Annotated in this window: 858 protein-coding genes, 14 tRNA genes, 5 pseudogenes, 1 riboswitch and 1 other annotated feature (2 of these 879 cut by a window edge); of the genes and pseudogenes, 543 read left to right on the forward strand and 334 right to left on the reverse strand. The window is 59.5% G+C overall.

Annotation, left to right across the window (positions count from 1 at the left end):
- From KW403_RS12120 to KW403_RS12320, 42 genes are all read left to right on the forward strand, one after another.
- Nucleotides 1-21 carry the 3' portion of an ATP-binding protein gene (locus KW403_RS12120; protein ID WP_223019734.1) on the forward strand. It extends 837 nt beyond the left edge of the window, so 21 of the gene's 858 nt are visible here — the last part of the coding sequence; the start codon falls outside the window, past its left edge; the stop codon is at nt 19-21.
- Nucleotides 22-24: 3 nt separating this feature from the next.
- Entirely contained in the window at nt 25-792 is a 768-nt protein-coding gene (locus KW403_RS12125) for a hypothetical protein (RefSeq protein ID WP_223019735.1), read from the forward strand.
- Nucleotides 793-841: 49 nt separating this feature from the next.
- Entirely contained in the window at nt 842-1393 is a 552-nt protein-coding gene (locus KW403_RS12130) for a DUF669 domain-containing protein (RefSeq protein ID WP_223019736.1), read from the forward strand.
- A 114-nt stretch (nt 1394-1507) separates the two neighbouring features.
- Nucleotides 1508-2551, forward strand: coding sequence for a DNA polymerase III subunit beta (gene dnaN, locus KW403_RS12135; protein ID WP_223019737.1), 1044 nt, complete (start codon nt 1508-1510; stop codon nt 2549-2551).
- A 5-nt stretch (nt 2552-2556) separates the two neighbouring features.
- Nucleotides 2557-2850, forward strand: coding sequence for a hypothetical protein (locus tag KW403_RS12140; protein WP_223019738.1), 294 nt, complete (start codon nt 2557-2559; stop codon nt 2848-2850).
- Between the two features lie 328 nt (nt 2851-3178).
- Nucleotides 3179-4120 (forward strand): PDDEXK family nuclease, encoded by a 942-nt coding sequence (locus KW403_RS12145; RefSeq protein ID WP_223019739.1) that lies wholly within the window; start codon nt 3179-3181, stop codon nt 4118-4120.
- Nucleotides 4117-4332: a hypothetical protein gene (locus tag KW403_RS12150; RefSeq protein WP_223019740.1), complete on the forward strand. Its 216-nt coding sequence runs from the start codon at nt 4117-4119 to the stop codon at nt 4330-4332. Before KW403_RS12145 ends, KW403_RS12150 begins: the two co-directional genes overlap by 4 nt.
- 42 nt (nt 4333-4374) lie before the next feature.
- On the forward strand, nt 4375-4590 hold the full coding sequence (locus KW403_RS12155; protein WP_223019741.1) for a hypothetical protein: 216 nt from the start codon (nt 4375-4377) through the stop codon (nt 4588-4590).
- The gene (locus KW403_RS12160) at nt 4590-4931 is read left to right on the forward strand and encodes a helix-turn-helix domain-containing protein (protein ID WP_223019742.1); all 342 of its coding nucleotides are present in this window, start codon (nt 4590-4592) and stop codon (nt 4929-4931) included. The genes KW403_RS12155 and KW403_RS12160 overlap by 1 nt, the downstream gene beginning before the upstream one ends.
- A 25-nt stretch (nt 4932-4956) precedes the next feature.
- Nucleotides 4957-7722 carry a Hint domain-containing homing endonuclease gene (locus KW403_RS12165; RefSeq protein ID WP_485020656.1) on the forward strand — a complete coding sequence of 922 codons (2766 nt, stop codon included), beginning with the start codon at nt 4957-4959 and terminating at the stop codon, nt 7720-7722.
- Nucleotides 7723-7859: 137 nt separating this feature from the next.
- Nucleotides 7860-8126 (forward strand): hypothetical protein, encoded by a 267-nt coding sequence (locus KW403_RS12170; protein WP_223019744.1) that lies wholly within the window; start codon nt 7860-7862, stop codon nt 8124-8126.
- Between the two features lie 101 nt (nt 8127-8227).
- Nucleotides 8228-8728 (forward strand): siphovirus Gp157 family protein, encoded by a 501-nt coding sequence (locus tag KW403_RS12175; protein WP_223019745.1) that lies wholly within the window; start codon nt 8228-8230, stop codon nt 8726-8728.
- Nucleotides 8729-8862: 134 nt separating this feature from the next.
- Nucleotides 8863-9015 carry a hypothetical protein gene (locus KW403_RS12180; RefSeq protein WP_223019746.1) on the forward strand — a complete coding sequence of 51 codons (153 nt, stop codon included), beginning with the start codon at nt 8863-8865 and terminating at the stop codon, nt 9013-9015.
- Nucleotides 9005-9250: a hypothetical protein gene (locus tag KW403_RS12185; protein ID WP_223019747.1), complete on the forward strand. Its 246-nt coding sequence runs from the start codon at nt 9005-9007 to the stop codon at nt 9248-9250. Before KW403_RS12180 ends, KW403_RS12185 begins: the two co-directional genes overlap by 11 nt.
- Nucleotides 9247-10950 (forward strand): DNA methyltransferase, encoded by a 1704-nt coding sequence (locus tag KW403_RS12190; RefSeq protein WP_223019748.1) that lies wholly within the window; start codon nt 9247-9249, stop codon nt 10948-10950. Before KW403_RS12185 ends, KW403_RS12190 begins: the two co-directional genes overlap by 4 nt.
- 88 nt (nt 10951-11038) lie before the next feature.
- Entirely contained in the window at nt 11039-11257 is a 219-nt protein-coding gene (locus KW403_RS12195; protein WP_223019749.1) for a DUF6511 domain-containing protein, read from the forward strand.
- 340 nt (nt 11258-11597) lie between these two features.
- Nucleotides 11598-11789, forward strand: a complete 192-nt coding sequence (locus KW403_RS19515) for an HNH endonuclease (RefSeq protein WP_425518228.1) — start codon at nt 11598-11600, stop codon at nt 11787-11789.
- Nucleotides 11786-14155, forward strand: a complete 2370-nt coding sequence (locus KW403_RS12200) for a bifunctional DNA primase/polymerase (RefSeq protein ID WP_223019750.1) — start codon at nt 11786-11788, stop codon at nt 14153-14155. The genes KW403_RS19515 and KW403_RS12200 overlap by 4 nt, the downstream gene beginning before the upstream one ends.
- A gap of 263 nt (nt 14156-14418) precedes the next feature.
- Nucleotides 14419-14973, forward strand: a complete 555-nt coding sequence (locus KW403_RS12205) for a VRR-NUC domain-containing protein (RefSeq protein WP_223019751.1) — start codon at nt 14419-14421, stop codon at nt 14971-14973.
- A gap of 51 nt (nt 14974-15024) precedes the next feature.
- Nucleotides 15025-15207 (forward strand): hypothetical protein, encoded by a 183-nt coding sequence (locus KW403_RS12210; RefSeq protein WP_223019752.1) that lies wholly within the window; start codon nt 15025-15027, stop codon nt 15205-15207.
- A 217-nt stretch (nt 15208-15424) separates the two neighbouring features.
- Complete coding sequence (locus tag KW403_RS12215; RefSeq protein ID WP_223019753.1) at nt 15425-15787, forward strand: hypothetical protein; 363 nt, start codon at nt 15425-15427, stop codon at nt 15785-15787.
- 38 nt (nt 15788-15825) lie between these two features.
- Nucleotides 15826-16680 (forward strand): VOC family protein, encoded by an 855-nt coding sequence (locus KW403_RS12220; protein WP_246637766.1) that lies wholly within the window; start codon nt 15826-15828, stop codon nt 16678-16680.
- A gap of 303 nt (nt 16681-16983) precedes the next feature.
- Nucleotides 16984-17058 (forward strand) — tRNA-Met (locus tag KW403_RS12225).
- 59 nt (nt 17059-17117) lie between these two features.
- Nucleotides 17118-17193: transfer RNA gene (locus KW403_RS12230), tRNA-Pro, on the forward strand.
- A 15-nt stretch (nt 17194-17208) separates the two neighbouring features.
- Nucleotides 17209-17511 (forward strand): HNH endonuclease, encoded by a 303-nt coding sequence (locus KW403_RS12235; RefSeq protein WP_223019755.1) that lies wholly within the window; start codon nt 17209-17211, stop codon nt 17509-17511.
- A gap of 97 nt (nt 17512-17608) precedes the next feature.
- Nucleotides 17609-18007, forward strand: a complete 399-nt coding sequence (locus KW403_RS12240; protein WP_223019756.1) for a hypothetical protein — start codon at nt 17609-17611, stop codon at nt 18005-18007.
- Nucleotides 17967-19889 (forward strand): terminase large subunit, encoded by a 1923-nt coding sequence (locus tag KW403_RS12245; RefSeq protein WP_223019757.1) that lies wholly within the window; start codon nt 17967-17969, stop codon nt 19887-19889. The genes KW403_RS12240 and KW403_RS12245 overlap by 41 nt, the downstream gene beginning before the upstream one ends.
- A 30-nt stretch (nt 19890-19919) precedes the next feature.
- Nucleotides 19920-21167, forward strand: a complete 1248-nt coding sequence (locus KW403_RS12250; protein WP_223019758.1) for a phage portal protein — start codon at nt 19920-19922, stop codon at nt 21165-21167.
- 15 nt (nt 21168-21182) lie between these two features.
- Entirely contained in the window at nt 21183-22298 is a 1116-nt protein-coding gene (locus tag KW403_RS12255; RefSeq protein WP_223019759.1) for a S49 family peptidase, read from the forward strand.
- A 16-nt stretch (nt 22299-22314) separates the two neighbouring features.
- Nucleotides 22315-23535, forward strand: coding sequence for a phage major capsid protein (locus KW403_RS12260; RefSeq protein ID WP_223019760.1), 1221 nt, complete (start codon nt 22315-22317; stop codon nt 23533-23535).
- Between the two features lie 71 nt (nt 23536-23606).
- A complete protein-coding gene (locus tag KW403_RS12265; protein WP_223019761.1) occupies nt 23607-24458 on the forward strand; it encodes a hypothetical protein in 852 nt (283 codons plus the stop codon).
- A gap of 8 nt (nt 24459-24466) precedes the next feature.
- Entirely contained in the window at nt 24467-24763 is a 297-nt protein-coding gene (locus tag KW403_RS12270; protein ID WP_223019762.1) for a hypothetical protein, read from the forward strand.
- A gap of 86 nt (nt 24764-24849) precedes the next feature.
- Nucleotides 24850-25275 (forward strand): hypothetical protein, encoded by a 426-nt coding sequence (locus tag KW403_RS12275; RefSeq protein WP_223019763.1) that lies wholly within the window; start codon nt 24850-24852, stop codon nt 25273-25275.
- Nucleotides 25262-25612, forward strand: coding sequence for a head-tail connector protein (locus tag KW403_RS12280; RefSeq protein ID WP_223019764.1), 351 nt, complete (start codon nt 25262-25264; stop codon nt 25610-25612). The genes KW403_RS12275 and KW403_RS12280 overlap by 14 nt, the downstream gene beginning before the upstream one ends.
- A complete protein-coding gene (locus KW403_RS12285; protein WP_223019765.1) occupies nt 25605-26225 on the forward strand; it encodes a hypothetical protein in 621 nt (206 codons plus the stop codon). The genes KW403_RS12280 and KW403_RS12285 overlap by 8 nt, the downstream gene beginning before the upstream one ends.
- Entirely contained in the window at nt 26222-26413 is a 192-nt protein-coding gene (locus tag KW403_RS12290) for a hypothetical protein (protein ID WP_223019766.1), read from the forward strand. The genes KW403_RS12285 and KW403_RS12290 overlap by 4 nt, the downstream gene beginning before the upstream one ends.
- Nucleotides 26397-26780 carry a head-tail adaptor protein gene (locus KW403_RS12295; protein WP_223019767.1) on the forward strand — a complete coding sequence of 128 codons (384 nt, stop codon included), beginning with the start codon at nt 26397-26399 and terminating at the stop codon, nt 26778-26780. The genes KW403_RS12290 and KW403_RS12295 overlap by 17 nt, the downstream gene beginning before the upstream one ends.
- Nucleotides 26780-27256 (forward strand): HK97-gp10 family putative phage morphogenesis protein, encoded by a 477-nt coding sequence (locus KW403_RS12300; protein WP_223019768.1) that lies wholly within the window; start codon nt 26780-26782, stop codon nt 27254-27256. The genes KW403_RS12295 and KW403_RS12300 overlap by 1 nt, the downstream gene beginning before the upstream one ends.
- 3 nt (nt 27257-27259) lie before the next feature.
- Complete coding sequence (locus KW403_RS12305) at nt 27260-27676, forward strand: DUF3168 domain-containing protein (RefSeq protein ID WP_223019769.1); 417 nt, start codon at nt 27260-27262, stop codon at nt 27674-27676.
- 1083 nt (nt 27677-28759) lie between these two features.
- Entirely contained in the window at nt 28760-29197 is a 438-nt protein-coding gene (locus KW403_RS12310) for a phage tail tube protein (protein ID WP_223019770.1), read from the forward strand.
- On the forward strand, nt 29197-29568 hold the full coding sequence (locus KW403_RS12315; protein ID WP_223019771.1) for a gene transfer agent family protein: 372 nt from the start codon (nt 29197-29199) through the stop codon (nt 29566-29568). Before KW403_RS12310 ends, KW403_RS12315 begins: the two co-directional genes overlap by 1 nt.
- A gap of 56 nt (nt 29569-29624) precedes the next feature.
- Nucleotides 29625-29777 (forward strand): hypothetical protein, encoded by a 153-nt coding sequence (locus tag KW403_RS12320; protein ID WP_223019772.1) that lies wholly within the window; start codon nt 29625-29627, stop codon nt 29775-29777.
- Here the strand turns inward: KW403_RS12320 and KW403_RS12325 are convergent.
- Nucleotides 29774-30091, reverse strand: a complete 318-nt coding sequence (locus tag KW403_RS12325; protein WP_223019773.1) for a hypothetical protein — start codon at nt 30089-30091, stop codon at nt 29774-29776. The two genes, KW403_RS12320 and KW403_RS12325, sit on opposite strands and share 4 nt — an antisense overlap.
- 20 nt (nt 30092-30111) lie before the next feature.
- Here KW403_RS12325 and KW403_RS12330 point away from each other — a divergent pair, with 20 nt between their 5' ends.
- From KW403_RS12330 to KW403_RS12370, 9 genes are all read left to right on the forward strand, one after another.
- On the forward strand, nt 30112-32223 hold the full coding sequence (locus KW403_RS12330; protein ID WP_223019774.1) for a tape measure protein: 2112 nt from the start codon (nt 30112-30114) through the stop codon (nt 32221-32223).
- Complete coding sequence (locus tag KW403_RS12335; RefSeq protein ID WP_223019775.1) at nt 32220-32840, forward strand: hypothetical protein; 621 nt, start codon at nt 32220-32222, stop codon at nt 32838-32840. Before KW403_RS12330 ends, KW403_RS12335 begins: the two co-directional genes overlap by 4 nt.
- 2 nt (nt 32841-32842) lie before the next feature.
- Complete coding sequence (locus KW403_RS12340; RefSeq protein ID WP_223019776.1) at nt 32843-33490, forward strand: baseplate hub domain-containing protein; 648 nt, start codon at nt 32843-32845, stop codon at nt 33488-33490.
- A gap of 3 nt (nt 33491-33493) precedes the next feature.
- Nucleotides 33494-33904, forward strand: coding sequence for a DUF6950 family protein (locus KW403_RS12345; RefSeq protein WP_223019777.1), 411 nt, complete (start codon nt 33494-33496; stop codon nt 33902-33904).
- A gap of 66 nt (nt 33905-33970) precedes the next feature.
- On the forward strand, nt 33971-36937 hold the full coding sequence (locus KW403_RS12350; protein WP_223019778.1) for a phage tail protein: 2967 nt from the start codon (nt 33971-33973) through the stop codon (nt 36935-36937).
- A gap of 44 nt (nt 36938-36981) precedes the next feature.
- The gene (locus KW403_RS12355; RefSeq protein WP_223019779.1) at nt 36982-37224 is read left to right on the forward strand and encodes a hypothetical protein; all 243 of its coding nucleotides are present in this window, start codon (nt 36982-36984) and stop codon (nt 37222-37224) included.
- The gene (locus KW403_RS12360; protein ID WP_223019780.1) at nt 37214-38617 is read left to right on the forward strand and encodes a hypothetical protein; all 1404 of its coding nucleotides are present in this window, start codon (nt 37214-37216) and stop codon (nt 38615-38617) included. The genes KW403_RS12355 and KW403_RS12360 overlap by 11 nt, the downstream gene beginning before the upstream one ends.
- Nucleotides 38618-38619: 2 nt before the next feature.
- Nucleotides 38620-39045 (forward strand): hypothetical protein, encoded by a 426-nt coding sequence (locus KW403_RS12365; RefSeq protein WP_223019781.1) that lies wholly within the window; start codon nt 38620-38622, stop codon nt 39043-39045.
- Between the two features lie 236 nt (nt 39046-39281).
- Nucleotides 39282-40256, forward strand: coding sequence for a hypothetical protein (locus KW403_RS12370; RefSeq protein ID WP_223019782.1), 975 nt, complete (start codon nt 39282-39284; stop codon nt 40254-40256).
- Here KW403_RS12370 and KW403_RS12375 read toward each other — a convergent pair.
- Nucleotides 40249-40440 carry a hypothetical protein gene (locus KW403_RS12375; protein WP_223019783.1) on the reverse strand — a complete coding sequence of 64 codons (192 nt, stop codon included), beginning with the start codon at nt 40438-40440 and terminating at the stop codon, nt 40249-40251. The genes KW403_RS12370 and KW403_RS12375 overlap by 8 nt on opposite strands.
- Nucleotides 40441-40590: 150 nt before the next feature.
- Here KW403_RS12375 and KW403_RS12380 point away from each other — a divergent pair, with 150 nt between their 5' ends.
- The 14 genes from KW403_RS12380 (at nt 40591) to KW403_RS12445 (ending at nt 47252) form a co-directional block, all read left to right on the forward strand.
- Nucleotides 40591-41373 (forward strand): lysozyme family protein, encoded by a 783-nt coding sequence (locus tag KW403_RS12380; RefSeq protein WP_223019784.1) that lies wholly within the window; start codon nt 40591-40593, stop codon nt 41371-41373.
- Nucleotides 41373-41603: a hypothetical protein gene (locus KW403_RS12385; protein ID WP_223019785.1), complete on the forward strand. Its 231-nt coding sequence runs from the start codon at nt 41373-41375 to the stop codon at nt 41601-41603. The genes KW403_RS12380 and KW403_RS12385 overlap by 1 nt, the downstream gene beginning before the upstream one ends.
- Nucleotides 41604-41785: 182 nt before the next feature.
- Nucleotides 41786-42103 carry a hypothetical protein gene (locus KW403_RS12390; protein ID WP_223019786.1) on the forward strand — a complete coding sequence of 106 codons (318 nt, stop codon included), beginning with the start codon at nt 41786-41788 and terminating at the stop codon, nt 42101-42103.
- Nucleotides 42104-42262: 159 nt separating this feature from the next.
- Nucleotides 42263-42685, forward strand: a complete 423-nt coding sequence (locus tag KW403_RS12395) for a hypothetical protein (protein ID WP_223019787.1) — start codon at nt 42263-42265, stop codon at nt 42683-42685.
- Nucleotides 42651-44018: a hypothetical protein gene (locus KW403_RS12400; protein ID WP_246637767.1), complete on the forward strand. Its 1368-nt coding sequence runs from the start codon at nt 42651-42653 to the stop codon at nt 44016-44018. Before KW403_RS12395 ends, KW403_RS12400 begins: the two co-directional genes overlap by 35 nt.
- Nucleotides 44015-44200 (forward strand): hypothetical protein, encoded by a 186-nt coding sequence (locus tag KW403_RS12405; RefSeq protein WP_223019788.1) that lies wholly within the window; start codon nt 44015-44017, stop codon nt 44198-44200. The genes KW403_RS12400 and KW403_RS12405 overlap by 4 nt, the downstream gene beginning before the upstream one ends.
- Nucleotides 44201-44267: 67 nt before the next feature.
- Nucleotides 44268-44900: an HD domain-containing protein gene (locus KW403_RS12410; RefSeq protein WP_246637768.1), complete on the forward strand. Its 633-nt coding sequence runs from the start codon at nt 44268-44270 to the stop codon at nt 44898-44900.
- Nucleotides 44897-45088, forward strand: coding sequence for a hypothetical protein (locus tag KW403_RS12415; protein ID WP_223019789.1), 192 nt, complete (start codon nt 44897-44899; stop codon nt 45086-45088). The genes KW403_RS12410 and KW403_RS12415 overlap by 4 nt, the downstream gene beginning before the upstream one ends.
- Nucleotides 45085-45282 (forward strand): hypothetical protein, encoded by a 198-nt coding sequence (locus tag KW403_RS12420; RefSeq protein WP_223019790.1) that lies wholly within the window; start codon nt 45085-45087, stop codon nt 45280-45282. The genes KW403_RS12415 and KW403_RS12420 overlap by 4 nt, the downstream gene beginning before the upstream one ends.
- Nucleotides 45279-45509: a hypothetical protein gene (locus KW403_RS12425; RefSeq protein ID WP_223019791.1), complete on the forward strand. Its 231-nt coding sequence runs from the start codon at nt 45279-45281 to the stop codon at nt 45507-45509. Before KW403_RS12420 ends, KW403_RS12425 begins: the two co-directional genes overlap by 4 nt.
- A 190-nt stretch (nt 45510-45699) precedes the next feature.
- Nucleotides 45700-45879 (forward strand): hypothetical protein, encoded by a 180-nt coding sequence (locus KW403_RS12430; protein ID WP_223019792.1) that lies wholly within the window; start codon nt 45700-45702, stop codon nt 45877-45879.
- The gene (locus KW403_RS12435) at nt 45876-46148 is read left to right on the forward strand and encodes a hypothetical protein (RefSeq protein WP_223019793.1); all 273 of its coding nucleotides are present in this window, start codon (nt 45876-45878) and stop codon (nt 46146-46148) included. Before KW403_RS12430 ends, KW403_RS12435 begins: the two co-directional genes overlap by 4 nt.
- On the forward strand, nt 46145-46750 hold the full coding sequence (locus KW403_RS12440; protein ID WP_223019794.1) for a hypothetical protein: 606 nt from the start codon (nt 46145-46147) through the stop codon (nt 46748-46750). The genes KW403_RS12435 and KW403_RS12440 overlap by 4 nt, the downstream gene beginning before the upstream one ends.
- A gap of 292 nt (nt 46751-47042) precedes the next feature.
- Nucleotides 47043-47252 (forward strand): hypothetical protein, encoded by a 210-nt coding sequence (locus tag KW403_RS12445; protein WP_223019795.1) that lies wholly within the window; start codon nt 47043-47045, stop codon nt 47250-47252.
- 26 nt (nt 47253-47278) lie between these two features.
- Here KW403_RS12445 and KW403_RS12450 read toward each other — a convergent pair whose 3' ends face one another.
- The 5 genes from KW403_RS12450 to KW403_RS12470 form a co-directional block, all read right to left on the reverse strand.
- Nucleotides 47279-47458, reverse strand: coding sequence for a hypothetical protein (locus KW403_RS12450; protein WP_223019796.1), 180 nt, complete (start codon nt 47456-47458; stop codon nt 47279-47281).
- Nucleotides 47455-47772, reverse strand: a complete 318-nt coding sequence (locus KW403_RS12455; RefSeq protein WP_223019797.1) for a hypothetical protein — start codon at nt 47770-47772, stop codon at nt 47455-47457. The genes KW403_RS12450 and KW403_RS12455 overlap by 4 nt, the downstream gene beginning before the upstream one ends.
- A gap of 317 nt (nt 47773-48089) precedes the next feature.
- Complete coding sequence (locus tag KW403_RS12460; RefSeq protein ID WP_223019798.1) at nt 48090-48302, reverse strand: hypothetical protein; 213 nt, start codon at nt 48300-48302, stop codon at nt 48090-48092.
- A complete protein-coding gene (locus tag KW403_RS12465; RefSeq protein WP_223019799.1) occupies nt 48302-48691 on the reverse strand; it encodes a hypothetical protein in 390 nt (129 codons plus the stop codon). Before KW403_RS12465 ends, KW403_RS12460 begins: the two co-directional genes overlap by 1 nt.
- Entirely contained in the window at nt 48678-48974 is a 297-nt protein-coding gene (locus KW403_RS12470; protein WP_223019800.1) for a hypothetical protein, read from the reverse strand. The genes KW403_RS12465 and KW403_RS12470 overlap by 14 nt, the downstream gene beginning before the upstream one ends.
- Before the next feature lie 1024 nt (nt 48975-49998).
- On the opposite strand from KW403_RS12470, the gene KW403_RS12475 reads away from it, so the two are divergent.
- Complete coding sequence (locus KW403_RS12475; protein ID WP_223019801.1) at nt 49999-50472, forward strand: YciE/YciF ferroxidase family protein; 474 nt, start codon at nt 49999-50001, stop codon at nt 50470-50472.
- Between the two features lie 154 nt (nt 50473-50626).
- On the opposite strand, the gene KW403_RS12480 is transcribed toward KW403_RS12475, so the two are convergent.
- Together KW403_RS12480 and KW403_RS12485 are read right to left on the reverse strand one after the other, a co-directional pair.
- Nucleotides 50627-51640, reverse strand: coding sequence for a PAS domain S-box protein (locus KW403_RS12480; RefSeq protein ID WP_223019802.1), 1014 nt, complete (start codon nt 51638-51640; stop codon nt 50627-50629).
- A 319-nt stretch (nt 51641-51959) separates the two neighbouring features.
- Nucleotides 51960-52221, reverse strand: a pseudogene (locus tag KW403_RS12485) (IS3 family transposase); the annotation flags it as partial.
- 261 nt (nt 52222-52482) lie between these two features.
- Here KW403_RS12485 and KW403_RS12490 point away from each other — a divergent pair.
- The 4 genes from KW403_RS12490 to KW403_RS12505 all read left to right on the forward strand — a co-directional run bounded on the left by KW403_RS12490 (nt 52483) and on the right by KW403_RS12505 (nt 59034).
- Nucleotides 52483-56550 carry a DUF11 domain-containing protein gene (locus KW403_RS12490; protein ID WP_223019803.1) on the forward strand — a complete coding sequence of 1356 codons (4068 nt, stop codon included), beginning with the start codon at nt 52483-52485 and terminating at the stop codon, nt 56548-56550.
- Nucleotides 56551-56729: 179 nt separating this feature from the next.
- On the forward strand, nt 56730-57062 hold the full coding sequence (locus KW403_RS12495; protein ID WP_223019804.1) for a PadR family transcriptional regulator: 333 nt from the start codon (nt 56730-56732) through the stop codon (nt 57060-57062).
- 115 nt (nt 57063-57177) lie between these two features.
- A complete protein-coding gene (gene arsH / locus KW403_RS12500) occupies nt 57178-57945 on the forward strand; it encodes an arsenical resistance protein ArsH (protein ID WP_223019805.1) in 768 nt (255 codons plus the stop codon).
- Between the two features lie 126 nt (nt 57946-58071).
- Complete coding sequence (locus KW403_RS12505; RefSeq protein WP_223019806.1) at nt 58072-59034, forward strand: alpha/beta fold hydrolase; 963 nt, start codon at nt 58072-58074, stop codon at nt 59032-59034.
- A 38-nt stretch (nt 59035-59072) separates the two neighbouring features.
- Here KW403_RS12505 and KW403_RS12510 read toward each other — a convergent pair whose 3' ends face one another.
- Genes KW403_RS12510 through KW403_RS12520 form a run of 3 tightly spaced genes read right to left on the reverse strand, consistent with a single transcriptional unit; the run spans nt 59073 to nt 61265 of the window.
- Nucleotides 59073-59357 (reverse strand): PTS sugar transporter subunit IIB, encoded by a 285-nt coding sequence (locus tag KW403_RS12510; RefSeq protein ID WP_223019807.1) that lies wholly within the window; start codon nt 59355-59357, stop codon nt 59073-59075.
- 24 nt (nt 59358-59381) lie between these two features.
- Complete coding sequence (locus KW403_RS12515) at nt 59382-59843, reverse strand: PTS sugar transporter subunit IIA (RefSeq protein WP_223019808.1); 462 nt, start codon at nt 59841-59843, stop codon at nt 59382-59384.
- Between the two features lie 12 nt (nt 59844-59855).
- On the reverse strand, nt 59856-61265 hold the full coding sequence (locus KW403_RS12520; RefSeq protein ID WP_223019809.1) for a PTS galactitol transporter subunit IIC: 1410 nt from the start codon (nt 61263-61265) through the stop codon (nt 59856-59858).
- 470 nt (nt 61266-61735) lie between these two features.
- Here KW403_RS12520 and KW403_RS12525 point away from each other — a divergent pair, with 470 nt between their 5' ends.
- Nucleotides 61736-61945: a hypothetical protein gene (locus tag KW403_RS12525; protein WP_223019810.1), complete on the forward strand. Its 210-nt coding sequence runs from the start codon at nt 61736-61738 to the stop codon at nt 61943-61945.
- Between the two features lie 184 nt (nt 61946-62129).
- Here KW403_RS12525 and KW403_RS12530 read toward each other — a convergent pair whose 3' ends face one another.
- The gene (locus tag KW403_RS12530) at nt 62130-63149 is read right to left on the reverse strand and encodes a hypothetical protein (protein ID WP_223019811.1); all 1020 of its coding nucleotides are present in this window, start codon (nt 63147-63149) and stop codon (nt 62130-62132) included.
- Between the two features lie 1225 nt (nt 63150-64374).
- Between KW403_RS12530 and KW403_RS12535 the strand changes: the two genes are divergently transcribed.
- The 10 genes from KW403_RS12535 to KW403_RS12580 are packed head-to-tail and all read left to right on the forward strand — an operon-like array spanning nt 64375 to nt 73328.
- A complete protein-coding gene (locus KW403_RS12535) occupies nt 64375-64998 on the forward strand; it encodes a TetR/AcrR family transcriptional regulator (protein WP_223019812.1) in 624 nt (207 codons plus the stop codon).
- A gap of 44 nt (nt 64999-65042) precedes the next feature.
- Nucleotides 65043-65792, forward strand: a complete 750-nt coding sequence (locus KW403_RS12540) for an SDR family NAD(P)-dependent oxidoreductase (RefSeq protein WP_223019813.1) — start codon at nt 65043-65045, stop codon at nt 65790-65792.
- Complete coding sequence (locus KW403_RS12545; RefSeq protein WP_223019814.1) at nt 65782-67341, forward strand: class I adenylate-forming enzyme family protein; 1560 nt, start codon at nt 65782-65784, stop codon at nt 67339-67341. Before KW403_RS12540 ends, KW403_RS12545 begins: the two co-directional genes overlap by 11 nt.
- Nucleotides 67342-67373: 32 nt before the next feature.
- Nucleotides 67374-68537, forward strand: coding sequence for an ABC transporter substrate-binding protein (locus tag KW403_RS12550; protein ID WP_223019815.1), 1164 nt, complete (start codon nt 67374-67376; stop codon nt 68535-68537).
- Between the two features lie 42 nt (nt 68538-68579).
- A complete protein-coding gene (locus KW403_RS12555; protein WP_223019816.1) occupies nt 68580-69446 on the forward strand; it encodes a branched-chain amino acid ABC transporter permease in 867 nt (288 codons plus the stop codon).
- Between the two features lie 7 nt (nt 69447-69453).
- Entirely contained in the window at nt 69454-70425 is a 972-nt protein-coding gene (locus KW403_RS12560) for a branched-chain amino acid ABC transporter permease (RefSeq protein WP_223019817.1), read from the forward strand.
- A gap of 3 nt (nt 70426-70428) precedes the next feature.
- Nucleotides 70429-71145, forward strand: coding sequence for an ABC transporter ATP-binding protein (locus tag KW403_RS12565; protein ID WP_223022549.1), 717 nt, complete (start codon nt 70429-70431; stop codon nt 71143-71145).
- Complete coding sequence (locus KW403_RS12570) at nt 71132-71836, forward strand: ABC transporter ATP-binding protein (protein WP_223019818.1); 705 nt, start codon at nt 71132-71134, stop codon at nt 71834-71836. The genes KW403_RS12565 and KW403_RS12570 overlap by 14 nt, the downstream gene beginning before the upstream one ends.
- Nucleotides 71837-71840: 4 nt before the next feature.
- Complete coding sequence (locus tag KW403_RS12575) at nt 71841-72617, forward strand: enoyl-CoA hydratase-related protein (RefSeq protein ID WP_223019819.1); 777 nt, start codon at nt 71841-71843, stop codon at nt 72615-72617.
- Nucleotides 72618-72620: 3 nt separating this feature from the next.
- On the forward strand, nt 72621-73328 hold the full coding sequence (locus KW403_RS12580) for an enoyl-CoA hydratase/isomerase family protein (protein WP_223019820.1): 708 nt from the start codon (nt 72621-72623) through the stop codon (nt 73326-73328).
- 722 nt (nt 73329-74050) lie between these two features.
- On the opposite strand, the gene KW403_RS12585 is transcribed toward KW403_RS12580, so the two are convergent.
- From KW403_RS12585 to fumC, 6 genes are all read right to left on the reverse strand, one after another.
- Nucleotides 74051-74127 (reverse strand) — tRNA-Arg (locus KW403_RS12585).
- A gap of 140 nt (nt 74128-74267) precedes the next feature.
- On the reverse strand, nt 74268-75722 hold the full coding sequence (locus tag KW403_RS12590) for a sensor histidine kinase (protein WP_223019821.1): 1455 nt from the start codon (nt 75720-75722) through the stop codon (nt 74268-74270).
- Between the two features lie 59 nt (nt 75723-75781).
- Nucleotides 75782-77206 carry a dihydrolipoyl dehydrogenase family protein gene (locus KW403_RS12595; protein ID WP_223019822.1) on the reverse strand — a complete coding sequence of 475 codons (1425 nt, stop codon included), beginning with the start codon at nt 77204-77206 and terminating at the stop codon, nt 75782-75784.
- Between the two features lie 27 nt (nt 77207-77233).
- Complete coding sequence (locus tag KW403_RS12600; RefSeq protein WP_223019823.1) at nt 77234-77989, reverse strand: TVP38/TMEM64 family protein; 756 nt, start codon at nt 77987-77989, stop codon at nt 77234-77236.
- A gap of 210 nt (nt 77990-78199) precedes the next feature.
- Complete coding sequence (locus KW403_RS12605) at nt 78200-78583, reverse strand: DoxX family protein (RefSeq protein WP_223019824.1); 384 nt, start codon at nt 78581-78583, stop codon at nt 78200-78202.
- Between the two features lie 175 nt (nt 78584-78758).
- Entirely contained in the window at nt 78759-80150 is a 1392-nt protein-coding gene (gene fumC / locus KW403_RS12610) for a class II fumarate hydratase (RefSeq protein WP_223019825.1), read from the reverse strand.
- A 295-nt stretch (nt 80151-80445) separates the two neighbouring features.
- Between fumC and KW403_RS12615 the strand changes: the two genes are divergently transcribed.
- Nucleotides 80446-81510 (forward strand): calcium:cation antiporter, encoded by a 1065-nt coding sequence (locus tag KW403_RS12615; protein WP_223022550.1) that lies wholly within the window; start codon nt 80446-80448, stop codon nt 81508-81510.
- A gap of 78 nt (nt 81511-81588) precedes the next feature.
- On the opposite strand, the gene groL is transcribed toward KW403_RS12615, so the two are convergent.
- From groL to KW403_RS12630, 3 genes are all read right to left on the reverse strand, one after another.
- Complete coding sequence (gene groL, locus KW403_RS12620) at nt 81589-83232, reverse strand: chaperonin GroEL (protein ID WP_223019826.1); 1644 nt, start codon at nt 83230-83232, stop codon at nt 81589-81591.
- A 61-nt stretch (nt 83233-83293) separates the two neighbouring features.
- The gene (groES, locus tag KW403_RS12625) at nt 83294-83590 is read right to left on the reverse strand and encodes a co-chaperone GroES (protein ID WP_007009707.1); all 297 of its coding nucleotides are present in this window, start codon (nt 83588-83590) and stop codon (nt 83294-83296) included.
- A gap of 212 nt (nt 83591-83802) precedes the next feature.
- On the reverse strand, nt 83803-84441 hold the full coding sequence (locus tag KW403_RS12630) for a DNA-3-methyladenine glycosylase I (protein ID WP_223019827.1): 639 nt from the start codon (nt 84439-84441) through the stop codon (nt 83803-83805).
- 271 nt (nt 84442-84712) lie between these two features.
- Between KW403_RS12630 and KW403_RS12635 the strand changes: the two genes are divergently transcribed.
- Nucleotides 84713-85534, forward strand: coding sequence for a L,D-transpeptidase (locus tag KW403_RS12635; protein ID WP_223019828.1), 822 nt, complete (start codon nt 84713-84715; stop codon nt 85532-85534).
- A gap of 80 nt (nt 85535-85614) precedes the next feature.
- Here KW403_RS12635 and glcF read toward each other — a convergent pair whose 3' ends face one another.
- From glcF to KW403_RS12660, 5 genes are all read right to left on the reverse strand, one after another.
- On the reverse strand, nt 85615-86958 hold the full coding sequence (gene glcF, locus KW403_RS12640) for a glycolate oxidase subunit GlcF (RefSeq protein ID WP_223019829.1): 1344 nt from the start codon (nt 86956-86958) through the stop codon (nt 85615-85617).
- A gap of 13 nt (nt 86959-86971) precedes the next feature.
- Nucleotides 86972-87352, reverse strand: a complete 381-nt coding sequence (locus KW403_RS12645; protein WP_223019830.1) for a DUF4870 family protein — start codon at nt 87350-87352, stop codon at nt 86972-86974.
- Between the two features lie 42 nt (nt 87353-87394).
- Complete coding sequence (locus KW403_RS12650) at nt 87395-88603, reverse strand: FAD-binding protein (protein ID WP_223019831.1); 1209 nt, start codon at nt 88601-88603, stop codon at nt 87395-87397.
- Between the two features lie 52 nt (nt 88604-88655).
- Complete coding sequence (locus tag KW403_RS12655) at nt 88656-90152, reverse strand: FAD-linked oxidase C-terminal domain-containing protein (protein ID WP_223019832.1); 1497 nt, start codon at nt 90150-90152, stop codon at nt 88656-88658.
- A 78-nt stretch (nt 90153-90230) separates the two neighbouring features.
- Complete coding sequence (locus tag KW403_RS12660) at nt 90231-91601, reverse strand: DUF3422 family protein (protein ID WP_246637770.1); 1371 nt, start codon at nt 91599-91601, stop codon at nt 90231-90233.
- A 181-nt stretch (nt 91602-91782) separates the two neighbouring features.
- Between KW403_RS12660 and KW403_RS12665 the strand changes: the two genes are divergently transcribed.
- The 5 genes from KW403_RS12665 to KW403_RS12685 are packed head-to-tail and all read left to right on the forward strand — an operon-like array spanning nt 91783 to nt 96246.
- A complete protein-coding gene (locus KW403_RS12665; protein ID WP_223019833.1) occupies nt 91783-92568 on the forward strand; it encodes an FCD domain-containing protein in 786 nt (261 codons plus the stop codon).
- Nucleotides 92565-93392: a (Fe-S)-binding protein gene (locus tag KW403_RS12670; RefSeq protein WP_246637771.1), complete on the forward strand. Its 828-nt coding sequence runs from the start codon at nt 92565-92567 to the stop codon at nt 93390-93392. The genes KW403_RS12665 and KW403_RS12670 overlap by 4 nt, the downstream gene beginning before the upstream one ends.
- Complete coding sequence (locus KW403_RS12675; protein ID WP_223019834.1) at nt 93392-94831, forward strand: LutB/LldF family L-lactate oxidation iron-sulfur protein; 1440 nt, start codon at nt 93392-93394, stop codon at nt 94829-94831. Before KW403_RS12670 ends, KW403_RS12675 begins: the two co-directional genes overlap by 1 nt.
- Nucleotides 94828-95502, forward strand: a complete 675-nt coding sequence (locus KW403_RS12680; RefSeq protein ID WP_223019835.1) for a LutC/YkgG family protein — start codon at nt 94828-94830, stop codon at nt 95500-95502. The genes KW403_RS12675 and KW403_RS12680 overlap by 4 nt, the downstream gene beginning before the upstream one ends.
- Before the next feature lie 3 nt (nt 95503-95505).
- Complete coding sequence (locus KW403_RS12685) at nt 95506-96246, forward strand: metallophosphoesterase family protein (RefSeq protein ID WP_223019836.1); 741 nt, start codon at nt 95506-95508, stop codon at nt 96244-96246.
- A gap of 33 nt (nt 96247-96279) precedes the next feature.
- Here the strand turns inward: KW403_RS12685 and KW403_RS12690 are convergent, their stop codons facing one another.
- Nucleotides 96280-96567, reverse strand: a complete 288-nt coding sequence (locus KW403_RS12690) for a hypothetical protein (RefSeq protein WP_223019837.1) — start codon at nt 96565-96567, stop codon at nt 96280-96282.
- Between KW403_RS12690 and KW403_RS12695 the strand changes: the two genes are divergently transcribed.
- The 12 genes from KW403_RS12695 to yihA all read left to right on the forward strand — a co-directional run bounded on the left by KW403_RS12695 (nt 96566) and on the right by yihA (nt 106879).
- Nucleotides 96566-97210, forward strand: coding sequence for a hypothetical protein (locus KW403_RS12695; RefSeq protein ID WP_223019838.1), 645 nt, complete (start codon nt 96566-96568; stop codon nt 97208-97210). The two genes, KW403_RS12690 and KW403_RS12695, sit on opposite strands and share 2 nt — an antisense overlap.
- 31 nt (nt 97211-97241) lie before the next feature.
- A complete protein-coding gene (locus tag KW403_RS12700; RefSeq protein WP_223019839.1) occupies nt 97242-97979 on the forward strand; it encodes a 16S rRNA (uracil(1498)-N(3))-methyltransferase in 738 nt (245 codons plus the stop codon).
- 203 nt (nt 97980-98182) lie between these two features.
- Nucleotides 98183-99556 carry a glutamate--cysteine ligase gene (locus KW403_RS12705; protein WP_223019840.1) on the forward strand — a complete coding sequence of 458 codons (1374 nt, stop codon included), beginning with the start codon at nt 98183-98185 and terminating at the stop codon, nt 99554-99556.
- Nucleotides 99557-99659: 103 nt separating this feature from the next.
- Nucleotides 99660-100568, forward strand: a complete 909-nt coding sequence (locus tag KW403_RS12710) for a DUF937 domain-containing protein (protein WP_223019841.1) — start codon at nt 99660-99662, stop codon at nt 100566-100568.
- Between the two features lie 103 nt (nt 100569-100671).
- Complete coding sequence (locus KW403_RS12715; RefSeq protein WP_223019842.1) at nt 100672-101298, forward strand: FMN-binding negative transcriptional regulator; 627 nt, start codon at nt 100672-100674, stop codon at nt 101296-101298.
- A gap of 216 nt (nt 101299-101514) precedes the next feature.
- Nucleotides 101515-101649, forward strand: a complete 135-nt coding sequence (gene rpmH, locus KW403_RS12720) for a 50S ribosomal protein L34 (RefSeq protein WP_007009688.1) — start codon at nt 101515-101517, stop codon at nt 101647-101649.
- Between the two features lie 23 nt (nt 101650-101672).
- Complete coding sequence (rnpA, locus tag KW403_RS12725; protein WP_065816320.1) at nt 101673-102053, forward strand: ribonuclease P protein component; 381 nt, start codon at nt 101673-101675, stop codon at nt 102051-102053.
- The gene (gene yidC, locus KW403_RS12730; RefSeq protein ID WP_223019843.1) at nt 102046-103863 is read left to right on the forward strand and encodes a membrane protein insertase YidC; all 1818 of its coding nucleotides are present in this window, start codon (nt 102046-102048) and stop codon (nt 103861-103863) included. The genes rnpA and yidC overlap by 8 nt, the downstream gene beginning before the upstream one ends.
- Before the next feature lie 168 nt (nt 103864-104031).
- Nucleotides 104032-104520, forward strand: coding sequence for an anthrone oxygenase family protein (locus KW403_RS12735; protein ID WP_246637772.1), 489 nt, complete (start codon nt 104032-104034; stop codon nt 104518-104520).
- A 167-nt stretch (nt 104521-104687) separates the two neighbouring features.
- Complete coding sequence (locus KW403_RS12740; protein ID WP_223019844.1) at nt 104688-105326, forward strand: CatB-related O-acetyltransferase; 639 nt, start codon at nt 104688-104690, stop codon at nt 105324-105326.
- Between the two features lie 109 nt (nt 105327-105435).
- On the forward strand, nt 105436-105807 hold the full coding sequence (locus KW403_RS12745; RefSeq protein WP_223019845.1) for a hypothetical protein: 372 nt from the start codon (nt 105436-105438) through the stop codon (nt 105805-105807).
- A gap of 394 nt (nt 105808-106201) precedes the next feature.
- On the forward strand, nt 106202-106879 hold the full coding sequence (gene yihA, locus KW403_RS12750; protein ID WP_223019846.1) for a ribosome biogenesis GTP-binding protein YihA/YsxC: 678 nt from the start codon (nt 106202-106204) through the stop codon (nt 106877-106879).
- Between the two features lie 11 nt (nt 106880-106890).
- Here the strand turns inward: yihA and msrB are convergent, their stop codons facing one another.
- The 4 genes from msrB to KW403_RS12770 form a co-directional block, all read right to left on the reverse strand.
- On the reverse strand, nt 106891-107400 hold the full coding sequence (gene msrB / locus KW403_RS12755) for a peptide-methionine (R)-S-oxide reductase MsrB (RefSeq protein ID WP_223019847.1): 510 nt from the start codon (nt 107398-107400) through the stop codon (nt 106891-106893).
- A gap of 146 nt (nt 107401-107546) precedes the next feature.
- Nucleotides 107547-108101 carry a fasciclin domain-containing protein gene (locus KW403_RS12760; protein WP_223019848.1) on the reverse strand — a complete coding sequence of 185 codons (555 nt, stop codon included), beginning with the start codon at nt 108099-108101 and terminating at the stop codon, nt 107547-107549.
- A 124-nt stretch (nt 108102-108225) separates the two neighbouring features.
- A complete protein-coding gene (locus tag KW403_RS12765) occupies nt 108226-108948 on the reverse strand; it encodes an anti-sigma factor (protein WP_223019849.1) in 723 nt (240 codons plus the stop codon).
- Complete coding sequence (locus KW403_RS12770) at nt 108945-109484, reverse strand: sigma-70 family RNA polymerase sigma factor (RefSeq protein WP_223019850.1); 540 nt, start codon at nt 109482-109484, stop codon at nt 108945-108947. Before KW403_RS12770 ends, KW403_RS12765 begins: the two co-directional genes overlap by 4 nt.
- A gap of 193 nt (nt 109485-109677) precedes the next feature.
- On the opposite strand from KW403_RS12770, the gene argB reads away from it, so the two are divergent.
- From argB to KW403_RS12785, 3 genes are all read left to right on the forward strand, one after another.
- On the forward strand, nt 109678-110571 hold the full coding sequence (gene argB, locus KW403_RS12775) for an acetylglutamate kinase (protein ID WP_223022554.1): 894 nt from the start codon (nt 109678-109680) through the stop codon (nt 110569-110571).
- 204 nt (nt 110572-110775) lie between these two features.
- On the forward strand, nt 110776-111171 hold the full coding sequence (locus KW403_RS12780) for a MerR family transcriptional regulator (protein ID WP_223019851.1): 396 nt from the start codon (nt 110776-110778) through the stop codon (nt 111169-111171).
- Entirely contained in the window at nt 111161-111601 is a 441-nt protein-coding gene (locus KW403_RS12785; RefSeq protein WP_223019852.1) for a carboxymuconolactone decarboxylase family protein, read from the forward strand. The genes KW403_RS12780 and KW403_RS12785 overlap by 11 nt, the downstream gene beginning before the upstream one ends.
- Nucleotides 111602-111603: 2 nt before the next feature.
- Here the strand turns inward: KW403_RS12785 and KW403_RS12790 are convergent, their stop codons facing one another.
- Both KW403_RS12790 and KW403_RS12795 read right to left on the reverse strand, forming a co-directional pair.
- Nucleotides 111604-112506 (reverse strand): DMT family transporter, encoded by a 903-nt coding sequence (locus KW403_RS12790; RefSeq protein WP_223019853.1) that lies wholly within the window; start codon nt 112504-112506, stop codon nt 111604-111606.
- 72 nt (nt 112507-112578) lie between these two features.
- The gene (locus KW403_RS12795; protein ID WP_223019854.1) at nt 112579-112761 is read right to left on the reverse strand and encodes a hypothetical protein; all 183 of its coding nucleotides are present in this window, start codon (nt 112759-112761) and stop codon (nt 112579-112581) included.
- A 325-nt stretch (nt 112762-113086) separates the two neighbouring features.
- Between KW403_RS12795 and KW403_RS12800 the strand changes: the two genes are divergently transcribed.
- Together KW403_RS12800 and KW403_RS12805 are read left to right on the forward strand one after the other, a co-directional pair.
- Complete coding sequence (locus KW403_RS12800; RefSeq protein WP_223019855.1) at nt 113087-113803, forward strand: pyrimidine 5'-nucleotidase; 717 nt, start codon at nt 113087-113089, stop codon at nt 113801-113803.
- Between the two features lie 5 nt (nt 113804-113808).
- Nucleotides 113809-114711 (forward strand): DUF817 domain-containing protein, encoded by a 903-nt coding sequence (locus KW403_RS12805; RefSeq protein WP_223019856.1) that lies wholly within the window; start codon nt 113809-113811, stop codon nt 114709-114711.
- Between the two features lie 20 nt (nt 114712-114731).
- Here the strand turns inward: KW403_RS12805 and KW403_RS12810 are convergent, their stop codons facing one another.
- Both KW403_RS12810 and KW403_RS12815 read right to left on the reverse strand, forming a co-directional pair.
- Complete coding sequence (locus tag KW403_RS12810; protein ID WP_223019857.1) at nt 114732-115283, reverse strand: copper chaperone PCu(A)C; 552 nt, start codon at nt 115281-115283, stop codon at nt 114732-114734.
- Nucleotides 115284-115805: 522 nt separating this feature from the next.
- The gene (locus KW403_RS12815; RefSeq protein WP_223022555.1) at nt 115806-116645 is read right to left on the reverse strand and encodes an LOG family protein; all 840 of its coding nucleotides are present in this window, start codon (nt 116643-116645) and stop codon (nt 115806-115808) included.
- Nucleotides 116646-116789: 144 nt separating this feature from the next.
- On the opposite strand from KW403_RS12815, the gene dapD reads away from it, so the two are divergent.
- From dapD to KW403_RS12835, 4 genes are read left to right on the forward strand one after another with little or no spacing between them, the layout of a single operon-like run.
- Nucleotides 116790-117644: a 2,3,4,5-tetrahydropyridine-2,6-dicarboxylate N-succinyltransferase gene (gene dapD, locus KW403_RS12820; RefSeq protein ID WP_223019858.1), complete on the forward strand. Its 855-nt coding sequence runs from the start codon at nt 116790-116792 to the stop codon at nt 117642-117644.
- 19 nt (nt 117645-117663) lie between these two features.
- On the forward strand, nt 117664-118035 hold the full coding sequence (locus tag KW403_RS12825; RefSeq protein WP_223019859.1) for a DUF805 domain-containing protein: 372 nt from the start codon (nt 117664-117666) through the stop codon (nt 118033-118035).
- Nucleotides 118036-118082: 47 nt separating this feature from the next.
- On the forward strand, nt 118083-119270 hold the full coding sequence (gene dapE, locus KW403_RS12830) for a succinyl-diaminopimelate desuccinylase (protein WP_223019860.1): 1188 nt from the start codon (nt 118083-118085) through the stop codon (nt 119268-119270).
- A gap of 2 nt (nt 119271-119272) precedes the next feature.
- On the forward strand, nt 119273-119866 hold the full coding sequence (locus tag KW403_RS12835) for a transporter (protein WP_223019861.1): 594 nt from the start codon (nt 119273-119275) through the stop codon (nt 119864-119866).
- A 39-nt stretch (nt 119867-119905) separates the two neighbouring features.
- Here the strand turns inward: KW403_RS12835 and truA are convergent, their stop codons facing one another.
- The 4 genes from truA to def all read right to left on the reverse strand — a co-directional run bounded on the left by truA (nt 119906) and on the right by def (nt 122741).
- Nucleotides 119906-120649: a tRNA pseudouridine(38-40) synthase TruA gene (gene truA, locus KW403_RS12840; protein WP_223019862.1), complete on the reverse strand. Its 744-nt coding sequence runs from the start codon at nt 120647-120649 to the stop codon at nt 119906-119908.
- Between the two features lie 2 nt (nt 120650-120651).
- Nucleotides 120652-121155: a GNAT family N-acetyltransferase gene (locus KW403_RS12845; protein WP_223019863.1), complete on the reverse strand. Its 504-nt coding sequence runs from the start codon at nt 121153-121155 to the stop codon at nt 120652-120654.
- Complete coding sequence (fmt, locus tag KW403_RS12850) at nt 121152-122087, reverse strand: methionyl-tRNA formyltransferase (RefSeq protein WP_223019864.1); 936 nt, start codon at nt 122085-122087, stop codon at nt 121152-121154. Before fmt ends, KW403_RS12845 begins: the two co-directional genes overlap by 4 nt.
- Before the next feature lie 123 nt (nt 122088-122210).
- Nucleotides 122211-122741: a peptide deformylase gene (gene def, locus KW403_RS12855; protein ID WP_223019865.1), complete on the reverse strand. Its 531-nt coding sequence runs from the start codon at nt 122739-122741 to the stop codon at nt 122211-122213.
- A gap of 98 nt (nt 122742-122839) precedes the next feature.
- Between def and KW403_RS12860 the strand changes: the two genes are divergently transcribed.
- From KW403_RS12860 to KW403_RS12870, 3 genes are read left to right on the forward strand one after another with little or no spacing between them, the layout of a single operon-like run.
- Nucleotides 122840-124108 (forward strand): DNA recombination protein RmuC, encoded by a 1269-nt coding sequence (locus KW403_RS12860; protein ID WP_223019866.1) that lies wholly within the window; start codon nt 122840-122842, stop codon nt 124106-124108.
- A 59-nt stretch (nt 124109-124167) separates the two neighbouring features.
- A complete protein-coding gene (locus KW403_RS12865; RefSeq protein ID WP_223019867.1) occupies nt 124168-124482 on the forward strand; it encodes an ArsR/SmtB family transcription factor in 315 nt (104 codons plus the stop codon).
- Nucleotides 124483-124484: 2 nt separating this feature from the next.
- Nucleotides 124485-125720, forward strand: a complete 1236-nt coding sequence (locus KW403_RS12870) for an MFS transporter (protein ID WP_223019868.1) — start codon at nt 124485-124487, stop codon at nt 125718-125720.
- A gap of 67 nt (nt 125721-125787) precedes the next feature.
- On the opposite strand, the gene hisG is transcribed toward KW403_RS12870, so the two are convergent.
- The 4 genes from hisG to KW403_RS12890 all read right to left on the reverse strand — a co-directional run bounded on the left by hisG (nt 125788) and on the right by KW403_RS12890 (nt 131168).
- Nucleotides 125788-126480 carry an ATP phosphoribosyltransferase gene (hisG, locus tag KW403_RS12875; protein WP_223019869.1) on the reverse strand — a complete coding sequence of 231 codons (693 nt, stop codon included), beginning with the start codon at nt 126478-126480 and terminating at the stop codon, nt 125788-125790.
- On the reverse strand, nt 126477-127595 hold the full coding sequence (locus KW403_RS12880) for an ATP phosphoribosyltransferase regulatory subunit (protein WP_223019870.1): 1119 nt from the start codon (nt 127593-127595) through the stop codon (nt 126477-126479). The genes hisG and KW403_RS12880 overlap by 4 nt, the downstream gene beginning before the upstream one ends.
- Nucleotides 127592-129118: a histidine--tRNA ligase gene (hisS, locus tag KW403_RS12885; protein WP_223019871.1), complete on the reverse strand. Its 1527-nt coding sequence runs from the start codon at nt 129116-129118 to the stop codon at nt 127592-127594. Before hisS ends, KW403_RS12880 begins: the two co-directional genes overlap by 4 nt.
- 121 nt (nt 129119-129239) lie before the next feature.
- Nucleotides 129240-131168 carry a pilus assembly protein gene (locus KW403_RS12890; protein WP_223019872.1) on the reverse strand — a complete coding sequence of 643 codons (1929 nt, stop codon included), beginning with the start codon at nt 131166-131168 and terminating at the stop codon, nt 129240-129242.
- A 232-nt stretch (nt 131169-131400) separates the two neighbouring features.
- Here KW403_RS12890 and KW403_RS12895 point away from each other — a divergent pair, with 232 nt between their 5' ends.
- From KW403_RS12895 to KW403_RS12910, 4 genes are all read left to right on the forward strand, one after another.
- Complete coding sequence (locus KW403_RS12895) at nt 131401-132261, forward strand: TIGR01459 family HAD-type hydrolase (protein ID WP_223019873.1); 861 nt, start codon at nt 131401-131403, stop codon at nt 132259-132261.
- Between the two features lie 48 nt (nt 132262-132309).
- The gene (locus KW403_RS12900) at nt 132310-133269 is read left to right on the forward strand and encodes a bifunctional riboflavin kinase/FAD synthetase (protein ID WP_246637967.1); all 960 of its coding nucleotides are present in this window, start codon (nt 132310-132312) and stop codon (nt 133267-133269) included.
- A 227-nt stretch (nt 133270-133496) separates the two neighbouring features.
- Nucleotides 133497-136475 (forward strand): isoleucine--tRNA ligase, encoded by a 2979-nt coding sequence (gene ileS / locus KW403_RS12905; protein ID WP_223019875.1) that lies wholly within the window; start codon nt 133497-133499, stop codon nt 136473-136475.
- Between the two features lie 201 nt (nt 136476-136676).
- Nucleotides 136677-137345: a hypothetical protein gene (locus tag KW403_RS12910; protein ID WP_246637773.1), complete on the forward strand. Its 669-nt coding sequence runs from the start codon at nt 136677-136679 to the stop codon at nt 137343-137345.
- A 39-nt stretch (nt 137346-137384) separates the two neighbouring features.
- On the opposite strand, the gene KW403_RS12915 is transcribed toward KW403_RS12910, so the two are convergent.
- Complete coding sequence (locus KW403_RS12915) at nt 137385-137846, reverse strand: nucleoside deaminase (protein ID WP_223019876.1); 462 nt, start codon at nt 137844-137846, stop codon at nt 137385-137387.
- Nucleotides 137847-138215: 369 nt separating this feature from the next.
- Between KW403_RS12915 and KW403_RS12920 the strand changes: the two genes are divergently transcribed.
- From KW403_RS12920 to KW403_RS12940, 5 genes are all read left to right on the forward strand, one after another.
- Nucleotides 138216-139823: a pseudouridine synthase gene (locus tag KW403_RS12920; RefSeq protein ID WP_223019877.1), complete on the forward strand. Its 1608-nt coding sequence runs from the start codon at nt 138216-138218 to the stop codon at nt 139821-139823.
- Between the two features lie 3 nt (nt 139824-139826).
- Nucleotides 139827-140381, forward strand: a complete 555-nt coding sequence (gene rsmD, locus KW403_RS12925) for a 16S rRNA (guanine(966)-N(2))-methyltransferase RsmD (RefSeq protein ID WP_223019878.1) — start codon at nt 139827-139829, stop codon at nt 140379-140381.
- Between the two features lie 90 nt (nt 140382-140471).
- Complete coding sequence (locus KW403_RS12930; protein WP_223019879.1) at nt 140472-141845, forward strand: M16 family metallopeptidase; 1374 nt, start codon at nt 140472-140474, stop codon at nt 141843-141845.
- Nucleotides 141842-143197, forward strand: a complete 1356-nt coding sequence (locus KW403_RS12935) for a M16 family metallopeptidase (RefSeq protein WP_246637774.1) — start codon at nt 141842-141844, stop codon at nt 143195-143197. Before KW403_RS12930 ends, KW403_RS12935 begins: the two co-directional genes overlap by 4 nt.
- Before the next feature lie 30 nt (nt 143198-143227).
- Nucleotides 143228-144091 (forward strand): patatin-like phospholipase family protein, encoded by an 864-nt coding sequence (locus KW403_RS12940; protein WP_246637775.1) that lies wholly within the window; start codon nt 143228-143230, stop codon nt 144089-144091.
- A gap of 6 nt (nt 144092-144097) precedes the next feature.
- On the opposite strand, the gene KW403_RS12945 is transcribed toward KW403_RS12940, so the two are convergent.
- On the reverse strand, nt 144098-145900 hold the full coding sequence (locus tag KW403_RS12945) for a monovalent cation:proton antiporter-2 (CPA2) family protein (RefSeq protein WP_223019881.1): 1803 nt from the start codon (nt 145898-145900) through the stop codon (nt 144098-144100).
- Between the two features lie 127 nt (nt 145901-146027).
- Between KW403_RS12945 and KW403_RS12950 the strand changes: the two genes are divergently transcribed.
- From KW403_RS12950 to lpxK, 6 genes are all read left to right on the forward strand, one after another.
- Nucleotides 146028-147374: a TldD/PmbA family protein gene (locus KW403_RS12950; RefSeq protein WP_223019882.1), complete on the forward strand. Its 1347-nt coding sequence runs from the start codon at nt 146028-146030 to the stop codon at nt 147372-147374.
- A complete protein-coding gene (locus KW403_RS12955; RefSeq protein ID WP_223019883.1) occupies nt 147361-148161 on the forward strand; it encodes a 3'(2'),5'-bisphosphate nucleotidase CysQ in 801 nt (266 codons plus the stop codon). The genes KW403_RS12950 and KW403_RS12955 overlap by 14 nt, the downstream gene beginning before the upstream one ends.
- Before the next feature lie 122 nt (nt 148162-148283).
- Entirely contained in the window at nt 148284-148532 is a 249-nt protein-coding gene (locus KW403_RS12960) for a DUF4170 domain-containing protein (RefSeq protein WP_223019884.1), read from the forward strand.
- 25 nt (nt 148533-148557) lie between these two features.
- A complete protein-coding gene (locus KW403_RS12965) occupies nt 148558-149343 on the forward strand; it encodes a lysophospholipid acyltransferase family protein (RefSeq protein ID WP_223019885.1) in 786 nt (261 codons plus the stop codon).
- A gap of 3 nt (nt 149344-149346) precedes the next feature.
- Entirely contained in the window at nt 149347-150666 is a 1320-nt protein-coding gene (waaA, locus tag KW403_RS12970) for a lipid IV(A) 3-deoxy-D-manno-octulosonic acid transferase (RefSeq protein WP_223019886.1), read from the forward strand.
- A complete protein-coding gene (gene lpxK / locus KW403_RS12975; protein WP_223019887.1) occupies nt 150659-151684 on the forward strand; it encodes a tetraacyldisaccharide 4'-kinase in 1026 nt (341 codons plus the stop codon). Before waaA ends, lpxK begins: the two co-directional genes overlap by 8 nt.
- Before the next feature lies 1 nt (nt 151685).
- On the opposite strand, the gene KW403_RS12980 is transcribed toward lpxK, so the two are convergent.
- The 4 genes from KW403_RS12980 to KW403_RS12995 all read right to left on the reverse strand — a co-directional run bounded on the left by KW403_RS12980 (nt 151686) and on the right by KW403_RS12995 (nt 156882).
- The gene (locus KW403_RS12980) at nt 151686-151919 is read right to left on the reverse strand and encodes a DUF2093 domain-containing protein (RefSeq protein WP_223019888.1); all 234 of its coding nucleotides are present in this window, start codon (nt 151917-151919) and stop codon (nt 151686-151688) included.
- Nucleotides 151920-151980: 61 nt separating this feature from the next.
- A complete protein-coding gene (gene mutL / locus KW403_RS12985) occupies nt 151981-153837 on the reverse strand; it encodes a DNA mismatch repair endonuclease MutL (protein ID WP_223019889.1) in 1857 nt (618 codons plus the stop codon).
- A 1266-nt stretch (nt 153838-155103) separates the two neighbouring features.
- Nucleotides 155104-155304: a hypothetical protein gene (locus tag KW403_RS12990; protein WP_223019890.1), complete on the reverse strand. Its 201-nt coding sequence runs from the start codon at nt 155302-155304 to the stop codon at nt 155104-155106.
- Between the two features lie 30 nt (nt 155305-155334).
- Entirely contained in the window at nt 155335-156882 is a 1548-nt protein-coding gene (locus KW403_RS12995; protein WP_223019891.1) for an anti-phage dCTP deaminase, read from the reverse strand.
- A gap of 475 nt (nt 156883-157357) precedes the next feature.
- Between KW403_RS12995 and KW403_RS13000 the strand changes: the two genes are divergently transcribed.
- The 3 genes from KW403_RS13000 to tdh all read left to right on the forward strand — a co-directional run bounded on the left by KW403_RS13000 (nt 157358) and on the right by tdh (nt 161215).
- Complete coding sequence (locus KW403_RS13000) at nt 157358-158569, forward strand: acyl-CoA dehydrogenase (protein ID WP_223022558.1); 1212 nt, start codon at nt 157358-157360, stop codon at nt 158567-158569.
- A 383-nt stretch (nt 158570-158952) separates the two neighbouring features.
- Nucleotides 158953-160140: a glycine C-acetyltransferase gene (locus KW403_RS13005; protein WP_223019892.1), complete on the forward strand. Its 1188-nt coding sequence runs from the start codon at nt 158953-158955 to the stop codon at nt 160138-160140.
- A gap of 40 nt (nt 160141-160180) precedes the next feature.
- The gene (gene tdh, locus KW403_RS13010) at nt 160181-161215 is read left to right on the forward strand and encodes an L-threonine 3-dehydrogenase (protein ID WP_223019893.1); all 1035 of its coding nucleotides are present in this window, start codon (nt 160181-160183) and stop codon (nt 161213-161215) included.
- Between the two features lie 4 nt (nt 161216-161219).
- On the opposite strand, the gene KW403_RS13015 is transcribed toward tdh, so the two are convergent.
- Nucleotides 161220-161666 (reverse strand): MarR family winged helix-turn-helix transcriptional regulator, encoded by a 447-nt coding sequence (locus KW403_RS13015; RefSeq protein ID WP_223019894.1) that lies wholly within the window; start codon nt 161664-161666, stop codon nt 161220-161222.
- Nucleotides 161667-161791: 125 nt separating this feature from the next.
- Here KW403_RS13015 and hmgA point away from each other — a divergent pair, with 125 nt between their 5' ends.
- From hmgA to KW403_RS13050, 7 genes are all read left to right on the forward strand, one after another.
- A complete protein-coding gene (gene hmgA / locus KW403_RS13020) occupies nt 161792-163105 on the forward strand; it encodes a homogentisate 1,2-dioxygenase (RefSeq protein WP_223019895.1) in 1314 nt (437 codons plus the stop codon).
- Between the two features lie 91 nt (nt 163106-163196).
- Nucleotides 163197-164213, forward strand: a complete 1017-nt coding sequence (locus KW403_RS13025) for a fumarylacetoacetate hydrolase family protein (protein WP_223019896.1) — start codon at nt 163197-163199, stop codon at nt 164211-164213.
- 3 nt (nt 164214-164216) lie between these two features.
- Nucleotides 164217-164552, forward strand: a complete 336-nt coding sequence (locus tag KW403_RS13030; RefSeq protein WP_223019897.1) for a hypothetical protein — start codon at nt 164217-164219, stop codon at nt 164550-164552.
- Nucleotides 164553-164576: 24 nt separating this feature from the next.
- Nucleotides 164577-165527 carry an MBL fold metallo-hydrolase gene (locus KW403_RS13035; RefSeq protein ID WP_223019898.1) on the forward strand — a complete coding sequence of 317 codons (951 nt, stop codon included), beginning with the start codon at nt 164577-164579 and terminating at the stop codon, nt 165525-165527.
- Nucleotides 165528-165548: 21 nt separating this feature from the next.
- Entirely contained in the window at nt 165549-165890 is a 342-nt protein-coding gene (locus KW403_RS13040; protein WP_223019899.1) for a hypothetical protein, read from the forward strand.
- Nucleotides 165891-165957: 67 nt separating this feature from the next.
- On the forward strand, nt 165958-167574 hold the full coding sequence (locus tag KW403_RS13045; RefSeq protein ID WP_223019900.1) for an FAD-dependent oxidoreductase: 1617 nt from the start codon (nt 165958-165960) through the stop codon (nt 167572-167574).
- A 2-nt stretch (nt 167575-167576) separates the two neighbouring features.
- Nucleotides 167577-167774 carry a DUF2783 domain-containing protein gene (locus KW403_RS13050; RefSeq protein ID WP_223019901.1) on the forward strand — a complete coding sequence of 66 codons (198 nt, stop codon included), beginning with the start codon at nt 167577-167579 and terminating at the stop codon, nt 167772-167774.
- Nucleotides 167775-167808: 34 nt separating this feature from the next.
- Here KW403_RS13050 and KW403_RS13055 read toward each other — a convergent pair whose 3' ends face one another.
- The 3 genes from KW403_RS13055 to hppD form a co-directional block, all read right to left on the reverse strand.
- Nucleotides 167809-168204: a c-type cytochrome gene (locus KW403_RS13055; RefSeq protein ID WP_223019902.1), complete on the reverse strand. Its 396-nt coding sequence runs from the start codon at nt 168202-168204 to the stop codon at nt 167809-167811.
- Between the two features lie 25 nt (nt 168205-168229).
- Nucleotides 168230-169828, reverse strand: coding sequence for a flavin monoamine oxidase family protein (locus KW403_RS13060; protein WP_223019903.1), 1599 nt, complete (start codon nt 169826-169828; stop codon nt 168230-168232).
- A 217-nt stretch (nt 169829-170045) separates the two neighbouring features.
- On the reverse strand, nt 170046-171158 hold the full coding sequence (gene hppD / locus KW403_RS13065; protein WP_223019904.1) for a 4-hydroxyphenylpyruvate dioxygenase: 1113 nt from the start codon (nt 171156-171158) through the stop codon (nt 170046-170048).
- Between the two features lie 146 nt (nt 171159-171304).
- On the opposite strand from hppD, the gene KW403_RS13070 reads away from it, so the two are divergent.
- From KW403_RS13070 to KW403_RS13085, 4 genes are all read left to right on the forward strand, one after another.
- Nucleotides 171305-171772, forward strand: coding sequence for an Lrp/AsnC family transcriptional regulator (locus KW403_RS13070; RefSeq protein ID WP_223019905.1), 468 nt, complete (start codon nt 171305-171307; stop codon nt 171770-171772).
- A 203-nt stretch (nt 171773-171975) separates the two neighbouring features.
- Nucleotides 171976-173025, forward strand: coding sequence for a TRAP transporter substrate-binding protein (locus tag KW403_RS13075; RefSeq protein WP_223019906.1), 1050 nt, complete (start codon nt 171976-171978; stop codon nt 173023-173025).
- A 291-nt stretch (nt 173026-173316) separates the two neighbouring features.
- Complete coding sequence (locus KW403_RS13080; protein ID WP_223019907.1) at nt 173317-173847, forward strand: TRAP transporter small permease; 531 nt, start codon at nt 173317-173319, stop codon at nt 173845-173847.
- A complete protein-coding gene (locus tag KW403_RS13085) occupies nt 173844-175166 on the forward strand; it encodes a TRAP transporter large permease (RefSeq protein WP_223019908.1) in 1323 nt (440 codons plus the stop codon). Before KW403_RS13080 ends, KW403_RS13085 begins: the two co-directional genes overlap by 4 nt.
- 67 nt (nt 175167-175233) lie before the next feature.
- Here the strand turns inward: KW403_RS13085 and KW403_RS13090 are convergent, their stop codons facing one another.
- The 7 genes from KW403_RS13090 to KW403_RS13120 form a co-directional block, all read right to left on the reverse strand.
- Nucleotides 175234-175572 (reverse strand): protein tyrosine phosphatase family protein, encoded by a 339-nt coding sequence (locus KW403_RS13090; protein WP_223019909.1) that lies wholly within the window; start codon nt 175570-175572, stop codon nt 175234-175236.
- 21 nt (nt 175573-175593) lie between these two features.
- On the reverse strand, nt 175594-176025 hold the full coding sequence (locus tag KW403_RS13095) for a DUF6691 family protein (protein ID WP_223019910.1): 432 nt from the start codon (nt 176023-176025) through the stop codon (nt 175594-175596).
- A 3-nt stretch (nt 176026-176028) separates the two neighbouring features.
- Nucleotides 176029-176451, reverse strand: coding sequence for a YeeE/YedE family protein (locus KW403_RS13100; protein WP_223019911.1), 423 nt, complete (start codon nt 176449-176451; stop codon nt 176029-176031).
- Between the two features lie 104 nt (nt 176452-176555).
- Entirely contained in the window at nt 176556-178628 is a 2073-nt protein-coding gene (locus tag KW403_RS13105; protein ID WP_223019912.1) for a 3-hydroxyacyl-CoA dehydrogenase NAD-binding domain-containing protein, read from the reverse strand.
- Nucleotides 178629-178668: 40 nt separating this feature from the next.
- Nucleotides 178669-179466: a 3-oxoadipate enol-lactonase gene (gene pcaD, locus KW403_RS13110; RefSeq protein WP_223019913.1), complete on the reverse strand. Its 798-nt coding sequence runs from the start codon at nt 179464-179466 to the stop codon at nt 178669-178671.
- 88 nt (nt 179467-179554) lie between these two features.
- Nucleotides 179555-179968 carry an OsmC family protein gene (locus KW403_RS13115; protein WP_223019914.1) on the reverse strand — a complete coding sequence of 138 codons (414 nt, stop codon included), beginning with the start codon at nt 179966-179968 and terminating at the stop codon, nt 179555-179557.
- A 392-nt stretch (nt 179969-180360) separates the two neighbouring features.
- Nucleotides 180361-180957 (reverse strand): TetR/AcrR family transcriptional regulator, encoded by a 597-nt coding sequence (locus tag KW403_RS13120; protein ID WP_223019915.1) that lies wholly within the window; start codon nt 180955-180957, stop codon nt 180361-180363.
- A 120-nt stretch (nt 180958-181077) separates the two neighbouring features.
- Here KW403_RS13120 and KW403_RS13125 point away from each other — a divergent pair, with 120 nt between their 5' ends.
- The 6 genes from KW403_RS13125 to KW403_RS13150 all read left to right on the forward strand — a co-directional run bounded on the left by KW403_RS13125 (nt 181078) and on the right by KW403_RS13150 (nt 186959).
- Nucleotides 181078-182028 (forward strand): SDR family oxidoreductase, encoded by a 951-nt coding sequence (locus KW403_RS13125; RefSeq protein WP_223019916.1) that lies wholly within the window; start codon nt 181078-181080, stop codon nt 182026-182028.
- 544 nt (nt 182029-182572) lie between these two features.
- Nucleotides 182573-183367 carry an ABC transporter permease gene (locus KW403_RS13130; RefSeq protein WP_246637776.1) on the forward strand — a complete coding sequence of 265 codons (795 nt, stop codon included), beginning with the start codon at nt 182573-182575 and terminating at the stop codon, nt 183365-183367.
- Nucleotides 183364-184089, forward strand: a complete 726-nt coding sequence (locus KW403_RS13135; RefSeq protein WP_223019917.1) for an ABC transporter ATP-binding protein — start codon at nt 183364-183366, stop codon at nt 184087-184089. The genes KW403_RS13130 and KW403_RS13135 overlap by 4 nt, the downstream gene beginning before the upstream one ends.
- A 177-nt stretch (nt 184090-184266) precedes the next feature.
- Nucleotides 184267-185412 carry a UDP-galactopyranose mutase gene (glf, locus tag KW403_RS13140; RefSeq protein WP_223019918.1) on the forward strand — a complete coding sequence of 382 codons (1146 nt, stop codon included), beginning with the start codon at nt 184267-184269 and terminating at the stop codon, nt 185410-185412.
- 31 nt (nt 185413-185443) lie between these two features.
- On the forward strand, nt 185444-186217 hold the full coding sequence (locus tag KW403_RS13145) for a hypothetical protein (protein ID WP_223019919.1): 774 nt from the start codon (nt 185444-185446) through the stop codon (nt 186215-186217).
- Nucleotides 186218-186260: 43 nt separating this feature from the next.
- Entirely contained in the window at nt 186261-186959 is a 699-nt protein-coding gene (locus KW403_RS13150) for a class I SAM-dependent methyltransferase (protein WP_223019920.1), read from the forward strand.
- Here the strand turns inward: KW403_RS13150 and KW403_RS13155 are convergent.
- The gene (locus KW403_RS13155) at nt 186933-188711 is read right to left on the reverse strand and encodes a glycosyltransferase (protein WP_223019921.1); all 1779 of its coding nucleotides are present in this window, start codon (nt 188709-188711) and stop codon (nt 186933-186935) included. The genes KW403_RS13150 and KW403_RS13155 overlap by 27 nt on opposite strands.
- 128 nt (nt 188712-188839) lie before the next feature.
- Between KW403_RS13155 and KW403_RS13160 the strand changes: the two genes are divergently transcribed.
- Together KW403_RS13160 and KW403_RS13165 are read left to right on the forward strand one after the other, a co-directional pair.
- Nucleotides 188840-189739, forward strand: coding sequence for a glycosyltransferase family protein (locus tag KW403_RS13160; RefSeq protein WP_223019922.1), 900 nt, complete (start codon nt 188840-188842; stop codon nt 189737-189739).
- On the forward strand, nt 189736-190722 hold the full coding sequence (locus tag KW403_RS13165) for a glycosyltransferase (protein WP_223019923.1): 987 nt from the start codon (nt 189736-189738) through the stop codon (nt 190720-190722). The genes KW403_RS13160 and KW403_RS13165 overlap by 4 nt, the downstream gene beginning before the upstream one ends.
- Nucleotides 190723-190879: 157 nt before the next feature.
- Here KW403_RS13165 and KW403_RS13170 read toward each other — a convergent pair whose 3' ends face one another.
- The 4 genes from KW403_RS13170 to KW403_RS13185 all read right to left on the reverse strand — a co-directional run bounded on the left by KW403_RS13170 (nt 190880) and on the right by KW403_RS13185 (nt 194409).
- Nucleotides 190880-191665, reverse strand: coding sequence for an ABC transporter permease (locus KW403_RS13170; protein ID WP_223019924.1), 786 nt, complete (start codon nt 191663-191665; stop codon nt 190880-190882).
- Nucleotides 191665-192459 (reverse strand): ABC transporter ATP-binding protein, encoded by a 795-nt coding sequence (locus tag KW403_RS13175; RefSeq protein ID WP_223019925.1) that lies wholly within the window; start codon nt 192457-192459, stop codon nt 191665-191667. Before KW403_RS13175 ends, KW403_RS13170 begins: the two co-directional genes overlap by 1 nt.
- Nucleotides 192456-193460, reverse strand: a complete 1005-nt coding sequence (locus tag KW403_RS13180) for an ABC transporter substrate-binding protein (RefSeq protein WP_223019926.1) — start codon at nt 193458-193460, stop codon at nt 192456-192458. The genes KW403_RS13175 and KW403_RS13180 overlap by 4 nt, the downstream gene beginning before the upstream one ends.
- A 112-nt stretch (nt 193461-193572) precedes the next feature.
- Entirely contained in the window at nt 193573-194409 is an 837-nt protein-coding gene (locus KW403_RS13185) for an IclR family transcriptional regulator (RefSeq protein WP_223019927.1), read from the reverse strand.
- 68 nt (nt 194410-194477) lie between these two features.
- On the opposite strand from KW403_RS13185, the gene KW403_RS13190 reads away from it, so the two are divergent.
- Together KW403_RS13190 and KW403_RS13195 are read left to right on the forward strand one after the other, a co-directional pair.
- Nucleotides 194478-195425, forward strand: a complete 948-nt coding sequence (locus tag KW403_RS13190; protein ID WP_223019928.1) for a cupin domain-containing protein — start codon at nt 194478-194480, stop codon at nt 195423-195425.
- Nucleotides 195426-195547: 122 nt separating this feature from the next.
- Entirely contained in the window at nt 195548-196549 is a 1002-nt protein-coding gene (locus KW403_RS13195) for an MBL fold metallo-hydrolase (RefSeq protein WP_223019929.1), read from the forward strand.
- A 77-nt stretch (nt 196550-196626) separates the two neighbouring features.
- Here KW403_RS13195 and KW403_RS13200 read toward each other — a convergent pair whose 3' ends face one another.
- The gene (locus KW403_RS13200) at nt 196627-197754 is read right to left on the reverse strand and encodes an FAD-dependent monooxygenase (protein ID WP_223019930.1); all 1128 of its coding nucleotides are present in this window, start codon (nt 197752-197754) and stop codon (nt 196627-196629) included.
- A 245-nt stretch (nt 197755-197999) separates the two neighbouring features.
- On the opposite strand from KW403_RS13200, the gene KW403_RS13205 reads away from it, so the two are divergent.
- The 15 genes from KW403_RS13205 to KW403_RS13275 all read left to right on the forward strand — a co-directional run bounded on the left by KW403_RS13205 (nt 198000) and on the right by KW403_RS13275 (nt 211651).
- On the forward strand, nt 198000-198302 hold the full coding sequence (locus KW403_RS13205; RefSeq protein ID WP_223019931.1) for a recombinase-like helix-turn-helix domain-containing protein: 303 nt from the start codon (nt 198000-198002) through the stop codon (nt 198300-198302).
- A complete protein-coding gene (locus KW403_RS13210; protein WP_223019932.1) occupies nt 198292-199062 on the forward strand; it encodes an ABC transporter ATP-binding protein in 771 nt (256 codons plus the stop codon). The genes KW403_RS13205 and KW403_RS13210 overlap by 11 nt, the downstream gene beginning before the upstream one ends.
- Before the next feature lie 26 nt (nt 199063-199088).
- A complete protein-coding gene (locus tag KW403_RS13215; protein WP_223019933.1) occupies nt 199089-200063 on the forward strand; it encodes an ABC transporter substrate-binding protein in 975 nt (324 codons plus the stop codon).
- A gap of 59 nt (nt 200064-200122) precedes the next feature.
- Entirely contained in the window at nt 200123-200890 is a 768-nt protein-coding gene (locus KW403_RS13220) for an ABC transporter permease (protein WP_246637777.1), read from the forward strand.
- A 90-nt stretch (nt 200891-200980) separates the two neighbouring features.
- The gene (locus tag KW403_RS13225) at nt 200981-202012 is read left to right on the forward strand and encodes an aromatic ring-hydroxylating oxygenase subunit alpha (protein ID WP_223019935.1); all 1032 of its coding nucleotides are present in this window, start codon (nt 200981-200983) and stop codon (nt 202010-202012) included.
- Nucleotides 202009-202749, forward strand: coding sequence for an SDR family oxidoreductase (locus tag KW403_RS13230; RefSeq protein ID WP_246637778.1), 741 nt, complete (start codon nt 202009-202011; stop codon nt 202747-202749). Before KW403_RS13225 ends, KW403_RS13230 begins: the two co-directional genes overlap by 4 nt.
- 7 nt (nt 202750-202756) lie before the next feature.
- Nucleotides 202757-203569, forward strand: coding sequence for an alpha/beta fold hydrolase (locus tag KW403_RS13235; RefSeq protein WP_223019936.1), 813 nt, complete (start codon nt 202757-202759; stop codon nt 203567-203569).
- Between the two features lie 20 nt (nt 203570-203589).
- A complete protein-coding gene (locus KW403_RS13240; protein WP_223019937.1) occupies nt 203590-204516 on the forward strand; it encodes a VOC family protein in 927 nt (308 codons plus the stop codon).
- On the forward strand, nt 204516-205304 hold the full coding sequence (locus KW403_RS13245; RefSeq protein ID WP_223019938.1) for an SDR family oxidoreductase: 789 nt from the start codon (nt 204516-204518) through the stop codon (nt 205302-205304). Before KW403_RS13240 ends, KW403_RS13245 begins: the two co-directional genes overlap by 1 nt.
- A gap of 10 nt (nt 205305-205314) precedes the next feature.
- Nucleotides 205315-207006, forward strand: a complete 1692-nt coding sequence (locus KW403_RS13250) for a thiamine pyrophosphate-binding protein (protein WP_223019939.1) — start codon at nt 205315-205317, stop codon at nt 207004-207006.
- 3 nt (nt 207007-207009) lie between these two features.
- The gene (locus KW403_RS13255; protein ID WP_223019940.1) at nt 207010-207834 is read left to right on the forward strand and encodes an aspartate dehydrogenase; all 825 of its coding nucleotides are present in this window, start codon (nt 207010-207012) and stop codon (nt 207832-207834) included.
- Nucleotides 207835-207847: 13 nt separating this feature from the next.
- Nucleotides 207848-209341 (forward strand): aldehyde dehydrogenase, encoded by a 1494-nt coding sequence (locus KW403_RS13260; RefSeq protein WP_223019941.1) that lies wholly within the window; start codon nt 207848-207850, stop codon nt 209339-209341.
- Nucleotides 209338-210582: an FAD-dependent oxidoreductase gene (locus KW403_RS13265; RefSeq protein ID WP_223019942.1), complete on the forward strand. Its 1245-nt coding sequence runs from the start codon at nt 209338-209340 to the stop codon at nt 210580-210582. The genes KW403_RS13260 and KW403_RS13265 overlap by 4 nt, the downstream gene beginning before the upstream one ends.
- 2 nt (nt 210583-210584) lie before the next feature.
- Nucleotides 210585-211055: a flavodoxin domain-containing protein gene (locus KW403_RS13270; protein WP_223019943.1), complete on the forward strand. Its 471-nt coding sequence runs from the start codon at nt 210585-210587 to the stop codon at nt 211053-211055.
- Nucleotides 211052-211651 carry a pentapeptide repeat-containing protein gene (locus KW403_RS13275; RefSeq protein ID WP_223019944.1) on the forward strand — a complete coding sequence of 200 codons (600 nt, stop codon included), beginning with the start codon at nt 211052-211054 and terminating at the stop codon, nt 211649-211651. Before KW403_RS13270 ends, KW403_RS13275 begins: the two co-directional genes overlap by 4 nt.
- On the opposite strand, the gene KW403_RS13280 is transcribed toward KW403_RS13275, so the two are convergent.
- The 8 genes and pseudogenes from KW403_RS13280 to KW403_RS13305 all read right to left on the reverse strand — a co-directional run bounded on the left by KW403_RS13280 (nt 211642) and on the right by KW403_RS13305 (nt 225638).
- Nucleotides 211642-212460 carry an IclR family transcriptional regulator gene (locus tag KW403_RS13280; RefSeq protein ID WP_223019945.1) on the reverse strand — a complete coding sequence of 273 codons (819 nt, stop codon included), beginning with the start codon at nt 212458-212460 and terminating at the stop codon, nt 211642-211644. The two genes, KW403_RS13275 and KW403_RS13280, sit on opposite strands and share 10 nt — an antisense overlap.
- A gap of 344 nt (nt 212461-212804) precedes the next feature.
- Nucleotides 212805-215924 carry a UDP-N-acetylmuramoyl-tripeptide--D-alanyl-D-alanine ligase gene (locus KW403_RS13285; protein ID WP_246637779.1) on the reverse strand — a complete coding sequence of 1040 codons (3120 nt, stop codon included), beginning with the start codon at nt 215922-215924 and terminating at the stop codon, nt 212805-212807.
- Between the two features lie 10 nt (nt 215925-215934).
- Nucleotides 215935-217128 (reverse strand): HlyD family type I secretion periplasmic adaptor subunit, encoded by a 1194-nt coding sequence (locus tag KW403_RS13290; RefSeq protein ID WP_223019946.1) that lies wholly within the window; start codon nt 217126-217128, stop codon nt 215935-215937.
- On the reverse strand, nt 217125-219329 hold the full coding sequence (locus KW403_RS13295; RefSeq protein WP_223019947.1) for a type I secretion system permease/ATPase: 2205 nt from the start codon (nt 219327-219329) through the stop codon (nt 217125-217127). The genes KW403_RS13290 and KW403_RS13295 overlap by 4 nt, the downstream gene beginning before the upstream one ends.
- Nucleotides 219330-219403: 74 nt before the next feature.
- Nucleotides 219404-221266, reverse strand: coding sequence for a BapA/Bap/LapF family large adhesin (locus tag KW403_RS19360; RefSeq protein ID WP_246637780.1), 1863 nt, complete (start codon nt 221264-221266; stop codon nt 219404-219406).
- Entirely contained in the window at nt 221263-223305 is a 2043-nt protein-coding gene (locus KW403_RS19365) for a hypothetical protein (protein ID WP_246637781.1), read from the reverse strand. Before KW403_RS19365 ends, KW403_RS19360 begins: the two co-directional genes overlap by 4 nt.
- 91 nt (nt 223306-223396) lie before the next feature.
- Nucleotides 223397-223732 (reverse strand): annotated as a pseudogene (locus KW403_RS19520) (BapA/Bap/LapF family prefix-like domain-containing protein); the annotation flags it as partial.
- Nucleotides 223733-224171: 439 nt separating this feature from the next.
- Entirely contained in the window at nt 224172-225638 is a 1467-nt protein-coding gene (locus KW403_RS13305; protein WP_223019949.1) for a TolC family outer membrane protein, read from the reverse strand.
- Between the two features lie 182 nt (nt 225639-225820).
- Here KW403_RS13305 and KW403_RS13310 point away from each other — a divergent pair, with 182 nt between their 5' ends.
- Nucleotides 225821-226162 (forward strand): hypothetical protein, encoded by a 342-nt coding sequence (locus KW403_RS13310; RefSeq protein ID WP_223019950.1) that lies wholly within the window; start codon nt 225821-225823, stop codon nt 226160-226162.
- Between the two features lie 133 nt (nt 226163-226295).
- Here the strand turns inward: KW403_RS13310 and KW403_RS13315 are convergent, their stop codons facing one another.
- The gene (locus KW403_RS13315) at nt 226296-227021 is read right to left on the reverse strand and encodes a GntR family transcriptional regulator (protein ID WP_223019951.1); all 726 of its coding nucleotides are present in this window, start codon (nt 227019-227021) and stop codon (nt 226296-226298) included.
- A 153-nt stretch (nt 227022-227174) separates the two neighbouring features.
- On the opposite strand from KW403_RS13315, the gene KW403_RS13320 reads away from it, so the two are divergent.
- The 10 genes from KW403_RS13320 (at nt 227175) to KW403_RS13365 (ending at nt 236439) form a co-directional block, all read left to right on the forward strand.
- Nucleotides 227175-228296 (forward strand): cupin domain-containing protein, encoded by a 1122-nt coding sequence (locus tag KW403_RS13320; RefSeq protein WP_223019952.1) that lies wholly within the window; start codon nt 227175-227177, stop codon nt 228294-228296.
- 16 nt (nt 228297-228312) lie between these two features.
- Nucleotides 228313-229257: a fumarylacetoacetate hydrolase family protein gene (locus KW403_RS13325; RefSeq protein ID WP_223019953.1), complete on the forward strand. Its 945-nt coding sequence runs from the start codon at nt 228313-228315 to the stop codon at nt 229255-229257.
- A gap of 35 nt (nt 229258-229292) precedes the next feature.
- Nucleotides 229293-230477: an ABC transporter substrate-binding protein gene (locus tag KW403_RS13330; RefSeq protein WP_246637782.1), complete on the forward strand. Its 1185-nt coding sequence runs from the start codon at nt 229293-229295 to the stop codon at nt 230475-230477.
- 122 nt (nt 230478-230599) lie between these two features.
- The gene (locus KW403_RS13335) at nt 230600-231514 is read left to right on the forward strand and encodes a branched-chain amino acid ABC transporter permease (RefSeq protein ID WP_223019954.1); all 915 of its coding nucleotides are present in this window, start codon (nt 230600-230602) and stop codon (nt 231512-231514) included.
- A 4-nt stretch (nt 231515-231518) separates the two neighbouring features.
- The gene (locus KW403_RS13340; RefSeq protein ID WP_223019955.1) at nt 231519-232496 is read left to right on the forward strand and encodes a branched-chain amino acid ABC transporter permease; all 978 of its coding nucleotides are present in this window, start codon (nt 231519-231521) and stop codon (nt 232494-232496) included.
- On the forward strand, nt 232489-233265 hold the full coding sequence (locus KW403_RS13345) for an ABC transporter ATP-binding protein (protein WP_223019956.1): 777 nt from the start codon (nt 232489-232491) through the stop codon (nt 233263-233265). Before KW403_RS13340 ends, KW403_RS13345 begins: the two co-directional genes overlap by 8 nt.
- Entirely contained in the window at nt 233259-233954 is a 696-nt protein-coding gene (locus KW403_RS13350; RefSeq protein ID WP_223019957.1) for an ABC transporter ATP-binding protein, read from the forward strand. Before KW403_RS13345 ends, KW403_RS13350 begins: the two co-directional genes overlap by 7 nt.
- Before the next feature lie 2 nt (nt 233955-233956).
- Complete coding sequence (locus KW403_RS13355) at nt 233957-234847, forward strand: alpha/beta hydrolase (RefSeq protein ID WP_246637783.1); 891 nt, start codon at nt 233957-233959, stop codon at nt 234845-234847.
- A complete protein-coding gene (locus KW403_RS13360; RefSeq protein ID WP_223019958.1) occupies nt 234844-235791 on the forward strand; it encodes a carbon-nitrogen hydrolase family protein in 948 nt (315 codons plus the stop codon). Before KW403_RS13355 ends, KW403_RS13360 begins: the two co-directional genes overlap by 4 nt.
- A gap of 9 nt (nt 235792-235800) precedes the next feature.
- Nucleotides 235801-236439, forward strand: coding sequence for a flavin reductase family protein (locus KW403_RS13365; protein ID WP_223019959.1), 639 nt, complete (start codon nt 235801-235803; stop codon nt 236437-236439).
- A 576-nt stretch (nt 236440-237015) separates the two neighbouring features.
- Here the strand turns inward: KW403_RS13365 and KW403_RS13370 are convergent.
- Both KW403_RS13370 and KW403_RS13375 read right to left on the reverse strand, forming a co-directional pair.
- A tRNA-Gln gene (locus tag KW403_RS13370) sits at nt 237016-237089 on the reverse strand.
- 28 nt (nt 237090-237117) lie between these two features.
- Nucleotides 237118-237342, reverse strand: coding sequence for a hypothetical protein (locus KW403_RS13375; RefSeq protein ID WP_223019960.1), 225 nt, complete (start codon nt 237340-237342; stop codon nt 237118-237120).
- Between KW403_RS13375 and KW403_RS13380 the strand changes: the two genes are divergently transcribed.
- On the forward strand, nt 237292-238791 hold the full coding sequence (locus KW403_RS13380; protein ID WP_378596484.1) for a Ppx/GppA phosphatase family protein: 1500 nt from the start codon (nt 237292-237294) through the stop codon (nt 238789-238791). The two genes, KW403_RS13375 and KW403_RS13380, sit on opposite strands and share 51 nt — an antisense overlap.
- Before the next feature lie 10 nt (nt 238792-238801).
- Nucleotides 238802-239512 (forward strand): RlmE family RNA methyltransferase, encoded by a 711-nt coding sequence (locus KW403_RS13385; RefSeq protein WP_223019962.1) that lies wholly within the window; start codon nt 238802-238804, stop codon nt 239510-239512.
- A gap of 10 nt (nt 239513-239522) precedes the next feature.
- Here the strand turns inward: KW403_RS13385 and KW403_RS13390 are convergent, their stop codons facing one another.
- Entirely contained in the window at nt 239523-240938 is a 1416-nt protein-coding gene (locus tag KW403_RS13390; protein WP_378596207.1) for a DHA2 family efflux MFS transporter permease subunit, read from the reverse strand.
- A gap of 296 nt (nt 240939-241234) precedes the next feature.
- Between KW403_RS13390 and guaB the strand changes: the two genes are divergently transcribed.
- On the forward strand, nt 241235-242737 hold the full coding sequence (gene guaB, locus KW403_RS13395) for an IMP dehydrogenase (protein WP_223019964.1): 1503 nt from the start codon (nt 241235-241237) through the stop codon (nt 242735-242737).
- Between the two features lie 58 nt (nt 242738-242795).
- Here guaB and KW403_RS13400 read toward each other — a convergent pair whose 3' ends face one another.
- The gene (locus KW403_RS13400) at nt 242796-243476 is read right to left on the reverse strand and encodes an MIP/aquaporin family protein (protein ID WP_223019965.1); all 681 of its coding nucleotides are present in this window, start codon (nt 243474-243476) and stop codon (nt 242796-242798) included.
- A gap of 107 nt (nt 243477-243583) precedes the next feature.
- Between KW403_RS13400 and KW403_RS13405 the strand changes: the two genes are divergently transcribed.
- Nucleotides 243584-244003: an MAPEG family protein gene (locus tag KW403_RS13405; RefSeq protein ID WP_223019966.1), complete on the forward strand. Its 420-nt coding sequence runs from the start codon at nt 243584-243586 to the stop codon at nt 244001-244003.
- 3 nt (nt 244004-244006) lie between these two features.
- Here the strand turns inward: KW403_RS13405 and KW403_RS13410 are convergent, their stop codons facing one another.
- Nucleotides 244007-244918: a hydrogen peroxide-inducible genes activator gene (locus tag KW403_RS13410; protein WP_223019967.1), complete on the reverse strand. Its 912-nt coding sequence runs from the start codon at nt 244916-244918 to the stop codon at nt 244007-244009.
- Between the two features lie 140 nt (nt 244919-245058).
- Here KW403_RS13410 and katA point away from each other — a divergent pair, with 140 nt between their 5' ends.
- The 5 genes from katA to guaA all read left to right on the forward strand — a co-directional run bounded on the left by katA (nt 245059) and on the right by guaA (nt 250694).
- A complete protein-coding gene (gene katA / locus KW403_RS13415; RefSeq protein ID WP_223019968.1) occupies nt 245059-246564 on the forward strand; it encodes a catalase KatA in 1506 nt (501 codons plus the stop codon).
- Between the two features lie 119 nt (nt 246565-246683).
- Nucleotides 246684-247970, forward strand: a complete 1287-nt coding sequence (locus KW403_RS13420) for an RsmB/NOP family class I SAM-dependent RNA methyltransferase (protein WP_223019969.1) — start codon at nt 246684-246686, stop codon at nt 247968-247970.
- A gap of 18 nt (nt 247971-247988) precedes the next feature.
- A complete protein-coding gene (locus KW403_RS13425; RefSeq protein WP_223019970.1) occupies nt 247989-248441 on the forward strand; it encodes a PaaI family thioesterase in 453 nt (150 codons plus the stop codon).
- Nucleotides 248441-249079, forward strand: coding sequence for a 5'-methylthioadenosine/S-adenosylhomocysteine nucleosidase (locus tag KW403_RS13430; RefSeq protein WP_223019971.1), 639 nt, complete (start codon nt 248441-248443; stop codon nt 249077-249079). The genes KW403_RS13425 and KW403_RS13430 overlap by 1 nt, the downstream gene beginning before the upstream one ends.
- 55 nt (nt 249080-249134) lie before the next feature.
- Complete coding sequence (guaA, locus tag KW403_RS13435) at nt 249135-250694, forward strand: glutamine-hydrolyzing GMP synthase (RefSeq protein WP_223019972.1); 1560 nt, start codon at nt 249135-249137, stop codon at nt 250692-250694.
- Between the two features lie 196 nt (nt 250695-250890).
- Here the strand turns inward: guaA and KW403_RS13440 are convergent, their stop codons facing one another.
- Nucleotides 250891-251676, reverse strand: a complete 786-nt coding sequence (locus KW403_RS13440; protein WP_223019973.1) for a YARHG domain-containing protein — start codon at nt 251674-251676, stop codon at nt 250891-250893.
- A 181-nt stretch (nt 251677-251857) separates the two neighbouring features.
- Here KW403_RS13440 and KW403_RS13445 point away from each other — a divergent pair, with 181 nt between their 5' ends.
- From KW403_RS13445 to KW403_RS13465, 5 genes are all read left to right on the forward strand, one after another.
- The gene (locus tag KW403_RS13445) at nt 251858-252952 is read left to right on the forward strand and encodes a hypothetical protein (RefSeq protein ID WP_223019974.1); all 1095 of its coding nucleotides are present in this window, start codon (nt 251858-251860) and stop codon (nt 252950-252952) included.
- Nucleotides 252924-258215, forward strand: coding sequence for a DUF4852 domain-containing protein (locus tag KW403_RS13450; protein ID WP_223019975.1), 5292 nt, complete (start codon nt 252924-252926; stop codon nt 258213-258215). The genes KW403_RS13445 and KW403_RS13450 overlap by 29 nt, the downstream gene beginning before the upstream one ends.
- 223 nt (nt 258216-258438) lie before the next feature.
- Nucleotides 258439-259440, forward strand: coding sequence for a hypothetical protein (locus tag KW403_RS13455; protein WP_223019976.1), 1002 nt, complete (start codon nt 258439-258441; stop codon nt 259438-259440).
- Nucleotides 259441-259497: 57 nt separating this feature from the next.
- Nucleotides 259498-261156: a hypothetical protein gene (locus KW403_RS13460; RefSeq protein WP_223019977.1), complete on the forward strand. Its 1659-nt coding sequence runs from the start codon at nt 259498-259500 to the stop codon at nt 261154-261156.
- A 131-nt stretch (nt 261157-261287) separates the two neighbouring features.
- The gene (locus tag KW403_RS13465; protein WP_223019978.1) at nt 261288-261716 is read left to right on the forward strand and encodes a hypothetical protein; all 429 of its coding nucleotides are present in this window, start codon (nt 261288-261290) and stop codon (nt 261714-261716) included.
- Between the two features lie 107 nt (nt 261717-261823).
- Here the strand turns inward: KW403_RS13465 and phnE are convergent, their stop codons facing one another.
- From phnE to KW403_RS13480, 3 genes are all read right to left on the reverse strand, one after another.
- Entirely contained in the window at nt 261824-262624 is an 801-nt protein-coding gene (gene phnE, locus KW403_RS13470; protein WP_223019979.1) for a phosphonate ABC transporter, permease protein PhnE, read from the reverse strand.
- The gene (locus KW403_RS13475) at nt 262617-263396 is read right to left on the reverse strand and encodes a phosphonate ABC transporter ATP-binding protein (RefSeq protein WP_223019980.1); all 780 of its coding nucleotides are present in this window, start codon (nt 263394-263396) and stop codon (nt 262617-262619) included. The genes phnE and KW403_RS13475 overlap by 8 nt, the downstream gene beginning before the upstream one ends.
- Before the next feature lie 61 nt (nt 263397-263457).
- Complete coding sequence (locus KW403_RS13480; protein WP_223019981.1) at nt 263458-264309, reverse strand: PhnD/SsuA/transferrin family substrate-binding protein; 852 nt, start codon at nt 264307-264309, stop codon at nt 263458-263460.
- Between the two features lie 97 nt (nt 264310-264406).
- Between KW403_RS13480 and KW403_RS13485 the strand changes: the two genes are divergently transcribed.
- The 6 genes from KW403_RS13485 to KW403_RS13510 all read left to right on the forward strand — a co-directional run bounded on the left by KW403_RS13485 (nt 264407) and on the right by KW403_RS13510 (nt 271826).
- Entirely contained in the window at nt 264407-265531 is a 1125-nt protein-coding gene (locus tag KW403_RS13485; protein WP_223019982.1) for an alpha-D-ribose 1-methylphosphonate 5-triphosphate diphosphatase, read from the forward strand.
- Nucleotides 265524-266318 carry a GntR family transcriptional regulator gene (locus KW403_RS13490; RefSeq protein WP_223019983.1) on the forward strand — a complete coding sequence of 265 codons (795 nt, stop codon included), beginning with the start codon at nt 265524-265526 and terminating at the stop codon, nt 266316-266318. Before KW403_RS13485 ends, KW403_RS13490 begins: the two co-directional genes overlap by 8 nt.
- Nucleotides 266319-266714: 396 nt before the next feature.
- A complete protein-coding gene (locus KW403_RS13495) occupies nt 266715-268466 on the forward strand; it encodes a thiamine pyrophosphate-binding protein (protein ID WP_223019984.1) in 1752 nt (583 codons plus the stop codon).
- Nucleotides 268467-268478: 12 nt separating this feature from the next.
- Nucleotides 268479-269330 carry an NAD(P)-dependent oxidoreductase gene (locus KW403_RS13500; RefSeq protein ID WP_223019985.1) on the forward strand — a complete coding sequence of 284 codons (852 nt, stop codon included), beginning with the start codon at nt 268479-268481 and terminating at the stop codon, nt 269328-269330.
- 424 nt (nt 269331-269754) lie between these two features.
- On the forward strand, nt 269755-270780 hold the full coding sequence (locus tag KW403_RS13505; RefSeq protein WP_223019986.1) for a Bug family tripartite tricarboxylate transporter substrate binding protein: 1026 nt from the start codon (nt 269755-269757) through the stop codon (nt 270778-270780).
- A gap of 56 nt (nt 270781-270836) precedes the next feature.
- Nucleotides 270837-271826, forward strand: a complete 990-nt coding sequence (locus KW403_RS13510; protein ID WP_223019987.1) for a PhnD/SsuA/transferrin family substrate-binding protein — start codon at nt 270837-270839, stop codon at nt 271824-271826.
- A gap of 87 nt (nt 271827-271913) precedes the next feature.
- Here the strand turns inward: KW403_RS13510 and KW403_RS13515 are convergent, their stop codons facing one another.
- Nucleotides 271914-273554: an FAD-dependent monooxygenase gene (locus KW403_RS13515; protein WP_246637784.1), complete on the reverse strand. Its 1641-nt coding sequence runs from the start codon at nt 273552-273554 to the stop codon at nt 271914-271916.
- Nucleotides 273555-273739: 185 nt separating this feature from the next.
- On the opposite strand from KW403_RS13515, the gene KW403_RS13520 reads away from it, so the two are divergent.
- The 14 genes from KW403_RS13520 to KW403_RS13585 all read left to right on the forward strand — a co-directional run bounded on the left by KW403_RS13520 (nt 273740) and on the right by KW403_RS13585 (nt 289293).
- A complete protein-coding gene (locus KW403_RS13520) occupies nt 273740-274537 on the forward strand; it encodes an IclR family transcriptional regulator (protein ID WP_223019989.1) in 798 nt (265 codons plus the stop codon).
- 221 nt (nt 274538-274758) lie between these two features.
- A complete protein-coding gene (locus tag KW403_RS13525; RefSeq protein WP_246637785.1) occupies nt 274759-275502 on the forward strand; it encodes a class II aldolase/adducin family protein in 744 nt (247 codons plus the stop codon).
- A complete protein-coding gene (locus KW403_RS13530) occupies nt 275502-277304 on the forward strand; it encodes a thiamine pyrophosphate-binding protein (RefSeq protein ID WP_223019990.1) in 1803 nt (600 codons plus the stop codon). The genes KW403_RS13525 and KW403_RS13530 overlap by 1 nt, the downstream gene beginning before the upstream one ends.
- Before the next feature lie 41 nt (nt 277305-277345).
- Nucleotides 277346-278410, forward strand: a complete 1065-nt coding sequence (locus KW403_RS13535; protein ID WP_223019991.1) for a Bug family tripartite tricarboxylate transporter substrate binding protein — start codon at nt 277346-277348, stop codon at nt 278408-278410.
- A gap of 97 nt (nt 278411-278507) precedes the next feature.
- Nucleotides 278508-279986, forward strand: coding sequence for an aldehyde dehydrogenase family protein (locus KW403_RS13540; protein WP_223019992.1), 1479 nt, complete (start codon nt 278508-278510; stop codon nt 279984-279986).
- Between the two features lie 3 nt (nt 279987-279989).
- A complete protein-coding gene (locus tag KW403_RS13545) occupies nt 279990-281066 on the forward strand; it encodes an AbrB family transcriptional regulator (protein ID WP_223019993.1) in 1077 nt (358 codons plus the stop codon).
- A gap of 216 nt (nt 281067-281282) precedes the next feature.
- The gene (locus KW403_RS13550) at nt 281283-282320 is read left to right on the forward strand and encodes a Bug family tripartite tricarboxylate transporter substrate binding protein (protein WP_223019994.1); all 1038 of its coding nucleotides are present in this window, start codon (nt 281283-281285) and stop codon (nt 282318-282320) included.
- Between the two features lie 62 nt (nt 282321-282382).
- The gene (locus tag KW403_RS13555; protein WP_223019995.1) at nt 282383-283135 is read left to right on the forward strand and encodes a class II aldolase/adducin family protein; all 753 of its coding nucleotides are present in this window, start codon (nt 282383-282385) and stop codon (nt 283133-283135) included.
- A 12-nt stretch (nt 283136-283147) separates the two neighbouring features.
- Entirely contained in the window at nt 283148-285196 is a 2049-nt protein-coding gene (locus KW403_RS13560; protein WP_223019996.1) for a tripartite tricarboxylate transporter permease, read from the forward strand.
- A 102-nt stretch (nt 285197-285298) separates the two neighbouring features.
- Entirely contained in the window at nt 285299-286312 is a 1014-nt protein-coding gene (locus KW403_RS13565) for an amidohydrolase family protein (RefSeq protein WP_223019997.1), read from the forward strand.
- 130 nt (nt 286313-286442) lie between these two features.
- Nucleotides 286443-286826, forward strand: coding sequence for a 4-carboxymuconolactone decarboxylase (pcaC, locus tag KW403_RS13570; protein ID WP_223019998.1), 384 nt, complete (start codon nt 286443-286445; stop codon nt 286824-286826).
- Nucleotides 286823-287551: a protocatechuate 3,4-dioxygenase subunit beta gene (gene pcaH, locus KW403_RS13575; protein WP_223019999.1), complete on the forward strand. Its 729-nt coding sequence runs from the start codon at nt 286823-286825 to the stop codon at nt 287549-287551. The genes pcaC and pcaH overlap by 4 nt, the downstream gene beginning before the upstream one ends.
- A gap of 2 nt (nt 287552-287553) precedes the next feature.
- Nucleotides 287554-288153: a protocatechuate 3,4-dioxygenase subunit alpha gene (gene pcaG / locus KW403_RS13580; protein ID WP_223020000.1), complete on the forward strand. Its 600-nt coding sequence runs from the start codon at nt 287554-287556 to the stop codon at nt 288151-288153.
- A 51-nt stretch (nt 288154-288204) separates the two neighbouring features.
- Nucleotides 288205-289293, forward strand: a complete 1089-nt coding sequence (locus tag KW403_RS13585; RefSeq protein ID WP_223020001.1) for a 3-carboxy-cis,cis-muconate cycloisomerase — start codon at nt 288205-288207, stop codon at nt 289291-289293.
- A gap of 58 nt (nt 289294-289351) precedes the next feature.
- On the opposite strand, the gene KW403_RS13590 is transcribed toward KW403_RS13585, so the two are convergent.
- From KW403_RS13590 to KW403_RS13600, 3 genes are read right to left on the reverse strand one after another with little or no spacing between them, the layout of a single operon-like run.
- Complete coding sequence (locus KW403_RS13590; RefSeq protein WP_223020002.1) at nt 289352-290737, reverse strand: amidase; 1386 nt, start codon at nt 290735-290737, stop codon at nt 289352-289354.
- Nucleotides 290724-290918, reverse strand: a complete 195-nt coding sequence (locus KW403_RS13595) for a hypothetical protein (protein WP_223020003.1) — start codon at nt 290916-290918, stop codon at nt 290724-290726. The genes KW403_RS13590 and KW403_RS13595 overlap by 14 nt, the downstream gene beginning before the upstream one ends.
- Nucleotides 290915-292126, reverse strand: a complete 1212-nt coding sequence (locus tag KW403_RS13600; protein ID WP_223020004.1) for an MFS transporter — start codon at nt 292124-292126, stop codon at nt 290915-290917. Before KW403_RS13600 ends, KW403_RS13595 begins: the two co-directional genes overlap by 4 nt.
- Nucleotides 292127-292258: 132 nt before the next feature.
- Here KW403_RS13600 and KW403_RS13605 point away from each other — a divergent pair, with 132 nt between their 5' ends.
- The 12 genes from KW403_RS13605 to KW403_RS13660 all read left to right on the forward strand — a co-directional run bounded on the left by KW403_RS13605 (nt 292259) and on the right by KW403_RS13660 (nt 303399).
- Nucleotides 292259-292843, forward strand: coding sequence for a TetR/AcrR family transcriptional regulator (locus KW403_RS13605; RefSeq protein ID WP_223020005.1), 585 nt, complete (start codon nt 292259-292261; stop codon nt 292841-292843).
- 214 nt (nt 292844-293057) lie between these two features.
- Nucleotides 293058-293783, forward strand: a complete 726-nt coding sequence (locus KW403_RS13610; RefSeq protein WP_223020006.1) for a GntR family transcriptional regulator — start codon at nt 293058-293060, stop codon at nt 293781-293783.
- A gap of 3 nt (nt 293784-293786) precedes the next feature.
- Entirely contained in the window at nt 293787-294818 is a 1032-nt protein-coding gene (locus tag KW403_RS13615) for an ADP-ribosylglycohydrolase family protein (RefSeq protein WP_223020007.1), read from the forward strand.
- Complete coding sequence (locus KW403_RS13620; RefSeq protein ID WP_223020008.1) at nt 294815-295786, forward strand: PfkB family carbohydrate kinase; 972 nt, start codon at nt 294815-294817, stop codon at nt 295784-295786. Before KW403_RS13615 ends, KW403_RS13620 begins: the two co-directional genes overlap by 4 nt.
- Nucleotides 295787-295859: 73 nt before the next feature.
- Nucleotides 295860-296867, forward strand: a complete 1008-nt coding sequence (locus KW403_RS13625) for an ABC transporter substrate-binding protein (RefSeq protein WP_378596482.1) — start codon at nt 295860-295862, stop codon at nt 296865-296867.
- A 78-nt stretch (nt 296868-296945) separates the two neighbouring features.
- The gene (locus tag KW403_RS13630; RefSeq protein WP_223020010.1) at nt 296946-297809 is read left to right on the forward strand and encodes an ABC transporter permease; all 864 of its coding nucleotides are present in this window, start codon (nt 296946-296948) and stop codon (nt 297807-297809) included.
- Nucleotides 297809-298597: an ABC transporter permease gene (locus KW403_RS13635; RefSeq protein WP_223022565.1), complete on the forward strand. Its 789-nt coding sequence runs from the start codon at nt 297809-297811 to the stop codon at nt 298595-298597. Before KW403_RS13630 ends, KW403_RS13635 begins: the two co-directional genes overlap by 1 nt.
- A 3-nt stretch (nt 298598-298600) precedes the next feature.
- A complete protein-coding gene (locus KW403_RS13640) occupies nt 298601-299662 on the forward strand; it encodes an ABC transporter ATP-binding protein (protein ID WP_223020011.1) in 1062 nt (353 codons plus the stop codon).
- Nucleotides 299663-299744: 82 nt separating this feature from the next.
- On the forward strand, nt 299745-300107 hold the full coding sequence (locus tag KW403_RS13645; RefSeq protein WP_223020012.1) for an ArsC family reductase: 363 nt from the start codon (nt 299745-299747) through the stop codon (nt 300105-300107).
- A gap of 136 nt (nt 300108-300243) precedes the next feature.
- Complete coding sequence (locus KW403_RS13650; RefSeq protein WP_223020013.1) at nt 300244-301779, forward strand: phospholipase D family protein; 1536 nt, start codon at nt 300244-300246, stop codon at nt 301777-301779.
- Between the two features lie 41 nt (nt 301780-301820).
- The gene (locus KW403_RS13655; RefSeq protein WP_223020014.1) at nt 301821-302333 is read left to right on the forward strand and encodes an HdeD family acid-resistance protein; all 513 of its coding nucleotides are present in this window, start codon (nt 301821-301823) and stop codon (nt 302331-302333) included.
- Nucleotides 302317-303399 (forward strand): AI-2E family transporter, encoded by a 1083-nt coding sequence (locus tag KW403_RS13660; RefSeq protein ID WP_223020015.1) that lies wholly within the window; start codon nt 302317-302319, stop codon nt 303397-303399. The genes KW403_RS13655 and KW403_RS13660 overlap by 17 nt, the downstream gene beginning before the upstream one ends.
- A 91-nt stretch (nt 303400-303490) precedes the next feature.
- On the opposite strand, the gene KW403_RS13665 is transcribed toward KW403_RS13660, so the two are convergent.
- The 6 genes from KW403_RS13665 to KW403_RS13690 form a co-directional block, all read right to left on the reverse strand.
- Entirely contained in the window at nt 303491-303733 is a 243-nt protein-coding gene (locus tag KW403_RS13665) for a hypothetical protein (RefSeq protein ID WP_223020016.1), read from the reverse strand.
- A gap of 206 nt (nt 303734-303939) precedes the next feature.
- Entirely contained in the window at nt 303940-304797 is an 858-nt protein-coding gene (gene panC, locus KW403_RS13670) for a pantoate--beta-alanine ligase (RefSeq protein WP_223020017.1), read from the reverse strand.
- Entirely contained in the window at nt 304794-305627 is an 834-nt protein-coding gene (panB, locus tag KW403_RS13675; RefSeq protein WP_223020018.1) for a 3-methyl-2-oxobutanoate hydroxymethyltransferase, read from the reverse strand. The genes panC and panB overlap by 4 nt, the downstream gene beginning before the upstream one ends.
- A gap of 117 nt (nt 305628-305744) precedes the next feature.
- Nucleotides 305745-306734: a hypothetical protein gene (locus KW403_RS13680; RefSeq protein WP_223020019.1), complete on the reverse strand. Its 990-nt coding sequence runs from the start codon at nt 306732-306734 to the stop codon at nt 305745-305747.
- A 424-nt stretch (nt 306735-307158) separates the two neighbouring features.
- Nucleotides 307159-307557, reverse strand: coding sequence for a hypothetical protein (locus tag KW403_RS13685; protein WP_223020020.1), 399 nt, complete (start codon nt 307555-307557; stop codon nt 307159-307161).
- 7 nt (nt 307558-307564) lie between these two features.
- Entirely contained in the window at nt 307565-308761 is a 1197-nt protein-coding gene (locus KW403_RS13690; RefSeq protein WP_223020021.1) for a glycosyltransferase, read from the reverse strand.
- A 321-nt stretch (nt 308762-309082) separates the two neighbouring features.
- On the opposite strand from KW403_RS13690, the gene KW403_RS13695 reads away from it, so the two are divergent.
- The 7 genes from KW403_RS13695 to KW403_RS13725 all read left to right on the forward strand — a co-directional run bounded on the left by KW403_RS13695 (nt 309083) and on the right by KW403_RS13725 (nt 317710).
- On the forward strand, nt 309083-310414 hold the full coding sequence (locus tag KW403_RS13695) for a polysaccharide biosynthesis/export family protein (RefSeq protein ID WP_223020022.1): 1332 nt from the start codon (nt 309083-309085) through the stop codon (nt 310412-310414).
- 32 nt (nt 310415-310446) lie between these two features.
- Entirely contained in the window at nt 310447-312714 is a 2268-nt protein-coding gene (locus KW403_RS13700; protein ID WP_223020023.1) for a GumC family protein, read from the forward strand.
- Nucleotides 312704-313618: a glycosyltransferase family 2 protein gene (locus tag KW403_RS13705; RefSeq protein ID WP_223020024.1), complete on the forward strand. Its 915-nt coding sequence runs from the start codon at nt 312704-312706 to the stop codon at nt 313616-313618. Before KW403_RS13700 ends, KW403_RS13705 begins: the two co-directional genes overlap by 11 nt.
- A 9-nt stretch (nt 313619-313627) precedes the next feature.
- Entirely contained in the window at nt 313628-314980 is a 1353-nt protein-coding gene (locus KW403_RS13710) for a glycosyltransferase family 4 protein (RefSeq protein WP_223020025.1), read from the forward strand.
- Between the two features lie 153 nt (nt 314981-315133).
- The gene (locus KW403_RS13715) at nt 315134-315811 is read left to right on the forward strand and encodes a sugar transferase (protein ID WP_223020026.1); all 678 of its coding nucleotides are present in this window, start codon (nt 315134-315136) and stop codon (nt 315809-315811) included.
- A complete protein-coding gene (locus KW403_RS13720; protein ID WP_223020027.1) occupies nt 315801-316169 on the forward strand; it encodes a hypothetical protein in 369 nt (122 codons plus the stop codon). The genes KW403_RS13715 and KW403_RS13720 overlap by 11 nt, the downstream gene beginning before the upstream one ends.
- A 44-nt stretch (nt 316170-316213) precedes the next feature.
- Nucleotides 316214-317710: an oligosaccharide flippase family protein gene (locus KW403_RS13725; protein ID WP_223020028.1), complete on the forward strand. Its 1497-nt coding sequence runs from the start codon at nt 316214-316216 to the stop codon at nt 317708-317710.
- 9 nt (nt 317711-317719) lie between these two features.
- On the opposite strand, the gene KW403_RS13730 is transcribed toward KW403_RS13725, so the two are convergent.
- Nucleotides 317720-319375: a GMC oxidoreductase gene (locus KW403_RS13730; protein ID WP_223020029.1), complete on the reverse strand. Its 1656-nt coding sequence runs from the start codon at nt 319373-319375 to the stop codon at nt 317720-317722.
- A gap of 289 nt (nt 319376-319664) precedes the next feature.
- Between KW403_RS13730 and KW403_RS13735 the strand changes: the two genes are divergently transcribed.
- Together KW403_RS13735 and KW403_RS13740 are read left to right on the forward strand one after the other, a co-directional pair.
- Entirely contained in the window at nt 319665-320843 is a 1179-nt protein-coding gene (locus tag KW403_RS13735) for a DegT/DnrJ/EryC1/StrS family aminotransferase (RefSeq protein ID WP_223020030.1), read from the forward strand.
- Nucleotides 320833-321639 (forward strand): 4'-phosphopantetheinyl transferase family protein, encoded by an 807-nt coding sequence (locus KW403_RS13740; RefSeq protein WP_223020031.1) that lies wholly within the window; start codon nt 320833-320835, stop codon nt 321637-321639. The genes KW403_RS13735 and KW403_RS13740 overlap by 11 nt, the downstream gene beginning before the upstream one ends.
- Here KW403_RS13740 and KW403_RS13745 read toward each other — a convergent pair.
- The 5 genes from KW403_RS13745 to KW403_RS13765 all read right to left on the reverse strand — a co-directional run bounded on the left by KW403_RS13745 (nt 321609) and on the right by KW403_RS13765 (nt 337064).
- A complete protein-coding gene (locus KW403_RS13745; RefSeq protein ID WP_223020032.1) occupies nt 321609-323249 on the reverse strand; it encodes a glucosamine inositolphosphorylceramide transferase family protein in 1641 nt (546 codons plus the stop codon). The two genes, KW403_RS13740 and KW403_RS13745, sit on opposite strands and share 31 nt — an antisense overlap.
- Nucleotides 323209-326022, reverse strand: coding sequence for a condensation domain-containing protein (locus tag KW403_RS13750; RefSeq protein WP_223020033.1), 2814 nt, complete (start codon nt 326020-326022; stop codon nt 323209-323211). The genes KW403_RS13745 and KW403_RS13750 overlap by 41 nt, the downstream gene beginning before the upstream one ends.
- Nucleotides 326019-334013: a hybrid non-ribosomal peptide synthetase/type I polyketide synthase gene (locus KW403_RS13755; RefSeq protein WP_246637786.1), complete on the reverse strand. Its 7995-nt coding sequence runs from the start codon at nt 334011-334013 to the stop codon at nt 326019-326021. The genes KW403_RS13750 and KW403_RS13755 overlap by 4 nt, the downstream gene beginning before the upstream one ends.
- Complete coding sequence (locus KW403_RS13760; protein ID WP_246637787.1) at nt 334010-335866, reverse strand: amino acid adenylation domain-containing protein; 1857 nt, start codon at nt 335864-335866, stop codon at nt 334010-334012. Before KW403_RS13760 ends, KW403_RS13755 begins: the two co-directional genes overlap by 4 nt.
- A gap of 343 nt (nt 335867-336209) precedes the next feature.
- A complete protein-coding gene (locus KW403_RS13765; protein ID WP_246637788.1) occupies nt 336210-337064 on the reverse strand; it encodes a glycoside hydrolase family 16 protein in 855 nt (284 codons plus the stop codon).
- Between the two features lie 173 nt (nt 337065-337237).
- Between KW403_RS13765 and KW403_RS13770 the strand changes: the two genes are divergently transcribed.
- From KW403_RS13770 to KW403_RS13785, 4 genes are all read left to right on the forward strand, one after another.
- Complete coding sequence (locus KW403_RS13770) at nt 337238-338647, forward strand: hypothetical protein (protein WP_246637789.1); 1410 nt, start codon at nt 337238-337240, stop codon at nt 338645-338647.
- Entirely contained in the window at nt 338644-339852 is a 1209-nt protein-coding gene (locus KW403_RS13775; RefSeq protein ID WP_223020035.1) for a polysaccharide pyruvyl transferase family protein, read from the forward strand. Before KW403_RS13770 ends, KW403_RS13775 begins: the two co-directional genes overlap by 4 nt.
- A 319-nt stretch (nt 339853-340171) precedes the next feature.
- Complete coding sequence (locus KW403_RS13780) at nt 340172-340915, forward strand: Crp/Fnr family transcriptional regulator (protein ID WP_223020036.1); 744 nt, start codon at nt 340172-340174, stop codon at nt 340913-340915.
- 532 nt (nt 340916-341447) lie between these two features.
- Complete coding sequence (locus KW403_RS13785) at nt 341448-342161, forward strand: response regulator transcription factor (protein ID WP_246637790.1); 714 nt, start codon at nt 341448-341450, stop codon at nt 342159-342161.
- Nucleotides 342162-342254: 93 nt separating this feature from the next.
- On the opposite strand, the gene KW403_RS13790 is transcribed toward KW403_RS13785, so the two are convergent.
- Entirely contained in the window at nt 342255-342623 is a 369-nt protein-coding gene (locus KW403_RS13790; protein ID WP_223020038.1) for a cupin domain-containing protein, read from the reverse strand.
- A 215-nt stretch (nt 342624-342838) separates the two neighbouring features.
- Between KW403_RS13790 and KW403_RS13795 the strand changes: the two genes are divergently transcribed.
- The 8 genes from KW403_RS13795 (at nt 342839) to KW403_RS13830 (ending at nt 351181) form a co-directional block, all read left to right on the forward strand.
- Nucleotides 342839-343849, forward strand: coding sequence for a BMP family ABC transporter substrate-binding protein (locus tag KW403_RS13795; RefSeq protein WP_223020039.1), 1011 nt, complete (start codon nt 342839-342841; stop codon nt 343847-343849).
- Between the two features lie 22 nt (nt 343850-343871).
- Complete coding sequence (locus tag KW403_RS13800; RefSeq protein WP_223020040.1) at nt 343872-345407, forward strand: ABC transporter ATP-binding protein; 1536 nt, start codon at nt 343872-343874, stop codon at nt 345405-345407.
- Nucleotides 345404-346465, forward strand: a complete 1062-nt coding sequence (locus KW403_RS13805) for an ABC transporter permease (RefSeq protein ID WP_223020041.1) — start codon at nt 345404-345406, stop codon at nt 346463-346465. Before KW403_RS13800 ends, KW403_RS13805 begins: the two co-directional genes overlap by 4 nt.
- Nucleotides 346458-347372 (forward strand): ABC transporter permease, encoded by a 915-nt coding sequence (locus KW403_RS13810; RefSeq protein ID WP_223005018.1) that lies wholly within the window; start codon nt 346458-346460, stop codon nt 347370-347372. Before KW403_RS13805 ends, KW403_RS13810 begins: the two co-directional genes overlap by 8 nt.
- On the forward strand, nt 347369-348688 hold the full coding sequence (locus KW403_RS13815) for an amidohydrolase family protein (protein ID WP_223020042.1): 1320 nt from the start codon (nt 347369-347371) through the stop codon (nt 348686-348688). The genes KW403_RS13810 and KW403_RS13815 overlap by 4 nt, the downstream gene beginning before the upstream one ends.
- Before the next feature lie 23 nt (nt 348689-348711).
- Nucleotides 348712-349548 carry a purine-nucleoside phosphorylase gene (locus KW403_RS13820; protein WP_223020043.1) on the forward strand — a complete coding sequence of 279 codons (837 nt, stop codon included), beginning with the start codon at nt 348712-348714 and terminating at the stop codon, nt 349546-349548.
- Between the two features lie 2 nt (nt 349549-349550).
- Complete coding sequence (locus KW403_RS13825; protein WP_223020044.1) at nt 349551-350333, forward strand: SDR family NAD(P)-dependent oxidoreductase; 783 nt, start codon at nt 349551-349553, stop codon at nt 350331-350333.
- 80 nt (nt 350334-350413) lie between these two features.
- Nucleotides 350414-351181 carry an SDR family NAD(P)-dependent oxidoreductase gene (locus tag KW403_RS13830; protein WP_223020045.1) on the forward strand — a complete coding sequence of 256 codons (768 nt, stop codon included), beginning with the start codon at nt 350414-350416 and terminating at the stop codon, nt 351179-351181.
- A 128-nt stretch (nt 351182-351309) separates the two neighbouring features.
- Here the strand turns inward: KW403_RS13830 and mtnA are convergent, their stop codons facing one another.
- On the reverse strand, nt 351310-352419 hold the full coding sequence (gene mtnA, locus KW403_RS13835) for an S-methyl-5-thioribose-1-phosphate isomerase (RefSeq protein ID WP_223020046.1): 1110 nt from the start codon (nt 352417-352419) through the stop codon (nt 351310-351312).
- Nucleotides 352416-353681, reverse strand: a complete 1266-nt coding sequence (gene mtnK, locus KW403_RS13840) for an S-methyl-5-thioribose kinase (protein WP_223020047.1) — start codon at nt 353679-353681, stop codon at nt 352416-352418. Before mtnK ends, mtnA begins: the two co-directional genes overlap by 4 nt.
- Nucleotides 353682-353973: 292 nt before the next feature.
- On the opposite strand from mtnK, the gene KW403_RS13845 reads away from it, so the two are divergent.
- The 3 genes from KW403_RS13845 to KW403_RS13855 all read left to right on the forward strand — a co-directional run bounded on the left by KW403_RS13845 (nt 353974) and on the right by KW403_RS13855 (nt 357649).
- Nucleotides 353974-355488, forward strand: a complete 1515-nt coding sequence (locus KW403_RS13845; RefSeq protein WP_223020048.1) for a sugar ABC transporter ATP-binding protein — start codon at nt 353974-353976, stop codon at nt 355486-355488.
- Between the two features lie 78 nt (nt 355489-355566).
- The gene (locus KW403_RS13850) at nt 355567-356556 is read left to right on the forward strand and encodes an ABC transporter permease (RefSeq protein ID WP_223022569.1); all 990 of its coding nucleotides are present in this window, start codon (nt 355567-355569) and stop codon (nt 356554-356556) included.
- A gap of 37 nt (nt 356557-356593) precedes the next feature.
- Nucleotides 356594-357649 (forward strand): substrate-binding domain-containing protein, encoded by a 1056-nt coding sequence (locus KW403_RS13855; protein ID WP_223020049.1) that lies wholly within the window; start codon nt 356594-356596, stop codon nt 357647-357649.
- 453 nt (nt 357650-358102) lie between these two features.
- On the opposite strand, the gene KW403_RS13860 is transcribed toward KW403_RS13855, so the two are convergent.
- The 3 genes from KW403_RS13860 to KW403_RS13870 all read right to left on the reverse strand — a co-directional run bounded on the left by KW403_RS13860 (nt 358103) and on the right by KW403_RS13870 (nt 361697).
- A complete protein-coding gene (locus KW403_RS13860) occupies nt 358103-360157 on the reverse strand; it encodes a bifunctional aldolase/short-chain dehydrogenase (RefSeq protein ID WP_223020050.1) in 2055 nt (684 codons plus the stop codon).
- Nucleotides 360158-360202: 45 nt separating this feature from the next.
- Nucleotides 360203-361168, reverse strand: a complete 966-nt coding sequence (locus KW403_RS13865; protein WP_223020051.1) for a sugar-binding transcriptional regulator — start codon at nt 361166-361168, stop codon at nt 360203-360205.
- 259 nt (nt 361169-361427) lie between these two features.
- Nucleotides 361428-361697 carry a YMGG-like glycine zipper-containing protein gene (locus tag KW403_RS13870; protein WP_007007869.1) on the reverse strand — a complete coding sequence of 90 codons (270 nt, stop codon included), beginning with the start codon at nt 361695-361697 and terminating at the stop codon, nt 361428-361430.
- 423 nt (nt 361698-362120) lie between these two features.
- On the opposite strand from KW403_RS13870, the gene KW403_RS13875 reads away from it, so the two are divergent.
- The gene (locus KW403_RS13875) at nt 362121-363710 is read left to right on the forward strand and encodes a BCCT family transporter (protein WP_223020052.1); all 1590 of its coding nucleotides are present in this window, start codon (nt 362121-362123) and stop codon (nt 363708-363710) included.
- 58 nt (nt 363711-363768) lie between these two features.
- On the opposite strand, the gene KW403_RS13880 is transcribed toward KW403_RS13875, so the two are convergent.
- On the reverse strand, nt 363769-364758 hold the full coding sequence (locus KW403_RS13880; RefSeq protein WP_246637791.1) for a polysaccharide deacetylase family protein: 990 nt from the start codon (nt 364756-364758) through the stop codon (nt 363769-363771).
- Between the two features lie 215 nt (nt 364759-364973).
- On the opposite strand from KW403_RS13880, the gene KW403_RS13885 reads away from it, so the two are divergent.
- From KW403_RS13885 to KW403_RS13920, 8 genes are all read left to right on the forward strand, one after another.
- On the forward strand, nt 364974-365639 hold the full coding sequence (locus tag KW403_RS13885; protein ID WP_223020053.1) for a tetratricopeptide repeat protein: 666 nt from the start codon (nt 364974-364976) through the stop codon (nt 365637-365639).
- Between the two features lie 20 nt (nt 365640-365659).
- A complete protein-coding gene (der, locus tag KW403_RS13890) occupies nt 365660-367090 on the forward strand; it encodes a ribosome biogenesis GTPase Der (protein WP_223020054.1) in 1431 nt (476 codons plus the stop codon).
- Between the two features lie 169 nt (nt 367091-367259).
- Nucleotides 367260-368444, forward strand: a complete 1185-nt coding sequence (locus KW403_RS13895; protein WP_223020055.1) for a cell wall hydrolase — start codon at nt 367260-367262, stop codon at nt 368442-368444.
- A 245-nt stretch (nt 368445-368689) separates the two neighbouring features.
- The gene (locus tag KW403_RS13900; protein WP_223020056.1) at nt 368690-369043 is read left to right on the forward strand and encodes an AtpZ/AtpI family protein; all 354 of its coding nucleotides are present in this window, start codon (nt 368690-368692) and stop codon (nt 369041-369043) included.
- 39 nt (nt 369044-369082) lie between these two features.
- On the forward strand, nt 369083-369832 hold the full coding sequence (locus KW403_RS13905) for a F0F1 ATP synthase subunit A (RefSeq protein ID WP_223020057.1): 750 nt from the start codon (nt 369083-369085) through the stop codon (nt 369830-369832).
- 127 nt (nt 369833-369959) lie between these two features.
- Entirely contained in the window at nt 369960-370184 is a 225-nt protein-coding gene (locus KW403_RS13910) for a F0F1 ATP synthase subunit C (protein ID WP_065816112.1), read from the forward strand.
- Nucleotides 370185-370249: 65 nt separating this feature from the next.
- Nucleotides 370250-370831, forward strand: a complete 582-nt coding sequence (locus KW403_RS13915; protein ID WP_223020058.1) for a F0F1 ATP synthase subunit B — start codon at nt 370250-370252, stop codon at nt 370829-370831.
- 9 nt (nt 370832-370840) lie between these two features.
- On the forward strand, nt 370841-371320 hold the full coding sequence (locus tag KW403_RS13920; protein WP_223020059.1) for a F0F1 ATP synthase subunit B: 480 nt from the start codon (nt 370841-370843) through the stop codon (nt 371318-371320).
- A 283-nt stretch (nt 371321-371603) separates the two neighbouring features.
- Here KW403_RS13920 and KW403_RS13925 read toward each other — a convergent pair whose 3' ends face one another.
- From KW403_RS13925 to KW403_RS13960, 8 genes are all read right to left on the reverse strand, one after another.
- Nucleotides 371604-372323 carry a ribonuclease HII gene (locus tag KW403_RS13925; protein WP_223020060.1) on the reverse strand — a complete coding sequence of 240 codons (720 nt, stop codon included), beginning with the start codon at nt 372321-372323 and terminating at the stop codon, nt 371604-371606.
- 220 nt (nt 372324-372543) lie between these two features.
- Nucleotides 372544-373698 carry a PA0069 family radical SAM protein gene (locus KW403_RS13930; RefSeq protein WP_223020061.1) on the reverse strand — a complete coding sequence of 385 codons (1155 nt, stop codon included), beginning with the start codon at nt 373696-373698 and terminating at the stop codon, nt 372544-372546.
- Nucleotides 373699-374033: 335 nt separating this feature from the next.
- Complete coding sequence (moaB, locus tag KW403_RS13935) at nt 374034-374588, reverse strand: molybdenum cofactor biosynthesis protein B (RefSeq protein WP_223020062.1); 555 nt, start codon at nt 374586-374588, stop codon at nt 374034-374036.
- Nucleotides 374566-375462, reverse strand: a complete 897-nt coding sequence (locus KW403_RS13940) for a 4-(cytidine 5'-diphospho)-2-C-methyl-D-erythritol kinase (protein WP_223020063.1) — start codon at nt 375460-375462, stop codon at nt 374566-374568. Before KW403_RS13940 ends, moaB begins: the two co-directional genes overlap by 23 nt.
- 40 nt (nt 375463-375502) lie before the next feature.
- The gene (locus KW403_RS13945; protein WP_223020064.1) at nt 375503-375688 is read right to left on the reverse strand and encodes an NfeD family protein; all 186 of its coding nucleotides are present in this window, start codon (nt 375686-375688) and stop codon (nt 375503-375505) included.
- A 49-nt stretch (nt 375689-375737) separates the two neighbouring features.
- Nucleotides 375738-376613: a S49 family peptidase gene (locus KW403_RS13950; protein ID WP_223020065.1), complete on the reverse strand. Its 876-nt coding sequence runs from the start codon at nt 376611-376613 to the stop codon at nt 375738-375740.
- 83 nt (nt 376614-376696) lie between these two features.
- Entirely contained in the window at nt 376697-377479 is a 783-nt protein-coding gene (locus tag KW403_RS13955; protein ID WP_223020066.1) for a tRNA1(Val) (adenine(37)-N6)-methyltransferase, read from the reverse strand.
- Nucleotides 377472-377711, reverse strand: coding sequence for a putative signal transducing protein (locus tag KW403_RS13960; protein WP_223020067.1), 240 nt, complete (start codon nt 377709-377711; stop codon nt 377472-377474). Before KW403_RS13960 ends, KW403_RS13955 begins: the two co-directional genes overlap by 8 nt.
- A gap of 180 nt (nt 377712-377891) precedes the next feature.
- Between KW403_RS13960 and KW403_RS13965 the strand changes: the two genes are divergently transcribed.
- The 5 genes from KW403_RS13965 (at nt 377892) to KW403_RS13985 (ending at nt 383369) form a co-directional block, all read left to right on the forward strand.
- Nucleotides 377892-378905: a polyprenyl synthetase family protein gene (locus tag KW403_RS13965; RefSeq protein ID WP_223020068.1), complete on the forward strand. Its 1014-nt coding sequence runs from the start codon at nt 377892-377894 to the stop codon at nt 378903-378905.
- A gap of 134 nt (nt 378906-379039) precedes the next feature.
- Nucleotides 379040-381103 (forward strand): tetratricopeptide repeat protein, encoded by a 2064-nt coding sequence (locus tag KW403_RS13970; protein ID WP_223020069.1) that lies wholly within the window; start codon nt 379040-379042, stop codon nt 381101-381103.
- A gap of 64 nt (nt 381104-381167) precedes the next feature.
- Nucleotides 381168-381881: a TylF/MycF family methyltransferase gene (locus tag KW403_RS13975; RefSeq protein ID WP_223020070.1), complete on the forward strand. Its 714-nt coding sequence runs from the start codon at nt 381168-381170 to the stop codon at nt 381879-381881.
- A gap of 97 nt (nt 381882-381978) precedes the next feature.
- Nucleotides 381979-382905, forward strand: coding sequence for a glycine--tRNA ligase subunit alpha (locus KW403_RS13980; protein WP_223022571.1), 927 nt, complete (start codon nt 381979-381981; stop codon nt 382903-382905).
- Nucleotides 382906-382985: 80 nt separating this feature from the next.
- Nucleotides 382986-383369 carry a VOC family protein gene (locus KW403_RS13985; protein ID WP_223020071.1) on the forward strand — a complete coding sequence of 128 codons (384 nt, stop codon included), beginning with the start codon at nt 382986-382988 and terminating at the stop codon, nt 383367-383369.
- 274 nt (nt 383370-383643) lie between these two features.
- On the opposite strand, the gene KW403_RS13990 is transcribed toward KW403_RS13985, so the two are convergent.
- Nucleotides 383644-383841 (reverse strand): hypothetical protein, encoded by a 198-nt coding sequence (locus KW403_RS13990; RefSeq protein WP_223020072.1) that lies wholly within the window; start codon nt 383839-383841, stop codon nt 383644-383646.
- 141 nt (nt 383842-383982) lie between these two features.
- Between KW403_RS13990 and glyS the strand changes: the two genes are divergently transcribed.
- Nucleotides 383983-386337 carry a glycine--tRNA ligase subunit beta gene (glyS, locus tag KW403_RS13995; protein ID WP_223020073.1) on the forward strand — a complete coding sequence of 785 codons (2355 nt, stop codon included), beginning with the start codon at nt 383983-383985 and terminating at the stop codon, nt 386335-386337.
- Here glyS and KW403_RS14000 read toward each other — a convergent pair whose 3' ends face one another.
- Nucleotides 386338-386751 carry a hypothetical protein gene (locus KW403_RS14000; protein WP_223020074.1) on the reverse strand — a complete coding sequence of 138 codons (414 nt, stop codon included), beginning with the start codon at nt 386749-386751 and terminating at the stop codon, nt 386338-386340.
- 100 nt (nt 386752-386851) lie between these two features.
- Nucleotides 386852-387388, reverse strand: a complete 537-nt coding sequence (locus KW403_RS14005; protein WP_223020075.1) for a hypothetical protein — start codon at nt 387386-387388, stop codon at nt 386852-386854.
- A 292-nt stretch (nt 387389-387680) separates the two neighbouring features.
- Between KW403_RS14005 and KW403_RS14010 the strand changes: the two genes are divergently transcribed.
- The 3 genes from KW403_RS14010 to KW403_RS14020 all read left to right on the forward strand — a co-directional run bounded on the left by KW403_RS14010 (nt 387681) and on the right by KW403_RS14020 (nt 390912).
- On the forward strand, nt 387681-388637 hold the full coding sequence (locus KW403_RS14010; RefSeq protein ID WP_223020076.1) for an L-threonylcarbamoyladenylate synthase: 957 nt from the start codon (nt 387681-387683) through the stop codon (nt 388635-388637).
- Between the two features lie 22 nt (nt 388638-388659).
- On the forward strand, nt 388660-390075 hold the full coding sequence (locus KW403_RS14015) for an FAD-binding oxidoreductase (RefSeq protein ID WP_223020077.1): 1416 nt from the start codon (nt 388660-388662) through the stop codon (nt 390073-390075).
- 273 nt (nt 390076-390348) lie between these two features.
- The gene (locus KW403_RS14020) at nt 390349-390912 is read left to right on the forward strand and encodes a DUF6101 family protein (RefSeq protein WP_025029476.1); all 564 of its coding nucleotides are present in this window, start codon (nt 390349-390351) and stop codon (nt 390910-390912) included.
- A gap of 9 nt (nt 390913-390921) precedes the next feature.
- Here the strand turns inward: KW403_RS14020 and ubiA are convergent, their stop codons facing one another.
- Nucleotides 390922-391905 (reverse strand): 4-hydroxybenzoate octaprenyltransferase, encoded by a 984-nt coding sequence (ubiA, locus tag KW403_RS14025; RefSeq protein ID WP_223020078.1) that lies wholly within the window; start codon nt 391903-391905, stop codon nt 390922-390924.
- Between the two features lie 159 nt (nt 391906-392064).
- On the opposite strand from ubiA, the gene purD reads away from it, so the two are divergent.
- Nucleotides 392065-393339, forward strand: a complete 1275-nt coding sequence (purD, locus tag KW403_RS14030; RefSeq protein WP_223020079.1) for a phosphoribosylamine--glycine ligase — start codon at nt 392065-392067, stop codon at nt 393337-393339.
- A gap of 35 nt (nt 393340-393374) precedes the next feature.
- Here the strand turns inward: purD and KW403_RS14035 are convergent, their stop codons facing one another.
- Entirely contained in the window at nt 393375-393611 is a 237-nt protein-coding gene (locus tag KW403_RS14035; protein WP_223020080.1) for a hypothetical protein, read from the reverse strand.
- Nucleotides 393612-393827: 216 nt separating this feature from the next.
- On the opposite strand from KW403_RS14035, the gene KW403_RS14040 reads away from it, so the two are divergent.
- The gene (locus tag KW403_RS14040; RefSeq protein WP_223020081.1) at nt 393828-395600 is read left to right on the forward strand and encodes an acyl-CoA dehydrogenase family protein; all 1773 of its coding nucleotides are present in this window, start codon (nt 393828-393830) and stop codon (nt 395598-395600) included.
- 10 nt (nt 395601-395610) lie between these two features.
- Nucleotides 395611-396357, forward strand: a complete 747-nt coding sequence (locus KW403_RS14045) for a crotonase/enoyl-CoA hydratase family protein (RefSeq protein ID WP_223020082.1) — start codon at nt 395611-395613, stop codon at nt 396355-396357.
- 118 nt (nt 396358-396475) lie between these two features.
- On the opposite strand, the gene pdxH is transcribed toward KW403_RS14045, so the two are convergent.
- Nucleotides 396476-397093 carry a pyridoxamine 5'-phosphate oxidase gene (gene pdxH, locus KW403_RS14050; RefSeq protein WP_223020083.1) on the reverse strand — a complete coding sequence of 206 codons (618 nt, stop codon included), beginning with the start codon at nt 397091-397093 and terminating at the stop codon, nt 396476-396478.
- A 79-nt stretch (nt 397094-397172) separates the two neighbouring features.
- Between pdxH and KW403_RS14055 the strand changes: the two genes are divergently transcribed.
- The 4 genes from KW403_RS14055 to KW403_RS14070 all read left to right on the forward strand — a co-directional run bounded on the left by KW403_RS14055 (nt 397173) and on the right by KW403_RS14070 (nt 400273).
- Nucleotides 397173-397622 carry an RT0821/Lpp0805 family surface protein gene (locus KW403_RS14055; RefSeq protein ID WP_223020084.1) on the forward strand — a complete coding sequence of 150 codons (450 nt, stop codon included), beginning with the start codon at nt 397173-397175 and terminating at the stop codon, nt 397620-397622.
- Nucleotides 397623-397740: 118 nt separating this feature from the next.
- Nucleotides 397741-398691: a DnaJ C-terminal domain-containing protein gene (locus KW403_RS14060; protein ID WP_223020085.1), complete on the forward strand. Its 951-nt coding sequence runs from the start codon at nt 397741-397743 to the stop codon at nt 398689-398691.
- 157 nt (nt 398692-398848) lie between these two features.
- The gene (fabI, locus tag KW403_RS14065) at nt 398849-399667 is read left to right on the forward strand and encodes an enoyl-ACP reductase FabI (protein WP_223020086.1); all 819 of its coding nucleotides are present in this window, start codon (nt 398849-398851) and stop codon (nt 399665-399667) included.
- Between the two features lie 15 nt (nt 399668-399682).
- A complete protein-coding gene (locus tag KW403_RS14070) occupies nt 399683-400273 on the forward strand; it encodes a histidine phosphatase family protein (RefSeq protein WP_223020087.1) in 591 nt (196 codons plus the stop codon).
- 117 nt (nt 400274-400390) lie between these two features.
- Here the strand turns inward: KW403_RS14070 and KW403_RS14075 are convergent, their stop codons facing one another.
- The gene (locus KW403_RS14075) at nt 400391-400639 is read right to left on the reverse strand and encodes a DUF1344 domain-containing protein (protein ID WP_223020088.1); all 249 of its coding nucleotides are present in this window, start codon (nt 400637-400639) and stop codon (nt 400391-400393) included.
- Between the two features lie 311 nt (nt 400640-400950).
- On the opposite strand from KW403_RS14075, the gene aroC reads away from it, so the two are divergent.
- Nucleotides 400951-402051: a chorismate synthase gene (gene aroC / locus KW403_RS14080; protein ID WP_223020089.1), complete on the forward strand. Its 1101-nt coding sequence runs from the start codon at nt 400951-400953 to the stop codon at nt 402049-402051.
- 11 nt (nt 402052-402062) lie between these two features.
- Complete coding sequence (gene ribB / locus KW403_RS14085; RefSeq protein WP_223020090.1) at nt 402063-403163, forward strand: 3,4-dihydroxy-2-butanone-4-phosphate synthase; 1101 nt, start codon at nt 402063-402065, stop codon at nt 403161-403163.
- A 54-nt stretch (nt 403164-403217) separates the two neighbouring features.
- Here the strand turns inward: ribB and KW403_RS14090 are convergent, their stop codons facing one another.
- Nucleotides 403218-404435 (reverse strand): MFS transporter, encoded by a 1218-nt coding sequence (locus tag KW403_RS14090; RefSeq protein ID WP_223020091.1) that lies wholly within the window; start codon nt 404433-404435, stop codon nt 403218-403220.
- A 119-nt stretch (nt 404436-404554) separates the two neighbouring features.
- Here KW403_RS14090 and KW403_RS14095 point away from each other — a divergent pair, with 119 nt between their 5' ends.
- From KW403_RS14095 to KW403_RS14125, 7 genes are all read left to right on the forward strand, one after another.
- Nucleotides 404555-405160 carry a TetR/AcrR family transcriptional regulator gene (locus KW403_RS14095; protein WP_223020092.1) on the forward strand — a complete coding sequence of 202 codons (606 nt, stop codon included), beginning with the start codon at nt 404555-404557 and terminating at the stop codon, nt 405158-405160.
- 50 nt (nt 405161-405210) lie between these two features.
- Nucleotides 405211-406197: a hypothetical protein gene (locus KW403_RS14100; RefSeq protein WP_223020093.1), complete on the forward strand. Its 987-nt coding sequence runs from the start codon at nt 405211-405213 to the stop codon at nt 406195-406197.
- A gap of 74 nt (nt 406198-406271) precedes the next feature.
- On the forward strand, nt 406272-407198 hold the full coding sequence (locus tag KW403_RS14105) for a histone deacetylase family protein (protein ID WP_223020094.1): 927 nt from the start codon (nt 406272-406274) through the stop codon (nt 407196-407198).
- Between the two features lie 3 nt (nt 407199-407201).
- Nucleotides 407202-407453 (forward strand): exodeoxyribonuclease VII small subunit, encoded by a 252-nt coding sequence (locus KW403_RS14110; RefSeq protein WP_223020095.1) that lies wholly within the window; start codon nt 407202-407204, stop codon nt 407451-407453.
- A gap of 152 nt (nt 407454-407605) precedes the next feature.
- Complete coding sequence (gene dxs / locus KW403_RS14115) at nt 407606-409546, forward strand: 1-deoxy-D-xylulose-5-phosphate synthase (protein ID WP_223022572.1); 1941 nt, start codon at nt 407606-407608, stop codon at nt 409544-409546.
- A gap of 45 nt (nt 409547-409591) precedes the next feature.
- Nucleotides 409592-410326 (forward strand): TlyA family RNA methyltransferase, encoded by a 735-nt coding sequence (locus tag KW403_RS14120; RefSeq protein WP_223020096.1) that lies wholly within the window; start codon nt 409592-409594, stop codon nt 410324-410326.
- Nucleotides 410323-411564: a class I SAM-dependent RNA methyltransferase gene (locus tag KW403_RS14125; RefSeq protein ID WP_223020097.1), complete on the forward strand. Its 1242-nt coding sequence runs from the start codon at nt 410323-410325 to the stop codon at nt 411562-411564. Before KW403_RS14120 ends, KW403_RS14125 begins: the two co-directional genes overlap by 4 nt.
- Here KW403_RS14125 and KW403_RS14130 read toward each other — a convergent pair whose 3' ends face one another.
- The 3 genes from KW403_RS14130 to KW403_RS14140 all read right to left on the reverse strand — a co-directional run bounded on the left by KW403_RS14130 (nt 411565) and on the right by KW403_RS14140 (nt 414238).
- On the reverse strand, nt 411565-412266 hold the full coding sequence (locus KW403_RS14130; protein ID WP_223020098.1) for an NAD-dependent deacylase: 702 nt from the start codon (nt 412264-412266) through the stop codon (nt 411565-411567). It abuts the gene before it with no gap.
- Nucleotides 412266-413684, reverse strand: coding sequence for a metalloprotease TldD (tldD, locus tag KW403_RS14135; RefSeq protein WP_223020099.1), 1419 nt, complete (start codon nt 413682-413684; stop codon nt 412266-412268). The genes KW403_RS14130 and tldD overlap by 1 nt, the downstream gene beginning before the upstream one ends.
- Before the next feature lie 83 nt (nt 413685-413767).
- The gene (locus tag KW403_RS14140) at nt 413768-414238 is read right to left on the reverse strand and encodes an invasion associated locus B family protein (RefSeq protein ID WP_246637969.1); all 471 of its coding nucleotides are present in this window, start codon (nt 414236-414238) and stop codon (nt 413768-413770) included.
- Between the two features lie 395 nt (nt 414239-414633).
- On the opposite strand from KW403_RS14140, the gene coxB reads away from it, so the two are divergent.
- From coxB to rnhA, 11 genes are all read left to right on the forward strand, one after another.
- Nucleotides 414634-415494: a cytochrome c oxidase subunit II gene (gene coxB / locus KW403_RS14145; RefSeq protein WP_223020101.1), complete on the forward strand. Its 861-nt coding sequence runs from the start codon at nt 414634-414636 to the stop codon at nt 415492-415494.
- Nucleotides 415495-415532: 38 nt separating this feature from the next.
- A complete protein-coding gene (gene ctaD, locus KW403_RS14150) occupies nt 415533-417185 on the forward strand; it encodes a cytochrome c oxidase subunit I (protein ID WP_223020102.1) in 1653 nt (550 codons plus the stop codon).
- A gap of 83 nt (nt 417186-417268) precedes the next feature.
- The gene (locus KW403_RS14155) at nt 417269-418207 is read left to right on the forward strand and encodes a heme o synthase (protein ID WP_223020103.1); all 939 of its coding nucleotides are present in this window, start codon (nt 417269-417271) and stop codon (nt 418205-418207) included.
- Nucleotides 418208-418213: 6 nt separating this feature from the next.
- Nucleotides 418214-418372 carry a hypothetical protein gene (locus KW403_RS14160; protein WP_223022634.1) on the forward strand — a complete coding sequence of 53 codons (159 nt, stop codon included), beginning with the start codon at nt 418214-418216 and terminating at the stop codon, nt 418370-418372.
- 8 nt (nt 418373-418380) lie between these two features.
- Complete coding sequence (locus KW403_RS14165) at nt 418381-418995, forward strand: cytochrome c oxidase assembly protein (protein WP_223020104.1); 615 nt, start codon at nt 418381-418383, stop codon at nt 418993-418995.
- A 1-nt stretch (nt 418996) separates the two neighbouring features.
- Nucleotides 418997-419881, forward strand: coding sequence for a cytochrome c oxidase subunit 3 (locus tag KW403_RS14170; RefSeq protein WP_223020105.1), 885 nt, complete (start codon nt 418997-418999; stop codon nt 419879-419881).
- Between the two features lie 219 nt (nt 419882-420100).
- Nucleotides 420101-420517 carry a DUF983 domain-containing protein gene (locus KW403_RS14175; protein WP_223020106.1) on the forward strand — a complete coding sequence of 139 codons (417 nt, stop codon included), beginning with the start codon at nt 420101-420103 and terminating at the stop codon, nt 420515-420517.
- Entirely contained in the window at nt 420517-421266 is a 750-nt protein-coding gene (locus KW403_RS14180) for an SURF1 family protein (protein ID WP_223020107.1), read from the forward strand. Before KW403_RS14175 ends, KW403_RS14180 begins: the two co-directional genes overlap by 1 nt.
- A 76-nt stretch (nt 421267-421342) precedes the next feature.
- Nucleotides 421343-422356 (forward strand): 4-hydroxy-3-methylbut-2-enyl diphosphate reductase, encoded by a 1014-nt coding sequence (gene ispH, locus KW403_RS14185; protein ID WP_223020108.1) that lies wholly within the window; start codon nt 421343-421345, stop codon nt 422354-422356.
- A 2-nt stretch (nt 422357-422358) separates the two neighbouring features.
- Nucleotides 422359-423327, forward strand: coding sequence for a homoserine kinase (locus KW403_RS14190; RefSeq protein WP_223020109.1), 969 nt, complete (start codon nt 422359-422361; stop codon nt 423325-423327).
- Complete coding sequence (gene rnhA / locus KW403_RS14195; RefSeq protein ID WP_223020110.1) at nt 423324-423770, forward strand: ribonuclease HI; 447 nt, start codon at nt 423324-423326, stop codon at nt 423768-423770. The genes KW403_RS14190 and rnhA overlap by 4 nt, the downstream gene beginning before the upstream one ends.
- Before the next feature lie 131 nt (nt 423771-423901).
- On the opposite strand, the gene KW403_RS14200 is transcribed toward rnhA, so the two are convergent.
- Nucleotides 423902-424393 carry a peroxiredoxin gene (locus KW403_RS14200; RefSeq protein WP_223020111.1) on the reverse strand — a complete coding sequence of 164 codons (492 nt, stop codon included), beginning with the start codon at nt 424391-424393 and terminating at the stop codon, nt 423902-423904.
- Between the two features lie 38 nt (nt 424394-424431).
- Nucleotides 424432-425229, reverse strand: coding sequence for a protein-disulfide reductase DsbD domain-containing protein (locus KW403_RS14205; RefSeq protein ID WP_223020112.1), 798 nt, complete (start codon nt 425227-425229; stop codon nt 424432-424434).
- A 180-nt stretch (nt 425230-425409) separates the two neighbouring features.
- Between KW403_RS14205 and KW403_RS14210 the strand changes: the two genes are divergently transcribed.
- Nucleotides 425410-425991: a YqgE/AlgH family protein gene (locus tag KW403_RS14210; RefSeq protein ID WP_223020113.1), complete on the forward strand. Its 582-nt coding sequence runs from the start codon at nt 425410-425412 to the stop codon at nt 425989-425991.
- Between the two features lie 43 nt (nt 425992-426034).
- Here the strand turns inward: KW403_RS14210 and KW403_RS14215 are convergent, their stop codons facing one another.
- The 4 genes from KW403_RS14215 to thrC are packed head-to-tail and all read right to left on the reverse strand — an operon-like array spanning nt 426035 to nt 432279.
- The gene (locus KW403_RS14215; RefSeq protein WP_281425692.1) at nt 426035-428893 is read right to left on the reverse strand and encodes an EAL domain-containing protein; all 2859 of its coding nucleotides are present in this window, start codon (nt 428891-428893) and stop codon (nt 426035-426037) included.
- Nucleotides 428894-428940: 47 nt separating this feature from the next.
- Complete coding sequence (locus KW403_RS14220; RefSeq protein WP_223020114.1) at nt 428941-429543, reverse strand: GNAT family N-acetyltransferase; 603 nt, start codon at nt 429541-429543, stop codon at nt 428941-428943.
- Nucleotides 429544-429558: 15 nt separating this feature from the next.
- Complete coding sequence (locus KW403_RS14225; protein WP_223020115.1) at nt 429559-430851, reverse strand: M16 family metallopeptidase; 1293 nt, start codon at nt 430849-430851, stop codon at nt 429559-429561.
- A 24-nt stretch (nt 430852-430875) separates the two neighbouring features.
- The gene (gene thrC, locus KW403_RS14230) at nt 430876-432279 is read right to left on the reverse strand and encodes a threonine synthase (protein WP_223020116.1); all 1404 of its coding nucleotides are present in this window, start codon (nt 432277-432279) and stop codon (nt 430876-430878) included.
- Between the two features lie 254 nt (nt 432280-432533).
- On the opposite strand from thrC, the gene KW403_RS14235 reads away from it, so the two are divergent.
- Entirely contained in the window at nt 432534-433100 is a 567-nt protein-coding gene (locus tag KW403_RS14235; protein WP_223020117.1) for a hypothetical protein, read from the forward strand.
- A gap of 139 nt (nt 433101-433239) precedes the next feature.
- Here the strand turns inward: KW403_RS14235 and KW403_RS14240 are convergent, their stop codons facing one another.
- Both KW403_RS14240 and KW403_RS14245 read right to left on the reverse strand, forming a co-directional pair.
- On the reverse strand, nt 433240-433929 hold the full coding sequence (locus KW403_RS14240; RefSeq protein WP_223020118.1) for an HAD family hydrolase: 690 nt from the start codon (nt 433927-433929) through the stop codon (nt 433240-433242).
- Nucleotides 433930-434027: 98 nt separating this feature from the next.
- Complete coding sequence (locus KW403_RS14245) at nt 434028-435680, reverse strand: vWA domain-containing protein (protein ID WP_223020119.1); 1653 nt, start codon at nt 435678-435680, stop codon at nt 434028-434030.
- A 143-nt stretch (nt 435681-435823) separates the two neighbouring features.
- On the opposite strand from KW403_RS14245, the gene KW403_RS14250 reads away from it, so the two are divergent.
- The gene (locus KW403_RS14250) at nt 435824-436957 is read left to right on the forward strand and encodes a site-specific DNA-methyltransferase (RefSeq protein WP_223020120.1); all 1134 of its coding nucleotides are present in this window, start codon (nt 435824-435826) and stop codon (nt 436955-436957) included.
- A 114-nt stretch (nt 436958-437071) separates the two neighbouring features.
- Here KW403_RS14250 and KW403_RS14255 read toward each other — a convergent pair whose 3' ends face one another.
- Nucleotides 437072-437683 carry an HAD family hydrolase gene (locus tag KW403_RS14255; protein WP_223020121.1) on the reverse strand — a complete coding sequence of 204 codons (612 nt, stop codon included), beginning with the start codon at nt 437681-437683 and terminating at the stop codon, nt 437072-437074.
- A 6-nt stretch (nt 437684-437689) separates the two neighbouring features.
- Nucleotides 437690-438808: an A/G-specific adenine glycosylase gene (gene mutY, locus KW403_RS14260; RefSeq protein ID WP_223020122.1), complete on the reverse strand. Its 1119-nt coding sequence runs from the start codon at nt 438806-438808 to the stop codon at nt 437690-437692.
- 50 nt (nt 438809-438858) lie between these two features.
- Here mutY and KW403_RS14265 point away from each other — a divergent pair, with 50 nt between their 5' ends.
- The 3 genes from KW403_RS14265 to smc all read left to right on the forward strand — a co-directional run bounded on the left by KW403_RS14265 (nt 438859) and on the right by smc (nt 444054).
- The gene (locus KW403_RS14265) at nt 438859-439356 is read left to right on the forward strand and encodes a DUF721 domain-containing protein (protein WP_223020123.1); all 498 of its coding nucleotides are present in this window, start codon (nt 438859-438861) and stop codon (nt 439354-439356) included.
- Between the two features lie 127 nt (nt 439357-439483).
- Nucleotides 439484-440194 (forward strand): DsbA family protein, encoded by a 711-nt coding sequence (locus tag KW403_RS14270; RefSeq protein ID WP_223020124.1) that lies wholly within the window; start codon nt 439484-439486, stop codon nt 440192-440194.
- 401 nt (nt 440195-440595) lie between these two features.
- Complete coding sequence (gene smc, locus KW403_RS14275; protein ID WP_223020125.1) at nt 440596-444054, forward strand: chromosome segregation protein SMC; 3459 nt, start codon at nt 440596-440598, stop codon at nt 444052-444054.
- Nucleotides 444055-444125: 71 nt separating this feature from the next.
- On the opposite strand, the gene KW403_RS14280 is transcribed toward smc, so the two are convergent.
- The gene (locus KW403_RS14280; protein ID WP_223020126.1) at nt 444126-444470 is read right to left on the reverse strand and encodes a VOC family protein; all 345 of its coding nucleotides are present in this window, start codon (nt 444468-444470) and stop codon (nt 444126-444128) included.
- Nucleotides 444471-444594: 124 nt separating this feature from the next.
- Between KW403_RS14280 and KW403_RS14285 the strand changes: the two genes are divergently transcribed.
- The gene (locus KW403_RS14285) at nt 444595-445056 is read left to right on the forward strand and encodes a DUF1810 domain-containing protein (RefSeq protein ID WP_378596143.1); all 462 of its coding nucleotides are present in this window, start codon (nt 444595-444597) and stop codon (nt 445054-445056) included.
- Here KW403_RS14285 and KW403_RS14290 read toward each other — a convergent pair.
- Nucleotides 445022-446044 carry an AraC family transcriptional regulator gene (locus KW403_RS14290; RefSeq protein ID WP_223020127.1) on the reverse strand — a complete coding sequence of 341 codons (1023 nt, stop codon included), beginning with the start codon at nt 446042-446044 and terminating at the stop codon, nt 445022-445024. The two genes, KW403_RS14285 and KW403_RS14290, sit on opposite strands and share 35 nt — an antisense overlap.
- A gap of 89 nt (nt 446045-446133) precedes the next feature.
- On the opposite strand from KW403_RS14290, the gene KW403_RS14295 reads away from it, so the two are divergent.
- Nucleotides 446134-447333: an MFS transporter gene (locus tag KW403_RS14295; RefSeq protein WP_223020128.1), complete on the forward strand. Its 1200-nt coding sequence runs from the start codon at nt 446134-446136 to the stop codon at nt 447331-447333.
- A 238-nt stretch (nt 447334-447571) separates the two neighbouring features.
- Nucleotides 447572-450247: a pyruvate, phosphate dikinase gene (ppdK, locus tag KW403_RS14300; RefSeq protein WP_223020129.1), complete on the forward strand. Its 2676-nt coding sequence runs from the start codon at nt 447572-447574 to the stop codon at nt 450245-450247.
- Between the two features lie 410 nt (nt 450248-450657).
- Here ppdK and KW403_RS14305 read toward each other — a convergent pair whose 3' ends face one another.
- Nucleotides 450658-451020 carry a hypothetical protein gene (locus KW403_RS14305; RefSeq protein WP_223020130.1) on the reverse strand — a complete coding sequence of 121 codons (363 nt, stop codon included), beginning with the start codon at nt 451018-451020 and terminating at the stop codon, nt 450658-450660.
- Nucleotides 451021-451321: 301 nt separating this feature from the next.
- On the opposite strand from KW403_RS14305, the gene KW403_RS14310 reads away from it, so the two are divergent.
- Nucleotides 451322-452104, forward strand: coding sequence for a DUF1499 domain-containing protein (locus KW403_RS14310; RefSeq protein WP_223020131.1), 783 nt, complete (start codon nt 451322-451324; stop codon nt 452102-452104).
- Nucleotides 452105-452116: 12 nt separating this feature from the next.
- Here the strand turns inward: KW403_RS14310 and KW403_RS14315 are convergent, their stop codons facing one another.
- Nucleotides 452117-453022: an MBL fold metallo-hydrolase gene (locus KW403_RS14315; RefSeq protein ID WP_223022575.1), complete on the reverse strand. Its 906-nt coding sequence runs from the start codon at nt 453020-453022 to the stop codon at nt 452117-452119.
- Nucleotides 453023-453149: 127 nt separating this feature from the next.
- On the opposite strand from KW403_RS14315, the gene KW403_RS14320 reads away from it, so the two are divergent.
- The 3 genes from KW403_RS14320 (at nt 453150) to KW403_RS14330 (ending at nt 456090) form a co-directional block, all read left to right on the forward strand.
- A complete protein-coding gene (locus KW403_RS14320; protein WP_223020132.1) occupies nt 453150-453755 on the forward strand; it encodes a biotin transporter BioY in 606 nt (201 codons plus the stop codon).
- Between the two features lie 83 nt (nt 453756-453838).
- On the forward strand, nt 453839-454828 hold the full coding sequence (galE, locus tag KW403_RS14325; RefSeq protein WP_223020133.1) for a UDP-glucose 4-epimerase GalE: 990 nt from the start codon (nt 453839-453841) through the stop codon (nt 454826-454828).
- A complete protein-coding gene (locus tag KW403_RS14330) occupies nt 454825-456090 on the forward strand; it encodes an O-antigen ligase family protein (protein ID WP_246637792.1) in 1266 nt (421 codons plus the stop codon). The genes galE and KW403_RS14330 overlap by 4 nt, the downstream gene beginning before the upstream one ends.
- A gap of 49 nt (nt 456091-456139) precedes the next feature.
- Here KW403_RS14330 and KW403_RS14335 read toward each other — a convergent pair whose 3' ends face one another.
- Nucleotides 456140-457546 (reverse strand): mannose-1-phosphate guanylyltransferase/mannose-6-phosphate isomerase, encoded by a 1407-nt coding sequence (locus KW403_RS14335; RefSeq protein ID WP_223020134.1) that lies wholly within the window; start codon nt 457544-457546, stop codon nt 456140-456142.
- A gap of 339 nt (nt 457547-457885) precedes the next feature.
- Between KW403_RS14335 and KW403_RS14340 the strand changes: the two genes are divergently transcribed.
- The 3 genes from KW403_RS14340 to KW403_RS14350 all read left to right on the forward strand — a co-directional run bounded on the left by KW403_RS14340 (nt 457886) and on the right by KW403_RS14350 (nt 460451).
- A complete protein-coding gene (locus tag KW403_RS14340; protein WP_223020135.1) occupies nt 457886-458986 on the forward strand; it encodes a DUF2793 domain-containing protein in 1101 nt (366 codons plus the stop codon).
- A gap of 95 nt (nt 458987-459081) precedes the next feature.
- Nucleotides 459082-459156 (forward strand) — tRNA-Gln (locus KW403_RS14345).
- A gap of 233 nt (nt 459157-459389) precedes the next feature.
- Nucleotides 459390-460451 (forward strand): type I restriction enzyme HsdR N-terminal domain-containing protein, encoded by a 1062-nt coding sequence (locus KW403_RS14350; protein WP_223020136.1) that lies wholly within the window; start codon nt 459390-459392, stop codon nt 460449-460451.
- A gap of 41 nt (nt 460452-460492) precedes the next feature.
- On the opposite strand, the gene KW403_RS14355 is transcribed toward KW403_RS14350, so the two are convergent.
- Together KW403_RS14355 and KW403_RS14360 are read right to left on the reverse strand one after the other, a co-directional pair.
- Nucleotides 460493-460852: a hypothetical protein gene (locus KW403_RS14355; protein WP_223020137.1), complete on the reverse strand. Its 360-nt coding sequence runs from the start codon at nt 460850-460852 to the stop codon at nt 460493-460495.
- Nucleotides 460853-461054: 202 nt separating this feature from the next.
- Nucleotides 461055-462416, reverse strand: coding sequence for a phosphohexomutase domain-containing protein (locus KW403_RS14360; RefSeq protein WP_223020138.1), 1362 nt, complete (start codon nt 462414-462416; stop codon nt 461055-461057).
- A gap of 299 nt (nt 462417-462715) precedes the next feature.
- Here KW403_RS14360 and KW403_RS14365 point away from each other — a divergent pair, with 299 nt between their 5' ends.
- The 4 genes from KW403_RS14365 (at nt 462716) to cysQ (ending at nt 467721) form a co-directional block, all read left to right on the forward strand.
- Nucleotides 462716-463834 carry a DegT/DnrJ/EryC1/StrS family aminotransferase gene (locus KW403_RS14365; RefSeq protein ID WP_223020139.1) on the forward strand — a complete coding sequence of 373 codons (1119 nt, stop codon included), beginning with the start codon at nt 462716-462718 and terminating at the stop codon, nt 463832-463834.
- 226 nt (nt 463835-464060) lie between these two features.
- A complete protein-coding gene (cysD, locus tag KW403_RS14370; RefSeq protein ID WP_223020140.1) occupies nt 464061-464966 on the forward strand; it encodes a sulfate adenylyltransferase subunit CysD in 906 nt (301 codons plus the stop codon).
- A gap of 2 nt (nt 464967-464968) precedes the next feature.
- Nucleotides 464969-466888 carry a sulfate adenylyltransferase subunit CysN gene (gene cysN, locus KW403_RS14375; RefSeq protein WP_223020141.1) on the forward strand — a complete coding sequence of 640 codons (1920 nt, stop codon included), beginning with the start codon at nt 464969-464971 and terminating at the stop codon, nt 466886-466888.
- A 29-nt stretch (nt 466889-466917) separates the two neighbouring features.
- Entirely contained in the window at nt 466918-467721 is an 804-nt protein-coding gene (gene cysQ / locus KW403_RS14380) for a 3'(2'),5'-bisphosphate nucleotidase CysQ (protein ID WP_223020142.1), read from the forward strand.
- On the opposite strand, the gene KW403_RS14385 is transcribed toward cysQ, so the two are convergent.
- The 6 genes from KW403_RS14385 to KW403_RS14410 form a co-directional block, all read right to left on the reverse strand.
- Nucleotides 467722-468651 (reverse strand): carbohydrate kinase family protein, encoded by a 930-nt coding sequence (locus KW403_RS14385; RefSeq protein WP_223020143.1) that lies wholly within the window; start codon nt 468649-468651, stop codon nt 467722-467724. It lies immediately after the preceding gene.
- A gap of 85 nt (nt 468652-468736) precedes the next feature.
- Nucleotides 468737-472078 carry an error-prone DNA polymerase gene (locus KW403_RS14390; RefSeq protein WP_223020144.1) on the reverse strand — a complete coding sequence of 1114 codons (3342 nt, stop codon included), beginning with the start codon at nt 472076-472078 and terminating at the stop codon, nt 468737-468739.
- Complete coding sequence (locus KW403_RS14395) at nt 472075-473655, reverse strand: DNA polymerase Y family protein (RefSeq protein ID WP_246637793.1); 1581 nt, start codon at nt 473653-473655, stop codon at nt 472075-472077. The genes KW403_RS14390 and KW403_RS14395 overlap by 4 nt, the downstream gene beginning before the upstream one ends.
- Nucleotides 473552-474460, reverse strand: a complete 909-nt coding sequence (locus tag KW403_RS14400) for an ImuA family protein (RefSeq protein WP_246637794.1) — start codon at nt 474458-474460, stop codon at nt 473552-473554. The genes KW403_RS14395 and KW403_RS14400 overlap by 104 nt, the downstream gene beginning before the upstream one ends.
- Nucleotides 474457-475365: an endonuclease III domain-containing protein gene (locus tag KW403_RS14405; protein ID WP_223020145.1), complete on the reverse strand. Its 909-nt coding sequence runs from the start codon at nt 475363-475365 to the stop codon at nt 474457-474459. The genes KW403_RS14400 and KW403_RS14405 overlap by 4 nt, the downstream gene beginning before the upstream one ends.
- Before the next feature lie 357 nt (nt 475366-475722).
- Nucleotides 475723-476808 carry a GGDEF domain-containing protein gene (locus KW403_RS14410; RefSeq protein ID WP_223020146.1) on the reverse strand — a complete coding sequence of 362 codons (1086 nt, stop codon included), beginning with the start codon at nt 476806-476808 and terminating at the stop codon, nt 475723-475725.
- Between the two features lie 322 nt (nt 476809-477130).
- On the opposite strand from KW403_RS14410, the gene KW403_RS14415 reads away from it, so the two are divergent.
- On the forward strand, nt 477131-477889 hold the full coding sequence (locus KW403_RS14415; protein ID WP_223020147.1) for a GGDEF domain-containing protein: 759 nt from the start codon (nt 477131-477133) through the stop codon (nt 477887-477889).
- A gap of 26 nt (nt 477890-477915) precedes the next feature.
- On the opposite strand, the gene KW403_RS14420 is transcribed toward KW403_RS14415, so the two are convergent.
- The 6 genes from KW403_RS14420 to betI form a co-directional block, all read right to left on the reverse strand.
- Entirely contained in the window at nt 477916-478461 is a 546-nt protein-coding gene (locus KW403_RS14420; protein ID WP_223020148.1) for a putative pterin-binding protein, read from the reverse strand.
- A 390-nt stretch (nt 478462-478851) separates the two neighbouring features.
- The gene (locus KW403_RS14425; RefSeq protein ID WP_223020149.1) at nt 478852-480813 is read right to left on the reverse strand and encodes a TonB-dependent receptor domain-containing protein; all 1962 of its coding nucleotides are present in this window, start codon (nt 480811-480813) and stop codon (nt 478852-478854) included.
- A gap of 289 nt (nt 480814-481102) precedes the next feature.
- Nucleotides 481103-481179 (reverse strand) — tRNA-Pro (locus KW403_RS14430).
- 57 nt (nt 481180-481236) lie between these two features.
- The gene (betB, locus tag KW403_RS14435) at nt 481237-482700 is read right to left on the reverse strand and encodes a betaine-aldehyde dehydrogenase (RefSeq protein WP_223020150.1); all 1464 of its coding nucleotides are present in this window, start codon (nt 482698-482700) and stop codon (nt 481237-481239) included.
- 79 nt (nt 482701-482779) lie between these two features.
- A complete protein-coding gene (gene betA / locus KW403_RS14440; RefSeq protein ID WP_223020151.1) occupies nt 482780-484432 on the reverse strand; it encodes a choline dehydrogenase in 1653 nt (550 codons plus the stop codon).
- A complete protein-coding gene (betI, locus tag KW403_RS14445) occupies nt 484425-485027 on the reverse strand; it encodes a transcriptional regulator BetI (protein ID WP_223022579.1) in 603 nt (200 codons plus the stop codon). Before betI ends, betA begins: the two co-directional genes overlap by 8 nt.
- 182 nt (nt 485028-485209) lie before the next feature.
- On the opposite strand from betI, the gene KW403_RS14450 reads away from it, so the two are divergent.
- A complete protein-coding gene (locus KW403_RS14450) occupies nt 485210-486376 on the forward strand; it encodes an acetyl-CoA acetyltransferase (RefSeq protein WP_223020152.1) in 1167 nt (388 codons plus the stop codon).
- Here KW403_RS14450 and KW403_RS14455 read toward each other — a convergent pair.
- Nucleotides 486369-487148, reverse strand: coding sequence for a DUF3750 domain-containing protein (locus KW403_RS14455; RefSeq protein ID WP_223020153.1), 780 nt, complete (start codon nt 487146-487148; stop codon nt 486369-486371). The two genes, KW403_RS14450 and KW403_RS14455, sit on opposite strands and share 8 nt — an antisense overlap.
- A 62-nt stretch (nt 487149-487210) precedes the next feature.
- Between KW403_RS14455 and KW403_RS14460 the strand changes: the two genes are divergently transcribed.
- On the forward strand, nt 487211-488215 hold the full coding sequence (locus KW403_RS14460; protein ID WP_223022580.1) for an asparaginase: 1005 nt from the start codon (nt 487211-487213) through the stop codon (nt 488213-488215).
- A 374-nt stretch (nt 488216-488589) separates the two neighbouring features.
- Here the strand turns inward: KW403_RS14460 and KW403_RS14465 are convergent, their stop codons facing one another.
- The 5 genes from KW403_RS14465 to KW403_RS14485 form a co-directional block, all read right to left on the reverse strand.
- Nucleotides 488590-489957 carry a TIGR03808 family TAT-translocated repetitive protein gene (locus KW403_RS14465; RefSeq protein WP_223020154.1) on the reverse strand — a complete coding sequence of 456 codons (1368 nt, stop codon included), beginning with the start codon at nt 489955-489957 and terminating at the stop codon, nt 488590-488592.
- 64 nt (nt 489958-490021) lie between these two features.
- Nucleotides 490022-490411 carry a type II toxin-antitoxin system death-on-curing family toxin gene (locus KW403_RS14470; RefSeq protein ID WP_223020155.1) on the reverse strand — a complete coding sequence of 130 codons (390 nt, stop codon included), beginning with the start codon at nt 490409-490411 and terminating at the stop codon, nt 490022-490024.
- The gene (locus tag KW403_RS14475; protein ID WP_223020156.1) at nt 490408-490629 is read right to left on the reverse strand and encodes an AbrB/MazE/SpoVT family DNA-binding domain-containing protein; all 222 of its coding nucleotides are present in this window, start codon (nt 490627-490629) and stop codon (nt 490408-490410) included. The genes KW403_RS14470 and KW403_RS14475 overlap by 4 nt, the downstream gene beginning before the upstream one ends.
- A gap of 65 nt (nt 490630-490694) precedes the next feature.
- Nucleotides 490695-492821 (reverse strand): methylmalonyl-CoA mutase, encoded by a 2127-nt coding sequence (gene scpA / locus KW403_RS14480; protein WP_223020157.1) that lies wholly within the window; start codon nt 492819-492821, stop codon nt 490695-490697.
- Nucleotides 492818-494263, reverse strand: coding sequence for a methylmalonyl-CoA mutase family protein (locus tag KW403_RS14485; RefSeq protein WP_223020158.1), 1446 nt, complete (start codon nt 494261-494263; stop codon nt 492818-492820). The genes scpA and KW403_RS14485 overlap by 4 nt, the downstream gene beginning before the upstream one ends.
- Nucleotides 494264-494515: 252 nt before the next feature.
- Between KW403_RS14485 and KW403_RS14490 the strand changes: the two genes are divergently transcribed.
- On the forward strand, nt 494516-496075 hold the full coding sequence (locus tag KW403_RS14490; RefSeq protein WP_223020159.1) for a helicase HerA-like C-terminal domain-containing protein: 1560 nt from the start codon (nt 494516-494518) through the stop codon (nt 496073-496075).
- Between the two features lie 406 nt (nt 496076-496481).
- On the opposite strand, the gene KW403_RS14495 is transcribed toward KW403_RS14490, so the two are convergent.
- A complete protein-coding gene (locus KW403_RS14495; protein ID WP_223020160.1) occupies nt 496482-497228 on the reverse strand; it encodes a L,D-transpeptidase in 747 nt (248 codons plus the stop codon).
- 241 nt (nt 497229-497469) lie between these two features.
- On the reverse strand, nt 497470-498126 hold the full coding sequence (locus KW403_RS14500; protein WP_223020161.1) for a haloacid dehalogenase type II: 657 nt from the start codon (nt 498124-498126) through the stop codon (nt 497470-497472).
- Between the two features lie 195 nt (nt 498127-498321).
- Between KW403_RS14500 and KW403_RS14505 the strand changes: the two genes are divergently transcribed.
- From KW403_RS14505 to KW403_RS14520, 4 genes are all read left to right on the forward strand, one after another.
- Nucleotides 498322-499200, forward strand: a complete 879-nt coding sequence (locus tag KW403_RS14505; protein WP_223020162.1) for a branched-chain amino acid aminotransferase — start codon at nt 498322-498324, stop codon at nt 499198-499200.
- Nucleotides 499201-499302: 102 nt separating this feature from the next.
- Nucleotides 499303-499902 (forward strand): superoxide dismutase, encoded by a 600-nt coding sequence (locus tag KW403_RS14510; protein WP_223020163.1) that lies wholly within the window; start codon nt 499303-499305, stop codon nt 499900-499902.
- 177 nt (nt 499903-500079) lie between these two features.
- On the forward strand, nt 500080-500529 hold the full coding sequence (locus KW403_RS14515; RefSeq protein WP_223020164.1) for a c-type cytochrome: 450 nt from the start codon (nt 500080-500082) through the stop codon (nt 500527-500529).
- Nucleotides 500530-500550: 21 nt separating this feature from the next.
- Entirely contained in the window at nt 500551-501483 is a 933-nt protein-coding gene (locus KW403_RS14520) for a cytochrome c (protein WP_223020165.1), read from the forward strand.
- Here KW403_RS14520 and KW403_RS14525 read toward each other — a convergent pair.
- Nucleotides 501437-503566 (reverse strand): S9 family peptidase, encoded by a 2130-nt coding sequence (locus KW403_RS14525; protein ID WP_223020166.1) that lies wholly within the window; start codon nt 503564-503566, stop codon nt 501437-501439. The genes KW403_RS14520 and KW403_RS14525 overlap by 47 nt on opposite strands.
- 315 nt (nt 503567-503881) lie before the next feature.
- Here KW403_RS14525 and KW403_RS14530 point away from each other — a divergent pair, with 315 nt between their 5' ends.
- The 10 genes from KW403_RS14530 (at nt 503882) to KW403_RS14575 (ending at nt 512500) form a co-directional block, all read left to right on the forward strand.
- Entirely contained in the window at nt 503882-506227 is a 2346-nt protein-coding gene (locus KW403_RS14530; protein WP_223020167.1) for a putative monovalent cation/H+ antiporter subunit A, read from the forward strand.
- Nucleotide 506228: 1 nt separating this feature from the next.
- Nucleotides 506229-506648: a Na+/H+ antiporter subunit B gene (locus tag KW403_RS14535; RefSeq protein WP_223020168.1), complete on the forward strand. Its 420-nt coding sequence runs from the start codon at nt 506229-506231 to the stop codon at nt 506646-506648.
- The gene (locus tag KW403_RS14540) at nt 506648-507025 is read left to right on the forward strand and encodes a Na+/H+ antiporter subunit C (protein ID WP_223020169.1); all 378 of its coding nucleotides are present in this window, start codon (nt 506648-506650) and stop codon (nt 507023-507025) included. Before KW403_RS14535 ends, KW403_RS14540 begins: the two co-directional genes overlap by 1 nt.
- 7 nt (nt 507026-507032) lie before the next feature.
- The gene (locus tag KW403_RS14545; RefSeq protein ID WP_223020170.1) at nt 507033-508589 is read left to right on the forward strand and encodes a Na+/H+ antiporter subunit D; all 1557 of its coding nucleotides are present in this window, start codon (nt 507033-507035) and stop codon (nt 508587-508589) included.
- Complete coding sequence (locus tag KW403_RS14550; protein WP_223020171.1) at nt 508586-509059, forward strand: Na+/H+ antiporter subunit E; 474 nt, start codon at nt 508586-508588, stop codon at nt 509057-509059. Before KW403_RS14545 ends, KW403_RS14550 begins: the two co-directional genes overlap by 4 nt.
- Nucleotides 509056-509391 carry a cation:proton antiporter gene (locus KW403_RS14555; RefSeq protein ID WP_223020172.1) on the forward strand — a complete coding sequence of 112 codons (336 nt, stop codon included), beginning with the start codon at nt 509056-509058 and terminating at the stop codon, nt 509389-509391. The genes KW403_RS14550 and KW403_RS14555 overlap by 4 nt, the downstream gene beginning before the upstream one ends.
- Complete coding sequence (gene mnhG, locus KW403_RS14560) at nt 509391-509768, forward strand: monovalent cation/H(+) antiporter subunit G (RefSeq protein ID WP_223020173.1); 378 nt, start codon at nt 509391-509393, stop codon at nt 509766-509768. The genes KW403_RS14555 and mnhG overlap by 1 nt, the downstream gene beginning before the upstream one ends.
- 432 nt (nt 509769-510200) lie before the next feature.
- Nucleotides 510201-510620 carry a Ros/MucR family transcriptional regulator gene (locus KW403_RS14565; RefSeq protein ID WP_223020174.1) on the forward strand — a complete coding sequence of 140 codons (420 nt, stop codon included), beginning with the start codon at nt 510201-510203 and terminating at the stop codon, nt 510618-510620.
- Nucleotides 510621-511248: 628 nt separating this feature from the next.
- Nucleotides 511249-511674: a helix-turn-helix domain-containing protein gene (locus tag KW403_RS14570; RefSeq protein ID WP_246637796.1), complete on the forward strand. Its 426-nt coding sequence runs from the start codon at nt 511249-511251 to the stop codon at nt 511672-511674.
- A gap of 1 nt (nt 511675) precedes the next feature.
- Complete coding sequence (locus KW403_RS14575) at nt 511676-512500, forward strand: DUF6456 domain-containing protein (RefSeq protein WP_223020175.1); 825 nt, start codon at nt 511676-511678, stop codon at nt 512498-512500.
- A 29-nt stretch (nt 512501-512529) separates the two neighbouring features.
- Here the strand turns inward: KW403_RS14575 and KW403_RS14580 are convergent, their stop codons facing one another.
- Nucleotides 512530-512958, reverse strand: a complete 429-nt coding sequence (locus tag KW403_RS14580) for a SufE family protein (protein WP_223020176.1) — start codon at nt 512956-512958, stop codon at nt 512530-512532.
- 72 nt (nt 512959-513030) lie between these two features.
- Nucleotides 513031-513384: a DUF5330 domain-containing protein gene (locus KW403_RS14585; protein ID WP_223020177.1), complete on the reverse strand. Its 354-nt coding sequence runs from the start codon at nt 513382-513384 to the stop codon at nt 513031-513033.
- A 531-nt stretch (nt 513385-513915) separates the two neighbouring features.
- On the opposite strand from KW403_RS14585, the gene KW403_RS14590 reads away from it, so the two are divergent.
- The 3 genes from KW403_RS14590 to KW403_RS14600 are packed head-to-tail and all read left to right on the forward strand — an operon-like array spanning nt 513916 to nt 516959.
- On the forward strand, nt 513916-515637 hold the full coding sequence (locus tag KW403_RS14590) for a sensor histidine kinase (protein WP_246637797.1): 1722 nt from the start codon (nt 513916-513918) through the stop codon (nt 515635-515637).
- Nucleotides 515612-516553: a peptidoglycan-binding domain-containing protein gene (locus KW403_RS14595; protein WP_223020178.1), complete on the forward strand. Its 942-nt coding sequence runs from the start codon at nt 515612-515614 to the stop codon at nt 516551-516553. The genes KW403_RS14590 and KW403_RS14595 overlap by 26 nt, the downstream gene beginning before the upstream one ends.
- A 58-nt stretch (nt 516554-516611) precedes the next feature.
- Nucleotides 516612-516959: a DUF1491 family protein gene (locus KW403_RS14600; RefSeq protein WP_223020179.1), complete on the forward strand. Its 348-nt coding sequence runs from the start codon at nt 516612-516614 to the stop codon at nt 516957-516959.
- Here the strand turns inward: KW403_RS14600 and KW403_RS14605 are convergent.
- The 4 genes from KW403_RS14605 to KW403_RS14620 form a co-directional block, all read right to left on the reverse strand.
- Nucleotides 516935-517849, reverse strand: a complete 915-nt coding sequence (locus tag KW403_RS14605) for a hypothetical protein (RefSeq protein ID WP_223020180.1) — start codon at nt 517847-517849, stop codon at nt 516935-516937. The two genes, KW403_RS14600 and KW403_RS14605, sit on opposite strands and share 25 nt — an antisense overlap.
- A 504-nt stretch (nt 517850-518353) precedes the next feature.
- Nucleotides 518354-518896: a DUF1254 domain-containing protein gene (locus tag KW403_RS14610; protein WP_223020181.1), complete on the reverse strand. Its 543-nt coding sequence runs from the start codon at nt 518894-518896 to the stop codon at nt 518354-518356.
- Entirely contained in the window at nt 518889-519473 is a 585-nt protein-coding gene (locus KW403_RS14615; protein ID WP_223020182.1) for a DUF1214 domain-containing protein, read from the reverse strand. The genes KW403_RS14610 and KW403_RS14615 overlap by 8 nt, the downstream gene beginning before the upstream one ends.
- A gap of 85 nt (nt 519474-519558) precedes the next feature.
- Nucleotides 519559-521700: a transglycosylase domain-containing protein gene (locus KW403_RS14620; RefSeq protein ID WP_223020183.1), complete on the reverse strand. Its 2142-nt coding sequence runs from the start codon at nt 521698-521700 to the stop codon at nt 519559-519561.
- Between the two features lie 345 nt (nt 521701-522045).
- Here KW403_RS14620 and KW403_RS14625 point away from each other — a divergent pair, with 345 nt between their 5' ends.
- The 31 genes from KW403_RS14625 to KW403_RS14775 all read left to right on the forward strand — a co-directional run bounded on the left by KW403_RS14625 (nt 522046) and on the right by KW403_RS14775 (nt 552139).
- Nucleotides 522046-522516 (forward strand): hypothetical protein, encoded by a 471-nt coding sequence (locus KW403_RS14625; RefSeq protein WP_223020184.1) that lies wholly within the window; start codon nt 522046-522048, stop codon nt 522514-522516.
- Nucleotides 522482-523747 (forward strand): DNA-packaging protein, encoded by a 1266-nt coding sequence (locus tag KW403_RS14630; protein WP_246637971.1) that lies wholly within the window; start codon nt 522482-522484, stop codon nt 523745-523747. Before KW403_RS14625 ends, KW403_RS14630 begins: the two co-directional genes overlap by 35 nt.
- 33 nt (nt 523748-523780) lie before the next feature.
- Entirely contained in the window at nt 523781-524950 is a 1170-nt protein-coding gene (locus tag KW403_RS14635; protein ID WP_223020186.1) for a phage portal protein, read from the forward strand.
- A 53-nt stretch (nt 524951-525003) separates the two neighbouring features.
- Complete coding sequence (locus tag KW403_RS14640; RefSeq protein ID WP_223020187.1) at nt 525004-525363, forward strand: DUF6107 family protein; 360 nt, start codon at nt 525004-525006, stop codon at nt 525361-525363.
- Between the two features lie 3 nt (nt 525364-525366).
- Nucleotides 525367-526050, forward strand: a complete 684-nt coding sequence (locus KW403_RS14645; RefSeq protein WP_223020188.1) for an HK97 family phage prohead protease — start codon at nt 525367-525369, stop codon at nt 526048-526050.
- Nucleotides 526051-526060: 10 nt separating this feature from the next.
- Nucleotides 526061-527317: a phage major capsid protein gene (locus KW403_RS14650; protein WP_223020189.1), complete on the forward strand. Its 1257-nt coding sequence runs from the start codon at nt 526061-526063 to the stop codon at nt 527315-527317.
- Between the two features lie 75 nt (nt 527318-527392).
- The gene (locus tag KW403_RS14655; protein ID WP_223020190.1) at nt 527393-527962 is read left to right on the forward strand and encodes a head-tail connector protein; all 570 of its coding nucleotides are present in this window, start codon (nt 527393-527395) and stop codon (nt 527960-527962) included.
- Nucleotides 527962-528297, forward strand: coding sequence for a phage head closure protein (locus tag KW403_RS14660; RefSeq protein WP_223020191.1), 336 nt, complete (start codon nt 527962-527964; stop codon nt 528295-528297). The genes KW403_RS14655 and KW403_RS14660 overlap by 1 nt, the downstream gene beginning before the upstream one ends.
- Entirely contained in the window at nt 528294-528458 is a 165-nt protein-coding gene (locus tag KW403_RS14665) for a hypothetical protein (protein ID WP_223020192.1), read from the forward strand. The genes KW403_RS14660 and KW403_RS14665 overlap by 4 nt, the downstream gene beginning before the upstream one ends.
- The gene (locus tag KW403_RS14670; protein WP_223020193.1) at nt 528439-528846 is read left to right on the forward strand and encodes a DUF3168 domain-containing protein; all 408 of its coding nucleotides are present in this window, start codon (nt 528439-528441) and stop codon (nt 528844-528846) included. Before KW403_RS14665 ends, KW403_RS14670 begins: the two co-directional genes overlap by 20 nt.
- A 28-nt stretch (nt 528847-528874) precedes the next feature.
- Nucleotides 528875-529291, forward strand: coding sequence for a phage major tail protein, TP901-1 family (locus KW403_RS14675; RefSeq protein WP_223020194.1), 417 nt, complete (start codon nt 528875-528877; stop codon nt 529289-529291).
- A complete protein-coding gene (locus KW403_RS14680) occupies nt 529288-529626 on the forward strand; it encodes a gene transfer agent family protein (protein ID WP_223020195.1) in 339 nt (112 codons plus the stop codon). The genes KW403_RS14675 and KW403_RS14680 overlap by 4 nt, the downstream gene beginning before the upstream one ends.
- Nucleotides 529623-529871, forward strand: a complete 249-nt coding sequence (locus KW403_RS14685) for a rcc01693 family protein (RefSeq protein WP_223020196.1) — start codon at nt 529623-529625, stop codon at nt 529869-529871. Before KW403_RS14680 ends, KW403_RS14685 begins: the two co-directional genes overlap by 4 nt.
- The gene (locus KW403_RS14690) at nt 529859-530410 is read left to right on the forward strand and encodes a phage tail tape measure protein (protein ID WP_223020197.1); all 552 of its coding nucleotides are present in this window, start codon (nt 529859-529861) and stop codon (nt 530408-530410) included. The genes KW403_RS14685 and KW403_RS14690 overlap by 13 nt, the downstream gene beginning before the upstream one ends.
- A gap of 18 nt (nt 530411-530428) precedes the next feature.
- Nucleotides 530429-531070: a DUF2460 domain-containing protein gene (locus KW403_RS14695; RefSeq protein ID WP_223020198.1), complete on the forward strand. Its 642-nt coding sequence runs from the start codon at nt 530429-530431 to the stop codon at nt 531068-531070.
- Entirely contained in the window at nt 531067-531957 is an 891-nt protein-coding gene (locus tag KW403_RS14700; RefSeq protein ID WP_223020199.1) for a DUF2163 domain-containing protein, read from the forward strand. The genes KW403_RS14695 and KW403_RS14700 overlap by 4 nt, the downstream gene beginning before the upstream one ends.
- On the forward strand, nt 531954-532430 hold the full coding sequence (locus tag KW403_RS14705; protein WP_246637799.1) for an NlpC/P60 family protein: 477 nt from the start codon (nt 531954-531956) through the stop codon (nt 532428-532430). The genes KW403_RS14700 and KW403_RS14705 overlap by 4 nt, the downstream gene beginning before the upstream one ends.
- A gap of 6 nt (nt 532431-532436) precedes the next feature.
- A complete protein-coding gene (locus KW403_RS14710; RefSeq protein ID WP_223020200.1) occupies nt 532437-536399 on the forward strand; it encodes a baseplate multidomain protein megatron in 3963 nt (1320 codons plus the stop codon).
- Nucleotides 536400-536425: 26 nt separating this feature from the next.
- Complete coding sequence (locus tag KW403_RS14715) at nt 536426-536632, forward strand: hypothetical protein (protein ID WP_223020201.1); 207 nt, start codon at nt 536426-536428, stop codon at nt 536630-536632.
- Between the two features lie 462 nt (nt 536633-537094).
- On the forward strand, nt 537095-537766 hold the full coding sequence (locus KW403_RS14720) for a response regulator transcription factor (protein ID WP_223020202.1): 672 nt from the start codon (nt 537095-537097) through the stop codon (nt 537764-537766).
- 41 nt (nt 537767-537807) lie between these two features.
- Entirely contained in the window at nt 537808-539196 is a 1389-nt protein-coding gene (locus KW403_RS14725) for an ATP-binding protein (RefSeq protein WP_281425599.1), read from the forward strand.
- A 148-nt stretch (nt 539197-539344) separates the two neighbouring features.
- Nucleotides 539345-539716 (forward strand): RT0821/Lpp0805 family surface protein, encoded by a 372-nt coding sequence (locus tag KW403_RS14730; protein ID WP_343224038.1) that lies wholly within the window; start codon nt 539345-539347, stop codon nt 539714-539716.
- Nucleotides 539717-539827: 111 nt separating this feature from the next.
- Nucleotides 539828-540949 carry a c-type cytochrome biogenesis protein CcmI gene (gene ccmI, locus KW403_RS14735; RefSeq protein WP_223020204.1) on the forward strand — a complete coding sequence of 374 codons (1122 nt, stop codon included), beginning with the start codon at nt 539828-539830 and terminating at the stop codon, nt 540947-540949.
- Nucleotides 540950-540956: 7 nt separating this feature from the next.
- A complete protein-coding gene (gene ccmE, locus KW403_RS14740; protein WP_223020205.1) occupies nt 540957-541391 on the forward strand; it encodes a cytochrome c maturation protein CcmE in 435 nt (144 codons plus the stop codon).
- A 56-nt stretch (nt 541392-541447) separates the two neighbouring features.
- Nucleotides 541448-543433 (forward strand): heme lyase CcmF/NrfE family subunit, encoded by a 1986-nt coding sequence (locus tag KW403_RS14745; protein ID WP_223020206.1) that lies wholly within the window; start codon nt 541448-541450, stop codon nt 543431-543433.
- Nucleotides 543430-543906 carry a cytochrome c-type biogenesis protein gene (locus KW403_RS14750; RefSeq protein ID WP_223020207.1) on the forward strand — a complete coding sequence of 159 codons (477 nt, stop codon included), beginning with the start codon at nt 543430-543432 and terminating at the stop codon, nt 543904-543906. The genes KW403_RS14745 and KW403_RS14750 overlap by 4 nt, the downstream gene beginning before the upstream one ends.
- 97 nt (nt 543907-544003) lie before the next feature.
- Nucleotides 544004-545236, forward strand: coding sequence for a bifunctional alpha/beta hydrolase/OsmC family protein (locus KW403_RS14755; RefSeq protein WP_223020208.1), 1233 nt, complete (start codon nt 544004-544006; stop codon nt 545234-545236).
- A 128-nt stretch (nt 545237-545364) separates the two neighbouring features.
- Nucleotides 545365-546903, forward strand: a complete 1539-nt coding sequence (locus KW403_RS14760) for a DegQ family serine endoprotease (protein WP_223020209.1) — start codon at nt 545365-545367, stop codon at nt 546901-546903.
- 102 nt (nt 546904-547005) lie between these two features.
- Nucleotides 547006-547677 (forward strand): response regulator transcription factor, encoded by a 672-nt coding sequence (locus KW403_RS14765; protein WP_223020210.1) that lies wholly within the window; start codon nt 547006-547008, stop codon nt 547675-547677.
- Complete coding sequence (locus tag KW403_RS14770; protein ID WP_223020211.1) at nt 547677-549137, forward strand: sensor histidine kinase; 1461 nt, start codon at nt 547677-547679, stop codon at nt 549135-549137. The genes KW403_RS14765 and KW403_RS14770 overlap by 1 nt, the downstream gene beginning before the upstream one ends.
- Before the next feature lie 44 nt (nt 549138-549181).
- On the forward strand, nt 549182-552139 hold the full coding sequence (locus KW403_RS14775) for a bifunctional [glutamine synthetase] adenylyltransferase/[glutamine synthetase]-adenylyl-L-tyrosine phosphorylase (RefSeq protein ID WP_223020212.1): 2958 nt from the start codon (nt 549182-549184) through the stop codon (nt 552137-552139).
- Between the two features lie 103 nt (nt 552140-552242).
- On the opposite strand, the gene KW403_RS14780 is transcribed toward KW403_RS14775, so the two are convergent.
- Both KW403_RS14780 and pepN read right to left on the reverse strand, forming a co-directional pair.
- A complete protein-coding gene (locus KW403_RS14780; RefSeq protein WP_223020213.1) occupies nt 552243-554579 on the reverse strand; it encodes a PAS domain-containing sensor histidine kinase in 2337 nt (778 codons plus the stop codon).
- 128 nt (nt 554580-554707) lie between these two features.
- A complete protein-coding gene (gene pepN, locus KW403_RS14785) occupies nt 554708-557353 on the reverse strand; it encodes an aminopeptidase N (RefSeq protein WP_223020214.1) in 2646 nt (881 codons plus the stop codon).
- A gap of 187 nt (nt 557354-557540) precedes the next feature.
- On the opposite strand from pepN, the gene KW403_RS14790 reads away from it, so the two are divergent.
- Both KW403_RS14790 and KW403_RS14795 read left to right on the forward strand, forming a co-directional pair.
- Complete coding sequence (locus tag KW403_RS14790; protein ID WP_223020215.1) at nt 557541-559850, forward strand: xanthine dehydrogenase family protein molybdopterin-binding subunit; 2310 nt, start codon at nt 557541-557543, stop codon at nt 559848-559850.
- Between the two features lie 66 nt (nt 559851-559916).
- Nucleotides 559917-560870 (forward strand): DMT family transporter, encoded by a 954-nt coding sequence (locus KW403_RS14795; protein WP_223020216.1) that lies wholly within the window; start codon nt 559917-559919, stop codon nt 560868-560870.
- Here KW403_RS14795 and KW403_RS14800 read toward each other — a convergent pair.
- Nucleotides 560865-561683, reverse strand: a complete 819-nt coding sequence (locus KW403_RS14800; protein WP_223020217.1) for a helix-turn-helix domain-containing protein — start codon at nt 561681-561683, stop codon at nt 560865-560867. The two genes, KW403_RS14795 and KW403_RS14800, sit on opposite strands and share 6 nt — an antisense overlap.
- A 136-nt stretch (nt 561684-561819) precedes the next feature.
- Here KW403_RS14800 and KW403_RS14805 point away from each other — a divergent pair, with 136 nt between their 5' ends.
- Nucleotides 561820-562209: a hypothetical protein gene (locus tag KW403_RS14805; protein ID WP_223020218.1), complete on the forward strand. Its 390-nt coding sequence runs from the start codon at nt 561820-561822 to the stop codon at nt 562207-562209.
- A 43-nt stretch (nt 562210-562252) separates the two neighbouring features.
- Here KW403_RS14805 and KW403_RS14810 read toward each other — a convergent pair whose 3' ends face one another.
- The 4 genes from KW403_RS14810 to KW403_RS14825 form a co-directional block, all read right to left on the reverse strand.
- Nucleotides 562253-563137 carry a hypothetical protein gene (locus tag KW403_RS14810; RefSeq protein WP_223020219.1) on the reverse strand — a complete coding sequence of 295 codons (885 nt, stop codon included), beginning with the start codon at nt 563135-563137 and terminating at the stop codon, nt 562253-562255.
- An 82-nt stretch (nt 563138-563219) separates the two neighbouring features.
- Nucleotides 563220-564086, reverse strand: coding sequence for a uracil-DNA glycosylase (locus KW403_RS14815; protein ID WP_378596111.1), 867 nt, complete (start codon nt 564084-564086; stop codon nt 563220-563222).
- A gap of 29 nt (nt 564087-564115) precedes the next feature.
- A complete protein-coding gene (locus tag KW403_RS14820; protein ID WP_246637800.1) occupies nt 564116-564682 on the reverse strand; it encodes a hypothetical protein in 567 nt (188 codons plus the stop codon).
- A 90-nt stretch (nt 564683-564772) separates the two neighbouring features.
- Entirely contained in the window at nt 564773-565390 is a 618-nt protein-coding gene (locus KW403_RS14825; protein ID WP_246637801.1) for a DUF2585 family protein, read from the reverse strand.
- A gap of 266 nt (nt 565391-565656) precedes the next feature.
- Here KW403_RS14825 and KW403_RS14830 point away from each other — a divergent pair, with 266 nt between their 5' ends.
- Nucleotides 565657-567339: an electron transfer flavoprotein-ubiquinone oxidoreductase gene (locus KW403_RS14830; RefSeq protein WP_223020220.1), complete on the forward strand. Its 1683-nt coding sequence runs from the start codon at nt 565657-565659 to the stop codon at nt 567337-567339.
- Between the two features lie 5 nt (nt 567340-567344).
- Nucleotides 567345-568196, forward strand: coding sequence for a methyltransferase domain-containing protein (locus tag KW403_RS14835; RefSeq protein ID WP_246637802.1), 852 nt, complete (start codon nt 567345-567347; stop codon nt 568194-568196).
- On the opposite strand, the gene KW403_RS14840 is transcribed toward KW403_RS14835, so the two are convergent.
- The 3 genes from KW403_RS14840 to KW403_RS14850 all read right to left on the reverse strand — a co-directional run bounded on the left by KW403_RS14840 (nt 568193) and on the right by KW403_RS14850 (nt 571193).
- Nucleotides 568193-569212: an endonuclease/exonuclease/phosphatase family protein gene (locus KW403_RS14840; protein WP_246637803.1), complete on the reverse strand. Its 1020-nt coding sequence runs from the start codon at nt 569210-569212 to the stop codon at nt 568193-568195. The genes KW403_RS14835 and KW403_RS14840 overlap by 4 nt on opposite strands.
- 69 nt (nt 569213-569281) lie before the next feature.
- The gene (locus KW403_RS14845; RefSeq protein ID WP_223020221.1) at nt 569282-570781 is read right to left on the reverse strand and encodes an AMP nucleosidase; all 1500 of its coding nucleotides are present in this window, start codon (nt 570779-570781) and stop codon (nt 569282-569284) included.
- Nucleotides 570782-571022: 241 nt separating this feature from the next.
- A complete protein-coding gene (locus tag KW403_RS14850; RefSeq protein WP_223020222.1) occupies nt 571023-571193 on the reverse strand; it encodes a hypothetical protein in 171 nt (56 codons plus the stop codon).
- A 225-nt stretch (nt 571194-571418) separates the two neighbouring features.
- On the opposite strand from KW403_RS14850, the gene KW403_RS14855 reads away from it, so the two are divergent.
- Nucleotides 571419-572123 carry a glutathione S-transferase family protein gene (locus KW403_RS14855; RefSeq protein WP_223020223.1) on the forward strand — a complete coding sequence of 235 codons (705 nt, stop codon included), beginning with the start codon at nt 571419-571421 and terminating at the stop codon, nt 572121-572123.
- Nucleotides 572124-572316: 193 nt separating this feature from the next.
- On the opposite strand, the gene KW403_RS14860 is transcribed toward KW403_RS14855, so the two are convergent.
- The gene (locus tag KW403_RS14860; protein ID WP_223020224.1) at nt 572317-572661 is read right to left on the reverse strand and encodes a DUF2147 domain-containing protein; all 345 of its coding nucleotides are present in this window, start codon (nt 572659-572661) and stop codon (nt 572317-572319) included.
- 662 nt (nt 572662-573323) lie between these two features.
- Between KW403_RS14860 and KW403_RS14865 the strand changes: the two genes are divergently transcribed.
- A complete protein-coding gene (locus KW403_RS14865) occupies nt 573324-573590 on the forward strand; it encodes an SEL1-like repeat protein (RefSeq protein WP_223020225.1) in 267 nt (88 codons plus the stop codon).
- 76 nt (nt 573591-573666) lie between these two features.
- On the opposite strand, the gene KW403_RS14870 is transcribed toward KW403_RS14865, so the two are convergent.
- Nucleotides 573667-575622 (reverse strand): acetyl/propionyl/methylcrotonyl-CoA carboxylase subunit alpha, encoded by a 1956-nt coding sequence (locus tag KW403_RS14870; RefSeq protein ID WP_223020226.1) that lies wholly within the window; start codon nt 575620-575622, stop codon nt 573667-573669.
- 836 nt (nt 575623-576458) lie between these two features.
- Between KW403_RS14870 and KW403_RS14875 the strand changes: the two genes are divergently transcribed.
- Both KW403_RS14875 and KW403_RS14880 read left to right on the forward strand, forming a co-directional pair.
- On the forward strand, nt 576459-580175 hold the full coding sequence (locus KW403_RS14875) for an SRPBCC family protein (RefSeq protein WP_246637804.1): 3717 nt from the start codon (nt 576459-576461) through the stop codon (nt 580173-580175).
- 257 nt (nt 580176-580432) lie between these two features.
- Nucleotides 580433-580990, forward strand: a complete 558-nt coding sequence (locus tag KW403_RS14880) for a DUF922 domain-containing Zn-dependent protease (RefSeq protein WP_223020227.1) — start codon at nt 580433-580435, stop codon at nt 580988-580990.
- A 17-nt stretch (nt 580991-581007) separates the two neighbouring features.
- Here KW403_RS14880 and KW403_RS14885 read toward each other — a convergent pair whose 3' ends face one another.
- The 7 genes from KW403_RS14885 to KW403_RS14915 all read right to left on the reverse strand — a co-directional run bounded on the left by KW403_RS14885 (nt 581008) and on the right by KW403_RS14915 (nt 587943).
- Nucleotides 581008-582615 carry a carboxyl transferase domain-containing protein gene (locus KW403_RS14885; protein ID WP_223020228.1) on the reverse strand — a complete coding sequence of 536 codons (1608 nt, stop codon included), beginning with the start codon at nt 582613-582615 and terminating at the stop codon, nt 581008-581010.
- A 25-nt stretch (nt 582616-582640) separates the two neighbouring features.
- Nucleotides 582641-583366 (reverse strand): flavodoxin family protein, encoded by a 726-nt coding sequence (locus tag KW403_RS14890; protein ID WP_223020229.1) that lies wholly within the window; start codon nt 583364-583366, stop codon nt 582641-582643.
- Nucleotides 583367-583421: 55 nt separating this feature from the next.
- Entirely contained in the window at nt 583422-584582 is a 1161-nt protein-coding gene (locus tag KW403_RS14895; RefSeq protein WP_223020230.1) for an isovaleryl-CoA dehydrogenase, read from the reverse strand.
- A gap of 13 nt (nt 584583-584595) precedes the next feature.
- The gene (locus KW403_RS14900; RefSeq protein ID WP_223020231.1) at nt 584596-585204 is read right to left on the reverse strand and encodes a TetR/AcrR family transcriptional regulator; all 609 of its coding nucleotides are present in this window, start codon (nt 585202-585204) and stop codon (nt 584596-584598) included.
- A gap of 302 nt (nt 585205-585506) precedes the next feature.
- Nucleotides 585507-586061 carry a cysteine hydrolase family protein gene (locus KW403_RS14905; protein WP_223020232.1) on the reverse strand — a complete coding sequence of 185 codons (555 nt, stop codon included), beginning with the start codon at nt 586059-586061 and terminating at the stop codon, nt 585507-585509.
- Nucleotides 586062-586079: 18 nt separating this feature from the next.
- Nucleotides 586080-586712 (reverse strand): LysE family translocator, encoded by a 633-nt coding sequence (locus KW403_RS14910; RefSeq protein ID WP_223020233.1) that lies wholly within the window; start codon nt 586710-586712, stop codon nt 586080-586082.
- Between the two features lie 37 nt (nt 586713-586749).
- On the reverse strand, nt 586750-587943 hold the full coding sequence (locus tag KW403_RS14915) for an MFS transporter (protein ID WP_223020234.1): 1194 nt from the start codon (nt 587941-587943) through the stop codon (nt 586750-586752).
- 287 nt (nt 587944-588230) lie between these two features.
- Between KW403_RS14915 and KW403_RS14920 the strand changes: the two genes are divergently transcribed.
- From KW403_RS14920 to KW403_RS14935, 4 genes are all read left to right on the forward strand, one after another.
- Nucleotides 588231-589274 carry a P1 family peptidase gene (locus tag KW403_RS14920; RefSeq protein WP_223020235.1) on the forward strand — a complete coding sequence of 348 codons (1044 nt, stop codon included), beginning with the start codon at nt 588231-588233 and terminating at the stop codon, nt 589272-589274.
- A 133-nt stretch (nt 589275-589407) separates the two neighbouring features.
- Nucleotides 589408-590478, forward strand: a complete 1071-nt coding sequence (locus KW403_RS14925; RefSeq protein WP_223020236.1) for an imelysin family protein — start codon at nt 589408-589410, stop codon at nt 590476-590478.
- On the forward strand, nt 590468-591562 hold the full coding sequence (locus tag KW403_RS14930; protein ID WP_246637805.1) for a DUF1513 domain-containing protein: 1095 nt from the start codon (nt 590468-590470) through the stop codon (nt 591560-591562). The genes KW403_RS14925 and KW403_RS14930 overlap by 11 nt, the downstream gene beginning before the upstream one ends.
- Before the next feature lie 60 nt (nt 591563-591622).
- Nucleotides 591623-591775: riboswitch (FMN riboswitch) on the forward strand.
- A gap of 83 nt (nt 591776-591858) precedes the next feature.
- Nucleotides 591859-592293, forward strand: a complete 435-nt coding sequence (locus KW403_RS14935) for a 6,7-dimethyl-8-ribityllumazine synthase (RefSeq protein ID WP_223020238.1) — start codon at nt 591859-591861, stop codon at nt 592291-592293.
- Nucleotides 592294-592374: 81 nt separating this feature from the next.
- Here the strand turns inward: KW403_RS14935 and KW403_RS14940 are convergent, their stop codons facing one another.
- Nucleotides 592375-593487 carry a pyridoxal phosphate-dependent aminotransferase gene (locus KW403_RS14940; RefSeq protein WP_223020239.1) on the reverse strand — a complete coding sequence of 371 codons (1113 nt, stop codon included), beginning with the start codon at nt 593485-593487 and terminating at the stop codon, nt 592375-592377.
- A gap of 160 nt (nt 593488-593647) precedes the next feature.
- A complete protein-coding gene (locus KW403_RS14945; RefSeq protein ID WP_223020240.1) occupies nt 593648-594760 on the reverse strand; it encodes a porin in 1113 nt (370 codons plus the stop codon).
- Nucleotides 594761-595255: 495 nt separating this feature from the next.
- Between KW403_RS14945 and KW403_RS14950 the strand changes: the two genes are divergently transcribed.
- The 3 genes from KW403_RS14950 to KW403_RS14960 all read left to right on the forward strand — a co-directional run bounded on the left by KW403_RS14950 (nt 595256) and on the right by KW403_RS14960 (nt 597983).
- Nucleotides 595256-595346, forward strand: a tRNA-Ser gene (locus KW403_RS14950).
- Between the two features lie 162 nt (nt 595347-595508).
- On the forward strand, nt 595509-596648 hold the full coding sequence (locus tag KW403_RS14955) for a porin (RefSeq protein ID WP_223020241.1): 1140 nt from the start codon (nt 595509-595511) through the stop codon (nt 596646-596648).
- A gap of 399 nt (nt 596649-597047) precedes the next feature.
- Entirely contained in the window at nt 597048-597983 is a 936-nt protein-coding gene (locus tag KW403_RS14960) for a tyrosine-type recombinase/integrase (RefSeq protein ID WP_223020242.1), read from the forward strand.
- A gap of 90 nt (nt 597984-598073) precedes the next feature.
- Here the strand turns inward: KW403_RS14960 and KW403_RS14965 are convergent, their stop codons facing one another.
- Nucleotides 598074-598964: an alpha/beta fold hydrolase gene (locus KW403_RS14965; RefSeq protein WP_223020243.1), complete on the reverse strand. Its 891-nt coding sequence runs from the start codon at nt 598962-598964 to the stop codon at nt 598074-598076.
- Nucleotides 598965-599134: 170 nt separating this feature from the next.
- Nucleotides 599135-601210, reverse strand: a complete 2076-nt coding sequence (locus tag KW403_RS14970; RefSeq protein ID WP_223020244.1) for a lytic transglycosylase domain-containing protein — start codon at nt 601208-601210, stop codon at nt 599135-599137.
- 231 nt (nt 601211-601441) lie between these two features.
- Here KW403_RS14970 and dapA point away from each other — a divergent pair, with 231 nt between their 5' ends.
- Together dapA and smpB are read left to right on the forward strand one after the other, a co-directional pair.
- On the forward strand, nt 601442-602323 hold the full coding sequence (gene dapA, locus KW403_RS14975; protein WP_223020245.1) for a 4-hydroxy-tetrahydrodipicolinate synthase: 882 nt from the start codon (nt 601442-601444) through the stop codon (nt 602321-602323).
- 120 nt (nt 602324-602443) lie between these two features.
- On the forward strand, nt 602444-602917 hold the full coding sequence (gene smpB, locus KW403_RS14980; protein ID WP_223020246.1) for an SsrA-binding protein SmpB: 474 nt from the start codon (nt 602444-602446) through the stop codon (nt 602915-602917).
- A gap of 33 nt (nt 602918-602950) precedes the next feature.
- Here the strand turns inward: smpB and KW403_RS14985 are convergent, their stop codons facing one another.
- Complete coding sequence (locus tag KW403_RS14985) at nt 602951-603616, reverse strand: uracil-DNA glycosylase (RefSeq protein WP_223020247.1); 666 nt, start codon at nt 603614-603616, stop codon at nt 602951-602953.
- Nucleotides 603613-604203: a LabA-like NYN domain-containing protein gene (locus tag KW403_RS14990; RefSeq protein ID WP_223020248.1), complete on the reverse strand. Its 591-nt coding sequence runs from the start codon at nt 604201-604203 to the stop codon at nt 603613-603615. The genes KW403_RS14985 and KW403_RS14990 overlap by 4 nt, the downstream gene beginning before the upstream one ends.
- A 295-nt stretch (nt 604204-604498) precedes the next feature.
- Here KW403_RS14990 and rpoZ point away from each other — a divergent pair, with 295 nt between their 5' ends.
- The 8 genes from rpoZ to recO all read left to right on the forward strand — a co-directional run bounded on the left by rpoZ (nt 604499) and on the right by recO (nt 611783).
- Nucleotides 604499-604897, forward strand: coding sequence for a DNA-directed RNA polymerase subunit omega (gene rpoZ, locus KW403_RS14995; protein ID WP_223020249.1), 399 nt, complete (start codon nt 604499-604501; stop codon nt 604895-604897).
- Nucleotides 604898-605030: 133 nt separating this feature from the next.
- Nucleotides 605031-607283, forward strand: coding sequence for a RelA/SpoT family protein (locus KW403_RS15000; RefSeq protein ID WP_223020250.1), 2253 nt, complete (start codon nt 605031-605033; stop codon nt 607281-607283).
- A gap of 243 nt (nt 607284-607526) precedes the next feature.
- The gene (locus KW403_RS15005; protein WP_223020251.1) at nt 607527-608123 is read left to right on the forward strand and encodes a DUF2062 domain-containing protein; all 597 of its coding nucleotides are present in this window, start codon (nt 607527-607529) and stop codon (nt 608121-608123) included.
- On the forward strand, nt 608120-608527 hold the full coding sequence (gene acpS, locus KW403_RS15010) for a holo-ACP synthase (RefSeq protein WP_223020252.1): 408 nt from the start codon (nt 608120-608122) through the stop codon (nt 608525-608527). The genes KW403_RS15005 and acpS overlap by 4 nt, the downstream gene beginning before the upstream one ends.
- 91 nt (nt 608528-608618) lie before the next feature.
- On the forward strand, nt 608619-609368 hold the full coding sequence (gene lepB / locus KW403_RS15015; protein WP_223020253.1) for a signal peptidase I: 750 nt from the start codon (nt 608619-608621) through the stop codon (nt 609366-609368).
- A gap of 13 nt (nt 609369-609381) precedes the next feature.
- Nucleotides 609382-610098, forward strand: a complete 717-nt coding sequence (gene rnc, locus KW403_RS15020) for a ribonuclease III (RefSeq protein ID WP_223020254.1) — start codon at nt 609382-609384, stop codon at nt 610096-610098.
- Nucleotides 610098-611024: a GTPase Era gene (gene era, locus KW403_RS15025; RefSeq protein ID WP_223020255.1), complete on the forward strand. Its 927-nt coding sequence runs from the start codon at nt 610098-610100 to the stop codon at nt 611022-611024. Before rnc ends, era begins: the two co-directional genes overlap by 1 nt.
- Nucleotides 611025-611042: 18 nt before the next feature.
- Nucleotides 611043-611783, forward strand: coding sequence for a DNA repair protein RecO (gene recO / locus KW403_RS15030; protein ID WP_223020256.1), 741 nt, complete (start codon nt 611043-611045; stop codon nt 611781-611783).
- Nucleotides 611784-611789: 6 nt separating this feature from the next.
- On the opposite strand, the gene KW403_RS15035 is transcribed toward recO, so the two are convergent.
- Nucleotides 611790-613031, reverse strand: coding sequence for an MFS transporter (locus tag KW403_RS15035; protein ID WP_223020257.1), 1242 nt, complete (start codon nt 613029-613031; stop codon nt 611790-611792).
- Between the two features lie 187 nt (nt 613032-613218).
- Here KW403_RS15035 and KW403_RS15040 point away from each other — a divergent pair, with 187 nt between their 5' ends.
- Nucleotides 613219-613734, forward strand: coding sequence for a sigma-70 family RNA polymerase sigma factor (locus KW403_RS15040; RefSeq protein ID WP_223020258.1), 516 nt, complete (start codon nt 613219-613221; stop codon nt 613732-613734).
- The gene (locus KW403_RS15045) at nt 613734-614525 is read left to right on the forward strand and encodes an anti-sigma factor family protein (RefSeq protein WP_223020259.1); all 792 of its coding nucleotides are present in this window, start codon (nt 613734-613736) and stop codon (nt 614523-614525) included. The genes KW403_RS15040 and KW403_RS15045 overlap by 1 nt, the downstream gene beginning before the upstream one ends.
- A gap of 7 nt (nt 614526-614532) precedes the next feature.
- On the opposite strand, the gene KW403_RS15050 is transcribed toward KW403_RS15045, so the two are convergent.
- Nucleotides 614533-615429: a mechanosensitive ion channel family protein gene (locus tag KW403_RS15050; RefSeq protein ID WP_223020260.1), complete on the reverse strand. Its 897-nt coding sequence runs from the start codon at nt 615427-615429 to the stop codon at nt 614533-614535.
- 223 nt (nt 615430-615652) lie between these two features.
- On the opposite strand from KW403_RS15050, the gene KW403_RS15055 reads away from it, so the two are divergent.
- Nucleotides 615653-616108 (forward strand): GNAT family N-acetyltransferase, encoded by a 456-nt coding sequence (locus KW403_RS15055; protein WP_223020261.1) that lies wholly within the window; start codon nt 615653-615655, stop codon nt 616106-616108.
- A gap of 19 nt (nt 616109-616127) precedes the next feature.
- On the forward strand, nt 616128-617579 hold the full coding sequence (locus tag KW403_RS15060) for a RimK family protein (protein WP_223020262.1): 1452 nt from the start codon (nt 616128-616130) through the stop codon (nt 617577-617579).
- Nucleotides 617580-617606: 27 nt separating this feature from the next.
- On the opposite strand, the gene KW403_RS15065 is transcribed toward KW403_RS15060, so the two are convergent.
- From KW403_RS15065 to KW403_RS15095, 7 genes are all read right to left on the reverse strand, one after another.
- Nucleotides 617607-618425, reverse strand: coding sequence for a mechanosensitive ion channel family protein (locus tag KW403_RS15065; RefSeq protein WP_223020263.1), 819 nt, complete (start codon nt 618423-618425; stop codon nt 617607-617609).
- Between the two features lie 245 nt (nt 618426-618670).
- Nucleotides 618671-619300 carry a YfbR-like 5'-deoxynucleotidase gene (locus KW403_RS15070; RefSeq protein ID WP_223022591.1) on the reverse strand — a complete coding sequence of 210 codons (630 nt, stop codon included), beginning with the start codon at nt 619298-619300 and terminating at the stop codon, nt 618671-618673.
- Nucleotides 619300-620157: a CAF17-like 4Fe-4S cluster assembly/insertion protein YgfZ gene (gene ygfZ / locus KW403_RS15075; RefSeq protein ID WP_223020264.1), complete on the reverse strand. Its 858-nt coding sequence runs from the start codon at nt 620155-620157 to the stop codon at nt 619300-619302. The genes KW403_RS15070 and ygfZ overlap by 1 nt, the downstream gene beginning before the upstream one ends.
- An 84-nt stretch (nt 620158-620241) precedes the next feature.
- Nucleotides 620242-620658 carry a hypothetical protein gene (locus tag KW403_RS15080; RefSeq protein WP_223020265.1) on the reverse strand — a complete coding sequence of 139 codons (417 nt, stop codon included), beginning with the start codon at nt 620656-620658 and terminating at the stop codon, nt 620242-620244.
- Between the two features lie 61 nt (nt 620659-620719).
- Nucleotides 620720-621523, reverse strand: a complete 804-nt coding sequence (locus KW403_RS15085; protein WP_223022592.1) for a hypothetical protein — start codon at nt 621521-621523, stop codon at nt 620720-620722.
- 9 nt (nt 621524-621532) lie between these two features.
- On the reverse strand, nt 621533-621904 hold the full coding sequence (locus KW403_RS15090) for a TIGR02301 family protein (RefSeq protein ID WP_223020266.1): 372 nt from the start codon (nt 621902-621904) through the stop codon (nt 621533-621535).
- A 118-nt stretch (nt 621905-622022) separates the two neighbouring features.
- Nucleotides 622023-622430: an NUDIX hydrolase gene (locus tag KW403_RS15095; RefSeq protein WP_223020267.1), complete on the reverse strand. Its 408-nt coding sequence runs from the start codon at nt 622428-622430 to the stop codon at nt 622023-622025.
- Between KW403_RS15095 and KW403_RS15100 the strand changes: the two genes are divergently transcribed.
- Nucleotides 622390-623097: a DUF2799 domain-containing protein gene (locus KW403_RS15100; RefSeq protein WP_246637807.1), complete on the forward strand. Its 708-nt coding sequence runs from the start codon at nt 622390-622392 to the stop codon at nt 623095-623097. The two genes, KW403_RS15095 and KW403_RS15100, sit on opposite strands and share 41 nt — an antisense overlap.
- A gap of 23 nt (nt 623098-623120) precedes the next feature.
- Nucleotides 623121-623876: an SOS response-associated peptidase gene (locus KW403_RS15105; RefSeq protein WP_223020268.1), complete on the forward strand. Its 756-nt coding sequence runs from the start codon at nt 623121-623123 to the stop codon at nt 623874-623876.
- Here KW403_RS15105 and KW403_RS15110 read toward each other — a convergent pair.
- Both KW403_RS15110 and KW403_RS15115 read right to left on the reverse strand, forming a co-directional pair.
- Nucleotides 623873-625156, reverse strand: a complete 1284-nt coding sequence (locus KW403_RS15110; RefSeq protein ID WP_223020269.1) for an NAD(P)/FAD-dependent oxidoreductase — start codon at nt 625154-625156, stop codon at nt 623873-623875. The genes KW403_RS15105 and KW403_RS15110 overlap by 4 nt on opposite strands.
- A 194-nt stretch (nt 625157-625350) precedes the next feature.
- The gene (locus KW403_RS15115; RefSeq protein WP_141686065.1) at nt 625351-625509 is read right to left on the reverse strand and encodes a transcriptional regulator; all 159 of its coding nucleotides are present in this window, start codon (nt 625507-625509) and stop codon (nt 625351-625353) included.
- A gap of 448 nt (nt 625510-625957) precedes the next feature.
- Between KW403_RS15115 and cysS the strand changes: the two genes are divergently transcribed.
- The 6 genes from cysS (at nt 625958) to rarD (ending at nt 632102) form a co-directional block, all read left to right on the forward strand.
- On the forward strand, nt 625958-627472 hold the full coding sequence (cysS, locus tag KW403_RS15120; protein ID WP_223020270.1) for a cysteine--tRNA ligase: 1515 nt from the start codon (nt 625958-625960) through the stop codon (nt 627470-627472).
- Nucleotides 627469-627852 carry a VOC family protein gene (locus tag KW403_RS15125; RefSeq protein WP_223020271.1) on the forward strand — a complete coding sequence of 128 codons (384 nt, stop codon included), beginning with the start codon at nt 627469-627471 and terminating at the stop codon, nt 627850-627852. Before cysS ends, KW403_RS15125 begins: the two co-directional genes overlap by 4 nt.
- 117 nt (nt 627853-627969) lie before the next feature.
- Nucleotides 627970-628482, forward strand: coding sequence for a GFA family protein (locus KW403_RS15130; RefSeq protein WP_223020272.1), 513 nt, complete (start codon nt 627970-627972; stop codon nt 628480-628482).
- Entirely contained in the window at nt 628475-629428 is a 954-nt protein-coding gene (pip, locus tag KW403_RS15135) for a prolyl aminopeptidase (RefSeq protein ID WP_223020273.1), read from the forward strand. The genes KW403_RS15130 and pip overlap by 8 nt, the downstream gene beginning before the upstream one ends.
- Nucleotides 629425-631056 carry a citramalate synthase gene (gene cimA, locus KW403_RS15140; RefSeq protein WP_223020274.1) on the forward strand — a complete coding sequence of 544 codons (1632 nt, stop codon included), beginning with the start codon at nt 629425-629427 and terminating at the stop codon, nt 631054-631056. The genes pip and cimA overlap by 4 nt, the downstream gene beginning before the upstream one ends.
- 110 nt (nt 631057-631166) lie before the next feature.
- On the forward strand, nt 631167-632102 hold the full coding sequence (rarD, locus tag KW403_RS15145) for an EamA family transporter RarD (protein WP_223020275.1): 936 nt from the start codon (nt 631167-631169) through the stop codon (nt 632100-632102).
- Nucleotides 632103-632353: 251 nt separating this feature from the next.
- On the opposite strand, the gene KW403_RS15150 is transcribed toward rarD, so the two are convergent.
- Nucleotides 632354-632965, reverse strand: coding sequence for an LOG family protein (locus KW403_RS15150; protein WP_223020276.1), 612 nt, complete (start codon nt 632963-632965; stop codon nt 632354-632356).
- Nucleotides 632966-633075: 110 nt separating this feature from the next.
- Between KW403_RS15150 and KW403_RS15155 the strand changes: the two genes are divergently transcribed.
- The 5 genes from KW403_RS15155 to pssA all read left to right on the forward strand — a co-directional run bounded on the left by KW403_RS15155 (nt 633076) and on the right by pssA (nt 638523).
- Nucleotides 633076-634551, forward strand: coding sequence for a LysM peptidoglycan-binding domain-containing protein (locus tag KW403_RS15155; protein WP_223020277.1), 1476 nt, complete (start codon nt 633076-633078; stop codon nt 634549-634551).
- Nucleotides 634552-634632: 81 nt separating this feature from the next.
- Complete coding sequence (locus tag KW403_RS15160) at nt 634633-634992, forward strand: ArsR/SmtB family transcription factor (RefSeq protein ID WP_246637808.1); 360 nt, start codon at nt 634633-634635, stop codon at nt 634990-634992.
- The gene (locus KW403_RS15165; RefSeq protein WP_223020278.1) at nt 634982-636859 is read left to right on the forward strand and encodes an ABCB family ABC transporter ATP-binding protein/permease; all 1878 of its coding nucleotides are present in this window, start codon (nt 634982-634984) and stop codon (nt 636857-636859) included. Before KW403_RS15160 ends, KW403_RS15165 begins: the two co-directional genes overlap by 11 nt.
- A gap of 141 nt (nt 636860-637000) precedes the next feature.
- A complete protein-coding gene (locus KW403_RS15170; RefSeq protein ID WP_223020279.1) occupies nt 637001-637699 on the forward strand; it encodes a phosphatidylserine decarboxylase in 699 nt (232 codons plus the stop codon).
- Nucleotides 637699-638523, forward strand: a complete 825-nt coding sequence (pssA, locus tag KW403_RS15175) for a CDP-diacylglycerol--serine O-phosphatidyltransferase (protein ID WP_223020280.1) — start codon at nt 637699-637701, stop codon at nt 638521-638523. Before KW403_RS15170 ends, pssA begins: the two co-directional genes overlap by 1 nt.
- Nucleotides 638524-638532: 9 nt before the next feature.
- On the opposite strand, the gene KW403_RS15180 is transcribed toward pssA, so the two are convergent.
- The 14 genes from KW403_RS15180 to KW403_RS15245 form a co-directional block, all read right to left on the reverse strand.
- Entirely contained in the window at nt 638533-639198 is a 666-nt protein-coding gene (locus KW403_RS15180) for a 1-acyl-sn-glycerol-3-phosphate acyltransferase (RefSeq protein WP_223020281.1), read from the reverse strand.
- Between the two features lie 198 nt (nt 639199-639396).
- On the reverse strand, nt 639397-640146 hold the full coding sequence (locus tag KW403_RS15185; RefSeq protein WP_223020282.1) for an SDR family NAD(P)-dependent oxidoreductase: 750 nt from the start codon (nt 640144-640146) through the stop codon (nt 639397-639399).
- A complete protein-coding gene (gene purF, locus KW403_RS15190) occupies nt 640143-641618 on the reverse strand; it encodes an amidophosphoribosyltransferase (RefSeq protein WP_223020283.1) in 1476 nt (491 codons plus the stop codon). Before purF ends, KW403_RS15185 begins: the two co-directional genes overlap by 4 nt.
- A 42-nt stretch (nt 641619-641660) precedes the next feature.
- A complete protein-coding gene (locus KW403_RS15195) occupies nt 641661-642200 on the reverse strand; it encodes a CvpA family protein (protein ID WP_223020284.1) in 540 nt (179 codons plus the stop codon).
- Nucleotides 642201-642314: 114 nt separating this feature from the next.
- Complete coding sequence (gene radA, locus KW403_RS15200; RefSeq protein WP_223020285.1) at nt 642315-643703, reverse strand: DNA repair protein RadA; 1389 nt, start codon at nt 643701-643703, stop codon at nt 642315-642317.
- Nucleotides 643703-644878, reverse strand: coding sequence for an alanine racemase (gene alr, locus KW403_RS15205; RefSeq protein ID WP_223020286.1), 1176 nt, complete (start codon nt 644876-644878; stop codon nt 643703-643705). The genes radA and alr overlap by 1 nt, the downstream gene beginning before the upstream one ends.
- A gap of 7 nt (nt 644879-644885) precedes the next feature.
- A complete protein-coding gene (locus tag KW403_RS15210) occupies nt 644886-646379 on the reverse strand; it encodes a replicative DNA helicase (RefSeq protein ID WP_223022595.1) in 1494 nt (497 codons plus the stop codon).
- A 231-nt stretch (nt 646380-646610) separates the two neighbouring features.
- A complete protein-coding gene (locus tag KW403_RS15215; protein ID WP_223020287.1) occupies nt 646611-647870 on the reverse strand; it encodes a cyclopropane fatty acid synthase in 1260 nt (419 codons plus the stop codon).
- A gap of 271 nt (nt 647871-648141) precedes the next feature.
- Entirely contained in the window at nt 648142-648762 is a 621-nt protein-coding gene (gene rplI, locus KW403_RS15220; RefSeq protein WP_223020288.1) for a 50S ribosomal protein L9, read from the reverse strand.
- Nucleotides 648763-648966: 204 nt separating this feature from the next.
- On the reverse strand, nt 648967-649215 hold the full coding sequence (gene rpsR / locus KW403_RS15225; RefSeq protein ID WP_002963610.1) for a 30S ribosomal protein S18: 249 nt from the start codon (nt 649213-649215) through the stop codon (nt 648967-648969).
- Nucleotides 649215-649646 (reverse strand): 30S ribosomal protein S6, encoded by a 432-nt coding sequence (rpsF, locus tag KW403_RS15230; RefSeq protein WP_223020289.1) that lies wholly within the window; start codon nt 649644-649646, stop codon nt 649215-649217. Before rpsF ends, rpsR begins: the two co-directional genes overlap by 1 nt.
- A gap of 244 nt (nt 649647-649890) precedes the next feature.
- Complete coding sequence (locus KW403_RS15235; protein ID WP_223020290.1) at nt 649891-650652, reverse strand: ABC transporter permease; 762 nt, start codon at nt 650650-650652, stop codon at nt 649891-649893.
- Nucleotides 650649-651578 (reverse strand): ABC transporter ATP-binding protein, encoded by a 930-nt coding sequence (locus tag KW403_RS15240; RefSeq protein WP_223020291.1) that lies wholly within the window; start codon nt 651576-651578, stop codon nt 650649-650651. Before KW403_RS15240 ends, KW403_RS15235 begins: the two co-directional genes overlap by 4 nt.
- 133 nt (nt 651579-651711) lie before the next feature.
- Nucleotides 651712-651990, reverse strand: coding sequence for a hypothetical protein (locus tag KW403_RS15245; protein WP_223020292.1), 279 nt, complete (start codon nt 651988-651990; stop codon nt 651712-651714).
- 177 nt (nt 651991-652167) lie between these two features.
- Between KW403_RS15245 and fabD the strand changes: the two genes are divergently transcribed.
- The 7 genes from fabD to gmk all read left to right on the forward strand — a co-directional run bounded on the left by fabD (nt 652168) and on the right by gmk (nt 658616).
- The gene (gene fabD / locus KW403_RS15250) at nt 652168-653109 is read left to right on the forward strand and encodes an ACP S-malonyltransferase (protein WP_223020293.1); all 942 of its coding nucleotides are present in this window, start codon (nt 652168-652170) and stop codon (nt 653107-653109) included.
- 50 nt (nt 653110-653159) lie between these two features.
- Nucleotides 653160-653897, forward strand: a complete 738-nt coding sequence (gene fabG / locus KW403_RS15255; protein WP_223020294.1) for a 3-oxoacyl-[acyl-carrier-protein] reductase — start codon at nt 653160-653162, stop codon at nt 653895-653897.
- 218 nt (nt 653898-654115) lie between these two features.
- The gene (locus KW403_RS15260; RefSeq protein ID WP_223020295.1) at nt 654116-654352 is read left to right on the forward strand and encodes an acyl carrier protein; all 237 of its coding nucleotides are present in this window, start codon (nt 654116-654118) and stop codon (nt 654350-654352) included.
- A 51-nt stretch (nt 654353-654403) separates the two neighbouring features.
- Nucleotides 654404-655660: a beta-ketoacyl-ACP synthase II gene (gene fabF, locus KW403_RS15265; RefSeq protein WP_223020296.1), complete on the forward strand. Its 1257-nt coding sequence runs from the start codon at nt 654404-654406 to the stop codon at nt 655658-655660.
- Between the two features lie 190 nt (nt 655661-655850).
- Nucleotides 655851-657017, forward strand: coding sequence for an endolytic transglycosylase MltG (mltG, locus tag KW403_RS15270; protein ID WP_223020297.1), 1167 nt, complete (start codon nt 655851-655853; stop codon nt 657015-657017).
- 39 nt (nt 657018-657056) lie between these two features.
- On the forward strand, nt 657057-657947 hold the full coding sequence (locus KW403_RS15275) for a YicC/YloC family endoribonuclease (protein WP_223020298.1): 891 nt from the start codon (nt 657057-657059) through the stop codon (nt 657945-657947).
- Nucleotides 657948-657950: 3 nt separating this feature from the next.
- Entirely contained in the window at nt 657951-658616 is a 666-nt protein-coding gene (gmk, locus tag KW403_RS15280; protein ID WP_223020299.1) for a guanylate kinase, read from the forward strand.
- 3 nt (nt 658617-658619) lie between these two features.
- Here the strand turns inward: gmk and rsmA are convergent, their stop codons facing one another.
- The 6 genes from rsmA to KW403_RS15310 form a co-directional block, all read right to left on the reverse strand.
- Complete coding sequence (gene rsmA / locus KW403_RS15285; RefSeq protein ID WP_223020300.1) at nt 658620-659450, reverse strand: 16S rRNA (adenine(1518)-N(6)/adenine(1519)-N(6))-dimethyltransferase RsmA; 831 nt, start codon at nt 659448-659450, stop codon at nt 658620-658622.
- A complete protein-coding gene (gene pdxA / locus KW403_RS15290; protein WP_223020301.1) occupies nt 659447-660457 on the reverse strand; it encodes a 4-hydroxythreonine-4-phosphate dehydrogenase PdxA in 1011 nt (336 codons plus the stop codon). The genes rsmA and pdxA overlap by 4 nt, the downstream gene beginning before the upstream one ends.
- A gap of 69 nt (nt 660458-660526) precedes the next feature.
- Nucleotides 660527-661462, reverse strand: coding sequence for a peptidylprolyl isomerase (locus KW403_RS15295; protein ID WP_223022596.1), 936 nt, complete (start codon nt 661460-661462; stop codon nt 660527-660529).
- Between the two features lie 188 nt (nt 661463-661650).
- Nucleotides 661651-664020 carry an LPS-assembly protein LptD gene (locus KW403_RS15300; RefSeq protein ID WP_246637809.1) on the reverse strand — a complete coding sequence of 790 codons (2370 nt, stop codon included), beginning with the start codon at nt 664018-664020 and terminating at the stop codon, nt 661651-661653.
- Nucleotides 664021-664046: 26 nt separating this feature from the next.
- Complete coding sequence (lptG, locus tag KW403_RS15305; protein WP_223020302.1) at nt 664047-665132, reverse strand: LPS export ABC transporter permease LptG; 1086 nt, start codon at nt 665130-665132, stop codon at nt 664047-664049.
- Nucleotides 665129-666334 carry an LptF/LptG family permease gene (locus tag KW403_RS15310; RefSeq protein WP_223020303.1) on the reverse strand — a complete coding sequence of 402 codons (1206 nt, stop codon included), beginning with the start codon at nt 666332-666334 and terminating at the stop codon, nt 665129-665131. The genes lptG and KW403_RS15310 overlap by 4 nt, the downstream gene beginning before the upstream one ends.
- A gap of 328 nt (nt 666335-666662) precedes the next feature.
- Between KW403_RS15310 and KW403_RS15315 the strand changes: the two genes are divergently transcribed.
- Nucleotides 666663-668153, forward strand: a complete 1491-nt coding sequence (locus KW403_RS15315) for a leucyl aminopeptidase (RefSeq protein ID WP_223020304.1) — start codon at nt 666663-666665, stop codon at nt 668151-668153.
- Nucleotides 668154-668157: 4 nt separating this feature from the next.
- Nucleotides 668158-668604: a DNA polymerase III subunit chi gene (locus KW403_RS15320; protein ID WP_223020305.1), complete on the forward strand. Its 447-nt coding sequence runs from the start codon at nt 668158-668160 to the stop codon at nt 668602-668604.
- 105 nt (nt 668605-668709) lie between these two features.
- On the opposite strand, the gene KW403_RS15325 is transcribed toward KW403_RS15320, so the two are convergent.
- From KW403_RS15325 to KW403_RS15340, 4 genes are all read right to left on the reverse strand, one after another.
- The gene (locus KW403_RS15325; protein ID WP_223020306.1) at nt 668710-669408 is read right to left on the reverse strand and encodes an HAD family hydrolase; all 699 of its coding nucleotides are present in this window, start codon (nt 669406-669408) and stop codon (nt 668710-668712) included.
- Entirely contained in the window at nt 669405-671282 is a 1878-nt protein-coding gene (locus tag KW403_RS15330) for an ABC-F family ATP-binding cassette domain-containing protein (RefSeq protein WP_223020307.1), read from the reverse strand. Before KW403_RS15330 ends, KW403_RS15325 begins: the two co-directional genes overlap by 4 nt.
- 146 nt (nt 671283-671428) lie before the next feature.
- Nucleotides 671429-672079: a hypothetical protein gene (locus KW403_RS15335; protein ID WP_246637810.1), complete on the reverse strand. Its 651-nt coding sequence runs from the start codon at nt 672077-672079 to the stop codon at nt 671429-671431.
- Between the two features lie 227 nt (nt 672080-672306).
- Entirely contained in the window at nt 672307-672819 is a 513-nt protein-coding gene (locus tag KW403_RS15340; protein WP_223020309.1) for a DinB family protein, read from the reverse strand.
- Nucleotides 672820-672934: 115 nt separating this feature from the next.
- On the opposite strand from KW403_RS15340, the gene KW403_RS15345 reads away from it, so the two are divergent.
- Both KW403_RS15345 and ndk read left to right on the forward strand, forming a co-directional pair.
- The gene (locus KW403_RS15345; protein ID WP_223020310.1) at nt 672935-673627 is read left to right on the forward strand and encodes a glutathione S-transferase family protein; all 693 of its coding nucleotides are present in this window, start codon (nt 672935-672937) and stop codon (nt 673625-673627) included.
- Between the two features lie 98 nt (nt 673628-673725).
- A complete protein-coding gene (ndk, locus tag KW403_RS15350) occupies nt 673726-674148 on the forward strand; it encodes a nucleoside-diphosphate kinase (protein ID WP_223020311.1) in 423 nt (140 codons plus the stop codon).
- A gap of 57 nt (nt 674149-674205) precedes the next feature.
- On the opposite strand, the gene KW403_RS15355 is transcribed toward ndk, so the two are convergent.
- From KW403_RS15355 to KW403_RS15385, 7 genes are all read right to left on the reverse strand, one after another.
- Nucleotides 674206-676455, reverse strand: coding sequence for a putative bifunctional diguanylate cyclase/phosphodiesterase (locus KW403_RS15355; protein ID WP_223020312.1), 2250 nt, complete (start codon nt 676453-676455; stop codon nt 674206-674208).
- Nucleotides 676456-676566: 111 nt separating this feature from the next.
- Nucleotides 676567-677037, reverse strand: a complete 471-nt coding sequence (locus tag KW403_RS15360; protein ID WP_223020313.1) for a molybdenum cofactor biosynthesis protein MoaE — start codon at nt 677035-677037, stop codon at nt 676567-676569.
- A gap of 2 nt (nt 677038-677039) precedes the next feature.
- Entirely contained in the window at nt 677040-677291 is a 252-nt protein-coding gene (gene moaD, locus KW403_RS15365) for a molybdopterin converting factor subunit 1 (protein ID WP_223020314.1), read from the reverse strand.
- A 2-nt stretch (nt 677292-677293) separates the two neighbouring features.
- The gene (gene pgsA / locus KW403_RS15370; protein WP_223020315.1) at nt 677294-677893 is read right to left on the reverse strand and encodes a CDP-diacylglycerol--glycerol-3-phosphate 3-phosphatidyltransferase; all 600 of its coding nucleotides are present in this window, start codon (nt 677891-677893) and stop codon (nt 677294-677296) included.
- A 166-nt stretch (nt 677894-678059) separates the two neighbouring features.
- Nucleotides 678060-679991: an excinuclease ABC subunit UvrC gene (gene uvrC, locus KW403_RS15375; protein ID WP_378596478.1), complete on the reverse strand. Its 1932-nt coding sequence runs from the start codon at nt 679989-679991 to the stop codon at nt 678060-678062.
- Between the two features lie 32 nt (nt 679992-680023).
- On the reverse strand, nt 680024-680788 hold the full coding sequence (locus KW403_RS15380; protein WP_223020316.1) for an SDR family oxidoreductase: 765 nt from the start codon (nt 680786-680788) through the stop codon (nt 680024-680026).
- 165 nt (nt 680789-680953) lie between these two features.
- Complete coding sequence (locus tag KW403_RS15385) at nt 680954-681895, reverse strand: calcium/sodium antiporter (protein WP_223020317.1); 942 nt, start codon at nt 681893-681895, stop codon at nt 680954-680956.
- 300 nt (nt 681896-682195) lie between these two features.
- Between KW403_RS15385 and KW403_RS15390 the strand changes: the two genes are divergently transcribed.
- Complete coding sequence (locus tag KW403_RS15390) at nt 682196-682867, forward strand: outer membrane protein (protein ID WP_223020318.1); 672 nt, start codon at nt 682196-682198, stop codon at nt 682865-682867.
- 52 nt (nt 682868-682919) lie between these two features.
- Here the strand turns inward: KW403_RS15390 and KW403_RS15395 are convergent, their stop codons facing one another.
- The 3 genes from KW403_RS15395 to KW403_RS15405 all read right to left on the reverse strand — a co-directional run bounded on the left by KW403_RS15395 (nt 682920) and on the right by KW403_RS15405 (nt 684959).
- Nucleotides 682920-683588, reverse strand: coding sequence for a ribonuclease T2 family protein (locus tag KW403_RS15395; protein ID WP_223020319.1), 669 nt, complete (start codon nt 683586-683588; stop codon nt 682920-682922).
- A 23-nt stretch (nt 683589-683611) separates the two neighbouring features.
- A complete protein-coding gene (locus KW403_RS15400; RefSeq protein WP_223022599.1) occupies nt 683612-684031 on the reverse strand; it encodes a hypothetical protein in 420 nt (139 codons plus the stop codon).
- Nucleotides 684032-684110: 79 nt separating this feature from the next.
- Nucleotides 684111-684959 (reverse strand): 23S rRNA (adenine(2030)-N(6))-methyltransferase RlmJ, encoded by an 849-nt coding sequence (locus KW403_RS15405; RefSeq protein WP_223020320.1) that lies wholly within the window; start codon nt 684957-684959, stop codon nt 684111-684113.
- A gap of 84 nt (nt 684960-685043) precedes the next feature.
- Here KW403_RS15405 and KW403_RS15410 point away from each other — a divergent pair, with 84 nt between their 5' ends.
- Nucleotides 685044-687146, forward strand: a complete 2103-nt coding sequence (locus KW403_RS15410; RefSeq protein ID WP_223020321.1) for a molybdopterin-containing oxidoreductase family protein — start codon at nt 685044-685046, stop codon at nt 687144-687146.
- A gap of 645 nt (nt 687147-687791) precedes the next feature.
- Here the strand turns inward: KW403_RS15410 and purN are convergent.
- Together purN and purM are read right to left on the reverse strand one after the other, a co-directional pair.
- The gene (purN, locus tag KW403_RS15415) at nt 687792-688466 is read right to left on the reverse strand and encodes a phosphoribosylglycinamide formyltransferase (RefSeq protein ID WP_223020322.1); all 675 of its coding nucleotides are present in this window, start codon (nt 688464-688466) and stop codon (nt 687792-687794) included.
- Nucleotides 688463-689530, reverse strand: coding sequence for a phosphoribosylformylglycinamidine cyclo-ligase (gene purM / locus KW403_RS15420; RefSeq protein ID WP_223020323.1), 1068 nt, complete (start codon nt 689528-689530; stop codon nt 688463-688465). Before purM ends, purN begins: the two co-directional genes overlap by 4 nt.
- Before the next feature lie 200 nt (nt 689531-689730).
- Here purM and KW403_RS15425 point away from each other — a divergent pair, with 200 nt between their 5' ends.
- From KW403_RS15425 to KW403_RS15440, 4 genes are all read left to right on the forward strand, one after another.
- On the forward strand, nt 689731-690288 hold the full coding sequence (locus KW403_RS15425) for a CDP-alcohol phosphatidyltransferase family protein (RefSeq protein ID WP_223022600.1): 558 nt from the start codon (nt 689731-689733) through the stop codon (nt 690286-690288).
- Complete coding sequence (locus KW403_RS15430; protein WP_223020324.1) at nt 690260-691411, forward strand: AI-2E family transporter; 1152 nt, start codon at nt 690260-690262, stop codon at nt 691409-691411. The genes KW403_RS15425 and KW403_RS15430 overlap by 29 nt, the downstream gene beginning before the upstream one ends.
- Nucleotides 691412-691415: 4 nt before the next feature.
- Nucleotides 691416-692105 (forward strand): DnaA regulatory inactivator HdaA, encoded by a 690-nt coding sequence (hdaA, locus tag KW403_RS15435; protein ID WP_223020325.1) that lies wholly within the window; start codon nt 691416-691418, stop codon nt 692103-692105.
- 102 nt (nt 692106-692207) lie between these two features.
- Nucleotides 692208-692417: a hypothetical protein gene (locus tag KW403_RS15440; RefSeq protein ID WP_223020326.1), complete on the forward strand. Its 210-nt coding sequence runs from the start codon at nt 692208-692210 to the stop codon at nt 692415-692417.
- A 101-nt stretch (nt 692418-692518) separates the two neighbouring features.
- Here KW403_RS15440 and KW403_RS15445 read toward each other — a convergent pair whose 3' ends face one another.
- Complete coding sequence (locus KW403_RS15445) at nt 692519-693589, reverse strand: alcohol dehydrogenase family protein (RefSeq protein ID WP_223020327.1); 1071 nt, start codon at nt 693587-693589, stop codon at nt 692519-692521.
- 70 nt (nt 693590-693659) lie between these two features.
- On the opposite strand from KW403_RS15445, the gene KW403_RS15450 reads away from it, so the two are divergent.
- The 4 genes from KW403_RS15450 (at nt 693660) to KW403_RS15465 (ending at nt 695169) form a co-directional block, all read left to right on the forward strand.
- Nucleotides 693660-694184, forward strand: a complete 525-nt coding sequence (locus tag KW403_RS15450; RefSeq protein WP_223020328.1) for a TetR/AcrR family transcriptional regulator — start codon at nt 693660-693662, stop codon at nt 694182-694184.
- 437 nt (nt 694185-694621) lie between these two features.
- Nucleotides 694622-694698, forward strand: a tRNA-Pro gene (locus tag KW403_RS15455).
- Nucleotides 694699-694769: 71 nt separating this feature from the next.
- Nucleotides 694770-695075 carry an ETC complex I subunit gene (locus KW403_RS15460; RefSeq protein WP_223020329.1) on the forward strand — a complete coding sequence of 102 codons (306 nt, stop codon included), beginning with the start codon at nt 694770-694772 and terminating at the stop codon, nt 695073-695075.
- Between the two features lie 17 nt (nt 695076-695092).
- Nucleotides 695093-695169: transfer RNA gene (locus tag KW403_RS15465), tRNA-Arg, on the forward strand.
- A 435-nt stretch (nt 695170-695604) separates the two neighbouring features.
- Here KW403_RS15465 and KW403_RS15470 read toward each other — a convergent pair.
- Nucleotides 695605-700437 carry a PKD domain-containing protein gene (locus tag KW403_RS15470; RefSeq protein WP_223020330.1) on the reverse strand — a complete coding sequence of 1611 codons (4833 nt, stop codon included), beginning with the start codon at nt 700435-700437 and terminating at the stop codon, nt 695605-695607.
- 265 nt (nt 700438-700702) lie between these two features.
- Here KW403_RS15470 and KW403_RS15475 point away from each other — a divergent pair, with 265 nt between their 5' ends.
- From KW403_RS15475 to KW403_RS15485, 3 genes are all read left to right on the forward strand, one after another.
- Nucleotides 700703-702172 carry a sensor histidine kinase gene (locus KW403_RS15475; RefSeq protein ID WP_223020331.1) on the forward strand — a complete coding sequence of 490 codons (1470 nt, stop codon included), beginning with the start codon at nt 700703-700705 and terminating at the stop codon, nt 702170-702172.
- Complete coding sequence (locus tag KW403_RS15480; protein ID WP_223020332.1) at nt 702169-702876, forward strand: response regulator transcription factor; 708 nt, start codon at nt 702169-702171, stop codon at nt 702874-702876. The genes KW403_RS15475 and KW403_RS15480 overlap by 4 nt, the downstream gene beginning before the upstream one ends.
- A 63-nt stretch (nt 702877-702939) precedes the next feature.
- Nucleotides 702940-703125, forward strand: coding sequence for a hypothetical protein (locus KW403_RS15485; protein WP_223020333.1), 186 nt, complete (start codon nt 702940-702942; stop codon nt 703123-703125).
- Between the two features lie 30 nt (nt 703126-703155).
- Here KW403_RS15485 and KW403_RS15490 read toward each other — a convergent pair whose 3' ends face one another.
- Nucleotides 703156-703533 carry a MarR family winged helix-turn-helix transcriptional regulator gene (locus KW403_RS15490; RefSeq protein WP_223020334.1) on the reverse strand — a complete coding sequence of 126 codons (378 nt, stop codon included), beginning with the start codon at nt 703531-703533 and terminating at the stop codon, nt 703156-703158.
- 284 nt (nt 703534-703817) lie between these two features.
- On the opposite strand from KW403_RS15490, the gene KW403_RS15495 reads away from it, so the two are divergent.
- Entirely contained in the window at nt 703818-704948 is a 1131-nt protein-coding gene (locus tag KW403_RS15495; RefSeq protein ID WP_223020335.1) for a YHYH protein, read from the forward strand.
- Nucleotides 704949-705090: 142 nt separating this feature from the next.
- Here the strand turns inward: KW403_RS15495 and KW403_RS19370 are convergent.
- Nucleotides 705091-705922, reverse strand: a pseudogene (locus KW403_RS19370) (IS3 family transposase); the annotation flags it as partial.
- Nucleotides 705587-705693 (reverse strand) — a sequence feature (AL1L pseudoknot). (Overlaps the previous pseudogene by 107 nt.)
- Before the next feature lie 394 nt (nt 705923-706316).
- Nucleotides 706317-707210 (reverse strand): LysR family transcriptional regulator, encoded by an 894-nt coding sequence (locus KW403_RS15510; protein ID WP_223020338.1) that lies wholly within the window; start codon nt 707208-707210, stop codon nt 706317-706319.
- A 102-nt stretch (nt 707211-707312) separates the two neighbouring features.
- On the opposite strand from KW403_RS15510, the gene KW403_RS15515 reads away from it, so the two are divergent.
- The 7 genes from KW403_RS15515 to KW403_RS15545 all read left to right on the forward strand — a co-directional run bounded on the left by KW403_RS15515 (nt 707313) and on the right by KW403_RS15545 (nt 713097).
- A complete protein-coding gene (locus tag KW403_RS15515; RefSeq protein WP_223020339.1) occupies nt 707313-708230 on the forward strand; it encodes an SDR family NAD(P)-dependent oxidoreductase in 918 nt (305 codons plus the stop codon).
- Nucleotides 708231-708480: 250 nt separating this feature from the next.
- Nucleotides 708481-708894, forward strand: coding sequence for a hypothetical protein (locus KW403_RS15520; RefSeq protein ID WP_223020340.1), 414 nt, complete (start codon nt 708481-708483; stop codon nt 708892-708894).
- Complete coding sequence (locus KW403_RS15525; RefSeq protein WP_223020341.1) at nt 708891-710195, forward strand: relaxase/mobilization nuclease domain-containing protein; 1305 nt, start codon at nt 708891-708893, stop codon at nt 710193-710195. Before KW403_RS15520 ends, KW403_RS15525 begins: the two co-directional genes overlap by 4 nt.
- Before the next feature lie 22 nt (nt 710196-710217).
- On the forward strand, nt 710218-710499 hold the full coding sequence (locus tag KW403_RS15530) for a hypothetical protein (RefSeq protein ID WP_223020342.1): 282 nt from the start codon (nt 710218-710220) through the stop codon (nt 710497-710499).
- 261 nt (nt 710500-710760) lie between these two features.
- On the forward strand, nt 710761-710940 hold the full coding sequence (locus KW403_RS15535; protein WP_246637811.1) for a hypothetical protein: 180 nt from the start codon (nt 710761-710763) through the stop codon (nt 710938-710940).
- Nucleotides 710941-711350: 410 nt separating this feature from the next.
- The gene (locus tag KW403_RS15540; protein ID WP_223022601.1) at nt 711351-712196 is read left to right on the forward strand and encodes a type IV toxin-antitoxin system AbiEi family antitoxin domain-containing protein; all 846 of its coding nucleotides are present in this window, start codon (nt 711351-711353) and stop codon (nt 712194-712196) included.
- On the forward strand, nt 712186-713097 hold the full coding sequence (locus KW403_RS15545; RefSeq protein WP_223020344.1) for a nucleotidyl transferase AbiEii/AbiGii toxin family protein: 912 nt from the start codon (nt 712186-712188) through the stop codon (nt 713095-713097). Before KW403_RS15540 ends, KW403_RS15545 begins: the two co-directional genes overlap by 11 nt.
- 10 nt (nt 713098-713107) lie before the next feature.
- Here the strand turns inward: KW403_RS15545 and herA are convergent, their stop codons facing one another.
- From herA to KW403_RS15575, 6 genes are all read right to left on the reverse strand, one after another.
- The gene (herA, locus tag KW403_RS15550; RefSeq protein WP_223020345.1) at nt 713108-714838 is read right to left on the reverse strand and encodes an anti-phage-associated helicase HerA; all 1731 of its coding nucleotides are present in this window, start codon (nt 714836-714838) and stop codon (nt 713108-713110) included.
- Nucleotides 714835-716172 (reverse strand): SIR2 family anti-phage-associated protein, encoded by a 1338-nt coding sequence (locus tag KW403_RS15555; RefSeq protein ID WP_223020346.1) that lies wholly within the window; start codon nt 716170-716172, stop codon nt 714835-714837. The genes herA and KW403_RS15555 overlap by 4 nt, the downstream gene beginning before the upstream one ends.
- Nucleotides 716169-721067, reverse strand: a complete 4899-nt coding sequence (locus KW403_RS15560; protein WP_223020347.1) for a DEAD/DEAH box helicase — start codon at nt 721065-721067, stop codon at nt 716169-716171. The genes KW403_RS15555 and KW403_RS15560 overlap by 4 nt, the downstream gene beginning before the upstream one ends.
- 783 nt (nt 721068-721850) lie before the next feature.
- Complete coding sequence (locus KW403_RS15565; protein WP_223020348.1) at nt 721851-723116, reverse strand: SulP family inorganic anion transporter; 1266 nt, start codon at nt 723114-723116, stop codon at nt 721851-721853.
- A gap of 32 nt (nt 723117-723148) precedes the next feature.
- On the reverse strand, nt 723149-723619 hold the full coding sequence (locus KW403_RS15570) for a GIY-YIG nuclease family protein (protein ID WP_223020349.1): 471 nt from the start codon (nt 723617-723619) through the stop codon (nt 723149-723151).
- A 102-nt stretch (nt 723620-723721) separates the two neighbouring features.
- Nucleotides 723722-724579, reverse strand: a complete 858-nt coding sequence (locus KW403_RS15575; protein WP_223020350.1) for a hypothetical protein — start codon at nt 724577-724579, stop codon at nt 723722-723724.
- A 143-nt stretch (nt 724580-724722) separates the two neighbouring features.
- Here KW403_RS15575 and KW403_RS15580 point away from each other — a divergent pair, with 143 nt between their 5' ends.
- From KW403_RS15580 to KW403_RS19525, 4 genes and pseudogenes are all read left to right on the forward strand, one after another.
- Nucleotides 724723-726399: a type IV secretory system conjugative DNA transfer family protein gene (locus KW403_RS15580; protein ID WP_223020351.1), complete on the forward strand. Its 1677-nt coding sequence runs from the start codon at nt 724723-724725 to the stop codon at nt 726397-726399.
- Nucleotides 726392-726742 carry a hypothetical protein gene (locus KW403_RS15585; protein ID WP_223020352.1) on the forward strand — a complete coding sequence of 117 codons (351 nt, stop codon included), beginning with the start codon at nt 726392-726394 and terminating at the stop codon, nt 726740-726742. Before KW403_RS15580 ends, KW403_RS15585 begins: the two co-directional genes overlap by 8 nt.
- 123 nt (nt 726743-726865) lie before the next feature.
- The gene (locus KW403_RS15590) at nt 726866-727177 is read left to right on the forward strand and encodes a hypothetical protein (RefSeq protein ID WP_223020353.1); all 312 of its coding nucleotides are present in this window, start codon (nt 726866-726868) and stop codon (nt 727175-727177) included.
- Nucleotides 727178-727224: 47 nt separating this feature from the next.
- A pseudogene (locus KW403_RS19525) lies at nt 727225-728196 on the forward strand (recombinase family protein); the annotation flags it as partial.
- A 553-nt stretch (nt 728197-728749) separates the two neighbouring features.
- Here KW403_RS19525 and KW403_RS15605 read toward each other — a convergent pair.
- Both KW403_RS15605 and KW403_RS15610 read right to left on the reverse strand, forming a co-directional pair.
- A tRNA-Arg gene (locus KW403_RS15605) sits at nt 728750-728826 on the reverse strand.
- A 332-nt stretch (nt 728827-729158) separates the two neighbouring features.
- Entirely contained in the window at nt 729159-729398 is a 240-nt protein-coding gene (locus KW403_RS15610; protein WP_223020354.1) for a hypothetical protein, read from the reverse strand.
- Between the two features lie 125 nt (nt 729399-729523).
- Between KW403_RS15610 and KW403_RS15615 the strand changes: the two genes are divergently transcribed.
- On the forward strand, nt 729524-730201 hold the full coding sequence (locus KW403_RS15615) for a hypothetical protein (RefSeq protein WP_223020355.1): 678 nt from the start codon (nt 729524-729526) through the stop codon (nt 730199-730201).
- A gap of 86 nt (nt 730202-730287) precedes the next feature.
- Here the strand turns inward: KW403_RS15615 and KW403_RS15620 are convergent, their stop codons facing one another.
- Nucleotides 730288-731460, reverse strand: coding sequence for a cystathionine beta-lyase (locus KW403_RS15620; RefSeq protein ID WP_223020356.1), 1173 nt, complete (start codon nt 731458-731460; stop codon nt 730288-730290).
- Between the two features lie 331 nt (nt 731461-731791).
- Between KW403_RS15620 and KW403_RS15625 the strand changes: the two genes are divergently transcribed.
- The 4 genes from KW403_RS15625 (at nt 731792) to KW403_RS15640 (ending at nt 736068) form a co-directional block, all read left to right on the forward strand.
- Nucleotides 731792-732820 carry an amino acid ABC transporter substrate-binding protein gene (locus KW403_RS15625; RefSeq protein ID WP_223020357.1) on the forward strand — a complete coding sequence of 343 codons (1029 nt, stop codon included), beginning with the start codon at nt 731792-731794 and terminating at the stop codon, nt 732818-732820.
- Between the two features lie 70 nt (nt 732821-732890).
- Nucleotides 732891-734081, forward strand: coding sequence for an amino acid ABC transporter permease (locus KW403_RS15630; RefSeq protein WP_223020358.1), 1191 nt, complete (start codon nt 732891-732893; stop codon nt 734079-734081).
- A 1-nt stretch (nt 734082) separates the two neighbouring features.
- Nucleotides 734083-735240: an amino acid ABC transporter permease gene (locus tag KW403_RS15635; protein WP_223020359.1), complete on the forward strand. Its 1158-nt coding sequence runs from the start codon at nt 734083-734085 to the stop codon at nt 735238-735240.
- Between the two features lie 24 nt (nt 735241-735264).
- Nucleotides 735265-736068, forward strand: a complete 804-nt coding sequence (locus KW403_RS15640; protein WP_281425605.1) for an amino acid ABC transporter ATP-binding protein — start codon at nt 735265-735267, stop codon at nt 736066-736068.
- Between the two features lie 91 nt (nt 736069-736159).
- On the opposite strand, the gene KW403_RS15645 is transcribed toward KW403_RS15640, so the two are convergent.
- Nucleotides 736160-737383 (reverse strand): FAD-dependent monooxygenase, encoded by a 1224-nt coding sequence (locus KW403_RS15645; protein ID WP_223020360.1) that lies wholly within the window; start codon nt 737381-737383, stop codon nt 736160-736162.
- Nucleotides 737384-737398: 15 nt separating this feature from the next.
- Entirely contained in the window at nt 737399-737641 is a 243-nt protein-coding gene (locus tag KW403_RS15650) for a zinc-finger domain-containing protein (RefSeq protein WP_223020361.1), read from the reverse strand.
- A 159-nt stretch (nt 737642-737800) separates the two neighbouring features.
- Between KW403_RS15650 and KW403_RS15655 the strand changes: the two genes are divergently transcribed.
- Nucleotides 737801-740020, forward strand: a complete 2220-nt coding sequence (locus tag KW403_RS15655) for an RNA degradosome polyphosphate kinase (RefSeq protein ID WP_223020362.1) — start codon at nt 737801-737803, stop codon at nt 740018-740020.
- Nucleotides 740021-740032: 12 nt separating this feature from the next.
- On the forward strand, nt 740033-741550 hold the full coding sequence (gene ppx / locus KW403_RS15660; RefSeq protein WP_223020363.1) for an exopolyphosphatase: 1518 nt from the start codon (nt 740033-740035) through the stop codon (nt 741548-741550).
- A 144-nt stretch (nt 741551-741694) separates the two neighbouring features.
- On the opposite strand, the gene rnd is transcribed toward ppx, so the two are convergent.
- Both rnd and KW403_RS15670 read right to left on the reverse strand, forming a co-directional pair.
- Entirely contained in the window at nt 741695-742873 is a 1179-nt protein-coding gene (gene rnd / locus KW403_RS15665) for a ribonuclease D (protein ID WP_223020364.1), read from the reverse strand.
- A gap of 52 nt (nt 742874-742925) precedes the next feature.
- Nucleotides 742926-744170, reverse strand: a complete 1245-nt coding sequence (locus tag KW403_RS15670; protein ID WP_223020365.1) for an MFS transporter — start codon at nt 744168-744170, stop codon at nt 742926-742928.
- 250 nt (nt 744171-744420) lie between these two features.
- Here KW403_RS15670 and aspS point away from each other — a divergent pair, with 250 nt between their 5' ends.
- Nucleotides 744421-746208: an aspartate--tRNA ligase gene (aspS, locus tag KW403_RS15675; RefSeq protein ID WP_223022602.1), complete on the forward strand. Its 1788-nt coding sequence runs from the start codon at nt 744421-744423 to the stop codon at nt 746206-746208.
- Nucleotides 746209-746277: 69 nt separating this feature from the next.
- Here the strand turns inward: aspS and KW403_RS15680 are convergent, their stop codons facing one another.
- The gene (locus KW403_RS15680) at nt 746278-747504 is read right to left on the reverse strand and encodes a PLC family EF-hand domain-containing protein (protein ID WP_246637813.1); all 1227 of its coding nucleotides are present in this window, start codon (nt 747502-747504) and stop codon (nt 746278-746280) included.
- Between the two features lie 118 nt (nt 747505-747622).
- Here KW403_RS15680 and KW403_RS15685 point away from each other — a divergent pair, with 118 nt between their 5' ends.
- The 4 genes from KW403_RS15685 to KW403_RS15700 all read left to right on the forward strand — a co-directional run bounded on the left by KW403_RS15685 (nt 747623) and on the right by KW403_RS15700 (nt 754674).
- Nucleotides 747623-748489: an alpha/beta hydrolase gene (locus tag KW403_RS15685; RefSeq protein ID WP_223020366.1), complete on the forward strand. Its 867-nt coding sequence runs from the start codon at nt 747623-747625 to the stop codon at nt 748487-748489.
- A 122-nt stretch (nt 748490-748611) separates the two neighbouring features.
- Nucleotides 748612-750870: a DNA topoisomerase IV subunit A gene (parC, locus tag KW403_RS15690; protein WP_223020367.1), complete on the forward strand. Its 2259-nt coding sequence runs from the start codon at nt 748612-748614 to the stop codon at nt 750868-750870.
- Nucleotides 750871-750920: 50 nt separating this feature from the next.
- Nucleotides 750921-752075 carry a D-alanyl-D-alanine-carboxypeptidase/endopeptidase AmpH gene (gene ampH, locus KW403_RS15695; RefSeq protein WP_223020368.1) on the forward strand — a complete coding sequence of 385 codons (1155 nt, stop codon included), beginning with the start codon at nt 750921-750923 and terminating at the stop codon, nt 752073-752075.
- Nucleotides 752076-752331: 256 nt separating this feature from the next.
- Complete coding sequence (locus KW403_RS15700) at nt 752332-754674, forward strand: Tex family protein (RefSeq protein WP_223020369.1); 2343 nt, start codon at nt 752332-752334, stop codon at nt 754672-754674.
- Between the two features lie 29 nt (nt 754675-754703).
- On the opposite strand, the gene KW403_RS15705 is transcribed toward KW403_RS15700, so the two are convergent.
- From KW403_RS15705 to hemB, 6 genes are all read right to left on the reverse strand, one after another.
- Entirely contained in the window at nt 754704-755609 is a 906-nt protein-coding gene (locus KW403_RS15705) for a DMT family transporter (protein WP_223020370.1), read from the reverse strand.
- 54 nt (nt 755610-755663) lie between these two features.
- The gene (locus tag KW403_RS15710) at nt 755664-756410 is read right to left on the reverse strand and encodes an arginyltransferase (RefSeq protein ID WP_223020371.1); all 747 of its coding nucleotides are present in this window, start codon (nt 756408-756410) and stop codon (nt 755664-755666) included.
- A 24-nt stretch (nt 756411-756434) separates the two neighbouring features.
- Nucleotides 756435-758234, reverse strand: coding sequence for an SLC13 family permease (locus tag KW403_RS15715; protein WP_223020372.1), 1800 nt, complete (start codon nt 758232-758234; stop codon nt 756435-756437).
- A 195-nt stretch (nt 758235-758429) separates the two neighbouring features.
- Nucleotides 758430-759005, reverse strand: coding sequence for an RDD family protein (locus KW403_RS15720; RefSeq protein ID WP_223020373.1), 576 nt, complete (start codon nt 759003-759005; stop codon nt 758430-758432).
- A 111-nt stretch (nt 759006-759116) separates the two neighbouring features.
- The gene (locus KW403_RS15725) at nt 759117-759584 is read right to left on the reverse strand and encodes an RDD family protein (protein ID WP_223020374.1); all 468 of its coding nucleotides are present in this window, start codon (nt 759582-759584) and stop codon (nt 759117-759119) included.
- Nucleotides 759585-759657: 73 nt separating this feature from the next.
- A complete protein-coding gene (hemB, locus tag KW403_RS15730; protein WP_223020375.1) occupies nt 759658-760689 on the reverse strand; it encodes a porphobilinogen synthase in 1032 nt (343 codons plus the stop codon).
- Between the two features lie 162 nt (nt 760690-760851).
- Between hemB and KW403_RS15735 the strand changes: the two genes are divergently transcribed.
- From KW403_RS15735 to KW403_RS15790, 12 genes are all read left to right on the forward strand, one after another.
- Nucleotides 760852-761895, forward strand: coding sequence for an enoyl-CoA hydratase/isomerase family protein (locus tag KW403_RS15735; RefSeq protein ID WP_223020376.1), 1044 nt, complete (start codon nt 760852-760854; stop codon nt 761893-761895).
- Nucleotides 761892-762317, forward strand: coding sequence for a DUF6163 family protein (locus KW403_RS15740; RefSeq protein WP_223020377.1), 426 nt, complete (start codon nt 761892-761894; stop codon nt 762315-762317). The genes KW403_RS15735 and KW403_RS15740 overlap by 4 nt, the downstream gene beginning before the upstream one ends.
- Before the next feature lie 214 nt (nt 762318-762531).
- A complete protein-coding gene (gene ldtR, locus KW403_RS15745) occupies nt 762532-763047 on the forward strand; it encodes a transcriptional regulator LdtR (RefSeq protein WP_223020378.1) in 516 nt (171 codons plus the stop codon).
- Nucleotides 763048-763327: 280 nt separating this feature from the next.
- On the forward strand, nt 763328-764581 hold the full coding sequence (locus KW403_RS15750) for a L,D-transpeptidase family protein (protein WP_223020379.1): 1254 nt from the start codon (nt 763328-763330) through the stop codon (nt 764579-764581).
- 158 nt (nt 764582-764739) lie between these two features.
- Nucleotides 764740-766056: a serine hydroxymethyltransferase gene (glyA, locus tag KW403_RS15755; RefSeq protein ID WP_223020380.1), complete on the forward strand. Its 1317-nt coding sequence runs from the start codon at nt 764740-764742 to the stop codon at nt 766054-766056.
- Between the two features lie 35 nt (nt 766057-766091).
- Entirely contained in the window at nt 766092-766550 is a 459-nt protein-coding gene (gene nrdR / locus KW403_RS15760) for a transcriptional regulator NrdR (protein ID WP_223020381.1), read from the forward strand.
- A gap of 2 nt (nt 766551-766552) precedes the next feature.
- The gene (gene ribD / locus KW403_RS15765) at nt 766553-767656 is read left to right on the forward strand and encodes a bifunctional diaminohydroxyphosphoribosylaminopyrimidine deaminase/5-amino-6-(5-phosphoribosylamino)uracil reductase RibD (protein ID WP_223020382.1); all 1104 of its coding nucleotides are present in this window, start codon (nt 766553-766555) and stop codon (nt 767654-767656) included.
- A complete protein-coding gene (locus tag KW403_RS15770) occupies nt 767656-768270 on the forward strand; it encodes a riboflavin synthase (RefSeq protein ID WP_223020383.1) in 615 nt (204 codons plus the stop codon). The genes ribD and KW403_RS15770 overlap by 1 nt, the downstream gene beginning before the upstream one ends.
- Nucleotides 768271-768314: 44 nt before the next feature.
- Nucleotides 768315-768782, forward strand: coding sequence for a 6,7-dimethyl-8-ribityllumazine synthase (ribH, locus tag KW403_RS15775; RefSeq protein WP_223020384.1), 468 nt, complete (start codon nt 768315-768317; stop codon nt 768780-768782).
- Nucleotide 768783: 1 nt separating this feature from the next.
- The gene (gene nusB, locus KW403_RS15780; protein ID WP_223020385.1) at nt 768784-769275 is read left to right on the forward strand and encodes a transcription antitermination factor NusB; all 492 of its coding nucleotides are present in this window, start codon (nt 768784-768786) and stop codon (nt 769273-769275) included.
- Complete coding sequence (locus KW403_RS15785; RefSeq protein ID WP_223020386.1) at nt 769272-770489, forward strand: MFS transporter; 1218 nt, start codon at nt 769272-769274, stop codon at nt 770487-770489. The genes nusB and KW403_RS15785 overlap by 4 nt, the downstream gene beginning before the upstream one ends.
- Before the next feature lie 205 nt (nt 770490-770694).
- Nucleotides 770695-772827 (forward strand): sodium-translocating pyrophosphatase, encoded by a 2133-nt coding sequence (locus tag KW403_RS15790; protein WP_223020387.1) that lies wholly within the window; start codon nt 770695-770697, stop codon nt 772825-772827.
- Nucleotides 772828-772915: 88 nt separating this feature from the next.
- Here the strand turns inward: KW403_RS15790 and KW403_RS15795 are convergent, their stop codons facing one another.
- Entirely contained in the window at nt 772916-773434 is a 519-nt protein-coding gene (locus tag KW403_RS15795) for an outer membrane protein assembly factor BamE (RefSeq protein WP_223020388.1), read from the reverse strand.
- 125 nt (nt 773435-773559) lie between these two features.
- Here KW403_RS15795 and KW403_RS15800 point away from each other — a divergent pair, with 125 nt between their 5' ends.
- From KW403_RS15800 to KW403_RS15835, 8 genes are all read left to right on the forward strand, one after another.
- Complete coding sequence (locus KW403_RS15800; protein WP_223020389.1) at nt 773560-774108, forward strand: ubiquinol-cytochrome C chaperone family protein; 549 nt, start codon at nt 773560-773562, stop codon at nt 774106-774108.
- Nucleotides 774109-774126: 18 nt separating this feature from the next.
- Nucleotides 774127-774681 carry a YceD family protein gene (locus tag KW403_RS15805; protein WP_223022604.1) on the forward strand — a complete coding sequence of 185 codons (555 nt, stop codon included), beginning with the start codon at nt 774127-774129 and terminating at the stop codon, nt 774679-774681.
- 110 nt (nt 774682-774791) lie between these two features.
- A complete protein-coding gene (gene plsX / locus KW403_RS15810) occupies nt 774792-775847 on the forward strand; it encodes a phosphate acyltransferase PlsX (protein ID WP_223020390.1) in 1056 nt (351 codons plus the stop codon).
- Nucleotides 775848-775856: 9 nt separating this feature from the next.
- Entirely contained in the window at nt 775857-776828 is a 972-nt protein-coding gene (locus tag KW403_RS15815) for a beta-ketoacyl-ACP synthase III (protein WP_223020391.1), read from the forward strand.
- A 108-nt stretch (nt 776829-776936) separates the two neighbouring features.
- The gene (locus KW403_RS15820; RefSeq protein ID WP_223020392.1) at nt 776937-777260 is read left to right on the forward strand and encodes an integration host factor subunit alpha; all 324 of its coding nucleotides are present in this window, start codon (nt 776937-776939) and stop codon (nt 777258-777260) included.
- A gap of 161 nt (nt 777261-777421) precedes the next feature.
- Nucleotides 777422-777943, forward strand: a complete 522-nt coding sequence (locus tag KW403_RS15825; RefSeq protein WP_223020393.1) for a MerR family transcriptional regulator — start codon at nt 777422-777424, stop codon at nt 777941-777943.
- Between the two features lie 122 nt (nt 777944-778065).
- Nucleotides 778066-778142 (forward strand) — tRNA-Pro (locus KW403_RS15830).
- Between the two features lie 252 nt (nt 778143-778394).
- Nucleotides 778395-779087, forward strand: coding sequence for a hypothetical protein (locus KW403_RS15835; RefSeq protein WP_223020394.1), 693 nt, complete (start codon nt 778395-778397; stop codon nt 779085-779087).
- A 57-nt stretch (nt 779088-779144) separates the two neighbouring features.
- Here the strand turns inward: KW403_RS15835 and KW403_RS15840 are convergent, their stop codons facing one another.
- The 4 genes from KW403_RS15840 to KW403_RS15855 all read right to left on the reverse strand — a co-directional run bounded on the left by KW403_RS15840 (nt 779145) and on the right by KW403_RS15855 (nt 783753).
- Complete coding sequence (locus tag KW403_RS15840) at nt 779145-780386, reverse strand: O-antigen ligase family protein (protein ID WP_223020395.1); 1242 nt, start codon at nt 780384-780386, stop codon at nt 779145-779147.
- Nucleotides 780383-781918, reverse strand: a complete 1536-nt coding sequence (locus tag KW403_RS15845) for an undecaprenyl-phosphate glucose phosphotransferase (RefSeq protein ID WP_223020396.1) — start codon at nt 781916-781918, stop codon at nt 780383-780385. Before KW403_RS15845 ends, KW403_RS15840 begins: the two co-directional genes overlap by 4 nt.
- Before the next feature lie 100 nt (nt 781919-782018).
- Nucleotides 782019-783161, reverse strand: coding sequence for a glycosyltransferase family 4 protein (locus tag KW403_RS15850; RefSeq protein WP_246637815.1), 1143 nt, complete (start codon nt 783159-783161; stop codon nt 782019-782021).
- A 28-nt stretch (nt 783162-783189) separates the two neighbouring features.
- Nucleotides 783190-783753 (reverse strand): polysaccharide biosynthesis/export family protein, encoded by a 564-nt coding sequence (locus KW403_RS15855; protein ID WP_223020398.1) that lies wholly within the window; start codon nt 783751-783753, stop codon nt 783190-783192.
- Nucleotides 783754-783990: 237 nt separating this feature from the next.
- Between KW403_RS15855 and KW403_RS15860 the strand changes: the two genes are divergently transcribed.
- Nucleotides 783991-786159 (forward strand): GumC family protein, encoded by a 2169-nt coding sequence (locus tag KW403_RS15860; protein WP_223020399.1) that lies wholly within the window; start codon nt 783991-783993, stop codon nt 786157-786159.
- Nucleotides 786160-786174: 15 nt separating this feature from the next.
- Here KW403_RS15860 and KW403_RS15865 read toward each other — a convergent pair whose 3' ends face one another.
- Both KW403_RS15865 and KW403_RS15870 read right to left on the reverse strand, forming a co-directional pair.
- Entirely contained in the window at nt 786175-787359 is a 1185-nt protein-coding gene (locus tag KW403_RS15865) for a GNAT family N-acetyltransferase (RefSeq protein WP_223020400.1), read from the reverse strand.
- Nucleotides 787360-787441: 82 nt separating this feature from the next.
- Nucleotides 787442-787657, reverse strand: a complete 216-nt coding sequence (locus KW403_RS15870; protein WP_223020401.1) for a DUF2842 domain-containing protein — start codon at nt 787655-787657, stop codon at nt 787442-787444.
- Between the two features lie 167 nt (nt 787658-787824).
- Between KW403_RS15870 and KW403_RS15875 the strand changes: the two genes are divergently transcribed.
- Nucleotides 787825-788943, forward strand: a complete 1119-nt coding sequence (locus tag KW403_RS15875; protein WP_378596476.1) for a COX15/CtaA family protein — start codon at nt 787825-787827, stop codon at nt 788941-788943.
- Nucleotides 788944-789015: 72 nt separating this feature from the next.
- On the opposite strand, the gene argC is transcribed toward KW403_RS15875, so the two are convergent.
- From argC to KW403_RS15900, 5 genes are all read right to left on the reverse strand, one after another.
- Nucleotides 789016-789945 (reverse strand): N-acetyl-gamma-glutamyl-phosphate reductase, encoded by a 930-nt coding sequence (gene argC / locus KW403_RS15880; protein ID WP_223020403.1) that lies wholly within the window; start codon nt 789943-789945, stop codon nt 789016-789018.
- Nucleotides 789946-790035: 90 nt separating this feature from the next.
- Complete coding sequence (gene speB / locus KW403_RS15885) at nt 790036-790983, reverse strand: agmatinase (protein WP_223020404.1); 948 nt, start codon at nt 790981-790983, stop codon at nt 790036-790038.
- Between the two features lie 106 nt (nt 790984-791089).
- Nucleotides 791090-791572 carry a 30S ribosomal protein S9 gene (gene rpsI / locus KW403_RS15890; RefSeq protein WP_223020405.1) on the reverse strand — a complete coding sequence of 161 codons (483 nt, stop codon included), beginning with the start codon at nt 791570-791572 and terminating at the stop codon, nt 791090-791092.
- On the reverse strand, nt 791572-792036 hold the full coding sequence (rplM, locus tag KW403_RS15895) for a 50S ribosomal protein L13 (RefSeq protein WP_007007923.1): 465 nt from the start codon (nt 792034-792036) through the stop codon (nt 791572-791574). The genes rpsI and rplM overlap by 1 nt, the downstream gene beginning before the upstream one ends.
- Nucleotides 792037-792316: 280 nt before the next feature.
- Nucleotides 792317-792775: a PaaI family thioesterase gene (locus KW403_RS15900; protein WP_223020406.1), complete on the reverse strand. Its 459-nt coding sequence runs from the start codon at nt 792773-792775 to the stop codon at nt 792317-792319.
- Between the two features lie 131 nt (nt 792776-792906).
- Here KW403_RS15900 and KW403_RS15905 point away from each other — a divergent pair, with 131 nt between their 5' ends.
- From KW403_RS15905 to KW403_RS15915, 3 genes are all read left to right on the forward strand, one after another.
- Complete coding sequence (locus tag KW403_RS15905; RefSeq protein ID WP_223020407.1) at nt 792907-793725, forward strand: enoyl-CoA hydratase; 819 nt, start codon at nt 792907-792909, stop codon at nt 793723-793725.
- A 1072-nt stretch (nt 793726-794797) separates the two neighbouring features.
- Nucleotides 794798-795319, forward strand: coding sequence for a CoA-binding protein (locus KW403_RS15910; RefSeq protein WP_223020408.1), 522 nt, complete (start codon nt 794798-794800; stop codon nt 795317-795319).
- A 102-nt stretch (nt 795320-795421) separates the two neighbouring features.
- Complete coding sequence (locus tag KW403_RS15915) at nt 795422-796705, forward strand: O-acetylhomoserine aminocarboxypropyltransferase (protein WP_223020409.1); 1284 nt, start codon at nt 795422-795424, stop codon at nt 796703-796705.
- Between the two features lie 73 nt (nt 796706-796778).
- Here the strand turns inward: KW403_RS15915 and KW403_RS15920 are convergent.
- A pseudogene (locus tag KW403_RS15920) lies at nt 796779-797231 on the reverse strand (Lrp/AsnC family transcriptional regulator); the annotation flags it as partial.
- A gap of 124 nt (nt 797232-797355) precedes the next feature.
- Between KW403_RS15920 and KW403_RS15925 the strand changes: the two are divergent.
- The 5 genes from KW403_RS15925 to hupB all read left to right on the forward strand — a co-directional run bounded on the left by KW403_RS15925 (nt 797356) and on the right by hupB (nt 803511).
- Nucleotides 797356-797652 (forward strand): hypothetical protein, encoded by a 297-nt coding sequence (locus KW403_RS15925; RefSeq protein WP_223020410.1) that lies wholly within the window; start codon nt 797356-797358, stop codon nt 797650-797652.
- A gap of 347 nt (nt 797653-797999) precedes the next feature.
- Nucleotides 798000-798632: an ATP-dependent Clp protease proteolytic subunit gene (locus KW403_RS15930; protein ID WP_223020411.1), complete on the forward strand. Its 633-nt coding sequence runs from the start codon at nt 798000-798002 to the stop codon at nt 798630-798632.
- A gap of 319 nt (nt 798633-798951) precedes the next feature.
- Complete coding sequence (gene clpX / locus KW403_RS15935; RefSeq protein ID WP_223020412.1) at nt 798952-800226, forward strand: ATP-dependent Clp protease ATP-binding subunit ClpX; 1275 nt, start codon at nt 798952-798954, stop codon at nt 800224-800226.
- Nucleotides 800227-800551: 325 nt separating this feature from the next.
- Entirely contained in the window at nt 800552-802978 is a 2427-nt protein-coding gene (lon, locus tag KW403_RS15940; RefSeq protein ID WP_223020413.1) for an endopeptidase La, read from the forward strand.
- 257 nt (nt 802979-803235) lie between these two features.
- Complete coding sequence (hupB, locus tag KW403_RS15945) at nt 803236-803511, forward strand: DNA-binding protein HupB (RefSeq protein WP_223020414.1); 276 nt, start codon at nt 803236-803238, stop codon at nt 803509-803511.
- A 35-nt stretch (nt 803512-803546) separates the two neighbouring features.
- Here the strand turns inward: hupB and KW403_RS15950 are convergent, their stop codons facing one another.
- Nucleotides 803547-804095 carry an acetyltransferase gene (locus KW403_RS15950; RefSeq protein WP_223020415.1) on the reverse strand — a complete coding sequence of 183 codons (549 nt, stop codon included), beginning with the start codon at nt 804093-804095 and terminating at the stop codon, nt 803547-803549.
- 93 nt (nt 804096-804188) lie between these two features.
- Nucleotides 804189-804264 (reverse strand) — tRNA-Val (locus KW403_RS15955).
- 184 nt (nt 804265-804448) lie between these two features.
- On the opposite strand from KW403_RS15955, the gene KW403_RS15960 reads away from it, so the two are divergent.
- Nucleotides 804449-804525, forward strand: a tRNA-Asp gene (locus tag KW403_RS15960).
- Nucleotides 804526-805070: 545 nt separating this feature from the next.
- On the forward strand, nt 805071-806438 hold the full coding sequence (locus tag KW403_RS15965; protein ID WP_246637817.1) for a GGDEF domain-containing protein: 1368 nt from the start codon (nt 805071-805073) through the stop codon (nt 806436-806438).
- Between the two features lie 708 nt (nt 806439-807146).
- Here the strand turns inward: KW403_RS15965 and KW403_RS15970 are convergent.
- The 4 genes from KW403_RS15970 to KW403_RS15985 form a co-directional block, all read right to left on the reverse strand.
- Nucleotides 807147-808910, reverse strand: coding sequence for a pilus assembly protein TadG-related protein (locus tag KW403_RS15970; RefSeq protein WP_223020417.1), 1764 nt, complete (start codon nt 808908-808910; stop codon nt 807147-807149).
- A gap of 1 nt (nt 808911) precedes the next feature.
- Entirely contained in the window at nt 808912-809340 is a 429-nt protein-coding gene (locus KW403_RS15975) for a TadE/TadG family type IV pilus assembly protein (RefSeq protein WP_223020418.1), read from the reverse strand.
- Between the two features lie 304 nt (nt 809341-809644).
- Entirely contained in the window at nt 809645-809806 is a 162-nt protein-coding gene (locus KW403_RS15980; protein WP_223020419.1) for a hypothetical protein, read from the reverse strand.
- Nucleotides 809796-810995, reverse strand: a complete 1200-nt coding sequence (locus tag KW403_RS15985) for a winged helix-turn-helix domain-containing protein (RefSeq protein ID WP_223020420.1) — start codon at nt 810993-810995, stop codon at nt 809796-809798. The genes KW403_RS15980 and KW403_RS15985 overlap by 11 nt, the downstream gene beginning before the upstream one ends.
- 369 nt (nt 810996-811364) lie before the next feature.
- On the opposite strand from KW403_RS15985, the gene KW403_RS15990 reads away from it, so the two are divergent.
- The 21 genes from KW403_RS15990 to KW403_RS16090 all read left to right on the forward strand — a co-directional run bounded on the left by KW403_RS15990 (nt 811365) and on the right by KW403_RS16090 (nt 833495).
- The gene (locus KW403_RS15990) at nt 811365-811730 is read left to right on the forward strand and encodes an NADH-quinone oxidoreductase subunit A (RefSeq protein WP_223020421.1); all 366 of its coding nucleotides are present in this window, start codon (nt 811365-811367) and stop codon (nt 811728-811730) included.
- Nucleotides 811721-812296, forward strand: a complete 576-nt coding sequence (locus KW403_RS15995) for a NuoB/complex I 20 kDa subunit family protein (RefSeq protein WP_223020422.1) — start codon at nt 811721-811723, stop codon at nt 812294-812296. Before KW403_RS15990 ends, KW403_RS15995 begins: the two co-directional genes overlap by 10 nt.
- A gap of 8 nt (nt 812297-812304) precedes the next feature.
- Entirely contained in the window at nt 812305-812922 is a 618-nt protein-coding gene (locus KW403_RS16000) for an NADH-quinone oxidoreductase subunit C (protein WP_223020423.1), read from the forward strand.
- On the forward strand, nt 812919-814109 hold the full coding sequence (locus tag KW403_RS16005; RefSeq protein WP_223020424.1) for an NADH-quinone oxidoreductase subunit D: 1191 nt from the start codon (nt 812919-812921) through the stop codon (nt 814107-814109). The genes KW403_RS16000 and KW403_RS16005 overlap by 4 nt, the downstream gene beginning before the upstream one ends.
- Nucleotides 814110-815291 carry an NADH-quinone oxidoreductase subunit E gene (locus KW403_RS16010; RefSeq protein ID WP_223020425.1) on the forward strand — a complete coding sequence of 394 codons (1182 nt, stop codon included), beginning with the start codon at nt 814110-814112 and terminating at the stop codon, nt 815289-815291.
- 11 nt (nt 815292-815302) lie between these two features.
- Nucleotides 815303-816607 (forward strand): NADH-quinone oxidoreductase subunit NuoF, encoded by a 1305-nt coding sequence (gene nuoF, locus KW403_RS16015; protein ID WP_223020426.1) that lies wholly within the window; start codon nt 815303-815305, stop codon nt 816605-816607.
- A 48-nt stretch (nt 816608-816655) separates the two neighbouring features.
- A complete protein-coding gene (gene nuoG, locus KW403_RS16020; RefSeq protein ID WP_223020427.1) occupies nt 816656-818737 on the forward strand; it encodes an NADH-quinone oxidoreductase subunit NuoG in 2082 nt (693 codons plus the stop codon).
- A gap of 6 nt (nt 818738-818743) precedes the next feature.
- Complete coding sequence (nuoH, locus tag KW403_RS16025) at nt 818744-819787, forward strand: NADH-quinone oxidoreductase subunit NuoH (RefSeq protein ID WP_065817667.1); 1044 nt, start codon at nt 818744-818746, stop codon at nt 819785-819787.
- 43 nt (nt 819788-819830) lie between these two features.
- Nucleotides 819831-820322, forward strand: a complete 492-nt coding sequence (gene nuoI / locus KW403_RS16030) for an NADH-quinone oxidoreductase subunit NuoI (protein WP_065817666.1) — start codon at nt 819831-819833, stop codon at nt 820320-820322.
- A gap of 121 nt (nt 820323-820443) precedes the next feature.
- Nucleotides 820444-821064, forward strand: a complete 621-nt coding sequence (locus KW403_RS16035; RefSeq protein WP_223020428.1) for an NADH-quinone oxidoreductase subunit J — start codon at nt 820444-820446, stop codon at nt 821062-821064.
- A gap of 5 nt (nt 821065-821069) precedes the next feature.
- Nucleotides 821070-821378 (forward strand): NADH-quinone oxidoreductase subunit NuoK, encoded by a 309-nt coding sequence (nuoK, locus tag KW403_RS16040; protein ID WP_025030250.1) that lies wholly within the window; start codon nt 821070-821072, stop codon nt 821376-821378.
- Nucleotides 821379-821388: 10 nt separating this feature from the next.
- Nucleotides 821389-823374 (forward strand): NADH-quinone oxidoreductase subunit L, encoded by a 1986-nt coding sequence (gene nuoL, locus KW403_RS16045; RefSeq protein WP_223020429.1) that lies wholly within the window; start codon nt 821389-821391, stop codon nt 823372-823374.
- 3 nt (nt 823375-823377) lie between these two features.
- A complete protein-coding gene (locus KW403_RS16050; protein WP_223020430.1) occupies nt 823378-824892 on the forward strand; it encodes an NADH-quinone oxidoreductase subunit M in 1515 nt (504 codons plus the stop codon).
- Between the two features lie 15 nt (nt 824893-824907).
- Complete coding sequence (gene nuoN, locus KW403_RS16055; protein WP_223020431.1) at nt 824908-826344, forward strand: NADH-quinone oxidoreductase subunit NuoN; 1437 nt, start codon at nt 824908-824910, stop codon at nt 826342-826344.
- Between the two features lie 3 nt (nt 826345-826347).
- A complete protein-coding gene (locus tag KW403_RS16060) occupies nt 826348-827172 on the forward strand; it encodes a biotin--[acetyl-CoA-carboxylase] ligase (protein WP_223020432.1) in 825 nt (274 codons plus the stop codon).
- A 13-nt stretch (nt 827173-827185) separates the two neighbouring features.
- Nucleotides 827186-828889 (forward strand): ribonuclease J, encoded by a 1704-nt coding sequence (locus KW403_RS16065; RefSeq protein WP_223020433.1) that lies wholly within the window; start codon nt 827186-827188, stop codon nt 828887-828889.
- Between the two features lie 52 nt (nt 828890-828941).
- Nucleotides 828942-829346 carry a methylmalonyl-CoA epimerase gene (gene mce, locus KW403_RS16070; protein WP_223020434.1) on the forward strand — a complete coding sequence of 135 codons (405 nt, stop codon included), beginning with the start codon at nt 828942-828944 and terminating at the stop codon, nt 829344-829346.
- Between the two features lie 9 nt (nt 829347-829355).
- A complete protein-coding gene (locus tag KW403_RS16075) occupies nt 829356-829625 on the forward strand; it encodes a DUF1467 family protein (protein WP_223020435.1) in 270 nt (89 codons plus the stop codon).
- Between the two features lie 491 nt (nt 829626-830116).
- Nucleotides 830117-831448, forward strand: a complete 1332-nt coding sequence (gene proS / locus KW403_RS16080) for a proline--tRNA ligase (RefSeq protein WP_223022605.1) — start codon at nt 830117-830119, stop codon at nt 831446-831448.
- A gap of 47 nt (nt 831449-831495) precedes the next feature.
- Nucleotides 831496-832809 (forward strand): lipoprotein-releasing ABC transporter permease subunit, encoded by a 1314-nt coding sequence (locus KW403_RS16085; protein ID WP_223020436.1) that lies wholly within the window; start codon nt 831496-831498, stop codon nt 832807-832809.
- Nucleotides 832809-833495 carry an ABC transporter ATP-binding protein gene (locus tag KW403_RS16090; RefSeq protein WP_223020437.1) on the forward strand — a complete coding sequence of 229 codons (687 nt, stop codon included), beginning with the start codon at nt 832809-832811 and terminating at the stop codon, nt 833493-833495. The genes KW403_RS16085 and KW403_RS16090 overlap by 1 nt, the downstream gene beginning before the upstream one ends.
- Before the next feature lie 418 nt (nt 833496-833913).
- Here KW403_RS16090 and ggt read toward each other — a convergent pair whose 3' ends face one another.
- Both ggt and lipB read right to left on the reverse strand, forming a co-directional pair.
- Nucleotides 833914-835674: a gamma-glutamyltransferase gene (gene ggt, locus KW403_RS16095; protein WP_223020438.1), complete on the reverse strand. Its 1761-nt coding sequence runs from the start codon at nt 835672-835674 to the stop codon at nt 833914-833916.
- 131 nt (nt 835675-835805) lie between these two features.
- On the reverse strand, nt 835806-836522 hold the full coding sequence (gene lipB / locus KW403_RS16100) for a lipoyl(octanoyl) transferase LipB (RefSeq protein ID WP_223020439.1): 717 nt from the start codon (nt 836520-836522) through the stop codon (nt 835806-835808).
- Between the two features lie 184 nt (nt 836523-836706).
- On the opposite strand from lipB, the gene KW403_RS16105 reads away from it, so the two are divergent.
- Nucleotides 836707-836791, forward strand: a tRNA-Leu gene (locus tag KW403_RS16105).
- 782 nt (nt 836792-837573) lie between these two features.
- Here KW403_RS16105 and KW403_RS16110 read toward each other — a convergent pair.
- A complete protein-coding gene (locus KW403_RS16110; protein WP_223020440.1) occupies nt 837574-838323 on the reverse strand; it encodes an acyltransferase family protein in 750 nt (249 codons plus the stop codon).
- A 200-nt stretch (nt 838324-838523) separates the two neighbouring features.
- On the reverse strand, nt 838524-838697 hold the full coding sequence (locus KW403_RS19385; protein WP_246637987.1) for a hypothetical protein: 174 nt from the start codon (nt 838695-838697) through the stop codon (nt 838524-838526).
- Here KW403_RS19385 and KW403_RS19390 point away from each other — a divergent pair.
- Nucleotides 838683-838814 (forward strand): hypothetical protein, encoded by a 132-nt coding sequence (locus tag KW403_RS19390; protein ID WP_246637974.1) that lies wholly within the window; start codon nt 838683-838685, stop codon nt 838812-838814. The genes KW403_RS19385 and KW403_RS19390 overlap by 15 nt on opposite strands.
- Nucleotides 838815-839162: 348 nt before the next feature.
- On the opposite strand, the gene KW403_RS16120 is transcribed toward KW403_RS19390, so the two are convergent.
- The 3 genes from KW403_RS16120 to KW403_RS16130 form a co-directional block, all read right to left on the reverse strand.
- Nucleotides 839163-839336: a hypothetical protein gene (locus KW403_RS16120; RefSeq protein ID WP_223020441.1), complete on the reverse strand. Its 174-nt coding sequence runs from the start codon at nt 839334-839336 to the stop codon at nt 839163-839165.
- 157 nt (nt 839337-839493) lie between these two features.
- Entirely contained in the window at nt 839494-840135 is a 642-nt protein-coding gene (locus KW403_RS16125) for a maleate cis-trans isomerase family protein (RefSeq protein WP_246637818.1), read from the reverse strand.
- A 385-nt stretch (nt 840136-840520) separates the two neighbouring features.
- Entirely contained in the window at nt 840521-840766 is a 246-nt protein-coding gene (locus tag KW403_RS16130; RefSeq protein ID WP_223020443.1) for a hypothetical protein, read from the reverse strand.
- 322 nt (nt 840767-841088) lie between these two features.
- On the opposite strand from KW403_RS16130, the gene KW403_RS16135 reads away from it, so the two are divergent.
- Complete coding sequence (locus KW403_RS16135; RefSeq protein WP_223020444.1) at nt 841089-842534, forward strand: alanine/glycine:cation symporter family protein; 1446 nt, start codon at nt 841089-841091, stop codon at nt 842532-842534.
- Nucleotides 842535-842602: 68 nt separating this feature from the next.
- Here KW403_RS16135 and KW403_RS16140 read toward each other — a convergent pair whose 3' ends face one another.
- Nucleotides 842603-842851, reverse strand: a complete 249-nt coding sequence (locus KW403_RS16140) for a hypothetical protein (RefSeq protein ID WP_223020445.1) — start codon at nt 842849-842851, stop codon at nt 842603-842605.
- 339 nt (nt 842852-843190) lie between these two features.
- Here KW403_RS16140 and KW403_RS16145 point away from each other — a divergent pair, with 339 nt between their 5' ends.
- The 3 genes from KW403_RS16145 to proX all read left to right on the forward strand — a co-directional run bounded on the left by KW403_RS16145 (nt 843191) and on the right by proX (nt 846484).
- Complete coding sequence (locus KW403_RS16145; RefSeq protein WP_223020446.1) at nt 843191-844441, forward strand: quaternary amine ABC transporter ATP-binding protein; 1251 nt, start codon at nt 843191-843193, stop codon at nt 844439-844441.
- Complete coding sequence (locus KW403_RS16150; protein ID WP_223020447.1) at nt 844438-845370, forward strand: ABC transporter permease; 933 nt, start codon at nt 844438-844440, stop codon at nt 845368-845370. Before KW403_RS16145 ends, KW403_RS16150 begins: the two co-directional genes overlap by 4 nt.
- Before the next feature lie 103 nt (nt 845371-845473).
- Nucleotides 845474-846484 (forward strand): glycine betaine/L-proline ABC transporter substrate-binding protein ProX, encoded by a 1011-nt coding sequence (proX, locus tag KW403_RS16155; RefSeq protein ID WP_223020448.1) that lies wholly within the window; start codon nt 845474-845476, stop codon nt 846482-846484.
- A gap of 113 nt (nt 846485-846597) precedes the next feature.
- Here proX and KW403_RS16160 read toward each other — a convergent pair whose 3' ends face one another.
- Together KW403_RS16160 and KW403_RS16165 are read right to left on the reverse strand one after the other, a co-directional pair.
- Nucleotides 846598-846876 (reverse strand): hypothetical protein, encoded by a 279-nt coding sequence (locus KW403_RS16160; RefSeq protein WP_223020449.1) that lies wholly within the window; start codon nt 846874-846876, stop codon nt 846598-846600.
- A 41-nt stretch (nt 846877-846917) separates the two neighbouring features.
- On the reverse strand, nt 846918-847373 hold the full coding sequence (locus KW403_RS16165; RefSeq protein WP_425518220.1) for a TspO/MBR family protein: 456 nt from the start codon (nt 847371-847373) through the stop codon (nt 846918-846920).
- A 300-nt stretch (nt 847374-847673) separates the two neighbouring features.
- Here KW403_RS16165 and mgtE point away from each other — a divergent pair, with 300 nt between their 5' ends.
- On the forward strand, nt 847674-849035 hold the full coding sequence (gene mgtE, locus KW403_RS16170; protein ID WP_223022607.1) for a magnesium transporter: 1362 nt from the start codon (nt 847674-847676) through the stop codon (nt 849033-849035).
- 1 nt (nt 849036) lies between these two features.
- Here the strand turns inward: mgtE and KW403_RS16175 are convergent, their stop codons facing one another.
- The gene (locus KW403_RS16175; protein WP_246637975.1) at nt 849037-850218 is read right to left on the reverse strand and encodes an MFS transporter; all 1182 of its coding nucleotides are present in this window, start codon (nt 850216-850218) and stop codon (nt 849037-849039) included.
- A 566-nt stretch (nt 850219-850784) separates the two neighbouring features.
- On the opposite strand from KW403_RS16175, the gene KW403_RS16180 reads away from it, so the two are divergent.
- The gene (locus tag KW403_RS16180; protein ID WP_223022609.1) at nt 850785-851171 is read left to right on the forward strand and encodes a MerR family transcriptional regulator; all 387 of its coding nucleotides are present in this window, start codon (nt 850785-850787) and stop codon (nt 851169-851171) included.
- 15 nt (nt 851172-851186) lie between these two features.
- Here KW403_RS16180 and KW403_RS16185 read toward each other — a convergent pair whose 3' ends face one another.
- Both KW403_RS16185 and KW403_RS16190 read right to left on the reverse strand, forming a co-directional pair.
- A complete protein-coding gene (locus tag KW403_RS16185) occupies nt 851187-851663 on the reverse strand; it encodes a methyltransferase family protein (RefSeq protein ID WP_223020450.1) in 477 nt (158 codons plus the stop codon).
- Nucleotides 851650-852648, reverse strand: coding sequence for an acetyltransferase domain-containing protein (locus KW403_RS16190; RefSeq protein ID WP_223020451.1), 999 nt, complete (start codon nt 852646-852648; stop codon nt 851650-851652). Before KW403_RS16190 ends, KW403_RS16185 begins: the two co-directional genes overlap by 14 nt.
- An 87-nt stretch (nt 852649-852735) precedes the next feature.
- Here KW403_RS16190 and KW403_RS16195 point away from each other — a divergent pair, with 87 nt between their 5' ends.
- The 3 genes from KW403_RS16195 to KW403_RS16205 all read left to right on the forward strand — a co-directional run bounded on the left by KW403_RS16195 (nt 852736) and on the right by KW403_RS16205 (nt 855580).
- On the forward strand, nt 852736-853566 hold the full coding sequence (locus KW403_RS16195; protein WP_223020452.1) for an aldo/keto reductase: 831 nt from the start codon (nt 852736-852738) through the stop codon (nt 853564-853566).
- Between the two features lie 125 nt (nt 853567-853691).
- Nucleotides 853692-854768 carry a GGDEF domain-containing protein gene (locus tag KW403_RS16200; protein ID WP_223020453.1) on the forward strand — a complete coding sequence of 359 codons (1077 nt, stop codon included), beginning with the start codon at nt 853692-853694 and terminating at the stop codon, nt 854766-854768.
- A gap of 152 nt (nt 854769-854920) precedes the next feature.
- Nucleotides 854921-855580 (forward strand): YiaD family glycine zipper/OmpA-like lipoprotein, encoded by a 660-nt coding sequence (locus KW403_RS16205; protein WP_223020454.1) that lies wholly within the window; start codon nt 854921-854923, stop codon nt 855578-855580.
- Nucleotides 855581-855648: 68 nt separating this feature from the next.
- Here the strand turns inward: KW403_RS16205 and KW403_RS16210 are convergent, their stop codons facing one another.
- A complete protein-coding gene (locus KW403_RS16210; RefSeq protein ID WP_223020455.1) occupies nt 855649-856566 on the reverse strand; it encodes a pseudouridine-5'-phosphate glycosidase in 918 nt (305 codons plus the stop codon).
- A gap of 13 nt (nt 856567-856579) precedes the next feature.
- Nucleotides 856580-857530 carry a carbohydrate kinase family protein gene (locus KW403_RS16215; protein ID WP_223020456.1) on the reverse strand — a complete coding sequence of 317 codons (951 nt, stop codon included), beginning with the start codon at nt 857528-857530 and terminating at the stop codon, nt 856580-856582.
- A gap of 236 nt (nt 857531-857766) precedes the next feature.
- On the opposite strand from KW403_RS16215, the gene recA reads away from it, so the two are divergent.
- Together recA and alaS are read left to right on the forward strand one after the other, a co-directional pair.
- On the forward strand, nt 857767-858852 hold the full coding sequence (recA, locus tag KW403_RS16220; protein WP_007009803.1) for a recombinase RecA: 1086 nt from the start codon (nt 857767-857769) through the stop codon (nt 858850-858852).
- Between the two features lie 227 nt (nt 858853-859079).
- Nucleotides 859080-861740 carry an alanine--tRNA ligase gene (gene alaS / locus KW403_RS16225; RefSeq protein WP_223020457.1) on the forward strand — a complete coding sequence of 887 codons (2661 nt, stop codon included), beginning with the start codon at nt 859080-859082 and terminating at the stop codon, nt 861738-861740.
- A gap of 129 nt (nt 861741-861869) precedes the next feature.
- Here alaS and KW403_RS16230 read toward each other — a convergent pair whose 3' ends face one another.
- A complete protein-coding gene (locus KW403_RS16230; RefSeq protein WP_223020458.1) occupies nt 861870-863081 on the reverse strand; it encodes an NADP-dependent isocitrate dehydrogenase in 1212 nt (403 codons plus the stop codon).
- Nucleotides 863082-863306: 225 nt separating this feature from the next.
- On the opposite strand from KW403_RS16230, the gene KW403_RS16235 reads away from it, so the two are divergent.
- The 3 genes from KW403_RS16235 to murI are packed head-to-tail and all read left to right on the forward strand — an operon-like array spanning nt 863307 to nt 867065.
- A complete protein-coding gene (locus KW403_RS16235) occupies nt 863307-865433 on the forward strand; it encodes a DUF294 nucleotidyltransferase-like domain-containing protein (protein ID WP_223020459.1) in 2127 nt (708 codons plus the stop codon).
- A gap of 49 nt (nt 865434-865482) precedes the next feature.
- Nucleotides 865483-866271, forward strand: coding sequence for an RNA methyltransferase (locus tag KW403_RS16240; RefSeq protein WP_223020460.1), 789 nt, complete (start codon nt 865483-865485; stop codon nt 866269-866271).
- Nucleotides 866272-866273: 2 nt separating this feature from the next.
- The gene (gene murI, locus KW403_RS16245; RefSeq protein ID WP_223020461.1) at nt 866274-867065 is read left to right on the forward strand and encodes a glutamate racemase; all 792 of its coding nucleotides are present in this window, start codon (nt 866274-866276) and stop codon (nt 867063-867065) included.
- Here murI and KW403_RS16250 read toward each other — a convergent pair.
- A complete protein-coding gene (locus KW403_RS16250) occupies nt 867023-867994 on the reverse strand; it encodes a LysR substrate-binding domain-containing protein (protein ID WP_223020462.1) in 972 nt (323 codons plus the stop codon). The genes murI and KW403_RS16250 overlap by 43 nt on opposite strands.
- Before the next feature lie 526 nt (nt 867995-868520).
- Between KW403_RS16250 and rpsD the strand changes: the two genes are divergently transcribed.
- A complete protein-coding gene (gene rpsD / locus KW403_RS16255; protein WP_223020463.1) occupies nt 868521-869138 on the forward strand; it encodes a 30S ribosomal protein S4 in 618 nt (205 codons plus the stop codon).
- Between the two features lie 89 nt (nt 869139-869227).
- Nucleotides 869228-870718: a glycosyltransferase family 39 protein gene (locus KW403_RS16260; RefSeq protein ID WP_246637819.1), complete on the forward strand. Its 1491-nt coding sequence runs from the start codon at nt 869228-869230 to the stop codon at nt 870716-870718.
- Nucleotides 870719-870789: 71 nt separating this feature from the next.
- Here KW403_RS16260 and KW403_RS16265 read toward each other — a convergent pair whose 3' ends face one another.
- Genes KW403_RS16265 through KW403_RS16275 form a run of 3 tightly spaced genes read right to left on the reverse strand, consistent with a single transcriptional unit; the run spans nt 870790 to nt 872985 of the window.
- Complete coding sequence (locus KW403_RS16265) at nt 870790-871191, reverse strand: GtrA family protein (protein WP_223020464.1); 402 nt, start codon at nt 871189-871191, stop codon at nt 870790-870792.
- Complete coding sequence (locus tag KW403_RS16270) at nt 871188-871997, reverse strand: ChbG/HpnK family deacetylase (RefSeq protein WP_223020465.1); 810 nt, start codon at nt 871995-871997, stop codon at nt 871188-871190. Before KW403_RS16270 ends, KW403_RS16265 begins: the two co-directional genes overlap by 4 nt.
- A complete protein-coding gene (locus tag KW403_RS16275) occupies nt 871990-872985 on the reverse strand; it encodes a glycosyltransferase family 2 protein (RefSeq protein ID WP_223020466.1) in 996 nt (331 codons plus the stop codon). Before KW403_RS16275 ends, KW403_RS16270 begins: the two co-directional genes overlap by 8 nt.
- A gap of 168 nt (nt 872986-873153) precedes the next feature.
- Between KW403_RS16275 and ttcA the strand changes: the two genes are divergently transcribed.
- On the forward strand, nt 873154-873990 hold the full coding sequence (gene ttcA, locus KW403_RS16280; protein WP_246637976.1) for a tRNA 2-thiocytidine(32) synthetase TtcA: 837 nt from the start codon (nt 873154-873156) through the stop codon (nt 873988-873990).
- On the opposite strand, the gene KW403_RS16285 is transcribed toward ttcA, so the two are convergent.
- From KW403_RS16285 to KW403_RS16305, 5 genes are all read right to left on the reverse strand, one after another.
- A complete protein-coding gene (locus KW403_RS16285; protein ID WP_223020468.1) occupies nt 873974-875218 on the reverse strand; it encodes a multidrug effflux MFS transporter in 1245 nt (414 codons plus the stop codon). The genes ttcA and KW403_RS16285 overlap by 17 nt on opposite strands.
- Before the next feature lie 288 nt (nt 875219-875506).
- Nucleotides 875507-875842 (reverse strand): Grx4 family monothiol glutaredoxin, encoded by a 336-nt coding sequence (gene grxD, locus KW403_RS16290; RefSeq protein WP_223020469.1) that lies wholly within the window; start codon nt 875840-875842, stop codon nt 875507-875509.
- Between the two features lie 111 nt (nt 875843-875953).
- Nucleotides 875954-876187 (reverse strand): BolA family protein, encoded by a 234-nt coding sequence (locus KW403_RS16295; protein ID WP_223020470.1) that lies wholly within the window; start codon nt 876185-876187, stop codon nt 875954-875956.
- A 121-nt stretch (nt 876188-876308) separates the two neighbouring features.
- Nucleotides 876309-878504, reverse strand: coding sequence for a phosphoribosylformylglycinamidine synthase subunit PurL (gene purL / locus KW403_RS16300; RefSeq protein ID WP_223020471.1), 2196 nt, complete (start codon nt 878502-878504; stop codon nt 876309-876311).
- Nucleotides 878505-878602: 98 nt separating this feature from the next.
- A complete protein-coding gene (locus tag KW403_RS16305) occupies nt 878603-880015 on the reverse strand; it encodes an aminotransferase-like domain-containing protein (RefSeq protein ID WP_223020472.1) in 1413 nt (470 codons plus the stop codon).
- 81 nt (nt 880016-880096) lie between these two features.
- Here KW403_RS16305 and KW403_RS16310 point away from each other — a divergent pair, with 81 nt between their 5' ends.
- A complete protein-coding gene (locus KW403_RS16310) occupies nt 880097-880324 on the forward strand; it encodes a DUF1127 domain-containing protein (protein WP_223020473.1) in 228 nt (75 codons plus the stop codon).
- Nucleotides 880325-880425: 101 nt separating this feature from the next.
- On the opposite strand, the gene KW403_RS16315 is transcribed toward KW403_RS16310, so the two are convergent.
- The 6 genes from KW403_RS16315 to purC form a co-directional block, all read right to left on the reverse strand.
- Nucleotides 880426-881064, reverse strand: a complete 639-nt coding sequence (locus tag KW403_RS16315) for a Pr6Pr family membrane protein (protein ID WP_223020474.1) — start codon at nt 881062-881064, stop codon at nt 880426-880428.
- Nucleotides 881065-881233: 169 nt separating this feature from the next.
- Nucleotides 881234-881674, reverse strand: a complete 441-nt coding sequence (locus KW403_RS16320) for a hypothetical protein (RefSeq protein ID WP_223020475.1) — start codon at nt 881672-881674, stop codon at nt 881234-881236.
- Nucleotides 881674-882342, reverse strand: a complete 669-nt coding sequence (gene purQ, locus KW403_RS16325) for a phosphoribosylformylglycinamidine synthase subunit PurQ (RefSeq protein WP_223020476.1) — start codon at nt 882340-882342, stop codon at nt 881674-881676. Before purQ ends, KW403_RS16320 begins: the two co-directional genes overlap by 1 nt.
- Nucleotides 882339-882614 carry a hypothetical protein gene (locus KW403_RS16330; RefSeq protein WP_223020477.1) on the reverse strand — a complete coding sequence of 92 codons (276 nt, stop codon included), beginning with the start codon at nt 882612-882614 and terminating at the stop codon, nt 882339-882341. Before KW403_RS16330 ends, purQ begins: the two co-directional genes overlap by 4 nt.
- A gap of 20 nt (nt 882615-882634) precedes the next feature.
- Nucleotides 882635-882877, reverse strand: coding sequence for a phosphoribosylformylglycinamidine synthase subunit PurS (purS, locus tag KW403_RS16335; protein WP_223020478.1), 243 nt, complete (start codon nt 882875-882877; stop codon nt 882635-882637).
- Between the two features lie 30 nt (nt 882878-882907).
- Complete coding sequence (gene purC / locus KW403_RS16340) at nt 882908-883696, reverse strand: phosphoribosylaminoimidazolesuccinocarboxamide synthase (RefSeq protein WP_223020479.1); 789 nt, start codon at nt 883694-883696, stop codon at nt 882908-882910.
- A 271-nt stretch (nt 883697-883967) separates the two neighbouring features.
- Here purC and KW403_RS16345 point away from each other — a divergent pair, with 271 nt between their 5' ends.
- Both KW403_RS16345 and KW403_RS16350 read left to right on the forward strand, forming a co-directional pair.
- On the forward strand, nt 883968-884291 hold the full coding sequence (locus KW403_RS16345) for a DUF1476 domain-containing protein (protein WP_223020480.1): 324 nt from the start codon (nt 883968-883970) through the stop codon (nt 884289-884291).
- A gap of 13 nt (nt 884292-884304) precedes the next feature.
- Nucleotides 884305-885078 carry an HpcH/HpaI aldolase family protein gene (locus KW403_RS16350; RefSeq protein ID WP_223022611.1) on the forward strand — a complete coding sequence of 258 codons (774 nt, stop codon included), beginning with the start codon at nt 884305-884307 and terminating at the stop codon, nt 885076-885078.
- A 12-nt stretch (nt 885079-885090) separates the two neighbouring features.
- On the opposite strand, the gene KW403_RS16355 is transcribed toward KW403_RS16350, so the two are convergent.
- Nucleotides 885091-885639, reverse strand: coding sequence for an RBBP9/YdeN family alpha/beta hydrolase (locus KW403_RS16355; protein ID WP_223020481.1), 549 nt, complete (start codon nt 885637-885639; stop codon nt 885091-885093).
- A gap of 221 nt (nt 885640-885860) precedes the next feature.
- Here KW403_RS16355 and KW403_RS16360 point away from each other — a divergent pair, with 221 nt between their 5' ends.
- Nucleotides 885861-886670 carry a VOC family protein gene (locus KW403_RS16360; protein ID WP_223020482.1) on the forward strand — a complete coding sequence of 270 codons (810 nt, stop codon included), beginning with the start codon at nt 885861-885863 and terminating at the stop codon, nt 886668-886670.
- Between the two features lie 77 nt (nt 886671-886747).
- On the opposite strand, the gene purB is transcribed toward KW403_RS16360, so the two are convergent.
- The 5 genes from purB to KW403_RS16385 form a co-directional block, all read right to left on the reverse strand.
- The gene (purB, locus tag KW403_RS16365) at nt 886748-888055 is read right to left on the reverse strand and encodes an adenylosuccinate lyase (RefSeq protein WP_223022612.1); all 1308 of its coding nucleotides are present in this window, start codon (nt 888053-888055) and stop codon (nt 886748-886750) included.
- A gap of 61 nt (nt 888056-888116) precedes the next feature.
- Nucleotides 888117-888614, reverse strand: a complete 498-nt coding sequence (locus KW403_RS16370) for a hypothetical protein (RefSeq protein ID WP_223020483.1) — start codon at nt 888612-888614, stop codon at nt 888117-888119.
- 38 nt (nt 888615-888652) lie between these two features.
- A complete protein-coding gene (locus tag KW403_RS16375) occupies nt 888653-889375 on the reverse strand; it encodes a DUF2259 domain-containing protein (RefSeq protein ID WP_223020484.1) in 723 nt (240 codons plus the stop codon).
- A gap of 30 nt (nt 889376-889405) precedes the next feature.
- A complete protein-coding gene (locus tag KW403_RS16380) occupies nt 889406-890419 on the reverse strand; it encodes a P1 family peptidase (protein WP_223020485.1) in 1014 nt (337 codons plus the stop codon).
- Nucleotides 890419-891477, reverse strand: a complete 1059-nt coding sequence (locus KW403_RS16385; RefSeq protein ID WP_223020486.1) for a branched-chain amino acid ABC transporter substrate-binding protein — start codon at nt 891475-891477, stop codon at nt 890419-890421. Before KW403_RS16385 ends, KW403_RS16380 begins: the two co-directional genes overlap by 1 nt.
- Before the next feature lie 251 nt (nt 891478-891728).
- Here KW403_RS16385 and KW403_RS16390 point away from each other — a divergent pair, with 251 nt between their 5' ends.
- From KW403_RS16390 to KW403_RS16420, 7 genes are read left to right on the forward strand one after another with little or no spacing between them, the layout of a single operon-like run.
- Nucleotides 891729-892223: a flavin reductase gene (locus KW403_RS16390; RefSeq protein ID WP_223020487.1), complete on the forward strand. Its 495-nt coding sequence runs from the start codon at nt 891729-891731 to the stop codon at nt 892221-892223.
- A 29-nt stretch (nt 892224-892252) separates the two neighbouring features.
- Nucleotides 892253-893170, forward strand: a complete 918-nt coding sequence (locus KW403_RS16395; protein ID WP_378595985.1) for an AAA family ATPase — start codon at nt 892253-892255, stop codon at nt 893168-893170.
- Complete coding sequence (locus KW403_RS16400) at nt 893171-894433, forward strand: vWA domain-containing protein (RefSeq protein ID WP_223020488.1); 1263 nt, start codon at nt 893171-893173, stop codon at nt 894431-894433.
- Entirely contained in the window at nt 894426-894764 is a 339-nt protein-coding gene (locus tag KW403_RS16405; protein WP_223020489.1) for an XdhC family protein, read from the forward strand. The genes KW403_RS16400 and KW403_RS16405 overlap by 8 nt, the downstream gene beginning before the upstream one ends.
- Nucleotides 894764-895468 (forward strand): XdhC family protein, encoded by a 705-nt coding sequence (locus tag KW403_RS16410; protein ID WP_223020490.1) that lies wholly within the window; start codon nt 894764-894766, stop codon nt 895466-895468. Before KW403_RS16405 ends, KW403_RS16410 begins: the two co-directional genes overlap by 1 nt.
- Entirely contained in the window at nt 895465-897072 is a 1608-nt protein-coding gene (locus KW403_RS16415) for an NTP transferase domain-containing protein (RefSeq protein ID WP_223020491.1), read from the forward strand. The genes KW403_RS16410 and KW403_RS16415 overlap by 4 nt, the downstream gene beginning before the upstream one ends.
- Nucleotides 897069-897953, forward strand: a complete 885-nt coding sequence (locus tag KW403_RS16420; RefSeq protein ID WP_223020492.1) for an alpha/beta hydrolase — start codon at nt 897069-897071, stop codon at nt 897951-897953. The genes KW403_RS16415 and KW403_RS16420 overlap by 4 nt, the downstream gene beginning before the upstream one ends.
- A gap of 8 nt (nt 897954-897961) precedes the next feature.
- On the opposite strand, the gene KW403_RS16425 is transcribed toward KW403_RS16420, so the two are convergent.
- On the reverse strand, nt 897962-898993 hold the full coding sequence (locus tag KW403_RS16425; protein WP_223020493.1) for a DUF1176 domain-containing protein: 1032 nt from the start codon (nt 898991-898993) through the stop codon (nt 897962-897964).
- Between the two features lie 234 nt (nt 898994-899227).
- Here KW403_RS16425 and KW403_RS16430 point away from each other — a divergent pair, with 234 nt between their 5' ends.
- A complete protein-coding gene (locus KW403_RS16430; RefSeq protein ID WP_223020494.1) occupies nt 899228-899716 on the forward strand; it encodes a hypothetical protein in 489 nt (162 codons plus the stop codon).
- Here the strand turns inward: KW403_RS16430 and KW403_RS16435 are convergent.
- The 3 genes from KW403_RS16435 to KW403_RS16445 all read right to left on the reverse strand — a co-directional run bounded on the left by KW403_RS16435 (nt 899682) and on the right by KW403_RS16445 (nt 903188).
- Nucleotides 899682-901091 carry an MATE family efflux transporter gene (locus KW403_RS16435; RefSeq protein WP_223020495.1) on the reverse strand — a complete coding sequence of 470 codons (1410 nt, stop codon included), beginning with the start codon at nt 901089-901091 and terminating at the stop codon, nt 899682-899684. The two genes, KW403_RS16430 and KW403_RS16435, sit on opposite strands and share 35 nt — an antisense overlap.
- A gap of 136 nt (nt 901092-901227) precedes the next feature.
- A complete protein-coding gene (bmt, locus tag KW403_RS16440) occupies nt 901228-902256 on the reverse strand; it encodes a betaine--homocysteine S-methyltransferase (RefSeq protein WP_223020496.1) in 1029 nt (342 codons plus the stop codon).
- An 80-nt stretch (nt 902257-902336) separates the two neighbouring features.
- Nucleotides 902337-903188, reverse strand: a complete 852-nt coding sequence (locus KW403_RS16445; protein WP_223020497.1) for a helix-turn-helix domain-containing protein — start codon at nt 903186-903188, stop codon at nt 902337-902339.
- A 183-nt stretch (nt 903189-903371) separates the two neighbouring features.
- Here KW403_RS16445 and KW403_RS16450 point away from each other — a divergent pair, with 183 nt between their 5' ends.
- Both KW403_RS16450 and KW403_RS16455 read left to right on the forward strand, forming a co-directional pair.
- Nucleotides 903372-904385, forward strand: a complete 1014-nt coding sequence (locus KW403_RS16450) for a fatty acid desaturase (RefSeq protein ID WP_223020498.1) — start codon at nt 903372-903374, stop codon at nt 904383-904385.
- Nucleotides 904386-904424: 39 nt separating this feature from the next.
- Nucleotides 904425-905132: a phosphate/phosphite/phosphonate ABC transporter substrate-binding protein gene (locus KW403_RS16455; RefSeq protein ID WP_223020499.1), complete on the forward strand. Its 708-nt coding sequence runs from the start codon at nt 904425-904427 to the stop codon at nt 905130-905132.
- Here KW403_RS16455 and KW403_RS16460 read toward each other — a convergent pair.
- From KW403_RS16460 to KW403_RS16470, 3 genes are all read right to left on the reverse strand, one after another.
- Nucleotides 905129-907693, reverse strand: a complete 2565-nt coding sequence (locus tag KW403_RS16460; RefSeq protein ID WP_223020500.1) for a GcvT family protein — start codon at nt 907691-907693, stop codon at nt 905129-905131. The two genes, KW403_RS16455 and KW403_RS16460, sit on opposite strands and share 4 nt — an antisense overlap.
- A 133-nt stretch (nt 907694-907826) precedes the next feature.
- On the reverse strand, nt 907827-909395 hold the full coding sequence (locus KW403_RS16465) for a trimethylamine methyltransferase family protein (protein WP_223020501.1): 1569 nt from the start codon (nt 909393-909395) through the stop codon (nt 907827-907829).
- A 160-nt stretch (nt 909396-909555) separates the two neighbouring features.
- On the reverse strand, nt 909556-909921 hold the full coding sequence (locus tag KW403_RS16470; protein WP_223020502.1) for a nuclear transport factor 2 family protein: 366 nt from the start codon (nt 909919-909921) through the stop codon (nt 909556-909558).
- Between the two features lie 278 nt (nt 909922-910199).
- Here KW403_RS16470 and KW403_RS16475 point away from each other — a divergent pair, with 278 nt between their 5' ends.
- A complete protein-coding gene (locus tag KW403_RS16475; RefSeq protein ID WP_223020503.1) occupies nt 910200-911579 on the forward strand; it encodes an aspartate aminotransferase family protein in 1380 nt (459 codons plus the stop codon).
- Between the two features lie 238 nt (nt 911580-911817).
- Here the strand turns inward: KW403_RS16475 and mmsB are convergent, their stop codons facing one another.
- On the reverse strand, nt 911818-912702 hold the full coding sequence (gene mmsB / locus KW403_RS16480) for a 3-hydroxyisobutyrate dehydrogenase (RefSeq protein ID WP_223020504.1): 885 nt from the start codon (nt 912700-912702) through the stop codon (nt 911818-911820).
- Nucleotides 912703-912743: 41 nt separating this feature from the next.
- Complete coding sequence (locus tag KW403_RS16485; RefSeq protein ID WP_223020505.1) at nt 912744-913913, reverse strand: isobutyryl-CoA dehydrogenase; 1170 nt, start codon at nt 913911-913913, stop codon at nt 912744-912746.
- 126 nt (nt 913914-914039) lie between these two features.
- Here KW403_RS16485 and KW403_RS16490 point away from each other — a divergent pair, with 126 nt between their 5' ends.
- A protein-coding gene (locus KW403_RS16490; protein ID WP_223022614.1) for a cobyric acid synthase crosses the window boundary here: on the forward strand, nt 914040-914179 show its beginning. The gene runs 1330 nt beyond the window's last position; the window shows 140 of its 1470 coding nt (coding positions 1-140); the start codon lies at nt 914040-914042; its stop codon lies off the right edge, out of view.

Below are 914179 nucleotides of genomic sequence, written 5' to 3' on the forward strand. Positions count from 1 at the left end.
GAGAGCGGGGAGCCGGCATAACAGGTGGATCACGAAAAGGATAACTTGGTGCAGGAAAAAACCTGCACCAAGTGCGGAACTAAAAAACCAGTTTCTGAATATTCGAAACTAAAATCTGGAAGGTTCGGCGTTAGGAGTGCATGTAAGCAGTGCACAAATGAATATAACGCGAAATATCGTTCTGAGAATCAAGAACTGGTAAAAGCCTCAACTGCGTCTTGGAGGGCGGAAAACAAGGATCACATTAGAGAATATAATAGTAGGTATCATGAAGCCAACTATACTCCAAAACCAAAGAAACCCGTTAGGAGTAAGAAGGATGCTGACCGCCAGTATTACAACGACAACCGAGAAGCCATAATCAAACGGGCTACCGATTGGAACAAAGACAACAGAGAGAAATCTCGAGAGCACTCGCGAAACACGCAAAAGAAAAGGAGGCTTACGGCCAAAGGTAGGATTGAGGACACGATGTCGTCAAGTCTGTATCAGGCCGTTAAGGGCGCAAAATCGGGCCGCAGGTGGGAAACCTTGGTCGGCTACACGGTCGAAGAGCTTATGGCCCACCTTGAGAGCCTATTTCTGCCAGGGATGACTTGGGAGAATTATGGCCGCGGAGGATGGCATATAGATCACAAGATCCCCCGGTCTGCATTCAACTACGAGACGCCGGACCACATCGACTTCAGGAGATGTTGGTCACTCGATAACCTTCAGCCACTTTGGGAGCGAGATAACATTGTTAAGGGCAACAGGTTGGAGAGAGCCTTTCAGCCGTCACTAGCGATCTGACCACCCTAACCACACAACCACAACCACCACACCACCAAAAGGAAATACCATGGCACAACTCGGAAAAAAGTTCGACGCAACCCAGCACGATACCGAGCAGCGGGATTACGAAGAACTTCCTAACGGCATTTATAAACTTGAGATCGAAGCTTCGGACGTTACCGAAACCAGCACCGGCAGCGGCACCATTCTCAAGACCACGATGAACGTGACTGCGCCGGAAGACTTCAAGGGCCGCAAGCTCTTCAACAACTACAACCTGGAGAACAAGAACCCGAAAGCGCAGGAGATCGGTCAGCGCCAGTTCGCCAGCCTTTGCCGCGCGATCGGCGAAAGCGAAGTCGAGGATTCGGAAGACCTGCACTTCCGCGAGTTCACGGCGAAGCTCGCGCTTGGCAAGCCGTCGAAGGATGGCCAGTACCCGGCCCGTGCTGAAATCAAACGCTACTACTTCCCCGACGAAGGCAACGTGCCGGAGCCGGAAATCGACGAGAACCAGCCCGCCAAGGCTGCGAACGACAACCGGCAGGCCGCCTCGAACGACAACGCACCGGCCAAGACAGCCGCTGCTGGCGGGGGCAAGAAGCGCCCCTGGGGCTAACGCAATGGGGCGACCATAGCGCCCCCAGAAAAAGCGAAAGGCAGGCCACCACAGCCTGCCTTTCAACCACACAACCACAATCCGGGCACCACCCCGAACTGAGGAGCAAATCCCATGCGAATTGACATCGCAAGGAATCAACTATCGCGCCTATTAGCACAGGTATCTAAGGTTGTCGAGGCCAGAAACACAATTCCTGTGCTGTCCTGCGTGTTACTGGAATCATCCGGCGGCAAGCTAACCGCAACCGGAAGCGACCTGGATATCGAGATTACGGGAAGCATCGAAGTCGAAGGTGACGACTGGTCTGGCTGCGTCAGCGCCAACCTGTTGAAGGGAATCGTCGACAAGCTTTCGGGTGATACGGTGACAATCGAGCCCGGCGCTACGGAGATCGTCGTGAAGGCTGGCCGAAGCCGGTTCAAGCTCGCGGTGCAGACCGCCGCAGACTTCCCGCGTTTGGCCGCGAATGACATGCCAGAACCATTCGAGCTGGATCTGGCGTCGATTGTCGCGCCATGCCTGTTTGCTATGTCAGAAGAAGAGACCCGCTTCTATCTCTGCGGCGTCTTTCTTGAGGCCGGCAAGGCAACGGCGACGGACGGGCACCGGCTTGCGCACGTGGAGCGAGGTGCATGGGGCGAACACCCCAATGTGATCCTGCCTCGCAAGCTTGTCGGCATGCTTCCCAAGGGTGCGTTGCGTGTCAGCGTGACCGAAAACAAGGTCCGCGTCGAGAATGACGATGTGACGATCACAAGCAAGCTGATCGATGGCACCTATCCCGACTACCGACGCGTGATTCCGGCGCAGGCGGCGAATGCCATCCGTGTCGACAATGCCGCGCTGCGCGCCGCTGTGGAGCGCGTTGCTCTGGTCGCGAGTGCACGGGGGCATGGCGTGCGCCTGTCCATCGCCGGCGACACCATTGAGCTGCATCTGCGCGGCTCTGACGGCGAAGCGGAGGACGGCGTGCCTTGCGGATACAGCGGCGAACCGGTCGAGGTTGGCTTCAACAGCAAATATCTGGCGGATCTGCTGGCGAACATGCCGGCGGGCGAGGCGGTTTTCTACATCGCGGACGGCGGTTCACCGATGCGCGTTGAAAGCGCAGCGGATGATGGCTGCTGCTTCGTCCTGATGCCGATGCGGGTGTAGCGGGGATGGCTGAGGAAAAAACGGAAGGCGGGCTGCGGCGGCCCGCCAACGAAAGCGATCTGGAAGACTTCCAGAGCGAGACATGCGCGCACTGCCTTGAGCGATTTGGCGACGGTGAAGGCTGGGAAGACGAGTTCGGCGACTACAACGAGCCCATGTGCGCCTTGCTCTGGGGCGCAGATTTAAAGTCACCGATCCCGCAGTGGACCATCAAGGACGGAAAGCGGGATTGCTCCATGTTCCGGGAAGACCCGAACAACCCGGCACGGTGCCTGCATACGATGGAGATGTTTGGATGAGGCCACTTGCAGAAGCTGTGATTGCTCCAGCAATTCAAACTGCGCTTTCCGCGGTCTCGAAGTCTCAGGGCGCACTTCGTGATGCACTCATTGAGGAGCAAGCTATTTGCGACCATCGCATTGTATCGGAGGCTCTTTGGGAAAGTGGCGGGCTTCCGGCGATACGCATATGCAACCACTGCCGGCTTATAGAGAAGGGTAGCCACTGGTCGGGTGGCAGAACCTGGTCACGGCATGATTTTGGACGGTCTGATCTTGGAAATGAAGACGGACGCCTAGTTCAGCAGATATCGCGCGATCAGTTCTATGACATGCGGATCCTGGTATAATGGCCCCGCTACCACGCGCTGAAGCCAGCACCGTGCGCGCGATCTACGCTGCATACGAGGCTGCTGCCAACTATTGGGATAGCTGGGGCATCTCGGTCGGTGAAGCCAACGCGGACTGTGACCGCGCGCTTTGGAATGCGTTCCGGTGGGTAACACCACTGGAACGCCACACCGGCCGCACCCTTCGCTTGTTTGAAACCGGAAACCTGGAAGAGGACAGGCTTGTCGCGGACCTGCAGCGCATCGGCGTCGAGGTCTACGGCCAGCAGGATAAGATAAGGCTGGTTGGCGGCCATGTGCGTGGCAAGTGCGACGGCAAGGCCATGAACGTGCCGGAGGCACCCAAGACCGAGCACCTGTGCGAGTTCAAGTCCAGTAATGCCAAAGGCATGCGGGAAATCATCGAGAAGGGGTGTAAGGAGGCGAAGCCGCTGCATTACGGGCAGTGCCAGCTTGGAATGCACGAGTTCGGGCTGACGCGGTGCCTATACCTGGTAGCATCCAAGGATGATGACACGCTGTATGCCGAGCGCATCCATTACGACGCGGAATTCACGCTGCGACTTTTGGCGCGACTTGAACGCATCATCAATTCACCCGTGCCGCCGAGCCGCATCAGTGAAGACCCGGAGTTCTTTGGTTGCCGGTTCTGCAAGCACAAGCCTTCCTGCCACCACGGCGCGTGGGCACGCGTGACGTGCCGCTCTTGCCTCCACAGCACGCCGGAGATGGGCGGCGATGCGCACTGGTCGTGCGCGCGGTGGAACAAGCCGCTGTCGATCGACGAACAAAAGGACGCATGCCCCGCGCATCTATTCATTCCGGACCTGGTGCCGGGCCGGCAGCTGGATGTCGATGAAGAAAACGAGACCGTCACCTATGAGCTGGCCAACGGCGAGACATGGGTTGATGGGGAGACGAGGAAGGAGAGAGTGGGATGAGTAAGATAAAAGCTGAGCCCGTACTGATCGGAAGGTACGTTCGTGAAACAGACGGCATCTTCGGTCGCGTTGAGCGATTCAAAACGGTCTACGAGCACCGCATTCAACTTCAGATTGGTAATGCGATATTCAGGTCAGAGCGGACCTATTCCTCATATGAAGGCGCCGAACGTGCTGCAAAGCGCCTGGAGTCCACCACCCGCGCCACGTAAGAAGTAACCACCACACACACCACCACCGCGAGTAAGAGCACCATGTTTCCGTTTGAGACCGCGCCAAAGAACCGCGAATTCCTCGCCATAGACAAGAACGCCCCAAGTCCAAGCTGGAGCATTACGCGCTGGCATAAGGGCGAGTGGGAAACCGTCCAGTGGGACGGCGACGGATACATCGCCGCAACATGGCACAAGCCAACCCATTGGGTGGATCTGCCAGCCGAAGACCTGCCGACCACCAAAGAGGCCGCCTGATGCTGCAGGAGGTCCATTATCGGCGGCGCATCAACGAGCTTGAAACAGAAGTAGAGCGGCTGCGGCAGGGAAGGGAAGAAGACTCCCGTCTTTCTGCCCCTCTGGCTTGGCGGCTTACACCCAAGGAAAACATCGTCGCAGCAAAACTAGCAACACGCGAAATAGCAACGATCGAAGCGCTCTGCGTCGAGGCAGACTGCGCCGAAGACACACTGCGGGTTTTCATTTCGCGCATGCGCAAGAAGCTGGCGCCGGCCGGCTACACGATCCGGAATGTGTTCGGTCGGGGTTATGTGGTGAATGACAGGGCGCGGTTAAAGAGGGAGATGCAGGGTGCTTAAGCTTCGCGATTATCAGCGGGACGCAGTGGATTCGCTATACGAATACTGGGGTGAAAAGGCCGGCTCTCCATTGATCGTACTGCCTACCGGTTGCCACGCCAAAGGTACGGGCATCCTGATGTATGACGGATCGGTTAAGCCCGTGGAAAGTGTGGCTGCAAACGACAACGTCATGGGGCCTGACAGCAAGCCGCGTCGCGTTCTGCGGACGATACGCGGTGTTGAGCCAATGTACGAAGTCGCGCCGAAGAAAGGCGATCCGTTTGTCGTCAACGAAAACCACATCCTGAGCCTGAAGGCTACGAACGAAGGGAAGAAGGCCCTGCGTTATCCCAACTCGCACCGCAAAGGCGGCGAGTTGGTTGAGATAAGCGTCAAGGACTATCTCGGCAAGCCTAAGTATTTTAAACACCTTCACAAGCTATGGCGCACTGGTGTCGACTTTCCGCAGGCCGGCAATGACAACTACCCGGTTCCGCCATACATTCTAGGTGCATTTCTTGGTGACGGAAGCACCACTCACAGCGCTGCTTTCACCGGCATGGATCCGGAAGTGCTGGACGCCGTTTGCGATTTTGCGGAGTCGGTTGGTGTTCGGCTGCGTGTCAACCAGAAGCCAAACAATCGTGCCTGGTCTGTCTACTTTCCAGACGATCAATCGAATTGCGTCACTCGTAATCGCTTTGTCGCGCGCCTAGAGGCGGCTGGCATCTGGGGAATGCGCTGCGAAGAAAAGAGTGTTCCGCATTCGTACAAGACGGGATCGCGCAAAGTTCGTCTCGATGTTCTTGCCGGCCTGCTTGACACGGACGGCCACCTGTCCAAGGGCAATCATTTCGATTTCATTTCGAAGTCACGCCGCCTATCCGGTGATGTTGTTTTCTTGGCGCGAAGCCTTGGGCTCGCAGCATACATGGGTGCGTGCGAGAAGCGCTGTCAAACCGGCGGAGGTGGAACCTATTGGCGGGTGTCCATTTCAGGCGATGTCGACGTGATCCCGAACAGGGTTCCGAGACAGAAGGGAACTGCGCGAAAGCAGATCAAGAATCCGTTGGTGACGGGCTTCTCGGTCTCGCCTGTTGGCGTCGGTGAGTTTTTCGGATTCGAGCTCGATGGTGACCACCTCTATCTCACGGACGACTTCACGGTCCACCACAACTCTGGCAAAAGCTTGGTTCTTAGCACGATCTGCAAAGAGCTGGTCGAAAACTACCCCGACATGCGCATTCTCAACGTCACGCATGTACGGGAGCTTATCCTTGGCAACTACAAGGAGCTGCTGAACATCTGGCCCTTTGCTCCGGCTGGGATTTTCAGCGCTGGTGTCGGTCGCCGCGATGCACATTCGCAAATCATCTTCGGCGGTGTTCAGACAATCGCGAGCAAGACCGAACTGATTGGCCACATCGACCTTGTCACGGTCGACGAGGCGCACCTGATGCCACGCAAATCTGAAACGCAATACGGGCAGCTATTGTCCGGCCTGCGTGAAATCAATCCGGACCTGAAGCTGATGGGGCTGACCGCGACGCCATATAGGCTTGGCGAAGGGCAGCTGCATGAGGGCGAAGGCGCGCTATTCGATGACATCTGCTACGAGATGCCGATTGGCGACATGATCGACCAAGGCTACCTATGCAAGCCGGTCAGCAAGGGCATGGTCGCAGGCTTCGATCTGTCTGGTGTCGGCAAGCTTGGCGGTGACTACAAGCAGAAGGCGCTGCAGGCCGCCGTTGATAAGATCGACGTAAACCGCGCCGTGGTTGACGAAATCGTCAAGTATGGAACGACGCCGGGAGCGGAGCGTAAGGCGTGGCTGATGTTTTGTTCCGGTGTAGAGCATGCGCTGCATATCCGGGATGAAATCCGCGACCGTGGCTTTACGTGCGAAACCATCACGGGTGAAACACCAGCGGCGGAACGCGACCGCATCCTGAACGACTTCAAGGCGGGCAAGATTCGCGCTCTGACGAATAACTCTGTCCTGACCACCGGCACCAACCTGCCTATCATCGACCTTGTTGCTTTCTTGCGGCCGACGCTATCGGCTGGCCTTTATGTCCAGATGGCAGGTAGGGGGCTGCGCCTGTTCCCAGGCAAGGAGGATTGCCTGTTTCTGGATTTCGCTGGAGTGGTGCGGAAGCACGGGCCAATTGATGCGGTTATCCCGCCGCACGAGCGCAAGGGCGATGGAGAAGCACCTATCAAGCAGTGTCCGGAAACGGAAACCGATGCGCACGACAACAAAGGCTGCGGGTCGCTGGTGCACGCTAGCGCGCGCGTTTGTCCTGATTGCGGCTTTGAATTCCCGATCGACACCGCGCCGAAGATTAAGGAAACGGCGGAAGACACACCAATCCTCTCCAAAGGAGAGCCCACCTGGCGCGAAATCGTCAGCCGCCGCTTCGACTTCCACGAGGGAAAAGGCAACAAGCCGCCATCCGTCAAGGTCACGTACATGGCCGGCCTCACCGCGATGCGTGAGTGGTTGTGCCCGCAGCACACGGGGTTTGCCAAGAGCAAGGCAGACCGGTGGTGGATCAAGCACGGCGGCGAGCGGCCGTTTCCGAAGACGGTCATGGAGTGGCTCGAACGACAGAACGAATTGCTTGAAACCGCACGCATTTCGGTGCGGCCGAGCGGTCGATACTGGGACGTTGTCGGGCACGAGCCGGGTGACAAGCGGCAGTTTGCCGAGCCCGTTGCGGAGACGCGGGATATGGAGCCTGCGAACGATAACGGGCCGGGTCATGCAAGCTGGGATGAGCTGGACGACGCAATACCGTTCTAGGCCGGCCTGGTGGCAGGGCGCGGGCGGCGCTGGGCTGACAGAAAAATGCGAAAGCGCATATTGTGATTGACAAAATATGCGAAAGCGCATATAACGGGCGGTAGATGAACAGCGAACACGAACTGAGGACGAGAGTGATGACTAACCGCATGAAGCTTTCCCGCAACTTTCTGACCGTCAATGGCGTGCGCGCGGGTGTTCGCATCGATGCTGGACCATGGGTCGAAGGTATTCCCGCCGAGCTCATCAAGGTGCGATGCAAGCGTGGTGCATTCCCTACGGCGATACGCGAAGCGCTGTCCGTCGAGAACCGCAGCGACATGCGCGAAGACTATTTCGAGGCAGACTCTATCCGGTTGATGCCGGGCCATCCGCTATACGATGCCGCAAAGGCAGCTGTTTAGCCTAGCCTAACCCCTCCAAGGCATAACCACCACTTATGCCGCACAGCACATAACCACACACCACACACCACCACACCACACCGCGCACCGAGGAAACACCAATGAACTACCAGTTCGAAATCACGGCGCTAGAACGCGCCTTTGCGGATCTTGTCGCAGCCTATCCCGACCTCGCAGAAGACGATGAACTGCGCGCCGACATGTTCGAAGGCGAGACGGACGCTGACCGCATCTTGTCGCGTCTTTTGAGTGAGGAACGCGAAGCAAATGCGCTGTCCGGCGCGGCCGCGGAGCGCATCAAAGACCTGCAGGCACGCAAGGCCAGGTTTGAACGCAAGAAGGAAGCCATGCGCTCGCTCATGCTGCGCCTTATGCAGGCCGGCGGGCTTTCCAAGCGGCAACTGCCGGAAGGCACCGTTTCCGTTTCCAAGGGGCGAGACAAGGTCGAGATTACGGATGAAGCCGCGCTGCCGCGCTGGGCTTACGAGACAGTGCGCAAGCCTGACAAGAAAGCCATCCTGGAGCGTCTAGCCGCAAACAAGAACGTGAAGGGCGCTGCGCTTGTTACCGGCGAGCCGACGCTTAGCGTGAGGGCGGTTTGATGTCCAAAAAGTGTACACAAACTTCGGACAAGCCAGACTACCAATACAGCGCCGGCGACCACCCCGATAATCATTCGCCCTTATCGCGCTTCATTATGCCTCCAGGCCAATGCATCTACTTTGAGGATTGGCGCTTGGTAGCAAGCGACCTGGCTGAAGACTACCACTCCAACCATGACGGGTGGGAATCGAGCTGGCCGGTTGAGTTCCGCATCTACAAGAACGGCGAATGCGTCTGGAAAGGCGAAGTCGAGCGTGAAATGGAGCCTGCCTTCTATGTCTCATGATGAAATCGACAGCGAGGTCGCAGAGATGCTGGGGCACGCGCCTCGTGCGACTTACCAGCCGCGTGGATTCGGCTTGTGGGTCAAGGGCAGCCACCCGCCTGTTGCAGCGCAACGGGCGGGGATGTGGACAGACTACGAGCCGGATTACGACGCTTACATCGCAGAGACGGATAGCCTAGAAGAGAACATGGCCCGCGTGGCAAGCTATGACGATTGGTTCGTGGAGGAGGAATGACAAATCAACTGTTTCTCGACGGCCGCGTCGAACTTCGCCCCGGTGATTGCCGCGACGTTATCAAGGCGATGCCGGATAATAGCGTGGATGCGGTCGTGACAGACCCTCCTTACGCGCTGGTTTCCATCCAGAAGAGGTTCGGCAAGCCAGGTAGTGCCGCAGCGCAACATGGTACAGACGGCCTGTATGCCCGCGCCAGCGCCGGTTTTATGGGGAAGCAATGGGATACGGGCGAGACCGCATTCGCTGCCGAGTTCTGGGCCGAGGTGCTGCGTGTGCTCAAGCCGGGTGGACACGTCGCAGCATTCTCAGGAACGCGAACCTATCACCGCATGGCGGTTGCCATCGAGGATGCGGGGTTTGAAATCCGCGATCAGCTTGCGTGGTGCTACGGGTCGGGCTTCCCGAAAAGTCATGCAGTCGATGTCGGTCTGTGGAAGGGAGTATTGAATTGCCAATCGAAAGAATCTGCCCCGCTTGTGGTGCAACTTTCAGCGTTTACCCATCTCAAATCAAGCGAGGCGAAGGAACATATTGTAGCCGCGCCTGCTCTAATCCTGCCAGAGGGCGTTCCGGCGCTGATAATGGAAATTGGAAAGGCGGGCGGTTCATCAGAAGTGACGGTTATGTCGCTGTCGGAATCGGAGGCGGGAAATATCAGCTTGAGCACAGGCTGGTCATGGGAGAGCAACTTGGTAGACCGCTCCGAACCGAGGAGCATGTACACCACAGAAACGAACGCAAAGCAGATAACGACAGCAAAAACCTGGAAGTCACTAACGTCGTTGATCACGCGAAAATCCACGCTCCGCAGCGTGACCCTTCAAAATGGGTGGACGTGGCCTGCAATCACTGTGGCATCAAGTTCCAAAGACGGAAATACGAACAAGAACGCCATCCCGATTCTTACTGTTCTAGAAAGTGCTACGTGGAATCCCGTCGCGCAGGCTAAAGGTACAGGTACTTCTCTGAAGCCGAGTTGGGAACCAATCTGCCTTGCCCGCAAGCCGTTGATCGGCACCGTTGCTGAGAACGTGCTGGAGCACGGCACGGGGGCGCTGAATATTGATGGGTGTCGGGTGGGTGATACGGTAGAAACATGGCCCGCGTCGCGTAGTTATGGGCCGGGGCAGTTACAGCCGGGCGGCAAGGGGAAAACGCAGGCAACTGGAGCAGTGCCCGCTGGCCGCTGGCCAGCCAACATCGTGCATGACGGCAGCGAAGAGGTTGTTGCATGTTTCCCAGATGCCCCCGGACAGCAGCGCCAAGTTGGTCCGCAGCACGGCGCAAAAACGAGCGTAAACACCTACGGCGATTACGGTCCACGCGATGATTTCGCCCCGCGTCTGGACTCTGGATCTGCTGCCCGCTTCTTCTACAGCGCCAAGGCCGACAAGAACGACCGGCTTGGCAGCAAGCACCCGACCGTAAAGCCGGTCGATCTGATGCAGTGGCTTGTGCGACTCGTCACACCGAAGGGCGGGTTGGTTCTTGACCCGTTCGCCGGCAGCGGAAGCACCGGCGAAGCGGCTTGGCGCGAAGGCATGCGTTGCATTCTTGTCGAGCGCGAGGAGGAATACCAAGCCGACATTGCGCGCCGCATGGAGCTTGCCGACAAGGGGCCGGCAACGCGGAAGGCAGCTACAGCACGACCCGCCAACGATAACTTGCCTTTGTTTGGTAACACCAATGCAGCATGACCCATCAACCTGCATCTGCACCCGCCACGCCGTTGGCATCGGCGTCGGCAACCCCAAAAGCCCGCAGTGGCTGTGCAAGGAGTGCGTCATGGCGTTCGACGACCTGTCACGCATCAAGCGTCCCACCGCTTACGAGCTGAAGGCGAGGGAGGGTGGCATGGCAGCAGCCGCGCCGCTTGTGAAGGAGTTTGGCCCGAATCTGAGCCAGTGGAGCGAGGAGCAGGTGCTGCTGTTCGTCGGGGCGGTCTGGAAGGGCTGCGCTGATCGGTTGAGGGAGCTTATCAAGGAAAGCGAGGCACCATTCTGAAAATGACAATAAGCAGGACCGCAATGCAGCCGCAGCTTAGCACCACCACCACCATGCTCGACCTTGCCCTTGCCTACAACGAGCGGGGGTGGGTGCCGTGATGTTCAAGCCAGGTGATGCAGTTAATCCCTACACCGCGAGCAAGTGCGATATGCCAACGACGAAATGGCCGCGCCATCGGATGTCATGTAGCCAGACATCTGAGCGCGTCGGGTTGGGCAAGGTGATTTGCTCAAGCGGCAGTGTGCAGTTCAAGGCGTATTGCTTGGAGTGCGGTGGCCGTGGCCCCGATTTGCCGCACACCCATGTCGAGGGGCTGGATCTGGACCGCATACCGACAATGACACAGCACGATGTCATCCCTTGCGAACGGTGTGGCAGCACTGAAGGAACCGAGGTTCATCATTGGGCGCCTTGGCACCTGTTCGATGATGCGGATGAGTGGCCAACCAGCAATCTGTGCAAGTCATGCCACACGCGATGGCATCGCATTGTAACCCCTAATATGTCCACCCCGAGGAGCCGCACATGATGCTTCGATTTGAACCGGCGGACTCGCCGTTCGCCAAGATTTCCGACACGATGGTGGATAATGGTTATTCCGTCATTCCCTGCATGCCGGGAAGCAAATGGCCGGGGCGGTACCAGCGCAAGACGTGGTCAGCGCGTTACGGCTGGCAGACGTTCGGGGACCGGCTTCCAACGGACATCGAGCTCCGGCACTGGAACTCATGGCCCGGCGCGGGCGTCTGTCTTGTACTAAACAAAACAATCAAGGTTCTGGATGTCGACACCGACGATCCGGATATTCGCGCTGCGCTTCTGAAGGTCATTCCCGATAGCCCCGTCAAAAAACGCGGGGCTAAAGGCTTTTCGGCATTCTATCGCGGATCCGAAACAATCACGTCGCGCAGCTTCAATCTGGGTGGCGAGCGCGTGCTTGATCTTCTTGCTTATGGCAAGCAGACCGTTATCCCACCTACGCTGCACCCTGATACGGGCAAGCCATATTTCTGGACCGAGGGCAGCGAAACCCTTATCGATGTTCCGCCTGAAGACCTGCCGGAACTGCCGGAGGACATCGTCGATCGTATCGAGGATGCGCTAAGCGAATTCGGTTATCTCCCGCCCATCGAACGCGACGTTGTCTATGGCGACGCGGACACGGCATGGCGCGAGATTAACGACCTGGCGCTGGCCAATCTTGATGCATGGGTGCCTGACCTTGGCTTGCCGAGACTGCACCGTTCCATGGGCGGATACCGTGCCGTTGCTGGATACCGCCCGAGCGGCAGCGGCAAGCCCACCGAAAAGCGCAACCGGCACCTGTCAATCCACGCCAGCGGCATCAAGGATTGGGGCGACAACGACCGCAGCTATACGCCTATCGATCTGGTTATGGTCACGCGGCTTTGTGCGTTCCAGGACGCGTTCGATTGGTTGCGCGACAAGCTCGGAATTGAGCCACCAAAAGTCAACGTCGAAGCTCTCAAAGCCAATGCGGAGAGGCGGCGCAATAAAGGCGACATCGCTCCCGAGAAACCACTTTCAATTCCCGCTGAAGCGGTGAACGACGAAAGTGTTGTTGTTGAAAAGACTTCAAAGGCTGTACGCGCACCGATGGGTGAAATGAACCCGCACGACACCAAGATGCAAGGCGGAATAATGGGTGCGGTGTCGCGCTGGATGCTGGAAAGCGCATGGCGGCCCGTGCCGGAATTCGCAACAATTGGAGCTATCGCGTTCTGTGCGGCACTGTTCGGCCGGCGGTACGCGTCACCGACCGGCCTTGGTCTGAACCTGTACCTTATGGGGATTGCCGGTCCGGGCTTTGGTAAGGACCACCCGCTGAAAGCGCTGCAGAACCTCATGGCGGATGCCGGTATGCAGTACCTTGTGGGACCGGGCGACATAACGTCTGACTCAGCCTTGGAGCATGTCATTCGCCAACGCGCGTGTTTCGTGATGCCTATGGATGAAATCGGTGTGTTCATGCAGGCCACGGGTGGGCGCAACGCTGGTGGCTATGAGCGGCGGATCCGCAAGGTTCTGCTAGACATCTACACCAAAGGCGACGGCATGTGGACAGGCAAGCAGAAGGTGCCGACACAGGGAAGCGGGGCGGTGAATGACAGCGCTGCCGAGCCGGTGTTCAACCCGACCGTAAGCATCATGGGCATGTCCACGCCAACGGAGTTTTATTCCGGCTTGTCCGAGGCCAACCTTAGCGATGGCATGGTGGCGCGCATGACCATCATCAATGCGAGCAAGCGACCAACGCCGAGGGATGACCGCGAACCTGTCATCCCGCCGCGGTCACTGGTTGCTGAGGTCAAGCGCGTGGCATCGGAATACCCAACCAGCGGCGGGAACCTCCAGAACAACAATTGGCGCATGCCGACAGCCAGACCGGCCATCTACCACGTTCCGTGGGAGACGCCGCAGGTTAAGGGCAGGTGGCGCGAAATCGAGGATTGGCAGCTATCCGTGATTGACGATGATCCGTCAAAAGACGGCCTTGTCAGCCGAGCCGCGGAGCAGACGCTAAAGCTTGCGACGCTGCGTGCCGTGTCCCGAAGCCCAGCCGACCCGAAAGTGTCTATGGATGACGTGGAATGGGGTTGGTCCATCGTGTCGCAGTCGATCTGGAGCCTGGAGTCGGGTGTCGACAAGCACATGGTCAACGGCGACTTCGAGAAGCTATGCAAGGCCATCCTCGAGGCGGTTGAACGTCACGGAGGGAAGATGCCTAAATCACAACTGCTGCGCGCCAGAGGCGTGGGGAAAGAGCCGCGGATGGTCTCGGCCGCACTTCAGCACCTGGCCGAGGCGCAGCGGATTTATCCCGTCCCTACCGGCGGCAGAGCAACAGTTACATTGATGAGGGAGGCCGCGTGAGCGGCCTTCATTTCTTGCAAACGGCAATTGCAACAACGGTTATTGCAAAATTTCGAAGATTGCGATTTTGCACTATAGCAACTTTGTTGCAGCCGATTACAAGACGAATTTCCTTTAAAATCAATAAGCTATATATAAAATGTTGTAATTGTAAGGGGGTATAGGATTATTCCTGATTCTGAATAGGTACTCTTAATATAGGGCAATAACAACAAGAAGCGTTCCGCCGCCCGTCGCCATTCACCACCACCACGAGGCACCACATGACCACCACCAAACAGCAGCACACCCAAACCACCCGCATCAACGGCAAGCGCGTCCGCATCGTCACCAAGAACGGCAAGGTCACCACCAGCGCTGCTCTGCCGCTGGAAAGCGATCTGCAGGCCGCCCAGGTGCGAGCCCTGCGCGCCATGCCGGAATATGTCGCAACAGCCAAGGACGCGGCACAGGCGGCACGCACAGGGAAACCAGCGTTCACCTTCGCTGCGGACCAGAACGCGGCCCGTCGCGGCCCCAAGGCGCGCAGCGAGGCACTGCGCACCGGTATGGTTGCTGGCGAGCATGACTTGCGCATCTACATGGCCGGCGGTCGCCTGGGGCTGATCGAGAACAAGGTTGGTAATCCAGAGACGGGAAGCGGCGGCAAGCTGTCGCCAGCGCAGAAATTACGGCACGCGCTCCTGGAGGCATTAGGGTTCGATCGGCAGGCCGTCATCCGGGCTGTTACGGAAGAGGAGGCAGCGGCTCAAGCTGTCACTACGGTGCGGCGGTGGCTGGCGGATAATGATAACGAAAAATATGCGAAAACGGCTTGACTAAATATGCGCTTTCGCATACTGTTATCTCAACAACGAAGGAGAGACGAGATGAATGACGCCGAACGATATAACGCTGAAGTCAAACGCATCATGCCCCACATGGCTGAAGACCTCATGGTTGACCCATCTATCGACAACGCTAACCATATCGATGAAATTGTTTTCCGGCGCAGCGAATTCTTGGGTGGTATGGCTTGCGTGATCCTTGAGTTGGTAAAGAAGGCCGCATGATCGGCAAGCCCAAAACAATCCTCCCCGTTAACCCGCCACAAGGCGGGTTTTTTCTTGACAAAATATGCGAATTCGCATATTGTAAGCAATACCACACCACCACCACCGAGGAATCGAAATGAACCAACTCGCCACAATCAATGTCGCCGGGGCGGCGTGACCATCAACAGCATCGATGCGCGAAAGATGCGCGTCAACAGTCTTTAGGAGTGGGCACATGCGGAGCGATATAAGCTTGAGGTTTTCGCAACTTCCGGAAACATTGACGTTCCCCGACGGCACGACATCAAACAAAGAGAATGCGGAAAAACATATCATCAGACGGTATGGGTATCCCCGTGTGGGATACGTCTTGCCAGCCGCTGGTGGCGGGAAATTTTTCTATGCAGCTTTCATACCGGACATAGAGACGGATGACGAAGGGGAACGGGTGCGCGAAGGACAATGCGTCTCATGGCACTCGACATACGAATCAGCGTCGCGAAGGGTTCGGCGTCGTTATATCGAGTTAGCTAAGATAAATTACGAAGCGGAGTTCGATTTCGGGTTCGATGACGAAGAATATCTGGTGGCGGCATGACCAGACACGGATCGCTGGCGGAGCAGCTTAAGGCTCTTATGGAATACCGCAACAGACCGGAAGGCGATCCTATGCCGGTCAAGACGAATTGGTCTGTTGTTCCGGCAAACGACAACAATCCGGAGGAGATTGCCGATTTCGGGTTTGAGCGCGATCTACGCATTACGCCTTCAGTGCAGGAAATCATGCGGCACGCGGCAACAGGAGACGAGGAGCGCAACGACAAGAACCAGATTGTGCGCATCGGCAAGTTGCGCTTCAGCGACGGGACGCAAACGGAAAAGGCGTTTACGCTAGGCCCGGACGGCTCCGCGGTCCAATACGACCGGCGAATGCCGGCCGGCGCAATGCTTGGCACGCGTGAGAAGGCGGAGACGCAACTTGGTGGCAAGGGCTACACACAGGCGCAGAACGAGCAAAGCAACCTTTATTTCGCAGCCATGCTTGGCACGATTGAGCCACGTTATGTCAAGCGTGGCAAGAGGAAGAACGGCAGATCACTTTCGGCTGACGAGAGCCGGGCAGAGTTAGCCAAGGCGGTCGCAAACACCAAAGCCATGCCGAAGATAACAAAGCTTCGTCCCGGCCTGCCGTGCGGCGGTGAACGAGTCGCGGATTCGTTTGTCGGGATGCGCAAGGGCAAGAAAGGTGAAAGCGGCGCGATGATGTGGCAGGATATGTGCTCCGCAATTGTGGATCGTGAGATTTGGGAAGAGACGCTTGCGGCGCTAAATGACGAGGACAGGGCGACGCTTGATGCAACCATGGCGGCCCGGTCTGTTAGGGATTTGGCGCCGGGCAAGCGCGGTGGAAACGCCTATATCGCAGGATCAACTGCTTTATCTGCCGCCAACGATAATCTCACTCGAAATTTGAAGCGTGCTTATAGGTAATTCGGGAGTTTTTGCGATTAAGTCCGGAGTATAGTGAGGGGGTGATTATCCCCGCCACCTCCATGCGCAAAAAGCGATGGACCCGGAGCCATGCTGCACGATGTTGCAGCCGCTGAGTTCCGGGTAACTAAGCCGCCATAGCGGCGCAACTACACGGCAGTGACAGTTTTGGCTGAGAAGGATGGGGATGCCCGCCCGTTTCACTGCCGTACCTAACCACACTGTGGCGCGGTTCTCCTCACGCGGCCTTGGTGTGTGGCGGGTTGCAGTCCGCAAGGACTCCCCGCCTTCAATTCATTCTACAGCACCGTGGAGCAGTGGTAGCTCGTCAGGCTCATAACCTGAAGGTCGCGCGTTCGATCCGCGCCGGTGCAACCAACTCATTACGACCCGCCGAAGCAGCAACGCTACCGATTGGCGCCAAGTGCTTTGGCTTTCAGTGTGTAGCGCAGATGGGAGCGCGCCGGACCTGGACTCCGGAGGCCGCTGGTTCGAGCCCAGCCACACTGACCAATCACAGAGTTCTACATGACCGACCAACGCAGCGCCGCGGCCAAGCGCTACAGGCGCTGGTACAAGACGGCGCGCTGGCAGCGCATGCGCGAGGCGCAGCTGTCAGCGCATCCGTTGTGTGCCTACTGCCTTGAGCGGGAAGTGGTGACGGCGGCCGATACGGTCGACCACGTCAAGCCACACCGAGGCGACGAAGCGCTTATGTGGGACGAGGACAACCTGCAGAGCCTGTGCTCCTCGTGCCACTCCTCGCGCGGTCAGCGCGAAGACTTGGGGCAGCGCGTCATCGCGTTCGGGCCGGATGGGTGGCCCCTCTAGGGGGGGGGCATCGAAAGTCCAGAGGGCCGCGGGTCGCGGACCGGCGTGGGACCATTTCGCACATTTTTCCATTTCAAATGTTGGGGATTAATTCCTAATGGCAAGGCCAAGAACGCCAAAGGCTAAGGCCGAGGTGACTGGCCAGGCAGCGGTAAGACGCAAGAAATTTGAGGGCAGGAACGAGCCCGAGGTCAATGACGAATTGGGGAATGCCCCTGATTGGATCACTGACACTGAAAAGAACAAGGCGCGCGAGGCGTGGGAAACGCTGCGCAAGGAAATCCCATGGCTGAACAGTTCGCACCGCATGCTCGTGGCAACAGCCGCGAATATCCTAGGTCGCATGATTGCGGGCCAGGAGGTGGGTGTGCAGGCCATGAACTTGTTTAGGCAGTGCTTGGGGCAGATGGGCGCAACGCCAGCCGATGCGAGCAAGGCGGGTGCTGTAGGTAAAAATGGCGAAAGCGAAGACCCAGCAGACGAGTTCTTCCAATGAAGAACTTACCGGCCTGAATCCTGAATATCCCAGCGGCCCGGTTGATGAATACGCGGAAGCTGTTATTGCCGGCGACATCATCGCTGGACCGCATGTCCGTAATGCCTGCCGCAGACATCGCGCTGACCGCATTAATGGTCCGGAGCGCGGCGTGCATTGGGATCCGGAAGCGGCAGACCGGGTGTTTCGGTTTTTCCGCACGGTCTTGCGCCTGAATGGCGGGCAGTTCGAGGGGCGCCCGTTTGAACTTGAGCCTTCGCAGAAATTTATCGTTGGTTCGCTGTTTGGCTGGAAGTTGCAGGAGTCGGACGGCGCAATCGTTCGCCGCTTTCGCCGCGCCTATATCGAAATGGGCAAAGGCAACGGAAAATCCCCGCTTGCTGGTGGCATCGGCCATTACTGCATGATTGCGGACGGAGAACCGGCTGCTGAAATCTACGCCGCAGCGGCGAACAAGGATCAGGCTTTCGTTCTGTTCCGCGACGCGGTTGCGATGTACGAGCAGTCGCCGCGGCTGAAGTCGACACTGACGCCATCGGGCGGCAATCCGGTCTGGAATCTTTCCTATCTGAAGAAGCGTTCGTTCTTCCGCCCGATTTCGCGCGAAGGCGCACACAGCGGCCCGCGCCCTTACGTGGCGCTGTGCGATGAAATTCACGAACATCCCGATGGCAAGGTCATCGAGATGCTGGAGCGCGGCTTCAAGTTTCGCCGTCAGCCGCTGCTGTTCATGATTACGAACAGCGGCAGCGATCGAAACAGCATTTGCTGGGATGAACACCAGCACGCGGTAAAGGTGGCCGCAGGAACCGCAACGCCAGACGATGAATTCACGTATGTTGGCGAGGTCATCGATGACCGGACGTTCAGTTACGTCTGCGCGCTGGACAAAGACGATGACCCGTTCACGGACCCAACGTGCTGGCAGAAAGCCAACCCGCTTTTCGGCGTCACGCTGAAACATGACTATCTTGCCGGTGTTGTGGCGCAGGCCAAGGATATCCCGTCGAAGCGCAACGGCATTTTGCGGCTGCACTTTTGCGTCTGGACCGAGGCAGACACGGCATGGATACCGCGACCGCTCCTTGACCGCGTGATGCATGACTTTGACCCGTACGAAGAAGGCGCCGGCCCTATAACGGCGGCTGGCCTTGACTTGTCGGGCGCGAAGGATTTGACGGCCGCTGCGTTTATTCGCGAGACAGGACGAAAAAGCATCAAGCGCGAGGACGGCACGATTGCGGATCTGCCCACCTATGACTTGTGGGTTGAGGTCTGGACTCCTGGCGACACGATCGATGAGCGGTCGAAGGTCGATCATGTGCCGTATCGCACTTGGCTGGAGCAGGGCTATATCCGCGCGCCGGAAGGCTCGCGCATTCGCTACGACCATGTCGCGGCGCTGTTTGCCAAGCTGAACACCGAGTTCGGCATTGGTGTCCTGGCGTTCGACCGGTACGCATATGACAAGTTCGAGGATGAACTTGATGAGTATGGCGTCGAACTGAAAACCGTTGCGCATCCCCAGGGCGGCAAGAAACGCGCGAAGCCCGATGAAGAGGCTGTCGAGGCGGCGAAGGCTGCGGGCGAAGAACCGCCGCTTGGATTGTGGATGCCTGGCAGTGTTGCAGCGCTGGAAACGCTAATCCTCGAGGAACGCGTGCGCATTCGCAAGTCGCCCGTCACAATGACGGCGCTTATGGGTGTGGCGATCGAGACCGACCCGTTGATGGGAAACCAGTGGTTCAACAAGAAGAAAGCCACGGTGCGCATTGACCCGGCCGTTGCTTGCGCAATGGCGGTTGGCGCCGCGGTTGAAGGGCAGGTTGAGACGCCTGGCCTCGATGATTTCGTAAACAACATGATTTCCGTCACTTGGTAGTGACAGGCGGCCCTGCCGCCGGGAGTGGCTATGGGCTTTTTTGATCGGTGGGTTGGCAAGCCTATCAAGCTAACGGATGGCGAGTTTTGGCGAGGCTTCTTTGGCCTCACTACGCCATCCGGCGAGACTGTGACGATTGAAAAGTCGCTGCAGCTTGATGCGGTTTGGGCTTGCGTAAATCTCATACAAAACGCAGCTGGCACGCTGCCTTGCCTCGTTTACAAAGAGGATGGGGTTACGGTCGACAAGGAAAGCGACCTCTACAACATCCTGCACAACATGCCCAACATGGATGACACGGCGCCGGAATTCTGGTCCATGGTCGCCATGTCGCTTTGCTTGGATGGAAACTTCTTCGCTGAGAAGAGGATGAATGGCGGCAAGCTCGTTTCACTGAATCCTCTGGATCCTCTAACCGTCGATGTCTGCCGCACGAAAGATGGCAAGAACACTCGGTATTACGAGGTAAAGGAAGACGGTAAGACGCGGCAGGTATCCGAGGAACGCATGTTCCACGTCCGTGGCTATCGGATGCCGGGTTGCGACAGGGGTATTTCGCCAATCGGCGCGGTGCGGAATGTTCTAGGCAGCGCGATGGCGGGCGACAAGGCCGCCGGCAAGATGCTGAAGAACGGCCTGCTATCGTCTCTCCTTGTTAGTTCCGACCAGATCTTGAAGCCGGACCAGCGCAAACAGATTGCTGACACCCTGAAGGAATTTGCGGGCGCTGAAAAAGCAGGCGGCGTTACAGTCCTTGAGGCTGGCTTCAAACCTTACCCGCTTTCCATCAACCCCAAAGACGCGCAGATGCTCGAGACGCGGCAATACAGCGTCGAGCAGATTTGCCGCATCTTTGGCGTTCCGCCTGTCATGATCGGACACGCCGCTAACGGAACCACGACCTGGGGCAGCGGGATTGAGCAATTGATCCTGCAGTTCGTGAAGACCTGCATGCGGCCGATGCTGAAACGCATCGAGGCTGCGATTTATCGCGACATCCTGACCTCCAAGGAGCGCGGAAAGGTCAAGGTCAAGTTCAACATGGAGGAACTGCTGCGCGGCGATAGCGCGGCGCGAGCCGAATTCCTTCAGAAGATGGTCCAGAACGGCATTTACACGCCAAACGAGGCGCGGGCTTACGAAGACAAGCCAACAGTTGATGGTGGCGAATACGCCATTGTGAACGGAACAATGACGCGGCTGGACATGGTCGGTCACAATGGTGGGCCGCCCCTCAATGACGAGCAAGAGCGCGCTGCACCGCGCGAAAATCGCTAAAAATCAGGTTGAAAGATGAAATTTCAAAACACTTTGGCAGCTTTTGCTGCCGAGCCGTGGGCGATTCAGCGCGAAAAACTTGCTGTTTTGGCCGATATTCTGGTTGCCCGAGCGGATGGCGAAAAGTTTGTGCCATCCGACTTTGCGGCCGCAATTTCCGACGCGCGTGCCAAGGAGGTGGCAGAAACGGACGGATCCGTTGCCGTCATCCCGATTCATGGCGTTCTGGCCGACAAGATGGACGCATTTTCCGCCATGAGCGGAGGCACGTCCTATCAGGGCATCAAGCGCGCGCTTTACAAGGCACTGTCGAGCGATGACGTCAAGGCGATCATTCTAGACATCGACAGTCCAGGTGGTTCCGTTCCTGGAACGGATGAGCTTGCTAGCGAAATCCGGAAGGTACGAGGCGGAGAAAAGCCAATCATCGCGCAGGTAAACAGCCTTGCAGCCAGTGCGGCGTACTGGATCGCGGCGCAGGCCGACGAAATCGTTGTGACTCCGTCCGGCCGAGCCGGTTCCATCGGGGTTTACACGGCGCATGATGACCTTTCCGCTGCAATGGAGCGGCGCGGTATCAAGCGCACGTATATTTCCGCCGGCAAGCACAAGGTCGAGGGCAACGAAACCGAGCCGCTTAGCGAAGATGCGCTGTCCTACTATCAGGGCATGATTGATCGGTCCTACGGCAAGTTCGTTTCTGCCGTAGCAGCGGGCCGCGGTGTCAGCAAAAGCGAGGTTGAGGACCGTTACGGGCAGGGGCGCGTGTTTTACGCGGAATCGCTCATTGACCGCGGCATGGCTGACCGCATTGCGACGCTAGACGAAACGCTTGACCGTTTCGGCGCACAGACCGAGCCGGATTATGTCCGGCGCATCAAGATTTCCAACCGTTCGCGTGCAGAAGCCGCGGAGGTTCTGGCCGCCAAGCTACGCGCTGGCGAGCCGATAACGAAACGTGAGTTTGAACACGGCCTCAAGGGACTTGTTGGCCTTTCAAACTCAGAGGCAGAGCGGGCCGCTCGGCTCTACCTCAAGGAGGATCAGGGGGAACCTGATGGCGATGCGGATGCTGCTGTTTCGGCGGCACTAGATCGGCTGCTTGCCGAAACGAAAACATTCAAAATCTAACCATTAGGAGGCCACTTTGGCTGATAATGAACTTGCCACCAAGATTGGTGAGCTTGGAAATTCGCTTGCCGCTATCAAGGAAACCGTTGGCAATCTCGGTTCCGACCTGACCGCAAAGGTTGAGCAGGGAGCTTCTGTTAGTCAGGAGCTGAAGGACAAGACCGACAAGGCGCTGTCCGAGCTTGGCGATGTAACCACGCGCCTTTCCGACCTTGAGCGCCGCGCTGCGCGTGAGACCGAGGCTGTCGAGCGAGGCTTCAAGAGCCTGGGCCAGGCGTTCATTGAGTCCGAGAAGTTCCGCAGCACGGATGTGACCGGCGGCTGGCGCGGTTCCATTCGCGTTCGCTCTGAGAACGCCGCAATCACTTCTTACCCGGCAACGGTTGGTAGCAACACGTCCGTTGGCACGTCGCTTGTGCCGGCAGATCGTCAGGCTGGTATCGTTCGCCTTCCGATGCAGAAGTTCACAATCCGTGATCTTGTCGCCACGGGACGAACTGAGTCGAACTCCATTGAGTACACGAGGCAGGTTAGCCGCACCAACAACGCAGCCGTTGTAAGTGAAGGCGAAACCAAGCCGTACTCGGATCTGACTTACGAGCTTGAAACTGCACCGGTTCGCACCCTTGCGCACCTCTTCAAGATTTCGCGCCAGATGATGGACGATGCTCCATACATGATGAGCGAGATTGATGCGGAAGGCACTTACGGCCTGAAGTATGTCGAGGAAATGCAGATTCTGAAGGGTGATGGTACGGGCCAGAACCTCCACGGCATTATCCCGCAGGCCACTGCGTTCGCACCGGCCTTCAATCCGGAAGGTGAGACTGCAATCGATCGCCTGCGCCTTGCGGCTCTGCAGACGGTGCTTTCGCTTTATCCGGCCTCTGGTTTCGTTCTCCACCCAACTGATTGGGCGCGAATCGAGACCACGAAGGACAACGAGGGGCGCTACATCGTCGGCAACGCGCTTTCCCCGATTGGTCCTCGCCTATGGGGTCTGCCTGTCGCGGAATCGATGTCGATGACACCCGGCACGTTCCTAACCGGTGCATTCAACATCGGCGCGCAGATTTACGACCGCATGGGTGTTGAAGTTCTGCTCTCTACCGAGAACGCGGATGACTTCGAAAAGAACCTGGCAAGCGTTCGCATCGAAGAACGTCTCGCGTTCGCCGTGAAGCGTCCGCTGGCGTTCGTCACGGGCGACATCGATACGCTCACCTCTGCAGCCTAACGGCTAGTGAGACCAAAAGAAGGGCGCCGCATGGCGCCCTTCTTATCCCACCATGAACAGCGAGGAGTGACATGGCTGCTTCTTGTGGTGCGCTGGCGAAGGCGCCTGAAAACCGACCGATGCTGATAAAGAGTTGCCCTGATTGCGGTGCTGATGTGTATGGCGTGACTGCGCATAGGCAGTTCTGCAATGAGTGCAAGGAAAAGCGCAAGCGCGACCGACACATTCGGGCGGCTGAAAAGCAGCGGCGAAAGAAGGGCATCCCCAAGGTAAAGGGAGCGACCTTCACTTGCGAAGAATGCGGTGAGGACTTCACGCCAACTTCCAAAAGTCGCCAACGATATTGTTGCGAATGTGGACCTAAAGTCGCCCTGCGTTCCGCGAGGGAGCGGTCATTCCTGAACGACAATGATGGTTCCAGGCTTAGGGTCGGCAGGGAATGCAAGTGCGCGCATTGTGGAAGCAAATTCACCGTTATGACGAAAGGCGCGAGACACAAATATTGTGAGGAGTGTCGAGAGCTAAGCGACCAGAACAAGCTGCCACACAACCGGGCCGCGGGGCGTTCTTGGCGCAAGCAGAAGAGAGCATCTGACCCCAAGTTTGTTCTAAATGAAATCATGCGCCGCAGCGTCTCTCGCGTTCTCAATGGAAGTAAGGGCGGGCGGTCATGGGAATCCCTTGTGGGGTACACGGTGGAGGAACTGCGCGAACATCTGGAGCGCCAGTTTCTGCCGGGCATGACATGGGATAACCGCGGACTTAATGGCTGGCACATAGATCATATACGGCCGATTTCATCTTTCAGCTACACGAGCTCAGACGATCCTGAATTCAAGGAATGCTGGGCATTAACGAACCTGCGCCCGATGTGGGGCAGTGAAAACATTCGCAAAAAAGACCAGCGCATTTACTTGATTTAGGAGTTCACATGCAGATTCGAGCACTGAAGTCGTTCTATGGCGAGGGCAAATCAACGGATGCTGGCGACATTATCGACGTCCCGCATAACCGTGGACGCCAGCTTATCGCCAAAGGCTACGCAGTTGAAGTTGGCGGCGAGCCGGTAGTGCCACAGGCGAAGCCGGAGGCGGAAGGTGATTCCGACCCTTTCGTGGAGCGCCAGACTGGTGGCTCGACTGGCGAGGACAAACAGCCGTCTGCATCGCAGGAGGACCGTCCGCAGCGGAAACGCCGGTCGACCTCGCCAAAGGACGATGCCGAGTAATCGCAATCAATAGCTCATGGCGATTGGCGCCATGGGCTGATGTTCTTTACGGCTGCGACGCTGCCTGGTGGCAAGTAAATAACGGCGTGCCTGATTTTCAGGGCATGCGTGTGACGCAGGGCGATTACGTCCCACCGCGAGGCATTGATGTGCATCGCGTGCAGATCGTACGTCATGACGATGAAATGCGGCTAGACCGGTTCGGGCATATCGGCTGGGGCGGCAATTCTGGATTTCAAGCTTTGAATCTGGCGGTTCAGTTTGGCGCAAAGCGGGTTGTTCTTGTCGGTTATGATATGCATCTCGATGCCGGTGTGCATTGGCACGGTCGCCACGGTGGAAGGTTGTCAAACCCTACGTCTGCAAACGCGCGCAGTTGGCGCAAGCGCTTGGATGACGTTGCTGGCACTCTTGCCGGAATTGGCGTCGAGGTGCTGAACACATCGAAGATTAGCGCGCTGCAAAATTACCGAAAAGTGGATTTTGAGGAGGCAATCAATGCCACTGCTTGATCTTGCGTTGGTGAAACGCCACCTCAGAATTTTTCATGACGATGAAGATACGGAGGTTGCGGCGTATCAAGCCGCAGCCGAAAACATTGTTACAGAATACCTTGACCGCGTCGTTTACGCGGAGGGTGGTGCGCCACCCTCCGGCGACGATGGAACAGCCATAGAGGTTACACCCGCCATCACGGCGGCAATTCTTTTGGTGACCGGCGACCTTTACGAGTATCGCGAGGCGGATCCGGATTCCAAAGGTGACGCTGTCCTTCCTCGATCCGTTCGCGCCTTGCTTGCACCTTTTCGCGTGTGGCGCACGGTCGATCCGGATTATACCGATGAATAAGCCCATAACCGTAGCTTGCGTGTTGCGGTCGGGCGGAGATTTCAAGCCGGAGCACGTCGAACGGCTGCATCGAGACGTTACGCGCCACACCGACTGCCGGTTCGTGGCGCTGAGTGATGTGGCGGTGAAATGCGAGCACATCCCGCTCGCAACGCAATGGCCGGGGTGGTTGGCAAAACTGGAACTGTTCCGCCCTGGTTTGTTCGACGGGCCGGTTGTTTATCTGGATCTCGACACGGTAGTCGTTGGCGACCTGTCATTCCTGGCGCGAAAGGCTGATGGCTTCTCGATGCTGTCAGATTTTTATCACCCGAAAATTCCGGCGTCTGGCGTCATGTCGTGGCGCGGTGATTACAGCCATGTCTTCGAGCGGTTCAGCGAGTCGCTGGTGCCGCAATACAGGAACCTGCAGCCCAACCGCGGAGATTGCGGATGGATTGTCCAGCAGGCGGGTGACATTGACCGCATTCCCGATGATGGCCGCGTGGTGAGCTACAAGGTTCATGTCGCACGCAACGAGGGGCCGCGATCGAGGGGCAACGGAAAAATTCCGGATGCGGCGCGGGTGGTTTGCTTTCACGGCAAACCGCGACCATGGGAGGCTTGGCCTTGAGTTGGATCCGAATTACTGAGGCTTGGTCGTGGAAGCCAAACCCGCAGACCACGATAGATTATCCGCCTGGGGAATATAACGTGCCGCGCTCCTGCGCGACGATGGCCGTGGCTTCCGGCAAGGCGGTTCGCTTGCGCAAGACGAACAAAGACGTTGGCGTGGAGGCTGCGGATGGCGAGGAAGCGTAAAGGCGCTGGCGCTCTGAACCACCTCGTGACGTTCCAGCGGCGCGTTGTCGAGAGCGACCCGTACGGCAACGAACGCGGTGCGTGGCAAGACGAATTCACGGTTCCTGCTAGGCTGAAGCCGAAGATGGGCAGCGAAGAAGTCACGGCCTCCCGACTGCAGGGCATCCAGCCTTTCATTATGACGGTTCGCAGCAGCGCCGAAACACGCCAAATCACACCGGCGTGGCGAGCTTACGATGCGCGTGAAGGCTTGATCGACGGCGACGTGCAGACGCCGGCGCGAGCTTTTGACATCAAGACCGCGGCCAATATCGATGAACGCAACGCGTACATCGAAATGCTGGTTGTCGATAGCGGCGCTGTGTAATGGCCAAGACGGTTACGATCAAGGGCTTGAAGAGCCTGGAGGCAAAGCTGAAGCGCCTGCCACCTGCAGCCGAAAAGCGCATCAAAGAAGCGATGGAAAAGGGCGCGGGCGAAATCGTCGCCATGATGAAGAGCCTAGCACCCGTCGACCAAGGCGACCTTCGCGATAGTATCGGCTGGACGTGGGGAGACAAGCCAAAATACAGCCAGGCATTGGCTAAGGTGAAGTCGGCAGATGGCAGGTTAGCGATAACGGTCTATGCCGGCAATAGCAAAGTCAGATATGCCCATCTTGTAGAATTCGGCGCCGCGCCGCACATAGCGGGCGGCATGTTTGAGGGTGCGCAGCACCCAGGCGCACCAGCGCAGCCCTTCTTTTACGTCAGTTGGAGGGCTCTGCGGCGTAGAACGAAGTCCCGCATTACGCGCGCGATTACAAAGTCAGCCAAGGAAGTCGCAGCAGGCAAAGGGGCTTGATCCATGGATCCCACACTCGAGTTGCAAGGTGCCATCGTGCAGCGCCTGCGTTCCTTTGCACCACTTACAGCGCTCATCGGCAATCGCGTTTATGACGAGGTTCCAACTGATGACAGTGGCGCTGTGAGCGCGGCGCGATTTCCCTATGTAAGCATCGGGCCAACCGCGTCCATCAGCGATGATGCGGACTGCGTCTTTGCAGATGATATCACTTTTCAGATCGACGCTTGGTCGATTGATGTCGGCATGCCGGAGGTCCGCAATATCGCTTATGCGGTTCGGCAGGCGTTCCGCGGGTTTGAGATCGTGTTGACGCAAAACGCGCTTGTCTCTTTCGAGCATGAGCGCACGCAGTACATCAGGGACGGCAATGTGAAACACGCCGCCATCAGGTTTACGGCGCTGACAGAGTCGCCTTGAAACAATAATTACAAGCTACCATATTAGGCGGGCCGAGACGGTGCTCGAACACCGAATCAGCCCTAACCAATAACGCTAATAGAGGTAGCGGTATGGCTGACCATATAAGTAGTGCGTGTTCCAATAATTCTCAATCCATCAATGAAAAGAAATGCGCATCATGCGGTGCGGAATTTCGTGCTAGAAATTCTCGGCACAAATACTGCGGCGAGAAATGCGCTAGACACGCGGAAAACCAACGAAGAAGGTCTGGCGATGCGGTCGGGTCCATCATTCACTGCGCGGGTTGTCATCGCCCTGTAAAGAAAACAGGGGCGACCATGACCTTTTGCCGTGATTGTATCAGAAGTCGAAAAAGCCAGAGGACACTCGCGGCTTATCACCACAAGCGCGGTGAACAAGGTAAATTGACCGTAGGTGCCACAATAAGATGCTGTGACTGTGGTGGAGAGACACTATATACTGGTGGTCGCAACAAGCGATGCCTTAAGTGCCAAAAGACCCGTAGAGAAAACAGGTACTTTATTGAGAAGGGTACAAACCCCGATTACAAGCCAAAAGGTGAGATAATACCGTGCCGTATTTGCGGCACTAAGTTTGCGCGCAGGTCTCATAACAATATTTACTGCAGCGCTGCGTGCTATTGCGATGCTGATTCTGAGGCTCGCAATGCTCGAGCGGAACGGCATCGGGAGAAGCGAAGTCGGGATATTCATTATATACTGTCATCGCGTATTTCTTCTGGAATCCGCAGCGCATTAATCTCAGGTAAGGATGGGCGCTCATGGGAGAGGATACTTGGCTACTCCAGAAGGGAGCTGGCTTCCCACCTTGAGAGGCAGTTCTTACCAGGGATGTCTTGGGAGAATATAGGTGAATGGGAAATTGACCATATCGTTCCAAAGTCTTCCTTCAAGTATGAAACCTATGAATGTCCCGAGTTCAAAGAAGCTTGGGCCATAACCAATCTTAGGCCACTGTGGGCAGAAGAGAACAGAAAGAAACACGCTAAATTGGTATACATGATTTAGCTATAATCATTTATATGGCCGCCGCGAGCGGCCTTTATTATAGGAGGGCACAATGGCCCAGGCGACAACTATAAAAGGTGGTAAGGTGCGCGTTTTGCTCTCTGACGGCGACAGCCCGGAGGTTTTCTCCGCGCCTTGCGGTCTCACACAGCGCGCAGTGACGCTTTCCAAGGCTTTGAACGAGGTATCAATCCCGGATTGCCTCGATCCAGATAAGGTCGATTGGCTGGGCCGGGATGCCGCATCGCTTTCCATGGCGATTTCGGGCGAAGGCGTTCTCGCATCGGAATCCATTGAAGCGTGGTTCGACGCTGCCGAAAGCATCGACTCAGTGAATGTTAAGGTGGAAATCGAATTCCCTGCCACGACTTACACCTATACTGGCAAGATGCATGTGGAATCGCTCGAGATTGGCGGCAACAACGGCGAGCGCGCCACAGTCAGCGTTTCGATGCAGTCTGACGGCGAGATGGTCCGGACATCAGCCTAATGTCGCGTGACGCTAGTATTGAACTGGCATTTGCGGATGGTGATTACACCTTCCGCTTGCCATGGGGGAAACTGGCCGAACTTCAGGAGAAGTGCGATGCCGGCCCTTACGTGGTTCTGCGTCGCCTTTACGACAACACCTGGCGCATCGAAGATATCTCTCAGGTTATCCGCCTCGGCCTGATTGGTGGTGGAACGAAGCCCGCCGATGCCCTTGCGCTGGTGCGTCGCTATGTTGAAGAACGGCCTCCGCTGGAGAACGTCATGCTCGCGCAGGCCATACTCAGCGCTGGTTTGATGGGGGCGCCGGAGGAAAAGGTGGGGGAGGACGAAGGGGAGGCGGAAGCGGTCGCAACAAAGGCGAGCGAATAGACGACCTCCCCAACGGCAAAATACGGTTCGCGTCGATCTACGGCAATGCAGCCGTGATGGGTTTTACGCCACAACAAGTCAATGAGATGAGCGTCTGGCAATATCTTGCGGCGGTTGACGGCTATATGGCTGCGCACGCTGGCGAGCAGGATGGGTTGTCCGGCAGCGAAGTCGATGAGTTGTGGGAATGGATGCAGGAAAAAGATTAACGTATACCTTTAACCCTGCATTGAGCGTGTGCAACTCCATCGCTTCTTTGTATTGAGGCTTTTTCATAAACGAAATCGTTTGCGGGGATGGTGCTGATTAGCACCTTCCCTATGTCTATTGCCTTCATATCTTTGTTCATAAAAGCGCAGTTAACAAAGACAGATCTCAAGTCATCGTTGGTGTTATTGCTCACCTTAAACACCAGCTCGGACACGCCGCCGGCGGCTGTGAAATTCTCAATATCAATATCTATCTCGCCTGCGCTCACAGCGCTGGAAGCAATTACGGCTACCAGTAGAACTAGTGCTCGCATGCGATCCTCCGGGGTTATGCATGGCCAAGACCGATCTAGAAAGACTTGTAGTTCAACTTAGCGCTGACGTCAAAAAATATGAAAATGCCCTCAGAAAGGCAATGGGGCAAACGAATAGTACGGCACACCGTATTGAAAAGCGCTTTTCGAAGATGAACTCGGTAATATCTTCAAATGCAGCTCGCCTTGGTGGAGTTATTGCCGGCGCATTTGCCGGGGGGGCGGCTGTGCGTGGTGCTAGGGAGCTAATAGACACCGCAACCAGAATCGAAAATGCGCTCAAGGTAGCGGGTCTTTCCGGAGAAGAGCTTACCACAGTCTATGACAAGCTATACGAGAGCGCGCAACGAAATGCCGTTCCATTAGAATCTATGGCCATACTTTATGGTCGAATCGCTCAGGCACAAGATTCTCTGAACGTATCACAGCAGGAGATGACGAACTTCACCGATAAAATCGGTGTTGCCCTGCGTGTCGCTGGAACCTCTGCCCAAGAGGCCAGTGGAGCGCTACTTCAGCTTAGTCAGGCTCTTGGATCTGGTATTGTCAGGGCAGAAGAATACAATTCTATCAACGAAGGCGCGCGACCTATTCTTCAGGCTGTGGCCGCGGGTCTTAAAGAGGCAGGCGGATCAGTCGCGACGTTGCGACAACTAGTGGTAGATGGAAAAGTTTCATCAGAAGCGTTTTTTCGCGCATTTGAAGCCGGATCATCAATCCTAACAGAGAAGGTAGCTAGAGCGGAGCTTACGGTTTCGCAAGGGTTCGTTCGTCTTCAGAATGTCCTTGTAAAGACTGCAGGGGAACTAAACAAGGCCACAGGTGCTAGTGATAAGACTGGTAAAGCTTTGGAGAGACTGGCAATCGCTGTTGAGGCGATCGGTGAATATATGCTCCGAGTTGCCAATGGACCGATAGGTACGTTCATTGGCAAGATTGGCGAGCTAGACGCCGCCGCCAAAAGGCTAATTGAGACATTAAGCTACTTCACGCTTAATGACGAAATTTTGGGGGCGGTTAGCGACATTGTGGCCCCAAGGCAGGAACTTTCTGAACAGGCAATCAAGGATTACGCGGCACGGAACGGTATAGGTTCACGCTCAAGAACGACTGAAAAGACATCTAAGCCTTCTGCGCCGATAAATGAAATTTCCCTGGAAGACTATAAAGTCAAAGATAAGGACTCCAGCAAAGGTAAAGCGAAGCAGCGCGCCGACGATTACGAACGTCTTGCGAAGCGTATCGCCGACGCGGCCGCTGCTACGGTGGTCGAGACCGAAGCCCAGCGCCAACTTAATCCGCTCATTGACGACTATGGCTATGCCGTGGAGCGTGCGCGCATCCAGCAAGACCTGCTAAATGCCGCTAAGGAACAGGGCAAGGAAATTACGCCTGCGCTGCGCGATGAGATCAACCAGCTTGCGCACCAATACGCTACGGCAACGGTTGAGGCCGCAAAGCTTGCCGAAGAGCAGGATAAGATCCGCGAGAAGGCGGAAGAGCTCGCCGAGTTCAACAAGGATCTGGCGCGAGGCATCATCGATGGATTCATTGAGGGTAAGGACGCAGCTGATATCTTCGCGGATGCGCTAAAGAAGGTCGGCGACCGGCTGATCAATGATGTTCTGGATGGCCTATTTCAGATTCAGAACATGCAGGGCGGCCTTGGCGGTATCTTCCAGATGCTTGGCGGCCTGTTCGGTTTTTCGGGCGGTGGTTTCGTATCCGGAACAGCCATGCGCGCCGTTATGGGCGGCGCCGGCGGCCTTTACGACAAGGGCGGTTACACTGGCCCAGGCGGCAAGTATCAGCCAGCAGGCGTGGTTCACAAAGGCGAGTACGTCTTCAGCAAGAGGGCTGTCGACCGCATCGGTGTCGGCAATCTCGAGGCCATGCATCGCAATTTGAAGGGCTATGCGGAAGGCGGCTTCGTTGCGCCTTCAATGCCAATGTTGAAGTCAAGCACGGCGAATGCCGGAGAGACTTATGCACCTCAGTACAACATCGATGCGCGGGGCTCCGAGGCTGGTGTTGAGAAAAAGATTGCGGCTGCTTTGCGAGAGTATGACCGCGGCAACTATCAGCGCTTCCTCGCCAATATGGGGAACGCCAGAAAGAGGAATGCACTTTGACAGCCTTCCCCTTTACCCACCCGCATATTCGCTTCACGCATTCGCGGTTCAGGCTTCAACGGGTTGTTGCGTCTTCTCCGTCCGGAGCTGGGCGCATCAACTTCACCGAAACTGCAGATCCGACCTGGACGATCCAGTTCACGAGCGTCCCCTTGCGGGAGAGCGAGCTTGCGGAAATTGCCGCGTGGTGGAGCCAATTCCGGGGCGGCCTCAAATCCACTCTGGTAACGCAGAATGTCACTTGCCGGCCATTTGCTCACAGCAATCCCGCACAGGCCGCTCCTGCGCAAGATGCGGGCGTTCTGGACGGTGTTTCGGGTGGCAATGTTCTGGCAGTGAGCGGCGTGTCGCCTTCACTGGTGCTCCAGCCTGGCGATCTGCTTGGCTTGGAACGCCTGACCTTCCGAGGACTCCACCGCGTAATCGCCGTTTCGGGTTCCGGAACCAGCCGATCGATCACGGTTGAGCCTCCACCGCGCTCCTATGTGGCGCAGGCCGGCGCTGTGGTGCGCTTTGAACAGCCGGAACTCAACATGCGGTCTCCGGTGGACAGTTGGTCCGTGTCGGAGGGCGCGCGACCAGTGGTGTCGTTCTCATTTGTCGAGAGCAGGGTTTAGAAATGGCACTCCCCACAGTCGTTCAAGACCTATTGGATGAAGGCCGCATTGCCATTCGCGGGCTTATGAAGTTCCAGTTCGGCACCGGCACCTATGGTTTTGCAAAATCGGACCAGCCGATTGAGTGGAATGGTCTGACCTATCAACCGGGTGGCATCATCAAGGTGTCGGACCTCCCCGGAGGCACGGGCACCACGGCGCGGCAGTTCACAATTGAGCTTGCGGAATCGCCCGACGATGGGCTGACGCCGGATGTGCTCAAGACCATTGAGGCGGAGGATTATCGCGACCGGCCCGTCACCATTTACGATGCGTTCTTTCATCCGGATACCGGCGCACTCCTGCACGTCGAGGCATTGCGGCGCGGATATATCGACCAGCTTTCGCACGAGGAAGACCCGGAAGAGGGTTACAAGCTCATTGCCGACTGCGAAACACGGGCGCTTGATTACACCCGCACGAATGGTCGCAAGCGCAACATGGCGGATCAATACCGGCGCGTGGATGGCGACAATTTCTATGTGAATGCCGCCCTTACTGGCAGGCAAGACATCCGTTGGGGCAGAGCAACCTCCTCTCCGAAGAGGGCGCGGGGCTTCGGGTCCATTCAGGGCTTCATTGATGACATCAACAAGCGTCTCGGAATCTAGCCAATGATTGAACGGGTTCCTGATTGGGAAAAGCGCCTCAACGAGGTGATTGAAAAGCACATGGCACTGCCAAGCGAATATGGCGTGTCTGACTGCTACCTCATTCCTGCCGATGCTTTTGAGGCCATTACCGGCGAGAAGCTTTATCCCGGCGTTCGATACAAGACGGAAGCCGGAGCCGGTAAGCAGCTTCGCAAGCGCGGGTTTGAGACCGTGGAAGACGCTTTCCGCGCTCGCCTGCCAGAGATAGGCCGATTGATGGCCCAGCGCGGCGATCTGGGCGTTGTGGAGCGCGATGGCGTCATCTCCGGGGGTGTCGTTACCTCCATCGGATTTGCGACGCGTGGCGAACGCTCGCTCGAGTTCTTGCCGGCCACCGAGGTGAAGACGGCGTTTCAGGTAGGCGACCGCTAACCGCCACCAACCACAGACAATCAGACTGTTTAACGCGGGCGCATAGCGCCGCGCGGAGGGTAACTCATGCCTTTTATTGGTGCAGCGATTGGCGCAGTTGTCAGCGCTGTTGGCGCGGTTGCGTCGTTCATCGGTGGCCTTGGCTTTCTTGGCAAGCTTGTAATTGGCATCGGCCTGAACCTTGCCGCTTCCGCGCTCCTGAAGCAGAAGCAAAAGGCCCCAGAACCGACCGGCGTCAAGATTCACACCGAATACGGCGCAGACGTGCCGCGCCAAGTCGCCTGTGGCTTGGTGGGCATTGCCGGTCATGAGATCCACGTCAACACGTTCGGCAATGACAATGGCTGGCTGCAGGACGTCTACCAGCTATCCGATTATCCCTGCACCAGCCTTGAGCGTGTCGCGATCAATGGCGAGTGGGTGACGCTCGATGCCCCGCAGGCCAACGGATACCGCAAGGTTACGTCTGGCGAGTATGCGAACCTGGCATGGATCAAGTTCCATGACGGCACACAGGTTACGGCAGACCCCGACCTGGTGGACAATGCAAACCCAATCGATCGGTGGGGTGAAAGCTGTGTCGGTGTTGGGTGCTCCTATGTCATCGTCAAGGCGAAGTACGACCGCGAAAAGACGGTCGGAATGCCGGATGTGTTCTTCGAGTTCAAAGGCGCCAAGCTCTATGACTGGCGCAAGGATTCAACGGTGGGCGGCACAGGCCCGCATCGCTGGAACGATCCTTCCACCCATGAGTGGACCGACAATCCGATTGTGATCGACTACAATTATCGGCGCGGGCTATCGGTCAATGGCGATCTGTTCTGTGGCATGGAGATGCCTGCAAGCGATCTGCCACTCGACAAGTTCACGGCGGCGGCAAACGTCTGTGATGAGATTGTGGAGGGCGAAAAGCGCTATCGGTGCTCGATCCTTCTGGATTGCACCGCCACCCATGGGAACAACATCGAATCCATCATGAAGGCGTGCGGCGGTGTCGTGATCGATGCCCCGGACGGTTCCTGGCCGATGATTGGTGCTGCCCAGCCAGTTGTTGCCACGATCACCGATGTTGACCTTGTCGTGGGTGAACCGGTGCGCTGGCAGGCCAAGCGGTCGATGGCCGAACTGGTCAATTCAATCTCCGGCACGCATCCGGATCCAAGCCAGTTGTGGTCGATGGTGGGTTATGACCCGGTGGTGCTGGACAGCGCTATCGTGGTAGACCGTCGCACCCGCGATCTGGTCATGGACTTCCCCACGGTCACGAGTGCACGGCAGGCTAAACAGCTTGCATCAATCTATGCAGCCGAGAACCGTCTGGAGGCTACGGCAGAGATCACGCTCCGGCCGCGCTGGCGTGGTCTGAAAGCCGGTGACTGGATCACTTGGCAGTCGGACCGTTACGGCACGCTCACCTATCTGGTGACGGAATCCACGCTTTACTCTCTGGATAGCCAGGGGCCGCGCAATGTGCGGATTGCGCTCCAGCAACGCGATGCTTCGATCTATGACGCGGTGACGGTACCGGTGCCTGTGGTGCCGTATCCGCCCGGAAAGCCGGTCTACCTACAAGAGGTCCAGAACCTGCAGCTTGCGGGGGTAACGGCAGGCTCTGGCACCAAGCTCATGCCGGCCATTCAGACCTCATGGGATGCAATCGAAGACGTGACTGTTGTCGGTGTCGAACTGGAATGGTGGCCGACCGACGATCCGGTGTCTCGCGTAAGTATGACCGTTGCGGATGATCAGACCATTGCGGTTCTGACGGAAGCGGTGGTTTCGGACACGGAATATCAGGTTCGAACGCGGTTGCTGACCAGCCCGCAAAGGCCGATTGCATGGTCGGCGCCAATGGCGGTGACGACACCGGACCAGCCGTTCACGGATGTGAGTGTCGACTATGAAGCCATCGGTGAATTCGTCAACGAGGCAACTGACTGGATAGGCTGGAACACGCGCGAAGAGATCGAGCGTGCCCGACAGAACATCATTTTAGACATTGAGCAGGATGCCGCCAATTACCTCGACAAGCAGCAGTTGCGGCGGGAATTGGCGTCCACCACAGGCGATATGAACGCCCGTTGGGGCGAAGACATCACGCTCATAACTGGAGAGCAGTTTGCCCTGTCACAGCGCTTGGAAGAGTTCCAAGCCGAAACAGAAGATGATTTCACAAACATAACGAACCTGTTCTCGGCAGAGATTTCCCGTGTCGATGGCGATGTGACCGCGAACTCAAATGCCCTCACAGCGCTGACCGCTCAGGTTGATGATGTTTCTGCTGAAGCAAACTTCAGGATGGAGGTTACTGCTGGGGCGTCGGGTTATGCATCCCGTATCGGGGCGCAGGCTCGTGTTGGGGGAACGGGTAATTGGCGCTCAGCGGCATGGTTCCTCGATGTACCGTCTGACGATCAGGAGCCAACCCGGTTTGCTGCAATCGCTGATCAGTTCGTGTTTTCTGACGGAACAGACGTATTCCGCCCGGTCGTCATTGAGAACGGGGCGCTCTATGCGGACCAGCTCTTTGTTGATTGGGCAAAGATTCGCAATGTCTCTATCGGCACGGCGCAAATTGCAAATGGCGCGATCACTGATGCAAAGATCGCCAATGCCGCGATTACCAGCGCAAAGATTGCTGATCTCTCAGTCGATACACTCAAGCTCGCAGGTGACGCCATCAATGTTACCAACAGCGCATACACGGCTGGGGCAATATGGGTTTCCTTCTCCCAGACCGATGTTCAGTCGGTAACGCTGAATGTCCCGGCAGATGCGCTGTTCGTGCGATGCATTTTCACTGCGCAGACGAGCAACGTGAATTACACGCCCGTATTCAATTTCTATGTTGATGGCAACTTCCTCCTTACTGACACCGTTTCGCGGTCACCATTCCAAGTCGAGTTTGTCTGGATGACCCCGACGCCGGGAAACCACACTTTTCTGGTGAAGATGTTTGCGAACGGAGCCGGGCCAGGTACCGGGTGGGACGTTTCGCATCGTCGGCTTCATGCGGCAGCTCAACGGCGATAATCGCTCACCCCTAACCGCTTAAACACCACAACACCGGACATTCCATGACTGACCAGCCGAAGAAGCAGGTCAGCCCGATGGCTGCTGCCGTCGAGTTGACCGCGCTCAACGAGTACTTCCGAAACCGCAACCTCATGCTGGCGGATGCGCTGGAGCGCAAGCAGCAGGAACTGGACGCCATGCAGACGGAGGTCGACCGACTGACCAAGATCAACGGCCAGCTTCAGGATGCGGCGGCGAAGAGCACTGCCAAAGGCAAGATCAAGGATTCGAGCGATGCCACTTGATATTGATGCTTCCTACTACAAGACAGGTACAGCTACCGTTGCGGCTGACGATACAGCTGTAACGGGGCAGGGCACCTCTTGGGCGCAGTCTGTGAGGCCGGGTGATCTGTTCGGCACGCATGTTGGCGATCCTGTTCGCATTGCTTCGGTCAACAGCAACACATCCCTTACACTGGCATATCCTTGGAAGGGACCAGCACAAACCGCAGCGGCATATGAGATCCAGTTCACGCCGTACGACACCGGCTATCAGGCGGCGGTGCGAGAACTGCTTCAGATGCTTGCATCAGGTAATGTCGAGGCACTGGCTGGGTTGGTGGGGGCGGCTGGCACGTTCCCCATCTTCACCGGGCCCGGCGCAATGGATTTGGCGGACCTGAGTGACTACGCCGGTGATGTCGTTGGTCCAACAAGCTCGACCGATAGCAACGTAGCGCTGTTTGATGGTGCAACAGGCAAGCTGCTGAAGGATGGGTTTCCGGCTGGAACCACCGGCAAGGCCGTTTTGGCTGCGGGAAGCACTGGGGCTGCTCAAGACGCTATAGGTGCGAGCTCCACCGGTAAATCACTCTTAACAGCGGCAAGCGCATCGGCGGCTAGAAGCACGCTTGGGCTGGCGTCGATTGGGGGGATGCGTAACAAGTTGATCAACCCACTTGGGGTCGTAAACCAGCGTGATTACACCAGCGGTGCTACGACTAGTAGTGCCAACCAGTACACCGTTGATAGGTGGCGCGTTGTTGCTTCCGGGCAATCGCTTTCTTGGACCCAAGCGGCGGGTGTTCGCACCTTTACGGCACCTGCGGGTGGTGTTGAGCAGGTGATTGAGGGTGGGGCTATTCTATCTGGAACATACACGCTTAATTGGGAAGGCACCGCTACTGCAACTGTGAATGGGGTAGCGCGCGCAAAAGGCGAGTCATTTCCCTTGACCGGAGGGGCAAACGTCACTGTGCGTTTTTCCGCTGGTACATTCTCAAAGCCGCAACTCGAGGTAGGTAGTTCCCCCACAGAATTCGAGGTGCGCCATCCGGGGCTGGAATTGGAGTTATGTCAGTGGTATTATCGGCGGGTTAAAGCATCAGATAGCGCAAGCAATTGGTGCAGATTTGGAACAGGTGTATGTTCCACAAATTCCCTTTCCCATGTGATCATTCCCTGGAATATGATGCGGGTCAATGGATCCTTGGAAATCAGTAATGAAACTCACTTTACCATTTCGAAGTCGGTGGGCGTTACTGGTTCAATCACGTTTTCGCTTTCAGACCTTTCAAACGGCAGTTTTGGGTTGTCTTGGAACTCACCTGCGGGGAGCTTCGCCGCAGGGGAAGGGGCCATTCTATTGGCCTACAACAATAAACTGGCATGGATAGCGCGAGACGCGGAGCTTTAATTATGGAAGTACATGGTTATACAAAAAGCGGCTCGATTGACGTTACTATTGGTGGTTCTCGCTTGATCATTCCGGACGATTCCGCAAATCGGCATCGTCAGATGATTGCCGATTGGGAAGCGGAAGGAAACGCGATCCCACAGTTCGTGCCTGTCCAGCCGTCACTTGAGGAGAAGCGCGCCGCCGTGCCGACACTCTCAGCGCGTCAGTTCCGTCTTGGTTTGGTTGATGGTGGAATTGATCTGGCAGACGTGGAGACTGCCATTGCGGCAATCCCTGACCCGGTGGAGCGGCAAAGGGGGCAAGTCGAGTGGGAATACGCCACACAGTTCAACAGGCTGCACCCACTCGTCGTGCAACTCTCTTCTTCCCTTGGTCTGACTCCGGAGCAGGTTGACGCAATGTGGGAACAGGCGGCGGCGCTTTAGCCGGAGATAGTACATCTAGAAATGGCGCCAACGAGCGAGGCGTTGGGGTGTACGCCTCGAGGCTTGGGGCGCTCAAGGGGACAAGTTTCATTGAAAGCCGAAGATGTATCGCTTCTCAAGCGACTAGTGGCAAAGCGAGGGGTTCCGGCCATTATGGCCCCCGCGTGGGAGAGGCTTGACCCAACGGAGAAAATGTGATGCTCCGAGGCACCTAACCATTGCGAGAGGATATTTAGGTGCCCCAACTTCTGCTGCATATAGGAATTCCGCGAACTGCCACATCCTTGATCCAGAGTTTCCTTGCGAAAAATGCGGGGAGACTGCGGGCGAATGGAATCTTCCTAGGAAGTCGGCACCCTCGCGCCTTTGCAGAGACCCAAGCCATCTATGACGATGGAAGGAGAGGGGAGGAGCTCGCTAAGTCTTTGATCGATCGGTCGCAAGGAGCACACGCCATACTCCTCTCTGACGAGGATCTCTCTCGCAGGTTGCGGCTGGCACCTCTTTCAGATTTCGCGAAGCATTTTAGCGGAGTAAAGGTAATCGTGGCGCTTCGGCGGCAGGATCTATGGCTGGAGAGTTGGTATCTTCAAAACATCAAGTGGCAGTGGGATACTGCTCTAGCGAAGCTGACTCTTCGTCAGTTTCTTGACCGAAGGGATCAATTCCACTGGATAGACTACGACCTCTTGATGGGCAGGCTTTCCGAGTTTTTCGGAGATAATAACATCGTCCCGTTTGTCTTTGAAAAGGAAATGATGCCCGGAGGGCCTGTTACTCATTTTTGCCGGCTTCTTGGCATCAATTCCATAGACGGATGGACCAAGGGAGATAACGAAAATGTTAGCTTATCCCCCGTCTACGCCGAATTTCTTCGTCAGCTCCCTCTCCTGGATTTCCCCGATCCTATAAAGGTGCACTTGGAAGCCGCTTGTTTGGAAATCCACAAAGAAGCAAAAGATAACCTCTCACCCCGCGAATCTTCTCCGCTCTTGATTGAGCATGACGAGCGCCAGAGAATTCTCGATTCTTTTGAGAGCGGGAACCGTTCAGTTGCGCGGTCGTACTTCTCACGCGAAGCGTTGTTCTTGGAGGGTATGCCCGACCCGACGAGTGAGATTGGGCGGCTTGAGCTCCCACCGCCCAATGAGCTTATGTCGCGATTGGTCGCTCCATATGTGAAAGCTCTAGTTAAAAGGGTGACTAAATAGTTTTATGAAAATGGACGAAGCCTGTAACACCGGTTAGCTCAAGAGAGAGGGTTAGACGCCAGAAATGCGCACCCTCTTCTCCTAGCCTTAGCTCAGAAACCAGTCCATCCTGTTTGTGCTCCCTGAGTAGCGCGCCAAGCTCACGCATTTTCTCGTCCACTTTTTCTTGAAGTTCTGCGTCCATAGCCTGTCTCCTTGAGATGCAGTCGTTGGCTTGCCCCGCCTTGGCCGTGCAGTCAAGCCTCTGTTTAATCACATCGCTTTCGGAGACCCCATGCGCTCCTTCCTTACCTGACACCCCATAAACCACACCACCACAACACGGAAAACCACCATGGACAAAACCGTGCCAGCCGGCGCGGCGATTCTGCTCGACTTCACTCGCAAGACTGAAGTCGGAACAGAATCGCGGCGTGGCTACGACATTATTTATTCCAATAAGCAGCACCTGCTACCGAAGCCAATAACGAGCATGACCATCGCGGAGCTGCAGGGACACCAGCGCAAAGGCTGGCCGGCGCGCTCGACGGCGAGCGGCGGTTATCAGTTCATGCGCGCCACGCTTGCGGGGCTTCGCAAGGAGCTTGGCCTTGGCGACGGGCAGATATTCAATCCGGACCTACAGGACCGGCTTGGCTACCACCTATTGAAGCGGCGCGGTTATGAGGCATTCATGGCCGGTAAGATGAGCCGCACCGAATTTGGCAAACGGCTTGCGATGGAATGGGCTTCCTTCCCCGTGCTGGCAGACACCAAAGGACAGAAGCGCACCGTCCGGCGCGGGCAGTCCTACTATGCAGGAGACGGCTTGAACAAGGCGCTGGTTTCTCCGGATGCCGTTGAAGCGGTTCTGGATAGGGTAAGAGCGGCTGGAAACACTGCTCCCACGCCAACACCGCGCCCAGAACCCGAACCGGCCCCCACTGACGACAAGTCCGTCGCAAAATCCAAGCGCTTCTGGACCTGGCTAACCACGGGCGGCATTGGCGCCGTGTTCTCCGGTGTTGGCGCACTTGATCCCAATGTGCAGCTGTTGCTTGGCGGCGCGCTAGTCGTGTTCGCGGCATACGCCATCCTCACAATGCCGGCGGTTCGGAAGAAATTGGGGCTGACGTAATGCTGGCTTGGATCCAAAGCAAATTGGTCAAGTGGGCAGCGGCAGCCGGCGTCGTGTTGGCGCTGCTTACTGTCATCTATGGCAAAGGGCGGTCTGATCAAAAGGCCGCGCGCGCCAGAGACAGGCTGAAGGCCGTGGAGAAAGCCAGGAAGGTGGAGCATGAAATTGATGGCCTTGGCGCTACTGATATCGACCAGCGCCTTAATGAGTGGATGCGTGACAAGCGCTGAATATTGCGATGTGGCGCGCGCCATCCGGCCGTCTGTTGAGGACAGGCTGACAGGCGAGACAAAGCGTCAAATTCTTTCCGAGAACGAAAAACTTTCAAAACTATGCGGGGTGCGGCCGTGACCGAATCAACAATCTACTGGCACGCGGCCAGTTTTGTAATTGGCCTTAAGGGATTGATAGGATGACCGGCGGAGAACTTTCGGCGGTTGTATTGTTTGGAATCGCAGTCTTTGGCGCGATGTTCGGCGTGTGGAAATACGTCGAAGGCAGGATTGTTTCAGCCAAGACGGAAGCCGTGGAGCGTGCTGACGCCGCCCACCAGCTTGCCGCAAAGGCGCGCGATGAAATCGCTGCACAGCGCCTGCACACCGCGGAGGTGTACGTGACGAAGCAGGGCATGGTTGAGCAGACTAGCCAGATCATGCGCGCGATTGAAGCGGTGGCATCACGCATCGACGGTCTTTATGAGCGTCTGGACCGTTGGCACGACAACAAATAATGCGAATGCGCATGTCTGCGCTCCCGCAAAAGGCATGAATAGCCCCCTCTGGTTAGCGCCGGAGGGGGCTATTGTCGTTTCTGCTTGACAAAATATGCGAAATCGCATAATTTAAGAATACCACACACCACACCACGAACTGAGGACGAGATGATGAGATTGAGCGCAGAAGCTGAAAAGATGCTCGAACAAACGGCGCGAGTTGAGTCCGTTATTTGGATTCCTGGAGCCATCAGTGATCCGGACGTTATCCCAGAATCCTTTGAAGATTTTGTCGGGAACCTACCCGGCAATCCTGATGCACCACTTTATCGTCAGCTGCCTCAGATTGCGAGCTTTGCTGATGAAGGCGATTACCCTGATGTTTTAGACGTTGCCGGTCATCTGGTTGGGACTACCGGTTTTCTCATTCGCGCGGCAACCCCAATCATGAATCCATTGGGTGATGGCGGTGCCTTCCATTTCTCGTGGGGCTGCTACCGAACAGAATGGCTGTACGCAAAGTCCGAAAGCGACATTCTGCCAGTTGTCACCGCGTGGGTTGAAAGTGAGCGGCGCGCAGAGCGATCCTCTGCCGCCTAACCCCTCCAGCCCCACCACCTATTCCCGCACCACACACCACACACCTTTCACCACCACCACGAGGCAAACCTTGCCCACACCACCAATCGAGAACGACGCGCTTTTGCGCACCGTCGAGGCGCGTCAGGCGTCCAAGAACAACGTCGAGGCTGCGGCGGCGCTTGGCGTCGATGAGAAGACCGTGCGCCGGCATATGCGTCTAGCTGCGGAGCGCGGGATACTTGGAACTGAGCCGGTGCTGCCTGGGTATGCGATCAAGAGCATAGCCAGCAAGCAAGGCGACGCGTGGGTGAAGCAGACCCGCGAGCACGGCGAAGTATTCCAAGTTCCGGACGGCCATACGGCTAAGGGCTACAGCGCTCTTGTCGACGCGGACGGGCGCGTGATCCAGCAGTGGGTCAAAACGCGAGAGACGCCATCGGCTGTTGATATTGCGGATATCTTAGCGAAGCGCTTTGAGGCTTACACACCCGCTTCTCCTGCGGTGTTGAAGTCAACGTCTGGCGATTCCGACATCCACAATCTCATTCCGTGCAATGACTGGCATGTTGGAATGTTTTCGTGGGCGCGCGAGACTGACCAAAATTGGGATTTGAAGATTGGCCCGCGCGTCATTGGCGATGCGATAGATGAGGCCATAGCCCGTTCACCAAGCGCGCACACAGCCATTGTGCTTGGTGGCGGCGACCTTACTCATGCCGACAACAATGACAACCGCACAAAGAGATCCGGGAATGTTCTGGATGTTGATGGCCGGCATCAAAAGGTTGTCGAGACGGCTGGCGAGCTCATGGTGCGCACTGTAGACGCTGCGCTACACAAGCACGATCGCGTGAAGGTCCGAAACCTAAAGGGCAACCATGACGATGAAACTGCGCCGGCAATCGCGTGGTTCCTCAAGGCTTGGTACCGGAATGAGCCGCGTGTCGATGTGGACGTAGATCAGTCGCTTTTCTTCTACCACGAACACGGTCTTACAATGCTCGGTGCCACGCACGGTCACGCTGCGAAGCTCCGCGATATGCCTCAAATCATGGCGACGCGACGCGCAGAGATGTGGGGGCGCACTCGATACCGTTACGCGCACGGCTTCCACGTTCACCACAAATCCGGATTCGTAACCGAACAGGGTGGCGTTGTCTGCGAGTCGCATCAGGCACCCATCCCGCAGGATGCATGGCACTACGGCGCGGGGTTCCTTTCCGGGAGATCCATTCAAACCATCAGTTACCACAAGAGCTACGGCGAGTTTAGCCGCGTGCGGGTAGCAATTCTGGATGGTGCGCCGTCTGCCGCAAACGACAACCGCAAAGCAGAGGAGAGGGCGGCGTGAGAATCGAGATCCAACGCAATGAGACGAGTCAGCCGCTCATCTACGAAAGTGCGCTCAATGCCTACACGAAAGGGCCGATGTATTGCGTCCTGTTTGAGAAGGACGGAGCGCGCGTCACACACAAGTTTCCGCTGTGCAGCTTGTTTCGCGTCATCGAGGACTACTTGCCCAGCAAGAAATAAGCGGGAGAAAACCATGGGACTTCTAGAAGGTGGATCGTGGAAGGCCGAAACCTTCGGTCCGCTCCACATGTACGGCATTCACGGCGATAACGACAATGCGCCGGACCATATACCAAAATATGGGGCAAACGGCGGCCTTGTGCCTGCTGCGCGCACCGGCCAATTCATGCAGACATACAGCGGCCGCAAGTTTTGGCCTCTGGATCCGCGCGCGGAAGATGTCTGCATCCAAGACATCGCGCACAGCCTGTCGATGCAGTGCCGCTACGCCGGTCATTGCCAGCAGTTCTACAGCGTTGCTGAGCATTCCGTGCTTATCGCGCAGTGGCTGTTGGTTCAGGGCCACGGCGCAGAGGTGGCGCTTTGCGGTCTGCTGCATGACGCAACTGAGGCCTTCCTTGTCGATCTGCCGCGACCGGTAAAGGCGGACATGCCACGCTACAAGCAGGCGGAAATCCGATTGTGGCGCGTTATCGCGGATGCGTTTGACCTTCCGGAGGAAGTGCCGGCGATTGTGCACGAGGCTGACGATCGCATTCTGGCGGACGAGATCGCCCAAAACATGAGGTGGATGCCTTGGCATGACGAACACAAAAATCCGCTAGGTATCGAGTTGCAGTTCTGGACGCCGGAGGCATCAGAGGAGCAGTTCCTGCGCACTTACGGCAACCTGGTGATGGCGAGGGAGTGGGCGGCGTGACAATCCAAATTACCAAGAACTTCACGTTGCGGCGGGTTGCAGGGCAATTGACCGCAAATATTGGCCCGTTCTCGGAAGTGTTCACCGCAGCGCAGGCGCGCGACGCAGCCGAGGCATTCAACATCATGGCTGTGATGCTTGAGGCGGATGGGGATGTTGCGGATGTGGAAGAGGAGGAAGCGGAGTGAGCGAGATACCGGAAGATATTGAGGTGATGGCGCAGGCGGAGCTGGACAAAGGAGAGATGGCAATTGTCACCGTTGCTCGTGCCATCCTTGCTGAGCGCAAGAGGTGCGCTGAGATATGTGAGCGCATTGAGCATACCGGTGGCGGCATTGAGCACGCTGCAGATGCAATAATGGGGGAGATCGACATTCCATGACCATGTTCCCCGACACAACCCGCCGGCTGCTTGAGGCCGGCCACAATCCGCAGCCGCTCGAACGCGCGGCGATGGAAAACTTCATGGCGGTTGGCCGCCATGAGAAAGGGCATCTGGAGCGCGGCGCGATCTACGCTCCGGATATCGTAACCGAAGGTTTCTGGCGCGTGTTCCGCGAGGCAGCGCGTGTGCTGCGAGGCGGCGATAGAAAGATGGAGGCAGCTTGATGTACGAGCGCGAGGAGATGACCGGCCGAAGCCGGCACAGGGCGGATAAGTGCGGCTTGCTGATATTGCAGGTCGAGTGCTGGCGTCCCGGTCGTGCGCCAGACATTCCGTATTGGCGGGACGCCAAGGCGGAAGACCTTACCGTGAGCAACAGCATCCCGGATTGTGCAGCATGGGAAGGGGCGGTGTGATGGGCGAAAGAGAAAAGGCTTGTGGAGGTGGGTATCCAAGGTCTCTGTCGGCTGCTCTACGGCGCGCCTCTGATGTTGATGTTTCAGGCAACAAAATCGTTCTTGATTTCAAGAACCAAGACAACGCTGATGCGGCTTACGATTGGCTGCTTCACATTAAAGATTGGCGCAACCAATGAAACCCGGCGACAAGGTCATCTGCATCGATGACACGTTCCCGTCTGGCGTTGGCCCGCAAGGCATCCGCGCCGGTGGGGAATACACGGTGCGCAGCATTGGCACCGTCACGCATCCGCTCGACGGCACGTATCGCGGTGTGCGGCTTGAGGAAGTCGTGCGCGGTGAAGACCCGGCCGGCTATTGCGAGCCTGACCTGCCGTTCCGCGCAAGCCGCTTTCGGCCTGTAGTTTCGGGCGTCAGCAAGAAGGAATTGGAGGAGGTGGTATGACCCCCATCAACGACAACAACCCAACCCCAGCCAACCGCCCCGTCATGGTCGGCCTGACCGGCAAACGCAACGTGGGTAAGACGACGCTGGCCAATCTCTTGGAGGAGGAGTTTGGCTTCAACCGCATCCATGCGTTCGGCGCCGGTAAGGAGGCCGCACTGACCTGGTTCGCGGAGGCGACCGGCAATGTGGACCGTGCGGTGCGTATGGTCTATGGCGACCTGAAAGACAAACCGTGCGCAGACCTGCCTGGCGGTGTAGCGCCGCGCTACTTCCTGGAGAAGTTCGGCCACTTCATGGGCGTGGATTTGGGAGTCGACTGGACGCTGGCCGTCGAAATCAACAAGGCCCGCCGTGAAAGTCCACACGCGCCGATCGTCGTTGAATCGGTGGTCTATGAGGCGGAATGGTTCCGTCGTGCTGGTGGCGTCATTGTGCGGCTCGAGCGGCCGGATTTTAAAAGCCCGGAAGGCGTTGAGAGCGACGCGGCGCAGGGGCTCATTGATGCCGATGTGACAATCTCTGCCGGTAGCGTCGAAGAACTGGAGCAGGAAGGCCGGCGCTTGGTGGATTGGCTGGCTGGTGAGAGGAGGGCTGCTTGATGCAGAAGGCATACAGCAGGCTGCCGGGTTATCGAGGTTGTAGGTACGATCCATTATGCGGCTGGTTCGTGATCAGGAACGTGCGAGAGGCTGGATATACACCGCCGTCGCCACTTCTATATTGGTGCGTAACGAGCATGAATGCGGGGGAAATGATCTTCACCGAAACTCTGAGGGAGGCTAGGGAAATAGCTGCCACCGCGTCTGATGGTGTCGGGCTAGATAGGTGGAGGTGGGAGGCCAAGCAAGCAGGGTCGGCAAGGGTTCTTAGTTTCAAGGCTGCAAAGGCCGCATGACCACCGCCGAAGCTTACGAGCTGGCCGCCCGATGGCACGACAAGCAGGCGCAGGGATGCCGCGAGATTGCCGCAGACGAACCGCGCATCAGTGCCGAAATCCGAGAGCGCGCGCGTGAGGCCGCCAAGCACCACGCGGCCAGTGCGGCGGGGCTTAGGCTGGCCTCAACAAGAGAGCGACGGCTCAAGTTGCTATCGCTCCCATAGAGACAGGGCCGCGAGAGCGGCCCTTTTCAATCTTCCAAAGCTGCAAGAAGCTTTTCGTACATCTCGATAAGGCGATCGTGCTCCTTGGCAAGTGCCTGCGCGTCTTGGTCGTTGACACTCCAAGATTCTTCTAGAACCCAATCCCGCATTTCTTTCTGGTGCTTGATAGCCGCCTTCAGCCCGTCAATTCGCTGTTGTATTGTCATCGTACCTCCTCCACTGCCTTCTTGCCGCGCTCCCGCGCGTCGTGGACCTCGGTCTCGGACAAGTCGGCCGCCCGCTTGAATGACGTGTCGCGCGGCCAAGCCTGCGGAACGATCGCTTCCCACTTGTCGCCGCTGAACGTGCCAGGGAACATCCGCTCGATTTCCTTCATGCAGGTGCGCATGGCGGTTAGCAGCGCCGTGGCGCGCTTTGCATCGCCGGCTAGCGCCGCTTTGCGCTCTGCCTCTTCTTGTTTCTGAAGTTCCGCCTCTAATGCGGCAATTTCTGCGCGGATATGTTCTGCTGTCTTGGTCATGTATCGCTCCTGTAGATGGAGCGGTTATAGAAAACCCGCCGTGCTGTAGCAAGGCGGGTTGTTGTGGGGTTAGGCGAGGAGAGTGCGACGGGCATCACGTAATGCATCTGCGGAAGTGTAGCGTAGAGAGCCCTGCGCTCTTTTCATCCGCGATGCAAGGAGCGCCGTAGCATCATCTCGACTGACGCCGGCAGATGCCGCCCTTGCGTAGTAGTCATCAAGATCGCGCATCATGCGAAGCTGCCATGGTTGCAATTTGATTCCAAGCTCGCTTCCACAGTGCGACTTTGAGACCGCGCTGGCAAGAGATTCCAGTGTCATAACGCTTCTCCCTTCCGCGCCAGTTCCAAGGCGGCGTCGATTTGTTCTAGCATGCCCTCGTCGCGAAGAACACGCGGCACGCCGTCACGCACATTCTCCAAAGCCGCCACCAGAGCGTCGATGATTTCCTTGTCGGTCGGTGGCGCCACCTTCACCGGAGGCGCGTGCATGAAGCGACCGCTGGTCCAGTCGCGGTGGTCGTTAGACATTAGTCTCCTCCTTTGCGCGCGCGCTCGAGTGCGTCGCCGGCCATTTGATAAGCGAGACTGCCGTACGGCAAGTCAGCGGCTCTGAACTCGGCACACATAGCTTCCAGCGCTTCGACAAGCTGGTTGTGCATTGCCGCCTTGCGGTATGCATCAATCCGTCGCTCTGTTGATTCGTTCAGCCGTTCGCGGATGGCAGTGCGACACGCCTCGACATCGGCCAGAAACATATGACCAACTCGCTGGCCAAAATATTCGGAACCGCCTGGCGTCAAGTTGGTGAGGGCGAATGTAGCCTGCTGCGCGAATTCTCGAAGAACTCTGTTCTCTGAAAGCGCCCTATCAAGCAGTTCGTCGCGCTCCGCTTCAATTTCATCGTCATGCAGTCCCATTGACGTTAGCCTCCTTTTCCAAGCTCCCAATGCCATCAACAACCGGCCAGCACGGCCCCGGCACAACCTCGATGTATTCGGGATTAGCGAGGTGCGACAACGCGCTGTCGGGAAAGATATCAGAGAACTGTTTCATAAGCGTCTCACGCGCCACCCGTTGCGCTTCCCGCTGAACATCGTGCCAGCTCGCATCGCTTTCGATAAGGAAGTCTGAGCTCAGCATCCGGCATTCTGCCTTGCCTTTGTATCGAAACCTTATCGCGTAGTAGCGTCTCATGTTCATGGTGAAATCCTTTGTGGTGTGTGTTCTGGAGAGTAATATGCGCTATCGCATATTCTGTCAAGCGCGATATGCGCTTTCGCATTTGGCTTGACTCCACCCCACCATCGTTCCTATTTTGTTCCAATGCAAATCGAAACACTTGGCGATGCCTGGGCACACTCTGCGACGGTCTGGATGCGCTGCGCTTGGGGCAAGCGCGACGGTCTGAAGTCTATTCGCGAATGCACCTACAGCAGCTATCTCGATATGGAGACGCTGATTTGCACACGCGGCCGGAACTTTCCAATCGGTCTATTGTCGTCGCGCCTCAAGTGCCCGCGCTGCGGAAGCATGCGGGTGAGGGTGGTATGGGAGTTCCCGTCCAGAGCGCACGAAGGCAGGGCGGTTGTGGGTTAGGGGCGAAAATTGTACAAAACCTGTACAACAGACCGGAAAAAACCCGCAAACCCTTTCAAAATACGGGGTTGCAAAATTAGCCCTAACCCTTGGTAAGGGAGAGGTCGAGAGTTCAAATCTCTCCGGCAGCACCATCAAATCAACCACTTGTCTGGCACCCGTCTTTCTGTCGTGACAGAAACTCCCGTCTTTCGATCCTCGATGTGATGTCGGCCTGAAACTCCGGATGATGGTGGCCGTTCACGATCCTCGATCATTTTCAGGCTTGTTCCCGCATACTCGGCCGCGTCCCATCTTCCGAGGAAGCCAGAGAGGCAGCGCGGAATGCGAATGGGCAGACGGCGATTTCTCGTCTCGGTCTCGCCAGCACCGCGCCGATGGATGATGCCGGCCTTCGTATCCACACGGCCGCCCAGGGTGTTCACCATCCATCCCAGACGATTGAAAAGCCGGAGGTCAAAGACCCCGAAAACCTCGACAAGCCAATGGCAAAGAACAAAACGTGTGGATGAGCGGAGTGTCAGAAGCCAGCCTAGAGCGGACCCTCGGGCAGAACCTGCCGCACTTCCTCGTGGAACCTTCCTACCTGCGCAAAGTTAAGGAGCGCGGGGCAATTTGGAGATTCACGATGAAGTCACTGAATGAACTGTTCGAGCACACACTGCAGGATATCTACTACGCCGAAAACGCCATCACCAAAGCTCTTCCGAAAGTCGCAAAGGCTGCGAAAAGTTCTGAGCTGAAGAAGGTGGCTGAAGAACATCTCGGTGAGACAAAGGATCAGATCAAGAAGCTGGAAGCGGTGTTCAAATCCATCGGCAAGAAGCCCGAGGGCGAAAAGTGCGATGCGATTGAAGGCCTCATCAAGGAAGCTGACGGTCTGATGGAGGAGGCGTCGGGAACGGCGCTGGATGCCGGATTACTGGCTGCTTGCCAGGCGGTGGAGCATTACGAGATCGCTCGCTACGGGTCACTCCGCGAATGGGCGAAGTTGCTTGGCCATGAAGAGGCACACAATCTTCTGGGCGAAATCCTTGATCAGGAGAAGGCGGCCAACAGCAAGCTTACGAACCTGGCTGTTTCGAAAGTGAACAAAAAGTAGGTCACTTCCAGCCGAAGAGCTTTTTGCCCCGTCGCCCAAGGGTGGCGGGGTGCCTGTTCGGGCACGTGGGCCCATTCCCAAAATCCTAAATCCGTGGCCGGTATGGGTCGGGCCCACTCTGAGGGAGAAAACCAAGATTTTTGATCGGGGGTCTTCAGATTTTTAAAGCAGTTGCTGATAGCTCGATCGTAACGGCAAGACCCGTTGCTCGCCAATCGTGGGTGAGGGTGGCATCCAACGCCAAGGCCAGGTTGCGCGTCAACTGGCTTCCGAACCCTGACGCCTTCTCTTTGTGCGACCCCGGTGCACCTGTTTCGGTCCATTCGATCCGGACCTGGTCGTTATCCACACGGAGTTTTATGGCGAGGCGCCCCTCGGCAACCGACAAGGCGCCGTATTTGGCGGCATTCGTGGTCAGCTCGTAAATCAGAAGCGCCATATTGGTGGTGGAGCGACTGCCGACGGGGACGTGATCTCCCTCTACCTGGATACGGTTTCCATCGTCGTAGGGGGCAAGAACCGTTTGAATGAGCTCTAGAAGGTCGCCACCCGTGTTCTCGGTTTTGTTCGCTGACCAACTGCCTGTCGTCAAGTCGTGGGCTCGTGCAAGTGCAGATAAGCGCTCACGAATGGCGCTGGCCAGCGTCTCTGCAGAAGGTTCTTGCCGAGATGTAAGCGTTACGATGGAAGTTGCCACTGCGAATAGATTTTTGACCCGGTGCTGCATCTCTCGAATGAGCAGGCGCTGGCTTTCCTCAGCCAGGCGGCGTTCGGATATATCGCGCGCGATTTTTGATGCACCTATAATCATGCCAGAAGCATCGCGGATCGGTGAAATCGTCAAGGATATGTCAACCAGCGATCCATCCTTGCGGCGGCGCACTGTTTCGAAATGTTCTACTCTTTCGCCGCTTCTAATCTTGGCGAGGATGCGCGGTTCTTCATCGAGCCGCTCCTCGGGAATCAGGATGGTGATTGGTTTGCCAATGACCTCTTCGGCCGTGTAGCCGAAAATGCGCACCGCGCCAGGATTCCAGCTCTGTATGTGTCCGGAGAGGTTTTTACTGATGATTGCGTCGTCCGATCCTTCAATGATGGCTGCCAGCCAGTCGCGTGGATCGGGGTTATGAAGTGGAGCTACACCGCTGGTGCGGTCTGCTTGCGCCATCTGTAACTCCTACTTCTCAATTCCACACCCATAGGCACATGCCTTAGGTGGGTGTGAAACGATGCAATGCTTGTGGCTCTTACGCATACTCGTGGAATGATGTGCGATCAACAAGCAAAAGGCTCAAGCTCCGCTAGAGGAGTCTCGAAGACTGGCTCAACTGGTAGTGCGCCATATTTGCTGACCTGCTCCCCTGTATGGACCCGTGGCCTGCTGCCGGTTTCGTGGATACCGAGATAAGGTGTTTAACGGAACTTCCGGGGTGTCCGGCTCAGGCGGTGGAAGGTGCCGAGGAACCATTCATGATCGATATCGGCGGCTAGTTGCCGATTGCGCTGTGCGGTCCGACATTGTTGTGGTCCTCACGCCATTCCTCCATTTTCGAACTTGCCGATGAAGGACTCTATGAACGTATTGTCCGTGGGCTTGCCCGGACGCGAGAAGTCGAGATCGACGTCACGCTGGTAAGCCCATAGGTCAAGATCACGGGACATGAACTCCGAGCCCTAGTCACCCCGGATCGTCTTCGGGTAAGCATTCCATTTTTCAAGGGTGTCGAGAAGGGAGTTAGAAGTTTCTCCCTCCAGCAGCACCAGTCATCCGATATTCTCTGATCTGTTTGCTGACGGTGCCTGGTTCAGATCGCCTGTCAGGTATCGATACGCGTTCTACCTGTAACGTTTACCCGTTGAGACTCTGCAGATTATTGCCAAGCCCGTCGTTCTCCTCAGGATGAGCATGGGTCGGTCGGCATTTGGTCATGCTCGGCACTGCCTGCAAGCATTGAAATCAATGCGGCAGAACGATCGAAGCAAACTGCTTATATGCTACGGGAACGCGAGATGGACAATTTACATCAGGGGCATTTCAGGCGACGCGTGAAGGGTGTTTTTGTTTCTTCTGTGAAGCGAAGAAACAACTCGTCAGGCCGTGCGGATATGCCTTGCCGTTTGCCGTCATTGGCGGCCACGATGATGCGGAGGGGCGCGGTTGCGGCATTCGGTCTGGCTGTACTCGGGTTCGCCGGCGTCGGAACTGCCCATGCACAGGTGCAAAGAAGCTTTCTCAATCTTGGATTCGAGTCTCCCGTTCTCGGCTGTAGTGTAGTGAAGCTACCTGATGTTTCAGTTAGCGGTTGGTCCACGACCCATTCAAATGCACCCGGAAATTGCGGCTACGGAAGTGGACGTTTGATAGAACTCTGGAGGAGTGGATTCAACGGTGTTCCTTCTCGTTCCGGCAGTCAACACGCCGAGCTAAATGCAAATCATGGTTCCCGACTGTATCAGACGGTGTGTCTGCTTGAGGGAGACAAGATCGACTGGCAGTTCAGCCATCGTGGCCTTTCGGGCACCGATGCCATGGATTTCAGCATCGGCGGTACCAGTCGTGTTGTTCGGGCGACGACAAGCAATTCCGGCATTGGCGGGGAGAGTCTTTGCGGTAGCGGCAGCACGGTAGGTGATGCTACTTGCAGCTCAACCCAAACTGGCACCTGGAGAGATTATACAGGTAGTTTCATCTGGATGGGTCCCACCAGTCTCCAGCAATTCGGTTTTGAATCGGTATCTTCTTCCGGTGGAAGCGCGGAATCTGGAAATCACCTCGACGACATCCAGTTGCGCATCGATCCTCTGGTTGAGTTCTCGCAGGCTGAGACCACTTATCCAGAAAGCGGAGAGGAAGTGGGCCTGCCGAAGATTAGCGTCAGCGGGTATCTCGAAGCACCGTTGACGGTGACCGTGAATGTGGTGGGAGGAACTGCTGACCTCGGAGATGATTACACCACCCCTGGGGGCGGAGAGACTTTTACGGTTTCCATCCCGGCAGGTACGTATACCGCGATGGATTTCGATCTCGGGGTCAGCATCATTGAAGATGAGGAGACGGAGGAAGACGAAACAATCGAATTTGAGCTGGTTGGGGGTGACAGCTTTGTCATGAGAAGCACTCAGGTTTGCGGTGGTGAACCAAATGCCCGCAATACGCACACGATACAGGAAGAGAAGATCGAACTCACGAACGTGGCGACGCTCATCGATTCGAATGGTAATGGTGTGCCGGATGCCGGTGAGATGGTCACATATCAATTCGAGGTGACCAACACCAGTTCTGTTGAACTGAGCGGGATTACCGTCGAAGCGCCTCTTCCAGGTATTCCGGTTTCGGGCGGCCCCATCAATCTGCCGGCAGGAGGAATAGACAACACTTCCTTCTCCGCCAGCTACACGTTGACCCAGGCGGATGTCGATGCAGGCATTCTTGAAAATCAGGCCGTCGTCAAGGGCACCACTACGGCCACTGGCCACGAAGTCGAGGACCTTTCCGACGATCCCGACAATGCCGCGGATGAGGATCTTGAGGGGGATGGCGATCCGGACGATATAACCATCCTCAGGCTCGCTGCCGCAGGTGCCAATACGCTTGAGAAAGAGGCTGTGCTGATTGACTCCAATGGCAATGGTCTGCCCGATATCGGCGAGACCCTGGAGTATACGTTCACCGTGGTGAACACGGGCAATGTGACCCTCACCAACATTGAAGTGACGGACGAAAAGGTTGACGTGAAGAACAGCCCGATCGCGTCGTTGGCCCCGGGAAACTCGGATTCGAGCGTTAAAGGCACCTACGAAGTCAAGCAGGAGGATATCGACGCAGGCGAGGTGGCCAACAGCGCGACCTCGCGTGCATCTGATCCTCACGGCGATCCGGTTGACGCGGAGTCCTCACCCCCGGGAGGGACGCCGGGCGAAATGACGAAGACACCGCTCGACCAGAACAGCGATATGGATTTGCAGAAGGATGCCGAACATCAGGATGCGGACAATGATGGCGTCATCGATGTCGGTGAAACGATCCTCTACACATTCACGGTGAAAAACACGGGTAACGTGACCCTGACCGATGTTACCGTCGAAGACGAAAAGGTGGACGTGGAAGGCGGTCCTCTCGCAAGCCTGGAACCAGGTGGCGAAGACGCGGAGACCTTCAAAAGCTCCTACGTCGTCACCCAGGAAGACGCGGATGCGGGCACGATAGAAAATGTTGCAGAAGGCAAGGCGAAGGACCCCAAGGGAGAAGACGTGGTCGTCCAGTCGCATCCCCCTGGCGGTACGCCAGGCACCGCCACTGACTTCGACATCCCGAGTGTGCCTGGCCTGAGCTTGACCAAAAGCGCATCGTTCGACCCTGCGGATGACACGAATGGCAATGGTTTCCCGGACGCCGGCGAGATCGTTCGCTACGTGTTCGACATTAAGAACACGGGCAATGTGACGTTGTCGAATATCACCGTCGAAGATCCAAATGCGGAGACGGGCACTATACCGATCTCAAGTCTGGCCTCCGGCGAAAACGATGCTGAAACGATCTCAGGAAAACACGTGCTCACGCAGGAGGAGGTGAACGCCGGCGAGGTTGTGAATCAGGCCACCGCCCGCGGTGAGACACCTCAGGGCACTCCGGTAAGCGACCTTTCAGACGACCCTGAAGACCCCACTGATCAGGACGCCGATGGCGATGATGACCCGGATGATCCAACGGTGCTGAAATTGCCACAAAACCTCTCGCTGGCGACGGAAAAGACAGGCACCTTTCGCGGAACGCAAGACGGGTTTGCTCAGCCTGGAGACACAATTGACTATGAAGTGACCGTGACCAATGACGGCACAGTCACCGCATCTGATGTGACGCCACATGACGCCGGTCCGAAATTCAATGGTAAACCGGGCACGGGTTCGCTTTCCCCGTTCACACCTGCCAGCGCCGAGCTCGACCCTGCAGAAAGCCAGACATTCAAGGCTACTTATACGTTGTCCGAGGCGGATATCGCCAATGCTCAAAACGTGGAGCATGGCGTTCAAAACTCTGCAACCGCGACGGGTAAGGGGCCCAAGGGAGACGAGACCACCTCGCCGGAAGCAATCGGCAAAGTCAATCTTCCCGGATATCTTATAAGCAAGACGGCGCAGATATTCGAGGTTCAGCGAGGGGGGCGCGTACCCTACGTGATCCGGGCAAAATTGATCGGGTTTACGTCGCCTCAAGTGGTCGACATCGTCGACGAGATACCAATCGCATTTGCTTATGTTTCCGGCTCTGCGATGCTTGGGGATACAGCCCTGACGCCGAAGATCGACGGTCGGAAGCACACGTTTGAAGACATTACCCTAAATCCCGATGAAGATGTCGAGATAGCGCTCGACCTTCGCGCGACTGCCGCCGCGAAGCCGGGCGGCTACATCAACCGGGCCTGGATGGAAGATGAGACCGGAGAGAGAGTTTCCGGCATAGCGACAGCCGAGGTTGAAATCGTACCGGAGCCGGTCTTCGACTGCGGGGACATTCTCGGAAAGGTATTTGATGACAAGAATCGCAACGGCTATCAGGATGCTGGTGAACCTGGGCTGCCGGGTGCCCGCGTTGCGGCAGTGAAAGGACTGCTTGTCACCTCGGATGATCACGGACGCTTCCACGTGGCCTGTGCAGACCTTCCTGATCAAACAATCGGAACCAACTATATCCTGAAACTTGATCCGCGATCGCTCCCCTCAGGCTATCGTATCACAACAGAAAACCCGCGGGTCGTTCGCCTGACTGCCGGTAAGGCGTCAGAATTTCTATTCGGTGCCTCAATCGGCCGTGTCGTAAGGCTTGATCTTAGCGCTGATGCCTTTGAGGCGGACGGGAAACAACTAAAGCCCGAGTGGTTTTCGCGGGTGGGCCAACTGATTACCCTGCTCGACGAGGAGCCCTCAGTGTTGCGCATTTCCTATGAGGGCGATCAAAATCGTTTGGCCCGGCAGAGGCTGGCTGCGGTTCGTGGGCTGATCTCTTCCGAATGGCGCAACATCGGATCACGTTACAGGCTCGAAATTGAAACCCGGCATCTATCGCCGCAGAAAAAGTGAGGGTGTGAAAAGTGGGAGACAAAGTGATGTCACCGAGGCGCTTCTAGCCAGTGCGGCTTGACGCATTGATCATCGAGGTATAGTCAGGGTTCATGGCCCGCGCTTCGACATCACTTCGTCCTGTCTCCCGCCCAGCACCCGATTACACCGATCCGGCGTATTGGCAGGGAACTATCAAGATGTCGCTGTCCAAGTTCTTCGTTTTGAGTGTGCTCCATCACAAGCCGATGCATGGATACGAGGTGGTCCAGGCCGTCGAGAAAACAACCAACGGCTGCTGCAGCCCCACCGAGGGCACGGTTTATCCCATGCTCAATGAGTTCGAAGCGGGAGGATATCTCTCCTCCAAGCGCGAGACTGTTCAGGGCAGGGAGCGGAAGATCTACAGGTTGACCGATAAGGGGCGCTTGGCGTTCCAGACCGCTGTCGCAGCCTGGCTTGAGGCGACTGACTGCATCCTTGCCGGCAAGGCCTCCGCCGATGCCTTGAACCGCTCACAGGGACGCTCGTGATCCCTATGAAGCGGTGTTTTTTTGCAAATATACATCGCCCATCGAGGCATCGACAATCGATGTCTTGGAAGGTGCCCTCCCTCTGTCGTTAAACTCCGTTGAAAGATTACTATCAATGAGACTTCGCACGCTTCCCGACCCCGATTCACTCCCGGCGCTCGATTGCGAGCATGCCTTTGAAAGACCTGCGAGTGGACTCCCGGGAGAACTGAATCACCCGCCCCGCATTCTGCTGCTCTACGGGTCGCTACGCGATCGTTCCTACTCCCGCCTCGCCGTGGAGGAAGCCGCGCGCCTCGTGCGCTTCTTCGGCGGTGAAGCGCGGATCTTCGATCCGTCCGATCTCCCCCTGCCGGACCAGGTGAAGGGGGATGACCATCCGGCGGTGCGCGAGTTGCGCGAACTCGCGATGTGGTCGGAGGGGCAGATCTGGTGCAGTCCTGAAAGACACGGGCAGATCACCGGTGTCATGAAAGCGCAGATCGATCACCTGCCGCTCAAGATGGGCGGCATGCGGCCCACCCAGGGGCGAACTCTCGCTGTCATGCAGGTTTCGGGCGGATCGCAATCCTTCAACGCCGTGAACACTTTGCGTCTACTCGGCAGATGGATGCGAATGTTCACCATTCCCAATCAGTCGAGTGTGGCGAAGGCCTTTCAGGAGTTTGATGAAAATGGAAGGATGCGTCCTTCCAGCTATTACGAACGCATCGTCGATGTGGTCGAGGAACTGATGCGTTTCACGATTTTGCTGCGACCGCATGTCGATCTTCTGACTGATCGCTATTCGGAGCGCAAGCAGAGTGGGCGGACGCCAGTTGATACAAAACATGATCTTTCGGCCATTGCCGTAGCCTCGCAGATAAGAAAGACCGCAAGTTGACAGATCGAAGGGGGAGGGGGGACTGTTCGTCGCCCTGCCAGGCTTGTCTACACGCTTGGTTATCCGTTACGCCTGCGGCCAGGGTGTTGTGAATCCCAGCAACACATGGCGAGCGGATTAATTGGCATGAACGCGTCAGAGGGCCCGCATATGCGCGGGCAGGAGAGATCGGACAATGGCCGTGGACGGCGCGTCGACATTGGCGGATACAGTCTGAACAGTCTCCGTCTCCTTGCAGACCGGCCAGACCTCCCGCCGCTCGTTTTCATTCATGGAGCGAGCACGAGCCTGCTCGACCCACTCTATGCTTTTCGTTCGGCGCTGGAGGGGCGAGCGCATCTCCTGTTTATCGATCGGCCCGGCCATGGTCTGTCCGATCGTGGTCCGGGTAAAAACATTCTGCCGGATGCTCAGGGTGGTGCGATCGCAAGGGTGATGGAAGCGCGAGGCATCGACAGGGCCATCATTATCGGCCACTCCTATGGCGGTGCGGTTGCCGCCGCCATGGCGCTCGATCATCCGGAGAGGGTCATTGGTACACTGTTCCTCGCGCCAGCTCTCTATCCATGGCCCGGAGGTGTCGCCTGGTACTACAATGTTGCCAGGACCCGCATGCTCGGCGCCGCATTCTGCCGGCTTGTCGTACCATGGGCGGGGCGTCTTGCGGTGAAGGCCGCAGCGCGAGGCGTCTTCTCGCCCGATCCGATGCCGGACGATTACCTGGAAGCGACACGCGCGCTCGAGGCGGTCGCGCCAGCAGCCTTTCGTCACAATGCGCGCGAGATCAGTGCGCTTCTGGCTTGGACGGAGCGTACCTATCCTCGCTACAGGGCCATTGAGACGCCTTCAGTCATCATCACAGGGACGAAGGACGATATTGTCTCGCCGGCACTTCATTCGCATCGTCTTGCCCGGGAGCTGCCGCACGCCGAACTCATCGCTGTGGACGGCCTCGGTCACAAGCCGGATGTCCATGCGACCGATCTGGCAGTTGCCGCCATTGAGAAATTGGCGCGGGGCACCCGCGGCCAGCACATCGGCAAACATCTGCAAGGAGGCGTGGCAAAGAAAAGGCCCGTCACCGATTAGGCAACGGGCCTCGATATTGCTGTCTGGCAAACCGCGTCTTACTTGCGCAGTTCTGCCTCGATCTTGTCGAGCGCTTCGGTCTTGCCCATGCCGGTCAGGAAAGCGAGCGTCACAATGGACGGCACGCTAAGATCCGACGGCAGCTGCGTGGTCGAAACGATCAGATCCACGCCATTCAGTTCAGAGCGCACTTCGGTGGCTTTGCACTGGCGGGAATCGATGGTGATGCCGCGCTCCTTCATAGCCTCGGTTACCGCATTGGCAACCACGGTCGAGGTGGCAATACCGGTGCCGCAGGCAAACAGGACGGTCTTCTTGCTCATAGGTTTCTCCCGATCAATTGGGCATTATTTCAGAACCGCAGCGACATCATCAAGCGACGATGCCTGCATGAGGCCGGAAATTGCTTCCTCGCTCTGAATGGTCGCCATGATTTCCTGCAGCATTTCGATCTGACGGTCCTTGTCATTGAGCGCCATCAGAAAGACGAGGCCGACTTCGACTGCCTCATCCGGATCTTCCATGTTTGCGAAGGTCACCGGATTCTTGAGCGTGGCAAGCGCGATGCCGGGCTTCACGACATGATCCGGGTCCGTATGCGGCACCGCAACGTTTACCGCGTGGCCGAGCGGAAGACCGGTCGGCATCGTGGCCTCACGGGCAAGAACCGCCTCAGCGAAACTGTCTTTCACGTAGCCGGCTGCCTTGAGCTTGTCGGCAAGCAGTCGGATGACAGCCTCACGGCTATCAGTATCGACCCCGAGGACAATCGCCTCGGGATCGATGTGGTTCATAAGGGCTTCAGCCATTCACTAACCTATTCAGCCTTGTTGTGCAGTGGTTTCGTCGTCTTCCGCACCCGCTGCCCGTTCCCAGGCCAGCGTGTTGCGGCGATAGAGCCAGAAGCAGGCCGCGATGATGGCGGCGAGCACGCCCAGCCCGGCAGCGCCAAGGTTCCGGATTGCTGCGATGACCACATAGGAAATCCACAGGAAACCGTCGACCACCGAAGTGATCTGAACCGCGTTCTCAGGCATTTCGAAGCCCGAATCGACGGCAGCGCTGGTGAACAGAGGTGCGAGAGCGTTGGCGACGTAGAAGCCAGCGGCGAGTGTCACCGTGCCGACAATCACCATGCGGAAAACGTTGCCGCGCAGAAGCGGTGCCGCCATCGCAACGATGAACGGAATGACCGCCAGGTCAGCGAACAGGATCACGCGGTTGCCCGGCAGAACGACCGACAGGATGATGGCGATCGGCACCAGAATCAGCGACGCGGAAATGGCCGCCGGATGGCCGATCAGGATAGCTGAATCGAGACCAACCAGAAGCTCCCGGTCGCCGGTGCGCTTACGCACGAATTCCTGCGCTGCTTCCGACACCGGCAGTAGGCCTTCCATGAGGATTTTCACCATGCGCGGCAGGAGCAGCATCACGGCAGCGAGCGTCATGCCTGTCTGGAGAACCTTGGACAAGACCACGCCGAAATCGCCGGCATTGTAATAAGCGATGACACCAAGTACCAAGCCGATCACGAGACCGAGGATCACCGGCTCACCGAACACGCCAAACCGGCGCTCGATGGTTTCGGTAGAGATATTGATCTTGTTAATGCCGGGAATGCGCTCGATGATCCAGTTGACCACAATGGCGATTGGCAGGATCTGTGCCGACGCCAGATGCGGGACCGAGACGCCCGGAATGCCATAGAATTTCTGGACGGCACGGGCCGACCAATCGGCAAACAGCAGCGAAAGAGCAGCCATCAGAGCTGCGACGACGAGGCCGTAAGCGAGGCTGCCTGTGGCTGCCACGGCCAGCGAACCGATAAAGGCGAAGTGCCAGAAGTTCCAGACGTCGACGTTGAGTGTTCGGGTCATGCGCGTCAGAAGAAGCGCGATGTTCACGGCAATGCCGATTGGAATGACCCACAGGCCCACCGACGATCCAAAAGCGATCGCTGCGGCCGATGGCCAGCCCACGTCGACGATGTCGCGCTCAATGCCCGTGTTTGTGACGATGGCCTGCGCCACGTCGCCGATGGAACCGAGCATCAGGCCCAGAACCAGATTGATACCGATGAATGCCACGCCGATGGTGACGGCGGCACGGAATGCCTTGCCGATCTTGGCCCCCAGCACTGCGGCAATGACAAAAATGACGATGGGCAACAGAACCGTTGCGCCAAGCGTATCGACGGCCGCTTTGAGGCCGCTCAGGAATGTGTCCATTTTCCTCCCCCTGAATTCCTGTTCCGAACCATTCGCGATTAGAACATTTGTTTCTCAAAATAGACGTAAGTTTATGGCTTGCGAGCACTTGGCTGTCAATCGGCGAATACATCGGAAAAATGCGTCACGGAGCGGAAAAATGCGCTTCCTGATTTCCCCATAAGCGCGGTTTCCTCGACACTGCAACCATAAGACGAAAGAAGGCGGACGGGGCAAATGGTGCTCTCTGATCAAAACACATCCATGCCGATCCCTCATGTCGGCGCAACCGCGTCCCCGCCTTAACGCGAAGAACAGGAACACGCTTCACGCACACAGTGAAGCGACCGCCAAAGCCGGCCCTCCCGCCCCCCGGGTCGGCTTTCTCCCAAAGCCTTGCCTCACTTCCTGGAAGTGTAGGTGAGGCTTTGGGACCCTCCATGCAATGGCCCAGTTGTTTTGCGTGACGTGCCGAACTCGTCGGAAAAGCCGTGCCCGCAAAACCGCTGATCGACCGCGATACTATTTTCCTTCTGCTCAACGAGATGGCCGAGCTCGGATACTCGAGTGCGGAAGTCGACATCATGTTGGTGCGGCAGGGGGCGGTGGATCTGGATATTCTCCAGGAATGCAAGAGAGAACACCCGGCCTTCAACTGGGCCTTTCGAAAGAAGCGCTGGCTTTTGCGTCTGAAGCGCTGAGAAGCAAGCGGCGGGCTTTATCATCGATCCATTGGAGTGATGCCTCGCGCGGAAGGAATTCTACCTGAAGCCGAGACTTGCCTGTTCTTCAGTTTGAGGATCACCGGGAATGCGCGGTAATAAACACAATGCGGCTGCGCTTTCTGCTGGCGCAACCGCATTCTCTTTTCGTTCCTGAGGGTATTCAATCCTCGGTGCTGTTTGCTGCCAATGTGGCATCGGTCTGGTATTCGGCAAGAGCCCCTTCGTAACCGAACAGCGCCGCAGCCACCGTGGCTGCCGTCGTTTCCGCCAGCGCCGCCTTTATTGCTGGCCTGAAGGTCTCTTTCACAAGAGATGAGACCTGCACCTCACGAGAGGCGGAATTGAGCAAGTGCCAATAGACTCGCACCTCATCGGCCTCCACCTGAACGCTGGTCAGAAGCTCAAATACATCGCTTTCCGGTCCATACATTGTCCTGACTCGAGAGGCCACGGCTTCGAGCTTTTCATGCGGGCGCACGCCGACGGAGCGGATGGCCCTTTCCCGGCCGACGTTCAGCCAAAGCGCATCGTTGAGCATTTCCGCGAACTGATTGGCATCGACATTTGCCTGGCTGGTTCTCGCAGTGTCGAGTACGAGCACCGCAGACGTTCCTCGATTGGAGCGGGTTGGAAGATCCAGCCAGAATGGTGTCGACAATGATATCAACAGGGCAAAAGCGGTCGCCAGACCTGCTCCCGCGACCATGGCGCGCCATTTCGAAAAGTGCCGCGACGCCAATACCGCGAACACGTTCGTTGGTCCGCGTTTTTCAAAGACGGGAACGTACGCACCAAGCGGTATGGAGATATGAATAGGATCCACTTTGCCTGGGCCTGCATAGTAATCACGCAGAGATTTCCGCAATTGTCCCGCAGCGATTCGAACAATGGGGTCCACTGTCGCATCGAAACTGGCATCTCTGCCGAAAACGTCCACGGCAATCGTGAACGCTTTGATCCGGTCGGCGCGCCCTGCGAGCGTTTCCTCCACCACAAAGCGCAGGAAGCGTCTGTTGCGATCCGATGCGCGGAATTCCGAATTCCGAAGAAGCGCCTCCAGAACGGTGGCTTTTTCGTTTGCTGTCCCGTCCTCTCCTCGCAATGTGAGCGCCGGCTCCTCCTTTTCTTCCTGTTTCGCGACCCCGGTCCTGTATGTTTCAGCTTGGTATTTCTGCAACATTCTCTCTCGCTTTTCGCAAGTTTGGAGCGCCATGGGCTCAACTGACGTGTGAGCTCGCGACTCTCCCCAATCTGTGTCTTCGTCGTGTACGCAACAGGAGCGCCAGTCGGTCCCTGGGCAAAAGACAGGCAGCACCGGAAAACGGATACCGCCGTCGGAAAGCGGAGTTATAGCGCCGTAATTGCAGGCGCGTTCCGCAAGGGCCGATGGCTTTGGCTCGAACAGACAGTACAAGGAACGCAAAACGGATTAGATTTTTCTGAGACGATACGGTTATCGACTACACCCCAAAAAAACATTCAGTTCGGCTTATGAACAAGTAAGCCCCGGGCTGCCGATCGGCGTCGAAAAACTTTTGAACGCCGCTGAGCCCGGCATGCCAGGGCAACGGCCTTACCTGTAGAATGAGAGTGTCCAGGAAAGCGTCGTCAAGTAACGGACGCTGTCGTTAACGAGCAGACGGTGAGGCGGCGATAGAGGGACACTGCGACCGCTCGCGGCGGGGGATGCGCCATGGCTCTCCAATTTCACGACTGGACGTCGGGCCGTCCCTTCGCCACTGAAGGGGCGCTCTCGACGTCAGTCCGGCCCCTATAGGCCGTCGGAAGGCTGGCAGATATCGACTTCCGTTGGGCGGCGCTCAAGGCTGTAGTAGAGCGTCATGGAGCCGATCGAGGCAGTTCCCGGCTTTTCTCAGCTGGGCTCTGCTCGTCGTAAAGGAGTGCGTTGTCGGACCACCTGAACGAACGCGTTATCAGCTTCATTCTGCGAAGGAGTTCGCAAACAGCGGTGGGCAAACCACTGCGGCGCCCCGGCAGGTTGAACGTGAACGAGGATCGCGCCGGTCAACAAGCGCGAACATAGAGCCAGACAGTTGAGCTTTGGATACTCACGATCCCGACAATGGCGCGATGGTCGAGCCCGCCCGGATATCGGTTGCCGGTGATACGGCGCCGTCGGGCGCAATCTCAACATCCTTTTTCGTGAGCGCCGATAGCCAACAAGGCGCTTCTCATCAGCAGCGCGTCTTTTAGCCATGTGCCGCACGAAACCGGCTGCGAAACCAGCCTTCCGACGCGGAAGAATCCCTTTCAGTTCGGGAGCTCGGCTCTGTTGAGCCAACCACCTCGACGCCAAAGCCCTTCGATAGCCGGGCGTGTTCCAAGGCGATCTTGACAAGTTACCGTCCGGTAAGTAATCTGCTTCAAATAAGAGGATGGAAGCCGTGAAGAACACAGCCATCAAAGATCTGCCTCGATCAGACAGCGACCGGATCGAGAACGTGCGTCGCGAGATTTTCGAGCGGGCAATCGAGCTCTTCGACAGCTACGGTTTTCGCGGCACATCGATGAACCGCATTGCAGAAGCGTGCGGGGTCAGCAAGCCGGCGCTCTATCACTACTTCGACAGCAAGTCGCACCTGCTCGACACCTTGTATCAGGACATCATGAGCGACTTTTTCTCGTCGATGGAAACGCTAGCCCGCAAGGAAAGCGCGCCCCCCACAGAGAAGCTTGGACGCCTGGTAGAGCTCCAGGTGCTTCACAACATTCACAATAGCCGGTTCTTGAAAATCTTCTGGCGCGAGCGTCACGAGTTTGACGAGGGCGCCCGCCGCTCTCTCGCACAACGCGAGCGCGAATTCGAGGAATGGGTTCGCTCCATCATCATCGCGGGCCAGGCCAGTGGCGAGTTTGCTCAAGGCAGCCCCCAGGTTCTGATGCTGAGCGTCTTGGGTACGCTTTCGACCGTCCACCGTTGGTACCAGTACGCGAATGCCTCCCCCGAAGAGGTGGCGCGTTCAATTCGCCAGATGGTTCTGACCGGGGTGGCCGAAACAAAACGATAACAGCCGGCAGGAAACCGGCAGGAAATTCCAGGGAGGAGTGAACTTTGTCGGCTAAGCGTCTACTTGAAGGAAAACGGGTTGTTATCACCGGGGCCGCCAGCGGCATTGGGGCGCAGGTGGCAGCAACCTGTGCGGAGGATGGCGCATGCATCATGCTTCTGGACCTAGACGCGGCAAAAGCGGCCGAGGTTGCAGCCAGCCTGGCAGGCGAGGGGCATTCTTCGGTCCCCTGCAATGTTGTTGATGCCGGCGCCGTTGCAGAGGCCTTCCGCCAAGCGAACGAAAAGCTGGGTGGCGTGGATGCTGTGGTCAACTGTGCAGGAATCTGGCGCCCTTCCGACGACGGCCCGATAGCGAGGGTTTCAGACGAAACCTGGGACCAGATTATCGCGGTCAATCTGACCGGCACATTCAATGTCTGCCGCGAAGCCGTCAAATCCATGGAGGGGCGTGGCGGCGGATCAATCGTAACCGTTGCTTCGGTTGTGGCGCTGACTGGCTGGGAAAAGCTCAACGCTTATTCCGCATCAAAAGGTGGCGTGCTTTCCCTAAGCCGGGCGCTCGCAGTAGAGTGCGGGAAAAAGGGCATACGGGTCAATTGCGTTTGTCCAGGCGTCATCGAAACGCCGATGACGGAAGCGGTACTCGTCTATTCAAAACCTACCGTGCTGCCGATTGGACGTCTCGGCCGACCCTCGGATATCGCCGACAGCATTGCGTTTCTTTGTTCAGACCGCTCGGCCTTTACCACTGGAGCGACTGTCGTGGTGGATGGAGGCTTTAGTGCGGCCTGACGCGGGAGGCTTGCCGTTCTTCCTGTCCGATATCGTGTCGGACAATGCGCGCTGGGCACCTGACGCGACGGCGCTGATATTCGGCGACCAAAGCTGGACATGGCGGCAGTTCCACGACGAGACCCGACGCCTGCAACAGGGGCTTGCGCGATTGGGCGTCTCCCGCGGATCCCGAGTTGCTGTCCTCGACCGCAACTCAGCCGACTATGTGTTGCTTGGCTACGCGCTCGCCGGAATGGGCGCGGTCCTGGTGCCGATCAACATGTGGCTGCGGGCGGCAGAGGTGGGCTATATCCTCGGCAACTGCCAGCCTTCTTACCTCGTCGCCTCGGAAGAGTTTCTCGACCTGGCGTCCGCTGCGCTCGAAGAGTTGAGCGACAAGCCACGGATCATTTTGCGCGGGGCGAGCCGGCAGGGGATGACGGACTGGTCGAGCCTCAGCCATGACGGTCCCGAAATACGCATCGAGGGGCCCCAATCTCCGGACGATCCGCACCTCATTCTCTACACGTCAGGAACCACCGGTCGGCCGAAAGGGGCTATCATTTCCCATCGTCGGTCAGTTGTTGACGCGCTGAACGTGCTGAATGTGTTCGGTATTCGCCGGTTCGAGCGGTTCTTTTGCTATATGCCGCTTTTCCATACCGGTGCATGGGATTACCTAAAACTCTACTTCATGATGCGAGGCTCGGCTGTCATTGCGGAGCGCTTTGAGGCCGAAAGTGCGGTCGAGGCAATCGCCGCCCATCGCTGCAACGGCATGTTTGGTGTGCCGATGGTTATGCGTCAGATGATGGAGAGCCCTGCCTGGAACAAGGCAGATCTGTCTTCGATGCGTCTTATCGCATACGCGAACTACGACCCCTCGACACTGATCCTGAAGATCGTCGAAGCATTCCGTGAGCGCGGTGCGAGCGAAATCGGCATCGCCAATGCCTATGGGCTCACCGAAGGCGGACCTTATATCTGCATCAACCCGCCGGGGGCATGCATGCGTCAGCCCCTGGCAATAGGGTTTCCGGTTCCCGGTACGCAGGTCGCGCTGCTCGACGATCAGATGAACGAGGTGCCGCACGGTGAGATAGGCGAGATTTGCGTGCGCTCGCCAGCCTTGATGAGCGGCTACCTAAACCGTCCCGAAGCAACCGTTGAAACGTTCGCAGGCGGTTGGCTGCACACAGGGGATCTAGGACGTGTGGATCCGGAAGGATACATTTTCCTCGTTGACCGCAAGAAGGACATGATCCGCAGCGGCGGCGAAAACATCTACGCCAAGGAAGTCGAACTGTGCATCGTTTCCCATCCGGGCGTGCGCGATTGTGCCGTCTTCGGCGTCCCTGACAATGATTACGGCGAGAAGGTCGTCGCGGCGATCGTGCGCGAAAGGGCCGACCTCACCGCATCCGAAATCACCAGCTTCGTTCGCAAAAAAATAGCAGGCTTCAAGACGCCGAGGCTGGTGATCTTCCTGAAGGAACTACCAAAAACGCCTGCGGGGAAAATCAAGAAGCATGAAATACGCAAGCAGCTGGCGGACGCTGCCGACTAGATTTTTGTCCGCTGCAAACGGGAGGAGTAACCATGAGGAATACAACAATTGCGGCTCTAGCCGCGATCCTCGGAATGCATGTCGGAGCAGCCCACTCGGCGGAGCTGATCATTGGCGAACTGCATCCGATTACAGGTCCTGCAAGCTTCTACGGTCTGCCGGAAAGCCGCGGCGTGCAGCTTGCCGTGGGCGAGATCAACGATGCGGGCGGCATCAAAATCGGCGACGAGACTTATACAATCAAACTGGTGACAGAAGATACGCAGGCCAAAGCGACGATCGCGGTTGCCGGCCTGAAGAAGCTGCAGGCTGAGAATGTCAAATACCTGATCGGCCCCCTTTCGAGTGGTGTTGCGCCAGGCCTTATGCCGATCATCGCGAAGTCAGACATGACCCAGATCATCGATGGTTCGATCGCCGACGGGATCACCAATGGCAAGAACATCTTTCGCAATCAGGCCACGGTGAGCGGCTACGACAAGGCGGTGGTCGAACTCTTCAAGGCCAAAAAATACAAGTCTGTCGCGTTCATGACTGATCGGTTTCATGCCGGCTTCATGGGCACGCAAGAAGCACTTAGCAACTCGCTTGGCGAAATGGGCACCACCATTGCGCAGCAGGAATATTACAAGCTGGGCGACACCGACTTTTCTGCAGCGATGACGAATGTGGCTGGCAAGAACCCTGAGGCGTTGGTCATTCGCGGCTATCCTGCCGAAGGTGCACTCATCACCAAGCAGGCGCGCCAGCTTGGCTTCCAGGGCCAGATCGTCTGGGAGATGGTCGCGCCGCCCTCGACGGTGCTCAAGAATATCCCCAAAGAACAGATGGATGGGGTGTTCAACTGCATCCCGCCGACGGTCGAAGACTACGTCAAGCTCGACGACGAGAAAGCCAAGATTCTGGCCGAGGCCTACAAAGCAAAGTTCGGCGAACAGGTCGGGGAGCTTACGGGCCTGAGCTACGACGCAGTCTACATTTACAAGGCCGCCTTCGAAAAGGCAGGCTCGATCGACAACGCCAAGGTCAACGAGGCACTGGCCGGGCTGATGGTTGCCGATGTTCCGGAACTGGTCACCCGCTACACGCCGCAGGACGACGGTCGTCTGTTTGATGATGTCGGCCAGGTAGACCTGCAGGGCATTGTCAGCGTCTGGAAAGGCGAGGCCTGGGAGCCGGCCGACCTGGGCAACTAGTCCGGCCGGACAACACTGACCCCGCAACCAGAGGGTAGTCGAATGGAATATCTCCCACAGCAGTTGATGAATGGCCTGGCGCTTGGCTCGACCTATGCAATGATCGCATTGGGCCTGTCGTTGATCTTCGGGGTTTTGTTGATCCCGAATTTCGCCCATGGCGAGTTTTATATGCTCGGCGCTTTCATCACCTATACTCTGACGGTTGCGGGGTTCAATTTCTGGCTCGCGATGGCTCTGACGGCTATAGCCGTCATCGCCATTGGGTTCCTGCTCGACCGGGTGGCCTTCAAACCGATCGAGATGGCGCCACCTTTAAGTTTGATGATCTCGGCGCTCGCCGCATCGATTATCCTTCAACAGGTGGCCACCCTGATCTGGGGCACCGAGGCACGCACGATTCCCACACCACTCGTTGGTGTCTGGAGCGCGCCGTTCTTCATACTCACCTATATGCAGCTCACTATCATCGGGGTTCTGATGGTTGCTTGTGTGGCTATCTGGGGATTGCTGCACCACACGGCTCTTGGCCTGTCGATCCGGGCCACCGCGCAAAATCGCGACGCCGCGATGCTGATGGGCATCGAGATGCTGCGTGTTCGGTTCGCGACCTTCGCCATCGGCGCTTTGCTGGGGGCCGTTGCAGGTGCTTTGCTGGGCGCCACATTTCCGATTTACCCGACCATGGGGGCAGGGCCAGTCCTGAAGGCTTTCGTGGTATTGGTTCTCGGCGGCATTGGGAGCCTCAAGGGCGCCGTTCTCGGTGGGCTGGTTCTGGGAATCGCCGAAGTTCTTGTAGCTGGCTATATATCAAGCGAATTTCAGGATGTCGGAGCTTTCACCCTTCTGGTCTGCGTGTTGCTGATCCGCCCGAATGGGCTGTTTGGCCGCGTGCAGATGGAAAGGTAGGCGTGTAATGAGGCCGCTTCTCGACTACTTCGTTCCCATCTCCCTTTTCGTCATTGCGTGTGCTTCCAGCCTCTGGATCAACGATTATTTCCTGTACGTCGTCACCATCGGCGCTATCTTTGCTGTGCTTGCGGTCTCATTTGACCTGCTGCTTGGATATACAGGGTACCTATCGCTGGCCCACGGCGCTCTCTATGGGGTCGGTGCCTATTGCTGCGGAATTCTAACCGCATGGCATGGTATGCCTTTCCTGCCAGCGATGCTTTTTGCGGGCCTGTTCACCGGGCTGGTCGGTGCGCTAATTGCCCTCGTGGCTTTTCGCACCAAGGGCCTTTACTTCGCCGTGCTCACCCTTGGCATTGGATTGATAGGCCATCAGCTCTTCCTGATAGCGGCCCCGCTTACCGGTGGCATTGGCGGCTTCATTGGTATTCCGAGCCCCAACGTGCCCGCCTGGCTGCCTGTACGCCAGGTCGTCTACAACGCGCTTCTCGCATTCGCCCTGCTGCTGGTGACATACCTCGTCATGCGCGCCTTCGTTCGCTCTCGCTTCGGTGCGGCCTGCCTGGCGGTACGTGAAGACATAACGCTCGCCCAGGCGCTGGGTATCCGTGTCGGATGGCCCCGGTTCGCAGCGTTCGCACTTAGCGCCACGTTCACGGGCATGGCGGGCGCCCTGTTTGCTGCCCTTTCCAACTTTATTGCCCCGGAGAGCTTCACCGTGCTCGGCACAGGCTTCGAACTGGTAGCGCTGGTCGTCGTGGGCGGGCTCGGTACACTTTGGGGCCCGATCCTCGGCGCCATCCTTCTGACCGCACTGCCTGAGGCGCTGCGGGTTGCGGCAACGCTCAGTTTGCTCGCATACGGCGCGTTGCTGCTGTTCTTCATTATTTTCTACCCGCGCGGGATAGCAAGCATCCTTCGCCGCCTCTGGTCCCGTCTGGGGGCGGCGCTCACTGGCAAGCTGGGCGGGGTGTAGATAATGAGCATTCTTGAGCTTCACAACATTAGCTTGCGCTTCGGAGGTGTGGTTGCGCTCGATGATGTCAGCCTCAATGTGCCCGCGGGCATGACCTTCGGTCTGATCGGACCAAACGGTGCTGGCAAGACCACCCTGGTGAACGTCATTTCGGGCCTGATACCGCCCAATTCCGGCAGCATGGTGTTCGACGGACGCAAGGACGGACCCTGGCCGATCGCAACCTCGGTTGGCTACGGAATCGTACGCACATTTCAACAGACCCGGGCGTTCCTCGGGCTGACGGTGCGAGAAAATCTGCGTATCGCCGCAGCCGTGTCACCACAGCCTGAAATGATCGGCGACCTGGTCGACGCTTGCGGCCTCGCCGAGGTCATGGATCGAACGGCCTCCGAACTTCCCTACGCGGCGCTGCGCCATCTTGGCATTGCGCTTGCGTTGGCACTTCGTCCCAGGCTCCTCTTGCTTGACGAACCCGCCGTCGGCTTGAGCGGAGACGAGCTGGAACGCCTTGGCCACTTGATCCGGCGCTGGATGGACGCCGGGATCACCATCCTGCTGATCGAGCACAACGTTCGCTTTCTTATGGATCTTTCGGATCGGGTCGCCGTACTGGATCGGGGTCGATTGCTATTCGAAGGCACACCGGAAGAGTGTCAGTCCAATCCGGACGTTATCAACACCTACCTGGGCAGGGGAGGCAGCGATGTTGAACATTGAAGGCCTCGGTGCCGGCTATGGCAAGATGACCATTCTGCACGGTCTCAGCTTGTCGCTGCATCCCAGAACGGCGACCGTGATCCTTGGGCCGAACGGCGTTGGAAAAACCACGCTTTGCCGGACTGTTTCAGGACTTATCCGTGCCACCCGCGGCAGGATAAGCTTCGAAGGTCGGGACATTACCGGCGCGTCTCCGGCAGCGAGGGTGCGTGCCGGTATCGTGCAGGTTCCGGAAGGAAGACAGGTCTTTCCCGATTTGACGGTGCGCGAGAACCTGCGGCTGGGTGCCTTCGTCCACGGCATGCCTGATCAGGATGCATTCGACAGGATCTACGCGCTGTTTCCGATCCTCCTACAGAGGCAGAGCCAGAAGGCGGGGCTCCTCTCGGGCGGAGAACAGCAGATGCTGGCGCTTGCCAGGGCGTTGATGACCCGGCCGCGGGTGCTCCTGCTGGATGAACCGAGCCAGGGCCTCGCTCCCATGGCAGTCGAACTGATCGGACATGCCATCAAACAGGTCGCAGAAAGCGGCGTGACCGTTCTGATGGTCGAACAGAATTTGAAGTTAGCGGAAATGGTCGCCCAGAGAGTGGCGATCATGGAGCACGGCGCCTGCACACTGGAGGGCCCCGCAAACGAGGTGCTGTCGAGCGATGCGGTGCAGAATGCATATCTGGGAAAGAAGAGGTAGATCGATGGAATATGACAACCATTTCGTGAAGGTGGAGGTCGACCGCAGTGTCGCGTTGATTACGCTTGATCGCCCGAAAGCGAACGCGGTTGATTTGGCGCTCTACGATGAGCTGCGTCGAACCTTCCATCGGCTCGGCAAGGACGATCGGGTGCGTGCGGCAGTCTTTACCGGTGCAGGCAAGGTCTTTTGCGGCGGGAATGATGTGACTGATTTCGTCGACCTCGATTTCGAGGGCGCAACCGAGTATCTCGCGCATGTGCGTCTGACGTTCAATGCCATGTATGATTGCCCTGTCCCAATCGTCGGCGCCATTAACGGTGGCGCTGTCGGAACTGGAATTGTTCTGGCTACGCTGTGTGATGTGCGGATCGCGTCCGAGCGTGCGGTGTTCGCCCTGCCTGAAATCGATGTTGGTGTCCTGGGCGGCGCGCGCCATGTCATGCGTCTTGCCGGGCAGGGCATGACACGAATGATGATGTACACCGGACGCCGGATCGATGCGGAAGAAGCCCTCCACGCCAAAATTGTCGACCGGGTGGTGCCGCATGACGACCTTATGTCCACCGCAATGGAACTGGCGGGCGAAATCGCCGAAAAGAGTCCCCCTGCAATCAGACTGGCCAAGCAGGGACTGAACCGCTGCGAGACGATGTCGCTGAAGGAAGGCTACGAGTTTGAGTGCACACTCACCGCTGCCGTGCGCCAGACCGCTGAAGCCAGCGAGGGCGCTTTGGCGTTTCTCGAAAAGCGCCGTCCGCGGTATGCGGATCGGGGATAGTCCATGTTCGACCTTGAAATGAAGGATCGCGTTGCGCTGGTGCGGCTCAACAATCCGCCCGTCAACGCGGTGTCGTTCGCCCGGTGGGCGCAACTTCCTGCCCTTGTTGAGGAAGTGGAAGCAACCAACGCTCGGGTTCTGGTGCTTTCAGGTCTCCCGCAGCGTCATTTCTGCGGAGGGAACGACTTTCGCGAGTTCGGCAGTCTGACTCCGGAAGAAACCATGATGGGGACCGAACGCGTGCGCGACGCCATGCGTGCCGTGCGCGAAAGCCGAGTACCTGCCATTGCCGCGCTTCACGGCGCGGCGATGGGTAGCGGACTGATGCTCGCAAGCGCTTGCGATATCCGGCTGGCAACACCGGACGCAAAGCTTGGCCTGCCCGAAATCAAGGTCGGCGCTTTCGGGGGATACCGGATCGTGCGCGAAGTGTTGCAGTTCGGCGAGGCGCGGATGATGGCCTTCACCGGCAACACTATCGACGGGAACCGCGCCCATCAGATCGGCCTCGTGCAGGAGCTTTGCCCGGACCCAGAGGCATTGCTGGCGCGGGCGCTTGAGCTGGCTCAAGAAATTGCCGAACGCCTGACTGATAAATTGTCAGCCGGCATGAAACCGACACTGAACGACGAAGACGCAGCCGACCTGTGGACAGGCTATGACTTGGAACGGGCCTATTCATCTCGTGTGATGGGTGTGGCAGGCCGCTAACATCCATTGCATCGATGCGCGCGGGGGGTCTTTGCGAGCGCTTCAAGCGACGGCAGCCGCACGTCTTTTCGAAAGACGGACGCGACACCCCGATTCATTTGTATTCGGTGACCCGCTCCAAAGGCAGCAGAAAACCGTGGCGTCATGCCATCCGGCAACCGAGTGAATCATCAACTTTCTTTAAGGACGTACCGCCAAAGGGCGGATCGAGAACGAAGGCCTCGGCATCGTCAACCCATGCTTGGCAGGCTATGACCGCTGAAACCTGCGGGTAAGGCGCGCGCGCCTCGCTGTTGCAAAATTCGATCGCGGATTGCCTATGATCACATCCACGTCCGCAAGTCGTGCCGTCAGCGCATCATCCTTGAACAGGTCTGTGTTCTCGATCTTCCGGCCACGTGTTTCCTCCGTTCTCCGACACATAGCGGACGACCACCTGATTGGGGGGCTCATAAAGCCGACTCAAATGCGAAGGCGCTGACTGCGCAGCCCGCAAGTTTTGATAAGCAGGTTTAGCAGTTCCCGGAACGCATTCTTGATACCGCTGTACCAAGCGTCATCTTGAATGTTTGGGATTCTCAGCCTTTGGAAGATAAGAAAGCGATGCAAAAAGGTCGCGTTTAATGGCCGCCTGGAACACTCACGCGAAAAAGGTTCTAGAACGGCAAATCTTCCTATGCCCTTCAAGGTCTTAGGTAGCATACTGGGTGATAAAAAAGAGATGGCGCGCCCGAAAGGATTCGAACCTCTGACCCCCAGATTCGTAGTCTGGTGCTCTATCCAGCTGAGCTACGGGCGCGTGGTCGCTTGAGCGACCGTCGAAGCGGACATCGCTGCCGCCGACCGCGGTTACCTAGCGAGTGCGGCGCGGAATTGCAAGCGCTATTGACGGAATTTTCTCGATATCTGCACAGGCCGTCCTGCGACGGTGCCAATGCTTCAGGCCGGTGGGGGCGCTTCGGGGATGCTGATGGCAAAAAGCGTATGCCCCCCAATGCTTTCGACCAGGTCCAACGCGCCGCCATGCGCGCGAACGAGTTCCTGTGCGATAGCCAGTCCAAGCCCTGTTCCGCCGCTCTTGGCAGAACCGCGAAAGGGAGCGAAAAGGTTCTCACGTGCCTTCTGCGGCAAGCCCGGCCCCGTGTCGCCGACATATATGCGTGCTGCGCCATCCGAGCGCTCGGCGGAGATCGTCAGGCGCTTGACCACGGATGGGTCGTTGTCACCGACCATCGCCTGAACGGCATTCCTGCACAGGTTGGAAAGCACGCGAAATAGATGCTCAGAATCAGCGCTGATCTCGAAATCCGGAGCCACCACGTTGGCGAATTCGATCCGGCTTTCGGCGTCAAGAGGCAAGATGTTACGCACCTCTTCGACCAGCGCATGCAGGCGCAGCCGACGGCGACTGGGCGGCGCCTCCTGTGTACGGCCGTAATTGAGCACACCCTCTGAATAGGTCACGGCGCGGTCGAGTGTGCGCAACAGGCGAGGGGTGAGGGTTTTCACGGCCGGATCGTCAATCGTGCTCAACCGGTCGGAGATAAGATGCGCTGAAGCCAACATGTTTCGCATGTCATGATTGATCTTGGAGACTGCGAGCCCGAGATCTGCCAGGCGCCTTTGCTCACCCAGCGTTTTCTGCAGAGCTGTCTGCATGCGCGCGAGCTCACGCTCGGCGACGCCGATTTCATCGCCGCGCACCTCGGGCGAAATGACCCTGCGCGGATCATCAGGCGTGGCGGCGAAAGCCAGCATGGACTGTGTCATGTCGCGGATCGGGCGGATCATGATCCTGTTGATGGCGTAAAAGACCAGTGTCGCGGTAAAGAGTGAGATGATCAGCGAGAGAAACGCGACATTGCGTGCATAGATCAGCATCGCGTTTCTGAGGCCTGTATCGGGTATCAGAATTTCAAAAATCTTGCCTGTATCGCCCACCGTTCCAAAAATGCGAAAAACGCGATCGCCTCCGAAAAACAGCGTGGAGAAGGTTTGGGCGATGGCTGCGGGTGGCGTAATTGCGTCGAGATCGATGTGCTGGTCAACCTCCGGGGGCATGTCAGTGACGACCAAAATCCGCGAGACATCCGCATCGCGTACAGCAATGGCCTTCACACCGGTTGCCATCAAGAGTTCGTCACGAATATCGGGCGCAAGGGTGTCATCCTCGCCTTCCATGAGAATGATGCTGACGGCGGCCGCATTCGCAAGGCGCTGTTGCATCCATTGCATTCCGAAATTGGCCACGGAGGGAATGAAGATCAGCACTTCGGCGATCATCACAAAAAGCACGGTCAGGACCAGAAGCTTGGTCGAAAGACCGCGCGTCAGCGGAACGGAGCCCGTCTCATGCGCATGTTCGCTGATGTCGCCCGCTATTTTCTCTGCCATCGCTCAGCGTCTTCCGGGGCCGCTTCCGGCTGTTGTTCTCACGCAGCCCAAAGCATGCATTAGCCGAAACGGCGCAGAAACCGCACCACCGCGCGGACCAGAGGCTTGCGTGTCGTCTCCGTGAAATACGTGATCGCGGCCCGTTTGCCAATCTCGGTCATGGTCGGGTAGGGCGCTACATATCCGGCAATATCCCGCACGCCGAGTTTCCTGGAGATCGCGAGCGACCAGAAATTGATCATCTCGCCCGCATTGGCGCCCACGATGGATGCACCGAGAATGCGCCCTTTGCGATCGGTGACAAGTTTGATCAGACCCTCTGTCTTGCGCTCGGCCTGAGCGCGATCGTTTTCCGAGTAAGGCCAGCGCAAACTGCTAATCTTACGGTGGCTTTTGCGCGCCTCTTCCTCTGTCAGTCCCACGTGAGCGATTTCGGGATCTGTGTAGGTGGCCCAGGGAATGATGGCCCGATTCTCCCGCGCAGGGAGGCGAAAGAGGAGGGCGCGGATGACCAATCCGGCATGGTAACCGGCTACATGAGTAAACTGGAGACCACCCGCCACGTCGCCAATCGCGTAGACACGGCGGTTGCTGGTGCGCAGCTTGCTGGAAACCTTGATGCCGCGCCGATCATGCTCGATTCCGGCTCGCTCGAGCTTCAGCGACGCGGTATTGGCAGAGCGGCCTGCGGCAATCAGAAGGTGGGAACCGTCAATGCTGCGGGTCCCGTCTGCATCTTCGACATAGATACGCACGGCAGAGCGGCCACGCTTCTCCACCTGGGTTACCTTCGTGTGCTCCAGCACGTTGACGCCTTCGGAGCGGATGTTTCGCAAGGCCAGCGCAGTGAGTTCGGGGTCATCCTTGCCCAGCGCGGTCAGCGCTTCCACGACGGTCACCTGAGAGCCGAGGCGACGGTGCGCCTGCGCCAGTTCCATGCCGATGGGGCCGCCGCCGACAACGATGAGATGTGTGGGCTTGCGGGCCAAGGAGAAAATCGTCTCATTGGTTAGGAACGGAACATCCTCAAGACCAGGAATGGGCGGCACGAGCGGCGAAGACCCTGTCGCAATGACGAAGCGACGCGCGCGGATCTCGTGATCGCCGGCGATGATCGTGCGATGATCCTTGAACCACGCTTCTTCCTGGATGACTTGAACACCAAGGGCGGTGAAGCGTTCAACGGAATCGTTGGGAGCTATCGCAGCGATGGTCGCTTCAACATGGTTCATCACCTTGCGGTAATTGACCTCCGCTTCGACCGGGGCGATGCCGAAGGCAGCGCCACTCTCCATCAAATGGGCCTGCTTACCGGCGGCGATGAGGGCCTTGGAGGGTACACACCCGTAATTGAGGCAATCGCCACCCATCTTGCCGCGCTCGACCAGGACGACGGGAACACCAAAGGCAGCAGCGGCGGCTGCGACGCTCAAGCCGCCGGAGCCGGCTCCTATCACGCAGATATCGGGAGTGAGAAGTGTCATGCAGGCAATCTCTTGGTTGTTCAAAAATCAGGAGCCGGGCTTGCGGCGCAATTTCTTAATGGCGACCGGCACCACCGCCACCAGTGCCAGAGCTCCAAAGGCGAGGGTGAGTTGTGGTGTCACCAGATCGCCCAGCGTCACCTCCCGTCCGGCTTCAGCGGCGGAAACCAGAACGCTGTCCAGCCCGTGGCCCAGATAAGCATAGGCAAAGGTCCCCGGTAAAATGCCCAGAAAGGTGGCGGATGCATAGATTCGCAATGGTACATTGAACAGGGCTGGAGCGATATTCACCACCCAGAATGGAAAGATGGGGGCTAGCCGCAGCACAAGAAGATAATTGAAAGCGTCCTCTTCGAAGCCCTTGGCCATACGAGAGACGCGTTCGCTGATCTTGTTCGCCAAGACACCCGACAGCGCGCCCCGCGCGGCCAGAAAAACTGCGGAAGCGCCCACAGTGGCGGCGACCGCCACAAGCACACCGCCGAGAAACCATCCGAACAGAAAGCCCGCAAACAGCGTCAATATGGATGCAGCAGGGAATGAAAAGGCAACGGCCATCGCGTACAGAACGGCGAAGCCTAGCGGGGCAATAAACGGGTTTTCTGCGACGACGCCCCGCAAGACTTCACGGCTTCCGGAAAGAAACTCAAGCGATAGATACTCGTGCAGTCCGAGCGCATAACCTCCGGCCAGGCCGGCAAGCATGATGAGCAGTGGGAGAAAGCGCTTCAGAGGCGCACGCGTTGTGCTCTCGTGACTACTATTGTCGGTCGTTTCTAACATTTTCGTCTTTCGGTATCTCCGCCGCCGGAGAAGCTGTTTTGTGCGGCCATAGGGTGTACATGCGTGCTGATATCCGCCCGCGCAACGAAAGATACGCCACCTCACTGCCATTTGAGGCGGCCCCCCAATGATATCACCGATCTGTGAAGGGCAGTGAAAACGAAAAAAGCCCGCTCGAAAGCGGGCTTTTCGCAGGGCTGTTCTGGGGGGTCAGACTTTGGCTCGATCCACAGAAAGCGCACCCGGACCGAAAGCGGCAAGCACCAGAAGGCCACCGGCCATCGAGAGATTTTTCATGAACATGATGCTCTGCATCTGATCTGCGAAATCAAAATGAGCGATAACGCCGGAAAAGACGCTGAACAGCGCAAGAAGGATGGCCGCGATGCGCGTCTGAAATCCGGCAACGATGGCAAGTCCTCCAACCAGTTCAAGCAGCGCGACGACCCACGCGGTGATCATCGGCATCGGCAAGCCCATGCTGCCGAAATAACCTGCTGTACCACCGATGTTGGTGATCTTTCCGAAACCGGAGACGATGAAGATGACCGCAATCAGAATCCGGCCGATAAGAACGAGTGCACTCTGGGACATTGCTGGGGTTTCCTGTGAGAGTTGAACGACTTCGTCAGGGTTATACGTCAGCGGATTGTGCAGAAAAACTAGCCCACCGGTTACAATGTGTTCTCAAAATGGAAGACAATAAGCTGGAAATGGCGGTCTGAAGCCGGGCTGACTTCAGACCGTTATGATTTATGAGGCTTGGTGATCAGGCCGGGGCGATCATTTTTTCCGGGCGCACAAGCTTGGCATAGTCCTCTTCGGAGACGAGACCGCTTCTGAGCGCTTCCTCGCGCAGCGTGGTGCCGTTCTTGTGAGCAGCCTTTGCGATCGCTGCCGCATTGTCATAACCGATCGCTGGCGCGAGCGCCGTGACTAGCATGAGCGAGCGCTGCATGAGGTCGGCGATGCGGGTTTCGTCCGCCTCGATGCCCTTCACACAATTGTCGGCGAAGGAGCGCATCGCATCGGTCAGAATGCGGATCGACTGCAGGACAGCATTGGCGACAACCGGCTTGAACACGTTGAGCTCGAAATGGCCCTGGCTGGCGGCGATGCTGACAGTCGTCTGGTTGCCCATCACCTGGGTGGCAACCATGGTCAGCGCCTCAGCCTGCGTCGGATTCACCTTGCCGGGCATGATGGAAGAACCCGGCTCGTTTTCCGGCAGCTTCAGCTCTCCGAGGCCTGAACGCGGCCCGGAGCCCAGGAAGCGAATGTCGTTGGCGATCTTGAAGAGATCGGCAGCAAGCGCGTTCAGCATTCCATGGAAGGCGTTCAGCGCGCCGTGGCTCGCAAGCGCCTCGAACTTGTTTTCGGCGGTACGGAAGGGGAGGCCGGTAATGGTTGCGACCTTCGCTGCGAACGCCTTGTCAAAACCGACCGGCGCATTCAGGCCCGTGCCCACTGCTGTGCCGCCCTGTGCCAGCGCATAGACATCGTTCAGGCTTTCCTCGATGCGCCTGGCGCCCAGTTTGAGTGCTGCCACATAGCCGGAAAATTCCTGTCCCAGCGTAAGCGGGGTGGCATCCTGCGTGTGGGTGCGGCCGATCTTGACGATACCGTCAAACGCCTGGGCTTTCTCTTCCAGCGCCTCGGTCAGATATTGCAGCGCCGGCAAGAGCTCTTCGGCCGCCTCGCGGCCGGCGGCGATGTGCATGGCGGTGGGGAAAGTGTCGTTGGAGGATTGCCCCATATTGACGTGATCATTGGGGTGGACCGGCTTCTTGGAACCCATTTCGCCGCCCAGGATCTCGATGGCCCGGTTGGAGATCACTTCATTGGTGTTCATGTTGGACTGGGTTCCGGAACCGGTTTGCCAGACGGACAGCGGGAAATGGTCGTCGAGCTTTCCGGCAACGACTTCCTTGGCCGCCTCGATCATGGCCTCGCCAACCTTGCGGTCCAGCTTGCCGTTTTCGAGGTTTGCCTCTGCGGCAGCCTGCTTGACGATGCCGAGCGCCCGCACCAGGGGAACGGGCATCTTCTCCGTGCCGATCTTGAAGTTGCCCAGTGACCGCTGCGTCTGTGCGCCCCAGTAGCGGTCGGCGGCAACCTCCAGAGGGCCGAATGTATCTGTCTCGGTGCGGGTCTTGGACATGCGATCGTGCTCCATTGTCATTTCGCGCGTCGGGCAGTGGGTGCGGCTAGAGTGGACTTGCTTCTTCTACCCGAAAAGTGCTGCCGTTTAATGGCGTGGGCGAGGGCATTTGGCAATAGGCCGCGCCTCGTGGGCGTTGACTGCGCGCGCGGATCAAAAACTGTTCGTTGCACTCGTTTTCGGCATTGAACTATCACAAGTGATATGGATCGCCATCTGGTGTCGGATCACCATTTGACGGCAACGGTCTTTTGAGGGGGTAAGCGTGTTCAACGGCTTGGCGAATGCACGAGAGATGCGGATCTCAGGCCCCCCCTTTGCCGCGGCAGTGTTGATCGCAGCAGAGCGTTTCGGTCTGGTACAAGAAGCCGGCATGGCCTTTTCCGCGCTGGCCGGTTTCTTCCTCGTAGCGTCCGTTTTTTCATCGGTGCATTTTGCCGAGGTGATATCGGTTCGCATTGGCCAGCCCTTCGGCTCGGTGCTGCTCGCAATTGCCGTCACCGTGATCGAAGCCTCGCTCATCATATCAATGATGCTGTCACCATCGGATGGAGACCCGACGGTGGCGCGCGACACTGTGTTCTCCACCGTGATGTTGGTGCTGAACGCCGTTGTCGGTCTTTGCCTCCTCGCAGGGGGGCTTCGGCATCACCAGCAGTCGTTCCAGAGCCAGGGGGCTGTCGCCGCCTTCAGTGTGCTGGGAACGCTCGCGACGCTGACATTGATTCTGCCTAACTTTACCCTTGCTGTTGAGGGGCCGTATTATTCCACCGTGCAACTGATCTTCGTGACGGTCGTCTCGCTGTTGCTCTACGGGTTGTTCCTTTTTGTCCAGACTGTGCGTCACCGGGGGGACTTTATGGACATTGCGGCGGCAGACGCAGCCATCCCCCAGAAACCCGGCGGCGGAGAAACTGCACGGGCCGGCCTGATGCTGGCCATCTCCCTGCTGATGGTCATTCTTCTCGCCGAGGCACTGGCTCCCGCCATTGAGGAGGGAGTGTTGGCTCTCGGGCTGGCGGAGTCTTTCGTCGGGCTGATCATCGCAGCCGTAGTGCTGCTGCCGGAGGGGATGACAGCGCTGCGCGCGGCGTCCTCGAACCGCCTTCAAACGAGCATGAATGTCGCAACCGGTTCGGCACTTGCCAGTATCGGTCTCTCGATTCCGACCATCGCGATTGCCTCGCTCATCCTTGGTGAGCCGGTCACGCTTGGGCTCGATCCGGAGCATATCGTTCTTCTGGTGCTGTCGCTTTTCGTCGGCATGCTTACCCTGGCCACCGGTCGTACCACAATCATGCAGGGCGCTATCCATCTCGTGGTGTTTGCCTGTTTTTTGCTTCTGGCCGCGGTTCCATGACCAGGCTCGAAATCGACGCATGAAAAAAGGGCGCTCCCGAAAGGAGCGCCCTTCATATTCAAGCGATATGTGGCTGGCTTAGAAGCCCATGCCACCCATGCCGCCCATACCACCCATGTCGGGAGCAGCAGCCGGAGCGTCCTTCTTGGGAAGCTCCGCAACCATTGCCTCGGTGGTGACGAGCAGGCCGGCAACCGAAGCGGCATCCTGCAGCGCGGTGCGGACAACCTTCATCGGATCGACGATACCCATGGAGATCATGTCGCCATATTCACCGGTCTGGGCGTTGTAGCCGAAGGTGACACCCTCGTTCTCGAGGATCTTGCCGGCAACGATGGAAGCCTCGGCGCCAGCATTCGTGGCGATCTGGCGAACCGGAGCCTGAACGGCGCGGCGAATGATGTTGATGCCGGCGTCCTGGTCGGCATTGTCACCCTTTGCCTTGATCTGTGCGGAAGCACGCAGCAGAGCGGTGCCGCCACCAGGCACGATGCCTTCTTCAACAGCAGCGCGGGTTGCATTGAGCGCGTCGTCGACGCGGTCCTTGCGCTCCTTCACTTCCACTTCGGTGGAGCCACCGACGCGGATCACGGCAACGCCGCCGGCGAGCTTTGCAAGACGCTCCTGCAGCTTCTCGCGATCGTAATCGGAAGAGGTCTCTTCGATCTGCTGCTTGATCTGGGCAACGCGGCCTTCGATCTCGGACTTCTGGCCTGCACCGTCGACGATGGTGGTGTTCTCCTTGGAGATCGCAACCTTCTTCGCACGGCCCAGCATGTCGAGCGTGACGTTCTCGAGCTTGATGCCGAGGTCTTCGGAGATAACCTGACCGCCAGTGAGGATCGCGATGTCTTCGAGCATGGCCTTGCGGCGGTCGCCGAAGCCCGGAGCCTTGACGGCAGCGATCTTCAGACCACCGCGGAGCTTGTTGACGACGAGCGTGGCCAGAGCCTCGCCTTCCACGTCCTCGGCAATGATGAGGAGCGGCTTGGAGGACTGAACGACCGATTCCAGAACCGGCAGCATGGCCTGCAGGTTGGAGAGCTTCTTCTCGTGGAGCAGGATGTATGCATCCTCGAGCTCGGCAACCATCTTCTCCGGGTTCGTCACGAAGTACGGGGAGAGGTAGCCGCGGTCGAACTGCATGCCCTCGACCACTTCAAGCTCGGTCTCGGCGGTCTTGGCTTCCTCGACGGTGATGACACCCTCGTTGCCGACCTTCTGCATGGCCTCGGCGATCATCTCGCCGATTTCCGTCTCACCGTTTGCGGAGATCGTGCCGACCTGGGCAACCTCTGCAGAAGTGTTGATCTTCTTGGTGGAGGAGGAAAGGTACTCGACCACGTCGGCGACAGCCTTGTCGATGCCGCGCTTCAGGTCCATCGGGTTCATGCCGGCAGCAACTGCTTTTGCGCCTTCCTGAACGATGGCCTGGGCCAGAACCGTGGCGGTGGTGGTGCCGTCACCAGCGATGTCGTTGGTCTTGGAAGCGACCTCGCGCACCATCTGTGCGCCCATGTTCTCGAACTTGTCCTCAAGCTCGATTTCCTTGGCAACGGTCACGCCGTCCTTGGTGATGCGCGGTGCGCCGAAGGACTTGTCGATGACGACGTTGCGGCCTTTCGGGCCGAGGGTCACCTTCACCGCATCGGCGAGGATGTTTACGCCACGCAGCATGCGCTCACGCGCGTCGCGGGAGAATTTTACGTCTTTTGCAGCCATATTTCTCTAGCTCCTGAGCTTCTTGAGAAACTCTGTTACCGTTTTGATGGGAGGGCGTGGATCAGCCGATGACGCCCATGATGTCGGATTCCTTCATGATCAGGAGATCCTCACCATTGAGCTTGACTTCGGTGCCCGACCATTTGCCGAAAAGCACGCGGTCGCCAGCCTTGACGTCCAGCGGGACGAGCTTGCCTGCCTCGTCGCGTGCGCCGGAACCGACAGCTACGATTTCGCCTTCCTGCGGCTTCTCCTTGGCGGTGTCGGGAATGATGATGCCACCTGCCGTCTTTTCTTCAGACTCGACCCGGCGGACGACCACACGGTCATGAAGCGGGCGAAAGTTCGTGTTGGCCATGTTCTCTGAACCCTTGATTCGGATGATGAATTAGGCTTTTCCTCCGTCCGGCGGATGCCGGACTTGGCGTTAGCACTCCCTCGAGGAGAGTGCTAACGCGGTTTTGAGATAGTAAGCGCCGATTTCGGAGTCAAGATTTTCGTTCAGGACGAATTGCAAAAAAGTTCGAGCTGCTCCGGGCAGAATCATGACATTCCAGCCGACATTCTGTCTCAGACAGGGCGTTTGAAGGCTTTGCGCTTTTCTTCCAGCGGTGCGCGGCAGAAACAGCCCTCGATGTGATCGTTGACCAGACCCATGGCCTGCATGAAGGCATAGATGGTTGTGGGACCGACAAAGGACCAGCCTCGTTTTTTCAGATCCTTGGATATGCGCGTTGACATTTCGGTCTTGGGATTTGCCACAAGCGCTTGGTACGTGACTGGATCGGGCCGTTCATTTGGTTGCGGTTCGTGACGCCAGAAATAGCGGGCGAGGGAGCCCTCCTGCTCGCACAATTCGATGGCGCGTTGAGCATTGTTGATCGTGGAGCGGATCTTGCCACCGTGGCGAACGATACCCGCATTTTGTAGGAGGCGGTCAACATCCGTTTCGGTAAAGCGCGAGACGCGCTCGAAGTCGAAACCGTCAAAAGCCTCGCGGAAATTCTCCCGCTTGCGCAGAATCGTCAGCCAGGAAAGTCCCGATTGAAAGCCTTCCAGGCAGATTTTCTCGAAAAGCCGGTGGTCATCGGAAACCGGGTGCCCCCACTCATTGTCATGATATTCGAGATAGTCCGGAAGGGTGCCGGGCCAGAAGCAGCGGGTCTGGCCATCTGCGCCGACGATCAGTCCGGTTTTTTCTTCGCTCATAAGTCCAAACTTTCTTGGTTAATGTGAAATCAGCCGAGTTTAGCGATATGTTCACCAGCTTTTTGAACGCGTCGGTAACCACGACAAATGGTTTTTATGAAACATGGCATTTTACCAATGCTGATTCACCATTCGGTTGCAGCTTCGAGTCAGCATCCTGACACGGACAGGCGCATAGGTTGCGTTTGCCCTTCGCCGCCACCGATCTCGATTCGATCTCGAGAACGTTTGGTCTGTTTGATCTGTGACGAATGGTAGAGAGAAGTTTATCATGAAGTCGATGTTGTTTGCGGCCGGCGTTGTCACCGCGCTGCTTTTTTCCTGGGGGGCGCAGGCCCAGGATCGATATGTGGAGCCGCCACCGGTTCTCGTCAGTCCTGACCTATCAGCCCCTTGGGTGATGCAGTTGCGCCGCGAACCGGTGTTGGCGCAACATCGCACCGCGCAGTCTACGGAATACCAGGCATACCAGCGCGCCCGCAACGCACGCGAACGCAACAGCGCCCGTCGGGATTATCGACCGCGACACCAAATGCCTCCCCGACCCACGCCACAGGCAGAACCTGTGCAGAGGGTGTCGTTCGTACCACGTGCGCGCGAGCCATTCCCCTTAAATGAACGTTCCTGGCGGATGAGCGATCCAAAATGGCTGCCGCAGGTCGTTGACTACGACACCGATCAGGCTCCCGGGACGATTGTCGTCGATACGGGCCAGCGCTTCCTCTACCTCGTCATGAAGGGAGGAAAGGCAAAGCGCTATGGTGTCGGCGTCGGTAAAGAAGGTTTCGGCTGGAGCGGAGAGGAAAAGATCACCAACAAGCGGAAATGGCCAGCCTGGCATCCGCCTGAGGAAATGATCGAGCGCGAGAAAGCGAAAGGCCGCATCCTGCCGGTAAAGATGGAGGGTGGCCCGGCCAATCCTCTAGGTGCGCGCGCTCTTTATCTTGGATCCACACTTTATCGCATCCACGGCACCAATGCACCCTGGACCATCGGCCGCGCGGTGTCTTCCGGTTGCATCCGGATGCGCAATGAGGATGTGGTTGATCTCTATAACCGCATCCCGGTCGGCACCAAAGTGGTGGTGAAATGACCGGATAAGCGGGGATGCCTGGCAGGGGAACCGCCGGGTGAACGGAGAAGGGCGATGCTTGGGGGAGCATCGCCCTTTTCTCATTCTGCAGCGACCATCGCTGACGCCTGTGGCCTTCCTGCCGCCGCCGTCTCAGGTAAAGACGCTGGCCTTGGTCCGCCATATGCCCAATCGAGAAGCTCCACTGTATGCAGGATCGGGGTATCCGTACCGGAGCCGATTTGAGTCATGCAACCGATATTGCCGGTGGCGATGAGCGTGGCCTCTGTGGCTTCTATGTTTCTCACCTTGCGGTCGCGCAGTCGTGCCGCGATGTCCGGCTGAAGGATATTGTAGGTGCCGGCCGAGCCACAGCACAGATGCCCCTCGCGCGGTTCACGAACCACAAAACCGGCCTCGCGTAGAAGTTCGCGCGGCTGGCGAGTGATCTTCTGCCCGTGTTGCATGGAGCAGGCAGAGTGGTAGGCAACCGTGATGCCCGGTTCGACAACCGGCTCCGGCAGATCGAGCGTCGCGAGATATTCCGTGATGTCCCTGGCAAGTGCGGCCACCCGTGCCGCCTTCTCGGCATAATCGGGATCAAGCCGCAGCATGTGGCCATAATCCTTGACTGTGGTGCCGCATCCCGATGCGGTGATGATGATGGCGTCCAACCCGCCGCCCTCGATCTCTTGGGTCCAGGCATCCACGTTGCGCCGCGCCGCGTCCAGTGCCGCATCTTCCTTGCCCATATGGTGCACCAGTGCCCCGCAGCAGCCTTCCCCCTCCGGGTTTTGCGCGGTTTCGATCCCGAGTCGCGCAAGGAGCCGAACCGTCGCGGCATTGATGCCTGGGTCGAGCACGGATTGGGCACACCCCGTCAGCAGCGCAACACGTCCACGCTTTGGTCGCAAAAGGCTCACGCGCTCGTCTGCCTTATGGGGCAGGCTGTCGGGCGCAAGATCGAGCATGGCCGCAACAGGGCTCAAGGCTGCAACTTTACGGAACAGGCCGGAAAACGGGCGTCCGATTCGGGCGAGTTTCAGAGCTGCGCGAAAGCGGCCGGGATAGGGCAAAATCTGCGCCAGAACCGAACGCGTCAGCCGGTCGAGCAGGGGCCTGCGATAGGTTTTTTCTATGTGGGCGCGGGCGTGATCCACCAGGTGCATATAGTCGACCCCCGATGGGCAGGTGGTCGTGCATGCGAGGCAGGAAAGGCAGCGATCGATATGGGTTACTATCTCCTTATCGGCTGGCCTGCCTTTTTCCAGCATGTCCTTGATGAGATAGATGCGCCCGCGCGGACTGTCGAGCTCGTTTCCGAGCGTGACATAGGTCGGACAGGTGGCCGTGCAGAAGCCGCAATGCACGCATTTCCGCAGAATCGATTCAGCTTCCGCGACTTGCGGATCGGAAAGCTGCTCGGGAGTGAAATTGGTCTGCACGGCGCCTCTTCTACTAGATAAGCCAGCTTTGCGGATTCTTGATTGGTTCTCTGCGTCCAACGGCCTGAAGGCCGATTACGCAGCGCACGACGACCCAGATCGCAAGGGCGATCATCAGCAGGAAGCCGATGCCGACAATCATCAACAGGGCGGAGGCGAAACCGAGCAGGAGGCCGATCCAGAAGGTGCGAATTGCCCAGGTGTAATGGGTCTCGAGCCAGCCGCTGGCCTTGCCACGGTTCATATAGGCAAGCACGATGCCCACGAGCGCGGAAATGCCGATGACGAAACTTACCAGATAAAGAATATAGATGACTTGCATGTTGGTCGGGCCAGGCTCAAGCCAGCCGTCGGACTTGCGTGTTTCTTCAGGTTGTTGCTGCATATCGCTCATGGGTTTGCCCTCCTTGGTTCCCGGCGGCAATCTATCACGGCTTCAGGCGAATGCCATGCGTGCGGGGTTCAATAGCCCTTTGGGGTCGAATTGCGCTTTCAGACGGGCGGAAAGGGCTGCAAGAGCGGGGGGGAGCGGCTGGAAAACGGGCGTCGCCGCTCGCACCGGAAGGGGCGCGCGCACCAGTGTCGCGTGCCCGCCTCCAAGATGGGCGATCAATTTCCGCAGTATCTCCGCTTCGGGATCGGCTTCCATCCGCATCCAGATCAGGCCGCCCTGCCAATCGTAGAACACATTGACGCCGGCGGCGCGGCGAAACGCATCCACCAGTTCGTGCCCACGCGACGGCGCGACCGAAACGCGCCATACCGGCGCTGGTGAGCCGTCGGCAAAGGGATGACAGTCGCGGATTTCACGCCAGAGCCTGCGCGAAAGTGCTTCATCGAGTGTTTCGACACTCCCGAAATCCCCCAGAAGTCGCGAGAGCAGGTCAACCCGATAGGCGACGGAAGGCCCAAAGCCCTCGACACGCAAAACGGTCTGCCCGCCACCGGAAAACCCGCCATCGATGAAGCGCCCCACGACGCCTTCGGGCAGGTGCGCGGCACCGGAGACCTCGGCGCTCGATCCCATGGCGATGGCCATGGCCTGCGTTGCAGCGGCATCGTCCAGCCCGGAAATGCAAAATGTGGTTTCGGTTTCCGCCGCCGGCAGCACTTTCATTGTGATGTCGGTGGCCACGGCGAGCGTGCCCCATGAACCGGCGAGCCCCTTGGAAAGGTCATAGCCGGTGACGTTCTTCACCACGCGCCCGCCCGACTTGAAACCTTCACCCCGGCCAGAAACCGCGTGAACCCCAAGCACGTGGTCGCGCGCGGCACCTGCTTTCAGCCGGCGCGGGCCGGCAAGATTGGCTGCAAGGAGCCCACCCATCGTGCCGCGCCCTGGCTCCACGCCAAGCAACGGGCCATAATCCATTGGTTCGAAGGCCAGCTCCTGATTGTGCGCGTGCAGTGCAGCCTCAATCTCGGCAACGGGCGTGCCGGCTTTCGCTGAAAGCACCAGCTCTTCGGGTTCATAAAGTGTGATGCCGGAAAGCTGCGAGAGATCGAGCGTGTGCTCGGTCTGCAAAGGCTGACCGATCCCGCGCTTGGAGCCATGGCCGATAATTTCGAGCGGAGCTTCCTCCGAAACGGCCCACTGGATGATCTCCAGAACCTCTTCGGCGCTTTTCGGCAGGAATTCGGTCACGATGGATCACTCATGCAAAAGCTCAGGCAGGAAAGGGGTGAGAACAGCACGCTCAAAACCTCTCCAGCTCAGGAAAGGGCACCTGTCCGCGATGAATGTGCATCCGGCCAAGCTCGGCGCAGCGGTGTAGTTGCGGGAACACTTTGCCGGGATTGAGCAGATGGTTTGGATCGAAAGCGCATTTCACGCGGATCTGCTGGTTCAGATCGTCTTCAGTGAACATTTCCGGCATCAGATCGCGCTTTTCCACACCCACGCCATGCTCCCCGGTCAGAACGCCGCCCACCTCCACGCACAGGCGCAGAATGTCAGCGCCGAAATCCTCGGCCTTCTCCAGTTCGCCCGGCTTGTTTGCATCATAAAGAATGAGCGGATGGAGATTGCCGTCGCCCGCATGAAACACATTGGCGACCCGCAGTCCGTATTTCTCCGAAAGCGCGCGCATGCCTGCCAGAACCCGCGGCAGCTGTTTGCGCGGGATCGTACCGTCCATGCAGTAATAATCGGGAGAGATGCGTCCGACCGCCGGGAAGGCGGCCTTGCGTCCGGCCCAGAACACGGCGCGTTGCTCATCCGATGTCGAGGCGCGGCTCGTGGTGGCGCCGTTCTGACGCGCGATCGCTTCCACCCGGTCGATCAGATGGTCGACCTCGGCCTGCGGTCCGTCGAGCTCGACGATCAGCAGAGCCTCCACATCGAGCGGATATCCGGCATGAACGAAATCTTCCGCAGCGCGGATGGCCGGCCCATCCATCATTTCCATGCCGCCTGGAATGATGCCCGCACCGATGATCTCGGCAACGCATCGGCCCGCTTCCTCGCTCGATGGAAAGCCGATCAGAACTGCGCGGGCCGTCTCGGGCTTTTGGAGAATGCGCACGGTCACTTCGGTCACGACGCCAAGCAAACCTTCCGAGCCGGTCATCAGGCCGAGCAAATCGTAGCCTTCGGCGTCCAGGTGCTTGCCGCCGAGCCGGATCACGTCGCCATTCATCAGCACCATCTCGATGCCCAGAACATTGTTGGCCGTCAGTCCGTATTTAAGACAGTGCACGCCGCCCGAATTCTCCGCCACATTGCCGCCGATGGAGCAGGCAATCTGCGAGGAGGGGTCGGGGGCGTAGTAAAAGCCCTCCTGCTCTACCGCGTGGGTGATCCCCAGATTGGTGACACCCGGCTGGGCGACCACTGCGCGGTTTGGATAATCAACGTCGAGAATGCGGTTGAAGCGGCTCATAACAAGCAGCACGGCGTCTTCCAGCGGGAGCGCCCCGCCCGAAAGCGAAGTTCCCGACCCGCGCGGCACAACGCGAATGTCGCGCTCTTGGCAATATTTCAGTATGCGTGACACCTGAGCGGTGGTTTCCGGCAGCACCACGACAAGCGGCATCTGGCGATAGGCGGTCAGCCCGTCGCTCTCGAAGGCGCGCATTTCGTTCTCCGTGTCCACCACGCCTTCACCGGGAACGATGGTGCGCATGTCGGCGACGATATCGGCGCGCTTCTTCAGGGTTGCCGCATTGGCCTGCGGCATTTTCAGGCCGGACATCAGAACTCCCTTACTGGTTCAATCTGTTTACCAGTGTGTTCGCAATTCTGTAAATGCTGCTTGCAAATCGTGCCTGCGTCAATCCGCCTCGGTGCCGATATTGGCATCCTCGCGGGCATGATGACGGCGGATGCGGCGCACCAGAAGCCAGATGCACAAGACGGCCACGGGGACGGCGGCGGCGGTGGTCACCTCGCTTGATAGGCCGGGCAGCGCGGGTTTTGCCCCCTTGGCCACATAGCCCACCAGCCCCACAACATAATAGGAGATGGCGGCAACGGAGAGCCCTTCGACCGTCTGTTGTAGGCGCAATTGCAGTTGTGCGCGGCGGTTCATCGAGGCGAGCAGATCGCGGTTCTGCCTTTCCACTTCCACATCCACCCAGCTTCTAAGCAGGTTTGCCGCGCGCGAGAGCTTTTGCGATAGGTTGGCCTGGCGCTCCTCCACCGAGCGGCAGGTGCGCATGGCCGGCGCCACGCGGCGCTGCAGGAAGGCGGCCCATGTTTCATATCCGGCCATGGGGGCCTCGTTCAGCATTTCCAGCCGCTCTTCGACAATGCCGTGATAAGCGCGGCTTGCGCCAAACCGGTAGAGGCTTGCGGCGGCATCGGCCTCAAGATCGGCGGCAAGTTCCGTCAATGCGCTCAAGAGCGCATGGCTGTCATGCCTGTCGCGCTGGCGCATCTGTGCGGTCAGGTTGGCCAACTGATCCTCCATACGCCGCAGGCGCGGCGAGAGCGATTGCGCGAGCGGGAGCCCCAACATTGCGAGCGTACGATAAGTTTCTATATCGTTCAGGCGTTGCGAAAGGGCGCCGATACGGGCTGGCGCCAGATCCCTTTCAAGGATGAGAATGCGGGTCAGCCCATCGCCGTCCTGACGAAAATCGGTGGCGACGGCAGCGCGCCCACCTTCCACCAGCGAATATCCCAGACTAGCCGGATCGAACGCGCGGATCAGCTTCTCGGTCGCGCCCGTCCATTTGCGGATCTCCACACGCGTGCCCGATATCGCGGTGCCTGGAGGGCTGAAACCGTTACCAAAGGGCGATTCCTCAAGGGGCTTTCCGGTCCGCGACGAGATTGGGCAATCCCATTGATAGCTCGAAAATTCCGTGTGTCGCTCCCAGCGCAGCGTGCCCTTGCCCCACTTCATTGTGTGGTGACGCGCATTGGTTTGTGGCGGAGCGACACCAAGGCGGCGCGACAGATCGGCCAGCACCGCCTGATCCACTGCAGAGCCGCCCTCGGTCATGAAGGAAAGCTGGATGATCAGGCGTGGCGCTTCCAGAAGCGCATGCGGCCGCGCATGCACTTCGCCCAGTGCATCCGCTCGACCATCATGGGCCGGAAATCCCAGAACGCTGCCCGTAACAAAGGTTGCGACCGTCGTTTCTCTTGTCTTGTCTGCGTCGGTCGCGACAAGCAGATCTCCATTTTTCTGGCTCATATGCCTTGCCATCTGCATCAGGGTGGACTTTTTCCAAGTATGCTATCGGCTTTGCGCGGGGTGCAATGCGTGAGGCAGCGTGGCCGTTAGGCTGCTCATTGGACAAATAAATTGACCAGTTTGGCTGGCTCGCGCTAGTCTACGTCCCCAAACGCTTGAATGACGGGAACGGCAAGTATCGGTGGAAGCAGTCTTTTCCAGAATTGCGCATGCCCGCACGGCGGATGGCGTTGTCCGGCAAATCGAGACGCTAATCCTCGAAGGTGTCCTGCGCGATGGTGACCGCTTGCCCGGTGAGCGTGAGCTGGCCCGCCAGCTCGACATCTCGCGTCCGATCCTGCGTGAAGCGCTGAAAACGCTGGAGGAACGGGGCCTCATCATCACCCGCCACGGCGGCGGAACCCATGTGGCCGACATCATTGGTCAGGTGTTCACGAAGCCTGTACGAGAGCTTTTCGCAACACACAGCAAGGCCACAGCCGATTATCTGGAATATCGTCGCGAGGTGGAGGCCGTCGCCGCCGAATTCGCAGCACGACGCGCAACGCCGGAAGACATTGTTCTTCTCAATGGTATCATGACGCGAATGGACGAGGCCCATGCCGCCGAGGACTTTGAGGCCGAAGCAGCCTGTGACGTGGAATTTCACAATGCAGTGGGTGAGTGCGCGCACAACATTGTGCTCCTGCACACATTGCGCGCCTGCTACCGGTTGCTCGCCGATGGGGTCTTCCTGAACCGCGCCCGCATCTATGAACTGCCCGATGCGCGCGACACGCTCCGTGCCCAGCATCGCGCGATCCATGCGGCAATTGCCGCCGGCGATCCGGAAGCGGCAAGGGCGGCTGCGATCGCTCATATCGATTTCGTCGAAAAGGCTACCTTTCATGCCGAACGCACGGATGACTGGCAGCGCATTTCTCGCCTGCGGCTTCATCAGCGTGGCGGGGAAACCTTGCAGCAATGAGCGAGCGAACCGGCTCTGCCGAGAATTTCAAGCCAGCGAAAGAAGAACCGTTGAAAGAACAAAGCATCTCACCCAAGCGCGTCGGCCTTTTCGTCACCTGTCTGGTGGATCTTTTTCGGCCCACTGTCGGGTTTGCTGCCGTCAAGCTCCTGGAAGAGGCAGGCTGCACCGTCGAGGTGCCCATGGCGCAGACCTGCTGCGGCCAGCCGGCCTATAATTCCGGTGACCGGGAAGATGCCGCAGCCATTGCGCGCCAGACCATCGAGGCCTTCGAGGAGTTTGATTATGTCGTCGCGCCATCGGGTTCCTGCGCGGGCATGCTCAGGAAACATTATCCTTCGCTTCTCAAGGGCACGTCCTATGAGGCGAGGGCGGAGGCCTTTTCCGGCCGCGTGCACGAGTTGGTGAGCTTTCTGGTCGATGTGCTCGGTGTGAGGCAAGTACCGGCCCGCCACGAGGGCAGTGTCACCTATCACGATTCCTGTTCGGGCCTGCGTGAGCTCGGCATCCAGCAACAGCCACGCGCGCTTCTGTCTTCGGTTGAGGGGCTGGAGCTCAAGGAAATGCAGAATTCGGATGTCTGCTGCGGCTTTGGCGGCACGTTCTGTGTCAAATATCCCGACATCTCCAACAAGATTGTCGAGGAAAAGACGGCGAGTATCGAGGGTGCCGGCGCTGATACGCTGCTTGCCGGTGATCTCGGCTGTCTCATGAACATGGCCGGCAAGCTTCATCGGCAGGGCAGCAGGGTTGAGGTTCGCCACGTGGCCGAGGTTCTGGCCGGCATGACAGACAAGCCGGCAATCGGCGGGGGAGGGCGCTGATGGAAATCCAGTCTCCACAGTTCAAACAGAAGGCGCGCAAGGCGATTGCCGATGAGCAATTGCAGCGCGCCATGGGCAAGGCGAAGATCGGTTTCGTCGGCAAGCGAAAGAAAGCGGTCGATGCACTTCCGGAATTCGAGGATCTTCGCTCTTCGGCCCGCGCCATCAAGGATCACACGCTCGAACATCTCGATCTCTATCTGGAAGCCTATGAGCGCAAGGTGATTGCCTCGGGCGGCCAGGTGCATTGGGCCGAAACGGCCGAGGATGCCCGACAGGCGGTTCTCAGCATCTGTCGCGCGGCGGGCGCACGAACCGTCACCAAGGGCAAGTCGATGATCACCGAGGAGATCGCACTCAACGATTTCCTTGAGAAGGAAGGTGTCCGACCGGTCGAGACCGATCTTGGCGAATACATCATCCAGCTGCGCGGCGAACATCCAAGCCACATCATCGGCCCGGCCCTGCATCTGAACAAGGAGCAGGTGGAGGAGGATTTCCGTCGCGTTCACACCGAGCTCCCGGCGGGGCGCGATCTTTCGCAGCCCGAGTCCCTTCTCGGTGAAGCACGGCATATCCTGCGCCCGCAATATTTTCAGGCCGATGTCGGCATCACCGGCGCGAATTTCCTTGTCGCCGAAACCGGCACATCCATCATCGTCACCAATGAGGGCAATGGCGATCTCACGCAGACGCTGCCGCGCGTTCACATTGTCGTTGCCTCCATCGAAAAGGTCGTGCCGACGCTGGAGGACGCGAGCCAGATTCTGCGCGTGCTTGCCCGCTCGGCCACCGGTCAGGACATGAGCGTCTACACCACGCTCTCCACCGGCGCGCGCCGCCCGGAGGATCCCGACGGGCCGGACGAATATCACGTCATCCTGCTCGACAATGGCCGCTCTTCCATGCTTGGCACGGAGTTCCACGAGATGCTGCGCTGCATCCGCTGCGGCGCGTGCATGAACCATTGTCCCGTCTATCACGCGGTTGGCGGTCATGCCTATGGCTGGGTCTATCCGGGGCCGATGGGCTCGGTGCTCACGCCCTCGCTCGTTGGCGTCGACAAGGCGGGGCATCTGCCCAACGCCTCCACCTTCTGCGGGCGCTGCGAATCCGTTTGTCCCATGCAAATCCCGCTTCCGCGCATGATGCGGCATTGGCGCGAACGCGAGTTCGAGCGCGGGCTCAATCCGGCGACCCAGCGTTTCGGCCTCGGTTTCTGGGCCTTCTTCGCCCGCCGGCCAAGGCTTTATCGTTTTGCCACGTCGATGGCGATCCCGGCGCTTTCCGGCCTTGCAGGGCGGGGACGATGGTTCCGCTCGCTCCCCTTTGCCGGGGGCTGGACCCGACACCGCGATCTTCCAGCGCCTGAGAGCCGCACCTTCATGCAGCAATGGCGCGACCGCGAGACCTTGAAGCAGGGAGGGACGTCAGCATGAGCGGGCGCGAGGCCATTCTTGGCAAGCTGCGGGCGGCAGCGTCCGTTTCCACCGATGACGCAGCACGGCGCGAAGCCGTCGGAATGCGCTTGGCAAAAGCGCCGCGCGGGCTCATTCCGGCGCGCGGGCAGGTGGATGGCGAAGAGCGGATTGCACTTTTCTGCCGCATGGCCGAGGCCGTCACAGCCACGGTAGAGCGCGTCGAAACCGCTGATGATGTACCGAAATCTGTGACCAATTACCTGCGCTCCAAGAATCTCGCCCCCTCCGTTCGCATGGGTGACGACAGACGCCTGAAGCGCATGGACTGGGCCAGCCAGAAATCATTGGAGGTGAAGCGCGGACGGGCAGAACCCGAGGATGAAGTCGGTGTGAGCCACGCATTTGCTGCTGTCGCGGAAACGGGCACCGTTGCCCTTCCATCGGGTAGGGAGAATCCGACCACGGTCAATTTCGTGCCTGATCACCACATCATCGTCATTGACGCAAAGGACATTGCCGGTGATCTTGAGACGGTGATTTCGCGCCTCAGGCGCAAATTTGGCAGAGGTGAAATGCCGAGACTGTTGAACCTGATCACCGGACCATCGCGCTCGGGTGACATCGAGCAAACCATGCTGCTCGGAGCGCATGGGCCGCGCGCGCTGCATCTCATCGTCGTCGACGGGTGACAAATGGTCGTTGGGGTCTCATATGATGAGGCTGCGACGCCCCCTGGCATGCGGCTTTATGCGGTTGGTGACATTCATGGTCGCCACGATCTGCTGGCTGCAATGCATGCGCGGATCATGGAGGAGATTCTCCACGATCGCCCTGCGGACTGGCGTGTCGTCTATCTGGGAGATTATGTCGACCGCGGCGCCAATTCACGCGGCGTGATCGAATATCTAGCCGGTCAGCGCGAGCGCGATCCGCGTGTCATCGCGTTGGTCGGCAACCATGATCTGGGTTTCCTCGATTTCCTGTCGAACCCCGACCCGTACGGCTTGTTCGCCTGCAATGGCGGGTTCGAAACGGCGCTTTCCTATAATGTCGAGATCGATCTTACATCGCGCGAGAGAATGATGCCCGGGCATGCGGCCCTCGTTCAAGCAGTGCCGCAGCGCCATAAAGCATTTCTGGCCACACTGCCTTACTCAGTGTCATTCGGTGATTTTTTCTTCTGCCACGCGGGCATTCGCCCTGGTGTTGCTCTTGATGCCCAAGCGGCGGACGATCTCGTCTGGATCAGGCGCGAGTTCCACAGATTCGAGGGGCTGCATCCCAAATTGATCGTGCATGGTCACACGCCAGTTGGTGCGCCGGAGCTCCTTGAGAACCGGATCAATCTCGACACTGGCGCATGGCACAGTGGTCGGCTGTCGGCGATTCGAATGGAAGGCCGGGAAAAGAGATTGATCGAGGTCGCCTGCTGATGGCAGGTGCCTTGATGGTACGAATGCCTGAACCTAGTCGACGGCGGCCGAAATGCCGTAACCGTCCACGGGATGGTGATCACCGGAAGCGCCGGCCGAAAGAAGCCTTGCACCGATCAGCGTGAACGCAGAAACAGTGATGAGAAACACGACAGTTGCACGCCCGATTGTCATCCGACCAAAAGTCCCTTGAAGGTCAACAAGCGCGGCTCCCCATGCCGCGCAGGCTGCAATAAACACAAACAGCTTAAGATTGAAACAATTTATATGCCAATACTCACATTGTTTGTGACTAACACCGGAAAAGGTGGAAATGGCCATGGCACTTCAAAACCGCGTCTCGCCATTCGGTCAGCTGGTTGCAACCCAGGCGCGCGGTGCTTTTACCGGCAATCGCGGCGTGCTCCATGATCCCGACACGAAAACGCTTCTGCGCCGCCGTTGGACGACCAAGGCTTGGATCATCTGCGTTTGTGAATTCCGGGGGCGCCGTCGTGAAGTCATGGGGCGAAACAGCCCCAAAGGCCGGGCCGGGTGGACGGAACTTTTCTTTCTCGATGAGGTGACAGCCCTTGCTGCGGGCCACCGTCCCTGCTTCTTCTGCCGACGCGAGGCGGCAATGGATTTTCTGTCCTCCGTGCGCGAAGTGATGAAAGATCAGGCGTTGAAGGCCCCCGATGTCGACGAAATTCTTCATGGGCAACGACTTGCCGCCACAGGCAAAACACAACCCATTGCTGCAGAGACGCTGCGGGATCTGCCCGACGGCTCCATGATAGCGTTGGCAGAGCAGGCTTATGCGCTGCGCGGTGGAGCACTGTATGAGTGGCGCTCCGAAGGCTATGGAAGCGCCCTTTCACCGGAAATTGTTCCGCCGGTTGTCCAACTGCTTACGCCAGCCTTGACCGTTTCGGCGCTGCGCCAGGGTTATTCCCCGGTTTGGCATGCAAGCATCGGCTCTTGACGCGGCAACATTGATCCACCATCAGACCGGCATGCGTGCAAACTATAAACTACAGCGGCTGTTCATTGATTCCACCCTGGCCCCCGGGGCCGAGGTAGAGACCAGCCGGGAACAGGCACACTACCTGACCAATGTCCTGCGCATGCGCGAAGGCGGTGAAGTGCTCGTTTTCAACGGTCGCGACGGCGAGTGGCATGCTGAACTGATAGCGGCCAACCGCAAGGCGGTTCGTCTGCGCATGACCAGTCAGGCGCGTCCCCAGACGCCCCATCCCGACCTTCTTTACTGTTTTGCTCCCCTGAAGAAGGGACGGCTCGACTATCTCGTGCAGAAGGCTGTTGAAATGGGGGCGGGGTGCCTACAACCTGTCATCACACAGCACACTCAGGTGGCAAAGCCTGGCACCCAGCGCCTCCAATCCAATGTGATGGAAGCGGCAGAACAATGCGGCATATTGGCCGTGCCTGAAGTGCTCGAGCCGGTGAAGCTGGACCGGCTTTTGACCGAATGGGAGCCGGATCGTCGTCTGATCTTCTGCGATGAGGATGCCGCAACCAACAATCCGATGACGGCCCTTGCGGCTGTGCAAGAGAAGAAATTGGCGCTGCTGGTCGGCCCCGAAGGCGGGTTTTCTGATGCGGAACGCAAGCAGTTGCGTGCTTTACCGTTCGTGACCCCTATTCCGCTCGGACCCCGCATCCTGCGGGCCGACACCGCTGCAGTGGCGGCCCTCGCCGTCATTCAAGCGTGCGCAGGAGACTGGGATTGAGTTTTTCACATCAAGTTTGGTTGACGCTACAATCAGCAATTCTTACTTGAAGCGAATTGTTTGAATGTCCATCAGTTCCTGATGGTTTGCTCTGGCATTTGGCAGTCACGTGGCATCAGGTGACGTTCGCATAAATGCGAATATAAGAAGGGTGGGGCGTCCTTTGCGTTCGCGCAGATGCATGGCGCTCTAGGAGGACGTACATGGCCCGTGACACAACCGACAATCGTCCAATCGAGGGGGTTGATGAACTCGTCGCCGATCTCGCCAAAGGCTGCAAGCCGAAGGATAAGTGGCGCATCGGCACCGAGCACGAGAAATTCCCCTTTTATGTCGACGGCAACCGGCCCGTTCCCTATGAGGGTGAGCGCGGCATCAAGGCGGTCCTTCAAGGCATGCAACGCGTCCTCGGTTGGGATGCAATCAATGATGATGGCAACATCATCGGCCTGGTGGAGCCAACCGGGCAGGGGGCCATCTCGCTCGAGCCCGGTGGCCAGTTTGAGCTCTCCGGTGCACCACTGGAAACGCTCCATCAGACCTGCCGCGAGGGCAACGCCCATCTCGCGCAACTGCGCGAGATTGCCGAGCCGCTCGGCATCCGCTTCCTGGGCCTGGGCGGCAGCCCGAAATGGACGCTTGCCGAAACGCCGCAAATGCCGAAATCGCGCTACAAGATCATGACCGCCTACATGCCGAAGGTCGGCACGCAAGGGCTCGACATGATGTACCGCACCTGCACGATCCAGGTGAATCTCGACTTCGAGAGCGAAGCGGACATGCGCCGCAAGATGCAGGTGGCGCAGCGCCTGCAGCCGCTTTCCACCGCACTCTTCGCCAATTCCCCCTTCACCGGCGGGCGGCTGAACGGTTACCAGTCCTGGCGCGGCGAAATCTGGCGTGACACCGACAATCAACGCTCTGGCCTGCTCCCCTTTGCATTTTCCGAGCGCTTCGGCTTTGCCGATTATGTGGAGTGGGCGCTTGATGTGCCGATGTATTTCATCATCCGCGACGGGCGCTATCACGACTGCACCCACATCACCTTCCGCCAGTTCATGGAAGGCGCGCTCAAGGACGAGGTGACAGACGGTCTACCGACTATCGGCGACTGGTCGAACCATCTCTCCACGCTCTTTCCCGATGTGCGCCTCAAGCGATTTCTTGAAATGCGCGGCGCCGATGGCGGGCCATGGCGGCGTATCTGCGCACTGCCGGCCTTCTGGGTGGGGCTGCTCTATGATCAGACGGCGCTCGACGCTGCCCACGACCTCACCGCCGATTGGTCTTTTGAAGAAGTGAATGCCATGCGCACCACCGTCCCGAAAGAGGGGCTTGCCACGCGCTTCCGCAATCACGACCTGCGCGAGATCGCCCGCGAGGTTCTTGCCATTTCGCGCAAGGGGCTCACTGCGCGTAAGCGTCTCAACTCGGAGGGCTATGACGAGGCAAGCTTCCTGAGCCCACTTGACGAGGTCGTCGCGCGTGGAACCACCAGTGCACAAGAGCTGGCCAACGCCTTCAATACACGCTGGGACGGTTCCATCGAGCCGGTGTTCCTAGAACAGGCCTATTAGGCATCCTCTCAAGGCAGCGAAGACAAAGCGGATTTGTCGGGTTATCTTTCTGAAACATTGGTCCGATACTTGCTCGGCGACGATTGATTGAAGGAGAATACTCATGCTTCCGCTGTTCGAGATGCTCAACAATGCCGGTGAGGGGAACGGCGTCGATCAGATCGCCAGACAGTTCGGCATTTCACAGGAACAGGCGCAGGAGGCCATGGAAGCATTGCTTCCTGCATTCAGCCAGGGTTTGAAGCGCAATGTCTCCGATCCACACGGGGCGGGCAACTTTCTTGGTGCGCTGGCATCCGGCCAACATGCGAAATATTTTGAGGATGCAGCCAATGCGTTCTCGCAGCAGGGCGTGGCGGAAGGCAATGGTATTCTGGGCCATCTCTTCGGCTCAAAAGATGTCAGCCGAGCCGTGGCAAGCCATGCCGCCCAGTCGACGGGCCTTGGCCAGGACATGCTCAAACAGATGCTTCCGGTGATAGCCTCCATGCTGATGGGTGGACTTTTCAAGCAGTCGACAGGCCAAATGCAAGGTGTCCGACCGCCTCAAGGCCAGGCTGGCGGCGGCGGGATGCTGGGGGATCTCATGGAGCAGATGATGCGCCAGATGGGACAGCCGCAGTCCGGCGTCAAGCCGCAAGGGCCAGGGCCATCGGGCATGAGCCCATCCGACAATCCACTGGGGCAAATTCTGGAAGGCATGTTCGGTGGTGGTGCGGGTGGCGCAGCAGGGCGTTCAGCGCCTTCCGGCAGCCAGAGCGATAATCCATTGGGGCAGATTTTCGATCAGTTCCTGCGCGGTGGGCAGGGGGCGGAACAGGCTGAGCCGCAGCGCCGCCAAGCACCGCAACCGGAGCCCACAAGCGATCAGGGCAGTGGCCGCCAGGGCAATCCCTATGACGACCTTTTTGGACAAATGTTCGAGACCGGCCGTAAAACGCGCGACGACTATGAGCGGGGCGTGGAGAATATCTTCGAGCAATTCCGTCAGGGCATGGAACGGCGCCGATAAGCTTTGCACCACAGCGGATTTCCTGTTGTGCAAGGCAGGTCTCTGTCTTTTTCTGCTCCCTCGTCTGCGCTAAAATCTGGCATTCTTCAGGGGATGAACCCGGATGTACTGCCCACCCGCCTTTCGAGAGGAAGAGTTGCCCGCGCTTCACGATCTGATGCGTGCGGTGCGGCTTGCCAATGTCGTGACTTCCGGTACCAGTGGGCTTCATGCAAGCCCTCTGCCGCTGTTTCTTGATGAGACCGATGGCCCATATGGCGCGCTCTATGGTCATCTCGCGCGCGCCAACGAGCAGTGGAAAGACACGCCGACGGGTGAGGCCTTGGCCATCTTCATGGGATCCGACGCTTATGTCACCCCGTCCTGGTATGCCTCGAAGAAAGAACACGGGAAGGTCGTGCCCACCTGGAATTACACCGTGGTTCAGGCGCGCGGGCCGATTGAATTCTTCGAGGATGAGGGGAGACTGCGCGGTGTGGTGGAACGTTTGACGTCTTTGCATGAAGCGGGTCGTCCGGAAATCTGGTCTGTCTCCGATGCGCCTGAAAAATTCATCAAGGGTCAGTTGCGCGGCATTGTCGGCCTGCGTCTTGCCATCACGAGCCTTGAGGGCAAGCGCAAGATGAGCCAGAATCGTAGCGCCGCCGATAGGGCAGGTGTCGCCGCGGGGCTTTCCGCGAGCGCGCGTCCGGGCGAACGGCTTGCGGCAGCGGAGATACCGCAGGGCTGATGCCGGCTTCCCGTTCAGGGTGAGACCCCTTGCCGCGATGGCAGCGCATTCGCGCCGTTTTGATTGACTCCGTGCATCCATGCTCCTATAAGCCCGGCCACGCTTGGGCCTTGCGTCCGGCGGCGCGTATTCGTGCCCTCGGTCGAGCCTTGAAAGCAAAGCTCCTGTTCATTGAAACAGAACTAAGAAGGGCCGCACTCCGCGGTATTAAAACAAATGAAGCGTACATATCAGCCTTCCAAGATCGTCCGTAAACGTCGGCACGGTTTCCGTGCGCGCATGGCCACCAAAGGCGGCCGTCGCGTGATTGCAGCCCGCCGCAATCGCGGCCGCAAGCGGCTGTCCGCATAAGGTTCGGAGGCGAGGCCGGAAAGATGACGGACCGGCCAGCCGTCCCACCCCCGGCGCGTCTGAAGAAGCGTGCCGAGTTTCTGGCCGTCCGTCGCGGTGAAAAGCGGCGTGGGCGGCTTTTTCTGCTGGAAGTGCTCGATCGCGGCGATCAGGACCCGCCACGGCTGGGCATTACAGTCACGAAGAAAGTCGGCAACGCGGTGGTTCGAAACCGCGTGCGCCGGCGGCTCAAGGAAGCCTGCCGCCTCCATGCGGTGCACGACATGGCCGCCGGCAAGGATTATGTGATCGTGGCGCGGCGTTCTGTGCTTGATGCGCCGTTCGCCTCCCTAAAAGACGAGCTTTCCCGTCGCATTGGAGAAACCGATGCCGGGCGTGGAAAGGGCAAGGACATCGATGGATAACAATCGCAATTTTCTCATCACGATCGCGCTGTCCGTGTTGATCCTGACGCTCTGGCAGGTGTTCTACATGAACCCCCGGATCGAAGAGCAGCGCGAGGCGGCCCAGATTGAAGAACAGCAGGCAGCAGAAACGGCCCCGGCCACTGCGTCTTCGAGCGGTGAGAACAGCGATATACCTGCACCTTCTGGCGGCGAGGGTGCTGTGCCTGGCTCCGCCAACCCATCGGCTGCGCCACTTGACCGTGCCGCAGCCGTAGCCGGTAGCGCACGTGTGAAGATCGAGACGCCGCGTATTTCCGGTTCGATCAATCTGACGGGTGCGCGTCTCGATGACCTGCTCCTCAAGGACTACCGGGTGACCGTTGAGAAGGATTCACCCAACATTCAGCTTCTGAACCCCTCGACTGGCCCTGATGGCTATTATGTTGAGACGGGTTACGTTGGTGGTGAGGCGGCCGGTACGTTGCCCGGTCCTTCGACCGAATGGACGCTTGCCGAAGGCGAAACGCTCACGCCGTCGAGCCCCGTCACGCTCTCCTACACCAATGAAAAGGGCCTGACTTTCCAGCGCACTTTCTCGGTCGACGAAAACTATATGTTCGCGGTCTCCGACACGGTGGAAAACGCCTCCGGTGCTGCCGTGGCACTGCGCAACTACGGCCGTACCACCCGCATTGGGACGCCCCAGACCTCCGGCATCTACATCCTGCACGAAGGCCTGATCGGCGTGACCGGCGATGAGGGCTTGCAGGAAATCGACTATTCGGATGTCGAAGAGGAAAAGCGCATTACACCTGCGAAATCCTCTGACGGCTGGCTTGGCATCACCGACAAATATTGGGCTGTGACCATGGTCCCGCAGAATGGCCGCGAGTTCCAGCCGCGCTACACCTATTCGGGCGACGGCAAGCAACGCTACCAGGCCGATTATCTGACCGACGAGATCACGGTTGACGATGGTGCTTCCGCCACCAGCGAGCTTATGGTGTTCGCCGGTGCCAAGGAGGTCAATGTCGTCGATGCTTATGAAGAAGACCGCGGCATCCGCCAGTTTGAACTTCTGATCGACTGGGGCTGGTTCTACTTCATCACCAAGCCGATGTTCTATCTCATCGACTGGCTGTTCAAGCTGCTTGGCAATTTCGGCGTGGCCATCCTTGCAACCACGGTCGTTGTGAAGCTCATCTTCTTCCCGCTCGCCAACAAGTCCTACAAGTCCATGGCGAACATGAAGAAGGTCCAGCCTGCCATGATGGAAATCCGCGAGAAATACGCGGATGACAAGATGAAGCAGCAGCAGGCGATGATGGAGCTCTACAAGAAAGAGAAGATCAATCCGATCGCCGGTTGCTGGCCGATCCTGATCCAGATTCCGGTCTTCTTCGCGCTCTACAAGGTGCTCTACGTCACCATCGAGATGCGACACGCGCCGTTCTTCGGCTGGATTCAGGACCTTTCGGCGCCCGATCCCACGTCGCTCTTCAACCTGTTCGGCCTGTTGCCTTATGACGTGCCATCATTCTTGATGATTGGCGTGTGGCCGCTGATCATGGGCATCACAATGTTCCTGCAGATGCGCATGAACCCGACGCCGCCCGATCCCACGCAGGCTATGATCTTTAACTGGATGCCGGTTGTTTTCACCTTCATGCTGGCCACGTTCCCGGCAGGTCTGGTGATCTACTGGGCATGGAACAACTTCCTCTCGATTGTCCAGCAGGGTGTGATCATGAAGCGCCAGGGCGCCAAGATCGAACTCTGGGATAATCTGGCAGGTCTGTTCAAGAAAAAGCCCAAACCGGCCGAATAGTCGGAATAGAAGGAAGGGGCCTGCGAAAGCGGGCCTTTTTCTTGTCCTCTGCCGCTCCGGATGGATATCTGTCCCACCTGCATTGGCAGTAAATGTCGGGAGCTTTTTGCCTATCTCTGACGCGATCCGGGAGAATTGAGTACGCTCTCGTGAAACGGAGAGATCGCTGTGGCTGACAGACTTGTTTTCGCGTTCGTGTTTCTCGCCACGCTGGGTGCCGGTGTCATGGCGGGTTTTTTCTTCTCATTCTCAAACACGGTGATGCAGGCTCTTGGGCGGGTCCCTCTCCCGGCGGGCATTCAGGTGATGCAGGCCATCAATGCCACCGTGCTCAACCGGGTTTTCTTCGCGGCGTTCTTCGGCACGGCAGTGCTTGGCATTGTGTTTTGCGTTCTTTTCCTGTTCGGGCTTGTGCCTTCCCGCGGGCTCTGGCTGCTCTTCGGGAGTGTTGCGTATCTGGTCGGCACCTTTCTTGTCACGGTCATGTTCAACGTGCCCATGAACGAGACGCTGGCAAAGGTTGATCCGACTTCAACGCAAGGGGCGGAAGTGTGGCGTGAATATCTCTCCCGATGGGTGATGTGGAACCATGTGCGCGCGCTCGCCTCCCTGGTCGCGCTCGCAAGCTATGCGATGGCGCTGGTTCAGTGGGTGTGATTGCTGTCCTCCCGTATTTCCGCTAAGGACAGAATCTGCACCAAGGGAGTTGCCTCGATGATCAAATAAGGGGACCGAAGCACACGCCGCCGGGACTTGAGGTCCGGCCCTTTACCGTTTTGACGGAGGCGGTGGGTTATTCCCCTGTTTTGACCAAGGAGGTCCTCATGCATGGACCTGATCCGGCAACGCCATACCCGATGGCGGGCTTTCCCAGAGCCATTTTTCTTAAGAACTTCATCACCCGGCCTAACATCGAAGTGGGAGACTTTTCCTACTACGACGATCCCGTGGGCGCCGAGCGTTTCGAGGAACGGAATGTCCTTTATCATTTCGACTTTCTCGGCGATCGACTGGTTATCGGCAAGTTCGTGGCCATCGCCCACGGCGCCACATTTGTGATGAACGGGGCCAACCATCTGATGACTGGCTTCTCCACCTTCCCGTTCAATATCTTCGGCCATGGCTGGGAGGAGGGTTTTGATGGCCAGGTTTATCTCGAGCATAGCCGCGGCAACACCACCGTGGGCAGTGATGTGTGGATCGGACGGAAGGCGCAGATCATGCCGGGCGTCACTATTGGAGATGGAGCCGTGATCGGGGCCCGTGCCGTCGTTGCCTCCGATATTCCGCCTTACGCCATCGCCGTGGGCAACCCGGCGCGCGTTCTGCGTCTGCGCTTCGCGCCCGAGACGGTGAGGACTCTGGTGGACATCGGTTGGTGGGATTGGCCGGTAGACAAGATCAGTCGCAACCTTGCAGCGATACGCGGTGCCGATCTCGATGCCCTTGAAAATGCCGTCTAACAGGAATGCCCGGCGGCATCATTAAACTTGACAGTTTTGGTATAGTATTGTGTTTGTGTCTTCGGTCGTGTCGCTTATCCGGTCGACCGGAGGCCGAGAGGTAACTGCCATGATGCATCTGAGCCCGATTGAAGAGTTTGCGTCTCATCATGCCTGTGAGGCTGATGAACTCGAACGCCACCGTGGAAAATTCCTGCGTGTAGAGCGGCTGCGGTCCAAGGTGCAGGCCGCCAAGCGTGCAGCCGCCGAGAGCCTTTCACGCGCGAATGAGACGCCGGAGCCGCATGATGGCAGCAACATGATTTTCGTTGCTCTCTTCGATACCCACTGTCGGGACCGCGAAGCGCTCTTCGAGGCGATGCGGGAGCTGGACGAGGCCTGCGGCGAATTGCACGTTATGACGGGCGGTATGCGAGCGTTCGAGGGGGCCATGCGCGGTCCTTCTGCACACTTACCAGGACTGATTGGAGCCCGTGAGTGAGTTTGAACGCCGTCGCGAACAGGCGCGCACACATGTAAAAATTCAGATGATGAAGGAAATGAGCGCGGTCATGCACCGAACCGGTCTGGCGCCATTGGCCGTGATGTGCGAAGCCGCACGCCCATCAGAGACATCTATCGCGAAACAACCCACGCGCATTGCGAACCGTCCTGCGGTCCCTGCGGATGGCACCCAGAGGAAGCGGTTGACCTCGAACGTCTCAGGCGGGCTCTGCATGAAGCTGGCCGTGACCCTCGATCAAGCCGTCTCAGCGCAATGCAGGCTCTCGGCACCACTTGAGTGACCTTCGCAACACGGTTTCAACAACAAGCGCAGTTGACAAATGCCCCGTCAGTCTTGATGCCGTGATGTGAACGGCAATGGAGATGATGGCGTGAACGCATCACACGATGGCGCAGCCGCCGGCAAGGCGCAAATTAAACCCGGGATATTCCTGCGGCCGTGGGTTTTCCTGCGTGGTGCCCCGGCCATGAAATTTCTGCCACCTGAAGGACCACCCGAGGTGGCCTTCGCCGGGCGCTCGAATGTGGGCAAGTCATCGCTCATCAATGCGTTGATCGTACAGCGCGGCCTGGCCCGTACATCCAACACGCCCGGCCGCACCCAGGAACTGAACTTCTTTGTGCCCGATGGCTATTCGGGCGCGGACGGCGATCTTCCGCCCATGGCGATCATAGACATGCCCGGCTACGGATTCGCCAAGGCGCCCAAGGCGCAGGTGGACGCCTGGACCGAAATGGTTTTCGACTATCTCAGGGGGCGTGTCACGCTGAAGCGTGTCTTCCTGCTGATTGATGCCCGCCATGGCATCAAGACGAATGACGAGGAGGTCATGGACCTGCTCGACAAGGCGGCAGTATCCTATCAGGTGGTGCTGACTAAAATCGACAAGATCAAGCCGCCGGCGGTTGAGAAACTGCTTGCCGCAACCGAGGCGCAACTGAAGAGGCGCGCAGCCGCATTTCCTGAGATTGTCGCAACCTCATCGGAAAAGGGCCACGGCATGGACGAACTGCGCGATGCGATCGCCCGCGCGGTGACCGACGGCTGAATGCCAAGCCTCTAGCTCGGCATTGTAGCGCCTGGTTTGAACGTTAACGCCACGCCGTTGATGCAGTGACGTTTGCCGGTCGGCGCGGGGCCGTCATCGAAGATGTGCCCCTGGTGGCCGCCGCAGCGTCGGCAATGGCATTCGGTACGCGTCATGAAAAGCGAATTGTCGGGCTTGGTGCCGATGGCATCCGGCAGCGCTTCCCAGAAGCTCGGCCAGCCGGTGCCCGAATCATATTTTACCTCGGATGAATAGAGCGGCAGGTCGCAGCCGGCGCAATGGAAGAGACCGGCACGCTTCTCATTGTTGAGCGGACTTGTGAAGGCGCGTTCCGTCGCCTCCTGCCGCAGCACCGCAAACTGCTGGTCGGTGAGGATCGCGCGCCATTCCTCTTCAGTCTTTGTGATCTCGAAGGATTCGGCCCTGGCGCTGCCTCCGGGGCGGTCGCGCAGCACAAAAGCGCCGCCTGCCAATGCTACCAGCGCGCCTGCCGTGCCATAAAGAAAGTTGCGACGTTTCATCGTATTACTCCTGTGCACTGTCGGTGCGCCTTTTGATGCTCCGGACGTTAAGTCGAAGGGCCATCACCTCAAAGTCAAGTCCGTGTGAGGTGCGAGGGGCGGCGCTGTACCGCCCCCCGCCGTTCCGGGAGCCCCACCGGAATCAATCAGCTCTTGGGCAGAAGAACCGTATCGATCACGTGGATGACGCCATTCGACTGATCCACATCAGCAATTGTCACGGTGGCGACGTTGCCGTTCTCATCGGTCAGGGTGATCTTGTCGCCGTCCATCTTCGCTTCGAGCATGCAGCCGCCCACAGTCTTGACCGGGTGGTTGCCGCCATCATCGGCGATCATCTTGCCGATGGCGCTCGACATGGCTTCCGTTGCCACCACGTGGCAGGTCAAAACCGTGGCAAGCGTTTCCTTGTTCTCCGGTTTCAGAAGCGTTTCGACCGTGCCGTCGGGCAGCTTTTCAAAAGCGGCATTGGTGGGGGCAAACACGGTGAAAGGCCCTTCGCCCGACAGCGTATCGACCAGATCAGCAGCCTTCACGGCAGCAACCAGAGTGGTGTGGTCTTTCGAATTGACTGCATTCTCGACAATGTTCTTGTCGGCATACATGGCCGCGCCGCCAACCATCGGGTTCTCGGCCAGAGCCGTGCCTGTGAACGCGAGAGCAATCGAGCCGGCGAGAATGGAAGCAGTGATCTTACGCATGTTAGAACTCCTCAGGTCATTTATGGGACCGCCATCCTGGCCAGTCCGTTTTGGGAACATGAGGAGACACGGAGGGGCTCTCCGGGAAGTTTCAAAAAAACTGATTATTTTTTGAAGACCGAAATCAGATGTCGCGCAAATCGCCGAGTGCGACCACAGGTCCAGTGGGTGTGCCATCCGGCGAACCGCCCAGTGGCTCGGTGGTGATGGCAAACACGGCGCCGGCTTCGATGGCAGCGCCAAGAGCCTCGCTCAACGCCACATGAACGCTGGATCCGACCGGAATGACCCCGAGAGATACTGGCGGATTGTCGCCCTCGATCGCCCAGAGCTCGAAATCGCGCCCATCGGGCCGCGCGCCTGAAACATGGGAGAGCGCCACGTCGCGCTTGGTGCCGTCATAGACCGCAAGATAACGCACATCGGTGTCGTCATGGGCGAGCGAGGCAACGAAACGCTGTTCCTGGAGCGGCTGATTGCCGAAAGGCAGGTTCGTGTAGGTGAGGGCGACATAAGCCACCAATGCCACAAGCGCAGCCATGGCAGCGCCGCGCCAGAAAGCGAGGCTCGACCACAGGCCTGGTCTCTCCGCAGCCGTTCGAGCGCCGAAAAGCCGTGCGTCGATAAGAGATTTTGCGTTTGCGGGAGGCTCCGCCGATTCATAAGCATCTGCCATGGGTGCAAGCTGTGCCTCCCACGCTTCCACTAAGCGTGCAAATTCACCTTCCGTTTCGATACGGCGGGCGGTGGTCGCGCGCTCGTGGGCTGCCAGAACGCCAAGCACATATTCGGCCGCGACGAGATCATCGTCGCGACCATCGGGTCCGTTTTCGTCTGCCACCGTCATCGTTCTAGGCATTCCCTGAGCTTCAAGAGGCTGCGCCGCAGCCACGTTCGCATCGTGTTGAGCGGCACATCGAAATGGGCCGCAAGTTCGGCGTAACTGTCGCCGTCAAGATAGGCACCACGCACAGCCTTGGCGCGATCGGCTTCCAGTTCGCCAAGACAGGCGTCGATAAGCCGTCGCTCACTGCCGGCTTCCGCCTGGCTTTCCGGGCTGGGCTGCGGATCGGCAATCGCCTGCGCCTCATCCAGTTCCGCGGCGGGTGCCTTGCGCGCCCTCAGCCTGTCAATCGCGTGATTGCGCGCCACGGCCACCAGCCAGGTTATCGGGCTGAGATCCGTTGCTGCAAACCGGTCTGCCTTGGTCCAGATCTTCACATACACGTCCTGCAGTGCCTCTTCGGCCTCTGCCCTGTCCTTCAAGACACGCAGGCAAACGCCGAAGAGTTTCGCACTCGTGTGGCGGTAAAGCAGATCGAAAGCCGCACGCTCCTTGAGCGCGGTGCGAAAGATCAGCTTCGTTATCTCATTCGGAGTCATTGTTGGAGACTAGGCGCAAACGGCATGGTGGGAAAGGCGAAGAAACGAGGGAGTTATGGCGCGTCGAGGAAAAGGCAAGTCCGCAGCCTACCGTTCGCGCACGCAGCTTTTTACCGCCTGACCAGCAAGATCGTTTCACTTGCAGCGAAAAATGCTTTATGAAACCGCCGTTTTGACTTTGGGGAACAACACGATGACGGACATGACGGAAACCGCTGAAGCTCAGGCCCGCTTCCTTTCGGCGGCACTGCCTTATATGCAGCGTTATGAAAACAAGACCATCGTCGTGAAATATGGCGGCCACGCCATGGGCGATGCGGCCCTTGGCCAGGCGTTCGCCCGTGACATCGCGCTCCTGAAGCAGTCCGGCGTCAGCCCCATCGTCGTCCATGGTGGCGGCCCGCAGATCGCGGCCATGCTCAAGAAGATGGGCATCGAATCGAAATTCGAGGGCGGCCTTCGCGTCACGGACGAGAAAACCGTCGAGATCGTGGAGATGGTTTTGGCCGGCTCCATCAACAAGGAAATCGTGGCGCTTATCAACGCCGAGGGCGAGTGGGCCATCGGTCTCTGCGGTAAGGATGGCAACATGGTCTTCGCCGAAAAGGCTCACAAGACCGTGGTCGACCCCGATTCAAACATCGAGCGCGTGCTCGATCTCGGTTTCGTTGGCGAGCCGGTGGAGGTCGACCGCACATTGCTGGATCTCCTTGCTCATTCAGAGATGATCCCCGTCATAGCTCCTGTGGCGCCCGGCCGCGACGGCCACACCTATAACATCAATGCCGACACGTTTGCCGGGGCGATTGCCGGCGCCGTGCGCGCCACGCGCCTTCTGTTTCTCACCGATGTGCCTGGCGTGCTCGACAAGGACAAGAAGCTGATCGACGAGCTGACGGTCGCCGAAGCCCGCTCCCTCATCAAGGATGGCACGATTTCCGGCGGCATGATCCCCAAGGTGGAAACTTGTATTCAGGCCATCGAGCGCGGTGTGGAAGGCGTGGTCATCCTCAACGGCAAGACCGCGCATGCGGTTCTGCTCGAGCTTTTCACCGAGCACGGCGCAGGAACGCTGATCGTTCCGTGAGGGTGAGTTCTCGAGAAAAATCGAAAACACGCTTGACCTGGAGTTCACTCCAGAAAGTAAATGCATATGTGCACACAATGGAGATGCACATATGCAAGAGCACACCGTCATCGAACGGTTTCTTGAGGCATTAAAGGCAAGCGGCGTCGAAAGAGCCTGCGCCTTTGGGGCTGAGGATGCGCTGCAGCCCGTGCGGGAGGCCGCATGAAGATTGGCGAAGTCGCAAGACGCACCGGTCTGAGCATCGACACGCTGCGCTATTACGAGAAGCTTGGTCTCATCGATCCGCCCTGGCGGCAGGGTGGTCAGCGTGCTTATGACGAAAACATCATCGCATGGCTGAAATTCATCAGATTGTTGAAAGCCACCGGAATGCCGCTTGCCGATGTGGAGACCTATGCTCGTCTACGTCGTGACGGCGAGCGCAGCTCTGTTCAGCGCCGCGAGATGCTGGAACATCAGCGCATGGTGGTGTTGGCGAAGATCGATGAACTTAAGGCATGTGTCGAACTGCTCGACCACAAGATCATGAATTATGCCGAGATCGAAATGCGCCACCGCGCCGAGGACGGCCTCAAGGAACAGACTTATGACCATTGAGAACACGATTGGCAACGAAGTGGCGCTGTCGGCCCTCGAACAGGGGCGTGAGATTGCGGCAAAGCTCAATCCCGAGCTCGAGACGATTTTGGCCCAGCGCTATGATGACGCTCTGCCGGGGTTGGCGGAAACGCTGATCGAAAGTGCCTATGGCCGCTTCTATGCTCGCGAGGGTCTCGACCTGAAAACGCGCCAGCTTGCCACTGTGGCGGCGTTGACTGCGCTTGGTGGACAGACGGCCCCGCAACTCAGGGTCAACATCGAACATGCGCTTGCGGCGGGTGCTGCCGAGCGCGAGATTCTGGAAGTCATTCTGCAGATGGCCGCCTATGGTGGCTGGCCGGCGGCAATCAACGGCCTCAATGCGGCGCTCGGGCTCTTCGCAGAACGAACAGAGTCGTCGGGGGCTTCCGCTTGGGATGGGCAGTAGCCCTACAAAAGCACTAGCAGCAAGATCCCCGCGACAATCAGCAGGCAGCCCGCCACTTCCGTGCGGTTGATGTGTTCGCGGAAGAAGAAAACGGAGGAGGCGAAGGCGAAGATCATCTCGATTTGCGCCAGCGCCTTCACCACCGCTGCTTGCTGGAGGGTCATGGCGCTGAACCAGCCGAGCGAAGCCGCCGCGCCGACAAAGCCGACGAATAGCGATGGCTTCCAGGCCTTCGCGATCCGCCCGACCTCCGCGCGGTCGCGCCAGAGCATCCAGGCAAGCATGATGACGGTCTGAAAGGTGATGGTCACGGCAAGCGTCGTGGTCGCTTGCATCACGTAATTGGGTCCACCCAGAGAGAGTGATGCGGCACGATAAGCCACAGCCGTGATCCCGAACAGGGTGCCGGACGCAAGGCCGATAAGGGCTGTGCGGCTGATGAGCGAACCGAACAGATTGCCCCAGCTCATAGGCACGCGCGCCACCGAGATAAGCATCACGCCGACCACCGTGACGGCGATGGCGATCAATGCTCCGAAGCCGGCGACCTCGCCAAGAAGCACAAGGCCGAAGATCGCCGCTTGCGCCGGCTCGGTGCGCGAATACGCGGTGCCGACCGCAAAATTGCGGAAGGAGAAGAGATAGATCAGTAGGAATTGCGCGGAAATCTGCCCCAATCCACCGAGCATTGTCCAAGCGAAAAAGGTCCCGTGGAGCTCAGGGAACTCGAAGCCGGCCGCAAAGTGAAGTGCGAGCCAAAGCGCTAGCGCGAACGGCATGCCGAAGCCGAAGCGAACGAAGGTCGCTCCGGTCGTGCCCATGACGCCTTTGAGGTGCTTCTGCCCGACGGATCGCAGGTTTTGCAGAAAGGCTGCGGCAATGGTGATGGGGATCCACAATTCCATGCTGCGTTTTCTGCAGCCCTCGCGCCAAACGCGCAAGGGCGCAGATCTGTGAAGCTGGTATACCAGTTCGGGCTACCTCAAAGGCTGGGTTCGTTCGGCATCTGCCGGGTAATGAAGGCAGGGGTCGAGACTTGCGTGGTCGGCATCGATCTGATTCAGCGTTCCACTCAGCACCACACGATCACCCGCTTGGCATATGTAGATTTCATAGATCACGCACACCACTTCGGGATCGAGCGTTTCGTAGATAAGCATTCAGCCGATTAAGCCGTCGTTCTCCACCGCGCGCACTTCACTCAACACGTCAATGGTGATTCACTCATCGTTTTTGGAATCGAGTGCTGGCAAGCTTGTCGCGCAATTGCGCACACGTTGCTTCGAAGCTCGGCTCAGGTTGGGCGAGAAACGCCGTGGCGAAAGCGAACATCGTAAGGCGAAGGCAAATATGGTGCGTTCCGACCATGGAAATCATCAATAAGTTGCGATAGCGGCACGGTCCTTTTGCATCGTGGCGTTTGATCGAAGCGGAAAAACCTGCTGGCTGATTGCGATGAACCGGTCGGCTCTGGCATAAGGGGCCATGACAAAACAGCTCTCGGCCGACCGCATTTCAGCAGATCGCTTTTCCCACATTACCGATTGGGTGTTCGATCTCGACAACACGCTTTATCCACATCACAGCAATCTGTTTTCACAGATCGACGTCAAGATGACGGCGTATATGACAGATTTGCTGCAGATGGAGCATGAGGAAGCCAGAAAACTTCAGAAACAGCTATATCTGGAATATGGAACCACGTTGAACGGGCTGATGAAGCGTTACGACATCGACCCGGATGATTTTCTCGAGAAGGTGCACGACATCGATTATTCGTGGCTCGACCCCAATCCGGCGCTTGGCGATGCGATCCGCGCGCTGCCGGGCCGCAAGTTCATCTTCACCAATGGCGACCGGGGACACGCCGAGCGCACAGCCCGTCAGCTCGGCGTACTCGATCATTTCGATGACATATTCGACATCGTTGCGGCCGGTCTTCTTCCGAAGCCGGCTGCCGCAACCTATGACAAGTTTGTCGCCCTGCATCGGGTGGTAGGCAGGAACGCAGTCATGTTCGAGGATCTCGCGCGCAATCTGGCAGTGCCGAAGAAACTAGGTATGACGACAGTTCTGGTCGTGCCAAACAATTTCGAGCCGACTTTCACCGAGATATGGGAGCAGGACCCGAACGAGGAAGACGATGTCGACTTCGTCACAGACAACCTCGCGGAATTTCTCGAAACGGTTATGAAGGTCTGACTCCGATGCGGCGCTTCACGTCCTTTGAAGCACGTATCGACACCATTGCGCATCGCGTGCTCGACAGCTTGCCTGCACACGGCCTGGCGGGCGCTCTGGTTGAATTCGCCGTGTTTGGATTGAAACAGGCATGGGCTTGCCTTTTCGGCGGGCTACTGCTCGCGCTCATCATCGCGACTCATTATCTGTGGCCGCGGAACGCCTTTCTGGCGCGTTACGATTTTCTGTTTCTAGCAGCGCTTGCCATACAGGTTCTCATGCTGGCCGCTCGCCTTGAACAGCCATCCGAAGCCAAGGTCATCCTTATTTTCCATGTGGTCGGTACGGTGATGGAGGTCTTCAAGACTTCAGCGGGTTCATGGGTCTATCCTGAGGAAAGCGTATTCCGCATCGCCGCTGTGCCGCTCTTCTCGGGTTTCATGTATGCCGCCGTGGGATCCTATCTCGCGCGCATCAGCCGGATTTTCGACATGCGCTATACCCGCTATCCGGCGTTCTGGATGACATTGGTTCTGGCCGCGGGGATTTATGTGAACTTTTTCGCCCACCACTATACGATTGATGTGCGTTATGGTCTCTTTGCGGCCACGGTGCTGCTTTTTGCACGCACCACCGTGCATTACCGCGTGTTCCGGTTTCGCCATCGAATGCCGTTGCTGCTCGGCTTTCTGCTGGTGGCATTGTTCATCTGGTTCGCGGAGAACATCGGCACCTGGTCCCGCGCCTGGATCTATCCCGAGCAGTCTGGTGCATGGACACCGGTTTCCATTTCCAAACTGGGCTCTTGGTATCTCCTAATGATCATTTCCTTCGTTCTGGTGTCCGTGGTTCACCGCCCTCGAACGCCTGATGAAGTTCGGTTGGAAGATGTTCGGGCCAGCGCCGGCCATGCCGACGCCGCCCTGTAGCAGATACCCGCGCTCCGGCGTTAGTGGTTGTGCCCCCCATCGGAGGCTTTATCGCGGGCAGGGCCCGTCATCAGCTCCATATCGACCGTGCCCGCCTTTTCGAAGCCGAGCGTCAGTGGTATGGCCTCACCCTCTTGAAAACCTCTTTCCACCTGCATGAACATCACGTGCAGGCCGCCTGGCTCCAGTGTTACCGTTTCGCCGGCAGGTATCGTCAGACCGTCCTTGACCGGGCGCATGACCATGACATCGTTGTTCATTTCCATGGTGTGCACTTCCACCTTGCCTGCGCGGGTGGAGGTCAACGACACCAAAGTGTCATCGACTGCACCGGTATTTTCTATGGTCATGTAACCGCCGCCTGAGGGCTGGCCGGGCAGCATGGCACGCACCCGCGCGTGTGAAATCTTCAGATCACCGACCTGGACCGCGTGATGGGATTGGTGACCGTTGGTCCTTTCGGTACTCTCTACCTTTGAAGAATGGTGGTGATCATCCGTGCCATGGGCAGCGGCGCTCGATACGAGCAGTGGAAGTGCGGCGGCTGCCGCGATAAATCTGTTTGAAAGCATGGGTTTGCCTTTCCTGACTGAGCTTTACACTGCCGGAAAATCCGGACTTGAAAGATCAGACAGGGGCGGGGGGGGCGCGAATGGCGTGCGCTGTATCGCTGGAAGGTGTGGTGCGTACCCGTTCTTTCCAATGGGACAAAACGGCACCGCTTTCCCGCCGTACGGGAAGTATCAGAACTGGAGTATGCGGTGTGGCCGATGAGAGCTGGAACCCGCATGCATGGCCACTCAAGCAGAGCGGACAATCAGCCGCGCGGGGATGCGCGCGACTGTCATCGGAAACCGAGCCGATCCCGTGGGTGGTGCATATGACAAGGCCATAGGAGGCCGGTGCAGTCGCAGCCAGGGCCAGTGGCTGCAATAGCCCCATAAGCAGTGAGACAAAGCCAACGGCCGCGAAAAGCTTCGCATCGCAGCGCAGGCTCTCAAACCAGCTTGTGTTGCAAGGGCATCGCGTCATTCGCGAATGCCTAGCTGATTGGCGTCCGTGCCGCCAGCCCCCCCATGCTGCGGCATGGAAGCTCAGAGTTCGTAGAACCCCGAAATCTTGGCCCAGGCCTCCTCTGCCGTGTCGACAAAGGTGATCAGCTCGTCGTCGCCGGGAGAAATCGTACCCTGTTCCGCCAGGAAGGCCAGATCAATCGCACCCTCCCAGAATTCCTTGCCGAAGAGCACCACGGGTACCCGCTCCATGCGGCCGGTCTGGATCAGTGTCAGCGTCTCGAACAATTCGTCCATCGTGCCAAACCCGCCGGGGAACACCGCGACCGCCTTCGCCCGCATCATGAAGTGCATCTTGCGGATCGCGAAATAGTGGAAGTTGAAGCAGAGTTCCGGCGTCACATAGGGGTTGGGCGCCTGCTCGTGCGGCAATACGATGTTGAGGCCGATTGAAGGCGCACCGCAATCGGCAGCGCCGCGATTGCCCGCTTCCATCACGCCAGGCCCTCCGCCCGTCACCACCACGTATTCACGGTAATAGGATTTGGCTGATTCTTCAGAGCACAACCGCGCAAAATTGCGGGCTTCCTGATAGTATCGGCTGTTCTTCTCGAGGTTCTTTTTCTGCGTCTCGTTCTTGGCAGCCCAGGCCTCGCCACCCGGCTCGGGCAAGCGTGCGCCGCCGAAAAGGATCACCGTGGACCGAATGCCGCGCTCCGCAAGCGCCATTTCCGGCTTCAGAAGTTCCAGCTGCAGACGCACCGGACGCAGCTCGCGCCGAGTCATGAAGTCCTCGTCGTCCCAGGCCAGACGATAGGTTTCCGCGCGCGTTTGCGGTGTGTCGGGCACTTGCCGCGAACGGCGCAGATCCTCGTCTGAATGCGGTAGAGGGGTCCAGCCGTTCTCGTCTTTCGAATCCATCGTCATTTATCCGTCCGTTGGCGCGTCCCCGCGCGATCCCGAGATTGACCCTTGGTGACGCTTCGCATAGTTTCCGCGCCGACCTGGGGCCTTTTCCAAAACTATGGCTGAGCCCTTAACAGCTTGTTCAATGGAGCCGCAAGCATGACGAGTATGGATGTCGCCGCGCTGGAAACAACAATCGAAAAGGCATTTGACGAGCGCGACGGCGTTTCAACCGATACCCGCGGAGAGATCCGCGATGCGGTGGAAGCCTCGCTGCAACTGCTCGACAGCGGCAAGGCGCGTGTGGCAGAGCGCCAGGCAGATGGCTCCTGGAAGGTGAATCAGTGGCTGAAGAAGGCCGTCCTGCTGTCTTTTCGCCTGAACCCGATGCAGGTCATCAAGGGCGGCCCAGGCGATGCCGTCTGGTGGGACAAGGTGGCTTCGAAGTTCGATGGCTGGAGCGCCAACGAGTTCGAGAAGGCCGGCTTCCGCGCCGTTCCTAACGCCGTTGTGCGTCACTCCGCCTATGTCGCACCCGGCGTCGTTCTGATGCCGTCCTTCGTCAATCTCGGCGCCTATGTGGGCGAGGGCACGATGGTCGACACCTGGGCCACCGTCGGCTCCTGCGCCCAGATCGGCAAAAACGTGCATCTTTCGGGCGGGGTCGGCATCGGCGGCGTTCTGGAGCCCATGCAGGCCGGCCCCACCATCATCGAGGACCACTGCTTTATCGGCGCGCGCTCGGAGGTGGTCGAGGGCTGCATCGTGCGCGAAGGCTCGGTGCTGGGCATGGGCGTCTATATCGGAAAGTCCACCAAGATCGTCGACCGCGCCACGGGCGAAATCTTCTACGGTGAAGTTCCGCCCTACTCGGTGGTCGTCGCCGGCTCCATGCCCGGCAAGCCCATGGGCAATGGCGAAGCAGGCCCGGGCCTCTACTGCGCCGTCATCGTCAAGCGTGTCGATGAAAAGACGCGCTCCAAGACGTCGATCAACGAACTCCTGCGCGATTGACGAGCGGCGGAGAAACGCAATGCCCAAGGGACAGATCGCCTGGCTGTTTTTCGGCTTTTCCGGACGGGTAAGCCGCGCCGCGTTCTTTCTGGCAGGCATGCTTCTGGCTGTCCTGCAGGCCTTTGCGCTCTATCGATTTACCCTGGCGCCGGAGGGTAGCGGCGCCAGCGGCATGTGGGCCCTGCTTTTCTGGGGGATTTTCTTCGTCTCGGTCTTCTCGTCCGTGGCTCTGGGTGTCAAGCGGCTGCATGATTTTGGCAAGCCGGGCATTTTCGCCGTTTCGCTCTTCATCCCGATGGTATCGATCCTCGCCTTCATCGTGCTTTGTCTTTATCCGGGCGATGCTGGCGCGAATGAATATGGCGATCGGACAAACGCGCCGAAGCAATAGAAGGTTTGCCGCGTGACAGGCACGACCTGTTGGATTATCCCTTGCGCATGACACTGCCGACAGATCCCGCCGCCAATCTCGCCGAACTCATCCGCTGTCCCTCCGTCACACCGGTGGAAGGGCAGGCGCTTTCCGTGCTTCAGGGCATGTTGAAGGCGCTCGAATGCATGGTCGAACGCCCGGTCTTTTCCGAAGAGGGCACGCCCGACATCGAAAACCTCTATGGCAAGCTCGCCGGCCAGGGCTCGCATCTCATGTTTGCCGGTCACACCGATGTCGTGCCGCCCGGCGATGAGGCAGCCTGGAAACATCCGCCCTTTGCCGCCGCCATCGCCGATGGCCAGATGTACGGCCGGGGCGCGGTTGACATGAAGGGTGGCATAGCCTGTTTCGTCGCCGCACTTGCGCGTTATGTGGAGGCCCACGGCAAGCCGAAAGGCTCCGTCTCTTTCCTCATCACCGGCGACGAGGAAGGCCCGGCGCTCAACGGAACGATCAAGCTTCTCGAATGGGCCGTGGAGCGTGGCGAAAAATGGGACGCCTCGATCGTTGGCGAACCCACCAATCCCGACAGGCTCGGCGACATGATCAAGATCGGCCGGCGTGGTTCGCTCACCGGTCGCATCACCGTCAATGGCCGTCAGGGGCACGTTGCCTATCCGCACCGGGCGGACAATCCAGTGCCGGGCCTCATGCAATTGCTTGAAGCGCTGCTTGAGACCCCCTTCGACGAAGGCACGGCCGATTTTCAGCCGAGCAATCTGGAAGTCACCACGGTCGATGTGGGCAACACCGCCACCAATGTCATCCCGGCCAGGGCCACGGCGGTTTTCAATATCCGCTTCAACGACACGTGGAGCGTGGAAAGCCTGCAAGCCGAAATTCATAACCGTCTCGACCGTGCGGCAGAGGAAAATCGTCTGCGCAAGGGCATCGACCAGCCGGTCGATTTCGATATCGACTGGCTTGGCCGCCCGAGCCCCGTTTTCCTGACGCGCGACGAAAAACTGGTTGAAACCCTGTCGGCTTCGGTCGAGTCGGTGGTCGGCTCGCGTCCACAACTCTCCACCTCCGGCGGCACATCGGATGCGCGTTTCATTAAGGATTACTGTCCTGTGGTGGAGTTCGGCCTCGTCGGCCAGACCATGCACATGGTCGATGAGCGGGTGGCGCTGTCTGACCTCGAAACCCTGACGCAGATCTATCTGCGTTTCCTAGAAGATTGGTTTGGCTGACGATGCCTTCATTCGCCGAGATCCAGCAATATCTTGCCGGTGTTTGGCGCTTGATGATGGGGCGGTCTGAAGGCCTTCGCCTGCTTGATCTGTCGGCGGACGGTTTCTGGAATTCGTTCTTCGCTATCCTTGTTGCCTTTCCGCCCATGGTGGTGGGGTGGGCGGCGATCTCAAATGAATTGGCGGGCATCGAAATCTTCACCTCCCGCTTCTCGCTGTTCACGCGGTTGATGTTGACGGACCTGGCCACCTGGATTCTGCCCTATGCTATCCTAGCGCTTGCAGCGCGTCCGGCCGGCATTGCCGATCGGTTTGTGCACTACGTCATTGCAAACAACTGGGCGTCCGCGCTGTTTGCCTGGGTAACACTCCCGGCTATGCTCATGCGGCTGCTGTTTCCCGAGGCTGCGGATCTTGCAAATCTCGTCACCTTCCTGATCTTCCTTGCGACGATGGTGCTTTCTTGGCGGCTTACAAATGCCGCCATCGGCAAAGGACCAGTTGTCGCTACAGCTGTCTTCGCAGCCATGTTTGCCGCTTCGCTCGCTATTCTGTTCACGTTCGAAGGACTGCTCGGGCTCACGCGTGCCGGATAGGCGAAGCTGGCAGCGGCTCGCGGTCAAGCCACGGGCGGATCAATAATCCACACGCGTCAGGTAAAGCCCGTGCGGCGGAGCGACCGGACCGCATGCCTTGCGGTCGCGGGCTTCGAGCGCCCGGGTCACGTCGTCGGCGCTCCAGCCGCCTTCGCCCACCCGCTTCAGCGTGCCTGCAAAGGAGCGCACCTGATTGTGCAGAAAGGAACGGGCCGAGGCGCGGATTTCCACGAATTCGCCGTTGCGCGTTACTTCCAGCTTTTCCAGTGTCTTGATCGGACTTTTTGCCTGACACTGAGCGGCGCGGAACGTTGTGAAATCATGGGTTCCCACCAGCCGCTGCGCCGCCTCGTGCATGGCTTCCGCATCGAGCGGTGCCGCCACATGCCAGGCATGGGCGCGGTCAACGGTCAGGGGCGGGCGGCGGTTGTGAATGCGGTAGAGATAGTGCCGGGCTTTTGCGGAAAACCGCGCGTCGAAATCATCGGGCACCTGCGCGGCCTCGATCACGGCCACCGTTTGCTCGGCCATTGCAAGATGCGCATTGATTGCGTTCTGCACGGTCCGCGCAGACCATTCACGCGAGAGGTTGAAGTGGGCCACCTGCGCCAACGCATGAACCCCAGTGTCGGTGCGCCCTGCTCCGAAAAGCGTCACCGCCTCACCGGAAAAGGCGGCAATGGCATTCTCAATTGCCGCCTGCACCGAATGGTGTGTGGCCTGCCGCTGCCAGCCGAAATAGGGTCCGCCATCATACTCGATGTCGATGCGGAAGCGCGCCATCGTCAAAGCCTGCCAAAGGCTGAAGCATAAACGAGTTTTCCTGTGCTGGGTGCGTCATCACCCCAGCGCACGGCTTGCAGCGCCTCGCACTGATACGCGCTCTCGAATTTTGCTGCATCTTCATGCCGATAGCCGAAGCGGCCATAATAAGCGGGCTCGCCCAGGACAACAGATAGTGTTTCGCCGGTGTTGATCAAATGCCGATGGGCCTCCTCGACAAGCCGCGCAGCAATACCTTGCCGCTGATGGGCAGGTGAAACGGCAAGCGGGGCTAGTGCCACGGCGGGATAGCGGGCGTCGCCGATCACCACATGAAGGCGCGAGAAGAGCACATGACCGCACACCACGCCTTCGGTTTCAGCCACGAGCGATAGAACCACGTCTCCATCGGCACGCAGCGACTGAACAAGGCCTGCTTCACCATCGCCATCAAAGGCGGCAAGCAGCAGGGTATGGATCGCGTCGCGGTCGCCTTCAGTCTCAGGTCGTATATGCAATGCGCTCATGGAAGCACGGTTCCTTTCTTAAGCTTTGCGCCGCGGAGGAATTCGACGGCCTGCATGGGTTTGCCACCGGCGCGCTGTATTTCGGTCAGTCGTACCGCGCCTTGGCCGCAGGCGATCTTCAAGGCCTCGTCCAGCACTTCGCCGGGGGTGCCTTTGCCCTCCGCGCGTTGTGACCGTATAAGTTTGACGCGTTCGGGCTTGCCGCCAAACGAGATTTCGCACCAGGCACCGGGAAAGGGCGAAAGCCCGCGAATGTGGTCGTGAACCGAGCGGGAGGTGCGCATCCAGTCAACGCGGGTCTCGGCCTTCAGGATCTTCTTGGCATAGGTCGCGCCTTCACCCGGTTGTGGTGTCAGCGTCAATGAACCCTTTTCGAGCGCTTCCATGGCCTCGACTATCAGGTCAGCACCTGCATCCTTCAGTACATCATGAAGTTCACCGCCGGTCATGTCGGGCGTGATGGCCACGCGTGTCGTCATCGCGACGGGACCGGTGTCGAGCCCTTCGTCCATCTTCATAACCATCATGCCGGTCTCGGTATCGCCGTCCATGATCGCGCGTTGGATGGGGGCAGCCCCTCGCCAGCGGGGGAGAAGCGAGGCGTGTCCGTTGAAGCAGCCAAGCTGGGTACCGTCCAGAATGGGCTTTGGAAGTAGAAGTCCGTAAGCCACCACGATGGCGGCGTCGGCTTCAAGCGCTGCAAACGCAGCCTGCTCGTCCTCGCCCTTGAGCGATTTCGGGGTTCGCACTTCGATGCCGAGCGATTCTGCGGCCTGATGAACCGGAGATTTGGTGAGCTCCAGTCCTCGCCTTCCGGCAGGTCGCGGCGGCTGCGAGTAGACGGCGACGATTTCGTGTCCTACCTCAGCCAGCGCCCGAAGAGTGGCAACGGAAAAATCCGGAGTACCCATGAAGATGAGACGAAGTGCCATGCAGCGTGTCCGATGCGTTCAGTCAGTCAAACGAGCGCACCCGCGCTCCTGCGGTGCTTGAAGCGGATTTATCCGCTTCCGGTCAAGCCCCGCAGCGCCAATTGCCTCACATGGGCAGATTGGTCAGCCGACCATGCGCGCGGGCGGGCGGTCCTTGGCGAGTTTCTTGAACTTGCGCACCACCATGTCGCGCTTGAGTTTCGACAGATAATCGATGAACAGAACACCGTTCAGATGGTCGATCTCGTGCTGCAGGCAGGTAGCGAGAAGGCCGTCGGCTTCCACGGTCTGCTGCTTGCCGTCCAGATCGAGATAGTTGACCGTGACACCTGCAGGCCGCTCCACTTCCGCGTAGTAATCGGGGATGGAAAGGCATCCTTCCTCATGCACATTGCGCGCATCGGAACTGGCCACGATCTCGGGATTGATCACCACCATGGGCGCAGGCTCTTCGTCCTTTTCCGAAACGTCGATCACCAGCATGCGCAAGGGTTCGCCCACCTGAACGGCGGCAAGGCCAATGCCTGGCGCGTCATACATGGTTGCCAGCATGTCGTCGGCAAACGTTCGTAACTGATCATCGAAGCGCTCGACCGGTCTGGAGGTCTCGCGCAGGATCGGGTCGGGAAGAAGGACTAGCGGTTTAATCGTCATGGCGTTCAGGTAAGCCCTGCCTGTGAGAACGTCAATACAGAACACTTGTTCACGTTTTGGTCTTATGGAGGCATCACGAATCGTCTAGAGTGCCGGCCATGAACGAGATGTCCGATATTTTTTCAACGCCCGTGGCGCAGCTCGGTGCCAGCACGCTCACGCTTGGCCAGCTTCTTCTGGCCGTCGGTTTCCTGCTTTTTGTCCTGATGATCGCGCTGGTCGCTGGGCTTTGGCGCGCGGCGCGCGCGCGGGCGGTGGCCGCGGCAGAGGCTGCCCAGCACGCCCGCGATGCCGAGGCGCGCATGGCCGAACTCACCCGGGCGCAGGCCGAGCTTCAGGGGCGCATGGGCTCGATCGCCGAGGTGTTCGGAAGTCGGCAGGCGGAATTGACCAAGGCATTGTCGGAACGACTTGACGGCATGAGCTCGCGGCTCGGCCAGTCCATTACCGAACAGACCAAGTCGACGCATGAGAACCTTTCAAAGCTGCAGGAGCGGCTGGCGGTGATCGACACGGCTCAGAACAACATCCAGTCGCTCGCCGGTCAGGTGGTGCAGCTTCAGCAGATCCTCTCCAACAAGCAAACGCGCGGCGCCTTCGGCCAGTCGCGCATGGAGGCGATCATCGCCGACGGCCTGCCGCATACGACCTATGAGTTTCAGGCAACACTTTCCAATGGCAGCCGGCCCGACTGTGTCGTCAAGATGCCCAATGATGCGCCATCACTGGTGATCGATGCCAAGTTCCCGCTCGAAGCGTGGAATGCCATCCGCGCCGCATCCGAAGGTGAGGGCGGTAGCCCCGAAGCCCGAAAAGCCGCAGAATCGGCGTTTCGCCGTGACGTGGAAGTGCACATCAAGGCGATCTCGGAGAAATATCTCCTGACCGGCGAGACGCAGGACACGGCCTTCATGTTCGTGCCATCGGAATCCATTTTCGCCGAGATCCACGAGAATTTCGAAAACCTTGTCCAGAGGGCGCATAGGGCCCGCGTGGTGATTGTTTCGCCGTCACTGCTCATGCTTTCGATCCAGGTCATTCAGGCCGTTCTCAAGGACACGCGCATGCGTGAGCAGGCGCATTTGATCCAGGCAGAGGTTGTGCGCCTGATGGAGGATGTCGGCCGGCTGGATGACAGGGTCCGCAAGCTGCAGACCCATTTCATGCAGGCGAACAAGGACATCGACATGATCCTCACCTCGACCGACAAGGTCACCAAGCGCGGGGCGAAGATCGAGGCGCTGGAGCTGGGTGCCGGCGAGGCGGAGAAGTCCGGCGCTAGCGACAATCGCCTCGGGCCCAAGAAGTCGAATGACGATGGCGGACCGGGCTCCGGTCAGCTGCGGCTGCGCGTCGTCGATGAGTAGTTCGAATATTTTCGAACTAGTGTTGACGATGTATTGGCGACGCATTAGGCCTTCGTGTCATGGAACACGAAACAGCCTCCGGCCAGCTTGAAGCACTGGGCAATCCCATTCGGCTCCGTATCTACCGTATGCTGGTTCGTGCGGGCGAAGAGGGCATGGCCGTTGGCGGGCTTCAGGAGCGAGTGGCCATGCCGGCCTCCACGCTGTCGCACCATTGCAAGAAGCTTCTGGAAACCGGCCTGATCACGCGCGAACGCCGCGGCACCACATTGATCTGCCGAGCGCACTACCCTGCCATGCACGCTTTGATCGGCTACTTGGCCGATGAATGCTGCGCTGACAGCGGCTCCAGTGCTTCCCGCGGAGAGCACTGATCATGGCGCAAGCTTTGACCGCACAGCCTGGATATCGGCGTATGATCACGGCACTCGGCATTGCCCAAATCTGCTCGTGGGGCTCGATTTTCTACAGTTTTCCCTTGATCGCAGAAGCGATGCGAACTGATCTCGGCTGGTCCAAACCTCTGCTTTACGGCGGTGCGACGGCGGGGCTGGTGCTGGCCGCACTTGCAGCCTATCCCGTGGGTGCGGCGATCGACCGAGGGCAGGGTCGCTGGGTGATGAGTGGTGCGTCGCTCATGGCCGGGTTGCTCTATCTTCTCTGGTCTCAGGTTGACAGCATAGCCCTCTTCTACACCGTTGTTCCGCTACTTGGCGCACTGCAGGCGGCCACACTCTATGAACCGGCCTTCGCTGTGCTCGCCCGCCGCGTCGGCGCATTGGAGGCGCGGCGCGCAATCACCGCGCTCACGCTTTGGGGCGGCTTCGCCAGCACCGTGTTCGTGCCGCTGGTTCAATGGCTTATCGACATGCTCGACTGGCGCGGCGCGCTGGTGGTGCTCGGCGCCATCAACGCCTTTGTCTGCGCCAGCCTCTATTTCGCGGTGATCGATCCATCAAAGGACAGGCCCGTGGAACCGGCAAAAGAAACCGGGAAGCCGGCCCTTGCCGGCCGCGCTGCCGTGTCCTGGGCCTTTCGCCAACCGGTTTTCTGGGCGCTGGTCCTTTTTCTCGTGCTTTATGCCGGGGTCTTTTCCAGCCTCAGTTTCCATCTTTATCCGCTGCTCCTGGAACGGGGGCTGACTGCTGGCGAAGTCGTCAGCATCGTGGCGGTCATTGGTCCGGCGCAGGTCGCGGGCCGCATAGCCATCTGGACTTTTGCTCCGGAAGCACCGGTGCGCCGCATCGGTGCGATCATGGTCGGCGTGTTCCCGCTGGTGCTCCTCGGCTACGCTTTCGCACCGCCGCAAATGTTTGTAATTGCTGCCATTGCCGCATTCTATGGTGCTGCCAATGGCATGATGACCATCGTGCGCGGGCTTGCCGTGCCGGAAATGCTGAGCCGCGAGGCCTATGGCGCGATCAATGGCGCGCTGATCACCCCGTCCCGCATGGTGGAGGCGGTTGCACCTCTGGGCGTTGCCGCCTTGTGGGCGGCAAGCGGCGGTTATGACCTCTATCTTTCGCTCGCCTTCGCGGCGACACTGGTCATGGTCGGTGCGTTCTGGACGGCCTCATTCATGGCGCGCCCAAAATTCCCGAAAACCGCCTGAAACGGGAAAATTCCGTTTCAATTCGCGGATTCTTCCGGAATTCCAGTCGAAATGGCCGAAAACGAATCTAGCCTGAAAATCGCGCTGTCAAAGCTTCAAGCGCTGCCGCATCCCCCGCCGGTCGATCCCGGTGCGCGGTCACGAGACAGGCCTCGGAACGCAGGATGATACCATCGTCGAGCACCTTCAGATGGTTCGCCTCAAGCGTCGATCCGGTCGAGGTGATATCGACGATCACGTCGGCGGAGCCAGCCGCCGGCGCGCCTTCGGTCGCGCCGAGGCTTTCCACGATCCGATAGACCTGAATGCCGTGCTTCTGAGAGAAGAACTGCTGGGTCAGCCGCCAGTATTTCGTGGCGATCCTTAGTCGGCGTCCATGCCGGTGACGAAAATCGGCGGCGACATCGTCAAGATCGGCCATGGTCGCCACGTCGAACCAGACCTGTGGCACCGCGACCACCACATCGGCGCGGCCAAAGCCCAGCCTTGCGGCAATCTCCACCTTGCGCTCCCAATCGGGAATGGTTTCGCGGACGAGATCTTCGCCGGTGACGCCGAGGTCGACCGTGCCGCGCTCCAGTTCGCGGGCGATTTCGGATGCGGAAAGAAAGGCGATCTCGACACCGTCCACGCCTTCAAGCGTGGCGCGGTAACGCCGGTCGTTTTCCGGCAGGTGCACGGTGAGGCCGGCCTTTTCGAGCTGAGCCAGCGCGTTCTCCTTCAGACGACCCTTGGAAGGCAGGGCGAGGGTAATGCTCATGCCGCCGTCTCCTTCAGGTCTGCAACGCGATCGAGCCAGATGGAAAAGCCGACGCCGGGAATGGGCGTCTCCGCCCCCAAAAGGGTCAGAAGTCGATCATAACGCCCACCACCGGCCAGAACTGTGCCCCTCGGAGAAGCGATCTCGAACACGAATCCTGTGTAATAATCGAGCGGACGGCCAAAGCCGGCATCATAGGTCAGCGCGTCGAGTGGCAAGCCCTCGCCAGAAATCCGTTCGGCGCGGGCAGAGAAGGTTTCGAGCGCGTCATCCAGGATGAGACCGTTTTCGGCGGCGAAGGCAGAAAGCTGCTCCTCCGCTTCGGCCAATGGTGTGCGCATGGCGACGAATGCCTTCAGCGCGCTCATTGCCTCATCCGTCAAACGCACGCTGCGCAGTTCCGCCTTCTCGATCAGCCGCCGGGCGATCTCCTGCGGGGCACGACCGGCAGAAGGAGAAATCCCGGTTTCGTCCATCACCGTTGCAATATGATCGGCAAGGGCTGCCTCATCACCACGCGCCACGAGCCCGGCAATGGCGCGCGGCAGGTTTGCGGCGGCCTGCGGGTTTGCCAGATCGTCGAGCGCGGCCTGCAGAAGCTTTTGCGAACCGAAGGCACGGGTCAGGCGCATCTGCCAGCCACGCGGCAGGCCGAGGGCCGAAAGCACCGCCTCGAACACGGCCTGATCGCCAAGCGTGACGGAGAGTGCGTGGCCCGGCAGAACACGCGTCAAAAGCGCATGTGCATCGGCCAGAGAGCGCGCATCCGCGCCGGCGCGGTCGCTCGCGCCAAGATCTTCGATGCCCGCCTGAAAGAACTCGGCTCCGCCTTCGCGCTGCTGGCGGAAGACCTCGCCCAGATAGGCATAGCGCTGCGGCGTGGCGGCACGCTTTTCGATGTGGTCGCGACAGACGGGTATGGTGAATTCGGGTCTGAGGCAGAGATTGGCGCCGGTCTCGCTCTCCGTCAGGAAGATGCGGCGGCGCAGATCCTCGCCGGCCATGTCCAGAAACGGATCGGCGGGCTGGATGATGGCGATGTCGGTCAGCTCCGCCTCGCGTTCGGCAAAGAGCGCGAAGATGTCGCCGGCGAAGTCGGGTGCACGCAGGGTCATGACTTGGATGCTTCGGCCTGTGCTGCAAGCATCTTGTGCACTGTCTCGACGAGTTCGCCTTCGCTGACGGTCATCTGCGCGACACGGGCCTCGCGCCATTCCTCGTTGCTTTCGATCTCGGCGGACAGCTTCTTGCCCTCGATCAGGTCCTTGATCTGCACCTCGCCATTGGCGCGCTCGTCCGCGCCCTGGATGATGGCAAGCGGCGAACCGCGACGGTCGGCATATTTGAGCTGGTTGCCGAACTTCTTCCAGTTGCCCTGATACATTTCGGCGCGAATGCCGGCAGCGCGCAGCGCCTGTGTGAACTGCTGGTATTTCGCCATTGCCTCGGTGTCGCCGTCCATGACGGTGACGAGGACCGGGGGCAGGACGGGATCCTGACCGAGCTTGCCAAGATTCTTGAGCGCGGTCGCCAGACGCGACACGCCGATGGAAAAGCCCGTTGCCGGAACCGGCTGGCCACGGAAGCGCGAGACGAGCCCGTCATAACGCCCGCCACCGCCAACGGAGCCAAAGCGCACGATCTCGCCCTTCTCATTGGGGATTTCAGCGGTCAGCTCGGCCTCGAAAACGGGACCGGTGTAATATTCGAGGCCACGCACGACGGAGGGGTCGATGAGGATGCGAGCCTCATCGTAGCCGGCCGCTGCGCACAGGCGTTGGATGGTATTTAACTCATCACATGCTTCAGTGACCTTAGGTGAATTTTCAAAATCAAGCAGAAGATTCTCGATCGTTATCGTGTTGGATGCACCAACCGACCCGGAGTTTTTTTCTCTCCAGCCAGTAATATTGATCAGCCTAGTAATCTGTTCATCATTGAGCCCCGCGCCCTTGGTGAAATCGCCTTCGCCCTCTTTGTCTCCGTCCCATCGGCCACCGCCAAGGAGCTTGGCGATCTCCGAAACAGGAAACTTATCAGCTTTGTCGATGGCGCGCAGGATGGTGAGCTTTTGCGCCTCGTCGGTGACGCCGATGGCCTCCATCACGCCGTCGAGCACCTTGCGGTTGTTGACGCGGATCACATACTGACCCTCTAGGCCGAGCGCTTCCATGACATCGGCCATCATCATGCACATCTCGGCATCGGCGGCGACGCCGGGCGCGCCGACCGTGTCGGCGTCGAACTGCATGAACTGGCGGAAACGGCCCGGTCCCGGCTTCTCGTTGCGGAACACATAGCCCGCTCGGTAGGTGCGATAGGGAAGCTGGATGTCGTTGAAATTCTCGGCCACGTGACGCGCCAGGGGCGCGGTCAGGTCGTAGCGCAGCGAGAGCCACTGCTCGTCATCGTCCTGAACGGAGAACACGCCCTCGTTCGGCCGGTCCTGATCGGGCAGGAATTTGCCCAGTGCGTCGGTGTATTCGAAGATCGGGGTTTCGACCGGGTCGAAACCATAGCGCTCATAGACCTCGCGGATCTTCGCGCACATCTCGTCCACGGCGCGAATGTCGCTCGCATGGCGGTCGACAAAGCCGCGTGGGAGCCTCGCCCGGGTCTTGTCAGCCTTTTTCGCCATGTCGAAATCCGTCCGTGAAAAGAAGAAAACCGCGCCCTGAAAGGGGGCGCGGCTGTCCTAGCCGATCAGAACCGAAGCGGCAAGGCCGAAGGGGGAGGCCGAAGCGGGTGGCCGCTTGGCGTCAGCCAACGATGCGCAGGTTGGAAAGCTCGTCGCCGATGGCCTTGAAAGCATCATCCAGATCGCCGCCCGTGGCGTTCCAGAAGAGTTTCACCGGCTTGCCGTTTCCATCCTTGCGCGTGCGCGAGTCGGAAGAGCACGCCTTAAGCGCATCGATCTGCTTTTTCTCCGTGGAATCGCGGCTGTCGAGATCGAGCGCGACCGTCATGACGATGATATTCTCGCTTTTCGCATTTTCGCAGGCGGCGCTCATATGGCTGGTCATCGCCGCCGAGTAATTGCTGTTGGAATAGTTGTACTCGCTGACGCCTGTGGCGCCTTTGAAAAGGCGGCTATCGCCCGCCCGGTTCCGCACATAGCCATAGTTGGAATAGATCGACTTCGCACCGGCAAGGTCGTTGCCGCCCGAGCGGTAGCTGGTGCCCGAATAGCTTTGCGCCGTGATGCTGGTGGGGGTGTAATAGGTATTGGCCCCGTCGGTCAGAACGATCACCACCTTGTCATTGCCCTTTTCGGTGTCCGGGCGGCCCTCGGTGAAGGGCGCGCGGCCGGAAACCACCCGCCAACCCCAGGCGAAACCTTCGGTCACATTGGTGGCGCCGCCTGCATCCATGTCGTCGATGGCGGCATTGATCTTGTTCAGCCCCTCGGTCTTGCCGACATCGGTCAACGGCGTGATCGGCTTGGTGCTGCAACTCGCATTCGGGCCCTCGTTGATGCCCATGCTGCCTGTTTCATAGGGAGTGAAATATTTCGGCATATAGGCCTGATCATACGCAGCGGATGCCGAACTGCTGGTGAAATCGTCCCACCAGTTGTTGTTGGCCGGCCTCCAGCTTGTATCGGTCTGGTCCGTTTCATCCGGCGCGAACATGGGAACGAACAGGCTCTTCGGGTCGCTGCTTTCAGCCGGGTCGTCATTGATGTTCAGCGGATAAGGACGCATCTCCACGCAACCGGCCCAGCTGGTAAAACGGTCATAGGTCGTGGTTTTTGTCTCGACCCACCCCCAGGTCCGGCAGGAACCGTTGTTCCGATAGCGGGTGCATTCATAGTTCCAATCCGAGGAGGTGCCCGAAATGCGCTTCATCTGGTCGTAGAGCGTGAAACGCGTGACCTTCTGGCCTTCTTCCTCTCCCCAGCCGCTGCCGCGCTTGTAATAGACGCCGCCTGACAATTCGACACGCTTGTTCGGATCGGCCGCCTTCATGGTCGACCAGTCGAAATTCTCATGGTGAATGGGCGAGGCGCCGTCTGTGTCCATCCAGCTTGCACTGGCATTGTCCGGTCCGACATTCACTGATGCCGCGAACGGCACGACACCGAACTGTACGGGCTTCTGGATCTGTTTCATCTGCGCGCCCTCGGCGGCGATGGTCTTCACCAGTTCCTTGGCAGCCTTCTTCAGGATGGTCAGACGCTTTTCGAAAGATCCGGTCGATGTGTAGTCCATCGAGCCGGAGTTATCGAGCACGAGGGCCACTTCCAGCGTGTTCTTGAGACGAATCTCGCTTTGCGCGCGGAAGTCGATCTTCGTTTCCTCATCGGCCGCTTCTTTCCGCAGCTTCTGGAACACGGGATAGAATATCGGCGCGTATTTGAGCTCCGCCTCGAGCTTCAGCGTACCACCGCCGGTGTTCTGGTTGGGCAGGGTGATGAGCAGCTTCGTGTTCTCGGGCTTTACGCTCCCCAGATTGGCTTCGAAGAAATCCTTCGCATAAGCCTTGGCATCGGCGTCGGATGCTCCTTGGGTGAGGTAACGGGCTGTCGCTATGCCTGCCGCATCGAGAGCATTCAGCGTCATCTGCCGCTGCCGGGAAATCTGGCTGTAATCCACCACGAGGGCGGCAACCCCCATGATGGGCGCCATCACAAGCGCCGTCATCATGGCAAAATTGCCGCGACGGTCATGCGCGAATTTCCTGAACATCTGTGCCACCCCACTAAAGGTACTGGCCCAAAATCTCCCCAAAGTGCTTAACCGGGCGTAACCGGTGCGATTGCGGATGTTTTCTTGGTTCCTGTAGGGTTAACCCCTTGCCTCAAATGCATTGCATTCTGGCTGTGGCGATAAAACCGGGTGACAGGAAAGCCAGCATCCGATAATTCCCGGCCCTAGCCATTCTCACCGCACCTCAAAGATCCGAGACGACCTTTCCCCCATGCCTCAAGCCACGCAGATCATCGATACGCTCGACCACCTCACTGGTTCTTATGACGCCGTCCTGTGCGATGTGTGGGGCGTGGTCCACAATGGCGTAACTGTTTTCCCCGAGGCCTGCGCGGCCCTGTCTCGGGCGCGAGCCGCCGGCAAGGCGGTTGTTCTCATCACCAATTCACCACGCCCGCATAGGGGTGTGGAAGAGCAACTCCGGGCATTGGGTGTTCACGACGAAGCGTGGGATCGTGTCGTGACCTCCGGGGACGTGACGCGTGACCTGATCCGCACCGCGCCGCGGCGTCTCTTCCACATCGGCCCGGAACGGGATCAGGCAATTTTCGAGGGGATCGATGTGGATCTTGTGGAGGATTTCGAAGCCTCCGGTGTCGTCTGCACGGGCCTGTTCGACGATGAGAACGAAACGCCGGAAGATTATGCAGAGATGCTCGAACGCCTGAGAATGCGCGACCTGCCGTTTATCTGCGCCAACCCAGACATCATCGTCGAGCGCGGCGACCGGCACATCTGGTGCGCTGGGGCGCTGGCACGTGACTACGGGCTTTTGGGCGGCCGGACGCTGATTGCCGGCAAGCCGCATCGCCCGATCTATGAGGCGGCGTTCAAGGCGGCGGCCGAGATCATGGGAAGCGAACTGGCGCGCGAAAGGGCGCTTGCCATCGGCGATGGCGTGCTGACCGACGTGAAGGGCGCCGACCAGTATGGCATCGATGTCCTGTTCGTGACCGACGGCATTCACGCGCGCGAATATGGCAATGGCGAAGGGCCGGAGCCCGACCGCCTTGCGGCGTTTCTCGAAACCCACGGCCACAATCCCGTGGCGGCCATACCACGTCTCAGATAGGGTGCGCGCGTGGCCGGACCGATCAAGCGCATTGCAGATCTGAACACAATGCCCGCTGACTTGCGCGGCGGCGTGGTGGCTATCGGCAATTTTGATGGCGTGCATCGTGGGCACCAGTCAGTGCTTGAACCCGCACTGGAGATTGCCCGACGTGACAGCGTTCCCGCTCTCGTACTGACCTTTGAACCGCATCCGCGGCAGGTTTTCCGGCCCGATGTCCCGCTTTTCCGTCTGACGCCGGCGCCCATGAAGGCAGTGCTGCTGGGAGCGCTCGGCTTCGATGCGGTAGTCGAGCAGCAGTTCGATCGCGCGTTCTCCGGCCTTTCGCCGCAGGAGTTTGTCCGCTCCGTTCTGGTCGAGGGGCTTGGCATTACCCATGTGGTGACAGGTTTCGATTTTCATTTCGGAAAAAACCGTGGCGGCACGCCGGAGCTTCTCAAGGCAGCGGGACAGGAAAACGGTTTCGGCGTGACCGTGGTGGATGCCTATTCCGATGAGGGCGGGGCGGTGATTTCGTCAAGCCGCATTCGTGGCCTTTTGGGGGGAGGCGAGGTGGCGGAGGCTGCCGGGCTTCTTGGCTATCGCTATACGGTCGAGGCTGAAGTTACGGGTGGCCAGAAGCTTGGCCGCACGCTGGGCTTTCCGACGGCAAACATGGCGTTGCCGTTGGAAACGGAACTCCGCCACGGTATCTATGCGGTGCGCTTTCGCCAGGCCGATGGCAGGCTGCACAATGGCGTCGCCAGTTTCGGCCGCCGACCGACCGTGACGAAAGATGGTGCGCCGCTTCTGGAAACCTTCCTGTTCGATTTCGACGGTGATCTTTACGGGGAAATCTGCTCGGTCTCTCTGTTTTCCTTCCTGCGTGGCGAGGAAAAGTTCGACGGACTGGATGCGCTGGTTGCACAGATGAAGCGCGACGAGGCGGAAGCCCGCGCTCTGCTTGCCGAGGTGAAGCCCAACTCCGCTCTCGATTTACGGCTCGCTTTCGAGGGGCTTGGGGCGTGAGGCCATTCGCCCCTTTATTCTTCGTGCAGCGTCGGCTAAAAGCCGTTCCCATGATGACACGCGCCGGTTTCATACCGATTGCCATACGAATTATTGGCCCGGCCTTCCGTGCGGCCTGAGTGCTGCGGAAGGTCCGGGTTTTGCCGCGCGTCACACGCGCATTTTCCGAATTCCGATAATGGCTATGGCAGGGCCATCGCAGGCTTTGCCCATCTCACGGCGAGAACATGACCGATACGTCCGAAAAACTCGACTATTCCAAGACCCTCAACCTGCCGCAGACCGAGTTTCCCATGCGTGCGGGGCTGCCCAAGAAAGAGCCCGAGATCGTTGCCCGCTGGCAGGAGATGGATCTCTACCGTCTCATGCGCGAGGATGCGCAGGGGCGCGAAAAATTCGTGCTGCATGACGGTCCGCCCTATGCCAATGGCAACATCCATATCGGACACGCGCTGAACAAGGTTTTGAAGGACATCATCACGCGCTCCTTCCAGATGCGCGGCTATGATGCCAATTACGTGCCTGGCTGGGACTGCCACGGTCTTCCCATCGAATGGAAGATCGAGGAACAGTACCGCGCCAAGGGCAGGAACAAGGACGAGGTGCCGGTCAACGAATTCCGTCAGGAATGCCGTGACTTCGCCAGCCACTGGATCAAGGTCCAGTCGGACGAATTCCTGCGGCTGGGCATCGAGGGCGACTTCAAGAACCCCTACACGACGATGAACTTCCACGCCGAGGCGCGGATCGCCGGCGAGCTTCTGAAATTCGCCATGTCCGGCCAGCTCTATCGCGGCTCCAAGCCGGTGATGTGGAGCGTGGTGGAGCGCACGGCGCTGGCCGAGGCGGAAGTGGAATACCAGGATGTCGAAAGCGACATGATCTGGGTGAAGTTTCCGGTGGCGCGCGCTGTGGCCAGTGGATGGGCGCCTCTGGACGTTCCGGCGGCAGAACATGCAAAGCAAGTGAACGAACTGACTTCTGGCTTGCAGGACGCTCACGTAGTTATCTGGACGACGACCCCGTGGACCATCCCCGGCAACCGCGCCATCGCCTATTCGCCGCGCATTTCCTATGGCCTTTACGAGGTTACGGCGGCAGAAAACGATTTTGGACCGCAGGCAGGTGAAAAGCTGATTTTCGCCGATGCACTGGCAGAAGAATCCTTCGCCAAAGCAAAGCTTGAATACAAGCGCTTGCGCGATGTGTCTGCAGAGGCTCTCGCCACGATTACCTGCGCCCACCCGCTCAGGGGCCATGGCGGCGGCTATGACTTCACTGTTCCGCTGCTGCCCGGCGATCATGTCACCGACGATGCCGGTACCGGCTTCGTGCACACCGCGCCCAGCCATGGTCGCGAGGATTTTGACGCGTGGATGGACGCCCGCGCTGAGCTTGAGGCGCGTGGCTTCGACAGCACGATCCCGTTCCCCGTCGACGACGCGGGCTTTTACACCAAGGACGCGCCGGGCTTCGGTCCGGACCGCGAAGGCGGCGCGGCGCGCGTCATCGACGACAAGGGCAAGAAGGGTGACGCCAACAAGGCCGTCATCGAAGCGCTGATCGCGCGCGACATGCTTTTCGCACGTGGGCGGCTGAAACACTCCTACCCGCATTCCTGGCGCTCGAAAAAGCCGGTCATCTTCCGCAACACGCCGCAATGGTTCGTCTATATGGACAAGGACCTTGGCGACGCTTCAACACTACGGTCCCGTGCGCTGAAGGCAATCGACGAGACCCGTTTTGTGCCGGCTGCCGGCCAGTCGCGCCTGCGCGCCATGATCGCCGACCGGCCCGACTGGGTGCTCTCGCGCCAGCGGGCCTGGGGCGTGCCGATCTGCGTCTTTGCCGATGAAGACGGCAATGTGCTGCAGGACGAGGCCGTCAACCAGCGCATTCTGGAAGCCTTCGAGGCCGAGGGCGCAGATGCATGGTTTGCCGAAGGTGCGCGCGAGCGCTTCCTCGGCGAGCGGGCCGGCGAGCCGTGGCAGCAGGTCATGGACATTCTCGATGTGTGGTTCGATTCCGGCTCCACCCACACTTTTACGCTGGAAGACCGGCCGGACATGAAATGGCCCGCCGATGTCTATCTGGAAGGCTCCGATCAGCATCGCGGCTGGTTCCACTCTTCCCTGCTGGAAAGCTGCGCCACTCGGGGCAGGGCGCCTTACGACACGGTCATCACCCATGGTTTCACCATGGCGGAAGATGGTCGCAAGATGTCGAAGTCGCTTGGCAACACAGTGGTTCCGCAGGAGATCATGAGCCAGTCGGGCGCGGACATTCTGCGCCTTTGGGTCGCCACCACCGATTACTGGGAAGACCAGCGTCTCGGCAAGGCGATCATCCAGACCAATGTCGATGCCTATCGCAAGCTCAGAAACACCATCCGCTGGATGTTGGGCTCGCTGGCGCACGATTCGGGCGAGGAAGTGCCTCTTGCCGAGATGCCGGAGCTGGAACGCCTGATGCTCCATCGTCTGGCCGAGCTCGATGAGCTGGTGCGCAAGGGCTACGACAATTTTGATTTCAAGCGCATCATCCGTTCACTGCTCGATTTCATGGTGGTCGAACTCTCCGCCTTCTATTTCGACGTGCGCAAGGACGCGCTCTACTGCGATGCCCCGTCGAGCACGCGCCGCAAGGCATCGCTTCAGGTGGTTCGCACCCTGTTCGACTGCGTGGTGACATGGCTCGCACCCATGCTGCCTTTCACCATGGAAGAGGCATGGCTTGAGCGTCATCCCGATGCGCGTTCGGTGCATCTGGAGCAATTCCCCGCCGTGCCACAGGAATGGCGCGATGCGGAGCTCGCCGAGAAATGGCGGAAAATCCGGCAGGTGCGCCGCGTGGTCACCGGCGCGCTGGAGATCGAGCGCAAGGACAAGACCATCGGTTCCTCCCTTGAGGCCGCTCCGGTCGTCTATGTGAACGATGAAGGACTGCAACAGGCCATCGCCGACCGAGACATGGCCGAAATCTGCATCACTTCCGGCATCGATATCCGCCACGAGGCACCGCCGGCGGATGCCTTCACGCTGGATGAGGTGTCGGGTGTTGGCGTTGTCTTTGCCCGCGCTACCGGCGAGAAATGCGCGCGCTCCTGGCGCTATACCGACGATGTAGGGTCCGATCCCGCGTTTCCTGACGTGTCGGCGCGTGATGCGGCCGCCCTCCAAGAACTCAAGGCGCTGGGCCGCTTTTGAACAAAGGAAGCTGGGAAGCTTCGGCGCTGCCGATTGCTTCCCGCTCACTCCTTCGCTACAAATGCCGCCGGGTTAAGGATGCCACGTTGTTGCCGGATTCGTGCGCGACATGCGTGATTTGAGTTTCCCGACGGTCTGATTTAACGGGACGACAAACAGAATGCATCGCCTGACGGGCGTCATTCTGGGAGAGAGGTGGCAGTGAAGAGAACGGAAACCACAACGTCGCGGCGTTGCGCGCGCATGGTTGCGGCTTCGGGCACATTGTGCCTCTCGGCCATTCTTCTGTCCGGGTGCATCGGCGCGCCGACCTACGGAACCGGCAAGGCCGCCGACCAGCAATTGCTTGAAGATGTTACGGGCGTTCTGTCGCTTGGTCCGAAGGACAAGCCACGCGTCGAATACAAGCCGCGCGCGGGCATCGTGATGCCTTCTTCGACCGAGGTTTTGCCGCCGCCGCAAGAAGATGTCGCCACTGCGGGCAACCCTGCCTGGCCCGAATCGCCAGAAGAACGCCTCGCTCGCATCCGTGCGGAAGCGACCGAAAATCAGGACAACCCGTTCTACAAGTCTCCTATCGAACGCGATATCGGCGTCAATGCGCGCGGAGAGGACGGTTTCGTCAATCCGGAAATCGCCAAAAAGCAGCGCGAAGAGTATTTCAAGCGCCGCGCTGCCACCTCGCAGGGTAGCCCGACCACACGCCGCTATCTGAGCGAGCCGCCGGTCGACTATCGTCAGCCTGCAGATAGCGCACCTACGGGTGAACTGGGCGAGGACGAGGCCAAGAAGGCACGCGCCGCAAAAAAGGCAGCGCAAAAAGGCGGTGGCGGCTTCGACCTGGGCCGGTTATGGCCCTGGGGCGGATGATAAACCGAGACATACAAGCGGGCCCTGCGCCCGCTTTTTTTAACGCTGCTGTTTGAAGAAGTCTTTCAGGAGTGCGGAGGCTTCTGTTTCGCCAAGGCCCGGGTAGATCTCCGGTGCATGGTGGCAGGTGGGCTGTGTGTAGAAGCGCGCACCGTTGGTCACGGCACCTCCCTTTTCGTCGCCTGCGCCGAAATAGAGGCGACGAATACGCGCGAATGAGATGGCGGCGGCGCACATGGCACAGGGTTCGAGCGTTACATAGAGGTCGGCATCGACAAGACGCTCCGAATTGAGAACAGCGCAAGCTTCGCGGATCGCCACGATTTCCGCATGTGCTGTCGGATCGTTACATTCGCGGGTTCGATTTCCCGCACGCGCGATCACCTTTCCTTCATGAACGATCACCGCACCGACCGGCACTTCACCACGAGTTGCGGCGAAACGCGCCTGATCGAGTGCTTCATCCATGAAGCTGGTATAGTTCGCTTTCGTCGGTCTCATCACACTTTTTTGCTCGCAACTGGCGATGCGAATTGATACCTAGAGCGCCATGCGTCCGGAAGGCCGCAAAAAGGACGATCAATCATGTCGATTCCGCATTTCTGTAATGTCAGGTGATTCCACCTGGCTGCAAAATGCTTTAGATCGCCGTGCTTCCATCCGGAAGCAAAAGGGCGATCTAAACTGGTTACGGAGCATCGGAATAATTCGAAAACCGGATTCCACTTTTCGGTTCGATGCTCTAGACGCCTCTATAGCATTGGACGCGGCTCCGGAATCGACTTTCCTGTAGTCCGATCTCTGATTTAAAACACTGGAGTGGTTCCGGCGCACGGGGCGCAATACGGAATCCCAGGGCAAAAGGCCATCATGACCAAAGACCGACCCAACGATACCAAGCGGGAAAAGAAACCGGGCAAGGGCCGGGATGCGAGCCCGAGCGACGCCGACAAGGCGGGGGGCGAGCGCATTGCCAAGCGCCTTGCGCGTGCGGGTCTTGCCTCGCGCCGAGACGCCGAAGCGATGATCGAGGCAGGCCGCGTCAGCGTCAACGGCAAGGTTCTGGAATCTCCGGCCTTCAATGTGACCGCCTCCGACCGGATTTTGGTGGACGGAGAGCCACTTCCGGCGGTTGAGCGCACGCGGCTCTTTCTCTTCCACAAGCCCGGTGGCGTGGTGACCACCAACCGCGACCCAGAAGGCCGAAAAACCATTTTCGACGCGCTGCCGGAGGGCTTGCCGCGCCTGATCACGGTCGGACGTCTCGATATCAACACGGAAGGTCTGATTGTCCTGACCAATGATGGCGGGTTGGCACGGGCGCTGGAACTGCCGGAAACCGGCTGGCTGCGCCGCTACCGTGTGCGTGTGCATGGCAAGGTCGATGCCACGGCACTCGAAGGTCTCAAGGACGGCATCGCCGTGGATGGCGTGTTCTATGGCGCCATCGAGGCTACGCTCGACCGGGAGCAGGGAAGCAATGCCTGGCTGACGCTCGGTTTGCGTGAAGGCAAGAACCGTGAGGTCAAGAATGTTCTCGGGGCGCTCGGACTTGAGGTTACCCGGCTGATCCGCATTTCCTATGGCCCATTCCAGCTAGGCACGCTGGGCGAGGGCGAGGTGCAGGAGGTCAAGGGCCGCACCCTGCGCGACCAGCTCGGTGAGCGCCTGATCGAGAAGGCAGGTGCGAATTTCGATGCGCCGATTGTGAACCCGTTTTCCAACAAGCCGGTCCGTGCCGAGCGCAAACCGCGCGACGTCGATGTGGCAGACACCGGTGCAGGCCGCGACCGTGAGGGCGGCAAGACCTTTGTCAAAAACCGCAAGCGTGACCGCGAGGAAAAGCGTGAGGCCGCGCGCGACCGCCTGCAAACGTCTCGTCCCGGTCGCCGCGAGGATGACCGTGGCCCCCGCCAGAACCGAGGCAGTCATGTGTGGATGGCGCCCGGCGCGCGCCCACAGGGAAAGCGCAAACAGGCAGCTGCCGAAGCGGAGAAGGACGAAGGTTCGCAGACGGCCCGCAAACCGCGCCGTGAAGGCGGAGCGCAGGCGCGTGGCGACAAGCCGTTCCGTCCGCGTGGTGAAAAGTCTTTTGATCGCGATCGCCCCGAGCGCGGTGGCGATAGACCGCGTTTTTCAAAAGGAGACAAGCCCGAGGGCGATGCGCGGGAGAAAAGACCTTTCCGCTCCCGTGACGATCGCCCGGCTTCCGGTGACAAGCCTCGCTTCTCGAAGGGCGGCAAGCCCGATGGAAATCCTGGCGGAAGATCTAGCGGAAGACCTGGCGGTAAACCTGGTGGAAGACCTGGCGGAAAGCCGGGGGGCAAACCGGGAGCAGGCAAGAGTTTCGGCAAACCCGGTGGGAAGCCCTCCGGGAAGCCGGCCAGCAGGTTCTCGGGCAAGCCGGGTGACGGGTCGCGTCCTGGCAAGGGCCGTCCCGGCGGCGGCAAGCCCGGCAAGCCGGGGGGAGAAAGCTGACCCATGCGTATTGTGGGCGGTGAGTTTCGCGGTCGCACTCTGGCGACACCGAAGACGGACGCGATCCGGCCGACCACGGACCGGACCCGCCAGGCGCTGTTCAACATTTTCGAGCACCGCTACGCCGGCCGGCTGAAGAATGCGCGTGTGCTCGACCTATTCGCGGGCACGGGTGCGCTGGGACTTGAAGCCCTGTCGCGCGGTGCCGCCTATGCGCTCTTCATCGAAGAGGCAGCGGCTGCCCGCGCACTGATCCGCACCAATGTGGAGAATTTTGGTCTTCAGGGGCGCAGCAAGATCTTCCGCCGCGATGCGACACGCATCGGGGAGGTGGGGACGATCCAGCCCTTCGATGTTGTTCTGGCCGATCCTCCCTATGGCAAGGGGTTGGGCGAGAAGGCGCTTGCTGCAGCACTTGCCGGCGGCTGGATTGTGCCCGGGGCGCTGATCATGGTCGAGGAAGCCGCAGGCTCGCCGTTCGAACCACCGGAGGGCTTTCGGCTCATCGAACGACGTGAATACGGTACATCCTGCGCAACCTTTGCCGAGTGCGCCTGAGTTTCGTCACTTTTGCGCCGATAGCTTTGTCTTGTCATGAGCTCGTGGCATTGTGCGCGGGCGCACCACAAACCGTACAGGACCTTGTCCATGAGAAATTCCATAGCGAGCGTCGCTTTGAGCGCGGCATTCGCCTTAGTCCTTGCCGTCGCGGCGCCGTCCATCGCCCCCGCGCAGGAAGGTGACGATGACACAGCCGTTTCCCATTTCACCTTGGAGAACGGTCTTGAAGTCGTAGTTATCCCGGACCACCGCGCACCTGTTGCGACACACATGCTCTGGTACAAGGTGGGCAGCGCAGACGAGGAACCCGGCAAGTCCGGTATCGCTCATTTCTTCGAACACCTGATGTTCAAGGGGACGAGCACCTATCCTTCGGGCGAATTCTCGGCCGCGATTGCCGCGGTGGGGGGGAGCGAGAACGCGTTCACCTCCTATGACTACACGGCCTATTACCAGCAGATCGCTCCATCCGAATTACCGGACATGATGCGCTTTGAGGCGGACCGCATGCGCAATCTGGTCCTGTCGGAGGAGAACATCGAGACCGAACGTCAGGTGGTGCTCGAAGAGCGGCGCCAGCGCACCGACAATGTGCCCTCTTCAATCTTGTCGGAAGAACTCAACGCCACGCTCTATCAGAACCATCCCTACGGGATCCCGGTTATTGGCTGGCAGCAGGAGATCGAAGGGCTCACGCACGACGACCTTAAAAGCTTCTACGACCGGTTCTACACACCCAACAACGCTGTGCTGGTGGTCGCGGGCGACGTGAACGCAAATCAGGTGCGAACGATGGCGGAAGAAACCTACGGCGAGATCGCACGCGGCCCCGATCTGCCCTCCCGCGCGCGCCCCATGGAGCCGGAACAGAAAACCACGCGCGACGTCACATTCCGCGATCCGCGCGTCACCGTGCCCAACATGTCGATCAACTGGTATGTGCCGTCCGCCCGCAGAGCCGAGAAGGGCGAATTCGAGGCGCTCGCCATTCTATCGGAGGTGCTGGGAGAAGGTTTGCGCAGCCGACTTTATCAGGACCTCGTCGTCAAACAGGGGATTGCATCCAGCGCCGGCAGCTATTTGCAGGGCGCGGCGTATGACTACTCCGCCCTGGTCATCTACGGCGAGCCACGAGGCGAGGCCGAACTCGAAACGGTCGAGGCCGCGCTTGTCGCCCAGATCGATAAAATCAAGAGCGAAGGCATCACGCAGCAGGAACTGGACACGGCGCGCACCAAGATTCTGCGGGACCAGATTTTCATGCGCGACAGCCAAGTGCGCAGCGCCAATCTCTTCGGCGCTGTGTTGGCTACGGGGGGCAAGGTTGAGGACATCACCGGCCTGCCGGAGCGGCTGGACGCGGTGACCGTCGAGGCCGTTCAGGCCGTCGCCAAGCGCTATCTCGACATGGGCCATGCCGTGAAGGGCTATCTCTTACCCGAAGAGGGAGATCGCTCGTGAAACAGACCTCGAATTTTCATCCAGGTGCCTTTATGCGCAGTTTCCTCAATGCCGGTGCGCTGGTCGCGCTTATCCTCATCGTTGTTCCGGCGCAGGCCGCGGTTCAAATTCAGGATGTAACCTCGCAGAAAGGCATCGACGCCTGGCTGGTGGAGGACCATTCCCTGCCGATCATCACCTTCCAATTTTCCTTCAAGAGCGGCTCGGCTCAGGATCCCGAAGGCAAGGAAGGCCTTGCCAATCTCATGACCGGCCTGTTCGACGAAGGCGCGGGCGATCTCGATTCCGATGCATTTCAGCTGAAGCTGGAGGAACTGGGTGCTGAAATGTCGTTTCGTACCAATTCGGATGAAATCTCCGGCCAGGTGCGGATGCTTGCCGAAAACAGCGATGAAGTTCTCGAACTGGTGAGGCTTGCCGTCACCAGCCCGCGTTTCGATGCCGATCCCGTGGAACGCATTCGCAGCCAGATTGCCGTTGGCATCCGCGCCGATGAACGCGATCCGCGCAAACAGGGAGCACTCAAGCTCTCCGAGGCGCTCTATGGTGACCATCCTTACGCACACCCGGACGAGGGAACGCTTGAGAGTCTGTCGGGCATTTCCCCGGAAGACCTGAAAGCCTTCCATGCGCGCGTCTTTGCCAGATCGAACCTCACCATCGGTGTCGTGGGTGCAATCGATGCCGAAAGTCTGGTGAGCGTTCTCGACACGGTGTTTGGGGATCTGCCTGAGGAAGCCGAGCTCAGGCCCGTTGCCGACATCGAGCCGAAACTCGACCAGGAAATCCGCATCGATTATCCCCTCCCGCAGGCCACGCTCCAGCTTGTCTATCCCGGTGTAAAACGGGACGATCCGGAGTTCTTCTCCGCGTATCTGTTCAACCAGATTCTTGGTGGCGGGGTCTTTTCCTCGCGCCTGTTCAACGAGGTGCGCGAAAAGCGCGGCCTCGCCTATGGCGCGTCCTCCTATCTCCACAGTCGGGACCATGCCCAGTCGCTCGCCATTCAGACGGCCACCTCGGCCGAACGGGCAGGTGAAACGCTTTCGGTGATCGACGATGTGGTTGCGAGCCTGCGCGATGAGGGCCCGACGGAAGAGGAGCTGGAGGTGGCCAAGACCTATGTGATAGGTTCTTATGCGATCAACAATCTGGATTCTTCCACGGCCATCGCCCGGACGCTGGTCGGTCTGCAGCAGGACGATCTGGGAATCGATTATATCGAGCGTCGCGCTGATCTTATCAACGCTGTCACGCTCGACGATGTGAAGGAAATCGCAAAACGCCTTCTTTCCCAGGAACCGGCACTGCTGGTGATCGGCCCTGCAGAGCAGGCCCGAAACGGAGGCTAGCAAATGGAAACGGCGTTGGCGGACGATAAGATGACAGACAAGACGCCCACCGGCGGACCAAGCTTCGCGCTTGCGCTCGGCGGGGGTGGTGCGCGCGGGCTGGCGCATATCCATATCATCGAGACCCTCAATGAACTGGGCATCACGCCCACCGTCATCGCCGGTTCCTCCATCGGAGCCCTGATGGGCGCAGGCTTCGCCGCCGGTATCAGCGGCAAGGACATTCACGCACATGCACGCGCCATCCTGGGGAGCCGTACGGAAGTGGCGAGCCGCCTGTGGAAAGCCAGACCCGGCAACTTTGCTGAGATGATGGAAGGCGGCTTTCGTTTCGGCCAGTTCAATGCCGAGCGCATCATCAGCGCCTTTCTGCCAGAAGGTGTTCCGGAGACCTTCGAGGAATTGAAGATCCCGCTGCGCGTTACGGCCACGGACTATTTCCGCCACGAGCTCGCCGTGCTTGAGAGCGGCGCCTTGGCGGGAGCGCTAGCGGCCTCGGCCGCCATACCCGCGGTCTTCCGTCCCGTGGAGCGCGGCGGGCGCACGCTGATCGATGGAGGCATCTACAATCCCGTGCCTTTCGATCTGGTCGAGGGCAAGGCGGATATATTGATCGCCATCGACGTGGTCGGTGCCCCGAATGACACCGGTGGCAAGCCTCCGACCTCCATCGAACTGATGTTCGGCGCAAGTCAGCTCATGATGCAGTCGATCATCGCCATGAAGCTGGAGCACGGGCGGCCCGATATTCTCATTCGCCCGGCCGTTTCACGCTTTCGCGTGCTCGATTTCATGAAAATCGACGCGATCCTTGCCGAGACGCAACCCATTCGCGATGAATTGAAACGAGCGATTGACGCAGCTGTCAGCGATCGTGAGAGGGCGCGCGTCTAGTCGACATCAGCCAACCGGTTCGTCATCCTGATCGATGCGCTGGCTCTCGCGCTTTGGCTTGATCAGAGGTTCGGGGATGACCGGACGAACATGCATCTTGTCGTTACCGGCATAAATGCCTTCGACGGACTGAATGGCCAGCCGCTCATCGTCCAGCCGGCGCACATCCTCGACGATCTCGCTGGCAATCTCCTCGCTGGTTCCCAGCGCCTGCAGCGTTCTTCCGCCGAAAACGAGAGCCGATTCGACCGTTTCCCGTAACTCGTAATCCACGTCGCGATCGCGCAGCGAGAGTGTGTGAGCGCGGTCGTAGGAGCGGACATAAAGACGTACATGGGGATACTCGTCGCGGATCAGGTTGACGATCTGATCCGTTGCCGTCGCGCCGTTTGTGCACACAGCCACAATCTTGGCATTGCGGATGCCCGCAGCCTCCAGCACCTCCTTGCGGCGGCCATCGCCGAAATAGATGCGAAAGCCGAAACGTTCGGCAGCGCGTACACGGTCGGCAGAATGATCGATGATGGTCACGTCCGTACCGCCGGAGAGCAAAACCTGCGACACCATTTGTCCGAAGCGGGAGAAGCCGATCATCATCACGTCAGCGCCAGCACCTTCGAAATCCTCATCCATCTCTTCAGCCGGCTCGGTCCGGATCAGCATTTCGCCAAGCCTTACTGACAGCGGCGTCAAAGCCATGGACACGGTGACGATGGCGATGAGCAGCGAGGCGGTAGACTGCGGAAAGATAAAGGCGGAAGACGCTGCAGTGAACAGAACAAAGCCGAACTCGCCACCTTGCGGCAAAAGGGCCGCGACACGGACGGCACAATTGTGATCGCTGCCGAAACCACGGCTGATCCCATAGAGAATTGCAGCCTTTACCAACATGAGGATCGGCACGGCAATGAGAATGGAAAGCCAGTTCTCGAGCACGATTCTCAGATCGAGCGAAAGGCCGATGGCCATGAAGAAAAGGCCGAGAAGAATGCCGCGAAACGGCTCGATATCGGCTTCCAACTCGTGTCGGAAAGAAGATTCAGCGAGCAGCACACCGGCGATGAAGGCGCCGAGCGCCATGGAGAGCCCGGCCATCTGCATAATGGTGGCCGACCCCAGCACGACGAGCAAGGCCGCGGCGATCATGACCTCCTTCGCGCCCGTATTGGCGATGATGCGAAAGAGTGGATTGAGCAGGTAGCGGCCGGCAACAATCAGCGCGACCACGCTGGCTATAGCAAGCGCGAACCGTTCGAGACTGATGGCTTCGGCTCCCTCCCCACCGGGGGAAAGGAGTGGAACCAATGCCAGGAGCGGCGCGATGGCAAGATCCTGAAACAACAGGATGGAGAACGATGTCTGCCCGTATCGGCTGTTCAGCGCGCCCTGGGATTCAAGTGTTTGCACCGAGAACGCAGTGGAGGACAGCGCAAGGCCGTATCCGACGACAAAAGCGGCCCCGTAAGACATGTCCGTCAAAAGCAGCGTGAGCGCAGCTAGGGCAAGGCCGGTAACCATCACCTGGATCAGCCCCATACCGAATATGCTGCGCCGCATGGCCCATAGACGCGCCGGCTTGAGTTCGAGCCCGATAATGAAGAGCAGCAGCACCACGCCGAGTTCCGCTACATGGAGCAACTCTTCTCCATCCGATATAAGCAGTAGAACCGGACCGATTGCGATGCCGGCGGCGAGATAGCCCAGGATCGTGCCAAGCCCAATGCGGGCAAACAGCGGCGCGGCAATGACTGCTGCACCCAAGAGCAGCAGTGGTTCGTAATAGAGTGGTGCAGCAGTTTCGACGGCCATCGGGTCTCCGGGATATGTTGGAGCAGATCTGGGGAATCTCAGCTTACCATTGCACATATGCGTTGCGAATCATAAATGGATCAGGCCGGGACCCCCGACGCGCGACCAAATTCCAGTCAGGATTGTGATGACAGATCAGAATGAAAAAAAGCAGCTGACCGAGCGCGTTGTTGCGCTTGTGGAAGCCGCGAAGCGGGCGGGCGCCGACGCTTCCGATGCAGTGGTGGTGCGCGCGCGCTCCAGGAGTGTGTCGGTACGACTTGGACAGGTTGAGGGAACCGAGGCATCGGAAAGCGATGACATGTCGCTGCGGGTCTTTGTCGGCAGGCGGGTAGCCAGCGTGTCGGCTCCAGCCAATGCAGACCCGGCCCCGCTGGCAGAACGTGCCATCGCCATGGCGAAAGCTTCGCCGGAAGATCCGTATGAGGGGTTGGCGGAGGAAAGCCTGCTCGCCCGCACGATCCCCGACCTCGATCTTTTCGATGGAACGGAGGTATCTGCAGAACGGCTGAAAGAAGATGCATTGGCTGCCGAGGCGGCGGCGCTCGACGTGACGGGTGTCACCAATTCATCCGGTTCCGGCGCAAGCGCCGGTTCGGGCGGCCTGGTGCTGGCGACGTCTGAGGGATTTATCGGGGCCTATGAAGCGACACGTTTCTCCCGGTCGGTGAGTGTTCTGGCCGGCGAAGGCACCGGAATGGAACGCGACTATGATTACTCCTCGCGGCTCCATTTCTCGGATCTAGACTCCCCCGAAAAGATCGGCCGTAGCGCTGGTGAACGGGCTGTTCGGCGGCTCAACCCCCGCAAGGTGGATACAGGCCGCTACCCGGTGGTGTATGATCCTCGTGTTGCGCGCGGCATTGCCGGCCATCTGGCCTCCGCAATCAATGGAGCTGCGGTCGCGCGCAAATCGAGTTTCCTGCGCGACATGATGGGCAAAAAGGTTGCAGCGACGGGCATCACGGTGACGGATGATCCGCAGCGTCGGCGGGGTTCTTCCTCTCGTCCTTTCGATGGTGAAGGCGTGGCAGGCGAAAAACTCATCATGATCGAAGACGGTGTTCTGAAGCACTGGTTTCTGTCGACCTCGGTTGCCCGACAATTGGGGCTGCCGGCCACCAATGGACGTGGCGCGCGCGGGTCTTCCTCCGTTAATCCGTCTTCCACCAACCTGGCGCTTGAACCCGGCAAACAGACCCCAGAGGCTCTGATCAAGGGGATCCGGTCCGGCTTCTATGTGACTGAGGTATTTGGGCAGGGGGTGAACCTCGTGACCGGTGAATACAGCCGTGGTGCTGCCGGGTTCTGGATCGAGAACGGCGAGATCACCTATCCGGTCTCGGAGGTTACCATCGCTTCAAACCTGAAGGACATGTTCTTCAACATGACAGCAGCCAACGATATTGATCGCAACTTCGGGACTGCTGCTCCGACCCTGTTCGTGGAAGGCATGACGCTTGCCGGAAAATAGTCCGCACGAACATACCCTCCAGACCGATCTCGATCTGATCGCCAGTGCAGCGCGGGAGGCGGGCAACATCGCGCTCAGATATTTCCGCCGCGACCCGGAAGTCTGGTGGAAAGAAGGTGTGTCACCGGTCAGTGAAGCCGATTACGCGGTCGATAGCTTTTTGAGGCGCGAACTTTTAGCAGCCCGTCCCGAGTATGGCTGGCTATCGGAAGAGACTACGCTTGCGGAGCAGGAGCTCGACCGTGACCGGATATTTGTGGTTGATCCGATCGACGGGACCAGGGCGTTTATCGATGGTCGACCAATCTGGTGCGTCAGCATCGGTGTGGTTCATCGTGGTGTGAGCGTCGTGGGCGTGCTTGAGTGCCCTGAGCTTTCCGAAACCTATCATGCGCTGACGGGCGGTGGCGCATTTCGCAATGGAGAGCCGCTGAGGGTGAAGCCCGTCGGCGAGGCTGTCGTGATCGGTGGACCCAAGGCCATGGTCTCCGAACTGCCCGCCGATATTCTGCAGAGGAACAAGGCTCATGGATATGTTCCCTCTCTGGCCTACCGTATCGCCATGGTTGCCAGCGGAGTGCTCGACGCCACTTTCGTGAAGCCAAATTCACATGACTGGGACTTGGCCGCAGCCGACGTGATCCTGCGCGAGGCGGGTGGCGCGATCCGTGATGCAAAAGGAAATACGCCCTCCTATGCGTGCGGAGATCCGAAGAAGGGCGCCCTCGCTGCCGGCAGCGGCCCGCTTCTTGAGACCATGACGCAAACTATGGCGCGTAGCCTTTGATAGCCTTTGCTACGCCCGGGGCGGGAAAGCCGGTCTAAAAGGTTCCAAAATCGCGGGAATTACTCTACACGGGCGGTTAGCGATTTGCTTATTGCCACATTCGTCTGCAAATGGGCTTGACCATGTCCGAGAAAAAAGAGAATTCCCAGCTTTTGCATCTGGTCTTTGGCGGTGAATTGACGTCGCTGACCGGAGTGACCTTCCGCGATCTCGACGACGTCGACATTGTCGGCATTTACCCAGATTACAAATCCGCGGAGAAAGCCTGGCGCGCCAAGGCGCAGGAGACCGTTGACAACGCGCATATGCGTTACTTCATTGTTCACCTTCACCGCCTGCTCGACCCCGCCTCCGATGAGACCCGGGGATAGTCCCAGGGGTAGCAAGGAACCGCATATGGAAAACAAGGCGACAGCGCCTTCTCCTGCCATGACCGCCAATCGGAAGAAGTCCGGCCGCCGCCCCTTGAAGGAGTTGTGGCGCCGTGTCCGCAAGCCGCTGGCGAAGTCGCGCTTCGTGAAACAGGCGCTGGCAACCCTTATGGCGGGTGCTATTCGCCTGATTGACCGCACCAATCCGCGCGTCGATGGATCGCATGATCTGCAGGAGGCCATCGATGCGCATTCGCCGGCAATTGCTGCACTCTGGCACGGGCAGCACATTCTTGGGCCGGCCATCAATCCCAAAAAGCACAAGATCGTGGCGCTTTTTTCACGCAGCGCCGATGCGGAACTGAACGCGCTTGTTGCTGAAAAGCTCGGCTTTGAAACAGTGCGTGGTTCGGGTGGGCGCAAAGGCGAACGCGATATCCGCAAGGGTGGCGCAAAGGCGCTGATTATGCTGAAACGGACCATTGACCGTGGATGCAATGTGGCGATGATCGCCGACATTCCTCACGGCACACCGCGCGAAGCCGGGCTTGGCATTGTCACCCTGGCGCGCATTTCGGGCCGCCCGATCGTGCCTGTCGCGATTGCCACGAGCCGCCGGAAGGTGCTGGAACGGACCTGGGACAAGACCACGATCAACCTGCCATTCGGCCGCAGCGCGGTGATCCTGGGCGAGCCCATCTATGTGAAGTCCGACGCTGATGAGGCGGTGATGGAAGAAAAGCGCCGCGAGGTCACCAACGCGCTCAATGAAGCGACGCGACGGGCCTATTCTCTGGTTGACGGTCAATGAGCCATGAGTGAACGCTGGGCACGCGCCATTCTCACAACTTATCGCTGGGCAGGTGCAGCAGCCTTTCCCATGGTTGGCGGTTACATCGTCTGGCGCGCGGGCAAGGGCAAGGAAGACCGGGTGCGCCGGCACGAGCGCTATGGTCGGGCGGGCCACCCACGCCCTGACGGCCCGCTGATCTGGATGCATGCCGCAAGTGTGGGCGAAACCATGGCCGTGACGGGCCTGATCGAACATCTTCTGGGCTACGGGATCAACATCGTTCTGACCACGGGAACGGTGACTTCGGCACAGGTGGCCGAAGAACGCCTCGGCGGCGAGGTGATCCACCAATATGTGCCGCTGGATCTGAAGCCGGCTGTCAGCAATTTTCTCAATCACTGGCAGCCGGATCTCGCCATCATGGCCGAGTCCGAGATCTGGCCCATGACGATTCTCGAACTCGGTGCGCGGCGTGTACCGCAGGTGCTCGTCAATGGCCGGCTTTCGGACCGATCCTTCGAGCGCTGGAAAAAGCGAGCCTTTCTCGCCGAGGCGCTTTTTGAGAACCTCGCCCATGTGGTGGCCCAGTCCGAAGTGGATGGGGAACGTTTCCGCACGCTGGGGGCAAGGCCGGTGACGGTTTCAGGCAACCTCAAGGTCGACACGCATGCGCCGCCAGTGGAGCAGGCAGCGCTCGCCACGCTGGAAGATCAGATCGGCGAACGGGAAACCTGGGCAGCGGTTTCCACCCATGAGGGCGAGGAGACGATTGCCGCCGACGTGCATACCAAGCTCAAGCCCCGGCATCCCGATCTGCTGACGATCATCGTGCCCCGGCACCCGGAGCGGGCCGCAGGGCTGGAAGAGGAATTCACGGCCCGCGGCCTCAAGGTGGCGCGGCGCAGCCGTAACGATACGGTCCTGCCGGAGACGGACATTCTGCTCGGCGATACAATTGGCGAGATGGGACTTTATCTCAGACTGACTGAAGTGGCCTTTGTCGGACGTTCGCTCTCGCAATCGGGCGGTCAGAACCCGATCGAGCCGGCGCGGCTGGGAACGGCGGTGCTCTCTGGCTGCAATGTGCAGAATTTCCGCGATGCCTATCGCCGCCTCATCGATGCCGGGGGCGCGCGGCTGGTGCGCGATGGCGAGATGCTGGCCGGTGGCGTGAACTTCCTGCTCAACAATTATTCGGCGCGCCGCACCATGATCAAGGCGGGGCGCGCGGCGGTCGACGACATGTCGGGTGCGCTCAATCGGACGCTGCAGGCGCTCGATCCCTATATCCATCCGCTGATCGTCAAGAGCAGGCTTGAAGGCGGCGAGGGGCATGGCTAGCGAGGCACCTCCATTCTGGTGGGAGGCGGCGGACTGGCGGGCCTGGAGCCTTTCGCCGCTGTCAGCGCTCTATGGCCTCGTGGCCGGATACCGGATGGCCTCGGCAAAGCGGGCGAAGGTGGGTGTGCCGGTGTTGTGTGTCGGTAATTTTACCGTCGGAGGCGAGGGCAAGACGCCGGTTTCCATCGCGCTCGCAAAACAGGCGAAGAAGCTTGGTCGGAAACCGGGATTCCTCACCCGCGGGCATGGTGGCTCGATGACGGTCGCGCATCTGGTGGATGCGAAGAAGGATCTTTCGCGCCATGTGGGCGACGAGCCGCTGCTTCTGGCGCGGCATGCGCCCACGCTGGTCGCGCCCGACCGCCTGACGGGCGCCCGCGAGCTGATCGGCATCGGCTGCGACTTCATCATCATGGACGATGGCTTCCAGAGCGCGCGGCTGCATATGGATTATGCGGTGATGGTGGTGGATGCGCGGCGCGGGCTGGGCAACGGCCATGTGATCCCCGGCGGGCCGATGCGCGCGCGGCTGATCGACCAGTTGCGCCATGCGGATGCGATCCTCACCATGGGGGAGGGAAACGCGGCCGACCATGTGGTGCGCAAGGCTTCGCGGGCGGGGCGACCGGTGTTTCAGGCCAGGCTCAAGCCGCGCGGCGTGCGCGCGATCAAGGGCGGGCGGTTTCTGGCTTTTGCCGGGATCGGCAATCCGAAGAAATTCTTCGACAGTGTGGCGCAAGCCGGCGGCGCGGTGGTGGAGGGGAAGAGTTTTCCCGATCATCACCCCTATGACGATGACGATGCGCGCGACCTGATCGCTGCGGCGGAGAAGGGTGAGCTCCAGCTCATCACCACCGAGAAGGATCTCGTGCGGCTGAGGGGCGGGAGCGACGCGCTTTCCGCGCTTGCCGAGAAAAGCCGCGTGCTGCAGGTGGAGGCAGAGTTCGACGCGCCCGACATGCCGGTCTCCATCATCGAAAGCACGATAGAGGCCTGGCGCGAGCGCATTCTGAAATAGATCAGCTACGCTTCCTGAGTTCGGGATGCATTTCCAGCTCGCGGGCGAGCGAGGTCTCGGCGTTCACATAGGCTTCCTGCCGCGCGACGCTCCAATATTTCAGATCGTCGAGCTGGATCGGCTGTTCGGTCACGGCGCAGCGCACGAAGGCGCCGGGCGTCATCACCTGAAAATCGCCATCCAGATAGCGAATGCGCGCCTCGCGGGCGCCGGGTCCTTCAAAACGGTTCATCACTTCACCCTTTCATCGGGTCCCTTGCGCCATATTTCAATGCAGAGGTCAAGCATCTCGCCACTCACCGCCGCCCAAACAGCCGCTCAATATCGGTCAGCTTCAGTTCGATATAGGTCGGGCGACCGTGATTGCACGTGCCGGAGCCGGGCGTCGCCTCCATCTGGCGCAAAAGCGCGTTCATCTCTTCCGCCCTGAGCCGCCGGCCCGAGCGCACCGAGCCATGGCAGGCCATGGTGGCGGCGATGTGGTCGATCCGCTCCTTTAGCGTGTCGGCGGTGTCGTTTTCGGCAATCTCGTCGGCGAGATCGCGCACCAGCTGCGGCACATCCACCTTGCCCAGCAAGGACGGCGTTTCGCGCACGGCGATGGCGCCGGGGCCAAACCGCTCCAGCCCCAGGCCGAACCGGGCGAGGAACTCCGCATGGGCGGACAGCCGGTCGGCATCCTCTTCCGGCATGTCGACAATCTCCGGCAAAAGCAGCATCTGCGCGGGGAGGGGGCGGGCATGCAGCGCCTCTTTCAGCGCCTCATAGACCAGTCGCTCATGGGCGGCGTGCTGGTCGACGATGACGAGCGAATCCTCCGTCTGCGCGACGATGTAATTCTCATGCACCTGCGCCCGCGCGGCTCCCAGCGGCGCGCGCATCAATTCGGGTGCCGCCTCCGCTTCGCCCGCACGCGCATCGGCGGAAAGGGCCGCCCCCACATCGAACGCCGCTTGGCCGGGCTCGGCAAAGGCCGGTGCCGTGCTCATCTCCAGCGGACGGGTGGGTGAGGTGGCCGCACTCCAGCCATTTGCAGGGCGGGGTGGAGGCGTGTAGCGCTGCGGCGTGGCGTGGCCCGCCCCCGCCTGTTCCGGCCTCTGGAAGGCGGCGAGCATGGCGTCGGCCCCGGAGGTGGAGGCGCGCATGCCGCTGATTTCCAGCGCATGGCGGATCGCGCCGACGATCAGCCCGCGCACCAGCCCCGGATCGCGAAAGCGCACATCGGCCTTGGCCGGGTGCACATTGACATCCACCAGCGCCGGGTCGAGCGTGATGAACAGCGCCGCCACCGCATGCCGGTCGCGCGGCAGCGCGTCCATATAGGCGCCGCGAATGGCGCCGGTCAGAAGCTTGTCGCGCACGGGCCGGCCATTCACATAGAAATATTGCAGCATCGCATTGCCGCGCGAGAAGGAGGGGATCGACGCATGGCCCGAAAGGGAAACGCCTTCACGCGCAGCCTCTATGGGCAGCGTGTTTTCGGCAAAGTCGCGGCCCATCACCTGCGCGATGCGGCGCAGAAGCCCCTCGCCATCGGCGGGCACGGCGGCAAGCTCCAGCGTGTTGCGGTCGGAGCCCGTCAGCGTGAAGCGCACATGGGGGAAGGCGAGCGCCATGCGCTTCACCACCTCGGTGATGGCGGCGGTTTCGGCGCGCTCGCTCTTCATGAATTTGAGCCTTGCGGGCGTGGCGAAAAAGAGGTCGCGCACCTCCACCGTCGTGCCGCGATTGGCGGCCACGGGCTTCACCGCTGAAACGCGCCCGCCCTCAACGGAAATCTCTGCCGCACTGTCGGCGCCTTCGGGCCGCGAGCGCAGCGAAAGCCGCGCCACCGAGCCGATGGAGGGCAGCGCCTCGCCGCGAAAGCCGAGCGAGCGAATGTCGTGAATATCGTCGGTGAGTTTCGACGTGCAATGGCGCGAGACGGCGAGCGGCAGCTCTTCCGGCGGCATGCCGCCGCCATTGTCGGTGACGCGGATCAGCGAAAGCCCGCCGCCGGCGGTCGCCACCTCGATGCGCGTCGCGCCCGCATCGAGCGCATTTTCCACCAGCTCCTTCACCACACTGGCGGGCCGCTCGATCACCTCGCCAGCGGCGATCTGGTTGATCACGGTATCGGTGAGCTGGCGAATGGTGCGGGAGGCTGTGGTCATGGCCGCGATTTTACGGGGATTCGGGGGTGGGGAGAAGGGTGGGGCGGTGATGAAGGCCGCCTTCTCCCCACCTGTGGGGAGAAGGTGCCGGCAGGCGGATGAGGGGCGAGCGCCAACGCGCGATATTTCTGCCAGCATCTCCTTGATCACCCTCACCGCCCGCCCCTCATCCTCACCTTCTCCCCGCTCGCGGGGAGAAGGGGGCGCATGCGCAGGTGCGCTTCCTTCAGCCTTGGCGCAGCACCCCCTCTGGTCTGCCGACCATCTCCCCCTCAAGGGGGGAGATCAGTCGTGGCGATGCCCGCGCTCTTCCTCCACTCTCGGCGATTGGCGAAAACCTTCCCGCTGCCAATCTCCCCCCTTGAGGGGGAGATGTCCGGCAGGACAGAGGGGGGTGCTGCGCCAACCTCTCAACACCATCACCCACCCCACACCACGTCAGCCCGGGCTTGACCCGGGACCCATTGAGAAGCGGGGCCGGGTGCCGCAGAGGGCGCAACCGCTGGTGCGGGAGCGAGGACCGGGCCGCGCCCTGCAGGCTCTTCCAATGGCTCCCGGATAGCCTGTGGCTTCCGGGATGACGGGGGTGGGGATGCGGGCAGGGTCGGCTTTCCATGGGGGCACACCTCCGCTCCCGCACGGCTTCGCCGCCGGGGTTTGAGACAGGTTCGGGAAGACGGGCGGCCAAAGCGTCGCGCGTCTAAAGTAATAATGCGACCCTCGGGCCGCCCGTCCGGCCGCTGTCCCGACTGTTGGCCGATCACTCGGGCGGGGTGCGCCCTGGCGGCTTCTCCGCAGCCGGTCTTGAAACCGGCCGCCGGCCTGTCGCGGGCCCTCACATGCCTTGAGCCACCGATGCCCAAGGGGGAGGCTGCCGCCGCCCTTCCTGATCCCCGGCTCCGGACCCGGGTCCCGACAAGGGCGATGGGGGAATTATAGGTGAGGTTTTGGGGGCGGGGATAAAATTGGGGGAATGACAGCGTCCTTCTCCCCGCTTGCGGGGGGCCGAAGGACTGGTCGAGACCCGTGGCTCGACCCCGTGGTGCCGGCAGGCGGATGAGGGGCGAATGGTGATACTTCAGCTCCAGCCAACGCCGAAAAATTATCAACCTGGTACCGTCGTGTCCGGTGTCTAAAACCCAGTAGTTGGAGCGAACCTACTCAGCACAGACCAAAAAAATGATTGCCGGAACCGTCGAAAATGAAGCGAAAAACAAGAGAATCGAGGCAGTGACTGGTGGCAGGAAGCTACAGATCGCCTGCCGACTAACAGCCAAGTTCGTGTAGCTCTGCAATGAGCTTGCGTCGAGCTTCCTTTGCTTCATCACTGGTGATATCCACGCCCCCCCCACTTGCCGCGCGGTTGTCCTCTATAGAAAGGACACTCGATTCAATTCGAGCCGAATTCGATTCGAACACAAACAGAAATTCGCGCTGTTGCTTACGCACGTTCTGTCCTTTGTTCATGCCGATTCACCCTGCTTCCACGCCGCTGATCTACCGATTCTCGACGCCCTCAAGGTAATCTATAACCCTTTTTTCGTGGGTTGTGAAACCATCCATAGGAGGTGGTAGAATAGGGGATGCGGATTTTTTATCTAGAATTCGTGCTTTGCCGCCATCTTTCCGCTCAGTGCCATGGTGAAACAGCTTCAACATGCAATCTGGTCCGACACCCTCGTACTGTAGAAACGCTACCTTATTTCTATCATCACTTGAGATCCCAATTGCATCGCTATGAAGTTCCAGAGCAAGACTCTTAGCATAAGGTTCTACATACAGTACTCTCGAGATGCCCGCGGCGACAATATGTCTAGCGCAATTGTGACATGGAAAGGTCGTAGTATATAGAGTGCCGCCCACCATGCCAGATTTTCCTGCCCGACCCGCTGAAACTATTGCCTCCATTTCAGCGTGGATAGATCGGCTATATTCAATCAGGTCTTTGACAGGAGTTTCTACTAGCGCGGACCGAAATTTTTCTTTGTTAGTGCTCTGCGAGAGCATTCCTTCTTCACTGAGTTTTCTGAATATTTTTTCGTAAAGCTCCTCTTTTTTTCGGTCATTGTGGCAGCGTTTTTCGCCCCATAAATAGCAGCGATGATCTTGTTGACCATCGTTCACCGAATACAAACCTCCATGCGCCTTCGGTACGTCATTGTAACCGACGCTTATGAGTTCACCTTCAGCCGAGTAGATCGCTGCACCGACCTGCCGGGAAAGGCAGGCTGATTTGCTGGCAGATGATACTGCTGCAAACATGCCAGCTTCGTCAGTGGTTGGTGTATGTACAGATATGTTGAAGGTTATTTCTAAGTACCGATTGATGACGTCTTTGATTCTTGCATCATTTTCACCGTCATTTCTAATGAAGAAATCGGATAGGTATGCAGTCTTGCTGACCTTTTGGCCGTGATCGCTTTCCTTGTCGTTTTCGTCTCTTGTGAATATTCCCTGAAGTTTATCTTTCTCAATACCTAAGTTTTTGAGTCTAACTTCTCGAATTGATTCCGGAGCAAATACGGTAAATTGCCAATAGATGCCTCCGTACACGCGCCTTAGAAGCTCTGTCTCTTTGGGGTGCTTCAGTGAATCTATTATAGTTGCTTGTCGCTGCTGTTTTGGCTGAGGGACTTGTGTGCTGTCGTCGTACCCGCCACTTGCTTTTCTTTGCACCGCGATCGTTTCAACTGCTTTTGCGGCAATGTAATCCTCGCCAAACTTTCTCCGCAATTCTGTGCCGACTGCCTGCAATTCCGTAATGCGTTCTGAGCCCCCAGTTGCTACGGTTGGGGTGCTCGTTTTCGCGGCATTCTCGCGAATAAGATCGCTCGCTTTAAGAATCTCAACCTTATACCCGTAGTCCGTTTCTAGAATGGACTTTAATTGCGCTGAGGTCTTAGAAACCCCAGCGCCTACGGCGCCCACCATTCCTATCACTAGTTCCTCAGTAGGGCGTGAAATATCCTTTGAAGCTCCGACTGACTCCAATTGGTCTGTCGCGGAAGTTTGCTTAAATTCCGCAATCTTGTGAGTTGTTGTCAATTTGCCCGTCCCATTAATAGTTGTGATATTATGTACCGATGCTGCAACTCAAGGCAATCCCTATTGGTGTATTGTTTGACGAGTGTAAGTGACTGAAATAGTTAAAAAAAATGGCGCGGTTTTTATGTAGGTGTGTGCAAATTTTCGAACACACAGGAGGATCATGACATTCAGATCTATCCGGATCGCTGAAGCATAAACTAGATGTTCCAGAAATCTCACGAAGTAGACTGCGCACGCCCCCCATCCATCCCCTCCCGTCACAATCCCCTTCCAAAAAATCATTTTAAGCTTGAAGCAATCTGGCGCAAGATGCTGTATGCTCCGCTCAGGCGTCAGGAGTGCACGCGCCCTTGCGGCGCGCAAGGCACGCTCTGGCTATTGGTTTTTCCGCATTTGCGCGGAGGTCAGGTGAGACCATCTGGCTGCAGAAGGCTTGAAAGAGCGCAACCGCATCAGGAAGGCATGAATGAACATGGAAGCACAGAAATCCGCGGCGAAATCGTCAAAATCGACCTTCGTGTGGGACGATCCCTTCCTCATGGAAGAGCAGCTCACCGATGAAGAGCGCATGATCCGCGATGCGGCAGCCGCCTTCGCTGCCGACAAGCTCGCCCCGCGCATCGAGCATGCATATATGAACGAGGAAACCGACCCGGACATCTTCCGCGAAATGGGCGCGGCGGGGCTTTTGGGCGTGACGGTGCCGGAGGAATATGGCGGCGTGGGGGCCGGCTATGTGTCCTACGGGCTGGTGGCGCGCGAGGTGGAGCGCATCGATTCGGGCTATCGCTCCATGATGAGCGTGCAGTCCTCGCTGGTGATGTTCCCGATCCATGCCTATGGCTCGGAAGAGCAGCGCAGGAAATATCTGCCGAAACTGGCGTCGGGCGAATGGATCGGCTGTTTCGGCCTGACCGAGCCGGATGCGGGCTCCGATCCCGGTGGCATGAAGACGCGCGCCGACAAGATCGATGGCGGCTACAGGCTGACCGGCTCGAAAATGTGGATCTCCAATTCGCCGATTGCCGATGTGTTCGTGGTGTGGGCGAAATCGGCGGCCCATGGCGGCAAGATCCGCGGTTTCGTCCTGGAAAAGGGCATGAAGGGGCTTTCGGCGCCAAAAATTGGCGGCAAGCTTTCGCTGCGCGCGTCGATCACCGGCGAGATCGTGATGGACGGTGTGGAAGTGGGCGAGGATGCGCTTTTGCCCAATGCGGAAGGGCTTGGCGGGCCGTTTGGCTGTCTGAACCGCGCGCGCTATGGCATTTCCTGGGGCGCGATGGGCGCGGCGGAAGATTGCTGGCACCGGGCGCGGCAATATGGGCTCGATCGCAAGCAGTTCGACAAGCCGCTGGCGCAGACGCAGCTTTTCCAGAAGAAGCTCGCCGACATGCAGACGGAAATCGCGCTCGGGCTTCAGGGGAGCCTGCGCGTTGGCCGGCTGTTTGACGAGGGCAAGATGGCGCCGGAGATGATCTCGGTCGTCAAGCGCAACAATTGCGGCAAGGCGCTGGAGATCGCGCGCATGGCCCGCGACATGCATGGCGGCAATGGCATCCAGATCGAATATCACGTGATGCGCCATGCGCAGAACCTGGAAACGGTGAACACCTATGAGGGCACGCATGACGTTCACGCGCTGATCCTCGGCCGCGCGCAGACGGGGCTGCAGGCGTTTTTCTGATCGGGTGAGCGCGCGCGTTTCGCGCGGGGATTGCGAAGGGGCGGGCGCTGCGGTGCTTGCCTCTTTTTTTTGTTGCGGGTGGCGCGGGAGGGGGGAGGAGCCGACGCAGCCCTCATCCTGAGCTTGTCGAAGGGCGAGGGCGGCATGAAAGGGCTGCAGCGGCAAGCGTGGGTGCGTGCCTTCACCCCCGCCCTTCGACAAGCTCAGGATGAGGGTGAAGGCACGGGAACGCTGTGCGCGGGGAGAGGGTAAGGGGCGGGTGGTGGCTTTGCTGGCGGGTTCGCGGTTCGGCGGAAGAGCGTTGCAGAAAAGCAGGTGGTCGAAAGCGGCGGCACTTTGTAGTAGAGGAGGGAAAGCCTGTTCCCGTTCGATCCGAGGTGTTCATGACCGCGTCCTTTCTCTCCCATCTGCGCTTGGAACTCGATGGCCTGAAGGAGGCGGGGCTTTACAAGTCCGAGCGGGTCATCACCTCCATGCAGTCGGCCGAGATCGAGAGCGGCAGGCAAAGGGTGCTGAACTTTTGCGCCAACAATTATCTGGGCCTTGCCGACAATGAGGAATTGCGCGAGGCGGCCAAGGCCGCGCTCGACCGCTATGGCTATGGCATGGCCTCGGTGCGCTTCATCTGCGGGACGCAGGAAGAACACAAAGAGCTGGAAGCGAAGATTTCAGGCTTTCTGGGCTATGAGGACACGATCCTCTATTCCTCCTGCTTCGATGCCAATGCGGGGCTTTTCGAGACGCTGCTGGGGCCGGAGGATGCGATCATCTCCGATGCGCTCAACCATGCCTCGATCATCGACGGGGTGCGGCTTTGCAAGGCCGAGCGCCACCGCTATGCGAACAATGATATGGCCGCTCTGGAAGAGTGTTTGAAAAAGGCGGAAGGCGCGCGCTTCCGGCTGATCGCGACGGATGGCGTTTTTTCCATGGATGGCATCGTCGCCAATCTGGGCGCGGTCTGCGATCTCGCCGAAAAATACGATGCGATGGTGATGGTGGACGATAGCCATGCGGTCGGTTTTGTGGGTGAGAATGGACGCGGCACGCCGGAGCATTGCGGCGTGGAAGGGCGGGTCGACATCATGACGGGCACGCTCGGCAAGGCACTGGGCGGGGCGTCTGGCGGCTATACCTGTGCGAAGGCCGAGGTGGTGGACTGGCTGCGCCAGCGTTCGCGGCCCTATCTCTTTTCCAACACGCTGGCGCCGGTGATCGCGGCGGCGTCTTTGAAGGTCTTCGATATGGTGGAGCAGGGCGATGCGCTGCGCCGTCATCTTGCAAGCAATGCCGGGCGGTTCCGCTCGGGCATGGAAAAGCTGGGCTTCACCCTGGCGGGCGCCGACCATCCCATCATCCCGGTCATGGTGGGCGATGCGGCTCTCGCCGCCCGCATGGCTGAAATGCTGATGGAAGAGGGCATCTATGTGATCGGCTTCTCCTTCCCCGTGGTGCCGAAAGGGGCTGCCCGCATCCGCACGCAGATGTCGGCGGCGCATTCGACCGAGGATATCGATCGCGCGGTGGAAGCGTTTGGCAAGGTGGGGCGTCAGCTCGGGGTGATCGCGTAGGGCGCGGATCGCAGATTTCGCTTTTGGAGGATAATCGACCATGTCCAACATGATGAAGGCGCTCGTGAAGTCAAAGCCGGAGGAAGGGCTCTGGATGGAGCGTGTTCCGGTGCCCGAGGTTGGGCCCAATGACGTTTTGATCAAGGTGAAGAAGACGGCGATCTGCGGCACGGATGTGCATATCTGGAACTGGGACGAGTGGGCGCAAAACACCGTGCCGGTGCCGCTGGTGACGGGACATGAATTCGTCGGCGAGGTGACGGAGGTCGGCTCGGCGGTGACGGAATACAAACCCGGCCAGCGGGTTTCGGGCGAGGGGCACATCGTGTGCGGCCACTGCCGCAACTGCCGGGCGGGCCGCGGACATCTGTGCCACAACACGCTGGGCGTGGGGGTTCACCGCGCCGGCGCGTTTGCCGAATTCATCGCCCTGCCGCAGCACAATGTGGTGCCGATCCCCGACAACATTCCCGACGAGATCGCGGCGATCTTCGACCCGTTGGGCAACGCCGTTCACACCGCGCTTTCCTTCGACCTCGTTGGCGAGGATGTGCTGGTGACGGGGGCGGGGCCGATCGGCATCATGGGCGCGCTGGTGGCGCAGGCCGTGGGCGCGCGCAAGGTGGTCATCACCGACATCAATCCGGGAAGGCTGGAGCTTGCAAAGAAGCTCGGCGTTCAGCACACGGTGAATGCGGCAGAGGAAACGCTGCCGGAGGTGATGCGCCAGCTCGGCATGACCGAGGGGTTTGATGTGGGGCTTGAAATGTCGGGCGCGGCACCCGCCTTCCGCGACATGATCGACGCTATGAACAATGGCGGCAAGATCGCCATTTTGGGTATCGCGCCGGCGGGTTTCGAGATCGACTGGAACAAGGTCATCTTCAAGATGCTGCATCTGAAGGGCATCTATGGGCGCGAGATGTTCGAGACCTGGTACAAGATGATCGCGCTGGTGCAGACGCGGCTCGACCTGCGCGATCTCATCACGCACCGCATCAATGCGGATGATTTTCGCGATGGTTTCGACGCCATGCGCTCCGGCAGGGCCGGCAAGGTGGTGATGAGCTGGTAGGACACTAGTCCGTCAAAACGGCGCGCTCCAGTGCTTCAAGGCCTTCAAGCAGCGCTGCGCGCTCCTTGGGCTTCATGCGGTCGAGCAGCTTCGTCTCGAAACCGTGTGCCACGGGCACCATGTCTTCATAGGCTTTCTGGCCGATCTTGCTGAGGGTGAGACGTTCGACCCGACGGTCCTGCGGGTCGGGCGTGCGCGCCAGCCAGCGGCGTGTTTCCAGAGAGGCAACGGCGCGGCTGACCTTGGTCTTGTGCATGGAGGAATGCGCGCCGATCTCGGTCGCAGTCATCGTTCCGAACTGGCCGAGCGTGGCCAGCGTGCGCCACTCGGGCCGCGTCAGACCAAGGCGCGCGCGATAGGCCTGTGAGAAATCGCGGCTGATCGTATCGGTGAGACGGGACAGGCGATAGGGAAGGAAGTGTTCCAGGGCAAGCTTGGTCGATTCTGGCATGGGATGCTGGGATCCTTTGCGGATTTCCTCTCTGGTCAGATTGATAGTTACATTCGATATGGTTACGGTTGCAACCAAAACTTGATGAGTCCCAAAGCTTGATGAGCCATTGCTTGGAGGATCGAATGACCGTGCAGTACATGCCGGGTTTCGGCAATGATTTCGAGACGGAGAGCCTGCCGGGCGCGCTGCCGCAGGGACAGAATTCGCCCCAGCGACCAGCCTATGGGCTTTATGCAGAGCAGCTGTCAGGTTCCCCGTTCACCGCCCCGCGCGGGACGAATGAACGCTCCTGGCTCTACCGCATTCGCCCCAGCGTGAAACATACCGGGCGCTTCAAGGCGGTCGATTTCGAGGCGTGGAAGTCCGCTCCCAATGTGAATGACCATCAGCTGGCGCTTGGTCAGCTGCGCTGGGATCCTACTCCCATCCCCAATGAGGAAACCGGTTTCATTGCCGGTGTGCGCACCATGACGACGGCGGGTGACGTGCAGGGGCAGGCGGGCATGGCCGCCCATATCTACGCCTTCAACACGTCGATGGTGGACGAATACTTCTTCAATGCCGATGGCGAATTGATGCTGGTACCGCAGGAAGGCGGTGTGCGGTTGAAGACCGAGATGGGTGTCATCGAGATCGAACCCGGTGAAATCGCCGTCATGCCGCGCGGCATGATCTTCCAGGTGGAACTGATGGACGGGCCGGCGCGCGGCTATATGTGCGAGAACTACGGCGCGAAATTCACCCTGCCGGATCGCGGTCCCATCGGTGCAAACTGTCTCGCAAACCCACGCGACTTCAAGACGCCGGTTGCCTGGTATGAGGAAAAGGAAAAGCCCTGCCGGTTGTTCGTCAAATGGTGCGGTCAGTTTCATGTGACCGAGATCGGCCATTCACCACTCGACGTGGTGGCCTGGCACGGCAACTACGCGCCCTACAAATATGACCTTTCCACCTTCTCGCCGGTTGGGGCGATTCTGTTCGACCATCCCGACCCTTCGATCTTCACGGTGCTGACGGCCCCCTCGGGCGAAGAGGGAACCGCCAATATCGACTTCGTGATCTTCCCGCCGCGCTGGATGGTGGCAGAGCACACATTCCGCCCGCCCTGGTATCACCGAAACATCATGAGCGAGTTCATGGGGCTGATCAAAGGCCAGTATGATGCCAAGGAAGAGGGCTTCCTGCCGGGCGGTGCCTCACTGCACAACATAATGCTGCCGCACGGGCCGGACGCTTTCGGTTTCGAGAAGGCGAGCCAAGGGGAACTGAAGCCGGTCAAGCTGGAAGAGACCATGGCATTCATGTTCGAGACGCGCTTTCCCCAGCATCTCACGCGCTATGCCGCCGAGACGGACACGCTGCAGGAAAACTATATCGACTGCTGGAAGGATCTGAAGAAGCGTTTCAACGGCACGCCGGAAGGCGACTGGTCCTGATCGACCGGAGCGCTCGCAGACGGTATGATCGGCGTCGGTCCGGTGGGCCTGCGCCGATTGCGCGTCTTCCCCAACGCATAAAGGACATTGCATGAAACTCGCCACGCTCAAGAACGGAACGCGCGACGGCAAGCTGGTCGTCGTCTCTCGCGACCTGACACATTGCACGGATGCATCCTTCCTCGCCCCGACGTTGCAGGCGGCACTGGACGACTGGGCGCGCATCGCACCGCATCTGGCAGCCCTTTCCGAAAGCCTGGAGCACGGTTCGGTGCCTGCGGAACGTTTTCACGAGCATGATGCGCATTCACCATTGCCGCGCGCCTATCAGTGGGCGGATGGCTCGGCATACGTCAATCACGTGGAACTGGTGCGCAAGGCACGTGGGGCGGAGATGCCAGCGAGCTTCTGGGAGGATCCGCTCATGTATCAGGGCGGGTCCGATGCGTTTCTGGCACCACGCGACCCCATTCGCATGGCCGACGAGGCCTGGGGCATCGACATGGAAGGGGAAATCGCCGTCATCGTCGATGACGTGCCGATGGGTGCAACGCTGGAACAGGCGCGAGAAGCCATTCGGCTTGTCATGCTGGTGAACGACGTGTCGTTGCGCGGGCTGATCCCGGGAGAACTCGGCAAGGGCTTTGGCTTCTTCCAGTCGAAGCCGTCCTCGGCCTTCTCGCCAGTTGCGGTGACGCCCGAAGAACTCGGCGATGCCTGGGATGGCGGCAAGGTCTCTCTGCCGCTATGCGTCGATTATAACGGTAAACCCTTTGGCCGTGCCGATGCCGGTGTCGACATGACCTTCGACTTTCCCACGCTGATTGCCCATGCCGCCAAGACCCGCCCGCTATGCGCCGGTACGATCATCGGTTCGGGCACGGTTTCCAACAAGCTGGATGGTGGCCCGGGCAAACCGGTCGAGGAAGGCGGTGTCGGTTACTCCTGTATTGCCGAAATCCGCATGATCGAGACGATAACACACGGTAAACCGAAGACGCCTTTCTTGCGCTTTGGCGATACGGTGCGTATCGAGATGAAAGACAGTGGGGGCCATTCCATCTTCGGTGCGATCGAACAACGCGTCGAGGAATATCAGGAGCCCTAAAGAATGGCACTGACCCCTCTCAAGCGCACGGCGCTTATTTTCGCGGTATTCAATCTTGTCGGGATTTCCATCCTGGCGTGGTTGTTGAAGTCGGTTTTTGACGCGCTTTACACCACCGCGCCTCAATGGCTGGGCATCACGTTGTCCTTCATCTTCGTGGTAACCGTCATTGGCGTGAATGTATGGCTGTCGAGGCGTGCATACCGGATCGACAGCGGTTCGATATTGACCCGCCTGATGATCGCCTGGACGCTGATTTCGGCGGTGTCCGCAGTCGTGTTCAGCGCGCTTGATCCCTGGAACATCCTGAAATCCCTGGCAGTCATCGTCGGGGCATAGTGTAGTCAACGAGAAAGGCGCGTAATGGCCAAAGAGTTCGCATCCGCAGGTGACCTGACAGAAAAGACCATTTCGTTTGATGAAATCGGTCGGGATATTTGGGCCTTCACAGCCGAGGGTGATCCCAATTCGGGCATCATTATCGGCGACGAGTCGGTGATGGTGATAGAGGCGCAGGCCACGCCGAGGCTTGCTGAAAAGGTGATCGAGAAGGTGCGATCTGTCACCGACAAGCCGATCAGCCATCTGGTACTGACGCATTATCACGCGGTGCGCGTTCTCGGGGCTTCCGCCTACAAGGCGCCAACCATCATCATGAGCGACAAGGCGCGCTCCATGGTGGTGGAGCGGGGCAAGGAAGATTGGGACTCGGAGTTCGTGCGTTTCCCCCGCCTTTTTCAGGGGCATGAATCGATCCCCGGCCTGACCTGGCCGACGACGACCTTTTCCAGCTCGATGACGGTGTATCTCGGCAAGCGCCGTGTGGACCTCATGTTCCTCGGACGGGCGCACACGGCGGGCGACATCGTGGCCTTCGTGCCCGACGCCAATGTGATGTTCACCGGCGATATCGTGGAGCATCACTCGGCCTGCTATTGCGGCGACGGGCATTTCCACGATTGGCCGACGACGCTGGAGGAAATCCGCGCCTTCGATCTCGACGCCATCGCGCCCGGACGCGGCGGCGCGCTGGTGGGGCAGGGCATGGTCAACGAGGCACTGGATCTGACCAGCGATTTCGTCATGTCCACCTATCAGCCGGTGGCGCGCGTGGCGCAGGGCGGCGGCACGCTGAAGGAAGCGTGGGACGCCTGCCGTGCGGTGTGCGATCCGAAATTCTCCGATTATGCGATCTATGAGCACTGCCTGCCCTTCAACGTGGCGCGGGCCTATGACGAGGCGCTCGGCATCGACACGCCGCGCATCTGGACGGCAGAGCGCGACCGTCAGATGTGGGAGGCATTGCAGGGCTGATTGCCGGCCCGGGAGGACGCAGTGAACGGGTTCTGGATTGGCGCAGCGTTTCTGATCGGCCTCGGGCTTGTGGCAGCAGGCTGGTGGGGACTTCTGCGGCTTTCCTTCCTAATGGAGAAGCAGCGTTTTGGCTGGAACGATGAGGAAGCACTCACGCGGTTTCTCTCCATGCGCCGGTCCCCGGATAAGCGCGGCGACAAACACATGCGCGCTTATATCCGGGGCGAGTTGCACTCGTTTGCAGAAGGGATCGGGGCCGGGCTGCGCTATCGATTGTCGCGCTTGATGGTGCGCGTTGGTTACGGGCTTCTGATCGTCGCCACCGGCTTGTGGTTTGCCGGAACCGTGACAGCGCTGTGGTGAACGAAAGAAACAGGGTTTGGAGCTGCTCCTCCTGAGAGGAATGGCTGCGAAGGGAGGGTGAATTTCAATGCCGCGTTACGCGTACAACCCCTTTCCATACATGAAGCCTCCGGAACTCGCCGGCGGGCATGTGGGTCAATATCCGGTGGTCATTGTCGGCGCGGGGCCCGTGGGGCTGGCGGCAGCAATCGACCTGGCGCAGCGCGGCATCTCCGTGGTCGTGCTGGACGACAACGATGTCGTGTCGCTCGGCAGCCGCGCCATCTGTTGGTCCAAACGCACGCTGGAGATTTTCGACCGGCTGGGCGTGGGCGAGCGCATGGTGGAGAAGGGCGTGACCTGGCAGGTCGGGCGGCTTTTTCACCGCGACCGGGAGGTCTGGAATTTCGATCTTCTGCCGGAGGAAGGGCACAAGATGCCCGCCTTCATCAACCTGCAGCAATACTATGTCGAGCAATATCTGGTGGAGCGCGCGGGCGAATTGTCCGACAGGATCGATCTGCGCTGGAAAAACCGGGTGGTGGGGCTGGAACAGACGGGAGGCGATGTGCGGCTTCGTGTGAAGACGCCGGACGGCAGGTATGAACTGGATGCCACCTGGGTGATCGCCTGCGATGGTGCGCGCTCGCCCGTGCGCTCCATGATGGGGCTCGACTTTGGGGGGCAGGTCTTCGAGGAGCGCTTTCTGATCGCCGATGTGGAGATGAAGGCGGATTTCCCTTCCGAGCGCTGGTTCTGGTTCGAGCCGCCCTTTCACAATGGGCAGTCCGCGCTTCTGCACAAACAGCCGGACGATATTTACCGTATCGACCTTCAGCTTGGCCCGGATGCCGATCCGGATGAGGAAAAAAAGCCGGAGAATGTCATTCCGCGCATCGAGAAGGTGATCGGGCATTCCAAGTTCGAGCTCGACTGGGTGTCGGTCTACACCTTCCAGTGCCGCAGGCTGGAGCGGTTCGTGCACAACCGCGTGATCTTTGCAGGCGATAGCGCGCATATCGTTTCGCCCTTCGGCGCGCGCGGCGGCAATGGCGGCATTCAGGACATCGACAATCTCGGCTGGAAGCTGGCGCTGGTGGTCAAGGGGGAGGCACCGGCCTCGCTGATCGCCACCTATGACGAGGAACGTATTCTGGGCGCGGATGAAAATATTCTGCATTCGGCGCGGTCGACCTCGTTCATGACGCCGAAGACCGAGATGGAGAGCATCTTCCGCGACAGTGTTCTGGCCCTTTCAGCAGAACACGATTTCGCCCGGCGGCTGGTGAACTCGGGCAGGCTTTCCAAGCCGTGTTCGCTGGAGGGATGCCGGCTTCAGACAGAATGGGAGGGCGAGGGGTCGCTTGCGCCGGGCATGGCGCTTTCCGATGCCCCGGTACGGGCAGGTGGAAAGCCTTCCTGGCTGCTCGGTGAGACGGGTGGTGGCTTCGTGCTTCTGGCCGTCGGCTGCGAGCCGCCGATCGGTCTTCCGGCGGGGCTGCATGTGGTGCAGGTAACAAAGCCCGGTGGGATGGCCGTGGAAGGCGTGGCGCATGTCGAGGATTGCGAGGGCGCGGTGGCTAATCGCTACGGATCAAGGCGGCTCTATCTGGTGCGACCGGACCAGCATGTGGCGGCGATCTTCGAGAGGCCCGACGCGCATGAGATCGCGGGGGCCATGACCCGGGCGATGGGAAGGGAGTGACAATGGTCAGGAGCGAGATCGGCCGAGACCAGCTGGGACCGGCAGGCGATGATTTCTATGCGGCACTGATGGAAGCGCATGAAGGGCTGAGCTTTGAGGAAAGCGCTCGGCTCAACGCGAAACTCGTGTTGCTGCTCGCCAATCAGGTGGGCGATATAGAGGTGATCCAAGCCGTCTTGGAGGCGGCGCGGGAGAAATAGGCGAAGGGGATGGATTGACGCTCGCCGTCAGCCATCAGGGCCAGGGCGGGGCGATCTGATCCACATTGACCTCTCCGGAATAATCATTGCCGAAATTGGTTCTGATATAGGTGACCACATCGGCGATTTGCTGATCGCTGAGCAGGTTCTCCATGGCCGGCATGGCTTTCTGCCCGCTTTTGATAACGAATATCGCATATTCCGGATGTTCGAGGTTTTTGTTGTCGGCCAGCGATGGGTAGCGGCCTGCGCCGCTCGCGCCCTTGCCGTCGGACATATGACACCCCTGACAGATGGCCTTGTAGACATTTTCACCGCCAGTAACGGTTATCTTCTCACTGTCGCCGAAGAGTGCGGCTTCCTCGCTATGCGCTGGCGGCACAAAGAATATGGAAGCGGCGATGCAAAGCGCTTTGCCTTTCACTGGCATGGCAGGCTCCTTCTCAACCGGGGGATCAACCGCTCATGACCCGGGCGTGCAAGCGGGAAATCGCATCGAGCCCTGAAAGAATGGCACCTTCCTGCCATCCTGGCAGATAGGAGAGGTGCTCGCCGGCCATCAGGGTACGCCCATCCAAGGCGGTCGCGCGGCTGTAGTCTGCCTCCCTGTCGTCCCAGACACCGTAACAACCCAGCGCCCAAGGCACCCTATACCATGCGACACTTGCGCCGTTGGAGAACTCCTTGCGGTATTGCGGGTGGATCGTCGCGCCATATTCGAGAGCCTTGTTGATGCGCTCCTCGGGCGTCATAGAGGTGAAGTGATAGGCTGCTGTATCCCAATTGTAACCACCGACCAGAACACCTTTCCCGGTGGAAAGATAATCGCTCGACGGATAGCCGATCAGTGCGATGGGAAGATCCGTGTAGGAGATGCCGCCGTAGATCTGCTCGTCCTCTTCCCAGAAACGCCGGTTGAACTCGAGACCGATCTTGACGGAACCGGCATATTGAACCTTGTCGATCACGCTTTTTACCCCGTCTGAGAAATTGCTCTCGATCTGCCCGAGTATGGAAAAGGGAATGGTGCAGATGCACCAGTCGGCGCGTGTTTCCAGAGGCTCTCCTTCAATGCCGGTGTCCTGGCCGGTGTCCTGATAGATGACGGTGACGCCGGTCTCATCCTGCTTGATGGAGGTGACCTTCGCATTGTAGCGGATCAGATCCTTGATCTCCCGTTCGAACGCCTGGGCGATCATGTCCATTCCGCCGACCGGCTGAAACATGGTTTCCTGATGATCGACCGTTTCCGCTACTCCCAGCCATCTCCACAGGCCTGATTGAAGAATGTCGCCCGGCGCGATCGGATCGGAGGGGATAGGATTTGGTTTCGCTCCCCCGCCTGGCCATGTCTGAAAACCGCGAAATTCGCTGGTGTGCTGGCTTTTGACGTAGCCAAAGTCCTGGTCGAGCATTCCGCTGGTGCGCAGGGCTTCGAGAAGCTTCTCCTTGTCTTCCTCGCTGACCATTTCGTCGAGATTGCCTTGATTGACGGCTTTCGCGAGGAGCTCGGTGGTGTGCCCACGAAAATCCGTCGCGATCTCCCGAAACCGCTGGGGTTTGCCGCCAAACGCGGCGGTGGAGTGGAGAAAGGCGTTGTGATTTTTCTGAATGAAAGGTTCGAGCTTGACGCCGAGGCGCCGGCAGTAATCCAGAATGGCGTGATGATGGTGGGGAATGCGCCAAGGCCCCGGATTGAAATAATTGCCCTTGGCATATCCGATCTCCTGACGAAAATCGCCAAGCTCGGTATAGGTGTCGCCACCACGTAGGGTCCAGCACCGGCCGCCTGCCTTCTCCCGGTATTCAAGCAGCTCGACTTCATAGCCGGCCGCCCGTAATTCGAGCGCTGCGACCATTCCGGCCAGACCGGCACCGAGAATGAGAACCTTCACAGTCCCGGGGTCGCCCTGGAGCTTGATCGGGCCTTGGTAGGGAGATGGCTGGGCATGTCCGAGCGTCGTCATTGCCTGATAGAGGGCGGCGCTGCCAGCGGCCGCGCCGATCATCGTCAGGAGATCGCGGCGTGACACCTGTCCTAATGCCCGTAGCATGATGTTGCGCTCCTTACCTTTCCGGCCAGGAGGCATCATCGCGCCGTCCGCCGCGTCAAAAAAGGTAATATTGAGTAAAGGTTTTGAACGATTTCATGTTTTTTATAGGAGCAATCATGGTTGCGCGGTGTATTTCGCCTGTATTTAAGATAGTCGGCAAATAAAAAGGCCGTCCAAGACGGCCTTTCCATTTCCTTCTCCGCAATCTCCGGGTGATTTAACCGGCGGCGTCGACCTTGATCACGCCACGGCGGATCTGATCTTCCTCGATGCTCTCGAACAGGGCGCGGAAATTGCCTTCTCCAAAACCTTCATCGCCCTTGCGCTGGATGAACTCGAAGAAGATCGGGCCGATGACGGTTTTTGAAAAGATCTGCAGGAGGATCTTGGTCATACCGCCGTTCACCACGCCTTCACCGTCGATCAGGATACCATGCTTTTTCATGCGCTCGATGGGCTCGTCATGGCCCTGCACACGGTCGAAGCTCTTCTCGTAGTAGACTTCCGGTGGGCCGGGCATGAATTTGAGCCCATTGTCGGCGAGCCGGTCGGTGGCGTCGTAGATGCCATCAGTGCCCACCGCTATGTGCTGGATGCCTTCACCTTTGTACTTCTTCAGATATTCGACGATCTGGCTCGTGTCGTCCTTGGATTCGTTGAGCGGAATGCGGATCTTGCCGCAAGGCGACGTGATCGCACGGGAGACGAGGCCGGTGATGCGACCGTCAATGTCGAAATAGTGGATCTGCGAGAAGCCGAAAAGCTCGCGGTAAAAGTCCCACCATTTGTCCATATTGCCGCGATAGACATTGTGGGTGAGGTGATCGAGATAATAGAATCCGACCCCTTTCGGGCGCGGATTTTTCTCGCCAAGCCATTCGAATTCGGCGTCGTAGGCAGAGCCTTTGTCGCCATAGGTGTCGATGAAGTAGATGAGAGAGCCGCCTATACCGACGATGGCCGGCACATCGAGTGCCTTGTCGTCGCCCTGGTAAGGCTCCGCACCCTTGGAAACGGCATGATCGAAGGCATGTTTTGCATCGACCACGCGCCAGGCCATGGAGGGCGCACAGGGGCCGTGATCCTCGACGAAACGCATGGCATGGCTGCCCGGTTCAGCGTTCAGAATGTAGTTGATGTCGCCCTGACGCCAGACGGAGATTTTCTTCGTTCTGTGGCGGGCAACCTCAATGTAGCCCATCTTCGTGAACAGGTCGGCGAGTTTGTCCGGCTCCGAATGAGCGAATTCGACGAATTCGAACCCGTCGGTTCCGGCCGGGTTCTCATTGCCGATCTTCGGCGGCGGTGCATCGTGGGGGAACGGACCCATGGTTTCAATCCTCCTCATATGGGAATGGCTGGACGTGATGGAACGTCATGCAAGCATTTTACGCCTCGGGCTCCGCAAGTGGCTTGCATTCTGGGTCACGTTTTGTGAGAAGAGTGCAAATATCATGCATGATAGAGGAGTATTGCATGGCCGATGCGCGTGTTGATGGATATGACCGCAAGATATTATCCCTCTTGCAGGTGGATGCGCGGCTGACCAACAATGATTTGTCGGAGCGCGTGAACCTGTCGCCTTCGCAATGTTCCCGCCGCCGGCAAAGACTTGAGGAAGAGGGCTATATTCGTGGCTATGCGGCCATGCTCGACCGGGACAGGCTCGGTTTTCCACTCGTCAACATCATCACTGTGACGCTTGCAACGCACAACCCCGACAATGCTCGACGTTTTGGCGAATTGCTCACCCGCCTGCCCGAAGTGCAGGAAGCCCACGCGCTGACGGGTGAAATGGACTATATCCTCAAAGTGGTGACACCCGACCTGAAATCGCTTTCGGCCTTCGTCAATGGCGTGCTCCTGCCACATGACTCGGTGCAGCATGTGAAGAGCGCCATCGTGCTGGAAACCCTCAAGGAGACAGGCGCACTGCCGCTCTGATTTTTTTGTTACGAATATGTCGATCTGCTCCCCTTTATTGTTACATAATTTCCGCTAAAGTCTCGGTGGACGGGAGACGGGATTCCAGTGGATACTCGGCTCTCCGGTGAACGCGCGGGGCTGGGAGAGGCTGAACGCGGTGTCGCCAACGAACATTGAGCGCCATTATCGGCGTTTCGGGACATGCAATCGGGAGGAGAAGCATGAAACCATTTTCCGTTAGAAAACTGGCCCTCGCGGCCGCCGTTGCGGCAACCGGGCTTATCGGGGCCTCAGCCTCGTCATTTGCGCAGGAGGTGACGCTCAGGCTGCACCAGTTCCTGCCGCCGCAGGCGAATGTCCCCAAACTCGTGCTCGACCCCTGGGCCGACAAGGTGGAGCAGGAATCGGGCGGGCGCATCAAGATCGAGCGCTATCCCGCCATGCAGCTCGGCGGTACACCACCGCAGCTCTACGACCAGGCGCGTGACGGTATCGTGGACATCGTCTGGACGCTGCCTGGCTCCAATCCGGGCCGATTTCCCTCCACGGAAGTGTTTGAGCTTCCCTTCATGATGACGAATGCAGAGGCGACATCGCGCGCATACTGGGACCTGTTCGAAAAACACATGAAGGACACCGAGTTCAAGGACACGCATGTGCTGGGTGTCTGGGTTCACGGGCCCGGCATGTTGCACTCAAAGGAGCCGATCGAGACACTCGACGATCTGAAGGGCATGAAGGTTCGCGCACCCACGCGCATCATCAATTCGCTGCTCGGTCAGCTTGGCGCGACGCCTGTCGGCATGCCAGTGCCGCAGATCACGGAGGCGCTTTCCAAGGGCGTGATTGATGGCTGCGTGATCCCCTGGGAAGTCACGCCGGCGCTGAAAGTGCCCGAGCTGGTTTCAAACCACACGGAGTTCGGTGGCGAGCACGCGCTCTACACGACGACCTTTGTGCTTGCGATGAACAAGGCGAAATATGACAGCCTTCCGGATGACCTGAAGAAAGTCATAGACGACAATTCCGGGCAGGAATTTGCGGCTTTTGCCGGCAAGACGCAGGCCGGTGCGGACGTGCCAAGCCGTCAGATCGCCGTAGATCGCGGCAACAACATCATCGAGATCAGCGCTGAAGACACCGAGACCTGGAAAGAGGCGGCGGCCCCTGTCTACGACCAGTGGGTGGCCGAGATGAAGGAAAAAGGGATCGACGGTCAGATGCTGATCGACGAGGCCCGTGCCCTGATCGACAAATACACCAATCAGTGAAGCTGATCCTGACAGGAATGACGGGGCGGGCTGCAAGGCCTGCCCCTTTTTTGAAACAAGCCAGGGCATTTCGCAAAAAGGTGGAAACACCTGACGCCCGAACACATGCGGGAAACCAACCGATGGAGCGGAGCGACGTTTCCGTGAGACGGTCAACCGCTCTATTGTGTGGGGACCTTGGCTTGCGAAGGCGGCAACCGCTGGCGTAACGTTTTTGCGCCTGTGGAAACAATGAAGCAGGCAGGAAGCCATGGGTCGTTACAGAGGACGCAACAGGGGACGGGACGAGGCATGAGACTATCGATCATCGTTGTCTGGCTGGCCAGGGTGATGGCCATTCTGGGCGGCATCGTCCTGGCTGCGGTCATCATCATGACCGTGGCAAGCATCACCGGTCGGGCGCTGGTGCGTTTCGGGCTTGGACCCGTACCTGGCGATTTTGAGCTGGTTCAGGCCGGTGTCGGCTTCGCGGTATTCGCGTTCCTGCCCTGGTGCCAGCTCAATCGAGGCCATGCCACGGTGGACATTTTCACCACCTTCCTGCCGAACAGCGTGAACCACATCATTGATCTCCTGACGGAGTTCATTATGACGCTGGTTCTGGTTCTGATTGCCCTCCAGCTCTATTACGGCATGCTCGACAAGCTGAGCTACAACGAGACCACTTTCATCCTTCAGTTCCCGCTCTGGTGGCCCTATGCGGCCTGTCTCGCGGCGGCGGTCATTGCGGTGGTTGTTTCGTTCTACATGATCCTCGTGCGTTATCGCGAACTGAAGGTCGGCACACCGATGCCGGAGCCCGGACAGGGGAGCGTCCATTGACCAATCTCGAAATCGGCCTCTGGTCCTTCCCGCTTCTCCTTCTTCTCATTTTTCTGCGCCTCCCCATTGGGCTCGCGATGCTGTTGTGCGGCCTTGGCGGAAGTTGGATCGTGTTTGGCAATGTGACGCCTGTGCTGGCCAAGCTGAAAAACGAAACCTATTCGACCTTTTCCGGATATTCACTCTCGATCGTGCCGCTGTTCCTGCTGATGGGGCAGTTCGCAACGCTGGGCGGGATGTCGCGGGCGCTGTTCAAGGCGGCTGAGACGTGGATGGGGCACAAGCGCGGCGGCGTGGCCATGGCGGCGGTGGGCGCCTGTGCCGGTTTCGGAGCGATCTGCGGTTCGTCACTTGCAACGGCGGCAACCATGAGCCAGGTGGCTCTGCCGGAATTGCGCCGCTACGGCTATTCCGGTGCGCTGGCCACGGGAACGCTTGCCGCCGGCGGCACGCTCGGCATTCTCATCCCGCCATCGGTTATTCTCGTCATCTATGCGATCCTGACCGAACAGAACATCGCCAAGCTTTTCGTGGCCGCTTTCGTGCCCGGCGTGCTGGCAGCGTTCGGCTACATGCTGGCGATTTCGATCTATGTGCGGCTTTGGCCGGATTCGGCTGGAACGCGCGAACGTGCGCCCTATTCGGAACGGATGCGGGCGCTGCTTGATGTGTGGCCGGTTCTGGTCGTGTTTCTGGCGGTCGTCGGCGGCATTTATCTTGGCGTCTTCACACCGACGGAAGGCGCTGCCGTGGGTGCGGCCGGCACCGGGCTGATCGCGTTGGTGAATGGCGGGCTGACCCGCGAGACCTTCGTGGAATCCATCCTCGCCACAGCGACCGCCACCGCGATGATCTTTTTCATCGTGCTGGGTGCGGGTTTCTACAATTCGTTTCTGGCGCTGGCACAGGTGCCGCAGCAGATGGCGGCTTTCGTGAGCGAGCAGGGCTACAGCCCATGGATGGTGCTGACGCTGATCCTGCTGCTTTATCTCGTGTTCGGCTGCGTGATGGACTCCCTGTCGATGATCCTGCTCACCATTCCGATCTTCTTCCCCATCGTGACGGTTCTCGATTTCGGGCTGGGGGCGGAGGAGTTTGCCATCTGGTTCGGCATCCTCGTTCTGATCGTGGTGGAGGTAGGGCTGATCACGCCGCCTGTGGGGATGAACCTGTTCGTGCTCAACTCGATGGCGAAGGATACGCCAATTTCTGCGACCTATCGCGGCGTGATGCCCTTCGTGATCAGCGACATTCTGCGCGTGGCGCTTCTGACGCTCTTCCCGGCGATCTCGCTGTTCCTGATGCGCTGGCTTTACTGACAGCGCATCGGAGGTTCGCTTGGGCCGATGGGATGCTTGATTGCCACTCCGAGTGGCTTCATAGCGGTTAGAGACCGCGCTCCTGGATGATGCCGTAAAGATTGGCCGAGCGCGTGCCGCTACGGCAATAGGCAAAGACGGGCCCTGGCAGTTCCTTGAGGGCTGTGGCCATGTCGGTCACATCATCGAGCGTCATGGCGCCGGAGACGACCGGCACATGGCGGAATGACAGACCGGCCTCTTCGGCAGCTTTTGAAATGCTCTCGACCGTGGGCTGTCCGGCGTCCTCGCCATCGGGCCTGTTGCAGACGATGCTTTTGTACCCAGCCTGCTTGATGGCGGCGACGTCTTCCACGGCGATCTGCGGTGAAACCGCGTAATCGTCAGAGATCTTTTTGATGTCCATGATGGTCCTCACTGTGTGTCGTTATCCGGCGGCAAAGAAGCGCCGTTTGAGGGATTTGGCAACGAGAATACCGGCAATGAGCGACGCCAGAAACATGACTGTCTCCGCATAACCGAGCCCAAGAGCCGGGATGGCAGCACCCGGGCAGAAGCCGGCAATGCCCCAGCCAATGCCGAAAACGGCTGCTCCGCCGATCAATTGCGGGTCGAGATCGCTTCGCGTCGGGAGTTGGAAGCGTTCAGCAAAGAACGGTTTTTCGCGCGCACCGAAGAGGAGGCGGTAGCCAAGCGCGGCCACCGCAAGGCCGCCGCCCATGACGAAGGCGAGGCTTGGATCCCATGTTCCTGCGACATCGAAGAAGTTCAGCACCTTTGCGGGGTTTATCATCCCTGAAAGCGCGATGCCGGCACCAAACAGAAGGCCGGCGACAAGGGCTGCCAGAAGCTGTTTCATCGATCAGCCTCCAATCACGTGACGAATGATGAACACTGTGACGAGGGCCGTGGCCATGAAGGTGGCAACCGCAGCGATGGAACGGATGGAACCGCGGGAAATTCCGCAGACGCCATGCCCGCTGGGGCATCCATTGCCGAACGTGACACCGATACCCACGAGGAACCCGCCAATGACGAGCGCGCTTGTCGAAACGGGAACCTGGAAGGGGATCGCCGTGCCGCTTATGATGAGGAACAGCGGTGCAGCTATGGCGCCCAGAACGAAAGCAGCGCGCCAGTGCCAGGCGTTTTCCTGTGGCGGCAGGAGGCCTGACAGAATGCCTGTCATGCCGGCAACTCGCCCGTTGAACGCCATCAGCACGACGGCGGCAAGGCCGATCAGCGCACCGCCGGCGAGCGAGGCTATGGGGGTGAACTCGGTCATATCTGCATCTCCGTCAACATGAACGCGAAGGCGGACTGAATATGGGGTCGCGCTCGCCTCATTGCCAAGGGGGGATGAGGGCGCAATTGCCCATGATCCTGCCCCTAGACGAGATCGCCGAAGCCACCGCCGGTCAGTGCGAGTTGGCGAAGGATGGGAGCGGGCTCGAAGACGGGATTGCCAGTCTTCCGGTGCCAGTGCTCCAGCCGCTCGACGATTGTCTTGATGCCGAAGCGCTCGGCCCAGAACATCGGCCCGCCCTTTGCGACCGGGAAGCCGTAGCCATTGACCCAGACGACATCGATGTCGGAGGCGCGGGCGGCAATGCGCTCTTCCAGGATCTTCGCGCCCTCGTTGATCATCGGGTAGAGCGTGCGCTCGGTGATCTCCTCCGCGCTGATCTCGCGGCGTTCGACGTCAAGTTCGGCTGCCTTCTTTTCGATGAGCTCCTGAACGAAGGGATCGGGTTTTGGCGTGCGGGAGCCTTCTTCATAGAGATAAAAGCCGCGGCATGTCTTCTGGCCGAAATGGCCTGCCTCACACAGCGTGTCGGCGATGGGGGCGGTGAGACCCTGCGACTGTCGGTGTTTCCAGCTGATGTCAAGACCGGCGAGGTCGACCATCTGAAACGGGCCCATGGGCCAGCCGAAATCGGTGAATACACGGTCGACCTGTTCGGGTGTTGCGCCGGAAAGAAGCAGGTCTTCGTTCTGTTCGCGCCGGGCGGCGAGCATACGGTTGCCGACAAAGCCATTGCACACACCGACGACGACGGGAACCTTGCCGATCTTTCGCGCGAGCGCGAGCGCCGTCTTGATGACATCAGCCGCTGTCGCTTCGCCGCGCACGATCTCCAGAAGTTTCATGACATGAGCGGGCGAGAAGAAATGCAGGCCGACCACATCCTGCGGCCGGCTCGTGGTGGCGGCAATCTCGTTGACATCGAGATAGGAGGTGTTCGAGGCGAGGATGGCACCCGGCTTCAGCACCCCGTCGAGCGCGGTGAAGACCTGGCGCTTGACCTCCATATCCTCGAACACGGCCTCGATGACGATGTCGCAGTCGGAAAGGTCCGCATAATCCGTGGTGCCGGAGATGCGCCCCGTGCGGGCTTCTTTCTCCTCTGCCGTTATGGATCCTCGCTTGAGCGATCCCGCATAGGTCTTCTCGACATGTGAAAGACCGCGCGCGATGGCATCTTCATTCATTTCCAGAATGGTGACGGGAATGCCGCCATTGGCAAGCGCCATGGCGATGCCCGCACCCATCGTGCCGGCGCCGATAACGCCGGCGCGCGCAATCTTTCGCTCCTCGGTCTCGCGCGGGATACCCGGCACGCGGGTCGCCTCGCGGGTGGCGAAGAAGAGATGGCGCTGGGCGGCGGATTCGGTGCTGTCGCGACGCTCCAGAAAGAGTTCACGTTCGCGGTCGAGTGCCGCGTCGAATTCCATGGTGATGGCATTTCGGACGGCTTCTGCCGCCGTGTGCGGCGCGGTGAGGCCGCGCGCCTTTTTCGTCGCAGCCTTCACGGCCTCATCGAAGGCGGCAAGGTCGATGGCGAGCTTTTCGTCACGGGCGCGTATATGGATGTGCGGCTTTTGCGATGCGGCCATGTCGCGGGCGAAGGCCACGGCCTCGCCCAGAAGGTCGTTTTCCGCCAGGCGGTCGACGGCGCCAAGGCGGAGCGCTTCATCCATGCCGATGGGCTTGCCGGAGACGATCATTTTCAGGGCGGCTTCGGGCCCGACCAGCCGGGGCAGGCGCACCGTGCCGCCGGCCCCGGGGATCAAGCCCAGATTGACCTCGGGCAGCCCGATCATCGCGGACCTGTCTGCAATGCGGTAATGGCAGCCGAGTGCCAATTCCAGCCCGCCGCCAAGTGCGGTGCCGTGTATGGCGGCGACGGTGGGTTTATCGACGCTTTCAAGCTTCTCGATCAGGTCGGGAAGGCTCGGCTCCTGCGGTGGTTTGCCGAACTCGGAAATGTCGGCACCGGCGATGAAGGTGCGACCCGCGCAGGCGATGACAATGGCCTGAACCGTATCGTCCGCATTCACCTCTGCAAGCGCATCGAAGAGTGGCGCGCGCAGGGCGTGGCCGAGTGCATTGACCGGTGGATTGTCGAGAGTGAGGACGGCAGTGCCATTGTCGCGGGTGATCGTTACGGTGTCGCTCATTCAGGATCCTCTTGTCATCGTAGATGCGGGGCGCGGCGGCTCAGGCGTCGGGTGTTGTTTCGCGCAGGAAATCTGCAATGAGGGCGGCCGTCGCCTCGGGTTGCTCGATGCAGGGCAGGTGGCCCGCATCCTTCACAATTTTGAGCCGGGCGCCCTCAACCAGACCCGCCAACTCCCGCACCAGATCGGGCGGCGTTGAGCCGTCCTGATCACCGACGATGCAGAGCGTGGGTAGTTTCAGGGCGCGGGTGGATTCGGTGAGATCGGCATCGCGCAGGGCTGAGCAGGTGCCCGCATAGCCGTCGACCGTGGTGCGCGTGAGCATGGCTGTGTAGCCGGTGAAGGCGGCATTCTCCGGTGCGCGGAAAGAAGGCGTGAACCAGCGTTCGAGAATGCCGTCAGCTATGGCTGCGATGCCTTTTTCGTTCACGGCTTCAATACGGCAGTTCCACAGATCATCATGGCCTATTTTATGGCCCGTGTCGCACAGAATGAGGCGGGAAACGAGATGCGGCCAGCGTGCGGCGAGCCCCTGGGCGATCATGCCGCCGACCGAGAGACCGACAATGGTCGCCCCGGTGATGTCGAGATGGTCAAGCAGGGCCGCGAGATCGTCGACGTGATCAGTCAGCGCATAGGGCTGGGGCGTGACTTCGGAAAGGCCATGGCCACGCTTGTCGTAGAGGACGATGCGGTAATCGGCCTCGAGCCGCTGGACCACGTCATCCCAGATGCGGAAGTCGGTGCCCAGCGAGTTGGAGAAAACAAGAACGGGCTTGCCGACCGTTCCGCACACTTCGTGATGAATGACGACGCCGTTCACGCGCGTGAAGTTCATGCACCTGCCTCCCTTGCATTGCCGCATAGCGGCTTCTGTATGGGAGAAGGGAAAGGCGTCGTCAATCGATCGGGGAATGGAATAGCAATCAGACAGCCATCTTCATGTTGACCGTGCCATTGAGCGAATTGGAGACCGTGCAGCGGGCCTTGGCACGCTTGATCAGCTCTTTGCCCTCTTCCTCGCCTGGCATGGTGTCGAGCGAGACGGTGGCGTCATAGCTCCCGATGCGGTCGGGCAGATCCTCAGCCTTCGTGCCGGAAACCTGGACAGACACCTGTCCGACATCGATCTTCATTTCCTGTGCGGCGTGATGGAAGGAAAGGGCAAGGCAGGCACCAAGCGCTGAAATCATGAAGTCGACCGGCGAACCCGCTTCTTCCGCTGACGGAGAGGTGATGGCGACAGTCTGCTTCGGCGCGGTGTCGACATGGATCACCTTGCCAGGCCCGATGGCGGTGGTGAAGGGGCCGTAGGTCTTTGCTTTGATGCGGATCGCCATGAGAAACTCCAGAAAGGCAATTCAGATCGCTCACATGTAGTGATGTGACGCGGTCGCGTCCAGCAACGGAGTCGCAGAGGCTGTCTTCTGGCTTTCGAACTGGATGTGTTCGGCGGAGCGTTGGAGACGACTGCCAGCATGCATGTGCAGAGGATTCCCAATCACGATTGGCTGGGAGAACGGTAAGGCAATCGGCGCCACCCGCGACCTGACATGACCGAGCACCGCAATCGACAAACCAACGAGATTATAGATTATTGGGTGCCCAAAATTTGGGGAGTGTCCGTGAAATGTGTTGGTCGGCTCTGCACGACGAATCAGTGACTTGGGCGAAGGTCGCTGACATTTCGCGAGTCCGCCATGCTGTTGTCCGGGCGCGAGGAGCGGGGAGGTCAGCGCTCTGGCAGGTAATGGGCCAGGAACATGTCCGTGCAGTCAGCGATAACGGCATCCGGGTCGACCTCGGTATCCGCCCCCATCAGGAACCGCGGCCAAACCAGGAAGTGCTTCACCATCGACAGCAGCTGGCCCGCGGCAAAGCCGGGCTCTGCCTCTCGCAAGGCGCCCGCCTGCATCGCCTCACCGATCAGCCCCGAGATCGGGCCGTCCTGCATCGCCGCCTTGGCGAAAAAGGCTTGCGCCAGTTCCTGATCGCGCAAGAGCTCCGACATGACCAGCCGATTCAGGCCCATATATTGCTCACCGGTCAGATGGCCGACATAGGCCCGCACCGCCCCGATCAATTGCTCGCGCAGCCGTGCGTCAGGCCGATAGCGCAGCTTAGGCATGGCCGCGATCTCCTCCAGCAGGATGTCGGTGATCGCGGCAAACAGCAGCTCCTTGCTCGCGAAATGCTTGTAAAGCGTGCGTTTCGACACCTCGGCGAGATCCGCAATCCGGTTCACGCGCGCGGCCGGGAAGCCCTGCTCGCGAAACTCCTGGACTGCGGCATCCAAAATATTTTTTCTTTTTTTATCAGTCAGTTTCATCGTTTTCGGCCCTGCGCGTCAGAATTTTGTAAACACAAAGGTTTACATTTTCCGCTGGCTTCACATATGTAAACAGCGAAGTTTACAAAAGCAAGCGCCGCAGCGCCATAGGATACACCGATGAAACATACCCGGTTCGGACCCAAGGGCTGGACGCCCGAGCGCCTCGGCAACCTTGCCGGAAAGACATTTGTCATCACCGGTGCGAATGCCGGTGCGGGCTTCCAGGCGGCGCGCATCCTGCTGAGCAAGGACGCGGAAGTGGTGATGCTGAACCGCAGCGCCGAGAAATCCGCCGCTGCCGTGAAGGAACTGAAACAGGAGTTCGGCGCCGCCGCGCCCGTGCGCTTTGTCCGCATGGACCTTGCGGAGCAGGCTTCCGTCCGCATGGCGGCTGAGGAGGTGCTGAAGACCACCCCGCGCATCGACGCGCTGATATGCAACGCCGCCATCGCACAGGTGCCGACCCGCAAGCTGACCGCTGACGGCTTCGAGAGCCAGCTCGGCACCAACCATTACGGCCACTTTACCCTGTGCGGGATGCTGTTCGATCGCATCGAGGCAACGAAGGGCCGGATCGTCGTCGTCGCCAGCCTCGGCTACAACATGGGACTGAAGACGATCCGCTTCGACGACATGAACTGGGACAAGGGCTATGGCGCAAACGCCGCCTACAGCCAAAGCAAGCTGGCGCAGATGATGTTTGCCTACGAGCTTCAGGACCGGGCGAAGGCCGCCGGCCGCAACGTCGAGGTCTATGTCTGCCACCCCGGCTCGTCCGCGACTTCGCTGATCTCGACCAGCGGCAGCCGGACGATGCGCCTCGTCTGGTGGCTGATGACCAAGACGCCAATGGTCCAGACCGCCGAACAGGGCGCCTATCCGGAGATCATGTGCGCGACGGAGGCGGCGCTTACCGAGCAGCGTGCGCTCTACGGTCCCACTGGGGCCCGGGAGTTCGTCGGCCCGGTCGGCCGCGGCACACTGAACGCCCACGCTCACGACAAGCCGGTCATGGTCGGGCTGTGGGAGCGGTCCGAGAAGGACACCGGGTTCTGCTGGGGCCTGTAAGGACTTCGTAATCCTGCCGACCCCGGACAGGGCAACTGATGAGGGCCGGGACCACAATGGGACGTCGCGATAGCGGCATCTTGGCGTTGGAATGCAGAACGTCATTGTTTCGAACATGCCAACACGCAGGCATCGGCTTTTGTCCCGGCCTGATGTTCGAGATCGAGTTGCGATCATTCTCGAAGCGCTTCTACCGCGGCGATCATGCCTGGTGAACACACGCATCGCCGAAACGAATGTCGCGCGGCTGCGCCGGATGACCTGTGAGCTTCTGCGGGGATTGTACTGTCCGAGACGTCCATAGGGGCTGGTCACCCCGGATCATAAGTTGTATGCGCTCGGCTCAACCAAAGCAGGGAACGCGGCTGGATTGCCAGTTGTACGTGTCAGCATGAACGCAAGTTTGCGGACAGACGAGAGCTGGATGGTTCGGTCTCAGGTTTCACACCGGTTGACCCCAGGCAGGTGGCATTCGCGCCAGCCTGGCTTTGTATGGCAGGCCGGCAATGCCTTGCTTATTGTTGTGTGAATGGGATCGGTGCGGATGACCTTGATTGAAATGCTCAAAGGGGCGCGCGAGGAGATCGCATCGGGCTTTCGGCGCTATCCGGTCTGGGTGGCCCTGGCCCGCGAGAGCATTGGCGATCAGCATCGCAGAACCACCCTGGGCCCGCTCTGGCTTGTGCTGAACTATTTTCTCTTCGCCGGCGCCTTTGTGGTCGTGTTCGGCCATAGCAACCAGATCGAGAATTTTCCGGCCTATGTGGCGACCGGGCTTTATGTCTGGCTGCTGATGTCGGAGGCCATCAACATGGCCGTGCCGCTTTTTCGGCGGGAAGCCAACTACATCCAGGGGACGACGCTGCCGCTGTTCGTCTATGTGATGCGCCTTGCGATGCAGACGGTGATTCGCGGTGCCTATTCCGGTGCGGGCTGGATCGTGCTCATGTTGTTTCTCGTCCAGCCCTCACTGGAGCAATGGCTGATGGCCTTTGCCGGGCTGGCCGTCATCGTGCTGGCGCTGCCGGCCGTCATCACGGTTTTTGCCCTGCTGGGCGCCTTTTTCCCGGATTTCGAGTTCATAACGAGCAATGTGATGCGGGTCGGCATGTTCCTGACGCCGATCTTCTGGATTCACGGCAATGATGGCGGGTTGCGGCAGATGCTTTATGAGTACAATCCCTTCACGCATTTCCTGGCCATTGTCCGCGAACCCATCATCAGCGGGGAGCTGCCGGTGATGGAGCTTGTCCTGTGTCTGGGGATCTCGGCCTTTGCCTGGGTCCTGGCATTCTTCCTGCTGGGGGCGTTGCGCAAGAAAGTGGTGTTTGTCGTATGACGGTTTCGATCAAGGCCCAATCGGTCGGGCTGCGCTATCGCATCCTGCGCCCGCTCACCCTGCGGCCGAAGGACAAGAGGCTTCTGAAAACGGGCGGGACGATCTCCGGCTCCGGCCGCCGCCAGCATGTGCAGGCGCTCGAGGATGTGAGCTTCGAGCTTTCTGCCGGTGACCGGCTGGGGCTTGTGGGCGCCAACGGGGCCGGCAAGACGACCCTGTTGAAAATGCTCTACGGCATCATGGAGCCGACCTCGGGAAGCTTGTCGATCTCGGGCCGTGTCGATGCGCTGTTCAACATCAATCTTGGTTTCAGGCCGGAAGCCACCGGCCGGCGCAACATCGAGCTGCGCGGGCTGATCAATGGCTGGACCCGGCGGCAGATCGAGGAGGCCATGCCGGAGATCATCGAATTCTCCGAGCTTGGCGATTTCATCGACATGCCCTTCAAGTCCTACAGCCAGGGCATGGCCGCGCGGCTGGCCTTCTCCGTGGCAACGACGCTGACACCTGAAATCCTGCTCATGGACGAGTGGATCGGCGCCGGCGACGCGGCCTTTCAGAAAAAGGCCGGCGAGCGGATGAACGCACTGACGGGGCAGGCGGGCATCGTCGTGCTGGCCAGCCACAATGACAAGCTGATCCAGCGGGTCTGCAACAAGGTTCTGGTGCTGGAAAAAGGGCGGGTAAAGAAATTCGCGCCGCTGGAGAAGAAACCCGCCTAGCGTGTAACGCGTCTGCCCGCAACGGCGCGTTGCCCGATGGGTGGTCACGAACAATTTCCGTCTGTAACCCTTGAGATACACGACATGGCGCGATAGGAAAAGCATCGGCTTTACTGCCATGCCCGGCAATGATTCTTTGTGCCGGAAAAACCGTTTCATCTATCAGGGGTAGCAAACGTGGATTTCAGTCAGTACGACCTGGTCATCGTCGGTGCGGGCTTTTTCGGAGCCACCATCGCGGAGCGGGCCGCAAACGAGCTTGGCCGTCGCGTTCTCGTCATCGACCGGCGCGATCACATCGGCGGCAATGCCTACACGCACACCTGCCCGCGCACGGGCATCGAGATCCACAAATATGGCGCGCATCTGTTTCACACGCCCAACAAGGTTGTGTGGGATTATCTGAACCGCTTCACCGCGTTCACGGATTATCGCCACCGCGTTTTCACCTCCTACAAGGGGCAGGCCTATATGATGCCGATCAATCTCGGCACGATCTGCCAGTTTTTCGGCCGCCGGATGAGCCCGGACGAGGCGCGCGCGCTGATCGCGGAGCAGGCAGGCGAGCTGGCCGGCCACGATCCGCAGAATCTCGAGGAAAAGGCAATCTCGCTTATCGGCCGTCCGCTCTACGAGGCGTTCATCCGCGGCTACACGGCCAAGCAATGGCAGACAGACCCGCGCGAGCTGCCGGCGTCGATCATCACCCGGCTGCCGGTGCGCTATACGTTCGACAATCGCTATTTCAACGACACGTATGAAGGCCTGCCGGTGGACGGCTATACGGCGATCTTCGAACGCATGCTCGACCATGAACGGATCGAGGTGCGCACGGGCATCGACTATTTCGAGATCCGCGAGCAGATCCCGGCGGGCACGCCGGTTGTCTATACCGGCCCCATCGACCGCTATTTCGGCTACCGCGCGGGCGAGCTGAAATGGCGCACCATCGATTTTGAGGAAGAGGTGCTCGACGTGGGCGACTTCCAGGGCACATCGGTGATGAATTATGCCGATGAGGACATTCCCTACACGCGCATTCTGGAGTTCCGCCACTTCAACCCCGAGCGCAACTACCAGACGGAAAAGACGGTGATCACGCGGGAATATTCCCGCTTTGCCGAGCGCCGCGACGAGCCCTACTATCCGATCAACACGGCGCAGGACAAGGAAACCTACCGGGCCTATCGTGAACTGGCGGATGCGGAAGAGAATGTGATCTTCGGCGGCCGCCTCGGCACCTATCGCTATCTCGACATGCACCAGGCGATCGGGGCTGCGCTGAAGTGCTTCGAGGCTGAGGTTGCGCCCCGGATGGTTTGAAGAACAAAATTTGTGGAATGGCGGTGTAAGAATGTCAAAGATTTATATTCAAAGTATGCCGAAGGCAGGGACGTATTTTTTCGGGGCCGTTCTTGAAAAACTAGGACTGTTGAATTCCGGATTTCATATACACGGCGGCTTTGTACAGCATACCTTGGCATACTCAGATGAAATTAATCGAGAGAGACCGACTGAAACAGAACTTGGTATCAATTGGACGACGGTTCTTCCAGCTTTACCAGAAAATAGTTTCTGCTTCGGTCATTTTCCCGCCTCGTTTTCTTCCTGGTGTTTTCCGCGTTACAAATATGTGATTGCGTATAGAGATCCTTCTGAAACCTTGGTCTCCGAATTCATCGACTTCAGGTTTCGACGGCGCGACTTGGCTTGGATTAGTAAAGCCGAAATCACAGATGATGGGGAAGCATTTGAGGCTTATCTAACGCTTCATGGCGTGTCTCACCACACAGTTTTATTTTCACACGTCATAGAATTGAGAAGAATTCTAGTGCGATCTGTAGCTCCTACGATGTTCCATCCTGAAAGGTTCGCTTTCTTTGATTTTAAGAAAGCTCGGGTGAGCGCTCAGGAAATATCGAGGCTGGCTGATTTTGTATTAGACGGAAAGAATGACATAGATTCTATTCAAATCCTTAGGGAATCTTTGGAAACTGAAACGAAAACAAAAGCCACAGATTTAAGAATAGATAGAGAGGCGCTTTGGACGAGTGAAGCTAAAAACATTTTTGGAAAGAGCCGCCTACCGCATCTGATAGAGGATGCTCAAAAAATAGGATTGTTATAGAGCTTTTTGCAACAGTTGAGCCTCCAGGTGGAAAGGTAAGGTGATGGGTTTGGATAATATCCGCGATGTGCGAAACGGAATTGATGTCTGTAGAAAAATTCTGAGTAGTAGCGATGAAGAATTTTCGTCAAGAAGATTCATTCTAGATTGTATTCTTGATTTTGGGATTATTCCAAATAATTGGGCACTAATGTCACGTTTTGGGGCAAATAGGAACACATCCCTGTTCGGATTAATACAGTATCCAACTGAGTTTGCTGATTTTCTGATGGCGCTTTCCAGGGTTCCTATAGAAAGCGCCATTGAAATTGGCGTTTTTAGAGGAGCTTCATCGTATTTCATATGCTCTGTTCTCCAAAGAGCAAATAAAAATGTAAAATACACGATGCTTGATATTGAGGATAATGTTATTGCATTTGATGAATTTAGTAGGTTTTTGAATATTATACCCGCTTTCAAAAAGACAAGTGATGATTTTGCTGGTCAGAAGTTTGATTTCGCGTTCATTGATGGCGATCATTCTTATGAAGGTGTCAATAAGGATATTATTAATATCGGGAATTTTGCAAAATGCGTCGCATTTCACGACATTTACGGTCATGAGTATAATAATTTGAATGGCGGAGTGGTTCGAGCATGGCGAGAGTTCGTTCAGGCGCATTGTATGGATATGAGTATTATGGAGTTTTCACACGCGCCTGAGCAATGGATGGGCTTAGGGTTGGCAATCCGAACGGATTGAGGTTTCCCAAAATTGCTCCGACGTTATCTGCGGGTAGGCTGTCTTGTAGGCCTCCCGCAATTTTTTGTAGCCGAGCAAAAAGCGCAGGCTGAGTGTCGCTACTTTGATTGCTTGTTTTATTCCTCTGAGCTGCTGAAATTGCACCGAGTAGGCTTGTGAGCCATCGGAGCTGATCACTCGTATCTTCTTTAATCCCCAAAGTATTGGAAGGTGGTTTCGGTCATGCACGCCAACTGTTCCTTCACGCAATGAGAGCCCCAGGCGCGGTAGGAAATGACCATTCAAAGTTAATTTCATCAAGCGCGCGCGCCACAAAGGGAGGACGCGTGGATACTCATAAACCGCGGTGGGTCGGCCCTCTCGTTGCTTCCAGCGCTCCTGCTGAACCAAGTCATTTATACTTTTACGCCGATTGCTATGCGTGAGATTGTTTTTGAAATAATCCGGCCCTTCAAGTACGTCTTCCCAGGAGAGCAAAAGGGAGTCCACGGTTTCATAATGAAGTTTGCAGATGTTTCTGAGTATAAACCATAGAGGAATTAATATTACATAAAACCTATTGCTTTTCAACTGAGGTGCACTCATGTGCTGAACTAGGCTATTTCTCAAGTCTAGATAAAGAGTCTGTGGAGACTCTTTCTCTTCGAAATCATCTTGAAATGATATGACGCCATTGATCGTCTGGATTGAAAACTCATTGTTCAAGGAGAAGCTTATATCGTCTCCACGAACAAAGAAGGGGAAAGGATAGTGCCGAGTAAGCCCTATCGGAAAGGCAAAGAACCACCAGCCGCCATAGAGCGTTGCCGGATCCGTGTTTTGGGTCTCCCGCTCGATTTCAATGATGGAATTAAACAACCGTAGATCGGAACCTTTGAAGCGCGGACGGCAAATTCTGTCGAACAGTGCACCATTCTCCCACATTCGCCATTTGTGATTGTTTGCAATCATGGCGCCGGCTATCGCGGTATTCTCTTTCGTTGCCAATTGAAGGAAGGCGTAGGTACGGTGGAGATTTTCCATGTGGAACGAGGCGTCGTCGTCCATGAATAGGCAGTGAGTGTAGCCTGCATTTTTCGCTTCCAAGAGCCCGCGCGCAAAGCCGCCTGATCCGCCGAAATTCGGGTTTTCGATATAGCGGATCTGGTTGTCGGTCTCGATCTTCGCCGATTTTCCATTGTCCACCACAAATACGCCGATATCTCCGCTGTAGGGATGGCCCGCCAAATAATCGCGAAGGCGTCGAGAAGTTTCCTCCACTTGGGCCTCGCGCTTAAAGGTGGTGATAGAGATCGCAAGCTTTATGTCGCGCAAGGGTTGTGTATCTGTGATAAAAGCTGCGCTCTCCAGTGTCCCTTCAGAGAGCGCTGTCAGCTCGAAATAAAGAATGCCGTTGCGCCATCGTTCATCGCTCCTATCAAGTTCGACGGAGAGGGGAGCTTCCGGTTCGAGCGAGACGACATCGTTGTACAACACCTCCCATGAGCGATTCAGATAGGCGCAATGTACCCGAAGCTGAAAACGGCCAGTGCCTGCAAGCCGAAGAAACAGTTTCCCCAACTTACACAGGCGTGACCACTTTCCGATGCTCAGGGCATTGAAGTAGGTGTCGAATGATAGCTTTCCTCCAGGAGAAAAGTGGAAATTCCTTTTCTCGAAACTTGCTGCGATCATGCCGCTGGTACGAAAATAGAGCTCGGTTTCAGTGCAGATTTCGTATTCCGGAAAAACCAGGTTCTGGAGGGTAATCATGAATCACTTACCTTGGGAGGGTACAATCATGAGGTGTATTGAACGATCCGGTCGTAAAATCCAACAGGTTTGTGTATGAACCAACTCAAATTTTGTTTTATCCACGTTGGACAGTGTCGAAAATTTTGATGGCTGATGAAAGCAGGGCCGGTTTGCGCATACGCGTTGCGGTCGTCTCCATGGATCCCGCGTTGCCGGAAGAAAGCGTGCTTGCGCGGCAGAAAGGGCTTATGGCCGGAGATGTTGTCCGCGTTGTGGCGGGGGAAGCGCAGCCGGAGACGGCCTTTGCCCTGAACTCCATCCCCTCCCGCCTCAACATGGGCGGGGCCGGCGGGTTTTCCTATGCCATCCTCTCGGCTCTGGCCGGCGGGGCCGAGTGGGTCTGGATCATGGATGACGATGCCTTTCCGGTCGGTGAGGATTGCCTCAAGACGCTTCTGGAAGAGGCGAAGGCGCGGGGGCTGGAGGTTGTTTCGCCCATCATCGTCGCGCCCGAGGACCAGCAGCGCCTGTCCTTTCCCTTCCGCGTGAACGGAAAGCTGACGCATGACCGCGCGGCGGTCGAGACGCTGGATTTCATCCCCTCCATGGCGCAGTTCTTCAATGGTGCGCTTGTGCACCGCGATGTCTTCTTCAAGGTCGGCCTGCCCGACATGCGGCTCTTCATCCGCGGCGATGAGGTGGATTTCATGGTGCGGCTCAGGCGCGCAGGCATCCGCTTCGGCACGGTCACAAATGCCGTGGTGGCCCACCCGCCGGGCTGGGGCGAGATCGTCCCGATCATTTCCGGCCGCGTCCATGTTCTCATTCCCGAAACCGAGTTCAAGCGCTATTACTTCTTCCGCAATCGCGGCTATCTGGCGCGCCGGCACCGGCGGCTGAAAAGCTTTGTGGGAGATCTGGTGCTCTATCCCTTTGTCTATATCGTCAAGCGGCGGTTCGACTGGGCGGGGCTCGCTTTCTGGTGGCGGGCCTTCCGCGACGGGCTGGCCTATCGCTTCGACCGTGCGCCGCATCTGAACCCGTGACCGGCGTCGAGACGGACACAGACAGGCGGATCGCCAGGGGCGTGGCGGTGGTGGTCGTCACCTATCGGCGGCCCGCCATGCTGGCGCAACTGCTGGAGAGCGTGGCGGGCTCGACCCTTTTGCCGGAGCACCTCGTCATCATCGACAATGCCAGCGGCGACGAGACGCCCGCCGTGGTGGAGGCGGCGCGCGCTGCCCTTGGGCCGGTCGAGCTCGACTATCGCCTGCTTGAGCGCAATCTGGGTGGGGCAGGCGGCTTTCACGAGGGGGTTCGCCTGGCCCACGCGGCCGGCGCGGAATGGATGTGGCTGATGGACGACGATGTGGCGCTCGCCCCTTCCGGGCTCGAGACGCTGCTTGCCCATGCCGGCCGATATCGCTGCCTGATGGGAGAGCGCGAGAACAGCGACGGCAGGCCGTTCTTCTTCCAGAACGTCTTTTTTCCCGCCCTCGGCGTGGCGCTGCCGCGCCCCGGCAACCTCTTTCGACGCGCCGATGTATGGCACACGAACCTCGCCACGTTCGAGGGCCTTTTCGTGCACCGCTCGGTGGTCGATGCGATCGGCTTTCCCGATCCGCGCTTCTTCATCACCTGGGACGATCTCGCCTATGGCTGGCTGGCCTCGCATGTGACCGATGTCGTGTGCGTGAAAGGAGTGGTGCTGCAGCGCCTGCGCCATCAGAGGCAGATCAGCCTGGGCGTGCGGCATCTGGCCGAGGCGTCGGATCTCTCGCGCTTCTACATGATGCGCAATCGCGGGCTGCTCGTGCACTATCTGCGCGCGAGGGGCCGCTACAGGCCGATCCCCTTCGCCTTCGGTACGGCGCTGGTCGCCCTCAAGGAAGTCCTGCGGCTGGTGGCGGTGGAGCGCCGGTTGAAGGGGATGGGAAGCATCACGCGGGGCATGCGCGAGGCGCGGCGCATCGCGCGTGACGATGCGTGGTCGGGCCTGCCTGAGGTGCCGCCGGCAGACCGCCCATGACGAGAGCCGCACCCTGACGCATGATCCTTCAGCGCGCGGGGATTGCGGCCCTCAAAGCAGAGCTTTTCTCCAGCGGTGAGGCGTCTGCGGCCCGCATTCTGCCGGTTGAACCTCCCGTGCCCAAGGCGTGTTGCACGTTCTTGCGCGGTTGCCGCTTCTATGCGTCGCGGCCTTTGCCTGCCACCGATGCGTGCCATGGGGTCAGCCAGCCACGCAGTTGCGCGATCAGCGTGTAGAGCGTCAGGCCGATCAGCGTCAGAAGCACGATGACGGCGAAGAGGCCGGGGACCTGCAGCTCCTGAAGCATGGCGACGGCGAGATAGCCGAGACCCTCATTGCCGCCGATGAACTCGCCGACAATGGCGCCGATCATGGACATCACCACCGCCACCTCCATGCCAGCCAGAACCACCGGCAGGGCAGTGGGAAGGTCGAGCATGGTGAAGCGCTGGATCGGGTTTGCCTGCAGCATGACGAACACGTCGCGGTCACCCGGTTCAACGGAGCGGAAGGCCACGAGTGCGTTCGAGAACACCGGGAAAAAGGAAAGCGCTGCGGCGATGACGATCTTCGATTCCAGCCCGAAGCCGAACCAGAGGATGAAAAGCGGGGCGAGCGCGATCTTCGGGATGAGTTGCAAGCACACGATGAATGGCTTGAAGGCCCATTCCAGCATCTGCACACGCGCCATCGCCATGCCGAGCGTGATGCCCAGGAAGACGGCTATCAGAAAACCGGAAACCGCTTCGATGACGGTCACCAGCGCATGTTGCCAGACCGTGGCATCGCTCACGAGGTCGATAAAGGCGACAACGATCTGAAAGGGCGTCGGCAGGATGAAGGCCGACACCTCGGCGGTGCGGACATACACCGTCCATGCAGTCAGAAAGAGGGCTACGGTCGCTACAGGAAGTGCGACACGGATCAAACGGTCGGTGCCCATCAATGGTCTCCTGTCAGACTGGCGCGAAGGCGCAGGAGCATGTCCTGGAACTCTGGCTTGCGTTGCAGATCGAGTGTGCGCGGGCGTTCGAAAGGCATCTCGACAACTTCGGTAATGCGCGCCGGGCGGGCGGCAAGCACCACCACGCGGTCTGAAAGAAAGGCCGCTTCCGTGATGGAGTGCGTGACGAGAATGGTCGTGACATTTGCCTTCGCGCAGACCGACATCAGCTCCATGTTGAGCGTGTCGCGCGTCATGGCATCCAGCGCGCCGAAGGGCTCATCGAGCAACAGAACCTGAGGCTGGGTGATAAGGGCGCGGGCAAGCGATGCGCGCTGGCGCATGCCGCCGGAGAGCGCGGAAGGGCGCACATTCTCGAAGCCCTTCAAGCCCACGGTCTCGCACAGCGCATGGGCGCGCTCTTCCCGCTCCGCCTTGCTGACGCCGCGCAGCCGCAGCGGCAGGGCAACATTCTCCGAGACCGTGAACCACGGAAAAAGCCGCGCTTCCTGAAACATCATGGAGATGGGGCGGGTGGCCTCCGCAGAACGTTTGCCGTTTTCCCAGACCGATCGGTTGCGCACGATGATCTCGCCTTCGCTCGGTCGTTCCAGACCGGCGATGATCCGCAGAAGCGTGGTCTTGCCGCAGCCCGACGGGCCGAGCAGGGAGATGAAGTCTCCCCGCTGCATGTCGAGTGTGGCATCGCCGATGGCGCGAACGGCGCTATCGCCCTGTCCGAAGGTCTTGCCGACACCCAGAATGCGGATGTCGGCGGCATTTTCGGTGGTCATGCTTTGAGGGCCTGGTCCAGAAGGTCGTTGGTATAGAGCTCCGTGGCCGGGACCTTCTTGTCGATCAGCTTGGCATCGGCAAGGAGCCCGACCGCCTTTTCCCAGACCTCCGGCACATTGCGCAGAATGTTGTCATTGCCCTTGGAAGCCCAGTTCTCGGCATTCGTGCGCAGATCCTTCTGCGCCGTCTCCAGATTGCTGAGCCCGGTGACCTCGTGCTTCTCGCCGATTGTCTTGAGAATGGGCTGAAGATCCTCGGTCGTGACGATCTCGCTGGCCGCCCTGTGCGTGGCGCGCAGGAAGGCCACGAACTTTTCGGGGTTCTCCGCGATCTGATCGGGACGCGCGACATAGACCTGGCCGGGCATCCCGTCATCGATCGGCATGACGTTCACATCGTCCCGCGCCGAGCTGGCGATGATCATCGACGATGTGTTCCCGAGGAAGGCACCCGCGCGACCGGCTTCGATCAGGGCGAAGGAGGCGGCCGAATCGGCCACCTTGACCTTTTCCACCGTGTCAGGCGAGACGCCGGCACCGGACATCATCAGGTTGAGCGTTCCCTCCATGGAGCCGCCCAGCGACGCCATGCCCACTGTCCGGCCCTCCAGATCAGCGATTTCGTTCACCGGATTGTCCTTGGAGGACAGAACGAAGAAGGGCGAACGCTGCGCGATGGTAGCGATGGAGATCAACGGTGCATCATTGTTGACGCGCGAAACGATGTAGTTGGTGCCGCCGGTGCGGCCCGAATCCATCTGCCCTGCAATGGTCATCTGCGCGGCAAGAGCCGCACCCTTGCCAGCCTGCAGGTTCATGGAGAGCCCTTCGTCGGCATAGTAGCCAGCAGCATCTGCATAGATGACCGGCGCGAACGCAAGCGAAAGCGAGAAGGGTGTGATGAAATTGAATGTCTCTTCGGTGTGGCCCTTGATGGGGAAGGAGAGCATCGCCGCACTTCCCACCGCTCCCAGCATCAGGTTTCGTCTTGTCAGATTCATAATGCGCGCCCCTTTGTTCAAATGTGAACTTAGTGTTCAATTTAGTCTAATCGCAAAGCAGCGCCTCTGGCAAGAGCGGCTTGGCTAGCCGGGTAACAAACGTTTGCCGGGATCACTCGCTCGATGGCGGGAACGAGGGTTTTGGCAAACCTCCCAAAAGACGCGTTATGGCATCCGCCGTGCGTTCGACCTCATGTCGGACCGTTTCGTCGATGCTGTCGACCCGATCGGCCGATGCGGCCTGTGTGGCGTTAATGGCCGCAACGACATTGCCCTCAATATCGCGCACGGGCGCCGCGATGCTGACAATCCCCGTCTCGAAGCTGCCGATCTGGACAATCGATCGCGCATTCCGGTCGCGCTTCCACTGCGCGCTCACTTCGCTCAGGCTGCGCGGGGTCTGGCCTGGCGCATTCTGGTAGGTTTCATCGCGAAAGAGCCGGATCAGTTCCTCCTCGCTGAGATCTGCGAGCAAGACGCGGCCCATCGTGGTGCCGGCTGCGGGCAGGCGGCTGCCGACATGAACAATGCTGGCAAGGCCCATATGGCTGGGAACGCGCAGCATGTAGAGAACGAACCGGCCGTCGCGCACACCCAGATGTGCCGACCAGTCCGTCGTATCGCGGAGTTTCTCGAGCTCCGGCAAGGCCACTTCCACGAGCTCGCGCGTTGCCAGGTAGCCATAGCCCAGCCGGAGAACGGCAGGTCCGAGCGTGTAGCGTGAGGTTTGCGGATTGTGCAGGAGGTAACCCTGGTGCGCCAGGGTGTAGACCGTCCGGAAGGCCGCCGAGCGGGTGGTGCCAAGCTGGCGTGCAATGTCCGAGAGTGTCATTTCGCGGTTGTCGGGCGTGAAAGCCTGCAAGACCTGCAAGCCGCGGATCAGGCCGGGGACGATATATTTATCGTCGGAAGGCGGAACGGCGGGGGATGGTTCGGGTGTTTTATCCATAAAACGCTGTCTAGCAGGTAAAACGCTCTTGTTCTAGCGTCGGATCAACTCACAGGAGAGGAAACCCGATGACTATACACACCACTGCCGCTTCGGCGCTTGCTCAGGAACTCGCTGCCCATACGGGGCGCTTCACCGACAAGACGTTCGACTGGAACGCTTTTCCATCCAATGCCGGCTTTGATGATCTGGCCCGCGCGCAGATGCGCTATATCGGGGCCGGCGGCTCGCCGAAAGTGGGCGACACAACGACCCTGAAACCGGATCATTTCACGCTCAGCCTGATCCACAAGGAGCCCGGCAAATATGCGGCCTGCCACAGCCATGAGATTGAAGAGAGTTTTCTCATCATCGACGGCGTGTTGGTCGTTGGCTGGGAAAAGGATGGCGAAGTGGTCGAGGTCAAGCTCGGCGCGAAGGATATGATCCTCAACGCCCGCGAGATCGGTCATGGTTTCCGCAATGACGGTGTGGTGCCGGTGTTGATGTCGATTTCGGTCGATGTGGGCAAGCCGCTGCCGCCGGTTTATCACTACCATCCCAAGGAGCACCCGGCGGAGCTCGCCCGCAGCTTCGGTGCCGAGCCCGGCAAAACACTCCCCTTCGACCGCAATGGCAGCCACCCGCTGCAAAAACTGATGGCGCAGTATGTGGTGCGCCACAGCGAATTGCCGACGATCTGGGAAAAGGCCGGCTTCACCCGCAAGGTCTATGTGGGCGAGGGCGGCATTCAGCACGAAACGTGCCGCAAGGAGATGCTCGGCATTCCCTCACAGGTTGGCATCAAGCCGATCGTGCGCGATGTCGAGGATGCCTATCTCGTCCTCGAGGGCTCGCTGATCGTCGGTTGGGAAGAGAATGGCGAGACCGTAGAGGTGGAACTCGGGCCACGCGATCTGGTCAAGACGCCGGCTGCCCGCAAGCACTGGTTCCGCAACAATGCCGCGGCGCCTGCCACGGTGTGGTCGGTCATCGGCTCGTCCAAGCCCGACGGGATTGTCTACGAAGCGGCGTAAGATCCGCTTTCGCTAAAAGCAATATCCCTGCCCCCATCCCCGCCGACTGGCCGGGGTGGGGGCACGGCCACGCTGGCCGGTCACTCCCCGTGGCCAACGCGTCCATCAAGAGGAGGACCACCATGCATTTCACACGCCGGAACGGGCTGAAATTCATTGCTGCAGGCGCGGCAGCTGCCGTCTTGCCGGTCATGCCGGCGTCTGCCGCTTCGCCGGCGACGGCCGACAAGGGAACGCGGCTCATCTTGCTCGGCACGGGCGGCGGGCCCACCCCGCTGCCGAACCGCAACCAGCCTGCCAGCGTGCTTCTGGTGAATGACGAGCCCTATGTGATCGACGCCGGCAACGGCGTAGCCCGGCAATTGATGCTCGCGGGGATAGGTTCTCACCGGATCGGCAAGATCTTCATCACCCACCATCACGATGACCATAATGCAGATATGGGAACACTGATGGGGCTTGCCTGGTCGAACGGCCGGGCGGTACCCTCGGACGCCTTCGGGCCGCCCGGCACCGAAGCGATGGTCAGGGCCTTTGTCGACTATTTTGAGCCGAACTCGGCAGTGCGCCGCGCCTTCAGTGGCGGCAAAAATGCCCCGAGCGAGCTGTTTCGGGGGCATGATGTGGCTGGGTCCGGTTTCGTCTATGAAGACGAGAATGTGCGGGTGACGTGTGTCGAGAACACTCATTACCCGAACCAGGGGCACAAGGATGGTGTCCATCACGTTTCCTACGCCTACCGCTTCGAGACGGCTGACCGGGTGATCGTGTTCAGCGGCGATACGGCGGTGAGCGAAGAGCTTGCCGGGCTGACGAAGGGCGCCGACGTGCTGGTGCATGAAGTGATCAATGTCGAGCGGACGGGGGTCCTCATCGGGAAGAAATTCGCGGAACAGGGCCGCTCACCTGAAGAGATCGAGCGGGTGCTGAAGGCCGTGATCGCCATCCACACACCGCTCGAGGATGTGGGGCGCCTGGCGGAAGGCGCCGGCGTGAAGACGCTGGTGCTCAATCATTTCGTGCCGGGTTTCGACCCGGAGGAAACACCGGAAAGCTGGGTTGCAGGTATCAGGGCGCACTATGCCGGCGAAATCATTGTCGGCGAGGACCTGATGGTAATCTGATGCGCGCGGGGTGACAGGATCACCGTCACCCCGCGTTCCTGGCCAGGCGCTCTCAAAACGGGCGCTTGGCGCTCCCTTTATCCCGATGCCAGTTCCACCGCCCAGGCATCGTAGCCATAGACCCAGTCTGCATTGGTTCCCTGCTTCAGCCAGTCATTGGCAAGCGAACCCTGCTGCACCTTCGCTGTCCGCGGGATGCGGGCTTCCTCATAACGCTTCAGGGCGCCGGAAACGCTTGCGGGCGTCGCGCCGTCGAGGGCGCGTGCCAGAACCACCGCATCTTCCGAGGCCATGCAGGCGCCCTGCGCCATGAAGGGCACCATCGGATGGGCGGCATCGCCCAGAAGCGTGATCGCGCCGCGCGACCAGTGCTGCATCGGCTCGCGCACATGAAGGGCCGAGCGGGTGACCGTCTCGCAGGCATCGAGGAGTGCCCGTGCCTCCGGATGGAAATCCGCATAGGCGTCTCGTAGCGCCTGAATATCTCCGGGCAGCGTCCAACCTTCTTCGGTCCAGTCATCCTGCGGTGTGGTGGCGAAGACGAAGATCTCGGTGCCCCGATTGAGCGGGAAGGTGACGATCTGGCGGTCGGGTTTCGGTCCCCACCACTTGGTGAAGGAATCGAGATTGGGAATGCCTTCGCCGCGTTCGCGCGGGAACACGGCGCGGTAGGACACCAGGCCGGTGAATCGTGGATGATCCTCGCCGAAGAGTGAATGCCGCACGGCCGAGTGAATGCCGTCAGCTCCGATCAGCACATCGCAATCAAAGCGCGTGCCGTCGGCCAGAAGTGCGGTCGCACCGGTTTCGGTTTCCTCTGCGCTTTGGACCTGTGCTGCGAAGCGAATGGTGTCTGGAGCCAAAGCATTCTCCAGCGCTGCCAGAAGGTCGGCGCGGTGAATCGTGAGCTGGGGTGCGCCATAGCGCTCTTCCGCCGCTGTGCTCATGGGCAGGCGCGAGGTTTCCTCGCCAGTATCCCAGGTGCGACTGATGCGGTATTCAGGCCGTGCTGCCGTCTTGCGCAGAAGGTCGCCGATCCCGAGCCCGTCGAGCGCATGCACCGCGTTCGGTGTGAGGTTGACGTCGGCACCGATGCGGCCGAAGGCGCGGGCACGTTCAAAAATTGTGACATCGTGCCCCTGTTTTTGCAGCGCGATCGCTGTCGCCATTCCACCAATGCCGCCACCGGCTATGCCGATCTTCATTCAGCTCACTCCCTGAAATGTTCAAATAAGAACTTATAGTTCAATAAATAACGGTATTCGGTGTGGTGCAGGCTGTCAACGCAGTCCCGTCGGCGTCGCGTGGTGATCCGCTTGGGAGGTGAAAGGACCAAGACTCCCCGGCCAGCACATCTGCTCGGGAAGGGACAGTTGACAAGGGCAGCCGGATTCGTCATTCTAATTTTTGAACAATGTGTTCTTATTTGAACGTTGAATGGGAGCAAGAGATGGACGCCTTCAAAGATCGCCTGTCGCAGCGCGCCTTCGACACGGGGCGTCCCGGGCTGGAGCATCAATGCCGGGGGCGTGAGCTGGACGAGCGGGAGAACGCGCTCGCCGATGCGTTGATGGCGATCTACGCCACCGGCGAACACGATTTTTCCGCCGTGGCACAGCAACTGGCCGAAAAGGGCGTGATTGCGCCGCGCTCCGGAAGAACGGACTGGTCGGAAGAACTGCTCAACGAAGAGCTCGTGGCAACGAACAGGGAACTGGACGCGGCATACGAGGCTCACGGCTATGGCGCTTGAGTTTCGCTCTGTCAGCAAGGAATTCACCACCGGGACCGGCCAGAACCTCGTCGCCGTAAACGATATCAGTTTCCGTGTGAATGAGGGGGAATTCGTTTCCGTGGTAGGGCCCTCCGGTTGCGGCAAGAGCACGATCCTCAGTATGACTGCCGGCCTCTACCAGCCGACGCGCGGTGAGGTTCTGGTCAGCGACGAGCCTGTCAGCGGTCCCAATGCACATGTGGGCTTCATGCTGCAGAAGGATCTGCTTCTGCCCTGGCGGGATATTGTTTCGAATGTCGAGTTCGGATTGGAAGCGCGCGGTGTGGCGCGGTCGGAACGGCGCGATCGGGCCATGGCGGAGTTGAAGCGTTGTCACCTGGCGGGCTTCGAAAACCATTTTCCGTATCAGCTCTCCGGCGGTATGCGTCAGCGTGCGGCGCTGGCACGGACACTGGCAATCAAGCCGGAAATCGTCCTGCTTGACGAACCATTCTCCGCGCTGGATGCGCAGACCAAACTGCTGCTGCAAAACAGCTTTGCCCGAACGATCTCCGAGACCGGAAAGACGACGCTTCTGATCACCCATGATCTGGCCGAGGCGGTCTTGATGTCGGACCGTATTCTTGTCTTGTCCGAGCGCCCGGGCACGGTCGTGGCGGAGATCAAGGTCGATCTGCCGCATCGCGACGAGCCGTTGCAGCGACGGGTCATGCCCGAGGTCAGCGATTACGCGGCGCAGATATTCAAGCATCTGAAATTGGAAGAAAAAGCCATCTGATTGGCCACAAACAAAGGGGAATTCCGATGAAACGCATGCTCAAATCAGCGTTTGCCGCTGCCATTCTGACGGCCTCGGCCGTGGGCGCCATTGCCGCCGAAAAAGTGACTTATCTTTTCCCGGCTCCTGATTTCCTGCCGGCGTTCGCACCTTTTCAGCTCGCCAAGAGCAAAGGCTATTTCGGTGATGCCGGTCTCGATGTGACGTTCCAGGTGGGCAAGGGTGGTGCCGATGTCGCCACCCAGGTCGCCGTTGGCAATGCGGATCTTGGCGGTGGCATTGGGGATACGCCGATCATCGTGCGCGCCAATGGTCTGGACATTCGCGGCGTTGCCCTGCTTGGCGGGCGCGGCCTGACGCAGCTTGCCTGGCGCAAGGATAGCGGCATCACCGGACCGGCAGACCTGAAGGGCAAGTCGATTGGCGTTCTCGCCTTTCAGGACACCACTTACTACAACCTGCTCGGCGTTCTGGCTTCGGCCGAGTTGAGCAAGGCGGATGCGGATATTCAGGCGGTCGGCCCGGGCGGCATCATTCAGTTGACTATCGCTGGAAACCTGCAGGCCATGTCAGGCGTGCCGGAATGGATCGCCGCCATCGAGGCCGCAGGCGTCGAGATGGAGCAGATGCCCGTCGACGAGGTCTTCCCGGCCATGGCGCAGGCCATCATCGCGTCCGACAAGACCATCGAAGAGCGTCCGGAAGTGGTGCGCGGCTTCGTCGGCGCGGTGCTGAAGGCGGTCGCCGATATTTCTACCGATCCGGCTCAGGCGGCCAAGGACTATGTAGCTGCCGTTCCGCAGCATGCGGGCAAGGAAGCCGAGATCGAAGGCATCCTGAGTTCCTATGCATCGCTGGTTTACCCCGAAGGCGAAAACCAGCCGCTCGGCGCATTCGATCCAGAGCGTATCGGCAAGGTGCAGGCATTCTATGTCGACAATGGCATCGTCCAGACCGCCGTTCCGATCGATGATCTTTACACAAACGAATTCGTCCAATGACACAGGTCGGTTCGATGGAGACCGGGGCGAAAGCCCCGGCCGAGGTGGCAAAGCCCGTCATGAGTTCGCAGAATAAGACATACCTCGCCAGTCTGGCCCTTCTGGTGCTCGTCCTGCTCGCCTGGCAGTTCCTGCCACCGGCGCTCGGGGTGCCGAAGTTCATCATCCCGACGGTGACGGACTGCCTCTTCGAGATGAAGCGCATGCTGCTTCAGGAAGGGTTGGTGGGCCACACGCTCTCGACGGCGCTCTATACGGTTCTCGGTTTTGCCATCGGCAGCCTGCTCGGTGCGGTGATCGGCTATTTGCTCGGGATGTCGGAGTTCTGGGAGAAGGTGCTTTCGCCCTATATTCTGGCGCTGCAGATCGCACCGAAGGTTGCCTTCGCGCCGCTCTTCATCATGTGGTTCGGCTACAACGCGATGCCGAAGCTTCTGGTGACCGTGCTGATCGTGTTCTTTCCGGTTCTGGTCAATGTGCTGCAGGCCATGCGCACGGTCGATCGCGACCTGGTCAATCTTGCACGGGCCTACAACCTTTCCCGCTGGGGCATCTTCATGAAGGTCGAGATGCCATCCACGCTGCCCAATTTGATGGCGGGCCTGAGGATCGCCTCCACGCTCGCGGTGATCGGCGTGACGGTTGGCGAACTGGTGGGCGGAAACACCGGGCTCGGCTTTCTGATTTCCTACGGGGGCGGACAGGCGAATGCGGCGATGGTCTTCAACGCCATCGTGCTGCTCACCGTGATCGGCTTCCTGCTCTATTCAGTGCTCGTGCGGATCGAGGAACGGGTGCTGCACTATCTGCCTAAAGCCCAGCATTAGCCGCGGTATCGGACCGTGGGCCGCAACTGGCTTTGAACAAACAAGACCGCCGGGAGCGGGAGGCTTCCGGGATCCAGGACGGAGACGGACATGACAGGCATCGACAAGAAAGCGCTGATTGAGGAGCGGGTGAACACCGGTCTGCATGGCCAGTGGTATCCGGTGGCCAAATCGGTGGAAGTCAAGGCGAGCAAGCCTTACGGAACGCGCCTGCTCGGCAACAAGATTGTTCTGTGGCGCGATGCGGAGAACCGGCTGCGCTGCGTGGAGGATTTTTGCCCGCATCGCGGTGCACCGCTCTCCTATGGCGAGATCCACGAGGGCAATATCGGCTGCCGCTATCATGGCGTTGTCGTCAATGGCGACGGCGTTGTGGTGCGGGTTCCGGCCATGCCCGAATGCGCGCTGGAAGGCCGCAAGGCGCTCAAATCCTTCGAGGTGGCGGAAGCTGGCGATGCCGTGTTCGTCTATGTGCCTTCCGCCGAGCAGCCCGAAGCGCCGCCGCTGGCGCTGCCGAAAGAGCTGACCGATGAGGCCTGGACAGGCTTTCTGTGCACCGGTGAGTGGAAGGCCAATTACCGCTACGCGCTCGACAATCTCGCAGACCCGATGCATGGCTGCTACCTGCATGCGGAAAGCTTCACGCTCGCCTTCGGGTCCAAACAGGACCTGATGAAGCTCGACAAGACCGACACGGGGTTCCGGATCAGCCGCGTGGGGCAGGTGGGTGAGAATTTCGACTGGACCGAGTTCGAGGTTCATCCGGGCTCGATGTTCTGTTTCCTTGAAATTCCCTATCCGCCAGCAGCCGGTCCGGGCGGCGTGTTCCGCATCATCGGGTTTGTCACGCCCGTCGATGCAACCACATGCAAGGTCTTCTTCTGGCGCATGCGGAAGGTCTCCGGGCCTGCCCGCGAAAGCTGGCGCTTCCTTTATCGCGCGCGTCTGGAAAAGACCCATTGGGACGTGCTCGAGCAGGATCGTGTGATGCTGGAGGGCATGCCCGACGACGCGCGCAAGCGTGAAATGCTCTACCAGCACGACCTCGGCGTCTCCCGCGTCAGGCAGATTCTCACCCGCGCGGCCAAAAGCCAGGTCGAGGCCGAGATGGCGGCTGAATGATGCTTGAAGGACGCACCATACTGGTGACGGGAGCCGCACGCGGGCTCGGCGCCGAAATCGCCAGATGCCTGGCGAAACACGGCGCGGATCTCGTGCTTGCCGACATCGCCGAGGAGGAGGGCCACGCGGTCGCGAAAGAGACGGGCGCGCGCTTCATCCCGCTCGATCTCGGCGAGCCGGCATCGATCGAGGCGGCGGCAAAGGCGCTGGGCGAGGCGAATGGCGGTACCCTGCACGGGCTCGTCAACAACGGAGCCATTGCGACAGGCATTGGCGGCATCCCCTTCGATGAAATCGACATCGAAAGCTGGGACCGGGTGATGCGGGTCAATGTGCGCGGCACCTGGCTGATGACACGCGCGGTCGCGCCTCTATTGAAGGCTGCGGGCACGGGCCGGATCGTGAATGTCGCGTCTGACACGGCGCTGTGGGGCGCGCCGCGCCTGATGTCCTATGTCGCCAGCAAGGGAGCGATGATGTCGATGACGCGGTCGCTTGCGCGCGAACTCGGTCCCGACCGTATCGGCGTGACGGCGGTCGCTCCAGGCATCCTGACGACGGAATCCACGGACTACGTGCCGGAAGCCCGCCACCGGCTTTATGCCGAGGGCAGGGCGGTGCCTGGAGCACAGGGTCCTGGCGAGATCACGGAAACCATTGCCTTTCTGCTCAGCGAGGGCGCGCTCGCGCTCACCGGGCAAATCCTGCCGGTCAACAATGGTTTTGTCTTCAATTGAGGCGGTCATGACGTTCAAAGAGCACATATCCGGCAACATCGCCTATCTCGAGCGCCCTGGTTCGGGCGGTCCGACGCTGGTGATGCTGCATGGGGTCGGCTCCAACGCGGCCTCCTTCGTGCCGCTCCTGCCGCATCTCCCGCGCGACTGGCGCATCGTTGCCTGGAACGCGCCCGGCTATTGCGGATCGGCGCCGCTCGATGCGGACTGGCCGCTGGCAAGTGATTATGCCGAGGCGCTGAAGGCGTTTCTCGACCGGCTGGAACTGGATAGGGTCTTTCTTGCGGGCCACTCGCTCGGCTGTCTCATGGCGGCGTCCTTTGCGAGCACGCACCGCGACCGTGTCGCGCATCTCCTTTTGAGTTCGCCGGCACTTGGCCATGGCGTGCCGCGCGGTGCCGCGCTGAGTGCTGCCGCTCAGGCGCGCATTGACGACCTTGAGTCACTTGGCGCGGAGAAATTCGCCGCGCTGCGTGCGCCGCGGCTGGTCTTCGAGCCTGAAGCCAACACCGACATCGTGGATCGTGTGCGCCATGGCATGGCGCAGGTGAGCGTGCCGGGTTACCCGCAGGCAGCGTGCATGCTCGCGTCGGGCCGTCTTTTGGACGATGCGGAGCGTTTGCAGGTGCCGACTGATGTCATCGTTGGTGCGGAAGATGTCGTGACCCCGCCCGATTCCGCGCGTCGTGCCCATTCGGCGCTGCGCCAGCCGTGGCGCGGTGCACTCACGCTCGTGCCAGGTGCCGGGCATGCCCTTTATCAACAGTCTCCCGCCGCTTTCGCAGCGGCGCTCGAAGCGTTTGCGGAAACAGCCGGTTGAGGCCGGCAGGAGGAACGAGCATGGCAGAAACAGTTCGCGTAGGCAGCCTTCGGGGCATCATGATGCGTGGGCCCGGCATTACCGGCACACTGCCGTTCTATGAGGATATGTGGGGGCTGAGCCTCGCCCACAAGGAAGACGGCGTGGCGCTTCTGCGCGGCACAGGAAGCGAGCCTTTCCTTTACGGACTGAAGGACGGCCCCGTCTACGGCATTGAATATGTGCATTTTGCGATGCCCGACCGGGCGTCGATGGACGCGCTCCATGCACAGATCATCGAGCGGGGAGGCGTGGTGCTCGGTGAACCCGGCCCGTTCGATGATCATGCTGGCGGCTATGGCTTCGAAATGCTCGATCCGGACAACAGGCGCCTTCGGTTCCGCACCGATGCGCTGAGCCTTGACGAGGAGCCGGAATGGGCCAAGCCACGCAAGGTGAGCCATGTGGTGCTGAATACGCCGGACATGGAAGGGGTGCAGGAATTCTACACCCATGTTCTGGGGTTCCGCGTGTCTGATTACTCCGCCGACCAAATGGTGTTTTTGCGGTGCAATTCGGATCACCATTCCATCGCTCTCGTGCGCGGCAATTATGCCAGCGTCAATCACGTCGCGTTCGAAATGCCGTCGATTGATGAATTCATGCGCGGCATCGGCCGCATGAAACAGAAAGGCCATGTGCCGACCTGGGGACCGGGACGGCACGGGCCGGGCAACAACCCCTTCGCCTATTTCGTCTCGCCATCGGGCTTTGTCATCGAGTTCACCTCCGAGCTGCAGCAGATCGATGAGGCGACGCACGAGGCACAGGTGTGGCCGCGCGACAAGCCGGAAGCGATGGATCGCTGGATGACGGCGGGCCCGCCGACCCCTGCTCAACGCGCCGTGATGCAGGGCAGGCCCGATCCAGGCTTTCCCGAACTCGCGCCAGCCGGGGGTAATGTCTGATGCACTACGGATATGACGGCAAGGTTGCTGTGGTCACCGGCGGTTCGTCCGGAATCGGTCTGGCAACGGTGGAAACGCTGCTCCAGTCGGGCGCGAGCGTGGCCTTCTGCGCTCGTACCGAAAGCCGATTGAACGACGTGGCCGCGGTCCTCACCCGCGATTACGGCGAAGAGCGCGTGATGGCGCAGGCATTTTCGGTTCTCGAACCGGAGGCGGTGAAGGATTTCGCCGGGGCGGTGGAAAACCGCTTCGGCGGCTGCGATCTTCTGGTCAACAATGCCGGGCAGGGGCGCATCTCCACCTTTGAAGACACCAGCGACGATGACTGGCGCGCCGAATACGAACTCAAGCTTTTCAGCCAGATCCATCCAACCCGCGCCTTCCTGCCGATGCTGCGCCGGGCCAAAGGCGCGATTGTCGCGGTCAACTCGCTTCTGGCCTACCAGCCAGAGCCGCATATGGTCTGCACCTCTTCGGCACGTGCCGGGGTGCAAAACCTCCTCAAATCGCTGAGCGTGGAACTGGCTCCCGACGTGCGGGTCAACTCGATCCTGCTCGGTCTGGTCGGCTCCGGCCAGTGGTCTCGCCGCTTTGCAGAACGCGAGGACCAAAGTCAGAGCCGGGCCGAATGGTATGGCGCGCTTGCGGCCAGAAAGGGCATCCCGCTCGGCCGTCTCGGCAACCCGGCGGAAGCGGCCGCCGCCATCGCTTTTCTTGGTTCGCCTGCGGCGAGCTACATCACAGGCGCTCAGCTCGAAGTTTCGGGCGGCCTGTCTCGTTACATTTGAAGGACACGGGATGAAACTCGAGACAATCACAGCCACCGAGACGGTCGGGGATTTCATTGCCCGCTATCTTGCAGAGATCGGCGTCACCACTGTGTTCGGGGTCATCTCCATTCACAACATGCCGATCCTCGACGCGATTGCGCGGCAGGAGCGCATCCGTTTCGTGCCGGCACGCGGCGAGGCGGGCGCCATGAACATGGCTGATGCCTATGCGCGCGTTTCGGGAGAGCTGGGTGTCTGCCTGACCTCCACCGGCACGGCTGCCGGCAATGCGGCCGGCGCTCAAGCCGAAGCTCTGACAGCGGGGTCACGTGTTCTGCACATCACGACGCAGGTCGATTTGGAGTTCGCCGACCGCGACCGCGCCGCCATCCACGATGTGCCGCGCCAGCCGCAAATGCTGCGCGGCGTTTCCAAGGCCGTTTTCCGCATGTGGGACGCCAATGGCGCGGTCGGTGCGCTGACGGCTGCGGTTTCGGCAGCACTTTCGGCACCGAGCGGGCCGGTCAGCCTGGAAATACCCGTCGACGTTCAAAGATCTCAGGCCAGCCCCACCGCCCGCATTCACAAGCCGCAGCCGATCCGGCCCGTGGCGCCCGACAGCGTGATTGACGAGATCGCCGAGTTGGTGAAGGCGGCAAAACGCCCACTTTTGTGGCTCGGAGGTGGTGCCTGCGAAGCCGGCAAGGAAGTGACCGAACTGATGCGCCGCGGTTTCGGCATCGTCACCTCTACCAATGGCCGCGCCATCGTTTCGGAAGCCGAACCTGCGAGCCTGGGCGCCTTCAACATGACGCCGGAGGCCGTGGAGCTCTACAAGAGCTGTGACCTGATGATCGTAGTCGGCTCGCGCCTTCGCGGCAATGAAACGCGGAACAACAAGATGCCGCTGCCCCGCCCACTGGTGCAGATCGACGCTGACGCGGCACAGGGCGGGCGGAATTACCCGGTTGAAGTGTTTGCCCATGGCGATGCCACGGACACGCTGGCGCGCCTGCTTGAGCGCCTGCCGGACACGCTCGACACCGACACCAATCTTTCTTTCGACATCGCCCGCACGCGGGCACAGGCCGAAGGCCGAATGCGCGATGTGCTTGGACCCTATCGGGTCGTGGCCGACACGCTGGCCGACCGGGTGTTCACCAATGGTCATGCCTGGGTGCGGGACGTTACCATCTCCAACTCCACCTTCGGCAACCGCTATGTGCGCATTGCCGCCCCCAATCTCGGTGTTCACGCGCTGGGTGGTGGTATTGGCCAGGGCGTCGCCATGGGCGTCGGGGCAGCGGTTGCGTCCAAGGGGGGCAAGGGGGCCAAGGGGGCCAAGGCGATCACGCTTCTGGGCGACGGCGGAACCATGCTCGGACTGGCCGAGATGATCACCGCGGTCGAAGAGAACGCCCCTCTCGTCTATCTCCTGATGAACGACAAGGCCTATGGCGTGATCCAGAACATCCAGGATGCACAGTATGACAGCCGCCGCCACTATTCGGCGTTGGCGACGCCGGACTTTGCCGGGTTCTGCAAGTCGATTGGCATGCCGCACCGGGTGATCAGCGATGTCGCAGACTTCCCTGTTGTCTTCGATGAGGCTGTCGCTGCTGACGGACCGCAATTGATCGAGATCGACATGTGCGCCATTGGCCCATTCAACGAAGCCTTTGCCGGCCCGCCTGCAGGCGCCGCGGGCAAGGAGGCGTAGAGAATGAGGCTCGGACTGATCGGTTTTGGCAACATCGCCGGGACGCTGCTCGACCTGCTGTCAAAGACACTCGATGCGCCGCTGGCTCATCTGTGCGTTGTGACGCTCCCGGAGTTTGCCGCCGAAACGGAGGCGCGCCTGCAGGCAGAATTTGGTGCCGTGGCGCAGGACATTTCCGTTGTCGGTGATGCCGAAGCGTTGCTCGCCGAAAAGCCCGACCTGGTGGTGGAATGTGCCGGACATGGGGCCGTTGTGGCGCATGTGCTGCCGGTTCTGCGCGCTGGCACGGATGTGATCATGGTGTCCATCGGCGCGCTGTCCGATGCGGCGCTCGAGGCCGATCTGCGGGCGGCGGCCAGCGCCGGTGGCGCGCGCCTCGTTTTGCCCGCCGGTGCTGTTGGCGGTATTGATCTGCTCTCTGCTCTGGGAGCGGCAGGCGGGCTGGAGGTGCGCTATCGCGGCTCCAAACCGCCGCGTGCCTGGACCGGTACACCGGCCGAAGCGGCGGTCGACCTGGCAAACCTGACCGAAGCAACGACATTTTTCACGGGCAACGCCCGTGAAGCCGCACGCGATTTCCCAAAGAATGCGAACGTCGCCGCGACGCTGGCACTGGCGGGAGGTGGGTTCGAGGCGACCCGGGTGGAGCTCGTCGCCGATCCTGCCGCACCTGGAAATGTGCATGAATACTCGGTCGTCTCACCGCTCGCGAAATACTCGATGCGGATTGAAAACCTGCCATCGGCCGGCAATGCCAAGACATCCGTTTCAACAGTCTACAGCGTGTTGCGCGAGATTCGGAACCGGATCGGACCGGTGGCGATCTGAAAGGGAGGCGAACATGATCGAACTGCCCCAGAACAAGCTCTTCGTCGGCGGAGAATGGGAAGAGGGAAATGGTGCCGAAATCACCTCGATCTTCCCTGCCGACGGCAGCGTCAACCGCGTGCTTCGCGGTGCGAGCATCGCCGATGGAGAACGTGCCATCGAGCGCGCGAAGACGGCGCAGGCAGATCCGGCATGGCGCAATCTCAAACCGCATGAGCGGGCGCGTTTTCTCTACGCCATAGCCGACGGGATCGAGGCGAATGCCGAGAGGATCTCTCATATCCAGAGCCGTGACACGGGCAAGACCCTGCGAGAGACAGGGGCGCTGGCGGCTTCCGCTGCCGGGACATTCCGCTATTTCGGGGCGGTGCTGGAGAGTTCTGACGAAGCGCTGACGGTCCAGCGCGGCGATGCGCTGACCATGTCGGTTCATGAACCGCTCGGCCTTGTCGGCGCGATCACGCCGTGGAACTCGCCGATTGCATCGGATGCGCAGAAGGTCGCCCCGGCGCTGGCCGCCGGAAACGCGGTGCTCTTGAAGCCGGCCTCCTGGTCGCCGCTCGTCTCCCTGGAACTGGCGCGGATCGTCGAGGCATCGGGCCTGCCGAAGGGGCTGTTCTCGGTGCTGCCGGGTTCGGGACGGGAGATTGGAAATCTTCTGGTCGAGCACCCCGACATCGCCAAGATCAGCTTTACCGGCGGCACGGCGACAGGACGCGCGCTTGCGGTGAAGGCAGCGCAGAAACTGATGCCGGTGTCGCTGGAGCTTGGTGGCAAGTCTCCGACCATTGTCTTTGCCGATGCCGATATCGAGCAGGCGCTCGCCGGCGTGCTGTTCGGCATTTTCTCGTCAACGGGCCAGAGCTGTATTGCCGGGGCGCGCCTTTTCGTCGAGCGGCCGATTTATGATCAGTTTGTCGAGCGTCTCGTGGCGGCCACGGAGCGCCTGAAGGTGGGGCATCCTTTCGAAGCCGGGACACAGGTCGCGCCGATGGTCCATTTCGATCACCGCGACAGTGTAGCAGAGCATGTTCATAGGGCGGTCGAGGAGGGAGCCGAACTCCTGACGGGCGGCAAAGCGCCCGAAGGCGAGATCTTCGACAAGGGTGCATATTATCTGCCCACCATTCTTGCCGGCGTCGACAACACGGCGCGCATCTGCCGTGAAGAGGTGTTCGGGCCGGTTCTAGTGGTCCTTCCGTTCGACAGCGAAGAAGATGTCATCGCGCAGGCCAATGATAATGAATATGGTCTGGCGTGCGGCGTGTGGACCCGCGATTTCCCGAAAAGCTGGCGTGTCGGCAATGCCATTGGTGCAGGCACTGTCTGGATCAACACCTACAAGCAGTTTTCGATCTCCACACCCTTCGGTGGGGAGAAGGAAAGCGGCATGGGACGCGAGAAAGGCCGCGAGGGCATTCGCGCCTATATGGCCCAAAAATCCTTTTACACCGATCTTTCGGGCGCGCCGCACCCCTGGGCGGCAGCCACGGTGAAGACCCAATGAGCCGCGCGGTCGCCATTGTCGGATCGGGGCCGTCCGGCTGCTATCTGGCGCAAGCGCTCCTGAAGGCAGAGCCGGACCTCAGCGTCGATCTGATCGACCGCCTGCCCGTACCCTATGGCCTCGTGCGTTATGGCGTGGCGGCTGACCATCAGGGCACGAAGGGAGTGATCCGGCAGTTTGAACGCCTTTTCGAGCGACAGGGTGCGGGCTTCATCGGAAATGTTTCAATCGGCGAGGATGTCAGCCTCGATGAGCTGCGCGCGGCTTATGATGCAGTGGTGCTCGCTGCCGGCCTGTCAGCCGATCGCGCGCTTGGCATTCCCGGTGAAATGCTTGAAGGCGTCTATCGCGCCGGTCGCCTGACGCGCGCGCTTTATGAACATCCCGATGCCGAGCCTCTGCCCGAACTGGGATCGCGGGTGGTCATCATGGGCAATGGCAATGTCGCCATCGACATTCTGCGCCTGCTTGCCAAGACTCCAGAAGAACTGGCCGGCTCCGATCTTGGTGCCGGGCCTTCCGCCTGGCTTGCCGGTTCCGCAATCGAGGAGATCGAGATTGTTGGTCGCTCGCCGGCAGCCGCCGCCAAGTTCGATCCTGTCATGATCAAGGAACTGGCGAAGCTTGAAGGCGTGAGCATTCGCGTGGTTGGTGCGGGGGAGGGCGATGACCCTGAAGCGGCGAAGAAGCTCGCAGCCCTTGAAGCGATTGACGGTTATGGTTCCGGCCCGCGCCGCATCACCTTCCGCTTTGGTCTCACGCCAACAGAGCTTTCCGGCATTGACGGTAATCTGACGGAAGCGCAGTTCGAGGACGGGCAGGGCAACAGGGTGACCCTGACATGCAGCGCCTTTATCACCGCTATCGGCTTCAACGCTCAGAAGAGCCTATCGCGTGACATGCTGATCGACGCGGCGGTGGATGCCGAAGCGGGGGTTCTGGAGGAGGGGCTCTACGCAACGGGTTGGTTCCGTCGCGGCCCTCGCGGAACGATCCCAGACAATCGCGCCGATGCACAGCGTCTGGCAGAACGCATTCTTGCAGACTTCCAGGCAGGGGAGGGTTCACCCCCAAAACCCGGCCGGAGCGCCTTTTCGGATTGGGCGGATGCGGTTGACTATCAGGGCTGGAAACGTATTGACGCGGCTGAACTTGCGGCGGCGCCTGAAAACCGTTGCCGTGCCAAGATTTCCTCGCGCGATGCCATGCTGGCGCTCGCCACTCAGAAACAGGAGCCTTAACAATGAACATAACGGTTCTATACGGCACCGAAACCGGCAATGCCGAAATGCTGGCCGAGGACATCATGGCCGAGCTTGAAGGCGAACATGATGTCGACTGCAGCAATCTTTCGGATTTTGCGCCGGATACCTTCGATGCCGGACGGCTCTACCTGATCGTTTGCTCGTCCTATGGCGATGGAGAATTGCCGGCTTCGGCACAGCCCTTTGCCGAGGCCTTGCAAGCGAATTCACCGGATCTCACCGGTGTTCATTTCGGCGTTTTCGGTCTGGGCGACACAGAATATGAGGAGACATTCGGCTTCGGAAGCAAAAGCCTTTCAGAGCTTTTGACCGCAAGGGGCGCGATTCAGGTCGGTGAGCGCATCACCCATGATGCCTCCGGCAACGATCTGGCCGAGGATCTTGCATTTCCCTGGGCAGCGCAGATCGTGACGCTGGCTGAGGAAAAAATCAGCGAGGGCGTGTCATGAAAGCTTCCGACATTCGTGCATTGATCTGCACACCATGGCGACATGGGGATTGCGTCGACCTTTCAGGCGTCGTCTGTGAAGGCCCGCTTGATATTGCGGGATGTGAGGTGACGGGAGTCAACTTCACGGGTGCTCTCTTTTCTGACGGCTTCGATGCGACTGGCGCGCGCTTTCGCGGTGTCAGCTGGTTCAGCCACGGCCATTTCGGAAAGGAAGCCAGATTCGTAGAGGCGGTGTTCACCAACGATGCCCGCTTCGATCAGGCAACCTTTTCCGGCGAGACGTCTTTCGAAGGCGCGGAGTTCCGCGGTATCGCCCGGTTCGACCGAAGCGATTTCGTGGCAGGTGCGAATTTTAGCAGTGTCGCTTGCTACGGAAACTTTTCGTTGCACGGAGTGTGGATGCGCAAACAGGCGCGGTTTCAAGGAGCCGAATGGTTGGGTGGCCTGTGGTGCGAGGCTGCGCAATTGCCCGATGATGTGGACTTCGCGGACACCCAGGTTCATGGCCGTCTATGGTTGCGCCACGCAGTCGCCGGAAACAGGCGATTGCGAAGCAGCGCCTTCCCGCTTTCTTACGGGTACACCTACAACTGATCGGCGGACCAGCCGCGATAGCCCAAAGCTTCTGACATGGAGCGGGCAACGGTCTTGAGTTCCTGCTCGATCTTTCCAGCCTGGGGCCCGTCTTCGGCGAAGATGCTGGCATGGCCGGTGACGTTGATGGCGCCGACAGCGCGTGCCTGATGGTCGTGGATGGCGACTGCTGCGGATCCGATCTCGCGTTCAAAATTGGCAACGCTCCAGGCAATCCCGCGAGCCCGATCCGCTTGAAGTTGCTTCTCCAGATCAGCGAGCGTGGTGCGTGTCTTTGTGGTGAAGGATTCCATCGATTGGCCGACATATAAGGACCGCAGTGAGGCAATCGGCAGTTCCGCCAGCAGAATGCGGCCGATTGTGGTGGCGTGAGCGGGCAGTCGGGTGCCTTCGCGCACCGTGCTTGCGAGATGCGAATTGGGTGTTTCGCGCGCCAGATACACGATCTCGCGACCTTCCAGAACGCCGAGATGCGCCGACAGGTTGAGCGAATCGACAAGTTGCTTGAGGAACGGCCGCGCCACCTGGAGGATACTGCGTTCGTTTAACGCTTCCGAGGCGAGGGCGATGAGGCCGGTGCCTAGGCGATACCCACCATCATCGGCGATCGGCTCAATGATGCTTTCGGCCTCAAGTGTGGCCAGGAGGCGGATAAGCGTCGTCCGGTTGATGTCGAGCGCCTTTGCCGCGTTGCTGATATTGCGGCACCGGTTGCCTGCCGCGATGTAGCGAAGCAGCGCAATCGCCCTGGTCACCGGAGGAACGACGTAAAGCGGTTCTTTTGTTTCTGCGTTAAGCTCTTCTACCACTTACGGCTCCGCTGAATCGGTCTTATTTGCTCACAATTATCATATTTGAACAGAATCCAGTAGGAGGCTGTCTCTATGAATGCTGCAAATGACACCGATATTTTTGTCGGGAGAGGGAATTTTTCTACCGGGTCCCCTCCGGGGTGGGGCTGTGGTTCAGCCCACCGCTTCGGATCGGAGTTGCTACAGGCGCCCTCGCAACGGTCCTAGAAACCGCAGAAGGGTGTCGGAACTGTCAGTACGAACCCCATCTGCGGTCTGCGGTCTGCGGTCTGGCAGCGGCAGGGTTGTCGATCCGGTTCAGGCGCGAATGAATTGGCGACAAACGGAGTTCAGCGGGTTCCTTACGCTGAACGCATGTCCGCCATGGCGGCCGCAAGCGTATGCAGTTTTGTGCTGTTTGAACCCTTGATCAAGACAATGTCGCCATCACGGACCTCGTCGAGGAACGCCTGGCGCATCTCTTCCAGGGTCGTCGCGTGAGATCCCTTAAGGGCTTCGGGCAGTGCGCCCCAGAAGTCCTCATAGAGCGCTCCGAGCACGTGAACGCGATCGATGCCGTTTGCCGCGATGAGGGGAGCAAGGTCTGTGTGAAAACTGCGTGCCTGTGCACCCAGCTCCGCCATCTCACCCAAAAAAGCGATCCGCCGACCTTCGCCGGTTCTCTTGCCGAGATTCGCAAAGGCGGCTCTCATGGAGGCCGGGTTGGCATTGTAGGCGTCGTCTATCAGATGGATGGTGCGTCCACTGATCGTGAGCCGGTGCTCAGCACCGCGCCCGGGCAGGGGCGAAAAACTGGCCAATTGATCTAGTGCCGCTTCAAGCGGGTAGCCCAGCGCAGCCACGGCAGCGATGATGGCAAGGCTGTTGCGCGCCATGTGCTCACCGGCGGCACCAAGAGCAAAACGCACCATTCGCCCTTCAATACAGGCATCAACAGACCCGTTTTGCGCGTCGTAATCGATAAGCCGGTATGCGCAATCTGCGCTTGTTCCGTAGTGGACGATTTTCAGGTCGCGTGCCTGAGCGGCAGCGTGGACCACATCCCATTCCTGCATGTCTCGATTGAGGACGGCCACGCCACCGGGGCTCATGCCTTGAAAAATCGCGCTTTTTGTTACGGCGATGTCGCGCGGCGTGGTGGTCTCGGAAAGGTGCGCTGGGGCTATATTGGTGAAAATGGCGACATCAGCTTCCGCCATGCGAGCACTCTGCCCCATGCGGCCGACCGCCAGCTCGAGCACGACGTGATCCGTATCGGCAGGAATAGAGGCAAGGTTCCAGGCGACGCCGTGCGGAAGATTGGCGTTGTGCGCGGTCTGGGCGACACTTCCATAAGGCGAGAGTGCGTGGGCCAGCATTGCGACGGTTGTCGTTTTCCCTGCGCTTCCCGTAATGGCGAGAAGCTTGCCGTTCATGCACTGTCGCGCATACCGCCCCAGAGCGAGAATGGCTGCGCCGGTATCCTTCACCGAAAGAACCGGAACATTGTCGGGGACCGGTGCCTGAGGGGCGTCGGTGATGATCGCGGCAGGTGGGGGCTTCATGCCGGCAATCACGCTCGGCGGTACTCCTCTGCCCGAATTTCCAACCCGCATGGTGACCATATGGCCTGGTTTGCGCGTGGGCGCGTGGATGCAGAGTCCCGTGGCGGTCCAGTCAGGCCTCGGGGGGACCATCCAGTTGCCGCCCGTCGCCTCGGCAACGGTGGAGGCGTTCCAGATGGGGCCTGCCGGCGTGCGCATCGGAGGCTTGCGGTCCGCGGAAGCATGTGAATGCTGCCTCACCAGCGACTGGAAGGCGGAACGCTGCTTCAGATAGTTCTTGTAGGCGATGAACCCTGACAGATAGTGCTCCACATCGTCGATGCGCACCCGGAACGCGTGGTGGCGAATGAAGAAGCTGCCTGCAACCCGGCTCGGCGTACGAAAATACATCGCGGTCTCTGGCCAGAAAAAGCCGTTCAAAAGGTACCGGGCGCGAAACTCGAGCGCCTCGCTGAACGCGACGAGATCGATCCTGCGCAGAAGATGCGTCATCTGAGGCAAATCGCCGATGCGGCTTATCAAGGAGCGTGCAGCCATCATCAGTTCGAGAAGCGTGGGAAAGGTGGTGATGCGCTGACGCACGAAATCCAGATAACCGGCAACGTTTTGCAGCCCAAAGATGAAATAGCGTTCCTCCGGGCGATGGCGGGTCAGTTCGTTGACGCAATAGCTCAGCCAATGGTCATGATGCCGCCAGTGGTTCTCAGCGATGAAGTGATCGAATGCCTTTTCCACGGCGCCTAGCCAGCGAGGATCCTGGGTGATGTCGTAGAGCCGCATCAGGCCGAACGCCGCCTCGCCCTCGTAATAAATGGTACGGAAGGCCTCCTTCACTTCCAGGGAGGGATAGTGCAGCACATGTTTGAACGAGCCGGTTCGCTGATCCTGCATGTGGACGATGCCGAGCGCGAGCTTTTCCATCAGAGGAAGGTGGGTCCGGTCGCCGGTGGTGGTCGTATACTTGCTGAGCGCCAGCAATGCGACCGCATTGCCGCCCAGCTTGATCTCGTCGCCGACATCCACCAGAAACGCAGCCCGCCCGCCATCCGGAAGGTCCACTTCGCGAATGAGCTCCCGCATCATACGGGAAATTGAACGGTCTATGGCGCTCTTCAGCGTCGCCTCGCGCGTCAATTCCCATGCTTCGAGCATGGAATAGGTGGTGCTGGCGTGGCGCAGCGTGTTGTATGCTTCGATGCGACGGTCGAAGCAGGGGTGGAACCCGTAAACAAAAGCGCCGTCCTCTCCCACTTGCCGGGCGAGATATCCGGAAGCTGAGCGCACCAGATGTTCGACCAGAGGTTCGTCCAGAACGTCGACACGCCGCCGACCGGTGTCCGGTCCCACCTCGTTTAGCGGGTGCAGGCCGCCATCGAGTTCGCGGAACACGCCTTTTGTGGAGAATACGAAAACCGCGCGCTCGTCATTGAATTCCAGCGCGGCGGCGCCAGGATACTTAATACCGGCATATCGCGCGAAATTCTTTTCGTTGAGGACGGCGTGGGCCACGCGATTGCCGCCGTAGAGCATCGCGTTTGCGTTCAGCTCCTGTTCGAGAAAGGCCCTGTCAAAGCCGGCATCGAGCGCCAAGCCGCACCGAAAATAATTCCGCTTGGTTCGTGCCAGGCTCTCTCGCAGGTCCTTCCATGTTCTGACCTCGGCGCGATCAACCCAGTCCACCCGCAGCCAGCGCCCTTCGAGCCCGTCCTCCCGCATCACCCGCCGTAGCTGCGACAGACCTTTTTGCCATGCAGCTTCGAGAGTGGCACCCGTTGCGTTGACCACGCGCGCACGAGCTTCGCCGTCTGAGACTGAAAAAAACAGAATCACCTCTGGGAACGGCGCTTGAAGCGACACGATGCCTTTCCGCAACTGCGTTCTGATTTCAAGCAATCCGTCGAATTTCTCGTGTCGCATGGTGCCCGTCCTAACGTTCGCGCAGTGCTTCGCGCGCGCGGTTGAAAGGTTTGATGAGGTAATCCAGAACGGTTTTGCTCCCGGTGTGAATATCGACGGTGGCGACCATGCCCGGAACAATGGGAAAGCGCTTGCCGGCCTTGTTGACGAGGGCGTCATCCTCGGTCTCGATAAAGACGCGGTAGTAGTATTTCTCCTTTTCCACCTCGTCCTGGATCGTGTCCGGTGAGATCGTTGTCACCTCTCCGTCAATGTCTCCATAAATCGCGTAGTCATAGGCACTGATCTTGACGCTCGCTCTCTGGCCCGGATGGATGAAGGCGATGTCGCGCGGCGAGATGCGTGTCTCAATGAGCAACTGGTCATCGAGCGGGATGATATCCATCAGCTTTCCGTTTGGGGGAACGACACCGCCAATGGTGGAAACCTCTATATTCTTGACGATGCCACGCACTGGCGAGCGGTGTGTCAGCCGAGCAAGACTGTCTGAACGCCCGCGGACGACCGGGGAGAGTGCGCTCATTTCGGCGTTGGCTTCGGACAATTCCTCTCGGGCACGAACAAGATACTCGGATTTGACTTCGGCTTTCTTGAGTTCCAGTTCGGCAGCCTGGCGCTGAAGACGGATGATTTCGACATTGCTCGCCGCACCGATGGCGGAGAGCGATTGGTTGATCTCCAGCTCCTTGATAACGAGAAGGAGCGATTCCTCAATCCAGCGCAACGATTCACGCAATGAGCGCCGCCGCTCCTCATAGAGTTCGCGTTCCGAACTGATCAGTTCGGGATAATCCCGCAGGTCTTCAGGAAATTGGAGCGGTGTCTGGTTGACCTCTGCCTGCAGCCTTGCGGAAGCGGCCTGAGCAGCCCGGTACTTCGCCGCGCTTTCCTCGACATCGGACTCCTTTTTCGTAGGATCAAGCTGTGCCAGCAACTGGCCCGGCTTCACCACCTGGTCTTCGCGAACGTGAATCGCGGCGAGAATGCCTCCTTCGAAAGATTCAATCGCCTGTTCACGCTTGGTCGGAATGACGCGTCCACTGCCCGAGGATACCTCGTCCAGAATCGCGAAATAAGACCACACAAGTGCTGCCGCCAGAAGCACGCACAGAACCCGAACGATGCGTGTGGATCGTGACAGCCGTACATCGTCGTGATCGCCATATTCCCAGCCGTGGGTGTCGTCCTTGTGAAGCAGCGTCATGATCGGCTCTCCTCATTCGCGGCTCGACGATTGCTCGGTCGATTGGCCGGGACCACCTTTTTGACGCCCTGCAGCACCTTCAAGGCGGCATCCTTGCTGTCGTCCAAAGCCACCTGACCGTTGTCGAACACCACGATACGCTCGACCAGGTCCAGGATGCGCATGCGGTGCGTGGCGATCACTACGGTCCGGTCCGCGGCCCAATCGTTGAAGCGCGTTATGAACTGACGCTCGGTGGACTCATCCATTGCCGCGGTGGGCTCGTCGAGAAGGATGATCGTCGGTTGTCTGATCAACAGGCGGGCCAGCAACAGGGACTGACGCTGGCCGCCTGAGAGCCCGAGCCCACCCTCCTGGATGGGATGATCGAGACCTTGTGGCAGGCGGCGTATGAATTCGTCCGCGCCCACCATGGCAAGGGCTTCAAAGAGCGCTTCCTGCGAAGCATGCGGCGCCCCAAGCGTGACATTGTCGCGGATCGAGCCATGAAAGAGCCGTGCATTCTGCGTGAGCAGACCGACATCACGTCTGACATCCGCCGGATCTATATGGCCCAGCGCGAGATCATCCAGCGTCACATCGCCGGAAACTGGCTCCAGCATGCCGGAAAGCGCTTGCAGAAATGTCGACTTGCCAGCGCCGTTCTTTCCCAGAACAGCGACTTTCTCTCCAGCAGCGATGTCCAGTTCCTTCACCGTCAACGCCGGTTTCATGCTGAAATCGCCATAGGTGAACACGGCCATGCGCATGCGGTATGCGCCGCGCAGAGCCGTCGCCGACACCCGTACCTCCGCATCGGGATGATCGACCGGCATCTCCATGATCGAGTTGAGGCTTTTCAAGCCGACTTTTGCCTGTTGGAGGCGGCCGAAGACCTGGGTGATTTGTGCCATGGGCGCCATCATCCGTGAGCCCAGAATGGAACAGGCCACAAGCGCGCCGGTGGACATGTCACCCTTCATGACCATTGGCGCCCCGAAGAAAACGATGACGGCGAAGACACCTGTCTGCACAGTATGGCCCCATCCCGTGAGCGCGCTGGTGATGGAGCGTAGGCGCAACTGGGCGTCGGCCGAGACTGCGTTGAAATGGTTCCAGCGCTGCTGGAAGCGCTCCTCCGCCTGAAGCGCTTTCACATCCTCGATGCCCTGAACGGCCTCGACCAGCATTGCGTTGCGCAGCGAGGCCTCGCGCATCGCCTCGCGCGCACTGGCGCGGAGTCTGCCTTGAGCCATGAGGCCTGGGACAATCAGAAGTAAGAGCGCGACTGCGGGGATGATCACCAGCGATCCGCCGATGAGCCAGAATATACCGAGAAACAAAAAGAAGAAGGGCAAGTCCGTGACAGCCGCCGCCGTCGTCGATGTCAGCAGTTCGCGCACCTGTTCCATATCGCGCAACTGGGCGATGAACGTGCCCGTAGATGTGGGACGCTCCCGGTTTTTGACCCGCAATGCATGCCCGAAGAGAAGATCAGACATCCGCAGATCGACCCGTTTGCCCACTGTGTCGAGAATGCCCGTTCGCAGGCGGCGGATGATGAAATCGAAGAGCACTGCCAGCAACACGCCGGAGAACAGCACGAAGAGGGTGTTCATCGAGTTTGCCGGCACCACCCGGTCATACACCTGCATGGAGAAGATAATGCCGGCGAGCGCGAGGAGATTGGCCATGAACGAGGCCAGCATCACATGAGCATAGGGCCGCAAATCACGCAGAGCGATGCGGCGAAACCAATGCTTGCGATAGGGCGCGATGTAGGCATCGACGCGTTCATCGGCGATGGCCCGCTCAGGGCGGGCCAGCACCATCAGCCGTGTCTCGGCCAGCAGGTCATCGACCGGAATGGAGGTAGGTTGTCCAGCGTCACCGCTGAAGATCACAAATGCGCGCCGGTCCGCGCTGAGTGCGGCCACAACGCCGACAAGCCCACTTTCGAGCTCGACCAGAACCGGCAGTCGCCAGCTGTGGAGCTTGCGAAATCGAACGGGTTTGGCCCGCAGCCCGATTTTTCGGGAAACCCTGACGATGCCTTCTGCTTTGTCGGACGTTTCCAGGGACTGCGCCAATTGACGAGCGCCCTGCGCGGAAAACGGCACATTGTAATGCCTTGCCACGTGCTCCAGCGCTTCGATCCAAGCCCAGAGATCTGGCCCATCTCGATCAGGTCTTTCCGCCTGCTCCATGTCGGGGCCCTTCATGCGATCCCCTTCGGTTGATCAATCACTGTGTTGTCGTTGCGCGATCCTGCGACCGCGCAACGCTGTCTTCCGGGCTACACGCCCGCCGAGCCGCTGTCGTCCAGGTCGTCTTCCTGCACCAGGTGGCCGAACGGATCGACAGGCTCGCTTTCGACAAGACCGGATCCTCCGTCATTGCCCATGTCATTGCCCACGTCCTTGGTCGCAGTGCTTTCCGTGTCCTGCGAAAGCATCTCGATATTGTCCAGCGGCACTTCCGGGCTGCCTCCCTCTTCGAGCAGGCCGAGCATTCTTGCGCCGTCCGCCGGTGTGGTCTGGCCGGGGCCGCTATCTTCCGCGCTCGATTGGTCGAGCCCGTCGAGCGCGACAACATCCTCCGTGACAAACAGCGGCTGGGTTGATGCGATCGCAACGAACGTGCCAGGCCCTGCGCCCTGCTCGATATCGATCGTTAGCGTGGCTTCCACACTCGTACCGTTCGGATGTTCCAGTTGATAGGTGAAGACATCCGACTGGCCGATTGAGGCCACGTCCGGATCCGGTTCGTAACTGTATGCGCCGTCGGCAAAGATCGTCAGCGTGCCGTAGGTGCCCACAAGCTGCGTGCCCGCCTGCCCAGGCTCTTCATAGGTCACGCCGTCAGGCGCCACTTTCAGCACCGTGTAGGTCGAGCCCAGCGTGTCATCCTCGAGCACATTGCCCTGTGTGGACACGCCCCCCTCCGCAACGATCTGCGTCAGATCGCTGTTTTCGAAGGTCAAGTCAGCGCTAACGGTGACTCCGATGGCGATCCCGCTATTGGAGACGTTCAGGCGGTACTGCCCTGTCGGAAGGTCATCAATCGTCGCTTCGATTGATTCACCAACGATTCCGATCACGTCGATCAGTCCTGCCTCGCTGCTGTTGGCTATCTCCACCCAGGCGCCATCAACGAATTGTTCCAGCGAGAACTCGATGGATTCAAGAAGATTGAGCAGACTGGAAGAACTGACTGAAATCGACAGGTCGGTCTCGACCTGATCCGCAACGTTGAAGTCATAACTTCCTTCGCCACCGCCCAATACGTTCGTGTACTGGATGGCATTGTCGACCTGCTGCGTGGTGACGACATAGGTCGTGTCGATCCCGGCTGTTCCGGTGTCGTCCACGGCGGTCATGTCCAGCGTCGCGGGCTGTGAAGGATCGAGATCGTTCCAGACCAGGCCCTGGCCGGCACTGTCCACCTGCACGTAAAGTGTGGCTGTCGACGTATTGCCGGTTTCAGGGTCGTTCAGCGTGTAGGTGAACGCATCCACCTGACCGATGCCATCGCCCGCAGCATTGGGGGTGTAGGTGTAGCTGCCGTCAGGATCGATGGTCAGCGTGCCGTAGGTGCCAACGATAGTGGCCCCCGGCCCGGCCACCGCTTCACCATTCACCTGCGTGATCACCGTTGTCGGCGTGACGTCGTCAACTTGCCCATCGTCATTCACGTCGGTGATGACATTGCCGGAAACCGGGACCGGATCGTAACCGCCGATCTCGGTGTAATTGAAGTCCGTACCGGACACCTGCAAGTCGCCGAGCACACCCACGCCGACGCCTTCGAAAGTCATGAAGGCCCGATACTGGCCGGATTCAAGCAATTGCTCGACCTGGTACTCATTTCCACTCAACAGCCCGAGCTCGAGCAGCGTTGCTTCACCGGTGCCGTCAATGCCTGTCCATTGTGTGCCGTCCCATTTCTGGATGACCAGCGCATAATCGCTGAGGACACCTAGGGAGGCCAGCGCGCTGTAATCGAAATCGGCTTCCAGCGTGTGGTTTTCTTCCACGCTGAAGTTGACGGTGGAGGTTCCCAGGACTTCGGCCTGCAGGTCCAGCACACCGATTGAAACAAGTGCCAGATAGTTTGCACTGCCGTGATCGACGGATGACGACGTCGGAAGGACGTTCACCTCCGCACGGGCAAAATCATCATAAGCCTGGATATCGGCGTCTGCATCGGCATCCGCGTCAGCATCTGCGTCCGCATCAGCATCAGCATCAGCATCGGCGTCGGCGTCAGCGTCTGCATCCGCGTCGGCATCCGCATCCGCATCGGCGTCTGCATCCGCATCGGCGTCAGCATCTGCATCTGCATCTGCATCCGCATCCGCATCTGCGTCGGCATCTGCGTCAGCGTCGGCATCCGCGTCCGCATCAGCGTCTGCGTCAGCATCGGCGTCGGCATCCGCATCCGCGTCAGCATCTGCATCTGCGTCAGCATCCGCATCGGCGTCAGCATCCGCGTCCGCATCGGCATCTGCATCTGCATCTGCGTCGGCATCTGCGTCTGCATCTGCATCTGCATCGGCGTCAGCATCCGCGTCCGCATCTGCATCTGCATCGGCGTCAGCATCCGCGTCCGCATCGGCATCTGCATCGGCATCTGCATCTGCGTCAGCATCTGCATCGGCGTCAGCATCAGCATCAGCGTCCGCATCTGCGTCGGCATCCGCATCCGCATCTGCATCAGCATCCGCGTCGGCATCAGCATCAGCATCAGCATCAGCATCGGCATCTGCGTCTGCATCCGCATCTGCGTCGGCATCTGCGTCTGCATCGGCATCTGCATCTGCGTCAGCATCTGCATCGGCGTCAGCATCAGCGTCGGCATCTGCGTCGGCATCCGCATCCGCATCTGCATCTGCATCGGCATCTGCATCAGCATCCGCATCTGCGTCAGCGTCTGCATCGGCGTCAGCATCCGCATCGGCGTCAGCATCCGCGTCCGCGTCAGCATCCGCATCGGCGTCAGCATCTGCATCTGCATCCGCATCCGCGTCAGCATCCGCATCCGCATCCGCATCCGCATCTGCGTCGGCATCCGCGTCCGCATCGGCGTCAGCATCAGCATCAGCGTCCGCATCGGCGTCAGCATCCGCATCTGCGTCGGCATCTGCGTCTGCATCCGCGTCGGCATCGGCATCAGCATCGGCGTCAGCATCGGCATCTGCGTCAGCATCCGCATCGGCGTCAGCATCTGCATCTGCATCCGCATCCGCGTCAGCATCCGCATCCGCATCTGCGTCAGCATCTGCATCTGCATCTGCATCCGCGTCAGCATCCGCATCCGCATCTGCGTCGGCATCCGCGTCCGCATCGGCGTCAGCATCAGCATCAGCGTCCGCATCGGCGTCAGCATCCGCATCTGCGTCGGCATCTGCGTCGGCATCGGCATCAGCATCGGCATCGGCATCAGCATCGGCGTCAGCATCTGCATCGGCGTCAGCATCAGCATCAGCGTCCGCATCCGCATCTGCGTCGGCATCTGCGTCGGCATCGGCGTCAGCATCGGCATCTGCGTCAGCGTCGGCATCCGCGTCCGCATCCGCATCCGCGTCGGCATCGGCGTCAGCATCGGCATCTGCGTCAGCATCCGCGTCCGCATCCGCATCTGCGTCAGCATCCGCGTCGGCATCGGCATCGGCATCAGCGTCAGCATCGGCGTCAGCATCTGCATCCGCATCGGCGTCAGCATCAGCATCCGCATCTGCATCGGCATCCGCGTCAGCGTCGGCGTCGGCGTCGGCGTCCGCATCGGCATCGGCATCAGCATCGGCGTCAGCATCTGCATCTGCATCGGCATCTGCGTCCGCGTCCGCATCGGCGTCAGCATCTGCGTCTGCGTCTGCGTCTGCATCTGCATCCGCGTCAGCATCCGCATCCGCATCTGCGTCGGCATCCGCGTCCGCATCGGCATCCGCATCTGCGTCCGCATCAGCATCGGCATCCGCGTCCGCATCGGCATCTGCGTCGGCATCAGCATCTGCATCAGCATCTGCATCCGCATCGGCATCCGCGTCAGCGTCGGCGTCAGCATCCGCATCCGCATCTGCGTCGGCATCCGCGTCCGCATCGGCATCCGCATCTGCGTCCGCATCAGCATCGGCATCCGCGTCCGCATCGGCATCTGCGTCGGCATCAGCATCTGCATCGGCATCCGCGTCTGCATCAGTATCGTCTGCGTTGGATCCGCCGCCGGAAAGCGCTGCTGCCCCGCCTGCTAGAAGGCCGAGGCCGGAAAGACCCAGCAGCGAGGATCCGCCCAGGCCACCCGCGACGAGTTGATCGACAGAGGCGATTTCGGAAAACTGAAAGTCAGCCAGTCCCGCGCTGTGTTCCCCGAACCACAGATTTCCATCCGGACCTTCGAGAACCAGGTCGCTTTCTACGCCCTCGCTTCCCACATAGAAGTTCTCTATGCGCACCTCGCGTCCGTCATGAAGATGCAAGACGAGATGGTTGCCTTCGCGGGCGTAACTTTCAACCATGGCGGGAGAGAGTTTCAGTGTAACGACGCTCGGCGCGTCTAGAGCAATAGCGTCAAGCGATGCGATTCTTTCGCTTCCAGTACCTTTTACTGAAATTACAGCTGCCACGAGTTCACCTCTGTCAATAATTCTGCCCTAGAGCAACTTACGAATCAGTAAAAAACTTGAAATACAACTGGAGCAGAGGAAATAGTTTTCAAGCAGAAATGTGGGGATACACTCGGATCAAAAATTATTTACGGATAAAAAAATGCTTAAAGATCAATCGGATAATGGTGGATGTTTTATTGAAATTACGAGGTCGTAACGTTCTCGATCTGTTGAATTAATAATTAAAATTATAAATACAAGGCGAGAATATATTTGTAACCTAAACTCTAGGTTGATTAATCAATACAAGAATTTAAATAGATATGCATGGGTGCGGTGCAGGGGGTTTCTTGAACGAGCGCAGACCTCGGCAAAACGTTCAGCCGGGGAGAGCGCACGAGCGAGGTCGGGGAGAGGCGGGGGTGCTTCAGCGGATTCTGCGGAGCTGCGAAGCGCCTTAAAGGCGAACGCCGTTCAGGCTCTCTCCTTCGAGAGAGAGGTACCGGCGCAGCAACCCTGTTTGGAACGCGCAATCCGCATTCAATTCCTTCAGGTCATATCGGATGTTTGCGGCTTCAAAGCGGGCGGCATGGAATTCCTGATCCGCGTTCAGGAGGTCCAGGAGCGTTCGTGTGCCCAAGTCCAGATACTGTTTGCGATAAAGGTCGCGTGTCTGCTTCATCATCGTCTCGCGCGAGGCAATAGATGTCAGCAATTGCCGATAACTCGCGATCTGTCCGCTGGCCTCCAGAAGCTTTCCTTCGACCTCTACCCGCACACGGTCGCGCGCTTCGGATGAAGCGCGCAAGGCCAGGTTGGCCGCGCGGTTGCGAGCGGCGTTTTCACCGCCATTGTAAAGGCTTCCCTTCACATTCACGCCGATGTTGTATTCGGGATCGCCGTCATCGAGTTCCAGGATATCGGCGCCCACGCTGGCCTCAAGCGAAAAGGTGGGGAGGCCTTCCGCTTTGCTCAGCCCGACTTGAGCTGTCGCGGCGGTCCGTTCAGCGTCTGCCTGCATGATCGCGGGAATCTGCGACCAGTTCGGATTCTTGATCGAGCACGCCCTGTTGAGCCAATTCGGCTCCGCCCCAGATACCGGTGTCCCTTCTCTGGGCGCTCCCGTAAGAGTATCGAGCCTGCTCTGCCAGCGTCGCATCTGGGCCTTGATTTCGAGTTCCTTTGCCTGTGCTGCCTGCACCCGGGCCTCGGCTTGAAGCTGGTCGGAGCGCGTGCTCGCACCCTTGGCGGTGCGGGCGCGGACAAGTTCGAGAATGGAACGCGTGTCGCGGATCTGGTCCCTGGCAATCTTGTCGAGTGCCTGATTGCGCTGGACTTCGTTGAAAGCAAGGACGGCATCGCGGATCAATTCGTCCACCCGCAGCAGCACTTGCGATCTACGGCCTTCAACACCGGCTCGCTCAACCTCCACCTTGTGATTGACCTTGCCGAAATCGTAGACCATCTGTGATGCGGAAAGGTTGACTGTGGGGTTGTAACCGCTCTCGTCCGTATCCCTCCCATAAGAGGAATTCACTCCCCAGTTCACTTGCGGCAGATAGGCTGCCCGCGCCTGTTCGACGATTTCGTTCTGCTGGTTTAGTCGCTCAAGCGTTTCCTTGACGGAGGGATGCCAGGTCAATGCCCGGCGCACCAGTTCTTCCAACCCCGAAGGATCGCTTCCGCCGCGCGGCTTGATGGAAAGTTGAGGTTCCGCCTTCGGCTTACCACGGGCAGACGCAGCTTTGGGAGGACCGCCTGGCACGTCGGCGCGGGATGCCACTCCGGCGGTCCCGGTGATGGACCCGGTGATTTCCCCGCTTGGCTCACTGGCGCGCTTCGTTGTGGATGTGTTTGCGCAACCGCAAAGCAGCACCAACAGCGCGCAGCCAAACGCGAGAGGCAATTCTTCAAGCAGGCGCATTCACAACTCCGAACATTGTGCGCAAACGCAAAGCAACTGCCAACGCGGAACTTGTGAGAACGGTCGAACACCGATCACGGCAGACTCATCGTGCACACGATGCGCCGTTTATGGTTAACCAACGGTTACCAGGGTAATCCGGCTAAGTGTTTCGTAGCATCGGAAAGCGCCGGCAAGCGGCAATGGAAGGCATTGCGTCAAAGGGGGGGGCAGATCGCAATGCACTTGAACTTGTTGAGGAAGAGATTGGTTATATTTTTTTTGTTGCTGTTGACTTCGCCTGCCGCCAGGGAAACGAATTCTGCAGCCGATGCGGTTCTGCTCTGCCACGTATGATAGAAACATCTTTGTCGTATCAAGCTGACATCAGGTTTCTCGGTACGCCTTGCCGAAAATTCCTAGAAAGCTTCTGGGGCATCGGCCGGGCGGAAATTGTGGGACTTGATCAAAGACTTTTCAGTGAGATCCTTTGCGTATGCGGGGGACGGCATGCCGCCTGGTGGGGTATTTTTGTGGCTCGCTGATTTCCTTTTGTCCGCCAAGGAATGGCATTGCCTTTCGGAGGGACCGCATGCGCCGTCATCGAGACCGGCTCAACGCTCATCCTCGCCGGCAACAAGCTAGCGAAAACGCCGCGTGGGCTGGGCTTCCCTTGGATCAAGCGCCTACCGCGGTTGCGGCGGGCTGCTTGTCCTGCTCGTAGCGTGCGGAAAGGGTTTCTCCCGTGCGTCGATAGTGTCTGCACAGGAGGGAGATTGCCTTCTCCGCGTCGCGCGCGATGGCTGCTTCCATGATTTCGTGATGCTCCTGCGTGAGATCGCGTGAGGGGCGGGCCAGCGGACCGCCTAGAACCGGGAAGCGGTAGCGCTCGGTTTCCACATAGAGCTTGTCGGAGAAATCGAGAAGCCAGTTTGAACGGCAGGCGCTGATGAGTGCATGGTGAAATCGGTGATGCCGGTCTTCCAGCGCCTTCATCTCATCCATCGGCGGCGCATCCATCTGCTCCAGTTTTCTGGCTTTCAGGGAGAGTCCGTGAAAGGCCGAAATCACCCCGGTCTCCCAGTCGTCGTCTCCAAATTCGATGGCGCGGCGCAGCGCCTCCGCCTCAATGTGGATCCGTGTGTCGACGGCATCCCACATTTCCGTGAGTGACAAAGGCGCGACGGTGAAACCGCGCAGCGCGACAGACATAACAAGCCGCTCGCTGTGCAGCCTGTTCAAAGCCTCGCGCAGCGGAGAGTATCCCAGCCCGTATCTCTGTTTGAGGTTATCCAGCCGTAAAGGGCTGCCGGCCGCCAGCGTGCCGCTGACAATGTCCCAGCGCAGCTTTTGATAGGCTTCTTCCGTCAGCGTGGTTTCACGCGGACTCTTCTTTCCCGACACGTCTCCTCCCCGGCATCGCTGCTTCGGTTTTTCAGGAGAACAGCATAGCACAGCACTTTGTGCAACAAACGAAAAAATCAGAATTTTCGAAAATATCTATTTACAGCGAAAATCTCGCTGTTATCTTTTCGTCATTGAAGAGTGGAGGTTGAGATGTCGTCAGGCAGGGAAAACTACCGCGAGGACGTGGCGGGCCGCGCCAATGTGGAGGATACGCCGGAGCTTCTGGCCTATTACGACGAGTTGGAGGCGCTGGAGGCGGGTGCGCTGTGGACCGTCGCCAACAAGATCGAGCCCTGGGAGCCGCAATCCTCTTCGGTTCCCATGGTCTGGCGCTATCGTGATCTGCGCGAACACGTCTTGCGCTCGGTCGAGCTGGTGACGCCGGAGAAGGCTGGTCGTCGCGTGATCTATCTCAACAATCCTGGTCGCCGCGAATTCGCCGCCGCCGTCGGCTGGCTCTATTCCGGGCTTCAGGTCATGCATCCGGGCGAAGCTGCATCAGCGCACCGGCATTCGGCCTCGGCGCTTCGCTTCATCATGGAGGGTTCAGGCGCTTATACCATCGTCGATGGCCACAAGATGACGCTCAATGCCAATGATTTCGTGCTGACGCCAAACGGCACCTGGCACGAGCACGGCGTTGAAGAAAGCGGCAGCCCCTGCATCTGGCAGGACGGGCTTGATATTCCGCTGGTCAACACGCTCGAAGCGAATTTCTATGAAGTGCACCCAGACCTGCGGCAGGCCGTCGGCTTTGCTGTCGACGACATGACGAAGACCTGGGGCAATCCGGGTCTCACACCGGGCGGTGGCGCCTGGGACAAGGGGTACTCCCCGCTTTACAAATATGAGTGGGAGCGCACCTATGAAGCGCTCACGCGCTATGCAGAAGCGACCGATGGCTCGCCCTATGACGGCGTGATGATGGAATATATCAACCCGGTCACTTCGGGCCCGGTCATGCAGACCATCGGCGCCAGCATGCAGATGCTGCGTCCCGGCGAAAAGACCAAGGCCCATCGCCACACGGGCAGCTATCTCTACCAGGTGGCGAAGGGCAAGGGGTATTCCATCATTGGCGGCAAGCGGTACGACTGGCAGGAGCGTGACATTTTCTGTGTTCCTTCCTGGGCATGGCACGAACACGCCAACCTGTCCGAGAGCGACGATGCCTGCCTGTTCTGTTTCAACGACCTTCCGGTGATGCGTTCGCTCGGTCTCTACCGGGAAGAAGCGCTGGCCGACAATGGCGGTCACCAACCACAAGACTGATCAAGGACATATCTGAATGCGACTGGTTACCTACAGGGCCGCTGTCGAGGCGCCTGCGCGTCTTGGCGTCATCGAGGGCGAGAGTGTTGTCGACGTTGAAGCGCTCGGCATCGCCTTTGGCGAGGACTTCCCAGCCTCCATGCTGGAGCTGATCGATCTCGGTCCGGATGGGCTGGCGGCGCTGCAGCGGCTTCTCGACGAGGCGCGTGGCGCGTGGCCGGTGCGAACGACCGTTCCGCTCGCCAATGTGCGATTGCTTGCACCCATCCCGCGGCCCCGCAAGAACATCTTCGGCATCGGCCTCAACTATGTGGAGCATGTCGCAGAATCGAGCCGCACGCTCGACACGTCGAAGGACCTGCCCAAGGAGCCGGTCATCTTCAGCAAACCGCCCATGGCGGTCATCGGGCCCGACGATGCAATCGAGCACAATGCCTCGATCACGCAGCAGCTCGACTGGGAAGTGGAGCTTGCCGCCATCATCGGACGCAAGGCCACCAAGGTGAGCGAGGACGATGCGCTTTCCTACGTGTTCGGATACAGCGTGATGATCGATGTCAGTGCGCGTGACAATCGCCGCGCGGGCCAGTGGATCTATTCCAAGGGCCAGGACAGCTTTGCACCCTTCGGGCCCTGCATCGTCACTGCCGACGAGGTGGGGGACCCGCACGATCTTGACCTCTGGCTCACGGTCAATGGTGAGCGCAAACAGGGCTCGAACACGAAACACATGCTGTTCAAGATTCCGACTCTCATCTCCGACATCTCGGCCGCCATCACGCTCGATCCAGGCGACATCATTGCCACCGGCACGCCCGAAGGCGTCGGTGCGGGCCGTGATCCGCAGGAATGGCTGTGGCCTGGCGATGTGGTGGAAGCCTGTGTTGAGGGCATCGGCACGATCCGCCATCCGGTTGTGGCTGTCGGCAATGATTTCTCACGCCAACGCAAGGCCGGCTGATCCGGCTTCGCTTCACTATAAAATAAGAGGAGAACATGAAAATGGGACTTAAGGGCAAAGCAATGCGGTCCGGCCTTCTGGCCACCGCACTCGCAACGGTGATGGTTGCACAAGCTTCGGCAGAGGAGCTGCGCATCGGCTTCATCACCACTCTCTCGACCCCTGCCGGGTATATTGGTGAAGACATCCGCGACGCCTTCATGCTGGCCATTGGCGAAGATGGCAAGTTGGGCGATACGCCGGTGGTGCTTGAGGTTGAGGATGATGGCCTGAAGCCGGCCAATGCCAAGCAGTCGGCAGACCGTCTCGTGCAGTCGGGCGTCAAGCTGTTCACCGGCGTGAACTTCTCCAACGTGCTCGCCGCTGTGCAGCCGACGGTGATGAAGTCGGGCGGATTCTACGTCAGTGTCAACCCAGGCCCGTCCGTCTTTGCTGGCGAGAAGTGCAATCCCAACTACTTCGTCGCCTCTTATCAGAACGACGCGTTCCACGAGGCGGCTGGTCTTGCGGCCAACAAGCTCGGCTACAAGAAGGTCGTGATCCTCGCGCCGAACTATCAGGCGGGTCGCGATGCGCTGAACGGCTTCAAGCGCACCTATGAAGGCGAGGTGGTGGAGGAGATCTACACCAAGCTCAACCAGACCGACTTCTCCGTCGAGCTGGCGCGCATTCGCTCGGCCGGACCCGATGCCATCTACCAGTTCCATCCGGGCGGTGCCGGCATCAACTTCGCCAAGCAGTATGACAATGCCGGCCTGAAAGACAGCGTGCCCATGCTGGTGCCGGCCTTCTCACTCGACGCACAGATGGTCAAGGCAACCGGCGATGCTGCCGATGGCGTTTATGCGTCGGCCCTCTGGACGACCGAGTTCGACAACGACGCCTCGCGTGATTTCGTCAAACGCTTCGAGGAAGCCTATGGCCGCACGCCCACAATGTATGCCGAACAGGCTTACGATACGGCAAACCTGATCGCCTCGGCCCTCGATGCGGCCGGTGGAAACATCGACGATGCAGACGCATTCCGTGCTGCACTCGCCAAGGCCGATTTTGAGCCGATCCGCGACAAATATACATTCGGCCCGAACCAGCATCCGATCCAGAATTACTATCTGACGCGGTTCGAAAAGAATGCGGATGGCGAGATCGTCCAGACAGTGGTGGAGCGCATCGCCGAGAACCATCAGGACGCCTACGCCAAGGATTGCAAGATGGACTGACGGCCCGCGCCGTTTCCTGAACGGAGTTGCCCGGCGGCGAGACATCGCCGGGCACTCCATCCGCATCGACCCGTTCGGGGCGGGCAGTCCACCGAACCCAGACCGGCGAGCAATGGAACGCCATGATCCTCTTCATTGAACAAGTGTTGAACGGCCTGCAATATGGCGCGTTCCTATTTCTGCTGGCCTCGGGCCTGACCCTCGTCTTCGGCATCATGGGGGTAATCAACCTCACCCATGGCACGTTCTACATGATCGGCGCCTATTGCGGTGCGCTCACCGTTGCCTCCACTGGCTCGTTTTTCATGGGGCTCCTGGCGGCGATGGCGGGGGCGGGGCTTTACGGGCTGCTTGTCGAAAGCACCGTGGTGCGATGGCTCTACAATCGCGACCATCTCTATCAGGTCCTGGCGACGCTCGGCCTCATCCTCTTCACCAATGAAGCGGTGACGTTGATTGTCGGCCGTTCCCCGATCTTCATGAACATTCCGCCCTTCCTTGAAGGTTCGGTAACGCTCTTCCCGGGCCTCGCCTATCCGCTCATGCGGCTCGCCCTCATCGTGGTCGGTCTCGCAGTGGCGTTTGGCCTCTGGTTGCTGGTCAACCACACACGTTTCGGCATGCTCATGCGCGCCGGCGCCGATGACCGGCAGATGGTCGACGCGCTGGGCGTCAACATGCGCCGGCTCTACATGAGCGTTTTTGGCCTTGGCGCAATTCTCTGCGGGCTTGCCGGCGTCATGGCTGCACCGCTGCTTGCCGTTGAAATTGCCATGGGCGAGCGCATCCTCATCACCACATTCGTGGTGATCGTCATTGGTGGGGTCGGCTCCATTCGCGGCGCTTTCGTCGGCGCGATGCTGGTGGGCATGGTCGACAGTCTCGGCCGGGCCTATGTGCCGCAGATCTTTACAGCGCTGCTGCCTTACTCTGTGGCCGACACACTGGCCGCCGGCCTCGTCTCCGCGAGCATCTATGTGCTGATGGCGCTTGTCCTTCTCGTTCGGCCCTATGGCCTCTTCCCCGCCCGGAGCTGAGCCGATGTCCAAATTCGACCGTTTCACGCTGACCGGCATTGTCATGCTTGTCCTGCTCATCGCCGCGCCCTTCGTGGTGGCGCAGACGGGCTGGCATGGCGGCCTGCCGCTTCTCACGCGTATCGTCATCTATGCGCTGGCCGTGGTCAGTCTGGATCTGATCATCGGCTACGGCGCGTTGGTGAGCTTCGGCCACGCCATGTTCTTCAGCGTCGGTGGCTATATGGTCGCCGTCCTGGCCTATCACACGAATATGGGTGATACGATCTTTGGCTGGGAGGGTACAAATTCGGCGCTTGTCCTTTGGCCGCTGGCGCTACTTGCCTGCGCGCTGCTTGGTCTCGTCATCGGCTATCTGGCCCTCAAGACACGCGGCGTGCAATTCATCATGATCACGCTCGCCTTTGCCCAGATGGTCTATTTCATTCTCGTTTCTCTGCAATATTACGGCGGGGATGACGGGCTCATGATGGACATGCGCAACACCATGCCCGGCATCGATCTGGATGATCCCTTCGCGTTTTACTATCTCGCTCTCGGCCTGCTCGTACTATGGGTGCTGTTCTGCCGGTTTATCGTCAACTCGCGCTTCGGCATGGTCTTCCAGGGCCTGCGCCAGAGCGAGCGCCGGGCCGTCAATCTCGGCGTCAACCCGTTGCCCTTCCGTCTGGCCGCCTTTGTCATCTCGGCTGTGGGCACAGGGCTGGCCGGCGTGCTGTGGGCCAACTATGCCGAGTTCGTTACCCCCGACATGGCCACCTGGGCGAAATCCGGCGAGTTCATGGCCATCGTCACGCTGGGAGGGTTGGGCACGCTTCTCGGCCCCATCGCGGGTGCCGCCGCCTTCATCGGGCTTGAGCAGATTCTCACCATCTGGACCGAACACTGGATGATCGTCATGGGCCCCATTCTGGTGCTGATCGCACTGTTCGGCCAGCAGGGCATGCTTGGCCGCTTCCTGAAGGGAGGTCGTCATGACTGATGGATCGGCAATCAAGACGGGCGAGGCAGTCCTTTCGCTCGACCACCTGCACAAGGCATTTGGCGCGCTCAAGGTCACCGACGATGTCACGCTCGACGTGCGCAGTGGCGAAATCCACGCGCTGATCGGGCCGAATGGCGCCGGCAAATCCACCCTAATCGCGCAGATCTGCGGCGAGTTGCAGTCGGACTCCGGCCGTGTGCATTTCAGGGGGCGCGACCTGACCGACCTCAGCGCCTTCAAACGCGCAAGGCTTGGGCTCGGGCGTTCATTCCAGACAACGCAACTCTGCCTCGAATTCAGCGTGCTCGAACATGTCATCCTTTCACTCGACTGCATGGAAGGCGGATCGTTCAATCTCTTCACCAATCCGCGGAACGATGCCGCGCTTCGGGAAGAAGCGATGCACTGGATCGGCAAGGCGGGACTGGCGGGCCGCGAAAACCGGCAGGTCGCCAATCTCGCGCACGGCGAGCGCCGTCAGCTCGAATTGGCTGTGGCACTTGCGCGCAAGCCGCATGTGCTGGTTCTGGACGAGCCCATGGCCGGCATGGGAGCGGAGGAATCCGCCCGCATGGTCGACCTGCTTCAGGAGTTGAAGGGCGAGTACCCCATGCTGCTGGTCGAGCATGACATGGATGCCGTGTTCACTCTCGCCGACCGTGTCAGTGTTCTGGTCTATGGCCGGATCATCTTTACCGGCACGGTGGACGAAGTGCGGCAGGATGCGGAGGTCCGCAGCGCCTATCTGGGAGACGAAGCATGCTGAAGGTAACAGGTCTCGAAGCGGGATACGGCGTCAGCCAGGTGCTGTTCGGTATGGAATTCGAGGTGCCGCGCGGTTCCGTTACGTCGCTGATCGGACGTAACGGCATGGGCAAGACCACAACCATTCACACCATTCTAGGCATGGTGCGTGCGCGCGGAGGCGACATCCTGCTTGAAGGCGACAGCATCACCGCCCTGCAGCCCAATGCGATTGCCCGGCGTGGCATTGGTCTCGTGCCGGAGGGGCGGCGCGTCTTCCCCTCGCTCACAGTGGAGGAAAATCTGGTTGCCACTTCCCGACCGGGCGGTGCGGACGGCTGGAACCTCAAACGCATCTACGATCTCTTTCCGCGCCTGAAGGAGCGGAGCGGCCAGTTTGCCGCGACACTTTCGGGCGGCGAGCAGCAGATGCTGGCCGTGGGCCGCGCGCTCCTGACCAATCCCGCGCTCCTGATCCTCGACGAAGCAACGGAGGGACTTGCACCCGTCATCCGCGCCGACATCTGGGCGACGCTGCGCCAGTTGAAGGAACTCGGTCAGTCGATCCTCGTGGTCGACAAGAACCTGAAAGAAATGGCCCCGCTCGTCGACCGGCACCACATCGTCGAAAAGGGCAGGGTGGTCTGGCAGGGCTCGCCGCAGGAACTGGCGGCCAATGAAGACCTTGCCCATCGCTATCTGGGGGTATGAGCATGGATGCCGCATCACCCCTTTACCGGGGCATGGACCAGCCGACGCTGGAGCGCGAATACAATGCGCGCGAAAGCGTCGCCTCCTACGAGGCCGAACACGCCCGCTACATTGCCGAGAGCGAACGCGTCCGGCAAGGCTGCGTTGCGGAGTGCGATATCGTCTACGATCCGCAGAGCGGCGAGACGCTCGATTTATACCCGGCGGGTGAAGGCAGCCCCGTCTTCCTGTGGATCCACGGTGGCTACTGGCGCGGTGGCTCGAAGGATGACAATGCCTTTGCAGCGGGCGGCCTGACAGCACACGGCATCTCGGTGGCCGTGATGAACTATACGCTGGCGCCAGAGGTCGGTATTGGCGAAATGGTGCGTCAGGTGCGCAGCGCTGTTGCCTGGCTCAGGAAACATGGCGCGGAGCGCGGCTTCGATGTCGAGCGAATCCATGTCGGCGGCTCCTCCGCTGGCGGGCATCTGGCGGGCATGGTTCTTGCCGATGGCTGGCTTCAGGATTTTGACCTCCCGCCGGACACGATAGGTACGGTGCTCGCCCTGAGTGGGCTGCACGAGCTCGAACCCCTAGAGCACACGCAGGTGAAGGGCTGGATGCGGTTCGACACGGCCTCGATCGCTGAAAACTCTCCGATCCGCCACATTCCCGCGACATCCGGGGCGCGGCTGATTGCCTCGGTCGGTGGGCTCGAGACAGGCGAGTTCATCCGTCAGACGCTGGACTATGCCGCGGCCTGGAAGGCAGCAGGCCATGCGGCGAAGGTGATCGACATGCCGTCGCACAATCATTTCGATATTGCACTCAGCCTTTGCGAGCCCGATGGTGTGCTGGTCGAGGCCGTCCGCGCTTCGATCGTCCGAGATGCTCAGGGAGAAATCACATGAAATCGTTCAAGGCGGCCGTCGCGCAGACGGCGTCCAACCCTGTAGACGCGCTTGCCTCCGCCGAAAAGGCGGCCGCCATTATCCGCAAGGCCGCTGGTGAAGGGGCGAAACTCATCGTCTTTCCCGAAGCCTTCCTCGGCGGTTATCCCAAAGGCGCCTCCTTCGGCGCGCCCATCGGTATCCGCAAGCCCGAGGGGCGCGAGGCTTTCAGGGATTACTATGAACGCGCCATCGATCTGGACGGCGAAGAAGTGGCGCTGATTGCCGAGGCGACGGCCGAGACGGGTCTCTTCGCCGTCATGGGCTGTATCGAGCGCGACGGTGGCACCCTCTATTGCACTGTCCTCTTTTTTGATGGCGAGAAGGGGCTCATCGGCAAGCATCGCAAGCTCATGCCGACAGCCGGCGAGCGGTTGATCTGGGGCTTTGGCGATGGCTCGACCATGCCGGTTTTCGAGACCCCGCTCGGCCGCATCGGCGCGGTCATCTGCTGGGAAAACTACATGCCCATGCTGCGCATGCACATGTACAGCCAGGGCGTCAGCCTCTATTGCGCCCCCACCGCCGATGACCGCGATACCTGGCTCCCCTCGATGCAACATATCGCGCTGGAAGGCCGCTGCTTCGTTTTGAGCGCCTGCCAGCACATCACGCGCGGCGCGTTTCCCGATGATCACGAATGCGCGCTGGGCGATGATCCCGACACCGTTCTGATGCGCGGTGGAAGTGCCATTGTCGACCCGCTCGGAAATGTCCTCGCCGGCCCGAACTTCGAGGGCGAGACGGTGCTCTACGCCGACATCGACATGGCAGCAGTGGCGCGCGGGAAATACGATTTCGACGTCACGGGCCACTATGCCCGGCCGGATATATTCCAGCTCCGGGTGGATGACCGTCCGAAACGCGCCGTCTCGAACATCAGCGATGAACCTTTAAGCGATTGACGGTACCTGATGCGCTTCAAGCTAGACGAACTCGACCCGCAGATCGGCTACAAGGTGATGACGGCAACCGTCACGCCGCGTCCCATTGCCTGGGTAACGAGCGTGTCCTCGGAAGGCGTGGTCAACGCCGCGCCTTACAGTTTTTTCAATGTGATGGGGCACAGGCCGCCCACCGTCGCTATCGGCGTGATGGCGGATCCGGATCGGGGCTTCAAGGATACGGCGCGCAATATCGTGGGCGGCGGCGAGTTCGTCGTTAACCTCGTGCCGGAACATCTGGCGGAGGCTATGAACATCACATCGATGGACGCACCGGAGGATATCAGCGAACTGGAATGCGCGGGCTTAACGGCATTGCCGGGACAGCAGGTGGCACCACCGCATATCGCTGAAGCGCCAGTCTCCTTCGAATGTGTCAGCCACAGCGTTCTTGTCACCGGGCCCCATCAGGCACTGGTGGTTGGCCGGGTCGTGGAGATCCGTGTCGCCGACGATTTCGTTCTCGATGCCGAGCGCGGCCATATCGACACCCCGGCCCTCGGTCTCATAGCCCGCATGCACGGGCGCGGTTGGTATGCGCGCTCAAGCGATACGTTCCAGATCGACCGCCCGAGCTATGCCGACTGGCTTGCCGAGAAAGGTCGTTAGAGGATCGTGTCGCATTGGCCTGCCTTTGACACTGCCGGAAGAGAGCGCTGGTGTGCTCTATAGCGGGCCGCCTTTGATGGTTACAGAACGCGCAACGTCGCTACTCAGACCAACCGGATAGCGAGGCCATTGGAGTGCACCTCATTTTTGTGGAGAGCCGGCATAGCCGATAACGCATGGGCACGTTCCACGATGCCTTGCCGTCGACAAGGGGGATCCCGGCGGCGGCGCCCGAGCTTTCTTGTCATTAGCAGCATCGTTTTGGAGACTGCTGCACGCAGGCATATTGCGCAGCTTGTGATGACCACCCGTGCCCAGCCATCCTTTCGGCAACGCCTTTGACTTGCTCCCCTCCCATGTGACCGTGCCAACGGGGCGGTGGTAGACTCGAGAATGCAACAATCTACTGCTGCGCGCACGGGGTTGCCGGATACGCGGCGGCAACAATTCGCCATTAGCCACTCATTGGAGAGGGGAGGTGGGAATGCCAACGTTTCGGGTTTATGACCCGGAAGACTGTTCCGGTTGCGATTTCTCGTTTCGCTTAAGTGATTGTTTTATTAAGAAAAAGAAATTTGGCTGGGGAACCTGGATTCGAACCAGGACTAACGGAGTCAGAGTCCGTGGGTCTACCGTTAACCTATTCCCCAGCGGGCGGCGCTGGCCGCTTTCGCCACGCTATTTAGCGATATGAGTTTTATAGTCAAGGGCGGATATGGATTCAATTCGGGGAACGACATTTTTCTCGATTGCGCAAAGATGATCGCGTTTCCAGTGAATACCGCTCTTGGTGAAACCAGCTATGGCTGATACTCTGGTGGCAACTAAACGGAATGAGCTGCCTGCTGCGCCCTGAAGGGCTTGCGCGGCGGCGAAGGAATAGCGGTGGAAAACCACGACCACGACGGGGGCTCCCCGTTACAGGGGGTCGTTCGGGATGCCGCGTCGGATGGGGGCTCTTCCCCCGGCTTCGACGATCGGTCGGCCGGACAACCTGCTCTCATGGGTGAGACAGATGTTTTGCCCAAGCGAAAAAGGACGCGCAGGAACAAGGCCTCCCGCCCCCGGGCGGTGTCCCGTCGCGCATTGGAGAAACCCGCAAAAGAGGCATCCAGTGACGATGCTCCAGACATGCGGGCGCAGGGCGAGCAAGCTCTTGCGAACGAGCCTACACGGACGGAGGAAACTTCTCCGAAAAGGAAGCGCAGAAAGCGGCGCAGGCGTCGTGCTTTCGTGCGTGATGCGATGGCGGAGGCCTCTTCCGGAGAAACGCCACATCAAGGCGAGGCGGGAAAGGCGAGCCGGCCACAGCCGGCAAGGCGGCGCGAATCAGATCAGGATGGCCCGCGCACAGCCTATGCGGCGCTCGATCTAGGTACCAACAATTGCCGCCTGCTGGTGGCCGTGCCAACCAGACCCGGGCATTTTCGCGTGGTGGACGCATTCTCGCGGATTGTACGCCTTGGAGAAGGACTGAGCCGCGAAGGCCGGCTAAGCGAAGCGGCGATGGACAGAGCTGTCGGTGCGCTTGGCATTTGTGCCGAAAAGCTGGGTCATCGAAAGCCCCGGCGTATGCGGCTGATCGCGACGGAAGCCTGCCGCTCGGCCGAAAATGGCGAAGCGTTCATCGAACGTGTGAAGCACGAGACCGGGCTCACGCTGGAAATTATCGACCGCCAGACGGAAGCGCGGCTGGCCGTTGCCGGCTGCAGCACATTGGTGGACCGCGGAACGGAGGGCGTGGTTCTTTTCGATATCGGCGGCGGCTCGTCGGAAATTGCTCTGGTGGACATTTCGCGCCACCGCACCCCGCGGCTTGCCGATCACATCGTTGCCTGGACGTCACTGCCTGTGGGGGTGGTGTCGCTTGCAGAGCGTTTCGGCGGCCACCATGTGACGCGTGAAAGTTTTTCGGCGATGGTCGACGCGGTGAGTGACATGCTTGACCGGTTTGACGATGGCGGACGGCTTTCGAAGGTCGCTGCCGGGGGGCGGTTTCATCTGATCGGAACTTCGGGAACGGTTACGACGCTCGCCGGTGTTCACTTGGGGCTGGCGCGCTACGATCGAAGACAGGTCGACGGGCTATGGATGGAGCGGGACAATGTGGACCGCATGATCGACACATTGCTTTCATGGGATTTCGAACAGCGCAAGGCCAATCCCTGCATCGGCGCGGACCGCGCCGACCTCGTGCTCGCTGGTTGTGCAATCCTTGAGGCAATACGCCGGCGCTGGCCCTCTGAGCGCTTGCGGGTGGCGGACCGTGGCCTGCGCGAAGGCATGTTGAACGAAATGATGGCTGCCGATGGCGCCTGGCGGCGGCGTCGGCAGACGGGGCGAAGCAAATGAGGTTTTGCGGATGAGCAAGAAACCGGCCAAAACGGGCGGCGGCGCTCGTGCGCTCAAAACACGGGTCAAGAAAAAGCGCGGGCTGAAAAACTCGTCCCGCCGCTGGCTCGAACGGCATCTCAACGATCCCTATGTGCACCGCGCGCAGGCTGAGGGCATGCGCTCGCGCGCAGCCTACAAGCTGACGGAGATCGACGACCGCCACAAGCTGCTGTTTCCAGGGGCACGGGTGATCGATCTGGGAGCGGCGCCCGGAGGGTGGTGCCAGGTTGCGGCCGAGCGGGTCGGGTCCACTCCTGAAAACCCGCTCGTCGTCGGCATCGACTATCTGGGGATGGATGCAGTGCCCGGCGCGATCGTGCTCGAGATGGATTTCCTGGACGATGATGCGCCGGAGCGCCTTCTGGAGACGCTCGGCGATGCGCCGGATCTGGTCATCTCCGACATGGCCGCACCGACCACCGGTCACCGCCAAACGGATCATCTGCGCACCATGCATCTGTGCGAGACGGCAGCGGATTTCGCGCTGTCCGTCTTGAAACCTGGCGGGCATTTTCTGGCGAAGACCTTCCAGGGAGGCGCCGAAACCGGCTTGCTCGATCAACTGAAGCGCAATTTCAAGTCTGTTCACCACGTGAAGCCGCAAGCTTCACGTGCGGAATCGGTGGAACTCTACCTCCTGGCCAAGGGATTCAAGGGACGCTCCGAAGAGGAGTTATAGTGTACTTGCCTCATTCGCCGGCGGGAGTCGGCTCGTCGCCCCTGTTGCGCCGCTTGATGTGACCAGAAACGCGGCTACCTGCTTCAGGCGGGAGGGACAGAAACGGGATGGCGGCCAGTGCAGAAAGTGCGGCCACGATCAGAAAGGCGCTGACAAAAGCGTCCATGCCGAGTTCCGTGCCGGTGATGAAGGCGGACATCTCGAGAATGCCACCACCGACCGCAACCCCCAGCGCGATGCTGACCTGCTGAGCTGCCGCTGAGATGGTCGACGCCTGACTTGCCTCACGGTCACCGAGCTCGGCGAAAACGAGCGCAGTGGCCGACGTGAAGAAGAGTGAGCGAAGAAGGCCAGATCCAATCAGCACAGTGACGATGATCCAGTGCGGTGTTGCCGGCGTGAACAAGGCATTGACGGCAATGCTGGCCGCGCCGAGCACGGATGCTGCTACAAGAACGACCCGGAAACCACCGAGACGCAGCGCGGTAGTGGCGATGAACTTCATGGCAATTGCGCCGAAGGCCGATGCGAAGGTGAGAAGACCGGACTGAAACGGCGTCAGGCCGAACACGACCTGAAACATCAGCGGCAGCAGGAAGGGCACTGCGCCGACGCCGATCCGGAAGAGCGACCCGCCAATGATCGCCGAGCGGAAAGCGCGGTTTGCGAAAAGGCCAAGATTGAGGATGGGGTTCGAGGCCTGAAATGCATGACGGATGTAAAGCGCCGAAGCCAGGAACCCTAACAACACCGTCAAGACTCCGACGATCGGCGGCAGGGCCGGCAGGCTGATGACCGAGAGACCAAACACCAGACCTGACGCGCCGATGCTGCAGAGCAGGAAGCCCGAAAGGTCCAGCCGCCCGGTCTCCTCCCGTGCGAAATCCGGCAGTACAAATCCGGAGATGATGATGCCCAGGAGACCGATGGGCACATTGATCAGAAAGATCCAGTGCCAGGAAAAATACGTGGTGACGAAGCCGCCGAGCGGAGGGCCGGCGATCGGACCGATCAGCGCGGGGACAGTCAGCCAGGCCATCGCTTTGACAAGTTGCTCTCGCGGAACAGCCCGCACGAGAACAAGGCGACCAACCGGCGTCATCATCGCGCCGCCCATGCCCTGCAAAAACCGTGAGAGGACGAAAGCGGCCAGCGAATTGGAGAAAGCGCAAGCGATGGAACCGAGCACGAAGACCGCGATCGCAATGCGGAAGACCTTTTTTGCCCCAAAACGGTCAGCCATGAAACCACTGATCGGGATAAAGATGGCGAGCGAAACGAGATAGCTGGTCAGGGCAAGCTTCAACGTCACGGGGCTGGTGCCGATGTCGGCAGCGATCGCCGGAAGGGATGTGGCGATGACGGTTGAATCCATCTGCTCCATGAAGAGCGCGACGGCGAGTATCAGTGGCAATGTGCGGTTCAAAGCATTCGATCCCTGTGCCGGTCTGTCGGGTGAGGCTGGGAGGGAGGGGTGGACAGGCCGGATCAGCACGCGGGCTATAGCATGGGGTATGTCGCTTGTCCTGTGGCAAAGGCGACGCTGTGTTGGTGCTGTCATGTAGTGTGGACGAAACATTCCACGTGCATACAGGCAGACCTCCTTTTCAAGCCGGCGCTTCCGTGGTACCAGCCAGCGCCAATCCTGAAAGGGAATCACACAAGCGAGGCCTTGCCATTTCATGGCGGGGTCGCGCGTCCTCTTATTCCAAAGGGTCGGCCATGGCGAAAATCATCGAGACAGCAACCGGCGCCCAGGCGCTTACATTCGACGACGTGCTCCTGCAGCCCGGCCATTCCGAAGTGATGCCCGGTCAGACGGACGTGCGCACGCGCATCGCCGGTGACATCGACCTCAACATTCCGATTCTCTCGGCGGCTATGGACACGGTGACGGAAGCACGCCTTGCGATTGCCATGGCCCAGGCAGGCGGCATCGGCGTCATTCATCGCAATTTGACACCGGTGGAACAGGCCGAACAGGTTCGCCAGGTTAAAAAATTCGAATCCGGCATGGTCGTGAACCCGATCACCATCGGCCCCGACGCGACCCTCGCGGAGGCACAGGCACTGATGCGGGCCAATGGTATCTCCGGCATTCCGGTGGTGGAAAATGGTGGAGCGGGCGGTCACGCGACGGGGCGGCTCGCCGGCATTCTGACCAATCGCGATGTACGTTTCGCCTCCGATCCTGAGCAGCCGGTGCGCGAATTGATGACCCATCAGAATCTTGTGACGGTCAAGGAAGGGGTGGCGCAGGACGAAGCAAAGCGGCTTCTGCACCAACACCGTATCGAGAAGCTTCTTGTGGTCGATGACGCGGGCAACTGCGTCGGCCTCATCACGGTCAAGGACATCGAGAAGTCTCAGCTCAATCCTCACGCGTCTAAAGACGCGCAGGGGCGGCTGCGTGCAGCGGCGGCAACGAGTGTTGGCGACGACGGTTTCGAGCGTGCCGAACGCCTGATCGATGCAGGTGTGGACCTGCTGGTGATCGACACCGCCCATGGTCATTCGCAGCGTGTGCTCGATGCGGTGGCGCGGGCCAAGCAGCTTTCCAACACCGTGCGCATCATTGCTGGCAATGTGGCAACCGCCGATGGCACAAAGGCGCTGATTGACGCAGGCGCTGACGGGGTCAAGATCGGCATCGGTCCGGGCTCGATCTGTACCACGCGCATCGTCGCGGGTGTCGGCGTGCCGCAGCTTTCGGCCATCATGTCCGCGGTCGAGGTTGCCGACAACGCTGGCGTCTCGCTGATCGCCGATGGCGGCATCAAATTCTCCGGAGATCTGGCGAAGGCGCTCGCCGCCGGTGCCTCAGCCGTGATGGTCGGCTCGCTTCTGGCGGGCACCGATGAAAGCCCGGGCGAAGTCTACCTGCATCAAGGACGTTCCTTCAAAGCCTATCGCGGCATGGGTTCGGTCGGCGCGATGGCGCGGGGTTCAGCCGACCGCTATTTCCAGGCCGAGGTGCGTGACACGCTGAAGCTTGTTCCTGAGGGTATTGAAGGACAGGTGCCGTACAAGGGGCCTGCAGGTGGCGTGCTGCACCAGCTCACGGGCGGGCTCAAGGCGGCTATGGGCTATGTGGGTGCGGCAAATCTGGGTGAATTTCGCTCCAAGGCGACTTTTGTGCGTATTTCTGGAGCAGGGCTTCGGGAAAGCCATGCGCATGATGTCACCATCACACGCGAAAGCCCGAATTACCCCGGCGGTGCGTGAGATGGGTGCGATTTCACTGCCATGCAAGAAAGGGCCGTCAGGCCCTTTTTTCATGTTCTCAGGTGCGTTCCATCAATGTCGTCTTGGCAAAGACCCCCGCAACTGCGGCGCCGACAAAGGGCGCGGCTATGAAGAGCCATAGCTGGTTCATCTCACGTGCGCCTGAGAAAAGGGCGGGCCCGATGGATCGCGCGGGATTAACCGACGTGCCGGTCGCGGGGATCAGGCATAGGTGGATCGCCGTGAGCGTGAGGCCGATCACGACACCGGACAGAGGTGTCCGGTGTTTTGGTGCCGTGACCCCAAGGATGACGGTGACAAAAATAAAAGTGCCCAGGGTTTCGAGTGCGAAGGCTGTCGGCATTGGATAGAGTCCCGCTCCGTCCCAGCCATTGGCTGCCCGCGAGATGGGCGCCACTGCGTCAGAGCCTTTTGCCATGCCCCAAAGTGACGCAGCGGCCAGTGCTGCTCCTGCCAATTGCGAGACCATGTAAGGCAGCACATCCTTGAAAGGCATGCGGCCTGCCAGAAACACGCCCGCGGTTACGGCGGGATTGAGGTGCGCGCCGGAAACGGGGCCGATAGCATAGGCCATCGCAATCACCGCAACACCAAACGAGATGGCAATACCCAGACCACCCAGCGGCAAAAGATTTCCAAATCCGCCAACCGTCACGCTGGCGCATCCAAGAAAGACCAGACAAAATGTTCCAAAACACTCGGCGACGTAAGCTTTCATGGTGTTATCCTTGCGGTCAGGCCACCCTTGCCAAGCGTCTCCGTTTCAACGCTGATGGTGAAATCAGGATTTGAGAGGGGAAACCGTGAAAACGGGAAGGGAAAGACATGTCTCAACACGCAATCTTCTGGCCGATGATCGCCCATGTGGTTCTTGTCTACGCCGTGTATGTGCTGATAGGTCTGCGACGGAAGAAGGCCGTGCAAACGGGGAGCGCGCGCGTTTCCCAATTCAGGGAAAATCGCGAGGAACCGCCTGAAAGCCTGTTTGTGCGGAACAATCTGGCCAACCAGTTTGAGCTGCCCATGGTCTTCCATTCGGCATGCCTGGCGCTATTTGCGGTGGGAGGAGCAGGGCCGGTCGCAATCTGGCTGGCGTGGGTGTTTGTGCTTTCCCGCTATGCACATGCTTTTGTGCACGTCACGTCGAACCGGATCCGTTATCGCCAGCCATTGTTCGTGCTGGGGTTTCTGGCTCTTGGCGCCATGTGGGCGCTTCTCGCTCTTGAACTCTGGAATGCGGCCTGATGGTCATGCACGGGCGAGCAGCGCCTGGTGGGCCTCCAGAACTGTCTCGCGCAGAGCCGCGAAGTCGCTTCTGCGTGGGTTGGACTTCCGTCCGACAAGGCATATGGTGCGGGAAGGGCTGGGGTCGAGAAACGGCAGCACGCTGACGGATGGCAAAAGGTTTGCCGAGGCGCGCGCCATTTGCGGTATGAGGGTGACACCCATCCCATGCGACACCATGTGCAAAAGAGTTGTCAAGCTGGTCGCTCCAAAAGTCTCCATGGTTACGGGTTTGACGCGCCCGCAGATTTCAAGCGCCTGGCCACGCATGCAGTGCCCGTCTTCCAGAAGCATCAGCCTCTCCAGCGCCATGCTCTCCTGCGCCACGGGCGGGGCGATCCGCGCGGCATCGCCGGTCGGTACCGCAAGGTAGAACGGGTCTTCAAAAAGAATATCCGGCGCGAGCCGGTTATCGTCGATGGGATCGGCAGCGATCATCGCGTCGAGGCGACCGGTCGCCGTGTCTTCTGCCAGGGCGTGGGTCACGGCTTCTCGTACCTCAAGGCGCAGCATTGGAAATCTGTGTTTGAGAAGCGGCAGAAGCTCAGGAAGCAGATAGGGTGCGATCGTGGGAATCACTCCCAGCCGGAAGCGACCTTCAAGCGCCTTGCGCTCCCTGCGCGCCTCGCCTTCCAGCTCGCGTACCTCGGCAAGGATGCGCGCCACACGTGGCAACAGGGACTGCGCTTCGGCGGTGAGACGCACGGCCCCGCCGCCGCGCTCGAAAAGTTTGAAGCCAAGCTGGGATTCCATTTCGGATATCTGTGCGGAGAGTGCGGGCTGGGTAACACCGCAGCTCGTCGCGGCGCGTCCGAAATGCAGGGTTTCGGCCAGACGCTCAAAATACTGCATCTGTCGGATGGTCAGGCGTATCATAAGAACAAGTTATCGCATCGAACATCAAAGACAATTGGAATTTATCAAAAGGCGTCGATACCTTGGAATTGTTCCAAGCCACGCCGCAGGTGAGACCGGCAGCCGGGCAAAACCGGACAGCAAGCAAGGGAGATTATTTCATGGCAGACAAACCCACGATGACCACGTCTGCTGGCGCGCCCGTCAGCGATAACCAGAACACCGTGACCGCAGGTGAGCGGGGCCCGGTTCTGCTTCAGGACTACCAGCTCATCGAAAAGCTTGCACATCAGAACCGGGAACGCATTCCAGAGCGGGTGGTGCATGCCAAGGGCTGGGGCGCGCATGGCGTCTTGAAGATCACCGGCGACATTTCGAAGTACACGATCGCCAAGGCGCTTCAACCAGGCGCGGAAACGCCAATGCTTGCGCGTTTCTCCACCGTTGCGGGCGAGCAGGGTGCTGCCGACGCCGAGCGCGATGTGCGCGGCTTTGCGCTGAAATTCTACACCGAGGACGGCAATTGGGATCTGGTGGGCAACAACACGCCCGTGTTCTTCGTCCGCGATCCGCTCAAGTTCCCCGATTTCATTCATACGCAGAAGCGTCATCCGCGCACCAATATGCGTTCACCCACGGCCATGTGGGATTTCTGGTCGCTCTCCCCGGAGAGCCTCCATCAGGTGACGATCCTGATGTCGGACCGTGGCCTGCCGACTGCGCCCATGTTCATGAATGGTTATGGCTCCCACACCTATTCATTCTGGAACGACAAGGGCGAGCGGTTCTGGGTAAAGTTCCACTTCAAGACCATGCAGGGCCACAAGCACCACACCAATGCGGAGGCCGAGCAGGTGGTGGGCAAGACGCGCGAAAGCTATCAGGAAGCGCTCTACGGCGCGATCGAAGATGGCGACTTTCCGAAATGGAAGGTTCAGGTGCAGATCATGCCCGAGGCGGATGCGGAGAAGACCGACTACAATCCGTTTGACCTTACCAAGGTTTGGCCGCATGCGGAGTATCCACCGATCGACATTGGCGTGATGGAGCTGAACCGCAATCCGGACAATTATTTCACCGAGATCGAAAATGCGGCCTTCTCGCCTTCCAACATCGTTCCGGGCATCAGCTATTCGCCTGACAAGATGCTGCAGGCGCGCATCTTCTCCTATGCGGATGCGCACCGTTACCGGCTTGGCACGCACTACGAGACGATCCCGGTCAACCAGCCGAAATGTCCTGTGCATCATTATCATCGGGATGGCGAGATGAACACGTTCGGCGGCATCAAGACGGGAAATCCGGATGCCTATTACGAGCCGAATTCCTTCGGTGGCCCGGTGGAAAACCCGGCCGCGAAGGAGCCGCCACTGAAGATTTCGGGCGACGCGGACCGCTACAATCATCGCATCGGCAATGACGATTACAGCCAGCCGCGCGCGCTGTTCAACCTCTTCGACGAGGGGCAGAAGAACCGGCTGTTTTCCAACATCGCGGCTGCGATGGACGGTGTACCCGGCGAGATCATAGAGCGGCAGCTCGCGCATTTCGACAAGGTTCATCCCGACTACGGCAATGGCGTGCGCAAAGCGCTCAAGGAAGCGCACGGCTACGAGCCCAACGCCGTACCCGTGACCGGAAAGACACCGCAGCGGGCTGCCGAATAGGCAAACGTGAAAATACCTTGATAAAGTACGGGCGTGGAGCAATCCACGCCCGTTTTGCTTGTCTAAAGGCTCGTGACCGGCTAGCTGTGCGCCATTCGGGTAACCGGCAAAGGTGTCACATGCGACTTGGCGGACGGCTGGCTGCGGCCATTGAAATTCTGGAAGACATCGACCGGCGGTATCGGCCGGCGGCGGAAGCGCTGAAAGACTGGGGCCTTTCCCATCGTTTCGCCGGCTCCAAGGACCGCGCAGCCATTGGCAATATCGTCTATGATGCGTTGCGCCGAAAGCGCTCTGCTGCGTGGATTTTTCAGGACGAAAGCCCGCGCGCTCTTGCCTTCGGTGCCTTCTTGATCGAGGCGGGATTTGATGCCGAGATGCTGAATGCAGCCTTGGCGGAAGACAATTTCGCCCCGCAACCAATTTCAAGTGAGGAAGCAGCCCGCATTGCGGCGCATCCGCTGGATCAGGCGCCTGACGGCGTGCGTGCGGAATGCCCTGAATGGTGCGAACCTCTTTTTCAGCGGGCCTGGGGCGATGATTGGGTGGCGGAGGCGGCCGCCCTTGCCGAGCGCCCGCCGCTCGACATGCGGGTGAACATGTTGAAGGCCACGCGCGAAAAGGTGGCGAAGGCGCTGGCGCGCACCGGTGTGCATGAGAGTGAACTGGCGCCGCAAGGTTTGCGGATCGGCCCGATCGAAGGGCAGGGGCGGCATCCCAATGTGCAGGCCGAACCTGCCTTTCAGAAGGGCTGGTTCGAGGTTCAGGATGAGGGGTCGCAGCTTGTTGCCTCCCTCACTGAAGCCGCGCCGGGCATGCAGGTGCTCGACTATTGTGCAGGTGCTGGAGGTAAATCGCTCGCCATGTCGGCGGCGATGGAGAATACCGGCCAGATCCAGGCTTTCGATGCCGAAAAACAGAGACTTGCCCCCATATTCGACCGCCTGAAGCGGGCGGGCTGTCGCAATGTGCAGGCGGTGGCCAACCCCGAGGCGCTCGCCATGCATGAGGGGAAGTTTGATCTGGTCGTTGTCGATGCGCCGTGCACGGGTGCGGGCACCTGGCGGCGCAGACCTGATGCGAAATGGCGGCTCGCTGAAAAGCAGCTTGAACAGCGGCAGGCGGAGCAGTCCGAAATCCTTGCGCGGGCATCACGCTTCGTGCGTCCGGGCGGGCGGCTTGCCTATATCACCTGCTCGGTCTTCGCCGAGGAAAACGACGATCAGGTACGCGCCTTTCTCGAAGCCAATCCGGATTTCCAGCCCGTGGACCATGCGGCATTGTGGGAGAGGCACTTGCCCGGACAGGCTGCGAAGGCAAGAATTGATACGACGATGGGCATTGCCCTTTCCCCCAACCGCACGGCGACCGACGGCTTTCATTTCGCCGCGCTGGAGCGGAACTGACGACCGAATGGCCCGACCATGAACCAGGCAAATCCCGCAGATGTCGAGGCCCGTGTTCGGGCAAGCTTCGCCCGCCAGAAGATGATGGAAACCATTGGTGCCGAGCTGACACTCGTGACGCCGGGTATTGTCGAGATCGAGATGCCCCATGCGGAGGGTCTGACGCAGCAGCACGGGTTTCTCCATGCGGGTGTGATCTCGACGGCACTGGATTCAGCCTGTGGCTATGCGGCGTTCTCTTTGATGCCGGACGATGCTGCTGTTCTGACCATCGAGTTCAAGGTCAATTTGCTAGCGCCGGGGCGCGGCGAGCGGTTTCTGTTTCGTGGCACCGTCACCAAGCCCGGCCGCACCATCATTGTGGCTGACGGGCAGGCCTATGCCTATTCCGCCGAAGGCGATGCCAAATTGATTGCCACAATGACGGGAACCATGATGACCATCATCGGACGTGAGGGGATCGAAGGGTGATGCGGGCACCGGTCGAGCCGGCGATCCTTGCCGGAAAACGCGTTCTCTTTGTCATGGCGGCTGAAGCCGAATACGGACCACATCTCAAAAAGCGCTTCAAACCCCTGGTGACGGGTGTCGGCCCCGTGGAAGCGGGCGTGGTGCTCGGTGCGGAGCTCGCCCTTCTCGCTACCGAGGGGCATCTGCCCGATCTCCTCGTTTCCCTTGGATCTGCCGGAAGCCGCAGCCTCGAACAGACGGAAGTCTATCAGGCCACCGCCGTTTCCTATCGGGATATGGACGCGTCACCGCTCGGTTTTGAAAGGGGCGTGACGCCCTTTCTCGACCATCCTGCGATCATGCCGTTGCCGCATCGCATTCCGGGCATCCGAGAAGCGACTCTTTCGACCGGCGGCAACGTGGTTTCAGGGGCTGCCTATGACGCCATCAATGCCGACATGGTGGATATGGAAACCTTCGCGGCGTTGCGCGCCTGCCAACGCTTCGGTCTCGATCTGGTGGCATTGCGCGGCATCTCCGACGGTGCCGCGGAACTGCAGCACGTGAACGACTGGACCGAGTATCTGCATGTGATCGATGAGAAGCTTGCCGACGCGGTGGATCGCCTCGAACAGGCCATTGCAGATGGCCTTCTATGACCAAAAAACAGCCCTGACGCTTGCACCCAAACGCTTCTTTCTCTAAAGGCTCGCCATGACGATATCCAATCCCGACACAGTTCTCATCGTTGATTTCGGCAGCCAGGTCACGCAGCTTATTGCGCGGCGCGTACGCGAGGCCGGAGTCTATTGCGAAATCTCCCCGTTTCAGTCGGCCGAGGAGGCGTTCAAACGCCTTGCGCCCAAGGCGGTCATCCTTTCCGGCAGCCCGGCCTCGGCGGTCGAAATCGGCAGCCCGCGCGCGCCGCAGGTGATCTTCGATTCGGGCCTTCCGGTGCTTGGCATCTGCTATGGCGAGCAGACCATGTGCGCCCAGCTTGGCGGCAAGGTCGAGGGGTCGGACCATCGCGAGTTCGGTCGAGCCTTCCTTGAGATCGATGACGATTGCCCGCTGTTCGAGGGTGTGTGGGCCAAGGGGACGCGCCATCAGGTTTGGATGAGCCATGGGGACCGGGTGACGGCCATCCCGGCGGGCTTCCGCGTGGTCGGCACCTCGACGGGCGCGCCCTTTGCGGCCATTGCCGATGATGATCGCAAATATTACGGCGTTCAGTTCCACCCCGAAGTGGTGCACACGCCGGACGGCGCAAAGCTCCTGTCCAATTTCGTACACAAGATCGCCGGTCTTTCGGGCGACTGGACGATGGCGGCCTATCGCGAACAGGCGATCGAAGCCATCCGCAAGCAGGTTGGCGACGGCAAGGTGATCTGCGCGCTTTCTGGCGGCGTCGATTCTTCCGTGGCGGCCCTTTTGACGCATGAGGCCGTCGGCGATCAGCTCACATGCATTCTGGTCGACCATGGCCTGATGCGAAAGAACGAGGCTTCCGAAGTGGTCGCCATGTTCCGCGAGCACTACAATCTGCCGCTCATTCTGGTGGATGCCTCCGACCGCTTCATCGGCGCGCTGGAAGGCGAAAGCGATCCGGAAAAGAAACGCAAGACCATCGGCCGTCTGTTCATCGAGGTGTTCGAGGAAGAGGCGAAGAAACTTGGCGGCGCCGATTTCCTGGTGCAGGGCACGCTCTATCCCGACGTGATCGAGAGCGTTTCCTTCACCGGTGGGCCGTCGGTCACCATCAAGTCGCACCACAATGTGGGCGGTCTGCCCGAGCGCATGAACATGAGCCTGGTGGAGCCGCTGCGCGAGCTTTTCAAGGATGAGGTGCGGGTGCTTGGCAAGGAGCTCGGCCTTCCCGACAGCTTCATCGGCCGCCATCCCTTTCCAGGACCGGGCCTGGCCATCCGCTGCCCCGGCGGAGTGACCCGCGAGAAGCTGGAAATCCTGCGTTCTGCCGATGCGATCTATCTGGACGAGATCCGCAAGGCCGGCCTCTACGACGCAATCTGGCAGGCCTTCGCCGTGCTCTTGCCGGTGCAGACGGTCGGCGTGATGGGCGACGGGCGGACCTATGAGTTCGTCTGCGCCCTGCGCGCCGTGACCTCGGTCGACGGCATGACGGCGGATTTCTATCACTATGACATGGAATTCCTCGGCAAGGCCGCGACTCGCATCATCAACGAGGTGCGCGGCATCAACCGCGTCGTTTACGATGTGACCTCCAAGCCGCCCGGCACAATAGAGTGGGAATGATCTAAGTTTGTTCCAGACCATCTGGCTCCCTGCCGTGGTCGCACATTGTCTTCGATCGACAAGGACTATTTTTCCTGCCCCGGGATCGCCGCACGTCGCTCCGATCCTGCCATCTCGTTGGTAGCGATGCTGCTATGGCGCAGGATGGTCGAGATATGGGCGCGCACACTCAATGCCGCTTGAAACGTGCAACGTTTCAACGACACGGGTTGAGCTTGCCGTTGCAAGTGTATTGTCCGCCTCGGACCTCGCACTCATAGTCGCGGATGGAGGCTGCATTTTTATATTCGAGGTCGGTGGCAAGAGGCGTTCCGGACCGTTTCACGTACCAGCCTGTTTGATTTCCGGCTGACGTCGTCCACCGGTCGAAATGTTTCTGCAGACAACCCGATGAAGGTTCGACAAAGGGTCGGCCGTGGCGGGCAAAAATCTCGTTTCTCGCGACATAGAGCTCCCATCCCGACAGCGTGTCCAGTTCAGACTGGCGTATGATCTGCTCGTTGGAATGGGGAAGGACGAAGCCATCTTTTGAAAGGCGCAATTGATCAGGCGGGATCTCCGCCAGATAATCGGACCGCGCCGGACCGAGGCTGTATGCCGAGAAGATGGCCAAGCTGGAGAGAGCGATAAGGATGACTGCCGCCAGATAGAGCTTTTGATGGCCCCGGTGTATCGGTCTCGGCAGAAACCGCCCCTGCTCAACCTGTCCGGTTTCTGTCGCGGCACTCCCGAAGCTTTGAGCAAGAGCGGACATTTCCTCCTCCGAAGGCGCCAGTGCCTTCAGGACGAGCACAAGGCGCGGATCTTCAAGGCTGCGCGGTCTGCTGCGCCCGTTTCGCCAGTTGTTGATCGTTCTGGCGTGCACATTGATCCGCCGCGCTCCTGGCTTTTGAAAGCTCATCGCCCGCCGGGCCAATTGCTCGTCGGACGTGATGCCACGATCGCGTATCAAGTCGGACAACTCAGTTGCAAATTCGCTCAAACCGTCAAATCCCCCCGACAATACGAGATTGTTTTTATAGTGTTTTTTCAAGAAATTTCCAGAAACAACCCTCGCTTTCCGGGAATTGTCGGCGAAAGTCTGGATTCGTGCTTTCGGTTATGCTTGGCTTGACCTGCTCTCAAAGAGCGTCGGGCGACAATAATTCTGGTGGGCGGGCACCATGGTCTTTCTTGAACGGCTTTGCCGTACCATTCGCGTTTTCCTGATCGGGAGCGCTGCGCGGAAAGGGCTGCGCATTTGCGTGCCGGCTGCACAGTTGGTTCTGGTGGCGGTCTTTGCGCAGCCTTTGCTGTCTTTCGGGGCCGCCATGGCGCAGATGCAGACGATCCGCACCGAGGAGAATGGTGTGGTCCATCACCGGTTGGAGCGCTGCGATTATGAGCGTGGCGTTGCCGTGGCTTCCTACAGTTTCAGAAAGCATAGTCCTTATCGGCCGCCTGAATCGCAGATCACCGATATCTGCTTCGATCGGAAAGGTGGGCGCCTCTGGGCGTCCGAACCAGAGGATCGCCTGACACTCGTTCAGCAGGACGAACAGTGGGACCAATATGAGGTACTTGTGCCCGATTTCCCGCGGTGGCGCGCTAGCGTGACGAATTATGAGCAAGCGTCAGGCAACGGAGGCTATCGAGCAGGTAGCGTGGATTTCGACTACCAGCGACTGGCGTCAGAACTGTTGAACTGGAACCATACCGGTACGCAACTAGACGGAGATGTTCGACTTCACGGTTACATCTTCGATACCCAGCCAAGCCCTGATATCGAGCCTTCAGATTTCAAAGTCTATGTAGGTGGAAGCGATCAATGGGATCATCTCAGGGGTAGAGACGAGAAATATCGTGACCGGGAGGTCCCCTATCTATCGTTCGAGGGCGTGCTTCGTTTCGATGGATCAAAGGGGGTCGTCAATCTGCGAAACACATCGAATACGGGGAAGGAGGGCGCTGGAAAACTTTTTCTGACGGTCAACGACAAGGGCGAAATCTCGGGGAGCGGGACGCTTACCGTTGAGAATGCCCGTCTTGCCGGCATCAGACCGCACGACTGGAAAACGACGACCTGGGAGATCAGGAAACTTGTCGGACACATGGTTGGCGACGGAGGGGAGCAGTTCAGGGCGGTCGGCATCGCCGACGGACAGACCGTCGATCAGGACGGATTCGTCAATCCGGTTCACGCGAGCATCGAAATCACCGGCTATAGCCGGCGAATCGCAGAGCTTTGGGATGATGGCAGCGAACTCGACGGTGAATGAAGCGATGGGCACGAGCCAGCCAATGTATTGGGGACAAATTACTATGGAACAGTTGAATTACACCAATCCGCGCCGCAAGGCATGCATGCTTTTGGCCGGCCTCGTCCTGGCGGCTTCGATAGTGCCTGCACGGGCGGATGTATGGACCTTTGAGACCCCTTCGGAAAACATCCAGTGCACGGTTGGACAGGGCGCAGGCGTCCAGTCGGACATCACCTGCACGATCATCGAGCGCTCCGGCTCCTTCGCCTTGCCGCCCCCCAGCGGCTGCACTTCCGATTGGGGCCATACGTTCACGATGCGCGAACATGGTCCGGTCGAGGTCCTGTGCACGCCGACAAGCACGAGCAGGGACGGGCACAGCAAGGCAGATTATGGTGTGACGGGAGAGTTTGGCGGTTTCACCTGCGAGTCCTCCAAACAGGGTCTGAAATGCACCAATCGCGACGGCAACGGGTTCTTCCTTTCCAGAAAGATTCAAAGCGTTCTCTACGGGGCCGGCGGGCAAGGATCGTCGAATGGCTTTGCCGCCGCTTCGTCCAGGCAGGACGATGTTTCGGTGCCCGATGTGATGAACATGCCCTATGGGAAGGCACGGTCCGTTCTTCGGGAACATCGCTGGTGGCCTTTGGAGAATTTCGACCCGGGCAATCTGGTGTACTTTACGCGCGAAATATTCGATCGGGGTTACACCGAGGTCGACACGTGTTCGCCCGTCGGCGACACGCCGTGCAAGTTTTATTTCTACAACGACGATGATCAATATCTGGAGGTTGCGACACGCGGAGAAAACCCGCATGTGGCGGGAACCGAGATTCTGGATGTGCGGGCCGTCGAAGCCAGGAGAGCCGCAAGCGCTCCGGGGGCTACGGCATATAATGAACCTGCGAACATCTCGGTCGCCTGCAATGACAACGGCGCCGTCCTCAGCCTGCCGGATCGTTCGAAGGTTTATCTAGGCAAGCAGTGCGATGCCTATAAGCCAGGTGTCGGAAACGGTGGCTGGTGGTTGGCTGCTTCGGCTTTTATCGTCGAGATTGATGGGCAGGCAACACGATATGCCAAAGATCTTTCCTGCGATACCCTTTCCTATTGCGACTACCGGGCCGCGCGCGCGCAGATCGACAAGGCTCCAAGCAATACCGCCGAAACCGTCGCGCAGCCCCAGGCCAGCAAGGATGCAGGCTGGACGTCCACGCGTGGTCAGGGTTTCCACACGGCCGGCATCGTGAACAGCGCAGGGGACAGTCTGACCCTGACCTGCGGGGTTGAGGGTGCGGGCACACGGGGAAGCTCGATCACGCTACAGATCGGCGACACGCCCATAAAGGCCGGCACCCTGGTGGAGTTGCGTTTCGAGGACGCCCACCCAGGCATCGTCCCGCTTATGCTGAGCCGCGACAATGCAGTCTTCGTCGGCGACCCATCAGCGGTGGTGAGCGCGCAGCATTTCGAGACGCTGGTCGAGACCCTCAAGGCCGGCAGTTCTGTCACTGTCCGCGCTCGCAGCGGACCCGAAGCGCAATTCTCGCTGAGGGGTTCCAGCGCGGCACTTGGCGAGTGCAAGGGGGTTGCGGCTTCCGGAGTGCCCAGCGCGGCTGCTGAAACCGCGCCGAAATCCGAGAGCGAAATCGCAAAGGAAAATCTTGCCGAGCGACCGGTGACGATCGATGCGAACGCAGGTCTGGTTCCCAGCCAAATCACTCCCGACTATAAGTTCGAGACGCTCGACGGGTATGCCATCCTTCCGGAAAGGCAGACTGACGCGCACGCCGCAAGCCTGCCCTGGCTACCATGGTCAACCGTCAATCTGCCGATTGCGCTACCGCAACTGATCGAGCCCGATCTGCCGGGCCGGTCCCAGGACGACGACGATGCCTATGCAATCGCGGTGGCCCACAGTTTCCTGTCCGAGACAGAAAAATCTGCGATCGAAGCCAAATTGGGACTGCCATTCCCCTTGTTTGCCGAGTTCGACAAGATATCCCCCAACATACTTCGTATGCAGGGTGGCCGTGGAGGCGCAGCAGCTTTTCACGCGAAGCGGATGCTCCACGAAAGGGACAAGTTGGATGAGTTCACGCGCGGCCCGGCTTTGCAGGAAATCCGAACGGCACTGCGCGCCAAGATCGCCGCATCCGAACTTCAGCTGCCGCTTCCCGTTGTGCGGATCTATCGAGTGACCCTTGAGGAATACGATTTCGAGAATGGCGGGTTTCCCGTTAAGGGAATTCAGAGGTTCAATAATCCTTCGGCTTCCAGACTCGCCGAAATTGCGGGAGCTTCACGGTTCAATACGGATATCATGGAATATCCGAAGTTCATACCGATGGAGCCTCAGGCCGCCAAACGCCTCATAGAAGAGATCGCCAAATCCCGCAACGATCGCTACCGTGTGGTCAATATGGCCGTGTTCGGCGAACTGACGGACATTCGTCAGCTTGAGGTGGACAAGGGTCCGTTCACCATCGAACTGTTGCACAAGGCGGAACGGATCGATTTCGGCTTTGGCGATAAAATGCTTGGCGACGTCTTCTACAGCGTCGTTCCAGACAAGCTGGAAGACGGGGAAGTCGAGGCGGTCAGGGAAGGTGGGCGAAGCACTCCGGCCACCCTTTACGGCCCGGAATATCTTGTCTCCGCCGTGTCGGATGCATTTCCCGATCTCCTCAATTCGCAGACTCTCGTGGAACCGCTGATGCGGTCACGCGTCACCCTCGAGAATATGGATATGGCCGAATGGGGACTTGGAAACCTGCCGGCCAACAAGATCCTGCGCCCCGAGCTTGCAGAGCCAAGGCGCAAACCCAATAGCGACGACATTCGCCTTTACCGCGCATTTCTCGACGGGCGTCGCCAGGCGGGTGTGAGCAAGGAAATCATACTGCCTGTGAGCACAGGGGTAAGACAGGCGCAGGACGGCACGAAAACCATCGAACCCGAAAGACCGGTCGACCTGATTGCGCTTGCGCTCGAGCAGAACATGTCTCAGTTCGGAAACTGGCGCAATCGCGGCCCAAATCACCCAGATCGCCTTGCCGACCTTCTGGCGGGTACGCCCCATGCCATCGAGCCGGGTCGCATCGCGCTCGGCGGCGGCAATGTGCAGTTAACGCAGCGCGGTACGAGTCCTGTCGTTCTTTCACTGAAGTTGAACAAGGCCAATCCCAACGCCCCGCTGAGGTTTGAGAGTGGATTGAACGAGCCGGCATCAAATAACCGTGTCAGGAGCGGCGTGATGGGCAACGTGCCAAGAGACGAAGGAGAGCTTCGCGGCCATATCGTCCTGGAACTGGAAGAGGCGCCGATTATCGTTGAGGAGAACGAGGGTTCGGACGCGGTCAAGGCGGTTGTTCTGAAGGTCGCAATGAAGCGGGTCATGTTTCTCGATCAGGGCGAGGAACGCATGATCGCATTCGACGACCGGCAGGACAGCGGCAGCGCTGCCGACGATGGCGATTTACCATCGGTTCCGACACCCGAGACCCTGCCGCTCGATGCCGAGACGAGTGATCTCCTGATCCTGCGGCATCTGCCGGACACTGTGACGGATGCCGATTTCAAACGGATGCTTCTTGCGCGCTGGGAGGCGGAGAAAAAGAAACGTGACATCAGTTCGCAACTTCCCTGGGGCCGTTTCTTCGAGATCGGTCAGGCGAAACCGGAGGGAGACGCGCTGGATGCCATGCTCCCGGCCTTCCGCGACTGGTCGAAGGCCCGCGCCGCCAATCTTCCGCAATCGTTTTACCTTGAGCCGCGCAGGATCCAGACCGATGTGCCGGGGATTGCGGGGTTCGGCAGCACACTGGCCAATCCGAACAGCCTGCACAGTGCATTGATGCAGTGCGATACGGCCATTCGCATGGCTCAGATTCAGAACAACTTTCCCGAGCACAAGCTGAAAATGCTCGAGAATGCCTGCGAATATATTCGTCAGGCTTCTGAACTGCCGAGCGATGTTCTTTATATCGGGCGTACCGAGACGTTGCCCGCCGCGTGGCGCGGCAAGGGCACCAGTGTTCGTGCATTGCCATATCATGGCACTGTCGGGGCACGGGTGGAGTGTGCAACAACAATCCCCAGCTCACGCGATGACTATTGTCGCGCATTCGAGGAGGCGATCAGGTCCGGAATCTTCGGCGAAACGGTCTTCGCGCTCGATGATGTCTATGTCTTCGACAAGGCTGCCGATATTCGACCGGAAATTGCCGCTCGGAAGAGCAGGGTGAGGACGTATCCAAAGCTCACCGTACAGGTCGCCGGGGTCGAGCGCAGCACGCAGGCGCGGCCCTCTCCCTTTGCCAAGGCGTTGATGAAGGTGGACGATTTCATAGCGGCGCAGGAATTGCTGGAGCGCCACGATACGCTCGGCAATTTCGCTCCCGAACTGGTGGAAACCAATTTCTTTGATCTCCGCGCAGTGTCGATGGAACTGGTGGAACGCGAAACCGGTAAGGTCGTCGCCAACATCCCGTTGGTGGACATGCCATCGGGTCCCGACGCTTCTCTACTGGAACCCCTGGAGCGCATGACGGTGGCTCCGCCCAGTGAGCCCTATGGCAAGGATGTCATCGGGCTGCGCCTTGGAATGTCCTTCGATGAGGCCGACAGGATCATCCGCGACCACATGGATGTCGGGCGCGTTTTCATCGCCGACCGCAAATGGTCGGTCCGTGCTGCGGCAGGGAACATCGACCCGTTCTCTTCGGGTGTCGCCTATGAATCGAAGGACGGCCGTGAGGTGATCGTCATTCACGATGAACCACCCTCCGCCGAGAAGGTGATTGTTGGCGCGGTTCGTCTGGTCGACCTCGACAAGGGAACGGTCTCTCCCGCCCAGATATTTGCCCAGGCGCGGGAGAAATATGGGCCGGCCGACGTTACCGATCAGCGCAGCCAGGCATGGTTCGACGTGGACAACGCTGATTCCAAATGTGTTGCCTCCTACGGTTCCCATGCGCATTTGCTGGCGTGGCGCGATGAGAATGGCGCGGCGACGGAATGGAAATCCAGAACGTATCGGGGGCAACCGGCACCGTTTGAAGCGGAGCGAAACGTTCTGGAAATGAGATCAAAATGTCCTTCCGGGGTGACGCTGACCCTTGATGCGAATGACACCGAACGGGATCGCCTGATCTTCCGCCTGCATGATCCGCAAACACTCTACAAACACCTGATCCAGAGTGAAGTCATGATCCAGGAGGGCGCCAGCTTCGGCGGTGAAGCCGCCGCCGAAGGCGAAAAGACCGGCATCAAGTTCTGATGCCGGTTGGGGTTGTCGCCAAGAATGGGACGCCGCCCGCGATGCGGGCGGTGTTGGAGGGAGGCAGGGGAAACCTGCTCCTTTATGGCTGCTTCCGCTGACCCGTCTCGCAGCCCTCGCCAAGGCCAGCTTTCAGGCACGGGCGCTTCTGATTTTTGTTCACGCCAGGGTGGCAGACTGGAGAGGCCCGTCAGCACATCTTGCAAGTCGGAGAGTGTGTCGAATGTCCAGATATTCCCAGTTCGAGCGCTTCGGCCGCGCCGTGGCCGCCTTAGTCGCAAGCGCTCTTATGTTTTCTAGCCCGGCGGTTGCGGAAACGGTTTTAGAACCCGATCCCCATTCCCCGCTTCTGAGGACCGAAACGGACGGTTTCGTTCACTACGCCCTGGAGGACTGCCCCCACGAGCGGGGGCTTGCCGCGATCCGCTACGGGTTCATAGGAGAATGGCCGAAGACCGAACTGACGGACATCTGCTTCGACCGGGAAAGTGGCGAACTGATCTCCGCCGAACCGGTGTCAGGTCTGACCTTGGTGGAAGGGGGCGACTACGAATACTACCACGTCATCGTCCCCGATACGCAAAGCCATGAGCGGGTAAGCGTGAGTGCGGGAGCCTACGAGTCCGGCGACAAGACCTCGATCCAGGAATCCGTTTCCTTCCAGCATCTAAGCCCCCATTTCCGTCCCTCGCAGCGCTACGAAAACGCGAACCACCTGAGCGTCACCGGCTTCTTGTTCAGGGATCGAGCGACCGCAGCGGACATCGCCGAGGGCAGCTTTCAAGTGTCCTTGCAGCCCGATGACCATTGGCAGTCCGAGTACCGACACCTGCAGAAAAAGCGCGGCGGCAAGACTCCCATCGTCTACCTCGAAGCGAGCGGAGACCTGACAGCGCCTGTCACCAGGTTCGCATTCAAATCCCCCGATGGCTCGATGAGCAAAGGAACGGGAACATTTGAACTGCACATTTCCGCCGACGGCACATTGTCCGGCTCCGGAGAATTGTCGGTTGAAACCACCGTCCTGGCCGGCGCGCATCCCCACGACTGGAAGGAGACGCACTGGAAGATATCGGACTATGTCGGATATCTCGTCGGCGCGGACGGCCAGGAGTTTCACGGGCTCGGCTATATTACCGGGGAGGTGATCGACCATGACGGCTTCGTTCACCAGACCCGCGGCTCGGTCGATATCCGAGGTCTCGGGCCAAAATACATGCAATGACGGACTGTCTGAGCAATCCGTACGGGCGTGGCACCTGATCAATACAGGAAATCTATTATGGCATTTTCGCGAGAAACATTAAAATTACTCAACAGGAAGCGTGAAAATAGCAGGTTTGAACAGCTATTTTCCAAAGGTGTCTGGATATCTATCTCTTTGATTTTATCCATGTTGCCCATCCAATCTCTTGCCGCCAGCAAGATGCTCCCGCGCGACAAATTAATCGCCGCCGCAGATGCAATAGGATGCCCGACGCAGTCCACCATTGGAAATAAGGAAGACTTTGAAGATTCGATTATTCACAGGTGCATTCTGGATAAACTCAGGAAGCATGACAAAGGTAGGTATAAATATATGAATCCTACCGACATCGTGCGTCAATTCCATGAAGGCCTCGTTGAGGCGCAGTCACAGGCCGGTGTCTTTTCAGACTATCCCTACTCACGAGGACGTTTAAAGGGTGGAGCGTCGACGACCAAATATCTGAAAGCGCCGATCTGCCGGCACGAAGAGACCGTCAGGATCTCCTATCCAACGGATATGAACGAACGCGCAGGCTCTCCGGAGAAGCATGTGGCGCAGTATGCCGCTGACATTGTGATCGGGATTTTCAGACATGCCTGCGTCACCGGTTTTCCCAAAACGATCAATATCGTTCTAGCTTCGGGCGATCGCGATGTAGTCTCGATCCCCTATAACGTGCAGACCAACTATTATATGCAACGGGTGCTCCTCGACAGCGATTCCGTGATTGCGCATGCTCAAAGCTGGGCCGCGGCATTCATGGCGAACATTGATGGCGATGGCGACACGTCCCCATCGGCCAGTGTCGCCGACATCCCGTCCGAGAAGTTCGAGTATCTTTGCCGCAAGACCGATTCACCGGAAGCGTTGTTCGACAATGTCCGCAAGGGGATGGGGTTGGAGTTTGCCGGCCTCAAGGATCCGACAATCACCGCGATACACTCGGAGCTGGACAATAGAGCCGGTTTGCAGGTCGGCGACCGGCTGGTCCACGTCAGCGGATATGAAGACCTGCTGATCGGCAAAATCTACACGACCCTTTGCCAGCATCGGCAGAGCGCGCTTGCCATGGTCGAGCGCGACGGTGACCATTTCGAAGTTCTGCTGTCACCGGGCGCGGCAACAAAACTGGAAGCCTATGCCACTGATTTTGCGGTTACCAACCCGTTCGATCCGGTCGATGCCGACAAGGTCTTCGGGTCCGATGGCCCGATCTTATACAATCCGGTATTCGCTCTTCTTTTTGCAGGCAATTTCGACAAGTTCGACGAGCAGGAGCGAGCGTCGCTGATCGCGATCTTGAACGTGTCGCTTTCACTCTCTCCAGATATGTCGGCATCGGCGATGACACGGGGCAAAAAGGCGCTCAATGGCCTGCGCCAGATCTACGGTCCGTCAGCAACTGCCTGTTGGCCATATGGCCGTACGTCCTTCGACGTGGAACGCTTTCTGATAACGACACGCAAGGACAGTTACGGCGCGATCCTGTCCCAGGCAAAGTCGGAACTGGGCACCAAGACCCTTTATTTCGACCCCAAGCTTGGCTCCGCGATCATGAATAAATGGGAAGTGGCCATGAAGGATTTCGGTGTCATTCCGCAGCTACGATCGCTCGTGGACCGTCAGTCCTGCTTTTCGGCAGAGTACAGGCTGCTTTATAATAGACTCTTTGAACTGGCGGGAATCCGCTGAACGAACGGTCTGCGCAATCCGGTGAGCGATCTGTACAGGAATCTCTCGACCTGTCTCGAACCATCATCAGGTTCGAGCATAGCTTTATTTCTTCAACAGCTTCGAATCATTGGCAAACTTGGCGGGCAAAGATGATTATGATTGACGTTGAAATCCGGATCGAAAAAGCGAAGGCCGATGGTAAGCGGTTTCTCCTTGTCTGCGCCGATACGATGGATCGGATCAAAGGCGATAAGGATTTGGGCTACTATTATCCGGACCTCGAAACGCCGGAAGACGTGGTCAGATACATCAGCAGGTTTCAGCTCGGCAAATGGACAGCCGGCGATCTCAGAGATCATTGCGAGGCGGTAATTGAATTGGGCGGAACAGCGGAGCCGGTGTTTCATGATCCGGTTGCGTGGCTGGCTCAGCACGGCTGGAGCTACCCCGGCTCAATCCTATCGATATCTCTCTGTCGCAAGATGTTCGAGGTATATGGAATCCGCGAATCCAGCCGCCCTTGGCTTGATGGTATCGCAGTTGGTATGGACTTGGAGAGCATGCGGAAAGCCCAATAATTGCAAAGCGAACTCAAGCCTATTGACGATCGAGTGGGAGTAATGGGCGGCCGCCGAGGATCTCACCGCGATCCTCGGCAGCAGCAGAGGCTCATCGCCATTTGATCTTACTGGATGCGGGCGCGCAGACGGTCGGTGATGAATTCCATTGCGAGCACAATCGCGAAGATCACCAGAATGATCGTCGAGGCGTTGCGATACTGAAAAAGATCGAACGCGACCTTGAGTTCCTGGCCAATCCCGCCCGCCCCGACCAGCCCGAGAACGACGGAAGAGCGAACGGCCTTTTCGAGCGCAAAGAGCGCCGAATTGGTCAGCGAGGGCGCGATATCGGGCAACACGGCGCCAAGAAGAATGGCACTGCGTCCCGCCCCGATCGCCGCCAGCGCCTCCTGAGGCTCCTTCTCCGCATCCTCCATGGCCTCCGCAAAGAACCTGCCGCAGAACCCGATCGTGTCAACGACGATTGTCATCGTTCCGGCGACGGCGCCAAGCCCGACCGTTGCAACGAACAAAAGCGCCCAGACGAGATCGGGCACGGTGCGCAGCAGCGAGGTCAGCATTTTGAAGACGTAGTGGCCCCGTCCGAGCGGAGAAACGCCGCGGGCTGCAAGCCAGCCGACAGGCAGGCTGATGGCAATACCGATTGCCGCACCAACGAGAGCGATCTGAAATGTCTCCAGAATGCGCACGGCAATCCGCCAGAGGAAATCCGGTTCCAGGTTTGGCGGCATCATGCGGCCCACAAGATTGACCATACCCGGCGCGCCGGCGGCGAGCTGTCCGGGCGAGGGCGCAACCTGCCCCATGGAACCAAGAATTACCGCTGCGAGTGTGACGAGAATTACAAAATGGAGGGCCGTGATCCCTGAGAGACGGCTTGGAACCACATGTCTGCTTTCAGCCATCGAATGTGTCTTTCAGATCGCTTGGCGAAACCGTGTCGCTGGTCTTGTCGAAGAGAATGCGTCCATTCCGCAGAGCCACCACCCGGCTCGCATAGGTGAGCGCATGCTCCATGTCGTGTGAGGTGAAAAGCAGCGTGATACCGTGATCTGTGCAAAGCCGGGTGAACAGCTCCATCACGTTTTGTCCGGACAATGGATCAAGGCTTGCAGCCGGCTCGTCGGCAATCAGAAGGCGTGGACGGCGCACCAGAGCACGTGCAATGGCGACACGCTGCTGTTGCCCGCCAGAGAGCGTGTCGGCGCGGCTTAGTGCACGGTCGGAAAGACGAACCTCCTCCAGCGCCTCCATGGCGCGCTTGCGCCAGGCGGCGGGAGCCAGTCCATGCGCATGGGCACGCCAGCTTCCGGCGTCGCCAAAAAAGCCATGGACCACATTCGACAGAACTGTTCTTCGACGGACAAGGCAGTGTTTTTGGAAAACAAACCCGGTTTGAAGTCGGACCTGGCGCCGCGCTGCCGGGTTTCGTCCGGCCGTCAGAGTGTGACCCATTGTTGCAAGGGAGCCATCTGAAATGTCGTGGAGCCCGATCAGACACCGCAGAAGGGTGGATTTGCCGCAGCCATTTGCGCCAATCAGCGCCACGCGTTCGCCCGAGGTGATCTTAAGGTCCACGCCCTTGAGAACCTCGAGGCGGTTGTCGTAGGACTTGCGCAGTCTCTGGGCATCGACGACCACCGAGCTCCCATCGCACTGAGACGAAGCCTCTGGCATTGGGGGGCGCACCCGTGCAGCACCCGGTTGGGGCTCCTGCACGGGGCGCTCGAGGAGGGCTTCACTCGCCGACGAAGGCATTGCTGTCGACGCCGATCGTGGCATACATGGATCGGACGTAGTCGTAGTCGCTGTCGCTGACCTCGTTAAGGAAGAAGCCACCCTTGTATTTCTGATTGTCGTCGCCTTTGAGGACGGCCGCCATCAGCTTGTCGGACTGCTCCACAAACGCCTTCTTGATTGCGGCGATCGCTTCAGGGTCGGCATCCTTGCGCGCCACCAGAACATCATTGGGAAGGTCGCGTCCACGCGCCACGACCGTGAAGGACTTGTCGGGAAAGGCTTCGCGGATGGAGGAAAGATGTCCCTCGTTCATCCCGATGGCTTGAACATCGCCGCGTATCATGGCTTCGGCCGCCACGTTGCGGGAGATGATCTGGGGCTTATAGTCCGAACCATAAGCCAGGCCGAAATCCGCCAGGACCTGTGCCGGCCCGAGGTGCTGGGATGTGGACCCGACGGACCCGAATGTGACCGTCTTGCCCTTGAGGTCCTCAACGGTCTTGATGGGGCCAGAAGACATGACAACGATCTGGGCATAGTAATTCGGGCGCTGCCATGCCGTGACGATCTCGGCATCCGTCAGCCCGTCAATGACGACATATTCGGCCGGCCCGGTCAGCACCAGATCCACCTGACCCTGCTTCAAGGCCTCGACGGCAGCGGTTCGTGAACTGACCGGCAGCAATTTGATGTCTTGTCCGGAGGCAGCCTCGAGAGCCTCTTCGAAGGGCGCAAACTCCTGCTGGAGTGCTTCCAGACCCTCGATGTCGGTTACCGCGAATTTGAGGGGTTCTGCCTGAACGGCCCCGGCGAACACCAGGGCGACGGCGGTGGCAAGTGAGCGGATCATCTTCTCTCCAAAGATTGCTGTATACACAGGGATGTCACACACCGCGTTCATAGAGGATCCCCATAACACTTTCGTGACGAACAGAGCGGTATCCAACATGACAGACGAATGGACGATCTCCGGTGGCGAGGTCCTGACCGAGGACGGGTTTGCACAGGAGCGCCTGATTTTGGGGGGCGGCCTCATCCAAGCGGAAGGAGGAGCGCATACACGATCCTACGATGCATCCGGAACCTGGGTGCTGCCGGGGATCATCGATGTCCATGGCGATGCATTCGAGAGGATCATCGAGCCGCGACCGGGGGTCCGGTTTCCGTCTGCCGTTGCCTTTGCAGAGGTCGGGGCACAGCTTCTGGCCAATGGAATAACAACCGCATTTCACGGCCTCACCGTCTCATGGGAGCCGGGCCTGCGTGGCATCGACTGCGCGCGCGAACTTGTATCCGCACACCGCACCCATGCGCCGAACCTTGATGCTGATACGCGCCTGAACATTCGTTGGGAAACATTCGCTGTCGATCACGTGGACGAGATCCTGACCTGGCTGCAGAGCGGTGGAGGAGATATCCTTTCGATCAATGATCATACGACCGCCAACCGTGTGTTGGAGACGGGGGCTCCAAAGCTCGAGCGGATGGCCACGCGGATGGGCGTTCCTTCCCGGCGGGTCAAACAGCTCATTGACGATGTATGGGCGCGGCGCGGCGAGGTGCCGGGCGCGATCGACCGGATCTGCAAAAATGCGCGCAACCTGCATGTTGCGATCTTTGCACATGACGAGGAAACCCCTGAAGACAGGGTCGAGGCGCGCGCGCATGGCGTGACCGTCTCCGAATTCCCGGTGACCGCGCAGGCCGCCCAGGCGGCTCGCTCAGATGGCGAGCATGTGGTGATGGGGGCGCCCAATGTCTTGCGGGGGGGCAGCCACAACGGCGCGCTTTGCGCGAGCGGAGCAGTGCGCGCGGGCCACTGCTCGATTCTGGCTTCCGATTATTATTATCCGGCCCAGCGTCACGCGGCGTTCCGACTGGCCGATGATGGCATTCTTCCTCTTGAAGATGCCTGGAAAACCGTGTCGACCCATCCGGCCGAAGCGGTGGGGCTGACCGACCGGGGTCGGATATCCCAGGGCCTGCGGGCCGATCTGCTTGTCATCGATCAAAAGACGCGCGACATTCGCGCCGTGTTTGTCGCAGGCAGAAAGGTTTTCGAGCGTGGCTGATTTGTTGGCCGGTGATCTGATCAAGGCAGAAAACCCCGCGCTCGCAGCGCTCGCAGCCAAGGCTTATGCGCCAAGGTCGGTTCGTCCGATCTGGCTGCAGATCTATGATCGGCTTGCAGATGCCATTCGGCAGGATGTGGTGCCCCCCGGCTCGCGTTTGCCCGGAGAGGTGTATCTTGCCGATCTTTTCGGTGTGAACAGGATCACCATGCGGCGCGCGCTGGCACTGCACCAGAACGAGGGGCTACTGCAGGCGCGTAAGGGTGTTGGTATTTTTGTGCGCCCGCGCCCGCGCCGCTTTTTGATCCGCAACGACATGCAGTTTGCCGAATCGCTGCTCGTCGATGGCGGAAGCATATCCTCAAAAAACCTCTGGCTGGGGCGAGGCAAGGCAAGTCCAGAGGCCGCACAACTCTTCGGGATTGCGCCTGATGAGCAGGTGATATTGCTCCATCGCCTGCGGCAGTTGGATGGTGCGCCGATCTATGTTTCGCGCAAGGAATTTCCAATCCTCCGCTTTCCTGACTTTGAAAACCGCTATCATGAAAGCGGTTCGGTTCGTGCGGTTTTCCGCAGCGCGGGGATCGAAAGCTATCGCCGCTCCGAGACCCGTGTCATGGGTGGATTTGCCAGCAAGGAAGAGGCGGAGATTCTTGAAATCTCACCTCAGACTCCGGTGCAATATGTCACCTCGATCAATCGCGATGTCTCAGGACAGGTGATCGAGTTCAATCGCGGGTGTTGGCCCATGGCGAGCGTGGAGCTGGTGTTTGCGGCTGCCGATTGATCGCGACCGTGTGAAGCACACAGCGGTGCGCAGACCGATTGCTCACCAGCTTGCCAGGTGGGCTGGATGCGGCACGAAAGCCGTATGTTTTCGCGGCTTCCGCAATGGGTTGCGGCCTTGTTGCTTGCGTAAAGAGCGCCGGCGGGCACGTGTCTTGAGACTGACCATCGAGGTGTATTGGTCGGGGCAACCAGGATGCCGAAAACCTTAAAAAATCTCATTTTCCGAGAAAAAGGGTTTAACTTACTATCCCGGTTTGTCTGGAAATTCATTGATTTGATCCGCTAATCCAAGGCATGAAGTGAAAAATTATCTCATAAAGCGGGATTATTTTTTGACTTGGCGTGCGCTTCTTTGTATTGCGTTTGATCGTGGCTAAACCAAGCGGAGGATGGGATGTCGGCTGAAGGTGCATACAAGGGGTACAAGTCAGATGTGATCGTCGACTTGATCAAGCGATACGATTTTCCGTTCATCACCATGAATCCGGGAGCGAGCTTCAGGGGCTTGCACGATTCTTTGATCAACTATGGAAACAATGAGCCTCCGATGATGCTTTGCCAGCATGAGGAGACTGCTGTTCAGATCGCGCATGGTTATGCCAAGGCAACGAACGAGCCGATGGCGGTTATCCTTCACAATCTCGTTGGTCTGCTGCATTCCAATATGGCGATCTACTACGCGTTCATCGACAGGGTACCGATCTTCATCATGGGCGCGACCGGTCCGATGCACGAAGGTGAACGCCGCCCTATGATCGACTGGACACACACTGCCCTTGTTCAGGGCGATGCCGTTCGTCTGTATACCAAGTGGGACTATCAACCCACCGCGATCGAGGGGGTGCCGGAATCCTTTGCACGCGCCTATTCGATCATGACGACCCAGCCCCAGGGGCCGATCTACATGTGCTATGACGCGGCCATGCAGGAAGAAGAGCTGACGGGCCCTGTTCCTCTTCCGCCGCCGGACGCTGCCCGGACGCCGACGCCGATGATGCCTGACCCGCGCGCGCTTGAAGCCATCGCCGACAAGCTGGTGGCTGCCGAGCATCCCGTTCTGATTGCCCAGTATGTCGGGCGTCAGAAGGGCGGCTTTGAAAACATGATCGAACTCGCTGAAACTGTGGGCGCGCCGGTCTGGGACGCGAAAAGCGCCTTGAACTTCCCCAATCGTCATCCGCTGAATGCCAGTTACGACAAATCCGTGTTCCGGAATGCAGATCTCATCGTCGGGCTCGATATGCGCGACTGGGAGAAGGAGACCTGCGAATATGTGATGACGGAACGCGTGGTGCGTCCGCTCGCTCCCGACAATTGCGAGTGGGTTGAAATTGGCATTGCCGAGGTGGGCATATCGAAGTGGTCGTTCGACTACGGGCGGATGCAGCATTGCTCAATTCGTGCTTTGGGCGACACGATCTTGGGGATACCTGAATTGACGCGTCTATGTGCGGAGCGCATTGCGCGTGACCCGGACGCGCAGGCGCGCATTGCCGCGCGCAAGGAGGCGCAGGGGAAGCGTCAGCTTCAGCTTTGGAGCGAATGGCAGGACAAGGCCAGGGAAAACTGGGATGCCTCTCCTGTCAGCCTTGGTCGCCTGTCGTTGGAAATCTGGGATGCGATCAAGGATGAAGACTGGGTACTTTCCGGCCACACCCTGAAAGAGTGGGCGCGAAAGACCTGGACCTTCGACAAGCCGCATCAGCACCCCGGAACAGATCTGGGCACGGCAACGCAGATCGGCATTTCCCTTGGTGTGGCGTTGGCTCACAAGGGAACAGGGCGGATCGTCGTCGACATTCAACCCGATGGCGACCTAATGTTCGATGCGGGGGCCCTGTGGGTTGCCGCAAAATACGAGATCCCCATTCTGATCGTGATGTTCAACAATCGCGCATACTACAATGATTGGGACCATCAGATTGCCGTGGCCCGTGACCGCAATACCGACGAAACCAGGGCCCATATCGGCATGGACCTGTTCGGGCCAGATCCGGATTTTGGTGCGTTGGCGCGCTCCATGGGAATGTATGGTGAGGGACCAATCGACGATCCTGATGAAGTCGCTCCGGCAATTCGTCGTGCGCTTGCCGAGGTAAAGGCCGGCAGGCCCGCACTTGTCGATATCATCACGCAGCATCGCTAGGGCTGGACGACAATGAAACAAGCGATCCCTGGGAAGCAGGCAACCATTGGCATTGTCGGGTTGGGGAAGATGGGGCGTCCCGTCGGCAGGCATCTCCTTGCGGCGGGATATTCGGTCGTCGGATGCGATCCGGTCGAGGCAGCACGCTCCGAGGCCGGCAAAGTCGGGATCACCGTACTCGATGGGCCAGCAGCGGTGGGGCGGGCCGCCGATCTCGTCCTCATTGTTGTGGGGTTCGACAGCGAGGTCGAGACTGTCCTGTTTTCTGATGACGGTATTCTGGCGGGCGCACAGGGTGAGGTCGATATAGCGATCGGATCGACCATATCACCCAGCTACGCGTGGGAACTGGAACAGCGACTTGCGGCGAGCGGCGTCGGATTGATTGATCTGCCTTCAGCGCGCGGCGAAGCGGCGTTGGAGACCGGGGACGTTCTGCTTTTCGGGGGCGGCGATACGGCTTTGTTCGAAAAGTGGCGCCCTGCGTTCGAGACCTTTGCCAGCGACATCTTCCATCTTGGCGGGTTTGGTGCCGGGCAGGTAGCTAAAATGGCCAACAACATGATCCTTTGGGCCTGCATGTCGGCCAATGACGAAGCGCTCCGTCTGGTAGAAAAAATGGGTGTGGATCCACAGAGAGTGCGTGAAGCGCTCTGTCTGTCGAGTGCTCAGAACTGGTCGCTCACGACGCGAGCCGAAGAAAAACCGATGCCGTGGTCGGAAAAGGACATGCGCATTGCCCTCGATGAGGCCGATCATGCTCGTATAAGCCTGCCTCTTGCAGGGACGGTCTCGGAAGTCATCAAGGGGTACAAGATCCGCAACGGCATCCCCATGCCCTCGACGCGGAAGGGCCGGACGTGAGCTTGAGGCAGGCGAACATGACCAAAACCTGCCGCGATGCCCGTGTGTAACCCGGTACATTTTGACCCATGGCGTGCCTTGGCTGGTCGGTGGCCGGTCAAGCGCCGTGTGAGCAGGCCCTGTCGACATAAAGCTCGCCCATATCGCGCTTGCCACCGCGGATCGTGGTCGGCGCATGTCGACGCTAATACAATTTTCCTGCAATATGAAAAAGACAGTTTTTCTAAGAGTTCCTTTCCGAATCCTGTCGGTGGATTTAAAATATAAATAATTTCAGATATTTATGATGAAATCAACGCGGAAATCTTGGAAATCCACGAGCGAGGGCGAAAGTTATTTTTGCAGGACTATCCCATATTATAGGATTAATATATATTGAAAATGCATTGGCCGTAGAGCCATTCAAGGAGGAGGAGAAATTCCGTTGAAATCATTTCTATGTTCAGTTGCACTCTCCCTGACGATCGGGGCGGTGGCAGCGCCGGCTTTCTCACAGGAGGAAACCTTCGCGGGTGAGGAGGTAAAGCTCTATGTCGGGTTCGGACCGGGCGGGGGCTATGATCTCTATGCTCGACTGATTGCAAACCATCTGGGCAAACATCTGCCTGGCGAGCCTAGTGTCATCCCCATGAATATGGAGGGTGCCGGCTCCATGCTGCTTACAAACTGGCTTTACAATGTGGCACCGAAGGACGGCACTGCCATCGCCACGATCAGCCGTGCGGTTCCATTCTTTGCGCTGACCGGTCAGGACGACGGATCCGTTCAGTTCGACGCGACCAAGTTCAACTGGATCGGCAGTGCCAATGACGAAGTCAGCGTATGTGTGGCATGGGCTGATTCCGGTGTCAGCAATCTTGAAGATCTCATGACCGATGGCATGGTTATGGGGGGTGACGGGCCCACGGCCGATGGAGAGCAATTTGCCCGTATCATGAATGAGGTGATTGGTACCAAAATCGAGATCGTCAGCGGATATGGCGGCGGCGGGGCCATCAACCTCGCAATGGAGAACGGTGAGGTGGAAGGCCGCTGCGGATGGTCGTGGTCAAGCGTCGTGGCGTCGCAAAAGGAATGGCTGGATAACGGGCGCATCAAGGTTCTGGTGCAAATGGGCAGTGCTGCGCATCCGGATCTCCCCGACGTTCCGACGCTTTCCAGCTTGATCGAAAGCCCGGAAGACAAGGCGCTGGTCAATCTCATTCTGGCCCGGCAGGCGCTCGGGAGGCCTTATGTCGCTCCACCGGAGGTGCCGGAGGAACGTGTTCGCCTGCTGCGCGATGCGTTTGAAGCGACCTTGTCTGATCCTGCCTTCGTCAAGGAGGCAGAACAAGCTGGTCTTGAGCTCAATTATCTGAATGGTGAGAAGATCCAGTCCATCGTCGAGGATGTGTATGCCAACACAACCGAGGCGCTCGCTGCGCGGGTCAAGGAAATCCTGACGCCCTGAACCAGCACCCGGCTCCGCAATCCGGTGGAGCCGGGACATCGTTTGAGAGTTAGCGAATGTCCAAGAATTTACATCTCACCCTGGCTTGCGGTGATTATGAGATCATCAGACCGTTGCGTGAGGGCCTGGTGAAGGCGGACGGTATCGATCTCACCTTCGTGACGAATATGGATTCGACCACGCGCCACTGGCGGTTTTTGCGCAACAGGGAGTTTGATGTCGCAGAAGTATCGGCTTCGGGCTATATCGCGGCGAAGGCAGCAGGGCAGGACCTTGAGGCCATTCCCGTGTTCCTCCACCGACGGTTTCGGCACGGGTTCATCTTCACCAACACCGCGTCGGGCATACGGACGCCAAAGGATCTGATCGGCCGAAAGGTCGGTGTGAAATCCTATATTGTCACGGCGACCTTGTGGTTGCGTGGAATTCTGGAGGAGCATTACGGTGTCCCTCATCAGTCGATAGACTGGTATTCGCAACTCGACGAGGATGTGGATATTTCGCTGCCTGCCGGGGTGAAGCTTTCCAAGATCGATGATGGCAAGAGCATAGAGGATATGCTCGTCGAGGGCGAGATCGATGCGTTGCTGCATCCAGACATCATCAAGCCCATTCAAGCCCGCGATCCGCGTGTCGGCCGATTGTTTAACGATCACGAGGCCGAGGAAGTCGCGTATTTCAAGCGAACGGGAATTTTCCCGATCATGCATGTGACGGCCCTCAAGCGTGAGATCGTGGAGCGCCATCCCTGGGTGGCCATCAATCTCTACAAGGCTTTCGACGCATCTCGGCGAATGGCAATGCAGCGCATGCAAAATCCACGCATCGTGCCGCTGGCATGGTATCGCGAAGCTTGGGAAGAACAGGAAGCCATTCTTGGCAAGGATCCCTGGGTCTACGGGTTGGATGCGCAGAACCGCACCAACATAGAAACATTGGCACGATACTCGTTCGAACAGGGTCTCAGCCGCAGAATGATGAAGGCGGAAGATCTCTTTCTGCCCCTGGACGAGGGGCGCGGGCGCGGCGACGCCTCGCGATATTGACAGATCCGAACCCCGGTCCTTCCACAATCAGAATGGCAAAAGCCCGGCGCTATCAACGCCGGGCTTTTTTCACTGTGCCGAAAACCTTCAGGCGTGGAAGCGTGCCATCCTGTCGACGGAATAGCCCGTTGCAAGAGCAGCCAGTTTGGTCGGATCTGAAGGCAGTGCGTCGCTGCGCCACGCAATGTGGAGGTCAGGCCGGACAAGAAAGTAGGAATTGCCATACAGTTTGCGATAACGCTCATCTGGAAGGTCAATAACCGTGATGGGGGCTCCGATCTGGCGGAAGGCGTCCACAATGGCGTCCACTGCATCGGTGCCGGAACCCATCCTGATCACGGCATAGGTCCGGCCAATCAGGTCATTCACGGAAACATCTGGTTGCACCCATATGTGGGGTAGCCGGGTGCCTGTCCAGGCTGAGGCTTCATAGGTCCGGAACAGATGCTCAGGCCCGCCAGGCTCATCCCAGATTAGAGGGCTGTCCACATAGCGATAGCCGAGTTCGGCGCCAATCATCTCATTGGTTTTGCGTTGTTCGATATCCGCGATATTGGCGAGGTTTCGGCGCAGTGCTGCGCCTTCGGGAGTCTCGTCGTTGAAGCCCGGCGCCCACTGCGCGCGCCATTTGCGTCTCCCCTGGGACGCATAGCGTGACGCACCGATGTTGCGGTCGCCGATCTGACGACGCTCGATCTCATAGGATTCCAGAAGTCTGGGGCCGCCCCAGCCCCTCAGGGTTGCGGCAAGCTTCCAGGACAGATCGATGGCATCGCCCACACCCGTGTTCATGCCAAGCCCGCCCGTCGGGATGACCAAATGTGCAGCATCCCCAGCCAGAAAGACGCGGCCCTCGCCATATCGGTCGGCCAGAAGCAGGTTCTGTTTCCACTCGCCGACATAGAGCATTTCGTAGTTGACTGGTTCGCCGACGATCTTTTCAAACTGTCGTGCCATTGCCGCGTCGTCCTCGACGACCGCATGCAATGTCCAGTGTCTCGTCGAGTCCTGCATGATCAGGAAAGAGGCCTGATCGTCGGCCACATGATAATGCCGTCCATGGCCGGGGCCTTCTGAGAGAGGGATCCGGTCAAACAGCTCATCGCACCGATAAAGCGCCTGCCGCAGCTTGAGAATATTTCCTTCGCCGCGCAGGGAGATGTCGAGCGCCTTGCGAACCTGACTGGATCCCCCGTCACAGCCAGCCATGTAGCTGGAATGGATGGTGGAGCGTGTGCCGTCCGAGGCAAGCACAGTGGTTGTCACGCCTGACTGGTCCTGGACGAAAGATTCAAACGCCGTGCCATACAGCACCTTGACCGAGGGAAGGGTTTCAGCCACCGATTTGAGAAGCGGTTCCAGTGTGTATTGGGAGACGAGTTGGTATGGCTCGGCCGGTTGCGAAGTGTCTTCACTGGCCTTGATCTCGGCCATGGCCTTGTTGACGGAGTCGTATTCCAATCGCAGCAGCGGCGGTTCTGTCATGTTGGTGATGACGAACACATCCATGGGGACGTCGCCATCAAGGCCGGCCTTGCGAATCTGGTCGGAGATACCCAGTCGTCGATAGATTTCCATGGTGCGCGCGTTGCAGCGCTCCATCTTCGGAAGAAATTCCGGCGCCGCCTTTTTCTCGATGAGTATGCAGTCGATCCCTTGTTGGCCAAGGTCAATGGCCAAGGTCAATCCAACGGGGCCTGCGCCAACGATAAGTACTTCGGTCTTCATGGTTTTACTCATCCCGATCATCCGTTTCCCGGTAATTAGCCGCCGAGGGTATAGCAGTCAATAAAAATCTCATTTTATGGGATTAAACATTGCATTGAAAAATCGCAGGTGTTTCCGCATCGTGCACAATCGGCTCGTGATTGATGCGCATTTCGAAGTCGGGCTATAAGAGTGGCAGGGGATCGATGCCCGCATCAGGGCCGCGTTGTGCAGAGCTGTCCCCGAACTTTGGGATGGTGCCGATTATGCTTAGTCACGAACGAATGCTCAGTGTCCTCGATCTGTTTGATTTGGAGCGTCCGGAGTGGAGTTTTGACGAGATGCATGCCCAGTTGGGTTTTTCCCGTTCGACGCTCTATCGCTATCTGAAGACCCTGACCGATGCTGGGTTTCTGACGACTTTTCCAGGGCGGGGTTATTCGCTTGGCCCGCGGGTCATCGAACTCGACTACCAGATCGTTGCCACCGATCCATTGATACATGTGGCGCGCCCGGTGATGAACGAGCTTGTTCTCGGCTATTCGGGCGTCAGTCTTCTATGTCGACGATACAAGCAGAAAGTATTGTGCATTCATCAGGAAACCAGCACGGATCAGTTCCGGTCCACATATGAGCGCGGTCGAGCGCGTCCGTTGTTGCAGGGCGCAGCTTCACTTGCAGTGCTGGCCCATTTCTCGACGTATCAGCTGACGAAGCTGTATGATGAGCAGTCGGATGAATTTGCACTGGCCGGCCTGGGGAATACGCTGACGGAGGTGCGCGAAACGCTCAAGAGCATCAGGCAGCGCGGGTGGACCAGAACCACGGGGCAGGTCACAAAAGGGGTCACTGGTATCGCTGCGCCGATTTTTGATGGCAAGAAAGAAATTATCGGAAGTCTGAGCCTGACCCTGTCGGAAACGAACATGCCTGCCGAGCGCGAAGAAGCGATCGCCGAACGCGTGGTCTTCTGCTCGCGTATCATCTCCAAATCTCTCGAGTAGAAGTGGCCAGTGGCTGCATTCTCCGTCTCTTGGTGCGATTCGCATGGGTGTAGCGCATCTGGCTGAACCGCATTTTGCGAGGTGTACCATTGGTTAGAAAACTTACAATTTCGCATATTATAGGATTATTGGCATAATTTTGTTGACTTTTCCGGCTGGGAAACCTTAGCCTTTGCGACGATCACGTTCCGGACGGACGGATTTTCGGGAGGAGGACAGCCGTGTCGACATTTAAGGATCTTTTGAGCGACATGGTCGCGGCCAATCGGATATTGGCTTCCCAAGGCGTGTGCGATGCGTTCGGTCACATCAGCGTGCGCAATCCTGACAATCCGAACGCATATCTGCTCTCGTGTGCGCGTGCGCCTCAGCTCGTTGAGCGCGAGGATATCATGGAGTTCGCGCTCGACGGAACGCCGATGCACGGTGATACCCGCAAACCATTTCTGGAGCGGTTCATTCATGGCGCACTGTACGCGGAGCGGGCAGATGTTCATTGCGTCATTCACAGTCACTCACGCAGTGTCATCCCCTTTACCGTGACACCGGCCCAATTGCGTCCTGTGGTTCATAGCTGTGCGACCATCGGTCATGCCGTACCCGTTTGGGACGCTCAGACCAGCTTTGGAGATACCAATCTCCTGATTGCGAATGAGGCGATGGGGCGGGACTTCGCTTCCGTCATGGGCGAGGGAAACAGCGCCCTGATGCGGGGGCATGGTTCCACCGTGGTGGGCGCGTCGATCCGCGAAGCGGTGTATACGGCCGTCTATCTCGAGGTGAATGCCAGCCTTCAGATCGCTGCGTCAGGTCTCGGGCCGATCACCTTCCTGACTGAGGGAGAGGTGGAGATTATCCAGTCCCGTCTGGCGGATGCCAAACCTGGTGAGGGCTATGACAGGGCCTGGGAGTACTGGTGCCGTCAAGCCGGGGTCGAGCCATGCCAACCGGGTGGTGAGGGCTGATGGTTGCCCTGATCCCCGTGAAGCAGCCCGCCGACATCGAACGTCCCTCAGGGGACGCTGCCGAGACGACGCAGTACGGGTCCGATGTTGTGGCTTACACCCTGCGGGAAGCGGGTATTGCTTATGTCGCACTCAACCCGGGAGCCAGTTTCCGCGGACTTCACGACAGCCTGGTCAATTTTCTCGGCAACAGAGCACCGCAGATCCTGCTTTGTCTTCATGAGGAAAGTGCCGTGGGCCTCGCCCACGGATATGCGAAGGTCACCGGGCGGCCCATGGCTGCCGCCGTGCATTCAAATGTCGGTCTGATGCATGCGACCATGGCGATCTTCAACGCATGGTGTGACCGTATGCCTGTGGTGGTGCTCGGAGCCACCGGCCCTGTTGATGCCAGCAAACGCCGCCCATGGATTGACTGGATCCATACCGCTGCAGATCAGGGCGGGCTGGTTCGCAACTACGTGAAATGGGACGCCCAGCCCGCTTCGGCCGCCGCCGCGCGGGAAGCCGTCCTGCGCGGTGCTTGGCTATCGCTGAACGCCCCCATGGGGCCGGTCTATATCAATCTCGATGCGGAAATGCAGGAAAGCACGATCGATGCCGAGTTGCCGGCTATCGATGCCGGTCGATACCTCAGTGTTGCCCGGTCGGGTATTGACCACGAAACGGTTTCGGAGGTCTGGGCATTGATCAGGACGGCACGGCGCCCGGTGGTTCTGGCTGGACGCGTCTCCCGCGACGAGGTGAGCTGGCAGAGGCGTGTGGCCCTGGTGGAAGCCATGGGAGCCAGGGTGATCTCCGATCTCAAGGTCGCCGCAGCGTTTCCAACCAGTCACCAGGCTTATGCCGGCGATCTGCGTGGACGAAATGGTGCAGCGACACTGGAGGTTCTCAAGGACGCCGATCTCGTGATTGCTCTGGATTGGGTGGACTTGAACGGGGCATTGACCGCGGCCTTCGGTTCAACCGGGCCCGAATGCAAGGTGGTTCGTGTCGGGCTCGATCATCATAGCCACAATGGCTGGAGTATGGATCATCAGGCTCATCCACCCGCCGATATGGTGATCAGCGTTGATCCGGACCGGTTCACCGACGCCATGGTCAGCGGTGCAGCGGAGCGCGCCACCGGGTCTGCTCCGGCCCGCCCGGAGATCCCGGACCTGCCGACGGATCAAGGGGGGGCGCTGACAGTTGAAGCGATGGCTTTGACGCTTCGGCATCTGGTGGGCGGAAAGAAGACCTGTCTAACGCATGTGACCCTTTCCTGGGACGGCAGTTTCTGGCCCTTCGACCATCCGCTCGACTATCTCGGCTCAGACGGCGGAGGGGGGCTGGGCGCAGGTCCTGCCCACGCGGTGGGCGCAGCGCTTGCATTGCGGGACATGGGCGGGGATCGCCTGCCCATAGCGATTTGCGGAGACGGCGATTTCTTGATGGGGGTGACGGCGCTTTGGACCGCGGTGCACTACAAAGTCCCGCTGCTGATGATCGTCGCCAACAACCGATCCTTTTTCAATGACGAGGTTCATCAGGAGAAGGTCGCGCGCATGCGGGGACGCGACGTTTCCAACAAATGGATCGGCATGCGGATGAGCGATCCGAACATCGCCCTTGCGGACATGGCCAGGGCACAAGGCTGCATGGCGTTCGGGCCGGTCACCACACAGGCACAGCTCGAAAGCACGATCAAGCAGGCCATCACGGCGGTCGAGGCGGGGAAAGTAGCGGTTGTCGAGGTGATCACCGATGCCAGCTATCCGGCCACCCTGGTCAGTGCGCTTACGGGTGCTGCCAAAAACTGAAACGCGGAGGAGGCGGTTTTGCCAGATAAGGGAGAGAGACAATGAAGAACAATCGTTTGGGGTTTCTGCAACACATAAACAGGCGCGGGCTCTTGGCGGGCGCGCTTGCGCTGGGCTTATCCGCAGCACAGGCTGTGCCGGCCGCATCCCAGGAGACCGTGGAGGATTTCTACAGCGATAACACGGTCACCATCTATGTCGGATTTGGGCCCGGTGGAGGATACGATCTCTATGCGCGGTTGGTATCCGAATTCCTGGGAAAGCATATCCCCGGCAATCCCGAGGTTATCGTGGAGAACATGCCGGGTGCGGGCGGACGCACCGCAATCCAGTTTCTCTACAATGTTGCCGCGCAGGATGGCACAGCGCTCAGCGTTCCGGTCCAGTCGATGGCCCTCGACAGCCTTCTGAATGTTTTGCCCGGCGATCTGGATGCCCGCAACTTCAACGCCATCGGCCGCATCACGCCTGAATATGAACTGGGTATGATCTGGTCGAATGTCGGCGTCACCACGCTGGATGAGGTCAAGGAAAAATCAGTCAGCTTCGCCTCGACGGGTGCCGGCTCGGCATCGAGTTTCGTTCCGCGCATGCTCAACGACATGGTGGGTACGAAGTTCGAGGTGATACAGGGTTATCAGGGCGCAAACGCCGCGATGATGGCGCTTGAAACGGGTGAGGTTGACGGTGCCATGCAGGGCATTGCGGGCATGAGCGCTTCGCGTCCGACGTGGATTCCCGAGGGTGTTGTCAACGTGGTCTGGCAGCTCGGTCTGACACCGCATGAATTGCTGCCCGACGTGCCGGCGGTGGGGCAACTCGGCGACAACGATCTGGACCGACAGGCCTTGCGTCTGGTGGCCAGCGCGGCCGAAATCGGTCGCTCGGTCATCACCACGCCCAATGTGGCTGAGGATCGTGTCGAAGCACTCCGCGCCGCCTTCAACGCGATGGTCTCGGATCCTGATTTTCTTGCCGCAGCAAAGGAGCGGAATCATTTGATCGATACGCTTTCAGGCGAAGAATTGCAGGCGAAGATCGAAGAGCAGATGAATTACCCGCAAGAGGTGATCGACCGCGTCAAACCGTATGTGGTGGCGCAGTAAATTTGCGCGGCGGGGCCGAAAACGCCCCGCCATTTTTCAAGCCGGGGTGTGCCGGAGCAGCCGCCTGATCTTTTAAAATGTTAACTGGAGTGTCGCCGTGGTTGATCACCAAGCCTCGTCAGAACCGTTCGTCTCGAAGCCGGAACTTTATTACGGAGGCGCCTGGCATGCTCCTATCAATGGAAAAACGTTCGAAACGATCAGCCCGGCCACAGGGGCAGTCATCGGCGAGGTGGCTGATGGCGATACCGATGATGTAGATGCTGCGGTAGCTGCCGCACGAGAGGGGTTTGCCGTGTGGCGCTCGGTGCCGCCTATGGAGCGCGCCGGCATCCTGCGCGAGATCGCGCAGGTCATCCGCGACAATGCGGACATGCTGAGTGAGATCGAGGCTGCGGATTCCGGCAACCCCGTCACAAAGGTCCGGGCCGATGTGATGCAGGGCGCGCAGCGGTTTGACTTCTTTGCGGGCCTCATCACCGAAATGAAGGGCGACACCATTCCGGGCAGAGAGGGGACACTCACGCTTACGCAGCGCGAGCCCCGGGGGGTCGTTGCCCGCATCGTTGCCTTCAATCATCCCTTCATGTTTACCTCCAGTCGTATGGCAGCGCCGCTGGCCGCCGGCAATGCCTGTATCGTCAAGCCGCCTGAACAGGCGCCGCTGTCCGGTGTGATCTTTGCAGAACTGGTCGGTGGCTTGCTGCCTGCCGGCGCGTTTACGATCTTGACGGGAGGGCGGGCCGTGGGGGAGGCGCTTTCCGCGCACAAGGGTGTCGCGATGGTCGGGTTGGTTGGCAGCGTTCCGACCGGTAAGGCGGTCATGCGCGCAGCAGCGGATACGCTGAAGCCTGTGCTTTTGGAACTCGGTGGAAAGAACGCGCTGATCGCCTTTCCCGATGCCGACCCAGAGCGGGTTGCCGAGGCTCTGGCGGATGGCATGAATTTCACCTGGTGCGGCCAGAGCTGCGGTTCCACCAGCCGGGCTTTCCTCCATGCCGATATTCATGACGCCGTATTGCAAAAACTGGCGGACAAGATCGCGGTGTACAAGCCTGGCATGCCAACAGATCCCAAAACCAGAATGGGCGCGTTGATAAACCGTGCTCAGTATGATCGCGTCATGTCTTATATCGATGGAGCGAAGGCTGAGGGTGCAAAGCTGTTTCTGGGCGGGGGGCATCCTTCCGAACCAGAGCTCGCCAATGGCTGTTTCATCGAGCCGACCGTTTTCACCAGTGTGACATCCGAAATGCGCATCGCGCAGGAAGAGATATTCGGCCCTGTCCTTTCGGTCTTCGACTGGACGGACGAGGGGAGCATGCTGTCGCAGGTAAACGGTCTCGACTACGGGCTGACCTGTTCCATTTGGACCAATGATCTGGCGCGAGCCCATCGGGTGGCCGCCGCGGTTGAAGCGGGTTATGTGTGGGTGAATGATGTTTCGAAACATTTTCCCGGTGCGCCGTTCGGTGGATACAAGCAATCGGGATTGGGCCGCGAAGAGTCCTTGAGCGAACTCCTGGAATTCACGCAGGAAAAAACCATCCACGTCAATTTTTCCGGCGAACGGTGAGAGATGGAGGGTGGTCTGCGGTCCTGGTTCGCACAGGTCAGGCATGTCGATTATCCGCGCACCCTTTTGGCGCTCTGCATCGGGGTCGCGGGCGCAGTCGTTTTCCTTTGGATCGAAGCGCCCATGCCCTGGATGCTGGGTCCGCTCGCCGGTTGCCTGATCGCAAGCCTGTTGGGCGTTCCGCTTGCCGCCCCGACCGCTTTCCGTTCTCCCATGGCTGCCATGATCGGGGTGATGCTCGGGTCAGGCTATGGGCCGCAATTGCTGGACTATGTGTTCAACTGGTGGGCGACCATCGCCGGCCTGCTGGCTTTCATGCTGGTGGCGGGAATGATCTGTGTGGCATATTTCCGATTGGTCGCGCGGTATGATTTTCCTACCGCCTATTTCGCGGGCATGCCCGGCGGCGTCGTCGAAATGGTGCTTCTCGGCGAAAACAGCGGGGCCGACCTGCGCCGGGTCGCACTGGTTCATGCCGGGCGCATCGTTTTTACCGTATTTTCGATCCCGTTCATCGTGCAATGGGTGGAAGGGGGGCAGATCGTCCGCTCCGCAGCCGCTTCGGTCTCTCTTCTGGACATGCATGCTGGGTCCCTGTTCTGGTTGCTGACGACATTTTCCGGCGGCCTGATGCTCGGTCGCCTCATCAACCTGCCCGCGCGCTATCTTCTGGGACCGCTGATCGTCAGCGTTGCCGTCCATATGAGCGGCTTGTCGACATTCAAACCGCCCTGGGAGCTGGTCGCCGTGGCGCAATTGGTTCTCGGTTCGGTGATCGGCTGCCGTTTTGCTGGAAGCAGGACTAGAGATATCCTGCAGATATTCCTTGTCTCGCTGGGTTCCTGTTTCCTGATGATCCTGTTGAGTTGTGCCTTTGCCTTTGGCGTTTCCCATCTCACCCAATACACATTGACGGAGCTGCTTCTGGCTTACTCTCCTGGAGGGCTTGCCGAAATGGGGGTTCTGGCCCTGGCGCTGCAGCTGGACGTGGCTTTGGTGTCGACACATCACGTCCTGCGCATATTTCTGGTCGTGATAGGCGCTAGGGCACTGATGCCATTATTCGGGATAAAAAAATAACAAGAGAACCAAAATCAAAAATCGAAAAATTATAATAATACATATATATCAATGCGATATTCAAAAATATGAGAGAGAGATAGCGCTTAACTCCATAATTTGAAAATCTCATAATAAGAGAATTTTTTGATATTTGCTTGACGGATGCACCAGGAAGGGTGCTAATTGGGTCGTAGGGCGCAGGAGGGGCCGCCCGACACAATTGGGGAGGAGAACATGGCGTTTGCATTAAGGCTGCCGGGTCTATCAGGTCTAATGGGAGCAATGCTGATTGGGGCCGTCGGTACGGCTCCAAGTCACGCTGAGGAGACGGTCGAGGCATTTTACCAGGGCAAGACGATCGATATGATCATCGGATACTCTTCCGGCGGTGGATATGATCGGTATGCGCGTCTGGTCGCCAGGCATCTCGGACAATACATTCCAGGCAATCCGGAGATCGTGCCCCGCAACATGCCCGGCGCGTCCAGTCGACTTGCCGCTGGCTATATCTACAACGTTGCACCACAGGATGGCACGGTTCTCGGCACCGCGGACCAGTCGCTTTCGGTGGCGCAGGCGATGGGAGAGTCGCTCGAACTCGATGCAAGCGCGTTCGGCTACATTGGCAGTCCCACGATGGAAAACAACGTCCTTCTCACTTGGCATACTTCTAAAGTTTCGTCAGTCGATGAGGCCAAGCAGATCGCTATCCCTATCGGAGCAACAGGTGGTTCCACCTCTTCGCAATATCCATCGATCATGAACGCGTTGCTGGGGACGAAGTTTGAGATCGTAAGCGGATATCCTGGCGGCAATGATATAAACTACGCAATGGAAACGGGGGAAGTCGATGGGCGCGGGAGTGTAAACTGGGCCTCGTTGAAACCACTCGGGTGGTACGAGGAGGGCCTCATCAACGTGCTAGTGCAGATCGGTCTTCAGCGGGAGGCAGATCTTCCCGATGTACCATTGCTTTATGAGTTGGCATCGACGGACGAAGATGAACAGCTGTTGCGGCTGCTGTCTGCCCCGACAGCCATGGGTCGGCCGATTTTTACTACGCCTAATGTTCCGGAAGAGCGTCTGCAGGCCCTTCGCAAGGCGTTTGACGAGATGGTGGCAGACCCAGCCTTTGTCCAAGCCGCTGCGGATGAGGGACTTTCCGTCATACCGTTGTCTGGCGAGCACCTGCAGAAAACCGTCAATGAAATTCTGGCAACCAAGCCAGAAGTGGCTGCTCGTTTGAGCGCATTCATCGGCGTATCGGACTAACCATGAACCAGGGTGTGCCGCGCTGCGCGCCCTGTCCTTCGGCATAGCGAGCATGTTTCATCATGGATCACGACCCTCACGCCATTCTGGCCGAACAAATTGCTGCGGCGACCCGAATGCTCGTCGCTCAAGGCATACTTGATTACAGCGGCCATATCAGCGCGCGCATGCCGGACGGCGAGCATTTTATGATTCAGTCGGCTTCAGACTCGCGCGGCGAACTTGATCCGTCACGGCTGCTTGTTGTTGATATGGATGGCAAAGTCATTCACGGTGATCTGAAGCCACCACTCGAATTGGCGTTGCACACGGAAATACTCCGCGCCCGGCCTGATGTGGGAGCGGTATTGCATTGCCACATGGAGTTGGCGATCACCTTCACCTTGATGAAGGGCATCCAGCTGAAACCAATGCGGGCGCGAGCGGTTCGCTGGGCCTCAGGCATACCGACGCACCCTGATCCGAGCCTCATAACCACAAGCGAACAGGGCACCGCCTTGGCGGGGACGCTTGGACAGCACAATGCCGCGCTGATCCGCGCGCATGGACTGGCGATGACGGCTGAAACGGTGCCGGCACTGTTTGTGGATGCGGTACACTTTCTTGAAAATGCTAAGCAGCACATGATGGTCCTGCAGGCGGGGCAGGAACCGATGCCGCTCACCGCTGAAGAGATTGCGCAAATATCGAGTCCAAGAGGCTTTCACGTCGCCAAATTGTGGAACTTCTACATTCGCCAGGCGCAATCCGGAAATCTCATACCTCAGTCCTGGAGTACCAGTCTCCAGGACGCTGCATCGGGACATCGGGAATAGGACGTTCAAACTATGGATATCAGTGTTCTCGGCGCGGCGAGCGACGCCATCATAGGGCTCGCAGACCCGTTTCGACTTTTCATGTTGGGTTGCGGCGTCTTGTTTGGCCTGTTCCTCGGTATTGTTCCCGGGATCGGTGGGTTAGCAGGCATGGCGCTGCTGCTTCCTTTTACGTTCACGATGGACTCCTATGCGGCCTTTGCCATGCTGCTTGGAATGTCCGCGGTCACTGGCACAAGTGATACGATCCCTGCCGTGCTTTTTGGCGTCCCTGGCACGGCCGGTGCTCAGGCGACCGTGATGGACGGCAACCCCATGGCCAAAAAGGGCGAGGCCGGACGGGCGCTGAGTGCGGCTTTCACATCGTCTCTTTTCGGAGGGCTGGTGGGGGCGCTGCTGCTTGCCCTGACCGTGCCGGTGTTGCGTCCCTTCATGCTCTATATCGGATCACCGGAGCTCCTTGGCTTCTCCGTGTTCGGCATCGCCATGGTGGCAGTTCTGTCAGGATCCGCACCGTTGCGAGGGCTGGTAGCAGCCGGTATCGGCGTCATGATTTCCATGATCGGCGCCGACCCGCAAACAGGCACGCTGCGCTATACGATGGGCAGTTTCTATCTCTGGGACGGGTTGCCGATCGTGCCGCTCGTCCTTGGCCTTTTTGCTTTACCCGAACTTGCAGATCTCGCGATCAAGCGGTCCGCCATCGCTTCGGAGACGAAGTACGATACCCGCAAAGGGATGTCCGAGGGGTTCCATGATGCCCTCAAGAACTGGTGGCTTGTTCTGCGTGGAGGCGGGCTGGGCGCGGGTGTTGGCGCCATACCGGGTCTTGGCTCTTCGGTTGTCGATTGGATCGCCTATGGCTGGGCCTTCCAGTCCACAAAGGATGCTGACAAGACCTTCGGCAAAGGTGATGTTCGCGGTGTCATCGCCCCTGAGGCCGCCAACAACGCCATCACTGCGGGATCTCTCGTTCCGACGATCGCCTTCGGTGTGCCTGGTTCGGCATCGATGGCCATCCTGCTCAGCGTTTTCCTGATCCATGGCCTTGTGCCCGGGCCCGAAATGCTGACAACCAATCTCGACGTCACCTATTCGATGGTCTGGTCAATTGCCATTGCCAACATCTTGGGTGCCGGTCTTTGCTTTTTGTTTTCAGGGCAATTGGCGAAGATCGCGGTCCTCCGCTACACGCTGATCCTCCCGGCGGTCCTCATCTTCGTCTATGTCGGAGCTTTCCAATCCTCGCGCAATTGGGGCGACCTTTACGCGCTCTTGATCTTTGCGGTTGTCGGTTGGGTTATGAAGCAATTGCGCTGGCCGCGGCCGCCGCTGGTTCTCGGCTTTGTGCTCGGGGCCCTTATTGAGCGCTATATGTTCATCTCGACCACGCGGTATGGGTTTGAGTGGATGCTGCGCCCGCTTGTCATCGTGCTTTTCACCATGGCGGCGATCATTCTGGCCGGACCTCTCATCCGTCATATCCGTGCGCTAGGCGGCTTCAAGGGCATTGTCAGCTATATCGGGGCTCCGCGGCTTGAATGGTCCGATTTGCTTTACTTGGGCGTATTGGCATTGGCAGGTGTCATGGTGGTCGAAGCGCTGCAATGGCCCTGGGGTGCCAAGGTCGGCCCGCTGAGTGTCGGCATAATGACACTGAGTTTCTGTGTGTTCAGTTTCCTCAACCAGGTCTTCACCCGGTCAGTACAGCAGGCACGGGCAGAAGCCGGAGAAATTCGGCATGAAGTGCACATGGATACGGCCGTCGATCATGGCGATGCCACGTTGAAAATCGTCGCTATACGCGCGGCAAGGTTTTTCGCCTTTCTTGTCCTTTTCATCGCAATGATGGCGCTGGTCGGCCTGATCCCGACGGTTCCACTTTTCGTCGCGGTTTTCATGCGCATCGAAGGGCGCGAAAAGTGGCGGTTGATCGCTGGATATGCCGTCACACTCACACTGATTGTGTACCTGGTGTTCGACCAGCTGTTGCGCATTCCCTGGCCGCAAACATTCCTGGGTCAGTGGTTCCCCGCAATGACAATCATACCCTCGGTTTAATCGGATGCAGGGTGAGCCTGCATCCACAATTCCTCAAATACTCGGCGCCAAATTTGGCTGCCGAACCGGAACGTCAGTCCAAAAAAAAAGAGAGAGCGAGAGATGCAGTATATCGATGCCTTCAATCATTTCTTCCCGAAGCCGCTTTGGGACAAAATTCAGACCTTTGAAGGGGCGGGCAAAAATATTGGCAAGCGCATGCAGAACATCCCCTGCATCTTCGATCTGGAGGAGCGTTTCAGAGTCATCGAGCCTTTCGAGAATTATCGGCAGATCCTGAGTTTGGGGATGCCGCCCATCGAGCAGATGGGCACGCCGGACAAGACGCCTGAGCTTGCACGCCTGGGCAATGAAGGGTTTGCCGAACTTGTCAGCAAGCACCCCAGACATTTTCCAGGTTATCTCGCGGCGTTGCCGATGAACAATCCGGATGCTGCCGTGGTTGAACTGGAACGCGTGTTCTCAGCCAATGATGGTGCGGTCGGCGTTCAGATTCACACGAACGTCAACGGTGCGCCACTCGATGACGAGCAGTTTTTTCCGATTTTCGAAACGGCGGCCAAGTATGATCGGCCCGTGTTCCTGCATCCTTCGCGCGGCGAAGAAATGCCGGATTATCTCACGGAATCCAAGTCTCGCTACGAAATCTGGTGGACGTTCGGATGGCCCTATGAGACGAGCGCGGCAATGGCGCGGATCGCCCTTTCCGGCATGATGGACAAATTGCCGGGGCTGAAGGTTCTCGCTCATCATCTGGGTGCCATGGTTCCCTTTTTCGAAGGCCGCGTCGGGCCGGGACAGGATCAACTCGGGAAGCGCACATCGACCGAGGATCTTTCGCACGTGTTGAAAGGGCTGAAGAAGCGCCCGTTCGACTATTTCAAGGATTTCTACGCCGACACAGCGGTATTTGGTTCACGTGCAGCCACCGTCTGCGGGTTGGAATTCTATGGCGTGGACAAGGTGCTGTTTGCATCTGACAGTCCGTTCGACCCTGAAAAAGGTCCGGGCTATATCCGTGATACGATTGCGGTCTTGAAGTCTCTGGACCTGCCGCAGGAGGACATGGAGAAAATCTGTTACAAGAACGCCCAAAAACTGTTCCGCATTGATTGATGCCGTCCGCCCTCGCTTTGCGGGGGCGGAAACGGTTCTGCTCCAGAGGTGGCACTGGGTCTATCGCAATGGCGCCAACGCTGGATGTTCTCTCGGCAGGGCGGAAGACGATTTGGGAAAGGATGCTGTGATGAGTGAAAGGTATGACAGGGGCATGAAAGTGCGCCGCGAGGTGCTCGGAGACGCCCATGTGGATCGGGCGGAGGCCGCCAAGACCCCATTTGATCAGTCGTTTCAGTCGCTGATCACCGAGGGCGCCTGGGGCACGGTGTGGGCGTCCGACCGCCTTACCCGTCGTGAGCGGTCCATGCTGACCGTCGCACTTCTTGCAGCGACTGGCAATTTCGAGGAAATTCCAATGCATATACGCGCCACGGCCCGCACGGGAGCCTCCAGGGAGGATATTGCCGAAGCACTGCAACATGTGGCCATTTATGCCGGTGTGCCAAAGGCCAACCACGCCCTCAAGCTTGCCAAACAAACTTACGCGGAAATGGAGGAGAATGACGAATGAGGGATCTCGGACCACTCATCCCGCGCAATCATTCGGTTCATCCGGCAGCTTATGCTGAGGACTACAAGACAAGCGTGACGCGCTCGCCCAATCTGCCGCTTCTTTCGATGGAGAGCACACCCTCGGAGGAAACCGGTCCTGTTTTCGGGGCGGAACTGATCGGTGAGCTGGACAACAACCTCATCCTCAACTGGTCCAAGGGGCTTGCCCCCGCCGTGGGTGAGCGCATTCTCGTGCATGGCCATGTGCTGGACGAGAATTGCCGGCCGGTTCCAAATGCGCTTGTCGAAATTTGGCAGGCCAATGCCGGTGGCCGCTACAGGCATGTCAAGGATACCTATTTTGCCCCGCTCGACCCGAATTTCGGTGGCTGTGGCCGCACGCTTACGGACGAGGGCGGCTACTATGAATTCCTGACGATCCGGCCAGGCGCGTATCCTTGGCCGAACCGCGCCAATGATTGGCGACCCATGCATATCCACTTCTCGATCTTTGGACACAGTTTCGGCCAGCGCCTCGTCACACAGATGTATTTTGAGGGCGACCCATTGATCGCTCATTGCCCGATTGCCGCTACCGTCAAGGAGCGCAGTCATCTGGATCGCCTGGTGGCACCGCTGGATCTTTCGAAATCGCGCCCGCTGGATTACCTCGCCTACAAGTTCGATATCGTGTTGCGTGGTCGTCGGCAGACAATGTTTGAAAACAAGCTGGAGGGCATGTGATCATGGTTCAGAAGCTGGCCACTCTTGCTGAAACGCCTTCTCAGACCGCTGGACCATACGTCCACATCGGCCTGATGCCCACTTATGCAGGCAATGCCGGCTCCTTCCCGCAGGAGATAGGCGTATCGCCCGTCAAAGATGACGTGAAGGGGCAGATGATAGAAATTGTCGGTTCCGTCTTCGACGGCACGGGGTGGGTGTTGCGCGACGCGCTGATCGAAAGCTGGCAGTGCGACGGAGAAGGCAAGTTTCCGGGGCAGGATGGTGCCGACCCGAATGTCTCGGGTCATTGCCGCTTCGCCGTCGACGAGGCAACTGGTGAATTCAGGCTTAAAACGGTCAAACCGGGAAGCTATGTGGGACGTGGAGGTGTGAGAAGCGCGCCTCACATTTCACTGTGGATTGTCGCGCGTGGTATCAATACAGGGCTCAACACACGGATCTACTTCGAGGATGAGGACAATTCTGGCGATCCGTTGCTGGGCCGCATCGAGCAGCGCCCGCGGGCGGAGACGCTGATCGCAAAGAAAGTCGCAGACGGGAAATACCGTTTCGACATCCGCCTTCAGGGCGATCGCGAGACGGTGTTTCTCGACCTCTGACAGATGCAGGCCGATCCAGGCGACGCGAACAATGTCGAAAGGCTTTTCGGGATGAACGTCTCTGTTTTTGATCATCCATGGCTGGCAGGCTTGTTCGGCGACCCGGAGATGGCCGTGATCCTGAGCGCGGATCGGCAGATGAGCCACATGCTGGCCTTCGAAGCTGCCTGGTCGCGAGCGTGTGGTCGCGCAGGCCTTTTTAATGCCGAAGAGGCTGAGGCCGCGGCGCTCGCAATCGAGAACGCACGAATCGACCTAACCGACATTGCTGCCGGCATGGCACGGGACGGAGTCCCAGTGCCGCGCCTGGTTCAGCAGTTGAAGGCCATTGCGGCTTCCGATGCGGTTCATCGTCATGCCACGTCTCAGGACGTCGTGGACACTGCGCTGGCTCTCACCCTGAAAGAAGCCTCCGATCTTCTGGAAGCGCGCATCAAGGCTTTCGCGGCAGCCCTCGATGAACTCATCAGTCGTTTTGGGGATGCGCCGCTTATGGGGCGCACGCGAATGCAGGCTGCCACCGTGATTACGGCTGGCGATCGGATCAAAACCTGGCGTCTTCCGTTGGATGACCATTTGAAGCGGCTGTCCGCACTACGCGCGGATGTCGAACGGGTTCAGATCGGTGGCGCTTCCGGTGATCGCAGGGCATTGGGCGTTCAGGCCGGAACTGTCGTCGAAGATGTTGCGCAAGTCCTTGGTCTCGCACCCACAGGCAAGGCCTGGCACACCCTGCGCCACGGCATCGCCGACTACGCATCGTTCCTTTCCCTCGTCACGGGGACTCTTGGCAAATTCGGTCAGGATACGGTGCTGATGGCGCAGCAGGGGATCGACGAGATCGCGCTTTCGGGTGGCGGCGGATCATCGGCGATGCCTCACAAGCAAAACCCGGTTCAGGGTGAACTTCTTGTCACGCTTGCCCGCTTCAACGCCACGCAGGTTTCGGCCATGCACCATGCGATGATCCATGAGCAGGAACGTTCTGGGGCGGCGTGGAGCCTTGAATGGATGGTGCTTCCGCAAATGTTGATGGCGACCGCACGAGCGCTTTCAGCGGCCAGGAACATGTCTCTGGCGATAATACGGATTGGCGAACCGTCCGGGGAAGGAAAGACCACCAATCGCGATCATCGATAAACCGGGCCCCGTCAGAGGCAGCGCCGAAACGCTGCCTCACTGTGGTCGCACAGCCCATTCAGGTGCGCAGGGGAGTCGGTGCAGGCATCGGCATCGGCCGCTGCCCCGTGCTGCCTTCAACCAACTGCCCCAGCTTCAGCAGCACCGCCTCAGAATGGGCGGGGCCGATGAACTGCACGCCGAAAGGCAGGCCGGATGAATGCTGGCCGGCCGGGACCGACAGCGCCGGTACACCCGTCAGATTGGCGGCAGCGTTCAATCTCACGTAAGCCTCCACCACTGGCTCTTCGCTGCCGTCCTGCCAGATGAATGTGCTCTGATCGCGTCTTGCCGCCACGACTGGCACCGTGGGTACGACCAGCGCGTCGACATTTTGGAACATGTCCACCCATGCGCGCTCCAGCCGCGCTTGCGCCTGCTTCGCCATCAGATAGTCCTGGGCCGGCAAAAGACTTCCTGTTTCGAGGAGAAGCCGCACGTCTTCTCCGAAACGGTCTGCCCGTGATCGAATGTTTTCACGATGAACGAAAGCCGCTTCCGCGAGCATGATGCCCCATTGGCTGGGCATGATGGTGTCGGTCAGTGGGACCGAGACTTCCACGAGCTCGGCGCCCGCGTTCGCGAGGGACGTGCGCAGCTGTCCCAAAGCATTCTCGATTTCCGGGTCGAGGCGCTCATGGAAGTGATTGACCGGCACGCCAAGCTTTACTCCGGTAATATCATGATCTGCCAGTGCGGTTGCGGCTGGCTTGTGCCGTCCAGTTGCGGAGATGGCATTCAGAAGAAGCGCCGCATCCTTTACCGTGCGGGTGATCGGCCCGACATGATCGAGCGATGGCGCAAGGGGGATGACGCCCTCAAGTGAAACCGTTCCGCGCGTCGGCTTCAACCCCACGACGCCGCATAGTGCAGCAGGCACGCGGATTGATCCACCGGTGTCCGTGCCCAGTGCAGCGAGTGCGCCACCATAAGACACTGCCGCGGCAGAACCACCGCTCGAGCCGCCCGGCGTGTGTTCGGTATGCCAGGGATTGGCGGTTTGCGGCGTGGTGAGTCCGAAAGCGAATTCGTGCGTGTGCGTCTTGCCGGCGAAAATCGCCCCCGATTCTCTGATCTGTTTCACGACTGGAGCGTCGGTTTGTGCCACATGCCCCTCCTGAACTCTGGAACTGGCACTGGTTGGCAGCCCGGCAACATCGATGAGATCCTTCAAGGCGATCGGAATACCGTGCAGCGGTGGGAGGGCAGCACCGGTCATGATCTGCTCTTCGGCGAGCCGGGCTCTCTCCATCGCCTGCTCGGCAAGCAGTAGAGAATAGGCGCCGATATTGTCGTCGAGCTCCCGAATTCGCTGGAGGACGGACCCGACGAGTTCCACCGGCGACAATTCTTTCTGTTCGATGAGTGTGGCCGCTTCGGTGATCGACAGTTCAAACGGTTCCATGAAAGTTACTCTCCGTGATGGCGGCCTCGTCGCCCTGCTGGGCGGACTGAAGAGTGGCGATGAAGCTGCGCACATGTGTCAACGTTGCAGCCACTGCGTCGCGCCGCTCCTGGGGCAAGGGCAGTTTGTGACGGTCGGCCAAATCGGCAATCATTTCGGCAGTGTAGGCAGGGATGGTCATGGCTTCTTGTCCATCGAGGTCGGAACTGTTGCGAAAAAGTTCAGGATCAGGGACAGCGTGGAGAGCGCAATGATGACCGCGCCGAAGATCGTTGCAGTCGGAACCAGACCGATGCGCTGTGCCGCAAAACCCGCAATAAGGGCCGGGAGAGCATTCGAGAGATAGCTTTCGGTGTAGAATGCCGAGAGCAGTCCAGCGCGTTGCTGGGCTGTGGCAAGAGCAGCGAGGCTGCGCATGGCACCCAGAAAACCCGCTCCGAAGCCTAGCCCCGAAATGGCGGCTCCGGTCATGAGAGCCACCGTGCTGGACCGACTGAACCCGCCAAGAATGACAGCGGGACCGACGATCATGGCGACGCTTCCAAAAAGCAGCGCGGATCGCACGGGTAGGTTACGGAAGGTCAATACCGCTGCGGCTCCGGCAAGCGTCAACGCACCCACCGCTCCGCCTCCCAGAACCTGCGTCTGGCCCGGCGCGATCTCTCCAATCAGGGAAGGCATCAGGGAGAGGAAGAACCCGCCAAGCGCCCAGACCGCAATATTGATCGGCGCGACCCGTGCAAAGGTCAGGCGGGCCTGTCGGGGGATTTCGATCCGCAGGCGAGGGCGCCAGGGCTCGGTTGCAAGCCCGGTTGCGGTCTCCGCGCAGCGCAGGGTACGCAAAACCTGAACAACAAAAATCGCTACCAAAACAAGGTAGACGAAATGCAGTGGTGCGGGTGCGAGTTGTGCGAGCATGCCTGAGCCCAGTGCCCCAACCCCCATTCCGATCATCGGGGCGATGCTGTTGATGGTTGCCCCCGCTTTCTGATCGATATCCAGCAATGCTGCGGCAAGGGCTGTGGTTGCGAGGCCGGTGGCAAAGCCCTGGATGGTGCGCGCGGCAACCAACCAGGCGCTGTCCCGAGCCAGAAGAAACAGAGCCATGGCAACGAGTTGTATTGCCAGCGCAGCGACGATGACCGGGCGCCTGCCGAAACGGTTCGACATCGTCCCGAAGAACAGCAGGCCGAAAAGCAGGGCCAGCGCATAGACGGCAAAAATCAGCGTAATGGTGAAGGCGGAAAAGCCCCATTGTGCCTGATACAGCGGATATAGCGGCGCCGGGACGCTCGACGCTGCAAGAAACCCGATGAGAGACAAAGCGTGCAGGCTCAGGCCAGTTTGCGTTGTGGGGCAGGTGGACACCCCTATCGTTCGCGCGGTCATGGTTTGATCCTTTGCTAAAAGCGAATTTTTTGCGTTATAATGCGAAAAGCCTCTTAATGCAAATATTTTGCGTTAGTGGTGTTTTTTCGTGTTGCTTTGACGGGCGTGCTGGGGAGCCAGGTGATTGAAAAAATGAAAAATTCAGATCGTGCGACCGAAGTGGTTCCAAGGCCCGGAGGGCGCTCTGCCCGGGTCCAGGCGGCTGTCTTCAAGGCTGTGGAAGAGCTGAAACAAGAGGGCGATCCGTCTGGACTGACCGTTCCTGCCATCGCATCACGGGCTGGGGTAACGCCGTCGACGATTTACCGTCGCTGGGGCACTCTCAACGAACTTCTCTCCGAGGTGGCTGCCAGGAACCTGCGGCCCGACGCCCCGCCGGAGAAAACAGGCAATTGGCGGAACGATCTGGCGATCTGGTTGCAGCAATTTGTCGAGGAAATGTCTTCCGAACCGGGGCGGGAAATGCTGCGTGAGGTTCTTGGCGGCGAGCGTTCCGACAATGCCGGACAATGCTCCGCTTACACGCGCCAGCAACTGGAAACGATTCTCGACCGAGTGGCAGAGGGAGAAGACCTGCCGACCGATGTTGATAAACTTCTCGATCGGGTTATCGCTCCGATCATGTATCGTATCCTTTTCACGGCTGAGCCGCCGGACCGGGAATGGGCGCAGACCCTGCTCGACAAGACTTTGGAGAGCGGTCAATCCCGCTGTTGAAGCGCCTTAATCAGATGCATGGTCGCTGTCGGCGCTTGCCATAAAGCGACCTGAATTCCAGCGTGCATGGCTTAGGAAACACTGTCAGCGCCTGCGCGCCTGCCTGTCTGCGTGCCGCAGCGTGCTTCCCTCCTGTGCGAGATGGGTACGCGGCGCGTTGACTCCGATGAAACTGTAAAGTACAGGATTATACAGGTTCATAGGACAGGTTTATATGTCTCGACGCGCGAATTCGCTATCACCGGGGATGGCAAAGCCTGAGCGGATTGCCACGGTTCTGGAACGGGAGATCCGCTCTGGCGCGCTCGGGTTTGGCGAGCGGCTGCAAAGTGAGAACGAGTTGGTGCAGCGCTTCTCCGTCAGTCGCAATACGGTGCGACGCGGACTGGAGGAACTCTCGTCAAGGGGGCTCATCACGACGAAGGTTGGGATCGGCTCATTCGTCACGTTTGACGGAAAGATGGTCGATGACGCGATTGGCTGGTCGAAAGCGCTGGCTGATGCCGGGGCCAATGTCCAGACCCGTACACTACGCCTTGAAGTTATCGAGGATCCGGAACTGGCCGAGATGCTCGGCATCGAAAAGCCGGCCTTCATCGCTGTCGATCGTGCACGCAGCAATGTGGGCACCGGTTACGCAATCTCCATCGAACGCTCGCGTCTGCCCCTGTCGGCTGAACTCGAAGAGGTTCCGCTCAAAGGGCTGCGACAAGGCTCCCTGCACCAGACACTGCGAGGAGCAGGGCTGATCCCGGATCATGGGGAAGAGTGGGCCGACATAGAAATGTTGTCGCCCGAGGATGCGGCGATTCTGGGTTGCGAGAGCGGAACGCCGTTTCTCCGCACGCGCCGGCTGACACGCAGGCCGAACGGATATCCCATCGAGTACGTCACCAGCTTGCTCAACCCCAAGCACTTTGCACTGCACCTGGAGTTTTGAGGAATGTCGGACAGGTCAGTTGCTGAAGATCGGGCAAAGGCTGCGTTGATCGGCGGTGCATTGGGTGACGCGCTGGGCATGCCCACCCAATTGTTTTCGCCGGACCAGATACGCGAAACCTACGGGTTCGTGGAAAATTTCGTTGTGCCCGTTCCCGATCACCCGGTGTCGAAAGGACTTCCAGCCGGAGCAATAACCGACGACACGGAGCAGGCGCTTCTGTTGGCGCAAATCCTCCTTGAATCAGACGGCGCGTTTGACCACCACCGGTGGGTAAATGCGCTTGTCGAGTGGGAGCGAGACGTTAAGGCGCGCGGAAGCTACGATTTGCTCGGGCCCTCAACCAAGCGAGCCATTGACGCGATCAACAGTGGCACACCGCCTGAAGAGGCGGGGCGCGACGGCGACACCAACGGTGCCGCCATGCGCATCGCCCCGGTCGGCATCATGATGCCGTCCGACGCACCGGCTGCGTTGGTCGCCAAGGTGGCCGAAACCTGCCGCGCGACGCACAACACATCCATGGCGATTGCATCGGCAGCGGCAGTGGCAGCTGCCGTCAGCCACGGTGTTTCCGGCGGTGACTGGCGCGATGTGGTCAGACACGCCATAGGGGCCGCGAAACTGGGTGCAGGCCATGGGCACTGGGTGGCGGGCCCTGATATTTCAGCGCGCATTTGTTGGGCGACAGACCTCGTGCGAAACGAGCCCGCAGAACGCGCGATTGGGTTGATCTCGGAGCTCGTGGGCACAGGCGTTGCAAGCCAGCAGTCGGTACCCGCTGCTTTTGCGGTGCTCGAAGTGGCGCAGGGAAATCCGTGGCGTGCTGCGGTCATCAGCGCCAATCTTGGTGGCGACACCGATACGATCGGGGCGATTGCTGCAGGCATGGCCGGCGCGTGTGCGGGCATGAACAGCCTGCCGCAGAACCGCATCGCCGAGTTGAACGGCCTCGACATGGGGATTGTAGAAACATTGGCTACGAAACTCGTTGCAGAGCGCTTTCGCCGTTTTGGGGGCGAGGAGGCGGCATGACACGTCTCATCCATGCCGGCAGCGCCGTTGTTGATTACGTCTACCGGATCGACGCCTTGCCGAAACCCGGCGGCGAAATGACCGCATCGAGCTACAACCGCATCGCCGGTGGCGGCTTCAACGTGATGGTCGCAGCCAGACGGACCGGTCTGCCGGTTGCGTTTGCCGGTCGCCATGGCACAGGGCCAGAAGGGGATTTTCTGCGTGCGGCGTTTGCGGCAGAAGGGGTGGAAACCTTGACCCCGCCGGCATCCGATCTAGACAGCGGGAATTGTGTGGTGCTCGTCACCGCCGATGCCGAACGAACCTTTGTCTCCTGGCCCGGCGCAGAAGCGGCGTTGACGATCGCGGACCTGGCCCCGATAACCTTGCAGGAAGCCGATTGGGTTTTCATATCGGGCTACACTCTCACTTATCCAGACAGCCGTCAGGCGTTGGCAGACTGGGTGGAGTCGTTGCCGGCGAGTACCCCGGTCGTTTTCGACCCGACGCCGGTTGTGGCCGAGATACCTTCTTCCATTCGCACCCGCGTTCTGGCCCGCACTACATGGCTGAGCTGCAATTCCGTGGAAGCGCGTACACTTGCCGGTGCGGCCGATCCTGCAACCAATGCAGTCCTTCTCATGGCCGAACATTGCCCTCGTGCGAATGGCGTGGTCATCCGCTCCGGGGCATTTGGCGCGCATCTGCTTTTGCGTGATGGAAGCATTGGCGTTGTGGACGGGTTTTCGGTGCCTGCCGTCGATACGAATGGCGCTGGCGACACGCATATCGGTGCCTTCGTCGCAGCACTGGCGCGGGGTGAACAACCCTTCGCGGCCGTGCGCTATGCCAACGCGGCGGCGGCAATCTCGGTCGGTCGGCATGGCGGCTGCGCAGCGCCCGGCGACACTGAAATACGGGCGTTCCTGACCGAGCGGAAGTGCAGTGGACCTGCCGAAGAGATGCGCAGGGAACAAAAAAAATGATGACACAAAAAGAGAGGAACAACCGATGACCAAATTGCTTGGGAAACTGGCAGCACAAGCGGTGCTGCTCTCTATGTGTGCGGTCTCCGCCGATGCCGCCGAGCTGCACGTGCTCAACTGGAAGGGGTATGGCGCTGACGAGCCGTGGGCCGTGGAAGCGTTCGAGAAGGCGACCGGCCACAAGGTGGTCAACGACTTCTTCAACTCCGAACAGGAAATGCTGACCAAGTTGCGGACGAATCCCGGCCTTTACGACGTTGTCATGATCAATGCGGCGTTCACCGGGCAGGCCCTGGCGGAATCTCTCATTCAGCCAATCGACACCGCAAAGATTCAGAATTACGCGGACATTTCCGGCGACAAGGCCAACTCTCCCATGCTGAATCAGGACGGCAAGGTCTACGGTGTGCCGTGGGTTTGGGGGCTGACCGCGATCGCCGTCAACGACAAATCGTTCGAGACGCCCCCCACCAGCATCTCGGTCATGTGGGATGAGGCGCACAAGGGCAGGGTCGTCATTCGCGATGACGCCGTAGAGGCGATCCAGTTCGGTGCGATCGCTTCGGGGCAGAACATCAATGACATCAAGGATATGGATGCCGTGAAGGAGAAGCTCACTTCACTCATGCCACAGATCCGCACCTTCTGGAGCTCGGAGAACGACTGGAACCAGATGGTCGCTTCGAACCAGATCGATATAGGAACATACTGGTCCGGCTCGGCTGATCGTGCCAAGACCCAGTTCAACCTGCCGGTCAGTCTGGTAATCCCGGAGGAGGGAGCCGTGGCCTGGCTCGACGCCTTCTCCATTCCCGTCGGCTCCGACAATGTCGAAGGTGCCGAAGCCTTTATCAATTACATGATCGATCCGGAGTTCTACGTCGAATGGGTCACGAAAGTCGGCGCGCCGGTTTCCGCCAATGAAAAGGCTGTTGCCGCACTTCCCGAAGACGCGTTCAACCGGGCCGTGATGGGTGACTCCAAGGTGGCCGACCGCATACAGTTTCAGGCTCCGGTCACCGACGAACAGAGAAAAGAATATCTGGCCATCTGGCAGGAACTCAAGGTCGGCGCACAATAGTCAGAAAAAACCGGCCCCATCCCGCTCACATGAGGAAAAGGGGCGGGATGCGGCATCGAAACCATCGGGAGGAGAGGCATGGCATCATCGATCCGCGGGAGAGGGGGCATCGGACCAGCATTACCGCTGCTCACGCCCGCCTATCTTTGGCTTGCAGTGGCCATCTTCCTTCCACTCTCGGCGATGGCGCTTTTCTCCTTCATGACCGACCTGCCCATGTCTGGCAGGGATTGGTCGCTGACCCTTGAACACTACGCGGCGTTCTTCTCAAGCGGGCTGTATGTCACGTTGCTCTGGGCTTCGGTCCGTCTTGGCCTCGAGGTAACGCTCTGGTGCGCGGTAATCGGCTTTCCGGCCGCTTATGTGCTGGCAAGGGTTCTGAAGGGAAGGGCGCGAGAAGCGATCTTCCTCCTGGTCATCCTTCCCTTCTGGTCAAATGGCCTCGTTCGCATCTTCTCCTGGGCGATGGTTCTCCGCGAAGGCGGGCTTCTGGACACGACGCTGAACGCGATATTGCCGTTCCGGGTCAACATTGACCTCATGTATTCCTATCCGGCGGTGATCATCGGGCTCGTCCATTCCTACGTGCCCTACATGGTTCTCACCTGCTATCTGACCCTGCAGGCAATCGACAACGCGCTCATCGAGGCGGCCCGTTCACTGGGGGCTTCGCGACTGCAGACCCTGAGGCGCGTCGTTCTGCCACTCGCCATGCCCGGCCTGCTTGCCGGTTCCGTTCTGATATTTGTGCCGGTGGTTGGCTCTTTCATGGAACCGCGCATTCTGGGCGGGCGCACCGGAACATTCTACGGCACGGTGATCGAGGATCAGTTTGTGGCCGTCTTCAACTGGCCGCTGGGAGCGGCTCTCTCCTTCATTTTGCTGGCTGTGGTGCTCGTCATTCTCAGCCTGGCGGCGCCGATTCTGAGAAGGGTGCGATGATGTTCACGACCCGTCTGCTGGAAGCGCTCGGTCGTGTCTGGATCGTGCTGCTGCTCTCTTTTCTCTACCTGCCGATCTGCATCATGGCGTTGATGTCGTTCAACGCTTCCCCATTCTACCAATTGCCGTTCGAGTGGACGACGGGCTGGTATGCCGATCTTTCACGCAACGAACAGCTTCTCGCCGCAACCTGGAATTCCATCCAGATCGCGGTCTTTACAACGGTGATCGCGACCGTGCTGGGGACAGCAGCATCGTTGGCGCTGTTCCGCCATGAGTTTCGAGGCAAGAGGCTGCTGCAGGCCCTGCTGTTTCCTCCCATAGCCATTCCATGGCTGATCACCGGAACCGCAATGCTGATCTTCTTCTTCGGTGTCGGCATCGGACGTGGTCTTCACGCCATCTTGCTCGGTCATGTCGCTTTGGCGCTGCCCTATGTCATCGTCGTCGTGTCCGCGCGCTTGCAGACCTTCGCTCCTGAGCTTGAAGAAGCCGCCCGTTCGCTGGGCGCCAGCCAGTGGCAGGTCACCACGCGGGTCACCCTCCCATGGATCATGCCGGGGGTGATTGCCGGTGGCCTGTTCGCTTTCGCGGTCTCATTCGACCAGTTCGTCGTTTCCTATTTCCTGTCGACACCGGGCGAAGCGACACTTCCCGTGGAGATCTATGCGGCAATCCGCAAGGGCTTCACGCCCGAGATCAATGCCGTATCCACCATCATCATAGGCATATCCATGGGGCTGATGCTCGTCACCGCCCGCTTCTTCAAGTTCGGGGGAGAGAAATAAACAATGGCCGAAGTCGTCGTCGACAAGGTTTCGCGTTCCTTCGGTTCGCACAAGGCGCTCGATGATGTGTCGATCGCCTTCCCCGATAAGGGGTTTTACGGATTGCTTGGCCCATCGGGCTCCGGCAAGACGACTTTGCTGCGCATGATAGCTGGTTTCGACTTTCCCGATGCCGGGCGTATCGCCATTGGCGGAGAAGGCGTCGAGCGTGTGCCGGTGGAGAAACGCCGCATCGGAATGGTGTTCCAGACTTACGCGCTTTTCCCGAACATGAGCGTTGCCCAGAACGTGGCCTTCGGCCTGTCGGTTCGCGGGGAAACGAAAGCGGCGATTGAGGTCGAGGTGAAGCGCGCGCTGGATCTTGTTCAGCTGGGACAGCTTGGCGAACGGCGCCCGCACCAATTGTCGGGCGGTCAACGCCAGCGTGTTGCGCTTGCGCGTGCAATCGTGACCAAGCCACGTGTGCTTTTGCTGGACGAACCGTTATCGGCGCTCGACAAGGCGCTGCGCGTCGACATGCAAATCGAGTTGAAGCGCATTCAGCGCGAGATCGGAATCACAACGATATTCGTCACCCACGATCAGGAAGAAGCGCTGACGATGAGCGACCGAATTGGCATTTTGCGCGACGGTCGTCTGGTTCAGGAAGGGCCACCGGAAGAGATATACGACAGGCCGGAGAGTGAATTCGCGGCAACCTTTCTCGGCGATGCCAACATCCTGCGAGGCGTTGCGACCGGCAATGGCATACGCCTGCCTGACGGCACCGTCGTGAGTGCGAACCATGGTACGAAACCAGCAGTCGGAACCACGGCAAGCTGTGCTGTGCGGCCTGAGCGCATAAGCATTTACGATGCTGACGACGCCTCCCGTGGAGAGAAAAATCGTCTGAAGGGGCGTGTTTCGAAACGAATTTTTGCGGGCAATAGCAGCACGTACTTCGTTGAACACCGTGGTGACATCATCAAGGTCCACGTGCAGAACAACGGCGGTGTGAAACTGGCCGAGGGGCAGAGCGTGATACTGCGCTGGTCCCCTGGAAGCGCTGTGCTCATCGACAGGTGAGAGACTTCCAACCCGTTTCAAAGACGCCTATCACTGCGACGGATCGACTTTGGTGAGAAGTTTTGATGGGGAGTGACGGAGAATGCCAGTTGGAAAGTCTGTCGTAATCTACGGAATCAAGAACTGCGACACGATGAAGAAGGCGAGAACCTGGCTCGAGGCGCATGAGATTGCCTATAGGTTTCACGACTACAAGGCCGCCGGCATCGAACGAGATCGCCTGAAAGCATGGGTGGAAGAGGTCGGCTGGGAAAAGCTATTGAACCGGGCTGGCACGACCTTTCGCAAGCTTCCCGATGCTGAGAAGGCGGATATGAATGCTGAAAAGGCGGTCGACCTGATGGAGGACCAGCCGAGCATGATAAAGCGCCCCGTTCTCGATCTCGGAGACCGGCGTGTGGTTGGCTTCAAGCCCGAGATTTACGACGCCGCATTCGCCTCCTGAGTGCAACCGAAGCCGCTTTCTGATGAGGCGCGGCGGGCCCCAGCGAAAAAGGCATTCTTGTATTGCTCTCTCACAGTTGGGATAAAACGACTATTCCTTCGTGCGGAAGGGGGGCTTCGTGCGTATAAAGCGGATTATGTTCACTCTGTTCTTCATAGCTGCTGCTATCGTTCTGGCGGTCTTCGTTCTGCGGTTGGTGTTCGCGTTGCCGGATATTTCGCAGCGAGAGCGCCAGGAGGCTTTTGCCGCAGATCCTGAAACACAACTTGGCCGGCTTTTCGAGACCGGCGCCGCGGCGCATCCTGGCAAAACGGGTGTCTTCCCGATAGCTGACGGCAAGGATGCACTGGCGAGCCGGCTAGCGCTCATTGAGCGGGCGCAGGGCTCCATCGACGCGCAATACTACATCTGGTACGATGATACATCAGGGGTTCTCCTGCTGGATGCGCTGCGCAAGGCGGCAGCACGTGGTGTGCGGGTGCGCTTGTTGCTCGATGACAATGGCGTGCCGGGGCTCGATTCCTACATGGCTGCCCTCAATGGGCTTCCGAACTTCCACATTCGCCTGTTCAATCCATCGACCGTGCGCCAGCCAAAACTCTTCGGCTATACGTTCGATTTCCTCCGCATGAACCGGCGCATGCACAACAAGTCCTTCATCGTTGACGGAGCTGCGGCAATCGTTGGTGGCCGCAACGTCGGTGACGAATATTTCCAGATCGGTAAAGCGTTCTACGTGGATATGGATATGCTGGCGACCGGCGCGATTGTTCCGGAAACGGCCGCTACATTCGATGACTACTGGAACAGCGCCTCGGTGTTTGAAGTCGAGAAGATCATTTCTGGGTCCGGAGATCTTACGGCATTCGAAGCGCGTGTCGCACAGGTGAAGGCAAGCGAGGAAGCGCAGACGGTACTGGCGGAGCTCGAAAGCAGCGCGGAACGCTATGCCAGAGGCGGCGTCGCGTTGGAATGGACGGATGTGCAGCTCGTCGCCGATGACCCGGTGAAAGGAGAGGGGAAGGCCACGCGTGACCAGTTGATGATCATGCGGCTTGGCGCGATCCTCGGCGAAGCGCGTCAAAGGCTCGATCTGATCTCAGCCTACTTCGTGCCGGGCTCGATCGGAAGCAGCTATTTCGGCGATCTGGCAACGTCCGGCAAGCAGGTTCGCATCCTCACCAACGCCCTCAACACGACGGATGTGCTCCTCGTGCACAGCGGCTATGCCAAATACCGACGCGGCCTTCTCGAGGCAGGGGTGAAACTCTATGAACTGAAATTGCGCGGAGGCGAAACACAGGGCTCGGAGAAGCAATTGAAGCCGTTCGGCCTTTCGGGCGCCAGTCTGCACGCGAAGACCTTCGCAGTCGACGGCGAACGCATCTTCATCGGCTCGTTCAATTTCGATCCGCGATCGGCAATACTGAACTGTGAAATGGGCTTCCTGATTGAGAGTGAAAGCATGGCCCGAAAGATCAGCGACGGATTCGACGACAGGTTGGGACTGGTCAGCTATCAACCGCGATTGACACCCGAGAACAAAATGGTCTGGGTGGAGGAACAGCGCCAGGGGGAACCGGTTATCTATCAGGAGGAGCCCGGTGCGACCTGGTTCCGTCAGATCGCAACTGTGGTGGTCGGCTGGCTTCCGGTGGAGTGGCTGCTCTAACGCCGGTTCGAATTCGCGTATAAGGTCCGATGGAGAGGAAGATGAAGCACTGGATGTTGTGGTTGCTTGCCGGGATTGTTGCGCTGATCGGCGGTCTTGCCGCTCTATTCAACCTCGGTTCCGCTTCCAGTCTGACACTCACATTCGGCGGCTGGGCGTTAATCATCGTCGGTGCCCTGCAGGGGTGGGCCGCCTATAAGGCGCCAAGTGTCCCCACGATGATTGGTGCCGGGGTGTTGGCACTTGCCGGCATCTTTCTCGGGTTGTCTCTTTTGTTCGGACCGTTCGGAGATGGTCGTGTGCTGCAGTTTCTCCTGGGAGCACTCTTGATTGCATCGGGTGCGGGAAAACTCTGGGTGGGACGCAGTCTGCATGGAGATCGCGTGTTCCCCGTGCTTCTCGGGGCAGGTGGTGGGTCCGCGATCCTTGGCGTGATCGTGCTTCTCGGGGTCACGATCAACTTCGGTCTGATCGTGGCTCTGGAACTATTGGCCAGCGGCATCGCTCTGGTGCTGCTGTCGTTGCGATTGAAGAGACATGCTGGAGAAAACTGACCCGCTTCGCGCGTTTATCGTCCTCGTTCTTGCCGTCATTCTCGCGGTTGCTGTCGGCTGGATACTGCTTGTTGGGCGCTCGGTCTTGATGCCCATCTTCATTGCGGTGATTTCGGTCTATGTTCTCCTGACCGCGTCCGAGGCGCTGGGGAGGCTGCCAGTGCTCGGCCGTCTTCCCGAGTGGATGCGACGCGGCCTGGTTCTGGCGATTTTCGTTCTGGCTTTGGTCATGCTGGCCAGTGTGATGGTCGGCACCGCCGAACAGGTGATCGCGCGTTTGCCGGTGTATCAGAAGAACCTGACCGACATGCTCAGCGACATCCTATCGCGGTTCGATATCGAAGAGATTCCTAATCTCTCAACGCTTGTTGAAACATTGTGGGGTCGGATCAATCTGCAGCGCCTCGCTGCTGTAGGCCTCGGTTCAGTCGGATCTTTGGCCGGCATCATCTTCATGGCGGTTGTTTACTCTATTTTCCTGATGGCCGAGCGTGGCGGTTTCGCGAGAAAGATCGCGGCAGCCCTTCCCAGAGATCGAGCAAGCCAGACCCATATGATCGTGCGCGATATCAACCGGAGTATTGGAGAATATCTGGCGGTCAAGACGTTGGTGAATATCATTCTTGGCGCTCTCTCCTATGTCGTGCTCAAGTTCTTCGGCGTCGACTTCGCGCTATTCTGGGCCGTCCTGATAGGTCTTCTGAATTATATTCCGTATGTAGGGTCGCTCATGGGGGTCATGTTCCCCGTGCTTCTCACATTGGCGCAGTATGGCTCGGTACAGACGACAATTCTGGTGGCGATTTTGCTGACCTCGGCGCAGATGTGGGTGGGCAATGCCCTGGAACCGCGCATGATCGGTCGCCGGATCAACATGTCGCCATTCGTGGTGCTGGTGTCGCTCGCCCTGTGGTCGACTCTGTGGGGCATTCCCGGCGCCATTCTCGCCATCCCGCTGACATCCATCATCGCCATTATCATGGCCAATTTCGAAAGCACGCGCCCGATTGCCTTGCTTCTGGCAGACGACGTGCAGGCTGTTCTTCGGAATGGCGATGAAGTGTAGGGAGGGGCCCTGAATGGTCGCCGTCGTCTCTGCCAGATAACGAGAAACGGCCCCGCAAATCGGGGCCGTTTGAGCATGATCTGGTCTGGACTTAAGAGTTGTCGACGACGGAGCGATTGACGATTTTCAAGCGGTGATCGGTATCGACCACATAGACCTCACGATAGCGGTTTCCGCCATTGTGGAACTCGTTGAAGGTTACCGAACCGACGGGTGTGTTGCTCAGGGCGGTCTGGTCGGCGTTGTAGTTCAGGCTCCCTTTGATCGGTTCGAGCGCCGCTGCCGGTGCGGCGAGAACGAGGGTGGCGAGTGCTGCAAGAATTGCGGTTTTCATGATGATATCCGTGTAGGTCTGGTTTGTTTGTAAACTCGGTGCGTCATTGCGAGCGCCGATGCCGAGACCATCGCAGGGTTGGCGATCACCGTGAAATCAAGTGGTGGCGAACACTATGGTCACTTTCGATCAAGCCATTGGGAAGAATACTCACGCAGCCGTGACGCGATCTTCATTGAAAACCCGAATGAGAACGCCCAAGGGATTCAGGTCTCCGTGGGAACCACGGGAACATTGTCGATCAGTCGCGTCTCACCGAGCCAGGCGGCGGCGAGAAGCCTGGCGGGGCGATCGGCGCGATGAAGAGGCTCGAGGGTCTCTGCATCGCGCAGTTCGATATATTCCACCCGGTCAAATCCGGCGCTTACGAGGCTGCTTCGAGCGGCTTCCAGAACGGGATCCGCGTTCATACCGCTGGCAAGATGAGCCGCACTCCTCAGCAATACATCAGCAATCTCGGGTGCGATGCGACGCTGTTCGGCCGTGAGGCGCACATTGCGGGAGGACAGTGCCAGATTGTCGGCTTCACGCACGGTCGGACAGCCGATGATCTCGATAGGGATATTTAGATCTTCCACAACGCGGCGCACCACCAGAAGCTGCTGATAATCCTTTTCGCCGAAACAGGCTATGTCTGCACCCGTCTGCAAAAGAAGCTTGCTGACCACAGTCGCGACGCCATCGAAATGGCCAGGTCGATTTGCTCCACACAACCCGTCACTGACGCCGGTGACAGAAACGCTTGTCGAAAAGCGGGGGCCGTACATTTCCTCGACTGAAGGTGCAAAAAGGACATCGACCTCGTAAGGCGCCAGCTTTGCCGCATCGTCAGCCTCGGTGCGCGGGTAGGTGGCGAGATCAGAGGGATTGTTGAATTGCTTCGGGTTGACGAACAGTGTGACGATCACGCGCTCGACACGCGCCTTGGCCGTCTCCACCAAGCTGAGGTGGCCTTGATGGAGTGCACCCATTGTGGGCACGACAGCCACACGCTCGCCAGCGCGCCGCCATGTGCGAACGCGATCACGCAGTTCTGCAACTGTGCGCAGGATATTGGGGTTCATTCCGCCTTACCTTGTTTGCGATCGGTGAAGACATGAACATCGCCCGGAAATTCCCGGGAACGGACTTCTCGTGCGTAGGATGCGATGGCCGCATCCGCGGCATCGCCGAGCTCTGCAAAACGCTTGACGAATTTCGGTCGGAACGTAGCGAACATGCCGAGCATGTCGTCGGCGACGAGGATTTGCCCGTCGCAGGTTGGCGATGCACCAATGCCGATGGTGGGAATGGGGATCGTTTTGGTGATGCGGTCCGCCAGCGTGGCGGGGACCTTTTCGAGCACAACGGAAAATGCGCCTGCCTCGGCGACCGCTTCCGCATCGCGCTGGATGTGGAAAGCATCGTCGCCACGACCCTGCACCTTGTACCCGCCGAGAGTGTTGACGGCCTGGGGCGTGAGGCCGATATGCGCCATGACCGGAATGCCGTGGCGAGTGAGAAACCTGATGGTCCGTTCCATCGTCTCGCCGCCTTCAAGCTTCACTGCGCCACATCCAGTCTCGGTCATGATCAGTGCGGCATTGCGAAACGCCTGCTCAGGCGATTCCTCGTAACTGCCGAAAGGCATATCGACGACCAGGAGGGCACGCTCCACGCCGCGTCGGACGGCTTGGCCGTGCATGATCATCATGTCGAGAGAAACGCCGACGGTACTGGGCAGGCCATGCAGGACCATGCCAACGCTGTCGCCGACCAGCACAATGTCGCAGTGTCGATCCACGATGCGGGCAAGGGGGGTGGTGTAGGCTGTCAGGCAGACGAGCGGCTCGCCACCCTTTCTTGCAAGCACATCAGGGGGTGTCAGGGCCGGAACCCGTGCGTTGGCGCTCAAACTGTCCTCCCTTTGCAGATCGACACGATGCGGAATGTGACGCGTCAAAACGATTGCGTCAGGGATATGACATAGATTTTTGCGGATGCGAAGGCGCGTAATGCAGATTGTCGAATGTCAATCGCCGTTGAAAACGTCAGTCGATGTAAGGGTTTGCGCCAGGCTGTCAGGAGCAGTCGGCATCCCCGCAAGTATCGACTGCGCTGCTTTGAGACCTGCCGTGATGCGCTGCAATATCGGCTCGGGCCCCAGTGTGTCGAGCGGAATGCCCCACTGCCCCTTGCCAGGAGTGCGCTGTGGCCACACTTTCAGTTCGAAATACCGTGCCGCCTTCCGGTCCACGTCTCCCCAGTACTGGACGACCGTTGCATCGGGCGCATTTTTGGCAATCCAGCCGAGATCCTGAATCCTGAGGCGCGGTTCTTCGTGGGGGCGCTTGGCGAGAAGGATGGCGCGCCAATCATGCTCGAAAATTTGATTGGCGTGCGCGACAACAGCCACCTGTGCACCGGCTCGCCTTAGGCCCTGTTCCAGCGTGTCGGAGAGAGGGGTGTCGCAAATCAGCGCGATATCCGCCCCTTCCACCGGAATTTCTGCATCTTTGAGCAATGCGAGGCAAAGTGCGGAATGATGTTCACGGGCACCGACCAGAGGGTGCGATTCATTCACCGCCGAAATCGGTATATCGTGTTCAAGGCAGGCTTCGATGTCGACCTCGCCAGACAGCGTCATCCATGGTTCATGCATCAGCGCCACGACCGAATGGTCTGGCAGGCGTTCGATGAGCGAGCGTGTGATCGGACGAATGGACGGTCCATTGAGAAGAATGTTGGTCGCGCGGCATGTTTCGTGATCGATTCGTTCGTCAATCGAAAGATTTTCCAGGAGACCGGCGGTCCCGGCCAATGTGCGTGTGGCTTCCGCCGCCTCTTCCGCCGATTGGAACCGGGTGGCTGTCGGCGTCACGGCGGTGACGGCAGCGGCACCTGCCAGCAGTGCGGTAACCGCAGTCGCAGCGAGGAATCGGTTGTCCACCGGAACCACGACCCGCATTCCAGACAGGCTCAAATCAAAGACGCGAATATTGTCTTCGATCAATGTGAGCATGTGGGATGCGTCTGGGTGTTGAAGTGCTCGTTCTGAACTGCCACTGCTTGCCATCAGAGTTCTGCCCGGTTCGCCGACCTTTCCTGGTCTACCGCCCGCTGCGAAGCCTGTCCGCCCCGGACGCGTCCATCCTACGCATGTCCTCCCCCATTCCTGGTCCGTTCCTTTGCGAATGAACCGGAAGACATCCCTCGCCTTGGCTTTCACACTGGCGATCCGGAGCCTTGTTTCTGCGCTGCACCAAGCCGAAAAACATAAATAAAGACAGTAGCTTAGCGTCCAATTATTGATGATTCTCAATCTTTCCAATTGCTGGAAATCATAAAAGCCCAGGCGCACCATGCAGATAGAACGTTGGGGCAAATCCCCTGCGCTTAGGTGTTACTGCGTTCATCATGTCAGCGTATCGGCGGAGCTCCTCTAATCATTTTGAAAGGCATGTACGCAGCGCCGCGGGCGCATGACGCAAGCCGACTGTTTCCGGTTTCTCCGCAGTTCCGGCGAAGTCTGAAGCGGTCGAACGCAACAGTTGGACAAGTTCCGACTGACGCTGGAGCGTTTCCATTCGCCTTGTGTAGGCTTTCATGGATTGCGTCATGTCGTCTATCCGCGTCGAGAGCGAGTTCTCACTCCCGTTGCTCTCAAAACGCTCCTGGGCGAAGGCCGCGGTAGCAGCAAGTCGCTCGCAGCGTTCCTTGAGGCCCCGTCGCTCGGCTCGCAGCTCCCGATCAAGCAGGTCGAGCGTGTGCGTGAGCGTGTTGAACCGCAGGTTATCTGTTTCTTCGTCACGTGCCGCACTGCGGATCCTCAGGACAGAAAACATGGCTTGGTCACGCTCCGTTTCTCAAATGGGGATCGGGAAGTTCCACCCGGGCGACCCGGGGGCGCAGCGATGGCTGGTTGCGCACGACGCGCGAGAGTGAAACCGGTAGCGGTTTCCGCCTGGCAATCTCATCCTCAATGATTTGCCGCATGCGTTGTTTGAAATGGGCATCGCTGAACTGCTGCGCATGCTGGCGTATCTTCTCGGTGCGGAAACTGCCTTCCATCGCCTCGAAGCGGCGCACTGCATCAATAAGACCGGCCTCAGATTGCTCATCGAACAGGAGCCCGGTCTGGTCAGGGACGATCGAGTCGAGCACGCCCCCGCTCGCATGGGCGATCACAGGCCGGCCGCTCGCCATTGCCTCCACGGGGACAATCCCAAAATCCTCGGTTCCGGGAAAGACCAGTGCCCGGCAGCGGGCAAGCATCTCCTTGAGTTGTGCGAAGGGTGTTCGACCCAAAAACGTCACATTGGGACCGGCCATCCGCTTCAGCATCGCCATCTCGGGGCCTTCCCCGATAACGACAAGTTTGCGACCCATCCGGGTGAAGGCACGCACCGCCAGGTCAACCCGCTTGTAGCCGACCAGCTGGCCGGCAACGAGGTAATGATCGCCGAGCTCAGTCGCCGGCGCGAACTCGTCGACGCTTACGGGCGGATTAAGAACGGTTGCCCGACGCCGGTAGTACTTGCCGATCCGATCGGCCACATGGCGTGAATTGGCAACAAATGCGTCGACACGTGCGGCTGTGGTGACGTCCCATGCCCGCAGGGCCGGCGCGATCCACGGCATGAGCATCCGCGTCGGCAGGCCGGCATTCGCACGATAGAAGTGATAGTGATCCCACACATAGCGCATGGGCGAATGACAGTAGCAGACATGCGTTGCCTGCGGCCCGGGCGTGATGCCCTTGGCAGGCCCGGATTCACTGGAAATGACCAGGTCATAACCCGAGACGTCCAGGCTCTCCAGAGCAAACGGCATGAGCGGCAGGAGCGACTGGTAGCGCCGCTTCGCACCCGGAATCTTCTGTAGAAACGAGGGGATGACCCGATGGCGGCGGATCTTTTCTGAAACCCGCCTTTCGTCATAGACCAGTGTGAAGATATCGGCCTCGGGATACATGTCGCATAAGGCTTCGACGACCTTTTCGCCTCCGCGCATGGAGACGAGCCAATAATGAACGATGGCGACGCGCAAGACACTTCTCCCGGATTTGCTCTCCCGAATACTGCTTGGAAAAGGCGCGGCAGGCACACCGACAATACGGTTGAACACGTGTCTGAAGGGTGCAGAAATGCGCTCAAACGGGCTAGCCCATAATCCGATCGGGCGTCACCGGCACCTGTGCGCCCTCCCGTCTGCGTCAAAAGCCCAATGGGCTTAGAGGGACTAGCCGAAAGGGACTAGCCGCACACCATTTGAACCGGGTTTACCTGTTCCCGTTTCCGCTGATGATCGATGGTGGGGGAGGCGGCTTCGCGTCTTCCCGAAGGCAATGATCACTGCGGATCGGGCAGAATGAAGCAGGCAAAGGCTGGGTTCACCATTTCCTTCCCCAAAGCACGAAAATTCGTGCTTGTGGCGCTTGTGCTCACCCTGTGCATCTTTGTCAGCAGTGTTGCTGTCCGCGCGCAGAGTGAATTTCAGCTTCTGGCTCAGACGCGGGTCAAGGTCGCCGTGGTGGAATGGGATGAAGCACAGGGAGAATATAGGGAATGGACAGCCCTTAGTGGTGAATACACCGTCTCGCCCGCAGGCACGGTTTCTCTTCCCTTGGTCGGGCAACTCAGTGCGGTTGGCAAAACTTCCCAAGAGCTCGCCGGCCAAATCGCGGCGGCACTCCAGAAGAAGACAGGTCTCATTGCACCGCCAGCCACAACGGTTGAAGTGGTGCGCTATCCGTCGGTGTTCGTCACTGGCAGTGTGGAACGGCCAGGTGAGTTCGAGTTCAAACCTGGACTTAACGTTATGCAGGCGCTGGCGATGGCCGGAGGCCGTGTGCGCAGGTCCGATCAGGCCGGTGGGTACTCCGAGCTCGAGCAAATTCGTTATGCGGGCGAAATTGGTCGTATCGATCTTCAACTCCTTCAGCTCGCGATCCGTAGAGCACGGCTCGAAACGGAACTGGTCGAGGGCGAGAGTGTCGATTTCGATGCAGCCTTGCAGGGACGTCCTCTGGCCGGTCACGCAGCGCAGTTCGTGCGGGACGAGCAGGCGATATTCGTGGCCCGTCGCAACGCCTATGAGCGGCAGCGCAACGCACTCGATGAACTTGGAACACTCTTTCGCGAGGAAATCCGGATTCTCGGCGAGAAAATGGTGGCGCAGGACCGGCAGATCAAAATCGCCGAGGAAGAACTGGGTAATGTCGCTCAACTGGTCAAAAGAGGCACAGTCACGAAATCACGCGAAACCGGGCTTGAGCGCATCGTGGCTGACCTGCAATCCAGCCGGCTTGACCTTGCGGTGGCCTCTATGCGCGCAAGGCAAAGATTGAGTGAAACCGAGCGTGATGCGCTCAGTCTGGAAGGCTCGCGACGCACGGAAATCGGCGCCGAGCTGCAAAGGGTCAATCTGGAAATCGACGACCTGGAACTGCGCCGTGGAATGACGGAGCAGCTTCTTCAGGCAACCGGGGCGTCGATCCTGCGTCGTGAGGACAGGGCGTTCGAGCAGCAGCCGCTGCGGTTCAGCATTCTGCGCGGCGTTGGTCAGAAACAGCGTGTGGACGCGTTTGAAGCGACCGGGCTTGAACCCGGAGACGTCCTGGATGTGCAGCTCGATCTCCTTCGCGCCTCGATGCCACGCGCGTCCCTCGAAAGCGAAATGAGACAGGCGCAGACGCGCTAGAGAATTTTAGAGCCATACGGGTGGGGCAGGCCATGGTGGTGCAGGAAATCAGGAAGCTGACAGGGACGGAGATGGCGTCCAAGGACAATGGACGGCATGAGGACTACATTTCCTTTCGCGATATCTGGGCATTCCTGCAGAGGCATTTTCTGGTTCTCGCCCTGGCGTCGACCGCCGGCGTGGCGCTTGGCGCGCTCTACATCGCAAACACAGAACCCACATACACTTCGATCGCTCGCATCGTCATCGACCGTGAACAGGCGCGAATTGCCTCTCAAGACGCGTCTACAGGTACGATTATCATCGAAACCGCCGAAATTGCCAGTGAGGTCGAAATCGTCAAATCGGAGGCGATCGCCCGCTCGGTGATCAAGCAGCTCAACCTGACGGAAGACCCGGAAATCCAGACGAGCAGCTCCTGGAGATCGGCCGTGCGCGGCGCGCTTGGTGCAATACTCTCCCTATTCGACCCGGCGACAGAGGACGGAGCGGAGGCCGCGGGTGAGCCAAGCGAAGAAGAAGTCATGCGACGCACCATGGCGGGGTTTCTGGGACGCGTGTCGGTGCGACGTGTGGGGCAATCCTATGTTCTTGAAATCGGTTACACCTCCACCAACCCGGTGAAAGCGGCGCGTGCGGCCAACGCCATCGCCAACACCTACATGCAGTCGAGCCTCGACGCCAAATCGCAGATCATTGCGCGCGGCGCGCAATGGATCGAGGATCGGCTGGTGGAGATCGGACGACAGGCACAAGAAGCCGCTCTCAGTGCAGAGCAATACAGGAACAGCAACGACATTTCCCAGGTCGGCTCCGCAGGCATCGACCAGCAACAGTTGTCCGAGATTAGCAGCCAGCTGCTGGCAGCGCAGACCGCGACCGCAGGCGAGGCGGCACGGCTTGCCACCATCAACCGCATTCTGGCCGGAGACCTGCCCGATAGCTATGTGGGGGAGGCGCTGAGCAACACCGAAATCAACCGGCTGAGAGCGGATCTGGGCGTAGCGCGCAAGCGACTGGAGACGTTGCAGACACGCTATGGTACCGAGAGTGAACCCACCTTGGCAGCAAAGTCAGAAATCGCGCGGCTGGAATCCCAGATCAACACCGAACTGGTGCGCATTCAGGGCGTCTACAGGTCCAACCTCGACACGGCACAGGCGCGCGAAGGACTGCTGAAGAAGCAACTCGATGCGATCAAGGGCAATGTCACGGAAAAAAATCTCGCACGAGTCCAGCTCACCGAGCTCGAAAGCCGGGCGACCACCTATCGGCGCATGTATGAAAGCGTCCTTCAACAATTGATCACAACACTGCAGAAGCAGTCCTTTCCCATTGGCGATGCCCGCATGGTTGCGGCGGCTACGCCTCCACTGGCCAAGATCTGGCCGAAAACCACACTCATCATCCCCATGGCTCTGATGCTCGGTTTTGCCGGCGGTCTGGGACTTGCCGGACTGCGCGACTTGCTCGACCGTCGCATCAGCTCGGGTGAACGTCTGAGCCGTGAACTTGGGCTGCCGACCCTAGGCCATGTTCCCTTCACGCGCTTTCAGGTGTCGGGCAGCAAAGGTGCCCTGCGGTTCGTGCTCGATGCACCCTATTCCGGTTTCTCTGAGGCCCTGCGCGGCGTGAAGAGTTCCATTGATGCGGCGTTTCCTTCGGGCGGACCAATCGTCGTGGGGCTCACTTCAGTCAGCGGCGACGAAGGAAAAAGCACGATTGCGGCCAATCTGGGCCAACTTTACGCAAATGAGGGGCTACGTGTGGTTCTGGTCGATGCAAATTTCAGGAACCCGTTCTTGAGTTTGCAGGCGGCCAATTCAGGAACAAAGGCTGGTCTTGCTGTCTATCAGGGTGACGAAATTCCCGAGCACGCACAATCTGAGAAACGAAAGAAAGACAAGCTGATGCAGATGGAGGATGGGTTGATCCTCCCGGTGCTCACCGTGGAGCAGATCCGGAAAGCCGCACATCCGGGCCATCGCTTTGGGCATCTACCGGCCCTGAAGAAAAAGATCGAGGAACTGCGCCAGGATTACGACGTCATCATCGTCGACCTGTCGACCTTTGCCACCTCAGCCGACACCCGGGCGGCCAGCGCCCATCTCGACGGTATCCTCTTGGTTCTGGGGAACCGGCGCAAGATGACTGTCGAATGGCTGGCAAGCGCGCTCGCAACATTCGGAAAGTCCCGCGTTGGCATTCTGGGGGTCGTCTTCAACAAGCGCAAAACCCGACGGTGGTTGCATCCTATGGGCAGAAAAAGGCGCGAAGCAGGAGGCCGGCATGCAATTTGAACGCTCTCTAGGTCCGACCGATCTCCGCATCGCCGTTGGCATTGCCACCACTGGGCGCAGGTCAATACTTCATTCCGTGGTGCCGCACCTGCTGGACCAGACGCGTCCAGCCGACAGCATTGTCATATGTGCTGCAAACCTCGAGGACGTGGATCCCGAGGCAATGGCCGCTCAAATTTCCCGCACGCGCATCGTTTTCGCCGAACGTGGGCTCTGCCGACAGCGAAATCGGATTCTCGAAAGCGTGGAAGACGCCGACATTCTTCTCTTTCTCGATGACGACTTCCTCTTGGCTCCCAGTTACCTGGAAGAGACCGCGCAAATTTTCCGACGCTACCCCGATGTCGTCATGAGCACGGGCACGGTCGATGCGGATGGTATTTTGGGGCCGGGGATCCCGCTTGAAGATGGATTGCGTCTTATTGGTACGTGTTCAAAATCAGCCTCTGCCGGCCGCGAGAAGCCAGTCTATAGCGGCTACGGTTGCAACATGGCGGTGCGCCTGTCGACTGTCCGCGGATATGGTCTGCGCTTCGACGAAAATCTGCCGCTCTATGGTTGGCTGGAGGACGTGGATTTCAGCCGTCAGCTTGCACGATATGGCCGCATTGTGAGTTCGGGCCGCCTCCACGGTGTCCACCTGGGTACAAAGTCCGGGCGGACCTCGGGCCTCAGGCTGGGATATTCGCAGATAGCCAATCCGGTCTATCTCATGGGCAAAAAGACGATGAGCCCGCGTCATGCCGCCCCGCAAATCATGCGCAATCTCGTTGCCAACGCTGTGAAGATTGTCTGGCCCGAACCCTGGGTGGATCGGCGAGGCCGGCTTCTGGGCAATATGCGGGCCGTGAGGGACCTGCTGCGCGGCCGTCTCTCCCCCCAGAACGTCAACGTCTTGGAATAGGGGGCAACCATGCGTCCGGGGCGGGTTGTCATCATCAACGATCGGTCGGCGGAGATCGGTGGGGCCTCGAACCTGTCCTGCCTTGCTGCGCGAATGTTGCGTGAGGCCGGTGTGCCGGTAACCTTTTTTGCGGGCGATGAGCCCGCCGGAACTGCAGAGCCTGAAACGATTCACGTCAATGGAAAACCGCTCGTCGAGCAGGGGCGTTTGTCCGCCCTGGCTGGCGGACTTTATAACCGGAACGCCTATAAAATCCTAAGCGGCTGGATCGCCCGGCACGACAGACCTTCGACCATTTATCACGTTCATGGATGGTCGAAGATCCTTTCGCCATCCACTTTCAAGGCGCTCATACCGGTGCGCGAGCGGGTGGTGCTACACGCGCACGATTATTTTCTCGCCTGTCCGAATGGCGGCTTCATAAATTATCCGGCGTCGTCCATCTGCACCCTCGACCCCATGTCGTTGCGTTGTCTCACGACCCAATGCGACAAGCGCGGCTACCATCAGAAGGCCTGGCGCTCCACGCGGCACTTTCTGCTGCAACGCTTCTTTGCGTTGAGCAGTAGGCCCGCCAATATCGTGCTCGTGCATGAGCAGATGCGCGGCTTCTTCAAACGTGCAGGAGTTGAAGACAGCCGCATGGTGACCATTCGCAACCCGGTTGCGCCTTTTCTGTCCTCCAACACCCGGCCCCATATACAGCGCGATTTCTTCTTCATCGGGCGGCTGGAGTCGGAGAAGGGTTTTGAAGACGCCGCACGAGCAGCGCGTCTGGCCGGCGTTCCCCTTCATGTGATCGGAGAGGGGGCTGGCCGAGCGCTTCTCGAGGAACGCTATCCGGAGGTGATGCTTCATGGATGGTGCAACCGCGCACAGATCGCCGACCGGCTGCGCCAAGCGCGATGTGTCATTGTCTCGTCACGGGTACCCGAGCCATTTGGCCTTGCTGCGCTCGAGGCGGTGGGCAGCGGCATCCCAGTCGTGCTGCCGTCCCATGCATTGCTGGCTGCCGAACTGACCGAAGCAGGTGCTGCATTCACATTCCCCACGGGTGGCATCGAGGCGTTGGCCGCAAAATTGCGTCGGTTGGCTGGTGATGATGACCTGGTCGCGGAGATGAGTGAAAACGCCCGTGTATGCGCTCCCCATTTCGCCAACACGACACAGAGTTGGCTTTCGGCGCTGCTGGATCTCTATGCAGACATTCTGGATGGCGCGATCACGGCACGGGCACCCACGCAAGGGCGACGCGAAGGAACCGGCAACCAGGTGTTCGGCGCCGGCGGGACCAAATCGGAAACCGGGGCTGATCCTAATGCTTTTGGCCACGCAGCCAGCCAGTCAAATGACGCCGGTTAGTCCGGCTGCGCTGCAGGGGTAGGCACGGTTCGATTGTGCGGTGGACTGCACCTAAATGGCCCTGCCCAATACCCCGATGGAGTTATATCACGGGCTTTGCGGGGCCTTATAATGATCGACGGCGAGGCAAACAAAACACCCAGGGGCGGGTTCATGCTGTACGCATACGATGATTCCGTAAAGCAGGGATTGGATCTGCGGAAAGTCAGGCATTTCCGCTCTTACGCTGTTGTGAAGAGGGTGTTCGATGTGGCGTTCAGCCTTCTCGTGCTCGTCTTTCTTTTCCCGGCCATTGCACTTATTTCTCTTGGAATTCTGATCAGTGACGGGCGACCCATCTTCTATCGGCAAAGACGCATAGGTCGCGACGGAAAGCCGTTCGACTGTTTAAAATTCCGCACCATGCGTCGCGACGCGGATCGCCTGCTTACAGAGCTGTTGGATCAAAATCCGATTCTGCTCCAGGAATGGCGCGCCTGTCAGAAACTGCGCAACGATCCTCGCATTCATCCCATCGGTCATTTTCTGCGAATGTCGAGTCTCGATGAGTTGCCACAATTCGTAAACGTCCTTCGCGGCGAAATGAGTGTGGTTGGCCCGCGTCCGATCGTCGAGGACGAGATGGTGCGCTATGGTGAACGCATAAACGATTATCTCTTGATGAAACCGGGCATCACCGGTCTGTGGCAAGTGTCAGGACGCAACGATACCTCCTATGCAGAACGGGTGCAGCTCGATGCTCAGTATTTTCACGACCGCACGACCTGGCTCGATCTGAAGATTGTCTGGCGCACTGTCGGCGTCTTTCTGTTCGATCGCAATGGGTGTTGACGGCGGCAAGGCGCAGAGGCGCACCCGACTAAAGAAGGAAGAAAAGCAGAACGGCCAACCAGACGATGAGGCAGAAAACGACGACGAGCCAGCGTACGGAAATCTTGGCACTGATTGCCTTGAATGGCCGCGCAAGGAAACCATGGTTCAGCTGGTCTTGTTTGCTTGCATCTCGCACTGGCTGCTCGTTGTCCGCCACAAAGCACCGAAACTGGAAGCCGGACCAGGGAAAGCAGACAAATTCGCGTCCCTACATCAGGCTTCAGACCGTATCGAAACCCATCATGCATACGGCCACACACTCACAAAACTCGTCGTCAAGGATGACGAATCATCAGTGTTGCAAGGGAAATCGTAGCGGAAGCGCTGGCACAGGTGAATAGCGGCAGGGGGGAAGGCGACGTGAAAGCGGATCACAAACCACCGCAAGCTGATACACAATCGGGTGGATTTCTCGGGCTGTCGATCTCGACACTCCTGGGCGGGGGCGTGTGGGTCATGATCGCGCGGCTGTTTACGCAGATCGCGCAACTGGCGGGGTTTGTAGCCGCTGCGCGGTTCTTGTCTCCTGAGGAGTTTGGGTTCTTCGCCTTTGTTTCCGCCATTGCCTTTCTGCTCGTGGTGGTGAGCGAAGGCGGCTGGGCAGAATTCATCATGCGCGCTGATCACGGCGAGCAACACCTGCCGCAACTCGCCACCATCGCGCTCGTCAGCGGCGCTAGCTTCACCATCATGGGTTTTCTGGTTTCACTGTCGATCGGTTGGTTGTGGTTCTCAACGTGGCAGACTTGGCTCTTCCTTCTGTTTTCCCTCTGGTTCATCCCGGCAGCAGTCAACACGGTCTATGATGGCACGCTGGTCCACAGAAATCTGCTAAACCGGCAGGCCGTAATCCGGATCGTGGCTGAAGCGGCAGGACTAGCTGTCACCCTCTTCGGCCTCTGGGTTGGCTGGAATATCCTGGCCCTGGTGGTGGGACGTCTCGTCACGCATTTTCTCGCTCTGGCGGGTGGTATTCGGGTTATTGGCTGGATCAAGCCTGCATGGCCCAATCGGATGGTACTGGGCGAAGTGCTCCATTTTGCGCGTTACATCGTCAGCGTCCGCTTTATTGTTTTCGGGCGCTCCTATTCGGGCACGCTGGCCGTCGGTGCGCTGCTCAGTCTGGCAGATGCAGGCTATTACCGGGCTGCAGAACGCATTGTTGCCGCCTTCTCCGAACTGGTCGGCGAGCCTGCGCGCATGCTCGCATGGGTCATATTCCGACGGGCCGCTGGTCAGGCGGTCGACAACCGAGGGGGGGATCCGGTCAGCCGGGCGGGAAACCTGTTCCTTCCGGTCCTGTTTGCTGTCGCCGCTCCGGTTTATGTGGGTCTGATACTCGTGGCACCCAATCTGGTGGACACCGCGCTTGGAGCCACCTGGGCGCCGGTGGCGCTTGTCGTAAAAATTCTTGCGGTCCGCCAGCTCTTGTCTTTCCAGGGATATGTCACCGAGCCGCTTCTGTCGGTCCGTGGAGAGGTGCAGCGTCTATGGCCGCTCTCTTTGATGATCAGCGTGGCTTCCATCGGCATGATGCTGGTTCTGGCGCCCTTCGGCCTTGTCTACGCAGCCGTTGGGCAGTGCGTGGCGGCGGGGTTTGCGGGCGTGCTGGCGATCTGGTTCCAGTCCCGCTACGGAAAGCTCAACTGGCCGCGCATCACGGCCAATAGCGGGCTGATCGCGCTTGCGGCCGCGGTCATGTTTGTCGGTGTCTCATCGATTGCTCATTGGCCGATCGAGCTCCAACTGCCTGCGTATTCCCAGCTTGCGGTGCAGGTTTTGGTGGGAGCGCTGATCTATCTGGGCGTTCTTTACGCCAGCTGGAGGTGGACCGGCTGGCTGAAATCCGGACACTGACCTGAGCCTTTAAGCAAGAAGACGCGTCTTGAGATGATCGGCGAGGCGCAGCGTCATGGCAATGATCATCAGTGTCGGATTGGCGTGGCCGGGCGTGGGAAAAACCGAGCTGCCTGCCACGTAAAGTCCATCGATACCGTGAATTTTGGCGTTGGGATCAACAACGCTGGTTTTCGGGTCGTGGCCCATGCGCGTAGTGCAGGCCGGATGGGCCATATCGCTGAAAGGGGCGTTCTTGAAGTCCTCGTCCAGAACCCAGGGTTCAAGTTTGGGCTGAGGTAGGCCGACCCGCCAGAATTCGGCCGAAATGAGCTCGGCGAGCCGCGCGAGACTGGCAGCTTCCGCCCAGCCGATCCTCCAGTCCACACGCGCCAGCGGTACGCCCAGCCGATCGCGCTGTGATGAAAGTGTCAGCCGGCTTTCCCTGTTGGGCCGTTGTTCGGCCATGGCGTCGAACCGCAGTTCGGTAAGCTGGCGCGGCAGACCCCGTTTCATCACGAGCCGGCTGTGCAGGCCCGCTGCCAGCCCACCGGGGGCGGCGAGCGCGGTCCTGAGATCATCGAGCCGAAACCGTCTACTGCCGGAGTAAAATCGTTTGAGGGCCAGCCAGGGATCGTTCGGCGCAAGCACCTGCACCGGATAGGTGGCGCAGTTGAGCAGGCCCTCGCGCATTTGCAGGCGCGGGCTTAGCGCCAGGCCTCGCAGATAAAAGTGCGTACGGCGGTTGTGACTGAGCCCGTAAAAGCCGAATTGCTCTGTGACGTCCTGGAGAGTGTCTTTGCCAAAACGGGCGATTACGGTCCGTGGATGATCGGCCAGATACCGGCCCACGCAGTCATGATCGTTGCCGATGCCCTTTGCGGCAACGTCCGTGGATGCCAGAAGCATGCGCGCATTTTCAATGCCGCCGCCACACAGCACGATCGCCGGCGCCCGGATCACAGCATCAACCCCAGAAAGGCTTTTGACATTGAGTGTCTCCACCTTTCGACCGCTTTCACACAATCCGATCCGGGTAACGCTCGCATGCGTAAGAACATCGACGTTTACTGCCTCCAGCCCAGCGGCCAATTCCCCAAACCGCAATGGCTCGCTGCTCTTGGGCTTATGGCTGAATTGCCAGAAGAAAGTGCGCAGCAGATTGTCGTTGAGATCGATGTCCGCCGGCGGTGATTTCAGTCGACGGTAAAGCGCCTTGTCATAAATGTTAGGGCCGAGATTGAGCAGGTTTGCCGCCCGGTCGAGCACATCCATCAGATCACGCCGCTGCAGAGGCCAGCCGGAATCGGGAACCCACTGGCGGGCGTCAAAGTCGAGCTCGTCGAATGCGGCACATTTACCGATCCAGGTGTGTGTGCTGCCGCCGACAATGCGGTTGCGGAGCTCGAAGGCGGGGATGTCATTGAGCCAGGCGAGATCGCCCGTGTAGCCTCGCTGCAGTGGCATGGCGTTGCGCGTTTTCGGATCGCCGATATTCTCCACCCGATTGAGAAGCTGAACCTCGGGATCGAACTCCACGCCGCCGCTTTCAACCAGAAGAATCTTGAGACGTGTGTGGGCAAATTCCCGCGCAAGCGTCAGCCCGGCTGGACCTGCCCCGACAAGGGCGAGATCAGCGTCGAACCGTGTGCCGGGTGGCACGCTGCGCAAATCTAGAATGGACACATTGCCCCCTGAGCGGGCCAGCCGGGCAGCGCGTTATCTGCGTGAGGAACTGGCTTCGCTACGTCGTAAACCCCTTGCAGAAGGCTATCAAAATCCCGCCCGCGGCCGAACTCATCCAAATTGCATAGAAGGGGCGGCTTGCTAAGGGTTTTGGCCATGGCCGGGTAGGGCAAAACGCCATGCGCTACATTATTGGATTATTTGAAAACCGGATGGCTCGGACATACGCTTCAAGAACAATTGGGGTGCCGGGGGCATGGCTTGCCCCTTGGCCAAGCGGGAAAACACCATGGCAAAAGTTGGTTTGCGTGAGTGGCTTGCCATTGGCGGGGTCATCGCCTCGGGGCGTCTTGCCCGGTATGGCGGGCCCGGCGAGGGGCCGCTCGATCGGTTCGAGAAGGCATTCTCCGAAAAATTCGGCGTCAAGCATGTGTTGACAGTCAGCAGCGGCACCGGCGCATTGATCAGCGCGCTGGCTGCTTCTGGTGTAGGGCCCGGCGACGAGGTGCTGGTGCCTGCCTATACGTGGATTGCGACTGCCGCTTCGGTGCTCGCGGTGGGAGCTGTTCCGGTCATCGTCGATATCGACGAAACGCTGACCATGAATCCCGAAGACATTGCGCGCAAGATCACATCGCGCACCCGGGCTATTCTGCCGGTGCACATGGCCAACATGGTCTGTGACATGGAAGCGATAACGGCCCTGGCCCGCAAGAACGGGCTCTTGGTCATTGAGGACGCCTGCCAGGCGGTGGGGGTGAGCTATCGGGGTCGCCGCGTCGGTACGATTGGCGATATTGGCGCCTTCAGCTTCAACCAGTTCAAGAACATGAACATCGGCGAGGGCGGTGCGGTGGCCTCGCAAAGCGATCGGTTTTTCGCCCGCGCGCGGATGTATCACGATGTGGGTGAACTCTTTCGCGGGCATCTCGACAATTACAACGAGCCGAGCTTTTTCGGCGTGAACTTCAAGGCGAGCCAGATCCAGGGTGCAATGCTCAACGTGCAGCTGGCAAAGCTCGACCCCATGCTGCGCCGCATGCGCAGGCGGCATCAGGTCATGTCGCACATCCTGTCGGGCAGTGACGCTTTTCGGCTCGGCCCTCACAACGACCCGCAAAACGCGGTTGGGCTTCACCTTCTGTTCGAGACGGAAGGCGAGGCCAAGGCGTTTGCCGCCTCCAACAGGCGCGGTGTCTACCGGGTCTTCGATTCCAGCCGGCACGTGTGCACCCATTGGGCGCCAATCCTGGAGAAACGGGCATTCCATTCCGCCATGAACCCGTATGACTGGGCTTCGACCGATGTGGAATACGGGCCCGACATGTGCGCCCGCTCGCTCGATATTCTCCAGCGCACCTGTCGGATCAGCCTCGGCGAAAATTATCCAACGGCGCTCATGGCCTATCTCGCCCGCCGGATGGCAGGCCGCAGTGCACAGCAAAGGCGGTTCTCCTATGCAGCTTAAACCCGTGAGCATCGGTGCCGGAACGATCGATGTCTGGCAATGGTCCCTCGACGTGCCGCTCGAGGCGCTGCCGCCGCTTGTCTCGGCGTTGAACATGGCGGAGTTCGCACGCGCCTCGCGCTTCGCGCATGAGCAACACCGGCTGCGTTTCATCGCCGGGCGGGGCCGGTTGAGGGCAATCCTCGGTTCGTATCTGGGGGTTGCGGCAAACCGGCTTTCGTTCTCATACAATGCATTCGGCAAGCCGCGGCTTGCGGGGCGGGGCGAACCGCCGCTGCATTTCAATCTGAGCCATAGCGGCCCCACGGCAGTTCTGGCGGTTTCGGACCGCTATCAGTTGGGCATCGATATCGAACGCGTGCTCCCATTTCGCGAGAATCTGGCCGAACACTTCTTCTCCAAAGCGGAAAACGAAGCGCTGATGGCGCTGTCGCCGCAGGATTATCTTGGAGCGTTCTTCCGATGCTGGACACGCAAGGAAGCGTTCGTAAAGGCGCATGGCGCCGGACTTTCGCTGCCACTTGAATCCTTCGACGTAACGATCGACCCCCTCGGAGACCCGCGATTGCTCCGGCTCGATGGCGTGGAGGACGCGCCGGCCCAATGGCAGTTTTTGAATCTGACCCTGCCGCGTGGCTATGTCGGAGCGGTCGCGGCATTGACGGCGGGCAATGCCGTTTCGCTGAACTATCGCGGCTCGATGCTTCAGCCTGACCGGCGAGAGAGGCGCGGGGCCTGGCGGCCCGCAGCACGGATCGAACGTCATCAGGCGTTGAGCCGCGCATCCAGAATATAGCGTGAGCCGCTTGCATCGAAATGATGGCATCCGGTCAGCCCGGGTTTGAAATCGGGCAGGATGCGGCGCACGCACGTCTCCCGATATTCATCCATGTCGAGCTGCTCTATCTCCATGATGTTGAGGCCGTAGCCATAGATGCCGTGCGCATTGTATTGCGCGGGCCGGTAGAGCCGGCGATGACGCGAGAAGATGCGGCCGGCATTGCGTGCCGTGGCGCTGCCCACAACGATCGGGTTTCGGCGATGGGGAACGACCCGTTTCAATGCCGGTCCGTCCACCTGAAATGCGTAGAGCGCGGAGCAGTGATCTTCGAATGCATGATGCTCCGAGAGATTGGTGAAAAGCCACCACTGGCCGCGATGTTTGAATAGGGTGCTATCGGCTGTTGACCATCCTTCGAAAGCACGGGAATAGGGCTCCCAGATCAATGGAAAGCTGACTGCACGCCAGATCTCGATGCGTTTCCTTTGATGTGTCTCGGGCATGAGGAAAATCTCGTCTCCCTCGCGGAAAACGAAGGGGAAGGAGAGGTGTTCGGTGCCGCCCAGCGCGATCCCGATGGGTTCAAAGCCGCTGCGTGTGATCTCGCCCACCGCGATATGAGCCCGTTCGTCGCCAAGCGCGTAGTTTTCGTAGAAGAGGTAGGTTCGTCCCTCGTGATGAAACAGGAAGGGGTCTGCCTTGATGGCCGTGTCCGTCGGCGGAATCTCAATGGCTTCGCTCGGATCGAAATCGTCTATCGCACCGCGTCCGCTGAACAACGTCCAGACAGTAGTTTCCTGATGCGCCGCCCGACGCACGGTTTTCAACGCACGCTGTGCGATGTTTTTTGCAAGTGCCGCTGCATAGCGGCCGGTCTTGAAAACGCCAGGTGGGCTGAGCGCCTGGACGGCATCGGGGGCTTTGCGCGGCACTGGCAGTTTGCGGGTCTCTGCAATGCGCCTGAGTTCTCGCATCAGAAGCAGAACTGATTTTTCCTTGATGAAGGCTGCATTGCGCGCTGCACTGAATTTCACGTTGAATTCGGCTTGGGCGATGACGCGCCTTTCCGGTTGTCGTGCCGTTTCCAGAAACAGCGAGAGCTGGCTTGTCGGAGCACCGGCCGACATGTCGGCAATGCCGTCCCAGCTTGCCGAGCCCCACTGCGTGTAAACATGACTGAGCGACCAGACACCGCGCGGGAGGTTCCGAAGGACGGGATCTGGCAATTTTACATCGAAGTGACGCAGGATCAGGTCGAGTTGCAGCCTGTTCCGGTCGCCATCCTCCACCACGTTATCCAGCGGGATGGTAAGTATGGTTCCTCGAGCGCGCTCGAACCGCTTTGCGCCATAGTCGGACTGTCGTGCGAAAAGTGCGCCGTCAAGCTGGGCCACCATTCTGGTCAGCATGCCGGCTTGGTTTTCTCCCGCCCGTTTCGAAGCGTTAAGGAACGCAACCAGATGGAAACGACGGTCCGCAAGCAGCCTTTCGATGAGCTGAAGCTCCCAGTTCTCGAATGGCTGTCCCTGCCGGCGAACGATGCCGATGCGCAAGGGGGCAGCAGGCGCTGACTTTTGCCCGCTCTTATGTTCTGGAGAGGTGCTCAGCGCTGCCTCCCAATTCAAGGCGCTCTCCGAGCACGGCAGAAAGCTTGTCGATACCCATGTCGCTGAGCGAATCCTCGTGCCAGCCACTGAGATCGAATACCGGCGAATCTTCCGACACGAAACCGCGCCATCCGAATTGCAGCCGTCTTGCCCGGTTGTGAGTGGCTTGGCTGCGGAAGAAAAGAACAGTTTCGCCTGACAGCGCGCGCGGGGTGTAACGCCGTGCCGCTCGAACCAGATACTGGGTGACGGCTTCGGTCGTCTCTTCCTCGGCATTCATGGCACGGGCCGGGGCAAAGCGTTCGATGAGCCTCAAAGAGAAACTGAACTCCTTCAGATAGGTCAATAGCGACATGCGTCCGCGCAGAAGCTTGCCGGTGAAATAGGCGAGACGCTTTGCCCTTTTCTCGGTGTTCCACTGCCAGCGGGTGAGGGCAGGTTGCGAGCGCACATATCCGGGCGCCCAGCTGTCGATCAGTGCGACGAAACGCACTTCGTGCCCCTGGGCGCGAAGCTGTCGGGTCATCTCGGCGGCGAGAATGCCGTTGACGCAAAGACCCACAAGCGCGACGGTTTTGGGCGTGTCGCCAAGCTGCATGGCGTCCACCGCATCGCCGGCGATCTTTTCGAGCGAAAATCCTTCCGTTTCTTTATCGATCCGCGCATTGAACATGTGCAGATTGACCACCGAGGCATGGCCGGGAAGAGACTTTGCCATCCGATAATAGAGGAACGGGTGGTTGAGCGTGTAGACAGCGCAATGTCCGCTTCCCTGCCGATAGATGGCGGTTTCCCACTCGACCGTGTCCGATGAGTCATCCTCAGGATTTTCCATGGGTAAAGGTTGTGTGCCGAAGATCGCGGTGGCGAAGCCCGATAGCGTCGGTTCCCTGAACAGGAGGGCGAGGTCGGGCTGGATACCGAAGGCCTCGCGCACACCGGAAAACATTCTGAGAGCCAGAAGTGAATGGCCGCCCAGGGCAAAGAAATCATCGCCGGGGCCGACCCGCGAAACGTCAAGCACATGCGCCCAGATCTGGCCAAGTTCCGTCTGTTTGTCTGCCGGCGCGGACGGGTCTTTCGCTGGAACCGGGGCGGGGACATTGGCTTTGGGCGGTGGCACAGGAGACAATATCGCTGGCAATTCCAGCGTGCCGTCTGCCTGTTTTGGCAGGGAAAGAAGAACGCTGATTGCGGCGGGTAACTCTTCCTCTGGCAGCCGATCTGCCAGATAGGCGTTCAGTTGCGCCGGAAGGGCTTCGAGCGGCACCAAGAGCCCTGCAGTCGGCACCACGAAGGCGTGGGGCCGGACGGACGGTCCGTCTCGCCGGACCGCGACATCGGCGACATTCGGGTGTGCGAGAAGCAGCGCTTCCAGCCGCGATGCCGGTTCCGGCTGCGCTTCCTTCGGCAATGCGCCGGCACGAACCGGCCCCGCCATCGTGCCGATCTTCGCCTGCGGATTGTCGAGCGCGAAGGCGTAGGCTTTCTGCCACAGATCGAGCAGTTCACGCACCGTCGCCTCGTCGAAAAGATCGGTGTTGTACTCCACCGACATGCGCCAGCCGGTCGGGCGGCCGATCATGATGAAGTTCAGATCATAAATGACGCCCGGCGATTGCGAGGGCGCACTGATGAGCTCGAAATCGCCATAACGTGTATCTTCCAGAAAGGCCCTTTGCTGGTTGAAGTTCACCGAGACGAGCGGATTGCGGGAAGGATCCCGCACCGGATTGATCAGTTCGACCAGATTGTTGAATGGCATTTTCTGGTGGTTGAGGGCCGCACCCACCGTTGCGCTGACGCGAGACAGGTGATCGACGAAACTCAGCTCTTCGGCAATGTCGAAACGCAGAACGAGATTGTTGATGAAAACCCCGATCAGACTTTCCAGATCCACATCCTCGCGGCCGGCAATCTGCGTTCCGAACAACACCTCGCGCTTGCCCGTATAGTGGTGGAGTCCCGCGCTGATCACAGCTGCACCGTAACTGAACAGTGACACGTGATGAGCACGGGCAGCCGCTTCGATCCGCTCGCCGAACTCCAAGGGCAGCACCGCGGACAGGATATCGCCTCGGCTGGTCTTCACGCGGCCGCGCGGCCGGTCCGGCCTGATCTCGAAATAGGGCGCATCACGCAATTGCTCGCGCCAGTAGGTCTTTTCCGTTTCAAAGCCGTAACTGTTGCGGTATTCCTCCTGCCACAGAGCGAAATCGCCATACTGCAGCGCCAGCTCCGGCAGGCGCGGGGCGCGTTTTGAGTCGATCGCTGCTGCAAGTTCTCCCACCTCCCGCCCCAGAACGCGGATCGACCAGCCGTCGAAGCAACTCTGGTGTGCGGTGATGAGAATGAAACCGCGCCTGTTCTCCACCATCAGAAGCGTGACGCGAAACAGCCCCGGCTGACCGAGGTCGAAGGGCGCTGCCGCCGTTTCCTTGCTGATCGATTGAATGCGTGCTTCCCGCTGGTCTTCGGCCACGTGGCGCAAGTCGATCACAGGCATGCGGAACTCGACCCCGTGCACCACCTGCTGCATGGGTTGCCCGTCGGTTTCCACGAAACGGGTTCGCAGGATCTCGTGGCGCTTGATGATCTGCCGGAAAGCCGCCTCGATGCTCTCGGTCCTGAAATCTCCACGGATTTCCCACCGCACAGCAACGTTGAGCGCGGGGTTTCCAGGATTCAGGCGATCCAGGAACCAGCAGCGCATCTGCGTTTGCGTGCAGGGAAACTCGCCGATGATATCGCCTGCCGCGGCAGTCTGAATCAGGTTGTCGATGTCGCTCATCCGTGGGCCTCCATGCGGCGGCGCGCGCCATGCCGGAAATCCTTCAGCGAAGGCACATGCGGCCTGACGCCGTTCACGGTCTCGCCGTCGGTCTCATCTGCGATCAGCGCCAATTCCCCGATGGTGGGGTGCTGCAGGAGGTGTCGCGCCTCCAGCGGCAGGCCGGCATCGATCATCCGGGCCGCAATGCGAAATATGCTCAGCGAATCCGCCCCTAATGCGTAGATGTTCTCCTCGACGCCGATTTGGGGAATGTTGAGAACGTCGCGCCAGATGGCTGAAAGTTTTTCTTCCATGGGGGTGCGCGGCGCGGTGCGAATGACAGCTGCTTCCTGGCGCGGAATGCCCTGTTTCTCGAGCGTCTTGCGGTCGAGCTTGCCATTGGCCGTCTGAGGCAGCGCCTCGGCATTGACCCAGAAGGCAGGCACCATGTGGCCGGGAAGAAGCCCGTTCCCATGCGCGCTCAGCGCCTTTGGCTCAGGCGGGTTCGCCGGGTCGTCCGGCACGATGTGGCAGACGAGCTGCCGATCGCCGTTGCGGTTCAAGGGCGCCACAACAGCGCACTGGCGCACGCCCTCGGCCTTTGCGATAACTGCCTCGATATCGCCGAGTTCGATACGGAAACCGCGCAGCTTGATCTGGTTGTCGCGGCGTCCCAGAAGCTGCAGCGACCCATCCGGCATGCGCCGCCCGATGTCGCCTGTTTTGTAAAGCCGCTGCGGGACGCCGCCAATCGATACGTTGCGGAACGCAGCCTGCGTCTGTTCAGCATTGTTGAAATAGCCGATGGCGAGCCCATCACCGCCGATGTTCAGTTCGCCCATCGCTCCCACAGGCGCAAGCCGGTTGCGCGCGTCCAATATGTAGAGTTGCGTGTTGGCGATGGGCTGGCCGATCGTGATCGGCGCATCCGGATCATCGATCCGCGCGAATGAGGACCAGATCGTGGTCTCGGTCGGCCCGTACATGTTCCACAGTTCGCCTCCCAGCGCACACAGGCTGTGTGCCAGCGCGGCCGGCAGCGGTTCACCGCCGCACAGCATCTTGAGCGATCTCCTCTCGCCTAGCCCCGCTTCGACAAGCATCTGCCAGAGGGTTGGTGTGGCCTGCAAAACGGTTGCGCCACAGTCGTCGAGACGCTTGACCAGTCGGAACCCGTCCTGCACCTCGATCCGGTCGGCGATCACCACGCGGCCACCGCAGATCAGCGGCAGGTAGAGTTCCAGCGCGGCGATGTCGAAGGAAATGGTCGTCACGGCAAGCAATGTGTCGTCCGCCGCAAAGCCGGGTTGCTTCGCCATGGAAGTGAGGAAATTGACGAGAGCGTTGTGCGGAACCTCGACACCCTTGGGTACGCCGGTCGAGCCGGAAGTGAAGATGATGTAGGCTGCAGCATCAGTGCCATAAACCCGTTCCTCGAGCGGTGCCGCATCCCTGGCAGCAATCGCTTCGCGCTCGTCATCGAGCATGATCGGCAGCACGTCATCACCGGTGAGGTCGGCAATCCTGTCACTGTTGCAGATCAATGCGGAGATTTTGGCCGCCTCCATGGTCTGCCGCAGGCGCGCCTCGGGGTGATCCGGATCGAGCGGAACATAGATGTGGTCGGCCTTCATGATCGCCAGCAGCGTTACCAGCATGTCTATGGAGCGGTCGAGCGCCACCGCCACACGGCAGCCGGGCACGAGTAGCTTTTCCTGGAGCAGTCGCGCCATCTGCCAGCTTCGCGCATCGAGTTCGCCATAGGTGATGCTTTCCTCGCCATGAGTGGCGGCAATGGCGTCGGGCGTTTCGGCCGCGCGGACGCCAAACAGCTCGAACGCAAAGCGTTCGTCGTCATAGGCCGCTTGCGTCTGATTGAGCTCATAGGCAAGCCAGTCCATTTCGTTCTGAGACATAAGCGGCAGACGCTCGATGGGTTTGGACATATCCTCTGCCAGCGCCCCCACGAGCGTGGCGAAATGGCCGAGCCAGCGTTCGATGGTTTCCGGATCGAACACGTCGCCGTTGTAGTCGACATCGATGCGGATGCCGTCTTCGCTCTCGATCACGTTGGCGAACATGTCGAAATTCGAAAACGCCTTGGGGTTGGGCGTGACCTTGGCGGCAAGCCCGCCAAAATCCATTCCCTTCGTCACCCGCTCCAGGTTGAACTGAATTTCGGTCAGGGGCAGGCGACTTGGGTCGCGTTTCATGCCAAGCTTCCGCACCAGTGTTCCATAGGTAAAGTCCTGATGCTCGAAGGCCTGAAGAACCAGTTGCTGCGTGTCCTTCAAATGCTCGGCGAAGGACCGTTCTTCATCAAGTCTCTGGCGCAGGGGCAGAAGATTGACGCAATGGCCGACCAGGATTTCGTGATCAAGCAGGCTTTGGCCTGCCGAAGGTACGGCGATCACGATGTCATCGCTCCCCGAAAGACGCGCGATCATCACCTGCATGGCTGCGAGCAGGGTAGAAAACAGCGTCGCGCCGTTCTTTGCACCTGCCTTCTTCAGCCTCTTGTAGACATCGCGGTCGATATGCGCGGTTACAGTGCCGCCGGCAAAACTGCGTGTTTCGGGACGCGGCCTTTCGTTTGGCAAATCCGGCAGGTCCGGCACGGTTTCAAACTGCGAAAGCCAGAACCGCTCCGTCTCTTCATCGTCCTCCGATCGGCTCGCGCGCGTCTGCGCATAGGTGGAAAAAGCCAGTGCCGGGGGCAGGTCAGGCGTCTCGCCCCGCGCAAGCGCGCTATAGGCCGTTCCCAGTTCCTCGATCAGGACATTCGCCGACCAGCCATCGCAGACGATGTGATGGGCCGTGAAGACAAGCACGTGCCGGTCGTTTGAAAGCCGAACGAGTTCTGCGCGCGCCAGCGGACCGTTGACGAGATCGAAGGGGGTGCGCGCCTCGCGCTCAACGATCTGTGCAAGCGCTGCGGTGTCCGAGGCCTCCGTTAACGGCATGTCGATGCGGAAATCGGGTGTCACCTCGAAATGCTTGCCCGTCCGCGCAAAACGGATGTGAAGCGCATTGTGTCGCGCCACGACCAGGTCGAACGCCTTGCGGAATGCTGCTTCGTCCAGCGTGCCGGTAAGCGTGAGATTGAAGGATTCGTTGAAAGAACAGGAGGCTTCGTCGCCGGCCTGGGCTGCAAGCCAGATTTCCTTCTGCGCCTCGGTCAGCGGTGCCTGTTGCGGCGTCTCCTGTAGGGGCTTCGCGGTGGGGCGCTCAGCCCGTCCGTCATCGGCGGTCAGAATGCCGGCGCCTTGAAGCGCGTCGAGCGTCTCGCCGAAGACCATTGCAATGCGCGAAAAGTCCTCTTCCGAATGCGCGGTCGTCAGGAAACAGGGATAACCATCCTGGACATGCAGGCCCTGCATCCGCGCATAGGGATAAAAAAGCGCGCCGAGCGGGTCGGCATTGCCGAAATCTGTCACGAACCAGCTTTTGTAGCCATGGATCTGCGTCGCAATCCCGCGATCCGAAAGCTGGCCGTTCAGCTCCGTGACAAGCGTTTCCGTGCGGGTGGCCACCCGATCGTAGAGCGCACGGCCTTCACCCTTGATGTGCTCGAGCACGGCGCGTGTCGCCGCCAGCACGACAGGATGGCGCACGAATGTGCCTGCAAAGAAAGTCGGCGCGACCATTGGTACGCTGTCATCGCCATAATCCCAGTGACCGCCATCGAGCGCATCCATATAACGGCTGTCACCGGCCAGAACGCCGATCGGCATTCCGCCGCCCAGCACCTTGCCATAGGTGGCGAGGTCGCCGCGTATGCCCCATACGGCCTGCATGCCGCCGGGGTCGACGCGGAAGCCCGTCACCACCTCGTCGAACACCAGCGCGAAATCGCGTTCCGTTGCGACGGTCCGTAACGCACGCACGAATTCGATCGGCTGCAGCTCCGGATGGCGGCTTTGCACCGGCTCGATGATGACTGCCGCAAGCTCGTCTGCATTGGCGCGGATCCAGTCGAGACTCTCATACGCGCCATAGGGCAGAACCGTGATGTTCGACAGGGAATCTGTGGGAATGCCGGCGGCTATGGGCAAGGTGCGATGCTGCCCCGCACGGCTGCGGCCCTTCACCAGAACTTCGTCGAACTGGCCGTGATAATCATTGCCGAAAACGACGATGCGGTTGCGGCCCGTCACCGTGCGCGCAACCCGCATGGCCGCCATAACCGCTTCCGATCCGGTGTTGCAGAAGGTGACGCGGCTGTGCCCGGTCAGTTCGCTGATCAGGTCCGCCACTTCGCCGGCAAGCGGTGTCTGCGGGCCAATGGCAAATCCCTTGTCGGTCTGGGCACGGATTGCCTCGATCACAAAGTTGGGTGCGTGGCCGAAGGCGGTTTGTCCCATGCCGTTCACGAGATCGATATATTCATTGCCGTCTATGTCCCAGATGCGCGACCCCTTCGAGCGGTCGCAGACAATCGGAAAAACAAGTTCCTTCCAGTCGGCACGGAAACCGGAGGCAGCGCGCGGGTCGGCCAGATGCGGTCGATGTTCCTGCGTGAACGCTTTGGACCGGGCGTTCTTCTCGCAATAGCGGACGACCAGACCGTTGATGAAACCGCGTTTTTCCTCCGTGAGCGCCTTTTCGCCGGCCTGCGCGCCGGGCTTGTACACACGGATGCGGCCGCCGCCGATTTCGCTCTCGTCGCCACCTGTGTCAGGCGCGGGCATAGCGGTTGGTCCCGGAGCAAGCTGCGGCGCCGCTAAAGGTGCCGCCGCTGGGATGGAGCCGCCAAGCGACTGAATAGTCTGCATCTGCTGCGCAAAAAGTTGCTGCGCCATCTGCAACTGGGACTGGAAAAGCGCTTCGAGCCCATGAGGCGCCTGTGGAGTTCCATTCGCCACTGAAGATGGCGCAGCAGACGCGACGTCCGGCGTGGGGGGGACCTGAGCCACCGGAGTGGAAGACGCCTGCTGCATGGCATCTGCCGGCAGTTCGGCGTCCAGGTGTCGCGCCAATTCGTGAATCGTCGGGATGTTGCCGAGCAGTTCGCGGAAGGAGAGCTTGATCTTGTATTCCTTCTCCACCTTCTGCGCGAACTGGCCAATGAAGAGGGAATCGAAGCCAAGTTCCAGAAAAGTCGCGCCGGCTGCATCGTCTGGCAGGTCTTCGCCTGAAAGGTCAGAGAGAAGGGTGGTCAGGGCGCGTTCCAGCGTGGTGCGCCGGTCGGTTGTCGAAGATTCAGCGGTCATTGGGCTCATTCCGTCTGTAGAGATTGCTTGTGCCGGTGTTTCGGGCAGCGGGGCGGCAGAAGCCGCATGCGCCCGGTTCTGTGGCGTCGGTGCGTCGATCCAGTGCATCTGGCGCTGGAAGGGATAGGTCGGCAGCGGAATTTTCCGCCGGGCCGTCTGTGGCAGGGCCGGCCAGTCGAGCCCGCAGCCGGCGATCCACGACCGCGCATGGGCTTCGGCGAAAACGTCCTCGCCAAAGGATGCGCGGTCGTGTTCGGGCAGGGACTGGATAATGGCGGCGATCTCATCGCGCTTCAGCGTCTGCGCGGTGAAAACCGAAAGCGTACGGCCGGGACCGACCTCGACGAAAACCGATCTGCGCTCGCGCGCGACGGCCTTGATACCCTCGGCAAAGCGCACCGCGTCGCGGCAGTGACGCGCCCAGTATGCGGGCGAAGCGCTCTGTGCATCCGTCTGCCAGTCGCCGCTGACACAGGAAATGTAGGGAATGGTGGATGGACCGTACTCGACCTTTGCCGTCTCTAGTTCAAGCGCTTTGGCTGCCTCGTCCATCATCGCCGAATGGAAGGCGTGCGACGTGTGCAGCCGGCTATAGGCGATGCCCGCCGCGTCAAGCGCTGCGCATGTCTCGTCCATTGCCTCGAATGTGCCGGAGATGACGCTGAGTTTTGGCGCATTGGCGGCTGCGACCTGCACCCCGTTGCAAAGATGCACAGCGATCGTTTCAGCCTCCGCCCGCACCGAAACCATGGCTCCCCTGGGCTGGCTCTGCATCAGCCGCCCGCGTGCTGCGACCAGCCCGAGCGCATCCTCGAAGCGCATCGTGCCCGAAAGCGCGGCGGCAACGAATTCACCCACGCTGTGGCCGATCATAGCTTCGGGCATGAGGCCACGGCGAATCCAGAGTTTTGCCGTCGCATATTCGACGAGAAAGAGGGCAGGCTGGGCGATCTGCGTGTCGCGCAGTGCTTCGGAAAGATCTTGCGGTACGTTGCCGTCGGGAAGTCGGATGAAATCGCGAATGTCGCGGCCAATCAGAGGCTCAAGAAAATCAGCACCCTTGTCGATCCATTTGGCAAAGACAGGTTCGTTGTCATAAAGAGCGCCACCCATGCCCACATGCTGCGCCCCTTGCCCTGGGAACATGAAGACCACAGGGGGAGCATCCTGTGCTGCCACGCCGCTGATCGGGCGTTCAGAGTCAAGCGCCGCAATCGCCTCCTCTCGCGTGCGTGCGATGACCGCGGTTCGTTTCGAGAAAGCATGCCGTCCCTGTTGCAGAGTGTGCGCTAGGGTGGCGAGCGGCTCTGTGCTGTCGCGCAGTGCATTGGCCAGATTCTTGCGCATCGCGGCAAGCGCCGCCTCGTTCCGCGCCGAAAGCGGGAGAATGAGCGGCTTGTCGGGCAATTCTTCTGATGGGGCAGGCCTCATGGGCGCCTGCTCGAGCACCACATGAACATTGGTTCCGCCAACGCCGAAGGAGCTCACACCGGCTCGACGCTTCACGCCCTCCCCCTTCCATGCTGCGAGCTCCGTAGGGACGCGGAACAGACTGTTCTTCAGCGCCATATGCGGGTTGGGCGATTTGAAATTTGCCACCGGCGGGATCTCGCCATCGCGCACCACGAGCGCTGCCTTGATGAGACCCGTCACGCCCGCAGCGGCGTCCAGATGGCCGATATTGCCTTTCACGGACCCGAGCGCGCAGTGGCCTTCAGCGCCATCGCCGCCAAAAGCGTTCATCAGGCCGTTGAACTCGATGGGATCGCCGAGCGGCGTTGCGGTGCCGTGGCATTCCACATAACCGATGCTCTCGGGGTCGATGCCGGCACTGGCAAGGGCCGCCGCAATCGCGTCGGCCTGTCCAGAAACGCTGGGTGCGGTGTAGCCCACCTTGTCCGCGCCGTCATTGTTGACGCCATAGCCGCGAATGACCGCGTGGATCGTGTCGCCATCGTCGATGGCGTCTTCGAGCCGTTTCAGAAGCACCACGCCGCCGCCGCTGCCGAACACCGTGCCGCCTGCCTGCGCATCGAAGGGCCGGCAGAAACCGTCCGGCGAAACCATGCCGCCTTCCATGTGAATGTAGCCGCGCTTCTGCGGCACCGAGATCGACACACCGCCCGCCAGCGCCATGTCGCAGCCATAGGTCAAAAGGTTCTGGCAGGCCTGCGTCACCGCCAGGAGCGATGTGGAGCAGGCCGACTGGATGGTGAAGGCCGGCCCTTTCAGGTTGAGCTTGTAGGCAACACGCGTCGCCAGCGTGTCGTTGATTGCGCCCACCAGTTCGTTGAACATCTCGACCTGATAGCCGGAGGTGAAGGCTTCGGCCTTTTTCCGGTCCGACAGGATGTTGTTGATGAGATAGGTGCTCATCGCCGAGCCGGCGAAGACGCCGATCGACTGTTTCGGGCCAAAGGGGTCGCAGCCCGCACTTTCCAGCGCTTCCCAGCAGATTTCCAGAAACAGCCGGAACTGCGGGTCGAGCACCGCCGCCTCGCGCGGATAGATGCCGAAGAATTCCGCATCGAACATGCCCACATCGTCCAGATAAGGGCGGGAGGGCACATAGTCCGGCGAGGCGCGCGTCGCCTCGTCATAGGCGTCCTCGATTTCATCGGCCGCAAAGGTGCGGAAGGCATGCCGCCCCTCGCGCACCATCTGCCACAGCGCATCGACCGATGGCGCACCGGGAAACCGCCCGGCCATGCCGATGATAGCAACGCTGCCGATGCCCTCATCCAGTCCCGTCTCAGGCTCCATCGGCTGAGACTGCATCGGAATATACCCGCTCATTGTCTGCTCCGACGAAACTGCGACATGCCCCGCTTCTGTCGCGCAGCACGATTGCGGGCTTCAAAGCCCGGTTGGTCACCATCTGGTGCTTTCTGAAGAAAGCGGGCCAGAGCGCGGATTTTCGCATGCTCGAACACGCTCACCACGTCGATGCTGCGTCCAAGCTCCTGTTCCAGCACCGCATGCACCCGCATGAGCTGCATGGATGTGCCGCCGAGATCGAAGAAGTTCTGATCCAGGCCGACCGCATCGGTGCCGAGCACCGCGCGCCAGTGTCGCGCGATCATGCCTTCGATGCCCTGGGACGGCGGCGCGTTGGAAGCAGTGACGGTCGGTGCTGTCTCTATCGGGTTCGGCAGCCGCGTGCGGTCGACCTTTCCCGAGCGATTGAGCGGAAACGCCTGCAGGACGATCGCCCGTCCCGGTACCATATGGGCCGGCAGGAGCCCCTTCAGCCGGGTCAGCACACCGGCCGCGAATTCGATCTCGTCGAGCCCGTTCATCGAACGAGGACGCAGATAAGCGACCAGCCGCTTGACCGGTCCGGCCTGATGGCACTGCACCACCGCATCGGCGAGGGCGTTGTCGCGGCGCAAGACCGTCTCGATCTCGTCAAGCTCGATGCGTTTGCCATCGATCTTGACCTGTCGGTCCCGCCGCCCCCGGAAGTGCAGGAGACCGTCCGGATCCATAACCGCCATGTCACCTGTCAGATAGCAACGCAGGGTCTCACCGGTTGCCGTGCGGATCGTGACAAAGCGCTCCTCGGTCAACTCCGGCCGGTTCAGATAACCGATGGCGAGCCCGTCGCCAGACACCGCAAGTTGGCCTTCCCGGCCCGGTGAAAGCTCGTTGAAGTCGTCATCGAGAATGTGAACGCCATTGTTGGCGATGGAGTAGCCGATGGGCACAGTGTCACCTGCAAAATCGGACGGAACTTCGTATGTCGACGCCATGCAGGAGACTTCCGTGGGACCATACACATTGGTGAGAACACAGGACGGATGGGCTTGGAGGAAGCGCCTCACATGGTCGGCGGAAGCCACTTCGCCGCCAAAGAGCATTTGCCGGAGCGAACCGAAATTGCCGCCTGCATGATCAACTAGGAGATTGAAGAGCCCGGTCGTCAAAAGTGCAATCGAGACGCGCTTGCTCTCGATCGTCGTGGCGATCCGCTGCATGGACAGCGTGCGGTCGCCTATGCCTGTAAGATGCGCCCCGTTGAGAAGTGCCCCCCAGATTTCGAAAGTCGACGCGTCGAATGATATGGAGGCGGTGTGCAGCACCACGTCATAGGGGCGGAAATCGACAAAATTCTGGTCACACACAAGTCGTTGGATGCCACGATGCGGTATCACAACCCCCTTTGGGCGTCCCGTCGAGCCGGACGTGTACATCACATAAGCCGCATCCCCACCGCCAATGGAGGGGAATGCCGTTTTGGGATCGTCGCCGGCCGATTCCGAAAGCGCTTTATCGATATCGACAAGGCGGGCGCCCGCTATCGGAAGGTTTGCAGCGAGCGAGGTGCTTTCTCGGTCGATCATGAGTGCACGGGGGGCACTGTCTTCCAACACGTAGGAGAGGTGTTCCGCGGGGTAGGCTGGATCAAACGGGGCATAGGCTGCCCCTGCCTTGAGGATCGCCAGCTTGGCGATGAGCGTTTTGGCTGAACGAGGCAGAAGAAGCCCCACGATGTCTCCCTTGCGCACCCCCATGGACATGATGCGGGCGGCGAGTTTCGACGCGATGCGGTCGAAGGCGCCATACGTCATCTCCATGTCGTCGAACGAGATGGCAGTGGCATCGGGGTTGGCGTATGCGACCTCGGCCACGATGTCGTGTAGTGCCATATTGCGATCATAGGCGCGCGGTGGCGCTGGCTGTACGGCGCTACCATTAAACCCGGATCGCTCAGCGTGTTGCTGCTTATGATGCATGTAGACGCCCCGCCCGAAAAAGCCCGCGCCTATGTTTCGAGCATCCGAGAACGCTCACTGATTATAGGGGAGGCGCGGGAGAAAATTGGTTCTCATGCCTTCGAGGAGAAGGATTTCACGCACGTTGGCAAAGAGACAGATGGCCATCTGGATGATCTGCGGGTCGACCGGATGCCTTGTGCTTTTCTGCGTATAGACCATTCGGGGGTGGGGGTATTGGGAGAAGGAAGGGGCCTATCCCAAAGCATTAGAAATCTTAGTCGAGGCGGTAAGCCCGCACGTAGTCGACTATCATGTGCGAGGGGTCGGGCGTGGCGTCTCTGGTTGGGCCGTCCACGAGAGCGAGATTGAGCAGAATATAAAGCGGCTGCCGATGTTCGGGCTGCGTTTCTGTCTTCCAGACGAATTCCCGATCGAAGTAAAACCGGATCCAGTCCGGATCCACTTTCACCCCATATGTATGAAACGCATCAGGCCTTGCCTCCACAAAAACCGCGTTTCTATGAAAGCGGGAATAGTGGCGTCCGTCCCGATGCCAGACATGTACGACTGAGGAATAACCGTCCGGCTTGTCGCCGTAGAACTCGAATATATCGATCTCCGCTGTGGCCGTTGAGCGATCTTTACCGATCAACCAGAAGGCCGGCCAGACACCCGGTCCCTCGGGCAATCGCGCACGCATTTCGAAGTAGCCGTATTGCTGAGAAAACCCGTTTCCATCCGGATCCACCGAGGCGAGCAGCCCTGATTGCCATTCGCCTTCCGGGTCGCGCCTCGCCTCAATGCGCAAATTGCCGTCGACAATGCGGAACGGTGATCGTTCACCGGGATTGGCAAACCGCGCGCCGCCGAAATCCCCTGACCAGGGCGTGTGAGCGATCCAGCGCGTCCCCGGACCCCAGGCCGAAACGTCAAGTGTGGAGAAATCCTCGTCGAAGGCGATCTGCATCGCCTCCACATTCAGTATGTCAGATCGGATTGCGAGTTGATCCTCTGCACCGGTTGATACGGGTGCGAATACAGTGACTAGGGGGGCGCCCAAAGCCGCAGCGCCGCCAGCGAGTGCGCGCCGGCGTGTCAGACGAGCTGGTTTTTCTGGGGCGAATGGCACTGCAGTGACCTCCTGTCAGGCAGAATAGCATTCCCCGACTTTGCCTCGGAACTCGACCAAATGCGGCCCCATTGGCCATAAGTGGTATCCGGCAGAACAGGACGCTCTATTGTCGGCGTGGTATCCTTAATCGGGTTTTACGCCGCCTCTGCGGCTTAAGGGCGAGGCGCACAATGCGCATCGAATTGCTGGGATTTTTAGCGCTAGTTGTTGGGGCGGGCGTCCTTGTATCACCGCCCCGGCTGGCCTTTTACGTCATCGTTTTCTCGACACTGTTTGGTGCTGCGGCCGCTTTCGGTGTCCCTGGTCTGGGGGGAGCTTCGGTTCTCATTCCCAGCCTCTTGCTCGCCTTTTATTGCCTGCGTTTGTTCATGGCTTACGGCGAAAAGCCAGTTCTTGCAGCGGTGTCTTCGGCATCGCCCGGCATCTGGCTGTTGCTGCTCACCATCTACGGTGTCTTCTCAGCACTTTTCCTGCCCCGTCTGATGGAAGGTGTGACGGAAACGATGATCGTTTTGCGGTCCTCCGCTGGTCATCGCATCATTGATCTCACGCCACTGTCATTCTCCAGCAATAACATCACCCAAACGATCTATGCTCTCGGTGGTCTGCTCTGCTTCGCTTTCACATACGCCTATCTCAAATCTGGCGGCGCAGCCCGCGACGTGATCAATGCGATGCTGTTTCTCGGCATCGCCAACCTCGTTTTTGCGCTTCTCGATGTCGTGACCTACCGAACCGGCACGGCGCATTTGTTCGATTTCATTCGCACTGCAAACTACGCGCTGTTGACCGGGGCGGAGAAGGCGGGTTTCAAGCGGATATCCGGGACATTCCCCGAGGCCTCGGCCTTTGCGGGTTACACCATTGTACTGTTCGCCTTTACAGCGAGTTTGTGGATTGATCGCATGCGCACGGCGATGAGCGGTTTGATCTCCGGCCTGCTCTTGCTTGCTCTTCTTCTCTCCACCTCGACGACCGCATTGGTCAGCCTCGCCATGGTGTTGGTTTTTCTTTTCTGGCGAGCATTGCCAGCGTCCTACGGTGGACATGCCACGGGGCGTCCTGGTGCCATTGCACTGGCAATTCTCGCCGTGCCGCTATGCTTTATGCTGGTTCTTGTACTGATGCCGGAATTTGCGAAGGCCGTGCAGGAGTTTCTGGACGAGACGCTTTACTCCAAACTCAACAGCCAGTCTGCGCGCGAACGCATGCAATGGAACGCGGTGGCCTTCCAGGTTTTCCTGGATACATGGGGGTGGGGAGCGGGGCTCGGCAGCGCTCGTGCCTCCAGCTACGCACTCGTGCTTTTGTCGAATGTCGGATTGATCGGTGCCGTCCTGTTCGCCCTGTTTGTCGGCAACACTCTGATGATGAAGAACGCCGGCGGGATCCAGGAGCATACGACCATGCGGGCTGCCAAGGCGGGTGTGTTCGCAGGGTTATGCGAAGCGATGATCTCTGGAACCGTCTACGATCTTGGGCTCCTGTTTTTTATTCTGGCAGGCAGCGCCTCCGCGTTGCGGTGGGTTCCGGCCAAGGCGAAGGGACGCCGGCCCAGGGCGGTGGAGGCGGCGCAATGAGAATTGTCATATTCAACGTCAGGTACAGCCCAAATCTGGGAGACGGTATTCTGGCTGAATGTCTGGAGAGGCAGCTGGGGCTCGCATTGCCGGACGCTGAAATCGAAACCGTGGATCTGGCCGGGCGGACGTCCTATGGAAATCAGGATCAGGGGCGTTCGGGAGCTCTGAGGCTCTTGCAATCCATGCCTCCGCTTGCGCGTCGTATGCTGGTTGAGCGCGTGATTGGTTCAAAATTGTCCGCTCTTCGGGAAAGCTGGCGGGAAAAGATTGCCGCTGCCGATGCGGTGATCATCGGTGGTGGCAATCTCTTCCAGGACGATGATCTGAACTTCCCTTTGAAGATCGCTCAGGTGCTGGAGCTTTGCTGTGAGCAGGGGCGGCCGGTGGCAATCCACGCTGTCGGCGTCGGGCAACACTGGTCGCGCCGTGCTGCCATACTGTTCGGCACGCTCCGCAGGTGTAAGGTCATTCGCGTTACTGTACGGGATCCTGATGCCCGGCGGAACTGGCAGGAGCACTTTCCTGACCGGCCGAGCCCGGAACTCGCACCTGATCCGGCTTTGACGCTGCAGCCGCAAAGCCGTGATGTGCAGAAGCGTGTCCGACCGCTCGTCGGTTTATGCGTGACACATCCGCTCATCCTTAAACGCCACGCAGGTGCGCAGGTGCAGCATATACCGCTGGCAACCGTGCCGGATTACGTCGCCTTGGCAGCCGCTCTTTTGGATTCGGGGCGCGATGTGGTCTTCTTCACCAACGGCGCCGTCGAGGATCACGCCTGTCTCAAGCAGATCGAAAGCAAAATCGCCGACACGCGAACCGCGGCCTTTAAGCGATGCCGCTTTGCCGGGCGCCCAGACACACCGCAGGAGCTTGTTGCCCTGCTTGGGACACTCGATGTGGTGGTTGCGCACCGGCTTCATGCCTGCATCACAGCCTATGCGTTAGGTGTCCCCCCGGTTGGTATGGGATGGGATCAGAAAGTTGAAGCCTTCTTCCGGATGATTGATCGTGAACCTTTTTTCGTCCCAACGCACAGAGGAGAGGTGGGAAGCATTGTAGAGCGCATCCTGACGATATCGGGGCAGAAACGCGATGCTCGCTATCTGCCTCGATACAAGGAGAAAGCGAGAGAGGCGATAGAGTGGCTGGCAGAGGATTTGAAGACGTCGACCTGCGGCCCACGACGCGAATCGGCATGAAAATCGGAGCGAGGATCAAACATTCGATGTCAAAACCAAAGCGCAGAACAGCGACGATCACCGGCCGGGCACCGCGGAAGCGCATCGGCCGTATCCCAAGCCAGCTAACGTGTTAGTGATTTGGACGTGGAGTTGTGTTGTCTAGTGTTCTCCCTGTCCCGTTGCAGAGTTTTCTGGAGTATAATCGGCTCCTGGGGACCAAAAGCAGCTCCGGGGTTGCCGATGGAACGTCGAAACCTCGGTCACGTGTCCCGTGAGTGCTTCTGGTCGCGACAACAGCCGGTCCGTGAGCGCTCGGGCACGCAGAATGTGGGGTAGTATGCCGGTTCGGGGCACCGAAAATTACAGGGAGATCCTGCATTATCTGGAGGCCGAAACGGCGCGCGGCATGTTCGGAATGGGGGCGAACAAGTCGAGCCATTCCGGGCTGCGCAAGCGCATCTATTCAAGCGGTGATACAATTGCGGACATGGATGGCCAGAAGCGTGCTGTCCTTCTGGTGGTTTCCGGCTGGGTTTCCAACGGCAAGGAACTTGAGGACGGCTCTCGCACGGTGGTCGACTTCTCCCTGACGGGCGATGTGATCACAGTCGGAACTACCGAGTGGGCGCGAGAGGAAGTGAGGGCTCTCACCGCGGTCACGCTCTTCGAATTTCCCGGCGCGATCTACGAAAACCTCTCGACCTATCCACGCCATGTGCGCGAGTTTATCCTCAAGGGAATGGCGCGGCGCTATGCACGTGCGGCAGAGCATTTTGTGAACATCAGCCGGCGAGGCGCGTTTGAACGTGTGGCGCATCTCCTGCTTGAGCTTTCATTTCGCGTCGGCGTTTATGAGGGTCAGGGAGCAAGCTCCTTTGCCTGCCCCCTGACACAGGTGGACCTGGGTGACGCGCTCGGCCTTTCGGTGGTGCACGTCAATCGGGTTTTGAGGAAACTGCGCGAAAGCGGGTATGTGTCCTTCCGCAGCGGTGTGGTGACGTTTCAAAACCGAGCCGGGTTAATCGACGCTACAGGCTTCGAAGGGTCTTACCTCGCGATTGCCGATCCGCTCACATCCTGAGAGTTATTCGTCCGTTTTAGTATATCCTATTATATCGACTTTCCAGAAATGCCTGTGATTACACCCGCTGGGTGCTTGTCAGGCCAGCAGTCCCTTCTGATAGACTATCGAAAGCCTGAGAAAACGCCGCGTCGGTGGTGTCAAAATCCCATTTTGAGAGAATTAGGGGCGTTCTTCCATCAGAAAGGTCGAGTTTTTCAATTTTTTCTGGTGATCAGAATGGATTACAACCTTAATGAAGTATTTTACAGTTATAATCATATTGAATGATTCTCGCATAAAATTGATCCATGTTAATGCAAAATCTCCCCAGTCGTGGGGATAATATATTTCCAAGTGATAATCCTGTTGAGGGCCTCTGAGAGGGGGTCGCACCGCCGTTAGACTTTTCGGTGGAGGGTGGGGCGTGCGATAAAAAAAAGAATGCGCTTCTCCAATATCACTCGGGTTTGTCTTGGGTGAGTGTTGGGGAGCATTGGTCATGGAACATGCAAAGATAGGGCAGAGCAGCAGCAATAATCTACATGGACTCATGAAAGCATCGGGCAGCGCCCTGGCGGCGACCGCCTCGGAAGAATGGGACGAAGCACGGGACGAGACCGATCGGGAACTCGTCCTTTTGATTGACCCCAGAGTGCTGGATCGGGAATGTCTGGCCCGCAGTCTGGAAACGCAGAACCCTTCTCTCGACATCTTCGCTGTCGGGACTTCGGACGAATGGCACAGGATTGCCGAGGGACGACAGCCCGAGGCTGTGCTTCTGATTGTCGGCAGCCGCAAAATTACCGAGCAGGGTATCTGCAACGAGATTCACGACCTCGCTGAAGAATTCGAGAATCAGCCGGTCATCGTCATTGCGGACACGGACGATCTGGGGCAGATCCTCAAGGCTCTGGAAGCAGGGGCTAAGGGGTACATACCCAGCAATGTTGGCGTCGACGTCGCAGCCGAGGCTATTCTTTTGGCGCGGGCAGGCGGGGTTTTCGTTCCCGCCAGCGGTGTTCTGGCCATGCGCGATGTCATCAATTCGAACAGCAGCCGGGTCGTCGGACTGGGAAATCTGTTCACCGCTCGCGAGGCCGAGGTCGCCGAGGCGCTCCGGCGCGGCAAGGCAAACAAGATCATCGCCTATGAACTTCAGCTTTGCGAAAGCACGGTGAAAGTGCACATTCGCAACATCATGAAAAAGTTGAATGCGACCAACAGAACCGAGGTCGCCTACAAAATTCGCGAAATGCAATCCTGACGGTCAGGAAGCCCGACCATTAGGGGTTAGCAAAACACTCAGGCCAGCAAACGTTTTGGGTCGGTCGAAAGAGCGGCCCCTTTTATTTGCCCGTCAGTCTTCGAGGTTTACGTATGTCTCAGGCGTGAAGCGCGGTGTGCAAACGCAATAGAATTCCAGATCCTCCACCCCGGTGTTGACAATGCGCTGCGCCGCGCCAGCCGGAATGATTGCCTGGTCTCCAACGGACAGGGCCTGCCGCTGCCCGTCGATCTCCACGACACCTTCGCCCCTTCGCACGACATAGCGCTCGCAGATGCCTGTCAAACTGTGCAACTGGGTGGTCACACCAGGCTCGACGCGGGCGATCGCCAGCGAGGTTTCGGGCGAGGTGGTCGTGTTCATCAACTCGGTGATGAAGCACCGTTCCTCCGTCCAGAACTCCGCCTGACCGGTATTTTTCACAAACCATGAAGGAGCCATGACCAACCTCGTTCATTCAAACTTCCACAATGATCAGCCAGCTTGACAATTGTCAAAGGCCCGTCTGTGCGTCAGTATGCATTCAACTAGAGCATCGGACCGACAAGTGGCATTCGGTTTTCGGATTATTCCGATGCTCCAGCAAATATCCAGATCGTCCTTAGTGCGTCCGGACGGACGCACGGCGATCCAAAGACCAAACAGGGAGTTGTGGCATGAGGGGTTTGAAAAATTGGTTGGCGGTGGGGCTTTTGGCAACGACAGCATTTACCGTGCCTGCATCTGCGGCGGATAAATTCTTCGTCTACGTCTCTCCCGATCAGATCGGCGTCAACGCCTTCCTGAAACTCGGCCAGGCCGGCATTGAGGAGGCGGGCGAAAAATACGGTGCCGATGTCGAAACCTATGAAAGCCGCACAGCCGCAGACCGTCTTGAAAACGTCAACGCCGCCGTCAACGAGGGCGCTGACATCGTCGTGCTCCTGGGTTTTGAGTTTAACGACATCGTCAAGCAGGTCGCCCCAACCGCACCCGACACGCAGTTCCTGATCGTCGACCAGTGCATCGACGACCGGCCCGACAATGTGCATTGCGCGGTCTTCCGCGAATATGAGGCGAGTTATCTCGTGGGCGTTGCCGCCGGCATGCTGACCGAAAGCAACAAGGTGGGCGTTGTCGGTGCGCTCGATATCCCCTTCCTGCATCGCTACACGGATGCCTATGCCGATGGCGTCAAATCGGTGAATGCCGACGCCTCTGTCGACATTCGCTGGGTCGGCGGTGAAAATCCGTTTGCCGATCCGGTGCGCGCCAAGGAGCAGGCGGTGGCCATGAACGCTGCCGGTGCCGACCAGATTTTCACGGCCACATCGGGCGGTGATTTCGGCGTCTTCGAGGCGGCGAAGGAAAAGGATTTCGACGTCTATTCCGTCGATGTGAACCAGTGCCCCAATGCGCCCGGCCACGTAGTCGATGTCACGCTGAAGCGCGTCGACAACGCCATGGTTCAGGCCATCGGCGCGATCCTTGAAGGCGAGAAGAAGCTCACCATGGCGCTCGGCCTCAAGGAAGGCGGCGTATCGACCATCGCTCTCGAAGAAGACGAACTGGTTGAAAGCGGCTGTCTGATTGCCGATCATCCGGAGGTGGCGGCGAAATTGCGTGAGGTCGCAGGGCAGATCGAGGACGGCTCGCTAACACTCGAAGACCCGATGTTCGCCAAATAAGCGCGCCAGAGCAGCACGCATCATGCGCATCGACCTGCAGGACGTCACCGTCCGCTTTGGCCCTGTCACGGCCGTGGACAATGTTTCGCTCGGCATCAAGCCGGGCGAAATCCACGCGCTTCTAGGCGAAAACGGCGCTGGCAAATCCACCCTGATGAACGCTCTTTTTGGGCTGGTTACGCCGAAAAGCGGCACGATCAGTCTCGACGGCAGGGAGCGTCGCTGGGGCTCGCCGCAAGATGCCATCGCCCATGGGCTCGGCATGGTGCATCAGCACTTCATGCTGCAGGAAGAGATGACGGTGCTCGAAAACATCGTGCTCTGCGCAGAGCCGATCGGTCGCTTCGGCTTTGTCGATTTCGCCCGCGCTCGTTCACGGCTCGATGAAATCACCAAAGCCCATGGTGTCGTCATCGATCTCGACCAGCGCGTCGGCGGCCTTTCCGTTGGTGAGCGGCAGGCGGTGGAGATCCTCAAAGTGCTCTACCGCGAGGCCGAGGTGCTGATCCTAGACGAGCCGACTGCCGTGCTTACCCCGCAGGAGAAGGACCGGCTTTTCGCAACGCTCAAGAGCTTCCGTGAGGCGGGCAAGGCGATTGTCTTGATCACACACAAGCTCGATGAGGTGATGGAAATCGCCGACCGGGTAAGCGTGATGCGGGCGGGGCGTCTCGTCGCCTCCTCACCACTTGCCGAAACCTCGAAGGACGAGATCGCCCGCGGCATTGTCGGTGGCGATCTGCCGGCGGCCAGAACCCGCAAGGCGCATTCGCCCGGGGAAACGGTGCTTGCAGTCGAAGCCCTCACCGTCGCGCGGCGGGGCCGTGACGTCGGGCCCGTTTCCTTCGATCTGCGGGCAGGCGAGATCGTTGGCATTGCTGGCGTCAGCGGCAATGGTCAGGCAGAACTCATCCGCGCACTGACAGGACTCGAGCAAGCGCGCTCCGGTTCCATCATCCTGTGCGGCAATGAGATTCAAAAGCTGGATGTGGAGGCGCGCCGCCAGGGCGGCATGAGCTACATCCCCGAAGACCGGCAGCGCATGGGGCTCGCCCTTGGCGCCTCCGTCAGCGAAAACGCCAATGCGGGCCGCGACGATGCGGGCGCTTTCACCGCCGGCCCGTTCCTGAAACACGGGGCCATGGCGCAGTATGCGCGCTCCCTGATCGAGCGTTATCGCATTCGCGTGGCCGGTCCGCGCGCTTCCGCTTCCACCATGTCGGGCGGCAACAAGCAGAAGCTTGTGGTCGGGCGCGAACTCTCGCGCAACACGCCGCTGGTGATCGCCGAAAACCCCACATGGGGCGTCGATATCGGTGCGATTGATTTCATCCATGGCGAGTTGATGCGCATGCGCGATGCGGGCCACGCCATTCTTCTGGTCTCCACCGAGCTTGACGAGGTGATCGCATTGTCCGACCGCATTCTGGTCATGTATGACGGCGCCATCGCCGGTGAGGTCGATGGCGGCGAGGCGAGCCGCGATCGGGTCGGCGCTTTGATGACCTCTCGTGCCGCCGATGCGCTGGGCGCGGCTTTGCCGGGAGCTGCTGCATGATGGCTTTCGATACCGGCAAGGCCACCCGCAGCGCGCTGCCATGGGTCTTCACCTTTCTGTGGATCGCCGCGATCATTCTGGCGCTGCTGCTCTTTGTCGGCGCACCGGTGGGCGAGGCGCTTTCCGGCTTCTGGAACGGCGCTTTCGGCGGGCGCAGAAACGCCTATCTGATGGCGACCCTCAGCCGGTCGGCGTTGATCGTCGGCATGGCGCTTTCGGTCATGCTGAGCTTTCGGGCAGGGCTGTTCAACATTGGCGGCGAGGGGCAGCTTGTCGCCGGCGGGCTGGTGGCAGCGCTGGTTGCCGTGCTCATGCCGGGGCCGCCGCTCGTTGTGCTCGTTGTCGCGATCCTCGCTGCCATGCTGGCCGGTGCCTTATGGGCGCTGCTTGCCGGTGTGCTTCAGCTTTTCATGGGTGTTCCGCTCCTTGTCGGTTCGCTCCTCCTCAATTATCCCATCCGCTACATTGCCTCTTATCTGGTGGCGCATCCCTATCGCGACGTGCAGTCGGGCATGGTGCAGTCCCATCTCGTGCCGCAGGAAACCTGGTTTGCCTATTTCCCGGGAACCCGGCTCGATATCGGCATTCTCTTCACCGCCGTGGCGGCAGCCTTCGCGCTGATCTACAGCTACTGGACCGTCCACGGTTATCACACGCGTCTCAACGGGCTTTCGCCCGATTTCGCCCGCACGGTGGGCCTTCCGGTGCGCAGGCTCACGCTTCAGACGCTGGCGCTCAGCGGTGCGATTGCCGGCATGGTCGGCGCAATCGCCGTGTTCGGCATTCACCACCGCTATATCGACGGCATGCTGGTGCAGCCGCTCTATGCGTGGACCGGCATTATCGCGGTGCTTCTGGTGGGCATGGTGCCCTGGGCGGTGCCGATTTCCGGCTTCTTTTTCGCCGCCGTTCAGACGGGGGCTGCCGGAATGGAGCGCGCGGCCGGCGTTCCCAAGGAGATTGCGCTGGTCGTTCAGGCGGTCATCATCCTCTTTGTCGCAAGCCGCGTCTCCGGCGCGCTGACCACTTCGCGGGGCGATGGAGACGGCCATGTTTGAGCTGATCGCCGATCCCTCCTTCGCCGCCTCCATCCCGCGCTTTGTCACGCCCATACTTCTGGCCGCCCTTGGCGGGGCGCTGTGCGAGCGGGCCGGTGTCTTCAACATCGCATTGGAAGGCTTTCTGCTCGTGGGCGCTTTCGCGGCGGTGCTGGGGGCTTATTTCTCCGGCACGCCCTATATCGGCGCGCTCACCGCCATGGTGGCCGGCATGGCGCTTGGTGTTGTTTTCGCCGAGTTCAATGTGCGGCGCGGCGGCGATTCCATTGTCGTTTCCATCGCCATAAACCTTCTTGCCGCCGGCCTCACCACCTTCTTCCTGCGCGCTATTTTTGATGTCACGGGCGCTTTCAGCGATCCGGCGATTGCCGGGTTCGCACCCATCCGCCTGCCTTTCATCGAAGACGTGCCGCTTCTCGGCCCGATCCTGAGCGGCCAGGCGCTGCCCTTCTATCTGGCGCTTCTCAGCGTTCCGTTCCTGCATGTGTTTCTCGCCCGCCACCGCCTTGGCCTGCGCATTCGCGCGGCGGGGGAAAACCCTCAGGCGCTTCGGGCTGGCGGTGTCAGTCCAAAACGTGTCCAGCTTCTGGCGCTCATTGCATGCGGCGCGCTCTGCGGTCTGGGCGGAGCGCAGCTTTCCATCGCCAATGTCAATCTCTTCGTTGAAAACATGAGCGCCGGGCGCGGCTGGATCGCCGTTGTCGCCGTGCTCTTGACCCGTGGCCGCCCGTGGCCGCTCTTCTTCATCGCGCTTCTGTTCGGTGCCGTCGACAGCCTGTCCTTCCGCGTGCAGGGTCTTGGGCTTGCCCAGCAGTTCACCGACATGATGCCGTATCTGGCGACTCTTATCGTGCTGGTTGCCCTGTCATGGTGGCGGGCAAGACGCGCAAAAGGAGATGCTTCATGACCGTCGATCTGGTTGTCAAAAACGCCATTGTCGTGGCCTGCGACGAAGCGCAGACCGTGATCCGGGATGGCGGCGTTGCGGTCTCAAATGGCCGCATCACGCAGATTGACGAGAGCGCAGCACTTGAACAGGCCGCGCAAAAGGCCCGCGTGGTGATCGACGGCAGCGGTCACATCCTGATGCCGGGGCTGATCAACAGCCATTGCCATGCCGCTGACAGCCTGTTTCGCGGTCTGGTGGAGGATCTGCCGCTGGAGCCGTGGCTGCAGAAGGTGTGGACCGCCGAAGGCGCGATCCTCAACCCGCAGACTTCCCATCTCGGCAGCCTTCTGGGGTTTTCCGAACTGCTCCTCTCCGGTGTCACCAGCACGATGGACATGTTCTGGTATCCGGTGGAAACGGTGCGCGCCGCGCGCGAAGTGGGCATGCGGGTGTCGACAGGGGGCATCTTCTTCGATGGGCCGGGAGTGGACGGCGCAACACTCGATGACCGCGTTGCCAGCGCCGAGGCCTTCTTTGAAGCGTTTTCAGGGGCAGACGATGTCTTCCCGGCAACCATGCCACACGGGGCCTATACGGTGGGCCCGGAAAACCTGAAGACGGCAAAGGACATCACAAACAAACATGGTGGGCTCTTCAGCACGCATGCGGCGGAAACCAAGGCCGAACAGGCCGATGTCGAAGGCCGCTATGGCAGCTCTGTCATCCGCCATCTTGATCATCTGGATCTTCTGGACGAGCGCACGACGCTCGCCCATTGCGTCCATCTGGACGATGAGGAAATCGCCATTCTGGCGCGGACGGGCACGACTGTCTCGCACAATCCCATGTCCAACCTGAAGCTTGCCTCCGGCATTGCCCGTATACCCGACATGCTGGCAGCCGGTGTCCATGTTGCGCTTGGCACTGATGGCGCGATCAGCGGCAATGACCTCAACATGTGGATGGCGCTGCGGCTGGCGGCGACATTGCACAAGGGGGCGAGCCAGCGGGCAGATGCGGTCTCCACCCATCAGGCGCTGGCCATGGCGACACGCTCAGGTGCGCGGGCGCTGGGTACTGCCGATAAGCTGGGCAGTCTCGAAAGAGGCAAGCTCGCCGACATGATCTTGATCGACGTGAAGCGCCCGCATGCGGTGCCGATGTTCGATCCCGTCACCCATCTCGTCTATTCCACCGCCAAATCCGATGTGCGCCATGTGTTCGTCGGCGGCGAGCAGGTGGTGCGCGATGGCGTGCTCACTCGCCACTCGATCGACGACACGATGGACGCGGTGGAAGAGCTCGCGCCGCGCATCGCAGCAACCGTGGCCTGACAGTAAAACCCAGGGAGAATGAAATGAGCGAAAGCCCACTCGCGCGCCTTGAGCGCGCCCATGCATCCATCGCCAACAGGGCAGGGGCGCCTGCACCCATCGCCATCATGCTGGGTTCGGGGCTCGGCCAGCTCGCCGACCGGGTGGAGGATGCAGTCACGATCCCTTACGGAGAGGTCGAGGGCTTTCCGGTCTCCACCGCACCCGGCCACAAGGGCGCTTTCGTGATGGGCAATCTGGAAGGCCAGCGCGTGATCATGATGCAGGGTCGGCTGCATCTTTATGAAGGTTGGTCGCCGCGCGACATCGCGCTTGCCGTCTATCTGCTCAAGCGGCTCGGTGCCGAAACCCTGATTGTTACCAATGCCGCGGGTTCGCTCAATCCCGACTATGAGCCCGGAGACGTGATGCTCATCGAGGATCACATGAATCTCACGGGGCTGAACCCGCTGGTGGGTCCCAATGACGATGAGATCGGCCTGCGCTTTCCCGACATGTCGCGCGCCTATGATCCCGACCTCCTCGCTATGGCGAAGAAGGCGGCGGATGCGGCCGGCATTGCCGTGCGACAGGGCATCTATGCGGGCGTTCTGGGACCGTCCCTCGAAACCTCGGCGGAGCGTCGCTATTACCGCGCTTCCGGTTCGGATGCCGTCGGCATGTCGACAGTCACCGAAGTGATTGCCGCCGGCCACGCATCGCTGCCCGTCATCGGGCTTTCGGCCATCACCAATAAGGCGACCGGCGGGCCGGACCAGCAGCCCGACACGATCGAAGAGGTGTTTGCCAATGCCGAGATTGCCGGGCGCAAAATCGAGGCGATCCTCGCCGAGCTTCTGCCCAATTTGAAAGGAGCCTGAACATGGCTGTAACCATCCCACCCGTCGCATCCCTACTTGATCTCACCGGTCGCACAATCATCGTCACCGGCGCGAGCGGCGGCGTTGGCGGCGGCATCGCACGGCGGCTGCACGAGGCCGGCGCAAATGTGGTGTGCCATTACAATGGCAACAAAGGCGCCGCCGAGGCGCTTGCCGGCGAACTGGGCGCGCGGGGTTTTGCTGCCGGCGGTGACCTTTCGAAGGAATCCGAAGCGGCCTCTCTCATGAAAGCGGCGCTTGAAAAATTCGGTTCTGTTCACGGCGTGGTCAACAATGCCGGCTTCCAGCCCGTCGAGGCGCTCAGGCAGATCGACGAGGCCGGCTGGGCGCAGATGATGGCGATCAACACCGGCGCTCCGTTTCTTTTGACGCGCGTTTTTGCCGACCATGTGGAGACGCGCGGTGGCGGTGGCGCAGTCGTCAACATTGCTTCCATCGAAGGGCATCAGCCGGCCCCCGGCCATGCCCATTACGCCGCCTCCAAGGCCGCGCTCTTGATGTTCACCAAGGCAGCGGCGCTGGAGCTTGGCGGGCTTGGCATTCGCGTCAATTCCGTCTCGCCCGGGCTGATCCACCGCGACGGCATCGAAGAAGGATGGCCCGAAGGGGTTAACCGCTGGAAGGAGGCGGCACCGCTTGGCCGGCTCGGCCAGCCGGAGGATATCGGTGACGCCGCGCTCTTCCTTCTCTCGGAAGCTTCGCGCTGGGTGAGCGGGACGAACATCACGGTCGATGGCGGCGTCAGCGCCCGGTCGACCTGGTAAAAGCAAACTGAAACAGACAATTACAACAAGAAGCGGACTCAGCCTGTGAGGCGGATTCCGATGATTTATAGGGGCTTGAAATGAAGGCACTTGAAGGCAAGGTCATCGCGGTGACCGGGGCAGCCGGCGGCATTGGACGGGGCATCGCTCAGGCGATCATCGAGGCGGGCGGGCGCGTCGCGTTGCTCGATTTGCCGGGGCCGAAACTCGAAGCGGCGGCAAAGGACCTCGGCGGCGAGCCGAATGTCATGGCGGCTGCAAGCGACGTGACCGACAGCGCCAGCATGGAGGCCGCGTTCAACGAGGTGGTCGCCCGCATGGGCAAGCTCGACGGGCTCGTCAACAATGCCGGTGTGGTGCGGCTCGGACCCGCTGACAAGCTCACCGGAGACGACGTCGATCTCGAAATGGCGGTCAATGTGAAAGGCGTTCTGCTTGCCTCGCAGGCTGCGGCGCGTCAGATGGAAAAGGGTGGTGCCATCGTCAACATCGCCTCGAACGCCGGCAAGGTCGGCTATCCCAACATGGCCGGCTACAACGCCTCCAAGGCAGCGGTGATCAACCTGACCCGTTCGCTCTCGCTCGAATGGGCAGCGCGCGGCATCAACGTCAATGCCGTGTGCCCGGGCGGTGTGGCAACCGACATGCTTAAAACGGTGGCGGACTTCATCGTCGGTGGCGATGCGGCGAAGTCGGAAGAGATGATGAAACAGATGGTTCCCGCACAGCTTGGCCGTCACATCCAGCCGGTCGAGGTGGGACGTGTGATTGTCTTCCTGTTGTCGGACGCGGCAACGATTATCCGCGGACAGTCCATCACGATCGATGGTGGCGACACGCCTTATTGACGTGAAAAACCGCCGCTTCGGTTGAGGCCGAAGCGGCGGTTTTCGGTTTTCCGGAAAACGCCTGAAAATTCTCGAAAATGATTCAGAATCAGGTGATTTTCCCAAATTTCTGAATCGTTTTCTGAAATTCACGCAGCGTTCGATTTCGCCCGGTCGGGGAAGAGTTTGGCGAGCCCTTCGGGTGATGCGTCGGCGATGCCGCGCTCGGTGATGAGACCGGTGACAAGGCGAGCCGGCGTCACGTCGAAGGCGGGATTTCCGGCAGGCGATGCCTCGGGTGAAATTCGCACCTGCCGAACCTTGCCGTCTTCATCCTTGCCCCAGACGAGAGAGACCTCGTCGCCCGAACGTTCCTCGATGGGAATCTCCTTCACGCCGTCATGCACCGTCCAGTCGATGGTGGGTGATGGGAGCGCGACATAGAAGGGGACGTTGTTGTCCTTTGCTGCAAGCGCCTTCAGATAGGTACCGATCTTGTTGCACACATCGCCATCGGCAGTGGTGCGGTCGGTGCCGACGATGACCATGTCGACCATGCCGTGCTGCATCAGGTGCCCGCCGGCATTGTCGACCACCAGCGTGTGGGGAACGCCGTGCCCGGCCATCTCCCAGGCGGTGAGCTGCGCGCCCTGATTGCGCGGGCGGGTTTCATCCACATAGACATGAACGGCAATGCCTTCTTCCACCGCGTGGTAGATGGGCGAGGTGGCGGTGCCGAAATCGACGGTGGCCAGCCAGCCGGCATTGCAGTGGGTGAGAATGTTGACCGGTTCGCCGGGTTTCTTGCGGGCGGCGATCTCGCGAATGATTTCCAGCCCGTTCCGGCCGATGCTGCGGTTCAATTCCACATCCTCGTCGGCGATCTCGGCGGCGCGCTTGTAGGCCGCCGCGGCGCGGTCGGCCTCGGGAATGTCGCGCAGGAGGCCGCGCATTTCATCCAGCGCCCAGCGCAGATTGATCGCGGTCGGGCGCGTCTCGTGGAGCTGTTCCCACACCGCATCGAGTGCGGCATCGGAAGCATCCTCGCGCATGCGCATGGCGACGCCATAGGCGGCGGTGACGCCGATCAGCGGCGCGCCGCGCACCCACATGTCGCGGATGGCGGTGGCGATGCCTTCGACGGTCTTCACGTTTTCGATGCGCAGCTCATGCGGGAGCCAGCGCTGGTCGATGAGGTCGACAGACCAGCCATCCTCGTTCACCCAGATGGTGCGGTAGTGCTTGTCTCCAACCTTCATGACAGTTTCCCCTGGTCGAGTGCTTCGGCCAGCCGATCGAGCTCGGCCAGTGATTGAATGGTGTTGCGATTGACGACGATATGGCGACCGAATTTCAGAGCCGGTGCCTCGCAGGAGGCACGAAGCTTCTCATCGGCGATGTCCTCGAAGTCGGCATTGTGGGCAAGGCCCAGAATGCGGCGGTGCATCTCGATGCCGGCGAAGCCCAGCATGTCGGTCCACAGATCGTGGATCACGTGGTTGAGCGCCTGCTCCGAACCCAGCGCATCGTTCTGTTCTTCAAAAAGCGATGCCTGGTAGAACATGCCGCTGCGCTCTGTGCGCCACAGATGGGCGAACTCGTCGCGGAAGGTGGTCCAGGTCTCGGAGATAACGCCCAGAAGATAGGCGCGCATGGAGGCACGGCTGCCCTTTTCCTCATGCCCGCGCTGGGAAAAATAGGCCATCCAGTAGTTGGCAAGCAACATGCCGACATCGAAGGCCATGGGGCCGTAGAAGGCGAATTCCGGATCGATGACGCGGGTGTCGTCCTTCGTCACCATGACGGAGCCCGAATGCAGGTCGCCATGCACCATGGTCTCGGCTCTTGAAGCAAAGAGGTGCTTCATGCGTTGTGCGGCGACTTTCAGATCGCGGTCTGAACGCAGTTCCTTCACCAGTGTGTCGAGACCGGGCGTGTGCCGGTTCATCGGCGCTTCGAAATAAGGGTCGGTGAAGACGAGGCTCTCGGTGATGTCGCAAAGGTCGACATTGTCTGCGAAGAGCGCGAGATCGGCCTTGCGGTCTGCTGCCTTCATGGAAAGGTCGGACCCGCGGAACAGGGTGCGGGCCATGAAGAGGCCGAGGTCTCTGCCGATCTTCGGCAGCTCTTGCCCTTCGATGAGAGCGCGGCGCAGGATGATGTGCGGCGACAGGAACTCCATGGCGATGAGGGCCTGTGTCTCATCGAAATAGTAGACCGCAGGAACCGTCCCTGGCGCTCGCTGCTCCTGACGTGTCAGCGCGTGATATTCGAAGAAAGAACGTTTGAGGGGCAGGGGCCAGCTGTCGCCGACGAGCCGCACATAGGGCAATGCCTGCTTGATGATGAGCGTTTGCGCCTCACCTTCCACGATGAAGACGAGATTGAGATTGCCGTCGCCCACTTCGCGGACCTTCCATGCGGCGGGCGCGCCGCCAAGACGATCCGCAATCTCGGGAATGTTGCCGAGGCGATCCGGCAGGGTTTCCACCGTCAGAGCCTCAAAGGCGTTTTCTTTCATCTCTTCTGTCTCCTCCCATTCTCGCCTGAGCAAGAGGCGTATGGTTCGCGTCCTATTTTTACCCCGTGTTTCCGCACAAATTTTCCGTTTCGAAGGAAGAAGAAGCACGAGGCCAGCCTGTTCATCCCACACCCCGATCCTGCAGAAAGGGCGCGCGTGAATAGCACAGGCCGAGAGCGGGTACACCACACTTTCCTGCCGTCAATTCGGCAACACGCTACCAAGGCTCTGTCATTTGTCAATCGTGTTGACAAATGCTTGTTACCTGATAGCGTCATATTGGGAGGAGATTATGGGCGACACTGCCATTTTTCGGATAGCCGGACTGACCAAGGCCTTTGGGCCGAATGCCGTTCTGCGCGGTGTGGGGCTCGAACTGCGCGCTGGCGAAGTCACGGTTCTGATGGGCGCCAATGGCGCCGGCAAGTCGACGCTCGTCAAGATCATGAGCGGCGTTCACCGCGCCGACCGTGGTGTGATGATGCTGGGCGACACGCCCTTCTCCCCCACCACCCCCGCCGAGGCGATGCGCGCCGGCGTGGTGACGGTGCACCAGAACATCAATGATGGCGTCGTTGGCGCGCTCGACGTGGCGAGCAATCTCGTGCTCGACCGGCTGAATGGTGCGGGCAGCGGGTTTTTCTTCAATCCGCGCAAAGTGCGGCGTGAGGCGCGCGACGTGGCCGAGCGCATGGGGCTGGGGATCGATCTTGGCGCGGAAGTGACCGACCTTTCGCTGGCCGACCGGCAGATGGTGGCGATTGCGCGCGCCATGTCGCATGAGCCGCAGGTGATGATCCTCGATGAACCAACCTCGTCGCTCTCGAGCAATGAGGCCGAACGGCTTTTCGCGCTGATCGACCGGCTGAAGGCGCGTGGGGTTGCCATTCTCTATATTTCGCACCGCATGTCGGATATTCGCCGTCTTGCCGACAGGATCGTGAGCCTGCGCGACGGGGCGATTGTCGGCCAGTTCGAAGACATGCCGCTCGACTACGAAGGCGCGGTCAATGCCATGCTGGGGCAGAATCTCGGTCGCCACAGCATTGATGTGCGTGCGGCGGGGACGCCGGTCTTTTCGGCGCGTGATCTGAGGATCGCGCAGGGTGCAAAGCCGATCTCGCTTGATCTGGGGGCGGGCGAAATCGTGGCCGTGACGGGCCTTGTGGGGGTGGGCAAAACGCAGCTCGCAGAGACCCTTTTTGGCATTCACGCGCCGCTTTCGGGAACGATGGAGCTGGATGGCAGGCCCTATGCGCCAAAGACACCGGCGAGCGCGATCCGGGATGGTGTTTTCCTCGTTGCCAAGGACCGCGCCTCCACGGGCATTGTGCCGGAATTCAACATTTATGAGAATATGAGCCTGCCCTTTCTGCCACGCTTCGCCAATGCGAGCGTGATGCGGCGGCGGGCCGAGCGCCAGACGGCGCGGGACCAGATTGCCGATCTGAAGATCGTGTGCCGCTCCGAGCGCGACGATCTGGCAACGCTTTCGGGCGGCAACCAGCAAAAGGTGACGGTAGCGCGCTGGCTGACGCAGACATCGCGGCTGCTGATCCTCGACGAACCGTTTCAGGGCGTGGACATTGCAGCCCGCCACGACATTGCGGCCAAGCTGCGCGAAAGCGCTGGCGACCGCGCGACACTGATTTTTCTGACCGAACTGGACGAGGCGCTGGAAACGGCAGACCGTATTCTCGTCATGTCGGAAAACACCATTGTGGGCGAACATCGCAATGCCGATGTGGACATGGACCGGCTTCTGGCGGAAGTTGCCGGACAGCGTTTGGAAGTGACAGGGAGCTGAGTGAGCATGGACAGCCAGACGGCACAGGAGAGCGCAGTGGAAGCCAAAGCAGATGCGCGCCCAAAAGACGGGCTTTCAATGCGCGAGCTGGCCATCCGCTATGGCTTTCTGAGCCTGCTCGTTGGGCTGATCATCTTTTTCTCGCTGGCCACGCGCGGCTTCACCTCGCCGCAGGCGGCAGTCTTTATCCTGCAATCCGTTTCGATCACCGGCATTCTGGCGCTTGGCGTGACGGCGACGCTGGTGGTGGGTGGTTTCGACCTTTCCATTGGCTCCATCGCCACAAGTTCCATGATGGCGGCGGCCTATGTGATGGTGGTGCTGGAGCAGAACGCGCTCGTTGCCGTTCTGGTGTGTCTTGCCATTGGCGCGCTGGTCGGGCTGATCAACGGTTTGATCATCTGCTACATGCGCGTGCCTGATCTTCTGGCAACGCTCGGCATGATGTTCCTTTTGATCGGCTTGCAGCGCATTCCGACCGAAGGGCGCTCCATCGCCACCGGCATGACGCTGCCTGACGGCTCGACCGCCGAAGGCACGTTCAGCCAGGCCTTTCTGGCGCTCGGGCGTCATCGGTTCGACCTCTTCATCGAAAATCTTGTGCCGGCCTCGGTGGTGGTGCTGATCGTGCTTGCGATCCTGATCTGGTTCTTCCTCGAATACACGCGGTTTGGCCGCATGATGTATGCGGTGGGCTCCAATGCGCGGGCTGCGGAATTTGCCGGTGCGCCGGTCAAGGCCTATCGCATCTGGGCCTATGTGATCTCGGGCGTGTTTGCCTCCATCGGCGGCATTCTTCTGGCGGCGCGCCTTGGGCGTGGCGACATCGCCTCGGGAAACAATCTGCTTCTGGATGCGGTGGCGGCGGCACTCATCGGGTTTGCGGTGCTGGGCGCTGCCAAGCCGAACGCATTCGGCACGGCGATCGGGGCGCTGTTCGTCGGTGTGCTCCTGCAGGGGCTGACCATGATGAACGTGCCTTATTACACGCAGGATTTCGTCAAGGGGGCGGTGCTTGTCATCGCGCTGATCTTTACCTTTGCGCTTCTGGGGAGGAACGCCCGATAGCGCGCAACAAGAGCAACAGGCAGTGGAGGAGAAGAACATGAATATTTCACGCAGACTTCTGGGCAAGATGGCCGCGGCACTCGCCGGCGCCACCATGCTCCTGCCGGCAGGAGCCGGCGCACAGGACAAGCCCGCGCCGTTCGACAATCCCGGCGACGTGGAAATCGCGCTGGTACGCTATCTTTCAACCGGCGACTTTTTCCAAGCCTATCTTTCGGGCGTGGAAAAGCAGGCCGACGCGCTGGGCGTGAACCTGCGCGTGCTCGATAGCCGCCAGGACGCAGCCCTTCAGGCCGACATGGTGGACCAGGCGATTGCGCTTGGCGTCGATGGCATCATCATCCAGCATGGTCTGACCGAATCCATGAAGGAAGCGGCCCAGCGCGCCGTCGATGCGGGCATCAAGGTCGTGGCTTTCGACGTGAATGTCGAAAACGATGCGATCCCGCAGATCGAGCAGTCCGACCGGGATCTGGCGCGGCTGGCGCTGGAACAGGCGATCAAGGACAATGGCGAAGAGTGGAAGGCCGGCTATGTCTATGTGGCCGGCATTGCGCCGCTCGACCGCCGCGACGAAACCTGGCGCGAATTCAAGGAAAAATATCCGGGCATCGAGGAAGCAGCCCAGTTCGGCACGCTCGACAATCCGATCGCCAACTCGGTGGCCAATCAGGCGCGCTCGGTGGTGACGGCAAACCCGGACATTCAGGTCATGTTTGCGCCCTATGACGAATTCGCCAAGGGCGTGAAAATCGCCGTGGACGAGGCCGGTCTTTCCGAGAGCATCAAGATCTATTCGGCTGACGTTTCGACGGCTGACATTTCGGCCATGCGCGAGCCCGGCAGCGCCTGGGTGGCGACGGCTGCCACCAACCCCGCCGTTGTGGGCGAGGTCTCGGTGCGCGCGCTTGCCATGCTTCTGGCCGGCGAGGAGCCGGGCAAGAGCGTCATCGTTCCGCCGACGCTGATCACCCAGCAGGCGCTGAACGATGGCGACATCAAGAACATGGACGACCTTTCGGCGAAGATGCCGCAATTTGCCCATGCCGATGTGGCGGTGCCGGACTGGATGCCGCTGCCTGAGCGCGACTGAGGCCGCAAGTGGGATTGGATCGAAGAGGGCGGCTTTCGGGCCGCCCTTTTTGTTTTGCCGTTCAGGCATGGATACCCGGCTCAGGGGCCGGGTATGACGAATTGGGGGTGGGGCGATGCAAATCTTCGGCGTTCTAGATTGACGCCACCGCTTCTGCCATTCGTCACCCTCGGGCTACGACCCGAGGGGCCATGCCAGGAGGGTCAATGCTTGTGTGTCAGTGCCATTATTGCAGGGCGGGATGACGGGCGCGAACCTGTGAGCGTTGGCGCTCGCCCCTCATCCGCCTGCCGGCACCTTCTCCCCGCTGGCGGGGAGAAGGGAAGCGCGGAGAGGGTGGTGGAGCTGTTTCAACGTTGCGAATGGAGGCGTGACAATCGAAGCTTCCCCTTCTCCCCGTTTAGGGGGAGAAGGTGCCGGCTAGGCGGATGAGGGGCCTGCCGGCTCTCTATATCAGCGCAGCGCTGCCGCGATGTTGCCGCCGTCGACGGTGGTGACGTCGGCGGTGGTGCGTTCGGCAAGGGCGTGGTTGAGGAAAGCCTGCGCCACGTCTTCGGCGCGGACCTCGAGGCCCAGAAGATTGCCGCCCATATAGTCCTTCTCCGAGACGCCGCGCGCGGTGGAGCGGTTGGCGATCATCTCGTTGGTCAACAGGCCCGAGCGGATGCGGTCGGCGTTGACGGCGTTGGAGCGCACGCCGATGGAGCCGTAATCGAGCGCATATTGGCGCGAGAGGAACAGCGTCGCCGCCTTGGGCAGGCCGTAGGCGCCGAAATTCGCCCCCGGATTGACCGCCTGCTTCGAGGCGTTGAAGAGAAGCACGCCGCCCGTGCCCTGCTGCTTGAACAGGCGCACCGCATTCTGCGCAACGCTCTGATGAGCAAAGAAATTGAGCTCGAAGCTCTTGCGCAGCGTGGCGTCTTCCAGATCGCCGATCTTGCCTTCCCAGGCGGCACCCGCATTGGAAACGACGATGTCGACGCCGCCGAACACATCGCGCGCCTTGTCGAAGGCGGCACGGACGGCTGCCGCGTCGGTCACGTCGGCACCGATGCCGATGGCGGCATTGCCGATTGATTTCGCGACCTCTTCGGCCTTGTCGGCATGCATGTCGACGACGACCACATGGGAGCCCTGCGATGCGAAAAGTTTTGCCGTGGCGGCACCGATGGCTCCAGCGCCGCCGGTGACCAGCGTGACCTGGCCGGACAGCGGCTTAGGCTTGTTGGAGGCGAGCTTGGCCTGTTCGAGCGACCAGTATTCAAGCTCGAAGAGGTCGGACAGCGCCAGCGGATGGAAGGAGCCGATGGCCTCGGCACCGGTGACCGCCTCCACCAGCATTTCGCCGACATCGGCGGCGATCTTCGCCTCCTTCATGCTGCGGCCATGGCCGATGAGGCCGAGACCGCGCACCAATGTCAGGCGCGGCATGGTGTCGAGCATGGTGCGCTCGACATCGTCGGCGGCGTTGTTGGTCTCGAAATAGTCCTTGTAGCGGGCCGAGAATTCAGCGACCTTTTCGCGGACGATCTTGCCATAGTCATCGAGCTTGCCGGCTTCCGGCGCGGGCAGAACCATGGGGCCGGTCTTGATGCGGATCGACAGGTCGGGCGTGGAGACGCCGCGTGTGGCGAGCTCTTCGGCCGTGTCGGCGTTCACATAATCGAGGATTTTCGGCGAGGTGCGGAAATCGCAGACCATGCGGCCATATTTGCCTTCGCCCTCGTCAATAGCGATCGCACCACGCAGATAGGGCATGATCTCGGACGGGGTGGCAAGCTCCTTGGGAAGCGCTACCGGCTTGAAGGGCGCCTTGCCGTTCTCAGCGACATAGTCTTCCGCCATGGTGACGAACTCGATCATGAGATCGTAGGCCGTCTTTGCGTCTTCGGCGAAGGTGAAGATGCCATGCTTGTCGAGGATCAGGCCTTCCACGGACGGGTTCTTGTCATAGATGTCGGCGGCTTCCTTGGCGAGGTCGAAGCCCGGCTTGATGTAGGGCACGAAGCCCAACCGGTCGCCAAAGACCTTCTTGCAGAGCGCTTCGGAATCCTCCTGATCGACCAGTGCGAGAATGGCGGTCGAGTGGGTGTGATCGACGACTTTGTGCGGCAGGAAGGCGTGGAGCAGGGTCTCGATGGAAGGGTTCGGGGACCCCGGATCGATGAGATTGGCACGCTGCATGGCAACCATGTCCTCGTCGGCCAGCGCATCGAGCTTGCGGGCGGCCAGAAGCGCGTCCATCTTCACGGCAGGCAGGCCTTCGGGCTCGATCACGCCCATGTCCCAGCCGCTGCCCTTGACGCACAGGACATCATATTCGCGGCCCAGAATGTCGGTCGCCTTGCTCTTGAGCGAGGTGTTGCCGCCGCCATGCAGGACGAGGCGCGGCTCGCCGCCCAGAAGGCGGGTCGTGTAGACGCGCAGCGCCAGATCGCGGTCGATGCCCTTTGCGGCGTAATGCTCGACGAGCTTTTCGGCTTCGCTGTCTTTCCAGAGGTTCTGCATGTCGGTCCTGTAACTGTCTTGAAGGGTTGCGATTGCCGGCGAGGTTCAGGCCGGCGTCGGTTCACTGGCGGCATGGTGCTTCAAAAGCGCAGCCGCCATGGAGGAGGTGGTCACCAGATGGGTGAAGAAGCGCCCGGCGATGGCGGCCTTCAGAGGTTCGAGTTTCTCGTCCTCCTGCACCACCATCAGGCGCTTCGGGATGGCGCGGATGGCGTCGAAATCGGCCGAGATCATGCGCCGGTTGTAGTCGCAGTCGAGCAGTTTGCCGTCGGCGGTAATAATCTGGCCGGCGATGACGCCGGTGGCGCCCATGGTTTTCAGCTTTTCAAGCTCGTCGACGCTCAGGGCACCGCACTTGATGACGTGGCTGTCAGTGTCCAGCGCCCCGACAGTGAAAAGAGCCAGATCGCAGGCGCTGATGCCGTCAAGCTGCTCGCGGATGACAGGCTCTTCGCGCAGGGCGCGCGCCAGTTCCTCGGTGCTTAGAACAAGAGGGGCATAGAAATTCAGCCCCCTTGCATTGAGCCTGCGGGCAATCTCCATGGTGCACTGATCGGGACGATAGGCATAGGGCGAGCCGAGATTGCCGCACATTTCGACGACAGTGACACCCTCCCGGTCGGCGTAGCTCATGGCGTCGGCAATGTCGTAGACTGTGCGGCCCCACGCGACGCAGACCTGATTGCCGTTCTCGACCATTTCGAGAAAGACATTGGCGGCAAGCGTCGGGATTTCGGAGGCAGGCGAGGGGGAAAGGGAATCCTCGTCCACAAGCCACGCGGTCTCCAGCCCGAACGCATCTTCCATCTGGCGGGCAAGACGCTCGCCGCTGAAGAGATGGGTGGAGGTGGAGATGTTGACGATGCCGGCCTCGCGGGCCTTGCGCAGATAAAGCGCGACCGACGCGCGCGAAATGTTCAACCGCCGCGCCACCTCGTCCTGACGCAGGCCGTGGGTATAATATAGCCAGGCGGCCTTGTGTATGATCTGGTCTGCAGGACGATAAGCCATTCCGCGCCTCCTTTCGACATTATTCACGGCGATTGACAAAAGTCAATTCACCCATGGGCGAGGTGAGACGCGATGTGAATTCGGAGGCGTCCGCTCCTCCTTCGAATGGTCCCGGCTCCTTCTGGCGGCGCTTTGGGCGGCCGTGTTGGGAGGGCGCGGGCGTGGTTGGAAGGAGGGGAATAGCAAAAGGCCGAGATGCGGTATGCATCCCGGCCCTGAAGACGGCTTGCTCGCGGAACAATCCGCGGCAAGCGATCGTTTAATAGCCGCGTGGGCAGCGGGCCTCGTAACGGCGACCATATTCGTCGCGGTAGACGCAGCGGTTGCTGTTTTCCGAGGCGCGACCGACGAGGGCGCCAGCCACGGTGCCGATGGCACCGCCAATGATGGCGCCTTCGACCTTGTTGCCCGAAGCGAGTGCGCCGATGGCTGCGCCGCTGGCGCCACCAAATGCCGCGCCCTGTTCAGTTGGGGTGCAGGCAGCAACACCGAGAAGCAGCGCCGGCACGAGAAGCAGTGACTTTTTCATGTATCCTCTCCACATGGTTTTTCATCATAAGCCGCAGACATCGATTTGGTTCCGTCTGAAGCTATGCAGGTAAAGGTGTCCCTATAGCCGTATAACATGGACATAAAATCCGGCAAAAGTCCGGGACACAAGCGCAGTTTGTGTCGATTTCTCGCCTTGTTGTGTGAAAAAGCCCTTGGATTCGGTGATATTTCCAAGCCGCGAGGGCAAAATTGGGCGTTTTCTGGGCGGAAGCCTGGCAAGACAGGGTTCCTTCCGCCATCGATTTGCGTGAGTCTGGTCTCAATCCGCACGGACAAGGTCGCATACAGACCATGTGCGGTGATGTGTTTTGGTTCACGGTCCTGAGTGTGGAGGAATGTTCCGGGGACGGACGGCCATTCTGTCATTTGCTTCCAGCCTCGGACAGATATGGAGTGAGTCATGTCAAATGAAATCGTTGAGGAGGACCATGGGCTGGAACCCGGGCAGGACAATATTCGACTGCTTGGTCTCGACGTTCACAATCCCGTTTTCTTCGTTTCCGCCGTTCTCATCATCGCATTCGTCATCGTCGCCTTGATGTTTCAGGAAGCGTCGGGGAGTGCCCTTGGCGGACTGCGAGTATGGCTGACGTCGACCTTTGACTGGGTTTTCATGCTGTCGGCAAATCTGTTCGTTCTGTTTTGCATTGTTGTAGCGGTAACCCCGCTGGGCAAAGTCAGGCTGGGTGGCAAGGATGCCGTACCCGAATATTCCTATTCCGGCTGGTTCGCCATGCTTTTTGCGGCCGGCATGGGTATCGGCCTGATGTTCTTCGGCGTGCTCGAACCAATGTATCATTTCAACAACCCCCCGCTTGGTCTGGAGGCACCGTTGGCCGATGGCGAACTCGTGGCGGGCGCGGTGCCGGCAGCCCGTGAAATGGGCATGGCGGCAACCATTTTTCACTGGGGACTTCATCCCTGGGCGATTTATGCGGTTTTGGCGCTGTCGCTATCGCTTGCGGCCTACAACAAGGGATTGCCGCTTTCCATCCGCTCGGCATTCTACCCGATTCTGGGCGAGAGGGTGCGCGGCTGGCCCGGTCATCTGATCGATATCATGGCAGTGTTCGCAACGCTTTTCGGTCTGGCAACCTCGCTTGGCTTCGGCGCCTCGCAGGCGCTTGCTGGTTTGAACGAGCTCTACGGCGTTCCGAACACGGACACGATCAAGGTGTTGCTCATCATGGGGATCACCTGCATTGCGCTGGTCTCGGTCGTGGCGGGACTGGATGCGGGCGTCAAGCGCCTCTCCGAGGTCAACATGGTGCTCGCCATTCTTCTTCTTCTGTTTGTGATCATCTTCGGTCCCACGCTGGCGATCATCACTGGTTTCTTCTCCAACACATTGAACTATGTGAAGGAACTGCCGTCCCTTTCCAACTGGATCGGGCGGGAGGACACCGGCTTCATGCATGGCTGGACCACCTTTTACTGGGCCTGGTGGATTTCCTGGTCACCTTTTGTGGGCATGTTCATCGCCCGGGTTTCCAGGGGGCGGACGGTGCGTGAATTCATCACCTGCGTTCTGATCATTCCCACCCTTGTGTCGATCCTTTGGATGACCACCTTCGGCGGCACGGCAATGGAACAGTTTCTGGCCGAGGGATACACGGGCGTTCAGGAGACGGTGGTTGATTACGTGCCGGAGCTTTCGCTGTTTGCCATGCTGGCCGACCTGCCGCTCGCCGGCGTGAGCTCGCTCATTGGCATCATTCTGGTCATCGTTTTCTTCGTCACGTCGTCGGATTCCGGCTCGCTGGTGATCGACACGATCACGGCCGGCGGCAAGATCGATGCGCCGATAGCGCAGCGTGTCTTCTGGGCGATTTTCGAGGGGCTGGTCGCAATCGTTCTGTTGCTCGGCGGTGGGCTGGCGGCACTTCAGGCCGGGGCAATCGCGACAGGCTTCCCCTTTGCGATCCTGCTGACCGTCATGTTGTATAGCACCTTCAAGGCGTTGCGGCATGAAAGGGAAGTCGGGAACTGATCGGGCTCGAAAATGCGTTGAAGATGAGCCTCGGCTAGATAGGCCGAGGCTCTATACATCAGGTTCCATCCTGGGCCGGGCTATCGGTTTCGGAAATGGCAGCCAGGTAATCACGGTAGCTCAGGCATTCCACATCGTCCTTGACGCAAACCTCTCGCGCAAAGCGCTCGAGCGCGTTCCAATAGGCGCCATCGTTCATGAGGGTGAAATGGAAGCCGAGCTGGACCGGGGTGCGGCGTCCCTTGTATTCCCTGTTGAACGTCGCCAGAAAGGCATCATAGGCCCGTTGCTCAAACGCGGACGCTGCCTCCGGCTTCTCCTTGCCGCCGGAGTGGCGGACATAAAGATTGTAGTCCATGGCAATGACCTGCCTGTCGCGTGGACCTTCCGGTATCAGCGGGAGAGAAAAATGCGCGACGCCATTGCGGGTTCTGGGCAGAACGGGGCCGCGTGAAACGGCGCTCGCATCGTAGGCGAACCCCTTCTTTTCGAGCGTTTTGAACAGTCCCTTGCTTGTTGAAAGGTATGGCGCTCGGAATCCGCGTATTTCCTTGCGCGCGAAATCCTGCCAACCGTCGGGTTCACCCTTGATCCCGTTGAGCTTCCAGGCATCGGCGACAATGGTCGCGAATTGATCGAACTCCTGCGCCCAATCGCTCGTGCTCCAGCTTTTTCCGTCGAAATGACCGCAGCCATGGCTTGCCAGTTCGTGCCCCTCGGCACGGGCGGACCAGATCTGACCGAGCCGGCCTTCGACATCCTCGCGAGAATACCCGCTGCCGACATTCGAACGGCCGCGGGCCATGCCCGGCGCCTGATAGGCTTTGCGTGTTTCGGGAGACAGGAGATAAACGCAGGAAAGGAAATAGGTGAAATGTGCGCCTGTTTCTCTGCCAAGCGCGCGGCTGCGCTCCCACTGTTCCAGATGCAGGGCACCGTCAAAGGAGATGATCACGTATTGCGGCGTTGCCGTCTTTGTCGTGTTCCCGGCAAAACAGGAACCTGTCAACGCGAGTGCCGCAGCACCAGCGCAGAGAAATTTGAGCATGATCACTTAATCCGCTATGCAATTTGCAGGGCAGCGTTATCGGCCAAATATGGCCGAGTTTGGAAAGCAATCTCGATTTACGGCAACGGGCTTTGGTGGAGAAGCAACAGAATCGAGACGAAATGGCAGCCCCCCCTTCCATGGCGGCAAATTTCGTCTAAAAAGCCGGGAACCGGAAAAAGCGCGGGAAAATGCCCGCCAAGCATGGGTCGCATATGTCCGACGACAGTTTCATTCGCGAAGTCAATGAAGAGCTTCGCCAGGATCAGTTCAAATCTCTATGGCGCCGTTTCGGCCCCATTGCCATTGGTGCCGCCGTTCTCCTCGTCGTCGCCACTGCCGGCTATGTCGGTTATGAGCGTTGGACATCCTCTCGTGCAAATGCCTCGGGCGATGCTTTTTCGCAGGCACTTGAGCTCGCACGCCAGGGCGAGAACGATGACGCGCTCGCCGCTTTCGGTGAACTGGAAGAGAGTGGCTATGGTTCCTATCCGCTCCTGGCGCGCATGCGTTCGGCCACCGTCTTGGCCGCCGATGGCAACACGGAAGGTGCCGTGGCCGCGTTCGATGCGATTGCCGCGGACCGGTCGGTAACCGACGTGATCGCGGATATCGCGCGTCTGCGGGCAGGGCTTCTTCTGGTGGATCACGGATCCTATGCCGATGTTTCAGCTCGCGTTGAGACATTGACGGCGGACGGAAACGCCCTGCGCCACACGGCGCGCGAGGCGCTTGGTCTTGCAGCATGGAAGGAAGGCAAGCGCGATGACGCGCTTCAGCTTTTCCAGCAGATTTCCGGCGATGCCGAGGCACCCCGCAACACCCGCCAGCGCGCCGAGATGATGATTGAGCTGATTCTCGGCTCGAGCCCGGCGGAATAGCCGGAGACCGGTGAGCCAAAATGGCCTTCAAGCTTGCAATCATCGGCCGGCCGAATGTCGGCAAGTCGACACTGTTCAACCGACTTGCCGGCCGTCGCCTGGCCATTGTCGATGATACGCCCGGTGTCACGCGCGACCGCCGCTCCCATCCTGCCCGCCTTCAGGACCTCAAGTTCGAGGTGATCGACACGGCTGGGCTGGAAAGCGCTGCAGCGCCAACGCTGGAAGGTCGCATGCGCGCTCAGACCGAGCAGGCGATCGACGAGGCGGACATTGCGCTTTTCATGATCGACGCCCGCGCCGGTGTGATGCCCGACGATGCAACCTTTGCCAATCTTCTGCGCCGCAGCGGCAAGCCGGTCGTTCTGGTCGCCAACAAGATGGACGTGAATGCAGCCCGCAGCGGCGTTCTCGACGCATGGGAACTGGGGCTGGGCGATCCGGTGGAGGTTTCGGCAGAACACGGTCTCGGCATGTCCGATCTGCGTGACGCCATCGTCGAGGCGCTCGGCGAGGATCGGGCCTTGGCGGAAGATCCGGAGGATCTGGTGGTCTCAACGGACGAGATTGCCGTCGGCGAGGACATCGAGCCCGATTCGGAAGAAGAGGCGGTCTACGATTCTTCGAAACCGCTGCGGATTGCCATCGTGGGGCGACCGAATGTAGGCAAATCGACGCTGATCAATGCGCTTCTCGGCGAGGAACGCATGCTGACGGGCCCCGAAGCCGGCATCACGCGCGATTCGATTTCCGTCGACTGGCAGTGGCGTGGCCGCAAGATCAAGCTCTTCGATACGGCTGGCATGCGCCGCAAGGCCCGCGTGCAGGAAAAGCTGGAAAAGCTCTCCGTCTCCGACGGGCTGCGCGCCGTGCGCTTTGCCGAAGTGGTGATCGTGGTTTTCGATGCGACCATCCCTTTCGAGAAACAGGACTTGCAGATCGCCGATCTGATCATCCGCGAGGGCAGGGCGCCGGTCATTGCCTTCAACAAATGGGACCTGATCGAGGACCGGCAGGAGACCCTCGCCGAGCTCCACGAGAAGACGGCGCGGCTTCTGCCACAGGTGCGCGGGCTGCAGGCCGTTCCCATTTCTGCGGAGACCGGGCGCGGGTTCGACAAGCTTATGGAGGCGGTGGAGAAGACGCACCGCACCTGGAACAGCAGAATTTCAACCGGCCGCCTCAACCGGTGGCTGGAAGGCGCGACGGGACAGCATCCGCCGCCGGCCGTGGCCGGACGCCGGCTCAAGGTGAAGTACATAACGCAGATCAAGACGCGGCCACCGGGCTTCGTGGTCTCCTGCTCCCGGCCTGAAGCGATGCCGCAATCCTATGTCCGCTATCTCATGAACGGGTTGCGCGAGACCTTCAATCTCTATGGCGTTCCGATCCGTGTGGCGCTGCGCACCTCCGACAACCCCTATGCGGGGCGGGCGAAGAAACGCCGCTGAGGGCGGTATCCACAATGAGTTCAGAAGAGGACGGGCTTTGCATCGCAAGGCCCGTTTTCGTTTGCTTTTGCTGCTTCGCCAGCAAGACCGCTCGACCTGTTAACCAGTGATCAAGGTTAACCAAATATGGTTTTGGAAATCGGGTTGAGTTGCGTAGCGGAGAGTGTGGGTGCTTCGTCGGAGTGGAAGAGTACCGCGCAAGGCGGTTGATGAATCGCGTTCCTTCCTGGCGCCAGCTTTGGTGGCGTTGGGGTTCTGGATCGGGTTTCCGGGCATTGTCGCGCATCAGGATATGGCCGGGCTGGTTTCCGGAGAAGAGGGCGCGGGTCCCCGCTGGGCCGCCTTCGTGGAAAAATCCGTCGCCGGTTCCATCCATCAGGCAGAGATGCCCTTTGTGGATGGTGATCTGAAGACGGGCAGCATTTCCGGATCGGGAATGGCTGCACCCGGCATCGGCAAGATCGCCTTCCGCGGCAAAAAAGGGTTCACCGGCACAACGCCGGACGAAGATCGCATCAATCGCGCGGAAAAGACCGGACGGCTTGTTCAGGTCGTTCCGGTCCAGCCGCCGAAGCTTTTCGAAGCCGGCACGATCTTCGAAAAAACCAGTTTCCTCCTTGAGAAGCCGAAACCCGACCAGAAGCTGATGGCGTTTGTCGATCCCGACATCAAGGGCGAGGAAGTGCGCATCGCCTCGGCGTTCTATATGAAAAAGGATAAGAAGGCCGATCCGACGCTGCCACGCGCGATCGCCGAGTTGGTCAACAACGATCAGCCTGACATTCTTGCCACCGCTTATGCACCGCAGAAACCCGACTATGCGAAAGCCTCGCCATTTGCGAGCATCCTGCGCGAAGAGGAGCCGGCAGGCGGGCGGTTCATTCCTCCGGTCGATGCGAAGGATCATCCCTGGGCGCGGCAACCTCTACCCGAAACGGCGTTTTCGAAAAGCGAGCAGCAATGTCTTGCAGCCGGCATCTACTTCGAGGCGCGCGGTGAATCCGTGAAGGGGCAGGCTGCGGTGGCGCAGGTCATTCTCAATCGCGTGCGCAATCCCACCTATCCGAACACGATCTGCGGTGTCGTTTACCAGAACGAGAAATGGCGCAATCGTTGCCAGTTTTCATTCGCCTGCGACGGGATTCGTGACCGCGTCGCCAGCCCGGGGCATTTCAAGACGGCGCAGGAAGTGGCCATGGCCACGACCGCCGGTAAGATCTGGCTGCCGGAAGTGGGCTCTTCCACCCATTATCACGCGACCTATGTGAACCCGCGTTGGGCACACGCCATGCAACGCATGAAAAAGATCGGCCAGCACATTTTCTATCGCACCTATGGCGGTGGCTGGAACTGATAAGGGCGGTGAAATCACTCAAATGAAGGTCTGAAAAGCGGCAGGACTCGCCGCGATTCCCGCTTTCATCGTGTCATTTGCCGCTGCGCGCATTGTCGCATCTGCTCATCTTATTGTTTTTCAATATATTTTTGTCTTTGCATGTGTGCGCAACAGCGGCTTGACTGGGGCGTGGGCGCTCACTATGTTGCGCGCGACTTTCAAGCGGATAGCCGCTGACCAGCAAACCCGGTACGGAGATTGCGGTGGCCGACAAGGATCAGCCGGACGACCTGGAGCGCCGGCGCGCCGATCTGGAAAAGGCTCTCGCGTACAGACGACCGGCGAAGCAAGACGGCGGTGAGGGGAAGACGAAGGGCGATATGGCGGGTGCCGCACAGGCACTCAGACTGTCCAGTGAGTTTATTGCCGGCGTGGGTGTCGGCGCTGCTCTTGGATGGTTCATTGACCATTTTGCCGGAACGTCGCCCTGGGGACTGATCATTTTCCTGCTCCTCGGTTTCGGGGCAGGTGTTCTCAATGTCCTGCGCTCGGCGGGACTTGTTGCTGAATTTGGGATCCGCTCATCGGATGATGCGCGGGATCCTGAGAAGAAGTAAACGGCGCCCGGGCGCCAGACCAGAAGTGAGGGGGGCCAGGTGGCCAACGATCCGATCCATCAGTTCCAGATCTCCAAGTGGATTCCGATTGAGGTCGGCGGACTGGATTTCTCGTTCACGAATTCCTCCGCCTTCATGGTTGCGACGGTGGTCGCTGCCGGGGCTTTCCTGTTCCTGACGACGTCGAGCCGTGGCCTGGTGCCCGGCCGCCTGCAGTCGATCTCGGAGATGAGCTACGAGTTCGTGGCCTCAATGCTGAGAGATTCGGCGGGCTCGCATGGAATGCGGTTCTTCCCGTTCGTGTTCTCGATCTTCATGTTCGTCCTGATGGCCAACCTGCTTGGTCTTTTCCCTTACTTCTTTACTGTGACCAGCCACATCATCGTCACCTTCGCGCTCGCGCTGATGGTGATCGGAACGGTTGTCGTCTACGGTTTCTGGAAGCACGGTTTCGGTTTCCTCAAGCTCTTCGTGCCGCAGGGCGTTCCCGGTGTGGTGGTGCCACTGGTGGTGCTGATCGAGATCGTGTCATTCCTGTCGCGCCCCGTCAGCCTTTCGGTTCGTCTCTTTGCCAACATGCTGGCAGGACACATCACGCTCAAGGTCTTTGCCGGCTTCGTCACCTCCATGAGCGCGCTTGGCGCGGCCGGTGTGGCCGGTGCCATTCTGCCGCTCATCATGACCGTGGCGATCACCGGTCTCGAATTCCTCGTCGCCTTCATGCAGGCCTACGTCTTTGCCGTTCTGACCTGCATGTATCTGAACGACGCCGTCCATCCCGGCCACTGATCAAGAGGTTTGAAAAGATCGGCTTCGTTCCGGCCTCAAGGGCCGGTCAGAGGAAAACAGGTTTCACCGGCGGTTTCCGCCAAGTCTGAAGAAAACACGCAAATCCGCGATCACAAGGAGTTTTAAAATGGAAGTAGAAGCAGCAAAGGCTATCGGCGCCGGTATCGCTTGTTTCGGCATGGCCGGTGCAGCGCTCGGCCTCGGCAACATCTTCGGCAGCTATCTTTCGGGCGCCCTGCGCAACCCGTCGGCAGCAGACGGCCAGTTCGGCCGCCTGATCTTCGGCTTCGCCGTTACGGAAGCTCTCGGCATCTTCTCGCTGCTCATCGCTCTGCTCCTCCTCTTCACCTAAGCGCGCGTTTCGTGTGCGTGGCCGGCCGCTTTCGGGCGTCCGGCCGGTTTTAAAAGAGGTAGACAATGTTTGTGGCATCGGCATTCGCAGCCTCGGCGCAAGACGCCGCGGAAGCGACCCATTCGGAAACCGGCGTTGCGTCTGACGGCGCACACGAGGCCGGCTTCCCGCCTTTCGATTCGTCCACATTTCCGTCGCAAATCTTGTGGCTGGCGATCACCTTCGGGCTGTTCTACCTGTTCCTGAAGCGCGTTGTGCTGCCGCGGATCGGCGGTATTCTGGAAGTGCGGCGTGACCGCATTGCCCAGGATCTCGACCAGGCGGCGCGGATGAAGGAAGAGGCGGATGAAGCGGTTGCTGCCTATGAGCAGGAACTGGCTGACGCCCGCAAGAAGGCCAATGTCATCGGCCAGGAAGCCCGCGACGCCGCCAAGGCGGAAGCGGATGCGGAACGTCGTGAGATCGAGAAGCAGCTCGACGCCAAGCTGGGCGAGGCCGAAAAGCGCATCGCCTCGATCAAGGAAACGGCCATGAAGGACGTTGGAACGATTGCCGAGGATACGGCAGCGTCCATCGTTCAGGAACTGGTCGGCGGCCGTCTCGACAAGACCGCGGTGCAGGCCGCCGTCAAGTCCGTCAAGCAGTAGGAGAGGGCCATGGACGCGACATTCTGGGCGTTTGTTGCCCTGATCATCTTCCTGGGTATCCTTGCCTACTTCAAGGTGCCCGGCATGATCAACGGCGCGCTTGACGGGCGTGCCGAGCGCATCCGCAACGAGCTGGACGAAGCGCGCAAGTTGCGTGAGGACGCGCAGCAACTGCTCGCTGAATATCAGCGCAAGCGGCAGGAAGCCGAGCAGGAGGCGCAGGAGATCGTCAGCGCCGCCAAGCACGAGGCGGAACTGATCGTCAAGGAAGCCAAGCAGAAGACGGATGAATATGTCGCCCGTCGCACGGCACTTGCCGAACAGAAGATCGAACAGGCCGAGCAGGACGCGGTGAACGAGGTTCGCGCTAGCGCTGTGGACCTCGCGGTGGAAGCTGCGCGCAGCATTCTTGCCGACAAGGTTGACGCCAAGACCGGCGGAGATCTGTTCAAGGCCGCACTGCAGGACGTGAAGACAAAGCTGAACTAATCGGCTTTCGCAAAGTTGACATTTGAAACGCCGCCGGTTTCCGGCGGCGTTTTTTTGTGTGGGTTTCTGTCACTTGATGCCATTCGACGCCGGTGTCGCGCCGGCGCAAGCAAGATATGTCGAGCGTAACGTCAATGAGGCGACCATGCGCGACAATTGCGGCGCGATCAGTCTGTAAGAGATGTCGTGTCACACCGGGCGGTATGACATTCTGAGCGGAAATGTGCGGGCAGGGAATTCACCACATGACAGGTGGTTTCAGGCGGTCCAGGGCTCAATGGCTTCACCCTTCGGTCAGTTGCTCCAGTGACTGCGCAACGGTTTGCCCACCGGAGGCTGTATTGTCGATGCGAAGGTGCCGCAACGGGGCGAAGCTCATCCGGTGCAGGCGCGACAACGCGCCGTGCTCCGTTATGGCTGTGCGGTGGCGTTTGGTGCCATAACCCATATGCGCCTCGAAACCGTAGGCGGGGGTGACGCCGCCGGCGCGCGTCATCATGCGATCCCGCGTGACCTTGGCGACGATGGAGGCGGCAGCGATTGACTGGCTGCGTTGATCGCCTTTCACCACCGCGCGCGCCGGACAGCAAAGCCCCGGCGGCACGTCGCGGCCATCGGCGAGCGCAAAGAGCGGCGTGACGCACAGCCCGGTGGCAGCGCGGCGCATGGCCTCAAGGCTGGCGCGAAGAATGTCGGACCGATCTATGCTTGCCGCACAGATGGACGCGACAGAGACGCTGACGGCCATCTCGATGATCGCCTGGAAGAGCCGATCGCGCGCTTCGGCAGACAGCCGCTTGGAATCGTCCAGCCCTTCAGGCAAACGGTTTGCATCAAGAATGACGGCGGCGGCCACAACAGGGCCTGCAAGCGGCCCGCGGCCTGCCTCGTCGAGCCCTGCCACGGGGGCCAGGCCCTCGCGCAGGAGAGCGGCCTCCATCTGGAAGTCGGGGCGAACGGGCAGATCAAAAAGAGTGGGAGAATCGGAACGCGTGCGAGCCATGGTGCGGCGATGCTCGCATCGCTTCCGATTCTCCGCAAGGGCCTCCCGGCAACAAGGGGGGCGGATGGGCCGGGAAGCGACCGTCGGCTACGGGGATGCAAGCCGGACGGAAAGGATGTGCTGTCGGGAAAGGCGACGTTTCACGGAAACGTGGTGCCGCTCCGACGCTTTGATCTGCGATACGGAATCCGGAGCAGTGGGCGGATCCGGCAAGACACTGTCAAAGCAGCATGAGTTGTTCGCCTCCCGGCTGGGGCTGTTTGAACAGATCCGTCCTCAGCTTGCGCTTTTGCTGATTGAGCCCGAGCCGCTTTGCCGCGATCTCGAAGCGCCTGCCGATCTGCCAGGCATAGGGGCCGGTGCCCTTCATGCGCTTGCCCCATTCCGCGTCGTAATCCTTGCCGCCGCGCATGGAGCGGATCAGCGACAGGACGTGGCGATAGCGGTCGGGCGCGTGGCGCAGAAGCCATTCCTTGAAAATGGGGCTGACCTCCAGCGGAAGACGCAGAATGATATAACCCGCCTCGCGCGCGCCGGCTGTGGCGGCGGATTCCAGAATGCGCTCGATTTCGCAGTCGGTGAGGCCGGGAATGACAGGGCCCAACATCACGGATGTGGGGATGCCGGCGTCGGTCAACGCACGGATGGCTTCCAGTCTCCGCGCGGGCGTCGCCGCGCGTGGTTCCATGGTGCGTGCCAGCTTGCGGTCCAGCGTGGTGACGGAAAGCGCGACCTTGGCCAATCCCTTCTCCGCCATGCGGGAGAGAATGTCGATATCGCGCATGACGAGCGCCGATTTGGTGACGATGCCGACGGGGTGCCCGTGCGCCTCCAGCACTTCGAGGATCTCGCGCATGATGCGGTATTTCTTCTCGATGGGCTGATAGGGATCGGTGTTGGTGCCGATGGCGATGGTCCGTGGCTGATAACCCGGTTTGGAAATCTCGCGCTCCAGAAGCCGTGCGGCATCGGGCTTGGCAAAGAGCTTCGCCTCAAAGTCCAGTCCTGCCGACAGGCCCATATAGGCATGGGTGGGGCGGGCGAAACAATAGACGCAGCCATGCTCACAACCGCGATAGGGATTGATGGAGCGGTCAAAGGAGATGTCGGGCGAGGTGTTGCGCGTGATGATGGTGCGCGGCCTCTCCACCTGAACCTCGGTCTTGAAAGGAGGCAATTCCTCAAGCGAGCCCCAGCCATCGTCAAAGACATGGCGGGAGACCGGTTCATAGCGGCCAGACGGGTTGATGCCCGCTGCCCGACCCCGGCGACGCTCGGAATCGATGCGAATGCCCGACCGGTCGATGACCGTGTTGGCTGTCGCGGCCCCACCGCCATTGAAGGCGGCTGCATCTGCTCTCACAATCTGTTCCATGGCTTGCTCCATGACTGAGCGATTTCGCTGACTTTCCAGGACGCGGGGCCAAGTTCTGACCCTAGAGCCGAAAGCAGAATCAGCGTCGCTTCCGATGAATCTATTCCTATTCGAGGAATGAGAACAAAGCAAGAACTTTTGACGAAATCGAGGCGTGCGAGTTTTCCACAGGCGTGCGAAAAGGGCAGCGGGGACGGTGCCGCAGCTTTCAGAGCGGTTCACCGTTTCACGGAAACGCTGCTCCGCTCTATCTGTCTGTTTTTCCGCATTTGCGTGGACGTCAGGTGATTCCACCTGACTGCAAAATGCTTCAGGTTATCAAGGTCAGGAAGGGATCAGGCGGACTTGCCGCCGCCGCGTTTCAGATGCTCGGCAAGGCGCGGCATGATTTCCACGAAATTGCACGGCATGTGCCGGTAGTCGAACTGGTCTTTCAGGATACCGTCCCAGGCATCGCGGCAGGCGCCGGTGGAGCCGGGCAACACGAAGACGAAGGTCTGGTCGATGAGCCCCGCCGTGGCGCGCGACTGGACGGTGGACGTGCCGATCTTCTCAAAGGAGATGCGATGGAAGACCTGCGAGAAGCCGTCCATGCGCTTGTCGAACAGCGGTTCCAGCGCCTCGGGCGTCACGTCGCGCCCGGTGAAGCCGGTGCCACCCGTGGTGATGACGGCATCGACCCCGGGATCGGCGCACCACAATTTGACGGCCATCTGGATGGCCGCGATATCGTCTGCGACGATCTTTCGATCGGCGAGCGTGTGGCCGGCCTCATCGATGCGCTCGGCAAGGGTCTGGCCGGAGCGGTCGTCCTCAAGGCCGCGCGTGTCGGAAATGGTCAGCACCGCGAAGCGGACAGGAATGAATTCACGCACGGGCGTGCTGGACATGAGCGTTCTCGGCTTGCGTGGGAACGGGGGAGCGTGTTTCGGTGGCAAGGACAAACCAGTCGGGATGGCGCTCTTGAAGAAGGGCCGCAGCCTGATCCGCCCCGGGCCGGGTGGAAAAGACGCCGAAGCAGGTGGCGCCGGAGCCGGACATGCGGGCAAAAAGCGCATTGGCTTCCTTCAGCGCATCGCGCGCCTCCTCGATCTGGGGCACGATCTGACAGGCGGGTTTTTCCAGATCGTTTCGCGCCTCCTTCAGCCAATGGGCGGCAGACACCGTGTCGGTGAATGCGCCGAGGGGCGAGAGGGGGGGATTTTCGCGCCGCTCAAGCCTGGAGAAGACCTCGGGTGTGGAGAGCGGGATATTGGGGTTCACGAGAACGAGCGGCAGGGCGGGGAAATGCGGCAGTTCCTCGAGCGCTTCGCCAATGCCACGCGCAACGAGCGGTTTCGATGCCAGGCACATGGGGACATCCGCGCCGAGGCTGAGGCCGAGCCGGGCCAGCGTAGCCTCGTCGATGTCGATCTGCCAGTGGCGGACGAGAAGCCTGAGCGCGGCAGCCGCATCGGCCGAGCCGCCGCCGATGCCGGAGGCAACAGGCAGGTTCTTTTCAAGATGCAGGTGAACGGGAGCGCGGGCCGCTTCTCCGAATTTTTCGCGCAGAAGATCGCGGGCGCGGGTGACGAGATTGGTCTCGCCGATGGGGACATGGGCTGCGAAATGACCGGAGACGAAGAAATCGTCTTCGGATCCATCCTCCGCCTCGAGCAGATCGCCATCGCTGGAAAAGGCCACGAGCGTGTCCAGCAAATGATAGCCATCCGCGCGCCGTCCGGTGACGTGCAGCGCAAGATTCACCTTGGCTGAGGCGATCATGCTGTGCATCTTCTGTCTACAATATCAGTCCTTGGCGACATCAGTCCTTGGCGACGCGGTATTCGCCCGTCTTCGGGTCGTAGACGAGCGTGCCCATGCTGCCATTCGCCGCTTCCTTGCGCGCGCGCCGCGCCTTTGCGGTGACACGCTCTGCCTCGCGGACGAAACGCCGGTAGCCGACATAGGCCACCACGCCGACCGCGGCAAAGAAGATCAGTTGCGGCATTGTCGATCCTCCGGTTTCGCGCGCGAGTTTAACGCCCGGGCGCGCCTCGTCAAAGTCCAAAACGGCGCCAAAGCGCTTGTTCCTCGGCAGCCTCGATCAGGCCCGTAGCGGCATTGCCGGCGATAGCGGCACCCAGATCCGGAATGCTGCCGGCACTGCTGGAAATGCCAAGCTTGCGACCGAACAGGCCGCGCGGCTGGGTGATGAGCGCGAGTTTCGTTTTCTTGCCGTAGCGCTCCTTCAAAACGGAGCGCATGTCGCCGAGACCGTCGACCAGGCCGAGTTCAAACGCGCGCTTGCCTGTCCAGAAGGCGCCTGTAAAAAGCTCCGGATCATCGGCGAGCTTGCCGCCGCGCCGCTCCTTGACGAGATTGATGAACATCTCGTGCATTTCGAGCTGCAGGGCCTTCAGACGCTCGACGTCTTCCTTTTTTTCCGGCTGGAACGGATCGAGGATCGCCTTGTTCTGGCCGGCCGTGTGGACCCGGCGCTCGACACCGATCTTCTTGATAAGCTCCTGAAAGCCGAAGCCGGCGGACACGACGCCGATGGAGCCGACGATGGAGGAAGGGTCGGCAATGATCTCGTCGCCCGCCGCGGCAATCATGTAACCGCCGGACGCGGCCACATCCTCGACGAAGATGAAGACCTTTCGGTCTTTCTCCTCCGCCAGATCGCGGATGCGGCGGAAGATGAGGCGCGACTGCACCGGCGAGCCGCCCGGCGAATTGATCGCGATGGCAACGGCCGGCGCATCGGGCACGGCAAACGCCTTCTCGATCACGGTCGCGGTAGTGGCGAGCGAGAGGTTCTGGCGCGTCAGGCTGTTGGACGGCATGATCGCGCCGGACAGCCGGATCACCGGAATGGTGACGGCATCACCGCGGAACTTTTTGGGGACAAGGCGGCTGACAAGGCGTCGCAAGGGCGTGCTCACTCCAGAAGAACGGATTTTATTGCTTGTGAGCATGTAGGCATTTGCGCGGGCCGTGCAATGGCACCGGCCGGTCAATCGCCGAAAAGGACTGCCTGGCCATTGGTGAGCGCCTCGGCACGGTCTGTAACCTGATTGTTGGCGTCGCGCAGGATAAGAGGTGGTTCGAGTGTCAGGCCGGCACGATTGCCCTTCTGCGCTCGCAGGAGGATGCGGATCGCCGGGTTGCCGGCGCGGCCATGCACCGGGACGATGCGGGCGCCTCCGAAACGGCCCTCGAGCGCCTGGAGAATGGGCGACAGCGAGGCGGGGCGGGCGATCAGCGCCAGAAGCCCGCCGGGAGCACAGATGGCGGCCGCCGTGCGGAGCCAGGTTTCAAAAAGCGTGTCGTCCATCACATGGGCCGCCCGTTTCAGCGCATCCGGCGTGGCGCGGTCGCTGGCGCTGTTGAAGGGTGGATTCATGATGGCAGCGGCGTAGGCATTGCGCGAAAGGCCCGCCTTTTCGCGGGCATCGCCAGACAGCGTGACGTCTGCCTCGATCAGGCGCACGCGGTCGGAATAGGCGGCGTTTTCCGGCAGCGCGATGGTGCGGCGAGCGCATTCGGCCATTTCCGGGGCATTCTCGACAAGGGTGACGCGGGTTTTGGAACAGCGGGCGGCGACCGCGAAACCGGCAGCACCCGCGCCAGCGCCGAGATCGGCGACCGCGCCCTCCAGGTTTCCGGGAAGGGCAGAGGCGAGAAGCATCGCATCAACCCCCGAGCGATGCCCGCGTCCGGAGGGTTGGACGAGCCGGAAAGCATCGCGATGGAAGGAATCGACGCTGTGCCTCGTTTCGGCACGCGTGTCAGGCATTGTTTTCATCATCGAAGCGGACTTCATGGTCGATGTCGGCATCTTTCAGCAATTGCCGGGCCGCGGCGCGGTCATCCTCGTCGATCATGATGCGCCGCGGCAATATTCCCAGCGAGCCTTCCATGATGCTCATATTCTGGTCGGCGACGAAAAAGGCGATGCCAGCATCGCGCAGGAGGCTTTCCACGAAGGAAATGACCACGGGATCATTGGTTCGGATAAGTTCGATCATGGGCGCGACGTTGACAGTTTGCGCAACCCCTGTAAACGACTTCGTGTTCGGCAGGGGCATGCCCCGTGCGCATTCGCCGCTTGCCCCTTATGGGGGCTGGGCACTAGATTGCCCGGAAAGTTTGGGTGTTTCGGTCGGGTCATTTCCTGACCGTGTCTGGTCGTGATTGGAGGACCATCTGTGGGTGTAGTGTTGAATCTCGATGGCAAGCGTGGCGCAGCCTCCGTCGCAAGCCTTATGGACCTGACGGCCGACGAAATGGCGCGCGTTAACGAGCTGATTCTCTCGAAGGCCGGCTCGGATGTCGAACTCATCCCTGAACTGGCGAAGCATCTCATCGATTCCGGCGGAAAGCGCCTGCGCCCCATGGTGACGCTCGCTGCCGCACAGATGTTTGGTTACGAGGGCGAAGGGCATGTGAAGCTCGCCACCAGCGTGGAATTCATGCACACGGCCACGCTGCTGCATGACGACGTGGTGGATGAAAGCGATTTGCGCCGGGGCCGCAAGACGGCGCGCATGATCTGGGGCAACCAGGCCAGCGTTCTGGTGGGCGATTTCCTCCTCGGTCAGGCGTTTCGCATGATGGTCGAGGTCGGATCGCTCGACGCGCTGGATATCCTGTCGACCGCAGCCTCCGTGATTGCAGAGGGCGAGGTGCTTCAGCTCAGCGTCGCCAAGAATCTGGAGACGACCGAGGACGAATATCTGGCGGTCATCAAGGCGAAGACGGCCGCACTCTTCTCGGCAGCGGCGGAAGTGGGGCCGGTGGTAGCCGGTGCAACCCGCAACGACCGGGCCGCGCTGCGCTCCTACGGGACCAATCTCGGCCTCGCCTTCCAACTGGTCGACGATGCGCTCGACTATGGCGGCAAGAGCTCGGATCTCGGCAAGAATGTGGGCGACGATTTCCGCGAGGGCAAGGTGACCCTGCCGGTGATCCTGAGCTACCGCCGCGGCAGCCCGGAAGAGCGGGCCTTCTGGAAAAGTGCCATTGAAGACAATCAGTGCGACGATGCGGCGCTCGAAAAGGCGATCGGTCTTTTGCACAAGCATGGCGCCATCGGCGACACGATCGGACGGGCGCGCCATTTTGGCGAAATCGCCCGTGACGCGCTGGCACCACTCAAGCCGGCACCGCAGAAAGACGCGTTGCTCGACGTGATTGATTTCTGCATCAGCCGCGTGACCTGATAGCAGGGGAACAGTTCTCGTTGAAGCGTTTCCGCAAAAAGGCCATGCTTGTCTGCGAGGAAAGCAGGGATTCCCTACCTCTTCGCTTCGGCGGAGGAAGAAGAGATGAGGACAAGTATGCAGCGGGATGGTCAATGAGAAAGCGCTTCAACTCGGGACTGTTGGCAACGGTCGGCCTTGCGGGGTTCCTCGCGTTCACGCCTCAGCTTGCGATGGCGAAGGAGGGCGGCGCCGATGATCGTGATCTGATCGCGATTTCCTCGTTCTCCGGAGCATTCCTGGCCGCGCGTGCCGCTGAAGCGGACAATGATTTCGAGAGCGCCATCGATTATTACGAGCGGGCTCTCGCCTTCCAACCCGACAATCAGGCGATTCAGCAGAGCCTGCTTCTGGCGCTGGTCGCCGAAGGGCGCTTCGACGATGCGCTGCCCCACGCTCGTGCGCTCAAATCCGTTCCTGAAATGGAACGTTTCTCACGGCTGGGGCTCGCCGTCGATGCGCTGCGCGATGAAAACTATGCACAGGCCGAGAACTGGCTGAAACTGGTCCTGGAATCGGATCTCGATCGCCTGATCACGTCGATCATGTCCGCTTGGGCGGAGATGGGACAGGAGGGGCAGACGGATCAGGCCCTGGCAACTCTGGAAGAACTCGACGGACCGGACTGGTATCGCTTGTTCCGCTCCTATCATCGCGCGTTGATGCTCGCACAGAGTGGGAAAAATGCCGAAGCGGAGACGGCGTTCGATGCCTTGTTGCGCGATGTGACAGCGGCATCTGCCGGGCCGGACACCTATATGCGCGCGACTGAAGCCTATGCTTCCTGGCTGGCCGAACGCGGCGAGAGGGAGAAGGCGCTCGCAGCGCTTGACAATGGCGAGAAATACATCACCGGCCGCGCTGCCACGACAATTCTGCGCGAGAAGATCGAGGCTGGCGACGCCGTCACCTTTCCTGTCCCCGATCCACGCGCCGGAGCTGCGGAAATTCTGCTCAACATTGCCACTGCTCTCAATCGCGGTGGCGGCGAGCCTTTTGTGAAGCTCTACCTGAATTATGCGCTGGCGTTGAGCCCGGACAATGATGATATCCTGGTCCAGCTTGCCTCCTTGGCAGAACAGCAGAGTGAACCGGAAAAGGCCATCAGCTTTTATGACCGGATCAAACCCGGCTCGCCCTGGCGCCGTCTGGCCGAGCTTCAGACAGGGCTGAACCTGGCCGATCTCGACCGGCACGAGGAGGCTGAAACCTATCTCAATGCAGCCATTGAGAAAGACCCGGATGATATTCGTGCCTATCTGTCATTGGGTCGCGTTTATGCGGTGCAGAAGGATTATCGCGCTGCAGCCGATGTCTATGATCGGGCGGTCGAGCGTATTGCCGAGCCGGAACGCGAAGACTGGAGCCTCTTCTATCAGCGCGGCATCGCTTATGAGCGGTTGAAGGAATGGGAGAAGGCGGAGCCGAATTTTTTCAAGGCGCTGGAGCTTTATCCCGACCAGCCGCAGGTGCTCAATTATCTGGGCTATTCCTGGGTCGACATGAACATGAAGCTGGAAGAGGGGCTGGAGCTTATCGGCAGAGCGGTCGAGCTGCGCCCCAATGACGGCTACATCGTCGATTCGCTCGGCTGGGCGCATTACAGGCTTGGCCGCTACGAGGAAGCGGCGAAGGAGCTCGAGCGCGCGGTTTCGCTGCGTCCCGAGGACCCGGTTCTGAACGACCATCTTGGCGACGCCTATTGGCGCACGGGCCGCAAGCTGGAAGCCACCTATCAATGGTCGCATGCGCGCGACCTCGATCCGGAGCCTGAATTGCTCGCCGAGGTGGAAAAGAAGCTGAAGGAAGGTTTGCCTGACGACGAACCGAAGAAACTGGCTGAGGCTTCGACGCCGGAGAAAGTGATCGCCGACGGGACGGCGACGCCCGAAAAACCAACTGCCGGGAAGCCCGCAGAGCCGGAAGCCTCCGAAGAGCCTAAGACCGAAACCAAGGCGGTCGAGCCCCCGGAGAAGACGGCTACGGGTGACGCGTTTTACACGATCAAGGATGGTGAGACCCTCTGGTCCATCGCTGTCGAGCAATTGGGCGACGGCGAGCGGTTCCGCGATATTCTGGCCGTCAATCCGGATCTTCAGCGCAATCCCGATCTGCTTCGGGCCGGACAGGAAATTCGGCTTCCTCCCCAGGATCAGTGAGACTGTGAACTGCTAGAGTTTTCGGGTTTCCTTCACGATAAAAACGGGCGGATTAAACGTGGGGATGTTTCAGAAACTGGGGCGATCGATCGCCAAACGCAGACTGATCCTGTCCTTGCCGCCCGTTGCTCGGGACGTGATGAAAGACGGGCTGACCTATCTGCCGCTCGAGCGCATGGCATCGCTCAATGCCGAGCTTGAGCGCATGGTGGCACAAGATGTTCCAGGAGATATTGCCGAGTTCGGCATGGCGCTGGGCGGATCTGCGATTGTGCTGGCCAAAAGTCGGGGCAAACGCCGATTTCTCGGCTTCGACGTGTTCGGCCGGATCCCCCCGCCAACCGATGACGATGGCGCGGATGCCCACAGTCGGTTCAAGGTGATTGCCGAGGGGAAATCGACCGGCATTCGCGATGGCGAATATTACGGGTACGTGGATGACTTGTTTGGCCGGGTCGTCTCATCATTCGAGAAATATGGGCTGAGGGTCGACAACCAGTCGATCATCCTGCGCAAAGGCTTGTTTCAAGAGACGTTTTCACCCTCGGAGAGCGACCGTTTCCGCCTCGTGCATATTGACTGCGACTGGTACGATCCGGTCTTCTTCTGCCTCACATCGGTGTCCCGCTGCATGAGCCCGGGCGGGGTGGTGATCGTCGACGATTACAACGATTATGAGGGGTGCCGAAACGCGGTGGACAAAGTGCTGGCCGAGGATGCCTCCTTGCTGCTGGAGCGGACGCTGCCGCACGCTGTCATCAGGAAGCGTGCATCATGAAAAACGCTCTGCGCCTTGACGCTTGCCGGGGCGCGGAATAGGACGTGCCGGCACCATCCGGAGAAGCATTGTGACCGCGACAAGCACCGATCTGCCCATCACGCACCCCACGCGCTCGTTTCAGGGACTTATCCTGACCCTGCACAATTACTGGGCCGCGCATGGCTGCGTCATCCTGCAGCCCTATGACATGGAAGTGGGCGCGGGCACGTTTCATCCGGCCACGACGCTGCGCTCGCTGGGGCCCAAACCGTGGAACGCGGCTTACGTTCAGCCCTCGCGCCGGCCAAGCGACGGGCGCTATGGCGAGAACCCGAACCGGCTGCAGCATTATTACCAGTATCAGGTGATCCTGAAGCCCAACCCGTCCAACCTGCAGGAGCTCTATCTCGGCTCGCTGGAGGCCATCGGCCTCGACATGGCGACGCATGATGTGCGCTTCGTGGAAGACGACTGGGAAAGCCCGACGCTGGGCGCCTGGGGCCTTGGCTGGGAGTGCTGGTGCGACGGGATGGAGGTTTCGCAGTTCACCTATTTCCAGCAGGTCTGCGGCATCGAATGCGCGCCTGTTGCCGGCGAACTGACCTACGGTCTGGAGCGGCTTGCCATGTATGTGCAGGGCGTCGACAATGTCTATGACTTGAACTTCAACGGGCTTGAGGGCGACGCCAAGGTGACCTATGGCGACGTATTCCTGCAGGCGGAGCAGGAATATTCGCGCTTCAATTTCGAATATGCGGATACGGACATCCTGTTTCAGCATTTCAAGGATGCCGAGGCCGAGTGCCGCGCCATCCTGGAAGCCGGCGCTCCGGCAGATGAGGGGCATCTGCACAAATGCGTTTTCCCAGCCTATGACCAGTGCATCAAGGCAAGCCATGTCTTCAACCTGCTCGATGCGCGCGGCGTGATCTCGGTAACGGAACGCCAGAGCTATATTCTGCGCGTGCGGGAACTGGCGAAGGCCTGTGGCGAGGCGTTTTTGAAGACGGATGCGGGCGGCGCGGAGAAGGCAGCGGCCTGAACGATCTCCTTTGGTGATTTCGGCGACGGGGCGTATCATGGATGCGCCCCGTTTTTCGTAAAGGGCCAAGGGAGGAAATCATGACACAGCATGGTTGTTTCCACTGGAACGAACTGATGACCCGCGACACGGAGAAGATGAAGACCTTCTACGCGGACACGGTGGGCTGGACCTTTGACAGCATGGACATGGGGGAAGGACGGACCTACTGGATCGCTAAGGTCGGCGACACGCCGGTTGCAGGGCTTTTCCCCATGGCAGGACCAGATTTCGACGGTGTCGAGGAACACTGGATGCCTTATCTGGCGGTCGACGGCGTGGACGCGCTTCTGGAAAACGCGAAGGGAAAGGGCGCCGAAGTTTTGCGCGCACCCTTCGATGTGCCGGGCATTGGCCGCATCGCCGTTCTGCGCGAGCCGGGTGGCGCGATGATCGGCTGGATGACGCCTGCCGATCCGGCTTAGCGCTCAGGATTGGAAGGGGCAAACAGACGAAGGAAACAGTCCCGGCGCGCTCGAGAGCGTTGCGCGAAGCCCGTTGTATCGCCCTCGTGCGTGGTTCGACAGGCTCACCATGAAGGATGTGGTGGCCGGCAGGAGGCAATCAAGCGTGCCGGACGACCCGCAGGCCCACCATGAGGGGGCGGTGGGAGGCGGTGGAGAGCGTAAAGGCAGGCTTGAGGCAAATCCGCTCCTCATGGTGAGCCTGTCGAACCACGCACGACCATCCCGAAAACCGTCAGGCTGGGGCGATCGAACCTGCGGGATGCAGAGCTTCGGCTGAAACAGCCATGGCGCGGGGCTCCCTTTGCTCTGCCGAAAGCGTTTGCAGGGCGCGGCGGATGCCTGAGGGGCGTTCGGTGCTGCCCGGCATGGCCTGAAGGATCAGGCAGGCGCTGAGCGCGATGGAATGAAGAAGAGCGGGGGCGGCTGTCATTGTTCTCGTCCGGGTGTGATCTGATGCCTGTTCGTCGCTGCCGGCGACGAAAAGGTTCATTCGCACCGCGTGGCGGGTGACATTGGCGGGCGGAGTTGCTATTGCCGGGCGCGATACAGTCCGCTTTTCAGAGACCTCCCAATGCCCGATCTTCTTCTCGAACTCCGCTCCGAGGAAATTCCAGCCCGCATGCAGCGCAAGGCCGCCGGCGACTTGAAGAAGTTGGTGACGGACGGTCTGGTGGATGCGGGGCTCACCTATGAGGCGGCGACCGAATACTGGACGCCACGCCGGCTGGCGCTCGATATTCGCGGCGTGACCGCCCGCTCGAAGGATGTGCGCGAGGAGCGCAAGGGCCCGCGCACCGACGCGCCGGAAAAGGCCATTCAGGGCTTTTTGCGCGGGGCGGGGCTTTCCTCCATCGATGAGGCCGAGGTTCAGAGCGACCCCAAGAAGGGCGATTTCTATGTCGCGGTGATCGAGAAGCCCGGCCGGGCGGCGGAACAGATTGTCGCCGACATCATGCCGGGCATCATCCGCAATTTCCCGTGGCCGAAATCCATGCGCTGGGGCGCTGCCTCGGCAAAGCCCGGCAGCCTGCGCTGGGTGCGCCCGCTGCAATCGATCCTGTGCACCTTCGGGCCGGAAACCGAGGAGCCGGTGGTGGTGGATTTCGAGATCGATGGCATCCGCTCCGGCAATGTCACCTATGGCCACCGCTTCCATGCGCCCGACGCCATCACCGTGCGGCGCTTTGATGATTACGTGGAAAAGCTGGAAGCGGCGAAGGTCGTGCTCGACCCCGACCGCCGCAAGCGCATCATCCTCGACGACGCGCGCAATCTCGCCTTTGCCAACGGGCTGGAGCTGGTGGAAGACGAGGGGCTTCTGGAAGAGGTCTCCGGCCTCGTGGAATGGCCTGTGGTGCTTCTGGGTGAATTCGAGGAAGACTATCTGACCATTCCGCCGGAGGTGATCCGGCTGACCATCCGCGCCAACCAGAAATGCTTTGTCTGCCGCCCGCAGGGCGAGACGGAAAAGCTGTCCAACCGCTTCGTCATCACCGCCAATATCGAGGCGAAGGACGGCGGCAGGGAAATTGCGCACGGCAATGGCAAGGTGGTGCGCGCGCGGCTTTCCGATGCGCTCTATTTCTGGAAGACGGATCAGGCGGCGCTGCCTGACCTCGGCAAGCTTGAGGGCTCGGCTGAAAAATTCGGGCTCGATCTTTCAAAGCCGCTCGACCAGCGCATGGCGCGGCTCGACCATCTGGGCGTGACCTTCCATGCCAAACTCGGCACGCAGGGTGAGCGCGTGGCGCGCATCGTAGCACTGGCGAGAGAGCTTGCGCCTGTGGTGGGGGCGGACCCGGCGGAGGCCGTGCGCGCGGCGCATCTGGCCAAGGCCGATCTCCAGACCGAGGTGGTGGGGGAATTCCCCGAGCTGCAGGGCTTCATGGGCCGCAAATATGCCGAGCTACAGGGCGAAAGCGCCGCAGTGGCGGCGGCCATCGAGGATCATTACAAGCCGCAGGGGCCGAACGACGCCGTGCCGACCGACCCGGTGGCCGTGGCCGTCGCGCTGGCCGACAAGCTCGATATGCTTGTGGGGTTCTGGGCGATTGACGAGAAGCCGACGGGGTCGAAAGATCCTTACGCGCTGAGACGCGCGGCGCTGGGTGTGATCCGCATACTTTCGGAGAATGGGATTGGCCTCAACCTGCTAGAGTTTTTCCGGTGGATCGTCGATACACCGGGAGCCCGCCCCAATATCGAGAAGGCTGTGCAGAAGACCGAAGGTCAAGATGTTTTTGAAACATATGCTCTAGACCTCCTCTCCTTCTTCCATGACCGTCTCAAAGTCTATCTCCGCGATCAGGGTGCGCGGTATGATCTGATCGATGCGGTTTTGGCGAGCCGTGGTGCCGGCCCCTCATCCGACCCTTCGGGCCACCTTCTCCCCGCAGGCGGGGAGAAGGAAGAGGCGGCAGCGTCTGTGTCCCCCTCTACCCGTGCGCGGGGAGAGGGTAAGGGTGAGGGGCAGCACCAGGCGGGCGAGACTGCCGGAAACGGCAATGACGATCTCCTCCTGATCGTGCGGCGCGTGGAGGCGCTTTCGGAGTTTCTGGCCACCACGGATGGCGAGAACCTTCTGGCGGGTGCCAAGCGGGCGGCGAACATCGTGGCCGATGCGGAAAAGAAGGGGACGGCCATCGCCGAGACGGTCGATGCGGAGCTCTTCGAGACCGATGAAGAGCGGGCTTTGTTCGACAGTCTGGAAGAGGCGGAGAATTTTGCCGCTCAGGCCATCGCCGCCAATGATTATGTGAAGGCGCTCTCCTTCCTGGCGCGGCTGCGCCAGCCGGTCGATGCCTTCCTCGATGGCGTGATGGTCAATGCGGAAGACGAAGCGGTTCGGGCAAACCGTCTGGCGCTGCTTTCACGCATCCGCAGCGCCACGGCGCAGGTCGCGGATTTCTCGAAAATCACCGGGTAGCTACGCGAACACGTAGACCGCCAGCGCCACGGCGATATAGGAGGCAAGGCCCGCCAGCGGGCCGAGCCGCTGCAGATAGGCTGGTGGCGGGGTGCCGGGCTGGCCACGCCGGACGGCCATGAAGCCAAGCACGGCCACGGCAAGGATGAAGGCTGCCGCCACGAGCTTGAGCAGGAAGGCCGTGCTCAAAAGCGCGCCCTCATAGCGCACCAGCCAGAGCCAAAGCCCTGTCAGCCACAGGAGCAAAACGCCTGAAAGCGTGACGAGCGTGAAGCGCGGGCGCAGCGCCAGAAGAGCAGGCGACGGCGCGCCCTCGGAGCGCTTGGCCTGAATTGCGACCATCATCCCGCCCAGCCCGCCTGCGGCCCCCAGCATGAGGCCGAACAGGTGCAGGATTTTCAGGAAGGTCAGCATGGCGGGGGTCTCCGGACAATGATGCGCGGAGGGTGCGCCGCTCTGCGTGGGACGTCAAGCGTACCGGGAAGTGCTTTCCTGTCAGCCTGATGGCATGAGCCTATTCGGGCTGTCCCACCGGTCCACCCGAGGGGCGAGGGGCAGAAGCAGGAGCCGTCGCGGCCGCAGAGCTGTCAGGCTCCGGCTTGGGGCGAGAGGCAGGCTGGTGTTCTGTCTGGACAGCAGGCTCGGCCGGGGTCGGCTGGGGTGCGGTGGCCTGCCGCGGCGGCGGCGTTACGGTTTCTCCGCCACGGATGATCTGCGGTATGCGGCGCGGGGCATGGGGGATGGCGCTGGTGGTTTCTCCGGTCTCCGGATGCATGTCGGGCAGCGCTGTTCCAATGCCGACCATGGAAGGTGAAAGCCGAAGCTTTTCCACTGATTGCGACGGGTTCAGGGAGGGAGCCGGATAGGACAACGGCACTTCAAGCATTGCAGGTCGGTCGAGCGTTTCTTGCCGGTATTCCTGCAACGTTACTGTCGATGTGGCGTGTTGTGGGGGCTTGGCTGTCAATTCGAGCAAGGAAGTCGCCTTCGTGCCGCCCGCGAACGCAAGCAACATGATGACGAGCAGTGGCTTGATCAGCCATGGCTGCATTCTTCCTTCCCCCCAATCATTGGCGGTTATAACGCGCGTATCATCGCGCATAGGCTATAAAACGCGAAATGCATTAAGATTCGACAAACTCCCTCCCTGGCGAACTCGCTGGCGAACTTGCTGGCTCTCATGCTCGATGTTTGTGATGCCGTGACGGGCAGGTTTGATTGAAGCCCCGCGTCTTTGCCCAAAAGCAGACCACGAACGAAATAAGCGCTGTTCCGTTTTGCCATGCTTGCCCACATCCGGAAGGCGCGATAGTCAGCAGTTGGATTTTGAAAGGACGGGTTTCTTGGCTGACATTCTGCCGGACAGTGAGGCGTTGCCACGGGCGGTGGAGCTGCTGCGATCAGGCGCGGCCATCGCCATTCCCACGGAAACGGTTTATGGGCTTGCCGCCGACGCTACCAATGGCGAGGCGGTGGCGCGGATCTATGAGACCAAGGGACGCCCGCAGTTCAACCCGCTGATCGCGCATGTGGCGGACCGGGAGATGGCGGAGCGCATCGCGGTTTTCAACCCGCTTGCGCGCCTCCTTGCGGATGCCTTCTGGCCGGGCCCACTGACGATTGTTTTACCGCATCGGGCCGGTTCCGGCGTTCACCCGTTGGTGACGGCCGGGCTCGACACGATTGCGCTGCGCTGCCCGAAAGGCTTTGGCGCGCGGGTGATCGAAGCGCTGGAGCGCCCCGTTGCGGCGCCGAGCGCCAATTCATCGGGCCGCATCAGCGGCACGACGGCTGAAGCTGTCGAGGCTGATCTCGGCTCTCGCATTCCCTTGATCGTGGATGGCGGCCGGACGCCGGTGGGGCTGGAATCCACCATTGTGAAGGTTGGGGAAGACGGCATCACGCTTCTGCGTCCGGGTGGCGTTGCGGCTGATGAGATCGAGCGCGTCACCGGTATGTCGCTGATGCGTGGTGCCAAGGGGGTGCAGGCCCCCGGCATGCTTGCCTCTCACTATGCGCCCAATGCCCATATGCGGCTCGGTGTGGCAGAGGTGAAACCGGGAGAGGCGCTGCTTGCCTTCGGATCGGAGCGCGTACCGGGGGCGGAGAGTGCGCATGCGGTGCGCAACCTGTCGCAGACCGGAGACCTGCGCGAGGCGGCGGCGAACCTCTTTTCGCATCTGCTTGCGCTCGACCGGTCAGGTGCTGCCACAATCGCTGCCGAGCCGGTGCCCCTTGAAGGGCTTGGCGAAGCCATCAATGATCGCCTCGCGCGCGCAGCCGCACCCCGAGATTGCTAACGCTTCAGGAAACCAGAACTTCATGACCATCGATGCCGCTCTTCTCGCCCGTTTTGCCAAAATCGTCGGCGAGCGCCATGCGCTGACCGCTGCCGAGGAGATTGCGCCTTATGAGGACGAGCCACGCGGGCTGTTTCGTGGGAAAACGCCGATGGTGCTGCGGCCGGGCTCTGTAGAGGAGGTGAGCGCGATCCTGAAGCTTGCCAGCGAAACCGGGACGGCGATCGTTCCGCAGGGCGGCAATACGGGCCTTGTGGGCGGCCAGATGCCGGACGGCGAAGGCAATGAAATCGTGCTTTCGCTTTCGCGCCTCAACAGGATCCGCGAGATCGATCTGAAATCCAACACGGCGACGGTGGAGGCCGGCGTGGTGCTGCAGGTGCTGCAGGATGCGGCTGCCGAAAAGGATCGGCTGTTTCCCCTTTCGCTCGGTTCGCAGGGCTCCTGCCAGATCGGCGGCAATCTGTCATCCAATGCGGGCGGCGTTGGCGCGCTGGCCTATGGCACGGCGCGGGATTTGTGCCTCGGTGTCGAGGTGGTGCTGCCCACCGGCGAGGTCTTTGACGATCTGCGCAAGCTCAAGAAGGACAACACCGGTTACGATCTCAAAGATCTGTTTGTGGGCGGCGAGGGCACGCTGGGCGTGATCACGGCGGCGGTGGTGAAGCTCTTTCCCATGCCCAAGGGGCGGGAACTGGCCTGGGCGGCTCTGCCGACGCCTGCCGATGCGCTGCGCTTTTTCGAACTGGCCAATGACCGCGCCGGCAATGGCCTGACGGCCTTCGAGCTTATCGAGCGCACGCCGCTTGCCTTCACGCTGGCGCATGTGCCGGGCTCTGTCGATCCGCTGACCGAGGCGCATTCCTGGTATGTGATGATCGAGATTTCCTCCGGGCGTTCCGGAGATGATGCCAAGGAGCTGATGGAGGAGGTGCTGACGGTCGCCTTCGAGGAAGGGCTGGTGGTGGACGCTGCGATTGCCCAGAACGAGGGCCAGGCCAATGCCTTCCGACATCTGCGCGAATCCATGTCGGAAGCGCAGAAGCCGGAAGGCGGCTCGATCAAGCACGATATTTCCGTGCCGGTGGCGGCGATCCCCGAATTCATCGAGCGTGCGGGCGACGAGGCGCAGAAGGTCGCGCCGGGCTGCCGCGTGGTGTGTTTCGGCCATATGGGCGACGGCAATCTGCACTACAATATCTCGCAGCCGAAGGATGGCGACCGCGACGCCTATCTCGCGCTCTACCGGAAAATGAACGACGCCATCCACGCCATCGTGCGCGATCTCGGCGGATCGTTCTCAGCCGAACACGGCATCGGGCGCATGAAGCGCGACGAGCTGATCGCCACGCAACCCGCCATCGCCACGGAGCTGATGCGCCGGGTGAAGGCAGCGTTTGATCCGGCGGGCATCATGAACCCGCGCAAGGTGATCTGATTTCAAAGTCGTAGAGCGGGTCGCGCATTGCGCCTTGCGCTCCGGCACCTTCTTGCCGGGGCTGCCTCCATTTACCTCCCGGTCATGCCTCTTGCCAGATCGTTACACTTGGTTGGAAATCGCTAACCAACTGTAAGGTCAGCAAAATTTAACCGACTTTCTAAGCCTGACGGTAACGGGCCAGGCGCTAGGGTGCCTTCCATAACGAGGCCGAAAACGGCCCGGTGAGAGAACCGGAAAACCGGCTCTCAGGAGTGACAGGAAGGCAAGAACATGAACAGTGGGCTCAAGCCAGTCTGGGCGGGCCGCGCAATGCGGCTCGACCCCTTTCGCCTGCCACAGGCGGTGAGCTATGCATCGCACGACGATTTCGGCGAAGTGTCCTTTACCGTGGACAATCGCGGCGTGCGCATGAAGCGCGTTCTCAACAAGAGCGGTCTGCCGGTAACCTTCGCCCTGCCCACGCGTGCGTTTCGTGGTGTTGCGGCGCGCGCCATCGAGGATGATCTGGGCGATGTGACGGTGACGCTCGAACTGCTTCACACGGATGCGATGCTGTGCGTGCCGCTTTTGGTGGCGGGCGATCTCGACGATGTGGCGGCTGACTGGCGCGCCTGGTCGGAAGCGCTGGGCCTGCCCATGCTGATGATCGAGGCCGACGGACTGGCCCGGCCGCTCGAAGAGAGCATTGGAGAGGTGAAGGCAAACCCGCCGAAGCATCGGCGTCAGGGCCATGCCGTTCGGGCGCGCCGCCCGCGTTTCCTCGCACGTCGCCGGTGCGGCAGCCTGGGTGTGCGCATGGTTGTTGGCGGAGCGGAGATTATCGCCCGCGACTGATCGCGCCGGTCAGAATTGTGGGCTGATCACGGCCCACAGACCACCGCCGATCAGGCCGAGAAAGATCAGCCAGCCGACAACATTGTTGGAGCGGAAGAGCGCCAGACACTGATCCGGGTTGTCGATGTCGATGACCCGGATTTGCCGTGCTAAATGGGCGCCTGCTGCCACCAGGCCGGCAAGTGCTGGCATCGGCACTTCGGCAAGCGCGAAGGCGACCGCAAAGAAAAGAAGTGCGCCGCCATAAAGCGCAATCAGCCACTGTCGGGTTTTTTCTCCGAACAGGCGGGCCGTCGAGCGAACGCCGACAATGGCATCATCTTCCTTGTCTTGATGGGCATAGATCGTGTCATAGCCGATGACCCACAGGATGGAGCCGAAATACAGAAGCAAGGGCGCGAGCGACAGGCTCTCGAAATCCGCCGCCCAGCCCATCAGCGCACCCCAGGAAAAGGCAAGTCCCAGAAAGAGTTGCGGCCAGTTCGTGAATCGCTTTGCGAAGGGATAGATCGCCACGACAATGAGCGAGGCGAAGCCGAGTGCGATGGCAAAGGCATTGAACTGCACGAGCACCAGAAGCCCCAGCAGCGCCTGCGCCAGAAGGAAGGCCCAGGCCTGCCCGCGCGTAACCTGTCCCGAGGGTAGGGGGCGGGAGCGCGTGCGCTCAACGGCATTGTCGATGCGCTCATCCACGAGGTCGTTGTAGGTGCAGCCGGCCCCGCGCATGGCAATCGCCCCGACGAGAAAGAGCAGGATGTGCCAGATGGAGGGAAGCACCTCGGCAAGGGGGGCGCCGGGCTGCGCATAGGCAGAGGCGGCAAGAGCCGTGGACCAGAGGCAGGGCCACAGAAGCAACTGCCAGCCAATGGGACGGTCCCACCGCGCAAGCTGAGCATAGGGCCACATGCCGCGCGGCATGACGCGATAGACCCAGTGGCCGGAAGGGGCATCGGCGACGCGGCCCTGACCTTGGCGGGACTGGATCTTTTCCATGGCGAACATGTCCGTTTTCGTGTGTCTGTCCTGAAGGGAGTGGCAAGCCCGCCTCTCCGCGTCAAGCGTTTCTCTCGGGGAACGGCGGACAAGCGCCTTGATTTTCGGCGCGAAGGGCCATAGCCCGAAGCAAAGATTGAACAAGCGGGGATGCGCACGATGAATGTTCTCCTGATCGGGTCCGGTGGCCGCGAGCATGCACTGGCCTGGAAGCTGGCGGCATCTCCGGTTTTGACGAAACTTTATGCAGCGCCCGGGAACCCCGGCATGGCAGGGGACGCTGAATGCGTGGCGCTTGACGTTTCCGACCATGCGGCTGTTGTCGCCTTCTGCAAAGAAAAGGCCATCGCGCTCGTCGTGGTCGGGCCGGAAGCGCCGCTCGTGGCCGGCCTTGCCGATGCTCTGAATGCGGCGGAGATCCGTGTTTTTGGCCCGAGTGCGGCCGCTGCCCGGCTTGAAGGGTCCAAAAGCTTCACCAAGGAACTATGCGACCGCAAGGCGATCCCCACTGCAGCCTATGGACGATTTGATAACGCGCTGGCAGCGCGCGACTATGTGCGCGAGCAGGGCGCGCCCATCGTCATCAAGGCGGATGGGCTTGCCGCTGGCAAGGGCGTGACCGTGGCCATGTCGGAGGATGAGGCCATCGCTGCCATCGACGAGTGTTTCGACGGCAGCTTCGGCGCTGCGGGCGCTTCTGTGGTGGTGGAGGAATTTCTAGAGGGTGAGGAGGCGAGCTTTTTCTGTCTTTGCGATGGCAAGACGGCGTTGCCCTTCGGCACCGCGCAGGACCACAAGCGCGTGGGCGATGGCGACGCGGGCCCGAACACGGGTGGCATGGGCGCCTATTCGCCGGCCCCGGTGCTGGATGAGACAACGCTTGCCCGCACCATGGCCGAGATCATCGAGCCGACTCTAGAGGGCATGGCGGAGATGGGCGCACCGTTCACCGGCGTTCTCTATGCCGGGCTCATGCTGACGACGGACGGTCCGAAGCTCATCGAATACAATGTGCGTTTTGGCGACCCGGAATGCCAGGTGCTGATGATGCGGCTGAAGGAGGATCTTCTGCTTCTCATCAATGCGGCGGTGGACGGGCAACTGGCGCATGTCTCGGCCCGCTGGCGCGATGAGGCGGCGCTGACCGTGGTGCTGGCGGCAAAAGGCTACCCGGCGAGCCCCGAAAAAGGCACCGTGATCGGCGGATTGGAGGCTGCGGGTGTTGATGACGGTGTCGAAATCTTTCACGCGGGAACCGCGATGAAGGACGGCGCGCTGGTGGCCAATGGCGGACGGGTGCTGAATGTCACCGCGCTGGGCGGCTCGGTGAAAGAGGCTCAGGAAAAGGCTTACCGTGCGGTCGATCTGATCGACTGGCCGGAAGGCTTCTGCCGGCGCGACATTGGCTGGCGCGCGGTGGAGCGTGAGGGCTGAGGGGTCTCAGGGTTGGCGCTTAGCTTTCTGCAGTTCTATTCCTTGAACAGATGCGCCGTCTCGAATGGATCGGGAACGGGTTTTTCCGGCACGGTACCTTCAGCCATCCGCTTTTTGTGGTGGGTGAGCGAACACTCGATGGAACAGAGAATGCCGCGATCCGCCCAGTAGGCGGGGCCGTTTTCGATCAGGCCCTCATGATAGGCAAAGCCCGGCGTTCCGAACATTTTTCCGCATTCGATGCAGCGGTTCTTTTCCGGTCTTGCAAGCATTGAGGTTCCTTCCTTTGGATGGTTTCTAACCTTCGGGCGGGAGGGCTGCAAGGTTTTCAACATTGACGTTTACGTAAAAAGAAACTAGCAATCTTGCGCCAAGGTATGATGGCGGGGGTGTGGTCGAGCGGCTAGATTTTGGTCCCGGGCGCACGCTGGACAGTTTGGCGCGCGCCGCAGTTTCAGGCGCTGACGGGACATCAGGAGGATTGCAGCATGTATCGAGCCCCGGTCGACGAAATCGCCTTCACCCTGAAACATGTCACCGGGTTCGGCGCCGATCTGGATGCTGGCCGGTTTGGCGATCTCTCCGAAGATCTGGTCGATGCGATCATTGGCGAGGCCGGGCGCTTTGCTTCTGAGGAGATCGCGCCGCTTGCGAAAGTGGGCGACGAAAAGGGGGCGGTCTTAAAGGACGGCACCGTCACCACGCCGCAGGGCTGGGCCGACCTTTACCGGCGCTGGTGCGAGGGCGGATGGAACGGGCTTGCCGCTCCTGAGGAATTTGGCGGGCAGGGCCTGCCGACGTTGCTTTCCGTTGCGACGATGGAGATGTGGAACTCCGGTTCAATGGCGTTTGCCATCGGTCCGACACTGACCATTGGGGCAATCGAAGCGCTGGAGAAGCACGCGACACCTGAATTGCAGAAGACCTATCTTGAAAAGCTCGTCTCGGGCGAATGGATGGGCACGATGAATTTGACGGAGCCGCAGGCTGGCTCCGACCTCAACGCGCTCAAGGCGCGGGCGGAACCGGTGGGCGACGGGACCTATCGCATCTTCGGCCAAAAGATCTTCATTACCTATGGCGAACAGGATTTCACCGACAACATTGTGCATCTTGTGCTGGCAAGGCTGCCGGATGCGCCGGCGGGCACGAAAGGCATTTCGCTTTTTCTGGTGCCCAAATATCTCGTCCACGAGAATGGTACGCTGGGTGAGCGCAACGATGTTTTCTGCGCCTCCATGGAACACAAGCTCGGCATTCACGCCTCTCCCACCTGCACCATGATCTATGGCGACGGCAAGTTCGGCGAGACGCCGGGTGCTGTCGGCTGGCTGATAGGCGAGGAAAACCGGGGTCTCGCCTGCATGTTCACCATGATGAACAATGCCCGGCTGGCGGTCGGCATGCAGGGTGTGGGGATTGCCGAGGCGGCTACGCAGAAGGCAATGTCCTATGCGCAGGAGCGCCGGCAGGGCCGGGCCGCGGGTGCGCCCAAGGATGGCGGGATGAGCCCGATCGCCGAGCATCCCGACATCAAGCGCACGCTTTTGACCATGAAGGCAGAGACACAGATGGCGCGCGCGATCACCTATGCCTGTGGCTATGCGATCGACCGGGCGCGGCTTGGCGAGGGTGACGAGGCGAAGGCCTGGCAGGCGCGCGCGGACATTCTCACCCCCATGGCAAAGGCCTTTTCCACCGATGTGGGCGTGGAGGTTGCATCGCTTGGCCTGCAGGTTCATGGCGGCATGGGCTATGTGGAGGAGACGGGGGCTGCCGCGCTTTACCGCGATGCGCGGATCGCGCCGATCTATGAGGGCACCAACGGCATTCAGGCAATCGACCTCGTCATGCGCAAGCTGCCACTTGAAGGCGGCGAGGCGGTGGCTGCTCTCATCAAGGAGCTGCGCGCCGACCAGAAGGCGGCTCATGCGGCATCCTCTCTTGGCAAGACCGGCGAGAGGCTGGCTGCGGCGCTGGACGATCTCGAAGCGGCGACCGGCTTCATGACCGAAGCGCTTTCCAATGGGCAGGTGAATGAGGCGCTGGCGGGCGCAACGCCCTATTTGCGGCTGTTCTCTCTCGTCATTGGTGTCGCGTTCAATGCGCGCGCGGCGTGCGGAAACGAAAATTCGGGTCACGCCGCACTGGTGCGTTTCATGGCGGAGAACCTGCTCGGCGAGACGGGTGCGCTCAGGCAGAGGGTGACGGAAGGGGCGGCGAGCCTCGATGCGGCGGCCGACGCCCTGCTTTCGGTCTGAGGAGACGATCATGAGCGAGCATGTTCTTATCGAGCGGCGCGGTGCGGTGCAGGTGATCCGGCTGAACCGTCCGGAAAAGAAAAACGCCATCACCCGTGCCATGTATGCGGCGATGGCCGATGCGCTGAAGGCAGGTGACGCGGATGACGCGCTGCGCTGCCACGTGCTTCTGGGCACGCCCGGTGCGTTTTCGGCGGGCAATGACCTTGCCGATTTCATGGCGGTGGCCGCCGGCGGGGAGGGCGGCGAGGAGGTCTATGATTTTCTTCTGGCGCTGGCCGGGGCTCAAAAGCCGCTCGTCTCGGGCGTGGACGGCATCGCGGTGGGGATCGGCACGACAATCCACATGCATTGCGACCTGACCTTCGCGACGCCGGCAACCGTGTTTTCCACGCCGTTCGTGGATCTGGGGCTCGTGCCGGAGGCGGGGTCGAGCCTGTTGGGACCGGCGCTTATGGGCCATCAGCGCGCCTTCGCCATGTTGGCGCTGGCCGAAGGGCTGCCGGCAGAGGATGCGCGCGCGGCTGGGCTGATCCACCGCGTGGTGGGGCAGGAAGAGCTCGAAGATGCGGCTTTCAATGCAGCGGAAGCGCTTGCCGCAAAACCGCCGGAGGCGTTGCGCATCGCCCGCAATCTGTTGCGCGGGCCGCGCGACGATGTTGTCGCGCGCATTCGGGAAGAGGGTGAGCATTTTCGCGCCCGTCTGAAATCGGATGAAGCGCGTGCCGCTTTCATGGCTTTCATGAGCCGCAAGTAGGGCGGGCCGAGGGGCGTTGGATGCCTCGGTCAGTGATGCAACGCCTGCCCCTCATCCCCCTGCCGGGACCTTCTCCCCGCTCGCGGGGAGAAGGAGGCTGTTATTGTGGCTCGGTCTTTTACGGATAAAGCCGCTCCGTCTGCCAGTCGCCGTTTTTGTCGCGGCTGAAGACCACGCGGTCGTGCAGGCGGAAAGGGCGGTCGTGCCAGAATTCAATGGATCGCGGAATGATCCTGAGGCCCGACCAGTGCGACGGGCGCGGGATGGTGCCGACCGCAAACTTCGCCGTGTATTCGGCAACCGCCTTTTCCAGCGCGAAGCGGCTTTCGAGCGGGCGGGACTGTTTTGAGGCCCAGGCGCCGATGCGGCTGCCGCGCGGGCGCGAGGCGTAGTATTCGTCCGCCTCGGCATCGCTCACCACTTCGACCGGCCCGCGAATGCGCACCTGACGGCGCAGGCTCTTCCAGTGAAAACACATGGCGGCTTTCTTCGCGCTCAGGATCTCGCCCCCCTTGGCGCTCTCGAAATTCGTGTAGAAGACAAAGCCGCGCTCATCGAAACCCTTGAGAAGAACCATGCGCACATTGGGCATTCCATCGGGGTCGACGGTGGCGAGAGCCAGTGCATTGGGGTCATTGGGCTCGGATCTGGTGGCGTCTTCAAGCCATTCCGCAAAAAGCCGGAAAGGCTCGTTGCGCTCAGTGAAGTCACCGGATTTTAACGTCTCGTCAATCATACTGGCTGCCTGTTCGCTTATTCTACGGGGAGAATGCCGATTGTCGGGGGCAACGCAAGCGCCAGTTCGAAGCATAGCCTTGGGTCTGCGTTGTTTTGGGCGTCTTACCGGTCTGGTGGGCGTGATTCTCCTTACCGGCTGCAGCCTTTCGGCGCTCGACGTGGGAGAAGCCGACATTGACCGATCGCTTGTCACGGGGGCGATTGCGCCCCCCGTCGAGAGCATGTCCACACCATTGCCCGCCATGAACCATGCCGGGTCAGAGGGCTTTCCGGCCGGAACCGCGGCCTTGCTGCAGGCGATGGTCGCCCAGCTTGGCCCGAATCTGGAAGGGGAGTTGCCGGTATCATGGGCGGATGAGGATAGCGGTGTTCAGGGTGTGGTTTCTTATATGATCGAAGATGCAAATGGGAATTGCCGGCATTTCACTACATCGCGCGAAAGTTTCGACGGGATCCGCCTTTATCGCGGCAGACTCTGCGTGGATCCGGAATTCGGGTGGCAGATCGATGAATTTGAGGCTGTTTGACGGGCAAATCCGGCTAAAGCTCTGGAATTTCTTCCTAGCCAAACGCATATAGGAAGCGACATCCCCAATTCACGACGTTTTGCCCTATAATGGGTGACGACCAAAGACAGAGTTGCACATGCGCAATCCATATGACGTTCTGGGCGTGGCCAAGAACGCCTCGTCCAAGGAGATAAAATCGGCTTACCGGAAGCTGGCGAAACAGTACCACCCGGATCAGAAGCCCGACGATCCCAAGGCCAAGGAGCGGTTCGCCGAGATTGGACAGGCGTACGAAATTCTGGGTGACGAGAAGCAGCGCGGCGCTTTCGATCGCGGCGAGATCGACGCTGAGGGCAAACCCCGCTTTGCAGGCTTCGAAGGCGCTGGTGCGGGCGGCGATCCGTTTGCGGGCTTTCGCCGATCTGCCCGTGGCGGGCCGGGAGCCCAGCATTTCGAATTCAGAAGCGGCGGCCCCGATGGCGCTGGTTTCGGCGGGGCGGACATTTTCAGTCAGATTTTCGGTGACGCTTTTTCGCAGGCAGGCGCCGGGCGCGGGCGACGCGCCGGAGCCGGTGGCGCCGGTGGGCGTCCGAGCGGCATGGGCGATCTGAATGCGACACTCGATGTGGATATCGAGGACGTGGCCCGAGCAGAGAAGGTGACGGCGGTCTTTCCCGGCGGACGGCGCATTGCGGTGAAACTTCCGCGCTACGTGGAAGATGGCCAGACCATCCGTCTCAAGGGGCAGGGTGAGGAAACGCCGTTCGGCGAGCGGGGCGATGCGCTGGTGAAACTGCGTTTCAAGGCGCACCCGCGCTACCGGATCGAGGGACGCGATCTCCACGTGGATCTTCCGGTGAGCCTCCGCGATGCTGTCCTGGGCGCCAAAGTGCCTGTCGAAACGCCGACGGGGCGTCTTGCTCTGACCGTGCCTGCCTGGACGAGTTCGGGAAAGACCATGCGCTTCAAAGGCCGCGGGTTGCCCCGCAAGACCGAAGGCAATGGCGATCTCTACGCGCATATCCAGATCATGCTTCCGGAAGGCGGAGACCCCGCGTTGGAAGCATTGTTCCGCCAATCTGCTTGATGCCTTGGCCGGGCTGTGCGATAGGGCTGCCGGCTTATCGCGTTGCGCCTTCGGAGAATCGTGGGCAGATGCGGGTGAAAAAGACACAGGATGATGAAGCGGCGCGCCTTCAGGTGAAAGCATGACGCTTCGGCAATTGGATTCGGAGAACCATTCCATGACAAATGGCAATGGCCTGATGGCCGGAAAGCGCGGGCTCATTCTGGGGGTCGCCAACAACCGCTCGATCGCGTGGGGCATTGCGAAAGCATGTGCCAATGCCGGCGCAGAGCTGGCGCTCACATATCAGGGTGACGCGTTGAAGAAGCGGGTCGAGCCGCTGGCCGCAGAACTGGGCGCGATTGTCGCCGGCCATTGCGACGTGACGGACATGGACAGTGTCGATGCGGTGTTTGCAAAGCTCGAGAAGGAATGGGGCAAGCTGGACTTTCTCGTCCATGCGGTGGCCTTCTCCGACAAGGACGAGCTGACCGGACGATATGTCGACACGAGCCGCGAAAATTTCCTGCGCAGCATGGATATCTCCGTCTATTCGCTGACGGCGATTGCAAAGCGTGCCGAACCGCTGATGAGCGATGGCGGATCCATCCTGACGCTGACCTATTACGGCGCCGAAAAGGTAATGCCGCACTACAATGTCATGGGTGTGGCCAAGGCAGCCCTTGAGGCGAGCGTGCGCTATCTGGCCGTCGACATGGGCGGCAACAACATCCGCGTCAACGCCATTTCGGCAGGTCCGATCAAGACGCTTGCCGCCTCCGGTATTGGCGATTTCCGCTATATCCTGCGCTGGAACGAGTATAATTCGCCGCTGAAGCGCGTTGTGACCACGGACGAGGTGGGCGATTCGGCCCTTTACATGCTCTCGCATCTCTCGCGCGGCGTAACGGGTGAAATCCTGCATGTGGACTCTGGCTATCATGTCGTCGGCATGAAGGCGGTCGACGCTCCGGATATTTCCGTCGTCACGGAGTAGATACGAAGGCGCATCGTGCTTCCATTATTGTATATAATTCGCCACGGTCAGACCGCGTGGAATGCCGAGGAGCGCCTGCAAGGACAGGCCGATACGGATATCAATACGGTCGGCCAGGTTCAGGCTGACCGCAACGGAATCCGCCTTGCCGATCTTCTGAACCATGATGCGGATGGCTTCGATTTCGTGGCCAGCCCGCTTCGGCGTACGCGCGAAACGATGGAGCGTGTGCGTGCCGGTCTCGACCTGCCGCGCGAGGGATATCGAACCGATCCACGGCTGATGGAGCTGAACTTCGGTGACTGGCAGGGCTTCACCTACGCCGAACTGGAAGCGGCCAATCCGGGAAGCACCGAAGCTCGTTCCCACGACAAGTGGGGATTCGTGCCTCCGGGTGCAGACGCCGAGAGCTACGAGAGACTGGCCGAACGGGTGAAGCCGTGGCTCGGCGAGTTGTCCGGCCCCACGGTCTGTGTGACCCATGGCGGGGTCATCCGGTCGCTGCTGTACCTGACGGGGCATGCCACAAGCGATGAGGCTGCAGCACTTACCATTCCACAAGACAGGATATTGCGGTTCCAGGACGGGACGGCAGAGTGGCTTTAGAACGGTTCACCGTTTCACGGAAACGCTGCTCCGCTCTATCCAACGGTTTCTCCGCGTTTATGCGGAAGGCACGTGATTCCACCTGGCTGAAAAGAGTTGCAGAATCCCGGATCAGGATCAGTCGGGCAACAGCATGTCGGTGATCTGCTTCACGCCATTGTCGACTTCGCGATAGGCGACGATAACGCTCATGCCCGGTTCGATGGCGGAGACATCCATCTCGGCTGGCAGTTTGAAGATCTGACCATTCTCCAGCGTAATGGTGAGATTTTCTGGGTCGACATTGGCAACCCGCCCCTCGGTGTCCAGGGCAAAGGCTGAGGAGACGAGCAAAAGTAAGCCCAATGCGGCTGCAAAGATGCGCATTCCATACCTCTTTTTCGACATGAGCACCGATAGAACGGCGCGAAAGCGAAGCAGATATTAACCGCCTAATTGTGTCAAAACTAGTGTGTGGAACACTTGATCATTTCGTGTTCCACACGGAGCAACGCCACCGATTGTTTCCGTTCCGAAAGCAGCCAAACCGGGCATGTTGTGTTGGAATGCCGGTGCACGAGGCAATCGCACGAGCCAATCCGGTTTGACCGTTTTCCCAAACGCCAATAGAAGCGGGATTACCGGCCCTCGAGGATATCTGGATGGCCGGCCCTATCGATTGTTGGAAGCCTGCATTCATGTCACACAATACATTCGGCCATCTTTTTCGTGTCACCACCTGGGGTGAGAGCCATGGCCCGGCGATCGGCTGTGTGGTCGACGGATGCCCGCCCGGCATTCGTTTCACGCTTTCCGACATCCAGACAGAACTCGATAAAAGGCGCCCGGGCCAATCGCGCTTCGTGACACAGCGGCGCGAGCCGGATGCGGTGAAAGTCCTTTCAGGCGTGTTGCCGGACGAGGATGGCGAAACGCTGATCACCACCGGAACACCAGTTTCCATGATGATCGAGAATGTGGATCAGCGCTCCAAGGACTATGGCGAGATCGCAAAGCGTTTCCGTCCTGGTCATGCCGACTATACCTATGAGACGAAATACGGCCTGCGCGACTATCGCGGGGGTGGGCGCTCTTCGGCGCGCGAGACGGCGACACGTGTTGCCGCTGGAGCGCTTGCACGCAAGGTGGTGCCCGGCATGAATGTTCGTGCGGCCCTGGTCGCCATGGGCGAAAAGGAAATCGACAGGGCGAATTGGAACTGGGATTTCATTGGCGATGCGGAGAACCCGTTTTTCACGCCGGACCCACAATCCGTCGCAGTCTTTACCGATTATCTCGATGGCGTTCGCAAGGCGGGTTCCTCGGTGGGCGCGGTCATTGAGGTGGTGGCCGAGGGTGTGCCGGTGGGGCTCGGTGCTCCGGTTTATGCCAAGCTTGATCAGGACATCTGCGCCAATCTGATGTCGATCAACGCCGTGAAAGGCGTCGAAATCGGCAATGGGTTCCAGGCAGCCCGGATTACCGGAGAGGAAAACGCCGACGAAATGCGCATGGGCAATGACGGCGCGCCGCGTTTCCTGAGCAACAATGCAGGCGGCATTCTGGGCGGCATCTCAACCGGAGAGTCCATTGTCGCGCGTTTTGCGGTGAAACCGACCTCATCGATCCTGACACCGCGCCAGAGCATCGACAAGGATGGCAATGAGGTCGATGTCCTTACCAAGGGCAGGCACGATCCGTGTGTGGGCATTCGTGCCGTCCCGATTGCCGAAGCGATGGTTGCCTGCGCGATTGCCGATCATTATCTGCGCCATCGTGGCCAGACCGGCCGCATCTGACGGAGTGTTCAATGCCCTATGATCAGAAAAAGGTCGTCGAAGCCCTGCGCGCCTTCGAAAAAGGCGAGATGGTTGTCGTCATGGACGATGACGGGCGCGAGAACGAGGGCGACATCATTGTCGCGGCGGTGCATTGCACGCCCGAAAAAATGGCCTTCATCGTGCGCCATACATCGGGCATTGTCTGCGCGCCCATGCCCGGCGGCGAGGCGAAACGGCTGAATCTGGCGCCCATGGTGGCCGAGAACGATGCGCCGCACTCGACCGCCTTTACCGTGAGCGTCGATTTCAAGCATGGCACCACGACCGGTATTTCCGCCGAGGATCGCACGCTGACCGTTCGCAATCTGGCAAACCCCAATGTGGGGTCAGGTGACTTCGTGCGCCCGGGCCACATTTTTCCGCTGGTTGCCCGCGAGGGCGGGGTGTTGATGCGCTCGGGCCATACGGAGGCGGCCGTCGATCTTTGCAAACTCGCTGGGCTACCGCCGATCGGCGTCATCTGCGAACTCGTCAATGATGACGGCACCGTGATGCGCGGTCCGCAGGTCTCGGCTTTTGCCGAACAACACGGGCTGATGCAGGTTTCGGTTGCCGATCTCATCGCCTATCGCCAACGGCAAGAGACGCTGGTGGAGCGGGTGGCGAGTTTCGACATCGACACGCCGAGCGGCCCGGCGAAAGCGCATGCCTATACGCTTCCCTGGGAAGCGATGCAGCATCTGGCGATTGTCTTCGGAGACATCCGTGACGGGGTGGATATCCCCGTGAGGCTCCACACGGAGGATGTGGTGACGGACGTTTTCGGCAAGGAAGAGCGGCTGCGCGAAGTTATGGAGCGTATGGCAGGGCTTGGACGTGGCGTGCTCGTCTATCTGCGGGAAGGTTCGGTGGGCGTTGCCCATGAAAACCGCCGCCGCCCGGCGGGAAGCGACCGGGAGGACCATGACGAAGCCCTGCGGCGCGAGAGCGAATGGCGAGAGATCGGCCTGGGGGCGCAAATTCTCAAGGACCTCGGCATTTCCTCCATCAAATTAATGGCTTCGCGGGAGCGGCACTATGTCGGGCTTGAAGGCTTCGGCATCGAGATCGCCTCGACCGATATTGTTTGACCCATGAGACAGGCCCGACTTGTTCGGGCCTGTCTCATAATGAAGTCTGCGGCGCTACTCAGCCGGCTGGAATGTGGCACCGGCTGCCGTGCGGCGCTCGCCGGCGAGGCTCTTCTGACCAAGCAAGACCGTCAGCAGCGCCGAAAAGCCGGCCACCGCGGAAACCCAGAACCCGTTTTGAGGCCCGTAGAGATCTATGACCCAGCCGGCGACGAACGAACCGAGCGCCATGCCGATCCCGATGCCGGTCATGACCCAGGTAATGCCTTCTGTGAGCATGGCCGGCGAAACACGGCGCTCGATTACGCCGAATGCGGTGATGAACGTGGGTGAGACGGCAAGGCCGCTGACGAAGACCGCCACGGCGAGCAGGGGCACTGTGTCGGCGAAGAGAAGCGGCACCGTGGTAACAGCAATGACGGTCACGGCAATGGCGAGCTGGCGTTGCAGGGGCATTGTGAGGTTGAGGGCGCCGATGACAATGCCGATGAGGAAAGAGCCAACGGCGTAGACGCCGATGACGAGGCTGGCGGCACCTGGCTGGCCGAGCATCTTGGTGATTGCCACGGAACTCACCTCGGCGGTGGCGAAGATCGCACCGACAAAGATCAGGGCAAGCGTGACGATCTGCACCGAGCGCAGGCGGATTGCTGAGTGCGCTGGTCCTTCCTCGGCCGGACGAATGCCGGGTTCTGTCGAGCGCTGCAGCACGAAAGCCGCCGTTCCGAAGGCCAGAAAGAGCGTGCTGGCCAACATGCCGGCCTCGGGAAAGAGCGACACACTCAATCCCACCGAAAGCGAAGCCCCGGCAATGTAGACAAGTTCGTCTGCGACCGATTCGAAAGCGAAGGCCGTGTTGAGCTCCGGGCGACCGTGGAAAATTTCCGTCCATCTGGATCGCACCATGGCCGGGATGCTTGGCATGGTGGCTGCGGCGAGGGCCGCGGCAAACAGCGTCCACAACGGCCAGTCACGATTGGCCGCGGTAATGAGCAGGAGAAACGCGATCACGGAAACGGTTGTGAAGGGCGTCAATATGGCGCTTTGGCCACGCCGGTCCACGAGCCGCGAGATTTGTGGGGCTACGAAGGCATTGGTGAGGGCCAAGGTGGCCGCGACAGCACCGGCAAGCCAATACTCACCGTGGGTTTGTGATAGCATGGCGACAATGCCGATGGGAGCCATGGCAATGGGCAGACGGGCAAAAAAACCGGCTGCGGCAAAACCTTTGGAGCCCGGTGCCTTGAAAATCTGGCGATAGGGGTTGGGCATTGGAATGATCCTTGATGCAGGAATGATGGTGATTTACATACGCTGCGTATGTAGATCAGATAATGGCATACGCGATGTATGTCAATTGATATACGCCGCATATGTGAATGGAGATTCGAATGGTGCATAAACCGCGCAGCGAAATGATTGCCGAAACCAGAGCCAAACTGGTGGCCGCAGCGCGGGATGCCTTCGGCAGAGTTGGCTACGCGAATGCTTCGATGGATGATTTTACTTCAGGCGCAGGTCTGACACGCGGCGCGCTGTACCACCATTTCGGCGGCAAAAAGGGGCTGTTCGAAGCGGTCATCATGCAGATCGATGGCGAGATGACAGAAAGGCTCAAGGGCGTTTCACAGCGTGCCAGCGATCCCTGGAAGGGATTTGTCGACGAGTGTGTCGCCTATATCGAGATGGCGCTCGAACCCGAAATCCAGCGCATCATGCTTCTCGATGGTCCTTCGGTCCTTGGCGATCCATTCAACTGGCCCAACCAGCCCTCTTGCATAAACGCGCTCACCCGCAGTCTGGAAAAGCTCGTGGATGCCGGCCTGGCGGAGGTTGCGGATCCGGAAGCCACGGCGCGGCTTATCAGTGGGGCGAGCTTCCTTGCATCACTCTGGATTGCCAATTCCGACAATCCCGAGGCGACATCCAAACGAGCCGTGGCCGCTTTTGAACGGTTGCTTGAGGGATTGCGAAAAGGGACGGCTACCGCAGGTTGACAATCCTGCATCATCGTTCATGCTCCCTGTAACTGGCAGGGGGCTGTTTCATGTGGGATTTTGATATTGGTCGAACGCTGGCGATCATGGGCCGGACTTGGCCGTTCATCGTTTTGCGCATGGTCGTCTATTTCGGGATCACAGTGGCGTATATTTTTGCCACCGGAACGGGGGCAGGCATAGGCTATGGCGTCGGCCATGTCTCCAGCGACCCGGGCGGCCCCGGCACATTTGCCCTTTGGGGCGGAATTGCCGGTTTCGGACTGGTTTCCGCCATCGTCTACTGGATCCGCGAATACATCCTCTACATCGTCAAGGCCGGCCATATCGCGGTGATGGTGCATCTGATCGATGGTCAGGATGTACCCGACGGCAAAAACCAGATCACCTATGCGCGGCAGGAAGTCACTGCGCGCTTTGCCGAAGCCAATGTGCTGTTCGTTCTTGATCAGCTCGTAAAGGGCGTGATCCGGGTTCTGACCGGGCTTCTGGGCGGCATTGCGGGATTTCTGCCCATTCCGGGGCTCGACACGCTGATGCGTTTCGTCAACACGGTCATCCGCATTGCACTGACCTATGTTGACGAGATCATTCTTGGGTACAACATCCGCATCGGTTCGAACAAACCGTTCGAGACTGCTCGGCAGGGCGTGGTGCTCTATGCGCAGAATGGCAAGACCATGCTCAAGAATGCCGTCTGGCTGGCACTCTTCATGTGGCTTCTGACTTTTGTCGTTTTCCTTGTCATGCTCGCACCGGCGGGCGCCATCCTCTATGCCATGCCGGGGCAGCTGGCTGGCTGGGCATTCGTGCTGGCGATCGTGTTTGCCTGGGCGGTGAAGGCCGCGCTCATCGAACCGTTTGCCATTGCTGCGTTGATGTCGGTCTATTTCAAGGTGATTGAAGGACAGACACCCAATCGCGAATGGGATGAGCGGCTGAGCAGTGCATCCAAACAGTTCCGCGAATTGAAGGAGCGGGCTTTGGACACCGTTGGTGTCCGATCTGGCACGGCATCTGCGAAACCAACCGGGTGAAACCCTGTTGACACGGGCCCCGAGCGCCTATGCCTGTCATGGCCAAGCCACGGTTTGGCCATTACACTCAGGGTATGAGAACTCGTTTCTACACGCATCCGATCTGTCGTGAGCACATCACACCGCCTGGTCACCCGGAACGGCCCGATCGCCTGCGGGTGATTGTCGACCGGCTGGACGACGAGCCATTCGCCTATCTGCAGCGGCTGGAGGCGCCGCTGGCGGATGAAAGTGCGGTGCTTCTTGCGCATCCGGTCGAACATCTCGAGAAGGTGAAGGCCAGCATTCCGGACGATGGGCTGGCGGTGATCGACGATGACACCACCGTGAGTCCGAAAAGCCTTGAAGCTGCTCTCACGGCCATTGGTGGTGCTGTGGCCGGTGTCGACGACGTGTTTTCCGGTGAGGCCGGGAACGTTTTCGTTGCGGGGCGTCCTCCCGGCCATCATGCCGAGAAGAACCGGGCCATGGGCTTTTGCCTGTTCAACAACGCCGCCATTGCGGCCCGGCACGCACAAAGGGAACATGGCGCAGAACGCGTCGCCATCGTCGACTGGGATGTGCATCACGGCAACGGTACGCAGGACATCTTCTGGGATGATCCGAGCGTGCTCTACTGCTCCACGCACCAGATGCCGCTTTATCCGGGAACAGGTGCTGCCCATGAGACGGGCGCCGGCAACATCGTGAACGCGCCTCTGCCTGCCGGGTCCGGTTCGGAGGCGTTTCGTGAGGCGTTCGAGGGGAAGGTATTGCCTGCACTCGACCGATTTTCACCGGACCTGATCGTCATTTCTGCCGGTTTCGACGCCCATCGGCGCGATCCGTTGGCTGAACTCAATCTGGAAGCTGAGGATTTTGACTGGGCGACCGGCGTTCTGATGGAGCGGGCCGACCGTTTGTCACAGGGGCGCCTTGTCAGCTTGCTTGAAGGTGGGTACGACCTGCAGGGACTTTCCGTGTCGGTCGCTGCGCATGTCGGCCGTTTGTTGAAGGGGTGAGACATGGCCGAAGAAGCCAACAACGAAATCAAGAGCATGAGCTTCGAGCAGGCACTTGAAGCGTTGGAAAAGATCGTTGAGGATCTGGAGCGCGGCGATGTGCCCCTCGACCAGTCGATCAAGATTTACGAGCGTGGCGAGGCGCTGAAAAAGCACTGTGACCAGCTTCTGAAGGCCGCGGAAGACAAGGTGGAGAAGATCCGTTTGTCGCGCGAGGGGCAGGCTGTCGGCAGCGAACCGCTCGACGAGAGCTGAGATCCGAGTAACTCCGAGGTCAGCAGTCTTTGTACATTTGTTTGTACGGAGGTTGTTTTGTATTCAAGCGTAGTGAGTGTAGATTTCAAAGAAACTGTACTGTTTCATCCCATTGCGTTTACTTTGCCTGGCTGAAGCCCTATGTCGATGTGATGCAAACAGCCGAGGTGACGCGCGTGAATTCGCCACCCGACACTCCTCTTCTTGATACGGTTGGCACGCCAGCCGATCTCAAAACCCTTTCGCCTGACGATCTTCCCCAGCTAGCCGACGAGCTGCGTGCCGAACTGATCGATGCGGTTTCGAAGACCGGAGGGCATCTGGGTGCCGGGCTCGGCGTTGTCGAACTGACCGTGGCGCTGCACCATGTGTTCGACACGCCCGGCGACCGACTCATCTGGGATGTGGGCCACCAGGCCTATCCGCACAAGATCCTCACCGGCAGGCGAGAGCGCATCCGCACGCTGCGCCAGGAGGGTGGGCTCTACGGGTTCACCAAACGCTCGGAAAGCGAATACGATCCGTTCGGCACGGCGCACTCCTCCACCTCCATTTCGGCGGGCCTCGGCATGGCCGTTGCGCATCGGCTGAAAGGCGAAAAACGCAATGTGATCGCCGTCATCGGCGATGGTGCCATGTCGGCCGGGATGGCCTATGAGGCGCTCAACAATGCGGGTGCACTGGGCGAGCGGCTGATCGTGATTCTCAACGATAACGACATGTCGATTGCCCCGCCGCAGGGCGCGATGAGCGCCTATCTGGCGCGCCTCGCATCGGGACGCACCTATCAGGGTGTGCGCGATCTCGGCAAGAAGCTGACGTCCTATCTCGGTGAGAGCGTTGATCGGGCCATCACGCGCGCTGTCGAACATGCGCGCGGCTATGTGACCGGCGGCACGCTGTTTGAGGAACTGGGCTTCTTTCACATTGGCCCGATTGACGGGCACAATCTCAAACATCTCGTTCCGGTTTTGAAGAACGTGCGCGACAATGGCACAGGGCCGGTGCTGATCCATGTGGTGACGAAAAAGGGCAAGGGATATCCGCCGGCGGAGGCCGCCGCCGACAAATATCACGGCGTCAACAAGTTCGATGTCATCACAGGGGCGCAGGCCAAGACGCCTGCCAATGCACCGAGCTACACAAAGGTCTTCGCCCGGTCGCTGGTTCAGGAAGCGCGCGAGGACGAGCGGATCGTCGCCGTGACGGCGGCCATGCCATCGGGCACCGGGCTCGACCTGTTCGAAAAGGAATTTCCGAAGCGGACCTTCGATGTGGGCATTGCCGAGCAGCACGCGGTGACATTTGCCGCCGGACTGGCAACGGAGGGGCTGCGCCCGTTTGCGGCGATCTATTCGACGTTTTTGCAGCGCGGCTATGACCAGGTGGTGCATGACGTGGCGCTGCAGAACCTGCCGGTGCGTTTCGCTATCGACCGGGCAGGGTTTGTGGGCGCGGACGGTCCCACCCATTGCGGCGCTTTCGACATCACCTATCTCGCCAGCCTGCCGAATTTCGTCGTGATGGCGGCCGCCGACGAGGCGGAACTGCGGCACATGGTGCGCACCGCCGCCGAACACGATCAGGGGCCTATAGCCTTCCGCTATCCGCGGGGTAATGGCGTCGGTGTGGAGATGCCGGAACGTGGCGAGGTGCTGGAACTTGGCAGGGGACGGGTGATCCGCGAGGGCACGAAGGTGGCGCTTCTGTCGCTCGGAAGCAGGCTGGAGGACTGTCTGAAGGCGGCGGATGAGCTGGATGCAGCCGGGCTTTCGACAACGATTGCCGATGCGCGGTTTGCAAAGCCGCTGGACCGGGAGCTGATCCGGCGTCTGGCACTCGAACATGAGGTGCTGATCACAATCGAAGAGGGCGCCATTGGCGGGTTCGGTTCACATGTGCTGAATTTTCTGGCGCATGAGGGCTTGCTTGAAAGCGGCGTGAAAGTGCGGCCGATGGCCATGCCCGACCGGTTCGTCAATCATGCCCAGCCCGAGCGCATGCTGGAGGATGCCGGGCTTGATGCGGGCGCGATTGTGCGCACGGTGTTTGCGGCCTTGGGCCAGCGTGCGGAAAGCGCAGCGCGTGCCTGATCGCAAGAAAATGCTCTGCTGCAAAACCTGTCGCGGGGTAGCCGGATGAGGCTCGACCAGTTGCTTGTGGACCGTGGTTTTTTCGCCAGCCGCGCTCGGGCGCGTGATGCGATCCTGCGAGGCACGGTGAAGGTTGACGGCGTGCCGGCAAAGAAGCCGGGCCAGACGGTTTCTACCGCTGTGGAGGTAAAGGTCGACGATCCGGCAAGCACCTATGTTTCGCGCGCGGCGCTGAAATTGCTGCATGGTCTCGATGTCTTCGGGTTCGATCCGGCCGGTTGCCAGGCGCTCGATATCGGGGCATCGACGGGCGGGTTCACACAGGTGCTTCTTGAGCGCGGCGCGACCCATGTGACGGCCATTGACGTAGGCACCGGGCAAATGGATACCCGCATAGCCGGCGATCCGCGCGTCACTTCTCTGGAGGGGGTGAATGCGCGGCATCTCGATAGCGAACATCTGGGCGCGCGGACACCGGATTTTCTCGTTTCGGATGTGAGCTTCATCTCGCTCAAGCTCGCCCTGCCGCCGGCACTGACGCTTGCCGCGCCGGGCGCGCGGGCCATATTTCTGGTCAAGCCGCAATTCGAGGCGGGCCGTGAGGCCATCGGCAAAGGCGGTTTGCTGCGCGATCCGGCACAGGCTGACGAAATCGCCGCCGATCTGGAAAATTGGCTGGGGACGAATGCCGGCTGGCGGGCCATGGGGCTTGCATCTTCGCCCATCGAAGGCGGAGACGGAAACCGTGAATTTCTTCTGGCCGGGCGCAAGGACCGATGAGCGAAACGCTGACGATTGATCATTTGGGGGCGCAGGGCGATGGCGTGGCGTTGACGCCGACCGGATCTGCCTATGTGCCGTTTGCGCTTCCGGGCGAAGTGGTGGATGCGGAACTGCGCAAGGGCCGCGCCACCAAGTCGATTGTGCGCGAGGCCTCACCAGAGCGTGTCGAGCCGGCATGCCGGCATTTCGGTGATTGCGGCGGCTGCGCGGTGCAACATCTTGAAGGCAACGCCTATCTCGCCTGGAAACGCGAGAAGGTCGTGAACGCGCTGGAGACGCGCGGCCTCAAAACCGAGGTCGATGAAACGCTTGCCTGCCCGCCGCATTCGCGCCGGCGGGTAACGTTTACCGCAAGGCGCCTGGGGTCGGAGGTTCTTCTGGGTTTCAATGCCGCGCAATCCCACCGCATCGTCGTGGTCGAGGAATGTCCGGTGGCAACCCCCGGCATTGTCGCCGCGCTTGAGGACCTGCGGGTGCTCTCCAAGGCCATCGCGGCGACGCCGAAACCCTTTCACCTGACCGTGACGGAGACCCGCACCGGTCTCGACATTGCAGCGCTGGGCGCGGGACGGCTTGGCGAAAAACAGCGCCGGGCGGTGATCGATCTGGCGTTGGAAAAGGGTTTTGCCCGGCTCTCCGCCGATGGCGAGACCATCGTGGAAGGCCGGAAGCCCAGCGTGATGTTCGCAGACGTGCCGGTGGCTATTCCGCCAGCGGGGTTCCTACAGGCCACGCTCGCAGCGGAAGAGGCCATGGCCGCGCTGGTGAGCACGCATCTGGACGGCTGCAAACACGTTGCCGATCTTTTTGCAGGCAGCGGCACATTCGCGCTGCGGCTTGCACAGAAGGCGCGGGTCTATGCGGCTGAAGGCGATGAGATTGCGCTGTCGGCGCTCGATATTGCTGCGCGGCAATGGCCGTCTTTGAAGCCGGTGACGGCGGAAAAGCGCGATCTCTTCCTCCGTCCGCTGCTGACGAAGGAACTGGCACAATTCGACGGTCTGGTGTTCGATCCGCCGCGTGCGGGCGCCGAATTCCAGTGCCAGCAGCTTGCGCGTTCGAACGTGAAACGGATTGCGACAGTTTCCTGCAATCCGGGCACGCTGGCGCGGGATCTGGCGATCCTCACGGAAGGGGGCTACCGCGTCACGCGGGTTGTTCCGATCGACCAGTTTCTCTGGTCACCGCACGTGGAAGCGGTCGCGCTTCTGGAAAAGAAACCGAAGCGGCGTTGATCAGCTCTTCAAAAGCATATCGACATAGGAGGGCACGACCCGACTGGCCGGGCCGTGAATGGCCTCGTCGAAATCGTCGAACGTATCGGAAGGTTCGAGATTGAGTTCGATCGTATGTGCCCCATGGCGGCCGGCTTCCTGCACGAATTGTGCTGCCGGATAGACATTGCCGGAAGTGCCAATGGAAATGAAGAGATCGGCAGCGCGGAGCGCACCGTAGATCCGCTCCATCTGGTAGGGCATTTCTCCGAACCACACGACATCGGGGCGCAAATGTCCGACTGTGGCGCAGGCAGGGCAGGGCGTTTCAGGCGACATGTCGCCTTCCCACCGGCTGCGATCGCCGCAATGGGTGCAAAACGCGCTTCGGTGTTCGCCATGCATGTGGATGAGGTTTTTCGAGCCGGCGCGTTCGTGCAGGTCGTCGATATTCTGGGTGACGAGCAGCACACCGCCTGCAAAGTCGCGCTCCAACCGGGCGAGTGCGCGGTGCGCATCATTGGGTTCCAGCTCCGCGATCTTGCGCCGGCGCATATTGTAGAAATCATGCACCAGTGCGGGATTGGCGGCGAACCCTTCGGGCGTTGCCACGTCACGGTAGTCGATTTTCGACCACAGCCCGTTCTTGTCGCGGAACGTATCCACGCCCGATTCGGCAGAGACACCCGCGCCGGTCAGGATAACGATGCGCTGGAAGCCCATCAGGTCTGCGTGCCGCCGACGGTCATCTGGTCCATGCGCAGATGCGGCTGGCCGACGCCGACGGGCACACCCTGTCCGGCCTTGCCGCACATGCCGATGCCATTGTCGAGGCTCATGTCGTTGCCGACCATGGAAACGCGGTGCATGGCATCGGGGCCGTTGCCGATCAGCATGGCGCCCTTCACGGGCTGGGTGACCTTGCCGTCCTCGATCATGTAGGCTTCGGTGCAGCCAAACACGAACTTGCCAGAGGTGATGTCCACCTGACCGCCGCCGAAGGAGACGGCATAAATGCCCTTCTTGACCGAGGCGATGATCTCTTCGGGGGGCTTGTCGCCGCCCGTCATGTAGGTGTTGGTCATGCGGGGCATGGGCTCGTGCGCGTAGGATTCGCGCCGGCCGTTGCCGGTGGGCGCCATGCCCATCAGCCTCGCGTTCTGCCGGTCCTGCATATAGCCGACCAGCTTTCCGTCCTCGATCAGCACGTTGCGGCCCGATGGTGTGCCTTCATCGTCGATGGTGAGCGAACCGCGGCGCTCCGAGATAGTGCCGTCATCCACAACGGTCACGCCCTTGGCGGCGACCTGCTCGCCCATCAGGCCGGCGAAGGCCGAGGTTTTCTTGCGGTTGAAGTCGCCTTCGAGACCATGTCCCACGGCCTCATGCAGCATCACGCCCGGCCAGCCATTGGCAAGAACGATGTCGAAGGTGCCGGCAGGCGCGGGAACGGCTTCCAGATTGACGAGCGCCTGGCGCAGCGCTTCGCTGGCAGCAAATTGCCAGGAATCCTCTGCAAGAAACTCGCCAAAGCTCTTGCGCCCGCCCATGCCATAGGACCCGGTCTCCTGCCGGTCGCCGTCTCCGACCATGACGGAGACATTGACGCGGACAAGAGGGCGAATGTCGCGGGCGATCTGGCCGTCGGCACGCATGATCTCGACCTGTTGCCAGGAGGCGGCGAGCGAGGCGGTGACCTGTCGCACACGGGGATCTTTTGCGCGAAGCCAGCCGTCGATCTCCTGCAGGAGTTTGGCTTTTTCCTCAAATCCGGGGGAGATGATCGGGTTCTCGTCGCCATAAAGACGCTGATTCGTGCCCGCAGGCGCGGCGGCGAGTTTCCCCGAATATCCGTCCTTTACCGTCGAGACGGCATCGGCGGCGCGGCGCAGTGAGGCTTCCGTCAATTCACTGGAATGGGCATAGCCCGACGCTTCTCCGGCAACGGCGCGCAGACCAAAGCCCTGATCGGTGTTGAAACTGGCGGTCTTCAGACGCCCGTCGTCGAATACAAGTGCTTCTCCTTCCCGGTATTCGAGGAAGAGTTCTCCGTCATCCGCACCATGGATCGTGTCGGCGAGGAGCGACTTCAGGTGATCGGGTGAACAGTCGAATGCGTCGAGAAGCGATTTGGCGGTCATGAACAATATCCTGTCGAAACTCCCCCTCATTTAAGGGAGGCGGGGCGCGCAATCCAGTGCAGCCCCCGCAGGATCTGCGATGACTATCGGGGCAGGGCGTCGAAACCTTCCGCAAAACCGTTGAGATCAACGGGGATGCCAATGCCTTCTTCCGGGGTCTGGAAGACGATGAAGGTGGCGGACTGGCCGGTCTTGAAGGTTTCCACAAGCTGATCCTCAAGGATCACCTCGGCATAGCAGCCATCCTGGAAACAGCGCACGAAATAGGCGCGGCCTATATCCTTGCCGTCCACATTGAGACCGAGCCCATTCGGCAGGAGCACGCCGAGCGGCGCCAAAACACGCAGGATTTCGGCCTTTCCGTCGGCGGTTCGCAGCACGACCACCGAAAGGCCCATCTCAGGCCGGTCTTCGGCAACGACATTCTGCATCATCGCGCATTGTTCGCTGGAGGCACCGGCAGGCGTGTCACACAGAATCGACCAGGCACCGTGGGTGGAACGGACCGTCCCGCTTTGCTGCGCCTGCGCGCCAAGAACAGGAAAAGCGATCATTGCGGCCGCTGCTGCAGCGCATTTTAGGAAGGACATGCTCATTGTTCCCGGCTCCCGTACGAATCAGGGCAATTTATCCCGCGTTTGCAGTCGGCGAAAAGGGATGGTCGCGGCAAAATATTGGGAAAACCTGTTTATGAGATTACAATAAAGACAATTAGGGGCAATTCCGTCGGAAATGGGACGCCCCGACCGTTTGTCCTATTGCACTTTCAATATGGACGGCAGTATGAGCCTGCCGAAGGGGCGCAAAAATGCCGCACGTTGCATCCAACGCCTTCCTTGCGGTTCAAATGAGAGTATGGTTTGAACGCGCCTATAAAAAGCCAGAATTCCCTTTGCGGCAATCCCGGACAGACCGGCTTGCCGTGTTGCCACGGGAGATGACGAGGGTTATGAAGAATATCGCTGTTGGCCTTGCCACTCTGCCGTTTCTCGCCACGGGTGCCGTTGCTGCGCAACCGGAACCCTGGCAGATGCGCTTTCAGCCGGCTGCAACCGGCATCATGCACGAGATCACCTGGTTCGAGGAATACACGCTGTGGTTCATCGTGCCGATCACCATTCTCGTGATGGCCTTGCTGGCCTGGTGCATTTTGCGCTTCCGCGCGAAAGTGAATACGTCGCCATCGCGTACCAGCCACAACACGCTGATCGAAGTTATCTGGACGGTCGGTCCGGTGATCGTTCTGTTGTTTCTGGCGGTGCCGTCCTTCCAGCTTCTCACGGCGCAGTACACGCCCGAGGAGGAGCCGGCCTTCACCATCAAGGCGACTGGCGTGCAGTGGTACTGGGACTATGAGTATCAGCTGGAAGAGCCCGTATCCTTCAGCTCGCTGATGCTCAAGGACGACGAACGCGCCGGTGCCGGCAAGGAAGACAAATCCGTCTACCCGCGTCTTCTGGCCGTCGACAACGAGGTCGTCGTGCCCGTCGATACAACCGTGCGCGTCCTGGTCACGGCCAGCGATGTGATCCACGCCTTTGCCATGCCGGCCTTCGGCATCAAGGTGGATGCCGTGCCCGGCCGTATCAACGAGACCTGGTTCAAGGCCGAGAAGGAAGGCCTTTACTACGGCCAGTGCTCGGAACTGTGCGGCAAGGACCATGCCTATATGCCGATCGCCATCCGCGTTGTGGCGCAAGACCAATATGACACCTGGATCGCAGCCGCAGGCGAAGACCTGGCAGGCGCCAACGCGGCGCTGATGGCGGCGATCGAGGGCAATCAGAAAGTTGCGTCTGCCGGCGAATAAGCCAGCAGACGTCTAGAGAGGAAATGGAGCGGTAGGAAATGGCAGGCGCTACAACCCATGACGCCCATGGCGAACACAAGCCAACCGGATGGACCCGGTGGGTATATTCCACCAACCACAAGGATATTGGCACGCTCTATCTGATCTTCGCGATCATCGCGGGCATCATCGGCGGCTTCATGTCTGTCATGATGCGCTGGGAGCTTGCAGAGCCCGGCATCCAGATCTTCCACGGCTTTGCATCCATGGTCTATGGGTATGAAGGCGATGCGGCGATCGACGCAGGCAAGCACATGTATAATGTGTTCACCACGGCGCACGGCCTTGTCATGATCTTCTTCATGGTCATGCCGGCGCTGATCGGTGGCTTCGCCAACTGGATGGTGCCGATCATGATCGGCGCGCCGGACATGGCGTTCCCGCGCATGAACAACATCTCGTTCTGGCTGCTTCCGCCGGCCTTTATCCTGCTGTTGATGTCGCTCTTCGTTCAGGGACCGGCTGGTGCCTATGGCACGGGCGGTGGCTGGACCATTTATCCGCCACTTTCGACCTCCGGTCAGCCCGGCCCCGCAATGGATCTTGCCATTCTGGCGCTCCATATCGCCGGTGCGTCGTCGATCCTGGGCGCGATCAACTTCATCACGACGATCTTCAACATGCGCGCACCGGGCATGACGCTGCACAAAATGCCGCTCTTTGCCTGGTCGGTGCTGATCACCGCGTTCCTGCTTCTGTTGTCGCTTCCTGTTCTTGCCGGCGGCATCACCATGCTTCTGACGGACCGCAACTTCGGCACGACGTTCTTTGCGCCTGAAGGCGGCGGCGATCCGATCCTGTTCCAGCATCTGTTCTGGTTCTTCGGTCACCCGGAAGTGTACATTCTGATCCTGCCGGGCTTCGGCATTGTCAGCCACATCGTTTCGACTTTCTCGAGAAAGCCGATCTTCGGTTATCTCGGCATGGCCTACGCCATGGTCGCCATTGGCGCAGTCGGCTTCATCGTGTGGGCGCACCACATGTACACGACCGGCCTGTCGCTCGACACGCAGCGTTACTTCGTGTTTGCAACGATGGTCATCGCGGTTCCGACCGGCGTTAAGATCTTCTCCTGGATCGCCACCATGTGGGGCGGTTCCATCGAGTTCCGTACACCGATGATCTGGGCCATCGCCTTCATCTTCCTGTTCACCGTGGGCGGTGTGACGGGCGTGCAGCTTGCCAATGCCGGTCTCGACCGCGCCATGCACGATACCTATTATGTGGTCGCGCACTTCCATTACGTGCTGTCCATGGGTGCCGTGTTCGCGATCTTCGCTGCCTGGTACTACTGGTTCCCGAAGATGACGGGATACATGTACAACTCGTTCATCGCCCGGGTTCATTTCTGGATCACCTTCATCGGCGTGAACGTCATCTTCTTCCCGCAGCACTTCCTGGGTCTGGCCGGCATGCCGCGCCGCTACATCGACTACCCGGACGCGTTTGCCGGCTGGAACATGGTGTCGTCCTACGGCTCCTATCTCGCGGCCATCGGGGTGCTGGTGTTCCTGTTCGGTGTCTTCGAGGCTTTCGCCAAGAAGCGTCCGGCCGGTGCAAATCCGTGGGGCGAGGGCGCGACGACCCTTGAGTGGCAGCTTTCTTCGCCGCCCCCCTTCCACCAGTGGGAACAGCTGCCGAAGATCCGCTGATCACAGGCAGAGACACAGCTTGATGGCTGCGCGGCTCATGGTTGAATGTGCCGCGCAGCCGATTAACAGAACGAAGGCACACCATGGCGTTGGTTGATCAGGAGCATATGGACGATACGGGGTTGCGCCTTTCCGAGGCCGCGCCCGGCGATTTCATTGCGCTGTTGAAACCGCGCGTCATGTCGCTTGTCGTTTTCACTGCGTTTGTGGGCATGGTGATGGCGCCGGGGGTGCCGAACCCGCTGCTTGCGATGATCTCCATCGCGGCAATCGCAGTCGGCGCAGGCGCCTCGGGTGCGCTCAACATGTGGTATGACGCCGACATTGATGCGGTGATGGGGCGGACGGCCAGCCGTCCGGTGCCTGCGGGGCGCGTCACCCCCGGCGAAGCGCTCGGGTTTGGCCTGGTGCTCTCCGCATTTTCCGTGGCCACGCTCGGCCTCATGGCCAATTGGGCGGCGGCGGCGCTGCTGGCCTTCACGATTTTCTTCTACGCGGTGATCTACACGATGTGGCTCAAGCGCTCGACCCCGCAGAACATCGTCATCGGCGGTGCTGCCGGCGCGCTGCCGCCTGTCGTGGGTTGGGCCGCGGTTACCGGCTCGGTGAGCATGGAAAGCCTAGTGCTCTTCCTCATCATCTTCCTGTGGACGCCACCGCATTTCTGGGCGCTGGCGCTCTTCAAATCTGGCGATTATGAGCGGGCGGGTGTTCCGATGCTGCCCAATGTCGCGGGACATACGGCGACCAAGAAACAGATTTTCGTCTACGCGCTGCTTCTGGCGGCAAGCGGGATCCTGCCGGTGGTGGCCGGTTTTGCGAGCTTGGCCTATGGCGTTGTCGCCGCGATCCTTGGCGCCGGCTTCATCTGGTATTCCTGGCAGGTTCTGCACATGCCCGAAAGCGATACGGCCATGAAGCCAGCCAAGGCGCTGTTCGGTTATTCGTTGCTCTATCTGTTCGTGCTGTTCACGGCACTTCTCGTCGATCGGCTGCTCGCCAGCCTTGGCCTGGTTTCCTGAGGCGGGATGATGGACAAGGATCTTCTAAAACCGACCGAAGCGCAGCTCAAGGCACGCCGCAAGCGCAACATCGCGCTCGCCATCGCGCTCGCTGTCTTCGTCGTGGTCGTCTATATCGGCAGTCTGGCCAAGATCGGGCCGGGCCTCTTCGATCGTGCGATGTGAGGCGGGGCATGAGCGGCAAGCCAGAAAACCGGAAAGAGGCAGCAGGGCACCGAAATCGCAATGCAGCGATCCTTTGCGTTGCCGTGGTGGGCGGAATGGTGGGCATGGCCTATGCCGCAGTGCCGCTCTACCAGCTCTTTTGCCAGGTGACGGGGTATGGCGGTACGACGCAGCGTGTGGAACAGTATTCCGATACGATTCTGGACCAGACCATCACCGTCCGGTTCGACGCCAACACCAACGGTGTGCCGTGGGAGTTCCAGCCGAAACAGCGCGAAGTGACATTGCGTCTCGGCGAGACGAAGCAGATTTCCTACATTTCGCGGAACCTCTCCAATGAGCCCACGTCGGGTACCGCGACCTTCAATGTTTCGCCGGCGCGGGCTGGCGCCTATTTCAACAAGGTTGAGTGCTTCTGTTTCACGGAACAGGAGTTGCAACCGGGGCAGTCCTATGACATGCCGGTCGTGTTCTTTGTCGACCCGGAGATCGTCAACGTGCCTGAGTTGAAGAACCTGAAGACTATTACGCTTTCCTACACATTCTTCCCGCTTGAGAAGAAGGCGCCGGTGGCTACCGCGCCCAAGACCAACACCAATCAGAACGAGAATCTCGGGGGCTGACATGGCCGACGCGCACGCTAAACACCACGACTATCACATCATCGATCCGAGCCCGTGGCCCTTTCTGGGGTCGCTTGGTGCGCTGATCATGGCCATTGGCGCCATTGCCTGGATGAAGGCGCTCAATGGCTCCGAATTCACCATTTTCGGTGTCGATCTCGCCGTGACCAATTTCTGGGTTTTCCTGATCGGTCTCTTCCTGGTGCTTTTCACCATGTATTCGTGGTGGGCCGACACCATTCGCGAAGGGCATGAGGGGCACCACACGCGCGTCGTTTCGCTTCATCTGCGCTACGGCATGATCATGTTCATCGCTTCGGAGCTGATGTTCTTCGTGGCATGGTTCTGGGCATTCTTCGACGCCAGTCTGTTCCCCGGTGAAGCCGTGCAGGCCACGCGCGCCACGTTTACCGGCGGCATGTGGCCGCCAGAGGGCGTGGAAGTTCTCGATCCCTTCCATCTGCCGCTCTACAACACGATCATCCTGCTGCTTTCAGGTACAACGGTCACCTGGGCGCACCATGCGCTGCTGGAAGACGACCGGAAGGGCCTCGTCTGGGGGCTGGTCCTGACCGTGGCGCTGGGCGTGCTGTTCTCCTGCGTTCAGGTTTACGAATACATGCACGCTCCGTTTGCCTTCTCGGATTCCATCTATGGGGCGACGTTCTACATGTCGACGGGCTTCCACGGCTTCCACGTCTTCGTCGGAACCATTTTCCTTCTGGTCTGCCTGTTGCGCGCCATGGCCGGCGCCTTCACGCCGAAGCAGCATTTCGGCTTCGAGGCGGCCGCCTGGTACTGGCACTTCGTTGACGTGGTCTGGCTCTTCCTCTTTACGTTCGTCTATGTCTGGGCCTCGGCGGGCGCGACCATCGCTCATGGCTGACAAGACCGTGTGAGCATGCGGAAGGCGAAGGCGGCCAGGGGAACCTGGCCGCCTTCTTTTTTGGCCCCTTCTCGTCCTGTCTGAGGGTGCGGCAGGAGGCGACGTCGACCAGATGTGCCTGCCATGTTAGAGCCCATGGGGCATGATAAGGGGTGGGAAGATGAATGAGTCGAGAGCCCATTCCGGCCCGATGTCGGTTCAATTCTGGATGGAAATGGCATGACCGAGCGACAGAACAACACAAAGGTTGAAGAGCCGGTCGTCGATCAGGCGATATGGCCACCGGTCGACCCGATCAGCGCCGGGCTTGGCGGACGTTGCCCACGCTGCGGCGAAGGGCGCCTCTTCTCCGGCTTTCTCACGGTCGGGCGCTATTGTCACAATTGCCGACTCGATTACAGCTTTGCCGATGCCGGCGACGGACCGGCAGTGTTCGTTATCCTGATCATCGGTTTTCTGGTTGTGGGGCTGGCGCTTTGGATGGAGGTGACGCTCGGGCCTGCGCTCTGGGTTCATTTCCTGCTCTGGATCCCTCTCTCTCTCGTGCTGTGCCTGACGGCGCTCCGCCTGATAAAGGGGCTGTTGATCGCACTTCAGTATCGCAACAAGGCGGAGCAAGGAGAACTCGAACGATAATGGCCCTAGCTGAAGTCAAACCCGCGCGGTCCAGCCTCTCCGGGCTTCTGCTGCTTCTCAGCCTTGTTGTACTTGCCTGCCTTCTCGCGCTTGGCACCTGGCAGGTGCAGCGGCTTCAATGGAAAGAGGCGCTGCTTGCGCAGATCGAGGCGCGGATCAACGCGGAGCCGGCTGATCTGGCGAGCATCGAGCGCGTCTATGCCGAAACCGGTGATGTGGAATACCGTCCCATGCGTGTGGAAGGCGCGTTCCGTCACGCGGGCGAAAGACACTATTTCGCGACCTGGAAGGGACAGTCGGGCTATTTCATCCACACCCCGCTCCGACTTGAGGACGGCCGCTTCATTCTCGTCAATCGAGGGTTCGTTCCCTTCGATCGCAAGAAGGCGGAGACCCGCGCAGAAGGACAGATCGTTGGCGGTGTGCGCATCAGCGGGCTTGCCCGCAACGGGATTGCTGAAAAGCCATCTTTCATCGTTCCTGACAATGATATCAGCAAGAATATCTTCTACTGGAAAGATCTCGATACGATGGCCCGCACGGCCGGCCTGCCTGACACTGCCCGGGTTCTGCCGTTTTATGTCGACGCCGATGACACGCCGAATCCAGGCGGACTGCCTGTGGGTGGCGTGACACGCATCGATCTCCCGAACAGCCATTTGCAGTATGCGATCACCTGGTATGGGCTTGCCTTGGCGCTGTGCGCGGTGCTCTTCGTCTGGTGGCGAAGAAATCGACGCAGCGCCTGATCGCGTTCTTTGGCACGCGGGCCTTGACATTGAGTGCCCCACACCCCCAATTCCGGCTCCAGCAAGAGGACAAGAGATGACGGCTGCCGACATGACAAAACAGAAGCTGACGGTGCGGCTTTGCGGGCCACGTGGCTTCTGTGCGGGCGTTGATCGCGCCATACAGATCGTCGTGCTGGCACTCAAAAAATACGGCGCGCCGGTCTATGTGCGCCACGAGATTGTTCACAACCGGTATGTTGTTGAGGGACTCCAGGAACGCGGCGCCGTCTTCATCGAGGAACTGAGTGAAATACCGGAAGACCATCGCGATTGCCCGGTCGTTTTTTCCGCGCATGGGGTGCCTAAATCGGTGCCGGCGGACGCGCAGTCCCGCAACCTCTTCTACCTGGATGCAACCTGTCCGCTGGTTTCCAAGGTCCACAAACAGGCCATGCGCCACCACCGACTGGGCCGTCATGTTCTGCTCATTGGCCATGCGGGCCATCCCGAGGTGATCGGCACGATGGGGCAACTCCCCGAGGGCACGGTCACCCTGGTGGAGACGGTGGAAGGCGCCAACACGCTTGCGCGGCCCGACGGTGCGGAACTGGGCTTTGTCAGCCAGACAACACTGTCCGTGGAGGACACGGCGGACATTCTCAAGGCTTTGGAAGACCGTTTCCCGGATCTGCATGCACCAGCGGCAGAATCCATCTGCTACGCCACCACCAACCGGCAGGAGGCTGTGAAAAAGGCAGCTCCCGGATCGGACCTGTTCCTCGTGGTCGGTGCTCCCAACTCTTCAAATTCCCGTCGTCTTGTGGAGGTTGCGGAGAGGGCAGGGGCCAAACGCTCTCTGCTTGTGCAGCGCGCTTCTGAAATTCCGTGGGACGAGGTCGATGGCATTCGTGTTCTAGGCCTCTCGGCCGGCGCATCGGCTCCCGAAATCATCGTCAACGAAATCATCGACGCCTTCCGCGAGCGATTCGATGTGACGGTGGAGCTTGCGATCACCGCCGAGGAGACGGAGAATTTCCCCGTCATGCGCGCAATCCGCGACGTCGAACTGACAAGCGCGGACATGGCCTTTGTGAACGGCAACGCATAACCATGGCAGTCTACACGGATATTTCCGAGATCGAGCTGGGCGCGTTCCTGAAGGAATATGGTGTCGGCGACCTGCTCTCCTACAAGGGCATTGCGGAGGGCACGGAGAATTCAAACTATCTCCTCCACACCTCGACAGCGGCCTTCATCCTGACGCTCTATGAGCAGCGTGTGGACCGCTCCGACCTGCCGTTCTTTCTGGGGTTGATGGAGCACCTGGCGCAACATGGCGTGAACTGCCCGCTTCCGGTGCGCCGACGCGATGGTGCCGTGGTAAGCGAAATTGCCGGCCGTCCGGCTGCGCTCATAACCTTTCTGGAAGGCATGTGGCTGAGAAAACCTGCGCCGCGCCATTGCCGCGAGGTGGGCAAGGCCATGGCGAACATGCACCTGGCTGCGCGCGGCTTCGAGCTGACGCGGGCGAATGCGCTGACACTCGGCGACTGGCGGCCACTCTGGGAAAAGGCCAAGCCCCGCGCGAACGAGGTGGAAGCGGGGCTGGAGGCCGAGGTCGAGGCAGACCTGGCGGCACTGAATGATGGCTGGCCATCGGATCTGCCGACCGGCGTGATCCATGCCGACCTCTTCCCCGACAACGTCTTCTTCCTCGGTGACAAGGTTTCGGGGATCATCGATTTCTATTTCGCCTGCAACGATCTCCTGGCCTATGACATCGCCACCGGTCTCAATGCGTGGTGCTTCGAAAAAGACGGCTCCTACAATCTGACCAAGGGCACGGCGTTGCTGGAGGGCTATCAGTCGGTACGTCCTCTGGACGCGGGCGAGATTGAGGCTCTGCCGCTGCTGGCGCGAGGCTCGGCGCTGCGCTTCATGCTGACCCGGCTCTATGACTGGCTGACCATTGCCGATGGCGCGCTGGTAAACAAGCGCGACCCCATGGAATATGTACGCCGGCTGCGCTTTCACCGGCAGATCGGATCTGCATCTGAATACGGGATCGGCATAAGGTGACAAGCGTGGAAATTTATACCGATGGTGCCTGTTCGGGCAATCCGGGCCCCGGTGGCTGGGGCGCACTCTTGCGGCACAACGGCGCGGAGAAGGAGTTGTCCGGCGGCGAGGCCGAAACCACCAACAACCGAATGGAGCTAAAGGCTGCAATCGAAGCGCTCAATGCGCTGAAACGGCCTTGCGACGTGGATCTCTACACCGACAGCGTTTACGTGCGGGACGGCATCTCCGGCTGGATTGAGGGGTGGAAGCGCAATGGCTGGAAAACGGCTGCCAAAAAGCCTGTGAAGAATGCCGAACTCTGGCAGGCCCTGGATGAAGCCCGCAAGCGCCACAAGATCAATTGGCACTGGGTGAAAGGCCATGCGGGTCACCCGGAGAACGAGCGAGCCGACGCACTGGCGCGCGCGGGCATGGAGCCTTTCAAGACGAAACGTCGCTGACGCGCCATATCACGCTGGGAATCCCATGCGCCGCCTCGTCCACCTCTGCGGCGGAACGGCCAGCATCCTCGGAGCGTGGCCCCGAGGATGAAAGCCAGTTGAATTGCGAATCTTCAAAAAAGAGCCGCGTCTCAGCCCTGAAGTTGCTCGAGGATGCGGGCGGCACCGCTCGTTTCGGCCTGGCCTGGATTCTCTTCCACGTTGATTGCTCTGATCACGCCGTCATCCACGATCATCGAATAGCGCTTCGACCGGTTTCCGAGTCCGGCGACGGACAGATCCGCATCGAGACCGAGCGCGCGGGTGAAGTCACCATTGCCATCCGCAATGAAAGTGATCTTGTCTTCTGCGCCGGTGAAGCCGGCCCAGGCCTTCATGACAAAGGCGTCGTTCACGGAGACGACAGCGATGTCGTCGGCTCCGCGGGCGCGGATCGCATCACCATTCTCCACGAAGCCTGGGAGGTGGCTGTTGCTGCAGGTTGGGGTGAAGGCCCCCGGTACTCCGAAAAGAACCACTTTGCGGCCTGCAAAGAAATCTGGCGCCGTCACCTCGTTTGCACCTTCGGTGCTGACTTTCTTGAAAGACGCATCGGGAATGCGGTCACCAACGGAAATTTTCATCAAAGGCTCCTGAAAAAACGAATGAATAACAGAGTGCTTCAAGGGATCTGAATGTCCCCCGAGACAGCCTCTCCACCGGCTGTCAGCGTATATATAAGCGGACTGCCTTGAAGTTTCCCGATATCATCGCCCAATATTTCGACAGTGAAGCTGGCTGTGTCACCATCCCGGCTTTCGAGCCTCGGTGTACCGAGCAGATGCGCGCGCGTGTGATCGAGAAAGAGGGTTGGATCCCGCATCGAAGCGGGGACTTTTCCCTTTAGCAGAATAGCGTGGTTCAAGGTTTCAACGGAAACGATGCCAAAGGCCGCCTCGGCAGGCGATGGAAGCGATGCGAAGGCGCGGCGAACCGTGAGTGCATCGCTGATATTGTCGGCATCCGCAGCAGGATCGAACGTGAAAGATGCCTGAAATGGAATGCAGATCGTCTCACAGATGCCCAAAAAGACGTCCACATCGATCAGCGTGACAGCGTTTGCCTGATCGAGTGTGAAGGTGACCGGCAGGGCCACGGATTGCTTGTAACCGGCCCACTGGGTTTCGCCGTCATGAACACGTTGCGGGGCCGGGTATTGAAGTTCGGCGGCACTGATATGCGCGCTGCGTGAGATGTCGATCTGGGGTGGAATGCCGGCAGGCCCGGGGTTGCGCCAATAGGTCTTCCAACCTGGCTTGAGATCAATTTCCAGGGCTCCCCGCAGGCGACCCCCATCATCGGGAAGCCCGACGGTGACGAGGCGGACCGATCCACCTTCGCTCTCCTGCCATTGGCTGGAGGCGGCATTTGCCTGAGCATTGATCATGAGCATGAGGGCGAGAGAGGTGGCTCGAATCATGATGAGAGATTGCAGACGGGCGCGCGCGCCTGCAAGGCACACTTCCGCAAGAGGGCATCATAAATGCGTGAGCGGCATCGCGTGGCGGCTCGAGAACCGCCTTTCAAGCCATCGGAAAACCAGCTAGGCTGACACATGGAAACCGACGGAAATACCAGAAACCAAGGGCACAGTAAGGAAATGACGGCACTTCCATATTTGGAAAACCATTTCCTGATCGCCATGCCTGGCATGCGCGACGAGCGCTTTGCGCGAGCGGTGATTTATTTGTGCGCCCATAGTGAAGAAGGCGCGATGGGGCTGATCATCAACCAGCCGCAACAACTCGCCTTTCCGGATATTCTCGTTCAGCTCGGCATCCTTGAGCAGTCGGAGGCCATCCGCCTGCCGCAGGAAGCGCGAAACATGCCGGTGCGCAACGGCGGGCCTGTGGACCGCAGCAGGGGCTTTGTGCTCCACACGGATGACTATGTGGTGGAGTCTTCCATGCCTGTGTCCGAAACGATCTGTTTGACGGCCACTGTCGACATGCTCAGGGCCATATCGCTTGGGCAGGGCCCGCGTCATGCCTTGATGGCGCTTGGCTATGCGGGTTGGGGAGCGGGACAGCTTGAAATGGAGATCGGCGAGAATGGCTGGCTGACCTGTCCGGCGACGCCGGAACTCCTGTTCGAGGGCGACATCGACCAGAAATACGAGCGCGTCCTCGCCTCAATCGGTATCGATGTGGCGAATCTCAGCCAGATCGCCGGCCACGCCTGACCGCTCTGCCGAACCACGCACGGGCTTAGATCGTATCAAGGCTTCAGGACTTCGCTGCGGTCGTGTGTTCAAACAGAAGCCTCGCCGTGGTTTCGGCATCCTCCGGTTCGCCAAACACGAAGCTCTGGGCGAAGTCGCATCCCATTTCGGCCAGCTGTTGCGCATCCTGCTGATCGACGACCCCTTCTGCCACGACAGAGAGTTCGAGTTCCTTGGCCATCTTGACCATGGAACGCACCAGCACAATTCCGCGCGCGCTGTGATCCTCGAGGAAGCGCCGGTCGATCTTGATCGTATCAAACGGAAAGCTCGACAGGTAGGAAAGCGATGAATAGCCGGTTCCGAAATCGTCCAGCGAAAGCCCGATGCCGATATGCCTCAACTTCTGCAGAACATGGGCGGATTGTTCAGGGTTATCCATCACCACCGATTCGGTAAGTTCAAGTCGGAAGCTCTCCGGCGAAACACCCGATCGGGCGATGACGGAGCGCACATCCCCGACCAGATCGCGACGGATGAGCTGGCGGCTTGACAGATTGACCGACATGAAGAGCGGGGTATGCGCGAATTGCTTTTGCCAGCGATAAAGGTCTTCAGCAGCCTGCTGCATGGCGAATAGACCGAGCTGGACAATCAGCCCAGAACTCTCCGCAATGGGAATAAAATCTGACGGCGGAATTGCGCCGCGTCGCGGGTGCTCCCAGCGCAGAAGCGCTTCAAATCCGGCAATGGCCTGATCTTCAAGGCGAACGATTGGCTGGTAGACGAGTTTGAGTTCCGAGCGCTCGATTGCGCGGCGCAGGTCCGACTCCATCCGCAGGCGGTTGTTGTCGATGGAACGGAATGCAGGCCGGAATGGCTCGATCCGATCCCCGCCGAAGCGCTTGGCCTGATACATGGCAAGCTCGGCATCCTTGAGCATTTCCTCTGCCGATTCCTGCGTGGTGGTCCAGGAAATGAGACCGATGGAGGACGTCAGAACAATCTCTCGGCGCGCGAATGTCACTGGAGTGCGGATTGCCTGCTTGACCGAATCCGCGACTGCCGCGATGCGCGCTGGCTCCTGCTCGGAAAGCAGGATCATGGCAAACTGATCGCCGGACAGACGGCAAAGAGAATCGCGCGGTTTTAACAGTCGGTGAAGCCTGCGGGCGATGGTGAGGAGGATCGTGTCGCCCACCGAGATGCCGAACTCCTCGTTGACCTGCTTGAACCGGTCTATGTCGATCACAAAGACAGTGGGGCGAACCTGCTGTTCCGTGCGGGCAATGGATATGATGGCATCGAGCCGATTGAGGAACAGTTCGCGGCTCGGCAGCCCGGTGAGATTGTCATGGACGGCGTCGTGCAGGAGGCGCTCCTCAGCCTTTTTCTGCTCCGTGACGTCAACCATCGTGCCCACGCAACGGATGACCTGTCCATCGGAACCGATGACCGGTCGCGCGCGCAGATCGAACCAGTGATAGTGACCGTCGGCGCCGCGCAGCCGGAAGCTTTGGGAAATACGTCCTCGCCTTTGCTCAAGCACCACGTCCAAGGTTGTACGAAACGTATCCCGGTCTTCGGTGTGAAGCGTTGAGAGCCAGTCGCGCGCCGGACCGTTCAGACTTCCCGAAGGGAGGCCGAGCTGACGGCTCACATCGGGACGCGTGATGATGCGGTCTCGCGAAACGTCCCAGTCCCAGACCACGTCGCCCGAACCGGAGATTGCGAGCGCCTGGCGCTCCATATCGCTGAACAGGCCCTGGAAAAGGGCACCGCCCGCAAAAGCGTGCTGCATGACCGTGAACCCGATCAAGAGGATGATCAGGATAAGTCCGCCGCCGATGGCCGGCTGAACGATGTCGTTGTCGAGGATTCCGGTGATCGCCATCCATGAGCCGACCATCCAGGCGATGATCATGACCCAACTGGGCACCAGCATGATGGCGCGATCATAGCCCTGGAGGCTGAGATAGATGATGATACCGAGCCCGACCACTGCCGTGGCCGCGAAAGAAATGCGCGCGATGCCAGCGGCTACGGCGGGGTCGATGATGGCGAAGCCGGCGATGATGCCAAGTCCCAGGATCCACGCGAGCACACCATAGCTGAAATGGTCGTGCCAGCGATTGAGATTGAGATAGGCAAAGAGGAAGACAACGAGAGTGGCGGCGAGGCCGACCTCGGTGCCCGCGCGCCAGATTTGTTCATTGCCCGGCGTGATCTCGATCACCTTGCTCAAAAATCCGAAATCGATGGAGATATAGGCGAGCACCGCCCAGGCAAGCGCGGCGGTCGCCGGGAACATTGAGGTTCCCTTGACCACGAAAAGGATGGTGAGGAACAAAGCGAGCAGGCCAGCAATGCCGATCACGATACCGCGAAAAAGCGTATAGGCGTTCACCGTGTCCTTGTAGGCACCAGGATCCCACAAATAGACCTGTGGGAGGTTGGGCGATGAGAGTTCGGCAACGAAGGTGACAACGGAACCGGGATTGAGGGTGACATGAAACTCGTCGGCATCCGGGCTTTCCTGCCGGTCGAGCGTGAAACCAGAACTCGGCGTGATGGCCGCGATGCGCTGCGAGCCAAGGTCGGGCCAGATCAGTCCTGAACCCACCAGCCGGAAATGGGGTGCGACGATCAGGCGGTCTAGCTGCTGGTCCGTCGTGTTGGCGAGCGCGAAAACCGCCCAGTCCCCCGTGGAGCGCTCATCCTGTGCCTCCACCTCGATGCGCCGGACGATGCCGTCAACATCAGGCGCAGTCGATACCTGGAACGCTTCTCCCTGGCCGCGATAAATCTCCACCGCACCTGACAGGTCCAACGCCACGTCGTCACGGGCAATCTTGATCGGCTCGATCGCATCTGCCGGGCCCGTTGCCGAGACAAGGCCAGTAACCGCAGCAAAGAGGGCCACTATGAGTGCGGAAATGAACGGACGCGACAATGCGGGGAACAAGGAAATCAGCCTCGTGGTTCTAGTACAGGCACGTGATGCTCCTTGGCGATCAGCGCATAAAGATAATGATCACGCCAAGAACCATTGATCCTGAGATAGGATCTGAGAAGGCCTTCGCGCTGAAATCCGGCTTTTTCAAGTAAACCGACAGAACGTTTATTGTCTGGAATACAGGCGGCTTCCAAACGGTGCAACCGCAAGCCTTCGAAAGCGTAGGGAATGAGCAATTGCAGCGCGGCCAACATCATTCCGCGACCGGCATAACGCTCCCCCATCCAGTAGCCTATGCTAGCGGTCTGGGCGACGCCGCGTCTGATGTTCGACAGGGTGATTCCGCCAACCAAAGCTTCCGTCGGCGCGTCAAAGACGAAGAAGCTGATCCCGGTACCCTTGTCGAATTCAGCACGATAGCGCTTCAGACGGTGCCGGAACGCACCTTTGGACAACTCGTCGGGAGCCCAGCTGGGCTCCCAGGGGACGAGGAATCCACGGCTCTCATCGCGCAGGGCCGCCCATTCCGCATGGTCGCTTAAGACCGGCATTCTGAGGAACACTGTTTCGCCCTTGAGCGCCGGAGGCGGGCGGCGGAAGAAGGGCACGTCCAGCATATGTCCGAGACGATCCTACACGGCGAGCTTGCGTGGCATAGGCCCCTGATCGCTCAGTGCATCCTGGATGGATTCGAAGGGCGCAAGGCTGCCGACCGGACCGATTGCCGCAAGAGTGGGCTTGGTGGTGAAAAGGCGTTGCGAAAGATCGGTCAGCCGATCAACCGTAAGGTTCGACAGACGATCCATCAACTCGTCGACGTCGATGGGACGGCCGTAGAGGAGGAGTTGGCGTGCGATCTGAGAAGCGCGGCTAGCCGGGTTTTCGCGCGCCATCATGAGGCCGGCGCGATATTGCGCGCGCGCCCGGTCCAGTTCGTCTTGTCCGATGGACTGGCCGGCTTTCTGCAACTCTCCAAGAAGCAAAGGCACCAGTTCTTCAATGTCGTCTTTGCCGGTGGCTGCATGAACGCCAAAAATACCGGTATCGGAAAATCCCCAATGAAAGGCATAGACCGAATAGCACAAACCGTGCTTCTCACGCACTTCCTGGAACAGTCTAGAGGACATGCCTCCGCCGAGAATGGTGGACAGCACCTGGGAAGCGTAGAAGTCGCGCACGTGATACGCTCGGCCTTCGAAGCCGAGAATAATCTGCGCATCCATCAGATCGCGATGCTCGCGGAAGTCACCGCCGACATAATGCGCATAGGGGGGCGTTTTGCCCTCGGCCTTGCTGCGGAAACCGCCGAGACGGCTCTCGACCTCACGCACGAACGCGTCATGTGTGAGACCGCCCGCGGCGACGATGACCATACGGTCGGCCGAATATTGGCGTTCCAGAAAGCCACGCAATTGATCAGACGTGAAGGACTGGACCGTTTCCGGCGTTCCAAGCACGGAGCGGCCAAGCGCCTGATGGCGAAATGCGGTTTCAGTAAAACGATCGAAGACGATGTCGTCGGGAATGTCGTGCGCGGCCCCGATTTCCTGGAGGATCACATGCTGCTCGCGTTCAAGCTCATGCGGGTCGAATTTCGAATCGGTCAGAATATCGGACAGAAGTTCGACCGCCAGCGGCATATCGGCGCTGAGAACGCGGGCGTAAAAGGCGGTCGTCTCGACACTCGTCGCCGCGTTGATCTCACCGCCGACATCTTCAATGTCGGTTGCGATCTGGCGTGCGGTGCGTTTGCTGGTCCCCTTGAACGCCATGTGTTCCAGGAGATGCGCAATACCGTGCTCATTCTCGTGCTCGTTGCGCGAACCGGATTTGACCCAGATGCCCAGCGCAACGGTTTCCAGATGAGGCAGGGTTTCGGTTGCGACCGTCAGGCCGTTCGACAGACGGCTTACCTCAACACCCATATGCTTCTCACTCCTTGAACAAACTCAACGCGCCGCTCTCGCATGGCGGCTAATATGATCCTGCAGCATTCTTAAATCTGAGGGAAGGACTGTAAAGGACTCTTTCCGATTCATCAGATCACCAAGCCATTCAGGCAGGGCTGGCTCGATGCAGCTGGCATCCTTGACCGCTGCCGGAAACTTCGCCGGATGGGCGGTCGACAGCACGACCATGGGCGATGCGGATGCCGGCATGTCACGCGCGACCTTCACGCCGGTGGCCGTGTGCGGGTCAAGCAGATAGCCGCTCTCACGCCGAACCCGGCCGATCGTCGCAGCGGTCTCCGCCATATCCGAACGGCCCGCAGAAAAGCCATCCCGAATGGCCGCCAGTGTCTTTGGTTCGACGGTGAAACTTCCCGACTGTTTGAGCATCTGCATGTAACGCCGGATTTCATCCACATTCCCACCCGAAGCGAAATAGAGCAGGCGTTCGAAATTGGAAGATACCTGGATGTCCATGGACGGCGAGGTGGTCGCGACGACCTCGCGGGTCGCATATTCACCGCTCGTCAACGTGCGGGCGAGAATGTCGTTGTCGTTGGTGGCGATCACAAGCCGGTCGATGGGCAGGCCCATCTCTCTAGCGGCGTAGCCAGCGAAAATATCACCAAAGTTGCCGGTAGGCACCGTGAAGGATGCAGGTGTGTCAGGGGCACCGAGGGAGAGGCCGGCGGTGAAGTAATAAACGATCTGAGCCATGACGCGCGCCCAGTTGATCGAGTTCACACCGGACAGGGCGACCCTGTCACGGAAGGCATGATCGTTGAACATGTCCTTGAGAAGGCCCTGGCAATCGTCAAAATTGCCCTGGACGGCAAGCGCGTGGACGTTGGCGGCGCCCGACGTGGTCATCTGGCGCTGCTGGACCGGAGAGACGCGCCCCTCGGGGAAGAGTATGAACACGTCTGCCCGCTCGGTACCGGCAAACGCCTCGATCGCAGCGCCGCCGGTGTCACCGGATGTCGCGCCGACGATCGTCACGCGTTCGCCTCGTTCGGCGAGAACGTGGTCCATCAACCGCGCCAAAAGCTGCATGGCGATGTCCTTGAAGGCCAGCGTGGGGCCGTGAAAGAGCTCGAGAACGAACTCGTTGGGACCGGTCTGGACAAGGGGGCAAACAGCGGGGTGTCGGAAGGTGGCGTAGCTCTCATCAATGATGCGGCGCAACGTCGCAGTGTCGATCTCGTCACCGACAAAGGGGCACAGAACACGGAAGGCGATTTCGCTATAACTCTGACCGCGCATGGCACGAATGTCATCGACCGAGAAACGCGGCCATTCACGAGGAACGTATAGACCGCCATCGCGGGCCAACCCCGCCAGCATCGCATCGGAAAAACCAAGCGCCGGCGCATCGCCGCGCGTGCTGATATAATCTGTCGCCATTCGTCGTGTTGCCTCATGAAGCGCGAGGAGGGAGCACCGGTGCGCGCACGAGCCCGTCGCATTCCGGCTGCGCGTCTGGTATAGAGCATGATCTGGACGGGTGGGAACCGGTTTTCCACTCAAACCGCATGGAAATTGATCGTCGATGTCGGGATTTCTGGAAATTGCCGGAAAAATCTGTCATCTCTCCGCAGCCTTTTCGCATGGGCTTCACCCAATGCTTGTAGGGCGCGCAGATCCACGGGGCATGTCACTTGGTCAATTATCGTTTTCTCATCAGTTCCATCCTGCTTTCTGCCACCGCGATTGTTTCGGGCTGTCAGTCCGACGACGCCACAGGCGGTCTTGAACTTCAGAACGGAAATGTTCAACAACAGGACACGGACGTGATCCGCGAGAGTGAACTGCGCGCCTATTGTCCGCCGGTCTCTCTGCGTGAGGGGACGGCATATTTTACCACCTATGAAAAGGGTGGGCAGGATCAGCCGGGAAGCGTCATCTACCAGGCGTCGATCAGCGATGTGACACGCAAATGCACCTATGCCACTGGCTCGTTCACAATGACGGTGGCCGTGGCAGGGCGGGTGGTGCCGGGCCCGAAGGGCAACACCGGAACGATCACGATGCCGATCCGTATCGTGGCTGTTCGCGGCGGTGAGGTGGTCTATTCCAAACTGTTCCAGCACCAGGTGGCAATCAGCGATACTGCGGGGGCTACTCAGTTTATCTTCAACGATCCGAATGTGATGATTACGGGGGCGCCCGATCGCAGCATTCAGTTGATGGTCGGGTTCGACGAGGGCCCGAACGTCGGCCGCTGATCAGTTCAGCGTGTTCCAGGCAGCAGGCCGCGGCGCTCCGTCTGCAAATGTATGGCAGGAGGAGACCCGCGCTCCTCCCGTTGCATAAAAAAATCAGCGTGTTGGAACTTCCGGCTGAATCCTTTTGCGAGATGTGCCGTCAGGCGTCCTCGCTCCATTCCGACAGGGCTGCGACCACGCCGTTGAGGTCCTGGTGGCGGTGAATGACCGTCTCTGCTCCTGCTTCCATCAGAAGGTCTGCATGACCGGGCTGTATGTGCGATCCGCCCGTGAACCCGATCACCCGCATGCCAGCGGCCTTCGCACCGGCGATTCCATGCACTGAGTCCTCAATGACGAAACAGCGCCCGGTTGCGGCGCCGAACTTTTCGGCAGCAAAGAGGAAAACGTCCGGGGCCGGCTTGGGCTGGCGGGTGGGCGTTTCAAGAGACGAGTAGATGTGATCCTTGAAAAAGGGCAGGAGCCGGGTGCGGGACAGCATCGCTTCCACCCGTTCATGGCTCGAATTTGAACAGACGCATTTCGGCACGGTGACGCCGGCCACGGCTTCGTGAACGCCCTCCAGCGGTTTGACCTCCTTGCGCACCTTCCTGTCGACTTCACTCTCGGCACGGTCAATCAGTGTGGCCTGGAGGGGGGCCTCGGCATTCTCCTCAATGGACAGGAGAATGTCCTTGAAGGTGAGGCCGGCATAGCGGCGTGCCAGCTCTTCCGGCGTGATCTCGAACCCCGCTTCGGTCAGGACCTTCGCCTCGACACGCGAGGCAATGATTTCCGAATCAACGAGAACTCCATCGCAGTCGAATATGACGAGTTCGGGAGCGGGCATGGCAAGACCTGTGGAGTTTTAAAACCTGAAAGGCGGGAGATGGGGGCATAGCCCTTATAACGCCCCAAGACAACTCCACAGCTGCCATGCCTCGGCTCCTATTCGATGACAACCTCCGTGCGCTCCCCTGCGGCTACGGTTGCCTTCCGGCTTTCTTCCGCCCTGTCCCCCTCATAGCGAACGCGCACTTCATATTCGCCCGGATGGAAGGTCTCCTGCGCTTCCACGTCATAACTGCCACTCAGGTTCTTCTGGTTGCCCTGCAGATCTTTCTTTCCTTCAAGAAAATCGATCCTGTAGGCGCCGGGAGCAGAGACGGCCAGAACGCCGGCATTGATGTTGACAATTGGCTCGATCCGTTCGCCTGCCTTGACGCTGATAGGCGTCATCGCCTCGGCCTTGCCGAGCCTTGCATGAAGCATGTAGTCGCCGGGCGGGACATCCATGCCCTGCTTGCCGGGGCCGTATTGGCCGGCAAGCGTCTTGCGGTTTCCGTTGATGTCGGCCTTCGCCTCCAGAACCTCGAAACGGATGGCGTTGCCTTCCACCTCCGGCCCGCCTTCCGTGTAAATAGCGGTGGGAACAACAAGTCCGGAACCGATGATCAGATCGAGCGTGAGGGTCTCGCCGGCGACAAGTTGATGGTCTTCTTCGGCGGTGGCCTGGGCAATCCGCCCGGTAACCTTGATCGTACCGGCCTTCGCCCAGACGCGGGTCTGGCCATAGCCGCCGTCCTTCGTGCCGTCGAAGTGCACATCGACGCGCGCGCTCTGGTCGGCATCGGTGTCTTCAGGGGTGCGTTTGGGGGTGATTTCGACCAGGCCGGCATCAAGCACGGCGACCACATCCGTCGTGGCATCGGCGGTCAGTTCGACATCGGTTTCGAAATCAATGCGCCCGAGCCTTGCTTTCGCGCGATATTTGCCGGGCGGAACGCTGGCTGCGAACATGCCGCGATAGCCGCCTGCTGCACTCCGGTCGGCGGGTTGGCCATTCTCGCCAAGCGGGACGAAATCCCAGCGCACTTCCGAACTTTCGGCCATGTCGGGGCCATCCTGCGAAAGCCGGGCGATCCCGCGCACATTGAATTCGACTGGGGCCGGTTCGGGTTTTGGCTCGGGCTCCGATTCAGGAGCCTTGGCGACGGTGGTTTGCAGCGCTTCGGCAAGCTGGCCCGCATCATCGGCCTTGAGATAAAGGCCTCCCGTGTTTTCTGCCAGACAGGCCACTTCCTGTCCCTCTTCGTCCGACAGTCCGAAGCCAACCACGTGGGCGGTGAAATCGACACCCGAAGCTTCCAGTTCGCGGCCGAGGGCGCAGGGATCGGCATCACAGGTCTCAAGCCCGTCGGTGACGAGGATGACCGTTGCCGCATTCTCCTCGATGCGCAGTTCCTCCGCAGCCTTTCGAACAGCATCGGTAAGCGGCGTCTTGCCCTTCGGGTTCAGACTGTCGGCAAAATCGGCCACGGCGCCTGCCGTGCCCGTTGCGGGCGGTATGGCGATCTCGATGTCGGAACAGGAACCTTTTTCCCGGTGCCCGTAGGCGACAAGCCCAAGCTCGGTGTCCTGCGGCAACCGGTCCATAACCTCGCGTAGCGTTTGGCGCGCGATCTCGATCTTCGTGGTCCCGTCGATCTGGCCCCACATGGAGCCGGAGCCATCCAGAACAATGATTGTCTTGCCTGTGGCCATTGCGGGAAGGGCAAAAAGCAAGGCTGCGAGAACGCTCAACAAGCGGGTGCGGATCATGCCGGGTCTCCGTGGATAGTAGTTGACGTAGGGGAAGATTGCACAGCTTCTCATGAGCCGCAAATCCGCATCGCCCTTACGGAATATTTACCATCTTCCGTAACCATAACGGCAGGTAAACAGTCCGAGTTAGAGGTCAGTCCATGTCCGCCGTGCGTCGTATCGATGAGCTTGCACCCGAACCGAAAAAGGCCGAATGGCTCGATACGATCATCAAGGGGGACTGTGTCGCCGCACTTGACCGTCTGCCGGAAAAATCGGTCGATGTGATCTTTGCCGATCCACCCTACAATCTGCAACTTGGCGGGGACCTTCACCGTCCGGACCAATCACGGGTCGATGCGGTTGACGATGAGTGGGATCAGTTCGACAGTTTTGCCGCCTATGACGCCTTTACCCGCGCATGGATGCTGGCAGCGCGCCGCGTCCTGAAACCCAACGGTACGATCTGGGTGATCGGCTCCTATCACAATATTTTCCGGGTCGGCACGGTGATGCAGGATCTGGGCTACTGGCTGCTCAATGACATTGTCTGGCGCAAGACAAATCCGATGCCGAATTTCCGCGGGCGCCGGTTCCAGAACGCGCATGAGACGATGATCTGGGCCTCGCGCGACAAATCATCCAAGAGCTACACCTTCAACTATGAAGCGTTGAAGGCTTCCAATGACGATGTGCAGATGCGGTCCGACTGGCTTTTCCCGATCTGCACAGGCAAGGAACGCCTGAAGAACGAGGATGGCGGCAAGCTGCATCCCACGCAGAAGCCGGAAGCGCTTCTGGCGCGGGTGATGATGGCCTCGACCAAGCCGGGCGACGTGGTGCTGGATCCCTTCTTCGGTTCTGGCACGACCGGCGCTGTGGCCAAGCGGCTTGGCCGGCACTTCGTCGGCATCGAACGGCAGGATGACTATATCGAGGCTGCAAGCGCCCGCATCGCCGGAGTTGAGCCGCTGGAGGATATGGATCTCGCACAGATGCAGGCCAAGCGCGCTGCACCACGCGTTGCGTTCGGCAGTCTTCTTGACGCAGGTCTCATGCAGCCGGGCACGCAGTTGCACGATTCCAAGCGCCGTTGGAGCGCCAATGTGCGGGCTGACGGCACGATTGCCATCGGCAACGAGGCGGGTTCGATCCATCGTATCGGCGCGCGGGTTCAGGGGCTGGAGGCCTGCAATGGCTGGACCTTCTGGCACTTCGAGGAAGAGGGCAGCCTGAAGCCGATCGACAGCCTGCGCCAGATCATGCGTGACAACATGCAGGGCGTCGCTGCCTGAGCGCGACATGGAAACGGCTCCGGAACCCCATCCCGGAGCCGTGAAATGCGCCTTCAATCAAAGGAATAAAGCGCTTTCGTGAATCATTGCATGATGGCGCTGGAAGCGAGCTTCTCAGACGACGAAGCCGTAAGAGACAAGGTCCTTGCGCAGCTTCTCTGCGCCAGTGAAATGTACGGCCTTCCAGCCCGCTTCTTGTGCGCCGACCACGTTCTTTTCGCTGTCGTCGATGAACAGTGTCGCTGCCGGTTCCAGGTCGAAACTCTCGACATGGGTGTCGTAGATCGCGCGGTCCGGTTTGATCAGTCCGATCTCGCCTGAAACGGTGACGCCGCGCGGCCTGTTCAGGAAGGCAAAACGCCTGCGCGCCTCCACGAACGTGTCGGCAGCGAAATTGGTCAGCATTGTCACGTCATGGCCATCATCGATGAGCGTTTCGAGAATGGCGACCGAATCGTCATAGGCATGCGGCACCATCTCGTGCCAGTGGCGCCGGAAACCGCGAATATTCTCTTCTTCTTGCGGATGCTCGGCAATGAGCAGTGCTTCGGCGTCTTCCCATGTGCGTCCGCGATCCTGCTCTACGTTCCAGTCGCCGGTGCAGACATTTTCCAGAAACCAGCGTCGCTGCTCATCGTCGGGAATCAGGTGACGGTAGGGGATTTCCGGATCGTAGTGGATCAGCACCCGGCCGATGTCGAAGACGACGTGTCTAATGTCACTCATGCGGTTCTATCCTTTGCGGCTTTTCTTCGTGGCCCCGGGTATCGCAGCCTCGATGACCTTTTTCATGACAGTGGGCAGCGCTTCGCCTGGAAGCGCGTCGGGGGAAGACCACCAACCATCTCCGGGCGAAGCGGTCCTGGGAAACTCGGCTTTGAAAACAAAAAGTTCCAGCGCGAAATGTGTAAAGACGTGGTGGATCGAGCCGGATGGGCGCCATGCGGCCGGGAAGGGGGCGGCGGTCACGTCGCTCACGCCATCCTGCCGCGCCGTCCAATGGCTGCCGGGAACCTCCGCCATTCCACCCAGAAGGCCAGAAGCGGGCCGCTTTCGCAGGAGCACCGAACCATCGGAACGCATGGCGACAAACGCCGCACCGATCCGTGTGGGCTTTTCTTTTTTGGGAGCCTTGAGGGGGAAGCGCTCGGCGATGCCTTTACGCCGCGCTGCGCAGTCCTCGGTGATAGGGCAAAGCACGCAGGCCGGCTTGCGTGGTGTGCAGATGGTGGCGCCAAGATCCATCATGGCCTGGGCGAAATCGCCCGGTCGATGTTGCGGCATGGCTTTTGCGACCAGAGCGCGAATCTCTGGCTTGGCCTGCGGCAGTGGTGTTTCCATGGCGTAAAGGCGTGTGATGACGCGCTCGATATTGCCGTCGACCACGGCAGCTGGTCGGTTGAACGCGATGGCCGCGATGGCTGCGGCCGTGTAGTCGCCAATCCCGGGCAACGCCTTGAGGCCGGCTTCCGTATCGGGAAAGCGACCACTATATTCGCTGGCGACAGTCTCCGCGCATTTTTTCAGATTGCGTGCGCGTGAATAATAGCCGAGGCCGGCCCATGCCTTCATCACCTCATCGGAATGAGAGGCGGCGAGAGCCTCGACGGTCGGCCATGCATCGGTGAAGGCCTCGAAATAGCGCTTGACCGCGCCGACGGTGGTCTGCTGAAGCATGACCTCCGAGAGCCAGACGCGGTAGGGATCGGGCAGAACGCCGAGTTTGGTTTCGTCCGGCGGGGTGCGCCAGGGCAAGCTCCGATGATGGCGGTCATACCACGCAAGCAGCGGAGACGAAAAATCGGTCGAAGAAGCCTGTGCGTCGGTGACCGACGCTTCCCTGCGTGCCATACTGGAGCGGAACTCAATATGCGTTGCGGATCAATTCGAGACTTCATGTCATGACAGGGAAGAGGCAATCGGGCAATCCCGTCGCTGTCAGCGATCTTGCCACCGGCATTCTCGATCCGGTGATGCGCAAGCGCGCGGGGCTTTCCGTCGAGCTTGTCCAGTGCTGGGGCGACATCGTGGGCGAGCGGCTGGCGCTCAGCACACGACCCGAGAAGCTCGCATGGCCGCGTCGTCGCCACGAGGATGACCCGTTTGAACCGGCCACGCTGGTGATCGCCTGCGAGGGGGCGGCAGCGCTGCGCCTGCAGCACGAGACGGGCGAGGTGATAGCCCGTGTGAATGCCTTTCTCGGCTTCGCCGCGGTCGGACGGATCAAGATCCTGCAGAAACCCGTTGCGCAGCCGCAGGTCCGCCGAAGGCCATCCGCCCGTCCACTGACGGGATCGGAGAGCGCGCATATCGACGCACTCGTGGCTGGTGTGGATGACGAGGAACTGCGCCAGTCTCTGCAAAAGCTGGGGGCGAGTATCCTCGGCCGACGCAAATGAGCCACAATCACCAAAACGTGATGGGACGCTTGCTTCAGAAAAATGCGCCCTTGACCCAAATTCGCCCGAAACGCCCTCATTGTGGCGATATCGCAGGTAACACTTCAAGACGAACAGGTGAGATTTCATGTCCGAACTGATCCAGCGCCGCAAACTCCTTCTTTCCATGGCCGCCCTGCCGGCGCTCGGGCTGGGACTGGCCGCTTGCTCCGACAGCAATGTGCAGGCGGAAGCGGCGGCACCTGAAACCGATCCGATCACGACATCCGCGGTCGAGGCGCCGCCCTCCAGCGGAACGGTCGATATGGACAAGCTGCTGGAAGAAGGCGCGCTGGAGGACAAGGTTCTTGGCGATGCGAACGCACCGGTGACGATCGTCGAATATGCATCGATGACCTGCAGCCACTGCGCCACATTCCACACGCGCACCTACCCGGAACTGAAGAAGAAATACGTCGAAACAGGCAAGGTGCGCTTCATCCTCCGCGAGTTCCCGTTCGATCCGCGTGCGGAAGCGGGCTTCATGCTGGCGCGTTGCTCTGACGACAAATATTTCGCGATGGTCGACGTGCTCTTCAAACAGCAGAACAACTGGGCTCCTGTGCAGGATGCGCAATCGGCATTGTTGAAGATTTCAAAGCTGGCCGGCTTCACGCAGGAAAGTTTCGAAGCCTGTCTGACGGATCAGGAGCTTCTCACCAAGGTTCGCGCCGTTCGGACCCGTGGCGCCAGCGATTTCGGGGTCGATGCGACACCGACCTTCTTTATCAACGGCAAGAAGTATTCCGGCGCGATGTCGATCGAGGAGATCTCGGCCGTCATTGACGGGATGCTCTGATATAAGCCTGAAAGCAACCAAGATCACCGACACCACCGTCTTTGCCGGTGGTGTCGTGCGTTTTGCGGTCCGTTCAGGCCCTCGAATGCGCTCGCGGCTCAAGGAAGCAGGCCGGGCGCAAACGGTCTATCCTGTTGAAAACCGCCATATATGTGGGTTTCTGGCCAGAGAACATTGAAGCTTGCTTGACGGGCCGCAGCCTTCCGGATGAAGTCAGGGAAGTGCGCAATTGGGGATTGGGGCGTCCGGAGAACGAGGCTGTTCCCAAATTCTTCATCAATGGGAGGAAGCACTCGGGAGCCATGTCGATTGACTAGGTGTCGGCGATCATCGACGGCATGCCTGAGCGGGCAACACGAGTGCCCGCCGCTTTCGTGCGTTCTGGTCAGGGCGAGGCCAGCATGAAATTCACCAAGCTGCGTCTTCTGGGGTTCAAATCCTTTGTCGAGCCGAGCGAGTTCGTCATCGAGAACGGGCTGACGGGGGTTGTCGGTCCGAATGGTTGCGGGAAATCCAATCTCGTGGAGGCGTTGCGTTGGGTGATGGGCGAAAGCTCATACAAGAACATGCGCGCTTCCGGCATGGACGACGTGATCTTTTCCGGTTCGGGAACACGCCCTGCGCGGAACACGGCCGAGGTGACGCTTTTTCTCGACAACGCCGATCGCACGGCGCCGGCCACTTTCAACGATGCGGATGAATTGCAGGTCTCGCGCCGGATCGAGCGTGAGGCGGGCTCCGTATACCGGATCAACGGCAAGGAGGCGCGCGCCCGCGACGTGCAGCTTCTTTTTGCCGATCAGTCGACTGGTGCGCGCTCGCCCTCCATGGTGGGGCAGGGGCGCATTGGTGAGCTGATCCAGGCAAAGCCTCAGGCGCGCCGTGCGCTCCTGGAAGAGGCAGCCGGCATTTCCGGGCTCCATTCCCGCCGTCACGAGGCGGAGCTTCGGTTGCGCGCTGCCGAACAGAATCTCGAGCGGCTCGATGATGTGGTGAGTGAACTCGACAGCCAGATTGAAAGCCTCAAGCGTCAGGCGCGCCAGGCCTCGCGTTTCAAGAAGCTTTCCGCTGAAGTGCGCAAGGCCGAGGCGATCCTGCTGCATCTGCGCTGGTCGTCCGCCAAGGCGCAGGAAGCCGAGGCCCAAAGCGCGTTGTCGCAAGCGACGTCCATGGTGGGTGAAAACGCCAGCGGCCAGATGGAAGCGGCAAAGGCGCAGGCAGTCGGTGCGCACAAGCTTCCCGCATTGCGCGATGCCGAAGCGGCGGCCGCTGCTGCACTGCAAAGGCTGACCATCGCCCGTACACAGGTCGAGGACGAAGCCAAGCGCGTTGAAGCGCGCATGCAGGAACTGACGAAGCGCATCGACCAGTTAAACGCCGATGTGGCACGCGAAGAGCAGATGGTGCGCGACAATGCCGACGCACTGGCGCGCCTGGCGGAAGAGGAAGAGGCGCTCAAAGAAGCCGAAGATGGTGCCGAAGGTCGTGAAGCCGAGCTTCAGAATACCTTTGAGGAGGTTTCTTCAGGCCTTTCGTCCGCCGAAGACCTGCTCTCGCGGCTGACGGCGGAGAAGGCAGAGGCTTCTGCCATGCGCCAACAGGCCGAGCGCGCAATCCGCGAACAGGCCGAGCGCCGTGACCGGCTGGCGCGGCAGATCACCAACATGGATGCCGAACTTGCAGAAATCTCCAGCCGAATAGCCGGACTGCCGGACCCTGCCGAAAACCGCATGCTTGTCGAGGAAGCGGCTGAGCGCCTTGAACTGGCAGAAGTGGCGGTTGGCGAAAGCGAGGAGCGCGTTGCGGCAGCCCGCGAGGCGGAGCAAGTTGCCCGTACACCCCTACAGGAAGCTCGGGCCGAACTTGGCCGGGTGGAAACGGAAGCGCAGACCCTGCGGAAGATTTTGAATGCCGGTGGGTCGGATCTGTTCCCGGCGGTTCTGGAACAATTGCGCGTTGAGCGCGGGTTCGAGACGGCGTTGGGTGCCGCATTGGGCGAAGACCTGGATGTGCCACTCGACAGTGCGGCGCCCGTCTATTGGGGGCCTTCGGAGATTGCAGCGGATGATCCGGCCCTTCCCGATGGCGTGATGACGCTGGCCTCTGTGGTGAAAGCGCCCGCACAGCTTGCGCGGCGGTTGGCACAGATCGGTGTGGTGGATGCCGATGATGGACCGCGGCTGCAGAAAATGCTGAAGCCCGGTCAACGGTTGGTCGCGCGGGACGGCGCTTTGTGGCGTTGGGATGGATATCGCGCCAGCGCCGATGCACCGACGGCGGCGGCACAGCGACTGGCGCAAAAGAATCGCCTCACCGAACTCGATGGCGAAGTGGTTGAGGCAACGGCGCTGCTTCGTGCTGCCGAGACCGCGCTGGCTGATGCCGAACAGGGCGTGAAGAGCACGGTGGAAGGCGAGCGCCGCGCGCGCGAAGAGGCGCGTGAAGCGCAGGCCGCGCTCGGCAGGGCGCGCGAGGCACTGGCTAGCGCCGAAAAGGCGGCTGGCGAGCTCTCAAGCCGGCGCATGAGCCTTGATGAGGCACGCAGCCGGGTGGTCGAAGACCATGAAGAGGCTGTGGCCGCGACGATGGCGGCGGAAGAAGCTCTTGAAGGTGCACCGGACCTCACCGAACTCCAGGCACAGCTTGAGCGCCAGTCTGCCGAGGTTTCTGCCAAGCGTGCGGCGGTCGCCGAGGCACGCGCGGCCTATGAAGGACTGCGTCGCGAGGCCGAAGCTCGCCGACGGCGTCTGGAGGCGATCGCTGCGGAGCGGCGAAGCTGGCAGTCGCGTGCGGAGAATGCGGACCGCCACACCGCAGCCCTTCTCCAGCGGCGCGCCGACACGGAAGCCGAACTTGAAGAGCTGGCTGAAGCGCCGGAAGAAATCGAAGCGCGCGGCCGTTCTCTGCTATCGGAGATCGCAAAGGCGGAAGCCGTGCGCAGGCAAGCCGCCGACACACTGCAGGAAGCTGAAAACCGACAGGCGGAGCTGGACAAGCGTGCAACCGAGAGCATCCAGGCGCTTTCTTCCGCGCGCGAAGCCAGAGCCCGTGCCGAAGAACGTGTGACGGCCGCCGAGGAGCGGCGCAAAGAGGCCGAGGCCCGCATTCAGGAAGTGTTGAGCGTTCCCCCTCACAAGGTCCTGGCGATGGCCGAATTGGAACCCGACGAGGCAATGCCGGAGATCGCGGAAGTGGAACGCCGGCTGGAACGGCTGAAGATGGAACGGGAACGGCTCGGCGCGGTCAATCTGCGCGCCGAGGAAGAGCAGACGGAGCTGACGGAACGCCACGGCACCATTGTCGCGGAGCGGGAAGACGTGATCGAGGCGATCCGCAAACTGCGCCACGCAATTCAGAACCTGAACAGGGAAGGCCGCGAGCGCCTGCTGGCCGCCTTCGATGTAGTCAACGAACAGTTCCAGCGGCTGTTCACGCATCTCTTCGGCGGCGGTACGGCAGAGTTGCAATTGATCGAGTCCGACGATCCGCTCGAGGCCGGACTTGAGATCCTCGCCCGCCCTCCGGGCAAGCGTCCTCAGACCATGACGCTCCTGTCAGGTGGAGAGCAGGCTCTCACCGCCATGGCGCTGATCTTCGCCGTTTTCCTGACCAATCCAGCTCCCATCTGCGTACTGGACGAGGTGGACGCTCCGCTCGACGATCACAATGTGGAGCGCTTCTGCAATCTCATGGACGAGATGGCCGCTTCAACAGACACGCGCTTTGTGGTCATAACGCACAATCCGATCACCATGGCTCGCATGAACCGGCTCTTCGGCGTGACCATGGCCGAGCAGGGCGTCAGCCAGCTCGTTTCCGTCGATCTCGAAACTGCCGAGCGCCTGCGCGAGGCAGGCTAGCATCTCTGTGCGCACGGCGGTTTCATGCCGGCAGTGCCTGCTCTCCCCCAGCCGCTCAATAATCGTCGTGGTCATGTCTCGCTCCAGACCGCCAATTCATTGCCCGCCGGGTCCATGAAATGAAAGCGACGGCCGCCAGGAAATGAAAAGATCGGTTTCACGACCTTGCCGCCCGCGTCCTCGACCGATTTGAGAGTGGCCTCGAGGTCTTCGGAAAACAGCACGGGAAGCGGTTTGTCGTTGCCCTGCGGATCGCCGTCGAAACCGCCATCCAAACCTTCGTTGAAAGCCGAGTAGCCGGGCCCATAATCGGTAAACGACCACGAAAAGGCATTGGCATAAAAAGCCTTCACGCTGTCAATGCTGCCGCCGCCGGCGGGCATTTCGATATAGTCCAGTTTTCCGGTCTTGCGCATGGCGTCCTCCAATGTTCTTATTTTGTTCTATATGACGTCTGCACTGTTGGCAAGGTTACAGCGCCCGTCTTAGCTTGGAAAAAGGTTATAGTGGTCGTGCGACAAAGCGTGCGGCAGGGCTGAGATGGTGAGGGATCCGTTTAATCTGCAGCGTTTCACCGAGGCGCAGGAGGGTGTGTTCGAGACCGCACTCCGTGAATTGCGCTCTGGCCGCAAGCAAACCCACTGGATGTGGTTTGTGTTTCCACAGCTGCGTGGTCTTGGACGGTCGCGGAACGCGACCTATTACGGAATTTCCTCCTTGGAGGAAGCCCGCGCTTATCTCAAGCATCCGGTTTTGGGGCCGCGCCTGCAGGAGGCGACAACCGTGGTGTTGAAGGCATCTGGTCAGTCTTTGGCAGCCATCCTCGGACGTCCGGACGATCAAAAATTCCGTTCGTGCATGACACTCTTCGCGTTGGTCTCGCGGAAGGGGGAAGACCTTTTTTCCTCGGCTCTCGCCCGGTGGTGCGGCGGGACGATGGACGATGCCACTCTTCGCCTCGCGGGCCTTACGGTGCGGGAGCAGGAGGCTGATCGCCAGTAGGAGCGGATTGCGTTCGGGGGCGGGCGACGCGCATGGCGCCAGGCGGCTTTCCTATGATGCGCTTGAAGGCGCGGCTGAATGCGGCCTGGGAGCCATAACCCAACCGCTGAGCGGCCGTCTCTATGGGCATGCCTTCACGGCTGATCCACTGCGCGGCAAGCCGCATTCTGAGCTCTGTCAGATACCGGACCGGTGTCATGCCCGTGATGGCCTGAAACCGGTCTGCGAAGACGGACCGGGAACTGCCCATCTCGGCGGCCAGTTCAGCCACCGTCCAGTCGCGGCCGGGATCGCGGTGAAGAGCTGCAATGACACGCCCCAGACGCGGATCGCGCAAGGCTGCCACCCAACCACTGGTCCCGCCGCAGCCGCACTCCACCCAGGCGCGCACGATAAAGGCAGAAACCACATCGGCGAGCCGGGCAAGGATGCCTGCAAAGCCGGCGCGGTCTTCTTTCGCTTCGCGCTCCATGGCATCAAGAATCGGAAGGATTTCCGGGTAGCGCTTTAGCAATGTGTTGACGCGCATGACGTCCGGCATCAGGGCGACAAGCGGATGCATGCTTCCCAGATCGAACTCCATGCAGCCCGAGAAGATGAGGACATTGGAGGACGGGTCTCGCTCATTCGATCGGGTCACGATCTCACTGACGTCCCTGCAAAGCGCCTTCGGCTGAAACTCCGTGATGCACTGACACTTCAGCTCTGTATCAGAGACGAGAGAATGCTCGCCACCGCGCGGCAGGAGAACCGCATCGCCTGTATCCAGAGCATGAATAGCCTCACCGGGGCCGCGCAGATGCACCGGACCCCGGCCCACGAAATGAAATTGAGCGCGCCCCTCGATGGCGGGAAACCGAAGGCCGAAAGGGGGAGAGACCTGGGTGCGATTGTATTCGAGCCCGTAAAGCCGCATCCCCATCAATAGATCACTGACCAGATCGGGATTGGTGCGCGTCGATGAATTTTCGGCGTTTCGATCAAGCATTTCGGATTTTCTGGCATGGTACGTCTGGAAAGTCCAGTCTATTTCTTTTGCACTGCACAACAGTTTTTGCATTGTGAAAGGAATGACAGATGGACGATGTCCCGCAGTGGACCGGCGCCCAGGCAAGTCGGTCGCCAGCCTGGGGAGCGGTGATTTCCATGGCGCTTGGCGTGTTCGGACTGGTGACGGCTGAGTTTCTGCCCGCAAGCCTTTTGACGCCCATGGCCCAGGAACTGGAAGTTTCGGAAGGGATGGCCGGCCAGGCGGTGACAGCCACGGCCGTGGTGGCGCTGATAACGAGCCTGCTGGTTTCGGCTGCAACGCGTAACATTGATCGGCGGCATCTCTTGCTCGGCTTCACCGTGTCGCTGATGGCTTCGAACCTCATGGTGGCTTTTGCACCCAACATCACGGTGTTGCTCGTAGGGCGCATTCTCCTCGGTATCGGTCTGGGTGGTTTCTGGACCATGTCGACGGCGGTCGCCATGCGGCTGGTGCCGGATCCTTTGGTGCCGAGGGCGCTGTCGATGATCGTCAGCGGCGTGGCCGCCGCCACCATCATTGCCGCGCCTGTCGGCAGCTATGTGGGAGACATGTTCGGTTGGCGCAGTGTCTTTCTGCTGGGGACCGGGCTGGGCGTCATCACCTTCGTGGTCCAGTTTGCGACGCTGCCGGCCATAGCTCCCAATTCGACAACCCGGCTTCGCACGCTGCTCGATGTTTTGGTGCGGCCGGGCGTTGGAGTGGGCCTCTTGTCGGCGATGCTGGTCTTTTCCGGCCACTTCGCGTTCTTCACCTACCTCAGGCCGCATCTCGAAAACATCACGGAGGCAGGTATCACGGCGGTTTCCGGAATGCTGTTGGGCTTTGGTCTTGCCAATTTTCTGGGCTCGTTGTTCGGCGGTTTTCTAGTCGAGCGGAGTTTGCGCCGTACGTTGATGATCGTTCCGCTGGTGTTGAGCATTCTAGGCTTTGGGCTGATTTCGGTCGGATCCATGCCTGCGGCGAATGCAATGATAATTGCGTTCTGGGGGCTTGCTTTCGGCGCTGTTCCGGTTGGCTGGTCCACATGGTTGGCGCGCACCGTGCCCGATCAGGCCGAAAGTGCCGGCGGTCTGCTGGTGGCTGCCATCCAGCTTGCGATCGCCCTTGGAGCAGCCAGCGGCGGGTTGATTTTCGACGCCAGCGGCGCATACGGCGTGTTCAGTGCTGCAAGCATTGTTCTGTTTCTGGCGGCGGTCATGATCTTTGTCGGCGTTCGCCCCCGGACTGCTATAGCCACCGCCTGATCTCCCATCAGCACGGCCCAGACGAGGCGACGGGCAATCGTCGCCTCGCATCGTGCGAAAGGCCCTGCCGCTCCGCCCTGATATTGCTGGCTGAAAAAATATTGTCTTCAATCGATAAAGCGGCGGATGGCGCGGAAGCCGGCCTTGCCTTGGCGCGCGCTGCCGCTTATCGCTGCGTCCCGTGGCCGGTGCAAAAAGGGTTCCAGCGCCGGCAAACCGACCGGAAGGGGAATGCAGCATGACCAAGTGGGTCTATGTGTTTGGCGATGGGCGTGCCGAAGGCAGCGCGGGCGACAAGAATCTGCTCGGCGGCAAAGGTGCAAATCTTGCGGAGATGTGCAGCCTGGGGCTGCCGGTGCCGCCTGGCTTTACGATCACCACCGAACTTTGCTCCCACTACTATGCGAATGGCCGCACCTATCCGGACGATCTGAAAACACAGGTTGAGGCTGCTCTCGAAGAAGTAGGGCGTGTGGCTGGCCGCCGATTTGGCGATGCTGACCAGCCGCTTCTGGTTTCGGTTCGTTCAGGCGCCCGAGCTTCCATGCCCGGCATGATGGACACGGTGCTCAATCTGGGCCTCAACGATGCAACGGTTGAGGCGATTGCCGCGGAGGCGGGCGACGCGCGCTTTGCCTATGACAGCTATCGCCGGTTCATCCAGATGTACTGCAACGTGGTTCTCGGGCTCGACCATGATGTCTTCGAGGAGATACTCGAAGAGGAAAAGGCGCGGTTTGGCTATGAGGTCGACACGGAATTTTCCGCCGAGGACTGGCAGAGCATCATCGTGCTCTACAAGCGGCGCATCGAAACCGAGCTGGGCGCGCCGTTTCCGCAGGACCCGCACGAGCAACTCTGGGGCGCGGTGGGTGCGGTGTTCTCCTCCTGGATGAACCCGCGTGCGGTGACCTATCGCCGGCTGCACGACATTCCCGAAAGCTGGGGCACGGCAGTGAACGTGCAAGCCATGGTGTTTGGCAATCGGGGTGAGGATTCAGCGACCGGCGTGGCCTTCACGCGCGACCCGTCCACCGGTGAAAAGGCGCTCTATGGCGAATTCCTCGTCAATGCACAAGGCGAGGACGTGGTGGCAGGCATCCGCACGCCCCAAAATATCACCGAGGCGGCCAGGCTCGCTGCCGGCTCTGACAAGCCTTCGCTTGAAAAGCTCATGCCGGAGGCGTTCGCAAGTTTCATCCAGATCGCCGATACGCTGGAGCGGCACTATCGCGACATGCAGGACCTGGAATTCACCATCGAGCGTGGCAAATTATGGATGCTGCAGACCCGTTCGGGAAAACGCACGGCGAGTGCTGCTCTCAAGGTGGCGGTCGACATGGCGAATGAGGGCCTGATCACGAGGGAAGAGGCGGTGAGCCGTATTGACGCGGCATCGCTCGACCAGCTTTTGCATCCCACCATCGACCCTTCCGCCCCGCGCGACATCATCGGCATGGGGCTGCCGGCCTCCCCGGGAGCTGCCACCGGCGAGATCGTGTTCTCTTCGGAGGCTGCCGAGGAAGCGAAGGCCGAAGGCCGCAGGGTGATCCTCGTGCGGGTGGAAACGAGCCCGGAAGACATTCACGGCATGCATGCCGCGGAAGGCATTCTGACCACGCGTGGCGGCATGACGAGCCACGCGGCGGTGGTCGCGCGCGGTATGGGAAAGCCCTGTGTCTCAGGCGCCGGCTCCCTGCGCGTGGACCACAAGAAAGGTGTGCTCCTGGCCATGGGGCAGATGCTGAAGGCTGGCGATGTCATCACCATTGACGGATCGACAGGGCAGGTTCTGAAAGGCTCCGTGCCCATGCTGCAGCCGGAACTTTCGGGCGATTTCTCCACTATCATGGGTTGGGCGGACGAGGCGCGGCGCATGCGGGTGCGCGCCAATGCCGAAACGCCGGCGGATGCCCGCACTGCGCGATCGTTCGGCGCTGAAGGCATCGGCCTTTGCCGCACCGAGCACATGTTCTTTGAAGATGGCCGCATTCTTGCGATGCGCGAGATGATCGTCGCGGATACCGAAAGCGCGCGGCGCGCGGCACTTGCCAAGCTTCTGCCCATGCAGCGTTCAGATTTTGCTGAAATCTTCGAGGTCATGGCGGGGCTGCCCGTTACCATCCGACTGCTTGATCCACCGCTTCATGAGTTTCTGCCCAAGACCGAGGAAGAAATCGCCGAGGTGGCGGAGGCAATGGGTGTTTCGGCAGACAAGCTGCGCCAGCGCACCGAAGCACTGCACGAATTCAACCCTATGCTCGGCCATCGCGGCTGCCGGCTTGCAATCTCCTATCCGGAGATTGCGGAGATGCAGGCGCGCGCCATCTTCGAGGCAGCCGCAGATGCAGCCGAAAAGGCCGGCAAGCCTGTGGTGCCGGAGATCATGGTGCCGCTCGTGGGTATCTCCGCGGAGCTCACCTTCGTGAAGGACCGCGTCGACGCGGTCGCCAAAACGGTTATGGAGGAGCGGGGCGTCACGTTTGACTATCTCGTGGGGACGATGATCGAATTGCCACGTGCTGCTCTCAGAGCGGATGAAATCGCCGCCGGCGCGGAGTTCTTTTCCTTCGGGACCAACGATCTCACCCAGACCACGTTCGGCATTTCCCGGGATGACGCTGCCTCATTCCTGGAGACCTATCGTGCGCGCGGCATCATCGAGCAGGATCCGTTCGTTTCTCTTGACGTGGACGGTGTGGGCGAACTGGTTCGGATTGCCTCCGCCAAGGGGCGGCAGGCTCGCTCTGAAATCAAGCTTGGCATCTGTGGAGAACACGGGGGCGATCCCGCTTCGATCCGCTTCTGCGAGAGCGTAGGGCTCGATTACGTATCGTGCTCACCCTTCCGCGTTCCAATTGCGAGACTGGCTGCAGCTCAGGCTGCGATCAGCGAAGCCAGGACCAGCGCCTAGCGTTCTTCGATATCAGCGAGTTCGGCGTGAAATGCGCCGTGCTCACTGACATCCAGAGCTTCGTAGGAGGTAGACGCGCCGGCACCATACCGCCGTCAGGCTCGCCTGCGCAGGTCAGTCGCCAATCGGTGGCGTCGAGCTTATAGGGGCAGTGGGTTTTGGCCGGGTTTGCATGAGGCGCGCAAAATTGATGCCCATGAAAGGGATGCAAAGCACGTCCGAGCACATGCTTTCGCACAGAATTTTCGCGTTCTTCCTCACTGCGATCTCACTGCTATGCCGGGTCCATCTGTCAGAACGGTGACGGATTTCGATGGTCAATCAAGACGACCGTTCCATGTGGAGGGAAGGCTGTCGATTTCCGCACACTCCTCGCCAAGGAGCGACGTCTTGCTACGCGATGTGCTGCACTACTGCGCACCATTCAGACTTGTCATGAGACCAGCATAGGCGTTGACAATCCGGGCTACCGGCAGGTCGCTCCGCTCGATGTCCTCAACCTCGAGCGAGCCGCCGCCCGACCGTTGCACGACAAGAGCATAGGCGGGCTCGTCGTGCTCCTCCACAACGACAGCGGCCACCCAGTCGCAATCGTTCATTCCGTCGAGCCGCATATGAAAAAGCAAGCGTCCGTTTGTCTGCCCCAGCGCCTGTCGGACGGCACCTTCGAAACCGAGATCGACGAAATCCTGATGCTTTAGAGCGAGCTCCAGCTCAACCAGTTCCAGCGAGCTTGACGTTGTTTTATCGTGTTCTGGAAGCACTGTTTGCATGGCGGAACCTCACAACCTTCACCCACGCACTCCCTCCGCCCGTTTCATTCTGCTGGTCAGCATGGCCGGAATGTGGCGCGTTATCCTCACAGAACCAAACGCTTTCGCGGGCAGAACGTTGCATGGGATCTCACATGTCATGGGGTCGAATATGGGGTCGAAGATGGGGTTGAATCAGTTTCGCAGCCAAACGGCGCAAGAGATTGCAACTTCAAGGAATATACACCAACCACATTTCCCGTTGGCGCGCATTGCGTTAAGAGGGCCTATCGTCCGCTGCAAGACAGGCATGGTCCATCACATGAACGCAATTCTGGTACCGCAACGAGCACCGGCCGCTCCGTGGAGTCTCAGGTTTGCAGTGTTTGCGGCAGTGTTGCTTGCCGTGTCGGGAGCCGGACACCGGTTCGGTCTGGTGGAGACGGTTCCCTTCTTCTGGCTGCTCGGGATCAGCGGCATGCTTGCCTTTGCCGGTCTGGCGCTTGGTGTGATCGCGCTGGTGCAGATATGGGAGCACGGTTCGTCGGGTGCCTCGGTCGCCAGTGCCGGCATATTGATTGCCGCCATAGCGCTCGCCCCCTATGGGGTTTCGGCGCTCCGTCTTGTGGGGCATCCGCGATTGATCGACATCTCCACCGACCTCGATCATCCTCCAGAAATGCCATTCGCGGTGGCTGCGCGGAGGGGAGGCATGAATGCGGTTGCGACGAGCATTTCCCAAGAGGATCGCGCGCTGCAGGAAGCAGCATACCCTGAAGTTGCCGGGCGTCGTTATGAACACACGGCCGACAAGGTTCTTGAGGTGGTGCGTTCCATGATGCAGGACAGAGGATGGCAGCCCCGTGGGCCGCAAGGCCAGCAACTGGCTGGCGGCAGCAGCTCCCTGGAAGGCTTGGCTCATTCGTTCTTCCTGGGATTTCCGGCAGACGTTGCAATTCGCATCGAAGACGATCAGACGGCTACCTTTGTGGATATGCGCTCCACATCGCGCTACGCACGTCATGATCTGGGGGACAATGCTGCTCGCATCCAGCGGTTTCTCAACGAGCTCGACGAAAGAATGGCATTGCTGGCCGCAATTTAGCCAGAGGCGGCATCAGCCAGGCAGGTAGACAGCTTCGATGGATGGCTCCGATTGCGTCTTCACCGCGCCACGCGCAACAAGATCTTCCAGATGAGCGAGCACCGAAAGCGCCGCTGCCCCATGCAATCTGGGATCCGTGTCCCGATATATGGAACCGACCATCTCGTGGATTGTCCGGTCTCCGCGCGTAACGCGATCCAGAATTGCACGCTCGCGCATTTTGCGGTGGGCCTTCAATCCACGCATGAAGCGCTGCGGGTTTTTCACCCTGCCACCATGACCGGGAAAGAACACAGTGTCATCCCGCGCCAGCAGTCGGTCAAGCGAGGCCATGTAGTCCGACATGGCTCCATCGGGCGGTGCGACGATGGAAGTCGCCCAGGCCATGACGTGATCCGCGGAAAAGAGAATACCGGTGCCTTCAAGCGCAAACGCGGCATGGTTGGCCGCATGGCCGGGTGTATGAATGGCCCGAATGGCCCAGCCGTCGCCCTCGACAAGTTCGTCGTCGGCGAGCGCGTGGTCCGGTGCAAAGTCCGTATCCGCACTTGCATCCAGCGGATTGGTCTCACCGATCCTCAGTGGCCGGGCAGCGCGGTGCGGGCCCTCTGCACAGACGAGCGCTCCGGTTTCGCGCGCCAGGCTTGCGGCGAGTGGCGAGTGGTCGCGATGTGTATGGCTGACGAAGATATGGCTGACCGGCCTTCCATCGATAGCCTTGAGAAGTGACTTCAAATGGGCTTCGTCCTCGGGTCCCGGGTCGATAACGGCGAGGGTGGATTTCCCGACGATGTAGCTGTTTGTGCCGTGGAAGGTAAAGGCACTCGGATTGTTGACCGTAACACGCAACACATCCGCCGCCACATGGATCGCCTCGCCATAGGCGGGGTCGAAACGCGTTTCAAATTCGAGAGCCATTGGCAGGTTGCCCGGAAACAGTGAGGACTGCACGGCACGAAGCCGCATTCAGGTTGCCGCATATCATGGAAGCTTCTATAGGAGAAGGAACGCGCAATATTTCGCAAAGAGCCTGAATGGAGGAGCCATGTCGCTCGCTATCGCCTCAAAATCCCTCGTTTCGCGGTCACTTCCGCACAATGCCACGCAGCGGCTGATCACGCAGCTGTTCCTCGCCATCGGCGGGACGCTGATTCTCGCCCTCTCGGCAAAGACCCGTGTCGTGCTTGGGCCGGTCGATCTTTCCCTTCAGACACTCGCTGTTCTCGTCATTGGCGCGACGTTCGGCATGCGCCTCGGTGTGGCGACGCTTCTCCTCTACATGGCTGAAGGCGCCATGGGACTTCCCGTGTTTCAGGGAACGCCAGAAAAGGGAATCGGCTTTGCCTACATGATGGGGCCAACCGGCGGCTATCTGCTCGGGTTTGTGGCAATGGCGGCAATTGCCGGCTGGGCCGCCGACCGGGGTTGGGACCACAACCCGCTGAAGCTTGGCGGTGCAATGCTGGTGGCTGAATTCGCTATGATGACCCTTGGATTTGCCTGGCTTGCCGGGTTTATCGGCGCGGAAAATGCCTGGCAGTTCGGCGTCGCGCCGTTCATCCTGCCCGACTTGATCAAGGTGGCCCTTGCCGCCTGTTTCATGCCGGCAGCGTGGGCCTTGCTGCGCGGTCTGGGAGGCTCAGGGCGCTAAGCCTTCGAGACCTTGTAGACAAAGAAACCTGTTTGTGTCGGGCCGGATGGTGATGTCTGGCCCGATTTCTTGAGGGGACGAGAATGAGTGTTTTGGTCACCGGTGGGGCCGGTTACATTGGCAGCCACATGGTATGGGAACTGCTGGATCATGGGGAAGAGGTTGTCGTTCTTGACCGTCTGAGCACCGGCTTCGATTGGGCGGTGGCAGGAGCTGCGACCCTGGTTGTCGGGGACATTGCCGACCAGGAGCTGGTGGAGAATGTCATTCGCGAGCACGAAGTCGATTCGATCATCCATTTCGCCGGATCCATTATCGTTCCTGAATCGGTATCGGATCCGCTGGGTTACTACCTCAACAATACGGTAAAATCCCGCAGCCTCATCGAGAGTGCTGTCCGGTGCGGCGTGCGGCACTTCATCTTCTCCTCCACGGCAGCGGTCTATGGCAGCCCGAAACACTTTCCAGTGGGAGAGGACACGGAACTGCGGCCGGAATCACCCTACGGCACATCGAAAATGATGACCGAACTGATGTTGCGCGATTGTGCGGCTGCTTATGATTTCGATTACACGGTGCTGCGTTATTTCAACGTGTCAGGGGCGGATCCCGAACAGCGCACAGGTCAATCCACGAAAGGCGCGACCCACCTGATCAAGGTCGCGTGCGAGACTGCCACGGGCAAGCGCCCCCACATGGAAGTGTTCGGCACGGATTATGATACGCCGGATGGGACCTGCGTTCGCGACTACATTCATGTCTCCGATCTTGTGAACGCGCATTATCTTGCGCTCAAGCGCATGCGTAATGGAAAAGGCAGCCTCGTTGCCAATTGCGGTTACGGAAACGGTTATTCGGTGCTCGAAGTCATCAATGCGGTGAAGGATGTGGCCCAGAAGGATTTCGAGGTGCGTGTTTCAGGGCGCCGGCCGGGCGACGCAGTGGCGATCGTCGCCGAAGCCGAGCGGTGCAGGCAAGAACTGGACTGGAAGCCACGCTTCGATGATTTGAACACAATCGTGGAGCACGCGCTCAACTGGGAAAACAAACTCGCAAGACGGAACCGGGAATGACGTATCGCTGGATCAATCGGCTCTTCACTCTGGCGGTGTTTTCCATGCCGCCGGTCGTTGGGTCGGTTGCCAGCGTGATGTGGCATGGTGGGGCACTCTGGTGTGCCTTCGAAATCCTTTCCGGCCGGCGCCGTTTGAGTCCGGACACCGCGATGCGGTGGATCGCTCTGTTGATGTTGGTTTATGTCGCCGCCAACCTGGTTGCGTTCCTCGCGAATGAGCCGACGCTCGATATGGCGTACAAACTTCTACCTCTCTCCACATTTCTTCTGTTTCCCTTCTCCTACTCGGTCTGGACCATATCGGACAGGGAAGAAGTCGCTCATGCGCTTCTCGCTGGCTGTGCGATCGCGAGCTTCGGCGCGCTGGTGCTGGCACTCGTCCAGTTTATCTTTCTGGACATGCGGGCTGAGGGCGGTGCAGGCAATGCATTGGTGTTTGCCGATGTGGCCAGCCTAGCAGGGCTGTCTTGCCTGGCGGGGGCACTCGCTTTCGAAAATCGGCGCCCGTTTTTGCTGAGCATTGCTTTCGTTGCCGCTTTTGCTGCCGTGACCTTGTCTGGATCACGCTCGGTGTGGGTGTTGATGATCGTCCTCACACTGGTTCAGCTTTTCATTTTCCGCCGGTTCGTTGCGAGCCTGCTGAAGGGGCGGATCCTAGCGCTTGCAGGGTTTGTCATTGTGGTTGCCGTTCTGGCTTCCGGGCTCATCCTGGACCGGTTCGAAACGCTCTGGCACAACGTGGAGAGGCTGACGGAGGGTGGATACTACAACACCTCTGTCGGCTTGCGCGTCGCGCTGTGGAAAACGGGAGCGCAGCTTTTCGCGGAAAGCCCGGTTTTTGGGCATGGGATGCAGAACGTGACGGCGCTCATTCATCAGCGTTTGCTTGATGATTTCGGGCTGAAAGTGGGTTTTACGCATTTTCACAATGGATTTCTCACCATCGTCGTTGAGTCGGGCATCGTAGCCGGCTTGGCTATCTTCGCGATGTTCGCATTGATAGCCGTTCTGGCAGTGCGCAGCCTGAAACAGAGGCAGGACCCTCTGGCGCGCCTGGGCGCAACCCTGCTGCTGATGCTGATAGTGGTCTATGCCGGCGGGGGCAGCGTGAACCTCATATTCGGTCACGACATTCTCGACACGGTCTTCATGATGTTTCTGGTTGTCGGGCTCTTTTTGTCGAACGGAACCTCGCGCCTGTCCGACGCGGAGCAGGAGCCGGGGAGCGTTGCGTCTACCGGGCCGGTGCACCGCCTCTGATCTAAGGCCGCAGGACTGCTTGTCGAAACGTTGGCCGATGGCCGCTGCTTCAGGTGCGACCGTAGCGGTCTTCCAGTCGAATGATATCGTCTTCGCCCAGATAGGAGCCTGACTGCACTTCGATCAGTTCCAACGGGATCTTGCCCGGATTTTCCAGCGCATGGATCTCGCCCAGCGGAATATAGGTCGACTGATTCTCGGTCAGCATGATGGTCTCTTCGCCCTTCAGCACTCTTGCCGTGCCCCGCACCACGACCCAGTGTTCGGCCCGATGATGGTGCTTCTGAACCGAAAGTCTTGCACCCGGCTTCACGGTGATCCGCTTGACCTGGTAGCGATTGCCGAAATCGATGGAATCGTAGTCGCCCCAGGGCCTGTAGACGCGACGGTGATCCACGTGCTCGGTGCGGTTTGCCGCCTTGAGTTGTCCGACGATCTCCTTCACGTTTTGCACTGCATCGCGCCGGGCGACGAGAACGGCGTCAGCCGTCTCGACCACGACCAGATCTTCGACGCCAACGATGGCGACGAGACGCTTCTGGGCGGAGACGATCGAGTTTTTGGACGAAACCTGCAGTACGTCGCCCGTGAAAGCATTTCCGTTGGCGTCTTTGCTCTGCGTTTCCCATATGGCGGACCATGAACCGATGTCATTCCAACCGGCGTCGAGCGGGACGACAGCCGCCCTGTCGGTCTTTTCCATCACCGCATAGTCAATGGAATCGGCCGGGCAGGCCTTGAACGCCTCACGCTCCGGCCTGAGGAAATAGTCGTCGCTTTCCACGCCAGCCATGGCTGCCTTGCAAGCGTCGAGGATCGCCGGAGCATGGGTGTGAATCGCGTCCAGATATATGCTGGCTCGGAACATGAACATGCCGCTGTTCCAGTCATAGCCACCATCTTTCAGATAGGCCTGCGCGGTTGCCAGATCGGGCTTTTCCGCGAAACCCGAAACGACAAACCCGGTTTCGCCAATCCTCTCGCCACGACGGATATAGCCGAAACCGGTCTCGGGACTGGTGGGGACGATGCCGAATGTCACCAGCCGGCCCTCATTGGCGAGAATCTGTGCTTTGGCCACGCCTTCGTGGAATGCAGGTACATTCTGAATGAGGTGATCTGCGGGCATGACCAGAAGCAGCGGGTCTTCCCCCTTGGCCGTCGCCTGCAAGGCGGCGAGAGTGATGGCCGGTGCCGTGTTGCGGCCCATCGGCTCAAGCAGGATAGGCGACTTCTCGATGCCGGCCAGCCGTAGCTGTTCAGCGGCGAGAAAGCGGTGCTCCTCGTTGCACACGGTAAGGGGTGCTGCGCAATCGAGGCCGGCAAGGCGCGCCATCGTCTGCTGCAACATGGTGGTATCGCCGACGAGCGTGCAAAACTGCTTGGGATAGTGTTCGCGCGAAACCGGCCACAGCCGCGTTCCCATTCCGCCCGCCATGATCACCGGTACAAACATCAAACCACCCCGCCATCATCGTATCAAACGTGTTGCCATGACCGTGAATGGCTGAAACGTCGTCGCCGTTTCAGCACGCATCCACTTAGATTGCCCCGAGATTAGATTGGAAACGTTGACGCCGGGTGTAGGCAATAGGGCCATCGGTGGATTTGCCGCATCCATGGGGAGAGGGCGCTACCCCGACAAGCTTTTTTCCCCCAGGGCAAGCCGTGAAAGCAGCCAAAAGTGAATGTGCTTTGCCTCCTTTGCCGGGGAAAGCTGCAACGCTCTGCGGCAAGTTTATCCCCGCGCGCCCCGGCTCCACTAGACTCTTGCTCTCACAAGGAACGGGCCGCCATGGAACAGACTGCAAATCTCAACCTTCCCTATATCATGCCCTCGCAGGCGCAGAAGCATGTGACACACAACGAAGCCATTCGCCTGCTCGACGGATTGGTCCATCTTGCCGTCCGCGACCGCGATCTCTCCACGCCACCTGACACCCCGGACGATGGTGCATGCTATATCGTGGGGGCCGCTGCCTTGGGAGCCTGGAGTGGCTGGGAAGGCGAAATCGCGTATTTTGTTGACGGTGCATGGGAAAGGCTTGCGCCCGTCGCCGGCTGGCGCGCCTGGGTCGTGGATGAAAAGCGTCTTGTGGTCTTCGACGGCACGGGTTGGCTGCCGATCAACGGCGTACCCGAAAGCGGTGTCGAAATTCAGAATGCAGCCCTGTTCGGGCTTGGCACGAGCGCCGATGCCGTAAACCCGTTTTCCGCAAAGCTCGACAAGGCGCTCTGGACGGCCCGCTACGTGGCGGAAGGTGGCACGGGAAGCCTGCTCTACACGATGAACAAGGAAGGGCCTGCCGGCGATGTCGGTCTGCTTTTGCAAAGCGGGTTCAGCACCCGCGCGATGATGGGGCTCTTCGGCTCTGATGGCTGGCGGCTTGCCGTTTCCGATGACGGTGCCGCGTTCAAGGATGCGATTGTGACCGACGAGAGCTCCGGCCACGTCACACTGCCCTCCAATCCGAAATTTCTCGGCTTCATCAACTACGATCAGTACATCGCCGCCGACACATGGCAGACCGTGGCGATCAACAATACGGTGGCAAATGACCAACTGGCGTTCGACACGGGGTCCAACCGCTTTACCGCACCCGACGATGGACTTTATCGGTTCGGAGCGGTGGTCGGCTGGAAACAGAACGGCACCAATGTTCCTTCCGTCCTCAAGGCAAAGCTGGTTCTGAATGGGGCAGGCGACCTTTGCGCGCCTCTGGTGGCGAGCGATGTGGCCAGTCTCGCGGTCGATGGTTCGGAGGCGGCCCTGCACCTTCACGTGATGGCGGTGCTGACGGCGGGCGACACGGTCGAGCTGGCACAGTTCTTCGGCGGGCTCGACGGCTATGTGCCTGCGTCGCTCACCCAGCTCTCGGGTGAATGGGTGGCCTGACGGAAAGGGACGGAAAGCGCTTGCTCCACAGAAAGGCTCAAAACGCCTTCTTGTCGTGGGGCCGTGCTTCTGCTATCCACCGCTTCGCTCGGTCTTGGGGCGTCGCCAAGTGGTAAGGCAACGGTTTTTGGTACCGTCATTCGCAGGTTCGAATCCTGCCGCCCCAGCCATGATCTATTTTGTTAATAAAATCAATTTTTTAAGCGAAGCCCGAAAATACCCTGTGTTACAACTTTGTGAGTGTTCCACATGGGGTTTTGCATGTGGAAATCGGCCATCCGAGATTCGTCGAGGCCTTTTGCATCGCTCATTTAAAACCTTCTGTGGAACACAACGCGAACAGATGGAAGGTGTATCGGTCTTCCTGTTATAACTCTGCGGGCAACATTCATGGGCAGTGGCGATGAAGGTTTCGGCGCAAGGAAGCATATTTGCTGAGCATGACATTGATGCAATGAATGAAGATGATGTTGCCGGTGAGCTAGTTCGGCCATTATGCCGAGCGCTAGGCTATCGGCAGGGCGGTGAATTCGCCAATCTTCGCAGCCAAATACCGTTGCAATATGATCGTGCTTTTCTAGGCCACAAGGACGCAAAGAAAGACCCGCCTCTTAGAGGAAGGCCCGACTTTGTTTGCGAGGTTGTCTCCTATGCCCGGTGGGTGGTCGAAGCGAAACGCCCGTCCGTCGAGTTGTCATTAGAAGACAGTCAACAGGCCCACACCTACGCAACTCATCCTGAGATCGCAGCAGAGTATTACATGCTCACAAACGGCCGCGAATTCCGCGTTTATCGTGTAGGGCGACCAGATTCGCCGGTGTTCCAATGGATGAAAGACGAAACCAATGAATTGTTACCGGCGCTTCGTAATCTTTTAGGGCCGGACGCGATGAAGAAGAAAGCGGAGGTAAAGATTGATCTTGGAAAGCCTCTTGCGCCCGGATTTGGATCGGCCGTCGCTATCGTGGGTGGCGAGGTCGTCTATGAAAAGAACGTCGCCAGCATCCCTTTGAATGTAGATATGGATGGCCTGAGAAACTCTGTCGTAGGATGGAAGGTATTCCGCCGAGAAGACGGGCTAATTTCAGCCGAAGTTGAGGTTAAGTCTGCATTCACCGCCATGGACGAATTACACAAAGCGATGGGATTTTCTCCCCTTTTATTCAATTCGGCTGATGAGTTTATATCCCTTGATAAAACACAACCTACTCTACTACAAAATGTTCTCAATTTAAGTTTCAAGGCCGGAACGCCATTTCCAAAGACGCTGTTGAGCCCGGCAGGTGTAATTCCATTCGATGTCACCACCACTTGCTATACGGAGGCACTTGGCTTCATTGAGGGAAATCAGTTTCGTGGGACGTTCGTAGTTGACTATGACTACCTTCTTCCAGCGGGACTTCCGGGCATACCCTCTCAGTTTGAAATGAGAAGCGAAGGCACGTTTGAAATCGCTTTTGCATAGCGCAGTCCGTGTGCGACCGGCTTCTGTTGAAACGGTGCGGATCAGGCTGGCATGATGCAATATGTCTGCACTGCCGATCCTAGAATGCAAATCGCTGAGAGAAGCCCCGACGCTATGCCGGTCCAATGCGTCCGCGTGATCCAGCGTTTTGTGCCGTCATCGAACTTCGGCCAATGCTCATCATCGTAGATCATGCCGGGGTTTACGGCTTCACAGATAGCTGCGTGAAAGCTCCAATTTGCCCAGACAAGGAAGCCGCATAAGAAGGCCAAGAGAAGCCCGGCAACGTGCCACCAAAACACCGAAGGAAGCACTGTCGACGCCAGCCGTTCATTCTGCGTGAGGAAGGCGATGGCAGCGCCACGCACATGCAACAGCGATGCTATCAGCCACCGCCTCATAGTCAGCATTTAGCTGAAACGCGTGGCGCTTGCTCTTTTGGTAATCCTCATGTCGGAGTTTCCGAACTTCGATTACTTCGTCGCGTGTCATCGGCACGATTACCCCTCCCGCTTCCATCTATATCATTGGCGGGGTACGACGAAAAAGAAAAGCCCGCCGGAGATGCGGCGGGCTTTGGTCGGATTCGTACGGAGCGTACGGCTAACCAGCCCGCTCGATCATCCCGCGCAATTCGTCCACCTTCGTCTTCAAAAGCGCCTTGTCGCCGCGGGTTTCCACGTTGAGGCGGAGCAGGGGTTCGGTGTTGGAGGCGCGGAGGTTGAAGCGCCAGTCGTCGAACACCATGCCGAGGCCGTCCTGGCTCTCGACTTCCGGGTTCTGCGGCAGATAGTGGTCGGAAATGCGCTTCTGGACTTCGGCTGCGTCCGAAACGGTGAAGTTGATCTCGCCGGAGCACGGATAGGCGGCGATGCGTTCTTCGAGGCGTTCGGCAAGCGTGGTGCCACTGGCCGAAAGGTCCGCCACCACATCGAGCCAGGCCAGCATGCCCGAATCGCAATAGGCGAAATCGCGAAAATAATGGTGGGCGCTCATCTCGCCGCCATAGATGGCGTTTTCCTCGCGCATCATCTGTTTGAAATAGGCGTGCCCGGTGCGGCAGGGCTTGGCCACGCCGCCGGCGCTCTCCACCATGTCGATCGTGTTCCAGGTCAGGCGCGGATCGTAGAGGACGGTGCTGCCGGGATGTTTGCCAAGCAGCGTCTGCGCGATCATGCCAACCAGATAGTAGCCTTCAACGAAACGGCCCTTGTGATCGTAGAGGAAGCAGCGGTCGAAATCGCCGTCCCAGGCGATCGCCAGATCGGCATCGTGTTCGATGACCGCCTTGCTCGCCTTTTCCCGTTTTTCCGGCAATAGCGGGTTTGGCACACCATTGGGCAGACGCGGATCGGGCTCGTGGTCGATTTTGATGAAGGTGAAGGGCAGGTGCTTTTCCAGAAGGTCGATGATCAGACCTGCGCAGCCATTGCCCGCGTGGCAGACGATCTTCATCGGTTTGAGGTTCTGACCCGCCACCTCGTTGAGAAGACGCTCGATATAGGCATCGCGGTCGCACAGATCATGCAGGGCGCCGCGCGCAGCATAATCGGCAACCGGCTGAAGCACCGCGTCGGAACGCATGATCGCCTCGATGCCGTTAAAGGCGTTGTCCGGCGTCGCGGCGGATGCACCCTTCAGCACCATCTTGATGCCGTTGTAGTCGGGCGGATTGTGGCTGGCAGTCACCATGAGGCCGGCATCCGCGCCGCTGGCAGCGGTATGGAAATAAACCTCTTCCGTTCCGCAACGGCCAACCGGCCGCACGCTGACGCCGCTATCGAGTAGGCCCTGGGTCAGCGCTTCGGCGAGAGCCGGGCTGTCCATGCGCATGTCATGACCGACAACGACTGTGCCGGGGTTGAGGCTCTGCTTGAGCGCCTGTGAAAAGCGATAGGCGAAAGGGATATTGATTTCCTCGGGGATTCGACCACGAACGTCGTACGCTTTGAAAGGGGCGCCCATACTTTCCTTCCTGGATGTTTCTTGAAGACGAACAATGCGCTGTTGCCGTGGAGCATTGCAATGGTTGATTGAAGTTTTGTTAGGTTTGCGAGAAAGAGCACAACATTGGATTCCCGGCGGCAAATGCGCACAGACTTCAAATACAAAAAGAGCTGAAAGGGTTGCAGACGGTCTTGTTCACCTCTTGTAACAGCTGAGGTGGCAGATTGAAGGGCACCCTTGGTTGCGCTATGCGTGCCGCATCCCTATTCAACGAGCGGGGCTGATGCGGAATCATCCCGCAACTGATTGGGCAACAAATGCAATTTATCGATCTCGGCGCTCAGCGTGAGCGCATCAAGGACAGGCTCGCAGCTGCAATCGACACGGTCGTGGCAGAAGGGCGCTATATTTTAGGACCGCAGGTCGCCGCTTTCGAGGAGCAGCTTGCGGCCTATGTCGGAACGAAACACGCAATTGCCTGTGCCAATGGCACGGATGCCCTTTTGATGCCGTTGATGGCCTATGGCATCGGACCGGGCGACGCGGTTTTCTGCCCGAGCTTCACCTTTGCAGCGACGGCCGAAGTCGTGGCACTGGCGGGTGCGGAGCCGGTCTTTGTGGAGATCGATGCCGATACCTACAATTTGGACCCGAAGAGCCTGGTGGCTGCCATTGACCTCATCAAGGCAGAAGGCCGGCTGACCCCGAAAGCGGTGATTCCGGTGGATCTCTTCGGTCTGGCTGCCGATTACGGCGCCATCGAGGGCATCGCCGCGCGCGAGGGGCTGCGCATCATCGAGGATGCCGCGCAATCCATCGGCGGCACACTCAACAACAAACGCTGCGGCGCGTTCGGCCATGTGGCGTCCACCAGTTTCTACCCGGCCAAGCCGCTTGGCTGCTATGGCGATGGTGGCGCGATGTTCACCGACGATGATGAGCTCGCCGATGTGCTGCGCTCCATCGCCTTTCACGGCAAGGGCGAGAGCCAATATGACAATGTGCGCGTAGGCCTGAATTCGCGCCTCGATACGATTCAGGCAGCGATCCTGATCGAGAAACTGGCGATCCTTGAAGACGAGATGGAAGCGCGCCAGAAGGTTGCCGCACGCTATGCTGAAGGTCTCGGCGGTGTGGTCAAGGTGGCGGTGACGCCGAAGGGGCACCGCTCGGCCTGGGCGCAGTATGCCATCGAGACCGAGAAGCGCGATCATGTGCGCAGTCGCCTGCGCGAAGCGGGCATACCCTCCGTCGTCTATTACGAAAAGCCGCTGCATCTTCAGAAGGCCTATGAGGTCTATGCGAAGGCACCGGGAGGGTTGGCCGTTTCTGAAAGCCTGCCACACCGCATCCTTTGCCTGCCGATGCATCCCTATCTGGAAGAAAGCGATCAGGACCGTGTGATCGAGACCATTCGCAAGGCTGTCTCGGAGTAGACGGAGAACGGGTTTTAGGCCTTTGGCTGCGCTTTGGCAGCCGGCCTTCACCGATTTTGAAATGCCTTTTCCCTTGGCTAGGGAAGAACGCAAAATGCGCCTCGAAAACCGGGGTTGGGCGGGCGAGTGCGCTCCTTGATAGGCCAAATACCGCGTGATACCTAAAGGCACAATCCAGACGCAGCCCCGGCCCCGGCCACATGGACATAGACAAGAAGGCGAAAAAATGCCGGCAGCCCTTACTCATCTCGCAAGGCTGGAAGCCGAGGCAATCCACATTTTCCGCGAAGTGGCGGCGACATTCACAAAGCCGGTGATGCTCTATTCCGTCGGAAAGGATTCCTCGGTGCTCATGCATCTGGCGATGAAGGCGTTTTATCCCGCCAAGCCGCCTTTTCCCTTTCTGCATGTGGATACGACCTGGAAGTTCCGGGAGATGATCGCGTTCCGGGACCGGATGGCGAAGGAAAAAGGCTTCGACCTCCTTGTGCATATCAATGAAGAGGGGGTGCGCGACGGCATCAACCCGTTTGAACACGGTTCCAACACCCACACCCATGTGATGAAGACGGTGGCGCTGCGCCAGGCCCTCGACAAATACGGTTTTGATGCGGCCTTTGGTGGCGCGCGGCGCGACGAGGAAAAGAGCCGCGCCAAGGAGCGCATTTTCTCATTTCGCTCTGCAGGTCATGCCTGGGACCCGAAGAACCAGCGGCCGGAGATGTGGAAGATCTACAACACGCGCGTGGCACCGGGTGAATCGATCCGCGTCTTCCCGCTCTCCAACTGGACCGAGCAGGACATCTGGCAATACATCCTGCAGGAGAACATTCCCATTGTGCCCCTCTACTTCGCCGCCAAACGGCCGGTGGTGGACAGGGATGGCATGACGATCATGGTCGATGATGACCGGATGCGCCTTCTGCCGGGCGAAAAGGTGGAAGAGCGGATGGTCCGTTTCCGCACGCTTGGTTGCTACCCGTTGACGGGGGCCATCCCCTCGAACGCGACCACTCTCGAGGAGATTGTCGGCGAGATGCTGACGGCCCGCACGTCTGAACGGCAGGGGCGTCTGATCGACCGCGATGAGGCGGGCTCCATGGAAAAGAAGAAGCGTGAAGGGTATTTCTGATCATGTTGACCGGCAACAAAGCGCCCGTGGGTGAAGAAGACACGGCTCCGGTCGATATTCGCGACTATGTGGCCGGACAGGAGAACAAGGGGCTCTTGCGCTTTTTGACCTGCGGATCGGTGGACGATGGCAAGTCGACGTTGATCGGGCGTCTCCTGTTCGACACCAAGCTGATCTTCGAAGACCAACTGGCAGCACTGGAAAAGGATTCCCGCAAGCACGGCACGGCCGGCGACGAGATCGATTTCGCACTGCTGGTGGACGGCCTGGAGGCGGAACGCGAGCAGGGCATCACCATCGACGTGGCCTATCGCTTCTTTTCCACACCGCGCCGCAAGTTCATCGTGGCCGACACACCGGGCCACGAACAATATACCCGTAACATGGCGACGGGTGCCTCCACAGCCGATCTTGCCATCGTTCTGGTGGACGCGCGTCAGGGTATTCTGCCACAGACACGGCGGCATTCGATCATCGCCTCGCTTCTGGGGGTCCGTCATATCGTGGTGGCGGTGAACAAGATCGACCTCGTCGGTTTTGACGAGACTGTGTTCGAGCGGATTTCCGCCGAGTATCGCGCCTTTGCCGAAGAGCTCGGTTTCCATTCGATCCAGCCGATCCCCATGTCTGCGCGCTACGGCGACAATGTCACCCGTTCGTCGGAGCAAACGCCCTGGTATGCGGGGCCGACGCTGCTCGAACATCTGGAAACTGTCGATATCGCGGTCGAGGCGGAAGGCCGCCCGTTCCGTTTTCCCGTTCAATATGTCTCCCGGCCCAATCTGGATTTCCGCGGTTTCGCGGGCACTGTGGCCTCTGGCCATATCGCTGTCGGCGATCCGGTAACCGTTGCAAAGTCGGGAAAACAGACACGCATTCGGCGCATCGTCACCCAGGACGGCGATCTGGATGTCGCATCCGAGGGGCAGGCCGTGACGCTTGTGCTTGAGGATGAGGTAGAGCTTTCGCGCGGCAATATGCTGGTGACACCGGAAGCGCGACCGCATGTGGCCGATCAGTTTGCGGCTACGCTCGTGTGGTTCGATGAAAACCCGCTTCTGCCGGGGCGCTCCTACATTCTGCGCACCGAGACGGACGAGGTGTCGGCCACGGTGAGTCACCTCAAGCACCGCCGCAACATCAACAATTTTGCCGAAGAAGCGGCCACATGCCTCAATCTGAACGAGGTGGGGCTGTGCAATTTTTCGACACAGGCACCGATAGCCTTCGATGCCTTCCGCGACAATCGCGTTACAGGCGCATTTATTCTGATCGACCGGCTGACCAATGCAACGGTGGGTGCAGGCATGATCGAATGGCCGCTGCGCCGTGCCGCCAACATTCACTGGCAGGCGCTCGATGTTACGCGGCAGTCCCGCGCGGCGCTGAAGCATCAAAAACCGGCTGTGCTCTGGTTCACCGGGCTGTCCGGTTCGGGCAAGTCGACCATCGCCAGCCTGCTTGAAAAGAAGCTGCACGCATCCGGCCGGCACACCTATGTGCTTGACGGCGACAATGTCCGCCATGGATTGAACCGAGACCTCGGCTTTACGGATGCCGACCGGGTGGAGAATATCCGTCGTGTGGCCGAAACCGCCAAACTGATGGCGGATGCCGGACTGATCGTGCTCGTATCGTTTATCTCGCCTTTCAGGGCAGAACGGCGCATGGCGCGCGAACTGATGAACGACGGAGAGTTCGTGGAGGTGTTCGTGGACACGCCATTCGAGGAATGCGCCAGACGCGACCCGAAAGGTTTGTATGCCAAGGCCCTCAAGGGTGAAATCAAGAATTTCACCGGTGTCGACTCCCCCTATGAGACCCCTGAAAAGGCTGATATTCACGTCGAGACGACGGCCCGAGCGCCGGAAGAACTGGTGGACGAAATCGAAGCCTGGCTGCGGGAGCGCGGCTATTGCTGATTTCTTGAACGCGAAAGACAGACTGTTTCATGGGCATGTTGAAGGATGACGCGGCGCTGCTGGCGCTGTTCGAGCAATTGGCGCTCGCAGCGGGTGCCGCGATCATGCGGCATTATGATGCCGGTTGCGAAGTCCATCAGAAAGCGGATGATACACCCGTTACAGCTGCGGACCGGGCCGCCGAGAAGGTGATCCTTGACGGGTTCAGGGATGCCGGGCTCGCAACGCCATGTGTTTCGGAAGAAGCGGCTTCCGGCGGCGTCATCCCCGTATGCGGAGATGGCGATTTCATTCTCGTGGATCCGCTGGACGGCACACGCGAATTCATTGCACGGCGGCCGGATTTCACGGTCAATATCGGTTTGATCCGCGATGGTGTGCCTGTCGCGGGGGTGATCTTCGCGCCGGCGCGTGATCTGTTGTATTCCGCACGCTCCGGTGCCGCGTTTGAAGTCATGATGGTCGATGGTCAGCCTGACGAGCGCCGCACAATCCGGGCCCGGCCGCGACAGGACCCGCCCGTTATCGTCGCCAGCCGGTCGCACTGCACCGACCAGACCCGAGCTTTCATCGACCGCCATCCCGGTGCCGAAACGACGTCTATTGGCTCGTCACTGAAATTCTGCATGATTGCCCGGGGCGACGCGGACCTCTATCCGCGCTTTGGCCCCACCATGCAGTGGGACACCGCAGCGGGTGATGCGATCCTGCGGGCGGCTGGTGGCATGGCGCGCACGCTGGACGGCGCTCCGCTCACTTACGGCCCGAAAGACGGAGAGGGGCTGAAGGCTTTCGCGAGCCCCTTCTTCATCGCCGAAACTGCGCCGGCCTGATCAGGTCGGCGGAAGCTCGTTTCTCCATGGCGGATTGGCTCCGGCGCGGGAGACGGTGACGGCGGCGGCACGCGATGCAAAGGCGATTGCTTTTGCAATCTGCGCCTCATCAAGCGCGGCAATTTTCTCCTTAGTCAGGTGCCCATCCTCTTCAAGAACCGCGAGAAGCGCGCCGTTGAACGTGTCGCCGGCGCCGACCGTATCGACCACCTCGACGGGCGTAGCCGGAACGAACTGCTTTCGCGATTTGGTGTAGGCGGTTGCGCCCTTGCCGCCATCGGTGAGGATGATCAGGCTCGGGCCACAATCCAGCCAGCGCGCGATGATCTCGTCTGCGCTGCCGGTTTCTGCAAACCAGTCGAGGTCGTCCGCCGAGATCTTGATGATATCAGCCTTTTCGACCATGCGGACGATGCGCGCGCGGTGGACGTTCACATTGGTGATGAAGGCAGGCCGAATGTTGGGGTCGAGCATGATGACGCGGTTTTTGGCCTCGCGTGCCATGAACGCTTCATAGGCCGAACCACAGGGTTCTGAAACCAGGCTGATGCCGCCGAAAAGCATCGCCGAGACGTCGTCTGTGATGTTGGGCAGATTTGATGGCTCGATCATGCGACCGGCTGTGCCCTCGTCATAGAAATTATACTCGGCTTGCCCGTCGACGAGGGTCACGAAGGCGAGCGTGGTGGGGCGGCTTGAAACCTGTGCGAGGGAAAGATTCACATGGCTTTCCGCAAGCTTGTCCTGCAGCATCCGTCCGAAAAGGTCATCTGAAAGCCCGGTGAAAAATCCGCACGCCACGCCAAGGCGTGCAATGGCAATGGCGCTGTTGAAAACCGCGCCGCCCGTATAGGGAGCAAACGCAGCCTCGCCCTGGCCGGTTTGGCGCGGCAACATGTCGATCAGCGCTTCACCGCAGCAAAGGATCATGGATAGCCTCCCGTTTGTCCTTCTTCGGGGTTCTCCCACCCCTTTCATCAAGGAGCAGTCTGGTTACGCGGAAAGGCACTTCCATTCAATGGAAATTCCGGCCCTTGGGCAGGACGCGGACATCGCGTGGGTGCCGCCAGAGATTTTGCGTGGTGCCAGGCTTTTCGTTCTGCATCTCCACACCCTGATCGGACATTGCGACCATCAGGTCCGGTGTCGTGTCGATGAGACGCCGTGCGACCACGTGGATGACATTGCTTTCCTTCTGAAGAATGCCCTCTACCGTCACCATGCGTGCACCGAAGACGATGCGACGAAAACGCTGGAAGACACGCGGCCAGACGATGATGTTGGCGATGCCGGTCTCGTCTTCCAGCGTCATGAAGATGACGCCGCTGGCGGTGCCCGGGCGTTGACGCACCAGAACGAGGCCGGACACACGCACGAAGCGGCCTGCCGGGGTCTCGCCAAGGGCGCGGGTTTTCAGGACGCGGCGCCTGTCCAGTAAACGGCGCAGGAAGGAGACGGGATGCGCCTTGAGCGAAAGACCCAGCGTACCGTAGTCCTCCACCACCTGTTCGCCGGGGAGGAGATCCGGCAGTGTAACGCTTTCTTCTTGCTGAAGGGGGATTGCGGCCGCGCTTTTGGCGCTGGCAAAGAGCGGCAGTTCTTCCGCTGCCGCGCGCACGCCCTGATGGCCGCTCAGCCCGCGCACTTCCCAAAGGGCAGCGCGCCGGTCGAGCCCTAGAGAGCGGAAGGCATCGGCCTCGGCCAGCCGGCGTAGCGAAAACATGTCGATGCCGGAACGGAAATAAAGATCGCGCACATTGGCGAAAGGACCTGCTTCACGAGCGGCCATGATTTTCAGGCCCGCTGCCTCGCGCATGCCGTCCACCTGGCGCAGGCCGAGCCGCAATGCATGGCTGATCGCACGGGGCTTTGCTGCCGGCTCTAGCGAGTGGTCCCAGGCGCTGTGGTTGATATCGACAGGTCGCGTCTCACCGCCATGGTCGCGAAAATCACGCACGATGGAGGAGGCAGAATAAAAACCCATGGGCTGCGAATTCAAAAGCGAGCAGGCAAAGACATCGGGGTAGTGGCATTTGAGCCAGGAGGAGGCGTAGGCGAGCAGCGCGAAACTGGCCGAATGGCTTTCGGGAAAGCCGTAATCGCTAAAACCTTTCATCTGGTTGAAACAGCGCTCGGCGAAATCGGGCGTGTAATTGTTGGCCAACATGCCTTTGATGAAATCCTCGCGGAACTGGTCGATCGTGCCTGTACGGCGGAAGCTTGCCATGGCCCGGCGCAGCCGGTCAGCCTTTTCCGGCGAGAAACCGGCAGCCACGATGGCGATCTTCATTGCCTGTTCCTGAAAGAGCGGTACGCCGAGTGTCTTCTGGAGCACGGCACGCAATTCTTCGGAGGGGTAATCTACATCTTCCTCGTCATTGCGCCGGCGCAGATAGGGATGAACCATATCTCCCTGGATGGGGCCGGGGCGGACGATGGCAATTTCGATCACGAGATCATAGAAATTTCTGGGTTTCAGACGCGGCAGCATCGACATCTGGGCCCGGCTTTCGATCTGAAAGACACCGATCGTGTCGGCCCGCTGGATCATCGCATAGGTGGGCCCATCGTCACGGGGCACGGAGGCAAGCGTGTGGGTTATTCCATAGTGCTCCCGCAAAAGGTCGAAACTCTTGCGCAGGCAGGTGAGCATGCCGAGCGAAAGCACGTCCACCTTGAGTATGTTGAGGGCATCGAGATCGTCCTTGTCCCATTCCACCATGGTGCGGTCTTTCATGGCGGCATTGGCGATGGGCACGATCTCGCTCAAGGGCGAGTGCGTGAGCACGAAACCGCCCACATGCTGGGAGAGATGACGCGGAAAGCCAATCAACTGCCTGACAAGCAGTAAAGTCTGGCGCAGCCTTGGGTCGGTGGGGTCGAGACCGGCTTCGCGCACCTGGTCTGCGGCGGGCGTTTTTTCCGAATGGCCCCAGACAAGCCCGGTCATGGCGGCCACTACATCGGGCGAAAGCCCCATCGCCTTGCCCGCCTCGCGCACGGCGCTGCGCGTGCGGTAGGAAATGACAGTGGCGGCAAGCCCGGCCCGGTGGCGGCCGTATTTGCCGTAGATATACTGCATCACCTCCTCGCGCCGCTCATGCTCGAAATCGACGTCGATGTCCGGCGGCTCGCCGCGCTCGGCGGAAATGAAGCGCTCGAACAGAAGATCGATCTCGGTCGGGTTGACCGAAGTGACACCAAGGCAATAGCAGACAACCGAATTGGCCGCCGAACCGCGCCCCTGGCACAGGATGGGCGGCTCCTGCGTACGGGCGAAGCGCACGATATCGTGCACCGTGAGAAAATAGGCAGCATATTCAAGCTGGCCGATCAGCTTCAACTCATGATCGATAAGGGACCGAACCTTTGAGGGAATACCTTCCGGGAAACGCTCTTTTGCACCGAGCCAGGTGAGACGCTCCAGCTCTTCCTGCGGTGTGGCGCTTTCTCCGTTCGATTCCTTCGGATAGTCGAAGGACAACGCGTCGAGCGAAAAACGGCAATCATCCATGAGCGCCACGGAGCGGACGATGGCCTCCTCATGGCCGCGTAGGAGGCGCGCCATCTCTTCCGGAGGCTTGAGATGCCGCTCGGCATTGCGTTCAAGGCGAAAGCCCGCCTCGTCGATGGTGCAATGGTTGCGAATGCAGGTGAGAAGATCCTGCAAGGGGCGGCGGGCCGGCGTGTGGTAGAGCACGTCATTGGTGGCGACGAGCGGCGTGCCGCAGGCGGCGGCGAGCACGGCAAGACGGTGCTGGCGGGCGTCGTCATTGGCCCGGCGGTAGGGTGTCAACGCGAGAAAGACGTCGCCGGGAAAGAGGGTGGCGAGGCGACGGAGCTTTTCCTCGAAATCCGTCCCGAAATCATAGGGCGGCATGGCGATGAGGCGCTGGCCATGGCCGAGCTCTTCGAGATTGTCCATGTGCAGGTGGCACTCGCCCTTCGACGCGCGGCGGTTGCCATTGGTCAAGAGCTGGGTGAGGCGGCCATAGGCATCCCTGTCCGTTGGGAAGCACAATGTTTCGAAACCGTCCCGCATGACCAGCCGCGCACCGACCACGAGGCGGATTTTCTGGGCCTTTGCCTCGACATGAGCGCGCACGACCCCTGCCAGCGTGTTGCGGTCGGCGATGCCGATGGCGGCATGGCCAAGTTGGGCGGCCTCAGCCACCAGTTCACGTGGATGGGAGGCACCGCGCAGAAAACTGTAATTGCTGGTGACGCCAAGTTCGGCGAAGGCAGGCGGCGGTGGAGAAGAGCGTGATTTCGGGATGGATGCGGCGGCAGAGATGGCGTTCTCTGCCCCCTCCGCGCTTTCAAAGGTGATAACCGGCTCTGTGGGTTTCCCGTTCATGCGAAGACCCCGTGGAGGAACCAGCGTGGGGCTTCCTCATCGCGCTCGTAGAGACCGTCGCGGAAAAGCCAGAAACGCCGGCCTGTATCATCCTCGACGCGAAAATAATCGCGTGTCTTGCGGCTGGCACCGAACGGCGCGCGCCACCATTCAGGTGCGATGCGTTCCGGCCCCTCGGCGCGGACAACGCGGTGTGCCACACGCCGCCACTCGAACCGGCTGGGCGGCCCGTCGGGGACACCGGCAAGCGTGGTGACGGGCTCGGGCACAGGGAAAAGAAAGAGTGGCCGGGCAAAGGCTGCGCCATCCTGAATGTGCCGAAGATGAGCCTGCCAGTCATGGTCGCTGACCTTTCTGAGAACCGGGATGGAGTGGCTCGCCCGCTCGGGCAAGAAACTCGCATAGGGTGCGGCGCGGGTGACATTCTGCGCGCCGAACCGGTTGACGAGGCGGTCAAGCAGGGGGGCAATATCGCCAGTGCGTCCACTCTGAGGGTCGTCGCTCAGATCCTCCTGCCGCATGGCGAGGTTTTCCACGGCAAGGGCGGTGAGGCTGGCCGCCTCGAAGCCGAAACCAGCGCGATCGGTGATGCGCTCGAGACGCTCGCCAAGCAGTTGGGCGAGGTGTCCGGCATCGCGCGTGGCTGTGCTGGTGGCAAGCGGCAGGGCCTCGAACCAGCCATCGACACGGAACAGGCGCAGTTCCATCCGACGTGCGCCTTTGCCAGCCTTCTCCAGCATCGCGCACAGATCACGCGCAAGGCGTTGAATGGCGATTTCAATTGCCTCCTGCGTCACAATGGGCTCGGCAAAGCGGCAATGCGCGGTATGAAGATGCGGTGGATTGAGCGGGCGAAAGCTTTCTTCCTCATGACCAAGGGCTTCGTCCAGCCGACGCAGGGCAAACGGCCCGAAGCGGGCGGCAAGCGGCGCGCGCGGCCTGCCGATCAGGTCGCCGACATGTTTGAGACCCAGCTTCTCCATGGCCTCGACGGTCTTCTGTTCCAGTCGCAGCGCGCAGACGGGCAGGGGCGCGATATGTTTGTGGAGTGACTCGCGCGTCAGGATGAGCTTGTCGGCTGGCGCGTGGCGGGCCAACGCCCATGCGCCGCCAATGGTGGGCGCCAGCGCCAGTCGCGCGGTGAGGCCGAAACCGTCGAGTTTTCTGGCCAGCGTGTCCACCAATGCGGCCTCACCGCCGAAGAGATGGGCGCAGCCGGTGATATCCAGACTGACGCCGTCGGGGAAATCAGGCCGCGTGAAGGGTGAAAAACACTGACACCAGAGCGCCAGGCGGATGAGCGCGCGCTCGTCACCCTGAAGATCGGCATGAGCGACCTTCAGGGCAGGGTGAATGGCGCGCGCATCCGCCAGCGCCATGCCTGGCGAAAAGCCGAGCGCGCCGGCTGCCCGGTTGAGAGCGGTGATGCGCTGTCCATTGTCCGTGGTGGAGACGAGGACCAGCGGCTCTTCATTACGAGGCTTCTGCCCATCTCCGGGAGGCCTCACTCTGCCAGAACGCATGGTCCGGCGCTCGATCGGCCAGCGGGGCAGGAAGACGGAAAGAAAGCGTTTCATGATCCCACTCCACATCCCAGTGTTGCGATAAACGGCGGGAGAGACCTTGTCTGCATTTGAGAAGCTGAAGCCGCCATTGAGGCGCGCCAGGCCCAGCTTGACCTGGATAGAGCGTATGGCTGGGCAGAGTGCTGACGGACCAGCGGGTTTCAGCGGCGGTGTTTTCGGCGCAGGCCTGGCGACCGCGCATGAGGAGGGCCGTGACGCCATGGCGTGCCGCTCGCAGGCCAAGCCGGCGGCTGGCGGCGAAATCGTAGGCCCGGGCCTTGTCCGGCAAGAGGCCGGCGACGGCGGCAAGAGGGGCGTGGGAGAGCCCTTCTTCAAGCGCCCAAAGCACATCGATCGGCTTGTGCGCCTCCACCTGGATCATTCGGTTGGGGTCGAGCCCGAGCGCTGCAAGCCCGGGCGGGTAGAGCGCGCCCTCACGATTGGCTATATGGTCCGGCACCACCCACAATATCTTTCCCGGGCGCTGGCGCAGAAGCCGCGCCAGAAGACAGATACCGAAGCCGATTCCGGCAGTGAAATCGCCATGGTTGGCTGGCAGGATCTCGTGCAAGGCGCCAGTTTTGAGACCATGGCCGGGCAGGGCGTTGTCAAGCGCTTCCGGCCCGAGCGGAAGAGAGGGGCGGGGCGCTGAAGCAAACCTTTCCTGAGGGGCAATGCGGCTGCGCAGGGCCTCAAGAACACTGCCCGTTTTTTCGGGCGGCGTAGCGGTGAACCCCTCCCTGCCGGTATGCTGAACCGGGCTGGCACCAGGGGGAAGAGTTTCCTGAGCCAGCTTCATTTCAACGGCCTGTTTCATGGCGCAGCCTCCGAGCGTAGGCCGAAAGGCGTGGCAGGTCCCATGGAGCTTTGCGCCATTGGCCGCATCGTCGATTTTCCCGGATTCAAGTTTTCAGCATTCGCCTTCAGAAGGCTGATTGGATTCACCTTTTCTCTCTTGTCAGGAAGGGGCAGCGGCATGTGAAGAAAGTCTTCCAGAAGACGGTCAGGCCGGTGTGTCGGGTTGCGGACACCATGGACGCAAAGCCTGGCGAAAGGGCAGGCCACCCTGTTTTTTCTGGCGCAAAAGTTTCGCCCAAGATCCTGCATCAGAATGTGGTGCTGTTCGGTCTCTCCCGCTCCCCACCGGTCAGGAACCTGCCGGTTGAGAAGGCGAACCGACCGTTCCGGCGACGCGCGTTCGGGGACGAGGCCAAGACAGCGGGCGGCACGCCAGTGGGCGGTGTCGACGACGAGGATGCGCTTTCGCAATGTGCTCATGTTGAGAGTGGCCGTGCTGGTCTTGGGGCCGACGCCATAAAGACGTTCCAGCCAGACGAGCGCATCATCGACCGGCCATTCGTGCAGAAAATCGAGGCTGAGATCGCCGCTCAGGCTGGCGATTTCCTGCAGGGCGCGAGGCAGGGCAACGGCTTTGCGATCGGCATGGGTGATGCCTTCGAGCAGGGGATCCAACTCGTGAAAGGAAGCTTCGGCCAACCGGACCCAGGAGCCCTTGAGCCTTGTCACTTCGAAATGTTCGACAAGTCTTACAAACACAGCCAATGCTGTCTCATTGCGTGTTCTGGCGCTAAGCATGGCCAGAAGCATTTGACTGACCGGATCGAGACGCGCGAAAGCCTCGGGCGGTCCGAAGACAGCCAGCAAGCGCTGATGGAGACTTTCGAGTCGGTCGAAAGGCACAAGAGGCAGGGTGTATTGCATCCCCACACAATAAGAACAAAAAGAGAACAAATCAATCGTTCTATGTCCCCGGAATGGGACTGTGTGGAGAAATAAAAAGCCGCCAGACGCTCGGCCCCACGGCAGGCACGAACTGTCTGACGGCTTACTCCAGCGCTCTTATGGCGTTTTCCTGGAGAGTCCCCTCCGGACTCACAGGAAGAGAAGCATCAAGCGTGCCAAACTCGCGCCATGCCGGTTTTCCGCGGTTTTTCATGGAGTTGGCGAGATGCGGCTGGTTGTATGAAACGTGTTTTGACCGTTGTGCTGATGCGCAGGCGGGCACGTTGCCCAGAATAGAGGCAGGACGTCCTTTCCGTACCGGAAAAGCTTTCAGTTTCAGACAGCCACTTCCAAACGGTTGCGTCCGGTGGATTTGGCGCGGTTGAGCGCCGTATCCGCCTGCCCCAGCGCGATCCAGAAGCTTTCCTTGCGCGGCAGCGGCGTGTGCAGCCCTACACTGACAGTGAGCTCAATCTCGATGCCGTCGAGATGAAATGGTGTCTCGGCAACCGCTTTTTGGATGCGCTCTGCTAGCCCGAGGGCGCGTTCAGCATCGTAAGCCGGCAGAACCAGCGCAATGGCCTGACCGCCAAAGCTTGCCACCATGTCGGTCTGCCGGACAGCGGACTGAACGACTGAAGCCACATGACGCAATGTCTGCTCGCCGGCCGCATGACCATGCGCTTCCACCACCTGGTCAAAGGCATCGATATCGATCAGAGCCATGGAGTAGGGCTGTCCCGCCCAGTTCATGGCGGCTGCGAGTTCTGGCCCAAGCTTGTCGAAGACCCGTCTGTTCAATAGCCCCGTGGCGGTATCCGTGGTTCCCAATGGTGCCTCCTTCAAGCGCTGCGGGCCGACATGCGAGCGCTGCAATTCGAGAATGCGGCCAACGACCACCGCTGCGATGACATTGGCGACAATAGCAACAGGTGCGACTTCCCCCAAGACCTTCATGGCGATTTCCCTCGGCAAAAGAAAGACCGAGATCAATGCAACTGATGTCAATAGCCCGACACCGGCCAGGGCAGGCATCGACACCCGGCGTCCTTTCACCATCTGGGCAAAGGCGACACTGACAACACTGCAGATCAAAACCGAGAGCACACCGCTTGTCACCGCAGTTCCACCGAGCCACAGCCGACCGAGAACTGCCACCGCAGTGGAGGCGGTCAATGCGATCCAACCGCCATAGGTCATTGCGAGAACGACAAAGACATTGCCAATGTCAAAGGAAATGCCGGACGAGGACGCGGAGAAGAAGGCCGGGCCGATTGCGCCCAACGAAAACAAGACCGACACAAGAAGATGGCGTTGCACCGATGTCAGGGACAATCCGACCACGCGCTCGTAAAGAAGCGCCGCAACAACGGCGGCTCCCAAGCCTTGCAGGAATTCGGGTGCGAGTGAAAGCATATCCATAAGGTCTATTTCCGCAGATGCCTTATTCATTGCTAAGCATGACAAGCCCGTCCCGGGCCTTAAAACACTCCTGTCAGGCAACTGGGCGATGGCCGTTTTCCCGACCACCGACAAAAATCCGCAAGCTTTGTGCGAAAGCACAACCCGCCATCGCTTCAACCGCTTCGCAGTATGATGGATAGGACGGGAGAATTACAATAAATTCCCGGTACACGGCCCCGTTTTCAAAGCCATGACATCGCCGGGAGGAGGAACCTTCCGCAAGGTAATATCATCTTTACGAGATCGGATTAATCTTATGCCGGCAAAACGGGGCGGTGGGATGAGTTGGCTTCAGTCGGCATTCGACAGATTTTTCAAACTGCGGATCTGGCAGCAGGCCTGCTTCGTCACGCTTTTCTCGATGCTGGCTGCCGAAACGCTCACACTCGTTTTCTACTCCATCTTCTTTTCAGAGCGGCTTCTGCTTGATCTGGTGCTGACTGCGCTCATCACCACCGTAATCGCTTATCCCATCTCTTACGTCTTCCTGCGCAAGACAGCGATGGTCGCCGAACTGGTAGCGGAACTGGACATGGCGGCCACCACGGATTTTCTGACAGGTTTGCGCAACCGGCGGGATTTCATGCGGATCGCCGGTGAGATGATCAGCTCGACAGTCTCATCGGCCGGCGTTGTCCTGATTATCGATGTGGATCATTTCAAACGCATAAACGACCGTTTCGGCCATGCGGAAGGTGATCGCGTTCTTGTCCTGATCGCGGAGGCCATAAGGCAGAGCGTTCGCGCAAACGATGTCTGTGCCCGGATTGGCGGGGAAGAGTTTGCGGTTTTCATGCCGGGCGCCGATCTCCCGCTCGCGCACACGATATGCGAGCGCATTGCCATCACCTGCCGTTTGGTCGGCTGCGGCGCTAACGATGTAGGTATTTCCACAACCGTCAGCATCGGTGTTGCGGTTCACGGCCCCTTGCAATCTCTCGACGAGGTCATCAGAGAGGCCGACACGATGCTCTACAAGGCAAAACAGGGCGGCCGCGACCGCGTGATGCATCAACCTCCGCGTGATATCGTGGCGTAGTCTTGCTTATATCGGTACCCTGAAGGTCACTTGATATCGATGTGAAATACGGACCAAACCCAGCTTCGCTCTTCTTCTTCGGGCGCCTTTCGACCACCCGTATCATAAACGAGCCATAGTGGGCCAAATCCGCCGATCCCCAGCGGCTCTCCGTCGATCTTCATGGCAAGAATCCATTCACGCGAAGCCATTTTCTCCGCGCTCATTTCCAGACCGAAACCATCGAGAGCGTAGAGTGTGGTCTTATCACCTGATGGACCGGCTGCTGCGAGCACATCCTTCAGAAGCGGACCTTCCATCTTGAGAGGATGCGGCCAATCCTCGGTATCAGCATTCACAGTGATGGATTTCTGAGGCAGGGAGGCAAGCGCATCCCAGTCGAACGTATAGGCCTTCTCGAAGGTCTTGTCGTGAAACTTGAGAAATCCATCGAAGAAGGGATCGAACGCTTCACGGTTTGTCTTCTCAATTTGACCTGTGACAGTGAGGATCGTGCCTTCGGCAAGCGCCGAGGTCGCGGTGGTGACGAACAGTGTCAGAGCCGTGAATGATAAGAGCAGCAGGCTGCGCATGGTTGTCTCCCTTTTCCGCATGAGAATTGAGACACAGCCAGGATGTCAAGGGGAGATGGTCATAGAAGCGCTGCTGCCTTGGCCTCATCGCGCTCACCCGGAACGGCACGCATTGACGACCTATACGCCTCCACCCTGCTTTCCAGGCCATTTTCCAGCTTCGATTGCGGCGTGAAGCGCGCGCGCCTTGGCAAGCCATTCTGCACGCACGGAGGGAGGCTGCAGCTTCCAGACACCACCCTGCAGGGCGTCAAACATGATTTTCGCGGATATTTCTACCTTGTCCATAAAATCAGAGTTAGCGCCATGCCGAGCGGCGGCAATGGCGCCAACAAAGATTCCTGACATGAACCTTCAGCAGTCGCTTCCCCTGCCGAAGGTCGGCGGAGCCTAAAAGCGACCGGTCAGGGAGAGCTTGAAAGAGCGTCCCGGTTCCTGCAGCGGCGCAACATGGGAGAACTCCTGCCCATAGGTCGCGCGGCTGATATAGGCTGCGTCGAACAAATTGTTCACCTCGCCGCGCAGCGTCAGATGCGGCATGGCTTCGGGAACATATTCCACGAAGGCATTGACGACTTCATAGGCTGGAAGGGGCGCGCCACGACCGCCGGTGTCGGGATTGTAGGTGTCCGTCTCCTCAAGCACGAATCTCGCATTCGCTCCGACCGTCAAACCCCAGGCTGCAAATGTGTGCGCGGCCTCGAGCGTGATGTTCTGCCCGATAGGCGTGGTGAGATAACGTCCCGTGTCGGTATCTGCAGGATTGCCGTCGATCTCGGCATCGATATCGGCATAGCCGATGCGCAGGAAGCCGTCTTCCCAGCGGTATCCGGCGCCGAGCTCATAGCCCTGCGCACGCAGGTCATGTTGCAGATGAGGGCCTGCGCCATAGCTGGGCGCGCGCGCATTGTCGATGTCGCTGCGGAAGATCTTGCCTTCCACCCAGAACCCCTGATGCTCGGCCCGCAAGCCGGCAAAGACATTGTTTGCGGTAACCGGGTCGATGCCTTGGGAATAATCCCAGGCCGGGTTCAAGATGAAGTTTTCAGCAAGCGGGATGCCGGCCCAGACACGCGAAATACCTGCGCTTGCCGTCAAGAAGGAGGTAACATCGAACTCGCCGGAGATGTTTCCCGAAAGGCCGGCATTGTCATCCTTGTAGCCGTTAACGCCTTCAAAGCGCTGGAAATCGGCCCGGCCACCGAAGGAAAGCCGCATGCGATCGGTCAGGTCGAGGCGGGCCTGCGAGTAGACGCCAATATTCGTGGCACTCTCGCTTCCGACAATGTTCTCCGACGGGTCTGAAAAATCCTGGTAGTTGAGACTGCCTCTGTCTTTGTAAAAATCGATACCGGCTACCACCGAGCCCCTGTCCAGGGCAAAACGATTTTCAATCTTGCCATTGAAGCTGTCTGTCGTGCCGCGTGAACGGGTGCCGGTCTCGGGAATGTCCAGGTCGGTGAGGCTGTAGGCGAGCTGGATTGTCGGGTCCCACCAGCCTTCGGGCATTTCATTCGTGTAGGTGAAGACGATGTTCTGGCGGGTCAGGTCGTAAACCCGGCTCGCGGGCACGGGCCGACCACCCGATATGACGCCGACATTCGCGCGGTAGGGGCGCACATTGTCGTCTTTCACATGTTCATAGGAGAGTTCGAAACGGTGGCCGGTCGGCGCTTCATAGGCAAGCTTGCCGAGGCCACTCAGAAGACCGGTCTCCGAGCCGAGAATCAGATTGCCATCGCCATCCGTGCGCAGACCGCCATCGGCATATTTGAGAAATCCGAGAATCTCGAAGCCCTGTGACTGACCATAAGCCGAGGCGCTGCCGGTAAAGACATCGCCATTGCTGTCATATTCTCCCTTGAGGAACCCGCCGAACTGCCGTCCGGGGAGGAGCAGATCCTGCACATCCATGGTTTCATACGAGACCGCACCTGCCAGCGCACCGGGGCCAGCATCCGCAGGCGCTACACCGGGGTCGATGCTTACTGCCTTCAACAGGGCCGGATCGATGAGGGTCGTCGCATTGTGATGGAAAATTTTGTTGTTCTGGCGGCTGCCGTCGATGGTGACAGACAGATTGGTCTCTTCGATACCCTGCACGTAGAGCTTCTGAGAGACCGGCAGCGAGCTTCCCACGGAGATGGTCGGCTGAGCCGCGAACAGGTCCTGCAAATCGGACGGGTTAAGGCGTTCAATATCTGCATCGGTCACGTCGACCGCGTTGGGGGAGTCCTCGGTTGTGTGAATGACAATCCGGTTCAACTGGGTGGTGTCGCCGTCCTGCGCGCTTGCGCTCAGGGAGAAGAGACTGGCGGACGCCGCCAGCAAGACAACAAATTTACGATGCATGCCAAGCCCTCAAAATCTAATAGTGGTCGAGGTGGCTTGACCCTGCCGGCCTGGCTTCCTTCAGGGCTGAATGCACATATATGATAATATTTATCAAGTTTATGAGTTGCTTTTTGTCCGGGCGGTGGCTGCTCGTGACAAAAATGTCACCTTGTTGAAGTGCTGGCTTACGACCCACGCGTTCCGCCCACGCCGCCAGGGGCGGGCGACAGTTTCAACAATAATACTGGGACGAGAAATCTAGCCGCGCCGTGTGACCTGAAAGTCACTGAGATAGGCTCGGAGAAACTGGTCGGAGTGGCAGGATTTGAACCTGCGACCCCCTCGTCCCGAACGAGGTGCGCTACCAGGCTGCGCTACACTCCGTGACCAGACGGCGGGCTTATAGCCGCCGACATGAAACTGCGCAAGATCAAACCGTCATCAATATGGGCTTTCCACGTCTCCCATTTCCACATAGACGGATTTGAGCTGTGAATAATGGGCAAGTGCCGCCGTGGCGTTTTCGCGCCCGAAGCCGGATTGTTTCACGCCGCCGAAGGGAAGCTCGACCGGGGTGAGATTGTAGGTGTTGATCCAGCAGGTGCCGGCCTTCAGCGCGCCGATCACGCGGTGGGCGCGGGTGAGATCTCTCGTGAAGACACCGGCTGCCAGTCCGAATGGTGTGTCATTGGCGCGCTCGATCACCTCATCCTCTCCCTCGAAGGTCAAAACGCTCATGACCGGGCCGAAAATTTCCTCGCGGGCAATGCGCATCCGGTCGCTGACACCGGTGAAGATGGTCGGCTCGACATAGAAGCCATCTTCAAGGCCCTGAAGCCGTGGCGCGCCACCGCCCTGGTGAAGGGTTGCGCCGTCTTCGCGGCCGATCTCGATATAGCGCAGCACCTTGTCATACTGCGCCTTGCTGATGAGCGGGCCGAGATGTGTCTCGGGATCGAGCGGGTCGCCCAGGCGAATGGCGCTGGTGCGCTCGGTGAGGCGCGAGAGGAAGCGCTCGTAGATGCCCTTCTGGACGAAAACACGCGTGCCATTGGAGCAGACCTGGCCCGTGGAATAGAAATTGCCGAGCATGGCCCCGCCGATGGCGTTTTCCACATCGGCATCATCGAACACGATAAGGGGTGACTTGCCGCCGAGCTCCATCGTCGCCGGCTTCATCTCGCCGCCGGCGAGCGCCTGCACCTTCTTGCCCGTCTCGACGGACCCGGTGAGTGAAACCTTGGCGACTTCGGGATGGGCGACAAGCGCGGCGCCAACATCGCCCAGTCCTTGCACCACGTTGAAGAGACCATCGGGCAGGCCGGCCTCGGTGAAGATTTCTGCCAGTCTGAGAGCCGAAAGCGGGGTCGCCTCAGAGGGCTTGAAGACCATGGCATTGCCCATGGCGAGCGCAGGTCCCGATTTCCAGCCGGCAATCTGGATCGGATAGTTCCAAGCGCCGATGCCGACACAAACCCCAAGCGGCTCGCGGCGCGTATAGCCGAAGGCACCGCCAAGCTCGACCTGCTCGCCATTGAAAGCGGCGACTGCACCGCCGAAGAATTCAAGCGCCTCGGCAGCGGAGGGGGCGTCGGCCACAAGGGTTTCCTGCAGCGCCTTGCCGGTGTTCAGTGTTTCGAGCTTCGCAAGTTCCTCATTGTGCTCAAGCAGGAGATCTGCCGCGCGCCGCAGGATGCGGCCGCGCTCGACAGGCTTCAGCTTCGCCCATGTGGGCTGGGCAGCGCGGGCTGCCTCCACGGCCAGTTCGACAATGTTGGGCGTGGCGGAATGGACGCGGGCGATGATCTCGCCAGTAGCGGGATAGACGACCTCGATCACCTCGCCCTGTTCGTCCTCGACATGGCGGCCATTGATGTAGTGCGATGCTTTGGGCTGCGCGCGCATGAATTCTCCAGCTTTCGGAACGGTTCATCGTTTCATGGAAACGCGTCCCCGATCCATTCAATTTTTCAGCACAAATGCTCTAGCGGTCGGCTTCCCGCCAACGCGGGTTGATCCAGGGCTCCCGGTTGGACGGGCTGAGTGGCGTGCGACCGAGAATGTGGTCGGCCGCCTTCTCGCCGACCATGATCGAAGGACCGTTCAGATTGCCATTGGTGATACGGGGGAAGATCGACGAATCCGCGACCCGCAATCCCTCCACGCCAATCACCCGGCATTCGGCATCCACCACGCTCATGGCGTCGGCTGGCGCACCCATACGGCAGGTGCCACAGGGGTGATAGGCGCTCTCGGCGTGATCGCGGATGAAGGCGTCCAGTTCGTCGTCGCTCTGAACAGTCTTGCCCGGCGCGATCTCGCGGCCCCGGTAGGGCGTGAAGGCATCCTGCGAAAATATTTCGCGGGTGAGGCGAATGCAGTGGCGGAAATCGCTCCAGTCGTCCGTATGGGACATGTAGTTGAAGCGGATTTCCGGCTTATCCCAGGCGTCACCCGACCGGAGACGGATTGTGCCGCGCGATTTCGAACGCATCGGCCCGACATGGGCCTGAAAGCCATGACCATTTGCCGCCGCCTTGCCGTCATAGCGAATGGCCACAGGCAGGAAATGGAACTGGATGTCGGGATAGGCGACCCCGGCGGCGGAGCGTACGAAGGCGCCGGCCTCAAAATGGTTGGAGGTGCCGAGGCCTGACTTCAGAAACAGCCATTGCGCGCCTATCAACGCTTTGGAAAGGATATTGAGCTTTGAGTAAAGCGTAATGGGCTGCAGTGATTCCTGCTGGATATAAAGTTCCAGATGGTCTTGCAGATTGGAACCGACGCCGGGGCGATCCGCCACCACATTGATGCCATTCTCGCGCAGATGCTCTGCCGGACCGATTCCCGACAGCATCAAGAGCTTTGGTGAATTAATCGAAGATGCTGCGACGATAACCTCACGTCGTGCTTTAACGACCTGAATCTTTTTGTGAGCTTCGACCTCGACGCCGACGGCACGTTGATTCTCCATGACAATGCGCCGGGCGAAGCCATTGACGAGACTCACATTCTCTCGCTTGAGCGCGGGCTTCAGATAAGCATTGGCGGTGGACCAACGCCGGCCATTGTGAATGGTCTGCTGGAGCGCGCCGAACCCTTCCTGCTTCGATCCGTTGTAATCTTCCGTGGTCTCGAAGCCCGCCTGGCGGCCGGCCTCGATGAAGGCTGAAAAGAGCGGGTTGTCGCGCGGGCCCTTGCGGACGTGGAGCGGGCCTTCCGTGCCGCGCCAGCCGGGCTCGCCATCGGCCATCGTCTCCATGCGCTTGAAATAGGGAAGCACGTCTGCGGAAGCCCAGCCGGTCGCGCCCTGATCGGCCCAATGGTCGAAGTCGCGCGCATGGCCGCGCACATAGACCATGCCGTTGATGGAGGAGGAACCGCCGATCACCTTGCCACGCGGGGTGGCGAGTACGCGGCCGCCCAAATGTGGCTCCGGTTCGCTCTGAAAACCCCAATCATAGCGCGCCATGTTCATGGGGAAGGAGAGGGCGGCGGGCATCTGGATGAAGGGGCCGAAATCGCCGCCGCCATATTCGATCACGATGACGGAATTCTTGCCGCCTTCGGAAAGGCGGTGGGCGAGCGCGGCACCGGCAGAGCCGGAGCCGATGATGACGAAATCGGCCTCATGCATGGGGCAGGCTCCTATGGGAGGGGTGCCGGGCAAGGGCCATGTCGAGATAATCTTCGACAAGGGAGATGGCGGTGGCAGAATCCTCGACGCCCTCGCCAAGCGCGCGGCGCAGATAAAGACCGTCGATAAGGGCGGCGATGCCGCGTGCGGTGCGGATGGCGCTTGCGTGGGGGAGGTGCGCAAGCCCGCTCATCAAATCGCTGTGCAGCCGGCGCACATAGATGCGGAAGAGGCGACCGAGTGCCGCGTCACGCCGCGCCTCCACGTAGAAGGCGAGCCATGCGGCGATGATTTCGGGGCGAAACTGATCGGTCGACAGGTTCACCGCGATGATTGCGCGGACCCGTTCGGTGCCGGAAACGGGCGCGATGGCCGGGCGAATCTCCTCGCCGAGCTTGGAAAGGATATGGCGCATCGTTTCGAACAGGAGATCGTCCTTGCCGCCGAAATAATGATGGGCGAGGGCCGTCGAGACGCCGGCCCGGCCGGCTATATCCGACATGGTGACGTTGAGCGCGCCGCGCTCGCCGATGGCGCTGATGGCCGCATCGATGAGCGCGCGGCGGCGTATGGGTTCCATTCCGATCTTTGGCATGAGTGTCATTTATTATTGATTGATTAGTCAATCAAGAAGAATCGGGGGTGAAACATGGGACAGGAAAAGCCGCTATGCGGAAAATAGTTCACGCTTGAACAAAGTTGCCGACGGATTTATGGTGCTGCTCACATGTTTGCTCTAATCTGCGGCTTGACGTGCCGCCCCTGGGGAGAGACGAGATGACCGCATGCATTGTGGGCTGGGCCCATTCGAAATTCGGCAAGCTGACCGACGACACGCTTGAAGGGCTGATCGTTCAGGTGGCGCGCGAGGCGCTGGACCATGCCGGCATCGGAGCAGAGGATGTGGACGAGATCGTGCTCGGTCACTTCAATGCCGGCTTTTCACCGCAGGATTTCACGGCAAGTCTCGTGCTGCAGGCCGATGACCGTCTGCGTTTCAAGCCGGCCACGCGGGTGGAAAACGCCTGTGCGACTGGCTCGGCCGCCGTGCGGCAGGGCGCCCGCTCCATCGCCGCGCGCGACGCCCGCATCGTGCTTGTGGTGGGCGCGGAGCAGATGACGAAAACACCCGGTCCGCAGATTGCCGAAAACCTGCTGAAAGCGTCCTATTTGCCCGAAGATGGCGAGATTCCGGGCGGTTTTGCCGGCGTTTTCGGGAAAATCGCCGATGCCTATTTCCAGAAATATGGCGACCAGTCGGATGCGCTTGCCACACTCGCGGCCAAGAACCATAAAAACGGTGTCGAGAACCCGTTTGCGCAGATGCGGAAGGATCTGGGGTTTGACTTCTGCCGCCAGGAGAGCGAGCGCAATCCTTATGTCGCCGGACCGTTGAAGCGGACGGATTGCTCGCTGGTTTCGGATGGTGCGGCTGCGATCGTGTTGACGGATACGCAAACCGCACTTTCGATGCGCCGCGCAGTGGCGCTTAGAGCAAACGAGCATGTGCAGGACTTTCTGCCCATGTCGAAGCGCGACATTCTCAGATTCGAGGGCTGCGAAGAGGCCTGGAAGCGCGCGCTCAAAAGTGCTGGCGTGACGCTGAACGATCTCTCTTTCGTCGAAACCCATGACTGCTTCACCATTGCCGAGCTCATCGAATATGAGGCGATGGGGCTGGCAAAACCGGGCGAGGGAGGAAAGATCGCGCTTGAAGGTCAGACCGAGAAGAGCGGGCGTCTGCCGGTGAACCCGTCAGGCGGGCTGAAGGCCAAGGGGCATCCGATCGGTGCGACCGGCGTTTCCATGCATGCGCTGACGGCGATGCAGCTGACCGGTGAGGCCGGCGGCATCCAGATTCCCGATGCGAAGCTGGGCGGCATCTTCAACATGGGAGGCGCGGCGGTCGCCAACTATGTGTCGATCCTCGAGCGCATCAAGTAGCGGGCTGTCCCTGTTCGCCGGCGGTCGCTGACGGCCACAGTTCGACGCGGCCGAAGCCCGGCACCTTGAGTGCCGGGTGTCGCAGATCGAGACCCGCGACCAGCCCGAGAAAATGCAGCTCGAAACCGGAACGCAGGCCGGCGGCAATGCCTGCCAGCCCGCCGAGCGAAACTTGTACATCGCTCCAGTCCGGTGTGTGATCGAAGGTGAAAAGACCCGGACGATAATCGCGCCCGACAGCGGTCGGCGGCAGGGCAATGTCGAGATCCGGTACGCTACGCAGCACGTGCGCGGTGAAGGAATTGGAATTCGGTCCGGGCCAGATCCCATAGTCACCATGCTGCGAGAAGGGATAGCTGGCAATGGCCGCCTCCACTTGCGGCATGAGGCGCTCGGCTTCCTCTCCTGTGATCGCGGCCACAACGTAGGGCGTGTTGGAATACCAGCGCCCATCTGCCGGATAGGCGTTGCGGCGCACGGGGCTTCCCCAGCCGACCTTGTCATAGCGGTCATAGGATGAAGCGCCAGCGCGCTTGAGAACCAGCCAGCTATGGACGGACAGGGCGCCCTTCATGCCGCCAGTGCGCGCGGCCATGACATAGATCGCAGTTCGTGGATCGTCGGTTGCTTGTGGAAGAACGCCGCTTGCGGACCAGTCGGCGCTGCGCCACGAGCCCGGCCTGTCCTGCATGGCCCACCATGCCAGCGAGGCAAAGGCCGGCAGAATGAAGACAAGGGTGATAAACAGCAAAGTCCGCTTGAAAAAACGCATGAGGCCCAGTCTATTGTCGCCGGAAGATAATCAAAATGAATCCCGCAAAATACGGTGAAAACATGGGCAATCCGGTTCTGGTCGAAGTGCTGCGCGGTAACGTTGTCGAGAGCAGGCATCGGGGCGCGATCGCCGTGTTCGATGCGGATGGCGGAAAGGTCATGAGCCTCGGCGACGTCGATCGGCCCGTATTCCCACGTTCTGCCGTGAAATCCATCCAGGCGCTGCCTTTCGTGGAAAGCGGGGCGGCGGACGCTTTCCGCTTCGGGAATCGGGAAATCGCGCTTGCCTGTGCATCGCATTCGGGCGAGCCGGAGCATGCGGCGCTGGCGACTTCCATGCTCGAACGGGCCGGGCTCGGAGCGAAAGATTTTGAGTGTGGGGCGCACTGGTCGTCGGAAGAGCATGTCCTGATCGAGCAGGCGCGCAATCTCGCGGAGCCGACGGCTGCGCACAACAATTGTTCGGGAAAACACGCTGGCTTCCTGTGCACCTGTGCGCATCTCGGCCATGATCCGCAGGGCTATGTGGCGCTTGGGCACCCGGCGCAGGAGGCGGTGAAGACGGCCATGGAGACGGTGACGGGGGCTGCGCATGAAAGCGATCTGTGCGGCACGGATGGCTGTTCCATTCCCACCTATGCCGTGCCGCTGAAGGCGCTGGCGCAGGGGTTTGCGCGCATGGCGACAGGAACCGGGTTCGCGCCCGAACGCGCGAAAGCCGCGAAGCGCATTTTCGCCGCCTGTATGGCGGAGCCGTTCTATGTGGCAGGCAGCGGGCGCGCCGATACGCGGATGATGGAAGCCGGCAAGGGACGCATCTTCACCAAGACGGGCGCGGAAGGCGTGTTTTGTGCCGCAATTCCAGAGAAGGGCATTGGCATTGCGCTCAAATGCGATGACGGCGCGACGCGTGCCGCAGAAGTGATGGTCGCCGAGGTGCTGGCGCAGCTTCTGGATGGTGATGCATTGGCCGAGACGCTGCGTGGCATGGCTCGACCGGTTTTAACCAGTCGACGTGGGTTCGAGGTGGGGTCGCTGCGGCCTTCCGAGCAGCTAGTCGGATAGAGCGCTTAGAGCGTACGCAGTGAAAACAGGATCCACGGTGAATGGCATTGGTCTGCATTGACGTGGTGCGTGGTTCGACAGGCTCACCATGAGGGAGGGCTTTGGTGGCACATCCGTTTGGAACAGGATCCACGGTGGATGGCATCGGCCTGCATTGACGTGGTGCGTGGTTCGACAAGCTCACCATGAGGGAGGGAATCGGTTTCACACCGCTGCGCCGCCGTTCCGCTAGCCTTTATGGCAGCGACGACTTCCTTCATGGTGAACAAAGCCCTCCCTCATGGTGAGCTTGTCGAACCCCGCACCGCCTCTTGCCACACAATCATTGCGTGCCCTGCGCGGCGAAGAGGATCGCGGCAATATTCGGTGATGTCCTAACCTGCCCGATTGTCCGCAAGCGTCAGATGCGGGATGGCCTCGCTACCGGAGCGTAGCAGATCGCCGGTGGCGGCATCGGCCCAGCGATGGCCGACGACCGCGCCATTGGGTGTATCCTCGAAGACATTGCCGGATATGACGGCGGCGCCCGAACCTTCGACCACGGAAACGATGATGCCGGTTTTCGCCTTGCGGATGACATTGCCCGAAGCGGTGACATTGCGCAGAAAGGGGCCCCAGCCCATGCGGATGCCGGCAAGCGGCGCGTTTTCGATGATGTTGCCGGTGACCGTGCTGTCGGCCTCGACATTGATGCCGATGCCAAAACCGGCCATGGGCGAGGGGTAGGGGCCGTCTGCCGAAAGATTGCGGATGATGTTGCCGGTGCAGGCGCAGAGCCGTCCACCCTTGTCGAAATTGGCCATGGAGATGCCGTGGGCAGCCCCATCCACGAGATTGCCGGTGATGACCGCACCCTGAAAGGCGAACTCCGCGTAGAGGGCGGTTTCGCCCGAACGCAGGCAGGTGTTGCCGGAGATCTGGAGATTGCCGGCGCTGTTGCCGCGTATGGCGGAAAAGGCGCAGTCAGCAATTTCATTGTCCGACACACGGAGATTGTCAGCGCGGTAGGCGTTGATGCCATTGCCATACTGGCCGGTGCCACCCTTGTCGGCGCGGATGCGGCTGATGCGGTTTCCAGAAACACGGCTGCCATCTGCTCCAGGAGCGCTGCGGTGGATCAGAATGCCGGCATTGCCGCAATCGGTGACGGTGTTTTCGATGACATCAAGGCCGCTCGAGTCCAGTGCGTAGAGCGCGTAGTCGGTGATGCCGGTAATAGCGCAATCGCGGATGCTGCCCTGTGCGCGGCGGAGCGAGAGGCCATTTCCGCCGCCGTTGGAGAAGACACAGTTCTCGATGGCAATGTGGCGGGTTTTTTCAATGTCGAGCAGGCCGCCGCCTGAACCGGAAGGCGGCATGAGCCGGCCATCGAATGCGAGGCCGGAAAGCGCCAGATGGTGACTGTCTCGCGCAGTGAATATCGATCCGAGGTTATCCTGCTCCAGATGCGTGGCTCCCGGAACGCCGAAAAGACGGGTTTGCCGGGGAAGCGCGAGATCGGAGAGACGGTAGCGGCCCGGCGGCAGGAATATGGGGATGGCTTCTGCGCTTGCCCGTTCAAGCAGGGCCTGGAGGGCAGAGGTCTGGTTTTCGGCTGCGTTGGGTGTGAGGCCGAATTCGGCTGCGTTTGCGGCACCCGTTGCAGCGCGTCGCAGTGCGGCATCGGCTAAGGCCGCACGCGGCATGGCAAGGCCGAGGACGGCAAAACCTGCGGTGGCTTTCAACAGGCGACGGCGGTTCATATTGGTACAACTCCGACTTGGTCTGCTGGTGCCCGCTATTGAATGCAGGTTTCGTGCCGCAGGATCAGGTGTCTAGCGGGACGGTATGGTCGCGGAAGAAACGGGCCGCACCTTCTTCGTCGATCTCGCCGGCGGCGAGGTCCATCACGAAAGTATAAAGCAATCCGTCATTGGCAATCATGCGGTAGCCGTGAAGCAGAAGAAACGTACCCGCTGCAACGATTGCCGTGCGTTTGTTGCCATCCACAAAGGCGTGGTTTCGTGCAAGACCAAATGCGTGGGCGGCGGCGAGCGCGTGGACGTCCGGCGTTTCATACAGTGCCTTGTTCTCTGCTCTTGCGAGAGCGGATTCAAATGCGTTTTCATCGCGGACGCCGCGCGCGCCGCCGTGCCTGCGCAATTGCTCTTCATGCACCGCTTCCACGGCAAGCCGTGAGAGGAATGTCCATCTCATTCGGCGAGCTTTTGCAAAGCGACCTTATATTGATCCATGAACTGCCGCGCCGCTTCCATCTGACGTTCGAACTGATCGTCGGTCGCGGCGAGAGAGACGCCATTGTCAGTCTCCGTGAGCACCAGTTGGTCTCCCGACTTCAAGCCTTTCCGATCAAGCACCTCCTTCGGAAGGATGACACCTTCCGAATTGCCGATCTTGCGAATGGTCACCTTCATGGCTTTGGCTCCGTCTGTTATACCTTAAGTTATAACATGGCGCCGTCCATTTCAAGATCAGGGCGTCAGCCTGCTTTCAGCAATCGGTCGAGCAGTTTTTCGGCGGCTTCGGGAATGACCGTTCCGGGCGGGAAGATTTCGGCAGCACCGGCCTCGCGCACCGCCTCGAAATCATCGGGTGGAATGACGCCGCCAGCGACAAGAAGAATGTCGCCATGGCCGCGCTTTTCCAGCGCTTCCTTCAGTTCGGGAATGAGGGTCAGGTGACCGGCTGCGAGCGAGGAGGCACCGACGATCTGGACGTCGTTGGCGATGGCAAGCTCTGCGACTTCCTCCGGTGTCTGGAACATTGCACCGACCGTGACCTCGAAACCGAGGTCGCCAAAGGCGGTGGCAATGACCTTCTGGCCGCGATCATGCCCGTCCTGACCGATCTTGGCGATGAGGATGCGCGGGGCGGCTCCGGTCTTCTTGCGGAATTTTTCCACCTTCTGCTGCGCCTGTTCAAAGGCGGTGAGGTCGCCCACCTCCTTGCGGTAGACGCCCGAAATGGTGCGGATTTCGGCCACATGACGGCCAAAGGCCTTTTCAAGCGCCGAGGAGATTTCACCCACCGTCGCGTTGGCGCGAGCAGCGCGCACGGCGAATTCGAGCAGGTTTTCGTTTCCGGCGGCGGCGTTTGTCAGAGCTTCCAGCGCGCTTTCTGTCTCGGCCACGTCGCGTGTGCCCTTGAGCTGTTGCAGCTTGGCAAGCTGGCGGGCGCGAACCTCGGCATTGTCGACCTTCAAAACGTCGACCTTGGTGTCGCGGTCGGGCTGGAAGCGGTTGACGCCGACCACTGTCTGCTCGCCGGAATCGATGCGCGCCTGGGTGCGGGCTGCGGCCTCCTCGATACGCATTTTCGGCACGCCTTTTTCGATGGCTGCCGCCATGCCACCGAGGCTTTCCACCTCCTCGATGTGCTTGAGCGCACGATGGGCGAGATCGTGGGTGAGGCGTTCGACGAAATGGGAACCGCCCCATGGGTCGATCATGCGGGTCGTGCCGGATTCAAGTTGCAGGATGAGCTGCGTGTTGCGGGCAATGCGCGCGGAATGATCGGTCGGAAGCGCCAGCGCCTCATCGAACGCGTTGGTGTGCAAAGACTGGGTGTGGCCCTGGGTCGCGGCCATCGCCTCGACCATGGTGCGCACGATGTTGTTGTAGGGATCCTGCGCCGTCAGCGACCAGCCGGAGGTCTGGCAATGGGTGCGCAGCGAGAGCGAGCGCTCGTTCTTCGGCGCGAAACTCTTTTGAAGAAGTGTCGCCCAGAGAAGGCGCGCGGCGCGCATCTTGGCCACTTCCATGAAGAAGTTCATGCCGATGGCCCAGAAGAAGGAAAGGCGCGGTGCGAAACGGTCGATGTCGAGCCCGGCGGCGATGCCGGCGCGGGCATATTCGATGCCGTCGGCAATGGTGTAGGCAAGCTCCAGATCCGCCGTCGCGCCGGCTTCCTGCATGTGGTAGCCGGAAATCGAGATGGAGTTGAATTTCGGCATGTTCTCCGCCGTATAGGAGAAAATGTCCGAAATGATCCGCATGGACGGCTTGGGCGGGTAGATATAGGTGTTTCGGACCATGAACTCCTTCAGAATGTCGTTCTGAATGGTGCCCGAAAGGTCTTTCTGAGCGACACCCTGTTCTTCCGCCGCGACGATGTAGAGCGCCATGATGGGCAGAACAGCGCCATTCATGGTCATCGACACGCTCATCTTGTCGAGCGGAATGCCATCAAAAAGCTGGCGCATGTCGAGAATGGAATCGATGGCCACACCGGCCATACCCACATCGCCGGCCACGCGCGGGTGGTCGCTGTCATAGCCGCGGTGGGTGGCGAGGTCGAAGGCGACCGAGAGGCCTTTTTGCCCGGCGGCCAGATTGCGCCGGTAGAAGGCGTTGGATTCCTCTGCCGTGGAGAACCCGGCATACTGCCGGATCGTCCAGGGCCGGCGCGCATACATGGTGGGGTAGGGGCCGCGAATGAAGGGCGCGGCGCCCGGATAGGTGTCGAGAAAGCGCAGTCCCTTCAGATCATTCTCTGCATAAAAGGACTTGATCTCGATGCCCTCGGGCGTCGCCGTGGGCGGTGTCTCAGATGGGAGAGGCGACGTTTCCGGATTCGACCAGCCGATGCTGGCAAAATCCGGGATCATGCGATGCCTCCTCCGGTTTCATCGAGACGCTGGGCCAGAAGCGGCTGACAGCGCACGGCTGCCGTTTCTCCCGAGAAGTCGGGCGATTGTGCATCCAGTGTCTTCACAGGACGCTCTTCGGCGGCTGGGTAGATCGTGGTGCCCACAATGGCTTTCTTGCCGTCATTGATGCGCTGTTCGCGGCGCTCGCGCATGTCCAGGACACGTTCCTGAATGTGACCGTTCATCAGGCTGCGCAACACACCGCCCTCGCTTTCGATGCGGCGGAACTCGTCCCAGGCCTTTTCGCAAAGAGCTGCTGTGAGTGTTTCCATCCCGCCGGCACCGGCCGCCGGGTCGATGATCAGGTCGAGATGGCTTTCGCCGGACAGGATGAGCTGCGTGTTGCGGGCAAGCCGTCTTGCATCTTCGTTCGGCAGACCGTGAACGATGGTGTGCGGCAGGACCGAAAGCGAATCGGCACCGCCAACAGCGGCGGCAAATGCGGCGATGGTGGTGCGCAGCGTGTTGGTTTCCGGATCCTTCGCCGTCATCATCCGGTAGGAGGTTTCGGCGTGGATCGTGGCGAGCGAAGGCTCGATGGAGCAGGTCTCCTGCACGCGGGCCCAAAGGCGGCGCAAGGCCCTGATCTTGGCAATCGACAGGAACTGGTCCTGATCGACGCAGAGCGAAAAGCCGATATGCGGTGCGGCATAGACCAGCGGCTGTCGGGCCTGCTCGAACATGCGCATATGCGAGACGGCAGAGGCCAGCATGATGCCGAGTTCCTGCGCTTCGGAGGCGCCGGAATTGTGGAACACGCGGCCATCGCCCTCAAGCAGAATGCCGGGCAGATCCATGGCAAAGAAACCTGCGAAGGATTGTGGCATGGACGCTTCCAGCGCCTCGATCGACATGCGCAGCTTTCCGGTGCCCGCAAAGGTGGCCGCCGGCGAAATGCCGAAGGACAGCGTCATGGCGGCGGGGTTGATGCGGCGCTCGGTAAAGATCTGCGTCAGCCAGTCGACGATGGCGCGGCTGCTGGGATTGGCATCCATGCGCAGGTAGAGCCCCTGAAGGTCGATGCCGTCGAGCGCCTTGGCAACTGCTTCGGGTGTGGCAGGGAGGCCGTAGCCATAAGCGTTGGGTGCACCCTCGAAAACGAGGGCAAGGCCGGAAGCGCCCTGAGCGATGTCTTCCTTTGCCTGACGGTTCGCGCGAACCGGGTCGGGATCATCCATACGCTGGACTGCTGCCCAGCCGGACTTGTCGCGGCCACGGGCAAGCGGCTTCGCGTCCTGCATGCGCTCGTAAAGCGCACGCATGGAGATGTTGTCATCGGTCTGCCAGGAGAGCGCTTCAGGGCCAGCCTCCCCCTTCAGGGATTCGATCACGAGATCGCGCCAGCGCTCCTGGTCGATCTGCGGAAACGTTACTTTTTTGAGGATCGCGCGATCCATCATGCCTCCCAATTCGCCGTCGGTCGGAACGCCCTGCCGATAGGGCAGAAATTCCAGGCAACCACTGTGTCTTTCGGGACAAGTTTAGGACGCGATAGATGACGCCGCAATGCACAATAGGCCGAATAGCCGGCTAGCGTTGCAGGAAAGCCGCGCTTTACTTCACGCACACAACGGCGTTGAGACTTTCTGCGAGGCTGACTATACCGGAGAACCACGAAATTCAGCGGGACCGGCGAGCGAGGCAGACTGCAAATGGCGGAAGACAGCATTTTTCTGGGGGCCAGCCGGCATCCCGACGACAGCTACCAGAAGGCCGAAAGCCTACTGCTCAAATATGCCAACCGACATGGCCTTGTGACCGGTGCGACCGGTACCGGTAAGACCGTCACTCTGCAGATCTTGACGGAAGGCTTCTCCAACGCGGGCGTTCCGGTCTTCTGCGCGGATGTGAAAGGCGATCTGTCCGGTATCGCGATGATGGGTGAGGAAAAGGATTTTCTGACCAAGCGTGCCGATACGATCAAGCTGGATCCTTACGAGTTTCAGGAGTTTCCTGTAATTTTCTGGGATCTGTTCGGTCAGAAGGGGCACCCGATCCGCACAACCATTTCCGAAATGGGCCCGCTGCTTCTGTCGCGACTGATGAATCTCACCGATGCGCAGGAAGGTGTGCTCAACATCGCTTTCCGCATTGCCGATGAGGAAGGTCTCCTGCTTCTGGACATGAAGGATCTGCAGGCGCTTCTCGTTCATGTCGCGGACCGTGCCGACGAGATCGGCACGCGCTATGGCAATGTTTCGAAACAGTCGGTGGGGGCGATCCAGCGGACATTGCTCGTGCTGGAGCAACAGGGTGCGAATTTCTTCTTTGGCGAGCCCGCGCTGAAGATCAGTGACATCATGCGTACCACGCCGGATGGCCGCGGTGCGATCAACGTGCTTGCGGCCGACAAGCTGATGATGAACCCGCGCCTCTATGCCACTTTCCTTTTGTGGCTCTTGTCCGAACTGTTCGAGGAGCTGCCTGAAGTTGGAGATCCGGACCGGCCGCGGCTCGTTTTCTTTTTCGATGAGGCACATCTGCTTTTCGATGAAGCACCGAAGATCCTGGTCGACCGCGTGGAGCAGGTGGTGCGGCTTATTCGATCCAAGGGGGTTGGCGTTTATTTCGTGACGCAGAACCCTCTGGACGTGCCCGAAACCGTGTTGAGCCAGCTCGGCAACCGCATCCAGCATGCGCTGCGCGCCTATACACCGCGCGAACAGAAAGCCGTGAAGACCGCCGCCGACACGTTCAGACCCAATCCTGAATTCGACTGTTTCGAAGCAATCACCAAGCTCGGTGTGGGCGAAGCGCTGGTTTCCACGCTGGAATCAAAGGGCGTTCCGGCAATGGTGCAGCGGACGCTGATCCGGCCACCGGCATCCAGACTGGGGCCGATCACGGATGCCGAGCGTGACACGATTTTGAAGGCGAGCCCGGTCTACGGTCAGTACGATGAGAGCGTTGATCGCGAATCGGCCTTCGAAATTCTGCAGAAGAAGGCGGAAGACAAGGCCAAGGCCGAAGCCGAAGCGCTGAAGGCAGAAGAGGCCGGTGAGGCAGAGGAACGCTCGCGCTGGTCGTTGCCCGATTTCGGCAGCAGCGGATCCAAGACCACCACGACGCGCAAGACGACCACGCGGCAGCGCACGTCGAACCGTCAGTCGGTCAGCGAAGCGGCTTTGAAATCCGTGGTGCGATCGGTGGGAACCTCGCTCGGCCGGGCATTGGTGCGCGGCATTCTGGGGAGTTTGAAAAAGGGGCGCTGAGCGCCCCCTCAACCGCCGCGGCAGATACAGTTCGGAGAGACCGTTGTTTCGATCATTTGTCGCGCTGGCCCTTCTTGGATTGGCCGGTTTGTTCGCCTGTCTTTACTATTCCCAATATTTCATATGGCGCGACTGTTTCAATGAAATGGGCCGGTGCCACGATGCTGAAACAGGTGTCGTGTATCACGAGCAAGCCGGAGCCGCATGGCTCTTGCTCGTGATCCTCACATTGGGGGTGGCGCTGTTCCTCGCCTGGCGATCGATAAAGCGATGATTCTCCAGCTGCGAAGCAAACAGGCCTCAAAAAAACCGGGCAGCGTGTTGACGCCAGCCCGGCTTTCCTATGGCAGTCCGGGGCGGCGGTGGTCCGCCCCTTCTCATGCTTGAACCTGACGAAAGCCTCGCGTCAGACTGTGCGCAGGCCGGAGGTCACGAGGATCGGCGAACCGTCCGGGACGCGGTTGTAGAGATCAATCACGTCCTGGTTGATCATGCGCACGCAACCGGAAGAGACCGATTTGCCGATGGTCCACCATTCCGGCGAGCCGTGAACGCGGTAGAGCGTGTCCTTGCCGTCCTCGAAGATGTAGAGCGCGCGTGCGCCAAGCGGATTGGAAACGCCAGGCTGCATGCCTCCGATCCACTTGTCGTTGGCCTTGTCGTATTCCGCGCGGTATTTTTCGAGCTCGGGTTGACGGTCGATCATTTCTGCCGGCGGGAACCAGCGCGGCCATTGCTGCTTGTACTTGATTTCGGCGCGGCCTGCCCATTCGAACCCAGCGCGGCCAAGGCCAACACCGTAGCGCATGGCGCGTCCGCGCTCGCGCACGAGGTAGAGAAAGTGGTTCGAGGTGTCGACTATGATCGTACCGGGGCGCTCTCCAGTTGGGTCGGCGACTTCCTGGCGATAATAACGCGGGTTGATCTTTTCGATCGGCACAGCGGGAATGTCGTATCCGGCGTCCGTGACCGCCCCATACATGGAGCTGTACTGCATCGGACCGGGCTCAGGCTCGGGCCGAGGCGCCACGCTGGGCGTATCGCCGGAGCTGCTGACACATGCGGACAGGCCTAGCGACGCGGCACCAGCAGCGCTGATGGACAAAAAGCGGCGCCGGTTGAGAGATCGTGCGGCAATGGGAGAATTGGACATGGTTTCTTCGTATACTCGCGTTTCGTCAGGAACGGTGAGTGCGAACATCCATTTTGGATGCTTGCCTCCCTTTGGGGGTAACCCCAAGCTTCCCTCCCTAGGTTCCGATAAATTACCGGAGTGTGCTTGATAGACCGAGTGAACTCGACTTGAAGGTGAAAAATGCCGCATGCACACAAGTTATCGGAGGAGTGTGTTATAGATGCATCATAATCACAAGGTCTCGGACGCGGCCCGCTTGTTACCCGACGAGACCGTCCAGTGAGGGAAGTATGAGATCGGGCGGGAAGTCTTCATATTCGTCTGGTTGCCCGGTTCGATTGAGCCAAACGGTGCGGAACCCGAAATTCCGGGCCCCGGCGATATCCCATCGATTCGATGATTGAAAAGACACGGTTTCCGGGTAGAGCCGCCAGGCGTTCGTCACCATCTCGTAAACGCTTTGATCCGTCTTGAAGCGACGGATGGACTCCACCGAGAACACTTCATCGAGAACGGAATCGAGGGCAGAGGAGCGGACGGCCGATTCTATCATGGCCGGGGACCCGTTCGACAGAATGGCGAGCCGTGCGCCACCGGCCTTGAGCGCCTTCAGCACCGCCGGCACTTCCTCATAGCAATCCAGCTGCCAGTAGGCATCGAGAAGATCCTGCCTCAGACGCCGATCGATCGAGGGGATCTTTGCGAACGCATAATCGAGCGCCCGCTCTGTCATGGTCCAGAAATCCTGATATTGGCCCATGAGCGTGAAAACCCAGGAATATTCCAGCTGCTTTGCCCGCCACAATTCCGAAAAACGCTGTCCTTCGGGTCCGATTTCGCCGGCGTGACGGCGCACAGCGGCATGGACGTCGAACAGCGTGCCATATGCATCGAAGACGAAAGCTGCGTGCCGCATGAAGACTCCTTGTTTGTGCTGTCCACTTGACCGCACCTGCAAACGGCGGTCAAGAAACGTCTACTGGCCTTATCGATAGCGATGCAGGAACGATTGACGAAATCCGATAAAGCCATTTCGATGCATGGTACATTGAGTTGAAGAATTCGCATCTCGACGCAGATGCGTCAGGAATCACATGAAGGGAAGTGCAGCATGACCGTGGTGAGCGAAGTCCAATCGACGACCTGGACCTATGTTGACGGCGATTGGCACGAGGGAAACGTACCGCTCATCGGGCCGCGCAGTCATGCCATGTGGCTGGGGTCCACCGTGTTCGATGGTGCACGCTGGTTTGAGAACGTCGCCCCCGATCTTGATCTTCATGCCAGTCGCGTCAACGCCTCGGCAGCCAATCTTGGCCTCACACCCAAGGTTTCGGCCGATGAGATCATCGGATTGGCCAGGGATGGTCTGAAGAAGTTCGACGGCAGAACAGCCGTTTATATCCGGCCCATGTATTGGGGCGAACATGGCGGCTATATGGGTGTTCCCGCCGATCCGGAATCGAGCCGGTTCTGCCTCTGTCTTTATGAAGCGCCAATGCTGGAACCGACCGGATTTTCCGTAACCGTTTCCCCATTCCGCCGGCCGACCTTCGAGACCGCACCGACAAACGCCAAGGCCGGCTGCCTCTATCCCAACAATGGCCGGGCAATCATGGAAGCGCGCAGCCGCGGTTATGACAACGCGCTGGTACTGGACATGCTCGGCAATGTGGCCGAAACCGGAAGCTCCAACATCTTCATGGTCAAGGATGGCGTGGTCTTCACTCCGGCACCGAACGGTACTTTCCTGTCGGGCATCACCCGTAGCCGCGTCATTGCGCTTCTCCGGGACGCCGGCGTCGAGGTGGTAGAAAAGACGCTTTCGGTGAAGGACTTCCTGGACGCGGATGAAGTGTTTTCGTCGGGCAATCATTCAAAGATCGTGCCCGTCAGCAAAGTCGAAAACCAGAATTATCAGGCCGGGCCTGTGGCCAAAAAGGCGCGTGAGCTCTATTGGGAGTGGGCCCATTCCGGGTTGCCCGTCTGATACACCGGGAACAATCGGGAGCGATGGGTATTGTGTCACTAGAGACGCAACCCCATCTGCGTCCTGCAGAATTCAACCACCTGTACGAGGGAGTTTACCACCATGGCTTTTGAACTGCCGGATCTGCCTTACGATTACGAGGCGCTGCAGCCCTTCATGTCGAAGGAGACGCTGGAATACCACCACGACAAGCACCACAAGGCCTATGTCGACAATGGTAACAAGCTTGCTGCAGAAGCAGGCATGGACGGGCTTTCCCTTGAAGAGGTCGTCAAGCAGTCGCACGGCAAGAACGCCGGCCTGTTCAACAATGCTGCCCAACACTACAACCACGTCCACTTCTGGAAGTGGATGAAGAAGGATGGTGGCGGCACAAGCCTGCCGGGCGCTCTCTCCAAGGCCATCGACAGCGACCTCGGCGGCTACGACAAGTTCCGCGCCGACTTCATCAATGCGGGTGCAACGCAGTTCGGCTCCGGCTGGGCCTGGCTCGCCGTCAAGAACGGCAAGCTTGAGATCATGAAGACGCCGAACGGTGAGAACCCGCTCATTCATGATGCCAAGCCAATTCTGGGCGTGGATGTGTGGGAGCACTCCTATTACATCGATTACCGCAATGCGCGCCCGAAATATCTCGAGGCGTTCGTCGACAGCCTGATCAACTGGGATTACGTGCTGGAGCTGTACGAACAGGCTTCGTAGCAGCGTTTGGCGATTTCACAATCAGGTCAGTTTCGGACTGTACCAAAGGCCCGGTAATCGCCGGGCCTTTTTTGATTCTGATGAGCCTTCACGAAACCGTGAGCGCACATACTGGAATAAATTCGGGTCACGAGCGTTGGTCGGGGTATTGTTCGAACAAATCATCGGAGGGTTCTCATGAAGAAAATTGCGCTTGCTGTTTCCGCTCTTTGCTTATCGATCTCGGGTGTTGCCGCTGCTGACGATCCAATTGCCGTGCGCAAGGCGATCATGCAGGCAAATGCCGCTTCCGCGGGGCTCGCGGGCGCGATGATGAAAGGGGAACTGGATTACAATCCCGCGATTGCCAAGGCCGCTATCCTGACCTTGAGCGCGAGCGCGAAATCCTTCGGCGAGTTCTTCCCCGAGGGATCGGGAGATGGTGATACAACAGCGGCTCCGGCAATCTGGGATGACGCTGACGGCTTTCAGGCCGCACTCGACAAGTACATGACCGACACGGCTGCCGCTGTTGAAGCATCCGGGAAGGATGGTCCTGCCGACCTTGCTGCATTTCAGGCAGCGATCGGTCCCGTTTTCGGAAACTGCAAGAGCTGCCACGAAAACTTTCGCGTGCAGAACAACTGATCCGGGATCTTCGGGATTGTCATGAGAAAGACGTTGCTTGCTTCGGCCCTCGTGATCATCGCGGGCGGTGGAGCGGCGTTCTGGTTGCTCAGTGCTCCGACCTCGCTTGAGGCCGGGGCGCTGGGTGCTCTGGAAACGCCAAATGCAGAACGTGGCGAACAGGTGTTTTGGGCCGGCGGTTGCGCTTCCTGCCATGCGCGCCCCGGGGCTGACGGCGATGCGCGGCTGGAACTTGCGGGAGGCGTCGAGCTGAAATCCGATTTCGGCACCTTCGTCGCACCCAATATCTCCCCTCATCCGCAGGACGGCATCGGCAGCTGGAGTGAGATAGATTTCGCAAATGCCATGCTGTACGGCGTTTCTCCGGGAGGGAAGCACTATTATCCCGCGTTTCCCTATCCTTCCTATGCGCGGATGACGGCACAGGATGTGAGCGATCTTTTTGCCTTCCTGAAAACGCTGCCGGAGGTGGAGGGGCAGGCGGGAGAACACCAGCTTTCGTTCCCGTTCACGATGCGCCGTGGTGTCGGCCTCTGGAAGCTGGCGTTCATGCGTGACGAGCCGGTCATCCCGCTGGCCCCGGACGCGTCCGAGGCGGAAAAACGGGGACGGTATCTCGTGGAGGGCGCTGGCCATTGCGGCGAATGCCACACGCCTCGGAATTTCGCCGGCGGGCAACTTTACGATCAATGGCTTTCAGGAGCCGTGTCGGCGGAAGGCGAGGGGATCGTACCCAACATCACCTCCGGGGAAGGCGGCATCGGTTCCTGGTCGACGGGCGATATCGCCTACTATCTGGAGAGTGGCTTCACGCCGGAGTTCGATTCGGTTGGCGGAGCCATGGTCTCTGTGCAGAAGAACATGGCTCACCTTTCCAAGGAGGACCGAGAAGCGATTGCCGCCTATCTCAACTCGGTGCCTGCCAGAGCGAACGGCTATCCATCTTCCCGGTGACTTTCAGGACGAAGGCATAGGTCAGCGCCTTTTCCTCGAGCCGTGAAAAACGGCCGGAGGCTCCTGCGTGACCGGCATCGAGATTGGTTTTCAGCAGCACCGGATTGTCGCCCGTTTTCCGGTCGCGCAGCCGGGCGACCCATTTCGCCGGTTCCCAATAGGTAACGCGCGGGTCTGTGAGGCCGGCAAGGGCGAGGATGGGTGGGTAATCCTTCGCGCCCACATTGTCGTATGGCGAATAGGCAGCAATGGTGTCGTAATCCTCACGCGAGACGATGGGATTGCCCCATTCCGGCCATTCGGGCGGGGTGAGAGGCAATGTGTCGTCAAGCATCGTGTTGAGCACATCGACGAAAGGCACGGCGGCGACGATGCCACCAAAAGCTTCCGGCGCCATGTTGGCAACCGCGCCCATCAGCATCCCGCCGGCCGACCCGCCTTCCGCAACGATGCGGTCGTGGCTGGTGTAACCCTCGGCCACGAGATGACGGGCCGCGGCGATGAAATCGGTAAAGGTGTTGACCTTCTTTTCGCGTTTTCCCTCCTCGTACCAGGCGTAACCCTTTTCCTTGCCGCCACGGATATGGGCGATGGCAAAGACGAAACCACGGTCGACCAGCGACAGGCAGTTCGTATTGAAGGAGGCGGGCATCGCCATGCCATAAGCTCCATAGCCATAGAGCAGGCAGGGGGCGGAACCGTCGAGCGCGGTGCCCTTGCGATAGACCAGAGACACCGGCACCAGTTCGCCATCGGGTGCAGGCGCCATCAGACGGCGCGTCACATAGTCGTCCGGATTGTGCCCGGAGGGGACCTCCTGTGTTTTCAGCAGTGTGCGGGTGCGGGTACGCATGTCATAGTCGAACACCTGCTCCGGCGTGGTCATTGATGAATAGGAAAACCGCAGCGTGTCGGTGGCGTATTCGTAGGAGCCCTGAAGTCCGAGCGAATAGGCTTCCTCATCGAAGGCGATGGTGTGCTCGGACCCGTCATGGCGATCGCGAATAACCAGGCGCGGCAGCCCGTCCTTGCGTTCAAGACGGACGAGATAATCGGCAAAGGCCATGATCGCGAGAATCAGGCGGCCGGGCTCATGGGGGACGAGATCCTGCCAGTTTTCGCGCGCGGGGTTACTGGCCGGCGCGGTGACAATCTTGAAATCCTTGGCGCCATCCGCATTGGTCAGGATGAAGAAGATATCGCCGCCTTCCTCGAGGTCGTACTGAAGGCCGGTTTCGCGTGGCGCGACCAGGCGTGGCGCGGCATCCGGATCGTTGGCCGGCAGGATGTGACATTCCGACGTTTCGTGATCGTGTGCGGAAATGTAGATCCACTCCTGCGTGCGGCTCCCGGAAACGCCGACGAAGAAGCCGGCATCGGCCTCCTCATAGACGAGGCGGTCGGAAGCAGGGTCCGCGCCGACGCGATGGAAAAACACTTTCGAAGGACGATGGTTCTCATCGAGGCGTGTGTAGAAAAAGCCATCGCTCGCTGCATCCCACACGCCACCGCCGCCGGTTTCCGCAACGATATCCGGCAGGTCCTCGCCGCTGGCGAGATCGCGCACGCTGATCGTGTAGAGTTCAGAACCCTTGTCGTCATGGCCCCACAGAAGACGTTTGTGATCGGGAGAGTGATCGACACCGCCGACGCGGAAATAGCTCTTGCCCTCGGCTTCCCGGTCGCCGTCCAGCAGCGTCTCCTCCGCGCCGCCGGCGCTGGACAGGCGGAAAAAGCGGGGATACTCGCCACCGGTTCGGAAGCCGGCTGCATAGGCATACGGGCCATCTCTCGATGGTACAGACGTTTCATCTTCCTTGATGCGGCCGCGCATTTCGGCAACGAGTGCGGTTTGCAACGTGTCCGTATCGGCCATGAGCGCTGCCTGATAGGCATTCTCGGCTTCAAGATGGGCGCGAATGTCGTCCGCGAGAAGGCTCGGATCGCGCAGGACCTCCTGCCAGTTTTCAGCGCGCATCCATGCATATTCATCCATACGCTCGATGCCGTGGCGCGTGTCTTTTACAGAATATGCGTGCGGCGAGGGGGCTTTTGCGTCCATGGCGAACGGTTTGGAAGTCATGAGGCTACCTTGTGAATGTCTGCGAGGGGCGGGTGCGGTGCGCCGCAGGAATTGCTTCCTTCATGTCCCGAGCGAATGGGGCATGGCAATGGCCTATTGTGTTTTTTCCGGCGCTTCCCGGACCCAAGTCTGCTCGACGAGCGGATTTTGCTTCTGACCAATCCCGTGGTTTAAGCTGGGAAAACTTCTGTGAATGGCGGCGTTTCATCGCGCTTTGCTGGTCGGTTTACGCCTTGTGGTGCATGAAGCGAGTGTTTATGTCACCGTAAGAATTAAAGATGTGGCCTGAAACACAATTTCAAGTGGGGAGAGTTCATGACGGCAGACGGCCAGTGGCTGACATTTCTCGCTCTGTTGCTGCCGTTTGCAGCCGCCGCCATCGCACCAGTGCTGACAAAAGCGCTGAAACACAACGCGGCCTGGGTTCTGGCCCTGGCCCCCGCTCTCATCTTTCTTCATTTCACGGGTTTTGTCGGAGCAATCTCTGACGGAGAAACGCTTTCGGCCGGATATGTCTGGATTCCGAGCCTTTCGGTCGATTTCTCCTGGCATCTCGACGGCCTGTCCGCCACCTTCGCACTTCTGATCACGGGCATTGGCACGCTGATCGTGCTCTATGCGGGCGGGTATCTAAAGGGACATGAGCATCAGGGGCGCTTTTTCTCCTTCATCCTGATGTTCATGGGCTCCATGCTGGGATTGGTGGTGGCCGATTCCTTCCTGACGCTCTTCGTTTTCTGGGAGTTGACCTCAATCACCTCATTCCTGCTGATCGGTTTCGATCACACGCGTGAAGCCTCGCGCCGTGCTGCGCTGCAGGCGTTGGTGGTGACGGGGCTTGGCGGACTTTCACTGCTGGCTGGTCTTCTGGTGATCTGGGGTGCCACGGGCGTGACCTCCATGTCGGCGCTGCTTGCAAGCGAAAGCGCGCTGCGCGATGCGCCGCTCTATATGGCGGCGCTGCTTTTGATCCTCGGCGGTGCGTTCACGAAGTCGGCTCAATTTCCGTTCCATTTCTGGCTGCCGAACGCGATGGAAGCGCCCACCCCCGTGTCGGCATACCTGCACTCTGCAACGATGGTGAAGGCTGGCGTCTATCTGCTGATGCGGCTTAACCCCGTGCTGGGTGATACAGCGGCATGGGAGACGATCCTGCCTGTTTTCGGCGGTACCACCCTGCTCGTCGGAACGCTTCTGGCTGTGCGACAGACGGATCTCAAGCTGATGCTCGCCTATACGACGGTCGCCTCGCTCGGGCTGCTCGTCATGCTGACGGGCGTGGGGTCGGAGAAGGCCGTTGAGGCGGCAGTGCTTTATCTGGTGGCGCATTCGATGTTCAAGGGTGCGCTCTTCATGGTGGCGGGCCTGGTGGATCATGAATCGGGCACCCGCGACGTCACGAAACTGGGTGGCCTGCGCAAGGCAATGCCGATCACCTTCACGGCGGCGGTTCTGGCTGCCGCGTCGATGGGCGGCGTCCCGCTGTTCTTCGGCTTTCTTGCCAAAGAAGAGATCTACGCCGGGCTGGGCTTCGTTGATGGCTGGACCACGCTGCTGACGCTGGTTGCGCTGACGGGCAACGGGCTGATGTTTGCAATCGGCTTTGCCGTGGCGCTGAAACCGTTTCTGGGCGCGAAGGTGGAAACCCCCAAACATGCCCATGAAGGGCCGATCCTGCTTTGGCTCGGGCCGCTCGTTCTTGGCGGTCTTGGGTTCGTATCTGCTCTACTCTCGAGCTTCAGTCACGAACTGGTCAGCAGTCCGATGTCGAGTGCTGTGCTCGGCGAGGCGGTAACGGTCACGATTTCCACGGTGCCACATATCGGTATGCCGCTTGTCCTCTCCGTGGTGACGGTCGCATTGGGCATTTTGGTGTTCGTCATGCTGGAGCGCGGGCGTGCTGCCATGACTGGCATACTGGGCGTTATCGGCTGGGGACCGGATCAAGGCTTCGACCAGGTCATGCGCGGTCTGACACGGCTTTCATTCCGCGTGACCAATATCATTCAGAGTGGACGCCTTGATTACTACATGACGGCAACTTTCGTTGCAGTTGCGGCCGCCGTGTTGCTTCCAATGGGACTTTACGACGAATGGCCAGCCATGCCCGGTATTCCGCGTATGCCGTTCTATGAATGGACGGTTCTGCTCATTGCACTGATCGGGCTTGGTGCTGTGATCTATGCGCGCGATCGTCTGACGGCGATTGTCTCACTCGGTATTCAGGGCTTTGCCGTTGCGCTGATATTCATGCTGCTTGGGGCGCCGGATCTCTCTTTCACACAGTTCATGGTTGAGACGCTGTCTGTGGTGATCCTGGCCCTTGTCATGACACGGTTGCGGCTCTCGCCGACGGATCACCGCCCGACTGGCGAAAAGGTGCTGGACGTTGCCGTGGCCGGGACCTGCGGTGCAGCACTCGGCCTGATGCTTTTGCGCGTGACACAGGTGCCGTTCAATACGGAACTCAGCGATTTCTTCTCGCAATATTCCCGCGTGATCGCCCATGGCCGGAACATCGTGAATGTAATCCTCGTCGATTTCCGTGGAACGGATACGTTGGGTGAGATTGCTGTGGTGATGATCGCCGGCCTTGCCATTCTGGCATTGGTGCGTATCCGCAGCGTCAAACCGATGGCCGAGAACAAGGAGAAGGGGTGATATGCGTACACTGATTTTCCGCACGGTCGCGCCCTACCTCACAAGCCTGATGATCCTGTTTTCGATCTTTGTGCTTCTGCGCGGCCATAATGAACCGGGCGGTGGTTTCATCGGCGGGCTCATCGCCGCTTCGGCGTTCGCGATCTACGGCATAGCCTGTGGTGTTTCTCCGGTGCGCCGCGCTCTTTATTTTCATCCAATGGCGATTTCGGGGTTCGGGCTTCTGGTCTCGGCAATTTCGGGCTGGCTGTCAATTGCCTTCAATGTGCCGTTCATGACGGGCCTTTGGACCAAGGTCACCGTGCTCGGTGTGCCCGTGGATCTTTCCACTGTGCTGTTCTTTGATATCGGCGTTTATCTTGTTGTTTTGGGATCGATCACCTCGATTGCACTCGCGCTTGAAGAACGGGAGCACGGATAATGGAAGTCGCTCTCTCTTTTGTGGTTAGCGTGTTCTTCGCAGTAGCTATCTACCTGATGCTATCGAAGCACATCATCCGCATTCTCCTCGGGGTCTCCATCTTCGGCAACGCGGTAAACCTCTCGATCTTTACGGCTGGAAGGCTGATGCGGGAAGTGCCGCCGTTCATTCCCGAGGCGCTACCGACGCCGGAGGTGGCGACGGCAAATCCGCTGCCACAGGCGCTTGTTCTGACGGCTATCGTGATCTCGTTCTCGCTTTTCGCTTTCCTTCTGGTGTTGGCATTCCGTGCCTATCAGGAATTGGGAACCGACGACACGGACGGAATGCGCGTCGCCGAACCCGAGGGCGAACCGATGCCCCCGCTTGGATACTGAGGCACCGATGGCCGCTGAAACAATTGACATTTCGACTGCAATGCTGACGGAGCCGACGGCGCTGGGAGACTGGCTTCTGGTAGCGCCGGTTGGGCTGCCGATCCTTTTTGGTGCCGTACTCGTGATGGTGCGTCATGAAACCCGGCTGCATGCCGGGCTGGCCATTGTGGGGCTGCTTCTCACGCTCGCTGCGAACGCTGCGCTTCTTTTGCAGGTCCTGGCAGACGGTCCCCAGGTGATGACGATGGGGCGCTGGCTGCCGCCCTTCGGCATATCCTTCACCGCAGACGCTCTCGGTGCATCGCTTGCCTTTGTGGCGACGCTGGTTGCCAGTGTTTGTGCGCTCTATGCGATGAAAGACATTGGTGCGACGGGGCGCCGCTACGGCTTTTATCCGTTTTTGATGCTGTTGATGGCTGGCGTGGGCGGCTCGTTTTTGACGGGTGACATCTTCAACCTGTATGTCTGGTTCGAAGTGTTCCTGATCTCCTCCTTCGGTCTCCTGATCCTCGGTTCGACCGATCGCCAGCTTGACGGTGCAACGAAGTACGCCATTCTGAACCTGGTGGGCACGACGCTGTTTCTCACCGCGACCGCCTATCTTTACGGTACGTTTGGAACGCTGAATATGGCCGATATTGCGCGCAAGGCGGACGCCATGCGTGGGACCGGTCCAATGATGACACTGGCCGTGCTTTACCTTCTGGCCTTCGGCATGAAAGCGGCTGCGTTTCCCGTCAATTTCTGGCTGCCCGCCTCGTATCACACGCCCCGCATCGTTACGGCGGCGCTTTTTGGCGGCGTTCTGACCAAGGTCGGCGTTTATGCACTGCTTCGGGTTCTGGTCATGCTGTTTCCGGTTGAGCGGGGGGAACTGTCAGGGGTCATTGCCTGGGTGGCCGCGGGCACCATGGTGCTTGGGATCATGGGCGCTATTGCCCAATCCGATATTCGCCGTGTGCTGGGTTTTGTGGTGATCTCTGGCGTCGGGGTCATGCTTGCAGGGCTCGCGCTGGGCACCGAGACAGGACTGACGGGCACAATTCTCTATGCGTTCCATTCCGTTCTAGCGATGACCGCGCTCTACCTTTTGGCCGGTGTCATCAAGGAGCTTGGCGGAAGTTATTCCCTGCACGAGCTAGGCGGACTCTATCGGGCCTATCCGGCGATGGGGGCCTTTGCGCTGGTTCTGATGCTTGCCGTGGCGGGACTGCCGCCGGCATCCGGATTGTGGCCGAAAATTCTGCTTGTTCGCGCGTCGATCGAGGCTGGTTGGCCCTGGCTTTCCTTCGCCATCTTGTTGACCGGACTTCTCACCACGATCGCGCTTGGGCGAGTTTATATCCTGGCGATCTGGCGCAACAGGCCTTCGGACGTCTCTGCCGATGCGGTCGCGGGCGCGCCGGGATATGGCTACGTCTCGATGGCGCTGCTGTGTGTCCCGATCATATTGCTCGGCGTTTATCCCGAACCGTTCATACGGGTGGCTGAAGCCGCTGCGAGCGGGCTCCTGGATGCGTCGGGCTATATCGGTGCGGTCTTTCCGGCGGAGGCAGCACAATGAGACTGTCTCTTATCAATATTATCCTCGCACTAATCTGGACAGCCATCAGCGGCTCATTCACCCTGCCGAACTTCATTTTTGGTTTCCTTCTCGGAGCGGGGGCACTTTATCTGATCCGCGAGCAGGTCGGATCCCTGGGATATTTCGCCCGCAGCATTCGGGTGATCTCGCTCGCGCTTCTGTTTTTCTACGAGCTGATGCTTTCTGCGTGGCGGGTGGCGCTTCTCGTAATGTCGCCGAAGATGAACCTTCAGCCTGGTATTTTTGCTTATCCGCTCAAGGTGGATCGGGACTTCGAGATAACGCTCCTGGCAAATCTTATCACCCTGACACCGGGCACCCTTTCCGTGGATGTTTCGGAAGATCGCCGCTTTCTCTACGTTCATGCGATCGATTGCTCGGATCCGGATGAGTTGCGCCGCGACATCGCTGAAGGTTTTGAACGCAAGATCATGGAGGCGTTTCGATGAACGCCATCGAAGAATTTCTCGTGTTTGCCGAGGTCATAGCGCTCGCTCTGTTGAGTGTGTCTTTCCTACTTACTGTCGTGCGCGTCCTCGTTGGACCAAGCCTGCCCGACCGGGTTCTTGCGCTCGATATGTTGGTGACGATCGCAATCGGTTTCATCGCTGTCATCGGCATCCGCACAGGATTCACGCTTTATCTCGACATTGCCATTGCCCTGGGGCTTGTAGGCTTCCTGGCGACGGTTGCGTTCGCCCGCTTCGTGCTCAGTCGGCGTTATGAACAGGAGTTTGTGAAGCGCGACACACTCGGCATCTACGGCGACAAGGAGCAATGATGGACGACGTGTTCAACATACTCACGGGCCTTCTCATTATCATAGGTGCGGCCTTCACCCTGATCGCGGCGATCGGCATTCTGCGACTTCCTGATCTCTATACGCGTATGCATGCGGCTTCGAAGGCCGGGACGCTCGGCTCGGGGCTTATGCTTGTCGCTTTGGCGATATTCGCACAGGATCAGGCTATCGTAACTCGAGCATTGGCGGCGGTGGTCTTCTTTCTCCTCACGGCGCCAATTTCCGCGCACCTCTTGGCCAAGGCTGCCTACGCCGCCGGCTACAAACTCTGGGGGCGTTCGGTGCATGACGAAATGGCTTCTCCCCAGCGTGGGACACCACAACCTGCTGATGGAAAAAACAGTCAAGAAGATTAGGTAAAAAATATCTTCTTTACTTTGCATTTTTAACGCCCTGCGTGCGTTCTCTGCCGAGGCGAGACATCGCGAGAAATTCCTTATAGAAACGGCATCACTGACATGACGATGCATGCGTTGTTTTGGGGTATCTGTGTTGGTGTGGCTGAAATTAATAAGGATGACTTAGATAATCTCTGAGTCTAAGTGGAATTTGACCTGATTTTTGGAATGAATTGCGATTTTTTGAGATGCGATAAACAAACAGTCTCAAATATGCGGTAGTATTAATTTGAAATTGTGAGTTGACCGGCCGAACGAAAAAAACGATATGATTGCGGCCTTCTCGGGAATCGTTAAACAACAGCCTGTAAAATAGGGATTCCTATAGACACCTCATCACTGGCGGCATGAGGTTGTGGTTTCGAATAGACGTTGGGGCAAGGTAAAGAAATGAACGAAGATATTGTAAAACACGACGATACTCTTATCGAACTGACTGCAGATGTTGTCGCTGCCTATGTCAGCAACAATCCTGTTCCTGCATCCGAACTTTCCAACTTGATTTCAGATGTTCATGCAGCGCTCGGCCGTGTTTGCGGCACTCCAGAGACACCGCCTGCTGAAAAGCAGAAGCCGGCCGTGAACCCGAAGCGCTCTGTACATGATGACTATATCATCTGTCTCGAGGACGGAAAGAAGTTCAAATCGCTGAAGCGTCACCTGATGACGCATTACGGCATGACGCCCGAACAGTATCGGGAAAAGTGGGGGCTTGACGCCAATTACCCGATGGTGGCTCCGAGCTATGCCGTGGCGCGTTCGAAACTGGCCAAGCAAATGGGTTTAGGACGCAAGCGCAAGGAAAAATAGCATTCGCAAGGCGCCAAGCGCCAGCGCGACTTTCGTGTGTTCAAGCGGCGCTTTCGGCGCCGCTTTTTTTTGTGGGCCTCCAGAACATCGCGCGAATGCGTGGCGTGTGGGTATCGGTTCACGGGCAGGACACTGGAGTGGACGGCGTTTTCGATGACAATTGCTTCAATGCCTGACTGAGGGCTATGTGTCGATTGAGATCGTAGTTCCAATGGTTTCGAGACCCTTTTAGACGTTCCTTCTCAATCAACCGCCTGAGACGGCGAAGCACGTTGACGCGGTCAGGGCCGGAGCTTTTTCGCGCCTTCTCAAGATCCATACCCCCGACAAGGAAAAGCGCGGCTGTCTGCCGTGCATCCTCATACCGCCTCCGTTTGGCATTCAGGAAGGCGATGCTCTCCATCTTTACCGTAGTCATGCTCGATCCTTCATGTGGTGAGCGATCACTATGAGGCGCCTTGCTGCAGCGGGGATAAACCAGAAGGGAGATTTGCGGTGCGATCTTATTTATATAATTTTTTCATATAGTTAAGTGATTTTTTCTCTTTGAATGTTCGTAATTTGTTCCCGCGTATGGTTGTGTAGGGTATAAGAATTTATTCCTCTTTCCTGTGAAGGGATAAAGACTGTGCTTTCAAACGCTACCAATTCGACGGAACAAGAAGACGGGCGAGTTAAAACGCCTGACAATCAGACATCGGTAACGCTGCACCGCCGTCTCAGTCCCATTCCCGAGGAGCGTGTCGGGGAGGTTTGTGAATGTGTTCTCGACATCGTCGCGGCACTGTTCAATGTGAGCGGGCGGGAGCTGCGCGAAACACGCCGTTCATCGACGAGCGTAACGCGTGTGCGGCAGATCGGTATGTATGCCGCACATGTGATCCTCGGACTTAACATGAGTGAAGTCGGACGCGGATTCGGCCGCGACCGAACAACGGTTCAATATGCGTGTCATGTCATAGAGGACATGCGTGACGATGAGGAATTTGACCGCATCGTTCTGATGACGGAGCGTATTACTGCGGCCGCATTCAGGAACACGGAGCTGCGCTGACATGGCTGTCAAACGTGAAGAGTTGCGCCACGCGCGCGAAAGATGCCGTTGCTTGCGATTTCTGCAGAAGGGAGTGGCGTGGCTTCAACCTGGTGCCAAAGAGGCGAGCGTGCTTCTCGATGGCGGCGAGCGGGGAACGATCTCCATATTGCTCGATGTGCTGAAGGCGCTGGAGAAGGACGATCTCGTCTCCGTTCGTGAGGACCAGGTGGCCTTGACGGCGGCCGGTATTGCCTGCGCGCGGCGATTGGCTGCAAAACAGGAGCCTTTTGCAAGCCAGCATCGGGAGATCGAGCGCCGGGTTTTACATCAGGCTGCCCAGAAGAGGTTCATTACAGCATCGCTCAGCGAATCGCCGCTGGCGCAACTGGCGAACCGGCGTATGCGCAACGGCAAGCCGTTTCTCACGCGCGCGGAATTCGACGCCGGTGAGAGATTGCGCACCGATTACACACGCGGGCAGATCATGCCGCGCTTGAGTGCCAGCTGGATGGCGTCGGTGTCGGGCAAGAAACATGGCTCCGGTGCCGGAGGTGGCGTGGAACTGACGCAGGCTGCTCTGGCTTCGCGTCAGCGTGTCGATCGGGCGCTCGTGGCCGTCGGGCCGGAGCTCGCCGGAGTTCTGGTCGATATATGTTGCTTTCTGAAGGGCTTCGAACAGGTGGAGATGGAGCGGGGATGGCCGGTCCGATCCGCCAAGGTCGTGCTCAAGACCGCGCTGGGAGTGCTCGCCCGCCATTATGAGCCTCCACCACGCAGGGAAAGCGGAACAGCGAGGTCGATCCTGCACTGGGGAGCGCAGGATTATCGCCCCAAGCTCGCATGAACGGTCAGCTGATTGCCCGGAACGGGCAGTCAGCCCGTGGCGGGCGCTGCCTCGGTGGCTTCTTTTTTTATGCGCTGCACCATCGATCGCAATCCGTTGGCGCGCTGGGGTGTGAGATGCTCGTCGAGACCGAGTCTGGTCATCACGTCTTCGGCATCGATTTTCAGGATTTCGCTGGCGCGCCTGCCTGAAAACAGGAGCAGCATGATGGCGACAAGTCCTCGCACTATGTGCGCGTCCGAATCGCCTTTGAAGGTGAGGACGGGGTCGCTGCCTTCTCCGCGATCCGTTTGAAGCCAGACCTGGCTTACACAGCCGCGTACCCGGTGGGCCTCGTCGCGCGCCGTTTCGGGGTAGGAAGGCAGATTGTTGCCAAGATCGATGATGTAGCGATAACGCTCTTCCCAATCGTCGAGGAAGGCGAAGTCGTCGTAGAGAGTGTCAATCGTCGTGCTCATTGGGCCGGATATAGTGATTGACCGGCCGTTCGTCACGGAAAACCTTTGCTCGCTGCGAAATGCCGATAGGCTCTAATGATCTGCAGGATTCTCTGGAACACTGCCGGTGGTCAATGGCGCTTCCGTCGTGCCGGCGATTGTCTCGGCGGGAGTCTCCGTCGGCTCTTCAAGCATTTCGTAGGCAAACCGGGCGCTTTCGCGGGCGCGAGCCCCGATCGTCTGGAGTGCGGCGCGTCCGGTGGCGCATACTTCGGGCTTTCGCTCGCAGATGCCAACCATGTCGGTGATTGCTTCGCGCGCTGCCCCCAATGCCTGCAGGGCACCGACCTGTGGCGTCTCCGTGGTGTCCTGGCCGCCTGTGCCTCCGATAGGCAAGAGCAGCAGCACCAGCGAAAGCCAGAAGATCGAGCGAATTATAAAGCCCATGACGTCCAGTCCCGTTTTTGCCCCGAAGGGTGTCCCTGGCGAACACAATGCCATGCCCACGCCAAGAAGCTCTTGAGAATTCTCCTAAAATTGAAGGCAAACTTTTTAAAAGTTCGGAAATGCCCGCCTTTGACGCAAAGGCGTTTCAAACCCGTAGAAACATGGTTACGTTTCGTTCACTATCTAACGACCTGAGACAATTGTGTTTTTTCTTCCATATGTCCTGTTTTATGGGTTTTCTGAATGGTCGTTTTGGCGGCAACTTTGTTCAGCGGGCGTTAACCATGACGACATTCACAAGGGTTTGACCGGCCGATTTCTCGCATTTTTACCCTTGCCGCCGGTCGTTTGAGGGCTGCGCTTATCCTTTCCTTAAACGCTCGGTGCGAGTCTCGGCAGGAACAAGAACCCGCCGAACGGACAAAACAAGAGCGCGTCGAGTTGAGTTCACGAGTAGCATCATATCAAGAATGGCTGGCAGCCCTATCAGCCGCTTGCGGAAGGCTTATTCACCCCAGTGTCGAAGACGGGGTGGAACGCTCCCGCCAATTGCGGTTGGCAGCGGTGCTTCTGACGGCGCCCTTCCTCTTCGCGGGAGCAGTAGCGTTGCTTCTGGCCGGCACTTTGGGCTTCGCCCCGACACTGGCGCTTGCCAGCGCCGGCTTTGCAGTGAGCTGGCTTGCTGCCGCCGGCCTGTTTGCAAGCGGGCGGGGGGTCGCCATTGAAACGCTCGCCCTGGTTCTTGGTATTGCCGCCGTCAGCGCATTGATCGTCCTTTCCGGCGGCTTTGTTTCTCCGTTGACAGCCCTGACCGGGGTTCTCGCAACGGAAAGTGTATGGATAGCACGAACGCGCCGCGCTCTTTTGATTGGTGTTCTCGCTGGCGCGCTTTCTCTAGGGTTGGCCGCCTTTGGCGGAGTTTTGGATACTCACTTTGCTTCAACGCTGCCGCTCGCCGCGCATTGGCTGATCCCGCTTGCCTATGTAGCAACGCTGGCCCTGCGTTTCCGGGCGTTGCAGGCTGAGCAAGTGCGCGGTTCTGTTTCCGCGAAAGGGGGGGGCATCGAGGCTATGATGAGCGCCCTGGTGCTGCGCCTTGAAGGGACCGGCGACGTGGTGGATGCGTCCGCGCAGGCCGAGCAGATCCTGAACGTCCGGTCGGACATCCTGTTGGGGACTGGATTTTTCGAGCGCATTCATGTGGGCGATCGCGTGGCCTATCTGTGCGCGGTCTCCGATGTAAGCGGCGGTGCTGACAAGCGTACCATCAGCATCCGCCTGCGCATGCCTGCGGAAGAGCACGGGCTTCGTGCGTCCGGTTATCGCCAGTTTGGCGTTGAATTCCTCAAAGAGGAAGATGCAACGCAGGTGGTGGCAATCGTGCGTGACGAGAGCGACCTGGCCGATCTGGAGCACGACCTGATGCGTGCTCGCGAAGAGGCTCGGATCGCGAAGGTCGAAAGCAAACGCATGCTGGCGGCCGTCAGTCATGAACTCCGGACGCCGCTGAATGCCATTCTTGGCTTTTCCGACACGCTGCAGACGGAGATTTTTGGACGCTTCTCCAATGATCGGCAGCGGGAATATGTCCGGCTCATTCACGAGGCCGGCGAACATCTCCTCTCGGTGGTAAACTCCACGCTGGAAATCTCCAAGCTGGAGGCAGGTACCTACACGCTGCACCCGGAGGCGTTCAGCTTCTCGGACGCCGTGGATGCCAGTGTCGCGTTCGCCCGAGCGGATGCCACCTCACGTGCGGTGGATGTGGATGTGGCGATCGCGGAGAATGTCGGCGTCGTCTATTGCGACCGGCGCGCGGTGCAGCAGGTGTTGATAAACCTTCTCTCGAACGCCGTGAAATTTTCACACGCCAACGGCTGTGTGCGGGTGAAGGCAGAGCGAACGGGCAATCGCCTTGACTTCAGCGTCACCGATAATGGTATCGGGATTTCGGCCGATGACCTTGAGCGAATCGGAGAGCCTTTTGCCCAGGTTCGGAGCGAAGCGACAAGGCACGTTGAGGGAACCGGCCTTGGCCTGGCGCTGGTGAAAGGACTGGTGAGCCTTCAGGGTGGTGGCATGACCATCGACAGTGCGCCGGGTGAGGGCACATGTGTGAGCATTTCGCTGCCAGTGGGCGTGGGCGCGGAAAAGGACGAGATCGGCCGGGGTGGAAAACCGGCAACCAACCCGGCAAATGACCCGGCAACTGAGAATGAGTGGGGTAATGAAGAATACCGCAAGACGGCCTGAACCGGAGGTCACATTTGGAACTCTGCTTCGCGCCGGAGCAACCGGCGTCGGGATGGCAATCGTTCGCAATCCTTTGGCTGTCGGTGCCGTAACAGCCTTTGCTGTCGCATTTTCCTTCGTCTCGGCAAACGCTCTTTGGTATCAGCCGCATTTCCATTCCGGTGCGTTGATCTCGACCCGAACGCCCGTTTTCACTGAACCACGGAGCATGTCCACGCCTTCGCAGCCCGCCCGCCTCGAGGAAACACCGCGTCAGGCTCCTCGGCAGGTGGCCCCCGATCGGGACACGACCGGGGCGATCCCAGTCGAGAATCCCCAGGACGTGGCTGGCGGAGACCCGACCATACGTCAGGTGCAATCGGTCCTTCGGGATCTGGGGTTGTACCGCGGCACGATTGACGGTCTCGAGGGCCCCGAGACCCGCACGGCAATCGAAAACTATCGTCGTATCGTGGATCTGGATCCAACGCCGACGGTCGACGAAGCCCTGCTGCGCCAACTTGGGCTCTCGGCCACGCCGCAGCCGGCCGAGACCACGTCGAACCTGTCGGTGACGCCGACATCGGTACCGCCTGTCGCACCGACCCCGACACCTCGTCCTGCCTATCAGCGCTCCGCTACAGCTCCCGTCAACGTCCAACCGGCCGCGGAGCGGGTACCGATACCGACGGCGGAAGTGCCGCAAGCACGTGTCCAGACGGCCGCTCTCGAAACCACCGAGGCGGACCCCACAATCATGCGTGTACAGGCCGGGCTGAAGGCGTTTGGCAATGACGGGATCGAGGTGGACGGTCTTCTGGGGGAAAATACCCAGGCCGCTATTCGTGAGTTTCAGAGCCTTTTCGGACTCCCTGTCACCGGGCAGCCGGACCAGACGCTCCTTGCAAAAATGCGTGAGGTTGGCCTGACCAACTGATGTGGGTGAGGCCCTCCCGGCAGCTTGATCGTCCACCGCCACCAAGGAGACGCTGCCCATGCGCCTGACCAGTGAGTTTTGGGTTTCAGCCTTGACCAAGCGGCTCTTTGCTGAGGGTGGGTTTGCCACGGTTCTGCAAAAAGGCGCACGCGAGGCCGGAACCATTTTTATTCTGTTGCGCAATCGTCTTGGCCAGCAGGCTCTTTATGGCCCTGCAGCGCAGGCCGTTTATGACGAGGCGCGGCCCAATGAGCGGCGCTTCGCACTGATTGCGAAAGATAGCGACCAGGCAATCGACAAACATCTCGAACGGGAACGCCGCTTCGATCCTGATTTCTGGCTGGTTGAAATCGAGGTGATGGACCTCGATGAGGCAGAACGCTATTTCGAGATTGCTGCCGGTTGAGGCGATTGCCCGGGGTTGCTTAGTCCGCCTTGCCAATCACGCAGCCTTTGCCTCGCGGCCTCAAGGGAAAGAGCCTCGTAGCGTTCCAGGAAGAAAGAGATCGAGCTGCGCTGCGTGAAGAGCCCCGGAAAAACTGTGGCGGAGAGAAGAAACGCCTCTGCTTCCCCGATCTGCAGCGCTTTCAACGCCACGATGAGTTCACCATAGGTAGGAAAACCGGTGATCTCGCAAGCCGCGTTTTTTGAAATGCCCAGAATCGACGACAGCGCCTTTTCAAGGGCATCACGCTCTCCGGAAAAAGCCGCAGCGCGCAGCGTACGGGCCGCTTCATTCGCTGCGGGAAGACTGTGGTGGCTATCCTGCTGTGCGGGAGGGCTCTGCGAATTGGCCGCGCGCATTATGAGACGGAGACGGTGACGCACTTCCGCTTCCACGGCGCTGCCACCTGTTTGCGTTTCGCTGTCGGGTTCAGACCCTTGCGCCGAGAGCGCGCGCGTCAAGGCGACAATTGCCGAATTGAGGCCAGCTCGCCGCCCAATGACACGCGCATGCGCCCTGCCGTGACGGGCAAGAAGGCCGATCAGGTCCACGTCAGAGAGCGCCGGGGAGCGCATCAAAAGGGGAGCGGAAATCTCTGCAGGTTCGTCTGCCAGCTTCTTGATCAGCCCCCTTGGCGGATTTTGGCACTCCGACAGCACTGCGGCTGCATAACGGCGTGTTTCCGTGGAGATCATCGGATAAAGGGGGAGGGCGAGATCATCCAGCTGCGCGATTTCGCGTCGAGTAGGACGCGTAAGGGACGAAAATGCCGAGACTGCCGCGCGAAACAGCCGCTCGGGTCGTTGCGCTTCCCCGCCTGAAGCCAGTTGCCTGAATACAGCGGAAGACACGCAGACCTATACCTCCGAAACGCGACTGAGAACAAAATGCGCTGCCGGCGACAGAAGTGACGAAGCCGACCATTGATGAGATTTACACCAATTCCCTTAGCAAGCTGTTAACCGGTTTCTTTAGATTTGCGTTCAGACTTTCCGGTTTCCAGCCTTTCAGGGCGGGTTGGTGGTGCCCGCAGTTCGTTACCGGTAACGAAACGTTAACCATGTGCTGCCTTACTGGAGGAAGGAGGCGTTGCGTACCACTCCGTCACAGAAAGGGACGCGATGTCATGGCGACGATTTTGAGCTTGGCGACTGCTGCGAAACGAACGACAGCGGTTGCGTCGAAAAAGCGGTCTTCCAGCGCGTCGATCATCATTTTTCCCGGCGTGCGCTACGAAAGACGACCGGAGAGCGACCCCGACAACGGCGGAGATGATCGCCCGCAGGATGTCCGCCGCCGCTCCACCAAAGGGTGAGAGTTCAGCGTCCGGCAGCCCAATTGCGTGATCCCGACTCTTAGAGCGCTTCGCAGCGCAGGCCATCAAAGAAGCGCTCGACAATGATCCGCCAACTCTCATCGGGAACGAAGACGCGGATCACGATCATGCCTTCTCCTACATCCGTCTGAGCGACCAGAGAAGCCGCGAGCGATTCCGGGACGCCTTTCCGCAGTTCCAGCAATTGGGCCGCGTTTACAACGAGCGCATCCAATTCACGATTGGTCGCGCTCCGGTCATTCGTGTTGAAAACGTTGAACCCATCGCGGTCATAAACGGAAAACGACCAGAACGGTACGCGTTCGGCAGAGGTCAACCGAACCATTCCGTTTTCGAGATCAAAACGGCATGCCGCCGTTTCGAAGAATGGGTTCTGTTCTTCGGCAAGCAGAGGGTCGGCATTGCCTTCGCCCAGTCTGACAAATGCATACGGGCCTGCTTCCTTTGCCATTGCAGCCCAAACATCACGCTCCGAATAAGTGGGCAGGAGAAACAGAATCGCAATATGGACGGCCGCAGCCCCGAAGAGACCCAGCAGGACTGCGTGAAGAAGCTTAAGCATCGCAGCCCACCCTGGAGATCACTGGCAAACTGGTTTCTCCGACGCGCGCACCCGTCGAAATGGGTGTATCCACCAGGGTCAGCACCAGTTGCATCGATCCGGTTCCAGCGATTGCCATCCAATTGTCGGGCTGTGGGTGCGGCGAGACTATCATGCCCAGTGTTTGACCATCGCGCCAAAGCAGGTCCTGGGAGTGGAGCGCGGAAAGAAAACGGGCCGGAGCGGACAGGATTGTCCGATTATCATCAACGGCATGAAGGGTGAAGAAGCGTGTGGGGGGAAGCTCCCCCTGAATGCGATAGGTGCATTGGCGTAGCAGCGGACGTCCGTCACTGTCTGCCGCTGCAACGAGAACCACACCTTCCGCCTGCCCGAGACTGAGTTGACCGAGCCTTCTGCTTCTCGCCCGGGAATAGGGATCGGCTTTGCGTGTCCCTTGATTGGGAAAGGTGACCCAGGGCCCGATTTCCACGGAACCGATGGAGCGTGTCGATTCCAGCGCCAGCCATGCGCTGCCTGCACCGCCTACCAGAGCGATGATCAGAACGAAGACAACGAAGATCACGGTTTTCAGCATGCGCGACCCGGCAAGCTATGGACGCACCCGGATACTTCAACTTGAACGGGTGGTTCAAGCGTTTTGAGGTTTGCCTTACGCTGCATTACAGGGCGGACAGGGTTTCGTGAGAGGTGGGTTTGCGCAAGCGCGGGGCGGCCTCGAAATTCTTTGCCAGCCCCTTGAGGAAGTGGGATGTTCGCGCAGATAGAGCGAGAGGAAGGTTGTCGGTCTCCGGGTTCTCTCCCGCGCCGTCTTCGCTGGCCGTTTCCACGGCATCTGTCTCGATGCGCATGGGACTTTCGATACCGGGCAGGGGTTTGATCTCAACATTTTGGTGCGCGTAGGACATCAGGCGCTGCCAGACCATGGCGGGAAGGGAGCCGCCGGTCATGCGCCTCGTGGGGTGAAAGTCGTCATTGCCCAGCCAGACTGAGGCAACATAATTTCCAGTGTAACCGACATACCAGCCGTCCCTATAGGACTGGGTGGTACCGGTTTTGCCTGCTGAGCGGGTCATTGGCAGAGCGGCTCTGCGACCCGTGCCTTGCTCAGGCACAAGGATAAGCATCTGGTTCATGGAAGCTGCGGCATCATCCGACAGCACACGGCGCGGTGGCGGTGCATCGCGACCATGATCGTAGATGAGATTGCCCGAATGGGTCATCAACTGCACGATGGCAAAACGGGTATCGGCATAGCCGCCATTGGCAAAGACGGAATAGCCGGTCGCCTGATCGAGTGCGGTCATACCGGAGGTGCCCAGAACCATGGTCTTGTGGCCGTTGATCGGGGATTCGATGCCAAAGGATTTGATGAGATCGATGATGGGATCGATGCCCAGATGATCGCGCGCGAGACGAACGGGAACGGTGTTGTAAGACTTTATCAATGCGTGGGTCAGGGTCACCCGACCGGCATAGCTGCGACCGTAATTGCGTGGGGACCAACTGCCCCAAGAAATCGGGCCATCGGAAATGACGGAGCCGGGTTCGAACCCGTTCTCCATCGCCACCGCGTAGACGTAGGGCTTGAAGGAGGAGCCGGTCTGCCGCTCCGCTTTGGTGGCGCGATTGAACTGGCTCGAACCGTAGTCACGGCCACCAACAACGGCACGGACCGCACCTTCGGTGTCCATCAGAACGATGGCGCCCTCGGAGACGTCATAGTCCTTTCCGTACTGGCGCAGGTGGAACTCGAGCGATTCTTCAGCAGCCTTCTGGAGGTTCGGATCGAGCGTGGTGCGCGCGACAAGCGAATGGGTGGCGCTGCGGGGAACGACGCGCTTTACCTCTTCGAAAGCCCAGTCCAGAAAATAATCCGGTGTGTCTGTACCTTCGCGATCAACGGCAGTCGCCGGGTGGAGGCGGGCGGAGAGTATTTGCCCCTCGCTCATGAAACCGGCCTGCACCATGTTGGTGAGAACCTCGTTGGCACGAGCACGCGCGGCGGGAAGATTCACATGCGGGGCGTAGCGCGCGGGCGCCTTGAAAAGCCCGGCGATCATCGCTGCTTCAGCGAGACTTAAATCCTTGACAGGTTTGTCGAAATAAAAGTCTGCCGCAGCAGAGATGCCGAATGTTCCACCGCCCAGATAGGAACGGTCGAGATAGTATTGGAGGATCTCTGTTTTCGAGAGGTTCATCTCGAGCCAGATCGACAGGAAGGCTTCCTTGACCTTGCGCTCGAGGGTTCGCTCGTTGGACAGAAACAGGTTCTTGGCGAGCTGCTGGGTGAGCGTGGAGCCCCCCTGGACGACGGAATTGGCGCGCACGTTTTCGGTCAGCGCGCGGGCGAGACCAAGAAAGTCGATGCCGAAATGGTCGAAGAAGCGCCGGTCCTCCGTGGCAAGGACGGCTTTGATCACGTGGTCGGGAAGCTCGTCGACGGGCACGGAATCGCGCTGAATGATGCCGCGTTGGCCAATTTCGTTCCCATAGCGGTCGAGAAATGTAACGGCGTAATCATCCTGAGCACTCCAGTCTCCGGCCGTCTCTTCGAACGCAGGCATGGCCAGCGCCAGCATGACGACCGACCCAATTGCGCCCAGCGTGGCACCCTCGCTGAACAATTCGACCACGGCGCGTTTGACGCCATAGACCCGGAAGCGGCGGAAGAAGATTGTTACGCTTTCCCAAAATTCGGCGAGCTTGAAACCCGCTTCGTAAAGCGTGGAATCGATCCAAGCATCGAGCGCCAGCAATCTGGTCGCCCGCGGCGCCTTGCTCTGCCGTTTCTCGCGCGGCATTTTCACCCAAACTCCCGTCCGGCCTACCATGGCCAACCCAAACAAATCCACTTTGCGAAATCGCCAGACGAACACGACCCCACATCGCTGTTCGTCATATAAAGGCTATTCTAGCGGATTGCTCTGTGAGTTTCTTCGCATTTCCGTCTCTTCCGCAAGGGAAAAACACCGAAATGGCTAACACACAGAGTGCCGGTGTATAAAATTAGGAAAAAATTCTTGACAACGTAACGGTCGTTTGGTAGGGTTCAGGCACAGTCGCACAGTTGCGGCGTTTCGAGGCGGGTCCTTTGACGGGGGCGCGCCTTTTTTATTTCCGGACATGGGTGAGACGTTATGGGCAAGATGGGTGCGGCCGATCTGATGGCCGTGCGTGCGCTTCGTGAGGGCGCGCCGCCTTCTTTTGAACTGCTGGCGCTGGCATGCGGCCGCTCGGAGCGGCTGTTGCGCAAGCGGGCGCAGGAAGAAAACTGGGGGTTGCCAGACGATCTGCCGCTGCCGCCATCGATTGAGCGGACGCGAAGCATGATCGGGATGCTCTTCAATCAACTCCAGCGGTTAATCGAGGATGCGGTTCATCGCGATCTTTTCGACAAGGGGCGGATCGAAGGCCTCAGTACGCTGCTCAAGGTTTTGGAAAAGATGAACGAAATCGCGATCGAGCAGCAGCAGATGGATGGAAAGCACGCCCCCAGCGATGAAGAAATGGCCGCCGCACTCGACCGCATCGACGACCGGATCCGCTGCCTTGCTGCAGAGCTTGCAGAAAGGATGGGCAAGGCTGAACCTGGCACGGGAACTCGCATACGCCATTGAGCGTGAATGGCTCGGGGTTGCGCGACTGGCGCAGTATCCGCTTGCGGCGATTTTTGACAGCTGGCTGGTGATGGGTGGTCGTGGCGCCGGCAAGACCAGGCTGGGCGCGGAATGGATTAATGCGCTGGTCCGGGGATTGCCCCCCTTCGCTGGCGGGATGCGCTATGGTCGGCTGGCCATGATCGGCGAAACGCTTTCCGACGCACGTGAGGTGATGGTGGAGGGGCCTTCGGGAATACTGGCGGTCTCGCGGCGCGCTCGCCCACGTTTCGAGGCGAGCAGGCGGCGCATCGTGTGGGACAATGGTGCGGTAGCGCAGCTTTTTTCTGCCGAGGATCCCGACAGTTTGCGCGGGCCGCAGTTCGATGCGGCCTGGTGCGACGAACTGGCCAAATGGAGGCAGGCCGACGCAACTTTCGACATGCTGCAGTTCGGCCTGCGGCTGGGAGAACGGCCAAGGCAGCTCTTGACCACGACACCGAGGCCGATCCCTCTGATCCGCAAGCTGATGGACGATCCGAATGTGACCGTGACCCATATGCGGACGGATGAAAACCGGGACAATCTGGCTCCAGGTTTCATAAGGGCCATCAGGCAACGCTATGCGGGGACGCGGCTTGGCCGGCAGGAACTTGATGGCGAACTGATCGAGGACCGGCCCGATGCGCTTTGGACGCGCGCGATGCTGGAGAAAGCTGGTGCGATTGGGCCGATGAGTGAACTCAAACGGATTGTCGTCGCAGTCGATCCCCCGGCGGCGTCCAGCCGCAGGTCGGATGCCTGCGGACTGGTGGCGGCGGGTGTCGATGCACAGGGCAACGGTGTGGTCCTGAGCGACGAGACGGTGAAGGGTGCGAAACCGCAGGAATGGGCGGCGCGCGCGGTGGGGCTTTATCATCGTCTGGAAGCCGATTGTCTTGTGGCGGAGGTAAACCAGGGTGGCGAGATGGTGGCGACCGTCATTGCCACGGTGGACGCCAGCGTGCCGGTGAAGGCGGTGCGGGCAACGCGCGGCAAGTGGCTGCGGGCGGAACCGGTAGCCGCTCTTTATGAGCAGGGACGGGTGCGTCATGCGCAACGCTTTCCCGAGCTTGAGGATGAAATGTGCGATTTTGGCCTCGACGGTCTCTCGGGCGGACATTCGCCAGACCGGGTCGATGCGCTGGTCTGGGGCCTGAGCGAACTCATGCTTTCCAACCGGCGGGAGCCGCGCGTGCGCGCACTCGGTTGACTCGGATAAAACAACGCAAATCGGGAAAATCACATGGCTTGGTATTGGCCCTGGGCGAAGCGTCCGGGAGGTGCTCGCGCACCGGTGGAAACCAAACAGATGCACGCGGGTGGTTTCGTGGCGCTGCACCGGGAGGGAGAAGCGCGCTTTACGCGCCGCGACTATGGCGCAATGTCGCGCGAGGGGTTCATGTCCAACCCAATCGCTCATCGCGCCGTGCGGCTGGTAGCGGAGGCTGCGGCAGCGATCCCGTGGCTGCTTTATGAGGGCGCGCAGGAGCACGACGCGCATCCGATTCTGGACCTGATGGCACGGCCAAACCAGAGACAGGCTGGTAGCAGTTTCATGGAGACGCTTTACGGGCATCTGGTTCTGTCGGGCAATGCGTATCTTCGCATGCTGGAAACAGGCACGGGGACCCGCGAACTGCATCTCTTGCGGCCGGACCGGGTGTCGGTGGTGGCGGATGCGGGCGGCTGGCCTGTGGCGCTGGATTATCGCGAGGGCAAGGCGCGCGAGCACGTACCGCTGGAAGCGGGGGCGGCTCTGCAGCTTTCACTTTTTCACCCGCTCGACGATCATTATGGCTTTGCGCCGCTGGGCGCGGCGCTGATGGCGCTCGACACGCACAACCAGGCGGCGCGCTGGAACAAGGCGCTGCTCGACAATTCGGCGCGGCCCTCGGGCGCGCTGGTCTATGCGCCGAAGGAGGGTGGCAATCTTTCCGACGATCAGTTCGACCGGCTGAAGGTGGAGCTGGAACAGGGCTATGCGGGTGCCGCGCGCGCCGGGCGGCCCTTGCTTCTGGAAGGTGGGCTCGACTGGAAGGCGATGAGCCTTTCGCCGCGCGACATGGACTTCATGGCGGCGAAGAATGGCGCCGCCCGCGACATCGCGCTGGCGCTTGGCGTGCCTCCCATGCTGCTCGGCATCCCCGGTGACAACACCTATGCCAATTATCAGGAGGCGAACCGGGCCTTTTACCGACTGACCGTGCTGCCGCTTGTGGGGCGGGTGGCAAAGGAGTTTTCGGCCTGGCTCCATCCGGTCTTCGGGTCTGAGGTGAGACTTTGGTACGACGCTGACGGCATTGAGGGGCTGGCCGCCGAGCGTGAAGCGCTATGGAACCGGGTGGGAGCTGCCGACTTCCTGAGCGATGTGGAAAAACGTCAGGCGGTGGGTTATGGCCCCCGGGACGAATGAGAATGCCTCGACAGACTGACCATTGTCGCTGGAAACTCCAAGGAAACTGATCAATGACCGACATCACCCATGCGGGCTGGATATGGCTCGCAAAGGGGGCTGGCGCTGTGGCCGGCTCCGCCATCTCGCTTGCCTATATCCTGCCAAAGCATCGGCGCGACGCGGCGGTTCGCTTTGCGGTCGGTGTGGTGTGCGGCATGGTTTTCGGCGGGGCGACGGGGCTGAAACTCGCTGAAATTCTCGAACTTACCGGGCGGCTTGGGGCTGCGGAGACCATGCTCATGGGGGCGGCTGTGGCAAGCCTTTGCGCCTGGAGCGCCATCGGTCTGGCCCTGCGATATTTCCAGACGCGGCCGGTGGGGCCGTTGCCGCAAAGACGGTCCGAAAGGCTGGATGATCAGAAAGGACGCTAGACCATGCAGGCAAAGATCGCGCCGATACCCGATGAGCGCAAATATGCCGGGCTCGACCTCGAGACCGTGAAGGCAGACGGGACGTTTTCTGGATATGCGAGCCTGTTCGGCAAAGTCGATCTCGGACGCGATGCGGTGGAGCGGGGCGCTTTTTCCCGCTCGCTCGAAAGGCGTGGCCCAGGCGGCGTACGCATGCTGTTCCAACACAATCCCAACCAGCCCATAGGAACCTGGGAGGAGCTGCGCGAGGACGCGCGCGGCCTCCTGGTGCGCGGGCGGCTGGCGCTTGGCGTCGCCAAGGCGCGGGAGGTCTGGGAGCTGATGCGCGATCGGGCGCTCGACGGGCTTTCCATCGGGTTTCGCACGGTTAAGGCCAAGACCGAAGCAAAGACCGGAGTGCGCCATATCGTGGAGGCGGATCTTTGGGAGATTTCCGTGGTCACCTTTCCCATGCTGCCGGAGGCGCGTGTGGATGAGGTGAAGACGGAGGGAAGGGACGCGCCGCTGCCCACGGCGCGCGAGTTCGAGCGTTGGCTGACGCGGGATGCCGGCCTGACGCGGCGAGAGGCCCGACTGGTGATCGCCAAGGGGTTTTGCGCCTTGAGACGCGAGCGGGACGCCGTGCGGGGCATTGATGACGGGCTTGCTGCGCTGATCCGCAAAGCGGCCCGCATGTTCAACGATTGAGGATGAAGACATGACGGCAGGACTGGCAAAACGCGCGCCGGAGGTGAAATCGGCGCTTGATGAGGGTGACGTGACGGGCGCGTTCCATGAATTCATGAATGCGTTCGAGAGTTTTAAGGAAGCCAATGACGAGAAGCTGAAACAGCTCGAGACGCGCAGTGCGGATGTGGTGACGTCGGAGAAGGTGGAGCGAATTTCAAAAGCGCTCGACGAGCACAAGCAGGCGCTTGATACGCTGGTGTTGAAGAAATCGCGGCCGGTTCTGGGCCGTGGCGGTGCTACAGCGCTGCAGGATCTTGAGCGAAAACAGGCTTTTGAAGCCTATATGCGGTCCGGAGACGAGCGCGGAATACGCTCTCTGGAAGAAAAGGCAATGTCTTATGGCTCTGCACCGGATGGCGGCTATCTGGTGCCCGACGAGACGGAAGCGGCAATCGGTGCGCGGTTGTCCGAGCTATCACCGATCCGCTCGATTGCGTCGGTGCGGCAGGTCTCCAGTGCGGTTTTGAAGAAGCCATTTGCCGTGACCGGTCCGGCGGTGGGCTGGGTCGCCGAAACGGCAGCACGTCCGGAGACGGCGGCAGGCACGTTGGAGGAACTGCAATTTCCCACCGCTGAACTCTATGCCATGCCGGCGGCAACCGCGATGCTGCTGGATGACGCCGTGGTCGATCTTGACCAATGGATTGCCAGCGAAGTGGAGAGCGCCTTTGCCGAGCAGGAGGGAGCGGCTTTCGTCAACGGTGACGGCATCAACAAGCCGAAAGGCTTCCTCAGCTACCCGCAGGCGGACGAAACCGGCTGGAGCTGGGGCAATGTGGGGTACAATGTGACAGGCGTCAGCGGCGACCTTCCTGCAAGTGACGCGTCCGATGTCCTTGTCGATCTGGTCTATGCGGTCAAGGCCGGCTACCGCCAGAATGCAAGCTGGGTGATGAACCGCAAGACGCAGGCGACGCTGCGCAAACTGAAGGACGCGGACGGCAACTATATGTGGCAGCCGCCCGCCACACCCGGAAGCCGTGCCATGCTGATGGGATTTCCGTTGGTTGAAGCAGAGGATATGCCTGACATTGGCGCGGATGAGACCCCAATCGCTTTTGGCGATTTCCGCCGTTTCTACCTGGTGGTGGATCGGGCGGGCGTTCGTGTCCTTCGCGATCCGTATTCTGCCAAACCCTATGTGCTCTTCTACACCACGAAGCGCGTGGGCGGGGGTATCCAGGACTTCGATGCGGTGAAGCTGCTGAAATTCGGCACGGTGTAATCCTCCCTGTACGTCCATGCCGAGTACGGCCCCGGAAGCATTTCCGGGGCCGTTTTCTTTGAACGGAGTTTCCGCATGACGCTATTTCGCACGGTCGGCCCATTGGTCGAACCGGTAACCCTTGCCGAGGCGAAGGCGCATCTTCGGCTTGAGCAGGTGCGTGAAGACGCGCTGATTGAAGGGCTGATCCGCGCCGCGCGCGAGGAGGTGGAGAAGATCACCGGACAGGCACTGATCGAACAGTCCTGGCGTCTGACGCTGGACGACTGGCCAACAACCAACGTGCTTCTTTTGAACCGGACCCCGGTGCGCGAAGTGCTATCGGTGACGGTGTTCGACGCTGATGGAGCCGCCTCGATCGTCGATCCATCCACCTATCGGCTGGATGCACATTCCCAGCCGGCTCGACTTCTGTTGGAATCGAGGCCGCTTCCGGGCCAAAAGCTGAACGGCATCGAGATCGATTTCAGGGCCGGGTACGGAGAAGCGGGGACGGATGTACCGGACCTTCTGCGGCGCGCCATTCTTATACTTGTGGGCCATTGGTTCGAGTTCCGGGCCGCGTTTGAGGCCAATGATCAGCCCGTATCGATCCCGGCCGGGTTTCTGCGTCTTGTCAACAGCTATCGGAAGCCGAGGCTGTAATGCGTATCCAGTTCATCGACCCTGGCGCATTCCGCGCGGAACTCAGCCTGCAGAAAGCATCGTTCGTTTCGGACGACGCGGGCGGGCACACCGAGACCTGGAGCGAGATCGCGACGATATTCGGTTTCATTGAGCCAGTGAGGGCCGCGGCGCCTTTCGGAGCGGGACAACGCCATGAACGGGTGACCCATCGCATCACGCTGCGGTTTCGTACCGGTGTGACCGGCGGGATGCGGATCGTGCGGGGAACGCGGAGTTTCTCGATCCTGACGGCCCATGATCCCGATGAGACAGGTCGCTACCTGGTCTGTCTCTGTGAGGAGGAACAGACATGAAGATGAGCCTGCGACTGACCGGCGACGGGCTGACCCGGGCATTGCGACGGCTATCACACAAGGTGGCCGAGGTGGGAGAGGCCGCAAGGCGAGCAGAACGCAAAGCGCCGAAATCGGACGTGTTAAAGCAGGAGCGTGACGATGCTCGCCGCCGCGTTTGAACTGCAGAAGGCTGTGTTCGGGACGCTGGCGGCAGATACAGGGCTGACTGGCGCTCTGGGCGGTGAAAAATTCTACGATCTGGCACCTGCCCGCACGGCCTACCCCTATGCCACATTTGGACCGGCCAGCACGCATGACTGGAGCACGGACACCGAGCAAGGCAGCGAGCACTTCTTCACGATCAATGTCTGGGCCAACGGCAAGGGGCGACGCGAAGCGCTGCAACTGATGGATCGCATCGATCAGGCGCTGATGACCACTCCGCTTTCAGTCGCCGGACATCACCTGGTCAACCTGCGCCGTGAGGGCAGCGAAATCCACTTCGACGAAGACCTCAACGCCTATCACGGTTTGATGCGCTTTCGCGCAATGATCGAGCCCGTTTGAGACATCAACATTTTCCTGGAGGACAAGCATGGTTGCCAAGAAGGGCAAGGACCTGCTCCTGAAGCTCGACACGAGCGGGGCGGGAACATTCACCACCGTTGCAGGGCTGCGTGCCAAGCGCCTTGCCTTCAACAGTGAGACGGTGGACGTGACGAATGCGGATTCGGCGGGCCGATGGCGGGAACTGCTTGCCGGCAGCGGCGTGCAGCGGGCCGCGATCAGCGGTTCCGGAATTTTCAAGGATAGCGCATCGGACGCCGCAATTCGCAGCCGGTTCTTTTCCAGCGAGATAGCCGACTGGCAGTTAACGATACCGGATTTCGGCATCGTGTCAGGACCGTTTCAGATCACCGCGCTGGAGTATGGCGGCAATCACGATGGTGAGGTGACCTTTGAGATCGCCCTGGAGTCTGCCGGGGCCGTGAATTTTGCGGAGGTCCCATGATCAGTGTCAACTGCAGGCGCGGCGAGGTGGCTGCGCGGATCGACGGCAAAGACTACACGCTTTGCCTGACATTGGGTGCCTTGGCCGAACTCGAAGACGCATTCGCTGCAGAGGATCTGGGCGAACTTGCGAAGCGGTTTTCCAGCGGGCGCCTTTCTGCCCGCGACATGCAGCGCGTGATCGGGGCTGGTCTTCGCGGCGGCGGCCACGCCGTCAGCCAGGAGGATGTGCAGGCCATGCGCTGCGAAGAGGGCTTGGCCGGGCTCGCGCGGGTTGTGAGTGCACTTTTGGTGGCGACGTTCGGCGGAGCGGAGGAACCGGCTCCAAACCCTTGAATGCCGCATCAGCCCAAGCGCGGCCTTTCCCCTGGAATGAGGTGATGGGCGTTGCGTTTGGGGTGCTGCGGCTTCCACCGGGTGCGTTCTGGGGCATGACACCGCGCGAGCTGAATTGTGCGCTGGAAGCGCTGCATGGCGCCGCTCCGGGTGTCCCGGCGCGCAGCGATTTCGATCAGCTCATGCAACGCTTTCCAGACTTGGACGTCGGACAACAGGTGGAGGCAATTCCTTGGAAGACGTGACCTTTGAAATTCGCGCGGACACAAAGCCGTTTGCCGAAGCGCTGAGCGAACTGGAGACACTGGCGGACGGCTTTGGCCGGCAGATGACCGGGGCGCTGAAAAGTGCGGTGGTAAGTGGCAAATCGTTCGAGGATGTGCTGCGCAATATCGGCATGAACCTGGCGAGTATGGCGCTTTCGCAGGCGCTGCAGCCTTTGGCGGCGCTGGGATCGTCGCTTTTTTCGAGTGTTGTCGGGGGGATCCTGCCCTTCGCCAAGGGGGGCGTGGTCCCGTTTGCCGATGGCGGCGTCGTTTCCTCGCCCACCTATTTCCCGATGGGGGGCAGGGTCGGCTTGATGGGCGAGGCCGGCGCAGAAGCGATCCTGCCTCTGCAGCGCGGTTCCGACGGTCGGCTGGGTGTTGCCGCAGGAAGCGGTTCGTCGGCTGCAAACATCGTTTTCAACATTTCGACACCGGACGCGGCATCGTTCCGCAAGTCGCAGGCCCAGATCACAGGCATGCTGGCACGCGCTGTATCGCGTGGCGCCAGGACCTTTTGAGGAAGGACAACAACCGGCATGAACGCCTTTCACGATGTGCGGTTTCCCGTGGCCATCTCCTTTGGGGCCACTGGAGGGCCAGAAAGACGCAACGAAATCGTGGAGCTGACATCGGGTCGCGAGAAGCGCAATGCGAGACATGCGCTAGCGCGGCGGTATTACGACGTCGGCACGGGATTGCGCTCGCTCGACGATGTGCACGAAGTGATCGCATTTTTCGAGGCGCGACGCGGTTCGCTTCATGGGTTTCGGTTCCGCGACCCATTCGACATGAAATCCTGTGCACCTTCCGGGACGCCGACTGCAAGTGACCAGGCGATTGGCGTGGGCGATGGCGTCGCCACGCGCTTTGCGTTGGCAAAGACATATGGGGAGGCGCCCGATGCGGTTCTGCGCCCGATCACCCGTCCTGTCGCGGACACGGTTCTGGTTGGCGTCGACGGTGTGCTTCAGCAGACTTCGCTCGACTTTGCCATCGACAGCGCCACGGGAGAGGTGGTTTTCGAACCTCAGGCGGTGCCCGCGGAAGGTGCTGTGGTCACGGCCGGATTCGAATTCGACGTGCCGGTCCGCTTCGACATCGAAAGACTGTCCGTGAGCCTCAGTGCTTTCAGGGCGGGGCAAATTCCCACGATCCCGCTGGTGGAGATACTTGCATGACGTCGACAGAAGAAACGCTGGAAGCCCACATTCAAGGGGAGGTCACAAGCCTTTGCCATTGTTGGCGGTTGAGCCGAGCCGACGGGGTCATCCTCGGTTTTACCGATCACGACAGGCAATTGAATTGCGACGGTGCGAGTTTTCATCCGTACACGGGTTTTACCGCAAGTGAGGCCAGATCATCATTCGGACTATCGGTGGATACGGTCGACGTGGCTGGAGCGCTTTCCGCCTCGGAGATCCGAGAAGAAGACATTCTCTCAGGACTCTATGACGGTGCAAGGGTCGAGACGTTGCTCGTGAACTGGCGGGACCCATCGATGTTTCAAAGGCTGCGTGTGGCAGTGATCGGCAAGGTGACGCGGCAGGATGGACGTTTCGTCGCCGAACTGGAAAGCGAGGCATGGACACTTGATCAGCCGAGTGGACGAACCGTTGGACGAGGTTGCGATGCCGAACTGGGTGACCAGCGGTGCGGAGTGGACCTGACCGATGACCGTTTTGCAGGCAGCGGAATTTTCCTTCGCGCTGAAGAAGCGAACGTTCTGGTGGTTGATGGCCTTGATGCGTTTGCGGCTGGCTGGTTTGACAATGGCGTTCTGACCTGGGTCAGCGGAGCGCAATCCGGTCGCAGGGAACGGGTCATTGCGCATGTGAACTCTGGAAGCGAGACCCGGCTCTCACTCTGGCGCGAAGCACCGCTGAGGGGAGAGGCGGGGGATGGGTTCATAGTCGTCGCAGGGTGTAACAAGCAATTTCCCACCTGCAAGGGGAAGTTCCAGAATGCCCCGAATTTTCGTGGATTCCCGCATCTGCCCGGCGATGACGCGGCCTATAGCTATGTACGGGGCGAGGGGGTCTTCGACGGCAAGGCTTTGGTGCAGTGACCCAGAGTGACCATCCAACCGAAGGGGCATTGCGGGAAGCCATTCTGTATGAAGCCCTGAGCTGGGTCGGTACCCCCTACCGGCATCAGGCGAGCCGCAAAGGCGTGGGTTGCGATTGCCTTGGACTGTTGCGCGGTGTGTGGCGAAGCGTGCTGGGCTGCGAGCCAGAAGAGCCGGGAGTCTATAGCGCTGATTGGGCGGAGTGTTGCGGCGAAGAGCGTCTTCTTTCCGCGGCCAGGCGTCATTGCATTGAACGGGCGCATGCGGACCCGCAGCCAGCCGATATCGTTCTGTTTCGCTGGCGCACAAATCTGCCAGCCAAGCATGTGGGCATCATGACGGCGACGGATGCTTTCGTGCACGCCTATGAGGGGGCTGCAGTCGTGGTCTCACCGCTTGTACCGCAATGGCGCAGGCGGATTGCAGGTCTGTTCGCCTTTCCAATGCCCCTATCCTCGATATCCCGAAAGTAGAAACATATGGCTACACTCGTCTTGCAGGCTGCCGGTGCGTTCCTCGGTGGCTTTCTCGGGCCTGTCGGCGTGACGCTGGGAACCGCTGCGGGCGCCCTGGCCGGCTATGTGGTCGATAGGGCTCTTTTCGGAGGGGCACAGCACTACGAAGGCCCCCGGCTTTCCGCAGCAAGACCATTTTCCGGGGAGGAAGGCTCTCCCTTGCCCAGACTTTATGGAACCGTGCGCACAGGCGGCACGCTGATCTGGGCAACGCGTTTCGAAGAAACCAGCACCACGGAGCGCCAGGGCGGCAAGGGTGGGCCGAAAGCAACCACGTACTCCTATTTCGCCAACGCCGCCTTTGCGATCTGCGATGGGGAGATTGCCGGCGTTCGTCGCATCTGGGCTGACGGCGAGGAAGTGGATCAAAGCAGGGTCAATATCCGGGTTTACCGCGGCACTGAGGACCAAATGCCCGATCCGCTGATCGAGGCAAAGCAAGGTGCCGGCAATGCGCCGGCCTATCGCGGAACTGCCTATGTGGTGATCGACCGCATGCCAATCGATGACTACGGACGACGAATCCCTCAGCTTCAGTTTGAAGTGCTCCGGCCGGTTGCCACGTTGAATGCGAAGGTTGGTTCCGTGGCGCTTATTCCGGGCTCCACCGAGTTTGGCCTTTCTCCGAAAGCGGTCGAAATTCGCAACAGTCCGGGAAAACACACGGTCGTCAACCGCAATACGCGGGTCGCCGAAAGCGATTTCGAAGCCTCGCTGGATGAGTTGCAGGCACTGATGCCGAACCTCAAGAGCATATCGCTTGTCGTGTCCTGGTTCGGAACGGATCTAAGGGCAGGGCACTGCCAGATCAAACCTATGGTGAGTTCGCACGGGAGCAGCACGTTTCCACTGGACTGGGAGGAAATCTGGGAGCAGATGGGGGTGCCGCCGGCATTTCTCGATCACTTCTCGGGCAGCGGGCGAAACGAGAAATGGAGCGTTTCGAGCCTGGAGCGCGAGGACGCCCAAGTCGTTTCCTACACCGAGCAGGGGGCTGCTTATGGAGGGACGCCGTCCGACCATACGGTGGTGGCTGCGATCAGGGCGATCAGGGCGCGGGGGCTAAAGGTCTGGCTCTACCCGTTCATTATGATGGATGTGCCCGCCGGCAACGATCTTCCCAGTCCGGACGGTGGGATGCATCAGCCCGTTTACCCATGGCGGGGGCGGATTACATGTTACCCGGCACCGGGGCGTCCTGGGACTGCGGACAAAACCGCGGCGGCTGATGCGCAGGTCGCCGCTCTGCTGGGAGATGCCGACGCGGCAGCTTACATACTTGGAGAGGATACGGTGGATTTCATCGGTGATCCCGATGAATGGGGTTATCGACGTTTTTTGCTTCACTATGCCCATCTGGCTGCCATGGCTGGCGGCGTGGACGGATTTCTCATCGGTTCGGAACTGCGCGGACTAACCCAGTTGCGTGATCAGAACGGCCAGTACCCTTTCGTTGAGGGGTTGAGGGGCCTGGCCAATGAAGTGCGCGCAATTGTGGGAGCGGGAGCCACGATTACCTATGGCGCCGACTGGACCGAATATTTTGGGCATCAGCCTGCCGACGGAAGCGGTGACGTGTTTTTTCACCTTGACCCTTTGTGGGCGGACGATGCCATCGATGCGGTGGGTATCGACAATTACATGCCGCTCTCGGACTGGCGCGATGAAGATCAAGCGGGCGGCAATCCGGATGGCTTCTATGGACCCTACGACCCGCTGGGGCTCAGGGAGAGCATTGCCGCGGGCGAGGGCTTTGACTGGTTTTATGCCAGCGAGGCAGATCGGCGTGCCCGGCTCCGTACGCCCATAACAGACGGCGCTTACGGAAAACCCTGGGTGTTCCGATACAAAGATCTTGTTGCATGGTGGTCGAACCCGCATTTTGACCGGCTCGGCGGGGTTGAGCAGGCTCTTCCAACCGCCTGGATTCCAGCGTCAAAACCACTCATCTTTACCGAGCTCGGTTGCCCTGCGGTCGACAAGGGTCCCAACCAGCCGAATGTGTTTCCGGATGCGAAATCCTCGGAGAATGCGTTGCCGCATTTCTCCAATGGCGGACGCTCGGATCTGGCCCAGCATCGGCTGCTCGAGGCGCATTATGACTATTGGGCCGAAACGGGCCCGCACAACCCCGTTTCACCGGTTTACCAAGCCCCCATGGTCGATCCGCAAATGTTCAGCCTTTGGGCCTGGGATGCGCGTCCTTTCCCGGCGTTTCCGGTTCGAACGGGTGTTTGGGGAGACGGTGGCAATTGGGCGACCGGGCATTGGCTGAATGGTCGTGCAAGCAGCGCAACCGCCGGTGATCTGATTAACGCCATATTGGACGATCACGGACTGGAGAGAGGCGAAACAGCGAACGCAGACGGTTGGGTTTCCGGATATGTGATCGCCAATCCGACCACTGCTCGGGCGGCGCTGGAACCGATCCTCGATCTGTTTGGCATTGGTGCTCATGAGCAGGAAGGGAAACTCAGTTTCCGTTCGCTCGCTTCCGCTCTGGGCGATACGCGAGAGATCGCGGATTTGGCCATGCAAGATGACGGTGCGGCGGTGGAGCGGATGCGGGAGCCCGATCATGCCCTGCCTGCCGAATTGCATCTGGATTTCCGTGACGAGATGCGCGATCACCAGGCTGCCACGAAACGTGTGGCGCATATCGGTGCGAAGGGACGAAGAACCCATTTTCTCAGTTTCCCGGGCGTGTTGACTGCGCCCGAAGCTGAAATCCAGGCGAAGGAATGGCTTTTTCGCCATTGGGCTGCACGGGAGGAAGCCCAGTTCGTCCTGCCGCCTTCGGAGTATGGCATAGAGCCAGGCATGATCGTTCATCTCCCCGAGGTTCTGGGAGCGGGTCGATATCTCGTCACTGAGCTGGAAGACGGCCTGTTGCGTCGGATCAAGGCGCGGCGTGTGCTTGCGAACCCGTCGCCGGCGGTGGGCGCGGCGCCGTCACCACCAGCCGACAATTCCGAACAAGAGGAAAGTGCTGCATTTGCCTTGATGCTCGATCTGCCGTGGCAGCCCGGCACACGCGAAAGTCACGAGCAGTTCAGGCTCGCGGTTCATTCCGCCCCGTGGAACAGTCATGTCGCATTTGCCTCGCCTGAGGAAAGCGGCTTCGAAATGAGGAGCCGGATTGAAAAGCGTGCCACCATCGGGTTCCTCAAACAAGGACTCGGGAGCGGCGTCTTGGGGCGGCAGGATAGGAGCCGGACGATCACAGTGGAACTATTGTCCGGCGCATTGGAGAGTGTTTCGCCGGCTCAAATCCTCAATGGTGCAAACGCGGCTGCCGTATTTAGTGAGGCGGGTGTCTGGGAGGTCTTGCAGTTCACCACAGCTGAAGAGGTTGAACCGTCTGTGTGGCAACTCGGCGGCCTGTTGCGGGGGCAACTGGGAACCGATGACGCCATGAAAGCAGGCGCACCAGCCGGAGCCGGATTTGTCTTGCTTGACCAGGCTGTGCAGGCAGCGGGACTGCGGGCTGCTGAAATCGGTCTTGAACGCAATTGGCGTATCGGACCAGCAGGGGCAGCTCTCGGCAGCACGCGCTTCTTCCAGACACGGGTTGCGGGCGGGATGCGTGCGCTCGTGCCGTTGTCTCCGGTCCACCTCAGAGCGCGGAAAACCGCCACGGAGGCGGTGGTTCTGTCCTGGGTGAGACGAGGGCGTGTTGATGCTGATAACTGGCTGGGTGAGGACGTACCCCTGGGCGAGACGAATGAACGCTATCGCATCGACGTGGCAGGGAGCAGCGGGACTGTCGTGCGCAGCGCCACCTCCACGACGGCAAGCTGGACTTACACATCGGAAATGAAGGCCGAGGATTTTGCAGAGGCGTCGCCGAACCTCCGTTTCACGATCCGCCAGCTCAGCGAACGGGTCGGCCCAGGATTGCCCGCAACGATTATCTTCACCGGTTGAGTGTGCAATGAAAGAAAGGAAGAACGATGAGTGACAGCAAGCCCTGGTACCTCTCCCGGACGATCTGGGCGTCCATGGTGACGATTGCAGCTGCGGCTGCGAGCATGCTTGGATATCCTTTGGGGGATATCGACAGTTCCGCCGTGTCGGACGAACTCTTGCGGGTAATCACCGCAATCTCAGGATTGATTGCCATCTTCGGCAGAGTTCAGGCCCGCAGCCTTATCCGCTGAGCCGCTCTAGCAGTGGCGAAGTGAAGTGTCTGCGCCGCTGTTGTGACTAAAACCAACACGGAATCATACGGGGCTGGGTGGGGGTAAAATGACATACCGTTCATTTCCTATTCAGCCTCGATAGGTTACATCAGAGACATGTTCTGGCACCGCACATATAAACTTGGCTTCTTCGTCGCACTGGCGCTTCTGCCGGCGATGATCTGGCCCACGCCATCTCCGGCCCAATCGGGTGTGGATTGTTACTCCGTTGGCTCCCGGGTCGCCTCCCAAAATGGCGGGACACTGGTTCAGGCGACGCCGGAAAACCGTGGAGGGCAGACGGTGTGCCGGGTCGTTGTGGTTATACCAGGGGGAAATGGCGAGCGCCCGAAACGGGCCGAATTCGTGGTGCCCGCAAACTGACGTCGCAGGGTGGAAGCGACAAAGCCGAATTTTTGAAACAAACATGTTGAGGGGTTCATGCGCATTCTCGTTGTCGAAGACGACAAGGACCTGAACCGGCAGATATGCGATGCGCTGACTGATGCCGGTTACGTGGTAGACAAGGCGTTTGACGGGGAAGAGGGGCATTTTCTCGGCGACACGGAGCCCTATGATGCGGTGGTTCTCGATATCGGTCTCCCGCAGATGGACGGGATCAGTGTGCTCGAACGCTGGCGTCAGGATGACCGCAAAATGCCCGTTTTGATTCTCACCGCCCGCGACCGCTGGAGCGACAAGGTGGCCGGAATCGACGCCGGGGCCGACGACTATGTGACGAAGCCGTTCCATATCGAGGAAGTGCTGGCGCGGCTGCGCGCGCTCATCAGGCGAGCAGCAGGTCATGCTTCAACGGAATTGCGCTGCGGACCGGTACGCCTCGACACCAGAGCCTCGAAGGCGGATGTCGACGGGATTCCGCTGAAACTCACCTCGCACGAATACCGTCTGCTCGCCTATCTGATGCATCACCGCGATACGGTTGTTTCCCGAACGGAGCTCGTCGAGCATCTTTACGATCAGGATTTTGACAGGGATTCCAACACAATCGAGGTTTTTGTCGGTCGCCTGCGCAAGAAGCTCGGAGATGCCGACCTGATCGAAACTGTGCGCGGTATGGGATATCGATTGCGCGAACCGGATGCCGGGTAGGCTCTCCCGGTATGGCGGAACAGCAGAAGCAGTCTGGCCTCATGCGGATTGTGTCCCGCTCGCTGGCGGTCCGCGTTATCGCTTTTTCTTCCTTCTGGGCGATCATCGCACTGGTCGTCATCGCAACCATCATCTCCGCCTTGTTTCGTCAGGTTTCAGAACGCGGTTTCGATAGCGTCCTGTCTGCTTACCTCAACAATGTCATCGGCTCTGTGGGCGTCGCGGAAGACGGTACCTTGCAGGGCAGCCCCAATCTCGATGATCTGCGTTTTCTGCAACCCCAATCCGGCTGGTACTGGGCGGTGGAACCGGTAACCAGCGACCTGGGCAGAGCATTGCGTTCGCCCTCTCTGGCCAAGCCTGTACCATCCCCGAGCATCAATGATGTGCCGTTCAACAGCGGCTTTCAACGCAGCTACATGGCCATGGGGCCGGGCGGCGAGACGATCGAGGTGGTGGAGGCCGAACTGGTAGTGGGCGACCAAGGGCAGGTGGCGCGTTTTCGTGTGATGGGCAACCGAAGCGAACTGGAGGACGAAGTCAGCCAATTTGTTCGCAGACTTTACGGCTATCTGGCAATTTTCGGCCTTGGGATGATTGCCATCAATGTTTTCGCCATTCTTTATGGCTTGCGCCCGCTCAACCGTGTCCAGCGGGCATTGTCGGACATACGGGCAGGCTCGGCTCAGCGACTGGAGGGTGCGTTCCCGACCGAAATTGAATCGCTGGCGGACGAGACGAATGCACTGATCGATAACAATCGGCGCATCGTCGAGCGCTCACGCAAGCAGGTTGGCAATCTCGCGCACTCCCTGAAGACTCCTCTGGCTGTTCTCATGAACGAGGGGCACGCGGTTGGCGGTGAACGGGGAAAGCTGATCACTGCCCAGGCCACCGCGCTCCAACAACAGCTCGATCACTATCTTCAAAGGGCGCGGGCCGCGGCCCAGCGCGACAGTCTTGTCTTCCGCACCCCGGTCAAGGCACCGCTCGAGCGCATGGCGCGGGTCATGGGCAAGCTCAATCCCACGATCGACCTCGATGTTCAATTTCCCGATGATCCTCTGGTCTTTGCCGGAGAACGGGAAGATCTCGAGGAAATCAGCGGCAACCTTATGGAAAATGCCATGAAATGGGCCCGAACACGCGTTTGCCTGTCTGCCAGGGACGGCGAATTACAGGGCGATGGCCGTGGGGTTCTCATCGTCATCGAAGATGACGGCCCGGGTATTCCCGAGGAGAGGGCGCGGGAAGCGTTGACGCGGGGTCGCCGGCTCGATGAAACCAAACCTGGAACCGGGCTCGGACTTGCGATTGTGGCGGATCTGGTGGAAGAGTATGGTGGTTCTCTCGCTTTGGAACGATCCTCGCTTGGTGGGCTCAAAGTTGTTGTTGCCCTGCCTCGTGCGGAAGCTCAGGGTGCCAGTTGAGCAAAGTTGCCCAAATTGGGCCGCACCGACGCTTTAAATACCTTGCAAACGACAAGTGTGTCTCAGGGGACCATTGGTATTAATGAAACTCTCAGCAGTTTTTGCAGTAGCGCTATCCGCAATTTTGTCCGGCTGCCTGAGCAGCGGTATGTCGGGTGCACAACTCGAGCCCAATCAGTTTGCGGCATCCCAGGCGACGGCCGACAGTTCAGCCATACTGGGCATGGAGGGAGGCGGCCTGATTGGTGGCGACTTTGGCACGGCGTTGTCACGCCGGCAAAAGCGCCTCGCGATAGAGGCAGAGTACAAGGCGCTTGAGAGTACACCTGCCGGACAGGACGTTTCGTGGCAGGATACCGGTTCAGGCCGGACTGGAACTGTGCGCGCGGCGCAGCCTTATCGCGTTGGCTCTCAGGACTGCCGGCAATATACCCACACCATCGAGATCAACGGGACACCGCGTGAAGCGCGGGGAACTGCTTGCCGCAACGAGGATGGAAGCTGGATGCTGCTGGGATAAGATCTTCCGCAACAATAATTTTCCAGTCGGGGAACGAAGCGCGGCCAGTTTGCCAAATGGCCGCAGGTGGGCCGAGTTGGCAGCGCGTTCCCCGCCAGCTATTTAGGATCCATGTTGTTCTGGATCTTTGCAGCTTTTCTGACTTTGGTTGCCGCCTGCGCAGTGCTGCGACCCTTTACCGTGCGCCAGGATGCTGCTGAAGATGCGCGCGCCCATGACATCGAGGTCTATCGCGATCAGCTTGGGGAGGTCGAACGTGACGCGAAGCGCGGTTTGATTGGCCAGCAGGAAGCCGAACAGGCCCGCGCCGAAATCAGCCGCCGCATTTTACAAGTCTCCTACACCGCTGGCGATCGCGTTGAGAACACCGCCAATCGGCGTGTCACCCGGCTGACGGCTGCCGCTGCGGTTCTTGCGATCCCCTTGGTGAGTTGGGGGCTTTACGTGCTCACCGGTTCGCCTGGCATGCCTGCGCAACCTTTGCATACACGAGCACCGGCAGGGCCCGCCGATGCGCCTATCGGCGATTTGGTCGCACGGGCAGAGACCCACTTGGCGGCCAACCCTGACGATGCGCGCGGATGGCAGGTGCTCGCTCCGGTTTATATGCGACTGGGACGTTTCGCAGATGCCCAGACTGCCCTAAAGAACATCATGCGGCTCTCAAGCGAGACAGCTGACCTGAAGGCGACGCTCGGAGAGGCGATGGTCGGTGCTGCGCGTGGCATGGTGACCGCGGAGGCAGAAGGGATTTTCAAGCAGGCGCTTGCGCTTGATCCAAAGGAGCCGAAAGCGCGATTTTTCCTAGGGTTGGCGCGTGCACAGGAAGGCGCGACCGAGGACGCGCAGACAATTTGGCGGGGGATGCTGGACAATCTTCCGGAAGCCTCCCCGTGGCGAGAGGCAGCACAGCAGGCCTTGGCGCAATCTGGTGGCGGGGCTGCTTCTGCTCGCGGCCCCACGGAAGGCGAGGTGGCTGCTGCTTCCGACCTTTCCGAGACGGATCGTCAGGCGATGATCGAGGGCATGGTGACAGGGTTGGACGAGAAACTGCGCGAAAATCCTTCCGATCTGGAAGGCTGGCGGCGTCTCATCCGTTCATACATTGTGCTGCAGCGCCCGGAGGCAGCGAAAAAAGCGCTTGAGCGGGCCGTGGCGGCCTTCGGCGATAAAGCGCCCGAAAGTGCAGAACTGAAGGGGTTCGCGGCCAATCTTGGCGTAACAATCGAATAGGTTGGATGTGACACGGAAACAAAAAAGGCTGGCGATAATTGCAGGCGCCATCGGCTTTCTTGGAGCTGCCACCGGGCTTACGCTGTATGCTCTGGGCGAACAGACATCTTATTTTTACATGCCAGGAGATCTGGCGGAAAACCCGGTTGCTGCCGGCCAACGCATCCGTCTTGGCGGTCTCGTGGAAAAGGGATCGATCGAGCGTTCCGACGATACCCATGTGCGCTTCGCGGTGACCGACGGAAGCGACACGGTGAGGGTGCGTTACAATGGCATCCTGCCCGACCTTTTTCGCGAGGAACAGGGAGTGGTGACCGAGGGCGTTTTCGACGAGAGCCAGATCTTTGTTGCCGATACCGTGCTTGCCAAGCATGACGAGAATTACATGCCGCGCGAAGTGGCCGACAGTCTCAAGGAAAAGGGTGTCTGGCAGGAAGACTGACGCCGTTGTGACGCGTCAGGACCAGCCAGAACGGGTCGATAGGAGTGGATGAGACAATGAGCATTGAACTCGGTCATTTTGCCCTTGTCCTCGCCTTTGCGCTGGCGCTGGTTCAAATGACGGTGCCCATCATCGGGACGCAGTTCAAAAACGACACGCTGATGCGCGTGGGTGAGCCCGCGGCCATGACCAACTTTCTGCTGGTGGCACTCTCCTTCATGGCGCTGACATCCGCCTATATCCAATCGGATTTTTCCGTATTGAACGTCTGGGAGAACTCGCACTCGGCCAAGCCGCTTCTCTACAAGATCACCGGCACATGGGGGAACCATGAAGGATCGATGCTCCTGTGGGTTCTGATCCTTGTTTTTTTTGGTGCACTGGTGGCGGTTTTCGGGCGTAACCTTCCTCTGTCGCTGCGTGCCAATGTGCTCGGGGTGCAGGGCGCGATCAGCTGCGCCTTCATCATATTTATTCTGGCGACCTCCAACCCGTTCGCACGTCTCGATCCGGCGCCGATGGAAGGGCGTGACCTCAACCCCATCCTGCAGGATATCGGTCTCGCCGTTCATCCGCCTTTGCTTTATCTCGGCTATGTCGGCTTTTCCGTTGCGTTTTCGTTTGCCATCGCTGCTCTGATCGAGGGCCGACTGGATGCTGCCTGGGCCCGGTGGGTGCGGCCTTGGACACTCGCGGCCTGGACGTTCCTCACCGGCGGGATCGCGATGGGGTCCTACTGGGCCTATTATGAGCTCGGCTGGGGCGGCTTCTGGTTCTGGGATCCGGTCGAGAATGCCTCACTGCTGCCCTGGCTCGGAGGCACGGCGCTGCTTCACTCCGCTCTGGTGATGGAGAAACGGTCGGCGCTGAAGATCTGGACCGTCCTTCTTGCAATCCTGACATTCTCGCTGTCGCTTCTGGGAACGTTTTTGGTTCGTTCCGGAGTTCTGACTTCGGTTCACGCCTTTGCCACGGATCCGGCACGCGGCGTTTTCATTCTCGGGATTCTCGTGCTGTTCATTGGCGGATCGTTGGCGCTTTTTGCCTGGAGGGCAGCAACGCTGACGCCGGGCGGCCTCTTTCAGCCGATCTCGCGCGAGGGGGCGTTGGTTCTCAACAATCTTGTTCTGACGACGGCGACCGCGACGGTGTTGATCGGCACGCTTTACCCACTTTTGGTCGAGGCCGTGACCGGCGACAAGATTTCCGTCGGAGCGCCGTTCTTCAATCTCACCTTTGGCCCTCTTATCCTTCCTCTTTTGGTGATCGTGCCCTTCGGCCCGCTCCTTGCCTGGAAACGGGGGGATCTATGGGCAGTGTCCCAAAGACTTTTCTGGGCTTTTGGTGCCGCGCTCGCGGTCGCGCTTCTTGCTTTCGTTCTGGTTGACCGGGCTTCGGTTCTGGCTGCACTTGGCATTGGACTGGGGGTCTGGCTCGTGTTGGGAGCTTTGACCGATCTCGTTGTCAAATCCGGCTTTGGCAAGGCTGCACCTTCTGTGGTTTTCAGCCGTTTCAAAGGTCTGCCACGCTCAGTGTTTGGAACGGCGCTGGCTCACGCGGGGATAGGTCTGACTACAATCGGCATCATCTCTGTGACAACATTGGAGACCGAGCGAATCGTCGCGATGCAGCCGGGCGAGACGGTGGAGATACAGGGGTACAGTCTGCGTTTCGGCAGCCTGCGTCCCTTCACGGGACCGAACTATACGGAAGATCAGGCAACCTTCGTTCTGTCACGGGTGACTGGAAAACCCCTTGGCGAGGTCGTCTCCTCCAAGCGTCTTTACACAGCTCGCCAGATGCCGACCACGGAAGCTGGCATCAGAACGCTGGGCCTGAGCCAGCTTTATGTTTCCCTTGGCGATCAGACTCCCAACGGCAAGATCGTCGTGCGCATTTGGTGGAAGCCGATGGTCACGCTGATATGGCTTGGCGCTCTCGTGATGATGGTGGGCGGGACGGTGTCGCTTCTCGATCGTCGGTTGCGTGTCGGCGCGCCGATGCCGCGCCGAAAGCCGGTGGCAGAGGGGAGGGCGACATGAGGCGGTTGTTCATTGGCGCGCTCACCGCCGCATTGGGGCTTCTCAATCTGGCACTTCAGCCTGTCTTGGCGGTCCAACCTGACGAGATCCTCGATAATCCGGTGTTGGAAGCGCGTGCGCGTGCGCTGTCTGCAGAGCTGCGATGCATGGTTTGCCAGAACCAGTCCATCGACGATTCCGATGCGGAGCTTGCGCGCGATCTCCGGGTGCTCGTTCGCGAACGTCTGAAGACAGGTGACAGCAATGAGGAGGTGATCGCCTATGTGGTGGATCGCTACGGGGAGTTTGTTCTTTTGAAACCGCGCTTCAGCTATCGCAACGCGCTGCTTTGGGGCGCGCCCGTGATATTGCTGGCGATGGGGGGCGTGCTGATTGTCACCAGTGCGCGGCGCAGAAAGGCCGACGGCGTTGTTTCCAGCCTGAGTGCCGAGGAAAAGAAGCGGCTTGACCAAATCTTGAACGAGCGTGAATGAGTTTCCCCACCGCAACCCTGTACGGGGGAACCTGACCCGCTTAGCCTGACAGCGATTTGCCAGATGGCAGGATCAGGATAGTTGCGAAAGGGACCCCATGACGGCGATAACCCAGAAGCTCACGTTCAAAGGCCACTCCGGTGCGGATCTCGCCGCCCGGCTCGATCTGCCCAATGGGCCAATCAGGGCCTATGCGCTCTTCGCGCACTGCTTCACATGCTCGAAGGATTTGCTCGCTGCCCGACGCATCGCTGCCGAGCTGGCACGGGCAGGGATAGCCGTACTGCGTTTCGATTTCACGGGCCTGGGGTCAAGCGAGGGTGAGTTCGCATCGACCAATTTCTCTACCAATCTCGAGGATCTGCTCAGCGCTACGGCCTTTCTTGAAGAGCATTACGAAGCGCCGTCCGTGCTGATCGGCCATTCTCTTGGAGGAGCGGCCGTCCTTGCCATTGCCGGAAGATTGCCCTCGGTGAAGGCCGTCGCGACCATTGGTGCACCCTCAGATACGGCGCATGTGCTCAAAAATCTCGGCACGTCGCTGGAAGATATCCAGCAGGACGGTGAAGCGGAGGTCTCATTGGGGGGGCGGGCGTTTCGCGTAAAGACCCAGTTTGTCGAGGATGTCCGGTCACACAGAGTTCTGGATGCTGTCGCCGGCATGCGTAAACCGCTTCTCATCCTCCATGCTCCGCTAGACGAGATCGTCGGGATCGACAACGCGACCCAGATTTTCCTCGCGGCGAAACACCCCAAAAGCTATATTTCACTGGATCGAGGCGATCATCTGCTGACCGGAGCTGAGGACGCTGCCTTTGCAGCGAGTGCCATCGTTGGCTGGCTTTCACGCTATTTGCCGGGCGACGAGGCGCAGGGCGCAGTGTCGATTGAGCATGTGCGTGTGATGGAGACGGGTCAGGGCACTTTCCAGAATGCCGTACAAGCCGGTAGACATCGTCTCTTTGCCGATGAACCGGAGAGTTTTGGCGGTCTGGATACCGGGCCTTCGCCTTATGATTTCCTGTCCATCGCCCTTGGTGCCTGCACGACGATGACCTTGCGTCTCTACGCCGATCGCAAGAAGCTGGACCTGGGACGCATCAGTGTGGATGTCTCTCATAAGAAAATCCACGCCAGGGATTGCGAAGATTGCTCCCAGGCAGCGAAGGCACAGGGGCGCATCGATAGATTTGAGCGGGTTATCGATGTAGAGAAGCCCACAACACCCGAAATACGCGATAAGCTGGTCGAGATTGCCGGCAAATGTCCGGTCCACAGAACGCTCGAAAGCCTCGTTCACGTCCACACCGCGGTGCGCAGCGACGCGTGAAAAAACGATGCAAACATTACGAAAATTTCATCGCCTGGAAAGGGCGTTGTAATGTACGGATTGCTATGTCGTAAGCCCACACGCGTTTGCGCGCTGAAGTGAAATTTTTCCAAGAGGATAAGGTTGCCATGCATCACGACGCGGGAAACAAGGCATCGGAAAAGGGCATTGTCGGTGGAACGAAAGGGCGCCTGATGGCGACCATCGCTTCCGTCGCCATTGCCGGCGCGATAGGGCTGGGCGCGGTGACGAGCGGAACGGCGCCCGTTATGGCGGAAGCGGTTCGGCTCGATCAGCCGGTTCAGGCGCCAAGCTTTGCCGACATCGTGGAAAAGGTCTCTCCTGCAGTTGTCAGCGTACGGGTGAAGGCCGATGTCGAGATGACATCGAACCGCGGCAACCCGGGTCTGTTCGATATGCCAGGCTTTGAAGAGCTGCCTGACGGGCATCCGCTGAAGCGCTTTTTCCGGGAGTTCCGTGGTGATCGCGGGTTCGAGCAGGAGCGCCGATCCGAGCGCCGGCGCCCCCGTCCTGTCTCGCAGGGGTCCGGATTCTTCATTTCCGAAGATGGCTATCTTGTCACCAATAACCATGTCGTCGATGGCGGTAGCAACTTTACCGTCGTCATGGATGATGGCACGGAGATCGACGCCAAGCTCATCGGAACCGACCCGCGAACCGACCTTGCCGTGCTGAAAGTCGAAGAGGAGCGCAAGTTCACCTATGTCGACTTTGCCGATGACGAGAAGGTCCGGGTGGGTGACTGGGTCGTCGCCGTCGGCAATCCTTTTGGCCTCGGCGGTACCGTAACGGCGGGCATTGTCTCTGCCCGCGGCCGTGACATCGGCGCCGGGCCGTATGACGACTTCATCCAGATTGACGCGGCCGTGAACCGCGGCAACTCCGGTGGTCCAGCCTTCAATCTCAGTGGCGAAGTCGTCGGCATCAACACTGCAATCTTCTCGCCGTCGGGTGGCAATGTCGGCATCGCGTTCGCCATACCCGCCTCGGTGGCAAAACAGGTTGTGGGCGATCTGATCGAGGACGGTACGGTTGAGCGCGGTTGGCTCGGCGTGCAGATCCAGCCGGTCTCCAAGGATATCGCTGAATCTGTTGGCCTTGACGAGGAAAAAGGTGCGCTTGTCGCCGATGCACAGGAAGGTGAACCGGCAGCCAAAGCGGGCATCCGCTCCGGCGACATCATCATCGCCGTGGACGAGAAGCCCGTCGCATCGCCAAAGGAACTCGCTCGTCTAATCGCCGGGTTTGCTCCGGGGAATGAGGTCGACGTGACGGTATGGCGCGACGGTGAAACGGAGAATGTCAAGGTGACGCTCTCCGAGATGCCGGGTGTGGAGACGATGGCTTCTGCGCGCGACAACACCCCGTCGGCCACCGTGGATGCTCAATTTGGCCTGAAGGTCACACCGGCAGAGGATGGTGATGGCCTGGTGGTGACGGATGTCGAACCAGACAGCCCGGCCGATGATCGCGGTATCCGCCCGGGCGATATCATTCGCGCCGTCAATTCCCAGAAGGTGAAAACGGGCAAAGATGTCGAAAACGCGGTCGCTGCTGCCGTAAAAGCAGGGCGGAAAGCCGTTCTCGTGCAGATCGAGCGCGACGAGGCTAGCCGCTTTGTTGCCCTTCCGACCAGCGAAGGCTGATCATCCTGACATTCCGGTTCCCCCCAGTTTCTTCGGGGGAGCCGGAGTTCGGGCGGGGTTTTCGTGAAGACGTTTTATCGGTGAGCGGATTATATCGACCGTATGAAGATTCTTGTCATAGAAGACGATCGGGAAGCGGCGGACTATCTCAAGAACGCTCTCGCCGAAGCCGGTCATACCGCAGACATTGCTCGCGACGGTGACAGCGGCTTTTCCATGGCCGAGACCGGTATCTATGACGTCTTCGTCGTTGACCGGATGCTGCCGCGGCGTGATGGCCTTTCCATTATCGCAGAATTGCGGGAGGGCGGCGACGACACGCCCGCACTCATCCTCTCGGCGCTTGGGGAGGTCGATGATCGTGTGACAGGCCTGCGCGCGGGTGGCGACGACTATCTGACCAAGCCCTACGCCTTCTCCGAGCTGCTGGCTCGCATCGAAGTGCTGCGCCGGCGGGCGGGGACCAAGGATGTCGAAACCGTTTACAATGTGGGGGACCTCGAGCTCGATCGACTGTCGCACACGGTGCGCCGCGCCGGTCAGGAAATCATCCTCCAGCCGCGCGAGTTCCGCCTCCTCGAATACATGATGCGCCATGCCGGACAGGTGGTGACCCGGACCATGCTTCTGGAGAACGTCTGGGATTATCATTTTGATCCTCAGACCAATGTCATCGACGTTCATATCTCGCGTCTGCGCGGCAAGATCGAGAAAGGCTTTGACAAGCCATTGCTTCACACGGTGCGTGGCGCCGGCTACATGCTGAAGGACTGATGGCGCGGCTTCTATCTATCCTCAACACGACTGCGGCGCGTCTCTCCGCGCTCTATCTGATCCTGTTTGCCGTCTGTGCCACGTTTCTGGTCATCTACATGACCTCGCTTTCGGCCCGCATGCTGGTCACGCAGACACGCGAAGCGATCAATGAGGAGGTGCGCGGTCTCGATCGCGCCTATCGCCGCGGCGGGTTGCCCTTACTCGTTCGGGTCATCGAATCGCGCGCGCGGCAGCCCGGCGCCAATCTCTATCTCCTCGCCGACGCCAATGGGCGGATTCTCTCCGGCAATGTGGAAAGCCTGCAACCGGGCGTGCTCGACGTGATGGGCTGGACCGAGAGCCCGTTCACCTATAACCGGTTTGGAGAGGGCGAGGCCCGTCTCGAACCACGGGCGAACAGTGGCGAGCACAGGGCGATGGCGGTCGTCTTTCGTCTGCCCAATCAGGTCATCGTCATGGTCGGACGGGATCTGGGCGAACCTGAGAAATTCCGTAGCGTGATGCAGCGCGCCCTTGTCGTCACGCTTGCCATCATGTGTGCGGGTGCGCTGCTGATCTGGTATTTTGTCGGGCGCCGTGCGTTGAAGCGCATCGACCGCGTGTCGGAAGCAAGCCGCAGCATCATGGGTGGTGATCTGAACAGGCGATTGCCTGTTTCGGGAGCGGGTGACGAGTTTGATCGTCTTTCGGACAATCTGAACAAGATGCTGGATCGTATCGCAGCCTTGAACGAAGGGCTGCGGGAAGTTTCCGACAACATCGCTCATGACCTCAAGACACCTTTGACGCGTCTGCGCAACAGGGCGGAAGCCGCGCTTGCGGGCAAACCGGAAACAGCAGACTATCGCGCTGCGCTGGAGCGCACGATCGCAGAGTCGGACCAGCTTATCCGCACCTTCAACGCCATTTTGATGATTTCCCGGCTTGAGGCGGGATATTCCGCCGAGGCCACCTCGACCATCGATCTGCATGCCATCCTGGCAGACGTGGTCGAACTCTACGAAGCACTTGCCGAAGAACAGGGCGTGGCGCTTGAAGCTGAGGCCAATGGGGCCGTGACAATGCAGGGCAATCGTGAACTCATCGGGCAGGCCCTGTCGAACATCGTCGACAATGCGATCAAGTATTCGGCGGGGTTTGACAAAAATCCGGCGGTGCGGGTTTCTCTCCAAAGCGGTCCTTCCGAAATTCGGCTGACGGTGCGCGACAATGGTCCAGGTGTGCCCGACGCGGATCGCCGCCGCGTGACTGAACGTTTCGTGCGTCTTGAGGAAAGCCGCACTCAACCGGGTTCTGGCCTTGGTCTCAGCCTTGCCAAGGCTGTCATGACATTCCATGGTGGGCGTCTTGAACTCGCCGATAACGACCCCGGTCTCGTCGTGACAATGGTCTTTCCCGTTGAACTTTCAAAACGGAAAATTGACACGGTCTTCAGGAAGCGCGAAGCCTCCGATTGACGTGGCCGGGCGAGCGGAAATGCTTGACCGAAGAGGGGGCCTTGATGGGGCGTGATGCGGTTGCCGACGGAAGTCTTTGGTTTGGAGTGCCGGTCCTTGTTTTGAAGCCGGTGGATCAGGACGAGGCTGCCGAAGCGCTTGAGATGGTCCGCGAAGCGGCTGAAGATGCTCAATGCGAACGCCTCTGTGACCTGCTTGAAAGCAACACCGAATTAACGGGTTTTCTCTCGGCGGTGTTCGAGCTTTCACCGTTCCTGCGAGATTGTGCACGCCGCAATCCACACGCTCTTGAATCCCTGTTCGAAGCGTCAGCGGACGATCGCCTCAACATGTTGTTTGAGCGCATCGATGCGAGTGCCTTTGCCGAGGAGCAGAGCGAAAGTGGGCAGATGAAGGCGCTGCGCGACCTCAAGGCGGAGGCGCATTTTCTCATCGCGCTATGCAGGCTCGCCGATGTCGCCAATACCGCCAGAACGACCGAGCGTCTGAGCGTACTTGCGGACAAATGCATCCGTGCCGCCGTTAATTTTTTGCTTCTCGACGCGGATCGGGCAGGAAAACTGAAACTTCCCGATCGAACCAAACCGGCAGAAGGCAGCGGCTGGATCCTGCTTGGCATGGGCAAGCTTGGTGCCAATGAGCTGAACTTCTCGTCCGATATCGACCTGATTGTTCTGGTTGACCCACACGCGCCGGCCATTGTCGAGGCCTATGAGGCCATCGACCTTTTTGTTCGCCTGACCCGTAGGTTGGTGCGCATCCTTCAGGACCGGACAGAGCATGGCTATGTTTTCCGCACCGACTTGCGGCTACGCCCCGATCCGGGGTCCACGCCGCTGGCGATACCTGTCGAGGCGGCGCTGCACTATTATGAAAGCCGCGGCCAAAACTGGGAACGGGCTGCGATGATCAAGGCCCGGCCGATTGCCGGCGACCTTTCGGCGGGCGAAAGCTTTTTGAAAGAGCTGCAACCCTATGTATGGCGAAAATATCTGGACTATGCGGCCATTGCCGATGTCCATTCCATCAAGCGCCAGATCCATGCGCACAAGGGTCATGGGGCCGTGGCGGTGCGTGGCCATAATGTCAAGCTCGGGCGGGGCGGTATCCGCGAGATCGAGTTTTTTGTTCAAACCCAACAATTGATCGCCGGCGGCCGTTTCCCGGAGTTGCGGGGACGGCGCACTGTCTCCATGCTGGAAGAACTCGCCCGTTGCGGCTGGATTGACGAGGAAGCGAGGGAGGCGCTGACGCGCCAATACTGGTTCCTGCGTGATGTCGAGCACGCATTGCAAATGGTGGCGGACGAGCAGACGCATACGCTCCCCGAAGACGATGATGAACTGGAGCGGATCGCGCATCTGCTCGCCTTCGAGGATGCAGAAGCGTTTTCAGAAGCCTTCCGCGAAAGCCTCCGCCTGGTCGAACAGCATTATGCGGACCTGTTCGAGACAGCGCCTCAGCTTTCGCGCGGCGTTGGCAATCTGGTCTTCACCGGCGATGTGGACGATCCGGGCACGCTGGAAACGTTGAGCGAACTCGGCTTCGAACGGCCAAGCGACATGTGCCGCGTGATCCGAGGGTGGCATTATGGTCGTTACCGCGCAACGCAATCGGCAGAGGCACGCGAGCGCCTGACGGAATTGACGCCCGCGCTTCTGGAGGCTTTTGGAAGCACCCGCCGCGCCGACGAGGCACTGTTGCGCTTTGATACGTTTCTGGCCGGACTGCCGGCCGGTATTCAGCTTTTCTCATTGCTGCAATCCAATCCAGCGTTGCTCAACATGGTGGTCAGCATCATGGGCGCCGCGCCACGCCTCGCAGCCATCATCACGAAGCGACCACATGTCTTTGACGGGCTTCTGGACCCCGCACTTTTGTCCGAGCTTCCCGACCGGGCGTATCTTTCCGAGCGGCTTCAAGCCTTTCTGGCGAGCGCCCGGATTTACGAGGAGATCCTGGACCGGTTGCGCATTTTCGCAGCCGAGCAGAAGTTTCTGATCGGCATCCGGCTCCTTACCGGAGCCATCGATGCCGCGCGGGCCGGCAAGGCGTTTTCAGATCTTGCGGACCTCACGGTGGAGGCAGCCCTCGAAGCGGTGGTGGAAAACTTCGCCGAGCGTCATGGGCGGATAGTCGGCGGGCGTGTTGCCATCCTTGGCATGGGCAAACTCGGCAGCCGCGAACTGACGGCAGGGTCGGATATAGATCTGATCCTGCTCTATGATCACGACGAGGCAGCCGATTACTCGGACGGGCAAAAGCCGCTGGCCCCCTCCGAGTACTACACGCGTCTAACCCAGAGGTTGATTGCCGCGGTTTCGGCGCCGACAGCGGAAGGGGTGCTCTACGAGCTGGACCTGCGGCTTCGTCCGTCAGGCAACAAGGGGCCGGTCGCCACTCATATAGACGCCTTCGCGCGCTATCAGCGCAACGACGCCTGGACCTGGGAGCATATGGCGCTCACGCGTGCACGGGCCTTCGCTGGCGACCGGGCGTTGATCGAACGTGTGGAGACGGAGGTGCACGACATCCTTGCTCTGCCGCGCGACACACCGACAATTAGCAACGAGGCAGCGGAGATGCGCCGGCTCCTGGAGGAGGAGAAGCCTGCTCGCGACGTCTGGGACCTGAAGCTTGTGCCGGGCGGCCTCATCGATCTGGAGTTTATCGCGCAGGTGGCCGTGCTGACCAGAAACACCCGGGTCAAGAGCGAGACGACCGCCACCGGTGAGGTGCTGTCTTCCCTGTCGGAGGCGTTTTGCGCACCTCAGGCGCGACAGGAACTCGTGGACGCGCATCAACTCTATATGACGCTCACGCAGACCACGCGGCTTTGCCTCGAAGGCGGCTTTGACCCGGATGAAGCGCCGCCCGGCTTTGCCGATCTCATGTTGCGACAGACCGATCTGCCGGAACTGGGCATTTTGGAGGCGCATGTGGAGGAGACGGCGGGGAGGGTGCGCCGGCTGTTTGCGGAACTGGTCGGATCAGTCGCTTAGATCGCCGTGCATCCGTTCGAAGGCACAAAGGACGATGCAAACTATTGATGGAGCAACGGAATATTCCGAAAGCCGATGCCCTTTTTCGATCCGATGCTCCAACTCAAGCAGCCACCGCCGGCTTCTTTCGCTCTTCTGCGGGAAGACGCACCGATACGATGGTGCCAACACCCTCGGTGGAGCGGATTTTGAGCACCCCGCCATGCAACTCTGCCAGCGAGCGGGAAATGGCAAGGCCAAGTCCCGAGCCCGTGTGGTTTTTGGAAAATTGATTTTGAACCTGTTCGAAGGGGCGGCCGAGCTTTTTCAAGGCATCCCGCGGGATGCCGCACCCTGAATCCTCTATGGTGAGCGTGACCGCCGGCCCGACCTTGCGCGCACGTAAGGATATGTGCCCGCCTTCGCCCGTGAATTTGACGGCGTTGGACAGCAGATTGATGACGATCTGCTTGATTGCACGTCGGTCGGCGAAGACCTGCATCCTTTCGGGGATGTCCATCTTCATGGCGATCGATTTCTCGGCCGCCTGCAATTCGACCACCCGCACCGTCTCCCGGATCAGCGGGCACAAATCGATCTCCTCGCAATCGACAGAGAACTGGCCGGCCTCGATCTTCGACATATCGAGAATGTCGTTGATGACGCCAAGCAGGTAGGAGCCGCTCGAACAAATGTCGCGCACATATTCCTCGTAGCGTTCCGAGCCAAGCGGTCCGAACATGCCCGACTCCATCACTTCCGAGAAGCCGATAATCGCGTTGAGCGGCGTCCGCAGCTCATGTGACATGTTGGCCAGGAATTCGGATTTCGCCCGGTTTGCCGCTTCAGCGCGCTCGGTTTCACGCATGTATTTTCGGTTCAGCTCGCTGAGTTCACGCGTCCGTTCCTGCTCGGCGCGCCGCGCCAGGCTGAGATCGTGAATGGTCGCCATCAGCCGGCGCTCGCTGTCCACCAGTTTGCCCTGATGCTGCTTGAGTTGGGTGATGTCAGTGCCGACCGAAACCGTGCCGCCATCGCGCGTTTTCAGCTCCGTCACCTGCAACCAGCGTCCGTCCGCCAACTGCCGCTCATAGGTCGCGCCATTGCCATTGCCGGAAGGAATGGCCAGCCGGCGCTCGGAGCGGAATGCGGGCGCCAGGGCTTCAATATCGCGACGCCGTGCGCCGGTGACGATCAGGCTATCATCAACCCCCAGATCCTGTTTGTACTTCGTGTTGCACATGACAAGCCGCTCGGCGTAATCCCACAGCACGAAAGATTCGCCGATGCTCTCGATCGCCGTGCGCAGCCGCTGATCGGCAGCTTCCGTCTGCTGTACAAGCGTGCGCTGCTCAGTCACATCCACGGCGATGCCGATCAGGTGCAGTTCAGGCGCATTGGGGTCCACGACCTGCGCCCGTGCCCGCACCCAGACCCACTGCCCGTCGGCGCGTTTCATCCGGAAGACACGGTCTACGTGGTCAATTTCTCGCGCCATGATGCGGTTGGCCAGATCGAAGAGATCGCCATCGTCGGGATGAATGATCGCCGCTACCTCGCCGAATGAAAGCATCTCCTCGGTGGTCTCATAACCAAGCATTTCAAACATGGAGCGCGACCAGAACATCTTTCCGCGCACCATGTCCCAGTCCCAAAGACCGCATTTGCCGCGCACCATGGCCATATCGATCCGTTGATGGGCCTCCATATAGATGCGGTCGGCCGCCTGCGCGCGCGCTGCCTGGCTGAAATAAGCGTAAAGGATGACCATCAAGATGCCCGCCGTCAGGGCAAACAGTGAGACATTCATCGACACGGAACGGCGCCAATCGGCAAAGAGGCTATCGCGCGAGGTGAGGGCGACCGCAGCGCCATCCTGACCGGCGACATGGACCAGCGAAGCGAGCCACGGCTCTCCCCCGATCTCCACATTCATCACTCCGGCCCGCGCGCCGAACAGAAAGAGCGGCTGGCCACCTGTCAAAACATCTTCCAGCGAACGGCCAACCAGATTTTGCCCGTTGGGCGAGCTCGCCAGGACCTCAAAATGTTCGTCGGTGAGGGCGAGCACACGCTTATCCTCCGATCCGGCGCGGCGCATTGCCTCTTCGATCAGCATGCGCGCTCTGGGACTGGACGCCATCTCGCTCGTGTCTATTGCCACACTTGCGGCCAGAGAGTCTGCGGCCAGCGCCAGCATGGTTCGGGCATCGCGTTCGATATCGTCGCGCCAGGTGAAGAGCGAGAGAAGCCGCGCTGCCGCCAAAACCAGAAGAAAGATGATGATCAGAACCGGGATCGAACGGCGCAGATAGGGCTCGATGGCCAGAAGACGTTCATAGGCCGGAGCTGCAATAATCTTTGCGTTGCCTGCCAGTCCCATGCGCCTAGCGCGTCGGGTTCGTGGCCCGGCAGCCATGCCCGCAATCAGGGGCAAAGCCCACCCCCCTGCCTTCGCCATCCGACGGGCTCCCTCGTTCCTCGTTCAGTTCTGTGATTCGGCTCCGCCTGCTGCCGAATCATCCATAAGGAATCAAAGGTGATTCGCCTTGTCCAGAGGTCTTGGTAAAAAAGATATTAATCAGCCTGTCAGGCGAGGGTTCGTTCCAGTATATCCGCCAGGTCACGAGAGAGGTCGTCGCGCCTGGCCATTTCGGAGAGAAGCTTGCGCGCATGCTCGCGTCGGCCCTTTTCCAGCGAGCGCCAGGAACGGAATGCGGTGGCGAGACGAGCTGCCACCTGCGGATTGTGACGGTCGAGCGCGGTGACCGTCTCTGCGACGAGGCGATATCCTTCGCCATCGGCACTGTGGAAGGCCGTCTGGTTCGCCATCGAGAAAGTCCCGACCAGGGCGCGCACCCTGTTTGGATTGGCGAGCAAGAACTGGGGATGCTTCATCAGGTTGCGGATCAAGGAAACTGTTTCTGCCGATGGGATCATCGCCTGGATCTGGAACCATTTGTCGAGCACGAGCGGGTTGTTGCTGTAGCGCTCCTCGAAGGCCGCCAGCGCAGCTCTGCCCTCGGCGGTATCATGGAAGTGCTGTGCAAGAACCGTGAGCGCGCCTGCGCGCTCCGTCATGTTGTCGGCGTCTTCAAATTGCCTGTATGCGGCTGCGGGGTTTGCATCATCCAGGGTGAGAAATTCGATCAATGTGTTCCGCAGTGCGCGACGCCCCGCACTGCGCGCATCCGGCGAGAAGGGCGCGTTGTCGAGCAGCCCATCATAGAGCTTACGGAAGGTTTCACCGCCTGCCTGCGCGATCGCCAGGAGAAGAGCTTTGCGGGCAGCGTGGATTGTATCGGGGTCAATATCGCGCCCGATTTCACGCGCCACGTCGGCTTCGCCGGGCACGCTCAGGGTCAACGCTCGAAAAGCCTCCTCCAGCGTTTCATCAGCGGCCAGGTCCGCCGTGATTGAGATAATCTCGTCGTCAAATACCGGCTTCTTTCCCCCGCGCACTGACTTGCTGGCTGTAATCAAGGCGCCGGTCAGGAGCGTGTTCAGCGCCTGCCAGCGGGAAAACGGGTCGCTATCATGGCGGGCAAGGAAGAGTTGCTCGTTGGCATTGATTTCGACGGAAAGCGTGACTGGAGCGGAGAAGCCCCGGTTTATTGACAGAACTGGACGCGCCGTCACACCCTTGAAGGTGATCTGGTGTCGGCGTCTACGCAGGTGCATCACACCATTTTCGACATTCGCTCCCTCCACACTTTCGTAGTCGAGATCGCTCCCGTCCGGACCAACAAGGCCGAAAGCGAGAGGAATGTGCATCAGGCGTTTGCGGTTTTCGGAGGGTGTCGGCGGCACGGATTGCTCGATCTCGACCGTCAGCGCGTTCTTATTGCCATCATAACGCGATGAAAGCGCCACATTGGGTGTGCCGGCCTGATGGTACCAGAGCGAAAACTGGCTGAGATCCCGTCCGGAAGCATCCTCGAAGGATTTTACAAAATCCTCGATGGTTACGGCCTGTCCGTCATGGCGATCGAAATAGAGATCCATCCCGGCTCGGAAAGCCTCGGAGCCCAAAATCGTGCACAGCATGCGGACGACTTCAGAGCCCTTTTCGTAGACGGTCGCGGTGTAGAAATTGTTGATCTCGCGGTAGCGGCGTGGTCGCACGGGATGCGCGAGAGGACCCTGGTCTTCGGGAAACTGATGTGCGCGAAGTCCACGGACTTCGGCAATACGTTTGACTGCACGCGATCGCTGATCCGCGGAGAATTCATGATCGCGAAAAACGGTGAGGCCTTCCTTTAGGCAGAGCTGGAACCAATCCCGGCAAGTGATTCTATTGCCTGTCCAATTGTGAAAATATTCATGCGCGATGATAGCTTCTATATTGGCGAAATCTGCATCTGTTGCGGTGTCGTGATCCGCGAGCACATATTTGTCGTTGAAGACGTTGAGTCCCTTGTTCTCCATCGCGCCCATGTTGAAATCCGACACGGCGACAATGTTGAACACATCGAGATCGTATTCGCGCCCGAAACGATCCTCGTCCCAGCGCATCGAGCGTTTCAACGCATCCATCGCGTAGGTCGCGCGTTCTTCCTTCCCATGTTCGACATAGATCCCAAGATCGACCTCCCGCCCCGAGGCGGTGGTGAAGCGGTCCTTCACCACACCAAGATCGCCGGCGACGAGCGCGAACAGATACGAGGGTTTGGGGAAAGGATCATGCCAGACGGCGAAATGACGCCCGTCCGCGAGAACCCCCTTTTCCACCGGATTGCCGTTTGACAAGAGAAGAGGCGCCTCTGATCGGTCCGCCTCCATGCGCACCGTATAGACCGAGAGGATATCGGGCCGGTCGAGGAAATAGGTGATGCGGCGGAACCCTTCGGCTTCGCATTGTGTGCAGAAAACGCCGTTCGAAACATAGAGCCCCATCAACGTCGTGTTCATCGCTGGCGCGATCCGCGTGACGATGGTGAGTTCGAACTGCCGGGAAGCCGGCAGACGTGTGATTGTCAGGCGATCCGGCGACACGTCATGGCTGTCAGTCGCGGCCTCCTCTCCATTGATCCGCAGTGCTTCCAGCGTCAGCCCGTCTCCATCGAGAATCAGTGGTGCATCAGCTGGAGCCCGGGCGATCCGTTCAACTGTCAGCGTGGCCGTCACCAGCGTTTCCTGAGGGTCCAGCCGAAAATCAAGCGCTATCTCGGGAATGAGATAATTGCTTGGCTGATAGTCCTCGAGACGAAAAATCTGGCCGCTTTCTGTACGCATCGCTATTCTTTCTACGGCCGGGTGATGGGGCCGGCAATCTGTGAGCTGTCTGGTCCAACAAAATCGGATTGCTGCTCTTTACACAATCATCAGGCTCGACAAAACTAAGACAGCATATGTCGCTCGACTGTTTCCAGCCAGCTCACCGAAAATCGGTCAACCCGCGATTGGCCAGAAGGGATTCCGCATGACTGTGATGACGCCGAAATTCGGGATGGGGGCCTCCGTGCGCCGCAAGGAAGATGCGGCGTTCATTACTGGCCGAGGGCGTTATACGGATGATTTTCTGCCTGAAGGAACGTTGCATCTTTACGTGGTGCGCTCGCCTGTGGCCAAGGCGAGCTTTAGCATAACCTCCGTCGAGGAGGCGCAGGCCGCGCCAGGTGTCCATCTGGTCCTGACGGGCTCGGATGTGGCGCATCTGAAAGACCTGCGTTCCGGCGCCATGCAGAAGCAACCGGACGGAACACGCGCTCCTACGCGTGACATCCCGATTCTGTGCCGTGATCGTGTCCAGTATGTCGGCGACGCGGTGGCCCTGGTGGTTGCCGAGAGCCGCGCCCAGGCGCAAGATGCCGCAGAGCTGATCGAAATCGATTTCGAGGACGAGGAGGCCATAGCCTCGACTGCAGCCGCCCTGTCCGAGGATTCCCCACTGGTCTGGCCGGAGCTCGGATCGAACCGTGCATTTCTTTACCATGTGGGTGACAAGGAGAAATCGGACGCGGCGTTCGAGAAGGCCGACCGTGTTACCCGCATCCAGTTCGTGAACAACCGTCTCGTCTGCAACTACATGGAGCCACGTGCAGCGCTGGCCGAGTGGCGCAGCGACGAAAACCGCTTTGTGTTGACCACCGGCTCGCAAGGTGTGCACTCCATGCGCGGGATTCTTTGCAAGACGTTTGGCATCGACCCTGAAAATCTGCGTGTGATCACGCCGGATGTCGGTGGCGGTTTTGGTCCGAAAACCTTTGTCTACCGCGAATACGCCATGGTCATGGAGGCAGCAAAACGGCTGGGTCGTCCAGTCAAGTGGACCGGTGATCGCAACGAGCATTTCATGACTGATGCGCAGGGCCGCGACAATGTGGTGACTGCCGAGATGGCAATGGACAGTGAAGGGCGTTTCCTTGGTCTACGGATCGACCTCACGGCGAACATGGGCGCCTATATATCTCAGTTTGGTCCCTTCATCCCGTTTGTCGGCGTCTCCATGTCGACGGGCGTTTATGACATCCGGGCGCTCGATGTGACAATCAATGGCGTCTACACCAACACTTGCCCGGTGGATGCCTATCGCGGGGCGGGGCGTCCTGAAGCCGCATTCCTGCTCGAGAAGCTGGTCGACGCCTGCGCGCGGGACCTTGGCATCGGGCGTGACGAAATACGCCGCCGCAACTTCATAAGGCCCGAACAGTTTCCCTATCGCACCCAGACCGGTCGTCTTTACGACGTCGGCGAGTTCGAGGGGCACATGAACAAGTGCATGCAGAACGCCGGCTGGGCCACGTTCGAAGAGCGGCTGGAAACGTCACGCCGCAACGGAAAACTGCGTGGCATCGGCATGGCCACCTATGTTGAAGCCTGCGCCTTTGCCGGTTCGGAGCCGGCCCATGTCCGGCTCAACGACGATGGGAGTGTCACACTTCTGATCGGGACCCAGTCCAACGGTCAGGGACACGCCACCGCCTACGCCCAGTTCGTGGCGGACAAGCTCAACATCGACATCGACCGGATCACAGTGCGCCAGGGCGACACGGACGAATTGGCCTCCGGTGGCGGCACGGGCGGCTCGCGCTCCATTCCGCTGGGCGGTGTCTCTGCCGCGCGCGCCGGTGAAGACCTTGCCGAGAAAATTCGAAAACTGGCGGCGGATGAACTTGAAGCCTCCGTGGATGACATCGAACTGTTCGGTGGGGCTGCGCGCATCGTAGGCACAGACCGGGCCGTGGACTTTTCAGCGATTGCGAAGGCCGCCAAGGCACCCGAAGATCTGGAAGGCTTCGGCGAGTTCGTGCAGGAAGAGGCGACCTATCCCAACGGCACCCATATCTGCGAGGTCGAAATCGATCCGGAAACCGGCCGCACACAAGTTGTAGCTTATTGGATCGTTGACGATTTCGGCGCGACAGTGAACCCGATCCTTCTCGCTGGTCAGGTTCATGGCGGTGTGGCGCAGGGGCTTGGGCAGGCGCTGACGGAAGACACGGTCTATTCGGAGGATGGGCAATTGATCACTGCGAGCTTCATGGATTACGCCATGCCGCGTGCGGATGATCTGCCGTTCATCCATTTCGAAACCCGCAACGTTCCCTCGACGACCAATGCGATGGGCATCAAGGGGGCGGGTGAGGCCGGGACAATCGGCGCCACGCCAGCGGTTCTCAACGCCGTGACGGATGCGCTCTACCATGCCTATGGCATCACGCATATCGACATGCCAACCACGCCTTCGCGCGTGTGGGAGGCGATCCGGCAGGCCCGAAAGGCGGCATGATGGCATTGTTGGCGTTGATTTCGCTCCGCCCTCCCGCTTCTTTATCGGCCTTATAGGAAAAACATCATGCCCGCTGAGACCGAAGTCGGTGCTGAAAGCAAACCACTGATCGGCATCACGCTGAAGGTTATTTCGGTCTCGGTTTTTGTTATGATGTCCTCGCTGATCAAGTCGGCGGGGATGGTCCCCTCGGGCCAGATCGTCTTTTTTCGCTCCTTTTTTGCGATATTCCCGATCATCGCTATGCTTGCCTGGCGGCGGGAGTTGGCAACCGCTTTTCGCACCAGACATCCCGTCAGCCACATCATGCGCGGTCTGGTGGGGGTGACCTCTATGGGGCTTGGCTTCTTCGCGCTGACACGATTGCCTCTGCCCGATGCGATCACACTCAACTACGCCCAGCCGCTCATTGTTGTCGTTTTCTCGGCCATTTTCATGGGCGAGGTGGTTCGCATTTACCGCTGGAGCGCCGTTGCAGTCGGCTTTCTGGGGGTTATCATCATCGCCTGGCCGAAACTGACCCTTCTGACCGGAAACGCCGGCCTTGAGGCGGCCGAAGCGGTGGGGGTCATCGCTGCCCTGTGCGGCGCGACCGGCTCTGCCGTCGCAATGCTTCTGGTCCGGCGTCTCGTTCAAACAGAGAAGACGGCCACCATCGTTTTGTGGTTCTCGGTGACGGCCACCGTGCTCTCCCTGTTCACCATTCCTTTCGGATGGGCGGAATTATCGCGCGGTCAATATCTCGCCTTGGCGGGCGCGGGCATTTGCGGCGGGATGGCGCAAATTCTGATGACAGAGTGCTATCGTCATGCGGAACTCTCCACGATTGCTCCTTTCGAATACACGTCGATGCTTCTGGCCATTGTCATTGGTTACTTCGCTTTCGGCGACGTGCCGACCCTTTACACCCTGGTAGGCGGAATGATCGTGATCGGAGCCGGGCTCTTCATCATCTGGCGCGAGCGCCGCCTTGGCCTCAGGCGGGTCGCTGCCCGCCGTTTCGTGCCGCCTTCCTCATGAGCCTCGGCTCTGAACCTGTCGCAAAAAGCCAGCCGTTTCTGGGTCGGCCGGAAAAAAGCTTTCAATGGCAAGTTCCGACAGTGTCACGTCGAGCGGTGTTCCGAACACCGTCGTCGTGGTGATGAAGGAGAGTTCGGTAGTTCGCAGGCGCAAGCGCAGCGGGACAGCAATCATGTCTGTCGGGTTGGTTTTGGGGGGCGGGCCGGTCTTTTCGACTGGATAGGCCGCCAACTCCTTCTCCAGTGCCGTCAGTTGCGGATCGGCTGTCTGGTCGATCAGGTGACGCAACCGTTCCAGCACATGCGCACGCCATGCAGGCAGGTTGATGATGCTCGGCGCAAGCCCCTCGGGATGCAAGCTGAGGCGCAAAACGTTTACGGGCGGCTTTAGCAGGTCCGCATTGATCACACCCTCTAGCAGAGGCGCGATGGCTTGGTTTGCTGCGACCATCGTCCAATGCCGGTCGATCGCGATGGCCGGGTTGGGCGCGTGGCCATCAAGCACCGCCTGCACCACCTCCATTGCCGGTTTCAAATCCGGGTCGTGAAGATCGCGTTCTGAGAAACCGGGCGCATAGCCTGAGGCAAGGAGGATGCGATTGCGCTGACGAAGCGGAATGGAAAGGCTTTCCGACAAAAGCAGAACCATGTCCCGCGAGGGGTTGGAGCGGCCCCGTTCCAGGAAACTGAGATGGCGTTGGGAAATGCCCGCCTCCAGCGCCAGATGGAGCTGGCTCATGCGCCGACGCTCACGCCACTCCCTGATCAGCGTACCCGCGTTCGTTTTTGCTGCCGTGGTGATGTTTGTCTTCATGGGAAGACTGTAGAGTCAACTGGCATGCATTTCCATTACCTCGCAGGTAGTCGCCAGACAGCGCTCCATGGCTCACTTTCCAGCTTCCAGGTCGATCCGCGACCAGCCACGAAAAGTCTGAAGAAAGGAAGCCGTCATGCCATTCACCCTTACGCCCGCGCTCAGAAGAACACTCCATCTGGATGCCATGATGAGTGGTGCCGCAGCACTTCTGCTTGTCTTCGCTGCTGCACCGCTGTCGCGCCTCCTCGCATTGCCCGAAGAGCTCCTATTCTGGGCCGGCGTGATACTGGTGACATTCGTCGTGATGCTGTTGGTGATTGCGGCGCGGAAGGTACTGCCCCGCCTGCTTCTGATGGATGTGGTCCTGCTCAACGCGGTCTGGGCGGTGTTGAGCTTTGCGTTGCTGGCAAGTGGGTGGGTTTCTCCCAATCTGCTCGGCATGGTGTTCGTCAGCGCTCAGGCCTGCGCGGTAGCCTTATTCGCCCTGCTTCAGTTTGCTGCGATGCGTGAGGCGCAAAGCTGAAAGGAGCAGGACCGCGCAGCGGCGCGGCCCGGCGGTTCTGCCGTTAAAAGTCGAGATAGGGCGCAGCTGTCCAGAGCGGACCATTGCGCTCTTCATCTTTCAGGCTGGTTGAGCCGAAATGATAACGAAAGCCGGCGACGATGCCGTGGGAGGTTGTGTCACCGGCAGGCACATCGCCAGAAGTCATCGAGGATGACCGGAACCGGTATCCGCCGAACGCGGTTATCGGCTTGTCAGAAAGCCGGTAATTGGCGGCCGTGGAAATCGAGTAGGTTTTTCGTACGGTATCTTCGTTCACCAATCGCTCGAAGCCCGCATCGAGATCGAAACGCAGGTTGTCGGTCTGATAGTATCGTGCACCAATCAGCCCATTGAGCTTGGATGCGTCTTCCCCTTCCAGTTGCGCCGCTTCCACGCCGATTTGGCCCAGAACGGTGGACTGGCTGAGAAAAACGGCACCTTCCAATCCAACTGCGATTTCCTTGGGCCCCAATGCCAGGGTTTCGCTGGAGATTCGCTCATACTGCCCATAAAGGCCAAGAGCAAAGCGGTCAGGATTGCGATAGTAGGTGTGAGCACCGAACTCGATGGACTGATCGGTAAGATCCTCGAATTTCAGATTTTCGAACCGGCCATCGAGCTGGATATTGAAGCGTTCCCCTATCGGCAGGTTCGCCACGCCGCGCAGGCCCCAGCCGCTGGTTTTAGCAGTGTCTTCTTCAAAATGGGCCTTGCCCAGTGCCGAGTTCAACTCGACGAAGCCGGAAAAGTGCGGGCTGAACTCCAGCAGCAAAGGTGCTTTCTCGACGTTCGGCGGAACCGGGACATCTAAAGTCACCAAGTCCGCGCCAGAAGCGGGGTACGATCCGTTGATGAGGAAAGTGAAAATTAAGAACAGGTGCCCCCCGGACGTGACGCGAACATACATGCTCGACTCCGGGACGTTGTTATGAGGCGCAATCGTGAGCCAACAGGGTTAATGCAGACTTAACGCGCGCGCTTCTTTCGCCTTAGTGAGCGCTTTCCAGCTTCAGTTTGATCTGCAGAAAATCCTGCCAGGCAAGCTTTTTGTGGGCCGGATTTCGCAGGAGATATGCGGGGTGGAGCGTTGGCATGGTGGGGATGTCGAGGCCAGACGGCGTCTTGTGCATCGCCCAGTTGCCACGCATCCGCATGATACCGGTCTGCGTGTTAAGCAGCAGCTTGGTTGAGGGATTCCCGAGCGTCACCAGAACTTTGGGCGCAACAAGCTCTATATGCCGTTCGATGAACGGGCGGCAGATTTCCGTTTCCAGAGGGGAGGGATCCCGATTGCCGGGCGGCCGCCACGGGATCACGTTGGAAATATAGACGGAGGTGCGGTCGAGACCGATGGCCGCCAGCATGCGATCCAGCAGCTTGCCGGAGCGACCGACGAAGGGGAGCCCTTGAATGTCCTCGTCGCGACCCGGTGCCTCGCCGACGAACATCACGCTGGCCTGAGGATTTCCGTCGGCGAAAACGGTGTTTTTCGCCGTGGTCTTCAGATTGCAGCCATCGAAGGTGGAGAGCAAATCGCGCAGCGCATCCAGACTTTCCGCATTCTTGGCGATCTCACGCGCGCGCGCTGCCTGCGCATCGTCGGGCACCGCGGCTTTGACTGCGGCCGGAGCGGCAGGGTTAGGCTGCCTGGTCGCCACTGGTTTCTGCTGCGTTGGCTGCTGTCGTTGCGCCGCTCTTTTCTCCGCCTCCGCACGCGTTTCCTGAAAACGGTCGGGCGCTTCATCCAAAAGGGGCTCGTCCACGCCGGCATCGGCATAGAAGGTCAGAAGCTCCCTTAGTCCAGCGGAATCCATCGCGTCCGGTATCCTGAGCGTCGGCGGGGTGAAAGAAAGCATTTTCTCTTTCTTTGCCGCTGGTTGCAAGGTCAGGAAGCGGGAATGCGCGGGTCCTGTACCAAATAAAACACCGGCTTGGGTGTCAGGTCGGTGATCAGTAGCCGAAATGTCACGGAATGACCTGCGTTGACCGTGCCCGCCTGGAACAGAAGCCTGTCATAGGGTTCGAGTTTGCGATCATGCGTGGCGAACGTATCGGAGCCGATGCGCTCGGATCCCACATTCCTCTGATCGAAAGAGAGCCCGTCTCCATACACGCTCGAGACGCCGCGCAACTCTTGAAGCTCGAATTCAAACTCGACCCAAGGCAGGTTGCTTGCATTGAGCGTGTCGATCTCGATGAAGAGATAGCCCGTTCCCGCCCTTTCGTCATAGGCATATCGCGGGACCTCCCCGCTGGCCCGGATCACCAGCACGACGGCAGACGCCGTGTAAAGCTCCTGCTGGAGAAGCACGGGATCGCCGCGCGAACCTGTGCCTGAAACAGCCAGAATGCGAAATCCGCCGAGTTCATCGGAAAAGGAATAAGGGCCGGCCTGCCAACGCCCGTCATCTCCCGGCCCCGCGCCCAGAAGGACAGCGAGCAGAGGGAGCAAGACTATGGACGCGGTTCGGGGCAGGGCAGCACCTCCCTTCCTTCCGCATTATACCGTCATTTCACGTTCCGGAGAACGAAAAAGCATGCCTCAGCCGCCCGTCTGCCAACTGGAGATGGCTTCGGATGGATAGATCAGCTGGAGAATGTTCAAAGTGAGATTGTCGCGGATCATGACCGCCATGAAAATCTCCGTCACAACCACCAGGAGAATGCTCAGCCAAAGAGGTGAAAAACGTGCGACGAAGAAGCCGGCAATGGTTGCAAGCGTGTCGGAGAGCGAATTGATGACGCTGTCTCCGTAATATCCCTGAGCGAGTGCGGATTCGCGGTAGCGATTGATGACCATTGGCGTGTTTTCCGCCATCTCCCACGCTGCTTCCAGCCCTACAGCAAGCGCGAGGCGATAACCGAGCGGCATGCGTGGGGCGATGAGCCAAAGAAGGCCATAGAAGAGCAGACCGTGCAGAAAGTGCGAATAGGTGTACCAGTCCCCGATATGCTGGGAGGTCTCGGGGCCGGAAGGGTCCGAGTACCAGAGCTTCACCGTGCCGCAGTCACAGATTGTTGTCTGTCCCATGAGTTTCAGGAACAGCGCCTGAATGGCAAGGACAGCGAGAACGCAGAAAGCGGTCACGGCGACCGGTCTCTGCCTGTAGGCCCTCAGCAGCGGGTTCTCCGGTAGACTCACTTCCTGTCCCCCAATCATGAAACAAGCTGAAACTGCGTGGATTCGATCCGGGAGGCAAACAGGAATTGCCTGCGTGCTGGTTCTGATTTATTTACGTTTACGTTAAAGTAATATTGGAAGGCATCAATCAGGAATGGATTGATGCAACTTCTCTGGTTTCGACAGAAGCGCGGATGCGCTATAGCCCGGCGTTGAAACCGTTATGCGGGACTGATGGGTATCCGGATCGCGCCGGCACCGGACGTGAGCAGGGCGCGCGAGAGAAAAAGACTGCGGAGGGTGGAATGAGCGAAGTGGAACGCGAAAGCATGGAATTCGATGTGGTCATCGTCGGCGCAGGTCCGGCGGGGCTGACCGCGTCCATTCGGCTCAAGCAGCTGAATCCGGAGCTTTCCGTCGTCGTTCTCGAAAAAGGCGGCGAGGTGGGTGCGCACATCCTGTCGGGTGCTGTCGTCGATCCCATCGGCATCGACCGGCTTTTGCCGGAGTGGCGCGACGATCCCGATCACCCGTTCAAGACACCCGTGACCGACGATCAGTTTCTGGTTCTCGGGCCGGCGGGTTCTCTGCGGATTCCCAATTTCCTGATGCCGCCACTGATGAACAATCACGGCAACTACGCCGTCTCGCTCGGCAATGTCTGCCGCTGGCTTGCGGGCCATGCAGAGGGGCTCGGCGTTGAGATCTATCCAGGCTTCGCTGCTGCCGAAGTGCTCTACAATGACGAGGGTGCGGTCATTGGCGTCGCGACCGGCGATATGGGCGTGGAACGCGATGGCTCGCACGGCCCCAACTACCAGCCCGGCATGGCGCTTCTTGGCAAATATGTCCTGATCGGCGAGGGCGTGCGCGGTTCGCTTGCCAAGCAACTCATCGAGAAATTCGGCCTTGCCGAGGATCGCGAGCCGCAGAAGTTCGGCATCGGCCTGAAAGAGCTTTGGGAGGTGAAACCGGAGAATCACAAGCCGGGCCTTGTGCAACACTCCTTCGGCTGGCCGCTTGACATGAAAACCGGCGGCGGCTCCTTCCTCTACCATCTGGAAAACAATCAGGTGGCGGTCGGCTTCGTGGTTCACCTGAACTACAAGAACCCGTTCCTCTCACCCTTCCAGGAATTTCAGCGTTTCAAGACGCATCCCGCGATCAGCAAGACGTTTGAAGGCGGAAAGCGCATCTCCTATGGTGCGCGCGCCATCACCGAGGGCGGCTATCAGTCGGTTCCGAAACTGGTCTTTCCGGGCGGAGCCCTCATTGGCTGCTCGGCAGGCTTCGTCAACGTGCCCCGGATCAAGGGTTCCCACAATGCGGTGCTCTCGGGCATGCTCGCCGCCGAACATGCCGCGGAAGCGCTGGGCGCGGGGCGGGGCAACGACACGCTGGAGGGCTATGAGGTAGCATGGCGCGCCTCCGACATCGGCAAGGACCTGAAGAAGGTCCGCAACGTCAAGCCGCTCTGGTCGCGCTTCGGAACGCTTCTGGGCGTCGGCATGGGCGGTTTCGACATGTGGATGAACTCGCTGTTCGGCTTCTCGCTGTTCGGCACGCTGAAACACGGGAAGACCGACGCCGCATCGCTGGAGCCGGCTGCAAATCACAAGCCCATCGATTATCCCAAACCCGATGGCGTGCTCACCTTCGACCGTCTTTCCTCGGTCTTTCTCTCCAACACCAACCATGAAGAAGAGCAGCCCGTTCATCTTCAGGTGAAGGACATGGAACTGCAGAAGTCGTCGGAATATGCCGTCTATGCAGGTCCGTCCTCGCGCTATTGTCCGGCGGGTGTCTATGAGTGGGTGGATGGTGACGGCAATGCGCTCACGGATGGCAGCGACGTGGCCGATGCCCGTTTCGTCATCAACGCGCAGAACTGCGTCCACTGCAAGACCTGCGACATCAAGGATCCCAACCAGAATATCAACTGGGTGCCGCCGCAGGGTGGCGAGGGACCCGTTTACACAGGGATGTAACACCATTGTCCAAGCACGAGGAAGCACCCGTCAACACCAGTGCCATCGACGAGGAGGCATTGGCGGAGGCCTATAACCGTGCTCTTGCACTTGAAAAGGCCGGCGATCTCGGCGCCGCTGCTACCGCTTATCGGGAGGTGCTGGCACTCGACCCGGCCGACCATGGCGGTGCGGCGGTGCGGCTTGCCTCTATGGGGCGGGGCGAAACGCCTACCCGGGCTTCGGAAGCTTATGTGGCGACACTTTTTGACCAGCACGCCGGCGCGTTCGAGAGCATCCTCGTCGACCAGTTGGGTTATGACGTGCCGGCCTTGACCCGCAAGGCGCTGGAGGAGGTCGCTCCGGGCCCCTACGGCCGCATGCTGGATCTCGGCTGCGGAACGGGGCTCGCCGGCGAGGTCTTGCGCGATATCGCTGATCACATCACCGGCGTTGACCTGTCGGAAATGATGATCGAGGTCACCGACGAAAAGGAAGTTTACGACGCGCTTTATGTGGGCGACGCGGTGGACTTTCTTCATCACGCGGATGTCGACCCCTTCGACCTGATCACTGCAACCGACGTTCTACCCTATCTGGGTGATCTGGAAGCCTTCTTCGCCGGCGCTGCGGAGCTTTCGGTTGAAGGTGCGGTGTTGGCCTTTTCAAGCGAGACCTTGCCGGACGATGTGCTCTCCGGGCGAGCCTTCATGGTCGGGCCGCATCAGCGCTTCGCCCATTCCGAGGCCTATCTCGCCGACATGCTCTCGAAACATGGCTTTGTCGGCTTGGCCATCGGTGATATCGTCGTGCGGCACGAAATGGGAAAGCCTGTTCCCGGCCATCTGGTCGTCGCGCGGAGAAAGCCGGTCGCTTAGTTCCCGGTTCTTGCAAGCTTGACCTCAAGAACGTCGCCCGGCTGATCGTCGGGCATGATGCAGAATTCGAGCAGAACCGGCAGGTGATCGGACCCCACATCCTCAAGACGCTCGACCGTCAGCGGCACGATGCGGCCCTTGGTGAAAATATTGTCGATAGGAAGTCCCACCAGCCGGCGTATCGCTTCCGGAAGGATGGGCTTCATCCATGTGGGGCCAATGCCGGGCATGAGGTCCATCTGCCCGGCTGCGGCGACGCGGTGGGCTGTCACGCTCCATGGTGTTGCGTTCAGATCGCCGGCCAGAATGGCTGTCCCGGGGAAACGTTCAAGCACCGGCGCGACCCGGCTTACCTGGTGATGCTGCTCGAACGGCCACGGCCAGCCAAGATGCAATGCACCGATCTCCACAGCATCCGCCCCAAGCCGAACGGTCGCCACGGCCATTGAGCCACGGTCATAGCAACCATAGGCGTGGGGATCTGCGAACGGGCGACGTGAAAGTATGGCAACGCCTCCGATGCGCGCCGGCGGTGGACAGATCACGCGATAGGGATAGGTGGCCTTCAGGAACTCAAGCTGATCCACCCACATGCCCGAAACCTCGTTCAGGGTGACGATGTCCGGCTTCGTTCGTCCGATGAGAGAAAAAACCTGCTTGGGTGTGGCGTTGTCATATCGCAAATTGAGTTGAAGGAGCCGGTAGCGTGCCGACGGCGCGTCGGATATCTCCGCCCTTGCCGTCCCGGCTGTTGACTGGAAAGAAAGCAGTGTGGCGCTGAGGGTGGCGATACCGAGCACGGCTCCCGCCGCGCCGACCTGACGCCAGCCTCTCACAAACAGAAGAGGTGCCGCCAAAAGTGCGATCAGCACCGCGAGGTGAAGACGGAAATGCGCCATGGAATCGAGAGCAGGGTGCAGGCGACCCCAGAACCCTGCGACCAGCGGCAGCGAAACCGCAAAAACCCCCAACGCCAGCATGGCCGGCAGGATTGATGCGATCTTCAATTTCTTCATCCCGTTGCGCCCATTGCTCACTGTGTGCCGGCAGAAAAGTTGCGATCCGCGCGTAACCGCATTTTCGGGCTATTGGAAGGCGGTCTCGAAAAAGCTCCGCAATTTGCGCGAATGGAGCCGTTCGGGCGGCATGGCGGCCAGTTTCTCGACGGCCCGCATGCCGATCTTGAGATGTTGTGAAACCTGCCTCTTGTAGAAATCGGTGGCCATGCCCGGCAGCTTCAATTCGCCGTGCAGTGGCTTGTCCGAAACACACAACAAAGTGCCGTAGGGCACGCGGAAGCGGAAGCCGTTGGCCGCAATCGTCGCCGATTCCATGTCGAGCGCGATCGCGCGCGATTGCGAAAGGCGCTGGACCGGTCCACGCTGTTCGCGCAGTTCCCAATTGCGGTTGTCGATGGTGGCAACTGTGCCGGTGCGCATGATGCGCTTCAGTTCATAGCCGGAGAGCCCGGTGATTTCGGCCACCGCTTCCTGAAGCGCCACCTGCACCTCGGCCAGTGCAGGCAGTGGCACCCAGACCGGCAGGTCGTCGTCAAGCACGTGGTCCTCGCGGACATAGGCGTGGGCCAGAACATAGTCGCCAAGCGCCTGCGTGTTTCTCAGGCCGGCGCAATGGCCGAGCATCAACCAGGCGTGTGGGCGAAGCACCGCCACATGGTCGGTGATCGTCTTGGCGTTGGAGGGGCCAACTCCGATATTCACCATGGTGATGCCGGCATGTCCCTCGCGCACCAAATGATAGGCGGGCATTTGCGGGAGACGGGCCGGCGCGCTGGCAGAGGGGCTCGTTTCACCCGCCCGGGTGGTGATGTTGCCAGGTTCCACGAAGGCGGTGTAGCCATTCCCGCCCTCGGCCATCATCTCACGGGCAAGCGCGCAGAACTCGTCAATGTAGAACTGATAGTTCGTGAACAGCACGAAGTTCTGGAAATGCGTCGGTGCCGTGGCCGTGTAGTGCGAAAGGCGATGTAGCGAATAGTCGACACGCTGTGCGGTAAACGGCGCAAGCGGCAGCGGCTCACCGGCCGGAGCCTCGTGTGTGCCGTTGACGATATGATCATCCGTGGCGTTGAGATCGGGTACATCGAAGAGATCGCGCAGCGGCCGCTTCAGCCGGTCAGCGATGGACCCTTCCACATAGGTGTCCTGAAGAAACGCAAAATGCAGCGGTATCGGTGTCTCCGACTCGGAGATGGTGATGGGCACGCCGTGGTTGCGGATCACGAGGCTCAGCTGGTCGATGAGGTAATCTTCAAAGAGATCGGGCCGCGTGATCGTGGTGGCATAAACACCCGGCGCCGCCACATGGCCATAGGCGAGTCGCGTATCGATCTGGGCATAGGAACCGGTGGCAAGGCTGACTTCGGGATAGAAGGCGCGAAAGCGACGGTCGCTCTCTCCTTCCTTTGCTACCTGCGCAAAGGCCTCGCGCAGGAATGCGGTGTTGCGCTCATAAAGCGCCCTCAATGCCGCGACGGCTTCGCGAGCATCGGTAAAGCTTTTCCGGGCAAAAGGCTCGGGGCTTGAAATCGTCTGAATAGGCTGAGGGTATATTCTATGTTCCATGGCCTTTTATATGGATATTCTTGTTCTTCTCAAGGCCTGAGCCTACCTTGAACGTTTCAGGCTGACCATCAAAACAAGGCCGGCGCCACTCGAACGTTCATAATCCCCTTCAATGATGTTTTCATTGCCGGCACGGACGTTCTGGACCGCAAGCAGGGGGGAGCCGACCAGGGCGGCAAACATCAATCCCCGGGCCATGTGTGTGATCGTCCGCATCGTTTCGTACCTCAACTTGAGCTGTTCAGCGCAGCGCTGTTGTACCGCAAAGGGCGGCCTGCTCCGCGGAGCAGGAGAACGGCCGATTGTCCTGCCAGGGATCGGAAGGCCTGCTGGCCTCTGCGACCAGTATGGCGAGCCCCATGCCAAAGAAGGCGGTGATCAGGCAGACAATTGAAAAGCGGCGCATCAGCATTGGTTCGTCCTCAGTGTCGACATCACTGTGGCAGACGCGGACTGAACCGATACTGAGAGTGGTATTCATCCAGGGTTCAGCAGTGTTAACGCCGACACTATGAACAGATAACGGATCGTTTACTGGCAGACGCGTTGCAAAGTCGGCATCCGGTGCTTACTTGCCCGGGTATTGCCGCAATCCTCCCCCGACCGCGCGGCGTCCAACTCCAGGAGGCAACAAAGCATGACCACCCAGACCAAGCCGATTGAGCTCCACTACTGGCCGACGCCCAACGGCTGGAAAATCACCATCTACCTTGAAGAGACCGGGCTTCCCTATGATGTCCACTATGTGAACATCGGCAAAGGTGAACAGTTCGAACCCTCCTTCCTCAAGATTGCACCCAACAACCGCATGCCGGCGATCATCGATCCTGAAGGTCCGGGCGGCGAACCGATCTCCGTTTTCGAATCCGGCGCTATCCTCCAGTATCTCGGTCGAAAGACGGGCAAGTTCTATCCGACCGACGAACGGGCGCGCGTAGAGGTTGATCAATGGCTTTTCTGGCAGATGGGTGGTCTCGGCCCCATGGCCGGCCAGGCGCATCATTTCCGCAAATACGCCCCAGAGAAGATCGCGTACGGTATCGACCGCTACACCAACGAGGTCAATCGTCTCTACGGTGTGATGAACAAGCGCCTGGCGGACCGGCCGTTCCTTGCCGGCGATGACTATACGATCGCAGACATGGCGAGCGTAGGCTGGGTGAAGCCCTATGAACAGCAGGGGCAGGACTTGAACGATTTCCCGAATCTCAAGCGTTGGTTCGAGACCATCATGGCACGTCCTGCGGTGGCGCGTGCGCTCGAGGTCGGTCAGGAGTATCGGCGCAATATCGCCGAGGACAAGGAAGCCCAGAAGGTGCTCTTCGGGCAGCGCGCGAGCTGACCCTAGGCTAAGCGCTTCAGGCAGGGCGGATTCCGGGCTGCCTTCCTGCGCTGACGATATGATCCAGCTGAGATTGAGATGCGACGCGACCATCTCATCGCAAACGCCCCCCGCGCTTTCCGCAGGGAGAAAGCTTGGGGGGCGACTGGAGATAGCGTTCGTTATGTGACTGGCGAACCGGGGCGCGCCCACCTCAAAGGCGCGACCACGTCTGGTTTCTGCAAATCAGGCCTCCCAGAACACAACCACCCATTTTGAGACTGTTGCCGGAAAGCGTACCCTTGCCTGAATAGGTCTTGTCGTTGGCCGGGTCGGTGATCTTGCCGGTATATTTGCTGCCGCCGGCTGTCTGAAATGTCCCGATCTTCTTGCCCGCATGCTTGCCGCTTTTCAGCGTGATGCAATAGGAGCCGCCGCAGGGTGCGATCTGCGCGGTCGCACCGGACTCCGTGCGCCAATTCCCTTCGATGGGGTCAGCCGAGGCGATTCCGCCAGTCAAAAGCAGCGCTGCGCCGCTCAGAACAAGTCTGCCAATCATCACTCTTCCTCCCAATGATGTTGCAAGCGCAGCTTACGCAAACGTAAACGTAATACAACTGATTTCTACGTGCCTATCTTCAGTGAAGCCTTGTAGCGCGCAGGTGAGGGCTGCCTTGGAGCGCGGGAAGGCAAGACGGTGGGGGCGTTCTCCATGATCTGCACCTGGCTGCACGTGTCGCCGACCATATCGTCTTCTTTCGCGGGGGCGAACTGGCCGGCTCAGGCCTGGTGGAGGAGGTCTTCCGCCAAGACCTGATCGAAAGTGTGTTCCGAATCGAATGTACCGTGCGGCAGGAAGAAATGTCTCAACGGTCCTTCTGAGTGCCCATCGCTGCCTGCCCGGGACGTCGCGATCGCCTGGTTCAGGACAAGAATTTTCAGAAAATGCTTCGTCAAAGCGTTTCGCATGGTTATCAAAACCTTGCTGCGGCCGTTAACGGTTTGAGCTTGCCCGTCTGTCCAAAACCCAAGCCCGGCAGGGCTTTGCGATGCTTAACAAAAACAGACATTTACTGAAAATTTGAACTTTGTTTTCTTCAAATTAAGCACAAGATTTAACGGCGATTTCAGCCGTACCCTGCATTCTCGAAAGCATCGAAGGGCTCGCCCGAAAGGGACAAAACAAAAGGCTCTCGGGAGTAAAAACAGGGATCTTGAATTATGGCACGTTACGATGTTCAGGAAGCAGGCTTCGGTACGGCTGGTTCGTCCACTCAGGCCGACGTGCTGTTTCAACTTGGAATGATGTATGCGACCGGTCGCGATTGCGATGTCGATCTTGTGGCCGCGCACAAATGGTTCAACATTGCAGCCATCAAGGGGTCTGAACGTGCGGCTGAGCTGCGCTCGGAACTGGCGGCCGGCATGTCCAAGCCGGAGCTGGCAAAAGCGCTGCGCGATGCCCGCGAATGGATGACGATGCACTGATGCGGTGGGGGGCGGACCGTTCAGGGCCCGGCCTGAAATCGGCCGGGTCCTGAGCGCAAGGCATCATCACCACACGCTATTCCGCTTCCTGAAAGCGGACGAGCATGGCTCCATCGTTGACCTGTGCACCCTCAGCCGCGATTTCGGCGACGATACCATCATGCGGTGCGGCAATGGTATGCTCCATCTTCATGGCTTCAAGCACCAGGAGTGGCTGGCCTTTTCTCACCGCATCGTTCACCGCGGCACGGACCAGCTTCACCAGACCGGGCATTGGTGCTCTTAGTCTATCACCAGCCCCGCTTTCCTCAGCGGATTGAAGACGGTCCGGCACTCTCAATGTAACCGCATCAGCACCCTCAAAGACTGTTACATGACCGGGCCAGGAGGCAATGCGGATCGGATCGTCGCGCCGCACGATGATGGGCTGGTCTGATGGATCATTGCCAAGGCGAATGGCCAGGGCCCCATCTGCCTGAGCCGAAACGCGCGCTTCCAGAAGTTGCTCATCATGCACCACAGTCCGCTTGTGAACGAGCGAGCTGAAATGGCCATATCCCGCGATAGCCGAGAATGGATCGTTCGGCCGATCAGAGGGCTCGGCCATGGACGTTGCTGCAATGGCTGCTGCCAAATGTCTTTCCTGTAGAGGTGCGGTTTTGGTCAGCACATCTTGTTTGCGACCGATCAATCCCGTTTCCAGGCGACCGGCATAAAAATCATCGTCACGCAACAGACGCGCCAGAAAACCGAGATTGACGGTGGAGCCGGCAATTTCGGTTTGTTCGAGCGCGGTCGCCAGTCCGTCAACAGCGCCCGCCCGGGTCGGGGCATGGACGATCAGCTTCGCAATCATCGGATCGTAGAAGGGAGTTATGGCATCTTTCTCCGCAACACCGGCATCTACGCGCAGCGTTGCGGTGTCGAGCCTGTCGGGAAAATGCAAATGGTGCAACGTTCCCGTGGCCGGAAGAAAATCCCGTGTCGCATCCTCCGCGTAAAGACGCGCTTCGACCGCGTGGCCGGCGAGGGTGATCTCTTCCTGGGTGCGGGGCAGGGGCTCGCCTGCAGCCACCCGCAGCTGCCACTCGACCAGGTCCACGCCTGTGACCATCTCCGTCACCGGGTGCTCCACTTGCAACCGCGTGTTCATTTCCATGAACCAGAAGCGATCCGGTCGCAGCCCGTCCGAAGCGTCGACAATGAACTCGATCGTGCCGGCGCCGCTATAGGAAATGGCCTTGGCCGCCTTCACGGCCGCTTCCGTCATGGCTATACGCGTTTCCTCGTTCATCCCAGGCGCAGGTGCCTCCTCGATCACCTTTTGATGCCGGCGCTGGGCTGAGCAATCGCGTTCGAAGAGGTGGACAGCATGACCGTGCTTGTCCCCGAAAACCTGCACCTCGATATGCCGGGGGGACTGGATGTATTTCTCGACCAGCATGCGCTCGTCGCCGAACGCTGCCTTTGCTTCGCGTTGAGCGGCCGCCAGCGCGTCGGGAAACGCATCGGGGTCGGAAACCAGACGCATGCCCTTGCCTCCGCCGCCCGCGCGCGCCTTGATCAAAACCGGATAGCCGATTTCATTGGCCTTGGAGGCAAGGGCGACAAGCGCCTGAGTGTCGCCATGATAGCCGGGCACCACCGGCACTCCGGCTTTCTCCATCAGCCTTTTTGCGGCATCTTTCAGTCCCATTGCGCGAATGGCTTGAGATGACGGACCGACAAATGTCAGCCCAGCTGCCTCCACCTTCTCCACGAAGTCCGGATTTTCCGATAGAAAACCGTAGCCTGGATGGATGGCCTGCGCGCCGGTTTCACGAGCGGCGGCAATGATTTTCTCACCATTGAGATAGCTTTCGGTAGCCGGAGCAGCACCGATGCATATCGCCTGATCAGCGACACGCACATGCAGTGCCCCCCTGTCCGCGTCCGAATAGACAGCCACCGTAGCGATCCCCAGACGTCGTGCGGTCCTGATGACCCGGACGGCAATTTCTCCACGATTGGCAATGAGAATCTTGTCGAACATGCAGAGCGCTCCTCCTACAATTTGAGGGTACCATAAATCGTTGAACTCGGTTTGTGGCGGAAAATTCTGCTGGAAAGCGCGTAGTCTACCGAGGCCCACATTGCCTGCGCCTCGCAGGAGCTTTTCTGGTTTCATATCAAAGTGCTCAAGTGTATCACACGCAGAAATGTGTAAGCCATACAGTATTGATGGTACCAAAAATCGGTAATAATACCCAAAACAACTGCGCAAACGCCCCCCGGATAAAATATGTTTGTTTGGAAATACCGGGATGCCGCTGGGCCCGAAGGGCTGGAAAATGCCTTGCGCGGTGACGACGATCGGCCTTCCGGCACAAGAACCAATGCAGTGTGCAGCATGTTGGGTTTGGCTGGTCCAGGGCGCTCCTCAAAACAGCCGGTTAGCGTTCGTCGCATTTTGATTTTGAAACTCTGTACGCGCGTCTGAGCTGCTCGGGTGGCGAAGCGTTGTGACGCTGAGAAAGCGTGAGTTTTCGGCACACGAGTAGCGAAAAATCTCAGTCTAAAAAGCGGATCGGTGGGTTGTGTCCGCCGCGAACCGTAGCGGCCGCGCGCTGGTCCGCGAGCCGGGGACGTTCGGAGGCGTGAAGCGGAGCAATTCGCTGAATTTGTCAGCAGATAACAGATGGAAATTCCATGATGAAATATTCACCATCCCGCTTTCTGTTCGCCAGTAGTCTTGTGTCGATTTCGACTACTCTGCAAATCGGACCGCTCTTCGCGGCAGACATGCAGGGGACGGAACCTATACCTGAACCGCCAATATACTCTTCCTCACCTCTGCGACAGAACGCCCGCATTGTGGGAGGAGCTCCCGTGGCGGGGACGGTTGGTGGACCCCCTGTGGTCGTTCCAGGAGACGCCACCCCCATATACAAGGGCGACGACCTGCCTCCGCTGATTGATCTCGAAGGCAATTGTGGCGGCGCTCCCTGTCCCGCTGCAATGCGCGGGAAGATGTTGGACAACAGCTCGGTTGGCCGGTTACGGATCGGCGAAAACACAGAACGCGCTGAGCCAAGCGATCGATCAGCCGTTCCGTTTGTGATCTCCGTCGATGGACAGGTTGTCGACGAGAGCGGACACATCACAAATGAAGGCATGTTTGGCGTCTCGCCCGATGCCCGTCCCGTAGACAAACAGCGCAAGACCGACCTCGATCTCAATTCCGTGGATATTCAGATCAAGTTCGACGGGCTTGACACCGAGCCATTGCTCAATGTGTCGACCGTGCCCGTACAACGCATTTTCCGCGAAGGAGAACCGGTTCGATTCTATGCCACTTCCAATTATCCCGCGTTCATCAGCCGAGCGGAAATTCGCATTTTCGAGAGCAATGTTGCCTGGAACAACCGACCTTTGGCAGTCGTCCCCATCAATGTAAATGGCGAGGCTGGCTGGGTCATGCCTGAACGAAGCGGACGCGAGTTTCATTATGTGCTGCGTGTCTACGATACCAAGGGCCGTTTCGACGAAACGGTGCCTATGGGTATCGCCAGCACGCGCGGTGAATTTTTATCCGATTCTGGATATGGTGTGGCTCCCGGCAACGCGGAAGACAGAACTGCTTTTCGGAACATACCAGTCTATGGCGGCGCCATAACGGTTTATGGAAAGAACGTTCCTGAAGGATACGGGATCGTTGCTTTCGACGAACTTGTCCCGCTGGACCCCGACGGGAAATTTGTCACCCAGCGCATTCTGCCTCCAGGGCAACACGTTGTCGATGTTGCTGTTGATGGAGGGTCAAAGTCGGGCGGCCTCTATTTCAGTCGGGACGTGAACATTCCGACCAATGACTGGTTCTATGTTGCTCTTGCAGATTTCACGGTTGGAAAACGAACTGGCGACAGCGGCATCGAGGAAGTGCGGACCGGTGAATTCGACAAGGTGTGGAATTCCGGCCGCTTGGCATTCTATCTCCGCGGTAAAATCAAGGGCAAATTCCTGCTGACGGCGGCCGCTGACACGGGCGAGAACGAGATCAAGAATCTTTTCCGGGATCTCGATGCGAGAGACCCCAGGGAACTTCTCCGCCGCATTGACCCTGACAAATATTACCCCGTCTACGGCGACGATTCCACCTCGGTTGAGGATGCGCCGACCAACGGGAAATTCTACGTGCGCCTGGCACGGGGTGAGAGTCACGTCATGTGGGGCAACTACAAGACCAAGATCTCGGGGACACGCTTCCTGCAGGTGGACCGTGGCCTTTATGGCGCTGAGGTGGTCCTTCGTTCACCGGGCAATACCGCCAACGGGCAACCGAAATTCGAGGCGACGGCCTTTGCCGCCAAACCGGAAACGCTACCGCAGCGCGACGAATTCCTGGGAACAGGTGGTTCGGCCTACTTCCTAAAGCGCCAGCGCATAATCGAAGGCTCGGAAACATTGCATATTGAGTACCGAGACAAGGTGACTGGCCGGGTTATCGAAAGACGCGCGCTGGTGTACGGCGAGGACTACACCATCGATTATCTGCAGGGTGTCGTCATACTTGATGCGCCCCTCTCTTCCGGCTCAGTCGACGATGGAGCGATACGGAATGGAGCTCTGGGCGGATACAAGGCCTACATGGTGGCGCAATATGAATATCGTTCACGCTCCGGTGAAATGGACGACTATGTCTATGGTGGACGTGCGCAGACCTGGCTCGGGAAGCATGTGCGCTTGGGCGCCACAGGCATAAAGGACTCCACAGGTCTGTCAGACCAGAAGGCCTACGGCGCGGACGTCAGGGTTCAACGCTCTGAGGAAACCTATATCGACGGTGAGCTCGCCTACTCGAAGGGCCCCGGCTTTGGCATCTCGCGATCCACGGATGGTGGTTTGTCGTTGTCGGATCAGGATACCGCTGGACGTGAAGGGCTATCGGCGAAGGCTTGGAGTCTGCGTGGTCAGATGGCCTTGAAAGATTTCCGCCTTCTGGGAACCGCCGGCACAATCGGGGGCTATTTCGAACAGAAGGAAGCTGGTTTCTCCAGTGTGACCGAACAGGTGGATGCGGACGAGCGCAGCTGGGGCGCGGAGCTGGAAGTCCCTTTGAGCGCCAGCATGAACATGAAACTTTCATATGACGACTATCAAACCGCAGAAGGGAGAAGTCAGAGTGATGCGGAATTGGAGGTCAGCTACGTCTTCGATGCTTATTGGAAGGCGGCTTTCGGTGTCGCCTATTCCAAGCTCTATTCGCCGGGGGCGATCACATCCGGTAAATCTGGATATGACGGCAGACGCTTGGATGCTGGGTTGCGCGTCGATTACCGGCAAAACGATGATTATCTCTATTATGGTTTTGTTCAGGGCACGGTCGATCGGAAGGGGAATATTTCTAAAAACGATCGCTACGGCGTTGGCGCGGAAGTGCGACTGAGTGAAAAACTTGGCGCCGAGGGTGAGGTGTCTTGGGGCCAGTCAGGAATTGGCGGGCTGGCGGCTCTGACCTATGACCCGACACCTGAAGATCATTACTATATCGGCTATCGGCTTGATCCTGACCGGGCCACTGACGGCAGCTATGGCTATGATCTGCAGGGACGCGACCACGGCGCAGTCGTTGCCGGCGTCAAAAAACGGATGAGTGATGTGGTCTCGGCCTATTCGGAAGCCGATGTCGATCTCTTCGGACGCCGGAACTCCCTGGCTCAGCGATACGGTGTCATCTACACACCCGATGTTGCCTGGACGGTCGATGGCGGTTTCGAGGCCGGCAATATCGAGGATGATCGCGTCAACAGCGCTACCGGAAAGCAATATTCCGATTTCGAACGTTACGCCGGATCGCTTGGCGTGGGATTCAAGGACGAAGAACTGGGTGTCAGCGCTCGCCTTCGTGGTGAAGCCAGGTTGGAACGGTCCGAAGACGAAACACGAAATCGTAACACCTATGTCGTGAGCGCCGGCGCAAGTATGGACCATGATGGTTATGGCAGGGTTCTCGGAAGTGTGGATGCTGTCATCTCGCAAACGCCGGCGGGCACTTACTATAATGGAGATTATATCGAAGGTTCGATGGGATACGCCTATCGCCCCGTGGACAACGATCTGCTGAACGCGTTGTTCAGGTACACCTATCTCTACAATCTTCCAGGCAACGACCAGATCAGCAGCAAGACGCGCTCCACCAACGGACCACTCCAACGCAGCCACATCGTCTCGGCCGATCTGACCTATGACCTCCTCCCGTGGCTGTCCGTCGGCGGCAAATACGGCATGCGGTTGGGCGAGATCCGCACAAGAAGCACCGACGGTAGCGGTTCCATGGGCGATTGGGAAAAATCGTCAGCACATCTGGGTATCCTTCGTGCCGATCTGCATGTGGTCAAGAACTGGGACGCGATGCTCGAAGGCCGGGCCTTCTACCTTCCGGAGATTCAATCGATGGACTATGGCGCTCTCGCTGCCCTCTACAGGCATGTCGGCAACAACTTCAAGGTCGGTGCCGGTTACAATTTCGGGCGCTTCTCAGACGATCTCCGCGACCTCACATTGGATGACCGTGGAGCCTTCCTCAACGTGGTTGGAAAGTTCTGACGCCCGAAGCGGGCGCCGCTCGTGGGGGGAGGCGCCCGCACCCGCTTCTGACAAAGCATCGTGTGTCGTCTTTTCGACAAGGTTGTGTCTTGAAACAGGTCCGTCATTCAAACGCCAGGGCGTCTTTCCAGAGGCCCTGGCGATCTGCTAGGTCAAGAATGGCACTGTAATGGGTGCCGCTGGAAACGAATGGGGCATCGGAATTGGCCAGAATACGCTGGACCTTCTTAGCCGTGGTGACGGCATTGTTTCCCAGTATGGCGCTGGCGAACTGGAAGCCGATTGAACGCGTCGAACCCTATGTGATCTCTGGTTCCACGGCGCTGGATCTCTACAGGTCCATCGGGGAGCGCGGACCCAAACTCGGCGTGCGTCGGGTTATCGCCTACACGGATTTCAAACTGACCTGGCGTCGGGATTATCAGCCCCGCAAGGATGGTGCCTGCGTTTTGGCTTCAGCCATACCAAAGCTGATCATCACCTACCGTCTGCCGCAGATTTCCGGATCGCTCTCATCGCAGACACGTTCATCCTGGGAGCGCTTTTTGGAAGGGGTCAAGGCGCATGAGCGCGTCCATGGAGAGGTCATCACCGACATGGTGAAGAAGATTGAAGCCGTGTCGGTCGGATTGCGGGCCGAGAACGATCCTGGATGTCAGAAGGTGCGCGCGTCACTGCAGGAGCATTTGGGAAGACTCTCAGAGGAACAGCGACAGCGCAGCCGCGAGTTCGATCGCGTCGAAATGGGCGATGGGGGCAATGTCCACCGCCTCGTTATGGAGTTCATCAATGGGGACCGGCAGCGCAGCAATTGATGCTGCCTGTCCGCATTCTACATTCTGAAAACACCGAACTTGGTATCTGAGATCGGCGCGTTCAACGCTGCTCCTAATGACAGGGCAAGCACCTCACGCGTCTTCGCGGGATCAACAATTCCGTCATCCCAAAGACGTGCGCTCGAATAGAGCGGATGGCCCTCGCGTTCATATTTTTCGAGAATGGGGCGGCGGAACTCGGCTTCCTCCTCCGCACTCCAGCTCTCCCCCTTCCGTTCGATGCCTTCGCGTTTGACGATGGACAGGACGGTCGCCGCCTGTTCACCACCCATCACTGAAATACGCGCATTGGGCCACATCCACAGAAAGCGGGGTGAATAGGCGCGGCCGCACATTCCGTAATTGCCGGCCCCGAACGAACCACCGATGATGGCTGTGACCTTCGGCACCTGCGCCGTCGCAACCGCGGTTACCAGTTTCGCGCCGTCGCGCGCGATGCCGCCAGCCTCGTATTTGCGCCCCACCATAAAGCCGGTGATGTTCTGCAAGAAGACAAGCGGGATCTTTCTCTGGCAGCACAATTCGATGAAATGGGCGCCTTTCAGCGCGCTTTCGGAGAAAAGCACGCCGTTGTTCGCCAGAATTCCCACGGTCATGCCGTAAATGTGGGCAAAGCCGGTGACGAGCGTTGTTCCGTAATTGGCCTTGAACTCATCGAATTCGGAACCGTCCACCACACGCGCGATCACCTCGCGCACGTCATAGGGCTGACGGGTGTCTGCGGGAATGATGCCGTAGATCTCAAGAGGATCGAAGGCGGGCGGAATCGGTTTGCGAAGATCAAGCGCTAGGCTTTTCTTTCGATTCAGGTTTTTGACGATGCGCCGCACGATGGCAAGGGCATGCTCGTCGTCCAGCGCGTAATGGTCGGCAACGCCCGATTCACGCGTGTGGACCTCTGCTCCCCCGAGCTCTTCCGCAGTGACGACCTCACCGGTCGCCGCCTTCACCAGCGGCGGCCCGCCGAGAAAGATGGTGGCATTACCCTTCACCATCACCGTCTCGTCGCTCATCGCCGGCACATAGGCGCCGCCCGCGGTGCATGATCCCATCACGCAGGCGATTTGCGGAATGCCTTTCGCCGACATGTTCGCCTGATTGTAGAAAATGCGGCCGAAATGATCGCGGTCGGGAAATACCTCATCCTGATTGGGCAGGTTCGCACCGCCCGAATCCACCAGGTAGATGCAGGGAAGATTGTTCTCCAGCGCAATTTCCTGGGCACGCAGATGCTTTTTCACCGTGAGAGGATAATACGTGCCGCCTTTCACGGTCGCATCGTTGACAACGACAACGCATTCCTGCCCCTCAATGCGGCCCACTCCGGCAATCAGTCCTGCGGAAGCAATCTGCCCACCATACATGTCGAAGGCGGCGAATTGGCCGATTTCGAGAAAGGGAGATCCCACATCGAGCAGTTGTGCAAGCCGTTCGCGCGGCAGGAGCTTGCCACGTTTGATGTGGCGTACCCGGGCCTCATCCGTTCCGCCGCGCTCGATGACGGCAGCCTTCTCTGCCATCTCCGCGACAAGCCCCTGCATGCGGTCGAAATTTGCCTTGTAGGTGTCGGAAGAGGGGGAAAGCTGCGATTGAAGGACGGTCATGCGATCTCCTGCGGCGAAGGGGGCACTATGCCCAATCCGTGGTTTGATTCCCATGGTCTGGCAAGCCGCCCGCATCGCGCAGCATCCGTGCCATGTGCATAAGATTGAAGGTCATGAAGGTGAGGTTGCGGCGCGTGAACGCGCTGTCATAACCGGCCCGGTTGCCTTCTCCGGTCTCGTCGCCATAGGAAGGGCCGGGCCCGGCTTCGCCGATCCAGCCGCAATCGGCCTGAGGCGGGATGGTGTAGCCGATATGCTGCAGCGAATAGAGGACGGTTTTGGCCACGTGTTTGATGCCATCCTCATTGCCGGTGATGATCGTTCCGCCAACCTTTCCATAGTAAATATACTGGTTCTTGGCGTTGCGCTGCCCCGAATGGGCGTAAAGCCGCTCTATGATCACGCGGCAGATGGAGCTCTCCTCGCCAAGCCAGATGGGAGTGCCGATCACCAGGATGTCGGCCTGATTGACCTTCGGCCATATCTTTTCCGGCCAGTCATCGGCCGGCGCGCCTTCTTCACGCATGTCTGGGGCGATGCCGAAGGCAATGTTGAAATCGGCGGCGCGAAGATAGTCAACCGCAACGCCACAACGCTCCATGAGGGCGATTGAATCTCGCATCAGATCTTCGGTATGCGATGCAGCGCGGTCGCTTGGCTTCAGTGTGGTGTTGAGGAACAGGGCTCTCAACCCGGAAAAGTCTGAGTTTGCATCGTCCGCGAGCCGCTTTTGCAGGTCATTGAGTGGCATGGTTTATCTCCTGATGTGTGTGACCGAGGTCAACGCATGGGAGGGGACATGGTTCTCACGTCTCCGACATCATCTCGCGTCCGATCAGCCAACGTCTGATTTCGCTCGTGCCGGCGCCGATCTCATAGAGCTTCGCGTCCCGCAAAAGCCGCCCTGCCGGAAACTCGTTCACATAGCCGTTGCCGCCCAGTAGCTGGATCGCGTCCAGCGCGGTTTGTGTCGCCTTTTCGGCAGCGTAGAGAATGCAGCCTGCCGCATCCTTGCGGGTTGTCTCTCCCCGGTCACAGGCGGCAGCCACGGCATACACATAGGCGCGGCATGCATTCATCGTCGTGTACATGTCGGCCAGCTTGCCCTGTACGAGTTGGAAAGAGCCGACGGCCTGGCCGAATTGCTCACGCTCCCGCACATAGGGGGCCGCGACATCAAGACAGGCAGCCATGATGCCCACGGGTCCGCCTGCCAGCACCACGCGCTCATAGTCCAAACCCGACATCAAGACATTCACGCCCTTGCCTTCCTCGCCCAGCATGTTTTCGAATGGCACTTCGACGTTTTCGAACACCAGTTCGCCCGTGTTGGATCCACGCATGCCGAGCTTGTCGAGCTTCTGGGCAACCGAAAACCCCTTCATGTCCCGCTCGATGATGAAGGCCGTAATGCCGCGCGGTCCAGCGTTTGGATCGGTCTTTGCATAGACCACCAGTGTGCCGGCGTCGGGCCCGTTGGTGATCCACATCTTGGAGCCGTTGAGGACAAAGCGGTCGTTTCGCTTTTCCGCCCGGAGCCTCATCGAAACGACGTCCGAACCGGCACCCGTCTCCGACATGGCGAGTGCGCCCACCGTCTCGCCAGAGCACAGGGCGGGCAGATATCTCTCCTTCTGTGCGTCATTTCCCCAGCGGCGTATCTGGTTCACGCACAGATTGGAGTGCGCGCCATAGGAGAGGCCGACCGAGGCGGATGCGCGCGAGATTTCCTCCATGGCCACCACATGCGCCAGATAGCCGAGGCCCGAGCCGCCATAATCGGGATCGACGGTCATGCCGAGCAGGCCAAGAGCCCCCATCTCCTGCCAGAGATGGGCGGGAAATTCGTTGCTTTCATCGATGTCTGCAGCGAGGGGGGCAATCTTTTCCTGTGCGAAGCGATGTGCCATCTCCCGAAGCGCGTCGATGTCCTCGCCAAGTCCGAAATTCATCGATCCGGTATACATCGGTCTCCTCCGATCACATCGCCGCGCCCACAAGGCGCATGGTCATGGTGTGGTAATTGGCAGCGACTTCATCTTCAGAAAGCCGCAGTTCAGGGCGAAACCAAACGATCACACCCGTGATCATCTGGATGATCGCCATGGCGGTCAGTGAAACGTCGTCAATCCGGAACACCCCGTCGCGCCGACCATCAGTCAGAATGCCTCTGAGTTCGCCCTCATACTCGCTGCGGAGGTCGAGAATGCGCTTGAGGCGTTCCTCGGAAAGGCTGCGCAGTTCCAGATTGCTCACATGCGTGGAGTTGCGACGAGCCAAGTGAAAGCGGATGTGGTTTTCAACGAAAGCAGCGAGGCGTCCTGCAGGCTTTTCTTCAATCGAGCCTTCAGCAGGACGCGCTTCCCCCCAGGAACCGATCAGATTTTCCATATGTTCGCGCATGAGCGCGTAAAGCAGAACTTCCTTTGTCGGAAAATAGCGGTAGAGCGCGGCAGGCTGAACGCCCACCTGGCTCGCGAGCTGGCGCATGGACATGGCCTCGAAACCGAGACGCGCGATTAGGTCGAGCGCGGCGTCGCGGATCGCCGCTTCGGTCTTCTCTCCATCGGAACCGGTCGTGCGAGCCATGGGATCTCCTCGGGAAAATAATAAAACGAACGTTCAATTAATTCAAGGCCCAAGGAGAAATCCAAGGCCCAGGCAGACGTAGGGCTTTGCTTGCACGCTCAAGAAGCACCGCTTGGGATGAGGTGAAATACGGAGCCACCCGGACGGGACAGAAGCACGTATGCCGATGCGTTGATGCCAGGGCGGGAAACCGGGAAAATCGATCCTGTTCTCCATACCGTCGTGCCCGGTTGACACAGGTGGCTCCGTTGCGAAGAAAACGGGAGTGGCCGAAATAGGTTCCAGAGTTTTTTAGCGCCGTTTCAAAGAGTTTGCAGGAGCGCTTTGGTTGTCGTGACCCCGCAGAATTCAAAGCCGAGTGTAGTGACATGGGCGCGATGCAGGTCTCTTGCAGGAATCGTTCCACCTTGTCCGTCGGGAAGGTCGAAACAGTCGCAGGCGTCCTCCACCAGAACCATGGACCAACCCATATTGGCGCCTGTGCGGATCGTGGTCGAGACGCACATGTCGGTGGAAATGCCGCACGTTATCACTGTTTTCGCACCGAGCCGGCGTAGCCTGAGGTCAAGATCGGTACCGATGAATGCCGAGTTGACGCTCTTTGTCACGAGTTGTTCGCCAGGCAGCGGAGTAAACCCCGGGCGCATAGCATGGCCAGGTTCGCCGGCGCGAAGCGTAGAGCCGGTTTCGACGGAATCATGTCGTACGTGAATTATGGGCCGATCAGCCTTCCGCCAGGCTTCAAGTACGGCAAGCGCGTTCTGGTCGACGTCCCCGTTCCAGCGTTGCGGCCATGGAGGGCCGTCGAAGGCCTGTTGGAAATCGATCAGGAGAAGAACAGCGTCATCCATATCCATCTATGAACCTTGCAAAAATCAGGGTGCTACCGGATTGCGCGCATCCGAAAGGATCCGGCCTCCGATGGCCACGAAACACACGCCGGCGGCGCGCTCTATCCAATGCTGAAGGTGTTGAAAGCGTCGAATGATCGGCGCTGAAGACATGAAAAGCGTAACAAGGGTATACCAAACCAGCGCACTTCCAATCACAAGAACGACCATCAGCAACATCAACCAGAATGGTGTGCTCTCCGTGACCGCGGTGGCAAAAACGCTTGTGAAGAGGACAATCGCTTTGGGATTGGTCGATGTCACCAGAAAACCAAACACCAGCGGATTGCCCTTGGGCTTGTCGCCGTGCTCCCTCATTTCCAGTCGTACGGGCTGGGCAAAAAGCAGTTTGAATCCCAGATAAATGAGATAGCAGCCGCCCAGGATGCGCACCGCCCACGCCAGCAATTGATATTCGATCAGGATCGCGGAAAGACCAGCAAGACTGAGGGCTGCGTAAATACCAAGGCAAAGCGAGACGCCGAGTGTCGTCCACAGTCCGGCCACTGTTCCGCGGGTCATTGAGGAACGCACGACGGCAATGAAATCCGGTCCCGGCAGCATCAGCGCCGGAATGAAAACAGCAAACACGCCGGCCAGGATCACAAACGGCCCCATATCTCCTCCACTTCGGCAAGGTGGGCAGAGATTAAACCTAATCGCGCCGGCATCTCCCACAAGAGCCAGCGGCACATCTTCGAACCCGGATCTGGACCAAAATATAGAGGAGAAGAAGGCCGGTACCAAAGGACAGGCCGATGCCGAGCGTGGCGCCCGCAGCCTTAGCCCCGAATGCTTCCAGCAAGAGTGCTGCGACAGAGAGCATTGAAAGCAATGCGAGGTTGTTGGCGCTTTCGGAGAGCGCGAGGAGGAACCCTTTTTCCCGACCCGCGCGCTGGGCGATCATGGCCGTGCTCGCCGGGGCGGCAAATCCCAGCGCCACGCCCCATCCTCCAAGGCATAGAACGGCCCCATATAGCGGGAGCGGTGCGAAGAGAAACAGGTTCAAGGTGAAAGCAAGCAAAAGCAGGGCCCCGAGGAGCAATGTCTGATCGTCTCTTAACAGTCGTTTGGCAATGCCGATTGAGAGGTTCCCAAATGCCAATCCGATACCGAAGGCGGCAACCGAAAGACCAGTCTGAAATGTGTTGATCGTAAATCGCTCACGCAAAAATTCACCGCTGAGACCGAAAGCGGCAACAGCGGATCCGTTCCAAAGTGCCTTGGCCGCAATCAACATGAGAATAGTTCTCTTGAGATCTTTGAAACAGGGCCGGCCCCGCCTGAACGGAGGGGGGCTTTCGGTTTTCAGAATGAGATTGACTGGCAGCATCAGCGCCACACAGCCGGCGGCGCTCGCCAGAAAGGGGGCGCGCCAGCCGATCGTTTGTGTGAGAACACCGGCGAGTGCCGGACCAAGTGCAATCCCGGCTGTCATGCCCAGCATGACGAGCCCCATGGCCCGGGTGTGGTCCGCATCAGGCAATCGGTCGGCAATCAGAGCAAAAGTGGCGGGGATGAGCGCCGCCGCTGCCGCTCCGCCAAGCACACGAAGGAGAATGGCAGAACCAAGCGTTGGCGCAAAGGCCACCGCAAGCCCGTCAGCTGCGAGGAGCGCCAGCGCACAAAGCAGGAGTTGCTTCCTGTCGACCTTGTGGGCGAGAAGGCCGACAATCGGCGCTCCAATCGCATAGGAAAGGGCGTAGCCGGAGATCAGCCAGGAAGCTGCAGCGGGTGACACATCAAAAGCCGACGCTATGGGTGTCAGGATGGGCGCGATCATGAATTCCGTCGCACCGACGAAGAAGACGACCAGTGCAAGCACCGGCAGAAAAAGCCTTGAAGGCATGGATAACCCCGGAAATGCGTTGATAAGCATGGGTGAACAATCTGGAAACGGAGGAGAAAAACACCTGCGAGCTGGCGCGAAGGCTCTGCGTCAGTCATTCGGAATTGGGAGAGGTGTTTGGGCGTCTGGCGGCATGGCCGCTTGGGCGGGTCGCCTGGACGCCTCCTTAACATCGCACGCACACGATGGGCTTGCAAGCGCCATGCTTTCCAGGCGAGGGTTCATGGGACTGGAAATCAGGCAGCTAATCTAGTCGAATTTCGGCGATTCATGACAGGGGCGATCATATGAATTTCTCGATCCGGTCCGTGGCTCAAGACGCGGATAGCTGGTGGGATCTGCCTACGGGCACCGCCAACACCATCGCTGATGTGCCGGGCGTGACCGTTGGCCATGTGACCTGTCTGGAGGGCGCGGCTCGGACAGGGGTCACAGCTGTCGTGCCGCACGATGCGGACCTCTTCCGCTATCCCGTACCGGCCGGACTAGCCGTGCTGAACGGTTTTGGAAAGAGCGCGGGGCTCCTGCAACTCGCTGAGCTTGGACGTATCGAAACGCCGATCCTTCTCACCAACACATTCGGTGTCGCCGCCTGCACCACGGCGCTGATCCGCAGGGCGATTGAACAAAACCCGGACATCGGTCGCAGTCGCGCCACGGTCAACCCGCTCGTTCTGGAATGCAATGACGGACGCGTCAGTGACATTCAGGCTCTGGCTGTAACGGAAGCCATGGCCGACCAGGCCATTTCTGCGGCCAGCCCGGAGTTTGCGCAAGGCACTGTGGGGGCCGGTACGGGAATGCGGACGTTCGGCTTCGCGGGAGCCATCGGCAGCGCCTCGCGACGCGTGGCGCTGACATCTGGTCAAGAGTATGTGCTTGGCGCGCTTGTTCTTTCCAATTTCGGACGGCCCGGCGATCTACGCGTTTTGGGAGAGCGTATTGGAACGCCGGAGACCGGGCGTGGTGACCCGGCCGACAAAGGCTCGGTGATCATCGTCTACGCCACCGATGCGCCGCTTGATTCGCGCCAGCTCTCGAGGCTTTCGCGGCGGGCCGGGGCCGCGCTGGGGCGTCTTGGCAGTTATTGGGGAGATCAAAGCGGTGACATAGCCCTTGCTTTTTCGACCGCCAACCGTCTTACCATCGACAGCGAGGTCGACGCCATCGAGCGCCTCGGGGAGGCTCGGCTTGATCCCTTTCTGCTTGCAGCTCTCGAAGCGGCGGAAGAAGCGGTGCTGAACGGGCTCTACAATGCCCAGCCGCTCACCGGTTATGATGGCCTTCAGCTTCCTGTCCTGCGGAATCAACTTTTGCCGCGCAAGGCGTGACGCCCTTGCTCCAGGCTTTCTGGAAGAGTAAGCCCAAAGGGGAGTCGGTCTCCGGCTTCCGGCCAGCCCTCGCACATCTCCTCTCCCTTCGGTGCGACAGCCAGCACAACGAACCTGGTCACGGAGAACCTTTATGTATTACCGCCTTTTCCGATCCTTTCTGACTGTGTGCATGCTGACGATGCCGGCATTCGGGCAGGATGAGCCGGACACGATTGCTCCGGAGATCGGAAACAGGGTTTTGGAGCATTACATCACGCCCGTTCTCGCCCGGTTCAGCGAGACGAGCAGCACACTTTCCGGGGCGCTGAACGCGGTCTGCAAAGGTGGTTCTGCACCTGAAATGAGTGCTGTGCGAACAGGCTTCTCCGATACGCTTTCCGCCTTTGCCCATGTCTCCGTGTTGCGGTTCGGTCCATTGGTGGCCGATAACCGTTTCGAACGTATCTTCTTCTGGCCGGATACACGCGGTGTAACCCTTCGCCAGGTGCAGGGATTGCTTGCCACGGAGGAGCCGTTACCGAGCGATCTTGCCGATCAGAGCGTCGCGCTGCAGGGGCTGCCGGCACTCGATTACGTGCTCTTTGGAACAGGCGGGGACGCACTGGCTGAGGACGCTCGGCGTTGCAATTACGCCCTGACGATCGCCAACAACGTTGCAGATATTGCCACGCAACTGGAAGCGGCCTGGGCCGAAGGAACATCGTTCCGCGTTTCTTTCATCTCGCCTGCGGCCGACCGTGATCCTTACCGTTCAAAGGCCGAAGTGGCCGGCGAAATCGTCAAGGCCGCAGGCACCACACTGGAATTCGCACGCAATGCCGAACTGCTCCCGGCTCTGGGCAAAACCGTGGAGAAAGCCCGTGGCAAGCGCGCGCCATTCTGGCGCAGCGGCCAGACCTTCGCTTTCGTCGCCGGTCAGATCGAGGGCGTTCAACGGCTCATCGATGCCGCCGGCTTCGTTGACGGCCCCTCCGAACTCGTCAATGGCTATGGCCGTGGCATGAATTTCGACCTCTCACACGCCCGCGAGACCCTGCTTGCGGTTGAAACGGCACCGGAAGCCGCGTTTTCCGAGGAGCAGGACCGTGGGCGGATCTCCTATGCGACGATTGCCATGGAGGGGGCGAAGCACACGCTTAACGGAGAGCTCTCGGGCGCACTCGGATTGGTGATGGGGTTCAATGCGCTCGATGGAGATTGATCGACGGACATTTCTCGCCCTGGCCGCCGCGTCAGCGTTCCGCCCCCATGGCGCGATGGCGGCGGAGGAGGAGGCGCTGTTCCTTGGAGCTCGGCTCAATGCAGGGGCATTCGAAGCTGCTGTCATCGATGCGACCGGGCGCGACCGCCTCATTCTGCCGCTGGAGGCGCGGGGGCATTCTTTCGCCATTGACGCACCACGAAGGCGCGCCGTTGCCTTTGCGCGTTCGCCAGGTCGTTTCGCCATCGCCTTTTCGGTTGATGGCAAAGGTGAGCCGCTCGCCTTCGCTCCACCACCTGACAGGCATTTTTACGGCCACGGTGGCTTCACTCCGGATGGCAAACTCCTGTTTGCGACGGAAAATGACTTCGAAGGCGAGCGCGGGGTCACTGGTGTTTACGATGCCACCGCCGGGTTCCGTCGCATCGGCGAGTTCGGGACCGGCGGCATCGGGCCGCACGAGGTAATTCTTCTGGCAGACGGCAGGACGCTTTGTGTTGCCAATGGTGGTATTCTCACCCATCCCGACTATGAACGGATCAAGCTCAATCTGGCGACGATGAAACCCAGCCTCTCTTATGTGGATATCGAGACGGGCGATATGGTCGAGCAAGTGGACCTTGCTCCAGAACTGCACAAGCTCTCGATTCGTCACTTGACACTCGATCGCTTCGGTGCGGTCTGGTTCGGAGCGCAGTATCAGGGCGAGGATGATCTGCGTCCGCCCTTGGTGGGGCGCCATAGGCGAGGCCAGACGATTGAGCTTTTCCCCGGACCGGAAGCGACGCTGACGGCGCTCGATAATTATATTGGTTCCGTGGCCACCGATTCGTCCGGAGAGATTGTGGCCACCTCCTCGCCGCGCGGCGGGCTGGCCGTTTTCTGGGATGCCCGATCGGGCCGCTGCCTCGGTGAGCGGTCGCTCAAGGACGGATGTGGGATCGCACCGTTGGCCAATCGCCGTCTTCTGGAAACAAGCGGACGCGGTGCGATCGTCCGTACCGGCCCGGACACGCCGATGGAAAATGTTCGCGCTACCGATCCCGCTGCACCGACCTGGGACAATCATCTTCGTCGCTTGTAAAGATACACCGTCAAACCGCATTTTGCGGCTTGTCGCCGACGAGTCGTGTGCTTATCTTCGCCTCGTTCTCAGGGCGGGGTGAAACTCCCCACCGGCGGTAAGCGGAACTGGCCGCAAGCCCGCGAGCGCCTTTTCGCAAAATTGCGGGAAGGGTCAGCAGATCAGGTGAAATTCCTGGGCCGACGGTGACAGTCCGGATGGAAGAGAACGCGCGGTGTTCGTGTGCCGGTATCCCGGCAGCCGTTCATCGCCCGTGATCGCCTTGGGTGACGTGTCTGTTGCGAAAGGAGATCACGATGACACACACCCGCTATGCATTCATCAAGGCCAACTGGCACGCCGATATCGTCGATCGCGCGCTTGAAGGCTTTTGCGAGCTGATTCCGGCCGACCAGGTGGACGTGTTCGACGTGCCCGGCGCCTTCGAACTACCGTTGGTCGCGCGCGATCTTGCGGCCTCGGGGCGATATGCGGCTGTTGCCGCTGCGGCCTTCGTCGTGGATGGCGGGATTTACCGGCACGATTTCGTCGCGCAGGCCGTCATCGACGGTTTGATGCGCGCAGGGCTCGATACGGGCGTGCCCGTGCTGTCGGTCTCGCTCACGCCGCATCATTTTCAACCCACCGAGCATCACACAGTGATCTATCGCGAGCATTTCATTGAGAAGGGGCGCGAGGCGGCCAACGCCGCTCTCATGATCGGTAGAACACGCGCGGCGCTGGCGGCCTGAACATCATTTTGGGATATGAGGGGGACAGCCCATGGCGAAAGCGTCGGAACGGCTCCCCGTTCTCGTTTCTGGACAGATCCTTCAGCGTTGGTTGTGCGCGGCAGCCAACGCCTCGGCGAACGCTTCCTCGAAGACATCGATTTCCTGATCCGGACCGACGCTCACGCGTATGCATCGGTCGAGCCCGGGTGTCGCCGGTTTACGCACGAATACATCGCGTTCAAGCAGGCCCTGCATCACGGCTTCGGCTGTTGATTTTCCGCCGCAGTCGATGGCCACGAAATTCGTGGCAGAGGGAATTGAATCCAGTCCATTGGCCGAAGCGATCGCAGCGATCCGGTCCCTGCAAACGCCTATACGATGAAGTGTTTCGCGCAGATATGTCTTGTCTTGCAGTGCGGCCAGGCTTGCCGCCTGCGTGATGCCGGGCATTCCGAAGTGATTGCGGATCTTGTCGAAGGCACGGATTGTCTCGGGCTCGCCTATTGCATAGCCGCAGCGCATTCCGGCCAATGCATAGGCCTTGGAAAAGGTGCGCATGCGCAAGACATTCGGCCGGTCGGGCTCGAAACGGGGCAGGGCGCTTGCCGGCGCTGTCTCGCCATACGCCTCGTCTAGAATCAGCATGCTGGTTTCAGGCAAAGATTCGATGAACCCCTGTATTTCGTCGGCTTCCCACCACGTACCCATCGGGTTGTCGGGATTTGAGAGATAGACCAGTGGCGCGTTCTCGGCGAGGGCGGCGTCACGCAACCCTTCCAGGTTTTCGTAATCACCTGCATATGGAACGGTTACCAGCCGCCCTCCGAAGCCGGCCACATGATAGTTGAAGGTCGGGTACCCGCCCAGCGATGTGACGACCGGTGTCCCCGGTTCGATGAACAATCGGGCCACAAGCCCCAAGAGGCCATCGATGCCTTCTCCGACAACGATGTTCTCCGGCTTGACGCCGTGCTCGCCCGCAAGGGCTGTTCGCAAATCGGAGCTCTCGGGGTCCCCATATTTCCAGACATGATGCGCCGCGCTCCCGATGGCCTCAAAGACGCGGGGCGAGGGACCAAAGCCATTTTCGTTTGCACCGAGTCTGGCGCGAAAAGGGCGTCCGGCGGCACGCTCCTGCGTTTCCGGCCCCACGAAGGGCACGGTGGAAGGGAGAGATTGTGCAAGTGGGGTAAGCGGTGGGCGTCGTGTCATGGGCCGTGTCTGGTCTGTGCTTTCTCTAATTGAACGCGGCGACCCTACATCAAGCCAGGTAAGTGTGAAATCGCCTTTGCGGCGATGACCAAGAACAGCGCGAAAAAAAACGGGGCCTGGCAAATGCCAGGCCCCGCTTCAAGCTTTACGGCTCTTCTGATTAGAAGTCGCGCTGGAAGCGCAGGAAGCCGTGCCACTGGTCGAGATCACCAGCCGGCGTGTCGAACTGGGTGTAGTTGACTGCGAGCTTCGCGTTGAAGTTCTCGACGATCTCGTAGTCGATGGTCGTGCCAACGTTCCAGGCGTTGACGTCGGTGAAGACAACGTCATGACCGACTTCGCTGTAGTAAGCGGCGCCGAGAGAGGCGGTCAGCTTCGGCGTAGCCTTGAAGCCGATGACACCAGCGAGCGACCATTCTGCACCCGGCATGACTTCCACGCCACCGTAGGTCACGGTAGCAATACCGTCGAACGGGTTGGCCGAGTAGAAGCTTACGCCGCTTTCGTACTGTGCCAGAGCTTCGATGAAGAAGCGGTCGGTCAGGTTCGCCTTGACGATACCCTTGACTGCGAATTCTTCAGCCGTCGCATCGTAAGCGGCATAGAGGTCTGCGGAGCCCCAGCCCTGAGCGATGCCGACCTTACCGACAACATTCGGCGTCCAGTCGTAGTCGTCATCAGCTTCTTCGAGCATGACGGCGAAGGTAACGCCATTGCCTGCTGCGAAGTTATAGCCGATGAAGTGAACGCGCGAGTACGGGAAGTAGCCGCGGTCCTGCTCGCCATGGAGACCCGTATCCCAGATCGAGTCGGACATACCCATGGAGAGGCCGCCGAGCGAGATCACTGCCTGCTGCAGGTTCACACCCGAGCTGGTCACACCGTGTGAGTAGGCGTCGCCGTCGTTCAGGCCGATCGTCGGGAGAGCACCGGTGTTGCCGGACGTGCCGCGCAGCTTGATCCATGCGCCAAGCGTGCCGTACTCGGTCTCGGAGCGCGCGTCGATGTTGAGCTCGCCGCGAGCATACTTGTCCCAGCCCTCGGAGTCGCCGAAGTCACCATCGGAGTAACCGATCTGGTAACGGACCATACCGCTGATGCGGAGGCAGGTCTCGGTGCCGGGGATGTAGAAGAAGCCTGCGCCGTAGACGTCGCAAACGCGCACATATTCCATCGGCTCCGGCTCGGGGACGACGATCGGGTCGGCCGCCTTGGCGCCGGTTGCAGCAGCTGCGAGAGCTGCGGAGCCAATCAGAAGGCTCTTGAGTTTCATGTTCTGACCTCCAGTCAAAGTTCTAAATGCGGGTCTGGGTATTTTGCTGAAGGACAGCGTTCCCTGCCCCATCCCCAAGAAAAGAAAAGTTCGCGCTTTCGCGCCCCCTTTCCGAGCCTGACATTACTCATGGGGACGCCAGGTTCAACCGCGATTACGCAGCCAGCCCCCCTTGCAGTGGTCTATCCGGAACGGCTGTTGCACAAATGACACGATCTGAGCCGCCGGGTAAGTCTTTCTTAACATTTGAACCCCCGATAAGGGCATAACCAACGGGTTGTGAGTGCGGCTTTTACCGTAGCTTTGGGCTGAATCCCGCTTTCCAGGGAGAGAATCATCGTTGGAGAGCTGCGCGATTCTCCATGTTGATTCCTGGCGATTCATCCGGCTGCTCGGAGATTGCCCGCCGCATGGAAGATTTTCCTTATAATAAAGCATCGAATTTCGAATGCCGTATTGATTGTGCGGCTGCTTTTCTTTATCCAGCGTCTCGCCGGAGAGGTGGCCGAGTGGTCGAAGGCGCTCCCCTGCTAAGGGAGTAGACCCCAAAAGGGTCTCGTGGGTTCGAATCCCATCCTCTCCGCCATTCTTTTCCTTCATGATTTTCATTGTCGCGAATGGCGGAAACTTGTCTGCTGCCTGTTGGATCTCGTATTCCGCTTGTTTTTCAATGTGTTAGCAAAAATCCTGCCCACCTCGGAAGGCGCTCAAATCGCCGTATTCCATGATTCTGACTGGAGGTCAGAACATGAAACTCAAGAGCCTTCTGATTGGCTCCGCAGCTCTCGCAGCTGCTGCAACCGGCGCCAAGGCGGCCGACCCGATCGTCGTCCCCGAGCCGGAGCCGATGGAATATGTCCGCGTTTGCGACGTCTACGGCGCAGGCTTCTTCTACATCCCCGGCACCGAGACCTGCCTCCGCATCAGCGGTATGGTCCGTTACCAGATCAACTGGGATGAGAACGACGACGGCTGGAAGAAGTTTGCACGCGCAGAAGTGAACTTCGACGCTCGTTCCGAGACCGAGTACGGCACGCTTGGCGCATTCATCAAGCTTCGCGGCGACAGCAACCATACCGGCTACGCTCCGGATTCCGGTAGCCCGTGGCTGACCACTGCTGGTCCGCTTCCGGCTCCTGGTGTCAACGACGGTGACGCTCTGTCGCTCGGCGTTGGTTCCAGCCTCGGTCTGCAGCAGGCAATCATTTCGCTCGGCGGCCTCTCCATGGGTCTGTCCGACACGCTCTATGATGCGGGTCTGTCCGGCGAGTTCGACAACGGTGGTGGTGATCGCGTTCACTTCATCAGCTACACCTTCGCAGCAGGCAATGGCGTAACCGCCACGCTCGCTCTCGAAGAAGCTGACACGAACTACGACTACACCCCGAACGTCGTTGGTAAGGTCGGTATCGCTCAGGGCTGGGGCTCTGCTGACTTGTGGGCAGCTTACGATGCCACCGCAGAAGAGTTCGCTCTTAAGGCAATCGTGAAGGCCAATCTGACCGATCGCCTGTGGGCAGAGGCAATTGCCACCTACGAAAGCGGCATCAACTTCTACTCGACCGATCCGTTCAACGTGACTGGAACGAGCATCCCGTCCACGATCCGTTTCGGTTCGGAGTGGTCGATCGGTGGTTTGATCGGTTACAAGTTCACGCCGAAGCTGAAAGCGTCTATCGGCGCTCAGTACTATGACAACGTCGGTCACGACTTTGTCTCCTCGCTCGCAGGTGGCGACGTGAACTTCCTCAGCGCAGGTCTCACGGTTGACTACGAGATCGTTGAGAACTTCAACACCAAGCTCGCTGTCAACTACGGCAAGCTCGATACGCCGGCTGGCAACGAAGACAACTGGAGCGGCTTCATCCGCTTCCAGCGTGACTTCTAAGAAGTCCGGCTAAGACTACGAAACCCGGCAGAGCAATCTGCCGGGTTTTGGTTTTGAAGGCCTCGCTGGTAGCGGGCGCGTTTAGCGCAAATGCTTCGGGTGACAGGGTTTAGCGAGTTCTTCAGCCAGGCTCTCTCAAGGGCGAGTTCGATAGTTTTCTTTGAAATCTCCAGGAAGGAGAAACCATTACCCGCCGTCAGGGGCTCACTAGGGCGGGGCCATAAGTAAGTGACAAAATGCTTTTTTTTCTGGACTGGCCTAAGTCGCGAGTGCTAGTTCCCTTAATTGGGGACAATAATAACTTGGGGAACTCGAGAATTTTTATCTCGAAGGGGTGGTTCGCAACTCAGAATTTTACCGAACATGCATTTGACATAAACGCCCGGGACGTGACCTGACATGGGGGCGGTCAACAGTTCCGGTAGCGAGTGGGGCCTTTCCAGGTCTCGCTATTCCGTCACGTTCGGTAGCGAGCATTTGCGTCTCGTTTCTGAGTACAATTTAAAAGAACTATTCGCAAAGTATGGAGACATACTTTGGGAACCTGGTACGCATAAGTATAATGTCACCTTCTTCATCGGGGAGCTGGACGAGCTCTTGTTGGGGAAACGATTCAGCGCATTCGAGCAAAGTCTGCTCGATGAACTGATCGGAAAATTGCGCGCCCGCGGAAACAGCAACGCAACCATCAATCGAAAGATGGCTGCGCTTAGCAAGCTTCTGCGGAAAGCGCATAAGATGGGTGACATTCATAGCTTGCCGGAATTCCGGCGCCAGAAGGAGCGTTCTGGGCGTATCCGCTTCCTCTCCTGCAATGAAGAAGAGATGCTGTTTGCCGCAATTCGCCGGCGCAGTGAGGACGCATGGCGGCTCTCGGTGTTTCTGGTCGACACAGGCTGTCGTCTTGGAGAAGCCATTGGTCTGACCTGGAACGATGTCGGCGAGGGGCGCGCGAGCTTCTGGATCACCAAATCCGCGCGTGCGCGATCCGTCCCGCTGACCAAACGCGCGCAGAAAGTCACAGACATCCCCAAGGACGGCCACAAAGGGCCCTTCGCCATGCTCCGGCAGGCGCAATACAGGGTTATCTGGAATGAGGCCAAGGCGGAGGTGGGATTGTCGCAAGACACTCAGGTGGTGCCGCATGTGCTGCGCCACACCTGTGCATCGCGTCTCGTTCAGGGCGGTATAGATTTGCGGCGTGTGCAGATGTGGCTCGGCCATCAGACACTGACGATGACCATGCGTTATGCGCATCTGGCGACAGGTGATCTGGATCCGTGTGTCGGTGTTCTGGAGCGTTGTTCCAAATCCGGGGTCACGAAGCGGGCTTAGTCTTCCTCCGCGATACCACGCCGTTGCCAGGGAGACGCAAGTTTTGAGCGTAGTGAAGGAACGAAGGTATGAGAACGCCTTCGTTCCCTCTCAGCTTGAAGCCGACTTCTCTGCACGTTTGATAAAGGCCGATATTTCCTTGGGGAGGTTTCCGGTTTCCAAAAGCGGCGCATGTCCCTGACCGGGAACCACAATCTGCTGCATTGTCGGGTGCCGCGCGGCCATCTTCTCAAGGGTGCGGCTCGAAAAAAGGCGGGAGTTTTCTCCACGCACGGCCAATAGCGGAATGGCTGCCAGCCCGCCAAAAAGTGGCCAGAGAGTGGGCAAAGGCTTGTCCAGGTTAATGGCCTTCAGCTGTTTCAGAAGGTTGGGATCAAAATCCGCCCGCAAGCGACCCCGGTCTTCTTTGTAGAGCGCAGCACTGAACCTTTCCCAGTCGCTTTCATCCAGCGCGGGAAAAGCCTCGGCATGAACGGTTTTTTGGATCTCGATCGCTTCAGCCAACGTGGCAGGGGTGGGCGCACGTTGAAGATACGCGCGGATCTGCGCAAGGCCGTCGCCTTCCACCACGGGACCGATATCGTTGAGCACCGCGGCCTTGATGAGGGTGGGGCGAGAGCCTGCAAGGGCCATGATGATGAGCCCGCCGCGCGACGTGCCGATGAACGCTGCGTGTTCCACTCCGAGTGCAGCGAGACCTGAAACGATGTCGGCAGCCTCCACCGTTACATCGTAGCGCCGCCAGTCCCGATCGTAGTCTGAAAGGCCACGCCCGCGGTAATCGAAAGCAATAACCTTCCGCCCTGCGGTTTCACCGGTGGATAGTTTTTCGGCGAGCGCGTGGAAATCTCGGGCATTTCGTGTCAGGCCGGGCAGACATACCACGGGCAGTCCCGGATTGCCTTCACCATAGACGCGCGCATGGAGGTTCAATCCATCCTGCGCAGAATAAAACACATCGCGAAAACCGTTTTCAGGCACCTTATCCCCCGTGGGTGACCAGCACTGATCTCTTCAGCCACGCTGTACATAACGCATTTTCGCGCCGAATGGGCCGACCTGATACTTTTCAGCCGCGAAGCATGAAATTTAAAAAGACTGAGTCGCCTGCATACTGTGCCCTTAAGACGCGGTAGCGACCATGCGACCACTCATCCCCCGGCCGAAAGGTCGGAGAGAACATCGAACCGACCGGTCAGTCTCATCTTGTAGACCTGAAGGTTCTCCATCACCCTTTGAACATAGTTCCGCGTTTCGGAGTAGGGGATGCGTTCGATCCAGTCGACGACCTCTTCCACGGGCTTTCCACGGGGGTCCCCATAGCGTTCCATCCATTCATTGGCCCGGCTGGGGCCGGCGTTATAGCCGGCAAAGGTGAGGATATAGGATCCGTTGAAGCGTGAAAGCTGCTCTTCCAAATATGCCGCACCCAAGGTTGCATTGTAGCTCGGATCGGAGGTCAGGCGCGCTCGAGAATACGGAAGACCACTCTTTCTTGCCATCTCTTGGGCCGTCGCAGGCATGAGTTGGAGCAGGCCTCGGGCTCCAGCCGGGGAAACTGCGGCCGCGTTGAACTCCGTTTCCTGCCGTGCAATCGCATAAGCGAGCGCCTGACGGGCGGAGGGGATAGAGGCGGCTGCCGGGATCGCGCCCACGGGATGCGCCAATGCGCCAATGTCTAACCCCCGGCCTCCCGCGATCTTTCCAACCCGCAGCGCGGTCGTATAGTCGCCGCGCGCCTCTGCCATGCGGGCAAGCAAGGTCAGTTCACCCGGATTTTCAAGCGTTTCCGCCAGTTTCCGGTAAAGGCTGCCTGCACGCCATGCATGATTGGTCTGCTCGAGACTCTGGATCGCACGCACCATTTCACGGGCGGAAAAGTGGCGACGGTCCTCATCCGTCGGCTCCGGCGCTGCCGCCGCAAGCGTGGTCGAGCCAAGCCTGGCCGTCGCCAACTGGCCGTAGAAAGTGGCGCCAAAGCGCGCTGCTTCTTCAAAATACGCAGTTGCTTCACCGGGACCGCCTGCTTCGGCAGCCCTTCCCAGCCAGTAATTGGCCCGCGCGTTCGATATCGGCCCCTCCGCGACAGCCGCAATTCGTGCAAAATGGGGAGCAGCTTTCGCGGGATCTTTCAGTGCGCGCAAAGCATACCAGCCTGCATGAAATTCCGCATCGGCTGCACGGGAAGGGCTCTCGGCAGAATGAGCCGCGGCCAGCTTGTAGGCAGTCTCGGCGTCTCCAATATCGAGAAGCTCGCGTGAGAGCACGCGCCGTTCGATCCACCATTCGTCCGGGTCGATCAGGCTTTCTGCGTCGCGTGGCGCGGTCAGCATTAGCTTCGCGGCCTCCTCAAACTGTTCTGCGCGCCGCAGGAAGCGTGCTCTTGCGAAAATATATCCGGCGCTTTGTTCTGTCTCTGGCACTGCATCGAGCAGCGCTTGGGCATTCCGGTCGCCGCGAATAACCGCAGCCCATGCCTTCATCAATGCCGATCCCCCGGCGCGCGCGGCGACCCGCTCCGCCGAGCGTACCCGGTTCTCATAGAGCATTCGCTCCATACGAACCCGGTGATCCGCTTGGGAGAGCAGGTCATCGAAAGCGTCGAGAAAAAACGTTTCTCTCGAGGTATCAAGCTTTGCCGAGCGCCAAAACCTTGAAACGAGCGCACGCGCCTTTTCCTTGTCTTCCAGAGCGAGGTAGGACTGGGCGAGGGCGACCGTCCCCTCGAAGGTTCTGGGGGCTGCGTCGCCCAGCAGGTTCGTGACAACCTGAGGTGGTTGTTTTTCGCGATGCAATGCACGTTCTGCATGCTCTCGCAGCGTTAGCATGCCCGGCCAGTCTTTCAATTCCATGGCAAGGGCGGTGATCTCAGCGCTCGAAAAAGTTTCGCTTGCCGAAAGCGCAAGCGCCCAGGTCAGAATCCGCCGTTCAAGACTTTTCTCCTGCAAGTGATCGCGCAGTGTGCGAGCGGTTGCGGGGTCGCCGCCTGAAAGCGCATCGAGCCCCGCGATCAACGCTCGCTGATTGGCTGATTGTCCGCCCGGATCATTGATTACATTCGGTCCAACGGCTGCGGTGTTTGTCAGGGCTTCGATCGCTGAAGCGGGCGAATTGAAGACGTCTGGACGTGCGAAAGGAATTGGGCCCATGTCCGGCAGGGACTGTGCCTTGGCGATGCAAGGAGCCGAGAGAAGAAGGAGCGCAACAAACGCCACCTTTATCGTCATACGCAAACGTCCTGAATCTTGCACCCGTTAGGTTGTGACATAGCCCAACGACTGGTTTGTCATTGCAGGATGGTGCAGAGCCTGCGGATGCTGGCGTAACACACCATCTTTGCAGGATTCTTGCGGGCAAGAGATGGCAAGACTATGGTGCGCCGCCTGATCTTCGGTTAGAAGCATTCGGCGCCAGCTTGGGCTGGCACGCACATCAATTTCATTCAGGAGTTCGACATTATGTTCAGGGGGTCTCTCACAGCGCTTGTGACACCGTTTGCCAAGGATGGCAGCCTGGACAAAAAAGCGTTTCGCGAACTCGTTGAATGGCAGATCGCAGAAGGCAGCAACGGGTTGGTGCCGGTTGGCACGACTGGAGAATCCCCCACGCTGACGCATGAGGAACACCGTGAAGTTGTCCGGATCTGCGTCGAGGTCGCTCAGGGCCGTGTTCCGGTTATCGCTGGCGCCGGCTCCAATTCCACTCGTGAGGCCATCGCGTTGGCAAGGTTTGCCGAAGAGGTGAAGGCCGACGCTGCACTGGTGGTCACGCCCTATTACAACAAGCCGACCCAGGCGGGGCTCTATGAGCATTTTGCCGCCGTAGCCCGCGCCACGAATTTGCCCATCATCATCTATAACATTCCTCCACGTTCCGTCATCGACATGACGCCGGAAACCATGGGGCGTCTGGCGAAGGACTTTTCCAACATTGTCGGCGTGAAGGACGCGACGGCGAAGGTGGACCGGGTCTCCGAGCAGCGCATGACCTGCGGCAAGGACTTCATCCAGCTTTCGGGCGAGGACGCCTCCGCTCTGGGCTTCAATGCGCATGGCGGGGTAGGCTGCATCTCGGTGACGGCCAACGTGGCACCGCGCCTATGTGCCGATTTCCAGGCGGCAACGCTTGCCAATGACAAGGAAAAGGCACTTGAGCTGCAGGATCGGCTTATGCCACTCCACAAGGCGATCTTTATCGAGCCCGGGCTCTGTGGCGCAAAATATGCGCTCTCGCGACTGGGGCATGTGGAAAACACCGTGCGCTCGCCGCTTGTACCGATTGAAGCCTCGACGGCAGAGCGCATAGACGCTGCCATGCAGCATGCAGGGCTTCTGAACTGACGCATTTCGCCGCCGAGCAGGGCTCCTGGTGTCGCGCAGATGCGGTGAACCGAAAGGGCGGTGCTCTGGCCGCTCAAAGAAAGCGGAAGCGCTCTCGCGCTTCCGGCGCATTTGGATGTGATGGCAAAAGAGAAAAATCCCAGCGTCAAGACGATTGCCGAAAACCGCAAGGCGCGCTTCTCCTATGAGGTGCTCGATACCCTGGAGGTCGGTATTGTCCTGACAGGAACCGAAGTGAAATCGTTGCGTGACGGTCACTCGAATATCCAGGAGGCGTACGCTTCCATTGAGGATGGCGAGTGCTGGCTGATCAACTCCTACATTCAGGAATATTCAGCCGGAAATCGCTTCAATCATGAGCCGCGCCGCAGGCGCAAGCTGCTTGTGTCCAAGCGCGAACTTTCGCGCCTGGCGCAGTCGGTCGAGCGCGAAGGCATGACGCTCGTGCCGCTCAAGCTTTATTTCAATGCGCGTGGGCTGGCGAAGCTTCAACTTGCCGTGGCGCGCGGCAAGAAGCTCCATGACAAACGCGAGACGGCCAAGAAGCGCGATTGGAACCGCGAAAAAGCAAGGCTCCTGAAGCAGCACGGCTGAGTGGCCCCAGGGCGCGTGAGTTTCCAGCGGATTCTATGTGTCCAGAAATGTCCGGATGTCTCGGAAAACCCTGACGAACATCTCTTCCGTCAGCCGGCCGGTATTCGTGTTGTAACGCGAGCAGTGATAGCTCGAGAATATGGAACATCCGGCAAGCTGCTGATGCCCGCCATGGGTAAAGGGGAGGGCCGCAACGCGCCCACCCAGCGCCCGCACGGTTGATTGATGGGCGATCACGCCAAGCGTGAGCACCGCTCGGAGATTCTTGAAACGCTTCAGCGTCGGCGCAAAGAAGTGCTGGCGGCAGGTGTTGATCTCGGCGCCCACTGGTTTGTTCTCTGGCGGAACGCAGCGCACGGCGTTGATGATCGCCGTGTCGACGAGCGTCAGGCGATCATCCGGTCGCGCTTCGTAGCTGCCCTTGGCGAAACCGAATGTTTTCAGAGTGCTGTAGAGAAGGTCCCCGGCATAATCTCCGGTAAAAGGACGTCCCGTCTTGTTGGCGCCGCGAAGCCCTGGCGCGAGGCCGACGATGAGAAAGTCGACCGCCTCGTCGCCGCCCTCGGGCAGAAAGGTGGGGACCGGCGCATTATGCCATTCAGGCTCACGTACTCGCCAGTCTGCGATGAACTGGTGAAGGCGCGGGCAAAGCGGACAGTCGCGGGGCGGCTCGGTTTCAAGCGCCGAAACACGTGTCATAGGTCGTCGAAAGTCTCGTCTGTATCGTCTTCAGGTTCTGCCTTTCGGGAAGGCCGTTCGCTTGTTGCACGGCCAACCTGGTCGCGCAATGACGAGAGATCGATGAAATTATCCGCCTGCCGGCGCAGATCGTCAGCGATCATCGGAGGTTGGGACTGAATGGTGGACACGACGCTGACCTTCCGACCCTTGCGCTGGAGGGCATCGACCAGTGTCCGAAAGTCGCCATCGCCCGAGAAAATCACGTAATGGTCAACCACATCGCTGAGCTCCAGCGCGTCGATCGCCAACTCGATATCCATGTTCCCCTTGATCTTGCGGCGGCCCGCGGAGTCAGTGAATTCCTTGGCAGGCTTTGTGACTACCTTGTACCCGTTGTAATCCAGCCAATCGATGAGGGGGCGAATGGAGGAGTATTCCTGATCTTCCACAAGCGCGGTGTAATAATAGGCGCGCAAAAGATATCCGCGCTCCTGGAAGCTGCTGAGGAGCTTCCTGTAGTCGATGTCAAATCCTAAGGCTCTCGAAGTGGCATAGAGATTGGCGCCATCGATGAAGAGAGCAATTTTTTCCCGTGGATCGAACATCGTCAAATTTCCTGTTTGAAATAAACGTTCAGCGCTAAAACGAGAGGTTCCGGACCGATAATCGGTCCAAAAGCCATCTCTTATGAGGAAATAGCGCTGGAATATGATTGTTCCAACCAATATATAATTTCGACATAAATACAAGCGCGCGAGGCGCAGGCCGCGCCGCCATCGCCTCGCCTCATTTCCGTGTTGTCGGAGGTTGAGCGTTCTGTGTTGGCCTTGAATTTTGCGACGTGGCAGGCTATTGACGCGCTGGATTTCCTTGCAGATTTACGCATGAAAGGGGCACTGAATGGCCCGTGTGACCGTTGAAGACTGTATCGACAAGGTCGATAACCGCTTTGAGCTCGTGCTTTTGGCCGGCCATCGCGCCCGTCAGATTTCACAGGGTGAGGCGATCACCGTCGACCGCGACAACGACAAGAACCCTGTCGTTGCGCTGCGCGAGATTGCCGATGAAACCCTGTCGCCTGGCGATCTCAAAGAAGATCTGATCCATTCGTTGCAGAAGCATGTTGAGGTGGACGAGCCAGAGGCCGATCTCCCCGAGATTAGTGAACCGGCATCAGCGTCTGTCGAAGGTGCTGTCGATCAGCCGGAAGAAGAGGTTTCCTTTGACCGCATGAGCGAAGAAGACCTGCTCGCCGGTATCGAAGGTCTGGTCCCGCCGGAAAAAAGCGACGACTTCTGATCGATACGGATATTCGGCATTGCATTCTCTTCCTTGCCGAAACATTCCTGCCTATCCTAAACATGCGCCGTGAGTTTCGCGGCGCATGTTTTGCTTTGCGTAGATAACAACAACAAGAACGAGGAAGCCGCCCATGATGCGTCAGTACGAGCTTGTCGAGCGTGTCCAGCGCTACAAGCCGGACGTCAATGAGGCGCTGCTCAACAAAGCCTATGTCTATGCGATGCAGAAGCATGGCCATCAACGCCGTGCATCCGGCGATCCGTATTTCTCACACCCCCTCGAAGTCGCGGCCATTCTCACCGATATGCATTTGGACGAGGCGACCATCGCAGTCGCCCTTCTGCATGACACGATAGAGGACACAAGCGCCACGCGGGCCGAGATAGACGAATTGTTCGGCTCGGATATCGGCAAGCTGGTGGAGGGGTTGACCAAGTTGAAGCGCCTCGATCTTGTATCGAAGAAGGCGCATCAGGCGGAAAACCTGCGCAAGCTTCTGCTCGCCATATCGGAGGATGTCCGTGTCCTTCTGGTCAAGCTGGCCGACCGCCTGCACAACATGCGCACCCTCGATCATGTGCCCGAACACAAGCGGTTGCGAATCGCCGAAGAGACGATGGATATCTATGCGCCGCTCGCCGGTCGCATGGGTATGCAGGATATGCGCGAAGAGCTTGAGGAACTGGCCTTCAGGCATATCAACCCCGAGGCTTTCCGAGCAGTCACAGAGCGGCTTGCCGAGTTTTTTGAGCGCAATCGCGGGGTCATTAAGGCGATCGAGGAAGCACTGTCACACCTGTTCGTCGAACACCAAATCGAATCAACCGTGAAAAGCCGTCAGAAGAAGCCTTGGTCGGTTTTTCGCAAGATGGAGACCAAGGCGCTTTCCTTCGAGCAGCTATCCGACATTTTCGGCTTCCGCGTGCTCGTGGACGATGTGGAGGATTGTTACCGCGCGCTTGGTGTTATTCACTCCACCTGGTCGATGGTGCCGGGCCGTTTCAAAGACTATATCTCGACACCCAAACAGAACGATTATCGCTCGATCCACACCACAATTGTCGGGCCGTCGCGCCAGCGCGTCGAACTGCAGATTCGCACCTACGAGATGCATCGCATCGCAGAATACGGCGTCGCTGCTCATTCGATTTACAAGGATTTCGGCGGCAAGGTGAACGGCGCCGATCACCGCATCTCGCGTGACACCAATGCCTATGCGTGGCTGAGGCGCACCATCGAAGCGCTTTCCGAAGGTGATACGCCTGAAGACTTCCTTGAGAACACCAAGCTCGAACTGTTCCAGGATCAGGTGTTCTGCTTTACGCCCAAGGGGCGGCTGATCGCCCTCCCGCGTGGAGCAACGCCCATCGACTTTGCCTATGCGGTTCACACCGAAGTAGGCGACACCTGCGTCGGAGCGAAGGTCAATGGCCGCATCATGCCGCTCATGACCGAGTTGAAGAACGGCGATGAGGTGGAGATTATCCGGTCCAAGGCGCAGGTGCCGCCGGCGGCGTGGGAATCGGTCGTGGTGACGGGCAAGGCGCGCGCCGCGATCCGCCGCGCAACCAGGAACGCAATCCGCAAGCAATATTCCGGCCTTGGCGCGCGCATCCTCGAACGCGCATTCGAGCGAGCGGGCAAGAGCTTCTCTCGAGATGCCCTCAAGCCGGTGCTTCATCGTCTGGGGCGTCAAGATGTGGAAGATGTCCTGGCGGCGGTCGGACGCGGCGAACTTTCCTCGCAGGATGTGGTGCGCGCCGTGTTCCCCGACTACAAGGATGAGCGCGTGACCCAAGCCCCCAAGGAGCGCGAGGAGGGGTGGTTCAATCTACGCAATGCAGCCGGCATGCTGTTTCAAATCCCCGGACGATCTTCTCGCAAATCCAAGCGCCCAAAGGGGGCTGGCGTTCCGGTCGAAAAAGGGGTGGGTGGAGCCGTCCCGATTCGCGGCGTTTCAGGGGATCTCCCGGTGAGCTTTGCACCGGAAGGTGCTGTTCCGGGAGATCGTATCGTCGGTATCCTTCATCCAGGGTCAGGCATCACCATCTATCCCATACAGTCTCCGGCGCTGACCGCCTTCGATGATCAACCAGAGCGTTGGATCGACGTGCGCTGGGATATTGACGAACACATGAAAGAGCGCTTCCCGGTTCGCATGTCGGTGACAGCAATCAACGAACCCGGCTCGCTGGCTGAGATCGCGCAGGTCATTGCATCGAACGATGCCAACATTCACACATTGGCCATGGAGCGAACGGCCCCGGATTTCACCGAAATGTTGTTCGATCTGGAAGTCTGGGACCTGAAACACCTGACCCGACTCGTCTCCCAATTGAAAGAGATCAGTTGCGTCAGCGATGCACATCGGGTGAACGGATGACCGCGGCTGGGAGATGAGGTGCTGCGCCCCAATTCCGCCGTTTCGTTTGGCTAGTTCTTTCGTGTTTCCGGCTGTTTGTTTAGGAAACACGATTATTGACCCGTTTCCCTTGCCCCATCCGAGTGAGCTTGCCTATATCGAACCAAAGACATGTCCAAGGGAACCCGTCGTTAACAGACCGGGCTCTAGGATTTTGTTGGTTGGGGGAAGCTTGGTTGCTGTTGGGGGTGCTGCGTAGCCGCGATGTTGTTTCGACGTAGAAAACCGGCGGATCTCTGGGAAAGGGCGCGGACCATGGTCTGGCCGCGTCGTTCTTTCTGGCGCTCCGCACAATATTTCGTCAAACGTGCTTTGCGGTTGACAGCGACGCCGCACGCTATCGCAGCAGGGGTCGCTGCGGGCGTGTTCGCATCATTTACCCCTTTTATGGGTTTCCATTTTTTCATCGCCGCGGGCCTCGCCTGGTGCATCGGTGGAAACCTCGTGGCCTCGGCCCTCGGGACGGCTGTCGGAAACCCGCTGACTTTCCCTTTCATCTGGGGCGCTACACTGGAAATCGGGCGTCTGATCTTGCAGGGCAGAGAGTTGTCGCATGGGCCTCCGATACATCTGGGCAAGATGCTCCGTCATCTCGAGTTTTCACAGCTCTGGGAGCCGCTGATCAAGCCAATGTCGGTTGGCGCGCTGCCTCTTGGAATTTCTTTCGCTCTGGTTTTTTACTTCGTGACACGATGGGCGACATTCACCTTCCGCGAGCAACGCCGCAAGCGTCTCGCAGAGCGGGCGCGCCGCAAGGCTGGCCGGCAAGCCTTCGATGCGAGAACGGTGACAACTTCATGATTATCGGTATTGGAAGCGACCTGATCGACATCCGTCGGATCGCCAAAACACTTGACCGCTATGGGGAGCGCTTTACCCAGCGCGTTTTTACAGAAGTCGAGCAGGCCAAATCGGACAGGCGTCGCGAGCGCGCGGCTTCCTATGCAAAGCGTTTCGCAGCCAAGGAGGCTTGTTCAAAGGCGCTTGGCACAGGCATATCCCGCGGCGTCTTCTGGCGCGAAATGGGTGTCGTAAACCTGCCCGGCGGAAAACCGACAATGGAGCTGTCCGGAAAAGCCAGGACCAGGCTTGAGGGGATGACGCCTTCAGGCATGAAAGCGCTGATTCATTTGACCATCACCGACGATTATCCGCTGGCTCAGGCGTTTGTGATCATCGAAGCGATCCCAGACGACGGGAACTGACGCCGAAAACTGCGTAAGGGTTGTGCTGTCGCATTGCCGCCGCCTTTCTGGCGCGATAAGACCGTCCCGAAACACTCGAACCGAGGACATGATGAGCGTGGCTGACAAGACGAAGAAGAATTCGGGCGGCGTGGGCGAAACCGTTAGTGTGATCGTTCAGGCGCTGATCCTCGCGCTGGTCATCCGAACCTTCCTGTTCCAGCCGTTCTCCATTCCGTCAGGCTCCATGCGTCCGACGCTGCTCGAGGGCGACTACCTGTTCGTTACCAAGTGGGCCTACGGTTATTCACGCCATTCTCTCCCGTTTTCACCGCCGCTCTTTTCAGGACGCATCTGGGGCTCGGAGCCGGAACGCGGTGACGTGGTCGTATTCAAGTTTCCTCCCAATCCATCGATCGATTATATCAAGCGAGTGGTTGGCTTGCCTGGCGATAAGATCCAGATGCGCGAAGGTGTTCTCTACATCAACGACAAGGCCGTCGAGCGCGAAAAGATTGGTGAGATCGACGATCCGGACATTACCGAAATGGATCGTCCAGTTGATGTTTATCGGGAAACGCTGCCCAATGGCGTGTCCTATGAAACGCTGGATTTGACCGCCAACGGGATCGGCGACAACACGCGCGAATTCATCGTGCCCGAAGGGCACTATTTCATGATGGGCGACAATCGCGACAACTCTGCTGACAGCCGGTTTTCGGTCGGTTTTGTGCCAGCCGAAAACCTTGTCGGTCGCGCCAACATCATTTTCTTCTCCATCGCTGGTGGCGCGAGCCCCTTGGAAATCTGGCGCTGGCCGAGCGAAGTGCGCCCATGGCGTATCTTCGACTGGGTAGACTAGAGTTGCTGGGTTAATGACTGCCAAGCGTTCCCGTGGTCCTGAGCTTGTCAAAGCGGTAGCCGAATGCACCGGATTTGACTTCAAGAATGCCGCCCTGGTCGAAGAAGCGATGACCCACGCCAGTGCCCGTGGGCGCTCGGGTGTCGATTACCAGCGGCTGGAGTTTCTCGGCGACCGGGTTTTGGGACTTGCCGTGGCGGAACTGCTTTACGAAAGCTTCCCAAAGGCGCCGGAAGGCGAGCTTTCGGTGCGGCTCAATGCGCTCGTGAACGCAGAGACACTGGCCGAGGTTGCCGACGATTTGGAGATCAGCGCTCTTATTCGAATGGGCAGTGATCTGCGTAGCGCCGCGACCCGGAAACAAATTAATCTGCGTGCGGACGTGATGGAAGCGTTGATCGCGGTGGTGTATCTTGAAGGCGGCATCGACGCGGCCCGGGACTTCGTGCGCAACCACTGGAAGGCCAGGGCTCAGGCGGAAGGGGCTGACCGGCGTGATCCGAAGACAGCCTTGCAGGAATGGGCTCATCAGGTTGCCGGCGTCACACCAGCCTATATGGTGGAAGACCGGCAGGGGCCGGATCATGATCCGATCTTTTCCGTGATCGTCAGAATCAAGGGGTATGAGCCCGCGCACGGCAGGGGCCGTTCCAAACGCGAGGCCGAACAGGCCGCCGCCATCGGCATGCTGGAGCGTGAAGGTGTGTGGCAAAGCAATGAGAGTGCGTGATGAGTGAAGACGTTTCCACAGCCGATGCCCCAAATGAAACCCGATCCGGGTTTGTGGCATTGATCGGCGCTCCCAATGCGGGCAAGTCGACATTGCTCAACCAACTGGTGGGCGCCAAAGTGTCGATTGTCACCCATAAGGTGCAGACGACCCGCGCCATCGTTCGCGGCATCGCCACCCACGAGAATGCGCAGATTGTGTTCATCGACACGCCCGGCATTTTCAATCCGCGCCGCACACTTGACCGCGCCATGGTGACGACCGCCTGGGGCGGCGCCAAGGATGCGGATATCGTGGCGCTGCTGATCGATGCGGAGCGTGGGATCAAGGGCGATGCCGCCGCGATTCTTGAGAAGCTCAAGGAGGTCGCGCAACCGAAGATCCTGATCTTGAACAAGATTGATCGGGTGAAACGCGAAACGCTGCTGGAACTCGCCGCCCGAGCCAACGATGTGGTGCAGTTCGAACGCACCTTCATGATCTCCGCCTTGCAGGGATCTGGCTGCAACGATCTTCTTGCCTATCTTTCCGAGGCCCTGCCCAAGGGCCCCTGGTACTATCCGGAAGATCAGCTATCAGATCTGCCGATGCGCCAGCTCGCAGCGGAAATCACGCGCGAAAAACTCTTCCTGAGGCTGCATCAGGAATTGCCCTATGCGATCCACGTCGAGACCGAGAAATGGGAAGAGCGCAAGGATGGCTCTGTGCGCATCGACCAGGTTGTTTATGTGGAGCGTGACAGCCAGAAGAAAATCGTGCTCGGCCACAAGGGATCGGCCATTCGTGCCGTGGGACAGGCGGCCCGCGAGGAACTGGCAGGTATTCTCGAACAGAGGGTTCATCTCTTTCTATTCGTAAAAGTGCGGGAAGGTTGGGGCAACGATCCTGAGCGCTTCCGCGAAATGGGACTTGAATTCCCCGGTTGAGGGAAGGATTGCAACCACATGGAATGGCGCGATGAAGGGATCATTCTAGGCGCCAGAAAGCATGGCGAGACGAGCGTCGTCCTCGAAACGATGACCGCTGCTCATGGCCGTCATCTGGGCCTCGTAAAAGGCGGCCGTTCGCGGCGAATGCAGCCCCTGTTACAGCCAGGAAATCGTGTTGACCTTGTGTGGCGCGCCAGGCTTGAGGAGCATCTGGGCGCGTTTCAGGTCGAGCCGCTGGAGCTCAACGCTGCGCGTCTTCTTGCTTCGGCGCTGGCCGTTCACGGTATACAGCTCTTGGGCGCACATCTGCGCCTCATGCCCGAGCGAGACGCTCACGCCGGTCTATATGAGACGGTGAAAGTCATCACCGGGCATTTGGACGAACCAGAAATCGCTGGCCCGTTGATGGTGCGTTTTGAACTGGCGATGCTCGAGGAATTGGGGTTCGGGCTTGATCTCACGAAATGCGCACTGACGGGGAACCGAGATAGCCTCGCCTATGTTTCACCGAAGTCCGGTCGTGCGGTCACTGAAGAAGCAGGCGCTCCCTGGCGCCACAAACTCTTGCCCTTGCCCGGGTTTCTTATTGCAAAAACGCGCTCCGAGGCATCGCTTGACGCGCTGAACGACGCCTATCGCCTGACAGGTTTTTTCCTTCACCGGAATGTCTACGAACCTCGCGGAATGGAAGAGCCGGTTTCCCGCGGAGGCTTTCTCGCCGCTCTCGCCCGCAGCGTGGAAGGGGCTGCGGGGTGAAACCCCCTATTCGGCGGGTGCGAGCGCCGGGCGCGCGACTGCCGCTTCCTTGATCGGCAAGTGAACCACAGCCGCAAAGAGACCAAGTAGGACGCCGAGCCACCAGACAGGATTGTAGCTCCCGAACAGGTCGTAGAGGTAGCCACCCAGCCACACGCCCAGGAACGAGCCGATCTGGTGTGAAAAGAACACGACCCCGCTCAGAAGCCCCAAATTCCCCGTACCAAACATGATCGCAACCAGCGCGTTGGTCGGCGGCACGGTGGAGAGCCACAACAGGCCCATGACTATGGCGAAAATGATCACGCTCGTGGGCGTTTGCGGGATCAAAAGGAAGGTGGTCACCGCGACCGACCGCGCGAGATAGATCAACGCCAAAAATCCCGGTTTGGAATGACGCTGGCCTATATAGCCTGAAGCGAGCGAGCCGATGATGTTGAAGAAGCCGATCAAGGCAAGAGCAATGACTGCATAACGTGCATCGATGCCGATATCGCCGATATAGGCCGGGAAGTGGGCGGTGATGAATGCGACCTGGAAGCCACAGACGAAAAAGCCCGAGACCAGAAGCACGAAGCTGCGATGCGCGAAAGCCTCCCGCAGCGCTTCTCCGATTGTCTGCTTGAAGGTCTCTGCACTGTTGCGCGCTGTCGCTGCATTGCCGACGAGCGGAAGGGCCAGAAGCGGGACGATCAGCATGGCCATGCTCATATAGACCAGCGTATCGGACCAGCCGAACGCATCTATCAGGCCCTGGCTTATCGGAGCGAATATAAACATGCCGGCAGAGCCAGAAGCCGTTGCGAGCCCGAAAATCAGGCTGCGCCTTTCGGCAGGAACGTTACGGGCGAAGGCGGCAAGGATGATGCCAAACGAGCCGCCGGCCACGCCAAGTCCAACAAAAACACCGCCGCCGATGTGAAGCATGGCTTCATTTGTGGGCATCGACATCATCAAGAGGCCGACGGCGTAGATTATGGCGGAAAGGGCGAGAACACGCCACGTGCCGAACCGATCGGCGATTGCGCCAAAAACCGGTTGGCCGACACCCCAGAGCAGGTTCTGTATCGCCATGGCAAGACCGAAAGTGGTGCGGTCCCAACCGGTCTCAGCCAACAACGGCAGCTGGAAGAACCCCATGGCGGAGCGCGGACCGAAGTTCATAGCTGCAATCAGACAACCGCAGACAACGACCGCCCAGGGAAATGAGTGGGGTGTGGCCGCACTGGCCGAGCCTTGCTGTCTCATGTCGCCTTCACACGCCTCGGTTGGGAACCCGATCACAAAATTAGCGCATGCGGTATTTAAGAGATATCGACAAATTATTCATCTTCGATCAGTTTTTCTGATGAATGGACACGGTGGCCGGGAATAAATGCGTTCAGGCAATCGTTGATCGGGCAGGAACAATGACCCGTGAGAGGCGGGCGGGTGGATGGACGGCAAAAGGGAAGCGATTGTACGCGAGATTCCGGGGCTACGGCGCTACGCGCGTGCCCTGCTGCGCGATGCAGACGCGGCTGATGATCTCGTGCAGGATTGCCTGGAACGCGCATTTTCACGGCTTGATAACTGGCAGACAGGGATCTCGCCGCGGCGATGGCTGTTCACCTTGATGCACAACCTTTTTGTCGATGGTGTACGGGCGCGCAAGCGTAGAAGCGAACTCACTTCGGTTGCAGAAGCCAACATCCCGGCCTCTGTCACCGCACCGGAACAGAACGGCGTGCTCGATCTTCATGACGTACTCGATGCATTGCAAGAGGTCGGTCCCGACCGTCGCGCAGCGCTGCTTTTGGTCGGCGTGGAAGGCATGAGTTATGCCGAGGCTGCAGACGTATTGGGCATACCCACAGGAACATTGATGTCGCGCGTGGCGCGTGGGCGGCAGGATTTGCGCGAGGTTCTCGATTTCGCGCGGCGCCGGCGCATTCTCAAGGCGGTGCAGTGATGACAGGACGCAGCTTTGATGAAAGGGACATCCATCTCGCACTCGATGGTGAATTGCCACGGGAGGATCTACCGGCGTATGAGGCCTGGTTGGAAACAAGGGCCGACATGCGAGCGTTGAGCGCACGCTACGAAACTGATCGTTCGGTCCTCCGCGAAGCACTGGCGGAGGTGAGTAGGGAGGGCCTGCCGGACCGCTTGCAGGGGAAGATAGTCGCCGCTGCTCGCGCGACGAAAGGCGTCCGGTACATGACGCGTCGTCGCGTCGCTGCTGTTGCTGCGGTCTGCATTATGGCGGGCGCCGCAGCAGGCTTCTGGATGGGGCGGCAGCAATTTGTCAGCGGTGAGACGCTTGCGGCGTTGGATGTGGTCGGCGAGGCTGTCGCCGCTCACCAGGTTTATGCGGCGGAGAAACTTCATGTCGTCGAAGTGGGTGCCAGCGAGCGGAGCCATTTGGTCCGCTGGCTCTCCAACAGGGTTGGCACCAAACTCATCGCCCCCGATCTGCGGGGGGAAGATTTTGATCTTATGGGCGGGAGATTGTTGCCCTCCGGCGGGAAGGCTGCCGCTCAATTCATGTATGAAGATCAGGCTGGCGAGCGCATCTCGCTGTATGTAGCTCATTGCATAAAGGGAGAGGACACCGGTTTCAGGCTTTTTGAAGACGAGGGGCGACGTGCTTTCTATTGGCAGGAGAAAGGGTTCGCCTACACCGTAGCGGGCTCGATCGATGAAAAGCGGCTTCTGCAAGTCGCGAACGTTACCTACCGGCAATTGCTTGCCGGTAGGTAAGCCGCCGTCATTGACCCTTGGTCGCGCTTTTCTTTGAGTCACCGGTGTTCTGTTCCTCGGTAGGTAGAGGAAGATAGTGAATATCGCGCTGCGGGAAAGGGATCGAAATACCCTTGTCGTCAAACGCCTTCTTGGCTGCCTTGGTGATATCGAGACGGGTCTGCCACCAGTCGGAAGTCGTGGTCCAGTAACGCAGCGTGATGTTGACCGCACTGTCGCCGAGTTCCGATACAAACGTGGCTGGCTCCTGATCGCTCAGAATGCGATCGTCGGCCGTGGCAAGCTCGAGCATTGTTTTCTGCGCCAGATCGATATCGTCATCGTAGCCGATGCCGATCACAAGATCGTTGCGGCGGCGCGCATTTCGCGAGTAGTTGGTGACCGATGTATTCCACAGCGAACTGTTCGGCGCGAGAATGTACAGGCCATCCACGGTTTTCATCTCTGTCGCAAACAGGCCTATGGACTGGATTGTGCCCGAGATGCCGCTTGCTTCCACATATTCGCCCACGCGGAAAGGTTTAAGCACGAGGAGCATGATACCGGCGGCGACGTTCTGCAGCGTGCCCTGAAGGGCGAGGCCTATGGCCAGACCTGCTGCACCGAGCGCCGCGATGATGCTTGCGGTCTGAACGCCGAATTGCGCGAGAACGGTGACACCGACAAGAACCAGAACCGCGTAACGCGCAATCTTCGAAAGAAAACTGGTGAGCGTGACATCGAAAGAGGGAAAACGATCGAGTGCGCTGCGCACCCATCTTTCCACCATCCCCGCCACAATAAAGCCGGCGATGATCAGAATGATGGCGCCAAGAATCGAGAAGGCGTAAGATACGGCAAATTCGCTGACTTGGGCCAAAGCTGCCTGGGCAGCCGTCATGAGGTTCTCAGTTTGCATTTCCATATTGGGGGATGTCTCCGTTCCGTGTTTGTCGTTGCCGGCCTTCAGGGGACGGTGCCAACCCTGCTGCCACGCTTCAAGCGTGCGGGATCGGCGGGGCAGGCGACCGGTTGCGCCTGCCCGGTTGATTTCGCGTGTCTAGCAATCCCAGCGGGTTGCTGCAAACCGTGCTACCGGCGCAACGGTATGGCGCTTTCTGTCGCGTTGATTTCGCGTGGGAGATTGCATGTTGCTTGATGTTCGTCCCGCCGTCCCCGAAGACCTCGAGGCTCTGGTTGCGATAGAGAACGCGGCGTTCTCGGGCGACAAGCTCTCCGAACGCTCTCTCAGGCGTCTGACGAGCGCAGGAACTGCCATTGTGGGCGTAGCGGAAGAACAGGGGAAGGTGTTGGGATATGCGCTGGCTTTGACCCGCCGGACGAGCGGCGTTGCGCGGCTTTATTCGATAGCCGTTGCACCGGAGGAAACCGGAAAGGGGGTGGCTGCGTTGTTGTTGCATTATGTCGAGAACGCGGCGTACGCGCGAGGGTTCCATACGATGCGGCTCGAAGTGAGGTCGGATAACCAGGTAGCCATCCGGCTTTATGAAAAGATGGGATATCGCGGCTTTGCTCGATATGAGAATTACTATCACGACGGTATGAGTGCCTTGCGTTATCAGAAATCGCTCGGCGCGCGTTGAACATGGAGAACGGCCCCAAATGAGTTGGGTCATCCTGACTGGCAAGAAAGGCGACCTCGACGAGACCGCCACCCCTTACAAGATCATCACCAATCGCGACTATCTGGCCCACCCGGCGCTTTTTCGCGGACAGCGCCCCAAGGTCATCAACCTATCGTCCAGTTACGCTTATCAAAGCCGTGGCTACTACGCGTCGCTACTCGCCAGTTCCCGCGGTCATCGTGTGATCCCGTCAGTTGAGACCATGATCGATCTCTCTGCGCGCAAACTCTATGAGAATGCTCTCCCGGAATTGGAACAGGCTCTGAACCGCTGTCGCAACGAATTGGGTGGGAGTTTCCCTGCAAGCGTCAGCATCTTTTTCGGAATAGGTCCCGAAAAAGCCTGGGAGCGCTTTGCCAAGCTGCTTTTCGACTGGTTTCGAGCGCCCGCTCTGGAAGTCGTTATAAAGGACGGCGAATGGGCAACGATATCGCGCATCGGATTTCGCTCCCTTTCGAGAATGAACGCGGACGAGAAGGACCGCTTCACAGCATCGCTTCACAACTATACTACCCGGCAATGGCGTGACAGCCGCACCCGGGTTCCGGCGCGGTACGGGTTCGCAACGCTGATCGACCCGAGAGAGGAACTGCCGCCGTCAAGCGTGGCCTCTCTCAAACACTGGTCGCGCATTGCCGCTCGAATGGGTGTTGAAGTGGAACCGATCACCAGGAAGGATCTGCCACGTCTGGCAAATTTCGATGCCCTTTTCATCCGCGAGACGACATCGATTTCCAATCATACCTACAGGTTCGCAAGGCGTGCTGAGCAGGAAGGAATGCCGGTCATCGATGATCCGTTGTCGATGATCCGCTGCACGAACAAGGTCTACCTCAATGAGCTGATGACGACGCACCGGGTCCCTGTTCCCCCGACGATGATGATCGCCGGGACTGCCGACCTTGAACGGGCCGCTGATCAGCTTGGCTTTCCGCTGGTCCTCAAAACGCCGGATAGCTCTTTCTCTCGCGGGGTGAAGAAAGCAGCGAACATGACGGAGTTAAAGGCTCTGGCGACGACGTGGCTTGAGGATTCCGATCTTCTCATTGCACAGAAATTTCTGCCCACGTCCTTTGACTGGCGCATCGGTGTGCTCGACGGGAAGCCACTTTTTTCCGTCCAATACCTGATGGCCAAAAAGCATTGGCAGATCGTCAATCACGAAAGGCAAGGGCGCCCGGATGAAGGAGGCTTTCGCTCTTTCACTTTAGCGGACACTCCCTCCGACGTGCTCGAGATCGCCGTGCGTGCGGCACGCTGCATCGGCAACGGCCTTTACGGTGTAGACCTCAAGGCTACGCCGGAAGGAGTTTACGTCATTGAGGTCAACGACAATCCCAATCTCGACCATGGGTGCGAGGATGCCGGGGAGAGAGACGCCGTCTGGATAAGCTTGACGCAATGGTTTATTGACCGGCTTGAAAGGTGACCTCTCATTTTGGCGGCCTGCGGTATCTCAATCGGGGACCGAGACACTCACCCCTTTTTTTCCGAGGCTTTTATTGATGGCTTCGGTCAAGGCCGACCGGGATTTTTGCCACCCCTCACTTCTCGTCCAGAAGCGGAGTGTGAGTTGTGAGGTTCCGCCCTCGATCGCGCAAAACAGTGTCTCCGCATCGGGTTTTTTCAGGACGCTCTTTTCCGCGGCGAGAATTTTCAAAAGACCTGTTTGCACTTGCTCGGGGCTTAAGCCGTCGCCAACATCGATATCAAGTTCCACTCTGCGTGCCTTGTTCCGGGAATGATTCGTGATGGCCGCATTCCAAAGCGTGCTATTGGGAGCGAATACGATCAGTCCTTCATCGGTTTTCAACTCCGTTGCAAAAAGCCCCAGAGTGCTGACGGTTCCTGAGATTCCGTTCGCGAACACGTGTTCGCCCACTTCAAAGGGGCGCAGAATCAGGAGCATGACACCGGCCGCGATGTTTTGCAGCGTCCCCTGAAGGGCAAGACCGACTGCGAGGCCGATCGCACCTAGAGCGGCAATGATGCTGGCAGTCGGAACGCCGAGTTGCGTCAGCGCTGCGACGCTGGACAGCGCCACAACGGTATATCTGGCGAGTACCGAAAGAAATGACGTCAATGTGGCGTCGAATGAGAAGACCTTGCTGAGTGTATTGCGCACCCAGCGTTCCAGCATCTTGGCAGCGATTATGCCGATCACCAAAAGGGCGCCGGCACCAAGAAACGTTAATCCGTAATTCAGAGCGAATTCAGTGATGTAACCAACTGCCGCATTCGCGGTGTGGATAAGGCGTCCAGTTTGCTTTTCCATCTTCCGAACATCTCCGGGGCGTGTTCAGGGTTTCCATTTACAGAAACCGAAGCACCGCCCCGTTGACGTTCTCATCTGCCAGGAGGAATTTGCAGGCAGAGAAGAAGCGCTAAACTGCGTCAGTTTGGGTGAAGCGTATAGCAAGTTTATCTTGGTTGAAAAATTATATATATAATATAATTTTAAACCACTGTTATAATTCTGTTTTTATGTGATTGATAAATAAAATAAAGAATTTAAATAACTTATTTGCTTGGAAACTCTCTTCTTGACTCCTCTATTTTCTTAAAGCGCTCGAGGAACGCTGCCTGAGCCAATTTGGGTGGATGAGGCTCAAGCCGTAATTCCTCCGGCGACATACCCCGTGGGCGGCCAAAGAACCTGGAGGCTTCCGCAACGCCGAAGCCCGCCAGTTGGGTCGCCTCAAAGAAGGCTGCGATCTGATCAGCGCGTTTGATGGCTTTTTTCAGCTTGGCTGGCAGATCTGGGGGCAGGGTGAAACGCAGGTGGATGGCGCGTTGCAGTCGCTTTTCGACCGACTTGTAGTCGTCGCCCAATGTGGCCTTAAAGGGTGAAATCATGTCACCGATCACGTATTCGGGAGCGTCATGCAGCAGCGCTGCCATCGCGCATTCGGGTGTGACATCGCGCGTGATCCTGCAAAAGATGTCTTCCACCAGAAGGGAATGCTGAGCGACAGAATAGGCATGGTCGCCCTCCGTTTGCCCGTTCCAACGGGCCACGCGGGCCAGGCCATGCGCGATATCACTGATTTCAATGTCGAGCGGAGACGGGTCCAGAAGGTCAAGACGGCGTCCGGACAGCATTCGCTGCCAAGCGCGGGGAGGCGTGGTTTTGCTGGATGACACCGGCATCAATCCGGCTGCCCTTTCGTCTCCGGGAACGCGAATGTCGCCCACTGCGGTATGCTGAACGTGACAGCGGTGTCATCTGCCACGATTGATACAGCCGTATCCATAGCATCTTTCACCCTGTCGATGCGGACGATGGCCAAAGCCTTGGAGCCGCACACAGTGCCCAGGTTCCCGACGGTTTTCCCATCTGCGCGAATCTCTGTTCCATGCGGCGGCAGATTCGCTGAACCCTTGGCAATCAGTAGCCGACGGCGGGCCGTACCGCGGTGGTGCATCCGAGACACCACCTCCTGCCCAACATAGCACCCCTTTTTCAGTCCGACGCCACCATTCTGGTCGTAGAGAACGTCATGCGGAAACGCCTCACCCAGTACAAAGTCGCTCCCGCTTTCGGCAACGGCATGGGCAATTCTCAATTCGTCCCAGTTCGTCTTGTCCCTGTCGGCATCAGGCAAATCACCATAGTGACGTCGAACGCCCAAATTTGCAGGAAAACGCCTGTCGATCAGCGTTGATTCATTCTCCGAAGAACTGGAATCCGTTTCCCATGAAACTGCGATTGTTGTTTGATTTATATCAGAAATATCGACCTGTGCACGAAGCTTGTAGAGTGTGAGCCGCTTAACCAGTTCCGCGGCAATATCCGCTCGACATTCAATGCGGAAAGTTTCGAGATCGGCGCGCGAAATAAGGAAATCGAACAGGATCTTGCCCTGCGGCGTAAGCAGGGCACTTGGGCGGCATTCGCCATCCTGCAGTGCGGAGAGATCCGTGGTTATCACATTCTGCAGGAATGGTACGGCTTCAGGACCCTTCAAATGAAAGAGGGCACGTTCAATAAGATGGCAGGTCGGCATGGCTGATCCGGCAAGGTGAAGAGCTCGTCCACCTCTAGCTAGGATGCTTTGTTGCTCACGACAACCCGGTAAACGTAAACGGGCTCAGCGCCCAGCCTTATCCCTCAGACGCGCTGCTGCTTCAGCGAGGGCCTTCGCGCTTCTAGCGCTCAGTCCGCCGCTTTCATAATCAAGACGAAGCGCCTCCTCGATCTGCTCGGCAATGCGATCGAGAGACGGCGTATCGTTTGCTTGGCTTCGATGATCGAACAGGTTGATCCAGTGATCCGTCTCCCTGCCAAAGCGCATGAGACGGTCGAAATAAATCTCGGCACTGCCATCGCGCGAAACAAGACCGAGCAAGCCAGCTGCAATCGAAAGAGGGCTCATCACCACATCGCGTATGCCGTCAGCCATGAGCTTGACCTGGAAGAGAATGACACGTCGGACCAGACGTCCACGCCGTCCTCGGCTCGGTGATGATGCCGCAATACCGCTACGTGAGTGCGCTATCCCCTCCATGGCGAACCTCCCTGAAGCTTCAGCGGATATGGGGGTGACACCGGAGATTGCAAGAATGAACTCAGTCTCCGGCGACGAAAAACGTCCAGTGCCCCTCCGGCGTGATGCCGACGCGGTAGAAAATATAGGCGCCGAAGCTTTTCATGTCTTCATAATCTCCGGCGGTAACCAGCGTGAACAGTTCAACCCTTTGTCTTTTGTCGAGCGTTTCGAGCGGGATAGCGAAAAAGTATGGCCAGACATACATTTCCTGCGGTGTGCTTGCGTCGAGATGCACATATCCGGCCAACAGCACCTCCAGAAGAATAGCTAGAATCTCCTGGCCTTCTTCATCTCCGGAAAGTTCGATAAGAAATTCGAGCGGATCGCCATCGAGACCGCCGAGCGAGAGCCGTGTCGCGCTGTCGCCGCTACCGATCAGCGGGCGCAGATTCTCAATGTCACCGCTTTTCGCGGCTTCTACGATGAGCCCATGCATGCGGCGAACAGGTTCTGGCAACTCTTCTAGATCGTAATGGACCTCTGGAAGCTCCTTCCCAATCTGGGTGTCGGGGCGCACGAGATCGCGCGTCGGCGTATCTTCAGGCGGGGAGGCTCCCTCCGCGGGTTCAGAGTTCTCCGGTGAGGGCGTGTCAGATTGGGGGAAGCGAATAGGAGGCGGCAGCGGCACACGCTCGATATTGTCGGATTCGGTCTGGCTCTCTTCTATCGGTTCAGCCTGTTGAAGCTCACTGAGGGCGAATGCAGGGAAGACTGAGGCTCCGTTCACACCAAAGCTTGCCAGACCGGCCAGAAGAATTCTCCGCCAAAATCCAAAGCGTCGCAGAATGCAATGGTGTGCGACGTTCACCTGATCGAAGGTCATTGTCACGTCTCAGTTTCCGTAGCGCTGCACGATCTCGGTGGAAATGCGCGCGCCTTCATTCATGTAGTGGTCAATGGCTGATAGCGCCTGGTCCGTACACTTTTCATATGTCCCTGCGAAGGATCTGTAGCCGCGGTTGAAACTGGCGATCAACTTCTCGCGGCGGGCCGGCGATGGCGCTTCCGTCTCCAACAGCTCCTCCATCTTTCCACGCCACGCCTCCGTCTCTTCTCCACACAGGTTGCGCAGATAATGGATAGAACCGAGCACTTCGGCCAATCTCAAAAGAGGGGATTCATAGCTGGACTCATTGGCCTGCGATGCAGGCGCAACCAGGAGAAGAACTGCCATAAGGCTGCAGAATACGGAACCATTACGCATGCCGTCTTGTCTCCCAGCAGGCGCTGCCTGTCAAACGCCCGCGCGCCCGCGATTGCGGGAAGACCATCACAAAACATTCACGAAAGTGGCGAGATTGAGGGTTAGGCACTCAGCAGCTTCATCCGCCGGGGGAGTGTCGCAGTTCTTCAACAATCGTGCGCGTGCTGTCGGTCAGCGACATAGTAGCGATTTCCTCGGGAGAATACCATCCAGCCTCGCTTGCGTCGTCGCCAGCCATGACGGTGCCGGGCGAGACAGTGGCGCGAAAAACGTTCAGTCGAAAGATTTGCTGATCGACGTCGCCATGCAGGACAAGGTCGCGATAGGGGGTGGCGCTCGTCATCACCAGTCCGGTTTCTTCCAGCAACTCGCGTGCGATCGCCTGTTCTGGTGTCTCTCCGGCTTCCATCCGTCCCCCAGGGAACGCATACAGACCTCTTGCCGGCGCGCGACCGCGCCGCACAAGCAAAACACAACCACCCTGAATGACGGCTGCGGAAACGGCGAGGATTTCCTCCGATTTCATAACCAAAGCTCTTGCATCCTGCCACCCGATCACCAACAGTCCGGCCAAGTTTGTGGCCGAAGAGTTATGGCTGTTGATTTGGCGGGAGGCAATCATGCGCAAAATGCTGAACACAGGTTTGATCGCGGGCCTGGTCTGCATGTTGTCTTTATCGGCATGCGCAACGCTGAACGAAAGCGAATGCGAATCGGTCAGTTGGAGTGACCTGGGACGCAGTGACGGGACGGCAGGGCGGAGCCCCTCTTATGTCCAGCGTCACCGCGAAGCCTGTCAAAAGTACGGTTTGCCGGTGGACGAAAGCGCATGGCGCGCAGGTTGGGAAGACGGCATCCGCCGGTTTTGCACACCAGCCAACGGTTTGAGCGCCGGGCGCGACGGACGTAGCAATGCCAATTCCTGCCCGATGGATGTTGCTCCTGGTTTCGAAAGCGCGTACCGCGTCGGCAAACGTGTTTATGATGCCCGGTCGGAATATGATCGTCTGAAGCGCGAACTCGAACAGCTTTATGACGATTTGGAAGATGCCGCCAAGGGTGAGGATCGCAGCAAGATTCGCAACCGGATTTCACTGAAGGAATCGGATCTGTTCGTTGCTGAGGGGCGCGTGCGCGATGCTGAGCGCCTTTATGACGACTACCTTTATGAGGAAGCTGCACGCCGCTACTGAAGGGCTGGCAGGGAGAGTTCCGTATGTGTGGTCGCTTCGCTCTCACCGATACGCCCGATGCCGTGCAGTCGTTGCTTGCCGTAACGGATTTCGAGCCGTTTCCCCCGCGCTACAACATCGCTCCAACGCAGCCTGTTCTGATGGCCATATCCGGTCCGGCACGGGCGGCAGGCTCCAATTTGCCTTCACGGCAGAGCATGCTTGTCCGCTGGGGGCTTATTCCCTCCTGGGCGAAAAATCCCGACGATTTCTCTCTGTTGTTTAACGCCCGCTCTGAAACGGCTGCGGAAAAAGCATCCTTCCGCACCGCCATGCGGCACCGCCGCACATTAATTCCGGCCAATGGTTTTTATGAATGGCGTCGTGTCGGCTCGAAACGCGCGGAGCCATATTGGATCCGGCCACGCGATGGCGGGCTGATTGCCTTTGCCGGATTGATGGAAAGCTGGTCCGAACCCGGGGGAACCGAAGTTGATACTGGCGCGATCCTGACTACGGAAGCGAACGAGGATTTGCGTGGTATTCACCATCGCATGCCTCTGGTCATCAGGCCGGAGGACTTCGACCGCTGGCTGGACTGCCTCAACCAGGAACCGCGTCACGTGGCTGATCTTCTGACACCGGCCGAGCCAGGTTTTTTCGAGGCGGTGCCCGTGTCGGATCGGGTTAACAAGGTGGCAAATGCCGGCCCGGACCTTCAGGGGCGCGTGGAACGCCACGAGGAAAAAGTTTCCGGCGCGAAAGCCGTGAAAGACAGCGACCAGCTCGACCTGTTTTAAGCGATGGTCCGCAAGAGATGGACTGCCTCGGCACCAAAACGGTACACGCCTTCCCGCAAGGTCTGGAATGATTGACGCGACACGTCGCTGACGGGCAGGGGGAGCTCTTCCTCCGAAATACGGCCCAACATTAGCTCTGCCAGAGCTTTACCGAACACGGTGCCCGGTCCGATGCCGCGGCCATTGTATCCGGAAAAGCCGACCACATTGTCACCGAGGCGATGAAACTTCGGCAGGTGATCTGCGGTCATGCCGATATGTCCGTACCAGCAATGTTCAAACCGGATGCCTTTCAGCTCCGGAAACAGCCGGGCAATCGCACGCTCAGCCCACGCACGGTGCACCGCTTGACCGGTGCCCTTCAGGGCTCCCACGCTGCCGAAAACAAGGCGCCCCTCCCGGTCCCAACGAAATGAGGTCAGAACCTGCTTCGTGTCCCACGCACCTTGCCGCTCCGGCAGAATGTGGTCGCGCACGGTTTGTGGCAGGGGGGGCGTGGAAAAATTGAAATAGGGCAGGTGGACGATCTCCTCACGGATCTGCGGCCAGGGCTTGGTTGTGTAGGCGTTGGTAGCGACAATCACCTTCCGCGCTGTCAGTGTGCCTTTGGGTGTTTCTAGCCACCAGCTGTCGCCGCGCTGCTCGGCGTTCGTCACACGCGAATTGGTGTGAAGCCTCGCACCAGCCTTCGTGGCCGCATGGGCTAGGCCTCTTGCATAGGCCAGCGGCTGGATCGTGCCGGCCCGTTCATCCAGCAATGCGCCCGAAAACGCATCGCTCCCGATCTTCCTCTGCGCTTCTTCACGCTCCAGAAGTCGCACCGGTGCACCACGCGCCTTCCATTGCTTCGAGCGCTCATCAAGTTGCTTGAGACCGCTTGCCCCAACGGCGCAGTGCAGTGTGCCCACGGGCATCGCCTCGCAGTCCATTCCGTGCCGTGTCGCCAGGTCGAAAACGACCCGGGGCGCATCCCCAAGGAGGCTGAGCAGCCGTTCGCCATAGGTTTCGCCGAGAATGCCGGGGAGGTCATCTGGCATGACCCACATGCCCGCATTGACAAGACCCACATTGCGCCCGGAGCCGCCAAAGCCAATCTCGTCAGCTTCGAGCAAAACCGCGTCGGCTCCGGCCTCGGCCAGATGCAGCGCCGCGGAGAGGCCGGTATAGCCGCCGCCGACGATGGCGATCTCTGTCGTCACATCGCCTGTCAGGGCTGTCGTCTGCGGCGAGGCAGGGGCCGTTTTCTCCCACAGGCCGTGGGAATGCGGGTCGTTCCTCATCTGGCGGACTCACTAAAAACTGAAATAGCGCCGACAGATCACACGCCGGTCGAGGCCGATCCAAGCGAAAAATCCGCATGATGTCATGCCGGAACCGCATTCGATGCGCCGCACAACGTCCTCGCCATCGCTGTCGCAATGTCCGGAAACTGTGCTGCCCCTTGCCACCGCTCCGGCAATGCCGGAGCAAAACCTCAGTCGGTCTGTGTGTCGTAAGGGGATTGCTTGGGTGCCGGTGCAGGCTTCTCGGCCTTGCATTGCAGAGCGGCATTGATCGCTGCGGGTCCAACCGCGTGATACTGGCTTAGCAGGAGCTTTTCCTGTTCGGCGGTATACTCTGCTGGCTTGTTCATGTCGCGGGGCATATCAAATCCTTGGTTCCGCGTTGTCGTCCCTTCCGCGCAGATGGGGACCAAATCCGACAAAATCTTGACAGACTGCCCCGTCGGAAGACGCATTCTTAAAATTGCCGCATCAGCCTTAACATTTCCTTCACATTGCCATTTTGCTTGCAATACCTCTTTCGGGGCGCGAAGCCGGGTTTCGGCATGATCCCCAGCCTTTTGGCTTTCAGCTTTTAGTCTTGACGCATTTGCCGCCTGCGGCGATAAGAAAGCCCATGAAAACGCTGTGCACCATTATTGGCATTTGCATTATCGGCTAGCGCCATACCGCTGGTCCGGACGTTTTCGCCCTTCTTTCCCGATGAGAAAAACGCCCAGGCCAGAGGCCGGCGTAAACCGTGCCCGCAATATGCGTGACGCTTGAGCATGGCTGTGGGGTTGAAAACGGAAGGCGAGGATGACGAACGGTTTCAGGGGCCTCAGGGTCTACAACACGCTGACGCGGGCCAAAGAGGACTTCGTCCCCATCGATGAGAAGAACGTCCGCATGTATGTGTGCGGTCCGACGGTCTACGACTTTGCGCATATCGGCAATGCGCGTCCGGCCATCGTTTTCGACGTTCTCTACCGTCTCCTGCGCCATCTCTATGGCGAGGACCACGTCACCTATGTGCGCAACATCACCGACGTTGACGACAAGATCAACGCCCGCGCCCGCCGCGACTATCCCGACCTGCCGCTCAATGAGGCGATCCGCGAGGTCACGCAGAAGACCGCGGATCAGTATCATGCCGACGTTGCCGCCCTAGGTTGCCTGAAGCCGACCATCGAGCCGCGTGCCACCGATTTCGTCCTGCCGCGCGCGGACGGGCTGACGGATATGGCCAGCCTGATTCAATCTCTCATCGATCGCGGCCATGCCTATGAGGCGAAAGGAGAAATCCTTTTCGACACAGCCTCCATGGAGGCCTATGGCGGGCTTTCCAAACGCAGGCTGGAAGACCAGCAGGCAGGCGCCCGTGTGGCGGTGGAAGCGCACAAGAAGAACCCGGCCGATTTCGTTCTCTGGAAGCAGTCCTCGGCAGATGAGCCGGGGTGGGATGCGCGTTTCACCATCCGTGGCGCTGCAATGACCATTCGCGGCCGCCCCGGCTGGCACATCGAGTGCTCGGCCATGTCCGCGGCCTATCTTGGCGAGGAGTTCGACATTCACGGCGGTGGCCTTGACCTGATCTTCCCGCACCACGAAAACGAGATCGCGCAATCCTGCTGCGCCCATGGCCGCGATGTCATGGCGCATTACTGGATGCACAATGGCTTCCTCCAGGTGGAGGGGCGGAAAATGTCCAAATCCGAGGGCAATTTCGTCACCATCCATGAACTGCTCGAAACGGAGAAATTCGGCGGGCGTAAATGGCCGGGCGAGGTTTTGCGTCTTGCAATGCTGATGACGCACTACCGCGAGCCGATCGATTTTTCGGTGCGCAAGCTCGAAGAAGCGGAGGCGGTGCTCGAGAATTGGCGCGAGTTCATGTTCGCGCAGAATCTTTCCTGGCAGGAGGGGAACAGAAATCTCTACGAGAATGAATTGGAAATCCCGGAGGGTTTTCTCAAGGTTCTTTCAGACGACCTCAATACCCCTGCTGCAATTGTTCAGATTCATAAGATGGCGAAGTCGAAGAACATCGAAACTGCACATCAAGTTTACGCTGCTCTGCAGCTTCTGGGCGTAGAGAAATTTGATAGCATGCAGAAATGGGAAGCTTACCAAGAGACCGCGGCACTCAGCGATTATCTGAATGTTGGTATGGTTGAGAAAATGATCGATGAGAGAAGTACCCACCTTCTCGAAAAGAACTTCGCCGAAGCCGACCGCATCCGCGATGAGCTTGCCGCACAGGGCGTCCAGCTCATGGACTACAAGGATACGGAGAGCGGCGAACGCCGCACCAGATGGGAGGTGAAACGGTGATCGACCATATCGGCATCAAGGTTGCGGATTTCGAGCGTGCGAAGGCGTTTTACGACAGGGCGATGGAACCGCTTGGCGCGTCGCTTCTGATGATGGTGCCGCCGGAATACACCGATGGCGTCAAGGTTGGCGGTTATGGCCGCGACCGGCCGGTCTTCTGGCTGACGGAAGGCGCGCCCGCCGGCGAACCGAAACATGTCGCCTTCACGGCCAACACCCGAGAAAAGGTGGACGCCTTTCACAAGGCCGCACTCGAGGCCGGCGGCCGCGACAATGGTGCGCCGGGCCCGCGCCCCCACTACCATGCAGACCACTACGGCGCCTTCGTTTTCGACCCTGACGGCAACAATGTGGAGGCTGTCTGTCACAGGCCGGCCTAGAGCAATTCCAGGAAGAGTGGCTACGGGTTTTCCGTCCGGAACTGCTTAAAAACGATAAGATTGAGCGCTTTTACGCTTCAGGCAAAAGTGAAAGCGCTCTGGGAGAAAGGGCAGGGAATGAGCCTCGACAACAAGCCCGTCTATTCCGGCGGTTGCCAGTGTGGGGCGGTGCGTTTTCATATCGAAGGCGCACTCGGCGAGGCTTCGGTCTGCCATTGCCGCATGTGCCAGAAGGCGAGCGGCAACATTATGCTTCCGTTGGTCTCGGTGCGTGGCGCGAAACTCACCTGGACACGCGCTGAACCCAAGCGCTTCCAGTCGTCCAGCCATGTGCGTCGGGGTTTTTGCCCCGAATGCGGCACGCCCCTTACCTATGAAGCGCCCGACGGGCAGGCGATAACCATCGCCGCCTTCGACCACCCGGAGGAAATCGCGCCGGTGGTGCAGTGGGGCTTGGAGGGGAAGCTCCCCTATACTGACGGCATCGCGGCCCTCCCGGGTTACACCTCCGAGGAAGATGCGGACGCGGTGGAGTTTCTGCGCGACCTGGTCTCCTACCAGCACCCCGATCACGACACGGACGACTGGCCGCTGCCTGAAAACGCACGGAAAGACACTGAGAATGACTGAATTGCGCACGCTTTATCCTGAAATCGAGCCCTTCGCCAGCGGTATGCTGGATGTGGGCGATGGCCATACGGTCTATTGGGAGCGCGTGGGCACCCGTGGCGCAAAACCGGCCGTCTTCCTGCATGGCGGCCCGGGCGGCGGCTGTTCACCCACGCATCGCCGCGTTTTTGATCCGGAAAAATACGACGTGATGCTCTTCGACCAGCGCGGCTGCGGGCGCTCGAAGCCCCATGCGGAGCTGGAGGCAAACACCACCTGGCATCTGGTGGCCGATATCGAACGGCTGCGGACCCTGATGGGTGTTGAAAAGTGGTTGGTCTTCGGCGGCTCCTGGGGCTCTACAATGGCACTCGCCTATGCTGAGACGCACCCAGGGCACGTCAGTGAACTGATCCTGCGCGGTATCTATACGCTCACCCGTGCCGAACTCGATTGGTATTACCAGTTCGGTGTCTCGCAGATGTTCCCGGAAAAGTGGGAGCGGTTCGTTGCCCCGATCCCGGAGGAGGAGCGCAGTGACATGATGTCGGCTTACCGCAAGCGCCTCACCTCGGATGACCGGACGGTTCAGCTCGAGGCGGCAAAGGCGTGGAGCCTGTGGGAGGGCGAGACCATCACGCTTTTGCCGGATCCGGGCCTCACAGAGGATTTTGGCGAAGAGGATTTCGCTATTGCCTTCGCGCGCATCGAAAATCATTTCTTCGTCCATGGCGGCTGGTTCGAGGAAGGCCAGCTTCTGCGCGACGCCCACAAGCTTGCCGGCATTCCCGGCGTCATCGTTCATGGCCGCTACGACATGCCGTGCCCGGCGCACTACGCCTGGCAATTGCACAAGGCGTGGCCGGACGCCGAATTCCACTTGATCGAGGGGGCAGGGCACGCCTTTTCAGAACCGGGCATTCTTGATCGATTGATCCGGGCGACAGACCAGTTTGCAGGCATATGACCATGGCACAGAAAGAACGCATCTACCTGTTTGACACCACGCTGCGCGATGGTCAGCAGACACCGGGCGTCGATTTTTCCGTCGAGGACAAGATCGCCGTGGCAAAGCTGCTCGATGATTTCGGCTTCGACTATGTTGAAGGCGGGTATCCCGGGGCAAACCCCACCGACACGGCCTTCTTTTCGAAGAAGCGGACCGAGAAGGCGGCCTTCGTCGCCTTCGGCATGACCAAGCGCGCCGGTGTCTCGGCCTCCAATGATCCCGGTCTCGCGGCCCTGCTTCATTCGGCCAGCGATGCGATCTGCTTTGTTGCGAAGAGTTGGGACTACCATGTGCGCGTCGCGCTCGGCTGCACCAATGAGGAAAATCTGGAATCGATTACCGCCTCGGTCGAGGCGTCGGTTGCCGCCGGCAAGGAGACGATGGTCGACTGTGAGCATTTCTTCGATGGCTACAAGGCCAATCCGGACTATGCGCTGGCCTGTGCAAAGGCGGCCCATGACGCAGGCAGCCGCTGGGTGGTGCTGTGCGACACCAATGGCGGCACGCAGCCGGCGGAGATCAGGGACATCGTGAGTGCCGTGATTGCAGCCGGCATTCCCGGCGCGCATCTGGGCATTCATGCTCATGACGATACGGGCCAGGCCGTGGCCAATTCGCTTGCCGCCGTCGAGGCAGGCGTGCGCCAGATACAGGGCACGCTCAATGGCATCGGCGAGCGCTGCGGCAATGCCAATCTGGTGACGATCCTGCCCACGCTGGCGCTCAAGACTGCTTATGCGGAACGCTTCACGACCGGCATTCCCGACGAGAAGCTGGCCGACCTTTCGCGTCTTTCCCACGGCTTTGACGAGCTTTTGAACCGCGCGCCGGAGCAGCAGGCGCCCTATGTCGGCGCATCGGCCTTCGCCACCAAGGCCGGCATCCACGCTTCTGCTGTGCTCAAGGAGCCCGAAACATATGAGCATGTAGCGCCGGAAAGCGTGGGCAACACGCGCCGCGTCATGGTTTCCGACCAGGGCGGGAAATCGAACTTCATTGCCGAGCTGAAGCGCCGGGGCATAGCCGTCGACAAGGCCGACCCACGCCTCGATACGCTCATTGCGCTCGTAAAGGAACGTGAGGCTCAAGGCTATGCCTATGAAGGCGCGGATGCGAGCTTCGAGCTCTTGGCGCGCCGAACCCTCGGCCGCGTGCCGGAGTTTTTCAAGGTGGATGGTTTTCGGTGCATGGTGGAGCGTCGCTTCGATGCGAATGGCGAACTGAAAACCGTATCGGAGGCCGTCGTCCGGGTAACGGTGGACGGTGAGACGCTGATGTCGGTCGCGGAAGGCCACGGCCCGGTCAATGCACTCGACATCGCTCTGCGCAAGGACCTTGGAAAATATCAGGCCGAAATTTCTGATCTGGCGTTGGCCGACTACAAGGTGCGTATCCTGAATGGCGGTACCGAGGCGATCACGCGCGTTCTGATCGAATCGTTCGACAGCACGGGGGCTCGCTGGTGGACGGTTGGTGTTTCCAACAACATCATTGATGCGTCGTTCCAGGCATTGATGGATTCCATCGTCTACAAACTGGTCAAGAACCGCGACTGTTCGGCGGAAGCTAAGGAGAACGCCGCCTGATTGAGGCGCGCTGATCGCTGGACCAATAAAATGAAATGGCGCCGATCCAGAGCGGTGTGACAGGGTAATCGAACGCCTGTCGCCCCCGATCGGGCTCTCGTGGAAAGCTCATGTCCGAGATTGCAGACAAGCCGCTCGATGCGGACCGAAACGATGCCATGCGCGGATTTCTCTTTGCATTGTCCGCTTATGGGTTGTGGGGCTTCCTGCCCCTCTACATGAAGCTTGTCTCTCATATTCCGGCCACGGAGGTGGTGGCACACCGTGTTCTCTGGTCTCTTCCGGTAGCCGCTCTCATCCTCTATCTGCTGGGGCGTACCGCCGATATCCGTCAGGCGCTTCGCTCACCACGAACATTGCTCATGGCGGCGCTGACGGCATCGATTATCTCCGTCAATTGGGGTATCTACGTCTGGGCAATCTCTGTGGATCGCGCCGTCGAAACAGCGCTCGGCTATTACATCAACCCGCTGGTCAGCATCGCCCTCGCGGCGCTTTTTCTTGGTGAGCGGCTGAACCGCTATCAGATTGCCGCGGTATGCCTTGCCGGCCTCGCCGTCCTTATCCTGACCACGGATGCGGGCGGTTTGCCCTGGGTGTCCCTCAGTCTGGCGTTCAGCTTTGCCGCCTATGGCATTCTGCGCAAAACCCTGCCGATTGGCCCAAGTCAGGGTTTTTTTCTCGAGGTGTTGATCCTCGCTCTGCCGGCTCTCGGCTATCTCATATGGCTGGGTGCAAAGGGTGGGGCGCACTTTACGCTGTCCAGCCCGGGCGACATCGCATTGCTGATCGGTTGTGGGCCGGTCACGGCCATCCCGCTTATCCTGTTTGCCATGGGCGCCAAGCTTCTGCGCTATTCAACAATCGGCATCATGCAGTACACCGCGCCGACCATGATCTTCCTGATCGCCGTGTTTGTTTTCAAGGAGCCTTTCGGCGGCGTCAAGGCGGTGGCGTTCGCTCTGATCTGGGCTGCTCTTGCCCTCTACAGCTGGTCAATGTTGCGGGATGCGCGCCGCGCAAAAAATAGCCGCCCCAAAAGCTAAATGAGGGGCGGCGAAAAAAGCCCGTGATGTCTGGAAGGGGTGCGGCGGACATCGACGGGTCAGGGACGGCTGCGCGGAGCAAGCGGAACCGGGAACACAAAAACACAGTCTGGCCCGGCGGCGGTTGGATAGGGATGCACACAAGCCCTACACCGCGCCGTGAGAGCCAAGCAGTCCAGTGTTACAGAGGGACGGCGTTTGCGTAACACCACGATGACAATCCCGCGCGGATGCGTGAAAGCTGTGGACAATTAAAGCCGGTCAATGACCGCCTGATCCTCACCATTGGTAGAGGCGCGTTCAGCGGCCGCCGTGAGAATCGCGGGGACAATGTCCTGAGCTTGATCCACCACAATGGGACGGACACGGTGATCGGAATGCACAAAGCCTTCCTGCTTCATGTGATCGATCAGTGTCAGGAGTGGATTCCAGAACCCGCCTATATTGGCAAAGACCATGGGCTTGTCGTGTCGGGCAAGCTGGGCCCAGGTCATGATCTCGACAATTTCTTCCAGCGTCCCGATTCCGCCCGGCAGCGCGACAAATGCGTCTGATCGTTCAAACATGGTGTGCTTGCGCTGGTGCATGTCGTCGGTGACGATCAGTTCATCCAGCTCAGCCAGATCGACCTCGTTGGCCTCCCGGCGGATAAGGAATTTGGGTATAATGCCGGTAACTTTTCCTCCAGCGTTCAGGGTGCCTCGGGCAACGGCGCCCATAATGCCCTTGGTTCCCGCGCCATAGACAAGCCGAAGGCGCGCCTCCGCCAAGCCGCGCCCCAGCGCAAGCCCCGCCTGAAAATACCGTTCATCGCGCCCATTGCTTGACCCGCAATAAACGCAAACCGACTCAATTTTGCTCATGCAATCATTGCTCATCCGCGCCACCGTCGCGGTCAAGAGGGCGATGGCTTTTTCTTGTCGCTTACGCGAAAAAGCGTTACAGCGTTTCACAAAGGGACTATCGTGGGTTTATGGGCTTGACACCTTTAAAGGGGCTTCTTTTTCTCTCCGGCGCTGTCGTGGCGGGTCTCGGGGCCGCATATGTCATGGGTGCCTTCGAAACACGGGCGCCGCAATCGACCGTGTCATCGTCGCCGTCTCCTGAGACGGACGCATCTTCGACCGCGGCGAAAAAAGATGAAGCGGATGCAGGTGCCAGCACAAAGGAAGCGCGCCTGGACGGGCCAGATGGGGACACAGACAGCACGGCTTCTGAAACCCTGAAATCCGCTCAGGAGATTGAACCGCCAACGTTCGACATTGTTCGGGTTGAGCCGAACGGATCGTTGGTGATTGCCGGCAAGGCTGCGCCCAATGCTCGAGTGGAGATCATAAATGGCGCGACTGTTCTCGGAACGACGACGAGCGGGCCTTCCGGCGATTTCGCGGCCGTACTTGATGAGCCGCTCGAGCCGGGAGACTACCAGATCGTTTTGCGGGCGACTACGCAGGAAAACCTTGCTGCCACATCCGTAGAAACGGCTATCGTCACGGTGCCCGACAGTGAAACGGGGCAGGTTCTCGCCCTTGTCGATCAACCGGGGGCGCCCAGCCGCCTGATCACTGTTCCTGAAGCCAAAGCTTCTGGAGAGCGTGAGGCGCAGATCGAGACGGAAGATTCCTCCGACGCCGAGCCCACATCTCAGAAGCAAGCGGTTGCGGAAGCAACGCCGCAAGGCGATCCGGTATCGACGAAGCCACAATCTGCGGAGCCGAAGCCGGATGAGGCCGTGCAGGCACTCGAGCAGACCGCGCCGCCAGCGGCAAGCCCGGAAACTCCCTTCATTGAAGCGGTCGAGATCGATGGGCGCCAGGTCTTCGTCGCCGGTGCGGCTCGACCCGGCAGCAAAATCCGCGTTTATGCGAACCAGATTCTCCTGGGTGAAACAGTCACCACACCCAACGGACGGTTTCTGATCGAAGCGACCCGTGAACTCCCCATCGGCGATTACATTGTGCGCGCCGACATGCTGTCGGAAGATGGCCGTAGCGTGGTTGCCAGGGCGGCCGTGCCGTTTACCCGGGCAGAGGGCGAGCAGGTCGCAGCTGTGGCTGCTCCCAATTCCGGTTCGGATGTGCGCAACGATGTATCCGATGAACGAGATGCTTCTTCGCAGTCGACCGAGGCCCCCCAAGCCGGCGAAAGAGAGATGACAGCGCCCGAGCCTGCCGCTTCCGGGTCAGGGACGACGGCACCAAAACTCGCGCCGGTGGATGGCTCTGTTATCATTCGGCGCGGCGATACACTCTGGCATATTTCTCGGCGCGTCTATGGTCGCGGCATTCGCTACACCACCCTCTACCTCGCGAACCAGGATCAGATCGAGGACCCTGATCGCATCTGGCCGGGACAGGTTTTTGCCGTGCCCGAGAGCACTGAAGAGGGCGAGGCGGCTGACATGAATGCCATTGAGGATCAGACGGTCGATCCGGAAAACGCAAACTAGCAGGAAATAAAATCTCTGCAGCTCTTGAAAGCGTTGAACCTTTCATCGTATATCGCCGATGAACGATGAAAGGTTTCCGCCATGAATCGAGCGCTGCCCGGTGCATGCTGCGCGCATCACGCGATGACGAAGGGGTTGAGTGCGCTATCTCACCCTGCCCGCATAGAGATACTCAAGCATCTTTCGGGCTATGATGCATGCTGCTGCAAGGATGTGGTGAAGCATCTTCATCTGGCCCAATCGACGGTTTCACAGCACTTGAAAGTGCTTGTGGATGCGGGGCTCGTGCAGGTGCGTCCAGAGCGTCAGAGTTCGCGCTATGAGGTCGATACAGAAGCGCTCCAGAGCCTCACCGAAGCTTTGGCCCGCCTGACGCTAACCTGCATCAACGCCAAGAAAAGCAGAAATTCAAACCACGAGGCCGAAGCGCATGAGCAGTAAGACCGTATCCGCCGAGGGCTCGACCTTCGAGACCCTGCGCAACCTCTGGCCCTATATGTGGCCTTCCCACCGGTCGGATTTGAAACGTCGCGTGGTGGTCGCAGCCTTTTTCCTGGTTCTCGCCAAAGTCATTCTGGTTTTTGTGCCCTATTTCTACAAATGGGCCACCAATGCGCTCTCTGGGGAAGGGGGGGCTCCCGGTTTCCTGCCTACCGTGCTGGCTGGCCCGATCATGCTGGTCGTGGCCTACAATGTCGTGCGTATCGTTCAACTTGGATTCAACCAACTGCGTGATGCACTTTTTGCCAGTGTAGGGCAGCATGCAGTACGGCAACTCGCCCACCGTACCTTCGTCCACATGCACCAACTGTCTCTGCGCTTCCATCTGGAGCGGCGCACGGGCGGACTTTCGCGCATCATCGAGCGTGGCACCAAGGGTATCGACACGATCGTTCGATTTACGATCCTGAATTCGATCCCCACAGTTCTCGAGTTCGTTCTCGCCGCGGGGATTTTCGCCTTTGCCTATGGCTGGATTTATGTAGCGATCGTCGCTGTGACGGTTTGGCTTTACACGTGGTTCACGATCCGGGCGAGTGATTGGCGCATCGGTATCCGCCGGCAAATGAATGATTCCGATACTGATGCAAACACGAAAGCCATCGATTCCCTGCTTAATTTCGAAACGGTCAAATACTTCAACAATGAAGCGATGGAGGCCCGACGTTTCGATCGATCGATGGCGCGGTACGAGGATGCGGCAACCCGCACATGGACGTCTCTGGGTTGGCTCAATTTCGGTCAGGGCGTCATTCTTGGACTGGGCATGACCGCCGCCATGGGACTGTCAGCCTATGAAGTGATGCGCGGCACGCAGACGGTTGGCGATTTCGTTTTCATCAACGCCATGCTGATGCAGCTTTCCATACCGTTGAATTTCATCGGCTTTGTCTACCGCGAAATCCGGCAGGGCCTGACCGACATCGAACAGATGTTCGACCTGCTCGATGTTCGAGCCGAGGTCACCGACCAGCCCGATGCCAAGACGCTTACCGTTGAGAAAGGTGACGTCCGCTTCGAGAATGTCCGCTTTTCCTACGATCCTGAGCGTCCGATCCTCAAAGGCATCAGCTTCGAAATCCCGGCTGGAAAGACTGTTGCCGTGGTAGGTCCTTCCGGTGCAGGAAAATCCACCATCTCACGCCTTCTGTTCCGCTTCTACGATGCCCAAAGCGGCGAGGTTTCGATTGACGGACAGAACGTCAAGGACGTGACGCAGGAGAGCCTGCGTGCAGCTATCGGCATGGTGCCGCAGGATACGGTGCTTTTCAACGATACCATCGCCTACAATATCCGTTACGGCAGGCCTGACGCCACCGACGAAGAGGTGCGCAAGGCGGCTGAACTGGCTCAGATCGGCCCCTTTATCGAGAGTCTGCCGGAAGGATATGACACAATGGTCGGTGAGCGCGGGTTAAAGCTTTCTGGCGGTGAGAAGCAGCGTGTGGCCATTGCACGCACGATCCTGAAGGCGCCGCCCATTCTCTTGCTGGACGAAGCCACTTCGGCCCTGGATACGCACACCGAACAGGAAATACAGGCGGCGCTCGACACGGTTAGCCGCGGGCGAACCACATTGGTGATCGCGCACCGGCTTTCTACGGTGATTAACGCAGATGAGATCATCGTGTTGCGTGGTGGAGAGATTGCTGAGCGAGGGCGCCATGGGGATCTCCTTGAGGTTGGCGGCCTGTATGCGGAAATGTGGAACAGGCAGCGGGAGGCCACGGAGGCCGAAGAGCGGCTGCGCAAGGCGCGTGAGACGGATGAACTGGGCATAGTGGTGCGCCGCCAACCGGCTTATTGACGGGCGCCCGGGCTTCGTCGTGTCAACCTGCGAGAGTACACAGGTGTTGGAAATGGCCCGGCAGTCCGGTTGATGCGTTGCGGGAAAACCTCGTTTCCGTTACCAAGACGGCACATTCATTCGATTTGAAAGCGGCCACCGATGAGCCTGATTGACACGATCCGCAACACGCTAGTGCCGATCCACCGCGAGGGATACCCATTCATTGCGGCTTTTGCCGGCGCTACGATTGTGCTGGGTTTGATCTGGGGACCGTTGTTCTGGATCGGTTTGATCCTTACAGCCTGGTGCATCTATTTCTACCGCGACCCCGAGCGCATCACCCCGGTCAACGACAGTCTGGTGATTGCACCCGCAGATGGCGTGGTGTCCTTCGTAGGCCCCGCCGTCCCACCTGCGGAACTTGGCATGGGCGACGGGGAAATGACCCGTATTTCCGTTTTCATGAATGTCTTTTCCTGTCACATCAATCGTGCGCCGGTACGCGGCCGGATTTCGCTGATCGAGCATCGTCCGGGCCGGTTCCTCAATGCCGAGCTGGACAAGGCGAGCACTGAGAACGAGCGCAACGGCCTTGTGATCGAAAGCCCTCACGGTCCTGTTCCCGTAGTGCAGATTGCTGGGTTGGTCGCGAGACGTATTGTTTGTTGGGCAGAAGCACCTGGACAGATCGCCGTCGGCGAACGCTTCGGCCTGATTCGATTCGGATCACGTGTCGACGTTTACCTTCCGCAAGGTGCGGTCCCCAGCGTCGCGGTCGGGCAGACGGCAGTCGGTGGAGAAACCGTCATCGCGGCTTTCGGAAGCGATCTGAAACAACCGATTGTCAGGGTCTCCTGATGGCCGGGCCCTTTCCACCATTCGAGCCGCATGGCGGGGGCGGGCCGAAGCTGACTGAGATTCCGTTGCGCATGCTTGTGCCGAACCTCATCACGGTTCTGGCCATTTGCGCCGGTCTTTCCGGGATTCGGCTTGCCTTCGAGCATCGCGTCGAAACGGCAGTGGTTATGGTTCTGATAGCTGCTTTTCTGGACGCTGTGGACGGGCGTGTGGCGCGCATGCTCAAGGCGTCATCCAAATTCGGCGCACAAATGGATTCACTGGCCGACATCGTGAATTTCGGCGTTGCTCCGGCACTTGTCCTTTATGCCTATGTTTTGGACAGGGCAGGAGCGCTTGGCTGGATTGCAGCACTCCTGTTCGCTATCGCCTGTTGCCTGCGGCTCGCACGATTCAATGTCATGCTGGAAGATCCGGATCGTCCCGCCTGGCACACGGATTACTTCGTCGGCGTTCCGGCCCCCGCCGGAGCCGCACTTGTGCTCTTACCGGTTTATCTGGGCTTTCTCGGCATCGCGTCGGATACGACCATGGCCTTTGCCGCTTCGGCTTATACAGTTCTGATCGGTTTCTTGTTGGTCAGTCGCTTGCCGGTCTATTCGGGAAAGAGTTCAGGAAGTCGCATTCCGCGCGAATATGTTCTTCCTTTGATTTTGGGATTGGCGCTTTACGTGCTGCTTCTCACCAGCTTCACCTGGATGACGCTGACGGTCTCAGCGCTCGGTTATCTGGTGTTTCTCGTTTTTAGCATGCGGGCCTATGCCCGGCGCTCGGAACTGGAAGACAAAAAGGGGGCAGAAGAAGCCGGCAAAGAGCATATCTAATCCTGTAGATCAGACCTCGTTCTTCCGATTCGAAGCGTCGCGCACCTCGATCATCCGGCTGAACAGGGCTTCTGAAGCGCGCATGTCTTCCCGGCCGGAGCGTACAATCAAGGCTTCAATTGTCATCGGAGGCAGTGTGTGTACGTGGCGCGCCGGCACGAACCCGCGCCGCTCCATATAGACGGGCACCACATGCGCTTCGGCCTTGAGTGCAATGCGCGCGACGGCACGAAACAGGCGAAAAGTCTTCGTGTCCGGCTCCGTCTCGTCAGGCATGTAGACGGCAAGCCGACCGTTGCCCTTGAGGCGGCGCACAAGCCTGCGGCTAACGAACACATGATGAGCGTTGAAGGCAATCGTGCGTGCGAGCGCGCGCCAGGGCTCGAGAAAGAGCGACTTTGCCGACGCCTCATCCAGGATGTGCAGCGTGTCATCGGGCAGCAACGCAAGCATCGTTGCCGGATCAAGACTGGACTGATGCCACACCGCATAGATGACCGGCGTTTCGGCCTTTCGCGCAAGATCGACCTCACGGTCGCTGATGCGGAACAGAAGCTTCAAGGGCGCATGCAAGGCCGCTTGGTGAAAACTGACACCGCGACGATACTGAACAATGCCTGCCATGGCGGCCCACACCGCCAGGACAAGCAGCACGAATTCGGTGATCAGTATCATGCCGCGTCTCCCAATTGCCGGTCCTACACCTATGGCTTAGCCCGGCATCGTTCTCAATATTCGGTCAGTTGCGTCTGAAACGCAGACCCTTCCACAGCCCCTCGGCGCGCCTCTTCGTCCGCTGCCGCGTGGAAAGGTAACGAATGCGTTCCGCAGGTCAATCGTGAAGTCTGGTTTGAAGTTGCGCCCGTCGCTGTCTCACTCAGGCATCTGATATCGGGTGAACCGGTTCTTCTTCACGTCGAAAATCAGTCCCGTTTCCATCAATTCAGGGCTGGCTAGTGACAGGATTTTGGCCGCGACTTCGGACGGATGCGGCAAGGTCTCGGGATCTTCGCCGGGCATGGCCTGCGCGCGCATGGCGGTGCGGGTGGCTCCCGGATTCACCGAGTTGACCCGCAGGGGCATGTTTTTCGTCTCGTCGGCCCAGGATCGCGCCAACGCCTCCGCTGCCGCCTTGGAGGCCGCATAGGGACCCCAGAATGCACGTGCAGAGTGGGCAGCGCCCGAAGACATGATGATCGCGCGTCCCGCGTCAGAGGCGCGCAGCAGGGGATCGACGGTCCGAATGAGGCGCCAAGTGCCCGTCACGTTAATGTTCATGACCTTTTCGAAGACTTTCGCCTCCACATGGCCGAGCGGTGCGATCACACCGAGGATGCCGGCATTGGCGACCAAGATATCCAATTTCCCCCAACGCTCGTGAATGGCACCGCCAATTCGGTCGATACCCGCCATGTCTGTCAGATCGAGCGGTACAAGCGTGGCTTCGCCGCCCGCAGCCTTGATTTCATCATCGAGTTCTTCAAGACCGCCGACAGTGCGCGCCACTGCAACGACATGCGCGCCGCAGGCTGCAAGTTCTTTCGCCAGGAAATAGCCGATGCCGCGGGATGCGCCGGTGACGAGAGCCAGCCGGCCTTTCAAGTCTGGTTTGGTGTCTGTCATTGACCGCCTGCTGCGAGAAGGGAAAGCGTGCGCACATTGTCGGTGCTGTCGTGATCGGTCAACCGTGTCGGATAATCCTTGGTGAAGCAGGCATCGCAATATTGCGGCTGCTCGGCATTGCGCGCTGCCTCGCCCACGGCGCGATAAAGTCCGTCAATCGTCAGGAAGGACAGCGAATCGACCCGGATGAACTCAGCCATTTCCTCGATGGACATGCGTGAGGCGAGAAGCTTCGCGGCCTCCGGCGTGTCCACGCCGTAGAAACAGGGCGAGCGAGTTGGGGGAGAGGCAATACGCATATGCACTTCCGCTGCGCCGGCATCACGCACCATCTGAACGATTTTCTGACTTGTCGTGCCACGCACAATGGAATCGTCCACCAGAACGACGCGCTTTCCCTCGATGCAGCGTCGGTTCGCATTGTGTTTCAGCTTGACGCCCATATGACGGATCGAATCCGTCGGCTGGATAAAAGTGCGCCCAACATAGTGATTTCGAATAATGCCGAGTTCGAAGGGGAGGCCGGCCGCCTGAGCATAGCCAATTGCAGCGGGCGTACCAGAATCCGGCACCGGAACCACAATGTCGGCCTCGACCGGCATTTCCCTAGCCAGTTCCGCACCGATCTCCTTGCGCACCTCGTAGACGTTGCGTCCCTCCACAATGGAGTCGGGCCGCGCGAAATAGACATACTCGAAGATACAGAAGCGCGGGTTCTCCTTGAGTTCAAAGGGGAAAAAGCTTTCGATCCCCTTTTCGGTCACGACCACCATTTCGCCGGGCTTCAGATCGCGGACAAAACGCGCGCCGATGATGTCGAGTGCGCAGGTCTCCGAGGCCAGGATATAGGCACCATCCAGATCGCCGAGCACCAGTGGGCGGATCCCCAGCGGATCGCGGCAGCCGATCATCTTCTTCGATGTAAGCGCGACAATCGAGAAGGCGCCTTCAATCTGACGAAGCGCTTCGATGAAGCGGGTATTGGTGTCCCGTTCCTTGCTGGTGGCGACCAAGTGCAGCACTGTTTCAGTATCGGAAGTGGACGAGAAGATCGCGCCTTCCTTCTGCAGCTTGCGCTGAACGGTCATGGCATTGGTGATGTTGCCATTGTGGGCGATTGCAAGACCGCCATCCGACAATTCGGCAAAGAAGGGCTGAACGTTGCGCAGACCAGAGCCGCCGGTGGTTGCATAGCGCGTATGACCGATGGCGCGGCTTCCGTTCAGACGGTCAAGGACTGATTGTTTGGTGAATGTGTCGCCGATCAGGCCGATATGACGCTCTACATGGAACTGGGTGCCATCAAAGGAGACAATGCCGGCAGCTTCCTGTCCGCGGTGCTGGAGGGCATGCAGCCCAAGCGTTACAATGGCTGCAGCGTCACTACGCCCAAAAATTCCGAAGACGCCGCATTCATCATGAAAATGGTCGTCCGCTTCGCCTACGAGAGGCAAATTGTCTTCCAGTGCCATTTCTGGCCGCCCTTTCATTGTGACACAGACGGCCCGTGACCGTCAGTTTGCGGTTTCGCCCTCGCCAGATGCCCCATCGGTGAGGCGGTCGAAAACCGAATTGTCCGGATCATCCGGAAGCATTCCCTGGATCCATTGGCCCACGCCGTCCAGCAGTGGGCGCGATTTGGCTTCCGCTACCCAGCTGGGCGGGTTCGCACCCATCAGCCAGTTGAGAAACAGTAGGGCAACAGCCACCACCAGAATACCGCGTGCGGCACCGTAGAGGAAGCCGAGCGTGCGGTCGAGCGCACCGATGCGCGAATCGATGATGAAATCCGCGATCTTCATCGTGATGATCGTCACCACGATCAGTGCAATGAGAAACACCACCGCTGCTGCAACCGCAAGGGCCAACATATCGTTGCTGATATAGGGTGTGACATAGGGCAGAACCAGCGAATGAAAATAATAGGCCGCCACGGCGGCTGCCGCCCATGATGCGATCGACAACACTTCGCGTGAAAAACCACGCACCATGGCCAACATGGCCGAAACGAGCGTGAAGCCGACAAGAATTCCGTCAAGCAACGTGATTGGCATTGTCACCCCTACTCCTTTGGCAGATAGGATGCCCCCGCAAGGTCATTGTCTTCGTCTTTCGGGCCACTGTGCCGCCAATCGATCTGTTCAAACCGCCCCGCCAGGCCGCCCCAACTACTCCGCCTTGGAACCCGCAATGCGAGCTACAAGTTCGGCCAGCGCTTCGGGGCGTGCGGACCGCGATGCTATCGCTCCCGATCCGTCTTCACTCCCAGGCGGCATCACCGCTTGTGCAAAACCGAGCTTCTCGGCTTCCTTGAGACGGCTCGCTGCGTGTGCAACAGGTCTGACAGCGCCCGAAAGGCTGATTTCGCCGAAATAGACGCAATCGGCGGGCAGAGCAAGCCCGGTCAGCGAGGATACCAATGCCGCCGCTACGGCCAGATCGGCTGCCGGCTCTGAAATCCGGTAGCCTCCGGCCACATTCAGATACACATCATGGGTTGCAAAACGCACCCCGCAATGCGCCTCCAGAACGGCCAAGACCATGGAAAGTCTGGCAGAATCCCAGCCAACCACCGCACGGCGCGGCGTGCCGAGCGGTGAAGGCGCGACCAGTGCCTGGATTTCCACAAGAACCGGTCTTGTCCCTTCCATGCCAGCAAATACGGCGGCGCCTGGCGCCGCGGCACTGCGTTCACCGAGAAACAGCTCCGAGGGGTTGGAAACTTCGCGCAGACCCTTATCGCCCATCTCAAAGACGCCAATTTCATCCGTCGGGCCAAAACGGTTCTTCACCGTACGCAGGATGCGATAGTGATGTCCGCCTTCACCTTCGAAATAAAGGACGCCGTCCACCATGTGTTCCACGACACGGGGACCGGCTATCTGACCTTCCTTAGTGACGTGCCCCACCAGAACCACGGCGGCGCCGGTGGATTTCGCGTAGCGGATCATCGCCTGGGCCGAGGCGCGCACCTGGGTGACAGTGCCGGGCGCGGAGTCTGCCATGTCAGTCCAAAGGGTCTGGATAGAATCGAGAATGACAAGATCGGGCCGCTTGCCGTCCTCAATGGTAGCGAGGATGTCCTCCACATTTGTCTCGGCTGCCAGTTCCACAGGCTGCTGCGCCACATCAAGGCGCTGTGCACGCAGACGGATCTGCGCAACCGCCTCCTCACCCGACACATAGACAATGCGGTGGCCGCGTGCAGCAAGGGCTGCAGCGGCCTGTGTGAGGAGCGTTGATTTTCCAATGCCGGGATCACCGCCCACGAGCAGCGCCGAACCACGCACAAAGCCGCCACCGGTGACCCGATCGAGTTCGCCGATACCCGTGGTGATTCGTGGTGCATCCTCTATGTCGCCGGAAAGTGTGGTCAACGCCACTGCACGCCCTTTGCGCGCTTTAGGCGATGCTGCCTGCGGCCCTGATCCGATGCCGCTTGAGGTGCCTTCCTCTACGAGCGTGTTCCAGGCGCCGCAACCGTCACATTTGCCAGCCCAGCGTGCATGCACGGTACCACAGTTCTGGCAGATGAACTGAACGCGTGCGCGGGCCATTAGATGTGATCTCCGCTGCGCACATAGTGGCGCTCGAAACGATGCCCCAAAGAGGTCAGAAGCTCGTAGGATATCGTGCCGCAGGCCGAAGCGAGTTCGTCCATCGGCAGATTGGAACCCATGAGTTCGATGAAATCGCCCACCTGCAAAGTGTCGAGCCCAAGATCCGTGACGTCAAACAGCGTAAGATCCATGGTGACACGGCCGAGAACGGGCACGCGTCGGCCTTCAATATAGCCGTGCGATCCGACCGGCTGAGCGGTGCGCAACGGCACACCGGCACCGGACCCGGAACGATGATACCCGTCTGCATAACCGACGGCGGTTACGGCAATGAGCGTGTCCCGCCCAACTGGTGTCGCGCCATAGCTGACCGTGGCGCCCGCCGGCACGTGGCGCAATTGCGCAATACGCGCATGCACACTTGCCACAGATTGCATCGGATTGACGGTGCCGTTCATCGGGTTGCTGCCATAAAGTGCCACGCCAGGCCGTGTCACATCGCAAAGAAACTCGCCGCCCAAAAATATCCCTGCGGAGTTTGCCAAACTTGATTCAGCATCTGGAAAAAGCGCGCCAAGTGCCTGGAATGATTCGAGTTGTTGTCGGTTCATCGGATGGTCGGGCGTGTCGGCACAGGCCAGGTGACTGATGATAAGTCGTGGTGTTAGTGCCCCAGTCAGCGCGTTTTCCTGTGCGACAATTTTGGCGCGTTCCGGCGTGAGCCCGAGCCTGTTCATCCCGGTTTCGACATGCAGGGCACAGGGGCGCGGTGCGTCTTCATCGTCCCAACCATGCGCTTCCCAGATCGACAGGTCCGATTGGGAATTCAAGACCGGTAGAAGACGCCCCTCACGATAGAAGGCCGCTGCCTCAGGGCTAAACAGACCATTGAAGACATAAATGTCGGCTTCCGGAGCCGAAGCGCGAACGGCAAGTCCTTCCTCGGGGAGGGCAACAAAGAACTTTCTGCACCCTTCGGCGACCAAAGCTTCGACCACTGGACCTGTTCCAAGCCCATAGGCATCCGCCTTTACAACGGCGCCCGCCTCCGCCGGTGTCGACTGTTCCGCGAGGAACCTGTAATTCGCCGCCAGAGCGTCGAGGTCGACCGTAAGCCGCCCTCCGGCCACACGGGGGTCGACGCCGTGCAGTTGCGGATCGGTGTGGGTCATATCGCGATTACTCAAAACGCTCGGGCATACGGTCCTCTTCGGCAAGGTCCGAGAAGCGGGTGAACTCGCCCTGGAAGGCAAGCTGCACGGTGCCTGTCGGGCCGTGACGCTGCTTGGCGATGATCACCTCTGCCTTGCCACGAACTTCGTTCATCTCGGCTTCCCACTGAAGATACTCCTCGGTGCCGGGCTTTGGCTCCTTGTTCTTCAGATAGTACTCATCACGATAAACGAAAAGCACGACGTCCGCGTCCTGCTCAATGGAACCCGATTCGCGGAGGTCGGCGAGCTGTGGGCGCTTGTCATCCCGGGACTCCACCTGGCGCGAGAGCTGCGACAAAGCTATTATCGGCACCGAAAGTTCTTTGGCGAGAGCCTTTAGCCCGGTGGTGATTTCGGTGATTTCCTGTACGCGATTTTGCGCAGACTTCGCAGAAGAACCTTGCATGAGCTGCACATAGTCGATGATGATCACATCGAGGCCACGTTGGCGCTTGAGACGCCTTGCACGGGCTGCGAGCTGGGCAATGGATATGCCGCCGGTCTGATCGATAAAAAGCGGAATCTTCTGCATGGTCTGGGCACAGGCCACCAGCTTCTCAAAATCACTTTCCGTGATCTCACCGCGGCGAATCTTGGAGGAGGGGATTTCGGTCTGCTCGGAAATGATACGGGTGGCCAGCTGTTCGGAAGACATTTCCAGGGAGAAGAAGCCGACGACGCCGCCATTGGCTGCGGCAAAAGATCCATCTGCCTGCTGCGCCGGTTCATAGGACGCTGCGATGTTGAAGGCGATGTTGGTCACCAGTGAGGTCTTGCCCATGGCGGGGCGACCGGCAAGGATAATCAAGTCCGAAGGTTGGAGCCCACCCATGCGGCCGTCGAGGTCGCGCAGTCCCGTCGAGATACCCGACAGATGTCCATCGCGCATGAAGGCGGCGTTCGCCATGTCGACGGCGATCTTCGTCGCGTCTCCAAAACTCTCGAACCCGCCATCATAGCGCCCGGTCTCCGCAAGTTCGAAAAGACGCCGCTCTGCATCTTCGATCTGCTTGTTCGGTGCCATGTCCACCGGCGCGTCATAGGCGATGTTGACCATGTCCTCGCCAACGGTGATCAGCGCGCGGCGAATCGCAAGGTCATAAATTGCGCGTCCATAGTCGGCGGCATTGATGATCGTGACGGCTTCTGCCGCCAAACGCGCAAGGTATTGCGCAACGGTCAGTTCCCCAACCTTTTCCTCGGCAGGTAGAAAGGTCTTGATCGTGACGGGGTTTGCGGTCTTGCCCATGCGGATGAGTTCGCCTGCAACCTCGAATATCTTGCGGTGCAGGGGCTCATAGAAATGGATTGGCTTCAGGAAATCGGACACGCGGTAAAGCGCGTCATTGTTCACCAGAATGGCGCCAAGCAGCGCCTGCTCGGCTTCGATATTGTTCGGTGCTTCCCGATATAGCTGGGTTTCCGCCGTCTCAAGCTTGCGGACTGCCGCCTCTGCCATCATTTTTGTTCCGGTATGATTTTGCCTAATGCGCCAGAACAAACGAAAGACATGAACGTCCCGGCACCCCCAGCTACTTTCGTACCTTCTCTTTGGTCAAGGTGAAAGCGCGGAGATCGCATGTGACCGCGATTCACAGTCGTATGCCGCAGCTGTGGGCAACTATCATGATTAGCTTGACCGTGGTTGCCAGGCCCCAGCAAATGAACCGCCTTGCGGCTCGATATCGGCCTATTCCGCAGCCTGCCTGAACCTGCCCGGTTTCTTGCCGGCCGGATCCGCGAGCAGTTTCTCTGTTTCGCCGATATAGGTCCGGGTCACAGGCAGAGTTTCGCGCTTCTTGGTAAGCTGAACCTGGAAGACCACCATTTCCTGCCAGCGGAACGATGCCTCCGAGCCTGCGAGATAAAACTCCCACATCCGAGCGAAACGCTCATCATAAATCGCGACCGCCTTGGCCCGATTCTTCTGGAACCGTGCCTGCCAGTGCTTCAGGGTTTCTGCATAGTGAAGGCGTAGGATCTCGATGTCCGTCACGATCAATCCCGACCGTTCGATGGCCGGCATCATCTCCGAGAGTGCCGGAATGTACCCGCCGGGGAAAATGTGCTTGCGAATGAACGCGTTTGTCGCTGCCGGTGGCGCTGAGCGGCCGATCGTGTGCAATAGCATTACGCCATCGTCCGCGAGAAGACGGGCACTCTGGTCGAAGAAGGTTCGATAGTGGTTGATGCCCACATGTTCGAACATACCCACCGACACAATGCGGTCGAACGGGCCCTTTAAAGAGCGGTAGTCGACGATCTCGAAACGGGCTTTCCCGGTGAGTTTTTGATCACGCGCACGTAGATTGGCGACGCGGTGCTGTTCCTCTGAAAGCGTCACACCCAGCACATTGGCGTCGAACTGACGCGCAATATCGAGGCCGAGGCCACCCCAGCCACAGCCAATGTCTAAAACTTTCTGTCCTGCATTCAGGGCGAGTTTCGCCATGATATGCTGCTTCTTGGCCCTTTGCGCTTCTTCGAGAGAGACGTCCGGCGTTTCGAAATAGGCGCAGGAATACTGCATGTCTTCGTCGAGGAAGAGGCGGTATAGCTCTTCCGAGAGATCGTAATGCCGGTGAACATTGCGCTTTGAGCGTGCAGTGGTGTTCCATTGCTGTAGGCGCCGGAAGGGATGACGCAGTGCCTCTCCCAGTCTGAGAAGGAAAAGCGGGGTGTCAGCTTCTTCCATATTCTCATAGATGATCTGGAGGAACGCGAGAATATCGCCTTCCTTGATATCGATTTCGCCGTCCATGTAGCGTTCGGGCACCGCCAAAGTCGGGTCGATGGCGATGGCGCGTTCGGCCGCCTTGGAGTGAATGACGACGTGAACGGGCTCGCCGTTACCATCCCCGAAAATATGCACTTTCCCTCCCGCATCGGTGACGGAAAGCTTTCCTTTGCGGACAAGGCGAGAAAGGATTCTTTCAAGCAACCAGTTCATCGCATAACCCCCAAAACTCCCGGGAGGCCGCAAGTATGAAACAATTTCGATACGCTTGAAAAGGGGCCAAGAAGGCGTCAGGGCATAGCCCATCGCTTACTCTTGCCGCTTCTTGCCATTCAGACCATAAAAAATCGTGGAACTGGTGCTTTTCTCCCTAAGGCCTCTAAAAGATGCAAGCCACGATCAAGACAACTGATCCAGACAATGCCAGACAATAGAAAAGCCGGGCGCGAGGCGCCCGGCTTTCAGTTTCGACAAAAAGCGAAAGCTATGCGTTTTCGTCGGTCTCCTCGGCGGCCGTCTCGTCGCCGGCAGCCTCGTCATCTTCATACTCGGCTTCCGGATCGAAGAATTCGTCGGGACGCGCGCTATCATTGATGTCGTCGCCGTAGATGGCCTCAGCAGAATCCAGCGTCTCACCGCGCGCCTGGCGCTCGGCCTCGTCGCTCGAACGCGCGATGTTGAGTGTCACGGTGACCTCAACTTCAGGATGAAGCGCAATGGCCACATTCATCAGGCCGATGGTCTTGATCGGCTGGTTGAGCTCGACCTGGTTGCGACCGATTTTGAAGCCTTCTTCAGACAGAATCTCGACGATGTCGCGCGTTGCAACAGAACCGTAGAGCTGGCCGGTCTCGGCAGCCGAACGAACGACGACGAAAGACTTGCCGTCGAGCTTTTCAGCGACGCCTTCGGCTTCCTTCTTCTGTTCCAGGTTACGTGCTTCGAGTTCGACGCGCTGGCTCTCGAATTTCTTTCGGTTGGCTTCATTCGCGCGCAGAGCCTTGCCTTTGGGCAGGAGGAAGTTGCGTGCGTAGCCATCTTTGACCTTCACCACGTCGCCCATCTGGCCGAGCTTGGCGATACGCTCAAGGAGAATAACGTCCATCGTTTCTGTCCTTTGTCTTCGGCGCCTTGCGCCGGAATCTCTTCGAGGCAGGTCAGAAACGGGAATGCCGGTGCGCGGCATTTAAGTCGCTGTCCTGCCCAGTGCGGCAGTTAGGGGGATTTGCCCCAACTCGGGATTTGAAAAACCTCAACCGCGCCCGCCGCGGGGAGGGGCCGGGCGGATAGCCGCCCGAGCCGAAGTAACTTACTTCACCACGTAGGGAAGAAGGCCCAGGAAGCGGGCGCGCTTGATGGCCTTGGCCAGCTCACGCTGCTTCTTCTGGCTCACCGCCGTAATGCGGGAGGGAACGATCTTGCCACGCTCAGAAATGTAGCGCTGCAGGAGCTTCACGTCCTTATAATCGATCTTCGGTGCGTTGGCGCCGGAGAACGGGCAGGTCTTGCGACGACGGTGGAACGGGCGCCGCGTCGGGATCTGGTTGATATCGACCATTATTCGGAGCCTTCCTTGTTGCTATCGCGGTCATGGTCGCGGCGCGGGCCACGATCGTCACGGCGCGGGCCGCGTGGGCCACGGTCGTCACGGCGCGGGCCACGGTCATCGCGGCGCTGCATCATTGCGGAAGGGCCTTCCTCATGCGCGTCGACGCGAACCGTCATGAAACGCAGGATATCTTCAGAAAGGCCCATCTGGCGCTCGACTTCCTTGACGGCTTCGGCCGGGGCGTCGATGTCCATGAGCGTGAAGTATGCCTTGCGGTTCTTTTTGATCCGGTAGGCGAGGGACTTCTGTCCCCAGTTTTCGACCCGGCCAACGGAGCCGCCACCAGCTTCGATCACACCCTTGTATTGTTCAACAAGAGCATCGATCTGCTGCTGCGAGAGATCCTGCCGGGCAAGGAACACGTGTTCGTAAAGTGCCATTGTCTTGCCTTTCTTCGTTTCCATCCACCGGCCAGCGGCTAAGCCTCTGCGACTAGTCTTGTCCCCGAGGGGCCGAAGAAAAGCGCGTTGGACGGTCGAGAGCGGAGACACGGGAGGCGGAAGAACCTGTCTTCACAGCGCACGCTTCACGAATTCGATAAGCGAACGGCCCTCCGTTCAGCCCCCAGCTGAGACCGGCAGATCGCGCGCTTATACAGAGTTCTCTCGCAGAAGCAAGGCCAGGTCATGTCTTGAGCTTGTACCCTGTCTTGAAAATCGACCAGATGGCGCTGAGGCAGAGGACAAGGAAGAAGCAAATCATGGCAATGCTCACGCCGATCCCCACGTCCGAAGTCTCGTAGAAGCTCCAGCGGAAACCGCTGATAAGGTAGAGCACGGGATTGGCAAGCGTCACCTTTTGCCAAAACTCTGGCAACATTTCGATGGAGTAGAACGAGCCTCCAAGAAAGACGAGTGGCGTGACCACCAGCAACGGAATCAACTGGAGCTTCTCAAAATTGTCGGCCCAGATGCCGATGATGAAGCCGAAGAGACTGAAAGTTATCGCCGTCATCACCAGGAAGAACAGCATCCAGAATGGGTGCTTGATCTCAATGGGCACAAAAAGATGCGCCGTTGCCAGTATAATCAGACCAAGGATCAGCGACTTGGTTGCAGCTGCCCCTACATAGCCAATCACGATCTCTAGAAATGAGATAGGTGCCGACAACACCTCGTAAATCGTGCCGATGAACTTGGGAAAGTAGATGCCGAACGACGCGTTGGAGATGGAGTTCTGGAGCAGTGTCAGCATCATAAGGCCGGGCACGATGAAGGCACCATACTGGACGCCATCGATCGCCTCGATGCGCGAACCGATGGCTGCACCGAAAACGATGAAATAAAGCGATGTCGACAGAACGGGCGAAATCACGCTTTGCAGGAGCGTGCGCTTCATGCGCGCCATTTCGAAGAGGTAGATGGCTTTGACGGACTGAAAATTCACGGGGCTTCCTCCTCGACGAGGCTCACAAAGATATCCTCGAGCGAGCGCTGCTCGGTATCGAGGTCTTTTACGGTTATTCCGGCAGAGGACAAGGCCGAGAGGAGCGTGGCTATACCGGTGCGCTGCGCGGCCGTGTCATATTGATAGGTGAGGCGGGTGCCAGCCATATCCAGGGCCAGTTCATAGTCGGACAGGGCTTCGGGAATCTGGTCGATCGGCTGTTGCAGGTCCAGAGTGAGTTGCTTCTGGCCAAGCTTACGCATCAGTTCGACCTTATCTTCGACCAAAAGCAGTTCACCCTTGCGAATGACGCCAACCCTGTCGGCAATTTCCTCGGCCTCCTCGATGTAGTGCGTGGTGAGAATGATAGTGACGCCTGTGTCACGCAGCCGGTTGACCAGACGCCACATATCCTTGCGCAATTCCACATCAACGCCGGCGGTGGGCTCATCCAGAAACAGGATGCGTGGTTCATGCGCCAGGGCCTTGGCAATCATCACGCGCCGTTTCATACCCCCTGAAAGAGCCATGATCCTTTCGTCTTTCTTTTCGAAAAGGGAGAGGTCGCGAAGTATTTGTTCGATCAGGGCCGGTGCGGGCTTTTTGCCAAAGAGGCCACGGCTGTAGGTAACCGTGTCCCAGACGGTCTCGAAGGACTCCACGTGAAGTTCCTGAGGAACAAGGCCGATGAGCTGGCGTGCTTGCCGGAAATCGGCCACGATGTCGTGTCCCTCCACAGTAACCGTACCGGTCGACGGCTTCACCAGGCCGCAAATGATCGATATCAACGTGGTCTTGCCGGCACCGTTGGGGCCGAGTAAGGCGAGAATCTCGCCGCGCCTTATCTCGAGGTCGACCGATTTCAGAGCGGTCAATCCAGTGTCGTAGGTCTTGGAAAGGTCTTTGATTGAAAGTGCGGTCGTCATCGAAAACATCCGTCATGTCGGGGCAGTGGCAGGCCGCGAACATATAGGCAATGTGCAGTCCGCTTGCCAGCGCGCTCACGAGCTCGCTGACATTTCCTGACATGAACAGACGGTTTCTTTTCCCGTGCCCGGATCAGTTGTTTTCCGGGTCAGTCTCCGCTGCAAAGGCGAGTTGTCCGCAGCGCACCATCGCGAAAAGCGTTGGAATGCCAACAATCACGGAAAGAATGACTTCGCCAACGGTCTGAAGGTGAAGCAATCCGGAGATTCCCCATATCCCCGCAGCGGAGGCGGTTGCCACTTCCGTTGAAATGAAGAGCGTCACAGAGACAAAGCCCAGCGTCTGGGCGAGCGTGAGCCGGCGGCGAGGCGCAATTTCCTGCAGCTGTGGCTCATTTGGTTCGAGAGTCATGTTTAAAATACCCGTGCACGCCACCGGAAATGGGGCGGAAGAGCGATACATCTCTCCTCAATTGTGGAATTTTCATGTCAAGGACATCGCACTCTGAAAAAGCCCAAAAAGCTTGACGTGCCGATCGTGTTGCGTCACCAGAGGCGCCCGATAACGATCAATACCGGAGATTTGGCGATGGGCACAGCTTTCACCTTTCCAGGTCAGGGAAGCCAGGCTGTCGGCATGGGGCGCGATCTTGCTGACGCGTTTCCCGAGGCGCGGGACGTTTTCCAGGAAGTCGATGACGCGCTGGAACAGAATCTGTCCAGAATCATGTGGGACGGTCCCGAGGATGAACTGACGCTCACTGCCAATGCGCAACCTGCACTCATGGCTGTTTCCATCGCCACGATGCGGGTCATGGAAAAGGGGGGGCTCTCGCTCAAGGGCAAAGTGTCTTACGTTGCCGGCCATTCGCTTGGCGAATATTCCGCATTGTGTGCTGCAGGAACTTTTTCTCTGGCTGATACCGCCCGCCTTTTGCGCATTCGCGGCAATGCCATGCAGGCTGCAGTGCCTGTAGGGCAAGGAGCGATGGCGGCTATCATCGGTCTCGAGGCTGCAGATGTCGACGCTGTTTGTGCGATTGTTGGCAAAGAGGGTGTTTGCCAGATCGCCAATGACAATGGTGGCGGCCAGCTTGTGATATCCGGAGCCAAAGGCGCCGTCGAAGAAGCCGCGAAGCTTGCCTCAGAAAAGGGCGCCAAGCGCGCGATCATGCTTCCGGTATCGGCACCATTCCATTCCGCCCTTATGCAGCCGGCAGCCGACGCGATGCGCGATGCCCTCGCCGATGTCAGAAAGCACGCTCCGGCTGTTCCGGTAGTGGCCAATGTCACCGTGACCCCTGTCACTGATCCTGAAGAGATCGCCGAAAGGTTGGTCGAGCAAGTCACGGGTCGGGTGCGGTGGCGCGAAACCATCGGCTGGTTTGGTGATAACGGTGTGGACACACTATACGAGATCGGTTCGGGCAAGGTGCTGTCAGGTCTTGCCCGCCGCATCAATCGCGATCTCGTAGCGGTTCCGGTCAACACGCCGGCAGAGATAGAAACGGCTATGGCGGCGCTCCTCTGAGCCCGCATGGCCGATAACAAGACATTCAGGTGATTGGGAAGGAAATGGCCATGTTTGATCTGAGCGGCCGCAAGGCACTGGTAACAGGAGCGTCGGGCGGTATCGGCCAAGCGATCGCGCGAGCCCTTCATGCTCAGGGCGCGATCGTCGGTCTGCACGGCACGCGGGTTGAGAAGCTGGAAACCCTGGCTTCCGATCTCGGCGACCGCGTGAAACTGCTTCCCGCCAACCTTTCAGACCGTAGCGAAGTCAAGCAGTTGGCCGAAAAGGCGGAATCGGAACTTGAGGGTGTCGACATTCTTGTGAACAATGCCGGCATCACCCGCGACGGCCTATTCGTGCGCATGAGCGATGATGATTGGGACCAGGTTCTGGAGATCAACCTCGGTTCTGTTTTCAGGCTTACACGTGAATTGACACATCCGATGATGCGCCGTCGATTCGGCCGGATCGTCAACATCACCTCTGTCGTCGGTGTAACCGGCAATCCCGGCCAGGCGAATTACTGTGCTTCCAAGGCGGGTCTGATCGGCTTTTCGAAGTCGCTTGCTCAGGAAATCGCAAGCCGGTCGATCACCGTGAACTGCGTTGCGCCAGGATTTATCGAATCGGCCATGACCGACAAACTCAGCGAAAAGCAGCGGGACGCGATCATGGGGGCCATTCCCATGAGGCGTATGGGCAGTGGCGATGAAATCGCGTCCGCCGTCACCTATCTTGCCTCCAATGAAGCTTCTTACGTCACAGGCCAGACCGTCCACGTCAATGGCGGCATGGCAATGATCTGAACGTGGGAGAGTGAGGAATAACGCTTGGCGCGCGCGTTAAAATCGTGATAAGCGCCCGCTCGAAGCCGTTCCGCACACCGCATGCACAATGTGCATCGTCAACGGAGCATAACAGACTGGGCGTCGAGCGTATCGGCGCTTTAGTCGTCATTTCGCTTGATTAGCGGCATTCGTGCGGCTAACGAAGATCGGAAATTCAGAAAGTCGAGGGTTCTCTCATGAGCGATACTGCAGAACGCGTTAAGAAAATCGTTGTCGAACATCTGGGCGTCGAAGGCGACAAGGTGACCGAAGGCGCAAGCTTCATTGATGATCTTGGTGCAGACAGCCTCGACACGGTCGAGCTGGTCATGGCCTTTGAAGAAGAGTTCGGCGTTGAAATTCCGGATGACGCTGCCGAGACGATTCTCACCGTTGGCGACGCGGTGAAATACATCGACAAGGCGACCACCTGAGGCCGTCCGGCGTTTTCATTACGAAACGTAGTCAAGGCGGATAATCAGCATATGAGACGCGTCGTCGTCACCGGTATGGGGCTTCTTTCACCCTTCGGCCTCGGTGTTGAACATGGGTGGAAGAGCCTGCTTTCGGGCAAGAGTGCGGCCAGCCGTATCGATCGTTTTGAGGTCGATGATCTGGCCTGCAAAATCGCCAATTCGATCCCTCGCGAAGGCGAAGGGGCTTTCGACCCTGATGGTTTTCTGGAGCCGCGTGAGCAACGCAAGATCGGTGAATTTATCACCTACGGCATTGCTGCAGCTGATCAGGCGCTGGAGGATTCAGGCTGGAAGCCGGAAACCGAGGACGAAAAATATGCCACCGGTGTGCTTATTGGCTCGGGGATCGGTGGCATTGAGGGTATTGCTGAGAACGCCTTGACGCTTGCTGAGCGCGGCCCGCGCCGCATCAGCCCCTTCTTCATTCCTGGCAACATCATCAATCTGGTCTCCGGCCAGGTATCGATCCGCCATGGGCTGAAAGGGCCGAACCATGCGGTGGTGACCGCGTGTTCAACCGGTGCGCACGCCATTGGCGATGCCGCTCGGCTTATCATGCTGGGGGATGCCGACGTCATGCTCGCAGGCGGTGCGGAAGCGCCGATCACACGCCTGTCCATTGCCGGCTTTTCTGCATGCAAAGCACTTTCCACCAGCTTCAACGACACGCCAGAAAAGGCTTCTCGTCCCTATGATCGCGATCGTGACGGTTTTGTCATGGGCGAGGGTGCCGGCGTGGTTGTTCTGGAAGAGTTGGAGCACGCAAAGGCACGCGGTGCCAGGGTCTATGCGGAAGTGGTTGGCTATGGCCTGACGGGCGACGCTTACCACATCACGGCTCCGGCCGAGGATGGTGACGGCGCCTATCGCTGCATGAAGGCTGCGTTGAAGCGCGCAGGTCTTTCCGCCGCCGATGTGGATTACATCAACGCTCATGGTACATCCACCATGGCGGACACGATTGAACTCGGTGCCGTGGAGCGGCTCCTCGGGGATGCTGCGAGCAAGGTGTCGATGTCCTCCACCAAATCCTCGATCGGGCATCTTCTGGGTGCAGCCGGCGCGGCGGAGGCCATTTTCTCGGTTTTGGCCATTCGCGATAATATCGCCCCGCCGACCATCAATCTCGACAATCCACAGGTGGAAACACCCATAGACTTGGTGCCCAATCAGCCGCGCGAGCGACAGGTTGACGTGGCATTGTCCAACTCTTTTGGCTTTGGTGGCACCAATGCGTCTCTCGTATTCAAACGGTATGACGCCTGAGGCTTTGCAATAACAGGCTTGCAGTTTTGCCATTTTCGCAATTCAGTCTGGCAGTCACGAATCGAAACAGTGGTCACCAGGCTCTGGAAGAGCGGTCTTCTGAAGCCAGCGTGATCGCTCAGGGTGTTTATACAGATTAGGACAGGACCGGCGACCATTGGCGCCGTTCTGAGGGAGCGGTCCAACAGGCATGACAGGGACTTCCGGAGACAATACGGGCTACGGCCGTCAGGCGGGCGAGGAACGCGGTCGAGCGTTCAAATCGGCCAACCAAACCTTGCGGCCAGAGGCTGGCACACCGCCTCCGCGGCGCTCGAAGCGTGCGCGCAGCCAGTTTGTGGTGTTCCTGAACTTCGTGTTCTCATCCATCGTGTTTCTGGTCATTCTTGCCGGTTTCGCATTTTACTTTGGCAAGCGGGAATTCCATCAGCCAGGCCCTTCGCGGACGGCTGAGACCGTTATGATCAAGCCGAACACCGGTGTTCGTCAGATTGCAAGCCTGCTTGAGCGAGAAGGCGTTATCTCCGATGCCCGGATATTCTCGCTCGGCGTTCGCGCCTATGGCGCGGATTCCGAGTTGAAGGCGGGCGAGTACGCCATCGATGCCGGCGCTTCCATGCATGAGATCATGGAATTGTTGAAGAGCGGCAAAAGCGTTCTTTACTCGCTCACCATTCCTGAGGGCCAGACCGTGTTCCAGGTGTTCGAGCGGATCCGTGAAACCGAAGAGCTTTCTGGCACTCTGCCCGAGGAACTCCCGCCCGAAGGCAGTCTTGCTGCCGATACGCTACGTTTCACGCGCGGGATGGACCGGACGGCGGTCGTGGAGAAACTGCTCGAGGATCAGCGAGAGCTTGTCGACAGCATCTGGGAACGTCGCGACGAAGACTTGCCCATTCAGGACAAGAACGAATTCGTGACGCTCGCTTCCATCGTGGAGAAGGAGACTGGCATAGCTGACGAACGCCCGCGGGTTGCCGCCGTGTTCATCAACCGTTTGCGCAAAGGCATGCGTCTGCAGTCGGATCCCACGATCATTTACGGGTTGTTCGGTGGTCAGGGGAAACCATCTGATCGACCGATTTATCGATCCGATCTCGACAAGAAAACGCCCTACAACACTTACCTGATCGATGGTTTGCCGCCCACACCCATTGCCAATCCTGGCCGCGCGGCACTTGAGGCCGTGGCCAATCCCTCTCAGACGGATGAGCTTTATTTCGTCGCCGATGGAACAGGCGGGCACGTTTTCGCCAAGACGCTCAAGGAACACAACGAAAATGTCGCTCGCTGGCGCAAGGTGGAACGCGAGCGGCGGGCGGAGGGTGAGAGCGCCGGCGAGAACGGCTCGAACTGAGCCGGTGCGCGCGTTGACACGACTGCACGAGGGGGAGGCATGAGCAGGCTCCAGAGCATGACGGGTTTTGCCCGTGCCGCACGCGACCACGATGCAGGAAGCGTCGCCTGGGAGGTGAAGTCGGTCAACGGGCGTAGCCTCGAAGCGCGCTTTCGTCTGCCGGCAGGCTTCGAGCGCATCGAGCAGACGGCGCGTCAGCGCCTGCAGAAGCGATTTTCCCGCGGCAATGTTCAGGCCTCACTCACTTTCACGCAGAGCGCCGCTTTGCGCCGCCCTGTCGTCGACGAGGACTTTCTAAAAGAGATTGCGGCTCTTGCCGGACGGTTGCAGGACCAGTTCGGCACGGGGCCGGCAACAGCCGATGGGCTGCTGGGTCTGCGTGGGGTTCTCGATTTCGCCGATCCAGTCGCGGATGAAGAGATGCGCGCGTCCCTGGATGAGGCGATCCTTGCGGCCTTCGACGAAGCGCTGCAGGGCCTTGAGGAAGCCCGCCGGGATGAGGGCAGTGCGTTGCAAGCAATAATGCTCGATCATGTGACGCGTATTGAGGCCTTGACCGATCAGGTGGAAGCTGATGCTTCGCGCTCTCCCGAGGCCATTCGGGAGCGACTGCGAGAGCAGGTAGCGCGACTTCTCGATGCAACCACCGGCTTCGATTCGGATCGTTTGCATGCGGAAGCAGCCATTCTCGCGGCAAAAGCCGACATACGCGAGGAAATTGACCGTCTGCGCACGCACATTGCATCGGCGCGGGCGCTGATCGCCGCAGGCGGCCCCGTCGGGCGAAAGCTCGACTTTCTGGGCCAGGAGTTCAACCGCGAATCCAATACGCTTTGCTCAAAATCCAATGCGGCAACCGTGACGGCCATTGGCCTGGAGCTGAAGGCCGTGGTGGATCAGTTTCGCGAGCAGGTGCAAAATCTGGAGTAGACCATGTCCTCGGAATTCTCGCCTGCCGTTTCCACCGACGTCTCGCGGCGCGGTCTTATGCTGGTACTGTCCTCGCCCTCGGGGGCGGGAAAATCCACCATCGCGCGCACATTGCTGGCGCAGGTGCCAGGTTTCGAGCTTTCTGTCAGCGTGACGACGCGTGCGCGTCGAGGCAGCGAGATCGAAGGGGTCCATTACCATTTCAAGTCGCAGCGCGAATTCGAGATCATGCGCGACAATGACGAGCTGCTCGAATGGGCCGAAGTTCACGGCAATTTTTACGGCACCCCACGCGGCCCGGTGGAGAGGGCGCTCACAGAGGGCCGCGATATGCTCTTTGACATAGATTGGCAGGGAGCAGAGCAATTGCGCGAGAAGATGCGCGGCGATGTCGTGTCGATCTTCATTCTGCCGCCGACCATGAAAGAGCTACTCGGCCGTCTCACACGGCGCGCAGAAGATACGCCGGAGATCATTCAAACACGTTTGAAGAACGCACGCACCGAGATCGAAAAGTGGATTGACTACGATTACGTGGTCATTAATGACCAGCTTGATCGGGCCTTTTCTTCAGTACGCTCGATCGTCGAGGCAGAGCGCCTTCGCCGCGACCGGCGTCCCGGCCTGTTCGATTTCGTGGCAGGGCTTTTGGCAGAAGAGGCGAACTGACGCTTAGGCGTTGTTAGCCAGCGTGACGAATTCAGCCACCGAAAGCGTCTCTGCCCGGCGCGTGGCATCAATCCCCGCCCGTGCCAGAAGCGTCTCCCCACCGAGCGATTTCAGGCTCTGGCGCAGCATTTTGCGGCGTTGTCCGAAGGCCGCTTCGGTGATCTTCGCCAGCTTCGCCGGATCGACGGCCAGCGGTGCCATGCGCGGGACGATATGCACCACCGACGAGGTCACTTTGGGCGGCGGGGTAAAGGCTTGTGGGGGCAGGTCGAAAGCGATCTTTGCCTCCGTGCGCCACCCGGCCAAAACCCCAAGCCGGCCATAGGTCTTGTCGCCAGGCTGCGCGACGATCCGTTGCGCCACCTCGCGTTGAAACATCAATGTCATGGAGGCGTAGAAGGGCGGCCAGCTTTCCGGCGTCAGCCAGCGCAGCAGAAGCTCGGTGCCGATGTTATAGGGCAGGTTCGCCACGATCCGTACATCACCTGCCGCATGCGGTGCCAGAGCGGCGAAATCCGTTTCCATGGCATCGCCACTGACAACGTCAAGCCGGCCCGGATAGTGACCGGCGATTTCAGCCAGGGCGTCAAGGCAGCGTTCATCGCGCTCGACAGCTATGACACGTTCGGCGCCTGCCATGAGAAGTGCTCGCGTCAGGCCTCCCGGGCCGGGGCCAACCTCGATCACCGTCGCGCCTTCGAGGTTTCCGGCAGCGCGCGCCACCTTCGCCGTCAAATTGAGATCGAGAAGAAAATTCTGACCGAGCGATTTCTTCGCGGCAAGGCCATGAGCGGCGATCACCTCGCGCAGCGGAGGCAGGCCGTCGGCGCTCATCGCACGCCACCGGCGTTGTTCGCCAGCTCACGCGCAAGCCTGATCGCCGCAATCATGCTGTCAGCTCGCGCAATGCCTTTGGAAGCAATATCAAACGCTGTGCCATGGTCGGGAGAGGTGCGAATGAAGGGTAGACCAAGGGTAACATTCACTGTCTCGTCGAATGCAACGGTTTTAACGGGGATCAATGCCTGGTCGTGATACATGCAAAGCGCTGCGTCATAGCCTTGTCGAGCGCGAGCATGAAACATCGTGTCGGCGGGTAGAGGGCCAAATGCGTCGATGCCTTCCGCCTGTAACGCCTGGATTGCCGGTGCGATGATATCGTTGTCTTCGGTCCCCATTGCCCCGCCTTCGCCTGCATGGGGATTGAGGCCGGCGATCGCAAGCCGGGGGGCGGCAATGCCAAAGCGTTCGCGCAGATCGCGCGCGGCTATCCTGGCCGTTTCTTCAACAAGCTCCCGTGTAAGCGTTGAAGGAACCGTTGCCAGCGGCTCATGAACAGTCACCGGTATGGTGCGCAATTCAGGGCCTGCCAGCATCATCACAGGCTTTGCTGGAGCCCCGGTGATTTCTACTGCCAGATGACCGAGAAACTCCGTATGGCCAGGATAGCGGAAACCCGCGTCATAGAGTGGCTTCTTGGCTATGGGAGCTGTCACCACCGCTGCAGAGCGCATCTGCATCGTATCATCCACGGCCCGCGAAACCGCTTCGATGACGCCAGCAGCATTCACCGTTTCTGCATGTCCCGGATTGTCGGTCAGCCTGTTGTCGAGCGGCGAAATTGGCAGGTGTGTAGCAAAGCCGACCACCGCCTGTTCCGGTTCGGTTTCCGCAATCGGAACATCCAGTCCCAGGGACCGCGCTCGCGCCGAAACAAACGCCGGATCCCCAAGGAGGTAAAATGGAGGCAACTCATGCCTGCGTCTTTCGAGCCAGGCCTTGAGGATGATTTCGGGACCTATCCCGGAAGGATCGCCGATGCTGAGCGCGAGCGGGAGCACGACCCATCTCCTTCTGGAGAAATAGCTGGTGGAACGAAGAGGACCCTGTTGCGCCAGGCCCGTGGCAAGTCACCGCTGGCTAATGCGTGCATTCTTGCGCAATTCGGCGAGGAATTCTTGCGCTTCCTTTTCCATCGAGTCATTCCCCGAGTTTTCATTCTGGAAGACCATTTGCGCAACGCGATCATCGGAAACCTCTCGTGTGCTGCACACGCCGATGAACTCAACACCGCGTTCTGTTTCGCGAACGACGGTCGCACTTCCAGGAGTGGTTTTTATAACCTGCTCCTTCCAGTCGGTCGGCAACTCGGGCTCGAGAATACGGCCGAGGTCACGTACCGTCACGTCTATCAGGCCTTTGGCAAACTGACGCGTGCTATCGCAGCCCCGGAACCGGTCGCGCATGGCTTGCGCTTCACGCTTGCGTTTACCCATAAGACTGGAACGTTGCCCTGAAGGAACCACAAAGATCACCTGCTGGAGCATGTATTCGGTGGCGCTCGGTTTGCTGCCACCCTGCTGAAGCATTTTGGCGACCACATCCTGCTCGCTCATGCGACCTGCCGAACTGGAGCGTGCTTGCATGACTCGCCCCCAGCCGATCTGGGAGCGAATGAACTCCTTGAAATGATCGGCAGTGACTCCGCTTTGCGCCAAAACGGTGTTCAACTGGCTGGCCGTCATGCGATTGCCGCTGGCGAAGCGGGCATAAGCTTGATTCACCATCTCATCAGGTATGTTGATATTGCCGCGCTGCATTTCCTGAATTTTCAGCGTCTGCTCGATCATCTGATCGGTTGCTTTTTGACGTAGATTGCCGCCTTCACGCTGTAGTTTGAGGAACGCCATGCGACGATCGATATCGTAGCTGGTGATTGGCGCGTTGTTCACCACATAGCGGATTTCCGTCGCTTGTGCGACTGCTCCGGGAAGCAGTGGCAAGGTCGTTGCCATGGCCACCGCGAGAACGCCTGCGCTCAGAAATCGCCTGCAATTGCTAAACATCGTCATTGATCTCATCTTTGCACCCCGCAATTGCGTCTGAGATAACAGCAATTGCACGGGAGCTACAGTCCCTTAAGCTGTTTTATCGACATCGGGTGGGGCAAAAACGTGGCCTTTTGCTCCGGAAGAAGGCGCAAATGCCATGTGAAAAGGCCCCGTCACCTGAACGGGGCCTGAAATGAGACGGGCTAAAAGCTGGTGTTCAGCTCGCCGCTGCTGGTGCCGAAGTCGCCGATAGTTCGCAGCGAAATGCGGAAACCGAAAGACTGGCTGACTTCCTGCGTGTCGCGGTTCTTGCTGCGGGAATAGGTCATCGAATAAATGAAACATTCGTCCCCATACGAGAAACCATAGTCGTTCTTCACCAGGGTTTGACTCTCGACATCATATGTCCCCGACGCGAAGCCGCTCCAGTTCTCATCAAAGCGAACTTTGGCAACGCCGGTCACTTCCTGCCGGTCATCGTCAAACCCGTAGAGGGGTTGCGCTTCTATGTAAGCATATTGCAGCGACGTCGTGAGCTGGCCGAATGTCGCGGCTGTCTTCAGATCGGTTCGGCGGATGTCGAAGGTTTTCTCGTCGAATCGGGCTCCGGCGGAAAAGGCAAAGCCGTTCGGGCTGGCAATGCCGATCATGCCGACAAAATCGGAGACATCCGTCTCCAGGCCCGAATAGGCACCCGCATGGACGAGGTCCGTCTGGGCATACGGGTTCTCGCCAGCCAGATGATAGGATTGCCCAAACAGCCCCTGGGTGGTCCATCCATTGGCAAAACTGCCCGAATAGCGGATGCCGACATTGGCGCGCGTGCCACCTTCGATCCGGTCATACCCGGAGAATTTGTCGCGCTCGAACAGAGTTGTCGCGTCGAATACAAGCGACTGGGCGTCTTCGTTCGGAATGCCCAGCCTGTCCTGATAGGGGGCGTCCGGCCTTAGGAAAATCTGCGCCATCGGCTCCAGAACATGGCTGGCGCTGGAGGTGGAAAAAAGGATGGGCCAGCGAGCTTCGAGACCGGCCGTGGCCATGTAGCGGTAATAAGAGGAGCGAACATCGCTGCCGACGGCAGTGCTGTTCAACTCGAAACTGGTTACGCCATTGACCGTATTGGCATCGTAATCGGTGTAGATCGCATCTCCCCGCGCCTGCAGAATCGGCGTCACGACAAGACCGCCCGAGCTCACGAAGGACCGCTTCCACTCTGCTTCGGCTGTCATTCGGCTGGTCAGGCCTTCGACGCCATCGATTCGCTCATAAATCCCCGAATTCGCGGACGTCATGTTCCCGCTGAGGCTGTCCCGGTAAATGTTCTGAACATTTACATCGAAATTCAGCTCGCCGCCGGCAACGGCTTCATCCGGTGTGTAGGAATAATCGAAGCTGGGCAAAACCCAGGGTTGCTTGTCGTTCCGCGCGTTGGAGGCGGTATCGAGGACGTTTTCTTGTATGTCAAAATGATAGGCTCTCAGGTCGAAAAAATTCCGGTCGTCGAGGCCTGTCAGATAAAGCTGCGATGTCTGCACCGTGTCGGAAAAGCCGTCGATGCCATAGGTGCGTGAAAAATTCTTGTCGGTTTGCGCCAACACATCCCATCCAAACGTCCAGCGAGGATTGATGCTGAACTGGCCCTTCGAACCGACCATGCCGCGGCCGGTTTCACTCCTGTTGACCGTGTCCGCATCCCAGGCCTCCGGATTCTGTTGTTTGATACCGGCAATCTTGATGCTGTACTGGCCATTGTCAAAACGTTGGCGCCATTCGGCCTCCCCGAGAAAACCCTGCTTGGTGTAGTAGGTGCCTGTTACGGTCAGGTCGTAGGTCGGTGAAAATGCAAAGTAATAGGGGACGCTGATGCCAACCCCCATTTCTTCCTGATAGGAGGCGCCAGGTATAAGAAAGCCGGACTTTCTCTTCACGGTCGGATCAGCGACCTCGAAGAAGGGTAGGTAGGCGATCGGCATACCGAAGAATTCGAACCGGGAACCTTCGAAACGAACGGTTTTCGATTCGCCGTCCCAAATGATCTTCTGAGCCTTGATCTGCCAGATCGGTGGCTTGCCGGGTTTTTCGCGGCACGGCTCACACGCGGTGTAGACACCGTTGTTGAAGGTCGTCAGTTGGCCGCCGGAACGCTCTGCGCTTTCGGCAGCGAAATAGGTCTTGTCAACGGTCTCGATCCGTAAGGCGTTGACAAAGCCGTCACGGAAGTCGTCGGTGACATCGATCTCGTCGGCAAAAATCTTGTTGCCGTCTTCTTCGATGATCTGCACACGCCCGCGCGCCACCACCCGCGATGTCCGGCGATCATAGACCACGCGGTCTGCGACAAGGCTGTTGCCAGCGTATTCGATCTGCACACCGCCAGCAGCTGTGATTGTATTGAGATCGTTGTCGTAAATCAGATTCTCCGCCGTCAGGAGCATCTGCGCGCCCTGAGGCAAATCGGAAACATCCAGGCCGCCCGTCTGCGCAAGGGCAGTGGCCTGTGGAAGCAATGTATAGGTGCACAAGGTTGCCAACGCGGTTGCGCCCATCAAGTGCGCTAACCGTGTGGACATGCCGGCTCTCTTTGCCGCAACCCCCACTAACCGTCCTCCTTGTACAATAGGAAAGTCACCCCATAAAACATCGCCACGACCACAGGCGTCCAAGCAGCCACCACCGGAGGAACAACTCCAGCGCTGCCGAACGCCTTGACCAGGACCGAAACCACATAAAGCAGAAACCCGGCGAGGATTCCACCCAGAATCACCGTTGCTGACTGTCCCATTCTAGTAAATCTCATGGATACCGTAGCGGCAATCAGGGTCATGGCGACCAGCAGGAGTGGCAACACCACAAGTGAATGAAAATGCGTGGCAAACGCGTTTGCTTTGAGCCCGAAGGACCGAGCGACTTCAATCTTTCCAGGCAGTGCATAAATCGACGTTGCCTCGGGCCGGGCAAGCTGCTCGCCAACGAACTCCGGCTGAAGATTGGTTGCGATCTGGATGTTCTTGATTTTCTCTGCCGCAGCGGTGCCGCGTCGACGTGCCACGCCCTGCAAATCCCAATATCCGTCGCGGAGGAACGCTCGGTCGGCATCCAGACGTTCGAAGATGCGACCTTCGGCATCGATTCGGAAGAATGTTGGACGTACCAGCACTTGGCCGCCGTTCAATACAGCATTTGACCCTACAATGGTTTCCTCGTCGCCCGAACGCTGCTTGATCCATTGCTCGGCTTCCGAGTTGGTGCTGCTTTTGGCGCCCCGCACCTGGGCTTCGACGCTCTGGGCCTGGGCGAAGCCGTTGGCAGCGAGCGGATTGAGTGCAGCCACTGCCAGCACGCCAAATAGAAAAGAGCCAAAAGCGATCGGTGTTAGAAACTGCCAGGCTGACACGCCGGCGGCGCGAGCCACGACGAGTTCATATTTGCGGTTCAGGCTGATCAGCGTCGCCATCGCTGCTATGAGCCCGATAAAGGGTATAGCCTGCAAGAGGATGATCGGCGTCTGCAGCGCCGCGAGTGAGAAAGCCCATTGCGCAGTATAGCCGGGCAATCCGGCCGAGCGACTCGACACCTCCGCGAACGTAACGATGAAGATCAGCAGGCCAATGCCGAAGAAGTTCCATGCTGCAATCGAGGCGTATCGGCGGAAGAAGTAGCCGCCCAGTGTCAGGCCGATCATCCGCGCCTCCCGGCCGGTGTCCGCCTGCTTGCGAGCCTGACGCGCCAATGCGTCATGCTGTCGGTCAGTCGTTGCAGGCGCGCGTTCAGCTTCTCAACCCAGTGCGTTGGCAATTCCATTACACGATTGGTGAGGATGAAGAATGCACATAGTCCAATCATCAAAAGGGGAGCGGCGTAGAGCACGAAGGAAAAGAATGGAGAGCTTTCCGCTTCCGTGCCCGAATAGAACCCGACCCAGCGCACAATCAGCGAAATTGCCATTGTGGTCACAATTGGATGGAGCCTAGCCTCACGGAAGGATCGCGCATCACCTGCGACGGCTAGCGCTACCATCGCGAAAACGAGCGGATACAACCATTCCGAAAGCCGCATATGCAGCTCGGCACGGATGATCTGGGGCGACTTCTTGTAGAATGTGTCATTCACATCCGGATTCAGAAGAAAGGCGAGTGACCGGTCCTTCGGATGCAGTGTCGGTTCTCCCCCACCTCCGCTCGTGAACTGCGAAAGGTCGAACGCATAGGAATCGAAGCGGATCGTCGAGACGTCGCCATTCACCGATTGACGCTGCACCATCCCATCCTGCATTACTAGGATTGAGCCCTCCTCGCGCTCCACTGCCGCACCGGTTCGCGCGTGGTAGACGAGTTTGGTGTTCTCGTCGCGCGAATCGGCCACGAAAATGCCGCCCAGAAGCCCGTTGGGCAGGCGCTCTGAGACCTGCACAAAAAGCCCGTCATCCACTTTCTGAAAGGATCCTTCCTGCAGCACGGTGGTAATGAGGTCTGCGCGGGCGTTGGCCAATACGGACCGGAACGCCTGACGTGAGGCGGGCTCCAGTGTGTTGTTGATCAGGAAGGAGGCAAGGCTGGCACCGATTGCGATGATGAGTATCGGGCGGATGATGGTGGCGCGCGGCGCGCCCGACGCGTTGATGACCACGAGCTCGGAATCCGAGTTCATCGTCGCAAGCGTTTGAGCCACAGCGATGCCGAGCGCAAAGGGGATCACGATGGGAATGACGGACGGCAGAACGAGGGCCGCGACGAAAAAGAATGTGCCGGCGGATTGTCCGCTATCGGTCACGAGATCGATCCGGTTGAGGACCTGCGTGGTCCACACCAGTGCGATCACCCACAGCAACGCCGCCGCGAACAGGGCGAAGGTGCGACGCATGATGTAAAGTTCGATCACCCGCATGGATATCGACAATCCGTTTCGTTGGAACAGCCCTTTAAAGGCGCGCGCGAACCTAACGGTCCTGAAACGCGCGCACAATGCGCAACTGCCGGCTTTGAAGGGCGGCCCACCATTTCTTGTCCCATGGGTGACTGTGGGTGGGATTGGTTAGAAAATGCGAAACAAACGCGGTTAACAGCTTGCTTATGGATCAATAATCGAGGCGTGCAGGGCGCACGCATCGGTGAAAATTCGGGAACCCCCTGTGTGCGGGCCTTGCCAATTTGCATAAAACCTCCAAGATCGCCGGCGCCCTTTATCGACCAATCACGGAAATCTGGGAAATATCATGACCGACAGACCGAGTGTCTCCTTCGCCAAATTTGCAATGCCCGGCAAGGGCACCGTCATCGTTCTGGCAAGCGAAGGCGGCGGTCTGGGAGAGAAAGCGCAGACTTGTGATCCCGAAGGCGTGTTTGCGCGGGCCTTCGAGGTGTCGGGATTCTCGGGTAAACTTGCAAAGAGCGTTGAGGTTCTGGCACCTGCAGGGTCGCAGCTTGATCGGCTGACAGCCATTGGCGTCGGCAAGCCCGATGAGCTTGCAGAAGAGCCGCTTCTGAAAATCGGCGGTGCGGCGCTGGCCGCCGGCAAGTCAGCTTCCGAGATCACCGTCGTGGCGGATGTCGACGGCACCGAAATCGATGCGGCGGCGGCAGCCAATCTGGCGCTTGGCATGCTGTTGCGCGCCTACAGCTTCGACAAATACAAAACCACAAGCAGAGAGAATGGAAACGACAAACCTGCCAAGAAGCTGAAAATTGTCATTCAGTGTGCAGACCCATCTGCAGCAAAAAAGGCTTTTGCTCGCGCCGAGGCTGTCGCAAATGGCGTGCTGCTGGCGCGGGATCTCGTCAACGAGCCTGCCAATGTCCTTGGTCCGGTCGAGTTTGCGGCAAAAGCGAAAGACCTGGAAAAGCTCGGCGCCAAGGTCGAAATTCTGACCGAGAAGGAGATGAAGAAGCTCCGCATGGGCGCGTTGCTAGGCGTCGCACAGGGCTCGGTCCGGCCTCCACGCCTGGCGATCATCGAGTGGAATGGTGGCAAGGCGAAAGAGAAGCCTGTCGCCTTCGTCGGCAAAGGCGTTGTCTTCGATACGGGAGGAATCTCCATCAAGCCGGCTGGCGGTATGGAAGACATGAAGGGGGATATGGGCGGCGCCGCCGCCGTCATCGGCGTCATGCATACGCTCGCCGCCCGAAAGGCAAAGGTTAACGCTGTCGGTCTGATCGGCCTTGTGGAGAACATGCCTGACGGCAATGCCCAGCGTCCCGGCGACATCGTGACATCCATGTCCGGCCAGACCATTGAGGTGATCAACACCGATGCGGAAGGGCGGCTCGTGCTCGCCGATGTGCTCTGGTATTGCAATGAACGCTACAAGCCGCAGTTCATGGTCGATCTCGCCACGCTCACCGGTGCCGTCATGGTGGCGCTCGGACACCACCGGGCGGGGCTGTTTTCGAACAACGACACGCTGGCTGAGCGGCTTTTCTCTGCCGGCGAGGCAACGGGCGAGAAGGTCTGGCGCCTGCCCCTTGGCGAAGAGTATGACAAGCAGATTGATTCGAAGAATGCGGACATGAAGAATTCTGCTGGCCGCATGGCCGGTTCCATCACGGCCGCTCAATTCCTCAAGCGTTTCGTCAAGGATGATGCGTGGGCGCATCTTGATGTTGCGGGCACGGCCATGGGCGCGCCGCTTGACGACATCAATCGATCCTGGGGGTCGGGTTTCGGTGTGCGCCTGCTCGACCGCCTAGTAGCGGACAATTACGAATAGGCCGATGGATGTTCTCTTCTACCACCTGACCGAATCGACACTGGAGGAGGCGCTACCGCCTCTGGTGGAGAAGAGCCTCGAGCGGGGGTGGAGGGCGGTGATCCAGACCGGCACCCGCGAACGCTGCGAGGCGCTCGACAGCTGGCTTTGGACATGGCGCGAGGAGGCCTTCCTCGCCCATGGAACGGATCGGGATGTGCATCCCGAGCACCAACCGGTGCTGTTGACCGATGCGGCAACCAATCCGAATGGTGCGCAGATACGCTTTTTTGTGGATGGAGCCGATCCGACCGGGGTGGACGGGTATGAGCGTGCTGTCGTGATGTTCGACGGCCACGATGCCGGGCAACTCGACGCTGCGCGCGGGTACTGGAAATCGCTCAAATCTGCCGGCCATGCCGTCACCTATTGGCAGCAGGGGCCTGACAGACGCTGGCAGAAGAAGGCCTAGACGACCGATTCGCTTTGGGGCAGTAGAGCAACTTGCCTTGCAGGGCCACTCGTACTGAACTCGTCGAAGGGCGAGGGGACCTGGCGCCAACAATGCACCGAAACACTAGCCGATTTCTTCCAGAATCGCTTCGATTTCACCCAGATGTGTGATTTTGCGGAACCGCGGTTCAGTGCGCGGTTCATCGGCATATTCGTGCGCCCAGGTCAGATCATGCGGCACGAAAACGCCCCATGATCCGGCCTCGATTGCCGGTATCACGTCGGATTTGAGCGAATTGCCGATCATCATCGCGTGATCCGGCCCTTCGCCTTGCGCCGCGAAAATTCGCTGGTAGGTTCCGCGGGACTTGTCGCTGACGATCTCGACGGCGTCGAAATAATCGCCAAGGCCCGATGCCGCCAGCTTGCGTTCCTGATCAAACAGGTCGCCCTTGGTAATCATTACCAGCCGATAACGCCCCGCGAGGGCCTCCAGCGCCTCGTGCGCGTAGGGCAGGGTTTCCACCGGATGGTCCAGCATTTCCCTACCTGCGTCGAGAATGTCGCGGATCGTCGAGGCTGGCACTTGCCCATCCGTCACCTCGATGGCGGTCTCGATCATCGAGAGAGTGAATCCCTTGATGCCGAAACCATATTTTCCAAGATTGCGTTTCTCAGCCTGCAGAAGGCGCTCCGTCAGGTGCCCGGCCTCTGCGAAATCCGCAAGAAACTCTGCAAAGCGCGCCTCCGTCAGGCGATAGAAGCGTTCATTGTGCCAAAGCGTGTCATCGGCGTCGAAGCCGATGGTGAGAAGCCGTTTCACGAAGCCATCCCTTCCTCATAATCACTGGAAAGCGAGAGCCAGCGATCTTCGTGCTTCGCCAGCATGGTAGCAAGGTCGGAGCGTTCCTTGGCCAGTTCCGAAGCCTTTTTCGGCTCCTGGTCGTAGAGGCTCGCATCGGCAAGCCGCGCCTCTATGGCGTCGATCCTCTTGCGGGTTCTCTCGATCAGCCCTTCCGTGGCCTTGATTTCCTTGGCAAGCGGTTCGAGAGCCGCGCGTTTGCGCGCCGCCTCTTTGCGCTTGTCAGCCTTGGAGGCCTTGTCTGTCTCCCGCTTCTCCCGATTGCGGCTGGCGCCACCCGTCACGCGGGCGCGGTAATCGTCCATGTCTCCGTCATACGACGAGACGGTCCCATCGCCGACGATCCACAACCGGTCTGCCGTCGCCTCGATCAGATGACGATCGTGGCTGATGAGGATCACCGCCCCGTCGAACATGTTAAGCGCCTCGACAAGCGCCTCGCGGCTGTCGATGTCGAGGTGGTTCGTCGGCTCGTCGAGGATGAGCAGATGCGGGGCCTCGAATGTTGCAAGCCCCATCAGAAGCCGTGCCTTCTCCCCGCCGGACAAGTCGCGAGCAGGTGTCGACATTTTTTCGGTCGTTAGGCCAAACTGCGCCACCCGCGCCCGCACTTTCGCTTCCGGCGCATCAGGCATCAGGCGTCGAAGATGCTGATACGCGTCCTCGTCGGGCCGCAGATCATCAAGCTGATGCTGGGCGAAAATGGACACCTTCAGACCGGGCGCAACCGTCTTGGTGCCTTTTTCGAGCGTCAGCCTGTCGGCGATCAGCTTCGCGAATGTCGATTTGCCGTTTCCGTTCGCGCCGAGCAGGGCGATGCGGTCGTCATTGTCGATGCGCAGCGTGAGACCACGCAGAACGGGCTTGCCGGGGGTGTATCCGAGAGCGCCGCCATCGAGCGCGATGATGGGGGAAGCGACCGCTTTCTCAGGATTTGGAAAGCGGAACGGCAGCACGGTCTCGTTCACCACCGCGGCCATCGGCGACATTCGTTCCAGCGCTTTCAACCGCGATTGCGCCTGGCGAGCCTTCGAAGCCTTGTAACGAAAGCGGTCGACAAAAGACTGCATGTGCTTGCGCTGCGCCTCCTGCTTGACGCGCATCTTTTCCTGCAGTTCCGCCTTTTCTGCATATTGGCGGGCAAATTGGTCATATCCCCCGCGCCAGAAGGTGAGTTTCTTGCGCTCCAGATGCACGATGGACGAAACGGCCCTGTTCAAAAGGTCGCGGTCGTGGCTGATGAGAAGGACCGTGTGCGGATAGCGAGACAGGTAGTTCTCAAGCCAGAGCGTGCCTTCGAGATCCAGATAGTTCGTCGGTTCGTCGAGCAAAAGAAGGTCAGGTTGGGTGAAGAGCACGGCCGCAAGCGCCACGCGCATGCGCCAACCGCCCGAAAACGAGGATGCCGGACGTTTCTGCGCCTCCGCATCAAATCCGAGGCCTGACAGGATGGACGCAGCGCGCGCTTCCGCGGAATGGGCGTCGATATCGGTGAGGCGTGTCTGTATTTCCGCAATCCGATGCGCATCGGTGGCCGTCTTGGCCTCCGTCAAAAGCGCTTCACGTTCCGTATCGGCCCTCAGGACGATGTCGATCAGTGGCTCGTCCGTCCCCGGCGCTTCCTGGGCAACCTGACCGATCCGCGTCCCCTTCGGTATGCTAAGAGTACCGCTTTCAGAGACCAAATCCCCGGTGATCGCACGAAACAGCGTTGTCTTGCCGGTCCCGTTCCTGCCGACCAGGCCTGCCTTCGTTCCGGCAGGAAGAGTAAGCGAAGCCTGGTCGATAAGGAGTCGGCCCGCAATGCGCAGCGATAAGTTTGAAATTGTCAACATGACGGCGTTTTGACGGGTCGCCGTCAGCGTTGCAAGTGGCGACTGCCCAGGCACATGCTGAAGGGTGACGGAAATTGGCTTGTGTTGCCAAAAGCAGACAGGTGTGGCCCAGCCTGAGTGGGCCACACCCTGTTCATGAGCGACTGCTAGCGCGCAGCGGCTTGGCGCAGGAGTTTACAAAGCTGTACGAGGTCATATTCCCATGCGTTTGGGTTGCGTAGGATGTTGACGCAACGTTTACGGTAGATCGCGATCTGCTGGTCACTCATACCGCTGAGTGCTCGTCGTCCAAGGTTGCCGCCGCCGCCATTGCCAGGCCCCCCGATACCTGGGCCTCCAGCGCCGGGACCACCTGTACCCGGACCACCGGTGCCGGGATTGCCTGTTCCTGGGCGGTCGCCGCCCAGTCCCAGTCCGAGACCGGCGCCGACACCATCCCTACCGATATTCGCGTTGACACCGGCGTTTAAACCGTTGCTGCCGCCGATCGATGCTGTGGTCCCGGAGCCGAAAAGGCTTCCGCCTCCTCCTCCGACCGTTGTGCTGCTCTGAGCACCGATCGCTCTACCGACATTCGCATCTGCGTTGATGCCGGCGACACTGCCGCCTCCGACTGAAGCGCCTACATTGGCGGTAGTTGAGCCCAGACCTGCGTTGACATCCGCTGACACGCCGTTGCTTGTGCCGACCGATGCGGACACGCCACCGACGCTGGCACTGATACCTCCACGGTCATTCCCGCCGATGCTGACGCCTCCAAGGTCGATTGCCGCTGCCGGCGATGACATGCTGAGCATGATAATTCCACAGGTCAGATTAGCGTATGCTTTTCTATACTTTGCTCTCATTATCGTCCTCTTTAGTTTGGCCGAAGTAATTTCCGGCAAAGAGGAAGTTAGGGCAGCTATGGAGTATTAAATAACTGGATTTACAATAGAGTTTATTCAAGAAAACAAAAATGAAAAAATTATAATAAAATAATATTTACATATGTATTTCTTGGTTGAAATACTGGTGTGTTAATTCAACCAAAGCGAGAGCCCTGCTTTGTTCTCTGAAAGTATATCAGATCAATCGACGGTGCGTCTATCCCGAGGATCGACAATGCCGCATGGGCGTGTCCGCGATGGTGTGTTTGATGATTGAAGAAATGACACAACGCAGGCGCAAGGCGTTGCGAAACTGTTCGTACGTCGGTGACTGTGACATAGGTGAAGCGCCCCGAAAAAGCGCCTTCCTCTAGACTTTCTATCCAGCTTAAAATGCGCCTGTCTTCGTTTTCGCGTGCGATGTGCAGGGCCGGCAGCGCTGAATGCAGGATCGTGTCCAACCGCGCGGGAGCTGCGCCTTCACCCGTAAATCGTTTCATCCAGATGAGATCGGCCACCAGAATGTGATTCAGTGTGCCCATCAGCGATTTGAAGAATATGCCCACGTCTCGATTGAGCGCTTCCGCATCGAGGACCTGTGCAGACTCATAAATTTTTGTATTGGCCCAGAAGTTATAGGAAGCGAACATCTCAAAATGTTGTTTCATCGTCTTTGTCCGAGGTCTGGAGCAGAAAATCCTGCGTTTGGAGCATTGCCTTGAGCACTGGATATGCAATCGTGACTAATCTTTCAGGTCTCACCCAGAATCGAAAGGACCAGGCGTGACGATTGCATTGTACGACCTCGTGGGCGCGGACGAAGCGCGCCCTTTCAGTCCGCATTGCTGGAAAATCGCCTTTGCGCTCGCCCACAAAGAGCTCGAGTTCAAGTCGATGCCGGTACGCTTCACGGAAATCGGGAAAATAGAGTCTGGCGCCTTCAAGACCGTACCGGCCATTCGGGATGGCGAGCGCCTGTGCGTCGATTCTTTCCAGATCGCACTTTATCTCGAAGAGACCTATCCAGACCTTCCTCCGTTGTTCGCGGGTGAGGGAAGCAAGGCTCTCTCGCGTTTCATCGAGAAATGGGCGCAGGCCACCCTCACCGGTTATATCGGCCCCTCGCTGGTGCTTGACGTTCACGATGCACTCGGCCCGGCCGACCAGGAGTATTTCCGCGGCAGTCGCGAAAAACGGTTCGGACGCACGTTGGAGGAGACGGCAAGGGGTCGGGAGGAGCGTCTCGAGGGGTTTCGTGCGAGCCTGTTGCCGCTACGTCTGATGCTTTCCGAGCAGCAGTTCATCGGCGGACAAAGGCCTCTTTTTGCCGATTATATCGTCGCGGGCATCTTTCAGTGGGCGCGTGTTATCTCTCCCTTCCCGCTTCTCGCAGCGGAGGACCCGGTCGCGGCGTGGTTCGAACGCTGCCTGGACCTGCACGGTGGGATTGGCAGGCGGGTCCCGGCGGCTTGCTGATGGGAAGGGCCTTCCCATGTGCCTTTGAGACAGCTATAGAGCGCGCCATCTCCTAAAATGAGCTCACGCTCAAAATCCAGACAATCGAAGGACCGACCATGGCGATCGAACGCACATTTTCCATGATCAAGCCGGATGCCACCAAGCGCAATCTGACCGGCGCCATCACCAAGAAGCTCGAGGATGCCGGCCTGCGTGTCGTGGCATCGAAACGCGTATGGATGAGCCGCCGCCAGGCTGAAGGGTTCTATGCAGTGCACAAAGAGCGGCCGTTCTTCGACGAGCTATGCGAGTTTATGTCGTCGGCTCCGACCGTCGTTCAGGTGCTCGAGGGTGAGAACGCCATTCTCAAGAACCGTGAGATTATGGGCGCTACCAACCCCGCCGAGGCCGCCGAGGGCACGATCCGCAAGGAATTCGCCACGTCGATCGGCGAAAATTCCGTTCACGGTTCCGATGCGCCTGAGACCGCTGCCGAAGAGATCCGCTACTGGTTCTCCGACACCGAAATTGTCGGCTGACCGACCAGCGCTCATCGAGCGCTGTTCCTTGAAATCGGGGTTCACGCCCCGGTTTTTTTATGCGCCCTGGCGCGAGTTCGGAAACTTGAGGATGGACGCGGGATTGCGCTCCAGTACATAGTTGGCAAAATCGCGTCCAGTCATGGCGCGACCATAAAGCCAGCCCTGGAAATACTCACAGCCTGATGATTTCAGCAGCACTTCCTGCTGCTGGGTCTGCACATGCTCAGCGACGGCAGAAAGACCGAGCGTGGAGGCCATGTCCAGCATAGTCTGCACCAACGCCCGGTTGCTTTCGCTGCTCGTGATATCGGCGATAAAACTGCCATCGATCTTCAATTCGTCGAACGGCAGTTTTTTCAAATTAGCGATGGAGGAATAACCTGTTCCGAAATCGTCGAGCGACAACCTCACACCCAATGCCTTTAGCTCATGCATGCGCCGGGTGATCTGCATCTGATCGCTTGTCAGGACACGTTCTGTCATCTCCAATGTCAGACGCTGCGGATCGAGGCCGTGCGTATTGAGCCTGTCGTGCAGGAAGTCGAGGAAATCCGGATCGCGCAGCGATTTGAGGCTGAGGTTTACGGCCATCCGCAGTCCCGCAAGGCGCGGGTTGTCTTTCCATTGGGCAAGTGTGCGTACGCTCGTGTCGATCACACCGCGTCCCAGGAGTTCTGCAAGTCCGTGCTGCTCGGCCAATCCCACGAAATCGCTTGGCGAAAGCGCACCATGCTCCGCGTGATTCCAGCGTAGGAGAGCCTCTGCGCCCACCACATGGCCCGCGGCATTGACTTGCGGCTGGTAGTGCAGTTCCAGGTTGTTGTCCACCAGCGCACTGCGCATGTCGTTGAGCAGGCGAAAACGCTTGCGCTCTTTGCGCAGCACTTTCGGATCGAATAGCGCGACATTGTTTCGTCCCAGGCTCTTGGCCTGATACATGGCCATATCGGCATTCTTCATCAGAACTTCAGGGCCTTTTTCGCTGCCGTCGAATACGAGAACGCCAACACTCGCCGAAGTGTGATGGATCATGTGCCCAAGAACGAATTCCTGACGCAGCGCAGCAAGAACCCGATTGGCAGCCACGATCGCATTGCGCGTCGCAGTCGCGGCTGTGGTATCATTCAGGCACAGGACGATTACAAACTCGTCACCGCCGATCCTGCCCACCGAGTCCTGGGGGGCGACGGCAGCCTGCAGACGATCGGCGACTTGCTTGAGAAAGACATCCCCGACATCGTGGCCCATCGTGTCGTTCAGGGTCTTGAAGTTGTCGAGATCGATGAACAGGAGCGCGCCTCGTTGCCCGCTCTTTTGACATGAAGCCATTTGCCGACCGACCTCGTCGAAAAGCCGTCGGCGGTTGGGAAGCCGGGTCAGGGGATCGTAGAACGCAAGGCGTTCGATCTCCATTTCATTCTTCTTGCGCAGGGAGATATCGGAGAGATATCCGTGCCAGACAATACCCTCCTTCGTCGTTTCAGGCATTGCCGCGACACGCAGCCATTTTTCCACGCCGTCCATCGCGTGGATGCGAAACTCGCATTCCCAGGGTTTCAGCTTGATGCCTGAATCCCTCAGCGTCTCCAGATAATGTGCGCGGTCATCGTTGTGGATCACGTGCAAAACCGTATTCGGATCGTCCGGGACAGTCCGATCATCATAGCCGAGCAAGTCTCGTAAACCCTTTGACACGTAGAGAATGGAAAATTCTCCATTATCGCGCCGTAACAATTGGAAGAGCCCACCAGGCAGTTGCGATGTTAGCTTCTCGAACATGTCCTGAAGTTTCAGGCGCTTCACCGTTTCTGTGATCTCGCGTACGGAACCCTCATAATAGAGCGGCTTGCCAGTCCGGCGATCACGCACCAAGCGCGCCGATTCGCTCACCCAGATACGCTCCCGTGTTTTGTGACGATAGACCTCGGAAACGAAGTTCTCGACCTTGCCATTGGCCTCGAGTTCGGCGCGGAACGCATCGCGGCGGGTGGGCCCCACATACCACTCCTTGGCGATGTCCTTCACCCCTGCGAGGAGTGCCGCCTCACTCTCGTACCCGTTGAGGCGCACAAGAGCTGGATTCGCGCTGAGCTGCCGCCCGTCGAGCGAAGACCGGTAGATGCCCTCGGAAAGGTTGTCGATCAGTTCTTGATGGTTCTTCTGCTCGTCTCGCGCGTCGCGATAGCGTTGGCTGATCCGGGCCAGTTGATAGCCTAGCCCCAAGCATCCCAAAAGGCCTACTGCTGCGATCAACCACGCGGGATTCGTTCCCGCGACCAGCATCGTCTGGAAAAAATCCGACATCGTGCTCCCCGGCGTTACCTAGAGGAAGCTATAACCCCGAATGGTTTGTCGAAACGTCTAGTCTTGAGAGAAATGAATCCTATCGTTAGCGAGGCGTAAAGGCTTCTGGTTTCAGTCTTCCCAGCGCTTTAAGTCCTCCAGATCCTTGTCGTTTGCTTCCACCCAACCTGTCTTGGCACTTCCCCTCACGTGCTCCTTTTTCCAGAAGGGCGCCCGAGATTTGAGAAAATCCATCAGGAAGTCGGCAGCTTCGAATGCGGCACGCCTGTGGGACGAGGCAGCCACCACGAGAACGATGTTGTCGCCTGGTGCGATCTTGCCGAAACGGTGGATCACGGTCAGGCCCGTAAGCGGCCAGCGCGTGGTCGCCTGATTGGCGATCCGGATTATCTCGGCTTCCGCCATCCCGGGGTAGTGTTCGAGTTCGAGGGCTTCAAGCCGGCCATTCTCATCCCGGCAGAGTCCTGTGAAGCTCACGACGGCGCCAACATCGCGGCGTCGGGCGGTCAGGCGCCGGGTTTCTGTGGCGAGATCGAAGTCATCCGCCTGTACGCGTACCAAGGGCTCGCACGCCGATGCCATTTTTACCCCCCGGTCATAGGAGGGAACAGAGCAATCTCTCCATGGGGGGGCAGGGGCGTGGAATGGTCCGCATGCTCCTGGTTGATGGCGACACGGATAATCTCAGGCCGCTCCATGGCGGCCTCGTAATTTTCACCGCGCCCTTTCAGCCAGGTAAGCAGGTCTGTCACTGTCTTTACGTCGGCGGGCAAGGTAACCGTTTCGTCAGACAGGCCTATGCGCTCGCGCACCCATGCAAAATAAACCAGCTTCATCGTCACTCCTCCACGATGTGCTTCAGCCCCGCGCGGAAATAATCATAACCTGTGTAAAGGGTTACGATGGCAGAAATCCAAAGGAGCGCGATGCCAAGCTGCGTAGTGTAGGGCAAGACCTTGTCACCGGCGGGACCGGCGAGCAAGAAACCGATGGCTACCATCTGGATTGTGGTTTTCCATTTGGCCAGTTGTGTGACAGGAACGCTGACTTTCAGGGCTGCCAGATACTCCCGAAGGCCAGACACCAGAATTTCCCGGCAGAGGATGATAATCGCCGCCCACAAGGTCCACCCGGCGATGGTCCGATCCGTGTCGGCTGCAAGAAGCAGAAGACACGTTGAAACCAGCAGCTTGTCGGCGATGGGATCGAGCATTTTGCCGATGTTGGAGGTCTGCTCCCAGATGCGGGCGAGATAGCCGTCCAGATAATCAGTGATGCTTGCCGCAATGAAAAGCGCGAGCGCCGACCAGCGGGCGAAATCGCTCGACTGGAGCCTACCTTCCAGGAAAAAGCACAGGACAATCGCTGGTACCGCGAGAATTCTGCCGTAGGTCAGGAGGTTGGGAATGTTGAATGCCGGTGTGCTACGTCTGGCCATGAAGCGCAATCCTGCTCCGGTCTGCCGCCGGGGACTTCATACCCCCAGTCTCTTGAAGTAGGCCCGCCTGTCTGTAGACGCAGCAAGCCAATCAGCCTCTGTCAAATCAGAACCAGGCGCATACGGCAAGCGCCAAGGTCCTCGGGCGCGACGAAACAACGCCGGTTCAGCCATTTTCGTGAAAATGGTTGTAGATCTGTCGGGCGATGCCCTCGGAAATGCCGTCAACTGCGGTAAGATCTTCAATCCCGGCACGGCTGACGGCTTTCGCGGTCCCAAAATGATGCAGGAGTGCGCGTTTGCGGCCTGGGCCGATGCCGCTGATCTCGTCCAGCGGGTTTTTGACCATTTCCTTCTTTCGCCGCGCGCGATGCGAGCCAATGGCGAACCGGTGCGCTTCATCGCGCAGCCGTTGGATGAAATAAAGAACCGGGTCGCGAACCGGCAGGCTGAATGGGTTTGTGCCTGCCATGAAGAACCGCTCCCGCCCGGCATCGCGATCGACGCCCTTGGCCACGCCAATGGCGGTTACCAATCCCGCGATCCCGAGCTCCTCCAGCACTTGCCTGACCGCCGCCAGCTGACCCTGACCGCCGTCTATGAGGAGAACATCGGGCCACATGGGCATTTCGCCTGCCACCTCTTGTTCGGTGTCGGCATCGGGTGCTGCCGCCGGCCCTGGTAGGCCATTCTCCTTGATCAGCCGAGAAAACCGCCGCTGCATCACCTCGCGCATCATGCCGTAGTCATCGCCAGGGGTGATATCCGTCGATCGGATGTTGAACTTCCTGTACTGGTTTTTCGCAAAGCCTTCGGCGCCGGCAACGATCATGCCGCCCACGGCATTCGTGCCCATGATGTGGGAGTTGTCATACACTTCGATACGCTGGGGGGCGCTTTCAAGGCCGAATGTCTCGGCGAACCCTTCCATCAAACGCGCCTGCGACGAGGTCTCGGCCAGCCGCCGCCCCAATGCTTCGCGAGCGTTCTGCAACGCGTGGTCGGTCAGATCTTTCTTTTCACCCCTTTGCGGGCAGGAAACCTGCACCTTTCTGCCCGCACGTGTCGAAAGCGCATCGGCCAGAAGCTCCTGTTCCTCGATCTCGTGCGAGAGGAGAACCATGCGTGGGCAGGGCTTATCGTCGTAGAACTGGGCGAGGAATGCGCCGAGCACTTCTTCCGCTACAAGGCTCGGGTCGGCCTTCGGGAAATAGGCACGGTTGCCCCAGTTCTGGCTGGTGCGGAAAAAGAAGACCTGAATGCAGTTTTGCCCACCTTCCTGGTGAATGGCGAACACGTCTGCTTCTTCCACGCCTTGTGGATTGATGCCCTGATGGCTTTGCACATGGCTCAGGGCAGAAAGTCTGTCGCGGTAGATTGCCGCTCGCTCAAAATCAAGCGCCTCGGACGCCTCCTGCATCGATTGGGCGATTTCCGCTTTCACTTTGCTGGAGCGGCCTGACAGAAAGGCCTTTGCTTCTGAGACGAGTTCCGCGTAGCCCGCTTCGCTGATCTCGCCCGTGCAGGGGCCCGAGCAACGTTTAATCTGGAACAGAAGGCAGGGGCGGGTGCGGCTCTCAAAGACGGAATCGGTGCAAGTACGCAAAAGAAAGGCGCGCTGGAGGGAATTAATCGTGCGCCCGACGGCCCCCGCCGAGGCAAACGGACCGAAGTAATCGCCCTTCTTTGATCTCGCTCCGCGATGCTTGAAAATCCCAGGTGCCGGATGGTCGCCAGTCAAGAGAATATAGGGAAACGACTTGTCATCGCGCAAAAGCACATTGAAGCGGGGTCGCAACCGCTTGATGAGATTGGCTTCAAGAAGCAGCGCTTCAGTTTCCGTTCGCGTGACCACGAATTCCATGGAGGCGGTCTCTCGGACCATACGACCGATGCGATTCGTGTGGCCGCGGCCCTGCGCGTAGTTGGTGACGCGCTTCTTGAGGCTGCGCGCCTTGCCGACATAAAGCACGTCGCCGTCGGCGTTCATCATCCGATAGACGCCCGGAGCGTTGGGCAAACGTTTCACGGCTGACTGGATGACCTCGATCCCGACAACACCATCAGTCGTTTCGCCGCTGTCCCACTCGAGCGCCAAATTCGCCGGCTCCTTTAACGTGACGATGGTGCTCACTCGGGGATCCCCGCAATTTCGGGGGTCTCCCAGGCAAGATGTTGCCCCCCGTCTAACGCGATCATCTGACCGGTGATTGACCGGGTCTCCCAAAGATATCGGATGGTGCGTCCAAAATCTGCAAGATCTGGCCCACGCTCGAGAATCAGCGCATCCGTCTGGCGGTCGAAATCCGCCTGCTGCTGGCGTTGGTTGGGCAGGGTGGGGCCGGGCCCGATGGCGTTGACGCGTATGTTCGGGCCGAGCGCCTGTGCCATGGTTCGCGTGGCGGTCCAGAGTGCTGATTTCGAGAGCGTATAACTGAAGAAGCGTGGATTGAGACGCCACACACGTTGATCGATCATGTTGACGATCAACGCTTCCTGATCGTCCTTGAGCGCTCCTGCAAGGGCTTGCGCGAGCAGAGCCGGGGCTTTCACATGCAGGTCGAAATGCGCATCCCAACCCTCGTCTGTGAAGTCGGCAATTCCGTCATCTTCAAACACCGAGGCGTTGTTGACGAGAATGGATGGTACGCCAAGTACTCGGCGTGTCTGGTCGATCAGGTCGCGGGTGGCCGCGCCATTCTGCAGATCAGCCTGCACCACATGGACTTTCCCGCCCGTCCTGGTGATCTCATCAGCCAGCTTTTCGGCAGCTTCGCGGGACTGGCCGCAGTGAATGGCAACGGCAAATCCGTGCCCCGCAAGGTCGCGCGCGATGGCTGCGCCAATGCGCTTTGAAGCTCCAGTAATCAGTGCCGTTGCCCTCGATTGAGCCATATCTTTCCTGTTCGGTTTAACTCAACTGCGAAACCTGGCGGCCGCGTCAAAATGTTCAACAAAGTTGTTTAAGCCCAATGCCGATGACGTCCAAGCCCGCAACGTGACTGACCTTTCACTGCTGACAGTTGCGCGTTGTATTCGACATAGGCTTTTTGCGCAGGATCAAAAGACTGTGACGATGTAACCGGCAAACCCGGCGAGCATTGCGCTGCCTAAGAGTTTGCCCGACGCGACGCGTAGAAAGCCGAGAAGAGCGAGCACACAGGCTGCAGCGAGCATCACCCACATATCGATGGACACAATGCGCGGATCCACTGCGATTGGTGTGATGAGCGCTGTCAGACCCATGATGCAGGCGATGTTGAAGATGTTCGATCCCACGATGTTCCCCAGCGCAACAGTGGAATGACGCTTCAGTGCCGCCGCCAGGCTTGTGGCCAGTTCCGGAAGCGAGGTGCCTATGGCAACGATTGTCAGGCCGATCACGGCGTCGCTGACGCCAAAATTTTCAGCTATGCTCACAGCACCGGCTACCGTCAGTTGGGCGGCTATGGGCAGACCGATCACACCGGCAGCCAGATAGGCGATCACCCGTTTGCGATCATGAGGAGCTTCGCCGATTTCGTCTTGAAAATCATGGTCTGCCGATGCCTTGCCGTTCACAGCATTCCGTGCCTGCCAGGCGATGAAGGCGCAAAGGCCTGCGAAAAGCAGTGCACCTTCAAACCGCGAGATCACCCCACCGGTGAGCATCCACATAAAGACGGCGGTGGTCAGCAGCATCGCAACCAGGTTGCGCCTTAGGCCCTTTCCGTCCGAGACGATGGGATAAATGATCGCGGGGAGGCCTAGCACCAGAAGGATGTTGGCAATATTCGAGCCGACCACATTGCCCACCGCCAGGCCCGGTGCTCCCGAGAGTGCTGCCTGTATGGAAGTGAAGAGTTCTGGTGCAGAAGTACCGAAGGCGACCACGGTCAAGCCGATGACGAGAGGGGAAATGCCAAGATTTTCAGCCAGCCCCACAGCGCCTTTGACGAATATGTCGCCGGAAAGCATCAGAAGAACGACACCGGCAGCAAGCATGAGCAGGCTGAAGAGCATGAGGAACCTCGCGAGAATCGGAACAGCTGCAGGAATATAAGAGCTCGCCCTCACGACCCCAAGGTGCCGGAACACGGATGTTGCCAATTTGCAACGTCAACTTTCCGCCTTATTGGCGCCGCTGAATGACCTATTTTTCGGGCACGTTCAGCCTCATTTCGCGCCCAGATAGGGGCATGCGAGATCGGCCCGTTTCCTCCCAGGATTACCGGTCTCGCCAGCGTGGAGCGTTTGAAGGGCATGATGCCAAGTGGGGCGCCCACAGCTACGAAAATGCTAGTGGCTTAAGGAGTATGGACCATGAAAGCCCATAAGAACGTAATTCTTTCCGCGGCCGCAGCCGTTGGTTTTGTCGCTGCGGCTGGTGCTGCACAGGCTGCAGATGCCGTTATGGAGCAGCCGCCGGCACCGCCAGCCGCTCCGGTGATTTCCACTCCGATCAACGATTGGGAAGGTGGCTATGCCGGTATCGCTCTTGGCTACGGCTTTTCCGGCGAGACGTCTGCAAACCAGCCGGTTGCCGGCAACGACATTGACACCGACGGCTTCGTGGGCGGCGGCTTCGCTGGCTGGAACTTCCAGTCCGGCAGCTTCGTCTACGGTGTTGAAGGTGACGTGGGCTATAATGGGATGAAGGGCACCAATGCAGGTGTCGAGTCCAAGCATGGCGTCGATGGCACGCTGCGCGCCCGTCTCGGTGTCGCCGCGACCGACAACATCCTGATCTACGGCACGGCCGGTGGCGCTGCACAGCGTCTTAAGGTCTCCGATGCCGCCGGTTCAGACACCAACACCATGCTTGGCTGGACGGCCGGTGCCGGTGTGGACGCAAAGCTGACCGACAAGGTCTTCGGCCGCGTCGAATACCGTTACACCAAATTCGGTGATGAAGCCTTCAACACCGGTAGCGGTGCGCAGGAAGTCAGCGACAGCTCCAACAAGGTCATGTTCGGCCTTGGTATGCAGTTCTGATTGAAGCGACAGACTGAAATGGAAAAGCCGGGCCTCGTGTCCGGCTTTTTCTTTACCCGCCCCTGGCTGGCGGCATCAGAACCCGCTCGCGCCGGCAGTCCTTTCGATCCACGGCTTCGCAGGACCGGAACTCCAGATCCTTGGTCATGCAGATGCGCACTTCGCGCAGATAGCGATTATCGCATGTGACGGCGATGGCGTCTTTCTTCAGGCCAGGATTGGCTTCAAGGAAAGCCTCTTCGACGCGTTTTGGCGAAACCATCTCCGGTTTTGCAAGCTGGCGAAACTCGGGGGGCGTTTCCACACGCTCCCGCGCTTTGCGGGACAGCGTGAAGTAATCCTCCTGTGCGAAGCCCGTACACATTCCGTGCTTGCGCCACTGATGGCCCATCAGACCGGCTGAGGGCATGATGTCGCGGTATTGATCCACCAGTGCATCGGGAACACGCTGCGGTCGTTTTGAGGGACAGTATTCCGGATAGCTTTTCTCATATTGCGGCCACAGCCCGTGCACCACAAAAGCATAGGGCCGCTCGCGTCCGCATTGCTGCCGGTTGGCCTCATCGCCCTCGGCGGCGCAGTAGCTGGGCGACCAGCTTAACGATAGCACATAGAAGTCGAACGCACCTGCCGGTGCACCGCGCTCACCGGCGATGACCGGGGCAGTGGACACCGCAAGACATGTCAGAAAAGCGGCGCAAAGCCGCGTTGCCATGCGCATAATTTGCCCCGAACTCGCCTGGTCTATCGCAGGACGCGGCAATGGCCGTCATAGACGTTCCAGCGGTCGAAGCCGGAAAAACAGAATTCGACATTGTTGCCGAGCCCGGCAAAGCCCTGACCATATTCGATCAGGTACCAGATCGTGCGGTCGCGCCCATCGGACAGACGTGCCGTGGCGCGGCAATAGCGCCGCTCGATCGGGCTGTCGTAGGAGGAGGGGCTGTAGCGGGTCTGGTAGGACCCGTAGAAATCGACGATGTCGACATCGGGCAGGTTCGGTACATGGGTGACCTGATATCGAAAACGCTTCTGGATGGTCGAATGAACGCGCGCATCCGCGCAGACATCGCCGTAAGCGCCCATCATCGGATCGGCAGCTTGCGCCTGCATCGAAAGGAATGATGCGGTGAGGCCGGCTGCAAGAGCCAAAAAGCGCGCCATAGGTCTGTCTCCCGGATTGTTGCGGTGCGAACGGTTGAAGTTTTGCGCCAGTGCGCGGTTTGGGTCAAGCATCAGCATGCTATTCGTCCGTAAGCCTCTCGAACGCCCAGCGGCCCTTGCCTTCCTCGCCGAGAATGTCGACGAGAACCGGAAGAAGCGCTTCCATCTCTTCACGCAGCACGAAGGGGGAATTGACCACGATCATGCCCGTCCCATCGAGGCGCGGTTCATCGGAAGGGGCGCGCAATTCGAGACGGATGTCGATCACATCGGCGATGTCGCTTTCGGCAAACAGCTCCCGGAAAATCCGCACCGAATCGTGGTTTTTGATCGGATACCAGATGGCATAGATACCGCCCGGCCATCGCCGATATGCCTTTTGGACTTTTTCTACAATGCGTCCGAACTCGCCCTCCTCCTCGAAGGGCGGGTCAATCAGCACCAGTCCGCGTTTCTCCTTTGGTGGAAGGTGGGCACCCAGCGCCAGCCAGCCGTCGAGCTCAATCACCCGTGCCTGGAAATCGCCGGCAAAAATTTCTTTCAGCCGCGCGGCATCCTGCGGATGCAATTCGATGGCGGTCAGACGATCCTGTTTGCGCAAGAGATGGCGAACGAGGCGCGGGGAACCGGGATAATGTTGGATGCCCGGACCGTGATTCTCTTTCTCAACCGCTTTCAGCAAGGGATTCAAAAGGCTCGATGTTTTCTCATTGAGGGAAGCCTCGACCAAGCGGCCAATCCCGCCCCGCCATTCGCCGGTTTTTTGCGCTTCTTCGGAGCTGAGGTCGTAAAGCCCGATGCCCGCATGCGTGTCGATCACGCGGAAGGGTTTCTCCTTGCGTTTCAGATATTCAACGATGCGGGTCAGGATGGCGTGCTTGACCACATCGGCGAAATTTCCGGCATGATAGGCGTGGCGATAATTCATGATTTGCGCTTCGGTGATGCCTGTGTCTGAATTTCTGCTGTTTGGATCTACGCGTCCGCACGAAAAATCGCTAGTGTCGGGGCCATGAACACACACGCAAACATCCATATCGGCCATTCGGCCTGCCCACATGACTGCCCGTCGACCTGTGCGCTTGATGTCGAGGTCAAGGGCGGGCGCATTGGCCGCGTCCATGGCGCCAAGGACAACAGTTACACCGCCGGAGTGATCTGCGCCAAGGTTGCCCGCTATGCCGAACGCATCCACCACCCTGACCGGCTCTTGACGCCACTGGTCCGTTCCGGAGCGAAAGGCGAGGGGCAATGGAAGGAGGCGAGCTGGGAAGCCGCGCTCGACCGTGTGGCCGAAGCCTTTCTGAAGGCGGAGGAAAGATTCGGGACCGAGACCGTCTGGCCCTATTATTATGCCGGCACCATGGGGCTGGTGCAGCGTGATTCCATCGACCGGCTCCGCCACGCCAAGCGCTATTCCGGCTTTTTCGGTACGATTTGCACCAGTGCGGCCTGGACAGGCTTTGTCATGGGCGCGGGAGATCTGCGCGGGCCCGATCCGCGCGAGATGGCCAAGTCCGATTGTGTCGTGATCTGGGGAACCAATGCCGTTGCAACCCAAGTCAATGTGATGACCCACGCGATCAAGGCGCGCAAGGAGCGCGGCGCCAAGATCGTCGTCATCGACGTCTACGACAATGCGACGATGAAACAGGCAGATCTCGCTCTGGTTCTGAAGCCGGGAACGGATGCGGCCCTTGCCTGCGCGGTCATGCATGTCCTTTTCCGCGATGGTCTGGCCGACTGGGCATTTCTTGACAAATATACGGACGATCCCAAGGGTCTTGAAGCGCATCTGAAGACGCGCACGCCCGAATGGGCCTCCGCCATCACTGGACTTTCGATTGAGGAAATCGAGACCTTTGCCAGGCTGGTGGGCGAGACCAAGCGCACTTTCTTCCGGCTGGGCTATGGGTTTACGCGCAATCGCAATGGCGTGGTGAACATGCATGCAGCCCTCTCCATCGCCGCCGTTACCGGATGCTGGCAATATGAAGGTGGAGGTGCGTTTCACTCGAATTCCGGCATTTTCCGCCTCGACAAGTCGCAAATCGAGGGCAGTGCGCTGCGCGATCCCTCGATTCGATCGCTCGATCAGGCGCAAATCGGCCGCATTCTGACCAATGACACCGAAGCGTTGCATGGTGGCGCACCTGTTACGGCGCTTCTGATCCAGAACACCAATCCGGCAAACATCGCTCCGGAACAGCGGCTGGTGAAGAAGGGGTTTCTGCGCGAGGATCTTTTCACCTGCGTGCACGAGCAGTTCATGACGGACACGGCGAAGCTTGCCGACGTGGTTCTGCCGGCGACGATGTTCCTCGAGCATGACGACATCTATCGCGGTGGTGGTCATCAGCACATCATTCTCGGCCCAAAGCTCGTGGATGCGCCCGGTGATGCGCGGGAAAACCTGTTCGTGATCGAGGAGCTTGCGAAACGTCTTGGTGTCGCTGACCAGCCGGGCTTTGGGCTTACGGCCCGCGCGCATGTCGAGTTCATGTTGGAGAAGCGCGGGCTCGGCACGTTCGAAAGCTTCAAGGCCGATCGCTGGGCCGATGTGCAGCCGGATTTCGACACGGCTCATTTCGTCGATGGATTCGGTCACCCTGACGGTAAATACCGTTTCCGGCCGGACTGGACGGGAACGCCTGCGCCCAACCGTCCGCCTGCCTCCATCGGCCTGCAGGGGCCGCACGCCCGTATGCCGGACTTTCCCGATCACATGGACTTCATCGAAGTGGCGGATCCGGCACACCCCTACCGGCTCGCGACCTCTCCGGCACGCACTTTTCTCAATTCGAGTTTTACGGAAACACCGGGCTCGCTGAAACGGGAAGGGCGCCCGGAGCTGATGCTGCACCCCGACGACGCGGCAGAGCTCGGGCTTCAAAGCGGCGACCGCGTGGAGATCGGCAATCAGCGCGGCGAGGTGGTTTTGCACGTGAAGCTCTTCGACGGTGTGCGGCGCGGCGTGGTGATCGCCGAGGGCATCTGGCCAAACAGCGCGCATGAGCGCGGCGAAGGGATCAATGTCCTGACCGGAGCCGATTCCATTGCGCCATATGGCGGCGCGGCGTTCCACGACACGAAGGTCTGGGTGCGCGCTGTGTGAGAACCGGGCCGTGCGCCCGCGGTTCTGCCAATGGGTCCCGGATCAATCCCGGGATGACGGGAGTGCGCATTTTCGGGCAGGCTCCATCGTTGCCGCGCGGGGGAGCCGCCGGGGTTTGCCATCAGTTCGGGAAACGGGGCGCGTTTTTCGTGCCTCTCTGTTGGGAATTGAAGTGGCGCGAAAAGCGCGCCCCGCCGGCCGCTGTCCCGACTGCCGACCGGTCACTCGGGCGATCTGCGCCCTAGCGGCTTTTCCGCAACCGACATGATGCCGGCCGCCGGCCTTTTGCGGGCCCTCACAGGCCTCGGGTCACCGAACCCGAGGGGGAGGCTGCCGTCGCCCCTCCTGATCCCCGGCTCCGGACCCGGTTCCCGACAGGGGCGATGGGGGAAGTGTAGCGGCGGTTTCGGGGGTGGGGAGAAATGAGCGAATAGGGATCAGCGAACAGCGAGCAGGGATCGCGCTTCAACTGCGTCATCGTCCCATGGCTTGACCATGGGAGCCATGCCGTGGCGCTGGTGACGGGGTACGGCCGAGAAAAATTGCGTTTCGCCTTGAAGGGCTGCGGTTTATCCCCGGTGTTGCGACATGGATCCCCGGGTCAAGCCCGAGGATAGCGACAGTGAGAGCGGATGTACGGGGTTCTCAATCGCGGCGTTCGCCGGGAGACACAATCGCAATGTCGCGATGTTCGTCCTCGACACCGGAGAACACGGCAACGCCATCGGACATGCGTACGCGACCTTCCGCAAGAAGGCGAAGCGATAGAGGATAGAGCCGATGCTCAACCTTGAGAACCCGCTCGCCAAGCGTCTCTTCCGTATCGTCGGTGAGAACCGGCACGGCTGCCTGGGCGATGATCGGACCTTCATCCATCTCCGGCGTGACGAAATGAACCGTGCATCCGTGAACGCGCACGCCGGTTGCAAGCGCGCGGGCGTGGGTATCGAGACCGCGGAAGCTTGGCAGGAGGGCAGGGTGGATGTTGATCATCCGCCCTTTCCATTTCTGCACGAAGTCCGGGGTAAGAAGTCGCATGTATCCGGCCAGACAGACGATTTCCGCCTTGAATTCGGTCAGAGCCTTGTGAATGGCGGCATCATGTGCCTCGCGCCCGTCATAATCGCGCGATGAAACCACTCTTGTGGGAATGTTGTGCGTGGCAGCGACGTCCAGTCCGCGTGCATCGGCGCGGTTGGAGAGCACACCGACGATCTCGGCGGGAAAGGAAGGGTCGATGGCAGCAGCGATGAGTGCCGCCATGTTGGAGCCCCGGCCGGAGATCAGGACTGCGACCTTCTTGCGCGTCTGGCGGCTCATAGGGCGAGAGAACCGCGATAGGTGACGCCGGCGGCCTGACGCGGGACGATCTGACCAAGCATGGTAACATGCTCGCCGGCCTGTTGGAGCAGTGCTGCGATCTGCGCCGCCTCGTCGGCGGCAACCGCCACAGCCATGCCAATGCCGCAGTTGAAGGTGGAAAGCATCTCGCTTTCGGCAACACCGCCCGTCTTGGCGAGCCAGGAGAAGACCTGAGGAACATCGATGGCCTTGAGGTCTATCTCGGCGGCGAGATGGTCAGGCAGCACGCGCGGCAGGTTTTCGGGAAAGCCGCCGCCGGTGATGTGGGCCAGCGCCTTGATGCCCCAGGCGGCTTTCAGGGTTTCGAGGATTGGTTTGACATAAATGCGGGTTGGCTCGAGCAGCGCGTCGCCCAACGTCTTGCCCGGCGCAAAGGGGGCCTTGTCTTCCCAGCCGAGACCGGCATCGGAGACGATGCGGCGCACGAGCGAGAACCCGTTGGAATGAACACCGGAGGACGCAAGCCCCAGAAGAACGTCACCCTCGATGATGTCTCCGGTGGGCAGAAGCCGGTCACGCTCGGCCGCCCCCACGGCAAAGCCCGCTAGATCGTAATCGTCGCCATGATACATGCCCGGCATTTCGGCCGTTTCGCCGCCGATCAGCGCGCAGCCGGCCTGCCTGCAGCCTTCCGCAATGCCTGACACGATGGCCGCGCCCTGATCGGGATCCAGCCTGCCGGTGGCGAAATAGTCGAGGAAGAAAAGGGGCTCGGCACCCTGAACGACGAGATCATTCACACACATGGCGACGAGGTCGATGCCGACCATGTCGTGGCGGTTCGCGTCGATAGCAATCTTGAGCTTGGTGCCAACACCGTCATTGGCCGCCACGAGGATCGGGTCTGTGAAACCAGCCGCCTTGAGATCGAACAGGCCACCAAACCCGCCGATCTCGCTGTCGGCGCCCGGACGGCGCGTGGCGCGCACCATGGGCTTGATTTTGTCCACCATCCGGCTGCCAGCGTCGATGTCGACGCCCGCATCGGCATAGGTGAGGCCGTTTTTACGTTCCTGAGCCATTTCGTTCTCGCCGCCGCGTTTTTTTCGGCTTCTGACATGAAGGGGGCGCTTCTGCAAGGCGAGAGATATTAACAGGCTGGCCTATTGAAAGCGTGACCTTACCCTACAATGTGTGAAAGCCTGCGATAAGTGTGTCCCGAAAATGCCTTTCACTGTGGCGAAAAGGCATGGCTGCGGACGGCGAGGGTGGAGATTTCCCAGTGACGATACCCAACATCATCACCTTGCTGCGCTTCTTCCTCGTGCCGGGCGTTGTGTTCGCTCTTCTGACGGGCGAGTATGGCTGGGCATTTGCCGGCTTTTTGGCGGCCGGCATTTCCGATGGTGTCGACGGTTTCATCGCGCGGCATTTCGATCAGCGAACCGAGCTTGGTGCCTATCTGGACCCCATCGCCGACAAGCTCCTTCTGGTGAGCGTTTTCGTGGTGTTCGGCTATATGATGGAGTTGCCGCTCTGGCTGGTGATGGCAGTCGTTTCGCGCGATGCCCTGATCGTTGGGGGCGTGCTGCTTGCCAATGTGATGGGGCACCCGGTGGCGATGAAGCCGCTGCTGGTTTCGAAGGCAAACACGCTGGTGCAGATCTTGCTGGCACTCCTGGTTCTGGCCGAACTCGCATTCGGGTACAGTTCAGGGGCAGTGCGGATCTCTCTCATCATTGCTACCGGGCTCTTGACCGTGGCTTCCGGAGCGGCCTATCTCGTTGCCTGGATCAAGCATATGGGTGGTTATGCAGAAAGTGACACCGAAGGACGCTGAGAACGGGGCCGGACCGGTGATTGCCCGCCCGACGCTGGCACGCCATGTCGCGTTCTGGGTCGTGGCGACCCTGGGGCTTGTCCTGTTTCTCTATGTTTTCAGTTCCATCCTGCTGCCGTTCCTGGCGGGCATGGTGCTTGCATATTTCCTCGATCCCGTCGCCGACCGGCTGGAGGCGATGGGCCTGTCGCGCATGGCCGCGACCGTTGTGATCCTGATCAGCTTCATCGTCTCATTGCTGCTTGGTCTGATGATCGTCGTGCCGGTTCTGGGAACGCAGCTGGCCGATTTTGCCGGGCGCCTTCCGGAATATCTGACACGCCTTCAGGAATTGGCGAACCAGCTCGAACCGTCATGGCTCAACAATGTCATTAATGGCGAGACAGACGCGGTCCGCGAGAATCTGAGCTCAATTCTCGCGCAGGGCTCAAGCTTTCTGGGCACGCTCTTCAAATCGGTGTGGAGCTCGGGTGTGGCGATCGTCAATGTGGCCAGTCTCTTCGTTGTCACGCCGGTGGTGGCATTTTACATGCTTCTCGACTGGGACCACATGGTGGAGAAGGTGGACAGCTGGGTGCCGCGCGACCATGTCGATACGGTGCGCCAGATCGCCCGCGACATCAATGTCGCAACGGCTGGATTTGTGCGTGGGCAGGGCACTTTGTGTCTCATTCTGGGGATTTTCTACGCCGTCGGTCTTTCACTGGTGGGGCTCAATTTCGGGCTGTTGATCGGGCTTCTCGCCGGCCTCATCAGCTTCATTCCCTATGTGGGCTCGTTGATCGGTTTCGGGCTCGCCATAGGCATTGCCGTGGTGCAGTTCTGGCCCGACTGGTGGTGGGTTCTGGCGGTGGCGGCGATCTTCTTCTCCGGCCAGTTCCTGGAGGGCAACATTCTGCAGCCGAAACTTGTCGGCAAGAGTGTGGGGCTGCATCCGGTGTGGCTGATGTTCGCGCTGTTCGCTTTCGGCTATCTGTTCGGATTTGCAGGCCTGCTGATCGCCGTGCCGGCGGCGGCGGCCGTTGCCGTCCTGGTGCGCTTCGCCATCAACCAGTATCTCGCTTCGCCGCTTTATAGCGGGCACGAAGATGCACCGGCGAAAACGCCGAAACCCCGGGGCTGAAACCATGTCATCGCGCCAGCTGCCGCTCGATCTGGCCCCGGGAGAAGCGTTGAGCCGCGACGATCTGGTGGTGACGCCGGCCAACGCTCGCGCGGCCGCTCTCATAGAAAACTGGCCTTCCTGGCCGGCGCCGGTGGTGATTCTCGCCGGTCCCGCAGGCAGCGGCAAGTCGCATCTCGCCGCCATTTGGCAGGAAGAAGCGGATGCGGTGACGGTGCTGCGCCAGGGGATCGACGCCGAGGCCATGGAACAGGCGGCTCTGCGTCCTGTGCTTATTGACAATGTCGATGGCGGCCCGGTGGACGAGAACGGCCTCTTTCATCTGATCAACGCCGCGCGTGCGGGCAGGCAAGCGATGCTTCTCACGGCGCGCAGCTTCCCGAGCGCCTGGGGTGTGAAACTTCCAGATCTCCTCTCGCGGCTGAAGGCTGCGGCCATGGTGGAAATCGACGAGCCGGACGACATGCTCCTTGCCGGCGTGATCACGAAACTTTTCGCCGATCGGCAGGTGGATGTGGAACCGCATGTGGTGCAATTCCTCGTGCGCCGCATCGAACGTTCCCTTTCAAGCGCCATCCGCGCGGTGGACGCCATCGACCGCGCGGCGCTCGAGCGAAAGACCAGAATTACCCGCCCGCTCGCCGCCGAGGTGGTGGCGGCTCTGGAAGCGGGCGAAAGGGTGTTCGAAGGTTAGTCCCGTGTTCGAGACGCAAGAGCGTCGCACGCCTGCGGGAACCATTTTCACCGATCTCAGTTTTGCTCTCCACAGGTCAGACAAGTGACAAAGGAGTGCATGATGACTGATGAGCGCAAGGATCGCACCACGGTGGTGACCTCAGGTGGTGGCGGGGGTGCCGGCTGGTTTATCGCCGGTGGGCTCGTCGTTGCCCTCGCTCTCGGAGGCTTCCTGCTCTTCGGCGGTGCGCTGGGTGGTGGCGACAGCGGTGGCGTGAACATCGATGTCCCGGAAAAGGTCACCATCGAAACGCCCAAACCAGCTGAATAACCACGTTTATCGCCCGGCCCCGCCGGGCGATGTCGTTCTTGTTGCCGCACGTCTTGCCGCACGTCATGCGGAAATCATCGCATGGTCACGGCAACCTTTTTTCACTCACAAACCTCTATGCCGATCTTGCCCATATGGGACTTTGCCAGGAACGCCTCTTGGGCGACGCGCAACTCGCGCAGCCGGTAGCGCTCAGCGACCACAGGCCGTATGTCGCCTGCCTCTATGTAACTCACGAGGTCGCTAAAGACACTCGGCGCCTGCCGAGTGCTCCCGATCAGTGTCAGATCCTTCAGATACAGGGTCCGCAGGTCCAGTTCCACGATGGGGCCGGCAATAGCGCCTGAGGTCACATAGCGCCCCCCTGGCACAAGTGAGTCGAGCAGGCCCGGCCATCGCGGTCCGCCAACGAGGTCGAGCACCACATGAAACGCGGACTGGGGAAAGGGGTCGTTCCGATCGATCATGGTCTCGGCCCCAAGAGCCTCAAGGGCCTCCATCTTCGCCGGAGTGGTGACCGCAGTGACATGCGCTCCCCGACGTTTGGCGAGTTGTACCGCGGCCGAACCGACACCTCCCGAAGCACCCGTGATCAGCACGCGCTCATTGGCCAGGTTTGCGCGCTGGATCATTCCTTCGGCAGTGGAGAACGCGCACGGGAAGGACGCGAGTTCCACATCAGAAAGCGCGCTTTCGATTCTCAAGGCATGTTCGGATCCCACGGTGGTGTATTCTGCGAACGCTCCATCGCGCTCGGAACCGAAAGTTACGAGCGTGTCAGGCTCCCCACCTCCTGGACGGTGCATCGGCCGCACGAGGACCCGTTCGCCAATACGTGCCCTGTCCACGCCCTCACCAACCGAGACAATCCTGCCGCAGCAATCCGCACCTTGAATGCGCGGGAAATTCAGCGCGCCAGACCACGCGCCGTCGGCATCCGACACGCCGCCATAGCCCTCTGCCGCAGCAGAATTCGTGTCGCCCCGCACGGACTTCGAATACCAGCCGGTCCGAGTATTCACGTCGGTGTTGTTTACGGAGGAGGCGCCCACGCGGATCAAAACTTCTCCCGCGTCCGGCCGCGGAACCGGCACATCCTCGCGCCATTCCAGCTTCTCAAGACCGCCATGTCCGGTGAGGACCATGGCTTTCATTGTCGCAGGCAGTGTCATCGACGTAGGCTCCATTGTAGAATGATTGCTCTACTTGCATAGGTAGAGGGAACGTTCTACATGGTCAACCATGAGGGACACATTTGGAAGAATATCCGATGGGCTCGAGCGAGCCTTCGCCAGGCGCGGCTTCGCGGAACCCTCGGTAGAGGATCTGCGCGACGCCGCCGGGGTGAGTCTGCGCACGCTCTACAAGTACACGCCCTCTCGCGCGGACATGGTTCTCGCAGCACTGGAGAACCGTCATCAACGCTACCTCGCGCATGTTTTTGACGACCTGCCGGACGGTCATGAAGAGGCCAGAGATGAGATTTTGACGAGGGTCGGTACCTGGATGGCGACCGAGGCCTCTCACGGCTGTCTGTTTCATGCCGCTGTGGCCGCTGACCCGGCAAGCGAACCGCTCCGGAGCCTTCTCGAGCGTCACAAGCGGGACGTGGCATCCAGAGCCGCTGCGGCCACGGGCCTCGTTGCGGTCGAAACTGAACTTCTCGTCATCATCGAGGGACTGACCCAGGCTTGGCCTCTGCAGGGCGATAGAGCCGTCGATGCTGCCAAACGGTTGGGGCGCGCATTATGGATTTCGCTCGGATAATGTCGACGCGTAGGCTGGGTCAGTACACTGTATCTGTGCAGATGAGGCCGGTTTCGAACCGATCACGTGAATACGCCTGAAACCACGATTCATCAAAAAACGCTAAAACCACCGCGGCGCACCGATCCCGCCCGTCCTCAAGCTGCTGCAATGAGCCGACGAGCAGAACGTCAGCTTCATCAACTGAAGCGCCGGAGCGTGTCTGGTGGATTTTGGCGCAGATCATTTCATCTGCGAGCACTGGAACGAATCGAAAATCGATTGAGCGGGAGAACGAGGAGCGCCCCCTCTTGCGATGAAGGCCACGCCGCCACAATGAGCATGGCAATTTCCGTGGGACATTTGCGCGCGTGAATGCCACGGGGCGCTGTTTGATCCGATTTTGGATCATTCGCCTATTGCCAAATCGGATCTGAAACTCTAGGGAAAGCGGACCTCGGAGCGTAGCGCAGCCTGGTAGCGCATCTGGTTTGGGACCAGAGGGTCGCAGGTTCGAATCCTGCCGCTCCGACCACCTTTTCGCATTTGTGCGGATGTCAGGTGGTGCCACCTGACTGAAAGATGCTCTGGAACGAGGTTTACGACGTGTCTGCGCGCATTTTCAGCCCGGCCAAGACGGCCATGCAGTCCGGCAAGGCCAAGACCGGCCTTTGGGTGCTGGAGTTCGACCCCGAGATACCGCGCAAGATCGATCCTCTCATGGGATACACCACGTCTGCCGACATGAAGAGCCAGGTTCGTCTGACCTTCGAGAGCAGGGAAGAGGCGATCGCCTACGCTGAACGGAAGGGGATTCCCTTCCGTGTGGAAGAGCCACAGCTGCCCAAGCGGCGCCAGGTTTCCTATGCGGACAATTTCCGCTATGACCGCAAGACCCCGTGGACGCACTGAATCGGCGCCCACGCGTCGGTCCCGTAGCTCAGTTGGATAGAGCACCGGCCTTCTAAGCCGATGGTCGCAGGTTCGAATCCTGCCGGGATCGCCAAGCTAATTTTCGGCCTTTGATTTCATTGGTTTTCTGCGCTGTTACCCGCACCGGTTTCGAGGTTAGGGAATAGGGCGTTCGATGCCTGTTCCGCTAAGCGGCTTCGGTTTGCCCTTCGCATGTACCTTTCCGCCATTCGCGGGTTCTTCCAGCCATACATGGCGACAAGCTGGATTTCGGTTGCGCCGTTCTCCGCGGCGAAGGTGGCGCCGGCGTTGCGCAGACCGTGAGCGCGGCCGGGCACATTCGCTGCTGCGGGCTGCGCAGGATAGAGAGCCCTTCACTCGTTCCGGGTGCACAACTGGCGTAGACATCGCAACAGGTCTTCTCTTTAAGAAGCATGTCGCGACAACACGCTATGCCTCAGTGTGACGAGTGACATCGCCACCGCCCCTTTGCTGCCAGCCAAGCAAAAATCGAACCTTCAAAGCAGCATCAAAATTCGATCCGGTACTTCAAACCAGCGCCATACTTCTCGTAATCTCCCGAGCCGAGCCCGTCATAGTCGAAGTCGAGTGCAAGCTTCCCGCCATTCTCGAACCAATAATCAAGCCCGACCCTGAAACCCAGCCGTGCGCCGTCCGTTGCAGAGGCCACCGACGCTGCTTCTCCCGTGCCCGATGTGCTTGAGAATGTAAGGGGTACACCCCCGCGCAATGTCAGCGCGCCGACGGGGACGTTGATGGGTATCGAGGCGTCGAGGCTCAATTCGAGCGAGTTCATGGTGATGGACTGCTCAGGGATCTCGTTGCCCAGGCTGTCCGTATAGGAGCGCTGCCGATCAAAAAGATGAACCGCATCAAGGCTGGGGGTCAAGGTGATCAAACCGAGCGAGACATCGCCTGCGACCGTAACGCGGAAAAGACCACGCTGCGTTCTGACGGTATCCGTATAGGTGCCGAAGGGCGCGTGACTGTTCCGGCTTTGGCCGAGCAGCGCCTGAGCACTGAAATAGAGCGGATGTCCCGGCAAGCGGCCAACCAGATAGGGGCCGGCCAGCCAGCCGGTGCCGGAAATGGAAGCATCCGCGTTCTCATGAGCCAGATGATCAACCTGAACCATGGCGCCTGCCGCAAGATATTGCGACAGTTCGAAATGGGTGCCCGTGCTCAAATGAACATAGCGGTTCGTGGTGCCTGTATCCTTGGACCATGACGCCGACAGTTCCGCCCATATCGGATCTGTTGGTCGTGTGGCGAAGGTCAGGTTGCCGTCTTCGGATGTGGCCTGGGCATTGAGAGAAGCGCTGCCGTTCCCGCGATAAAGCGCGATGAGGTCCGGCTGTCCGCTGATCAATTGTGTGGCGCGCGCTTGCATGAAACGCGCCATCTGCTGCTGCGTTTCCCGCACGCTGGCGTCAGAAACCACGATCGTTCCGGATGCCAGGTTTGTGTTTCCTGCCGCATCGCTTGCAACACCCGAGGGCACTGACACGGTCAGATCTCCTTGCCCCGAAGCGACGATGGTTGCGTGATAAACAGTGGCTGCCCCGGTCAGCGAACGGACATGCCCGTTCAACACCGAAATATCGGCTCCGGAAAAACCGAAAACCGGCTCGGAGAAAATGATTTCCACGACCACAGTTTCACCCATCACGACTTCTGTGCCGGGTCCGCTCACAGAAACGGTGGGGCGTGTGATATCGCCAAGGGCGGAAACGGTAATCTCGACCTGGTCCGTTGCCGAAGCAAAGCCGTCATTCACCTCCAGGTCGAAGGTCAAAATCACATCGGGGTCGCCGGTTGCGACAGTCGGTGCGTTGAATGTGGGAGAGGGGCTGCCGGCACCCGCAAGCGTCACCGCTGGTCCGCCCGTCTGTGTCCATGCATAGCTGAGAGGCTGTCCCGCATCATTGGAGGAGGAGCCCGATCCGTCCAGTGTGACGGATGTTCCCGAATCCACCCCCTGGTCAGCGCCGGCATCAGCCGTCGGAGGCGTATTGCCCGGAGCCGAAACGGTGATGTTTACACTGTCTGTCGCGGTTGCGAAGCCATCGTTAACTTCAAGCTCGAAGACCAAGACCTCATCTGCATCGCCGATGGCGAGAGCCGGAGCCGTGAAGGATGGCGAAACATTTGTCGCGTTTGTCAGCGCGACCGCCGGGCCGCTGGTCTGAACCCAGCTGTAGGTCAGTGACTGCCCCACGTCATTCGCAGACGAGGCAGCGCCATCCAGCGAGACGGAGGCCCCCGCAGCAACCGTCGCATCAGAACCGGCATTCGCTGTTGGCGGCGTGTTGCCTGGCGCCGAAACCGTGACGGAAACAGAATCGACCGCTGCCGAAAAGCCGTCATTCACCGAGAGCTCGAAGACCAGAACTTCGTCGGCAGCGCCGATGGCCAGGGACGGAGCGACAAAGGACGGTGAAGCAGTCGTTGGCCCGGCCAACGTCACCGATTGACCGCTGGTCTGGGTCCAGGAATAGGTGAGTGCCTGCCCGCCATCATTGGCGGAGGAAGCCGACCCGTCCAGTGATACAGATGCGCCAGAAGCAACTGTCTGGTCGCTACCGGCATCGGCCGTGGCGGGCGTGTTGGGCGGTGAGGTCACGGTGATGGTCACGGAATCCGTGTCCGATGAAAAACCGTCGTCGACCGATAGCTCGAAAACAAGCACCGCGTTGGCATCACCGATTGCCAGCGTCGGAGCCGTAAATGTCGGCGCGACTGTGCCAGCCCCTGAAAGGGTCACGGCAGGGCCGCTGGTCTGGGTCCAGGCGTAGGTCAGCGTCTGCCCGCTGTCATTGGTTGAGGAGCCCGAGCCGTCGAGTGCAACCGGAGTGCCGGAGCCAACCGTCTGGTTCGCCCCTGCATCTGCCGTCGCAGGCGTATTGCCGGGGGCACGAACCGTCACGGACACTGAATCCGACGCATTCGCGATGCTGTCATCGACGGTAAGCTGAAAGACGAGAACCGCGTCGGCATCGCCAATCGCCAGCGTGGGGGCAGTGAAGGACGGGGAGGCAGTCGATGCGCCTGTCAAGGTTACAGCCGGACCGCTGGTCTGGGTCCAGGCGTAGGTGAGGGTTTGCCCGCCGTCAGGATCGGAGGAACCCGTTCCGTCCAGCGTCACGGATGCGGCAGAGGCAACGGTCTGATCCGGGCCGGCATCTGCCGTTGGCGTTGTGTTGCCGGGAGCCGTGACCGTGACGGTCACTGAATCCGTTGCTCCTGTCACGCCGTCATTCACGGTGAGGTCGAAAGTCAGAACTTCATTCGCATCGCCGATAGCGAGCGTCGGGGCGATGAAGGAAGGCGCGGCTGTCGAGCCTCCGCTCAATGACACCGAAGCGCCGCCGGTCTGCGTCCAGGAGTAGGTCAGCGTCTGTCCGCTATCGTTGGCTGATGAGCCCGTCCCATCCAGCGAGACGGACGCACTGGAGCCAACGGTCTGATCCGTGCCGGCGTCCGCCGTCGGCGGCGTGTTTGGCGGAGCTTGGACGGTGATGGTAACGGAATCTGTCGCCCCTTCCACGCCGTCATTCACTGTGAGTTCGAAGACAAGAAGGGTGTCCGGCGCTCCGGGTGTGAGTGCCGGTGCGGTGAAGGACGGGGTAGCGGTTGTCGCGTTCGTCAACGTGACTGCCGGTCCGCTGGTCTGGCTCCAAGCGTAAGTCAGTGGCTGTCCGCCATCATTGGAGGAGGATGCCGAACCATCGAGCGAAACCGGATCACTTGAGGTGACCGTCGCGTCGGATCCTGCATTTGCGGTGGGCGGGGTGTTGGGAGGCGGCGTGACTGTAATGGTCACAGCATCCGATGCGGCTTCCATACTGTCGTTGACGGTCAACTGGAAGGTCAAGATCGCATTGGATGCGCCGGGTGCAAGTGTTGGAGAGGTGAAGGAGGGAGTGGCGGTTGATGCACCCGCAAGGGTCACTGCAGGTCCACTGGTCTGGGACCAGGAGTAGGTCAGAGACTGACCAGCATCATTTGAGGATGAGGCGGACCCGTTGAGCGAAACCGCAGCACCGGAGGTGACCGTCTGGTCCGATCCTGCATTCGCGGTGGGCGGGGTGTTGGGAGGCGGTGTAACGGTAATGGTCACCGTATCGGTGGCCGTTTGCGACCCATCATTGACGGTAAGCTGGAACACCAGCGTCGCATTCGACGCTCCCGGAGAGAGCGTCGGAGCGGTGAAAGACGGAGTGGCGGTTGATGCCCCTGACAGGCTCACAGCAGGACCGCTGACCCTGCTCCATGAATAGGACAATGTCTGTCCGCTATCATTGGTAGATGACGCTGAGCCATTCATCGTGACTGCCGCACCGGAGTTCACCGTCTGGTTGGAGCCCGCATTGGCGGTCGGCGCTGTGTTGGTCGCGGTGCCCGATATGGCGAATGTGAAAGGGTCTTCATCCGCATCATTGTTTCGGAGCGTCACCGTAGCGCTTCTCGAACCCGGCGCTCCGACCGGAGAGAAGCGAACGGTGAAGGTGCCCGAGCCGCCAGGCGCGATAGACGACGGAGGAGGGGATGTGATGGTGAATTGCGAAGCATTCGCCCCGGAGAGGCTGGCGCTGGATATGGTCAAGGTGCCCGTGCCGACATTCCGGATACCGAAAACCCGGCTGATCGGATAAGAGCTTGCGGAAATGGTCGACCCAAAATGGGTCCAGTTTGTCGGGGATGTGGACGCTGCGCCATCCGTAATCGGTTGTGCATTGCCGGTGATCTCGATCTCGGGCTTGGCTACGCAATCAGGATCGCTCGCCATGTCGATGAAGGTATAGCCGCGGGTTCCGCTGGCTGGACCGACCCGATCAGCTGCATTGACTGGGCTGCGTGCGTCAGACCAGACAGATCCGTCATCCCAGTTATCCCGCAGTCCCAGATAGACATTGCTGGTTCCTGTAATGAGAAATTGATCAAGGATCTCGACGATGTCGCGCTGCGTGGGCATCTGTCCCACAGGCGCATTCCCATAGGCTGGAACGGTGGAGCGGGTATTAGCACTGCCCTCATCCCAGACAATAAGCTGGAGGTATCTGCCTGGTATGGCATCGGTATTGTAGGCCGTCCAGTCGACGACAATTTCTGTGGTCGTGGCATTGGCGTAGGGCCCGGCGATACATCTTCCATCCTGCCCGTTGAAAGAGAGCGACACCGACGGGTTCGTCCAATTGGCGTTGGCATGTTGGATGCCGGACATGAGTGCCGCGCCTGCCAGAGCGGCGGCCGCAAACCCGCGAACCACGCTGGGGAGCGTGTCGCTGCACGTTCCGAAAATCTTCCTGAACGCCCCTTTGAACAGCGGATCTCTCGACAACGGCATTTCCCCCACGCAACACCTGATCGCCCGAGACCTTGCTCATCCTGCCGATGAGCCCCGATGAAAAACATCGTACTTCGGGCGTGATCACATCAGATACGAAGAGTCCTGCCAGTGATTCCAGCTACCAATTCTGACCAATTCTGACCAATTCTTGCGGCGGGCGATTCCGTTAATAAAACCCCCACAAAAAACTTCCTTAAGGGCGGCGTTGTTCTGAAAGAATCTTGCGATAGCCGGCAAAATAGGCCAACACGTCTACATGCTGGATCTGAAGACGTTATTGCTGCTCGAAGTCTGCACGACGGCCTTGCAGGCCTTTGCATGGCTTCTGGTATGGCGGTCCTGGCGTTATCTTTACGAACTGAAGCTTATCGCCGCCGGTTTCAGCGCCATTGCGCTGGGCTTGTTGCTCCTGACGCTGCGTGGACCCGATCCCCATGCGCTTCATATCTTCGTCGACAACATGACAATCAAGCTCGGATTGGTTTTGCTGGCGGACGGTATGGCGAGGTTTCTCGGCCATCCTGGTTGTCTCAGGGTCGGACTGATCATTCTTGCGGCACATATGGCGCTCTGGAGCCTTGCCATGGCGCTGGCACCGCTGGACCTTTCTCTGCGTATTCATGCCTCCACGGTTTTCACCCTTGCCATGATGGGGCTGATGATCCGGATCCTGTATGTTGATCGCGGGCAGCCGTCATTCCTGCGGTGGATTACGATCGCACTTCTGGTGGAATACATTGGCGCCAGCCTGCTCCAGAGCGCGCTCATATTCCTGCAGCCAACCCTGTTTGCAGAAGCGCCGATCCTGAGTGATGTGAACAGCTGGTACTTCTTTCAAGGGCACCTGTTTGTTGTGGGGCTCTTCATCTGTTTGCTTTTCATGGTCGGTGTGCGGTTATCCCTCGATCTGCGAGACAGGAACGCGGCACTCGCGCAGGAAGTGACTGAACGGCGACGTCTGGAAGGCGAACTCTCTGCCAGCCTCGATCAGGAAAAGACCGCCCGCGAAGAACAGCGCCAGTTCATGCATATGGTGAGCCATGAATTCCGCACGCCTCTGGCTGCCATACGCTACGCCACCGAGATGCTCGGCATCATGATCCAGAATCCCTCCGACGCGGTGGAAAAGCGTCTGATCGGCATCGATGCTTCCGTCTCCCGCATGACCCAGCTCATTGACCGCTTTCTCTCAACCGAGAAGCAGGCGGTAAGCGGACTGAAGATCGAAAAACTGGACCTGCGGCGGCTGACAATGGAGGTTCAGCAATATTTTGATCACGTGGATCTTGGCCAAAGGCTGAAAGTACGGCCGCTCGACGAAGCCCCTGATTATTGGGGAGATGTGGAGATGCTTCAGACCGTCATTGTCAATCTGGTCGACAACGCGTTGAAATATTCGCCGCGCGATCAGCCGGTTGAAGTGACGTTTTCAAGACGGAACAATCTTCTGGTCGTGAAGGTCGCCGACCGTGGGATCGGCGTGCCGGAGGCAGAACGCAGCCATGTGGGGCGTCGCTTCTTTCGGGCTTCGAACACGCGAAGAACCGCCGGCAACGGTCTGGGGCTTTATACCTGCAGGAAACTCATCGGATATCACAGAGGAACGCTGGATCTGCGGCCACGCAACGGGGGAGGAACCGTTGCGACCATACGCCTGCCGATGCCGGGGCTTGCGACAGCATCGCTGTCGAATGAAATCACCGTGGAGGAGACAGAAAGGGCATGAACCGAATACTTGTGGTGGAGGATGACGATTCACTGCGTGGTGATCTGGTGGATTATTTATGCCTGCAGGGTTTTGACGCCAGAGGCATCGGCACTGCGGGTGAAGTTTCGGACGCATTGAAGCAGGGACAGTTGCCTGATGTGATCCTTCTCGACGTAGCGCTTCCCGATGGTGACGGCTATTGCCTTGCAAGGGACATCCGCGCAAGGCTCAATTGCGGAATCATCATGCTGACGGCGCATGGGGACACCGAAAGTCGTGTGCGCGGGTTTGAAAGTGGTGCGGATATCTATCTGGTCAAGCATACCGCGTTGCGGGAGATCGCGGCGGCGGTCCACAGCCTGTTGCGGCGGTTGCCGCAGGAAGCTGCTCTCAAGGACGCAGCGAAAGAATGGGTTCTCGATGCGGTGAGCTGGATTTTACAGTCCCCGGAAGGACAGGAAATCAAGTTGACCGCGACCGAAAAGACATTTGTCGAAGCCTTGATCGGGAATGCCGGAAAGCCCTGTTCCAGGGAGGACCTGGCCAGAACCTTGTCGCGGCGGCAAACCAATTTCGAAAATCGGCATCTCGATGCTGTTGCCAGCCGATTACGAAGGAAGATATCCAGCCATACCAACACGGAAGCGCCGATCAAGTCCGTGTACGGGATCGGGTATTCCTTCAGTGCCTCCGGTACGATCGGAAACACGAAGCCTGATTGAGCAGGGATGAATAGTCCATAGACTTGCGAACGCCTTCTTCCCTAATATTGAAGCAGGGTGGCCATGATGGGCAAAACCAAGTCCAGCGGCGATTTCAAACGGGATGCGGTGGCGCAGATCACCGAGCGCGGCTATGCGGTCCATGGCAGAACGTCAAAAGGCCCTGCGCCGTTGAAGGGCCTTTTCCGGCTCCATGGCGGCTATTCGAACCCATTGCAGCGAGCGTCCGCTGTGATGAAGAAGGCCTGAACAGGCCCCTCATGGGTTTGGCGTGGGACCTCAATCCGCCATAGGGGCCTTGCCACCCAGAATATCTCGCAGCTTGCCGCTTCGCGCGAATAGTTGCTCAGCGCTCTCCGCGCCAATGGCATCGACAATGATCTGATCGACCTCCCACCAGACGGCGACGATTTTATCACGAAGGCTCTTTCCCTCGACAGTCAATGACAAGATGGCGGCGCGCTTGTCCTGCGGATTTTTGCGGAACTGAATGAAACCGTTGTCGATCAGGCGCTTGGTCATTTGGCTCATGCTGGCCGCGGTCACGCTGAACTCGATCGCCAGTTGACGCTGGGAGGCTTCTTCGACGCGACCCAACGCATGAATGACGCGTGCCTGACCCGCATGGAGGCCGAAGGGTCTGAGCAACTCGCGCAATCGATCTTCCAGAAGGTGCGCGCAGTGCAGCAGTAAATGAAATCCCGGGCCTTGTCGTCCTATTGCCATATTGTTAGGATCCTAATTGTCTGATTGATGTTGTTCTATCGATAGTTTTCGCGATGGGCAATGTCCGCCTGAATGCGCATGCCGTGAATGCGACAGCGCATCAACACGGCCGTCCTGCAGGAAAGAAGATCGTCTTCCACCAAAAAAAAGGGTTCCCGAGAATGCCTTCCACAACAAGACAGCGCGAGAAGTCGCGTCGAAAGAGCACCATCTTCATGCTGAGTGCACTCGGCGGTTTGATGTTTGCCACCGGTGCCAATGCACACGCCGACGCGCATTCCGTTGCGGATTCCGCACTGGTCACACCTGGTGAGATCGTGGACTGTACGCTCGAGAATGGAGACACTGCAGAATGTGCGCGCTATGTCGTGAAGTATCTTCCCGAGAACCTTGAGATTGGTCCGTTCTGTCCTGCGACCACGGATGACAAGGGCGGCATCTGGCACTGGGACGGAGACAAGGCCGGGCTATACCGGATTGACGGTGACTTCCTGCGGATGCTGGACGCCCAAGGCTACACGTTCTTCAACGAGGATGGCGAGGTCTATTCCTTCGACATTCGCACCGAAGGACCGACCGAAGCGAATGAGTGCATCCAGGGTTCGGTGGATACTGATGTGGAGATGACGGTTCTCATTCCCACAAACCCGGTGATGGCGGATGAACCAACGAGCCTTGGCACTGTCGCGAAGGTCGGCATCGGAATGGATGGCGTCCCGATCTTTGCCGACGCGCCATCAGTGCTGGACACCGGGCATATGCCCGCGCTTGACACCTGTGGCGGCCATGTTGACCCCGGTGGCTGGTATCACTGGCATGCGACCTCCACCGACATGAATGCCATCTACGAGAACGAAAACGTCGATGCGGAATGCGTGAACGTCGAGCAGGATCAAACGGCGCAGTTTGGTTATGCTTTCGATGGGTTCGGGATGTATGGTCCGCTCAATTTCGATGGTTCGGTCCCTGACGATCTGGATGAATGCGGTGGCCATATCGGCCTTGTCGAAGACGGTGGAGAGCCCGTCTATCATTATCATTCAGGCACCTCATTCCCCAATCTGCCCTCCTGTCTGGTTGGCGTCGTTGCCCAGGACAATTTCTCGACCAACGCGGCCGGCGGCATCGGTTCCGTCAATGGCCCTGGGGGTGGCGGTGGTCCCGGTGGCCCCGGTGGAGCGCCCGATTTCGGCACGATTGCCGAGACCCTGGGCGTCGATGCCGACCTGCTGAGAAAGGCCATGGAAAATGCCGGCGGACGGAACGCGGATCTGGCTGCGGTTGCTAAGGAACTCGGCGTTTCCCTCGAGGCCCTGCAAGCAGCCCTGCCAGGGCCCAGACGCTAGGCATTGAACCGGCAGGGCTTTGCCGGAGGCTGTTTGGTTCAAGCCATGCGGGCAATGCTGGTGCGTCCAGCATGCGAACTCGATGGCCTCCAAGTTGTGTCGCGGCCATCTCGATGGATGACGTTGGCGATGGATGAGTTGGGCGATGGATGAGTTGGGCGATGTAAAGACCATTGATCGATCCGGTGGGAGCGGGGTCGTGCCTGTCGCCAACGCTTCCGACAGACGGCGCGATGCCTGATTCTGCCAACCGCTCAGAACAGCGAATGGAGACATGTTGCGAGCCGCGGACGGACTGGTGATCACCAGACCGTCCGCATAGATGATTTCCGAGCGCCACAGCATGTTCGCCGCAGGAGCGAAGAATTGTCGGTTCAACCGGTCGTGCAGATCGGTTTGCCGCGAATGACGCCCTGCAGTCCCATTGCCCTCACAAGCCAAGCGACGGTGCAGAGGGCAATGGCACAACCGTCCCTTGGCGACTGTCGCCAGACCTTGGGCGCGCCATAGACCTCGGAGTTTTCGTGAAACACCCGGCGCGTCTCGTCCTTCATGGCAATGTCGCGTTGAACGCGGGCCGACAGACGGCCCACGTCCAGACGCTTGGCGATGACCGCATGCGAGGTAGATGGGCAATCGGGAGCAGTCTGGAGATTGGCTCGACTCCGAGCCGGGGCCGATGTTCATCGATGAAGGAGATCTGCGCTTCAGTGGGCGTTCGAACGCCGCCTGGGCAAATTACGCAGAAGCCCTGCGCAAATTTCACTGGCCTGACGAGGCTCGCGGTGTCCCTGCTTCAGTGCCTTCATCTTCTCCGCAGCGTCACCCGGCAAACCTGCACGCTTGCCGCTATCCACCTCGGCCTTCTTGACCCACTCGTCGAGCGTATGCGCCGAGCAGCCGATCTTGGCAGCAATGGAAGATGCTGCTGCCCGTGGCGAAGAATGTTCGGCTTCATGATGCTCCATCACCATGCGAGCGGCGCAGGCTTCAGGAGAAAACTTGTTCGTCGTCGTGCTTCTCACAAGTTGAGGGCTCCGGCAAAGTCGGGCCGGTGCAATGCCGAACACGCCAAATGTCGTGACCAAGGGGGGCGAAGCTGGTTTCGCAGATTTTTCAAGGCGGATCGCGGTGACGTTAAGTCGTTGAATTTGCGATCATTTTATTGACGCACCGCACCGGGTGAAGATGAGGACTATGTCTACGCTATAGCCCTCTAAATTGAGGCACAGGCGAATGGCTCCTATGGGTGGGCGACAAACTGGCAGCTTTTGGATCGAGTATACGAACAAGCCGTCGGTGGGGGAGCACCACGGGCTTGTCTCAGAAAACGTGTTTGGTGAACTGATGCCAACGCCCTGAGCGTCTTCATGCAGTCTTGCTTGCTCGCAGCGCACCCTTGAACAGCTCGAAGGCCGCTGTCCCCTTCCGATCAGGGTAGTAGAGGTGATAGCCGGGGAACGGCTCGCACCATGGCTCCAGCAGGCGAGTAAGACGACCATCGGCGATCTGCGCCGCCACCAAATCTTCTAAGATATAAAGGATGCCGAAGCCTTCAACGGCGGCGGCCACCAACATGTCGGCGTCATTGAAGACGGGCCCACGGGCTGGCGTGACCGTCACCGCACGGCCGTCGCGGTCGAACGACCAAGGAGACAGATCACCTTGCGCGTCACGATAAGCAATACAACGGTGCGCCGTGAGATCGGCTGGCTCCATAGGTGTCTGATGGTCGCTCAGATAGCTGGGAGCGGCCACGACTGCGACGCGAAGCGGAGATCCCACCGCCAGCGCGATCATGTCCTTTTCTAATCGCTCTCCGAGCCGGATTCCCGCATCATAGCGGCCCGCTACAACGTCAGTCATGCGGTCCTCTACGCACACCTCGACCTCGATACCGGGGTGGCGGCGCATGAAAGACGGGAGCATCGGCCACAGCACCGTATCAGCTGCATGCTTGCCAGTCGTAATCCTAACCGTACCGACCGCGGCGCCGCGTGCCTGTGACAATGCCTCGATCTCGTCGGTCAACCCGGTCAATGCCGGAGACAGGGTGGCGAGAAGGCGTTCGCCGGCAGCGGTCGGGGCAACGCTGCGGGTCGTGCGGGAGAGCAGGCGAAAACCGAGCTGACCTTCGAGCCGCTTCATGGTCTGGCTCAACGCTGATTGCGTGACCCCGAGCCGTTTCGCGGCACGTGTGAAGCTTTGGTCGGAAGCGATCGCAGCGAATATGGCGAGGTCGCCAAGCAGATCTGGGCGCATTGATGATCCCTGCTACTGGGGCCTATTACCAATTAGGCGGTTATCCTCATTCATTAGCAGAACTAAGTAATGGAGAACAGAAGCAGCAGCGAGGAACAAGCGATGAGCAAGGTTTGGTTGGTGACGGGCGCAAGCCGCGGACTTGGACGTGAAATCGCGCGCGCAGCACTCAATGAGGGCGCAACGGTCGTGGCAACGGCGCGAACCGCCAATGCGGTGCGTGATGCCTTTGCGGACGAACATGAGCGCCTGCACGCGGTCACGCTTGATATAACCGACGCTGAGGCTGCAGGATCGGTCACTGCAGAGGCCATCGAGCGGTTCGGAACAATAGACGTTCTGGTTAGCAATGCGGGCTACGCCGAGCTTGGTTTCTTCGAGACTTTTACCGATGAAGCGGTGCGGCGTCAGTTCGAGGTTAACCTGTTCGGCACGATGAACGTGGCGCGCGCAGTCGCCCCACACATGCGCCAGCGTCGCTCGGGCCTAATCGTCACCATCTCGTCCGTCAGCGGGTTGGTCTCCAACGGCGGAGGAGCGGTCTACTCGGCCTCGAAGTTTGCGGTCGAGGGATGGATGGAGGGCTTTGCGCAAGAACTGGCACCGCTAGGCGTTCGTTCGCTCCTCGTCGAGCCGGGAATGCTGCGTACCGACTTCATGGACCAGAAGTCGGCGCACTTTGGCAGCATTGAAATTCCAGACTATGCCGAAGCGATCACGCAGTACCATGCGTTCGTGGAAGCAGCCAACGGCAACCAGCCGGGCGACCCGAAGCTGCTGGCCGCATGGATCGTCGCGCTGGCCGCGCAGGATGAGGTGCCATCGCGGTTCGTGTTCGGCGATGACGCCCGGCAGTGGGCGGGAGCGAAAGTCGATCAATTGCGGCAGGAGATTGCCCAGTCCGCCGATTGGGCTGATCAGGCACCAATTTGCTGCAATTTGGATGACTGGCGGATGGAGAAGCAGGAATTTTACCGCAGTTCGAAAGACCGCTTCGAGGGAGTATCTGGCGACATCTGAACGACCGCAATGGGTCGGGAGTTGCCGTTCTCTGGCCGTCAAATTTAATCGGGCTTTAGCGCGGAATCGGCGGTTTGTATGTTGTTTGCTGGGTGGGGGGTGATCGGCGGCAATATCGCGCTGTGGAGGGTAATCGACGGGAAAATGGCGCACCTCGAAGGAGAGAGTTCGAACACTCTTTTCGAGGTGTTGGATGAATGGGAGCGTCATCTCGCGCAGCTAGACCCGGCTAAGGGTCTGAGGTGCGGCCATGACGACCCTTCGCCATGAGTTTCACCGACATGCTGGTAAAGCGGCGAAATACCCGCCGCCCTTCTCGCTTCGCCTGACGCATGCCGAGAAAGCGCGGTTGCTGGCCGAAGCGGGCCGGAAGCCGCTTGGTGCCTATATTCGCGAGCGCCTTTTGGGGGCGGACGCTGCGCCGCGCAAACGCCTCCGCAATAGCCCGGTCAAAGATCAGGAGGCGCTGGCGCGCGCCCTGGCGGCGCTCGGCCAGTCGCGCCTGTCCTCGAATCTGAACCAGCTCGCCAAGGCCGTGAACACGGGCTCGCTGCCCGTCACCCCTGAAACTGAAGCCGATCTTCAGCAAGCCTGCCGGGACGTGTCCGCCCTGCGGGCCGATCTGCTGCGCGCGCTCGGCAAGAATCCGGGGGACGGTCCATGATCCTCAAGGCCAAGGAACGCGGGGACGGCCCGCAGCTCGCCCGCTATCTTCTTGCCATGCGGGATAACGATCATGTCGAGCTGCATGACGTGCGCGGCTTCGCGAGTGATGATCTGCTCGGTGCCTTCCACGAGGCCGATGCCATTGCCAGCGGCACACGCTGCCGCAAGCATCTCTTCTCGATGAGCCTGAACCCGCCTGCGGGGGAGAATGTCAGCATCGAAGCCTTCGAGCAGGCGATTTCACAAATTGAAGAAAAGCTCGGTCTGGAGAACCAGCCGCGCGCCGTCGTCTTCCATGAAAAGGACGGGCGACGGCACGCGCATGTTGTCTGGTCGCGGATCGACCCTGAGCGCATGCGGGCGCTCAACATGGCGCACTACAAGGTCAAGCTGCGCGATGTCTCGCAGCAGCTCTGCCGTGAACATGGCTGGGACATGCCGCGCGGCTTTGAAGATCGCAGCCTGCGCGATCCGCTGAACTTTACCCGCGCCGAATGGCAGCAAGCCCGCCGTGCGGGCCTCGATCCGAAGCAGCTCAAGGCGCTTTTCCAGAAATGCTGGAAGCAGTCGGCTTCCGGCGCTGCCTTTGAGAATGCGCTCAAAGAGCGCGGCTTTACCCTCGCGCGCGGCGACCGGCGCGGCTTTGTCGCCGTCGATTATCGCGGTGAGATTTACAGCCTCACCCGCCTGACCGGCACGAAGACCAAGGAAGTCGCCGCCCGCGTCGGCGATCCGCAGAAACTGCCGTCTGCCGACGAAGCCCGCGCCGCAATGGCCGCGCAAATGACCGAACAGCTCCAGAGCTTCATCAAGGACGCCGAACGCGAGGCTGAGCGCGGTCTCAGGGTGCTGATCTTCCGCCGCAGCGAAATGACCGGGCGTCACCGCCATGAACGGCAAGCGCTGAAAGAAGCGCATGAAGAGCGCTGGCTTACCGAAACCAAGGAACGAGCCGCACGCCTGCCGCGCGGCTTCTCCGGCATCTGGCACCGGATCACGGGCCGCTATGGCCGGATCAGGAATCAAAATGAGCACGAGGCCTGGCAGGCCACGCTGCGCGACCGCGCCGAACGCGAAAGCCTGATCGTCCGGCAACTCGATGAGCGCCGCGCCCTGCAACAGGAAATCTCTGGCCAGCGCGAACAGCAGCAGGCCGATCTGCTCATGCTCCGCCAGGACATCACCCGCTACCACGACATGGCCGCGCCGGAACGCGAGCGCCAAGACAACAAACCCGAACGCGAGGGCCGCAGCCGCTCCGGCAGGCGCAGGCGAACGCGCAGCCCCCGCATGGAATGACGAAAGCAGAAAGGAGCCTGAGATGAAAAATCCGGACTGGACTACATATGTGCCGCGCCGTGTCTATGACACCGCCCGGACACTGGAGACCGCTTGTGAAAGGGCCAACCTTTCCCCGATTGGCGAGGTCGAATGGCGGATGACGCATTGGCCAACAAAATCAGGACGTGCCTTCTGGGGCGAAGTCTGGCGCTTCCTGATGGAGGAATATTGCATCGGCTCAGAGTACAGATACGAAATTGTCGTTATCGACGATCCCGGCTTTGAGCGCGTGGTTACTGTCCTGCCGCAACAACTCCATTGATGTCCGTCTAGGCTCCAATTCCTTTGGCACCGGCCTCGCGCATCCATCGCGGGGCAAAGCGTCGTCTCGCTCTACCAGCACCTTTTGAAAATCCTGCGGCTCGCGTGGCTGACCGCCTCAATCCATGACGACACCTTTTCAGCATCCATCTTTCCATTTCAATCCGATCCCGAACCATCAGACCTTCCCAGGCCGATGATGTGTGCCGGGGCCGAAAGGCCCTGAGTGGTTCGGGGCCTCCTTGAAACGAAGGAGGATACAATGAAACTCGTCTCACGTTTTGAAGCGGCAGCACGCAGCACCGCCGAATTGCATAGTCTGCTCGGAGAGGCAAAGCGCGCCTTCGCCCGCGCCGCCTGCGGCTCGCAAGAGCGCCACAATGCGCTGGAGTCGATCCGCAACATCGAGCATGAGCTGGCGTCTCGCGCCCCACGGCTCTAAAGCCGGTGCGGCTGGCCTGACGGCCAGCCGCATATTGCCGAGTTCAGCAGGTTCGCCATGTCATGCATATCAGTTGATGTGCGGTCAACGCCCGCTTGCCTGTCTATAAATCGGCCTGCCGGTTGCCATGCAACCGGACTAGGCCCGCGCCAATGAGCGGGGGAAGCCGTCAAGACCGCAGCCAGCGGAGGGGGATCACCCGCCCTGCACAAGCGAAGCGCGGAAAGGTGGGGAAACCGCTGGCTCGCCCGAAGGGCTTGGACTTGACGGAAGATGGGGCCGCGCCCCCTTTCAAAAGTTTGTATGGCGGACTTTGAGTATCTCCCAATATGTCTATCCAGAATTGACGCACTGCGGACTTTTTAAAGTAAAGCTCGCATCAACTTTGAGAATGTGCCATAATGTCCATTATGGATGGACAAAACGCATCAAAGCTAAAGCAGGTTCTTCAGAACGTCCCACCGGGATTTCTGATCGATTCCGCTTGGATGAGCCGTCACGGAATTTCACGCCAATCCGTGTCCGCCTATGTCAAGCGAGGCTGGCTCGAAAGGGTCATACAGGGGCTCTATCGCCGTCCTTTCACACCTTCGGAAAATCCCGAAGCGGTTAGAGGGTGGAAGATACCACTCCTTTCCGCGCAATGGCTCATGGCGTACGACTTCCATGTCGGGGGAATGACCGCATTGGCATTGCACGGCCATGAGCACTATCTCGCACTGGGTGGCGGGCAGAAAGTTCACCTCTACGGTGACAACATACCGGCATGGCTGTTCAAGATAAGCATCGATGGTCACTTCGTGCGACATAGCACGAAACCGTTTGAAGATGCTCAGGCGGGAATCGAAAGCGGTTCTTTTGACCTATCGCAGCAAGCCGATAATGACGCGACCATGAGCCCTTGGCTCTGGCCGATCAGAATGTCAACGCCGGAACGCGCCATTCTTGAAGCGCTGGACGGACTGCCACGCAGTGAGAGCTTCCACAATGTGGACGTGGTGTTTGAGAGCTTGGTGAACCTGCGCCCCAAGCAACTCACAGCACTGCTGACCGCCTGCAGAAGCGTCAAGGTGAAGCGCCTCTTCTTCGTCTATGCCGACAAGCATGCACATGCCTGGCGCAAACATATAGACGCCGAGGCCATAGACCTTGGCCGAGGCGACAGAGCCCTTGCAGAGAACGGCAAATTGCATCCGACATATCGGATAACAGTGCCTTCCGACCTGTTACCGGGGGAGGCCGCCGATGGCCCGTGAACGTTATGAGCGGCAGGTCCAACTACTGGTCCGCACACTGCCTTTCGTTGCACGACAGGACGTATTCGCCCTGAAAGGCGGCACAGCAATCAACCTGTTTTATCGTGACATGCCGCGCCTGTCGGTCGATATAGACCTTGTTTATCTGCCCATTGAGGATCGCGCCGCGTCGCTTGCGGGTATTGATACGGCACTCGACGACATACAGGCTGACCTGGTGAGGAACCTGCGCGGCGCACATGTGCAGCGCATAGCGGGTGGCGGCAACAACGATACACGTATCAAAGTCCGTCAAGGGACCGCTGAAATTAAAATCGAAACATCCCCGGTAAGCCGTGGCACGGTTCACCCGCCCCAATTGCGCGCGGTTACTGACCCCGTGAGCGAGATGTTCGGCTTTGCCGAAATGCAGGTTGTCGCCTTCGAGGATTTATTCGGCGGAAAACTGCATGCCGCGCTTGACCGGCAGCATCCACGCGACCTGTACGATGTGAAGCTGCTCTATGAAAACGAAGGCATCACCGACGCGCTATTCCGCACCTTTCTGGTCTATATTGCCAGTTCGAACCGCCCGCCACACGAATTGCTACGACCATCTCTTAAGGTGCTCGATCAGGACTTCGTAGCAGAGTTTGACGGCATGACCACGCATGAGGTGAGCCTGACCGAACTGCTTGATGTACGCAAACGCCTGGTCGGCGATATTGCCGCCAGATTGGATGAACCTGTGCGGCATTTTCTACTGTCCCTGCATGAAGGCGAGCCCGACTTCAACGTCATCGGACTGCCCGATGCGATCAACCTACCTGCTGTGCAATGGAAACTACTCAATCTGCGTAAGCTAAAGGAGCAGAACCCGGAAAAGCATGCGGAGCACCGGCAGGAAATAGAGAGCCTATAGCTACCCGCCACTATGACCACTTTTGCAAGAATGGCGGGTCTTTAGAATCTGGTTCGGGACTTGGCCTGCTGACAGAAAGGCGCGTCGGCACCGGCAGTGCCGCGCCGAAAATGATGGCTTCGCCGCGACCAAGCCCGGCAAGCTGTCGAGACACGTTTACCCCCGCTGTTTCTGCTGCGGATGCGACCGCCCGCTGATCGGCTTCGTTGTTAAGGCGAAACACGGCCCATGTTCCGCATTGCGAAAGCACGGTCGGGGAAACCTCAGACGGGCGCTGAGTGCTGATTAGCAGGGACAGGCCGAATTTGCGGCCCTCTTTAGCCAGGCGCTCATAGGCAAGTGCCTGCTGTCCGCCATCCGATTCGCCAGGTAGCTGGCGAAGATAGTGGTGCGCTTCCTCAAGGGCGAGCATGGTCGGATGGGTATTACCGGGGCCACGCTTGAATATCTCTGCGGCGAACATCTCCAGGAGCGATCCCAAGACAAACGGCATTAGATCTTGAGTCAGGCGGCTAAGATCAACAACGTGGACCGACCAATCATTCTGACCAAACACCGGCGGTCCAAAAACTTCCCTTACGAGCGCCGCGCATTCGTCCTGCATGCTCAGGGGATTCGCTAATCCCGCGCCGCCCGTGATTTCAACAATGGACGTAAATTGCGGGTCTTCGATCAAACCGCGTATGCGGTTAATCATCGACTGGATATGGCCGTACTGGAAGGTGTCGCGGGTCCAGCCTTGGTTGTTCGGCTTAAGGACATACCATTCGGTGGCGAGGCAAGACAGTGCGCGCATATGCGGCCACACATTCGCCGGGGGAGCTGTTCCCGCCCTTAGCGCGGTCATCGCCTGATTGGCATGCGCGGCGTTGCCTGTGTGACAGTCATCGAAAAGCACATTGGATTGAGTGCCGACTAGTTTCGCTCCATGCGCATCAGCTTCAACAAAGCGAAGATGCTCAATCGCAAAGCGCAACGTCGGCATTTGCGCTTTCTCGCTTGGTATCAGCAACCGGGACAAGCCGTGCCGCCCAAGCGCATAGTATGGAATCCGAAGACCGCCAGCTGGACCGCCAAGTTGGGTGACTTTTACGCGCGCTCCCAGATTGGCGAAGGCAGGCGCATATTCTCCGTTAACGTCAAAGACGACGATCCGCGATTTGGGTAGGCGAACAAGCTGTTGCAGCACAGCGGCGACAAAATGGGTTTTACCTTGTCCCGTGGAACCAAGAATCGCCATGTGGCGGCCCAGCACTTGGTCAATATTCGCGCTGACCTCTACGGCGTGGTTGCGTGAATCCGCACCTAGTCTAATCTGCTCGTCCGGGATGCCGTTCGCGCCGATGGTTGCGACCGTTTCGATATCGGAAAGCGGATAAACGCTCGCCCCGAGAACGGGCAATCTCCACTCCTGCGGAGAAAAGGATAGCCTGCCCTCCCGCTTAGCCAGAAAGCCGACAACACGGCCGCGAAGCTGGCGTAATGGCTCCTGCGGGATGTTCGATGATCGTCCGCGCCCTGCATGGACTTCGCGCGGTTCCGCAAACGCCACGGTCATAATCCGAAGAATAATAGTTTCTGCACCGGCGTCGATCCCGACGAGATCGCCCGGTTGCTCAACGGTCGATAGGCCGTCGCGGTGTCCAGCAACGTGCCCACGGGAATCCTCAAGTAAATTGACTAGAAGCTGCGGTCCGTCGATTTCGACCACATAGCCGATGGGGCGACGGGAACTGATCAAAATGAACCCTCCGAATCGGTGTTGGGCGCAGACGCTGTTTCCGCGGCTTCGGGAGCGGCAGCTACCGCCGTCGCCTCTGCCGGGGCGGCTGCCTTCTTTGATACTTGGACGTTTGTGGCTTGCTTGAGCAAGGCTTCGAGCTGTCGCGCGCGCTCAGACACTTCGTCCAGCATGGCGGGTTCGGGCAAGTCGCTCGCTAATGCGTCGAAAAAGCCACCGGCCCCAAACCCCCGCACGGTTACTTGTGGGAGTTGGGCAAGTAACAGGCGTTTAAGTTGCTCGTTGGGCTTGATTGCGTCGCCTGTCGCCGCGAGCGATTGATAGATGCCCAAGCGATCAATCTCGGGAAGGTAGATGATGAGTTGCAGCGTGGGGTTTTGTAGTGCCGATACCACAAGGCGGTTAATATGGTCATCGGTGAAGCCGTAGCCGTTGACGATAAGACAAGCGTTCGGACGCGAGAGAAATTCGGTGAAGCGGCGGATGACCTCGCCATAAACAAATGCGGTTGTTTGGACGAATTTGGACGCGCCGGGGAAGATCATGAAACCGGGCCAATCATCCGGTTTGTCCGATGCGATAAACTGATCCACTAACGGCTTTACCGTGGTGCTGGGCAGCTCGCACACACTGCCCGACTTGCCCGCCGTCCATGAGATCGAGCCGTGCAGCTTTCCGAGATAGAGATTGTATGTTCCGAAACGAGCCTCACCACGCGCCTGCACGTTCCGAAGGCCAAGGTCAAAGCTGCTTGGACGAAAGGCGCGGTCATGCGTTCCTGAGAACCCATTAACACAATGAAGACCAAGCGCTTCCGCCGACCATTCCAGCGCAAGATCGTAGTTGGTAGTGAACGCCCACGGCGCGGCCTGTCCTGGCTGACGATTCCCAGCAAGACGCGATACAAGCCTTATGTGGCTCGATAGCTTGGGATGCAATATCGCCTGATCCGGCTCCGACCACAGTTTTTCGTCAAGAATAGCCGCCCGCAGGACAGCTTTCCGCAAGGCGTGCCGCGCCGCTTTGAGCCCGGTAAGATCGGCGCCAACCCGTTCGCCATCCAGACATGCGATTTCCAACTTATCGAGCAACAGTTCAACATTGCCCTGCTCGCCGTTCGCAAGAAATTTATTGTCTCGAAGGAATTGAACCTGATCAGGATAATCGTTCTCCAGGAGCGACCAAACATCGCTCATAACCATACCGCCGACGCCCTTGGAGGCACCAGCACCAAGCAACACGCCAACATTCTCCAGCCGAATGGCCAAGGCAAGATGAGCTAAAAACTCTTCTTCTGAGAGTTGTCTGCTCCCTCGGATCGCAAAGAAGGTCATGCCAGGTCACCGAGGGGAGGCAATTCACGGACGATTTTCATGGTCTCAAGGCTAACGGTGATGACACGCTGGAATAGCTCAAGCGGATATTTCGGATTGCCGATTGTTTCATTGGCATAGTCGTTGGCGTCGTTAACAATGCCGCTGGCCTTATCGGTTTTGACGACCTGCCGTTCCATCACCCATTCCAACGCGGGTTTGCCGTTGACGATGTAGTCATAGGCCTCCAGCGGGATGTTCTGCATGGTGATGTTTTCATTGTAGATGACAGTGGCGCGGTTTTTTTCCGCGCCTTTGCCACCGAACTTCATTTTTTTGACTCGGTAGAATTTTTTGGCATTGGCCTCGGCCTCGGGGATCAGGCGATGATCTCCCTCTTTGAAAGTGACCAGGTAGGGATCGGCGGTTTCAAAGTTCACATGAAGATCGCCAAGTGCACGGCCTGCGTCGCGGTAGGCGGCGAAATCGGCAAACCTCTTGACCGCAGGGATACGGGGGAGTTGCTTAGCAAGGTTGTTCTTGAACCGCTCGCGGTAGTCGGGCGAGTGCAGCAGACCGTAGATATAATAGAACAAGTCTTCCTTGCTGATCTCTTCTCCTGGATAGACGGCTTGGAAATGCGCGAGGCCTTCATCGGTAATAGCATCGCGGCGCGTGAGGCCGGTGGCTTGATCGCTTGATGCGGCAAAGAGGCCGTCATCATTGGGGGGGGCTTCGTAGAGGTAGAGGGGGAAGCATTGCCCCGAGTCGATGGTATGAAGATTTGGTAACGCATGAGACATTAGAGCTGAGAAACCGGCTCTTGCACCAATTCCTGACACTTGAATAACTAGGTTCTCAGAGGTTATGTCCGGATACAACCGCGACATCTGATAGACCATAGCGTTGTATTGGCGGTCAAAATAGGCCCACTGATAGGAAAATGGGCGATAAAGGGATCGCACAACGTGGCTGGCTTGAAATGCGTATTGCTTGGACTTTGCAAGATCTTGGAAGGCGTTTCGATTCCAACTAAATCGCTGCTCGTCGATCGTTGCTAGCTTCGCCCTGCTCTCGGGAGGCTCAGACGCTAACCGCCTCACTTCCGAATTGTAGCATTCAATACTGGTCAGGACGTTTGCCGCGAGCTTTGACTGCGACATATTATAGGCCCAAGCGTCTCTGCCAGTTGCCACTCCCAACGAATATATCGAGAAGACTGTGTTTGCGGAATCTTTGGATTTGTCTCCTATCTGAATGAAACGATCGAAAGAGCGATCGACCTGATCAAGCCAGTCGTTCTGTTCATCGGGAACAATAGTGGCCCAGCCTTTGTCCTTCGAGATGCCGTCAATAGAACCAAAGCCTCTGACTAGGTCGAGTTTTTGCTTCGTGGTCAGATCAGGGCCAATGTCGCAAAAATGGATGCGGCCATTTTCTGTAGCGGATGGGTTCTTAACCAAAACTGCGATTGAAATACCTGTCATACTACCCGAACCGAAAACGTTCTGCCCTTCGCGAGCGGCCCCTTTGGACAGCATATTTTTGCGAATGTCGCCGCGCAGATGAAAGACATAGAGATCGCTGAACTCCTCGACCAAACACTTGCGCATCCCATCCGCGAAGGATCGTTCAATCCATGCGCTGCCCGAAACGAACGCCATTACCCCTGCATCACCCAAGCGATCAGATGCCCAGCGGAAAGCGCGAATGTAGCTGTCGTACAGATTCCTAACCGAAGTTGTTTTCGAATGAACAGCATAGCTGTCCCTAATTGCAGCATCTAATTGAAAATACTCGATGTTCGCCGCGTTGTCGTTAGCACTGCCTTGCCCCGCCGAATAGGGCGGATTGCCAATGATGACACGAATATCCAGCTTCTTTTGTCGTGAGCGGCGTTCGGAGTTATCCGGCAGGAGATTGGCGACCATATCACGCTCTTGCTCATACATCTGGAAAGTATCGGTGAGCAGGATGCCTTCGAACGGGTCATAAGGCGCATTGGCCGAGAGCGAGCCATAGGCCAGTTCGTGGTAGACCGTCTCGATATTCACGGCAGCGATATAATAGGCCAGCAGCACGATCTCGTTGGCGTGAATCTCATGTTTGTATTTATGTTCCAGCTCATCCGGCGCGATATGGCCCGAATGTAGCAATCGGGTGATGAAGGTGCCCGTGCCGGTAAAGGGGTCAAGGATATGGACGCCCTTGGAGCCGAGTGTTTGGCCGAACTGCGCCTTGAGCACGTCATTGACTGAATGGATGATGAAATCCACCACCTCCACCGGGGTATAGACGATGCCAAGCCGCGCCGTGAGCACTGGGAATGCCGTGCGGAAGAATTTGTCGTAAAGCTCGGTTATCAGCGTTTGCCGACCCTGCGCCGTTTTCACATCGGCGGCGCGGCGTTCCACGCTGGCGTAGAACTTGGCAAGGCTTTCGGATTCTTTTTCCAGATTGTGCTCATGAAGCTGTTCGAGCACGATTTCCATTGCGCGGGACACAGGGTTTTCCTTGGTGAACCGGCTGCCCTTGAACAGCGCATCAAACACCGGCTTGGTGATGAGATGCTGAGCCAGCATTTCGATGGCTTCGGCCTCTGAAATTTCCGGGTTCAGGTCGTCATGCAGTTCGTCAAGGAAGGCCAGAAAGGCGGTCCGCTCCGGCCCGTCCTTGGCGATGATGGTGGTGATGCGTATGATGTGGGTCTGGGCGATCTTGGCGATGTCCCTGGCCCAGGAATCCCAGTATTCGCGGGTGCCGCACTTCTCGACGATCTTGGCCATGATGGCGCGGGTAAACTCGTCAAAGACCATTTCGCTTTGGACTTCGAGATCGGATGTGCGGCGTTCCGGCGCATCGCTGCCAATACCGGCACCGGCTTTGGTGGCCTTAGTCTTAGTGGTAGCAAAGTCCTCAACAACAGCGGTCAACTCTTTCAGTTCGGTTTCCGACGAGATGCGGACCACCTCCACTTTGTCGCTGATGTCCTCACCGATCTTGGCTTGGTTGATGCGAGCGTCTAGACGTTCGTCGTGGGCGCGAAGCGCGTTGAGGATTTGCCAGACGACTTTGTAACGCTCGTTGTCGTTCAACGCCTCTTCGGGTTTGGTGTTGGGCGGAATGGCAACTGGCAGGATGACATAACCCAGTTTTTTGCCCTCGGCGCGGCGCATCACGCGCCCGACTGATTGAACCACGTCGATTTGGCTCTTTCGCGGATGCATAAACATGATGGCATCGAGGGCGGGCACATCCACACCCTCCGAAAGCACCTTAGCGTTGGTAAGAATGCGGCAGACATCATCGCCCGCATCCTCCTTAAGCCAGTTCAGCATTTCCTCGCGGGCGCTGGCGTTATAGCTGCCGTCAATGTGCCGAATTTCAGTATCCAGGTGACGGGTGTCGTCGATTTGATCATTGCTGGTGTATTCATCGACAACTCTGGTGAACTCGTCCTCGATGATTTGCGATTTGGCGATGCTTTGGCAGAATGCCAAAGCCCGCTTCATCGGCCCTGGATCAAATTCCAAATCATCCTTTAGATCGCTTTTGGTTAGGGCCTTGTAGCAACCAATAATCTTGGTCGCGTCGTCCAGCGTCAGCTCTGCGCCTTCTTTGAGCCGCGTCTGGATTGTGCTGGAGACCAGCCCCTCGTCCACAGCCAGCACGACTACCTTGTAGTCAGTCAGTAGCTCTTGCTCGACCGCCCAACCAAAGCCCCGATGGAACAGATCCTTCCCGAACTTGCTCTCATCGTCCATTGAAGCCAGTTCAGCATCGTAGTCATCGGCTTTTCTTTTCGCGCCTTCGCCAAAAATTCGAGGAGTGGCTGTCATGTAGAGCCGCTTCTTGGCCGCTACGTGCTCGTTGCTATGAATGCGGACGAACGTGCTATCGTCCTCATCCTTGAGCGTGACGCCAGTAGTCCGGTGAGCTTCATCGCAGATCACCAGATCAAAGGCTGGCATACCATGCTGCTTTTGCGCGCGGGTTAGCACGTCAATCGAATGGTACGTGGAAAACACCACGGTCATCTGGTCAGAAGAGGCTTGGCGGACCTGGCGAGCTAACTTTTCAGCGTCGGTGGTCGCTGGGAAGGCCAGATCGTGGACATTTAAGTCGAGACTATCCGCATCTACATTCCGTCCTATGCGGGTGTCAGAACATGCCGAGAATGCAGTGAATTCTCGCTGGCAATCATTCTTCCATTCGCGGACCGTCTGCGACATTAATGCCAGAGATGGAACCATGAAGAGAACATGCTTCCCGGCCCCCGCCATCGCCTCCGCGATGCGCAAAGCTGTGAACGTCTTGCCAGTACCGCATGCCATGATGAGTTTGCCGCGATCATCCTCGGCCAACCCACTGATCACGGCTTCTAAAGCATCACGCTGATGGTCTCTGAGCTCCTTCTTGGGTGCAAGGCTGACGTTCCCGGTGCGCAGAAACTGAGACCAGTCGATTCGGCTCGCTTCTAATTCTGCAATGCGGATTCGACGCCAGCTCTTGGAGAGATTGTTTAGGGTCGCCTCAGCATTCGACCCAAATTCCTTTTGCGTTGTATCGATGATGATCAGCTCGGCGAAGAGATCATTCGAAGCCGCTGAAATGAAGCTATCGATATCGGCTTTCTGGATTCTGTGATTAGCGCCGTAGAACTTGCATTGAATGGCGGCATATCCTGACCCATCAGCGAGCATCGCGACGAGATCTATGCCGGTGTCATTTCTGTTCCATCCGTGCTCTTTCGCCCAATCGGAAAATCGGACAACTTTTGAAAAATATTGCTTCTGAGTGTCATCGTTCTCAAGAAATACTTTTACAACGCGCTCAAAATAACCGCCCTTCTCGGGTTCGTCACGCGATGCGTCACGATACCTGTCCAGCAATGCGGTCAAAGAAACATCAGACATTCAGCCCCCCAGTCTCGAATACTGCCCCGACTATACCGAGTCACCCCTCGAATAAGGAGAATATTTCAAATTCTTTCCACATGCTCCGGGTGGTTTTGCGCGTATTATGTCATCTGATGTGCTGGCACCAAAGGGGGGGGGGGGATGAAGGGGCTCCTACCCGAACGACGGTTCAGGAAAGCACCGCGACAAATCCTTGCTGCCGGTCGAGCGGGCAGTCGCTCGTGCATGGTGCGGTGCAGGTGGAGAGGCAATACTCCAGGCCCTGCGAGTGGGTTCAGGGTGGCGCGATAGTCCCCTGATCGGGTTCAGCGCCGACGCGCTGGCGGCATCCAATCGGCGAACGGTTGGTCGGGGATGCAAGGGGCTCGAAGGCTCTTGCTCGATGGGATGGGTCCAGGGCAAGGGTAGCGCGAAAGCTCCCTTCCTGGTCTCCACGAAATGGTCATGGGGGTATCGGGGGCAGCAGGAGCGCTCCCCTGATTGCCGGTCAAGCGGGCAACGCGCTTGTGCATGGTTCGGTGCAGGTGGAGAGGCAAATCTCCAGGTCCTGCGAGTGGTCAACCGGCGATACGGTTGGATGGCTCTGAACGGGCTCAATGCCCTGGAAGAGCCACGGCCTGGGGGATGCAACGGGGGCGCGCAGCGGCCCCCTTGCCAAGATGGTTTTGTATTACAAAACACATCTTGCGACTGCGGCAGAGGCAGCAAAATGCCCAAGAAAGCCAGTTGTAGTGCAAAGACCAAAGCTTTACGGAACCACCATGTGAGGACAGGCAGGTTTTATCGCTCCGGCGGTCTCCAGTCGCTCTCCACTGAAGAACGGCGGCTGAGGCGCAGCGCCAAGCCAACAGCCACACCTACGCCGATGGCAACGGAGAGATCAACGGCCACGGTCAAGACCAGCGTCAGGAGAAGCAGCAGCTTGTCGCCCGTCCTGCCCCGCGCATATTCGGGCCACTTGTGCGGCTCGCTCATATTCCATGCTGTGACAATCAGAAGAGCAGCCAGGGCGGGCATCGCCAGATAGCCCGCCAGCGGCGCGGCAAGCAGCATCACGATTAGAATAGTCAGCGCATGTATAAGTCCCGCCACAGGGGTCTTGCCGCCCGCGCGCACGTTCGTCGCGGTGCGGGCAATCGCGCCGGTCGCCGGAAGACCGGCAAAAAGAGCCGATCCGATGTTCGCAACGCCCTGGGCAAGAAGCTCGGCGTTCGGACGGTGGCTCCCGCCAATCATGCGGTCCGCCACCATTGCCGATAGCAACGACTCAACCCCGGCCAGAAAGGCAATGACAATGGCTGAGGGCACAAGCTCCAGAACGCGCGATAGAGATACATCCGGCATGGTGGGCCAGGGTAAGCTGCTCGGTAATGCGCCAAAGCGCGAGCCGAGCGTATCCACCTGGAGCGTCGCCACAATGACGAGAAGAGATGCCATACCCACAGCGACAATCAATCCGGGAAAACGCGGGGCGATACGGCGCAGGCCGACAATCAGCAGGATCGTCAGGAGTGCGGTACCAAGAGCGATGGCATTGAAGCTCGCGCGCGCATCCCATAGCACCGGAATTTTCTCGAAGAAGTCGGCAGGAACCTGCGCGACGGTCAGGCCCAGAAAGTCCGGGAGCTGGCTGGTTGCGATGACGATAGCAATGCCGATGGTAAAGCCATTTACGACCGCCTCTGGGATATAAGAAATCAAACGCCCTGCTCGGAAATATCCAGCGATCAGGAGAATGACACCGGCCATAAACGTAGCAATGACGAGGCCGTCATAGCCATGCTGGGCGATTACGCCAAATACCACGACGATAAATGCACCCGTGGGGCCGCCGATCTGAACCCGGCTTCCGCCAAAAAGCGAAATCAGAAAACCGGCCACGATGGCCGTAACCAGACCCTTCTCCGGGCCAGCACCGGAGGCAATCGCAATCGCCAGACTCAAGGGAAGCGCGACCATAGCCACAGTCACGCCGGCGATAAGGTCGGAGAGGAAAAGGGACCTATTATAGGTCCTGAGCGTGGTAAGTATCTTTGGCCTTCGCATTATCGTCCTTGCTGGAAGCAGAAACTCCTAAATCATGTCGTGTTGAAGTCGTTGTAAGGGGAACCACACACGACGCTGACATAGACTTCAAGCAGGCATTGCCGGGTCGGATCGGATTCTTCTACGAAGCGGAACTCCATGCGGCGAATTCGCTCAAGTGCATCGGCGAAAGCCGATGCGAATTCTTCATTCAGAAGTAGCCCCGCGCGCGACGTCTCACCGGGCTTATAATCGGACTTCAGGATGCCAGTTGCGTGGCGCGCCAGCTTAAAGGCAAATGGCGCGCTGTTGTGGCCGCTGGAACGACGCGTGTGCTGACCGTAGCGATTTCGCACATTGCGGGTTCGGCCCACGTACAGGCTCTTCCCGTTCTCCGAGAAAAGATAAACGCCTGAGCCCTTCATCTCGCGCGGCAAGACGCCGTCTGTGACCGGTGTTTGAGCCATTAGTGCTTCGTACTTCGGATGCAGGCTCTCGGTGAAAGCCTGAAACTTATCATGCATCGGCAACGCCCCCTTTGTTCATGCAACTTATCACTTCGGGCGCTCTCCCGAATAGGAACATCTTCCTGGACCCGTAACGCTGCCTAGGTCAGGGCTCTGCGGTCATCTGTCTGAATCGCAGCCTATCCAGGCGCAAATTTCTGGATCAACGGCGCTCGTGGACACGATCTCCGGCGTGAAGTTTGGGTCATCCGCGCGGTAGGCCACAAAGCTGTAGCCAGGATGCGGGCCCTCCCAGGCAACCGCGATCACCGTGCCGCGTAGCTCCTGCACCGGCCTGTTGCCATCGACCATCGGTCGCCAGGCGTGAATGGCGTAGAACTTCACGCGGGGCTCCTCTTCGCCGAAGCCGAACAGGAAGAGATTGGTGCCGGAATTGAAGACTAGTCCCTCGTCTGCTTCCTCGATCAGGATGCCGCCGCGCGCCTCGTCGCGGTAGGTCTGTTCCTCGCGGTAGCGGGTGAGCCCGCCCACGGTCGTAATGATGAGGCGGGATATCAGCACACGGTCGCGACGTGCTGGCGTTGTCCAGGCGCGGCGGTAAAGGCGATATGTGCCGTCCAGATTGTTTAGGCGGCTAAAGCGGAGCTGCGAGAGCGTCTTCTGCTGCGCGGCGATGAAGGCGGCAAAGCCTTCCGGCAGGCCGGGGGCCGGGTTGTAGATCGACGTGCGGAAGCTCTCGGAGCGTTCCAGGAACTCGAAGACAATGCGCTTCTTGTGCGATTGCGCGTTGGTGAGGCGGGTGAGCCCTTCCTGCTGCCAGCGGGCGAGCGTTGAGGCGGCGATCAGGTCTTTTCTGTCCTGATGCTGACCGCCCCTGCGGGTGCTATCGGTCGCGGTAGCGCGCGGATCGGCATTGAGCGCCCCGGCAAGGCGCACAAGCGCGCCCTTCTCGGCGGCAAGCTCGCTCAGGGCTTCGTGCAGCCGCCTGTTATGCTCTTCCGTTTCCTGCCAGGGCATCGCGCATCCGAATCTGCAAATCTCCGCATCGGTGCAGAGCTTTGCATGAAAAATGCGGATGAAGAAGTTCGCTTTCCTTTCTGTTTCGGGTTTTCCAGCATCACCAGCTTTTCCTTCATCGAACGCGGTGAAGGGGAAGTCCAATGTCGGGCCAGAACAAGCAAAAACCGGGAGCACCGCTCGGCAATCTGCTGATCGGCGCGGCTATACTGGCCTTCGCGGCAGGGCCGGAGAACGGCGTGCACCTCAACGCTGCCGATCAGCTCTATCTCGGCGTCTTCCAGTTTATCGGCGCGACGGCGATGCTGGTCGGCGTCGGCGGCTACCTCAAGCTCTGGCAACAGCGCGCGAAGCGCAAGCTGGCTGAGCTGCCTTCCGGCACGTTCGGCGGCGCGGCTTTCGCCTCGCTGCGCGATTGTAAGGCGGCGGGCCTGTGCGATCCGTGCGGGCTTTATCTCGGCGTGCTCGATGGCCAGCCGCTCTTTTATTCCGGGAAGGCACACCTGCTGACGGCTGCCCCCGCCCGCCAGGGCAAGGGCATTAACGTCGTCATTCCGAACCTGCTGCATTTCCAGGGCTCGGTGTTTGTCACCGATCCCAAGGGCGAACTGGCGGCGGTGACGGCGGCGCACCGCGCCGAACGTCTCGGCCAGAAGGTCTATGTGCTGAACCCGTGGGGCCTGCACGGCCTGCCGCAGCATCGCTGCAATCCGTTGCAGCCGTTGCTGGACGCGGCCAACGATCCGGCGCTGATCCGTGGCGTTGCCGACGAAGCCAAGGCACTCGCGCTCCAGCTCCTGCCTGAGCCGGAAGATTCCCGGAACCGCTATTTCCGCGAAGGTGCGCGCACCATCCTGCGCGCTGTCATGTTGCACCTCGCCACGCGCGGGGCTCCCGCCACCTGCACGTTGCCGGAGATGTGGCGGGTGCTGTCCAGCACCAAGCGTATCGAAAAGCTGGTCGATCACATGGTCGCCTCCGACGCGCTCTTCGGCATGGTCGCCGATCTGGGCCAGGATTTGGCCTTTCAGCTCGAAGACAATCCCGATCAGTTTGCCGACTTCCGTCAAGGGGCGATTCAGGCGCTCGATATCTTCGATCCGGTCGGCTTCCTCGGCGCTGCCGTCAGCGGCTCCGATGTCGATTTCCGCGCGCTCAAGGAAGGCAAGGCCAGCGTCTATCTGGTCATCCCCCAGGATCGGATCGCCACGCACGGGGCCTGGCTCGGTCTTGTTACACGCCAGGCCATTGCGGCGGTCGCGCGCTCTTCAGGGCGCAGCGAGGTGCTGTTCGTCCTCGACGAGTTCGCCAACATGGGCAAGCTTGCGGGGCTCGCCGAAAGCCTGACGGCGCTGCCCGGTCTCGGCGTGCGCGTCTGGGCCTTCGTGCAGGAGCTTTCGGAGCTGATCCGGCTCTACGGGCCGTACACGGCGCGCACCGTGCTTTCGCAGGCCGAAGTGAAGCAGTTCTTCGCCGTGCAGGACGACCAGCTCGCGAAAACGCTTTCGGCGGCGCTCGGCCAGCGCACGGTCAAAACCCGCAATTTCAACCTGGGCCGCACTGAAGACGACGAGATCGGCGAAAGCCTCGGTGAGACCGGCAGGCCGCTCATGTCACCCGATGAAATCCGCCTGATGGGGGCGGATGAGCAGCTTCTGCTCATCAAGGCCCTGCCGCCGATCCGCGCGCAGCGTCTGCCCTTCTGGTTCGTCTCGCCCTGGGCGTCGTGGGCGGCGCGCAATCCCGTCGAAGGCGACTACCCGCAGCCAAGGCCGCATTTGCGGCTGACCTACAGCAAGAGGAGCGAAGGCGATGAATGATTACGATGTGAAAGTCACTGGCACGAAGAAGCCGAGCAAGCGCCCGCACATCATCCTGCGCATTCTCGATGCGCCCTGGGATTTGACGGTCGCAGCACTGAAGCGTCCGCGCGTGTGGCTGCTCCTCGGTGGCATCTGGTTCGCCTGCAACGTCGGCACGCCGCATATCGGTAGCGAATATCAGTGCCGCTATCCGGTGCGTCCGGGCCAGCCGTGCCAGTCCTTCGACTATTGCACTTATCACGGCTTCCAGGGGCGGCGCGTCGTCGTGCCGGTCGGAAGCGAGACCTGCGGCCTCTTCAAGCTCATACCGCCCGATTGGGAAAAGCTGGCCGAAGAATGACGGCGGGGCGAAGTGGGTTCAAACGGATTCAAAGGGAGTAAGGCGGACTCAGACAGACTATCGAAGGATGTAGAATTTGATCGACTACTACATTTAGTAGTAAAATTACAGAAGGGGTGCGATATGTTGGGTGATAACACGAATGGCGGTAACCGCAATCTCTCCGGTCGTTTCGATGCGTCAGCACGGCCTATCGTTACTGTGGATGTGGAGAAGTATCAGGCTTATCTCGACGATCCGAACCTGAACGAAGAACAGAAAGAGGAGTTCCTTCAGGCGATCTGGTCTATCATGGTCGCCTTTGTAGACCTCGGTTTCGGCGTTCATCCCCTGCAAGAAGTATGTGGACAAGATTCGGAAGAGTCCTGTCCGTGCGCAAAAGAAGGCTTCGATCAGGTAAAATCGAAGCCTTTAGAGGAACCTGAAAACACTTAGATTCCAGCCCCTTGAACATGAAGGGCGGACTGGAGGCAGACATGAACATGCACGAAACACAAGACCGGGAAATCAGCAAGGCCGTCATCTATTGCCGCGTGTCGAGCACGAAGCAGACCGTGCGCGGTGACGGCCTTGGCTCCCAGGAAACGCGCTGCCGCGAGTTCGCAAAGTATAAGAATTACGAAGTTGTCGAAGTTTTCCGCGATGATAGCTCCGGGAGCCTGACGTCTCGTCCCGGCATGCAGGCGATGCTGGCTTTCCTTTCACAGCACCGCAAGGAACCGCACGCGGTCATAATCGACGACATTAGCCGCCTTGCGCGCGGGCTGATGGCGCATTTTGAGCTGCGGGTGAAGATCGGCGATGCCGGTGGCGTCCTTGTCAGCCCCTCTATCGAATTCGGCGAAGATTCCGATTCTCAACTCGTCGAGAACCTTCTCGCCTCTGTTTCCCAGCACCAGCGCCAAAAGAACGGCGAGCAGACGGTCAACCGCATGCGGGCGCGCATGCAAAACGGCTATTGGGTGCATCAAGCTCCGGTCGGCTATCGCTATGAGCGCGAAAGCGGGCACGGCAAAATCCTCGTGCGCGATGAGCCGAATGCCTCCGTCCTGCAAGAAGCGCTGGAAGGCTATGCCTCCGGGCGCTTCGAGACGCAGGTCGAAGTGAAGCGCTTCCTGGAGCGTCAGCCTTCTTTCCCGAAAGATTTGCCGAATGGCGAAATCCGCAATCAGCGCATCACCGATATGCTGACGCGCGTGGTGTATGCCGGATACATCGAATCCCCCGGCTGGGGTGTCACGCTCCGCAAGGGCAAGCACGAAGGGCTTATCAGCTTCGAGACCTTCGAGAAGATACAGGCGCGCCTCAAGGGCACGGCCAAGGCTCCGGCGCGCAAGGACATCAATGCGGACTTCCCGCTGCGCGGTTTCATCCTCTGCGATGATTGCCAGAAGCCGCTGACGGCCTGCTGGTCGCAGGGCAAGAATCAGAAATACCCTTATTATCTCTGCCCGACCAAGGGCTGCGAGAGCTATCGCAAGTCGATCAAGCGCGAGGAACTGGAAAGCTCCTTCGAGGGCCTTCTGGAGCGGCTGGAGCCGTCCGAGAACCTGTTCAAGCTGGCCAAGGCCATGTTCAAGGATGCCTGGGACATGCGCCTCGCGCAGGCGAAGCAGGCGACGAAGCATCTGAAGGCGAACGTCGCCGAGGTCGAAAAGAAGATTGAGGCCGTGCTCGACCGCATCGTCGAGACCGACAATGCCTCAGTCGTTGCGGCCTATGAGAAACGCATCAGCAAGCTGGAGCGCGAGAAAGCTTTGGCCGAAGAAAAGCTGGCCGCGAATGGCAAACCGCGCATGACCTGGGAGGAGTCGTTCGAACACGCACTCCATTTCCTATCAAGCCCTTGGAAAATCTGGAAAAACACCGATTTGATCGGTAAGAAAACCGTCCTCAGACTGGCTTTTCTGGAGCCTTTGGCATACAGCCGGATCGAAGGACTTCGAACACCTAATTTATCCTTTCCATTCAGGATATTAGGTGATTTTCCACCCCCTAAAAGCGAGATGGCGCACCCGACAGGATTCGAACCTGTGACCTCTGCCTTCGGAGGGCAGCGCTCTATCCAGCTGAGCTACGGGTGCTGGCCGATTTGCGCTGGATACGAAGCATCAGCGCGTCGCTTTCATAGCCGAAGCGATTGTTTGCATCAACGATGAAATGACCGGCCATTCGTTTTCGGACAACTCTTGTGGAGTTGCCCCTGATGACCATGCGACAAGGCTGAAAGCTGGCAGGGCTGAACGCGCCCGTAATGCTTTCGATGCTCAGTCGCAAGGAGCTCAGGCGGGGAACGGAGGCGGGGGAGCTGAGACGGGAAAGACCCGGGCGCTGATCAGCGATGCATTTGCCACGCTCGTCCCGCGCCTCAGGAGGGCAGGGGACGCCTATCGTCTCGGTATCCTGTTCCTCGGCGCTAGGAATTGCCGGAGCGGGCGCCCTTGCCAAGATCCCGCCGCGCGCGCTCATCCTTGTCCAGCTTCTCAAAACTCTCGATAACGTCGTCGGCTTCCTGTTTGACATCAGGAACGGCATGGCGCTGATTGCGGACTTTCGCCTGATCGTCGCCCTGCAGCTGATTGTTGCCCATCCGGTCGGCGGCCAGATCGCTGCTCTGGATGTCCGATGCGCGGTCCTTTTTCTGCCGGTCGTTCATGGGGATGCTCCTTTCAGGCTCTTTTCAACTTCCGCAGACTGAACGGGAGAGGGCAGGGTTGCGTTCCATTGCCCGGGAAAGGCCGCTTTCAGGGAACGAAGCCGACTGGCAGGCGTTGGCCGCCAATGCAGGAGACAATTTTTCAAGCAATATGGGCCTGGCTGCAGAACAACCATGGCGCGGTCGGCGCGCTGGCAAGTCTCGCCACACTGGTGGTCTGGACGCTTTATTTTCAGATGTTGCTGATGAGCTACCGGCGCACGCTGCGCCCGAAAATCCTGATCAACCGAGGAGCCGGACAACGCCTGCAGGCGCATTGTCTCGTCGCCAACATGAGCGCCGAGCCCATTTATATCGAGGCTGTATTGCTGGATGTAGGATATCTCGCGAACGGTGAGAAAGCAGTCGCACGCAGTCGTTATTCACTTAGTGAACTCGATCTGGACATCCTCAATGGCAGCGATCGCAGCCCGCAATGGTTTCAAGGTCCGCTCGACAGCAGCGAGTGGGTCGATATCGGAACGTTTCAGCAGCTCATCGGCAAGGTGCTCGAACAGGACCGGACAGCAGAGGGAACCTGGCCGGTCGATCGTAACCCTGCTCTGGAGAGGTTGCGCGAACTGACGGTCATCGTGGTGGCGACCTACCGTGCTCAGGACCTTTTGGTCGCCGCGCGCCGCAGCTTCGATGTGGAAGAGGACATGATTGGCAGAAGGCTGATCCCGCGCCATTTCACGGCCGAACAGATCAGGTCCCGCCGCGACCGGCGGGCACTTGAAAGGATGATGAATGAAGGCAAATAGAGGTGGTTCTCATGACCAGAGGCAGCCAGCGCCCGGTGAAGCAGGATAGGGCTGACGCGAGCCCTTTACAGCACCGGGCCGCGCATTCATGCCTTAACAGTGGCGGCGAGGGCTGCGGCGAGATCGGCCCTCAGATCCTCCACATCCTCCAGACCGATCTGCAGCCGGATCACTGGGCCTTCTTTCGGCGGCTGCGCGATCGTTCGGTCGCTAAGCTGGACGTGCACTGCAAGGCTCTCATAGCCGCCCCAGGAATAACCCAGGCCGAAATATTTCAATGCATCGAGAAAGGCGTGCGCCTGCTTTTCACGACCGCCGTCGAGGACGATGGAGAAAAGTCCGCTGGCACCGGTGAAATCGCGCTTCCAGATCTCGTGGCCGGGATGTGATTCGAGAGCGGGGTGGAGAACGCGCGCGACGCCCTTCTGTCCCTCCAGCCAGCGCGCCAGGCTGAGTGCGCTCTGCTGATGTCGCTCGAGACGCACACCCATGGTGCGCAGGCCGCGTAACACCTGGTAGACATCGTCCGGCGCAGCACAGACGCCGAGTGCGCCATGAGCCTCGAGCAAGCGCTCGAAGCAGGCCTCATTGGCCGAAACCGTCCCGAGAAGAACATCCGAATGGCCGCCGGGATATTTGGTGGCTGCCTGAATGGAGATGTCGACCCCGTGGTCGAGGGGACGGAAGAAGAGTGGTGTTGCCCAGGTGTTGTCCATCATCACGATGGCGCCACCCCTGTGGGCCACATCGACAATGGCAGGGATGTCCTGCATCTCGAAAGTGCCGGAGCCAGGGGCCTCGGTAAGGACCACTTTCGTGTTGGGTTGCATCAGGGTCGCAATGCCTGCGTCGGCCGAAGGATCGTAATAGGACACTTCGACGCCGAGCCGGGTGAGCATGGTATCGGCAAAATGGCGCGTTGGATGATAGACCGAATCAACAATGAGCACGTGATCGCCCGAAGACAGAAAAGCGAGCAGCGGGACGGTCACAGCGGCAAGTCCGGAAGGAACGATAATGGTTCCGGCAGCGCCTTCCAGCTCGTTCATCGCGACGGCAAGTGCGTCCGTCGTGGGGGTGCCGCGGGTTCCGTATGTGTATTTCTGGTTGCGAGAGGCCATGGTCCCGGCATCGGGAAACAGCACGGTCGAGGCGTGGACCACCGGAGGGTTGACGAAACCGTGAAAATCGCGGGGGTTGTTGCCCATATGGGCGAGCCGTGTGTTGTCTCCGACTTTAGTCTTATTCTTTTCGTTCATCGAACCTGTCGCTTGATTGACTGCGGATGGGGCCTGGAGCGTGAGAGGAAGGAAAACCCTCAAAACCGGGCGTTCAGGATGCCGGATGGAACGCCATTGTCGGCCACCCGTCAACCGGGAAGGAGCTGCACGCTTGCCTCTGGAGCAAGGGTCTTTGGCTCTTGACCCAAAGTGATTTATGGCATTCGATGGAACCAGTGCGTGGGAGAGGAAGTGCATGTCCGCCCCTTTGCGGGCCGGCACTCCGACCGGGGTGTACGGGACATTCGCCTGCTTCCGCACTGAAAATGTCAGGGGATAAGCCCGAACACAGAAAAAAGGGTTCGTAATCATGAAAAATATTGTCAAAGCGTTGCTCGGCTCGGCCGCGATCGCGATGATGGCAGCACCGGCTTCTGCAGCTACGCTGGACGATGTGAAGTCAGAAGGCCACGTCCAGTGCGGCGTCAACACCGGTCTTATCGGCTTCAGCGCACCGGACGACCAGGGCAACTGGAAAGGTCTCGACGTGGATTTCTGCCGCGCCGTGGCTGCCGCAATCTTTGACGATCCGGAAGCCGTGGAGTTCACGCCGCTTTCGGCAAAAGACCGTTTCACCGCGCTTCAGTCGGGCGAAGTGGACGTGCTTTCCCGCAACACCACCTGGACGATCAGCCGCGATACCGCGCTCGGCCTCAACTTTGCCGGCGTGACCTATTACGACGGCCAGGGCTTCATGATCAATGCGAAGAAGCTTGAAGGTATCAACTCCGCACTTCAGCTTTCAGGTGCAGCGGTCTGCGTGCAGGCCGGTACGACAACCGAGCTGAACCTTGCCGACTACTTCAAGGCAAACAACATGGAGTACAGCCCTGTTGTTTTCGAGAAGTTCGAAGAGGTGAACGCGGCCTATGATGCCGGGCGCTGCGACGTGTACACGACCGATCAGTCCGGTCTTTATGCCGTCCGCTTAAACCTCACCAATCCGGACGATCACATCGTTCTGCCCGAGATCATCTCCAAGGAGCCCCTCGGGCCGGCAGTGCGCCATGGCGATGACCAGTGGCTCGACATCGTCAAATGGGTCTATTACGCACTCGTCAATGCTGAAGAGCTGGGCATCAGCCAGGCCAACCTCGAAGAGAAGATGAACTCGGACAACCCCGAGGTGCGTCGTCTTCTTGGCACCGAGGATGGCAGCAAGCTTGGTACCGACCTTGGTCTGACCAACGACTTCGCTGTCCGTGCGATCAAGCACGTGGGCAATTACGGCGAAATTTTCGAGCGCAATGTAGGTGCCGAGAGCCCGCTGAAAATCTCGCGCGGCATCAACGCCCTTTGGACGAAGGGTGGCCTTCAGTACGGTATGCCGATCCGCTGATCGGATCCCGTGAACATAATGCGTGAGAGGCGGTTCGCGCCGCCTCTCACCATTCCTGGTGAGGATAGCCATGGCCACCCCGCAATCAACTGTGGAGGGCGCGGCGCCTCGTGTGCCGCTCTTCTATGATCCGCGCGTTCGAGGAATTGCCTATCAAGTCCTGGTATTTGCCGGTCTCGTTGCCCTGATTTACTGGATCGTCGGCAACACGACAGCCAATCTTCAGCGTGCCAACATTGCATCCGGTTTCGATTTCCTTCAGGGCCGCGCCGGATTCGACATTGGCGACAGTCTTGTCGAATATTCTTCCGATTCCACCTATGGGCGCGCGCTTTTCGTAGGGTTCCTGAACACGCTGCGCGTGGCAATCGTCGGTATCATTACGGCGACCCTGATCGGGTTCATCATCGGCATCGGCCGCCTGTCGAAGAACTGGTTGATCAACCGAATTTGCCTTGTCTATGTCGAGGTTTTCCGCAACATCCCACCGTTGCTGGTCATTTTCTTCTGGTATTTCGGCGTTCTTTCGGTGCTGCCCCTGCCGCGCGAAAGCATCGACCTGCCATTAGGCTCCTATCTCAATAGCCGTGGACTATATTTCCCGCGCTTCCTTTGGGGTGAGGGGGCGTGGCTCGTCCTCTTAGGGCTTGTGCTCGGCATCGTCTTCACCTTTTTCGTGCGCCGCTGGGCGCATCGCAGACAGATGGCCACGGGTCAGCAGTTTCCGGTGTTCTGGACGAGCGTGGCGTTGATCGGCGGCTTGCCGCTTCTGGCCTTTGTCTTGACCGGACTGCCTCTGAGTTTCGAGTTTCCGGAACTGTCGACCTTCAACCTGCGCGGTGGCGTTCAGGTTCGACCGGAGTTTCTGGCGCTCTATCTGGCCCTATCGTTCTACACGGCTGCGTTCATCGCCGAGATCGTGCGTGCCGGGGTGCTCGGTGTCAGCCATGGCCAAAGCGAGGCTGCGCAGGCGCTGGGCCTGCGCTCGGCCCAGTCCATGCGGCTGGTGATCATACCGCAGGCATTGCGGATCATTATCCCGCCGCTGACCAGCCAGTATCTGAACCTGACGAAAAACTCTTCGCTGGCCGTGGCCATCGGATATCCGGACCTCGTTGCCACGGGCGGGACGACGCTCAATCAGACCGGACAGGCCATCGAAGTGGTCGCTATCTGGCTGGTCGTCTATCTGGGTCTCAGTCTCGGAACGGCCGGGTTGATGAACTGGTACAATGCGCGCATGGCGCTGGTGGAGCGGTAGGATGCAAGAACACGATCTCTCCTTCGTCCGTGCCGAGATGGTGGCCAACCAGTCGCCGCCCGTCTCCGACCACGGGCCTGTTTCATGGTTGCGCAAAAATCTCTTTGCCAATGTGACGGACTCGATTTTCACAGTTCTGGGCATTGCCCTCATCGTGATGATCGTGCCGCCGATCATCCAGTGGGCGTTCATCAATGCTCAATGGACGGGAACGGACCGTTCCGTCTGTGCCACGGTTGTACAGGGCGGCACGCAGCCGGAAGGCTGGTCGGGGGCCTGTTGGGCTTTCGTGGACGCGAAATTCCAGCAATTCATGTTCGGGCGCTACCCGATCGATGAACGCTGGCGTGTTTATCTGACCGGCTTCCTGTTCGTTGCGCTGCTCACGCCGCTGCTGATCCCCAGCGTTCCGCGCAAGGGGTTGAACGCGATCCTTCTCTTCGTTGTTTTCCCGATAGTGGGTTTCTTCCTGCTTTCGGGTGGCGTGTTCGGACTTCGACCGGTGCCGACCCCGCTATGGGGCGGCCTGCTGGTGACGCTGGTGCTTGCCTATGTGGGCATCGCGGTCTCATTCCCGCTTGGCATACTTTTGGCGCTTGGCCGCCGATCGCAGATGCCGGTGGTGAAGCTGGTCTGCGTCGTCTTCATCGAGACCATTCGTGGTGTGCCGCTGATCACCATCCTGTTCATGGCCAGTGTGATGCTGCCGCTTTTCCTGCCGCCGGGCACCTCGTTCGACAAGCTTCTGCGGGCGCTGGTGGGCGTGGCGCTCTTTGCCTCAGCCTATATGGCCGAGGTGATCCGCGGCGGTCTCCAGGCGATTCCCAAAGGGCAGTATGAGGGGGCGGATGCGCTGGGGCTGAGCTTCTGGAAGAAGATGAACCTTATCGTTCTTCCTCAGGCGATCAAGCTGGTCATTCCCGGCATCGTCAACACCTTCATCGGTCTCTTCAAGGATACGAGCCTCGTCTACATCATCGGCATGTTCGACCTTCTGGGAGCTGTGCGGCAAAACTTTGCGGACGCCAACTGGGCATCGCCTCAGACACCGATCACCGGCCTGGTGTTCGCTGGCTTTGTGTTCTGGCTGTTCTGCTTCGGCATGTCGCGCTATTCAATCTTCATGGAACGCCGGCTCGACACCGGCCACAAACGCTAGGCCGAGAGCCAAGGGGAAACAAAAATGGCAAAGGAAAACGCCGTCCGGGCCGAAGAGCTCCACGCCGACCGCAGCAAGATGCAGGTCTCCGACACCGATGTCGCGATCGACATCGTTGACATGCACAAATGGTATGGTGACTTCCATGTGTTGAAAGACATCAATCTGAGGGTGATGCGCGGCGAGCGCATTGTGGTGTGCGGGCCTTCCGGTTCGGGCAAATCCACCATGATCCGGTGCATCAACCGGCTGGAGGAACATCAGAAGGGCAAGATCGTCGTCGACGGCATCGAACTGACCAACGATCTGAAAAAGATCGACGAGGTGCGGCGCGAGGTTGGAATGGTGTTCCAGCACTTCAATCTCTTTCCACATCTGACCATTCTGGAAAACTGCACGCTTGCCCCTATCTGGGTGCGCAAGACGCCCAAGAAGGAAGCCGAGGCGACGGCCATGCATTTCCTGGAGCGGGTGAAGATCCCCGAGCAGGCGAACAAGTATCCCGGCCAGCTTTCGGGCGGTCAGCAGCAACGCGTGGCGATTGCCCGCGCGCTGTGCATGAACCCGCGCATCATGCTCTTCGACGAGCCGACCTCGGCTCTCGATCCCGAAATGATCAAGGAGGTGCTCGACACCATGGTTGATCTTGCGGAAGAAGGGATGACCATGATCTGCGTGACCCACGAAATGGGCTTCGCCAGACAGGTGGCCAATCGTGTGATCTTCATGGATCAGGGCCAGATCGTGGAGCAGAACACACCGGAAGCCTTCTTCGACAACCCGCAGCACGAACGCACCAAGCTGTTCCTGTCGCAGATCCTGCATTGATCACGCAGCAAGGATCGAAACATCAACGCCGCGTCTCACGGGAGGCGCGGCGATTTTCGTTTTTGACACGGGGCGCGGTGGTGCGGGCTGTTCAGAAGTGCTCCGGTGCTTCTGCGTCAAAACCGTAAAGCCAGTCGAAATCTGCCATGAGGGCCTCGTCGCTGCGCCCCCGCAGAACCATGTCGCGCGCAAGAGCGATCGGGCCGCGCGCATGCCAAACAAAGCGATTGAAGGCCCCGCGTCGGGCAACACGGACCACCCGGGGCTTGCGGGCCGCTTCATAGGCGGCAAGGGCGTGGACGGGATTGTCTGGAGTGCGGGCCAGAAGTCTGGCGAGCAAGACCGCATCCTCAATGGCCATGGCAGCACCCTGAGCAGCGAAGGGAGGGACCGCATGGGCCGCATCGCCGATGAGCGCCAGTCCCCTTGGACTGGTCCACGCGTCTGCAGGGTTGACCTCATGCACCGGCCAGACCGTCCATCGAGCTCCCTCTGCTTCTGCCAGCCGGCCAAGGGAGGGATTGGCCCGGGCAAGAACCTTCTTCAATGGCGTATCATCGGCGTCCTGCGCCCAGGCATCGAGCGGGACTTCGCCCGGCAGGATGGCGACCAGATTGATCGCGCGCCCCTTGCTGATCGGGTAGGCGACGAGGTGAAACGCCGGATCCAGGAAGGCTGTCACCCGGTCGGCGGCAAGAGCATCGCCCAAAGCCGTCTTTGCGGCGGTCACTGGCAGCGTAGCACGCCAGGCAACGTACCCGGTGAAACGGCTGCGCACAGAGGAGCGGACCAGTCGTCGGGAATGCGACCACACCCCGTCAGCGGAGATCAGAAGCGGAGTACAGATATCCTCAACGGTCTCGTCCCGCCGAATGTGCAGCCGTGCACCGCCATTTTTTGAGAACTCTGTTTTTTCGACAAAGGCTCCGGTGACAACCTCAATCAACGCTTCGCTGCGCGCGCGTTCAAGCAGCGCGCTTTGCAGATCAGCGCGGTGTGTCACCAGATAGGGCGCGTTCCAGCGTGCTTCACCGGCATCTCCCAGGGGCACAGAGGCGAGGGGGGAGAGGTTGCGAGCGTTAATCAACGCTACCGCCTGCGGGCGCACGGCTCGCTCCCCAAGGACATCAATCACCCCCAGGCGCCCCAGAAGGCGTGTCGCATTGGGAGAAAGCTGAAGCCCTGCGCCGACCTCGGTAAGTTCTGGCGCGCGCTCGTAGAGCCGCACCGACAACCCATGCTGTGCCATGGCGAGCGCAATCGTCAGCCCGGCAATGCCTGCGCCGACAATAATGGCTGCGGGGTCTTCGGTCATCAGCCGGTCAGCTGCTCAGGCGGCTTCCCCGAACTGGCAACCTTCCGGCTTGGTTTCGGCCGGGTTCAGAGCCGGATTGTAGCGGTAAAGCGTCGAGCAATAAGGGCATACGCGTTCATTCTCGTCGCCCATGTCGATGAAGACATGCGGATGATCGAAGGGCGGGTTTGCGCCGACGCACATGAATTCCTTCACGCCGATTTCGATTGCTTCGTGTCCGCTGGTGTTCTGGAAATGGGGAATGGCTGATCCGGCCATCATCGTCTCCGGCTTGGAATGCGTTGGAACTTGCCTGCGTTTGTAGCATAAACTCCATCTTTGCAAGCCTATGATATGAAACTGTCGCAAAACCATGTCACCAGATAGCCTGGCGGCAGACAAGTCGTGGCATATGTTGGGAAAAGGCGCGAGCAAGTTATGAACGAACTGAAGCCAGTCCGAAACGAGTTCTCTTTGGAGACGGGTCCCGCGGGGGAAATCGCCGGCGCAAGCCCGGACCGTTTCGTCAATCGCGAATTTTCGTGGCTTCAGTTCAATCGGCGTGTTCTGGACGAGGCGCAGAACGAAAGCCACCCGCTTCTGGAACGTCTGCGATTTCTGTCCATTTCAGCCGATAATCTGGACGAGTTTTTCATGGTCCGTGTTGCCGGGCTGGCCGGTCAGGTGCGCGAGCAAATTGCAACACGAAGCGCCGACGGCCGCACACCGGAAGAACAGCTTGAGCATGTTCTGCGCGAGGTGGCGCGGCTACAGATCGACCAGCATGACAGCCTCAATGCGCTTCTGATGCATCTGGGCAGGGAAGGCATCGAGCTCGTTCGTGCCGACGCCTTGAATCAATCTGACATGAAATGGCTGGAAGACCATTTCATGGAAGCGATTTTTCCGGTTCTGACCCCGCTTTCCATCGACCCGGCGCATCCGTTTCCCTTCATTCCCAATCTCGGCTTTTCCATCGCGCTCGAGCTGCAGCATGAGGGTGAACTGGAACCGATGACGGCGCTTCTGCGCCTGCCCGTGGCGCTCAAGCGCTTCATCCAGTTGCCCGACCTCAGCGGCACAGTCCGTTTCATCACGCTGGAAGACGTCGTCAGCCTCTTCATCAGCAAGCTCTTCCCGCGCTACCAGGTGATCGGCTCCGGCACGTTCCGGATCATTCGCGACAGCGATATCGAGGTGGAAGAGGAGGCCGAGGACCTGGTACGCCTTTTCGAATCGGCCCTTAAGCGTCGCCGCCGCGGCTCGGTGATCCGCATCGAGTTCGACAATGAGATCCCCGAGGGCCTAAGGGATTTTGTCGCAAGCGAGTTGGGTGTCGCCGAAAACCGCATCACCGTTTTGGAACGGCCTCTCGCCATCAACCAGATTTCCGAGATCGTGAAAGTGCCGCGCGAGGACCTTCTGTTCCAGCCTTACAACCCGCGCTTTCCCGAACGCATCCGCGAGCATAATGGCGACTGTTTCGCAGCGATCCGCGAGAAGGACCTTATCGTCCATCACCCGTATGAATCCTTCGATGTGGTGGTGCAGTTTCTGCGCCAGGCCTCGATGGACCCGGAAGTGGTGGCGATCAAACAGACGCTTTATCGCACCTCGAATGACAGCCCGATCGTGCGGGCCCTGATCGAGGCGTCCGAGGCGGGCAAGTCGGTGACAGCCCTGGTGGAATTGAAGGCACGGTTTGACGAGGAAGCCAACATCCGTTGGGCGCGTGATCTGGAGCGGGCGGGCGTGCAGGTGGTGTTCGGCTTCATCGAATTGAAGACGCATGCGAAAATGTCTCTCGTGGTGCGCCGCGAGGAAGGCAAGCTGCGCAATTATTGCCACCTGGGAACGGGCAACTACCATCCGATCACGGCACGGATCTACACCGATCTGTCCTACTTCACGGATGATCCGGAGATCGCGCGCGACGTGGCGCAGGTGTTCAACTTCATTACCGGTTATGCCGAGCCCGACGGTGAAATGCGCATTGCCGTATCGCCGTTTTCGCTGCGCAACAGGCTGCTCGACCATATCCGCGCGGAGATCGATCATGTGAAGGCGGGGCGACCGGGCCAGATCTGGTTGAAGATGAATTCCCTGGTCGATCCGTTGGTCATCGATGCGCTCTATGAGGCAGGGCAGGCCGGGGTCGAGATCGATCTGGTGGTGCGCGGCATCTGTTGCCTGCGTCCGCAGGTGCCGGGGCTTTCCGAACGCATTCGGGTGAAGTCCATCGTTGGCCGCTTCCTTGAACACAGCCGGATCTACTGTTTCGGCAACGGCCATGGTTTGCCGTCCGACGAGGCGGTGGTTTACATTTCGTCCGCCGACATCATGCCACGCAACCTCGACAGGCGCGTGGAAACCATGGTGCCGATCACCAACCCCACCGTGCATGAGCAGGTTCTCGGCCAGATTATGCTCGGAAACATCATGGACAACCAGCAGAGCTTTGAAGTATTGCCGGACGGTACCTCTCGGCGCATTATGCCCGACGAGGGAGAAGAACCGTTCAACGCTCAGGAATATTTTATGACAAATCCGAGCCTATCCGGTCGCGGCAATGCCTTGAAGTCTCATGCGCCAAAGCGGATCGCCGCTTTCAAGAAGCGCAAGAAGGTGGATGCCGAAGCCGTTTCATCAACGGACTAGCGGACACATCTTTTGGGCATAGCTGAATCTCAAGGCCGGCTACAGGACCGGCGTCCCGTTTCGGTCATCGATATCGGGTCAAACTCGATTCGCCTCGTGATCTACGAGGGGGTCGCGCGCTCTCCGAGCGTGTTGTTCAACGAAAAAATGCTGGCTGGTCTCGGCAAAAGCATCGTCACGACCGGCGAGCTCGACCCCGAAGGCGTGACCCGCGCGGTGGAGGAATTCCGACGCTTCCGAGCGCTGTCCGAGCAGGCGGGGGCAGAATCGCTCCATGTGCTGGCGACCGCCGCGGCGCGAGAGGCGAAAAACGGTCCGGATTTCATTCATCGGGCAGAAGACATTCTGGGCACGAACATTCGCGTGCTTTCCGGCCGCGAGGAGGCGAAATACTCCGCCTTCGGCATCATGTCCGGTTTTCACAAGCCGAACGGCATTGTCGGCGACCTTGGCGGCGGCAGCCTCGAACTTGTTGAGGTCGATGGCTACGATATGGGAGACGGCATCACCCTGCCGCTCGGAGGCTTGCGGCTCAAGGAGATGGCGAAAAACTCGGTCGCAAGGGCAGGACGCATCGCCCGCGACGAATTGGCCCGCGCCCCGTGGATGAACGATGGCGCCGGGCGCCCCTTCTACTGTGTGGGCGGCACATGGCGAAATCTCGGCCGTCTGCATATGCTGGAAACCGGTTACCCTCTCGAGGTCATGCACCACTATGAGATGGACATCGAGCAGTCGCTGGATTTCCTGAAACGCGTCGCCGGCGGCGTCGATCGCTTTGCCGGAATCAGTCACATTTCGAAGAATCGCCGTACCTTGTTGCCATATGGTGCTGCGGTGCTGCAGGAAATCATCAAGGCCTCCAACCCGTCCAAGATCATTTTCTCGGCGCTAGGGGTGCGGGAAGGCTATCTCTACTCTTTGCTGGAGGAGGAGGATCGCAGGCGCGATCCGCTGCTTTCGGCTGCGCAGGAGCTCGCGGTTCTGCGCGCGCGCTCCGTAACCCATGCGCGCGAACTGGCTGAGTGGAGCGGGCCTGCCCTGAAGGCGCTCGGTATCGAGGAAACCGAGGAGGAGGCGCGCTATCGCCAGGCAGCGTGCCTTCTGGCCGATATCGGCTGGCGGGCGCATCCCGAATATCGCGGCACCCAGTCACTCAACATCATTGCCCATGGTTCCTTCATCGGCATCGATCATCCGGGCCGCGCCTTCATCGCACTGGCAAACCTGTTTCGCCATGAAGGGCTCTTCAATGATGCCCTTTCGCCACAGATGCGCCAACTGGCAACGCCACGCTATGTGGAGCGTGCGCGCATTCTGGGGGGGCTTCTGAGGGTTGTCTATCTGTTGACCGCGTCGATGCCGGGCATCATTCCCAAGCTCACCTGGGAGAAACGCGACGATGGCACGACGGTGTTGTTGATCCCCAGATCGCACGAAGCGCTCATGGGGGAGAGACCGGTTGGACGCATGGCGCATCTGGCAAAAGTGACCGGGCTGAAACTTGCGCTGGACGTGGCAAAGGAATAGCGCAGCGTCCCCGATACCGGTCGTCTTCTCCCCGCGCATGCAGAAGCCAGGGGACTGGGAGAAGCGAGGGGCTGGGAGCGATAGGGCCGGGAGCAACAAGTCCCTGCCATCACGCAGCAGCGCCATCACGCAGCGGCGAAGCGGCTACTCCGCTGCTTCGCTGCGGGCTTCCGCGGGTTCGAATATCTCGATCTTCCGGTTGTTGAACCGAAGTGCGAGCCTGCCCTCCACGAGCTTCAAGGCCTCCTTGCCGAAAACCTCGCGTCGCCACCCGGACATGGCAGGCACATCGGCATCCGCGCCGTCGGCTGCAATGCGGTCGATGTCATCGCTGGAGGCAAGCATCTTCGGCGCCACGCCCTGTTTGTCGGCCACCAGCTTCAAGAGCACTTTCAGCAGTTCGGCCGCCGCGGCAGCGCCCTCGGGGGCCTGGGGCGGTCTGGGCAAGCGAGGCAAATCCTCTTTTGGCAGTGTCATGGCCTTGGCGACGGCGCCAAGAAGCCCGTTGGCCGCACCCGAGCGCTCCCAACCTTTGGGAATGGTGCGCAACCGCCCCAGCGCTTCGCTGTCGCGGGGATGCTGCTGTGCCACCTCGTAGATCGCGTCGTCCTTGATGACACGCCCGCGCGGCACATTGCGCTCGCGCGCCTCACGCTCGCGCCAGGCGGCGACATGCTGGAGGATTGCGAAATCGATCGGCTTCTTGACGCGGAGCTTGAGCCGTTTCCAGGCATCGTCTGGATGCGGATCGTAGGTCTCGCGTGCCGTCAGAACCGCCATCTCCTCGTTAAGCCAATGCGCGCGTCCTTCGCGCTCCAGCTCGGTCTTGAGATGCTGATAGACATCAATGAGATGCGTCACGTCTGCGAGCGCATAGCTTAGCTGCTTGTCGGAGAGAGGACGGCGGCGCCAGTCGGTGAAACGCGATGACTTGTCGATGCGAGCGCCGGTGATCCTTGCGACGAGCTGATCGTACGAGACGCTATCTCCGAAACCGCACACGGAGGCCGCCACCTGCGTGTCGAAAAGAGGACTGGGGATCAGTTTCCCAAGATTGTAGACAATCTCAACATCCTGACGCGCCGCATGGAACACTTTGACAATGTTCTCATTGGCCATGAGCGCGAAGAATGGCTTGAGGTCTATGCCATCGGCCAGCGGGTCGATGAGAGCGGTTACACCCGGTGCCGCCATCTGGATCAGACAGAGCTCCGGCCAGAAGGTCGATTCCCGGATGAATTCGGTGTCGACAGTGACGAAATTGGAGTTTTCGAAGGCGTGAATCGCCGCTTCGAGGTCTTTTTGCTTCGTGATCAGATCCATTCTGCTTCTTTAGGTCATGCTGGCGAAAAAGGAAAGAAACCGCTTGGCGAGATTAGAGGTCGTCACCGGATCGATGATTGCGGCTGCGCCGTGCCATCCGGACGAAAACCGGTGATGTCCGCAACAGCGCGGCGAAGCGCCGCCGCCTTGCAGCCGGAACGGATGGACGGACGCTCATCCGGTAGAAGGTCACGCCGATCAGCACCGCATAGACAATGGAGGTGTAGGAGAAAAGCGCGTGTGGACCAAAACGCTGCATCAGCAGCGAAGCCAGCAGAGGCCCGACCATGGCCCCAAGTGAATAAAAGAACAGAAGGCCGGCGGCCAGCTGCACGAACTGATCCTTCTGGGCATGGTCGTTGGCGTGGGCGACCGACAAAGAGTAGAGCGACATCGCAAATGCGCCGAACAGAAACACGAGCAGCATGTTGGCCTGAGGGCTGTCGCCGGCAAACCAGACGATGATCAAAGCGGAGACAAGCGCACCGATGGTGGTGCCGAGAAGAACGACGCGGCGATCATGGCGGTCGGACAATGCTCCAAGCGGATACTGCATCACCGCTCCACCGACAATGCCGGCGCTCATGAAGGTGGCGATCTCGGACACGCTGAGGCCGATGGATTGGCCGTAGATCGGTCCGACAATGCGGAAGGCGCTGTTGGTGAGGCCAACAGCGAAACAACCGAAGGCGGCCAGAGGCGAGATTCGCCAGACGGCTGCGAGGTCGAGGCGCAATTCGGCCGGCGGGCGTGGGTTGGAACGATCGGCCATGGAGACGGGCACCAGCGACAGGGTGATCATCATCGCCATGACCGCAAAGGTGACAAACCCTTCGATGCCGAGTGCGGGCAGCATGTATTGCGAGCCGGTGACGGCAGCAATGTCGATAATGCGGTAGACGGCCAAAACACGGGCGCGGTTGGTGTTCTGCGCAGCCGAGTTGAGCCAGCTTTCGATCGTTGTGAAAAGGCTTGAAAAGCAGATGCCGGAGAGAAAACGCACCGCGATCCAGGAAAGCGGGTCCACAAACAGGACGAGCAGAAGCGCGCCGGCGGCCCCGAGTGCCGCGAGAGCTGCAAAAGCGCGGATATGGCCGACCGCACGCAGAAGGCGCGGTACGTAAAGACAGCCGATCAGGAAACCGGCAAAATACGCACTGCCCATGAGACCGATCGTGGTTTCGGAAAAGCCCTCCGCCGCGCCGCGTAGCGCGATAAGCGTCCCCTGAAGCCCGTTGCCGGCCAAAAGGATGCCAGCGGCAATGAGAAGCGGGATCAGCGGGCGAAGGCTGGACATGGTGGGAGGCCCGTGCTGGGAGGCGCGGCAGGTCGCACCGTTCAACAATGAGCTATAGGATGCCCTGTACCAATTCTCTTGGGCCAGCAGGGCGTGGCGATGATTCCAGTTCTCTGACCGGAAGCCCGATACAGCCGCGTGCGGCCCGACACCTTGACAAATCGCACCTCCCATGCGCTTTTCGCGCCGACCTTCCGGGAGGGTTTCGACCTCTCTCGAGTACGAATTCCAAGACACGGATGATATGACCATGCATCGCTATCGCAGCCATTCCTGCGCCGAACTCAGAAAATCCGATGTGGGCGCGAATGTGCGTCTGTCCGGCTGGGTGCATCGCGTGCGCGATCATGGCGGGCTTCTTTTCATCGATCTGCGCGATCATCATGGCGTGACACAGATCGTGGCTGATCCCGACTCTCCGTCGTTCAAGACCGCCGAGGGCGTGCGTGGTGAGTGGGTGATCCGTGTCGATGGCGAGGTGAAGGCGCGTACCGACGAAACGATCAACAAGAACCTGCCCACGGGCGAGGTGGAGATTTTCGCCCGCGAGATCGAAGTGCTGTCCGAGGCGAAGGAGCTTCCGCTGCCGGTGTTTGGCGAGCCCGACTATCCTGAGGACATCCGCCTCAAATACCGTTTCCTCGATCTGCGCCGCGACACGCTGCACAAGAACATCGTCCAGCGCACGAAAATCATCGCCGAAATGCGCCGTGCCATGGGTGAGGCGGGTTTTGCCGAATATTCGACGCCGATCCTCACGGCTTCTTCGCCTGAAGGCGCGCGCGACTTCCTCGTGCCATCGCGTCTTCATGAGGGCAAATTCTACGCATTGCCGCAGGCACCACAGATCTACAAGCAGCTGATCATGGTCTCGGGCTTCGACCGCTATTTCCAGATCGCACCCTGCTTCCGCGACGAGGATCCGCGCGCCGACCGCCTGCCGGGTGAATTCTATCAGCTTGATGTGGAAATGAGCTTCGTCGAGCAGGAAGACGTGTTCCAGACCATGGAACCCGTCATGCGCGGCATTTTCGAAACGTTCGCCAATGGCAAGCCGGTGACGGATGTCTTCCCGCGCATTCCCTATGACGAGGCGATGCGCAAATATGGGTCCGACAAGCCGGATCTCAGAAACCCGATCGAAATGGAAGATGTCTCAGAGCATTTCCGTGGCTCGGGCTTCAAGGTTTTCGCCAACATTCTCGCCAATGACGAGAAGGCGGAAGTCTGGGCCATTCCTGCAAAGACAGGCGGCTCCAGAGCATTTTGTGACCGCATGAACTCATGGGCGCAGGGCGAGGGGCAGCCGGGGCTTGGCTATATCTTCTGGCGGAAGGAAGGCGAGGGGCTGGAGGGGGCCGGTCCCATCGCCAAGAACATTGGACCGGAGCGCACGGAAGCGATCCGCACACAGCTTGGTCTGGACGACGGCGATGCCTGTTTCTTTGCCGCTGGTGACCCGAAGAAATTCGCTGCTTTTGCCGGTGCTGCCCGTACGCGGGCGGGCGAAGAGCTCGATCTCGTTGACCGGGATCAGTTCAAGCTCGCCTGGATCGTCGACTTCCCCTTCTACGAGTGGAACGAGGACGAGAAGAAGATCGATTTCGGCCATAACCCCTTCACCATGCCGCAGGGCGGTCTGGAAGGGCTTGAGGGCGAGGATCCGCTGGCGCTCAAGGCTTACCAGTACGACCTCGTCTGCAACGGCTTCGAAATCGCGTCGGGCGGCATCCGCAACCATCTGCCCGAGGTCATGGTCAAGGCGTTCGAGAAGGTCGGCTTCACACAGCAGGATGTGGAAGAGCGTTTCGGCGGTCTCTACCGCGCATTCCAGTATGGGGCACCGCCCCATGGTGGCATGGCAGCCGGCATCGACCGCATTGTCATGCTGCTTCTTGGCGCGAAGAACCTGCGCGAGATCACCATGTTCCCGATGAACCAGCAGGCGCAGGACCTTCTGATGGGCGCGCCTTCGGAAGCCAGCGCCGCACAGCTGCGTGAATTGAATATCCGGCTGGCGCCGGTGAAGAAGGATTGATTGCGCGAACAGCGCTTGGAAAAGTGAAAGGGTTGCGGGCCTGGCAAGGCCCGCAACCCTTTTTTCTATCTACTCATTCGCTGTGATGGAAAGTCCCACCTGCCTGGCCAGAGCCTCAGGGGAGCCCATCGCAGTGCCCATCAGAACAGCAAACGGAATGCCTTCTTCCGGCGCAACGCTGATTGTGATGTTGCGGGGGTCGTCGAGATAGTTGGTTATTGCCTTGGCGAGGCTCTGCGTGAGGTCGGGACCAAGATACTGACCGGCCATGAGGGGTACGATGGCCTTGGCCTGGTTGGCCACATCTTCCGGCTTCACGCCTTGTTGATCCGCAGCATAGGCCAGCACCTTTCCGGTGAGTGAGGCGTCTGAAAAGCGGATCGATGCGCCATGCAGGCTGAGCTGCTGCATGAGACCGAGCATTGCAAGACCCTGCGCCTGCTTCTGCTGTTCCGTGCCGCTCTCCATCTGCTTTTGCATGTCCTGTAACGTGCGGATGAATTCCGGAGTGTAACCGCTGATGTCCGCCGAAATCGCCAGGGTCCCGGCATTCTCGACCTTCACGTCATAGCGGGTAATCTTCATGCGGCCGTCGGTCAGAGCCCAGCTACCGGCCATGTCGACGCTGCCGGAAACCTCCTCATATCCATATTCGTCCAGCTTGCTCCGCGCATTGCTGTTGTCGGCAAGCGTTGCGACATCCAGCCAGAAATTCTCGACGGCCCCAACGAATGTCATCGTCTCGGCGCCGTCACCAAGCGTGGTATTGGCACGCAGCGATTCAAGCGTAAAAAGGGGCGTTTCGTCTTTGCCCACTCGCGCGCTGTCGAGAGCGAACTGGCGATACTGCATGAGGCCGCCATAGGGCGGGTTATCGCCCTCTTTCGGCAGGATGAGACCTTCTATGGACAGGCCGCTCAATGAAATATCGAGGCCGTCTTCCGACTGTTCAAAACTGTCGATCGCGATCCGGCCGATCTCATAGATGTCATCGGTCTCGCTAACGTCTTCCAGAAGGAAATCGCCCAGCTCCACCTTGGTCTCGACGTCCAGCAGGCCCAGGGATGCATTCTCGAGAACGATCGAATCGCCATCCTGTCGAACACCACTCCATTCGGCCGTCAGCCCCTGATCGCCGAGCAGTGTCTTGTAGCGGGCTGCAACCTCTTCCGCCTCCCAGGCCCAGGCGGACTGCAGCGCCGTCGCCGAAAGAAAGGCAGCGAGCGAAAGAGACTTCAGCTTGGTCATGTGGCTGAGCATGGGAATTTCCTTGAAATTGCGTAAGGTAACGGTCATCCAACGAGTTCGTCGGCTGAAAATGCGATCTGAGGATGACCTGAGGGCATTCCTGTGTCAATTTTACGGGCGTTCGAATGGTTTAGACGCCGTCAAGAAATTCCGGGAGAGGCAAAGAATGAGGGCAATGGGGCAGCTGGGCGCAGGAATTCTCCTGTCGATGTTGTTTTCGCTGGCCGCGCACGCTGTCGAGCTTCACGAAGGCATCACCTACCGTCAGGGACTCAAGCTGGACATTCACGCACCAGACCGCCCCGGCCAAACCGCACAAGCCGGCGTTGTGCGCATGAATCTCTTCACTTTCGGCGGTCGGAAGGCCCCCGTGGTGATCTATGCCCATGGTGGCGGCTGGGTGAAGGGGACGCGCAAGAAGGTGTATTCGCTGCCCGAGTGGCTGACCTCTCGTGGGTACATGCTGGTTGCAATCGACTACCGCAAGGTTCCTCAGACCACAATCGACGGCCAGGTGAGCGACCTTTCGGCGGCCATCGCGTGGGTGCGCTCCAATATTTCGCGTTATGGCGGCGACCCCTCCCGCATCGTGTTGATGGGGCATTCGGCCGGGGCACATCTGGTTGCAATGGCGGCTGCACGCAATGTCGCCGGTTCGGTGCGTGGGGTCATTCCCAACGATGTGCAGGCCTATGACATGGTGGCCTATGCGGGCATGCGCGGTTCGCTCGGTTATCCCTATATCAATGCGTTTGGCTCTGACCCGAATGATTGGGTGCGTTGGTCTCCCGTCACCTATGCCCGGCGCGGCTCCGGGTTTCCGCCGCACCTTTTCCTGCATTCCGGTTCCAACGGCGCGCGCCGCAAGGCGCTGACCAATGGTTATTCCAATCTCTTGAAGGCGCGCGGCGCGCGATCAGCCGTGTTTGACGGTGGCCGCTACACCCATGGCTCGATCGCGCGCAAGCTGGGTGAACCGGGTGATCCCGCGACATTGACCATCGAGCGGTTTCTGGCGCAGGTGATGCGGTGAAGGGAAGAACGCGGGTGATGAGAAACGGATGGTGTTCAAGGATGCCTGCCTTGACGGTGCTGTGGTATCCCTTTCGCTACTCCCCCCTTGCCGCGAATCACCCTCTGGTCTAACCCCAGACCATGGGAAAAGATTTGCTTCCGCCCGGTGGCGATGGCGGTGATGCCGTCGAGCCGGTTGATCTGAAAAAGGCGCTTGAAGAGCGCTATCTCGCCTATGCGCTGTCGACGATCATGCATCGTGCTCTGCCCGATGTGCGCGACGGGTTGAAGCCCGTGCATCGGCGCATCGTCCACACGATGCGGCTTCTGCGTCTGAGCCCCGATCAGGGTTTTGCCAAATGCGCCCGCATCGTCGGCGACGTGATGGGCAAGTTCCACCCGCATGGCGATCAATCGATCTATGATGCGCTGGTGCGCCTGGCGCAGCCCTTTTCAATGCGCTATCCGCTGGTCGACGGGCAGGGCAATTTCGGCAACATCGACGGCGATAACGCGGCCGCCATGCGCTACACCGAAGCGCGCATGACCGAGGTTGCCTCGGAAATCCTGACCGGCATCACCGAGGATGCAGTCGATTTCCGCATGACATACAATGAGGAAGACGAGGAGCCGACCGTGCTCCCCGGCGCCTTCCCGAACCTTTTGTGCAATGGTTCTTCGGGCATTGCTGTGGGCATGGCCACCTCGATCCCGCCGCACAACGCGGCCGAGGTCTGCGATGCGGCGCTGGCCGTCATTGACGATCCGGACGTGGCCCCCGAACGGCTGCTGGAATTCGTCAAGGGGCCGGATTTTCCGACCGGCGGCATCATTGTCGAGGATCAGGCGTCGATCCGCGAGGCCTATGCGACCGGCCGCGGCGGCTTCCGCGTGCGGGCGCGCTGGCACAAGGAAGATCAGGGGCGCGGCATGTGGACGGCCGTGGTCACCGAAATTCCCTATGGCGTGCAGAAATCGCGGTTGATCGAGAAGATCGCCGAACTGATCATTTCGCGCCGGCTGCCGCTGCTGGAAGACATTCGCGACGAGAGCGCGGAAGACATCCGCGTCGTTCTGGTACCAAAGAGCCGTACCGTGGCTGCCGAACTGCTGATGGAATCGGTTTTCAAGCTGACCGATCTGGAAAGCCGCTTCCCGCTCAACATGAATGTGCTTTCGCGCGGCAAGGTGCCGGGTGTGCTCTCGCTCAAGCAAGTGTTGCGCGAATGGCTGGACCATCGCCGGGACGTGCTTCTGCGCCGCTCGCGTCACAGGCTGGCAGAAATCGAGAAGCGGCTGGAAATCCTCGCCGGTTATCTGGTTGCCTATCTCAACATTGACGAGGTCATCCGCATCATCCGCGAGGAGGATGAGCCCAAAAAGGTGATGATCGCGCGCTTCGAGCTGACAGACACGCAGGCCGAGGCGATCCTCAACATGCGCCTGCGCGCCCTGCGCAAGCTCGAGGAATTCGAGATTCGCAAGGAATTCGAGAAGCTTTCCGAAGAGAAGGAAGGCATCGAGGCGCTGCTTGCATCTACCGCACGCCAATGGAAGACGGTGCGCTGGGAAGTGGCCAAGGTGCGCCAGACCTTCGATCCGGAGAAGAATCCGGCTTTGGGCAAGCGCCGCACCACCTTTGCCGAAGCGCCGGAGCACGATCTGGAAGAGGTGCATGAAGCGCTGATCGAACGTGAACCGATCACCGTCGTGCTTTCCGAAAAAGGCTGGCTGCGCGCCATGAAGGGGCATCTGGCCGATTTTTCGACTCTGTCCTTCAAGGAGGGCGACAGTCTCAAGATCGCTTTCCATGCGCAGACGACCGACAAGATCCTGCTCTTCACCACCGGCGGCAAGGTGTTCACCATTGGCGCCGACCGTCTGCCCGGCGGTCGCGGCCATGGAGAGCCGGTGCGCATCATGGTCGACATGGAGAATGATCAAGCCATCGTAACTGCTTTTCCACATGATCCCGAAAGGAAGCTTCTCGTTGCATCCCACGCGGGCAACGGTTTCGTTGTTGCCGAGAAGGAGATCGTCGCCAACACCCGCAAGGGCAAGCAGGTGATGAATGTGAAAGCCCCGGACGAGACCAAGCTCTGCCTGCCGGTTTCGGGCGACCATGTGGCTGTTGTCGGCCAGAACCGCAAGCTGCTCGTTTTCCCGCTGTCCGAAGTGCCGGAAATGACGCGCGGCAAGGGCGTGCGCCTGCAGCGCTACAAGGATGGCGGCGTTTCCGACATCAAGACCTTCGCCATGGACGAGGGGCTTTCGTGGAAGGATTCGGCTGACCGAACCTTCGTCAAGACACGCGAGGAACTCACCGAATGGATGGGCAACCGTGCTGCCGCCGGCCGGATGGCGCCGAAGGGCTTTCCGCGCACCGGCAAATTCGGATGAGGACTGCAAGCCAAACCTGAACGACATCGCGCAGAAAGAGGAGGGGTGAGATGCTGCACTGGAACGGAAGGGGGCTTCGGGCTGTCGCGTTTGCGCTGGCTGGATCGATCAGCCTGGTGCAGTCCTCTTTCGCACAGGATGGGGTGTTGAGCGATGCGGTCGAATTCTCCGGCCAGGTACTCTACCTGCAGACCGATGTGCCTGGTCTGGTGATCGGCGCGGTGCGCAATGGAGAAACGGCGGTCTTTGGTTTCGGCGAGACGGCCACAGGAAACGGCAAGACGCCGAACGGGGATACGCTTATGCGAGTCGGCTCGGTGACGAAGGTGTTCACCGGCGCCGTCCTGGCAAGTCTTGCTGCCGAAGGAACGGTGAAGTTCACCGACCGGCTTCAGGACCACCTCGATTGGGACGTGACCGTGCCGGCCTTGGACGACAAGCCTATCCGCCTGATCGATCTTGCAACGCACACCTCCGGCCTGCCGCGCGAGGTCGACAGGGAGCCGGGGCCGGAGAATGATCCTTTCTCCACGCTGACGAAAGAAACCTATGAGAAGGCGCTTGCCGAGGGGGTTCAGCTCTTTCCGGCGGGAACCGGCGGGCTCTACTCCAATTTCGGCTTTGACATGCTGGCCGCCGCTCTCGGCTCTGCCGCCGGCAAGCCTTATGATGCGCTGCTTGCAGAGCGTGTTCTAGAGCCGATCGGCATGACGGACACGACCTTTACCCCCTCCGAGGGTGACCGTGACCGGCTGATGCAGGGGCATAATTTCGATGGCTCGCCGCTGCCCGATGTGCCCAACACGCCTGTCATGTCCGGAGCAAGCGGGCTCTATACCACCGCCAACGACATGGTGAAGTGGCTGAAATGGCATCTCGACCGCTTTTCACCGGAAATGGCGGAGATGCGGTTTCTCGATCACGCGGCCTATGTGCAGCGCGATGCGCTCGACCCCACCTACGGGTTTGACGAATCCGGCCAGATGGACGCGATGGGGCTGGGCTGGATCGTTATGCAGCCGGAGGGCGACCGTCCGCTGATTCTGCAGAAAGCGGGCGGCCTGCAAGGCATGTTCGTCTATCACGCCTTTGCCCCGACGCGCGGGGTGGGCGTGTTCGTGGCGATCAACGAGTTCGATTTTTCTGCCTCAATGCTGATGGCGGAGGTTGTGAACGGCCTGATTTCCGACCTTGCACCACGTTGAGGTGCGCGCCGGTATGATCGCCGGCACGGGCTTCGTGCGTCCTTCGACAAGCTCAGGATGAGGGAGGATGGAGCCAATCATCTCATTTCTGGATGGCGTGCTCTATCCCTCCTCATCCTGAGCTTGTCGAGGGACGCACGCCCTCTCGGCGCACCTTGTCCCTTCACGTCCGCGATTGTGGAAAAGCGCTTCTTGTGAGCGGCAGGCTGCGGCGAATGCCACTATCTTCGCCGCACCAATCGATTCAGGAAAGTCCATGTCCGCAAACGCCAAACGCATCGCCACCCTCATCGCCGCCGAAATCAGCGCCAAACCGGAGCAGGCGCAGGCCGCGATCGGCCTTCTGGACGAGGGGGCAACCGTCCCGTTCATCGCGCGCTACCGCAAGGAGGTGACCGGCGGGCTCGACGACACGCAGTTGCGCACGCTCTCGGAGCGTCTTTCCTATCTGCGCGAGCTCGACCAGCGGCGCGACACGATCCTCGGCTCTATCCGCGAGCAGGGCAAGCTGACGCCGGAACTGGAGACGAAGATCGCTGCCGCTGCCACCAAGGCGGAACTGGAGGACATCTATCTCCCCTACAAGCCCAAGCGGCGCACCAAGGCGCAGATTGCACGCGAGCGCGGGCTGGGGCCGCTTGCCGAGGCCATTCTGGCGGATCGCTCAAAGGTGCCAGCAGACCTTGCGAAGGATTATCTGGGCGAAGAGGTGACGGATGAAAAGGCGGCGCTCGAGGGCGCGCGCGACATACTGGCCGAACAGTTCGCGGAAAACGCCGATCTGGTCGGCCAGTTGCGCAACCACATGAAAGAGCGTGCTGTCTTGCGCGCCCGCGTGGTCGAGGGCAAGGAAGAGACCGGCGCGAAATTTTCCGATTATTTTGATCATTCAGAGCGCTGGGCGGGCGTCCCGAGCCACCGTGCGCTCGCCATGCTGCGCGGCCGCAATGAGGACGTGCTGGCGCTCGATCTGGAAGTGGACACGGACGACACCAGCCCGTTGAAACCGGCCGTGCGCATGATCGCTGCAGCCTATGAGATCGGCGGCACGCTTCCCGGCGACCAGTGGCTGATGGAGGTCGCCGGATGGACATGGCGGGTCAAGCTCTTCCTCCATCTCAGTCTTGACCTGATGCGCGACCTTCGGGAGAGGGCCGAGGAAGAGGCGATCAATGTCTTTGCCCGCAACCTGAAAGATCTGCTTCTGGCTGCCCCTGCCGGGACACGCGCGACGATGGGACTTGATCCGGGTATCCGCACAGGGGTGAAGGTCGCGGTAGTGGATGCCACCGGCAAGCTGCTCGATACGGAAACGGTCTATCCCTTCCCGCCACGAAACGATCTGCGCGGAAGCCAGGCGGCGCTTTCCGCGCTCGTGCGAATGCACGGTGTCGAACTCATCGCTATCGGCAATGGAACGGCCAGCCGAGAGACCGAGAAGATGGTGGCCGACATGCTCTCCGACATGCCGGCTCCCAGACCGTTCAAGGTGGTGGTGTCGGAGGCGGGCGCTTCGGTCTATTCCGCTTCTCCCACGGCAGCAGCCGAATTTCCCAATCTCGACGTGTCGCTGCGCGGGGCGGTCTCCATCGCCCGCCGCTTGCAGGATCCGCTGGCGGAGCTTGTGAAGATCGAGCCGAAATCCATCGGTGTCGGCCAGTATCAGCACGATGTGGACCAGTATCGATTGGCAAAGGCTCTCGATGCGGTGGTGGAGGATGCGGTGAATGCGGTGGGCGTCGATCTGAACACGGCATCGAAATCGCTGCTGGCGCGGGTTTCCGGCCTTGGAGAATCGATTGCCGAGGCGATCGTATCCCACCGCGATGCACATGGGGCCTTTTCCAGCCGCAAACAGCTTCTGGAGGTGGCGCGGCTCGGCCAGCGCACATTTGAGCAATGTGCCGGCTTCCTGCGCATCCAGAACGGAGCGGAGCCGCTCGACGCTTCGTCCGTCCACCCGGAGGCCTATGGCGTGGCGCGCAAGATCGTTTCCTCCTGCGGGCGCGATGTGCGTTCACTGATGGGCGATGCGGACGCGCTCAAGGCGCTCGATCCGCGCGTTTTCGTGGACGAACGTTTCGGCCTGCCAACGGTGCGCGACATCATCGCCGAACTTGAAAAGCCGGGCCGCGACCCGCGCCCGGCCTTCCGCACGGCGACGTTCGCCGAAGGCATCGACGACATCAAGGATCTGAAGCCGGGCATGAGCCTTGAAGGTACGGTGACCAATGTTGCCGCCTTCGGCGCCTTCGTCGACATCGGCGTGCATCAGGACGGACTTGTGCATGTTTCTCAGCTTGCCGACCGTTTCGTGAAAGATGCCCATGAGGTGGTGAAGGCCGGAGACGTGGTGAAGGTGCGGGTGCTTGAGGTGGACATCAAGCGCAAGCGCATCAGCCTTTCCATGCGCAAGGACGCAGGCAGCACAGCCGGGGGAGCGGCCGGTGGCGGAGCTGGTGCTGGTCGTCCGCGCGATCAGGGCAAGCCCGCCCGTGGCGCGATGCCACGCAATGGCAAGGGCAAGCCGGGCGGGCACGCTGGTGAAACGCAAGGTGCGCTGGCGGCTGCGCTGGCTCAGGCGATGAAGAAGAAATAGCGGCGGCCTCGCAAGGGGCGCTCTTCGCGCTAAAGCGGATGGCGCACCACGCCTTGCGCCAGCCGCCGTTTGCGCCCTGAGTGCAGTTGCCACAGCGAATGGGCGACCAGTGTGACGATGAGAATCGTGCCGCCGATGAGGGTGGCACGGCTCGGCACCTCGGAAAAGATCAGCCACACCCAGACTGGCGCCAGCACCGTTTCGAGAAGATAGAACATCGCCACTTCCGGACCTGAAATGTATTTGGGGCCGTTGGACAGGCAAAAGAACGAGATGGGCATGATCACCGCACCGTTGAGGACAATCCACCAGGGTGCCTCGATGCGGTAGCCGGTTCTGGCAGTCATGATCACAGCGACAAGGCAGGGGAGCGCCACCGCCACGAGTGCTGCAAACCCCATATCGCGACCGCTGCCGCGCGTGATGGTGATCGCGGTGGCCAGCAGGAACGCGGCACTGAGCGCCATGACATCGCCGAACAGGTTGCCGGCCCCGATGCCGCCCCCCACGATGATCAGGACACCGATCATCATCACTCCCATGGCGGCAAGCGTGACGGGCCTAGGCCTCTCCTTGAGGAAGAGCCATGACAGCAGTGCTGCAAACATCGAATTGAAGGCGAGAATGAAAACGAGGTTCGCCGTCGAGGTATTGTAGACGGCCGTGATGAAGCAGAGCGCGGAGAGCGCATAAAGGGCAGCGACCACGAGGCCCACACGGCCGGGAATGAGCGGCGGGACATTGCGCGAGAAAAGACGCCATACGAACCACACGGTCAACGCCACGGTGACCGTCAATGCACTCCGCACCATCAGGATCGGCCACGGATCGCCATCCGCCAGCCGGATCAGCGGAATGTCGATGGTGAGCGCCATGCCGCCGAAGGCAGTCAGCGCAAGACCCTTGGCGTGGGAGGAGTGCGATGGAGTGGACATGAGAACTTTTCCGGGAAGGCGTGTCAGATGCAGGCGGGGCGGTGGTTGCGCCCTTCAGTCGACACGTTCCCATCCCTGCGGGCCCAGATGCTCCTGCGGCTTGAAGCGCACCTTATACGCCATTTTGCGCGATCCATTGACCCAGTAGCCCAGATAGACATGCGGCAGACCGGCAGCGACTGCTCGGTTGATGTGATCCAGGATCATGAATGTGCCGAGCGATCGGTCGGTGAGTTCGGGGTTGAAGAAGGAGTAGACCATGGAAAGCCCGTCACCCATGGTGTCGGTGAGGGCGACGGCCATCAATTCGCCCTGACCCTTTCCGGTGATAAAACTGTCAGGTCCGCGGCGGCGATATTCAATGACCTGTGTACTGACATGGGTGTCTTCGACCATCATCGCGTAGTCGAGCACGGTCATGTCCGACATGCCGCCCTTTTTGTGCCGGGCGTCGAGATAGGAGCGGAAGAGCGTGTATTGCTCGGTGGACGGTTCGGCATCGTGGGCGGTGCCGATGAGATCGGCATTCTGCCGGAGAATGCGCTTCATGTTTTTTGTCGGCTGAAATTCCTGCGCGAGAATGCGCACCGAAACGCACGCCCGACACGTCTCGCAGGCGGGGCGGTAGGCGATGTTCTGCGAGCGGCGGAAGCCACCCTGGGTCAGCAAATCGTTCAGTTCAGGTGCCTTGTCCCCCACCAGATGGGTGAAAACCTTCCGCTCGAACTGTCCTTCCAGATAAGGGCAGGGGGAGGGAGCGGTCAGAAAGAACTGCGGCGATTGGGCGGGTTGCTGCGTCATGTCGGTAGGGCGTCACTCCTGATCCTAAAGCCCGTAATACCATGGCCCGACAAACGAAAACGTCAACCAAATAATCGCTACCAGAGGCATGCCGGCCTTGATGAAATCGCGGAAAGAGTAGTGACCGGGACCCATCACCATGAGGTTTGTCTGGTAGCCGATCGGCGTTGCAAACGAGCAGTTCGCGGCAAAAATCGTTGCGGCGATAAACGCTTCCGGCGGTGCACCGATGGCAGCAGAAATTCCAAGCGCGATCGGGGTGAACAGAACAGCTGTGGCATTGTTGGAAAGGAAATTGGTCAGAATGGCGACCACACCAAAATAGCCCGAGAGAATGATTGCCGGCGCTTGTCCCTCGAGTGCGGAAACGGCGGCATCGGCAATGAGTTGTGCGCCGCCGGTGCGCTCCAGCGCCGTAGCGGCGGCGATAGCTGAGCCGACCAGCAGGAAGATCTGTCGGTCGAAGGCACGGCCGGCCTGGGCGAGTGTCAGGCAACCTGTGGCGATCATCGCAAAGGCTCCGGCGATGGCGGTGGCGACGATGGGAGCGATATCGAATGCTGCCGTAACAACGATGCCGGCGAAAATCACGAAGGCGATCCAGGCCTTTCTGCGCTGGGGCACAGGTTCGGCAGACCATTCGAGGACCAGAAGGTCGTGACTTTCACGCAGATCTTCGAGTGCTCTGTCTGTGCCGCCGACGAGAATGGTGTCGCCTGGCTCAAGTCGTATGTCGGAGACCGGGGTGCGCCCCATTCGGCTTTTGCGCTGCACGCCCAGCATGTGAACACTATGCTCGGTCTCGATCCCCGCATTGCGAATGGTCCGCCCGGCATGGCGGGAACCTGGAGGAATGACCGCTTCGGCAATGTGATAATCGGGCCCGACAGTGGTCGTCTCCGCTTCAGCGATATGTCCGGCCGCGCCATGAGAGAGCGCCTGCGTGAAGGCGCGGCGCGTGGCCGTTACCATGAGGCGGTCCCCCTCAGACAGCACCACATTCTCGAAAGGCGGATGAAAGCTCATTCCCCGCCGAACGATAAGACGAGGCGTGAGGTCGCCCAAGCCCTGAAACAGGCCGGCCTTCGATTCCTTTCCGATGAAGGGGTGGCCCGGCACCAGGCGAATTTCGCCGATGAACTGGGTTCCAGACTGCATCTGACGGAATGTTTTTTCACTGCTCGAATCGCGCAGGATCCGGGGCATGATGAAGAAGACGTAAAGCGCTCCTGCAGCCGCCAAAAGCAGACCAGGCATGGTGATGTCGAAGAAACCGATCGGAATGCCGGCTTTGCCCGCCACGCCGGCCACAAGCAGATTGGTGGAAGAGCCGATCAGTGTCGTCATGCCCCCGAGAATGGTCATGAAGGAAAGGGGCATTAGCGCTTTGGAAACCGGGAAATTGCGCTGCGCGGCAAAGACGATGAGAACCGGAATGAAGATGACGACCACAGGGGTGTTGTTGAGAATGGCGCTTAGCATCGCCGCTGTGACCAGCGTTATGATGATGGTTCGCGTGCTCGAACTTCCCGCGGATTTCGCCAATATGCGTGCTGGTTTGTCGAGTGCATCCGTTGCGAACAGCCCCTGTCCGACGATCAGCAGCGCCAGGACCGTTGCGAGCGCAGGATTGGCAAAGCCCGAGAGAAGCTCATCGGGTGGCAGGGCACCGGCGGCGCCTTCATAGGGAACGAACGCGAAGAGCACCAAAAAGGCGACCAAACTGCCAAGGGCGACGCTCTCCAGCGTGAAGCGCTCACTGACATAGGCAGCGACTGTCACTAGAATGATCGCGTAAGTCGCCCAGAGATGAAATTCGGCCATGCAGGTCCCGTCGCTTGACGCTGTCAACGCAGGCGATGATTTGCGCCTGCAATCTGCTGAGGAGAATAAGCACGGGCAGGCGCGCCGCAAGCATGGATTTGTTCCGTGCAGTGAAAAGCCGAACAAAAGCGAGGGATCGTCCGCCTCCGTGAGGGAAGATTATTGCTTGCCGTTACCGGACCTTCCCATCAGGCTTCAGAGTTTCGCCCCGGGGATGAGATTTTCGGCTGACCCGAGAATAACAATGTCGAGCAACCGGTCATGAAGGGTCTGTCTGTTTGTCAGAACGAAGGGAGCAAACAGGACGAGCGGCGTGAAGATCGTCGCGGTCGCCAGAAACAACAGAAAATGTGCAATCCCATACCGGGCCGTGATCTTCGTATTGTCGAGGCGCTCAAGTCGCAATCCGAGAATGCGCATCCCGAGTGTCGCCTGGCGACGGCCTCCCAAGGTTAAGCCGACATAGATGACGACGATGGCCAACGTCGTCACAGAGGCGAACGCCGCAGACAGCGTATAGAACGCGTTGACCGATTGTTCGGAAAACCCGTGGGATGCGAATTGCGCTCCTCCTATCCCGGTCATCCGTTCCATCAGCATCGTCGCAGCCACGGCAAGGCTGAAGGCCAAGGTCGCGTAGAGCGCATAATCGATGAACAGCGCCAGAACCCGGCGAAGGTGAAGCCAACCTCCCTGCCGGATGTGAATTTCCGTTCTGCGGCTCTCGGAGGCCGTCTCAAACGGATGGGCATGGTCAGAAGCATGGGGCATCGAAATACTCGCTGTATCGAACACGCCCCTGAGACATGAAGGTACAGCGGTATCGGTGAGGTATAAACCTAAAGTAAATAGCTTCGTTAATAATACAACTTTTAAGGGTGATCAGCTGGAGCGGACGACGACGGTTCCCAAGAGCAGGTCGTGCACGGTGCGCTTGTGATCCAAAAAAAGGCTCGCAAGAAGGATAAGCGGGGACAGGATTGCATTGCCGGCCCAGAACAGCACCGTGTGAACCACAGCCAGAAGCGCATCGACGCGCCCGCCATCAAGGCGTGCAAGCCGAATATCCATGAATTGCATTCCAAGCGTCGCCTGGCTGCGGCCACCCAACGTCATGGCCACATAGAGGAGGGCGGTGAGGGGCGCGAGAATACCGAACAGCAGCCAGCCGAGGCCGAGCGTCATTACACCCAGCAGGGCAACGACGATGGCCACCGGAATCATCATCAACCCGATCAGCAAATAGTCGATGAAAAACGCTACGATACGGCGCGTTCGAACACCGCGATAAAGAGATCCATCATCCTGAGCAGTATTCAGGATTTCGCCATCAAGAGGCCGGGCTGTCATGAACAATGCCTTTCGGTTGGTTCAGCGCTCAGATGGGGAGCCTTGCCTGTGGTTCAAGCTTTTCAGTACGAAATCAGAGCAATTCCGCCATTTCGGGAGCGAAATAGGTCAGAATTCCATCGCAACCGGCTCGCTTGAAGGCGAGGAGGCTTTCAATCATGGCTTTCTCGCCATCAATCCAACCATTGGCCCCCGCGGCCTTGATCATCGCGTACTCTCCGGAAACCTGGTAGGCGAAGGTCGGAACGGCAAACGTGTCTTTCAGCCTGCGGGCGATGTCGAGATAGGGAAGTCCCGGCTTCACCATCAGCATGTCCGCTCCTTCCAAGAGATCCTGTTCGGCTTCCCGGATGGCCTCGTCACTGTTCGCAGGGTCAATGTAGTAGGTCTTCTTGTCGCCCTTCAAAAGGCCGCCCGTACCAATCGCCTCCCTATATGGCCCGTAGAAGGCGGAAGCGAACTTGGTCGCATAGGACATGATAGCGACATTGTGGAATCCATTCTGATCGAGCGCATCACGGATCGCTCCGACGCGGCCATCCATCATGTCGGAAGGTGCGATGATGTCGGCGCCTGCGGCGGCCTGGCCGACGGCAGCCATGGCGATGAGGGCGACGGTGTCATCGTTGACGATCTCGCCATCGCGCAGAATCCCGTCATGGCCATGGCTCGTGAACGGATCGAGTGCCACATCGGTTATCACGCCGATTTCCGGCACCGCATCCTTGATCGCACGCGTGGCCCGATTGATCAGATTGTCGGGGTCGAGGCTGTGTGAGCCGGTTTCATCCTTACGTGCGGGATCGATATTGGGGAAGGTGGCGATCGCAGGTATGCCGAGTTTCGCTGCGCGCTCCGCCTGTTTTACCGCATGATCGACCGTGTGCCGCATGACGCCGGGCATGGCTTCCAGCGGCTCCTGCCGGTTCTCGCCCTCCATCAGAAAGAGCGGCCAGATAAGGTCATCGACGGTCAGGTGGGTCTCGCGCACAAGGCGGCGTGACCACTCCGCTTTTCGGGATCTGCGCAGACGGCGGCCCCCGGTAATCTCGTCCACGGTGCGCCGGGCGCTCAGACTTTTGATGGTGCTGGAAAACTTGTTCACGGCTTCGACTCCAGTGTGGCGTCTCTCTATCATGCAGGTAAAACCGGTCCAAGTCCGCGTCCGGTGTCCTGTGGTCGCATCCGCTTATAGCATTGACGGCCCCGGTAGCGGCGAATAATCACCTTAAAGGGTTTGCTGCTTCTGCAACGATTGGGGGTTCCGGTGAAGGTCGATTTCGGTGGCGCTGGAGATATCCTGTTCGAACAGGTCGGGCGTGCCGGCATCGTGACCCTTTCCCGGCCTGCATCGTTGAACGCGATCAATCATGGCATGGTCAGCGCGCTTGCGCGGGCGCTTTCGGCCTGGGAGGCCGACACGGCAATCGAACGTGTGATCATTCGCGGGGAGGGACGCGCCTTTTCGGCGGGGGGAGACATTCTGGATGTCTACCGTGCCGGGCTCGAAGGAGAGGCCAGCCCGGACTTCTTTGCGGACGAGTACCGGCTCAACGCCGCGATAGCTCGATTTCCAAAACCCTATATCGCGTTGATCGACGGTATCGTCATGGGCGGAGGTGTCGGCGTCTCTTTCCATGGCTCCCATCGTGTGATGACCGAAAATGCGGTTTTCGCAATGCCTGAAGTGGGAATCGGTTTCTTCCCCGATGTTGGGGGCAGTCACCTCCTGTCGCGCTTGCCCGGTGAACTGGGCATGTACCTCGCCCTGACCGGCAACCGCATTCGTCGTGGCGATGCCTGCGCGGCGGGGCTGGCAACGCACTCGGTCGATGCCGGGAATCTTTCAGCACTCACCGAAGCATTGTGTGAAACAGACAATGTTGACGGGACACTCTCTTTGTTTGCTGTCGCACCAGAGCCGGAACTGAACGAGGGGATCAGACATGCGATTGCGCGCCATTTTTCTTTCGAAAGCCTGACCGAAATCCTGGATTCGCTGTCCGGCGATCAGGACGACTGGGCGCATCAGACCCTGGCGACGATTGAAAAGCGCTCCCCCACCAGCCTTTGTGTCGCGTTCCGCCAGGTGCGGGCAGGCGCCATGCTGGAAATGGATGAGTGCATGACCATGGAATTTCGAATCCTCAACCGGATGCTTGCCGGGCATGATTTCTACGAGGGCATCCGCGCGGTGTTGGTGGAAAAGGGCAGCACCCCGCGCTGGCAACCGGAAACACTGGGCGAGATCAGCGAAGAATACATCAACTCATACTTCGCGCCATTGCCCGAAGGGGAGTTGAAGTTGTGAACGGCGAGACCCTATCGGGCCTGACGTCCTCGCGCCCGTCGCAACTCGACGGCGTCTATTCCGGGTTCCATCGAGCGATCGCGCTGGCCTGCCTGACCATGGGGCTGTTTTATTGGGTCCGGCTTTTGGGGTTTTATCCAGGGCTGATGTGGCGCTTTGATCTGATGCCGGTCCATTGGCAGGTCGCCAGTGTCATTCTCGCCGTTATCTACCCCTTTGCTTCGGTCGGTCTCTGGCTAATCGCTCCTTGGGGCGCCGTCATCTGGTTTCTGTGTGCAGCCGCAGAGGTGGTGATGTATGGCGCGATGCCGGATCTCTTCGGAGATAACTATCCGCTGATCGGCTTTCACCTCATGGTGGCCGTCAGCTACGGCGCTCTGCGTTTTGCCCGTTATCGAAGCAAACGCAGAGCCATGCACTAGCGCCCGACGTGCTGGCCGCCGCCATCGTTTCTCTCAAGCTTTCATTGAATGCTCGCAGCCCGATTTACCGGCTGTTAGCTGTATTTGCAGGGTCGACTTTTGTAAGGCGTTGTTAAGGCTAGTGTTTAAGTCGAATTTTAGAAGCATTCGATAGGGTCAGGCCAAGGTGAGACAAAAAACAAAAATCACCGGCGTCAAACGAGAGGCTTTAGTTATGAATACTTCGCGACCCGCGGCGAAACCTGCCGCTACGAATGAAGAACGCAAAGATGCACTGCGTTCTCTTTATCTTGAATCTCTCCAGCTCGTGGAGCGACTGCACCGCCGTCTGCTCGACGTGATCAAGGACGAGTTCGAGCGCAACGGACGCAGCGATATCAACGCCATCCAGGCATTGCTGCTGTTCAACATTGGTGACACGGAACTGACGGCCGGCGAGCTGCGCTCACGTGGCTACTATCTCGGCTCCAACGTGTCCTACAACCTCAAGAAACTGGTTGATCTCGGCTTTGTCAACCACCAGCGCTCGCGTGTCGACCGTCGTTCGGTACGCATCAGCCTGACGCCCAAGGGCGTACAGATCGCAAAGGTGGTCGAGGGGCTCTACAATCGCCATATCGGCTCCATCGAGCAGGTGGGTGGTATCAGTCCTGACGAGTTCAGCCAGATGAATCGCGCCCTGCAGCGGCTGGATCGCTTCTGGAACGACTCGATCGCATATCGCATGTAGTCTCATCTTGATCACCTGGCTGCGCGCCGGTGTGCAGCCAATGAAGGCCGGCGTGGCGGGACGCCGGCCTTCACGTGTTTGTTATCGCGCTCAAAGTGACGTGCGGTCACGTTAAGGTCATAATCCGGTGGAATTGAGCCATCTGAAGACCGCGTGGCAGAAGTTGCGCCAATTTTTGATCAGGGTTCGCGGAATCTTAACGCAGTTGCGGCATCTAAGGCTGCAGGACTGCATGCAGCACCTTTGAAGGGGCTGGACCCTAGAGAGCATGGATACGCGTATGAAGACGAACCGCCGCATGTTTTTAACCGGGGCCGGCGCGGCCGCTACGGCAGCGATGACCGGAGCCGCCAACGCTCAGGACCTGATCGAGGCAATCATCCGTTCGCCGCGGCGCGGCGCCTGGAGCGATCAGTTCGATGCCCGGGCCAGCAGCGGAGGCAAGGTGACGTCCAACCTTCCGATCTTCAGCCAGGAAACGGTTGCCCATCTCGAGCGTGCGATCATGGAATATTCCAACATCGTTTCGCAGGGTGGCTGGCCGCGTGTGCCCGATGACAAGAAACTGGAACTCGGCGTGGTCGACCCCAATGTGGAGATCCTTCGCCGCCGTCTCATGATTTCCGGCGATCTTTCCCAGCGGGCCGGGATTTCCCAGTCGTTCGATTCCTACGTCGATGCGGCAGTGAAGCGCTTTCAGGCACGACACGGCCTGCCCGCGGATGGGGTAACCGGGCGACATACCTTTGCCGCTCTCAATGTTCCCGCTGCAATTCGCCTTGGTCAGCTTGAAACGAACCTGGTTCGCCTGCGCTCCATGTCGGGCTTCCTCGGCAATCGCTACGTGGCGGTCAACATCCCGGCTGCCGAGATCGAGGCCGTTGACAACGGACGCGTCGAATTGCGCCATACGGCGATCGTCGGCAAGGTCGACCGGCAGACACCGATCCTGAATTCCAAGATCAACGAGATCATCATCAATCCCTATTGGAACGCGCCGGTGTCGATTGTCCGCAAGGACATCATTCCGCTGATGCGCAAAAATCCGAACTATCTGACCGACAACAATATCCGCCTGATTGCGCCTGACGGCAGCGAGGTGGACCCGTTGACTGTCGATTGGTCGACTGATGATGCGGCGAAATACCGGTTCCGCCAGGATCCGGGCCGGATCAACGCCATGGCGTCGATCAAGATCAACTTCCCCAACCCTCATGCCGTCTACATGCATGATACGCCCCAGCAAGGTCTGTTCCGCGATCTGGATCGCTTCTATTCGTCGGGCTGCGTGCGTGTGCAGAACGTTCGCGACCTCGTCACCTGGCTCCTGCGCGAGACTGATGGCTGGGACCGCCGGCGCATCGAGCAGACGATCCAGAACGATGAGGACGTGCGGGTCGCGCTCAACAATGCGGTTCCGGTCTATTTCACCTATATCTCCGCCTGGTCGACCGGCGATGGTGCAGTCCACCTGCGCGACGACATTTATGGTCGGGACGGTGCGAGCGAATTGCAGATTTCGACGGCGCTCTGATCACCCAGCCCATGATGAATTGCCGCAGCCGCCCGGAAACGGGCGGCTCTTTCGATTCCGGGGTATAAATTTTCGCCGGCAGGCGTGGTGAGGCCGGGGGAAAAGTGCTAGATGCGCCACTTCCGCATTTGATCCATCATCGAAGGGGACACACCGCCATGGCAATTGCGACCGCCGCCGCTTCCAGCGAGACCGACGCATTCTTCACCCGGCCGCTCGAAGACGGCGACCAGGAAATCTTCTCCGCAATCCGAAAGGAACTTGGCCGCCAGCGTCACGAGATCGAGCTGATCGCCTCGGAAAACATCGTTTCGCGCGCCGTGATGGAAGCGCAGGGAACGGTCCTGACCAACAAATATGCGGAAGGTTACCCGGGCAAGCGGTATTATGGCGGTTGCCAGTATGTCGACATCGTCGAGGAACTGGCCGTCGAGCGCGCCAAGAAGCTTTTCGGCTGCGAGTTCGCCAATGTGCAGCCCAATTCCGGTTCGCAGATGAACCAGGCCGTGTTTCTCGCGCTTCTTCAGCCGGGCGACAGTTTTATGGGGCTCGACCTGAATTCAGGCGGTCACCTGACCCATGGCTCACCGGTCAACATGTCCGGCAAGTGGTTCAACCCGATCTCCTACGGTGTGCGCAAGGACGATCACCTGCTCGACATGGACGAGGTCGAACGACTCGCCAAGGAACACAAGCCGAAGCTGATTCTGGCTGGCGGCACCGCCTATTCACGCGTCTGGGACTGGAAGCGTTTCCGCGAGATCGCCGACGAGATCGGCGCCTGGCTGATGGTCGACATGGCGCACATTGCCGGCCTCGTGGCCGGTGGCCAGCACCCGTCGCCGCTGCCGCACGCCCATGTGGTGACCACCACGACGCACAAATCTCTGCGCGGTCCGCGCGGCGGCATGATCCTGACGAATGATGAAGCATTGGCCAAAAAGTTCAATTCGGCCGTGTTCCCTGGCCTGCAGGGCGGTCCGCTCATGCATGTGATCGCCGCCAAGGCCGTGGCGCTGGGCGAGGCGCTCAAGCCAGACTTCAAGACCTATGCGCGCAATGTGGTGGAAAACGCCCGTGCGCTGGCCGAAAGCCTAAAGGAGACCGGCCTCGACATCGTATCGGGCGGCACCGACAATCATCTCATGCTCGTTGACCTGCGTCCCAAGAACGCCACCGGCAAACGCGCAGAGGCAGCTCTTGGCCGCGCCAACATCACCTGCAACAAGAACGGCATCCCGTTCGACCCCGAAAAGCCCTTCGTGACCTCCGGTATTCGCCTTGGCACGCCGGCCGGCACCACGCGTGGTTTCGGCACGGCCGAGTTCCGCGAAATCGGCCAGTTGATCGCCGAGGTGCTCGATGGTCTCAAGGTCGCCAATTCGGATGAAGGCAACGCCCAGGTCGAACAGGCTGTGAAGGACAAGGTGATCGCACTCACCGAGCGCTTCCCGCTCTACCCCTATCTGGGGTAAGCAGTCACGAACGGATTCGTGAACAAGGGCCCATCATGCGCTGTCCCTACTGCCAGTCGGAAGACACACAGGTAAAGGATTCCCGCCCCGCAGAAGACGGGGCGGCGATCCGGCGACGGCGCGCCTGTCCCGATTGCGGCGGGCGTTTCACAACATTCGAACGCATTCAGCTGCGTGATCTGGTTGTGGTCAAGCGGTCGGGCCGCAAGGTGCCGTTTGACCGCGATAAGCTGATGCGCTCCTTCGACATCGCACTTCGAAAACGCAATGTGGAGCCGGAGCGCGTGGAACGTGCGGTCACCGGCATCGTGCGTCAGCTCGAAAGCTCAGGCGAGACGGAAATTCCCTCCGACGATATCGGCCTGCTGGTCATCGATGCGCTGAAGGCGCTTGATGACGTGGCCTATGTGCGTTTTGCCTCGGTCTATCGCAATTTCCGCGAAGCCAAGGATTTTCAGGACGTGCTGGGCGAGCTCAAGGCCAAAGAGGACTGAGGATGAAGAGCGGGCCCGCCAGCGAGCTCGACCTGCGGTTGATGGCCGCTGCGATCCGGCTGTCGCGCCGCAATCTCGGTTTGACCGGCACCAATCCCTCCGTTGGAACGCTGATCGTGCGCGACGGGCGAATCGTGGGCACTGGTGTCACCGCCATTGGCGGGCGACCGCATGCAGAACCTCAGGCGCTGGCAGAAGCGGGCGAGGCAGCACGTGGGGCGACTGCCTATGTCACGCTTGAGCCCTGCGCGCATCACGGACGCACGCCGCCCTGTGCCAATGCGCTTGTTTCCGCCGGTATTGTCCGTGTGGTGGGGGCGGCGAGTGATCCCGATCCGCGTGTCAGCGGCAAAGGCTATGCCATTTTGCGCGAAGCTGGCATCGAGGTGGTCGAAGGCGTGCTGGCGGACCAGGCCGCAGACATGCTGCGTGGCTACCTCATTCGTTCTTTGAATAAACGCCCGGAAGTGACTCTCAAACTTGCCTTATCCGCCGATGGCATGATCGGTCGGAGAGGCGAGGGGCAGGTCGCGATCACAGGTCCGGTGTCGCGCCGGCAGGTTCACATGATGCGAGCGGAAAGCGACGCGATCCTTGTCGGCATCGGCACGGCGCTGGCAGACGACCCATCGCTGACCTGTCGGTTGCGAGGGCTTGAGCATCGCTCGCCGCTGCGTGTGGTGCTCGACCGGGGGACGAAGCTTCCGGTGCAGTCCGTTCTGGCTCAAACCGCCCGCGATGTACCGGTTCTGGTCACCGCGGCAGAAGACTGTCAGCCGGAGCGGCGAAATAGATTGGCAGAAGCCGGTGTCGATTTCCTTGGTGTCGAACTCCATGACGGGAAGATCGCGCTGCCGGAATTTCTGGAAGATCTGGCTGCCCGGGGCATCCTCACCCTCATGGTGGAGGGGGGAGCCTATACTGCCCGGATGTTCCTCGAGGAAGGGCTGGTCGACCGTCTTGCTCTCTTTGTTGGGCCATCGAAAATTGGCCCTGGAGGGATTGCCGCGCCTCTTGATCGCGACCATATCCCGGAAGGTTTTCGCCTGCTGCGCGAGGCGCGGTTTGGCGATGATGTTTTTCTGGAATACGTGAAAGGCGACTGATGTTCACCGGCATTGTCACTGACATAGGCGTGGTGCAGTCCGTCACCCCGCGCGACGAAGGGGTGCTGTTGCGCATCGAGACCAATTACGATCCCGCGACCATCGACATTGGTGCATCGATTGCCTGCGCTGGCGTGTGTCTTACCGTTGTGGCGCTGCCTGAATCGGGCGCGAACACGCGCTGGTTCGAGGTTGAGGCGTGGGAAGAGGCGCTGCGGCTGACGACGGCTTCCAACTGGAAACCCGGTCAGCGCATCAATCTGGAGCGCGCGCTCAAGGTCGGCGACGAGCTGGGTGGACATATCGTCTCGGGGCATGTGGACGGAATGGCCGAGATTGTCGAGCGCAGGGATGAGGGCGAGGCGGTTCGCTTCGTGCTCGAGGCGCCGAAGGAACTGGCCAAATTCATCGCGCCGAAAGGCTCGGTGGCGCTGGACGGCACCTCCCTGACGGTCAATCGCGTCGAGGGGGCGCGTTTCGACGTTCTGCTCATTCATCATTCGCTGTCCGTCACCACCTGGGGGGAGCGAAAGGTGGGCGATCGGATCAATATTGAGGTCGATACCATGGCGCGATACGCCGCACGGCTTGCGGATGCGGCCAAAGAGGCTTAAGGCAGCGCCTTCATTTGAGATTCAATGCCGTGTGGAGAATGTCCATGGCCGATGCGCGCGCCTTCAGGTTGCTGATCGTCGAAGCCCGTTTTTACGACCATCTGGCCGATGGCCTTCTTGAAGGTGCAAAGGCAGCATTGGATGCCGCCGGTGCTGCCTATGATGTCGTGACCGTGCCAGGTGCGCTGGAAGTCCCGGCAGCAATCGCCTTTGCTGCTTCCGGCAATGGGGGCGGACTTTATCATGGCTATGTGGCGCTGGGCTGCGTCATTCGTGGCGAAACCTATCACTTCGATGTGGTTGCGAATGAATCGAGCCGTGCGCTTATGGATCTGGCCGTTCAGAAGAATCTCGCCATAGGCAATGGCATTTTGACCGTCGAGAACGAGGCGCAGGCGCTGGCTCGCATCGAGAAGAGCGAAGGCACCAGTGGCGAGAGCATGGGCAAGGGATATTTTGCCGCGGAAGCGGCACTGACGATGATTGCGCTCAAACAGCGCATGGGAGCTTGATGTGACCGAACCCACCGCAGACGGCTTTCGCCCGGCCAACAAACGGGGTTCAGCCCGCCTTGCTGCCGTTCAGGCGCTCTACCAGATGGATGTTGCGGGCACAGGCCTGCTGGAAACCACGGCGGAGTACGAGCTCTTCCGCCTTGGCAAGGAAATCGACGGCGAACTCTATCGCGATGCCGACCCACAGTGGTTCCGCGCCATCCTGTCCGGCGTTGTGGAGGACCAGACGACGATCGATCCGGTCATCCGCAAGGCACTGACGGAAGACTGGCCGCTATCACGGCTTGATTCGACGCTGCGTGCCATCCTGCGCGCCGGCGTCTACGAGCTCACGCGGCGCAAGGATGTGCCGGTCGCCGTCATCGTTTCGGAATATGTGGACATCGCCAAGGCATTCTATACCGAAGACGAGCCGAAGCTCGTCAACGCCGTGCTCGACCGGGTTGCCCGGCGCAGCCGCAATGAGGGCCGGGGGAAAGATCCCGCATGACCGGCACGCGCGATGATCTGTACCGCGAGGCAAAACGCACCGCGTTGATCCTTGCCTCGGCGCAGGCCATCGTCGGATCCGCCGCTCCGATCGCCATCTCGATGGGCGGTCTCGCCGGATTTTATCTGCTCGGCAGCGACAAGTCGCTTGCGACGGCACCTGTAACGGGCTTCAATGTCGGGATCGCGCTCGGCGCGCTTCCGGCCGCCGCCCTGATGCGCGCCGTTGGTCGGCGCAACGGCTTTATGGCCGGCGGCCTGGTTACTGCGAGCGGTGGATTTGTCGCCGCGACAGCGTTGTTTCAGAGCAGTTTCTGGCTTTTTGCAATCGGCCTTCTGTTGGCGGGCATAGGCAACGCCTTTCTGCAGCAATACCGTTTCGCCGCCGCCGACAACGCGCCAGCCGATTTCAAGCCCCGTGCGATTTCATGGGTTCTCGGCGGTGGTATCTTCGCCGCGATCATCGGGCCGCAAACAGTTATCTACACACGGGATCTTTTTGCTCCGGTGCAGTTTGCCGGCGCGTTCGCAGCCCTCGTCGTGCTTGGTCTCCTGGGGGCTTGCATCCTGTCTTTCCTGCGCCTTCCGAAGGAGGCGCCGTCGACGGTTCTCGATGATCATGAACCGGCCAGGCCACTGCCGGAAATCCTGTTGCAGCCCCGCTTCCTGGTCTCGCTTTTCTGCGGCATCGCTTCCTATGCGCTGATGAGTTTCGTCATGACGGGCGCGCCGCTTGCCATGGTTGGATGCGGATTTACTCCTGACGAGGCCACGCTTGGCATTTCCTGGCACGTGATGGCGATGTTCGCGCCAAGCTTCATCACCGGACGGCTGATTGCGCGCTTCGGCAAGGAAGCCATTGTCTCAACCGGACTCTTGACGCTCATCGCCTGCGCCATCGTCGCACTGTCAGGCATCGAACTCTGGCAGTTCTGGACAGCGTTGATTCTGCTTGGGATCGGTTGGAATTTCGGCTTCATCGGTGCCACCGCCATGGTGGCGGAGTGTTATCGTCCTTCCGAAAAGAACAGCGTTCAGGGCGTGCATGACTTTCTGCTGTTTTCCACCACTGCCTTTGCCTCGCTGATGTCGGGCCAGATCTACAACGCCTTTGGCTGGAACATGCTTGCCTGGATCGTGATTCCCGTGGCCGGTTCGTGCCTTCTTGCGCTGGGTGTGATGGCGATCAGCCGGCGCAGACGTCAGCCGGCCTGAACCGGCAACACCAGATGGCACAAGGCATGAGCGGCCGTTTCTGAACGGTCTGCGACAATTTATCCCAGCACAAGCTTGACGTTTCAACGAACCTTCGCCCAAGCTGCGCGCATTGGGCCGGGAGGGGCGTGAATGCCGCCGGCCTTTCCAGCGTGACCCGGGAGGGGGTTCCAGTCGCGGGTCGAAATCAAGGGATAGATTGGCAATGAACATGCTTTACGTGGTCATCGCCTGCGGTGTGCTTTCCATACTCTATGCCATCTGGGCAACCCGGTCGGTGCTGGCCGCCGATCAGGGCAATGCACGCATGCAGGAAATCGCCGGCGCAATCCGGGAGGGGGCGCAGGCTTATTTGACAAGGCAGTACACCACCGTCGCCATTGTCGGCGTCGTGGTCTTCGTTCTCGCATGGTGGCTTCTCACCGGCGTGGCGGCCATCGGCTTCCTCATAGGTGCGGTGCTTTCGGCCGCGGCCGGCTTCATCGGCATGCATGTTTCGGTGCGTGCCAATGTGCGCACGGCGCAGGCAGCCTCCAACAGCCTGGCAGCCGGCCTCGACATCGCGTTCAAGTCGGGCGCCATCACCGGGCTTCTGGTGGCGGGGCTCGCATTGCTTGGCGTGTCAGTCTATTTCTGGATTCTCACAGGGCCGCTTGGCCACGCACCGACCGACCGCATCGTCATCGACGCACTGGTGGCGCTCGGTTTCGGCGCGTCGTTGATCTCCATCTTCGCGCGCCTCGGCGGCGGCATCTTCACTAAGGGTGCGGATGTCGGCGGCGATCTGGTGGGCAAGGTGGAAGCGGGCATCCCGGAGGACGATCCGCGCAATCCGGCCACCATCGCCGACAATGTGGGCGACAATGTCGGCGACTGCGCCGGCATGGCTGCCGATCTGTTCGAGACCTATGTGGTGACGGTCGTGGCCACCATGGTGCTCGCGTCGATCTTCTTCACTGGCGAGGTGGCGCTGACGCTCATGCTCTTCCCGCTGGTCATTGGCGCTGCCTGCGTGGTGACGTCGATCATCGGAACCTTCTTCGTCAAGCTAGGATCCAACAACTCGATCATGGGCGCGCTCTACAAGGGCTTTTGGGCAACTGCCGCCCTTTCGGTGGTCGCGCTTGGCGGCATCGTCTGGGGCTGGCTGGGCGCTTCCACCGCCTTCTCGGCAAGCAATGGTTCCGAGTTCATCGGCATGTCGCTCTTCTGGTGTGGCGTGGTGGGGCTCGGTGTCACCGGGCTCATCATCTGGATCACCGAATATTATACGGGCGTCGGCTACCGGCCGGTGCGTTCGATCAGCCAGGCATCGGTGACCGGTCATGGCACCAATGTCATCCAGGGGCTGGCGGTTTCGCTTGAGGCAACAGCGCTTCCGGCGATCGTGATCATTGCGGGCATCATCCTGTCGTTCAATCTTGCGGGGCTCTTCGGTATCGCCATCGCCGTGACAACGATGCTGGCACTGGCAGGCATGGTCGTGGCGCTCGATGCGTTCGGTCCGGTGACGGACAATGCCGGCGGCATTGCCGAAATGTCGGATCTGCCGAGCGAGGTGCGCCAGACAACCGATGCGCTCGATGCGGTGGGCAACACCACCAAGGCCGTGACCAAGGGCTATGCCATCGGGTCTGCCGGGCTTGGCGCGCTGGTGCTCTTCGCTGCCTACACGGAGGACCTGAAATACTTCGCGGCGAATGCGGAGCCGGGAACGTTCTTTGAAGGCGTAAGCGTCGACTTTTCGCTCTCCAACCCCTACGTGGTCGCCGGCCTTCTCTTCGGCGGACTTTTGCCGTTCCTCTTCGGCGGTTTGTCCATGACGGCGGTTGGCCGCGCGGGCGGCGCCATCGTGCAGGAGGTGCGCCGGCAGTTCCGTGAGAAACCGGGCATCATGGAAGGCAAGGAGAAGCCCGACTATGGCGCGGCGGTCGACCTTCTGACCAAGGCGGCGATCAAAGAAATGATCGTGCCTTCACTTTTGCCGGTGCTCTCTCCGCTGGTGGCGTTTGCCGTCGTCTACGCCATCGCCGGAAAAAGCGAGGCCTTTTCCGCGCTTGGCGCGATGCTTCTGGGCGTCATCGTTACTGGGCTCTTCGTGGCGATCTCCATGACTGCCGGTGGCGGCGCCTGGGACAATGCAAAGAAATCCTTCGAGGATGGTTTCGTCGATGCCGATGGCGTGAAGCATGAAAAGGGCTCGGAAGCCCACAAGGCATCGGTGACGGGCGATACAGTGGGCGACCCTTACAAGGACACGGCCGGACCGGCGGTGAACCCAATGATCAAGATCACCAACATCATCGCGCTGTTGCTATTGGCCGTTCTGGCTCACTGACAGGCGGACAAGGTCTGCATTCGTGACAAAGAAAAAGCCCGCGAGCATCGCTCGCGGGCTTTTGGTGTTGCCTGAGATCTTTGATCGGTCAGCCGCCGCCGAAGAGGCCCGAGGGTGCGCCACCCTTGGAAGCGCCAGCAAGAATCTGGCCGATGAATGTCTGTTCCTTGCCACCCGTCGGCGTGGTGCGGGAAATGAAATCGAACACCTTGCCGTCTTCCATTCCGTAATGGGCGATCTTCGAGACACGCTCGTCGTCGCCGAAATAGACGGCAAGAACCTGCTGCTCGACAAGACGCGGGCGCATGAATGCGGCCCCTCGCACACGTTTCTGCGAAATGTAATAGAAGGCTTCGTTGTCGAAGGTGGCCGTTGTGGACGGCGAGCCGAGTGCCAGAAGCACCTGCTCGCGGCTGGAGCCGACCGGAACCAGCTCCAGGGCCTGCTCGTCGATGACGTAACCCTGGGTCAGGGTTTCGCGCGCATCCAGCGTGTTGGCGACATTGCAGCCGGCTAACGCAGCCGCTGCTCCAACCAGACCGGCAGCCAAAATTGTGCGTCCGACAGGATAACTGTTGATTTTCTTCACCTGCAACGACATCTCCATAGCGTCCCCGGCGCAAAGGCTTTCGAGCGAAAGACCTTGTCCCCGCCGGCAAAACGGGTAAACCAGCTTAAGCGCCGATGCAACCTGATCCTGTCCCAAACCAGCCCCAAGGGAGGGCAATTCTCATGTTCCAGAAGCTGTTTGGCTTTGGGCAGCGCTCGCGCCGTGTGGTCATCGACGGCTTGTATGAACGAATCGTGGCGGCCTCGCGGCAACCTGTCTTTTATGCACACTGGGGGGTTCCCGACACGCCGCTCGGCCGTTTCGAGATGATAGCGCTTCATATGATTCTGTTTTTGCGCCGGGTCCGCAATGAGGATGGGGCGGCCGTGCGGGAGGTGGCGCAGGAGGTCACAGACGTATTTTTCGCTGACGTGGAGCATGCAATCCGCGAATTGGGCATCGGGGACATGGGCGTTCCCAAACGGATCAAGAAGTTGGCACGCATGTTTTATGGTCGCGCCGCCGCCTATGGTGAGGCGATCGACGCAGATGATGCGGAGGCGCTGGCTGCTGCCGTAGCGCGCAATATCCGCCCGGACGAGGAGGATTGGGCGGGTGCGCAACCACTCGCGCGCTATGCGCTTGACGCTGCGGCCTCGCTGGAAAACCAGAAGGCGGAACGCCTGATCGCCGCCGACATTTCATTCCCTGACGCAGAAAGGGAGCGCTGAACCATGACCGACAGAACCATGACCGAAAAACCCAAGAAAACGCCGGTTTCACACGAGGTGAATGTTCACCGCCTTGCCCGAAAGGGGATGCCGGTGTCGATCGAGGCTGACGAGCGTGAACGCAGCTCACTGGCGCAAGAGCATGATCTTGTTTCTGTCGAGCGCTTCGCGGCGGAACTCACGGTGCGGCCATGGAAAGCCGACGGGGTGCGCGTCACAGGTACGGTCGAGGCGGACATAACCCAGGCCTGCGTGGTGACCCTTCAGCCCGTTTCAAGCCACATCAAGGAAGACGTTTCTGCGACGCTCGTTCCAGAAGGCTCGCGGCTGGCGCGCAACGAAGTCGACGGTGGAGAATTCGTGCTCGACGCGGAAGGCCCGGACATGCCTGATACCTTTCATGGCAGCATCATTGACGTTGGTGCGCTTGCAGAAGAATTCTTCACGCTAGGCATCGACCCCTATCCGCGCAAGGCAGGGGCTGTTATGGAAGCCGGGCAGCCTCAGGACGAAGCGCCGAAAGAGCCCGGTCCGCTGTATGAAGGGCTGCGAAAGCTTGGACAAAAGTCCTGAATTGCATGTTGAAGGCGCGAAACGAGGTTGTGCCTCCGGCCAAAAACGCTATTTTCGCCGCACATTTGAGCCGATACCGGCGCCCGATCAACCATTGAGGCACATCACGCGTGGTACGCATTTCGATTGACGCTATGGGTGGGGATCATGGTCCCGAGGTCACGCTGCGTGGCCTGACCAAGGTTATCGAACGACGTCCCGACGCCCGTTTTCTCATTTATGGCCGGGAGGATGCTGTCCTGCCGGTTCTCGACGGCTTACCAGGCCTGAAGGACGTGAGCGACTTCACGCATTGCGAGGTAGCGGTGCGGATGGACGACAAGCCAAGCCAGGCGCTGCGCCAGGGGCGCTGGAAGTCCTCCATGTGGAAAGCCATCGAAGCGGTCAAGAACGGCGAGGCGGATGCCTGTGTTTCTGCAGGCAACACTGGTGCGCTCATGGCCATGTCCAAATTCTGCCTGCGCACCATGGCCGATATCGAACGACCGGCTATCGCGGCAATCTGGCCGACCATGCGCAGCGAAAGCATCGTGCTCGATGTGGGCGCGACCATCGGCGCCGATGCGCAGCAACTGGTCGACTTCGCCATCCTTGGTGCTGCCATGGCCAACGCGCTTTTCGATCTTGATCGCCCCACGGTCGGCCTCCTGAATGTGGGGGTTGAGGAGATCAAGGGGCAGGAAGAGGTGAAAGAGGCTGGGCGCATGCTGCGCGAGGCCGCGCTCAACACGATGCGCTATGAGGGCTTCGTGGAGGGTGACGATATCGGCAAGGGCACTGTCGATGTGGTGGTTTCGGAAGGATTCGCCGGCAACATTGCGTTGAAGACCGCTGAAGGTACAGCGCGACAGATTGCCGGCTATCTCCGCGAGGCCATGGGACGTACGCTCATGGCGCGTATCGGTTATCTTTTTGCGCGCGGCGCCTTCCGGCGCCTCGGCGAAAAGATGGATGTGCGCAAGGTGAATGGCGGCGTCTTTCTGGGCCTCAACGGAATTGTTGTCAAAAGCCATGGCGGGGCGGATGCAGAGGGATTTGCTGCCGCCGTCGAGCTTGGATATGAAATGGCGCGCAGTCATCTGCTCGACAGAACGCGCGCCACCCTGGACCTCTATCACGCCCGCAAGCCGCAAGCGGCTGCCGGCGTTACAGCCGTGAATGAATAGGACGCTGTGATGACTAGATCCGTTGTGCGTGGCATTGGCTCCGCCCTGCCACGCCGCATCATGAAGAATGCGGAATTCGAGAAACTTGTCGACACAACCGATGAGTGGATCGTCCAGCGGACCGGCATCCGCCAGCGTCATATCGCGTCGGAAGATGAGACGACCGCATCGCTGGGAGAGGCGGCGGCACGCGCCGCTCTCGATAGCGCGGGACTGACGCCCGCCGACATCGACATGATCATTCTGGCCACCTCCACCCCCAACAATACTTTTCCGGCAACAGCCGTCGAAATCCAGGAGCGACTTGGCATGCCGGGCGGCTTCGCCTTCGACATGCAGGCCGTCTGCAGCGGCTTCGTCTATGCCATCACCACGGCCGATCTTTATATTCGTGGGGGCCAGGCAAAACGGATGCTGGTGATCGGCTCTGAAACCTTCTCGCGCATTCTCGACTGGAATGACCGCACGACCTGCGTTTTGTTCGGGGATGGAGCGGGTGCGGTGGTGCTGGAGGCCGAAGAGGGCGTTGCCGCGCTTGACCAGCGTGGGATCATTGCCGCTTCGCTGCGCTCTGACGGAAGCCAGCGTGACAAGCTTTACGTGGATGGCGGTCCCTCGACCACCTGCACGGTTGGTCATCTGCGGATGCAGGGCAGGGAAGTCTTCAAACACGCCGTCGGCATGATCACTGACGTGATTGAAGATGTCTTTGCCAAGGCCGGCATCACGGCCGACGACATTGACTGGTTCGTTCCGCACCAGGCCAACCGGCGGATCATCGACGCTTCGGCCAAAAAACTGGGCATAGCCGAAGACAAGGTCGTGGTGACGGTGGACCTGCATGGCAACACATCGGCGGCTTCTGTGCCTTTGGCGTTGTCAGTGGCTGTTGAACGCGGCCAGATCAAGAAGGGTGATCTCGTGCTTCTTGAGGCGATGGGCGGCGGTTTTACCTGGGGTGCGGTGCTGGTGCGCTGGTAGCGAACGTAAATCACGTGTATCGTCCTTGACCGTTGCAAAGCAATTTTTGTAACGTCAGCGCTGCGTATTGAAATCACATGCATTTTCAAGATCTGGATGGGTAGCCCTATGGGGGGAAAGACACTGACGCGTGCCGAGCTGGCTGAGGCCGTCTATCGGAAGGTCGGACTGTCGCGAACCGAATCCGCTCAGCTTGTCGAAATGGTTCTACAAGAAGTCTGCGATGCGGTGGTGCGCGGTGAAACGGTGAAGCTTTCTTCTTTCGCCACCTTTCAGGTGCGCGACAAGAACGAGCGCATCGGCCGCAATCCCAAGACCGGCGAAGAAGTGCCGATCTCTCCGCGTCGTGTGATGACTTTCAAGGCTTCGAATGTGCTTAAGGAGAAAATTCTGAAGGCACATCAGGCAAGGCGCATGCGCAAGAGCGCCTGAGCCGCATTTTTGGGATACGGCCCCGCTCTTATTTTTCCCCGGCCGGGAAGTGGTTTAGACTTCCGATTCGGTTGGGTGTTCTGACGCCCCAAGTACGATGTCGGCACGCCCGGTTTGAAAGAGCTGGCGCAGGACGCCGGCCTTCAGGAGATTGCGCGATCATGGACAAGAGCCCCGACGCCTTCCGCACCATCAGCGAAGCGGCTGAAGAACTCGACCTGCCGCAGCATGTTCTGCGCTTCTGGGAAACCCGGTTTTCTCAGATCAAGCCACTGAAGCGGGGCGGTGGTCGGCGCTATTACCGTCCGCAGGACATCGACCTGATCAAGGGTATTCGTCATATGCTCTACGACCAGGGATACACGATCAAAGGTGTTCAGAAGCTTCTGCGTGAAAACGGCAACCAGTTTGTCGTGGCCATTGGTCGCGGCGATGTGGCCGCTGTCGAAGCGATCGCTCAGAGTCACCAGGCCGAAGCCGAGAAGGCTGCCTCTGAAGAGGAGGTTTTGGTCGGCACGCCGAAAGCCAAGCCGAGCAAACGTTTTTTTGGTTTGGGCCGTGGCGAGCAGGATGGGCCTGTCCCTGCCGATGCCACGAGCCTTTCGCGCGACAACCGTGCGCTTCTTCAGGAGGCACTGTTCGATCTTCTGGAATGCAAGCGCCTGCTTGATCAGGTGCGGTAGCTTCTTTTCTCCATTCGCGGAGTCGGACGCGGAGAAAGTTGGCGCTGCACACGGCTTTTTGCTCCCGAGCGGTTTTTAGGCCTTGCGCGTGGGGAGAGGAAACTATATCCCTTGCGCCGGTTCGGAGCGTAGCGCAGCCCGGTAGCGCACTTGACTGGGGGTCAAGGGGTCGTGGGTTCGAATCCCGCCGCTCCGACCATTTTCCTTTACATCACAACAGTTTGCAGTCCACTTCTCCTTCCGTGGACTCATTGCTGATCTGTGCATTTGCCTGTTCGGCTTGGAACGTGTCCTGAGGCGCGTTGCTGCAGATCACAATCACACTGCTTTGTCAGACCCGATCACAGCCATGGACTTCGGTCGCGCCCTGGCTTTCCTCGTGTGGCACGAGCCCGAATGGGCGTTTTGTGCTAGGCTGGGCCGATAGACACCACTGCTGGAGCTGATTTTGATGAGAATCGCATGCCTTCCGCAGTTTGCACAGATCGCGTGCCTGTCAGCGTTCTGTTCGTTGGGCGCTTTATCCACCGTTTCAGCGGAGCCGGAGCGCATCGTCTTCGCGCATAAAAACTGGTCGGACCTTCGCGGCGTCCTCAACGTGTTCGAAGCTGCCAGAGCAGCGTGCCTTGCTCAACCAGTGACGAAGGATCTGCCTAAGCGACTGATGCCCGAAGGCTATCAGATCGTCTCATCGAGCCTGCATGCTCTCGGCTTTGAGACCGGCTCTGAAACGAAAGCGGTGGTGCTCTCCAGGACTGGGGATGAAGCACGCGACTTTGCCGAGGGGGCACCTCCTTATGTCGAACTGACATTCGCCACCGACGCGGCACCAAGCGGGGAATGCCGCGTAGCGTGGAGAAGGAAATGGGACTATTCGCAGGAAGTGGGCCGTATCATGGACAGCATGGCCGTGCTGTTCGATTCCTGGTTCTCCTACGCGCTCAAGGCTGTGCGTGTCTCACGGCCAGATGATGGCTTCACCGCGCAGGAGGAGCAGTACAGTCTTCTCAGTGAATGGGCTGTGCCTTGCTTCGGCGGCAAATGGTGTCGGGTGGGCGCGCTTCTGGAACTGCGGCGTGATGAGGGCGTTCATCTCACCATCACGCGAAGCGAAGAACCGGTGGGCTCGCAGGACGCCAATTAGGTCGGGAAAGAGGTTTGGCCTCTGGTCCCGAGACTCTTTTGCCGGTCTTGTGTCGACTTACAGGCGCCGCGCCATCCATTTCTGTTCCAACGCTATCATGCCCCAGAGGAGGCCGAGGAGCAGGTAGAAATGGCGCCAGTGGTCGGTATCGATCACGGTTCCCAGGGCCACATGACCAACGAAGACAATGTAGACGCAGATCAGATATGGCTGCCACGGTCGGCGACGGAACAGAATGCGGAAGCCCGCTGTCACCGTCCACAGGATCAACGTCAGATACGCCGCAAAACCCAGCCAGGAATAATCGAGCAACGCCTTGAGCCAGATATTGTGGGTGTCCTCACCGAGAATCTGGCCGAATTGCAGGGGCCCAATGCCGAGAGGGTGTTCGGTCGCCCACCCGAAACCAATTCCGAAACGGGCAAAGCGGCCAAGCCGGGCGCTGTCATAATCCTGCACGAGTTGCGCGCGCTGCGTAAAGAGGTCCGAGACCGCGGGAATTTGTAATGCAAGAATGAGAGCGAGTGCGATGCCGGCAACTGCAAGCAGCGCCGTTACGGCAATTCGCAGCCGTGCACTGGCTGTACCGGCATTGAGAAAGACGGCAAGAACGAGAAGACCTGCCGTCATGACAAGAAGGCCCCAGGCACCACGCGAAAAAGAGAAGAAGATGCCGCCCGTTATGATCAAGAGCAGCGGCGCGGAGAAAAGAGCGGTGCGTGCCGGAGCGGTCAGGATCAGGTAAAGCAGATATATTGCCGGCAGCGTAAGGAACGGGCCGAAGACGTTCGGATCTTCGAAGACACCCGCGGCCCGCCCGAACTTGGTGAACATCGCTGCGCCGGGAAAGGCGTTGAAATATCCCAAGATACCGAAGAGCGCCGTGGCTGCGGCAGCGGCCACCCAGGCGCGGAAGACAACCGAAAGGAGGTCGGACTCCGCCTCGATGATCGCTGCGAAGAATACGGATGTGAGCGCAAGGAAGAGAGACACCGCGATGTAAAGCGGAATCGTGCCGAGGTCTGCGAGCTGGGACAGTGAGATGAGACCGCCGATATTGAAAGCCACGAGCAACGCCAGAAGCGGCGCGATGCGTCGCGATATCCGCAAGCCCGCGAGTGCCCAGATCGCGATCAGGCCCACCATGTAGAGCTCATAGGGAGCGGGCTCACGAATAACGAATCCCGACAGGAAAACGCCAAGACCGATCGCCGCCAGTTTCATGAGCGAAACCAGCTTGGCATCTATGGCGGCGCGGGCAAGCCCGGGCGGCTCTCTATCGTAGGTGAGCAGGCTCAATAGGCGTTTTCCGTATTGAACAGGCTGATTGGCGTCAGGAACAGGATCTTCAGGTCGAGCCAGAGCGACCAGTTTTCGATGTAGTAGAGATCGTATTCCGTGCGTTTGCGGATTTTCTCATCCGAATCCACCTCACCACGCCAGCCATTGATCTGAGCCCAGCCGGTAACACCGGGCTTCACCTTGTGCCGGGCAAAGTAGCCATCAACGACTTCTTCATAGAGCCGATCGTGGGCCTGGGCGGCCAGAGCGTGAGGCCGCGGACCCACGAGGGACAGGCTGCCGAAAAGCGCATTGAAGAATTGCGGCAGTTCATCGATGGATGTCTTGCGGATAAAGCGGCCGACGCGAGTGACGCGAGGATCATTCTTTGTCACGGCGTTCTTCGCTGTCGGATCGCACTGATCCACATACATGGAGCGAAACTTCAACACCTCGATGGATTCATTGTTAAAGCCGTGACGCTTTTGCCTGAACAGCACAGGCCCCTTGCTGTCGAGCTTGATGGCCATGGCAGTGGCGATCATGATCGGCGAGAAAACAAGAATGCCGAGCAGGCTGAAAACGATATCGAAGCCTCTCTTGGCGACCGAATCCCAGTCGTTGATGGGGCGGTCGAAAATATCCAGCATCGGCACCGAGCCGATATAGGAGTAGGCGCGCGGGCGAAACCGCAGATGGTTTGCATGAGCCGAGAGCCGGATGTCGACCGGCAGAACCCAGAGTTTTGACAGAAGCGACAGCACACGCTTCTCCGCCGAAATCGGCAATGCCACAATCAGCATGTCGATGCGGGCAATGCGGGTGAACTCAACGAGTTCGGTGATCGTGCCGAGCTTCGGATAGCCGGCAACAACGGGCGGTGAACGCAGGTCGTCGCGATCGTCGAACAGCCCGCAAATGCGGATGTCATTGTAGGGCTGTTGCTCGATGGAGCGGATAAGTTGTTCGGCATTGGCGCCCCCGCCGACGATAACCGCGCGCCGTTCGATCGTTCCATTGCGCGCCCAACGGCGCAGGAGCTGCGACATGGTGATGCGCAGGACCAGAAGTGCTGTGAAACCACAGATAAACCAGGATCCGAGCCAGAATCGCGAAAAACTATCGGAGATTTTCAGGAAGAAGCCTGTCAAAGCCAGCGCCGCGAATGTCGCCATCCAGGCAATGAAAACCCGTCCCATAGCGCCGGTGGGGTTGCGCAGTGCGCGCATCTGGTAGCCACCGGTAAATTCGCACAGAACCACCATGAGAAGGGAACCCGCCCCGATAACGGTCATGTAGTGCCAGAAGAGCAGTGGCGAAAAGCCCACGTAAATCGCATAGAGAACAAAGCCGGTCGCAAGCAACATCGTCAGTTCGACCAGGCGCATGACACCCAGAACCATGACTGGTGACATGGTTTCGCGCTTGTATTGTTGTGCGACCTGCCAGGCGATGGGGTTGAGCTTGCTCTGCTCATCACCGGCCTTCAGCATGCCCGATTGTTTCGGCGCCTTCGAAATCTGAAGCCGTTTCGGGTCAATCTGGTTCATGAACTGGCAATGCCCCCTGACGTTTGCGACCCTACGTTAGGAGCCAGGGGCTAAGAATATGTTTCAGGCGCGGTGGGGCCGAAACTGCTCGTAATTGTGCTTAACGTTTGGTGTCCAAGCTGGCCCGGTATGCCTTCTCGATGGTGGCGGCCATGACGTCAGCACCGAAGCGCATCCGCAGATCGACCGTTCCCGGCATCAGCGCCCGGAACGCTTTTTCGTCGGCCAGCGCCATCTGCATTTTTTGGGCTATTGCCTCGGCGTCGGGCCAGGTGAGGGCAGGGGAATCCTCCCCGAGAATTTCGGGAATCCCGCCGACTGCGCTGGCGATCAGCGTGCGTCCGGCAGCCAGTGCCTCCAACACGATATAGGGCATGGCTTCGGCGCGTGAGGGAACAACCATCATTCTGGCCAGCGAAAACGCCTCGCGCGCAGGCCTCGCTGGCAGGAAGCGAATGCGATCACCGAAACCGAGCTGAACCGCTTGACCCTTGTAACGATCAAGGCCGTCGCCATCACCGACCATTACGGCGTTGAGCTTGCGGTCCAGTGAATTCTCCGTCAGTGCCAATGCGTCGATGAAAAGATCCGGCCCCTTGAGGTCACGCATCATACCGATATAGAGAAAATCGGCGGCGTCAGAGAGGGTTTGAACAGGCTCGAACTCGTCTGCGGTCAGCCCGTTGTAGACCAGTGTGCAGGGTGCGCGCGGCACACCGACCTTTTGCTCGAATGTACGTCGCTCATACTCCGACACGAATAGAATGTGGTCGGTCAGTCGATCCATCATTCGTTCGATTGAAAAGAAAAAACGACCTGTGGCGGTCTCCGCTGCATAATGCAGGCTTCCCCCGTGCGGAGAATAGATCCGCGCAGGCCTTTGGCCTGACATTCGCATCAGCGTGCCGAACACACGTGCATAGACTCCCCCCTTGGCTCCATGCCCGTGCAGCACGTCGGGGCGCATTTCTCGCACGACGCCATACGCACGTCGCGCGGCCGTAAGATCCCCCAGTCCGATATGGCGCTGCATGGGAGTGCGCTTTACCCCCAGCGAGAGGCGCGGCTCAAGCTCGGCAATGAGACTTGCTTCATAGCTTCCACCCGTGGTGGAGTCGCAGATAATTCCGACCTCATGGCCAGCAGAACGCTGCGCATCGCAAAGATCGCGAACGTGGCGAAATATTCCGCCAACGGGGGAACGAAAGCAGTGAACGATCCTCAGTTTTTCGCGAGAGGGCAAGGCCTCGTTCCTTGTTGGTGGATACGCGTCAGAACAGGCGTTCGCGGACATAGACCGTGTCACCGGGAAGAAGCGGATCGGAGGTGACGACACGTCCGGTCAAGACCTTGCCGTTGATGTCACGCGTTATGTCGACATTGCCCTGATTGGCGCGCGCGCTGAAACCGCCGGCTGCAGCGACAGCCTTTTGAACCGTCATCCCCGGGACATAAGAGTATTGGCCTGGAGAGCCCACTTCACCCATTACGAATATCGGGCGGTATCGATCGATCTCGACCGATACATCGGGATCGCGCAGATAGCCCTGTCTCAGCATGCTGGCAATCGACTGCTCCACCTGTTTGGAGGTCTTGCCACGCGCAGGAACCGAGCCAATGAGCGGGAAGGCGATGTAACCCGCCTGGTCAACATTGTAGGTGTTGGTAAGATTGTCCTGGTCAAAAACAGTCACCCGCAGTGAATCTCCCGCGTCGAGCACGTAGGGCTGATAGAGCGCTTCGTGGAAAGCCGCAGGCGCAGGGCGGTACCCTGAACAGCCCGCCGCAAGAACGAGTGCTGCCAGCACAGGGAGGAGTTTGGCTGTTTTCATCATGACCGACTGCAAACCTCTGACGTCATCCAGTCCCGCCTCGCAGCCGCTTTCGAGAGGGCGGCCAGAGCAGGTACCATGCTCGTTTTATCCATCCGTTAGGGTTAATGTCGGGTAAAGCCGCGGCTTATGTCTCAATAACGGGCATGTGGTTTTTCCTCCAACGGCCAACGTGAAGCTTTAACCGGCTGGTTACTATGCCCGTTTACCTTGGCTGCGAGCAGATTGGGAGCCAACTGGATGAAGAGCGATCAGATCGCGCATGGTGACGTGGATGTCGACCTCGGTCAGCTGTTTGCCGGTGTTCGGCGTAAATGGCCACGCATTCTCTTCGCCGCGCTTGTCATCACGGGACTGGTTTTTGCCGTCACCTACACCGTCACACCACAATATCGAGCCCAGACGCGGCTGCTGATCGAGACCCGCGAATCCGTCTACACCCGCCCGCAGGGCGTTAATGACGGGGACCGCCCGATCCTCGACGGGGAAGGCGTGGCAAGCCAGGTCGAACTGATCACATCCACTGAGATCCTCACGAGTGTGGCGGAGAAGTACAATCTCGCCAATCGGGGAGAGTTTGCCGGCGGCGGCGGCTCTTTCCTGTCCGGCCTGCTTGTGATGGCGGGTCTGAAGAGCGCTCCTGTCGAAGGGACACAGGAAGAAAAGGTTCTGCGCGCGTTCCGGGAGCGCCTCACCGTCTACCGTGTGGAGAATTCGCGCGTAATCGTTATTGAATTTTCTTCCGAGGATCCAAAGCTTGCGGCTGAAATTCCAAACGCCGTGGCCGACGCCTATGTCGCGATGCAAAGCGAGGCGAAATTTCAATCGAACACCAGTGCAACGCAGTGGCTTGAACCGGAAATCGAAGATCTCCGTGAGCGTGTGAAGGAAGCCGAAGCCCGTGTGGCCGAATACCGCGCGCAGTCTGACCTTTTGCTTGGTCAGAACAACACCGTTCTGGCCACGCAGCAGCTTGCCGAACTGTCGAGCGAGCTGTCTCGCACTCGCGCCAATCGCTCAGCAGCGACGGCCCAGGCCGAGTCCGTGCGTAGCGCGCTGCAAAGCGGTGCCGCCGTGGAAACTCTGCCAGAAGTCATGGCATCGCCCCTCATTCAGCGCTTGCGTGAACGCCAGGTGGAACTCAACGCACAGATCGCCGATCTTTCGACAACGCTCCTTGGCAATCATCCACGGATCCGCGCTCTGCGTTCACAGCTCGCAGATCTCGATACACAGATCAGGAGCGAAGCCAACAAGGTGCTCGCCGGCTTCGAGGCCGAAGCCGCGACTGCCCAACGGCGCGAAGAAGAATTGACGGCGGAACTCAACCGCCTGAAAGCCGCATCAGCGATTGCAGAAGAAGAACAGGTCGAACTGCGCGCTTTGGAGCGGGAAGCAGCCGCCCAGCGCGAATTGCTGGAATCCTATCTGACGCGCTATCGCGAAGCGGCCTCTCGCAGCGACCGCAACTATCTGCCTGCGGATGTGCGCATCTTCTCGCGTGCCATCACACCAAGCGAGCCATATTTTCCCAAGATCATGCCAATCACTGTGGCCGCCTTTGTTGCCTCGCTCCTGATCATGGCCATCATCACGCTGCTGCAGGAACTGTTCAGCGGTTGTGCCATGCGTCCGACCGCCGGTGTTGCCGCTCCGGTGCCCGCGACCGCACGGATGCCGCGTGCTGAGCCCTTGGTTGATGTCGGGGTCCCCATTTCCGGGGTTGGGACATCCGTTCCTGCACGGAAAATGGTCTCGGCCCCCATTCCTGAGCCGGAGGAACAGCGTGAGCTGGCACCCGTGGCACGCTTCGGTGAAATCAACATCGAGCAGGCATCTGAACGGCTTGTGACCGGGGGCGCCACCCGCGCCCTCTTCATCTCGCCGGAGGGTGACGAAGCCGCTGCGGCATCGGTTCTGGTCGCGCGGGATGTGGGCGATTCCGGCCTGCGCGTTCTGCTTCTCGATCTGACCGCATCGGGTGCAGCCTCTCTGCCCATGCTCGAAAGCACAGCCTATGCCGGCATCACCAACCTTCTCGCCTCCGAAGCGCAGTTTGCCGATGTAATCCACAATGACCTCTTTTCGGAGTGTCATATCATTCCCGTCGGCACGGCTGACCCGCAACGCGCCATGCGTGCGGCGGACCGGCTGCCCATCATTATGGAGTCTTTGTCGGCTGCGTATGATGTGGTGATTGTCGAATGCGGTCCGACGGATGCGCAGGCAATCCGTCGTCTTCTCTCCTCTGATACGGAAGTGCTTGTCAGCATGATCGATCCGGAAGAGGGGGAACTCGTTCTGGAAATGCTTGACGAGCTCCGGGACAGCGGTGTCGACGCACCGATACTCGTTTCGCCTGTTGGCTACAGCATGCCGCCGGCGCCGCCTGGACGTGACGCGGCCTGATCTCCGAGGCTCAGCTCAGCCATGCGCTGAGCCGAGCCGGCGACGCAAGGCCTTCGCAACGCGCCACAGACGCGGATCGTTGTTGATCACATGTTTGGCGCGCGCGGCGGCAGACAACCCAAAAGCCAGAATGCGGCCTTTTCCGGTGAGCGGCACGAATGTGTCGAACTGGATGGTTTCCACATCGCACCACAGGCGTTTGTAATATTCGTCGCCAACGCTGAAATCATAGATTTTTAGCCCTTCCGAGCACGCTTCCTCGATGTTCTGGTAGAAGAGAAAACGGCCAGGGCTCGCATCAGTCAAATCATCATCCGCGATGGAGCTAAACTCGCAAATCAGGCGATCTCCAATCCGGCTTGAACCTGTCACGGCACGAAGCTTCCCCGCCACTTCAAGCCCGTGAAGCACAAAGTTCGTCTCCTTTGTTTCAGCCGCGTCACCGAACAATGTGCGAAATGCGTTCTTCACCGCATCAGGTGCAAAAACATCCTGAATACCCATCTGGGAAAACCGGTGCGCCTTCATGTCGAAGAAGGCGTTCAGCATCTCTTCGGCTTCGGCGCGCGACCGTGCGAGACGGCGCTCGACCTTCCCGGCTGCCTCCAGCTTGCGGGCCTGCGAACGATGCTGCTTTCGCTTCCGTTTGCCGCTGGAGCGCGCGAGCACGGCGTCAAAACCACCGTCGAGATTGACCGCAAGCGAGACATTGGGACTGTCACCATGCGGCCAGCCCAGCAGGGGGTTTTCCTGACCATTGCACTGGCGCAGTTGCCGTTCGAGAACCAGCGCGTCAATCTCTGGCCGGGCCTGCCGGATGCCATCGCGAAGTTTGGTTAGATACGTTTCGGGAAGACCATCACGCACCCGCAAGTCCAATGCCGGGAAATTGCCGTTGGCGTGCCGGTTGCTGATAAATCGGGCGATCCGGAAGCGGCCTTGTTCAACGACTTCCAGCGCCAGGCTCATGAGATGCGCCTGTCCGTCGCAAAGGCGCACAATGATCGATGGATGAGGTGCGTGTCTGGTCCAGGCGGACACCCAGTCGGGGCTCTGGGCGGGCATGAAGCCGGCCTCGGCACAGTCCTCACGATAGCGCTGCAGAGCCACAGCATCGGCATCGCAAACATCGACGCTGAGACTGTTCTCGCCGCTTACGCCGGCGGGAGAAACGCGTTCTGGCTGGTTAGACAACGTCATCTTCCATCGCAGTCATCGAAGCCGCCCCTTCCGGCAGCGCCGATTCCTTTTAGCGACAAAAGGTGAAAGAATGATCGACGGATCAGGCGTCGGGCTGGGGCTTGCCGATCATCCAGCGGATGATGAACATCGCCGGGATGATCCACAGGAGGCCTGTCAGGAAGAAATAGGCCAGGTGAACGAGGGGGCCGGATTCAGCCAATTGGGCGACAGCGATCGCGGTCGACAGGATGGCGTAGATGGCCACAAGCGCCACAAGCGCGACCATGCCAATGAATTTGCGCAGACGTACGGGCATGAAAAACACCTTTTGTGTGCTTCATAGAGCGCGGGGAGAGGCGATGCAATCACGCAGCGTCCCCAGCGCGACGGCTTGTCGCGCAGGTGCCACTTCGGCTTGCAAGTCGGAGGGCTTTGGTTCACCAACAGTCAACTTCCGGAATGACGATGGCTGACGCTGTGGATATGACCGCTTCCAATGCTGTAAGGGCAGATGTCTCGCAGGAGACCCTTCTGCGCAACCGCAAATTCGTGCGCTTCTGGCTTTACTTCGTGCTTTTGACCTTGTTCGCCCTGGTGATCGTCGGGGGGGCGACGCGGCTCACGGAATCAGGCCTCTCTATTACTGAGTGGAAGCCCATTCACGGCGTCATCCCGCCGCTGAGTGAGGCCGAATGGCAGGAGGAACTGGAGAAGTACCGCCAGATTCCCGAATACCAGCAGGTCAACAAGGGTATGAGCCTTGATGCGTTCAAAACCATCTTCTGGTGGGAGTGGGCGCACCGGCTTCTCGCCCGCGGTGTCGGATTCGTGTTTGCACTTCCGCTCGCCTTTTTCTGGCTTACGGGCCGCCTTGAGAGCAGCGTGAAACCGAAGCTTCTGGGCATACTGGCACTGGGGGGGCTGCAGGGCGCGGTCGGCTGGTGGATGGTCGCTTCCGGGCTTGTCGATCGGGTCGATGTGAGCCAGTATCGGCTTGCCACGCACCTCACCATCGCCTGTCTGATCTTCGCTGCCACCGCTCTCGTTGCACGCGGCCTTGCACCGCATTCAACCGGCAAGGCCGAAGAAGGTGTTCGCCGCTTCGCCGGCTGGATGGTGATTGCGGTTCTGTTCCAGATCTATCTCGGCGGCCTCGTGGCCGGCCTGCGCGCCGGGATGACCTACAACACCTGGCCGCTGATGGATGGTGCGTTGATCCCAGGAGGGCTGTTTGCACAGACGCCGGCCTGGATCAATTTCTTCGAGAACCCGAAAATGGTGCAATTCGTGCACAGGCTCGGTGCCTATGCGCTTCTGATCCTTGCCGTTTGGCAGATCGTGTTCGTGATGCGCCGGGAGCCCGGAACGCCACATGCGCGCCGCACCATCCTTTTCGGGGTTCTCGTGTTGGCTCAGGCGACCGTTGGGATAATGACTCTCATCATGGTCGTGCCCATTGATGTGGCGCTTACCCATCAGGGTATGGCGCTTGTCGTGCTCTTCTTCGCCTGCGCTCACTGGCGTGCGACCAAGGGGCCTTATCCTCTGCCTGAGCGGTCACGCCACAGCCGTGACGAGGACGAGGTCTACGCCGCTGTATAATTTCAGGCAAATCACCAAAGAAAAAAGGCGCGTCCTTCAGAGCGCGCCTTCATTTTTTTCCTGAGACGAAGCTCAGAGCCCCTCCAGCATCAGGTCCATGTTCTGAACCGCCGCCCCTGACGCGCCCTTGCCGAGATTGTCGTAGACAGCAATGAGGAGCGCCTGCGCGCGGGCGTCATTGGTGAAGACATGAAGCGTCATCGCGTTTGTGTCGTTGTGGACCTCGGGATCGATGTCCGGCGTCCGTTCGATCGCCGCGAGCGGCGCAACCTTCACCACGCCATTCTCTATCGAGCCGAAGTGATCCGCGAGTACCGCGTGTAGCTCGGCGCCGGAGGGCACACGGTCGAGTTTACCAAGCTGCAGGGGCAGGGCGGTCAGCATACCCTGTGCAAAATTTCCGACCGCCGGTTGCATCAGCGGTGTGCCTGCAAGCCCTGCATAGGTTTGCAGCTCTGGCAGGTGCTTGTGGTTGAGCGTGAGCCCGTAAGGCATGAAATTCGGTGCTTCACCGCCCTTGGCCTCGTACTCTTCAATCATGGTCCGGCCGCCGCCCGAATATCCCGAAATACCGTTGACGGTGACCGGCAAATCGGCGGGCAGAAGCCCTGCGCCGATCAGCGGACGCAGAAAGGCAATGGAGCCCTGCGGCCAACAGCCCGGATTGGCAACACGTTTTGCATTGCGAATTGCATCGCTCTGCGTCTTGTCCATCTCGGCGAAACCATAGGTCCAGCCCTCCGCGACGCGATGGGCTGTGGAGGCGTCGATCACGCGCGTCGTGTCATTCTCGATCAGAGAAACGCTTTCGCGCGCGGCGTCGTCCGGCAGACACAGGATGGCGATATCGGCGGCGTTGAGAAATTCTGCACGTGCTGCCGGATCCTTGCGCTTGTCGGCGGGGATGGAGATCACTTCGATGTCGCGGCGCTCGGCCAGCCGCGTCCTGATCTGCAGGCCGGTGGTGCCGTGTTCGCCGTCGATGAAGATTTTCGCCGTCATTATGTCAATCCTGGAAAAGAGTCGTATTTCAACTGGTTGCACGCATGTTCGGAATCAATCCGTAAAGCGCCTGAATCGATGCTTCAGCTCTTATCGTCGCTTTCGCGCCGCGAGAAGGCCGAGATAGTGCATGGCGATGGTCGCACCGGCGATGGCCGTCACATCGGCGTGGTCATAGGCAGGAGCAACCTCAACGATGTCCGCACCGACGACCTCCAGCGCGCCGAGCTGGCGCAACACCGACAGCATCTTGGCGCTGGAAGGGCCGCCGGCCACCGGCGTTCCGGTGCCCGGTGCAAAGGCCGGGTCGAGGCAGTCGATGTCGAAGGTGATATAGGCGGGGCGGGTGCCCACACGGGCAAGAATGGCCTCGGCGATCTCCCCGGCCTTCATCTCTTCCACGTCATAGCCATGCAGGATCGCGATGCCGCAATCCTCCGGCGCGTGGGTGCGGATACCGACCTGGATGGAGGCGGCCGGATCGATGACCCGATCGCGCACCGCGCGGCCAACGAAGGAGCCATGGTCGATCCGCTTGCCGTCGTCGTACCAGGTGTCCTGATGCGCGTCGAACTGAACGAGGGCGAGGGGGCCGTATTTTGCCGCATGGGCCTTCAGGAGGGGCCACGTGACAAAATGGTCGCCACCCAGCGACAGTAGAAACACATCGGATTTGAGAATCTTTGCCGCTTCGCGTTCGATGGTCGCCGGCGTCTTCTGGTGGTTGCCGTAATCGAGCAGGCAGTCGCCGTAATCAATGACGGACAATCCTTCGAACAGATCCGCGCCGAACGGATATTGAGGATCGTTGTCGAAGATCGCCGAGGCACGGCGGATCGCCTGCGGACCGAAGCGCGCGCCCGGCCGGTTGGAGACGGCTGCATCGAACGGGATGCCCCAGACCACGGCGTCGGCACCTTTCAGCGATTTGGTGAATTTGCGGCGCATAAAGGAGAGCGCCCCCGCATAGGTGGGGGCGCTGGCCGCACCGGTGAGGCTGCGGGCGGTGAAAGCGTGGTCGATCGAATTCGACGGCATGGCGCTCCTCCTGTGTTGATCCAGATGGGTAGGGGGAAGCCAGAATCTGCGCAAGAAAAAAGCGGACCCGAGGGCCCGCTTTTTCGTGTCTGGCAGTTCTGGAAGCTTAGCGCTTGGAGAACTGGAACGAGCGGCGAGCCTTGGCGCGGCCGTACTTCTTACGCTCGACCACGCGGCTGTCGCGGGTCAGGAAGCCACCCTTCTTGAGTACGCCGCGCAGCGTCGGCTCATAATGGGTCAGCGCCTTGGAGATGCCGTGACGAACGGCGCCGGCCTGGCCGGACAGCCCGCCGCCAACGACGGTTGCGACGATGTCGTACTGGCCGTTGCGGTCGGCAGCGACGATCGGCTGCTGCAGGATCATCTGCAGGACCGGGCGTGCGAAATATGCCTGGAACTCCTTGCCGTTGACGGTGATCTTGCCGGAGCCCGGCTTGACCCACACGCGGGCGATGGCGTTCTTGCGCTTGCCGGTGGCATAAGCGCGGCCCTGGGCGTCCAGCTTCTGCACATGGACCGGAGCTTCCTGCTCGGTGGTCTGCGCAGCCGTTGCCGCACCCAGCTCTTCGAGGGAATTGATTTCGGCCATTACTGGGCCCTCACATTCTTCTTGCTCATGGCGGCGACGTCGAGCGTCTCCGGGTTCTGGGCGGCGTGCGGATGCTCGGCGCCGGCGTAGACGCGCAGATTCTTCATCTGGCGACGGCCAAGCGGTCCACGCGGGATCATGCGCTCAACAGCCTTCTCCAGCAGACGCTCGGGGAAACGGCCTTCGAGCAGCTGGCGCGCGGTGCGCTCCTTGATGCCGCCGGGGTGACCCGTGTGCCAGTAGTATTTCTTGTCGGTGTATTTCTTGCCGGTCAGCACAACCTTGTCGGCATTGATGATGATGACATTGTCGCCATCGTCAACATGCGGGGTGAAGGTTGGCTTGTGCTTGCCGCGGAGACGGTTGGCGACGATGGAAGCGAGACGGCCGACGACAACGCCTTCGGCGTCGATCAGGATCCACTTCTTCGTCACTTCCGCAGGCTTCTGCGAAAAGGTTTTCATGGGTCTTTTTCCATTTTCATGAACCCGGCCATGAGGCTGGGCGTTTCTTGTTGCTTGTGTTTGAGAGGTGATGTTTCACGAAGGAAACAGTCATCACAAACCTATGCATCACGAGTTCACGATGCAGCGGTGATTTCCTATACAGCGTTCGGCATGTCGTCAAGTTGATTTTCTCGACGAGTTCCCAAAAAAATGCAATAAAAACAATGAATTAAAAATACGGTATTATAATACCATATTAAAACGAGCGCTTCGGCAAGGGTTTTCCCGGCAAAGCCGATCAATCTGCGGGCGGAATTGAATAGGTGCCGGTGGCATGGGCGACGATATCTTCGCTGTCACCCGCGATCAGTTCGGCCTCAAAAACCATCAGGCGCCGCCCCAGCTTCAGGATACGACAGCGGCCATCCACGGTACCCGCGCCTGCCTTGCGCATGAAGTTTATGCTGAGATTGGTGGTGACGGTGAGGGCTCTGCGTCCGATATGGGAAAGGGCGCAGACATAGCCGCCAATGTCGGCCAGGGCGAAGAGCGAGGGACCGGAAACCGTATCGCCGGGGCGCAGGTGCTGGTATCCGGCTTCCAGCCGGACCGTACAGCGTCCCGGAGAGATGCTGAGGGCGCGATAATCGGGAACCTCTCCGCTGCAGGCTTGCGGAAACACTTCTCGAAGATATGAATTGACTTCTTCGGCGTTCATCACCGGCTGGAACGTTCGTCCACCGCTGCGGGCATCCATCAACCTTGTCCTCCCCATTTTGTCCGACTGGCGCTTTGCGAAGGCAACCAATCGATGAGAGAATTGCCGGATTGCCGGAGCAACACAAGCGGCACTAAGGTGGCAGCGGATCTCACACAGGGAGGAAGACCATGGCCGAAGCGGCTGCAGTTCAGGAGAGGATACAGGCACCAGTCGCTGTGAGCGAGGCTGACGGCATCCTGCAGCTGACGCTCGCCAGCCCGCCGGCCAATGCGCTTTCGATCGCCATGATGGAGGCGCTGAAAGGTGCTCTTGAACGCGCCCGCGACGATGAAGCGATACGGGTCATAGTTCTGCGCTCCGAAGGCAAGGTGTTTTGTGCTGGTCATGATCTGAAGGAAATGACGGCGCATCGCGCCGACGCGGACCGGGGCAGGGCGTTCTTCGAAAAGACCATGCTGTTGTGCTCCAGCCTGATGCAGACCATCGTGCGCCATCCAAAGCCTGTTATTGCCGAGGTGAGCGGGGTGGCCACCGCCGCCGGCTGCCAGCTTGTCGCCTCGTGCGATCTGGCGGTGGCCAGTGAGTCGGCGCGGTTTGCAACGCCCGGCGTCAATATCGGTCTGTTCTGTTCGACGCCCATGGTCGCCCTGTCACGCAACGTTTCGCGCAAACACGCCATGGAAATGCTGCTGACGGGAGAGATGATCGACGCGCAGACGGCACTTTCCTTCGGCCTCATCAACCGCGTGGTGCCGCAGGAAGCCTTGAATCAGACTGCGATGAGTTTTGCACAAACCATTGCTTCCAAATCACCTTTGACGCTCAAGGTCGGCAAGGAGGCGTTTTACGCCCAGGCCGAAATGGAGCTCTCGCAGGCCTATGACTACACGGTGCGGGTGATGGTGGAGAACATGATGGCGCGGGATGCCGAGGAAGGCATCGGTGCCTTTATCGAAAAACGCACGCCGGAATGGCAGGGCAGATAAGAAAAGCCTGCCGCTTACGGCAGGCAATCCGCGTTTGCGGGTGCCCCAAGGTTCTTCGTCAGTCGTCGGTCCAGCAGATATGGACGGGGCATGCATTCGTATCGAATGCGGGGACGCGGCGGACCTTCAGCGTGTTGAATGCGACCGGGCATTCGTCGAGATTCGCTACAAACCGATCATAACGCTGAATGGGACCTCCGTTTCTGGATGGGTAGCGCAGAATGATGGACCCGTGTTTCCGAATGGACTCCTGGATTTGCTGACAGGTCAGTCCAGTGGCCCATGTATTGTGGTTCGGCAACAGCAAGACCGAACCCAGGATTGTGACCAAAAGTTTGTGCATAGCTTCCCTTTCCGAACAACGTTGCAAGTCACGCTGCCATCCCGGTGAAAATGGCTCACCGTTGAGGCGCGGGGGAAGCAATGCCTGAGGTCAGTTGAGGGAAAAAGTTTATATAAGCACAAATAAATAAAGGATTTTTTCTGTTCTTACATATACCGGTTTCTTCGCGCAAGCGATTGGGGTGTGGCCCCAATCCGCTTTGCAAGATACGGGACAATTCAGTCGGAACGAAACCAGTCAGTTGGAACGAATCCAGGGACGCCGGAAGAGTCGCTCCCTCATCTCCGGTTTGCAGCGGAGCACAGGACAGGAGTCGCGGTCCGCTGTGGGTATCGTATCCCGTGCACCGATATGCCCCACGGGACAAAGCCTTTCATGGGACACGTAACGGTCATAGCGCGGCAGGTTCGGGTTGTTCCGCGACTGGTAGCGCATGATGGCAGCACCTTCCGCCGCGATCCTCGCTTGCACCTCGGCGCAGCTCATGGCAGTTGACGTGTAACGGGATATGGCTTCGGCCGGGCTTGCGGCGACCATCGCTCCGATGGCGAGTATTGCGTATCTCAACATTTTCTACCCCTGGTGTACTGTTGTTTGGGATGAGCAGACACCTATCATGAACTGTGTTTGCGCCAACAATGCGGTGGGTGGAGTTTTCGAGATTGACCTGGTGTGAAAGGACAATCGAAGTGAAAAACTGCACCGACAAAGCGAACTCCGGGAGCGACGATGAACCACGACAAATATGATGACGCCTACATCTCCGGTATTTTGAACACCGTGAAAACGGTCGCTATCGTCGGCGCGTCGGCCAATGAGGTTCGACCGAGCTTCTTCGTCACCAAATATCTGATCGACAAAGGGTACACCGTATTTCCTGTCAATCCTGGGCAGGCAGGCAAGGAGATTGCCGGCCGGCCGGTGGTGGCGCATCTTGCCGATTTGTCGGAACCCGTCGACATGGTGGATATATTCCGCCCCTCCGCTGCCATTCCCGGCGTGACTGATGAGATCCTGGCGATGGATCCGCTCCCGAAGGTTGTGTGGATGCAGCTCACCGTGCGCGATGACGCCTCGGCCCAAAGACTGGAAGAAAAGGGCATCCAAGTGGTGATGGACCGCTGTCCGAAGATTGAATATGCCCGGCTTTCACGCGAAATCGGCTGGAATGGCGTCAACAGCAGGGTCATCTCCTCAAAAAAGCCGATCATGCGTAAAGGTTTTCAGAGTTTCGGCATCCGGCAACGCTGATTTTCCAAGCTTGGGCTGCCGGCGGGGACAAAACGCCTTTTCCTGCGTGGTCTCGCTCTGTATTGATGCACAAAACGAACAGGTATTTCTGGAGGAAGAGTCATGAGTGAGCGTACGCCCGGTTTCGACACACTGGCAGTGCATGCGGGGGCACAACCCGATCCGGCAACTGGCGCGCGCGCCACGCCGATCTACCAGACAACCTCCTATGTCTTCGACGATGCGGACCATGCCGCCTCGCTGTTCGGCCTGAAGGCCTTCGGCAACATCTACACCCGTATCATGAACCCGACGCAGGCCGTGCTGGAAGAGCGCGTGGCCGCACTTGAGGGCGGCACGGCAGCTCTTGCCACGGCGTCCGGCCATGCCGCTCAGCTTCTCACCTTTCACACGATCATGAAGCCTGGCGCGAATTTCATCGCTGCCAAGAAACTTTATGGCGGCTCGATCAATCAATTCGGCCACGCCTTCAAGAATTTCGACTGGCATGTGCGCTGGGCCGATCCGGAGAACCTGGACAGCTTCGAAAGCCAGATCGACGACAATACGCAGGCGATCTTCGTGGAAAGTCTTGCCAATCCCGGCGGAACATTCGTGGATCTGGAAAAGATCGGCGACATCGCCCGCAAGCATGGCCTTCCCTTCATCGTCGACAACACGATGGCCTCGCCATATCTGCTGCGCCCGATCGAGCATGGCGCCGATATCGTGCTGCACTCGCTGACCAAGTTCATGGGCGGCCACGGCAATTCAGTCGGCGGCGTTCTGGTCGATGGCGGAACGTTCGACTGGTCGAAATCGGGCAAATACCCGATGCTCTCCGAGCCGCGCCCCGAATATGGTGGGATGGTGCTGCACGAGACCTTCGGCAATTTCGCTTTCGCCATTGCTGCCCGCGTGCTTGGCCTGCGCGATTTCGGCCCGGCCATCTCGCCCTTCAATGCATTTCAGATTCTCACCGGTATTGAGACGCTGGCGCTTCGCATGCAGCGCCACAGCGACAATGCGCTCAAGGTGGCCGAATGGCTGAAGGGGCACGACAAGGTGTCCTGGGTTTCCTATCCAGGCCTGCCCGACGATCCCAATCACGGCCTCATGAAGAAATACTCCCCCAAGGGCGCGGGCGCGGTCTTCACCTTTGGCCTGAAGGACGGTTTCGATGCGGGTGTGAAGGTGGTGGAGAGCGTGGAGCTCTTCTCGCATCTGGCCAATATCGGCGACACGAAGTCCCTGATCATTCATCCGGCGTCCACCACGCATCGCCAGCTTTCCGATGAGCAAAAGGCTGCAGCTGGTGCAGGCGTCGATGTGATCCGCCTGTCGATCGGTATCGAGGATGCGGAAGACATCATTGCCGATCTGGAGCAGGCGCTGGCCCAGATCTGATCGAGCTAGCTTCTGAGAAATCGGAACGGCGCGGGCTTTCGGTCCGCGCCGTTTTATTTTTGCGGGATGGGCAGGGCCCCTCCGTCTTCACGGTGTGCATGGAAAAGTTTGAACGAATGTCCTCCACCATCGGTAGTTCCAGCAGGACGTTGCTTAAAAGAACCTTGTAGGCGGCCAGATCCGGCACCACGATTTCAGCAATGAAATCCGGCGCGCCGGATGCCATGTGGCAAGCCACCACCTCGGGGATGGCTTCAAGGGCCTTCTGGAGTCCGTCAGCGTTTGCCCGGTTGTGGCGGTTGACCTTGATCTCGGTGAAAACGGTGAGGCCGAGCGATACGGAACGGCGATTGATGATGGCGCGGTAGCCACGGATCACGCCCTCGCGCTCCAGCCGTTTTACACGCCTCAGACACGGCGAGGGCGAGAGGCCCACAAGGTCTGCAAGTTCGACATTTGTTTAACGCCCGTCCGCCTGCAGCGCGCTCAGAATTCGTAGATCGATAGAATCCATTGATATTGGCATGTGTAAGCCATTTTGATTTTCCTGTTGGCAGTTTATGCCAAATTTGAGCGCTAAAGAAGATTATATCGCAAGGACATGTGAGGCCCGTCGGAGCCAATATGCGCGCACTTCAGGAGTGCTACCCATGTCCACGCAGCTTTGGCTCGCCTTCATCCTGGCATCATTGCCTGTGCATTTTTCTCCCGGACCCAACAATACTCTCGCGCTTTCGCGGACCATTCGAATGGGCTATTGGACGGGCCATCCGGGCTCGCTTGGCCGCTATCCGGCCTATCTGCTTATCTTCCTTGCTGCCGGCTGCTATTGCCTCTTCGGCGCCGGACTGGGGCGTGCGGCAAACGGGAAAGGAATTCTCTCCTGGGTCACCCGTGGTCTGGGGGCAGTGCTGATTGGCTTCAGTGTATTGCTCGCGGCAACATAGTGCACGGTCTCACTGCGCGCAGAGCCGTAGCTGCGTATTCCGTCAAAGGAGCTCCTCAACCACATTTCCGGTTCTGTGGAGGTGCGGGTGTCCATTCTGCATTGAATTGGAGAGTGATGAACCTCGGTTGCGCCTACCGCAGGAGCACACGCATTTTGGCTGGAGGCGCCACCTGCGTCTATCGCCGTTCGAAATGAGATAAACGACACCCGCCGAGCATCTTGATACGCGCTTGCTCTTGCGTCAGGGGAAGGGGGCATCCTATTTATCCCCTTGAACCAAACGATTCTGCCGCTTTTGCGCGCGCCGGATTTGCGGCGTGCGACTTCCAACCGAAAGGTATATTCATGCCGAATCCCGTCGATACCGCCATGAATCTGGTGCCCATGGTCGTCGAGCAGACGAACCGAGGTGAACGGGCTTACGACATCTTCTCGCGCCTTCTGAAAGAGCGCATCATCTTTATCACTGGCCCGATCGAGGATGGCATGGCCTCGCTCGTATGCGCCCAGCTTCTGTTTCTTGAGGCCGACAATCCCAAGAAGGAAATCGCGCTTTATATCAATTCGCCGGGCGGTGTGGTGACCTCGGGGATGGCCATCTACGATACGATGCAGTTCATCCAGCCTCCGGTCTCGACGCTCTGCATCGGTCAGGCCGCCTCCATGGGGTCGCTGCTTCTGTGCGCCGGCCACAAGGATATGCGTTTTGCCACGCCCAATGCGCGCATCATGGTGCATCAGCCCTCTGGCGGTTTCCAGGGACAGGCCTCCGACATCGAGCGTCATGCCCAGGACATCATCAAGCTGAAGCGCCGTCTGAACGAGGTCTATGTCCAGCACACGGGGCAGGACTATGAGACCATCGAGAAGACCCTCGACCGCGATCATTTCATGACGTCTGACGAGGCGCAGGAATTCGGCCTGATCGACCGGGTGATCAGTTCACGCGATGCGGTCGAGAAAAGCTCTGATTCCTGATTCCGGTCAGGTTTTAATCAACAGAAGGCCGGGCCTGGAGCCGGGCGGGACGCAATTGGACCGGCGTTTGCGGCCAATTGCGTCAATTCTGTCACATTTTTGTGTTTGCAGCCGACGTGTGAACGCCTACGTTAAGCCTATATTGAGTTTCCAAAGCCAAGGTTTGCGAAGGGGCTCGGTAAGGTTGCCGCGTTTTCGGATTTGTGTTTCGTTTCGAAAACAGAGCGTGGACCGTCTGGGGGCACTTCCGTCTTCGGGCACCATGACCGCCCGGCGGTTACGGGGCGACATGCCGGTGGGTAGTGAAAGGACGTAAGACATGAGCAAGGCCAGCAACGGCAGCGGGGACTCCAAGAACACGCTGTACTGCTCCTTCTGCGGCAAGAGCCAGCACGAAGTCCGCAAGCTGATTGCGGGACCGACCGTCTTCATCTGCGATGAGTGTGTCGAGCTGTGCATGGATATCATCCGCGAGGAAAACAAATCCTCGATGGTGAAGTCGCGCGAGGGTGTGCCCACGCCGCAGGAGATCATCGAAGTGCTCGATGACTACGTGATCGGTCAGGCCCACGCAAAGCGTGTGCTTTCCGTTGCGGTTCATAACCATTACAAACGTCTTGCCCATGCCTCCAAGAATGCGGATGTGGAACTGGCCAAGTCGAACATCCTGCTGATCGGACCCACAGGCTGCGGCAAGACATTGCTCGCTCAGACGCTGGCGCGCATCATCGACGTGCCGTTCACCATGGCCGATGCGACGACACTGACCGAGGCCGGTTATGTTGGCGAGGATGTCGAGAACATCATTCTCAAGCTGCTGCAGTCGGCTGACTACAATGTTGAGCGCGCCCAGCGCGGCATCGTCTATATCGATGAGATCGACAAGATCTCGCGCAAGTCCGACAATCCCTCGATCACGCGTGACGTGTCGGGTGAGGGCGTGCAGCAGGCATTGCTGAAGATCATGGAAGGCACCGTGGCTTCCGTTCCGCCTCAGGGCGGACGCAAGCATCCCCAGCAGGAGTTCCTGCAGGTGGACACGGCGAACATCCTCTTCATCTGCGGCGGCGCATTCGCCGGTCTCGACAGGATCATCTCCGACCGCGGCCGCAAGACCTCCATCGGCTTTGGTGCGTCAGTGGCTTCGCCGGAGGATCGTCGGACGGGTGAACTGTTCCGTCAGGTCGAGCCGGAAGACCTTCTCAAGTTCGGTCTGATACCGGAATTTGTCGGCCGTCTGCCCGTGCTGGCGACGCTAGAGGATCTGGATGAGGCTGCTCTCGTGCAGATTCTCAGCGAGCCGAAGAACGCGCTCGTCAAGCAGTATCAGCGTTTGTTTGACATGGAAAATGTCGAGCTGACCTTTCATGAAAACGCGCTCGCCGCTATCGCCCGCAAGGCCATCGAGCGCAAGACGGGCGCGCGTGGTCTGCGCTCGATCATGGAAGCCATTCTGCTTGATACGATGTTCGAACTGCCGGCGCTCGAAGGCGTCCAGGAGGTCGTTATCTCCGACGAAGTTGTCGCCGGCAACGCCCGCCCGCTCTACATCTATGCCGAGCGTGAGCAGGAAAAGGGCAACGCCAGCGCCTGACGAATCGTCCGCGTCTGGGAATGTGTGTATTTGCGTCACCGGAGTCTTGCTTCGGTGACGTTCGCGTTTCTGCGGCGTCATTGTGCTTCCACACCCCCGATTCGGGACGGCCAGAGGCCGCAGGCTGTGTGTCCGGTCCACGCATCCTGCCTAGGCCCTTGATCTTCTCGGTTCATGTCTCCAACTAAGGGAGGAGCAAAGGTGGGGTGGCTTCCACACGGACATCGCGCAATTATGCGGTTGCTTCTGGTGGATAACGCTCTGGCCGGATAGACTGAAGCCCGCGGCTGGCTCTCGAGTGGTCGCGGTTTGAAAAGGCTGAAACATGACTGATACCCCCAAGACCGCTGGCGGCACTGCCTATCCCGTATTGCCCCTGCGCGATATTGTGGTGTTCCCGCATATGATCGTTCCGCTGTTCGTGGGCCGTGACAAGTCGATCAAGGCGCTTGAAGAGGTGATGGGCGCCGAGCGTCAGATTCTGCTGGCAACGCAGATGAACGCCGCGGATGATGACCCGGAACCGAGCGGCATTTACGATGTCGGTACGCTTGCCAATGTACTGCAGCTCCTCAAATTGCCCGACGGCACGGTTAAGGTGCTGGTCGAGGGCACATCGCGCGCGCGCATCTCGCAGTTCACCGAGCGCGAGGAGTTCCACGAGGCGACCGCCGATCTGCTTCCCGAGCCGGAAGAAGACCAGGTGGAGATCGAGGCGTTGGCACGCTCGGTCGTTTCCGATTTTGAGAATTACGTAAAGCTCAACAAGAAAATTTCTCCAGAAGTGGTGGGCGCTGCGACCCAGATCGAGGATTACTCGAAGCTGGCCGATACGGTTGCCTCTCATTTGGCGATCAAGATTCCCGAGAAGCAGGAAATGCTGGCGACACTCTCCGTGCGCGAGCGGCTTGAGAAGGCCATGGGCTTCATGGAAGCCGAGATTTCCGTGCTTCAGGTGGAAAAGCGGATCCGTTCGCGCGTCAAGCGCCAGATGGAGAAGACCCAGCGCGAATACTACCTGAATGAGCAGATGAAGGCCATTCAGAAGGAACTCGGCGAGGGCGAGGACGGTCGCAACGAGGCCGCCGAACTTGAAGAGCGCATCAACAAGACCAAGCTTTCCAAGGAAGCGCGCGAAAAGGCCGATGCTGAGCTGAAGAAGCTCAAGACCATGTCGCCCATGTCGGCCGAGGCTACGGTTGTCCGCAACTATCTCGACTGGCTGTTGTCCATACCCTGGAAGAAGCCGAGCAAGATCAAGAACGATCTCGATTTCGCCGAAAACGTGCTCGACACGGATCATTTCGGCCTCGACAAGGTCAAAGAGCGGATCGTCGAATATCTGGCCGTTCAGAGCCGTCAGAAGAAGCTGAAGGGCCCGATCCTCTGCCTCGTCGGACCACCCGGCGTGGGCAAGACCTCGCTCGCCAAGTCCATCGCCAAAGCCACGGGACGCGAATATGTCCGCATGGCGCTCGGCGGCGTGCGCGACGAAGCTGAGATTCGAGGCCATCGCCGCACCTATATCGGTTCGATGCCCGGCAAGGTTGTCCAGTCGATGAAGAAGGCGAAGAAGTCCAATCCGCTTTTCCTGCTCGACGAGATCGACAAGATGGGCATGGATTTCCGCGGCGATCCGTCATCGGCTCTGCTTGAGGTTCTCGACCCCGAGCAGAACGCGACCTTCATGGACCACTATCTCGAGGTGGAATACGACCTGTCGAGCGTGATGTTCGTCACCACGGCCAACACGCTCAACATCCCGCCGGCACTGATGGATCGCATGGAGATCATCCGCATTGCCGGTTACACCGAGGATGAGAAGGTGGAGATCGCCAAGCGGCACCTCCTGCCGAAGGCCGTGCGCGAGCATGCGCTGGAAGAGCACGAGTTCTCCGTGACCGATGGCGCGCTCCAGCAGATCATTCGCACCTACACGCGTGAGGCGGGTGTCCGTAACCTTGAGCGTGAGCTGATGAAGCTTGCCCGCAAGGCGGTGACGGAGATCCTGCGAAACGCCAAGAAAGATGGCGGCAAGGACAAGGTCGAAGTGACCGAAGACAATCTGTCTGACTATCTGGGCGTCCAGCGTTATCGCTTCGGGCAGGCCGAAGGCGAGGACCAGGTGGGTGTCGTGACGGGTCTTGCCTGGACGGAAGTCGGTGGCGAGCTTCTCACCATCGAAGGCGTCATGATGCCCGGAAAGGGCAAGATGACCGTTACCGGCAATCTGCGCGATGTGATGAAGGAATCGATCTCCGCTGCGGCGTCCTACGTCCGCTCCCGCGCTGTCGATTTCGGCATCGAGCCACCTGTCTTCGACAAGAAGGACATCCACGTGCACGTGCCGGAAGGTGCCACGCCAAAGGATGGTCCTTCCGCCGGTGTGGCAATGGCCACGTCCATCGTTTCGATTATGACCGGCATTCCGGTTCGCAAGGATATCGCCATGACCGGCGAGATTACCCTGCGTGGCCGCGTGCTGCCTATCGGTGGTCTCAAGGAGAAGCTCCTTGCTGCCCTGCGCGGCGGCATCAAGAAGGTGCTCATTCCCGAAGAGAACGCCAAGGATCTGGCGGACATTCCCGAGAACGTGAAGAACGGTCTCGAGATTGTTCCCGTCAGCCGTGTCGGCGAGGTTCTGGAACATGCCCTCACGCGGATGCCCGAGCCGATCGAATGGGTGGAGCCGGTAGAGGCGGCCGGAAAGGTCTCTTCTGGCGATACCGAAGGGCAGACAATCGCTCACTGATTCCGTTCCGCCGCACCGGTTGTGCAAGAGTGTGTAACCGGTGCGGCGCAAGGGATTGGGGCATTTTCAAGCCGTATTTTCGGCGGAATCGTCAGAAGCCGGGCATTTTGTCCGGCTTTTCTGTCGAAAACCGCAGAAAACGTGGGTTTTAGAGTGCCTGAAAGCATTTCGTGCTTGGTGGCGGCAACTGTTCTCCCTAGACTGCCTCGAGCCGAGTGAGTCGCATCACTTGGTCCTTATCAGGAAGGGGTAATTACATGAACAAGAACGAGCTCGTATCCGCAGTCGCAGAAGAGGCAGGCCTCTCCAAAGGCGACGCCCAGTCCGCGGTCGATGCGGTTTTCTCCGTCATCGAAGGCGAACTCAAGAAGGGTGGGGACGTGCGCCTCGTCGGCTTCGGCAACTTCTCTGTCTCGCGGCGTGAAGCCTCCACGGGCCGCAACCCGCAGACCGGTGCCACGGTTCAGATCCCGGCTCGCAACGTGCCGAAATTCTCGGCCGGCAAGGGCCTCAAGGACGCGGTCAACAGCTGATCGCGCCCTTAACGGAATGCAAGAAAAGCCGGGTTTCAGCCCGGCTTTTCTTTTGCCGCACCTGCCGGTGCGAAGCTCGCATCATTCAAGGCCGATCCTGTTCTAGAGCCGCCTATCTCACCTTTGGGGAACGCAGCGTTTCTGGCCTCAAGACACATATGCAGAAGCGGATAGGGGCGACCGGAGCCATCCCTCGGCGAACGGGCTTCAACAATGAAGCCCATCTTTCGATAAAAGCCGAGCGCCTGCTCGTTCTGCTCGTGGACATCCAGGGTTATATGCCTTCCGGCAATGCCAAACGCATGGGCGACAAGACGCCTCCCAAGCCCCCGGCCGCGCGAATCCGGATCCACGAACAGACTGTCGATATGGCCGTCGCAAAGCCCCATGAAAGCGAGAGGTAAATCCCGATCGTCGACCGCGACCCAGAGTTTGGCGCGCGGAAGATAGGTGCCGGCGACATCAGCCTCGATCATGCGAAAGTCCGACTCGGAAAGAAAGTGATGCGTGGCGCGAACCGACCGCCGCCAGATCTCGATCAGATCGACGAGGTCGTCTCTGCGGGACTTGCGGATATCGGGCACCTACCTACTCCGCAGGAGAGGGGACGAGTGCGCGGTGCATCAAGGCACCTTGCCGGGCGAGGCAGCGGCAAAACGCGTAAATTGAGAAAGGAATGGTGGGCGATGACAGGCTCGAACTGCCGACATCTTCGGTGTAAACGAAGCGCTCTACCAACTGAGCTAATCGCCCTTTCCAAGCGGATCGTTTAGGCGGTTCGGCGATGGATCGCAAGCAAAAAACCGCTTCTCCAACGCATATTGGAACAACATCAAGAAAGTTTCACAAACTGCAGATTGGCTGCTTGACACCACATCAAGAACCACCTAATTCAGCGCTCATCGACGCGTTGCTGCTTCGGCGCAACGCCTCAAGCGCGGGTGTAGCTCAGTTGGTTAGAGTGCCGGCCTGTCACGCCGGAGGTCGCGGGTTCGAGCCCCGTCACTCGCGCCACTTCTCTCAATTTTGATGAAGTGGCGCCTGGAAGAACAATCCAGCTCACACCTAGGTTCCACGAAACTCTTTGTTTGCGAAGCGTGAATATTACGCGGACCGTGTTGCGGCTTGTCCGATCGCATCTGCTGAGAGGGCATGTGCGTACTCGACAGCATCGACGCAAGCAGGAAGCGGTGTGGTCAACGGATCGTTGCTGTTTGAAGAGGGTCCACGGCCTGTGGTTCATCGGTCCGCTCAGCCACCCCTAGAAGATAAACGAACATGATCACGGCGGCGGCTGCCGGTGAAAGCAAAAGCGCAACGCGCACCAGACACGAGAACAGCTTAATCGGGCTCATGACAAGGAGATTAACGCAGGGACTTTAATGGTCCCTGCACGGGCGTGTTAACCATTGCTCCGTGAGTGTCGAGAATCGCGTTCTGCTCTTTCTCTTAACCTCCGCGATATCATTCAATTCTAAACTGCCACTTCAATGTGTTGGGGGCCGGTAGCCGTGCTGACAAATATTGAAGCCCACAAAGGAACACGCAAGGGTTCATTCTTGGCGACGGTCCAAGCTGCAGTTTTTCTTGGTGTGGTTTTGTTTGGCACCTGCCTTTTTGGCATTTACACTCGTCCGCTCGATTTTCTTGCGAACGTGTGGCCCGCCAATGCCGTGATGCTGGGCTTGCTTCTGCGGTTTCCAAAAACAGCAACTCCCTTGGGCTGGCTGGCGGCGGCGATCGGCTTCATCGTTGCTGATCTGGTGACCGGTTCGGCCTTGGGAAAGGCGCTGCTCCTGACGGGGGCCAATCTGGCCGGCGTCGGAGGAGCATACGCTGTTCTGCGTAGGTATTTCCGGGAGGCTATCCGGCTTCAGACGCCGGAGTCGGTTCCGCAGCTTATTGCTGCTATCGGCTTTGGTGCTTGCCTGGCTGGCTTTGTCGGGGCAATTGCCCATCCTGTGTTATTTGATGGCAGCGCTGTTGGTGGCTGGACATTCTGGTTCGTCACGGAGTTTGCGAACTATGTCGCCATTCTGCCGATCATTCTGACAGCTCGCCCGATTTCATTTCCGCGTGGTTTCTCGCTCAAGCGGCTGGCCTATCTCGCCCTGCCGGCTCTTTGTCTCGTTCTCAGTTGCTTCGCGAGTTTTCAGATCGGCGGGCCTGGAGCTCTGGCGTTTCCTGTGCCGGCTCTTCTGTGGGCTGCGATTGTCTATCCGCGCTTCGTGACGGTCCTTTTGACATCGGCGTTCAGCTTCTGGAGCTTGACTGCCCATTCGGCCAATCTGTTCGAACAAGTGGCCGACCATTCGGCGGAGGGCGCGTTGATATCCATGCGTCTGGGGGTAAGCCTGATTGCACTGGCGCCCCTGATGCTCGCCAGCGCCATGGCGAAGCAAAAGAACTTGATTGCACAACTGTCTCATCTTGCGCGGCACGATCCCTTGTCACATCTCCTCAACCGGCGTGCGTTTGGTGAAGAAGCGCAGAAGCTTGCCCGTTACTGCGCCAAGCAGAACCATCCATATTCGGCGCTCATGTTGGATATCGATCACTTCAAATCGATCAATGATCGTTTCGGTCATGCAACGGGCGATCAGGTGATTTCGATTGCGGCTGCAAAGATCTCGGCGTGTCTGCGTTCCGGCGATATCCTTGGTCGGGTAGGGGGGGAAGAATTCGCCATCGTCATTCCCAAATGTACCCGAGAGCAGGCGCTTGAAGTGGCCGAACGGATACGACGCGCTTTTGCGAACACTCATGTGACGCCAGAAGACGAGGTCTCGATCAGTGTAACGGTGAGCGTTGGTCTGGCGTCGTCCGATGATGGTTCAGCGAATGTCGAAGCACTCTTGGAAGAGGCCGACAAGGCGCTCTACCGCGCCAAAGATCTTGGTCGCAACCGGTCGGAGTTTCACGATTAGGGGGCAGGTTGGAAATCCGCATAAATCGCATTTCCGGTTTGCCTTTGCAGTGCATATCCGGTGGCATTCGGCCCTTTGTTAGTCCCGCTCTTGCATTGCATGCTTTGAGACACCATATGATATCGAGCGGCGGTTGGACCGGTGCGGGATGTCCTGCAAGATGTGCGGTGAGGTCTCCCGGTGTTCCGTTGTATTCGATCCGAACGACCCTGCGGTGACCATGAAGGTACCGGCACCCAGTTGGCTCTCGGAAACGAAGGAAGCGGGCCGAGGCCCGCTTTTTTGTTTTTCAAGCACATCAAAACATGCTGTCAGAGGCTACAGGCCGAGCAGGGCCTTGTTTCCGCGAGGTTGGACATCGATGCGTCGTGATCGCCGGTCCCGTGCCACTCTCCGGCAACGGGGCTGTCTGCATCGTCTGATCGATTGCGCTCATCAGGCTGTGCCAGGAATGCGCAAAAGCGGCTAACGGCCACCGGCCGATCAGCGCGACAAGAAGCGCAAAGGGCTTCATGTCTTCCTCCGCCTCGCCGCAGGTTGCATGTGTCCGACATCCCATGCGGCTGGACACGTGATCTTACATCTTTTGGACGTGGAAGACACCAATCGGAGTTGAGACTGCCCCTGCCATGAGCGAAGTCTCAAACAGGCAAAAAAAGCCCCGCAACCTGGATTGCGGGGCAGGTGGCTGCACATTCTGCTTGGGAGCTATTGTACGAGCACCGGGCGTTGGCAGCTGACGCCGGTGACCCTTACATCGGCTTCGCCGATCTTCACGCCGGCCAAGGCCAGCACATTGTAGAGGAGCTCGTCGATCGGTTCAGACAGGCTAAGGAGGAGCGATTTGACGGTGCCTTTCACAAGCGCGCTGTTAAGAAGCGTTCCGCCGAGAAGCGACCCACCCAGAACCTCTACGTCGAGATGGAGGTTGTCGAGCAATGACGTGGTTGTCGAGCCCAGAACATCGCGCGTCGATACGCTGTGGATGCGCGCCTGCTGGATATCTGAACTCGAAAAACGCAGCCGGGTTGTCTGCATGTTCTGCGTTTCAACATGCGCCCTGCCGTTTACGGATACGCTCAACAAACCTCCGACGTCGATCATCTTGGCGGGCGCGACGCGAACTTGATCCGAGAAGGTCGACAAAGCACGATCATCGACCTCCCCGAGGGCGATTTCCAGCAGACCCGGCATCGCATCAACGGAGACGCTACCTCTGTTCGGGTGTGAGGGACTGCATTGAATGTCAGCAAGACGTGCCTCCGCATGCGCCACTTCCACGTAGAGCGGGATGCGTAGCTTCGTTTTCAGGACCACCAGATCGATTCCGACTTCAAATGAGACCTTCAAACGAGTTTGCGCCGTGCGCACGGCCGTGCCGATGGGTGCCAGCGCGTGGCTGGGCGTGCCGACGGGCGGTTCACCGATCGCCAGCTTGACAGAAAGATTTGTGAGGGGAGAGAGGTTCAAGCCGGTGTCGACCGCAACCTGATTGTCGCCGTTGGACAGGGCAGCAGCCATCGTAATCAATTCAAGTGCCGCAACCCTCATCTCCCAGGGAGCGTTCGAGGAAACGCTGAGCGGACCAATTGTATCGAGATTCAGAATCTGTTCCGGTTTGAAGGTGCTGCTGTTCTTCGAGGTTGCCGTCTCCAGCGTCCTGAGGACACTCTGGACTGTCGGTGGGACGCCTCGCGTCAACCGCATCGCCGACAAGAATTGAGGCAGGCTAAGGTCGGTCTCGAGGATCTGGCTGTACGTCAGTCCGGTCAGATCGAGGCGTGTAGCCAGGGAATCCATGAAGGACAGGACATCGATTTCGGTGTCGAGCAATCCCTCATAGTCCATCGCTTTCAGCGAGATTGTCGTGCCGAGCAGACCGCCAAGCAGGCCGTTCAATATGCCGTGGTTGAGACTTGCAAGACGGGAACCCACAGAGAAACCCGCGAGTTTTTCCGCGGACGCGGTGCCGACTGCTGACAATTCAGGTGGATCTGCGAACATGGCACCGAAATAGAGGTCGCCCCGTTTTCTGATTGTCACCCTTGCGGCATCAGCGGAGGTTTCAGTTTCCACAAAACGTAGATTGGTGGAAATAGAAGGATCAGGATAGTAGCGGCCGCGGACAAGATGCGCGACGCCCCGCTTCTCCTGATCGATATACTCGTCAGTAGACAAATAACGGCCATCAAGCAGGAGGCCTTCATCCGTCTCGACGGCGATCTCTTGGTTGTTGAGTGAGAAAAACTCGGAGACTGCTGTTTCGGCTCTGGCGATATCAGCAGCAGCAACGATCGAGGCGAGATCAGCCGTCTTCTGAAGTTTTCTATCTTGTAGTGTGAGGTTGCCGTAGTCGACGGCCAACGCCACGCAGCCAATCATGACGGGCGCGAACAGCGCGAAGAGTGTTGCAACATTTGCCCGGCGATCCTTGGAGAATCTGCTGATAAGCGCAGAACGGGTTCTGGGCATGTCAGAGCCCTCCAAGCCGGATCGTCGAGTACCCTACGATCTCCTTGTCAGGCATTGCGTAAGAATACAGTGACCAGATCGGAAGGTCGTCGGCATCATATTTCACGGAAACGGTAAACTGGTTCGGATTGCCCGTATCATCCGCTACTTGAATGTCAAACTTCTGCGCGTCCATGAAGGGATGATCGATCATCGATCGCTGGATGAAGTCACGTGCCAGTGTTTGTCGTTCTGTCTCGGAAAGACCCGCGACTGCGACACGGGCGGCGTCAGCGCTTATCTGCTGTACGGAATGAGCGGCGCTTAGATAGATTCCGTATGCAATCATCGAAAAAACGGTGAGGAAAAACACCGGCGCGATAATGGCGAACTCTATCGCTGCTGTACCATCTGATCGCTGGAGGAATTTTACGAAATATCTTCTGTTCATTTCCAGTGCTCCCAAGCCCGTAAAACAGGATTGATGTGCAGAAATAAACAAAGATTAAACGCGAGAGATTGTCTTGAATACTGTAGATTGCGTTTGATTGGTTGTGATTTTTTTTTAAACAACCAGTGATTTGCAGGGGCTTTATTTCTTTAAAGCAACTCAGGGTTATACAATTTAGGTTTGTATTTTGTTGCTGAATTTTGGGAGTGCGGGTTTCGTGGGGTTTCTCCTGATCTGTCTTGATCGGGAATATCACCTTAAGATTGCAAAATTCGGATCGAAGTTTCGTCAAAGCAGTTTTGATTTAGAAAAAGAAGACATTTTTCTCAAAAAGCACAGGTTGTAAAAAAATATCGAAAAGTTTTGTAACTGTCAGAGTAAATCGAGAAATGGTTGCAAAAAGCACCGTAGAAAGGGGGTGGTCGGAGGTCAGCGCTGCGTCAACCAAAGCATTTTCAGCCGGCATTCCTTAGTTCCAGCGCCAGATTTCCGCGCGGCATGACGAGAATCGCTTCCAGGTCGAGCCAGGAAGCGAAACGCTCGAGCTCCTGACGCAGGGCTTCCGCTGTATGAGCGGGCGCATTGGGTTCCGCATGGCTCGACTGAACAAGCAGTGTCCGCTTTGCCCGGTCCGCTTTGAGATCCACACGCGCCGCAATGCGATCCCCCAGCAGAAAGGGCAGAACGTAATAGCCGTGCTCGCGCTTGTGAGCGGGGGTATAGATTTCGATCCGATAGCGAAAATTGAAGATGCGTTCGGCTCGGTCGCGCTCCCACACGACCGGATCGAAGGGAGCGAGCAGCGCAGCCCGGTCGATGCGTCGCGGCAGTTGCGCGTCCTTGTGAAGGTATGCGGCGTGGCGCCAGCCGCGGATCGCCACGGGATACAAGACACCATCCTCGACGAGCTCGGCGACACGCGCCTTGGATGCATCGGGTTTAAGCCGGAAATAGTCCCTGATGTCCGGCTCGCTGGCAACGCCAAGCGCGCGCGCCGCTATGTTAACCAGCGAACGCTGTGCGTCATCTTCTCGTGGAGTGGGGGCATCGAAAACATCGCGCGGCAGCACACGCTCAGGGAGATCGTAGAGACGCTCAAAGCTTGGTCGGCGAGAATGGGTGGTGATACGGCCGCACCAGAAAAGCCACTCGAGCGCTTTCTTGGTCTCGCTCCAGCCCCACCAGCCACCGCTTCCCCTTTCCCCGTCGAAGTCGGAAGCAGCAATCGGTCCCCGGTTCTCGACTTCTTTGTATAGGTGCTCGACAAGGTCTCGCTTTTCCCGGGCGAAGTGGACGAGCCCCTTGTAGACACCTTCACCGCATTGCGCGCGCTCCATTCGCCAGCGCAAAAGGGGCTGGAGTTCGACCGGCAGGAGCGAGGCCTCGTGCGCCCAGTATTCAAACAACATGCGCGGCTTGTTGGCCTGGGCTCGTTGCAGGACCTCGACCGGGTAGGGCCCGAGGCGCGCATACAGCGGCATGAGATGCGCACGGGCCACCACATTGACCGAGTCGATCTGCATCAACCCGGTGCGGGCCATCACACGCTTGATATGTTGACGCGTAACAGCGCCCCGGGGAAGCGATGTGGAAAATCCCTGCGCGCCGAGGGCAATTCGCCGCACCTCTGCCGGTGTGAGTCGATCTCTTTGCATGGGCTTGCGCTCATCCCCGCCATTGGCTCTGCAGAAGACCTAGCCAGTCGGCCAAACGGATGCCACCCGATTGTTCCAATACAGGGAAGTCTCCTGACAGAAAGCCGGGGCACTTTACGGGCGGTTTTTGTGCGTTATCTCCGCTGTGGTGGCACGGGTGCGGGGGCGCATTGTGTGAACAACGGCACATAAGCGGGCGACAATGCCTCAATCTGGTCAAGGTTTGACTTGCGTCGCCAAGCGCCCTGCGCTAACCCTCGCCGCGTTGCAACATGAGCCTAGCCTTGCTGCCTTGGCTGTAGGCGCAGAATCCCGGTCTCGGGCCTCGATACGCAGCCTCGCCCGCGGCGGGCAACGGAAAGTCGGACCATGAATGAGCTTCTGAGTTCATACCTACCTATCATTATTTTCATCGGCGTTGCGCTGGTTGTTGCGCTTGCGCTGGTGGTTGCGCCATTCCTGGTGGCCTATCGCAATCCGGATCCGGAGAAGCTCTCCGCATATGAATGCGGCTTCAACGCATTCGATGATGCACGCATGAAATTCGATGTGCGGTTTTATCTGGTGGCGATTCTGTTCATCATCTTCGACCTGGAAGTGGCTTTCCTCTTCCCGTGGGCGGTGGCGTTCGGCGATATCGGCTGGCTCGGCTTCTGGTCTATGATGGTGTTCCTCGGCATTCTCACCATCGGGTTCATCTATGAATGGAAGAAGGGAGCGCTGGAATGGGACTGAACAACGGCACGCTCGTGGCGCCCCAACCCAAGGGCTTGATTGATCCGAACACTGGAAATCCAGTCGGTACGGACGATCCGTTCTATACGGGAATCAACAATGAATTGTCCGACAAGGGCTTTCTTGTCACGTCTTCGGAAGCGCTGATCACCTGGGCGCGCACCGGCTCGCTCATGTGGATGACCTTCGGTCTGGCGTGCTGCGCCGTGGAGATGATGCACATCTCCATGCCGCGCTATGATGCCGAGCGTTTCGGCATCGCGCCGCGTGCCTCGCCGCGCCAGTCGGACGTAATGATCGTCGCCGGTACATTGACCAACAAGATGGCACCCGCGCTGCGCAAGGTCTACGACCAGATGCCCGAACCGCGTTATGTCATCTCCATGGGCTCATGTGCCAATGGCGGCGGTTATTATCACTATTCCTATTCGGTGGTGCGCGGCTGCGATCGCGTCGTGCCTGTCGACATTTATGTGCCCGGCTGCCCGCCCACGGCGGAAGCGCTGCTGTACGGCATTCTTCTTCTGCAGAAGAAGATCCGCCGCACAGGCACGATCGAACGTTAGAGGCGGATATGAGCGAAGCGCTGAAGGACCTGGCGGCCTACGTCACGGAAAAGCTCGATGCGCAGATTCAGGATGCGGTCATTGCTTATGGCGAATTGACCTTCCTGGTCGAGCCGGGTGACATCGTTGATGTTCTCAACTTTTTGAAGAACGACGTTCAGTGTCAGTTCTTCGCTTTCGTCGACATTTCGGGCGCGGACTATCCCTCGCGCCAAAAACGGTTCGAGGTGGTCTATCATCTCCTGTCGCCACGCCAGAATCAGCGAGTCCGCGTGAAACTGTCGACGGACGAGGACACGCCCGTACCTTCGGCCATCGAAGTGTTTCCGGCGGCCGACTGGTTCGAGCGCGAAATTTACGACATGTACGGCGTTCTGTTCACCGGGCACCCCGACCTGCGGCGCATCCTCACCGATTACGGTTTTGAAGGGCATCCGCTGCGCAAGGATTTTCCGCTGACCGGCTTTGTCGAGGTGCGCTACGACGACAATCTTAAACGTGTCGTCTACGAGCCCGTCGAGCTGCGACAGGAATTCCGCAATTTCGATTTCCTTTCGCCCTGGGAAGGCACGGAATACGTGCTACCCGGCGATGAAAAGGCGAAAGAGCAGGGCGGCGCCAAATGACCGAACACTCCGTACGCAATTTCAATATCAACTTCGGTCCGCAGCATCCGGCGGCGCATGGCGTTCTGCGCCTCGTGCTGGAACTCGACGGCGAGGTGGTCGAGCGTGTTGATCCGCATATCGGGCTTCTCCACCGCGGCACCGAAAAGTTGATCGAGCACAAGACCTATCTGCAGGCCGTGCCTTATTTCGACCGGCTCGACTATGTCGCGCCGATGAACCAGGAACACGCTTTCGCGTTGGCCGTCGAGCGTCTGATCGGCATCGACGTTCCGATCCGTGGTCAGCTGATCCGCGTGCTCTTCTCAGAGATTGGACGCATCCTCAACCACCTGCTCAACATCACCACGCAGGCGATGGACGTGGGTGCGCTCACGCCGCCGCTCTGGGGCTTTGAAGAGCGCGAAAAGCTGATGGTCTTTTATGAGCGGGCGTGTGGCGCGCGTATGCACGCGGCCTATTTCCGCCCCGGCGGTGTCCATCAGGACATTCCAGACCAGCTCGTCGAGGACATCGGCAACTGGATCGAGCCCTTTCACAAGACGGTGGACGATCTTGACAATCTCCTGACCGGCAACCGCATCTTCAAGCAGCGCAATGTCGATATCGGCGTTGTCACGCTGGAAGACGCATGGGCCTGGGGCTTTTCGGGCGTCATGGTGCGTGGTTCGGGTGCGGCATGGGATCTGCGCAAGAGCCAGCCCTATGAATGCTACCCGCAGATGGAATTCGACATTCCGATCGGCAAGAATGGCGACTGCTATGATCGCTATCTCATCCGTATGGAAGAGATGCGCCAGTCGGCGAAGATCATGCGCCAGTGTGTTGATCGTCTTCTTGGCAAGGAGCGTGTCGGCCCGGTCTCCAACACTGACGGCAAGATCGTCCCGCCCAAGCGTGGCGAGATGAAGCGGTCAATGGAAGCGCTGATCCATCACTTCAAACTCTACACCGAAGGCTACCACGTCCCCGAAGGCGAGGTTTATGCCTGTGTGGAGGCGCCCAAGGGCGAATTCGGCGTCTATCTCGTCTCCGACGGGACCAACAAGCCTTATCGCTGCAAGCTGCGCGCGCCAGGCTTTGCTCATCTCCAGGCCATGGATTTCCTGTGCCGCGGCCATCTTCTGGCTGACGTCGCTGCCGTGCTTGGCTCCCTCGACATCGTGTTTGGTGAGGTAGACAGATAAATGTCAGTCCGCCGTCTCGCAGACGAAGCCGTCCAGCCGCAGAGCTTCGCTTTTTCCCGTGTCATGAACGGGGAGGTGAAGCGCTGGCTGGGCAAATACCCGAAAGACCGCAAACAGTCGGCGGTGATCCCGCTTCTGATGCTTGCGCAGGAGCAGGAAGGCTGGGTCACGCGCGCGGCCATCGAGCATGTGGCAGAAATGCTGGACATGCCGTTGATCCGCGTTCTGGAAGTGGCGACCTTCTACACCCAGTTCCAGCTTGCGCCCGTTGGCACCCGCGCCCACATTCAGGTGTGCGGCACCACGCCCTGCATGCTGCGCGGTTCCGGCGAACTGATCGATCTGTGCAAGAAGAAAATCAATCCCGAACCCTTCCACCCCAATGCCGACGGCACGCTGTCGTGGGAAGAGGTGGAGTGTCAGGGCGCCTGTGTGAACGCGCCGATGGTCATGATCTTCAAGGACACCTATGAAGATCTGACGCCCGAGCGTCTGGAAGAAATCATCGATGCATTCGAGGCTGGCAAGGGCGACACGATCAAGCCCGGTCCGCAGATCGATCGCATCTATTCGGCCCCGGCGAGCGGCCTGACGGCGCTGACCGACGAGAAGGCCGTTATGGGCAAGACAAAGGGCAAGCCCGGTAGCCGGAAAAAGGCTACCGCAGGCACCGAGGTGCCGCCGTCACGCGCGGCCAAGCCCGACACGTCTGCCACCGAAACCGATCCGGCAATCAAGTCGCCGTCACCGGTCAAGGCGGACAATGGCAAGACGTCGGCAGCCGCCGCTGTTTCCGCCAACGCTGCTCCGAAGAAAAAGCCGGGCACCTCGCCCAAATCCGCCACCGCATCCAAAGCATCTGTGGCCGGAAAAACGGCAAAGCCGGCCAAGCCCGCGCTTGACGACAAAAACCGTCCGGCCGGCATCGAGCGTCCGGCAGAGCCCGACGACCTCAAGATGATTTCCGGCGTCGGCCCGAAGATCGAGGGCATTCTGCATGATCTGGGCATCTTCACCTTCGAGCAGGTTTCGAAGTGGAAGAAGGCCGAGCGCGAATGGGTCGACGGTTATCTGAGTTTTCACGGCCGCATCGAGCGCGAGGACTGGGTCAAACAGGCCAAGGCGCTCGCCAAGGGCGGCGAAGCCGAATACATCAAAGTTTTCGGCAAGAAGCCGAGGTGAGGGACTGAGCCATGCTCCAGGATAAAGACCGCATCTTCACCAATATTTACGGCCAGTTCGACCGTTCCCTGAAGGGCGCGCAGTCGCGCGGCCTGTGGGACAACACCAAGGGGCTGATCGACAAGGGTCGTGATTGGATCATCAATGAGATGAAGGCGTCGGGCCTGCGCGGGCGTGGTGGCGCCGGCTTCCCGACCGGTCTCAAATGGTCGTTCATGCCGAAAGAGCCGGGCGACCGCCCGCATTATCTTGTCGTCAATGCCGACGAATCGGAGCCTGGCACCTGCAAGGACCGAGACATCATGCGCCACGACCCGCACACGCTGGTCGAGGGATGCCTGATTGCCGGTTTTGCCATGGGCGCGCATGCGGCTTACATCTATGTGCGCGGTGAGTTCATACGTGAGCGCGAGGCGCTCGAACGCGCCATCGCCGAATGCTATGAGGCGGGGCTGCTCGGCAAGAACAACAAATGCGGCTGGGATATGGACGTTTTCGTCCATCACGGCGCCGGTGCTTATATCTGCGGTGAGGAAACGGCACTTCTGGAGAGCCTCGAAGGCAAGAAGGGCCAGCCGCGCCTCAAGCCGCCATTCCCTGCGAATGTGGGCCTCTATGGCTGCCCGACCACCGTGAACAACGTCGAATCCATCGCCGTTGCGCCGACCATTCTGCGCCGCGGCGCGTCGTGGTTCTCCTCCTTCGGGCGCGAGAACAACAAGGGCACGAAGCTCTTTTGCATCTCCGGCCACGTGGAAAACCCGTGCACGGTGGAAGAGGAAATGTCGATCCCCTTCCGCGAGCTGATCGAGCGCCATTGCGGCGGCGTTCGGGGTGGCTGGGACAATCTTCTAGCGGTGATTCCCGGCGGCTCTTCGGTGCCATTGGTGCCGGCCAGTGAGATCATCGACACGCCGATGGACTTCGACAGCCTGCGCGAGTTGAAGTCCGGTCTCGGCACCGCCGCCGTGATCGTGATGGACAAATCCACCGACATCGTGAAGGCGATTGCGCGGCTTTCCTATTTCTATAAGCACGAGAGCTGCGGCCAGTGCACGCCGTGCCGCGAGGGCACGGGCTGGATGTGGCGCGTGATGGAGCGTCTGGTCGTCGGCCAGGCGCAAAAGCACGAAATCGACATGTTGCTCGATGTGACCAAGCAGGTGGAAGGCCACACGATTTGCGCCCTTGGCGATGCGGCCGCCTGGCCGATCCAGGGCCTCGTGCGCCATTTCCGCCCGGAAATCGAGCGGCGCATCGACGAGTTCACCCGCAATGCGCATCGGGCCCGGCCGGCGCTGGTGGCAGCGGAATAAAAGTGAAGGTTTGCTCCGGAAGGGGCGAGAGGTAAGCGGACAGCGACCATGGCAAAATTGAAAGTCGACGGCACGGAGATCGAGGTACCCGATCACTACACGCTGCTGCAGGCCGCCGAGGAGGCGGGCGCGGAGGTGCCGCGCTTCTGTTTCCATGAGCGTCTGTCGATCGCCGGCAATTGCCGCATGTGTCTGGTGGAAGTGAAGGGCGGGCCACCCAAGCCGGCCGCATCCTGCGCCATGGGCGTGCGCGATCTGCGCCCCGGACCCAATGGCGAGGCGCCGGAAATCTTCACCAACACGCCGATGGTCAAGAAGGCCCGCGAAGGCGTGATGGAGTTCCTGCTCATCAACCATCCGCTCGATTGCCCGATCTGCGATCAGGGCGGCGAGTGCGACCTGCAGGATCAGGCGATGGCCTTTGGCGTGGATTCGTCCCGCTACAAGGAAAACAAGCGCGCCGTCGAAGACAAATATATCGGCCCGCTCGTCAAGACGATCATGACGCGCTGCATCCACTGCACGCGCTGCGTCCGCTTCACCACCGAGGTGGCGGGCATTTCCGAGCTCGGCCTGATCGGCCGCGGCGAGGATGCCGAGATCACCACCTATCTCGAAGAGGCGATGACGTCCGAGCTTCAGGGCAATGTGATCGACCTTTGCCCGGTGGGCGCGCTGACCTCGCGCCCCTATGCGTTCCAGGCGCGTCCGTGGGAGCTCAGCAAGACCCAGTCCATCGACGTGATGGATGCGGTCGGTTCGGCCATCCGCGTTGATACGCGCGGCCGCGAAGTCATGCGCATCCTGCCGCGCATCAACGAGGCGGTGAACGAGGAATGGATTTCCGACAAATCCCGCTTCGTGTGGGATGGCCTCAGAACACAACGTCTCGACCGCCCCTATGTGCGCAAGGGCAAGCGCCTGCAGCCGGCCACCTGGCCCGAGGCGTTTGAGGCCATCGCCAAGGCGGTCGGCAAGGCTAAGCCAGAAAAGATCGGCGCGATTGCCGGCGATCTGGCATCTGTCGAGGAAATGTACGCGCTGAAGTCGCTGATGCAGTCGCTCGGCTCGGCAAATTATGATTGCCGTCAGGACGGGGCGGCACTCGACCCGGCGCTCGGCCGTGCTGGCTATCTCTTCAACCCGACCATCGAGGGCATCGAGGATGCGGACGCGCTTTTGATCATCGGCGCCAATCCGCGCTTCGAGGCTTCCGTGCTCAATGCCCGCATCCGCAAGCGCTGGCGCATGGGCGACTTCCCCATCGGTGTCATCGGCGAGATGGGCGATCTGCGCTACGACTACGATATGCTCGGTTCAGGCGCCGACACGCTGAAGGAGCTTGCCGAGGGCAAGGGCAAGTTTGCTTCGGTCCTGAAGAAGGCCAAGCGCCCGATGATCATTGTGGGGCAGGGGGCTCTCGCCCGCTCCGACGGGGCGGCGATCCTCGGCCTTGCGGCAAAGCTTGCCGGCTCGGTCAAAGCAGTATCTGCCGAATGGAATGGTTTCGCCGTTCTGCACACCGCAGCAAGCCGCGTCGGCGGTCTCGACCTCGGCTTCGTGCCTGGGAAGGGCGGCAATGATGCAAAGGGCATGATGGGCGCGATGGACGTGCTCTTCCTGCTCGGTGCCGACGAGATCGACATGAACGCGATCGGCGACGCCTTTACCGTCTATATCGGCACCCATGGCGATGCCGGCGCACACCGCGCCGATGTCATCCTGCCGGCAGCCACCTATACGGAGAAGTCCGGCACCTATGTGAACACCGAGGGCCGGGTGCAGATGACCAACCGGGCCGGCTTTGCGCCGGGCGAGGCCAAGGAAGACTGGGCGATCCTGCGGGCGCTGTCCGATGTGCTGGGCCACAAGCTTCCGTTCGATTCGCTGGCCGCCCTGCGCGCGGCGCTCTATGCCGAATTCCCGCATCTCGCGGCCATCGACACGGTTACGCCAGCCGATGCCGGCGATGTCGAAAAGCTTGCCAAGCTTGGCGGGCGGCTCACCAAGGCTCCTTTCACCTCGCCGGTGAAGGATTTCTATCTCACCAACCCGATCGCCCGTGCCTCGGCCGTGATGGCTGAATGTTCGGCACTGGCGCGCGGCGACGTAAAACAGGCGGCCGAGTAGAGACGAATGGATACTTTCTTTTCAACCTACGTCCTTCCGGGGCTTCTGATCCTTCTGCAGTCGGTGGCGATGATCGTCATCCTCCTGATCTTCGTCGCCTATATCCTTTATGCCGACCGCAAGATCTGGGCCGCCGTGCAGCGCCGTCGTGGTCCGAACGTGGTGGGTCCATGGGGCCTGTTCCAGGCATTTGCGGACCTCTTCAAGTTCGTCTTCAAGGAGCCGGTGATCCCGTCGGGCGCCAACAAGGGCGTGTTCCTGCTCGCGCCGGTCGTCGCCTCGGTTCTGGCGATTGCCGCATGGGCGGTGATCCCGGTCAACGAGGGCTGGGCGATTGCCAATGTGAACATCGGCATTCTCTATGTGTTCGCCATCGCGTCGCTGGAAGTCTATGGCGTGATCATGGGCGGCTGGGCCTCCAACTCGAAATATCCGTTCCTCGGTGCGCTGCGTTCGGCGGCACAGATGGTCTCCTATGAAGTCTCCATCGGCTTCGTGATTGTCACCGTCCTGCTGACGGTCGGCTCGCTGAACCTGACCGATATCGTGCTTGCACAGGGCGACGGCCTTGGCACCATGCTTGGCCTTCCCAACACGTTCCTCGACTGGAACTGGCTCGCGCTGTTCCCGATGTTCATCGTGTTCTTCATTTCGGCGCTCGCTGAGACGAACCGCCCGCCCTTCGATCTGGTGGAAGCCGAATCCGAGCTCGTGGCCGGTCACATGATCGAGTATTCCTCGACGCCGTTCCTGCTCTTCTTCCTCGGCGAGTATGTGGCCATCGTTCTTATGTGCGCGCTCACCACCATCCTGTTCCTGGGTGGCTGGTTGCCGCCGCTGGATTTTGCACCCTTTACTTGGGTGCCGGGCGTGATCTGGTTCGTGTTGAAGATGTGCATGGTCTTCTTCATGTTCGCGCTGGTGAAGGCTTTCGTGCCGCGCTACCGCTACGACCAGTTGATGCGTCTTGGCTGGAAAGTGTTCCTGCCGCTGTCGCTCTTCATGGTCGTTGCCACCGCGGCCTTCCTGAAATTCACGGGGATGGCATGACCATGACCTTTTTCATCCCTGAAAACCGCTTCGGAGAAAATCGATGAGTGCGCTTGCACAGGCGGCGAAATCGCTGCTTCTCAAAGAGTTCGTCGGGGCTGTCATCCTGTCCATGCGGCAGTTCTTTGCGCCGAAATACACGCTCAACTATCCGCATGAAAAAGGCCCGGTCAGCCCGCGCTTCCGTGGCGAGCATGCGCTGCGTCGCTATCCCAATGGCGAAGAGCGCTGCATTGCATGCAAGCTGTGCGAGGCGATCTGCCCGGCCCAGGCCATAACCATCGAGGCGGGGCCCCGCCGCAATGACGGCACGCGCCGCACGGTGCGTTACGACATCGACATGGTGAAGTGCATCTATTGCGGCTTCTGCCAGGAAGCCTGCCCGGTGGACGCCATCGTCGAGGGGCCGAATTTCGAGTTCGCGACGGAAACGCGCGAGGAACTTTACTACGACAAGGACAAGCTGCTCGCCAATGGCGATCGCTGGGAGCGGGAACTGGCGCGCAACATCGCGTTGGATGCGCCTTACCGGTGACGGTTTGACCTGTGGACGGGGGCAGGGCACCCGTCTAAACGAAGCATCGTGAATGCCCGGCGCGCCGGGTTTTTTGAAAAGCCATGGCGTTTGCCGTGGCAGGCTAGGTACCGAGGGAACCATGCTGACAGGACTTGAGGCGATTTTCTTTTATCTGTTCGCCTTTCTCACCGTGGCGGCGGCCTTCATGGTCATCGCGGCACGCAACCCCGTGCATTCGGTGCTCTTTCTGATCGTCGCGTTCTTCAACTCGGCCGGTCTCTTCCTTCTGACAGGCGCGGAGTTCCTCGCCTTCATCATGCTTGTCGTCTATGTGGGCGCGGTCGCCGTGCTCTTCCTGTTCGTCGTCATGATGCTGGATGTGGATTTCGCCGAATTGAAGCGCGGAGCGCTGCAATACGCGCCGGTCGGTGCGCTGGTTGGCATCATCCTTGCCGCCGAGCTTGTCATCGTTCTGGGGGGCTATGCCTTCGCGCCCGAACTATCGGGCGAGGTTGCCCAGCCCACACCGCCGATCGATGTGCGCCACAACACGGCAGCCCTCGGCGACATTCTCTACACGGATTACATGCATTTCTTCCAGATCGCCGGCATGGTGCTCCTGGTCGCCATGATCGGCGCCATCGTGCTGACGCTGCGCCACAAGGAAAACGTGAAGCGGCAGAACATCTCGGCTCAGGTGGCGCGCACCCCTGAAACGGCGATCGAGATCAAGAAAGTCGAAACGGGCGAGGGACTCTGATCATGCTGGAAATCGGCATCGCACACTATCTGACCGTCTCGGCCATCCTGTTCACGCTCGGTGTGTTCGGCATCTTCCTGAACCGGAAGAACGTCATCATCATCCTGATGTCGGTCGAGCTGATCCTGCTTGCGGTCAATCTGAACTTCGTCGCCTTCTCCTCGGTTCTGGGAGATCTCGTCGGTCAGGTTTTCGCACTATTCGTTCTCACCGTCGCGGCGGCGGAAGCCGCGATCGGTCTTGCCATTCTCGTCGTCTTCTTCCGCAACCGCGGCACCATCGCCGTCGAAGACATCAACATGATGAAGGGCTGAGCATACGGCCATGTATCAAGCGATCGTATTTCTCCCGCTTATCGGCTTTCTGATTGCCGGGCTGTTCGGCCGCTCCATCGGCGCGAAGGGATCCGAGCTGATCACCAGCGGTCTGATGGTCATTGTCGCGCTTCTGTCCTGGGTGGCCTTCTTTTCGGTCGCCATGGGCAGCGGCGAGGCATTCACCGTGCCGCTCCTTTCCTTCATCACCTCGGGCAATCTGGATGTGTCCTGGGCGATCCGCGTCGACACGCTGACCGCTGTCATGCTGATCGTGGTCAACACGGTTTCGGCGCTGGTTCACATCTATTCGATCGGCTACATGCACCACGATCCGCATCGGCCGCGCTTCTTCGCCTATCTGTCGCTCTTCACCTTCGCCATGCTGATGCTGGTGACATCGGACAATCTGGTTCAGATGTTCTTCGGCTGGGAAGGTGTGGGACTGGCCTCCTATCTCCTGATCGGCTTCTGGTTCAAGAAGCCTTCGGCCAATGCCGCAGCCATGAAGGCATTCATCGTCAACCGTGTCGGCGATTTCGGCTTTCTGCTCGGCATCTTCGGCGTTTACATGCTGTTCGGTTCGGTGAACTTCAGCACGATCTTCGCAAATGCGGCCACCTATCTGCCCGCTGAAGGCGCAGAGGCAGGCGAGCCGGTTCTCACCTTCCTCGGATACGCGCTGGACAAGGGCGGCGCGCTGACGGCGATCTGTCTGCTTCTGTTCATGGGCGCCATGGGCAAGTCCGCGCAGGTGCCGCTGCACACATGGCTGCCGGACGCGATGGAAGGCCCGACGCCGGTTTCTGCCCTCATTCACGCAGCCACCATGGTGACGGCAGGTGTCTTCATGGTCGCGCGCCTGTCGCCGATCTTCGAATTGTCGCACACGGCTCTCACGGTCGTCACGTTCGTCGGTGCGTTCACGGCCTTTTTCGCGGCGACCGTCGGTCTCGTGCAGAACGACATCAAGCGCGTCATCGCCTATTCGACCTGTTCGCAGCTCGGCTATATGTTCGTGGCCCTTGGCACCGGCTTTTACAGCGCGGCCATCTTCCATCTGTTCACGCACGCCTTCTTCAAGGCGCTCCTGTTCCTGGGCTCCGGTTCGGTCATCCATGCCGTTTCCGACGAGCAGGACATGCGCAAGATGGGCGGCTTGCGGAAGCATATCCCGCAGACCTACTGGATGATGATCATCGGCACGATCGCACTCACGGGTGTTGGCATTCCGATGACCGTCATCGGTACGGCAGGTTTCTTCTCCAAGGATGCGATCATCGAAGGCGCATTCGCCGCCGAGAACTACTTCGCCATGTTCTCCTTTATCATGCTCACCGTGGCTGCCGTCTTCACGAGCTTCTATTCGTGGCGTCTGATCTTCATGACCTTCCACGGCAAGCCGCGCGCTTCCGCTGATGTGATGCACCATGTGCATGAATCGCCGCTGGTCATGCTCGTGCCGCTGTTCATCCTGGCTGCCGGTGCGCTGTTCGCAGGCGTTGCCTTCAGTGAGTTCTTTGTCGGCCATGACTACGCGCATTTTTGGAAGGGCGCGCTCTTCACATTGCCGGACAACCACATGCTGGAAGAATTCCACCACGTGCCGGTCTGGGTGAAGCTTGCTCCGTTCGTCGCGATGCTTCTTGGCCTTTATGTTGCCTGGGTTTATTACATCCGATCTCCGGAACGACCCAAGCAGTTGGCCAGACAGTTCAGCGGGCTTTACACCTTCCTGCTCAACAAGTGGTATTTCGACGAACTCTATGACTTCCTGTTCGTTCGCCCGGCCAAGCGCCTCGGCCACTTCCTGTGGAAGAAGGGCGACGGCATGGTCATCGACGGTCTCGGCCCGGATGGCATTTCGGCCCGTGTGGTTGATGTGACCAACCGGATCGTCAAGCTGCAGAGCGGCTATCTCTATCACTACGCCTTCGCCATGCTCATCGGCGTTGCTGCCCTCGTTACCTGGATGATGCTTGGAGGCACGTTCTAAGCCATGACCGACTGGCCAATTCTTTCCACGGTCACCTTCCTGCCGCTGGTGGGTGCGCTTCTCATCCTCCTGATCCGGGAGGACGGTGCCGGTGCGCGCCGCAACATTCGCAATGTCGCGCTTCTGACGACGGTTTTCACCTTCGTCCTGTCGCTCTTCATCTGGATCGGGTTCGATGCGTCGACACCCGGCTTCCAGATGGTGGAAAAGCAGGAATGGCTGGGCTCCGGCATTTCCTATCACATGGGTGTCGACGGCATCTCCATGCTGTTCGTCATTCTGACCACTTTCCTGATGCCGCTGTGCGTTCTGGCGAGTTGGGAAGCGGTGGACCATCGGGTCAAGGAATACATGATCGCGTTCCTGATTCTGGAAACGCTTATGATCGGTGTGTTCTGCGCGCTCGACATCGTGCTCTTCTACGTGTTCTTCGAGGCGGGCCTCATTCCGATGTTCATCATCATCGGCGTGTGGGGCGGCAAGCGGCGCGTCTATGCGAGCTTCAAGTTCTTCCTCTACACGCTGCTTGGCTCCGTGCTGATGTTGCTTGCCATGATGGCGATGTACTGGCAGGCCGGAACGACGGACATCCCGACGCTTCTGACCCATGTCTTCCCCGAAGGTATGCAATACTGGCTATGGGTTGCCTTCTTCGCGTCCTTCGCGGTGAAGATGCCCATGTGGCCGGTCCACACCTGGTTGCCCGACGCGCACGTGGAGGCGCCGACGGCAGGCTCGGTCATCCTTGCAGGCATCCTGTTGAAGATGGGCGGTTACGGCTTCCTGCGCTTCTCGCTGCCCATGTTCCCGGTCGCGTCCATCGATTTGGCACCGCTTGTCTTCACCCTGTCTGTCATCGCCATCGTCTACACATCGCTGGTGGCGCTGATGCAGGAGGACATCAAGAAGCTGATCGCCTATTCCTCGGTCGCCCATATGGGTTTCGTCACCATGGGCATTTTCGCGATCAACGAGCAGGGCGTGCAGGGAGCGATCTTCCAGATGCTCTCGCACGGGCTTGTCTCGGGCGCGCTCTTCCTGTGTGTCGGCGTCATCTATGACCGCATGCACACACGCGAGATCGCGGCCTATGGCGGCCTGGTCAACAACATGCCCAAATATGCCACCGTGTTCATGATCTTCACCATGGCAAATGTTGGCCTGCCGGGCACCAGCGGCTTCGTCGGCGAGTTCCTGACGCTTCTGTCGGTGTTCAAGGTCAACACCTGGGTTGCGCTCTTCGCGACAACCGGTGTCATCCTGTCGGCTGGCTATGCGCTCTGGCTCTATCGCCGGGTTGTGTTCGGCTCGCTGACCAAGGAGAGCCTGAAGGGCATGCTCGACCTCTCCGCACGCGAGAAGCTGATCCTCTACCCGCTGGTGGTTCTGGTCATCTTCTTCGGTGTCTACCCGGCACCGATCCTCGATGCGACGGCGGTTTCGGTCGAAGCACTTGTGAACAATGTCTCCCTGTCGGCCGACATGGCACGGGAAGCGGCAACGGCTGCCGCGCAGTAAACGGATTGAAAGCGAATGACGCCTGATCTGACGATAAGCCTGATCCTTGCAACGCCGGAGTTGGTGCTGGCGATGGGCGCCATGGCGCTCCTGATGGTCGGTGTCTTTTCCGGCCCCCGCGCCAATTCCACCGTTACCGGCCTCGCGGTCGCGCTTCTGGTTGCCGTAATCGCGCTTATGGTGATCTTCCCGGCCGATGGCCGCGCCTTTGGCGGTGCCTTTGTGAGCGATGCGTTCGCGCGCTTCATGAAGATCCTGACGCTGGTCGGTTCCGTTGTGACGCTCGTCATGTCGGTCGGTTTTGCCAAGGCGGAGAAGTTCGACAAGTTCGAGTTCCCGGTTCTCATCATGCTGGCCACGCTTGGCATGATGCTGATGATCTCGGCCAATGACATGATCGCGCTCTATCTCGGCCTCGAGCTTCAGTCGCTCGCACTCTATGTCGTTGCCGCCATCAACCGCGACAGCGCACGCTCTACCGAGGCGGGCCTGAAATACTTTGTTCTGGGCGCGCTCTCTTCGGGCATGATGCTTTACGGCATTTCGCTGGTCTACGGCTACACCGGCAACACCGGCTTCGACGTCATTGCCGCAACGCTGACAGGCGCGGAGCGACAGCTCGGTCTGGTCTTCGGTCTGGTCTTCGTGCTTGCGGGGCTCGCCTTCAAGATCTCTGCCGTGCCGTTCCACATGTGGACACCGGACGTTTATGAAGGCGCGCCAACCCCGGTGACAGCCTTCTTCGCCGCCGCCCCCAAAATGGCCGCCATGGCGCTTCTGGTGCGTGTCACCATGGGGGCGTTCGAGCCGATTGCCAGCGACTGGCAACAGATCATTGTCTTCATTGCAATCGCCTCCATGATCCTTGGCGCTTTCGCGGCCATCGGCCAGCGCAACATCAAGCGCCTGATGGCCTATTCCTCCATCGGCCATGTGGGCTATGCGCTTGTCGGTCTTGCGGCAAACTCCGAGGCGGGCGTGAAGGGTGTGGCGATCTACATGCTCATCTATCTGGCCATGACGCTCGGCACCTTTGCCGTGATCCTGGCCATGCGTCGCAATGACGGAAATGTCGAGCAGATCGACGATCTGGCGGGCCTTTCTTCGACCAATCCGATGATGGCCACGATCATGACCATTCTCATGTTCTCGCTGGCAGGCATTCCGCCGCTCGCTGGCTTCTGGGGAAAATGGTACGTGTTCCTCGCAGCCATCGACGCCAAGCTCTATGCGCTTGCAGTCATCGGCGTGGTGAGCTCGGTGGTCGGCGCGTTCTATTATCTGCGCGTTATCAAAATCATGTGGTTTGACGAATCGGCGGGCGGTTTCCAACCGATGGCGGGCGAATTGCGCTTCGTCATGCTCCTGTCGGGCGCCTTCGTGCTGCTCTACGTTTTGATCGGTGGCCCTGTCGGGCGCTTTGCCGAGGCCGCCGCAAAGACCTTCTTCTAGGTCATGGCCTTTCGTCTGGCGCCGTCGGCGGAAACAGCCGGTTATCGGCTGGAAGCGCATGAGAGCGTCGGCTCCACCAATGCGCTGGCGCTCGATCATGCGCGTGCCGGCGACCCGGGCAATCTGTGGGTTGTCGCGTCGAGACAGGAAAGCGGGCGCGGACGCCGCGGTCGTGAATGGGCGACACCGTCGGGCAATCTTGCTGCCACGCTTCTGAATGTGGGGCATTTTGAACCGGCCACAGCCGCCACGCTCGGCTTTGTTGCAGGGCTGGCCCTCTCCGATGCGCTTTTGGCAGTCGTGCCGGAAAAACGCATCGCCGTTGCTGCCGATGGCGGCGACATGCCCGGCGGGCGCTTTGCGCTCAAATGGCCGAACGACGTTCTGGCCGACGGGGCGAAGCTTTCCGGCATTCTTCTGGAATCGACCATCCTACCCGATGGTCGTTTTGCCATCGCGGTGGGCATTGGCGTGAACGTTGTCTCTCACCCGGACAACACGCCATACCCGGCCACCTCGCTTAAGGCGTTGGGGTTTGGCGGCGATGCGGGCGAGCTGTTCCTTGCGCTTTCAGACGCCTGGGTCGATAACAGTCGCCTTTGGAATGGCGGGCGCGGGCTCGATGCCATTCGCAGCCGCTGGCTGAAAAGAGCGGCAGGGCTCGGCACACAGGTATCGATCCGTGTCGACGGCCGCGTGGCGCGCGGCACATTCGAGACCATCGACGAGGCTTGTCGCTTCGTCATCCGCGAGCCGGATGGTTCATTGTTGAGAATCGCAGCAGGCGACGTGCATTTCGGCGCGGTTGCTTCTGCGCAGGCAGATTAAGAGAAGGGGACCCATGGCGCGTTCCAGCACAAAAAAGCCGGCCAAGAGCGGCGATCTGAAGAATGCCGAGCTGGTTTTCTGCCCGCTTGGCGGTGTCGGCGAGATCGGCATGAATTTTGGCCTCTACGGGTTTGGACCCGCCGGAAAACGGGAATGGATCGTTGTCGATTGCGGCGTCACCTTTCCGGGGCCCGAGCTTCCGGGCGTCGATCTGGTTCTGCCCGACATCAGCTTCATTCGCGGAGAGGTCGATCGGCTGCGTGGCATCGTGATCACCCACGCGCATGAAGATCACTATGGCGCCGTGCTCGATCTCTGGCCACTGCTCAAGGCCGATGTCTGGATGACGCCTTTTGCAGCCGGCTTGCTCGACGCCAAGCGCCAGTCCGAATCCGGTGCACCCGACGTTCCGGTGAAGATCTTCAGGGCCGGAGAAACCTTCGAGATCGGTCCGTTCAGCATTGAGGCCGTTGCCGTCGCGCACTCCATTCCCGAGCCGGTCTCACTCGCCATCACCACGCCGCTCGGCACCGTGGTGCACACGGGCGACTGGAAGATCGACCCGGCTCCCGCCATCGGTCCCAAGACCGACGAGGCGCGCTTCCGCGCAATCGGCGACAACGGCGTTCTGGCACTCGTCTGCGATTCCACCAACGCCATGCGCGAAGGCGAATCGCCCACCGAACAGGCGGTGGGTGAAGGGTTGAAGGAAGTGATCGAGGCGGCATCGGGCCGTGTCGTCGTCACCACTTTTTCCTCAAATGTCGGGCGCATTCGCTCCATCGCGGAAGCCGCGCGCGATACCGGCCGCCAGCTTCTCGTTCTCGGCCGCTCCATGAAACGCGTCATCGATGTGGCCACGGAACTCGGCTATCTCGACGGCCTGCCGGACTATCTGGATGAGGACGAGTTCCAGCACGTCCCGCGCAACAAGGTCGTGGTGCTGTGCACGGGAAGTCAGGGTGAAAGCCGCGCCGCCCTCGCCAAGCTTGCTCGCGACGAGATGCGCAATGTTGCGCTAACGGCCGGCGACACGGTCGTCTATTCTTCGCGCCTCATTCCCGGCAACGAAAAAGCGGTTCTGGAAACCAAGAACCGCCTGATCGAGATGGGCATCGAGATCATCGAGGATGATGATGCGCTGGTCCATGTGTCCGGACACCCACGCCGCAGTGAATTGAAGCGGATGTATTCCTGGGTGCGTCCGCAGATCCTCGTACCGGTGCATGGCGAGGCCGCGCATCTGGTGGCGCAGGGCTCGCTCGGCGCCATGGAAGGCATTCCAGAGGTCACGCAGGTGCGCAATGGCGACATGTTGCGCCTTGCACCCGGAGCGGCGGAAATCATCGGCGAGGTTCAGCATGGGCGTTTCTTCAAGGACGGTCGGCTTCTCGGCGACGATGAGGAGATGGGCATCCGTGATCGCCGCAAGCTCTCTTATGCCGGCCATGTCGTGCTCAATGTCGTGCTTGATGAGCGCTTCAATCTCGACGGCGACCCGGATATCGTCGCCATCGGTGTGGCCGAACGTGACGCGCGGGGAGAGCTTCTCGAGGACATCATGCTGGACGCGGCGTCCGGTGCATTGCGCAGCATACCTCGAAACCGCCGCAAGGATCTCGACCTGGTGTCGGAATCGGTTCGCCGCGCGGTGCGCAATGCGGCAAATGCCGCATGGGGCAAAAAGCCCATTGTGACGGTCTTCGTCACACAATAAGCAAAGGGGTGGGGTGCCAGTCACCTCACCGCATTGCAGGAGATGTCAGCCGATGCTTGGAAAGCTCAATCACGTGGCAATTGCCGTGCCTGATCTTGAGAAGGCGTCGGCCCTTTATCGCGATACGCTGGGCGCAAAGGTTTCTGCACCACAGGCCTTGCCCGAGCACGGTGTCACGGTGGTCTTCATCGAACTCGACAACACCAAAGTCGAGCTACTGGAGCCGCTTGGCGAAGGATCGCCGATTGCCGGCTTTCTGTCAAAGAACCCGGACGGCGGCATGCATCATATTTGCTATGAGGTGGCCGACATCATGGCCGCGCGCGACCGGTTAAAGGCTGATGGCGCACGCATTCTTGGAGATGGAAAGCCGAAGATTGGTGCCCATGGCAAGCCGGTCCTCTTCCTGCACCCCAAGGATTTTGCTGGCACCCTTGTCGAACTCGAACAGGTCTGAGGTTCACCAATGGGCTGGGTTTCCCTTCTCGCCGTGTTTTTCATCGTCTGGTGGACCGTGCTTTTCATCGCACTGCCGTTCGGCCTGCGCACACAGGAAGAAGACGGTGAGGTGACGCTCGGCACCACCGAAAGCGCTCCGCGCGGGGCCCACATGCTGCGTGCACTCATCCGCACGACGATCATCGCCCTGATCATCTGCGGGCTGCTGGTTCTTGTCACACGCGGACTGGGGTACTCGTTTGACGACATCCCAAGGGTCGTGCCCAGGTTCGACTGAAACCGTCGTTTACGGTCACAGAAACCGTTTCGAACGCACCACGAAATCTTCGATCATGAAGGGTGTCCAGGCCCTGGACAATGGATGGGGCAGGGACAGTATCCCCCCAAAAAAAATGCAAGGCCAAAAGGCCTTGCTAACTCAACGCGTCCGATCCTTTGCCGTATCATCGTCGGCGGCTGCGAGTTACCGCGCCTGGACCGCATCCTCCCAAGACTTTGACCGCGTAATGAGGATGAATTTCAGCTTCACCCTCTTGTTATGGGAGGGCACCATAGAGCAAGTTGAGACGAAATGTCACGAGGAAAATTGCCTTTGAAATGCATTGTTATCGAATTGCCTTGTGGTGGCGGTTTCGAACGGCGGAGCTTTGGCTCGTCATATGGCTTCGGCTTTTCATTCCGTTGCGAAATGGTTAAGACACCGGCCTCGAACCGTTTGTCATTTTGATTCCGAACAGGCTCTCCCGAGCCGCTTCCATGGATACGTTTATGCGACTGTCGCGCTACTTCCTGCCGATCCTGAAAGAAACCCCGCGTGAGGCCGAAATCGTCTCGCACCGTCTGATGCTGCGTGCCGGCATGATCCGCCAGCAGGGCGCCGGGAGCTTTTCGTGGCTGCCTCTGGGCAAGCGCGTTCTTGACAAGGTCAATCAGATCATCCGCGAGGAGCAGAACCGGGCAGGGGCGCAGGAAATTCTGATGCCCACGATCCAGTCGGCCGATCTTTGGATGGAGAGCGGGCGCTACGACGATTACGGTAAGGAGATGCTGCGCATCACCGACCGGCACGAGCGCAAGATGCTCTACGGTCCGACCAATGAAGAGATGGTGACCGACATCTTCCGCTCCTATGTCAAATCCTACAAGGATCTGCCGCTCAATCTCTATCACATACAATGGAAGTTCCGAGACGAGGTGCGCCCGCGCTTCGGTGTGATGCGTTCGCGCGAGTTCCTGATGAAGGACGCCTATTCCTTCGATCTCGACTTCGAGGGCGCAAAGGCCGCCTACAACCGCATGTTCGTTGCCTATTTGCGCACATTCGCACGCATGGGCCTGCAGGCGATCCCGATGCGCGCCGACACCGGCCCCATTGGCGGCGATCTGAGCCACGAATTCATCATTCTGGCTTCTACCGGCGAAAGTGAAGTCTTCTGCCGCAAGGAGTTCCTTGAACTCCAGGTGCCGGGCGCGGATGTCGATTTCGGCAATGACGCGGAGATCGCCGACATCGTCGCCACCTGGACCACGCCCTATGCGGCGACCGACGAAATGCACGACGAAGTCGCCTGGGACGCCATTTCCGAGGATGAGAAGGTTTCTGCGCGGGGCATCGAAGTCGGCCATATTTTCCACTTCGGCACCAAGTATTCCAAGCCCATGAACGCGACCGTCACCGGTCCGGACGGCAAGGAGCATCATGTGTCGATGGGATCTTACGGAATTGGCCCGAGCCGCCTTCTGGCCGCCATCATCGAGGCGAGCCATGATGAAAACGGCATTATCTGGCCGGAGAGTGTCGCGCCGTTCGATGTAGGCCTGATCAACATGAAGGTGGGCGATGAAGCCTGCGACCGCATTTGCGAAGACCTTTATGGAAAACTGCAAACTGCGGGTAAGGACGTGCTTTATGACGATACGGACCAGCGCGCCGGCGGCAAGTTTGCCACCGCGGATCTGATCGGTCTTCCCTGGCAATTGGTGGTCGGCCCGCGCGGTGTCGCCAATGGCGAGGTGGAGCTCAAGAACCGAGCCTCCGGTGAGCGGGTCTCCCTGTCGGTCGAGGATGCGCTCAACCGTCTCGCTCAGGGCACCGCATGAGGCGGTGCAGCGATTTTCGTCCGCGCAACAGCCTTTGAGGTCGAGCCATGAGTGAAGCCGCCACCAGCGGAGAAGCCGCGCAGAGCGCCCGGGAAAAGCCTGCTGGCGCTGGACCGTTCTCCCGTTTCGAGCGGCTGATCGCCTGGCGCTACCTGCGCTCTCGCCGCAAGGAGACCGTCATCTCGGTGATTGCATCCATCTCCTTCATCGGCATCATGCTCGGGGTGGCGACGTTGATTGTCGTGATGGCGGTGATGAACGGATTCCGGGCTGAGTTGCTGACCCGCATTCTAGGCGTCAACGGCCATCTCATCGTGCAGCCGATCGACATGCCGATGGATGATTATGAGGCCGTTGCCAGCCGCATTGAAGGCGTCGAAGGCGTGCGCCTTGCCATGCCGATGGTGCAGGGGCAGGTTCTCGTTTCCGGTCGCAGTGGTGCCGGAACGGGGGCGGTGGTGCGCGGTGTGCGGGCGGATGACCTGTCTCGTCTCGAACTGGTGTCCGAGAACATCAAGGACGGTTCTCTCGTAGGCTTTGCTGCCGGCGAGGGACTCGCCCTCGGCTCTCGCATGGCCCAGAACCTCGGCCTTACGGTTGGCGATTCCGTGACGCTGGTCGCCCCCGACGGCGACATCACCCCCTTTGGCACGACCCCACGCGTGAAGACCTATCCGATCTCTGCGACCTTCGAGGTCGGCATGTCGGAATACGATTCCTCCATCATCTACATGCCGCTTCCGGAAGCCCAGCTCTATTTCAATGCGGAGGGGCTTGTGCAGTCGATAGAGCTTTTCGTGGACAATCCTGATGCGGTGGACATTCTACGTCCGCAGGTAGAGGCGGCCGCGCAACGACCCATCCTCCTGTCTGACTGGCGCCAGCGCAACAGCACCTTCTTCTCAGCGCTGGAGGTTGAGCGAAACGTCATGTTCATGATCCTGACCATGATCGTCCTTGTGGCCGCGCTCAATATCATTTCCGGTCTGGTCATGCTGGTGAAGGACAAGGGGCACGATATTGCCATACTGCGCACCATGGGGGCGACAAGCGGCGCAATCATGCGTATCTTTTTGATGACGGGCGCAGCAATCGGCGTTTCCGGCACGCTTGCCGGCGTCATCCTCGGTGTCGTTATTTGCTGGAACGTGGAATCGATCCGCCAGTTCTTTTCCTGGCTTTCAGGAACGACAATCTTCGATCCCGAACTCTATTTCCTGAGTCAGTTGCCGGCCAAGATGGAAGCCGGTGAGACCGTCGCCGTCATCATCATGGCACTGGTCCTGTCCTTCGTGGCAACGCTCTTTCCTGCCTGGCGGGCCTCCCGGCTCGATCCGGTCGATGCTCTGAGGTATGACTGATGGCGGCTCCTATTCTCGAAATGAAGGGCATCGAGCGCAGCTATCGCGAAGGCGAGGGCAAGCTAACCATCCTCAAGGATGCCGCGTTTTCCCTGAACCCGGGCGAGATGGTCGCGTTGGTCGCTCCATCGGGGGCTGGCAAATCGACGTTGCTGCACCTGGCGGGGCTTCTGGAGGCACCGGATTCCGGAGAGGTGATTGTCGGAGGTCAAGCATGCGGCCAGCTGTCGGATGATGCGCGCACCGCTATCCGTCGCAACGAGATCGGCTTCGTCTACCAGTTCCATCATCTGCTGCCGGAGTTCTCTGCAGAGGAGAACATCATGATCCCGCAGATGATCACCGGCATGGCGCCGGCCGAGGCGAAGGCGCGTGCAGGACAGCTTCTTGATTACTTGCGGGTCGGTCACCGCGCGAGCCACCGACCGGCAGAACTGTCCGGTGGCGAACAGCAGCGCGTGGCCATCGCCCGGGCGGTCGCCAATGCGCCGCGTGTTCTTCTCGCGGATGAGCCCACCGGCAATCTGGACCCCAAGACGGCAGGCTATGTGTTCGATGCGCTCGAGGCGCTCGTGCGCCAGTCTGGCCTGGCAGCCCTGATCGCCACCCACAATCATGAACTGGCAGCTCGAATGGACCGTGTTGTGACGCTGAGCGGCGGCAAAGTCGTCGCCTGGACAGGCTGACGGATCGCCCGCCTGTCGATTGCCCGACGGCGATCCAGAGAACGGATCCGGATTTCGGTCGTCTGTCCGCCGATTAACCCCACGTAAACCCTGATTGCCACGCCTGGCGCACCCGCTACCTACTGCGCTTGACGAAAGAACAAAAATAGAACATAAAAGGTTCATAAAGTGATCAGGAGGGATAAATGACCGATCTTGTCCAGGATGTCGTCTCGCTCGTTGCCGTGAGTTCCTTTATCATGATGGCTGCTGTGGTGATCGGCGCTATTTGAATCTTGCCGGTGTCCTGCGTCGTGTCAGGCACCGCCGGAATGCAAAAGAGGCGGGAAGGTCCGCCTCCCGCCCCTGTGTTGGGTTGCTTCCCTTGCAGCCATGTCGGGCGGAAGCCCGAACCTGCCTTTCGGAAATGCGTTTCTGACTAGTCGCCGACAGCCACGCCTTCGCGACGCGGGTCGGCAGCTCCTTCCAGACCTTCCGGCGTAAGCGTGATGCCGTGCAGGCCGGAATTGAGGTCATCGATGGATGTCTTGAAGCCAAGCGCGTCGAGGTCATTCTGCATCTCTTCGGCTTCGGTGCCGGCTTCCAGCGTGTAGGTTCCGAAACGATTTGTCAGATGCGGCAGGTCGATGGCCTGTTGCATGTTCATGCCCCAATCGGTCAGCGCGATGATCGTGTTCGCGACATAGGGTATGATGTTGCTGCCGCCGGGCGAGCCAAGCGCATGGAGCGGCTTGCCATCCTTCAGGACGATGGTCGGCGACATGGACGAGCGCGGGCGCTTGCCGGGTTCGACCTTGTTGGCCACTGCCTCGCCATCGGCTTCAGGCTCAAACGAGAAATCCGTTAGCTGATTGTTGAGGATGAAACCGGCCGCCATCTGGCGAGAGCCGAAAGCGCTTTCCACCGATGTTGTCATCGAGGCGACGTTGCCGGCCTTATCGATAATAACGAAATGCGAAGTCGAGGGCTGCTCAAGGCTCCTGCCGTCGATCCGCAATTCGGCTTTATCCCATGGTGGATCTCCGGCCTTCACGTCATCCGCGCCAAGGGCGGTGGGACGCCGGATCAGCGCCGCACGCGCTTTCAGATAATCCTGGTCGAGAAGACCCTTCGGCATCTTGACGAAATCGCTGTCGGCCATGTAGCGGCCCCGGTCAGCGAAGGCAAGCCGTGTGGCATCACCGATGATGCGCCAGCTTTCGGGGTCTTCAGGTCCAAGACTACCCAGATCGAATGTGTTCACCATGCCGAGGATCTGTCCGACGGTGAGGGCTCCCGAGGAAGGTGGCCCCATTCCGCAGACCTCTAGGTCGCGATAGGGAGCGCACACCGGTTCCCGCTCCTTCACCTCGTACCCGGCGAGGTCATCGAGCGTCAAAAGCCCCGGATTGCCTTCATGTGCTTTGACCGCGGCCACAATCTGTTCGGCGACCGGCCCTCTATAGAAGCCATCGGCTCCATATTCGGCCACTCGTTTCAGTGTCTCGGCATAGTCCGGATTTTTCAGGATCGATCCGACCGTGAGAGTCTTGCCATCCTTGTCATAAAAATAAGCGCGGGTTGAAGGTTGCGTGTCCAGCCGGCCCTTGTCTTCCTCGATCAGCGCATGAAGCCGCGGCGAAACGGTGAAGCCTCCTTCCGCCAGCCGGATTGCCGGTTGAAGAAGGGTCGTCCATTCAAGCTTTCCGGCGCGTTTGTGGATGGTTTCCATCAGACGAACCACGCCCGGTGTACCCACCGAGCGTCCGCCGACCACGGCGTCGAAGAAGGCAAGCGGCTCACCTTGTTGATTGAGGAACAGCTCTGGCGTTGCCGCAGCAGGGGCGGTTTCCCGCCCATCGAAGGTCGTCACTTTGCCGGTTTCAGCATCATACCAGACAAGGAACGCACCGCCGCCAATGCCGGAGGATTGCGGCTCCACCAGGCCAAGCACCGTCTGAACAGCCACCAGCGCATCGGCCGCACTCCCGCCCTTGCGCAGGATGTCGAGACCGGCCTCCGCGGCCAATGGATTGGCAGCCGCCACCATCTGTTCTTTTGCGTGGACCGTCGTTTTGTTTGCAAGCCCGCTGGCACTCTCAGGCGCGTGGGCATCCGTCGCCTGCTGGGCAATCGCTTCAGGGCTGGTCATGGACAGGGAAATGAGGGCAACGACCCCAAAGGCACTGAATAATCGCATTGTGGTGCTCCTCTGACCGAGCGTCGCGCATCCCGACCGGATCGCCAACACGCTCTCAAGCCTCGCACGGCGCGATTGGAGCCAATTTCCGATCGCGCCTCCGCCTATTCATGACGGACCTGTCTCGAGCGTCAACGGCTTTCCGCGGGGCCGAACACTTCCGCAAAAGCGGCCTTGAGCGCGAGATCGAGATCCTCCATCGTCACCGGCAGGCCGAGATCGACCAGACTGGTGACTCCGTAACCGCTTATACCGCAAGGCACGATACCGCCGAAATGTGCCAGGTCCGGCTCGACGTTGATCGAGATACCGTGGAAGCTCACCCAGCGCCGCAGGCGAATGCCGATGGCGGCAATCTTGTCTTCGGCGGGCAAGCCGCCGGGCAGGGGCGGTTTGTCCGGCCGCGCAACCCAGACACCGACGCGGTCCTCTCGGCGTTCGCCCTTCACGTTGAAGCGTTCCAGCGTGGCAATGATCCATGCCTCCAGCGCAGCGATGAAGGCGCGCACGTCTTCACGGCGGGTTTTGAGGTCGAGCATCACATAGGCGACCCTTTGGCCCGGCCCGTGATAGGTGTATTCGCCGCCGCGACCCGTCTTGTAGACCGGAAAGCGGCCTGCTTCGAGAAGATCCTCGCTGTTGGCGCTGGTGCCGGCTGTGTAGAGCGGCGGGTGCTCCACCAGCCACACGAGCTCAGACGCCTTGCCTTCGCGAATCATGCCGGCGCGCGCTTCCATGAAGGCGACGGCGTGTTCGTAATCGATCAAACCCGATTCGATACGCCATTCGACGGGCGGACCCGCCAGGCGTGGCAGGAATTCCGTGTCGATCTGGCCCCGTTCGCTCATCGCATCATCCCATCAGGTCCTGAAACTGCCCGACACATATGGAGATAATCAGGCTGCGGGTCCAGTGCCCCGCCGCCGTGTGGAGGCTGGAGTTTTTTTTCGTGTTTTTGAAGAAGGGCGCTTGTTTCCCGAAATCCGATTTGCTACATGCCCGGTGCCGGTGTGAACCGGCCTCCAGCTGCGTGCGGTCGTGGCGGAATTGGTAGACGCGCAGCGTTGAGGTCGCTGTGGGGCAACCCGTGGAAGTTCGAGTCTTCTCGACCGCACCAAGCTCTTTCCCAAAGTGTATGGTTTTCAATGACTTGGATGCGAAAGTGTCCCGCGTCAGACTCATGCGTGGGACACGTTGATTCTCCCGACCGCTGATTGGGCCAGCTTCCAGCGCTCCACGCGTCGGATATATACCTCGCTCGTCTTCGCTTATGAATGGCCCAAAATGGCCATTATGTCATACTGGTTGCAGCAGGGCAAAGATGCGCTGACGTGCTTCCTTGCATGTACCCATTCATAGGCTGGGAGTGGTTTGTGGAGATCCAAATTTCGCTCTGAGTGAAGACGGAATCGATACGCCGGTTTTCGCCGAAGAAGGCCATCACTACGTGTGTCTCGGCTTGCGTATCGACCGGTCCATGCTCTTAAGGCAGGAAGTCGCAAGCCACTAAGGTGTGAGCGTGAAAATTGCCCTAAGCACAGTCATAATCTTTGTATTATATGGGCTGATGGATTGATGTATTTTGTCCACTTTGCAATGTGAAATAGGAACTACGCCAGCGTAGGAAGGGGGTCTCGATGACCCGGTATGAAATATAAGCAAGCGGAAGAAAAGAAATGAATAGTGCAGTTGAAATTGCGAAGGCGGTATAAAAATTACTAAATATGATAATCTCATTCTGCATCAGATAAAAAACAAAATTCCTAAGATACATCATGTGCCACATATATATACTGTAACTTATAACTCCTACGAAGGCGATAAATTTACTGATTTTCGTGGGAATTGGAATGTTGGAATTTTCGTAAGACCAAATCAGAAATGCTATTATAAGACCCTCTAATGCGGGCGAACAAACCCACCATGGGCTGCCTTGGCTGCCATAGTAACCGCCTTCAACATTGAACCAATGCCAGATGCGATAAAGGCAACTGCCGCCACGGCAAAATACCAGCTTCTTGCGGTTCGTCCCTTAAGTAAACAAAAAGCCGCCATGCCGGCAAGAAATTGATCTATACGGCCAATGATCGTCCAATAGGAAGCATTGCGAATGTTCCAGCCGTCTAGATATATCGCGGCTCTAATAAAAATCATCATGACGATTAGGGCTAACAAAGTCTGTGGATGCTTCCACGCAATTGGAAGGAGAATTGGAAGCAGAAGATAGAAATGTAGTTCGACGGCAATAGACCACGCTCCATTAGGCCATCGGGGGAATATGAAGCCGACGTAGGCAGTAGAAAATATTGTTTCCAAACTCATTCCACGAGACCATAGCAATCCATATCCCACAGCGAGCGTGACGAATAACAACGGGAACAACCGCAATATGCGATTATAAAGGAAGGCTCCAACATCGATCGGCCTACCATTGATTATTTTTGCAAATAAGTAGCCGCTTAAGGTCATGAAAAGCGCGACACCAATGTGGCCTTCTTCGAAAAGAGACACGGGTGGAAACGAAGGTACATAGCTCGGAGGAATGGCACCTCGCATGTGTGTCGTGTGCCAAGAAAAAACTAAAAAGGCAGCCAAGGCGCGCACATGGTCTAATTTTTCGTAGTATTGACCGCTTGAAGAACCTTTCACGCCCGCCCTCCCAATAGTCTATTTACAAATATATTCTTTTCCAGTGGTTATAAAATTACCCAATGAGTTGACACTTGACGGGTGTACCGACTGGGGATCGTCAAGGCTGAACTCCTTCTCTTAACAGCCAAGGGTAGCGAGCGAGGCTCCCACCTTCACTGGTGTGATCACGTAATGCGTCGCTTCTGCTGACAATGGTTTCACGCCACAGTGCGTCCCTTCGGCTGCGCGGCTGTCCGCACGGCTTCATCACCACGAAAGGAAACGACATGGACCGCAACTTCGCGCGGGCGCTTCCGCTCGTCCTTGAAAACGAGGGCGGCTGGGCCGATCTTCCAGACGATCCCGGTGGAGCCACCATGAAGAGGGGGCACGCTGAACAGCTCCGCCGTTACGTGAGGGTGGATGCGACCAAGGCTGATTGGCGAGCTATCGCGGATGGAGCATATCGCCACAGTTTATCATCGGCATTACTGGGCCGCCGTGATTGAACTCGCTCCGAGTTTGCCGGAGCGGTTCAGAATGGTTTGTCAGTTGTCGATGTAACGGGCGTCCACCTGCGCCATTTTCCGACGGGCTGATCACCGCGCCGCGAGGTTTCGGCATCCCCAGCAATCCTCTCCCAACTTAACCTGTGTTAATTCACGCGGGTTGTATGCGTGCTAACGAGGGTTGTCCTGACCGTTGGGGGCGATGGGTGGGGCATCTCGCTCTCGATTATCGATTGAGCGACAAGGAATCTTCTTCGATTTGCATCGAGGGAGATTTTTTGTTTGGAGCAAACTTTCCTCAGAGATTTGGGGGCCGCAAGCTGCGGGACCCTCCGGCAACCCACCGCTTCAGACTGCAGGATGCTCGCGTGCAAGGCGGCTTGGCCGCCCGTTGAGCAAGCGGCTTGGCCGCCCGCTGAGATAGATGCGGCTGATCATGCGTGACAGAAACTCCACCACCGCGGTTGAGAGCACCACGAAGGAAATCACGAGAGCCAGCGTATTCAGAAAATCCAGATACATATCAACCGTTTTGTGCGGGGCGTTTTGTGCGGGGCGTTTCGTGCGGGGCGTTTCGTGCCGAGTTTCGACATGAGCGTAACCCCGAAGCGCGAAAAACGCTGCATCACGATTTCTATGTTCTCTTAAGAATTGCCAATCGGGACCCTTCGGTGCCGGGCTAGAAGCGTCGCAGTAACGCGCCAAATCCGGACAGGCGATCTTCCACGCCCGCAAGCCGAAGGCAATTCCACATCATGGCCTGATTGCTCACAATCACGGGCTTTCGAATCTTCTCTTCCAGCGCTTCGACAATCTCGAGCGACCGCAATGCACTGCAGCTTATCAGCAATGCATCTGCATCCGGTGTGTCGAGACTGGCGCCGAACTCAAGCAGATAGTCAGGCGTGATCCGAACCATATCGCGGTCATAGTCCAGTCCAAGACCCGCGTAAGCGGAGATCTCGAAACCCGCTTGAGTGTGCAGATAGCCCACAACAGTGTCGGTCAATTCGTCCGCGTAGGGGGTGCCCACGGCGATACGGCGCACCTGCAGGGCCTCCAGCGCCCTTGTCACGCTGCCCATGAGTGAAGTGGCGCGGGCGGTGGGGGCGCCCTTGCTCAATTCCGCACAGACGCGTTCTTCTCCCACCGCCACCGTGCCTGAAGTGCAGGCCAGACATACCACGTCAAGAATGTCATCCGGCAAGATGCGCCCGGCAGTTTCCGCAAGGCTTCCGGTGAGTTGCGCAAGCGTACCGGTCGAGATCTCATGCGGCATGCGAGCCCTGGAGAAGTAAACGCCAACACCCGGCGGAGCCATGCGCACCATATCCTCTTCGACCAATTGATCGTTCGGAAGAAGAACAAAACCGATCTTGGCGCGTTCATTCCGGCCTGAGTCGAATCGTATCGGGGAGTTTACCTGCCGCTTCCGGGGCTTTAGCGGCGAATTTTCTGGTTTGTCGAGCATTTGGCCCTGTCGTTGCGCATTGTCGTTCAAGCCTGAGGATCGCCTCTTTTGTATCTGTTGTGCTGCCGGGCGAGCGACGTGGATGCGTCGCGTTTGGGGCAGGAGGCCTGTCTAAGATCCTTCGTGATGATACAGACATACACCCATTGTCACCCCGACCAAACCCCCGCCCTCGATCAACCCCCTGCCCAGATGCGGGGATGCGCAAACTATGGATCGCAAGCCAGGAACTGGGTCAGTCTCTCGCTGTGACGAACCAGGCGGTCCTCCGCATACGCGCAAGCGTGGCAATATCGAGCTTTTCTGTCTTGATGGAAGCCATCGCGATTTCGATGAGTGCAAGATGGATTTGCTGATGACTCCACCCACGCTCCCGAGCCGACTTCACAATGCGCGTCAGTGCCGGCTCTATCGCGTCTCGGCAGGTCTGCGCCTCGACGACAAAGTCGACCGGCGCACAGGTCTCAAATGCGAGCGACATGCTTTCCCCCCGGAACCGTCGTTAAGTTCAGATCGATAGGCAAGTTGATTGTGCTGATGGAGATACCACAACCTACGCATCTGGACGAGTGCACTGATCGAGGTAGTCCCAGTTGCTGCTGGCGAGCGTTACGAAAAGGTTAAAATCACTCTGGTTGCCCTGTTTCCAAAGGGATTGGGCATAGATGAATGGCCGGGTCTATCGAGCACCAGTCCGCTTGTGGACGTGTGTTTCTTTTGGTGTGCTGCTCTTGATTGTGGTCTATTCTGTCGCACCGGGCAGAGGGCCACAAAGTGCATTTGCGAAAAGCGAGGGTGCGACAGTGACATTCATCGAGAGCTTATTTGGCGTTATCGGAGACTTAACCTGGGGGTGGTCCCTCATCCCAATTCTTGTCGTCTTAGGCATTTTCATCACCGCGTTGACCGGGTTCGTTCAGCTTCAGTTCTTCAGGCGCATGTTCCGCGTCCTCTCTTCAAAAAATCAAAGCGGAGACCCCAATGCGATCTCCGCGCGTGCAGCACTTCTCGTTTCCGTCGGGGGACGCGTCGGCGGCGGCAACATCGCCGGCGTGGCAGTCGCCATTACCCTTGGTGGGCCAGGCGCAGTGTTCTGGATGTGGGCGATTGCCCTGGTGGGCATGGCGACAAGCCTCGTCGAGTGTTCGCTGGCGCAGCTGTATAAACGCCGCGAAGCAGACGGCACGTTTCGCGGCGGTCCGGCCCGCTCCATCATTCATGGTCTGGGTGAAGAGTATAAGTGGCTCGCCGTCCTTTACGCGATCTGTCTGATCGCGGCATTCGCCATTGGGTTCAACGCATTTCAGGGCAATACGGTCGCCGGCGCCGCGCAGGAAAGTCTGGGGATAGACCGCATGTGGTCGGGCATCGTTCTGACCGTGATCTCCGGTTTCATCGTCTTCGGCGGAATCCGTCGGATTGCGAAAGCCGCCGATGTCGTGGTCCCCGTCATGGCGATTGCCTATCTGTTGATGGCGGTGGTCATCATTCTTTTGAACATCACGGAACTTCCCGGTGTTCTCTATTCCATCGTCATGAACGCGTTCGGGCTGGAGCAGGCCGTTGGCGGCGGCATGGGTGCAGCGCTGGCACAGGGGCTGAGGCGTGGCCTTTTCTCCAATGAGGCTGGGCTTGGTTCTGCGCCCAATGTGGCCGCCACGGCCGATGTGCGCCACCCCATCAGCCAGGGCATCACCCAGTCGTTCTCGGTCTTTATCGACACGATCGTGATCTGCAGCTGCACCGCCTTCGTTATCTTATTGGGCGATGTGTATACGCCAGGTGCTGAGGCTATCGATGGCGTCGTCCTCACCCAGCAGTCGCTCGTTTCTCACCTGGGTGAATGGACCCAGTATTTCCTGACCTTCATCCTTCTTCTCTTTGCCTTCAGCTCGATCATCTACAATTATTATCTGGGCGAGAACGCCTTGACGGTGATCAGCGAACATCCGCTGGTCATCAACGCGTTGCGCGTGGTTGTGATGGGGATTGTCTTTCTTGGCGCTGTGGCGCCCGGCGCGACCGCGGTCTTCTTCTTCTCTGATCCGATGATGGGCATCCTGGCGCTGGTCAATCTCATCGCCATTATGATGCTTTTGCCCACATGTCTGAGGATATTGAAGGATTTCAGAGAGCAGCTGAGAGCAGGTGTCGAAAGGCCGGTGCTCGATCCGGAAAAATTCCCGGATCTGGATATCGACCGTACTGCCTGGACCGGAAAGGTGAGTGGCGAATCGTCAGTGGCTTGATCGCTGCGTGAGATCCGCCTCGTTTGGCGTAGGGGCAGGGCAACCTGCCCCTTTTCATGTTCCGGACTTCAAAAGCCCAACAATATGGCCGCTGCAATCGACATCGCGACGGCCAAAGCCGTGAGAGCGACAAACACCCGGGCCTTGTCGAGGAACATCGCATATCCGGCACCCCAGGCCGACGTGCCTGCTCCAAGCGCGAAGAAGAATGCATCCCGCTCTCCAAAGGAAAGCGCGGCAGCCATCAGTCCGCCGATCACGATGGCTCCGAACGTTACGATGGTTGCAGCAGCATAGGCGTCGTAGCGGTCGTTCATTCTTGGTCCCTTCAAAATGCACTTTATGGCGTCATGGACGCCCTCCCGCAGGCTTACCACTAGCAGGTCATTTCGTCGAAAGAAACGCTTCTTGCGGAGGCATCCTTTCAAGGGCTGGGCTGAGGGCTCAATCGCATTGAACGCTGAATTAATTTTCACTGACTGTTGCGATTCGAAATAACGCGCGTTATGTCATGACCCATGTATGGTATTTTCACATGAAATGTGAGGCTGAATGAAGTCTCGCAGAGCGAATGCAGAATGCAAGCGTATGTGAAATATTTTACAGGTGTTCGACCTGTATTTCATTTTCCATAAAATAATCAGCCAAGAGGAATCATGAAATCCAAGCTGCGGGTCGAGAATGTTTACAAGATATTTGGTGATCACCCAGAACAAGCGCTCGAAGGTCTGAAACAGAGCAAGACCAAGATCGAGATTTTTGAGGAAACAGGGCAGACCGTCGGCGTTCAGGATGTCAGTTTTGATGTCCGCGAAGGCGAGATTTTCGTGGTCATGGGGCTTTCTGGCTCCGGAAAGTCTACACTCGTCAGAACCCTGAATGGCTTGATCCCCCCCACGTATGGGAAAATCCTGATCGACGAAGACGATGTGGCGAGCTGCTCCGCTGAGCGCCTGCGCAGGGTGCGGCGTGAAAAGATCACAATGGTGTTTCAGCATTTCGCGCTCTTTCCCCACAAGACCGTCGCTGAGAACGCGGCCTATGGGCTGAAGATCAAGGGAGAAGGAGCCTCCTCGCGCCGCGCAAAGGCGCTGGCAGCGCTGGAGCAGGTTGGTCTTGCGGCCTATGCCGACAGCTACCCCGACGAACTGTCGGGCGGAATGCAACAGCGCGTGGGGCTTGCGCGAGGGCTCGCCACCGACCCACAAATTCTGCTGATGGACGAGCCCTTCGGCGCGCTCGATCCGCTCATCCGCCGCGAAATGCAGGAAGAGCTTCTTCACCTTCAGAAGAAACTCAAGAAGACGATCATCTTTATCACCCATGATCTCAATGAGGCACTGCTCCTGGGCGACAAGATCGCCATCATGAAGGACGGCCGCTTTGTTCAGGTCGGGACCGCGCAGGAGATCGTTGACAATCCGGCCGACGACTATGTCGCCGCCTTTGTCGGTGACATCGACCGGGGCCGAGTTTTCGACGCCGCGCACGTCGCCGAACGCCCGATCACGGTAGAGCTCGGCGAAAAGAATGCGGCGGAAAAGGCGCTCGACCTGATGGAAGAGCACAACCGCAATGCGCTCTATGTTGTCGAAGAGGACCGGATCGCCGGTCTCGTGACCTATCAGGAGCTGGCGGTGGCCGCCCGCGAGGAAGGCCGCACAGATCTTTCGGAAGTGCTCGTGACGGAGGTCCCCACGGTTTCGCGCGAGACACCACTTAACGAACTTTATGGCGCGGCAAGCGCTGGTTATCCGATCGCTGTAGCCGACAAGCGCGGCCGCCTCGCAGGAGTTATCGAACCGCAGGCGGTGTTCTCCCAGCTTTCAGGCGAGGAGAACGAAGAGGCCGGCTCCACAACGGATCAAGCAGTGGCCAGCTCCGCAGAGAAAGGAGAACGCCAATGATCAGCCCTGCCGATCTCGTTCAGATCCCGCTCGACGACTGGGTGAACAGTTTCGTTCGCGACTTTCTGGTTCCCAATTTCCGCCCCCTGTTCCGTGCAATGCAGACGCCGGTTACCGCCGTTCTCGGCTGGCTTGATGCGTTCTTCCACTGGTTACCCATGCTGGTGTTCACTGCAGGCCTTACGCTGATTGCCTGGCGCACGGCCGGCCGCGGAGTTGCCATTTTCACCCTGATCGCACTCGCTTTCATTGACATGATCGGGCTCTGGTCGGAGACCATGACCACCTTGTCGATGATCATCACCTCGGTGTTGTTCTGCGCGATAATCGGCATTCCGCTGGGCATCTGGAGTGCACGCAGCGACCGTGTGCTCTTTGTCGTGCGGCCCATTCTGGACATCATGCAGACGATCCCGTCATTCGTCTATCTGGTGCCGATCGTCATGCTGTTCGGTGTGGGTATGGTTCCTGGCATCATCGCCACGATCATCTTCGCCCTGCCGCCCATTATCCGCCTCACCAATCTGGGAATCCGCAATGTGCGCGGTGACCTGGTCGAGGCTGCGGAAGCGTTTGGTTCCACCCGCTGGCAGATGTTGTGGGAAGTCCAGTTTCCGCTGGCCCTGCGCACCATCATGGCGGGTCTCAATCAGACCTTGATGCTCGCCCTGTCGATGGTGGTCATCGCAGCACTTATTGGCGCTGGCGGACTTGGCCTCACGGTCTACACCGGGCTTGGCCGTCTCAACGTGGGAGCAGCCACCGCGGGCGGCATCGGCATCGTGCTCCTGGCGATCATCCTTGATCGCATCACCCAATCGCTCGGCGAAAAGAAAGCCGTGCACACGCCTTCGCTCTGGCAGACGCTGCGCTCGATGTTTGCGTTCGGTAAGCCGGGTGACGAAGAAAAAGCGGGCAAAGCCGCATAAGGCACCGTCCGTCTCGCGGAGCGCGAACCAGCGTTCCGCATTCACTGGCAGAGGCCACGCCCTGCCACAATTGTCGAACACGTATTTATGGAGACTGCTCGATATGACTGGTCTTAAGAGAAGCATTCCCGCAATCGCAGCCCTCGCGCTGCTCGGCTCTGTCGCCATGCCGGCGATGGCACAGGACGGCCCGGGTGCGGGCAAAACCATCAAGATGGCGCAGGCCACCTGGGACACGGGCTGGTTTCACGCTGAAATCTACAAGCAGATGTTTGAAGAGCTTGGCTACACGGTTGAAGGCCCGACCACCCTCGATAATCCGCCTTTCTACCAGGCGGTGGGGTACGGCGATGTCGACCTCTGGGTGAACGGTTGGTTCCCGATCCACGACACCTATCGTCCGGCTTTCGAGGCAACGGCGGAGATCGTCGGTGCTGTTGCAGCGGGTGGCGCGCTTCAGGGCTATCTCGTCGACAAGGCATCGGCTGAAAAGTTCGAGATCAAGTCGCTTGACGATTTCAAGCGGGACGAAGTGAAGGAAGCTTTCGATCGCGATGGCGATGGCAAGGCCGATCTCGTCGCATGCCCGCCCGGTTGGGGCTGTGAGGTGGCGATCGAGGATCACCTGACCGCTTATGATCTCAAGGAACACATCAATGAGATCAAGGCAAGCTATTCTGCTTCCATGGCAGATGCCGTCGCGGCTTATGAAAGCGGCGAGCCGATCCTGTTCTACACCTGGACGCCCAACTGGACGGTCAACGAGCTGAAGATCGGCGAGGATGTTGTCTGGATTCAGGTTCCTGAAGAGGCGACGGATGAGAACGCGGCTGCCGGAATCGATGGCTGTGTCGCCGATCCTTGCGTCATGGGCTTCGAGGCCAATGACATCGTGCCGGTCGCCAATTCCGAGTTCCTTGAGGAGAACCCGGCTGTCGCGACGCTGCTCAAATCGGCGTCCATTCCGCTCGAGGACATTTTTGCCCAGAACGCGGCCATGAACGACGGCGCCGACAAGCCGGAAGACATCAAGAAGCAGGCTTCGGACTGGATTTCCGACAATCGCGATACTGTTGAAGGTTGGCTGGAAGCCGCCCGCAAGGTAGGCGAGTAAATCCGCTTGCCGTCAGGGCCTCATTGTTTGAGGTCCTCGAACACATTTGGACCGCGCGCCTTGTCTGGCGCGCGGTTTTTTAATGCGATCACGATCTGCGAGGGTGTCGTGGTTTACTGAAGCCTGGGTGGCGACGTGTAGATCGGCACATTGAGGTCACGCTGGCTCGGCGTCGTCAGGCGGGGTGTGTCCCGTTGGTTGCGCATCCATTCCTGATGCTGATCTTCCAGCATATTGCGGCTGCGATCCAGTTCACGCTGGATCCGCGCGTCCCGCGCCTGTGTCGCTTCGCTCTCGGGCCTGTTCTCCGCGTAGGCCGGGGCACCCGCCAGCAGGGCCGCTCCTAAGGCGGTCAGTACCATGTGACTGAAGCGAGCTTTCATGATGCTCATTTAGGACACTCGGGAGCGCTTGGACCGAGGCATATTGCTTCTTAGTTCAGGAGAAGAATAGCACCATTTAGAAGACCGGCGAACAGCACCCAAGCAGCGTAGGGCAGGAACATTAGGGCGGACATTCGGTCAATCCGCCAACTTGCGATGACGAAGGCGATAACGGCAGCCGCAAGAAGCAGAATGATCAGGAGCGCGGACCCGATCATGTGAAGCGAAAAGAAAACCGGTGACCAGGCGAAGTTGAGAACAAGCTGTATCCACCACAGGCGCATCACACTGCTCTGCCGCGCTCGCAGCCATATACGCGCGCCGGCCAACGCGATCAGGACATAAAGCGCTGCCCATACCGGACCGAATAGCCAGTTTGGCGGATTGAATGCCGGTTTTTCCAGCCCCGCATACCAGGATCCGGGCGTTGTGAGATAACCAATGGCAAGACCGCCACCGACTACAAGAACTAGAAAAAAGGGGAGAGTGCGAAGAAGCGGCATCATTCTGTCCTGTTTCTTGGTTCGTACCGGCAAAACCTGCTCACGCTGGAACCAGCTTACGCCGCAATTCATTAACGTTTAGAGGGGGCTTGTGTTCCTGCTGCGCCGAAAGGTTGGGCACACAACCAAAAATCTCGAGCGGAAAGCGTGGCGTCCCGGTTGCGATGCGGCACACGCGTCTGTATTGCCGAAAGAACGCTGCGCCCATTCGCAGAGCCCAACATCCCAGCCAGGGAGGTCCATTTGAGCGAATCCGAAGGACTGAACGAAAACGTCGAAGCCGAAGCGGAAGGCGCTGAGGCAATGGGCATCTATGATGCGGATGGTGTGGTGGCGGCACCTTTTCTGGCGCATATCGGCGCAGCGATTGCCGACCGGGATACCATCACACTCCGTCAGGAAATCGGCGCGCTCCACCAGTCCGAAGTCGGTGATTTGCTCGAGGCTCTTCTCCCCGACCAGCGTCTCGCCCTTGTCGTGCTCATGGGCGATGATTTCGACTACACCGCTCTGACCGAGGTGGACGAGGCTATCCGTCTCGAAATACTGGAAAACCTACCCAATCAACAGGTGGCGCGCGCCGTCGAGCAGCTCGATTCGGATGATGCGGTTTACATCCTTGAAGATCTCGATCAACAGGATCAGGACGAGATCCTCGCCGAGCTTCCTTTTACGGAGCGCGTGCGCCTTCGCCGCTCCCTGGGCTATCCGGAGGAAACGGCCGGCCGGCGCATGCAGACGGAATTTGTCGCTGTGCCGCCCTTCTGGACCGTTGGCCAGACGATCGATTACATGCGAGAGGAGCAGAACCTTCCCGAAAGCTTCGCACAGATATTCGTGATCGACCCGACATTCCGGCTCGTGGGCGCTGTCGACCTCGACCGGATCCTGCGCACGAAACGTGGGGTGAAGATCGAGGATATAATGCGCGAGACGCGCCAGGCGATCCCCGCTACGATGGATCAGGAGGAAGCGGCGCAGATCTTTGAGAAATACGACCTTCTGTCGGCTGCCGTGGTCGATGAGAACGAGCGGCTGGTCGGTGTGCTTACCATCGACGATGTGGTGGATGTCATTCAGCAGGAGGCGGAGGAAGACCTTCTGCGCCTTGGCGGCGTCGGCGACGAAGAACTTTCCGACCGTGTCTGGACCGCTGCGCGCTCACGCGTGCCGTGGCTTATGGTCAATCTCATCACCGCATTCCTGGCAGCTTCTGTAATCGGCCTGTTTGATGACACGATCGAGAAGATCGTCGCACTCGCGATCCTGATGCCGATCGTTGCTGGCATGGGTGGTAATGCCGGGTCACAAACCATGACCGTCACGGTGCGTGCGCTCGCCACCCGCGACATCGACATTTACAATGCCGGCCGCATCATCCGTCGAGAAATGGGTGTCGGCATTCTGAACGGCGTCATTTTCGCCACGCTGATCGGCGTGGTCGCGGCCGCTTGGTTTCAGGATTACAATCTGGGCGGCATCATTGCGGCGGCGATGATCATCAACATGTTTGTCGCCGCTCTTGGCGGCATCCTCATTCCGCTGCTGCTTGATCGCGTTGGCGCCGACCCGGCGGTGGCATCGGCGGTTTTCGTCACCGCTGTTACCGATGTGGTCGGCTTTCTCGCGTTTCTTGGCCTCGCCACCTGGTGGTTTGGAGTTTAATTCAAGCGGGCAGGGGGCTTGCCGAGCGGCGTGCGCGGTAGAGAATGAAAAATGCGATGGCCATATTGCCCAGGTTCCAGGCAATCCCGTTTAAGAATGCGGCCTGATAAGAGCCCGTCAGGTCATAAATCCAGCCCGACATCCACCCCCCAAGCGCCATGCCTATAATGGTCGCCATGATCACGACGCCCATGCGCTGACCCGCTTCGCGCGCTGGCAGATATTCGCGCACGATGATTGCGTAGCTCGGCACGATGCCGCCCTGCGAGAGCCCGAAGATGAACGATACCATGTAGAGCGAAGCGAGGCCGTTAAAGGGGATGTAGAGGAACAATGAAAGGCATTGCAACACTGATCCGATTAACAGCGTTGGCACACCGCCAATGCGGTCGGCCAGGAGGCCGGAGATCAGCCGGCTGGCAATGCCTGCGCCCAGCATCAGCGACAGCATCTCCGCGCCGCGTGCTATGTCGAAGCCGAGGTCGATGCAATAGGCGACGATATGCACCTGCGGCATCGACATGGCGACACAGCATCCCAACCCGGCAAGCACCAGAAGCCCCTGCAGCGTACGTGGTGAAAGGTCGATCGGTTTTCGTCCGCCTGGACGCCGTAAATGGGCGGCCGGGATATCGTCGGACTGATTCACATCTGGTCTCGCGCGCATAAGCATGGCCAAGGGCACGATGCTGACGATGCAGAAAATGCCGATGCCAAGAAATGTGACCCGCCAGCTCGTGTGTTCCAGCGCAAATTTGATCACGGTCGGCCAGAGGACACCGGAAAGATAATTGCCGCAGGCGACGGCCGCCACCGCGATGCCGCGCCGCTTCTCGAACCAATGGGAAATGTCCGCCAGAAGCGGACCGAAACAGGCGGAACCGCCGAGCCCGATCAGCCCCTGCAGGATGACGAATTGCCAGAGTGCAGTCGTGAAGCTGGAGGCGACAAAGCCCGCGCCAAGCATGGCACCCGCGATGGCGACGGGCAGCGCCACCCCAATTCTGTCTGCAAACCGCCCAATGAGCACGTTGCCGAGCGCAAAGCCGATCATCGTGCTCGTATAGGGCAGGGACGCTGCTGCCCGATCGACACCAAATTCCGCCTGGATGGGCGGTAGAACGACCACGAAGGCCCAAAGCCCCACTGTGCCGAACGTACCCAGAAGCAAAGCAATTGTCATCCGGAACCAGGCATAGGAACCGTCAATCACGGCATCGCTGCCGCTATGGGCGAGGCGCTGTTGCAAGCTGGTCGTCCCCTGTTCGAAATTGTTCTGTCAGCGCCGGATTCAGCCTGCGCGAACTCGTCTGCTTTCATAGCTCAGCGATACAGCGTCCCGTAGGGCCACGCTCTGTTCTGTGCCTATCCATGTTTGAATGGTCGAATGGCTTAGAGCCTGGTGTTCGTGGAATCAGCTGAACACGCATGCCTGAATTCGGATCCATGGAGACACAGAGGCGATTGTCGGCCTTGGGGGAAAGCCGTGAACCCCGAGCGCATCGAGACATCGAGAACTCTCCTCGGCAAAGTCTCCAAACGAGCGGCTCAAGAAATTGACTTTTACGTAAGAACCATGCGACTTTGCTTTTCCTCGCTGAACGAATGCTCTGGATCGGAGACGCAGCGGGGCGGGCATCGGCAGATCATGATCTACCGCATTACCCGGTAGAAGAAAATGCGGCACTCACCATTGGGGCATCGTCCGGCACGGGCGACAGGGGAGCCGTCATCAAAGGGCAGGGCGCGATGCGCGATTACTACTCCATCACCGAGCTGACGCGTGAGTTCGGGATTTCCACACGGACGCTGCGATTCTACGAAGATGAAGGGTTGATCAAGCCTGTGCGGCGCGGTCGAACGCGGCTTTACCGGCCGTCTGACCGGCATCTCGTGCGGCAGATTTTGCGCGGACGCAGTATCGGTTTCTCAATCGCCGAGATTCGCGAGATCATAGAGGTTTACAAGGCGCCGCCCGGAGAGATCGGGCAGCTCAAGCTCATGCTGGCTCGAATCTCTGAAAAGCAGCAGGATTTGCGCCAGAAGCGCCGGGACCTTGAAGACACGCTTGAAGAATTGGCGCGGGCGGAGGAAGCCTGTGTCGAACGCCTGGCCGAGCTCGGCGTGACCACCTGACGGTGGTACGGTCAATCAGAACCAGCGACGTACACGTTTCTGATAATCGCGATATTTTTTTCCAAACCGCATGGTGAGATGGCGCTCCTCGGGCTCGATCGCAAGCTTCTGTGTCAGGAAACAGGCAAAGGCGAGCAACAGAAGAAACCATGGATTTCCCGTCACCAGGGCGATCCCTGCAAGAAGCATTGAATTGCCGAGATAGATAGGGTTTCGGCTGATGGCGAATGGCCCGCTCGTGACCAGGGCATCCGCGCCGTGCGTGGGCAAGATGGCCGTTTCCGCCCTGTGGAGGGTCCGCATGGCCTGCACGTCGAGTATCACAAATCCGACGATGAGCAGGCAGCCTATCGCAAAAAGTATGTCGGCCAGTGGCGAGCCGAGCCATGTCAACGGATAGAAAATACCCAGCGTCGCCGCAATGGCGATAGCTGACAGATAGATGACCGGCGGCCATGGAAATCGAGCCGGTTGCTGTTCAGGGTCGTTCATTCGTAGGATTCCGCTGCGTTAAATCGCTCCCCGTTTCCGCACGCATAGTGCATTCGGTAGCGATTTGGCTCAAGCGGCTTTGCATCTCTTCTCCCGGTTGACCCGACATGACCAGATCAAGTCGGTCCTCAGCCTCCAGCGTGTCGGTGAAACAGGTGCAATAGGTAGCGCAAAATTCGGCACCGCGCGTTTCCGCGCACTGGCTCATGCACGCTTGGGTAAAGCGGATATCGGCAGGCACTGCCGTCGGCGGCCAGAGCTGTGCCAGCACCCAGACGCAAGCAATGAGAACCGGCTGGTGGAGAAGATAGAAGGCGAGGCTATGGCGTCCCGCGAGGGCAAAGGGGGCCTGCCAGTGAGATGGCTTCAGCAGCGCGATCGAGTGAAGAAAGCCCGTATCTCGTGCAATGCGAGCGGAACCGATACCGGCGATAACGGCACCGAACCATGGAAGCAGCGGTACATAGTCGTTTGACGGCGGGCGGAAGGTGGAAAGACCGACCCACCAGAGAGCCGGCGCATCGAACAATGGCGCGCTGAACACATGAGGTGCCACGACAAGCCCGGCGGCGACCACCAGCAGGAGCCACGCCGGAAAGCGCAGAAAGGCGAGACCGAGCAGGCTAGCCACGGCGATATGATGGAGGATGCCGAAGAAGATAAAGCCCTGCGGCAATGCGAACCAGGTTGCAGCCGAGATTACGCCGGCAGCCACTGTAATCATGGCCAGGCGTTTCAAGAAACCTGCCCAGCGGATGCGTTTCTCGTGGGCAAGAAACAGGCTGACGCCAACCAGAAACAGAAAGGAGGTTGCGATGGCGCGAGCAAAGAGGCGCCATCCGCCGGTCACTGTGGTGCCCGCATCCATATAGCCAAAGAACTCAAGGTCCCAGCCGAAATGATAGACTGCCATCGCGACGAGTGCGCCGCCGCGCGCAACATCGATAATTTCGATGCGTGGTTTGCCGGCCGCCTGGTGCCGCATCGTGTGATCGCCCCGGTATAATTATTGTTTTATGTTGTGATTATATTAGTCGGCGCTAAAAGTGGCCGAAAGACGGAGAGGTATTCAATGCAGACAGTTGAGGCGAATGGAGCGTCCATCCCGGTCTTGGGAATGGGAACCTGGACTTTGAAGGGACAGACCTGCGCGGAACTCGTTTCTCATGCATTGAAGGTTGGATACCGCCACATTGATACCGCTGCCGCCTATGACAATGAGGAAGCTGTGGGCGAAGGTATTCGTGCCTCGGGGGTCAAGCGGGACGATATTTTTCTGACCACCAAGGTCTGGTGGAAAGACATTGCAGGGGGTGACCTGGAACGTTCCGCCGAAGCGAGCGTGGCGCGGTTGGGCGTCGATCAGGTCGACCTTCTTTTGATCCATTGGCCGAACCCCGCTATCGACCTCGCTGAAAGCCTGAAGGCCCTGAACCGCGTAAGAGCGAGCGGAGCAGCTCGGCACATAGGCGTGTCCAATTTCCCGACGGCTCTTCTGGCAGAGGCTGTCCGCCTCTCCGAAGCCCCCCTCGTTGCGAACCAGGTTGAGTATCATCCATTTTTGAATCAGGATCGGGTGTATGCCGCGTGCCAAGCTGAGGGTATGGCAATGGTGTCCTATTGCCCATTGGCGCGGGGCGGCGATCTGTTTTCACAACCGGAAGTAGCGGGTCCCGCAAAGCGCTATGGCAAGACGCCGGCGCAGATCGTGTTGCGCTGGCATGTGCAGCAGGAAGGCGTGATCGCCATTCCACGGACCAGCAATCCAGCACGCTTGGCCGAGAACGCAGATATCTTCGATTTCTTGCTGAGTGACGAGGAGATGCGCGCCGTCTCTGCCCTGCGGCAGAGAGGAAACCGGATTTGCGACTATGACTTTTCACCAGTTTGGGACCCGGTTTGAGCCTCTCGCAAGGTGCCAGGTTAACCCTGCGTTAGCTGATGTAACATAGGGTACTCACGGTTGTCATAGGTTCCACTCCAGTGTGGTGTCTGACAGTCATGCCTTTGGGGGAAGGTGGACGGCGCATGTTGCAGACTTCAGGCGCCCCGGAGAAGGGGCCCACCGACATTGCCGGCATGATTGCAGGCTCCATGCGCCGCATGGGGGTGACCGGTCTGCCACGCAATTATGAGATATTTTACGAGGTCTTTACCGGCTCGAACCGCGATCTCGTACGCGATTTCGAAGCATTGAACGGGCGTCCGACCCAGGACGCCCTGGATAAGCTGGCGGTAAAGTATTTCACGCAGAACAACCGGCACGCGATTGTCGAGGACGCGCAGGAGCAGATCGCCACGCGGGCCCAGGAGATTCTGTCGCTGCTTGGCCGCGAACGCAGTTCCCTGGAAAAATTCGGTGTGATTCTGGACCAGACGTCAAACGGGCTCAACGCGCGCAGCGCCATTCCCCATGACCTCATGCGCAAGATCGTTGGCATTATGGCTGCTGCTACAGAGACGACGATCGCCCAAGGGCGTCAGATAACCCAGGCCATGGAAGAGAAATCCAGCGAGCTTGAAGAAATGCGCTCGCAGCTCCAAAGGTACAAACGGCTTGCCGACACGGATCCTTTAACAAGGATCTGGAACCGCCGTGCGTTTGACAAGCGCATGGCCGGCATCTTCGACGAGCAGCGTTCGATCATGTTTCATGCGTTGATTCTTGCAGACATTGATGGATTCAAGGCGATCAATGATCAATATGGTCATCCGGTCGGCGACAAAATCCTGCAGGGCGTTGCCCAGATTCTCAAGACCCAATGCGTGAACGATTGTTTCGTCGCCAGAACTGGCGGGGAGGAATTCGCCATCATCGTGGAAGGTCTTTCCGAGGATGCGACCGTGAAACTGGCTGACACGATGCGCCTTGCCGTGGAAAAGGCCGAATTCATCATTGGCTCCGGCACTCGCAAATGCGGGCCCATTCGCATTTCGCTCGGTGTTTGCATGGCGAGCGATGCCGCCAATGCTGACGAACTCTACGCCAAGACGGACCAGGCGCTTTATGCATCCAAGGTGGATGGGCGCAACCGCGTTACCCTCTTTTCGAGCATTCCCAAGGGGAAGTTTATGAAGAGCTGGCTGCTCTACAGAAACGATTGATCGCCGATCGTGACGGGATGTATTTTTCTCAACTTCGCATATAGTTTGGCGAAAACTGCGCCGAATTTTGCCCGATTTGTGGTACACCGGGGCGCAAGGGGCGATGTGCGCGCGATTCACGCCGCAGATATTGAAAAGTGAGGATACGGACTATGTTGAAGAAATCCATCGCAGTTGCGCTCGTGGCAGGTTTTTCTGCCGGCTGCGTGACCAGCACGGATCCCTATACCGGTCAGCAGAAGATCTCGAACACGGCCGGCGGAGCTGCGCTTGGTGCGCTGGCTGGTGCAGGCGTTGGACTTCTTGCCGGTGGCGACGATCGCCGCAACGCGCTGATTGGCGCAGGCATTGGCGCGTTGGCCGGTGGCGCGGTCGGCTCCTACATGGATCAGCAGGAAGCGCAGTTGCGTGGCCAGCTGCAGGGCACGGGCGTAAGCGTCACCCGCCAGGGCGACTACATCATCCTCAACATGCCTTCCAACATCACCTTCGCAACCGATTCGGCCAACATTCAGCCGGCCTTCTATTCCACGCTGAATTCCGTCGCTTTGGTCCTCCAGAAGTACAATCGCACGCTGGTGGACGTTTTTGGTCATACCGATTCCACGGGCGACGCGAATTACAATCTGGAGCTTTCGCAGCGGCGCGCGGGCGCTGTCGCAAACTACCTCATCGGTCAGGGCAACAGCAGCCAGCGTTTTGCGATTATCGGTCAGGGCGAGTCCCAGCCGATCGCCTCAAACGCCACGCCGGAAGGTCGTGCGGAGAACCGGCGTGTGGAGATCAAGCTGTCGCCGCTTACCGGCGCCTGATCCCTCCCGCATTCTGCAAAATAAAAAGCCGCCGGCGTTCGCTGGCGGCTTTTTCATTGCGGGCCATGCTATCCGGCGGCCATCGCTTTGGCGATGCCAGCCGCCAGCCGCGCATTGTTCTTAACCAACGCGATATTGGTCACGAGGCTTGCCCCGTCTGTCAGTTCCAGAATCCGGGCCAGAAGGAACGGTGTCACATCCTTGCCTGAAATGCCTTTTTCTTCGGCTTCGCCTTGAGCCGTCAGAATATATCCAGCCATCACATCCGCGGCGATTTCGTCCTCTGCGGGGACCGGATTGGCAATCAGCATGCCGCCATCGATGCCAAGCGCCATGCGGGTCGCCTGAAAGCGCGCGATTGCCTCTGCGCTGTCAAGACGCAATGGAGCGGGGTAGGGCGAATGGCGCGACCAGAAGGCTGGCACTGTGTCAGTGCCATAGGTGACCACTGGAACGCCACGGGTTTCCAGCACCTCCAGCGTCTTCTCGGTGTCGAGGATCGCCTTCGGCCCCGCAGAAACGACGATGACGGGCGTCCGCGCCAGTTCGTCAAGATCGGCCGAGATATCGAAACTCGTCTCCGCGCCCTTGTGTACCCCACCGATGCCGCCTGTGGCGAAAACGGCTATCCCAGCCATGTGCGCGGCGATCATCGTCGCGGCCACGGTCGTGCCACCGCTTTTCCCCTCGGCGATGGCGAAGGCCAGATCTGCGCGCGAAAGCTTCATCGGATCCTTCGTCTGCGCCAAGGCTTGGCGCTCCTGATCCGACAGACCAATCTTCAGCCGCCCGTCGACCACTGCAATCGTAGCTGGGATGGCGCCTTCCTCGCGGATCAGTGCTTCCACGTCCCCGGCCATCTCGTTGTTGCGCGGCCAGGGCATGCCATGGGTGATGATGGTGCTCTCCAGCGCCACCACCGGCTTGCCTTCGGCAAGGGCTTCGGCGACCGGCGCATGGACATCGATAATGTTGTTGGAACGCACGGGAGGAACTCCTTTATGAAACACGACGCGGGGCGGGCACCCGCGCGAGCGCCGCATCGAAGGCGCTAATATCGAATTCGGGCGCTGCCGAGGCAGAGCCAACGGCAAGTCCGGACGCGGCCACGCCCTCGCGCACCGCTTCCTGCAGGGGCAGGCCACGCATGAGCGCCGCAACACTTGCACCAGCCAGCGCGTCGCCGGCGCCAGTCACATCCACCACAGTTTCCGCGCGTGGCGGGTCAATTCGCCACTGGTTCTCGGGTGTAAAGACCGTGACGGCCTCGCCGCCTTCGGTGATGACGCCCGCGCCTAAGCCTGAAACCTGAAGCGTCTTTACAGCCTCCAGGATGGGACCTCCGGATGGAAGCCCGGCAAGCGCGCGCGCCTCCCGCGCATTCATGAAGAGCGCAGAGAGTTGGGAAAAATGGGAAATCAGCCGTCCGGCCTTCGCCGGCGAGACCGCAATTGCATGAAGGGATGCCGCTCCACGGATAGAGACCAACTGCGTCAGCGCTTCCGGGGGGAGATTGGCATCGCAGAGTATGGCATCGGCCGCAGCCGCAGCCTGCCGCATTTTCGAGCGCCGCAACTGCTTGGCGAATGCCGTATCGTAGAGCGTCATGTCCGCAAGACCGGTGATAAGCTCTCCATCATGATCGAGAATCGCCGTGTAGCTCGGTGTCATGCGGTCGAGGAAAGTCGCCGAGAGGTCTTCGAACCCCGCTTCCTCAATGGCGCGTGCCACCGTCTCGCCCGCCGCGTCCCCGCCACGCAGGGAAAGGAGCGATACGGCCATACCGCGCCGGCCTGCCATGCGCGCGGCATTGAATATGCCCCCGCCGACGTCTTCGCGCATGCGTCCAGGGTTGGACGTGGCTGGAATATGTGCAGCGTCCAGCCGCCCACGGCGGTCCATGTGAGCGCCACCGACGGCAAGCAGGCAAGGTCGGTTACTGGCGTTCATAGGCACTCTTTCCGAATCGCCCAGCGCAGGAATGTTCCTCCGCTCTGATGCTTAGAGGGTGGCAAGCGCAATGGAGCGATGATCGTGATCATGAATGTACAAAAAAAGAACAAAATTGATTTATCGATGTTTTTCAGTGGCATAAAGCCTATTGCGAAAATGGAACAAAAAGGGTACATATAGCTATCGCGGATTTGGCGGAACCGCCTCCATTGACCTCGAAGGGGTGTTGTATCATGGCTCAGAACTCATTGCGGCTTGTAGAGGATAATTCGGTGGACAAAACCAAGGCTCTGGATGCGGCGCTATCGCAGATCGAACGTGCCTTCGGCAAGGGATCGATCATGCGGCTCGGCGCCAATGATCAGGTGGTCGAAATCGAGACCATCTCCACCGGGTCGCTGGGCCTCGATATTGCCCTGGGTGTCGGCGGACTGCCGCGCGGTCGCATTATCGAGATCTACGGTCCGGAAAGCTCCGGTAAGACGACTCTGGCGCTCCACACGGTTGCCGAGGCACAGAAGAAGGGCGGCATTTGCGGCTTCATCGATGCCGAACATGCGCTCGATCCTGTCTATGCCCGCAAGTTGGGTGTCGATCTGGAAAACCTTCTGATCTCACAGCCCGACACGGGTGAGCAGGCGCTTGAGATCTGCGACACGCTCGTGCGCTCCGGTGCGCTTGACGTGATCGTGGTCGACTCGGTTGCTGCCCTGACGCCGCGCGCCGAGATCGAGGGCGAAATGGGCGATTCTCTGCCGGGCATGCAGGCCCGTCTGATGAGCCAAGCGCTGCGCAAGCTGACGGCCTCCATTTCCCGGTCGAAGACCATGGTGATCTTCATCAACCAGATCCGCATGAAGATTGGTGTCATGTTCGGCTCGCCGGAGACGACGACGGGCGGCAATGCGCTGAAATTCTATTCTTCGGTGCGTCTCGACATTCGCCGCATCGGTTCTGTCAAGGATCGTGATGAGGTGGTGGGAAATCAAACCCGTATCAAGGTCGTTAAGAACAAGATGGCCCCGCCGTTCAAGCAGGTCGAGTTTGATATCATGTATGGCGAGGGCGTCTCCAAGACGGGCGAACTGATTGATCTCGGCGTGAAGGCCGGCATTGTCGAAAAGTCAGGCGCCTGGTTTTCCTATAATTCGCAGCGTTTGGGGCAGGGGCGTGAGAACGCCAAGCAGTTCCTGCATGACAATCCCGAGGCCGCGCAGGAGATCGAATTGGCCCTGCGCCAGAATGCAGGCCTGATTGCCGAGAAGTTCCTTGATGATACCGGACCGGGCGACCAGGATGGCGGAGACGCTGAGGAGTAGAACCTCATTCTCGCTGGCTCTGGCAACACTGCAGGGCCAGCGTGCTTCAGTCCGATGACGTCACAGAACACCGCCACCTTCTGGCGGTGTTTTTTTATGTGTTCCCTTGGGGAGATGGTCCTGTCCTTTGCCGCGTCACGGGATTTCTGGACACGTCCGGGTGCTGGCGTTAAAAGGCGGGCTTCTGTTCCCCGCTTTTCAAGCGGGCTTCTCGCAAAGGCTGAATCATGAGTGGCGTCAACGACATCCGGTCGACCTTTCTCGACTATTTCAAGAAGAACGGACACGAGATCGTGGCTTCTGGCCCGCTTGTGCCGCGCAACGACCCGACCTTGATGTTCACCAATGCCGGTATGGTCCCGTTCAAGAACGTGTTCACCGGCCTTGAGACAAGGCCTTATGACCGGGCGGTGTCGGCACAGAAATGTGTGCGTGCCGGCGGCAAGCATAACGATCTGGACAATGTCGGCTACACGGCCCGCCACCATACTTTTTTCGAGATGATGGGCAATTTCTCTTTCGGCGACTATTTCAAGGATCGCGCGATCGAGCTTGCGTGGAATCTTGTGACGAAGGAGTTCGGCCTCGATCCGAAGCGACTTCTGGTCACGGTCTACCACACCGATGACGAGGCCGCTGCCTTTTGGAAGAAGATCGCCGGCTTGCCGGAAGACCGCATCATCCGTATCGCCACCAGTGACAATTTTTGGGCCATGGGTGACACCGGCCCCTGCGGCCCGTGCTCGGAAATCTTCTACGATCACGGCGACCACATTCCCGGAGGCCCACCCGGAAGCCCCGACGAAGACGGCGACCGTTTCATCGAGATCTGGAATCTCGTCTTCATGCAGTTCGAACAGCTCACCCCGAATGAACGGGTGAACCTGCCGCGCCCCTCCATCGACACGGGCATGGGGCTGGAACGTGTCGCGGCTGTTCTTCAGGGCGTGCACGACAATTACGACATCGATCTTTTCCGTGCCTTGATCCATGCTTCCGAGGAGGCGACCGGTGTGCGTGCCGAGGGTGCGCAACACGCAAGCCATAAGGTCATTGCTGACCATTTGCGTGCGTCGAGCTTCCTGATTTCCGACGGCGTTCTGCCGTCCAATGAGGGGCGCGGTTACGTGTTGCGTCGCATCATGCGCCGCGCCATGCGCCACGCTCAGCTTCTAGGCGCGAAAGACCCGCTCATGTGGCGTCTCGTGCCCGCATTGGTGCGCGAAATGGGACGGGCCTATCCCGAGCTGGTGCGTGGCGAGGCGCTTATCACCGAAACGCTCAAACTGGAGGAAACCCGATTCCGCAAAACCCTGGCGCGCGGCTTGACGCTTTTGTCCGATGCCACCAGCGACATGGGTGAGGGCGATTTGCTCGACGGCGAAACCGCCTTCAAACTGTATGACACATACGGTTTTCCGCTCGATTTAACGCAGGACGCCCTGCGCCAGCGTGGCATCCATGTGGATCTCACCGGCTTCAATGACGCGATGGAGCGTCAAAAGGCCGAGGCGCGGGCAAATTGGGCCGGTTCCGGCGAGGCCGCCACCGAGGCGGTCTGGTTCGCGGTCAAGGACAAGACCGGCGGCAGCGATTTTCTTGGCTATGAGACCGAGGAGGCGGAAGGTGTCGTCTCCGCCCTGGTGCGCGATGGCTCGATGGTCGATCATGCAGACAATGGGGATGAAGTGGCCATCGTCACCAACCAGACCCCGTTCTATGGCGAGTCCGGCGGCCAGGTTGGCGATACCGGCGTGATCTCTGGCGAGGGCTTTTCCATTGCGGTGACCGACACCCAGAAAAAGGGCGATGGGCTTCTCGTTCATTTCGGACATGTTAAAAACGGCAGGGTCAAGACCGGCGATGTGGTCGCGCTCAATGTCGATCACGCCCGCCGTGCACGCATCCGTGCCAACCACTCTGCCACACATCTACTGCACGAGGCGTTGCGCGAAGTGCTGGGTACCCATGTGGCTCAGAAGGGCTCTCTTGTCGCGCCCGAGCGGCTTCGCTTCGATTTCTCGCATCCGAAACCCATCACGGATGATGAGCTTGCCCGCATCGAGGATATCGCCAATTCCATGGTTCTGCAGAATGCGCCGGTCGAAACCCATCTCATGGCGGTGGATGACGCGATTGAAGCCGGAGCCATGGCCCTCTTCGGCGAGAAATACGGGGATGAGGTACGTGTTGTTTCCATGGGGACCGCGGGCGAGGGAGACAAGGTTGGCAAGACCTATTCGCTCGAGCTTTGTGGTGGCACCCATGTGAAGGCAACGGGCGACATAGGCCTGATCCACGTCGTGTCTGAAAGTGCCGTCGCCTCCGGAGTGCGCCGCATCGAAGCGTTGACGGCCGAGGCCGCGCGGCATTACCTCAGCCAGCAAGAGCAGCAATTGAAATTTGCTGCTGCGGCGCTGAAGGTCGCGCCCGCCGATGTGCAGGCGCGATTGGAAAGTGTTCTGGAAGAACGCCGCAGGCTGGAACGCGAGCTTTCCGAGGCACGCCGCAAGCTCGCTCTTGGCGGCGGTGCAGGCACCTCCGACGACAGCAAGGAAACCGTCGCCGGAGTCGGCTTCATGGGCCGTGTTGTCGAGGGCATTTCGCCAAAAGATCTGAAGCCCCTTGCTGATGATGGCAAGGCCTCTCTCGGCTCAGGCGTCACCGTGTTCGTGGGTACCTCGGAAGAAGGAAAGGCCAGCGTCGTGGTTGGCGTGACCAAGGATCTGACGGAAAGGTTCAGCGCGGTCGATCTCGTCCGCGTTGCCTCGGCTGCGATCGGCGGCAAGGGCGGTGGAGGGCGACCGGACATGGCTCAGGCAGGCGGCCCGGATGGTTCCAGAGCCGCTGAGGCCATCGCCGCCGTCAAGGCTGCTATGGAAGGCTGAGCGCAACCCTCAGACCCGAGAATCGAATATGCGCGGGCTCATTGCGGCCCGCGTTTTTCTTGCCCAACGAAAAAGGCCGCGGTCGAAACCGCGGCCTGGTCATTTCCAGCAGTGCGGAAGGTCCGAGGCTCAGCCCATGGCCTTCTGCAGGTTCTCGTCGATCTTGTCCAAAAAGCCGGTGGTGGAGAGCCAGGGCTGATCGGGGCCGATCAGCAGGGCCAGATCCTTGGTCATGTGGCCGGATTCCACCGTGTCGATGCAGACCTTTTCCAGCGTCTGGGCAAAGTTCGCCAACTCCTTGTTGTCGTCCAGCTTGGCGCGGTGGGCGAGGCCACGGGTCCAGGCGAAGATCGAGGCGATGGAGTTGGTCGAGGTTTCCTCGCCCTTCTGGTGCTGGCGGTAGTGGCGCGTCACCGTGCCATGCGCGGCTTCGGCTTCCACGGTCTTGCCGTCCGGCGTCATCAGCACCGAGGTCATCAGGCCGAGCGAGCCAAAGCCCTGTGCCACCGTGTCTGACTGCACGTCGCCGTCGTAGTTTTTGCAGGCCCAGACATAGCCACCCGACCATTTGAGCGCCGAGGCGACCATGTCGTCGATCAGGCGGTGCTCATAGGTGATCTTGGCTTCCTTGAACTTGTCTTCGAACTCGGTCTCGTAGATCTCCTGAAAGATGTCCTTGAAGCGCCCGTCATAGGCTTTCATGATCGTGTTCTTCGTGGAGAGGTAGCACGGTACCTTGCGCATCAGCGCATAGTTCATCGAGGCGCGGGCAAAGTCACGGATGGAATCGTCCAGATTGTACATGGCCATCGCCACGCCGGAGGAGGGGGCGTCGAACACTTCGTGCTCGATGGTCTCGCCGTCTTCGCCAACGAACTTGATGGTCAGCTTGCCCTTGCCGGGGAATTTGAAATCGGTGGCGCGGTACTGGTCGCCAAAGGCGTGACGGCCAACGATGATCGGCTGCGTCCAGCCCGGAACCAGGCGTGGAACGTTCTTCATGATGATCGGCTCGCGGAAGATCACACCGCCCAAAATGTTGCGGATCGTGCCGTTGGGCGAACGGTACATGCGCTTCAGGCCGAATTCCTCCACGCGCGCCTCATCCGGTGTGATGGTGGCGCATTTCACGCCGACGCCGTATTTCTTGATCGCTTCGGCCGCATCGACGGTGATCTGGTCGTCGGTCTCGTCACGGGCCTCGATGCCGAGATCATAATATTTCAGATCAATGTCGAGATAGGGGTGGATCAGCTTTTCCTTGATGAACTGCCAGATGATCCGCGTCATCTCATCGCCGTCGAGCTCGACGACCGGATTGTCCACCTTGATCTTACCCATGAAAAAGCTCCGCAATTGTGGTGTGAAACAACGCGGCGAAGAAGGGCCGCGCAAAGGTCGGCTGCCCTATAGCATCCCTTGCAGAAAGCGCAAAGCGGGGAGCCATGATTTGCTGGGCGGTCGTGGGGCGAAAGGTCAGACTTTGGTTCCAGAAGCGGTATCTGTGGGTGAATTCGGACTGGTTCTGGTGCAAATTCACTCAAAAGCTCCTGTTTGGAGTGTGTTGTGAGACCCGTCACCGACGCCACACCTCTGATCGCCGCCAATGCGGTGGCTTTCGACACCGAGACCACCGGTCTTGATGTAAAGGAAGCGCGCATCCTGCAGCTTGGTGGCATGGCTTTGGTAGACGGTTTGCTTCGGCCAGACGATATGTTCGATACACTGGTCGATCCAGGCATTCCCGTCCCGCCGCGCTCCACGGCCATTCATGGCATTACGGGTCAGATGCTGCGTACAGCACCCGGCTTTGCTGAAGCATGGCCGCGCTTTGAGATCTATCGCGGCGGCCGCCTTCTGGTCGGTTATGCGCTTGGCTTCGATCTGGCCGTGCTTGAGCGTGAAGCGCACAGGACCGGTCTGCTTTGGCAGGCGCCAAGAACGCTCTGCGTGCGCATGCTCGCCGGTCTTGTCAATCCACACCTGCCCGATGCCTCCCTGGAGGCGATTGCTGCTTGGTTGGAGGTGGATACGTCCGGGCGCCACCGGGCAACCGCAGATGCGCGCATTGCAGGAGAAATCTTCATCGCGCTGGCACCACATCTGGCAGAACGCGGCATACGCACGGTCGCCGAGGCCGAGCGCGCCTCAAGCCTGCGCTCACAGGCCCTGCGCCAGCAGGCGCAAGCCGGGTGGAGCGAGCCCTTCCTACGCCGCAGCGGTGCTGTCCGACATGCGCTAGAAGCCATGGATCCCTATGCTTTCCGCCATCGTGTGCGGGAAGCCGCATCGCCTGAGCCGGTCGTGGTGCGTGACGACATAGTGTTATTGGATGCCGCACGCCTCATGGCAGAGCGCCGCATCAGTTCGCTTCTCCTTGCAGCGGATGGACAAGCGGGCAGCCCTGTCTCCCACTATTCCATCGTTACCGAGCGGGATATCCTGCGGGCCGTTGCCGACAGAGGCAGTGCCACACTGGCCGAACCTGCGTCGGCCATCGCGTCAAAGCCGGTGATCGCGGTGGGAGACGACGCATTTTTCTATCAGGCGCTGGGCCTGATGAGCCGAAAGAGAATTCGGCATTTGGCGGTCTCGGATGGCAGTGGAAACCTGGCTGGCGTGCTCTCTTCCCGTGATTTTCTGAAGTTCCGGGCTGGGGCCGCTGTCGACCTCCAGGCGCGGATTGAAAACGCGCGAACACCCGCCGATCTTGCTGGTGCATGGTCGCGTGTCGCGGTCATCGCCTCAGCGCTTATCGATGAAGAGACCGACACGCGCATCATTGCCGAAATCATTTCCGGTATTCTGTGTTCCATCACCGCGAGCGCCTGCGGCATGGCTCGGCGTGAAATGGAAGCCGCAGGTCGGGGCGCCCCGCCGGTTCCGTTCGCCGTGATGGTTCTGGGTTCGGGCGGGCGGGGCGAAAGCCTGCTGGCAGCAGATCAGGACAATGCCATAATCTTTTCAAAGGGTGCGCCCGATGGGGGCGAAGACAGCTGGTTTGGAGTATTTTCCGAAAAGTTCACCGACCATCTCCACTCCGCAGCGATCCCTCTTTGCAAGGGTGGTGTGATGGCGCGCAATCCCGCCTGGCGCGGATCGGCGGAAACCTGGCGCGGACGTGTGGATGGGTGGGTATCAAAGGCGAGACCGCAAGACCTCCTCAATGTCGATATTTTTTACGATCTCCGGGCGGTTTATGGGGAAGAGCGGCTGGTCACCGAGCTTTCAGCCCATGCATGGAAGAAGGGGGCGGAACGCGTTGAGTTCGTCAAGCTCCTGGGTGAAAGCGTGCGCAATATTGCCAATCCCTTCACTATTTTTGGCGGGTTCCGGCGGGACGAAGGACGCCTGGATCTGAAGCTCCATGGCCTGTTTCCGATTTGCGCATTCGCCCGGGCGCTCTCCATCCGCCATCATCTGCCGCATGCCTCCACCCGCGCCCGTCTGGAAGCACTCGCCGATGTGTCTGCAATGCCTCGCAGCGATCTGCTCGCGCTGCGCGATGCCCACCGATTCTTCTTGGCGCGTGTGCTGGAACAACAGGTGGAAGACATCGCTGCCGGGATACCGCTCTCCAACCGGATCGCTGTCGATCGCCTCGCACCGACTCAGCAGAAGACGCTGAAGGAGGCTCTCAGGGCGGTCGCGATCATTCCAGAACTTGTCCGAAGCGCGATGTTCGCAAACTGATCAATGCATGCTTTACCGCGGCGCATGAAGCGGGTAACAGCAGCCCATCATGGCAGGAACAGACAAACAGCAGAACATGCTCGCAGAAGGTCCCGCAATCATTCTGGTGGAGCCGCAGCTGGGCGAAAACATCGGCATGGTCGCGCGCGCCATGGCCAATTTCGGTCTGGCGGAGCTTCGGCTTGTCAGCCCGCGCGATGGCTGGCCGAACGAAAAGGCGCGTGCGGCGGCAAGCCGCGCCGACCATGTGATCGACGCGGCCTCGGTCTTTGCGACTCCAGCGGAAGCGGTGGCGGATCTGAATTTTGTCCTCGCCACCACTGCGCGCCCGCGCGACAATTTCAAACCCGTGCGCGGCCCGGTCGAAGCCGCTGCCGATCTGCGAAGCCGCTTTGCCGGTGGCCAGAAGACCGGCATCCTTTTCGGGCGCGAACGCTGGGGACTCACCAATGAGGAGGTGGCGCTTGCCGACGAGATCGTCACCTTTCCGGTCAATCCGGCGTTTGCCTCGCTCAACATAGCGCAGGCGGTCCTGCTCATGTCCTATGAGTGGATCAAGACGGGCGATCAGGCTGTCCGCCCCCCCGAGATCGCGCTCGCACCCGCCGAAAAGCTCCATATCGAAAGTCTTATGAGCTATCTCGACAAGGTGCTGGACGAGCGTGGGTATTTCCGCACCGATGACAAGAAGCCGAAGATGATGGACAATCTGCGGGCGTTGTTCACACGTCCGGGATATACCGTTGAAGAGCTCGCGGTTCTGCGCGGCGTGTTGCGTTCTCTGGAGAAATTCTCTCCGAGGAATCCGCGCGGCTCTGGCGCGCCCGACGAAGGGTGATCATGGAAACCCGGCCGATCCTTTTCTTCGATTCAGGCATTGGCGGCCTGTCGGTGGTCAAGGAGGCGCGCATTCTTCTGCCGGGCAGGCCTTATGTATATGTTGCCGATGATGCGGCTTTTCCCTATGGCGCATGGGAGGAGAAAGCACTCCTTGCGCGCATGGTCGCACTCTTTGCAGAGCTCATCGAGACCTACCGGCCGGCCATGTCGGTCATTGCCTGTAACACGGCGTCGACGCTCGCCATCCATCGTTTGCGTGAAGCGTTTCCCGGTGAAGTCTTCGTCGGCACAGTGCCAGCCATCAAGCCCGCGGCCGAGCGCACACGATCCGGTCTCGTTTCGGTGCTTGCCACACCCGGCACAGTGAGGCGGCAATACACGCGCGACCTGATCCGTGATTATGCGGCCAAATGCCATGTTCGGCTCGTTGGCAGTGAAAGCCTGGCAGCTCTTGCCGAGCAGTATATGCGCGAAGGCTATGTGGATGAGGCGGCCGTGGAGCGGGAAATCGCCCCCTGTTTCGTAGAGCAGGACGGAAAGCGCACAGACATCGTGGTGTTGGCCTGCACACACTATCCGTTTCTGGTGAACCGCATGCGCAAGACCGCTCCCTGGCCCGTAGACTGGATCGACACATCCGAAGCGATTGCAAGGCGCGCCCTCACGCTGGCAGCGGATCTGCCTTTGCCTTCCGCCGCTACGGCTGGACAGGATATCGCGCATTTCACCTCCGGCGCGCCGGTGGAGGGCTATCGCCGTCTTGTGACAGGGTTCGGGTTCAAGGCGCGCTGATCGGTCATTTGTTCTTGTCGACAGCTCTCGTGGCTCAGCTTTTCTTCCTGCAATGCTTGGAGAATCCAGTCTCTGAACGCCCGGATTTTTGGAGCGTTGCGACGGCCCTCCGGATAGACGAGCCAATATCCGAGCCCATCCGATTCCGTGCGCTCGAAGGGTCTTAGCAACAGTCCCGCTTCCAGCTCCGTCCGGTACATCGCAGGTGTGAGCATCGCCACCCCGCGCCCCGCGATAGCCGCCCGTGCAAGCATGCTCTGCCCCCCGAGTTTCGCCATAGCGGGGCGGTCGTCACTGTCAATTTTGATGTCGATGGCGCTGAACCAGATGGTCCACCAAGGGTCTCCAAGGTCGAGGAGAGGTAACTTCAAAAGATCCTCGGGTGTTGAGATGCCGCCAACGGTGTGGGCGAGCCTGGGGCTCAGCATCGGCGTAAAGTCGGCTTCGATCAGAAGGTGGCGCTCCAGCCCGGGCCACGGACCATGCCCGCCGCGAATCGCAACGTCGACATCCTCCGTGTTGAATGCCGCCAGCCGTTGTGTGGTTTCGAGCCGTACCGACAATGTCGGGTGAAGCTCTTGAAAGGCATCGATCTTCTCCACAAGCCAGTTGGTGGCAAAGGTTTGCGCGGTGCTGATGGTGAATGTGCCCTCCATCATGCCGCGGGCATTGGCATAGGCTGCAGAAAGCCGTTCAAATGCGTCGCTGACAGCCGGCGCGAACCGCTGGCCGGTTTCGGTCAGAGTGACCTGTCTTGGTCGACGGACGAATAAGGGCGTGCCGATCCGATCTTCGAGAATCTTGATCTGATAGCTGACAGCCGCTTGCGTCATGCCCAGCTCTTCGCCTGCTTTGGTAAAGCTGCCGTGGCGCGATGCGGCCTCGAAAGCGCGGACGGCCGCCAGTGGCGGAAGAATTGCACTGGTCATGGATAAAATCTCCTTATGGCACCCGGTCGCCATTCGATTGGAAATTGGAGTTCAGAAGAGCGAAAACTTGACCACAAATCAACTCAGCTTTTCCTTGGTTAGATCGGGAAGTTGTCATGGAACACGTTTTCCTTCATCGCTCCAGCGGGCGCGCGTCGCTCTGGCACTCTCTTCTGATATGGCTGAAGTTGCCGGGAAAGCGTAGGAGGGGTAGGCGGCGCGTGATCGATCCGCGCGATGTCCCGGAACTGGTGCATCATGATGTTGGCTTGACGGATGTTCGTCCCCTCCGACCCAAATCCTATCGTGATTAGCGTTTCGGTTGACATTTGCTCCGGTCTTCAATAATCACCCGCACAAGCGCGATGGCTTTCCGGCTGCCGCGCTTTTTAACGTGTCCCGTGGACAAGCCGCATCAGCGTGCGTGGCATGTCCTGTCAGGCCTTGAAAACGAAGGCCAGAGGAGGGCGCGTTTCCTTCGTCCGGAGTGTTTCGCTCCGGGGTTTTTGATTTGAAAGGGAATGCGATGAGCAAACGCCATTCAGCAAAGTACAAACTTGATCGCCGTCTTGGCGAGAATATCTGGGGCCGTCCGAAGTCTCCGGTCAACCGTCGTGAATATGGCCCCGGCCAGCACGGTCAGCGCCGCAAGGGCAAGCTCTCAGACTTCGGTCTACAGCTGCGCGCCAAGCAGAAGCTGAAAGGTCACTACGGCGACATCTCGGAAAAGCAGTTCCGCAAGACCTACGACGAGGCAAACCGTCGCAAGGGCGACACCAACGAGAACCTGATCGGTCTCCTGGAGTCCCGCCTCGACGCCATCGTCTACCGCGCCAAGTTCGTTCCCACGATCTTCGCCGCGCGTCAGTTCGTGAACCACGGCCACGTTCTGGTCAACGGCCGCCGCGTCAACATCCCGTCCTACCGCTGCAAGGCCGGTGACGTGATCGAGGTCAAGGAAAAGTCGAAGCAGCTGGCCATCGTTCTGGAAGCAACGCAGCTCGCCGAGCGCGATGTTCCCGATTATGTCGAGGCTGATCACAACAAGATGGTTGCCACCTATCTGCGCATGCCTTCGATCTCCGACGTGCCCTATGCGGTGCATATGGAGCCGAACCTGGTTGTCGAGTTCTACTCGCGCTGATACGTTTCGACAGGTAATTCGGAAGGGGGCGTCCTGCCATTGGCCGGGCGCCTTCTTTTTTGTCTTCAGAGATTTATCGGGGTACTGCCATGAAAGGACTGGCCAGGGCGTCCAGTGTGCGAATGGGCTTGTTGCTGGCCTTTTTCGTCGCATTGTGGACGGTTTATGCCAGCCTCACCCAGCTCAATCTCGATGGCTTTGGCGATATGCTGGAAAACTACTCCTGGGGCATTGCCTGGGAACAGGGGTATTACAAGCACCCACCGCTGTTCGCCTGGATCACGGCAGCATGGTTTGCCGTGTTTCCCAATGAGGACTGGGCCTATTATCTCCTGTCGGCAGTCAACGGCGCAGCGCTCATGTTTGCGAGCTGGCGGATCGCCGTGCGGTTCCTCGATCCCTGGCGCGCGTTTCTGTCAACGGCGCTCTTCTTCTTTCTGCCGCCGGTCACATTCCTGGCTATAAAGTACAACGCCAATTCGGCCATGCTGCCTTTCTGGGCCGCGACCGTCTGGTTTTATCTGCGCTTTCTGGAAAAACGACGCTTCATTGATGCCGTAATTCTGGGTGCACTCGCGGCAGCTTCCGTGCTGATCAAGTATTTTTCGGCAGCACTACTGGGCGCGATCTGTCTTCATGTGCTTTTTGATCGCGAGGCACGTACACTGCTTTTGGAGCCTGTTGTCTGGGTCGCAAGCCTTGTGTTCCTGGTGTTGATGACACCGCATCTGGTCTGGCTTTTCGAGAACGAGTTTCTGCCGTTGACCTATGTCTCTGAACAGGGGGATGGCTCCCCGTGGATCGGGCTTACATCCGCGCCGCGTTTCCTCGCAGCCCTTTTGGCCTATCTGCTTCCAGTCGTTCTTGTTTTGCTGATCGCTATCCTGCGCAACGGCCGCGGTCCCTGGTTTGACGCTGGAGAATTCCTTGCCTTGCGGAACACGCTGGCAGGGCGCGCGCTCTTGTGGACCGGTTTCGGTTCCCTCGCGCTGACACTTCTTCTTGGTATCGTGTTCACCGTGCAGTTCAGCTCGGTATGGGCGCTTCCACTGTATTTCTCAGCGCCGACCTTTCTGCTGTTGTTCGTAAAGTCTGGACGCCTGGAGGTACAGAAGGCCGCCATTCCCGCGATCGTGATGATCTATGGTGCCTGTCTTCTTGCCTTGTCGCCGATCATCTATGCCGAGGAAGCGAAAAACACCTCCCACTACAACAACGTGCCGGTTCGCACCCTCGCAGGGCAGATCGAGAGTGCGTGGTATGCGCGGTACGATTTACCGCTCGCCTATGTTGCCGGTGACAAGATACTGGCCAGCGGTATGACCTTCTACACGGCCTCTCGCCCCTATTCCATGCAGGCCAATTCCTATGCATTGACGCCTTGGATTGCCCCTGAGGATGTGGCTCGGAAGGGGATGCTCATTGCCTGTCTCGAAGGTCAGAAAGCGTGCTTGAACAAGGCGATAGAGTTATCGAACGGTGGGCGCGATACTCAGGATCTGACGGTTCCTGGCTTCGGTGGAGACAGAAGCTGGACGGTGCGGATTTTCTTTGTACCACCCACCGGAAACGGGCTTTGAAGCCTTTTTCCGGAAATGGCTTGGTTTGCCGGAATTCGAGGTAAAACCCGTCGGTTTCGCCAAAAAGCTGGTCAAATTATCCGATTTTCGATGGACCATCGCGCGGCGAAAAAATTGAGGATCGCGCCGACGATGATCCCGACCAGCTTGGCCGCAAAGAGGCCGGTGAGGGGGGGCAGGAAATAGACGGCGAGCGACGATGATCCAAGCGAGATGATGCTGCCGCTGACGGCAAACTTTGCAAATGCCTTGTGCAGGTTGAACCGTTCTCCGCGCTCGAATGTCCAACGCGAATTGACCGCGAAGGAAAAGATCACGGCAACGCCCCAACCCAAAAAATTGGCGACCAGCGCGGGGAAAGACAATGCGACAAGTGCGCTGAATGTAGCGAGGTCTATCAGCGTGTTCAAAAGCCCGACAATTGCAAATCGGCCAAGCTTTTTTGTAACGGGACGATCGGCCTGCCGGTTCATGACGCAGCACGTTTCAGATCGAGGGAAGCACTTTGCAGGCGTAGGGGAAAGGCGTCGGAGGCGAGCGCATCCCGCTCCTCATGGCGGGCATCGGTGAACACGTCTCGCTGGCGCAGAACATCGTCCACCGTACCGGGATGGCACATAACTACGGCTCCATCCGGCGCCTTGTCCATGAAGAGATCGAGTGCGCGAGCAAAGGCACCCGGGCGACGCCAGTCATAGAAGCCGCAGAGGGGGCCTTCCACAACAAACCCGTGCCGGCGCATCTCGGCGTCGAAACCGCGCGCAAGAAGCCGCGCAACCACCACCTTTGCCTTCACGAGCGCAGGGACCGCGCGCAGGGTCGGCGAACCGCGAAGCCAGGGGCGTTCGCTCATTGAGCGATCAGCGAAGCGCCTTGCAAGCCATCCCCGGACAGCCGGCAGAAAATGGACATGCTGATGACCGTCGATGAATTCGGGATCTTGACCGAAGGCCTCGCGAAAGCGGTCAAGCTGGGCATCGGCCTCAATGCCAATTGTTTTGGCGTCGTGGCTCGCGAGCAGGCGCTTCAGGTTCGGCATCGTCCGACCTGTGGACAGGGCGGGGAAGTCGGTGAGGGTGAGATGCATGCCGACCGCGAAGGGACCACCAATTGCGGCAAGGGCGCGGGCCTCGCTCGACCAGTCATCGAAGAGCGTCATGCAGCCCGTGCCGCTCAGGTGTCCGGCCGCCAGCAGCGTGCGGATGGTCTCGCTGACACCGGGCGAAAAGCCGTAGTCGTCCGCGATCAGCCAGATCGAGCGCGCGCCGGGCTCAGCCATGCGTCGCCTTGCGAGAGGCCTTGGCCGTCTGTACCGCCGTGGCGGTGTGAGAGCCAGTGATGGATTTGACGATGTAATTGGGCCGGTTCTTCGCCTCACTCAATGCGGACCACACATACTCGCCCACAAGGCCCGTCAGCGCGAGGTTGAGACCGCCCAGAACGAGGACGGCGACGATGAGGCTCGGATAGCCGGGTACCGAGACACCGGTGAACAGAACCTCCAAAAGGATCTTGATGCCGTAGAGAAAACCAAGAATGGCGACACCGGTGCCGAACAAAGACACCATGCGCAACGGTACGACCGAGAAGGAAGTGAACCCTTCCAGCGAGAAGGCGATCAACCGGCGGCGCGACCATTTGCTTTCGCCACCCTGTCTTTCGGCAGGCTTGTAGAGGATGCGTTCCTGCTTGAACCCGGTCCAGGCATAGAGCCCCTTGTTGAAGCGGCGCTGGTCGCGCAACTGGCGCAGAGCCGCGGCAAACCGGCTGGTCATGACCCGGAAGTCACCCGCATTGGCCGGAATTTCGTAACGCTGGCCCATATTGATCAGCCAGTAGAAGCCATTGGCAAAATACCGGCCCAGCGAGCGGGTTTCCGCCCGATCGGAGCGCACGGCATAGACCATGTCCAGCTCGGAATCGGCCATGATGCGGCCGATCATGTCGAGGGCGACGTCGACCGTGTGCTGGAGATCCGCATCCATGAGGAGAACATAATCTCCTTCGGAATGATCGAGCCCGGCGAGGATGGCCGTTTCCTTGCCGAAATTGCGCGCAAGCGTGATGAGCGACCAATCGCCAGTCATGTGCTCGCCATAAAGCGCGCCGCCGTCATCCGTGCTGCCATCGTCGATAAAGACGAAATGCGTCTCAAGACCGAAGCGCTCCTTGACCTGCACGGCGAGATCGCCCGCCAGGGCAGAAAACCCGGCGACGCTTTCCCTCTCGTTCAAAAAGGGGACCAGAATGTCGAGCCGTTTGGCCACGCGCGCAATCTCCATAAATCCGTGTTATGCCCGCTGAAAGTTGAAAATGCCTATTCGTTAAGTCGCCTTGCTGCAAGGCTTCTGATAGGAAGGCGCGAAATCAGATGTACCGACAGAGGCGTGGCCATGCATAGCACCTTGGCGCAACCGAATGAACCGATCGACGTCATGGACGCTCCCACAGACGGTGGAGAGGACACGCCGCCATTCATGAAGGGCATGCCTTCCTCCGTCGAGTTCAACAAGCTGCGCAAGCGTCTTTTGCGGCAGACAAGACAGGCGATCGAGGATTTCGCCATGGTCACGCCGGGCGAACGCTGGCTGGTGGCGCTTTCAGGGGGCAAGGATTCCTACGGTCTGCTGGCCGTGCTTATGGATCTGCAATGGCGGGGGCTTCTGCCGGTCGAAATTCTGGCCTGCAATCTGGATCAGGGACAGCCGAATTTTCCGAAACACATTTTGCCGGACTATCTCGAAAGTCTCGGTGTGGCGCACCGGATCGAGTATCAGGACACCTATTCGGTGGTGACGGAGAAACTGCCCGAATCGAGCACCTACTGCTCGCTCTGCTCAAGGCTGCGGCGCGGGCATCTCTACCGGATCGCGCGGGAGGAGGGCTGTTCCTCGCTGGTGCTCGGCCATCACCGCGAGGATATTCTCGAAACCTTTTTCATGAACCTGTTTCACGGCGGGCGGCTTGCGGCGATGCCGCCCAAGCTTCTCAACGATGAAGGCGACGTGATGGTGCTGCGCCCGCTCAGCTATTGTGCGGAAACGGACATGGCAAAATTCGCCGATGCGATGAAGTTTCCCATCATTCCCTGTGACCTTTGCGGCAGCCAGGACGGACTGCAGCGCAACGCCATGAAGGCAATGCTGACGGATATCGAAAACCGCATGCCTGGGCGTAAGGACACGATGATCCGGGCGCTGACCAATGCGCGCCCGTCTCACCTGCTCGACCGGAAGCTCTTCGATTTCGCCGGGCTCACACGGGTGGATTGACCGCGTGGAACATGCGGCCGCGCTCTCCGATCAGAACCAGAGCGATGGCCACGAGACCGGTCAGGAAATAACCGGCTGCGAGGGGAACGGTGGAGCCGTCGAATGCCTGGCCGACGATGGCACCGATCACTCCACCGCCAACCGTGGTCAGGAAACCCTGTGTGGCGGCAGCCGTTCCCGCCACATGGCCCAGTGGCTCCATGGCGATGGAGTTGAAGTTCGCGCCGACCCAGCCGAACTGGAACATGGCCACTGAAAACAACACGAAGAACAGGCCGAAGGGCATGTAGCCCACCATGGCGAGCACCAGCCAGACAAAGCTGACGGACGTGAACCCGACAAGTGCGGTGTGCGACAGGCGGCGCATGCCGATGCGGCCAACCAGGCGCGAATTGGTGAAGGATGAAATCGCCATCAGACCGGCACCGACAGCGAACAGGATCGGAAACCAGTCTGCGAGGTCGAACGTGTCCGTATAGATCTGCTGCGCGGAGCTGATGAAACCGAACATCGCCCCGAAGATGCTGGTGGTCGCGAGCGTGTAGCACAGCGCTATGCGGTTCGTGAGCACATGGCCAAAGCCCTTCGTGACCGAGGAAAACGTCAGTTCGCGGCGGTTTTCCGGGGCCAGTGTTTCGGGCAGTCGCGTGGCGGCCCAGATGCCGAATATGACGGCGAGCACCGCCATCGCAACAAAGATCTCGGACCAATCGCCGAAGATCATGATGAGCTGGCCGATGCTCGGTGCAATGACCGGTATGACCATGAACACCATCATGACCATGGACAGCACTTCGGCCATCTGGCGTCCGCCGAACACGTCGCGAATGGCCGAGACGGCAATGACCCGGGTGGTTGCTGCACCGATGCCCTGAAGGAACCGCAGGACGAGAATGGCCGCAAAGCTGGGTGAAAAAGCGGCAAGCAGCGCTGCCGATACGTAAAGCGCGAGGCCAACGAAAAGAGGTGCGCGGCGACCAAATCGATCCGAAATGGGCCCGAAGATGAGCTGACCACCGCCAAGGCCGGCCAGATAGGCCGTTACAATGTACTGGCGCGCATTCTCGTCATTCACACCGAGTTCGGCGCCGATCTGTTGGAGGGCTGGAAGCATGATGTCGATGGCGAGCGCATTGAGCGACATGAGAGCGGCTGCAAGCGCGATAAACTCCGCTCGACCAAGAGGCTTGCGTGGTTGCAAAACATCTTTTGAAACGGGTTTTTCCATATCACTCTCCAACGATCATCCATCGCGCGTGCAATAAAACGCCGGTGCCGACGGAATCCCGCGGTGGCACGGCAGATGCGAGGCGTCAGCCTTACGGGCCAGTCTCACTTTTCCCGGAAAAGCGCTCATTTCCGGACGTGCTTCAGCCGAGGGAAATCATGCCCGCGACCGCAACGAGCGCCGGCAGGGTTGTTTGACATAACACCGACGCGAAAAAATGCGCTGGCAAAAGCCAACGCATCTAAAAAAAGAAGGCGCCCGAAGACGGGCGCTATCCGAAATTCAAAGTCAGGCGGCGCCTTTGGCTGCCACGCCTTTCTCGTTCAGAAATGCCTGCAACTCGCCGGCCTGAAACATTTCCCGGATGATATCGCATCCACCAACAAACTCGCCCTTCACGTAGAGCTGAGGAATGGTCGGCCAGTTGGAGTAATCTTTGATGCCCTGGCGGAGATCATCCGAGGTCAGCACGTTGATGCCTTTATAGTCGACATCGAGATAATCGAGAATCTGGACAACCTGCCCCGAAAAACCGCATTGGGGGAAGCCGGGTGTGCCCTTCATGAACAGCACCACGTCGCTGCCCTTGACTTCATTATCGATGAATTCGTTGATACCGCTCATCGCAAATCCTTTCATGACCGGGGTCAAGGCCCGGCATTGTCTTCCTCAATGGTTATGTATTGCACCCTCCCGCGGGGTGCAACGCCGCCGGTCAAAAACTTTTGGGTCTGCTCAATCCGGCGCGCTGGTCTGAAGGGCTAGCGCGTGGAGCGCACCGCCCATATTGCCTTTAAGGGCGTTGTAGACCATCTGGTGCTGCTGGACGCGCGACTTGCCCCGAAAGCTCTCTGCCACGACTTCTGCCGCGTAATGGTCGCCATCCCCCGCCAGATCGCGGATCGTGACCCGTGCGTCGGGGATGCCTTCCTTGATCAGGCGTTCGATATCGGCAGCGTTCATGGCCATGGGGCAGGGGTTCTCCAAATCAGTCCATATCATTCGAGATATGGCGGTTCCGGTGGGTCACGTCAATTGGTGGCGCAAAGCGCCCCGGCTCCATTCTGCAGGAGTCGGGGAAGATGCCTGCTCAGTCCATGAAGCTCGGGAACCACGCTTCATGAGCCTCTTTCAAGGCCGTCACCGCGACGGGCGCTGCATCGCCCAGCGCGAGAGCATCGTCGCCGGTCGTGCCAATGACGATGGTGGAAACGCCGGCTGCATCGGCTTTGGACCGAACAGCGTCGGCGTCCGCCGTCGTCACCACATAGCGGCCCTGATCCTCGCCGAAGAAGGCGGCAATGGGATTTGCGGGCGTTTCGACGATGGCACCGATGCCTGAGGCAATCGCCATTTCGGCCAATGCCACGGCGAGACCACCATCCGAGCAGTCATGTGCAGCCGAAACGGCACCCGAACGGATCAGGCCGCGCACGAGATCACCGGTGCGCTTTTCGTGGGTGAGATCGACAGGTGGGGGTGGGCCTTCGGCGCGACCGTGAATGTCGCGCAGATAGACCGACTGCCCGAGATGCGTGCCCCAGCTTTCCGGGGCGCCGATCAGTACGATGGCTTCGCCTTCTGCAGCGAACGCGGCGCGAGCGGCCTTTTGCCAGTCGGGAATGAGGCCGACGCCGGCAATGGTCGGAGTGGGCGGGATCGCCTCGCCAAGCGTCTCGTTGTAGAGCGAGACATTACCGGACACGATGGGGAAACCGAGTGCCGTACAGGCTTCGCCAATGCCTTTGATCGCATGGACGAGCTGGCCCATGATTTCCGGCTTTTCGGGATTGCCGAAATTGAGATTGTCGGTGGAGGCGAGCGGCTCGGCACCGGTGGCGGTGATGTTGCGCCAGCATTCGGCCACAGCCTGCTTGCCGCCTTCATAAGGATCGGCCTCGCAATAGCGCGGGGTGACATCGGAAGAGAAGGCGAGGGCCTTTTTCTCCTGCCCGTCGACACGGACCACACCGGCGTCTCCGCCTGGAAGGTGCAGCGAATTGCCCTGAATGAGCGTGTCATACTGCTCCCACACCCAGCGGCGGGAGGAGAGGTCCGGCGAATTGAGAAGTTTCAGGAGGCTTTCGGCAATGTCGGCTTCCGGCACGGGGCCGGTAAGCGGTGCCTTGTGCTTCGGAGCGACCCATGGGCGGTCATATTCAGGCGCTTCGTCGCCAAGCTCCTTGATCGGGAGATTGGCCACTTCCTCACCCTGATGCATGATGCGAAAGCGCAGATCGTCTGTCGTCTTGCCGACAATGGCAAAATCGAGCCCCCATTTGCGGAAGATGGCCTCGGCCTCGTCGCGCTTTTCGGGCTGAAGCACTATGAGCATGCGCTCCTGGCTTTCCGACAGCATCATCTCATAGGCGCTCATGCGCTCTTCGCGCACGGGAACCTTGTCGAGGTCGAGTTCGATACCGAGATCGCCCTTGGCGCCCATTTCGACAGCGGAACAGGTGAGGCCGGCTGCACCCATGTCCTGAATCGCGATGACGGCGCCGGTGGCCATCAGTTCGAGGCAGGCTTCGAGCAGGCATTTTTCGGTGAACGGATCGCCGACCTGAACGGTGGGGCGCTTTTCGTCGATGCCTTCGTCGAACTCGGCTGATGCCATGGTTGCGCCGCCAACGCCGTCACGGCCCGTCTTGGCACCGAGATAAACGACGGGCAGGCCGACGCCTTCGGCCTTGGAGTAGAAGATCGCGTTGGTTTCGGCGATGCCGGCGGCAAAGGCATTGACCAGAATGTTGCCATTGTAGCGGGCGTCAAAATTGACCTCGCCGCCAACGGTGGGAACGCCGAAGGAATTGCCATAGCCGCCAATGCCGGAGACGACGCCGGCCACGAGATGCCTCGTCTTGGGGTGGTCGGGCGCGCCAAAGCGAAGCGCGTTCATGGCGGCGACAGGGCGCGCGCCCATGGTGAAGACATCGCGCAGAATACCGCCGACGCCGGTGGCTGCACCCTGATAGGGCTCGATATAGGAGGGGTGGTTGTGGCTCTCCATCTTGAAGACCACGCATTGGCCGTCGCCGATGTCGACCACGCCGGCATTCTCGCCCGGCCCCTGGATGACCTGCGGCCCCGAAGTGGGCAGCGTGCGCAGCCATTTCTTCGAGCTTTTATAGGAACAGTGCTCGTTCCACATGGCCGAGAAGATACCAAGCTCGGTAAAGCTCGGCTCGCGGCCGATCAGATCGAGAATGCGCTGATACTCGTCGGGCTTGAGGCCGTGGGCGGCGATGAGGTCTTCGGTGATGGGGATGTGATTGGGAATGGTCATGTGGTCGGCATGGTCCCTGCAAAGGGGTTGCTTAGGCTATCTCGCGCCTGCGGTACAGCATTGCGCGCGGATAATCCACTTCCCTTTGCCGGTTTTCATCAACCGTAATTGCCAAACCCGCTGATTGGATTGTCGAGGAGGCTTCTGAGCTTCTTCAGGCCCTGTGTCACGGTCTCCCGGTTCTCGGGAACAGTGAAGGCGATGCGGGCACGGTGCACGGGGTGGCCGCCCCGGCCGACCTTGAATTCGTCCTCATCGTCAACCAGGACACCTTCCTCCATGGCCGCCTGTTTGAAGGTGCTGGAGAGCCAGGGTTCGGGCAGTTTCAGCCACAGGAAAGGGGCATTCGGATGAGAAGTGAAATCCTTCCCGGCGAGGATGGAGGCGGCGATCGAATGCCGGGCGGTGATCTCCGCGCGCACGCGGGTGTGAATGCTTGCGGCTTCTCCCGACAGGACGAGTTGGGCGGCCAGTTCGGCGAGCAGGAAAGGGATGCCGCCGGTGATCATTTTATGCGCGGTGAGGACACGCGAGACATAGGGCAGCGGGCTGGCGACCCAACCGCCGCGCACACCCGCCGCAACCGATTTGGACAGGCTGCCGACATGAAATGTGCGCTCAGGCGCCAGCGACGCGAAAAGAGGAGGCGTCGTTTCGAGAAGTGCGCCGTAAATATTGTCTTCGATCAGCCAGACATTGTGGGTCCTGGCAATCTCCACAATGGCATGCCGGCGCGCTTCGGGCATGGTCGCAAGTGTCGGATTGTGGAGCGAGGGAACCAGAAACACCATGCGGGGATGTTGCTGGGCGCAAACCCGTTCAAAATCCTCCGGCACCATGCCTTCGTCATCGATGGCGACAGAAAGCAGACGGCGGCCGATCACCGTGGCGCTGCGGGCGACATGGGAATAGGTGGATTGCTCGAATGCGATCCGGTCGCCGGGCACGGTCATGGCGGCAATGATTGCCAGTATGCCGGCGTGGCCGCCAAGTGTGGGGACAATGGCGTCCGGCTGCGGGCGCCACTCGCCGCGCGCAAGCCACCGGCTGCCCGCTTCAAGCCAGTGCGTGGGGAGCGCGCGGGTGTAGCTTGCGACGTCAGAAGGGTGCTCGCTGGCGATCCGTTCGGCCATCCGTGTGAGGATTTGCGCTTGGCCGACATTGGGGGCAGCAGTCGAGTCCATTCGGGTCTTGCCTGACTCCGGCACGGTGGCCCGTGTGCCTCCGAAGGGGTGGGATTGCGCCTCCGCCGAGCGGACGCTGCGTATGCGCTCAAGCACATAGGTGCCGCGACCGACTTCGCCAGACACAAGGCCGCGCTGGCGAACGAGCGTATAGGCCCGGCTCACAGTGCCGATCGTGACGCCGACGTCATAAGCAAGATTGCGCTGCGGCGGCAGCTTGGTTCCGGGCGGGAGCGTGCCGTTTTCGATATCGCGTTCGATCTGATCTGCGAGACGCACATAAAGAGGACCGGAACCGCGTTGAAGGTTTGGAAGCCAATTTGTCATCGTGACAATTATCTATATTGCACCGAATTTTGAGTCAATGCATAGGTTCAATCGCTCCAATGACCCAAAGGGAGTGATACAATGGAAGCAATCAAAACAGCCGCGGAAGGATGCAAACTGCGGAGGTCAGGCTTCGCGGAGACGGTGAACGATCCCGGACTTCATTCCACTCTGGACAGGCTCCGTACCTTGCTCGGCAAGCGCCGCAGCAGGCTGGCTTTGCTTGATCTCACAAACGATCAGTTGCGCGATATAGGTGTTTCGCGCGAAGAGGCCCGCCGCGAAGGGCTACGATCGTTCTGGGATTGATCAGGCAGCTTCTGCGAGCCTTGAAAGGGCTGCGTGAAGGGTCTTCCCGAGAAGCGGGATTTGTTCGAACCCGATGAAGGCCGGGGAACCGACCCTGCCTCTTAGACGGCGGCGTTGGCGCGAGACGGCTTTCCGCTTGCGATAAGACGGTCTACCAGCATGGCAATTCGCCCGAGGAATGCGAAAGTGAGCAGAATGACGGCGAGATAGACAAGGACACTCGGCCATCCATTCAATCGCGCATCCAGGAAGTAATAGGGAACTTCACCCGCGATCGGGGCGCGAACCAGGACATATGTCACATACAGCAGCGGATAGGCGAGCCAAAGGGGGAGGTGGCGCCAGGAAAGGCTGCCATCTGTACCGGCGAGCAGCCACCAGACCAGATAGAGCGCCGGCGCGACGTAGTGAAGCGCGACGTCGCATATCAGGAAAAGCCCCTTCGGCTCCCAGATCGCCGAAAGAAGCAGCCAGTAGACGAGGCCGACCAACAAAATCGCCACGGCGACGCCGGCACGGACCGAAGCCTTCTTGAAGAAGCGCGGCGCGCCAGACAAGGCCGCCAAGTGAACCAGAACCACCAGAATGTTTGTCAGAATGGTGAAATAGGAAAAATAATGGACGATGGACCCAACGAGGCTTCGTCCTGCCTCCATGGAAGCGGGTATGGTCAGAGTGAATTGTACGACAAGGGCAAGCAAGCCGACCACGAGGCCGGCAATGTTCAGGATTTTCGTCATGCAGATTCCCCTGGGCCGTATTACGAGCGCTTGCATTAGTCCGAGAATCTAAATTTAAAGTTTAGGCCTAAAGCATTGGCCTGATGCGATGCCCGAAAACATTCCCCTATCGCCAAGGGTATGCGTTCAGGAGTGGCGTCTGGCAACATCGCTCAAGGGGTTTGCCAGTTCAGCACTCGGAAGCTCCGCCCGACCAGCGCATGATGTCAGCGTTGACCCTTGCACCCGTCTGCGTCGATGCCAGGGGGCCGTAGGTCGAAATCGTTGTCGGAGAACCTGTTGCTTCGATGACAAGCAATGGCAGCCCCTGTTGATTTTTGCTGCGCATGATCAGGAGCCGTGGCCGCCCGACGCGCGTATCGAGCTCGGGAATCATATGAAGACCACGGAAGCGGCGATCACCCGAACGCATCCAGCATTTGGCACCATTGCTGTTGATGTTCTGCAGAGCAGCCACGGGGTTCGACGCATCGACCTCGAGATTGAGGGCGCCGCCCATGGGTTCCGTCTGGCATGCTGTCAGAAGAGACAGCGCTGTTATCAGCACGGCACCGGTAGCACAGCGAACGAGGCGTCGCAGGTTCAAGCCGGAATGGCCGGCGAAGCCCATCAGGCAGCCTTTCCAAGAAGGCTGGCAAAGAGCGCGCGACCGTCATCGCCACCATGGGCGGCCTCAATGAGGTTTTCGGGATGCGGCATCATGCCGAGCACGTTGCCGCTGTCGCTGACGATGCCGGCGATGTCGTTCACGGAGCCATTGGGATTGGTGCCCTCGGAATAGCGGAACGCAACCTGGCCTTCACCCTCGATCCGTTTCAATGTTTCATCATCGGCGAAATAATTGCCATCATGATGGGCAACCGGGCAGCGGATGATCTGGCCCTGCGCATAACCGCGCGTGAAGGCGGTGTTGGCGTTGGTGACTTCGAGCTTCACCTCGCGGCACACGAATTTCAAAGAGGCGTTGCGCATGAGAGCGCCGGGCAGGAGGCCCATCTCAAGCAGAACCTGAAACCCGTTGCACACGCCCATGACGAGAACGCCCTTGCGGGCTTTCTCGGCCACGGCCTGCATGACCGGCATGCGCGCGGCGATTGCGCCACAGCGCAGATAGTCGCCATAGGAGAAGCCGCCGGGAATGACCACCAGGTCGACATCGGGAAGCTCGGTCTCGGTCTGCCAGACGGTGATCGGCGCTATTCCGGAAATCCTGGTAAGCGCGGCGATCATGTCGCGGTCGCGATTGAGGCCGGGGAGCTGGATGATGGCTGATTTCATGGGTTCTGATCGCTTGGGCTGGGATCGTATGGTTTCTGCGGGCCTTCGGCCAATTCACGGAGTTCGAGGCGGCGTTCTATGCGTTCAGGGCGATCGTGATGACGTCCAAGGATACCGTAGATGTTGTGGGTATCCTGCTGGATCGCAATCATATGCCCCCGGATGGAGATCAACTCCTGGCGGATCTCCGATTGGCCGGCTTCAAGCTTGTCCATGCGACCCTGCATGCTTTTGAGGATCTCGTAAGGCAGCTCGTTGGTGACGTCGCCCATAATGGTCTTTATCCACAACCTCAGGTAACGGAGACAGTGTAGTCCTCAATCACCGTGTTCGCCAGAAGCTTTTCGCACATGGCATTGAGGTCGCTCTCGGCCTTGGCCTTGTCGGAACCCTCAAGTTCCAGATCGAAGACCTTGCCCTGGCGCACCGAACCTACCCCGGAAAAACCGAGCGCATCGAGCGCGCCTTCGATGGCTTTTCCCTGCGGGTCCAGAACGCCATTCTTCAACGTCACGGTGACGCGGGCCTTGATCACTTTGCTGCTCCCTACATGTCCTGAAACGGCCTAGTGGCGCGTCTTGTTGTCTTTGGAGGATACGAGGACCGGGCCATTGCCGCGTGGCGGTTCGTTCTCGTTCATGATGCCGAGGCGGCGCGCGACTTCCTGATAGGCCTCGACCAGCCCGCCCATGTCGCGGCGAAAACGGTCCTTGTCCATCTTGTCCTGCGTGGTGGTGTCCCACAGGCGGCAGGAATCGGGCGAAATCTCATCCGCCACGATCACACGCATCATCTCGTTTTCCCACAAACGCCCGCATTCCATCTTGAAATCGACAAGCTGGATGCCGACGCCGAGGAAAAGGCCGGTGAGGAAATCGTTGACGCGGATGGCGAGCGCCATCATGTCGTCAATCTCCTGGGGGCTGGCCCAGCCGAAAGCCGTGATGTGCTCTTCGGAGACCATCGGATCGTCCAGAGCATCGGCCTTGTAGTAGAACTCTATGATCGAACGGGGCAGAACGGTGCCCTCCTCGATGCCCAGCCGCTTGGCGAGCGAGCCGGCGGCGACATTGCGCACGACGATTTCGAGCGGAATGATCTCCACTTCCTTGATCAACTGCTCGCGCATGTTGAGGCGGCGTATGAAGTGAGTCGGGATGCCGATCCGGTTCAGATGCTCGAAAATATATTCCGAGATCCGGTTGTTGAGCACGCCCTTGCCGTCGACAATTTCGTGCTTCTTCTTGTTGAAGGCGGTGGCGTCGTCCTTGAAGAACTGGATCAAGGTGCCGGGCTCGGGGCCTTCATAAAGAATTTTGGCCTTGCCCTCATAGATGCGGCGACGACGGTTCATGTCTTTTCCTGGTCCGTTGCCTAAACAGGGAAACTTCGCGCGGAAGTTCCGCAATGCGGCAGTTTCATGGATGCATTGTTTCACGCGGTCTCTAGCGCAAACCCACTCTTACCACAATTGCCATTTGTGTTAGCCAACGTCTTTGTGCCCTGCCGGCACAGGGCAGGTGGGGCAAACGAGCGTATTGACCCGGGGCGGGGCTTCTGGTTTCTGCTCTCCAAACAGTTGTTTCAGCATCGCCAGCCGATGCGCGAGCCGGAGGATTTGCAATATGGCCAACATGAAAGATCGCGAAGACGCGTTCGAAAACAAGTTCGTTCACGACGAAACCCAGAAATTCAAGGCCATGGCGCGCCGCAACAAGCTTCTGGGTCTGTGGGCCGCCGATCTTCTGGGCAAGAGCGGTGATGAAGCGGAAGCCTATGCACGTGAAGTCGTGAATGCGGATTTCGAAGAAGCCGGGGATGACGACGTGTTCCGCAAGGTACGCAAGGATTTTGATGTGGCGGGCGTTCAGCAGTCGGATCACCAGATTCGCCGCACGATGGACGAATTGCTCGCAACGGCGATCGAGCAGGTCAAGAACAGCGAGTAGAATCGTGTCGACACTGTCACTGGCCGCGCTGCTTGAAGCAGGCGAGAGCGTTTTCTCCGCCTGGTCTTCCATTCCCGATTCGCAGACTGTCGAACTCGTAGCGGGGCTGGATTTCGGCGCTGTGACGCTCGACATGCAGCATGGCGGACATCACGAAGACAGCGTGCTGCGTGGAATTGGCGGTATCCGGCTCAATCGAAAGCATCCGATGGTGCGCATTCCTGTCGGTCGTTTCGATATGGCGAGCCGCGCGCTCGATATGGGAGCAGAGGCGGTGATCGCTCCGATGGTGAATTCGGTGCAGGACGCCCGCGCTTTCGCAGCCGCGATGAAATATCCGCCAACCGGGCTGCGCTCCTGGGGGCCAAGCTTTGCCATGCCGCGTTCTGGGAAGAGCGACGGGCAGGCCTGGCTTGAAACGGCCAATGCCGAAACGATCGCGTTTGCAATGATCGAGACCCGACAGGCGCTCTCGGCACTTGACGATGTTCTGGCGGTCGACGGGATAGACGGTGTTCTGGTCGGCCCGTCGGACTTTTCCATCGCATGGTCGAATGGCAGGACGGTGGATCCCGCGCTCGAGGACATGATGCCGGCAATCGAAACAATCGCGCAGAAGACGCGTGCGGCGGGCAAGCACGCCGCCATCTACGTGGTCGATCCCGGCCTTGTCGGGCGTTTTCACGAGATGGGTTTCAGGCTTTTCGCGCTAGGGGCGGAAGCCGCCTACATGCAGGAAGGCGCACCCGCCATGCTGAAGGCTGCGCGCGATTCCATCAAGTTCTAGCGGTGCGTCCCATCAAAGTTGCTGGACAAATTTTGCAAAGGTCATGGAGCCTTCAGGCCACGGCCCGAAACCCGATTCGGCATTGATGTGGCCGGATTCGCCAGCGTCCATAAAAAGCGATCCCCACGCAGCCGCGATGTCTTCGGCGACATCGAAGGCACAGAAATGGTCGTTTCGGCTGGCGATGGTGATCGACGGGAACGGCAGCGGATCGCGCGGGTAGGGGCCGAACGTCATCAGGTGTTTCGGCCTGATCTTGCTGTTGGAGACATCAGGGGGAGCAACGAAGAACGCCCCAGCCACCGGCTTCTGGAATTCAGGAATTGCCTGAACGGCCGTGGCAACGCCCAGCGAGTGGGCAACGAGAACGACCGGCTTCTCCGCTTCGTTGACGGCCTTGACGACATTGGCCACCCAGTCGTCACGCACGGGTTTCGACCACGCTTCCTGCTCGACACGGCGCGCCGATTTCAGGCGTTCCTGCCAGCGGGTCTGCCAGTGGTCGGGCCCGGAATTCGTATAACCGGGAATGATGAGGATGTCGGCGTCTGAAGCTTTCATGGCCGGCCATGTAGCCATCGTGTTCGTGCCATGCAAGTGCTCGGGCAGGTTCCGACGCTGTTTCTGGATATTTCGAACGATATTTCCTGATTGTCATCGAATATGTGAACGAAGTGTTTGCCGGTAGCGCGCTTGCGCTGGGGATCGCGACACGCCAGTTTCCATGAAAACATGGTGGTTCGCCGTTTGGGCAAGCCATCGAAATCCTTGGAGAATAGGCAATGAATGGTACCCCCTTCGCTGCGACCACGCCGGTGAGGATCGGCCGCGTTGGTTTGAAAGCACGTCACGCGCGAAACTTGGCCGCGTTCTATGCCGATCTCCTGGGCTTTCAGGAGATGGACGGCGAGGATGGCGCGATTGCGCTGGGGATCGGTGACCGCACGCTGATGGAAATCGCCGAAGACCGCACCGCCGAACCGGATGACCCGCGAGGGGCAGGGCTTTTTCACACGGCGTTCCTGCTGCCCGAACGGGCTGACCTGGCGCGCTGGGCGCTCTTTGCCCGCGACCGGAACATGCAGCTTGAAGGCGCTTCAGACCATCTGGTGAGTGAAGCGCTCTATCTTTCCGACCCGGAAGGCAACGGCATCGAGATCTACGCCGACCGGCCACCTGAAAGCTGGACCAGGAACGAGGACGGCATTGCGATGGCGACCGAGCGGCTTGATTTCTCGAGCCTGTTGTCCACCCTGGCGGACGGCGATACAGGCTGGCAGGGTGCGCCGGAAAACACGGTGATCGGCCATGTGCATTTGCGGGTGGGCGATCCGAAGACGGCGGAAACCTGGTGGCATGAGGCGCAGGGCTTCGACACGATGACGCGCTACGGCACGCAGGCGGTGTTTCTGGCAACGGGCGGTTACCACCACCACATCGGAGCCAACAGCTGGCGCAGTGCCGGGGCGGGCAAACGCAATCCCAACCGCACGGGACTTTCCTGGCTTGAACTGAAGAGCAGGAATGCGACAGCGGAGAAGGAGTATGCCGACCCGTGGGGCACGGTGATCCGCGTGTCTCCAACGCGCTGAGGTGGATTGGTCGAAAAAATCAAAACGCCGGCGTATCGGGTGATGCGCCGGCGTTTTTGCGTCTCAAGGCGGGAATATCAGCTTTCGCCGAAGACCCGCTCGAAGATCGTGTCCACATGCTTGGTGTGGTAACCAAGGTCGAATTTTTCGCGGATTTCGTCTTCCGAGAGCGCGGCGCGCACATCCTTGTCGCCCAGAAGCTCTTCAAGGAAATCGGCACCCTGTTCCCAGACCTTCATGGCATTTCTCTGCACCAGCCGATAGGCATCCTCGCGTGACACGCCCGCCTGGGTGAGCGCCAGAAGCACACGCTGCGAATGGACGAGGCCGCGGAACTTGTTGAGGTTCTTGTCCATGGTTTCGGGATAGACGACCAGCTTTTCCATCATGCCGGTCAGACGCATGAGAGCGAAATCGAGCGTGACGGTGGCATCCGGGCCGATCATGCGCTCCACGGAGGAGTGCGAAATGTCGCGCTCGTGCCAGAGCGCCACGTTCTCCATGGCGGGCATGGCGTAGGCGCGCACCATGCGGGCAAGGCCGGTCAGATTTTCCGACAGGACCGGGTTGCGCTTGTGCGGCATGGCCGACGAGCCCTTCTGGCCCGGCGAGAAGTACTCTTCCGCCTCCAGAACCTCGGTGCGCTGCAGGTGACGCACCTCGACCGAGAGCCGCTCGATGGAGGAGGCGATCACGGCGAGCGTGGCGAAATACATGGCATGGCGATCACGCGGGATGACCTGTGTGGAGACCGGCTCTGGCTTCAGGCCCATCTTCTCCGCAACGTGGGCCTCGACGCTGGGATCGATGTTGGCAAAGGTGCCGACCGCGCCGGAGATGGCGCAGGTAGCGATTTCCTCACGCGCGTTGATGAGGCGAGTACGGCAGCGCTCGAACTCGGCATAGGCCTGCGCCAGCTTGACGCCGAAGGTGGTCGGCTCGGCATGGATGCCGTGGCTGCGGCCAATGGTGACGGTATCCTTGTGCTCGAAAGCGCGTTTCTTCAAGGCGGCGAGCAGCTTGTCGAGATCGTCCAGAAGGATATCGGTGGCGCGCACGAGCTGGACGCTGAGGCAGGTGTCGAGCACATCCGAAGAGGTCATGCCCTGGTGCACGAAGCGGGCCTCGGGGCCGACGATCTCTGCCAGATGCGTCAGGAAGGCGATGACGTCATGCTTCGTTTCGCGCTCGATCTCGTCAATGCGGTCGATATCGAAGGTGGCATTGCCTGCCTTTTCCCAGATGGTCTTGGCGGCTTCCTTCGGCACGATGCCGAGCTCGGCCATCGCGTCTGCGGCGTGAGCCTCGATTTCGAACCAGATGCGGAACTTGGTCTCGGGCGACCAGATTGCGGCCATTTCCGGCCGCGAATAGCGCGGGATCATGCGTGCCTTGCCTTCCATGAAAGTGGGGTCGGCGCCTGACTAGCAGAGCTGCGCGTTTTCCTCAACGCGGCTTGGCGGCATAGATGTAGGAGAGGGCAAAAAGTGCGGCCAATCCCCAGGGAAAATAGACGCGAAGCCCTATGACGGCAAATTGATAGACAGCACCCGCAGTGGTGAAAACGAACTGAAGTATCCACCGGACCGAAAGGGGATCGCCGTGCCACTGAGCGTAATAGGCACGATATTGCAACGCATAGAGCGCTGCGGTGATGCAGATGGTGGTGAGTGCGAAGGAGACGAATGCGGCAGCGAAGCGCACCTCCGGTCCGGACTTGCGCGCAAGGAGCGCCTGAAATGTGTGGCCGACAGGAAAGGCGAGAGCTGCACCCAGTGCAAAGATCGATGTCAACGCTGCCACTTGCGGCAATGTCTGCCATCCGCGTGCGCATAGAAAAGCAAGCATGTTGACGCCCATAAGCGCGCCCCAAAAGAGCGCGCCGGTCAACGCCCGTGCGGGCGATGGCAACGCCTGCCGCAGGCTGGCAAGACACTGCTTCACGAAGAGCTCCCGACTTCGCTGCCCCCGGGCATCAACCGCTAGAACCGCCCTGTGACGGCGATGAAGCGGTGATCGGGCCCTTCAAAGCCCACTTTGCGCACGGCGATCATCACCGCAAAAACCGGTGTGCCGCCTTCCGGGTAGAATGTCTGAATGCCGCTGATGCTGTAACCGAGGGGACAACCGCGACTTTGCGGGATCGCGCTGTCTTCATGCACAAGAACGGTTTCTGCCCCGGCCTCTGTACCGATGCGTGTGAGGCGAAAGCCGGCTGGTTCGCCGAAGCCGTAACATTCGGCTCCATCCGGCATGGATAGTTCATCAAGTCGGAATTCGAGGGGGCTGTCGATGGAGGGAAAGACCGGACGGGGATTGACGGCCATGCGGAAGGGGTCGGCCGATTGTTCCGTCACGACGTTCCAGCCGGCGGTGAAACCACGGTTTTCAGCAAGCTCGCTGTCTGCAATGACAGATTGAGACTGTGTTCTGGCTTCAGCGCGTGCATCGGAAATGCTGGCTCCGTCCTGTTCAAGGGTCACGCGGATGGGCGTGCCGGGCAGGAAGCTGTCATTGGCGGTATCGATGAAATAGCGATTGGCGTAAGCGAAGCCGGACCCGTCCTGCACACCGAATTCCTCGAAGGCGAATGTGGAACCGTCGTCTGAAAAGCCGAGAACCTCGACCGAGGGCGTGTCTCCTGCATGAGCAGCGGGCGAGGCGGCAAGGAGTGCGGCGCACAGTGCCATGAGAAACTGTTTCATGATGACATTCCTTTCGGCTGAATGCTCGTCTCACTGCCTTACGACAGATGTTTTCCCCCAAGTGGGAAATATATCACCTTCAGCCGGTTTGGCCGCAAACACGCCGCGGGCGATGGCGCGGGCCATGGTTGCGGCGGCGGCGGCGTTGAGATCAATCACGGCTTCGAGATCAAGCGGCGTTTCGTTGCGGCCGGTCGATAGCGCGAAGACGAGGTCCCCGTCGACCGGCGTGTGCGCCGGCCAGATGGCGCGCGCGAAACCGTCGTGAGCGGCGATGGCAAGACGCTTTGCGGCCGGTTTGTCGAGCCTTGCATCGGTTGCAATCACGGCAATCGTGGTGTTGCCGCGCGCGGCCGTGCGCATTTTTGTGATGACGTTCGAGGCATTCGGCGGCATGGGGTGAGGCAGACCGAGGCCGCCGAACTCGTCGCCGATCTCAAAAGGGGCGGCCCAGAAATGCGGTGTGTTGCCGACACTGACAGAGCCAACCGCATTCACAGCAACGAGCGCACCGACCGTGATGCCATTTTCAAGCACGGTGGAGGCGGAGCCCAGCCCACCCTTCAGCGTGGCCGTGGTGGCGCCGGTGCCCGCGCCAGCGGTGCCGATTTCGAATTCCGCAGATGCGGACATGGCGGCCGAGAAGCCGAAGTCGCGATAGGGGGAAAAGCGGCCCCAGTCCTTGTTGCCGCCATTGGGTAGGTCGAACAGGATGGCGCCGGGCACGATGGGCACGCGATAACCCAAAATCTCAAAACCCCGGCCCATCTCGCGCAGCGCCGCCTGAACGCCGGCAGCCGCATCAATGCCGAAAGCGGATCCACCCGAAAGGGTGATGGCGTCCACCCCGTCGACCAGATTGTGCGGCTCCAGCGCGTCGGTTTCACGGGTTCCAGGCGCGCCGCCAAGAACCTGAACCCCCGCCGTCGCCGGTGTTTCGCACAAAACTGTGGTGACGCCGGATTTCACGCGCTCGTCGGTGTGATTGCCGACCGTGAGCCCCGCCACATCGGTGATCAGGTTTCTGGGCCCCCTGCGCCACATCACTCGACCTCCTGAAACGTCTGCCCATCGAAGCGGAACAGCCGGTAAAGGGGTTGCTTCAGATCGCCTTTCTCGTCGAAGGAATAGGGTCCGAGCGCTGTCTGAAACGTGCCGGACTGGAGCGCTTCGGCGATGGGGCCGGATCCGGAACGAAGTGCGGCGACCGCGAGTTCGGTGGCTGCGAAGGCGGGCAGTACGTATCCGTCGGGAACAATGTCCGCCTCTTCGAGGGCGCTTCTGGCAGTCTCGGTGGCGATGTCGGCCCACCGTGGCAAGCCGATCATCAGCGTACCATCCGCAAGCGGCATGGCGCTCTCCTCCGCGCGCAATGCTTCGCCGCCGGCAATGACCAGATCGTACTCCATGCCTGCAGCGTCGCGCGCCAGAATGGCGATATCGCTGCGATCACCACCCACGAACACGTGGGTCGCGCCCGAGCGGTTCAGGCGGCCGGCCAAGGCGATCTGATTGTCGAGCTGCGGGCGGAACGTGTCGATGAAGACGGGCTTGAGCTCCTGCAACTCGGCTGTCGCACGCAGATTTTCCGCCAATTCGCGCCCGTAGATGGTTCCATCGTCCACAATGGCAAAAAACGCATCGCGCCAGCGAGGCAAGAGAAGCCGAGCCACCGCATCGCGCTCCGCGTCAGCGCGTGGCGCTGTGCGAAAAACGGGCCAGCCAGTACGTTCGCGTTGATCGGTCAGCGTTGCGGTGCGCACCCCGGGCGTGATGACCGGAATGCCGGCTTCCGCGAAGAGAGGCAGCGCAGCGTCGATGGCGTCTGTGCAAAGAAAGCCCACGACCACTGATACATTCTGATCGATGAGCGAGCGGGCGGCGGCCTCCCCACCTTCGGTGCTGCACTGCGTATCGGCCTCGATGATCCGGGCATTCAGCGTTTGGGCTGCCTTGCGCGCGCCATCGCGCATCTGCCGTCCAAGCAACTCGAAACTGTCGGTCAACGGCGCGGCCAGCCCGACAACCGGCTCCTGCGCATGGGCGGCAGGCAGGCTAAAGGCAGCAAGGCTGCAACAGATAAAAAAGGCCAAGCAACGCATATCGTGGTTCAGTTACCCGTTTGACGGTCACGCAGTAGCATGGGAATCAGCCTGCCGGCATCAGACCTTAACCGCAAAGCTGCTGAACTGGTAAATAACTGTGTCATAAAGCACTTCCGGCAATAAGCTTCTGCACGAGATGTTTGCTGACGTACCGCTTTTTTCTGTTTTTGCACTGTCGGGTATCGGGGCTCCTTGGTAAGGCTTTGGATATTTCCTATATCGCGCATGAGAGTTGAGAAGAGTTGACTGTGCTAAAGACCAACGAGATCGAACCACGCCACTACCGCGATGCCATGGCCCGTTTTGCAGGAGCCGTGCACGTGGTCACGACGGATGGGCCGGCGGGCAAGCGCGGCGTGACGGCCATCGCGGCCTGTTCGGTTTCGGACAATCCGCCCACGGTGCTGGTCTGTCTCAACCGTGAAAACCCGAACAATGACAGCTTTGCAAAGAATGGTGTGTTCGCGCTCAATACACTGACGGCGGATCATCAGGATCTGTCCAATGCCTTTTCGGGACTGACCGGGCTTTCGCCCGAAGAGCGCTTTGCGCTGGCTGAGTGGGACACAATCGCCACCGGTGCTCCCACCCTTCCCGACGCGCTTGCCGTTTTCGACTGCCATGTGGTGAAGACGGTGGAGCTCGGGACGCACCGGGTGTATTTCGGCCATGTTGCAGGCCTCAGCATCGGCGACAAATCGAGCCCGCTCCTCTACCATGAACGAGGCTACCGGGTATTGTAGCCCTACACCCTTTCGGGAAAACTGGGGGAATGATGGCCCAAACGAGCTCACGCGGCCTGCCGCAATCCATCGATGAAACACTGGCGCTTCTGACAGACGGTGGCTACGTGGCCGACCGCTCGCTTGCCACAGTGCTTTATCTCAGCCTGACGATGCAGCGCCCGCTGTTTCTGGAAGGCGAGGCGGGTGTGGGCAAGACCGAGATCGCCAAGGTGCTTGCCGACCGGCTGGGCCGAAAGCTGATCCGATTGCAATGCTATGAGGGACTCGACGTTTCCTCTGCCGTTTATGAGTGGAACTATGCGGCACAGATGATCGAGATCCGCATGGCCGAAGCATCAGGCATTCATGACCGTTCGGAAATGGAAAGCGGTGTCTTTTCGGAGAAGTATCTGATCCGCCGTCCGGTTCTGGAAGCGCTGGAAAGCAGCATCGACGGACCGCCGATCTTCCTGATCGATGAACTCGACCGGGCAGATGAGGCATTCGAGGCCTATCTTCTGGAAGTGCTTTCCGACTTCCAGGTCAGCGTGCCGGAACTGGGCACGATCAAAGCTACCGAACCGCCGATAGTCGTCATCACCACCAACCGCACACGCGAGATCCACGACGCGCTGAAGCGACGCTGTCTTTATCATTGGGTCGATTATCCGGACGCGCAGCGCGAGCTCGAGATTTTGGCCAGGAAGGTGCCGGACGCCAATGCGACGCTTGCAAAACAGATCGTGGTGTTCGTGCAGAAACTGCGTGAGCTCGATCTCTTCAAGGCACCGGGCGTCGCAGAAACCATCGATTGGGCAATGGCACTGACGGCGCTCGGCAAGGAAACACTTGATGCCGAAACCGTGTCCGACACGATGGGCGTGCTCTTGAAGTACCAGGACGATATCGTTCGGATGGAAGAGGGCGAGGGTGTTCGGGTTCTGCAAGAGGTGAGGGTCGGCTGAATGGCCGCTGCGCCGTCAACGCCCTATGAAACCCTGCCGAAACCGGGAGGCGCGCAACTGGCAGGCCGCATTGTGGGCTTTGCCCGCATGCTTCGTCGTGCGGGACTCAGAATCGGACCGGCAGCGGTGATGGATGCGGTGCGCGCCGTGCTTGCAGTGGGGATCGAGAATCGCCTGGATTTCTACTGGACATTGCATTCCACCATGATTTCACGGCGCGAGGACCACGCCGTGTTCGATTCCGTGTTCCGCCTTTATTGGGCGCGCCGGAAGGAACGGGAAGACGCAGAAGACGTTGCGGATGGCGAGGATACGGAGGTGTTGCGCGAGAAAAAGCGCGCCGGCGACCGCCGCGCCGAAGATGCTCTCGATGAGGAACGGCGCGCGATCATCAAGAAGCGCCCGGAGTTCGAACTCGATGCCCGCCTGTCGTTCACCGCGATGGAAGTGCTGCGCGGCAAGGATTTTGCCCAGATGTCGGCCGCTGAACTGGCCGAAGCTCGCCTTGCGATGCGCGACCTTACTCTGCCGTTCGACCGTGTGGCGACGCGGCGTTTCCGGCCGGACCCGCACGGGGCAAGGATCGACCCGCATGCCATGCTGCGGGCGAGCCTGCGCACGGGCGGCGACCTGATCCTGCCAAAATTCCGCTCGCCGCGCGAGATCGCGCCGCCGCTGGTGGCCTTGGTCGATATTTCCGGATCGATGAGCCAGTATTCGCGCATTTTTCTGCATTTTCTCCATGCGCTGACGGAGAAACGCCGCCGCGTTCACAGTTTCACTTTCGGCACGCGGCTGACCAACATCACGCGTGCCCTCAGCCGTCGCGATCCTGACGAGGCTATGGACGAAGCTTCGGGCACCGTGCGCGACTGGTCAGGCGGCACGCGGATCGGAACCGTGCTGGGCGATTTCAACCGGCTGTGGTCACGCCGGGTTCTGGGGCAGGGCGCCATCGTGCTTTTGATCACCGACGGGCTGGAGCGCGACCATATCGAGGTTCTGTCGCGCGAGATGGAGCGGCTTTCGAAATCGTGCCGGCGGCTCATCTGGCTGAACCCGCTGCTGGGGTTCGATGGGTTCGAGCCGCGCGCACGCGGCATGCGCGCCATGCTGCCGCATGTGGATGAGCTGCGGCCCGTACACTCGCTCGATGCGCTGGGCGATCTCGTGGCTGCGCTGACGGCACCGGCCCGTGGCGGGGACTTGGCACGGCACTTCCAGCGTGCCCATATGAGAGGCGGGAGAAACGCCAATGTCTGATCTTGTGCAAAGAGACCACGCGCGCGATCCGCTGATGATCGCGGAGGAATGGATGCGCGCCGGCCGCGATGTGGCGATTGCCACAGTGGTGGAAACCTGGGGCTCTGCGCCCCGGCCCGTGGGAAGCCATCTGGTGATCGACACGGAAGGCAATTTCGAAGGATCCGTTTCGGGTGGCTGCGTCGAAGGCGCGGTGGTGGCGGAAGCCGCTGACGTGCTCGCGGAGGGCAAGCCGCGCATGCTGGAATTCGGTGTGGCCGACGAGACCGCCTGGGAGGTGGGCCTTTCCTGCGGCGGGCGCATTCGCGTCTTTGTGGAGAGGCTTGGTTAGTGGACCCGCATTCGCTGAAGAAACTGAACGCGCTGCGGCGCGAGCGCAACGCCGCGATACTGCTGACGGATCTGGGCGACGGGCGCGACCGGGTGATCGGCGAGGGCGATGCGGTGGCAGGCACGTTGGGAGAAGCCGTGGCCCGCGCCTTCCGTTCGGGAAAATCCGGCGTGGCGGAGGTCGACGGTCGGCAATTTTTCCTGAACGTGCATCTGCCCGCACCGCGTCTCGTGGTGATCGGCGCGGTGCATATCAGCCAGGCGCTGGCACCGATGGCGAAGATCGCCGGGTTTGACCTGACGATCATCGACCCGCGCACCGCCTTTGCCTCGCCGGAGCGGTTTCCGGATGTGGCGCTTCACGCCGAATGGCCGGATGAAGCGCTGGCCCGCCAGCCGCTCGACGCCTATACGGCGCTGGCAGCCCTGACCCATGATCCGAAAATCGATGACCCGGCCCTGAAGGCTGCCTTCGAGGCGGAGTGTTTCTATATCGGAGCGCTGGGGAGCCGGAAGACCCATGCCAAGCGCGTGGAGCGGCTGATCGATCTTGGCGTTGCAGGTGAGATGCTGGAGCGGATCGACGCACCCATCGGGCTCGATATAGGAGCGGCGACGCCAGCCGAGATCGCCGTGGCGGTGCTTGGCTCGGTGATCCGGGCGCTGCGGACGCGCGGGCTCGATGGTGGGGGGCTCCCGTCGTGAAATTCGGGCCGATATCCATCGAGGAGGCGGAGGGCGCGGTGCTCGCGCATTCGACGATGGCCGGTGAGACGAGGCTGCGCAAGGCGCACCGGCTGACGAGAGAAGACATCGCCCTTCTTCGGGCCGAGGGTATCTCGACCGTGATTGCGGCCAAGCTCGAGCCTGGCGATCTGGACGAGGATCAGGCGGCGGAAAGCCTGGCGAAACGTCTGGTGATGGATGGCATCGTCGCCCGTGCGCCGTCGACCGGGCGCGTCAATCTTTTTGCCGAGAGGTCAGGTCTTTTCATTGTCGACAGGGGATCTGTTGACCGGCTTAACGCTGTTGACCCGGCAATAACGCTCGCCACGCTGCCAGACTACAGCCCGGTGGTCGAAGGGCAGATGGTGGCAACGGTGAAGATCATCCCCTTCGCGGTGTCGGGCGAGCGGCTGGACAGCGCGATGAAGACGATCCGATCGAACGTGTTTCGTTTGGCGCCGTTCAGGCCGCACGCAGTCGGTGTGGTGCAGACGGCGCTACCGAGCCTGAAGGACAGCGTGCTCGACAAGACGGCGCGGATCACGGGCGAGCGGCTGGCGCGCTCGGGAAGCCGCGTGACGCGCGAGCTTCGCCCCGCCCATGAGACCGATGCGGTGGCGCGCGCGCTCCATGCGCTCAAGGATGAAAGCGACATGCTGCTCATCTTTGGTGCGTCGGCGGTGTGCGATGCGGACGATGTGATCCCTGCTGCGATCCGCAAGGCGGGCGGTACGGTGGAGCGGGTCGGCATGCCGGTCGATCCGGGCAATCTTCTGGTGCTGGGCACGATTGAAGGCAAGCCGGTGATCGGCGCGCCCGGGTGCGCTCGCAGCCCGAAAACGAACGGCTTCGACTGGGTGCTGGATCGGCTGATGGCGGGGCTTGGCGTTTCATCGGCGGACATTTCCGGCATGGGCGTTGGCGGGCTTCTTGCCGAAATCCCGACACGGCCGCAGCCGCGTGAGGGAAAGGGCCCGACGCGCGAGCCTGTCGTGTGGGGCGTACTTCTGGCGGCGGGACAATCGCGCCGCATGGGCAAACACAACAAACTTCTGGCCTCATTTGACGGTTTGCCGCTGGTGCGGCGGACCGGCGCAACACTGGCGCAGGCCCGCGTGAATGGCGCTGTGGCGGTGCTTGGACATGAAGCGGAACGGGTGGGCGCGGCGCTCGACGGACTCGGGCTGGGACTTGCAACCAACGAGGCCTATGGAGAGGGGCTCTCCACTTCGCTCAAGACCGGCATCGCGGCACTGCCGGAAGAGGCTGCCGGCGCGCTGATCATGCTGGCCGACATGCCGCAGATCGGAACGGACGACCTCGACCGGCTCGTGGACGCGTTTGTGAAGGCGGGCGGGAAGGCAGTGGTGCGGGCTACACACAATGGCAAGCGCGGGAATCCGGTGATACTGCCGCGCACACTCTTTGCCGAGGTGGCGCGGCTTGAAGGCGACACGGGCGCAAGGCATGTGGTGGAGGAGGGGCTGGTTTCGGTGATCGATGTGGAGATCGGCGGTGCGGCGCATCTCGACGTGGATACCCCGGAGGTCCTCAAGAAAGCGGGCGGCGTGTTGAATCAATGAGTTCCGTTTTCACTGCAAAGTCTTGTTTCCTTGTTCTTTTCGCCCTTCTTAGGGTGGCGGAAGCGCAGGCCTTCGAGCTTGCTTCGCACAAGGATCGGCTCTTTGCCTATCCAGGGGTGCTGTCATCGAGCGATGGCGGCGCTTACCGCGTCGTAGACTATCAGGAAATGCGGGACATCAACGGCCGTGATGCGGTGCCGGAACGACAGGTAGAGGGGCGGTACGTCTCCACGGGCGTGCGGCGCGCCCAGCAGGAACTGGCGATGAAAACGGAAGCGGGCACACTGCGCTTTTTTGCCGTCGGCAAAACCAGCGGCGCGAGCGCAATCGTGATCTATCTGCACGGGCAGGGCGGCAATCGCCGGCAGGGGGTGAACGATTTAACCTTCGGCGGGAACTTCAACCGCATCAAGAACCTGATGGTGAAGAGCGGCGGGCTCTATCTTTCACCCGACGTCGCGGATTTCGAAGCAAATGGCAAACGGCAGATCGCGGCGCTGATCTCCCATTACGCGGCCGCTTCGCCGGACGCGCCCGTGTTTGTCGCATGTGGCTCGATGGGCGGTGTCCAGTGCTGGTGGCTGGCGGAAGATGCTTCGATGGTGGAACGGCTGGGCGGGCTGATGCTGCTCGGCTCCCTGTGGCATGAGGCGTTTCTCAAAAGCCCGGCCTTCGCCGCCCGCGTGCCGGTCTTCTTTGGTCACGGCAGCAATGATCGCGTGTTTCCGGTCGAGCGGCAGGAGGAGTTTTTCAGGAAAATTCGTTCCGTAGCAAAGGGTTATCCTGCCCGCTTCGTGCGCTTCGAGACCGGGACGCATGGCACGCCCATCCGCATGACCGACTGGCGCGAAACGCTGAACTGGATGCTCGCCCAACGCTGAGCGGCACCTCAGGGGCCTGTATGATAGTCGAGTACGGTGATCGGATCCTGTTCGCCGTCATAGGACGCGTCGACATCGTAGCGCACGAGGGTGAAGGTCCCTTCCCGGAAGATCCAGGTTCCTGATGAAAAGGCGTCGCCAAGACCGCGCCACTTGTTGTAGCTGGTTAGCGTCAATGTATCGGGATCATAGTCGGAGTTCACGAGCGTGGCGTCGGCGGTATAGCCGACAATGCGGACATCCTCCACGTCGCCTTCGGGATCGCCATCCACATATTGAACGCTGGTTTCCGGAACTGCGAATTGCAACGGGGCGAGCCCGCCATGCTCATCCGCCAGAATATAGGCGTGTGTCTCGTTATAGGCACCGCTTCCGCAATAGAAGCGAAAGAGCCGGGCCTCGTGTTTCGGGGTGTCGAGGCTTTCGTGGGAATAGTTGAAGGCGATGGTGTGGCTTTCAACCTGGTCTTCCCTGTCGCGCTCAAGCGCCTGGGGGCACTCGGTCCCATGGACGGAGGCAAAGAGCGTCCTGGCCTTTTCCAGAACCGTATCGGTTGTGTCGGGTGCGCCCTCGCCGCAGCTGGCCGGCAGAGCGTCGGCCAGTTCGCCGGTGGCCGGCTTCATCTGCGCATTCTCGATGTGAAGCGGGTTGTAGGGCGTTCCCTGTATCTGCGGGTTTGCAAGGCGCAGTGTATAGCAGCCGGCAAATACCCGTTCGCCGCCATCGCTGGCCCGTGCGCGGATGGCGACGGGGAGCGCATAGATGCTGCTGCCGGCCGCACCCTCCGACGTGGCGGTTCCGGTGAGGAGGGAGACGTGGTCGGTGTCTGCATAGCCTTCGGCGTAGGCATTGAGACTGGTAGCCGGGGGCGTTGCGAAATAGTCGTAGGCGCGGGCGTATTCCTTGCGGTTGATCGCGTTGTAAAGCGATTGCAACAGGGCCTGCGGTGTCGACCGGTCGTCCAGATAGGGGCCGTCCTGGGCGAGGGCCGGTGCGTGGAAGACAGCAAGAAGGGCGGCGGTCGTGAATACGGGTTTCATCAGGGCCTCCTCGGCTCGAAACGGCTCGCAGGGTAATGCGGGAAACAACGATTCGCACAGATACTATCGTTCGAACATTGCCCAGAATGTGATCGTGCGGATGGGCCAGACGTGCATTTCCGAAATGATTCAAATAGACTTGGTCAAATCGGGAGTTTCTTAACCGCCACCCGCTAAGGGTGCATGCAGTGCGGTGAGGATGTTTGGATCTCCCGCACCGGCGGGAGAGGCGGTATGGCCATCGGGAGAAGCCGCGATTTTGCGGCATTGCTTGATGAATTGATCGACGAAGATGCGCGGAATGCAGGCGGATCGCCGGCAACGCTCCATTCTCTCGATTATCTGTCGGTGGCCGAGGAACTGCATTCGGGGCGGATCAATTTCACAGACCGACGGGCAGAAGCCGAATATGGAATGCACCAGTCGGCGCCGCCAAGAAGACGCGCCGACCAAGCCAAGACCGTGAAGACGGAGCCACCGGTCGCCATGCCTCTTGCGACCGATCCGGACGAGATCGCCCGTGAGCTGGGGCTGGGCAGAACGACCGATCCCAAAGTGCTTGACCGGCTGCGACGCGATTTTGCCTTTCGCAATCACCCGGACCGTGTACCTGCTCATCTGCGTGCCAACGCGATGACGCGCATGCAGGTGGCGAACATGCTGATCGATGAGGCGAAACGTGGAAAGATCAAGCCGCAGGGGGCCGGTGAAGCCAGGGCATGAGGCGGTCGCGCCTTAGCCAGCGCACGTAGAGCAGCACTGATACGATAGCGAGGCCGCTCACGAGGCCGATCCAGATGCCCGGGCCATTCATACCCAGCACGAAGGCGAGGACCACGCTCGATGTCATGCCAAGCCCCCAATAGCCCAGCAATGAGTAGATCATGGGCACTTTCGTGTCATGGAGGCCACGCAACATTCCCGCGGCGAGCGCCTGTGCGCCGTCGAAAACCTGAAACAGGCCGGCAAGGGCCAGGAATGTGACTGCAAGGGCGATGACCTCTGCATTCTCAGGCAGGTCGAGGTCGAGGAAAGCCCCGATGAGCGGTCGAGGCAGTGTGACCATGATGACGGCCATCAACGCCATGAAGCCAACCCCCATGACGAAGGCAGTCCAACCGGCACGGGTGATCGCGTCGAGGTTTTGTGCGCCGAAGGCCCTGCCAACGCGGACGGTTGCCGCCTGGGCAAGTCCCATGGGAACCATGAAGGTGATGGACGAAATCTGGATGGCGATGGCGTGGGCGGCCAGTGCGGGCCCGCTGATCAGCCCCATCAGAAGGGCTGCCGCGTTGAAGATCGTGACCTCGAAGGTCATGGAGCCGGCGATCGGCAGGCCGAGGCGGATCAATTCAAAGAACCGGGGCCAATCGGGGCGCCAGAAACGGCCAAAAAGCTGATAGCGGCGAAACTGGCGCTCGAGCGAAACGACCAGTGCCAGGCCGAAGAACATGAGCGCGCTTGAAAGCGTGGTGGCGATGCCGGAGCCGGGCACGCCAAGTGCCGGAAAGCCGAGATTGCCGAACATCAGGCACCAGTTCGCCAGAACATTGAACGCCACCATGAGGAACATGATGGTGAGCGCCCAGCCAGGCCGCTCCAGAGCCGAGATGAAGGAACGCAGAACGATGTAGCCGAAAAAGGGCAGGGCGGCCCATTGGAGCGTTCGCACATAACTGCCAGCAACGCCGGCAAGCGACGGGTCCTGCCCCATCCACAACAGGACCCGCTCGGCCTGCCACAGAAGCAGCCAGATCGGGATGGAGACGGCAATGGCCAGCCAAAGCCCCTGCCGCACGGTGCGTCTGACATCGCGCAGGGAATGGAGCTTGCGACCAAGGGCGCTCGCTATCATGGGAGAGGTGGCCAGCAAAAGGCCAAGACCGAATATGAGCGGGGCGAAATAGAGATTGTAGCCGAGTGTTCCCGCCGCCAGCGCTTCGGGTCCAAGTCGCCCCATCATCATGACGTCGGTCGTGGTCATGGCGATCTGCGCCAGATTGGTGAGCACCATTGGCCATGAGAGCGCCAACATTGCACGCGCTTCCGCAATCCAAGGATTGGCCGGCGTGGAAACGCCGGAAGCAATGGCTGCCATGTCGTCTACCCCTTGCAGCAGACGGAACACTCAACGCCTGCCGAAATCACACGCGGAAGGAGGATGCCTTCGGCGCAAAAGTGCTTTTAGCGGGCATTGCCTGTCAGGCAAGCCGGATTGTTTGGACCAGTGGCTCTCAATCGCGCCGGCGCCGGGTTTTGCGTGTTGCGGTCGCTGCACCGCTTTCGGATGCGGGCTTGTTGCGCATGGGGCCGACACGCGCGACGATCTCTGCGATGTCCGGACGGTTTTCGGGCTCTTTGTGGCCATCCAGAGCAGTGCGCATGGCCGCCAGATGCTCGAAGGAGGTGCCGCAGCAGCCGCCGATGATCTTTGCGCCACCATCGACGGCAAGCCGCACATATTCGCTCATCAATTCGGGCGTTCCGGAATAGTGAACCTCGGTGCCGCGAAATTCCGGAATGCCGCAATTGCCCTTGATGACCACCGTTGCGTCGGGCCGCGCTTCGGTCATGTCCAGAAGGGATGCCAGAATGTCGGGCGCGCCAACGCCGCAATTCGCACCGACGGCGACCGGTCCCCTGGGCAGCGCATCGACAACGGTGTGAATGTCTTTCGGCGCGAGCCCCATCATGGTGCGGCCGGCCGTGTCGAAGGAACCGGTATAGGTGTAGGGAAGGCCGACCCGGATCGCGGCCTCGGCTGCCGCGCGGATCTCGTCGGGCGCGGACATGGTTTCGATCCATGCCACTTCCGCGCCGCCCGCCTTGAGCCCTTCCATCTGTTCGGTGAAGGCGTCCACCGCCTCCTCATAGGTGAGCGCGCCGAGCGGCACCAGGAGCTCGCCCGTGGGGCCGACGGAGCCTGCCACGATAACGCGGCGTCCTGCCTTGCCGGCGATGCGGCAGGCAATCTCGGCGGCCTTGCGGTTCAATTCGTGGACACGGTCCTGTGCGTTGTGCAGTTTGAGCCGGTGGCGTGTGCCGCCAAAGGAATTGGTGAGGATGATGTCGGCGCCGGCATCGACGAAGCCCTGGTGCAGGGCCTCGATCTTTTCAGGCGCGTCTTCGTTCCAGAGCTCCGGCGCTTCGCCCGATTCGAGCCCCATGGCAAAGAGATTGGTGCCGGTTGCCCCATCGGCAAGGAGCACGCCGCGTTCCGCAAGCAGAGCATCGATGGGATTTGTGGTGGCCGGGGACTGCATGGGCGCGCCTTCCATTCGGGCGAGGCTTCGATATGGGGAAAGGATATAAAGAAATCTTTATGTCCGTCAATCCGCCATCCTCATCCAAGCCGAAGGCTTTTGACAAACCCGGCTGCCTCATGGGCATTGATCTCGGCATCGCGGATAAGCCCGTCAAAATGCCGGGTCAAGCGCTGAAGGGAGCCGGTGGAGCTGATCACAAGATACATGCCGCCCATGTAGAGAGCCGCGCGATAGGGCCCGAAGATGGTGTAGGGCGCGGAGTAGCGGCGGCGCCCATCGAACAGGAAAAGGCGGAACGTGGGGTAGAGATCGTCGAGCAGGCGCGCCATGTGGATGATCTGGTCGGCGCGGACCTGCTCGGGCAGGGTGCGCCACACACCTTCACCCTTGGCGAAAAGCTCCAGGGTATGCCGGGGCATGCAGACCTCCATGTCGGTCTCGGGCCGGCGATTGTAATCGACGCGATACCGGGCTTCGCTGATTTGTGTGTCGCGGCGCTGGGGCATGGCCTCGGCTTCGTAGTGGATCACGGCTTCCGTGCGCAGAAGATCGGGAATGCCCGAGGGCACATAGCGGATCTTGGTGCCGACGGCTTCGGCATGCCATCTGGCAAGCATCGTGTCGTCGAACCCGCCCTGAGCCTCGGCGATTTCAAGGCTTTCGCGCAGGTCGCCGGTGATGCCCTCGTCCTGACTGAGGCCGAGCAGCCAGTCGAGTGACACCTTGTGTTCGGCTGCAATGTTGATGAGCGTCTCGGCGCGCGGAAGCCGCGTGGACGCGCCGGAAAGAAGCTGGGAGAGGGCGGAGCGGTCTATGCCAACGGCTGCGGCGAAGGCCGACTGGTTGAGGCCGGAGCGCTGGAGCAGGATTCTCAGGCGATCACGGAATGTGTCGGAAAGATCGCGCTTGTCGATAATGACCTTCTCCATCGCACCTATCAACGAATGATGACTTTAGTAAACAAATGCGATGATAAGTGTGCAAAGTCAACGGATTGTGCGCTTTCTCGCATTGCGTGTGTTTCGGCCTACTGACAGAATCCTGTCAGGATCAAAAACGCGCTGCCGTGGTGGCCTGACGGGCTTGGGGGGTGGCGCAGAACCGGAAAACCGATGAATAAAACGACCAGACGCCGGGGCACGCGCTCTGTGGCCGTGGAATGGCCGACGCTTGCCCTGATTTTCGCCTGTTACGGGGGATGGGCGGCAGCGGGTTTTTTGCTCTGGCCTCACTGGCCGCTCGCAGCACTGGCACTGCTGACATTGACGATTGCCCTGCAGAGTTCGCTCATGCATGAATGCCTGCACGGGCATCCAACGCGCTCGGCGGCGATCAATGAAGCGCTGGTGTTCCTGCCCATCGGGCTTGTCTATCCCTATCGCCGGTTCAAGGCGCTGCACCTGCGCCATCACGCGGATGAACGGCTGACCGATCCTTTCGAGGATCCGGAGAGCCACTACAGGGCTCTTTGGCAATATGAGGAAATGCCCGTCTGGGCGCAGCGCCTCCTGACAATCAACAACACGATGCTGGGCCGGTTCGTACTTGGACCGGTGATCATGAATGCCGGCTTTCTGGTTTCGGAATGGAGGCTGGCCGGCGAGAATGCGCGCGGAGTGCGGAAGGCCTGGTTGCTGCATGGGTTGGGGCTGGTCATTGTTCTGACCATCATTGGCTACGGGTTCGATATGCCGCTGTGGCTTTATGGTCTCCTACCGGCCTGGCTCGGACAGTCGCTGATTTCGGTCCGAACCTTTGCCGAGCATCAATGGTCGGAACGGCCGGACGGGCGCACCATCATCGTGGAGCGCTCGCCGCTATCGCTGCTGTTCCTGAACAACAATCTGCATCTCGTTCATCACAAGCTGCCGCGTGTGCCATGGTATCGGCTTCCCGCACTCTATCGGGAACGGCGGAGTGAGTGGCTCGCGATGAATGGCGGTTACAGCTATGCCAATTACTGGGCGCTTCTGAAGGATTTTGCTTTTCAGGCCAAGGAGCCGGTGCCGCATCCTGCCTTGAGGCGCATGCCGGAAGCCGCGCGTGGTTTTCGCCCGCGCGCGCATGGGCGCAGGGTTGGCGGGCAGGGAACCGTGCCGGTGCCGGCAAGGCCGGTGAAAGAGTGAGTGCTTGCGTCTGGCATGCGTCGCATCGGATAAGAACGCATGCGTGACTGGATTGCTGCCCTTCCCATGTATGACTGGCCCGAGTGCCGGAATGAGACCGATGCGCATTGGGACCGGCTGCGCGACGGGCTGCGCGCTCAGGGTGTCGATGCGCCCGAGGCGCTTTCGCGTGGCGACGATTTGCGGGCGCTGTGGCGAAACCCGAACCTGCTTCTCGCGCAAACCTGCTGGGGCCCGATGGAAGCGGGCCTGGCCCGCCATGTGCAGGTGGTCGGGCAGCCGGATTATTCAGCCTATGAGGGTGGGGCGGGTGCGCTCTATTCCAGCGCAGTGGTGATGCGCAAGGACGTGACGGGCCGTGATGTCACAGCGCCTTTGCACGGGCGGGCGCTCCTGCCGCTTGATCTGATGCGCGACACACGCCTTGCCTATAATGAAACGCTCTCGCGCTCTGGCTTTCTCGCCTTGATTCAGGATTTGAAGGAGGCGGGGGAAGGAATTGAAATATTTGCAGAAAGACTGGAGACAGGCGGGCATCGAGCATCGCTTGAGGCCGTGCGGGACGGGCGTGCGGATGTGTGCGCCGTGGATTGCCGCAGCTGGGCCCTGGCGCAGCGTTTTGTGCCTGGTTTAGATAAGCTGTGTGTTGTCGGGTGGACGGCGCGGCGGCTGGGGCTTCCCTATATCACGAGCCATGAAACGGATGCGGAAACACTTGCGTCGCTGCGCGCTGTGCTTCTTGTCTAGCTGCGCATGCGCTCGCCTGCGGGATCGAAGGGCGGCACGACATTGATGCGGGCCGGGCGGCGGCGGCCTAAAATCTCGATCTCGAACAGACCTGCGGTCTCGTTTTGTGAAAGGGCGGCGGACACATAGCCCTGTGCCATGGACTTGTCGACCGAATGGGCATAGCCCCCGGAGGTCACCCAGCCGACGACGCGCCATGCGCCATCGACGAGACTGTTTCCAGCTTTGCTGATCTCCTTGCCGGCTTCATCGAAGCGGGGCGCGCCGAAGCCGTGCGGCGGTTCGACGGTGCCGAAATCCCGGTCGCCGACCTTGGCCCAGACGGGCTCGTCGCCCATCACATCGGCGCTCTCGGCTTCGACGACGAAGGAGACGCGCCTGAGACGCGGACCCTCCTGCTTTTCGCGCATGGCGGCCTCGCGGCCAACAAAATCTCCCTTGTCCAGCTTGACGAAACGCTCCATGGCTCCCTCGAAGGGGCCGTAAATCGGGCGCAGCTCGCGGAACCAGGTCGGGAAATTCTTCTCAAGCCGCATGGAAAGCAGGGCGCGCATGCCGAAATCGACCATGCCGAATTCGGCGCCCGCCTCCTTCAGCGCCGTATAGACCTGGCGCTGATAGGCCGGCGGCATCCAGATTTCATAGCCTAGATCGCCCGTATAGGTGAGCCGGTTGACCATGCAGGGCGCGCCGGCAACGGCCATTTCGCGGAAATCCATGAAGCGAAAGGCATCTTTCGAAATATCGATGTCGGCCAGTTTTTCGAGAACGGCGCGGGATTTGGGTCCGGCGAGCGACAGGCCGACCAGGGTCTGGTCGAACCGGTGGAGATGCACCGTGCCGTCGCGTGGCAGGTGTTTTTCGAACCAGCGCATATGGTGGATCTGCGCGGCGTATGAGCCCCAGACCATGAAGCGGTCGATCGCATCTCTGGGGCCGCGATTGGCAATGGTGAAATCGCCGATCAGCTTGCCGAACTCGTTGAGCATGGGCGAGAGGACGATGCGGCCGGGCTTCGGCAGGTGGTTGGTCATCAGGTGATCGAGGAAGCCCCGCGCGCCGGTGCCGGAAATCTCATACTTTGCAAAATTGGCGATCTCGGTGATGCCCACGCGTTCCCGCACGGCGCGCACCTCATTGCCCACAGGCGCAAAATCATTGGAGCGGTGGAAGGAGACGACATCCTTCGGTTCGGTGCCTTTCGGCGCGAACCAGAGAGGCGTTTCCAGACCCCAGGAATCGCCCATGACCGCATTGTTGTCGCGGGTCATGATGTCGTAAAGCGGCGTTGTCTGCGCCGGGCGGGCTGCAGGCAGTTCTTCATTGGGGAAGCGTATAGAGAAACGGCGGGAATAGTTTTCGCGCACCTTCGCATTCGTGTAGCGCAGGCTCGCCCATTCGCCGAAACGAGCGACATCCATGCCCCACACATCGAAGCCCGGATCGCCATCGACCATCCAGTTGGCAAGGGCAAGCCCGACACCGCCACCCTGGCTGAAACCGGCCATGACGGCGCAGGCGACCCAGTAATTGGTGAGACCCTGAACGGGACCGACAAGCGGGTTGCCGTCGGGCGCGAAGGTGAAGGGGCCATTGATCACCTGCTTGATGCCGGCGTTTTCCAGTGCCGGGAAATGGCGAAAGCCCACTTCGAGCGAGGGAGCGATGCGGTCGATGTCCGGCTCCAGGAGTTCATGGCCGAAATCCCACGGCGTCTCGCGCGGCGACCACGGCTTTGCCGCCTTCTCATAGGTGCCAAGCAGAATGCCATTGCGCTCCTGGCGGGTGTAGATCTCGCCCTTGAAATCGATGACGCCGATCATCTCGCGGCCGGTCTCGCGGTTGAAGGCCTCCACTTCCGGCATGGGCTCGGTGAGAAGATACATGTGCTCCATGGCCAGAAGCGGCAGTTCGAGGCCCGCCATGCGGCCCACTTCGCGCGCCCACAGGCCGCCGCAATTGACCACGTACTCGGCCTCGACCGTTCCTTGCTCGGTGATGATTTTCCAAGTTCCGTCAGAGGTTTGCGCGAGTTCCGTGACTCGGTTTCTGAGCACGATCTCGGCACCGAGTTTTCGCGCGGCCTTCGCATAGGCATGGGTTGTGCCGGAGGGATCGAGGTGACCTTCGACCGGGTCCCACATGGCGCCGACGAAGTGGCGCTCATCCATGAGCGGGAACATGGACCTGGCTTCAGACGGGGTGATCAGCTCGGTCTCCATACCGAGATAGCGGCCCTTGGCGTGGGCAAGGCGCAGAAAATCCATACGCTCGGGGGTGTCGGCCAGCATGACGCCGCCCGTCAGGTGGAGGCCGCAGGACTGGCCGGACAGCTCTTCGATTTCCCGGTAGAGCTGGACCGTATAGGCCTGAAGCTTCGCAACATTGGGATCGCCATTGAGCGTGTGAAAACCGCCTGCCGCATGCCAGGAAGAGCCGGAGGTAAGCTCGGAGCGCTCAATCAGCATGACGTCGTTCCAGCCGGCGCGAGCAAGATGATAAAGCACCGAACACCCGACCACGCCACCACCAATCACGACTGCTTTTGCATGCGATTTCATGAGCTTGCACCTGTTGCTGGAATCGAAACTAGAGCATTTCCACTTTTATCCGGGTCGCGTGAAAGCTCCCTCTCTCTCTTTGTTTCAAGCAGTTCCGGACGGAAGACCGGTTCCCTCTTTTCCTGGAATTGCTCTAGAAATCCGTCGGTGCGCCGCCCTCGCGGATGCGGCGCTCAACAAAATCGTTGAGCTCGTCGCGAATGGTTTGATCCATGGGCGGTGGCTCGTACATGGCAAGCCGCTCCTTCCACAGCCGGTTGGCGTGGTCGATAGCGATGGGCGCCCCAGACTGGGCCCAGGTTTCGTAGTTGCGCCAGTCGGAAATGATGGGAGAATAAAAAGCCGTCTTGTATCGGGCCTGGGTATGTGGGGAGCCGAAGAAATGTCCGCCGGGCCCGACGTCGCGAATGGCATCGACCCCGAGTGCGTCTTCCGACAGATCGAGCGGCTGGAGAAACTCGGCCACCATCTGCAGAAGATCGATGTCGAGCATCATCTTTTCATAGGAGCAGCATAACCCGCCTTCGAGCCAGCCGGCGGCGTGTTTGACCATGTTTGCGCCGCCCTGAATGACGCCCCAGAGTGAAAAAGTGCTTTCGTAGGCGGCTTGAGCATCGACCGTGTTGGCGGCGCAGACATTGGAACTGCGATATGGGATGCCATAGCGCCTTGCAAGTTGCCCGCCGAGCAACTGGGCCTTCATATATTCGGGTGTGCCGAAGGCCGGCGCCCCGGAGCGCATATCGACATTGGAGGTAAAACCGCCATAGCCGACGGGCGCCCCTTTGCGAACCATCTGGGAAAAGGCGATTGCGGCAAGAGCCTCGGCATTCTGCTCGACCACCGCACCGGCGATGGTGACCGGGGCCATCGCGCCGGCCAGCGTGAAAGGTGTGATGATGACGGCCTGTCCGTGGCGGCTCATCTGGATGATGCCTTCCATCATCGGAATGTCGAGCCTGAGTGGCGAATTGGTGTTGATGATGGTGAAGCAGGAGACCTCGTTGGCGAATTGCTCTGCGCTGACGCCACGCGCAATCCGCGCAATCTCCAGACCATCCAGGTTGCGTTCGCGCCCCAGTGAATAGATGTGGAACGCCTTGTCGGTGAGGGTGACGATGTCGCGCAGGCATTCCAGATGCCGGATCGCGGGATGAATATCGATCGGCTCGACCGGATAGCCGCCCTGGCACTGGATGATGTTGTGCATCTGCGACAGCTTGATGAAGTTTCGAAAATCCTCCTGATTGCCCGGTCTGCGGCCGCGGTCGAGGTCGGAGCAATTGGGAGCCGATGCCATTTGCGCGAAAACGAGATTGTTGCCGCCCATGCGCAAATTGTGGGCGGGGTTGCGCGCATGAAGGTCGAACTCGGAAGGGCAATGGGCCACGTGTTCGAGAATGAGCGCGGAATCGAAATGAACGCGTTGGGTCTCGGCCCGCACGTCGGCGCCATTCGCCTTCATGATGGCGCGGGCTTCATCGTGAAGCACCTCCACACCGATCTCACTCAAGACCCGCAGCGATGCCAGATGGATGGATTCCAGTTCGTCATCGGAGACGATACGGGCTGGCTCGAACGGATTGACGAGGCGGCGGAAGGGCGGTTGCTCGAAATGTGTCGTGCTGGCGCGCTTGGCGGCACGCCCGCCACGCCTGGACCGGACGGGGCCGGGATCAGCGGTTGCGAGATCCTGCGTCATGGGCATCCTTCGTGACTGCTGCGATGCAGCCATGATGAGGCCAAATGCCGTGATCGAGGGCCGGACTGACGACTCCTATCGCCAGAGAAGCGACATTCCGGGCGGCCCGTTCACCGACGCAACTGCGTTCGGCGTCGCGCTGCCATGCTGCTTTTCTGTGTCAGAGCGGAACCCGCAATGTGGTGATCCGGCGCACTGAACGGGCCTTGGCGTTGGTGAATTCCAGAATGTCGCAGAAGGCCATCCCGTCTCCGTTTGCCAGTCTCAGCCGGCCATTGGCCGCGCCCGCGCGACCATGCGCGATGGCATGGTTGACCGTCAGTGCCTCGACTTCAGGTGCGCCGGCAGCGGCGATGATCGCCTTTCGTCCCTCAACGATGCGCCTGCCGGCGATCTCCCAGACCGCGTCTTCGTCCACCAATTGCGACAAGGTGGCTTCATCGCCGGCGGCAAGCGCAACCGACAGATCCTGAACGCGCTGGTTCTTGGGCGAGTTGCCGCAGTCGCGGCTTCCCTTCAACTCCATTCATCGTCTCCCGTGATCACTAGCCTCCGCTACAAGACGTTTTTGTTCAAGGTGCGCCGACATGCTTGTCGATCAGCAGAACGCGCAGGTAAGATGGCGCATGATCAGAATGCCTTTCATGCCAGCACGCGCGCCTTTGCCAGCACTCAAGCCGTCGGCGCGCACACGGCACGCGGAGCTCTTGCGGCTGTGCGCGCGCATTGGATATTCTCCGCCCACTCCCGCCTGAAAGACACCGCCGATATTATCGGAACAATTCAAGCGAAGTGAGCAAGTCTATGACATACAATAATTTTTCTCTGGAGCAGCTCCAGGCGATGGATGCCGCGCACCATCTTCATCCCTTTACCGACCACAAAGATCTGCGGGCCGCGGGATCCCGTATCATCAGCCGCGCCGACGGGCCTTTCGTGTACGACACACACGGCAATGAGATCCTCGACGGGATGGCCGGGCTGTGGTGCGTGAATATTGGCTATGGCCGTGATGAACTGGCCGAAGTCGCCCATGCGCAGATGAAGGAATTGCCCTATTACAATTCCTTCTTCCGCTGCTCGACGCCTTCGCCGGTGCTGCTTTCGCAGAAACTGGCGGAGATCGCGCCGGCGAACATCAACCAGGTTTTTTATGGTTCCTCCGGATCGGAAGCCAACGACACGGCTTTGCGATTGGTGCGGCATTACTGGGCGCTGGAAGGGCGGCCGGATAAGAACCGGATCATCTCGCGCAACTGGGCCTATCACGGCTCCACCGTTGCTGCGACGTCGCTGGGCGGTATGGCGGCGATGCATGGGCAGCTCTATGGTGCTGTACCGAACATTGATCATGTGATGCCGCCCTATGCGTTTGAGCTCAGGCACTCGGGCGAAAGCGACCATGATTTCGGTCTGCGTGCGGCCAAGGCAGTTGAGGATGCAATTCTTGCGGCTGGTCCGGAGACTGTCGCGGCCTTCATCGGTGAGCCGGTGATGGGCGCGGGTGGCGTCAAGATCCCGCCGGAAAGCTACTGGCCGGAGATCGACCGCATCTGCAAGAAATACGATGTGCTTCTGATGCTTGATGAGGTGATCACAGGGTATGGACGCACCGGCGCATGGTTTGCTGCCGAGCGGCTGGGGCTGAAACCGGATACGATTACCACGGCAAAGGCCCTGACCTCCGGCTATCAGCCGCTTTCTGCGCTTCTGGTCGGAGATCGCATTGCCGATACGCTGGTGGAGAAGGGCGGCGAGTTTTTCCACGGTTATACCTATTCAGGGCATCCGGTGGCCTGTGCGGTGGCGTTGAAGAACCTGGAGATCATCGAGCGGGAAGGGCTGGTTGAGCGCGTTCGCACCGATACCGGGCCCTACCTTGCAGAGGCCCTTCAGGCACGGCTGGGCGATCATGGCATTGTCGGCGAGGTGCGTTGCTTCGGTCTGATGGCAGCGATCGAGATCGTGTCGGACAAGGCAACGCGCGAACGTTTCCCCGGTGAAGGGGCAGCCGCTTCATGCGTGCGGGATCACGCCATCGCCGGTGGAATGATGATGCGGGCCGTGGGAGACACGATGATCCTCTCCCCGCCGCTGATCTGGACACGCGAGACCATCGACATGGCGTGCGAGCGGATCGGCGCGGCTCTGAACAAGGCCGAAGCCCAGTTGCGCAGAAGCTGATAACCCGCCAAAGAAAAACCGCGTGTCTTCGGGCGGGAAGAGACGCGGTTTTACAGCACTCAATTACTTCTCTTCGCCATTACGCAACACTGCGAAGAGTACCCGTACCGGTACGCGAGACCTGATCCGGCGTCGGGGAGGCTTCAAAGCTGCCTCGACGTCATTTCTAGCCGCTCATGGTTACCGGGAAGTTAGCGCGAAGTATAAAATCACTTTTTTTTGCCGGCATTCTATATTTTCAGCTTTGCTTGCCGCGCAGGAAATTAATGATACCCGAGAAATCGGTGCTTTCCTGCCCCATCGCATTGAAGAGTGTATAGAGCTGGGTGGCCTCCGCGCCGAGCGGTGTGGCCGCGCCGGCGCTCTGGGCGGCTTCCTGTGCCAGTTTCAGATCCTTGAGCATCAAGGCTGCTGCAAAACCGGGCTTGTAACCGCGGTTGGCCGGGGAGGTTGGAACGGGGCCCGGGACGGGGCAATAGGTCGTCAGCGACCAGCACTGGCCCGACGATGTGGAGGCCACGTCGTACAGCGCCTGATGGGAAAGGCCGAGCTTCTCGGCCAGAACGAAGGCTTCGCCCACGGCGATCATCGAAATACCGAGGATCATGTTGTTGCAGATTTTCGCGGCCTGACCGGCACCGCCATCGCCACAATGTACCACGCGACCCGCCATCGGTTCGAGAATCGGGCTCGCCTTGGCGAAAGCGTCTGCCGAACCGCCAGCCATGAAGGTGAGGGTGCCGGCTTCCGCTCCGCCAACACCGCCGGAGACTGGCGCATCGATCGAGAGAAGCCCGTGTTCGGAGGCAATGGCATGCGCCTTGCGGGCCGAGTCCACGTCGATGGTGGAGGAATCGATAAAAAGCGTACCCTTGGGGGCCTTCGCCGCGATGTCGGCATAAACGGACAGCACGTGTTTTCCGGCGGGCAGCATGGTGATCACGACGTCCGCATCCTTCACCGCCGCAGCTGCGCTCGCCATGACGGTGACACCGTTTTGCGTGGCGGTCTCGAGGTTTTCCGTGACGAGGTCGAAACCCAGCACCGTGTGCCCCGCCTTGACGAGATTGGCGGCCATGGGATTGCCCATATTGCCGAGACCGATGAATGCGATGCTTGCCATAAATTCCTCCCGGGAGTGGCGATGCGGTTTCGGCGGCGCGATCAGCTCCGGCCGACCAGATGCCTTGCGATGATGAGCCGCATGATCTCGTTCGTGCCTTCGAGAATCTGGTGGACGCGCAGATCGCGCACCAGTTTTTCGACGCCGTATTCATGCAGATAGCCGTAACCGCCATGAAGCTGCAGCGCATCGTTGGCGATGTCGAAGCAGGTGTCGGTGACAAAGCGCTTTGCCATGGCCGACCATTTGGAGGCGTCCGATGCCTTGGCGTCGAGCTTGGCTGCGGCGGTGTACAGCATCATGCGTGAAGCCTGCAGGTTGGTTTCCATGTCGGCCAGCTTGAATTGCAGGGCCTGGAAGCGGTTGATCGCCTGTCCGAAAGCCTCGCGTTCGCTCGTGTAGGCGAGGGCCTTGTCGCGTGCTGACTGAGCGCCGCCCAGCGAACAGGCGGCGATGTTGAGGCGACCGCCGTCAAGACCCGCCATGGCAATGCTGAAGCCGGCGCCCTCATTGGACAGAAGATTCTCGGCAGGCACCTTGCAATCCTCGAAGATCACCTGCCGGGTCGGCTGCATGTGCCACCCCATCTTGAATTCGGCGGGACCGAAGGAAAGGCCGGGCGCATCTTTGGGGACGACAATCGTCGAGACGCCTTTCGGGCCGTCTTCGCCGGTTCGCACCATGGCGATATAGATGTCGTTTTCGCCGGCACCCGAAATGAACTGTTTGGTTCCGTTCAACACATAGTCGCCACCGGATTTGACGGCTTTTGTCTTGAGCGCCGCGGCATCGGATCCGGAGCCCGGCTCGGTGAGGCAATAGCTTGCGAGCCATTCCATGGAGGTGAGTTTCGGCAGGAAGCGCTGGCGCTGTTCCTCGCTGCCGAATGTGTCGATCATCCATCCGGCCATGTTGTGGATGGAGATGAAGGAGGAAAAGGCCGGACAGGCCGCCGCAAGGGCTTCGAAAATCAGCACCGCGTCGAGCCGGCCGAGCGCCGAGCCACCGACATCGTCGCGCACATAGATGCCGCCGAACCCCAGCGGCCCCGTCTCGCGCACCACATCAGCGGGAAAATGCTTTTCACGGTCCCAGTCGAGCGCATGGGGGGCAACGCGGTCGGCAGCAAAACTCTGGGTCATTTCCTGGATGGCGCGTTGGTCTGCGTTGAGATCGAACTGCTCTGCAGCCTGTGAAACGCTGGCGTCCATAACGTCCTCCCGAAATGGAATTCCTTCCCTGATCGTGCAGTTTAGTGCATTGAGTGGGCCGCGCAATGCGAGGTGTGGCACAGGCGCTGTGCACCAAACGCGGTGAGGAAGACGACGGGGATGACCATGGCGCGCGCGATCATGCTGCAGGGCACGGGTTCGGATGTGGGCAAGTCTGTCCTGGTGGCGGGGCTTTGTCGTGTCGCAAGGCGGCGCGGCCTCAAGGTGCGTCCGTTCAAACCGCAGAACATGTCCAACAATGCGGC

It is taken from the genome of Nitratireductor kimnyeongensis (genome assembly GCF_019891395.1).
Lineage (GTDB): Bacteria > Pseudomonadota > Alphaproteobacteria > Rhizobiales > Rhizobiaceae > Nitratireductor > Nitratireductor kimnyeongensis.

What these genes read in the sequence shown, in the direction of transcription:
- KW403_RS13740 (WP_223020031.1), top strand. Translation starts at nt 320,833, where the DNA reads ATGCAGCTTAAACCCGTGAGCATCGGTGCCGGAACGATCGATGTCTGG.
- KW403_RS12325 (WP_223019773.1), bottom strand. Translation starts at nt 30,091, where the DNA reads ATGCGAGCACTAGTTCTACTGGTAGCCGTAATTGCTTCCAGCGCTGTG.
- KW403_RS12590 (WP_223019821.1), bottom strand. Translation starts at nt 75,722, where the DNA reads ATGGCAGAGAAAATAGCGGGCGACATCAGCGAACATGCGCATGAGACG.
- pgsA (WP_223020315.1), bottom strand. Translation starts at nt 677,893, where the DNA reads ATGGCCAGACGTAGCACACCGGCATTCAACATTCCCAACCTCCTGACC.
- smpB (WP_223020246.1), top strand. Translation starts at nt 602,444, where the DNA reads ATGGCAAAAGAGAAAAATCCCAGCGTCAAGACGATTGCCGAAAACCGC.
- KW403_RS13125 (WP_223019916.1), top strand. Translation starts at nt 181,078, where the DNA reads ATGAAACATACCCGGTTCGGACCCAAGGGCTGGACGCCCGAGCGCCTC.
- KW403_RS14160 (WP_223022634.1), top strand. Translation starts at nt 418,214, where the DNA reads ATGATGGACAAGGATCTTCTAAAACCGACCGAAGCGCAGCTCAAGGCA.
- KW403_RS13210 (WP_223019932.1), top strand. Translation starts at nt 198,292, where the DNA reads ATGGCGCTTGAGTTTCGCTCTGTCAGCAAGGAATTCACCACCGGGACC.
- KW403_RS13610 (WP_223020006.1), top strand. Translation starts at nt 293,058, where the DNA reads ATGTCTCGACGCGCGAATTCGCTATCACCGGGGATGGCAAAGCCTGAG.
- dapE (WP_223019860.1), top strand. Translation starts at nt 118,083, where the DNA reads ATGACACTGCCGACAGATCCCGCCGCCAATCTCGCCGAACTCATCCGC.
- KW403_RS15555 (WP_223020346.1), bottom strand. Translation starts at nt 716,172, where the DNA reads ATGACCTTCTTTGCGATCCGAGGGAGCAGACAACTCTCAGAAGAAGAG.
- KW403_RS14535 (WP_223020168.1), top strand. Translation starts at nt 506,229, where the DNA reads ATGCGTACACTGATTTTCCGCACGGTCGCGCCCTACCTCACAAGCCTG.
- KW403_RS15630 (WP_223020358.1), top strand. Translation starts at nt 732,891, where the DNA reads ATGGCCACCCCGCAATCAACTGTGGAGGGCGCGGCGCCTCGTGTGCCG.
- KW403_RS14760 (WP_223020209.1), top strand. Translation starts at nt 545,365, where the DNA reads ATGCATCACGACGCGGGAAACAAGGCATCGGAAAAGGGCATTGTCGGT.
- glyA (WP_223020380.1), top strand. Translation starts at nt 764,740, where the DNA reads ATGGCAATTGCGACCGCCGCCGCTTCCAGCGAGACCGACGCATTCTTC.
- KW403_RS13555 (WP_223019995.1), top strand. Translation starts at nt 282,383, where the DNA reads ATGGATCACGACCCTCACGCCATTCTGGCCGAACAAATTGCTGCGGCG.
- mtnK (WP_223020047.1), bottom strand. Translation starts at nt 353,681, where the DNA reads ATGAAAGAAAACGCCTTTGAGGCTCTGACGGTGGAAACCCTGCCGGAT.
- KW403_RS14620 (WP_223020183.1), bottom strand. Translation starts at nt 521,700, where the DNA reads ATGCCGCGCGAGAAACGGCAGAGCAAGGCGCCGCGGGCGACCAGATTG.
- KW403_RS12965 (WP_223019885.1), top strand. Translation starts at nt 148,558, where the DNA reads ATGGAAAACAAGGCGACAGCGCCTTCTCCTGCCATGACCGCCAATCGG.
- KW403_RS16420 (WP_223020492.1), top strand. Translation starts at nt 897,069, where the DNA reads ATGAGTTCCGTTTTCACTGCAAAGTCTTGTTTCCTTGTTCTTTTCGCC.
- KW403_RS13105 (WP_223019912.1), bottom strand. Translation starts at nt 178,628, where the DNA reads ATGAGCGACACCGTAACGATCACCCGCGACAATGGCACTGCCGTCCTC.
- KW403_RS16195 (WP_223020452.1), top strand. Translation starts at nt 852,736, where the DNA reads ATGCAGACAGTTGAGGCGAATGGAGCGTCCATCCCGGTCTTGGGAATG.
- KW403_RS13625 (WP_378596482.1), top strand. Translation starts at nt 295,860, where the DNA reads ATGTGTGCGGTCTCCGCCGATGCCGCCGAGCTGCACGTGCTCAACTGG.
- KW403_RS12645 (WP_223019830.1), bottom strand. Translation starts at nt 87,352, where the DNA reads ATGAGCGATATGCAGCAACAACCTGAAGAAACACGCAAGTCCGACGGC.
- KW403_RS13425 (WP_223019970.1), top strand. Translation starts at nt 247,989, where the DNA reads ATGAACCAGGCAAATCCCGCAGATGTCGAGGCCCGTGTTCGGGCAAGC.
- KW403_RS12990 (WP_223019890.1), bottom strand. Translation starts at nt 155,304, where the DNA reads ATGAACAAAGGACAGAACGTGCGTAAGCAACAGCGCGAATTTCTGTTT.
- KW403_RS15610 (WP_223020354.1), bottom strand. Translation starts at nt 729,398, where the DNA reads ATGAACGACCGGCAGAAAAAGGACCGCGCATCGGACATCCAGAGCAGC.
- waaA (WP_223019886.1), top strand. Translation starts at nt 149,347, where the DNA reads ATGAGTGAACGCTGGGCACGCGCCATTCTCACAACTTATCGCTGGGCA.
- fmt (WP_223019864.1), bottom strand. Translation starts at nt 122,087, where the DNA reads ATGGCACTTCGTCTCATCTTCATGGGTACTCCGGATTTTTCCGTTGCC.
- KW403_RS14610 (WP_223020181.1), bottom strand. Translation starts at nt 518,896, where the DNA reads ATGCTTAAGCTTCTTCACGCAGTCCTGCTGGGTCTCTTCGGGGCTGCG.
- KW403_RS13305 (WP_223019949.1), bottom strand. Translation starts at nt 225,638, where the DNA reads ATGCGCCTGCTTGAAGAATTGCCTCTCGCGTTTGGCTGCGCGCTGTTG.
- KW403_RS12770 (WP_223019850.1), bottom strand. Translation starts at nt 109,484, where the DNA reads ATGACTCCGAATGAGATAACGAAGCTGATCTTTCGCACCGCGCTCAAG.
- KW403_RS13590 (WP_223020002.1), bottom strand. Translation starts at nt 290,737, where the DNA reads ATGGAACCGTTTGAACTGTCGATCACCGAAGCGGCCACACTCATCGAA.
- KW403_RS13760 (WP_246637787.1), bottom strand. Translation starts at nt 335,866, where the DNA reads ATGGCACTACACGACATCGTGGCCGAGGTCGCATACGCCAACCCCGAT.
- KW403_RS13620 (WP_223020008.1), top strand. Translation starts at nt 294,815, where the DNA reads ATGACACGTCTCATCCATGCCGGCAGCGCCGTTGTTGATTACGTCTAC.
- KW403_RS16470 (WP_223020502.1), bottom strand. Translation starts at nt 909,921, where the DNA reads ATGGAGTTGAAGGGAAGCCGCGACTGCGGCAACTCGCCCAAGAACCAG.
- KW403_RS13650 (WP_223020013.1), top strand. Translation starts at nt 300,244, where the DNA reads ATGTTCACTCTGTTCTTCATAGCTGCTGCTATCGTTCTGGCGGTCTTC.
- msrB (WP_223019847.1), bottom strand. Translation starts at nt 107,400, where the DNA reads ATGAAACGTCGCAACTTTCTTTATGGCACGGCAGGCGCGCTGGTAGCA.
- dapD (WP_223019858.1), top strand. Translation starts at nt 116,790, where the DNA reads ATGACGAGTATGGATGTCGCCGCGCTGGAAACAACAATCGAAAAGGCA.
- KW403_RS15440 (WP_223020326.1), top strand. Translation starts at nt 692,208, where the DNA reads ATGACTGATGAGCGCAAGGATCGCACCACGGTGGTGACCTCAGGTGGT.
- KW403_RS13205 (WP_223019931.1), top strand. Translation starts at nt 198,000, where the DNA reads ATGGACGCCTTCAAAGATCGCCTGTCGCAGCGCGCCTTCGACACGGGG.
- rsmD (WP_223019878.1), top strand. Translation starts at nt 139,827, where the DNA reads ATGCGTATTGTGGGCGGTGAGTTTCGCGGTCGCACTCTGGCGACACCG.
- lepB (WP_223020253.1), top strand. Translation starts at nt 608,619, where the DNA reads ATGAGCGTGGCTGACAAGACGAAGAAGAATTCGGGCGGCGTGGGCGAA.
- coxB (WP_223020101.1), top strand. Translation starts at nt 414,634, where the DNA reads ATGAAGAATATCGCTGTTGGCCTTGCCACTCTGCCGTTTCTCGCCACG.
- KW403_RS15655 (WP_223020362.1), top strand. Translation starts at nt 737,801, where the DNA reads ATGAACGAACTGAAGCCAGTCCGAAACGAGTTCTCTTTGGAGACGGGT.
- KW403_RS14665 (WP_223020192.1), top strand. Translation starts at nt 528,294, where the DNA reads ATGAAGATGAGCCTGCGACTGACCGGCGACGGGCTGACCCGGGCATTG.
- KW403_RS15090 (WP_223020266.1), bottom strand. Translation starts at nt 621,904, where the DNA reads ATGCGTAATGGTTCCGTATTCTGCAGCCTTATGGCAGTTCTTCTCCTG.
- KW403_RS14305 (WP_223020130.1), bottom strand. Translation starts at nt 451,020, where the DNA reads ATGCAAACAGTGCTTCCAGAACACGATAAAACAACGTCAAGCTCGCTG.
- KW403_RS14365 (WP_223020139.1), top strand. Translation starts at nt 462,716, where the DNA reads ATGCAATTTATCGATCTCGGCGCTCAGCGTGAGCGCATCAAGGACAGG.
- KW403_RS15215 (WP_223020287.1), bottom strand. Translation starts at nt 647,870, where the DNA reads ATGAACTGGTTGCTTGAAAGAATCCTTTCTCGCCTTGTCCGCAAAGGA.
- KW403_RS13825 (WP_223020044.1), top strand. Translation starts at nt 349,551, where the DNA reads ATGGCTGTAACCATCCCACCCGTCGCATCCCTACTTGATCTCACCGGT.
- KW403_RS14530 (WP_223020167.1), top strand. Translation starts at nt 503,882, where the DNA reads ATGACGGCAGACGGCCAGTGGCTGACATTTCTCGCTCTGTTGCTGCCG.
- KW403_RS13795 (WP_223020039.1), top strand. Translation starts at nt 342,839, where the DNA reads ATGAGGGGTTTGAAAAATTGGTTGGCGGTGGGGCTTTTGGCAACGACA.
- KW403_RS13135 (WP_223019917.1), top strand. Translation starts at nt 183,364, where the DNA reads ATGACGGTTTCGATCAAGGCCCAATCGGTCGGGCTGCGCTATCGCATC.
- KW403_RS13275 (WP_223019944.1), top strand. Translation starts at nt 211,052, where the DNA reads ATGAAAGCTTCCGACATTCGTGCATTGATCTGCACACCATGGCGACAT.
- KW403_RS13265 (WP_223019942.1), top strand. Translation starts at nt 209,338, where the DNA reads ATGAGCCGCGCGGTCGCCATTGTCGGATCGGGGCCGTCCGGCTGCTAT.
- mltG (WP_223020297.1), top strand. Translation starts at nt 655,851, where the DNA reads ATGACAGGGACTTCCGGAGACAATACGGGCTACGGCCGTCAGGCGGGC.
- KW403_RS13705 (WP_223020024.1), top strand. Translation starts at nt 312,704, where the DNA reads ATGCAATTTGAACGCTCTCTAGGTCCGACCGATCTCCGCATCGCCGTT.
- KW403_RS16090 (WP_223020437.1), top strand. Translation starts at nt 832,809, where the DNA reads ATGGCGGCTCCTATTCTCGAAATGAAGGGCATCGAGCGCAGCTATCGC.
- groL (WP_223019826.1), bottom strand. Translation starts at nt 83,232, where the DNA reads ATGGCTGCAAAAGACGTAAAATTCTCCCGCGACGCGCGTGAGCGCATG.
- KW403_RS15685 (WP_223020366.1), top strand. Translation starts at nt 747,623, where the DNA reads ATGAGGGCAATGGGGCAGCTGGGCGCAGGAATTCTCCTGTCGATGTTG.
- KW403_RS14585 (WP_223020177.1), bottom strand. Translation starts at nt 513,384, where the DNA reads ATGGGCTTTATAATTCGCTCGATCTTCTGGCTTTCGCTGGTGCTGCTG.
- KW403_RS15785 (WP_223020386.1), top strand. Translation starts at nt 769,272, where the DNA reads ATGACCGGCACGCGCGATGATCTGTACCGCGAGGCAAAACGCACCGCG.
- KW403_RS12210 (WP_223019752.1), top strand. Translation starts at nt 15,025, where the DNA reads ATGAATGACGCCGAACGATATAACGCTGAAGTCAAACGCATCATGCCC.
- KW403_RS14930 (WP_246637805.1), top strand. Translation starts at nt 590,468, where the DNA reads ATGGAGATTGATCGACGGACATTTCTCGCCCTGGCCGCCGCGTCAGCG.
- KW403_RS12145 (WP_223019739.1), top strand. Translation starts at nt 3,179, where the DNA reads ATGGCCCCGCTACCACGCGCTGAAGCCAGCACCGTGCGCGCGATCTAC.
- KW403_RS12455 (WP_223019797.1), bottom strand. Translation starts at nt 47,772, where the DNA reads ATGACCAAGACAGCAGAACATATCCGCGCAGAAATTGCCGCATTAGAG.
- KW403_RS12570 (WP_223019818.1), top strand. Translation starts at nt 71,132, where the DNA reads ATGTTGAACATTGAAGGCCTCGGTGCCGGCTATGGCAAGATGACCATT.
- aspS (WP_223022602.1), top strand. Translation starts at nt 744,421, where the DNA reads ATGCATCGCTATCGCAGCCATTCCTGCGCCGAACTCAGAAAATCCGAT.
- KW403_RS13350 (WP_223019957.1), top strand. Translation starts at nt 233,259, where the DNA reads ATGCTGAAGGTAACAGGTCTCGAAGCGGGATACGGCGTCAGCCAGGTG.
- KW403_RS14240 (WP_223020118.1), bottom strand. Translation starts at nt 433,929, where the DNA reads ATGCCCGCTCCCGAACTCGTCATATTCGACTGCGATGGAGTTCTCGTT.
- KW403_RS13780 (WP_223020036.1), top strand. Translation starts at nt 340,172, where the DNA reads ATGCCGGTTCGGGGCACCGAAAATTACAGGGAGATCCTGCATTATCTG.
- KW403_RS12895 (WP_223019873.1), top strand. Translation starts at nt 131,401, where the DNA reads ATGCCTCAAGCCACGCAGATCATCGATACGCTCGACCACCTCACTGGT.
- KW403_RS15380 (WP_223020316.1), bottom strand. Translation starts at nt 680,788, where the DNA reads ATGGCTCAATCGAGGGCAACGGCACTGATTACTGGAGCTTCAAAGCGC.
- ggt (WP_223020438.1), bottom strand. Translation starts at nt 835,674, where the DNA reads ATGCGATTATTCAGTGCCTTTGGGGTCGTTGCCCTCATTTCCCTGTCC.
- KW403_RS14290 (WP_223020127.1), bottom strand. Translation starts at nt 446,044, where the DNA reads ATGCTTGATCGAAACGCCGAAAATTCATCGACGCGCACCAATCCCGAT.
- KW403_RS12745 (WP_223019845.1), top strand. Translation starts at nt 105,436, where the DNA reads ATGATGCATCTGAGCCCGATTGAAGAGTTTGCGTCTCATCATGCCTGT.
- KW403_RS15390 (WP_223020318.1), top strand. Translation starts at nt 682,196, where the DNA reads ATGAAAGCCCATAAGAACGTAATTCTTTCCGCGGCCGCAGCCGTTGGT.
- KW403_RS13530 (WP_223019990.1), top strand. Translation starts at nt 275,502, where the DNA reads ATGGTTGCCCTGATCCCCGTGAAGCAGCCCGCCGACATCGAACGTCCC.
- KW403_RS12280 (WP_223019764.1), top strand. Translation starts at nt 25,262, where the DNA reads ATGCCACTGCTTGATCTTGCGTTGGTGAAACGCCACCTCAGAATTTTT.
- clpX (WP_223020412.1), top strand. Translation starts at nt 798,952, where the DNA reads ATGAGCAAGGCCAGCAACGGCAGCGGGGACTCCAAGAACACGCTGTAC.
- bmt (WP_223020496.1), bottom strand. Translation starts at nt 902,256, where the DNA reads ATGCAGTCCCCGGCCACCACAAATCCCATCGATGCTCTGCTTGCGGAA.
- KW403_RS15360 (WP_223020313.1), bottom strand. Translation starts at nt 677,037, where the DNA reads ATGGCATCGGCGTGCGAGCCCTTGGTACGCGTACAGGCGGATGACTTC.
- KW403_RS15565 (WP_223020348.1), bottom strand. Translation starts at nt 723,116, where the DNA reads ATGCGAAGGCCAAAGATACTTACCACGCTCAGGACCTATAATAGGTCC.
- KW403_RS14680 (WP_223020195.1), top strand. Translation starts at nt 529,288, where the DNA reads ATGATCAGTGTCAACTGCAGGCGCGGCGAGGTGGCTGCGCGGATCGAC.
- betA (WP_223020151.1), bottom strand. Translation starts at nt 484,432, where the DNA reads ATGCATGAGGCCGATTTCGTCATCATCGGCTCCGGCTCTGCCGGTGCC.
- KW403_RS12680 (WP_223019835.1), top strand. Translation starts at nt 94,828, where the DNA reads ATGAGCGGGCGCGAGGCCATTCTTGGCAAGCTGCGGGCGGCAGCGTCC.
- KW403_RS16230 (WP_223020458.1), bottom strand. Translation starts at nt 863,081, where the DNA reads ATGGGTAAGATCAAGGTGGACAATCCGGTCGTCGAGCTCGACGGCGAT.
- KW403_RS14750 (WP_223020207.1), top strand. Translation starts at nt 543,430, where the DNA reads ATGAGGCGGTTGTTCATTGGCGCGCTCACCGCCGCATTGGGGCTTCTC.
- KW403_RS14670 (WP_223020193.1), top strand. Translation starts at nt 528,439, where the DNA reads ATGCTCGCCGCCGCGTTTGAACTGCAGAAGGCTGTGTTCGGGACGCTG.
- rsmA (WP_223020300.1), bottom strand. Translation starts at nt 659,450, where the DNA reads ATGAGCGCCGACGGCCTGCCTCCGCTGCGCGAGGTGATCGCCGCTCAT.
- KW403_RS14695 (WP_223020198.1), top strand. Translation starts at nt 530,429, where the DNA reads ATGAACGCCTTTCACGATGTGCGGTTTCCCGTGGCCATCTCCTTTGGG.
- rnd (WP_223020364.1), bottom strand. Translation starts at nt 742,873, where the DNA reads ATGGATCTGATCACGAAGCAAAAAGACCTCGAAGCGGCGATTCACGCC.
- KW403_RS15335 (WP_246637810.1), bottom strand. Translation starts at nt 672,079, where the DNA reads ATGCTCAGCATGTCATCGCCGGCAGCGGCAATCGACCTTGGAGGCGTC.
- KW403_RS14625 (WP_223020184.1), top strand. Translation starts at nt 522,046, where the DNA reads ATGGGTGCGGCCGATCTGATGGCCGTGCGTGCGCTTCGTGAGGGCGCG.
- KW403_RS13880 (WP_246637791.1), bottom strand. Translation starts at nt 364,758, where the DNA reads ATGCTCAAATTTCTCTGCGCTGGTGCTGCGGCACTCGCGTTGACAGGT.
- mnhG (WP_223020173.1), top strand. Translation starts at nt 509,391, where the DNA reads ATGGACGACGTGTTCAACATACTCACGGGCCTTCTCATTATCATAGGT.
- KW403_RS16450 (WP_223020498.1), top strand. Translation starts at nt 903,372, where the DNA reads ATGAATAAAACGACCAGACGCCGGGGCACGCGCTCTGTGGCCGTGGAA.
- KW403_RS12520 (WP_223019809.1), bottom strand. Translation starts at nt 61,265, where the DNA reads ATGGACACATTCCTGAGCGGCCTCAAAGCGGCCGTCGATACGCTTGGC.
- KW403_RS14320 (WP_223020132.1), top strand. Translation starts at nt 453,150, where the DNA reads ATGTCGCTCGCTATCGCCTCAAAATCCCTCGTTTCGCGGTCACTTCCG.
- KW403_RS14970 (WP_223020244.1), bottom strand. Translation starts at nt 601,210, where the DNA reads ATGACGATAAAGGTGGCGTTTGTTGCGCTCCTTCTTCTCTCGGCTCCT.
- murI (WP_223020461.1), top strand. Translation starts at nt 866,274, where the DNA reads ATGGAAACCCGGCCGATCCTTTTCTTCGATTCAGGCATTGGCGGCCTG.
- KW403_RS15355 (WP_223020312.1), bottom strand. Translation starts at nt 676,455, where the DNA reads ATGTCGGATTTTTTCCAGACGATGCTGGTCGCGGGAACGAATCCCGCG.
- KW403_RS13285 (WP_246637779.1), bottom strand. Translation starts at nt 215,924, where the DNA reads ATGCGACACGAGAAATTCGACGGATTGCTTGAAATCAGAACGCAGTTG.
- KW403_RS13345 (WP_223019956.1), top strand. Translation starts at nt 232,489, where the DNA reads ATGACTGATGGATCGGCAATCAAGACGGGCGAGGCAGTCCTTTCGCTC.
- rpsR (WP_002963610.1), bottom strand. Translation starts at nt 649,215, where the DNA reads ATGGTCGATATCAACCAGATCCCGACGCGGCGCCCGTTCCACCGTCGT.
- KW403_RS14265 (WP_223020123.1), top strand. Translation starts at nt 438,859, where the DNA reads ATGACAGGGAAGAGGCAATCGGGCAATCCCGTCGCTGTCAGCGATCTT.
- ampH (WP_223020368.1), top strand. Translation starts at nt 750,921, where the DNA reads ATGCTGCACTGGAACGGAAGGGGGCTTCGGGCTGTCGCGTTTGCGCTG.
- KW403_RS15875 (WP_378596476.1), top strand. Translation starts at nt 787,825, where the DNA reads ATGACCGCTTCCAATGCTGTAAGGGCAGATGTCTCGCAGGAGACCCTT.
- KW403_RS16315 (WP_223020474.1), bottom strand. Translation starts at nt 881,064, where the DNA reads ATGACGAAAATCCTGAACATTGCCGGCCTCGTGGTCGGCTTGCTTGCC.
- KW403_RS14580 (WP_223020176.1), bottom strand. Translation starts at nt 512,958, where the DNA reads ATGAGCACGACGATTGACACTCTCTACGACGACTTCGCCTTCCTCGAC.
- KW403_RS12560 (WP_223019817.1), top strand. Translation starts at nt 69,454, where the DNA reads ATGAGGCCGCTTCTCGACTACTTCGTTCCCATCTCCCTTTTCGTCATT.
- phnE (WP_223019979.1), bottom strand. Translation starts at nt 262,624, where the DNA reads ATGGCTGAAAGCAGACATGTGGTTCCAAGCCGTCTCTCAGGGATCACG.
- KW403_RS13615 (WP_223020007.1), top strand. Translation starts at nt 293,787, where the DNA reads ATGTCGGACAGGTCAGTTGCTGAAGATCGGGCAAAGGCTGCGTTGATC.
- KW403_RS12270 (WP_223019762.1), top strand. Translation starts at nt 24,467, where the DNA reads ATGCAGATTCGAGCACTGAAGTCGTTCTATGGCGAGGGCAAATCAACG.
- KW403_RS14800 (WP_223020217.1), bottom strand. Translation starts at nt 561,683, where the DNA reads ATGAAGACAAACATCACCACGGCAGCAAAAACGAACGCGGGTACGCTG.
- KW403_RS13815 (WP_223020042.1), top strand. Translation starts at nt 347,369, where the DNA reads ATGACCGTCGATCTGGTTGTCAAAAACGCCATTGTCGTGGCCTGCGAC.
- KW403_RS13230 (WP_246637778.1), top strand. Translation starts at nt 202,009, where the DNA reads ATGATGCTTGAAGGACGCACCATACTGGTGACGGGAGCCGCACGCGGG.
- arsH (WP_223019805.1), top strand. Translation starts at nt 57,178, where the DNA reads ATGAGACTTCGCACGCTTCCCGACCCCGATTCACTCCCGGCGCTCGAT.
- KW403_RS16455 (WP_223020499.1), top strand. Translation starts at nt 904,425, where the DNA reads ATGCGTGACTGGATTGCTGCCCTTCCCATGTATGACTGGCCCGAGTGC.
- KW403_RS14795 (WP_223020216.1), top strand. Translation starts at nt 559,917, where the DNA reads ATGCCCGCTGAGACCGAAGTCGGTGCTGAAAGCAAACCACTGATCGGC.
- KW403_RS15525 (WP_223020341.1), top strand. Translation starts at nt 708,891, where the DNA reads ATGATCCTCAAGGCCAAGGAACGCGGGGACGGCCCGCAGCTCGCCCGC.
- mmsB (WP_223020504.1), bottom strand. Translation starts at nt 912,702, where the DNA reads ATGGCAAGCATCGCATTCATCGGTCTCGGCAATATGGGCAATCCCATG.
- KW403_RS15580 (WP_223020351.1), top strand. Translation starts at nt 724,723, where the DNA reads ATGTCGGGCCAGAACAAGCAAAAACCGGGAGCACCGCTCGGCAATCTG.
- KW403_RS13250 (WP_223019939.1), top strand. Translation starts at nt 205,315, where the DNA reads ATGAAACTCGAGACAATCACAGCCACCGAGACGGTCGGGGATTTCATT.
- KW403_RS15395 (WP_223020319.1), bottom strand. Translation starts at nt 683,588, where the DNA reads ATGCGCATGGCAACGCGGCTTTGCGCCGCTTTTCTGACATGTCTTGCG.
- KW403_RS14805 (WP_223020218.1), top strand. Translation starts at nt 561,820, where the DNA reads ATGCCATTCACCCTTACGCCCGCGCTCAGAAGAACACTCCATCTGGAT.
- KW403_RS13225 (WP_223019935.1), top strand. Translation starts at nt 200,981, where the DNA reads ATGACAGGCATCGACAAGAAAGCGCTGATTGAGGAGCGGGTGAACACC.
- KW403_RS16010 (WP_223020425.1), top strand. Translation starts at nt 814,110, where the DNA reads ATGTCAGTCCGCCGTCTCGCAGACGAAGCCGTCCAGCCGCAGAGCTTC.
- KW403_RS14675 (WP_223020194.1), top strand. Translation starts at nt 528,875, where the DNA reads ATGGTTGCCAAGAAGGGCAAGGACCTGCTCCTGAAGCTCGACACGAGC.
- KW403_RS15275 (WP_223020298.1), top strand. Translation starts at nt 657,057, where the DNA reads ATGAGCAGGCTCCAGAGCATGACGGGTTTTGCCCGTGCCGCACGCGAC.
- KW403_RS12675 (WP_223019834.1), top strand. Translation starts at nt 93,392, where the DNA reads ATGGAAATCCAGTCTCCACAGTTCAAACAGAAGGCGCGCAAGGCGATT.
- KW403_RS15130 (WP_223020272.1), top strand. Translation starts at nt 627,970, where the DNA reads ATGAGCCTCGACAACAAGCCCGTCTATTCCGGCGGTTGCCAGTGTGGG.
- grxD (WP_223020469.1), bottom strand. Translation starts at nt 875,842, where the DNA reads ATGAGCGGTATCAACGAATTCATCGATAATGAAGTCAAGGGCAGCGAC.
- KW403_RS14310 (WP_223020131.1), top strand. Translation starts at nt 451,322, where the DNA reads ATGAACGCAATTCTGGTACCGCAACGAGCACCGGCCGCTCCGTGGAGT.
- KW403_RS14715 (WP_223020201.1), top strand. Translation starts at nt 536,426, where the DNA reads ATGAGTGACAGCAAGCCCTGGTACCTCTCCCGGACGATCTGGGCGTCC.
- KW403_RS16460 (WP_223020500.1), bottom strand. Translation starts at nt 907,693, where the DNA reads ATGAAATCGCATGCAAAAGCAGTCGTGATTGGTGGTGGCGTGGTCGGG.
- KW403_RS13500 (WP_223019985.1), top strand. Translation starts at nt 268,479, where the DNA reads ATGAAACAAGCGATCCCTGGGAAGCAGGCAACCATTGGCATTGTCGGG.
- KW403_RS16305 (WP_223020472.1), bottom strand. Translation starts at nt 880,015, where the DNA reads ATGACAAATTGGCTTCCAAACCTTCAACGCGGTTCCGGTCCTCTTTAT.
- KW403_RS15055 (WP_223020261.1), top strand. Translation starts at nt 615,653, where the DNA reads ATGTTGCTTGATGTTCGTCCCGCCGTCCCCGAAGACCTCGAGGCTCTG.
- KW403_RS12315 (WP_223019771.1), top strand. Translation starts at nt 29,197, where the DNA reads ATGTCGCGTGACGCTAGTATTGAACTGGCATTTGCGGATGGTGATTAC.
- KW403_RS13335 (WP_223019954.1), top strand. Translation starts at nt 230,600, where the DNA reads ATGATCCTCTTCATTGAACAAGTGTTGAACGGCCTGCAATATGGCGCG.
- KW403_RS15000 (WP_223020250.1), top strand. Translation starts at nt 605,031, where the DNA reads ATGATGCGTCAGTACGAGCTTGTCGAGCGTGTCCAGCGCTACAAGCCG.
- KW403_RS16125 (WP_246637818.1), bottom strand. Translation starts at nt 840,135, where the DNA reads ATGGCTCCGCCGGGTGTTGGCGTTTACTTCTCCAGGGCTCGCATGCCG.
- KW403_RS14470 (WP_223020155.1), bottom strand. Translation starts at nt 490,411, where the DNA reads ATGAGATGGACATTCCTCTCACGGCTTGCCGTGGAAGCGGTGCATGAA.
- KW403_RS13635 (WP_223022565.1), top strand. Translation starts at nt 297,809, where the DNA reads ATGTTCACGACCCGTCTGCTGGAAGCGCTCGGTCGTGTCTGGATCGTG.
- KW403_RS12460 (WP_223019798.1), bottom strand. Translation starts at nt 48,302, where the DNA reads ATGTCTAACGACCACCGCGACTGGACCAGCGGTCGCTTCATGCACGCG.
- KW403_RS15590 (WP_223020353.1), top strand. Translation starts at nt 726,866, where the DNA reads ATGTTGGGTGATAACACGAATGGCGGTAACCGCAATCTCTCCGGTCGT.
- KW403_RS16445 (WP_223020497.1), bottom strand. Translation starts at nt 903,188, where the DNA reads ATGGAGAAGGTCATTATCGACAAGCGCGATCTTTCCGACACATTCCGT.
- KW403_RS15160 (WP_246637808.1), top strand. Translation starts at nt 634,633, where the DNA reads ATGAATCGAGCGCTGCCCGGTGCATGCTGCGCGCATCACGCGATGACG.
- KW403_RS14745 (WP_223020206.1), top strand. Translation starts at nt 541,448, where the DNA reads ATGAGCATTGAACTCGGTCATTTTGCCCTTGTCCTCGCCTTTGCGCTG.
- KW403_RS14170 (WP_223020105.1), top strand. Translation starts at nt 418,997, where the DNA reads ATGGCCGACGCGCACGCTAAACACCACGACTATCACATCATCGATCCG.
- KW403_RS14955 (WP_223020241.1), top strand. Translation starts at nt 595,509, where the DNA reads ATGAAACTCAAGAGCCTTCTGATTGGCTCCGCAGCTCTCGCAGCTGCT.
- KW403_RS14410 (WP_223020146.1), bottom strand. Translation starts at nt 476,808, where the DNA reads ATGGATATGCTTTCACTCGCACCCGAATTCCTGCAAGGCTTGGGAGCC.
- pcaC (WP_223019998.1), top strand. Translation starts at nt 286,443, where the DNA reads ATGAGTGAAAGGTATGACAGGGGCATGAAAGTGCGCCGCGAGGTGCTC.
- KW403_RS14940 (WP_223020239.1), bottom strand. Translation starts at nt 593,487, where the DNA reads ATGACACGACGCCCACCGCTTACCCCACTTGCACAATCTCTCCCTTCC.
- lon (WP_223020413.1), top strand. Translation starts at nt 800,552, where the DNA reads ATGACTGATACCCCCAAGACCGCTGGCGGCACTGCCTATCCCGTATTG.
- pepN (WP_223020214.1), bottom strand. Translation starts at nt 557,353, where the DNA reads ATGCGTACAGAAAGCGGCCAGATTTTTCGTCTCGAGGACTATCAGCCA.
- KW403_RS12155 (WP_223019741.1), top strand. Translation starts at nt 4,375, where the DNA reads ATGTTTCCGTTTGAGACCGCGCCAAAGAACCGCGAATTCCTCGCCATA.
- KW403_RS12685 (WP_223019836.1), top strand. Translation starts at nt 95,506, where the DNA reads ATGGTCGTTGGGGTCTCATATGATGAGGCTGCGACGCCCCCTGGCATG.
- KW403_RS15315 (WP_223020304.1), top strand. Translation starts at nt 666,663, where the DNA reads ATGACCGACAGACCGAGTGTCTCCTTCGCCAAATTTGCAATGCCCGGC.
- KW403_RS15300 (WP_246637809.1), bottom strand. Translation starts at nt 664,020, where the DNA reads ATGTCCACACGGTTAGCGCACTTGATGGGCGCAACCGCGTTGGCAACC.
- KW403_RS14925 (WP_223020236.1), top strand. Translation starts at nt 589,408, where the DNA reads ATGTATTACCGCCTTTTCCGATCCTTTCTGACTGTGTGCATGCTGACG.
- KW403_RS13220 (WP_246637777.1), top strand. Translation starts at nt 200,123, where the DNA reads ATGAGTTCGCAGAATAAGACATACCTCGCCAGTCTGGCCCTTCTGGTG.
- KW403_RS12695 (WP_223019838.1), top strand. Translation starts at nt 96,566, where the DNA reads ATGGCACTTCAAAACCGCGTCTCGCCATTCGGTCAGCTGGTTGCAACC.
- KW403_RS14905 (WP_223020232.1), bottom strand. Translation starts at nt 586,061, where the DNA reads ATGGATATGGATGACGCTGTTCTTCTCCTGATCGATTTCCAACAGGCC.
- KW403_RS19515 (WP_425518228.1), top strand. Translation starts at nt 11,598, where the DNA reads ATGACACAGCACGATGTCATCCCTTGCGAACGGTGTGGCAGCACTGAA.
- KW403_RS14200 (WP_223020111.1), bottom strand. Translation starts at nt 424,393, where the DNA reads ATGAAAATTTCCGTTGGTGACCGCATTCCCGATGCGTCTTTCAAGAAA.
- pip (WP_223020273.1), top strand. Translation starts at nt 628,475, where the DNA reads ATGACTGAATTGCGCACGCTTTATCCTGAAATCGAGCCCTTCGCCAGC.
- KW403_RS15240 (WP_223020291.1), bottom strand. Translation starts at nt 651,578, where the DNA reads ATGACGACCGCACTTTCAATCAAAGACCTTTCCAAGACCTACGACACT.
- KW403_RS16150 (WP_223020447.1), top strand. Translation starts at nt 844,438, where the DNA reads ATGATCAGCCCTGCCGATCTCGTTCAGATCCCGCTCGACGACTGGGTG.
- KW403_RS14500 (WP_223020161.1), bottom strand. Translation starts at nt 498,126, where the DNA reads ATGCGGCACGCAGCTTTCGTCTTCGATGCATATGGCACGCTGTTCGAC.
- KW403_RS12510 (WP_223019807.1), bottom strand. Translation starts at nt 59,357, where the DNA reads ATGAGCAAGAAGACCGTCCTGTTTGCCTGCGGCACCGGTATTGCCACC.
- KW403_RS16000 (WP_223020423.1), top strand. Translation starts at nt 812,305, where the DNA reads ATGAGCGAAGCGCTGAAGGACCTGGCGGCCTACGTCACGGAAAAGCTC.
- dxs (WP_223022572.1), top strand. Translation starts at nt 407,606, where the DNA reads ATGCAAACAGCCGAGGTGACGCGCGTGAATTCGCCACCCGACACTCCT.
- KW403_RS14830 (WP_223020220.1), top strand. Translation starts at nt 565,657, where the DNA reads ATGAGCGAAGTGGAACGCGAAAGCATGGAATTCGATGTGGTCATCGTC.
- KW403_RS12140 (WP_223019738.1), top strand. Translation starts at nt 2,557, where the DNA reads ATGGCTGAGGAAAAAACGGAAGGCGGGCTGCGGCGGCCCGCCAACGAA.
- pcaG (WP_223020000.1), top strand. Translation starts at nt 287,554, where the DNA reads ATGGTTCAGAAGCTGGCCACTCTTGCTGAAACGCCTTCTCAGACCGCT.
- KW403_RS14090 (WP_223020091.1), bottom strand. Translation starts at nt 404,435, where the DNA reads ATGCCCAACCCCTATCGCCAGATTTTCAAGGCACCGGGCTCCAAAGGT.
- KW403_RS19365 (WP_246637781.1), bottom strand. Translation starts at nt 223,305, where the DNA reads ATGCAGACGCGGATGCCGATGCAGATGCTGATGCCGACGCAGATGCCG.
- KW403_RS15515 (WP_223020339.1), top strand. Translation starts at nt 707,313, where the DNA reads ATGAGCAAGGTTTGGTTGGTGACGGGCGCAAGCCGCGGACTTGGACGT.
- KW403_RS13515 (WP_246637784.1), bottom strand. Translation starts at nt 273,554, where the DNA reads ATGAAGACCGAAGTACTTATCGTTGGCGCAGGCCCCGTTGGATTGACC.
- KW403_RS13535 (WP_223019991.1), top strand. Translation starts at nt 277,346, where the DNA reads ATGAAGAACAATCGTTTGGGGTTTCTGCAACACATAAACAGGCGCGGG.
- KW403_RS15835 (WP_223020394.1), top strand. Translation starts at nt 778,395, where the DNA reads ATGAGAATCGCATGCCTTCCGCAGTTTGCACAGATCGCGTGCCTGTCA.
- alaS (WP_223020457.1), top strand. Translation starts at nt 859,080, where the DNA reads ATGAGTGGCGTCAACGACATCCGGTCGACCTTTCTCGACTATTTCAAG.
- KW403_RS12250 (WP_223019758.1), top strand. Translation starts at nt 19,920, where the DNA reads ATGGGCTTTTTTGATCGGTGGGTTGGCAAGCCTATCAAGCTAACGGAT.
- KW403_RS14295 (WP_223020128.1), top strand. Translation starts at nt 446,134, where the DNA reads ATGGACGATGTCCCGCAGTGGACCGGCGCCCAGGCAAGTCGGTCGCCA.
- tdh (WP_223019893.1), top strand. Translation starts at nt 160,181, where the DNA reads ATGTCCAACATGATGAAGGCGCTCGTGAAGTCAAAGCCGGAGGAAGGG.
- KW403_RS12565 (WP_223022549.1), top strand. Translation starts at nt 70,429, where the DNA reads ATGAGCATTCTTGAGCTTCACAACATTAGCTTGCGCTTCGGAGGTGTG.
- truA (WP_223019862.1), bottom strand. Translation starts at nt 120,649, where the DNA reads ATGGCGCGCTTCCGCATCGACATCGAGTATGATGGCGGACCCTATTTC.
- KW403_RS14220 (WP_223020114.1), bottom strand. Translation starts at nt 429,543, where the DNA reads ATGCTGGACGTGCCCTTCTTCCGCCGCCCGCCTCCGGCGCTCAAGGGC.
- KW403_RS12465 (WP_223019799.1), bottom strand. Translation starts at nt 48,691, where the DNA reads ATGGGACTGCATGACGATGAAATTGAAGCGGAGCGCGACGAACTGCTT.
- KW403_RS15475 (WP_223020331.1), top strand. Translation starts at nt 700,703, where the DNA reads ATGCTGGATCTGAAGACGTTATTGCTGCTCGAAGTCTGCACGACGGCC.
- gmk (WP_223020299.1), top strand. Translation starts at nt 657,951, where the DNA reads ATGTCCTCGGAATTCTCGCCTGCCGTTTCCACCGACGTCTCGCGGCGC.
- KW403_RS15170 (WP_223020279.1), top strand. Translation starts at nt 637,001, where the DNA reads ATGAGCCTGATTGACACGATCCGCAACACGCTAGTGCCGATCCACCGC.
- KW403_RS12445 (WP_223019795.1), top strand. Translation starts at nt 47,043, where the DNA reads ATGACCACCGCCGAAGCTTACGAGCTGGCCGCCCGATGGCACGACAAG.
- ileS (WP_223019875.1), top strand. Translation starts at nt 133,497, where the DNA reads ATGACCGATACGTCCGAAAAACTCGACTATTCCAAGACCCTCAACCTG.
- KW403_RS13215 (WP_223019933.1), top strand. Translation starts at nt 199,089, where the DNA reads ATGAAACGCATGCTCAAATCAGCGTTTGCCGCTGCCATTCTGACGGCC.
- KW403_RS14485 (WP_223020158.1), bottom strand. Translation starts at nt 494,263, where the DNA reads ATGATGGATCGCGCGATCCTCAAAAAAGTAACGTTTCCGCAGATCGAC.
- KW403_RS15615 (WP_223020355.1), top strand. Translation starts at nt 729,524, where the DNA reads ATGCAGGAGACAATTTTTCAAGCAATATGGGCCTGGCTGCAGAACAAC.
- KW403_RS14475 (WP_223020156.1), bottom strand. Translation starts at nt 490,629, where the DNA reads ATGAAGGTGACCATTCGCAAGATCGGCAATTCGGAAGGTGTCATCCTT.
- KW403_RS13680 (WP_223020019.1), bottom strand. Translation starts at nt 306,734, where the DNA reads ATGCTCACATTGATCGAAGACAATATTCGCGTCTTTGATTTGAGCCTG.
- KW403_RS13360 (WP_223019958.1), top strand. Translation starts at nt 234,844, where the DNA reads ATGAAATCGTTCAAGGCGGCCGTCGCGCAGACGGCGTCCAACCCTGTA.
- KW403_RS15975 (WP_223020418.1), bottom strand. Translation starts at nt 809,340, where the DNA reads ATGAACAGAAGATATTTCGTAAAATTCCTCCAGCGATCAGATGGTACA.
- KW403_RS12815 (WP_223022555.1), bottom strand. Translation starts at nt 116,645, where the DNA reads ATGGATTCGAAAGACGAGAACGGCTGGACCCCTCTACCGCATTCAGAC.
- KW403_RS12340 (WP_223019776.1), top strand. Translation starts at nt 32,843, where the DNA reads ATGGCACTCCCCACAGTCGTTCAAGACCTATTGGATGAAGGCCGCATT.
- KW403_RS14855 (WP_223020223.1), top strand. Translation starts at nt 571,419, where the DNA reads ATGACCACCCAGACCAAGCCGATTGAGCTCCACTACTGGCCGACGCCC.
- KW403_RS16295 (WP_223020470.1), bottom strand. Translation starts at nt 876,187, where the DNA reads ATGGCCATGAACGCTGCCGATATCGAACGCCTGATCAAGGAAGGCATC.
- KW403_RS16270 (WP_223020465.1), bottom strand. Translation starts at nt 871,997, where the DNA reads ATGGCTGAGCCCGGCGCGCGCTCGATCTGGCTGATCGCGGACGACTAC.
- KW403_RS15970 (WP_223020417.1), bottom strand. Translation starts at nt 808,910, where the DNA reads ATGCCCAGAACCCGTTCTGCGCTTATCAGCAGATTCTCCAAGGATCGC.
- KW403_RS13710 (WP_223020025.1), top strand. Translation starts at nt 313,628, where the DNA reads ATGCGTCCGGGGCGGGTTGTCATCATCAACGATCGGTCGGCGGAGATC.
- KW403_RS14915 (WP_223020234.1), bottom strand. Translation starts at nt 587,943, where the DNA reads ATGCCTTCAAGGCTTTTTCTGCCGGTGCTTGCACTGGTCGTCTTCTTC.
- KW403_RS14730 (WP_343224038.1), top strand. Translation starts at nt 539,345, where the DNA reads ATGTCGGGTGCACAACTCGAGCCCAATCAGTTTGCGGCATCCCAGGCG.
- recA (WP_007009803.1), top strand. Translation starts at nt 857,767, where the DNA reads ATGGCTCAGAACTCATTGCGGCTTGTAGAGGATAATTCGGTGGACAAA.
- KW403_RS16005 (WP_223020424.1), top strand. Translation starts at nt 812,919, where the DNA reads ATGACCGAACACTCCGTACGCAATTTCAATATCAACTTCGGTCCGCAG.
- KW403_RS13495 (WP_223019984.1), top strand. Translation starts at nt 266,715, where the DNA reads ATGTCGGCTGAAGGTGCATACAAGGGGTACAAGTCAGATGTGATCGTC.
- KW403_RS16035 (WP_223020428.1), top strand. Translation starts at nt 820,444, where the DNA reads ATGCTGACAGGACTTGAGGCGATTTTCTTTTATCTGTTCGCCTTTCTC.
- KW403_RS12375 (WP_223019783.1), bottom strand. Translation starts at nt 40,440, where the DNA reads ATGGACGCAGAACTTCAAGAAAAAGTGGACGAGAAAATGCGTGAGCTT.
- KW403_RS13240 (WP_223019937.1), top strand. Translation starts at nt 203,590, where the DNA reads ATGGCAGAAACAGTTCGCGTAGGCAGCCTTCGGGGCATCATGATGCGT.
- KW403_RS12860 (WP_223019866.1), top strand. Translation starts at nt 122,840, where the DNA reads ATGAACGAGATGTCCGATATTTTTTCAACGCCCGTGGCGCAGCTCGGT.
- KW403_RS15855 (WP_223020398.1), bottom strand. Translation starts at nt 783,753, where the DNA reads ATGATGAAAACAGCCAAACTCCTCCCTGTGCTGGCAGCACTCGTTCTT.
- aroC (WP_223020089.1), top strand. Translation starts at nt 400,951, where the DNA reads ATGTCACACAATACATTCGGCCATCTTTTTCGTGTCACCACCTGGGGT.
- KW403_RS15800 (WP_223020389.1), top strand. Translation starts at nt 773,560, where the DNA reads ATGTTCCAGAAGCTGTTTGGCTTTGGGCAGCGCTCGCGCCGTGTGGTC.
- KW403_RS16395 (WP_378595985.1), top strand. Translation starts at nt 892,253, where the DNA reads ATGATGGCCCAAACGAGCTCACGCGGCCTGCCGCAATCCATCGATGAA.
- KW403_RS12390 (WP_223019786.1), top strand. Translation starts at nt 41,786, where the DNA reads ATGACCGGCGGAGAACTTTCGGCGGTTGTATTGTTTGGAATCGCAGTC.
- KW403_RS15260 (WP_223020295.1), top strand. Translation starts at nt 654,116, where the DNA reads ATGAGCGATACTGCAGAACGCGTTAAGAAAATCGTTGTCGAACATCTG.
- fabF (WP_223020296.1), top strand. Translation starts at nt 654,404, where the DNA reads ATGAGACGCGTCGTCGTCACCGGTATGGGGCTTCTTTCACCCTTCGGC.
- KW403_RS14225 (WP_223020115.1), bottom strand. Translation starts at nt 430,851, where the DNA reads ATGGGTGTTGAGGTAAGCCGTCTGTCGAACGGCCTGACGGTCGCAACC.
- KW403_RS12490 (WP_223019803.1), top strand. Translation starts at nt 52,483, where the DNA reads ATGGACAATTTACATCAGGGGCATTTCAGGCGACGCGTGAAGGGTGTT.
- KW403_RS14880 (WP_223020227.1), top strand. Translation starts at nt 580,433, where the DNA reads ATGGCGCTGGCGAACTGGAAGCCGATTGAACGCGTCGAACCCTATGTG.
- KW403_RS14420 (WP_223020148.1), bottom strand. Translation starts at nt 478,461, where the DNA reads ATGCGCAGCCTGCTGCTCTTATCATTCACGGCTCTGACACTGTTCGTC.
- KW403_RS14645 (WP_223020188.1), top strand. Translation starts at nt 525,367, where the DNA reads ATGCAGGCAAAGATCGCGCCGATACCCGATGAGCGCAAATATGCCGGG.
- KW403_RS12930 (WP_223019879.1), top strand. Translation starts at nt 140,472, where the DNA reads ATGAGAAATTCCATAGCGAGCGTCGCTTTGAGCGCGGCATTCGCCTTA.
- KW403_RS15860 (WP_223020399.1), top strand. Translation starts at nt 783,991, where the DNA reads ATGAAGAGCGATCAGATCGCGCATGGTGACGTGGATGTCGACCTCGGT.
- KW403_RS13340 (WP_223019955.1), top strand. Translation starts at nt 231,519, where the DNA reads ATGTCCAAATTCGACCGTTTCACGCTGACCGGCATTGTCATGCTTGTC.
- KW403_RS14890 (WP_223020229.1), bottom strand. Translation starts at nt 583,366, where the DNA reads ATGCCACTCAATGACCTGCAAAAGCGGCTCGCGGACGATGCAAACTCA.
- KW403_RS14865 (WP_223020225.1), top strand. Translation starts at nt 573,324, where the DNA reads ATGGCACGTTACGATGTTCAGGAAGCAGGCTTCGGTACGGCTGGTTCG.
- KW403_RS19390 (WP_246637974.1), top strand. Translation starts at nt 838,683, where the DNA reads ATGAAGAGGGGGCACGCTGAACAGCTCCGCCGTTACGTGAGGGTGGAT.
- KW403_RS15915 (WP_223020409.1), top strand. Translation starts at nt 795,422, where the DNA reads ATGAGTGAGCGTACGCCCGGTTTCGACACACTGGCAGTGCATGCGGGG.
- KW403_RS14040 (WP_223020081.1), top strand. Translation starts at nt 393,828, where the DNA reads ATGTATCGAGCCCCGGTCGACGAAATCGCCTTCACCCTGAAACATGTC.
- tldD (WP_223020099.1), bottom strand. Translation starts at nt 413,684, where the DNA reads ATGACCGCCAAATCGCTTCTCGACGCATTCGACTGTTCACCCGATCAC.
- KW403_RS16465 (WP_223020501.1), bottom strand. Translation starts at nt 909,395, where the DNA reads ATGACGCAGGATCTCGCAACCGCTGATCCCGGCCCCGTCCGGTCCAGG.
- KW403_RS15910 (WP_223020408.1), top strand. Translation starts at nt 794,798, where the DNA reads ATGAACCACGACAAATATGATGACGCCTACATCTCCGGTATTTTGAAC.
- KW403_RS13910 (WP_065816112.1), top strand. Translation starts at nt 369,960, where the DNA reads ATGGAAGTAGAAGCAGCAAAGGCTATCGGCGCCGGTATCGCTTGTTTC.
- KW403_RS15795 (WP_223020388.1), bottom strand. Translation starts at nt 773,434, where the DNA reads ATGGAGATGTCGTTGCAGGTGAAGAAAATCAACAGTTATCCTGTCGGA.
- KW403_RS16265 (WP_223020464.1), bottom strand. Translation starts at nt 871,191, where the DNA reads ATGAACCGGCAGGCCGATCGTCCCGTTACAAAAAAGCTTGGCCGATTT.
- purB (WP_223022612.1), bottom strand. Translation starts at nt 888,055, where the DNA reads ATGATCCCGCGCTATTCGCGGCCGGAAATGGCCGCAATCTGGTCGCCC.
- KW403_RS13715 (WP_223020026.1), top strand. Translation starts at nt 315,134, where the DNA reads ATGCTGTACGCATACGATGATTCCGTAAAGCAGGGATTGGATCTGCGG.
- KW403_RS12495 (WP_223019804.1), top strand. Translation starts at nt 56,730, where the DNA reads ATGTCGCTGTCCAAGTTCTTCGTTTTGAGTGTGCTCCATCACAAGCCG.
- nuoG (WP_223020427.1), top strand. Translation starts at nt 816,656, where the DNA reads ATGGCAAAATTGAAAGTCGACGGCACGGAGATCGAGGTACCCGATCAC.
- KW403_RS12920 (WP_223019877.1), top strand. Translation starts at nt 138,216, where the DNA reads ATGACCAAAGACCGACCCAACGATACCAAGCGGGAAAAGAAACCGGGC.
- KW403_RS12605 (WP_223019824.1), bottom strand. Translation starts at nt 78,583, where the DNA reads ATGTCCCAGAGTGCACTCGTTCTTATCGGCCGGATTCTGATTGCGGTC.
- KW403_RS16260 (WP_246637819.1), top strand. Translation starts at nt 869,228, where the DNA reads ATGAAAGGACTGGCCAGGGCGTCCAGTGTGCGAATGGGCTTGTTGCTG.
- KW403_RS13790 (WP_223020038.1), bottom strand. Translation starts at nt 342,623, where the DNA reads ATGGCTCCTTCATGGTTTGTGAAAAATACCGGTCAGGCGGAGTTCTGG.
- KW403_RS13150 (WP_223019920.1), top strand. Translation starts at nt 186,261, where the DNA reads ATGGGTTTGGATAATATCCGCGATGTGCGAAACGGAATTGATGTCTGT.
- ispH (WP_223020108.1), top strand. Translation starts at nt 421,343, where the DNA reads ATGACGGCTGCCGACATGACAAAACAGAAGCTGACGGTGCGGCTTTGC.
- KW403_RS14780 (WP_223020213.1), bottom strand. Translation starts at nt 554,579, where the DNA reads ATGGCGAAGGCAGGGGGGTGGGCTTTGCCCCTGATTGCGGGCATGGCT.
- KW403_RS14810 (WP_223020219.1), bottom strand. Translation starts at nt 563,137, where the DNA reads ATGTATGTTCGCGTCACGTCCGGGGGGCACCTGTTCTTAATTTTCACT.
- KW403_RS13600 (WP_223020004.1), bottom strand. Translation starts at nt 292,126, where the DNA reads ATGACCGCGCGAACGATAGGGGTGTCCACCTGCCCCACAACGCAAACT.
- KW403_RS15165 (WP_223020278.1), top strand. Translation starts at nt 634,982, where the DNA reads ATGAGCAGTAAGACCGTATCCGCCGAGGGCTCGACCTTCGAGACCCTG.
- KW403_RS12940 (WP_246637775.1), top strand. Translation starts at nt 143,228, where the DNA reads ATGACAGACAAGACGCCCACCGGCGGACCAAGCTTCGCGCTTGCGCTC.
- KW403_RS15720 (WP_223020373.1), bottom strand. Translation starts at nt 759,005, where the DNA reads ATGCCCCATGCTTCTGACCATGCCCATCCGTTTGAGACGGCCTCCGAG.
- hisS (WP_223019871.1), bottom strand. Translation starts at nt 129,118, where the DNA reads ATGGCGAAAAAGGCTGACAAGACCCGGGCGAGGCTCCCACGCGGCTTT.
- KW403_RS15980 (WP_223020419.1), bottom strand. Translation starts at nt 809,806, where the DNA reads ATGCCGGCTGAAAATGCTTTGGTTGACGCAGCGCTGACCTCCGACCAC.
- KW403_RS14190 (WP_223020109.1), top strand. Translation starts at nt 422,359, where the DNA reads ATGGCAGTCTACACGGATATTTCCGAGATCGAGCTGGGCGCGTTCCTG.
- KW403_RS15480 (WP_223020332.1), top strand. Translation starts at nt 702,169, where the DNA reads ATGAACCGAATACTTGTGGTGGAGGATGACGATTCACTGCGTGGTGAT.
- KW403_RS15750 (WP_223020379.1), top strand. Translation starts at nt 763,328, where the DNA reads ATGAAGACGAACCGCCGCATGTTTTTAACCGGGGCCGGCGCGGCCGCT.
- KW403_RS13455 (WP_223019976.1), top strand. Translation starts at nt 258,439, where the DNA reads ATGTCCAGATATTCCCAGTTCGAGCGCTTCGGCCGCGCCGTGGCCGCC.
- KW403_RS13235 (WP_223019936.1), top strand. Translation starts at nt 202,757, where the DNA reads ATGACGTTCAAAGAGCACATATCCGGCAACATCGCCTATCTCGAGCGC.
- ndk (WP_223020311.1), top strand. Translation starts at nt 673,726, where the DNA reads ATGGCGATCGAACGCACATTTTCCATGATCAAGCCGGATGCCACCAAG.
- KW403_RS13565 (WP_223019997.1), top strand. Translation starts at nt 285,299, where the DNA reads ATGCAGTATATCGATGCCTTCAATCATTTCTTCCCGAAGCCGCTTTGG.
- KW403_RS12825 (WP_223019859.1), top strand. Translation starts at nt 117,664, where the DNA reads ATGCCCAAGGGACAGATCGCCTGGCTGTTTTTCGGCTTTTCCGGACGG.
- KW403_RS15060 (WP_223020262.1), top strand. Translation starts at nt 616,128, where the DNA reads ATGAGTTGGGTCATCCTGACTGGCAAGAAAGGCGACCTCGACGAGACC.
- KW403_RS15180 (WP_223020281.1), bottom strand. Translation starts at nt 639,198, where the DNA reads ATGATACTGATCACCGAATTCGTGCTGCTTGTCCTGGCGGTGTGGGCC.
- KW403_RS12790 (WP_223019853.1), bottom strand. Translation starts at nt 112,506, where the DNA reads ATGGAATTGTGGATCCCCATCACCATTGCCGCAGCCTTTCTGCAAAAC.
- KW403_RS14895 (WP_223020230.1), bottom strand. Translation starts at nt 584,582, where the DNA reads ATGTATACCGGATCGATGAATTTCGGACTTGGCGAGGACATCGACGCG.
- KW403_RS13520 (WP_223019989.1), top strand. Translation starts at nt 273,740, where the DNA reads ATGCCCGCATCAGGGCCGCGTTGTGCAGAGCTGTCCCCGAACTTTGGG.
- KW403_RS14700 (WP_223020199.1), top strand. Translation starts at nt 531,067, where the DNA reads ATGACGTCGACAGAAGAAACGCTGGAAGCCCACATTCAAGGGGAGGTC.
- der (WP_223020054.1), top strand. Translation starts at nt 365,660, where the DNA reads ATGGCCTTCAAGCTTGCAATCATCGGCCGGCCGAATGTCGGCAAGTCG.
- ctaD (WP_223020102.1), top strand. Translation starts at nt 415,533, where the DNA reads ATGGCAGGCGCTACAACCCATGACGCCCATGGCGAACACAAGCCAACC.
- KW403_RS12360 (WP_223019780.1), top strand. Translation starts at nt 37,214, where the DNA reads ATGCCACTTGATATTGATGCTTCCTACTACAAGACAGGTACAGCTACC.
- KW403_RS15700 (WP_223020369.1), top strand. Translation starts at nt 752,332, where the DNA reads ATGTCCGCAAACGCCAAACGCATCGCCACCCTCATCGCCGCCGAAATC.
- KW403_RS14415 (WP_223020147.1), top strand. Translation starts at nt 477,131, where the DNA reads ATGAGTTGGCTTCAGTCGGCATTCGACAGATTTTTCAAACTGCGGATC.
- KW403_RS14985 (WP_223020247.1), bottom strand. Translation starts at nt 603,616, where the DNA reads ATGACACGTGTTTCGGCGCTTGAAACCGAGCCGCCCCGCGACTGTCCG.
- purQ (WP_223020476.1), bottom strand. Translation starts at nt 882,342, where the DNA reads ATGAAATCAGCCATCATCCAGCTCCCCGGCCTCAATCGCGACCGCGAC.
- KW403_RS13875 (WP_223020052.1), top strand. Translation starts at nt 362,121, where the DNA reads ATGTCAAATGAAATCGTTGAGGAGGACCATGGGCTGGAACCCGGGCAG.
- KW403_RS15790 (WP_223020387.1), top strand. Translation starts at nt 770,695, where the DNA reads ATGAACATGCTTTACGTGGTCATCGCCTGCGGTGTGCTTTCCATACTC.
- KW403_RS14015 (WP_223020077.1), top strand. Translation starts at nt 388,660, where the DNA reads ATGACCATCGATGCCGCTCTTCTCGCCCGTTTTGCCAAAATCGTCGGC.
- KW403_RS12220 (WP_246637766.1), top strand. Translation starts at nt 15,826, where the DNA reads ATGGAATACCGCAACAGACCGGAAGGCGATCCTATGCCGGTCAAGACG.
- KW403_RS14565 (WP_223020174.1), top strand. Translation starts at nt 510,201, where the DNA reads ATGAACGAAGATATTGTAAAACACGACGATACTCTTATCGAACTGACT.
- purD (WP_223020079.1), top strand. Translation starts at nt 392,065, where the DNA reads ATGAATGTTCTCCTGATCGGGTCCGGTGGCCGCGAGCATGCACTGGCC.
- nuoF (WP_223020426.1), top strand. Translation starts at nt 815,303, where the DNA reads ATGCTCCAGGATAAAGACCGCATCTTCACCAATATTTACGGCCAGTTC.
- KW403_RS13000 (WP_223022558.1), top strand. Translation starts at nt 157,358, where the DNA reads ATGGAAGCACAGAAATCCGCGGCGAAATCGTCAAAATCGACCTTCGTG.
- KW403_RS16385 (WP_223020486.1), bottom strand. Translation starts at nt 891,477, where the DNA reads ATGCGTTGCTTGGCCTTTTTTATCTGTTGCAGCCTTGCTGCCTTTAGC.
- hisG (WP_223019869.1), bottom strand. Translation starts at nt 126,480, where the DNA reads ATGAGCATTACCCTCGCCCTGCCTTCCAAGGGTCGTCTGAAGGAGAAC.
- KW403_RS16310 (WP_223020473.1), top strand. Translation starts at nt 880,097, where the DNA reads ATGGAAGCAATCAAAACAGCCGCGGAAGGATGCAAACTGCGGAGGTCA.
- moaD (WP_223020314.1), bottom strand. Translation starts at nt 677,291, where the DNA reads ATGAAGCTGGTTTATTTTGCATGGGTGCGCGAGCGCATAGGCCTGTCT.
- KW403_RS13770 (WP_246637789.1), top strand. Translation starts at nt 337,238, where the DNA reads ATGCGCATCGAATTGCTGGGATTTTTAGCGCTAGTTGTTGGGGCGGGC.
- KW403_RS15065 (WP_223020263.1), bottom strand. Translation starts at nt 618,425, where the DNA reads ATGGAAAAGCAAACTGGACGCCTTATCCACACCGCGAATGCGGCAGTT.
- KW403_RS14755 (WP_223020208.1), top strand. Translation starts at nt 544,004, where the DNA reads ATGACGGCGATAACCCAGAAGCTCACGTTCAAAGGCCACTCCGGTGCG.
- ubiA (WP_223020078.1), bottom strand. Translation starts at nt 391,905, where the DNA reads ATGGAAAAGATCCAGTCCCGCCAAGGTCAGGGCCGCGTCGCCGATGCC.
- KW403_RS13445 (WP_223019974.1), top strand. Translation starts at nt 251,858, where the DNA reads ATGGTCTTTCTTGAACGGCTTTGCCGTACCATTCGCGTTTTCCTGATC.
- KW403_RS14545 (WP_223020170.1), top strand. Translation starts at nt 507,033, where the DNA reads ATGGCCGCTGAAACAATTGACATTTCGACTGCAATGCTGACGGAGCCG.
- KW403_RS14495 (WP_223020160.1), bottom strand. Translation starts at nt 497,228, where the DNA reads ATGTCCAATTCTCCCATTGCCGCACGATCTCTCAACCGGCGCCGCTTT.
- KW403_RS12345 (WP_223019777.1), top strand. Translation starts at nt 33,494, where the DNA reads ATGATTGAACGGGTTCCTGATTGGGAAAAGCGCCTCAACGAGGTGATT.
- ppdK (WP_223020129.1), top strand. Translation starts at nt 447,572, where the DNA reads ATGACCAAGTGGGTCTATGTGTTTGGCGATGGGCGTGCCGAAGGCAGC.
- KW403_RS12865 (WP_223019867.1), top strand. Translation starts at nt 124,168, where the DNA reads ATGGAACACGAAACAGCCTCCGGCCAGCTTGAAGCACTGGGCAATCCC.
- hdaA (WP_223020325.1), top strand. Translation starts at nt 691,416, where the DNA reads ATGTCATCGCGCCAGCTGCCGCTCGATCTGGCCCCGGGAGAAGCGTTG.
- KW403_RS12130 (WP_223019736.1), top strand. Translation starts at nt 842, where the DNA reads ATGGCACAACTCGGAAAAAAGTTCGACGCAACCCAGCACGATACCGAG.
- KW403_RS12555 (WP_223019816.1), top strand. Translation starts at nt 68,580, where the DNA reads ATGGAATATCTCCCACAGCAGTTGATGAATGGCCTGGCGCTTGGCTCG.
- KW403_RS15545 (WP_223020344.1), top strand. Translation starts at nt 712,186, where the DNA reads ATGGCCCGTGAACGTTATGAGCGGCAGGTCCAACTACTGGTCCGCACA.
- KW403_RS16425 (WP_223020493.1), bottom strand. Translation starts at nt 898,993, where the DNA reads ATGAAACCCGTATTCACGACCGCCGCCCTTCTTGCTGTCTTCCACGCA.
- lpxK (WP_223019887.1), top strand. Translation starts at nt 150,659, where the DNA reads ATGGCTAGCGAGGCACCTCCATTCTGGTGGGAGGCGGCGGACTGGCGG.
- KW403_RS15995 (WP_223020422.1), top strand. Translation starts at nt 811,721, where the DNA reads ATGGGACTGAACAACGGCACGCTCGTGGCGCCCCAACCCAAGGGCTTG.
- KW403_RS15400 (WP_223022599.1), bottom strand. Translation starts at nt 684,031, where the DNA reads ATGGCGCGCTTTTTGGCTCTTGCAGCCGGCCTCACCGCATCATTCCTT.
- rarD (WP_223020275.1), top strand. Translation starts at nt 631,167, where the DNA reads ATGTCCGAGATTGCAGACAAGCCGCTCGATGCGGACCGAAACGATGCC.
- cysD (WP_223020140.1), top strand. Translation starts at nt 464,061, where the DNA reads ATGCCGGCAGCCCTTACTCATCTCGCAAGGCTGGAAGCCGAGGCAATC.
- recO (WP_223020256.1), top strand. Translation starts at nt 611,043, where the DNA reads ATGGAATGGCGCGATGAAGGGATCATTCTAGGCGCCAGAAAGCATGGC.
- KW403_RS13060 (WP_223019903.1), bottom strand. Translation starts at nt 169,828, where the DNA reads ATGCTACGGGCATTAGGACAGGTGTCACGCCGCGATCTCCTGACGATG.
- parC (WP_223020367.1), top strand. Translation starts at nt 748,612, where the DNA reads ATGGGAAAAGATTTGCTTCCGCCCGGTGGCGATGGCGGTGATGCCGTC.
- KW403_RS14640 (WP_223020187.1), top strand. Translation starts at nt 525,004, where the DNA reads ATGACCGACATCACCCATGCGGGCTGGATATGGCTCGCAAAGGGGGCT.
- KW403_RS13195 (WP_223019929.1), top strand. Translation starts at nt 195,548, where the DNA reads ATGCATTTCACACGCCGGAACGGGCTGAAATTCATTGCTGCAGGCGCG.
- KW403_RS14035 (WP_223020080.1), bottom strand. Translation starts at nt 393,611, where the DNA reads ATGCTTGCAAGACCGGAAAAGAACCGCTGCATCGAATGCGGAAAAATG.
- KW403_RS13180 (WP_223019926.1), bottom strand. Translation starts at nt 193,460, where the DNA reads ATGAATCTGACAAGACGAAACCTGATGCTGGGAGCGGTGGGAAGTGCG.
- KW403_RS13175 (WP_223019925.1), bottom strand. Translation starts at nt 192,459, where the DNA reads ATGACCACCGAAAATGCCGCCGACATCCGCATTCTGGGTGTCGGCAAG.
- KW403_RS12255 (WP_223019759.1), top strand. Translation starts at nt 21,183, where the DNA reads ATGAAATTTCAAAACACTTTGGCAGCTTTTGCTGCCGAGCCGTGGGCG.
- KW403_RS13035 (WP_223019898.1), top strand. Translation starts at nt 164,577, where the DNA reads ATGGCCAAAGAGTTCGCATCCGCAGGTGACCTGACAGAAAAGACCATT.
- KW403_RS13955 (WP_223020066.1), bottom strand. Translation starts at nt 377,479, where the DNA reads ATGCCTGACACGCGTGCCGAAACGAGGCACAGCGTCGATTCCTTCCAT.
- glyS (WP_223020073.1), top strand. Translation starts at nt 383,983, where the DNA reads ATGCCCGATCTTCTTCTCGAACTCCGCTCCGAGGAAATTCCAGCCCGC.
- KW403_RS15680 (WP_246637813.1), bottom strand. Translation starts at nt 747,504, where the DNA reads ATGACCGTTACCTTACGCAATTTCAAGGAAATTCCCATGCTCAGCCAC.
- KW403_RS14335 (WP_223020134.1), bottom strand. Translation starts at nt 457,546, where the DNA reads ATGTTTGTACCGGTGATCATGGCGGGCGGAATGGGAACGCGGCTGTGG.
- KW403_RS14845 (WP_223020221.1), bottom strand. Translation starts at nt 570,781, where the DNA reads ATGGAACATAGAATATACCCTCAGCCTATTCAGACGATTTCAAGCCCC.
- fabG (WP_223020294.1), top strand. Translation starts at nt 653,160, where the DNA reads ATGTTTGATCTGAGCGGCCGCAAGGCACTGGTAACAGGAGCGTCGGGC.
- KW403_RS13460 (WP_223019977.1), top strand. Translation starts at nt 259,498, where the DNA reads ATGGCATTTTCGCGAGAAACATTAAAATTACTCAACAGGAAGCGTGAA.
- KW403_RS13800 (WP_223020040.1), top strand. Translation starts at nt 343,872, where the DNA reads ATGCGCATCGACCTGCAGGACGTCACCGTCCGCTTTGGCCCTGTCACG.
- KW403_RS15410 (WP_223020321.1), top strand. Translation starts at nt 685,044, where the DNA reads ATGAACACACACGCAAACATCCATATCGGCCATTCGGCCTGCCCACAT.
- KW403_RS14250 (WP_223020120.1), top strand. Translation starts at nt 435,824, where the DNA reads ATGTCCGCCGTGCGTCGTATCGATGAGCTTGCACCCGAACCGAAAAAG.
- KW403_RS14095 (WP_223020092.1), top strand. Translation starts at nt 404,555, where the DNA reads ATGGTGCATAAACCGCGCAGCGAAATGATTGCCGAAACCAGAGCCAAA.
- KW403_RS12355 (WP_223019779.1), top strand. Translation starts at nt 36,982, where the DNA reads ATGACTGACCAGCCGAAGAAGCAGGTCAGCCCGATGGCTGCTGCCGTC.
- KW403_RS15045 (WP_223020259.1), top strand. Translation starts at nt 613,734, where the DNA reads ATGACAGGACGCAGCTTTGATGAAAGGGACATCCATCTCGCACTCGAT.
- KW403_RS15150 (WP_223020276.1), bottom strand. Translation starts at nt 632,965, where the DNA reads ATGAGCAAAATTGAGTCGGTTTGCGTTTATTGCGGGTCAAGCAATGGG.
- KW403_RS15535 (WP_246637811.1), top strand. Translation starts at nt 710,761, where the DNA reads ATGAAACTCGTCTCACGTTTTGAAGCGGCAGCACGCAGCACCGCCGAA.
- rnc (WP_223020254.1), top strand. Translation starts at nt 609,382, where the DNA reads ATGACTGCCAAGCGTTCCCGTGGTCCTGAGCTTGTCAAAGCGGTAGCC.
- KW403_RS14330 (WP_246637792.1), top strand. Translation starts at nt 454,825, where the DNA reads ATGACGTATCGCTGGATCAATCGGCTCTTCACTCTGGCGGTGTTTTCC.
- KW403_RS14635 (WP_223020186.1), top strand. Translation starts at nt 523,781, where the DNA reads ATGGCTTGGTATTGGCCCTGGGCGAAGCGTCCGGGAGGTGCTCGCGCA.
- KW403_RS13050 (WP_223019901.1), top strand. Translation starts at nt 167,577, where the DNA reads ATGGTCAGGAGCGAGATCGGCCGAGACCAGCTGGGACCGGCAGGCGAT.
- dapA (WP_223020245.1), top strand. Translation starts at nt 601,442, where the DNA reads ATGTTCAGGGGGTCTCTCACAGCGCTTGTGACACCGTTTGCCAAGGAT.
- KW403_RS13055 (WP_223019902.1), bottom strand. Translation starts at nt 168,204, where the DNA reads ATGCCAGTGAAAGGCAAAGCGCTTTGCATCGCCGCTTCCATATTCTTT.
- scpA (WP_223020157.1), bottom strand. Translation starts at nt 492,821, where the DNA reads ATGATCCCGGATTTTGCCAGCATCGGCTGGTCGAATCCGGAAACGTCG.
- KW403_RS13700 (WP_223020023.1), top strand. Translation starts at nt 310,447, where the DNA reads ATGGTGGTGCAGGAAATCAGGAAGCTGACAGGGACGGAGATGGCGTCC.
- KW403_RS12305 (WP_223019769.1), top strand. Translation starts at nt 27,260, where the DNA reads ATGGATCCCACACTCGAGTTGCAAGGTGCCATCGTGCAGCGCCTGCGT.
- KW403_RS13485 (WP_223019982.1), top strand. Translation starts at nt 264,407, where the DNA reads ATGACAGACGAATGGACGATCTCCGGTGGCGAGGTCCTGACCGAGGAC.
- KW403_RS15295 (WP_223022596.1), bottom strand. Translation starts at nt 661,462, where the DNA reads ATGTTTAGCAATTGCAGGCGATTTCTGAGCGCAGGCGTTCTCGCGGTG.
- KW403_RS13805 (WP_223020041.1), top strand. Translation starts at nt 345,404, where the DNA reads ATGATGGCTTTCGATACCGGCAAGGCCACCCGCAGCGCGCTGCCATGG.
- pcaH (WP_223019999.1), top strand. Translation starts at nt 286,823, where the DNA reads ATGAGGGATCTCGGACCACTCATCCCGCGCAATCATTCGGTTCATCCG.
- rpsD (WP_223020463.1), top strand. Translation starts at nt 868,521, where the DNA reads ATGAGCAAACGCCATTCAGCAAAGTACAAACTTGATCGCCGTCTTGGC.
- guaB (WP_223019964.1), top strand. Translation starts at nt 241,235, where the DNA reads ATGGCGAAAATCATCGAGACAGCAACCGGCGCCCAGGCGCTTACATTC.
- fabD (WP_223020293.1), top strand. Translation starts at nt 652,168, where the DNA reads ATGGGCACAGCTTTCACCTTTCCAGGTCAGGGAAGCCAGGCTGTCGGC.
- KW403_RS14000 (WP_223020074.1), bottom strand. Translation starts at nt 386,751, where the DNA reads ATGCTGACCTTCCTGAAAATCCTGCACCTGTTCGGCCTCATGCTGGGG.
- KW403_RS13400 (WP_223019965.1), bottom strand. Translation starts at nt 243,476, where the DNA reads ATGAAAGCTTACGTCGCCGAGTGTTTTGGAACATTTTGTCTGGTCTTT.
- KW403_RS14510 (WP_223020163.1), top strand. Translation starts at nt 499,303, where the DNA reads ATGGCTTTTGAACTGCCGGATCTGCCTTACGATTACGAGGCGCTGCAG.
- mutL (WP_223019889.1), bottom strand. Translation starts at nt 153,837, where the DNA reads ATGACCACAGCCTCCCGCACCATTCGCCAGCTCACCGATACCGTGATC.
- nuoH (WP_065817667.1), top strand. Translation starts at nt 818,744, where the DNA reads ATGGATACTTTCTTTTCAACCTACGTCCTTCCGGGGCTTCTGATCCTT.
- KW403_RS12530 (WP_223019811.1), bottom strand. Translation starts at nt 63,149, where the DNA reads ATGTTGCAGAAATACCAAGCTGAAACATACAGGACCGGGGTCGCGAAA.
- KW403_RS14315 (WP_223022575.1), bottom strand. Translation starts at nt 453,022, where the DNA reads ATGGCTCTCGAATTTGAAACGCGTTTCGACCCCGCCTATGGCGAGGCG.
- KW403_RS12410 (WP_246637768.1), top strand. Translation starts at nt 44,268, where the DNA reads ATGTACGGCATTCACGGCGATAACGACAATGCGCCGGACCATATACCA.
- KW403_RS15540 (WP_223022601.1), top strand. Translation starts at nt 711,351, where the DNA reads ATGGATGGACAAAACGCATCAAAGCTAAAGCAGGTTCTTCAGAACGTC.
- KW403_RS16160 (WP_223020449.1), bottom strand. Translation starts at nt 846,876, where the DNA reads ATGAGCATCATGAAAGCTCGCTTCAGTCACATGGTACTGACCGCCTTA.
- KW403_RS13030 (WP_223019897.1), top strand. Translation starts at nt 164,217, where the DNA reads ATGGCACTGACCCCTCTCAAGCGCACGGCGCTTATTTTCGCGGTATTC.
- KW403_RS12810 (WP_223019857.1), bottom strand. Translation starts at nt 115,283, where the DNA reads ATGCTTTCAAACAGATTTATCGCGGCAGCCGCCGCACTTCCACTGCTC.
- KW403_RS12950 (WP_223019882.1), top strand. Translation starts at nt 146,028, where the DNA reads ATGACAGATCAGAATGAAAAAAAGCAGCTGACCGAGCGCGTTGTTGCG.
- rpsF (WP_223020289.1), bottom strand. Translation starts at nt 649,646, where the DNA reads ATGGCACTTTACGAACACGTGTTCCTTGCCCGGCAGGATCTCTCGCAG.
- KW403_RS14130 (WP_223020098.1), bottom strand. Translation starts at nt 412,266, where the DNA reads ATGGGCTTCCAGCGCATCGTTATCCTGACCGGCGCGGGTGTCTCTGCC.
- KW403_RS13775 (WP_223020035.1), top strand. Translation starts at nt 338,644, where the DNA reads ATGAGAATTGTCATATTCAACGTCAGGTACAGCCCAAATCTGGGAGAC.
- KW403_RS16200 (WP_223020453.1), top strand. Translation starts at nt 853,692, where the DNA reads ATGTTGCAGACTTCAGGCGCCCCGGAGAAGGGGCCCACCGACATTGCC.
- KW403_RS15040 (WP_223020258.1), top strand. Translation starts at nt 613,219, where the DNA reads ATGGACGGCAAAAGGGAAGCGATTGTACGCGAGATTCCGGGGCTACGG.
- KW403_RS15210 (WP_223022595.1), bottom strand. Translation starts at nt 646,379, where the DNA reads ATGGCAGAGGCGGCAGTCCGCAAGCTTGAGACGGCGGAAACCCAGCTA.
- KW403_RS13270 (WP_223019943.1), top strand. Translation starts at nt 210,585, where the DNA reads ATGAACATAACGGTTCTATACGGCACCGAAACCGGCAATGCCGAAATG.
- KW403_RS13070 (WP_223019905.1), top strand. Translation starts at nt 171,305, where the DNA reads ATGGCCGATGCGCGTGTTGATGGATATGACCGCAAGATATTATCCCTC.
- KW403_RS13695 (WP_223020022.1), top strand. Translation starts at nt 309,083, where the DNA reads ATGAAGCAGGCAAAGGCTGGGTTCACCATTTCCTTCCCCAAAGCACGA.
- KW403_RS14935 (WP_223020238.1), top strand. Translation starts at nt 591,859, where the DNA reads ATGACACACACCCGCTATGCATTCATCAAGGCCAACTGGCACGCCGAT.
- KW403_RS12900 (WP_246637967.1), top strand. Translation starts at nt 132,310, where the DNA reads ATGCCCGCTGACTTGCGCGGCGGCGTGGTGGCTATCGGCAATTTTGAT.
- KW403_RS15070 (WP_223022591.1), bottom strand. Translation starts at nt 619,300, where the DNA reads ATGCCGGTGTCATCCAGCAAAACCACGCCTCCCCGCGCTTGGCAGCGA.
- KW403_RS16330 (WP_223020477.1), bottom strand. Translation starts at nt 882,614, where the DNA reads ATGGGCGACGTCACCAACGAGCTGCCTTACGAGATCCTCAAAAGCATG.
- KW403_RS12240 (WP_223019756.1), top strand. Translation starts at nt 17,609, where the DNA reads ATGGCAAGGCCAAGAACGCCAAAGGCTAAGGCCGAGGTGACTGGCCAG.
- KW403_RS14460 (WP_223022580.1), top strand. Translation starts at nt 487,211, where the DNA reads ATGGGCAATCCGGTTCTGGTCGAAGTGCTGCGCGGTAACGTTGTCGAG.
- KW403_RS14595 (WP_223020178.1), top strand. Translation starts at nt 515,612, where the DNA reads ATGAAGAATACCGCAAGACGGCCTGAACCGGAGGTCACATTTGGAACT.
- KW403_RS15930 (WP_223020411.1), top strand. Translation starts at nt 798,000, where the DNA reads ATGCCGAATCCCGTCGATACCGCCATGAATCTGGTGCCCATGGTCGTC.
- KW403_RS16165 (WP_425518220.1), bottom strand. Translation starts at nt 847,373, where the DNA reads ATGATGCCGCTTCTTCGCACTCTCCCCTTTTTTCTAGTTCTTGTAGTC.
- KW403_RS12740 (WP_223019844.1), top strand. Translation starts at nt 104,688, where the DNA reads ATGCATGGACCTGATCCGGCAACGCCATACCCGATGGCGGGCTTTCCC.
- moaB (WP_223020062.1), bottom strand. Translation starts at nt 374,588, where the DNA reads ATGTCCAGCACGCCCGTGCGTGAATTCATTCCTGTCCGCTTCGCGGTG.
- KW403_RS13855 (WP_223020049.1), top strand. Translation starts at nt 356,594, where the DNA reads ATGAATATTTCACGCAGACTTCTGGGCAAGATGGCCGCGGCACTCGCC.
- KW403_RS12245 (WP_223019757.1), top strand. Translation starts at nt 17,967, where the DNA reads ATGGCGAAAGCGAAGACCCAGCAGACGAGTTCTTCCAATGAAGAACTT.
- alr (WP_223020286.1), bottom strand. Translation starts at nt 644,878, where the DNA reads ATGACCCACACCGATCCGCAACTGCACGGCGTCGACCCCCGTGTGGCC.
- KW403_RS13750 (WP_223020033.1), bottom strand. Translation starts at nt 326,022, where the DNA reads ATGAGCGACATCGACAACCTGATTCAGACTGCCGCGGCAGGCGATATC.
- KW403_RS14870 (WP_223020226.1), bottom strand. Translation starts at nt 575,622, where the DNA reads ATGTTCGACAAGATTCTCATTGCCAATCGTGGAGAAATTGCCGTCCGG.
- KW403_RS12715 (WP_223019842.1), top strand. Translation starts at nt 100,672, where the DNA reads ATGTACTGCCCACCCGCCTTTCGAGAGGAAGAGTTGCCCGCGCTTCAC.
- KW403_RS12670 (WP_246637771.1), top strand. Translation starts at nt 92,565, where the DNA reads ATGAGCGAGCGAACCGGCTCTGCCGAGAATTTCAAGCCAGCGAAAGAA.
- mce (WP_223020434.1), top strand. Translation starts at nt 828,942, where the DNA reads ATGCTTGGAAAGCTCAATCACGTGGCAATTGCCGTGCCTGATCTTGAG.
- proS (WP_223022605.1), top strand. Translation starts at nt 830,117, where the DNA reads ATGCGACTGTCGCGCTACTTCCTGCCGATCCTGAAAGAAACCCCGCGT.
- purF (WP_223020283.1), bottom strand. Translation starts at nt 641,618, where the DNA reads ATGGCACTGGAAGACAATTTGCCTCTCGTAGGCGAAGCGGACGACCAT.
- KW403_RS16320 (WP_223020475.1), bottom strand. Translation starts at nt 881,674, where the DNA reads ATGGGCTTCGCCGGCCATTCCGGCTTGAACCTGCGACGCCTCGTTCGC.
- ccmI (WP_223020204.1), top strand. Translation starts at nt 539,828, where the DNA reads ATGTTGTTCTGGATCTTTGCAGCTTTTCTGACTTTGGTTGCCGCCTGC.
- nuoN (WP_223020431.1), top strand. Translation starts at nt 824,908, where the DNA reads ATGACGCCTGATCTGACGATAAGCCTGATCCTTGCAACGCCGGAGTTG.
- KW403_RS15445 (WP_223020327.1), bottom strand. Translation starts at nt 693,589, where the DNA reads ATGACACTGCCTGCGACAATGAAAGCCATGGTCCTCACCGGACATGGC.
- KW403_RS13920 (WP_223020059.1), top strand. Translation starts at nt 370,841, where the DNA reads ATGGACGCGACATTCTGGGCGTTTGTTGCCCTGATCATCTTCCTGGGT.
- KW403_RS13145 (WP_223019919.1), top strand. Translation starts at nt 185,444, where the DNA reads ATGTCAAAGATTTATATTCAAAGTATGCCGAAGGCAGGGACGTATTTT.
- KW403_RS14425 (WP_223020149.1), bottom strand. Translation starts at nt 480,813, where the DNA reads ATGCATCGTAAATTTGTTGTCTTGCTGGCGGCGTCCGCCAGTCTCTTC.
- rnpA (WP_065816320.1), top strand. Translation starts at nt 101,673, where the DNA reads ATGACGGACCGGCCAGCCGTCCCACCCCCGGCGCGTCTGAAGAAGCGT.
- KW403_RS16240 (WP_223020460.1), top strand. Translation starts at nt 865,483, where the DNA reads ATGGCAGGAACAGACAAACAGCAGAACATGCTCGCAGAAGGTCCCGCA.
- KW403_RS14105 (WP_223020094.1), top strand. Translation starts at nt 406,272, where the DNA reads ATGAGAACTCGTTTCTACACGCATCCGATCTGTCGTGAGCACATCACA.
- KW403_RS13970 (WP_223020069.1), top strand. Translation starts at nt 379,040, where the DNA reads ATGAGAAAGCGCTTCAACTCGGGACTGTTGGCAACGGTCGGCCTTGCG.
- cysS (WP_223020270.1), top strand. Translation starts at nt 625,958, where the DNA reads ATGACGAACGGTTTCAGGGGCCTCAGGGTCTACAACACGCTGACGCGG.
- KW403_RS12765 (WP_223019849.1), bottom strand. Translation starts at nt 108,948, where the DNA reads ATGACGGTGGCAGACGAAAACGGACCCGATGGTCGCGACGATGATCTC.
- KW403_RS13015 (WP_223019894.1), bottom strand. Translation starts at nt 161,666, where the DNA reads ATGCCAGAATCGACCAAGCTTGCCCTGGAACACTTCCTTCCCTATCGC.
- KW403_RS14960 (WP_223020242.1), top strand. Translation starts at nt 597,048, where the DNA reads ATGGGGGCGGTCAACAGTTCCGGTAGCGAGTGGGGCCTTTCCAGGTCT.
- KW403_RS12380 (WP_223019784.1), top strand. Translation starts at nt 40,591, where the DNA reads ATGGACAAAACCGTGCCAGCCGGCGCGGCGATTCTGCTCGACTTCACT.
- galE (WP_223020133.1), top strand. Translation starts at nt 453,839, where the DNA reads ATGAGTGTTTTGGTCACCGGTGGGGCCGGTTACATTGGCAGCCACATG.
- KW403_RS14650 (WP_223020189.1), top strand. Translation starts at nt 526,061, where the DNA reads ATGACGGCAGGACTGGCAAAACGCGCGCCGGAGGTGAAATCGGCGCTT.
- KW403_RS13160 (WP_223019922.1), top strand. Translation starts at nt 188,840, where the DNA reads ATGGCTGATGAAAGCAGGGCCGGTTTGCGCATACGCGTTGCGGTCGTC.
- KW403_RS14490 (WP_223020159.1), top strand. Translation starts at nt 494,516, where the DNA reads ATGGCGGAAGACAGCATTTTTCTGGGGGCCAGCCGGCATCCCGACGAC.
- KW403_RS15990 (WP_223020421.1), top strand. Translation starts at nt 811,365, where the DNA reads ATGAATGAGCTTCTGAGTTCATACCTACCTATCATTATTTTCATCGGC.
- KW403_RS13885 (WP_223020053.1), top strand. Translation starts at nt 364,974, where the DNA reads ATGTCCGACGACAGTTTCATTCGCGAAGTCAATGAAGAGCTTCGCCAG.
- KW403_RS16400 (WP_223020488.1), top strand. Translation starts at nt 893,171, where the DNA reads ATGGCCGCTGCGCCGTCAACGCCCTATGAAACCCTGCCGAAACCGGGA.
- KW403_RS16120 (WP_223020441.1), bottom strand. Translation starts at nt 839,336, where the DNA reads ATGTATCTGGATTTTCTGAATACGCTGGCTCTCGTGATTTCCTTCGTG.
- KW403_RS13475 (WP_223019980.1), bottom strand. Translation starts at nt 263,396, where the DNA reads ATGCCAGAGGCTTCGTCTCAGTGCGATGGGAGCTCGGTGGTCGTCGAT.
- KW403_RS12170 (WP_223019744.1), top strand. Translation starts at nt 7,860, where the DNA reads ATGACTAACCGCATGAAGCTTTCCCGCAACTTTCTGACCGTCAATGGC.
- KW403_RS16380 (WP_223020485.1), bottom strand. Translation starts at nt 890,419, where the DNA reads ATGTGGCGCAGGGGGCCCAGAAACCTGATCACCGATGTGGCGGGGCTC.
- KW403_RS16360 (WP_223020482.1), top strand. Translation starts at nt 885,861, where the DNA reads ATGAATGGTACCCCCTTCGCTGCGACCACGCCGGTGAGGATCGGCCGC.
- lptG (WP_223020302.1), bottom strand. Translation starts at nt 665,132, where the DNA reads ATGATCGGCCTGACACTGGGCGGCTACTTCTTCCGCCGATACGCCTCG.
- KW403_RS13820 (WP_223020043.1), top strand. Translation starts at nt 348,712, where the DNA reads ATGAGCGAAAGCCCACTCGCGCGCCTTGAGCGCGCCCATGCATCCATC.
- KW403_RS14060 (WP_223020085.1), top strand. Translation starts at nt 397,741, where the DNA reads ATGCGCAATCCATATGACGTTCTGGGCGTGGCCAAGAACGCCTCGTCC.
- pdxH (WP_223020083.1), bottom strand. Translation starts at nt 397,093, where the DNA reads ATGATTGACGAGACGTTAAAATCCGGTGACTTCACTGAGCGCAACGAG.
- KW403_RS12845 (WP_223019863.1), bottom strand. Translation starts at nt 121,155, where the DNA reads ATGAGCGCATTGCATATACGACCTGAGACTGAAGGCGACCGCGACGCG.
- KW403_RS12785 (WP_223019852.1), top strand. Translation starts at nt 111,161, where the DNA reads ATGACCATTGAGAACACGATTGGCAACGAAGTGGCGCTGTCGGCCCTC.
- ttcA (WP_246637976.1), top strand. Translation starts at nt 873,154, where the DNA reads ATGGACGCTCCCACAGACGGTGGAGAGGACACGCCGCCATTCATGAAG.
- era (WP_223020255.1), top strand. Translation starts at nt 610,098, where the DNA reads ATGAGTGAAGACGTTTCCACAGCCGATGCCCCAAATGAAACCCGATCC.
- KW403_RS16050 (WP_223020430.1), top strand. Translation starts at nt 823,378, where the DNA reads ATGACCGACTGGCCAATTCTTTCCACGGTCACCTTCCTGCCGCTGGTG.
- KW403_RS13090 (WP_223019909.1), bottom strand. Translation starts at nt 175,572, where the DNA reads ATGGACATCAAAAAGATCTCTGACGATTACGCGGTTTCACCGCAGATC.
- argB (WP_223022554.1), top strand. Translation starts at nt 109,678, where the DNA reads ATGACGGACATGACGGAAACCGCTGAAGCTCAGGCCCGCTTCCTTTCG.
- ribD (WP_223020382.1), top strand. Translation starts at nt 766,553, where the DNA reads ATGAAGAGCGGGCCCGCCAGCGAGCTCGACCTGCGGTTGATGGCCGCT.
- KW403_RS12700 (WP_223019839.1), top strand. Translation starts at nt 97,242, where the DNA reads ATGCGTGCAAACTATAAACTACAGCGGCTGTTCATTGATTCCACCCTG.
- KW403_RS13405 (WP_223019966.1), top strand. Translation starts at nt 243,584, where the DNA reads ATGTCTCAACACGCAATCTTCTGGCCGATGATCGCCCATGTGGTTCTT.
- KW403_RS12195 (WP_223019749.1), top strand. Translation starts at nt 11,039, where the DNA reads ATGGCGTTCGACGACCTGTCACGCATCAAGCGTCCCACCGCTTACGAG.
- KW403_RS15485 (WP_223020333.1), top strand. Translation starts at nt 702,940, where the DNA reads ATGATGGGCAAAACCAAGTCCAGCGGCGATTTCAAACGGGATGCGGTG.
- KW403_RS13320 (WP_223019952.1), top strand. Translation starts at nt 227,175, where the DNA reads ATGTCGTCAGGCAGGGAAAACTACCGCGAGGACGTGGCGGGCCGCGCC.
- nuoL (WP_223020429.1), top strand. Translation starts at nt 821,389, where the DNA reads ATGTATCAAGCGATCGTATTTCTCCCGCTTATCGGCTTTCTGATTGCC.
- KW403_RS13480 (WP_223019981.1), bottom strand. Translation starts at nt 264,309, where the DNA reads ATGATCCGCTCACTTGCCACCGCCGTCGCCCTGGTGTTCGCCGGGGCC.
- KW403_RS12310 (WP_223019770.1), top strand. Translation starts at nt 28,760, where the DNA reads ATGGCCCAGGCGACAACTATAAAAGGTGGTAAGGTGCGCGTTTTGCTC.
- KW403_RS16075 (WP_223020435.1), top strand. Translation starts at nt 829,356, where the DNA reads ATGGGCTGGGTTTCCCTTCTCGCCGTGTTTTTCATCGTCTGGTGGACC.
- KW403_RS13330 (WP_246637782.1), top strand. Translation starts at nt 229,293, where the DNA reads ATGAAAATGGGACTTAAGGGCAAAGCAATGCGGTCCGGCCTTCTGGCC.
- KW403_RS14775 (WP_223020212.1), top strand. Translation starts at nt 549,182, where the DNA reads ATGGGGCGTGATGCGGTTGCCGACGGAAGTCTTTGGTTTGGAGTGCCG.
- KW403_RS14655 (WP_223020190.1), top strand. Translation starts at nt 527,393, where the DNA reads ATGACGCTATTTCGCACGGTCGGCCCATTGGTCGAACCGGTAACCCTT.
- KW403_RS14550 (WP_223020171.1), top strand. Translation starts at nt 508,586, where the DNA reads ATGAGACTGTCTCTTATCAATATTATCCTCGCACTAATCTGGACAGCC.
- KW403_RS12425 (WP_223019791.1), top strand. Translation starts at nt 45,279, where the DNA reads ATGACCATGTTCCCCGACACAACCCGCCGGCTGCTTGAGGCCGGCCAC.
- KW403_RS13420 (WP_223019969.1), top strand. Translation starts at nt 246,684, where the DNA reads ATGCGACTTGGCGGACGGCTGGCTGCGGCCATTGAAATTCTGGAAGAC.
- KW403_RS16185 (WP_223020450.1), bottom strand. Translation starts at nt 851,663, where the DNA reads ATGAACGACCCTGAACAGCAACCGGCTCGATTTCCATGGCCGCCGGTC.
- KW403_RS14920 (WP_223020235.1), top strand. Translation starts at nt 588,231, where the DNA reads ATGAATTTCTCGATCCGGTCCGTGGCTCAAGACGCGGATAGCTGGTGG.
- KW403_RS16485 (WP_223020505.1), bottom strand. Translation starts at nt 913,913, where the DNA reads ATGGACGCCAGCGTTTCACAGGCTGCAGAGCAGTTCGATCTCAACGCA.
- hppD (WP_223019904.1), bottom strand. Translation starts at nt 171,158, where the DNA reads ATGGGTCCGTTCCCCCACGATGCACCGCCGCCGAAGATCGGCAATGAG.
- KW403_RS12575 (WP_223019819.1), top strand. Translation starts at nt 71,841, where the DNA reads ATGGAATATGACAACCATTTCGTGAAGGTGGAGGTCGACCGCAGTGTC.
- purM (WP_223020323.1), bottom strand. Translation starts at nt 689,530, where the DNA reads ATGGCTCAGGAACGTAAAAACGGCCTCACCTATGCCGATGCGGGCGTC.
- KW403_RS13355 (WP_246637783.1), top strand. Translation starts at nt 233,957, where the DNA reads ATGGATGCCGCATCACCCCTTTACCGGGGCATGGACCAGCCGACGCTG.
- KW403_RS14900 (WP_223020231.1), bottom strand. Translation starts at nt 585,204, where the DNA reads ATGGCTCGCACGACCGGTTCCGATGGAGAGAAGACCGAAGCGGCGATC.
- KW403_RS12870 (WP_223019868.1), top strand. Translation starts at nt 124,485, where the DNA reads ATGGCGCAAGCTTTGACCGCACAGCCTGGATATCGGCGTATGATCACG.
- fumC (WP_223019825.1), bottom strand. Translation starts at nt 80,150, where the DNA reads ATGTCCAAGACCCGCACCGAGACAGATACATTCGGCCCTCTGGAGGTT.
- hmgA (WP_223019895.1), top strand. Translation starts at nt 161,792, where the DNA reads ATGACCGTGCAGTACATGCCGGGTTTCGGCAATGATTTCGAGACGGAG.
- KW403_RS15155 (WP_223020277.1), top strand. Translation starts at nt 633,076, where the DNA reads ATGGGCTTGACACCTTTAAAGGGGCTTCTTTTTCTCTCCGGCGCTGTC.
- rplI (WP_223020288.1), bottom strand. Translation starts at nt 648,762, where the DNA reads ATGGACGTTATTCTCCTTGAGCGTATCGCCAAGCTCGGCCAGATGGGC.
- KW403_RS13985 (WP_223020071.1), top strand. Translation starts at nt 382,986, where the DNA reads ATGACACAGCATGGTTGTTTCCACTGGAACGAACTGATGACCCGCGAC.
- KW403_RS15560 (WP_223020347.1), bottom strand. Translation starts at nt 721,067, where the DNA reads ATGTCTGATGTTTCTTTGACCGCATTGCTGGACAGGTATCGTGACGCA.
- KW403_RS14110 (WP_223020095.1), top strand. Translation starts at nt 407,202, where the DNA reads ATGGCCGAAGAAGCCAACAACGAAATCAAGAGCATGAGCTTCGAGCAG.
- KW403_RS14885 (WP_223020228.1), bottom strand. Translation starts at nt 582,615, where the DNA reads ATGACCGTCCTTCAATCGCAGCTTTCCCCCTCTTCCGACACCTACAAG.
- KW403_RS14385 (WP_223020143.1), bottom strand. Translation starts at nt 468,651, where the DNA reads ATGATCCTTTGCTGCGGTGAAGCGCTGATCGACATGTTGCCGCGCCAA.
- KW403_RS14520 (WP_223020165.1), top strand. Translation starts at nt 500,551, where the DNA reads ATGAGAAAGACGTTGCTTGCTTCGGCCCTCGTGATCATCGCGGGCGGT.
- KW403_RS14270 (WP_223020124.1), top strand. Translation starts at nt 439,484, where the DNA reads ATGTCCGAACTGATCCAGCGCCGCAAACTCCTTCTTTCCATGGCCGCC.
- KW403_RS13940 (WP_223020063.1), bottom strand. Translation starts at nt 375,462, where the DNA reads ATGATCGCCTCAGCCAAGGTGAATCTTGCGCTGCACGTCACCGGACGG.
- KW403_RS15865 (WP_223020400.1), bottom strand. Translation starts at nt 787,359, where the DNA reads ATGACGTTGTCTAACCAGCCAGAACGCGTTTCTCCCGCCGGCGTAAGC.
- KW403_RS16065 (WP_223020433.1), top strand. Translation starts at nt 827,186, where the DNA reads ATGGCGCGTTCCAGCACAAAAAAGCCGGCCAAGAGCGGCGATCTGAAG.
- KW403_RS13080 (WP_223019907.1), top strand. Translation starts at nt 173,317, where the DNA reads ATGAGACTATCGATCATCGTTGTCTGGCTGGCCAGGGTGATGGCCATT.
- KW403_RS14575 (WP_223020175.1), top strand. Translation starts at nt 511,676, where the DNA reads ATGGCTGTCAAACGTGAAGAGTTGCGCCACGCGCGCGAAAGATGCCGT.
- KW403_RS14765 (WP_223020210.1), top strand. Translation starts at nt 547,006, where the DNA reads ATGAAGATTCTTGTCATAGAAGACGATCGGGAAGCGGCGGACTATCTC.
- KW403_RS15985 (WP_223020420.1), bottom strand. Translation starts at nt 810,995, where the DNA reads ATGCAAAGAGATCGACTCACACCGGCAGAGGTGCGGCGAATTGCCCTC.
- KW403_RS12350 (WP_223019778.1), top strand. Translation starts at nt 33,971, where the DNA reads ATGCCTTTTATTGGTGCAGCGATTGGCGCAGTTGTCAGCGCTGTTGGC.
- ribB (WP_223020090.1), top strand. Translation starts at nt 402,063, where the DNA reads ATGCCCTATGATCAGAAAAAGGTCGTCGAAGCCCTGCGCGCCTTCGAA.
- KW403_RS13960 (WP_223020067.1), bottom strand. Translation starts at nt 377,711, where the DNA reads ATGATCGAACTTATCCGAACCAATGATCCCGTGGTCATTTCCTTCGTG.
- ygfZ (WP_223020264.1), bottom strand. Translation starts at nt 620,157, where the DNA reads ATGCCGACCTGCCATCTTATTGAACGTGCCCTCTTTCATTTGAAGGGT.
- KW403_RS16405 (WP_223020489.1), top strand. Translation starts at nt 894,426, where the DNA reads ATGTCTGATCTTGTGCAAAGAGACCACGCGCGCGATCCGCTGATGATC.
- KW403_RS13465 (WP_223019978.1), top strand. Translation starts at nt 261,288, where the DNA reads ATGATTATGATTGACGTTGAAATCCGGATCGAAAAAGCGAAGGCCGAT.
- KW403_RS13130 (WP_246637776.1), top strand. Translation starts at nt 182,573, where the DNA reads ATGACCTTGATTGAAATGCTCAAAGGGGCGCGCGAGGAGATCGCATCG.
- KW403_RS15310 (WP_223020303.1), bottom strand. Translation starts at nt 666,334, where the DNA reads ATGCGGGTGATCGAACTTTACATCATGCGTCGCACCTTCGCCCTGTTC.
- KW403_RS13410 (WP_223019967.1), bottom strand. Translation starts at nt 244,918, where the DNA reads ATGATACGCCTGACCATCCGACAGATGCAGTATTTTGAGCGTCTGGCC.
- mgtE (WP_223022607.1), top strand. Translation starts at nt 847,674, where the DNA reads ATGGGCATCTATGATGCGGATGGTGTGGTGGCGGCACCTTTTCTGGCG.
- KW403_RS15585 (WP_223020352.1), top strand. Translation starts at nt 726,392, where the DNA reads ATGAATGATTACGATGTGAAAGTCACTGGCACGAAGAAGCCGAGCAAG.
- KW403_RS13005 (WP_223019892.1), top strand. Translation starts at nt 158,953, where the DNA reads ATGACCGCGTCCTTTCTCTCCCATCTGCGCTTGGAACTCGATGGCCTG.
- KW403_RS14455 (WP_223020153.1), bottom strand. Translation starts at nt 487,148, where the DNA reads ATGCGTTTTTTCAAGCGGACTTTGCTGTTTATCACCCTTGTCTTCATT.
- KW403_RS13200 (WP_223019930.1), bottom strand. Translation starts at nt 197,754, where the DNA reads ATGAAGATCGGCATAGCCGGTGGCGGCATTGGTGGAATGGCGACAGCG.
- KW403_RS13945 (WP_223020064.1), bottom strand. Translation starts at nt 375,688, where the DNA reads ATGCCGCAACTGATCTTCTTTGCCGCGGTCGGCGTGGTGGCCTATGTC.
- KW403_RS15625 (WP_223020357.1), top strand. Translation starts at nt 731,792, where the DNA reads ATGAAAAATATTGTCAAAGCGTTGCTCGGCTCGGCCGCGATCGCGATG.
- KW403_RS13735 (WP_223020030.1), top strand. Translation starts at nt 319,665, where the DNA reads ATGGCAAAAGTTGGTTTGCGTGAGTGGCTTGCCATTGGCGGGGTCATC.
- KW403_RS15520 (WP_223020340.1), top strand. Translation starts at nt 708,481, where the DNA reads ATGACGACCCTTCGCCATGAGTTTCACCGACATGCTGGTAAAGCGGCG.
- KW403_RS13120 (WP_223019915.1), bottom strand. Translation starts at nt 180,957, where the DNA reads ATGAAACTGACTGATAAAAAAAGAAAAAATATTTTGGATGCCGCAGTC.
- KW403_RS15035 (WP_223020257.1), bottom strand. Translation starts at nt 613,031, where the DNA reads ATGAGACAGCAAGGCTCGGCCAGTGCGGCCACACCCCACTCATTTCCC.
- KW403_RS14945 (WP_223020240.1), bottom strand. Translation starts at nt 594,760, where the DNA reads ATGAAACTCAAGAGCCTTCTGATTGGCTCCGCAGCTCTCGCAGCTGCT.
- KW403_RS12630 (WP_223019827.1), bottom strand. Translation starts at nt 84,441, where the DNA reads ATGAGCGAAGAAAAAACCGGACTGATCGTCGGCGCAGATGGCCAGACC.
- KW403_RS12690 (WP_223019837.1), bottom strand. Translation starts at nt 96,567, where the DNA reads ATGGCCATTTCCACCTTTTCCGGTGTTAGTCACAAACAATGTGAGTAT.
- KW403_RS13310 (WP_223019950.1), top strand. Translation starts at nt 225,821, where the DNA reads ATGGAAGGCATTGCGTCAAAGGGGGGGGCAGATCGCAATGCACTTGAA.
- smc (WP_223020125.1), top strand. Translation starts at nt 440,596, where the DNA reads ATGAAATTCACCAAGCTGCGTCTTCTGGGGTTCAAATCCTTTGTCGAG.
- KW403_RS15705 (WP_223020370.1), bottom strand. Translation starts at nt 755,609, where the DNA reads ATGTCCACTCCATCGCACTCCTCCCACGCCAAGGGTCTTGCGCTGACT.
- KW403_RS15710 (WP_223020371.1), bottom strand. Translation starts at nt 756,410, where the DNA reads ATGACGCAGCAACCCGCCCAATCGCCGCAGTTCTTTCTGACCGCTCCC.
- KW403_RS14355 (WP_223020137.1), bottom strand. Translation starts at nt 460,852, where the DNA reads ATGAGGCGGTGGCTGATAGCATCGCTGTTGCATGTGCGTGGCGCTGCC.
- KW403_RS14540 (WP_223020169.1), top strand. Translation starts at nt 506,648, where the DNA reads ATGGAAGTCGCTCTCTCTTTTGTGGTTAGCGTGTTCTTCGCAGTAGCT.
- cimA (WP_223020274.1), top strand. Translation starts at nt 629,425, where the DNA reads ATGACCATGGCACAGAAAGAACGCATCTACCTGTTTGACACCACGCTG.
- KW403_RS16355 (WP_223020481.1), bottom strand. Translation starts at nt 885,639, where the DNA reads ATGAAAGCTTCAGACGCCGACATCCTCATCATTCCCGGTTATACGAAT.
- KW403_RS15115 (WP_141686065.1), bottom strand. Translation starts at nt 625,509, where the DNA reads ATGAACAAGCCAGCAGAGTATACCGCCGAACAGGAAAAGCTCCTGCTA.
- KW403_RS12235 (WP_223019755.1), top strand. Translation starts at nt 17,209, where the DNA reads ATGACCGACCAACGCAGCGCCGCGGCCAAGCGCTACAGGCGCTGGTAC.
- KW403_RS14615 (WP_223020182.1), bottom strand. Translation starts at nt 519,473, where the DNA reads ATGCTGAAAACCGTGATCTTCGTTGTCTTCGTTCTGATCATCGCTCTG.
- KW403_RS12915 (WP_223019876.1), bottom strand. Translation starts at nt 137,846, where the DNA reads ATGAGACCGACGAAAGCGAACTATACCAGCTTCATGGATGAAGCACTC.
- KW403_RS12480 (WP_223019802.1), bottom strand. Translation starts at nt 51,640, where the DNA reads ATGGCGCAAGCAGACCGCACCAGCGGTGTAGCTCCACTTCATAACCCC.
- KW403_RS13850 (WP_223022569.1), top strand. Translation starts at nt 355,567, where the DNA reads ATGCGCGAGCTGGCCATCCGCTATGGCTTTCTGAGCCTGCTCGTTGGG.
- KW403_RS14175 (WP_223020106.1), top strand. Translation starts at nt 420,101, where the DNA reads ATGACCGAGCGACAGAACAACACAAAGGTTGAAGAGCCGGTCGTCGAT.
- KW403_RS12960 (WP_223019884.1), top strand. Translation starts at nt 148,284, where the DNA reads ATGTCCGAGAAAAAAGAGAATTCCCAGCTTTTGCATCTGGTCTTTGGC.
- KW403_RS14255 (WP_223020121.1), bottom strand. Translation starts at nt 437,683, where the DNA reads ATGAGTGACATTAGACACGTCGTCTTCGACATCGGCCGGGTGCTGATC.
- thrC (WP_223020116.1), bottom strand. Translation starts at nt 432,279, where the DNA reads ATGGCGACAGATTATATCAGCACGCGCGGCGATGCGCCGGCGCTTGGT.
- KW403_RS15620 (WP_223020356.1), bottom strand. Translation starts at nt 731,460, where the DNA reads ATGAACGAAAAGAATAAGACTAAAGTCGGAGACAACACACGGCTCGCC.
- KW403_RS13255 (WP_223019940.1), top strand. Translation starts at nt 207,010, where the DNA reads ATGAGGCTCGGACTGATCGGTTTTGGCAACATCGCCGGGACGCTGCTC.
- KW403_RS13545 (WP_223019993.1), top strand. Translation starts at nt 279,990, where the DNA reads ATGGAGGGTGGTCTGCGGTCCTGGTTCGCACAGGTCAGGCATGTCGAT.
- KW403_RS15330 (WP_223020307.1), bottom strand. Translation starts at nt 671,282, where the DNA reads ATGTTGACAATTTCAAACTTATCGCTGCGCATTGCGGGCCGACTCCTT.
- KW403_RS13640 (WP_223020011.1), top strand. Translation starts at nt 298,601, where the DNA reads ATGGCCGAAGTCGTCGTCGACAAGGTTTCGCGTTCCTTCGGTTCGCAC.
- KW403_RS14045 (WP_223020082.1), top strand. Translation starts at nt 395,611, where the DNA reads ATGAGCGAGCATGTTCTTATCGAGCGGCGCGGTGCGGTGCAGGTGATC.
- KW403_RS12760 (WP_223019848.1), bottom strand. Translation starts at nt 108,101, where the DNA reads ATGCGTAAGATCACTGCTTCCATTCTCGCCGGCTCGATTGCTCTCGCG.
- ldtR (WP_223020378.1), top strand. Translation starts at nt 762,532, where the DNA reads ATGAATACTTCGCGACCCGCGGCGAAACCTGCCGCTACGAATGAAGAA.
- KW403_RS13290 (WP_223019946.1), bottom strand. Translation starts at nt 217,128, where the DNA reads ATGACGCTGCTTCACAAGGACGACACCCACGGCTGGGAATATGGCGAT.
- KW403_RS14600 (WP_223020179.1), top strand. Translation starts at nt 516,612, where the DNA reads ATGCGCCTGACCAGTGAGTTTTGGGTTTCAGCCTTGACCAAGCGGCTC.
- KW403_RS13325 (WP_223019953.1), top strand. Translation starts at nt 228,313, where the DNA reads ATGCGACTGGTTACCTACAGGGCCGCTGTCGAGGCGCCTGCGCGTCTT.
- KW403_RS16215 (WP_223020456.1), bottom strand. Translation starts at nt 857,530, where the DNA reads ATGAACGCCAGTAACCGACCTTGCCTGCTTGCCGTCGGTGGCGCTCAC.
- KW403_RS16475 (WP_223020503.1), top strand. Translation starts at nt 910,200, where the DNA reads ATGACATACAATAATTTTTCTCTGGAGCAGCTCCAGGCGATGGATGCC.
- lipB (WP_223020439.1), bottom strand. Translation starts at nt 836,522, where the DNA reads ATGAGCGAACGGGGCCAGATCGACACGGAATTCCTGCCACGCCTGGCG.
- KW403_RS12580 (WP_223019820.1), top strand. Translation starts at nt 72,621, where the DNA reads ATGTTCGACCTTGAAATGAAGGATCGCGTTGCGCTGGTGCGGCTCAAC.
- KW403_RS13045 (WP_223019900.1), top strand. Translation starts at nt 165,958, where the DNA reads ATGCCGCGTTACGCGTACAACCCCTTTCCATACATGAAGCCTCCGGAA.
- KW403_RS16285 (WP_223020468.1), bottom strand. Translation starts at nt 875,218, where the DNA reads ATGGAAAAACCCGTTTCAAAAGATGTTTTGCAACCACGCAAGCCTCTT.
- ribH (WP_223020384.1), top strand. Translation starts at nt 768,315, where the DNA reads ATGGCCGATGCGCGCGCCTTCAGGTTGCTGATCGTCGAAGCCCGTTTT.
- KW403_RS14465 (WP_223020154.1), bottom strand. Translation starts at nt 489,957, where the DNA reads ATGAACCGCCGTCGCCTGTTGAAAGCCACCGCAGGTTTTGCCGTCCTC.
- KW403_RS14210 (WP_223020113.1), top strand. Translation starts at nt 425,410, where the DNA reads ATGACGGCACTTCCATATTTGGAAAACCATTTCCTGATCGCCATGCCT.
- KW403_RS12945 (WP_223019881.1), bottom strand. Translation starts at nt 145,900, where the DNA reads ATGGCCGTCGAAACTGCTGCACCACTCTATTACGAACCACTGCTGCTC.
- KW403_RS14155 (WP_223020103.1), top strand. Translation starts at nt 417,269, where the DNA reads ATGGCGTTGGTTGATCAGGAGCATATGGACGATACGGGGTTGCGCCTT.
- KW403_RS16175 (WP_246637975.1), bottom strand. Translation starts at nt 850,218, where the DNA reads ATGACAATTGCTTTGCTTCTGGGTACGTTCGGCACAGTGGGGCTTTGG.
- KW403_RS16085 (WP_223020436.1), top strand. Translation starts at nt 831,496, where the DNA reads ATGAGTGAAGCCGCCACCAGCGGAGAAGCCGCGCAGAGCGCCCGGGAA.
- KW403_RS12435 (WP_223019793.1), top strand. Translation starts at nt 45,876, where the DNA reads ATGAAACCCGGCGACAAGGTCATCTGCATCGATGACACGTTCCCGTCT.
- KW403_RS16430 (WP_223020494.1), top strand. Translation starts at nt 899,228, where the DNA reads ATGGCCATCGGGAGAAGCCGCGATTTTGCGGCATTGCTTGATGAATTG.
- KW403_RS12595 (WP_223019822.1), bottom strand. Translation starts at nt 77,206, where the DNA reads ATGACACTTCTCACTCCCGATATCTGCGTGATAGGAGCCGGCTCCGGC.
- KW403_RS15050 (WP_223020260.1), bottom strand. Translation starts at nt 615,429, where the DNA reads ATGGAAATGCAAACTGAGAACCTCATGACGGCTGCCCAGGCAGCTTTG.
- KW403_RS13365 (WP_223019959.1), top strand. Translation starts at nt 235,801, where the DNA reads ATGCGCTTCAAGCTAGACGAACTCGACCCGCAGATCGGCTACAAGGTG.
- KW403_RS14140 (WP_246637969.1), bottom strand. Translation starts at nt 414,238, where the DNA reads ATGATCGCTTTTCCTGTTCTTGGCGCGCAGGCGCAGCAAAGCGGGACG.
- KW403_RS13595 (WP_223020003.1), bottom strand. Translation starts at nt 290,918, where the DNA reads ATGACCATCCCTGCCTACACTGCCGAAATGATTGCCGATTTGGCCGAC.
- KW403_RS15095 (WP_223020267.1), bottom strand. Translation starts at nt 622,430, where the DNA reads ATGAAATCGGAGGAAATCCTCGCCGTTTCCGCAGCCGTCATTCAGGGT.
- KW403_RS15195 (WP_223020284.1), bottom strand. Translation starts at nt 642,200, where the DNA reads ATGCCAATCACGTTGCTTGACGGAATTCTTGTCGGCTTCACGCTCGTT.
- KW403_RS15495 (WP_223020335.1), top strand. Translation starts at nt 703,818, where the DNA reads ATGCTGAGTGCACTCGGCGGTTTGATGTTTGCCACCGGTGCCAATGCA.
- KW403_RS15110 (WP_223020269.1), bottom strand. Translation starts at nt 625,156, where the DNA reads ATGAGGAACGACCCGCATTCCCACGGCCTGTGGGAGAAAACGGCCCCT.
- KW403_RS14075 (WP_223020088.1), bottom strand. Translation starts at nt 400,639, where the DNA reads ATGCGCATCTTTGCAGCCGCATTGGGCTTACTTTTGCTCGTCTCCTCA.
- KW403_RS14770 (WP_223020211.1), top strand. Translation starts at nt 547,677, where the DNA reads ATGGCGCGGCTTCTATCTATCCTCAACACGACTGCGGCGCGTCTCTCC.
- KW403_RS12835 (WP_223019861.1), top strand. Translation starts at nt 119,273, where the DNA reads ATGCCTTCATTCGCCGAGATCCAGCAATATCTTGCCGGTGTTTGGCGC.
- KW403_RS13560 (WP_223019996.1), top strand. Translation starts at nt 283,148, where the DNA reads ATGGATATCAGTGTTCTCGGCGCGGCGAGCGACGCCATCATAGGGCTC.
- KW403_RS12330 (WP_223019774.1), top strand. Translation starts at nt 30,112, where the DNA reads ATGGCCAAGACCGATCTAGAAAGACTTGTAGTTCAACTTAGCGCTGAC.
- KW403_RS14005 (WP_223020075.1), bottom strand. Translation starts at nt 387,388, where the DNA reads ATGCAGCCATGGCTGATCAAGCCACTGCTCGTCATCATGTTGCTTGCG.
- KW403_RS12705 (WP_223019840.1), top strand. Translation starts at nt 98,183, where the DNA reads ATGGCCCGTGACACAACCGACAATCGTCCAATCGAGGGGGTTGATGAA.
- KW403_RS13115 (WP_223019914.1), bottom strand. Translation starts at nt 179,968, where the DNA reads ATGGCGATCCGCATCAAAGCAAAGACCTACGGCCCCTTCACCACCGCC.
- KW403_RS14710 (WP_223020200.1), top strand. Translation starts at nt 532,437, where the DNA reads ATGGCTACACTCGTCTTGCAGGCTGCCGGTGCGTTCCTCGGTGGCTTT.
- cysN (WP_223020141.1), top strand. Translation starts at nt 464,969, where the DNA reads ATGTTGACCGGCAACAAAGCGCCCGTGGGTGAAGAAGACACGGCTCCG.
- KW403_RS12615 (WP_223022550.1), top strand. Translation starts at nt 80,446, where the DNA reads ATGCGGATCTCAGGCCCCCCCTTTGCCGCGGCAGTGTTGATCGCAGCA.
- KW403_RS12190 (WP_223019748.1), top strand. Translation starts at nt 9,247, where the DNA reads ATGACAAATCAACTGTTTCTCGACGGCCGCGTCGAACTTCGCCCCGGT.
- KW403_RS13870 (WP_007007869.1), bottom strand. Translation starts at nt 361,697, where the DNA reads ATGAAAAAGTCACTGCTTCTCGTGCCGGCGCTGCTTCTCGGTGTTGCT.
- KW403_RS16060 (WP_223020432.1), top strand. Translation starts at nt 826,348, where the DNA reads ATGGCCTTTCGTCTGGCGCCGTCGGCGGAAACAGCCGGTTATCGGCTG.
- KW403_RS15320 (WP_223020305.1), top strand. Translation starts at nt 668,158, where the DNA reads ATGGATGTTCTCTTCTACCACCTGACCGAATCGACACTGGAGGAGGCG.
- KW403_RS14850 (WP_223020222.1), bottom strand. Translation starts at nt 571,193, where the DNA reads ATGCTGATGCGCCGCTTTTCAATTGTCTGCCTGATCACCGCCTTCTTT.
- guaA (WP_223019972.1), top strand. Translation starts at nt 249,135, where the DNA reads ATGACGATATCCAATCCCGACACAGTTCTCATCGTTGATTTCGGCAGC.
- KW403_RS12505 (WP_223019806.1), top strand. Translation starts at nt 58,072, where the DNA reads ATGAACGCGTCAGAGGGCCCGCATATGCGCGGGCAGGAGAGATCGGAC.
- KW403_RS15405 (WP_223020320.1), bottom strand. Translation starts at nt 684,959, where the DNA reads ATGAATTATCGCCACGCCTATCATGCCGGAAATTTCGCCGATGTGGTC.
- KW403_RS13865 (WP_223020051.1), bottom strand. Translation starts at nt 361,168, where the DNA reads ATGGCTTATCGTCCTGCAGACCAGATCATACACAAGGCCGCCTGGCTA.
- KW403_RS13975 (WP_223020070.1), top strand. Translation starts at nt 381,168, where the DNA reads ATGTTTCAGAAACTGGGGCGATCGATCGCCAAACGCAGACTGATCCTG.
- KW403_RS12710 (WP_223019841.1), top strand. Translation starts at nt 99,660, where the DNA reads ATGCTTCCGCTGTTCGAGATGCTCAACAATGCCGGTGAGGGGAACGGC.
- KW403_RS12200 (WP_223019750.1), top strand. Translation starts at nt 11,786, where the DNA reads ATGATGCTTCGATTTGAACCGGCGGACTCGCCGTTCGCCAAGATTTCC.
- KW403_RS13075 (WP_223019906.1), top strand. Translation starts at nt 171,976, where the DNA reads ATGAAACCATTTTCCGTTAGAAAACTGGCCCTCGCGGCCGCCGTTGCG.
- KW403_RS15900 (WP_223020406.1), bottom strand. Translation starts at nt 792,775, where the DNA reads ATGGATGCCCGCAGCGGTGGACGAACGTTCCAGCCGGTGATGAACGCC.
- panC (WP_223020017.1), bottom strand. Translation starts at nt 304,797, where the DNA reads ATGAACCCCAATATCCTGCGCACAGTTGCAGAACTGCGTGATCGCGTT.
- KW403_RS15725 (WP_223020374.1), bottom strand. Translation starts at nt 759,584, where the DNA reads ATGACAGCCCGGCCTCTTGATGGCGAAATCCTGAATACTGCTCAGGAT.
- KW403_RS15815 (WP_223020391.1), top strand. Translation starts at nt 775,857, where the DNA reads ATGACTAGATCCGTTGTGCGTGGCATTGGCTCCGCCCTGCCACGCCGC.
- KW403_RS14825 (WP_246637801.1), bottom strand. Translation starts at nt 565,390, where the DNA reads ATGATTGGGGGACAGGAAGTGAGTCTACCGGAGAACCCGCTGCTGAGG.
- KW403_RS14660 (WP_223020191.1), top strand. Translation starts at nt 527,962, where the DNA reads ATGCGTATCCAGTTCATCGACCCTGGCGCATTCCGCGCGGAACTCAGC.
- groES (WP_007009707.1), bottom strand. Translation starts at nt 83,590, where the DNA reads ATGGCCAACACGAACTTTCGCCCGCTTCATGACCGTGTGGTCGTCCGC.
- KW403_RS15185 (WP_223020282.1), bottom strand. Translation starts at nt 640,146, where the DNA reads ATGACAGACACCAAACCAGACTTGAAAGGCCGGCTGGCTCTCGTCACC.
- katA (WP_223019968.1), top strand. Translation starts at nt 245,059, where the DNA reads ATGGCAGACAAACCCACGATGACCACGTCTGCTGGCGCGCCCGTCAGC.
- KW403_RS12285 (WP_223019765.1), top strand. Translation starts at nt 25,605, where the DNA reads ATGAATAAGCCCATAACCGTAGCTTGCGTGTTGCGGTCGGGCGGAGAT.
- cysQ (WP_223020142.1), top strand. Translation starts at nt 466,918, where the DNA reads ATGGGCATGTTGAAGGATGACGCGGCGCTGCTGGCGCTGTTCGAGCAA.
- KW403_RS15870 (WP_223020401.1), bottom strand. Translation starts at nt 787,657, where the DNA reads ATGCCCGTACGTCTGCGCAAATTCATTGGCATGGTCGCGCTTGTGGCG.
- KW403_RS12320 (WP_223019772.1), top strand. Translation starts at nt 29,625, where the DNA reads ATGGGTTTTACGCCACAACAAGTCAATGAGATGAGCGTCTGGCAATAT.
- KW403_RS12550 (WP_223019815.1), top strand. Translation starts at nt 67,374, where the DNA reads ATGAGGAATACAACAATTGCGGCTCTAGCCGCGATCCTCGGAATGCAT.
- KW403_RS12440 (WP_223019794.1), top strand. Translation starts at nt 46,145, where the DNA reads ATGACCCCCATCAACGACAACAACCCAACCCCAGCCAACCGCCCCGTC.
- KW403_RS12265 (WP_223019761.1), top strand. Translation starts at nt 23,607, where the DNA reads ATGGCTGCTTCTTGTGGTGCGCTGGCGAAGGCGCCTGAAAACCGACCG.
- KW403_RS13295 (WP_223019947.1), bottom strand. Translation starts at nt 219,329, where the DNA reads ATGAAGGGCCCCGACATGGAGCAGGCGGAAAGACCTGATCGAGATGGG.
- KW403_RS15430 (WP_223020324.1), top strand. Translation starts at nt 690,260, where the DNA reads ATGCAGAAAGTGACACCGAAGGACGCTGAGAACGGGGCCGGACCGGTG.
- acpS (WP_223020252.1), top strand. Translation starts at nt 608,120, where the DNA reads ATGATTATCGGTATTGGAAGCGACCTGATCGACATCCGTCGGATCGCC.
- KW403_RS12215 (WP_223019753.1), top strand. Translation starts at nt 15,425, where the DNA reads ATGCGGAGCGATATAAGCTTGAGGTTTTCGCAACTTCCGGAAACATTG.
- KW403_RS15005 (WP_223020251.1), top strand. Translation starts at nt 607,527, where the DNA reads ATGTTGTTTCGACGTAGAAAACCGGCGGATCTCTGGGAAAGGGCGCGG.
- betI (WP_223022579.1), bottom strand. Translation starts at nt 485,027, where the DNA reads ATGCCAAAGATCGGAATGGAACCCATACGCCGCCGCGCGCTCATCGAT.
- KW403_RS16250 (WP_223020462.1), bottom strand. Translation starts at nt 867,994, where the DNA reads ATGACCAGTGCAATTCTTCCGCCACTGGCGGCCGTCCGCGCTTTCGAG.
- pcaD (WP_223019913.1), bottom strand. Translation starts at nt 179,466, where the DNA reads ATGAACTTCACGCGCGTGAACGGCGTCGTCATTCATCACGAAGTGTGC.
- KW403_RS13245 (WP_223019938.1), top strand. Translation starts at nt 204,516, where the DNA reads ATGCACTACGGATATGACGGCAAGGTTGCTGTGGTCACCGGCGGTTCG.
- KW403_RS13605 (WP_223020005.1), top strand. Translation starts at nt 292,259, where the DNA reads ATGAAAAATTCAGATCGTGCGACCGAAGTGGTTCCAAGGCCCGGAGGG.
- KW403_RS15450 (WP_223020328.1), top strand. Translation starts at nt 693,660, where the DNA reads ATGAGGGACACATTTGGAAGAATATCCGATGGGCTCGAGCGAGCCTTC.
- KW403_RS12805 (WP_223019856.1), top strand. Translation starts at nt 113,809, where the DNA reads ATGCGGCGCTTCACGTCCTTTGAAGCACGTATCGACACCATTGCGCAT.
- KW403_RS13915 (WP_223020058.1), top strand. Translation starts at nt 370,250, where the DNA reads ATGTTTGTGGCATCGGCATTCGCAGCCTCGGCGCAAGACGCCGCGGAA.
- KW403_RS12655 (WP_223019832.1), bottom strand. Translation starts at nt 90,152, where the DNA reads ATGTCCGGCCTGAAAATGCCGCAGGCCAATGCGGCAACCCTGAAGAAG.
- KW403_RS13830 (WP_223020045.1), top strand. Translation starts at nt 350,414, where the DNA reads ATGAAGGCACTTGAAGGCAAGGTCATCGCGGTGACCGGGGCAGCCGGC.
- KW403_RS14360 (WP_223020138.1), bottom strand. Translation starts at nt 462,416, where the DNA reads ATGGGCGCCCCTTTCAAAGCGTACGACGTTCGTGGTCGAATCCCCGAG.
- KW403_RS15635 (WP_223020359.1), top strand. Translation starts at nt 734,083, where the DNA reads ATGCAAGAACACGATCTCTCCTTCGTCCGTGCCGAGATGGTGGCCAAC.
- KW403_RS15575 (WP_223020350.1), bottom strand. Translation starts at nt 724,579, where the DNA reads ATGCCCTGGCAGGAAACGGAAGAGCATAACAGGCGGCTGCACGAAGCC.
- KW403_RS12660 (WP_246637770.1), bottom strand. Translation starts at nt 91,601, where the DNA reads ATGAGCCAGAAAAATGGAGATCTGCTTGTCGCGACCGACGCAGACAAG.
- KW403_RS13645 (WP_223020012.1), top strand. Translation starts at nt 299,745, where the DNA reads ATGCCAGTTGGAAAGTCTGTCGTAATCTACGGAATCAAGAACTGCGAC.
- KW403_RS14125 (WP_223020097.1), top strand. Translation starts at nt 410,323, where the DNA reads ATGAGCGAAACGCTGACGATTGATCATTTGGGGGCGCAGGGCGATGGC.
- KW403_RS14815 (WP_378596111.1), bottom strand. Translation starts at nt 564,086, where the DNA reads ATGCTTTCTTTCACCCCGCCGACGCTCAGGATACCGGACGCGATGGAT.
- KW403_RS14450 (WP_223020152.1), top strand. Translation starts at nt 485,210, where the DNA reads ATGACCGCATGCATTGTGGGCTGGGCCCATTCGAAATTCGGCAAGCTG.
- KW403_RS13845 (WP_223020048.1), top strand. Translation starts at nt 353,974, where the DNA reads ATGGGCGACACTGCCATTTTTCGGATAGCCGGACTGACCAAGGCCTTT.
- KW403_RS14165 (WP_223020104.1), top strand. Translation starts at nt 418,381, where the DNA reads ATGAGCGGCAAGCCAGAAAACCGGAAAGAGGCAGCAGGGCACCGAAAT.
- KW403_RS14245 (WP_223020119.1), bottom strand. Translation starts at nt 435,680, where the DNA reads ATGATCCGCACCCGCTTGTTGAGCGTTCTCGCAGCCTTGCTTTTTGCC.
- KW403_RS12160 (WP_223019742.1), top strand. Translation starts at nt 4,590, where the DNA reads ATGCTGCAGGAGGTCCATTATCGGCGGCGCATCAACGAGCTTGAAACA.
- KW403_RS13990 (WP_223020072.1), bottom strand. Translation starts at nt 383,841, where the DNA reads ATGACAGCCGCCCCCGCTCTTCTTCATTCCATCGCGCTCAGCGCCTGC.
- KW403_RS14020 (WP_025029476.1), top strand. Translation starts at nt 390,349, where the DNA reads ATGAACAGTGGGCTCAAGCCAGTCTGGGCGGGCCGCGCAATGCGGCTC.
- KW403_RS14720 (WP_223020202.1), top strand. Translation starts at nt 537,095, where the DNA reads ATGCGCATTCTCGTTGTCGAAGACGACAAGGACCTGAACCGGCAGATA.
- KW403_RS12300 (WP_223019768.1), top strand. Translation starts at nt 26,780, where the DNA reads ATGGCCAAGACGGTTACGATCAAGGGCTTGAAGAGCCTGGAGGCAAAG.
- KW403_RS14120 (WP_223020096.1), top strand. Translation starts at nt 409,592, where the DNA reads ATGAGGCTCGACCAGTTGCTTGTGGACCGTGGTTTTTTCGCCAGCCGC.
- KW403_RS12430 (WP_223019792.1), top strand. Translation starts at nt 45,700, where the DNA reads ATGGGCGAAAGAGAAAAGGCTTGTGGAGGTGGGTATCCAAGGTCTCTG.
- KW403_RS12880 (WP_223019870.1), bottom strand. Translation starts at nt 127,595, where the DNA reads ATGACCCTGCGTGCACCCGACTTCGCCGGCGACATCTTCGCGCTCTTT.
- KW403_RS12800 (WP_223019855.1), top strand. Translation starts at nt 113,087, where the DNA reads ATGACAAAACAGCTCTCGGCCGACCGCATTTCAGCAGATCGCTTTTCC.
- KW403_RS14840 (WP_246637803.1), bottom strand. Translation starts at nt 569,212, where the DNA reads ATGAAGAAATTGAAGATCGCATCAATCCTGCCGGCCATGCTGGCGTTG.
- KW403_RS13550 (WP_223019994.1), top strand. Translation starts at nt 281,283, where the DNA reads ATGGCGTTTGCATTAAGGCTGCCGGGTCTATCAGGTCTAATGGGAGCA.
- KW403_RS13785 (WP_246637790.1), top strand. Translation starts at nt 341,448, where the DNA reads ATGAAAGCATCGGGCAGCGCCCTGGCGGCGACCGCCTCGGAAGAATGG.
- KW403_RS16190 (WP_223020451.1), bottom strand. Translation starts at nt 852,648, where the DNA reads ATGCGGCACCAGGCGGCCGGCAAACCACGCATCGAAATTATCGATGTT.
- KW403_RS12635 (WP_223019828.1), top strand. Translation starts at nt 84,713, where the DNA reads ATGAAGTCGATGTTGTTTGCGGCCGGCGTTGTCACCGCGCTGCTTTTT.
- KW403_RS13510 (WP_223019987.1), top strand. Translation starts at nt 270,837, where the DNA reads ATGTCCAAGAATTTACATCTCACCCTGGCTTGCGGTGATTATGAGATC.
- KW403_RS15715 (WP_223020372.1), bottom strand. Translation starts at nt 758,234, where the DNA reads ATGGCCGAATTTCATCTCTGGGCGACTTACGCGATCATTCTAGTGACA.
- KW403_RS14285 (WP_378596143.1), top strand. Translation starts at nt 444,595, where the DNA reads ATGGTGAGGGATCCGTTTAATCTGCAGCGTTTCACCGAGGCGCAGGAG.
- yidC (WP_223019843.1), top strand. Translation starts at nt 102,046, where the DNA reads ATGGATAACAATCGCAATTTTCTCATCACGATCGCGCTGTCCGTGTTG.
- KW403_RS12470 (WP_223019800.1), bottom strand. Translation starts at nt 48,974, where the DNA reads ATGAACATGAGACGCTACTACGCGATAAGGTTTCGATACAAAGGCAAG.
- KW403_RS14180 (WP_223020107.1), top strand. Translation starts at nt 420,517, where the DNA reads ATGGCCCTAGCTGAAGTCAAACCCGCGCGGTCCAGCCTCTCCGGGCTT.
- KW403_RS15670 (WP_223020365.1), bottom strand. Translation starts at nt 744,170, where the DNA reads ATGTCCAGCCTTCGCCCGCTGATCCCGCTTCTCATTGCCGCTGGCATC.
- KW403_RS16435 (WP_223020495.1), bottom strand. Translation starts at nt 901,091, where the DNA reads ATGGCAGCCATTGCTTCCGGCGTTTCCACGCCGGCCAATCCTTGGATT.
- argC (WP_223020403.1), bottom strand. Translation starts at nt 789,945, where the DNA reads ATGACGGCGAAAATCTTCATCGACGGCGAACACGGCACCACCGGCCTG.
- KW403_RS13430 (WP_223019971.1), top strand. Translation starts at nt 248,441, where the DNA reads ATGCGGGCACCGGTCGAGCCGGCGATCCTTGCCGGAAAACGCGTTCTC.
- KW403_RS12385 (WP_223019785.1), top strand. Translation starts at nt 41,373, where the DNA reads ATGCTGGCTTGGATCCAAAGCAAATTGGTCAAGTGGGCAGCGGCAGCC.
- KW403_RS14100 (WP_223020093.1), top strand. Translation starts at nt 405,211, where the DNA reads ATGTGGGATTTTGATATTGGTCGAACGCTGGCGATCATGGGCCGGACT.
- proX (WP_223020448.1), top strand. Translation starts at nt 845,474, where the DNA reads ATGACTGGTCTTAAGAGAAGCATTCCCGCAATCGCAGCCCTCGCGCTG.
- KW403_RS12450 (WP_223019796.1), bottom strand. Translation starts at nt 47,458, where the DNA reads ATGACAATACAACAGCGAATTGACGGGCTGAAGGCGGCTATCAAGCAC.
- KW403_RS15385 (WP_223020317.1), bottom strand. Translation starts at nt 681,895, where the DNA reads ATGCTCTTCAGCCTGCTCATGCTTGCTGCCGGTGTCGTTCTTCTGATG.
- pssA (WP_223020280.1), top strand. Translation starts at nt 637,699, where the DNA reads ATGGCCGGGCCCTTTCCACCATTCGAGCCGCATGGCGGGGGCGGGCCG.
- KW403_RS12175 (WP_223019745.1), top strand. Translation starts at nt 8,228, where the DNA reads ATGAACTACCAGTTCGAAATCACGGCGCTAGAACGCGCCTTTGCGGAT.
- KW403_RS13190 (WP_223019928.1), top strand. Translation starts at nt 194,478, where the DNA reads ATGACTATACACACCACTGCCGCTTCGGCGCTTGCTCAGGAACTCGCT.
- fabI (WP_223020086.1), top strand. Translation starts at nt 398,849, where the DNA reads ATGACAAATGGCAATGGCCTGATGGCCGGAAAGCGCGGGCTCATTCTG.
- KW403_RS13755 (WP_246637786.1), bottom strand. Translation starts at nt 334,013, where the DNA reads ATGAGCGGGTATATTCCGATGCAGTCTCAGCCGATGGAGCCTGAGACG.
- KW403_RS14350 (WP_223020136.1), top strand. Translation starts at nt 459,390, where the DNA reads ATGAAGGTTTCGGCGCAAGGAAGCATATTTGCTGAGCATGACATTGAT.
- purL (WP_223020471.1), bottom strand. Translation starts at nt 878,504, where the DNA reads ATGACCATTCCCAATCACATCCCCATCACCGAAGACCTCATCGCCGCC.
- KW403_RS14725 (WP_281425599.1), top strand. Translation starts at nt 537,808, where the DNA reads ATGCGGATTGTGTCCCGCTCGCTGGCGGTCCGCGTTATCGCTTTTTCT.
- KW403_RS15080 (WP_223020265.1), bottom strand. Translation starts at nt 620,658, where the DNA reads ATGGAGGGGATAGCGCACTCACGTAGCGGTATTGCGGCATCATCACCG.
- mtnA (WP_223020046.1), bottom strand. Translation starts at nt 352,419, where the DNA reads ATGAAGGTTGGAGACAAGCACTACCGCACCATCTGGGTGAACGAGGAT.
- KW403_RS12515 (WP_223019808.1), bottom strand. Translation starts at nt 59,843, where the DNA reads ATGGCTGAAGCCCTTATGAACCACATCGATCCCGAGGCGATTGTCCTC.
- KW403_RS13930 (WP_223020061.1), bottom strand. Translation starts at nt 373,698, where the DNA reads ATGGAACAGATTGTGAGAGCAGATGCAGCCGCCTTCAATGGCGGTGGG.
- KW403_RS14525 (WP_223020166.1), bottom strand. Translation starts at nt 503,566, where the DNA reads ATGACTTCCAAACCGTTCGCCATGGACGCAAAAGCCCCCTCGCCGCAC.
- KW403_RS15640 (WP_281425605.1), top strand. Translation starts at nt 735,265, where the DNA reads ATGGCAAAGGAAAACGCCGTCCGGGCCGAAGAGCTCCACGCCGACCGC.
- KW403_RS13385 (WP_223019962.1), top strand. Translation starts at nt 238,802, where the DNA reads ATGAGCAAGAAACCGGCCAAAACGGGCGGCGGCGCTCGTGCGCTCAAA.
- KW403_RS15650 (WP_223020361.1), bottom strand. Translation starts at nt 737,641, where the DNA reads ATGGCCGGATCAGCCATTCCCCATTTCCAGAACACCAGCGGACACGAA.
- nuoI (WP_065817666.1), top strand. Translation starts at nt 819,831, where the DNA reads ATGAGTGCGCTTGCACAGGCGGCGAAATCGCTGCTTCTCAAAGAGTTC.
- KW403_RS15645 (WP_223020360.1), bottom strand. Translation starts at nt 737,383, where the DNA reads ATGACCGAAGACCCCGCAGCCATTATTGTCGGCGCAGGCATTGCCGGG.
- KW403_RS13685 (WP_223020020.1), bottom strand. Translation starts at nt 307,557, where the DNA reads ATGTTTTCTGTCCTGAGGATCCGCAGTGCGGCACGTGACGAAGAAACA.
- KW403_RS13260 (WP_223019941.1), top strand. Translation starts at nt 207,848, where the DNA reads ATGATCGAACTGCCCCAGAACAAGCTCTTCGTCGGCGGAGAATGGGAA.
- KW403_RS14790 (WP_223020215.1), top strand. Translation starts at nt 557,541, where the DNA reads ATGACTGTGATGACGCCGAAATTCGGGATGGGGGCCTCCGTGCGCCGC.
- KW403_RS15530 (WP_223020342.1), top strand. Translation starts at nt 710,218, where the DNA reads ATGAAAAATCCGGACTGGACTACATATGTGCCGCGCCGTGTCTATGAC.
- rpsI (WP_223020405.1), bottom strand. Translation starts at nt 791,572, where the DNA reads ATGGCCGAAATCAATTCCCTCGAAGAGCTGGGTGCGGCAACGGCTGCG.
- KW403_RS16180 (WP_223022609.1), top strand. Translation starts at nt 850,785, where the DNA reads ATGCGCGATTACTACTCCATCACCGAGCTGACGCGTGAGTTCGGGATT.
- KW403_RS12600 (WP_223019823.1), bottom strand. Translation starts at nt 77,989, where the DNA reads ATGTTAGAAACGACCGACAATAGTAGTCACGAGAGCACAACGCGTGCG.
- KW403_RS15570 (WP_223020349.1), bottom strand. Translation starts at nt 723,619, where the DNA reads ATGCATGATAAGTTTCAGGCTTTCACCGAGAGCCTGCATCCGAAGTAC.
- KW403_RS12475 (WP_223019801.1), top strand. Translation starts at nt 49,999, where the DNA reads ATGAAGTCACTGAATGAACTGTTCGAGCACACACTGCAGGATATCTAC.
- KW403_RS12295 (WP_223019767.1), top strand. Translation starts at nt 26,397, where the DNA reads ATGGCGAGGAAGCGTAAAGGCGCTGGCGCTCTGAACCACCTCGTGACG.
- KW403_RS14395 (WP_246637793.1), bottom strand. Translation starts at nt 473,655, where the DNA reads ATGAAACGCTTTCTTTCCGTCTTCCTGCCCCGCTGGCCGATCGAGCGC.
- KW403_RS15770 (WP_223020383.1), top strand. Translation starts at nt 767,656, where the DNA reads ATGTTCACCGGCATTGTCACTGACATAGGCGTGGTGCAGTCCGTCACC.
- KW403_RS12185 (WP_223019747.1), top strand. Translation starts at nt 9,005, where the DNA reads ATGTCTCATGATGAAATCGACAGCGAGGTCGCAGAGATGCTGGGGCAC.
- KW403_RS14205 (WP_223020112.1), bottom strand. Translation starts at nt 425,229, where the DNA reads ATGATTCGAGCCACCTCTCTCGCCCTCATGCTCATGATCAATGCTCAG.
- KW403_RS16140 (WP_223020445.1), bottom strand. Translation starts at nt 842,851, where the DNA reads ATGAACGACCGCTACGACGCCTATGCTGCTGCAACCATCGTAACGTTC.
- KW403_RS15820 (WP_223020392.1), top strand. Translation starts at nt 776,937, where the DNA reads ATGGGGGGAAAGACACTGACGCGTGCCGAGCTGGCTGAGGCCGTCTAT.
- KW403_RS16145 (WP_223020446.1), top strand. Translation starts at nt 843,191, where the DNA reads ATGAAATCCAAGCTGCGGGTCGAGAATGTTTACAAGATATTTGGTGAT.
- KW403_RS13095 (WP_223019910.1), bottom strand. Translation starts at nt 176,025, where the DNA reads ATGAAACAGCTTCTGGCAGCCCTTGTCGCCGGCCTTCTGTTTGGTGCC.
- KW403_RS13665 (WP_223020016.1), bottom strand. Translation starts at nt 303,733, where the DNA reads ATGAAAACCGCAATTCTTGCAGCACTCGCCACCCTCGTTCTCGCCGCA.
- KW403_RS13155 (WP_223019921.1), bottom strand. Translation starts at nt 188,711, where the DNA reads ATGATTACCCTCCAGAACCTGGTTTTTCCGGAATACGAAATCTGCACT.
- radA (WP_223020285.1), bottom strand. Translation starts at nt 643,703, where the DNA reads ATGGCCCGCGCACGCGTTCAGTTCATCTGCCAGAACTGTGGTACCGTG.
- KW403_RS12365 (WP_223019781.1), top strand. Translation starts at nt 38,620, where the DNA reads ATGGAAGTACATGGTTATACAAAAAGCGGCTCGATTGACGTTACTATT.
- KW403_RS12150 (WP_223019740.1), top strand. Translation starts at nt 4,117, where the DNA reads ATGAGTAAGATAAAAGCTGAGCCCGTACTGATCGGAAGGTACGTTCGT.
- KW403_RS13860 (WP_223020050.1), bottom strand. Translation starts at nt 360,157, where the DNA reads ATGCAGAACCTCTGGAAAGACAGCGAAGCCGAAAAGCTCGTCGAGCAT.
- KW403_RS13185 (WP_223019927.1), bottom strand. Translation starts at nt 194,409, where the DNA reads ATGGATAAAACACCCGAACCATCCCCCGCCGTTCCGCCTTCCGACGAT.
- def (WP_223019865.1), bottom strand. Translation starts at nt 122,741, where the DNA reads ATGACGATTAAACCGCTAGTCCTTCTTCCCGACCCGATCCTGCGCGAG.
- KW403_RS15805 (WP_223022604.1), top strand. Translation starts at nt 774,127, where the DNA reads ATGACCGAAAAACCCAAGAAAACGCCGGTTTCACACGAGGTGAATGTT.
- KW403_RS15825 (WP_223020393.1), top strand. Translation starts at nt 777,422, where the DNA reads ATGGACAAGAGCCCCGACGCCTTCCGCACCATCAGCGAAGCGGCTGAA.
- KW403_RS16345 (WP_223020480.1), top strand. Translation starts at nt 883,968, where the DNA reads ATGGCCAACATGAAAGATCGCGAAGACGCGTTCGAAAACAAGTTCGTT.
- KW403_RS14505 (WP_223020162.1), top strand. Translation starts at nt 498,322, where the DNA reads ATGACCGTGGTGAGCGAAGTCCAATCGACGACCTGGACCTATGTTGAC.
- rpmH (WP_007009688.1), top strand. Translation starts at nt 101,515, where the DNA reads ATGAAGCGTACATATCAGCCTTCCAAGATCGTCCGTAAACGTCGGCAC.
- KW403_RS14910 (WP_223020233.1), bottom strand. Translation starts at nt 586,712, where the DNA reads ATGGGGCCGTTTGTGATCCTGGCCGGCGTGTTTGCTGTTTTCATTCCG.
- KW403_RS15510 (WP_223020338.1), bottom strand. Translation starts at nt 707,210, where the DNA reads ATGCGCCCAGATCTGCTTGGCGACCTCGCCATATTCGCTGCGATCGCT.
- KW403_RS12795 (WP_223019854.1), bottom strand. Translation starts at nt 112,761, where the DNA reads ATGCTTATCTACGAAACGCTCGATCCCGAAGTGGTGTGCGTGATCTAT.
- KW403_RS16205 (WP_223020454.1), top strand. Translation starts at nt 854,921, where the DNA reads ATGTTGAAGAAATCCATCGCAGTTGCGCTCGTGGCAGGTTTTTCTGCC.
- KW403_RS15100 (WP_246637807.1), top strand. Translation starts at nt 622,390, where the DNA reads ATGACGGCTGCGGAAACGGCGAGGATTTCCTCCGATTTCATAACCAAA.
- mutY (WP_223020122.1), bottom strand. Translation starts at nt 438,808, where the DNA reads ATGGCACGCAGGGAAGCGTCGGTCACCGACGCACAGGCTTCTTCGACC.
- KW403_RS14280 (WP_223020126.1), bottom strand. Translation starts at nt 444,470, where the DNA reads ATGCGCAAGACCGGAAAACTGGACTATATCGAAATGCCCGCCGGCGGC.
- KW403_RS13810 (WP_223005018.1), top strand. Translation starts at nt 346,458, where the DNA reads ATGTTTGAGCTGATCGCCGATCCCTCCTTCGCCGCCTCCATCCCGCGC.
- purC (WP_223020479.1), bottom strand. Translation starts at nt 883,696, where the DNA reads ATGAACCGTCGTCGCCGCATCTATGAGGGCAAGGCCAAAATTCTTTAT.
- KW403_RS15105 (WP_223020268.1), top strand. Translation starts at nt 623,121, where the DNA reads ATGTGTGGTCGCTTCGCTCTCACCGATACGCCCGATGCCGTGCAGTCG.
- speB (WP_223020404.1), bottom strand. Translation starts at nt 790,983, where the DNA reads ATGCCGTCGAATTCGATCGACCACGCTTTCACCGCCCGCAGCCTCACC.
- KW403_RS15845 (WP_223020396.1), bottom strand. Translation starts at nt 781,918, where the DNA reads ATGAACCAGATTGACCCGAAACGGCTTCAGATTTCGAAGGCGCCGAAA.
- KW403_RS15340 (WP_223020309.1), bottom strand. Translation starts at nt 672,819, where the DNA reads ATGAAACAACATTTTGAGATGTTCGCTTCCTATAACTTCTGGGCCAAT.
- dnaN (WP_223019737.1), top strand. Translation starts at nt 1,508, where the DNA reads ATGCGAATTGACATCGCAAGGAATCAACTATCGCGCCTATTAGCACAG.
- KW403_RS13450 (WP_223019975.1), top strand. Translation starts at nt 252,924, where the DNA reads ATGATGGCAGCGAACTCGACGGTGAATGAAGCGATGGGCACGAGCCAG.
- betB (WP_223020150.1), bottom strand. Translation starts at nt 482,700, where the DNA reads ATGCGCGCGCAGCCCAAAGCATCGCACTACATCAATGGCCGCCATGTC.
- KW403_RS14990 (WP_223020248.1), bottom strand. Translation starts at nt 604,203, where the DNA reads ATGTTCGATCCACGGGAAAAAATTGCTCTCTTCATCGATGGCGCCAAT.
- KW403_RS14555 (WP_223020172.1), top strand. Translation starts at nt 509,056, where the DNA reads ATGAACGCCATCGAAGAATTTCTCGTGTTTGCCGAGGTCATAGCGCTC.
- purN (WP_223020322.1), bottom strand. Translation starts at nt 688,466, where the DNA reads ATGAGCCGCCAGACGCGCAAGAAGGTCGCAGTCCTGATCTCCGGCCGG.
- rplM (WP_007007923.1), bottom strand. Translation starts at nt 792,036, where the DNA reads ATGAAAACCTTTTCGCAGAAGCCTGCGGAAGTGACGAAGAAGTGGATC.
- KW403_RS13655 (WP_223020014.1), top strand. Translation starts at nt 301,821, where the DNA reads ATGAAGCACTGGATGTTGTGGTTGCTTGCCGGGATTGTTGCGCTGATC.
- KW403_RS14515 (WP_223020164.1), top strand. Translation starts at nt 500,080, where the DNA reads ATGAAGAAAATTGCGCTTGCTGTTTCCGCTCTTTGCTTATCGATCTCG.
- KW403_RS13925 (WP_223020060.1), bottom strand. Translation starts at nt 372,323, where the DNA reads ATGGCTCGCACGCGTTCCGATTCTCCCACTCTTTTTGATCTGCCCGTT.
- KW403_RS13170 (WP_223019924.1), bottom strand. Translation starts at nt 191,665, where the DNA reads ATGGGCACCGACCGTTTGATCCGTGTCGCACTTCCTGTAGCGACCGTA.
- KW403_RS14400 (WP_246637794.1), bottom strand. Translation starts at nt 474,460, where the DNA reads ATGAAACAGGCCGTTGAAATGAAGCTGGCTCAGGAAACTCTTCCCCCT.
- KW403_RS15085 (WP_223022592.1), bottom strand. Translation starts at nt 621,523, where the DNA reads ATGACCTTCGATCAGGTGAACGTCGCACACCATTGCATTCTGCGACGC.
- KW403_RS12780 (WP_223019851.1), top strand. Translation starts at nt 110,776, where the DNA reads ATGAAGATTGGCGAAGTCGCAAGACGCACCGGTCTGAGCATCGACACG.
- KW403_RS13720 (WP_223020027.1), top strand. Translation starts at nt 315,801, where the DNA reads ATGGGTGTTGACGGCGGCAAGGCGCAGAGGCGCACCCGACTAAAGAAG.
- KW403_RS15245 (WP_223020292.1), bottom strand. Translation starts at nt 651,990, where the DNA reads ATGACTCTCGAACCAAATGAGCCACAGCTGCAGGAAATTGCGCCTCGC.
- KW403_RS14405 (WP_223020145.1), bottom strand. Translation starts at nt 475,365, where the DNA reads ATGCAATACACCCTGCCTCTTGTGCCTTTCGACCGACTCGAAAGTCTC.
- KW403_RS13630 (WP_223020010.1), top strand. Translation starts at nt 296,946, where the DNA reads ATGGCATCATCGATCCGCGGGAGAGGGGGCATCGGACCAGCATTACCG.
- KW403_RS13100 (WP_223019911.1), bottom strand. Translation starts at nt 176,451, where the DNA reads ATGACCGAGTTCACCCCCATAGCCTCGCTCGCCGGCGGTGCGCTGATC.
- KW403_RS13660 (WP_223020015.1), top strand. Translation starts at nt 302,317, where the DNA reads ATGCTGGAGAAAACTGACCCGCTTCGCGCGTTTATCGTCCTCGTTCTT.
- KW403_RS12890 (WP_223019872.1), bottom strand. Translation starts at nt 131,168, where the DNA reads ATGTTCAGGAAATTCGCGCATGACCGTCGCGGCAATTTTGCCATGATG.
- KW403_RS14340 (WP_223020135.1), top strand. Translation starts at nt 457,886, where the DNA reads ATGGAACAGACTGCAAATCTCAACCTTCCCTATATCATGCCCTCGCAG.
- KW403_RS15905 (WP_223020407.1), top strand. Translation starts at nt 792,907, where the DNA reads ATGGCCGAAGCGGCTGCAGTTCAGGAGAGGATACAGGCACCAGTCGCT.
- KW403_RS16375 (WP_223020484.1), bottom strand. Translation starts at nt 889,375, where the DNA reads ATGAAACAGTTTCTCATGGCACTGTGCGCCGCACTCCTTGCCGCCTCG.
- KW403_RS13025 (WP_223019896.1), top strand. Translation starts at nt 163,197, where the DNA reads ATGAAACTCGCCACGCTCAAGAACGGAACGCGCGACGGCAAGCTGGTC.
- hupB (WP_223020414.1), top strand. Translation starts at nt 803,236, where the DNA reads ATGAACAAGAACGAGCTCGTATCCGCAGTCGCAGAAGAGGCAGGCCTC.
- KW403_RS12205 (WP_223019751.1), top strand. Translation starts at nt 14,419, where the DNA reads ATGACCACCACCAAACAGCAGCACACCCAAACCACCCGCATCAACGGC.
- KW403_RS14860 (WP_223020224.1), bottom strand. Translation starts at nt 572,661, where the DNA reads ATGATTGGCAGACTTGTTCTGAGCGGCGCAGCGCTGCTTTTGACTGGC.
- KW403_RS15925 (WP_223020410.1), top strand. Translation starts at nt 797,356, where the DNA reads ATGTCCACGCAGCTTTGGCTCGCCTTCATCCTGGCATCATTGCCTGTG.
- KW403_RS13585 (WP_223020001.1), top strand. Translation starts at nt 288,205, where the DNA reads ATGAACGTCTCTGTTTTTGATCATCCATGGCTGGCAGGCTTGTTCGGC.
- KW403_RS16130 (WP_223020443.1), bottom strand. Translation starts at nt 840,766, where the DNA reads ATGTCGCTCGCATTTGAGACCTGTGCGCCGGTCGACTTTGTCGTCGAG.
- KW403_RS14390 (WP_223020144.1), bottom strand. Translation starts at nt 472,078, where the DNA reads ATGAACGGGAAACCCACAGAGCCGGTTATCACCTTTGAAAGCGCGGAG.
- nrdR (WP_223020381.1), top strand. Translation starts at nt 766,092, where the DNA reads ATGCGCTGTCCCTACTGCCAGTCGGAAGACACACAGGTAAAGGATTCC.
- rpoZ (WP_223020249.1), top strand. Translation starts at nt 604,499, where the DNA reads ATGGCCCGTGTGACCGTTGAAGACTGTATCGACAAGGTCGATAACCGC.